General features: G+C 52.8%; 787 protein-coding genes, 13 tRNA genes, 9 rRNA genes, 20 pseudogenes, 1 riboswitch and 1 other annotated feature (1 of these 831 only partly in view). Of the genes and pseudogenes, 481 read left to right on the top strand and 348 right to left on the bottom strand.

The annotated features are described in order from the left end of the window. Nucleotides 1-38 precede the first annotated feature (38 nt). The 7 genes from thiH to O6D90_RS22125 all read right to left on the bottom strand — a co-directional run bounded on the left by thiH (nucleotide 39) and on the right by O6D90_RS22125 (nucleotide 6,150). Nucleotides 39-1,172, bottom strand: a complete 1,134-nt coding sequence (gene thiH, locus O6D90_RS22155) for a 2-iminoacetate synthase ThiH (protein WP_016157943.1) — start codon at nucleotides 1,170-1,172, stop codon at nucleotides 39-41. After that, a complete protein-coding gene (gene thiG, locus O6D90_RS22150; RefSeq protein ID WP_016157944.1) occupies nucleotides 1,169-1,939 on the bottom strand; it encodes a thiazole synthase in 771 nt (256 codons plus the stop codon). The genes thiH and thiG overlap by 4 nt, the downstream gene beginning before the upstream one ends. 1 nt (nucleotide 1,940) lies before the next feature. Then, the gene (thiS, locus tag O6D90_RS22145) at nucleotides 1,941-2,141 is read right to left on the bottom strand and encodes a sulfur carrier protein ThiS (protein WP_016155307.1); all 201 of its coding nucleotides are present in this window, start codon (nucleotides 2,139-2,141) and stop codon (nucleotides 1,941-1,943) included. Then, entirely contained in the window at nucleotides 2,122-2,880 is a 759-nt protein-coding gene (locus tag O6D90_RS22140; protein ID WP_016155308.1) for a HesA/MoeB/ThiF family protein, read from the bottom strand. The genes thiS and O6D90_RS22140 overlap by 20 nt, the downstream gene beginning before the upstream one ends. After that, nucleotides 2,873-3,508: a thiamine phosphate synthase gene (gene thiE, locus O6D90_RS22135; protein WP_016157945.1), complete on the bottom strand. Its 636-nt coding sequence runs from the start codon at nucleotides 3,506-3,508 to the stop codon at nucleotides 2,873-2,875. Before thiE ends, O6D90_RS22140 begins: the two co-directional genes overlap by 8 nt. Further along, complete coding sequence (thiC, locus tag O6D90_RS22130; protein ID WP_016157946.1) at nucleotides 3,508-5,406, bottom strand: phosphomethylpyrimidine synthase ThiC; 1,899 nt, start codon at nucleotides 5,404-5,406, stop codon at nucleotides 3,508-3,510. Before thiC ends, thiE begins: the two co-directional genes overlap by 1 nt. A gap of 83 nt (nucleotides 5,407-5,489) precedes the next feature. Next, nucleotides 5,490-5,612: riboswitch (TPP riboswitch) on the bottom strand. A gap of 49 nt (nucleotides 5,613-5,661) precedes the next feature. Further along, on the bottom strand, nucleotides 5,662-6,150 hold the full coding sequence (locus O6D90_RS22125; protein WP_016155311.1) for an Rsd/AlgQ family anti-sigma factor: 489 nt from the start codon (nucleotides 6,148-6,150) through the stop codon (nucleotides 5,662-5,664). Between the two features lie 96 nt (nucleotides 6,151-6,246). Between O6D90_RS22125 and nudC the strand changes: the two genes are divergently transcribed. The 6 genes from nudC to O6D90_RS22095 all read left to right on the top strand — a co-directional run bounded on the left by nudC (nucleotide 6,247) and on the right by O6D90_RS22095 (nucleotide 10,605). Next, nucleotides 6,247-7,020 carry an NAD(+) diphosphatase gene (gene nudC, locus O6D90_RS22120; protein ID WP_016155312.1) on the top strand — a complete coding sequence of 258 codons (774 nt, stop codon included), beginning with the start codon at nucleotides 6,247-6,249 and terminating at the stop codon, nucleotides 7,018-7,020. Nucleotides 7,021-7,063: 43 nt separating this feature from the next. Then, nucleotides 7,064-8,128, top strand: a complete 1,065-nt coding sequence (hemE, locus tag O6D90_RS22115; RefSeq protein WP_016157947.1) for a uroporphyrinogen decarboxylase — start codon at nucleotides 7,064-7,066, stop codon at nucleotides 8,126-8,128. Nucleotides 8,129-8,137: 9 nt separating this feature from the next. Then, nucleotides 8,138-8,818 (top strand): deoxyribonuclease V, encoded by a 681-nt coding sequence (nfi, locus tag O6D90_RS22110; protein ID WP_016157948.1) that lies wholly within the window; start codon nucleotides 8,138-8,140, stop codon nucleotides 8,816-8,818. 33 nt (nucleotides 8,819-8,851) lie between these two features. After that, entirely contained in the window at nucleotides 8,852-9,442 is a 591-nt protein-coding gene (locus O6D90_RS22105; protein ID WP_003842015.1) for a YjaG family protein, read from the top strand. A gap of 186 nt (nucleotides 9,443-9,628) precedes the next feature. Continuing rightward, a complete protein-coding gene (hupA, locus tag O6D90_RS22100; RefSeq protein ID WP_001044509.1) occupies nucleotides 9,629-9,901 on the top strand; it encodes a nucleoid-associated protein HU-alpha in 273 nt (90 codons plus the stop codon). 11 nt (nucleotides 9,902-9,912) lie between these two features. Next, nucleotides 9,913-10,605, top strand: coding sequence for a DUF1481 domain-containing protein (locus tag O6D90_RS22095; protein ID WP_016155315.1), 693 nt, complete (start codon nucleotides 9,913-9,915; stop codon nucleotides 10,603-10,605). A gap of 59 nt (nucleotides 10,606-10,664) precedes the next feature. Here the strand turns inward: O6D90_RS22095 and zraP are convergent, their stop codons facing one another. Continuing rightward, nucleotides 10,665-11,105, bottom strand: coding sequence for a zinc resistance sensor/chaperone ZraP (gene zraP / locus O6D90_RS22090; RefSeq protein WP_016155316.1), 441 nt, complete (start codon nucleotides 11,103-11,105; stop codon nucleotides 10,665-10,667). Between the two features lie 264 nt (nucleotides 11,106-11,369). Here zraP and zraS point away from each other — a divergent pair, with 264 nt between their 5' ends. Both zraS and zraR read left to right on the top strand, forming a co-directional pair. Then, entirely contained in the window at nucleotides 11,370-12,755 is a 1,386-nt protein-coding gene (gene zraS, locus O6D90_RS22085; protein WP_016157949.1) for a two-component system sensor histidine kinase ZraS, read from the top strand. A gap of 5 nt (nucleotides 12,756-12,760) precedes the next feature. Continuing rightward, the gene (gene zraR / locus O6D90_RS22080) at nucleotides 12,761-14,086 is read left to right on the top strand and encodes a sigma-54-dependent response regulator transcription factor ZraR (protein WP_016157950.1); all 1,326 of its coding nucleotides are present in this window, start codon (nucleotides 12,761-12,763) and stop codon (nucleotides 14,084-14,086) included. Here the strand turns inward: zraR and purD are convergent. Together purD and purH are read right to left on the bottom strand one after the other, a co-directional pair. Then, a complete protein-coding gene (gene purD / locus O6D90_RS22075; RefSeq protein ID WP_016157951.1) occupies nucleotides 14,083-15,372 on the bottom strand; it encodes a phosphoribosylamine--glycine ligase in 1,290 nt (429 codons plus the stop codon). The two genes, zraR and purD, sit on opposite strands and share 4 nt — an antisense overlap. Before the next feature lie 15 nt (nucleotides 15,373-15,387). Next, on the bottom strand, nucleotides 15,388-16,977 hold the full coding sequence (purH, locus tag O6D90_RS22070; RefSeq protein WP_016157952.1) for a bifunctional phosphoribosylaminoimidazolecarboxamide formyltransferase/IMP cyclohydrolase: 1,590 nt from the start codon (nucleotides 16,975-16,977) through the stop codon (nucleotides 15,388-15,390). A 619-nt stretch (nucleotides 16,978-17,596) separates the two neighbouring features. Between purH and O6D90_RS22065 the strand changes: the two genes are divergently transcribed. The 7 genes from O6D90_RS22065 (at nucleotide 17,597) to aceK (ending at nucleotide 28,970) form a co-directional block, all read left to right on the top strand. Further along, nucleotides 17,597-19,138 (top strand): 16S ribosomal RNA (locus O6D90_RS22065). Between the two features lie 234 nt (nucleotides 19,139-19,372). Continuing rightward, nucleotides 19,373-22,279 (top strand): 23S ribosomal RNA (locus O6D90_RS22060). Nucleotides 22,280-22,375: 96 nt separating this feature from the next. Beyond that, nucleotides 22,376-22,491 (top strand): 5S ribosomal RNA (gene rrf / locus O6D90_RS22055). Together the 16S, 23S and 5S rRNA genes form the textbook arrangement of a ribosomal RNA operon. A 509-nt stretch (nucleotides 22,492-23,000) precedes the next feature. Further along, the gene (gene metA, locus O6D90_RS22050; protein WP_016155321.1) at nucleotides 23,001-23,930 is read left to right on the top strand and encodes a homoserine O-acetyltransferase MetA; all 930 of its coding nucleotides are present in this window, start codon (nucleotides 23,001-23,003) and stop codon (nucleotides 23,928-23,930) included. Nucleotides 23,931-24,198: 268 nt separating this feature from the next. Beyond that, entirely contained in the window at nucleotides 24,199-25,800 is a 1,602-nt protein-coding gene (aceB, locus tag O6D90_RS22045; protein ID WP_016155322.1) for a malate synthase A, read from the top strand. A 35-nt stretch (nucleotides 25,801-25,835) separates the two neighbouring features. Beyond that, nucleotides 25,836-27,140 carry an isocitrate lyase gene (aceA, locus tag O6D90_RS22040; protein WP_016155323.1) on the top strand — a complete coding sequence of 435 codons (1,305 nt, stop codon included), beginning with the start codon at nucleotides 25,836-25,838 and terminating at the stop codon, nucleotides 27,138-27,140. A gap of 102 nt (nucleotides 27,141-27,242) precedes the next feature. Further along, complete coding sequence (gene aceK, locus O6D90_RS22035; RefSeq protein ID WP_016155427.1) at nucleotides 27,243-28,970, top strand: bifunctional isocitrate dehydrogenase kinase/phosphatase; 1,728 nt, start codon at nucleotides 27,243-27,245, stop codon at nucleotides 28,968-28,970. Nucleotides 28,971-28,987: 17 nt separating this feature from the next. Here the strand turns inward: aceK and iclR are convergent, their stop codons facing one another. Continuing rightward, a complete protein-coding gene (gene iclR / locus O6D90_RS22030) occupies nucleotides 28,988-29,812 on the bottom strand; it encodes a glyoxylate bypass operon transcriptional repressor IclR (protein ID WP_016155428.1) in 825 nt (274 codons plus the stop codon). Between the two features lie 195 nt (nucleotides 29,813-30,007). On the opposite strand from iclR, the gene metH reads away from it, so the two are divergent. Then, nucleotides 30,008-33,691, top strand: a complete 3,684-nt coding sequence (gene metH / locus O6D90_RS22025; RefSeq protein ID WP_016155326.1) for a methionine synthase — start codon at nucleotides 30,008-30,010, stop codon at nucleotides 33,689-33,691. A 136-nt stretch (nucleotides 33,692-33,827) separates the two neighbouring features. Beyond that, nucleotides 33,828-35,459 carry a Na/Pi cotransporter family protein gene (locus O6D90_RS22020; RefSeq protein WP_016155429.1) on the top strand — a complete coding sequence of 544 codons (1,632 nt, stop codon included), beginning with the start codon at nucleotides 33,828-33,830 and terminating at the stop codon, nucleotides 35,457-35,459. 56 nt (nucleotides 35,460-35,515) lie between these two features. Here O6D90_RS22020 and pepE read toward each other — a convergent pair whose 3' ends face one another. Both pepE and O6D90_RS22010 read right to left on the bottom strand, forming a co-directional pair. Further along, nucleotides 35,516-36,205 (bottom strand): dipeptidase PepE, encoded by a 690-nt coding sequence (gene pepE / locus O6D90_RS22015; RefSeq protein ID WP_271143321.1) that lies wholly within the window; start codon nucleotides 36,203-36,205, stop codon nucleotides 35,516-35,518. A 177-nt stretch (nucleotides 36,206-36,382) separates the two neighbouring features. Then, nucleotides 36,383-36,781 carry a rhodanese-like domain-containing protein gene (locus O6D90_RS22010; protein WP_016155431.1) on the bottom strand — a complete coding sequence of 133 codons (399 nt, stop codon included), beginning with the start codon at nucleotides 36,779-36,781 and terminating at the stop codon, nucleotides 36,383-36,385. A gap of 84 nt (nucleotides 36,782-36,865) precedes the next feature. Between O6D90_RS22010 and ftrA the strand changes: the two genes are divergently transcribed. Together ftrA and rluF are read left to right on the top strand one after the other, a co-directional pair. After that, complete coding sequence (gene ftrA / locus O6D90_RS22005; RefSeq protein ID WP_016155432.1) at nucleotides 36,866-37,846, top strand: transcriptional regulator FtrA; 981 nt, start codon at nucleotides 36,866-36,868, stop codon at nucleotides 37,844-37,846. A gap of 68 nt (nucleotides 37,847-37,914) precedes the next feature. Further along, nucleotides 37,915-38,790, top strand: a complete 876-nt coding sequence (gene rluF, locus O6D90_RS22000; protein ID WP_016155331.1) for a 23S rRNA pseudouridine(2604) synthase RluF — start codon at nucleotides 37,915-37,917, stop codon at nucleotides 38,788-38,790. Here rluF and O6D90_RS21995 read toward each other — a convergent pair. From O6D90_RS21995 to lysC, 3 genes are all read right to left on the bottom strand, one after another. Beyond that, nucleotides 38,787-39,059, bottom strand: a complete 273-nt coding sequence (locus tag O6D90_RS21995) for a DUF3811 domain-containing protein (RefSeq protein ID WP_003826541.1) — start codon at nucleotides 39,057-39,059, stop codon at nucleotides 38,787-38,789. The genes rluF and O6D90_RS21995 overlap by 4 nt on opposite strands. A gap of 101 nt (nucleotides 39,060-39,160) precedes the next feature. Beyond that, nucleotides 39,161-40,087: a ketopantoate/pantoate/pantothenate transporter PanS gene (gene panS / locus O6D90_RS21990; RefSeq protein ID WP_016155433.1), complete on the bottom strand. Its 927-nt coding sequence runs from the start codon at nucleotides 40,085-40,087 to the stop codon at nucleotides 39,161-39,163. Between the two features lie 92 nt (nucleotides 40,088-40,179). Continuing rightward, the gene (gene lysC, locus O6D90_RS21985; protein WP_271143228.1) at nucleotides 40,180-41,529 is read right to left on the bottom strand and encodes a lysine-sensitive aspartokinase 3; all 1,350 of its coding nucleotides are present in this window, start codon (nucleotides 41,527-41,529) and stop codon (nucleotides 40,180-40,182) included. Between the two features lie 302 nt (nucleotides 41,530-41,831). On the opposite strand from lysC, the gene pgi reads away from it, so the two are divergent. The 5 genes from pgi (at nucleotide 41,832) to O6D90_RS21960 (ending at nucleotide 47,722) form a co-directional block, all read left to right on the top strand. After that, the gene (pgi, locus tag O6D90_RS21980; protein WP_016155434.1) at nucleotides 41,832-43,478 is read left to right on the top strand and encodes a glucose-6-phosphate isomerase; all 1,647 of its coding nucleotides are present in this window, start codon (nucleotides 41,832-41,834) and stop codon (nucleotides 43,476-43,478) included. Nucleotides 43,479-43,947: 469 nt separating this feature from the next. Then, nucleotides 43,948-44,190 (top strand): exopolysaccharide production protein YjbE, encoded by a 243-nt coding sequence (gene yjbE / locus O6D90_RS21975; RefSeq protein WP_016155435.1) that lies wholly within the window; start codon nucleotides 43,948-43,950, stop codon nucleotides 44,188-44,190. A 63-nt stretch (nucleotides 44,191-44,253) separates the two neighbouring features. After that, nucleotides 44,254-44,892, top strand: a complete 639-nt coding sequence (locus O6D90_RS21970) for a YjbF family lipoprotein (protein ID WP_016155436.1) — start codon at nucleotides 44,254-44,256, stop codon at nucleotides 44,890-44,892. Beyond that, nucleotides 44,889-45,626 carry a capsule biosynthesis GfcC family protein gene (locus O6D90_RS21965; RefSeq protein WP_271143227.1) on the top strand — a complete coding sequence of 246 codons (738 nt, stop codon included), beginning with the start codon at nucleotides 44,889-44,891 and terminating at the stop codon, nucleotides 45,624-45,626. The genes O6D90_RS21970 and O6D90_RS21965 overlap by 4 nt, the downstream gene beginning before the upstream one ends. After that, nucleotides 45,626-47,722: a YjbH domain-containing protein gene (locus tag O6D90_RS21960; protein ID WP_271143226.1), complete on the top strand. Its 2,097-nt coding sequence runs from the start codon at nucleotides 45,626-45,628 to the stop codon at nucleotides 47,720-47,722. Before O6D90_RS21965 ends, O6D90_RS21960 begins: the two co-directional genes overlap by 1 nt. A 34-nt stretch (nucleotides 47,723-47,756) precedes the next feature. Here O6D90_RS21960 and O6D90_RS21955 read toward each other — a convergent pair whose 3' ends face one another. After that, on the bottom strand, nucleotides 47,757-48,209 hold the full coding sequence (locus tag O6D90_RS21955; protein WP_016155439.1) for an acyltransferase: 453 nt from the start codon (nucleotides 48,207-48,209) through the stop codon (nucleotides 47,757-47,759). Nucleotides 48,210-48,347: 138 nt separating this feature from the next. Here O6D90_RS21955 and psiE point away from each other — a divergent pair, with 138 nt between their 5' ends. Continuing rightward, nucleotides 48,348-48,758 carry a phosphate-starvation-inducible protein PsiE gene (gene psiE / locus O6D90_RS21950; RefSeq protein ID WP_003031674.1) on the top strand — a complete coding sequence of 137 codons (411 nt, stop codon included), beginning with the start codon at nucleotides 48,348-48,350 and terminating at the stop codon, nucleotides 48,756-48,758. Nucleotides 48,759-48,803: 45 nt separating this feature from the next. Here psiE and O6D90_RS21945 read toward each other — a convergent pair whose 3' ends face one another. The 4 genes from O6D90_RS21945 to malE form a co-directional block, all read right to left on the bottom strand. Then, nucleotides 48,804-49,109: a hypothetical protein gene (locus O6D90_RS21945; RefSeq protein ID WP_016155339.1), complete on the bottom strand. Its 306-nt coding sequence runs from the start codon at nucleotides 49,107-49,109 to the stop codon at nucleotides 48,804-48,806. Nucleotides 49,110-49,141: 32 nt separating this feature from the next. Further along, nucleotides 49,142-50,032, bottom strand: a complete 891-nt coding sequence (malG, locus tag O6D90_RS21940; protein ID WP_016155340.1) for a maltose ABC transporter permease MalG — start codon at nucleotides 50,030-50,032, stop codon at nucleotides 49,142-49,144. A gap of 14 nt (nucleotides 50,033-50,046) precedes the next feature. Then, nucleotides 50,047-51,591, bottom strand: a complete 1,545-nt coding sequence (malF, locus tag O6D90_RS21935; RefSeq protein WP_016155440.1) for a maltose ABC transporter permease MalF — start codon at nucleotides 51,589-51,591, stop codon at nucleotides 50,047-50,049. A 187-nt stretch (nucleotides 51,592-51,778) separates the two neighbouring features. Further along, nucleotides 51,779-52,969, bottom strand: coding sequence for a maltose/maltodextrin ABC transporter substrate-binding protein MalE (gene malE / locus O6D90_RS21930; protein ID WP_016155342.1), 1,191 nt, complete (start codon nucleotides 52,967-52,969; stop codon nucleotides 51,779-51,781). 359 nt (nucleotides 52,970-53,328) lie between these two features. On the opposite strand from malE, the gene malK reads away from it, so the two are divergent. The 5 genes from malK to ubiA all read left to right on the top strand — a co-directional run bounded on the left by malK (nucleotide 53,329) and on the right by ubiA (nucleotide 58,598). After that, on the top strand, nucleotides 53,329-54,438 hold the full coding sequence (malK, locus tag O6D90_RS21925) for a maltose/maltodextrin ABC transporter ATP-binding protein MalK (RefSeq protein ID WP_016155343.1): 1,110 nt from the start codon (nucleotides 53,329-53,331) through the stop codon (nucleotides 54,436-54,438). A gap of 176 nt (nucleotides 54,439-54,614) precedes the next feature. Continuing rightward, nucleotides 54,615-55,973 carry a maltoporin gene (locus tag O6D90_RS21920; protein WP_016155344.1) on the top strand — a complete coding sequence of 453 codons (1,359 nt, stop codon included), beginning with the start codon at nucleotides 54,615-54,617 and terminating at the stop codon, nucleotides 55,971-55,973. Nucleotides 55,974-56,086: 113 nt separating this feature from the next. Next, nucleotides 56,087-57,034, top strand: a complete 948-nt coding sequence (gene malM / locus O6D90_RS21915) for a maltose operon protein MalM (protein WP_016155345.1) — start codon at nucleotides 56,087-56,089, stop codon at nucleotides 57,032-57,034. 180 nt (nucleotides 57,035-57,214) lie between these two features. Then, nucleotides 57,215-57,712 carry a chorismate lyase gene (gene ubiC / locus O6D90_RS21910; protein WP_016155346.1) on the top strand — a complete coding sequence of 166 codons (498 nt, stop codon included), beginning with the start codon at nucleotides 57,215-57,217 and terminating at the stop codon, nucleotides 57,710-57,712. Between the two features lie 13 nt (nucleotides 57,713-57,725). Next, a complete protein-coding gene (gene ubiA / locus O6D90_RS21905; RefSeq protein WP_016155441.1) occupies nucleotides 57,726-58,598 on the top strand; it encodes a 4-hydroxybenzoate octaprenyltransferase in 873 nt (290 codons plus the stop codon). A 60-nt stretch (nucleotides 58,599-58,658) separates the two neighbouring features. Here the strand turns inward: ubiA and plsB are convergent, their stop codons facing one another. Next, a complete protein-coding gene (gene plsB / locus O6D90_RS21900; RefSeq protein ID WP_016155442.1) occupies nucleotides 58,659-61,079 on the bottom strand; it encodes a glycerol-3-phosphate 1-O-acyltransferase PlsB in 2,421 nt (806 codons plus the stop codon). Nucleotides 61,080-61,250: 171 nt separating this feature from the next. Between plsB and O6D90_RS21895 the strand changes: the two genes are divergently transcribed. From O6D90_RS21895 to O6D90_RS21880, 4 genes are all read left to right on the top strand, one after another. Beyond that, nucleotides 61,251-61,619, top strand: coding sequence for a diacylglycerol kinase (locus O6D90_RS21895; RefSeq protein ID WP_003826594.1), 369 nt, complete (start codon nucleotides 61,251-61,253; stop codon nucleotides 61,617-61,619). 109 nt (nucleotides 61,620-61,728) lie between these two features. After that, nucleotides 61,729-62,337 carry a transcriptional repressor LexA gene (lexA, locus tag O6D90_RS21890; protein WP_003826596.1) on the top strand — a complete coding sequence of 203 codons (609 nt, stop codon included), beginning with the start codon at nucleotides 61,729-61,731 and terminating at the stop codon, nucleotides 62,335-62,337. 134 nt (nucleotides 62,338-62,471) lie between these two features. Beyond that, a complete protein-coding gene (dinF, locus tag O6D90_RS21885) occupies nucleotides 62,472-63,791 on the top strand; it encodes an MATE family efflux transporter DinF (RefSeq protein WP_016155443.1) in 1,320 nt (439 codons plus the stop codon). A gap of 135 nt (nucleotides 63,792-63,926) precedes the next feature. Then, complete coding sequence (locus O6D90_RS21880; RefSeq protein ID WP_019077869.1) at nucleotides 63,927-64,136, top strand: CsbD family protein; 210 nt, start codon at nucleotides 63,927-63,929, stop codon at nucleotides 64,134-64,136. Between the two features lie 48 nt (nucleotides 64,137-64,184). On the opposite strand, the gene zur is transcribed toward O6D90_RS21880, so the two are convergent. After that, nucleotides 64,185-64,703: a zinc uptake transcriptional repressor Zur gene (gene zur, locus O6D90_RS21875; protein WP_003031709.1), complete on the bottom strand. Its 519-nt coding sequence runs from the start codon at nucleotides 64,701-64,703 to the stop codon at nucleotides 64,185-64,187. Between the two features lie 115 nt (nucleotides 64,704-64,818). On the opposite strand from zur, the gene O6D90_RS21870 reads away from it, so the two are divergent. The 3 genes from O6D90_RS21870 to pspG all read left to right on the top strand — a co-directional run bounded on the left by O6D90_RS21870 (nucleotide 64,819) and on the right by pspG (nucleotide 66,789). Next, nucleotides 64,819-65,307 carry a cupin domain-containing protein gene (locus tag O6D90_RS21870; RefSeq protein WP_016155350.1) on the top strand — a complete coding sequence of 163 codons (489 nt, stop codon included), beginning with the start codon at nucleotides 64,819-64,821 and terminating at the stop codon, nucleotides 65,305-65,307. Between the two features lie 107 nt (nucleotides 65,308-65,414). Further along, entirely contained in the window at nucleotides 65,415-66,413 is a 999-nt protein-coding gene (dusA, locus tag O6D90_RS21865) for a tRNA dihydrouridine(20/20a) synthase DusA (RefSeq protein ID WP_016155444.1), read from the top strand. 133 nt (nucleotides 66,414-66,546) lie between these two features. Then, nucleotides 66,547-66,789: an envelope stress response protein PspG gene (gene pspG, locus O6D90_RS21860; RefSeq protein ID WP_016155352.1), complete on the top strand. Its 243-nt coding sequence runs from the start codon at nucleotides 66,547-66,549 to the stop codon at nucleotides 66,787-66,789. 232 nt (nucleotides 66,790-67,021) lie between these two features. Here pspG and O6D90_RS21855 read toward each other — a convergent pair whose 3' ends face one another. Then, a complete protein-coding gene (locus O6D90_RS21855; protein WP_016155445.1) occupies nucleotides 67,022-68,005 on the bottom strand; it encodes a quinone oxidoreductase in 984 nt (327 codons plus the stop codon). 64 nt (nucleotides 68,006-68,069) lie between these two features. On the opposite strand from O6D90_RS21855, the gene dnaB reads away from it, so the two are divergent. The 5 genes from dnaB (at nucleotide 68,070) to O6D90_RS21830 (ending at nucleotide 73,381) form a co-directional block, all read left to right on the top strand. Continuing rightward, complete coding sequence (gene dnaB, locus O6D90_RS21850; protein ID WP_003826610.1) at nucleotides 68,070-69,485, top strand: replicative DNA helicase; 1,416 nt, start codon at nucleotides 68,070-68,072, stop codon at nucleotides 69,483-69,485. 47 nt (nucleotides 69,486-69,532) lie between these two features. Next, nucleotides 69,533-70,612, top strand: coding sequence for an alanine racemase (alr, locus tag O6D90_RS21845; protein WP_016155354.1), 1,080 nt, complete (start codon nucleotides 69,533-69,535; stop codon nucleotides 70,610-70,612). A gap of 129 nt (nucleotides 70,613-70,741) precedes the next feature. Beyond that, nucleotides 70,742-71,935 carry an aromatic amino acid transaminase gene (gene tyrB, locus O6D90_RS21840; RefSeq protein ID WP_016155447.1) on the top strand — a complete coding sequence of 398 codons (1,194 nt, stop codon included), beginning with the start codon at nucleotides 70,742-70,744 and terminating at the stop codon, nucleotides 71,933-71,935. 249 nt (nucleotides 71,936-72,184) lie between these two features. Continuing rightward, nucleotides 72,185-72,898 carry an acid phosphatase AphA gene (gene aphA / locus O6D90_RS21835; protein ID WP_003826615.1) on the top strand — a complete coding sequence of 238 codons (714 nt, stop codon included), beginning with the start codon at nucleotides 72,185-72,187 and terminating at the stop codon, nucleotides 72,896-72,898. Between the two features lie 126 nt (nucleotides 72,899-73,024). Continuing rightward, on the top strand, nucleotides 73,025-73,381 hold the full coding sequence (locus tag O6D90_RS21830) for an MmcQ/YjbR family DNA-binding protein (protein ID WP_016155357.1): 357 nt from the start codon (nucleotides 73,025-73,027) through the stop codon (nucleotides 73,379-73,381). A 94-nt stretch (nucleotides 73,382-73,475) separates the two neighbouring features. Here the strand turns inward: O6D90_RS21830 and uvrA are convergent, their stop codons facing one another. Then, a complete protein-coding gene (uvrA, locus tag O6D90_RS21825; RefSeq protein WP_016155358.1) occupies nucleotides 73,476-76,298 on the bottom strand; it encodes an excinuclease ABC subunit UvrA in 2,823 nt (940 codons plus the stop codon). Between the two features lie 251 nt (nucleotides 76,299-76,549). Between uvrA and ssb1 the strand changes: the two genes are divergently transcribed. Next, complete coding sequence (gene ssb1 / locus O6D90_RS21820; RefSeq protein ID WP_016155359.1) at nucleotides 76,550-77,077, top strand: single-stranded DNA-binding protein SSB1; 528 nt, start codon at nucleotides 76,550-76,552, stop codon at nucleotides 77,075-77,077. A 66-nt stretch (nucleotides 77,078-77,143) separates the two neighbouring features. Here the strand turns inward: ssb1 and O6D90_RS21815 are convergent, their stop codons facing one another. Beyond that, the gene (locus tag O6D90_RS21815) at nucleotides 77,144-77,425 is read right to left on the bottom strand and encodes a YjcB family protein (RefSeq protein ID WP_016155360.1); all 282 of its coding nucleotides are present in this window, start codon (nucleotides 77,423-77,425) and stop codon (nucleotides 77,144-77,146) included. A gap of 551 nt (nucleotides 77,426-77,976) precedes the next feature. On the opposite strand from O6D90_RS21815, the gene O6D90_RS21810 reads away from it, so the two are divergent. Then, the gene (locus O6D90_RS21810; RefSeq protein ID WP_016155448.1) at nucleotides 77,977-79,563 is read left to right on the top strand and encodes an EAL domain-containing protein; all 1,587 of its coding nucleotides are present in this window, start codon (nucleotides 77,977-77,979) and stop codon (nucleotides 79,561-79,563) included. Nucleotides 79,564-79,565: 2 nt separating this feature from the next. Here O6D90_RS21810 and soxS read toward each other — a convergent pair whose 3' ends face one another. After that, on the bottom strand, nucleotides 79,566-79,889 hold the full coding sequence (gene soxS / locus O6D90_RS21805; RefSeq protein WP_016155362.1) for a superoxide response transcriptional regulator SoxS: 324 nt from the start codon (nucleotides 79,887-79,889) through the stop codon (nucleotides 79,566-79,568). Nucleotides 79,890-79,975: 86 nt separating this feature from the next. Between soxS and soxR the strand changes: the two genes are divergently transcribed. From soxR to O6D90_RS21790, 3 genes are all read left to right on the top strand, one after another. Then, complete coding sequence (gene soxR, locus O6D90_RS21800) at nucleotides 79,976-80,434, top strand: redox-sensitive transcriptional activator SoxR (RefSeq protein WP_016155363.1); 459 nt, start codon at nucleotides 79,976-79,978, stop codon at nucleotides 80,432-80,434. 604 nt (nucleotides 80,435-81,038) lie between these two features. Then, entirely contained in the window at nucleotides 81,039-82,388 is a 1,350-nt protein-coding gene (gene ghxP, locus O6D90_RS21795; protein ID WP_016155449.1) for a guanine/hypoxanthine transporter GhxP, read from the top strand. Between the two features lie 157 nt (nucleotides 82,389-82,545). Then, complete coding sequence (locus O6D90_RS21790) at nucleotides 82,546-84,192, top strand: Na+/H+ antiporter (protein WP_016155450.1); 1,647 nt, start codon at nucleotides 82,546-82,548, stop codon at nucleotides 84,190-84,192. A gap of 84 nt (nucleotides 84,193-84,276) precedes the next feature. Here O6D90_RS21790 and O6D90_RS21785 read toward each other — a convergent pair whose 3' ends face one another. After that, entirely contained in the window at nucleotides 84,277-85,167 is an 891-nt protein-coding gene (locus O6D90_RS21785) for a LysR family transcriptional regulator (protein WP_016155366.1), read from the bottom strand. Between the two features lie 101 nt (nucleotides 85,168-85,268). On the opposite strand from O6D90_RS21785, the gene O6D90_RS21780 reads away from it, so the two are divergent. Beyond that, nucleotides 85,269-85,679 (top strand): CidA/LrgA family protein, encoded by a 411-nt coding sequence (locus O6D90_RS21780; RefSeq protein WP_016155367.1) that lies wholly within the window; start codon nucleotides 85,269-85,271, stop codon nucleotides 85,677-85,679. Next, the gene (locus O6D90_RS21775; RefSeq protein WP_016155451.1) at nucleotides 85,672-86,361 is read left to right on the top strand and encodes an LrgB family protein; all 690 of its coding nucleotides are present in this window, start codon (nucleotides 85,672-85,674) and stop codon (nucleotides 86,359-86,361) included. The genes O6D90_RS21780 and O6D90_RS21775 overlap by 8 nt, the downstream gene beginning before the upstream one ends. A gap of 42 nt (nucleotides 86,362-86,403) precedes the next feature. Here the strand turns inward: O6D90_RS21775 and actP are convergent, their stop codons facing one another. From actP to acs, 3 genes are all read right to left on the bottom strand, one after another. Then, entirely contained in the window at nucleotides 86,404-88,053 is a 1,650-nt protein-coding gene (gene actP, locus O6D90_RS21770) for a cation/acetate symporter ActP (RefSeq protein ID WP_016155369.1), read from the bottom strand. Continuing rightward, nucleotides 88,050-88,364, bottom strand: coding sequence for a DUF485 domain-containing protein (locus O6D90_RS21765; RefSeq protein ID WP_016155370.1), 315 nt, complete (start codon nucleotides 88,362-88,364; stop codon nucleotides 88,050-88,052). Before O6D90_RS21765 ends, actP begins: the two co-directional genes overlap by 4 nt. Nucleotides 88,365-88,600: 236 nt before the next feature. Next, the gene (acs, locus tag O6D90_RS21760) at nucleotides 88,601-90,559 is read right to left on the bottom strand and encodes an acetate--CoA ligase (RefSeq protein ID WP_016155371.1); all 1,959 of its coding nucleotides are present in this window, start codon (nucleotides 90,557-90,559) and stop codon (nucleotides 88,601-88,603) included. A 434-nt stretch (nucleotides 90,560-90,993) separates the two neighbouring features. On the opposite strand from acs, the gene nrfA reads away from it, so the two are divergent. The 7 genes and pseudogenes from nrfA to gltP all read left to right on the top strand — a co-directional run bounded on the left by nrfA (nucleotide 90,994) and on the right by gltP (nucleotide 99,156). Next, complete coding sequence (gene nrfA / locus O6D90_RS21755) at nucleotides 90,994-92,430, top strand: ammonia-forming nitrite reductase cytochrome c552 subunit (RefSeq protein WP_016155372.1); 1,437 nt, start codon at nucleotides 90,994-90,996, stop codon at nucleotides 92,428-92,430. Nucleotides 92,431-92,474: 44 nt separating this feature from the next. After that, entirely contained in the window at nucleotides 92,475-93,041 is a 567-nt protein-coding gene (nrfB, locus tag O6D90_RS21750) for a cytochrome c nitrite reductase pentaheme subunit (RefSeq protein ID WP_005132587.1), read from the top strand. After that, nucleotides 93,038-93,709 (top strand): cytochrome c nitrite reductase Fe-S protein, encoded by a 672-nt coding sequence (gene nrfC / locus O6D90_RS21745; RefSeq protein ID WP_016155373.1) that lies wholly within the window; start codon nucleotides 93,038-93,040, stop codon nucleotides 93,707-93,709. The genes nrfB and nrfC overlap by 4 nt, the downstream gene beginning before the upstream one ends. After that, entirely contained in the window at nucleotides 93,706-94,662 is a 957-nt protein-coding gene (nrfD, locus tag O6D90_RS21740; RefSeq protein ID WP_016155452.1) for a cytochrome c nitrite reductase subunit NrfD, read from the top strand. Before nrfC ends, nrfD begins: the two co-directional genes overlap by 4 nt. Before the next feature lie 8 nt (nucleotides 94,663-94,670). Continuing rightward, nucleotides 94,671-96,882, top strand: a pseudogene (gene nrfF, locus O6D90_RS21735) (heme lyase NrfEFG subunit NrfF). Further along, complete coding sequence (nrfG, locus tag O6D90_RS21730; RefSeq protein WP_016155455.1) at nucleotides 96,879-97,499, top strand: heme lyase NrfEFG subunit NrfG; 621 nt, start codon at nucleotides 96,879-96,881, stop codon at nucleotides 97,497-97,499. Before nrfF ends, nrfG begins: the two are co-directional and overlap by 4 nt. Before the next feature lie 343 nt (nucleotides 97,500-97,842). Next, the gene (gene gltP / locus O6D90_RS21725; RefSeq protein ID WP_016155456.1) at nucleotides 97,843-99,156 is read left to right on the top strand and encodes a glutamate/aspartate:proton symporter GltP; all 1,314 of its coding nucleotides are present in this window, start codon (nucleotides 97,843-97,845) and stop codon (nucleotides 99,154-99,156) included. 50 nt (nucleotides 99,157-99,206) lie between these two features. Here the strand turns inward: gltP and yjcO are convergent, their stop codons facing one another. Both yjcO and fdhF read right to left on the bottom strand, forming a co-directional pair. Beyond that, nucleotides 99,207-99,896 (bottom strand): Sel1 family TPR-like repeat protein YjcO, encoded by a 690-nt coding sequence (yjcO, locus tag O6D90_RS21720; RefSeq protein WP_016155379.1) that lies wholly within the window; start codon nucleotides 99,894-99,896, stop codon nucleotides 99,207-99,209. Nucleotides 99,897-99,999: 103 nt separating this feature from the next. Further along, complete coding sequence (gene fdhF, locus O6D90_RS21715) at nucleotides 100,000-102,147, bottom strand: formate dehydrogenase subunit alpha (RefSeq protein ID WP_082201324.1); 2,148 nt, start codon at nucleotides 102,145-102,147, stop codon at nucleotides 100,000-100,002. A gap of 288 nt (nucleotides 102,148-102,435) precedes the next feature. On the opposite strand from fdhF, the gene O6D90_RS21710 reads away from it, so the two are divergent. Continuing rightward, a complete protein-coding gene (locus tag O6D90_RS21710) occupies nucleotides 102,436-103,167 on the top strand; it encodes a response regulator (protein ID WP_016155458.1) in 732 nt (243 codons plus the stop codon). A gap of 14 nt (nucleotides 103,168-103,181) precedes the next feature. Here the strand turns inward: O6D90_RS21710 and O6D90_RS21705 are convergent, their stop codons facing one another. The 3 genes from O6D90_RS21705 to O6D90_RS21695 are packed head-to-tail and all read right to left on the bottom strand — an operon-like array spanning nucleotide 103,182 to nucleotide 105,741. Further along, the gene (locus O6D90_RS21705; RefSeq protein ID WP_087121875.1) at nucleotides 103,182-104,186 is read right to left on the bottom strand and encodes a carbohydrate kinase family protein; all 1,005 of its coding nucleotides are present in this window, start codon (nucleotides 104,184-104,186) and stop codon (nucleotides 103,182-103,184) included. Continuing rightward, nucleotides 104,183-105,043, bottom strand: a complete 861-nt coding sequence (locus O6D90_RS21700) for a ketose 1,6-bisphosphate aldolase (protein ID WP_016155460.1) — start codon at nucleotides 105,041-105,043, stop codon at nucleotides 104,183-104,185. Before O6D90_RS21700 ends, O6D90_RS21705 begins: the two co-directional genes overlap by 4 nt. 14 nt (nucleotides 105,044-105,057) lie before the next feature. After that, nucleotides 105,058-105,741 carry a D-lyxose/D-mannose family sugar isomerase gene (locus tag O6D90_RS21695; RefSeq protein WP_016155461.1) on the bottom strand — a complete coding sequence of 228 codons (684 nt, stop codon included), beginning with the start codon at nucleotides 105,739-105,741 and terminating at the stop codon, nucleotides 105,058-105,060. Between the two features lie 517 nt (nucleotides 105,742-106,258). On the opposite strand from O6D90_RS21695, the pseudogene O6D90_RS21690 reads away from it, so the two are divergent. The 3 genes and pseudogenes from O6D90_RS21690 to O6D90_RS21680 all read left to right on the top strand — a co-directional run. After that, nucleotides 106,259-108,048, top strand: a pseudogene (locus O6D90_RS21690) (type VI secretion system Vgr family protein); the annotation flags it as partial. Beyond that, the gene (locus O6D90_RS21685; protein WP_425476445.1) at nucleotides 108,043-108,831 is read left to right on the top strand and encodes a DUF2345 domain-containing protein; all 789 of its coding nucleotides are present in this window, start codon (nucleotides 108,043-108,045) and stop codon (nucleotides 108,829-108,831) included. The pseudogene O6D90_RS21690 and the gene O6D90_RS21685, both read left to right, overlap by 6 nt. After that, nucleotides 108,824-109,306: pseudogene (locus O6D90_RS21680) on the top strand (T6SS effector phospholipase Tle3 domain-containing protein); the annotation flags it as partial. The gene O6D90_RS21685 and the pseudogene O6D90_RS21680, both read left to right, overlap by 8 nt. Nucleotides 109,307-109,314: 8 nt before the next feature. Here O6D90_RS21680 and O6D90_RS21675 read toward each other — a convergent pair. Further along, a protein-coding gene (locus tag O6D90_RS21675; RefSeq protein WP_151884388.1) for an IS1 family transposase occupies nucleotides 109,315-110,012 on the bottom strand; the annotation gives its coding sequence in 2 pieces (ribosomal slippage) (nucleotides 109,315-109,763 and nucleotides 109,763-110,012; 699 coding nt in all). Between the two features lie 56 nt (nucleotides 110,013-110,068). Here O6D90_RS21675 and O6D90_RS21670 point away from each other — a divergent pair. The 4 genes and pseudogenes from O6D90_RS21670 to O6D90_RS21655 all read left to right on the top strand — a co-directional run. Beyond that, nucleotides 110,069-111,697, top strand: a pseudogene (locus O6D90_RS21670) (T6SS effector phospholipase Tle3 domain-containing protein); the annotation flags it as partial. A gap of 9 nt (nucleotides 111,698-111,706) precedes the next feature. Beyond that, nucleotides 111,707-112,483, top strand: coding sequence for a T6SS immunity protein Tli3 family protein (locus tag O6D90_RS21665; RefSeq protein ID WP_016155464.1), 777 nt, complete (start codon nucleotides 111,707-111,709; stop codon nucleotides 112,481-112,483). A 1-nt stretch (nucleotide 112,484) separates the two neighbouring features. Continuing rightward, nucleotides 112,485-112,745 carry a PAAR domain-containing protein gene (locus tag O6D90_RS21660; RefSeq protein WP_016155465.1) on the top strand — a complete coding sequence of 87 codons (261 nt, stop codon included), beginning with the start codon at nucleotides 112,485-112,487 and terminating at the stop codon, nucleotides 112,743-112,745. After that, nucleotides 112,742-114,148 (top strand): hypothetical protein, encoded by a 1,407-nt coding sequence (locus O6D90_RS21655; protein WP_016155466.1) that lies wholly within the window; start codon nucleotides 112,742-112,744, stop codon nucleotides 114,146-114,148. Before O6D90_RS21660 ends, O6D90_RS21655 begins: the two co-directional genes overlap by 4 nt. A gap of 73 nt (nucleotides 114,149-114,221) precedes the next feature. On the opposite strand, the gene O6D90_RS21650 is transcribed toward O6D90_RS21655, so the two are convergent. The 3 genes from O6D90_RS21650 to O6D90_RS21640 are packed head-to-tail and all read right to left on the bottom strand — an operon-like array spanning nucleotide 114,222 to nucleotide 117,704. Further along, nucleotides 114,222-115,163 (bottom strand): ABC transporter substrate-binding protein, encoded by a 942-nt coding sequence (locus tag O6D90_RS21650; RefSeq protein ID WP_016155467.1) that lies wholly within the window; start codon nucleotides 115,161-115,163, stop codon nucleotides 114,222-114,224. Nucleotides 115,164-115,192: 29 nt separating this feature from the next. Then, nucleotides 115,193-116,188, bottom strand: a complete 996-nt coding sequence (locus O6D90_RS21645; RefSeq protein ID WP_016155386.1) for an ABC transporter permease subunit — start codon at nucleotides 116,186-116,188, stop codon at nucleotides 115,193-115,195. Then, on the bottom strand, nucleotides 116,181-117,704 hold the full coding sequence (locus O6D90_RS21640; RefSeq protein ID WP_016155468.1) for a sugar ABC transporter ATP-binding protein: 1,524 nt from the start codon (nucleotides 117,702-117,704) through the stop codon (nucleotides 116,181-116,183). The genes O6D90_RS21645 and O6D90_RS21640 overlap by 8 nt, the downstream gene beginning before the upstream one ends. A gap of 114 nt (nucleotides 117,705-117,818) precedes the next feature. Here O6D90_RS21640 and O6D90_RS21635 point away from each other — a divergent pair, with 114 nt between their 5' ends. Together O6D90_RS21635 and yjdP are read left to right on the top strand one after the other, a co-directional pair. Beyond that, nucleotides 117,819-120,083: a hybrid sensor histidine kinase/response regulator gene (locus tag O6D90_RS21635; RefSeq protein ID WP_016155469.1), complete on the top strand. Its 2,265-nt coding sequence runs from the start codon at nucleotides 117,819-117,821 to the stop codon at nucleotides 120,081-120,083. 69 nt (nucleotides 120,084-120,152) lie between these two features. Further along, the gene (gene yjdP, locus O6D90_RS21630) at nucleotides 120,153-120,482 is read left to right on the top strand and encodes a DDRRRQL repeat protein YjdP (protein ID WP_016155470.1); all 330 of its coding nucleotides are present in this window, start codon (nucleotides 120,153-120,155) and stop codon (nucleotides 120,480-120,482) included. Nucleotides 120,483-120,551: 69 nt separating this feature from the next. On the opposite strand, the gene phnP is transcribed toward yjdP, so the two are convergent. The 16 genes from phnP to O6D90_RS21550 all read right to left on the bottom strand — a co-directional run bounded on the left by phnP (nucleotide 120,552) and on the right by O6D90_RS21550 (nucleotide 132,496). Next, nucleotides 120,552-121,310, bottom strand: a complete 759-nt coding sequence (gene phnP / locus O6D90_RS21625) for a phosphonate metabolism protein PhnP (protein WP_016155471.1) — start codon at nucleotides 121,308-121,310, stop codon at nucleotides 120,552-120,554. An 8-nt stretch (nucleotides 121,311-121,318) separates the two neighbouring features. Further along, the gene (gene phnO, locus O6D90_RS21620) at nucleotides 121,319-121,753 is read right to left on the bottom strand and encodes an aminoalkylphosphonate N-acetyltransferase (protein WP_016155472.1); all 435 of its coding nucleotides are present in this window, start codon (nucleotides 121,751-121,753) and stop codon (nucleotides 121,319-121,321) included. Further along, entirely contained in the window at nucleotides 121,740-122,294 is a 555-nt protein-coding gene (gene phnN / locus O6D90_RS21615) for a ribose 1,5-bisphosphokinase (protein WP_271143222.1), read from the bottom strand. The genes phnO and phnN overlap by 14 nt, the downstream gene beginning before the upstream one ends. A 2-nt stretch (nucleotides 122,295-122,296) precedes the next feature. Next, on the bottom strand, nucleotides 122,297-123,433 hold the full coding sequence (gene phnM / locus O6D90_RS21610) for an alpha-D-ribose 1-methylphosphonate 5-triphosphate diphosphatase (protein ID WP_016155473.1): 1,137 nt from the start codon (nucleotides 123,431-123,433) through the stop codon (nucleotides 122,297-122,299). After that, complete coding sequence (gene phnL, locus O6D90_RS21605; protein ID WP_016155474.1) at nucleotides 123,430-124,116, bottom strand: phosphonate C-P lyase system protein PhnL; 687 nt, start codon at nucleotides 124,114-124,116, stop codon at nucleotides 123,430-123,432. Before phnL ends, phnM begins: the two co-directional genes overlap by 4 nt. Before the next feature lie 116 nt (nucleotides 124,117-124,232). Continuing rightward, entirely contained in the window at nucleotides 124,233-124,991 is a 759-nt protein-coding gene (phnK, locus tag O6D90_RS21600; RefSeq protein ID WP_003844769.1) for a phosphonate C-P lyase system protein PhnK, read from the bottom strand. After that, a complete protein-coding gene (gene phnJ / locus O6D90_RS21595; protein ID WP_049259807.1) occupies nucleotides 124,988-125,779 on the bottom strand; it encodes an alpha-D-ribose 1-methylphosphonate 5-phosphate C-P-lyase PhnJ in 792 nt (263 codons plus the stop codon). Before phnJ ends, phnK begins: the two co-directional genes overlap by 4 nt. 46 nt (nucleotides 125,780-125,825) lie before the next feature. After that, the gene (locus O6D90_RS21590; protein WP_016155475.1) at nucleotides 125,826-126,893 is read right to left on the bottom strand and encodes a carbon-phosphorus lyase complex subunit PhnI; all 1,068 of its coding nucleotides are present in this window, start codon (nucleotides 126,891-126,893) and stop codon (nucleotides 125,826-125,828) included. Then, nucleotides 126,893-127,477, bottom strand: coding sequence for a phosphonate C-P lyase system protein PhnH (phnH, locus tag O6D90_RS21585; RefSeq protein ID WP_003031824.1), 585 nt, complete (start codon nucleotides 127,475-127,477; stop codon nucleotides 126,893-126,895). The genes O6D90_RS21590 and phnH overlap by 1 nt, the downstream gene beginning before the upstream one ends. After that, nucleotides 127,474-127,926: a phosphonate C-P lyase system protein PhnG gene (gene phnG / locus O6D90_RS21580; RefSeq protein ID WP_016155476.1), complete on the bottom strand. Its 453-nt coding sequence runs from the start codon at nucleotides 127,924-127,926 to the stop codon at nucleotides 127,474-127,476. The genes phnH and phnG overlap by 4 nt, the downstream gene beginning before the upstream one ends. Beyond that, complete coding sequence (gene phnF, locus O6D90_RS21575; protein ID WP_016155477.1) at nucleotides 127,927-128,652, bottom strand: phosphonate metabolism transcriptional regulator PhnF; 726 nt, start codon at nucleotides 128,650-128,652, stop codon at nucleotides 127,927-127,929. 20 nt (nucleotides 128,653-128,672) lie between these two features. Next, nucleotides 128,673-129,452 (bottom strand): phosphonate ABC transporter, permease protein PhnE, encoded by a 780-nt coding sequence (gene phnE / locus O6D90_RS21570; protein WP_016155398.1) that lies wholly within the window; start codon nucleotides 129,450-129,452, stop codon nucleotides 128,673-128,675. 104 nt (nucleotides 129,453-129,556) lie between these two features. Beyond that, nucleotides 129,557-130,573 (bottom strand): phosphonate ABC transporter substrate-binding protein, encoded by a 1,017-nt coding sequence (phnD, locus tag O6D90_RS21565; protein WP_016155478.1) that lies wholly within the window; start codon nucleotides 130,571-130,573, stop codon nucleotides 129,557-129,559. 80 nt (nucleotides 130,574-130,653) lie between these two features. After that, the gene (gene phnC / locus O6D90_RS21560; RefSeq protein ID WP_016155479.1) at nucleotides 130,654-131,442 is read right to left on the bottom strand and encodes a phosphonate ABC transporter ATP-binding protein; all 789 of its coding nucleotides are present in this window, start codon (nucleotides 131,440-131,442) and stop codon (nucleotides 130,654-130,656) included. Nucleotides 131,443-131,574: 132 nt separating this feature from the next. Beyond that, on the bottom strand, nucleotides 131,575-132,021 hold the full coding sequence (gene yjdN, locus O6D90_RS21555; RefSeq protein ID WP_016155401.1) for a VOC family metalloprotein YjdN: 447 nt from the start codon (nucleotides 132,019-132,021) through the stop codon (nucleotides 131,575-131,577). A gap of 139 nt (nucleotides 132,022-132,160) precedes the next feature. Further along, nucleotides 132,161-132,496: a zinc ribbon domain-containing protein YjdM gene (locus O6D90_RS21550; RefSeq protein ID WP_003031835.1), complete on the bottom strand. Its 336-nt coding sequence runs from the start codon at nucleotides 132,494-132,496 to the stop codon at nucleotides 132,161-132,163. Between the two features lie 539 nt (nucleotides 132,497-133,035). Between O6D90_RS21550 and crfC the strand changes: the two genes are divergently transcribed. Together crfC and O6D90_RS21540 are read left to right on the top strand one after the other, a co-directional pair. Further along, nucleotides 133,036-135,393, top strand: a complete 2,358-nt coding sequence (gene crfC, locus O6D90_RS21545) for a clamp-binding protein CrfC (protein WP_016155480.1) — start codon at nucleotides 133,036-133,038, stop codon at nucleotides 135,391-135,393. Beyond that, complete coding sequence (locus O6D90_RS21540) at nucleotides 135,390-136,283, top strand: diguanylate cyclase regulator RdcB family protein (protein ID WP_016155481.1); 894 nt, start codon at nucleotides 135,390-135,392, stop codon at nucleotides 136,281-136,283. Before crfC ends, O6D90_RS21540 begins: the two co-directional genes overlap by 4 nt. Nucleotides 136,284-136,313: 30 nt before the next feature. Here O6D90_RS21540 and kdgT read toward each other — a convergent pair whose 3' ends face one another. After that, nucleotides 136,314-137,312 carry a 2-keto-3-deoxygluconate transporter gene (kdgT, locus tag O6D90_RS21535; RefSeq protein ID WP_016155482.1) on the bottom strand — a complete coding sequence of 333 codons (999 nt, stop codon included), beginning with the start codon at nucleotides 137,310-137,312 and terminating at the stop codon, nucleotides 136,314-136,316. Nucleotides 137,313-138,011: 699 nt separating this feature from the next. On the opposite strand from kdgT, the gene proP reads away from it, so the two are divergent. Both proP and pmrR read left to right on the top strand, forming a co-directional pair. Then, nucleotides 138,012-139,514 carry a glycine betaine/L-proline transporter ProP gene (gene proP / locus O6D90_RS21530; protein WP_016155405.1) on the top strand — a complete coding sequence of 501 codons (1,503 nt, stop codon included), beginning with the start codon at nucleotides 138,012-138,014 and terminating at the stop codon, nucleotides 139,512-139,514. Nucleotides 139,515-139,596: 82 nt separating this feature from the next. Next, nucleotides 139,597-139,686, top strand: a complete 90-nt coding sequence (pmrR, locus tag O6D90_RS21525) for an LpxT activity modulator PmrR (protein WP_016155483.1) — start codon at nucleotides 139,597-139,599, stop codon at nucleotides 139,684-139,686. Here the strand turns inward: pmrR and pmrB are convergent. From pmrB to melR, 7 genes are all read right to left on the bottom strand, one after another. Next, a complete protein-coding gene (pmrB, locus tag O6D90_RS21520) occupies nucleotides 139,680-140,711 on the bottom strand; it encodes a two-component system sensor histidine kinase PmrB (protein WP_233596285.1) in 1,032 nt (343 codons plus the stop codon). The genes pmrR and pmrB overlap by 7 nt on opposite strands. Nucleotides 140,712-140,762: 51 nt before the next feature. After that, nucleotides 140,763-141,431 carry a two-component system response regulator PmrA gene (gene pmrA, locus O6D90_RS21515; protein ID WP_016155408.1) on the bottom strand — a complete coding sequence of 223 codons (669 nt, stop codon included), beginning with the start codon at nucleotides 141,429-141,431 and terminating at the stop codon, nucleotides 140,763-140,765. A gap of 4 nt (nucleotides 141,432-141,435) precedes the next feature. Continuing rightward, the gene (eptA, locus tag O6D90_RS21510; RefSeq protein ID WP_016155485.1) at nucleotides 141,436-143,073 is read right to left on the bottom strand and encodes a phosphoethanolamine transferase EptA; all 1,638 of its coding nucleotides are present in this window, start codon (nucleotides 143,071-143,073) and stop codon (nucleotides 141,436-141,438) included. Between the two features lie 145 nt (nucleotides 143,074-143,218). Continuing rightward, the gene (gene adiC / locus O6D90_RS21505) at nucleotides 143,219-144,556 is read right to left on the bottom strand and encodes an arginine/agmatine antiporter (RefSeq protein ID WP_016155410.1); all 1,338 of its coding nucleotides are present in this window, start codon (nucleotides 144,554-144,556) and stop codon (nucleotides 143,219-143,221) included. A gap of 127 nt (nucleotides 144,557-144,683) precedes the next feature. Continuing rightward, nucleotides 144,684-145,445: an AraC family transcriptional regulator gene (locus tag O6D90_RS21500; RefSeq protein ID WP_016155486.1), complete on the bottom strand. Its 762-nt coding sequence runs from the start codon at nucleotides 145,443-145,445 to the stop codon at nucleotides 144,684-144,686. A gap of 314 nt (nucleotides 145,446-145,759) precedes the next feature. Next, on the bottom strand, nucleotides 145,760-148,027 hold the full coding sequence (gene adiA / locus O6D90_RS21495; RefSeq protein WP_016155488.1) for an arginine decarboxylase: 2,268 nt from the start codon (nucleotides 148,025-148,027) through the stop codon (nucleotides 145,760-145,762). A gap of 277 nt (nucleotides 148,028-148,304) precedes the next feature. Next, the gene (melR, locus tag O6D90_RS21490; protein ID WP_271143221.1) at nucleotides 148,305-149,237 is read right to left on the bottom strand and encodes a transcriptional regulator MelR; all 933 of its coding nucleotides are present in this window, start codon (nucleotides 149,235-149,237) and stop codon (nucleotides 148,305-148,307) included. A gap of 269 nt (nucleotides 149,238-149,506) precedes the next feature. Here melR and melA point away from each other — a divergent pair, with 269 nt between their 5' ends. The 3 genes from melA to O6D90_RS21475 all read left to right on the top strand — a co-directional run bounded on the left by melA (nucleotide 149,507) and on the right by O6D90_RS21475 (nucleotide 152,642). Continuing rightward, nucleotides 149,507-150,862, top strand: a complete 1,356-nt coding sequence (gene melA, locus O6D90_RS21485) for an alpha-galactosidase (protein WP_049259806.1) — start codon at nucleotides 149,507-149,509, stop codon at nucleotides 150,860-150,862. 92 nt (nucleotides 150,863-150,954) lie between these two features. Then, nucleotides 150,955-152,385: a melibiose:sodium transporter MelB gene (gene melB, locus O6D90_RS21480; protein WP_016155490.1), complete on the top strand. Its 1,431-nt coding sequence runs from the start codon at nucleotides 150,955-150,957 to the stop codon at nucleotides 152,383-152,385. 2 nt (nucleotides 152,386-152,387) lie between these two features. Beyond that, nucleotides 152,388-152,642 carry a SemiSWEET transporter gene (locus O6D90_RS21475; RefSeq protein ID WP_016155416.1) on the top strand — a complete coding sequence of 85 codons (255 nt, stop codon included), beginning with the start codon at nucleotides 152,388-152,390 and terminating at the stop codon, nucleotides 152,640-152,642. A 26-nt stretch (nucleotides 152,643-152,668) separates the two neighbouring features. Here the strand turns inward: O6D90_RS21475 and O6D90_RS21470 are convergent, their stop codons facing one another. From O6D90_RS21470 to O6D90_RS21445, 6 genes are all read right to left on the bottom strand, one after another. Further along, nucleotides 152,669-153,286, bottom strand: coding sequence for a DUF2238 domain-containing protein (locus O6D90_RS21470; protein WP_016155491.1), 618 nt, complete (start codon nucleotides 153,284-153,286; stop codon nucleotides 152,669-152,671). A gap of 147 nt (nucleotides 153,287-153,433) precedes the next feature. Beyond that, nucleotides 153,434-155,080, bottom strand: a complete 1,647-nt coding sequence (gene fumA, locus O6D90_RS21465; RefSeq protein ID WP_016155418.1) for a class I fumarate hydratase FumA — start codon at nucleotides 155,078-155,080, stop codon at nucleotides 153,434-153,436. 96 nt (nucleotides 155,081-155,176) lie between these two features. Further along, nucleotides 155,177-156,517 carry an anaerobic C4-dicarboxylate transporter DcuB gene (dcuB, locus tag O6D90_RS21460; RefSeq protein WP_003031873.1) on the bottom strand — a complete coding sequence of 447 codons (1,341 nt, stop codon included), beginning with the start codon at nucleotides 156,515-156,517 and terminating at the stop codon, nucleotides 155,177-155,179. 118 nt (nucleotides 156,518-156,635) lie between these two features. Then, nucleotides 156,636-156,938, bottom strand: coding sequence for a hypothetical protein (locus O6D90_RS21455; protein ID WP_131341598.1), 303 nt, complete (start codon nucleotides 156,936-156,938; stop codon nucleotides 156,636-156,638). A gap of 297 nt (nucleotides 156,939-157,235) precedes the next feature. Further along, nucleotides 157,236-157,955, bottom strand: a complete 720-nt coding sequence (dcuR, locus tag O6D90_RS21450) for a two-component system response regulator DcuR (RefSeq protein WP_016155419.1) — start codon at nucleotides 157,953-157,955, stop codon at nucleotides 157,236-157,238. Beyond that, nucleotides 157,952-159,583: a sensor histidine kinase gene (locus O6D90_RS21445; RefSeq protein ID WP_016155492.1), complete on the bottom strand. Its 1,632-nt coding sequence runs from the start codon at nucleotides 159,581-159,583 to the stop codon at nucleotides 157,952-157,954. The genes dcuR and O6D90_RS21445 overlap by 4 nt, the downstream gene beginning before the upstream one ends. A 597-nt stretch (nucleotides 159,584-160,180) precedes the next feature. Between O6D90_RS21445 and O6D90_RS21440 the strand changes: the two genes are divergently transcribed. The 4 genes from O6D90_RS21440 to rrf (O6D90_RS21425) all read left to right on the top strand — a co-directional run bounded on the left by O6D90_RS21440 (nucleotide 160,181) and on the right by rrf (O6D90_RS21425) (nucleotide 165,224). Next, nucleotides 160,181-161,722 (top strand): 16S ribosomal RNA (locus tag O6D90_RS21440). 85 nt (nucleotides 161,723-161,807) lie between these two features. Continuing rightward, nucleotides 161,808-161,883: transfer RNA gene (locus O6D90_RS21435), tRNA-Glu, on the top strand. A gap of 220 nt (nucleotides 161,884-162,103) precedes the next feature. Then, nucleotides 162,104-165,010: ribosomal RNA gene (locus O6D90_RS21430) — 23S ribosomal RNA — on the top strand. A gap of 98 nt (nucleotides 165,011-165,108) precedes the next feature. Continuing rightward, nucleotides 165,109-165,224, top strand: a 5S ribosomal RNA gene (gene rrf / locus O6D90_RS21425). Nucleotides 165,225-165,633: 409 nt separating this feature from the next. Here the strand turns inward: rrf (O6D90_RS21425) and O6D90_RS21420 are convergent. The 6 genes from O6D90_RS21420 to aspA form a co-directional block, all read right to left on the bottom strand. Further along, a tRNA-Phe gene (locus tag O6D90_RS21420) sits at nucleotides 165,634-165,709 on the bottom strand. A 309-nt stretch (nucleotides 165,710-166,018) separates the two neighbouring features. Next, entirely contained in the window at nucleotides 166,019-166,594 is a 576-nt protein-coding gene (locus O6D90_RS21415; protein WP_271143220.1) for a transcriptional regulator, read from the bottom strand. A gap of 36 nt (nucleotides 166,595-166,630) precedes the next feature. Continuing rightward, nucleotides 166,631-168,340, bottom strand: a complete 1,710-nt coding sequence (locus O6D90_RS21410) for a protein-disulfide reductase DsbD (protein WP_016155493.1) — start codon at nucleotides 168,338-168,340, stop codon at nucleotides 166,631-166,633. Beyond that, nucleotides 168,316-168,663, bottom strand: a complete 348-nt coding sequence (gene cutA, locus O6D90_RS21405) for a divalent cation tolerance protein CutA (RefSeq protein WP_003025447.1) — start codon at nucleotides 168,661-168,663, stop codon at nucleotides 168,316-168,318. The genes O6D90_RS21410 and cutA overlap by 25 nt, the downstream gene beginning before the upstream one ends. Before the next feature lie 131 nt (nucleotides 168,664-168,794). After that, the gene (gene dcuA, locus O6D90_RS21400; RefSeq protein ID WP_016151387.1) at nucleotides 168,795-170,096 is read right to left on the bottom strand and encodes an anaerobic C4-dicarboxylate transporter DcuA; all 1,302 of its coding nucleotides are present in this window, start codon (nucleotides 170,094-170,096) and stop codon (nucleotides 168,795-168,797) included. A gap of 115 nt (nucleotides 170,097-170,211) precedes the next feature. Then, on the bottom strand, nucleotides 170,212-171,648 hold the full coding sequence (gene aspA, locus O6D90_RS21395) for an aspartate ammonia-lyase (protein WP_016151388.1): 1,437 nt from the start codon (nucleotides 171,646-171,648) through the stop codon (nucleotides 170,212-170,214). 338 nt (nucleotides 171,649-171,986) lie between these two features. Here aspA and O6D90_RS21390 point away from each other — a divergent pair, with 338 nt between their 5' ends. Further along, nucleotides 171,987-172,463, top strand: coding sequence for an FxsA family protein (locus O6D90_RS21390; protein ID WP_016151389.1), 477 nt, complete (start codon nucleotides 171,987-171,989; stop codon nucleotides 172,461-172,463). Between the two features lie 48 nt (nucleotides 172,464-172,511). Here the strand turns inward: O6D90_RS21390 and yjeH are convergent, their stop codons facing one another. Next, nucleotides 172,512-173,777, bottom strand: a complete 1,266-nt coding sequence (gene yjeH, locus O6D90_RS21385; RefSeq protein ID WP_016155494.1) for an L-methionine/branched-chain amino acid transporter — start codon at nucleotides 173,775-173,777, stop codon at nucleotides 172,512-172,514. Nucleotides 173,778-174,052: 275 nt separating this feature from the next. On the opposite strand from yjeH, the gene O6D90_RS21380 reads away from it, so the two are divergent. From O6D90_RS21380 to O6D90_RS21370, 3 genes are all read left to right on the top strand, one after another. Then, a complete protein-coding gene (locus O6D90_RS21380) occupies nucleotides 174,053-174,346 on the top strand; it encodes a co-chaperone GroES (RefSeq protein WP_000027827.1) in 294 nt (97 codons plus the stop codon). A gap of 43 nt (nucleotides 174,347-174,389) precedes the next feature. Then, entirely contained in the window at nucleotides 174,390-176,036 is a 1,647-nt protein-coding gene (gene groL / locus O6D90_RS21375; protein ID WP_003025464.1) for a chaperonin GroEL, read from the top strand. 251 nt (nucleotides 176,037-176,287) lie between these two features. After that, on the top strand, nucleotides 176,288-176,641 hold the full coding sequence (locus O6D90_RS21370) for a DUF4156 domain-containing protein (RefSeq protein ID WP_016151391.1): 354 nt from the start codon (nucleotides 176,288-176,290) through the stop codon (nucleotides 176,639-176,641). An 86-nt stretch (nucleotides 176,642-176,727) separates the two neighbouring features. Here the strand turns inward: O6D90_RS21370 and yjeJ are convergent, their stop codons facing one another. After that, nucleotides 176,728-177,591, bottom strand: coding sequence for a YjeJ family protein (gene yjeJ / locus O6D90_RS21365; RefSeq protein ID WP_016155495.1), 864 nt, complete (start codon nucleotides 177,589-177,591; stop codon nucleotides 176,728-176,730). Nucleotides 177,592-177,774: 183 nt separating this feature from the next. Then, nucleotides 177,775-178,803 carry an EF-P beta-lysylation protein EpmB gene (gene epmB, locus O6D90_RS21360; protein ID WP_016155496.1) on the bottom strand — a complete coding sequence of 343 codons (1,029 nt, stop codon included), beginning with the start codon at nucleotides 178,801-178,803 and terminating at the stop codon, nucleotides 177,775-177,777. A 41-nt stretch (nucleotides 178,804-178,844) separates the two neighbouring features. Here epmB and efp point away from each other — a divergent pair, with 41 nt between their 5' ends. The 3 genes from efp (at nucleotide 178,845) to ecnB (ending at nucleotide 179,857) form a co-directional block, all read left to right on the top strand. Beyond that, complete coding sequence (efp, locus tag O6D90_RS21355) at nucleotides 178,845-179,411, top strand: elongation factor P (protein WP_003025478.1); 567 nt, start codon at nucleotides 178,845-178,847, stop codon at nucleotides 179,409-179,411. A gap of 57 nt (nucleotides 179,412-179,468) precedes the next feature. Continuing rightward, entirely contained in the window at nucleotides 179,469-179,603 is a 135-nt protein-coding gene (gene ecnA / locus O6D90_RS21350) for a lipoprotein antitoxin entericidin A (protein WP_016151394.1), read from the top strand. A gap of 107 nt (nucleotides 179,604-179,710) precedes the next feature. Continuing rightward, entirely contained in the window at nucleotides 179,711-179,857 is a 147-nt protein-coding gene (ecnB, locus tag O6D90_RS21345; RefSeq protein WP_016151395.1) for a lipoprotein toxin entericidin B, read from the top strand. 30 nt (nucleotides 179,858-179,887) lie between these two features. Here ecnB and O6D90_RS21340 read toward each other — a convergent pair whose 3' ends face one another. Next, complete coding sequence (locus O6D90_RS21340) at nucleotides 179,888-180,487, bottom strand: LuxR C-terminal-related transcriptional regulator (protein WP_016155497.1); 600 nt, start codon at nucleotides 180,485-180,487, stop codon at nucleotides 179,888-179,890. Between the two features lie 256 nt (nucleotides 180,488-180,743). On the opposite strand from O6D90_RS21340, the gene sugE reads away from it, so the two are divergent. Further along, nucleotides 180,744-181,061: a quaternary ammonium compound efflux SMR transporter SugE gene (gene sugE / locus O6D90_RS21335; protein ID WP_016151397.1), complete on the top strand. Its 318-nt coding sequence runs from the start codon at nucleotides 180,744-180,746 to the stop codon at nucleotides 181,059-181,061. On the opposite strand, the gene O6D90_RS21330 is transcribed toward sugE, so the two are convergent. Both O6D90_RS21330 and O6D90_RS21325 read right to left on the bottom strand, forming a co-directional pair. Beyond that, nucleotides 181,058-181,591, bottom strand: a complete 534-nt coding sequence (locus O6D90_RS21330; protein WP_016151398.1) for a lipocalin family protein — start codon at nucleotides 181,589-181,591, stop codon at nucleotides 181,058-181,060. The two genes, sugE and O6D90_RS21330, sit on opposite strands and share 4 nt — an antisense overlap. A 93-nt stretch (nucleotides 181,592-181,684) precedes the next feature. Then, a complete protein-coding gene (locus O6D90_RS21325; protein ID WP_016155498.1) occupies nucleotides 181,685-182,830 on the bottom strand; it encodes a class C beta-lactamase CMY-101 in 1,146 nt (381 codons plus the stop codon). 131 nt (nucleotides 182,831-182,961) lie between these two features. Between O6D90_RS21325 and ampR the strand changes: the two genes are divergently transcribed. Continuing rightward, nucleotides 182,962-183,834, top strand: coding sequence for a LysR family transcriptional regulator AmpR (ampR, locus tag O6D90_RS21320; RefSeq protein WP_016155499.1), 873 nt, complete (start codon nucleotides 182,962-182,964; stop codon nucleotides 183,832-183,834). A gap of 44 nt (nucleotides 183,835-183,878) precedes the next feature. On the opposite strand, the gene frdD is transcribed toward ampR, so the two are convergent. From frdD to frdA, 4 genes are read right to left on the bottom strand one after another with little or no spacing between them, the layout of a single operon-like run. After that, nucleotides 183,879-184,235 (bottom strand): fumarate reductase subunit FrdD, encoded by a 357-nt coding sequence (gene frdD, locus O6D90_RS21315; RefSeq protein WP_003025535.1) that lies wholly within the window; start codon nucleotides 184,233-184,235, stop codon nucleotides 183,879-183,881. A gap of 10 nt (nucleotides 184,236-184,245) precedes the next feature. Continuing rightward, entirely contained in the window at nucleotides 184,246-184,641 is a 396-nt protein-coding gene (gene frdC / locus O6D90_RS21310; RefSeq protein ID WP_016151401.1) for a fumarate reductase subunit FrdC, read from the bottom strand. 10 nt (nucleotides 184,642-184,651) lie between these two features. Next, complete coding sequence (gene frdB / locus O6D90_RS21305) at nucleotides 184,652-185,386, bottom strand: fumarate reductase iron-sulfur protein (RefSeq protein ID WP_016155500.1); 735 nt, start codon at nucleotides 185,384-185,386, stop codon at nucleotides 184,652-184,654. Continuing rightward, entirely contained in the window at nucleotides 185,379-187,169 is a 1,791-nt protein-coding gene (gene frdA / locus O6D90_RS21300) for a fumarate reductase (quinol) flavoprotein subunit (RefSeq protein ID WP_016151402.1), read from the bottom strand. Before frdA ends, frdB begins: the two co-directional genes overlap by 8 nt. A 324-nt stretch (nucleotides 187,170-187,493) precedes the next feature. On the opposite strand from frdA, the gene epmA reads away from it, so the two are divergent. From epmA to O6D90_RS21280, 4 genes are all read left to right on the top strand, one after another. Beyond that, the gene (gene epmA / locus O6D90_RS21295; RefSeq protein ID WP_003830517.1) at nucleotides 187,494-188,471 is read left to right on the top strand and encodes an elongation factor P--(R)-beta-lysine ligase; all 978 of its coding nucleotides are present in this window, start codon (nucleotides 187,494-187,496) and stop codon (nucleotides 188,469-188,471) included. 214 nt (nucleotides 188,472-188,685) lie between these two features. After that, nucleotides 188,686-190,188 (top strand): glutamate/gamma-aminobutyrate family transporter YjeM, encoded by a 1,503-nt coding sequence (yjeM, locus tag O6D90_RS21290; protein WP_016155501.1) that lies wholly within the window; start codon nucleotides 188,686-188,688, stop codon nucleotides 190,186-190,188. A 407-nt stretch (nucleotides 190,189-190,595) separates the two neighbouring features. Then, entirely contained in the window at nucleotides 190,596-191,204 is a 609-nt protein-coding gene (locus O6D90_RS21285; protein ID WP_016155502.1) for a hypothetical protein, read from the top strand. Then, the gene (locus O6D90_RS21280) at nucleotides 191,204-191,518 is read left to right on the top strand and encodes a YjeO family protein (protein ID WP_016155503.1); all 315 of its coding nucleotides are present in this window, start codon (nucleotides 191,204-191,206) and stop codon (nucleotides 191,516-191,518) included. The genes O6D90_RS21285 and O6D90_RS21280 overlap by 1 nt, the downstream gene beginning before the upstream one ends. A 50-nt stretch (nucleotides 191,519-191,568) precedes the next feature. Here the strand turns inward: O6D90_RS21280 and mscM are convergent, their stop codons facing one another. From mscM to rsgA, 3 genes are all read right to left on the bottom strand, one after another. Continuing rightward, nucleotides 191,569-194,883, bottom strand: a complete 3,315-nt coding sequence (gene mscM, locus O6D90_RS21275) for a miniconductance mechanosensitive channel MscM (RefSeq protein ID WP_016151404.1) — start codon at nucleotides 194,881-194,883, stop codon at nucleotides 191,569-191,571. Nucleotides 194,884-194,900: 17 nt separating this feature from the next. Then, a complete protein-coding gene (gene asd / locus O6D90_RS21270; protein WP_016155504.1) occupies nucleotides 194,901-195,869 on the bottom strand; it encodes an archaetidylserine decarboxylase in 969 nt (322 codons plus the stop codon). A gap of 92 nt (nucleotides 195,870-195,961) precedes the next feature. After that, a complete protein-coding gene (rsgA, locus tag O6D90_RS21265) occupies nucleotides 195,962-197,014 on the bottom strand; it encodes a small ribosomal subunit biogenesis GTPase RsgA (RefSeq protein WP_168188438.1) in 1,053 nt (350 codons plus the stop codon). Nucleotides 197,015-197,119: 105 nt separating this feature from the next. Between rsgA and orn the strand changes: the two genes are divergently transcribed. The 4 genes from orn (at nucleotide 197,120) to O6D90_RS21245 (ending at nucleotide 198,219) form a co-directional block, all read left to right on the top strand. Further along, a complete protein-coding gene (gene orn, locus O6D90_RS21260) occupies nucleotides 197,120-197,665 on the top strand; it encodes an oligoribonuclease (protein ID WP_016151407.1) in 546 nt (181 codons plus the stop codon). A gap of 240 nt (nucleotides 197,666-197,905) precedes the next feature. After that, nucleotides 197,906-197,981, top strand: a tRNA-Gly gene (locus O6D90_RS21255). Between the two features lie 43 nt (nucleotides 197,982-198,024). Next, nucleotides 198,025-198,100, top strand: a tRNA-Gly gene (locus tag O6D90_RS21250). Between the two features lie 43 nt (nucleotides 198,101-198,143). Further along, nucleotides 198,144-198,219, top strand: a tRNA-Gly gene (locus tag O6D90_RS21245). Nucleotides 198,220-198,488: 269 nt separating this feature from the next. Here the strand turns inward: O6D90_RS21245 and queG are convergent. Further along, nucleotides 198,489-199,628 carry a tRNA epoxyqueuosine(34) reductase QueG gene (gene queG / locus O6D90_RS21240; protein WP_016155506.1) on the bottom strand — a complete coding sequence of 380 codons (1,140 nt, stop codon included), beginning with the start codon at nucleotides 199,626-199,628 and terminating at the stop codon, nucleotides 198,489-198,491. Here queG and nnr point away from each other — a divergent pair. From nnr to O6D90_RS21165, 15 genes are all read left to right on the top strand, one after another. After that, nucleotides 199,627-201,174, top strand: coding sequence for a bifunctional ADP-dependent NAD(P)H-hydrate dehydratase/NAD(P)H-hydrate epimerase (nnr, locus tag O6D90_RS21235; RefSeq protein WP_071600284.1), 1,548 nt, complete (start codon nucleotides 199,627-199,629; stop codon nucleotides 201,172-201,174). The genes queG and nnr overlap by 2 nt on opposite strands. Continuing rightward, entirely contained in the window at nucleotides 201,146-201,607 is a 462-nt protein-coding gene (tsaE, locus tag O6D90_RS21230; RefSeq protein WP_016151410.1) for a tRNA (adenosine(37)-N6)-threonylcarbamoyltransferase complex ATPase subunit type 1 TsaE, read from the top strand. The genes nnr and tsaE overlap by 29 nt, the downstream gene beginning before the upstream one ends. A 16-nt stretch (nucleotides 201,608-201,623) precedes the next feature. Further along, nucleotides 201,624-202,955: an N-acetylmuramoyl-L-alanine amidase AmiB gene (gene amiB / locus O6D90_RS21225; RefSeq protein ID WP_016155508.1), complete on the top strand. Its 1,332-nt coding sequence runs from the start codon at nucleotides 201,624-201,626 to the stop codon at nucleotides 202,953-202,955. Between the two features lie 9 nt (nucleotides 202,956-202,964). Continuing rightward, nucleotides 202,965-204,827, top strand: coding sequence for a DNA mismatch repair endonuclease MutL (gene mutL / locus O6D90_RS21220; RefSeq protein WP_016155509.1), 1,863 nt, complete (start codon nucleotides 202,965-202,967; stop codon nucleotides 204,825-204,827). Further along, a complete protein-coding gene (gene miaA / locus O6D90_RS21215; RefSeq protein WP_016151413.1) occupies nucleotides 204,820-205,770 on the top strand; it encodes a tRNA (adenosine(37)-N6)-dimethylallyltransferase MiaA in 951 nt (316 codons plus the stop codon). The genes mutL and miaA overlap by 8 nt, the downstream gene beginning before the upstream one ends. Nucleotides 205,771-205,854: 84 nt before the next feature. Beyond that, nucleotides 205,855-206,163, top strand: a complete 309-nt coding sequence (hfq, locus tag O6D90_RS21210) for an RNA chaperone Hfq (protein WP_003025584.1) — start codon at nucleotides 205,855-205,857, stop codon at nucleotides 206,161-206,163. 74 nt (nucleotides 206,164-206,237) lie between these two features. Further along, nucleotides 206,238-207,518, top strand: a complete 1,281-nt coding sequence (gene hflX, locus O6D90_RS21205; protein ID WP_016151415.1) for a ribosome rescue GTPase HflX — start codon at nucleotides 206,238-206,240, stop codon at nucleotides 207,516-207,518. A 189-nt stretch (nucleotides 207,519-207,707) separates the two neighbouring features. Further along, nucleotides 207,708-208,961, top strand: coding sequence for an FtsH protease activity modulator HflK (hflK, locus tag O6D90_RS21200; protein ID WP_016151416.1), 1,254 nt, complete (start codon nucleotides 207,708-207,710; stop codon nucleotides 208,959-208,961). Nucleotides 208,962-208,963: 2 nt separating this feature from the next. After that, entirely contained in the window at nucleotides 208,964-209,968 is a 1,005-nt protein-coding gene (gene hflC, locus O6D90_RS21195) for a protease modulator HflC (RefSeq protein ID WP_016155510.1), read from the top strand. An 82-nt stretch (nucleotides 209,969-210,050) separates the two neighbouring features. Continuing rightward, nucleotides 210,051-210,248: a DUF2065 domain-containing protein gene (locus tag O6D90_RS21190; protein WP_005122170.1), complete on the top strand. Its 198-nt coding sequence runs from the start codon at nucleotides 210,051-210,053 to the stop codon at nucleotides 210,246-210,248. 102 nt (nucleotides 210,249-210,350) lie between these two features. Next, complete coding sequence (gene purA, locus O6D90_RS21185) at nucleotides 210,351-211,649, top strand: adenylosuccinate synthase (protein ID WP_003025606.1); 1,299 nt, start codon at nucleotides 210,351-210,353, stop codon at nucleotides 211,647-211,649. A 216-nt stretch (nucleotides 211,650-211,865) separates the two neighbouring features. Beyond that, nucleotides 211,866-212,291 (top strand): nitric oxide-sensing transcriptional repressor NsrR, encoded by a 426-nt coding sequence (nsrR, locus tag O6D90_RS21180; RefSeq protein ID WP_003025609.1) that lies wholly within the window; start codon nucleotides 211,866-211,868, stop codon nucleotides 212,289-212,291. Nucleotides 212,292-212,329: 38 nt separating this feature from the next. Beyond that, nucleotides 212,330-214,792 (top strand): ribonuclease R, encoded by a 2,463-nt coding sequence (gene rnr / locus O6D90_RS21175; protein ID WP_016151418.1) that lies wholly within the window; start codon nucleotides 212,330-212,332, stop codon nucleotides 214,790-214,792. Between the two features lie 70 nt (nucleotides 214,793-214,862). Continuing rightward, nucleotides 214,863-215,594, top strand: coding sequence for a 23S rRNA (guanosine(2251)-2'-O)-methyltransferase RlmB (gene rlmB, locus O6D90_RS21170; RefSeq protein ID WP_003830482.1), 732 nt, complete (start codon nucleotides 214,863-214,865; stop codon nucleotides 215,592-215,594). A 129-nt stretch (nucleotides 215,595-215,723) separates the two neighbouring features. Further along, a complete protein-coding gene (locus O6D90_RS21165) occupies nucleotides 215,724-217,346 on the top strand; it encodes an isovaleryl-CoA dehydrogenase (RefSeq protein ID WP_016155511.1) in 1,623 nt (540 codons plus the stop codon). 85 nt (nucleotides 217,347-217,431) lie between these two features. Here O6D90_RS21165 and yjfN read toward each other — a convergent pair whose 3' ends face one another. Both yjfN and bsmA read right to left on the bottom strand, forming a co-directional pair. After that, entirely contained in the window at nucleotides 217,432-217,707 is a 276-nt protein-coding gene (gene yjfN / locus O6D90_RS21160; RefSeq protein ID WP_016155512.1) for a DUF1471 family protease activator YjfN, read from the bottom strand. A gap of 147 nt (nucleotides 217,708-217,854) precedes the next feature. Further along, nucleotides 217,855-218,184 carry a biofilm peroxide resistance protein BsmA gene (gene bsmA, locus O6D90_RS21155; RefSeq protein ID WP_032930955.1) on the bottom strand — a complete coding sequence of 110 codons (330 nt, stop codon included), beginning with the start codon at nucleotides 218,182-218,184 and terminating at the stop codon, nucleotides 217,855-217,857. 181 nt (nucleotides 218,185-218,365) lie between these two features. Here bsmA and yjfP point away from each other — a divergent pair, with 181 nt between their 5' ends. Beyond that, nucleotides 218,366-219,115, top strand: a complete 750-nt coding sequence (yjfP, locus tag O6D90_RS21150; RefSeq protein ID WP_016155514.1) for an esterase — start codon at nucleotides 218,366-218,368, stop codon at nucleotides 219,113-219,115. On the opposite strand, the gene ulaR is transcribed toward yjfP, so the two are convergent. Both ulaR and ulaG read right to left on the bottom strand, forming a co-directional pair. Further along, nucleotides 219,112-219,867 carry an HTH-type transcriptional regulator UlaR gene (gene ulaR, locus O6D90_RS21145; protein ID WP_016151423.1) on the bottom strand — a complete coding sequence of 252 codons (756 nt, stop codon included), beginning with the start codon at nucleotides 219,865-219,867 and terminating at the stop codon, nucleotides 219,112-219,114. The two genes, yjfP and ulaR, sit on opposite strands and share 4 nt — an antisense overlap. A gap of 106 nt (nucleotides 219,868-219,973) precedes the next feature. After that, the gene (gene ulaG, locus O6D90_RS21140) at nucleotides 219,974-221,038 is read right to left on the bottom strand and encodes an L-ascorbate 6-phosphate lactonase (RefSeq protein WP_016151424.1); all 1,065 of its coding nucleotides are present in this window, start codon (nucleotides 221,036-221,038) and stop codon (nucleotides 219,974-219,976) included. A gap of 366 nt (nucleotides 221,039-221,404) precedes the next feature. On the opposite strand from ulaG, the gene ulaA reads away from it, so the two are divergent. From ulaA to O6D90_RS21110, 6 genes are read left to right on the top strand one after another with little or no spacing between them, the layout of a single operon-like run. After that, nucleotides 221,405-222,802, top strand: coding sequence for a PTS ascorbate transporter subunit IIC (gene ulaA / locus O6D90_RS21135; protein ID WP_016155515.1), 1,398 nt, complete (start codon nucleotides 221,405-221,407; stop codon nucleotides 222,800-222,802). Nucleotides 222,803-222,817: 15 nt separating this feature from the next. After that, nucleotides 222,818-223,123 carry a PTS ascorbate transporter subunit IIB gene (gene ulaB / locus O6D90_RS21130; protein ID WP_016151426.1) on the top strand — a complete coding sequence of 102 codons (306 nt, stop codon included), beginning with the start codon at nucleotides 222,818-222,820 and terminating at the stop codon, nucleotides 223,121-223,123. An 11-nt stretch (nucleotides 223,124-223,134) separates the two neighbouring features. Next, nucleotides 223,135-223,602 carry a PTS ascorbate transporter subunit IIA gene (ulaC, locus tag O6D90_RS21125; protein WP_016155516.1) on the top strand — a complete coding sequence of 156 codons (468 nt, stop codon included), beginning with the start codon at nucleotides 223,135-223,137 and terminating at the stop codon, nucleotides 223,600-223,602. 12 nt (nucleotides 223,603-223,614) lie between these two features. Next, nucleotides 223,615-224,265: a 3-keto-L-gulonate-6-phosphate decarboxylase UlaD gene (locus tag O6D90_RS21120; RefSeq protein WP_016155517.1), complete on the top strand. Its 651-nt coding sequence runs from the start codon at nucleotides 223,615-223,617 to the stop codon at nucleotides 224,263-224,265. A 9-nt stretch (nucleotides 224,266-224,274) separates the two neighbouring features. Then, nucleotides 224,275-225,129 (top strand): L-ribulose-5-phosphate 3-epimerase, encoded by an 855-nt coding sequence (locus O6D90_RS21115; RefSeq protein WP_016155518.1) that lies wholly within the window; start codon nucleotides 224,275-224,277, stop codon nucleotides 225,127-225,129. Beyond that, complete coding sequence (locus O6D90_RS21110) at nucleotides 225,129-225,815, top strand: L-ribulose-5-phosphate 4-epimerase (protein WP_016155519.1); 687 nt, start codon at nucleotides 225,129-225,131, stop codon at nucleotides 225,813-225,815. The genes O6D90_RS21115 and O6D90_RS21110 overlap by 1 nt, the downstream gene beginning before the upstream one ends. Before the next feature lie 130 nt (nucleotides 225,816-225,945). On the opposite strand, the gene yjfY is transcribed toward O6D90_RS21110, so the two are convergent. Continuing rightward, the gene (gene yjfY / locus O6D90_RS21105) at nucleotides 225,946-226,221 is read right to left on the bottom strand and encodes a DUF1471 family protein YjfY (protein ID WP_016155520.1); all 276 of its coding nucleotides are present in this window, start codon (nucleotides 226,219-226,221) and stop codon (nucleotides 225,946-225,948) included. A gap of 298 nt (nucleotides 226,222-226,519) precedes the next feature. On the opposite strand from yjfY, the gene O6D90_RS21100 reads away from it, so the two are divergent. From O6D90_RS21100 to O6D90_RS21075, 6 genes are all read left to right on the top strand, one after another. Next, nucleotides 226,520-227,284, top strand: a complete 765-nt coding sequence (locus O6D90_RS21100) for a TSUP family transporter (RefSeq protein ID WP_016151432.1) — start codon at nucleotides 226,520-226,522, stop codon at nucleotides 227,282-227,284. A gap of 159 nt (nucleotides 227,285-227,443) precedes the next feature. After that, the gene (rpsF, locus tag O6D90_RS21095) at nucleotides 227,444-227,839 is read left to right on the top strand and encodes a 30S ribosomal protein S6 (RefSeq protein ID WP_016151433.1); all 396 of its coding nucleotides are present in this window, start codon (nucleotides 227,444-227,446) and stop codon (nucleotides 227,837-227,839) included. A 6-nt stretch (nucleotides 227,840-227,845) separates the two neighbouring features. Then, a complete protein-coding gene (gene priB, locus O6D90_RS21090) occupies nucleotides 227,846-228,160 on the top strand; it encodes a primosomal replication protein N (protein ID WP_003025674.1) in 315 nt (104 codons plus the stop codon). Between the two features lie 4 nt (nucleotides 228,161-228,164). Continuing rightward, a complete protein-coding gene (gene rpsR / locus O6D90_RS21085; RefSeq protein WP_000135199.1) occupies nucleotides 228,165-228,392 on the top strand; it encodes a 30S ribosomal protein S18 in 228 nt (75 codons plus the stop codon). A 41-nt stretch (nucleotides 228,393-228,433) separates the two neighbouring features. Next, nucleotides 228,434-228,883 (top strand): 50S ribosomal protein L9, encoded by a 450-nt coding sequence (gene rplI / locus O6D90_RS21080; protein WP_003025676.1) that lies wholly within the window; start codon nucleotides 228,434-228,436, stop codon nucleotides 228,881-228,883. Between the two features lie 143 nt (nucleotides 228,884-229,026). Next, nucleotides 229,027-229,950, top strand: a complete 924-nt coding sequence (locus O6D90_RS21075; protein ID WP_016155521.1) for a DMT family transporter — start codon at nucleotides 229,027-229,029, stop codon at nucleotides 229,948-229,950. Nucleotides 229,951-230,004: 54 nt separating this feature from the next. Here O6D90_RS21075 and O6D90_RS21070 read toward each other — a convergent pair whose 3' ends face one another. After that, nucleotides 230,005-230,655 carry a LysM-like peptidoglycan-binding domain-containing protein gene (locus O6D90_RS21070; RefSeq protein ID WP_016151435.1) on the bottom strand — a complete coding sequence of 217 codons (651 nt, stop codon included), beginning with the start codon at nucleotides 230,653-230,655 and terminating at the stop codon, nucleotides 230,005-230,007. A 219-nt stretch (nucleotides 230,656-230,874) separates the two neighbouring features. On the opposite strand from O6D90_RS21070, the gene fklB reads away from it, so the two are divergent. Next, nucleotides 230,875-231,495, top strand: a complete 621-nt coding sequence (fklB, locus tag O6D90_RS21065; RefSeq protein ID WP_003025685.1) for an FKBP-type peptidyl-prolyl cis-trans isomerase — start codon at nucleotides 230,875-230,877, stop codon at nucleotides 231,493-231,495. A 309-nt stretch (nucleotides 231,496-231,804) separates the two neighbouring features. After that, nucleotides 231,805-233,214: a D-serine/D-alanine/glycine transporter gene (gene cycA / locus O6D90_RS21060; RefSeq protein ID WP_016151437.1), complete on the top strand. Its 1,410-nt coding sequence runs from the start codon at nucleotides 231,805-231,807 to the stop codon at nucleotides 233,212-233,214. 80 nt (nucleotides 233,215-233,294) lie between these two features. Here the strand turns inward: cycA and ytfE are convergent, their stop codons facing one another. After that, nucleotides 233,295-233,957 carry an iron-sulfur cluster repair protein YtfE gene (gene ytfE, locus O6D90_RS21055; protein WP_003025690.1) on the bottom strand — a complete coding sequence of 221 codons (663 nt, stop codon included), beginning with the start codon at nucleotides 233,955-233,957 and terminating at the stop codon, nucleotides 233,295-233,297. A gap of 244 nt (nucleotides 233,958-234,201) precedes the next feature. On the opposite strand from ytfE, the gene O6D90_RS21050 reads away from it, so the two are divergent. After that, complete coding sequence (locus O6D90_RS21050) at nucleotides 234,202-235,755, top strand: methyl-accepting chemotaxis protein (protein WP_016155522.1); 1,554 nt, start codon at nucleotides 234,202-234,204, stop codon at nucleotides 235,753-235,755. Between the two features lie 63 nt (nucleotides 235,756-235,818). Here the strand turns inward: O6D90_RS21050 and O6D90_RS21045 are convergent, their stop codons facing one another. The 3 genes from O6D90_RS21045 to O6D90_RS21035 all read right to left on the bottom strand — a co-directional run bounded on the left by O6D90_RS21045 (nucleotide 235,819) and on the right by O6D90_RS21035 (nucleotide 238,615). Then, entirely contained in the window at nucleotides 235,819-236,784 is a 966-nt protein-coding gene (locus tag O6D90_RS21045) for a DMT family transporter (RefSeq protein ID WP_016151440.1), read from the bottom strand. 76 nt (nucleotides 236,785-236,860) lie between these two features. Then, complete coding sequence (locus tag O6D90_RS21040) at nucleotides 236,861-237,685, bottom strand: AraC family transcriptional regulator (protein WP_016155523.1); 825 nt, start codon at nucleotides 237,683-237,685, stop codon at nucleotides 236,861-236,863. An 81-nt stretch (nucleotides 237,686-237,766) separates the two neighbouring features. Continuing rightward, on the bottom strand, nucleotides 237,767-238,615 hold the full coding sequence (locus O6D90_RS21035; protein WP_016155524.1) for an SDR family oxidoreductase: 849 nt from the start codon (nucleotides 238,613-238,615) through the stop codon (nucleotides 237,767-237,769). Between the two features lie 85 nt (nucleotides 238,616-238,700). Between O6D90_RS21035 and O6D90_RS21030 the strand changes: the two genes are divergently transcribed. Continuing rightward, nucleotides 238,701-239,105, top strand: a complete 405-nt coding sequence (locus O6D90_RS21030; protein WP_016151443.1) for a winged helix-turn-helix transcriptional regulator — start codon at nucleotides 238,701-238,703, stop codon at nucleotides 239,103-239,105. Between the two features lie 48 nt (nucleotides 239,106-239,153). On the opposite strand, the gene cpdB is transcribed toward O6D90_RS21030, so the two are convergent. Further along, the gene (gene cpdB, locus O6D90_RS21025) at nucleotides 239,154-241,097 is read right to left on the bottom strand and encodes a 2',3'-cyclic-nucleotide 2'-phosphodiesterase (protein ID WP_016155525.1); all 1,944 of its coding nucleotides are present in this window, start codon (nucleotides 241,095-241,097) and stop codon (nucleotides 239,154-239,156) included. A 187-nt stretch (nucleotides 241,098-241,284) separates the two neighbouring features. On the opposite strand from cpdB, the gene cysQ reads away from it, so the two are divergent. After that, nucleotides 241,285-242,025, top strand: coding sequence for a 3'(2'),5'-bisphosphate nucleotidase CysQ (cysQ, locus tag O6D90_RS21020; RefSeq protein WP_016151445.1), 741 nt, complete (start codon nucleotides 241,285-241,287; stop codon nucleotides 242,023-242,025). Here cysQ and O6D90_RS21015 read toward each other — a convergent pair. Further along, nucleotides 242,015-242,572 carry a YtfJ family protein gene (locus O6D90_RS21015; RefSeq protein ID WP_016155526.1) on the bottom strand — a complete coding sequence of 186 codons (558 nt, stop codon included), beginning with the start codon at nucleotides 242,570-242,572 and terminating at the stop codon, nucleotides 242,015-242,017. The two genes, cysQ and O6D90_RS21015, sit on opposite strands and share 11 nt — an antisense overlap. Before the next feature lie 327 nt (nucleotides 242,573-242,899). Between O6D90_RS21015 and O6D90_RS21010 the strand changes: the two genes are divergently transcribed. Continuing rightward, nucleotides 242,900-243,106 (top strand): DUF1107 domain-containing protein, encoded by a 207-nt coding sequence (locus O6D90_RS21010; RefSeq protein ID WP_003025710.1) that lies wholly within the window; start codon nucleotides 242,900-242,902, stop codon nucleotides 243,104-243,106. A gap of 67 nt (nucleotides 243,107-243,173) precedes the next feature. Here the strand turns inward: O6D90_RS21010 and O6D90_RS21005 are convergent, their stop codons facing one another. Together O6D90_RS21005 and msrA are read right to left on the bottom strand one after the other, a co-directional pair. After that, nucleotides 243,174-244,514, bottom strand: coding sequence for a hemolysin family protein (locus O6D90_RS21005; RefSeq protein WP_003830418.1), 1,341 nt, complete (start codon nucleotides 244,512-244,514; stop codon nucleotides 243,174-243,176). A gap of 152 nt (nucleotides 244,515-244,666) precedes the next feature. Then, nucleotides 244,667-245,305: a peptide-methionine (S)-S-oxide reductase MsrA gene (gene msrA, locus O6D90_RS21000; protein WP_016155527.1), complete on the bottom strand. Its 639-nt coding sequence runs from the start codon at nucleotides 245,303-245,305 to the stop codon at nucleotides 244,667-244,669. Nucleotides 245,306-245,517: 212 nt separating this feature from the next. Between msrA and tamA the strand changes: the two genes are divergently transcribed. The 3 genes from tamA to O6D90_RS20985 are packed head-to-tail and all read left to right on the top strand — an operon-like array spanning nucleotide 245,518 to nucleotide 251,371. Continuing rightward, nucleotides 245,518-247,251: an autotransporter assembly complex protein TamA gene (gene tamA / locus O6D90_RS20995; RefSeq protein WP_016155528.1), complete on the top strand. Its 1,734-nt coding sequence runs from the start codon at nucleotides 245,518-245,520 to the stop codon at nucleotides 247,249-247,251. Continuing rightward, nucleotides 247,248-251,024 (top strand): autotransporter assembly complex protein TamB, encoded by a 3,777-nt coding sequence (tamB, locus tag O6D90_RS20990; protein ID WP_271143219.1) that lies wholly within the window; start codon nucleotides 247,248-247,250, stop codon nucleotides 251,022-251,024. The genes tamA and tamB overlap by 4 nt, the downstream gene beginning before the upstream one ends. Before the next feature lie 2 nt (nucleotides 251,025-251,026). After that, entirely contained in the window at nucleotides 251,027-251,371 is a 345-nt protein-coding gene (locus O6D90_RS20985) for a gamma-glutamylcyclotransferase family protein (protein ID WP_016151451.1), read from the top strand. Nucleotides 251,372-251,413: 42 nt separating this feature from the next. On the opposite strand, the gene O6D90_RS20980 is transcribed toward O6D90_RS20985, so the two are convergent. The 3 genes from O6D90_RS20980 to ppa all read right to left on the bottom strand — a co-directional run bounded on the left by O6D90_RS20980 (nucleotide 251,414) and on the right by ppa (nucleotide 255,304). Then, nucleotides 251,414-253,423: a TonB-dependent receptor domain-containing protein gene (locus tag O6D90_RS20980; protein ID WP_016155530.1), complete on the bottom strand. Its 2,010-nt coding sequence runs from the start codon at nucleotides 253,421-253,423 to the stop codon at nucleotides 251,414-251,416. 83 nt (nucleotides 253,424-253,506) lie between these two features. Then, a complete protein-coding gene (locus O6D90_RS20975; protein ID WP_016155531.1) occupies nucleotides 253,507-254,577 on the bottom strand; it encodes a YncE family protein in 1,071 nt (356 codons plus the stop codon). A gap of 199 nt (nucleotides 254,578-254,776) precedes the next feature. Beyond that, nucleotides 254,777-255,304: an inorganic diphosphatase gene (gene ppa / locus O6D90_RS20970; RefSeq protein WP_003025726.1), complete on the bottom strand. Its 528-nt coding sequence runs from the start codon at nucleotides 255,302-255,304 to the stop codon at nucleotides 254,777-254,779. A 309-nt stretch (nucleotides 255,305-255,613) separates the two neighbouring features. On the opposite strand from ppa, the gene ytfQ reads away from it, so the two are divergent. The 5 genes from ytfQ to O6D90_RS20945 all read left to right on the top strand — a co-directional run bounded on the left by ytfQ (nucleotide 255,614) and on the right by O6D90_RS20945 (nucleotide 261,398). Beyond that, entirely contained in the window at nucleotides 255,614-256,570 is a 957-nt protein-coding gene (gene ytfQ, locus O6D90_RS20965; protein ID WP_016155532.1) for a galactofuranose ABC transporter substrate-binding protein YtfQ, read from the top strand. 85 nt (nucleotides 256,571-256,655) lie between these two features. Beyond that, nucleotides 256,656-258,158, top strand: a complete 1,503-nt coding sequence (gene ytfR, locus O6D90_RS20960) for a galactofuranose ABC transporter, ATP-binding protein YtfR (RefSeq protein ID WP_016155533.1) — start codon at nucleotides 256,656-256,658, stop codon at nucleotides 258,156-258,158. 13 nt (nucleotides 258,159-258,171) lie between these two features. After that, nucleotides 258,172-259,194: a galactofuranose ABC transporter, ATP-binding protein YtfT gene (gene ytfT, locus O6D90_RS20955; RefSeq protein WP_016155534.1), complete on the top strand. Its 1,023-nt coding sequence runs from the start codon at nucleotides 258,172-258,174 to the stop codon at nucleotides 259,192-259,194. Next, the gene (gene yjfF, locus O6D90_RS20950) at nucleotides 259,181-260,182 is read left to right on the top strand and encodes a galactofuranose ABC transporter, permease protein YjfF (protein WP_016151457.1); all 1,002 of its coding nucleotides are present in this window, start codon (nucleotides 259,181-259,183) and stop codon (nucleotides 260,180-260,182) included. The genes ytfT and yjfF overlap by 14 nt, the downstream gene beginning before the upstream one ends. Nucleotides 260,183-260,285: 103 nt before the next feature. Further along, nucleotides 260,286-261,398: a methyl-accepting chemotaxis protein gene (locus O6D90_RS20945; protein WP_016155535.1), complete on the top strand. Its 1,113-nt coding sequence runs from the start codon at nucleotides 260,286-260,288 to the stop codon at nucleotides 261,396-261,398. Between the two features lie 52 nt (nucleotides 261,399-261,450). Here O6D90_RS20945 and fbp read toward each other — a convergent pair whose 3' ends face one another. Next, on the bottom strand, nucleotides 261,451-262,449 hold the full coding sequence (fbp, locus tag O6D90_RS20940) for a class 1 fructose-bisphosphatase (RefSeq protein ID WP_016155536.1): 999 nt from the start codon (nucleotides 262,447-262,449) through the stop codon (nucleotides 261,451-261,453). 175 nt (nucleotides 262,450-262,624) lie between these two features. Between fbp and mpl the strand changes: the two genes are divergently transcribed. From mpl to O6D90_RS20915, 5 genes are all read left to right on the top strand, one after another. Continuing rightward, nucleotides 262,625-264,001: a UDP-N-acetylmuramate:L-alanyl-gamma-D-glutamyl-meso-diaminopimelate ligase gene (mpl, locus tag O6D90_RS20935; protein ID WP_016151460.1), complete on the top strand. Its 1,377-nt coding sequence runs from the start codon at nucleotides 262,625-262,627 to the stop codon at nucleotides 263,999-264,001. A 286-nt stretch (nucleotides 264,002-264,287) separates the two neighbouring features. After that, nucleotides 264,288-265,040 carry a MurR/RpiR family transcriptional regulator gene (locus tag O6D90_RS20930; protein WP_016151461.1) on the top strand — a complete coding sequence of 251 codons (753 nt, stop codon included), beginning with the start codon at nucleotides 264,288-264,290 and terminating at the stop codon, nucleotides 265,038-265,040. Continuing rightward, nucleotides 265,040-266,362: a 6-phospho-beta-glucosidase gene (locus tag O6D90_RS20925; protein WP_016155537.1), complete on the top strand. Its 1,323-nt coding sequence runs from the start codon at nucleotides 265,040-265,042 to the stop codon at nucleotides 266,360-266,362. Before O6D90_RS20930 ends, O6D90_RS20925 begins: the two co-directional genes overlap by 1 nt. 16 nt (nucleotides 266,363-266,378) lie before the next feature. Next, on the top strand, nucleotides 266,379-267,068 hold the full coding sequence (locus O6D90_RS20920) for a 6-phosphogluconolactonase (RefSeq protein ID WP_016155538.1): 690 nt from the start codon (nucleotides 266,379-266,381) through the stop codon (nucleotides 267,066-267,068). Nucleotides 267,069-267,074: 6 nt separating this feature from the next. Next, the gene (locus tag O6D90_RS20915; protein WP_016155539.1) at nucleotides 267,075-268,391 is read left to right on the top strand and encodes a PTS sugar transporter subunit IIC; all 1,317 of its coding nucleotides are present in this window, start codon (nucleotides 267,075-267,077) and stop codon (nucleotides 268,389-268,391) included. A gap of 63 nt (nucleotides 268,392-268,454) precedes the next feature. Here O6D90_RS20915 and yjgA read toward each other — a convergent pair whose 3' ends face one another. Then, the gene (gene yjgA / locus O6D90_RS20910) at nucleotides 268,455-269,006 is read right to left on the bottom strand and encodes a ribosome biogenesis factor YjgA (protein WP_016151465.1); all 552 of its coding nucleotides are present in this window, start codon (nucleotides 269,004-269,006) and stop codon (nucleotides 268,455-268,457) included. A 95-nt stretch (nucleotides 269,007-269,101) separates the two neighbouring features. Between yjgA and pmbA the strand changes: the two genes are divergently transcribed. The 11 genes from pmbA (at nucleotide 269,102) to O6D90_RS20855 (ending at nucleotide 278,623) form a co-directional block, all read left to right on the top strand. Next, nucleotides 269,102-270,454 carry a metalloprotease PmbA gene (gene pmbA, locus O6D90_RS20905; RefSeq protein WP_003830385.1) on the top strand — a complete coding sequence of 451 codons (1,353 nt, stop codon included), beginning with the start codon at nucleotides 269,102-269,104 and terminating at the stop codon, nucleotides 270,452-270,454. A gap of 47 nt (nucleotides 270,455-270,501) precedes the next feature. Beyond that, nucleotides 270,502-270,888: a cytochrome b562 gene (gene cybC / locus O6D90_RS20900; RefSeq protein WP_016155540.1), complete on the top strand. Its 387-nt coding sequence runs from the start codon at nucleotides 270,502-270,504 to the stop codon at nucleotides 270,886-270,888. Between the two features lie 330 nt (nucleotides 270,889-271,218). After that, entirely contained in the window at nucleotides 271,219-271,527 is a 309-nt protein-coding gene (locus tag O6D90_RS20895; RefSeq protein WP_016151467.1) for a PRD domain-containing protein, read from the top strand. A 10-nt stretch (nucleotides 271,528-271,537) separates the two neighbouring features. Further along, nucleotides 271,538-271,900, top strand: a complete 363-nt coding sequence (locus O6D90_RS20890) for an SFCGS family glycine-rich protein (protein WP_003830384.1) — start codon at nucleotides 271,538-271,540, stop codon at nucleotides 271,898-271,900. 2 nt (nucleotides 271,901-271,902) lie between these two features. After that, the gene (locus O6D90_RS20885) at nucleotides 271,903-272,202 is read left to right on the top strand and encodes a DUF4312 family protein (protein ID WP_016151468.1); all 300 of its coding nucleotides are present in this window, start codon (nucleotides 271,903-271,905) and stop codon (nucleotides 272,200-272,202) included. Nucleotides 272,203-272,224: 22 nt separating this feature from the next. Then, entirely contained in the window at nucleotides 272,225-273,001 is a 777-nt protein-coding gene (locus O6D90_RS20880) for a DUF4311 domain-containing protein (protein ID WP_005134210.1), read from the top strand. A gap of 11 nt (nucleotides 273,002-273,012) precedes the next feature. Then, nucleotides 273,013-273,657, top strand: coding sequence for a DUF4310 family protein (locus tag O6D90_RS20875; protein ID WP_003830379.1), 645 nt, complete (start codon nucleotides 273,013-273,015; stop codon nucleotides 273,655-273,657). Between the two features lie 58 nt (nucleotides 273,658-273,715). Continuing rightward, complete coding sequence (locus O6D90_RS20870; protein ID WP_016151469.1) at nucleotides 273,716-274,849, top strand: amidohydrolase/deacetylase family metallohydrolase; 1,134 nt, start codon at nucleotides 273,716-273,718, stop codon at nucleotides 274,847-274,849. Next, nucleotides 274,833-275,951, top strand: a complete 1,119-nt coding sequence (locus tag O6D90_RS20865) for a DgaE family pyridoxal phosphate-dependent ammonia lyase (protein WP_016155541.1) — start codon at nucleotides 274,833-274,835, stop codon at nucleotides 275,949-275,951. Before O6D90_RS20870 ends, O6D90_RS20865 begins: the two co-directional genes overlap by 17 nt. After that, nucleotides 275,948-276,688: a 2-dehydro-3-deoxy-phosphogluconate aldolase gene (gene dagF, locus O6D90_RS20860; protein WP_016151471.1), complete on the top strand. Its 741-nt coding sequence runs from the start codon at nucleotides 275,948-275,950 to the stop codon at nucleotides 276,686-276,688. Before O6D90_RS20865 ends, dagF begins: the two co-directional genes overlap by 4 nt. A 21-nt stretch (nucleotides 276,689-276,709) precedes the next feature. Further along, complete coding sequence (locus O6D90_RS20855) at nucleotides 276,710-278,623, top strand: BglG family transcription antiterminator (protein WP_016155542.1); 1,914 nt, start codon at nucleotides 276,710-276,712, stop codon at nucleotides 278,621-278,623. A 66-nt stretch (nucleotides 278,624-278,689) separates the two neighbouring features. Here O6D90_RS20855 and O6D90_RS20850 read toward each other — a convergent pair whose 3' ends face one another. Genes O6D90_RS20850 through O6D90_RS20825 form a run of 6 tightly spaced genes read right to left on the bottom strand, consistent with a single transcriptional unit; the run spans nucleotide 278,690 to nucleotide 285,985 of the window. After that, nucleotides 278,690-279,082, bottom strand: coding sequence for a DUF4280 domain-containing protein (locus O6D90_RS20850; protein ID WP_016155543.1), 393 nt, complete (start codon nucleotides 279,080-279,082; stop codon nucleotides 278,690-278,692). Beyond that, the gene (locus tag O6D90_RS20845; RefSeq protein WP_225836823.1) at nucleotides 279,079-280,002 is read right to left on the bottom strand and encodes an ImpA family type VI secretion system protein; all 924 of its coding nucleotides are present in this window, start codon (nucleotides 280,000-280,002) and stop codon (nucleotides 279,079-279,081) included. The genes O6D90_RS20850 and O6D90_RS20845 overlap by 4 nt, the downstream gene beginning before the upstream one ends. Continuing rightward, nucleotides 279,999-283,538 carry a type VI secretion system protein gene (locus O6D90_RS20840; RefSeq protein ID WP_016155545.1) on the bottom strand — a complete coding sequence of 1,180 codons (3,540 nt, stop codon included), beginning with the start codon at nucleotides 283,536-283,538 and terminating at the stop codon, nucleotides 279,999-280,001. The genes O6D90_RS20845 and O6D90_RS20840 overlap by 4 nt, the downstream gene beginning before the upstream one ends. Then, the gene (locus tag O6D90_RS20835) at nucleotides 283,535-284,284 is read right to left on the bottom strand and encodes a DotU family type IV/VI secretion system protein (RefSeq protein ID WP_016155546.1); all 750 of its coding nucleotides are present in this window, start codon (nucleotides 284,282-284,284) and stop codon (nucleotides 283,535-283,537) included. Before O6D90_RS20835 ends, O6D90_RS20840 begins: the two co-directional genes overlap by 4 nt. After that, a complete protein-coding gene (tssK, locus tag O6D90_RS20830) occupies nucleotides 284,265-285,602 on the bottom strand; it encodes a type VI secretion system baseplate subunit TssK (RefSeq protein WP_016155547.1) in 1,338 nt (445 codons plus the stop codon). Before tssK ends, O6D90_RS20835 begins: the two co-directional genes overlap by 20 nt. A gap of 14 nt (nucleotides 285,603-285,616) precedes the next feature. Further along, nucleotides 285,617-285,985 carry a T6SS protein Cts2N gene (locus O6D90_RS20825; protein ID WP_225836825.1) on the bottom strand — a complete coding sequence of 123 codons (369 nt, stop codon included), beginning with the start codon at nucleotides 285,983-285,985 and terminating at the stop codon, nucleotides 285,617-285,619. Nucleotides 285,986-286,451: 466 nt separating this feature from the next. On the opposite strand from O6D90_RS20825, the gene tssB reads away from it, so the two are divergent. The 13 genes from tssB to O6D90_RS20760 all read left to right on the top strand — a co-directional run bounded on the left by tssB (nucleotide 286,452) and on the right by O6D90_RS20760 (nucleotide 298,336). Further along, nucleotides 286,452-286,964 carry a type VI secretion system contractile sheath small subunit gene (gene tssB / locus O6D90_RS20820; RefSeq protein WP_016155549.1) on the top strand — a complete coding sequence of 171 codons (513 nt, stop codon included), beginning with the start codon at nucleotides 286,452-286,454 and terminating at the stop codon, nucleotides 286,962-286,964. Nucleotides 286,965-286,983: 19 nt separating this feature from the next. Then, entirely contained in the window at nucleotides 286,984-288,465 is a 1,482-nt protein-coding gene (gene tssC, locus O6D90_RS20815; protein ID WP_016155550.1) for a type VI secretion system contractile sheath large subunit, read from the top strand. 18 nt (nucleotides 288,466-288,483) lie between these two features. Then, on the top strand, nucleotides 288,484-288,969 hold the full coding sequence (locus O6D90_RS20810; RefSeq protein ID WP_016155551.1) for an Hcp family type VI secretion system effector: 486 nt from the start codon (nucleotides 288,484-288,486) through the stop codon (nucleotides 288,967-288,969). After that, nucleotides 288,969-289,349: a GPW/gp25 family protein gene (locus O6D90_RS20805; protein ID WP_016155552.1), complete on the top strand. Its 381-nt coding sequence runs from the start codon at nucleotides 288,969-288,971 to the stop codon at nucleotides 289,347-289,349. Before O6D90_RS20810 ends, O6D90_RS20805 begins: the two co-directional genes overlap by 1 nt. 19 nt (nucleotides 289,350-289,368) lie before the next feature. Next, the gene (gene tssF / locus O6D90_RS20800) at nucleotides 289,369-291,090 is read left to right on the top strand and encodes a type VI secretion system baseplate subunit TssF (protein WP_016155553.1); all 1,722 of its coding nucleotides are present in this window, start codon (nucleotides 289,369-289,371) and stop codon (nucleotides 291,088-291,090) included. After that, nucleotides 291,054-292,001 (top strand): type VI secretion system baseplate subunit TssG, encoded by a 948-nt coding sequence (gene tssG, locus O6D90_RS20795; RefSeq protein ID WP_016155554.1) that lies wholly within the window; start codon nucleotides 291,054-291,056, stop codon nucleotides 291,999-292,001. The genes tssF and tssG overlap by 37 nt, the downstream gene beginning before the upstream one ends. Continuing rightward, nucleotides 291,992-294,493 (top strand): type VI secretion system ATPase TssH, encoded by a 2,502-nt coding sequence (gene tssH / locus O6D90_RS20790; protein WP_016155555.1) that lies wholly within the window; start codon nucleotides 291,992-291,994, stop codon nucleotides 294,491-294,493. The genes tssG and tssH overlap by 10 nt, the downstream gene beginning before the upstream one ends. Before the next feature lie 42 nt (nucleotides 294,494-294,535). Further along, nucleotides 294,536-295,009 carry a hypothetical protein gene (locus O6D90_RS20785; protein WP_016155556.1) on the top strand — a complete coding sequence of 158 codons (474 nt, stop codon included), beginning with the start codon at nucleotides 294,536-294,538 and terminating at the stop codon, nucleotides 295,007-295,009. A 68-nt stretch (nucleotides 295,010-295,077) separates the two neighbouring features. Beyond that, nucleotides 295,078-295,206: a hypothetical protein gene (locus O6D90_RS20780; RefSeq protein WP_016155557.1), complete on the top strand. Its 129-nt coding sequence runs from the start codon at nucleotides 295,078-295,080 to the stop codon at nucleotides 295,204-295,206. A gap of 97 nt (nucleotides 295,207-295,303) precedes the next feature. Further along, entirely contained in the window at nucleotides 295,304-295,552 is a 249-nt protein-coding gene (locus tag O6D90_RS20775) for a type II toxin-antitoxin system Phd/YefM family antitoxin (RefSeq protein WP_016155558.1), read from the top strand. Continuing rightward, complete coding sequence (locus tag O6D90_RS20770; protein WP_016155559.1) at nucleotides 295,542-295,823, top strand: type II toxin-antitoxin system RelE family toxin; 282 nt, start codon at nucleotides 295,542-295,544, stop codon at nucleotides 295,821-295,823. Before O6D90_RS20775 ends, O6D90_RS20770 begins: the two co-directional genes overlap by 11 nt. 27 nt (nucleotides 295,824-295,850) lie before the next feature. Continuing rightward, complete coding sequence (locus O6D90_RS20765; RefSeq protein WP_016155560.1) at nucleotides 295,851-297,815, top strand: type VI secretion system Vgr family protein; 1,965 nt, start codon at nucleotides 295,851-295,853, stop codon at nucleotides 297,813-297,815. Next, complete coding sequence (locus O6D90_RS20760) at nucleotides 297,815-298,336, top strand: toxin-antitoxin system YwqK family antitoxin (RefSeq protein ID WP_016155561.1); 522 nt, start codon at nucleotides 297,815-297,817, stop codon at nucleotides 298,334-298,336. The genes O6D90_RS20765 and O6D90_RS20760 overlap by 1 nt, the downstream gene beginning before the upstream one ends. Before the next feature lie 18 nt (nucleotides 298,337-298,354). Here the strand turns inward: O6D90_RS20760 and nrdG are convergent, their stop codons facing one another. From nrdG to treR, 5 genes are all read right to left on the bottom strand, one after another. Continuing rightward, a complete protein-coding gene (gene nrdG, locus O6D90_RS20755) occupies nucleotides 298,355-298,819 on the bottom strand; it encodes an anaerobic ribonucleoside-triphosphate reductase-activating protein (RefSeq protein WP_016155562.1) in 465 nt (154 codons plus the stop codon). A gap of 175 nt (nucleotides 298,820-298,994) precedes the next feature. Further along, nucleotides 298,995-301,133 (bottom strand): anaerobic ribonucleoside-triphosphate reductase, encoded by a 2,139-nt coding sequence (nrdD, locus tag O6D90_RS20750; protein WP_016151477.1) that lies wholly within the window; start codon nucleotides 301,131-301,133, stop codon nucleotides 298,995-298,997. A 409-nt stretch (nucleotides 301,134-301,542) separates the two neighbouring features. After that, nucleotides 301,543-303,195, bottom strand: a complete 1,653-nt coding sequence (gene treC / locus O6D90_RS20745) for an alpha,alpha-phosphotrehalase (protein WP_088583087.1) — start codon at nucleotides 303,193-303,195, stop codon at nucleotides 301,543-301,545. Nucleotides 303,196-303,244: 49 nt separating this feature from the next. Next, nucleotides 303,245-304,663, bottom strand: a complete 1,419-nt coding sequence (gene treB / locus O6D90_RS20740; protein WP_016155564.1) for a PTS trehalose transporter subunit IIBC — start codon at nucleotides 304,661-304,663, stop codon at nucleotides 303,245-303,247. 157 nt (nucleotides 304,664-304,820) lie between these two features. Continuing rightward, complete coding sequence (gene treR, locus O6D90_RS20735; protein WP_016155565.1) at nucleotides 304,821-305,768, bottom strand: trehalose operon repressor TreR; 948 nt, start codon at nucleotides 305,766-305,768, stop codon at nucleotides 304,821-304,823. Nucleotides 305,769-305,959: 191 nt separating this feature from the next. On the opposite strand from treR, the gene mgtL reads away from it, so the two are divergent. The 3 genes from mgtL (at nucleotide 305,960) to O6D90_RS20725 (ending at nucleotide 314,827) form a co-directional block, all read left to right on the top strand. Beyond that, nucleotides 305,960-306,013, top strand: coding sequence for a mgtA regulatory leader peptide MgtL (gene mgtL, locus O6D90_RS26420; RefSeq protein WP_223870169.1), 54 nt, complete (start codon nucleotides 305,960-305,962; stop codon nucleotides 306,011-306,013). Between the two features lie 144 nt (nucleotides 306,014-306,157). After that, entirely contained in the window at nucleotides 306,158-308,866 is a 2,709-nt protein-coding gene (gene mgtA, locus O6D90_RS20730) for a magnesium-translocating P-type ATPase (RefSeq protein WP_016155566.1), read from the top strand. A 558-nt stretch (nucleotides 308,867-309,424) separates the two neighbouring features. After that, nucleotides 309,425-314,827, top strand: a complete 5,403-nt coding sequence (locus tag O6D90_RS20725; protein WP_271143218.1) for a hypothetical protein — start codon at nucleotides 309,425-309,427, stop codon at nucleotides 314,825-314,827. Nucleotides 314,828-314,888: 61 nt separating this feature from the next. Here O6D90_RS20725 and ridA read toward each other — a convergent pair whose 3' ends face one another. The 4 genes from ridA to pyrL all read right to left on the bottom strand — a co-directional run bounded on the left by ridA (nucleotide 314,889) and on the right by pyrL (nucleotide 316,900). Continuing rightward, nucleotides 314,889-315,275 carry a 2-iminobutanoate/2-iminopropanoate deaminase gene (gene ridA, locus O6D90_RS20720; RefSeq protein ID WP_016151491.1) on the bottom strand — a complete coding sequence of 129 codons (387 nt, stop codon included), beginning with the start codon at nucleotides 315,273-315,275 and terminating at the stop codon, nucleotides 314,889-314,891. A gap of 76 nt (nucleotides 315,276-315,351) precedes the next feature. Beyond that, on the bottom strand, nucleotides 315,352-315,813 hold the full coding sequence (gene pyrI / locus O6D90_RS20715) for an aspartate carbamoyltransferase regulatory subunit (RefSeq protein ID WP_016151492.1): 462 nt from the start codon (nucleotides 315,811-315,813) through the stop codon (nucleotides 315,352-315,354). 13 nt (nucleotides 315,814-315,826) lie between these two features. Continuing rightward, nucleotides 315,827-316,762, bottom strand: a complete 936-nt coding sequence (gene pyrB / locus O6D90_RS20710) for an aspartate carbamoyltransferase (protein WP_016151493.1) — start codon at nucleotides 316,760-316,762, stop codon at nucleotides 315,827-315,829. A 36-nt stretch (nucleotides 316,763-316,798) separates the two neighbouring features. Next, the gene (gene pyrL, locus O6D90_RS20705; protein WP_016155570.1) at nucleotides 316,799-316,900 is read right to left on the bottom strand and encodes a pyr operon leader peptide; all 102 of its coding nucleotides are present in this window, start codon (nucleotides 316,898-316,900) and stop codon (nucleotides 316,799-316,801) included. On the opposite strand from pyrL, the gene O6D90_RS20700 reads away from it, so the two are divergent. Next, nucleotides 316,880-317,002, top strand: coding sequence for a hypothetical protein (locus O6D90_RS20700; RefSeq protein ID WP_085951096.1), 123 nt, complete (start codon nucleotides 316,880-316,882; stop codon nucleotides 317,000-317,002). The genes pyrL and O6D90_RS20700 overlap by 21 nt on opposite strands. On the opposite strand, the gene O6D90_RS20695 is transcribed toward O6D90_RS20700, so the two are convergent. From O6D90_RS20695 to arcA (O6D90_RS20675), 5 genes are all read right to left on the bottom strand, one after another. Then, nucleotides 316,999-317,478 (bottom strand): arginine repressor, encoded by a 480-nt coding sequence (locus O6D90_RS20695; RefSeq protein WP_003839609.1) that lies wholly within the window; start codon nucleotides 317,476-317,478, stop codon nucleotides 316,999-317,001. The genes O6D90_RS20700 and O6D90_RS20695 overlap by 4 nt on opposite strands. A 144-nt stretch (nucleotides 317,479-317,622) precedes the next feature. After that, on the bottom strand, nucleotides 317,623-319,026 hold the full coding sequence (locus O6D90_RS20690) for a YfcC family protein (protein ID WP_016155571.1): 1,404 nt from the start codon (nucleotides 319,024-319,026) through the stop codon (nucleotides 317,623-317,625). A 55-nt stretch (nucleotides 319,027-319,081) separates the two neighbouring features. Next, nucleotides 319,082-320,086 carry an ornithine carbamoyltransferase gene (gene argF, locus O6D90_RS20685; protein ID WP_016155572.1) on the bottom strand — a complete coding sequence of 335 codons (1,005 nt, stop codon included), beginning with the start codon at nucleotides 320,084-320,086 and terminating at the stop codon, nucleotides 319,082-319,084. 55 nt (nucleotides 320,087-320,141) lie between these two features. Beyond that, nucleotides 320,142-321,074 carry a carbamate kinase gene (arcC, locus tag O6D90_RS20680; protein ID WP_016151496.1) on the bottom strand — a complete coding sequence of 311 codons (933 nt, stop codon included), beginning with the start codon at nucleotides 321,072-321,074 and terminating at the stop codon, nucleotides 320,142-320,144. Between the two features lie 9 nt (nucleotides 321,075-321,083). Then, on the bottom strand, nucleotides 321,084-322,304 hold the full coding sequence (arcA, locus tag O6D90_RS20675; RefSeq protein ID WP_016151497.1) for an arginine deiminase: 1,221 nt from the start codon (nucleotides 322,302-322,304) through the stop codon (nucleotides 321,084-321,086). Nucleotides 322,305-322,977: 673 nt separating this feature from the next. Between arcA (O6D90_RS20675) and O6D90_RS20670 the strand changes: the two genes are divergently transcribed. After that, nucleotides 322,978-323,430: a YhcH/YjgK/YiaL family protein gene (locus O6D90_RS20670; RefSeq protein WP_016151499.1), complete on the top strand. Its 453-nt coding sequence runs from the start codon at nucleotides 322,978-322,980 to the stop codon at nucleotides 323,428-323,430. Between the two features lie 99 nt (nucleotides 323,431-323,529). Here O6D90_RS20670 and argF (O6D90_RS20665) read toward each other — a convergent pair whose 3' ends face one another. Together argF (O6D90_RS20665) and argL are read right to left on the bottom strand one after the other, a co-directional pair. Continuing rightward, nucleotides 323,530-324,537, bottom strand: coding sequence for an ornithine carbamoyltransferase (argF, locus tag O6D90_RS20665; RefSeq protein ID WP_016155574.1), 1,008 nt, complete (start codon nucleotides 324,535-324,537; stop codon nucleotides 323,530-323,532). Beyond that, complete coding sequence (gene argL / locus O6D90_RS26415) at nucleotides 324,507-324,602, bottom strand: putative translational regulatory protein ArgL (protein ID WP_404811242.1); 96 nt, start codon at nucleotides 324,600-324,602, stop codon at nucleotides 324,507-324,509. Before argL ends, argF (O6D90_RS20665) begins: the two co-directional genes overlap by 31 nt. A gap of 98 nt (nucleotides 324,603-324,700) precedes the next feature. Between argL and rraB the strand changes: the two genes are divergently transcribed. From rraB to O6D90_RS20650, 3 genes are all read left to right on the top strand, one after another. Then, nucleotides 324,701-325,126 carry a ribonuclease E inhibitor RraB gene (rraB, locus tag O6D90_RS20660; RefSeq protein ID WP_016151501.1) on the top strand — a complete coding sequence of 142 codons (426 nt, stop codon included), beginning with the start codon at nucleotides 324,701-324,703 and terminating at the stop codon, nucleotides 325,124-325,126. Between the two features lie 51 nt (nucleotides 325,127-325,177). Beyond that, on the top strand, nucleotides 325,178-325,936 hold the full coding sequence (miaE, locus tag O6D90_RS20655; RefSeq protein ID WP_016155575.1) for a tRNA isopentenyl-2-thiomethyl-A-37 hydroxylase MiaE: 759 nt from the start codon (nucleotides 325,178-325,180) through the stop codon (nucleotides 325,934-325,936). Nucleotides 325,937-326,101: 165 nt separating this feature from the next. Beyond that, nucleotides 326,102-326,932, top strand: coding sequence for a hypothetical protein (locus tag O6D90_RS20650; protein ID WP_016155576.1), 831 nt, complete (start codon nucleotides 326,102-326,104; stop codon nucleotides 326,930-326,932). Nucleotides 326,933-326,958: 26 nt separating this feature from the next. On the opposite strand, the gene O6D90_RS20645 is transcribed toward O6D90_RS20650, so the two are convergent. Then, complete coding sequence (locus O6D90_RS20645; protein ID WP_016155577.1) at nucleotides 326,959-327,462, bottom strand: GNAT family N-acetyltransferase; 504 nt, start codon at nucleotides 327,460-327,462, stop codon at nucleotides 326,959-326,961. A gap of 194 nt (nucleotides 327,463-327,656) precedes the next feature. Here O6D90_RS20645 and O6D90_RS20640 point away from each other — a divergent pair, with 194 nt between their 5' ends. Next, complete coding sequence (locus O6D90_RS20640; protein WP_016155578.1) at nucleotides 327,657-328,847, top strand: YjgN family protein; 1,191 nt, start codon at nucleotides 327,657-327,659, stop codon at nucleotides 328,845-328,847. A gap of 55 nt (nucleotides 328,848-328,902) precedes the next feature. On the opposite strand, the gene O6D90_RS20635 is transcribed toward O6D90_RS20640, so the two are convergent. The 3 genes from O6D90_RS20635 to pepA all read right to left on the bottom strand — a co-directional run bounded on the left by O6D90_RS20635 (nucleotide 328,903) and on the right by pepA (nucleotide 333,823). Then, nucleotides 328,903-331,758: a valine--tRNA ligase gene (locus O6D90_RS20635; RefSeq protein WP_016151504.1), complete on the bottom strand. Its 2,856-nt coding sequence runs from the start codon at nucleotides 331,756-331,758 to the stop codon at nucleotides 328,903-328,905. Then, the gene (gene holC / locus O6D90_RS20630) at nucleotides 331,758-332,201 is read right to left on the bottom strand and encodes a DNA polymerase III subunit chi (RefSeq protein WP_016151505.1); all 444 of its coding nucleotides are present in this window, start codon (nucleotides 332,199-332,201) and stop codon (nucleotides 331,758-331,760) included. The genes O6D90_RS20635 and holC overlap by 1 nt, the downstream gene beginning before the upstream one ends. Nucleotides 332,202-332,311: 110 nt before the next feature. Next, the gene (gene pepA, locus O6D90_RS20625; protein WP_003025870.1) at nucleotides 332,312-333,823 is read right to left on the bottom strand and encodes a leucyl aminopeptidase; all 1,512 of its coding nucleotides are present in this window, start codon (nucleotides 333,821-333,823) and stop codon (nucleotides 332,312-332,314) included. Nucleotides 333,824-333,976: 153 nt separating this feature from the next. On the opposite strand from pepA, the gene O6D90_RS20620 reads away from it, so the two are divergent. The 3 genes from O6D90_RS20620 to lptG all read left to right on the top strand — a co-directional run bounded on the left by O6D90_RS20620 (nucleotide 333,977) and on the right by lptG (nucleotide 336,272). Beyond that, the gene (locus O6D90_RS20620; protein WP_212723231.1) at nucleotides 333,977-334,027 is read left to right on the top strand and encodes a hypothetical protein; all 51 of its coding nucleotides are present in this window, start codon (nucleotides 333,977-333,979) and stop codon (nucleotides 334,025-334,027) included. Nucleotides 334,028-334,089: 62 nt separating this feature from the next. Further along, nucleotides 334,090-335,190, top strand: coding sequence for an LPS export ABC transporter permease LptF (gene lptF, locus O6D90_RS20615; protein ID WP_016151506.1), 1,101 nt, complete (start codon nucleotides 334,090-334,092; stop codon nucleotides 335,188-335,190). Continuing rightward, nucleotides 335,190-336,272: an LPS export ABC transporter permease LptG gene (lptG, locus tag O6D90_RS20610; RefSeq protein WP_008786067.1), complete on the top strand. Its 1,083-nt coding sequence runs from the start codon at nucleotides 335,190-335,192 to the stop codon at nucleotides 336,270-336,272. Before lptF ends, lptG begins: the two co-directional genes overlap by 1 nt. Nucleotides 336,273-336,311: 39 nt before the next feature. Here lptG and O6D90_RS20605 read toward each other — a convergent pair whose 3' ends face one another. The 5 genes from O6D90_RS20605 to idnD all read right to left on the bottom strand — a co-directional run bounded on the left by O6D90_RS20605 (nucleotide 336,312) and on the right by idnD (nucleotide 342,271). Further along, complete coding sequence (locus O6D90_RS20605; RefSeq protein WP_016155579.1) at nucleotides 336,312-337,814, bottom strand: helicase HerA-like C-terminal domain-containing protein; 1,503 nt, start codon at nucleotides 337,812-337,814, stop codon at nucleotides 336,312-336,314. Between the two features lie 79 nt (nucleotides 337,815-337,893). Next, complete coding sequence (gene idnR, locus O6D90_RS20600; protein ID WP_016155580.1) at nucleotides 337,894-338,892, bottom strand: DNA-binding transcriptional regulator IdnR; 999 nt, start codon at nucleotides 338,890-338,892, stop codon at nucleotides 337,894-337,896. A gap of 52 nt (nucleotides 338,893-338,944) precedes the next feature. Next, on the bottom strand, nucleotides 338,945-340,264 hold the full coding sequence (gene idnT, locus O6D90_RS20595) for a gnt-II system L-idonate transporter (protein WP_016155581.1): 1,320 nt from the start codon (nucleotides 340,262-340,264) through the stop codon (nucleotides 338,945-338,947). A gap of 187 nt (nucleotides 340,265-340,451) precedes the next feature. Next, nucleotides 340,452-341,216, bottom strand: coding sequence for a gluconate 5-dehydrogenase (gene idnO, locus O6D90_RS20590; protein WP_016151510.1), 765 nt, complete (start codon nucleotides 341,214-341,216; stop codon nucleotides 340,452-340,454). An 11-nt stretch (nucleotides 341,217-341,227) separates the two neighbouring features. After that, entirely contained in the window at nucleotides 341,228-342,271 is a 1,044-nt protein-coding gene (gene idnD / locus O6D90_RS20585) for an L-idonate 5-dehydrogenase (protein ID WP_271143217.1), read from the bottom strand. Nucleotides 342,272-342,487: 216 nt separating this feature from the next. On the opposite strand from idnD, the gene idnK reads away from it, so the two are divergent. Then, entirely contained in the window at nucleotides 342,488-343,009 is a 522-nt protein-coding gene (idnK, locus tag O6D90_RS20580; RefSeq protein WP_016155583.1) for a gluconokinase, read from the top strand. A 30-nt stretch (nucleotides 343,010-343,039) separates the two neighbouring features. Here idnK and ahr read toward each other — a convergent pair whose 3' ends face one another. Next, nucleotides 343,040-344,059 carry an NADPH-dependent aldehyde reductase Ahr gene (ahr, locus tag O6D90_RS20575; RefSeq protein WP_016155584.1) on the bottom strand — a complete coding sequence of 340 codons (1,020 nt, stop codon included), beginning with the start codon at nucleotides 344,057-344,059 and terminating at the stop codon, nucleotides 343,040-343,042. 221 nt (nucleotides 344,060-344,280) lie between these two features. Between ahr and O6D90_RS20570 the strand changes: the two genes are divergently transcribed. The 4 genes from O6D90_RS20570 to O6D90_RS20555 all read left to right on the top strand — a co-directional run bounded on the left by O6D90_RS20570 (nucleotide 344,281) and on the right by O6D90_RS20555 (nucleotide 348,422). Further along, nucleotides 344,281-344,365, top strand: a tRNA-Leu gene (locus O6D90_RS20570). Between the two features lie 198 nt (nucleotides 344,366-344,563). Next, a complete protein-coding gene (locus O6D90_RS20565; RefSeq protein WP_271143216.1) occupies nucleotides 344,564-345,817 on the top strand; it encodes a tyrosine-type recombinase/integrase in 1,254 nt (417 codons plus the stop codon). 551 nt (nucleotides 345,818-346,368) lie between these two features. Beyond that, nucleotides 346,369-347,715, top strand: a complete 1,347-nt coding sequence (locus O6D90_RS20560) for an ATP-binding protein (protein ID WP_271143215.1) — start codon at nucleotides 346,369-346,371, stop codon at nucleotides 347,713-347,715. Next, on the top strand, nucleotides 347,712-348,422 hold the full coding sequence (locus O6D90_RS20555; RefSeq protein ID WP_271143214.1) for an HNH endonuclease: 711 nt from the start codon (nucleotides 347,712-347,714) through the stop codon (nucleotides 348,420-348,422). The genes O6D90_RS20560 and O6D90_RS20555 overlap by 4 nt, the downstream gene beginning before the upstream one ends. A gap of 399 nt (nucleotides 348,423-348,821) precedes the next feature. Here the strand turns inward: O6D90_RS20555 and O6D90_RS20550 are convergent, their stop codons facing one another. The 6 genes from O6D90_RS20550 to O6D90_RS20525 are packed head-to-tail and all read right to left on the bottom strand — an operon-like array spanning nucleotide 348,822 to nucleotide 359,915. Then, the gene (locus tag O6D90_RS20550) at nucleotides 348,822-349,535 is read right to left on the bottom strand and encodes a M48 family metallopeptidase (protein ID WP_271143213.1); all 714 of its coding nucleotides are present in this window, start codon (nucleotides 349,533-349,535) and stop codon (nucleotides 348,822-348,824) included. Next, nucleotides 349,535-352,630 (bottom strand): type I restriction endonuclease subunit R, encoded by a 3,096-nt coding sequence (locus O6D90_RS20545; protein ID WP_271143212.1) that lies wholly within the window; start codon nucleotides 352,628-352,630, stop codon nucleotides 349,535-349,537. Before O6D90_RS20545 ends, O6D90_RS20550 begins: the two co-directional genes overlap by 1 nt. Next, on the bottom strand, nucleotides 352,627-354,657 hold the full coding sequence (locus O6D90_RS20540; protein ID WP_271143211.1) for a DUF262 domain-containing protein: 2,031 nt from the start codon (nucleotides 354,655-354,657) through the stop codon (nucleotides 352,627-352,629). Before O6D90_RS20540 ends, O6D90_RS20545 begins: the two co-directional genes overlap by 4 nt. Further along, nucleotides 354,650-356,083, bottom strand: a complete 1,434-nt coding sequence (locus tag O6D90_RS20535) for a DUF262 domain-containing protein (RefSeq protein ID WP_271143210.1) — start codon at nucleotides 356,081-356,083, stop codon at nucleotides 354,650-354,652. The genes O6D90_RS20540 and O6D90_RS20535 overlap by 8 nt, the downstream gene beginning before the upstream one ends. Continuing rightward, nucleotides 356,080-357,456, bottom strand: coding sequence for a restriction endonuclease subunit S (locus tag O6D90_RS20530; RefSeq protein ID WP_271143209.1), 1,377 nt, complete (start codon nucleotides 357,454-357,456; stop codon nucleotides 356,080-356,082). Before O6D90_RS20530 ends, O6D90_RS20535 begins: the two co-directional genes overlap by 4 nt. After that, nucleotides 357,453-359,915 (bottom strand): type I restriction-modification system subunit M, encoded by a 2,463-nt coding sequence (locus tag O6D90_RS20525; protein ID WP_271143208.1) that lies wholly within the window; start codon nucleotides 359,913-359,915, stop codon nucleotides 357,453-357,455. The genes O6D90_RS20530 and O6D90_RS20525 overlap by 4 nt, the downstream gene beginning before the upstream one ends. Nucleotides 359,916-360,342: 427 nt before the next feature. On the opposite strand from O6D90_RS20525, the gene O6D90_RS20520 reads away from it, so the two are divergent. The 4 genes from O6D90_RS20520 (at nucleotide 360,343) to O6D90_RS20505 (ending at nucleotide 365,657) form a co-directional block, all read left to right on the top strand. Then, on the top strand, nucleotides 360,343-361,575 hold the full coding sequence (locus tag O6D90_RS20520) for a metallophosphoesterase family protein (protein ID WP_271143207.1): 1,233 nt from the start codon (nucleotides 360,343-360,345) through the stop codon (nucleotides 361,573-361,575). Between the two features lies 1 nt (nucleotide 361,576). Next, nucleotides 361,577-363,373 (top strand): hypothetical protein, encoded by a 1,797-nt coding sequence (locus O6D90_RS20515; protein ID WP_271143206.1) that lies wholly within the window; start codon nucleotides 361,577-361,579, stop codon nucleotides 363,371-363,373. After that, the gene (locus O6D90_RS20510; protein ID WP_271143205.1) at nucleotides 363,363-364,316 is read left to right on the top strand and encodes a hypothetical protein; all 954 of its coding nucleotides are present in this window, start codon (nucleotides 363,363-363,365) and stop codon (nucleotides 364,314-364,316) included. Before O6D90_RS20515 ends, O6D90_RS20510 begins: the two co-directional genes overlap by 11 nt. Nucleotides 364,317-364,697: 381 nt before the next feature. Further along, nucleotides 364,698-365,657 (top strand): toll/interleukin-1 receptor domain-containing protein, encoded by a 960-nt coding sequence (locus tag O6D90_RS20505; protein WP_271143204.1) that lies wholly within the window; start codon nucleotides 364,698-364,700, stop codon nucleotides 365,655-365,657. Nucleotides 365,658-365,762: 105 nt separating this feature from the next. On the opposite strand, the pseudogene tnpB reads toward O6D90_RS20505, so the two are convergent. Beyond that, nucleotides 365,763-366,074, bottom strand: a pseudogene (gene tnpB / locus O6D90_RS20500) (IS66 family insertion sequence element accessory protein TnpB). A gap of 417 nt (nucleotides 366,075-366,491) precedes the next feature. On the opposite strand from tnpB, the pseudogene O6D90_RS20495 reads away from it, so the two are divergent. Continuing rightward, a pseudogene (locus tag O6D90_RS20495) lies at nucleotides 366,492-367,642 on the top strand (IS3 family transposase). Between the two features lie 153 nt (nucleotides 367,643-367,795). On the opposite strand, the pseudogene O6D90_RS20490 reads toward O6D90_RS20495, so the two are convergent. From O6D90_RS20490 to O6D90_RS20470, 5 genes and pseudogenes are all read right to left on the bottom strand, one after another. After that, a pseudogene (locus O6D90_RS20490) lies at nucleotides 367,796-367,876 on the bottom strand (Rha family transcriptional regulator); the annotation flags it as partial. Nucleotides 367,877-368,234: 358 nt separating this feature from the next. After that, nucleotides 368,235-368,375, bottom strand: coding sequence for a hypothetical protein (locus O6D90_RS20485; RefSeq protein ID WP_271143203.1), 141 nt, complete (start codon nucleotides 368,373-368,375; stop codon nucleotides 368,235-368,237). Nucleotides 368,376-368,500: 125 nt separating this feature from the next. Continuing rightward, nucleotides 368,501-368,887: a putative zinc ribbon protein gene (locus O6D90_RS20480; RefSeq protein ID WP_271143202.1), complete on the bottom strand. Its 387-nt coding sequence runs from the start codon at nucleotides 368,885-368,887 to the stop codon at nucleotides 368,501-368,503. A 117-nt stretch (nucleotides 368,888-369,004) separates the two neighbouring features. Further along, nucleotides 369,005-369,211 (bottom strand): helix-turn-helix transcriptional regulator, encoded by a 207-nt coding sequence (locus O6D90_RS20475; RefSeq protein WP_271143201.1) that lies wholly within the window; start codon nucleotides 369,209-369,211, stop codon nucleotides 369,005-369,007. Nucleotides 369,212-369,300: 89 nt separating this feature from the next. Next, nucleotides 369,301-369,888, bottom strand: a complete 588-nt coding sequence (locus O6D90_RS20470; protein ID WP_200017024.1) for an inovirus-type Gp2 protein — start codon at nucleotides 369,886-369,888, stop codon at nucleotides 369,301-369,303. A 1,187-nt stretch (nucleotides 369,889-371,075) separates the two neighbouring features. Here O6D90_RS20470 and O6D90_RS20465 point away from each other — a divergent pair. The 11 genes and pseudogenes from O6D90_RS20465 to O6D90_RS20415 all read left to right on the top strand — a co-directional run. After that, nucleotides 371,076-372,074 carry a hypothetical protein gene (locus O6D90_RS20465; protein ID WP_271143200.1) on the top strand — a complete coding sequence of 333 codons (999 nt, stop codon included), beginning with the start codon at nucleotides 371,076-371,078 and terminating at the stop codon, nucleotides 372,072-372,074. Nucleotides 372,075-372,249: 175 nt separating this feature from the next. Then, nucleotides 372,250-373,137, top strand: coding sequence for a GTPase family protein (locus tag O6D90_RS20460; protein ID WP_071698410.1), 888 nt, complete (start codon nucleotides 372,250-372,252; stop codon nucleotides 373,135-373,137). 220 nt (nucleotides 373,138-373,357) lie between these two features. Beyond that, nucleotides 373,358-373,744: a hypothetical protein gene (locus tag O6D90_RS20455; RefSeq protein ID WP_271143199.1), complete on the top strand. Its 387-nt coding sequence runs from the start codon at nucleotides 373,358-373,360 to the stop codon at nucleotides 373,742-373,744. Between the two features lie 96 nt (nucleotides 373,745-373,840). Continuing rightward, nucleotides 373,841-374,308, top strand: coding sequence for a hypothetical protein (locus O6D90_RS20450; RefSeq protein WP_271143198.1), 468 nt, complete (start codon nucleotides 373,841-373,843; stop codon nucleotides 374,306-374,308). 122 nt (nucleotides 374,309-374,430) lie between these two features. Next, nucleotides 374,431-374,901 carry a DUF4234 domain-containing protein gene (locus O6D90_RS20445; protein WP_425476444.1) on the top strand — a complete coding sequence of 157 codons (471 nt, stop codon included), beginning with the start codon at nucleotides 374,431-374,433 and terminating at the stop codon, nucleotides 374,899-374,901. 81 nt (nucleotides 374,902-374,982) lie between these two features. Next, entirely contained in the window at nucleotides 374,983-375,234 is a 252-nt protein-coding gene (locus O6D90_RS20440; protein ID WP_271143197.1) for a DUF905 family protein, read from the top strand. Between the two features lie 117 nt (nucleotides 375,235-375,351). Further along, nucleotides 375,352-376,170: a DUF932 domain-containing protein gene (locus O6D90_RS20435; RefSeq protein ID WP_271143196.1), complete on the top strand. Its 819-nt coding sequence runs from the start codon at nucleotides 375,352-375,354 to the stop codon at nucleotides 376,168-376,170. Nucleotides 376,171-376,253: 83 nt separating this feature from the next. Beyond that, nucleotides 376,254-376,730: an antirestriction protein gene (locus O6D90_RS20430; protein ID WP_271143195.1), complete on the top strand. Its 477-nt coding sequence runs from the start codon at nucleotides 376,254-376,256 to the stop codon at nucleotides 376,728-376,730. A gap of 11 nt (nucleotides 376,731-376,741) precedes the next feature. After that, nucleotides 376,742-377,218: a RadC family protein gene (gene radC / locus O6D90_RS20425; protein WP_271143194.1), complete on the top strand. Its 477-nt coding sequence runs from the start codon at nucleotides 376,742-376,744 to the stop codon at nucleotides 377,216-377,218. 11 nt (nucleotides 377,219-377,229) lie between these two features. After that, entirely contained in the window at nucleotides 377,230-377,553 is a 324-nt protein-coding gene (locus O6D90_RS20420) for a type IV toxin-antitoxin system YeeU family antitoxin (RefSeq protein ID WP_271143193.1), read from the top strand. A gap of 86 nt (nucleotides 377,554-377,639) precedes the next feature. After that, nucleotides 377,640-378,407: pseudogene (locus tag O6D90_RS20415) on the top strand (restriction endonuclease); the annotation flags it as partial. Between the two features lie 180 nt (nucleotides 378,408-378,587). Here the strand turns inward: O6D90_RS20415 and O6D90_RS20410 are convergent. Next, nucleotides 378,588-379,460 (bottom strand): phosphorothioated DNA-binding restriction endonuclease, encoded by an 873-nt coding sequence (locus O6D90_RS20410; RefSeq protein ID WP_049268566.1) that lies wholly within the window; start codon nucleotides 379,458-379,460, stop codon nucleotides 378,588-378,590. A 258-nt stretch (nucleotides 379,461-379,718) separates the two neighbouring features. On the opposite strand from O6D90_RS20410, the gene O6D90_RS20405 reads away from it, so the two are divergent. The 3 genes from O6D90_RS20405 to O6D90_RS20395 are packed head-to-tail and all read left to right on the top strand — an operon-like array spanning nucleotide 379,719 to nucleotide 380,992. Next, nucleotides 379,719-380,168, top strand: coding sequence for an STM2901 family protein (locus tag O6D90_RS20405; RefSeq protein WP_003830103.1), 450 nt, complete (start codon nucleotides 379,719-379,721; stop codon nucleotides 380,166-380,168). Beyond that, entirely contained in the window at nucleotides 380,162-380,488 is a 327-nt protein-coding gene (locus O6D90_RS20400; protein ID WP_016155588.1) for a DUF1493 family protein, read from the top strand. The genes O6D90_RS20405 and O6D90_RS20400 overlap by 7 nt, the downstream gene beginning before the upstream one ends. Before the next feature lie 18 nt (nucleotides 380,489-380,506). Continuing rightward, complete coding sequence (locus tag O6D90_RS20395) at nucleotides 380,507-380,992, top strand: Hcp family type VI secretion system effector (RefSeq protein WP_016151545.1); 486 nt, start codon at nucleotides 380,507-380,509, stop codon at nucleotides 380,990-380,992. Between the two features lie 57 nt (nucleotides 380,993-381,049). Here O6D90_RS20395 and symE (O6D90_RS20390) read toward each other — a convergent pair whose 3' ends face one another. After that, nucleotides 381,050-381,412, bottom strand: a complete 363-nt coding sequence (gene symE, locus O6D90_RS20390; protein ID WP_016155589.1) for an endoribonuclease SymE — start codon at nucleotides 381,410-381,412, stop codon at nucleotides 381,050-381,052. Nucleotides 381,413-382,190: 778 nt separating this feature from the next. On the opposite strand from symE (O6D90_RS20390), the gene O6D90_RS20385 reads away from it, so the two are divergent. The 3 genes from O6D90_RS20385 to pdxY all read left to right on the top strand — a co-directional run bounded on the left by O6D90_RS20385 (nucleotide 382,191) and on the right by pdxY (nucleotide 385,884). Continuing rightward, a complete protein-coding gene (locus O6D90_RS20385; protein WP_016155590.1) occupies nucleotides 382,191-383,561 on the top strand; it encodes a tyrosine phenol-lyase in 1,371 nt (456 codons plus the stop codon). Nucleotides 383,562-383,749: 188 nt separating this feature from the next. Then, nucleotides 383,750-385,015 (top strand): aromatic amino acid transporter, encoded by a 1,266-nt coding sequence (locus tag O6D90_RS20380; protein WP_016151548.1) that lies wholly within the window; start codon nucleotides 383,750-383,752, stop codon nucleotides 385,013-385,015. Between the two features lie 11 nt (nucleotides 385,016-385,026). Next, a complete protein-coding gene (gene pdxY / locus O6D90_RS20375) occupies nucleotides 385,027-385,884 on the top strand; it encodes a pyridoxal kinase PdxY (protein ID WP_016155591.1) in 858 nt (285 codons plus the stop codon). Nucleotides 385,885-386,355: 471 nt separating this feature from the next. On the opposite strand, the gene O6D90_RS20370 is transcribed toward pdxY, so the two are convergent. After that, a complete protein-coding gene (locus O6D90_RS20370; RefSeq protein ID WP_016151550.1) occupies nucleotides 386,356-387,909 on the bottom strand; it encodes an L-lactate permease in 1,554 nt (517 codons plus the stop codon). Nucleotides 387,910-388,489: 580 nt separating this feature from the next. On the opposite strand from O6D90_RS20370, the gene O6D90_RS20365 reads away from it, so the two are divergent. The 3 genes from O6D90_RS20365 to O6D90_RS20355 are packed head-to-tail and all read left to right on the top strand — an operon-like array spanning nucleotide 388,490 to nucleotide 391,332. Further along, nucleotides 388,490-389,209, top strand: a complete 720-nt coding sequence (locus O6D90_RS20365) for a (Fe-S)-binding protein (protein WP_016155592.1) — start codon at nucleotides 388,490-388,492, stop codon at nucleotides 389,207-389,209. Between the two features lie 10 nt (nucleotides 389,210-389,219). After that, on the top strand, nucleotides 389,220-390,647 hold the full coding sequence (locus O6D90_RS20360) for a LutB/LldF family L-lactate oxidation iron-sulfur protein (protein WP_016151552.1): 1,428 nt from the start codon (nucleotides 389,220-389,222) through the stop codon (nucleotides 390,645-390,647). Next, the gene (locus O6D90_RS20355; protein WP_016155593.1) at nucleotides 390,640-391,332 is read left to right on the top strand and encodes a LutC/YkgG family protein; all 693 of its coding nucleotides are present in this window, start codon (nucleotides 390,640-390,642) and stop codon (nucleotides 391,330-391,332) included. The genes O6D90_RS20360 and O6D90_RS20355 overlap by 8 nt, the downstream gene beginning before the upstream one ends. A 48-nt stretch (nucleotides 391,333-391,380) precedes the next feature. On the opposite strand, the gene gntP is transcribed toward O6D90_RS20355, so the two are convergent. Next, nucleotides 391,381-392,724 (bottom strand): gluconate permease GntP, encoded by a 1,344-nt coding sequence (gntP, locus tag O6D90_RS20350; protein WP_016155594.1) that lies wholly within the window; start codon nucleotides 392,722-392,724, stop codon nucleotides 391,381-391,383. A gap of 260 nt (nucleotides 392,725-392,984) precedes the next feature. On the opposite strand from gntP, the gene uxuA reads away from it, so the two are divergent. The 5 genes from uxuA to O6D90_RS20325 all read left to right on the top strand — a co-directional run bounded on the left by uxuA (nucleotide 392,985) and on the right by O6D90_RS20325 (nucleotide 398,759). Then, a complete protein-coding gene (gene uxuA / locus O6D90_RS20345; protein WP_016155595.1) occupies nucleotides 392,985-394,169 on the top strand; it encodes a mannonate dehydratase in 1,185 nt (394 codons plus the stop codon). A 78-nt stretch (nucleotides 394,170-394,247) separates the two neighbouring features. Further along, the gene (locus O6D90_RS20340) at nucleotides 394,248-395,723 is read left to right on the top strand and encodes a fructuronate reductase (RefSeq protein WP_080859427.1); all 1,476 of its coding nucleotides are present in this window, start codon (nucleotides 394,248-394,250) and stop codon (nucleotides 395,721-395,723) included. Between the two features lie 221 nt (nucleotides 395,724-395,944). Continuing rightward, nucleotides 395,945-396,718 (top strand): Uxu operon transcriptional regulator, encoded by a 774-nt coding sequence (gene uxuR, locus O6D90_RS20335; RefSeq protein WP_029139754.1) that lies wholly within the window; start codon nucleotides 395,945-395,947, stop codon nucleotides 396,716-396,718. 647 nt (nucleotides 396,719-397,365) lie between these two features. Continuing rightward, nucleotides 397,366-397,575 carry a hypothetical protein gene (locus tag O6D90_RS20330; protein WP_016151558.1) on the top strand — a complete coding sequence of 70 codons (210 nt, stop codon included), beginning with the start codon at nucleotides 397,366-397,368 and terminating at the stop codon, nucleotides 397,573-397,575. A gap of 176 nt (nucleotides 397,576-397,751) precedes the next feature. After that, the gene (locus O6D90_RS20325) at nucleotides 397,752-398,759 is read left to right on the top strand and encodes a porin (RefSeq protein WP_016155597.1); all 1,008 of its coding nucleotides are present in this window, start codon (nucleotides 397,752-397,754) and stop codon (nucleotides 398,757-398,759) included. Nucleotides 398,760-398,820: 61 nt separating this feature from the next. On the opposite strand, the gene O6D90_RS20320 is transcribed toward O6D90_RS20325, so the two are convergent. The 4 genes from O6D90_RS20320 to O6D90_RS20305 all read right to left on the bottom strand — a co-directional run bounded on the left by O6D90_RS20320 (nucleotide 398,821) and on the right by O6D90_RS20305 (nucleotide 402,980). After that, nucleotides 398,821-399,222: a hypothetical protein gene (locus tag O6D90_RS20320; RefSeq protein WP_016155598.1), complete on the bottom strand. Its 402-nt coding sequence runs from the start codon at nucleotides 399,220-399,222 to the stop codon at nucleotides 398,821-398,823. 190 nt (nucleotides 399,223-399,412) lie between these two features. Further along, complete coding sequence (locus O6D90_RS20315) at nucleotides 399,413-400,600, bottom strand: MFS transporter (RefSeq protein WP_016155599.1); 1,188 nt, start codon at nucleotides 400,598-400,600, stop codon at nucleotides 399,413-399,415. Between the two features lie 97 nt (nucleotides 400,601-400,697). After that, nucleotides 400,698-401,978, bottom strand: coding sequence for a DUF445 domain-containing protein (locus tag O6D90_RS20310; RefSeq protein WP_016151562.1), 1,281 nt, complete (start codon nucleotides 401,976-401,978; stop codon nucleotides 400,698-400,700). Nucleotides 401,979-402,053: 75 nt separating this feature from the next. Next, on the bottom strand, nucleotides 402,054-402,980 hold the full coding sequence (locus O6D90_RS20305) for a LysR family transcriptional regulator (RefSeq protein WP_016151563.1): 927 nt from the start codon (nucleotides 402,978-402,980) through the stop codon (nucleotides 402,054-402,056). Nucleotides 402,981-403,199: 219 nt separating this feature from the next. Between O6D90_RS20305 and O6D90_RS20300 the strand changes: the two genes are divergently transcribed. Together O6D90_RS20300 and metC are read left to right on the top strand one after the other, a co-directional pair. Further along, nucleotides 403,200-404,432: a dicarboxylate/amino acid:cation symporter gene (locus O6D90_RS20300; protein WP_003019196.1), complete on the top strand. Its 1,233-nt coding sequence runs from the start codon at nucleotides 403,200-403,202 to the stop codon at nucleotides 404,430-404,432. Between the two features lie 30 nt (nucleotides 404,433-404,462). After that, nucleotides 404,463-405,653, top strand: coding sequence for a cystathionine beta-lyase (gene metC, locus O6D90_RS20295; RefSeq protein WP_016155600.1), 1,191 nt, complete (start codon nucleotides 404,463-404,465; stop codon nucleotides 405,651-405,653). Between the two features lie 92 nt (nucleotides 405,654-405,745). Here metC and mdtM read toward each other — a convergent pair whose 3' ends face one another. The 3 genes from mdtM to O6D90_RS20280 all read right to left on the bottom strand — a co-directional run bounded on the left by mdtM (nucleotide 405,746) and on the right by O6D90_RS20280 (nucleotide 408,825). Continuing rightward, nucleotides 405,746-406,987, bottom strand: coding sequence for a multidrug efflux MFS transporter MdtM (mdtM, locus tag O6D90_RS20290; RefSeq protein ID WP_016155601.1), 1,242 nt, complete (start codon nucleotides 406,985-406,987; stop codon nucleotides 405,746-405,748). A 323-nt stretch (nucleotides 406,988-407,310) separates the two neighbouring features. Beyond that, nucleotides 407,311-407,961, bottom strand: a complete 651-nt coding sequence (locus O6D90_RS20285) for a LysE family translocator (RefSeq protein ID WP_016155602.1) — start codon at nucleotides 407,959-407,961, stop codon at nucleotides 407,311-407,313. A 48-nt stretch (nucleotides 407,962-408,009) separates the two neighbouring features. Next, nucleotides 408,010-408,825, bottom strand: coding sequence for a helix-turn-helix transcriptional regulator (locus O6D90_RS20280; RefSeq protein WP_016155603.1), 816 nt, complete (start codon nucleotides 408,823-408,825; stop codon nucleotides 408,010-408,012). A gap of 230 nt (nucleotides 408,826-409,055) precedes the next feature. Between O6D90_RS20280 and O6D90_RS26410 the strand changes: the two are divergent. After that, nucleotides 409,056-409,181: pseudogene (locus O6D90_RS26410) on the top strand (Rpn family recombination-promoting nuclease/putative transposase); the annotation flags it as partial. A gap of 429 nt (nucleotides 409,182-409,610) precedes the next feature. Here the strand turns inward: O6D90_RS26410 and O6D90_RS20270 are convergent. Beyond that, nucleotides 409,611-411,023 (bottom strand): PLP-dependent aminotransferase family protein, encoded by a 1,413-nt coding sequence (locus tag O6D90_RS20270; protein ID WP_016155605.1) that lies wholly within the window; start codon nucleotides 411,021-411,023, stop codon nucleotides 409,611-409,613. A gap of 177 nt (nucleotides 411,024-411,200) precedes the next feature. On the opposite strand from O6D90_RS20270, the gene O6D90_RS20265 reads away from it, so the two are divergent. The 6 genes and pseudogenes from O6D90_RS20265 (at nucleotide 411,201) to tssD (ending at nucleotide 413,732) form a co-directional block, all read left to right on the top strand. Next, the gene (locus O6D90_RS20265; RefSeq protein WP_016155606.1) at nucleotides 411,201-411,365 is read left to right on the top strand and encodes a DUF1127 domain-containing protein; all 165 of its coding nucleotides are present in this window, start codon (nucleotides 411,201-411,203) and stop codon (nucleotides 411,363-411,365) included. Between the two features lie 148 nt (nucleotides 411,366-411,513). Beyond that, a pseudogene (locus O6D90_RS20260) lies at nucleotides 411,514-411,968 on the top strand (MarR family transcriptional regulator). Between the two features lie 5 nt (nucleotides 411,969-411,973). Continuing rightward, nucleotides 411,974-412,150, top strand: a pseudogene (locus tag O6D90_RS20255) (hypothetical protein); the annotation flags it as partial. A gap of 151 nt (nucleotides 412,151-412,301) precedes the next feature. Then, nucleotides 412,302-412,733, top strand: a complete 432-nt coding sequence (locus O6D90_RS20250) for a tlde1 domain-containing protein (RefSeq protein ID WP_225836832.1) — start codon at nucleotides 412,302-412,304, stop codon at nucleotides 412,731-412,733. After that, entirely contained in the window at nucleotides 412,733-413,002 is a 270-nt protein-coding gene (locus O6D90_RS20245) for a hypothetical protein (protein WP_271143192.1), read from the top strand. Before O6D90_RS20250 ends, O6D90_RS20245 begins: the two co-directional genes overlap by 1 nt. A 238-nt stretch (nucleotides 413,003-413,240) precedes the next feature. After that, a complete protein-coding gene (gene tssD, locus O6D90_RS20240; RefSeq protein WP_016151575.1) occupies nucleotides 413,241-413,732 on the top strand; it encodes a type VI secretion system tube protein TssD in 492 nt (163 codons plus the stop codon). Nucleotides 413,733-413,826: 94 nt separating this feature from the next. On the opposite strand, the gene symE (O6D90_RS20235) is transcribed toward tssD, so the two are convergent. The 3 genes and pseudogenes from symE (O6D90_RS20235) to O6D90_RS20225 form a co-directional block, all read right to left on the bottom strand. Then, nucleotides 413,827-414,144 carry an endoribonuclease SymE gene (symE, locus tag O6D90_RS20235; RefSeq protein WP_050566574.1) on the bottom strand — a complete coding sequence of 106 codons (318 nt, stop codon included), beginning with the start codon at nucleotides 414,142-414,144 and terminating at the stop codon, nucleotides 413,827-413,829. Further along, nucleotides 414,074-414,220: pseudogene (locus tag O6D90_RS20230) on the bottom strand (type I restriction endonuclease); the annotation flags it as partial. The gene symE (O6D90_RS20235) and the pseudogene O6D90_RS20230, both read right to left, overlap by 71 nt. 95 nt (nucleotides 414,221-414,315) lie before the next feature. Next, entirely contained in the window at nucleotides 414,316-415,482 is a 1,167-nt protein-coding gene (locus O6D90_RS20225) for a restriction endonuclease (RefSeq protein ID WP_019078303.1), read from the bottom strand. 234 nt (nucleotides 415,483-415,716) lie between these two features. On the opposite strand from O6D90_RS20225, the gene O6D90_RS20220 reads away from it, so the two are divergent. After that, the gene (locus O6D90_RS20220; protein ID WP_016155613.1) at nucleotides 415,717-416,004 is read left to right on the top strand and encodes a BrnT family toxin; all 288 of its coding nucleotides are present in this window, start codon (nucleotides 415,717-415,719) and stop codon (nucleotides 416,002-416,004) included. After that, nucleotides 415,991-416,293 (top strand): BrnA antitoxin family protein, encoded by a 303-nt coding sequence (locus tag O6D90_RS20215; RefSeq protein ID WP_016155614.1) that lies wholly within the window; start codon nucleotides 415,991-415,993, stop codon nucleotides 416,291-416,293. Before O6D90_RS20220 ends, O6D90_RS20215 begins: the two co-directional genes overlap by 14 nt. A gap of 300 nt (nucleotides 416,294-416,593) precedes the next feature. On the opposite strand, the gene O6D90_RS20210 is transcribed toward O6D90_RS20215, so the two are convergent. The 4 genes from O6D90_RS20210 to btsT all read right to left on the bottom strand — a co-directional run bounded on the left by O6D90_RS20210 (nucleotide 416,594) and on the right by btsT (nucleotide 421,991). Next, complete coding sequence (locus tag O6D90_RS20210) at nucleotides 416,594-418,441, bottom strand: 3'-5' exonuclease (RefSeq protein ID WP_016155615.1); 1,848 nt, start codon at nucleotides 418,439-418,441, stop codon at nucleotides 416,594-416,596. Nucleotides 418,442-418,627: 186 nt separating this feature from the next. Further along, nucleotides 418,628-419,584, bottom strand: coding sequence for a GTPase (gene yjiA / locus O6D90_RS20205; RefSeq protein WP_016155616.1), 957 nt, complete (start codon nucleotides 419,582-419,584; stop codon nucleotides 418,628-418,630). A gap of 12 nt (nucleotides 419,585-419,596) precedes the next feature. After that, a complete protein-coding gene (locus O6D90_RS20200; RefSeq protein ID WP_003830038.1) occupies nucleotides 419,597-419,791 on the bottom strand; it encodes a YbdD/YjiX family protein in 195 nt (64 codons plus the stop codon). A gap of 49 nt (nucleotides 419,792-419,840) precedes the next feature. Further along, nucleotides 419,841-421,991 carry a pyruvate/proton symporter BtsT gene (btsT, locus tag O6D90_RS20195; protein ID WP_003830033.1) on the bottom strand — a complete coding sequence of 717 codons (2,151 nt, stop codon included), beginning with the start codon at nucleotides 421,989-421,991 and terminating at the stop codon, nucleotides 419,841-419,843. 365 nt (nucleotides 421,992-422,356) lie between these two features. On the opposite strand from btsT, the gene tsr reads away from it, so the two are divergent. Then, nucleotides 422,357-424,018, top strand: coding sequence for a methyl-accepting chemotaxis protein (gene tsr, locus O6D90_RS20190; protein WP_016155617.1), 1,662 nt, complete (start codon nucleotides 422,357-422,359; stop codon nucleotides 424,016-424,018). 39 nt (nucleotides 424,019-424,057) lie between these two features. Here the strand turns inward: tsr and O6D90_RS20185 are convergent, their stop codons facing one another. From O6D90_RS20185 to O6D90_RS20175, 3 genes are all read right to left on the bottom strand, one after another. Next, nucleotides 424,058-424,573 (bottom strand): GNAT family N-acetyltransferase, encoded by a 516-nt coding sequence (locus tag O6D90_RS20185; protein WP_016155618.1) that lies wholly within the window; start codon nucleotides 424,571-424,573, stop codon nucleotides 424,058-424,060. A gap of 52 nt (nucleotides 424,574-424,625) precedes the next feature. Then, a complete protein-coding gene (locus O6D90_RS20180) occupies nucleotides 424,626-425,987 on the bottom strand; it encodes an MFS transporter (protein ID WP_016155619.1) in 1,362 nt (453 codons plus the stop codon). Nucleotides 425,988-426,198: 211 nt separating this feature from the next. Continuing rightward, nucleotides 426,199-427,113: a GntR family transcriptional regulator gene (locus O6D90_RS20175; RefSeq protein WP_016151582.1), complete on the bottom strand. Its 915-nt coding sequence runs from the start codon at nucleotides 427,111-427,113 to the stop codon at nucleotides 426,199-426,201. 137 nt (nucleotides 427,114-427,250) lie between these two features. Between O6D90_RS20175 and O6D90_RS20170 the strand changes: the two genes are divergently transcribed. Then, nucleotides 427,251-428,273, top strand: a complete 1,023-nt coding sequence (locus O6D90_RS20170) for a zinc-binding alcohol dehydrogenase family protein (protein WP_016155620.1) — start codon at nucleotides 427,251-427,253, stop codon at nucleotides 428,271-428,273. A 13-nt stretch (nucleotides 428,274-428,286) separates the two neighbouring features. Further along, nucleotides 428,287-429,732, top strand: coding sequence for a tagaturonate reductase (locus tag O6D90_RS20165; protein WP_016155621.1), 1,446 nt, complete (start codon nucleotides 428,287-428,289; stop codon nucleotides 429,730-429,732). Between the two features lie 106 nt (nucleotides 429,733-429,838). Here O6D90_RS20165 and opgB read toward each other — a convergent pair whose 3' ends face one another. From opgB to O6D90_RS20135, 6 genes are all read right to left on the bottom strand, one after another. Then, a complete protein-coding gene (gene opgB, locus O6D90_RS20160; protein ID WP_016155622.1) occupies nucleotides 429,839-432,130 on the bottom strand; it encodes a phosphatidylglycerol--membrane-oligosaccharide glycerophosphotransferase in 2,292 nt (763 codons plus the stop codon). A 230-nt stretch (nucleotides 432,131-432,360) separates the two neighbouring features. After that, complete coding sequence (locus tag O6D90_RS20155; protein ID WP_016151586.1) at nucleotides 432,361-432,852, bottom strand: DUF2501 domain-containing protein; 492 nt, start codon at nucleotides 432,850-432,852, stop codon at nucleotides 432,361-432,363. Nucleotides 432,853-432,922: 70 nt separating this feature from the next. After that, a complete protein-coding gene (gene dnaC, locus O6D90_RS20150) occupies nucleotides 432,923-433,660 on the bottom strand; it encodes a DNA replication protein DnaC (RefSeq protein ID WP_016155623.1) in 738 nt (245 codons plus the stop codon). 2 nt (nucleotides 433,661-433,662) lie between these two features. Then, entirely contained in the window at nucleotides 433,663-434,202 is a 540-nt protein-coding gene (dnaT, locus tag O6D90_RS20145; RefSeq protein WP_016151588.1) for a primosomal protein DnaT, read from the bottom strand. A 123-nt stretch (nucleotides 434,203-434,325) separates the two neighbouring features. Beyond that, complete coding sequence (locus tag O6D90_RS20140) at nucleotides 434,326-434,799, bottom strand: threonine/serine exporter (protein ID WP_016151589.1); 474 nt, start codon at nucleotides 434,797-434,799, stop codon at nucleotides 434,326-434,328. Beyond that, nucleotides 434,790-435,566 carry a threonine/serine ThrE exporter family protein gene (locus tag O6D90_RS20135; RefSeq protein ID WP_016155624.1) on the bottom strand — a complete coding sequence of 259 codons (777 nt, stop codon included), beginning with the start codon at nucleotides 435,564-435,566 and terminating at the stop codon, nucleotides 434,790-434,792. Before O6D90_RS20135 ends, O6D90_RS20140 begins: the two co-directional genes overlap by 10 nt. Before the next feature lie 262 nt (nucleotides 435,567-435,828). Between O6D90_RS20135 and O6D90_RS20130 the strand changes: the two genes are divergently transcribed. After that, nucleotides 435,829-436,526 (top strand): IS1 family transposase gene (locus tag O6D90_RS20130; RefSeq protein ID WP_151884388.1). Its coding sequence is split into 2 segments (ribosomal slippage): nucleotides 435,829-436,078 and nucleotides 436,078-436,526, totalling 699 coding nucleotides; the frame shifts between segments, so codons are not numbered across the junction. Between the two features lie 44 nt (nucleotides 436,527-436,570). Continuing rightward, nucleotides 436,571-437,197: a DNA-binding transcriptional activator BglJ gene (gene bglJ / locus O6D90_RS20125; protein WP_271143191.1), complete on the top strand. Its 627-nt coding sequence runs from the start codon at nucleotides 436,571-436,573 to the stop codon at nucleotides 437,195-437,197. Between the two features lie 54 nt (nucleotides 437,198-437,251). On the opposite strand, the gene O6D90_RS20120 is transcribed toward bglJ, so the two are convergent. Beyond that, entirely contained in the window at nucleotides 437,252-437,713 is a 462-nt protein-coding gene (locus tag O6D90_RS20120; protein WP_016151593.1) for a YbaK/EbsC family protein, read from the bottom strand. Nucleotides 437,714-438,078: 365 nt separating this feature from the next. On the opposite strand from O6D90_RS20120, the gene O6D90_RS20115 reads away from it, so the two are divergent. After that, complete coding sequence (locus O6D90_RS20115; protein WP_016151595.1) at nucleotides 438,079-439,422, top strand: PTS sugar transporter subunit IIC; 1,344 nt, start codon at nucleotides 438,079-438,081, stop codon at nucleotides 439,420-439,422. Nucleotides 439,423-439,451: 29 nt separating this feature from the next. On the opposite strand, the gene fhuF is transcribed toward O6D90_RS20115, so the two are convergent. Further along, nucleotides 439,452-440,240, bottom strand: a complete 789-nt coding sequence (gene fhuF / locus O6D90_RS20110; RefSeq protein ID WP_016155626.1) for a siderophore-iron reductase FhuF — start codon at nucleotides 440,238-440,240, stop codon at nucleotides 439,452-439,454. A gap of 108 nt (nucleotides 440,241-440,348) precedes the next feature. Continuing rightward, nucleotides 440,349-441,425 (bottom strand): GGDEF domain-containing protein, encoded by a 1,077-nt coding sequence (locus O6D90_RS20105; protein ID WP_016151597.1) that lies wholly within the window; start codon nucleotides 441,423-441,425, stop codon nucleotides 440,349-440,351. Nucleotides 441,426-441,641: 216 nt separating this feature from the next. Between O6D90_RS20105 and O6D90_RS20100 the strand changes: the two genes are divergently transcribed. Beyond that, nucleotides 441,642-441,917, top strand: coding sequence for a DUF1435 domain-containing protein (locus O6D90_RS20100; protein ID WP_032931271.1), 276 nt, complete (start codon nucleotides 441,642-441,644; stop codon nucleotides 441,915-441,917). Between the two features lie 38 nt (nucleotides 441,918-441,955). Here the strand turns inward: O6D90_RS20100 and O6D90_RS20095 are convergent. The 4 genes from O6D90_RS20095 to rsmC form a co-directional block, all read right to left on the bottom strand. Continuing rightward, nucleotides 441,956-442,041 (bottom strand) — tRNA-Leu (locus tag O6D90_RS20095). Between the two features lie 31 nt (nucleotides 442,042-442,072). Continuing rightward, a tRNA-Leu gene (locus tag O6D90_RS20090) sits at nucleotides 442,073-442,158 on the bottom strand. A 28-nt stretch (nucleotides 442,159-442,186) separates the two neighbouring features. Beyond that, a tRNA-Leu gene (locus O6D90_RS20085) sits at nucleotides 442,187-442,273 on the bottom strand. A 209-nt stretch (nucleotides 442,274-442,482) separates the two neighbouring features. Then, nucleotides 442,483-443,511: a 16S rRNA (guanine(1207)-N(2))-methyltransferase RsmC gene (gene rsmC / locus O6D90_RS20080; protein WP_016151599.1), complete on the bottom strand. Its 1,029-nt coding sequence runs from the start codon at nucleotides 443,509-443,511 to the stop codon at nucleotides 442,483-442,485. A 103-nt stretch (nucleotides 443,512-443,614) separates the two neighbouring features. On the opposite strand from rsmC, the gene holD reads away from it, so the two are divergent. The 8 genes from holD to O6D90_RS20040 all read left to right on the top strand — a co-directional run bounded on the left by holD (nucleotide 443,615) and on the right by O6D90_RS20040 (nucleotide 450,130). Next, on the top strand, nucleotides 443,615-444,028 hold the full coding sequence (gene holD / locus O6D90_RS20075) for a DNA polymerase III subunit psi (protein WP_003837254.1): 414 nt from the start codon (nucleotides 443,615-443,617) through the stop codon (nucleotides 444,026-444,028). Next, the gene (gene rimI, locus O6D90_RS20070) at nucleotides 443,997-444,443 is read left to right on the top strand and encodes a ribosomal protein S18-alanine N-acetyltransferase (RefSeq protein ID WP_005123887.1); all 447 of its coding nucleotides are present in this window, start codon (nucleotides 443,997-443,999) and stop codon (nucleotides 444,441-444,443) included. Before holD ends, rimI begins: the two co-directional genes overlap by 32 nt. Nucleotides 444,444-444,457: 14 nt before the next feature. After that, nucleotides 444,458-445,138 carry a pyrimidine 5'-nucleotidase gene (gene yjjG, locus O6D90_RS20065; RefSeq protein WP_016151600.1) on the top strand — a complete coding sequence of 227 codons (681 nt, stop codon included), beginning with the start codon at nucleotides 444,458-444,460 and terminating at the stop codon, nucleotides 445,136-445,138. 92 nt (nucleotides 445,139-445,230) lie between these two features. Continuing rightward, the gene (gene prfC, locus O6D90_RS20060; RefSeq protein ID WP_016151601.1) at nucleotides 445,231-446,820 is read left to right on the top strand and encodes a peptide chain release factor 3; all 1,590 of its coding nucleotides are present in this window, start codon (nucleotides 445,231-445,233) and stop codon (nucleotides 446,818-446,820) included. 306 nt (nucleotides 446,821-447,126) lie between these two features. Beyond that, on the top strand, nucleotides 447,127-447,744 hold the full coding sequence (gene osmY / locus O6D90_RS20055) for a molecular chaperone OsmY (protein ID WP_016155629.1): 618 nt from the start codon (nucleotides 447,127-447,129) through the stop codon (nucleotides 447,742-447,744). A 127-nt stretch (nucleotides 447,745-447,871) separates the two neighbouring features. Beyond that, entirely contained in the window at nucleotides 447,872-448,033 is a 162-nt protein-coding gene (locus tag O6D90_RS20050; protein WP_003019081.1) for a DUF1328 domain-containing protein, read from the top strand. 250 nt (nucleotides 448,034-448,283) lie between these two features. Continuing rightward, nucleotides 448,284-449,357, top strand: coding sequence for a patatin-like phospholipase family protein (locus O6D90_RS20045; protein ID WP_016151604.1), 1,074 nt, complete (start codon nucleotides 448,284-448,286; stop codon nucleotides 449,355-449,357). Continuing rightward, nucleotides 449,354-450,130, top strand: a complete 777-nt coding sequence (locus O6D90_RS20040) for a metal-dependent hydrolase (RefSeq protein WP_016155630.1) — start codon at nucleotides 449,354-449,356, stop codon at nucleotides 450,128-450,130. Before O6D90_RS20045 ends, O6D90_RS20040 begins: the two co-directional genes overlap by 4 nt. A gap of 32 nt (nucleotides 450,131-450,162) precedes the next feature. On the opposite strand, the gene O6D90_RS20035 is transcribed toward O6D90_RS20040, so the two are convergent. Continuing rightward, nucleotides 450,163-451,026 (bottom strand): YjjW family glycine radical enzyme activase, encoded by an 864-nt coding sequence (locus tag O6D90_RS20035; protein WP_016155631.1) that lies wholly within the window; start codon nucleotides 451,024-451,026, stop codon nucleotides 450,163-450,165. Then, nucleotides 450,998-452,548 (bottom strand): YjjI family glycine radical enzyme, encoded by a 1,551-nt coding sequence (locus O6D90_RS20030; RefSeq protein WP_016155632.1) that lies wholly within the window; start codon nucleotides 452,546-452,548, stop codon nucleotides 450,998-451,000. The genes O6D90_RS20035 and O6D90_RS20030 overlap by 29 nt, the downstream gene beginning before the upstream one ends. Nucleotides 452,549-452,809: 261 nt before the next feature. Here O6D90_RS20030 and deoC point away from each other — a divergent pair, with 261 nt between their 5' ends. The 4 genes from deoC (at nucleotide 452,810) to deoD (ending at nucleotide 457,284) form a co-directional block, all read left to right on the top strand. Continuing rightward, on the top strand, nucleotides 452,810-453,589 hold the full coding sequence (gene deoC, locus O6D90_RS20025) for a deoxyribose-phosphate aldolase (protein WP_016155634.1): 780 nt from the start codon (nucleotides 452,810-452,812) through the stop codon (nucleotides 453,587-453,589). A gap of 179 nt (nucleotides 453,590-453,768) precedes the next feature. Then, on the top strand, nucleotides 453,769-455,091 hold the full coding sequence (gene deoA / locus O6D90_RS20020) for a thymidine phosphorylase (RefSeq protein WP_016151609.1): 1,323 nt from the start codon (nucleotides 453,769-453,771) through the stop codon (nucleotides 455,089-455,091). Nucleotides 455,092-455,141: 50 nt separating this feature from the next. Beyond that, on the top strand, nucleotides 455,142-456,365 hold the full coding sequence (gene deoB, locus O6D90_RS20015; RefSeq protein WP_016151610.1) for a phosphopentomutase: 1,224 nt from the start codon (nucleotides 455,142-455,144) through the stop codon (nucleotides 456,363-456,365). 199 nt (nucleotides 456,366-456,564) lie between these two features. Then, nucleotides 456,565-457,284 carry a purine-nucleoside phosphorylase gene (deoD, locus tag O6D90_RS20010; RefSeq protein ID WP_000224864.1) on the top strand — a complete coding sequence of 240 codons (720 nt, stop codon included), beginning with the start codon at nucleotides 456,565-456,567 and terminating at the stop codon, nucleotides 457,282-457,284. A gap of 84 nt (nucleotides 457,285-457,368) precedes the next feature. Here the strand turns inward: deoD and lplA are convergent, their stop codons facing one another. After that, nucleotides 457,369-458,385, bottom strand: a complete 1,017-nt coding sequence (gene lplA, locus O6D90_RS20005; RefSeq protein ID WP_016155635.1) for a lipoate--protein ligase LplA — start codon at nucleotides 458,383-458,385, stop codon at nucleotides 457,369-457,371. A 20-nt stretch (nucleotides 458,386-458,405) separates the two neighbouring features. Then, nucleotides 458,406-459,047, bottom strand: coding sequence for a YtjB family periplasmic protein (locus O6D90_RS20000; protein ID WP_016155636.1), 642 nt, complete (start codon nucleotides 459,045-459,047; stop codon nucleotides 458,406-458,408). Nucleotides 459,048-459,162: 115 nt separating this feature from the next. Between O6D90_RS20000 and serB the strand changes: the two genes are divergently transcribed. From serB to nadR, 3 genes are all read left to right on the top strand, one after another. Next, a complete protein-coding gene (gene serB, locus O6D90_RS19995; RefSeq protein ID WP_003829946.1) occupies nucleotides 459,163-460,131 on the top strand; it encodes a phosphoserine phosphatase in 969 nt (322 codons plus the stop codon). 83 nt (nucleotides 460,132-460,214) lie between these two features. After that, nucleotides 460,215-461,597 (top strand): DNA repair protein RadA, encoded by a 1,383-nt coding sequence (radA, locus tag O6D90_RS19990; RefSeq protein WP_016151613.1) that lies wholly within the window; start codon nucleotides 460,215-460,217, stop codon nucleotides 461,595-461,597. 65 nt (nucleotides 461,598-461,662) lie between these two features. Next, nucleotides 461,663-462,892: a multifunctional transcriptional regulator/nicotinamide-nucleotide adenylyltransferase/ribosylnicotinamide kinase NadR gene (nadR, locus tag O6D90_RS19985; RefSeq protein WP_016151614.1), complete on the top strand. Its 1,230-nt coding sequence runs from the start codon at nucleotides 461,663-461,665 to the stop codon at nucleotides 462,890-462,892. 99 nt (nucleotides 462,893-462,991) lie between these two features. On the opposite strand, the gene ettA is transcribed toward nadR, so the two are convergent. Continuing rightward, nucleotides 462,992-464,659, bottom strand: coding sequence for an energy-dependent translational throttle protein EttA (gene ettA / locus O6D90_RS19980; protein WP_003019019.1), 1,668 nt, complete (start codon nucleotides 464,657-464,659; stop codon nucleotides 462,992-462,994). 409 nt (nucleotides 464,660-465,068) lie between these two features. Between ettA and sltY the strand changes: the two genes are divergently transcribed. Both sltY and trpR read left to right on the top strand, forming a co-directional pair. After that, complete coding sequence (gene sltY / locus O6D90_RS19975) at nucleotides 465,069-467,006, top strand: murein transglycosylase (RefSeq protein ID WP_016155637.1); 1,938 nt, start codon at nucleotides 465,069-465,071, stop codon at nucleotides 467,004-467,006. A gap of 90 nt (nucleotides 467,007-467,096) precedes the next feature. Then, the gene (trpR, locus tag O6D90_RS19970) at nucleotides 467,097-467,423 is read left to right on the top strand and encodes a trp operon repressor (protein ID WP_019078321.1); all 327 of its coding nucleotides are present in this window, start codon (nucleotides 467,097-467,099) and stop codon (nucleotides 467,421-467,423) included. Nucleotides 467,424-467,497: 74 nt separating this feature from the next. On the opposite strand, the gene yjjX is transcribed toward trpR, so the two are convergent. Further along, entirely contained in the window at nucleotides 467,498-468,013 is a 516-nt protein-coding gene (gene yjjX, locus O6D90_RS19965) for an inosine/xanthosine triphosphatase (protein ID WP_016155638.1), read from the bottom strand. A gap of 52 nt (nucleotides 468,014-468,065) precedes the next feature. Between yjjX and gpmB the strand changes: the two genes are divergently transcribed. Beyond that, the gene (gpmB, locus tag O6D90_RS19960) at nucleotides 468,066-468,713 is read left to right on the top strand and encodes a 2,3-diphosphoglycerate-dependent phosphoglycerate mutase GpmB (RefSeq protein WP_016155639.1); all 648 of its coding nucleotides are present in this window, start codon (nucleotides 468,066-468,068) and stop codon (nucleotides 468,711-468,713) included. Here the strand turns inward: gpmB and robA are convergent. Then, nucleotides 468,710-469,579, bottom strand: a complete 870-nt coding sequence (gene robA / locus O6D90_RS19955) for an MDR efflux pump AcrAB transcriptional activator RobA (RefSeq protein WP_003837295.1) — start codon at nucleotides 469,577-469,579, stop codon at nucleotides 468,710-468,712. The two genes, gpmB and robA, sit on opposite strands and share 4 nt — an antisense overlap. A 211-nt stretch (nucleotides 469,580-469,790) precedes the next feature. On the opposite strand from robA, the gene creA reads away from it, so the two are divergent. From creA to creD, 4 genes are read left to right on the top strand one after another with little or no spacing between them, the layout of a single operon-like run. Beyond that, on the top strand, nucleotides 469,791-470,264 hold the full coding sequence (creA, locus tag O6D90_RS19950) for a protein CreA (protein ID WP_016155640.1): 474 nt from the start codon (nucleotides 469,791-469,793) through the stop codon (nucleotides 470,262-470,264). A 12-nt stretch (nucleotides 470,265-470,276) separates the two neighbouring features. Beyond that, complete coding sequence (creB, locus tag O6D90_RS19945) at nucleotides 470,277-470,966, top strand: two-component system response regulator CreB (RefSeq protein ID WP_016151622.1); 690 nt, start codon at nucleotides 470,277-470,279, stop codon at nucleotides 470,964-470,966. Further along, nucleotides 470,966-472,390 carry a two-component system sensor histidine kinase CreC gene (creC, locus tag O6D90_RS19940; protein ID WP_016155641.1) on the top strand — a complete coding sequence of 475 codons (1,425 nt, stop codon included), beginning with the start codon at nucleotides 470,966-470,968 and terminating at the stop codon, nucleotides 472,388-472,390. Before creB ends, creC begins: the two co-directional genes overlap by 1 nt. Nucleotides 472,391-472,447: 57 nt before the next feature. Further along, nucleotides 472,448-473,815: a cell envelope integrity protein CreD gene (creD, locus tag O6D90_RS19935; RefSeq protein WP_016155642.1), complete on the top strand. Its 1,368-nt coding sequence runs from the start codon at nucleotides 472,448-472,450 to the stop codon at nucleotides 473,813-473,815. Between the two features lie 60 nt (nucleotides 473,816-473,875). Here the strand turns inward: creD and arcA (O6D90_RS19930) are convergent, their stop codons facing one another. Then, the gene (arcA, locus tag O6D90_RS19930; protein ID WP_001194359.1) at nucleotides 473,876-474,592 is read right to left on the bottom strand and encodes a two-component system response regulator ArcA; all 717 of its coding nucleotides are present in this window, start codon (nucleotides 474,590-474,592) and stop codon (nucleotides 473,876-473,878) included. A 95-nt stretch (nucleotides 474,593-474,687) separates the two neighbouring features. Between arcA (O6D90_RS19930) and yjjY the strand changes: the two genes are divergently transcribed. The 6 genes from yjjY to thrC all read left to right on the top strand — a co-directional run bounded on the left by yjjY (nucleotide 474,688) and on the right by thrC (nucleotide 480,954). Continuing rightward, nucleotides 474,688-474,828 carry a protein YjjY gene (yjjY, locus tag O6D90_RS19925; RefSeq protein WP_042998021.1) on the top strand — a complete coding sequence of 47 codons (141 nt, stop codon included), beginning with the start codon at nucleotides 474,688-474,690 and terminating at the stop codon, nucleotides 474,826-474,828. Between the two features lie 399 nt (nucleotides 474,829-475,227). Then, on the top strand, nucleotides 475,228-475,914 hold the full coding sequence (locus tag O6D90_RS19920) for a tRNA/rRNA methyltransferase (protein ID WP_016155643.1): 687 nt from the start codon (nucleotides 475,228-475,230) through the stop codon (nucleotides 475,912-475,914). Nucleotides 475,915-476,120: 206 nt separating this feature from the next. Beyond that, nucleotides 476,121-476,247, top strand: a sequence feature (Thr leader region). Continuing rightward, entirely contained in the window at nucleotides 476,126-476,191 is a 66-nt protein-coding gene (gene thrL / locus O6D90_RS19915) for a thr operon leader peptide (RefSeq protein ID WP_032337689.1), read from the top strand. Its footprint overlaps the feature before it by 66 nt. Before the next feature lie 23 nt (nucleotides 476,248-476,270). Next, the gene (gene thrA, locus O6D90_RS19910) at nucleotides 476,271-478,733 is read left to right on the top strand and encodes a bifunctional aspartate kinase/homoserine dehydrogenase I (RefSeq protein WP_016155644.1); all 2,463 of its coding nucleotides are present in this window, start codon (nucleotides 476,271-476,273) and stop codon (nucleotides 478,731-478,733) included. A 1-nt stretch (nucleotide 478,734) separates the two neighbouring features. Further along, nucleotides 478,735-479,664, top strand: a complete 930-nt coding sequence (gene thrB / locus O6D90_RS19905) for a homoserine kinase (protein WP_016155645.1) — start codon at nucleotides 478,735-478,737, stop codon at nucleotides 479,662-479,664. 3 nt (nucleotides 479,665-479,667) lie between these two features. After that, nucleotides 479,668-480,954, top strand: coding sequence for a threonine synthase (gene thrC / locus O6D90_RS19900; protein WP_016155646.1), 1,287 nt, complete (start codon nucleotides 479,668-479,670; stop codon nucleotides 480,952-480,954). Nucleotides 480,955-481,038: 84 nt separating this feature from the next. Here the strand turns inward: thrC and yaaA are convergent, their stop codons facing one another. Both yaaA and O6D90_RS19890 read right to left on the bottom strand, forming a co-directional pair. Continuing rightward, nucleotides 481,039-481,812, bottom strand: a complete 774-nt coding sequence (gene yaaA / locus O6D90_RS19895) for a peroxide stress protein YaaA (protein ID WP_016155647.1) — start codon at nucleotides 481,810-481,812, stop codon at nucleotides 481,039-481,041. 77 nt (nucleotides 481,813-481,889) lie between these two features. Beyond that, nucleotides 481,890-483,320, bottom strand: coding sequence for an alanine/glycine:cation symporter family protein (locus tag O6D90_RS19890; protein ID WP_016155648.1), 1,431 nt, complete (start codon nucleotides 483,318-483,320; stop codon nucleotides 481,890-481,892). 274 nt (nucleotides 483,321-483,594) lie between these two features. Here O6D90_RS19890 and tal point away from each other — a divergent pair, with 274 nt between their 5' ends. The 3 genes from tal to O6D90_RS19875 all read left to right on the top strand — a co-directional run bounded on the left by tal (nucleotide 483,595) and on the right by O6D90_RS19875 (nucleotide 486,678). Further along, nucleotides 483,595-484,548: a transaldolase gene (gene tal, locus O6D90_RS19885; protein ID WP_016151631.1), complete on the top strand. Its 954-nt coding sequence runs from the start codon at nucleotides 483,595-483,597 to the stop codon at nucleotides 484,546-484,548. 110 nt (nucleotides 484,549-484,658) lie between these two features. Further along, nucleotides 484,659-485,246, top strand: a complete 588-nt coding sequence (mog, locus tag O6D90_RS19880) for a molybdopterin adenylyltransferase (protein WP_016155649.1) — start codon at nucleotides 484,659-484,661, stop codon at nucleotides 485,244-485,246. A 124-nt stretch (nucleotides 485,247-485,370) separates the two neighbouring features. After that, nucleotides 485,371-486,678 carry an MFS transporter gene (locus O6D90_RS19875; RefSeq protein ID WP_016151633.1) on the top strand — a complete coding sequence of 436 codons (1,308 nt, stop codon included), beginning with the start codon at nucleotides 485,371-485,373 and terminating at the stop codon, nucleotides 486,676-486,678. Between the two features lie 34 nt (nucleotides 486,679-486,712). Here the strand turns inward: O6D90_RS19875 and satP are convergent, their stop codons facing one another. After that, a complete protein-coding gene (gene satP / locus O6D90_RS19870) occupies nucleotides 486,713-487,279 on the bottom strand; it encodes an acetate uptake transporter (RefSeq protein WP_016155650.1) in 567 nt (188 codons plus the stop codon). Between the two features lie 611 nt (nucleotides 487,280-487,890). Here satP and dnaK point away from each other — a divergent pair. The 7 genes from dnaK (at nucleotide 487,891) to O6D90_RS19835 (ending at nucleotide 496,166) form a co-directional block, all read left to right on the top strand. Then, nucleotides 487,891-489,813 (top strand): molecular chaperone DnaK, encoded by a 1,923-nt coding sequence (dnaK, locus tag O6D90_RS19865; protein ID WP_016151634.1) that lies wholly within the window; start codon nucleotides 487,891-487,893, stop codon nucleotides 489,811-489,813. 85 nt (nucleotides 489,814-489,898) lie between these two features. Continuing rightward, the gene (gene dnaJ / locus O6D90_RS19860; RefSeq protein ID WP_008786151.1) at nucleotides 489,899-491,032 is read left to right on the top strand and encodes a molecular chaperone DnaJ; all 1,134 of its coding nucleotides are present in this window, start codon (nucleotides 489,899-489,901) and stop codon (nucleotides 491,030-491,032) included. Between the two features lie 209 nt (nucleotides 491,033-491,241). Next, nucleotides 491,242-492,408: a Na+/H+ antiporter NhaA gene (gene nhaA, locus O6D90_RS19855; protein ID WP_016155651.1), complete on the top strand. Its 1,167-nt coding sequence runs from the start codon at nucleotides 491,242-491,244 to the stop codon at nucleotides 492,406-492,408. Nucleotides 492,409-492,446: 38 nt separating this feature from the next. After that, nucleotides 492,447-493,346 carry a transcriptional activator NhaR gene (nhaR, locus tag O6D90_RS19850; protein WP_016155652.1) on the top strand — a complete coding sequence of 300 codons (900 nt, stop codon included), beginning with the start codon at nucleotides 492,447-492,449 and terminating at the stop codon, nucleotides 493,344-493,346. A 353-nt stretch (nucleotides 493,347-493,699) separates the two neighbouring features. Beyond that, entirely contained in the window at nucleotides 493,700-494,287 is a 588-nt protein-coding gene (locus tag O6D90_RS19845; RefSeq protein WP_016155653.1) for a hypothetical protein, read from the top strand. Further along, nucleotides 494,172-495,182, top strand: a complete 1,011-nt coding sequence (locus O6D90_RS19840; RefSeq protein ID WP_071600285.1) for a glycosyl hydrolase family 18 protein — start codon at nucleotides 494,172-494,174, stop codon at nucleotides 495,180-495,182. The genes O6D90_RS19845 and O6D90_RS19840 overlap by 116 nt, the downstream gene beginning before the upstream one ends. Before the next feature lie 258 nt (nucleotides 495,183-495,440). Next, nucleotides 495,441-496,166: a winged helix-turn-helix domain-containing protein gene (locus O6D90_RS19835; RefSeq protein ID WP_016155655.1), complete on the top strand. Its 726-nt coding sequence runs from the start codon at nucleotides 495,441-495,443 to the stop codon at nucleotides 496,164-496,166. Nucleotides 496,167-496,702: 536 nt separating this feature from the next. Here the strand turns inward: O6D90_RS19835 and rpsT are convergent. Continuing rightward, on the bottom strand, nucleotides 496,703-496,966 hold the full coding sequence (rpsT, locus tag O6D90_RS19830; protein WP_003018940.1) for a 30S ribosomal protein S20: 264 nt from the start codon (nucleotides 496,964-496,966) through the stop codon (nucleotides 496,703-496,705). 105 nt (nucleotides 496,967-497,071) lie between these two features. Here rpsT and O6D90_RS19825 point away from each other — a divergent pair. From O6D90_RS19825 to O6D90_RS19785, 9 genes and pseudogenes are all read left to right on the top strand, one after another. After that, nucleotides 497,072-497,287: pseudogene (locus tag O6D90_RS19825) on the top strand (DUF2575 domain-containing protein). 7 nt (nucleotides 497,288-497,294) lie between these two features. Next, nucleotides 497,295-498,233 (top strand): bifunctional riboflavin kinase/FAD synthetase, encoded by a 939-nt coding sequence (ribF, locus tag O6D90_RS19820; protein WP_016155656.1) that lies wholly within the window; start codon nucleotides 497,295-497,297, stop codon nucleotides 498,231-498,233. A 37-nt stretch (nucleotides 498,234-498,270) separates the two neighbouring features. Beyond that, nucleotides 498,271-501,087, top strand: coding sequence for an isoleucine--tRNA ligase (gene ileS / locus O6D90_RS19815; protein WP_016155657.1), 2,817 nt, complete (start codon nucleotides 498,271-498,273; stop codon nucleotides 501,085-501,087). After that, nucleotides 501,087-501,584, top strand: a complete 498-nt coding sequence (lspA, locus tag O6D90_RS19810; protein ID WP_003018932.1) for a signal peptidase II — start codon at nucleotides 501,087-501,089, stop codon at nucleotides 501,582-501,584. Before ileS ends, lspA begins: the two co-directional genes overlap by 1 nt. A 117-nt stretch (nucleotides 501,585-501,701) precedes the next feature. Further along, on the top strand, nucleotides 501,702-502,151 hold the full coding sequence (gene fkpB / locus O6D90_RS19805) for an FKBP-type peptidyl-prolyl cis-trans isomerase (RefSeq protein WP_003018929.1): 450 nt from the start codon (nucleotides 501,702-501,704) through the stop codon (nucleotides 502,149-502,151). 1 nt (nucleotide 502,152) lies between these two features. Beyond that, on the top strand, nucleotides 502,153-503,103 hold the full coding sequence (ispH, locus tag O6D90_RS19800) for a 4-hydroxy-3-methylbut-2-enyl diphosphate reductase (protein WP_016155658.1): 951 nt from the start codon (nucleotides 502,153-502,155) through the stop codon (nucleotides 503,101-503,103). A 66-nt stretch (nucleotides 503,104-503,169) separates the two neighbouring features. Next, nucleotides 503,170-504,084, top strand: coding sequence for a ribonucleoside hydrolase RihC (gene rihC / locus O6D90_RS19795; protein WP_016155659.1), 915 nt, complete (start codon nucleotides 503,170-503,172; stop codon nucleotides 504,082-504,084). Between the two features lie 97 nt (nucleotides 504,085-504,181). Further along, nucleotides 504,182-504,745: a glucose-6-phosphate isomerase family protein gene (locus tag O6D90_RS19790; RefSeq protein ID WP_016155660.1), complete on the top strand. Its 564-nt coding sequence runs from the start codon at nucleotides 504,182-504,184 to the stop codon at nucleotides 504,743-504,745. Beyond that, on the top strand, nucleotides 504,738-505,520 hold the full coding sequence (locus tag O6D90_RS19785) for a glucose-6-phosphate isomerase family protein (RefSeq protein ID WP_016155661.1): 783 nt from the start codon (nucleotides 504,738-504,740) through the stop codon (nucleotides 505,518-505,520). The genes O6D90_RS19790 and O6D90_RS19785 overlap by 8 nt, the downstream gene beginning before the upstream one ends. Before the next feature lie 41 nt (nucleotides 505,521-505,561). Here the strand turns inward: O6D90_RS19785 and O6D90_RS19780 are convergent, their stop codons facing one another. The 5 genes from O6D90_RS19780 to O6D90_RS19760 are packed head-to-tail and all read right to left on the bottom strand — an operon-like array spanning nucleotide 505,562 to nucleotide 509,875. Further along, on the bottom strand, nucleotides 505,562-506,380 hold the full coding sequence (locus O6D90_RS19780; protein WP_016151643.1) for a PTS system mannose/fructose/sorbose family transporter subunit IID: 819 nt from the start codon (nucleotides 506,378-506,380) through the stop codon (nucleotides 505,562-505,564). After that, nucleotides 506,380-507,180, bottom strand: coding sequence for a PTS mannose/fructose/sorbose/N-acetylgalactosamine transporter subunit IIC (locus O6D90_RS19775; RefSeq protein WP_016151644.1), 801 nt, complete (start codon nucleotides 507,178-507,180; stop codon nucleotides 506,380-506,382). Before O6D90_RS19775 ends, O6D90_RS19780 begins: the two co-directional genes overlap by 1 nt. Before the next feature lie 10 nt (nucleotides 507,181-507,190). Continuing rightward, nucleotides 507,191-507,685, bottom strand: a complete 495-nt coding sequence (locus O6D90_RS19770; protein ID WP_003837349.1) for a PTS system mannose/fructose/N-acetylgalactosamine-transporter subunit IIB — start codon at nucleotides 507,683-507,685, stop codon at nucleotides 507,191-507,193. Nucleotides 507,686-507,696: 11 nt separating this feature from the next. Next, nucleotides 507,697-508,125: a PTS sugar transporter subunit IIA gene (locus O6D90_RS19765; protein ID WP_016155663.1), complete on the bottom strand. Its 429-nt coding sequence runs from the start codon at nucleotides 508,123-508,125 to the stop codon at nucleotides 507,697-507,699. 4 nt (nucleotides 508,126-508,129) lie between these two features. Continuing rightward, nucleotides 508,130-509,875 (bottom strand): class I mannose-6-phosphate isomerase, encoded by a 1,746-nt coding sequence (locus O6D90_RS19760; RefSeq protein ID WP_016155664.1) that lies wholly within the window; start codon nucleotides 509,873-509,875, stop codon nucleotides 508,130-508,132. Between the two features lie 187 nt (nucleotides 509,876-510,062). Between O6D90_RS19760 and O6D90_RS19755 the strand changes: the two genes are divergently transcribed. From O6D90_RS19755 to caiF, 5 genes are all read left to right on the top strand, one after another. Beyond that, nucleotides 510,063-511,070: a LacI family DNA-binding transcriptional regulator gene (locus O6D90_RS19755; protein ID WP_016151647.1), complete on the top strand. Its 1,008-nt coding sequence runs from the start codon at nucleotides 510,063-510,065 to the stop codon at nucleotides 511,068-511,070. A 133-nt stretch (nucleotides 511,071-511,203) separates the two neighbouring features. Further along, the gene (gene dapB, locus O6D90_RS19750) at nucleotides 511,204-512,025 is read left to right on the top strand and encodes a 4-hydroxy-tetrahydrodipicolinate reductase (protein WP_016151648.1); all 822 of its coding nucleotides are present in this window, start codon (nucleotides 511,204-511,206) and stop codon (nucleotides 512,023-512,025) included. A gap of 456 nt (nucleotides 512,026-512,481) precedes the next feature. Beyond that, the gene (gene carA, locus O6D90_RS19745) at nucleotides 512,482-513,630 is read left to right on the top strand and encodes a glutamine-hydrolyzing carbamoyl-phosphate synthase small subunit (protein WP_016155665.1); all 1,149 of its coding nucleotides are present in this window, start codon (nucleotides 512,482-512,484) and stop codon (nucleotides 513,628-513,630) included. A 17-nt stretch (nucleotides 513,631-513,647) separates the two neighbouring features. After that, the gene (carB, locus tag O6D90_RS19740; protein ID WP_016151650.1) at nucleotides 513,648-516,875 is read left to right on the top strand and encodes a carbamoyl-phosphate synthase large subunit; all 3,228 of its coding nucleotides are present in this window, start codon (nucleotides 513,648-513,650) and stop codon (nucleotides 516,873-516,875) included. Nucleotides 516,876-517,147: 272 nt separating this feature from the next. Further along, nucleotides 517,148-517,543: a carnitine metabolism transcriptional regulator CaiF gene (gene caiF, locus O6D90_RS19735; protein WP_016151651.1), complete on the top strand. Its 396-nt coding sequence runs from the start codon at nucleotides 517,148-517,150 to the stop codon at nucleotides 517,541-517,543. Nucleotides 517,544-517,585: 42 nt separating this feature from the next. On the opposite strand, the gene caiE is transcribed toward caiF, so the two are convergent. From caiE to caiT, 6 genes are all read right to left on the bottom strand, one after another. Then, the gene (gene caiE, locus O6D90_RS19730) at nucleotides 517,586-518,182 is read right to left on the bottom strand and encodes a carnitine operon protein CaiE (protein WP_016155666.1); all 597 of its coding nucleotides are present in this window, start codon (nucleotides 518,180-518,182) and stop codon (nucleotides 517,586-517,588) included. A gap of 60 nt (nucleotides 518,183-518,242) precedes the next feature. Further along, the gene (caiD, locus tag O6D90_RS19725; protein ID WP_000004376.1) at nucleotides 518,243-519,028 is read right to left on the bottom strand and encodes a crotonobetainyl-CoA hydratase; all 786 of its coding nucleotides are present in this window, start codon (nucleotides 519,026-519,028) and stop codon (nucleotides 518,243-518,245) included. A gap of 54 nt (nucleotides 519,029-519,082) precedes the next feature. Continuing rightward, a complete protein-coding gene (caiC, locus tag O6D90_RS19720; RefSeq protein WP_016155667.1) occupies nucleotides 519,083-520,636 on the bottom strand; it encodes a crotonobetaine/carnitine-CoA ligase in 1,554 nt (517 codons plus the stop codon). A 62-nt stretch (nucleotides 520,637-520,698) separates the two neighbouring features. Next, nucleotides 520,699-521,916, bottom strand: coding sequence for an L-carnitine CoA-transferase (caiB, locus tag O6D90_RS19715; protein ID WP_016155668.1), 1,218 nt, complete (start codon nucleotides 521,914-521,916; stop codon nucleotides 520,699-520,701). A 105-nt stretch (nucleotides 521,917-522,021) separates the two neighbouring features. After that, complete coding sequence (gene caiA / locus O6D90_RS19710) at nucleotides 522,022-523,164, bottom strand: crotonobetainyl-CoA dehydrogenase (RefSeq protein ID WP_003018898.1); 1,143 nt, start codon at nucleotides 523,162-523,164, stop codon at nucleotides 522,022-522,024. A 34-nt stretch (nucleotides 523,165-523,198) separates the two neighbouring features. Further along, the gene (gene caiT, locus O6D90_RS19705; protein WP_016155669.1) at nucleotides 523,199-524,716 is read right to left on the bottom strand and encodes an L-carnitine/gamma-butyrobetaine antiporter; all 1,518 of its coding nucleotides are present in this window, start codon (nucleotides 524,714-524,716) and stop codon (nucleotides 523,199-523,201) included. Nucleotides 524,717-525,198: 482 nt separating this feature from the next. Here caiT and O6D90_RS19700 point away from each other — a divergent pair, with 482 nt between their 5' ends. From O6D90_RS19700 to folA, 9 genes are all read left to right on the top strand, one after another. Next, a complete protein-coding gene (locus O6D90_RS19700) occupies nucleotides 525,199-525,969 on the top strand; it encodes an electron transfer flavoprotein FixA (protein ID WP_016155670.1) in 771 nt (256 codons plus the stop codon). 15 nt (nucleotides 525,970-525,984) lie between these two features. Then, complete coding sequence (locus tag O6D90_RS19695; RefSeq protein WP_016155671.1) at nucleotides 525,985-526,926, top strand: electron transfer flavoprotein subunit alpha/FixB family protein; 942 nt, start codon at nucleotides 525,985-525,987, stop codon at nucleotides 526,924-526,926. A 49-nt stretch (nucleotides 526,927-526,975) separates the two neighbouring features. Next, the gene (locus tag O6D90_RS19690; RefSeq protein WP_016151658.1) at nucleotides 526,976-528,262 is read left to right on the top strand and encodes an FAD-dependent oxidoreductase; all 1,287 of its coding nucleotides are present in this window, start codon (nucleotides 526,976-526,978) and stop codon (nucleotides 528,260-528,262) included. Beyond that, nucleotides 528,259-528,546, top strand: a complete 288-nt coding sequence (gene fixX / locus O6D90_RS19685; protein WP_000203736.1) for a ferredoxin-like protein FixX — start codon at nucleotides 528,259-528,261, stop codon at nucleotides 528,544-528,546. The genes O6D90_RS19690 and fixX overlap by 4 nt, the downstream gene beginning before the upstream one ends. A gap of 109 nt (nucleotides 528,547-528,655) precedes the next feature. Beyond that, entirely contained in the window at nucleotides 528,656-529,999 is a 1,344-nt protein-coding gene (locus O6D90_RS19680) for an MFS transporter (RefSeq protein WP_016151659.1), read from the top strand. A 90-nt stretch (nucleotides 530,000-530,089) separates the two neighbouring features. Continuing rightward, nucleotides 530,090-530,323: a YgdI/YgdR family lipoprotein gene (locus O6D90_RS19675; RefSeq protein ID WP_003018880.1), complete on the top strand. Its 234-nt coding sequence runs from the start codon at nucleotides 530,090-530,092 to the stop codon at nucleotides 530,321-530,323. Between the two features lie 103 nt (nucleotides 530,324-530,426). After that, complete coding sequence (kefF, locus tag O6D90_RS19670) at nucleotides 530,427-530,957, top strand: glutathione-regulated potassium-efflux system oxidoreductase KefF (protein WP_016151660.1); 531 nt, start codon at nucleotides 530,427-530,429, stop codon at nucleotides 530,955-530,957. Beyond that, entirely contained in the window at nucleotides 530,950-532,812 is a 1,863-nt protein-coding gene (kefC, locus tag O6D90_RS19665; RefSeq protein WP_016151661.1) for a glutathione-regulated potassium-efflux system protein KefC, read from the top strand. The genes kefF and kefC overlap by 8 nt, the downstream gene beginning before the upstream one ends. Before the next feature lie 198 nt (nucleotides 532,813-533,010). Then, a complete protein-coding gene (gene folA, locus O6D90_RS19660) occupies nucleotides 533,011-533,490 on the top strand; it encodes a type 3 dihydrofolate reductase (protein ID WP_016151662.1) in 480 nt (159 codons plus the stop codon). 94 nt (nucleotides 533,491-533,584) lie between these two features. On the opposite strand, the gene apaH is transcribed toward folA, so the two are convergent. From apaH to lptD, 6 genes are read right to left on the bottom strand one after another with little or no spacing between them, the layout of a single operon-like run. After that, a complete protein-coding gene (apaH, locus tag O6D90_RS19655; protein WP_016151663.1) occupies nucleotides 533,585-534,433 on the bottom strand; it encodes a bis(5'-nucleosyl)-tetraphosphatase (symmetrical) ApaH in 849 nt (282 codons plus the stop codon). A 10-nt stretch (nucleotides 534,434-534,443) separates the two neighbouring features. Further along, a complete protein-coding gene (gene apaG / locus O6D90_RS19650; RefSeq protein WP_003018867.1) occupies nucleotides 534,444-534,821 on the bottom strand; it encodes a Co2+/Mg2+ efflux protein ApaG in 378 nt (125 codons plus the stop codon). Nucleotides 534,822-534,823: 2 nt separating this feature from the next. After that, nucleotides 534,824-535,645 carry a 16S rRNA (adenine(1518)-N(6)/adenine(1519)-N(6))-dimethyltransferase RsmA gene (gene rsmA, locus O6D90_RS19645; RefSeq protein WP_003018865.1) on the bottom strand — a complete coding sequence of 274 codons (822 nt, stop codon included), beginning with the start codon at nucleotides 535,643-535,645 and terminating at the stop codon, nucleotides 534,824-534,826. Further along, on the bottom strand, nucleotides 535,638-536,630 hold the full coding sequence (pdxA, locus tag O6D90_RS19640) for a 4-hydroxythreonine-4-phosphate dehydrogenase PdxA (RefSeq protein WP_016151664.1): 993 nt from the start codon (nucleotides 536,628-536,630) through the stop codon (nucleotides 535,638-535,640). Before pdxA ends, rsmA begins: the two co-directional genes overlap by 8 nt. Next, a complete protein-coding gene (gene surA, locus O6D90_RS19635) occupies nucleotides 536,630-537,916 on the bottom strand; it encodes a peptidylprolyl isomerase SurA (RefSeq protein ID WP_016155672.1) in 1,287 nt (428 codons plus the stop codon). The genes pdxA and surA overlap by 1 nt, the downstream gene beginning before the upstream one ends. 53 nt (nucleotides 537,917-537,969) lie before the next feature. After that, nucleotides 537,970-540,330, bottom strand: a complete 2,361-nt coding sequence (gene lptD / locus O6D90_RS19630) for an LPS assembly protein LptD (protein ID WP_218731445.1) — start codon at nucleotides 540,328-540,330, stop codon at nucleotides 537,970-537,972. A gap of 343 nt (nucleotides 540,331-540,673) precedes the next feature. Here lptD and djlA point away from each other — a divergent pair, with 343 nt between their 5' ends. Then, the gene (djlA, locus tag O6D90_RS19625; protein ID WP_005124510.1) at nucleotides 540,674-541,489 is read left to right on the top strand and encodes a co-chaperone DjlA; all 816 of its coding nucleotides are present in this window, start codon (nucleotides 540,674-540,676) and stop codon (nucleotides 541,487-541,489) included. 95 nt (nucleotides 541,490-541,584) lie between these two features. Here djlA and rluA read toward each other — a convergent pair whose 3' ends face one another. The 3 genes from rluA to polB form a co-directional block, all read right to left on the bottom strand. Next, nucleotides 541,585-542,244 (bottom strand): bifunctional tRNA pseudouridine(32) synthase/23S rRNA pseudouridine(746) synthase RluA, encoded by a 660-nt coding sequence (gene rluA, locus O6D90_RS19620; protein ID WP_016151668.1) that lies wholly within the window; start codon nucleotides 542,242-542,244, stop codon nucleotides 541,585-541,587. An 11-nt stretch (nucleotides 542,245-542,255) separates the two neighbouring features. Continuing rightward, nucleotides 542,256-545,162 (bottom strand): RNA polymerase-associated protein RapA, encoded by a 2,907-nt coding sequence (rapA, locus tag O6D90_RS19615; RefSeq protein ID WP_016155674.1) that lies wholly within the window; start codon nucleotides 545,160-545,162, stop codon nucleotides 542,256-542,258. 177 nt (nucleotides 545,163-545,339) lie between these two features. Further along, on the bottom strand, nucleotides 545,340-547,691 hold the full coding sequence (gene polB, locus O6D90_RS19610; protein ID WP_016155675.1) for a DNA polymerase II: 2,352 nt from the start codon (nucleotides 547,689-547,691) through the stop codon (nucleotides 545,340-545,342). Between the two features lie 600 nt (nucleotides 547,692-548,291). On the opposite strand from polB, the gene O6D90_RS19605 reads away from it, so the two are divergent. Beyond that, on the top strand, nucleotides 548,292-548,675 hold the full coding sequence (locus tag O6D90_RS19605; RefSeq protein ID WP_016155677.1) for a DUF4751 family protein: 384 nt from the start codon (nucleotides 548,292-548,294) through the stop codon (nucleotides 548,673-548,675). Between the two features lie 44 nt (nucleotides 548,676-548,719). Here O6D90_RS19605 and araD read toward each other — a convergent pair whose 3' ends face one another. Genes araD through araB form a run of 3 tightly spaced genes read right to left on the bottom strand, consistent with a single transcriptional unit; the run spans nucleotide 548,720 to nucleotide 552,695 of the window. Further along, entirely contained in the window at nucleotides 548,720-549,415 is a 696-nt protein-coding gene (gene araD / locus O6D90_RS19600) for an L-ribulose-5-phosphate 4-epimerase (protein WP_016151673.1), read from the bottom strand. Nucleotides 549,416-549,472: 57 nt separating this feature from the next. Next, nucleotides 549,473-550,975 carry an L-arabinose isomerase gene (gene araA / locus O6D90_RS19595; RefSeq protein ID WP_016155678.1) on the bottom strand — a complete coding sequence of 501 codons (1,503 nt, stop codon included), beginning with the start codon at nucleotides 550,973-550,975 and terminating at the stop codon, nucleotides 549,473-549,475. 10 nt (nucleotides 550,976-550,985) lie between these two features. Continuing rightward, nucleotides 550,986-552,695 carry a ribulokinase gene (araB, locus tag O6D90_RS19590; RefSeq protein WP_016151675.1) on the bottom strand — a complete coding sequence of 570 codons (1,710 nt, stop codon included), beginning with the start codon at nucleotides 552,693-552,695 and terminating at the stop codon, nucleotides 550,986-550,988. A gap of 339 nt (nucleotides 552,696-553,034) precedes the next feature. On the opposite strand from araB, the gene araC reads away from it, so the two are divergent. Further along, nucleotides 553,035-553,880: an arabinose operon transcriptional regulator AraC gene (gene araC, locus O6D90_RS19585; RefSeq protein ID WP_003018834.1), complete on the top strand. Its 846-nt coding sequence runs from the start codon at nucleotides 553,035-553,037 to the stop codon at nucleotides 553,878-553,880. Between the two features lie 119 nt (nucleotides 553,881-553,999). Further along, nucleotides 554,000-554,767, top strand: coding sequence for a DedA family protein (locus tag O6D90_RS19580; RefSeq protein ID WP_016155679.1), 768 nt, complete (start codon nucleotides 554,000-554,002; stop codon nucleotides 554,765-554,767). A gap of 49 nt (nucleotides 554,768-554,816) precedes the next feature. On the opposite strand, the gene thiQ is transcribed toward O6D90_RS19580, so the two are convergent. The 4 genes from thiQ to sgrR all read right to left on the bottom strand — a co-directional run bounded on the left by thiQ (nucleotide 554,817) and on the right by sgrR (nucleotide 560,027). After that, nucleotides 554,817-555,518, bottom strand: a complete 702-nt coding sequence (gene thiQ / locus O6D90_RS19575; protein ID WP_016155680.1) for a thiamine ABC transporter ATP-binding protein ThiQ — start codon at nucleotides 555,516-555,518, stop codon at nucleotides 554,817-554,819. Further along, a complete protein-coding gene (gene thiP, locus O6D90_RS19570) occupies nucleotides 555,502-557,112 on the bottom strand; it encodes a thiamine/thiamine pyrophosphate ABC transporter permease ThiP (protein WP_016155681.1) in 1,611 nt (536 codons plus the stop codon). Before thiP ends, thiQ begins: the two co-directional genes overlap by 17 nt. Then, entirely contained in the window at nucleotides 557,088-558,071 is a 984-nt protein-coding gene (thiB, locus tag O6D90_RS19565; protein WP_016151679.1) for a thiamine ABC transporter substrate binding subunit, read from the bottom strand. The genes thiP and thiB overlap by 25 nt, the downstream gene beginning before the upstream one ends. 300 nt (nucleotides 558,072-558,371) lie before the next feature. Then, complete coding sequence (sgrR, locus tag O6D90_RS19560; protein WP_016155682.1) at nucleotides 558,372-560,027, bottom strand: HTH-type transcriptional regulator SgrR; 1,656 nt, start codon at nucleotides 560,025-560,027, stop codon at nucleotides 558,372-558,374. Between the two features lie 99 nt (nucleotides 560,028-560,126). Here sgrR and sgrT point away from each other — a divergent pair, with 99 nt between their 5' ends. Both sgrT and O6D90_RS19550 read left to right on the top strand, forming a co-directional pair. Next, nucleotides 560,127-560,249: a glucose uptake inhibitor SgrT gene (gene sgrT, locus O6D90_RS19555; protein ID WP_016151681.1), complete on the top strand. Its 123-nt coding sequence runs from the start codon at nucleotides 560,127-560,129 to the stop codon at nucleotides 560,247-560,249. A gap of 115 nt (nucleotides 560,250-560,364) precedes the next feature. Beyond that, nucleotides 560,365-561,543, top strand: coding sequence for a sugar efflux transporter (locus tag O6D90_RS19550; RefSeq protein ID WP_016155683.1), 1,179 nt, complete (start codon nucleotides 560,365-560,367; stop codon nucleotides 561,541-561,543). Nucleotides 561,544-561,592: 49 nt separating this feature from the next. Here the strand turns inward: O6D90_RS19550 and leuD are convergent, their stop codons facing one another. From leuD to O6D90_RS19525, 6 genes are all read right to left on the bottom strand, one after another. Continuing rightward, complete coding sequence (gene leuD / locus O6D90_RS19545) at nucleotides 561,593-562,198, bottom strand: 3-isopropylmalate dehydratase small subunit (protein ID WP_016155684.1); 606 nt, start codon at nucleotides 562,196-562,198, stop codon at nucleotides 561,593-561,595. A 10-nt stretch (nucleotides 562,199-562,208) separates the two neighbouring features. Continuing rightward, on the bottom strand, nucleotides 562,209-563,609 hold the full coding sequence (gene leuC / locus O6D90_RS19540; RefSeq protein ID WP_016155685.1) for a 3-isopropylmalate dehydratase large subunit: 1,401 nt from the start codon (nucleotides 563,607-563,609) through the stop codon (nucleotides 562,209-562,211). Between the two features lie 2 nt (nucleotides 563,610-563,611). Next, nucleotides 563,612-564,703, bottom strand: coding sequence for a 3-isopropylmalate dehydrogenase (leuB, locus tag O6D90_RS19535; RefSeq protein ID WP_016155686.1), 1,092 nt, complete (start codon nucleotides 564,701-564,703; stop codon nucleotides 563,612-563,614). After that, entirely contained in the window at nucleotides 564,703-566,274 is a 1,572-nt protein-coding gene (gene leuA / locus O6D90_RS19530; RefSeq protein ID WP_016151686.1) for a 2-isopropylmalate synthase, read from the bottom strand. Before leuA ends, leuB begins: the two co-directional genes overlap by 1 nt. A 90-nt stretch (nucleotides 566,275-566,364) precedes the next feature. Further along, entirely contained in the window at nucleotides 566,365-566,451 is an 87-nt protein-coding gene (gene leuL / locus O6D90_RS26405) for a leu operon leader peptide (RefSeq protein WP_049269161.1), read from the bottom strand. A 234-nt stretch (nucleotides 566,452-566,685) separates the two neighbouring features. Continuing rightward, a protein-coding gene (locus tag O6D90_RS19525) for an IS1 family transposase (protein WP_151884388.1) occupies nucleotides 566,686-567,383 on the bottom strand; the annotation gives its coding sequence in 2 pieces (ribosomal slippage) (nucleotides 566,686-567,134 and nucleotides 567,134-567,383; 699 coding nt in all). A gap of 498 nt (nucleotides 567,384-567,881) precedes the next feature. Here O6D90_RS19525 and leuO point away from each other — a divergent pair. The 23 genes from leuO (at nucleotide 567,882) to mutT (ending at nucleotide 595,130) form a co-directional block, all read left to right on the top strand. After that, nucleotides 567,882-568,829 carry a transcriptional regulator LeuO gene (leuO, locus tag O6D90_RS19520; RefSeq protein ID WP_016151687.1) on the top strand — a complete coding sequence of 316 codons (948 nt, stop codon included), beginning with the start codon at nucleotides 567,882-567,884 and terminating at the stop codon, nucleotides 568,827-568,829. 318 nt (nucleotides 568,830-569,147) lie between these two features. Further along, nucleotides 569,148-570,872 carry an acetolactate synthase 3 large subunit gene (ilvI, locus tag O6D90_RS19515; protein WP_016151688.1) on the top strand — a complete coding sequence of 575 codons (1,725 nt, stop codon included), beginning with the start codon at nucleotides 569,148-569,150 and terminating at the stop codon, nucleotides 570,870-570,872. 2 nt (nucleotides 570,873-570,874) lie between these two features. After that, nucleotides 570,875-571,366 carry an acetolactate synthase small subunit gene (gene ilvN / locus O6D90_RS19510; RefSeq protein WP_003829566.1) on the top strand — a complete coding sequence of 164 codons (492 nt, stop codon included), beginning with the start codon at nucleotides 570,875-570,877 and terminating at the stop codon, nucleotides 571,364-571,366. A 175-nt stretch (nucleotides 571,367-571,541) separates the two neighbouring features. Then, complete coding sequence (gene cra / locus O6D90_RS19505) at nucleotides 571,542-572,546, top strand: catabolite repressor/activator (protein ID WP_016151689.1); 1,005 nt, start codon at nucleotides 571,542-571,544, stop codon at nucleotides 572,544-572,546. 613 nt (nucleotides 572,547-573,159) lie between these two features. Next, entirely contained in the window at nucleotides 573,160-573,618 is a 459-nt protein-coding gene (gene mraZ, locus O6D90_RS19500; RefSeq protein ID WP_005124560.1) for a division/cell wall cluster transcriptional repressor MraZ, read from the top strand. A 1-nt stretch (nucleotide 573,619) separates the two neighbouring features. Next, a complete protein-coding gene (rsmH, locus tag O6D90_RS19495; RefSeq protein ID WP_016155687.1) occupies nucleotides 573,620-574,561 on the top strand; it encodes a 16S rRNA (cytosine(1402)-N(4))-methyltransferase RsmH in 942 nt (313 codons plus the stop codon). Continuing rightward, nucleotides 574,558-574,923 carry a cell division protein FtsL gene (gene ftsL / locus O6D90_RS19490; RefSeq protein ID WP_006686695.1) on the top strand — a complete coding sequence of 122 codons (366 nt, stop codon included), beginning with the start codon at nucleotides 574,558-574,560 and terminating at the stop codon, nucleotides 574,921-574,923. The genes rsmH and ftsL overlap by 4 nt, the downstream gene beginning before the upstream one ends. 15 nt (nucleotides 574,924-574,938) lie before the next feature. Next, nucleotides 574,939-576,705 (top strand): peptidoglycan glycosyltransferase FtsI, encoded by a 1,767-nt coding sequence (ftsI, locus tag O6D90_RS19485; protein WP_016151691.1) that lies wholly within the window; start codon nucleotides 574,939-574,941, stop codon nucleotides 576,703-576,705. Next, nucleotides 576,692-578,179 carry a UDP-N-acetylmuramoyl-L-alanyl-D-glutamate--2,6-diaminopimelate ligase gene (gene murE / locus O6D90_RS19480; protein WP_016151692.1) on the top strand — a complete coding sequence of 496 codons (1,488 nt, stop codon included), beginning with the start codon at nucleotides 576,692-576,694 and terminating at the stop codon, nucleotides 578,177-578,179. The genes ftsI and murE overlap by 14 nt, the downstream gene beginning before the upstream one ends. Continuing rightward, on the top strand, nucleotides 578,176-579,534 hold the full coding sequence (murF, locus tag O6D90_RS19475; RefSeq protein WP_016155688.1) for a UDP-N-acetylmuramoyl-tripeptide--D-alanyl-D-alanine ligase: 1,359 nt from the start codon (nucleotides 578,176-578,178) through the stop codon (nucleotides 579,532-579,534). Before murE ends, murF begins: the two co-directional genes overlap by 4 nt. Next, nucleotides 579,528-580,610, top strand: coding sequence for a phospho-N-acetylmuramoyl-pentapeptide-transferase (gene mraY / locus O6D90_RS19470; RefSeq protein WP_016151694.1), 1,083 nt, complete (start codon nucleotides 579,528-579,530; stop codon nucleotides 580,608-580,610). The genes murF and mraY overlap by 7 nt, the downstream gene beginning before the upstream one ends. Nucleotides 580,611-580,612: 2 nt before the next feature. Beyond that, complete coding sequence (murD, locus tag O6D90_RS19465) at nucleotides 580,613-581,929, top strand: UDP-N-acetylmuramoyl-L-alanine--D-glutamate ligase (protein WP_016151695.1); 1,317 nt, start codon at nucleotides 580,613-580,615, stop codon at nucleotides 581,927-581,929. Then, a complete protein-coding gene (ftsW, locus tag O6D90_RS19460) occupies nucleotides 581,929-583,173 on the top strand; it encodes a cell division protein FtsW (RefSeq protein WP_016155689.1) in 1,245 nt (414 codons plus the stop codon). The genes murD and ftsW overlap by 1 nt, the downstream gene beginning before the upstream one ends. Beyond that, complete coding sequence (murG, locus tag O6D90_RS19455) at nucleotides 583,170-584,237, top strand: undecaprenyldiphospho-muramoylpentapeptide beta-N-acetylglucosaminyltransferase (RefSeq protein ID WP_016155690.1); 1,068 nt, start codon at nucleotides 583,170-583,172, stop codon at nucleotides 584,235-584,237. The genes ftsW and murG overlap by 4 nt, the downstream gene beginning before the upstream one ends. Before the next feature lie 51 nt (nucleotides 584,238-584,288). Next, nucleotides 584,289-585,764, top strand: a complete 1,476-nt coding sequence (murC, locus tag O6D90_RS19450; RefSeq protein ID WP_016151698.1) for a UDP-N-acetylmuramate--L-alanine ligase — start codon at nucleotides 584,289-584,291, stop codon at nucleotides 585,762-585,764. Continuing rightward, nucleotides 585,757-586,677: a D-alanine--D-alanine ligase gene (locus O6D90_RS19445; protein ID WP_016151699.1), complete on the top strand. Its 921-nt coding sequence runs from the start codon at nucleotides 585,757-585,759 to the stop codon at nucleotides 586,675-586,677. The genes murC and O6D90_RS19445 overlap by 8 nt, the downstream gene beginning before the upstream one ends. A 1-nt stretch (nucleotide 586,678) precedes the next feature. Further along, nucleotides 586,679-587,512, top strand: coding sequence for a cell division protein FtsQ (gene ftsQ / locus O6D90_RS19440; protein WP_003018758.1), 834 nt, complete (start codon nucleotides 586,679-586,681; stop codon nucleotides 587,510-587,512). Beyond that, a complete protein-coding gene (gene ftsA / locus O6D90_RS19435; protein WP_003018755.1) occupies nucleotides 587,509-588,771 on the top strand; it encodes a cell division protein FtsA in 1,263 nt (420 codons plus the stop codon). The genes ftsQ and ftsA overlap by 4 nt, the downstream gene beginning before the upstream one ends. A 186-nt stretch (nucleotides 588,772-588,957) precedes the next feature. Then, nucleotides 588,958-590,109 carry a cell division protein FtsZ gene (ftsZ, locus tag O6D90_RS19430; RefSeq protein WP_003018753.1) on the top strand — a complete coding sequence of 384 codons (1,152 nt, stop codon included), beginning with the start codon at nucleotides 588,958-588,960 and terminating at the stop codon, nucleotides 590,107-590,109. A gap of 100 nt (nucleotides 590,110-590,209) precedes the next feature. After that, complete coding sequence (lpxC, locus tag O6D90_RS19425; protein WP_006686706.1) at nucleotides 590,210-591,127, top strand: UDP-3-O-acyl-N-acetylglucosamine deacetylase; 918 nt, start codon at nucleotides 590,210-590,212, stop codon at nucleotides 591,125-591,127. A gap of 284 nt (nucleotides 591,128-591,411) precedes the next feature. Continuing rightward, entirely contained in the window at nucleotides 591,412-591,918 is a 507-nt protein-coding gene (gene secM, locus O6D90_RS19420) for a secA translation cis-regulator SecM (RefSeq protein WP_016151701.1), read from the top strand. A 60-nt stretch (nucleotides 591,919-591,978) separates the two neighbouring features. Beyond that, on the top strand, nucleotides 591,979-594,684 hold the full coding sequence (gene secA / locus O6D90_RS19415; protein ID WP_016151702.1) for a preprotein translocase subunit SecA: 2,706 nt from the start codon (nucleotides 591,979-591,981) through the stop codon (nucleotides 594,682-594,684). 56 nt (nucleotides 594,685-594,740) lie between these two features. After that, nucleotides 594,741-595,130 (top strand): 8-oxo-dGTP diphosphatase MutT, encoded by a 390-nt coding sequence (gene mutT, locus O6D90_RS19410; protein WP_016155691.1) that lies wholly within the window; start codon nucleotides 594,741-594,743, stop codon nucleotides 595,128-595,130. An 88-nt stretch (nucleotides 595,131-595,218) separates the two neighbouring features. On the opposite strand, the gene yacG is transcribed toward mutT, so the two are convergent. Genes yacG through coaE form a run of 3 tightly spaced genes read right to left on the bottom strand, consistent with a single transcriptional unit; the run spans nucleotide 595,219 to nucleotide 596,786 of the window. After that, nucleotides 595,219-595,413: a DNA gyrase inhibitor YacG gene (yacG, locus tag O6D90_RS19405; RefSeq protein WP_016151704.1), complete on the bottom strand. Its 195-nt coding sequence runs from the start codon at nucleotides 595,411-595,413 to the stop codon at nucleotides 595,219-595,221. Nucleotides 595,414-595,422: 9 nt separating this feature from the next. Then, a complete protein-coding gene (zapD, locus tag O6D90_RS19400; RefSeq protein WP_016151705.1) occupies nucleotides 595,423-596,166 on the bottom strand; it encodes a cell division protein ZapD in 744 nt (247 codons plus the stop codon). Beyond that, a complete protein-coding gene (gene coaE / locus O6D90_RS19395) occupies nucleotides 596,166-596,786 on the bottom strand; it encodes a dephospho-CoA kinase (protein WP_016155692.1) in 621 nt (206 codons plus the stop codon). The genes zapD and coaE overlap by 1 nt, the downstream gene beginning before the upstream one ends. Nucleotides 596,787-597,011: 225 nt before the next feature. Between coaE and O6D90_RS19390 the strand changes: the two genes are divergently transcribed. Continuing rightward, nucleotides 597,012-598,055, top strand: a complete 1,044-nt coding sequence (locus O6D90_RS19390) for a GMP reductase (protein ID WP_003829510.1) — start codon at nucleotides 597,012-597,014, stop codon at nucleotides 598,053-598,055. 55 nt (nucleotides 598,056-598,110) lie between these two features. Here the strand turns inward: O6D90_RS19390 and hofC are convergent, their stop codons facing one another. The 4 genes from hofC to nadC all read right to left on the bottom strand — a co-directional run bounded on the left by hofC (nucleotide 598,111) and on the right by nadC (nucleotide 602,273). Continuing rightward, nucleotides 598,111-599,313 (bottom strand): protein transport protein HofC, encoded by a 1,203-nt coding sequence (gene hofC, locus O6D90_RS19385; RefSeq protein ID WP_016155693.1) that lies wholly within the window; start codon nucleotides 599,311-599,313, stop codon nucleotides 598,111-598,113. Beyond that, entirely contained in the window at nucleotides 599,303-600,688 is a 1,386-nt protein-coding gene (gene gspE / locus O6D90_RS19380) for a type II secretion system protein GspE (protein WP_016155694.1), read from the bottom strand. Before gspE ends, hofC begins: the two co-directional genes overlap by 11 nt. A gap of 9 nt (nucleotides 600,689-600,697) precedes the next feature. After that, entirely contained in the window at nucleotides 600,698-601,135 is a 438-nt protein-coding gene (gene ppdD / locus O6D90_RS19375) for a prepilin peptidase-dependent pilin (RefSeq protein ID WP_016155695.1), read from the bottom strand. A gap of 244 nt (nucleotides 601,136-601,379) precedes the next feature. Further along, nucleotides 601,380-602,273 (bottom strand): carboxylating nicotinate-nucleotide diphosphorylase, encoded by an 894-nt coding sequence (nadC, locus tag O6D90_RS19370; protein WP_016155696.1) that lies wholly within the window; start codon nucleotides 602,271-602,273, stop codon nucleotides 601,380-601,382. 87 nt (nucleotides 602,274-602,360) lie between these two features. Between nadC and ampD the strand changes: the two genes are divergently transcribed. Both ampD and ampE read left to right on the top strand, forming a co-directional pair. Then, nucleotides 602,361-602,924 (top strand): 1,6-anhydro-N-acetylmuramyl-L-alanine amidase AmpD, encoded by a 564-nt coding sequence (ampD, locus tag O6D90_RS19365; protein WP_271143190.1) that lies wholly within the window; start codon nucleotides 602,361-602,363, stop codon nucleotides 602,922-602,924. Next, nucleotides 602,921-603,775 (top strand): beta-lactamase regulator AmpE, encoded by an 855-nt coding sequence (gene ampE / locus O6D90_RS19360; RefSeq protein WP_016155697.1) that lies wholly within the window; start codon nucleotides 602,921-602,923, stop codon nucleotides 603,773-603,775. Before ampD ends, ampE begins: the two co-directional genes overlap by 4 nt. Nucleotides 603,776-603,859: 84 nt before the next feature. Here the strand turns inward: ampE and O6D90_RS19355 are convergent, their stop codons facing one another. The 3 genes from O6D90_RS19355 to aroP form a co-directional block, all read right to left on the bottom strand. Then, complete coding sequence (locus O6D90_RS19355; RefSeq protein ID WP_016155698.1) at nucleotides 603,860-604,810, bottom strand: glycoside hydrolase family 43 protein; 951 nt, start codon at nucleotides 604,808-604,810, stop codon at nucleotides 603,860-603,862. Next, complete coding sequence (locus tag O6D90_RS19350) at nucleotides 604,810-606,216, bottom strand: glycoside-pentoside-hexuronide (GPH):cation symporter (RefSeq protein WP_016151715.1); 1,407 nt, start codon at nucleotides 606,214-606,216, stop codon at nucleotides 604,810-604,812. Before O6D90_RS19350 ends, O6D90_RS19355 begins: the two co-directional genes overlap by 1 nt. A 157-nt stretch (nucleotides 606,217-606,373) precedes the next feature. After that, a complete protein-coding gene (gene aroP / locus O6D90_RS19345; protein WP_271143189.1) occupies nucleotides 606,374-607,747 on the bottom strand; it encodes an aromatic amino acid transporter AroP in 1,374 nt (457 codons plus the stop codon). A 564-nt stretch (nucleotides 607,748-608,311) separates the two neighbouring features. Between aroP and pdhR the strand changes: the two genes are divergently transcribed. The 5 genes and pseudogenes from pdhR to traT form a co-directional block, all read left to right on the top strand. Further along, nucleotides 608,312-609,076 (top strand): pyruvate dehydrogenase complex transcriptional repressor PdhR, encoded by a 765-nt coding sequence (gene pdhR, locus O6D90_RS19340; RefSeq protein ID WP_003018699.1) that lies wholly within the window; start codon nucleotides 608,312-608,314, stop codon nucleotides 609,074-609,076. Between the two features lie 162 nt (nucleotides 609,077-609,238). Continuing rightward, on the top strand, nucleotides 609,239-611,902 hold the full coding sequence (gene aceE / locus O6D90_RS19335; RefSeq protein ID WP_016151717.1) for a pyruvate dehydrogenase (acetyl-transferring), homodimeric type: 2,664 nt from the start codon (nucleotides 609,239-609,241) through the stop codon (nucleotides 611,900-611,902). A gap of 14 nt (nucleotides 611,903-611,916) precedes the next feature. Further along, the gene (aceF, locus tag O6D90_RS19330; RefSeq protein WP_016155700.1) at nucleotides 611,917-613,797 is read left to right on the top strand and encodes a pyruvate dehydrogenase complex dihydrolipoyllysine-residue acetyltransferase; all 1,881 of its coding nucleotides are present in this window, start codon (nucleotides 611,917-611,919) and stop codon (nucleotides 613,795-613,797) included. Between the two features lie 175 nt (nucleotides 613,798-613,972). After that, a complete protein-coding gene (lpdA, locus tag O6D90_RS19325; RefSeq protein ID WP_016155701.1) occupies nucleotides 613,973-615,397 on the top strand; it encodes a dihydrolipoyl dehydrogenase in 1,425 nt (474 codons plus the stop codon). A gap of 58 nt (nucleotides 615,398-615,455) precedes the next feature. After that, nucleotides 615,456-615,647, top strand: a pseudogene (gene traT, locus O6D90_RS19320) (complement resistance protein TraT); the annotation flags it as partial. Between the two features lie 50 nt (nucleotides 615,648-615,697). On the opposite strand, the gene O6D90_RS19315 reads toward traT, so the two are convergent. Together O6D90_RS19315 and O6D90_RS19310 are read right to left on the bottom strand one after the other, a co-directional pair. After that, nucleotides 615,698-616,492, bottom strand: coding sequence for a DUF2950 family protein (locus O6D90_RS19315; protein WP_016155703.1), 795 nt, complete (start codon nucleotides 616,490-616,492; stop codon nucleotides 615,698-615,700). A 10-nt stretch (nucleotides 616,493-616,502) separates the two neighbouring features. After that, nucleotides 616,503-618,089 (bottom strand): DUF3300 domain-containing protein, encoded by a 1,587-nt coding sequence (locus tag O6D90_RS19310; protein WP_016155704.1) that lies wholly within the window; start codon nucleotides 618,087-618,089, stop codon nucleotides 616,503-616,505. Between the two features lie 447 nt (nucleotides 618,090-618,536). Between O6D90_RS19310 and acnB the strand changes: the two genes are divergently transcribed. From acnB to O6D90_RS19295, 3 genes are all read left to right on the top strand, one after another. Beyond that, nucleotides 618,537-621,134, top strand: coding sequence for a bifunctional aconitate hydratase 2/2-methylisocitrate dehydratase (acnB, locus tag O6D90_RS19305; protein ID WP_016155705.1), 2,598 nt, complete (start codon nucleotides 618,537-618,539; stop codon nucleotides 621,132-621,134). Between the two features lie 174 nt (nucleotides 621,135-621,308). Beyond that, nucleotides 621,309-621,671, top strand: a complete 363-nt coding sequence (gene yacL, locus O6D90_RS19300; protein WP_016155706.1) for a protein YacL — start codon at nucleotides 621,309-621,311, stop codon at nucleotides 621,669-621,671. A 113-nt stretch (nucleotides 621,672-621,784) separates the two neighbouring features. Beyond that, nucleotides 621,785-622,999: a rhomboid family intramembrane serine protease gene (locus O6D90_RS19295; protein WP_016155707.1), complete on the top strand. Its 1,215-nt coding sequence runs from the start codon at nucleotides 621,785-621,787 to the stop codon at nucleotides 622,997-622,999. 508 nt (nucleotides 623,000-623,507) lie between these two features. Here O6D90_RS19295 and O6D90_RS19280 read toward each other — a convergent pair. Beyond that, the gene (locus O6D90_RS19280) at nucleotides 623,508-623,855 is read right to left on the bottom strand and encodes a YacC family pilotin-like protein (RefSeq protein ID WP_003018667.1); all 348 of its coding nucleotides are present in this window, start codon (nucleotides 623,853-623,855) and stop codon (nucleotides 623,508-623,510) included. A gap of 153 nt (nucleotides 623,856-624,008) precedes the next feature. On the opposite strand from O6D90_RS19280, the gene cueO reads away from it, so the two are divergent. Further along, nucleotides 624,009-625,625 (top strand): multicopper oxidase CueO, encoded by a 1,617-nt coding sequence (gene cueO, locus O6D90_RS19275; protein WP_016155708.1) that lies wholly within the window; start codon nucleotides 624,009-624,011, stop codon nucleotides 625,623-625,625. Nucleotides 625,626-625,746: 121 nt separating this feature from the next. Then, nucleotides 625,747-626,268 carry a hypothetical protein gene (locus tag O6D90_RS19270; RefSeq protein ID WP_016155709.1) on the top strand — a complete coding sequence of 174 codons (522 nt, stop codon included), beginning with the start codon at nucleotides 625,747-625,749 and terminating at the stop codon, nucleotides 626,266-626,268. Nucleotides 626,269-626,302: 34 nt separating this feature from the next. Here O6D90_RS19270 and O6D90_RS19265 read toward each other — a convergent pair whose 3' ends face one another. Next, a complete protein-coding gene (locus O6D90_RS19265; protein ID WP_032931273.1) occupies nucleotides 626,303-628,693 on the bottom strand; it encodes a glucose/quinate/shikimate family membrane-bound PQQ-dependent dehydrogenase in 2,391 nt (796 codons plus the stop codon). Nucleotides 628,694-628,896: 203 nt separating this feature from the next. On the opposite strand from O6D90_RS19265, the gene hpt reads away from it, so the two are divergent. Further along, the gene (hpt, locus tag O6D90_RS19260) at nucleotides 628,897-629,433 is read left to right on the top strand and encodes a hypoxanthine phosphoribosyltransferase (protein WP_016151732.1); all 537 of its coding nucleotides are present in this window, start codon (nucleotides 628,897-628,899) and stop codon (nucleotides 629,431-629,433) included. A 70-nt stretch (nucleotides 629,434-629,503) separates the two neighbouring features. Here hpt and can read toward each other — a convergent pair whose 3' ends face one another. Further along, complete coding sequence (gene can, locus O6D90_RS19255) at nucleotides 629,504-630,193, bottom strand: carbonate dehydratase (protein WP_016151733.1); 690 nt, start codon at nucleotides 630,191-630,193, stop codon at nucleotides 629,504-629,506. Between the two features lie 101 nt (nucleotides 630,194-630,294). Here can and O6D90_RS19250 point away from each other — a divergent pair, with 101 nt between their 5' ends. The 4 genes from O6D90_RS19250 (at nucleotide 630,295) to O6D90_RS19235 (ending at nucleotide 633,823) form a co-directional block, all read left to right on the top strand. Continuing rightward, nucleotides 630,295-631,221: an ABC transporter ATP-binding protein gene (locus O6D90_RS19250; protein ID WP_016155710.1), complete on the top strand. Its 927-nt coding sequence runs from the start codon at nucleotides 630,295-630,297 to the stop codon at nucleotides 631,219-631,221. Next, on the top strand, nucleotides 631,218-631,988 hold the full coding sequence (locus O6D90_RS19245; RefSeq protein WP_003829467.1) for an ABC transporter permease: 771 nt from the start codon (nucleotides 631,218-631,220) through the stop codon (nucleotides 631,986-631,988). Before O6D90_RS19250 ends, O6D90_RS19245 begins: the two co-directional genes overlap by 4 nt. Before the next feature lie 103 nt (nucleotides 631,989-632,091). Next, nucleotides 632,092-632,532, top strand: coding sequence for a PTS sugar transporter subunit IIA (locus O6D90_RS19240; protein WP_016151735.1), 441 nt, complete (start codon nucleotides 632,092-632,094; stop codon nucleotides 632,530-632,532). A gap of 61 nt (nucleotides 632,533-632,593) precedes the next feature. Continuing rightward, the gene (locus O6D90_RS19235; protein ID WP_016151736.1) at nucleotides 632,594-633,823 is read left to right on the top strand and encodes a polysaccharide deacetylase family protein; all 1,230 of its coding nucleotides are present in this window, start codon (nucleotides 632,594-632,596) and stop codon (nucleotides 633,821-633,823) included. Between the two features lie 6 nt (nucleotides 633,824-633,829). On the opposite strand, the gene panD is transcribed toward O6D90_RS19235, so the two are convergent. From panD to thpR, 9 genes are all read right to left on the bottom strand, one after another. After that, nucleotides 633,830-634,210 (bottom strand): aspartate 1-decarboxylase, encoded by a 381-nt coding sequence (panD, locus tag O6D90_RS19230; RefSeq protein ID WP_016155711.1) that lies wholly within the window; start codon nucleotides 634,208-634,210, stop codon nucleotides 633,830-633,832. A gap of 95 nt (nucleotides 634,211-634,305) precedes the next feature. Next, nucleotides 634,306-635,160: a pantoate--beta-alanine ligase gene (gene panC, locus O6D90_RS19225; protein ID WP_016151737.1), complete on the bottom strand. Its 855-nt coding sequence runs from the start codon at nucleotides 635,158-635,160 to the stop codon at nucleotides 634,306-634,308. A gap of 125 nt (nucleotides 635,161-635,285) precedes the next feature. Then, nucleotides 635,286-636,077 carry a 3-methyl-2-oxobutanoate hydroxymethyltransferase gene (panB, locus tag O6D90_RS19220; RefSeq protein WP_016155712.1) on the bottom strand — a complete coding sequence of 264 codons (792 nt, stop codon included), beginning with the start codon at nucleotides 636,075-636,077 and terminating at the stop codon, nucleotides 635,286-635,288. A gap of 120 nt (nucleotides 636,078-636,197) precedes the next feature. Next, nucleotides 636,198-636,677 (bottom strand): 2-amino-4-hydroxy-6-hydroxymethyldihydropteridine diphosphokinase, encoded by a 480-nt coding sequence (gene folK, locus O6D90_RS19215; protein ID WP_016155713.1) that lies wholly within the window; start codon nucleotides 636,675-636,677, stop codon nucleotides 636,198-636,200. Next, nucleotides 636,674-638,068, bottom strand: a complete 1,395-nt coding sequence (gene pcnB, locus O6D90_RS19210) for a polynucleotide adenylyltransferase PcnB (RefSeq protein WP_203457720.1) — start codon at nucleotides 638,066-638,068, stop codon at nucleotides 636,674-636,676. The genes folK and pcnB overlap by 4 nt, the downstream gene beginning before the upstream one ends. 71 nt (nucleotides 638,069-638,139) lie before the next feature. Further along, nucleotides 638,140-639,036, bottom strand: a complete 897-nt coding sequence (gluQRS, locus tag O6D90_RS19205) for a tRNA glutamyl-Q(34) synthetase GluQRS (RefSeq protein WP_016155714.1) — start codon at nucleotides 639,034-639,036, stop codon at nucleotides 638,140-638,142. Nucleotides 639,037-639,106: 70 nt separating this feature from the next. Next, complete coding sequence (gene dksA / locus O6D90_RS19200; RefSeq protein ID WP_003018625.1) at nucleotides 639,107-639,562, bottom strand: RNA polymerase-binding protein DksA; 456 nt, start codon at nucleotides 639,560-639,562, stop codon at nucleotides 639,107-639,109. Nucleotides 639,563-639,739: 177 nt separating this feature from the next. After that, nucleotides 639,740-640,444 carry a DNA/RNA nuclease SfsA gene (sfsA, locus tag O6D90_RS19195; protein WP_016155715.1) on the bottom strand — a complete coding sequence of 235 codons (705 nt, stop codon included), beginning with the start codon at nucleotides 640,442-640,444 and terminating at the stop codon, nucleotides 639,740-639,742. Between the two features lie 15 nt (nucleotides 640,445-640,459). Further along, on the bottom strand, nucleotides 640,460-640,990 hold the full coding sequence (gene thpR, locus O6D90_RS19190) for an RNA 2',3'-cyclic phosphodiesterase (protein WP_016155716.1): 531 nt from the start codon (nucleotides 640,988-640,990) through the stop codon (nucleotides 640,460-640,462). Between the two features lie 73 nt (nucleotides 640,991-641,063). On the opposite strand from thpR, the gene hrpB reads away from it, so the two are divergent. The 6 genes from hrpB to fhuB all read left to right on the top strand — a co-directional run bounded on the left by hrpB (nucleotide 641,064) and on the right by fhuB (nucleotide 652,350). Next, nucleotides 641,064-643,493, top strand: coding sequence for an ATP-dependent helicase HrpB (gene hrpB / locus O6D90_RS19185; protein ID WP_016155717.1), 2,430 nt, complete (start codon nucleotides 641,064-641,066; stop codon nucleotides 643,491-643,493). Nucleotides 643,494-643,628: 135 nt separating this feature from the next. Continuing rightward, complete coding sequence (gene mrcB / locus O6D90_RS19180) at nucleotides 643,629-646,169, top strand: bifunctional glycosyl transferase/transpeptidase (RefSeq protein ID WP_016151745.1); 2,541 nt, start codon at nucleotides 643,629-643,631, stop codon at nucleotides 646,167-646,169. 232 nt (nucleotides 646,170-646,401) lie between these two features. Then, nucleotides 646,402-648,636: a ferrichrome porin FhuA gene (gene fhuA, locus O6D90_RS19175; RefSeq protein ID WP_016155718.1), complete on the top strand. Its 2,235-nt coding sequence runs from the start codon at nucleotides 646,402-646,404 to the stop codon at nucleotides 648,634-648,636. Nucleotides 648,637-648,683: 47 nt separating this feature from the next. Further along, nucleotides 648,684-649,481 carry a Fe3+-hydroxamate ABC transporter ATP-binding protein FhuC gene (fhuC, locus tag O6D90_RS19170; RefSeq protein WP_003845793.1) on the top strand — a complete coding sequence of 266 codons (798 nt, stop codon included), beginning with the start codon at nucleotides 648,684-648,686 and terminating at the stop codon, nucleotides 649,479-649,481. Further along, complete coding sequence (gene fhuD, locus O6D90_RS19165) at nucleotides 649,481-650,371, top strand: Fe(3+)-hydroxamate ABC transporter substrate-binding protein FhuD (protein WP_016155719.1); 891 nt, start codon at nucleotides 649,481-649,483, stop codon at nucleotides 650,369-650,371. Before fhuC ends, fhuD begins: the two co-directional genes overlap by 1 nt. Further along, the gene (gene fhuB / locus O6D90_RS19160) at nucleotides 650,368-652,350 is read left to right on the top strand and encodes a Fe(3+)-hydroxamate ABC transporter permease FhuB (protein WP_016155720.1); all 1,983 of its coding nucleotides are present in this window, start codon (nucleotides 650,368-650,370) and stop codon (nucleotides 652,348-652,350) included. Before fhuD ends, fhuB begins: the two co-directional genes overlap by 4 nt. A gap of 100 nt (nucleotides 652,351-652,450) precedes the next feature. Here fhuB and hemL read toward each other — a convergent pair whose 3' ends face one another. After that, a complete protein-coding gene (gene hemL / locus O6D90_RS19155; RefSeq protein WP_016155721.1) occupies nucleotides 652,451-653,731 on the bottom strand; it encodes a glutamate-1-semialdehyde 2,1-aminomutase in 1,281 nt (426 codons plus the stop codon). Nucleotides 653,732-653,899: 168 nt separating this feature from the next. On the opposite strand from hemL, the gene clcA reads away from it, so the two are divergent. The 3 genes and pseudogenes from clcA (at nucleotide 653,900) to erpA (ending at nucleotide 655,747) form a co-directional block, all read left to right on the top strand. Continuing rightward, on the top strand, nucleotides 653,900-655,321 hold the full coding sequence (clcA, locus tag O6D90_RS19150) for a H(+)/Cl(-) exchange transporter ClcA (RefSeq protein ID WP_016155722.1): 1,422 nt from the start codon (nucleotides 653,900-653,902) through the stop codon (nucleotides 655,319-655,321). A gap of 23 nt (nucleotides 655,322-655,344) precedes the next feature. Then, nucleotides 655,345-655,410, top strand: a pseudogene (gene yadW / locus O6D90_RS19145) (small protein YadW). Next, on the top strand, nucleotides 655,403-655,747 hold the full coding sequence (gene erpA, locus O6D90_RS19140) for an iron-sulfur cluster insertion protein ErpA (protein ID WP_003018581.1): 345 nt from the start codon (nucleotides 655,403-655,405) through the stop codon (nucleotides 655,745-655,747). Before yadW ends, erpA begins: the two are co-directional and overlap by 8 nt. Nucleotides 655,748-655,866: 119 nt before the next feature. Here the strand turns inward: erpA and O6D90_RS19135 are convergent, their stop codons facing one another. The 3 genes from O6D90_RS19135 to mtnN are packed head-to-tail and all read right to left on the bottom strand — an operon-like array spanning nucleotide 655,867 to nucleotide 658,019. Next, nucleotides 655,867-656,490 carry a TRIC cation channel family protein gene (locus O6D90_RS19135; RefSeq protein WP_006686772.1) on the bottom strand — a complete coding sequence of 208 codons (624 nt, stop codon included), beginning with the start codon at nucleotides 656,488-656,490 and terminating at the stop codon, nucleotides 655,867-655,869. Nucleotides 656,491-656,527: 37 nt separating this feature from the next. Then, a complete protein-coding gene (gene btuF, locus O6D90_RS19130; RefSeq protein ID WP_016155723.1) occupies nucleotides 656,528-657,328 on the bottom strand; it encodes a vitamin B12 ABC transporter substrate-binding protein BtuF in 801 nt (266 codons plus the stop codon). Then, nucleotides 657,321-658,019 carry a 5'-methylthioadenosine/S-adenosylhomocysteine nucleosidase gene (mtnN, locus tag O6D90_RS19125; protein ID WP_016151752.1) on the bottom strand — a complete coding sequence of 233 codons (699 nt, stop codon included), beginning with the start codon at nucleotides 658,017-658,019 and terminating at the stop codon, nucleotides 657,321-657,323. The genes btuF and mtnN overlap by 8 nt, the downstream gene beginning before the upstream one ends. An 83-nt stretch (nucleotides 658,020-658,102) precedes the next feature. On the opposite strand from mtnN, the gene dgt reads away from it, so the two are divergent. From dgt to cdaR, 3 genes are all read left to right on the top strand, one after another. Beyond that, nucleotides 658,103-659,620, top strand: coding sequence for a dGTPase (dgt, locus tag O6D90_RS19120; protein ID WP_016155724.1), 1,518 nt, complete (start codon nucleotides 658,103-658,105; stop codon nucleotides 659,618-659,620). A 129-nt stretch (nucleotides 659,621-659,749) separates the two neighbouring features. Beyond that, a complete protein-coding gene (degP, locus tag O6D90_RS19115) occupies nucleotides 659,750-661,183 on the top strand; it encodes a serine endoprotease DegP (protein ID WP_271143188.1) in 1,434 nt (477 codons plus the stop codon). A gap of 148 nt (nucleotides 661,184-661,331) precedes the next feature. Then, the gene (cdaR, locus tag O6D90_RS19110; RefSeq protein ID WP_016151755.1) at nucleotides 661,332-662,489 is read left to right on the top strand and encodes a DNA-binding transcriptional regulator CdaR; all 1,158 of its coding nucleotides are present in this window, start codon (nucleotides 661,332-661,334) and stop codon (nucleotides 662,487-662,489) included. Between the two features lie 42 nt (nucleotides 662,490-662,531). Here the strand turns inward: cdaR and O6D90_RS19105 are convergent, their stop codons facing one another. The 4 genes from O6D90_RS19105 to map all read right to left on the bottom strand — a co-directional run bounded on the left by O6D90_RS19105 (nucleotide 662,532) and on the right by map (nucleotide 667,465). Further along, a complete protein-coding gene (locus O6D90_RS19105; RefSeq protein WP_003018562.1) occupies nucleotides 662,532-662,918 on the bottom strand; it encodes a DUF3461 family protein in 387 nt (128 codons plus the stop codon). Nucleotides 662,919-663,027: 109 nt separating this feature from the next. Continuing rightward, complete coding sequence (gene dapD, locus O6D90_RS19100; RefSeq protein WP_003829186.1) at nucleotides 663,028-663,852, bottom strand: 2,3,4,5-tetrahydropyridine-2,6-dicarboxylate N-succinyltransferase; 825 nt, start codon at nucleotides 663,850-663,852, stop codon at nucleotides 663,028-663,030. Between the two features lie 31 nt (nucleotides 663,853-663,883). Continuing rightward, nucleotides 663,884-666,556: a bifunctional uridylyltransferase/uridylyl-removing protein GlnD gene (glnD, locus tag O6D90_RS19095; RefSeq protein WP_271143187.1), complete on the bottom strand. Its 2,673-nt coding sequence runs from the start codon at nucleotides 666,554-666,556 to the stop codon at nucleotides 663,884-663,886. A 114-nt stretch (nucleotides 666,557-666,670) separates the two neighbouring features. After that, the gene (gene map, locus O6D90_RS19090) at nucleotides 666,671-667,465 is read right to left on the bottom strand and encodes a type I methionyl aminopeptidase (protein WP_016155726.1); all 795 of its coding nucleotides are present in this window, start codon (nucleotides 667,463-667,465) and stop codon (nucleotides 666,671-666,673) included. A gap of 449 nt (nucleotides 667,466-667,914) precedes the next feature. Here map and rpsB point away from each other — a divergent pair, with 449 nt between their 5' ends. The 20 genes from rpsB to tilS all read left to right on the top strand — a co-directional run bounded on the left by rpsB (nucleotide 667,915) and on the right by tilS (nucleotide 691,614). After that, nucleotides 667,915-668,640, top strand: a complete 726-nt coding sequence (rpsB, locus tag O6D90_RS19085; protein WP_016151758.1) for a 30S ribosomal protein S2 — start codon at nucleotides 667,915-667,917, stop codon at nucleotides 668,638-668,640. 134 nt (nucleotides 668,641-668,774) lie between these two features. Continuing rightward, nucleotides 668,775-669,626, top strand: a complete 852-nt coding sequence (gene tsf, locus O6D90_RS19080) for a translation elongation factor Ts (protein WP_016151759.1) — start codon at nucleotides 668,775-668,777, stop codon at nucleotides 669,624-669,626. Between the two features lie 145 nt (nucleotides 669,627-669,771). Beyond that, entirely contained in the window at nucleotides 669,772-670,497 is a 726-nt protein-coding gene (gene pyrH, locus O6D90_RS19075) for a UMP kinase (RefSeq protein WP_005132114.1), read from the top strand. Nucleotides 670,498-670,636: 139 nt separating this feature from the next. After that, nucleotides 670,637-671,194, top strand: coding sequence for a ribosome recycling factor (gene frr, locus O6D90_RS19070; protein ID WP_016151760.1), 558 nt, complete (start codon nucleotides 670,637-670,639; stop codon nucleotides 671,192-671,194). A 219-nt stretch (nucleotides 671,195-671,413) separates the two neighbouring features. Then, nucleotides 671,414-672,610, top strand: coding sequence for a 1-deoxy-D-xylulose-5-phosphate reductoisomerase (gene ispC / locus O6D90_RS19065; RefSeq protein WP_016155727.1), 1,197 nt, complete (start codon nucleotides 671,414-671,416; stop codon nucleotides 672,608-672,610). 311 nt (nucleotides 672,611-672,921) lie between these two features. Then, nucleotides 672,922-673,680, top strand: coding sequence for a (2E,6E)-farnesyl-diphosphate-specific ditrans,polycis-undecaprenyl-diphosphate synthase (gene ispU / locus O6D90_RS19060; RefSeq protein WP_003018543.1), 759 nt, complete (start codon nucleotides 672,922-672,924; stop codon nucleotides 673,678-673,680). A gap of 12 nt (nucleotides 673,681-673,692) precedes the next feature. Next, a complete protein-coding gene (gene cdsA, locus O6D90_RS19055) occupies nucleotides 673,693-674,550 on the top strand; it encodes a phosphatidate cytidylyltransferase (RefSeq protein ID WP_271143186.1) in 858 nt (285 codons plus the stop codon). An 11-nt stretch (nucleotides 674,551-674,561) separates the two neighbouring features. Continuing rightward, nucleotides 674,562-675,914 carry a sigma E protease regulator RseP gene (rseP, locus tag O6D90_RS19050; RefSeq protein ID WP_088583116.1) on the top strand — a complete coding sequence of 451 codons (1,353 nt, stop codon included), beginning with the start codon at nucleotides 674,562-674,564 and terminating at the stop codon, nucleotides 675,912-675,914. Nucleotides 675,915-675,943: 29 nt separating this feature from the next. Further along, the gene (gene bamA, locus O6D90_RS19045; protein ID WP_016151764.1) at nucleotides 675,944-678,358 is read left to right on the top strand and encodes an outer membrane protein assembly factor BamA; all 2,415 of its coding nucleotides are present in this window, start codon (nucleotides 675,944-675,946) and stop codon (nucleotides 678,356-678,358) included. Nucleotides 678,359-678,480: 122 nt separating this feature from the next. Next, the gene (skp, locus tag O6D90_RS19040; RefSeq protein WP_016151765.1) at nucleotides 678,481-678,966 is read left to right on the top strand and encodes a molecular chaperone Skp; all 486 of its coding nucleotides are present in this window, start codon (nucleotides 678,481-678,483) and stop codon (nucleotides 678,964-678,966) included. A 3-nt stretch (nucleotides 678,967-678,969) separates the two neighbouring features. Further along, nucleotides 678,970-679,995 carry a UDP-3-O-(3-hydroxymyristoyl)glucosamine N-acyltransferase gene (gene lpxD / locus O6D90_RS19035; protein WP_016155728.1) on the top strand — a complete coding sequence of 342 codons (1,026 nt, stop codon included), beginning with the start codon at nucleotides 678,970-678,972 and terminating at the stop codon, nucleotides 679,993-679,995. 103 nt (nucleotides 679,996-680,098) lie between these two features. Further along, a complete protein-coding gene (fabZ, locus tag O6D90_RS19030) occupies nucleotides 680,099-680,554 on the top strand; it encodes a 3-hydroxyacyl-ACP dehydratase FabZ (RefSeq protein ID WP_003018528.1) in 456 nt (151 codons plus the stop codon). Between the two features lie 3 nt (nucleotides 680,555-680,557). Next, entirely contained in the window at nucleotides 680,558-681,346 is a 789-nt protein-coding gene (gene lpxA / locus O6D90_RS19025; RefSeq protein WP_003018525.1) for an acyl-ACP--UDP-N-acetylglucosamine O-acyltransferase, read from the top strand. Next, nucleotides 681,346-682,494 (top strand): lipid-A-disaccharide synthase, encoded by a 1,149-nt coding sequence (gene lpxB / locus O6D90_RS19020; protein ID WP_016155729.1) that lies wholly within the window; start codon nucleotides 681,346-681,348, stop codon nucleotides 682,492-682,494. The genes lpxA and lpxB overlap by 1 nt, the downstream gene beginning before the upstream one ends. Continuing rightward, on the top strand, nucleotides 682,491-683,087 hold the full coding sequence (gene rnhB, locus O6D90_RS19015; protein ID WP_016155730.1) for a ribonuclease HII: 597 nt from the start codon (nucleotides 682,491-682,493) through the stop codon (nucleotides 683,085-683,087). Before lpxB ends, rnhB begins: the two co-directional genes overlap by 4 nt. Nucleotides 683,088-683,111: 24 nt before the next feature. Then, nucleotides 683,112-686,594 carry a DNA polymerase III subunit alpha gene (gene dnaE / locus O6D90_RS19010; RefSeq protein ID WP_016155731.1) on the top strand — a complete coding sequence of 1,161 codons (3,483 nt, stop codon included), beginning with the start codon at nucleotides 683,112-683,114 and terminating at the stop codon, nucleotides 686,592-686,594. A gap of 12 nt (nucleotides 686,595-686,606) precedes the next feature. Further along, nucleotides 686,607-687,566, top strand: a complete 960-nt coding sequence (gene accA, locus O6D90_RS19005; RefSeq protein WP_003018513.1) for an acetyl-CoA carboxylase carboxyl transferase subunit alpha — start codon at nucleotides 686,607-686,609, stop codon at nucleotides 687,564-687,566. Nucleotides 687,567-687,665: 99 nt separating this feature from the next. Further along, nucleotides 687,666-689,804 carry a lysine decarboxylase LdcC gene (ldcC, locus tag O6D90_RS19000; RefSeq protein ID WP_016155732.1) on the top strand — a complete coding sequence of 713 codons (2,139 nt, stop codon included), beginning with the start codon at nucleotides 687,666-687,668 and terminating at the stop codon, nucleotides 689,802-689,804. Nucleotides 689,805-689,870: 66 nt separating this feature from the next. After that, the gene (locus O6D90_RS18995; protein WP_016155733.1) at nucleotides 689,871-690,260 is read left to right on the top strand and encodes a VOC family protein; all 390 of its coding nucleotides are present in this window, start codon (nucleotides 689,871-689,873) and stop codon (nucleotides 690,258-690,260) included. Between the two features lie 61 nt (nucleotides 690,261-690,321). Then, nucleotides 690,322-691,614: a tRNA lysidine(34) synthetase TilS gene (gene tilS / locus O6D90_RS18990; protein WP_016155734.1), complete on the top strand. Its 1,293-nt coding sequence runs from the start codon at nucleotides 690,322-690,324 to the stop codon at nucleotides 691,612-691,614. Nucleotides 691,615-691,668: 54 nt separating this feature from the next. On the opposite strand, the gene rof is transcribed toward tilS, so the two are convergent. Next, nucleotides 691,669-691,929 (bottom strand): Rho-binding antiterminator, encoded by a 261-nt coding sequence (gene rof, locus O6D90_RS18985; protein ID WP_016151773.1) that lies wholly within the window; start codon nucleotides 691,927-691,929, stop codon nucleotides 691,669-691,671. Next, nucleotides 691,916-692,116: a YaeP family protein gene (locus O6D90_RS18980; protein WP_003018499.1), complete on the bottom strand. Its 201-nt coding sequence runs from the start codon at nucleotides 692,114-692,116 to the stop codon at nucleotides 691,916-691,918. The genes rof and O6D90_RS18980 overlap by 14 nt, the downstream gene beginning before the upstream one ends. A gap of 188 nt (nucleotides 692,117-692,304) precedes the next feature. Here O6D90_RS18980 and O6D90_RS18975 point away from each other — a divergent pair, with 188 nt between their 5' ends. From O6D90_RS18975 to nlpE, 3 genes are read left to right on the top strand one after another with little or no spacing between them, the layout of a single operon-like run. After that, entirely contained in the window at nucleotides 692,305-692,847 is a 543-nt protein-coding gene (locus O6D90_RS18975) for a YaeQ family protein (RefSeq protein WP_016155735.1), read from the top strand. Then, nucleotides 692,847-693,269 (top strand): alternative ribosome rescue aminoacyl-tRNA hydrolase ArfB, encoded by a 423-nt coding sequence (gene arfB, locus O6D90_RS18970; RefSeq protein WP_016151775.1) that lies wholly within the window; start codon nucleotides 692,847-692,849, stop codon nucleotides 693,267-693,269. Before O6D90_RS18975 ends, arfB begins: the two co-directional genes overlap by 1 nt. A 30-nt stretch (nucleotides 693,270-693,299) precedes the next feature. Then, nucleotides 693,300-694,001, top strand: coding sequence for an envelope stress response activation lipoprotein NlpE (nlpE, locus tag O6D90_RS18965; RefSeq protein ID WP_087121852.1), 702 nt, complete (start codon nucleotides 693,300-693,302; stop codon nucleotides 693,999-694,001). A gap of 47 nt (nucleotides 694,002-694,048) precedes the next feature. On the opposite strand, the gene O6D90_RS18960 is transcribed toward nlpE, so the two are convergent. From O6D90_RS18960 to metN, 7 genes are all read right to left on the bottom strand, one after another. Next, the gene (locus O6D90_RS18960; RefSeq protein WP_271143185.1) at nucleotides 694,049-694,873 is read right to left on the bottom strand and encodes a YaeF family permuted papain-like enzyme; all 825 of its coding nucleotides are present in this window, start codon (nucleotides 694,871-694,873) and stop codon (nucleotides 694,049-694,051) included. Nucleotides 694,874-694,925: 52 nt separating this feature from the next. Next, entirely contained in the window at nucleotides 694,926-696,644 is a 1,719-nt protein-coding gene (gene proS / locus O6D90_RS18955) for a proline--tRNA ligase (RefSeq protein ID WP_016151778.1), read from the bottom strand. 113 nt (nucleotides 696,645-696,757) lie between these two features. Then, nucleotides 696,758-697,465, bottom strand: a complete 708-nt coding sequence (tsaA, locus tag O6D90_RS18950) for a tRNA (N6-threonylcarbamoyladenosine(37)-N6)-methyltransferase TrmO (RefSeq protein WP_016155737.1) — start codon at nucleotides 697,463-697,465, stop codon at nucleotides 696,758-696,760. After that, nucleotides 697,462-697,866, bottom strand: coding sequence for an Rcs stress response system protein RcsF (gene rcsF / locus O6D90_RS18945; protein ID WP_016151780.1), 405 nt, complete (start codon nucleotides 697,864-697,866; stop codon nucleotides 697,462-697,464). The genes tsaA and rcsF overlap by 4 nt, the downstream gene beginning before the upstream one ends. 116 nt (nucleotides 697,867-697,982) lie before the next feature. After that, complete coding sequence (metQ, locus tag O6D90_RS18940; RefSeq protein ID WP_006686809.1) at nucleotides 697,983-698,798, bottom strand: methionine ABC transporter substrate-binding lipoprotein MetQ; 816 nt, start codon at nucleotides 698,796-698,798, stop codon at nucleotides 697,983-697,985. Between the two features lie 44 nt (nucleotides 698,799-698,842). Further along, nucleotides 698,843-699,496 (bottom strand): methionine ABC transporter permease MetI, encoded by a 654-nt coding sequence (locus tag O6D90_RS18935; protein ID WP_016151781.1) that lies wholly within the window; start codon nucleotides 699,494-699,496, stop codon nucleotides 698,843-698,845. After that, nucleotides 699,489-700,520, bottom strand: coding sequence for a methionine ABC transporter ATP-binding protein MetN (metN, locus tag O6D90_RS18930; protein WP_016151782.1), 1,032 nt, complete (start codon nucleotides 700,518-700,520; stop codon nucleotides 699,489-699,491). The genes O6D90_RS18935 and metN overlap by 8 nt, the downstream gene beginning before the upstream one ends. Before the next feature lie 189 nt (nucleotides 700,521-700,709). On the opposite strand from metN, the gene gmhB reads away from it, so the two are divergent. The 7 genes from gmhB (at nucleotide 700,710) to dkgB (ending at nucleotide 707,781) form a co-directional block, all read left to right on the top strand. Then, the gene (gmhB, locus tag O6D90_RS18925) at nucleotides 700,710-701,276 is read left to right on the top strand and encodes a D-glycero-beta-D-manno-heptose 1,7-bisphosphate 7-phosphatase (RefSeq protein ID WP_016155738.1); all 567 of its coding nucleotides are present in this window, start codon (nucleotides 700,710-700,712) and stop codon (nucleotides 701,274-701,276) included. Between the two features lie 364 nt (nucleotides 701,277-701,640). After that, nucleotides 701,641-703,182 (top strand): 16S ribosomal RNA (locus O6D90_RS18920). 85 nt (nucleotides 703,183-703,267) lie between these two features. Next, nucleotides 703,268-703,343 (top strand) — tRNA-Glu (locus O6D90_RS18915). A 219-nt stretch (nucleotides 703,344-703,562) separates the two neighbouring features. Next, a 23S ribosomal RNA gene (locus O6D90_RS18910) occupies nucleotides 703,563-706,469 on the top strand. A gap of 96 nt (nucleotides 706,470-706,565) precedes the next feature. After that, nucleotides 706,566-706,681: ribosomal RNA gene (gene rrf, locus O6D90_RS18905) — 5S ribosomal RNA — on the top strand. Between the two features lie 55 nt (nucleotides 706,682-706,736). After that, nucleotides 706,737-706,813 (top strand) — tRNA-Asp (locus O6D90_RS18900). 164 nt (nucleotides 706,814-706,977) lie between these two features. Continuing rightward, nucleotides 706,978-707,781 carry a 2,5-didehydrogluconate reductase DkgB gene (gene dkgB / locus O6D90_RS18895; RefSeq protein ID WP_016155739.1) on the top strand — a complete coding sequence of 268 codons (804 nt, stop codon included), beginning with the start codon at nucleotides 706,978-706,980 and terminating at the stop codon, nucleotides 707,779-707,781. Between the two features lie 20 nt (nucleotides 707,782-707,801). Here dkgB and yafC read toward each other — a convergent pair whose 3' ends face one another. Further along, entirely contained in the window at nucleotides 707,802-708,716 is a 915-nt protein-coding gene (gene yafC / locus O6D90_RS18890; protein WP_016155740.1) for a DNA-binding transcriptional regulator YafC, read from the bottom strand. A 104-nt stretch (nucleotides 708,717-708,820) separates the two neighbouring features. On the opposite strand from yafC, the gene O6D90_RS18885 reads away from it, so the two are divergent. The 3 genes from O6D90_RS18885 (at nucleotide 708,821) to O6D90_RS18875 (ending at nucleotide 711,775) form a co-directional block, all read left to right on the top strand. Next, nucleotides 708,821-709,996 carry an MFS transporter gene (locus tag O6D90_RS18885; RefSeq protein WP_016155741.1) on the top strand — a complete coding sequence of 392 codons (1,176 nt, stop codon included), beginning with the start codon at nucleotides 708,821-708,823 and terminating at the stop codon, nucleotides 709,994-709,996. Between the two features lie 131 nt (nucleotides 709,997-710,127). Next, on the top strand, nucleotides 710,128-710,928 hold the full coding sequence (locus O6D90_RS18880; protein WP_029139415.1) for an endonuclease/exonuclease/phosphatase family protein: 801 nt from the start codon (nucleotides 710,128-710,130) through the stop codon (nucleotides 710,926-710,928). 76 nt (nucleotides 710,929-711,004) lie between these two features. Next, nucleotides 711,005-711,775: a class I SAM-dependent methyltransferase gene (locus O6D90_RS18875; protein WP_016155742.1), complete on the top strand. Its 771-nt coding sequence runs from the start codon at nucleotides 711,005-711,007 to the stop codon at nucleotides 711,773-711,775. A gap of 49 nt (nucleotides 711,776-711,824) precedes the next feature. Here O6D90_RS18875 and mltD read toward each other — a convergent pair whose 3' ends face one another. Then, nucleotides 711,825-713,183, bottom strand: a complete 1,359-nt coding sequence (gene mltD / locus O6D90_RS18870) for a murein transglycosylase D (RefSeq protein WP_029139416.1) — start codon at nucleotides 713,181-713,183, stop codon at nucleotides 711,825-711,827. 71 nt (nucleotides 713,184-713,254) lie between these two features. Continuing rightward, complete coding sequence (gloB, locus tag O6D90_RS18865; protein ID WP_016155744.1) at nucleotides 713,255-714,010, bottom strand: hydroxyacylglutathione hydrolase; 756 nt, start codon at nucleotides 714,008-714,010, stop codon at nucleotides 713,255-713,257. Between the two features lie 33 nt (nucleotides 714,011-714,043). Here gloB and O6D90_RS18860 point away from each other — a divergent pair, with 33 nt between their 5' ends. Then, the gene (locus tag O6D90_RS18860) at nucleotides 714,044-714,766 is read left to right on the top strand and encodes a class I SAM-dependent methyltransferase (protein ID WP_016155745.1); all 723 of its coding nucleotides are present in this window, start codon (nucleotides 714,044-714,046) and stop codon (nucleotides 714,764-714,766) included. Here the strand turns inward: O6D90_RS18860 and rnhA are convergent. Beyond that, nucleotides 714,763-715,341: pseudogene (gene rnhA, locus O6D90_RS18855) on the bottom strand (ribonuclease HI). The gene O6D90_RS18860 and the pseudogene rnhA overlap by 4 nt on opposite strands. Between rnhA and dnaQ the strand changes: the two are divergent. Then, on the top strand, nucleotides 715,295-716,023 hold the full coding sequence (gene dnaQ / locus O6D90_RS18850) for a DNA polymerase III subunit epsilon (protein WP_029139417.1): 729 nt from the start codon (nucleotides 715,295-715,297) through the stop codon (nucleotides 716,021-716,023). The pseudogene rnhA and the gene dnaQ sit on opposite strands and share 47 nt — an antisense overlap. A 134-nt stretch (nucleotides 716,024-716,157) precedes the next feature. Next, a tRNA-Asp gene (locus tag O6D90_RS18845) sits at nucleotides 716,158-716,234 on the top strand. A gap of 155 nt (nucleotides 716,235-716,389) precedes the next feature. On the opposite strand, the gene O6D90_RS18840 is transcribed toward O6D90_RS18845, so the two are convergent. Continuing rightward, on the bottom strand, nucleotides 716,390-716,908 hold the full coding sequence (locus O6D90_RS18840) for a hypothetical protein (protein ID WP_016155747.1): 519 nt from the start codon (nucleotides 716,906-716,908) through the stop codon (nucleotides 716,390-716,392). Between the two features lies 1 nt (nucleotide 716,909). Next, complete coding sequence (locus O6D90_RS18835; protein WP_223307926.1) at nucleotides 716,910-717,593, bottom strand: winged helix-turn-helix domain-containing protein; 684 nt, start codon at nucleotides 717,591-717,593, stop codon at nucleotides 716,910-716,912. Nucleotides 717,594-718,343: 750 nt separating this feature from the next. On the opposite strand from O6D90_RS18835, the gene O6D90_RS18830 reads away from it, so the two are divergent. The 9 genes from O6D90_RS18830 (at nucleotide 718,344) to O6D90_RS18790 (ending at nucleotide 727,447) form a co-directional block, all read left to right on the top strand. After that, the gene (locus tag O6D90_RS18830) at nucleotides 718,344-718,892 is read left to right on the top strand and encodes a fimbrial protein (protein ID WP_016155749.1); all 549 of its coding nucleotides are present in this window, start codon (nucleotides 718,344-718,346) and stop codon (nucleotides 718,890-718,892) included. Nucleotides 718,893-718,961: 69 nt separating this feature from the next. Beyond that, nucleotides 718,962-719,510, top strand: coding sequence for a fimbrial protein (locus O6D90_RS18825; protein WP_016155750.1), 549 nt, complete (start codon nucleotides 718,962-718,964; stop codon nucleotides 719,508-719,510). A 41-nt stretch (nucleotides 719,511-719,551) separates the two neighbouring features. Continuing rightward, a complete protein-coding gene (locus O6D90_RS18820) occupies nucleotides 719,552-722,023 on the top strand; it encodes a fimbria/pilus outer membrane usher protein (RefSeq protein WP_016155751.1) in 2,472 nt (823 codons plus the stop codon). 26 nt (nucleotides 722,024-722,049) lie between these two features. Then, complete coding sequence (locus O6D90_RS18815; RefSeq protein ID WP_019076064.1) at nucleotides 722,050-722,826, top strand: fimbrial biogenesis chaperone; 777 nt, start codon at nucleotides 722,050-722,052, stop codon at nucleotides 722,824-722,826. Nucleotides 722,827-722,838: 12 nt separating this feature from the next. Next, a complete protein-coding gene (locus O6D90_RS18810) occupies nucleotides 722,839-723,444 on the top strand; it encodes a fimbrial protein (RefSeq protein WP_016155753.1) in 606 nt (201 codons plus the stop codon). Further along, nucleotides 723,441-724,505, top strand: coding sequence for a fimbrial protein (locus O6D90_RS18805; protein WP_016155754.1), 1,065 nt, complete (start codon nucleotides 723,441-723,443; stop codon nucleotides 724,503-724,505). The genes O6D90_RS18810 and O6D90_RS18805 overlap by 4 nt, the downstream gene beginning before the upstream one ends. A 9-nt stretch (nucleotides 724,506-724,514) precedes the next feature. Further along, complete coding sequence (locus O6D90_RS18800) at nucleotides 724,515-725,057, top strand: fimbrial protein (protein WP_016155755.1); 543 nt, start codon at nucleotides 724,515-724,517, stop codon at nucleotides 725,055-725,057. A gap of 1 nt (nucleotide 725,058) precedes the next feature. After that, complete coding sequence (locus O6D90_RS18795) at nucleotides 725,059-726,726, top strand: O-antigen ligase family protein (protein WP_032931015.1); 1,668 nt, start codon at nucleotides 725,059-725,061, stop codon at nucleotides 726,724-726,726. Between the two features lies 1 nt (nucleotide 726,727). Further along, nucleotides 726,728-727,447 carry an EAL domain-containing protein gene (locus O6D90_RS18790; RefSeq protein WP_016155757.1) on the top strand — a complete coding sequence of 240 codons (720 nt, stop codon included), beginning with the start codon at nucleotides 726,728-726,730 and terminating at the stop codon, nucleotides 727,445-727,447. 15 nt (nucleotides 727,448-727,462) lie between these two features. Here O6D90_RS18790 and O6D90_RS18785 read toward each other — a convergent pair whose 3' ends face one another. The 3 genes from O6D90_RS18785 to fadE all read right to left on the bottom strand — a co-directional run bounded on the left by O6D90_RS18785 (nucleotide 727,463) and on the right by fadE (nucleotide 731,374). Next, nucleotides 727,463-727,873 (bottom strand): Spy/CpxP family protein refolding chaperone, encoded by a 411-nt coding sequence (locus O6D90_RS18785; RefSeq protein WP_016155758.1) that lies wholly within the window; start codon nucleotides 727,871-727,873, stop codon nucleotides 727,463-727,465. A 178-nt stretch (nucleotides 727,874-728,051) separates the two neighbouring features. Then, the gene (locus O6D90_RS18780; protein WP_016151813.1) at nucleotides 728,052-728,819 is read right to left on the bottom strand and encodes an amidohydrolase; all 768 of its coding nucleotides are present in this window, start codon (nucleotides 728,817-728,819) and stop codon (nucleotides 728,052-728,054) included. 110 nt (nucleotides 728,820-728,929) lie between these two features. Beyond that, nucleotides 728,930-731,374 (bottom strand): acyl-CoA dehydrogenase FadE, encoded by a 2,445-nt coding sequence (gene fadE / locus O6D90_RS18775; protein WP_016155759.1) that lies wholly within the window; start codon nucleotides 731,372-731,374, stop codon nucleotides 728,930-728,932. Between the two features lie 239 nt (nucleotides 731,375-731,613). Between fadE and lpcA the strand changes: the two genes are divergently transcribed. Both lpcA and O6D90_RS18765 read left to right on the top strand, forming a co-directional pair. Then, nucleotides 731,614-732,192, top strand: a complete 579-nt coding sequence (gene lpcA / locus O6D90_RS18770) for a D-sedoheptulose 7-phosphate isomerase (protein ID WP_016155760.1) — start codon at nucleotides 731,614-731,616, stop codon at nucleotides 732,190-732,192. Nucleotides 732,193-732,341: 149 nt separating this feature from the next. Further along, on the top strand, nucleotides 732,342-733,109 hold the full coding sequence (locus tag O6D90_RS18765; protein WP_016151816.1) for a class II glutamine amidotransferase: 768 nt from the start codon (nucleotides 732,342-732,344) through the stop codon (nucleotides 733,107-733,109). On the opposite strand, the gene dpaA is transcribed toward O6D90_RS18765, so the two are convergent. Continuing rightward, nucleotides 733,080-733,820, bottom strand: coding sequence for a peptidoglycan meso-diaminopimelic acid protein amidase (gene dpaA, locus O6D90_RS18760; RefSeq protein WP_016151817.1), 741 nt, complete (start codon nucleotides 733,818-733,820; stop codon nucleotides 733,080-733,082). The two genes, O6D90_RS18765 and dpaA, sit on opposite strands and share 30 nt — an antisense overlap. Nucleotides 733,821-734,169: 349 nt before the next feature. Here dpaA and O6D90_RS18755 point away from each other — a divergent pair, with 349 nt between their 5' ends. Then, nucleotides 734,170-734,931 (top strand): C40 family peptidase, encoded by a 762-nt coding sequence (locus O6D90_RS18755; protein ID WP_016155761.1) that lies wholly within the window; start codon nucleotides 734,170-734,172, stop codon nucleotides 734,929-734,931. Nucleotides 734,932-734,969: 38 nt separating this feature from the next. Here the strand turns inward: O6D90_RS18755 and O6D90_RS18750 are convergent. After that, nucleotides 734,970-736,688, bottom strand: a pseudogene (locus O6D90_RS18750) (flagellar biosynthesis protein FlhA); the annotation flags it as partial. On the opposite strand from O6D90_RS18750, the gene lafU reads away from it, so the two are divergent. The 3 genes from lafU (at nucleotide 736,600) to dinB (ending at nucleotide 739,333) form a co-directional block, all read left to right on the top strand. Continuing rightward, the gene (lafU, locus tag O6D90_RS18745) at nucleotides 736,600-737,514 is read left to right on the top strand and encodes a putative lateral flagellar export/assembly protein LafU (RefSeq protein WP_071600315.1); all 915 of its coding nucleotides are present in this window, start codon (nucleotides 736,600-736,602) and stop codon (nucleotides 737,512-737,514) included. The pseudogene O6D90_RS18750 and the gene lafU sit on opposite strands and share 89 nt — an antisense overlap. Before the next feature lie 55 nt (nucleotides 737,515-737,569). After that, nucleotides 737,570-738,211: a hypothetical protein gene (locus O6D90_RS18740; protein WP_032931019.1), complete on the top strand. Its 642-nt coding sequence runs from the start codon at nucleotides 737,570-737,572 to the stop codon at nucleotides 738,209-738,211. Between the two features lie 66 nt (nucleotides 738,212-738,277). Beyond that, entirely contained in the window at nucleotides 738,278-739,333 is a 1,056-nt protein-coding gene (gene dinB, locus O6D90_RS18735; RefSeq protein ID WP_016155765.1) for a DNA polymerase IV, read from the top strand. A gap of 53 nt (nucleotides 739,334-739,386) precedes the next feature. Here the strand turns inward: dinB and pepD are convergent, their stop codons facing one another. Then, nucleotides 739,387-740,844, bottom strand: a complete 1,458-nt coding sequence (pepD, locus tag O6D90_RS18730) for a cytosol nonspecific dipeptidase (RefSeq protein ID WP_016155766.1) — start codon at nucleotides 740,842-740,844, stop codon at nucleotides 739,387-739,389. 261 nt (nucleotides 740,845-741,105) lie between these two features. Between pepD and gpt the strand changes: the two genes are divergently transcribed. The 3 genes from gpt (at nucleotide 741,106) to crl (ending at nucleotide 743,366) form a co-directional block, all read left to right on the top strand. Beyond that, nucleotides 741,106-741,564 (top strand): xanthine phosphoribosyltransferase, encoded by a 459-nt coding sequence (gene gpt, locus O6D90_RS18725; protein ID WP_003031380.1) that lies wholly within the window; start codon nucleotides 741,106-741,108, stop codon nucleotides 741,562-741,564. A 98-nt stretch (nucleotides 741,565-741,662) separates the two neighbouring features. Next, nucleotides 741,663-742,907 (top strand): esterase FrsA, encoded by a 1,245-nt coding sequence (gene frsA / locus O6D90_RS18720; RefSeq protein WP_016155767.1) that lies wholly within the window; start codon nucleotides 741,663-741,665, stop codon nucleotides 742,905-742,907. Between the two features lie 57 nt (nucleotides 742,908-742,964). After that, complete coding sequence (gene crl / locus O6D90_RS18715) at nucleotides 742,965-743,366, top strand: sigma factor-binding protein Crl (protein ID WP_016151866.1); 402 nt, start codon at nucleotides 742,965-742,967, stop codon at nucleotides 743,364-743,366. Nucleotides 743,367-743,423: 57 nt separating this feature from the next. On the opposite strand, the gene phoE is transcribed toward crl, so the two are convergent. Continuing rightward, nucleotides 743,424-744,479, bottom strand: coding sequence for a phosphoporin PhoE (phoE, locus tag O6D90_RS18710; RefSeq protein ID WP_016151867.1), 1,056 nt, complete (start codon nucleotides 744,477-744,479; stop codon nucleotides 743,424-743,426). Between the two features lie 289 nt (nucleotides 744,480-744,768). Here phoE and proB point away from each other — a divergent pair, with 289 nt between their 5' ends. The 13 genes from proB to O6D90_RS18645 all read left to right on the top strand — a co-directional run bounded on the left by proB (nucleotide 744,769) and on the right by O6D90_RS18645 (nucleotide 758,929). Further along, nucleotides 744,769-745,872 (top strand): glutamate 5-kinase, encoded by a 1,104-nt coding sequence (gene proB / locus O6D90_RS18705; protein WP_003031373.1) that lies wholly within the window; start codon nucleotides 744,769-744,771, stop codon nucleotides 745,870-745,872. Nucleotides 745,873-745,883: 11 nt separating this feature from the next. Continuing rightward, complete coding sequence (proA, locus tag O6D90_RS18700) at nucleotides 745,884-747,137, top strand: glutamate-5-semialdehyde dehydrogenase (RefSeq protein WP_016151868.1); 1,254 nt, start codon at nucleotides 745,884-745,886, stop codon at nucleotides 747,135-747,137. 280 nt (nucleotides 747,138-747,417) lie between these two features. Next, complete coding sequence (locus O6D90_RS18695) at nucleotides 747,418-748,137, top strand: Crp/Fnr family transcriptional regulator (protein ID WP_016155768.1); 720 nt, start codon at nucleotides 747,418-747,420, stop codon at nucleotides 748,135-748,137. A gap of 595 nt (nucleotides 748,138-748,732) precedes the next feature. Next, the gene (gene ecpA, locus O6D90_RS18690; protein ID WP_016151870.1) at nucleotides 748,733-749,320 is read left to right on the top strand and encodes a common pilus major fimbrillin subunit EcpA; all 588 of its coding nucleotides are present in this window, start codon (nucleotides 748,733-748,735) and stop codon (nucleotides 749,318-749,320) included. Nucleotides 749,321-749,373: 53 nt separating this feature from the next. After that, complete coding sequence (locus tag O6D90_RS18685; RefSeq protein ID WP_016155769.1) at nucleotides 749,374-750,051, top strand: hypothetical protein; 678 nt, start codon at nucleotides 749,374-749,376, stop codon at nucleotides 750,049-750,051. A 58-nt stretch (nucleotides 750,052-750,109) separates the two neighbouring features. After that, entirely contained in the window at nucleotides 750,110-752,602 is a 2,493-nt protein-coding gene (locus O6D90_RS18680; protein ID WP_016155770.1) for a CS1-pili formation C-terminal domain-containing protein, read from the top strand. A gap of 4 nt (nucleotides 752,603-752,606) precedes the next feature. After that, nucleotides 752,607-754,223, top strand: coding sequence for a hypothetical protein (locus O6D90_RS18675; protein ID WP_016155771.1), 1,617 nt, complete (start codon nucleotides 752,607-752,609; stop codon nucleotides 754,221-754,223). After that, nucleotides 754,220-754,915 carry a fimbria/pilus periplasmic chaperone gene (locus tag O6D90_RS18670; protein WP_016155772.1) on the top strand — a complete coding sequence of 232 codons (696 nt, stop codon included), beginning with the start codon at nucleotides 754,220-754,222 and terminating at the stop codon, nucleotides 754,913-754,915. Before O6D90_RS18675 ends, O6D90_RS18670 begins: the two co-directional genes overlap by 4 nt. A gap of 144 nt (nucleotides 754,916-755,059) precedes the next feature. Further along, entirely contained in the window at nucleotides 755,060-755,791 is a 732-nt protein-coding gene (locus O6D90_RS18665) for a winged helix-turn-helix domain-containing protein (RefSeq protein WP_016155773.1), read from the top strand. Continuing rightward, on the top strand, nucleotides 755,766-756,239 hold the full coding sequence (locus O6D90_RS18660) for a hypothetical protein (RefSeq protein ID WP_016155774.1): 474 nt from the start codon (nucleotides 755,766-755,768) through the stop codon (nucleotides 756,237-756,239). Before O6D90_RS18665 ends, O6D90_RS18660 begins: the two co-directional genes overlap by 26 nt. A gap of 342 nt (nucleotides 756,240-756,581) precedes the next feature. Beyond that, complete coding sequence (locus O6D90_RS18655; RefSeq protein ID WP_016155775.1) at nucleotides 756,582-758,030, top strand: EAL domain-containing protein; 1,449 nt, start codon at nucleotides 756,582-756,584, stop codon at nucleotides 758,028-758,030. Nucleotides 758,031-758,223: 193 nt separating this feature from the next. Next, nucleotides 758,224-758,688 (top strand): methyltransferase family protein, encoded by a 465-nt coding sequence (locus O6D90_RS18650; RefSeq protein ID WP_016155776.1) that lies wholly within the window; start codon nucleotides 758,224-758,226, stop codon nucleotides 758,686-758,688. Nucleotides 758,689-758,853: 165 nt separating this feature from the next. After that, nucleotides 758,854-758,929 (top strand) — tRNA-Thr (locus O6D90_RS18645). Nucleotides 758,930-759,310: 381 nt separating this feature from the next. On the opposite strand, the gene O6D90_RS18640 is transcribed toward O6D90_RS18645, so the two are convergent. The 9 genes from O6D90_RS18640 to O6D90_RS18600 all read right to left on the bottom strand — a co-directional run bounded on the left by O6D90_RS18640 (nucleotide 759,311) and on the right by O6D90_RS18600 (nucleotide 764,212). Further along, nucleotides 759,311-759,652 (bottom strand): TA system toxin CbtA family protein, encoded by a 342-nt coding sequence (locus O6D90_RS18640; protein ID WP_016246873.1) that lies wholly within the window; start codon nucleotides 759,650-759,652, stop codon nucleotides 759,311-759,313. A 20-nt stretch (nucleotides 759,653-759,672) separates the two neighbouring features. Then, nucleotides 759,673-759,990, bottom strand: a complete 318-nt coding sequence (locus O6D90_RS18635; protein ID WP_113372912.1) for a type IV toxin-antitoxin system YeeU family antitoxin — start codon at nucleotides 759,988-759,990, stop codon at nucleotides 759,673-759,675. Between the two features lie 18 nt (nucleotides 759,991-760,008). After that, nucleotides 760,009-760,230, bottom strand: a complete 222-nt coding sequence (locus O6D90_RS18630) for a DUF987 domain-containing protein (RefSeq protein ID WP_063841895.1) — start codon at nucleotides 760,228-760,230, stop codon at nucleotides 760,009-760,011. A gap of 8 nt (nucleotides 760,231-760,238) precedes the next feature. Beyond that, nucleotides 760,239-760,715 (bottom strand): JAB domain-containing protein, encoded by a 477-nt coding sequence (locus O6D90_RS18625; protein ID WP_000811693.1) that lies wholly within the window; start codon nucleotides 760,713-760,715, stop codon nucleotides 760,239-760,241. 15 nt (nucleotides 760,716-760,730) lie between these two features. Continuing rightward, complete coding sequence (locus tag O6D90_RS18620) at nucleotides 760,731-761,189, bottom strand: antirestriction protein (protein WP_113372854.1); 459 nt, start codon at nucleotides 761,187-761,189, stop codon at nucleotides 760,731-760,733. A gap of 103 nt (nucleotides 761,190-761,292) precedes the next feature. Next, on the bottom strand, nucleotides 761,293-761,532 hold the full coding sequence (locus O6D90_RS18615) for a DUF905 domain-containing protein (RefSeq protein WP_007869725.1): 240 nt from the start codon (nucleotides 761,530-761,532) through the stop codon (nucleotides 761,293-761,295). A gap of 23 nt (nucleotides 761,533-761,555) precedes the next feature. After that, nucleotides 761,556-762,377, bottom strand: a complete 822-nt coding sequence (locus tag O6D90_RS18610) for a DUF932 domain-containing protein (RefSeq protein ID WP_113372767.1) — start codon at nucleotides 762,375-762,377, stop codon at nucleotides 761,556-761,558. An 88-nt stretch (nucleotides 762,378-762,465) separates the two neighbouring features. Beyond that, on the bottom strand, nucleotides 762,466-763,329 hold the full coding sequence (locus O6D90_RS18605; protein WP_113372766.1) for a GTPase family protein: 864 nt from the start codon (nucleotides 763,327-763,329) through the stop codon (nucleotides 762,466-762,468). 121 nt (nucleotides 763,330-763,450) lie between these two features. Beyond that, the gene (locus O6D90_RS18600; RefSeq protein WP_127790460.1) at nucleotides 763,451-764,212 is read right to left on the bottom strand and encodes a hypothetical protein; all 762 of its coding nucleotides are present in this window, start codon (nucleotides 764,210-764,212) and stop codon (nucleotides 763,451-763,453) included. A 287-nt stretch (nucleotides 764,213-764,499) separates the two neighbouring features. Here O6D90_RS18600 and O6D90_RS18595 point away from each other — a divergent pair, with 287 nt between their 5' ends. The 3 genes from O6D90_RS18595 (at nucleotide 764,500) to O6D90_RS18585 (ending at nucleotide 766,716) form a co-directional block, all read left to right on the top strand. After that, nucleotides 764,500-765,078: a YagK/YfjJ domain-containing protein gene (locus O6D90_RS18595; protein WP_113372765.1), complete on the top strand. Its 579-nt coding sequence runs from the start codon at nucleotides 764,500-764,502 to the stop codon at nucleotides 765,076-765,078. A 121-nt stretch (nucleotides 765,079-765,199) separates the two neighbouring features. Next, nucleotides 765,200-765,406 (top strand): helix-turn-helix transcriptional regulator, encoded by a 207-nt coding sequence (locus O6D90_RS18590; RefSeq protein WP_113372764.1) that lies wholly within the window; start codon nucleotides 765,200-765,202, stop codon nucleotides 765,404-765,406. 329 nt (nucleotides 765,407-765,735) lie between these two features. Beyond that, a complete protein-coding gene (locus tag O6D90_RS18585; protein WP_271143184.1) occupies nucleotides 765,736-766,716 on the top strand; it encodes an IS5-like element ISKpn26 family transposase in 981 nt (326 codons plus the stop codon). Nucleotides 766,717-766,864: 148 nt separating this feature from the next. Here the strand turns inward: O6D90_RS18585 and O6D90_RS18580 are convergent. From O6D90_RS18580 to O6D90_RS18535, 7 genes and pseudogenes are all read right to left on the bottom strand, one after another. Beyond that, nucleotides 766,865-767,155, bottom strand: a pseudogene (locus O6D90_RS18580) (Tn3 family transposase); the annotation flags it as partial. 378 nt (nucleotides 767,156-767,533) lie between these two features. After that, nucleotides 767,534-769,666, bottom strand: coding sequence for an HlyD family efflux transporter periplasmic adaptor subunit (locus O6D90_RS18575; protein WP_001548175.1), 2,133 nt, complete (start codon nucleotides 769,664-769,666; stop codon nucleotides 767,534-767,536). A gap of 1 nt (nucleotide 769,667) precedes the next feature. Continuing rightward, nucleotides 769,668-771,017, bottom strand: a complete 1,350-nt coding sequence (locus O6D90_RS18570; protein WP_001548176.1) for an efflux RND transporter periplasmic adaptor subunit — start codon at nucleotides 771,015-771,017, stop codon at nucleotides 769,668-769,670. Continuing rightward, a complete protein-coding gene (locus O6D90_RS18565; protein WP_001548177.1) occupies nucleotides 771,014-771,895 on the bottom strand; it encodes an efflux RND transporter periplasmic adaptor subunit in 882 nt (293 codons plus the stop codon). Before O6D90_RS18565 ends, O6D90_RS18570 begins: the two co-directional genes overlap by 4 nt. A 14-nt stretch (nucleotides 771,896-771,909) precedes the next feature. Continuing rightward, entirely contained in the window at nucleotides 771,910-773,829 is a 1,920-nt protein-coding gene (locus O6D90_RS18560; RefSeq protein WP_000989158.1) for a TolC family protein, read from the bottom strand. A gap of 76 nt (nucleotides 773,830-773,905) precedes the next feature. Then, nucleotides 773,906-787,285 (bottom strand): Ig-like domain-containing protein, encoded by a 13,380-nt coding sequence (locus O6D90_RS26400; protein WP_425476441.1) that lies wholly within the window; start codon nucleotides 787,283-787,285, stop codon nucleotides 773,906-773,908. A 502-nt stretch (nucleotides 787,286-787,787) separates the two neighbouring features. Then, a protein-coding gene (locus O6D90_RS18535) for an IS1 family transposase (protein ID WP_226856257.1) occupies nucleotides 787,788-788,485 on the bottom strand; the annotation gives its coding sequence in 2 pieces (ribosomal slippage) (nucleotides 787,788-788,236 and nucleotides 788,236-788,485; 699 coding nt in all). Nucleotides 788,486-788,702: 217 nt separating this feature from the next. Between O6D90_RS18535 and O6D90_RS18530 the strand changes: the two genes are divergently transcribed. From O6D90_RS18530 to O6D90_RS18510, 5 genes are read left to right on the top strand one after another with little or no spacing between them, the layout of a single operon-like run. Next, nucleotides 788,703-790,412, top strand: coding sequence for a type I restriction-modification system subunit M (locus tag O6D90_RS18530; protein ID WP_271143183.1), 1,710 nt, complete (start codon nucleotides 788,703-788,705; stop codon nucleotides 790,410-790,412). Next, complete coding sequence (locus tag O6D90_RS18525) at nucleotides 790,402-791,745, top strand: restriction endonuclease subunit S (RefSeq protein WP_113372773.1); 1,344 nt, start codon at nucleotides 790,402-790,404, stop codon at nucleotides 791,743-791,745. The genes O6D90_RS18530 and O6D90_RS18525 overlap by 11 nt, the downstream gene beginning before the upstream one ends. Further along, entirely contained in the window at nucleotides 791,738-792,913 is a 1,176-nt protein-coding gene (locus O6D90_RS18520) for a DUF4268 domain-containing protein (RefSeq protein WP_001581473.1), read from the top strand. Before O6D90_RS18525 ends, O6D90_RS18520 begins: the two co-directional genes overlap by 8 nt. Further along, the gene (locus tag O6D90_RS18515) at nucleotides 792,913-796,044 is read left to right on the top strand and encodes a type I restriction endonuclease subunit R (protein ID WP_271143182.1); all 3,132 of its coding nucleotides are present in this window, start codon (nucleotides 792,913-792,915) and stop codon (nucleotides 796,042-796,044) included. Before O6D90_RS18520 ends, O6D90_RS18515 begins: the two co-directional genes overlap by 1 nt. 34 nt (nucleotides 796,045-796,078) lie before the next feature. Then, entirely contained in the window at nucleotides 796,079-796,573 is a 495-nt protein-coding gene (locus O6D90_RS18510; RefSeq protein WP_006809979.1) for a helix-turn-helix transcriptional regulator, read from the top strand. 73 nt (nucleotides 796,574-796,646) lie between these two features. Here the strand turns inward: O6D90_RS18510 and O6D90_RS18505 are convergent, their stop codons facing one another. From O6D90_RS18505 to puuD, 16 genes and pseudogenes are all read right to left on the bottom strand, one after another. Continuing rightward, nucleotides 796,647-797,267, bottom strand: a complete 621-nt coding sequence (locus O6D90_RS18505) for an inovirus Gp2 family protein (protein WP_210761266.1) — start codon at nucleotides 797,265-797,267, stop codon at nucleotides 796,647-796,649. 461 nt (nucleotides 797,268-797,728) lie between these two features. Next, entirely contained in the window at nucleotides 797,729-798,493 is a 765-nt protein-coding gene (locus O6D90_RS18500; RefSeq protein WP_016246899.1) for a hypothetical protein, read from the bottom strand. Nucleotides 798,494-799,373: 880 nt separating this feature from the next. Beyond that, nucleotides 799,374-800,768, bottom strand: a pseudogene (locus tag O6D90_RS18495) (tyrosine-type recombinase/integrase). 408 nt (nucleotides 800,769-801,176) lie between these two features. After that, the gene (cbdX, locus tag O6D90_RS18490) at nucleotides 801,177-801,266 is read right to left on the bottom strand and encodes a cytochrome bd-II oxidase subunit CbdX (RefSeq protein WP_016151902.1); all 90 of its coding nucleotides are present in this window, start codon (nucleotides 801,264-801,266) and stop codon (nucleotides 801,177-801,179) included. 13 nt (nucleotides 801,267-801,279) lie between these two features. Next, nucleotides 801,280-802,416 carry a cytochrome d ubiquinol oxidase subunit II gene (gene appB, locus O6D90_RS18485; protein WP_016155777.1) on the bottom strand — a complete coding sequence of 379 codons (1,137 nt, stop codon included), beginning with the start codon at nucleotides 802,414-802,416 and terminating at the stop codon, nucleotides 801,280-801,282. An 11-nt stretch (nucleotides 802,417-802,427) separates the two neighbouring features. Next, the gene (gene appC / locus O6D90_RS18480) at nucleotides 802,428-803,972 is read right to left on the bottom strand and encodes a cytochrome bd-II oxidase subunit 1 (RefSeq protein ID WP_016155778.1); all 1,545 of its coding nucleotides are present in this window, start codon (nucleotides 803,970-803,972) and stop codon (nucleotides 802,428-802,430) included. Nucleotides 803,973-804,061: 89 nt separating this feature from the next. Continuing rightward, on the bottom strand, nucleotides 804,062-804,919 hold the full coding sequence (locus O6D90_RS18475) for a hydrogenase expression/formation protein (protein ID WP_016155779.1): 858 nt from the start codon (nucleotides 804,917-804,919) through the stop codon (nucleotides 804,062-804,064). A 1-nt stretch (nucleotide 804,920) separates the two neighbouring features. Then, nucleotides 804,921-805,319 (bottom strand): hydrogenase-1 operon protein HyaE, encoded by a 399-nt coding sequence (hyaE, locus tag O6D90_RS18470; RefSeq protein ID WP_016155780.1) that lies wholly within the window; start codon nucleotides 805,317-805,319, stop codon nucleotides 804,921-804,923. Between the two features lie 5 nt (nucleotides 805,320-805,324). Continuing rightward, nucleotides 805,325-805,906, bottom strand: coding sequence for a hydrogenase 1 maturation protease (gene hyaD, locus O6D90_RS18465; RefSeq protein ID WP_016151907.1), 582 nt, complete (start codon nucleotides 805,904-805,906; stop codon nucleotides 805,325-805,327). After that, nucleotides 805,903-806,637 carry a Ni/Fe-hydrogenase b-type cytochrome subunit gene (gene hyaC, locus O6D90_RS18460; protein ID WP_218731449.1) on the bottom strand — a complete coding sequence of 245 codons (735 nt, stop codon included), beginning with the start codon at nucleotides 806,635-806,637 and terminating at the stop codon, nucleotides 805,903-805,905. The genes hyaD and hyaC overlap by 4 nt, the downstream gene beginning before the upstream one ends. Nucleotides 806,638-806,655: 18 nt before the next feature. Then, complete coding sequence (hyaB, locus tag O6D90_RS18455; protein WP_016155782.1) at nucleotides 806,656-808,449, bottom strand: Ni/Fe-hydrogenase large subunit; 1,794 nt, start codon at nucleotides 808,447-808,449, stop codon at nucleotides 806,656-806,658. After that, nucleotides 808,446-809,573 carry a hydrogenase 1 small subunit gene (gene hyaA / locus O6D90_RS18450; RefSeq protein WP_046276297.1) on the bottom strand — a complete coding sequence of 376 codons (1,128 nt, stop codon included), beginning with the start codon at nucleotides 809,571-809,573 and terminating at the stop codon, nucleotides 808,446-808,448. The genes hyaB and hyaA overlap by 4 nt, the downstream gene beginning before the upstream one ends. 208 nt (nucleotides 809,574-809,781) lie before the next feature. Further along, nucleotides 809,782-811,062, bottom strand: a complete 1,281-nt coding sequence (locus tag O6D90_RS18445) for an NAD(P)/FAD-dependent oxidoreductase (RefSeq protein WP_016155784.1) — start codon at nucleotides 811,060-811,062, stop codon at nucleotides 809,782-809,784. Between the two features lie 2 nt (nucleotides 811,063-811,064). Beyond that, nucleotides 811,065-812,552: an aldehyde dehydrogenase PuuC gene (puuC, locus tag O6D90_RS18440; protein ID WP_016155785.1), complete on the bottom strand. Its 1,488-nt coding sequence runs from the start codon at nucleotides 812,550-812,552 to the stop codon at nucleotides 811,065-811,067. A 138-nt stretch (nucleotides 812,553-812,690) separates the two neighbouring features. Further along, complete coding sequence (gene puuR / locus O6D90_RS18435; protein ID WP_016151913.1) at nucleotides 812,691-813,248, bottom strand: HTH-type transcriptional regulator PuuR; 558 nt, start codon at nucleotides 813,246-813,248, stop codon at nucleotides 812,691-812,693. A gap of 25 nt (nucleotides 813,249-813,273) precedes the next feature. Then, on the bottom strand, nucleotides 813,274-814,038 hold the full coding sequence (puuD, locus tag O6D90_RS18430; RefSeq protein ID WP_016151914.1) for a gamma-glutamyl-gamma-aminobutyrate hydrolase: 765 nt from the start codon (nucleotides 814,036-814,038) through the stop codon (nucleotides 813,274-813,276). Between the two features lie 211 nt (nucleotides 814,039-814,249). Between puuD and O6D90_RS18425 the strand changes: the two genes are divergently transcribed. The 3 genes from O6D90_RS18425 to O6D90_RS18415 all read left to right on the top strand — a co-directional run bounded on the left by O6D90_RS18425 (nucleotide 814,250) and on the right by O6D90_RS18415 (nucleotide 818,173). Then, nucleotides 814,250-815,668 (top strand): glutamine synthetase family protein, encoded by a 1,419-nt coding sequence (locus O6D90_RS18425; RefSeq protein WP_088583118.1) that lies wholly within the window; start codon nucleotides 814,250-814,252, stop codon nucleotides 815,666-815,668. Between the two features lie 387 nt (nucleotides 815,669-816,055). Beyond that, on the top strand, nucleotides 816,056-817,444 hold the full coding sequence (locus O6D90_RS18420) for an APC family permease (protein ID WP_016155788.1): 1,389 nt from the start codon (nucleotides 816,056-816,058) through the stop codon (nucleotides 817,442-817,444). A 165-nt stretch (nucleotides 817,445-817,609) separates the two neighbouring features. Continuing rightward, a complete protein-coding gene (locus O6D90_RS18415; RefSeq protein ID WP_016151930.1) occupies nucleotides 817,610-818,173 on the top strand; it encodes a DJ-1/PfpI family protein in 564 nt (187 codons plus the stop codon). Nucleotides 818,174-818,222: 49 nt separating this feature from the next. On the opposite strand, the gene O6D90_RS18410 is transcribed toward O6D90_RS18415, so the two are convergent. Both O6D90_RS18410 and O6D90_RS18405 read right to left on the bottom strand, forming a co-directional pair. After that, nucleotides 818,223-818,969, bottom strand: coding sequence for an SAM-dependent methyltransferase (locus tag O6D90_RS18410; RefSeq protein ID WP_016155789.1), 747 nt, complete (start codon nucleotides 818,967-818,969; stop codon nucleotides 818,223-818,225). 13 nt (nucleotides 818,970-818,982) lie between these two features. Beyond that, the gene (locus tag O6D90_RS18405; protein ID WP_016151932.1) at nucleotides 818,983-819,240 is read right to left on the bottom strand and encodes a YjhX family toxin; all 258 of its coding nucleotides are present in this window, start codon (nucleotides 819,238-819,240) and stop codon (nucleotides 818,983-818,985) included. Between the two features lie 1,318 nt (nucleotides 819,241-820,558). Between O6D90_RS18405 and pepT the strand changes: the two genes are divergently transcribed. The 7 genes from pepT to foxA all read left to right on the top strand — a co-directional run bounded on the left by pepT (nucleotide 820,559) and on the right by foxA (nucleotide 829,944). Then, nucleotides 820,559-821,815 carry a peptidase T gene (pepT, locus tag O6D90_RS18400; protein ID WP_016155790.1) on the top strand — a complete coding sequence of 419 codons (1,257 nt, stop codon included), beginning with the start codon at nucleotides 820,559-820,561 and terminating at the stop codon, nucleotides 821,813-821,815. Further along, nucleotides 821,812-823,173 carry a C4-dicarboxylate transporter DcuC gene (gene dcuC / locus O6D90_RS18395; protein WP_016155791.1) on the top strand — a complete coding sequence of 454 codons (1,362 nt, stop codon included), beginning with the start codon at nucleotides 821,812-821,814 and terminating at the stop codon, nucleotides 823,171-823,173. Before pepT ends, dcuC begins: the two co-directional genes overlap by 4 nt. Nucleotides 823,174-823,778: 605 nt before the next feature. After that, complete coding sequence (locus O6D90_RS18390) at nucleotides 823,779-824,336, top strand: DUF2913 family protein (protein ID WP_230851689.1); 558 nt, start codon at nucleotides 823,779-823,781, stop codon at nucleotides 824,334-824,336. A 91-nt stretch (nucleotides 824,337-824,427) separates the two neighbouring features. Beyond that, nucleotides 824,428-824,667 (top strand): hypothetical protein, encoded by a 240-nt coding sequence (locus O6D90_RS18385; protein ID WP_016151936.1) that lies wholly within the window; start codon nucleotides 824,428-824,430, stop codon nucleotides 824,665-824,667. A gap of 208 nt (nucleotides 824,668-824,875) precedes the next feature. Further along, nucleotides 824,876-826,444, top strand: a complete 1,569-nt coding sequence (locus O6D90_RS18380) for a methyl-accepting chemotaxis protein (RefSeq protein WP_016155792.1) — start codon at nucleotides 824,876-824,878, stop codon at nucleotides 826,442-826,444. Nucleotides 826,445-826,730: 286 nt separating this feature from the next. Beyond that, entirely contained in the window at nucleotides 826,731-827,714 is a 984-nt protein-coding gene (locus O6D90_RS18375) for a helix-turn-helix transcriptional regulator (protein WP_032931274.1), read from the top strand. Nucleotides 827,715-827,835: 121 nt separating this feature from the next. Beyond that, nucleotides 827,836-829,944 (top strand): ferrioxamine B receptor FoxA, encoded by a 2,109-nt coding sequence (gene foxA, locus O6D90_RS18370; protein ID WP_088583119.1) that lies wholly within the window; start codon nucleotides 827,836-827,838, stop codon nucleotides 829,942-829,944. 106 nt (nucleotides 829,945-830,050) lie between these two features. Here the strand turns inward: foxA and O6D90_RS18365 are convergent, their stop codons facing one another. The 4 genes from O6D90_RS18365 to O6D90_RS18350 all read right to left on the bottom strand — a co-directional run bounded on the left by O6D90_RS18365 (nucleotide 830,051) and on the right by O6D90_RS18350 (nucleotide 834,158). After that, a complete protein-coding gene (locus tag O6D90_RS18365) occupies nucleotides 830,051-830,560 on the bottom strand; it encodes a hypothetical protein (protein WP_225836838.1) in 510 nt (169 codons plus the stop codon). A 183-nt stretch (nucleotides 830,561-830,743) separates the two neighbouring features. Further along, the gene (locus tag O6D90_RS18360; RefSeq protein WP_032931024.1) at nucleotides 830,744-831,838 is read right to left on the bottom strand and encodes a 4Fe-4S binding protein; all 1,095 of its coding nucleotides are present in this window, start codon (nucleotides 831,836-831,838) and stop codon (nucleotides 830,744-830,746) included. A 219-nt stretch (nucleotides 831,839-832,057) separates the two neighbouring features. Then, complete coding sequence (locus O6D90_RS18355) at nucleotides 832,058-833,446, bottom strand: diguanylate cyclase (protein ID WP_016151942.1); 1,389 nt, start codon at nucleotides 833,444-833,446, stop codon at nucleotides 832,058-832,060. A 79-nt stretch (nucleotides 833,447-833,525) separates the two neighbouring features. Further along, nucleotides 833,526-834,158: a LysE family transporter gene (locus tag O6D90_RS18350; protein WP_016151943.1), complete on the bottom strand. Its 633-nt coding sequence runs from the start codon at nucleotides 834,156-834,158 to the stop codon at nucleotides 833,526-833,528. Between the two features lie 273 nt (nucleotides 834,159-834,431). On the opposite strand from O6D90_RS18350, the gene yahO reads away from it, so the two are divergent. After that, entirely contained in the window at nucleotides 834,432-834,707 is a 276-nt protein-coding gene (gene yahO, locus O6D90_RS18345; RefSeq protein WP_016151944.1) for a DUF1471 family periplasmic protein YahO, read from the top strand. 32 nt (nucleotides 834,708-834,739) lie between these two features. Here the strand turns inward: yahO and prpR are convergent, their stop codons facing one another. Next, the gene (prpR, locus tag O6D90_RS18340) at nucleotides 834,740-836,350 is read right to left on the bottom strand and encodes a propionate catabolism operon regulatory protein PrpR (RefSeq protein WP_016155796.1); all 1,611 of its coding nucleotides are present in this window, start codon (nucleotides 836,348-836,350) and stop codon (nucleotides 834,740-834,742) included. A 251-nt stretch (nucleotides 836,351-836,601) separates the two neighbouring features. Here prpR and prpB point away from each other — a divergent pair, with 251 nt between their 5' ends. From prpB to prpE, 4 genes are all read left to right on the top strand, one after another. After that, complete coding sequence (gene prpB, locus O6D90_RS18335) at nucleotides 836,602-837,483, top strand: methylisocitrate lyase (RefSeq protein WP_016155797.1); 882 nt, start codon at nucleotides 836,602-836,604, stop codon at nucleotides 837,481-837,483. Nucleotides 837,484-837,563: 80 nt separating this feature from the next. Continuing rightward, the gene (gene prpC, locus O6D90_RS18330) at nucleotides 837,564-838,733 is read left to right on the top strand and encodes a bifunctional 2-methylcitrate synthase/citrate synthase (protein WP_016151947.1); all 1,170 of its coding nucleotides are present in this window, start codon (nucleotides 837,564-837,566) and stop codon (nucleotides 838,731-838,733) included. Between the two features lie 38 nt (nucleotides 838,734-838,771). After that, nucleotides 838,772-840,223, top strand: coding sequence for a bifunctional 2-methylcitrate dehydratase/aconitate hydratase (locus O6D90_RS18325; protein ID WP_016155798.1), 1,452 nt, complete (start codon nucleotides 838,772-838,774; stop codon nucleotides 840,221-840,223). Nucleotides 840,224-840,262: 39 nt separating this feature from the next. Next, a complete protein-coding gene (gene prpE, locus O6D90_RS18320) occupies nucleotides 840,263-842,149 on the top strand; it encodes a propionate--CoA ligase (protein ID WP_016155799.1) in 1,887 nt (628 codons plus the stop codon). 44 nt (nucleotides 842,150-842,193) lie between these two features. Here prpE and O6D90_RS18315 read toward each other — a convergent pair whose 3' ends face one another. From O6D90_RS18315 to O6D90_RS18300, 4 genes are all read right to left on the bottom strand, one after another. Continuing rightward, complete coding sequence (locus tag O6D90_RS18315) at nucleotides 842,194-842,466, bottom strand: YceK/YidQ family lipoprotein (RefSeq protein WP_016151950.1); 273 nt, start codon at nucleotides 842,464-842,466, stop codon at nucleotides 842,194-842,196. Between the two features lie 155 nt (nucleotides 842,467-842,621). After that, nucleotides 842,622-843,875 carry an MFS transporter gene (locus O6D90_RS18310; protein ID WP_016155800.1) on the bottom strand — a complete coding sequence of 418 codons (1,254 nt, stop codon included), beginning with the start codon at nucleotides 843,873-843,875 and terminating at the stop codon, nucleotides 842,622-842,624. A gap of 52 nt (nucleotides 843,876-843,927) precedes the next feature. Then, nucleotides 843,928-847,011, bottom strand: a complete 3,084-nt coding sequence (locus O6D90_RS18305) for a beta-galactosidase (RefSeq protein WP_016155801.1) — start codon at nucleotides 847,009-847,011, stop codon at nucleotides 843,928-843,930. Between the two features lie 121 nt (nucleotides 847,012-847,132). Beyond that, nucleotides 847,133-848,215 carry a LacI family DNA-binding transcriptional regulator gene (locus tag O6D90_RS18300; protein WP_016155802.1) on the bottom strand — a complete coding sequence of 361 codons (1,083 nt, stop codon included), beginning with the start codon at nucleotides 848,213-848,215 and terminating at the stop codon, nucleotides 847,133-847,135. Between the two features lie 164 nt (nucleotides 848,216-848,379). Here O6D90_RS18300 and O6D90_RS18295 point away from each other — a divergent pair, with 164 nt between their 5' ends. Then, a complete protein-coding gene (locus tag O6D90_RS18295; protein ID WP_016155803.1) occupies nucleotides 848,380-848,988 on the top strand; it encodes a class I SAM-dependent DNA methyltransferase in 609 nt (202 codons plus the stop codon). Nucleotides 848,989-849,021: 33 nt separating this feature from the next. Here O6D90_RS18295 and O6D90_RS18290 read toward each other — a convergent pair whose 3' ends face one another. Continuing rightward, on the bottom strand, nucleotides 849,022-849,621 hold the full coding sequence (locus O6D90_RS18290; protein ID WP_016155804.1) for a hypothetical protein: 600 nt from the start codon (nucleotides 849,619-849,621) through the stop codon (nucleotides 849,022-849,024). A 413-nt stretch (nucleotides 849,622-850,034) separates the two neighbouring features. Between O6D90_RS18290 and O6D90_RS18285 the strand changes: the two genes are divergently transcribed. The 7 genes and pseudogenes from O6D90_RS18285 (at nucleotide 850,035) to O6D90_RS18255 (ending at nucleotide 867,010) form a co-directional block, all read left to right on the top strand. Further along, entirely contained in the window at nucleotides 850,035-851,672 is a 1,638-nt protein-coding gene (locus tag O6D90_RS18285) for a ShlB/FhaC/HecB family hemolysin secretion/activation protein (RefSeq protein ID WP_225836947.1), read from the top strand. Nucleotides 851,673-851,684: 12 nt separating this feature from the next. Beyond that, a complete protein-coding gene (locus O6D90_RS18280) occupies nucleotides 851,685-863,537 on the top strand; it encodes a hemagglutinin repeat-containing protein (RefSeq protein WP_271143181.1) in 11,853 nt (3,950 codons plus the stop codon). Nucleotides 863,538-863,542: 5 nt separating this feature from the next. After that, complete coding sequence (locus O6D90_RS18275; protein WP_000171782.1) at nucleotides 863,543-863,917, top strand: hypothetical protein; 375 nt, start codon at nucleotides 863,543-863,545, stop codon at nucleotides 863,915-863,917. A gap of 127 nt (nucleotides 863,918-864,044) precedes the next feature. After that, the gene (locus tag O6D90_RS18270) at nucleotides 864,045-864,848 is read left to right on the top strand and encodes a hypothetical protein (protein ID WP_225836840.1); all 804 of its coding nucleotides are present in this window, start codon (nucleotides 864,045-864,047) and stop codon (nucleotides 864,846-864,848) included. A 366-nt stretch (nucleotides 864,849-865,214) separates the two neighbouring features. Then, a pseudogene (locus O6D90_RS26395) lies at nucleotides 865,215-865,805 on the top strand (hypothetical protein); the annotation flags it as partial. Nucleotides 865,806-866,201: 396 nt separating this feature from the next. Further along, complete coding sequence (locus O6D90_RS18260) at nucleotides 866,202-866,447, top strand: YmjA family protein (protein WP_016155809.1); 246 nt, start codon at nucleotides 866,202-866,204, stop codon at nucleotides 866,445-866,447. A gap of 86 nt (nucleotides 866,448-866,533) precedes the next feature. Beyond that, a complete protein-coding gene (locus O6D90_RS18255) occupies nucleotides 866,534-867,010 on the top strand; it encodes a cold-shock protein (protein WP_016151966.1) in 477 nt (158 codons plus the stop codon). A 127-nt stretch (nucleotides 867,011-867,137) separates the two neighbouring features. Here O6D90_RS18255 and O6D90_RS18250 read toward each other — a convergent pair whose 3' ends face one another. Then, nucleotides 867,138-867,446, bottom strand: coding sequence for a putative quinol monooxygenase (locus O6D90_RS18250; protein ID WP_016155810.1), 309 nt, complete (start codon nucleotides 867,444-867,446; stop codon nucleotides 867,138-867,140). 135 nt (nucleotides 867,447-867,581) lie between these two features. Continuing rightward, nucleotides 867,582-868,394: a DNA-binding transcriptional regulator gene (locus tag O6D90_RS18245; protein ID WP_016155811.1), complete on the bottom strand. Its 813-nt coding sequence runs from the start codon at nucleotides 868,392-868,394 to the stop codon at nucleotides 867,582-867,584. A gap of 193 nt (nucleotides 868,395-868,587) precedes the next feature. Here O6D90_RS18245 and O6D90_RS18240 point away from each other — a divergent pair, with 193 nt between their 5' ends. The 9 genes from O6D90_RS18240 (at nucleotide 868,588) to mmuM (ending at nucleotide 878,755) form a co-directional block, all read left to right on the top strand. Continuing rightward, on the top strand, nucleotides 868,588-870,252 hold the full coding sequence (locus O6D90_RS18240) for a bifunctional 3-(3-hydroxy-phenyl)propionate/3-hydroxycinnamic acid hydroxylase (RefSeq protein ID WP_016155812.1): 1,665 nt from the start codon (nucleotides 868,588-868,590) through the stop codon (nucleotides 870,250-870,252). Nucleotide 870,253: 1 nt separating this feature from the next. Next, nucleotides 870,254-871,198, top strand: coding sequence for a 2,3-dihydroxyphenylpropionate/2,3-dihydroxicinnamic acid 1,2-dioxygenase (gene mhpB / locus O6D90_RS18235; protein WP_016151972.1), 945 nt, complete (start codon nucleotides 870,254-870,256; stop codon nucleotides 871,196-871,198). A gap of 28 nt (nucleotides 871,199-871,226) precedes the next feature. Beyond that, nucleotides 871,227-872,093, top strand: a complete 867-nt coding sequence (gene mhpC, locus O6D90_RS18230) for a 2-hydroxy-6-oxonona-2,4-dienedioate hydrolase (protein WP_016155813.1) — start codon at nucleotides 871,227-871,229, stop codon at nucleotides 872,091-872,093. Nucleotides 872,094-872,102: 9 nt separating this feature from the next. Then, nucleotides 872,103-872,912, top strand: a complete 810-nt coding sequence (gene mhpD / locus O6D90_RS18225; protein WP_016155814.1) for a 2-keto-4-pentenoate hydratase — start codon at nucleotides 872,103-872,105, stop codon at nucleotides 872,910-872,912. Next, nucleotides 872,909-873,859, top strand: a complete 951-nt coding sequence (mhpF, locus tag O6D90_RS18220; protein ID WP_016151975.1) for an acetaldehyde dehydrogenase — start codon at nucleotides 872,909-872,911, stop codon at nucleotides 873,857-873,859. Before mhpD ends, mhpF begins: the two co-directional genes overlap by 4 nt. Next, entirely contained in the window at nucleotides 873,856-874,869 is a 1,014-nt protein-coding gene (gene mhpE / locus O6D90_RS18215) for a 4-hydroxy-2-oxovalerate aldolase (RefSeq protein WP_016155815.1), read from the top strand. Before mhpF ends, mhpE begins: the two co-directional genes overlap by 4 nt. A 68-nt stretch (nucleotides 874,870-874,937) precedes the next feature. After that, complete coding sequence (gene mhpT / locus O6D90_RS18210) at nucleotides 874,938-876,149, top strand: 3-(3-hydroxy-phenyl)propionate transporter MhpT (RefSeq protein WP_016155816.1); 1,212 nt, start codon at nucleotides 874,938-874,940, stop codon at nucleotides 876,147-876,149. 274 nt (nucleotides 876,150-876,423) lie between these two features. Beyond that, entirely contained in the window at nucleotides 876,424-877,827 is a 1,404-nt protein-coding gene (gene mmuP, locus O6D90_RS18205) for an S-methylmethionine permease (protein WP_032931277.1), read from the top strand. Next, complete coding sequence (mmuM, locus tag O6D90_RS18200) at nucleotides 877,814-878,755, top strand: homocysteine S-methyltransferase (protein WP_016155818.1); 942 nt, start codon at nucleotides 877,814-877,816, stop codon at nucleotides 878,753-878,755. The genes mmuP and mmuM overlap by 14 nt, the downstream gene beginning before the upstream one ends. Before the next feature lie 70 nt (nucleotides 878,756-878,825). Here the strand turns inward: mmuM and fbpC are convergent, their stop codons facing one another. The 6 genes from fbpC to O6D90_RS18170 form a co-directional block, all read right to left on the bottom strand. Continuing rightward, on the bottom strand, nucleotides 878,826-879,872 hold the full coding sequence (gene fbpC / locus O6D90_RS18195; protein ID WP_016155819.1) for a ferric ABC transporter ATP-binding protein: 1,047 nt from the start codon (nucleotides 879,870-879,872) through the stop codon (nucleotides 878,826-878,828). An 11-nt stretch (nucleotides 879,873-879,883) separates the two neighbouring features. Then, the gene (locus O6D90_RS18190; RefSeq protein WP_016155820.1) at nucleotides 879,884-881,962 is read right to left on the bottom strand and encodes an ABC transporter permease; all 2,079 of its coding nucleotides are present in this window, start codon (nucleotides 881,960-881,962) and stop codon (nucleotides 879,884-879,886) included. 69 nt (nucleotides 881,963-882,031) lie between these two features. Further along, on the bottom strand, nucleotides 882,032-883,063 hold the full coding sequence (locus tag O6D90_RS18185; RefSeq protein WP_016151983.1) for an ABC transporter substrate-binding protein: 1,032 nt from the start codon (nucleotides 883,061-883,063) through the stop codon (nucleotides 882,032-882,034). Then, a complete protein-coding gene (gene uhpC / locus O6D90_RS18180) occupies nucleotides 883,060-884,364 on the bottom strand; it encodes an MFS transporter family glucose-6-phosphate receptor UhpC (RefSeq protein WP_016155821.1) in 1,305 nt (434 codons plus the stop codon). The genes O6D90_RS18185 and uhpC overlap by 4 nt, the downstream gene beginning before the upstream one ends. 85 nt (nucleotides 884,365-884,449) lie before the next feature. Next, nucleotides 884,450-885,991, bottom strand: a complete 1,542-nt coding sequence (locus O6D90_RS18175; RefSeq protein WP_016155822.1) for an MASE1 domain-containing sensor histidine kinase — start codon at nucleotides 885,989-885,991, stop codon at nucleotides 884,450-884,452. After that, nucleotides 885,991-886,620, bottom strand: coding sequence for a response regulator transcription factor (locus O6D90_RS18170; RefSeq protein ID WP_032931278.1), 630 nt, complete (start codon nucleotides 886,618-886,620; stop codon nucleotides 885,991-885,993). The genes O6D90_RS18175 and O6D90_RS18170 overlap by 1 nt, the downstream gene beginning before the upstream one ends. Before the next feature lie 256 nt (nucleotides 886,621-886,876). Here O6D90_RS18170 and tauA point away from each other — a divergent pair, with 256 nt between their 5' ends. The 4 genes from tauA to tauD are packed head-to-tail and all read left to right on the top strand — an operon-like array spanning nucleotide 886,877 to nucleotide 890,296. Next, nucleotides 886,877-887,839 (top strand): taurine ABC transporter substrate-binding protein, encoded by a 963-nt coding sequence (gene tauA / locus O6D90_RS18165; protein WP_218731452.1) that lies wholly within the window; start codon nucleotides 886,877-886,879, stop codon nucleotides 887,837-887,839. A 14-nt stretch (nucleotides 887,840-887,853) separates the two neighbouring features. After that, nucleotides 887,854-888,621, top strand: a complete 768-nt coding sequence (tauB, locus tag O6D90_RS18160) for a taurine ABC transporter ATP-binding subunit (RefSeq protein WP_016155825.1) — start codon at nucleotides 887,854-887,856, stop codon at nucleotides 888,619-888,621. Beyond that, nucleotides 888,618-889,448: a taurine ABC transporter permease TauC gene (gene tauC, locus O6D90_RS18155; protein ID WP_016155826.1), complete on the top strand. Its 831-nt coding sequence runs from the start codon at nucleotides 888,618-888,620 to the stop codon at nucleotides 889,446-889,448. Before tauB ends, tauC begins: the two co-directional genes overlap by 4 nt. Continuing rightward, a complete protein-coding gene (gene tauD, locus O6D90_RS18150; protein WP_016155827.1) occupies nucleotides 889,445-890,296 on the top strand; it encodes a taurine dioxygenase in 852 nt (283 codons plus the stop codon). Before tauC ends, tauD begins: the two co-directional genes overlap by 4 nt. Nucleotides 890,297-890,374: 78 nt before the next feature. On the opposite strand, the gene hemB is transcribed toward tauD, so the two are convergent. Continuing rightward, the gene (gene hemB, locus O6D90_RS18145) at nucleotides 890,375-891,349 is read right to left on the bottom strand and encodes a porphobilinogen synthase (protein WP_016151991.1); all 975 of its coding nucleotides are present in this window, start codon (nucleotides 891,347-891,349) and stop codon (nucleotides 890,375-890,377) included. A gap of 510 nt (nucleotides 891,350-891,859) precedes the next feature. Here hemB and ehaB point away from each other — a divergent pair. Then, entirely contained in the window at nucleotides 891,860-894,784 is a 2,925-nt protein-coding gene (ehaB, locus tag O6D90_RS18140; protein WP_016155829.1) for an autotransporter adhesin EhaB, read from the top strand. A gap of 89 nt (nucleotides 894,785-894,873) precedes the next feature. Further along, nucleotides 894,874-895,497 carry a hydrogen peroxide resistance inhibitor IprA gene (gene iprA / locus O6D90_RS18135; RefSeq protein ID WP_016155830.1) on the top strand — a complete coding sequence of 208 codons (624 nt, stop codon included), beginning with the start codon at nucleotides 894,874-894,876 and terminating at the stop codon, nucleotides 895,495-895,497. A 1-nt stretch (nucleotide 895,498) separates the two neighbouring features. Here the strand turns inward: iprA and ampH are convergent, their stop codons facing one another. Then, the gene (gene ampH, locus O6D90_RS18130; RefSeq protein WP_016151995.1) at nucleotides 895,499-896,656 is read right to left on the bottom strand and encodes a D-alanyl-D-alanine-carboxypeptidase/endopeptidase AmpH; all 1,158 of its coding nucleotides are present in this window, start codon (nucleotides 896,654-896,656) and stop codon (nucleotides 895,499-895,501) included. 383 nt (nucleotides 896,657-897,039) lie between these two features. On the opposite strand from ampH, the gene sbmA reads away from it, so the two are divergent. Together sbmA and O6D90_RS18120 are read left to right on the top strand one after the other, a co-directional pair. Beyond that, the gene (sbmA, locus tag O6D90_RS18125; RefSeq protein ID WP_016155831.1) at nucleotides 897,040-898,260 is read left to right on the top strand and encodes a peptide antibiotic transporter SbmA; all 1,221 of its coding nucleotides are present in this window, start codon (nucleotides 897,040-897,042) and stop codon (nucleotides 898,258-898,260) included. A gap of 16 nt (nucleotides 898,261-898,276) precedes the next feature. Next, the gene (locus O6D90_RS18120) at nucleotides 898,277-899,380 is read left to right on the top strand and encodes a DUF1615 domain-containing protein (protein WP_016155832.1); all 1,104 of its coding nucleotides are present in this window, start codon (nucleotides 898,277-898,279) and stop codon (nucleotides 899,378-899,380) included. Here O6D90_RS18120 and O6D90_RS18115 read toward each other — a convergent pair. After that, a complete protein-coding gene (locus tag O6D90_RS18115; protein WP_016151998.1) occupies nucleotides 899,365-899,688 on the bottom strand; it encodes a DUF2755 family protein in 324 nt (107 codons plus the stop codon). The genes O6D90_RS18120 and O6D90_RS18115 overlap by 16 nt on opposite strands. 263 nt (nucleotides 899,689-899,951) lie before the next feature. Between O6D90_RS18115 and O6D90_RS18110 the strand changes: the two genes are divergently transcribed. Continuing rightward, a complete protein-coding gene (locus tag O6D90_RS18110) occupies nucleotides 899,952-900,173 on the top strand; it encodes a DUF2754 family protein (RefSeq protein WP_016155833.1) in 222 nt (73 codons plus the stop codon). 25 nt (nucleotides 900,174-900,198) lie between these two features. Here O6D90_RS18110 and ddlA read toward each other — a convergent pair whose 3' ends face one another. Continuing rightward, the gene (gene ddlA, locus O6D90_RS18105; RefSeq protein ID WP_032931280.1) at nucleotides 900,199-901,293 is read right to left on the bottom strand and encodes a D-alanine--D-alanine ligase; all 1,095 of its coding nucleotides are present in this window, start codon (nucleotides 901,291-901,293) and stop codon (nucleotides 900,199-900,201) included. 301 nt (nucleotides 901,294-901,594) lie between these two features. Between ddlA and O6D90_RS18100 the strand changes: the two genes are divergently transcribed. From O6D90_RS18100 to adrA, 5 genes are all read left to right on the top strand, one after another. Then, nucleotides 901,595-902,791, top strand: a complete 1,197-nt coding sequence (locus tag O6D90_RS18100) for a multidrug efflux MFS transporter (protein WP_016155835.1) — start codon at nucleotides 901,595-901,597, stop codon at nucleotides 902,789-902,791. Nucleotides 902,792-903,040: 249 nt separating this feature from the next. Beyond that, a complete protein-coding gene (locus O6D90_RS18095) occupies nucleotides 903,041-903,283 on the top strand; it encodes a sigma-S stabilization anti-adapter protein IraP (RefSeq protein ID WP_016152002.1) in 243 nt (80 codons plus the stop codon). A 104-nt stretch (nucleotides 903,284-903,387) separates the two neighbouring features. Next, nucleotides 903,388-904,803, top strand: a complete 1,416-nt coding sequence (gene phoA / locus O6D90_RS18090) for an alkaline phosphatase (protein WP_016155836.1) — start codon at nucleotides 903,388-903,390, stop codon at nucleotides 904,801-904,803. 97 nt (nucleotides 904,804-904,900) lie between these two features. Further along, nucleotides 904,901-905,221, top strand: a complete 321-nt coding sequence (gene psiF / locus O6D90_RS18085; RefSeq protein ID WP_003830956.1) for a phosphate starvation-inducible protein PsiF — start codon at nucleotides 904,901-904,903, stop codon at nucleotides 905,219-905,221. Nucleotides 905,222-905,312: 91 nt separating this feature from the next. Next, nucleotides 905,313-906,428, top strand: a complete 1,116-nt coding sequence (adrA, locus tag O6D90_RS18080) for a diguanylate cyclase AdrA (RefSeq protein WP_088583121.1) — start codon at nucleotides 905,313-905,315, stop codon at nucleotides 906,426-906,428. Nucleotides 906,429-906,445: 17 nt separating this feature from the next. Here adrA and proC read toward each other — a convergent pair whose 3' ends face one another. Then, nucleotides 906,446-907,255, bottom strand: a complete 810-nt coding sequence (proC, locus tag O6D90_RS18075) for a pyrroline-5-carboxylate reductase (protein ID WP_016152005.1) — start codon at nucleotides 907,253-907,255, stop codon at nucleotides 906,446-906,448. A gap of 148 nt (nucleotides 907,256-907,403) precedes the next feature. Here proC and O6D90_RS18070 point away from each other — a divergent pair, with 148 nt between their 5' ends. From O6D90_RS18070 to ppnP, 5 genes are all read left to right on the top strand, one after another. After that, entirely contained in the window at nucleotides 907,404-907,859 is a 456-nt protein-coding gene (locus tag O6D90_RS18070; protein ID WP_016155837.1) for a YaiI/YqxD family protein, read from the top strand. Between the two features lie 185 nt (nucleotides 907,860-908,044). Continuing rightward, entirely contained in the window at nucleotides 908,045-908,590 is a 546-nt protein-coding gene (gene aroL / locus O6D90_RS18065; protein ID WP_016155838.1) for a shikimate kinase AroL, read from the top strand. Between the two features lie 26 nt (nucleotides 908,591-908,616). Further along, nucleotides 908,617-908,808, top strand: coding sequence for a protein YaiA (yaiA, locus tag O6D90_RS18060; RefSeq protein ID WP_016155839.1), 192 nt, complete (start codon nucleotides 908,617-908,619; stop codon nucleotides 908,806-908,808). A gap of 247 nt (nucleotides 908,809-909,055) precedes the next feature. Then, on the top strand, nucleotides 909,056-909,733 hold the full coding sequence (locus tag O6D90_RS18055; RefSeq protein WP_016155840.1) for an AroM family protein: 678 nt from the start codon (nucleotides 909,056-909,058) through the stop codon (nucleotides 909,731-909,733). Nucleotides 909,734-909,804: 71 nt separating this feature from the next. After that, on the top strand, nucleotides 909,805-910,089 hold the full coding sequence (gene ppnP, locus O6D90_RS18050) for a pyrimidine/purine nucleoside phosphorylase (RefSeq protein WP_016152010.1): 285 nt from the start codon (nucleotides 909,805-909,807) through the stop codon (nucleotides 910,087-910,089). 50 nt (nucleotides 910,090-910,139) lie between these two features. On the opposite strand, the gene rdgC is transcribed toward ppnP, so the two are convergent. After that, nucleotides 910,140-911,051 (bottom strand): recombination-associated protein RdgC, encoded by a 912-nt coding sequence (gene rdgC / locus O6D90_RS18045; protein ID WP_016155841.1) that lies wholly within the window; start codon nucleotides 911,049-911,051, stop codon nucleotides 910,140-910,142. Between the two features lie 91 nt (nucleotides 911,052-911,142). Here rdgC and mak point away from each other — a divergent pair, with 91 nt between their 5' ends. Beyond that, nucleotides 911,143-912,051, top strand: a complete 909-nt coding sequence (gene mak, locus O6D90_RS18040) for a fructokinase (RefSeq protein ID WP_016155842.1) — start codon at nucleotides 911,143-911,145, stop codon at nucleotides 912,049-912,051. A gap of 27 nt (nucleotides 912,052-912,078) precedes the next feature. Here the strand turns inward: mak and araJ are convergent, their stop codons facing one another. The 3 genes from araJ to sbcD form a co-directional block, all read right to left on the bottom strand. Beyond that, nucleotides 912,079-913,251, bottom strand: a complete 1,173-nt coding sequence (gene araJ / locus O6D90_RS18035) for an MFS transporter AraJ (protein ID WP_032931035.1) — start codon at nucleotides 913,249-913,251, stop codon at nucleotides 912,079-912,081. Between the two features lie 187 nt (nucleotides 913,252-913,438). Next, complete coding sequence (gene sbcC, locus O6D90_RS18030) at nucleotides 913,439-916,585, bottom strand: exonuclease subunit SbcC (RefSeq protein ID WP_016155844.1); 3,147 nt, start codon at nucleotides 916,583-916,585, stop codon at nucleotides 913,439-913,441. After that, entirely contained in the window at nucleotides 916,582-917,784 is a 1,203-nt protein-coding gene (gene sbcD, locus O6D90_RS18025) for an exonuclease subunit SbcD (RefSeq protein ID WP_016155845.1), read from the bottom strand. The genes sbcC and sbcD overlap by 4 nt, the downstream gene beginning before the upstream one ends. Nucleotides 917,785-917,974: 190 nt before the next feature. Between sbcD and phoB the strand changes: the two genes are divergently transcribed. The 4 genes from phoB to proY form a co-directional block, all read left to right on the top strand. Further along, nucleotides 917,975-918,664 (top strand): phosphate response regulator transcription factor PhoB, encoded by a 690-nt coding sequence (gene phoB, locus O6D90_RS18020; protein ID WP_003021496.1) that lies wholly within the window; start codon nucleotides 917,975-917,977, stop codon nucleotides 918,662-918,664. Nucleotides 918,665-918,714: 50 nt separating this feature from the next. Further along, the gene (phoR, locus tag O6D90_RS18015) at nucleotides 918,715-920,010 is read left to right on the top strand and encodes a phosphate regulon sensor histidine kinase PhoR (RefSeq protein WP_016155846.1); all 1,296 of its coding nucleotides are present in this window, start codon (nucleotides 918,715-918,717) and stop codon (nucleotides 920,008-920,010) included. Nucleotides 920,011-920,415: 405 nt separating this feature from the next. Continuing rightward, nucleotides 920,416-921,735 carry a branched-chain amino acid transporter carrier protein BrnQ gene (gene brnQ / locus O6D90_RS18010; protein ID WP_016152017.1) on the top strand — a complete coding sequence of 440 codons (1,320 nt, stop codon included), beginning with the start codon at nucleotides 920,416-920,418 and terminating at the stop codon, nucleotides 921,733-921,735. A gap of 80 nt (nucleotides 921,736-921,815) precedes the next feature. Then, nucleotides 921,816-922,746, top strand: the 5' portion of a protein-coding gene (gene proY / locus O6D90_RS18005) for a proline-specific permease ProY (RefSeq protein WP_016152018.1). It continues 443 nt past the right edge of the window; only the first 931 of its 1,374 coding nucleotides appear in the window; the start codon lies at nucleotides 921,816-921,818; its stop codon lies beyond the right edge, outside the window.

Genomic DNA, 922,746 nt, shown 5'->3' with positions numbered 1-922,746 from the left:
GAAAGCGGGTTTTTTCGTTTTATGCGATTGCTCCGGACTTACGGCATCTGCGAAGCGCGTCCCAGATAGCTGTCCCAGTCCTTCCACACGGGCTGTAACCCCTGCGCCATTAGTGCTTCAGCAACGGCTTCTGGGCGACGGGCGTCGTGTGGGGAGAACTGTTCCAGTTCAGGATGGTTATCGGCATAACCGCCGGGCTGTGTTTTTGAGAAGGCGCTGACGTTGTTGATCGCCAGCGGGATCACATGATCACGGAACCATGGCGATTCGCGGGTGGAGAGCGACAGCTCAATTTCTGGCGCCAGTAAACGAAACGCGCAAATGGTTTGGACCAACTGTCGCTCGTCCATGATCGATGCGGGTTCAACGCCACCGGTGCATGGGCGCAGGCGAGGGAAGGAGATGGAGTAGCGGCTCTGCCAGTAATGCTGCTGCATCCACAGCAGATGTTCAGCTACCATATAGCAATCGACCCGCCAGCTGTCGGACAAACCAATCAACGCGCCAAGACCGATTTTGTCGATCCCTGCGCGGCCCAGCCTGTCCGGCGTTTCCAGTCGCCAGAAGAAATCCTGCTTTTTCCCCTTCAGATGGTGGCGAGCGTAAATCGCCTCATGATAGCTCTCCTGATACACCATCACGCCATCCAGTCCCAGCGTCTTCAGCTCCGCATATTCAGCCTCTGACAGCGGCTGAACTTCCATCTGCAATGAGGCAAACTGGCGGCGAATGGTGGGCAAATGGCGACGAAAGTAATCCATTCCGACTTTTGCCTGATGTTCACCGGTGACCAACAACAGATGCTCAAAACCCAGCTCACGGATAGCGGTACACTCTCGTTTTATCTCATCTTCGTCCAGCGTTTTGCGTTTGATACGGTTGCTCATGGAAAAGCCGCAGTAGGTGCAGTCGTTGGCGCAAAGATTTGAGAGATACAGCGGAACATAAAAGCTGACCGTGTTGCCGAAGCGCTGCCGGGTCAGGCGCTGCGCTCGCTGTGCCAACGGCTCCAGAAAGTCGGCGGCGGCAGGGGAGAGCAACGCCATCAGATCGTCGCGACTAAGCTGTGAAGCGTTGAGGGCGTGCTCCACGTCAGCGGCGGTTTTACCGTTGATACGCAGGCGGATGTCATCCCAGTCAAGCTGGCGCCAGCGGTCGCTGAACGTTTTCATACGAAGGCCTCCAGGAATCCGGTTAACGGGCTGGTGGCGCTTGCCTGCGAACTTTTGCTTCCTGGTACCGCCTGGCGCGCCAGAAGGCCCGCTTCAACCGCCAGACGGAAGGCGGTAGCCATCGTGACCGGGCAGTCGGCCACGGCGATTGCCGTGTTGACCAGCACTGCGTCGGCACCCATTTCCAGCGCCTGTGTGGCGTGGCTGGGGACGCCGATACCCGCATCAACCACCACCGGTACGGTTGCCTGTTGGATAATAATCTCCAGCATCGCTTTCGTTTCCAGTCCCTGATTAGAACCGATGGGCGCGCCGAGCGGCATTACCGCCGCGCAGCCGACCTCTTCCAGCCGCTTACACAGCACCGGATCCGCGCCGCAGTAGGGCAGCACCACAAAGCCCTGTTTCACCAATGCTTCCGCGGCTTTTAACGTTTCAATCGGATCCGGCAATAGCCAGCGGGCGTCCGGGTGGATTTCTAATTTTAGCCAGTTTGTGCCCAGCGCTTCACGCGCCAGCTGGGCGGCGAAAATAGCCTCTTCCGCGGTTTTCGCCCCAGAGGTGTTAGGCAGTAGCGTCACCCCCGCGTCGATAAGTGGGGCCAGAATGGCATCGTTGTGCTGGCGTAAATCCACACGCTTCATCGCCAGCGTCACCAGTTGGCTGCCGGAGGCGCGGATCGCCTCGACCATCAGCTGCGACGAAGCAAATTTTCCGGTGCCGGTGAACAGATGTGAATCAAACGTTTTGTCGGCAATACGTAACATATCAACCCCCTGCAATAACCTGAAAAAGCAGGATCTGGTCGCCTTCCTGCACGATTTGCTGCTCCCACTGCTCGCGCGGCAGGATCTGCTGATTGAGCGCCAGCGCCGCTCCCGGTTTAAGTTGATTTAGCGCAGTGAGCAGCCCGCTGACGGTTTGTCCCTCGGCGCACTGCATCGGCTCATCATTGAACTGAATCTGCATGTTGTCCTCCGCAGACCGGGCAGCCGCTGGCACGACGCAGCGCGAGGCTGCGCCACTGGCTGGTTTTACCGTCGAACAGGCGTAGCTCTCCATTGGGAGTTTCAATGCCGCTGAGTAATTTAATCGCCTCCAGCGCCTGCAAGGTGCCCATCACGCCCACAACCGGGCCGACGATGCCGGCGGTGCGGCAGTTGCGTTCCGGCTCTACATCATCCGGCCACAGGCAACGGTAACAGCCTTGTTCCCACGGTGGCGTCAGTACCATTAGCTGGCCGCCAAAGCCCACAGCGCTGGCGGTGATGAGCGGAGTGTTGAGCATCACGCAGGCGGCGTTAATTTCCTGGCGCGTCGCCATGTTGTCGGTACAGTCGAGCACCACGTCGGCACGCGCTACCGCATGCCGGAGCGCCTCACCGGTCAGCCGCTGCTCAAGGACGACCAGCTCGCTGTCCGGATTAAGGCGTGCCAGATGTCGCTTTGCCGCCTGTGCTTTCGGGCGGGCGATATCATCGGTGGTGAACAATATTTGCCGTTGCAGGTTGCTCAGGTGAACGTCATCATCGTCCGCCAACGTCAGCGTGCCGACGCCCGCTCCCGCCAGATACAGTGCCGCAGGCGAGCCGAGTCCACCTAAACCGACGATCAGCACATGGCTATCGAGCAGCTTTTGTTGGCCCTCAATGGCAATGTCGCCGAGCAGGATCTGGCGGCTGTAGCGCATAAAATCGCGGTCATTCATCGCCGGCTCCCGCAATGTCCAGTAGCTGCGCTGTGGCTGCCTGCCAGTCTGCGGCGTGGGTTATGGCGCTGACCACGGCAATGCTGCCAACGCCGGTCGCCAGCACCGCTGGGGCGCGCTCAAGGCTGATGCCGCCGATAGCGACAGTAGGGTAATCCGCCAGTCGTTTACTATGGCTTGCCAACTGCGTGAGACCCTGCGGGGCCGACGGCATCTGCTTGGTTTGCGTCGGGAAGACATGACCCAGCGCGATATAAGAAGGCTTAGCAGCCAGCGCTACGTCTATCTCCATATCATCGTGAGTGGAAACACCCAGGCGTAGCCCCGCCGCCTGAATCGCCTTCAGGTCGGTGGTTTCGAGGTCTTCCTGGCCCAAATGCACGCCGTACGCGTTGTGCTTAATTGCCAGACTCCAGTAATCGTTGATAAACAGGCGAGCATCATAGCGACGCCCCAGCTCAATGGCGGCAATGACGTCGGCTTCGACCTCTTCATCACGTTTATCTTTAATGCGCAGTTGGATCGTGCGCACACCAGCCTGCAGCAAGCGTTCAATCCATTCAACGCTGTCTACCACCGGGTAAAGCCCGAGGCGGAACGGCACGGTCGGGAAATCAGGCTGGTACATCACGCCTCCTCTTTTTTGAGGTAGATTTCGCCGCCTTTGGCGAGGAAGTTCTCCGACATATCCGCCATTCCGATTTCAATGGTTTGTGCGGCGGCGTAGTCGCGGACCTCCTGGCTGATTTTCATCGAGCAGAACTTCGGCCCGCACATGGAGCAGAAGTGGGCAACCTTGCCGGACTCCTGTGGCAGGGTTTCATCGTGATAGGCGCGGGCGGTGAATGGGTCGAGTGCGAGGTTAAACTGGTCTTCCCAGCGGAATTCGAAGCGCGCTTTCGACATGGCGTTATCGCGGATCTGCGCTCCCGGATGGCCTTTGGCTAAATCAGCGGCATGGGCGGCAATCTTGTAGGTAATCAGCCCTTGCTTCACGTCTTCTTTGTTCGGCAGGCCAAGGTGCTCTTTTGGCGTGACGTAGCACAGCATCGCACAGCCAAACCAGCCGATCATCGCCGCACCAATGCCGGAGGTGAAGTGGTCATAGCCCGGCGCGATATCTGTCGTCAACGGCCCTAAGGTGTAGAACGGCGCTTCATGGCAGTGCTCCAGCTCTTCGGTCATATTGCGCTGGATCATATGCATCGGCACATGACCCGGGCCTTCAATCATCACCTGCACGTCGTATTCCCAGGCGATTTTGGTCAGTTCGCCCAGCGTATGCAGCTCGGAGAACTGCGCCTCGTCGTTGGCATCCTGAATCGAGCCTGGACGCAGGCCGTCGCCGAGAGAGAGCGAAACGTCATAGGCGGCACAGATTTCGCAAATCTCGCGGAAATGTTCAAACAGGAAGTTCTCTTTGTGATGAGAGAGACACCATTTCGCCATGATCGAACCGCCGCGCGAGACAATACCTGTCAGGCGTTTGGCGGTCATCGGCACGTAGCGCAGCAGTACGCCCGCGTGAATGGTGAAGTAGTCGACGCCCTGTTCGGCTTGTTCGAGCAGCGTGTCGCGGAAGGCTTCCCAGGTGAGATCTTCAGCGATCCCGTTAACCTTCTCCAGCGCCTGGTAGATCGGTACGGTACCGATCGGCACCGGGCTGTTACGCAGGATCCACTCGCGGGTTTCGTGAATATAGCGGCCGGTGGAGAGGTCCATTACCGTATCTGCGCCCCAGCGGGTCGACCACACCAGCTTCTCCACCTCTTCTTCAATGGAGGAGGTCACCGCCGAGTTACCGATGTTGGCGTTCACCTTCACCAGGAAGTTGCGGCCGATGATCATCGGCTCGGATTCCGGGTGGTTGATGTTGGCAGGAATAATCGCGCGGCCCGCAGCGACTTCATCACGCACGAATTCCGGGGTGATGTTTTCCGGCAGGCGAGCGCCAAAGTTCATCCCTGGATGCTGATGGCGCAGCACTTCACTACGAATGCGCTCGCGGCCCATGTTTTCACGGATGGCGATAAATTCCATCTCCGGGGTAACCATCCCCTGACGGGCATAGTGCAACTGGGTAACGCGCTTGCCGGCTTTGGCGCGTTTTGGCGTCAGCAGGCCGCTGAAACGCAGCTCGTCCAGGCCATCGTCGGCCAGACGTTCTTTGGTATAAGCGGAGCTACGGTCGTCTAATTCTTCGCTATCATTACGCGCCGCAATCCACGGCTGGCGCAGTTTCGCCAGACCCTGCTGAACGTTAATCGCCACATCAGGATCGCCGTACGGCCCGGAGGTGTCGTACACCGGCACGGCTTCGTTCTCTTCAAACTGCGGGTTGTCTTTCGTACCACCAATCAGCGTAGGACTTAGCTGGATTTCGCGCATCGGGATGCGAATATCCGCCTGCGAACCGGTGATGTAGATGCGTTTTGAGTTAGGAAAGGCGGTACCTTCCAGCGTGTCGATAAAGTGTTGGGCTTGGGCGCGCTGTTCGCGGCGTGATGGTTTAGTAGTGGCAGACATAGCTCATTCCAAATAAAAGTAAGGATATGGCTTGTCAGACGACGGATGAAGCAAGAGAGACGAACGCCAAAGGGCGATACGGTTGTAGATTGACTCTTGTTCCCTTCGCAGGTTTTAACCTGATCAGGTTCCGCGGATCCCGAATTAACGGTCTCAGCCTTTTCCACTCATGCTGCTGTGGAAAATAAGCACTCCGACAAGAAGTAACCTCAAAAAGAGGTAATGAATGTAAATTACGCGTTAATGTCGCAAATCTCAAGCAGGACGTTTGATCATGCCACTCTCGTGCATCGCATCAAAAACCAGCATGATCAGCTTATCTTCCAGCACGAACCGGGCTTCCAGCGCCTCGCCGATATCCGATAAGGCCTGTTGAAATTCAAGGAAGTTATCGTGATCAATGGCGGTCTCCAGACTGGAATCATAGTAGTCCATGATCAGTTGCGTATTGGCTTCCAGGAGCGGCCAAATTTTTGTGGCTTTTAAAAGCTGCCCGTTCCCTTCCAATTTATGGAGAATACGTTCATAAATACTGAAGTGTCCGGTGGAAAGGTAATCGACCAGGCTCTGGCAAAAATCATCCAGCGCCTTTTCATTGAGCCGCATGTACGATTCTTTGCCTGGCTTAATGCCAACCAGATTGTAGTAAGCCACGAGCAGGTGCTTACGTACATGTAGCCAGCGATCAACCAGTTTGTTACTTCCTCCGACGTGCTCCGTCAGGCTTTCCAGCTGGTTTAGCATGATTGACTCCGCAAGATGGTGTTTAGGAACGGCTCACCCGTAAATGTAAAAATAATGTAAACAACATGCCTGTGAAGCAAAGGTTGCGCAAGAGATATGGATCGTATAATTGAAAAATTAGATAGCGGCTGGTGGATTGTCAGTCATGAGCAAAAGTTATGGTTGCCTCATGGCGAACTGCCTTACGGCGACGCAGCAAGTTTTGATCTAACCGGGCAGCGCGCACTTCCTATAGGCGAATGGGAAGGGGAGACGGTCTGGCTGGTGCAGCAGCAGCGTCGGCACGATATGGGGTCTGTGCGCCAGGTCATTGACCAGGATGTTGGCCTGTTTCAACTGGCCGGACGCGGCGTACAACTGGCCGAGTTCTACCGCTCACATAAATTCTGCGGTTACTGCGGTCATCCCATGCACCCGAGTAAAACGGAATGGGCGATGCTGTGTAGCCACTGTCGAGAACGCTACTACCCGCAAATTGCCCCCTGCATTATCGTCGCTATTCGCCGTGACGACGCTATCCTGCTTGCCCAACATGTTCGCCATCGTAACGGCGTGCATACCGTGCTGGCGGGTTTTGTCGAAGTGGGCGAGACCCTCGAGCAGGCGGTGGCGCGCGAAGTCATGGAAGAGAGCGGCATTAAGGTGAAAAACCTGCGCTACGTCACTTCTCAGCCGTGGCCGTTCCCACAGTCTTTGATGACCGCATTTATGGCAGAGTATGATAGCGGCGAAATTGTTATTGACCCGAAAGAACTGCTGGAAGCGAACTGGTATCGCTACGACGATTTACCGCTCCTGCCCCCGCCGGGCACCGTCGCGCGTCGATTGATTGAAGATACCGTCGCCCTCTGCCGAGCAGAGTATGAGTGACACACATGTTACACTGGCGTGAAATAGCTCAAGGAATGGAAAAATGACCGAACTGAAGAACGATCGTTATCTGCGTGCGCTGCTGCGCCAGCCCGTTGATGTCACTCCGGTATGGATGATGCGCCAGGCGGGCCGCTATCTACCGGAATATAAAGCCACGCGCGCCGAAGCGGGCGATTTTATGGCGCTGTGCAAAAATGCCGAGCTGGCCTGCGAAGTCACGCTGCAGCCGCTGCGTCGCTATAAGCTTGATGCGGCGATCCTCTTTTCGGATATCCTGACGATTCCCGATGCGATGGGACTTGGGCTGTATTTTGAAGCAGGAGAGGGCCCACGCTTTACCTCACCGATCGTCAGCAAGGCTGACGTCGACAAACTGCCGATCCCGGACCCGGAAGATGGACTGGGTTATGTGATGAATGCGGTGCGCACTATCCGCCGTGAACTGAAAGGCGAAGTGCCGCTGATCGGCTTCTCTGGTAGCCCGTGGACACTGGCTACCTATATGGTCGAAGGCGGCAGTAGTAAGGCCTTCACCGTGATTAAAAAGATGATGTACGCCGATCCAAAGGCGCTGCATCTGCTGCTTGATAAGCTGGCGAAGAGCGTCACTCTGTACCTGAACGCGCAGATCAAAGCGGGCGCGCAGTCGGTAATGATTTTCGACACCTGGGGCGGTGTGCTGACCGGTCGCGACTATCAGCAGTTCTCCCTGTACTACATGCACAAAATCGTCGACGGCCTGATGCGCGAGAACGAAGGTCGTCGCGTACCGGTGACGCTGTTCACCAAAGGCGGTGGTCAGTGGCTGGAAGCGATGGCGGAAACCGGCTGTGATGCGTTAGGTCTGGACTGGACCACTGACATTGCCGATGCGCGTCGTCGTGTAGGTCATAAAGTGGCACTGCAGGGCAATATGGATCCGTCCATGCTGTATGCGCCGCCAGCCCGCATCGAAGAAGAGGTGACGACGATTCTGGCCGGTTTTGGTCAGGGTGAAGGCCATGTCTTTAACCTGGGCCACGGCATTCATCAGGATGTCCCGCCAGAGCATGCGGGTGTCTTCGTGGAGGCGGTACATCGGTTGTCGGAACAGTATCACCGCTAAGGAGTCATTATGGATCTTGCGTCATTACGCGCACAGCAGCTTGAACTGGCCTCTTCAGTGATCCGCGAGGATCGCCTGAGGAGCGATCCGCCGGATCTGATCGGCGGGGCGGACGTTGGGTTCGAGCAGGGGGGCGAAGTGACGCGAGCCGCGATGGTCTTACTGAAGTACCCCTCGCTGGAACTGGTTGAATACAAGGTGGCGCGAATCGCCACCACCATGCCCTACATTCCTGGCTTTCTCTCCTTTCGCGAAACACCCGCGCTGATGGCCGCCTGGCAGCAGCTTTCGCACAAGCCTGATCTGCTATTCGTTGACGGTCACGGGATTTCTCACCCTCGCCGTCTGGGCGTGGCCAGCCATTTTGGCCTGCTGGTGGATGTCCCGACGATTGGCGTGGCGAAAAAACGGTTGTGCGGCAAGTTTGAGCCGCTCGCCGCCGAACCCGGAGCGTTAGCGCCGTTGTTGGATAAAGGCGAACAGCTGGCATGGGTTTGGCGCAGCAAAGCACGCTGTAACCCGCTGTTTATCTCTACGGGTCATCGCGTGAGCCAGGACAGCGCGTTAGCGTGGGTACAATGCTGTATGAACGGCTATCGTCTGCCGGAACCAACACGCTGGGCAGATGCGGTGGCATCCGAACGCCCTGCTTTTACGCGGCTTGCAGCAAAAACGCCCCATATCGGGTAAACTGCCGCTAATTTCCGTATTTGAGAACTCATCATGTTACAAAATCCGATTCACCTGCGTCTGGAGAAGCTTGAAAGCTGGCAGCACGTCACGTTTATGGCCTGTCTGTGCGAACGCATGTACCCCAACTACGCCATGTTCTGTAAGCAAACCGAATTTGGCGATGGACAAATTTACCGCCGAATTCTGGATTTGATTTGGGAAGCGCTGACGGTTAAAGACGCGAAAATCAATTTCGATAGCCAGTTGGAAAAATTTGAAGAGGCTATTCCTTCAGCAGACGATTACGATTTGTACGGCGTTTATCCGGCGATTGATGCCTGTGTGGCATTAAGCGAACTGATGCATTCGCGTCTTAGCGGTGAAACGCTGGAACATGCAATTGAGGTTAGTAAGGCTTCGATTACGACGGTGGCGATGCTGGAAATGACCCAGGCTGGTCGCGAAATGACCGATGAAGAGCTCAAAGAGAACCCGGCCGTTGAGCAAGAATGGGATATTCAGTGGGAAATTTTCCGACTTTTAGCCGACTGTGAAGAACGCGATATTGAGCTGATAAAAGGGCTTCGTGCAGACCTGCGCGAGGCTGGCGAGAGCAATATTGGTATAAATTTTCAGCAATGACACCATAAAACGTGATTTAACGCCTGATTTGTCGTGCCTGAAGGCTTCCCATCCGCCCCCGGTCTGGTCTACATTTGGGGGGCGAAAAAAAGTGGCTATCGGTGCGTGTATGCAGGAGAGTGCTTTTCTGGCATTTCCGTCGCACTCGATGCTTAGCAAGCGATAAACACATTGTAAGGATAACTTATGAACAAGACTCAACTGATTGATGTAATTGCAGACAAAGCAGAACTGTCTAAAACACAGGCTAAAGCTGCTCTGGAATCCACTCTGGCTGCTATTACTGAGTCTCTGAAAGAAGGCGATGCTGTACAACTGGTTGGTTTCGGTACCTTCAAAGTGAACCACCGTGCTGAGCGCACTGGCCGCAACCCGCAGACCGGTAAAGAAATCAAAATTGCCGCAGCTAACGTACCGGCATTTGTTTCTGGTAAAGCACTGAAAGACGCGGTTAAGTAATTCGCGTGGCAGTGAACAGTTTTATCGAAGGGGCGGTTTCGCCCCTTTTGTCCATCTGGCGTCATTCGCTTTGGCTTTCAGGTGTGCTGTTACTGTCTGCCTGTAGTCGCCACTCTGAGCTTCCTCCATTCACGGCCAGCGGCTATGTTGGCGATCAGGGGGCGGTACGCATTTGGCGTAAAGATTCCAGCGACGATGTTCACTTGCTCTCGGTATTTAGTCCGTGGCGTAAAGGCGATACCACCACCAGTGAATACCGCTGGCAGGGTGATTCGCTCTCGCTGATAGAACTCAACACTTACAGTCAACCACCGGAACATGTCCGTATACGCTTCGATGACCGGGGCGAACTGAGTTTCATGCAGCGTGAAGTCGATGGGCAAAAGCAGCAGCTTTCCAGCGATCAAATTGCGCTTTACCGCTATCGTGCCGATCAAATCCGCCAGACCAGCGATGCGTTGCGTCAGGGACGGGTGATATTGCGTCAGGGACGCTGGCATGCGAATAACACAGTCACGACCTGTGAAGGTGAAACACTGAAGCCCGATCTGGAATCGTGGGCGATAAACCACATTGAGCGCCGCCAGAGCCATTCATCTGTAGAAGTGAGTGTGGCATGGCTGGAAGCGCCCGAAGGGTCGCAGCTACTGCTGGTTGCTAATGAAGATTTTTGTCACTGGCAGCCTACTGCCAAAACCTTCTGAAAACCTGATGCCAGGACATCGGGCCAGATAAGGTGAGGCCGCCATCCGGCAAAAAACGTTTACCAGTGGCCCATTCCCATATGGCCACCGCGATGGTTACCGCCACCGCCGCACCCGCCGTAGCCCATTCCCGCTCCGCGAGGTACGCCTGCCTGGGCCATTGCGACATCGCGTTTAACGCGCTGCTCATCCAGTGACTGATTCAACGCCTCCATCTCTTTTGCCACGGCATTAATTTTTGCAGTGTCCGGCGAGCTGGCTGTTAGCAACGCGTTGTACTCATAACGTTTAGAGGTCAGCTGTTGGCGCAAGGCGTTGGTCTGCGAGTAGTAATCATCATAGATTTTCTGCGCGGTAGCCTGCTGCTCAGTGGTCATTGGCGTACCGCCTCGTTGCTGCATTCCATCACCATATCCCCAGTGATTCTGCGCCAGCGCCGGGGTAGAGCCCAACGCGATAAGAGAGAGTGCAATCAGCGCCAGTTTGTTGTTCCGTTTCATGGGTCGTTCTCCTGTTGGTTAGATTACATTTCCTATTGCATCTTCCGTGCCAAAGCGGCAATCCCGCTCCCGCGGGCGTTGTAGTCGTGGCCTTCACAGGGCGACGAGTAAAAATGACTCGCCAGAACGCGCCGGCGGGTCATTTTTACCCGCTACTTTCAGCGGTTTGTGTCTGAGGGCAGGGTTATCACTGAGAAAAAATGGCATGATTTCTGCTGTATACCTGCAACGATGAAAGGAACGGGTGGGATAAAGGGAGAGCGTATGCGTCTTTATAAGGACACGGCGGCCAAGTGGTTGAGCCGACTCTTGCTGGCGGCAATCCTGATTTTGGTCGGTTGGTTTTCGATTATGACCATTCGGGACTATGGGCGGGAAAGCGGCGCCGCGCGGCAAACGCTACTGGAAAAAGGCAGCGTGCTCATCCGCGCTCTGGAGTCTGGTACGCGCGTAGGTATGGGGATGCGCATGCATCATGCTCAACAGCAGACGCTGCTGGAGGAAATGGCCGTACAACCAGGCGTGCTATGGTTTGCCGTCGTTGACGATCATGGCGTCATTATTACTCACAGCAATTCCGCGATGGTCGGTAAAACGCTCTATTCACCGGATGTCCTGCGGCAACTAAGCCCCGGGGAACAAGAAAGCTGGCGGAATATTGACATGCCTACGGGGGACGGTGAAAAAACACCGGTCCTGGAAATTTATCGTCAGTTTCAGCCGATGTATGGTCCAGGACGTCATGGCATGGCGCGCTGTGCCAGCAATGACGGACAGCTTATCCCCCCCGCACAAACCATATTTATCGCTTTTGATGCCAGCGATCTGGCTGCGACTCAGGCAAGAGAGTGGCGTAACACCCTGATCGTCCTGTCTGCGCTGGCGGCCGTGCTGCTGGCCACTGTGCTGACGTTCTTCTGGTATCAGCGCTATCAGCGCTCGTACAAAGAACTGCAGGATGCGATGAAGCGTAAAGAAAAACTGATGGCGCTCGGGCATCTGGCGGCCGGGGTCGCGCATGAGATTCGAAACCCGCTTTCATCGATCAAGGGTTTAGCGAAGTATTTTGCTGAACGAACTCCGCCTGGTGGTGAGTCGCATGAGCTGGCGCAGGTGATGGCGAAAGAGGCGGACCGTTTAAATCGGGTGGTGAGCGAGCTGCTGGAGCTGGTGAAACCTGCGCATCTGACGTTGCAACAGGTGGATCTCAATGAGGTCATCACCCACTCATTAAACCTGGTGAGTCAGGATGCGGCAAGCCGGGAAATCCAGCTACGTTTATCGGCCAGTTCCACGCTGCCCGCTATTCAGGCCGATCCCGACCGACTGACTCAGGTTCTGTTGAATCTGTATCTGAACGCCATTCATGCGATTGGTCGTCAGGGCACGATTACGGTTGAAGCGAGTGAAAGCAGCGGCGATCGCGTTAAAATCATGGTTATTGATAGCGGGAAAGGGATTGCCGCGGAACAGCTGGAGGCCATTTTTACGCCTTACTTCACGACTAAAGCGGATGGAACCGGCCTTGGGCTGGCGGTAGTGCAGAACATAATTGAACAGCACGGTGGTACCATTCATGTGGCAAGCGTTGAGGGCAAAGGCGCAACCTTTACCCTCTGGCTGCCGACCAACGCGAAACAACAGGATTAACAAGGATGACGCGCGGAAAAATCAATATTCTGGTGGTAGATGACGATATCAGCCACTGCACCATTTTACAGGCGCTGCTGCGCGGCTGGGGCTATGAGGTCGCGCTGGCCTATAGCGGGCAAGCGGCACTGGAACAGGTGCGTGAACGCGTATTTGATTTAGTGCTGTGCGATGTGCGTATGGCGGAGATGGACGGCATCGCAACGCTGAAAGAGATTAAAGCGCTGAATTCGGCGATTCCGGTATTGATCATGACGGCGTTCTCCAGCGTGGAGACCGCCGTTGAGGCGCTGAAAACCGGGGCGCTGGACTACTTAATCAAGCCGCTGGATTTTGATCGCCTGCAGGAGACGCTGGAAAAGGCGCTGGCGCATACGCGGGAAACGGGCGCTGAACTGCCGTCGGGGTCGGCTGCGCAGTTTGGCATGATTGGCAGCAGTCCGGCGATGCAGCAGTTGATCAATGAAATCGCGATGGTTGCGCCCTCGGATGCAACGGTGCTCATTCACGGAGACTCCGGTACGGGGAAAGAGCTGGTGGCCCGGGCGCTGCATGCCAGCAGTGCCCGCCGTGATAAACCGCTGGTGACGCTGAACTGTGCATCGCTTAATGAATCGCTGCTGGAGTCTGAACTTTTTGGACATGAGAAAGGCGCGTTTACCGGTGCGGATAAGCGGCGGGAAGGGCGCTTTGTGGAAGCCGAAGGCGGCACGTTATTTCTTGATGAAATTGGCGATATCTCACCGCTAATGCAGGTGCGTCTGCTGCGGGCAATCCAGGAGCGAGAAGTGCAACGGGTTGGCAGCAACCAGACTATTGCGGTTGATGTCCGGCTGATCGCCGCCACACATCGCGATCTGGCGGAGGAAGTTAACGCCGGGCGCTTTCGTCAGGATCTCTACTATCGCCTGAACGTCATTACTATTGAAATGCCAGCGCTGTGCCAGCGCCGGGAAGATATTCCGCTGCTGGCCGAACATTTTCTCCAGCGTTTTGCCACACGTAACCGAAAAGCGGTGAAGGGCTTTACTCCGCAGGCGATGGATCTGCTGATCCACTATGACTGGCCGGGTAATATCCGTGAGCTGGAAAATGCGATTGAGCGTTCGGTGGTGCTGCTAACGGGGGAATATATTTCCGAACGCGAGCTGCCGATGGCGATTGCCGCGACACCGATAAAAACGGAATACAGTGGCGAGATCCAACCGCTGGTGGATGTCGAAAAAGAAGTGATTCTGGCGGCGCTGGAAAAAACGGGCGGCAATAAAACCGAAGCCGCCCGTCAGTTAGGTATTACGCGCAAAACGCTGCTGGCTAAGCTCAGCCGTTAGTTTTGCTCACGTTCGATGGCGCGCCAGCCGATGTCGTTACGGCTGAAGCTGCCGTCCCAACGGATATCGGTCATCAGGGCGTAGGCACGCTGCTGCGCCTCGGCAACGGTGTTGCCCAGCGCGGTGGCGCACAGGACGCGACCGCCGTTGGTCAGCACGCGATCGTCAGCAGACAGTTTGGTGCCCGCGTGGAACACTTTACCGTCAGCGACTTCTTCCAGCGGCAGGCCGTGGATCTCATCGCCAGTATTGTAGTTGCCCGGATAACCCCCTGCGGCAATCACTACGCCCAAAGAGGCGCGTTCGTCCCACTCAGAGGTTTTCTCATCCAGCTTGCCATCACAGGCGGCAAGGCACAGCTCCACCAGATCCGATTTCATACGCAGCATAATCGGCTGGGTTTCCGGATCGCCGAAGCGGCAGTTGAACTCGATAACCTTCGGGTTGCCCTGTTTGTCGATCATCAGACCCGCGTACAGGAAACCGGTGTAAGTGTTCCCTTCCGCCGCCATGCCTTTTACGGTTGGCCAGATGATGCGTTCCATGGTGCGCTGATGAACGTCATCAGTCACCACCGGTGCAGGTGAGTAAGCGCCCATACCGCCGGTATTCGGACCGGTATCGCCGTTGCCCACGCGTTTGTGGTCCTGGCTGGTGGCCATTGGCAGCACGTGCTCGCCGTCAACCATCACGATAAAGCTCGCTTCTTCACCGTCGAGGAACTCTTCGATAACGATACGGTGGCCCGCATCGCCAAAAGCGTTACCTGCCAGCATGTCATGAACAGCGGCTTCGGCTTCCTCCAGCGTCATCGCGACGATAACGCCTTTACCGGCGGCCAGGCCGTCGGCCTTGATAACGATCGGCGCGCCTTTCTCACGCAGATAGGCCAGCGCAGGCTCAATCTCGGTGAAGTTCTGATACTCCGCCGTTGGAATGTTATGACGGGCAAGGAAATCTTTGGTGAAGGCTTTGGAGCCTTCCAACTGCGCTGCACCTTCGGTTGGGCCGAAGATTTTCAGACCGGCGGCGCGAAACGCATCGACCACGCCAATTACCAGAGGCGCTTCTGGGCCAACGATGGTCAGATCGATCTTCTCATTCTGGGCAAAGCTCAGCAGCGCCGGAATATCGGTCACGCCGATTGCCACGTTTTGCAGCGCAGGTTCCAGCGCGGTGCCCGCGTTGCCTGGTGCGACAAATACCGTTTCGACTTTTGGCGACTGCGCCGCTTTCCAGGCCAGCGCGTGTTCGCGCCCGCCGTTGCCAATCACTAATACTTTCATCGTCTGCTCCGTGGATTAATGGCGGAAGTGGCGCATGTCGGTGAACACCATCGCTATGCCGTGCTCGTCGGCGGCAGCAATGACTTCATCATCACGGATAGAACCGCCCGGCTGGATCACGCAGGTCACACCGGCGGCGGCGGCGGCATCAATCCCATCGCGGAACGGGAAGAAGGCGTCGGATGCCATAGAGGAACCTTGAACTTCCAGACCTTCGTCGGCGGCTTTAATCCCGGCGATTTTTGCGGAATATACGCGGCTCATCTGGCCTGCGCCTATGCCGATAGTCATGTTCTCTTTGGCGTAAACAATGGCGTTGGATTTTACAAATTTAGCTACTTTCCAGCAGAACAGCGCATCGCGCAGTTCCTGTTCGGTCGGCTGACGTTTGGAAACTACGCGCAGTTCACCTTCGCTCACCATACCCAGGTCACGATCCTGAACCAGCAGACCGCCGTTAACGCGTTTGAAGTCCAGGCCCGGCACACGTTGTGCCCACTGACCGCAGGTCAGCACGCGGACGTTCTGTTTGGTGGCGGTGATTTTCAGTGCGTCTTCGGTTGCGGATGGCGCGATGATCACTTCCACGAACTGACGGGAAATGATGGCTTGAGCAGTTTCGGCATCCAGTTCGCGGTTGAAGGCGATGATGCCGCCGAACGCGGAGGTCGGGTCGGTTTTATAGGCGCGGTCGTAAGCATCGAGAATAGAGGTACTGACTGCCACGCCGCACGGGTTAGCGTGTTTGACGATCACACAGGCTGGCTCGTTGAATTCTTTTACGCACTCCAGCGCCGCATCGGTATCGGCGATGTTGTTGTAGGAAAGTGCTTTGCCCTGTACCTGCTGCGCGGTGGCAACGGACGCTTCTTTAACATTCTCTTCTATATAGAAGGCAGCCTGTTGGTGGCTGTTCTCGCCGTAGCGCATATCCTGCTTCTTAATGAAGTTCAGGTTCAGTGTACGTGGAAAGCGACCAGCGGCTTCTTTGCTTTCGCCGTGGTAGGCCGGAACCATGCTACCGAAGTAGTTGGCGATCATGCTGTCGTAAGCGGCGGTGTGTTCGAAGGCTTTAATCGCGAGGTCGAAACGCGTGTCGAGGGTCAGAGAACCGTCGTTGGCATCCATCTCTTTAATAATGGCGGCGTAGTCGCTGCTCTTCACAACGATAGCCACATCTTTATGGTTCTTGGCAGCGGAACGCACCATCGTTGGGCCGCCGATATCAATGTTTTCTACCGCATCTTCCAGCGAGCAGCCTTCACGGGCAACGGTATCGGCGAACGGGTACAGGTTAACAACCACCATGTCGATAGGTGCGATGCCGTGCTGTTCCATAATCCCGTCGTCCTGACCGCGACGACCAAGAATGCCGCCGTGGACTTTCGGATGCAGGGTCTTTACGCGTCCATCCATCATTTCCGGGAAGCCGGTGTAATCGGAAACTTCGGTCACTGGCAGACCTTTCTCAGCTAACAGGCGCGCAGTGCCACCTGTAGACAGCAGCTCCACACCGCGTGCGGAAAGTGCCTGAGCGAATTCGATGATACCGGCCTTGTCAGAAACACTGAGCAGAGCGCGGCGGACTGGACGACGTTGTTGCATGGTAAATCCCCTGGATTTGACTATTACAGAGAGCGTTAGGTGAATTCTTGGCTAAAAACTCAGCTAACGCCCCTTACGGGGCATCCTTGTTGTGCGGGGGCATTGTAACGAAAACGTTTGCGCAACGCTCGCGAATTTTTAATTTTCGATTTTGACCTCTTCTTTTTCCGTTGAAGGATGCTCATATAAACAGAGAAGTGCACAAACGATCGCGTGGTTTGTGGATAACTCTGTGTGTAAATGGGTATAAGGCGGGGTTTTGCTGTGGAATGCAGCGGTCAGTCATTTTTCTGCAATTTAAGGGTTGCGGGCCGCGGGAAACTCCCTATAATGCGCCTCCATCGACACGGCGGATGTGAATCACTTCACACAAACAGCCGGTTCGGTTGAAGAGAAAAACCTGAAAATGAGGGTTGACTCTGAAAGAGGAAAGCGTAATATACGCCACCTCGCGACAGAGCGCTAAAGCGCGTCGCACCTGCTCTTTAACAATTTATCAGACAATCTGTGTGGGCACTCGAAGATACGGATTCTTAACGTCGCAAGACGAAAAATGAATACCAAGTCTCTGAGTGAACACGTAATTCATTACGAAGTTTAATTCACGAGCATCAAACTTAAATTGAAGAGTTTGATCATGGCTCAGATTGAACGCTGGCGGCAGGCCTAACACATGCAAGTCGAACGGTAGCACAGAGGAGCTTGCTCCTTGGGTGACGAGTGGCGGACGGGTGAGTAATGTCTGGGAAACTGCCCGATGGAGGGGGATAACTACTGGAAACGGTAGCTAATACCGCATAACGTCGCAAGACCAAAGAGGGGGACCTTCGGGCCTCTTGCCATCGGATGTGCCCAGATGGGATTAGCTAGTAGGTGGGGTAACGGCTCACCTAGGCGACGATCCCTAGCTGGTCTGAGAGGATGACCAGCCACACTGGAACTGAGACACGGTCCAGACTCCTACGGGAGGCAGCAGTGGGGAATATTGCACAATGGGCGCAAGCCTGATGCAGCCATGCCGCGTGTATGAAGAAGGCCTTCGGGTTGTAAAGTACTTTCAGCGAGGAGGAAGGTGTTGTGGTTAATAACCGCAGCAATTGACGTTACTCGCAGAAGAAGCACCGGCTAACTCCGTGCCAGCAGCCGCGGTAATACGGAGGGTGCAAGCGTTAATCGGAATTACTGGGCGTAAAGCGCACGCAGGCGGTCTGTCAAGTCGGATGTGAAATCCCCGGGCTCAACCTGGGAACTGCATCCGAAACTGGCAGGCTAGAGTCTTGTAGAGGGGGGTAGAATTCCAGGTGTAGCGGTGAAATGCGTAGAGATCTGGAGGAATACCGGTGGCGAAGGCGGCCCCCTGGACAAAGACTGACGCTCAGGTGCGAAAGCGTGGGGAGCAAACAGGATTAGATACCCTGGTAGTCCACGCCGTAAACGATGTCGACTTGGAGGTTGTGCCCTTGAGGCGTGGCTTCCGGAGCTAACGCGTTAAGTCGACCGCCTGGGGAGTACGGCCGCAAGGTTAAAACTCAAATGAATTGACGGGGGCCCGCACAAGCGGTGGAGCATGTGGTTTAATTCGATGCAACGCGAAGAACCTTACCTACTCTTGACATCCAGAGAAGTTTGCAGAGATGCGAACGTGCCTTCGGGAACTCTGAGACAGGTGCTGCATGGCTGTCGTCAGCTCGTGTTGTGAAATGTTGGGTTAAGTCCCGCAACGAGCGCAACCCTTATCCTTTGTTGCCAGCGATTCGGTCGGGAACTCAAAGGAGACTGCCAGTGATAAACTGGAGGAAGGTGGGGATGACGTCAAGTCATCATGGCCCTTACGAGTAGGGCTACACACGTGCTACAATGGCATATACAAAGAGAAGCGACCTCGCGAGAGCAAGCGGACCTCATAAAGTATGTCGTAGTCCGGATTGGAGTCTGCAACTCGACTCCATGAAGTCGGAATCGCTAGTAATCGTGGATCAGAATGCCACGGTGAATACGTTCCCGGGCCTTGTACACACCGCCCGTCACACCATGGGAGTGGGTTGCAAAAGAAGTAGGTAGCTTAACCTTCGGGAGGGCGCTTACCACTTTGTGATTCATGACTGGGGTGAAGTCGTAACAAGGTAACCGTAGGGGAACCTGCGGTTGGATCACCTCCTTACCTTAAAGAAACGTTCTTTGTAGTGCTCACACAGATTGTCTGATGAATGATGAACTTCTGAATGTACTTTCGAGTGCATTAAGAAGTTTTGCTCTTTAAAAATCTGGATCAAGCTGAAAATTGAAACGACACACTGTTTCATTTCTCCGTAAACAAGAAATGAAAAGCGGTGTGTTCGAGTCTCTCAAATTTTCGCAACACTGAAATGTTTTACGAAACATCTTCGGGTTGTGAGGTTAAGCGACTAAGCGTACACGGTGGATGCCCTGGCAGTCAGAGGCGATGAAGGACGTGCTAATCTGCGATAAGCGTCGGTAAGGTGATATGAACCGTTATAACCGGCGATTTCCGAATGGGGAAACCCAGTGTGATTCGTCACACTATCATTGCGTGAATACATAGCGTAATGAAGCGAACCGGGGGAACTGAAACATCTAAGTACCCCGAGGAAAAGAAATCAACCGAGATTCCCCCAGTAGCGGCGAGCGAACGGGGAGCAGCCCAGAGTCTGAATCAGCATGTGTGGTAGTGGAACGGTCTGGAAAGTCCGGCGATACAGGGTGATAGTCCCGTACACAAAAGTGCATGTGTTGTGAACTCGAAGAGTAGGGCGGGACACGTGGTATCCTGTCTGAATATGGGGGGACCATCCTCCAAGGCTAAATACTCCTGACTGACCGATAGTGAACCAGTACCGTGAGGGAAAGGCGAAAAGAACCCCGGCGAGGGGAGTGAAAAAGAACCTGAAACCGTGTACGTACAAGCAGTGGGAGCCTCTTTATGGGGTGACTGCGTACCTTTTGTATAATGGGTCAGCGACTTATATTCTGTAGCAAGGTTAACCGAATAGGGGAGCCGAAGGGAAACCGAGTCTTAACTGGGCGTTAAGTTGCAGGGTATAGACCCGAAACCCGGTGATCTAGCCATGGGCAGGTTGAAGGTTGGGTAACACTAACTGGAGGACCGAACCGACTAATGTTGAAAAATTAGCGGATGACTTGTGGCTGGGGGTGAAAGGCCAATCAAACCGGGAGATAGCTGGTTCTCCCCGAAAGCTATTTAGGTAGCGCCTCGTGAACTCATCTTCGGGGGTAGAGCACTGTTTCGGCTAGGGGGTCATCCCGACTTACCAACCCGATGCAAACTGCGAATACCGAAGAATGTTATCACGGGAGACACACGGCGGGTGCTAACGTCCGTCGTGAAGAGGGAAACAACCCAGACCGCCAGCTAAGGTCCCAAAGTCATGGTTAAGTGGGAAACGATGTGGGAAGGCACAGACAGCCAGGATGTTGGCTTAGAAGCAGCCATCATTTAAAGAAAGCGTAATAGCTCACTGGTCGAGTCGGCCTGCGCGGAAGATGTAACGGGGCTAAACCATGCACCGAAGCTGCGGCAGCGACACTATGTGTTGTTGGGTAGGGGAGCGTTCTGTAAGCCGTTGAAGGTGTGCTGTGAGGCATGCTGGAGGTATCAGAAGTGCGAATGCTGACATAAGTAACGATAATGCGGGTGAAAAACCCGCACGCCGGAAGACCAAGGGTTCCTGTCCAACGTTAATCGGGGCAGGGTGAGTCGACCCCTAAGGCGAGGCCGAAAGGCGTAGTCGATGGGAAACAGGTTAATATTCCTGTACTTGGTGTTACTGCGAAGGGGGGACGGAGAAGGCTATGTTAGCCGGGCGACGGTTGTCCCGGTTTAAGCATGTAGGCGGAGATTCCAGGTAAATCCGGAGTCTTGCTAACGCTGAGGTGTGATGACGAGGCACTACGGTGCTGAAGTAACAAATGCCCTGCTTCCAGGAAAAGCCTCTAAGCATCAGGTAACACAAAATCGTACCCCAAACCGACACAGGTGGTCAGGTAGAGAATACCAAGGCGCTTGAGAGAACTCGGGTGAAGGAACTAGGCAAAATGGTGCCGTAACTTCGGGAGAAGGCACGCTGATATGTAGGTGAAGTGATTTACTCATGGAGCTGAAATCAGTCGAAGATACCAGCTGGCTGCAACTGTTTATTAAAAACACAGCACTGTGCAAACACGAAAGTGGACGTATACGGTGTGACGCCTGCCCGGTGCCGGAAGGTTAATTGATGGGGTTATCCGTAAGGAGAAGCTCTTGATCGAAGCCCCGGTAAACGGCGGCCGTAACTATAACGGTCCTAAGGTAGCGAAATTCCTTGTCGGGTAAGTTCCGACCTGCACGAATGGCGTAATGATGGCCAGGCTGTCTCCACCCGAGACTCAGTGAAATTGAACTCGCTGTGAAGATGCAGTGTACCCGCGGCAAGACGGAAAGACCCCGTGAACCTTTACTATAGCTTGACACTGAACACTGGTCCTTGATGTGTAGGATAGGTGGGAGGCTTTGAAGTGTGGACGCCAGTCTGCATGGAGCCAACCTTGAAATACCACCCTTTAATGGCTGGTGTTCTAACGTAGACCCGTGATCCGGGTTGCGGACAGTGTCTGGTGGGTAGTTTGACTGGGGCGGTCTCCTCCTAAAGAGTAACGGAGGAGCACGAAGGTTAGCTAATCCTGGTCGGACATCAGGAGGTTAGTGCAAAGGCATAAGCTAGCTTGACTGCGAGAGTGACGGCTCGAGCAGGTGCGAAAGCAGGTCTTAGTGATCCGGTGGTTCTGAATGGAAGGGCCATCGCTCAACGGATAAAAGGTACTCCGGGGATAACAGGCTGATACCGCCCAAGAGTTCATATCGACGGCGGTGTTTGGCACCTCGATGTCGGCTCATCACATCCTGGGGCTGAAGTAGGTCCCAAGGGTATGGCTGTTCGCCATTTAAAGTGGTACGCGAGCTGGGTTTAGAACGTCGTGAGACAGTTCGGTCCCTATCTGCCGTGGGCGCTGGAGAATTGAGGGGGGCTGCTCCTAGTACGAGAGGACCGGAGTGGACGCATCACTGGTGTTCGGGTTGTCATGCCAATGGCATTGCCCGGTAGCTAAATGCGGAAGAGATAAGTGCTGAAAGCATCTAAGCACGAAACTTGCCCCGAGATGAGTTCTCCCTGACCCTTTAAGGGTCCTGAAGGAACGTTGAAGACGACGACGTTGATAGGTCGGGTGTGTAAGCGTAGCGATACGTTGAGCTAACCGATACTAATGAACCGTGAGGCTTAACCTTACAACGCCGAAGGTGTTTTGGCGAAAGAGACATCGAAATTCAGCTTGATTACAGATTACATCGACATGCGAAAAGCGTGTTGATAAACAGAATTTGCCTGGCGGCTGTAGCGCGGTGGTCCCACCTGACCCCATGCCGAACTCAGAAGTGAAACGCCGTAGCGCCGATGGTAGTGTGGGGTCTCCCCATGCGAGAGTAGGGAACTGCCAGGCATCAAATAAAAGCGAAAGGCCCGGTCGAAAGACCGGGCCTTTTGTTTTATCTGTGGTCTGTCGGTGAGTGCTCTCCTGAGGAGGACAAATCCGCCGGGAGCGGATTTGAACGTTGCGCAGCAACGGCCCGGAGGGTGGCGGGCAGGACGCCCGCCATAAACTGCCAGGCATCAAACAAGTGAAGAAGCCCATCCTGCCGGATGGGCTTTTTCGCGTCTGCAGGGAGTGAGAACTGCCGGATGCAGCGTACCATTTTATCCAGCCCATCATGTTGTAACCGGTGTGCAGGCCTGAGAAGCGCAGCGCACCTGGCTCTCCCGGCAGCACATTGTCTGTTACGCGAACGACGAATAGCATTCTCCTTTTTTCTTTACTGCACTAATCTACAGCAAGGAGCCGTGAAACTTTCTCAACTTGAGGATGCAGGCTCGACATTCGCATGATTCCTGGGTATCTTCAGCTATCTGGATGTCTAAACGTTTAAACGTATGTAGTGAGGTTATCAGGTTATGCCAATTCGCGTGCAGGACGAGCTACCCGCCGTCAATTTCTTGCGTGAGGAAAACGTCTTTGTGATGACGTCATCTCGCGCTTCTGGTCAGGAAATTCGTCCACTGAAGGTGCTTATCCTCAACCTGATGCCCAAGAAGATTGAAACGGAAAACCAGTTCCTGCGTTTACTGTCTAACTCCCCGCTGCAGGTAGATGTTCAGCTATTGCGCATTGATGCCCGCGAGTCACGCAACACCCCTACGGAGCATCTGAATAACTTTTACTGTAATTTCGAGGATATCTGCGATCAGAACTTTGATGGACTGATCGTGACCGGCGCGCCGTTGGGTCTGGTTGAATTTAATGACGTGGCTTACTGGCCGCAGATTAAACAAGTGCTTGAATGGGCGAAAGATCATGTTACATCGACGCTCTTTGTCTGTTGGGCGGTGCAAGCTGCATTGAATATCCTGTACGGAATTCCCAAGCAAACCCGTACGGATAAACTCTCAGGCGTCTATGAGCACCATATTCTTCATCCTCATGCGCTGCTGACGCGTGGATTTGATGATGCGTTCCTGGCCCCGCATTCGCGCTATGCCGATTTTCCTGCTGCCCTTATCAGGGACTACACCGATCTCGAGATTTTTGCCGAAACAGAAGAGGGAGATGCCTACCTGTTTGCCAGCAAAGATAAACGTATCGCCTTCGTAACGGGCCATCCTGAATATGACGCCCATACACTCGGCAGTGAATATTTTCGTGACGTCGAAGCGGGCTTAACGCCGGAAGTGCCCTATAACTACTTCCCAAAAGATGACCCGCAAAATAAACCGCGGGCAACCTGGCGTAGCCACGGCAATCTGTTGTTTACCAACTGGCTCAACTATTACGTTTACCAGATCACGCCATATGATCTGCGTCACATGAATCCAACGCTGGATTAATCTTCTGTAACAGACGATCCTTAAGCGTTTCAGCATGTTGAATCAGGCACCTTCGGGTGCCTTTTTTATTTCCGAAACGCACCTCACTGTGTAATTAAATTTTATTTATATTGTTATCAATAAGTTAATTGATAATTAAATTAAAAATGGAAATTGTTTTTGATTTTGAAATTTAAATGAGTAGTCTTAGTTGTGCTGAACGAAAACCGCACAACGATCCTTCGTTCGCATTGGGGATGTGTTTGGATCAATGACGAGGAACTACGCAATGAATCAACAGGCAACGACAACCGATGAACTGATCTTCACCAGGCCGCGTGGCGAACAGGAACAGCAGATTCTGACCGCTGAAGCGGTGGAGTTTCTGACCGAGCTGGTGACAAGATTTACGCCAAAGCGGAATAAACTTCTGGCTGCACGTATCCAGCAGCAGCAGGATATTGATGACGGTAAGTTGCCTGACTTTATTTCGGAAACAGCTTCCATTCGCGAAGGTAACTGGAAAATTCGCGGTATTCCTGATGATTTACTGGATCGCCGTGTAGAGATTACCGGACCGGTTGAGCGCAAGATGGTTATCAACGCGCTGAACGCGAACGTCAAAGTCTTTATGGCTGATTTTGAAGATTCGCTGGCTCCTGAGTGGAGCAAAGTTATCGACGGGCAGATCAACTTGCGCGATGCAGTCAATGGCACCATTAGCTACACCAACGAAGCCGGTAAAATTTATCAACTCAAACCCAATCCGGCCCTGTTAGTGTGCCGCGTTCGCGGTCTGCATCTGCCGGAAAAACACGTCACCTGGCGTGGCGAATCGATCCCGGGCAGCCTGTTCGACTTTGCCCTCTATTTCTTCCACAACTACAAAACGTTGCTGGCAAAAGGCAGTGGCCCTTATTTCTATCTACCCAAAACGCAGGCCTGGCAAGAAGCGGCATGGTGGAGTGAAGTGTTCAGCTATGCAGAGGATCGCTTTAATCTGCCGCGCGGCACAATTAAAGCGACCCTGCTGATTGAAACGCTGCCAGCCGTTTTCCAGATGGACGAAATTTTGCACGCGCTGCGTGATCACATTGTGGGCCTGAACTGCGGTCGCTGGGACTACATTTTCAGCTATATCAAAACACTGAAGAACCACCCGGATCGCGTGTTGCCGGATCGTCAGGTGGTGACGATGGATAAGCCATTCCTCAGTGCGTATTCGCGTCTGCTGATTAAAACCTGTCATAAACGCGGCGCGTTCGCGATGGGCGGCATGGCCGCGTTCATTCCCAGCAAAGATGCGGAACGTAACAACCAGGTTCTGACCAAGGTAAAAGCGGACAAAGCGCTGGAAGCCAATAACGGTCATGACGGCACATGGATTGCCCATCCAGGACTGGCAGATACCGCAATGGCGGTGTTCAACGACGTACTCGGCGAAAACAAAAATCAGCTGTTCGTGACCCGTGAAGAAGATGCGCCCATTACCGCAGAACAATTGCTGGCACCCTGTGAAGGTGAGCGTACTGAAGAAGGCATGCGTGCCAACATTCGTGTCGCGGTGCAGTACATCGAAGCGTGGATCTCCGGTAATGGCTGCGTACCGATTTATGGTCTGATGGAAGATGCGGCCACCGCCGAAATCTCTCGTACTTCCATCTGGCAGTGGATCCACCACCAGAAAACGCTCAGCAACGGCAAACCGGTTACCAAACCGTTGTTCCGCCAGATGCTGGCCGAAGAGATGTTGGTGATTCAGGACGAACTGGGAGAACACCGCTACAGCAGCGGGCGTTTTGATGATGCCGCGCGCCTGATGGAGCAAATCACCACTTCCGACGAGTTAATTGACTTCCTGACGTTACCGGGCTACCGCCTGTTGGCCTAATTTACCCACAATTTATCCTAATGGAGCATCTGCACATGAAAACCCGTACTCAACAAATCGAAGAATTACAGAAAGAATGGACTCAACCGCGCTGGGAAGGCATCACCCGCCCCTATAGCGCGGAGGAAGTGGTGAAATTACGTGGCTCGGTCAACCCGGAATGCACGCTGGCGCAGCTTGGCGCGGCGAAAATGTGGCGTTTGCTACACGGCGAATCGAAGAAAGGTTATATCAACAGCCTCGGTGCGCTGACCGGTGGTCAGGCGCTGCAGCAAGCGAAAGCTGGTATTGAAGCGGTCTACCTTTCAGGCTGGCAGGTGGCGGCAGATGCCAACCTGGCGTCCAGCATGTATCCGGATCAATCGTTGTATCCAGCGAACTCCGTTCCGGCGGTGGTGGACAGGATCAACAACACATTCCGTCGTGCCGATCAGATCCAATGGTCAACTGGTATTGAGCCGAACGATCCGCGCTATGTGGATTACTTCCTGCCGATCGTTGCCGATGCGGAAGCGGGTTTTGGCGGGGTACTGAACGCGTTTGAACTGATGAAATCGATGATTGAGGCTGGTGCAGCGGCCGTTCACTTCGAAGATCAGCTCGCATCGGTGAAAAAATGTGGTCACATGGGCGGCAAAGTTCTGGTGCCGACTCAGGAAGCTATCCAGAAACTGGTGGCAGCCCGTCTGGCTGCAGACGTTATGGGCGTTCCGACGCTGGTGATTGCGCGTACCGATGCTGACGCAGCCGATCTGATTACGTCTGATTGCGACCCATACGATAGCGAGTTCATCACTGGCGAGCGTACCAGCGAAGGGTTCTACCGTACGCATGCGGGCATTGAGCAGGCGATCAGCCGTGGTCTGGCTTACGCACCGTATGCGGATCTGGTGTGGTGTGAAACCTCCACGCCGGACCTCGAACTGGCGAAGCGCTTTGCCGATGCTATTCATGCGAAATTCCCAGGCAAACTGCTGGCCTACAACTGTTCGCCATCGTTTAACTGGCAGAAAAACCTGGATGACAAAACCATTGCCAGCTTCCAGCAACAGCTGTCCGATATGGGTTACAAATACCAGTTCATTACGCTGGCGGGTATCCACAGCATGTGGTTCAACATGTTCGACCTCGCGCATTCCTATGCGCAGGGTGAAGGCATGCGCCACTACGTTGAGAAGGTTCAGCAGCCGGAATTTGCGGCGGCTAAAGATGGCTACACCTTCGTGTCCCATCAGCAGGAAGTAGGGACAGGCTACTTCGACAAAGTAACCACCATCATTCAGGGCGGCACTTCTTCAGTGACCGCGCTGACCGGCTCGACTGAAGAATCGCAGTTTTGATCAATGCCCGGTGGCGCTGCGCTTACCGGGCCTACGAAGGGATGTAGGCCGGATAAGCGAACGCGCCATCCGGCATGACATTGTGCCGGATGGGAGAAATTGATGACGCGTGGCCTGGAATTACTGATTGCTCAGACGATTTTGCAAGGTTTCGACGCCCAGTACGGGCGTTTTCTGGAAGTGACCTCCGGCGCGCAGCAGCGTTTTGAACATGCCGACTGGCACGCGGTTCAGCAGGCGATGAAAAGCCGTATCCACCTTTACGATCATCATGTGGGTCTGGTGGTGGAGCAACTGCGCTGCATTACTGACGGCAAAAGTACCGACGCGGATTTTTTACTTCGCGTGAAAGAGCATTACACCCGGCTATTGCCAGATTATCCACGCTTCGAGATTGCGGAGAGTTTCTTTAACTCCGTCTATTGCCGGTTATTTGACCACCGCTCGCTGACTCCCGAGCGACTGTTTATTTTCAGCTCTCAGCCAGAGCGCCGTTTTCGCACGATCCCACGCCCGTTGGCGAAAGACTTTTTTCCCGATACCGGCTGGGAGTGGCTGCTTACGCGCGTCCTCAGCGATCTGCCCTTGCGTCTGCCGTGGCAGAACAGACATCGGGATATCCACTACATCATCGAACACCTGACCGAAACGCTGGGGGCGGATGTGTTGCAGCGCAGTCATTTGCAGGTGGCGAACGAACTGTTTTATCGCAACAAGGCCGCCTGGCTGGTCGGGAAGTTGATTACCCCTTCCGGGACGCTGCCGTTTTTACTGCCAATTCACCGTACTGACGAGGGTGAACTGTTTGTCGATACCTGCCTGACCACGACGGCGGAGGCCAGTATCGTGTTTGGCTTCGCCCGCTCGTATTTTATGGTTTACGCCCCGCTGCCCGCCGCGTTAGTGGAGTGGCTGCGCGAGATCCTGCCCGGTAAAACCACCGCTGAATTGTATATGGCGATTGGCTGTCAGAAACACGCGAAGACAGAAAGTTACCGCGAATATCTGCTCTATCTTGCCCATTGCGATGAGCAATTTATCGAAGCGCCGGGGATCCGCGGCATGGTGATGCTGGTGTTTACCCTGCCGGGCTTCGACCGCGTCTTTAAAGTCATCAAAGACAAATTTGCGCCGCAAAAAGAGATGTCGGCCGCCCACGTCCGCGCCTGTTATCAACTGGTCAAGGAGCACGATCGTGTCGGGCGGATGGCTGATACTCAGGAGTTCGAGAACTTTGTGCTGGATAAACGGCAAATCGATCCGTCGCTGATGGCGCTGTTGCTACAGGAAGCCCCGGAAAAAATTACCGATCTCGGCGAGCAGATTGTCATTCGCCATTTGTATATCGAACGACGGATGGTGCCGCTGAATATCTGGCTGGAGCAGGTCGAAGGCCAGCAACTGCGCGATGCTATTGAAGAGTACGGCAATGCCATTCGTCAGCTGGCCGCCGCCAATATTTTCCCCGGCGATATGCTGTTTAAGAACTTCGGCGTGACTCGCCACGGGCGCGTGGTGTTCTACGACTACGATGAAATTTGCTACATGACGGAGGTGAATTTCCGTCATATCCCGCCGCCGCGTTACCCGGAAGATGAGATGAGCGCTGAACCGTGGTATAGCGTATCGCCGGGGGATGTCTTCCCGGAAGAGTTTCGTCACTGGCTATGCGCTGACCCGCGTATCGGGCCGCTATTTGAAGAGATGCATGCTGACCTGTTCAGTGCCGACTACTGGCGAGGTCTGCAAACGCGGATCCGTGAAGGACACGTGGAAGATGTTTACGCCTACCGGCGCAAACAGCGGTTTTGCATCAGATTTGCGGCTTGATGTCCGGCAACCCTTTCTTAACGAAATCCGCCGTATGCCAGCGTGACTTCTTTCGCCGCTTTGATCGCCATGGCGCCAAACTCGGTCACTCGATCGTCGGTAATGCGCGAAATGGGTCCGGAGATGGAAATAGCGGCAAACGGCTCGCGGTGTTCATCATAAATGCACGACGCCACGCAGCGTAGACCCAGCGCATGCTCCTCATCATCAAAGGAGTAGCCGCGCTTGCGCGTTTGGGCTAAATCCTCTTTCAGATGCACCGGCGACACCAGCGTGGCGTGGGTGTAAGCGTGCAGCCCTTTACGGTGCAGCAGGCCAGTCACCTGTTCTTCACTCAGTTGGGCTAAAAACGCCTTACCCGCACCGGAGGCGTGCATCGGCAGTTTGCCGCCGATAGGCGCGGACATGCGCATCAGTTGGGTACACTGCACCTGGTCGATAATAATGGCCTGATGGTCGCTTTGATCTAACACGGCCAGGTTTACCGTCTCACCGGAGTCTTCCATCAGCTTGCGCAGGATCGGGTGGACAATCGCCAGCAAATTACGGCTTTGCAAAAAGCTGCTGCCGACGATAAACGCATGCGCACCCACGGCCCAGTGGCCTAATTCACCCACCTGACGGACAAATCCTTGCTGCTGCATGGTGGTCAACAAACGGTGAGTCGTGGAGTTTGGCAAGCCGGCCTGCTGTGCCAGCTCGGTTAGCGCCACGCTGCCGTTGGATTCTGCAATCCACTCCAGCAGCTTCAGGCCGCGAGTCAGAGACTGAACCTGCCCGGTTGCAGGCGTAGTAGCAGCGGCGGGTTTTCTACCGCGTTTCGCGGGGATTGTGGCAACCATGGCGGACTCCTTTTCTGTATCGTGGAAATCATTTTCGTTTTATTCAATTATAATGCAAGAATTCCTGTACTGATCGGATGAGTGAAGCTGAACATGTCTCATGTTGGCCGTTGTTCTCTTTTCCACCTCTCAGGTTTGTGCCAGTATGGTCTGTTGAGTTTTTTTCGGTCTGGTTGAGCGTTGTCGGGAGCGAGTGTGAGCAGCAAAGTTGAACAATTACGTCAGCAGTTAAATGAACGTATTCTGGTGCTGGACGGCGGTATGGGCACCATGATCCAGGGATATCGTCTGAGCGAAGAGGATTTCCGCGGCGAACGTTTTGCCGACTGGCCGTGCGATCTGAAAGGCAACAACGACCTGTTGGTGCTCAGCAAACCTGAGGTGATCGCCGCCATCCATAACGCCTATTTTGAGGCGGGCGCGGATATCATCGAAACCAACACCTTTAACTCCACGACTATCGCCATGGCGGATTACCAGATGGAATCCCTGTCGGCGGAAATCAACTTTGCGGCAGCCAAACTGGCGCGCGCGGCGGCAGACGAATGGACGACACGCACACCGGAAAAACCGCGCTATGTCGCGGGCGTGCTTGGCCCAACCAACCGTACGGCGTCTATCTCGCCTGACGTCAACGACCCGGCTTACCGCAATATTACCTTTGATCAGCTGGTGGCCGCCTACCGTGAATCCACCAAAGCGCTGGTGGAAGGTGGCAGCGACCTGATCCTGATTGAAACCGTCTTCGATACCCTGAACGCCAAAGCCGCTATTTTCGCGGTTAAAACCGAATTTGAAGCGCTGGGCGTTGAGTTGCCGATTATGCTCTCCGGCACTATCACCGATGCTTCCGGGCGTACGCTCTCCGGTCAGACAACCGAAGCGTTCTATAACTCACTGCGCCACGCCGATGCGCTGACCTTCGGTCTGAACTGCGCCTTAGGCCCTGACGAGTTGCGCCAGTACGTGCAGGAGCTGTCGCGCATTGCCGAATGCTACGTTACCGCGCACCCGAACGCCGGGTTGCCGAACGCCTTTGGCGAATACGATCTTGATGCAGACACTATGGCGGCGCAAATACGCGAGTGGGCGCAAGCGGGCTTCCTCAACGTGGTCGGCGGCTGCTGCGGCACCACGCCGGAACACATCGCCGCGATGAGCCGCGCAGTGGAAGGTTTGCCGCCGCGCCGCTTGCCGGAAATCCCGGTAGCCTGCCGTCTGTCTGGCCTTGAACCGTTGAATATTGGCGACGATAGCCTGTTTGTGAACGTCGGCGAGCGTACCAACGTCACCGGTTCGGCGAAATTTAAGCGACTGATCAAAGAAGAGAAATACAACGAAGCGCTGGATGTCGCCCGTCAGCAGGTGGAAAGCGGCGCACAGATTATCGATATCAACATGGATGAGGGGATGCTCGACGCCGAAGCGGCGATGGTGCGTTTTCTCAACCTTATCGCCGGTGAGCCGGATATCGCCCGCGTGCCGATTATGATCGACTCCTCGAAATGGGACGTCATCGAAAAAGGGCTGAAGTGCATTCAGGGTAAAGGCATCGTTAACTCCATCTCGATGAAAGAGGGGGTTGAGACCTTTATCCACCACGCGAAGTTGCTGCGACGCTACGGTGCCGCAGTGGTGGTGATGGCCTTTGACGAGCAGGGGCAGGCCGACACCCGTGCGCGTAAAATTGAGATTTGCCGGCGGGCGTACAAAATTCTTACCGAAGAGGTAGGCTTCCCGCCGGAAGACATCATCTTCGACCCGAACATCTTTGCGGTCGCGACCGGGATTGATGAGCACAACAACTACGCCCAGGACTTTATCGGTGCCTGTGAGGACATCAAACGCGAACTACCGCACGCGCTGATCTCCGGCGGCGTCTCCAACGTGTCGTTCTCCTTCCGTGGTAACGACCCGGTTCGTGAAGCCATTCACGCGGTATTCCTTTACTACGCCATTCGCAACGGCATGGACATGGGGATCGTCAACGCCGGACAACTGGCGATCTACGACGACCTGCCCGCCGAGCTGCGCGATGCGGTTGAAGATGTGATCCTCAACCGTCGTGACGATGGCACCGAGCGTCTGCTGGAGCTGGCTGAGAAATATCGCGGTAGCAAAACTGATGACACTGCCAATGCCCAGATGGCGGAATGGCGCAGTTGGGACGTGAAAAAGCGCCTCGAATATTCGCTGGTGAAAGGCATTACCGAATTTATTGAGCAGGATACTGAAGAAGCTCGCCAGCAGGCCGCGCGTCCGATCGAGGTGATTGAAGGGCCGCTGATGGACGGGATGAACGTGGTTGGCGATCTGTTTGGCGAGGGCAAAATGTTCCTGCCGCAGGTGGTGAAATCCGCCCGCGTGATGAAGCAGGCGGTGGCCTACCTCGAACCGTACATTGAGGCCAGCAAAGAGAAAGGCTCCAGCAACGGCAAGATGGTCATTGCTACCGTGAAAGGCGATGTGCACGATATCGGCAAAAACATCGTTGGTGTGGTGCTGCAATGTAACAACTACGAAATCGTCGATCTTGGCGTGATGGTGCCAGCGGAGAAAATCCTCAGAACGGCACGTGAAGTGAATGCCGATCTGATTGGTCTTTCCGGGCTGATTACCCCGTCGCTGGACGAAATGGTCAACGTGGCGAAAGAGATGGAGCGTCAGGGGTTCACTATTCCGTTGCTGATTGGCGGCGCGACCACCTCAAAAGCGCACACGGCGGTGAAAATCGAGCAGAACTACAGTGGTCCAACGGTTTATGTGCAGAACGCCTCGCGTACCGTTGGCGTAGTCGCCGCACTCCTCTCTGACACTCAGCGCGATGACTTTGTCGCCCGTACGCGTAAAGAGTACGAAACCGTGCGTATCCAGCATGCGCGTAAGAAACCGCGGACCCCACCAGTAACGTTACAGGCTGCCCGCGACAACGATCTGGCCTTCGACTGGGAAAACTACACGCCGCCGGTGGCGCACCGCCTCGGCGTACAGAGCGTTGAAGCCAGCATCGAAACGCTGCGCAACTACATCGACTGGACGCCGTTCTTTATGACCTGGTCGCTGGCCGGGAAATACCCGCGCATCCTCGAAGATGAGGTGGTGGGAGAAGAGGCGAAACGTCTGTTCAAAGACGCCAATGATATGCTGGATAAACTCAGCGCTGAGAAGACCCTGAATCCGCGCGGCGTGGTGGGCTTGTTCCCGGCTAACCGCGTGGGTGACGACATCGAGATTTACCGTGACGAGACGCGTACGCACGTCATCAACGTCAGTCATCACCTGCGCCAGCAGACGGAAAAAGTCGGTTTCGCCAACTACTGCCTGTCTGACTTTGTTGCGCCGAAACTGAGTGGCAAAGCGGATTACATCGGTGCTTTCGCAGTTACCGGCGGTCTGGAGGAAGATGCACTGGCGGACGCCTTCGAAGCCCAGCATGACGACTACAACAAGATCATGGTGAAAGCGATCGCCGACCGCCTGGCGGAAGCGTTCGCGGAATATCTGCACGAGCGCGTGCGTAAAGTCTACTGGGGCTATGCGGCGAATGAGAACCTCAGCAACGAGGAGCTGATCCGCGAAAACTATCAGGGAATTCGCCCGGCACCGGGCTATCCGGCGTGCCCGGAACACACCGAAAAGGCCACCATCTGGGAACTACTGGATGTGGAGGCGCACACCGGGATGAAGCTCACCGAATCCTTCGCGATGTGGCCAGGTGCGTCGGTTTCCGGCTGGTATTTCAGTCATCCAGACAGCAAGTACTACGCCGTGGCGCAAATCCAGCGCGATCAGGTTGAAGATTACGCCTTCCGTAAAGGCATGAGCGTGGCGGAAGTCGAACGTTGGTTAGCGCCTAATCTGGGCTATGACGCTGACTGATTCACAAAACTGTCATCTTTATTTACAACAAACAAGGCACTCAATGAGTGCCTTGTCTCTTTATTACGTTTAAACCCTTATACTGAATGAAGGCTTCGGCCTCAGGAACATATAACGATAAGGAGAACCTGATTCCGTGTTAACTCTGCTACATCTGCTTTCTGCCGTCGCGCTGCTGGTGTGGGGCACCCACATCGTGCGTACCGGCGTGATGCGCGTCTTTGGCGCCCGCTTGCGCACCGTGCTCAGCCGTAGCGTTGAAAAGAAGCCGCTCGCCTTTTGTGCGGGTATCGGCGTGACGGCGCTGGTGCAAAGCAGCAACGCCACCACCATGCTGGTGACCTCGTTTGTCGCGCAGGACCTCGTGGCGCTCACCCCTGCGCTGGTGATTGTACTTGGCGCCGACGTCGGGACCGCGCTGATGGCGCGTATCCTGACCTTCGATCTCTCCTGGCTGTCGCCACTGCTGATTTTTATCGGCGTGATCTTCTTTCTCGGACGTAAGCAGTCTCGCGTGGGGCAACTGGGGCGGGTTGGTATTGGACTGGGGTTGATTTTACTGGCGCTGGAACTGATTGTGCAGGCGGTAACACCGATCACCCAGGCTAACGGCGTACAGGTTATTTTCGCCTCGCTCACCGGCGATATCATGCTGGATGCGCTGATTGGCGCCATGTTCGCGATTATCAGTTACTCCAGCCTTGCGGCGGTGCTGCTGACGGCAACGCTGACCGCGGCAGGCATTATCTCGTTCCCGGTGGCGTTGTGTCTGGTGATTGGCGCCAACCTCGGCTCTGGCCTGCTGGCGATGCTTAATAACAGCGCCGCTAACGCCGCCGCCCGCCGTGTGGCGCTCGGTAGCCTGCTGTTTAAGCTGGTGGGAAGCCTGATTATCCTGCCGTTTGTTCATCCGCTGGCAAATCTGATGGATGAACTGCCGCTGCCGAAATCTGAACTGGTTATTTACTTCCATGTCTTCTACAACCTGGTGCGCTGTGTGGCGATGGTGCCGTTCGCAGAACCGATGGCGCGTTTTTGTAAGCGCATCATCCGCGATGAGCCGGAGCTGGATGCGCATTTGAAGCCCAAGCATCTGGACGTCAGTGCGCTGGATACGCCGACGCTGGCCCTGGCCAATGCCGCTCGTGAAGCTCTGCGCATCGGCGACGCGATGGAGCAGATGATGGACGGGCTGAAGAAGGTGATGCACGGCGAGCCGCGTGAAGAGAAAGAACTGCGCAGGATGGCGGACGACATTAACGTGCTATACACGGCAATCAAGCTCTATCTGGCGCGGATGCCAAAGGATGAACTGGCGGAAGAGGAATCACGCCGTTGGGCGGAGATTATCGAAATGTCGCTTAACCTCGAGCAGGCTTCCGATATTGTCGAACGTATGGGCAGTGAGATAGCGGATAAGTCGCTGGCTGCCCGTCGCGCATTCTCCGTGGAAGGATTGAAAGAGCTGGATGCGCTCTTCGATCAGCTGCTCAGCAATCTGCAGTTGGCGATGTCGGTGTTCTTCTCTGGTGACGTGACCAGCGCCCGTCGTCTGCGCCGTAGCAAGCACCGTTTCCGTATTCTCAACCGTCGTTATTCGCATGCGCACGTTGACCGTCTGCATCAGCAGAACGTGCAGAGCATCGAGACCAGCTCCTTGCACCTGGCGCTGCTGGGCGATATGCAGCGTCTGAACTCGCTGTTTTGTTCCGTGGCCTATAGCGTGCTGGAACAGCCGGATGAGGACGATGAGCGCGACGATTATTGAGTGAGGTGGACCGGTTGGCCGGATAAGGCATTTATGCCGTTATCCGGCAACGTCGGTTAGAAGCAGTGACCTGCTTCGAGGGCAACCGCGTCTTCACCCGCTTTAAAGACGTAAGTGGTGTTCGGACCGCCAAGAACCGCCTGGCCGTTACTCACCTTAATCCAGTTTCCTTCCGGCAAACCAATCACCGTCAGCTCTGGTGCCACAACCAGCAGCTCGCGAATACGCTGTTCACGCGTTTCGCCTTTGTGGCCTTCCGGAAGCGCATTGGTGAAATGTGGGTTAATCTGCAGCGGGAACAGACCCAGGGCATCAAAACCTTTTGGATCGACAATCGGCATGTCGTTGGTGGTGCGGATGGTCTGGCAGGCGAGGTTAGAACCTGCGCTCCAGCCGATGTACAGCGCACCGCGTTTGACGACATCCACAATCGGCGCCAGCAGTCCGCGCTCGCGGCTCTCTTTCAGTAACTGGAAGATGTTACCCCCGCCGACAATCACCAGCTCTGCGTTTTCAATGGCAGCGATCGGATCGGCAACGGTATGAATGCCAGTAACGTTGACGCCCATTGGCGCAAAGATGGCTGCCGTTTTCGCCGTGTATTCATCCCAGGTTTGCGTCACGCCAGCGAACGGAATAAACACCGCCGTACGGCGACCATTCAGCTGCTCAGCAATCAGCGGTAGCGCATGTTCCATCCAGCCTTTGCCCGGCAGCGTCGAGTTACTCAATAAAAGCAGTTCCATCATTTCTCCATGTAATCAGAAAATTACAAACCGCGCTAATGCTACCACTATCAGCGTAACGCCTTACTGATATGGCTCACGATGTTGGAAGGGGGGAAAGCCGAACGGGTTAACCACAACCTCCTGTTGGAAAAGCCCGTTCAGACTTAACAACGATCAATCTATTGAAACAGCGTCCTATTGCGTAGTGGCAAACGCCAGGCCTTCGTCCTCCCAGCCCTTAATACCACCAATCATTATTTTCACCGGTCGACCTAGCTGCGCCAACTTCAGCGCCGCGCGATCGGCCCCGTTACAGTGTGGGCCAGCGCAATAGACGACAAACAGTGTGTCCTGTGGCCATTTTTTCAAGGATTCCGTATTTATCAGTCGATGGGGGAGATGAATCGCGCCAGGGACATGACAACGGGAAAAACTCTCTGCACTCCCCACCACATGTAAAAGCACAAAATCTTTGTCGTCTGCAGCCATCGCGGAATGAACGTCAGAACAATCCGTCTCCATATTCAGACGTTGCTGGAAATGGGCGATAGCTTGTGCAGATGAAGCGGCTGGAATATCTGTTACGGTACTCATAGTGTTGTTTTCTCTTGTGGTGAAATCAGCTGTTGTGTTACCTCTTATCTCATCAAAAAATTAACCTTGAAACACCCTCTGACCATGACAGATTCCGCCAGGATCATGACAACATCTTCTCGCCCGTTGGTCGTTGCACTCGCTTATGACGGGCTATGTACTTTTGAGTTTGGCGTCGCAGTGGAAGTTTTTGGGCTTCCGCGACCTGAACTGGGAGAGGGCTGGTATCGTTTTGCCGTGGCTTCGGTTGATCAAGGTGAATTAAGGGCAACTGGCGGGGTTCGTATCGTGGTGGACGGTGGATATGAATTGCTGCAGGAAGCAGACACTATTGTCATTCCTGGCTGGCGTGACGTGAGCTCACCGGTCCCGGAAGCATTATGCGATGCGCTTCGTGAAGCACATCAACGCGGTTGTCGAATCATCTCTATCTGTTCTGGTGTATTTGTTCTGGCTGCGGCAGGTTTGCTGGATGACCGTAAGGCGACGACGCACTGGCGTTACGTCAGTGAACTCCAGCGACGCTTTCCCGCCATCAACGTTGTGGAAGATGTCCTGTATGTCGGTGACCACGACGTGCTCACTTCGGCAGGTAGTGCGGCAGGGATTGATTTATGTTTGCATGTGGTGCGCACTGATTTTGGACTTGAGATTGCCAATAACGTGGCCCGTCGCCTGGTGCTGCAGCCCCACAGGGATGGCAGCCAGACTCAGCAGCAACTGCGTCCTGTCGCCCGCAGTCGGGAAAGCCAGCGTTTTGGTCTTTTGCTTGACTGGTTACATAACAATATCGCGCAGAAGCATACTCTTGACGCTCTGGCCAGCCAGGTCGGTATGAGTCCCCGAACGTTGATGCGGCGATTTCAGGAGTCAACGGGGCTTACTCCCGCACGTTGGCTGATGAATGAACGGCTAAACCGTGCGCAGCAGGCGCTCAATACATCCCATATCAGTATTGAGCAGATCGCGCAGCAAACCGGGTTCGGCAGCGCAAACTCTTTGCGTTACCACTTTCAAAAACGATTTGGTATCAGCCCGCAGGCATTACGTAATCAGATGCGATAGCACATTTTCACGCTCTGCTTTTTTATCCCCCGCAAGGTAGGGTATATTTCGCTGTCAAAGGAGAAATTATGCTGCCCGACTCATCCATCCGATTAAATAAATACATCAGTGAAAGCGGAATCTGCTCGCGCCGCGAGGCGGATCGCTTTATCGAACAAGGGAATGTCTTCCTGAATGGTAAACGCGCCACCATTGGCGATCAGGTGATGCCTGGCGACGTCGTAAAAGTGAATGGTCGGTTGATTGAGCCGCGTGAAGCGGAAGATCTGGTTTTTATCGCGCTGAACAAGCCGGTAGGGATTGTCAGCACCACTGAAGACAGCGAACGCGACAACATTGTTGATTTTGTTAACCACAGCAAGCGCGTGTTCCCAATCGGTCGTCTGGACAAAGATTCCCAGGGGCTTATCTTTCTGACCAACCACGGCGACCTGGTGAATAAAATCCTGCGTGCCGGTAACGATCACGAAAAAGAGTATCTGGTGACGGTAGATAAGCCGGTCACTGATGACTTTATCCGTGGGATGAGTGCCGGTGTGCCAATCCTTGGCACCGTTACCAAGAAATGTAAGGTCAAGAAAGAAGCGCCGTTTGTGTTTCGCATCACGCTGATTCAGGGGCTGAACCGCCAGATCCGTCGTATGTGCGAGCACTTTGGCTATGAAGTTACTAAGCTTGAGCGTACACGTATCATGAACGTTGGTCTGTCCGGCCTGCCGCTGGGTGAATGGCGCGACCTGACGGATGACGAACTGATCGACCTGTTCAAGCTGATTGAGAACTCGTCCTCAGAAGCCAAACCGAAGGCGAAAGCGAAGCCAAAAACCGCAGGCATTAAGCGCCCGGTAGTGAAAATCGAAAAATCGGCTGAGAAAGAGAAATCGCGCCCGGCGGCAAACGGGAAGCGTTTTACCTCGCCGGGGCGTAAGAAGAAAGGGCGTTAACGTCTGCCGCGCGTTGGCGTATTCGCTGACCAGGAAAATGATGCTTCCGCATCCGGTTTATAAGCCTGCTTTTTCTTCAACTGGCGGGCTTTTTTAGCTTCTGCTTCGCGCAAGGCCATCAGTTTATCGATGTACTCTTTCTTGATGCTGTTGGTCTCAGCGTTGGTCAGCAGCCGACCATGCGCAATGCGCGCGCGGTCGAGCAGCGTTTTCAGTTCACGCTGTTCGCGCTCGGTCATCTCTTTTTGGGTAATGCGGGGGAGTGCCATAAGGGTGCCCTCTGTTAGCCGATATCCGCAGTGTACGGCAAAGTGCAGAGGCTGGGTAGGCCGGATAAGGTGTTAGCTGCTATCCGGCCTGCCGCCGTCAATTAGCAGCGTTCTTTTTCTTTAATCGGTTTACCGGACCAGTAACCTGCCAGCAGCGAACCGGAAAGGTTATGCCAGACGGAGAACAACGCGCCGGGCAGCGCCGCGAGCGGGCCAAAGTAGATTTTGCCCAGCGCAGCGGCAAGGCCTGAATTCTGCATGCCCACTTCAATAGCCAACGTACGACAGGTTGACTCGTCGAAACCAAACAGTTTTCCGCCCCAGTAGCCGCCGAGCAAGCCAATGGTGTTATGCAGGATTACGGCGATAATCACCACAAAGCCGACAGACGCAATGTGCGAGGCGGACCCCGCCACGACGGCGCTGATGATCGCCAGGATACACACCATAGAAAACGCCGGCAGATACGGTTCCACGGCTTTTACGACGCGTGGAAACAGATGGTGAATGACCAGCCCCAAAGCAATCGGAATGACCACGATCTGCAGAATACTCAGCAGCATACCCATCACATCCACCTGGATATGCGCGTCGACATACAGCCGTGTCAGCAGCGGCGTGGCGACAACGCCGACCAGCGTTGAAACCGATGAAATAGTCACGGAGAGCGCCACATCACCTTTTGCCAGATAGATCATGACGTTCGATGCGGTTCCGCTGGCAACGCTACCGACCAGCACCATCCCTGCCGACAGTTCCGGTGGCATATTAAATGCCAGCGCCAAAATCCATGCGGCGAGCGGCATCACCAGATAGTGCAGGAAAATACCCGCCGCGACAGGTGCGGGGCGTGAGAGTACGCGTTTAAAGTCGTCCACCTTCAGGTGAACGCCCATGCCGAACATGATCAGCATCAGCAACGACGGTACGAATGGCCCGACAGGCGTAAAGGTGGAGGGCGTGTAATACGCAATAACAGAGAGCAGCAGCGCCCATAACGGGAACAGCCGCGTGAGAGTAGCGAGCATGTTATCTTCCTTGCGATTGAAATGTGTTGTGTTGTTATAAAAAAGCCGGGTTCGAGCCCGGCTATAGTTATTGTTTATCGCGTGATGAAATATTATTCAAACAAATTATGATGCAGCTTCTGTACCACCTGTTCGGCTTCGCTACCGGGCACCAGGAAGCACAGGTTATGGCTGGACGCGCCGTAGCAAATCATGCGGATGTTGAACGGCTCCAGTACACCAAATACCTCTTTACCCACGCCGCAGGCTTTGGACAGGTCGTTGCCAATCAACGCCACCAGCGCCAGGCCTTCTTCGACTTCAACCCGGCACAGGGCAGACAGTTCCATCAGCAGAGACTGCGTTAACAGCGTATCGCCGGTGGAGGTTGAGCCGGTGGTATCCAGCGTCAGCGCTACGCTGACTTCAGATGTGGTAATTAAATCTACCGAGATATTGTGGCGTGCAAGGATGCCGAACACTTCTGCTAAAAAGCCGCGAGAGTGCAGCATATTCAGGCTATGCAGCGTCAGCAGCGTCTGCTTACGGCGTAGCGCCAGCGCACGGAACAGCGGTGGATTCGCGGTTTTATTGCAGACCAGCGTACCGCCTGCTTTTGGATCCTTGCTGGAGCCAACAAATACCGGGATATCGCTACGTACGGCCGGCAACAGGGTTGCCGGGTGCAGCACTTTCGCGCCAAAGGTCGCCATTTCCGCGGCCTCTTCAAAGGCGATTTCATCAATACGCTGCGCTGCAGGAACAACGCGCGGATCGGTAGTGTAAATGCCAGGAACATCGGTCCAGATATCGACGCGCGTTGCGTGCAGCGCTTCGGCCAGCAGGGCGGCTGTATAATCGCTACCGCCGCGCCCCAACGTGGTGGTGCGGCCTTTGCCTTCGCTGCCGATAAAACCCTGAGTGATTACCAGACCTTCGCTCAGACGCGGGGCCAACTGAAGCGTTGCCAGTTCAGCCAGCGCCGCGACGTCGGGTCCTGCGCGACCAAAACGATCGTTGGTGCGCATCACTTTACGCACGTCAAACCACTGTGCTTGCACGTTGCGTTCACGCAGGATTTCGACGAACAACAGGGTAGACATCAGTTCACCGTGGCTGACCAGTTCGTCGGTCAGGGCGGTTGAGGTCGCCAGTGACGCCGCTTCTGCCAGCGTGGTGATGTTTTCCAGCAGACGTTCAATCTCTTCACGAATTACGTTCGGATAACGCAGGCGTTCCAGAATATTGAACTGAATTTGACGAATAGCGTCGAGTTTTTCGAAGCGCTCGGTTGGCTCCAGCCCTTCAGCCAGTGCGACCAGCAGGTTGGTAATTCCAGCGGAAGCGGAAAGTACCACTACACGGACGTTAGCATCAGAAAGCACCACATCAGCGCTGCGATTCATGGCATCAAAATCCGCCACGCTGGTACCGCCAAACTTGGAGACAACTACATCAGTCATAACTACCTCGTGTCAGGGAATGAATAGAGCGACCATGGCACATAAGGCAGAACGAAAACCGGTGCAGGCGCAAATGCAAATACCGTATTTATAAATAAAATGTGTAGCTTGCACTGTCAACGCTGGGATTATGCGGATTTTTCATGCTGCGTTTCCGTTCAGTAACAGCGCTTATAACATCTATACTTTTTACCCTGGTTCGATGGATACAAGGGCGATGGCATTAAAACAATCACACTTTTCTGTGACTGGCGTTACAATCGATCTCAGTCACAATTCTCAAAATCAGAAGAGTATTGCTAATGAAAAACATCAATCCAACGCAGACCTCAGCCTGGCAGGCACTACAAAAACACTTTGAAGAGATGAAAGACGTTACTATCGCGGATCTGTTCGCGAAAGATAGTGATCGTTTCGCTAAATTTTCCGCTACGTTTGACGATCTGATGCTGGTGGATTTCTCCAAAAACCGCATCACTGAAGAGACGCTGGCTAAACTGCAGGATCTGGCGAAAGAGACCGATTTGGCAGGCGCCATCAAGTCCATGTTCTCCGGTGAGAAAATTAACCGCACTGAAGATCGTGCCGTGCTGCACGTGGCGCTGCGCAACCGTAGCAACACTCCAATCATCGTTGACGGCAAAGATGTGATGCCGGAAGTGAACGCGGTACTGGAGAAGATGAAATCCTTCTCTGAAGCGATTATCTCCGGAAGCTGGAAAGGCTATACCGGTAAAGCCATTACTGATGTCGTGAACATCGGTATCGGCGGTTCAGACCTCGGCCCGTTCATGGTGACCGAAGCGCTGCGCCCGTACAAAAATCACCTGAACATGCATTTTGTGTCTAACGTCGATGGTACGCACATTGCCGAAGTGCTGAAGAAAGTGAATCCGGAGACTACGCTGTTCCTGGTCGCTTCCAAAACCTTCACCACTCAGGAAACCATGACTAACGCCCACAGCGCGCGCGACTGGTTCCTGGCGACCGCTGGCGACAACAAGCACGTTGCCAAACACTTCGCAGCGCTCTCCACTAACGGTAAAGCGGTTGGCGAGTTCGGTATTGATACCGCCAATATGTTCGAGTTCTGGGACTGGGTTGGCGGTCGTTACTCCCTGTGGTCTGCAATCGGTCTGTCCATCATCCTTTCTGTGGGCTTCGACAACTTTGTTGAGCTGCTCTCTGGCGCGCACGCCATGGACAAACACTTCTCCACCACTCCGGCGGAGAAAAACCTGCCGGTGCTGCTGGCGCTGATCGGTATCTGGTACAACAATTTCTTCGGTGCTGAAACCGAAGCGATTCTGCCGTACGACCAGTATATGCACCGTTTCGCGGCCTACTTCCAGCAGGGCAATATGGAATCCAATGGTAAATACGTTGACCGTAACGGCAATGCGGTGGATTACCAGACAGGCCCAATCATCTGGGGTGAGCCGGGTACTAACGGTCAGCATGCGTTCTACCAACTGATTCATCAGGGTACCAAAATGGTTCCGTGCGATTTCATCGCTCCGGCAATCACCCACAACCCGCTGTCGGATCACCATCCGAAACTGCTGTCTAACTTCTTCGCTCAGACCGAAGCGCTGGCTTTTGGTAAATCTCGTGAAGTGGTTGAGCAGGAATACCGCGACCAGGGTAAAGATCCGGCAACGCTTGACCACGTTGTGCCGTTCAAAGTGTTCGAAGGTAACCGTCCAACTAACTCCATCCTGCTGCGCGAAATCACACCGTTCAGCCTGGGTGCGCTGATTGCGCTGTACGAGCACAAAATCTTCACTCAGGGCGCGATCCTGAATATCTTCACCTTTGACCAGTGGGGCGTTGAGCTGGGCAAACAGCTGGCGAATCGCATTCTGCCAGAGCTGAATGATGATAAAGAAATCACCAGCCATGATTGCTCAACTAACGGTTTGATTAACCGTTATAAGTCCTGGCGTTAATCTGCTTCTTCCTTCGAGCTGCAGCGGTGTTGGCTGTGTTCGTTAACCCCGGTCGCATAGCTATCTATGCTCCCGGGGATTAACGATCTTGCCGCCTTGCTGCAATTCGAATGAATTTGCAGATTACTTATAAAAAAGCCGATATTAATATCGGCTTTTTTTATAATCTGGCTCCCGAATATCTACGCTTTTGCTTTACACCTTTATTGAGCTTAATCCTAAAATAATTCATTCAACGTTATCGTGTTTCTGGTTTTTTCAGAATTACCGGATGTTGTGTTTTTGTTTTTATATTTTAACTTTATGATTGTATTAATTTAATTATCTGACGTTAATCATTTTATTTCTTGCTATCTAATTATCCTAAATTCCCACCTGGCGTAATTTGCACACTTTGGCTTGTGTATATTCGATCTCGCCCGAAATTCTTTTGGGTAAATCTCCATTCATACAATGAAGGGAATTTGTGATGAAAAAAGTTCTGTATGGCCTTTGGGCTATATCTGCGCTTGCGGCGACTTCTGTCTATGCTGCCCCCGTTCAGGTGGGTGAGGCTGCAGGGTCGGCTGCCGCGTCGGTTTCGGCAGGAAGTTCCTCCGCAACCAGCGCGAGCACCGTAAGTTCTGCGGTGGGGGTTGCCCTTGCGGCAACCGGTGGCGGCGATGGTTCTAACACCGGAACCACAACCACCACAACCACCAGTACCCAGTAATACCGGTACGTTTAATTCTAACCACACTTCGGTGTGGTTATTTTGCCGCTGCGGAGAAATGTCGTGAAGCGACCAGCGCTGATAATGGTTTGCCTGTTATTACAGGCGTGCTCAGCCACCACCGAAGGGCTGGGTCATTCGCTATGGGATAGCGTGTTTGGTACTCCCGGCGTACAGATGACGGACGATGAAATCAAAAACATGCCCTACGCCAGCCAGTACATGCAGCTCAACGGCGGCCCACAACTGTTTGTGGTACTCGCGTTCGCGGAAAACGGACAGCAGAAATGGGTGACTCAGGATCGGGCCATTCTCGTCACGCAGTCTGGGCGCATGGTGAAAACGCATCTCGGCGGGGATAACCTGATCGAGGTGAATAATCTGGCGGCAGATCCGCTCATCAAACCAAACCAGATAGTCGATGGGGCAACGTGGACCCGCACGATGGGCTGGACCGAACATCAGCAGGTGCGCTATGCCACCGCCCGCTCGGTTTTCGAATGGGATGGCACTGACACCATTAAGGTTGGTAACGAAGATACGCCAGTACGAATCCTTGACGAAGAAGTCACCACCGATCAAACGCGCTGGCATAACCGCTACTGGATCGACAGCGAAGGGCAGATTCGCCAATCGGAACAGTATCTTGGCGCACGTTACTTCCCGGTGAAAACCACGCTGATTAAGGCGGCAAAATCATGATGAAACGAGCCGTTGTGGCGCTGCTATTGAGCCTGAGCGCAGCGTCAGTTTTTGCTGCGGGTAGCGTTAAGGTCTTTACCTCCGCCAGCGAAGAGCCAAAAACGTTGACCGGGGCCGAACATCTGCTCGACCTGGTTGGGCAGCCGCGGTTGAATAATAGCTGGTGGCCAGGAGCGGTTATCAGCGAAGAGCGGGCAACGACGGAAGCAGAGCGTCAGCAGCAGGCATTACTGGCTCGTCTGGCGATGCTCAGCGCTGAAGAAAGCGGTGACGATGCCGCGGCTATCAACGCATTGCGCCAGCAAATTCAGGCGCTGAAGGTGACCGGCAGACAGAAGATTAATCTCGACCCGGATGTTGTGCGCGTCAGTGAGCGAGGCAACCCGCCGTTGCAGGGCAATTACACGCTGTGGGTCGGACCGCAGCCAACGGATATAACGCTGTTTGGCCTGCTAAGTCATCCGGGTAAACAACCGTTTATACCCGGGCGCGATATCGCCAGCTATCTCGATGAGCAACGTCGGCTCAGCGGCGCAGATCGTAGCTACGCCTGGGTCATCTATCCAGACGGACGCACGCAAAAAGTCCCGGTCGCCTACTGGAACAAACGTCACGTTGAGCCGATGCCCGGCAGCATCATTTTTGTCGGACTCTCTGATGCTGTCTGGCGCAGCACCCCGGATGAAATCAATGCCGACATTCTTCGCACCCTGACCCAGCGGATACCCGAATAATGAGAAAAACTTATCTGCTCAGCTTACTGGCGCTGGGCGTAAGCATTGCCTGCCACGGTGAAACCTGGCCCGCGCCCATTGGACCTTCCCAGTCCGATTTTGGCGGCGTGGGACTGCTGCAAACCCCAACCGCACGCATGGCGCGTGAAGGCGAAATGAGCCTTAACTACCGCGATAACGATCAATACCGTTACTACTCTGCGTCGGTACAACTCTTCCCCTGGCTGGAAACCACCCTGCGCTATACCGATGTGCGTACCAAAAAATACAGCGGCGTGGAGTCGTTTTCTGGCGATCAGACTTATAAAGATAAGGCTTTTGATCTCAAACTTCGCCTGTGGGAAGAGAGCTACTGGATGCCGCAGGTGGCGGTTGGCGCGCGGGATATCGGTGGTACCGGCCTGTTTGATGCGGAGTATATGGTGGCGAACAAAGCCTGGGGCCCGTTTGATTTCTCTCTCGGCCTTGGCTGGGGATATCTCGGGACCAGCGGCAACGTTAGCAATCCGTTTTGCTCATACAGTGATAAATTCTGCCATCGCGATAACAGCTACAAGCAGGCCGGTTCTGTTGACGGTAGCCAGATGTTCCACGGCCCGGCGTCGCTGTTTGGCGGCGTAGAGTATCAGACTCCCTGGCAGCCGCTGCGCCTGAAACTGGAGTATGAAGGTAATAATTACCAGCAGGATTTTGCCGGCAAGTTGGATCAGAAGAGCAAGTTTAACGTCGGCGCTATTTATCGCGTCACCGATTGGGCCGACGTTAACCTCAGCTATGAGCGCGGGAACACCTTGATGTTTGGGGTCACGCTGCGGACTAACTTTAACGATCTGCGACCAAACTATAACGACAATACCCGCCCGAAATATCAACCACAGCCGCAGGATGCCATCCTGCAACATTCGGTGGTGGCGAATCAGTTAACGCTGCTGAAATATAATGCCGGGCTGGCGGATCCTAAAATTCAGGTGCAGGGCGATACGCTGTATGTAACGGGTGAACAGGTGAAATACCGTGATTCGCGCGAAGGGATCGAGCGTGCTAACCGGATCGTGATGAACGATCTTCCCGATGGGATCCGCACGATCCGCATTACGGAAAACCGCCTTAACTTGCCGCAGGTGACGACCGAAACGGAGGTTTCCAGCCTCAAGCGCCATCTGGAAGGCGAGCCGTTGGGCCATGAAACTCAACTGGCACAAAAACGCGTCGAGCCCGAGGTACCGAAAACGACCGAGCAGGGCTGGTATATTGATAAGTCACGCTTCAATTTCCACATCGATCCGGTGCTAAATCAGTCGGTGGGCGGCCCGGAAAACTTCTATATGTATCAGTTGGGCGTGATGGGAACGGCGGATTTGTGGGTTACCGATCATCTGCTGACCACCGGGAGTTTGTTCGCCAACCTCGCTAATAACTATGACAAGTTTAACTACACCAACCCGCCGCAGGATTCGCATTTACCACGCGTGCGTACCCATGTGCGTGAGTATGTGCAAAACGATGTCTACGTGAATAACCTGCAGGCCAACTACTTCCAGTCACTTGGAAACGGGTTCTACGGACAGGTTTACGGTGGCTACCTGGAAACTATGTACGGCGGAGCGGGGGCAGAAGTGCTGTATCGCCCGCTGGACAGCAACTGGGCGTTTGGTGTTGATGCCAACTACGTGAAACAGCGTGACTGGCGTAGCGCGCAGGACATGATGAAGTTCACCGACTACAGCGTGAAGACCGGGCATTTGACGGCTTACTGGAATCCTTCGTTCGCCCAGGATGTACTGGTGAAAGCCAGCGTGGGGCAGTATCTGGCGGGGGATAAGGGCGGAACGCTGGAAGTGGCGAAACGCTTTGACAGCGGCGTAGTGGTGGGGGGTTATGCGACCATCACCGACGCCTCGCCGGATGAGTACGGAGAGGGTGATTTTACCAAAGGGGTGTACGTTTCCGTGCCGCTGGATCTGTTCTCGTCAGGCCCAACCCGCAGCCGTGCGGCGATTGGCTGGACGCCGTTAACACGCGATGGCGGCCAGCAGCTTGGACGTAAGTTTGGTCTGTACGACATGACCAGCGACAGGAGTGAAAACTTCCGCTGATAGATGGCCGGATGGGACCTGCGCTTATCCGGCTCTATAAACGACGTAATAATTTTGCCGGATTTCCCGCATACACGCCTTTCTCGGTGATCGATTTGGTCACCACGCTTCCCGCGCCGACGACCACGCCATCGCAGATAGTGACCGCCAGAATGGTCGCTCCGCTGCCGATCGAGACATCGTCGCCAATCGTAATACGTCCCCAACTGTTGCGGTCGGCATTGGGTTTTCCTTCGCGAAACATATCGTTGGCGAACATCACGCCGTGACCGATAAAACAGCGAGCGCCGAGGGTGACATATTCGCAGATGAAGGTGTGCGACTGAATTTTGCTGTCTGCGCCAATCTGCGTATTACCCTGGATTTCAACAAATGGTCCGACAAAAACGTTGTCACCCAATGTGCAGTCGTAGAGATTTGCGGGTTCATAAATTACCACGTTCTCACCGCAGGTAACGTTGCGAACAGCGGATTGTCTGAGCTGCATAATTCATCCTGTGAAATGTGTCGTGACACTCATCATTCCCTGCTGACCTTTCTTGCACAAAATATAAACAAAAAATGTAGATCTCTGTCACATTTTTGCGTTATACAGGAACCTCGCCACTGAGTAAGAGGTGCTGTTATGACGTCGCTATCTCGTCCGCGCGTGGAGTTTATCTCCACTATTTTACAGACCGTGTTGAATCTGGGGTTGCTGAGTCTGGGCCTGATCCTGGTCGTATTCCTCGGGAAAGAAACGCTGCATCTGGCGGATGTGCTGTTCGCGCCGGAACAAACCAGCAAGTATGAACTGGTGGAAGGGCTGGTGGTTTACTTTCTCTACTTTGAATTTATCGCGTTGATTGTGAAGTACTTTCAGTCAGGTTTTCACTTTCCGCTGCGCTACTTTGTCTATATCGGGATCACTGCGATTGTGCGGCTGATCATTGTCGATCATAAAGCGCCGATGGATGTGCTGATCTATTCTGCGGCGATCCTGCTGCTGGTGATCACCCTGTGGCTGTGTAATTCCAAACGGCTGAAGCGAGAGTAAAAGACAACACGCCGCAATTGGGCTGCGGCGTGTTTTGGGTAAAAATTACTGCGCAGAGGCCGGCTGGGTTTTCTCCGCCGCGGGTTCCCACAGTTCTTCAAATTTATCCACCGTCATGATCGCCAATACGGTAAAGCTTAGGTTGATCACGCCGATGGCGATAACGCCTGCGCCAAACTCATTCTGTTTAATTTGTCGAGTTTCAGGCGAAAAATTGATTTGCAGTGATGGGGGGCACGAAAGGAAATAATCGTAAGCGTAATGCAAAATAACATAAAAAAAGGGCGCTCCGTAGAGCGCCGAATAACAGTCACAGGTTGGGATAACATAAGTTGAGGGTTGCAGTGGCATTGCCCGTTGCCGGGCAGTTACTTCGGTAAAACTTAACCTTTCACACCACCCGCCGTCAGTCCGTTGACCAACCAGCGCTGTGCCAGCAGGAACACCAGAGTGATAGGAATGGCTGAAAGTACAGCTGCGGCGGCAAAGTCGCCCCACAAATAGTTCTGTGGATTGAGGTACTGCTGCATACCTACCGCAAGGGTATAGCTGTTCACATCACGCAGCAGCAGTGATGCGACCGGTACTTCGGTAATCGCGGCAATGAAAGACAGAATAAACACGACCGCCAGAATCGGAACGGAAAGCGGCAGCAACACCAGGCGGAATGCCTGCCATGGCGTTGCGCCATCCAGCGCGGCCGCTTCTTCCAGCGAACCGTCGATGGTTTCGAAATAGCCCTTAATCGTCCACACATGCAGTGCAATACCGCCGAGATAGGCGAAGATCACGCCACCGTGAGTGTTCAGACCAATAAACGGAATGTACTGGCCCAGGCGGTCAAACAAAGCATACAACGCGACCAGAGACAGCACCGCCGGGAACATCTGGAATATCAGCATCCCTTTCAGTAGGGTTGCTTTGCCCGGGAAACGCATACGGGCAAAGGCGTAAGCGCAGGTGGTGGAAAGCGTCACGATACCGATCGCGGTAATGGTGGCTACTTTTACCGAGTTCCACAGCCATAACAGCACCGGGAACGGCGGCGGCGTCACGCGGCCATCCGCGTGTTCAACGCTAAAGCCCAGCGCCAGTTTCCAGTGTTCCCAGGAGATGTTTTCCGGGATCAGGCTGCCGGTGGCAAAGTTACCTTCACGCAGCGAGATAGCGATAACCATCAGCAGCGGGAACATGATCGCTGCAATGAAAATCAGCAGCAGCAAGTGCGTTGTTAAGAGACGCAGTTTCTGAGATTTGGGTTGTACCATAGCCATGTTCGTTGTCTCCCTTAATCAAACTTCATACGCGTGGCTTTCAGGTTCACGATGGCCAGCGCACCGACCAGCAGGAAGATCAGCGTGGCAATCGCCGCCGCCAGACCGAAGTCCTGACCACCGCCGCCTTCGAAGGCGATACGGTAGGTGTAGCTCACGAGCAGGTCGGTATAGCCTGCTGGCGTGGTGGTACCAAGACGGTCTGGACCACCGTTGGTCAACAGTTGAATCAGCACGAAGTTGTTAAAGTTAAAGGCGAAGCTGGCGATCATCAGCGGCGTCAGCGGCTTAATCAGCAGTGGCAACGTAATCTTAAAGAAGTTCTGGAACGGACCTGCACCATCCATCGCCGACGCTTCATACAGGTCGTCAGGGATCGCTTTAAGCAGACCCATGCACAGGATCATCATGTACGGGTAACCAAGCCAGGTGTTGACGATAATAATCATCGAACGCGCGGTGGTTGGGTCGCTGAACCAGGCCGGTTTGATGCCAAACAGTGCGCTCAGCATCATGTTGATTTCACCGAAGCTCTGGTTGAACAGTCCTTTGAAAATCAGAATCGAAATAAACGACGGTACGGCATACGGCAGAATCAGCAGGACACGGTAAATCGCTTTGCCTTTGAGAGACTCCCACTGTACGAGACAGGCTAGTACCATCCCCACGGCCACGGTGAGGATCACGGTCAGAACGGAGAAGACCACCGTCCAGACAAAGATGGCGAAGAACGGTTTCTGAATGCCTTCGTCGGTAAATACGCGGGCGAAGTTGTCCCAACCGATGGCAACGGTATAGCCTGGGCTGAGTTTTTCGTTACCCCAGCTACCGTCAGCGTTAATTGCCTGATAATAACCAATATCGTTGTTGGCGCGGTATTTTACGCCGCTTTGGCTGTTGGTAAGCGTGCCGTCATCAGCGAGCGTATAGAGTGGCTGCGTGCCGGAAAACTGGCGCAGTGAACTCATAATCACTTTGCTTTCATCCGGCAGGATGGCGGTGAGTTGGGTTAACGCCTGGCGATTTTGCGTGATGATACGCAGCGTCGCACGTTCGCCCGCTGGCAGCGCCTCGGCTTCTTTCAACTGCAGTTTCTGTTCGCCGCCAAATTTAAAGGCGTCGGAGAGATAATTCTTGCCAGTTTCACCGTCGGTGAGGGCCAGTTGCCACTCCGTACCCGCCGGATACAGGCCGAAGTTGTAGGTTTTCCCCGCCTGATAAGAACGGTCCATCAAGACTTCCTGAGCACGTTCAAAGGTCAGTTGGTTGGTGCTGCTGTAGTTGGTAAAGGCAATTGCGATAGTACAAATTAGCGGAAACAGGACAAACAGCCCCATCCCTGCAACGCCTGGGTAAACATAGCGCCAGGCGTAGGCTTTACGGTTAGCAAAAATATACAGGCCAGCAGAGCTTAAAATCAGCGTCATGATGGCAAACAGGTACTCCCCCTGAGCATACATCAAAACAACAAGGTAACCGACCAGCAGCCCAAGCAGACCCATCACTGACCATTTCAGCCGGTCGCTTTGCCACCAGTGTTTCTTTTTAATGACATCCATGGGGATCAATCCTCTTTACGCTTTATCCTTCGCACTACCTCTTTGTTGGCTGCGGAAGCTCACCCCAGTCACTTACTTATGTAAGCTCCTGGGGATTTGCCTCCTTGCCGCCTCGATGTAGCGCGAATGATTTCGCGTAACAACGTATTCAATAAACCTGATTCCCTAAGAAATAAGGGAAACCGTATTACTTGGTGATACGACCTTGTGCATCTTTCAGCGCGGCATCGACGGTCTGACGGCCGCTGGCAGCGTTGATCACTGCGGTACGAACGGCATACCAGAATGCAGACATCTGCGGGATGTTCGGCATGATCTCGCCTTTCTGGGCGTTATCCATGGTGGCCGCGATACGCGGGTCTTTCGCTAACTGATCCTGGAAGGATTTCAGCGCAACCGCGCCCAGCGGTTTGTCCTTATTCACTTCATCCAGACCCTGATCGGTCAGCAGGTAGTTTTCGAGGAACTCTTTTGCCAGTTCTTTGTTCGGGCTGGCAGCGTTGATACCTGCGCTCAGAACGCCCACGAACGGTTTGGACGGTTTACCCTTGAAGGTTGGCAGCAGGGCAACGCCGTAATTCACCTTGCTCTTATCGATGTTGGACCACGCCCACGGACCGTTGATGGTCATCGCGGTGTCACCTTTGTTAAAGGCCGCTTCGGCGATGGAGTAATCGGTATCCGCGTTCATGTGTTTGTTCTTGATCAGATCAACCAGGAAGGTCAGACCCGCTTTTGCGCCCGCGTTGTCCACGCCCACGTCTTTCACGTCGTACTTGCCGTTTTCAAACTTGAACGCGTAACCGCCGTCGGCGGCAATCAGCGGCCAGGTGAAGTACGGTTCTTGCAGGTTGAACATCAGCGCGGATTTTCCTTTCGCCTTCAGCTCTTTATCCAGCGCAGGAATTTCTTCCCAGGTTTTTGGCGGGTTTGGAACGAGGTCTTTGTTATAAATCAACGACAGCGCTTCAACCGCAATCGGGTAGGCAATCAGTTTGCCGTTATAGCGTACGGCATCCCAGGTGAACGGATAGAGTTTGTCCTGGAACGCTTTATCTGGGGTGATTTCAGCCAGCAGGCCAGACTGAGCATAGCCGCCAAAACGGTCATGTGCCCAGAAGATGATGTCAGGGCCATCGCCAGTCGCGGCAACCTGTGGGAACTTCTCTTCCAGTTTGTCCGGGTGCTCAATGGTGACTTTGATACCGGTGTCTTTCTCGAATTTTTTGCCCACTTCAGCGAGGCCGTTATAGCCTTTGTCGCCGTTAATCCAGATAACCAGCTTACCTTCTTCAATCTTGGCGAGAGCCGAGGCGGAAAACATCATCGTCGTTAATGCAGACAATGCGAGGATGCGTGCGCCAGTTTTGATTTTCATAGTTCCCATCCTGTTTGGTGATTTTGCAGAGGTGGCTTAACGGTTACTAGTTTCTTTATACGACAACCTCTTTCCATCCTCCTTACCCCTACGCCCCACCCGCTCTTTATGTGATCTGTGTTACATAAATGTGAGTATTGCGTACTGGCGCACATAAAAACCCACTGATTTTTGCAGGCTGCATCACGAAATTCCTCCGCGGCGTACGGCCCGGGTCTCAGACGCTGTTCTCTCATCCTCCCGCCTCCTCCCCCATAAAAAAGCCGGGGGTGGAGGATTCACGCAGTCAAGGGATCACGCATAGTCAGCCCATCATGAATGTTGCTGTCGATGACAGGTTGTAACGAAGGGAGAAGGGCATGGCGAGCGTACAGCTGCGAAATGTAACGAAAGCCTGGGGTGACGTGGTGGTATCGAAAGATATCAATCTCGACATTCACGAAGGGGAATTCGTGGTGTTTGTCGGACCGTCAGGCTGCGGTAAGTCGACCTTGCTGCGTATGATCGCCGGACTTGAAACCATCACCAGTGGCGACCTGTTTATCGGGGAGACCCGGATGAACGACATTCCCCCCGCCGAACGCGGCGTGGGCATGGTCTTTCAGTCCTACGCGTTGTATCCCCATTTATCCGTCGCAGAAAACATGTCGTTTGGCCTCAAACTGGCTGGCGCAAAAAAAGAGGTGATGAATCAGCGCGTGAATCAGGTCGCGGAAGTTCTGCAACTGGCGCACCTGCTGGAGCGTAAACCGAAAGCGCTTTCCGGCGGACAACGTCAGCGTGTGGCGATTGGCCGAACGCTGGTTGCCGAGCCACGCGTATTCCTGCTGGATGAACCGCTGTCGAACCTCGACGCCGCTCTGCGTGTGCAAATGCGTATTGAAATCTCCCGCCTGCATAAACGTCTTGGCCGCACGATGATTTACGTCACCCACGATCAGGTCGAAGCGATGACGCTGGCCGACAAAATTGTGGTGCTGGATGCTGGTCGCGTGGCGCAGGTCGGCAAACCGCTGGAGCTATACCACTATCCGGCTGACCGCTTTGTGGCGGGCTTTATTGGCTCGCCGAAGATGAACTTCCTGCCGGTGAAAGTCACCGGGACGGCCATCGATCAGGTGCAGGTTGAACTGCCCAACCGCCAGCAAATATGGCTACCGGTGGACAGCCATGCGGTACAGGTTGGTGCCAACATGTCTTTAGGTATCCGCCCGGAACATCTGCTGCCCAGCGATATCGCCGATGTCACCCTCGAAGGTGAAGTGCAGGTGGTCGAGCAGCTTGGTCACGAAACTCAAATTCATATCCAGATCCCCGCCATCCGTCAAAACCTGGTTTACCGCCAGAATGACGTGGTGTTGGTAGAAGAGGGTGCCACATTCGCTATCGGCCTGCCGCCAGAGCGTTGCCATCTGTTCCGTGAGGATGGCACTGCATGTCGTCGGTTGCATCAAGAGCCGGGCGTTTAAGGTCCCCATAAAAAACGAAACGCAAAGCCATTCGAAGCTACATCGAGGCGGCAAGTAAATGAATCCCCGGGAGTGTACAAAGAGTACGCGACTGGGGTGAAAGAACGCAGCCAACAAAGAGGCAGCCCGAAGGGGGACGCGTTTAAAGAAAAGCAATGATCTCAGGAGATAGAACGATGATTACTCTGCGCAAACTCCCTCTGGCGGTTGCTGTAGCAGCAGGCATTATGTCTGTTCAGGCAATGGCTGTAGATTTCCACGGTTACGCTCGTTCCGGTATTGGCTGGACAGGGAGTGGCGGTGAACAACAGTGTTTCCAGGCAACCGGTGCACAAAGTAAATACCGTCTCGGTAACGAATGTGAAACCTATGCGGAAATCAAATTAGGTCAGGAAGTGTGGAAAGAAGGCGATAAGAGCTTCTACTTCGACACCAACGTTGCTTACTCCGTCGCACAGCAGAATGACTGGGAAGGCACAGACCCGGCATTCCGTGAAGCAAACGTGCAGGGTAAAAACCTGATCGAATGGCTGCCAGGCTCCACTATCTGGGCCGGTAAGCGCTTCTACCAGCGTCATGACGTACACATGATCGACTTCTACTACTGGGATATTTCAGGTCCTGGCGCCGGTATTGAAAACATCGATCTGGGCTTCGGTAAACTGTCTTTGGCAGCGAGCCGTTCACAGGAAGCGGGTGGTTCATACGCTTTCAGCAGCCAGAATATCTATGATCGTACCAAAGACACCGCGAACGATGTATTTGACGTTCGTTTAGCGCAGTTGGCAACTAACCCGGATGGGATGTTGGAACTGGGCGTTGACTATGGTCGCGCGAATACCACCGATGATTACAGGCTGGCGGACGGCGCATCTAAAGATGGTTGGATGTTCACCGCTGAACATACCCAGAGCATGCTGAAGGGCTACAACAAGTTTGTCGTTCAGTACGCCACAGATTCCATGACCACCCAGGGCAAAGGCCTGAACCAGGGTTCTTATGGTTCTTCCACTACGACCATTGAAGATCCCGTTACTGGCGTTAAAACCAACTATGCCAACAATGTTGTGAATAACAACGGTAGCCTGTTCCGTGTGCTGGACCACGGTGCAATCTCCCTGGGCGACAAGTGGGACCTGATGTACGTCGGTATGTACCAGAACCTCGACATGGATAACGACCTGGGGACCGAATGGTACACCGTCGGTATTCGCCCGATGTATAAATGGACGCCAATCATGAGCACCCTGCTGGAAGTCGGTTACGACAACGTCAAATCTCAGCAGACCAGCGATCGCAACAGCCAGTACAAAATCACCCTGGCCCAACAATGGCAGGCGGGTGACAGCATCTGGTCTCGTCCGGCAATCCGCGTCTTCGCAACCTATGCAAAATGGGATGAAGAGTGGGGTTACATCAAAAATGGTAACGACGTAACCAAATTCGCAGCGGCAACGAACTCTGGCCTCAGCACAACCAGCCGTGGCGACAACGATGAGTGGTCCTTCGGTGCCCAGATGGAAATCTGGTGGTAATTCAGCACTAACCTGACGTAAAGACCGAAAGAGGGGCGCAAGCCCCTCTTGATTACGGTTTAGCGCGCTATTGCCTGGCCACCGCTGAACCCATGCTATCTGAGGTGATAACAATGAAAATGAAGAAAAGTCTCGTTGCCCTTTGTTTATCTGCAGGGTTATTTGCCAGCGCTCCTGGCATCAGCCTGGCCGATGTGAATATTGTTCCGCAGAACACCACCGCGGCCCCATCTATTCCCACTGCGGCGCTGCAGCAGTTAACCTGGACACCTGTTGATCAATCCAAAACCCAGTCTTCGCCGCTTGCGACAGCGGGTCAGCGTCTGGATGTCGCCGGTATTACCGGCCCGGTCGCTGCGTATAGCGTCCCGGCGAATATTGGCGAGCTCACTCTGACGCTGTCCAGTGAAGTGAATAAACAAACCAGCGTATTTGCGCCAAACGTATTAATTCTTGACCAAAACATGACGCCATCTGCGTTCTTCCCCAGCAGCTATTTTACTTACCAGGAGCCCGGCGTGATGAGTGCCGATCGTCTGGAAGGGGTAATGCGTCTGACGCCAGCGCTGGGTCAGCAAAAACTCTATGTTTTGGTCTTTACCACTGATAAAGATCTCCAGCAGACCACAACCCTGCTTGACCCGGCAAAAGCCTATGCCAAGGGCGTAGGTAACGCTATTCCGGATATTCCAGACCCGATCGCCCGTCATACCACCGACGGTTTACTGAAACTGAAAGTCAAAACCAGCTCCTCCTCCAGTGTTCTGGTCGGGCCGCTGTTTGGCTCATCCGGCCCTGGTCCTGTCACGGTGGGCAATACCGCCGCGCCTGCGGTGACCTATGCGGCTCCGGCAGCAGCCGTTGCTGCTCCAGCGCCACAACCGGTGAAGAAAAGTGAGCCGATGCTGAACGACACGGAAAGTTATTTTAACCAGGGCATTAAGGATGCCGTTGCGAAAGGCGATGTCGATAAAGCGCTGAAGCTGCTTGATGAAGCTGAGCGTCTGGGATCCAAATCTGCCCGATCCACCTTTATCAGCAGTGTAAAAGGCAAGGGGTAAACATCGCCCCGCATTGTTGATTTTGCAACAACTGGTGCGTCTCCTGGCGCACCTTTTTTTATCCTTCGGTGCTAATTGTTACACTTATGTTGCTCTGGCGATCACTTAATTGTGTTTGCTCACCCCGTAATGCATTTTCTGCGATACAATGCCTTCAAGTTATAAATCGGAGAGTAAGGCATGCCACACCCTGCGTTAACGCAACTGCGTGCGCTGCGTTATTTTGATGCGATCCCGGCGCTGGACGCCCAACTGCTCGACTGGTTGTTACTGGAAGATTCCATGACTAAACGTTTTGAGCAGCAGGGAAAACAGGTCACCGTAACGTTGATTCGCGAAGCATTCGTTGGGCAAAATGAGGTGCCTGAAGAGCTGCCGCTGCTGCCTAAAGAGTCCCGTTATTGGTTACGTGAGATCCTGTTATGCGCGGATGGTGAACCCTGGCTTGCCGGGCGGACCGTGGTGCCTGAATCAACCTTGTGCGGCCCTGAGCTGGCCTTACAAAATCTGGGGAAAACCCCGCTCGGACGTTACCTGTTTACATCATCGACATTGACCCGAGATTTTATTGAGATTGGCCGCGATGCAGCGCTGTGGGGGCGCCGTTCCCGCCTGCGGCTGAGCGGTAAGCCGCTGATGCTTACCGAGCTTTTTCTACCTGCATCGCCGTTGTACTGAGAGGAAGATAAAGATGGAGTGGAGTCTGACGCAGAATAAGCTGCTGGCATTTCACCGCTTGATGCGTACGGATAAGCCAATCGGTGCCTTACTGCTGCTCTGGCCTACGCTGTGGGCATTGTGGGTGGCAACCCCAGGCATGCCGCAAATGTGGATCCTGGCGGTGTTTGTCGCTGGCGTTTGGTTAATGCGCGCCGCCGGCTGCGTGGTGAATGATTATGCCGACAGGAAATTTGACGGACACGTTAAGCGCACCGCAAATCGCCCGTTGCCGAGCGGGGCCGTCACTGAAAAAGAGGCCCGAACGCTGTTCGTCGTATTGGTACTGCTGGCCTTCCTGCTGGTTTTGACGCTCAACACGATGACCATTTTGTTGTCCGTTGCGGCGTTAGCGCTGGCGTGGGTTTACCCGTTCATGAAGCGCTATACGCACCTGCCGCAGGTGGTGCTGGGGGCGGCGTTTGGCTGGTCGATCCCGATGGCGTTCGCCGCCGTGAGCGAGTCCGTACCGCTGAGCTGCTGGCTGATGTTCCTCGCCAATATTCTCTGGGCGGTGGCCTACGACACGCAGTATGCGATGGTTGACCGCGATGATGACCTGAAGATCGGCATTAAATCGACCGCGATTCTGTTCGGTCAAAACGACAAGCTGATCATTGGTATCCTGCAGGTGGGCGTACTGGTGCTGATGGCGCTGGTGGGTTGGCTAAACGGGCTGGGACTGGGTTATTACTGGTCTCTGCTGGTGGCTGGCGCGCTATTTGTATATCAGCAGAAACTGATCGTCAATCGCGAGCGTGATGCCTGTTTTAAAGCGTTTATGAACAATAACTACGTCGGTCTGGTGCTGTTCTTAGGTCTGGCGATGAGCTACTGGCATTTTTGAGTTTGGCTTAGCCTGCAAAATAAAAAACCGGTCATTTCATTTCGACCGGTTTTTTTATGCTTACTCGCCTTGTGTGGCGCTCTCGATGGTCAGACGCACATCTGACGTGACCAGTTCGGCCAACATCTGATAGATTTTCATCGTCTCTTCCGGTTCGGCATCTCCGGTATCGCTGATGAATCCCTCGTCACGCAGCGTCAGCACCAGAGAGCTGAACACGGCTTTATCGAAGAATTCCGGCGCGTTAATGCCGTGCAGTACGGAGAGGCGTTGCGCCACGGTGCGGCTCTCTTTCTCCAGCGTGCCACGGTTGATAGACGGGTTCGCGCTCAGCAGCCAGAAGGTAATGGCGTAGCGTTGCAACGTCTCGCGAGCACCCGCCGCCAACAGCTGTAGCGTACGGGAGCGGGCCGGATTGATATGCAGTTCGTCATCGTTCAGGGCGATCAGTCCCTGGCGCTGCATTTCGCTGGCCAGTTCGTCAATCACTCCGGCGAGTTCATCACGCTCCCAACGTAAGAACAGCTCTGCTTTCAGCATCGGGTACAGCGCATCAATATGCTGCTGTAGCGCGGCGCGTGAAATACGACGATGCTGAGTCACAATGGCTGCCATTAACGAAGGCAGAACCAGCATATGCGCAATGTTGTTGCGGTAATACGTCATCAATACCGCCTGCTCGCGCGGCAGAATGATGATGTCACCGATGGTGTCTTTCTCGACCTCAAACTTATTCATCTGTAAGGCGTGGTCGATCAATTCACTGGCGCTCTGCGCAGGAACCGTACAATCCGCCGCGTACGGCACGTTGCGCAGCAGACTCAGATAGCAGTCGAGCTGTTCAGTCAGTTGCTCACGGGTCAGAGAGCGCTGGCGGGAGGCCAACAGCGCGGTACAGCACAGGTTCATGGCATTGGCCGCGCCTGCGTTGTTAATGCGTACCATCAGATCGGCGGCAATACTATTCACCGTCGGCGTCAGCCAGGCCGGGCGGATGGACTCGATAGGATCGATCGATTCACGCCACTCCGGTACATGCTGGTTGAGGTAAGTCATCAATGGCATCGGTTCGCCAAAGTTGACATACCCCTGACCCAGATTACGCAGCTTGCTCAAGCCACGCAGCATTTGCGGCAGACTCTCTTTCTCTTTCGTCGCGCCACGCAGCTCTTTCGCGTACGTGCCCACTTCCATTACGTGCTCGTAGCCGATGTAGATGGGGACGAGGGTAATCGGACGCGTACCGCCGCGCAGCATCGCCTGAATGGTCATCGACAGCGTGCCGGTTTTCGGGTCGAGCAGACGCCCGGTACGTGAACGGCCTCCTTCGACAAAGTATTCAACCGAGTAGCCGCGGCTGAACAACTCGCCCAGGTATTCGCGGAAAACGGTGGAATAGAGCTTGTTGCCCTTGAAGGTACGACGAATAAAGAACGCGCCCAGACGACGGAAAATCGGACCTGCTGGCCAGAAGTTCAGGTTGATACCGGCAGCGATGTGCGGCGGAACCAGCCCCTGGTGGTACAGAACGTACGACAGCAGCATATAGTCCATATGGCTGCGGTGGCACGGAACATAGACGATTTCGTGCCCATCGTGCGCCAACTGACGTACACGCTCCGCATTGTGAACGTTAATCCCCTGATACAGACGGTTCCAGGTAAAGCCCAGAATACGGTCTGTCAGACGAATCATCTCGTAGGAGAAGTTGGCGGCAATCTCTTCCATCAGCGCAATGGCATTTTGCTGCGCTTTTTCGTGGGAGATTTTTTTACTGCGCGCTTCATCTTCTACCGCGCGAGCGATAGCTTTTGAGGCCAGCAGCTTATTAAACAGGTCCTGGCGGGCAGGGAGGCGCGGGCCGACTGCGGCCAGACGCTGACGAGCAAAGTGCATGCGCGCCACGCGAGCCAGCTTCTGAGCGATGATTTTATCCGTACCGTGTTCGTCCGCCATGCGACGCAGGGAGACCGACGGGGAGAAGCGGACAAAACTGTCGCGACCCAGCCAGGACACAGCAAAGAATTTCTGTACGCCGTTCAGCATGCGCAGCGGCGGATTGACCTCGCCTTTTTCACGCCCAGGCGCGCGGCCAAACATCACCGAAACCGGCACCATTTGCACATCCAGGTCTGGATTGCTGCGATGCAAGTCGAGATAGTTATGGAACAGCTTAATGGACTCTTCTTTCGGCGTGTAATAGGTGAACACGCGCGGGCCGCCGTGAATAAACACGTAGCGCGGCAGCAGAGTTCCGTCTATCTCCAACGGTTCCAGGGGATCCGGGAGATCGTGCACCAGACATTGGGCACGCAGCGTCAGCAAGTCTGCTTTTGAATTGTACGGTAGGACGTACATAATGGGACGCGAAGTATCGAGCCCCAATTCCGGGGCAGGTTCTGCCGGAATAGACTTGCTTTTTACCAGGACGCTTAATGGTAAATTCAGTAATTTGTAGTAAATTCGTGGCCAGCCGGACATAAACGATGTAAAGCCTCTGGTTAATAATGCAAATGCGCTGCAAGGATATCAGAAAGTTTAGTGAATTTCTGGTGTATCCGGTCATACTTCGCGCTGCTTTGCCACACCCTGAAACAAACGGGGTAACGTTACAATGACATTGACGCTAATAATGTAAAAAGGTTCTTTTTGATGGCCAATAATACCACTGGATTCACCCGAATTATCAAAGCTGCAGGCTATTCCTGGAAAGGTTTTCGCGCCGCATGGATCAATGAGGCGGCATTCCGCCAGGAAAGCGTTGCCGTACTGTTGGGCGTAGCCATCGCCTGCTGGCTGGACGTCGACGCCATTACCCGCGTGCTGTTGATTGGTTCCGTGATGCTGGTGATGATCGTTGAAATCCTCAACAGTGCGATTGAGGCGGTGGTTGACCGTATTGGCTCTGAGTATCACGAACTTTCCGGTCGGGCGAAAGATATGGGCTCGGCAGCGGTATTGCTGTCTATTTTTGTCGCTCTGATCACCTGGGGCATCCTGTTGTGGTCGCATTTGCGATAAAGATTCCACAACTGCATAAATCTCCTGTTTTTTGTGCAGTTTGCGGTTCCAAAATCACCTTTAGCTGTATATACTCACAGCATAACTGTATATACACCCAGGGGGCGGAATGAAAGCGTTAACGGCCAGGCAGCAAGAGGTGTTTGATCTCATTAGGGATCACATCAGCCAGACAGGTATGCCACCGACGCGTGCGGAGATCGCGCAGCGTTTGGGGTTCCGTTCCCCAAACGCCGCTGAAGAACACCTGAAAGCGCTTGCGCGTAAAGGCGTCCTTGAAATTGTATCCGGCGCATCGCGCGGTATTCGACTGCTGCAGGAAGAAGAAGAAGGGTTACCGCTTGTCGGACGTGTGGCTGCAGGCGAGCCACTGCTGGCGCAGCAGCACATCGAAGGCCACTATCAGGTCGATCCTTCACTGTTCAAACCGAACGCCGATTTTCTGCTGCGCGTTAGCGGTATGTCGATGAAAGACATCGGTATTATGGACGGTGATTTACTGGCTGTGCATAAAACTCAGGATGTGCGTAACGGTCAGGTCGTTGTTGCCCGTATCGACGACGAAGTCACCGTTAAGCGCCTGAAAAAGCAGGGCAACAAAGTTGAACTCCTGCCAGAAAACAGCGAATTTAAACCTATTGTTGTCGACCTGCGCGAGCAAAACTTCACTATTGAAGGGTTGGCGGTAGGCGTCATTCGTAACGGTGAATGGCTGTAATTTTCTGTTGATTCCCTGTAGGCCGGATAAGACGTTTACGTCGCTTTCCGGCAACTTGCCCGGTAGCGCTACGCTTACCGGGCCTACACAGCATCTTTTTTCAGTACATCTAACTTCTTCTCAGGCTCTCCTGTATGCCTTTCTTTACCTCTTCTGATAAAGCACTCTGGCACCTCGCCTTACCGATGATCTTCTCCAATATCACCGTTCCCCTGTTGGGACTGGTGGATACCGCGGTGATTGGTCATCTGGATAGTCCGGTCTATCTTGGCGGCGTTGCTGTTGGCGCCACGGCGACCAGCTTTCTCTTTATGCTGCTGCTTTTTTTGCGCATGAGTACCACCGGCCTTACCGCACAGGCATTTGGCGCGAAAAATCCGCAGGCGCTGGCGCGCGCGTTGGTGCAGCCGCTATTGCTGGCGCTGGGGGCTGGGCTGCTTATCGCACTGTTTCGGACGCCGATTATCGATCTGGCTCTGCATATTGTCGGCGGAAGTGAGGCGGTACTGGAGCAGGCCCGACGCTTCCTGGAAATCCGCTGGTTAAGCGCACCCGCGTCGCTGGCGAATCTGGTGCTGCTCGGCTGGTTGCTTGGCGTTCAGTATGCGCGCGCGCCAGTTATCCTATTGATTGTCGGAAATATTCTCAACATTGTGCTCGATTTATGGCTGGTAATGGGCCTGCATATGAACGTGCAGGGAGCGGCGTTGGCTACGGTGATTGCCGAATATGCCACGCTGCTGATTGGCCTGATGATGGTACGCAAAGTCCTGCATATGCGTGGAATTTCGCCGGCAATGTTGAAGCTGGCGTGGCGTGGCAACTTCCGTCGTTTGCTGGCGCTCAACCGCGACATCATGCTGCGTTCGCTGCTGTTACAGCTCTGCTTTGGGGCCATTACGGTTCTGGGCGCGCGTTTGGGAGGCGATATCATCGCGGTAAACGCCGTTCTGATGACTCTGCTGACGTTTACCGCCTACGCGCTGGATGGATTTGCCTATGCCGTGGAAGCGCATTCGGGTCAGGCCTATGGGGCAAGGGATGGCAGCCAGTTGCTTGATGTCTGGCGGGCGGCCTGTCGACAGTCCGGTATTGTGGCTATTCTGTTTTCGCTGGTTTATGCCCTGTTTGGCGAGCAGATTGTTGCGCTGCTGACCTCGCTGCCGCAAATCCAACAGTTGGCCGATCGCTATCTTTTCTGGCAGGTGGTTTTGCCGCTGGTGGGGGTGTGGTGTTATCTGCTCGACGGTATGTTTATTGGAGCGACACGAGCTGCAGAAATGCGCAACAGTATGGCCGTTGCCGCAGCAGGGTTCGCATTAACGCTACTGGCTTTACCGTTGCTGGGAAATCATGGTTTGTGGCTGGCGTTAACCGTTTTTCTCGCGTTGCGTGGGCTTTCCCTGGCCTTTATCTGGCGGCGTCACTGGCGTAATGGAACCTGGTTTGCCTGAGCGGATGGTTAAAAATTCCGAATAGTAAATAAAACCCAGAATCCCTGACTACACTTATTCTCACGTCCAGCAAAAACAGCATGTGTCTGGACATGGCACTCTCGCTATTCACAACCTAACGATGAGGACTTGATGATGAATAAAGACGAAGTCGGCGGTAACTGGAAGCAGTTTAAAGGTAAAGTGAAAGAGCAATGGGGCAAACTGACCGATGATGATATGACGGTCATTGAAGGTAAACGTGACCAACTGGTCGGTAAAGTCCAGGAGCGTTACGGTTACGCGAAAGATCAGGCGGAGAAAGAAGTGACCGATTGGGAAAAACGTAATGATTACCGCTGGTAATTAACCCTTCCCTCCTGAGAGTACAAGGATGTACGCTCTCCCACCCGCTTAACGCCCAACTTTCTTCTTCACCTGAATCGTATGGTCATGCTGGCATTCGCCAGGGTGACGACATGACTCAACCTCCACACAGGCCGGGCACAGTCCGTGGGCTTCAATAACGTTATGTCGCAGGGCAAAACCCATTTTTGCTGCCAGCGTATGCATGATGTCTTCCACGCCTTCCGCGCACTCTTCTTTTACCACACCACAGCGGTCGCAAATGAACATTGCGGAACTGTGGGTTGGCTGATCGAACAGATGGCAAAGCACATAGCTGTTGGTGGATTCCACCTTGTGCACAAACCCTTGTTCCAGCAGAAAATCAAGCGCACGATACACGGTCGGCGGCTTGGCCTGCGGCTCGGTTTCCCGCAACAGGTCAAGTAGGTCGTAAGCGCTGATTGCGCCTTCCTGCAGGCTCATCAGGCGCAGCACTTCGAGGCGTTGTGGCGTAAGCCGTACGTTGCGTTGCGCACAGAGTTTTTCAGCTTGAGCCAATAACTCCTGCGTGGTGGTTTTGTCCATTTGGCGCCTCGATTTGCGTGCAAGGTTAATCCCTTACTTTAACATGTTCTGTTTAAAACACCGAGATCCACCGCGGTGTGCTATACCTGACCCATCGCAATACTGGAAAATAATCATGAAAAGACCCGATTGTATTCGTCACTGGCGTGAAGTTGAGGGGGCTGATGACTCCACCTATCCCGACAGCGATGAGCTGTTTTCCATAGGTGCGCCGCTTGCCCGCAAGCTGGGGTTAGGGCGACTCGGCATTCATCATGAGCGCCTGCCGCCGGGCCGACGCACCTCGTATCCGCACGCTGAAAGCGATGAGGAAGAGTTTATCTATGTGCTGGAAGGATATCCTGAAGCCTGGATTAACGGTTATTTATGGAAGCTGGAACCGGGCGACAGCGTCGGTTTCCCGGCGGGCACCGGCGTGTGTCACACCTTTATCAATAACACCAGTGAAGAGGTACGTCTGCTGGTCGTGGGTGAGGCGAACAAAAAATACAATCGTATTTATTATCCGCTTAATCCGGTTTATGCCGCCACGCGTGAGGATCGTTGGGTCGACCATCCGCCGCAGTTTTTTGGATCTCACGACGGAAAACCGGGGCGTAAATAGTGCTTGTCGGGGAGCAGGGAGGGGGAACTGCGAGGATGTGGCTCACTATCGTAACGGTCTATGCTATAGTAGCGCCCCTTTTTTAACCGGATGCTTGAATATTCGCCATGCTGCCTGAATCTCAGTCTACCGCTTTTCCCGCTCATCGTTTTTCTATCGCGCCGATGCTCGACTGGACGGACAGACATTGCCGCTACTTTTTGCGCTTACTGTCCAGCCAGACGCTGCTCTACACGGAGATGGTAACCACCGGCGCGATCATTCATGGTAAAGGCGATTATCTGGCGTATAGCGAAGAAGAACATCCAGTCGCTTTGCAACTGGGCGGGAGCGATCCGGCTGCGCTGGCGCAGTGCGCAAAGCTTGCTGAACAACGGGGCTATGACGAAATTAACCTCAACGTGGGTTGCCCTTCCGATCGTGTACAGAATGGAATGTTTGGTGCCTGTCTGATGGGAAATGCGCAATTGGTCGCTGATTGCGTCAAAGCGATGCGCGATGTGGTATCGATTCCGGTAACGGTGAAAACCCGTATCGGTATTGATGACCAGGACAGCTACGAATTCCTGTGCGATTTCATCAACACGGTCTCCGGTAACGGTGAATGTGAGATGTTTATCATCCACGCCCGCAAGGCCTGGCTGTCTGGGCTAAGCCCGAAAGAAAACCGCGAAATCCCACCGCTGGATTATGACCGTGTTTATCAGCTAAAGCGCGATTTTCCGCATCTGACAATGTCGATCAACGGTGGCATAAAATCGCTGGAAGAAGCGAAAATCCATCTGCAACATATGGATGGCGTGATGGTGGGGCGCGAAGCTTATCAAAACCCAGGCATTCTGGCGTCCGTTGACCGCGAGATTTTTGCTGTCACCAGCGAAGATGCCGATCCGGTCGCCGTAGTGCGTGCGATGTATCCGTATATTGAGCGTGAACTGAGTAAAGGAACCTATTTGGGGCATGTCACGCGCCATATGCTGGGACTGTTTCAGGGGATTCCTGGGGCACGGCAGTGGCGTCGCTATCTGAGCGAAAATGCGCATAAAGCCGGGGCAGATATTGAGGTTCTGGAACATGCGCTGAAGCTGGTGGCAGACAAACGTTAAGTTTTCGCCAAAAGTTAGTGAATTTCACCACGCCCTGCGCTTCGTCGCGGGGCGTTTGCTTTATAAATCAATATATTAATTTTGGCATGTTTCTTGTAGAGCTGTGGAGAGTATTTCATTTCGGGAGAGAGCCATGCTGGAACTACTTTTTGTGATTGGATTTTTTATCATGCTGATGGTCACCGGCGTATCTTTGCTGGGAGTGCTGGCCGCATTGGTGGTAGCCACTGTGGTGATGTTTTTGGGCGGACTATTTGCGTTGATGATTAAACTGTTGCCCTGGCTGTTATTGGCCGTTGCCGTGGTGTGGGTTATCAAGGCGATAAAAGCGCCAAAAGTCCCACAGTATCAGCGCAATAACCGCCGATTTTACTAAGGTATTGAGCGGTGTGTCACAACCTGCAACATTGCCTTTAGAAGCAAATAGGAATTGATTATCAAATCTGTCACTATTGCCAGGTTAACGAATTCATCGAGCTGTACCCTACATACAGCCGAACTAAAAAAAGAAAGGGCTTCCTACGGGAAGCCCTAATTCTTTCTTCCCCCTTCATAATTCAAACCGCAGGTTTGTTGGCGGCTTGAATTATTTAGCGGAAATGAGGGCGTTACGGGATCAGCAAACTCGACCCCTGTGTGGCCCGGCTTTCCAGCACTTCATGAGCACGCTGCGCGTCGTGCAGTGCGAACGTCTGGCCCGGTGCGACATCCACTTTGATCACTCCGCTGGCAATCAGCGAGAAAAGCTCATTGCTGGCTTCGGTTAATTCATGGTGGTTGGTGATGTAACCCTGGAGTGAAGGGCGAGTCACGTACAGCGAACCTTTCTGATTCAGAATGCCTAAGTTAACGCCAGTCACCGGTCCGGAAGCATTACCAAAGCTGACCATGAGCCCCCGGCGCTGCAGGCAATCCAGTGAGGCTTCCCAGGTATCTTTCCCCACCGAGTCATACACCACCCGCACTTTTTTACCGCCAGTGATCTCTTTTACACGTTCTACAATGCTCTCTTCACGATAGTTAATGACCTGCCATGCGCCGGCCTGCAGCGCAATTTGCGCTTTTTGCGCATTACCGACGGTGCCAATCAGCTTCGCACCCAATGCTTTTGCCCACTGGCAGGCAATCATACCGACGCCGCCTGCAGCCGCATGAAACAAAAATGGTTCATCGGGCTGAATTTCATAGGTCTTACGCAACAGATAAAAAACGGTGAGCCCTTTAAGAAATGAGGCTGCAGCTTGTTCAAACGAGATAGCGTTGGGCAAAATAGCGGTTTTATCCGCCGGGACGTTATGCACTGAGCTGTAGGCGCCCAGGGGGGACTGAGCGTAAACCACGCGATCGCCGGCTTTAATGTGCGTCACTTTGCTACCGACTTTACTGACCACGCCTGCGGCTTCGGTACCCAGACCGCTGGGCAGAGAAGGCGGCGGATAAAGACCACTGCGGATATAGGTGTCGATATAGTTGATCCCAATCGCTTTGTTCTCGACCTGGATTTCATTTTCCGCCGGGTCTACAGGCGTAAACTCCACAGCCTTGAGTACATCAGGGCCACCATGCTTGTGAAATTCAATACGTGTTGCCATGCTTCCTCCAAAAGAAATGTGGTAATCTTTCGACCCAATCATTATCTCGGTAACTCCATTCACTATGGCAGGAAATAAACCCTTCAACAAACAACAGACTGATGCTCGTGAGCGCGATCCCCAGGTCGCCGGGCTGAAAGTACCGCCGCACTCGATTGAAGCGGAACAGTCGGTGTTGGGCGGTTTAATGCTGGATAACGAGCGCTGGGACGATGTGGCTGAGCGTGTGGTGGCGGAAGATTTTTATACCCGACCGCACCGGCACATCTTCACCGAAATGCATCGCCTGCAGGAGATGGGAAAACCCATCGATCTGATCACGCTTGCAGAATCGCTGGAAGTTCAGGGGCAACTGGACAGCGTCGGCGGTTTTGCTTACCTGGCTGAGTTATCTAAAAATACGCCAAGTGCAGCGAACATTAGTGCCTATGCGGATATTGTCCGCGAACGTGCCGTTGTTCGTGACATGATTTCGGTGGCGAACGAGATCGCGGAAGCCGGGTTTGATCCGCAAGGCCGTTCCAGTGAAGATCTGCTGGACCTCGCGGAATCCCGCGTCTTTAAAATTGCTGAAAGTCGCGCCAATAAAGACGAAGGTCCGAAAAATATTACCGATGTGCTCGACGCTACCGTCGCGCGTATCGAACAGCTGTTCCAGCAGCCCCACGATGGTGTCACCGGGGTCAACACCGGTTATGACGACCTCAATAAAAAGACTGCTGGTTTGCAGCCGTCAGACTTAATTATCGTCGCCGCGCGTCCGTCGATGGGTAAAACGACATTTGCAATGAACCTCGTCGAAAATGCGGCGATGTTGCAAGATAAGCCGGTTCTTATCTTTAGTCTTGAAATGCCCTCAGAACAGATCATGATGCGTTCCCTGGCCTCACTCTCACGTGTAGACCAAACCAAAATCCGTACCGGTCAACTGGATGATGAAGACTGGGCGCGAATTTCCGGAACAATGGGTATTTTGCTGGAGAAACGAAACATCTATATTGATGACTCCTCCGGCCTGACGCCAACGGAAGTGCGCTCACGTGCCCGTCGTATCGCCCGCGAACACGGTGGTATCGGACTTATCATGATCGACTACCTGCAGCTGATGCGCGTGCCGTCGCTCTCCGACAACCGTACGCTGGAAATTGCTGAAATTTCCCGCTCGCTGAAAGCGTTAGCGAAAGAACTGCATGTGCCGGTGGTGGCGCTGTCGCAGCTTAACCGCTCTCTGGAACAACGCGCCGATAAGCGTCCGGTCAACTCGGATCTGCGTGAGTCCGGCTCCATCGAGCAGGATGCCGACTTAATCATGTTTATCTATCGTGATGAGGTTTATCACGAAAACAGCGACTTGAAAGGCATCGCCGAGATCATTATCGGTAAACAGCGTAACGGCCCGATCGGTACGGTGCGCCTGACGTTTAACGGTCAGTGGTCGCGCTTCGATAACTATGCTGGCCCGCAGTACGACGACGAATAACAACACTGAATCAGGTTACTCAAGCAAATACTTATCAAGGAATACAAATGCAAGCGGCAACTGTAGTCATTAACCGCCGCGCTCTGCGACACAACCTGCAACGTCTGCGTGAACTGGCTCCAGCCAGTAAACTGGTTGCGGTCGTGAAAGCGAACGCTTACGGCCATGGTCTGTTAGAGACCGCGCGAACGCTCCCCGATGCGGACGCTTTTGGTGTCGCTCGTCTTGAAGAAGCCCTGCGGTTGCGAGCGGGAGGGATCACGCAGCCCATCCTGCTGCTGGAAGGATTTTTTGATGCTTCCGATCTGCCGACTATCTCCGCGCAGCGTCTGCATACTGCCGTCCACAACCAGGAGCAGCTTGAAGCTCTGGAAGCCGCGGTACTGGCTGAACCGGTCACCGTCTGGATGAAGCTCGACACGGGAATGCACCGCCTGGGCGTGCGTCCTGAGCAGGCCGAGGCGTTTTATCAGCGCTTGACGCAATGTGAAAACGTGCGCCAGCCGGTCAATATCGTCAGCCACTTTGCGCGCGCGGACGAGCCTGAGTGCGGCGCGACCGAAAAGCAGCTCGATATCTTCAATAGCTTTTGCGCAGGTAAACCGGGTCAGCGTTCGATAGCCGCGTCGGGAGGTATTCTGCTGTGGCCGCAGTCTCACTTCGACTGGGCGCGTCCGGGGCTGATTCTGTATGGCGTATCGCCGTTGGAAAACCACTCTATCGGTGCCGATTTTGGCTGCCAGCCGGTGATGTCGCTCACTTCCAGCCTGATTGCGGTGCGTGAACACAAAGCGGGCGAGCCGGTTGGCTATGGTGGAACCTGGCTGAGCGAGCGCGACACGCGTCTGGGCGTGGTGGCGATGGGCTATGGCGATGGTTATCCGCGCGCTGCGCCGTCTGGGACACCGGTACTGGTCAATGGCCGTGAAGTGCCGATCGTCGGTCGCGTCGCGATGGATATGATTTGCGTCGATTTAGGTCCCGAGGCGCAGGACAAAGCCGGCGATTCGGTTATCCTGTGGGGTGAGGGCCTGCCCGTTGAACGCATTGCTGAAATGACGAAAGTAAGTGCTTACGAACTTATCACGCGCCTGACCTCAAGGGTGGCAATGAAGTACATCGATTAAGTTCATGATGTGCCGGATAAGGCGGTTACGCCGCCATCCGGCAATATTCCTCTCAACATCCTCTCGATCTTCTCCCGCTTCCGGTTTATTGTGTTCTTAACCCCTGCCTGTAAACCTGGAGAACCACACGTGTTTCAAAAAGTTGACGCCTACGCTGGCGACCCGATTTTATCGCTCATGGAGCGTTTCAAAGACGATGCACGTAGCGACAAAGTGAACCTCAGCATCGGTCTGTACTACAACGAAGACGGCATTATTCCTCAGCTCAAAGCGGTGGCAGAAGCGGAAGCCCGACTGAATGCCAAACCGCATGGCGCTTCGCTGTATCTGCCGATGGAAGGTTTGAACACTTATCGCCATACTATTGCGCCGCTACTGTTTGGCGCAGATCATCCGGTTCTCCAGCAGCAGCGCGTCGCAACGATTCAGACGCTGGGCGGTTCCGGTGCGCTAAAGGTTGGCGCAGACTTCCTGAAACGCTATTTCCCTGATTCTGGCGTGTGGGTCAGCGATCCGACCTGGGAAAACCACATCGCGATTTTTGAAGGTGCTGGGTTCGAAGTAAGTACTTACCCCTGGTATGACGACACCACCAATGGCGTGCGTTTCAACGACCTGCTGGCCACGCTGAACACCTTACCGGCGCGCAGCATCGTACTGCTGCATCCGTGCTGCCATAACCCGACGGGTGCGGATTTAACCCCCGCGCAATGGGATGGTGTCATTGAGATCCTGAAAGCTCGCGATCTGATCCCGTTCCTGGATATTGCTTACCAGGGTTTCGGCGGTGGAATGGAAGACGATGCTTATGCGATCCGCGCCATTGCCAGCGCCGGATTGCCTGCACTGGTCAGCAACTCATTCTCGAAGATTTTCTCTTTGTACGGCGAGCGTGTCGGCGGACTTTCAGTGGTCTGTGAAGATGCTGATGCCGCCAGCCGCGTTCTGGGGCAGCTAAAAGCGACGGTGCGTCGTAACTATTCCAGCCCGCCAAACTTTGGTGCGCAGGTTGTGGCCGCAGTGTTGGGTGATGACGCGCTGAAAGCCAGCTGGCTGGCGGAAGTCGAAGAGATGCGTACCCGTATTCTGGCGATGCGCCAGGCGCTGGTTAACGTATTGAATGCGGAGATCCCTGGTCGTAACTTTGATTACCTGCTGCAACAGCGCGGGATGTTCAGCTATACCGGGCTCAGCGCTGCTCAGGTCGATCGCCTGCGCGATGAGTTCGGTGTGTACCTGATAGCCAGCGGTCGTATGTGCGTGGCCGGGTTGAATCACGGTAACGTGCAACGCGTGGCGAAGGCATTTGCCGCCGTCATGTAACCGGGTTTTTAGGCCTGATAAGCGTCGCGCCATCAGGCATTGTATTGCCGGATGGCGGTGTAATCACCTTATCCGGCCTACTTTCTTTCACCGTGCTATTGGTCTGTTTTCCAATGTGATCATGCTCTTTTTCCAGGACAAAACCAGAGAAAATCCTTCCTTTCCCTCCCCCTAAGGGGTAAGGTCAGATAGTTTTTTGACCAGTTGTTAATAAAAAAATGATAACTAACTGACTACTTAGGGAAAAATATGCGCAAGTTTACGTTGGCACTGAGTGCCGTTTGTTTATTGTTCACGCTAAATCAGCCGGCCCAGGCGTTAGTTTCCTCTCCCTCTCAGCTTAATCCAGGCACCAACGTTGCAAAACTCGCTGAGCAGGCACCCATTCACTGGGTCTCCGTGGCACAAATTGAAAACAGCCTGACCGGACGCCCGCCGATGGCCGTCGGGTTTGATATCGATGACACCGTCCTCTTTTCCAGCCCAGGCTTCTGGCGCGGAAAAAAAACGTATTCTCCGGACAGTGAGGATTACCTGAAAAATCCGGCCTTCTGGGAAAAAATGAACAATGGCTGGGACGAATTCAGCATTCCGAAAGAAGTGGCGCGTCAGTTGATTGATATGCATGTGCGTCGCGGCGACAGCATCTTTTTCGTAACCGGGCGTAGCCAGACGAAGACCGAAACGGTGTCGAAAACGCTGTCCGATAACTTTCACATCCCGGCCGGCAATATGAACCCGGTCATTTTTGCCGGTGATAAGCCGGGCCAGAATACGAAAACGCAGTGGCTGCAGGATAAAAATATCCGCATGTTCTACGGCGACTCTGATAATGACATTACCGCCGCCCGAGATGTGGGTATTCGCGGTATTCGTATTTTACGCGCTTCTAACTCCACTTATAAACCGTTACCACAGGCCGGCGCGTTTGGTGAAGAGGTGATCGTCAACTCGGAGTATTGAGGATGTTGCTTGCGGTTGTTGTTTTTTTAAACAAATTTGCGTTACCTGCTTTTACCTTTTGCGGACTTGCTGCACACTGAATAAAAGATGTTCTCATTAGGCAATATGCTGGTAAGGGGAATTAAGATGACAAATTCGGAGTTGCTGCAATACTGCATGGCAAAAATGGGCGCCGAGCAGAGCGTACACAGTGACTGGAAGGCCACACAAATCAAAGTCGAAGATGTGCTTTTTGCCATGGTAAAAGAGGTGGAAGAACGCCCGGCGGTGTCACTGAAAACCAGCCCGGAACTGGCAGAGTTGTTACGTCAGCAGCATAGCGATGTACGGCCAAGCCGGCATCTCAATAAGGCGCACTGGAGTACGGTGTATCTGGACGGCTCGCTGCCGGATTCGCAAATCTACTACCTGGTAGACGCCTCTTATCAGCAGGCCGTAAACACGCTGCCGGAAGATAAACGCCGGATACTGGCGCAGTCCTGATCTGTTTTCCGAAATGAGGCGCCAGCGCCTTATCCGGCCTACAAGCAATTATGCATATTTTGTAGGCCTGATAAGCGTAGCGCCATCGGCATGATTACAACAGTGGTTTGAGGAAACGGGCCGTGTGTGAGGCTTCACACTCAGCGACCGTTTCTGGTGTGCCTGAAACCAGAATTTCCCCGCCGCCGCTGCCGCCTTCCGGACCGAGATCGACAATCCAGTCAGCGGTTTTTATCACGTCCAGATTGTGCTCAATCACTACGATGGTGTTGCCCTGATCCCGGAGCTGATGCAGCACGTCCAGCAGTTGCTGAATATCCGCAAAATGCAGACCGGTGGTCGGTTCATCGAGAATATACAGCGTTTGCCCGGTACCGCGTTTGGACAGTTCACGCGCCAGCTTCACGCGCTGCGCTTCACCGCCCGAGAGCGTGGTGGCGGACTGACCCAGTCGGATGTACGTCAGACCCACGTCCATCAGCGTTTGCAGCTTACGCGCCAGCGCCGGAACGGCATCGAAGAACTCACGCGCCTCTTCAATCGTCATATCCAGCACTTCGTGGATAGTCTTGCCCTTGTACTTAATCTCCAGTGTTTCGCGGTTATAGCGTTTGCCTTTACACTGATCGCACGGCACGTAGATATCCGGTAAGAAGTGCATTTCGACTTTGATCACGCCGTCGCCCTGACAAGCTTCACAGCGTCCGCCGCGGACGTTAAAGCTGAAACGACCCGGAGTATAACCGCGCGCACGCGACTCCGGCACGCCGGCAAACAGTTCGCGCACTGGCGTAAACACGCCGGTGTAGGTTGCCGGGTTAGAGCGCGGCGTACGGCCAATCGGGCTTTGGTCAATGTCGATCACTTTGTCGAAATGTTCCAGGCCCTGAACATCACGATATGGCGCGGGTTCAGCCAGCGTGGCGCCGTTCAGCGCCGTCTGCGCAATCGGGAACAGCGTGTCGTTAATTAGCGTCGATTTACCCGAACCGGAAACACCGGTAATGCAGGTAAATAAACCAACCGGCAGCGTCAGCGTGACATCTTTCAGGTTGTTACCGCGCGCGCCGGTCAGCTTCAACACTTTTTCCGGGTCTGCCGCCACGCGCTGTTTCGGCACTTCAATCTTGCGCTTACCGCTCATGTACTGGCCGGTCAGCGACTCAGGCACGGCCATGATATCTTTTAGCGTACCTTCGGCAACCACCTGGCCGCCGTGAACGCCCGCGCCGGGGCCGATGTCGATGACGTGGTCAGCGGCGCGAATCGCGTCTTCATCGTGCTCAACCACAATGACGGTATTGCCCAGATTACGCAGGTGGATAAGCGTACCCAACAGACGCTCGTTATCGCGCTGATGCAGACCGATAGACGGTTCATCCAGCACGTACATTACGCCGACCAGACCTGCGCCGATCTGGCTTGCCAGACGAATACGCTGGGCTTCGCCGCCGGAGAGCGTTTCTGCTGAACGCGACAGCGTCAGATAGTTGAGGCCGACGTTGACCAGGAACTTCAGACGATCGCCAATCTCTTTGAGAATTTTCTCTGCAATCTTCGCTCGCTGACCCGCAAGCTTCAAGTTGTTGAAGAAATCCATGGCGTGACCGATGCTCATGTCGGAAATCGCGGGCAGCGGCGTATTTTCGACAAATACGTGGCGGGCTTCCCGGCGTAAACGCGTCCCCTCACAGCTGGCGCACGGTCGGTTGCTAATGAACTTGGCTAATTCTTCACGTACCGCGCTGGATTCCGTCTCTTTATAACGGCGCTCCATATTGTGCAATACGCCTTCGAACGGATGGCGGCGTACGGACGTATCGCCGCGATCGTTCATGTATTTAAATTCGATATTCTCTTTACCGGAACCGTACAGCACCACTTTATGCACGGCAGGGTTCAGGCTGGCCCATGGGGCTTCAACGTCGAATTTATAGTGTTCCGCCAGTGACTTAAGCATCTGGAAGTAATAGAAGTTACGGCGATCCCAGCCGCGGATAGCACCACCGGCCAGCGACAGTTCCGGATTTTGGATCACCCGGTCAGGATCGAAATACTGCTGCACGCCGAGACCGTCACAGGTCGGGCATGCACCCGCTGGGTTATTGAACGAGAACAGACGTGGTTCCAGCTCGCGCATGCTGTAGCCGCAGATCGGACAGGCGAAGTTGGCGGAGAACAGCAACTCTTCCGCTTTCGGATCGTCCATATCGGCGACCACCGCCGTACCACCGGACAGTTCCAGCGCGGTTTCAAAGGATTCAGCCAGTCGCTGGGTGAGATCGTCGCGTACTTTAAAGCGGTCAATCACCACTTCAATAGTGTGTTTCTTTTGCAGTTCAAGCTTGGGCGGATCGGAAAGGTCGCACACTTCACCGTCGATACGGGCGCGGATATAGCCCTGGCCTGCCAGGTTTTCCAGCGTTTTAGTATGCTCGCCTTTACGCTCTTTAATCACCGGCGCCAGCAGCATCAGACGTTTGCCTTCCGGCTGCGACAGAACGTTGTCCACCATCTGGCTAACGGTCTGGGCCGCCAGGGGAACATCGTGATCCGGGCAGCGCGGTTCGCCAACGCGGGCAAACAGCAGACGCAGATAGTCGTGAATTTCGGTAATCGTACCTACCGTGGATCGCGGGTTGTGGGATGTCGATTTTTGTTCAATTGAGATGGCGGGAGACAGCCCCTCAATGTGGTCGACATCCGGCTTTTCCATCAGCGACAGAAACTGACGCGCGTACGCGGAAAGGGATTCAACGTAACGACGCTGCCCTTCGGCATACAAGGTGTCGAAAGCGAGCGAAGATTTGCCTGAGCCCGAAAGCCCGGTGACGACAATCAGCTTGTCGCGCGGGATGACGAGGTTGATGTTTTTGAGATTATGGGTGCGGGCGCCCCGAACTTCGATCTTATCCATTCATCTTTCCCGGATTAAACGCTTTTTTGCCTGGCTGCATGGTGCTACCGGCGATCACAAACGGTTAATTATGACACAACCTGACCTGAATGGATATACAGTATTGGAATGCAAAACGCAGATGCCTGTGCAACAATGTCTGTCTGGGGTTGTTTACTGGAATCGATCTCGCAACGTAGTAAAAGCGCTATTGGAAATGCTACAATCCCGCGCTTACACTTATTCAGTAACGTTTTTCAGGAGACACAATCATGGCCAGCAGAGGCGTAAACAAGGTGATTCTCGTCGGTAATCTGGGCCAGGACCCGGAAGTACGCTATATGCCGAATGGTGGCGCAGTTGCCAACATTACGCTGGCTACTTCCGAATCCTGGCGTGATAAAGCGACCGGCGAAATGAAAGAGCAGACTGAATGGCACCGTGTGGTGCTGTTCGGCAAACTGGCGGAAGTTGCCAGCGAATATCTGCGTAAAGGTTCCCAGGTCTATATCGAAGGTCAGCTGCGTACCCGCAAATGGACCGATCAATCCGGCGTAGAAAAGTACACCACTGAAGTTGTGGTTAACGTTGGCGGCACCATGCAAATGCTGGGCGGTCGTCAGGGTGGTGGGGCTCCGGCAGGTGGCGGCCAGCAGCAGGGGGGTTGGGGTCAGCCTCAGCAGCCGCAAGGTGGCAATCAGTTCAGCGGCGGCGCGCAGTCTCGCCCGCAGCAGCAGTCGGCTCCGGCAGCGCCGTCTAATGAGCCGCCGATGGATTTCGACGACGATATTCCGTTCTAATCCTTCTGCTTTTCGCTGAAAATTATGGCTACCTCAGAACTGGGGTAGCCATATGCAATTCTGTTATCAGTTCAACACCATCGGCCAGTCTGGCGGTGTATGGCTCATCACTTCAACCATTACGGTTTCAATGTTCTTCCAGATTGCGGACATATCCACCAGGGTTATGCCGAGTAATCCGGTCGCAAACCAGCAGGCAAAAACCAGCCCTAAACCGCTGCTAATGACGGCCAGGCCAATATAATCTGATTTACGAAAACGGATATTGAGCGTACTGGCTAAAAACATCAGCACTGCACTGAGTAATTGCCACCGCAGAAGAACCACGCCAGTTGTTATCGTTGCCATGAAAAACGTCCTCAGAAAGTCTGGATGCCCAGGACAGCGCGGGGGTGTTCACCGAGGGTGTAGTACTCTGGCTATCGACGGGCAATAACATGAATGAAACATCGTTTCTGTTACATGATTTTTGTGAACTATATCACATGTGCTCGTTTGTTCACCAGTGTTGGGCGTATTTTTTGCAGGATGATAACCATGTTAAATATGTGGTTATATTCAAGGAAGCAACGATACTAAATAATCAATCTTAAAGATGCATTTTTGTTACCTGTTTTATTTATCCTAAATTAATCGTTAAAAAAATCTAATGAATTTCTTAAATAAAGCCAGGATAGTGCTTATAAAAAATTACTCCTTGAGGATAATAACGTTATGAAATAAGCATAACTTTAAGTTTGCCTTACGGAAAAATAATATCATCATCAACTATTATCAGACTTTTACATAGAGAAGTCTGTTGCTAATACTGATAGATTCATGCAACTTAATCAGTCGGTGTTTATAGCATCTTGCCTTAATGGGTTCTGGCATATACGAAACAGGGAAACAGGGCTGACATGAATCACAGTGCGCGACGCAAGATACTGAAGTTCCTCGGAACATTCATGGTGGTATTGCTCCCCGTGGTGCTGGCGTTATGGTTTGCTCAAATCCGGGCAATGTCCGAAACCCGTAATCAACTTCGCTCTTTTGCGCAACTGGTGTTAAATAAAACTGAATTGGTGATCCAACAAGCTGATTTAGCGCGAGATATGGCCCTGTTGTATCAAGGTAAGATGTGTACCCCGGCACATCAGAAAAATATGCTAGATATTATTCGTGGTCGTTTATATATCAGCGAGCTAATTTATGCGCAGGGCGATCATTTTTTGTGCTCTACGTCGATGGCGCCGCCAGTCGCCTATATTATGCCGACCGCCGACTATAAACGTACGCCGGACATCTCCATCTATTACTATCGCGATACCCCCTTTTTCGCTGGCTACAGAATGACGTATATGCAACGTGGAAACTACGTTGTCGTCATCAACCCATTATCTTACAGCGAAGTTATGTCAGATGACCCGGACCTGTCCTGGGGCGTGTATGACACGGTAACGGGTACTTTTTTCTCTGCCAGCGAAGGGGCGCCTATTGCGCAGTTATTACCGTTGGTGCACGGTGAAGCCTCAACCTTCCAGTTGGACGATCGCTTCTACACCAAAGTGCATTCAGAAAAACGCCCGATTGCGATTATTGTGTCGACCTCGGATAAACGCATACATTCGATTTTCTATCATGAGGCTGCGTTAACGATTCCTTTCGGGATTATCTGCAGCATCCTGATGCTGTTAATGTGGTGGCGCACGCGTCAGGAATACTTATCTCCCCGCCGCTTGTTAAAACGCGCAATCAAAAAACGTCAACTGTGTCTGCACTACCAGCCGATCATTGATATCGAAAACGGTCAGTGCGTAGGGGCTGAGGCTCTGCTGCGCTGGCCGGGCTGTGATGGTGAAGTAATGAGCCCAACCGAGTTTATTCCGCTGGCTGAAAAAGAGGGAATGATTGAGCGGATCACGGATTACGTGATTGAAGAGGTATTCAACGATTTAGGATATTTTCTTTCGGCGCATCCTCAGCTTTATATCTCGATAAACCTCTCTGCTTCTGACTTTCATTCATCCCGACTTATTGCCCTGATTACCGACAAAAACCGTGAGTACTCTGTGGCGGCCCAGCAAATTAAAGTCGAGGTGACGGAACGCGGCTTTATTGATGTAGATAAAATGACCGCGGTAATCCAGGCGTTTCGTCAGGCGGGTTATGAAGTGGCGTTTGATGATTTTGGGACGGGATATTCCAATCTACACAATTTATCCGCGTTGAATATCGATATCCTGAAGATCGACAAATCATTTATTAGTACGTTGTCCACCAACAGCACCAGTCACCTGATTGCCGAACATATCATCGAAATGGCGCAAAGCTTACACCTGAAGATGATTGCGGAAGGAGTAGAGACGGTTGAGCAAATCGAGTGGCTGCGCGAACGTGGCGTACAGTATTGTCAGGGCTGGTATTTTGCGAAGGCGCTGCCGCCACAGGAGTTCATGCACTGGATACAACGGTCGCCCGCCATACTGACGCAGAGCGGGCAATAATCTTACAGGCGGTGGCGGTAATCGCTAGGGGTACGATCAAACTCGCGGCGAAACACGCGTGAGAAGGTTTGTTGTGATACATAACCAAGATCCATCGCGATATCGAAAATAGGTCGCTCGGTCGTCCGCAGTTCAACAGCAGCCAGCAGGAGTCGACGCTGGCGGATATAGTCACCCAACGTCTGGCGCATCACCGTGCGGAACATTCTCTGTAAATACCACTTCGAGTAACCTGATTTTTTCGCCACCGCCTCAATGTTCAGCGGCTGATCGATATGGTCGTCAATCCATTCAATAAGGGTCTGAATAATCTGCTGATGGGACATAGGGCTGCCTCTTTTTCAGTATTCGATTCGTCGTTTTGTCTGTGGGCGAGTATAATTCCTCAAGTTAACTTGAGGTAAAGCGATTTATGGAAAAGAAATTACCCCGAATAAAAGCGCTGCTTACGCCAGGTGAAGTCGCAAAGCGTAGCGGCGTAGCGGTATCAACCCTGCATTTCTATGAAAGCAAAGGGTTAATCAGCAGTATGCGCAACAGCGGCAATCAGCGCCGATACAGACGTGATGTGTTGCGTTATGTGGCGATTATCAAGATTGCTCAACGCATCGGGATCCCGTTGGCAACGATTGGTGACGCGCTCGGCGTATTACCTGAAGGACATTCGCTCAGTGCTAAAGAGTGGAAGCAGCTCTCTTCGCAATGGCGTGAAGAGCTGGATCGACGCATTCATACTTTAGTGGCGCTACGCGATGAACTGGATGGGTGTATTGGTTGCGGTTGTTTGTCGCGCAGCGATTGCCCGTTGCGTAACCCAGGCGATCAGCTTGGCGAGAAGGGGACCGGGGCGCGTCTGCTGGAAGATGATTGATGTGAAATATCTGATGGATGGACGGATATAAAACTAAAGCGCCACAGAGGGCGCTTTAGTTTGGTTCCGGTCTTTGTCTTTCACTCTATCCCGCTGGTTCACGGGAGGGTTTCCCCCGACATCAACACCCCTCAGTCGAGCACATTAGGTGAGGTTCCGGTCTGTGTTGATAATGTAATTGTAAGCCACCTCTCTCCATTTACCAGTGAAATGGTGATTTTTTAGCCAAAAAATTTTCCGCATCTTCACCGGTTTTCTTGCGCAAGTTTGCGTGAAAAAGGCACACCGATGTTGTAATAACTCCGCAAATTTTGTTGCCAGACTGCGCATTGACGATAACGTTTGCGCATCGACTGATTATTTATTGTGCGTTATAAGAAGAAATGAGTAAAAAGCGGCAAAGTTCAGTTGAAAACCAGCGTATGATCGCTGGATAATCGTTTGCTTTTTTTTACCACCCGTTTTTTATGCGCGGAGCTAAACGTTTGCTTTTTTGCGACACCCCTATTGACGCAAACCTGGCACATGGAGAAAACGTTTAGCAGGCAGTGGATTGTCCAGCACGCATAATGACGAAAAAATAAACTCTCAGGGGATGTTTTCTATGTCTACGCCTTCAGCGCGTACCGGCGGTTCACTCGACGCCTGGTTTAAAATTTCGCTCCGCGGCAGTACCGTTCGTCAGGAAGTCGTTGCCGGATTAACGACGTTCCTGGCCATGGTCTACTCCGTTATCGTGGTTCCGGGGATGCTGGGTAAAGCCGGATTCCCGCCTGCCGCTGTATTTGTGGCAACCTGTCTGGTCGCGGGCGTCGGTTCTATTGTGATGGGCCTGTGGGCAAACCTGCCGCTGGCGATTGGTTGCGCCATTTCTTTGACGGCGTTTACCGCGTTCAGCCTGGTACTGGGACAACATATCAGCGTGCCTGTTGCGCTGGGTGCGGTGTTCCTGATGGGTGTCCTGTTTACCATCATTTCCGCGACCGGTATTCGTAGCTGGATCCTGCGCAATCTACCGCAGGGTGTTGCGCACGGTACGGGGATTGGTATCGGCCTGTTCCTGCTGCTGATTGCGGCAAACGGCGTGGGTCTGGTTATTAAAAACCCGCTGGACGGCCTGCCGGTTGCGCTGGGCGATTTCGATACCTTCCCGGTGATTATGTCGTTGGTAGGTCTGGCGGTGATTATTGGCCTCGAAAAACTGAAAGTACCGGGCGGCATCCTGCTGACTATTATCGGTATTTCCGTAGTGGGTCTGATTTTCGACCCGGCCGTACATTTCTCCGGTATTTTTGCCATGCCGTCTCTGAGCGACGAAAACGGCAACTCGCTGATCGGTAGCCTGGATATTATGGGCGCACTAAACCCAATCGTACTGCCGAGCGTGCTGGCGCTGGTCATGACCGCTGTCTTCGATGCGACCGGAACCATCCGTGCGGTAGCCGGACAGGCGAATCTGCTGGATAAAGACGGACAGATTATTGACGGCGGCAAAGCGCTGACCACCGACTCCCTGAGCAGCGTGTTCTCTGGCCTGGTGGGCGCTGCACCGGCGGCGGTTTATATTGAATCCGCAGCGGGTACGGCGGCAGGCGGCAAAACCGGCCTGACGGCGATCACCGTTGGCGTACTGTTCCTGCTGATCCTGTTCCTCTCTCCGCTCTCTTATCTTGTACCAGTATATGCAACGGCACCTGCGCTGATGTATGTGGGCCTGCTGATGTTGAGCAACGTAGCGAAAATCGACTTTGCTGACTTTGTCGACGCTATGGCGGGGCTGGTAACGGCCGTATTTATCGTGCTGACCTGTAACATCGTGACCGGCATTATGATTGGCTTTGCTACCCTGGTGATTGGCCGTATCGTCTCTGGCGAATGGCGCAAACTGAACATCGGCACAGTGGTCATCGCCATCGCGCTGGTGGCCTTCTACGCTGGTGGTTGGGCTATCTAATCCTCATTTGATGAAGATTCTGAAAACGGGTGGCTTTGGCCGCCCGTTTTTATTTTCACAACACTCTCGTTGTCTTTTGCGTTACTCTCAAGTAGATAGAATTGAGGCACGACGCCTCTCATCACTGATCATAAGAAACATCGCAAACAGGGAACGCATGGAAATCTTTTTCACCATACTCATCATGACCCTTGTGGTCTCGCTGTCGGGGGTTTTTACTCGCGTATTGCCATTCCAACTCCCTTTACCCCTTATGCAGATCGCCATCGGCGCCTTGCTGGCGTGGCCGACGTTTGGTTTGCATGTGGAATTCGATCCTGAGCTTTTTCTGGTTCTGTTCATCCCGCCGCTGCTCTTCGCCGATGGCTGGAAGACGCCAACCCGTGAGTTTCTGGAGCACGGGCGAGAGATCTTCGGCCTTGCGCTGGCGCTGGTTCTGGTCACGGTGGTCGGGATTGGCTTTATGATTTACTGGCTGGTGCCGGGGATCCCTCTCATCCCGGCCTTTGCGCTGGCCGCTGTCCTGTCGCCAACCGATGCCGTTGCGCTTTCCGGCATAGTGGGCGAGGGACGCATACCGAAGAAAATCATGGGTATCCTGCAGGGCGAAGCGTTGATGAACGACGCCTCCGGTCTGGTATCACTGAAATTTGCCGTCGCCGTGGCGATGGGCACGATGGTGTTTACGGTTGGTGGCGCAACGCTTGAGTTCTTCAAGGTAGCGATTGGCGGTATCCTGGCCGGTTTTGTCGTCAGTTGGCTGTACGGGCGCTCCCTGCGTTTTCTCAGCCGCTGGGGTGGTGATGAACCGGCAACGCAAATCGTTCTGCTGTTCCTGCTGCCGTTTGCGTCTTACCTGATTGCGGAACACATCGGTGTTTCCGGCATCCTCGCGGCGGTCGCAGCCGGGATGACCATCACCCGTTCCGGGGTAATGCGCCGGGCGCCGCTGGCGATGCGTTTACGTGCTAACAGCACCTGGGCGATGCTGGAGTTTGTGTTTAACGGCATGGTTTTCTTGCTGTTAGGACTGCAGTTGCCGGGGATTCTGGAGTCTTCTTTGGCGGCGGCAGAAGCCGATCCGAATGTTGAAATCTGGATGCTGTTTACCGATATCGTGCTGATTTACGTGGCGCTGATGCTGGTACGTTTTGGCTGGCTGTGGACGATGAAGAAGTTTAGCCTGCGCTTCCTGAAGAAAAAGCCGATGGAGTTTGGTTCCTGGACGACGCGTGAAATCATGATCGCCTCCTTTGCGGGCGTGCGTGGGGCCATTACTCTCGCCGGTGTGCTCTCTATTCCGTTGCTGTTACCGGATGGTAGCGGCTTCCCGGCGCGATATGAGCTGATCTTCCTTGCCGCGGGCGTGATTCTGTTCTCGCTGTTTGTTGGCGTGGTGATGCTGCCGCTTCTGCTGCAACACCTGGAAGTGGCAGACCACTCGCAGCAGCAGAAAGAGGAACGAATTGCCCGCGCTGCCACGGCGGAAGTGGCGATTGTCGCCATCCAGAAAATGGAGGAGCGTCTGGCCGCAGATACCGAAGAGAACATCGACAATCAGTTGCTCACCGAGGTGAGTTCACGCGTCATCGGTAACCTGCGTCGACGCGCCGACGGACGCAACGACGTAGAAAGCTCGATGCAGGAAGAAAACCTCGAGCGGCGTTTCCGTCTGGCGGCCCTGCGTTCCGAGCGCGCGGAACTTTATCACCTGCGCGCCACGCGGGAAATCAGCAATGAAACGCTGCAAAAACTGCTGCACGATCTGGATTTGCTGGAAGCGCTGTTGATCGAGAACGAATAAACGGTTGTGCCTGATGGCGCTACGCTTATCAGGCCTACGGAATCCAATTGTAGGTCTGATAAGCGTTAAGCCGCATCCGGCATGTTACGACTCTTGCGTTAGCCAGAACCCTTCACAGCATTTGAGCCACGCCTGGGCGCTGTGCGACAGATACACACCTTCGCGCCAAATCATGCCCAACTGCCAGCGTAAATCACTCTCCAAAGGGATCCAGCGCAGCGTCTGCTTATCCAACCGCTGGCAAATCGGCTCCGGTAAAATGGCGATCCCGACTCCGGCTTGCACCATCGCCGCCAGAAAATCCCACTGCCCACTGCGTACCGCGATGCGGGGTTTGACGTTGTGCTGGTTAAACAGCTCAAGCAGCTGACGGCTCAACGCGAAATCTTCGTTATAGATAAGCAGGGGATGCTCCGCTAACGCCTCGGGGGAAATGGATTCACACGTTGTCCACTGACCGGAACGGGGGACCAGCACGCAGAGCGGATGGCTAAAAAGCGGTAAGGTCGCCAGGCCGCTCTCTTCTTCAACCGGCAGCGCGGTCATCGCGACATCCAGATCGCCGTTCATCACCGCCTGCTGGACGGTTAAGCCTCCAAATTCAGATACCTTCAGCTCCACGCCGGGATAGCGCTGGCGAAACAGGCTGATAGGCCCGGCCATCAACATACCGACCATGGGCGGGATGCCGAGGCGCAGCACTCCCTTGTTGAGGTGATTAATGTCGCTGAGTTCTGCTTCGAGCTGGCGAAACTCGGCGAGGATCGCCAGGCCGCGTTCGAAAACAACCTGTCCGGTGTCGGTTAACAGCAGTCGCCGACCGTCGCGGATTAACAGCGTGCAGTTAAGCTCGTCTTCAAGGTTCTTCAACATCTTGCTGATGGTGGGCTGGGTGACAAAAAGCTTCTCCGCTGCGCGGGTAAAGCTCTGCTGACGAACCACCTCAACAAAATAGCGCAGCGTTCTGATATCCATGATTATTCCTTAAGACTATGCCTGCAATGAGTTTAATTCATTTCAGTCCTGGACGGGGGCTCTCTATACTGGCGCTCTCTATTTTTTAAGGACATACCCTCATGGCTGTGGCGATAAGCCGCGTGACGCCTGCCGTTATTCATCGACTCCAGATCCCCGTTCAGGTTCTGTTGTACGCAGGTCTATTTGTATTTGCTCAATATCTTGTCTCCTGGTTGCATCTGCCGCTTCCTGCCAACCTGGTTGGGATGGTGCTGATGTTGGCGCTGATTGTCTGCCGGGTTATCCCGTTGAACTGGATTCGCGCAGGCGCTCGCTGGTTACTGGCTGAAATGTTGCTGTTTTTTGTTCCGGCGGTGGTGGCTGTCGTCAACTATACGCAGCTGTTGTTGGTCGATGGTTGGCGCATATTTGCCGTCATTGCGCTAAGTACGTTGATGGTGCTTGGCGCAACGGCGTGGGTCGTGGATAAAGTGTATCGCTATGAAATGAGCAGGCTAAACCGTGAGTAATTTCCAGCTAAGCGTGCTGTGTCTGGTGATTACGCTGGGCATCTATTTTGCCAACAAGCGCCTGTATCGCCGTTTTCGTAAATTACCGCTGATGCCGTTAGTGTTCACTCCTGCGCTGCTGGTCCTGATACTGGTCTTTGGGCATATCTCCTGGCAAAACTATATTGGTGAATCGCACTGGCTGCTGTGGCTGTTAGGCCCTGCGACCATCGCCTTTGCCGTTCCGGTCTATGACAACCTTGCCGTGATTAAGCGGCACTGGATGTCACTGACGGCGGGCGTGGTGACGGCAACGCTGGTGGCCGTTACCAGTTCCGTGTGGCTGGCGCGTCTGTTTATGTTGCCTGATGAAATCCAGCGTAGCCTGGCGGTGCGCTCCGTCACCACGCCGTTTGCGCTGGCAGCAGCAGAGCCGTTGGGCGGGCAACCAGACCTGGTGGCATTGTTCGTGGTAGTGACCGGTGTATTTGGTATGGCGGTTGGCGATGTACTGTTTTTACGGCTTTCTATTCGGGAAGGGATGGCGAAAGGCGCAGGATTTGGCGCAGCCTCGCATGGTGCGGGCACGGCGCGCTCTTATGAGCTCGGCCAGCAGGAGGGCGTGGTCGCCAGCCTGGTGATGATGCTTTCCGGCGTGGTGATGGTGCTGGTAGCGCCGCTGGTCGCGATGGTGATGTTCTGAAAAAATGCCCCGGTCGTTCAGACCGGGGATGAGGAGGAGTGGTTAGTGCGCGCGACCTTGTTCTACGCCGTACCCGGTCTGGGAACGGATGAACTGGGCACGGAACTGCTCGCGTTCGCGATTACCTTCTTCTGAGTTATCGGTAGCAGAGAAGAACCAGATCCCGAGGAACGCTACGCTGATGGAGAACAGCGCCGGATATTCATACGGGAAAATGGCTTTTTCGTGACCAAGGATCTGGACCCAAATCGTCGGGCCAAGCACCATCAGCACCACCGCCGTCAGCAGACCTAACCAGCCGCCCAACATCGCGCCACGCGTGGTCAGTCTTGACCAGTACATGGAGAGCAGAATGATCGGGAAGTTGCAGCTGGCTGCGATAGCAAACGCCAGACCTACCATGAAGGCGATATTCTGGTTCTCAAACAGCACGCCGAGCAGGATGGCAATCACGCCCAACACCAGTACGGTGATTTTCGACACCTTCAGTTCTTCACGTTCGGTTGCGCCTTTACGGAACACGTTGGCATACAGGTCGTGAGAAACGGCCGATGCGCCCGCCAGCGTCAGGCCTGCAACCACCGCCAGGATGGTGGCAAACGCCACGGCTGAGATGAAGCCCAGGAACAGGTTGCCGCCCACCGCATTTGCCAAGTGAACCGCCGCCATGTTGTTACCGCCGATCAGCGCGCCAGCAGCGTCTTTATACGCCGGGTTAGCGCCCACCAGCATGATCGCGCCAAAGCCGATGATAAAGGTCAGGATGTAGAAATAACCCATAAAACCGGTGGCATAGAACACGCTCTTACGCGCTTCTCGGGCATCGCTGACCGTGAAGAAGCGCATCAGGATGTGCGGCAAGCCTGCCGTACCAAACATCAGGCCGAGACCTAACGATAGGGCGGAGATCGGATCTTTTACCAGTCCGCCCGGGCTCATAATGGCTGAACCTTTCGGGTGTACCGCCATTGCTTCGGTGAACAGGTTGTTGAAGCTAAAGCCGACGTGCTTCATCACCATAAAGGCCATAAAGCTGGCGCCGAACAGCAGCAGAACGGCTTTGATGATCTGTACCCAGGTGGTCGCCAGCATGCCGCCAAACAGGACGTACATCATCATCAGTACGCCAACCAGTACGACGGCGATGTGATAGTTCAGACCAAACAGCAGCTCAATCAGCTTACCTGCGCCCACCATCTGGGCGATCAGATACAGCGCGACCACCACCAGAGAACCACAGGCCGACAGAATACGGATTGGTCCTTGCTTCAGACGATAAGAAGCAACATCTGCAAAGGTGTAACGACCCAGGTTACGCAGACGCTCAGCAATCAGGAACAGGATAATTGGCCAGCCGACCAGGAAGCCGAGTGAATAGATCAGCCCGTCATAACCGGAGGTAAACACCAGCGCGGAAATCCCGAGAAACGATGCCGCCGACATATAGTCGCCCGCAATCGCCAGCCCGTTCTGGAAACCAGTGATGTTGCCGCCGGCGGTGTAGTAGTCATTACGCGAACGTACGCGCTTAGACGCCCAGTAAGTAATACCGAGCGTAAAGATGACGAAAATCAGGAACATGACAATCGCCTGCCAGTTGGTTGGCTGGCGTTGGACTGCACCGCTAATAGCATCCGCCGCGTTTGCGGCGAAGGGCAGCGTGGCGGCAAGCGCCGTCAGGACTCTCTTCATGATGCTTTAACCTCGTGCAGAACCGCATTGTTCAGGCGGTCGAATTCACCGTTTGCCCGCCAGATATAGATCCCGGTCAGGATGAAGGAGATGAGGATCACACCGACCCCAATCGGAATACCCCGGGTGACGCTGGTTCCCGCGTGTAGCGGCGTACCCAGCCAGCCAGGCGCAAAGGCAATCAGTAAAATAAAGCTGATGTAAACTGCCAGCATGATGATGGACAGAATGGTGGCAAACCGTTGCCTTTTTTCAACTAACTCCCTGAAACGCGCACTGTCTTCTATCCGCTGATAAATAGAGTCATTCATCACAGAGTTCTCCAGAGGCCCCCTTCGTCTTTCACGTTGCAAGTGTGTTGGCCGCACTCGCCCACCTCAGTCACATAGTGAACTATGCTCCTGGGGATGCGCTCGCTTGCCGCCTTCCTGCAACGCGAAATCCTTTGGGGTGGGTTATTATATTTTCCCTCCCGGTCAGGGGAGGGGTAGGGGTAGGATTTGTAGGCCCGATAAGCCGCGCACCATCGGGCATTTCACGGTTGTGGTTATGATGGCATCGCGATGGCCTGCTTCTCTTCGAGCAGTTTCTCTACCACGCCAGGATCGGCGAGGGTCGAGGTATCGCCCAGATTGCTGGTATCGCCCGCCGCGATTTTACGCAGAATACGGCGCATGATTTTGCCGGAGCGGGTTTTCGGCAGTGAGTCGGTCCAGTGCAGCACGTCTGGCGTTGCCAGCGGACCAATTTCTTTACGTACCCAGTTGCGCACTTCGGCGTACAGCTCAGGTGACGGCTCTTCGCCGTGATTCAGCGTGACGTAGGCGTAGATCGCCTGGCCTTTAATATTATGCGGAATACCCACCACCGCGGCCTCGGCGATCTTCGGATGCGACACCAGCGCCGATTCGATTTCTGCCGTTCCCAGACGGTGGCCAGAAACGTTCAGCACATCGTCCACACGACCGGTGATCCAGTAATAGCCATCTTCGTCACGACGCGCGCCATCGCCGCTGAAGTACATATTCTTGAAGGTAGAAAAGTAGGTCTGCTCAAAGCGTTCGTGATCGCCAAACAGCGTTCTCGCCTGGCCCGGCCACGAGTCGGTAATCACCAGGTTGCCTTCGGTCGCGCCTTCCAGCGGATTACCCTCGTTATCGACAATCGCAGGCTGTACGCCAAAGAACGGACGGGTTGCGGAACCCGCTTTCAGCTCGGTGGCGCCCGGCAGCGGGGTGATCATGAATCCACCGGTTTCGGTCTGCCACCAGGTATCGACGACCGGGCATTTTTCGTTGCCGATCTTCTTCCAGTACCACTCCCATGCTTCCGGGTTAATCGGCTCGCCAACGGAACCCAGGATACGCAGCGAGGAGCGGTCAGTGCCTTCAATCGCTTTATCACCTTCTGCCATCAGGGCGCGGATGGCGGTCGGCGCGGTATACAGAATATTGACCTGGTGCTTGTCCACAACCTGCGACATACGCGCCGGGGTTGGCCAGTTTGGCACGCCTTCGAACATCAGCGTGGTTGCGCCGCAGGCCAACGGACCATACAGCAGGTAGCTGTGCCCGGTTACCCAACCCACGTCAGCGGTACACCAATAAATATCGCCCTGATGGTAGTCAAACACGTACTTAAAGGTGGTTGCGGCGTAGACCAGATATCCGCCGGTGGTATGCAGTACGCCTTTTGGCTTGCCGGTTGAACCGGAGGTATAGAGGATAAACAGCGGATCTTCCGCGTTCATTTCTTCCGGCTGATGTTCCGGGCTGGCTTTCTCGATAAGATCGGACCACCACAAGTCACGGCCTTCCTGCCATTCCGTTTTTCCACCGGTACGTTTGAGGACGACCACATGTTCAACGGTTTTCACGTTCGGGTTTTTCAGCGCATCATCGACGTTCTTTTTCAGCGGGATGGCGCGGCCGGCGCGCACGCCTTCGTCGGCGGTGATCACCAGACGTGAATTGGAGTCGATGATACGTCCGGCGACCGCCTCTGGTGAAAAACCACCGAAGATGACCGAATGCACCGCGCCAATGCGGGCGCAAGCCAGCATAGCAACCGCCGCTTCCGGCACCATCGGCATATAAATGGCCACCACGTCGCCTTTTTTAATGCCTAAATCCAGTAGCGTATTGGCGAAACGGCAAACATCGCGATGCAGTTCGCGATAAGTAATGTTTTTGCTTTGGGTGGCGTCATCGCCTTCCCAGATGATGGCGGTGCGATCGCCATTTGCCTGTAAATGACGGTCAAGGCAGTTTGCGGCCAGGTTCAGGGTGCCGTCTTCGTACCATTTAATCGACACGTTGCCTGGTGCGAAGGAGGTGTTCTTCACCTGGCTGTACGGCTTGATCCAATCAAGTATCTTTCCCTGCTCGCCCCAAAATGTGTCGGGTTCGTTAACGGATTGCTGGTATTTCTCTTCGTACTGCTCCGGGTTTATCAGGCAACGATCCGCAATGTTTGCGGGAATAGCGTGTTTATGTATTTGGCTCATGGCTTTTGTTCTCCTTGTAGGATGTTAATAATATGTCTCATAAACGTTAAATGTAGGGGCTTTGAGAGTTTTGTTTAGTATTTGCGCGGCAGATCACGCAATAAACGAATTGTGCAAATTAGCGGCAAACTTAATTTTGAAGGGAACTAGCAAAAATTGATTAAATCTCGCGATAACATGTAGTTATCTAAAGGATTATTGAAAAGGTGATCTATCTCTGAATTAGACAAAAGAGTGAGGAGTTAGAGGGGGTTTATAACTCTAAAGTGGTATTTTACATACACTTACAATTGATTAAAGACAACATTTTCAGTGTGGTTTCTTGTTACAAATAGGGTGGAGCAATGTCATGACAGTATTCGTGTGGTTGCTGTTATGGAAAACAATAAAAGAACCGCCATTGCAGATAATGGCGTCATCTGGATGAGACCCCTATGGCAAGGATAAAATCACGCGTACGCCGTTTCTTCAGCCTGTTATTACCTTTATTATTTATTTCTGCTGTTCACGCTGAACAAACTCCTGTACCCGCAAAAACCGTCACCGTTGAAGCGAAGAATGAAACCTTCGCTCCTCAGCATCCCGATCAATATCTCTCCTGGAAAGCCACGTCTGAGCAATCAGCCCGTGAAGATGCGCTGGCAGAAGATCCGCGTCTGGTGATCCTGTGGGCGGGATATCCATTCTCGCGCGATTACAACAAACCGCGTGGACACGCCTATGCCGTGACCGATGTACGTGAAACCTTACGTACCGGCGCACCAAAAACGGCTGAAGACGGTCCGCTGCCGATGGCCTGCTGGAGCTGTAAAAGCCCGGACGTAGCGCGTCTGATCCAGAAAGATGGTGAAGATGGCTACTTCCACGGTAAATGGGCGCGCGGCGGTCCAGAAATTGTTAACAATCTCGGCTGTGCAGATTGCCATAACACTGCGTCACCAGACTTCGCCAAAGGCAAGCCAGAGCTGACGCTGTCGCGTCCTTATGCAGAACGCGCGATGGAAGCAATCGGCAAACCGTTTGAGAAAGCCGGTCGCTTTGATCAGCAATCCATGGTCTGCGGTCAGTGCCACGTGGAATACTACTTCGACGGTAAAAACAAAGCCGTTAAGTTCCCGTGGGACGAGGGCATGAAAGTCGAGAACATGGAGAAATACTACGACACCATCGCCTTCTCTGACTGGACCAACTCCCTGTCGAAAACGCCGATGCTGAAAGCGCAGCACCCGGAATATGAAACCTGGAGCGCGGGCATTCACGGCAAGAACAACGTGACCTGTATCGACTGTCACATGCCGAAAGTGCAAAACGCGGAAGGCAAGATCTACACCGACCATAAGATTGGTAACCCGTTCGATAACTTTGCTCAGACCTGTGCGAACTGTCACACCCAGGATAAAGCGTCCCTGCAAAAAGTGGTCGCCGAGCGTAAACAGGCTATTCATGACCTGAAAATCAAGGTCGAAGATCAGCTGGTTCATGCGCACTTCGAAGCGAAAGCTGCATGGGATGCGGGCGCGACTGAAGCGGAAATGAAGCCGATTCTGGAAGATATCCGTCACGCACAATGGCGCTGGGACCTGTCTATCGCCTCACACGGTATTCACATGCACGCTCCGGAAGAGGGTCTGCGGATGCTGGGTAGTGCGATGGATAAAGCCGCCGATGCGCGTACCAAACTGGTCCGTCTGCTGGCGACTAAAGGCATCACCCATGAAATCCCGTTACCGGATATCTCTACCAAAGAGAAAGCCCAGGCGGCGATTGGTCTGAACATGCAGCAAATCAATGCTGAGAAGCAGGACTTCATCAAAACGGTGATTCCGCAGTGGGAAGATCAGGCGCGTAAAAACGGTCTGTTAAGCCAATAACCCCATTTCGCCCCGTCAGGGGCGGATAACTCAACGGAGTGAATATGAGCGTATTACGTTCGTTATTAACTGCTGGGGTGCTGGCGTCAGGCTTGTTCTGGAGCCTGAGTGGAATCACTGCCACGCCAACGCCGCAGGAGTCGGATCAACGCTGGACGGTTACCCAACAGCGTAATCCGGATGCCGCCTGTCTGGATTGTCACAAGCCAGATACCGAAGGTATGCATGGTAAGCATGCAGAAGTCATCAACCCGAATAACAAACTGCCGGTCACCTGCACCAACTGTCACGGCCAGCCGTCACCGAACCACCGTGAAGGGGTGAAGGATGTGATGCGCTTTAATGAGCCGATGTACAACGTTGAACAGCAGAACAGCGTCTGTATGTCCTGCCACCTGCCTGAGCAGCTACAAAAAGCGTTCTGGCCACACGATGTTCACGTAACCAAAGTGGCGTGTGCCAGCTGTCACTCACTGCATCCGAAGCAAGACACGATGCAGACGCTAAGTGATAAAGGACGGATCAAGATTTGCGTCGATTGCCACAGCGATCAGCGTAACAATCCGAACTTTAACCCGGCGTCGGTTCCGTTGCTTAAGGAGCATCCATGAGTTGCTCTCGTCGCCAGTTTATCACCCGCGTCGGCGCGCTGGTGGCAGTGAGCGGGACGGCGGGACGCGTTGTGGCGAAGACGCTGAACATCAACGGCGTACGTTACGGTATGGTACATGATGAGTCACTATGCATCGGCTGTACGGCCTGCATGGATGCTTGCCGGGAAGTAAACAACGTGCCGGAAGGGGTATCGCGTCTGACGATTATTCGCAGCGAGCCGCAGGGGACGTTTCCTGATGTGAAGTATCGTTTTTTCCGTCATTCGTGCCAGCATTGCGACCATGCCCCCTGCGTTGACGTCTGCCCGACGGGGGCATCGTATCGCGATGCCGCCAGCGGTATTGTGGATGTGAACCCGGACCTGTGCGTTGGCTGCCAGTACTGTATCGCCGCGTGTCCTTATCGCGTGCGCTTTATCCATCCGGTTAGCAAAACGGCGGATAAATGCGATTTCTGTCGGAAAACCAATCTGAAAGCGGGCAAGCAGCCCGCCTGCGTTGAGTCGTGTCCGACGAAGGCGCTGACGTTTGGTAATCTGGACGATCCCAACAGCGATATCTCCCGCTTGTTGCTGCAGAAAACCACCTACCGTTACAAGCTGGCGTTGGGCACAAAACCGAAGGTCTACCGCGTTCCCTTTAAATTTGGGGAGGTGAGCCAATGACATCCGCTTCTGCATTTCATTTTGAATCACTGGTGTGGGACTGGCCCATTGCCATCTATCTGTTCCTGATTGGCATCTCCGCCGGACTGGTCACGCTGGCGATTCTGCTGCGTCGTTTCCATCCGGAGGCGGGCGGTTCTGACAGCACGCTGCTACGCACTACGCTGGTGTTAGGGCCGGGGGCGATTATCTTCGGTCTGCTGATTCTGGTGTTCCACCTGACGCGTCCATGGACCTTCTGGAAACTGATGTTCCACTACAGCTTCACTTCGGTGATGTCGATGGGAGTCATGTTGTTCCAGTTGTACATGGTGGTGCTGGTGCTGTGGCTGGCAAAAATCTTTGAAAAAGAGGTGATTGCTCTGCAACAGCGCTGGCTGCCGCGATTAGGGATCGTACAGAAAATGCTGACGTTGATTGCGCCGTTTCATCGCGCGCTGGAGACGTTAATGCTGGTGCTGGCGGTCCTGCTCGGGGCGTACACCGGTTTTCTGCTGTCGGCGCTGAAATCCTACCCGTTCCTGAATAACCCGATCCTGCCGGTGCTGTTCCTGTTCTCCGGGATCTCCTCCGGCGCGGCGGTGGCGCTGATCGCCATGGCGTTACGTCATCGTAGCAATCCGCACAGTACCGAAGCGCACTTTGTGCATCGCATGGAAGTCCCGGTGGTATGGCTGGAGATCTTCCTGCTGGCGGCGTTTTTCGTCGGCCTGGCGCTGGGCGATGACGGCAAAATGCGCGCGCTGGCGGCGGCACTGGGCGGCGGATTCTGGACCTGGTGGTTCTGGCTGGGCGTGGCCGGGCTTGGGCTGATACTGCCGATGCTGCTAAAACCTTGGGCCAACCGCAGTTCGACGTTTCATGGCGTGCTGGCAGTGTGCGGTGCCAGCCTGACCGGCGTACTGCTGCTGCGCTTTTTTATTCTCTATGCGGGTCAGCTAACCGTTGCGTAAGGTGATATCTGGACGTTCTCCTTCCTGAAGCCGGTTTTCTGGCACTGTTGTTAAGCCTCGGGGTCAACGTGTTGACCCCGCTTGCCGTGCTGGTGGGTGTCCGCCAGCGCTGGCAAGGCGTAATGCGCCTGGCAAGCGTGGGCATGTGGACGCAATTTTCGCTGCTGCTGCTGGCCTTTGCCATTCTGATATTCTGCTTTCTGACCAGCGACTTTTCGGTGGTCTACGTTGCTCAGCATAGCTACAGCCTGCTGCCGTGGGGATTAAAACTGGCGGCGGTGTGGGGCGGGCATGAAGGATCGCTGCTGCTGTGGGTGCTGTTTCTTTCCGGCTGGAGCGCGCTGTTCGCCTTGCGCTATCGGCGTGATTCCGACCTGCTGTTTCCGTTAACGCTCAGCGTCCTCGCACTGATAACGGCCCTGCTGCTGCTGTTTGTGGTGATATGGTCCGATCCGTTCGTGCGTATCTTCCCGCCAGCCATTGAAGGGCGCGACCTTAACCCGATGCTGCAACATCTCGGGTTAATCCTCCATCCGCCGCTGCTGTACCTGGGTTACGGTGGCTTGATGGTGGCGGCAGGCGTGGCGCTGGCCTCGCTGCTGCGCGGTGACTTTAATGCGCAGAGCGCCGGGGTGTGCTGGCGCTGGGCGCTGCCTGGCTGGTGTGCGCTGACGCTGGGGATTATCCTCGGCTCCTGGTGGGCTTACTGCGAGTTGGGCTGGGGCGGCTGGTGGTTCTGGGACCCGGTAGAAAATGCCTCCTTATTACCCTGGCTTTCCGCCAGTGCGCTGCTGCATAGTCTGTTCATCACGCGCCAACGTGGGATCTTCCGCCACTGGTCGCTGCTGCTGGCGATCGTCACGCTGATTTTATCGCTGCTGGGGACGCTGATTGTGCGTTCCGGCATTCTCGTTTCCGTGCACGCTTTTGCGCTGGATAACGTCCGCGCCACGCCGCTGTTCGCGCTGTTTACCGTATTGAGCCTGGCATCGCTCGGGCTGTACGCCTGGCGGGGACAGCAAGTCCGCCAGAATGCGCGTTTTGGCGGCTGGTCGCGCGAGATGCTGATTCTGGTCGCGCTATTACTTTTTTGCGCGGTGCTGCTGATTGTGCTGATTGGCACCCTTTACCCGATGATTTACGGGTTGTTCGGCTGGGGGCGGCTCTCCGTGGGCGCACCGTACTTTAACCGTGCTACGCTGCCCTTTGGCCTGCTGATGCTGCTGGTTATCGTGCTGGCGACGATCAGAAGCCGCAAAGTGCCTGTGCGTTGCCAGCTTCCGGCACTGCTGGCGCATGCCGGGGTGCTGGTGTTTGCGGCTGGGATCGTCTTTTCCAGCGGTAGTCGTCAGGAGATAAGCCTGAATCTGAGCCCCGGGCAGCAGGTGGAACTGGCGGGCTATATTTTTCGTTTTGAGCGTCTCGACCTGGAAGCAAAAGGTAACTACACCAGTGAAAAAGCGCAGATCACGCTGTGGCAGAATGAGAAACGCATTGGCAGCCTGCAGCCTGAAAGACGCTTCTATGCCGCGCGCCGTCAACAGATGATGGAGCCGGGGATCCGCTGGAATCTGATGCATGACTGGTATGCGGTAATCGGCGAAAAAACCGGACCGGACCGTTATGCCATGCGCTTGTACGTACAGACCGGCGTGCGCTGGATTTGGGGCGGGGGACTGTTAATGGTCTGTGGTGCGCTGCTGAGCGGATGGCGAGGGAGAAAGCGCGATGCATAAACTAATCAACGCGTTGCCGGATGGCGGCGAACGGGGTGTGAAAACGGTAGGTCGGATAAGCGCAGCGCCATCCGGCAGAACATGTTTACTCTTAGCTATCATTTTGTTTTTCATCGCCTTCGCGACACATGCCCAGGTTGTGGACACATGGACTTTTGCCAACCCGCAACAACAGGAAAAAGCGTTGTCTATTGCCAGTCAACTGCGCTGTCCACAGTGTCAAAACCAAAACTTGCTGGAATCCAATGCGCCGGTAGCGGTCAGTATGCGCCACCAGGTTTATAGCATGGTGGCGGAAGGGAAAAGTGAAGCCGAGATAACGACGTGGATGACCGATCGCTACGGTGATTTTGTGCGCTACAACCCGCCGTTGAATGAGCAAACGCTGCTGCTGTGGGCGTTGCCGTGCCTGCTGTTATTGCTGGTGGGCGTGGTGGTCTGGCGGGTGAGACGGCGCCAGCGCGTAGAGGAGGATGTGCAATGAGCCAGTCCAACCATTCCCCTGCGCCGTTACGCCCACTCCCCGTGAAGTGGCTGACCGCTGCGACGGTGCTGATGGTTGTAGCCTGCATCGGAGGTTATCTGTTGACGCCCAAATGGCAGGCGGTGCGTCAGGAACAGACGCGGCTGGCGGACCCATTACATGCGTTCGCCGATGAAAATATTCAGGAAAAACAGCTGCTTTTGCTGCAATCGCAAATTCGTGCTAATCCGCAGGACGGTGTGAAATGGGCGCAACTCGGTGAGTACTATCTTTGGCAAAACGCGTATCATAATGCGCTGCTTGCCTACGAGCAGGCGCTGCGTGTAGGGGGTGAAAATGCTGAGATCTATTCAGCGCTGGCAACGGTATTGTATTACCAGGCCGGGCAGCATATGACACCGCCCACTCGCGAGATGATTGATAAGGCTCTGGCGCTGGACCCGACAGAGGTCACTGCGCTGATGCTGTTAGCCTCAGATGCGTTTATGCAGGCAGACTACGCCCAGGCCATTTCAGTGTGGCAAAAAGTTATGGATTTAAACTCGCCGAGGGTGAACCGGGCACAGCTCATTGACTCTATTAATATGGCGAAGTTGTTGCAGAATCGGCAAAAATAAATTTGTTTCTTTTGTGATTTGTATCATTTGGCCTGTTTAAAAAACAGGCGAACGAACAAATGAGCAAAAAAACTCACGCCATGACTTCTTCATTTTTGAACATATTAAAATTCTTTTATAACAAAAAGTTATTCATCAATACCCCGATAAAATTGCATTTTTATGCATAAATTCAGCTGAAGGCTCTGTTCCTGGAGGGTTGCGCGAGACAGTACGCAAATGATAATGATAATAAGCGTTAAAAAACTCCATAAACGAACGCAACACAATTCATACCCTTTCAGTATGTACTATTACCACACACCGCATGTGGAATAGCGCTCCATCGAGGAAGTCCGTTGTTATGAAAAATTTGAAAGTCAGCCTGGCATGGCAGATTCTGATCGCTATGGTGCTGGGCATTCTGCTGGGGAGTTACCTGCATTACCATAGTGACAGCCGTGAATGGCTGGTTGTAAACCTGCTGTCACCGGCGGGCGATATCTTTATCCATCTGATCAAAATGATTGTGGTGCCCATTGTTATCTCTACGCTGGTTGTCGGTATCGCCGGGGTCGGTGATGCAAAACAGCTGGGCCGTATTGGCGCCAAAACTATTCTCTATTTCGAAGTGATCACCACCGTGGCGATTATCCTTGGTATCACGCTGGCGAATGTGTTCCAGCCAGGCACCGGGGTGGATATGTCGCAACTGGCGACCGTGGATATTTCGAAATATCAAAGCACGACCGCAGAAGTACAGAGCCACGCGCATGGCCTGATGGGGACAATTTTGTCACTGGTGCCAACCAACATCGTCGCATCGATGGCAAAAGGCGATATGCTGCCGATTATCTTCTTCTCGGTGCTGTTCGGTTTAGGTCTGTCTTCCCTGCCGGCAACTCACCGCGAGCCGTTGGTTACCGTATTCCGCTCTATTTCCGAAACCATGTTTAAAGTCACTCACATGGTTATGCGCTACGCGCCAGTCGGCGTTTTCGCGCTGATTGCCGTTACCGTCGCGAACTTCGGTTTTGCCTCCTTGTGGCCGCTGGCGAAGCTGGTGCTGTTGGTGCATTTCGCCATTCTGTTCTTCGCGCTGGTGGTGCTGGGGATCGTGGCGCGCATCTGCGGTTTGAGCATCTGGATCCTGATCCGCATTCTGAAAGACGAGCTGATTCTGGCTTACTCTACAGCCAGCTCCGAGAGCGTACTGCCGCGTATTATTGAGAAGATGGAAGCCTATGGCGCGCCAGCTTCAATCACCAGCTTTGTGGTGCCGACCGGCTACTCATTCAACCTTGATGGTTCAACTCTGTACCAGAGTATCGCCGCTATCTTTATCGCGCAGCTGTACGGTATCGACCTGTCGCTGTGGCAGGAAATCGTGCTGGTGTTGACGCTGATGGTGACCTCGAAAGGGATTGCGGGTGTGCCGGGCGTATCATTCGTGGTGCTGCTGGCTACGCTGGGCAGCGTGGGGATCCCACTGGAAGGCCTGGCGTTTATCGCCGGTGTTGACCGTATCCTCGACATGGCGCGTACCGCGCTGAACGTGGTGGGTAATGCGCTGGCGGTACTGGTTATCGCCAAGTGGGAACACAAATTTGACCGCAAGAAAGCGCTGGCCTATGAGCGCGACGTGCTGGGTAGATTTGATAAGACCGCTAATCAGTAATTCATGACAGCTTGCCGGATAAGCGTAGCGCCATCCGGCAATGCAAATCATTACCCGTTTGTTAACTTATCAAACTCTTCGCAGCCGGTATCGAATCCTTCCATACAGCTCAGATTCAGCCAGTGCAGCGCCTTCTGTTTATTCTTCACGATAAATCCCTGTTCACCGTTTAAGAACATCATCCCTGCCCAGTATTCGGAATAACCAGTGCGGGAAATGGCTGAGCTTCGTTTGAAATACCACGTCGCTTTCTCATCGTCAGCGGGAATGCCCACGCCGTTGGCGTAAATCAGGCCGAGCAGCATTTGTGCGTCGACGGCGGAGTCATTTTCCAGGTCTTCGGAGGCGTTTTGCAGCAAGGTAATGGCTTTAGGGTAATCGGTACGTCCAGCCTGGGTGTTGACCAGAATCCGCGCCAGGGTAAGTTCTCCCGCTTTACTGCCTGCTTTGGCTGCTTTTTCCGCCAGCGTTTTAGCCTGGGGGTAATCCAGACTGACCGGATTCGTAATTTTGATTTGCGCCAGTAGCGCGCAGGCGTCGGCATCGCCGTTGTCGGCGGCTTTTTGCGCCCAATACTCGGCTTTGCTCAAATCGCCCGAACTGAACCAGGTATCGGCAAGAAAGTACTGTGCGCGACGGTCCCCTGCCTCAGCGGCCTGCAAGTACTGGCTTCCTGGCTCAGTATCACTGGCATGGGCAAAGAATGTCATAAAGAACATCAATGCAATGAGTTGTTTCATTTTGAGTTTTATTTAGGGTACGGAATGAACAGTATAAAGAGATCGTATGGATAAAAAAACAGCCTCCGGGCGGAGGCTGTTGCAGAACAGTTACGTAAACGGACTAACCCATCGCGCTTTCGCGCAGGCTGGCTTTCAGCTTGGTGTACTCATCAATGACATACTGCTCGGCAGCGCGCTGATCGGCAATGCGTTCAACGTTAACGGCACAGTACTTGTACTCCGGCGTTTTGGTAATCGGGCTTAAGTTCTCGGTTACCAGCTCATTACATGCGCCAATCCACCACTGGTAGGTCATGTAAATCGCGCCTTTGTTTGGACGATCGCTGACTGCTGCACGGGTAATGACCCGGCCTTTACGCGAGTTAACCCACACCAGCTCTTCATCCTGGATGCCCAGGCGTGCTGCGTCGGCGGTGTTGATCTGGGCATAGCCCGGTTCATCCGCCAGCGCGGCCAGCGCCGCACAGTTACCGGTCATCGAACGGCAAGAGTAGTGGCCGACTTCACGCACCGTGGACAGCACCATCGGGTACTCCTCAGTGAGTTTGTCGATTGGCGCTACCCAGTCGCAGGTAAAGAACTGCGCCAGGCCGTTCGGGGTATCGAACTTCTCTTTGAAGAGATAAGACGTACCCTGGTCGGCTTCTGAGGTGTCGCGGCAAGGCCACTGGATATAGCCCAGTTCACCCATTTTCTCGTAAGTGGCACCGTAGAAATCCGGGCACAGATGACGCAACTCATCCCAGATTTCCTGGGTGTTGTTGTAGTGCATCGGGTAGCCCATACGGGTGGCGATTTCACTGATAATCTGCCAGTCCGTTTTCAGATCCCACTTCGGCTCAACGGCTTTAAAGAAGCGCTGGAAGCCACGGTCAGCCGCGGAGAAGACGCCTTCATGCTCGCCCCATGACGTAGACGGTAAAATAACGTCTGCGGCAGCGGCAGTTTTGGTCATGAAGATATCCTGCACGATGACCAGTTCCAGATCCTCAAAGCCTTTGCGCACTGCGGAGAGTTCAGCATCAGTCTGTAATGGATCTTCACCCATAATGTACGCCGCGCGGACTTCGCCATGCGCCGCACGGTGCGGCAGTTCACTGATGCGATAGCCGGTATGTGCAGGCAGACTTTCCACGCCCCAGGCTTTAGCGAACTTCTCGCGGTTAGCCGGATCTTTCACATACTGATAGCCCGGATAAGTATCCGGTAGCGCGCCCATGTCGCATGCGCCCTGAACGTTGTTCTGGCCACGAACCGGGTTAACGCCCACGCTTGGCTTACCGAGGTTGCCGGTCAGCATTGCGAGGCTGGTCAGTGAACGCACGGTTTCCACACCCTGATAGAACTGGGTAACACCCATGCCCCACAGGATGGCCGCGCTTTTTGCCGTGGCGTACATACGAGCAGCCTGACGAATATCCTGTGCGCTAACGCCAGTGACATCTTCGACGGACTCCGGCGTGTAGCCTTCGACAATCTTGCTGTACTCTTCGAATCCTTCGGTACGGGAGGCGACGAACGCCTGGTCGTACAGTTTTTCTTCGATGATGACATGACCCATAGCGTTGAGCAGCGCGATGTTCGAGCCGTTTTTCAACGCGATGTGCATATCGGCAATACGCGCGGTTTCAATTTTGCGCGGATCGCAGACGATAATTTTCGCCCCGTTACGTTTAGCGTTAATCACGTGATTCGCCACGATCGGGTGGGAATCCGCCGGGTTGTACCCGAAGATGAACACTAAATCTGTGTTATCAATTTCATTGATAGCATTACTCATTGCGCCGTTACCGACCGATTGGTGCAGACCTGCAACCGAAGGGCCGTGTCAGACGCGAGCGCAGCAGTCAACGTTATTGGTACCAATAACGGCGCGCGCGAATTTTTGCATTACATAGTTGGTTTCGTTACCCGTACCGCGAGATGAACCGGTCGTCTGAATAGCGTCCGGGCCATACTTCGCTTTGATGGCGCTCAGACGAGTGGCGACGTAATCAAGCGCTTCATCCCAGGAAACGGATTCCAGTTTGCCGCCACGCTGGCGACGGATCATTGGGGTTTTCAGACGAGGGGTCAGGATCTGGGTATCATTGATAAAATCCCAGCCATAGTAGCCCTTCAGACACAAGGTACCCTGGTTGGTTTTCCCCTGCGCCGCTTCAGCCCGGACGATTTTGCCGTTATCGACCACCAGGTTGATTTTGCAACCTGATGCGCAATATGGGCAAACCGTGACGACTTTTTTCATCGGTCTCGCTCCAGTTAATCAAATCACGCATACGCGCTTGTCGCTTGAGTTATGCATCTTTTATGCCATGTTTTTATCAGGGGCATTAGTCGATATTACGGGCGAATTTTGCGCAAAACCCTGACGAAAAACAGGCTGTCGTCATATTTGACGTGACGAATCTCCAATACGTGACGGCCCGGCAGTGTGACCGAGGTTATGTTTCCCACACATCCTTGTGCCTTATCGCTGTCACTCTGTGCAGAATCAATCACACTCATTTAAGTTGGCCAGAAATGGGGAAAAACAATGAAGCCAGCCATACTGGTTGTGGATGATGACATCGCTGTCTGCACGCTTTTACAGGATGTGCTGAGCGAACACGTCTTTGCAGTGACCGCATGTCACACCGGGCAGGAGGCGCTGCGCTGCATTGAGACTCAGCCGGAAATCGCTCTGGTATTGCTGGACATGATGTTGCCTGATATTAACGGTCTGATGGTGCTGCAGCAGGTGCAAAAGATCAGACCCGGATTACCGGTGGTGATGCTGACTGGGCTTGGCAGCGAGTCGGATGTGGTTGTCGGGTTGGAAATGGGCGCTGACGACTACATCGGTAAACCGTTCAATGCGCGGGTGCTGGTGGCGCGGGTAAAGGCGGTACTCAGACGCGTCGGCGTGTTAACGGCAGAAAGCGGCAGCCCGCAAACTACGGGGCTTTCTTTTAACGGTTGGCATCTCGATACCGCCGGTTGCCAGTTACATAATCCTCAGCAACTGAAGGTGGAGTTGACGCAGGGGGAATACAGCCTGCTGCTGGCGCTGGCCCAAAACGCCCGCCGGGTACTTAGCCGAGAACAGTTGCTGGAACTGACGCGCAGCGACAGCGTTGAGGTGTTTGACCGCACCATTGACGTGCTAATCATGCGGTTACGGCGAAAAATAGAGAACAACCCGCATCAGCCGATGCTGATCAAAACCCTGCGCGGGCTGGGCTATGTGTTTGCCGCCGACGTTCAGCATCATGATAAGGCGGCGTAAACGTCTTATCCGGCCTACAAGGACGCTATATCGGCTTTTAGCTCTGCCAACGTTTTCGCGCCGTCTATCGCGTTGGCGCACAGCAAACTGGCCCGTGCGCAGGCGTGTGCCAGCCTGACGCTGTCCGTCAGCGACCAGCGTTCATGACAGCCATACAAAAATCCGGCGCAAAACGCATCTCCCGCCCCGACGCTGCCAACGATCTCCTCCGGCGCCAGGTACTGTGACGGGATCCAGACGCCCGGCAGATCCGGCGCTTCACCCCAGGCGCCTTCCGGACAGTGGATAACCACCCGCTGGCGAACGCCCGCATTCAGCAGTTCGCGCGCAGCGGTGGCGATGTGCGCAATATGCAGCTCCCCGTTGGGCTGGCGGATCTCCAGCCCGCTGAATTCCCCGGCTTCCAGCTCGTTAATTACCAGATAGTCGAGATGGCGCAGAGCTGGCATCACCAACGGCTGATAGCGCGGGTCGCCCTTGCGTGAAACCAGATCCAGTGATGTTTCAAAGCCGTTGTCGCGCATTTGCGCCAGCAGCCGTGCGCTACGCGTGCCGTACTCCTCATCCGGCATGTCCAGACTGTCGAGCAGCAGCAGATAGCCAAGATGGAAGATTTTCATCGAGGTATCCAGTTGCTCAAAAGCGGGCAGATCCAGCAGCCGGTTGGCACCGGGCGAGTGGAAAAAGGTGCGCTGACCGCTGGGATCGGTCATCACCTGTGACATCGACGTGGGGGCGAAAGTCGTGCGCTGCACATGTTGGCGATTAACATGATACTGCTCCAGCATCGCCATGATGTAGTCGCCGTCGCTATCCTGACCGATTAACCCCACCGCCTGCAGCGGCAGTCCGGTGTGCATTTTCGCCAGCGTCAGCAGTACGTTCAGCGGCGCACCGCCCGTCGCGCGTTCGCTACGGATGATTTCCGCCAGCCAGCCGCGTTCCGGCCACTGCACGATTTGATGCACATGATCGACCAGCATGTTGCCTGCGGCGATAACGCCTCTGCGTTCCATCAGACCCGTCCCGCGCTGCCAAAAATACGCATCTGTTCTGAAACGGTATCGGTAATGGCCTCTTCAATGGCGAGCAGCAGTTCGGCGAATTCGTCGTACAGGGGCTGACGATTCGCTATTCTTGTCTCTACCGCTGACAGCGCCGCCTGCGACATGCCGGTATAGAAGTTGATTTTGTGAATGCCGAGTTCAATTGCGCGCTTGAAATCGTCGTTGCTGATGCCGGAACCGCCGTGCAGTACCAGCGGGATCGCCGCCTGCTGGCGAAGGGCGTCAAGACGCGGAAAGTCGAGCACCGGTTCGCCTTTATATTTGCCGTGTGCATTACCAATGGCGACCGCCAGCGCGTCAATCCCGGTTCTGTCGACGAAATCACGCGCCATCATCGGGTCGGTAAATAGCGACTCGTCGGCATGACCATACAACGCGCCGCCCTCATCGCCTCCCACCGCGCCCAGTTCGGCTTCCACCGATACGCCGACGGCGTGACACATCTTCACCACTTCGCGGGTTTGACGAATATTTTCTTCATACTCCAGTGTGGAGCCATCAAACATCACTGAACTGAAACCTAAGCGCAGTGCCCGAACCACCGACTCAAAGTGCAGGCCGTGGTCAAGGTTCAGCACTACCGGAATGTCATGCCGCGCGGCTTCGTACTTGACCGCTTCGACCAGAGAATCCAACGAGATATATTTAAAATGCACCTCGGCGATGTTGATGATAAACGGCGAACGTTCCTGCTTTGCCGCGGCAAACAGCGCGCGCAGGAAGTGTGAGTCCAGAACGTTAAACGCCCCTAAGGCATAGCGGTGCTCGCGGGCATGGGCAAGGCCATCGGCGAGAGATATCAACGGCATAATGCGCTCCTTGGTTAGCGGAACAGGCGATACTCATTACACAGCACCAGCTGCGCCGGTTCGTCTTCTTCAATGTCGTTATAGCGGGCGATCGGTTGCAGAAAGTGGTTATCGTGGTCGTCGTCATTAACAGAAGAAACCTCGCCGACCAGCACGTCGCCAAAACCTTCTTCCGCCCAGAAGCTGTGATACAGGCCCGGCGGCAGGCAGATGCTTTCACCCGGCGTCAGGCGCAGTTGACTGCCTGCCGCATGGGTTTGCCGACAGCCGTCAATCACCACGCTCACGTCGCTGTCCTCCGTTTGTTCTCGGAGCCCCGCATTCCACAGTTCCACAATTAAATTACCGCCGCCGCGATTGATAATGTCTTCGCGTTTGCGCCAGTGAAAATGCATCGGCGTGACCTGCGCATCGCGAACATGCATGATTTTCTCGGCGTAGCATTTCTCGTAAGGCATTCCTTTCGGCGAGCCATTACGCAGGGTAAACAGCGTTAACCCTTGCGCGGCGAAATTGTTGCCGCCAAACGCGGTGACATCCCAACCGAGCTTAAGGTCGAAAACTTCTCTCCAGGCGGCGGGATCAAGCTTGCGCCATTGGGTCGGCGGGAAACTGGCGAAAGGGGGGAGATGCACGTCGTGCAGAGAGAAAAACTGGCGCGTGTGGCCAAGGATTTCGTTTATTGCTGAGCGTTTCATTGATTCTCCTGTGGCTGATAAGATGACCTTTATGCGGCCCTCTTCTCAAAGAAGAGGGAGAAAATCAAAAGCTTTCCCATGGATAAAATGGACACAATCCGGTTACCTCTCCCTCACAGCAGAATAGGGAATAGTTATATTTTATTGTGTTTTTCTATGTGGTGATGTGATTCATTCAATAAAATGATAAATAAAAAGAGCATTTTCACAAATGTTATTATAAATCATTATCTTAATATGTTTGTTTTTTTAGTCGAATCTCAGTTTTCTGCAGTCATTGGGATGTGAGCGCTGGCGTGTTGCCTCGCGATTAAAAATGAATAATACATCATATAAATAATCTTATTAAAATCTGCTGCTATTGAATATAAAATGTCGTTAGTTAACCGATTGTTTATATATCATAAGTGTACTACGTACTTTGCTAATAACTATTTGTTTAGTTTTAAAATATTTTTTTAGTAAAAAATAACCTTCTTAGTAGTCTTGTTGGTATGCTGATTAAACTTTATTCTTTATGTATTACTGTCTTTCTGCAAGGGATGCGATAATGAAAAAAGGTTCTGGCTTCTATAATCTTGAAGGTATGATTTCAGATGATAGTATAAATAAATACTTATTAACCATCAGAGGGTCGGTAAATTTAGGTGTACTTGATGTTGAATCAATTGACGGAAAGGAAAGTCTAAGTAAACCATATAGTTATAAAATAACATTCACTTCAAAATGTAAAGATATCCCTCCAGAATCTCTTCTTAATATTGAAGCTATGCTACAAATTAGAGCCCCTAATAATAAATGGAGTAAATATGTTCAGGGTTCTGCAATGTGGATCAATGAGCGGCAAATAGAAGGGGTTATTACATCATGTTCACTTATTAGCACTTCAGCGGATGAATCACTGTACGAAATCAGGCTGGAGCATAAGCTTGCATTACTCTCACGACGCAGGCGATCGGCTATTTACCTGAATATTAACGTTCCGAAACTGGTAACGCAGATCCTCAAAGAGCATTTTTTTGCTGATTATGAAATCGACTTTGATAAGCTTCTTTCTACCTATCCTGACCGGGAAATGATCGTACAGTGGGAGGAATCAGATTTAGCGTTTGTCAGCCGCATCCTGTCAGAAGTTGGGATCTGGTTCAGGATTGAAAATCATCATGCGGTTTCGCACATTATGGTGCTTATCTTTAGTGATTCCCAAAGCCGGTACATCTTCGATCAAAAGATTATGCATGCATCTCATGCGGGTCTGACAGCAAATGATTACGCGATCGATAAGCTGGTATCAAAGCACAACCTTGTCTCCGCAGCCGTTAAAGCAAAGAACTTTGACTACCGGCTTGCCAACTCGCTAATACTCAATGCTGATGCCGATGGGGCTGAACAAACATCGACGACGTATGGAGTGGATTATCGTTATGCGGATATTCACCACCAGCCGGGATCGAAATTTGCAGAGGAACAACCGGGCGAATCCAGCTGGTTCTACGCCAAACTGCATCACGAAATTATTCTTAATAATCAATCTATTTTAAGCGGGGTGACCACCAGCCCGTCGATCGCGCCAGGTATGGTGCTTGAAATCGACGGTACTATTCCGCAAGCGTTTACTTCAGGATTTGTGGTAACGGCAATGCGGGTGACGGGGAGGCGTGATGCCGCCCTTCAATCCCAACTGATCGGTATTCCTTACAGTGAGCGCGTTTGCTTTCGGCCGCAGCCACTACCCCGACCACGTATCGTGGGTACGGTTCCCGCAATTGTTTCCTCCCGAATAGACAATGACAAATATGCCCATATCGATGTGCAGGGGCGCTATTGGGTGAAGTTTGATTTTGACCTCGACCAACATAAGCAAGGCTATGAAAGTATGCCCGTCCGTCTGGCACGGATTTATGCCGGTGATACTTATGGTCATCACTTCCCGCTCATTCAGGGGGCGGAAGTTGCCATTGCGTTTGAAGGTGGTGATCCGGAAAGGCCTTTCATTGCCCATGCGCTGCATCATGCTCCAAAGCCTGACCTCGTCACCAGCCGTAACAATACCCGCAACGTAATCCGTACTGCGGGCCACAATAAGCTGCGGATGGAGGACCGACGCGGACAGGAACACGTCAAGTTAAGTACCGAATACGCTAAAACCCAGCTGAACATGGGCCACCTTGTTGATGCTGGTGGTAAGCCGCGCGGTGAAGGCGCAGAACTGCGCACCGATGAGCAGGGGTGTTGAGAGCCGCAAAGGGAATATTGCTGACGACAGAGGCGCAGCCAAAAGCCCAGGGCAAGCAGCTCGACATGAACGCAGTTGTTCAACAGCTACAGGCTGCGCTTGTACTGGCAACCTCTCTTCAGCAGAGCGCCCTGACGGCGCAAGCGTTAAACGTCGAAATGGGGCAACAGCAGCAGCTTAACGCCGCACTTGAACAGCTCACTCAGCCGGGGCTGGTGGCCTATGCCGATCAAGGTATGGCTCTGCTCACACCAGAAACCATGGCGCTATCGGCAAACAAAGATCTGTCGCTGAATGCGGCCAATAACGGCAGTTTTAATGTTTTTAAAAAACTCTCCATGGCTGTCGGACAGGGTTTATCGCTTTTCAGCAGAGCGATCGGGATCAAAATTATTGCCGCAAAAGATGATATTTCCGTCCAGGCGCAGCGTGGTGAAATGGGCCTGCTTTCCGATCAGCATTTTCATATTCAAAGTATGAACGGCAATGTGACCATCAGCGCCAAAAAGAATATTCAGTTGCTGTGTGGGGGTGGCGGTATCCGAATAAATGAAGATGGCTCAGTAAAAATATTCTCTCCCGCTAAAGTGCAGTTGAAAGGCACCACTCTTGACTGGAGTGGGCCGGAATCCGTTAAAGATAAATCCCCCGTTTTTCAGGAAGACCAGTTTCACCGCCGCATTAAATTACATGGTTATGGGAATACGGACGATGTTCTGAAAAAGACAAAATTCAGACTGACTAAGGCCTCCGGTGAAATCATTGAAGGTGTTACCGACGATGAAGGCATGACGCCGTTACTGGATATGACGGAAATGGATGAAATGAAAATGGAGATTTTGCCAAATGAGTAACAGTCCCTTTAATCCGCGAGTCGTGGCGACGGGGGTACAAGGCGTGCCTAAATCCACCGGCGGAAAAATGGCAGTCTGCGAAGTGGCGGTTAAAAACCCTATGCCCTGTATTGTGATCCTTGTTCATGGTGTTAACGATGTGGGCGAGGCGTATCAAAATCAGGAGCAGGGGATCATTGCCGGCCTGAATGAACGTATGGGCCGTACGGATATGTATCCGCATGAATGGCACCAGTTCAAAATGGATATGGGCGATGGCGAACAGCAGCAGGTGAAAATGCCTGGGCGCAGTCCGGTGATCCCATTTTACTGGGGATATAAACCTGTTGATCATGCAACGTATATCGAGGACCAGCGGCGTTATCGTGATGAGCTGGCTAAATCAGGCAGCGCCGCAAAGCTGCCTTACAATGCCTACCAGGAAGATGACGCCACGAAGCTGGCAAAGTTAGGACACATTCCTCAAACGGTAATGACTCCAACTTATTGATAGTGTTTTATGTTCAGATAATGCCCGATGACTTTGTCATGCAGCTCCACCGATTTTGAGAACGACAGCGACTTCCGTCCCAGCCTTGCCAGGTGCTGCCTCAGATTCAGGTTATGCCGTTCAATGCGCTGAGTGTAACGCTTGCTGATAACGTGCAGCTTTCCCTTCAGGCGGGATTCATACAGCGGCCAGCCATCCGTCATCCATACCACGACCTCAAAGGCCGACAGCAGGCTCAGAAGACGCTCCAGTGTGGCCAGAGTGCGTTCACCGAATACGTGCGCCACAACCGTCTTCCGGAGCCTGTCATACGCGTAAAACAGCCAGCGCTGGCGCGATTTAGCCCCGACGTATCCCCACTGTTCGTCCATTTCCGCGCAGACGATGACGTCACTGCCCGGCTGTATGCGCGAGGTTACCGACTGCGGCCTGAGTTTTTTAAATGGCGGAAAATCGTGTTGAGGCCAACGCCCATAATGCGGGCGGTTGCCCGGCATCCAACGCCATTCATGGCCATATCAATGATTTTCTGGTGCGTACCGGGTTGAGAAGCGGTGTAAGTGAACTGCAGTTGCCATGTTTTACGGCAGTGAGAGCAGAGATAGCGCTGATGTCCGGCGGTGCTTTTGCCGTTACGCACCACCCCGTCAGTAGCTGAACAGGAGGGACAGCTGATAGAAACAGAAGCCACTGGAGCACCTCAAAAACACCATCATACACTAAATCAGTAAGTTGGCAGCATCACCTCCTCAAACCACGTTGAAATATCAGAATGATAATTTCGGTAATGTTCTCGACGATGTGTATGCCAAAGGCGGTGGTACCTTTGCGAATGCGACAACCACTATTCCGGATATGTTAGGCCCGGGCTCCGGCGGCCTGACGAATGGCGCTGCAGGATTTGCTTCATTTCATATGAATGGTGGGGATTTTACGCATCCTATTTATGATAACCCTCACCGTATTTATCAGTTTTTTGCCGCGCAGCGGCTGGCCGATTTAATCCTGATGATTCGAAGAGAACCGGCAACCCAATTCGATCCTATCAATATTGTTGCGCACTCCCAGGGAACGATCATTACCATGCTTGCCAATATGCTGGTTAAATCGGCAGGGGCGGACCCCGTTGATTGCGTTATTCTTAATCACTCCCCCTATGCGCTTGAAAATACGTTTGCCGAGAGTGCGACCCCCGGACATCACCAGACGGATCGCGCCCGTCAGCAGACGTTTAAAAATTTCTGTCATTTGATGGCGACAAACGATAAATATGGCAAAGGAGAATACCACACCGGAGCGGAAATTGATGATATAGAAGGCGCAACATGTCTGAGTAAAACCCATTCTCAATGGCGCAAGAATAAGCTCTATACCCGCAATAACTTCGGCAAGGTGTATAACTATTTTTGCCCCAATGACAGTGTTGTCTCATTACTTAACGTGCAGGGTTTTGGCTGGCGAGGCATACCTCACGACATTGCGAGTGGCATAGAGAATTTGCGCCAGCGTGTTTTCTGCGAAAATGGCCCCGATATAGGTTGTAGCCCCCAAAGCGTGCCTTTTGAAATGCCGACGTTAAAAAAGGGAAGTTTTAATCAGGATACGGGTTTTACTAAACAATATACGTTTTCCGATGTTGTGATTAATGGTGAACAACTTCCCGTTACTTTTAAGCATCAACTACAGGGGGGTGAGAGCAAGTATCAATATTCGTTAGAGCCTGATTCCCCCGATCAGGTCATCTCATTTTCTGCAAAAGCCACTACTATTTCCCGTACTGAGACAGATATTAAAAGTCTCAGCGGCGCAGGTTTCGATTTTTTACAGCCAGGTCGGGAATTAACACCAGCAGAACTCACAATGTTCAGCAATAAATATGGTAAGCGTTATACCAAAGGCGTTGTCCTTGGAGGGGGATACAATAAAACCGTACAGCTGATTTATGAAAAAACGGCGGATGAACTGAAAAAAGAATGGATGCACTCAGACCCTGTTGGTTACAGCCAGCATTCCTCTATTGTCATGTCAAAAGATGCCCCAGCGAAAGCAATGGCCTTCGATCTGGCGGTGGGGATATGCAGGGCATTTGATTACGAAAATGGTGAGTTCTGGGTAAAACTACTTCGCCGTGGGGACTGGCGTATGAAGAAAAATGGTCTGCAAAAGACTGTTGATTATTATGATACGGGTATCCTGAATAAAGCAGATACAAAAGATTATATGAATAAACCCGATGATATCTTGCCAAAGGGGAAATTTGGTGTGGTTAACGAGTTCTATCATTCAACTACAGTTAAACCTGCCAAGTATAATGAAATATATAATACAGAGATTTCCAATCTGCAATGGGATATGCCTGAGTCGCTTAACGTTTAAGGATAAATAATGAAAATGAGAAGTATGTTAAAAATAATAATCGGAGCAATCTCGCTATGCGCCGTCTCTGCCTGTACAAAATCACCCTCACAGATTATTTATCGATTTGATGATAACCGCTATCTGGAATTGAAAGGCTTCAATTGTGATGGCGCGCTTTGGTATCATGATACCACACGAAATATTCACAAAGAGTTAATTGATGGTAAATTTGCTTCCTTCAGAATTTTCACTGGGGCCTATATCCACCCATCCGATAAATATATATTCATTCCAGACTGGGAACCAACGGCTTATCTGATATCCAAAGACTATGGTCAAACATGGCGGGTCGCAACCTATATGGCTTCTTTCCCGGCGCTGGAAAGAAATTCAGATGGGGTAATGCGTGATTATCCGGAAGGAAAAGAAATCAAAAGAGTGGTGGTGGTCAATAATCAGGCATTTATTACCACTTCGCAGAATCATTTGTATATGAGTTCATACCCTTTTGACGATCCGCGTCTAAAACCCGGCGGGCCGGGTATAGATTATAAGTTCTTTGATGACACGTATTATCTCTACAGGCCAGGTAAACATAAATCCAAGGGTAAGTATGTAGACGCTCATATGAGACCTGAATCTCCTGGTGCGGCGTGGGGGACGGTCGTTTTTATGAAAGCTGCTTTAGCCCATTTAACGGAGGGTTATAAGGCAAATTATCAAAACCTGCCCGACAAAGAACCAGAGGTGGTGGGCTATAAGGGATGGACCCGGATGCGCTGTGACCTGGATGCGGGAAAATAATATGAAAGGTGTAATCAGGCTAAATGACCCGCTGGAAAACGGTGGGTATGTGAACAAAGCTTCTGGTAGCAAGTTTATGGGAATTCCTGTCGCTTTAATGGGGGATACTGTTCTTTGTGTTGCGCATAAAGGGACCTTTCCCATACTTGATTTTGAACCAACCTGGACAATGGACGGTAGAGGCGTTGTTGTGGATGGGTGTAGGGCTGCATGCGGTTGTGCAATAAAAACCACTCTGCCAATGGCGGGGACAAGCAAATGAGTAAATGGAAGATACCAAACAAGAATCCCTATCAAGACCCAGGAAAATTCCCGCTAAATATTATGCTGGTTATTAGCTGTGCTATATTCTTGTTATGTATGATGTACTATATATTAAACTGGTTTCAGGAAAAGAAAGTTGCTGATGATTTGACATGGAATGCAATAGTAATCCCTTCTCTAATAGTGTTAGTAATCTGGTGTGTGGTGATAATCATTCACGGTATAATATCTTTTCCGTTTTATTATGCGGGTTACCTTGAGCAGTATGGTATGTATAAGTGGAAAAACTGGGCAATACAGGCATTGCCTCTTTTAGACTATTCATCAATTCTCCCGGTGCCTGAACTGGCATTAAAAATTCAGAAACTAGAAGGGGAAGCGCCAGCAGGTTCTGCAACGCCGTTACGAATTGATATCGAAGTTGATTCAATGGATGACGCCAGAGTTGATAAAGTGCTAAGCCGGTTGATAGAACCACTCAAGAATTCTCTTGTCAAAGAGTATCGTCCGTTTAATACCTGGTTGTATGTTAAGGGTGCGGATGACACTATCGGCAATAGTTTCAGGGCGGTACTCGCAAGTCTGGGCATCTCCAGCAATAAGGTCGGAGACGTTAATATTCTTCATGATTGTCCGGATTATTCATTAATCAATGGTTGGGTTGGCCTAAATATTTCTGAAAACAACCTGGTTATTACAGTTGAATTGCACAATAAAAATAATTCTGATTTTTTCGAAAGTGCTAATGCCTTTATTTTTACCAATGCAAAATTGCTTGAAGATAAAGACACACCTTTATATTTATTGCGTATGATGGACAGTACTCCATATTATCTTGATGAAATCGTAAGTGCATATTTATCTGCTCAACAAGTGGATGTGAGTAAAATTAAAAAGATGTGGTTCAACTCATTGGATAAACAGTCAAAATTCGTAATGTTTAGTGGGGTGGAAAACGCAAAAGTGAACATTTTGGCCGATAGTCGATATGAACTGGAAGCCGTTACTGGGCAAAGCACAGAGGTTCAGCGTTGGGTTGTATTGGCGTTGGCTGCGGATGCTGCAAAATATGGTCAAGGACATCAGTTATTCGCCAGTGCATCCGCAGGCACGATTCAAACCGGAATAATAACTGCTAAATATCCAGGATGTTGGCCTGCACTTGGTAAGCTCGATTTCGGGAATTATTGGAAAATCATAATTGTTTGCGCAATTATTTTATGGGGTATAGGGTTTGTAAGTCTCGTGCCAACGGAAATGTTCAATAATCATCCCTGGTATACGTTTACTCCTTTAGTTATCGGCATTCTGGTTATTTATACGGCAATTATGATTTATTCTTTGATAGTGAGTCAAAATATAGAGCGGGAAATGGATATTTATTACTCTCAGTTTTTATGAGGTAAGCGCCCTGACGGGCGCTCATACTTCTTTTACTCTCTTTGCGGCAGGAGAGCATCAGTCGGTTAAGGGGTTATTTCACCGTCCAACCCTTATAGCTGCCGACGTTGTTTTTATCGATCATCGTCACCGGGATCAGTACGGGCTCTTTCGGGGCGGGTTTCCCCTGCAATATGTCATAGCCGATTTCGACCGCTTTGGCAGCCATCACCTGCGGATCTTGTGCAGGCGTCGCCACAAATAGTGAGTTTTCCCGCTTCAACGCTTCTTCAGCGTCTGGCGATCCGTCTACGCCGACAATAAAGAATTCGCTACGTTGTGCCTGTTTTGCTGCCAGATCGGCACCGATCGCCGTAGGATCGTTAATGGCGAATACGCCGTCGATCTTCGGATTCGCCGCCAGCAGCGCGGTCATGATCTCCAGTCCGCCTTCGCGACTGCCTTTGGCGTTTTGGTTATACGACAGCACCTTGATATCCGGGTGGCGTTTAAACTCGGTCTGGCAGCCTTCCACGCGGTTCTGGACGGCGGAAACCGGCGGCCCGTTGATAATGACGACGTTGCCTTTCCCTTTCAGACGGCCGGTAATGTATTTACAGGCCATTTCACCCGCCTGGGTGTTATCGGAGGTAATGGTCGCATCTGCGCCTTCCGCCGCTACGTCAACGGCAACCACCACAATCCCTGCGTCTTTCGCGCGTTTTACCGCCGGGCCGATGCCTTTGGAGTCGGCGGCGTTAAGGATAATCATGTCGACCTTGGCGGCAATAAAATTGTCGATTTGCGACACCTGTTGTCCCAGATCGTAGCCGCTGGAAACCAGCGTCACTTTAACGCTATCACCCGCCAGTTTGCGTGCTTCCAGCTCCGCGCCTTTGGTGATCTGCACGAAGAACGGGTTGGCCAGATCGCCCACCGTAACGCCGATCGATTTCAGTTCTTTTGCCTGCACAAACGGAGCTGCAGCAAGCAGTGCGCCAGCACAGAGCGCGGTGACTAAGGGCTTCAATCTCATGCTGTATTCCTCGAAGTAAGATGTTGTTGTTATGCACTTTGATGGTGTCGGGTACGGTATTTGTCGATCAGTACCGCTATGATGATCACCGCCCCTTTGATCACCAGTTGCCAGAAATAGGAGACGCCCATCAGCGTCATGCCATTATTGAGCGTGGCGATAATCAACGCCCCTACCAGCGTGCCGGTGATGGTACCGATCCCCCCAACAAAGCTGGTACCGCCGAGGATCACCGCCGCGATGGCGTCCAGCTCGTAACCCATGCCTAAGTTGCCGTTGGCGCTGTATAGCCGTGAGGCGCTCATCACCCCGCCAAGACCTGAGAGCACACCGCTCATGCCGTAGACGAACAGCAGCACCAGCCACACTTTGATACCGGTTAAACGAGCGGCCTGCATATTGCCGCCGACCGCATAAATATGAACGCCGAGTGTGGTGCGCCTAAGAATGAACCAGCACATCACCACCACCGCCAGCGCAATGACCACTAGCCACGGAACCGGACCAAGATAGTTGTTACCGATCCACTCAAAGCTGATATTGGAATTGATCACCGTCGTGCCGTCGGCCAGCAGGTAGGCCGCGCCGCGCAGCGCCGTATACGTTCCAAGCGTGACGATAAACGGTGGCAGTCCGGCAAAAGCAACCAGCGCGCCGTTAAACAACCCCAGCACCAGACCGAGCATCAGCGCCGCCGGAATCGACAGCATGGCAAATTCAGGGATTAGCGAAACGACCATAGCCGCGACGGCGGTGGTGCCGAGAATCGAGCCAACCGAGAGGTCGATCCCGCCGGTCAAAATAATGAAGGTCATGCCTGCCGCCAGCACGATGTTGATCGACGCCTGGCGGGTTATATTCAACAGGTTGCTTTCGGTAAAAAAGTTTGGCGCGATAAAGCCAAACACCGCCACTATCAGGATGAGAATCGGCAAGATGCCGACCGTTTGCATCAGATCGCTCATCAGCAATTTTTTCGCGGAGGCGGATTTCGCCACCTGCTGGGGAGTGGTTGGATTATTCATGGGACACCGCCTGATGATGGGAGTCGTTCACGCCGGTTGCCAGCGTCATAATATTTTCCTGGGTAATACTTTGCCCGTTCAGCTCACCTGCAATGCTGCCTTCCCGCATGACGTACACGCGATCGCTCATACCGACGACTTCCGGCAATTCGCTGGAGATCATCAGGATCGCCACGCCTTTGCGCGCCATGTCGTTCATGATCCGGTAGATCTCGCTTTTGGCGCCAACGTCCACGCCGCGCGTGGGTTCATCGAGGATCAAAATGCGTGGGCCGATCGCGACCCAGCGTGAAATCAGCAGCTTTTGCTGATTACCGCCGGACAGCCCGCCCGCGCGTACCTGGGCGTGCGGAACGCGGATGTTGAGCAATTGGATGGCGTCATCGGAAATAGCCTGCGCCTTTTTGCGATCGAGCATGCCCCAGTTGGCGTCACGTTCCAGCGTCGCCATGGTGATGTTCTCTGCTGCCGCTAGCTCTAAAAACAATCCCTGCTCTTTGCGGTTTTCCGTCAGAAAGCCAATGCCGTGGTCAATCGCCTCGCGAGGGGAGTGGATCACCACCGGTTCACCGTCTACTTCAATCATGCCGCCGATGGCTTTACGCACGCCAAAAATCAGCTGAGCCAGTTCAGAACGCCCGGCGCCGACTAACCCGGCAAGTCCGACGATCTCCCCGGAGCGCACCAGCAAACTGCACGGCTGGACTTTATGGCCGTCGGTCAGGTGGTGGACGTTGAGGCGCGCTTTACCTAAGGGAATATCGCGCTCTTTGTTGAACAAATCGCTTAACGGTCGGCCCACCATCATGCGCACCAGCTCAGAGGCGTTGAGTTTGTCGCGGGTCAGGCTGCCAACATATTGCCCGTCGCGCAGGACGCTGACGCGGTCCGAGAGTTCATATACCTCCGCCATGCGGTGGCTAATGTAGATAATCGCCATCCCCTCATCGCGCAGGCGCATGATCAGTTCAAACAAGCGGTGGGTTTCACGTGAGGAGAGGGCGGCAGTGGGTTCATCCATCACCAGAATGCGGCTGTTACGGTGCAGGGCGCGGGCGATTTCCACCTGCTGCTGTTCGGCGATGGTCAACGTCATCACGCGATCGCTGGCCTTAAACTGGGCGCCGAGCCGGTCGATGACTTTTTGCGACTGCATCACCATCTCTTTACGTTGGACCAGACCGCCGCGCGACAGCTCGCTGCCAAGAAAGATATTTTCCGCCACCGTCAGGTTCGGCGCGAGCTGCATCTCCTGGTAAATCAGCGTGATGCCTGCGCTGAGCGCGTCTTTTGGCCCGCGAATGTGAAACGGCTGACCGTCGATCAGGATCTCACCGCTGGTGGCGGTATACGCGCCCGCGAGGATCTTCATCAGGGTGCTTTTCCCCGCGCCGTTCTCCCCCATCAAGGCATGAATCTCACCCGGCCAGACCGTTAAATCGACCCCTTTCAGCGCGTAAAATTTACCAAACGCTTTGGCAATGTTGCGCATCTCCAGAACCGGTGTCCTGCTCATAGCGGATCTCCTGTGGGTTGGCCGATATCAGCAGTCCATCACAGGAATGTAAATGCAAAATGTCAGAAGCCGTTCATATTTGTCATATTGCGATTTTTCTTCACGGAGCGTGATATGCCGCAACCAGGACGTCACTTTTTCGCCAGTGCGCGCGGACGATTGCTGTTCTTCAATCTGCTGGTGGTGACGGTCACGCTGATGGTAAGCGGTGTGGCGGTGCTGGGGTTTCAGCATGCCAGTCAAATCCAGGAACAGGTGCAGCAGCAAACCGTTGACGACATGACCGGCAGCATGAACCTGGCCCGGGATACGGCGAACGTGGCGACGGCGGCGGTACGGCTGTCGCAGGTGGTCGGCGCGCTGGAATACAAAGGTGAAGCGGAGCGGCTGCAGGAGACGCAACGGGCGCTGAAGCATTCGCTGGAACAGTTGGCCACCGCGCCGTTGGCGCAGCAGGAGCCGGCGCTGGTCGAGCGTATTATTCAGCGCAGCCAGGAGCTACAAAGCAGCGTGGAAGGTATGCTGCAGCGCGGGCAACGGCGACATCTGGAACGTAACGCCCTGCTCAGTTCGCTGTATCAGAATCAAAGTTATTTACGTCATCTGCAAAAGCTGACCGGCGCGCAGGATTACGTGCTGCTGGGGCAGATAGACCGCTTAATTGTTGCCGCCATTGAAACACCCACGCCGCGTTCGGTGGTGAAACAACTGGACGGCGTGATGCCCGCGCTGCCTGTGCAAAATAGCAGTCCGCTGATTACCAACATCCTCACCGACTTCAACCAGGAGTTGCATAAGCTGGAGCCGCTCTCTTCTGCGCTTGAGCAGAGCGATTTGGCGATCAACTGGTATATGTTTCATATCAAAGCGCTGGTGGCGATCCTCAACAGCGATATCAACCGGTATGCTTCGCAGGTGGCGCTGATCTCCGAACAGCGGGTAGCGCAAAGCCATCAGGAACTGCAATCTGGCGCGTTGTTTATTTTGGTATTTGCGCTGTTGGCGGTGGTGATCACCGGTTTTGCCGGCTGGTATATCTACCGTAACCTCGGTTCTAACCTGACGGCCATTTCGCGGGCGATGACCCGGCTGGCGCACGGTGAATCGGACGTTAGCGTCCCGGCCTTGCAGCGGCGCGATGAGCTGGGCGAGCTGGCCCGCGCCTTTAGCGTCTTCGCCCGTAATACGGCATCGCTGGAGCACACCACCCGACTGCTAAAAGAAAAAACCAGCCAGATGGAAATCGACCGCACCGAGCGCCAGGGGCTGGAGGAAGCGCTGTTGCACAGTCAGAAACTGAAGGCGGTAGGGCAACTGACGGGCGGATTAGCGCATGATTTCAATAACCTGCTGGCGGTCATTATTGGCAGCCTGGATCTGGTGAACCCAGACTCTCCTGACGCGCCACGGGTCAATCGGGCGCTAAAAGCCGCCGAGCGCGGGGCGCTCCTTACCCAGCGGCTGCTGGCCTTTTCGCGCAAACAGTCGTTGCATCCCCATGCGGTGGAGCTGAAAACGCTGCTGGAAAATTTGGGCGAACTGATGCGCCACTCTCTTCCGGCTACGTTGACGCTGGAGATTGAAGCCCAGTCTCCCGCCTGGCCCGCGTGGATTGATGTCAGCCAACTGGAGAACGCCATTATCAATCTGGTGATGAATGCCCGTGACGCCATGGACGGGCAGGCGGGCACGATTAAAATCCGTACCTGGAATCAGCGGGTCACGCGCAGCGATGGGCGTAAGCAGGATATGGTGATGCTGGAAGTTGCCGACCAGGGAAGCGGGATGTCGCAGGAGGTGAAAGCTCAGGTCTTCGAGCCGTTTTTCACCACCAAACAGACCGGCAGCGGCAGTGGGCTGGGGCTGTCGATGGTCTACGGTTTTGTACGCCAGTCCGGTGGTCGCGTGGAGATTGAAAGCGCCCCTGGGCAGGGAACGACGGTCAGATTGCAGCTTCCTCGCGCGGTTGTGCCGGTGCAGACACCGGTGGAGCCAATCGCACAGCACACCCCGACTCGCGGTGAAAAACTGGTGCTGGTTCTCGAAGATGAAGCCGATGTGCGCCAGACGTTATGTGAGCAATTACACCTGCTGGGCTACCTGACGTTAGAGGCCGCCAACGGCGAACAGGCTATGCATATGCTGGCGGCTTCATCCGAGATTGATATTTTTATCAGCGACTTAATGCTGCCCGGCGGTTTAAGCGGTGTGGATGTGATTAATCATGCGCTGGCACATTATCCACAACTGAACATCCTACTGATTAGCGGCCAGGATTTACGTCCGGCGCATAACCCGGCGCTGCCAGATGTGGCGTTATTGCGTAAGCCCTTCACCCGGGGAGAACTGGCGCAGGCGCTGCGGCATTCGCGTAATTGAGATTCCTCCGCTACCCGCGCAAATACGCTTTGATTACCGTGGGGCGAGTTTCTTGATGAGGCTGGTTTTATGCAACGCTCCGCGACATTCTTACTTTTCACTCTGCTGATGATGACCACCGTATCGGCGCAGGCGGATATTATCGATGACGCCATCGGCAATATTCAGCAGGCAATTAACGACGCCTACAAACCGGACAGCGGGCGGGATTATGACGACTCTCGTGATGAAAGCTGGCAGCGACAGATGAGTGACGATCGTCGCAGACAGTATGATAATCGCCGCCGCCAGTTTGAAGACCGACGCCGCCAACTGGATGACCGCCAGCGCCAGCTCGATCAGGAACGGCGTCAGTTAGAAGACGAAGAGCGCAGAATGGAAGAAGATTACGATCGTTAGCGCAATCTTTCGCTGGCAAGGTTATAGGGGGCAGAGACCTGTTAACAAGTGTTTTAGTGCGATGTAAACCTACCTCAGCACAATTTCCATTCCGTCATACCCGGCTTCGAGCCCTGTCGGTAGCGGATTCTCCATCATCCACAAATCAAACTGATGACTGATATGCGTCAGGATCACCCGTGGGCAGCGGATAACCTCGTTCAAGGCGATAACGGTATTTACATCGCTGTGATTACGTGGCGGCTCGGCGCGCGGGGCGTGGCTGCAGTCGATGATAATCACCTGAGGCTGGTTATTGTGGAGAAACTTCAGCGTCTTGTCGGGAAGTCCGGCGGTATCGGAGAGCCACGCCACGCGGCTGTGCGCGGTCTCCAGCAGATAGCCAAACGTCAGCTTTGAGTGGTTGAGCGGGAGTGGCGTAACCTGCAACCCTTGCAGGTTAAACACCACGAATGGCGCGACGGTATGGCTAAAATCGAGGATGCCAGGGTGCTTAAACAGATCGTCGCATCCCTGTTCATCCGGCGGACCGTACACCGGGATAGTCGCCCCCACGCCCCAGCGCAGCGGAAACAGCCCCTGCACGTGATCCATATGGTAGTGGGTGAGCAGAAACTGCTGGAAGCTGCCTGCTGGCCAGTCGTCCATCAGATGCGGGATCCCCGCGTCCAGCAGCGTCAGCGCATTGTTAAATTTGACCACCCCGCTACAAGGGCGTCGACGGTATTGCGCCTGTAAGCGTGCTCGTTGGCAGGCCGCACAGTCACATCCAAATGCTGGCACCAGTTGCGCGCCGCCGGTTCCCGTCAGCGTAATGGTCAGACTCATGGCTCCCCCTACAACGGTTTGGTGAAGCGAAAATGGCTCATGGTATAGCCTTCGCGCTGGTAAAAGCGGTGCGCGTCAAGGCGTTGGGTACTGGTAGAAAGCTCGGTTATTTCTGCGCCCGCTTCGCGCGCGGTGGCTTCGGCCCAGGTCAGTAACTGACTACCCACTTTTAGTCCTCGCGCCTGTGGCATCACCACCAGTTCCTGGATCTCGCCAATCCAGTTGGCGTGGTGCAGATGAAACTGCAGGTGCAGACCGATCAAGCCGACGACCTGTCCGTCGAGCAGCGCCAGCTGGTAGTGCATATTGGGATCTTGCAGATTTGCGGCGTAGCCGGCGCTAAAGGCCTGCAGGTCGAATTGGCCCTGTTTCAACTCACAGATAAGCGCGTAAACCGCATCGGTATCGTATAGCGTGGCGCGGCGTAATTCACAGACAGACATGTTTCTTCTCCTTGCGTCCCATCAGGGTGAGCAGTGTATCGACAGACTGTAGCAAACTTCCATCATTGTTCAGGACGTGGCAGTCATACGGCGTGTAGCGCGCCGCGCGTTCAAGGCGGGCAGCGATTTCCGTTTCGCTCTCCCGCCCACGTGCCTGCAGGCGCTGGCGTAAAATGGCCGGGGAAACCTGTAAGCAAATGGGAAGTAAAGAAGCGCCGTAACGGGCCTGCGCCTGGGGCAGATGCGCGCGCGAGCCGTTGACCACCACATCAAAACCGGCGTGCAGCCAGAGGTCAATCTCTACGCCGACGCCGTAATAGAAGCCGTTGGCATACCAGCTCAGCGCCAGCAGGTTCTGCCCGGCGCGGGTAAAAAACTCTGGTTCGCTGAGGGCAATATGGTTTTCATTCCCGGCGTTGGCGGCGCGGGTGATGTAACGGTGCGCCACCAGCAGTTGCGCAGGTTCCTGCTGGCGAAGTTCTGCCAGTAGACTGTCCTTACCGGAGCCAGACGGCCCCATCAGCCAGATCAGTTTCCCCATAGTCAGAATACCCTTTTGCCCTGACGCCAGACGTGGTCGATATGGATGTGATCGCCTTTGCGATGCGCCAGCACCAGATCCGCGCGTTTACCTTCGGCTACAACGCCACGATCGTCGAGATTTAATGCCCGCGCCGGATTGCGGGTCACCAGACGAATGGCCTGCGGCAGCGTAAAGCGGTTGGCGTCATCGTCTGCCACGCGAAATGCCGCATCGAGCAGGCTGGCGGGGTAGTAGTCGGAGGAGAGAATATCCAGCAGCCCCAGCTCAGCCAGCTTATGCGCCGCAACGTTGCCGGAGTGAGAACCGCCGCGCACGATGTTGGGCGCGCCCATCAGCACGTTCATGCCATGCTGGCGCGAGGCCTCTGCGGCGGCAAAGGTAGTAGGAAATTCGGCGATCACGCTGCCAAGTTGATGCGATTCCAGCACATGATCGCAGGTGGCATCGTCATGGCTCGCCAGCGCTATCTGGCGCTCACGACACATCTGAGCAATCGCCGTGCGGTTGGGTTGCGACCAACGTGCAGCCAGAGCTAACTGTTCTTCTTCGTAGCGGGCCATTTGCTCGTCGGTAAGTGAATACTTGCCCTGATAGTACTCGCGGTACTTCTCGCGATTGGCGAACTGACGCTGGCCGGGGGAGTGGTCCATCAGCGATACCAGCGTCACCGGCTCACGACCGACCAGTTTTTCAAACAGCGGTAGGGTGGTGTGATGCGGCAGCTCGCAGCGCAAATGCAGGCGGTGCTCGGCGCGATTGACCCCGCGCTTTTGCGTCTCTTCCACCGCGTTGATCATCTTCTCCAGATTTTCCAGACGGTCGCCACCGTCGCGCACATCGCCAATCGCCACCGCGTCCAGCACGGTGGTAATGCCGCTGGCGACCATCAACGCGTCGTGGCTGCTCATCGCCGAGTGGGCGGGCCAGTCTACCTTCGGGCGCGGGGTGAAAAACTTGTCGAGATTGTCGGTATGCAGCTCGATAAGCCCTGGCAGCAGCCAGCCGCCTTCTCCGTCCATCGCTTGGGCCAGTTGGCTCTGACTTTCGGCAAAGGCGCGGATCGTTCCGCCCTCAATTTCCAGCGATCCTTGCACCACTTCATCTTCCAGCACCAGCTTTACATTATTGATAATCATGCTGTTGTTCCCATCAGGTGCAGGCGATCCGCGACGCGGTCGCGCACGGTTTGATCGTGAAAAATGCCGACAATTGCCGCGCCGCGGGCTTTCGCTTCTTCAATCAATGCGACGACGGCGGCGCTGTTTTTGGCGTCCAGCGAGGCGGTGGGCTCATCGAGGAGTAGAATTGGGTAATCGACGATAAACCCTCGGGCGATATTGACGCGCTGCTGTTCGCCCCCGGAAAACGTCGACGGCGCCAGATGCCACAGCCGCTCCGGCACATTCAGGCGGGTAAGCAGGTTAGCCGCTTTGGCTGCGCACTCCTCGCGCGACACGCCGAGATCCAGCAGCGGCTGCATCACCACATCCAGCGCAGAAATCCTTGGGATCACGCGCAGGAACTGGCTTACCCAGCCGATGGTTGAACGGCGAACTTCCAGCACTTTACGCGCCGGAGCCTGCACCAGATCGACCCATTCGTCGCTGTGGCGGATGTGGATGTGTCCTTCATCCGGCAGGTAGTTGGCGTACAGCGAACGCAGCAACGTGGATTTGCCGCTGCCAGAGTGACCGTGCAGCACCACGCATTCGCCGTTTTTAACTTCCAGCGTGGCGTCTTGCAGCACCGGCAGACGCACGCCGTTTTGCTGATGCAGTACAAAGGTTTTACTGACGTTTTCAACGCGAATCGCGTTCATTTTTAGCCTCTTTAAGCATTTTTGCGTTCGATTGCCTGATGGCGCTTCGCTTATCAGGCCTACAACCGATGCCGATCCGTAGGCCGGGTCGCGAAGCGCCACCCGGCAAGACAAAATCAGTTTTGCAAAACAGATGACACCAGCAACTGGGTATACGGATGATGCGGATCGTCGAGTACGCGGTCGGTTAACCCACTTTCCACCACCTGACCCTGCTTCATCACCAGCAAACGGTCGGCCAGCAGGCGCGCTACGCCCAGATCGTGGGTGACAATAACCACTGCCAGATCCAGTTCCACCACCAGGCCGCGCAGCAGGTCCAGCAGTTTGGCCTGTACGGAAACGTCCAGACCGCCGGTGGGCTCGTCCATAAACACCAGTTTGGGATGGGTGACGAGGTTGCGGGCGATCTGCAGTCGCTGCTGCATGCCGCCGGAAAAGGTGGTTGGCAGGTCGTCGATACGCGAGGCCGGGATCTCCACTTCCTCCAGCCAACGCTGCGCGGTGGCACGAATATCGCCGTAGTGGCGCGCCCCGGTGGCCATCAGGCGTTCGCCGATATTGCCGCCAGCGGAGACCTGACGGCGCAGGCCATCCAGCGGATGCTGATGCACCACGCCCCATTCGGTGCGCAGCAGACGGCGACGGTCGGCCTCGTTCATGCCGTACAGCGAACGGTTCTGATACAAAATCTCACCGCTCTGCGGCGTTAGCCGTGAAGAGATCGATTTCAGCAGCGTGGTTTTGCCGGAACCGGACTCGCCGACGATACCCAGCACTTCGCCAGGCCACAGGTCAAAAGAGACATCGCTGAAGCCCTTGCCCGGCGCGTAGAGATGGGTCAGGTTGTTGACTGAAAGCAGCGGTTGCGTCATTTGCTGAGGGCCTCACTCTGTTGGCGGCAGTAGTCGGTGTCGGAGCAGACAAACATGCGTTTGCCGGTGTCATCGAGCACCACTTCATCGAGATAGCTGTGGGTTGAGCCACAGATGGCGCAAGGCTCATCCCAGCTCTGCACGGTAAACGGGTGATCGTCGAAATCGAGGCTTTCCACGCGGGTGTAAGGTGGAACGGCATAGATGCGTTTTTCGCGGCCTGCGCCAAACAGTTGCAGGGCCGGCATCATGTCCATCTTCGGATTGTCGAATTTTGGAATTGGCGACGGGTCCATGACGTAGCGGTCGTTAACCTTCACCGGATAGGCGTAAGTGGTGGCGATATGGCCGAAGCGGGCGATATCTTCATACAGTTTCACCTGCATGATGCCGTACTCTTCCAGCGCGTGCATGGTGCGGGTTTCCGTTTCGCGCGGCTCGATAAAGCGCAACGGCTCGGGGATCGGGACCTGAAAGATAATGATCTGGTCTTCCACCAGCGGCGTTTCCGGGATGCGGTGGCGGGTCTGGATCAGCGTCGCGTCTTCCGTGCGCTCGGTGGTGTTCACCCCAGTCACGCGTTTAAAGAAGTTGCGAATCGACACGGCGTTAGTGGTGTCATCCGCGCCCTGGTCAATTACCTTCAGCACGTCCGGCTCGCCAATCACGCTGGCGGTGAGCTGAATACCGCCGGTTCCCCAGCCGTAGGGCATCGGCATTTCACGTCCGCCAAACGGTACCTGGTAACCGGGGATCGCCACCGCTTTCAGAATCGCGCGGCGAATCATGCGTTTGGTCTGCTCATCAAGATACGCAAAGTTGTAGCCGGAGAGGTTAGTGGTCACGGGTGGCCTCCTGTTGCAGGCGTTTGAGCAGTTCCAGCTCGGCCTGGAAATCGACGTAATGGGGAAGTTTGAGGTGCGAAACAAAACCCGCCGCCTCGACGTTATCCGCATGCGCCAGCACGAACTCTTCGTCCTGCGCCGGTCCCGTGACCGCTTCATCGTATTCGGCTGCCTGTAGGGCGCGGTCCACCAGCGCCATCGCCATCGCTTTACGTTCGCTCATGCCGAACACCAGCCCGTAGCCGCGGGTAAAATGGGGGGATTCGTTTTCTGGCGCGACAAAACCGTTGACCATTTCACATTCGGTCATCAGCAGTTCACCGACGTTCACCGCAAATCCCAGCTCTTCCGGTACGGTTTCCAGTGCCACATAGCCGCTGCGGATTTCGGCGGCAAACGGGTGATTACGCCCGTAGCCGCGTTGGGTGGAGTAGGCCAGCGCCAGCAGATATCCCTCATCGCCGCGCATCAGCTGTTGCAGGCGTGAAGCGCGTGAGCAGGGGTAGACCGGTGGCGTGCGGGTAATATCATCCGGCTGAGCGCCGTTATCCTCTTCACGCTTTGCCAGTCCCTGGTTGGCCAGCAGGGAAAAGACGTGCGGAGAGGCGTCCTGCGCGTCGTCTGCGCTGCGCAGGGGGGGCGTTTCGCCATTGGCCAGCAGGGTAAAATCCAGCAGGCGATGGGTGTAGTCATAAGTGGGACCTAACAACTGCCCGCCGGGAATATCCTTGTAGACCGCAGAGATTCGGCGCTCAAGGCGCATTTCTGCACTGTTAACCGGCTCGCTGACCGCCACCTTTGCCAGCGTAGTGCGGTAGGCGCGGAGCAAAAAGATGGCTTCGACGTTATCGCCGCTGGCCTGCTTCAGCGCCAGCGCGGCCAGTTCGCGGTCGGCGATGCCGCCTTCGGTCATCACCCGGTCGACGGCCAGGTTCATCTGTTGTTCGATTTGCGCCACGCTCAGTTCAGCAATGGTCTCATCGCCCCGGCGTCGGTTTTCCTGCAGGGCGTGGGCGTTGGCTATCGCCTTTTCGCCCCCTTTGACGGCGACGTACATCAGCACACCTCCACATGGGTAGTTCGCGGAATAGCCAGCAGGCGTTCGCCGCAGGTGAGGATCAGGTCGACCCCCAGCGGGAACGGATGCGGGCGTTCGGTGAGTTCGTGAATCAGGCATTCCGGTAGCTGTGGCGCGATCATGCGCTCTTCAGCGATACCGGCGCCGGTCAGACGCAGCATGCGTCCACCGCTTAAGCCAGAGACCTGCACAATCAGCGTGGCGCTGGTTTCTGGCGCGACGGCGGAACCGGCGGAGAGGGCGTTAAGCTGTTCGCTGCTGATGCGTTCGTCGGCGACGGCAAAGGCCGCCAACTGCGGCTGATCCACCAGCGGCGCGTTGGTGTGAAAACGCAGATTCTGCCGGGCGATATCGTTATCCATCGACGGCGCCAGCCAGACTGGCGTGTCGCCATCGACCAGGGTCAGTAGCACGCTGGTGGTTGCCAGGCCCAGTGGCTGCCAGCCGTGTTTCAGTTGATGGAGGGCGACGATCACGCCCGGCTCACTCATGGCCTTCAGCAGGCGACGAAAGCTCTGCTGAGCATCCTGAACGGGTAAATTAAAAGCGGTTTGTAAGGTCATGCGTTATCTCCGCGTACCAGCGTGAAGAAGTCGACCCGGCTGGCGTTGATTTCGGCACGGCGTGCGCTAATCAGCGCATCGCGTTCCGCTTCCAGCGGGGCAATTAAGGTTTCCATTAGGCTCTGGAAATGCGTTTGTTCCTGCAGCAGTGCGTCAATGACCGCACACTGCTCGGCGTGTTGTTTGTTGCGGCCCAGCAGGTAGCTGTAGCCCAGTGTGCCGCTCTTCAGGCGTACCACTGCGCGGGTAAGCGTGGTATCACCAGCAAAGAAGCGGTTGCCGGTGCCGCCCATGCGAGCCTGGAGCTGCATCAGTCCGCATTCCGGTGCGCGGATAAGTTCATAGTCTGGCGTCAGTTTGAGCGCGTGGATGCGGGCGTTCAGGGCATCGGCATTGCTGTAAGCCAGCGCGCGCATCCAGCGCTGGCGGGTCGCGGTATCGAAATGCATTCAGTGCTCCATAGTGAATTCGATCATGTCGGCGCGGGTCAGGCTGACGGAGTATTCCGCCGCGTGTTCTTCGCCTTCACGGTGGTTCAGGGTGCGCACGCACAGCAGCGGCGCCATATTGGGGATTTCCAGCACTTTGCTCTCTTTAGCCTGTGCGCGGCGGGCGCTGATGCGCGTTTGTGTGCGCAGGAGCGTCAGACCGGACTGTTCGCGCAGGTAGTCGTGCAGTGAGCCGTTGTTAAAGCCCTGCAGCAGCGGCCATAGCGTGAGGTCGGAAAAATAGTGGTCGATCTGGCACAGTGCGATACCGTTTACCCGGCGCAGGGTGCGCAGATGAATCACGTTATCGCCCTCGTTAATGCTGAGCGCATCGGCAATGTGACTGGAGGCCGGGCGCAGCACCGCCAGCAGTTTTTCGCTGGTGGGGTGGCTGCCCTGGTCCAGCAGGTTCTGGCTAAAGCGCGCCTGGGCATTAAGCGGGTAATCGAATGGGCGCATCAGCACCAGTACACCAACGCCCTGGCGACGCTGGACCCAACCACGCTCAACCAACTGGTCAATAGCGCGGCGCAGGGTGTGGCGGTTTACCTCGTAGCGCGCGGCAAGCTGATGCTCGGCGGGCAGATAGTCACCGCAGCGATAATGATGACGAAGCTCCTGCTCAAGTCTCGCGGCAATTTCCTGATAACGCGTTGGATAACTGGTCGGATGTGTAGACAAGTGCATAGCAATCAATGCCTCGCTAATCAGATAAAGTGCTTACGCAAACGCTGGGAAAGGAAATCCAGCAGGCTGACGGTGACGATGATTAACACCATCAGGGCGCAGGTTTGCTGGAACTGAAAGCCGCGAATCGCCTCCCATAAAGTCACGCCAATACCGCCCGCCCCCACCATTCCGACTACCGTGGCCGAGCGAACGTTGGATTCAAAACGATACAGCGAGTAGGAGATAAGCAGCGGCATAACCTGTGGCAGAACGCCGTACAGAATCTCTTCAATTTTGTTGGCCCCGGTGGCGCGAATGCCTTCTACCGGACCCGGCTCAATGGCTTCTACCGCTTCCGAAAGCAGCTTGGAAAGCACCCCGGTGGTGTGGATAAACAGTGCCATTACCCCGGCGAACGGACCTAAACCCACGGCGACCACGAACAGCATGGCGAAGACCATTTCATTGATGGCGCGGCAGGCGTCCATCAGGCGACGCATCGGCTGGTAAATCCACCACGGTACGAGGTTATCGGCGCACATCAGGCCAAAGGGAATCGACAGCACAACGGCGAGGGCGGTGCCCCAGACGGCAATTTGCAGGGTGACGGCCATTTCACCGAGATAGTCCTGCCACTGACTGAAGTCTGGCGGAAAGAAGTCGGCGGCGAAGGTCGCCATATTGCCGGAATCCTGGATCAGCGTGAGCGGAGCCATTTCGGCACCTTTCCACGAGACCACCAGCACGGCGAGAAGAATGGCCCAGCTCAGCAGTGAGAACCAGCTACGTTTGGGCGGGGCGACGGTGATGGTTTGCATGTTTAGCTCCGTGCGTAGGTTATCGCCGGATGGCAGCGTTTACGCCTTATCCGGCCTACAGAACATCGTCTGCCCGGTAAGCGAAACGCCACCGGGCATCAGGTTTACTGCACCGCTTTAGTCACGCTGGTCATGGCGCCCAGGGCGGCGGTCAAACGGTCAAGGTCGTCGAGCTGCGCTTTCAGCGCCGAGGTTTTGCTGCTTTTCTCTTCCTCGTTCAACCCTTTGTTGCCCTTCACGCCCTGCATCTCTTTAAACAGCGCCAGTTGGCGAATCGGTACCAGTTGCAGGTCGCTGGAGGCACGGAACGGTGCCCATCCCAGGCGTTCCAGGACGGTTTTCTGTTCCGGCGTTTTGCCGTAATTCATAAAGAAGTCGTACACCTTGTCCTTGGTGGTTTCGGAGAGGTTTTTGCGCCAGACGATCGGATCGCCCGGGATCAGCGGTGACTTCCAGATAACCTTCAGCTCTTTCAGTTTTTCCGGTGCGGAGGTTTTCAGCTTGTCGAGGTTTTCAGTGTTGTTGGTGGCGACATCGACCTGTTTGTTGGCGACGGCCAGCGCGTTGGTTTCGTGTCCGGCGTTAACGGTGCGTTTGAAGTCGCTGGCGGAGATGTTGTTTTTGGCGAAGACGTAGTAACCGGGGACGAGGAAGCCTGACGTTGAGTTGGGATCGCCGTTGCCGAATGTCAGATCCTTACGTTTGGCGATCAGATCGTTCAGGTTGTTGATCGGACTGTCTTTGTTAACGATCAACACGCTCCAGTATCCCGGGGAGCCGTCGGCAGCGACGGTTTGGGCAAACACTTGTCCGTTAGCGCGATCCACCGCTTCCATTGCCGAGAGGTTGCCGTACCAGGCGATATCAACTTTGTTAAAACGCATTCCCTGAATGATCCCGGCGTAGTCCGGGGCGAAGAAGGCGTTCACTTTCACGCCCAACGATTTTTCCATGTCCTTCAGGAACGGTTCCCACTGTGGCTTCAGGTTTTGCTGTGATTCGGTCGAAATAATGCCAAAGTTCAGCGCTTTTTCTTGCTCTTCGGCCTGCGCCGGGCTGAACAAGGTGCTGATGCTGAACATGCTGGTAAAGGCCAGCGCGGCAACGGTCTTATAGCTCATGTTGTTTCCTTAATTAGTCTTTGTTCCAGGCTATTTCACTTGCCAGCCTGGCTGCGCCAATAACACCTGGTTTTTTAGAACTATGCAGCCTGCGCGTTCTTTTCGACGCGGTTCATGCTGCGGTAGAGATGGTCAAAACGATCGTTATCAAAATGCTGACTGCTGCCATCAAAGAAGACGTTGCCCTGACGAAGCGCGACAATGCGTTCGCAGTAGCGCAGGGCGTAATCCACCTGATGCAGCGTGACGACCACGGTGATGCCGTCGGTCTGGTTAATGTCGCGTAGGGTGTCCATCACGATGCGTGCGGATTCCGGGTCCAGCGAGGCTATCGGCTCGTCGGCAAGGATCACTTTGGCTTGCTGCATCAGCGCGCGGGCAATCGCCACGCGCTGCTGTTGCCCGCCCGAAAGCGTGGAAACGCGCTGGTATGCAAAGTGCGCCATGCCAACGCGGGTCAGCGCCTGTAATGCACGCTGTTTCTGTTCCTGGCTAAACCAGCTAAAACAGGTGCGCCAAAACGGCGTGCTGCCGAGTGCGCCAATCAGGACGTTTTCCAGTACCGTCAGGCGGTTAACCAGATTGAACTGCTGGAAGATGTAGCCGGTGTGGGCGCGGCTTTTGCGGATATCGCGCGCCAGGCGGCCTTCATGTTGAACGGTACGACCCAGCAGTTCGACGTGGCTACCCGGGGATTTATCACCGACGATCAAACCGCTTAAATGACGTAAAAGGGTGGATTTGCCGGAGCCAGACGGCCCAAGCAGAGCCACCATCTCACCGGAACAGATGTTCAGATCAACCGCATTGAGCGCCTGATGTTGATTGAAGGACTTGGAGAGTTTTTCGACGCGAATAATCGTTTGCATGATGCGGCCTCCCTTAAAAAGTGGCCCCATCGTGGCGGATCAATGTGACGTTTTCGTTAAGGGATGGTTACTTGGTGATGAAGAGTTGAGCGATTTTTGATGACAGTACGGGAGGGCTGGCCTCCCGTTGGATTACTCTGTAGGTTGCTGCTGTTTGACGACGTTGATCATCCACGGCACGCCATACCGATCGCTCACTTTACCAAAACCATGAGCCCAGAAGGTTTCCTGCCAGTCCATTTCGATTTTTCCGTTTGCTGCCAGGTTATCAAACCAGCGTTTGCCTTCGTCGACGTTTTGCGTGTCGAGTACCAGTGTAAAGCCAGAGTAGTGGGCATTTCCGTCGGGGGCGCTATCGCTCATCATGATGTCGCTGCCCGCAACGCGCAGGTTGGCGTGGGCAATGGCGGTATCGGGGAATTTCATGCCTGAAGGGCAACCCTCTTCGCTGTTCTGCGCCGGTTTGGGCATTTCACCGAAGTTGATTTTGTAGAGTAGCTCAGCGCCTAATGTTTTTTGGTAGTAGGCGATAGCATCAGCGCAGTTGCCTGCGAAGGAGATATAGGGACTTAACGGCATAATCTTTACCTCAGGTAAAAGAAACCAGTTAAGTGTAGTTATCGTCTGCAAAAATAAGCCAGGCGGGAAGTATGAGCTTCCCGCCTGGCAGATGAGCTGGCATCGGCCTGATTGACGTAGCGCCATCAGGCAATTTGCATCAGTTCTTTTTCACAAACTCAGATTTCAGCTTCATTGGGCCAAAGCCATCGATTTTGCAATCGATGTTGTGGTCGCCTTCAACCAGACGGATGTTCTTCACTTTGGTCCCGATCTTCAACATGGAAGAGCTACCTTTTACCTTCAGGTCTTTCACTACGGTAACGCTGTCGCCGTCAGCCAGCAGGTTGCCGTTGGCATCTTTAACGATCAGTTCGTCGCTGTCCTGAGCCGGTTCAGCATCGTTCCATTCGTGAGCGCATTCCGGGCAGATGAACATGCCGTTATCTTCGTAAGTGTATTCGGAGTTGCATTGTGGGCAGTGTGGTAATGACATGTGGATTTCCTCAAAAGTCAGCAGGGGCAAATGCGCCCAAAAATGGCAGATTGCCGAAAAAGGCCGCAATTATACATAAAATCCCTGCTTTTGTCGGGACTACTGCGTGATTATGCAAAATGATCTGCTGTAAAGACCCTTTGCTTTTACCTCAATGAAAGTATGGCGGAATATTTTTTAAGGGAAATTGCTACGCTTAGGTATTTAAGATAAGGTGAGGCGAAATATCTGATATTCATAGGTAACGTTGCTTACGGATGCCTAAGCCATTGTGATTGAATATCATTGACCCCCTTAATTTTAGTAGGGGGATTACGCGGGTATTTTTTAAAACTGAACTACGCTGTTTATCTTTCTTACTTATTACATAAGTGAGAGGCATCCGGCCAGCGGTTATACGCCAAATTTATTTTAATAATATCAGTTGGTTGTTTTGATTTTAATTATTTCTACACGTAATTATAAAAGCCAAAAAATCTATAAATAAAACGATTGGGCTAAATAAAAGTAATGCCATTTGCGTTAAGGAAGAATTTTCCATGCACACACAGACAATATATGAATTAAGTCAGGAAGCGGAACGCTTGCTGATGCTCTCGCTTGAACATCTCAGGCAATTGCAAAAATTGCCTATGACGTCGTTGGATGATGTCGCGCTAAAACAAGGAGAGCATAGCAGACAGGTGGTTCAGCCTCTGCATTTCAGCGTGCGTGGCATGGATGTCCAGCAGGCAACGCTCAATAATGAACTGCGTAAGATTACGCGTCTGGAAATGGTGCTGGCGATTGTCGGTACCATGAAAGCGGGAAAATCGACGACGATTAACGCGATTGTGGGGACCGAAGTTTTACCTAATCGTAATCGTCCCATGACGGCGCTACCAACGTTAATTCGCCATACGCCGGGGCAGAAAGAGCCGGTGTTGCATTTTTCACATGTCACGCCTATCGATGCCTTAATGAAGGTTTTACAGCAGCGCGTGCGCGAGTGCGATCGCCAGCGTCTTACGCAGACCCTGGAAATTGATAAGGATATGAATGTTCTGCTGCAGCATATTGAAAACGGCGTGGCATTTGAGCGGTATTACCTTGGCGCACAGCCTATTTTCCATTGCCTTAAAAGTCTGAATGACCTGGTGCGTTTGTCAAAAGCGCTGGAAGTGGATTTTCCTTTTGCCGCCTATGCCGCGATTGAGCATATTCCGGTTATCGAGGTCGAATTTGTCCATTTGGCCGGTCAGGCGAGCTATCCTGGGCAATTAACCCTGCTGGATACGCCGGGGCCGAATGAGGCCGGGCAACCGCACTTGCAAAAGATGCTGAATGAACAGCTGGTGCGGGCTTCTGCGGTACTGGTGGTGATGGATTACACCCAACTGAAATCGATTTCCGATGAAGAAGTGCGCCACGCGATCATGGCGGTCGGCAAGTCAGTGCCGCTGTATGCGCTGGTGAACAAATTCGATCAGAAAGACCGCAACAGTGACGATGAAGAGCAGGTGCGGGCGTTAATTTCCGGCACGCTGATGCAAGGCGGGATTGCCCCGGAGCGAATCTATCCGGTTTCTTCGATGTGGGGGTATCTGGCGAACAGGGCGCGTCATGAGCTGATGACTCGCGGGCGGCTGCCGGATCACCAGGTGCAACGTTGGGTACAGGATTTTGCCGAAGCGGCGCTTGGCCGACGCTGGTGCACCAACGATCTTGAGGATACGGAGCACATCCGCCATGCAGCCGATCTGTTGTGGGAGGATTCACTGTTTGAGCAGCCGATCCAGAAAGTGATTCATGCCGCTTACGCCAATGCTTCGCTGTATGCGCTACGCTCAGCGTCGCATAAGTTATTGAACTATGCGCAAAGCGCGCACGAATATCTGGAGTTTCGCGCCCATGGGTTAACGGTTGCCTATGAAAAACTGCGGCTGAACATCACGCATATTGAAGAGGATATGCAGCAGTTAGAAGTGAGTCAGGGGCGGGTGAGTGATGAAGTCAGTCATGAGGTCGAGCTGGCGCTGGAGGCTGCCGCGGCCTATCTCAATGAGCAACAGACTGAGATTCTGTGCGGCATCAACACGTTCTTTATCAAAGAAAATGTCCTGATGATGTCACAACATGGCCAGGGGGCTGGCGTTTCCTCGGCAGAAATGGCCGGAGAAATGCTGGTGTTGCACGATGAAGGGCAGGCGAAAATCGTGCTGGATAAAATGCGCTCGTCCTGTGAAGTTGTCTTGCTGGCAGCGCAGGAAAGCATCAGCCGGGATTTAGCTCTGCGCTTTGAACAGCTTGAGTCGACGCTGTCCCGGGCGCTAAATGACGCCATGCGCCCCATTGAGCAGCGGGTGAAAGAGGAGCTGAACCACGCTGGTTTTCGTGCGCGGATCCGTTTTCCGGCGTTTCATGCGGCGATGTTTAACTTCAACACCCGCCAGTTGTTCAACGAGGCCATTGAGCAGGATATTCCGGCGGAAAATGCGCCGTCAACTGGCGGTGTGGTGCGTGATACCTTCTCTCGCTGGTTGAATCAGCCCAACTGGGGATGGAATGAGTACGTCGAAACAAAAACGCGTTATCTCATTGATATGGGCGCACTGCATAAGAACCTTGTGCACTATGTCACCCAGTTTTGCCAACAAATTCGTAAAGCTTTAGCTGCGCAGGTCGATATTTCCGTTACGGCAGGCATGGCCACGTTTTTTGCTGATTTTTCACTGTGTTTGACGCAATTACAGGCGAGCCTGCGTGAGAGTCTGACCCTGCGCCAGCAAAATGAATCTGCGGTGAATGCCTTGAACGAACAACTGCAGCATCGCATTACGACTGCGGCATGGCTTTATGAAGATTCCCGCTTGCTGCGCGACGATATCAATACCCTTTTTGCAACCGAGCACACATGACTAACGTGTTACTGGAAGGCCCCGGGCGGACGCTGGAGTGTGTCTACCCGAAGTTTATGGTCGATCTGGTTCAGGGAGATGAAACCAAACGTTCCGGTGGTTTTCTGCAACAGCAGCAGCGGCTGCGTGCGCGTCTGACGCAGGAGGTGCTATCCCAGACGCAACTGCGAGCATGGGTGTTGGCAGGTGTGTCCAGCGAGCATCTGGTGATGCGTCTAAAACTGGTGGAAAAACTGGCGGGCATGATCGATCCGGGCCATCTGGCGCTGGTACGGATCGCCGAAGGGTTGATGTTTTTACAACAAACCGAACACCCGCGTGGACTCTCCACGCCTGGTCTTCTGCAGCAGATAAATTCACTCGCTGACTGGTTTACCCAGCGCGGCGCTTATAAAGAGAAGGCGGTGACGCAACGCGGCCTGACGGTGCAAGCGGGCGAACATAGCGAGCAAATTTTTACCCGCTGGCGGGCTGGCGCGTATGACGGCTGGTCGTTACCTGGACGCTGTTTTGTGGCGTTAGAGGAGCTGCGTTGGGGAGCCTTTGGTGACGCCTGCCGGTTAGCAAATGCCGATGTGGTGTCAATGCTAAAAGACAACCTGCGAACGATGGCTGCTCAGGCGCTGGCAGACAGCGTGAATGCGGCCCCCGCCACGCGTCATTACTATCATCATTGGCTCAGCACGCCGGTTGTTGGCGGCTCGGCTGAGCACAACGATATGTTGAGCTGGCTCGGGGACTGGTGCGATGCGCAGCGTCATCCGGTGAGCTGGTCGGTGACGCAGCGTTGGCAAAATGTGGCGTTGGGCATGCCGAGATTGTGTTCGGCGAAGCGGCTGGTTGATGCGATGGTTGAGGAGATTTTTGCACCGTTCCCGCTCATCAATTGAGCAGGAACGGTGAGTGGGATAAAGGCAGGTTTAGTGGTGCAGTGAGTCTGCCGGGGTAGCCGCCGTCTCATTGACGACCGGGTTTTTATTAAAACGTTTGGCATACAGCGCGGTGATAATCGGCACCAGAATCGCGGTGACTATCACGCTGGCGGCAACCAGCGCCGTAGCGGATGCGGCAACCGGTTCAAATGCCGGGTTAATCTGGGCGATAATCACCGGGTTTGCCACTGCAGCGCCTGCCGCAGAAGAGGCTGCTACGCCTGCCGTACCGTTCCCGCCACCAATAACGCGGTCAGCAATAATCAGCGGAATACCGGTGATGACGATAACCGCGACGCCCAGCAGGATGCCCAGCAGACCCGTATCAACGATGACGCTCAGGTTAATCGTGTTGCCCAGCGCGAAGCCGAAGAACGGGATCAGCACCGGCGTGGCTTTGCTGAAGAAGGAACGCAGATCGTGATCCAGGTTACCCAACGCAAAACCAATCAGGAACGGTAATACCGCGCCGACAAAATGGTGTGGTTCGAAGGAAGCCAGACCCGCGGAGCCGAGGATCACCATGGTCATTAACGGACCGGATTCCAGAGACATCAACACAAATGCGCCAGACTCTTCTTTGGTTCCGTACTGGTTCATCAGGCTGGCGTACAAACCGCCGTTGGTCATGTCCATCGCTGAAACAATTGCCAGTACCGAAAGACCGGCAAAGAACCCGGTTTGAATACCGGTATCAGGAATAAATGAAGCAGCAATCATTGCCACTACCCATGCCACGGCTATTTTAGTTAATACCAGTGTGCCGGATTTGCGTAATACCGTGCCGGTTGCCCGTAAATCAATAGATGCACCGATACAAAAAAACCACACTGCCAGAATCGGCACCGTTCCGCTGATCATTCCTTTGGTAAACGAACCGAAATACGCGCCGGTATCCGGAGCTAACGTATTTAACACTGCGCCTAATAACAAAGGAATCAACATCATTCCGCCAGGGATGCGTTCAATCGTGGCTTTAATTTTCATAAGCGTCCTCATCTCTTGTCGCAGGTAATACACGCGCAAGGAAATAAAAATTAATAAATTCAAGTGTTTACTGTTGTTTCTTAACAAAGAAAACAGCTATCTCTTTGTTTTATAAAATCTAACGCGGCATACGTTGAGCGTGTTGCTGCTCCCAGGGATATTGCGTCTGGAATTAGTTTGCATTCATGGGAACATTGATTCAATCAAAATAAAACGATGTTTTAGTTATCTTCATCACATATTCCGAGCAAAAGTTCCTGAGTGCTCTGATAATTAAAAAAGCTGTGATCTTTTTGTGAAGAGATTAGGTGGGTTTTTGCCTAGCAGAATAATAGTGACTGTTGTGATTGTTGGTGCAACAAAGCGATTTATTCTTGTATTTAATTGCCAGAAAATCGCAAGCATTACATGTAAAAAAGTTGACTAAGAATGACCTGATTTACGCATGTTGACGAAATGGAAATCTATATGTGAAGTTGATCACAAATTTAAACACTGTTAGGGTAAAGAGGTCATTAACCGCCCAATCAGGCGTCAACAGGTTCGGTTGTACTGCTCGTTTCTCGTCAGTGTAAGTAAACCTGCTACGCTTGTTACAGGGAATGCGTCTGTGCATTCCCCGCTCGGTGATGACCTTGACGCAGGGGCGTTGAGGGACTCGATCTGTAGCGTGACAGGGCTAAGTCTATGAGGACGAGTATGCTAAAAAGGAAAAAAATAAAACCAATTACGCTGCGCGACGTTACCATCATTGATGACGGTAAACTGCGAAAAGCCATTACCGCGGCGTCGTTAGGTAATGCGATGGAGTGGTTTGATTTTGGTGTTTATGGGTTTGTTGCTTACGCATTAGGTAAAGTGTTCTTCCCGGGGGCTGACCCCAGCGTACAGATGGTTGCTGCACTTGCCACCTTCTCTGTTCCCTTTCTGATTCGACCGCTTGGTGGATTGTTCTTCGGTATGCTTGGCGATAAATACGGTCGTCAGAAGATCCTCGCTATCACTATTGTGATTATGTCGATAAGTACCTTCTGTATCGGTCTTATTCCCTCGTATGCCTCGATTGGTATCTGGGCGCCGATTCTGCTGTTGCTGTGTAAAATGGCGCAGGGGTTCTCGGTCGGCGGAGAGTATACCGGGGCGTCGATTTTTGTCGCAGAGTACTCGCCAGACCGTAAGCGCGGATTTATGGGCAGCTGGCTGGACTTCGGCTCGATTGCCGGGTTTGTGCTGGGTGCGGGCGTGGTAGTCCTGATCTCAACTATCGTCGGCGAAGAAAACTTCCTTGAGTGGGGCTGGCGTATTCCGTTCTTCCTGGCGCTACCGTTAGGGCTTATTGGCCTGTACCTGCGTCATGCACTGGAAGAGACTCCGGCGTTCCAGCAGCACGTGGATAAACTGGAGCAGGGCGATCGTCAGGGACTGCAGGACGGTCCGAAGGTGTCGTTTAAAGAGATTGCGACCAGGCACTGGCGCAGTCTGCTGGCATGTATTGGTCTGGTGATTGCCACCAACGTCACCTATTACATGCTGCTCACCTATATGCCGAGCTACCTGTCGCATAACCTGCATTACTCTGAAGACCACGGCGTGCTGATTATTATCGCCATCATGATTGGTATGCTGTTTGTGCAGCCGGTGATGGGTCTGCTCAGCGACCGCTTCGGGCGCCGTCCGTTTGTGATTATGGGCAGTATTGCGCTGTTTGTGCTGGCTATTCCGGCATTTATTCTGATTAACAGTAACGTCATCGGCCTGATTTTCGCCGGGTTGCTGATGCTGGCGGTGATCCTCAACTGCTTTACCGGGGTGATGGCGTCAACGTTACCAGCGATGTTCCCGACGCATATTCGCTACAGTGCCCTGGCCGCAGCGTTTAATATCTCGGTATTGGTCGCCGGTCTGACACCGACGTTGGCCGCATGGCTGGTGGAAAGCTCTCAGAATCTGATGATGCCTGCTTATTATCTGATGGTGATTGCGGTGATAGGTTTAATTACCGGCGTGACCATGAAAGAGACGGCTAATCAGCCGCTGAAGGGGGCTACGCCTGCCGCTTCGGATATTCATGAAGCGAAAGAGCTCCTCGGCGAGCACTACGATAATATTGAGCATAAAATCGAAGATATCGATCAGGAAATTGCTGAGCTGCAGCTTAAGCGTACGCGCCTGGTGCAGCAGCATCCGCGGATTGATGAGTAATCATGTGATTTATCATATCCACTTAAGGTTGGCTTAATCTGTGTCAGGCAAACTCTCCTCCAGAGTATCGGAGGAGAGTGTCATGAAAAACCGCATTTATGAAAGTTTGACCACCGTGTGCAGCGTGCTGATCGTCAGCAGCTTTTTGTACGTTTGGGTGAGTACTTACTGACCTTTCTCTAATTCCACCCAAGCGCGAGTGCCGGTGGTTCCCTGACGATTTTGCAAATAGAAATGCCCGTGATGTAACTGGGTGATACGACTGACAATGCTCAGCCCCAGCCCAATCCCGCCAAAACGGCTGTCCATACGCACAAACGCTTTACTCAGCTCCCCGCATTTACTCTCATCAATGCCAGGGCCTTCATCTTCGACGGCGATAACGGCATCATGCTCTGTATTCAGGCTAATCGTAATATGGGTGCCTTCCGGGCTGTAACGATGCGCGTTCTCCACCAGATTTCGCAGCAGCATTCGTAATAGCGTCGCATCGCCACGTACGACAACGTCCGCCGTGCTTTGCGGTAGGAGCAGCGTCTGCTGACGCTGGTCCAGCATGGTGCTGAGTTCATCGTAGGAGGGCAAAATCACGTCCTCCAGCAGTTTGACGTGTTGGTAGCTCCCGGCCGAGAACGACTGTCCAACGCGGGCGAGTTGCAGCAGTTGCGACACGCTGTCCATCATTTGGTCAAGGCGGGCAATTAACGGTGAAACGTCGACCTTATGGGTTTTGGACAGTAATTCCAGATGCAGGCGAACGCCTGACAGTGGGGTGCGCAGTTCGTGGGCGACATCGGCGGTAAATAAGCGTTCGTTTTCAATGGTGCTCGTCAGCCGCGTCACCAGCTCGTTGAGCGCTGAGACGACCGCCTGGATCTCAACGGTTGAACTGTGAACTTCAATCGGAGCAAGGTTATCGGCTGCCCGCGTTTCTAACTCTTTTTGCAGATCCGCCAGCGGGCGAGTAATACGTCGCACTGCCTGGTAGCAAATCAGCAGCGTCAGGCTGACCATAAAGATACCGGGGACGATCAGGCTGGCGATGGCCTCGCGGATTTCATGCAGGATGTGGCGATCGTTGTTACGATTTTCGCGTAACGCCTGTTCGAATAGCTGTATTTGTTCGGTGCTTTCGTGCCACAACCAGAAGGTGCTAATCAACTGGAAGACTAGCAGAATAAGACCGATGGTCAGCATCAGGCGATGACGCAGCGGGAGCGGTTTTTTTAGATATTGCAGTAGCTTCACTTAGCTTTCCTCAGTGGCAACCAGCATATAGCCAAATCCCCTGACTGTGCGGATACGTGATTTACCCACTTTGTCCCGCAGGTTGTGAATGTGCACTTCCAGCGTATTGGTCGACGGTTCGTTATCCCAGCTGTAGATGTCGTTATACAGGATCTCCCGGTGTACCGGGCTGCCCGCTTTAAGCATCAGGCGCGACAGGAGTGCGTATTCTTTCGGCGTTAAGATAACCTCTTGTCCATCCATCCACACCTGGCGACGACCGATATTCAGCGTCAGGTTACTGACAATGAGTTCACTTTCACCCTGATTGTTATGACGACGCAGCAGCGCCCGGATGCGGGCATGCAGTTCTTCCAGTGCGAACGGTTTGACCAGATAGTCATCGGCGCCAACGTCCAGCCCGCTGACTCGGTCTTTCACTGTATCGCGGGCGGTGAGGATAAGCACCGGCACGGTGTATTTTTTCTGTCTGATGCGGTTCAGGAAGTGCAGGCCGTCTTCATCCGGTAAGCCCAGGTCCAGAACCACCAGACTGTAATGGCCGGTCTCCAGACACTGCTCCGCGGCACGGGCCGTTGATACGCCGTCGCAGGCATAGCCTTCTGTTTGCGCGGCGAGTATCAGTCCCTGTAATAACAACGTATCGTCTTCAACAATCAGAATTTTCATTCGTTTAGCCTCCCCGGCAGGGTTGCAGAATATCATCTGCCGACTGATATTTCTGTGTTTGCACGCCTGTTAATCCCAGCAGGGTTGAGAAGAGATTATCCTGTGAGAAGTCCTCTGAGCCTGCCCGTTTTTGCAAACATGTCTGAGAGACTTGATAGCGTTGCTGATAATCTTCTGAGAGCCACAGCAGCATCGGCACATGTTTTTGCGTATCTGGCGCAATCGAATATGGCAGGCCGTGTAAATAGATGCCATTTTCCCCTAAGGATTCACCGTGATCGGAAAGGTAGACCAGGCTGGTGGTGAAATTATCTTGATGCTCTTTCAGTATATTGATTGCTTTATCAACAATATAGTCGACGTAAAGAATGGTGTTGTCATAGGTATTGACCAACTGTTGCTGTGAACACGTCTGGATTTCGTTGGTGTCACAGGTTGGCGTAAATTTCTTGAACTGCGCAGGATAGCGGTTGTAATAGGTCGGACCGTGGCTGCCGATGGTGTGCAGCACAATCACGCCGTCGCCTTGCAGGTTATTAATGTACTCTTCCAGCCCGTGGAACAGCACGTCATCGTAGCATTCCCCGTCAATACACTGCCCTGGCAGGTTCAGCTTAGTCATATTCTGGTGCGGTACCCGGTCACATGCCCCTTTGCAGCCGCCGTCGTTATCGTTCCACAGAACGTTAATTCCCGCCCGCTGAATAATGTCGAGCACGCCTTCCTGATGCTGCGCCAGTTCTTCATCGTAGTGCGCGCGTGGCATACCCGAGAACATGCAGGGGACAGATACTGCCGTTGCCGTTCCGCAGGATGTGGTGCGGGGGAAATAGACCACATCATCTTTTTCCAGCAACGGGTTGGTCTGGCGCGAATAGCCTGACAGCGAGAAGTTATCGCCGCGTGAGGTCTCGCCGAGCACCACAATCGTCAGGTTCTTACGCTTTTCTTTCACCATCAACGGATTGCGATGGGCGTCTTCACCAATGCGTACCAGCGGCAGGTGGGCCAGCCTCTGGTGTGAATACCAGGAAGAGGTCGCCACAATGCTGTTGGATGGGCTGAGGGATTTCACCAGTTCTTTATTGTTGCGAAACAGTGAGGCGTAATCTTTGTAGAAGAACGCGGCGACCAGCACGATCAGCAGCGCGGAGATCAGAATATTCGCGCCACGGAACAGTACGCTGCGCATGGCCGGGGCGATCGGTTTGATTCTTATCCAGCAGGCAATGAGCGCGGCGAGAATGCCGCTCACTCCGAGCGTGATGAGCATTTGCGGCGTCAGCAAAGCAAAGGTTTCGGCGGGTGTGGTGTCCATCATATTGGCGATCATCGAGCGGTCAATGATGATGCCGTAGGTCATGATGAAATATTGGGCCGATGCGCCAACCAGAATGAAAACGCAGGCCACCAGGCGATTAAGCCACAGGAATGAGGCCAGCGTCAGCACAATGTTCATGACGCTGAAAGCGACGACCGGCATCGACAAAAACACCAACAGGTTGCGCACGGAATCCAGGGGCAGTTCTTGCAGCACTTGTTTATAGAACGCAATGTTCAGGAAAGTCGCAAGATAAAATGAGATCAGGAGAAGCCAGCTGATTAGCCCGAGAGTGGGTCTTTTAAACAGGTGCTTTAACATTAAGGGGGTTCCATCGACTAAGTGGTACAAATCCTCTCAAAGTAAAATTAAGCCAACCTTAAGTTCTTAATGTTGATTTCAGGAATCGCGGGGGGCGGCGTTGGCCCGATGGCCTTACACCATCGGGCAACGACGACTGTTTGCGTTAGTTATTGTTTACCGGAGCATCCAATGGATATGGGTTTTTATGGATCCGATTGTAGTTCAGTGCATACAGCGCGGTGATGATCATCAGCGTGACGAATGACCACATCACCTCTTTGGCACCGGAACCGACAACCGCCCAAATGCAGTAAACAAAAGCGATAAAGGTCACCAGTAAGTACATCGGACGCGCTTTACCAAAGTGACCATGGCCGAGCAGCAGCAGCGCGGCGCAGGTGTACAGATACGGCACCAGCGTGAAGATAACGGAGACCGAAGAGACCAGACCAAACTCTTTCGCAGCGTTTGGCGACATGCTGCTGAACTGGAAGATGGTCATCAGAACGCCGACGATAATTAACCCGGCTACCGGCGTACCGGCTTTGTTAACGCGGGCAAAAATCGGTGGGAACAGGCCGTCATCGGCTGCCGCTTTGGCGGTTTGCCCGGCAAGCAGCGTCCAGCCGCCCAAGGAACCCAGGCACCCGGCCGCGGCACAGAAGGAGACAATCGCCCCTGCGGTGTCACCCAGCGCCATGCGTGCGGCATCACCGAACGGGGAGGCTGAAACACGCAGCGCCGCGTTAGGGATCATACCCATAATCGCCGTGGTGGAGAGCACATAGCAAACGGCGGCAATCAGCACGCCGCCCATGGTGGCGATAGGCACGTTACGTTTGGGATTTTTAACCACACCTGCCGCGACGGAGGCGCTTTCCACGCCGATAAATGACCACAAAGTTACGTTCAGAGTGCTTTGAATCGCACCGAAGGTGTTCATGCCGCTGACGTTCCATGCCGCCATATAGGTTTCACCCCGGAACCAGAACCAGCCGAAGACGGCAATACCGACAATTGGCACCAGCGCCAGTACCGTTGCGACGGCCTGTACACGGGTGATCATTTTCGGTCCGACAATGTTCAGCAACACGAAGATCCACAGCACCACGACGCAGGTCAGCGTCAGGACCAGCGGATCTTTTAAGATGGGGAAGAAGTAGCTCAGGTAACCGACGCCAATAACCACCATGGCAATGTTACCAATCCAGCAAGCCAGCCAGTACAGGACGTTGGTCTGGTAGCCCAAAAAAGGACCGAAACAGCGGCGGGCATAAGCGTAAGAACCACCGGGACTGGAGTCTAAGGACGACATTTTCGCGTACACCATCGACAGCGCCAAAGCACCGATAATAGTGACCAACCATCCGTAGATTGCAATCCCGCCAGTTGACGCAAGGTTTGCGGGTAGCAGGAATACACCGGAACCCATAATATTCCCCGACACCATAAGGGTGACGGGGATTAAGCCCACTTTGTGAGCATCAGCATCCGTCGACATATTTAGTAACTCCTGATAAGGATAAATGACGTCTTATCATACCTCTTCAGAAGACTATTTTATGATGGCGGACTGGGGGTATCGCTAATGCTGATATTATTATGGCTTATCGCTAACTGATTAAAAATCAGGCAGCGGATGGCTCCCTATGTTGACTGACATAATGCAGAGGCGTCATCCCATAGAACTCTTTGAATACGGAAATAAAGTACGAGGTACTGTTATATCCGCACAGTTGAGAGACCTGGGAAATGTTTTTGCCATCCATCAATAATTGATTGACGGCATAACGCATGCGACACGTGGTAATTATTTGGCTGTAACTTGTATTTTCACTTTTGAGCTTTTTCTTTAACAAACTGGGGCTCAGGCATAAGCAACTGGCAACCATGCTTAAATTCCAGTCTTTATGTATATCGCTCTCAATAATGTGATAAACGCTGTCGCTGATACGACTGCGTAGTATATGCATGAGCAGAGACATAAACTTTTTGCTGCCGAGAAAGCGTGATAACACCGTGAACAGTAGCGAGCGCGTGCGCACACTTTCACCTTCGTCCATTGTGTCCATTACGCTATATTGGGCAGCCACCCGGAAGACATCCGGCGTCAGACAGACGGCGGTCATCACTGGGTTGGCACTGCGTTGCCAGAGTGGGATCTGTGAAAGGTCTTTATTTAAAAAACGTAGATAGTCTTTAATGATATCACGGCTGATATGTACGACCAGTGCGTTATTAAGTGATGAGAAATCGATAATATTATTATCGCATGCTACCAGCGCCATATGATTAGCTTTTAAGCTGATGGCTTCTTTACCGTTAATCCTTAACCAAACATCCTTCTCCGTTAATACAACAACACAAGCTGCTCTGCTGCAAACCCTCATACCCAAACTCCAGGAATATGAACATAAAACACCGTAGCTCACCATCAGATGAACCATATCGGCTAAATTGAAATTGTATGATGAATCCAGGACCGCATTAAAATAACGTGTCTGAAATTAATTACAATGTTTGGTGGGAATTTTCTTATGTACACTTTTTTTTACGCAAGTGGAAACGTGATATTTGCGTATAAAAAAGCGCGGGGTGGTCCCGCGCAAAAAGGTATGACAATGTTATTGTTTTGCAGCAATACTCAGGAATTACTCAAGCATGACATGTCTACCTTAAAAATCGGACTATCTATAAAATGACATTATGCTTTCACGCACATGACGTGATATACACCGTCAATAATTTCCGTTCCTTCGGTTTCATGTTCAAATCCAGGGAAGTGGTGGTCCCAGGACTGCAACGAACGTAGATAACTAATCTGCGGGCTATTGGCGTCGCCAAAGTTTTCCCCGGACAGCAGCATTGGAATTCCCGGTGGGTAAGGAATTACGGAATTCGCAGCTATACGACCCGGCAGATTTTCAATGGCCACCATCTCAACGTTATCGCTGACTATCGCGTTATAGGCTTCACGCGGGGTGATTTCAGCAACAGGCAGGCCGGAGTAGGCCGCGTTGAGTCGGCTGCCAGGGTTATTCTCTTTCAGCCAGGCAAACATGGTGTCGCCCAGATCGTGAATGCCCATGTTGGCGTAAGTGTCAGGATGTTCCTCAACCAGTTCTGGCATCACCTGCGCCAGCGGTGTATTGGCATCGTAATGGTGTTTGAATGAGCACAGGGTATTGATCAGCGTGCCCCATTTCCCACGGGTAATCCCCATTGAGAACAGGAACATAATCTGGAAATCGGTGGTACGGGTCGGCACGATACCGTGGCGGCCAAGCCAGGCGGTGACCAGCGCTGCCGGTACGCCGCTCTCTTCCAGTTCGCCATCATCGCCCATCCCCGGCGCCAGAATACTGACTTTGATTGGGTCCAGCATGCTCCAGTTATCCGGCAGGTCTTTAAATCCGTGCCAGGATTCACCCGGACGCATCACCCAGCAATTCTGGTCAGTGGTCAGGAGTTGGGTTGGCGCATCGGCAAAGTCATAGGTTTTGCCGGTTTGCGGGTCAGTTACCACTTCTTTGTTCCACGGTTTGAAGAACCAGTCGCCTTCGGCGGAAAATTCTTTGTACAAACGCGCCATGGCCTGACGGAAATCGACCGCTTCGTCGATCACTTCCTGAGTGAGCGACAGACCGCTGTTGCCGTCCATCATGGAGACCGCCACGTCGTTTGATGCGCAGATGGCATACAGCGGGGAGGTGGTGGCGTGCATCATGTACGCCTGGTTAAAGCGGGAGAAGTTCACGGCCCCACGACCTTCACGGACGTGAATGTAAGACGCCTGAGAGAGCGCGTTCAGCAGTTTGTGGGTCGAGTGGGTCGCAAAAACGGTAGGACCGTTATGATCGCCCGGCGCGCCACGCATAGCGTAGTGATCGGCATAAATTGGGTTAAAGCGGGCATAGCCGTACCAGGCCTCATCGAAGTGGATGCGATCGCTGGTTTGCGCGAGCAGGTCCTGGGCCTCTTTGGCGTTGTAGCAAACACCGTCATAAGTACAGTTGGTCACAACGCTGTAAGACGGTTTTTGCCCGGCCTTGCCCTTGGTCAGCGGGCTTTCGCTGATTTTTTTCTGCAATGTTTCAGGTTGCATTTCTTGCGGGTAGATAGGGCCGATAATGCCGTACCGGTTGCGACTTGGCACCATGTACACCGGTTTTGCGCCGGTGAGGATCAACCCCTGCTCGATAGATTTGTGGCAGTTACGATCCAGCACCACGACGTCGTTGTCGGTCATACAAGCCTGCATGATGGTGCGGTTAGAGCCGGAAGTCCCGACCACTACGGACCAGGAGCGGTCAGCGCCAAACACGCGGGCGGCATATTTTTCGCTCTCGCCAAATGCGCCGGTATGATCCAGCAGTGAGCCGAGCGATGCGCGTTCAATACCCATGTCGCTACGGAATAAGTTTTCACCGTAGTAATCATGGTAAAAACGACCCGCCGGCGTTTTGGTAAATCCGACACCGCCCTGGTGACCAGGCGCCGCCCAGGAGTATTCATGGATGTCGCCGTACTTCATCAGCGCGCTGAACAGTGGCGGCAGAAGCTGCTGGCGGTAACGGGTCATCGCCGCAACGGCACGTCCGGCGATAAAGTCTGCGGTATCTTCCATAATCCAGGCGAATTCATCGACAAGCTCCAGCAGGTCGCGATCCAGCGATGCGGTGGCTTTTTCGCGATCGCCCAGCAGGAAAACGGGAACGTTTTGCTGGCGCTCGTGGAGCTTGCCGATCAATTGCCTGACGTTCAGGTGCTCGTCTTGTTGTTCCATTTGATAGCTGAACATCAGGCAATCAATGGCTTCATTAGCGGCGAGGATTGCGTAACCATCGTCGAATGAGGTGGACTTAATGACGGTAACATTTTGGCGGTTTAACGCGTCAGCCAGACGTTCGACAGCGCTACCGACCCAGGTGTCCTGATGCAGAAACTCACTTTCAACAATTAATACTTTCATCATCTTTTACCCGGTTGTGGAAAGGTTGCAATTTATGGATTGCAGACACACCGTATGAATGTGACGCAGGCAAGTATTATCCTGACAAAATGGGCTGTAAAGCGGGTGATAAATAGTCTGATTTGTGTTTAATTTGTTTTTAAACAAATAGTTATGTTTGCTTATTGGCGATTTTTCACCGCTGTTTATCGACAGGGGGAATATTTTTTTGGCTGATACTGATATCGGCGAACGATAGGGATCGTAGGCTGGAGTAACGCCGGTGGTTTCTGGCTGCTCAGCCAGCCATTGTTTGCCGGCGCTGCTGGCTCAGTTTGCGGTACTGCTGCGGCGACATGCCGACAAACTTGCTGAAGGTGTCATAAAAACGGCTGCTGGATCGGAATCCGGCGGTCAACGCGACGTCAAGAATGGTTTTATCGGTATCGCTAAGCAATGCGCGGACGTGATTGATCCGCATTGCGGTGATGTACTGCTTCATGGTGAGTTGCATCACGCGCTGGAAAATCCCCATCGCGTAGTTGGCGTTGAGCTTCACGTGTTCCGCGACGTCGTTGATAGTGAGCACCTGATCGTAGTTATCGGCAATAAAACTCAGCATCTGGCTTACGTAAAACTGGGCGTGCCGCGAAACGCTGTTTTTGTGCGTCCGCGAAGTTTTATTGACCAGGATTGGCTGCCAGCCGGAAAGGCTAAACCGCTTGAGCATCAGACCAATTTCATCAATGGCGAGCTGGCGAATTTGCTCGTTCGGGTTGCTCAGCTCCTGTTGCCAGCGTTGAACTTCAAAGGTGCTTAGCTGCTGCGACGCCAGCGATTTGATGACCATGCCATGGGTAACGTGGTTGATCAGTTCGCGATCCAGCGGCCAGGAAAGGAAAAGGTGCATCGGTAAATTGAAGATAGCCATGCTTTGGCAACTGCCCGGACGCATGAGCTGATGCGGCGTACAGGCCCAGAAAAGCGTAATGTGTCCCTGTTTTATCTGCACCACTTCGTTGTTGATAAGGTACTCAACGTCGCCATCAAACGGCACATTAATCTCCACCTGCCCATGCCAGTGGCTGGCAGACATAGCATGCGGTGAGCGCAGCTCAATATCCATCCGTTGATATTCTGAGTACAGCGACAATGGGCTGCGGGTTTGCTCTTCATCGCTGCTGCACATGTGCGGATCGGGGGGAAGAGGCGATGTCGGTAATGTACTCATGGTTGCTCCATTTCCTGAATTATCAGAATCATGTCATTTGCTGCGCATTAAGGCTGAGAATCAGGACACAAATCGGACCGATATCATTGAGCATAGCGAGATTTTGGGGCCGCATACTCTGCTTTTTGTGCAATTTTGTCCCATAAACTCAGATCCAGTATGGGGCAAAGAGGCGATCTGAGTTTATGGGAATGCTCGCCAGGGAAGTCGGAAGTTTTCATCTATGCGCTGTGCCACCATGACTGTGTTCACTAATGTTCTGGAGAGTCATGATGTCTGCACCCAAAATTACCTTTATCGGCGCCGGTTCCACGATTTTCGTCAAAAATATCCTCGGGGACGTCTTTCATCGTGATGCGCTGAAATCTGCGCATATCGCCTTGATGGACGTCAATCCTACTCGGCTGGAAGAGTCACACATTGTGGTGCGTAAGTTGATGGACTCAGCGGGCGCGTCCGGGCGTATCACCTGCTATACCGATCAAAAAGCGGCATTACAGGATGCTGATTTTGTGGTGGTCGCTTTCCAGATTGGTGGTTATGAACCCTGTACCGTCACCGATTTTGCGGTGTGTAAACGTCATGGTCTGGAGCAGACGATTGCCGATACGCTGGGGCCAGGCGGCATTATGCGCGCGCTGCGCACTATCCCGCATTTATGGCAGATTTGTGAGGATATGACCGAAGTCTGCCCGCAGGCCACTATGCTTAACTACGTTAACCCGATGGCGATGAACACCTGGGCAATGTATGCGCGCTATCCGCATATTAAGCAGGTTGGATTGTGTCACTCGGTGCAAGGGACAGCGGAGGAGCTGGCCCGCGATTTGAACATCGACCCGGCCTCTTTGCGCTATCGCTGCGCCGGGATCAACCATATGGCGTTTTATCTGGAACTTGAGCGTAAAACGGCTGACGGTGCTTATGTGAATCTCTATCCGGAGCTGCTGGCGGCCTATGAATCTGGTCAGGCGCCGAAACCGAATCTTCACGGTAATACCCGTTGTCAGAACATTGTGCGCTATGAAATGTTCAAAAAGCTGGGCTATTTCGTCACTGAGTCGTCGGAGCATTTCGCGGAATATACGCCGTGGTTTATCAAACCAGGGCGTGAGGATCTGATTGAGCGCTATAAGGTTCCACTGGATGAGTATCCAAAACGCTGTGTGGAACAGCTGGCGAACTGGAACAAAGAGCTGGAAGAGTACAAAACGGCGGCGCGGATCGAGATTAAACCGTCACGTGAATATGCCAGCACTATCATGAACGCTATCTGGACCGGTGAACCGAGCGTGGTGTATGGCAACGTTCGCAATGACCATCTGATCGATAACCTGCCGCAAGGCTGTTGCGTGGAGGTGGCTTGCCTGGTCGATGCGAATGGTATCCAGCCAACGAAGGTGGGTACTCTCCCGTCACATTTGGCGGCCATGATGCAAACCAATATCAATGTTCAGACCCTGCTAACGGAAGCCATACTGACGGAAAATCGCGATCGCGTTTATCACGCGGCGATGATGGATCCGCATACCGCCGCGGTATTGGGGATTGAGGAGATTTATGCGCTGGTGGACGACCTGATCGCGTCTCATGGCGACTGGCTGCCGGCCTGGTTACACCGTTAACACACCATTACGCCGGGCAGAGCATCCGGCGTTTAACCTCTGACGTTTCCTCTAACAGAAGGCGGGCGCTGGTAACGGCGACCCGATACCCTATGAGCATCTCTCTGAAAACAAAACTCAGTTACGGATTTGGAGCGTTTGGTAAGGATTTCGCCATCGGTATTGTGTACATGTACCTGATGTATTACTACACCGACGTGGTGGGATTATCGGTGGGGCTGGTCGGAACGTTGTTCCTGGCGGCAAGGGTCTGGGATGCGGTAAACGATCCCATCATGGGCTGGATTGTGAACGCCACCCGGTCGCGGTGGGGAAAATTTAAACCCTGGATCTTACTCGGTACGCTGGCGAACTCATTGGTGCTGTTTTTGCTTTTTAGCGCACATCTGTTTGAGGGTACTGCGCAAGTCGTATTTGTCTGCGTGACGTATATATTATGGGGAATGACCTACACCATTATGGATATTCCATTCTGGTCGCTGGTGCCAACTATTACGCTGGATAAACGCGAGCGTGAACAACTGGTGCCGTTCCCTCGTTTCTTCGCAAGCCTGGCTGGGTTTGTCACCGCGGGGGTAACGCTGCCCTTTGTGAGCTATGTTGGCGGGGCCGATCGCGGCTTTGGTTTCCAGATGTTTACGCTGGTGCTGATTGCATTCTTTATCATTTCTACCGTTGTTACGCTGCGTAATGTGCATGAGGTTTATTCGTCAGATAGTGAGGCAACGGCGGACAGCAGTCGTCTTGGGCTGAAAGCGATCGTTGGGCTCATCTATAAAAACGACCAGTTATCCTGCCTGCTAGGCATGGCGCTGGCTTACAATATTGCCGCCAATATCATTGCTGGCTTTGCCATTTACTATTTTACTTATGTGATTGGCGATGCAAGCCTCTTCCCGTACTACATGTCTTACGCAGGAGCGGCAAACCTGCTGACGCTGATTTTCTTTCCTCGATTGGTAAAAGCGTTGTCACGACGGATCCTGTGGGCTGGGGCATCCGTGCTGCCGGTGCTCAGCTGTATCGTTTTGCTGGTGATGGCGTTAGCCGGTTTTCATAACATCTTACTCATTGTTATTGCTGGTATTTTACTGAATATTGGTTCAGCGCTTTTCTGGGTGTTGCAGGTCATTATGGTGGCGGATACCGTTGATTACGGCGAATACAAACTGAATGTACGTTGTGAAAGTATCGCTTATTCAGTGCAGACGATGGTGGTAAAAGGAGGGTCTGCGTTTGCCGCTTTCTTTATCGCAGTGATACTTGGGGTGATTAATTACGCGCCGAATGTCGCGCAGTCTGCAGAAACCATTGTTGGTATGCAATTCATTATGATCGCGCTACCTGCACTCTTTTTTGTGGTGACCTTAGTCCTTTACTTCCGCTTTTACCGACTGAACGGCGACACGCTGCGCAGGGTCCAGATTCATTTGTTGGATAAGTACCGTAAGATGCCGCAGCAGCATGAACAACCGGATATCCCGGCTATTGCGATAGTCACCCTAGGTGATGTGAAGGCGTAGCTATGGAATGGCATTCGTGGATTGGGTATTTGGCGGCTAGCCTGACGACGCTCTCATTCTTACCGCAAGCGATTAAGGTCATTACCACCCGCAACACGCAGGGTATCTCCGGTTTAATGTATGTAATGTTTGTGTGTGGGCTGGTGTTGTGGCTGATTTATGGATTATTGATTGAAGATACTGCTGTCAGCATGGCGAACTTTCTGACACTCCTGTTCGCCTTGCCGATTCTGGTTATCAAGTCTCGCAATGGGTAGGGCAGATTGCCGGATAAGCGTCAGCGCTATCCGGCAGTTTTTAACTGTCTGTTATGCCAGCCCGCCAACACGAGCACCGTGGTTAGCGCACCGAGCAGGGCGCAGAACATATCCGACTGGGTATCCCACGGGTCGCCCTGCGTCCCGAGAAAATCATCCGCTCCCTGACCCATCGCCAGCGCCGCCCACCATTCGATCAGCTCATACATCGCGCTAATCGCCAGCGCCACGCAGCAGACCAAAAATGCCAGCATTTTGCGGCCACGAACTATATTACCGCGCACTAAAATCTCTCTTGCCGTCAGGGCGGGCACCAGACCCTGGAAGAAGTGACCCAGCTTGTCATAGGGGTTACGACTGAGATCCAGCCACTCCTGAACCTGAAAACCGACAGGGACTTTAGCGTAGGTATACATACCGCCGACCATCAGAATGATGGCGTGCAAGAAAATGAGCGTGTAGAGCAATGGCGTCAGCGGGTAGCGCTTCACGGTCGCCAGCAACAGTGGGACGACAATAATGACCGGAGTAACTTCCATCAGCCAGGTGATTTTCTCCGTGGCAGAGACACCGGTGTAGATAAGTATTAGCGCCAGGAGCAGCGCGCCAGAGTGCAAGATTGTGGAGTTCAGTGTGCGGAGCATGGCGAATTCACAAGTAATGGAAAAGGTTACTATTCCCTGTGAGCGGCAAAAATTCAACGCCAGTAAATGGGGGGATAAAGTTGGCCCGGGGGGATCACTGGACTGACGCCAAAAATCTGTTGTCAGTCCAGTGCCGGGCCGAATGGGTTACTTCGCGCAGTTAGCGCATTGTTTGCTGACGATTTGCTGGAAGAAATCGTTGCCTTTGTCATCGACCAGAATGAAAGCCGGGAAATCTTCGACTTCGATTTTCCAGATAGCTTCCATACCCAGCTCCGGGTATTCCACGCATTCCAGATGTTTAATACTCTGCTGCGCAAGTACCGCAGCCGGGCCACCAATGCTACCTAAATAGAAGCCGCCATGTTTATGGCAGGCATCTGTCACCTGCTGGCTACGGTTACCTTTTGCCAGCATGATCATGCTGCCGCCGTGAGACTGTAGCAGGTCAACATAGGAGTCCATACGACCCGCAGTGGTTGGTCCTAAAGAGCCGGACGGATAACCCGCAGGTGTTTTGGCCGGGCCCGCGTAGTAGATAGGGTGATCTTTCACGTACTGCGGCAGACCTTCGCCGGACTCAATACGTTCTTTTAGCTTCGCGTGGGCAATATCGCGGCCGACAATGATGGTGCCGCTCAGCGACAGACGGGTAGAAACCGGATACTGAGAAAGCTGAGCGAGGATCTCTTTCATTGGGCGGTTAAGGTCAACTTTAACCACTTCACCTTCGCCTGCCTGGCGCAGCGACTCCGGAATGTACTGGGCTGGGTTATGTTCCAGTTTTTCGATCCAGATCCCTTCGCGGTTAATCTTGGCCTTGATGTTACGGTCTGCGGAGCAAGACACACCCATACCAACCGGGCAGGATGCGCCGTGGCGAGGCAGGCGGATCACGCGGATATCGTGCGCGAAGTATTTCCCGCCAAACTGGGCGCCGAGGCCGAGTTTCTGCGCTTCTTCCAGCAGTTCCTGTTCCAGTTGCAGATCGCGGAACGCCTGGCCGTGCGCATTACCTTCAGTCGGCAGTGCGTCATAGTAGTGTGTGCTGGCCAGCTTCACCGTTTTCAGGGTGCTTTCCGCTGACGTGCCGCCAATGACGAATGCAATGTGGTACGGCGGGCATGCTGCGGTACCCAGCGTGCGCATTTTCTCTACCAGGAAGTTTTTCAGTTTGCCGGGGGTGAGCAGCGCTTTGGTTTCCTGATACAGATAGGTTTTGTTCGCTGAACCGCCGCCTTTGGCCACGCACAGGAATTTGTATTCGTCACCGTCCACGCTGTACAGGTCGATTTGTGCGGGCAGGTTGGTGCCGGTATTCACTTCTTTGTACATATCCAGCGCCGCGTTTTGCGAGTAGCGCAGGTTATCTTCAATATAGGTATTAAATACGCCCTTGGAGAGTGCCGCTTCGTCGCCGCCACCGGTCCAGACGCGCTGACCTTTTTTACCCATAATAATTGCCGTACCGGTGTCCTGGCAGGTTGGCAATACGCCTTTAGCAGCGATTTCGGAGTTTCTCAGGAACTGCAGCGCTACGTATTTATCGTTTTCGCTGGCTTCGGGATCATGGAGAATTGAGGCGACTTGCTGTTGGTGTTCAGGGCGGAGCATGAAGGAGGCATCGTGGAAGGCTTGTTGGGCCAGTAGCGTAAGTGCTTCAGGGGCTACTTTCAGGATTGTTTCGCCTTCAAACTCGCCGACGCTGACGTGATCGGAGGTCAGCAGGTAGTACTCAGTTTTGTCTTCCCCCAGTGGGAAAGCCGCCTGATAAGTGAATTCAACTTTTGACATTTGCTTCCAGCCTTTTCATTTTTCTCAGGAATTTTAAAATTCTCTGTGTCTTGACGGTGGCGTGCCGTACCAAAGCGGACAGCACGCGCACTGTAATTACAGGAAACCGTACATTGCGGCGAAGATCCAACCAAAGACACAGGATACGCTCACGCCGATCAACCCAGGTAGAATGAAGCTGTGGTTGATAACGAAACGGCCAATGTGGGTGGTGCCGGAACGGTCAAACTGAATAGCCGCCAGATCGCTCGGGTAAGTCGGCAGAATGTAGTAACCGTAACATGCCGGAGCGGAAGCAACGATGTACGCTGGATCAACCCCAATTGCCAGTGCGACCGGAACAATCGCCGCCAGCGCCGCAGCCTGGGAGTTTACAAATTTGGAAACCAACAGCAGAACAATTGCATAGGCCCACGGATACTCTTTCACCATATTGCCCAGCACACCTTCGATTTCCGTCATGTGCGCGCCGAACATTGTTTCGGCCATCCAGGCAATACCGTACACCGCCACAATCGCGATCATACCGGAACGGAAGACTTCGTTTTTAGATATTGAAGCGGGATTGGTCTTCGTCAGGATAATAATCAGCGCACCGGTCAGCAGCATGAACATCTGGATAACCAGTACCATTGACAGCGGTTTGCCGCTGAAGGTAGGGCGCAGCTCAGAGAACGCGCCGAGCACGGCAACAACGGCGATAGCGGCAAGGAAGATCCACATGGCCAGCCAGTTGCTTTTTGGCAGCTTTTTGTCTAACAGTGTGGCGGTATCGCCATAAACGTAGTTGTGGTTTTCAGGGACGGAAATAAACTTCTGGAATTCTTCATCTTTATCCAGATCTTTACCGCGGAACCAACTGAAGATACCGATCGCCAGGATACCCAACAGGGTAGACGGGATAGTGATGCTGAGCAGGTCGAGGAATTCAAGATGCTTGCCTTCAAACGTTACGTTACCCAGCATTGCGACCAGTGATACAACGGCCACGGACACCGGGCTGGCGATAATCCCCATCTGCGCACCGATAGAACTCGCCGCCATCGGACGTTCCGGGCGAATATTGTTCTTAATAGCAACGTCATAAATGATTGGCAGGATGGTGTAGACCACGTGGCCTGTACCGCAGAGAATCGTCAGGGTGCAGGTAACGAACGGGGCGACGATGGAAACGTATTTTGGGTTACGGCGCAGCAGCTTTTCAGCGATTTGCAGCATAACGTCAAGGCCGCCGGAGGCTTGCAAGGTTGCCGATGCGGCCACCACGGCAATAATAACCAGCATTACATCTACAGGTGGTTTACCCGGCTGGAGATGGAAAACGAAAACCAGAATGACCAGGCCGATACCGCCTAATAAACCCAGCGCGATACCGCCCTTTCTGGCACCATAAAACAAACATATTAATATTATAAGAAGTTGTATACTAAATAACATTTTATTTACCCTCGCGAAAAAACCAGTCAATTTTTTGAAAAATGGATCTGTGCCACATTCTTTTTTGCCGGAATAGGCATCAAAAAATGGTCAGTATTCGATATGTCCGTATTTGCGATTAATGTTCAAATGTCTTGCTAGAATGTTTTTTTAACGTTATGGCGATATTTAGCTTTTTTCTGTGGCTTTGATCAGAGGAGAGAATCCTCAGGCGATGGGAAGCAGAGCTGGACATGGAGAGCTGCGGTTGACGCTGTAATTTATCTGTTTTGCGTTTTCCGCTATTTCGTGAACCACCGACAGAATGGGTGAGTAGGTTATTTGTGTGATCACGCTCACGCCATTTCATAATGTGATGAGGTTGGCGTGCGGATACTTTTATTTGCTCACAAAAATGTACGGTGTCCATGGTACGTAGCATGGTCTCCATTGCTACCAGTCTAGATTTTGTATGTCTGGTTAATTTCAGACTAATCCTTTATGGGTAAAAATACACACTCTGCGAGCTAGATAATACTTAATTAACTTTTGTTAGCGATTTTGAAATTAAAAACAGTGTGACGTTAATCAATATTAAAATAATACATTTAACATGCCGGATACAAATATATTTGATCTAACGCAAATTTATAATTCTGCAGCATGATTCAGAAAAGTAGGGATTTTTCATTATTTTAATAATTGTTACTTTCAAATAACAAATAATCCCAAATTGTTTTTATTGGCAATATTGTTTTAGTAATGAGTAATGTTCAGCCTGAACGCGGTAACGATAAACCGGTCTACCGGTTACGCCATAATGGATGCTGGTAAATAGGATGTGACAATTGACGAGCCAGATAAGATATTTACGGCAAGAAACGCGCGAGATATTGACCTCGTTGGCCAGTTCATCGGTGGAGAATTCCTGATCCTGATGCTCATCAATCCACTGGCACAGCGTGCGTAACGTTTGTGGCGTTAATCCTTTAGGTAAGCGCCGCGCTTCCTGTTCATTGGAGGAGCTGCCGTGAATCAACTGGTCAAGCTCAGACTGTTCATAGTACTGATGCTTTTCCATCTCGGTTTTCTTTTGTAGCCAGCCGGTCAGCGCCTCTTCAAAACGGGACGCCTGGAACGGTTTGATCAGGTAGTCAACGACACCATAGTGGAGAGAGTCTTTGATGGTGGTCGCGTCAGCGGCGGAAGAGATGACAATGACATCACACTTGCAACCTTCGCTGTGCAATACAGGCAACAGATCCAGACCGTTTTCTTTTTGCATATAAATATCAAGCAAAATCAAATCGATATGATTGCCGCTATGAAAGATTATCTCTTTTGCTTTCTCCAGCGTGGAGGCTGTGCCGCAGCAATGAAAACCGGAGAGTTGCGCGACATAACGGCGGTTTAATTCCGCTACCATTGCATCGTCATCGACAATTAAGACATTGATCATCTGCTGGCCCTCTCACCATTCCACGGTAACTGTACAAAAAATTGGGTGAAGATCCCAGGTTCTGACTCGACGGAAATATTGCCGCCAACGTTTTCAACCTGTTGTTTAACAAGCGCTAAACCAACGCCCCGTTCGGTTCCTTTTGACGAAACGCCCTTCTCAAAGATGTGCTCAATGTGTTCGGGGGCAATCCCCGGACCATCGTCATTCACTTCGCAATGCAACCAGCCGTGTCGATAATGCAAGGATACGCTGATCTCGCCACCAGGTTCTTGACCTAGCGCCTCCAGGGCGTTTTCAATTAAATTCCCCAGAACGGTAATCAGCACAGCCACCTGATCTTCGTTGCTGTTTTCCGGTAACTGGCTTTCATTGCTGATCACCAGGCTATGGCCTAAATCAGATGTGCGATTAATCTTACTGAGTAAAAATCCTGCGATCACCGGGGATTTTATTTTTCCTAACAGTGAGCCAATCTCTTCCTGATAACTGTTTGCGGTCTTCAGGATGTAATTTTCAAGCTGCTTATAACTTTTCAGATGCAATAATCCCAGAATCACGTGCAATTTATTCATGAATTCGTGGGATCGTTCACGAAGTGCGTCGGCATAGTTGACCATGCCGTCCAGTCGTTGCATTAATTTTCGGACTTCAGTCTTATCTCTGAATGTTGAAATGGCCCCGATGATTTTACCGTTGCTGAGTACCGGAACCGTGTTAATTAAGAGTAGCCGATCCTTCACCATGATCTCTTCATCGCGACGCGGCGTTCCGTCATGCAGTACCTGTGAAAAATCGACCACTTTTGACCATGCGTGGCTGAGCGTGGAGAGCTGGGCATCGTCTTGCGATTTGTGGTAATCCAGCAGCTCTTGTGCCGCCTGGTTTATCAGCGTCACTTCACCGCACTCGTCAACGGCAATGACGCCTTCCTTTATAGAGTGCAGCATCGCCTGGCGTTGTTCGAACAGATTGGAGATTTCATACGGCTCCAGACCAAACAGAATACGCTTGAGGACTTTGACAAATACCCATGTGCCGAGCAGCCCAACCAGCACGCCAAATAAGATGGACCAAAAGATGCTGCCACGGCTGTTATTGATCTGCTCAGTCACCCTGCTTAGCTCAAGGCCGATCGACACGACGCCTATCTGCCGGTGATGCTCGTCATAAATAGGGGTAAATACGCGCAGGGCTTGCGCCAGAAATCCGCGATTAATGGCGACATTCTCTTTCCCTTGCAGGGCCAGCAAAATGTCATCGCCTTTAAACGGCTGACCGATTCGCTGCGCTTCGGGATGGGAGTAACGAATGCTTTGCATATCGGTGACGACGATGAATAAAAAATCGTTGCTCTTATTCACCGCCTGGGCAATCGCCTGAATACCGCTTTCCTCGGGCTTTTTCATTAGCCCCTGGCGGATCTCCGGGGAGTTTGCCAGCGTTCGTGCGACCGCAAGCGCTTTACCCGCTAATGCATCGCGCGTCATGTTGCTGATTTGCGAGAAATAAATCAGATGAACGACAAGCAGTACGGAGAAGAGTACCGCACTGACCATGAGGATCACGGTAGTGCCGAGCTTCATCGGGCGTTTGCGTATAGCAGTACGTTGCAGAGAGTGTCTCATCACGGTCCTGGAATCACGGTTTGTATGGGTATTATCGCCTGATGGGATGCGTAATTCAAAGGTGGTAGGGATGATGGGGCATGGGCTGCCTGGGCTTTTCTTCTATATATAACGTGGAGCGAGTCTCTTTTTATATAGAGATTTCCTTATCTGCTTTCACTTCTTTCAGGGAGGCTGACCACTATTTTGCTTACGATTGTGGATAACTCTGTGTGTAAATGGGTATAAGGCGGGGTTTTGCTGTGGAATGCAGCGGTCAGTCATTTTTCTGCAATTTAAGGGTTGCGGGCCGCAGGAAACTCCCTATAATGCGCCTCCATCGACACGGCGGATGTGAATCACTTCACACAAACAGCCGGTTCGGTTGAAGAGAAAAACCTGAAAATGAGGGTTGACTCTGAAAGAGGAAAGCGTAATATACGCCACCTCGCGACAGAGCGCTAAAGCGCGTCGCACCTGCTCTTTAACAATTTATCAGACAATCTGTGTGGGCACTCGAAGATACGGATTCTTAACGTCGCAAGACGAAAAATGAATACCAAGTCTCTGAGTGAACACGTAATTCATTACGAAGTTTAATTCACGAGCATCAAACTTAAATTGAAGAGTTTGATCATGGCTCAGATTGAACGCTGGCGGCAGGCCTAACACATGCAAGTCGAACGGTAGCACAGAGGAGCTTGCTCCTTGGGTGACGAGTGGCGGACGGGTGAGTAATGTCTGGGAAACTGCCCGATGGAGGGGGATAACTACTGGAAACGGTAGCTAATACCGCATAACGTCGCAAGACCAAAGAGGGGGACCTTCGGGCCTCTTGCCATCGGATGTGCCCAGATGGGATTAGCTAGTAGGTGGGGTAACGGCTCACCTAGGCGACGATCCCTAGCTGGTCTGAGAGGATGACCAGCCACACTGGAACTGAGACACGGTCCAGACTCCTACGGGAGGCAGCAGTGGGGAATATTGCACAATGGGCGCAAGCCTGATGCAGCCATGCCGCGTGTATGAAGAAGGCCTTCGGGTTGTAAAGTACTTTCAGCGAGGAGGAAGGTGTTGTGGTTAATAACCACAGCAATTGACGTTACTCGCAGAAGAAGCACCGGCTAACTCCGTGCCAGCAGCCGCGGTAATACGGAGGGTGCAAGCGTTAATCGGAATTACTGGGCGTAAAGCGCACGCAGGCGGTCTGTCAAGTCGGATGTGAAATCCCCGGGCTCAACCTGGGAACTGCATCCGAAACTGGCAGGCTAGAGTCTTGTAGAGGGGGGTAGAATTCCAGGTGTAGCGGTGAAATGCGTAGAGATCTGGAGGAATACCGGTGGCGAAGGCGGCCCCCTGGACAAAGACTGACGCTCAGGTGCGAAAGCGTGGGGAGCAAACAGGATTAGATACCCTGGTAGTCCACGCCGTAAACGATGTCGACTTGGAGGTTGTGCCCTTGAGGCGTGGCTTCCGGAGCTAACGCGTTAAGTCGACCGCCTGGGGAGTACGGCCGCAAGGTTAAAACTCAAATGAATTGACGGGGGCCCGCACAAGCGGTGGAGCATGTGGTTTAATTCGATGCAACGCGAAGAACCTTACCTACTCTTGACATCCAGAGAACTTAGCAGAGATGCTTTGGTGCCTTCGGGAACTCTGAGACAGGTGCTGCATGGCTGTCGTCAGCTCGTGTTGTGAAATGTTGGGTTAAGTCCCGCAACGAGCGCAACCCTTATCCTTTGTTGCCAGCGGTTCGGCCGGGAACTCAAAGGAGACTGCCAGTGATAAACTGGAGAAAGGTGGGGATGACGTCAAGTCATCATGGCCCTTACGAGTAGGGCTACACACGTGCTACAATGGCATATACAAAGAGAAGCGACCTCGCGAGAGCAAGCGGACCTCATAAAGTATGTCGTAGTCCGGATTGGAGTCTGCAACTCGACTCCATGAAGTCGGAATCGCTAGTAATCGTGGATCAGAATGCCACGGTGAATACGTTCCCGGGCCTTGTACACACCGCCCGTCACACCATGGGAGTGGGTTGCAAAAGAAGTAGGTAGCTTAACCTTCGGGAGGGCGCTTACCACTTTGTGATTCATGACTGGGGTGAAGTCGTAACAAGGTAACCGTAGGGGAACCTGCGGTTGGATCACCTCCTTACCTTAAAGAAACGTTCTTTGTAGTGCTCACACAGATTGTCTGATGAAAAGTAAATAGCAAGGCGTCTTGCGATTGAGACTTCAGTGTCCCCTTCGTCTAGAGGCCCAGGACACCGCCCTTTCACGGCGGTAACAGGGGTTCGAATCCCCTAGGGGACGCCACTTGCTGGTATGTGTGAGTGAAAGTCGCCGACCGAAGTATCTCAAAACAGACTTCCGAGTCTCGTTTGAGATATTTGCTCTTTAAAAATCTGGATCAAGCTGAAAATTGAAACGACACACTGTTTCATTTCTCCGTAAACAAGAAATGAAAAGCGGTGTGTCCGAGTCTCTCAAATTTTCGCAACACTGAAGTGTTTTACGAAACATCTTCGGGTTGTGAGGTTAAGCGACTAAGCGTACACGGTGGATGCCCTGGCAGTCAGAGGCGATGAAGGACGTGCTAATCTGCGATAAGCGTCGGTAAGGTGATATGAACCGTTATAACCGGCGATTTCCGAATGGGGAAACCCAGTGTGATTCGTCACACTATCATTACGTGAATACATAGCGTAATGAAGCGAACCGGGGGAACTGAAACATCTAAGTACCCCGAGGAAAAGAAATCAACCGAGATTCCCCCAGTAGCGGCGAGCGAACGGGGAGCAGCCCAGAGTCTGAATCAGCATGTGTGGTAGTGGAACGGTCTGGAAAGTCCGACGGTACAGGGTGATAGTCCCGTACACAAAAGTGCATGTGTTGTGAACTCGAAGAGTAGGGCGGGACACGTGGTATCCTGTCTGAATATGGGGGGACCATCCTCCAAGGCTAAATACTCCTGACTGACCGATAGTGAACCAGTACCGTGAGGGAAAGGCGAAAAGAACCCCGGCGAGGGGAGTGAAAAAGAACCTGAAACCGTGTACGTACAAGCAGTGGGAGCCTCTTTATGGGGTGACTGCGTACCTTTTGTATAATGGGTCAGCGACTTATATTCTGTAGCAAGGTTAACCGAATAGGGGAGCCGAAGGGAAACCGAGTCTTAACTGGGCGTTAAGTTGCAGGGTATAGACCCGAAACCCGGTGATCTAGCCATGGGCAGGTTGAAGGTTGGGTAACACTAACTGGAGGACCGAACCGACTAATGTTGAAAAATTAGCGGATGACTTGTGGCTGGGGGTGAAAGGCCAATCAAACCGGGAGATAGCTGGTTCTCCCCGAAAGCTATTTAGGTAGCGCCTCGTGAACTCATCTTCGGGGGTAGAGCACTGTTTCGGCTAGGGGGTCATCCCGACTTACCAACCCGATGCAAACTGCGAATACCGAAGAATGTTATCACGGGAGACACACGGCGGGTGCTAACGTCCGTCGTGAAGAGGGAAACAACCCAGACCGCCAGCTAAGGTCCCAAAGTCATGGTTAAGTGGGAAACGATGTGGGAAGGCACAGACAGCCAGGATGTTGGCTTAGAAGCAGCCATCATTTAAAGAAAGCGTAATAGCTCACTGGTCGAGTCGGCCTGCGCGGAAGATGTAACGGGGCTAAACCATGCACCGAAGCTGCGGCAGCGACACTATGTGTTGTTGGGTAGGGGAGCGTTCTGTAAGCCGTTGAAGGTGGCCTGTGAGGGTTGCTGGAGGTATCAGAAGTGCGAATGCTGACATAAGTAACGATAATGCGGGTGAAAAACCCGCACGCCGGAAGACCAAGGGTTCCTGTCCAACGTTAATCGGGGCAGGGTGAGTCGACCCCTAAGGCGAGGCCGAAAGGCGTAGTCGATGGGAAACAGGTTAATATTCCTGTACTTGGTGTTACTGCGAAGGGGGGACGGAGAAGGCTATGTTAGCCGGGCGACGGTTGTCCCGGTTTAAGCATGTAGGCGGAGATTCCAGGTAAATCCGGAGTCTTGTTAACGCTGAGGTGTGATGACGAGGCACTACGGTGCTGAAGTAACAAATGCCCTGCTTCCAGGAAAAGCCTCTAAGCATCAGGTAACACAAAATCGTACCCCAAACCGACACAGGTGGTCAGGTAGAGAATACCAAGGCGCTTGAGAGAACTCGGGTGAAGGAACTAGGCAAAATGGTGCCGTAACTTCGGGAGAAGGCACGCTGATATGTAGGTGAAGTGATTTACTCATGGAGCTGAAATCAGTCGAAGATACCAGCTGGCTGCAACTGTTTATTAAAAACACAGCACTGTGCAAACACGAAAGTGGACGTATACGGTGTGACGCCTGCCCGGTGCCGGAAGGTTAATTGATGGGGTTATCCGTAAGGAGAAGCTCTTGATCGAAGCCCCGGTAAACGGCGGCCGTAACTATAACGGTCCTAAGGTAGCGAAATTCCTTGTCGGGTAAGTTCCGACCTGCACGAATGGCGTAATGATGGCCAGGCTGTCTCCACCCGAGACTCAGTGAAATTGAACTCGCTGTGAAGATGCAGTGTACCCGCGGCAAGACGGAAAGACCCCGTGAACCTTTACTATAGCTTGACACTGAACACTGGTCCTTGATGTGTAGGATAGGTGGGAGGCTTTGAAGTGTGGACGCCAGTCTGCATGGAGCCAACCTTGAAATACCACCCTTTAATGGCTGGTGTTCTAACGTAGACCCGTAATCCGGGTTGCGGACAGTGTCTGGTGGGTAGTTTGACTGGGGCGGTCTCCTCCTAAAGAGTAACGGAGGAGCACGAAGGTTAGCTAATCCTGGTCGGACATCAGGAGGTTAGTGCAAAGGCATAAGCTAGCTTGACTGCGAGAGTGACGGCTCGAGCAGGTGCGAAAGCAGGTCTTAGTGATCCGGTGGTTCTGAATGGAAGGGCCATCGCTCAACGGATAAAAGGTACTCCGGGGATAACAGGCTGATACCGCCCAAGAGTTCATATCGACGGCGGTGTTTGGCACCTCGATGTCGGCTCATCACATCCTGGGGCTGAAGTAGGTCCCAAGGGTATGGCTGTTCGCCATTTAAAGTGGTACGCGAGCTGGGTTTAGAACGTCGTGAGACAGTTCGGTCCCTATCTGCCGTGGGCGCTGGAGAATTGAGGGGGGCTGCTCCTAGTACGAGAGGACCGGAGTGGACGCATCACTGGTGTTCGGGTTGTCATGCCAATGGCATTGCCCGGTAGCTAAATGCGGAAGAGATAAGTGCTGAAAGCATCTAAGCACGAAACTTGCCCCGAGATGAGTTCTCCCTGACCCTTTAAGGGTCCTGAAGGAACGTTGAAGACGACGACGTTGATAGGTCGGGTGTGTAAGCGTAGCGATACGTTGAGCTAACCGATACTAATGAACCGTGAGGCTTAACCTTACAACGCCGAAGATGTTTTGGCGGATGAGACATCGAAATTCAGCTTGATTACAGATGACATCGACAGACCCGAGAGGTGTGTTGATAAACAGAATTTGCCTGGCGGCTGTAGCGCGGTGGTCCCACCTGACCCCATGCCGAACTCAGAAGTGAAACGCCGTAGCGCCGATGGTAGTGTGGGGTCTCCCCATGCGAGAGTAGGGAACTGCCAGGCATCAAATAAGTGAAGAAGCCCATCCTGCCGGATGGGCTTTTTTGCGTCTGCAGGGAGTGAAAACTGCCGGATGCAGCGTACCATTTTATCCAGCCCATCATGTTGCAACCGGTGTGCAGGCCTGAGAAGCGCAGCGCACCTGGCTCTCCCGGCAGCACATTGCCTGTTATCCGTGCGCGGGATTGAGTAACAGGTACTGTCGCTCAGGATCGCGGACCTCTGTACATCCCATCACGTTAAACCCCATCTTCTTATAGAACCCAGATGTCAGCTTGTTAACAGGCACGACTAATCTTACATATGGATTTTGTGAGGGGTAGAGCAGTAAAGATATTGAGAGATGATCGGTTGGAAAGTATCAGAAACTATAAAAGCAAAAACCCGCCTCTAGGACGGGTTCTTTGAATAGTGGTGCCCGGACTCGGAATCGAACCAAGGACACGGGGATTTTCAATCCCCTGCTCTACCGACTGAGCTATCCGGGCAACGGGGCGCATTAAACCGTATTCACGTCTGCCAGTCAATCAAATTTCGGGAAAAGATGTTCAACCGCTTAATATTGCGGCAATCTGTGCGATTATGCCTGAAGTTTGCACAAAACTTCCAGGCAATTTACCTATCTGACCTTCTATATGAGCAAAGGCTGAGGAAAACGTTACGCGGCCTGTATTACTCCCGCACACTACCGCAAGTTGTGCACAAGCCTTTCCGACGTTTCCAGTAACTAACGGTGCAATTGCTGCGGCAGGACCCGCTGGTGTGTTGACTCATTTCGGCCTTGCGGGCATGCTTGCTTAGGTCAGCGCACCGCCCATACGGCACTGAGCAAAGCGCAGGATATCTTCAGCCAGACGGTGTGCCGTTTCGACATCAGCATGGCTACGATTCACCAGCATGCGGCTCAGACAGCCCTCCAGCACCAGTTCCATCTGTTTGGCAACCATTGCAGGGTCGTCAACTTCCAGCGTCGTCAGCAGCTCATGGGTGAAGTCATGTGCTGCCTTTTTTTGCTGATCGGCTAACTGATGGATCGGATGCCCGGGATCGGGGTAAAACGTACAGGCGGCGATAAACAGGCAGCCTGGATAGCGATTATTGCTCACGCATTCGGACAGCGCGGTGTAGCGTGCCAGTAATTTCTGTTCAGCGCTCAGGGTGTCATCCAGCAAAAGTTGACGCCGCCAGATATCCACCCGCTGGCTGAGGTAACGTAACGCATCGTACAGAATGGCCTCTTTGTCGGGCCAAAAGCGTTGTAGTTCATCAAGAGGATAATCGATACGATCGGCCACCATTTCCAGTGTGGTATTGGCTATCCCTTGAACCTCAAGTAATTTCAGGACTTCTCCCAGGACATCTTCACGTTGCACGGTATTCTCCTCCGTATTTCCTGTTGCAAGTGTCGCTCACGGTTGGCGATCGCGCAAATGTGCGCTGAAGGTCGCGGCATCCATAAAGCCGGTTACCCGAGCCTCCGGATGCTCTTTCCCCTCGGCGTCAAAGAACAAAATAGTCGGCAAACCTAAAACCTGTAGATGTTTCAGCAGAGCGACATCCTGGGCATTATTTGCAGTCACATCCGCCTGCAAAAGCACCGTGTCGCCTAGCGCTTGCTGAACCTGCTGATTGCTAAACGTATACTTCTCAAACTCCTTACAGGCCACGCACCAGTCAGCATACAGATCCAACATCACGGGCTTGCCTTTAGCTTGTGCCAGCGCCTGATTTAGCGCATCCACCGAAGCCACAGGCGTGAAGTTAAGGTGTGTCTGGGTTTGAGCATGCGGCACGCCGAACGCCCAGTCCTGCAATGGCCGAACGCTTACCAGCGCTGCAGCTAACAGGATAATCTGCACGATGCGCATCCAGGCGTGCTTTGCCTGCAGGCTGGTGATAAATGCCCAGCTAAAGAATGCGACGCCCAACAGCGACCACAGGCGAACGCCCCAGTCGTCGCCAATGATGCGTTCGAGAAAGAAGACGGGGAGCGCCAGAATGACAAAGCCAAAAGCGGTTTTGACATGTTCCATCCATGGGCCGCTTTTAGGCAACAGACGATTACCGAATACGGTAATTAGCATCAGAGGTAATCCCATCCCCAGCGCGTACAGATACAGCGTGCCGCCTCCCAGCCACATGTTCCCGCTCTGAGCGATATACAGCAAAATCGCGCTTAGCGGGGCCGTTGTACAAGGAGAACAGATGAGGCCGGCAATCGCCCCCATCGCAAAGACGCTACCGGGGGAACCGCCTTGCTGACGGTTACTCATCAATGTAAGGCGTGTTTGCAGCGATGAAGGGAGTTGCAGCGTGAACAAGCCAAACATCGAAAGGGCCAGCAGCGTAAAGACCACGGCAAGGCCAATCAGGACGTAAGGATGCTGTAGCGCAGCCTGGAACTGCAATCCAGCGGCCGCAACAACCAGACCCAGCGCGGTATAAGTGAGCGCCATTCCCTGGACGTAGATAAACGTCAGCAGCAGCGCGCGTCCGGTTGATAAGCGTTGTTTGCCGCCCAGCACGATACCGGAAATCAGTGGATACATCGGCAATACGCAAGGTGTAAACGCGATGCCAATTCCGATTAGCAATGCCCACAGCGCGGAAAAGGGAAGCTGGGTTGCGGGTTGTGGTCTCTCTTGCAAAGTATCGGTGGCAGGAACTGGCGCAGGTGTCGCCCTGGTATCGGCAGACACTTCACTTAATGGCACCGTTTTAGTTTCAGGCGGATAGCAAAAACCGGCGTCGGCACAGCCCTGGTATGTGACCGTTAATGTTGCGCCAGATTTAGCCTGATTGACCGTGACCGGGATAGTCAATTGTTTACGGTAAATCTCACTTTTGCCATAAAACTCATCTTCATGCCAGACGCCTGGCGGTAGTTTTACCTCGGCGATATCGGCCTGAGATGGCGTAATGCTTATCTGTTTGCGATACAGATAGTAGCCATCTTTAACCTGCCATGAGAGGTTCAGATCGTGTTGGTTTTGCTGAAAATCAAAAACAAACGCCCGATCGGCAGGAACAAACTGCGAGCGGCCAGGCGCGTCAAATAATCCGGCAAAGGTAGATGTGCTGCACAGCAGCAGGATCAGCGTAAGGATGCGTTGAGCCATGAGCGGTAATCAAAGTCTCCGTGAGTGACGGGTAAAACCAGAAGTTCAGGCGTTTGGTATGGATGATGTGACTTCAGGCAATCGAGAAGGGCTTGCTGGTGTGTGACGGTGGTTTTTAAAATCATCTGGACTTCATATTCCTGCTCCAGCTTACCTTCCCAATAATAGAGGGAAGTCGCGCCAGGCAGCAGCGTCACGCAGGCAGCCAGCTTTTCCGCCAGCACTTTGGCGGCCAGATCCTGGGCGGTTGCTTCATCCGGGGCGGTACAGAGCACCACAACGGTATCGGGGATGGAAATATCCTGACTCTTTACATCAAGCATAAACACCTCGAAAGAACAGAGTAACCAGCTAAAGAGTGGTCACTATACAACGGACGAGGGAAGGATGTTAGTTAAAGCGGGATGATGAGGAGGAGGAACTGCAGGGCGCGAAGGCACCCTGCAGTAAAGTCTTACAGCATGAAGCTGCCCAGCAAGAAGCCAAAGCAGACAGCCAAAAGCACGCCCAGAGTACCCGGGATGAAGAACGGATGGTTAAAGACGAATTTACCGATGCGGGTTGTACCGGTGTCATCCATCTGCACCGCCGCAACCAGAGTTGGGTAGGTTGGCAGAATGAACAGGCCAGAAACAGCTGCGAAAGACGCAACAGCAGTCAGTGGGGAAACGTTCAGAGCCAGAGCCATCGGCATCAGTGCTTTAGCGGTTGCAGCCTGAGAGTACAGCAGCGCAGAAGCAAAGAAGAAGATGACAGCCAGCAACCACGGATGACCCTGAATTACGCTACCTGCAGTATCTTTGATCCAGTCAATGTTGTGAGATACGAAGGTATCACCCAGCCATGCAACACCCAGGATACAAATACAGGCGCTCATACCCGCTTTAAAGGTGCTGGAGTTCAGGATGGAGTCAGTTTCAACGCGGCAGACGATCGTAGTCAGCGTCGCGACGCTCAGCATGATGATCAGGATTGCGTTGGTGGTGTTCATCAGCGGTTTAGCGACCAGGCCGAGGCTTGGGCTGTTGATGATGGCGTATACAACTACGCAAATCACGCCCAGCAGGAACAACCAAACGGAGGTTTTCGCGCCAGCTTTGATTTCAACTTGTCTTTCACCACGTAGTTCAACCAAACCTTCTTCCAGACGCTTACGATAAATCGGGTCGTCAGACAGTTTGGAGTTGAACAGCATCGTTACCAGGAAGGACATCACCAGAACGGCCAGCAGAGTGGACGGAATGACCACGGACAGCAGGTGAATGTAGCTGATGCCATGACCTTCCATTACGGAAGACATGTAAACCACGGCTGCGGAGATTGGCGACGCCGTAATCGCAATCTGTGCAGAAACCACTGCGGTAGAGAGCGGACGGCAAGGTTTGATACCTTGTTCCTTCGCGACTTCAGCGATAACCGGCAGAGTTGCCAGAGAGATGTTGCCGGTACCGGCAAAGATAGTCAGGAAATAGGTCACGATTGGTGCAAGGATCGTGATGTATTTCGGGTTTTTACGCAGCAGTTTTTCAGTTTGATGAACCAGATAGTCCAGACCACCGGCAATCTGCATGGCAGAGATGGCAGCGATAACCGCCATGATAATGGAAATAACATCGAAAGGAATATTACCTGGTTTTACGCCAATAGCGGCAAGAACCAGAACACCCAGCCCACCTGCAAATCCAATACCGATACCCCCAAGTCTGGCACCTAAAAAGATTGCCAGCAAAACGATGATAAGTTCTAAAACTATCATATTAGCCTTCCTTGTTGTTTAACAAGTTGATATTAAATTGTTGTTTTTAAGTAACTTCGAGTAAGAAAAAAGGCACGTCATCATGACGTGCCTTCTCCGGTACTACCCTACACGATTACTGTTCGCTTTCATCAGTATAACGTTTTGCTTTATAAGCAGGGTGCATCAGGTTCTGTGCAGAGAAGATATCGTCCAGTTCAGACTCGGTCAACAGACCGCGTTCCAGGACAACTTCACGTACGCTCTTACCGGTTTCGGCACAAATTTTACCGACGATGTCGCCGTTGTGGTGACCGATGAACGGGTTGAGGTAAGTAACGATGCCGATGGAGTTGAATACAAACGCTTCACAGACTTCTTTGTTAGCAGTGATACCACTAACGCATTTTTCCAGCAGGTTGTAGCAAGCATTGCTCAGAATGTGAATGGATTCAAACATTGCCTGGCCAATGACCGGCTCCATTACGTTCAGCTGCAGCTGACCAGCTTCAGATGCCATAGTAACGGTGATGTCGTTACCGATGACTTTAAAGCAAACCTGGTTTACGACTTCTGGAACAACTGGGTTCACTTTTGCTGGCATGATAGAAGAACCAGCCTGCAGTTCCGGCAGGTTGATCTCGTTCAGACCAGCGCGTGGGCCAGAGGAGAGCAAACGCAGGTCGTTACAGATTTTGGACATCTTAACAGCCAGACGTTTCAGTGCGCCGTGAACCATAACGTATGCGCCGCAGTCAGAAGTTGCTTCAATCAGGTCTTCTGCCGGAACACAGGCGAAGCCAGTGACTTCAGCCAGTTTCTGTACTGCCAGCGGGGAGTATTCTTTCGGCGTGTTCAGACCAGTACCGATTGCAGTTGCACCGAGGTTAACTTCCAGCAGCAGCTCAGCGGTACGACTAATGTTTTTCACTTCTTCTTTCAACAGTACGCTGAAAGCATGGAATTCCTGACCGAGGGTCATCGGTACAGCATCCTGCAGCTGGGTACGGCCCATTTTCAGGATGTCCTGGAATTCAACAGCTTTTTGTTCGAAGCCTTCACGCAGCTGGTTCAGGGCATCGATCAGTTTGATGATGGATGCGTATACCGCGATACGGAAGCCAGTTGGGTAAGCGTCGTTGGTAGACTGACATTTGTTAACGTGGTCGTTCGGGTTCAGGTACTGATATTCACCTTTCTGGTGACCCATCAGTTCCAGACCGATATTGGCCAGCACTTCGTTGGTGTTCATGTTGACGGAGGTACCCGCACCACCCTGGTAAACATCTACCGGGAATTGATCCATGCATTTTCCGTTATTCAGGACTTCATCACACGCCGCGATGATGGCATTTGCCACACTCTTAGGAATGGTTTGCAGCTCTTTGTTGGCCATTGCCGCTGCCTTTTTAACCATTACCATACCGCGAACAAATTCAGGAATGTCGCTGATTTTGTTGTTGCTAATGTAGAAGTTTTCAATCGCTCTCAGAGTGTGAACACCGTAGTAGGCGTCCGCTGGAACTTCCCTAGTACCCAACAAGTCTTCTTCGATACGAATGTTGTTTAACATGTGAACCTTCTTTTTCAAGCTGCCAATGATTTGACTAAACACACAGGATATATGTGATTTCGATTGTTTCTCGACCGACGATTATCCCCTGCATCGGTCTGATACTCGAGATCATATGCTGGTTCAGGATTTCTACCGTAATCTGGATCACTTAAAGCGTGGAATTTACCCCTTATTTATTATTCTGTGAAATGGATCACCCCTTTAGGATTAATACTAAAAATAAGTGTACAAGCGACTTGAAATTTTGCTAACCACCTCAACATCTAATTGATGCGAGTCACATAATTCATCGGACAGGCGTTGAAAAAAACGACTGTTATTGACAGGAGAACCCTTTGCGCTGGATACCATTACTTGCCATTTTTCTCTATGTTTACATAGAGATATCTATTTTTATTCAGGTTGCCCATGTCCTGGGTGTCCTGATGACGCTGATTTTGGTTATTTTTACGTCGGTTATCGGTATGTCTCTGGTTCGTAACCAGGGATTTAAAAACTTTTTACTGATGCAACAAAAAATGGCGGCTGGTGAAAGTCCGGCTGCAGAAATGATCAAGAGCGTGTCGCTGATCATTGCTGGTCTGCTGTTGGTACTGCCCGGTTTTTTCACCGATTTCCTCGGTCTTCTTCTTTTATTACCCCCGGTGCAAAAACATCTGACGATGAAACTGCTGCCGCATTTGCGTTTTTCGCGTATGCCGGGCGGTGGTTTTAGCGCCGGAACCGGTGGCGGTGAGACCTTTGATGGCGAATTTCAGCGCAAAGACGACGATCGCAACCGTATTGATCATAAAGACGATCCTCGGGATTAAGCATCAGTATGCGGGCCGGATAAGCGTGAGCACCATCAGGCAAAATGCTTATCTGCCGGATGACGGCGTCAACGTCGCCTTATCCGGCCTGCGGGGTAAAAACAGCCACAGCCCTGCCAGCATAATCAGCGCATACAGGCTCTTCCAGCCAACCATTGCCAACAGCAGCAGACACAGTAGACTGCCAATGACCGCCAGCATGCGATAATGCCCTTTCAGTAATCGACATCCCGCCAGCATGCACAGCAAATAAATCATAATAAAGATGCCGTTAGCATAGACGATTAACGCATCGAGATTGATTTTCAGCATATAGATGCACAACGTACTGATCACGCAGCAGCCCAATACGGCGTTTAGCGCATTGCGCGGAAGGTGACGGGGAGACAGACGCGCCAGATGGCTCTCCGGCTTATATTGCGCTTGCGACCAGACGAGCCGGGCGAAGCTTTGAATATAAATGTTGAGACTGGCAAAACAGGCCAGATAACCAATGATGCAGGCGACCCACAGTGCCTGTACGCCAAATAACTGCACGACGATCTCTGGCAGTGAGGCCGCCGCCGCCATTTGCTCACCGTAGGCGCCAAAATGAAGCACGACGACGGTGCATGCCCAATAAACAGAGCCCGCAAGCAGCAGGCCGATCATCAGCGCGCGCGGGAAATCCCGCTCCGGGTTTTTGAATTCAGATGCCAGATGGGCAAACGCTTCAAGGCCAACAAAACACCAGAACATCACCGACAGCGCGGCGAACAGTCCGGGTAGCTCAATCTCGGTTATCGCAGGGAAGGGGATTTCGCCAGGTTTCACATCGCCTGCCCACCAGATGGCGACAATGAGGGCAACAATCAATCCGGCAATGACCGTTTGCAGATTAGCGCTAGAGCTGGCACCGTGGGAGCCGATATACCAAACCAATGCCAGCGTACCGAGCTCTGCCAACAGAAGCTGTTCGTCATGCCAGCCAAACATTGCCTGACCAAATCCGGCGGCAATATGTAATGCCGCAGGCAAGCCGACGGGAATCACCGACAAAAATAGCCATCCGGTGACGCGCTCCAGGCGTGAGCCAAAGGCCATACCAACAAAATGCGCCACGCCACCCGCGCTGGGAAAATGACGGCCCAGTACGGCAAAGACAATCGCCACGGGAAAGACTAAAACAATCAGCACCGGCCAGGCCCACAGGCTGTTGTTGCCAGCCACCAGCGCGGCTAGCGCAGGGACGGCGAAAACGCCTGTACCTAGCAATGATGTCGACAACAGGCCAATGCCCTGAGCCAGTCCCAGCTCTTGTTTCAGTCCGCTCATAAGTTGTTATCCGGTTATGCCCATTGACCGGGCTACAGCGCAGATTTTTGATGGTATCACAATCGTATTTGCTTATGACGACGTGACTGAAATCGTTATAAAATGTGATGCGCGTCGGCGTTTTGACGGAATTTTCTGCTGATATAAATTTTTTTTCGCTTGCCCCCTTGAAGGTACAAAGCCCCATCCCCATTTCTCTGGTCACTAGCCGGGAAACCGTTCACGGGCCGGCGTCACCCATAACTGATAAAGACTTTCTCAAAGGAGAGCTATCAATGAGTATTCGTCCGTTACATGATCGTGTGATCGTCAAACGTAAAGAAGTTGAATCTAAATCTGCTGGCGGCATCGTACTGACCGGTTCTGCAGCAGGTAAATCAACTCGTGGCGAAATCATCGCTGTCGGTAAGGGCCGCATCCTGGACAACGGTACCGTACAGCCGCTGGACGTTAAAGTCGGCGATATCGTTATTTTCAACGATGGCTACGGTGTTAAATCTGAGAAGATCGACAATGAAGAAGTGTTGATCATGTCTGAAAGTGACATCCTGGCAATTGTTGAAGCCTAATCCGCGAACGACACTGAACATACGAATTTAAGGGAAAGAGAAAATGGCAGCTAAAGACGTAAAATTCGGTAACGACGCTCGTGTGAAAATGCTGCGCGGCGTAAACGTACTGGCAGATGCAGTGAAAGTTACCCTCGGTCCAAAAGGCCGTAACGTAGTTCTGGATAAATCTTTCGGTGCACCGACCATCACTAAAGATGGTGTTTCCGTAGCCCGTGAAATCGAACTGGAAGACAAGTTCGAAAACATGGGGGCGCAGATGGTGAAAGAAGTTGCCTCTAAAGCGAACGACGCTGCAGGCGACGGTACCACCACCGCAACCGTACTGGCGCAGTCCATCATCACTGAAGGTCTGAAAGCCGTTGCTGCGGGCATGAACCCGATGGATCTGAAACGTGGTATCGACAAAGCTGTCGCTGCTGCCGTTGAAGAACTGAAAGCACTGTCCGTACCGTGCTCTGACTCTAAAGCGATTGCTCAGGTTGGTACTATCTCCGCTAACTCCGACGAAACCGTAGGTAAACTGATCGCTGAAGCGATGGACAAAGTCGGTAAAGAAGGCGTGATCACCGTTGAAGACGGTACCGGTCTGCAGGACGAACTGGACGTGGTTGAAGGTATGCAGTTCGACCGTGGTTACCTGTCTCCTTACTTCATCAACAAGCCGGAAACTGGCGCAGTAGAACTGGAAAGCCCGTTCATCCTGCTGGCTGACAAGAAAATCTCCAACATCCGCGAAATGCTGCCGGTGCTGGAAGCAGTAGCAAAAGCCGGTAAACCACTGCTGATCATCGCTGAAGATGTTGAAGGCGAAGCGCTGGCAACTCTGGTTGTTAACACCATGCGCGGTATCGTGAAAGTCGCGGCGGTTAAAGCGCCTGGCTTCGGCGACCGTCGTAAAGCGATGCTGCAGGATATCGCTACCCTGACCGGTGGTACCGTTATCTCTGAAGAGATCGGTATGGAGCTGGAAAAAGCAACTCTGGAAGATCTGGGTCAGGCGAAACGCGTTGTTATCAACAAAGACACCACCACCATCATTGATGGCGTGGGTGACGAAGCTGCAATCCAGGGTCGCGTGACTCAGATTCGTCAGCAGATCGAAGAAGCCACTTCCGACTACGACCGTGAAAAACTGCAGGAGCGCGTAGCGAAACTGGCAGGCGGCGTTGCGGTTATCAAAGTTGGTGCTGCGACTGAAGTTGAAATGAAAGAGAAGAAAGCCCGTGTTGAAGATGCCCTGCACGCGACCCGTGCTGCGGTAGAAGAAGGCGTGGTTGCTGGTGGTGGTGTTGCGCTGATTCGCGTAGCGTCTAAAATTGCCGGTCTGAAAGGTCAGAACGAAGACCAGAACGTAGGTATTAAAGTTGCGCTGCGCGCAATGGAATCTCCGCTGCGTCAAATCGTACTGAACTGCGGCGAAGAGCCGTCTGTAGTGGCTAACACCGTGAAAGCGGGTGACGGTAACTACGGTTACAACGCTGCAACTGAAGAATACGGTAACATGATCGACATGGGTATCCTGGATCCAACCAAAGTAACGCGTTCAGCTCTGCAGTACGCGGCTTCTGTTGCGGGTCTGATGATCACCACCGAGTGCATGGTTACTGACCTGCCGAAAGGCGATGCGCCTGACTTAGGTGCTGCTGGTGGTATGGGCGGCATGGGTGGAATGGGCGGCATGATGTAATTTAATCTTCATACTTCAAGCCGCAGGTTCATTGGCTGCGTTCGTTTACCCCAGTCACTTACTCATGTAAGCACTGGGGGATTCAGAACCTGCCGCCTGCCTGCAACTTGAATTATTTGATTAAATACGTATCTCGCGAAAAATGAGAAACCCTCGGGCAGAAATGTCCGGGGGTTTTTCTTTTGGTCATCTTTTTAGTATATGATTCAGCTACGGACATAACGTCCAGCTCATTGATTATGGGGAATGACATGCACGTGAAATATTTAGCAGGGATCGTTGGTGCCGCGCTACTGATGGCGGGTTGTAGCTCCAGCAACGAACTGAGTTCAGCCGGGCAAAGCGTACGCTTCGTCGAAGAGAAGCCTGGCGCAGAGTGTCAACTGATTGGCACTGCAACCGGTACGCAAAGCAACTGGCTTTCTGGCCAGCACGGCGAAGAGGGTGGCTCTATGCGTGGCGCAGCAAACGATCTGCGTAACCAGGCTGCGGCAATGGGTGGTAACGTGATTTATGGCGTCAGCAGCCCATCACAGGGAATGCTGTCCAGCTTTGTTCCTACTGCCAGTGAAATGACTGGGCAGGTTTATAAGTGCCCAAATTGATAAATGCTGTTGATGCCTGATGGCGACGCTACAACGTCTTATCAGGCCTACGATACAAATTCGTCGGCCTGATAAGCGCAGAAACATCAGGCATTTTGAGCGTTATGAACAGACTGAGCGCGTAAATGATGCAGCGCGCGCAGGCACTGATCCTGATTGAGCTTTTGCGCCTTATCACCCGTCAACGTTCTGACAAACACTTGGCACGGTACACCAGCAAGCTTTTTCAGCCGTGGGCTGAAATCGAGAAGACGGCGAGTAATGGCTTCGGCCTCTTTGCTGCCGGAAGGGGCGCGAGTTTTTACTACCGAACCACAGAACTGGGCTTTTCCTTGATCATCTGTATAGCGGTAAATAATCGCCAGATAATGATGAAACAGGCTTTGTTTCCATTCGGGGTGCGTATAAGAGTCGTATTCCAGATTGTCGTTTTCTTGGCAATCAACATCGTACAGCGGCAGGAAATCCAGCAGCGATGTAATTCGTAGCGCTAATTCCCGCATGCCAGCATTATTTATTGCATGAATAACAGCATGGACCAGCACCCGAATCTGTAGTTCATTAACCAGTAATTCACACGTTTGTCCATCATGCAGTGTCAGAGAAAATGTTAAGTTTTCGCCTTTGTCATCCACTAACATCAGCGAATTTATGCGACGATTAATGTCGGCATTTTTTAGCTCATCTTCCTGAATCAAAGGAATATTTTCGTGCATCTTTTTGCTGACTTTATCGCATTCCTTCTCATATTGCGCATGCTCGTCTTCGCTAAGCTGATGTTTGGCGGATAGCCTGCTTTCCAGGGCGATCAGCAGATCTCTTAGCCCAAGCGGAGAAAGAAAAAATAACGACGTTTTATTCCTTGGTTCTTTTATCTTTAATGCTAAAGCAATAAATTCATTATTTTGACGAATAACACCGGTATTAATGCCCTTAATACTTATAACCATAAAAGGTTCTCCCTAACCATATATTTATTAATATTATGAATTTGGTTCTAATGATACAAATTATGAATTAATGATTTTATAGCGCTAATTAAAATAGCACAGATTAAAAGCGTGGCTCCACTTGTGAGGATTTAAATAATAAGTAATCGTGGTGAGTGTCCGGAATCGGACACTCAATAATGGTTATTGTTGGCGTAGTTGCAGATCCAATGGCGTTTTACTTGGCTCACCGCCAATTTCACGCGCCAGTTTGGGAACCATATAGCCGGAAACCAACGTCAGCAGTTCACGCATAATGTGACGTGCCTCATCGTCGCTGACCATAAAGTGGGCGGCACCTTGCACTTTGTCCAGTACGTGCAGGTAATAGGGCATCACCCCCGCATCAAACAGGGCGTTGCTCAGGTTCGCCAGCGTTTGTGCGTTATCGTTCACGCCACGCAGCAAAACGCTTTGGTTGAGTAGCGTGACGCCAGCGGTACGCAGTCGGACCATCGCCTGGTGAAACGCCTCATCGACCTCATTGGCGTGGTTAATGTGGTTGACCAGCAGAACCTGCAGGGAGGAACGCGCAAAGCGCTGGGCCAGTCCTTCAGTAATGCGCGCGGGGATCACAATCGGCAAACGGCTGTGAATGCGCAAACGCTTAATGTGCGGGATGGCTTCCAGTTGCGTGAGTAACCAGTCCAGTTCATGGTCCTTGGCCATTAGCGGATCACCACCGGAGAAGATAATTTCATCCAGCTCAGGATGCGCGCTAATGTAGTCCAGGGCGACCTGCCAGTTGCGCTTATTGCCCTGGTTTTCGGCATACGGGAAGTGTCGGCGGAAGCAATAGCGGCAATTTACCGCGCAACCGCCTTTAACCAACAACAGCGCCCGGTTGCGATATTTATGCAGCAAACCGGGGACCACGCTGTGCTGTTCTTCCAGCGGATCGGTCGAGTAGCCAGGTGCAGCAACAAACTCTTCCTGGGAAGTAAGTACCTGACGCAAAAGCGGATCGTCCGGATTGCCTTTTTCCATACGAGCAATAAAGGCGCGCGGTACGCGCAGGGCGAAAAGTCGTCTCGCGTCGCGTCCGGCCAACAGTTTTTCATCTGCGTCTATATTCAAAAGATGCAGAAGTTCATCAGGATCGGTCACAACATCGGCAAGTTGCGATAACCAATCTTCTCTGGATGGGGTATTTAGGGTTACAATATGCGCCATTTTGTGGCTTAGCTACCAGTTAACAATTTTCAGAGGGCCTTATGGCAACGTACTATAGCAACGATTTTCGTGCTGGTCTTAAAATCATGTTGGACGGCGAACCTTATGCGGTTGAAGCCAGCGAATTCGTTAAACCAGGTAAAGGCCAGGCATTTGCGCGCGTTAAGCTGCGTCGCCTGCTGACCGGTACTCGCGTAGAGAAAACCTTCAAGTCTACCGATTCCGCTGAAGGCGCAGACGTAGCCGACATGAACCTGACCTTCCTGTATAGCGACGGTGAGTTCTGGCACTTTATGAATAACACCACTTTCGAACAGCTGGCTGCAGACGAGAAAGCGGTAGGCGATAACGCTAAATGGCTGCTGGACCAGGCTGAATGCATCGTGACCCTGTGGAACGGTCAGCCGATCTCCGTGACTCCGCCAAACTTCGTTGAGCTGGAAGTCGTTGAAACTGACCCAGGTCTGAAAGGCGATACCGCTGGTACTGGCGGCAAACCGGCTACTCTGTCTACTGGCGCAGTCGTTAAAGTTCCGCTGTTCGTACAGATCGGTGAAGTGATCAAAGTGGATACTCGCTCCGGCGAATACGTTTCTCGCGTAAAATAAGATATCTATTTGATCTTATGGCGCAGGTTGCTGCGCCATACTTTTTCCAGGGCAGGAATGATGAAACGTCTTCTCAGTCTTGTAATGCTCATCCTTTTCACCAGCACTCTCCTGGCGGGGTGTAATACCGCGCGCGGCTTCGGTGAAGACATCAAACATCTTGGCAATTCAATCTCTCACGCCGCCAGCTAACACTCTCTCATAGTCTTAAAAACGGTTGTTTATCCATCACACTTGCGGATCTTGTCTATTATTAATGAGCTATACACAAACAATATTGGCTAGAAAAGGAAGACGTTATGGTTAAAAAGACAATTGCTGCGATCTTTTCTGTGTTGGTTCTTTCTTCAGTGTTGACTGCGTGCAATACCACGAAAGGTGTTGGGCAGGATATCTCTGAGGGCGGTAGCGCAATCTCTGGTGCAGCGACAAAAGCTCAACAATAATCATGAACGGTACGACGTCACGTCGTACCGTTAATTCCCCTTCCCGGGGAGTGAGAGAAACGGCGAGAAGCGGTTCCCCATGTGCAGTTTCATGCGGATATTCCGTTTATAGGTGTAGACCGTCTTGCCATGAATGCTGAGTGCGGCGGCTATCGCATTGTTACTCACACCATCCATCCACATCGACAATACTTTCTCCTCCTGCGGCGTAAGCAGCGGAGTCGCGTTTTCGGCTATTTCTAACGTGGGACGAAGCTGTAGCGCCTCCTGAATCGTGTGTGAGAGCGCGTTCAACGTGGTGTGCTTGGTTAAGACCGAATGGGCGACGGATTGAGAGGAAGCAATTGAGGCGTGCTGTCTTTCAACTGATTGCAGTAAAATCAGCGGGATGACGCCGCAGCTCATGAAAAAGGGTTTAATTGGCGGACTGGTATGCGTCTCGCTAATAAAACTGTATAAATCCGCGATCACCAGATGCGGCTTCCACTGCAAAATATGCTCTTTTGCTAACAGGAGATTATTGATCCCTGACACAAGAAATGAGGAGCTGAACCTGCCAGAATGATTAAGCAAGGCCTCAATCCCTGTACGGGTAAAGTGGCACCGATCAATCACTAAAATTTTAAGCATAACCTTTTCGCATTCAGAAGAGAGGCAATCGACTTTCCGGATTCAGAAAGCCCTTCATCATAGAGAACTCCGATGAGTGCCAAATGCGGGAACTACGCCGCTAATTATGCTTAATTCTTGCTTTTAGCGGGCAGCGAATAAAAAGGTTGAAATTCATTTTCTCTCGGGCAAAAATGCCATTTCACACATCAGCTTTGCAGGACGACCTGCAAACGCTTCTTTCACCGGGGACGGCCCCATTGTTCTGGAGCCTGATATGTCCTGGATCGTTTTATTAATTGCAGGTCTGCTCGAAGTTGTCTGGGCGATTGGCCTGAAATATACCCACGGTTTTACGCGTTTGACGCCAAGCATTATCACTATTGTGGCAATGATCGTCAGTATCGCCATGCTCTCCTGGGCAATGCGTACGTTGCCTGTAGGAACCGCCTATGCCGTATGGACCGGTATCGGCGCAGTCGGGGCGGCCATTACAGGGATTCTGCTGCTGGGTGAATCTGCCAGCCCGGCGCGGTTACTGAGCCTCGGGCTGATTGTGGCCGGTATTATTGGCCTCAAGCTGAGCACCCACTAAGCGCCAGGCTGTTTTACCCAAATCAGCTTATTCACCTCAAACCCTTCCCGGGTCGCGATGGCCAGCATTTGCTGTTTCATTTCATCTGAAATAGTAGGGGTCCGTGAAAGGATCCACAGGTAGTCGCGATCCGGCCCGCAAACCAGCGCGTGACGATATTCCCTGTCGAGGGCAATCACGTTATACCCGCCATAGAAGGGGCCAAAAAACGAGACCTTGAGCGCAGCGCGGTTTGGGTCGCCAGTGAAGTAGGCTTTCCCCTCCGTTTTCTGCCACATTCCTCTGTCCGGGTTATAGCCCTTGTTAATAACATTGATACCGCCGTCGTCGCGCAGGCTGTAGGTAGCAGTCACTTTTTCCAGTCCGCGCTCGAATCGATGGTCGAAACGCGCAATTTCATACCAGGTGCCCAGATAGCGTGTGGCATCAAAGTTATTTACTACGGTAACACCTTTCGGTGGTGTTGGGGTGCTGCAAGCGACAACCAGAAATGCAGCCGTAACTGCAGCAACGACGGGCAGAATGCGCATGGGATTTTCCTTGCTGGATTTTTGTTAAGTGTAGATGACAGCAGGAAAAAAAGAGAAAGAAAGGAAGCCCAATATCCAGGGCCTCCTTGTCCGTTACTGCAGTTTTTCAAGAATGCGCCAGGCGGCCTCGACGCGAACAGGGTTTGGGTAGCTCTTGTTTGCCAGCATCACGATGCCAAGGTTTTTTTCTGGAACGAAAGCAACGTAGCTGCCGAATCCGCCAGTGGAGCCCGTTTTATGCACCCATGAGGCTTTCACGGCAGGCGCGGGCGGGTTTACCTCAACGGCAGGAAGCGCTGCCAGTGCCACTTTGCTGTCGCTACCGCTAATTATCGAGTCGGCTTTCACCGGCCAGTTCAGCATCTCCCAACCCAGGCCCTGGTACATATCGCCAATACGCCAGTAACGTGACTGCGCAAGCTCGATGCCCTGCTGGAGCGTTTTCTCCTGAACCTGGCTGGCGTCCATGTTGGCCTGAACCCAACGGGTCATATCGATAACGCTCGATTTCACCCCGTATGCTTCGGCATCAAGTTGGCCAGGGGATACATGCACTGGCTTTCCTTCGCGATAACCCCAGGCATAATCTTTTTGTTCGCTCTGCGGAACCGTAATCCAGGTATGCGCCAGTTTTAAGGGGTGCAGGACGCGTTTGGTCATCGCCTCTTCGTAGCTCATGCCTGAGGGTTTCACCGCCAGGGCGCCAAACAGACCAATGCTGGAGTTAGCATAAAGACGTTTAGCGCCTGGGGCCCATTGCGGCTGCCAGTTTTGATAAAAGCGTAGTAACGCGGCTTTATCCGTAACGTCGTCCGGAACCTGAAGCGGCAGGCCGCCTGCCGTGTAGGTGGCTAAGTGCAGCAGGCTGATACCCTGCCACTGCTTACCAGTCAGTTCAGGCCAGTAATGCGTGACCGGATCGCTGAGCTTAATTTCGCCGCGGGCGATAGCATCGCCGCCCAGCACGCCGTTGAACGTTTTACTGACCGATCCGAGTTCAAACAGCGTTTGTTGCGTGACTGGACGGTTATTGGCGATATCGGCTTTACCCCAGGTAAAGTAATAAGGTTTCCCCTGATAGATAATCGCAACGGCCATACCCGGAATAGCCTGCTCCTGCATCAGCGGTGTGATGGTGCGGTTAACGATATCGGCAATTTGTTGTTCTGTTTTTGCGGCGGCAAACGTGGAGAACGAAGCTGTCAGCAGCAGCGCGCAGCATATCGATTTTTTCATCATGAAATCAGTTCCGTAATTAAAAGCGAAAGGGTGTCCGGGCCCGTCAGACGTAATCAGTGTGTTTGATTTGCACCGTGTTGACAAACGGTTAAATTTAGCAGCAGATATAAGTTTTTCTAACAGGCCAGATAATGACGCGTAGCTATATCCCTCTTAACTCGCTGCGGGCTTTTGAAGCAGCGGCCAGACATCTCAGCTTTACCCGCGCTGCAATTGAGCTCAACGTGACGCATTCTGCAATAAGCCAACATGTGAAAGCGCTGGAGCAACAGCTGAATTGTCAGCTTTTTGTGCGTGGTTCTCGAGGGTTAATGTTGACGACTGAAGGGGAAAGTCTGTTACCTGTACTTAATGACTCTTTCGATCGTATGGCGGGGATGCTGGATCGTTTTGCCACTAAACAGACTCAGGAAAAACTAAAAATTGGCGTGGTGGGGACCTTTGCGGTCGGCTGTCTTTTCCCTCTGTTGAGCGACTTTAAGCGCCACTGTCCGCATATTGATTTGCATATCTCCACCCACAATAACCGTGTGGATCCCGCCGCCGAAGGGCTGGATTATACTATTCGCTACGGAGGAGGAGCCTGGCACGATACCGATGCGCAATATTTGTGTAGCGCGCTGATGTCTCCGCTGTGTTCACCGACATTGGCCTCGCAGATTAAAGCACCTGTGGACATCCTGAAATTTCCGTTATTACGATCGTATCGGCGTGATGAATGGACGCTTTGGATGCAGGCCGCCGGAGAAGCGCCTCCGTCACCGACGCACAACGTGGTGGTGTTTGACTCGTCCGTCTCAATGCTGGAAGCCGCGCAGGCGGGGATTGGTGTGGCAATTGCACCGGTAAGAATGTTCACGCATTTGCTCAGTAGTGAACGTATCGTGCAGCCTTTTCTAACGCAGATTGATCTGGGGAGTTACTGGATAACGCGTTTACAATCTCGTCCGGAGACGCCCGCGATGCGTGAGTTTTCCCGCTGGTTGACCGGGATGCTGCACTAATAAAAAGGCCCGCCATTGGCGGGCCTGATAATTAACGCATGCGATTAGATGGTCAGGATCCCAATAGCCGTTACAACGGTCAGGATAGCTGCCAGTCCGTAGAATACCCATTTGCCCGCAGGCACGTGGATTTTCAGGTCATGCATCGCGTGGTGCATACGGTGTAAACCACACCACAGCGGCAGAACGATCATCAGGAACAGAAACGCACGTCCGATGAAGCTCTGAGCGAATGCCAGTACGCGTTCATAGCTGAAAGCATCAGGAACAAAGCCCAGCGGCAGCATAATGCCGACCAGCAGGATCATCACCGGCGCAATGATTGCGCTCCACATACCGCCTGCACCAAACAGGCCCCAGAATACGGGTTCGTCAGAGCGTTTTGGATTTGGATTAATCATTCCGGACTCCTTACCAGAACAGGGCAACAAACAGTATTACTACTGTCGCAACCACAGTAACTGCCCAGAGACCTTTGATGATCGGCTCTGGCCCCATTTTTTCGTCTTTTACGATGATGTTGGCAGCTTTTGGCGCCAGCTCAAACCAGGTTTTGGTATGCAGCAGCGCTGCTGCCAGGGCGATAATATTCAGGATCACCACCACCGGGTTTTGCAAAAAGGCGACAAAGCCCATCCAGGACTCTGCACCATGCTTGAGTGCAAACAGGCCGATAATCAGTTCAATGCTGAACCAGACTGCCGGAACCGCCGTGCCTTCGCGCAGCATGTAAAAACGATAAAATGGCAGCTTTTTCCACCAGGTGGACGTCATTGGTCGCACATAGGGTTTGCGTTTAGTCGTCATCGTGCACTCCTTAGCGTGGTTTCAGGGTAGCGATAAGAAAGTCTTTTGAACTTTCAACTTTACCCTGCTGAATGGCCGCAGCCGGATCGACGTGTTTCGGGCAGACTTCGGAGCAGTAGCCCACAAAAGTACAGGACCAGACGCCGTTCGGGCTGTTCAACTGAGCCATACGCTCCTTCTTACCGTGGTCGCGGCTATCTTCGTTGTAACGATGCGCCAGCGTAATCGCAGCCGGTCCAATGAACTCTGGGTTCAGGCCGAACTGCGGGCACGCGGCGTAGCACAGACCACAGTTGATGCAACCGGAGAACTGATGATACTTCGCCATCTGCGCCGGAGTCTGGGTGTTTGGACCCTGATCCGGTGTACGCGGGTTACCGATGATGTACGGTTTGATCGCTTCCAGGCTTTCGATAAAGTGCGTCATGTCGACGACCAGATCGCGCTCAATCGGGAAGTTGCCCAGCGCTTCAACCTTCATGCCGCTGGTGTAATCACGCAGGAAGGTTTTGCACGCCAGTTTAGGTACATTGTTGACCATCATGCCGCAGGAGCCGCAGATCGCCATACGGCAGGACCAGCGGTAGCTCAGGTCCGGTGCCAGGTTATCCTTGATGTAGCCCAGCGCATCCAGCAGTGACGTGGTTTCATCATAAGGAACTTCGTAGAAAGCACTGTGCGGCGCGGTATCGGTTTCCGGGTTATAGCGCACCACCTCAACTTTCAGGTTTTTCATCTCAGCCATTCGCCTTCTCCTTCTTATCGGCTGCTTCCGCTTCGCCACCGTAAACACGTTTAGCCGGTGGCAGAGTGGTGATTTTCACGTCGCTGTATTCCAGGCGAGTCGTGCCGTCAGCATCGCGGAAGGCGAGGGTGTGTTTGAGGAAGTTCACATCGTCACGCTCGGTGCAGCCTTCATCCAGACGCTGATGCGCGCCGCGGGATTCTTTACGCGCCAGAGCAGAGTGCGCCATACATTCAGCAACGTTCAGACCGTGACCCAGTTCGATGGTGTACAGCAGGTCGGTGTTGAAGACGCTGGAGGTATCAGTGATACGTACGCGCTTGAAGCGTTCCTGCAGCTCCGCCAGTTTATCAACGGTTTTCTGCATGAGTTCCGGTGTACGGTAGATACCGCAACCTTCTTCCATGGACAGGCCCATTTCGTCACGGATCTTAGACCAGTTTTCGTTACCTTCCTGGTTAACCAGATCTTTCAGACGTTTTTCAACGCCAGCAACCTGCGCATCGAGCGCGGCACTGTTTGCAGCGCCAGCCGTTGCAGCACGTTCTGCAGCCTGTTCACCGGCCATACGACCGAAGACCACGAGTTCCGCCAGGGAGTTAGAACCCAGACGGTTAGCGCCATGCAGACCAACAGAGGAACATTCGCCCACAGCGAACAGACCTTTAATGCGGGTTTCACAGTGCTGATCGGTTTCGATACCGCCCATGGTGTAGTGCGCGGTAGGACGTACCGGGATCGGCTCTTTAACCGGATCGACACCCACGTAGGCTTTCGCCAGTTCGCAGATGAACGGTAAACGTTCGAGCAGTTTTTTCTCGCCGAGGTGACGGAGGTCGAGGTGAACCACATCGCCACGCGGGGTGGAAATGGTGTTGCCTTTACGCCATTCGTGCCAGAAAGCCTGAGAAACTTTGTCGCGCGGACCGAGTTCCATGTATTTGTTTTTCGGTTCGCCCAGCGGGGTTTCCGGACCCATGCCGTAATCTTGCAGATAACGGTAGCCGTTTTTGTTGACCAGGATACCGCCTTCACCACGGCAGCCTTCGGTCATCAGGATACCAGAGCCTGGCAGACCCGTCGGGTGATACTGAACGAATTCCATATCACGCAGCGGAACGCCATGGCTCAGCGCCATGCCCATACCGTCGCCAGTTACGATGCCGCCGTTGGTGTTGTAACGGTAAACACGACCTGCGCCGCCCGTTGCCATCACAACAGCATTAGCACGGATCTGCATCAGCGTGCCTTCCATCATGTTCATGGCAACCAGGCCGCGAGCATGGCCATCATCAACCAGGATATCCAGAACGAAGTGTTCGTCAAAGCGCTGAATCTGCGGGAACTGCAAAGATGTTTGGAACAGCGTATGCAACATGTGGAAGCCGGTTTTATCCGCGGCAAACCAGGTACGCTCGATTTTCATACCGCCGAAGCGACGTACGTTGACGCTACCGTCTTCACGGCGGCTCCATGGGCAGCCCCATTGTTCCAGTTGCGTCATTTCAGTTGGGCAGTGGTGGACAAAGTAATCCACGACATCCTGCTCACACAGCCAGTCTCCGCCTGCTACCGTATCGTGAAAATGGTAGTCAAAGCTGTCATGATCCTGCGCGACAGCAGCAGAGCCGCCTTCGGCAGCAACGGTATGGCTGCGCATTGGGTACACTTTTGAGATCAGTGCGATTTTAGCGTTGGGATTTGCTTGTGCGGCAGCAATTGCAGCACGTAATCCCGCGCCACCGGCGCCTATAATGGCAAGATCGGCTTGAAAGGTTTGCACGACATTCCTCCAGATTGTTGTTATTTCATTCCTGCCTGAAATCAGATGCTTCATCGGCTTCAAACAGGTTATGAACGCGTTTCCACTGCTCCTTTATAGGTACAATAGTATAGTCTCAGGGATGTGCGGGAAATTTGACGTGTTCGATTTTTTTAGCGTGTCAAAGGGGGGAATTATCATTGAATTTGATTAATTTAATTACTAAACCACCCCATGTCGCTTTTTTTATCCAATTGCCAGTGTGGATTATTGGCGCGCGAAATTTGTCTCGTTAACGCGATACGAGTAGACTTCGTGCCCTTGTCTTAAATCGGAGAAACAACCATGAGCGAAACGGCAACCTGGCAGCCGAGCGCGTCCATCCCCAATCTGTTAAAACGTGCAGCAATTATAGCGGAGATTCGCCGCTTTTTTGCCGATCGTGGCGTGCTTGAGGTTGAGACCCCTTGTATGAGTCAGGCAACGGTAACGGACATCCATCTGTTCCCGTTCGAAACGCGTTTCGTCGGCCCTGGACACTCCCAGGGAATGAATCTCTATTTAATGACCAGCCCGGAATACCATATGAAGCGCCTGCTGGTGGCAGGATGCGGCCCGGTGTATCAACTGTGCCGCAGCTTCCGTAATGAAGAGATGGGGCGTCATCATAACCCTGAATTCACCATGCTCGAGTGGTATCGTCCGCACTACGATATGTATCGCCTGATGAATGAAGTGGATGATTTGCTCCAGCAGGTGCTGGACTGCTCACCTGCGGAAAGTCTCTCTTACCAGCAAGCCTTCCAGCGCCATCTGGAGATAGACCCGCTGTCTGCAGATAAAACCCAACTGCGGGAAGTGGCGGCGAAATTGGATCTCAGTAATATCGCCGATACCGAAGAAGACCGGGACACCTTACTGCAGTTGCTGTTTACGATGGGCGTTGAGCCGCATATTGGCAAAGACAAACCGACGTTTGTGTATCATTTCCCGGCCAGCCAGGCATCACTGGCGCAAATCAGTACCGAAGATCACCGCGTGGCTGAACGTTTCGAGGTTTACTACAAAGGTATTGAGCTGGCGAATGGTTTCCATGAATTGACCGACGCGCGCGAACAGCAGCAGCGGTTTGAACAGGATAACCGCAAACGTGCCGCGCGTGGCTTGCCGCAGCAGCCGATCGACACCAACCTGCTTGAAGCGTTAAAAGTGGGTATGCCGGATTGCTCTGGTGTGGCGCTGGGCGTTGACCGTCTGGTGATGCTGGCGTTGGGCGCAGAGAGCCTGGCCGAGGTTATCGCATTTACCGTCGATCGCGCGTAACGCACTCTCATTCAATACAAAGTGGCGGTGAAATAGCCACTTTGTAGCATATTTTTTCATTTACCCTCTAATAGCCACAATTTACTCCTGGATATTTGATATCGTTCAGGTATCAATTCTGTGTTGATTTTTCTATCGCTGAACTCTGAAAAGAGGGCAGTGCCAACCGGTGAGTGGCGTTTGTTAAACGCTTGCCAGAGTAAGGGATGGTTTAATGACCCAAACAATAAAAAAGATGAGCCTAATAGGTCTCATCCTCATGATATTTACGTCTGTTTTCGGTTTTGCGAATAGCCCCTCCGCATTCTATCTAATGGGGTATAGCGCGATTCCGTGGTATATATTTTCTGCATTATTATTCTTTATCCCATTTGCTTTAATGATGGCGGAAATGGGGGCTGCCTATCGGAAAGAAGAGGGCGGAATCTATTCGTGGATGAATAATAGCGTTGGGCCACGCTATGCGTTTATCGGCACGTTTATGTGGTTTTCTTCCTATGTGATATGGATGGTAAGTACCGCAGCGAAAGTCTGGGTACCTTTTTCAACCTTCTTATTTGGCGCAGACATGACGCAGCACTGGCGTTTTGCGGGGCTTGAGCCTACGCAGGTCGTCGGGTTGCTCGCCGTCGGTTGGATGATTCTGGTAACCTGCGTGGCCTCCCGGGGTATTAATAAGATTGCTCGTATTACGGCTGTAGGCGGAATTGCCGTAATGTGTCTTAATTTAGTTCTGTTGTTAGTGAGTGTCGCTATTTTGTTATTAACTGGTGGTCACTTTGCGCAGGATATTAATTTCATCTCCTCGCCTAATCCGGGATATCAGTCCGGTCTGGCCATGTTGTCATTTGTTGTGTTTGCTATTTTTGCTTACGGCGGAATAGAAGCCGTGGGTGGATTAGTTGATAAAACAGAGAAGCCAGAAAAGAACTTTGCGAAAGGCATTGTCTTTGCCGCGATTGTCATTTCTGTCGGTTATTCACTGGCCATATTTTTATGGGGCGTTAGCACCAACTGGCAGCAAGTATTAAGCAATAGCTCGGTCAACCTCGGCAATATAACGTATATCCTGATGAAAAGCCTCGGGATGACGTTAGGTAACGCGCTGCATCTTTCTCCTGAAACCGCGATGACGACGGGGGTGTGGTTCGCGCGTATCACCGGGCTTTCTATGTTTCTCGCTTATACCGGCGCTTTTTTCACGCTCAGCTATTCGCCACTGAAAGCGATTATTCAGGGAACGCCGAAGGCGCTGTGGCCAGCGCCGATGACCAAACTGAATGCCGTGGGGATGCCGACGACGGCAATGTGGTTGCAGTGCCTGCTGGTGAGCCTGTTTATCCTGCTGGTTTCGTTTGGCGGCGATACGGCTTCAGCGTTCTATAACAAACTGACGCTGATGGCGAACGTCTCGATGACGCTGCCGTATCTGTTCCTCGCGCTGGCGTTTCCGTTCTTTAAAGCCCGTACGGGCCTGGAAAGACCGTTTGTTGTCTTTAAAACCCGAGCGGCGACGTTACTGGCCACATCGGTGGTTGTGCTGGTGGTGACGTTTGCCAATGTGTTCACCATCATCCAGCCGGTGATTGAAGCAGGGGACTGGAACAGCGCATTGTGGATGACCGGAGGCCCGATCTTCTTCTCGCTGTTGGCAATGGCGATTTATCAGAACTACAGCCGTCGTATGGTGAAACTCCCCCGGTGGGTGACAGACTAAGGAAAGATAAATATTGAATTTCCGCAAAGCCCGATAGGGATACCGTTCGGGCTTTGTTCGTAATAAATCATTTTTATAATTTATCAAAATGAAATTCGTGTGTATATCTATGATATATTTATTATGACAATCATCTTGGGGTGATATTGTATAATTGGAAATGATTGCTGCTATGAATTTATTTTAAAAAATATAACTTCTGATTTTTCCTTTTATGCTTGTGATGTCTGTCTCATTACTGGTTGAGAATCATGGCTATTGTTAGGTCAATGTTTACATTGCCTTGGTGATTAAATTTTTATGATGATCAGCTCTCCGCCATTTTGTGAGATAGACGAATATGGTTTCCTCATTGGAACGGGTTGGATTTTTTCCGTTGGTATGCCCTGCCTACCAATTGGCGTTTTATGACTGGGAAATCATATCTTTGGTATTATAAAACGGCTTGGTTAATTCACCATAGAACTATTATAAAACAATGTGCTTATGAAGCAAGAGTCCCAGAATTACTCCTTGCAGGTGTTGCTGTCGCAGAAGTTGGCGGAACTCCAGAGAGATTTAAAGGTGTTGGTGTTCTGCAATTTAGACAGGTAATTGAAGAAGTATTGGGAAAGAGCAGCAATGAATGGTCGAATGCTACATCTGTCGGTTCAGTTGCTATCCAGATAGGCGTTGCAGCAAGAACAATAGGTATTCACCCAGATAAACTGACTCATTTTCAGCAATTCCGCTTGTCGCAGTGTTTGCTTGATAACCACTTTAATATTCGGGTTGTAGCATTCCATTTACGCGATCTTATTTTATATGACAATCCAGATTCTGATACTATGTACTTGACAGATGAACAAATAATATTGGCTGGTTCTAGATATAATCGTGGAACCATGAGAAATAAAAAGGATATTATCCAATCTATTAGTGAACAACCCGGTTTTCCGGATCGTGAGTATAGTGAATATGGTCGTCGAATTATAGAAAAGAAAGATGCAATACTTAAAATTATGCGAGGCGGCTAATGAGTTGGAAGTCTTTTACATTGAATTTCATCTGGGGCATAGTTAGCATTATATTGATAATTATGTTTTCAACTCAGGACAAGGAATGGTTTATTGACGGCAGGGGAATCAATAATGTCTGTGATGTCATGGATTATATTGAGGACGACGATGTTCGTTCTGTGGGCATAATCTTAACACTACCTCTGTTTATTCCTTTTATCTATGCGATCGTATGGAGAAGACAGCGCGGTATCTGGCAATATTCTGTCATGGCGGCTCTCCTGCTTTTTTGGTTATGGCGTTTTAACATTAGATATCAATTATGCTGGTAAATAAGACGCTGGGTAGTGTAAGCACACCTCACGTCTTATTGTGGCATGACTTACAAACTCCCCGCCGGGCGACTGCTTCTGCCCGCAGAACTTAAGGTTCTTCCCGTTTGCTTACCGCCGAGGCTCTCCAGACGCATCTGGAACGGTGGGAACGGCATATCGATACCGTGCTCGCGGAAGCCTGCCAGAATCAGCTGGTGGATTTCGTGGCGCAGCGGCATACGATGCCCCATCTCAGCGGCATAAATACGCAGTTCGAAGATTTGAATCCCTTGCTGCAGGTCAACCAGGAAGACTTCTGGCGCCGGGTTATCGATAACCAGCGAGCAGCGTTGTGCGGCAGTAAGCAGGATCTGCGTAACCTCCTCGCTGTTAGCCTCCGACGGTGCCGGGATGGTTAATACCACACGGGTGACCGAATCCGATAACGACCAGTTGATAAACTGCTCGGTGATAAAGGCTTTGTTGGGCACGATGATCTCTTTGCGGTCCCAGTCGCTGATGGTCGTGGCGCGGGTATTAATTTTCGTCACGCTACCGGTAAGATCGCGAATCGTCACTGTGTCGCCAATGCGGATTGGTTTTTCAAAGAGGATAATCAGGCCGGAAATAAAGTTGGCGAAGATCTCCTGCAAACCAAAGCCCAGACCGACACCGAGAGCCGCTACCAGCCATTGCAGTTTGGACCACTCAATACCGATCATTGAGAAGCCCACCAGACCGCCAATCAGCATCAGCAGGTACTTGGTGATGGTGGTGATGGCGTAACCGGTGCCGGGGGTTAAATCGAGATGTTGCAGCAGCGCCAGCTCCAGCAGCGCGGGCAGGTTGCGCACTAACTGGGTAGTGATGATAAACACCAGGATTGCGATAAGCACTGCACCCAGCGTTATCGGCTCTAAACTTTCCACACCCTGCACCGTGGAGGTGACATCCCATAACGAGATATTTTCCAGGAAGCCGAAAGCGGAATGAATTTCTGACCACAGCACAATGACCGAGAGCAGGGCGATAAGCATCAGGATAGAGCGCACCAGGCGCAGTGATTGCGCGCTGATAGCATCCAGATCCACTTCGCTTTCATCAACATCAATCGTGCCTTCAAGGCTGGTGGAATGCGCTGGTTCTTCTTCACCCCGTGCGCGCTGCGCCAGCATTTCGGCACGTCGATGCTTGGCGCGGTCAAACGCCAGCCGGCGGCGCTGGATCAGCATCCAGCGGCGGATAACGTGATACACCACCAGTAACAAGAACCAGATAGCTACGGACGTTTCCAGACGCGCCAGTAAAGCTTGCGACGTGGCGAGATAGCCCACTGCCGCAGCGAGAATGGCAATTAGCGGTGCGCCCATCAGCATATTCCACAGCATGCTGTTGACCATGTTATCGCTGTTGCCTTCTTTATCGAGGTACAGCGGTATTCCGGCGCGTTTCAGGCTCAGGGTCACGACCGCCAGCGCACCGCAAATCAGAATAAAGCACAGACGCCCCAGTGAGGCGGAGAATTCCCGGTCATTGAGATTATCAAACATAATCACCGCCATGATCAGCGGCACAATCAGCCCGATACTCATCAGGTAATAGTGCATGGCTTTCGCGACGCGGTTACGCGGCCAGCCAAAGTGGGCAATGAACAGACCGTTGGGGCGCGCAAAGGTGGCGCAAATCATTACTGCCCACAGCATGGGCACCGTGGCGGTAACGCCATCGCCGATAGCGACAGCTAATGGATAAGGCCAGGCTTCCTGCAATCCGTAACCGAGCGTTGCCCACAGCACCGGCAACGGAGAAGCGACGAGTATCGACCAGAACACCGTGCGTATCGTCAGCCAGAAGTGATCCTGGGTGACTTTTCCGACCCGCGCAGATGAACGCTCCAGAAAACGGGTGAAGTGTTTGCGCGAAGAGAGGCTAAAGCCAACCAGCACCAATGCCGCGAAAAGCGGCAGCAGCGTTTCTTTGCTGGTCAGCATCATGATGCTGGCTTTGCCCAACTGATTAAACGTATCTAATGAGATCAGACGCCGCAGATCCTGGACGATGTCGACAGGCCAGGAGAGGGAGATGGGGCTAACGTCCGAGGTCCAGAACAGATAGCGGTGCGTTGCTTCGTTGACCTCTTTTAGCGCATCTTCCAGTTGGCTGTTAGAGACTTTGAGCTTGGTCAGCTCAAGGATCAGCGTATCGCCGCCCTGTAACAAAGAGTTCAGCAGCTCACGCTGGGTGCGTAACTGGGCGTTGAGAATGCTGCTCTGTTCAGCGGTCAGCGGTTGTCCATCGGCCTGATGAATCTGACGCAACTGCGGCTGTTTGTTGAGGAGATCCTCATAGCGCATACGGTGCACGCGAAGCTGCGCCATTTCGGTATCCAACTGCTGAGGCTTGGGCATTTCCGGTAAACGGGATACCTGCGCGCGCAGCGCTTCTCCCAGCATATTTGAGACCCCAAGCCACTGAGACTGCTCTCGCAGCGTATTCAATGCCTGGCGCACCTGCAGCGTTTGGCTGGCGGCTTGACGCTGTTGCGAGGCTACCAGGTCCATACGTTGCGCCTGCTGGTTTAATGCCTGAGACAGTTCGCGGTTAACCTTGAACTGGTCGACAATACCTTCCGGCAGTCCCGCGCTGTTTTCCGCCAACAGTTCGGTGCTTTCCAGCGCTCGCTCTGCCTCACGCTGACGTTGACTGTTGAGCTGGTTGCGCAAAGCCTGCAGGTAAGTATCGAGCTGCTGGCTCTGTTTTTCCGCCAGCTCTGAGCGCATACGCGCCAGCTCCTGGCGGTTATTAGCGGAAAGCTGCGCCAGCTCCAGTTCATCGACCAGGGCTTTGAGTTTGGCGGATTCAGCCTGCATCGCCTGATTCTGCGCGGGATTAGAGTTGGCGGTACCAATACGTCGCTCAAGCTCATTTAGCTGGCGGCGGGCATCGGTTTGCTGTTGAGGAAGCTGGCTTAACGAGTCTGCGATTTCCCGGGCGCGATCCTGCTCCTGCTGGGCCTGACGACTCTTTTCCAACAGTTGGCTGCTGACCTGGAGGATCTCCTGGTTTAACGCATCGGTGGTGAGTCCGGTTGGCACATTGCGCGGTTCGTCGCGCAGGTTGCTAAGCTGCGCGCGTAATGTTGCGGACAGCTTGGGGAAGTTATCAATAACCTGCTGATATTGCTGGGCACGCTCGAGAGAACCTTTACGCTCCTCGAGGGCATTCAGCGCGGACTGGAGAGCCTCAACGGTTTCTGGCTGAGCAGGTTTCGCCGCTTTTGCCTGCTCCAGTTCCTGGGTGAGTTGTTTGGCATCGGGGGCCGTCGCAGCGTACGCCCCCAGGCTGAGGCACCAGGCCATCAGAAAAGTGATAATCAGGCGCACAGCAGCGATTCCTATGTTTAACTTTCGTCTTTTTTGTCGTCAACCAGCGGGCTGGCGTCGTGTTCTGCTTCGATCTCTTCTTTCGCAAGCGGGGCAGGTTCTGCCTCTGGCGTCACGAATGTCTCGGTCGAGATGGCCATTGGCTGGCCGATTTTGGTCACTGAAAGGTCCTGCAACTGCTCAACCAGGTTAACTTTGCCAGGCGCGAACAGGTTGATAACGGTGGAACCGAGCTTAAAGCGGCCCATTTCCTGACCTTTCAACAGCGCCACCGACCCTTCGCTTTCGCCTTCCGGCCAGGTCCAGCGTTTGATGACGCCTTCACGCGGTGGGGTAATGGTGCCAGCCCATGCGGTTTCAATACTGCCAACGATGGTCGCGCCGACCAGAATCTGCACCATCGGGCCAAATTCGGTATCAAACAGACAGATTACGCGTTCGTTGCGTGCAAACAGGTTTGGAACGTTTTGCGCAGTCAGGATATTTACAGAGAAGAGATCGCCTGGCACGTACATCATTTCACGCAGGATACCGTTACACGGCATATGTACACGGTGGTAATCGCGTGGAGATAAGTAAGTGGTCACAAACGTACCGTTGCGGAATTTGTCCGCCATCTGGTAGTTGCCGGCCAGCAGTGCTTCAAGAGTATAGCTGTGCCCTTTGGCCTGCAGCAGTTTGTCTTCTTCGATGTTTCCTAACTGGTTAATCACGCCGTCAGCAGGCATGACCAGTACGTTTGGATCGGTGTTAATCGGGCGAACGTCGTCGCGCAGTGGGCGAACAAAGAAGTCGTTAAAGGTGCGATAGCTGGCGGTATCCGGCTTTTGCGCCTCTTTCATATCGACCTTGTAATATTTCACGAACAGATCGATAACCAGTTTAGTCAGCCATCCTGCTCGTTTGCTCGCACCCCAACCCGCCAGGCGAGTGAGCCATAGTTTCGGCAGAATGTATTGTAGCGAAAGCTTAAATGAGTTTAACAAGGTAGCCTCCAGGCCATAATTTGTTCCCGATCCGGCATACGGGCCGGATCCTGAAAAAAGGGGGACGATTCTAGCGATGCTTAGCTTAGTTGTCAGTTGTCTGTATCAGAAAAGTTTTTACGTGTTTTTACCTGCGTCATGCTTTCCAGGATGCGGTGATAATTTTCAAACCGAGTTTCGGCTATTGCCCCTTTTTCTACGGCCTCACGGATAGCGCAGCCTGGATCGGTATCATGCTTGCAGTCGCGGTATTTGCAGTGGCCCAGGTAGTCATGGAATTCGACAAAACCATGTGTGATTTGTTCCGGCTCCAGATGCCACAACCCGAACTCACGTACGCCAGGGGAGTCGATAACGTCGCCACCGTGCGGGAAATGATACAGGCGAGAGGCAGTGGTGGTGTGCTGTCCAAGGCCGGAGTTGTCGGAGACATCGTTGGTCAGGATCTCTTCCTGCAGGCCGAGAAGATTATTGAGCAGGCTAGATTTACCAACGCCCGACTGACCGGCAAAAATGCTGATGCGATCGGTTAATGCTTCTTCAAGCGGTTTCAGGCCGTCTTTCGTGCGGCTTGATACCATCAACACGCGATAGCCAATGTGGCGATAAATATCCATCTGTTCGTTAACAAAGGCCATGCCTTCGTCATCCAGCAGATCGATCTTATTCAAGACGATAATTGGTTCAACGTGTAGCGTTTCACAGGCTACCAGATACCGGTCGATAATATTGAGTGACAGCTCGGGTAAGATGGCTGAGACAATAACGATCTGGTTGATGTTGGCGGCAATGGGTTTTACCCCGTCGTAAAAGTCGGGACGTGTCAGTACCGAGGTACGCTCGTGTACCGCCTCAACGATGCCTTTGACATTCACGCCTTCTGCTGCTGCTTTTCCCGGGCGCCAGACAACGCGATCGCCGGTAACCAGCGAGCGAATTGTACGGCGGATGTTGCAGCGGTGAATCTCACCGTCAGCAGATTCCACGTCGGCATGCATACCAAAACGGCTGATAACGATGCCTTCAGCGGTTTCGCCAAACAGGTTGTCGTCGTAGTCTGGCTTCTCCGTGGACGTTTTCAGACGACGCTGGTGATTGGCGTTCACACGGCGCTGTTGGCCTTTGGAGAGTTTATTCTTACTCAATCGGACTGACTCCTGGTCGCCCATAATGGGCAAAACATTTATGATACACGCAATTTTAGATGAATATAGTCACACTGAATGTGACGCTGAAGGGTGGAAAATAGCATGAGTGCCAATGAAAACAACCTGATTTGGATCGATCTGGAGATGACAGGTCTGGATCCCGAGCGCGATCGCATAATTGAGATAGCCACGCTGGTGACGGATGCCAACCTGAATATTCTGGCTGAAGGACCGACAATTGCGGTGCACCAGTCCGACGAACAGCTGGCATTAATGGATGACTGGAACGTACGTACGCATACCGGTAGTGGGCTAGTGGATCGCGTGAAGGCGAGCACCATGGGGGATCGTGAAGCTGAACTGGCTACGCTGGCTTTTTTGAAAGAGTGGGTTCCAGAAGGGAAATCACCTATCTGCGGCAACAGCATCGGTCAGGATCGTCGTTTCCTGTTTAAATACATGCCGGAGCTGGAGGCGTATTTCCATTATCGCTATCTTGACGTCAGTACGTTGAAAGAGCTGGCGCGTCGTTGGAAGCCGGAAATTCTTGCTGGCTTCACCAAGCAGGGAACGCATCAGGCGATGGACGATATTCGTGAATCTGTTGCTGAGCTTGCTTACTATCGCGAACATTTTATTAAGCTTTGATTTTGTGGATGGCCGGACGGCGCTGCGGCTTACCCGGCCTGCGAATATCGTTCCTGCGCGCTTGCACTGAGGCTGGATTGTCGCTAAATTAGACGACTTGCCGATAAATTCAGCACTTAAACAGAAAAACGAAAAAATCGCTTTTAGGGGGGTTGCAGCTAAACGGATTTCTCGTATAATGCGCCTCCCGTAACGACAGAGAATTACACGTTACGGCAGCAGCAAAAGCAGTACAAATTTGCGGGAATAGCTCAGTTGGTAGAGCACGACCTTGCCAAGGTCGGGGTCGCGAGTTCGAGTCTCGTTTCCCGCTCCAAAATTTGAAAGTGCTTTTGTCTACAAAGCACAGACACACCCAAGCGGGAATAGCTCAGTTGGTAGAGCACGACCTTGCCAAGGTCGGGGTCGCGAGTTCGAGTCTCGTTTCCCGCTCCAAAATTTGAAAGTGCTTTTGTCTACAAAGCACAGACACACCCAAGCGGGAATAGCTCAGTTGGTAGAGCACGACCTTGCCAAGGTCGGGGTCGCGAGTTCGAGTCTCGTTTCCCGCTCCAAATTCTTACCCCAATAAAAATATCCACAACGAATAAATACGTTGGGGACGTTTTTTTTCGTCATTGACATACTCTTGTAAACAGACTTATCCACAGGTTCGGGTATTATTCCTGGAATGCAAAAAACTTAGTCGGGTGAATAGTATCACTTTAACTCTTTGAAAATATTGAATTAATTATCATTTCAAATTGTTAATGCGATCACTTGACGATTTTTTCCCTCTTGAATATCAATGTGTTTTTATTTTTATACACAAGCTGTGGATGACTTAAGCGTCACGCGGCAGACCCTTTTCAATGACCCTGACCAAACGTTGTTTCTTCGGTAACTGCACTTCAACTACGCAGGCATTTCGCTTCTCGATTTGCTGAGCAACCGCCCACTCTATGTGTTCGTCGAGAAGTGGGTGCTCACCTCTGCGACTTTCCAGCGCGTGAATAACGGCTTCATCCCATGGGGCATTACCCAGCGCAACAGCGATATTTCGCAGCCAGCGCAGGTGACCAATACGACGAATAGCAGACCCCTCCGTGACTTTTAAAAACCACGCTTCGCTCCAGCTAAACAGCTCTATTAACTCTGGAGCATGAAGTTGTTTGCGTGGGTTGAAGTCATCCTCTGTCGTCAACTGCGAGTAACGGTTCCACGGGCAAATGAGCTGGCAATCATCGCAGCCGTAAATTCGATTCCCCAACAGGGGACGAAATTCTTCCGGGATCGCACCTTCCAGTTCGATAGTGAGATAAGAGATACAGCGGCGCGCATCTACCGTGTAGGGTTCAACGATGGCTCCGGTGGGACAGATGGTCATACAGGCGACGCATTTCCCGCATCCTTCTTCTACTGGGTTGTCGACCGGCAGGGGCAAATCGATCAGTAATTCCCCGAGAAAGAAAAATGAACCGGCTGCGCGATTGAGGATAAGTGAGTGCTTACCTGTCCAGCCAAGCCCGGCTTTTTCCGCTAATGGACGCTCAAGAATGGGCGCAGAATCGACAAAAGGTCTAAAATTCAGCGAAACGCAGTGCTGTTGAATTCTCTCCCCCAGCTTTTTTAAGCGGTTACGCAGCAGTTTATGGTAGTCGCGCCCAAGCGCGTAACGGCTGACGTAACCCAGAGAGGGGTTTTTCAACGTGCTGGCAAAGGCCGCATTGGCAGGAAGATAGTTCATACGTACGCTGATGACACGTAGCGTACCGGGTAATAATTCGTGAGGTCGGGCGCGCATCATGCCGTGACGGGCCATCCAGTCCATCTCGCCGTGATAGTGTTTATCCAGCCAGGCCTGCAGTTTGGGCTCCGCTTCGCTGAGGTCGGTATCGGCAATACCGACCTGCTGAAAGCCAAGCTCCAGCCCCCACTGCTTAATATTTTGCGCTAACTGATTGAGATCGAGGGGCTCTGACATGACGGACCATACAATGAAGAAAAACCCCGCAAGTATACCACACTCCATTTGGCACGCCGATGACATCAGGCGGATGGAGCGAGAGGCGGCAGACAGTTTAGGACTGACGTTGTACGAGCTGATGCAACGGGCGGGAGAGGCGGCGTTTCAGGTCACCCGCGAGACATATCCAAACGCTAAGCACTGGCTGGTGCTATGTGGTCATGGCAACAACGGTGGTGATGGTTACGTGGTGGCAAGGCTTGCCAAAGCTCAGGGGCTTGATATTACGTTGCTGGCGCAGGAGAGTGATAAAGCGCTCCCCGAGGAAGCACAGCAGGCGCGCGACGCCTGGCTTAACGCCGGTGGCGTCATTCATGCTGCGGATATCAATTGGCCAGATCGCGTGGATGTCATTATTGATGCGCTGTCAGGCACGGGCTTAAAACACGCGCCGCGTGAGCCTCTCTCGGTATTGATCGAACGTGCCAATCACCATCCTGCTCCTGTCGTGGCGATAGACATTCCATCCGGCTTGCTGGCGCAGACGGGCGCGGCGCCGGGCGCGGTTATCAACGCTGCGCACACCGTGACCTTTATTGCGTTAAAGCCTGGTCTGCTAACCGGTAAAGCGCGCGATGTCACCGGACGCCTGCATGTTAACGCACTCGGTCTGGACGACTGGCTGGCGGGGCAGAACGCGCCGCTGCAACGGTTTGATGCTCAACAGCTTGTACACTGGTTAACGCCGCGTCGACCCACCTCGCACAAAGGCTCCCACGGTCGGCTGGTGATCATCGGTGGTGACCACGGCACGGCTGGCGCAATACGCATGGCCGGTGAAGCGGCGCTGCGTGCAGGAGCCGGGCTGGTTAAAGTGCTGACCCGTAGTGAAAATATTGCGCCTATTCTGACTGCCAGACCGGAACTGATGGTCGATGCGCTGACGCCGCAGACTCTGGAGGAGAGCCTGGCGTGGGCGGATGTTGTGGTGATAGGACCTGGGCTTGGTCAGCAGGAATGGGGTAAAAAAGCGCTGCAAAAGGTAGAAAATTTTCGCAAACCGATGCTCTGGGATGCGGATGCGCTGAACCTGCTGGCAATCAACCCCGATAAACGTCACAATCGCGTGATCACGCCGCATCCTGGTGAAGCCGCGCGACTTCTGGGCTGTTCCATTGCAGAAATTGAAGACGATCGATTACTTTGTGCACAACGTCTGGTAAAACGGTACGGAGGCGTCGTCGTGCTGAAAGGCGCGGGTACGGTTGTTGCTGCCGAACAGGCCGAATTGGGTATTATTGATACCGGCAATGCTGGAATGGCCAGCGGCGGAATGGGTGATGTGCTTTCCGGTATTATTGGCGCATTGCTCGGACAGAAGCTTACCCCGTATGATGCGGCATGTGCGGGATGTGTCGCGCACGGTGCGGCGGCGGATGTGCTGGCGGCGCGTTATGGTACGCGCGGCATGCTGGCGACAGATCTCTTTACCACGCTACAGCGTATTGTTAACCCTGATGTGATTGACGTTTATCATGATGAATCGAGTAATTCCACTACCTGATGAGCAGGCGACTTTAGACCTGGGACTGCGGGTAGCCAAAGCCTGTGATGGCGCGACGGTAATTTATTTGTACGGCGACCTGGGGGCGGGTAAAACCACTTTCAGCCGGGGATTCCTGCAGGCGTTAGGTCACAAAGGAAATGTAAAAAGCCCCACCTATACGCTGGTTGAACCCTATTCGCTCGATAATTTGATGGTATATCACTTCGATCTGTACCGACTTGCGGACCCAGAGGAGCTGGAATTTATGGGGATCCGCGATTATTTTGCCAATGACGCCATCTGCCTGGTGGAATGGCCGCAACAAGGTAAAGGTGTACTGCCAGACCCGGACGTCGAAATACACATTGAATATCAGGCGCAAGGTCGAGAGGCGCGCATAAGCGCAGTCTCCTCATCGGGTGATTTATTGCTGGCGCGTTTAGCCGATTAACCTTAAGGGTGGCGGGATGATTTATCGCATCAGAAACTGGCTGATGGCAACACTGGTCCTGCTGTGCGCGCAGGCAGGGGCCGCCAGCCTCTCCGATCTTCAGGTGTCCAATGGCGATCAACAAGCGCGGATTACGCTGAGCTTTATTGGCGATCCTGAATACGCAGTTTCGCAGGACGGGAAACGAACCGTCGCGTTGGATATTAAACAAACCGGTGTGATTCAGGGGTTACCGCTGCTGTTTAGCGGCAATAATCTGGTGAAATCTATCCGTTCCGGCACGCCAAAAGATGCGCAGTCTCTGCGCCTGGTGGTGGATTTAACCGAGAACGGCAAAGCCGAAGCCGTAAAACGCCAGAACGGCGGCAATTATACCGTCGTGTTTACCATCAAAGCTGATGCGCCACCGCCGCCTCCACCACCTCCAGTGGTTGCGAAGCGTGTTGAAGCGCCGGTTATCGCCCCGCGCCCTGCCGAGCCTGCGCGTAATCCGTTTAAAGCGGAAAACGATCGCACCACGATGGTAACCAACAGTAATACCTCCACACGACCTGCGGCGCGCGCCAGTACCAGTAACGGCGAAAAAGTAGTTATCGCCATTGATGCCGGACACGGCGGGCAGGATCCTGGCGCTATTGGTCCCGGTGGCACACGTGAGAAAAACATCACGATTGCCGTAGCGCGCAAACTGCGCAGTTTGCTCAATGATGACCCGATGTTTAAAGGCGTACTCACCCGTGATGGCGATTACTTTATCTCGGTGATGGGGCGTTCAGACGTTGCGCGTAAACAAAACGCCAACTTCCTGGTCTCTATTCATGCGGATGCTGCGCCAAACCGGGATGCCACTGGTGCTTCCGTCTGGGTACTGTCAAACCGTCGGGCAAACAGTGAGATGGCCGGCTGGCTGGAACAGCACGAAAAGCAATCGGAACTGTTGGGTGGGGCGGGCGATGTTCTGGCAAACAGCCAGTCCGATCCTTATCTCAGCCAGGCCGTGTTGGATCTGCAGTTCGGTCATTCGCAACGCGTTGGGTATGATGTAGCGACCAGCATGATCGGCCAGTTAGAACGTATTGGCTCGATGCATAAGCGTCGTCCGGAACACGCCAGCCTTGGGGTATTACGTTCGCCTGATATCCCGTCAGTGCTGGTTGAAACTGGCTTTATCAGTAACAACAGCGAAGAGCGTCTGTTGGCGAGTGATGACTACCAGCAGCAGCTGGCCGAGGCAATTTACAAAGGATTGCGTAACTATTTCCAGGCGCACCCGATGCAAACCGGGCCTCAAGGCACACCGGCGCAAACCGCGAGTGCGGTATCGCCTGGCAACACGTTAACAAATTAAGGATTAGCCATGCCGATTCAGGTTCTACCGCCACAGCTGGCGAACCAGATTGCCGCAGGCGAGGTGGTAGAACGGCCTGCGTCAGTGGTGAAGGAGCTGGTGGAAAACAGTATTGATGCTGGTGCGACGCGCATTGATATTGATATTGAGCGCGGCGGCGCGAAGCTTATCCGTATTCGTGACAACGGCTGCGGGATTAAAAAAGACGAGCTGGCGCTGGCGCTGGCGCGTCATGCCACCAGTAAAATTTCCTCGCTTGACGATCTCGAAGCCATCGTGAGCCTCGGGTTTCGCGGCGAAGCGCTGGCCAGTATCAGCTCCGTTTCTCGTTTAACCCTGACGTCGCGTACGCAAGAACAACCTGAAGCCTGGCAAGCTTATGCCGAAGGGCGCGACATGGATGTGACGGTTAAACCCGCTGCGCATCCGGTGGGAACCACGCTGGAGGTGTTAGATCTGTTCTACAACACTCCGGCGCGGCGCAAGTTTATGCGCACCGAGAAAACTGAATTTAATCATATCGACGAAATAATCCGCCGCATTGCGCTGGCACGTTTTGATGTGACGATTAATTTGTCGCACAACGGCAAAGTGGTGCGTCAGTACCGGGCAGTGGCCGCGGATGGGCAGCAGGAGCGCCGACTGGGCGCGATTTGCGGCTCGCCGTTTCTGGAACATGCGCTGGCGATTGAATGGCAGCATGGCGATTTAACGCTGCGCGGTTGGGTGGCCGATCCTAACCACACAACGGCGGCGCTGGCGGAAATCCAGTACTGTTATGTGAATGGCCGGATGATGCGCGACCGGCTGATCAACCATGCTATCCGCCAGGCCTGTGAAGATAAGCTGGGAGCCGATCAGCAGCCCGCTTTTGTGCTGTATCTGGAAATCGACCCGCATCAGGTGGATGTTAACGTACATCCCGCCAAACATGAGGTCCGTTTTCATCAGTCCCGCCTGGTGCATGATTTTATTTACCAGGGCGTGTTGAGCGTCCTGCAACAGCAGCTTGAAACGCCGCTGCCGTTGGCTGATGACGACGAGCCTGCCCCAAGGCACATCCCGGAAAACCGCGTCGCGGCCGGGCGTAACCATTTTGCCGAACCGGCCCCGGCGCGTGAACCTGCGACGCCGCGTTACTCAGCATCTGCTGGCGCTGGCAGTAGTGGTAGCCGTCAGACGGGGGCCAGCTGGCCTCATGCCCAACCTGGATATCAAAAGCAGCAGGGTGAGATTTATCAGCAACTGCTACAGACGCCGGTTCCGCCGCGGAAAACGCCGGTTTCTGAAACGCCATCAGCACCTCTGACCGGCAACGGTCAGGGCTTTGGGCGGGTGCTAACCATTGTCGGTACGGACTGCGCATTACTCGAATGCGATGGTCACATTCGGTTGCTGGCATTGCCGGTGGCGGAACGTTGGCTACGTCAGGCGCAGTTAACGCCGGACCAGGGCGTCGTTTGCGCTCAGCCGTTACTGATCCCTTTACGTCTAAAAGTGACCGCTGATGAAAAAGCGGCGCTGCAAAAAGGGCAGAGCCAACTGGCTGAGTTGGGTATTGAATTTCAACTGGATGCACAGCATGTGACCATCCGGGCGGTGCCTTTACCCTTACGCCAACAAAATTTACAAATCTTGATTCCTGAACTGATAGGCTACCTGGCGCAGCAGTCCGAATTCGAACCGGGCAATATTGCACAGTGGATTGCACGTAATCTGATTAGCGAGCATCCGCAGTGGAGCATGGCTCAGGCGATTACGCTGTTAGCGGATGTTGAGCGGCTTTGCCCACAACTCGTGAAGGCGCCGCCGGGTGGTTTGTTACAACCTGTTGATTTACATTCGGTAATGAATGCCCTGAAACATGAGTGATACCCGTAAGGCGAGCCTGCCAAAGGCGATTTTTTTGATGGGGCCGACGGCCTCCGGTAAAACGGCACTGGCAATTGAATTGCGTAAAGTTTTGCCTGTAGAGTTGATAAGCGTTGATTCCGCCCTTATTTACAAGGGGATGGATATCGGTACAGCCAAGCCTGATGCAGATGAATTACAGGCCGCGCCGCACCGGTTGCTGGATATCCGCGATCCGTCCCAGGCGTACTCTGCTGCGGATTTTCGCCGCGATGCGTTAGCCGAGATGGCTGATATCACCGCCGCGGGGCGTATTCCGCTGCTGGTGGGCGGCACAATGTTATATTTCAAAGCCTTGCTTGAAGGGCTGTCGCCGTTACCGTCGGCAGATCCGGAAGTCAGGGCCAGAATTGAGCAGCAGGCGGCAGAGCATGGGTGGGACGCGTTACACCGACAGCTTCAGGAAATAGATCCGGTGGCTGCGGCGCGTATTCATCCAAATGATCCGCAAAGACTTTCCCGGGCACTGGAAGTTTTTTTCATTTCGGGTAAAACTTTAACGGAGCTGACGCAAACGTCAGGAGATGCTTTGCCGTATCAGGTGCATCAGTTTGCTATCGCCCCGGCGAGCCGTGAACTGCTCCATCAGCGAATTGAGCAGCGTTTTCATCAGATGTTGGCTTCAGGTTTTGAAGCAGAAGTCCGGGCGCTATTTGCCCGTGGAGATTTGCATACGGATTTGCCTTCCATTCGTTGTGTAGGGTATCGCCAGATGTGGTCATACATTGAAGGCGAAATTTCATACGATGAAATGGTTTATAGAGGTGTTTGCGCCACGAGGCAGTTGGCGAAGCGACAGGTAACCTGGTTGCGTGGTTGGGAAGGGGTGCACTGGCTTGACAGTGAAAAGCCTGACCAGGCGCGAAACGAAGTATTACAGGTTGTTGGTGCTATCGCGAACTGAATGTGTACAATTGAAACGTATCGTGCGCAATTTTTCAGAATCGAAAGGTTCAAAGTACAAATAAGCATATAAGGAAAAGAGAGAATGGCTAAGGGGCAATCTTTACAAGATCCGTTCCTGAACGCACTGCGTCGGGAACGTGTTCCAGTTTCTATTTATTTGGTGAATGGTATTAAGCTGCAAGGTCAAATCGAGTCTTTTGATCAGTTCGTGATCCTGTTGAAAAACACGGTCAGCCAGATGGTTTATAAGCACGCGATTTCTACTGTTGTCCCGTCTCGCCCGGTTTCTCATCACAGCAATAATGCCACCGGCGGCACTGGCAGCAACTACCATCACGGTAGCAACGCGCAAGGTTCATCTGCGCAACAGGACAGCGAAGAAACCGAATAAGGTTGTTAGCTGTTTTACACACGGGGAGCCAGCGATCCTGCGTTCCCCGTTGATATATATTAAGGGGTTGACGCTTGTTTGACCGTTATGATGCCGGTGAGCAGGCGGTACTGGTACACATCTATTTTTCGCAAGACAAAGATATGGAAGACCTCCAGGAGTTTGAATCTCTGGTTTCTTCCGCCGGTGTCGAAGCAATGCAGGTGATTACCGGGAGCCGTAAAGCACCGCACCCGAAGTATTTTGTTGGTGAAGGTAAGGCAATCGAAATTGCGGAAGCCGTAAAAGCGACTGGCGCTGCGGTGGTGATTTTTGATCATGCTCTAAGCCCCGCCCAGGAACGTAACCTGGAACAGTTGTGCCAGTGTCTTGTTATCGACAGGACAGGTCTTATTTTAGATATTTTTGCCCAGCGTGCGCGCACCCATGAGGGTAAGTTGCAGGTTGAGCTGGCGCAGTTGCGCCATATGGCTACTCGTCTGGTCCGTGGCTGGACCCACCTTGAAAGGCAAAAGGGCGGGATTGGTTTGCGCGGTCCGGGTGAAACCCAGCTCGAAACCGACCGTCGTTTGCTGCGTAATCGCATTTTGCAAATACAGTCGCGCCTGGAAAAAGTTGAAAAGCAACGTGAGCAGGGGCGACAGTCGCGCAAGAAAGCGGATGTCCCAACCGTATCACTGGTGGGATATACCAACGCCGGAAAATCCACCCTGTTCAACCAGATCACCGAAGCCCGGGTTTACGCAGCGGATCAGCTGTTTGCGACCCTGGACCCAACGCTGCGCCGTATAGACGTAGCGGACGTCGGTGAAACCGTGCTGGCGGATACCGTAGGGTTTATCCGTCATTTGCCGCACGACCTGGTGGCGGCGTTTAAAGCCACCCTGCAGGAAACGCGTCAGGCGACATTGCTGCTGCATGTTATTGATGCTGCAGATTTTCGTGTGCAGGAAAACATCGAGGCCGTCGACACGGTGCTCGAAGAGATCGATGCGCATGAGATCCCGACTCTGCTGGTGATGAATAAAATCGATATGCTGGATGATTTTGAACCACGTATCGACAGAGATGAAGAGAATAAACCCATTCGCGTTTGGGTTTCAGCGCAAACGGGAATAGGTATACCACAGCTTTTTCAGGCTTTGACTGAGCGACTTTCCGGTGAGGTGGCGCAGCATACGTTGCGTTTGCCGCCGCAGGAAGGGCGTCTGAGAAGCCGGTTTTACCAACTTCAGGCAATAGAAAGAGAGTGGATGGAGGAGGACGGCAGCGTAGGTCTGCAGGTTCGTATGCCGATCGTAGACTGGCGTCGCCTCTGTAAACAAGAACCGGCACTGGAAGACTATATTGTCTGACCTGACGGATATGGCCTGAAGATTTTTTCGCCTCTATACCTTGTGGGTTTTGTGCAGCATGAAGGTGGCAAGTCCTGAAATCTTCAGGAGCATAGTCAACTATGTGACTGAGATTAAAGGGCGTAGCCAACGCATCGGCAGCGCAAAATACGCAGGTATAGCATCGCATAACAAATATGGAGCACAAAAATGGCGTGGAATCAGCCCGGTAATAACGGACAAGACCGCGACCCGTGGGGAAGCAGCAAACCTGGCGGCAACCCTGAGGGAAATGGAAACAAAGGTGGTCGCGATCAGGGACCTCCCGATCTGGATGATATCTTCCGCAAACTGAGTAAAAAGCTCGGTGGTCTGGGTGGCGGTAAAGGTGCTGGTTCTGGCGGCGGTAGCTCATCGCAAGGCCCGCGTCCGCAATTGGGTGGTCGAGTTTTTACTATCGCAGCGGCAGCTATCGTCATTATCTGGGCGGCCAGCGGTTTCTACACCATTAAAGAAGCGGAACGCGGCGTGGTGACACGCTTCGGTAAATTCAGCCATTTGGTTGAACCGGGTCTGAACTGGAAACCGACCTTTGTCGACGAAGTGACCCCGGTCAACGTGGAAGCCGTGCGTGAACTTGCCGCATCCGGCGTGATGCTGACCTCTGACGAAAACGTCGTACGCGTTGAAATGAACGTGCAGTACCGCGTGACCGATCCGCAGCGTTACCTGTTTAGCGTAACCAGCGCGGATGACAGTCTGCGTCAGGCAACCGACAGCGCCCTGCGTGGGGTTATCGGTAAATACACCATGGACCGTATCCTGACCGAAGGGCGTACCGTTATTCGTAGCGATACCCAGCGTGAACTGGAAGAAACGATCCGTCCGTACAACATGGGTATCACCCTGCTGGACGTCAACTTCCAGGCAGCACGTCCGCCGGAAGAAGTAAAAGCCGCGTTTGACGATGCCATTGCAGCACGTGAAAACGAGCAGCAGTACATCCGTGAAGCAGAAGCGTACACCAACGAAGTTCAGCCACGTGCTAACGGTCAGGCGCAGCGTATTCTGGAAGAAGCGCGTGCTTACAAAACGCGAACCATCCTGGAAGCACAGGGTGAAGTGGCTCGTTTCGCAAAAATTCTGCCGGAATATAAAGCCGCACCGCAAATTACTCGCGAGCGTCTGTATATCGAAACCATGGAAAAAGTGCTGAGCAATACCCGCAAAGTCCTGGTTAACGATAAGGGCAGCAATCTGATGGTTCTGCCGCTGGATCAAATGCTGAAAGGCGGTAGTGCGCCAGCAGCAAAGAGTGACAGCAGTTCAAACCTGCTGCGTCTGCCGCCAGCAACGACGTCCGGCACTGGAGCAAGCAATACCTCGTCCACCAGTCAGGGCGATATTATGGACCAACGCCGCGCGAACGCGCAGCGTAACGACTACCAGCGTCAGGGGGAATAACGATGCGTAAGTCAGTTATTGCGATTATCATCATCGTTCTGGTAGTTCTGTTCATGTCTGTCTTTGTGGTCAAAGAAGGCGAGCGCGGGATTACTCTGCGCTTTGGTAAAGTTCTGCGTGACGATGAAAACAAGCCGCTGGTTGTTGCACCAGGCCTGCACTTCAAGATTCCGTTTATTGAATCTGTGAAGATGCTGGATGCGCGTATTCAGACCATGGACAACCAGGCCGATCGCTTTGTTACCAAAGAGAAGAAAGACCTGATCGTTGACTCCTACATTAAGTGGCGCATCAGTGACTTTAGCCGTTACTACCTGGCAACGGGCGGTGGCGATGTTTCTCAGGCAGAAGTCCTGCTGAAACGTAAGTTCTCTGACCGTCTGCGTTCTGAAATTGGTCGTCTGGACGTGAAAGACATCGTTACCGATTCCCGCGGTCGTCTGACGCTGGAAGTTCGTGATGCGCTGAACTCCGGTTCTGCTGGCACGGAAGATGAAGTCGCGACTCCGGCGGCAGATAGCGCGATTGCCGAAGCTGCTGAGCGTGTTCAGGCTGAAACAAACGGTAAAGTACCGGTCATCAACCCGAACAGTATGGCGGCATTGGGCATCGAAGTGGTTGACGTGCGTATCAAGCAAATCAACCTGCCTGCTGAAGTGTCTGAGGCTATCTACAACCGTATGCGCGCTGAGCGTGAAGCGGTAGCACGTCGCCATCGTTCACAAGGTCAGGAAGAAGCGGAAAAACTGCGTGCCACGGCGGATTATGAAGTGACCAAAACGCTGGCAGAATCTGAGCGTCAGGGCCGCATCATGCGCGGTGAAGGCGATGCAGAAGCCGCTAAACTGTTTGCCGATGCGTTCAGCCAGGATCCTGACTTCTACGCCTTCATCCGTAGCCTGCGAGCTTACGAGAAGAGCTTCGAAGGCAACCAGGACGTGATGGTCATGAGCCCGGACAGCGATTTCTTCCGCTACATGAAGACACCGAGCACTACGACACGCTAATAAATTTCCAGCGGTTTTAAACCAGCAAAACCACCGGCATCCCCAGGGATGCGGTGGTTTTCTTTTTATAAAAGGACGATGGATGAATTCAACAATTTTGCTGGCGCTCGCGCTGGTTTTGGTGCTGGAAGGCCTGGGCCCTATGCTTTATCCCCGCGCGTGGAAGAAAATGATTTCCGCAATGGCGCAACTTCCCGAAAATATTTTGCGTCGTTTTGGTGGAGGTCTTGTGGTTGCGGGCGTTGTGGTCTACTACATGTTGAGGAAAACGATTGGCTGATCAATAAGTAGCCTATTTTGCGGATTTTCGCATGCAAAAAGTGCTGTATATCTGAAAAAGCGGTGGTAGAATCCATTTTTAAGCAAACGGTGATTTTGAAAAATGGGTAACAACGTCGTCGTACTGGGCACCCAATGGGGTGACGAAGGTAAAGGGAAGATCGTCGATCTTCTGACTGAACGGGCTAAATATGTTGTGCGCTACCAGGGTGGTCACAACGCAGGCCATACTCTCGTAATCAACGGTGAAAAAACCGTCCTCCATCTTATTCCATCAGGTATTCTTCGCGAGAATGTCATCAGCATCATCGGTAACGGTGTTGTACTGTCTCCGTCCGCGCTGATGAAAGAAATGAAAGGACTGGAAGATCGTGGCATCCCGGTTCGCGAGCGCCTGCTGTTGTCTGAAGCTTGTCCGCTGATCCTTGATTATCACGTTGCGTTGGATAATGCTCGTGAGAAAGCGCGTGGCGAGAAAGCGATCGGTACCACCGGTCGTGGCATCGGTCCGGCTTATGAAGACAAAGTAGCTCGTCGCGGTCTGCGCGTTGGCGATCTGTTTGATAAAGCAACCTTCGCTGAAAAACTGAAAGAAGTGATGGAATATCACAACTTCCAGCTGGTGAATTTCTATAAAGTTGAAGCAGTTGACTACCAGAAAGTGCTGGATGATGTGATGGCGATTGCCGACATCCTGACCTCTATGGTTGTTGATGTTTCCGATCTGCTGGACCAGGCGCGTAAGCGTGGCGATTTCGTCATGTTCGAAGGCGCACAGGGTACCCTGCTGGATATCGACCACGGTACCTATCCGTATGTAACGTCTTCCAACACCACCGCAGGTGGCGTGGCGACCGGCTCCGGCCTGGGTCCACGTTATGTGGATTACGTTCTGGGTATCATCAAAGCTTACTCAACACGCGTAGGCGCGGGTCCGTTCCCGACCGAGCTGTTTGATGACGTTGGCGAGTTCCTGTGCAAACAAGGTAACGAGTATGGCGCGACCACCGGTCGTCGTCGTCGCACCGGTTGGCTGGACTCCGTTGCGGTACGCCGTGCAGTACAGATTAACTCCCTGTCTGGCTTCTGCCTGACCAAACTGGACGTACTGGACGGTTTGAAAGAGGTGAAAATCTGTGTCGCTTACCGTATGCCGGATGGCCGTGAAGTAACGACTACCCCGCTGGCTGCAGACGACTGGAAAGGTATCGAGCCGATCTACGAAACCATGCCGGGCTGGTCTGAATCCACCTTCGGAGTGAAGGAACGTAGCGGTCTGCCGCAGGCAGCACTGAACTACATCAAGCGTATTGAAGAACTGACCGGTGTGCCGATTGATATTATCTCAACTGGCCCAGACCGTACTGAAACCATGATCCTGCGCGACCCGTTCGACGCATAATTCTGGTTATAGCGTGGCGTCGAATGGCGCTGCGCTTGCACTATCTTAGGCCGGATGAGGCGCTTTGCATCATAATCCGGCTTAAAATCACGTAAGTTCCTCGCTTTTTTCCTTCCTGAACTGAAATAAATTAGCGACCTGGCTGGTGGCTGGTTTATCATCAATGTAATTAATACCACCAGGTTTATCCGTTTTATCCCTTTTCCTGAGGTTGATGTGCAGTTAACAAGTTTCACCGATTACGGATTACGTGCGCTAATCTACATGGCGTCACTTCCCGAAGGACGTATGACCAGTATTTCTGAGGTGACAGAAGTCTACGGCGTGTCCCGTAATCATATGGTCAAAATAATCAATCAACTTAGCCGTGCGGGCTTCGTTACTGCTATTCGAGGAAAAAATGGCGGTATCCGCCTGGGTAAACCAGCTAAGGATATTGGTATTGGTGATGTGGTTCGCGAGCTGGAACCACTATCGTTGGTCAATTGTAGCAGCGAGTTTTGCCACATTACCCCAGCCTGTCGACTTAAACAGGCGCTTTCTAAGGCAGTGCAAAGTTTTCTCACGGAACTGGACAACTACACACTTGCTGATTTGGTTGAAGAGAATCAACCGCTTTATAAATTATTGCTGGTGGAGTGACGAAAATCTTCATCAGAGCTGACAATGGAGGAACCTCGATGTCACAAGATCCTTTCCAGGAACGCGAAGCAGAAAAATACGCGAATCCTATCCCGAGCCGGGAATTTATCCTCGAACATTTAACTAAACGTGAAAAACCGGCCAACCGCGATGAGCTGGCCGCTGAACTCAACATTGAAGGTGAAGAGCAGCAAGAAGCGTTGCGTCGCCGCCTGCGCGCCATGGAGCGTGACGGGCAACTGGTCTTCACTCGTCGTCAGTGCTATGCGCTGCCGGAGCGTCTTGACCTGCTGAAAGGTACCGTTATTGGCCACCGTGATGGCTACGGCTTTCTGCGCGTTGAAGGCCGCAAAGATGACCTGTATCTGTCCAGCGAGCAGATGAAAACCTGCATTCATGGCGATCAAGTGTTGGCACAGCCGCTGGGAGCGGACCGTAAAGGTCGTCGCGAAGCGCGTATTGTGCGCGTACTGGTACCGAAAACCAGCCAGATTGTCGGTCGCTACTTCACCGACGCTGGCGTTGGGTTTGTCGTCCCTGACGACAGCCGCCTGAGCTTTGATATCCTGATCCCGCCGGAAGAGGTGATGGGTGCTCGTATGGGCTTTGTGGTCGTGGTTGAGCTGACCCAGCGTCCGACACGTCGCACTAAAGCGGTGGGTAAAATTGTTGAAGTCCTGGGCGACAACATGGGAACCAGCATGGCCGTTGATATGGCGCTGCGTACTCATGAAATCCCGTATATCTGGCCTCAGGCGGTCGAAAAACAGGTCGCCGGCCTGAAAGAAGAAGTGCCGGAAGAAGCGAAAGCCGGACGTGTTGATCTGCGCTCCCTGCCGCTGGTCACTATCGATGGCGAAGATGCGCGTGACTTCGATGATGCGGTTTACTGCGAGAAGAAGCGCGGCGGCGGCTGGCGTTTATGGGTGGCGATTGCTGACGTAAGCTATTACGTTCGCCCGCCGACTCCGCTGGACCAGGAAGCGCGCAGCCGTGGCACATCCGTCTACTTCCCGTCGCAGGTTGTTCCGATGCTACCGGAAGTGCTGTCTAACGGATTGTGTTCGCTCAACCCGCAGGTGGACAGGCTGTGTATGGTCTGTGAAATGACCATTTCGTCGAAAGGCCGCTTAACAGGCTTTAAATTCTACGAAGCGGTTATGAGCTCCCATGCGCGTCTGACCTACACCAAGGTCTGGCATATGCTGCAGGGCGATCAGGAACTGCGTGAGCAGTACGCGCCGTTGGTTAAACACATTGAAGAGCTGCATAACCTCTACAAAGTGCTGGATAAAGCGCGTGAAGAGCGTGGCGGTATCTCGTTTGAAAGTGAAGAAGCGAAGTTTATCTTCAATGCTGAACGCCGTATTGAGCGTATTGAGCAGACGCAGCGTAATGACGCGCACAAACTGATTGAAGAGTGCATGATCATGGCGAACATCTCAGCGGCGCGATTCGTTGAGAAAGCCAAAGAGCCGGCACTGTTCCGTATTCACGATAAGCCGACGACCGAAGCGATTAATTCGTTCCGTTCGGTGTTGGCGGAGCTGGGGCTGGAGCTGCCCGGCGGTAATAAACCCGAGCCGCGTGATTACGCTGAACTGCTGGAGTCGATTGCTGACCGTCCTGACGCAGAAATGCTGCAAACTATGCTGCTGCGTTCAATGAAGCAGGCGATTTACGATCCGGAAAACCGCGGTCACTTTGGCCTTGCGTTGCAATCTTATGCACACTTCACCTCGCCGATCCGTCGTTACCCGGATCTCTCCTTGCACCGGGCGATTAAGTATCTGCTGGCGCAGGAGCAGGGCCATAAAGGCAACACCACGGAAACGGGTGGCTACCATTATTCGATGGAAGAGATGCTGCAGCTGGGTCAACACTGTTCGATGGCCGAGCGCCGTGCTGACGAAGCCACACGTGACGTCTCTGACTGGCTGAAGTGCGACTTTATGCTGGATCAGGTAGGTAATGTCTTCAAAGGCGTGATCGCCAGCGTGACCGGGTTTGGTTTCTTCGTCCGTCTTGATGAGCTGTTTATCGACGGTCTGGTGCATGTCTCCTCCCTGGATAACGACTACTATCGTTTTGACCAGGTTGGGCAGCGTCTGACGGGGGAATCCAGCGGTCAAATGTATCGCCTGGGCGATCGCGTGGAAGTTCGCGTGGAAGCGGTCAACATGGACGAGCGTAAAATCGACTTCAGTTTGATCTCCAGCGAACGTGCACCGCGCAATGAAGGTAAAACCGCGCGTGAAAAAGCGAAAAAAGGCGATGCGGGTAAAAATACCGGTAAGCGTCGTCAGATGGGCAAAAAAGTAAATTTCGAGCCGGATAGCGCTTTCCGCGGCGAGAAGAAAGGCAGAGCCAAACCTCAGGCGGATAAAAAAACGGCTGAGAAGAAAGGCGATAAAAAAGCGAAAAAGCCATCGGCAAAAACGCTTAAAATCGCTGCCGCCACCAAAGCTAAACGCGCGACGAAAAAGAAAGTCGCGCAATAACAGCCATAAACAGTAAGTCGGGCAACCTCGCGTTGCCCGCGTTACGCATAAACTATTAACGAGTACATTCATGAGTGAAATGATTTACGGCATCCATGCGGTGCAGGCTCTGCTGGAACGTGCGCCTGAGCGCTTCCAGGACGTCTTTATTCTCAAAGGTCGTGAAGATAAACGCCTGCTGCCGCTGATCCACGCACTGGAAGCACAGGGTGTTGTCATTCAGCTGGCTAACCGCCAGTTCCTGGATGAGAAAAGCGAGGGTGCGGTACATCAGGGAATTATTGCTCGCGTGAAGCCGGGTCGTCAGTATCAGGAAAACGATCTGCCGGATCTGATTGCTACGCTCGATCAGCCGTTCTTTTTGATCCTCGATGGTGTTACCGATCCGCATAACCTGGGGGCATGCCTGCGTAGCGCCGATGCTGCTGGCGTCCATGCTGTTATCGTACCGAAGGATCGTTCTGCGCAGTTGAATGCAACGGCGAAAAAAGTGGCCTGCGGCGCGGCAGAAAGTGTACCGCTGATCCGTGTGACCAACCTGGCGCGCACTATGCGTATGCTGCAGGAAGAGAATATCTGGATCGTCGGAACCGCAGGTGAAGCTGACCATACTCTCTACCAGAGCAAAATGACCGGACGTCTGGCGCTGGTGATGGGCGCAGAGGGTGAAGGTATGCGTCGTTTGACCCGCGAACACTGTGACGAACTGATCAGCATCCCGATGGCTGGGAGCGTTTCGTCGCTGAACGTTTCAGTTGCGACGGGCATCTGCCTGTTTGAGGCTGTACGCCAGCGCGGCTAAACTATCTCCCTCATTTCTCTCTTATCTCAAGCCATCCTTCGGGATGGCTTTTTTGTGACCGTTGTCCCATGCGTGCTCCCCTCTGCCTGACCATACTTAAGGTGACGGCCATTGACGGAGGGAGACACAATGCACTGGCAAACGCATACCGTTTTTAACCAACCTGTACCGCTCAATAACAGCAACTTATATCTGTCCGATGGCGCGCTGTGTGAAGCGGTTATCCGTGAAGGCGCTGGCTGGGACAGCGATCTTCTCGCCAGTATTGGTCAGCAGCTAGGGACTGCCGAGTCGCTCGAGCTTGGCCGTCTGGCCAATGCTTTTCCACCCGAGTTATTGCGCTACGACTCGCAGGGTCAGCGGCTGGATGATGTGCGTTTTCATCCTGCCTGGCATTTACTGATGCAGGGATTGTGCGCCAATCGCGTACATAATCTGGCCTGGGAAGAAGACGCGAGGCAGGGAACATTTGTTGCCCGGGCGGCCCGTTTCATGCTGCATGCGCAGGTGGAAGCGGGCACGTTGTGTCCGGTTACCATGACTTTTGCCGCCACGCCGTTGTTACTTCAGATGTTACCTGCACCCTTTCACGACTGGTTTACGCCGCTGCTAAGCGACCGTTATGACTCGCATTTACTGCCCGGAGGGCAAAAGCGTGGGTTATTGATCGGCATGGGAATGACCGAGAAGCAGGGGGGGTCAGATGTGCTAAGCAATACCACTCAGGCAGAACGTCTTACAGACGGCTCGTATCGGCTGGTGGGACATAAGTGGTTTTTCTCCGTGCCGCAAAGCGATGCCCATTTGGTACTGGCCCAGGCAAAGGGAGGCTTATCCTGCTTTTTTGTACCGCGATTTTTACCCGACGGGCAGCGTAATGCTATCCGTCTGGAGCGGCTGAAAGATAAGTTAGGCAATCGCTCCAACGCCAGCTGCGAGGTTGAATTCCACGATGCGATTGGCTGGCTATTGGGTGAAGAAGGGGAAGGTATACGTCATATCCTGAAAATGGGTGGGATGACGCGTTTTGACTGTGCGCTCGGCAGTCATGGCATGATGCGACGTGCTTTTTCTGTCGCGATTTACCATGCGCACCAGCGACAGGTTTTTGGCAAACCATTGATCGAACAACCGATGATGCGCCAGGTATTAGGTCGGATGGCGCTCCAACTGGAAGGTCAGACGGCGTTACTGTTCCGACTGGCGCGGGCCTGGGACCGTCGCGCTGATGCCAAAGAATCTCTGTGGGCCAGGTTGTTCACACCAGCAGCGAAATTCTCTGTTTGCAAGGCCGGTATGCCGTTTGTTGCAGAGGCGATGGAAGTGCTCGGCGGGATTGGCTACTGCGAGGAGAGTGAATTGCCGCGCCTGTATCGTGAGATGCCGGTAAACAGTATCTGGGAGGGCTCTGGCAACATTATGTGCCTCGATGTATTGCGGGTGCTGACAAAACAACCCGGCATATACGATATGCTCAGCGAAGCCTTTGCTGAGGTAAAAGGGCAAGACCGACATTACGATCGAATGGTACGTCAACTACAGCAGCGTTTACGTAAACCCAGCGAGGAGTTGGGACGGGAGATTACACAGCAGCTTTTCCTGCTCGGTTGCGGGGCGCAGATGTTGCGCTATGCCTCTCCGCCAGTGGCGCAGGCCTGGTGTCAAATGATGCTCGATACGCGTGGTGGACTACGATTGTCCGAACAGGTGCTGAACGACTTGCTCCTGCGGGCAACGGGGGGATTACGGTAATAATATGCCTGATGGCGACGCTGGCGCGCCTTATCATGCCTACATTCAATGTAGGCCGGATAAGTTTACGCCATCCGGCAATCTGTTAAGCATAGAGAATGGCCTGTACGCGCCAGTTGTCGGGCTGCTGGTCTTCGTACATCTGAATGATCCGATACCATGAGGCACCCTGTTCATCCGCTTTTAACGCGATTACTCGTTCTACATCCTGCGGATTCCCTGCAATGTTACTGACAGATATCAGGCCAATTTCGTTCAGGCCTGTAACGCAGTCAGCACTGGCGAACTCGGCAGACTGCGCCGTAGTACCTACCAGTCCGGCAGAAAGCAGCAGTGAGGATAAGGCAAGTGATTGTTTCATCGTCAGCTCCATTATTCGTACCCCTACACACGGCAGGGCATTCCATCGCGATCATAAACCTCAAGCTTCCTGCTGTTGGTTTATTGTGCACAGGTAAACGCATAGCGGCGCAAAGCAATGTAAAGCTGACTAAATTCCTACCCAATGTTATTTACGATACAAAATAGCCTGTGAATACCATTGGCCTGTCACGATGGTTTCATCCACTAATAAAACCACGTAGTAATCAGCTTTAGCCGCGACGGCTTTGTCACGGATCTCTGCCAGCGCATCATCCGGAGAGCCTCTTACCAGCGCGCTGACCGTTCCTATTCGCTGTAACCCATTACTCTGGTCACGGCGGATCTCCTGCGGGTGGTCGGCAACGGGCGGTGCGGGTTGGGGCGTTGCCTGTAGCACGCTACAGGCGCTTAAAAGCATCACCAGCAATAAAGAGGCAAACCGACGCATAACTCTATCTCGTTTCCTGATAGCCATAGTGTAGTGCCTTATCAATTTCCCTTTAGGGGAATGTTCCCGAAGTGTTATCTCTCACGCGATTTTCGAATGAAAATGTTGCGAAAGCGTAACCCAGTTCTCAACATTATGAATCATTGCCGAACACATTCGCTTGCGTTAAGTATTGCTGCATGGCATACCAGAAAAAAAGAGGCGACAAATGATCGAAATTGAAACACGACAGTTGGCTGGTATCCCTGTCTTGCACGCCGTTCCGGCTGGCAAACGCGAATGTTCACTCCCTTGCATTATTTTTTATCACGGGTTTACATCTTCAAGTCTGGTCTATAGCTATTTTGCCGTTGCTCTGGCTCAGGCCGGATTCCGGGTTGTCATGCCAGATGCGCCTGACCATGGTGCCCGCTTCAACGGTGATGCTCAGGAGCGAATGTTCCGCTTCTGGCATATATTGCAGCAAAACATGCAGGAGTTTACGACGTTACGTGCGGCGCTGGTGGCGGAAAATTGGCTATCAGATGAAAGACTTGCTGTTGCGGGGGCGTCGATGGGAGGCATGACGGCGTTGGGCATTATGGCCCGCCATCCCGAGGTTAAATGTGTAGCCAGCCTGATGGGTTCGGGCTATTTTACCCGTCTTGCACAGACGCTTTTTCCCCCTTTACGAGTCCAGACGCCAGAGCAGCAGGCGGAGTTCGATGCCGTTATCGCACCGCTCGCCGAATGGGACGTTACGCATCAGCTACAACGGCTGGCCGACAGACCGTTGCTGTTGTGGCATGGACAGGAGGACGATGTGGTGCCCGCGGTTGAAACCTTCCGCTTACAGCAGGCGCTGATTCAGGCAGGGCTGGATAACAATTTAACCTGCCTGTGGGAAGCGGGCGTACGCCACCGCATCACGCCAGAGGCGCTGGCTGCGACGGTAACGTTTTTTCGCCAGCACCTTTAAACGCGAACGATGCTTACGCCCTGAGCTTCAAGTTGTTGCAGAATCTCAGGGTTAGCGTTTTTGCCGGTAATGAGCATATCGATTTGATCGGCGCGACTGAACAGCATCCCCGCGCGTTCACCGACCTTACTGCTATCGACCAGCACCACCAGTTTACCCACTACGTTAAGCATCTTCTGCTCAGCCATCGCGGTTAGCATATCGGTTTTATACAGTCCGTCCGCGGTCAACCCTTTACCGCTGGTAAACATCCAGTGTCCGGCATACAGGCTATTTTCGCTGCCTTGCGGACTAAGCGTGATGGACTGGCTTTTGTTGTATTGCCCTCCCATGATGATCACGCTGTCATGCTCCTGGTCGATCAGATAGTTCGCCAGCGGCAGATAATTGGTGATGATCTGCACCGGCTTGCCGCACATTTCACGACCAAGCAGGAAGGCGGTTGATCCGCAGTTGATCACCACGCTTTCACCCGCATTTACAAGCTGGGATGCGGCCTTGGCAATGCGAACTTTTTCATCGTGGTTCTGCGCCTGATGCAGATTCATAGGTGTCCAGCGCGGACGTTGCTGGGTGATGGCTTCTGCGCCATTGCGGACTTTCTTGAGTTTGCCGCTTTCGTCGAGTTTATTGATGTCCCGGCGTGCTGTGGCTGGTGAAATCCCCAGACGCTCAATCACGTTCTCAACGGTAACAAAGCCCAACTGCGCCAGCATATCCAGCAATATTTGATGTCTTTGTGCTTCAGTCATGAGCTATTCCGATACAAATTGATTTGAAAAGATGATATTTGAAATAGCCTGGAAATACTAAAGTAAATGGGAAAAAATGCCGGAATAGCCCGGCATTTTGTAGGGGTCACAAGAAGGATTTAAACGGCAGATCCGGTTCAATCGTGAAGCAGTCATCAAAGCCGCGCGGATAGTGATATTCAAAGTTATCTTTGTCCAGCGGCCAGGTGAACTTGCCGCCCACCTGCCAGATAAACGGCTTAAAGCCATACTTCAGTCGATCTTTTTTCATCTCCCACAGTACGCGGATCTCCTGAGGGTCGGCCTGGAAGTTTGACCAGATGTCATGATGGAAAGGGATCACCACTTTCGTATTCAACGCTTCCGCCATGCGCAGCATGTCGGAGCTGGTCATTTTGTCCGTAATCCCGCGCGGATTTTCACCATAGGAGCCGAGCGCTACGTCGATCTGGTGCTCGTTGCCATGCTTTGCGTAGTAGTTAGAGTAGTGCGAGTCTCCGCTGTGGTACAGCGTACCGCCCGGTGTTTTGAACAGGTAGTTTACCGCACGTGCATCCATACCATCCGGCAGCACACCTGCCGCTTTTTGATCGGCAGGTAGCGTGATTAATGCCGTACGATCAAACGCGTCAAGCGCATGAATTTCAATATCTTTCACTTTCACCACATCGCCTGGTTTTACCACGATGCAGCGCTCTTTTGGCACACCCCAACCGATCCACAGATCCACACAGGTTTGCGGCCCGATAAATGGCACGTCATCGGCGCAGTTTTGCATGACGGCGGCCGCGACATTCACGTCGATGTGATCGTTATGATCGTGTGTCGCCAGCACCGCATCGATCTGTCGAATTGCAAACGGATCAAGAACAAACGGCGTGGTGCGCAGGTTTGGCTGCAGTTTCTTCACCCCAGCCATGCGCTGCATCTGGTGGCCAGTTTTCATTAGCGGGTTGCCGTGACTCTGTTTACCCGTTCCGCACCAGAAATCGACGCAGATGTTCGTCCCGCCTTCCGACTTCAGCCAGATGCCGGTACAGCCAAGCCACCACATAGCGAATGTGCCCGGGGCGACCTGCTCCTGTTCGATCTCTTCATTCAGCCAACTTCCCCACTCCGGGAATGTGCTCAGGATCCATGATTCACGCGTGATGCTTTTTACTTTACTCATCGCATTTACCTTTATGCTTGTTCATATTTAATCAATTTATGATTTGTTTTGATTGATATTGACATCATTTTTTCAAGAAGGCAATGCGTTGATTTTTGGTTTTCAGCGGGGAATGTGATCAAGTCACAGCGTGACAGGATGGTTTACTTGAATGTTGGATTTGTATTTTATTGTTTTAATAGAGTTTATTTTGTCGTCGATGAATTAGAAGTAAAGCCACTCTACAAGTGTGTGAATTATTTGCGTACTGCATCACATTTAATCAAATTCAATCTTGTTGTGATTACTTTTGAAAATTAGAGTGAGGGCACAACATCCTGGGCATCTGTAATGAATGTTCAGCAACTTCGTCTACTGGAGATCGTTATGGAGATCCTCTACAACATCTTTACCGTCTTTTTTAATCAGGTTATGACCAACGCGCCCTTGCTGTTGGGTATTGTGACCTGTCTTGGTTACATCCTGCTGCGTAAAAGCGTCAGCGTTATTATCAAAGGCACGATCAAAACGATTATCGGTTTTATGTTGCTGCAAGCGGGATCGGGCATTCTGACCAGCACGTTTAAACCGGTGGTGGCGAAGATGTCCGAAGTTTACGGTATCAATGGTGCGATTTCCGATACCTATGCCTCCATGATGGCAACCATCGAACGTATGGGCGATGCCTATAGTTGGGTGGGTTATGCTGTGCTGTTGGCGCTGGCGCTGAATATTTGTTACGTACTGCTACGGCGTATTACCGGCATTCGCACCATCATGCTGACCGGCCACATTATGTTCCAGCAGGCGGGCCTGATTGCCGTCTCTCTCTACATCTTTGGTTACCCGATGTGGACCACCATCATCTGCACCGCGGTGCTGGTGTCCCTCTACTGGGGCATTACTTCCAATATGATGTACAAGCCGACGCAGGAAGTGACCGACGGCTGCGGTTTCTCCATCGGTCACCAGCAGCAGTTCGCTTCATGGATTGCCTACAAAGTCGCGCCTTATCTGGGTAAGAAAGAGGAGAGTGTTGAAGATCTGAAGCTGCCGGGCTGGCTGAATATCTTCCATGACAACATCGTTTCTACCGCGATTGTTATGACCCTCTTCTTCGGCGCGATCCTGCTCTCTTTCGGTATTGATGTGGTTCAGGCGATGGCGGGTAAAACCCACTGGACGGTCTATATCCTGCAGACCGGTTTTTCGTTTGCCGTCGCTATTTTCATCATCACTCAGGGCGTTCGTATGTTCGTTGCTGAGCTTTCAGAAGCGTTCAACGGTATCTCTCAACGTCTGATCCCGGGTGCAGTGCTGGCTATCGACTGCGCGGCGATTTATAGCTTTGCGCCCAACGCGGTGGTCTGGGGCTTTATGTGGGGCACCATCGGCCAACTGATTGCGGTGGGCATCCTGGTGGGTTGCGGCTCTTCTATTCTGATTATCCCTGGCTTTATTCCGATGTTCTTCTCGAACGCGACTATCGGCGTGTTTGCTAACCACTTTGGCGGCTGGCGCGCGGCGCTCAAGATTTGCCTGGTGATGGGGATGATCGAAATCTTCGGCTGCGTCTGGGCGGTGAAGCTCACCGGGATGAGCGCCTGGATGGGCATGGCGGACTGGTCAATTCTGGCGCCGCCGATGATGCAGGGCTTTGCCTCCATCGGCATCGTGTTTATGGCCGTCATTATTCTGATTGCACTGGCTTATATGTTTTTCGCAGGACGCACCTTGCGCGCTGAGGAAGACGCAGAAAAACAACTGGCAGAACACTCTGCTTAATAAGGAGTTCCGATTATGACCGTACGTATTTTGGCTGTATGTGGCAATGGGCAGGGGAGTTCCATGATCATGAAGATGAAGGTGGATCAGTTTTTAACCCAGTCAAATATTGACCATACGGTAAACAGTTGCGCAGTAGGTGAATACAAAAGTGAACTGAGCGGCGCGGATATCATCATCGCTTCTACCCATATCGCCGGTGAGATTACCGTATCGGGCAATAAATATGTTGTTGGCGTACGCAACATGCTGTCTCCCGCCGATTTTGGACCAAAACTGCTGGAAGTGATCAACGCGCATTTCCCTCAGGACGTGAAGTAAGGAGGCGGCCTATGAAATTACGTGATTCGCTGGCAGACAATAACACCATCCTTTTACAGGCTGAGGCCAGCTCCTGGCAGGAAGCGGTAAAGCTGAGCGTGGATCTGCTGGTTAAGGCTGATGTGGTTGAACCACGCTACTACCAGGCCATCCTCGACGGAGTCGAACAGTTCGGCCCGTATTTCGTGATTGCGCCGGGCCTGGCGATGCCGCACGGCCGTCCGGAGGAAGGGGTTAAGAAAACCGGTTTTGCGCTGGTGACGCTGAAAACACCGCTGGTGTTTAACCACGAAGATAACGACCCGGTCGATATCCTGATCACCATGGCGGCAGTAGACGCCAACACACATCAGGAAGTCGGCATCATGCAGATCGTGAATCTCTTTGACGACGAAGCCAATTTCGACCGTTTACGTGCCTGCCGTACCGCGCAGGAAGTGCTGGATTTAATTGATAACGCCACTGCGGCGGCTGTTTAAAAGGATACCAAAATGTCATTACCTATGTTGCAGGTTGCGCTGGATAACCAATCAATGTCTTCCGCCTATGAAACGACGCGTCTGATTGCCGAAGAGGTCGATATCATTGAGGTGGGCACGATTCTTTGCGTGGCTGAGGGGGTGCGCGCCGTACGCGATCTGAAGGCGCTTTATCCGCATAAAATTGTGCTGGCGGATGCCAAAATCGCCGACGCGGGTAAAATCCTCTCGCGCATGTGTTTCGAAGCCAATGCTGACTGGGTTACCGTCATCTGCTGTGCGGATATCAACACCACCAGGGGGGCGCTGGAGGTGGCGAAAGAATTTAATGGCGACGTGCAGATTGAACTGACTGGTTACTGGACCTGGGAGCAGGCGCAGGAGTGGCGTGACGCGGGCATTGGGCAAGTGGTATATCACCGCAGCCGTGACGCGCAGGCGGCGGGTGTGGCATGGGGAGAGGCAGATATTAGCGCCATCAAACACCTTTCTGATATGGGCTTTAAGGTCACCGTCACCGGCGGCCTGGCGCTGGAGGATCTGCCGCTGTTCCAGGGGATCCCTATCCACGTCTTTATTGCCGGACGCAGCATTCGCGATGCCGCCTCTCCGGTAGACGCTGCGCGTCAGTTCAAACGTTCCATCGCCCAACTGTGGGGATAAGGAGCGACTATGTTGTCGAAACAGGTCCCGCTCGGTATCTATGAAAAAGCGCTCCCCGGCGGGGAGTGCTGGCTGGAACGCTTGCAGCTGACGAAGGAACTGGGCTTTGATTTTGTCGAAATATCGGTTGATGAAACCGACGATCGCCTGGCGCGTCTTGACTGGCGCCGCGAGCAGCGACTGGCGCTGGTGGCCGCTATCGCCGAGACAGGGATACGCGTACCGTCCATGTGCCTGAGCGCTCATCGTCGTTTCCCGCTTGGCAGTGAAGATGATGCGGTGCGCGAACAGGGGCTGGAGATCATGCGTAAAGCCATTCAGTTTGCGCAGGATATCGGTATTCGCGTTATTCAACTGGCGGGTTACGACGTCTATTACCAGCAGGCCAATAACGAAACGCGTCGTCGGTTTCGCGATGGGCTGAAAGAGAGCGTGGAGATGGCGAGCCGCGCGCAGGTGACGCTGGCGATGGAAATCATGGATTATCCGCTGATGAATTCGATCAGCAAGGCACTGGGTTATGCCCACTATCTCAACAATCCGTGGTTCCAGTTGTATCCCGATATTGGCAATTTGTCGGCGTGGGATAACGACGTGCAGATGGAGCTGCAGGCTGGGATGGGTCATATCGTTGCCGTACACGTGAAGGATACCAAACCCGGTGTATTCAAAAATGTGCCGTTTGGTGAAGGGGTTGTTGAGTTCGAACGTTGTTTTGCGACGCTCAAACAGAGTGGGTACTGCGGACCATACCTGATTGAGATGTGGAGTGAAACGTCGGACGACCCGGCACGTGAAGTCGCGAAGGCGCGCGACTGGGTGAAGGCGCGAATGGCCAGCGCAGGTCTGGTGGAGGCGGTGTAATGCAAAAACTTAAACAGCAGGTTTTTGAGGCCAATATGGATTTGCCGCGCTACGGGCTGGTGACGTTCACCTGGGGGAACGTCAGCGCCATTGACCGCGAGCGCGGTCTGGTGGTGATTAAGCCTAGCGGCGTCGACTACCAAACGATGCAGGTAGATGACATGGTGGTTGTGGATCTGGCCGGCAACGTAGTGGAAGGGCGCTATCGTCCTTCTTCTGATACCGCCACCCATCTGGAGCTGTATCGCCGCTATTCTTCTCTCGGCGGCGTGGTGCACACCCACTCAACGCACGCGACGGCATGGGCGCAGGCGGGTCTGGCAATTCCCTCGTTCGGCACGACGCATGCGGATTACTTCTTTGGCGATATTCCCTGCACCAGGGCGTTAACTGAAGCTGAAGTTCAGGGCGAGTATGAGCTAAATACCGGCAAGGTGATTGTCGAAACGCTGGGGGAGGTGGAACCTTTGCATACGCCTGGCGTAGTGGTGTACCAGCATGGCCCGTTTGCCTGGGGCAAGGATGCTCACGACGCGCTACATAACGCCGTGGTGATGGAGGAAGTGGCAAAAATGGCATGGATTGCGCGTGGTATTAATCCGGCTCTTAGCCCCATAGACAGTTATCTGATGAATAAGCATTTCATGCGTAAGCACGGTCCAAACGCCTATTACGGACAGAAGTAACGACTAAGTCCTGGAGCCCAATCATTCAGGGGATGTTATTGATCTGGCTGTGGGACTTTTTTGCAAAAAAAGCCCCCTGTGAAGGGGGCAAATTAAACTGCGGCAATGTTCTCGTTGGTTATTTCTGGTGCTAGCGGTAAATATCTGCACTGGCGTGCATATTTCCGTTACTACCGGGTTCCCTGGTGAGGATCACGTGGTAGTAGGTTGCGCCTTGCGCATCGGTCTCTTCATTCAGGGCCTGAGTGGCTTCACTTTCAGTGGCGAAGTTATGATTTATGTAAATGACGCCTAAGCTCTGCACATCATCCATATTCCTGGCCTGATGATTGTCAATTTTGATGGCTGCCGTTGCATTTGCACTAAGCAAAAGCATAGCCAGAAGGGTCAAAACACGGGCTCGCATATCTACCTCCTCGACTGCGGTCTCTGGTTGCCTCTCTCCTGTGAGTGATTAGCTTCTGATGTAATTTTAACCGTTACCGGCGCAGTCGATAGCGACCATTTCTGATGCAGTTGTTCAAAAAATTACCGCATAGCCATCTTTTCTTTTATTAACAGGCCGCTGGTGTGTACCGCTGCGGTGAAAAATACCTGTCTTTCGCGCATAAGCACTTACCAAATAGTCAATTTAATCGGGTGAGTACGCCGTTTATAGTGAGCCGGATAATTAATATAACTTTATGATAATAAGGCAAAAACTTATGGATACTTCATTCATGGATTTCAGCTACTTTGTGATTATGTTTATGGTCGCGCTGGTGGCAGGCTTTATTAACGTGGTGTCGGGCGGCGGTGGTTTTCTCTCGATTGGCGCACTGTTAATTTCTGGTTTACCCCCGGCGAATGCGCTGGCAACCAATAAAATTCAGGCACTGGGCAGCTCGCTGACCTCCGGGATTTATTTTTTACGCCGGGGGCATATCAACGTGCAGGAGCACAAGTATGTGTTTTTATCTGCCTTTATCGGTTCTGCGATGGGAACGACGCTTATCCAGTTCATTGAACCGGAGCTGCTGAAGAAACTGCTCCCGATCCTGATTATCGCGGTCGCTATCTACTTTATTTTTGCGCCAAATCTCAGCGAACCGAAAAGAAAGCAGCAGGTATCCCTGTTTCTCTTCTCATTGATTGGCGGGGGATGCATTGGTTTTTATGACGGCTTTCTCGGTGCCGGGGCTGGCTCCTTTTATACCCTCAGCTATATCCTACTGTGGGGATACAGTATCGATAAGGCGCAAATTCACTCGAATTTTATTAACCTGGCGTCCAACATCGCCTCGATTTTGTTCTTCATTTTTGGCGGTAAAATGATCTGGTCACTGGGGCTGGTGATGTTTGCTGGGCAGTCCCTCGGCGCACGTCTTGGCGCGACGGTCGTACTAACGCGCGGCAAGAAAGTTATCCGACCCATGATTGTCATTGTCTCCATTTGCATCAGCGTCAAAATGCTGCTGGATATGTATTAATGGCGACATGATAAATAATCGTACAATTACCTTGAGTTTAGTGGCAGGCGCCAGTATTATGACGCGTCAATTTTTCAGCCGACCTTTAACACGTTCCTTGCCTCCCCGGGCCTCGGCTGACCCAGACAGGAGGCTGAATAATCCGTAAGGAGCAATTCGATGCGTCATTACGAAATCGTTTTTATGGTCCATCCTGACCAGAGCGAACAGGTTCCGGGTATGATCGAACGCTACACTGCTGCCATCACTGGTGCAGAAGGCACGATCCACCGTCTGGAAGACTGGGGCCGCCGTCAGCTGGCTTACCCGATCAACAAACTGCACAAAGCTCACTACGTTCTGCTGAACGTTGAAGCGCCGCAGGAAGTGATCGATGAGCTGGAAACTACCTTCCGCTTCAACGATGCCGTTATCCGCAGCATGGTTATGCGTACTAAACACGCTGTTACCGAAGCATCTCCGATGGTTAAAGCGAAAGACGAGCGTCGTGAACGTCGCGATGATTTCGCTAACGAAACCGCAGATGATGCTGAAGCTGGGGATTCTGAAGAGTAATTTCTGATGACCAACCGTCTGGCGTTGTCCGGCACCGTGTGCAGGGCTCCCCTTCGAAAGGTCAGTCCATCAGGAATTCCTCATTGCCAGTTCGTGCTTGAGCATCGTTCTGTGCAGGAGGAAGCCGGGTTTCACCGGCAGGCGTGGTGCCAAATGCCCGTTATTATTAGCGGACACGAAAACCAGGCCATTACTCACAGTATAACGGTCGGTAGCGCAGTGACCGTTCAGGGGTTCATCTCTTGCCACAAGGCAAAGAACGGCCTGAGCAAAATGGTTCTGCATGCCGAGCAGATTGAATTGATAGATTCTGGAGACTAGCCATATGGCACGTTATTTCCGTCGTCGCAAGTTCTGCCGTTTCACCGCGGAAGGCGTTCAAGAGATCGACTATAAAGATATCGCTACGCTGAAAAACTACATCACCGAAAGCGGTAAGATTGTCCCAAGCCGTATCACCGGTACCCGTGCAAAATACCAGCGTCAGCTGGCTCGCGCTATCAAACGCGCTCGCTACCTGTCCCTGCTGCCGTACACTGATCGTCATCAGTAATCGGTCACGGTCCATTAATACGACTTTGAGAGGATAAGGTAATGCAAGTTATTCTGCTTGATAAAGTAGCAAACCTGGGTAGCCTGGGTGATCAGGTTAACGTTAAAGCGGGCTATGCTCGTAACTTCCTGGTACCACAGGGTAAAGCTGTTCCTGCTACCAAGAAAAACGTTGAATTTTTCGAAGCGCGTCGCGCTGAGCTGGAAGCTAAACTGGCTGACGTTCTGTCCGCTGCTGAAGCTCGTGCTGAGAAAATCAACGCACTGGAAACCGTAACCATCGCGTCTAAAGCTGGCGACGAAGGTAAACTGTTCGGTTCCATCGGTACTCGCGACATCGCTGACGCTGTAACTGCAGCTGGCGTTGAAGTAGCTAAGAGCGAAGTTCGTCTGCCGAACGGCGTTCTGCGTACCACTGGTGAGCACGAAGTGAGCTTCCAGGTTCACAGCGAAGTGTTTGCTAAGCTGACTGTAAACGTAGTTGCAGAATAAGTTTTTATTCTGATTACCGCGTAAAAGCGCCGGCCTCGTGTCGGCGTTTTGCTTTTCTGTTCCCTCCGCTTTTCGCTCTGGCTATTCTTTATCCTTTTCGGGATAATCATAAAAATAAAACATTATTTCAAAGTGGTGATGGAATGGAACCAACGCACCAACCTCTGTTTGCGCGTAAAAATGTTGTCTACCTGAGCGCAGCGTTCTGCTGTCTGCTGTGGGGGAGCGCCTATCCGGCGATCAAAAGCGGATATGAGATCTTCCAGATTGCCACGGATGACATTCCCTCAAAAATTGTCTTTGCCGGCTATCGCTTCCTGTTTGCTGGATTATTGCTGCTATTGCTGGCGGTGGCGCAGCGTAAACCGATTGGCCGGTTAAGCCCGCGTCAGTACGGTCAGCTCACGCTGTTGGGACTGACGCAAACCTCGCTGCAATACATCTTCTTCTATATTGGCCTGGCGTTCACGACGGGGGTGAAAGGGTCGATCATGAACGCGACCGGCACCTTCTTCAGCGTGCTGCTGGCCCATTTTATCTATCAGAACGACAAGCTGAGCTACAACAAAGTGCTGGGCTGTATCCTGGGCTTTACTGGCGTAATGGTGGTGAACTTTAGCAGCGGACTGGATTTTAACTTCAGCCTGTTAGGGGACGGTTCAGTGGTGATGGCGGCCTTTATTCTTTCTGCCGCCACGTTATACGGTAAACGCATTTCTCAGACGGTAGACCCGACGGTAATGACAGGATATCAGTTGGGTGTCGGCGGTCTGGCGCTGGTTATCGGCGGCTACGCTTTTGGTGGCACGCTGACCGTACACGGCGCGTCTTCAGTGGCGATTCTGGGCTACCTGACGTTACTCTCTTCGGTCGCTTTTGCGTTGTGGAGTATTCTGCTCAAGCATAACCGCGTGGGGATGATTGCGCCGTTTAACTTCCTGATCCCGGTTTCGGGGGCGGTTCTGTCGGCGATATTCCTCGGCGAAAACATTTTCGAATGGAAATATGCGCTGGCGCTGGTGCTGGTCTGTTCCGGGATCTGGTGGGTGAACAAGGTGAAGCGCTGACGCTTCACCTTGATGTCTGATGCGCTGTGTTTATCAGGTCTACAGGTGTGCCGGTTAACGGGCGCGAATAAAACTGCCGTTAGGTTGTCGAGTAAACAGTACCTGCTGACCATTACCGGTATCAATGGTTAATCCCGTTACCACGCCGTTGGCATTCTGCCTGATTTGTACCATCTGGCCGTCTTTCAGGTTGCTCAGCGGTTTTCCGGCACCTTCAACCTGCGCCATTGCGTATACATCGGTTGGCGGGAGGTTATGGTCACGGAATACCTGCGCCAGCGTTTTGCCCGAGTCTACGCGATAGGAGCGCCACTGCTGCTCAATTCCACTATCCTGTTGGAAAGGTTGCGTCTGCGGCTGAGATTGCTGAGCCTGCGGCTGCGCGTCTGGTTCTCCTTCCTGGATTGGCTCAGGCGCAAGCGGAGCGACCTGGCCCGGATCGTTTTGCGGGGCGACCAACTGTGCCTGCAGTTGAGCTTCGGTCGGCGGCTGCGACTGTGACTGTAAATCCAGCTGGGCAGTACGCGTAACCACAGGGGCATCGCTGGTGTCACTGGAGGGCAGCAGGAAGCCTATCACCAGCACGATAGCAGCAATTATAATGCCGCGTCGGTGCATAGGCGGTAGCGGATCCATAATGCGAAAATTGTCCGGTGCATGCCAGATTTTCGCCAGGGTTGGTTTTAATTCAAAGCGCCCGGGCATGGCTTTCCTCCTGCTCCGCGTCTCGTTCCTCGATCATAGAGTATAGATGGCTAATGCTATGATGTTCGTCATATTACCCGCTTTCGTGACGTCAACGCGGGGTATTCCTATTGTTTATGTTTCCTCGCGATTTGTCATCTGTTCCCGAGACAAAGTTTTACCGGATGCGGCATGGCTGATATGCTGCCCGCTACTTTACATCCGATGAAAGGAAATATGATGGCTAACCCGACTTTTGACACTATCGAAGCGCAAGCAAGCTACGGCATTGGTTTGCAGGTAGGACAACAGCTGAGTGAATCCGGACTGGAAGGACTGTTGCCTGAAGCGCTGGTAGCGGGTATCGCTGACGCGCTGGAAGGTAAGCACCCGGCAGTGCCGGTTGATGTTGTGCATCGCGCACTGCGTGAAATCCACGAACGCGCTGATGCAGTACGTCGCGAGCGTTTCCAGGCTATGGCGGCTGATGGCGTCAAATATCTGGAAGAAAACCGTGAGAAAGAGGGTGTGAACAGCACTGAATCCGGTTTGCAGTTCCGTGTTCTGACTCAGGGCGAAGGTGCTATTCCAGCGCGTACTGACCGCGTTCGCGTGCACTACACCGGTAAACTGATCGACGGTACCGTGTTTGACAGCTCTGTCGCACGCGGCGAACCGGCTGAATTCCCGGTTAACGGCGTGATCCCTGGCTGGATTGAAGCGCTGACCCTGATGCCGGTAGGTTCCAAATGGGAACTGACTATTCCTCAGGAACTGGCTTACGGCGAGCGTGGCGCTGGTGCGTCCATTCCTCCGTTCAGCACGCTGGTGTTCGACGTTGAGCTGCTTGAGATCCTGTAAGCAGTGACTTCTGTTCCCTCCGAGGCCGGGGGGAACAAAAAAATAGCGTGAAAAGCTATAGTTACGTGGTTGTCGATATTTTATTTTGCAAATGCCTCGTTAGCGTGTATTTTTGTGAGCTGATTCGCGCTATCAGAGTGATATGACACTCACTTTAAACATTAAATTAACATTATATCTAAATCTTAGTATTCATCCCGCCAATTCTTACCTAATATCGATGAGTCCTGATAATCAGGAACGTCGTATCATAGACACACTAAAGGCCGTAGAGCCTGAACAACACAGACAGGTACAGGAAGAAAAAACATGGTAGATCAGGTAAAAGTCGACGCCGCTGAAGAGGCTTCGTCTGAACAGTCGCTACGGCGCAATCTCACAAACCGTCATATTCAACTTATTGCTATTGGTGGTGCTATTGGTACCGGCCTGTTTATGGGCTCTGGTAAAACCATCAGCCTCGCCGGACCGTCGATCATCTTTGTGTATATGATTATCGGTTTTATGCTGTTTTTCGTGATGCGTGCAATGGGTGAATTGCTGCTCTCGAATCTGGAGTACAAATCTTTTAGTGATTTCGCCTCTGACCTGCTCGGGCCATGGGCCGGGTATTTTACCGGCTGGACTTACTGGTTCTGCTGGGTTGTTACCGGGATGGCAGACGTTGTCGCCATTACGGCGTATGCGCAATTCTGGTTCCCCGAACTTTCAGACTGGGTCGCCTCGCTGGCGGTGATCGTGCTGCTGCTGAGCCTCAACCTTGCCACTGTAAAAATGTTCGGTGAGATGGAGTTCTGGTTTGCGATGATCAAAATCGTCGCCATCATCGGCCTGATTGTCGTTGGTCTGGTGATGGTGTTGACGCACTTCCAGTCGCCAACCGGCGTTCAGGCATCGTTCACGCATCTGTGGAATGACGGTGGCTGGTTCCCGAAAGGTCTGAGCGGCTTCTTTGCTGGCTTCCAGATAGCCGTGTTCGCGTTTGTGGGTATTGAGCTGGTGGGAACGACCGCTGCAGAAACCAAGGACCCGGAGAAATCTCTGCCGCGCGCCATTAACTCGATTCCGATCCGTATCATCATGTTCTACGTTTTTGCGCTGATCGTGATTATGTCCGTAACACCGTGGAGCTCGGTAGTGCCAACCAAGAGCCCATTCGTTGAACTGTTTGTGCTGGTCGGTCTGCCTGCCGCGGCGAGCCTGATCAACTTTGTGGTGCTGACTTCAGCTGCCTCTTCCGCAAATAGTGGCGTGTTCTCTACCAGCCGTATGCTGTTCGGCCTGGCACAGGAAGGCGTAGCGCCTAAAGCGTTTGCCAAACTGTCTAAACGCGCAGTTCCGGCGAAAGGTTTAACCTTCTCCTGTATCTGTCTTCTGGGCGGCGTGGTGATGCTTTACGTGAACCCGAGCGTGATTGGCGCGTTCACCATGATTACCACCGTGTCGGCGATTCTGTTCATGTTCGTCTGGACCATCATTCTTTGCTCGTACCTGGTGTACCGCAAGCAGCGTCCGCACCTGCATGAAAAATCAATCTACAAGATGCCGCTAGGCAAGCTGATGTGCTGGGTATGTATGGCGTTCTTCGTCTTCGTACTGGTACTGCTGACGCTGGAAGATGATACCCGCCAGGCGCTGATCGTGACGCCGCTGTGGTTCATCGCGCTGGGTCTGGGTTGGTTGTTTATCGGTAAGAAACGTATGGCAGGTATGCGTTAATTTTAGTGCCCGGTAGCGCGATGCTTACCGGGCCTGAATTCCGTAGGCCGGATACGCGTTAGCGCTATCCGGCGATATCTTTACTCCCCGGCGAGAGCTCGCGGGAACAACACATTATTTTCCAGACTGATGTGTTCCATCAAGTCGTCGATCATCTCGTTAATGCCGTTATACATGGCTTTCCAGGTGGTGCAGGCTTCTGGCGGCGGCGTCACGTTATGGGTGATGTGTTTGATCACTTCGACCAGTTCACCGGCATCGTCATGTTCGCTTTCCATCACGCTGATTGGTCCCATCGCCTGGCTACCCATGCCCTGTTTGATCATCGGGAACAGGATCTGCTCTTCTTTCATCATGTGGCTGGACAGCTCTTCATGCAGCATGGTCAGGTTTTTCGCCAGACCGCGTGGTACGTTCGGTTTATCTGCGTGAACGCGTTCAACTTTCGTGGCCTGCAGAATCAGTTCCGGCAGCTGTTCGCGGTGTCTGTCGTGATAACGCACGATGATATGATCGATGATTTCAGCCAGTGCCACGGTACGCCAGTCTTTCTCCAGCGGCTGTTCAGCCAACTGCGCGAGCTGTGCCTCAATAACGTCTAAATCCAGCTCTTTACGCGCAGCAGCGCGTGCCAGCGTTTGCTTACCGCCGCAGCAGTAATCCATATCGTATTTACGAAACAGGGCCGAAGCGCGAGGAATAGAGAGCGCCAGTTCACCTAAAGGTTGATCGCGATAAGACATTGCCGTTACCTCATTCTTAATAATATAAGATGTATTTTAAATGCAACTTATGGCGAAGGATATAACCCTTTCGGGGTGGGGTGTTTTGTGAGGAATGTCACGAAAATTTCTTGTTTCGTTAAGGTGCTGAATCTTATTAGAAAGGAGAGGGATGGCGAAAAAAGCCGCGCGACAGGATTAAATAAGCGCACGCCGCTGCCGATAGTTAGACCTCAGACAATACCTGCATAATAAAAGGCTACAGATGTTTAAACGAATCAAAGTGATAACCCTACTTATCACCGTGTTACTCGCCCTGGGCGCGATGCAGCTCATCTCCGCAGGCGTCTTTATTGGCGCGCTCAATAACGATAAGCAAAACTTTAACGTCTCTCAGCTTTCCAGCCAGAACGTGGCCGAGTTTACCGATGCGTGGATTAGCCTGAACCAGGCTCGCGTCACGCTCAACCGGGGCATGTTGCGTTTACAGGGAACGATGGCCAGCGAGATTAACGGCGGTCAGTTGAAGGAACTGGTGAACACGGCAAATCGCCTGTTGGCCGAATCGAAAGAGCATTACGATAAATACTACGCCCTGCCGGAAACGCCGGGGCTTGATGAACATCTGGCCGATCGACTGGAAGAGCAGTACGGCATCTATTCTGCGACGCTGGCTAAAATGAACGCGCTGTTGGCTGAAGGTAAGCTGGAAGAGATGTTCAAGCAGAATGCCGAGCAAAAGCAAACGGCCATGCAGGAAGTTTATCGGGAATGGCGTAGCGCGCAAACGGCGCTGGCCACTGCCGGGGTGCAGGACAATGAGAGTGATTACCAGAAGATAATCTGGCTGCTGTCCGCCGTGATGCTGATTGTCGTCACCGTGATTATCGCCAGCTGGCTGGCGATGCAGCGAGTGCTGCTCAAGCCTCTCCACGAAGTGATGGGGCATATTCGCCACATTGCTGCGGGTGATTTGACGCACAGCATCAACGCCGATGGCAGCAATGAGATGGCGCTGCTGGCAGTCAACGTTCGCGACATGCAGCAGGCGCTGGCGAACACAGTCAGCGTGGTGCGTGACGGGGCTGACACCATCTATACCGGCGCAGGTGAAATTGCCGCCGGCAGTAACGATCTCTCTTCACGTACCGAGCAGCAGGCCGCCTCTCTGGAAGAGACTGCTGCCAGCATGGAACAACTCACCGCTACCGTGAAGCAGAACGCGGATAACGCGCGTCAGGCGACCAGTCTGGCAAAAAATGCCTCACAGACGGCGCAGAAAGGCGGAACCGTGGTTGATGGCGTAGTGCGTATGATGGATGAAATTGCCACCAGTTCCAGCAAAATCGCGCAAATTACCAATGTTATCGACGGCATTGCCTTCCAGACTAATATTCTGGCGCTGAACGCGGCAGTAGAAGCGGCACGTGCGGGCGAGCAGGGGCGTGGGTTTGCCGTGGTCGCTGGCGAGGTCCGTACACTGGCACAGCGTAGCGCTCAGGCGGCGAAAGAGATTAAGGCGCTGATTGATGACTCGGGGAATCGGGTAAATGCCGGTACGGCGCTGGTGCATGAAGCGGGTGAAACGATGGCGGAAATTGTGAGCGCCGTGACCCGTGTGACCGACATCATGGGCGAGATAGCCTCGGCTTCTGATGAACAGAGCCGAGGTATCGATCAGGTAGGTCAGGCGGTTGCCGAGATGGATCGCGTGACGCAGCAAAACGCCTCGCTGGTGGAGGAGTCCGCTTCCGCCGCCGCCGCGCTCGAAGAGCAGGCAGCACGACTGAATCAGACCGTAGCGGTGTTTAAAGTTTAACGTCTACTCCGGCCTACAAAATAATATCTTGTAGGTCGGATTAGCGCAGCGCCGTCCGGGCCATTATGATTGTGGAACCACGACGACGCTTGGTTTCTGTGGTTTGGCTCTGACGGCTATCACCACCCCAACAATCAGCAGCGCAATGCCGCTTACCGTCAGCAGCGGTGGAAATTCCTGGCGCAGGATAAAGGTGTACACCAGGCCAGCCAGCGTTTCGAAGACAATCAGCGGGCCGAGGATCACCGTCGGCAATTTTTGGCTGGCGACGTTCCAGCACAGTGCGCCAACCCACGAACATAATACCGCAATCGCTATCATCAGGCCGATAAACACGCCCGGACGCGGGCCGAAGGGCAGGGCAAAGTCCGGCGTTTGTCCGTTCAGCCACAGGCAGGCTGCAATATAACCGAGCAGAGAAACAGGCAACGTTACCAGTGCCTGGGCCGTCGCCCACATCATCGGGTGCTTATCTGGATTCTCGCGCAGCCAGCGGGCATTACGCAGCGCATACCATGCCCAACACACTACCGAGATCAGCGCCAGCGCGATTCCAGAACCATAACGCCAGCCGCTAAAGTCGGGTAAGCCTTGATTCAGCTCCGAGATATTCACGCACAGCAGACCGATACCAATCAGCACCAGCGCAGGCGACAGACGCCACCATGATAATTTGCCGTCGCGCTGGCTGTAGAGCAGGTTAGCGAAGACCGGGATCACAACCGGCAATGTACCAATAATCATCGTTGAAACCGGCGCGCCAGTGCGCTGGATGGCGCTTGCCAGGCAAACGTAATAAATCAGATTACCCATCATCGTTAGCGCCAGCGCAGTGACCCAGTCTTTACGCGTCAACTGACGCAAGCGCACACGCCCCAGCCAGGCAATCGGCAACGCTATTAGCCCCAGCGCCAGATAGCGCCCCATCGACTGCAATACCGCCGGATATTCCGGTACGATCAGCGGCCCAACAAAAATTAATCCCCACATTAGCCCAGCCAGCAGGGCATACAACACGCCGCTAATCATTTTTGACATCCACATCGCTTAACAATAAGTCGAGTGTAGGCAGGAAAAATGCAGCCGTATTGTATGAGATTGCTGTTCAACGCCGGACGACTTGTTTCTGATAACGTACCGGTGTAATACCGTAGCGATGGGTAAACGCGCGGGTGAGATGCGACTGGTCGGTGAGGCCGGTTGCGGCAGCGACCTCCGCGGCGGGCATTCCGTGAGTGAGAAAACCTTTGGCTCGCCACAGGCGGATCGCCATCAGCATCTGGTGCGGCGTGACGTGGAAATGAGATTTAAACTGGCGCTGAAAATGCCAGGGACTCAGCGCTGCAACCCGCGCCAGTTCGTCGAGCGTGACCGGGTGCATATAATTATCGTGCAAATACTCGCGTACCCGCTCAAAGCGATGCGCTCCCTCCGGTAATACCGGCGCATGGCGGGCCAGCGGCTGGAACGTGTCGATCAGATCGAGTAATAGCCCTTTTTGCGCCAGCGGATCCTCAGTGTTCCACAGGCCATGGATCAGCGAGCAGATCTGGCGCGAGCGTAGCGGATCGTGACGCGTTACGTCATGAAACCACCAGTGGCGGATCCCGGTGACTTCTTCCAGAAGATCGGGCTCAAGATAGATCATCCGATAGCGCCAGCCGTCGGCGGTTTCCGCTTCGCCGGTATGTAGCTCATCGGGATTCATGGTGACGACGGAATGGGCGGGGGCCACGTACTGCGTGCCGCGATAGCGAAAACGTTCGGCTCCGGCTTCTATCGCGCCAATACCAAACGCTTCATGGGTGTGGGGTTCAAAGGCGTAACGCGAGATGTGCGCATGATACAGCTCAACGCCCGGCACCTGTGCCAGATGGCGAAAGCGGGCGCTGTCTTTCTCATCAATAAACTGCTCAGGTACACCTTGCACGTCTTCTCTCCCCACGCATCATCATGTCATTATCAGAGAGGATGCGCGGGGATGCCACCACAATTAACTAATTTTTAACACTTACACGATGCCTTTGACGCTGTCTGCCAGCGACGTGGTTGGGCGACCAATCAGTTTGCTCAGCGTATGGCTGTCGTCGAAGAGGCCACCTTTAGAGGCACCAACGTCTGAGTCAGCCAGCATGTCCGCCAGTCCGGCAGGCAGACCTACACTTTTCAGCGCGGCGGCAAAATCAGCTTCGCTCAGGTTTTGATACACCACTTTTTTACCGCTCTGTTTTGCCAGTTCGGCCGCCAGCTGGCTCAGGGTCCAGCCTGCGTCGCCCGCCAGTTCATAGATTTTACCGGCATGACCGTCTTCACTGATGACGCGCGCGGCGGCAGCGGCATAGTCGGCACGGGTCGCCGAGGCGATTTTGCCTTCTCCCGCCGCCCCAATAAACACGCCGTGTTCCAGCGCGGCTGGTGCGCTGGCGAGATAGTTTTCGGTGTACCAACCGTTACGCAGCAGCGCGTACGCGATACCGGATTCAGCCAGCATCTTCTCGGTTGCGACATGCTCATCAGCCAGCCCCAGCGGGGAGCGATCGGCGTGCAGCAGGCTGGTGTAGGCGATAAATTTCACGTGGGCCGCTTTCGCCGCGTTAATCACGTTGCGATGCTGCGGGGCACGTTGTCCCACTTCGCTGGAGGAGATTAGCAGTAACTTGTCTATCCCCTGTAAGGCCGTGGTAAAGGCAGCTTCATCACTGTAATCCGCCTGACGAACGGTAATGCCCTGCTGGCTAAGCGCCGTCGCTTTAGCAGGATTACGCACAATAGCCACAATCTGGCTGGCAGGAACGGTTTTCAGTAGCGTTTCAATAACGTGTTGGCCCAGTTGGCCAGTGGCACCAGTAATCGCGATCATAGGATAACTCCTTTGGTATTGGTCTTGTGTTTAATCACATTAACACCTAAACTTACTTTTAGTAAGTACGTACAAAAAGGTTAGTATGAAAATGACAGCTTTGACGCTCTCCCAGCAATTACGTGATGGCAACTTGTTTGCCGAGCAGTGTCCCTCCCGCGAGGTGTTAAAACACGTCACCAGCCGCTGGGGTGTATTGATTCTGGTGGCGCTGCGCGACGGTACGCACCGTTTCAGCGATTTGCGCCGTAAGATGGGCGGCGTCAGTGAAAAAATGCTGGCGCAATCCCTGCAGGCGTTAGAACAGGACGGGTTTATCAATCGGGTGTCATATCCGGTGGTACCGCCGCATGTGGAGTATAGCCTGACACCGTTGGGTGAGCAGGTGAGCGAAAAAGTCGCAGCGCTGGCGGACTGGATAGAGGTGAATTTGCCGCAGGTTTTGGCAAATCATACCGTTAAGAACGAAGACGTCCCGGCATCAGCGTAAACGACCTGGTCGGGCTTGCCGGATGGCGCAGCGCCACCCGGCGTGGTCTTACTTACTCAAATCCAACTGATAAATGGCGAAGCCGATGTCATCGGTAGCGACTTTCTTCAGTGGATACTGGCCTTTCTCTTTGATAAACGCAGCGGCTTTATCAGACGGTGATGTTTCAAAGCGAATATCCAGTTGTGTCTCGCTGTGAATCGGCGCCAAACGCCAGTTGTTATCTGCCGCCGGATGAATTTCGCCTGCGCTCTTTGTCTGGGAACCTATCCATGCTGCCAGCACCGAGCGGTTTTCATCTGGTGATGCAAACGCGATGTGGCTGTCGCCGGTCCCGGCAAACTTACCGCCGTAGGCGCGGTAGTTGTTGGTCGCGACGAGGAAGGTTGCGTTCGGATCGATCGGTTTGCCGTTAAAGGTCAGATTTTTAATACGCTCCGCTTGCGGGTTAATCGTCTGGCATTCACCGTCATAGCGAGCGGGTTGTGAAACATCAATCTGATAATTCACGCCGTCAATCACGTCGAAGTTATAGGTACGGAAGCCATCCCAGTTAATTAACGACTGTGGTTTGCTGCTGTGGATATCAATCTGATTAAACTGCCCGGCAGAACATTCCAGCCACTCTTTCACCTCTTTACCGCTGGCTTTCACCACGACCAGGGTATTGGGATAGAGATACAAATCAGCGGCGTTACGGAAGGTAAGCTGACCTTTTTCGACTTCGACAAAGCTGGCCGGATCGTTCTTGCGTCCACCGACTTTAAACGGCGCAGCGGCGGAAAGTACCGGTAGTTTTGCCAGGTCCGGATCGCCCTGGATAAAATGTTCCACATAGGCTTTCTGCGCGTTATTCACCACCTGCACGGTCGGGTCGTCCTGAACCAGCGCCAGATAGCTGTACATGTTGTCGGCAGATTTACCGATTGGTTTGCTGACAAATTCACGCGTGGCATCGTGATCGGCTTTTAGGATCTCAACGATTTTTTGGTCTTCGCCAGCCAGTGATTTTTTGGCCGCGGCGTCATAAATCGGGCGCGCCTGCGCTTTCCCCTGCGTAACCTGCCATTTACCGCTGTCGTTATTCAGCACTAAATCCACCACCCCTAGGTGATCGCCCCACATGCCCGGCATCACCGCAGGAACGCCATTGAGCGTGCCTGTTGTGATATCTGCGCCTTTGATGTTGGCAAAGTCTTTCCCCGGGAAAACGGCGTGAGCGTGACCAAACATAATGGCATCCACGCCCGGAACTTCACTGAGGTAGTAAACGGAGTTTTCCGCCATCGCCTGGTATGGGTCGGCAGAAAGCCCGGAGTGAGCAACCACCACCACGACATCGGCACCTTTGGCTCGCATTTCCGGCACGTATTTACGTGCGGTTTCCGTAATGTCATTCACCGTCACTTTGCCGCTGAGGTTGGCTTTATCCCAGGTCATGATCTGCGGCGGCACAAAACCGATATAGCCAATTTTCAGCGTCTGCTTGTTTCCTTCCTGATCGACAACCTCAGTCTCTTTGATCAGATAAGGAGTAAACAGCGGCTTTTTGGTCTTAACGTCGATGATATTGGCGTTAACGTAAGGGAACTTCGCCCCGGCTAGCGCGTTGTGCAGATACTCAAGACCGTAGTTAAATTCATGGTTGCCAAGGTTACCCACGGCGTAATCCAGCGTATTCAGTGCCTTATATACCGGATGCGTTTCGCCCGCTTTCAGCCCCTTGGCCGCCATATAATCCCCGAGCGGGCTGCCCTGAATCAGATCACCGTTATCAACCAGCACGCTGTTTTTGACTTCACCACGTGCTGCGTTGATCAGGCTTGCCGTACGAACCAGGCCAAATTTTTCAGTCGGCGTATCTTTGTAATAATCGAAATCCATCATATTGCTATGCAAATCAGTGGTTTCCATTATACGCAGATCGACGGTCGCGGCATTGACGCTGGCTGCAATCAGCGTGGCCAGAAACGTTGCACTAAACTTAATCATCAGGGGCATCCTTTTAAGATCTAAGCCACAAAAGAAAATGTATATAAATCTTCTTGCTTACAGAACTGTGAATCATGACATGAATATAGCGTTTAAAACCGCAGACGCTATCACAGTTGGCGGATCCTTTGGCGATCGGGTATAAGTAAAACAACGAGTTAACACCACGACAGAAACGAGGTGGAGAATGTTAGAACATGTATGCCAGCTTGCACGGAATGCGGGCGATGCCATTATGCAGGTCTACGATGGAATCAAACCGATGGAGATTACCAGCAAGCAGGACGATTCTCCGGTCACGGCGGCGGATATCGCCGCGCATACGGTGATCCTCGAAGGATTACTGGCGCTGACGCCGGATATTCCGGTCCTGTCTGAAGAAGCGCCTCCTGGCTGGGATGTTCGCCAGCACTGGCAGCGCTACTGGCTGGTAGACCCGCTGGACGGTACCAAAGAGTTCATTAAGCGTAACGGTGAATTCACCGTCAATATTGCGCTTATCGAGCAAGGAAAGCCGGTACTGGGCGTGGTTTACGCGCCGGTGATGAAAGTGATGTACAGCGCGGCAGAAGGTAAAGCGTGGAAAGAAGAGTGCGGCGTGCGCAAACAAATCCATGTTCGTGACGCGCGTCCGCCGTTGGTGGTGATTAGCCGCTCGCATGCTGACAATGAGTTAAAAGAGTATCTGCAACAGTTGGGTGAGCACCAGACCACGTCGATTGGCTCATCGCTGAAGTTCTGCCTGGTGGCGGAAGGGCAGGCACAGCTGTACCCACGTTTTGGGCCAACTAACGTATGGGACACTGCCGCTGGCCACGCCGTTGCCGCCGCAGCCGGGGCGCACGTTCACGACTGGCAGGGGAAATCTCTGGATTACACCCCACGTGAATCATTCCTCAACCCCGGCTTCCGCGTCGCTATTTACTGAGTAATTTGTGCAGCAGGGCAATAACCTGCTGCACCTCTTCCTGCGTCAACGCACCATCTTTTGCCCACTGAACGCGTCCGTCCTTATCAAGTACGGCGATAGCGGAGCTCTCTTCATCCAGTTGCCAGGCTTTACGCGCAATGCCATTGCTGTCGACAATAAATTGTGACCACGGGTAGAGCTTCTTATTGCTCTCCAGACTGCTGCGCACAAACATACCGGAGCCAGGAATGGCGTCATCGGTGTTGACGATCGTGGTGGTCTGGTATTTGTCGTGCGGCAGGCTGGCCGCTTTGATTGCCTCGATCAGCGTAGCATTTTTCTCTTTGGCGGAGGTGCGTCCGGCAATGTGTTGCACAATTCGCACTTTCCCAGGCAGCTGCGCGCTATTCCAGCTTTTGTAGCTAAACTTATCGTTATCGAGAATCAGTTCGCCGCGATCGGCGATCCCCACCGGCGGTACGCGCTGGTTGGTCTCAAACGAATGCGCACCGGCAATCATCGGCAGCAGCAGGCACGACAGCGCCAGCAGTTTTTGTAAGGTCATAGGTTTTCCTTCTTTCTTTATTTTGCAGGTGATCCGACCACTTGGGTCTGGAATTTAATCATATGTGCGATTGATGCTTTTTCCCGCAAGCGCGATGCCAGTTTGCGGACGGGCGCACAAATCCTGCGAAAAATGAAGGCTTATACTGAAGACAGCGAAGCGTTGAAAAGATAATTCTGAATATTTGTAACCTGAAGGTAAATAAACTTATACACGCTGGAAACATGAGCGAGATAGTCTATAGTCATAGGGCATTAAAATTTGCGCCTGAGGATTGTCGGACCGATTGTGGTACCGCAAAGGCGTAATGCTCAGCAGGAGACAACAATGAAAATTTTCCAACGATACAACCCGCTGCAGGTGGCGAAGTACGTGAAGATCCTGTTTCGTGGACGGTTATATATCAAGGATGTAGGCGCTTTTGAATTTGATAAGGGTAAGATTCTTATCCCAAAAGTGAAGGACAAACTGCATTTTTCCGTGATGTCCGAAGTTAACCGTCAGGTCTTGCGTCTGCAAACTGAGATGGCTTGATCAAAGTGCTATGCGGTAGTTAAAAAAACGGCTCCTGGATGGGAGCCGTTGATGTTTCTGCAGGACGTTAAGACGCCTTTGCCTCTTCTTTTGCATCCGGCAGTTTCGGTACCAGTACGGTAGGTTTACTGTCCAGACGCGTCACCAGCAGCTGATCAATCTTGTAGTTATCGATATCCACCACTTCAAATTTGTAGCCTGAATACTTCACCGAGTCGGTGCGTTTCGGGATTTTACGCAGCATGAACATCATAAAGCCGCCGATGGTTTCATAGTTGCCGGACTGCGGGAACTCATCGATATCCAGGACGCGCATAACGTCATCAATCGGCGTACCGCCATCGACTAACCATGAGTTTTCATCGCGCGCCACGATCTGCTCTTCCAGACCCTGACCGACTAAATCGCCCATCAGCGTAGTCATAACGTCGTTGAGCGTGATAATCCCCACCACCAGCGCGTACTCGTTCATGATGACGGCAAAGTCTTCGCCTGCGGTTTTGAAGCTTTCCAGCGCTTCAGAGAGCGTCAGCGTATCCGGCACAATCAGCGTATTGCGGATCTGTACGCCACTGTTCAACGCCATGCTTTGGTTCGCCAGTACGCGGTTGAGGAGATCCTTTGAATCGACATAGCCAATGATGTGGTCGATATCTTCGTTACACACCAGGAATTTGGAGTGTGGGTGTTCCGCCACCTTGTTCTTCAGGCTTTGCTCATCTTCGTGGAGATCGAACCAGATAATATTCTCGCGCGAGGTCATGGAAGACGGTACGGTACGGGATTCCAGTTCGAACACATTTTCAATCAGCTCATGTTCCTGCTTACGCAGAACCCCTGCCAACGCACCCGCTTCGACCACGGCGTAAATATCGTCCGAGGTGATGTCGTCTTTACGCACCATCGGGATCTTAAACAGACGGAAGATGTTATTTGCCAGACCGTTAAAGAACCACACCAGCGGGCGGAAGACGAGCAGGCAGAAGCGCATCGGGTTGATGATACGCAAAGCCACAGCTTCTGGCGCAATCATACCGATGCGTTTCGGAGTTAAATCCGCGAACAGGATGAACAGGCCAGTAACCAGCGAGAACGACAGAATAAAGCTTAACTGTTCGGACAGCTCTGGAGTGAAGTACTTCGAGAAAAGGCTGTAAAACGCCGGGGAGAATGCCGCATCACCGACAATACCACCGAGAATAGCGACCGCGTTAAGGCCAATTTGCACAACGGTAAAAAACATGCCGGGGTTTTCCTGCATCTTCAAAACACGTTGTGCGTTTACGTTGCCTTCATCGGCAAGCAGTTTAAGTTTTATTTTGCGTGATGCAGCAAGCGAGATCTCGGATATCGAGAAAAACGCACTCACGGCGATCAGGCAGAGAATGACTAAAATACTGTTTAACATATCTTATCCGACCGTTAAGGCCAGATCCTCGGAAGGGATAAATTGATAAATCCGTGTGAAATACACATTGAAAACCGGTCCGAAGGGAGTGGACCGGCAATTTCAGGAGCTAGTATAGCGTAAGGTACTGTAAAGCCGCCAGAGGGTGGCGATTATCCTTGTGGCGGCAGACAAACGCCAATCCCGCCAATGCCACAGTACCCATAAGGATTTTTATGCAGATACTGCTGGTGGTCGTCCTCGGCATAGTAAAACGGAGTTGCGGTAGTGATTTCCGTTGTAATGGTGCGCTCGTCGCCAGCGGCGGTCATTGCTGCCTGAAAACGCTCAAGGCTTGCCCGTGCCGCGACGGTTTGCTCCGGCGTTAACGGGTAAATGGCGGAGCGATATTGCGTCCCCTGGTCGTTCCCCTGACGCATGCCCTGCGCCGGGTCGTGATTTTCCCAGAACACCTGCAGCAGTTGCTCGTAGCTGATAACATGCGGATCATAGACGACACGTACCGCTTCGGCGTGTCCGGTATCGCCGGAACACACTTCCCGATAGGTTGGGTTAGGGGTGTAGCCGCCGGTATATCCGGCCGCTGTGCTGTATACCCCGGGTAATGACCAGAATAAACGTTCAACGCCCCAGAAACATCCCATGGCGAAAAAGGCTATCTCCATACCGTCGGGCACGTTGGTCATCGAATGTTGGTTAACCGCATGCAGCGTTGCCACTGGCATCGGGGTGTTGCGTCCAGGTAGGGCATCTGCTTGAGTAACAAGATGCTTTCTATCAAATAAACTCATGGCCGTTCTCCCGAAATCAGTCATTTGGGTTAAGGTTGTAACGAGACGCGTCTTTGCCCACAATAAACGGCGTGAATACGTCTAGAGTTAAACATAAGAAATATTTGGGTTGTCGTCTGTTTTTCAACTCTTATTGTTGATTTTTTGTTAAGCCGAGGAACGGCATAGTATTTTTTTCCAGGGGTGGGAAAAAAGGATATTCAGGAGAAAATGTGCCACATATCCGTCAGTTATGTTGGGTGGGATTACTGTGCTTAAGTGGCTCCGCCGCCGCAGCGAATGTTCGCTTACAGGTCGAGGGATTATCAGGACCGCTGGAGAAAAACGTCCGTGCGCAGCTATCCACGATTCAAAGTGATGAAGTCACTCCAGACCGACGCTTTCGTGCGCGCGTTGATGATGCCATCCGCGAAGGGCTAAAAGCGCTGGGCTACTTTGAGCCCACCATTGATTTTGAGCTGCGTCCGCCGCCGGCGAAAGGACGCCAGGTGCTGATTGCCAAAGTGACCCCTGGTGAGCCGGTGCTGATTGGCGGCACCGAAGTGATTCTGCGCGGTGGCGCACGTACGGATAAAGATTACCTGGATCTGCTGAAAACGCGACCGGCAATCGGCACCGTGCTGAATCAGGGGGACTATGATAACTTCAAAAAATCACTCACCAGCGTAGCGCTGCGCAAAGGCTATTTCGACAGTGAATTTAATAAAAGCCAGCTTGGGATAGCGCTCGAACGCCGCCAGGCATTCTGGGATATCGATTACAACAGCGGTGAACGCTATCGCTTTGGCCATGTCACTTTTGAAGGCTCGCAAATTCGCGATGAGTACCTGCAAAATCTGGTGCCCTTTAAAGAGGGTGAAGAGTACGAGTCGAAAGATTTGGGCGAACTGAACCGTCGTCTGTCGGCGACCGGATGGTTTAATTCCGTGGTCGTCGCACCGGAATTTGATAAAGCCCGTGAAACCAAAGTGCTGCCGCTGAAAGGCGTTGTGTCGCCGCGAACTGAAAATACCATCGAAACCGGGGTCGGTTACTCAACTGACGTCGGTCCACGGGTGAAGACCTCGTGGAAAAAGCCGTGGATGAACTCCTATGGCCACAGCCTGACCACCAGCGCCAGCATCTCTGCGCCAGAGCAGGTTCTTGATTTCAGTTATAAAATGCCGCTATTAAAGAACCCGCTGGAGCAGTATTACCTGGTGCAGGGGGGCTTTAAGCGTACCGATTTAAACGATACCGAGCAGGACTCCACTACGCTTGCGGTTTCCCGCTACTGGGATCTCTCCAGCGGCTGGCAGCGCGCGATTAACCTGCGCTGGAGCCTCGACCACTTTACCCAGGGTAACGTCACTAACACCACCATGCTGCTCTATCCGGGCGTGATGATCAGCCGGACGCGCTCGCGCGGCGGTCTGATGCCAGTCTGGGGCGACTCCCAACGTTATTCTATCGATTACTCCAACACGGCCTGGGGTTCAGACGTTGATTTCTCCGTCTTCCAGGCGCAAAACGTCTGGATCCGCACGCTGTACGATCGTCATCGCTTTGTGATGCGCGGCAACCTCGGCTGGATCGAAACCGGGGACTTCGACAAAGTACCGCCGGATCTGCGTTTCTTCGCCGGGGGCGATCGCAGCATTCGCGGCTACAAATACAAATCTATTTCGCCTGAAGGCAGCGACGGCAAGCTGAAAGGGGCCTCGAAGCTGGCGACCGGCTCGCTGGAATATCAGTACAACGTGACCGGAAAATGGTGGGGCGCGATGTTTGTCGATAGCGGCGAAGCGGTCAGCGATATCCGCAGAAGCGATTTCAAAACCGGTGCCGGGGTCGGCGTACGCTGGCAATCGCCAGTGGGACCCATCAAGCTCGACTTTGCTGTCCCTGTGGGCGACAAAGATGAACATGGTTTACAGTTTTACATCGGTCTGGGGCCTGAATTATGAGTTTATGGAAGAAGATAAGCCTCGGCGTGCTGATTTTTATCCTGCTGTTGTTAGGCACGGTGGCGTTCCTCGTCGGCACCACCTCGGGCCTGCATCTGATCTTCAAAGCGGCGAATCGTTGGGTTCCGGGGCTGGAGATTGGTCAGGTCACCGGCGGCTGGCGGGATTTATCGCTCAAAAATATTCGTTATGACCAACCTGGCGTGGCGGTGAATGCTGGCGAAGTGCATCTGGCCGTGGGGCTTAACTGCCTGTGGGACAGCAGCCTGTGCGTCAACGATCTGTCGCTGAAAAATATCAACGTGGCGATCGACAGCAAAAAGATGCCGCCATCAGCGCCGGTTGAAGAGGAAGAGAGCGGTCCGCTTAACCTTTCCACACCTTACCCAATCACGCTTTCGCGCGTGGCGCTGAACAACATCAATATCAAAATCGATGACACCACGGTTTCGGTGCTGGAATTTACCTCCGGCCTGAACTGGCAAGAAAAAACGCTAACCCTGAAGCCAACGTCATTACAGGGGCTGCTGATTGCCCTGCCTAAAGTGGCGGAAGTGGCGCAGGAAGAGGTTGTCGAACCAAAGATTCAAAATCCGCAACCGGATGAAAAACCGCTCGGCGAAACGCTAAAAGATCTGTTCTCAAAGCCGGTGCTGCCGGAAATGACCGATGTCCATCTGCCGCTCAATCTCAACATTGAAGCGTTTCGCGGCGAGCATCTGCGCGTGACCGGGGATACGGATTTAACGGTACATAACATGCTGCTGAAAGTGAGCAGCATTGACGGCAACATGAAACTCGATGCACTGGATATCGACTCGAATCAGGGGACGGTAAAAGCCAGCGGCACGGCGCAACTGACCGACACGTGGCCGGTCGATATTACGTTAAACAGCACGCTCAACGTCGATCCGTTAAAAGGCGAAAAGGTGAAGCTGAAGGTTGGCGGCGCGCTGCGTGAACAGCTGGAAGTCGGCGTAAATCTGTCTGGTCCGGTGGATATGGACCTGCGGGCGCAGGCGCGTCTGGCGGAAGCCGGATTGCCGCTCAACCTTGAGGTGGTGAGTAAGCAGGTTTACTGGCCGTTTACTGGCGACAAGCAGTTCCAGGCTGATGACATCAAGCTCAAACTGACCGGTAAGATGACCGACTATACGCTGTCGATGCGTACCGCTGTGAAAGGTCAGGATATTCCTCCGGCTACCATCACGCTGGACGCCAAAGGCAACGAACAGCAGATCAATCTCGACAAACTCAGCGTTGCGGCGCTGGAAGGGAAAACTGAGCTGAAAGCGCTGGTGGACTGGCAGCAGGCGATCAGCTGGCGCGGGGAGCTAACGCTGGATGGCATCAACACGGCGAAAGCGATCCCGGAGTGGCCATCAAAACTGAATGGCCTGGTGAAAACTCGCGGCAGTCTGTACGGCGGAAGCTGGCAGATGGAGGTGCCCGAGCTGAAGCTGACCGGCAACGTGAAGCAGAACAAGGTTAATGTGCACGGTTCGCTGAAGGGTAACAGCTACCTGCAGTGGACGATCCCGGGCCTGCATCTGGAACTGGGACGCAACAGCGCGGATGTGAAAGGGGAACTGGGGGTCAAAGACCTCAATCTCGACGCGACGATTGATGCCCCGAGCCTGGATAACGCGCTGCCGGGACTGGGCGGTACGGCGAAAGGGCTGGTAAAAGTTCGCGGTACGGTTGAAGCGCCACAGCTGCTGGCGGATATCACCGCCCGGGGTCTGCGCTGGCAGGAGCTGTCCGTCGCTCAGGTGCGTGTCGAAGGCGACGTGAAATCGGCAGAGCAAATCGCTGGTAATCTCAACGTTCGCGTAGAGCGGATTGTACAGCCTGACGTGAATATTGGCCTGGTGACGCTCAATGCCAAAGGTAGCGAAAAGCAGCATGAGCTGCAGTTGCGCATTCAGGGGGAACCGGTCTCCGGGCAGCTCTCCCTGGCAGGTAGCTTTGATCGCCAAGAGCAGCGCTGGAAAGGTGCGTTAAGCGATACCCGCTTCCAGACGCCGGTCGGTCCGTGGTCCCTTAACCGCCCTGTCGCGCTGGATTATCGCAATCAGGAACAGAAAATCAGCATTGGGCCGCACTGCTGGAACAACCCGAATGCGGAACTGTGCGTACCGCAAACCATTGATGCCGGTGCACAAGGACGCGCGGTGGTGAACCTTAACCGCTTTGATCTGGCGATGCTAAAACCGTTTATGCCGGATACAACCCAGGCCAGCGGCGTTTTCACTGGCAAAGCAGATGTGAGCTGGGACACCACCAAAGAGGGGCTGCCGCAGGGGCAGGTTACGCTGAGCGGACGTAATGTGAAGGTCACGCAAAGCGTAAACGATGCGCCACTCCCTGTGGCGTTTGAAACGCTGAATCTGACCGCCGACCTGCACAATAACCGTGCCGAGCTGGGCTGGCTGATTCGCCTGACCAACAACGGGCAGTTTGACGGCCAGGTGCAGGTGACGGATCCGCAAGGACGCCGCAGTCTCGGCGGCAACGTCAACATCCGCAACTTCAATCTGGCGATGGTGAACCCCATTTTCTCGCGCGGTGAAAAAGCGGCTGGGGTGATCAACGCCAACCTACGTCTGGGCGGTGATGTGCAAAGCCCGCAGCTGCTCGGACAGCTGCAGCTGAGCGGTCTGGATATCGACGGCAACTTTATGCCGTTTGACATGCAGCCAAGCCAGTTAGCCGTTAACTTCACCGGAACACGCTCAACGCTGGCGGGAGTGGTGCGTACGCAGCAGGGCGAAATTAACCTGAGCGGCGATGCCGACTGGAGTCAGATAGACAACTGGCGGGCGCGCGTTGCGGCTAAAGGCAGCAGGGTTCGTATTACCGTGCCGCCGATGGTCCGCCTGGACGTATCGCCGGACGTGGTCTTTGAAGCCACGCCGAGCCTGTTTACCCTTGATGGCAACGTGGATGTGCCGTGGGCGCGTATCGTGGTACACGACCTGCCGGAGAGCGCAGTAGGGGTTTCCAGCGATATGGTCATGCTTAACAACAATCTGCAACCGGAGAAACCGCAGACAGCAGGTATTCCGATCAACAGCAACCTGAACATCCACGTCGGTAACAACGTGCGTATTGACGCCTTTGGTCTAAAAGCGCGTCTGACGGGCGATCTGAAAGTGGTGCAGGATAAGCAGGGGCTGGGGCTGAACGGACAAATTAATATTCCGAGCGGACGTTTCCATGCCTATGGTCAGGATCTGATTGTGCGTAAGGGCGAGCTGTTGTTCTCCGGTCCGCCGGATCAGCCGTTACTCAACATCGAAGCAATTCGTAACCCGGAAGCCACCGAAGACGACGTGATCGCCGGGGTTCGCGTCACGGGCACCGCCGATGAACCGAAGGCGGAGATCTTCTCCGACCCGACGATGTCGCAGCAAATGGCGCTTTCCTACCTGCTACGCGGACAAGGACTGGATAGCGAACAGAGCGATAGCGCGGCAATGACTTCAATGCTTATTGGTCTGGGGGTTGCACAAAGTGGTCAGGTTGTGGGTAAAATCGGGGAGACATTTGGCGTAAGCAATCTGGCACTGGACACACAAGGGGTGGGTGATTCATCTCAGGTGGTTGTCAGCGGATACGTACTGCCAGGTCTGCAGGTGAAATATGGTGTGGGTATATTTGACTCCTTAGCGACACTCACGCTACGTTATCGTCTGATGCCTAAGCTATATCTGGAAGCAGTGTCTGGCGTAGATCAGGCACTTGATTTGCTCTATCAGTTCGAGTTTTAGCAATGCGAATATTTGTCTACGGCAGTTTACGAACCAAACAAGGCAACAGCCACTGGATGACCAATGCCCTGTTGCTGGGAAATTTCAGTATCGACAACTACCAGTTGTATAGCCTGGGCCACTATCCAGGCGCCGTTCCAGGAGAGGGAACAGTACACGGGGAAGTTTATCGTATTGATAACGCCACGCTGGCAGAGCTTGACGCTCTGCGTACCCGTGGCGGTGAATACGCACGCCAGTTAATTCAAACGCCGTACGGAAGTGCATGGATGTACGTGTACCAACGTCCGGTTGATGGCTTAACGCTGATTGAAAGCGGTAACTGGTTAGACCGAGACCAGTACTGATATGAACACGCCACCCTCGGGTGGCGTTGTTTTATTCTGGATTTAAAACTCCACGCGCGCGCCGAGGTTATAGCGGCGTCCTTCCACCTGTGCGGATTCGTTCCACGCGGTTGTCAGTTTCGGATCCTCATCCAGCACGTTGTAGACCCCAGCCATCAGTTGCGTGTGCTTATTGAGCTGATAACGTACGCCTACGTCCACCATCGTGTAGTCATCATATTTATAGTTATTGCCGCTGTTGCGGTTACTGCTGCGATAATTCACCGTACTCCATACGTCCAGGCTTTGCGTTGCCGCCCAGTTCAGCGACAGATTCGCCATATGGCGCGGATAATCGTTTAGCGCGTAGCCTTTGTTAACGCCGCTTTTTTGTTCGCTGTGGTTCCAGGTGTAGTTAGCGTTGGCTTTTACATCGGCGGTAATCTGCCAGTCGGCATTCAGTTCTATACCGTATACATCCGCCTCGCTGACGTTGAAGTATTTACTGACGGAATCCGCGTTGTAGCCGTTGACGGAGCACTGGTTCGTCGACGTGGTTTCACAAATAGTTTGTTCAGCAATTTTGTCTTTGAACTGCGTATAGAAGACGGTGCTGTCGAGCGATAGCGCATCTCCCGTCCAGTAGAGGCCCAGTTCAGAGTTAACGCTTTGTTCAGGTTTCAGGTCGTCGTTACCAACGGTGAGGAAGGGATAAGGTACGGTTGAGCCGTAAGGAGTTACGAAGTTGCTGGACGTCGCGCGCAGCTCCGGTTTTTTATAGCCTGCGGAAACGCCGCCTTTCAGCGCCCAGTCATTGCTAAAGGCCCAGTTACCGTACATTTTCGGCGTAATATGTGTGCCAAAATTGTCATCCTGGTCCATCCTCGCTGACGTGGTCAGGATGAAATCGCCAATGCTCCAGCCGTCTTCAGCAAACAATGCCCAACCGTTACGGCTGATTTTGGTCACCGGGTCAGATCCGGGCAGCGTTTTGTTGGCCACATCAAAGCGGTCATTCAGCTCTTCGCGCGTGAAATTCGCCCCAACGGTCAGTTTATGGGTGTCGAGCGTGAAAGTGGTTTGCGAATTGGCGACGTAGTTCTCCATCTGCACATACTGCGGGGACTGTCCGTCATAAACGTACTTCGAACGGCCTTTTTCATAGTTTATGTAGTTGGTTGTCGCGATGGTGTCGTCTGCATACCAGCCGGTATGCGTCAGGGTGGCGGCGTTACGATCGAACAGCCATGACCACGGCGCACCGCGTTTCTGGGTACGGTTTTTTTCCTGCTCACCGGTGACCACGTTGAGATCGAACAGGTTATTCTCGCTGGCGGCCAGGCCCAATGTCATATCAACGGATTTACGATTGTGTTTGCCAAAATAGTTATTGCGATCGTCATCGCGACGGTCAAGCCAGTCGGCCGCCACGCTAAGGCCGAGAACATCGGGCACAATCGGCCCCATGGTAAACAAATTCATCTGGCTGGTATTACCTAAATACTGGTGCTCCTGCAGCCAGGTATTGGCAGCAATTGCCGTGGTCCACTCTTTTGCGCCGTACGGTTTTTTGGTAATGACGTTAACCACACCGCCGATGGCGTCTGAACCGTACAGCGAGGACATCGGCCCACGGATAACTTCGATACGCTCAATGGCCTCCATTGGCGGTAAGAAGTTGGCTTCAGTACCAATATCATGTCCGTAAGGACGAGATTCACCGGTATTTTGTTTGACGCTGTTGACCATAAAAGCGGTATAGGACGGGTCCATGCCGCGGATCATAATGCTACCGGCGTTCATGCCGCTGCTGTTGGTGACCGAGACGCCGGGAAGGTTTTTAATGGCTTCACCGATGCTACGGTCCGGCTGAATATCCAGCGTGTTACGATCGATAACTGAAATAGTGGCCGGCGCTTCGCGTTTTTGCTGCGAGAATCCGGATGCGGTGATCACCATTTCATCTTCGCTAGTGCGTGAGGTCTCGGTGAGTTCTTCTGCCTGGGTGGGGAAAATAACACCGCCTGAGAATGCAACGATCCCTGTCAGCGTAATAAGTTGACGCGTTTTCATAATATAGACACCTGAAAAGTAAAAAATAAAAACATCACCTTGCAGCTCAAAAAAGCTGCAAGGTGCAGATAGTTTTTTAATTATTAATATTTAGAGAGATCGATTTTCAGCACGTAGTCGGGCTTCACACCTGTCATTTTTTCCGACTGTTTGACGCTGACGTACAGGGTGTTAGCATCTGCCGAGAGCGCCAGACTGTTAGGTAATGCATTGGTTTCAATGCTTTGTTTTACCTGGTAGGTCTTGCTGTTCACAATACTGATGCGTTTAGCATTACGGTGGGTGATATAAACTTCCTGGCGTTTTTCGTTATATATCACTGCCAGCGAGTTAATAACCTTAATTGGTGCAATAACCTTACCGGTATTAAGATCAACAACCAGTACGTCCGCTAAATCCGGATCGGTCAGGAATGCGCGGTTATTTTTTGCATCCAGGGCAATATTCAGGAAAAAATGTTTTTTATCTGGCTCAATGGTAAAGCGATTAATAATTTGATGGTTGGTGGTATCCAGCGTAATAAGCTCGTTTCGGCCATTCACAACATACAGGCGGTTCTTATTTGCATCCACGGCCATGCCGGTCGGGTACTGGCCCATGTTCTCGAGGGTGGCGATTTTCTCGCGCTTTTGTGTGTCCACCACCCAGACTATGCCCTTTTCAGCCACGCCGGAAACGTACAGACGGTGGTGCTGTTTATCGAGCACCATTTCACGCGTATGAACAATATCTTTCGGGTTTTTGGCTTCGCTCAGTTGCAGTATCGCCAGCTCTTTACCGCTGCGGGTATCGACTAGCGTTACTGAACCTTCCAGCGTGTTGCCGACATACAGCACCTGGTTTTCTTCATCCAGCGCGGTGGCAAAGGCACGACGGCTGGTGTCGATGACTTCAGTCGTCGTGAGTTTCTCCAGATCGAGTTTGTAGATAAGCCCGCTGGTTTTATCTTTATCAAACGACGGCGACGAGGCGACAAAAAGTGCATTCTGCTGGCTATCAACCGCCAGCTCATACACGCCGTTACCGACATCGCGGGTCAGAAAATCTTTCTCAGGTAGCGTCTGCGCCACGCTGGACAGGCTGGTAAATAACAGCGCTGTGGCGAGTGCCACGCAGGAATAGCGTTTCAGGGACTTCACATTGTGGAGGTTCATTGACTTTTATTCACATTTATTTACATGATGAGAATGATAATGAGATCTAATATCATTCGCAATTAAGATAAATGAAATGTGACTACCCATTCTGGTAGGTCAAAAAGAAAACAGCGAAGGGGAGAGGTGGTAGAACGTAGAAATTTAAAAACCCTTACTAACCAGAGACTGGCGTTCAGGGTTTTAAGCAAACGCGAACTTACTTCTTCGCGCGCTCGAAAGAAGCAACGATTTCAGCTTTAGCGGCTTCAGCGTTGTCCCAACCGTCAACTTTTACCCATTTGCCCGCTTCGAGATCTTTGTAGTGTTCGAAGAAGTGGGTGATCTGCGCTTTCAGCAGTTCCGGCAGGTCGGTCACATCTTTGATGTGATCGTATTCTTTGCTCAGCTTAGTGTGCGGAACCGCAACCAGTTTCGCATCTTCACCGGATTCGTCAGTCATTTTCAGTACGCCAACCGGACGGCAGCGGATCACTGAACCTGGCTCCAGCGGGTACGGAGTCGGGACAAGAACGTCTACCGGGTCACCGTCCAGAGACAGGGTGTGGTTGATGTAACCGTAGTTGCACGGATAGAACATCGCGGTGGACATGAAGCGGTCAACGAACAGGGCGCCGCTCTCTTTGTCAACTTCGTATTTGATCGGATCTGCGTTGGCAGGGATCTCGATAACAACGTAGATATCTTCCGGCAGATCTTTACCGGCAGGGACGTTGAGTAAGCTCATGTCTGTTTCCTTTAAATAAGCTATGGCAAACAAGTGGCGGGTATTATAGCCAACTCGCGCTGAATGTCTCCGCTTGTTTTCGCTTTCTCTGCGCTCATTTTCTTCTTTTTACCCCTCTCTCGTGACAGAAAAATCCATATCTTCAGCCGCATTTTTCATAGCGGGATGAAAGCGATTACAAAGTTGTGATTAACGTTTTATTTACTTTTTTGAAGTGTGATGTAACGCAATTCGTTACATGCTCAATTGTCTATAGTTTTTTCGCGACGGTTTATTAACCAACAATAATCACCCTACGAGGACGCACTTATGTGGAAGCGCTTACTTTTAGTCACAGCAGTTTCGGCAGCCATGTCGTCTATGGCAATGGCAGCCCCTTTAACCGTAGGATTTTCGCAAGTTGGCTCTGAATCCGGCTGGCGCGCCGCAGAAACCAACGTTGCGAAAAGCGAGGCTGAAAAGCGTGGTATTACGCTGAAAATCGCTGACGGCCAGCAAAAGCAGGAAAACCAGATTAAAGCAGTTCGCTCATTTGTTGCGCAGGGCGTTGACGCCATCTTTATTGCGCCGGTCGTGGCAACGGGTTGGGAACCGGTTTTAAAAGAAGCTAAAGATGCCGACATTCCGGTCTTTTTGCTCGATCGTTCCATCGATGTAAAAGACAAATCTCTCTATATGACCACGGTCACCGCCGACAACGTGCTGGAAGGTAAATTGATCGGCGACTGGTTGATTAAACAGGTGAACGGCAAGCCGTGTAACGTCGTTGAGCTGCAAGGGACCGTCGGGGCCAGCGTGGCCATCGATCGTAAAAAAGGGTTTGCTGAAGCCATCGCCAGCGCACCAAACATTAAGATTATCCGCTCACAGTCCGGCGACTTCACCCGCAGTAAAGGGAAAGAAGTGATGGAGAGCTTTATCAAAGCGGAAAACAATGGCAAGAACATCTGCATGGTTTACGCCCATAACGATGACATGGTGATCGGGGCGATCCAGGCGATTAAAGAAGCGGGCCTGAAACCCGGCAAAGATATTCTGACCGGTTCCATCGACGGCGTACCGGATATCTACAAAGCAATGATTGACGGTGAAGCCAACGCCAGCGTCGAGCTGACGCCGAATATGGCAGGCCCGGCATTCGACGCGCTGGAGAAATTCAAAAAAGACGGCACGATGCCTGAAAAGCTGACCATTACCAAGTCGATCCTCTATCTGCCGGATACCGCGAAAGAAGAGTTAGAGAAGAAGAAAAACATGGGCTACTAGTTTTGCTGCCGGTCTTCCGTAGGCCTGATGGCGTTGCGCTTATCAGGCCTACGAAAAGGCCGTGATTTCGTACCGGAGGAATGCCATGACCACCGACCCCCATCAGGAAATCCTCCGCACCGAAGGATTAAGCAAATTCTTTCCCGGCGTCAAAGCGCTGGATAACGTGGATTTCAGCTTGCGTCGCGGTGAGATTATGGCGCTGCTGGGAGAAAACGGAGCCGGTAAATCGACGCTGATCAAAGCGCTGACCGGCGTTTACCATGCAGATCGCGGCACGATCTGGCTCGAAGGCCAGCCTATCTCCCCCAAAAATACCGCCCATGCCCAGCAGTTGGGGATCGGTACCGTGTATCAGGAAGTGAATCTGCTGCCCAATATGTCGGTAGCGGATAACTTGTTTATTGGCCGTGAACCGCGGCGTTTTGGCCTGCTGCTGCGCAAGCAGATGGAAAAACGCGCGACGGAGTTGATGGCGTCATACGGTTTTTCCCTCGACGTGCGCGAGCCGCTGAACCGCTTTTCCGTGGCGATGCAGCAGATCGTCGCCATCTGTCGGGCGATCGATCTCTCCGCGAAAGTGCTGATCCTCGATGAGCCCACCGCCAGTCTTGATACCCAGGAAGTAGAAATGCTGTTCGGCCTGATGCGGCATTTGCGCGATCGGGGCGTCAGTCTGATCTTCGTTACCCATTTCCTCGATCAGGTCTATCAGGTCAGCGATCGCATTACCGTCCTGCGTAACGGCGGCTTCGTTGGCTGCCGTGAAACCCGCGACCTGCCACAGATCGAACTGGTCAAAATGATGCTGGGTCGCGAACTGGATACCCATGCGCTACAGCGTGCGGGCCGTACGTTGCTGAGTGATAAACCAGTGGCGGCCTTTAGCGACTTTGGCAAGAAAGGCACCATTGCGCCGTTTGATCTACAGGTGCGCCCTGGTGAGATCGTCGGTCTCGCAGGACTGCTGGGATCCGGGCGAACGGAAACGGCGGAGGTGATCTTCGGTATTAAACCCGCCGACAGCGGCAGTGCGCTGATCAAAGGCAAAGCGCAGACCTTGCGATCGCCGCATCAGGCTTCGTGTCTGGGGATCGGCTTCTGTCCGGAGGATCGCAAAACGGATGGCATTATCGCCGCCGCCTCGGTGCGGGAAAACATCATTCTGGCATTACAGGCGCAGCGTGGCTGGCTGCGGCCTATTCCGCGGAAAGAACAAAATGAGATTGCCGAGCGTTTTATCCGCCAGCTCGGAATTCGCACCCCCAACGCTGAACAGCCGATCGAATTCCTCTCCGGCGGCAATCAGCAAAAAGTATTGCTCTCGCGCTGGTTACTGACCAAACCGCAGTTCCTGATCCTCGATGAACCTACGCGTGGGATCGACGTCGGCGCGCATGCCGAGATCATCCGCCTGATCGAAACGCTGTGCGCGGATGGTCTGGCGCTGCTGGTGATTTCATCCGAACTGGAAGAGTTAGTGGGCTATGCCGATCGGGTCATTATTATGCGCGATCGCAAACAGGTGGCCGAGATCCCGCTGGCTGAACTGTCCGTACCGGCGATCATGAACGCCATTGCGGCCTAAGGAGACTATGGTGATGCCTCAATCTCTCCCTCAATCCACTCCGCCGCAACGGCGATTCCGCTGGCCAAAGGGCATGCCACAACTGGTGGCGCTACTGCTGGTGTTGCTGGTGGATAGCCTGGTCGCGCCACACTTTTATCAGGTGATTTTGCAAGATGGTCGGCTGTTCGGTAGCCCGATTGATATTCTCAACCGTGCCGCCCCCGTGGCGCTGTTAGCGATTGGCATGACGCTGGTGATTGCCACCGGCGGCATCGACCTTTCCGTGGGCGCCGTCATGGCCATTGCCGGTGCCACCACCGCGGCGATGACGGTGGCCGGGCACAGTTTGCCGGTGGTGCTGCTTGCCGCCTTAGGCTCCGGCATTCTGGCAGGGTTATGGAACGGGATTCTGGTGGCAATCCTCAAGATCCAACCGTTCGTTGCCACGCTAATCCTGATGGTGGCCGGGCGCGGAGTGGCGCAGCTTATCACCTCCGGGCAGATCGTCACCTTCAACTCGCCCGAACTGTCGTGGTTTGGCAGCGGCTCGCTCTTACTGTTCCCCACGCCAGTGATCATTGCACTGTTAACGCTGGTGGTGTTCTGGCTACTGACGCGTAAAACGGCGCTGGGGATGTTTATTGAAGCGGTAGGCATCAACATTCGTGCGGCAAAAAACGCCGGGGTGAACACGCGCATTATCGTGATGCTCACCTATGTGCTGAGCGGTCTGTGTGCGGCTATCGCCGGCATTATCGTCACGGCGGATATCCGCGGGGCAGATGCCAATAACGCCGGATTGTGGCTGGAACTGGATGCCATCCTGGCGGTAGTCATCGGCGGCGGCTCGCTGATGGGCGGGCGCTTTAATCTGCTGCTGTCGGTGGTCGGGGCATTGATTATTCAGGGCATGAACACCGGGATTTTACTGTCGGGCTTCCCGCCAGAACTAAATCAAGTGGTCAAAGCCGTGGTGGTGTTGTGTGTGCTGGTCGTGCAATCACAACGCTTTATCAGCCTGATAAAAGGAGTGCGTGGTCATGATAAAACGTAATTTACCGCTGATGATCACCCTCGGCGTGTTTGTGCTGGGTTACCTCTACTGCCTGACACAATTTCCGGCTTTTGCTTCAACCAGAGTTATCTGCAATATCCTGACCGATAACGCTTTTCTGGGCATCATCGCCGTGGGCATGACCTTCGTGATTCTCTCTGGCGGGATCGACCTGTCCGTTGGCTCGGTGATCGCGTTTACCGGCGTATTTCTGGCGAAGGCCATTGGCTACTGGGGTATATCTCCGCTGCTGGCGTTTCCCCTGATTCTGCTGATGGGCTGTGCGTTTGGCGCGTTTATGGGGTTACTGATTGATGCGCTGAAGATCCCGGCATTCATTATTACCCTGGCAGGAATGTTCTTCCTGCGCGGTGTCAGCTATCTGGTGTCTGAAGAGTCGATCCCAATTAACCATCCGGTTTATGACATGCTCTCAAGCCTGGCATGGAAAATTCCCGGCGGCGGCCGCCTGAGTGCAATGGGATTGCTGATGCTGGCGGTAGTCGTCATTGGCATATTCCTGGCGCACCGTACGCGCTTTGGTAATCAGGTTTACGCGATTGGCGGCAACGCCACCTCTGCCAACTTGATGGGGATCTCAACCCGCAGCACGACCATCCGTATCTATATGCTGTCGACCGGGCTTGCGACGCTTGCTGGCATTGTCTTTTCAATTTACACCCAGGCGGGTTATGCGCTGGCGGGCGTCGGCGTTGAGCTGGATGCGATTGCCTCAGTCGTGATTGGCGGAACCCTGTTGAGCGGCGGGGTCGGTACGGTGTTAGGAACGTTGTTTGGTGTCGCCATTCAGGGGTTGATCCAGACCTACATTAATTTTGATGGCACATTAAGTTCCTGGTGGACGAAGATCGCGATTGGCATTTTATTGTTTATTTTTATTGCCTTACAGCGCGGTCTGACGGTACTTTGGGAAAATCGTCAAAGCTCGCCAGTAACCAGAGTGGGGACGGCGGCAACACCAAAGTAACATCCTGATTTTTCACTAAACATTTAAATACCTAAACTTTTTCCGGTTGTAGTCGATAGGTTCTGTACAGGTCTGTTTTAACCCTACAACCGGAAATATAACGATGCCAAAATCCCTTTCAATTCGATCAAGTTTGTTGGTGTTATTGTCTCTGCTGACGTTCCTTCTGTTGCTGACCGGCGGTATGGGGCTGTATGCCTCTACCCGTATCATTACTTCGTTGATTTACCACGGTATTATGAGTGCCTCGATGTTGGCTGCCCTCGCATTGCTGGCGGTGATTTGGTTCATGCTGCGAAATAAGTTTCTCAAGCCGCTGGATAATATGGTTGAGCAACTGGAACGCCTGGCGACGGGGGATTTGTCGCCGGTTACCGCGCTGTCGGCCAGCGCCGAATTCAACCGTCTGAACGCGGCAATGGATGAAATGCGCCATGCGTTGGGCGACTCGGTACAGCGTGTCCGCGATGCCAGTTTACAAATTGATATTGGTAGCCGTGAGCTGACGGCCGGGAACCAGCATCTGGCGCAACGTACTGAATCGACAGCCACTTCGCTGGAGCAGACCGCCGCCAGTATGGAAGAACTCACGGCGACCGTGAAACAGAATGCGCAGAACGCGGAACAGGCACACCAGTTGGCAAAATCGGTGTCGGATACCGCCGATCGCGGCAGTGAGATGGTGTGCTATGTGATTGAGAAAATGCGCGATATTTCCGGCAGTTCCAGCCGAATCGCCGACATCCTCAGCGTAATCGACGGTATTGCTTTCCAGACCAATATCCTGGCGCTCAATGCTTCTGTTGAAGCGGCACGTGCCGGTGAGCAAGGGCGGGGCTTTGCGGTCGTTGCGGGTGAAGTGCGTAATCTGGCCAGCCGCAGCGCCGAGGCGGCAAAAGAGATCCGCACGTTAATCAGCGATTCACACACCCACGTGGGAGAAGGCAGCGAGCTGGCGCAGCAGGCGGGCGAAACCATGGATGAGATTGCCAATGAAGTGATGCGCATGACCAAACTGATGCGTGAAATTGCCAGCGCGTCGCAGGAACAGAGTCGCGGTATTGAGCAGGTGAATATCGCGGTGATTCAGATGGATGAAACGGCGCAGCAAAATGCGGCGCTGGTACAGCAATCTTCAGCGGCTACCCGCTCGCTGGAAGAGCAGTCACATGCGCTGCTCGAAGCAATGGCGGCGTTTAAAGTACAAACGGCGTAGGGGATAAATTTGCCGGATGATGGCGTTAACACGTCTCATCCGGCAAAGCGTATTACGCGTCCGGGAATTCGCGGATAAAGCGTTCTACATCTTCAACCATATGGTCGTTACCTACGAAGAAGGAGCGACGCTGGTGCAGGCTTTCCGGGGTGATATCCAGAATGCGTTCTTTACCATCGCTCGCTTTGCCGCCCGCCTGCTCGGCCAGGAAGGCCATCGGATTGCATTCGTACAGCAGACGCAGCTTCCCTTGCGGGTGGCTAGCGGTGCTTGGGTACAGGTAGATCCCGCCTTTGAGCAGATTACGATGGAAATCCGCAACCAGAGAGCCAATGTAGCGCGAGGTGTACGGGCGCTGAGTTGACTTATCTTCTTCCTGGCAGAATTTAATGTACTTCTTCACGCCGTTCGGGAATTTAATGTAGTTGCCTTCGTTAATGGAGTACGTGCTGCCTTTCGCCGGGAAGCGCATACGTTCCTGGCTGAGGCAGAATACGCCCAGAGAAGGATCGTAGGTGAAGGCGTGTACGCCACAGCCGGTGGTATACACCAGCATGGTGGAAGAACCATAAACAACGTAGCCCGCAGCAACCTGCTTGTTGCCTGGTTGCAGGAAATCCTCTTCCGTGACCGGCGTGCCGACTGGGGTTACGCGGCGATAAATAGAGAAAATCGTACCGACAGAGACGTTAACATCGATGTTGGATGAGCCATCCAGAGGATCCATCAGCACAACATATTTTGCGTGTTCACAGCCTTCAAAGACGACGATTTCATCTTCTTCTTCCGAGGCAATGCCCGCCACAATGTCGCGCGCCTTCAGTGCAGCTTTCAGTTTTTCGTTCGCGAACAGATCGAGTTTTTGCTGAACCTCTCCCTGCACGTTCTCAGCACCGCTGGCACCCAGGATATCGACCAGACCGGCCTTGTTGATATCGCGGTGGATGATCTTGGCGCCCAGCTTTATTGCCGACAACAAAGCAGTGAGTTCACCGGTAGCATGAGAAAACTCGTGCTGCTTTTCGACAATAAATTCACCTAACGTTTTCATAACACTTTCCCTGCAATTTATGTGGAGTAAAGCGACCGCAACAATATTAACAAATATTTCCATTGTCGCGCTTAGGTGAATCGCGCCAGCAAACTACGGAATATCCTGAAATGCGTTTCTCACTTGCCGGACATGTGCGTAAAATGGCCCCCAGATTAAAAAAGGATAGTGACGTATGCGCATTCATATTTTGGGAATTTGTGGCACTTTCATGGGCGGTCTGGCGATGCTGGCGCGCTCACTCGGTCATGAAGTAACCGGTTCGGACGCCAATGTGTATCCGCCGATGAGTACCTTACTTGAGAAGCAAGGCATTGATCTGATTCAGGGTTACGATGCCAGCCAGCTCGATCCGCAGCCGGACCTGGTGATCATTGGCAATGCCATGACCCGGGGTAATCCGTGTGTGGAAGCGGTGCTGGAAAAGAACATTCCGTACATGTCCGGCCCGCAGTGGCTGCATGACTTTGTGCTGCGCGATCGTTGGGTACTGGCGGTTGCGGGGACGCACGGCAAAACCACCACCGCCGGAATGGCGACTTGGATCCTCGAAGCCTGCGGCTATAAGCCTGGCTTTGTGATCGGCGGCGTACCGGGTAACTTTGAGGTTTCCGCGCGCCTGGGTGAGAGCGACTTCTTCGTGATTGAAGCGGATGAGTACGATTGCGCCTTCTTCGATAAGCGTTCTAAATTCGTACATTACTGCCCGCGTACGCTGATCCTCAACAACCTTGAGTTCGATCACGCGGATATTTTTGACGATCTGAAAGCGATCCAGAAACAGTTCCACCACCTGGTGCGTATCGTGCCGGGCCAGGGACGCATTATCTACCCGGAAAACGACATCAATCTGAAACAGACGATGGCGATGGGCTGCTGGAGCGAACAAGAGCTGGTTGGTGAACAAGGTCACTGGCAGGCGAAAAAGCTGACCACTGATGCATCCGAATGGGAAGTGTGGCTGGACGGTGAAAATGTTGGCGTGGTGAAGTGGGGCCTGGTAGGCGAGCACAACATGCACAACGGTCTGATGGCGATTGCTGCCGCGCGCCATGTTGGCGTCGTGCCTGCGGATGCAGCCAATGCGCTGGGCTCGTTCATCAACGCCCGTCGCCGTCTTGAGCTGCGCGGCGAAGCCAATGGCGTGACGGTGTATGACGATTTCGCCCATCACCCAACGGCCATTCTGGCAACGCTTGCGGCGCTGCGCGGTAAAGTGGGGGGCACGGCGCGCATCATCGCGGTGCTGGAACCACGCTCGAACACCATGAAAATGGGCCTGTGCAAAGATGACCTGGCGCCGTCGTTAGGGCGTGCGGACGAAGTGTTCCTGCTGCAACCCCCGCATATTCCGTGGCAGGTAGCAGAAGTCGCTGAAGCCTGCGTTCAGCCTGCGCACTGGAGCGGCGATGTGGATGCACTGGCAGATATGGTGGTGAAAACTGCACAGCCTGGCGATCACATCCTGGTGATGAGTAACGGCGGGTTTGGTGGCATCCATCAAAAACTGCTGGATGGCCTGGCGAAGAAAGCCCAGGCAGAAGAAGAGTAAAAAATGCCCGGTGGCGCTATGCTTACCGGGCCTACGATCCGTTGTGGGCCGGATAAGGTGTTTACACCGTTATCCGGCACTTTCTCAGGAGCACGATCTCCGTTGCCATCCGGCCTTCTGGTTACGCCATACTTCTCAACGGAATGGGAAGCCTCCATATGGAAATTTATAACTCAGATCGCAGAAATTAATTTCTAAATCATAAAATCTATTTCCGCTTTTCCCTTGCTAATATCCCCTCGAGAGCCAATGTGGCGTAAGTGCCACATAATAAAAGGTGCGCTCCATGCGAAAAAATTTAACCAATAACGAACTGCGAGTTTATAAATTCTGTCAGGAGAACCCTGCTGATGTTTATAAAATGAAAATTCATGAACTGGCAGATCGCGTTTATACTACCGCGCCATCTATTTCTAAGTTGGTAAAGAAATTAGGCTTTAATAATTTCCAGGAGTTTAAGGTCAACATTCGGGACGTATTCTCCAGATCGCAAAACTCGCAGCACCATAACGCGTTTGTTAGCGAATATATACAAGAAATGCAGGATGCTTTAACCAGAGTGTCTGAGAATAAAGTCAAAGTCTTTTGTGATTTTTTGTCCGACTGCAATACGATTATCACCTGGGGATACGGTACATCAGATAGCGTGGCGAACTATGTTAGCTATAATTTGATGGTGCTGGGCTTTAATATCCTCAATGAAACCGACTACACCAACTGTAATGTCCGCAGCCGCTTTCTGACCGCTAACGATTGTATGCTGATTGTTTCCAACAGCGGTGAGTCAGAAATGCTGGAAGAGATAATTTTTAATGCCAGAAAAAACGGCATCAAGGTGGCCGCGATTACCAGCCGGGAAAACTCTACGCTGGCGCTTAAGGCCGATGCGGTCTTGATCTACAAAAACGCCATTATTAAAGATACTGCTTTCGAAAATATAAGCTATCCGATCCAGATAGCCATCGTAGATATTATGCTTTTCCATTTATCCAATGTCAGAAAAGTGTCGTTGAAATTTAATTCAAAAGTAGAAGACTAATGAAAAAACTAAAACTCGTGGTGATTGGTGCGGGTAGCAGCTATACGCCAGAACTGATTGAAGGGGTAATTAAAAACTACCACCAGCTTCCCATCTCTCACATCGCTTTTGTCGACGTTGAAATGGGTAAAGAGAAAATGAACATCATTTTCGACCTCACCAAAAGAATGCTTGCCAAAGCAAATTTACCAATTGATGTCATCCAAACTTTTGACCGCAAAACAGCGCTGCTGGGTGCCGACTTCGTGGTGACTCAACTGCGCGTCGGTGGTATCGATGCCCGAATCGTTGATGAAAAACTGCCGAAGTCATACGGTTTTATTGGCCAGGAAACCAACGGTGCGGGCGGGATGTTCAAAGCTCTGCGCACCATTCCGGTCATCATTGAAATAGCGAATGAAATGAAGGCGATTTGTCCAAACGCCTGGCTGATTAACTTCACCAATCCAGCTTCCATGGTGACAGAAGCGGTACTCAAATACAGCCACAACAATCGGGTCATCGGCCTGTGCAATGGTCCTGTCAATATGACCCATCAGGTGGCCGGGCTGCTGAATGCTAACGTAGAGGATTTATACGTCGAGTTCAAAGGCTCTAATCATATGAACTTTATTACCAAAATTCTGCATAACGGCGTCGACCGTACCCGCGAAACCATCGAGATAATCAACGCCGCCGACGTCGATGCACTGAGCTTTAAAAACATCAGCAATGAGCAGTTTAATAAAGAGCTGCTGGCCGCCACCAATCTGATCCCCTCTTCCTATTTAAAATACTACCTCAAGACGACTGAAATGCTGGCCGAGCAGGAAGCAGCCGAGCAATCACGGGGTGAGATCGTCAAAAATATCGAAGCCGAACTGTTTAAAAAATACAGCGACGTTACGCTTCAGGATAAGCCTAAAGAGCTGGAAGCCCGCGGCGGTGCGCTTTATTCCACCGCCGCGCTGAACGTTATTCGCGCTATTTACCTCGACGATAAGAGCATTCAAACCGTCAACGTTCGTAACGGTGGTGCTATCACTAATTTACCGGAAGAGGCGGTAGTTGAAGTGAACTGTGTGCTTACCCGTAATGGTCCGATTCCAATTTGTACTGGCGAGATCCCATCTCCTGCGAAAGGGATTGTTTCCATGATGAAAGACTATGAATCGCAGATCGTTAAAGCCGCCGCCACCGGCGATTATCAAGCGCTTATTTCTGGCTTTATTTTCAACCCATTATGCTCAAGCGATACTTCGGGCGTGGCGTTAGTCAAAGAGATGCTGCTGGCCAATAAAAAGTATCTTCCTTTATTCGCCAAAAAGATTGAATCACTTTAATAGCGAGAAGAAACGGATGAAATGTACAACGTTTGATACCAATGCCGCGCTGGCTGAACAGGTCGTTAGTGAGCTATCCGCGCTCAAACCACATTCTCGCGTGCTGATCCCCTCCGGTAGCACGCCTCACTGGATTTACGAAGCACTGGCAGCGACACCGTTTGCCGAACGCCTTACCTTCTTTGCGCTGGATGAGTGGGTCAACGTGCCCAGCGAATCAGATGGCAGTTGCCTAAACATGATTAATCAGGACTTTGTGCACAAATGTGCCTATCCGGTGCGGTTAGTCCATTTCAATCCGTTTGCCTCTACGGCACAAAATATTGCCCATTACCAAACCGCGCTCAACGGTGAAGAGTTTGACTATGTAATTCTGGGCGTGGGAATGAACGGGCATATCGGCTTAAACGAGCCGGGCGTGCCGTTTGATGAGGATTATCTACAAACTCAACTGGATGACGTAACAATTAACGTCGCCAGCCATAAATACTTCTCCGGAGATGTCACCCTCACCGAGGGTATTACCGTCGGGCTGAATAAAATCATCAAGGCTGGAAAGGTGATTGTCATCATCAACCACGATACGAAAAAAGATATTTATCAGGAGATTGTTAACGGCGATGCGCACCACACTCAGGTTCCTGCCATCTATATCAAGCAGTTCCCGCAGGTTAATTATTACGTGACAAAAAACCTTATAGGGTAAGCGGGCATGAGCATAACCTCTCTACTCGAACAAAAGATGTTGCCACTGGCCGAGAAAATCTCGTCAAACATCTACCTGACCGCACTAAAAAATGCGTTTATTGCCCTAATTCCCTTTTTGATTGTCGGTTCATTTTTCGTATTGTTAACCAACTTTCCTGTTAACGGCTATCACGAGTTTATGAGTTCGCTGTTAGGGGAAGGCGTGCTGGATAAGCTCAATTACGGGATTAACGCCAGCTACGGATTAATGACGCTGCTGGTGATTATCACCTTCTCAAAGGAGTTAGTTGAAAAGCTTAATCTCAGCCAAAGTTCCGCTATTTTACCGGTGGCGATCTTCTTCTTAATGTCGCCTGGTCATATTACGACAGGATCGGGAGAAATCGTCGCCGATGCTTACGCGTTGCTCGACTTTAGCTCTGAATCGATGTTCTTAGGGATTATCGTTACTGTGGTCACCATCAAGGTGGTTCAGTTTCTGGAAAACAGGGCTTTTACCATCAAGATGCCTGCGAGTGTCCCGCCAGAGATTGCCAGGTCGTTTAAATCGCTGGTACCTATCTTCTTAGTGCTACTGTTCTGGATTATCGTCAAGGTGCTGTTTGAGAACACGCCTTTTGGTACGCCGGGGAAATTTATCAGCGTCATGCTGCAACAGCCGTTGCTGTATCTGGGGAATTCCCTCTTATCGCAACTGATTGCTGAGATGATGATCAGTTTCTTCTGGTTCTTTGGGATCCATGGCGACTCTATCATGACATCCGTAATGGGGCCTATCTGGCAAACGCTCAGTGCGCAGAACCTGGCGCAAACTCAGGCCGGGCTGGTAGCGACCAACATCATTACTCAGCAGTTCAGGGATGTCTATTTGATTGCCGGCGGTACGGGTTTTACCGGGGCACTGTTGATTAGCATCTTTATGGTTGCCAAAAGTACGCGATTAAAGCAGCTCTCACGGCTGGCGGCACCGGCGGCAATTTTTAACATTAATGAGCCGGTTATTTTTGGTTTGCCAATCGTGCTTAATCCGCTGATGCTTATCCCGTTTATCATTACCCCAATGGTGCTGTGTACGGTTACTTATGTGGTTATCGCATTCGGCTGGGTTCCCCCCACCTCTGGTATCTCCATTCCCTGGACAACGCCGATCTTTATTTCTGGTTTCCTCACCACCGGGATTTCAGGCATTGTTTTACAGGCCGTGAATCTGGTTATCGCCACCGCGATTTATACACCGTTCGTGAAGATTTTAGATAAGCAGTATCTGCATGAAGAGAGTCAGTCAGAGAACGCTATGGGCGAAATGCAGCCCCAGCAGTAAGAGCACAGAATCCAGGCCGGATGAAGTATTTACATCATCCGGCACTTTCTGCAGACGAAGAGGTTAGATTTCGTTTTCCGCCAGTTCACGCAGATACTGGAAAATCTGACGTGCTGATTTCGGCGGCTTGTTGCCTTCTTGCTCTTTCTTCGCATTGCGAACCAGAGAACGAAGCTGCTGGCGATCGGCGTTTGGCCACAGGTTCAGCACTTCCGCTACCGCATCATCACCTTCGGCGATCAGGCGATCGCGCAGTTGCTCAAGCTTGTGAAACAGTACAACCTGTTGGTTGTGACGGTTTTTCAGCTTGTCCAGCGCCTGACGGATAGGATCAACATCGCGCTGGCGCAACATTTTGCCAATCAGCTGCAGCTGGCGGCGGCGACCTTCCATCTTAATACGCTGGGCCAACTCAATCGCGGCACGTAAATCCGCGTCGAGCGGGATTTTATCCAGCGCGTTTTTCCCCAGTTTTACCAGTTCCACACCCAGGTGTTTTAACTCCTCGGCGTCACGTTTTATTTCACTTTTACTAACCCAGATAATTTCATCGTCTTCGTCTTCGATGTCATCACCGGGAACGTCGTCGAGCCAGTCTTCGGGCTGCTTAGTCATGTCAGGCTCCTTAAAAAAAGAGGCTAATGTTACCAGTTAAGATGCGCACTGAAAAACGGTTCTCTGTTAGACTTCAGAGAAACTCTCTCTACATTATGGCATTTGCGATGAAAGTAATCTCACAAGTTGAAGCGCAGCGTAAGATTCTGGAAGAAGCGGTCTCGACGGCACTGGAATTAGCGTCAGGTAAGTCGGATGGCGCGGAAGTCGCTGTGAGCAAGACCACGGGTATTAGCGTCAGCACCCGTTATGGTGAAGTGGAGAACGTAGAATTCAATAGCGATGGCGCGCTGGGGATTACGGTTTATCACCAAAATCGTAAGGGCAGCGCATCGTCCACCGATTTAAGCCCGCAGGCGATTGCACGTACCGTGCAGGCCGCGCTGGATATTGCACGTTACACCTCACCGGACCCGTGCGCGGGCGTGGCAGATAAAGAACTGCTGGCCTTTGATGCGCCCGATTTGGATCTGTTCCACCCGGCGGAAGTTTCCCCTGACGAAGCTATCGAACTGGCAGCCCGCGCTGAACAGGCGGCGCTGCAGGCCGATAAGCGTATCACCAATACCGAGGGTGGCAGTTTTAACAGCCACTATGGCATCAAAGTGTTTGGTAACAGTCACGGGATGCTGCAGGGCTACTGTTCCACGCGTCACTCTCTTTCCAGCTGCGTCATCGCGGAAGAAAATGGCGATATGGAGCGTGATTACGCCTACACCATTGGCCGGGCGATGGGCGATCTGCAAACGCCGGAATGGGTGGGGGCAGACTGTGCTCGCCGCACCTTATCTCGCCTCTCTCCGCGTAAACTTTCCACCATGAAAGCACCGGTGATTTTTGCCAACGAAGTGGCGACTGGGCTGTTCGGACATCTGGTCGGCGCGATTGCCGGTGGTTCGGTGTACCGTAAATCCACCTTCCTGCTCGACTCGCTGGGCAAACAAATTCTGCCGGAATGGCTGACTATTGAAGAACATCCGCACCTGCTGAAAGGGCTGGCATCGTCGCCGTTCGACAGCGAAGGCGTTCGGACCGAACGCCGTGACATTATTAAAGACGGTGTGCTGACCCAATGGCTGCTGACCAACTATTCCGCACGTAAGCTGGGACTGAAGAGCACCGGTCATGCGGGCGGGATCCACAACTGGCGAATTCCGGGACAGGGTCTAAGCTTCGAGCAGTTGCTCAAAGAGATGGGCACAGGTCTTGTGGTTACCGAGCTGATGGGGCAGGGCGTTAGCGGCATTACCGGCGATTACTCGCGCGGCGCGGCGGGTTTTTGGGTCGAAAACGGCGAAATTCAGTATCCGGTGAGTGAAATTACCATCGCCGGGAACTTAAAAGAGATGTGGCGCAATATTGTGACCGTAGGCAACGATATTGAAACGCGCAGTAATATTCAGTGTGGTTCGGTATTGTTACCGGAGATGAAAATCGCCGGGCAATGATACTCGTTAAGGCGTTAATTTTTTAATAATAAAAAAGGAAGTGAGCAATGCGTAAACACCTGTTAGCGATCGTCGCGGCTTCAACGCTGGTACTTGGTTCTTCTGCGTTTGCAGCCGATCTCGAAGATGACATGGGGATCCTCAACGACAACCTGAAGATCGTCGAAAAAACGGACAATGCGACTGAACTGAAAGACGCGTTGACCAAAATGCGTGCAGCCGCGCTGGATGCTCAAAAGGGAACGCCACCGAAGCTGGAGAGCAAATCCCCGGACAGTGCGGAGATGAAAGATTTCCGCCACGGCTTTGACACGCTGATCGGTCAGATTGACGGCGCGCTTAAACTGGCGAACGAAGGTAAAGTCAAAGAGGCGAAAGCCGTTGCGGAAGACCTGAAAAAAACGCGCAACGAAAACCACAAGAAGTTCCGCTAATCTACTCTATCCGGCCTGCATAACCGTAGGCCGGATAAGACGCTGCGCCCCTGCATCCCATAAGTAAACGCTATCCCCATCACATTTTTTCATTTTTATCGTCCATTCATTGTTCGCATTTCCTTCCATTTTGCTGCTCACTCTTGCGATCTCAATCACATTCTTCCAGTGATTAATCGTGGTCCCGGCCCTTTTTGCGGCACAGATCACTATCGCTGCGCCCCTTTCCACTTCGAAGTGGAAAACAACTCGCTACAAACTTTTAACCCCCACCGCTAAGTTAACCTCAGAGCCACTAGTGGGGTAAGACGAGTGAATAACGGAGCTGTAATGAATGACATGGGGGAATCGGTGGAACTGGCCGACCGCATGCTGGCGCAGGTGTATGCCTTGCTGCGTGAACGCCACATTATTCCCAACGCTGTACAGGAACAGATGCTGACGTCGCATGTTCGCGCCATGGCGCACCGCTCGGTAACGGGTGAACCCTTACCAGAAGTCGATGCCAGCTTGTTTGATGAAATTTCTGCCGAATCAATGGCGCTTGCCCGTGACGTGGTCGCTGAGTTTGGCAATCTTCCTGAGGAAGAGGCCTGGCTGCTGTCGGTGCACTTCGAAGTCGCGAAAGACAACCTTTAAGGAGCAAAAGATGGAACAGATTACCGTAGTGATTGGCGATCGTCTGGGTAAAGGCCAGAAAGTGGCGGCAGGCGTTGAGAAAGCGGGCGGCCGTGCGGTTGTGGTGCCGGGCGTTGCGGCAGATATGAAGCTGGGTGACGTGATGAAAGCGGAAAACGCCACCTTTGGCATCTCGTTTTGCGGCAGTGGCGGCGCGGGTGCGATTACCGCGCAGACCAAATACGGCTACAAGGCGAAATACGGCATGCGCTCGGTTGATGAAGGGGTCACGGCCATCAACGAAGGTTGCAACGTGCTGGGGTTCGGTTTTATGGACAAAGAAGAACTCGGTGAGCGCCTGGTACAGGCGTGGCAAAAGAAACACGGCGCTTAAGCATGAAAGAACAATTCACCACCACGGTGAGAGTCACTGGCAAGGGCGAGGCCAAAGCGCGCGCCTTTGCCGATGCCCTGAACCACGTTCAGGCAGCGGTGATGAAAGCGTCGCCGCATATCTTACTGCGTATTGAGCCACAGGATGTGCAGGTTGTTCAAGCGCGTGAATCGGTGCGCAAAGAGGCATTTTTATTCCTCTTTTTGCGCCGGGAAAGACGCACCTTCAGCGTGGAGCTGGACGTGACCGTCAACGTGACTGCCATCAATCTCGACAAGGTGGATTTCGTTACGCAACGCTGATTCTTTATTAAAAGGCATAATTATGTTCCTGATAATATTAATAAAATCGCTCATCATCGGCGGCCTGGTTGGCGTCGGTGTCGGCGCTGGGGCTGCACGCATGTTTCATGCGCCTACCACTCAAGGGATGGGCGCGTTTCGTACTCTGGGAGAACTGAATTCCTGCGAAGGGGATCCGGCTTCTCACTTCTCGTTCGGCCTGGGCTTCTTCTTTAACGCCTGGGCTTCCTCCGTTGCGGCGGGGGCGTTCACTCAGGACGTCGACCATCGCATCATCCCCAACTGGGGCGCTGCTGCGCTGATGGTTAAAAACCGCAACGTCGGTGAAACGCTGCACGATCCCAAGCGCATGGCGATTGCCTGCGGCGTTATCGGGATGATCGTCGTGACCTTCCTGAACCTCACGGCGTCATCCGTACCGGAAGCGTTGCAGGTGACCGCCGTCAAGGTGCTGGTGCCTGCGGCTAACCTGCTGGTTAACACCGTGATGCCGGTGATCTTCTGGCTGGCGGCGATCGATGCCGGTAAAAAATCAGGCTTTTGGGCCACCGTCTTTGGCGGCGCGGCGCAGCTGATTATGGGCAACGCCGTTCCGGGTCTGGTCCTTGGCATTCTGATCGGTAAAGGCGTGGAAGAGAGCGGCTGGAACCACGTCACTAAAGTGATGATGGTGGCTATCGTCGCGCTGTTTGTCCTGAGCGGCTTCTTCCGCGGCTTCGACATGAAGATGATCGAATCCTTCCATCTGACCGTGCCTAACTGGCTCGAACTGATCCACAACTCGCTCAGCGGCAAATAACGGAGGCCATCATGGAACAGAATAAAGGTTTTTGGTTCGCTGACTGGTCGTTCCCGATCTTCGTTGGCCTGCTCTCCTCTGGCGTATTTGCCGGAACGCACATGTACTACCTGTACGGTATTGGCGCATTTAACGAAGTCGCTTTTGTGGCGATGCTGAAGGCGGGAATGGACACCGGCTCCTACGGGGCGGTGGCGGCATTTGGTGCAAGCTTCCTGTTTGCCCGCATCATTGAAGGTTCGCTGGTGGGGATTCTGGATATTGGCGGGGCGATTCAGACCGGGGTCGGGTTAGGTGTTCCGGCGCTGCTGTTGGGCGCAGGTATTATCTTCCCGGTTGCCAACTTCGCAGCGTCGCTGGTCACCGGTCTGGTGATTGGTCTGGCGATTGGCTACATCATTATTCTGGCGCGTAAGTTCACCATCAATCAGAGCGACTCGACCTACGGTGCGGATGTCATGATGGGGGCCGGTAACGCCTCCGGCCGCTTCCTCGGACCATTGATTATCCTCAGCGCGATGACGGCGTCTATCCCTATCGGCATCGGTTCACTGGCGGGCGCGCTGCTGTTTTACCTGTGGCAGAAACCGATCACCGGCGGGGCGATCCTTGGGGCGATGATCCTCGGGTCCATCTTCCCGATTGCCATTAGCTAACTGTTGATTTGTAGGCCGGATGAGGCGGTTGCGCCGCCATCCGGCAAAGGAGAGAGCGATGTTTGATTTACTCCTGCGCCGTGCGCGCCTCGTTGACGATACGGTGAGCGATATTGCGCTCAAAGACGGCAAAATTGCGGCGTTGGGCGACGTTGATGGCCCGGCGCTGAAAACCATCGAACTGGGCGGCGAGTACTACGTCAGCGCAGGTTGGATTGATTCCCACGTTCACTGCTACCCGAAATCCCCGATTTATCACGACCAGCCGGACAGCGTCGGTATAGCTACCGGCGTTACCACGGTGGTGGATGCGGGCAGTACCGGGGCGGATGATATCGATGATTTTTATACCCTGACCCGGGAAGCGGCCACCGAAGTGTATGCGCTGCTGAATATCTCCCGCGTTGGGCTTATCGCCCAGAACGAGCTGGCTAATATGGCCAACATTGACGCCGATGCGGTGCGACAGGCGGTGAAGCGCCATCCTGATTTTATCGTCGGCCTGAAGGCGCGCATGAGCAGCAGCGTGGTCGGTGAAAACGGCATTACGCCGCTGGAGCGCGCCAAAGCGATGCAAGCGCAGAACGGCGACCTGCCGCTGATGGTGCACATCGGCAACAATCCGCCGGATCTGGATGAGATCGCCGAACGCCTGACCGCGGGCGACATCATTACCCACTGCTACAACGGTAAGCCGAATCGCATTCTGACGCCGCAAGGCGAGCTGCGGGCGTCAGTGACGCGGGCGATTTCACGCGGTGTGCGTCTGGACGTTGGGCATGGCACCGCCAGCCTGAGCTTTGCGGTGGCAAAACGCGCTATCGGTCTGGGCATTTTGCCGCACACCATCAGCTCCGATATTTATTGTCGCAACCGTATCAGCGGCCCGGTGTATTCCCTGGCGAATGTGATGTCGAAATTTCTCGCCATTGGGATGTCGCTCCCGCAGGTCATTGAGTGCGTTACTGCCAATGCCGCCGATGGTCTGCGCCTGAAACAGAAAGGGCGGCTGCAGGTTGGTCTGGATGCCGATTTAACCCTCTTTACGCTTAAGCGCCAGCCAACTGTGCTGGTAGATGCAGAAAACGACAGCCTGCAGGCTGAACAACTGCTGGTGCCGCTTGCCGCAATACGTGCGGGCAAGGGCTATATGACCGAACAAGGGAGCGCGGAACATGCCTTCGATTTTTGAGAAATACAATTTAAAACAGGTGATTAACACCTCAGGCCGCATGACGGCGCTCGGCGTTTCTACGCCACGACCAGAAGTGGTTGAGGCCGCAATGGCGGGGATGAATCAATATTTTGAGATGAAAGACCTGGTCAATAAGACCGGTGACTACATTGCGAAATTGCTGGAGGTGGAAGGGGCAACCGTCGTCTCCTGCGCTTCGGCCGGAATCGCCCTGTCAGTGGCTGGAGTGCTGGTTAAGGACAGCGACTGGCTGCTGGAGAACCTGCACGTCGCGCCGATCGAGAACAACGAAATCGTGCTGCCCAAAGGCCACAACGTCAACTTTGGCGCTCCGGTTGGCACCATGGTGGCGCTCGGCGGCGGCAAGCTAGTGGAAGCGGGTTATGCCAACGAATGTTCCGCCGCTCAGCTGGCGGCGGCCATTACGCCACGCACGGCGGCCATTCTGTATATCAAATCTCACCACTGCGTCCAGAAAAGTATGCTCAGCGTGGAACAGGCTGCGGTGGTGGCGCGTACGCATAATCTGCCGCTAATCGTGGATGCGGCAGCGGAAGAGGATTTGCAGTGCTACTACCGGGTTGGTGCGGATCTGGTGATTTATAGCGGTGCGAAGGCGATTGAAGGGCCAACCAGCGGCCTGGTGATTGGCAAAACCCAATACGTTGAGTGGGTGAAGCGCCAGACCGCGGGGATTGGCCGGGCGATGAAGGTGGGTAAAGAGGGAATTCTTGGCCTGACCTGCGCCATCGAACTGTATCTGAACGCGCAGAAAGAGAGCGGCGCGGAGATGGTCGAGAAAATGACGCCGTTCATTAATGCGTTAAACCAGCTTCACGGCGTAAGCGCCCGCGTGGTGTGGGACAGCGCAGGGCGCGACATCGCGCGCACGGAAATTAAGTTTGACGAAGCGGCAACTGGCATCGCCACAGGTGAACTGGTCGACGCGCTCAAGCAGGGAGAGTACGCGATTTACTTCCGTGGTTACAAAGCTAACGAAGGCATTATCGAAGCCGATGTGCGCAGCGTGGATCGCGCGCAACTGGAGATTGTGGCCCGTCGAATTGGTGAAGTGATTTCGCAGGAGAAAAAAGCATGAAACTGACCCCTAACTTTTATCGCGACCGCGTCTGCCTGAACGTGCTGGCGGGCTCCAAAGAAAATGCCCGGGATATTTACGCGGCGGCGGAAGGACACGTGCTGGTCGGTGTGTTGTCAAAAAATTACCCGGATGTCGCAAGCGCGGTCGCGGATATGCGTGAATACGCAGCGCTTATCGACAATGCCCTCTCCGTGGGGCTGGGGGCGGGCGATCCAAACCAGTCGGCGATGGTCAGTGAAATCTCCCGTCAGGTGCAGCCACAGCATGTTAATCAGGTCTTTACCGGCGTGGCGACCAGCCGCGCGCTGCTGGGTCAGCAGGAGACGGTGGTCAACGGTCTGGTCTCGCCAACTGGCACACCGGGCAGGGTGAAAATCTCCACCGGTCCGCTGAGCAGCCAGACGCCGGACGGCATTGTGCCGGTAGAAACCGCGATTGCATTGCTCAAAGACATGGGGGGGAGCTCGATTAAATACTTCCCAATGGGCGGCCTGAAGTGCCGTGAAGAGTACATTGCAGTCGCCCAGGCCTGCGCCCGTCATGACTTCTGGCTGGAGCCAACTGGCGGTATCGATCTGGATAATTTCACTGAAATTTTGCAGATCGCCCTGGATGCCGGAGTGAGCAAAATCATTCCTCACATCTATAGTTCGATTATTGATAAGGTGAGTGGTAACACCCGCCCGGACGACGTGCGCCAGCTGATGGCGATGACCCGGGCCTGCGTAGGCTAACTGACTGATGAGGAAACTGACGTGCGATTCCCCAACCAACGTTTAGCGCAGCTGTTTGGCATGCTGCAAAACGAAGCGCTTCCACAGGACGAGCTGGCGCAGCGGTTGTCGGTTTCCACACGCACCGTACGGGCGGATATCACTGCGCTAAACGCGCTGCTCACCCAGTACGGCGCGCAGTTTGTCCTCAGCCGGGGTAACGGTTATCAACTCAAAATTGACGACCCGGCACGTTATCATTCCCTGCAAACGCAGCGACCCGACGCGTTGCTGCGCATCCCTCGCACCAGCCAGGAGCGGGTGCACTGGCTGGTGGTTCGTTTTCTGACGTCGGCCTTTTCGCTGAAGCTAGAGGATTTGGCTGATGAATGGTTTATCAGCCGCGCGACGCTGCAAAACGATATGGCTGAGGTGCGCGAGCATCTGCAACGTTATCATCTGACGTTGGAAACGCGCCCCCGTCACGGTATGAAACTGTTTGGCAGCGAGATGGCGATCCGCGCCTGTTTGACCGATCTGCTATGGACGCTGGCGCAGCAGGATCCACAGCACCCGCTAGTGACGCAAGAGGCACTAAATGCCGGGATCCCTGAACAGCTACAACCTGTTTTGCAGGATATTTTTGCCCGTTTTCACATTCGCCTGACCGATGAGGGTGAGCTGTTTTTGCGGTTGTACTGTGCGGTGGCGGTACGGCGGATTAGCGAAGGGTATCCCCTCCCGGAATTTGCCGCAGAAGAAGCCGAGCAATCGGTGTGCCTGGCCACGCGGGAAATCGCAGCGGTATTGCACCGACTGGCGGATAAACCGCTTACCGTTTCCGAAGAGAACTGGCTGCAGGTGCATATCGCCGCCCGCCAGGTACAAGAGATCGCCCCCAGCGCCATCAATGCGGATGATGACGAAGCGCTGGTCAATTACATCCTGCGGTTTATCAACAGCCAGTACAACTACAACCTGTTGAATGACAAACAGTTACATGCTGACCTGCTGACGCATATTAAGACGATGATCACCCGGGTGCGTTACCAGATAATGATCCCCAATCCGCTACTGGAAAATATTAAACAGCACTACCCGATGGCGTGGGACATGACGCTGGCCGCCGTCTCGGGATGGGGAAAATATACGCCGTACACCATCAGTGAAAATGAGATTGGCTTCCTTGTGCTGCATATTGGCGTCGGGCTGGAGCGTAGTTACAACATCGGTTACCAGAGGCAGCCGAAAGTTCTGCTGGTATGCGATGCTGGGAATGCGATGGTGCGGATGATTGAGGCGGTGCTGGCGCGTAAGTATCCGCAGATAGAAATCGTCGATACTGTGACGCTACGCGACTACGAACAGCGGGAAAGCATCAGCGAAGATTTCGTCATCTCTACCGCGCGGGTTGGTGAAAAAGATAAGCCTGTGGTGATGATTGCACCGTTCCCTACCGATTATCAACTGGAGCAAATTGGCAAACTGGTGCTGGTCGACAGAACCCGTCCGTGGATGTTGAACAAATTCTTCGATGCTGCCCATTTTCGTGTGATCGACGAGCCAATGGATCAACAAACGTTGTTCAACGTTTTATGTCGCCAGTTGCAGGATGAAGGCTTTGTCGATGCGGAGTTTCTTGATTCGGTGGTTGAACGTGAGGCCATCGTCAGCACCATGCTGGGTGACAGCATTGCCCTGCCGCACGCCCTCGGTCTGCTGGCAAAGAAAACGGTGGTCTACACCATCCTCGCCCCGCGGGGTATCGCCTGGGGGGATGAAACGGCGCATGTGATCTTCCTGCTCGCCATCAGCAAAAGCGAATACGAAGAAGCGATGGCGATCTACGATATTTTCGTCACCTTCCTGCGCGAGCGCGCGATGACGCGGCTCTGCGCGTGCCGGAATTTCAGCGAGTTCAAAACGGTTGCAATGGAGTGTGTGAGCCGTTTTTAACGACGCTGCAACTATCTTGCTGCGTCGTCTCCTGCAACTGTTACCCTTAATTTCAAGAGGATAACATCACGCGACGACGGTCGTTAACTGCCCGGGAAAGCTAATTTGAATCAACCCACCCCAGGCGCACATTAACTGCGATTGCGCAGTAAGAGCCGGCGCATTGCCGACTATTATCGTCGGTGAACCGGGCATCCATGGCGCAATGGTGGCAGGAATGCACGGCATTGGCGTCAGCACGCCGAGCGCCGCGGCGGTTGCGGCAGCAACGGTCGGGTTGGCGATGCTGTTGCACATCCCGAACGGCAGAATGTTTACAAATGGTTTGTTATCCATAATATTCGCCATCGGCAGGCTGTTGACGATAGTTCGGCTGGTGGGCAACACGTTCAGTGTGGCGGGCGCTATGCCAAACGAGCAGTGCAGCATTGCGCCTGTACATACGGCAGGACAACTCATGGCAGTACCCCCAATTGTCTCCACAGTCGGCGAGCGGACTCATCACCAGTAATCAGTTCATTGAGCAGTTCTGGTAGTGGCGTATGTCCCCAGATATAGGCCCGCTGCAGTAGATACGGTACCGGACTGTGGGGCTCGGTACGCGCCAGATAATCGGCTACCTGTTTAATCATCTGATATGCCTCTTCGCGGTGAAGAAACGTGGCACCGTTGCTGACCGTTGATGCAGTTTCTTGCACGACAGGTGGCGACTGTTCCGGCAAGGTGTTGCCCAACGCCTGCAGACAGGTCTTGATTTTTTGCTCAAGTGCCTTGAATGAAGGTGCCGATTCGGTAGGCCAACTCTGACAGACGTTGTTGAGCCGTTGGAGCCACTCCATGCTGGATGTCAGGGATAATATGGTGGCCTCGTCCGCGCCAGGCAGCGGAACGTCAGCTAATTTTCCCTGCTGCCACTGGGTCAGGGAGATGTTTTCCCCATGAGCTATAAACAGCGGGGCTTCAGCGACCAGCGTGGCGTAATGTTGCGCTATCCAGCATAGTGGCGCGGCGCGATAGTCATAGTCACCTTCTTTAATTTTAGGATGTAATTGCTCCGGGTATTGCTCCAGCGCCAGGGTCACTAATTCCAGCGCATTGGGCAGGGCTGCTAAGCCGTGAACTCTAATCCATGCCTCACCCAACCAGCTCATAATGACCAGATCCTTACTGAGCGTTTTCGTCAGCACAGTGGCGATTTTGGCGACTTCATCCCAGTCGGCGCGGCGCGGCGTACTTTGCCAGACGCCGGTGGGCAGCGTTTCGTCATCCTGCTGGCGGGCGGTGACCAACTGGTCGAACTCTGGTGAATAACGGATAGAGTCCCCGCACGGATTATCCGCCTGAATGGGGGCCAGTAATGCCTCAATATGTTCCATCATTTTCCTCCTGATAATCCCTGCTCGGTAAGCGGTATCCATGGTAGCGGCGCTTTGCTTTGTGCATCTAACAACGTGACCTGCCAAAATACGGTTGACTGCAATTGCTTCTGACCATCGCCCACGGGGAGCGAAAAACGCAGCGGCAGCGGTTGCGTCGGCGCGCCACCTTCGCGCTGTTGTTCAATCATCCTGAGCAGTGCCCACGCTCCCTGCCAGCGCCAACGACCAGTATCACCGCTTACCGTTACGCCTGTCTGTGACAGGCCTGGCATTGGACGCCATGCGGAATTGGCTGCCCAACGCAGACTAAAGTTCAGACTATCGCTGCTGCGCCAGTGCAGGTCAGTTGTGCCGCCGGGGTAGCTAATCGATTGTTGATTACCGACAAGCCGCCAGTCGGCAATCTGATCCGCGCCAGCCTCATGGTTGCGTGAGGTCCGCCAGATAACCCGTAACGTCACGCCTTCAGGGCTGACCAACGCCGACAGTAACGGCTGTGCCGCTGCCAGTTGTTGAATGAGTGGCGGCTGTTCGGATAGCGTTTCGGCGGGGAGTTGCGCCAGTAAAAGAGTCAGTTCACGTACCCGATCGACATCTGCATCTGTTGAGTGCGGCACGGCGGTAAAGGGGAAGCGCCCTGCAAGCCAGGTGTTGTACAGATTGAAGATCTTCTGTACCGCACCAATGCTGGCCTGTTGGCGTAACTGCTGACATTTTTGCAATGATGCGTCTGCCAGCGCGTTCAGCGACTGACCGTAAAAATCGTTACTGCTGGCGGTGCGAAACTGCGTCAGTTCACTCTGGCAGTTCTGCGCAGAGAGCGTCGGCAGCGCGGCAGCAAGGGCCGCCATCTGCATCGGCGAACTGGCAGGATCCTGTTGTTGCAGCCGCTTCATGGTCGCCAGTGAATTGCTCCAGCGAGCGATAAGCTGGTTATCCGCTGCCATTAACCATGGACGCTGGTTGTCGAGCCAGTCAATATCCTGCTGATAGCGGACCAGGGCACCAGAGATTTGTTCTGCCTGGGCGCTAGCCCATCCGATAATTTTCTGTCCGCTGGCCTGCGCCTGTTCTGTCGTCGCGTAATTGACCGCCGGAGGGGTAATCGGCGGAAGTAACGCGCTGCCGTCCTGACGCACCCGTGCAATCACCTGGGCCGCCGTTTGTTGGCGCAATGCGATGGCAAGCTGAGGACGATTAAGCTGGTTGAAGGCTTCAATGATGTAATCCGCGCTGGCGGTGCTGACATTGCTGTTATCCGGGGTTCCGGTGGCCCCTGTGTATAGCGTCTGACGTATGGCGTTTTCCACCGCCTGTCGCGCCAGCATGGTGATTTTAGGTCGCCAGATGCTGTCTGGAAGCTGCTGCATAAATCGTTCAAATCCGCCATACAGCGCCAGCGCCTGCTGAAGTTGCAGGTTGCCAGGATAACCGACGGAGAGCTCGGTAGGCTGGCTTGCCCCCTGCTGCCAGAAGGGTTGGTTAAGTAAATCACGCAAGCTTTTTTGTAATGCCAGAAGATCCGGCGATACGCTGAATTGTCCTTCCGGGGATTGCTCGGTTAATGAGGAGAAGTGCAGCCTGGAGCCATCAACCTGCGCCAGAAAGCGTTGGCGCAGTAGGGTTTCGTGGCGGAGCAGTTCCTGAACCACGCTGTTGTCGATAAGCCTAAGGGTTCGTGCCTGCGTGAGCAGCTCATCCAGTGGCAGTCTGATTGGCGAATTTGTTGCGTCACGACTCAGGTTATTAATGGTCGTCAGTGTTGCTTGTAAGCGGCTGACCTGGCGGACCAGCGAGCGGACGAACAAGGGGGTAACCCCGGTGCCATTGCCAAACAGCGCCAACAGTTGTTCGAGCTGCTCTTCGTTGTTATCCAGGCTGGTATTGCCATAGTTTTGCTCCAGCCAGCGCATGGTTTCGTGAGAAAAAAGTACGCTGTTGCGCTGAGTCAGCTCGCTAGCGTCGGGTAATTTCAGACGCGAGAGATTGAGAGTGGCAAACATCTCGTTGAGCTTTTCCTGGGAGGGTAAAGAGTCGGTGTCAACGGTCACGCCCCAAACGCTGGCGCTGACGTTTGCCAACGTCTGCACAGTCGGTTGCTTCATCTGCATTAATTGTAGCAACGGCAAATAGCGCGACTCCATTTGTTTTGCCTGAGTGAGCAAGTTCTGAATTTGCCGGTAACGCTCTTCGGGTAGCAAATCGTCCTGCTCAAAGCCCCTTTCATTGTGATTTTGCAGGCAGATACTGTTAGTGGCTGGTACCAGCAGGCTAGCCAGGGTGACGTTGTTAAACGTCTCGCGCAATTTTGTATCGGTGCGGCTGAACAGCGAGCCGGGCCAGACGATGGAACGAAACTGCCACTGTGGAATGCCATTGAGAACGCGCCAGTACAGCGCGGTGGAACGCTCACCAGTGATATCGGCCCGGACGGCTGTGGCGAGGACCTGCAGACGATCGTGCAATAGTACGGCATGGGTGTGCTGGTATTGCCAACTCCAGGTCATCGCGACAAGCCAAAGAACGCAAAGGCAGCTATAGCACGCGAGAGTGATGAAATGGCGGCGTAAATTCACGCGCAGCAAACGGCGCACCGGAAGCGCGAGACCGCGCTCAGCGGTAATTTTGCTGCTCAGTAGCGACTGACAAAACTGCATCTGTGGTTTGTCATGGTCCAGCGTACGGGCAACAAACCAGATCCCGCGCAGTTGCGGTGGCTCATCGCGGGCATGACTGTTAAACAGGGCGTCAAAAGCGTCATGCAACGGTGCGGCAAGCGGCGGGAAGCTTTCTGGCAAGCGGAATAATTCCTCCGGCGTGTTGCCTCGCAGCGCGCCAAGCTCGGTGATGAACAGCCGCAGAGAAGTCCGGGTATTGTCCAGCGCATTGTCGATCCACTGCGGTTTCCAAATGGCTTCTCTGGCGACCGGAATCGTGCTGCCAATCGGACTGCGGCGAGCATCTTCCGGCAATAGCTCCAGCAGATCGGCTGTACCTTCCAGTGATTCCATGCCGCTGATGATCAGGTAAATTGGCAGACTCAGTCCGCACACCTGCTGCAACTGCTGACAGTTATGTAATAAGCTGGCGCGGACGGTATCATCGTCATGCAGCGTCTCTAATGAAAGGGTGATAATCAGTGCATCCAGTGGTCGCTGGGGGCGGCTTTTCACCAACGCAGACAGCGTCTTCTGCCAGTCATTCTGACGGATTAGCCGCTTCTTCCCAACGGTTTGTAGCGTTTGCGGCAGGCACAGAAGGCTGCACTGAGGATTAAACCACCATTGCCCGAACCAGTATTCCTGGCCGTCGGTAAGTGACCAACTGCGGCACAGCAGACGGTTATCCTCTTCGTCGCCAAGCATCAGGATTCGCACGCTGTCGTAAGGATCCTGACTGGTACAGGCTCGCTGGATCTCCTTTTGCGCACGGTTGAACGTATCGTTTCGGTATTCCCATTGCCACCAGACGCACCAGAGAGTCATCGCCAACAACACCAGGAGAATAATCAGTAGCGTAAGCCAGGGTTGCGTCACTTATCATCTCCCTGGCAGGACTGGGTTAACGGGAAATCTGGCAGCGAATTTACGCCGATGGCATCTTCAATACTTAGCCACAGTCGCTGACTCAACAGCAATAACGCCAAAAGTATTACGAGGGCGATGAGATGCAGGCGCGAATTGTCTGGCAGGCGGCGATGCGCCGGAAGGTGTAAAGGCGTCCCCAGCGCGGTCGATTCCATGCGTTCGGCAATATCACTGAGCTGAGCGTCATGCTGAAAGGCAAAATGCCACAGCAGGCGGCAGGTTTCCTGATGATTCTGCAGGTTAAAATCGCCACGTCGGGAACCAAACCCCAGCGTCAGGCAGCGCAAATACAGCGCGGCTAAATCCCGCTTTCCTGGGTTACGTTCATTGAGCAGAGCGGTGATCTGGCGGGGGATCTGGTCCCCAGCGCTATGGGTTTGCCACAAATGATACTCCAGCGGGCAGGACTGCCACAGGGAGAGCGCGGGCCAGTCACCATAGAGTACGGACTCATCAATCAGCGCGACCAGGGCATAAACGGACGCGTCAATCTGCTGCTGAAACGGCGAACCCAGTTCGCGGGTCAGGCGTCGGTTATACTCTTCTACCACCTGACTGGCGTATACAAGGGCCTGATTATGCAACTCATCTGGCGGTAGCGGAGTGCGTTTCCAGCGTTCAAACTGCGCCAGCCAGCGGGTGTAAATCTCATCAAACAGACGGCTGGCAGGCATATCAGGATTGGCGATTGTCATGGCGATCCTCCTGACGGTAGAGCATGATCTGCTGCGGCATATCCTCTGTTTCATGCAATGGGGCAATAACCAACGGCGTCCCTTTTTCAAACCACTGGATGGTAAGGGTCAGGGTAAACAGGGCCACCTTGCCGTCGATTTCCCAGTCACTGCTCTGCTCTGCAGCCAGCGGCGTGAAAGTCATCCCGTGCATCCGCTGACGACGCAGAACAGGTACAAAGGGTTGGCTGGTGATAATACTCATTTGTAACCACTTTTCAGCTTTGGAGGCGTTGTCTCCGGGCATCAGCAGGCCTATCACCACCTGCTCTCCCGCGTGGATATCTGTAGGGAGTTGCAGTGAAAAAGAGTTATCCAGCTTGCTGAAATTCAGCCGCTGATAGCGGCGATGAATATGCGCCAACTGGTTTTTCAGTACGGTGAAAAGAGAGGCAAATGCGGGCAGCATGTTCTGATAATCAAAGGTTGGCAGCAGGGGCAGCGTTTTATCCTGAGTCAGTATTGCCGTTTGTCCGATAAAGAGACACAGCGCGCGGTAAAGATCCTGTGGATGTGGCCGCCCGCTGCTGAGCAAGCTTTCCACCAGCGGCAACGCCCCCTGGATACTATGCAGTGACAGCGTAAGCCATAGCCAGTCGTTGGTGCGTTGTCCGTGTTGCGCCAACTGCATTTCACGGCTCAGAAACAGAATTTTTTCTCTTGCCTGCAGGCAGAGTTGTCGGGTTTGGCGTGCCAGATAACTCTCTTCGTTGAAGGCGGGAGAGGGGGGAAACCACTCGCTCTGACGAAATCCACCTTCGCTATACACAACCTGCAGCAGCGGCAGACAGACGAAATCAGCGCGATCGTGCTGGCAAACCAGACGCGGTACGGGCTGCCATTGCGAAATGCTCTCGGGGAATTCACCGCTACTCAGGTCAGGTAGCGGGGCGCTGTTGACTGAGCGATAGCGGCTATTCATCAACTGCCACTGTCCGGCACGGTTTAGCGGCGGCAGCGCCAGCCAAAGGATATGTTCACTGTCTGGTACGGCAGGCAGCAAGCGGGCGCAGTCAAACTCCAGCGATAAATCGTCGCTAATGTCATAATTGACCGGCGTGCCATCGGGCATCATCGCCTCCAGGCGCAAAATACGCAGCGTTCCTGCACACAGCGCAGCCTCGTCAATCTGGAGCCGGTTGACGCCCCAGAACCACGGATTAGCGCACCCGGTGAGCGCGGCACAAAGTGTTTCATTACGCAATGCCTGCAACTGGAAATGTTGAGGTAGCATTGCCATCCCTTCATACCAGCAAACCATTGCCGGAATTGTGCTCATAGTCCCTTCCTTGTTCATGGTGCCAGGACGGCTTCATCCGTCATTAGTAACAGATGCAGTGAATCTGCTTTTTCCAGTGTTAATCGGTGTTCTCCTGCGCTGCTGTAGCGGGCAAACAGCAGAATTGCCTCTGCCTTAACGCCGTGCAGAGGGGAGCTTTTGGTCACAAAACGCGAATCCGGTACCAGCTCCAGCGACCAGACATGCAACCCGTCAGGGCTATCGCGCAGGAGTTGTGATTTGGCGTTAAACCACTGTGTCGCACTCAGCGATTGTACGGTTGGCAGTAACGCATTATCGGCAATCGCGACAATATCCACGGCGACTGGCGTGTTATCGTTTGCATCTGCTGCGGTTTCAATGACCACATCATTAAATGCCACACGGTTTTGCCATAATGAACAACCGCTACTCAGTAAAATTAAAATACTGATTAATATTATATTGGCTGGATGGCATAGGCCGTTTGTCATATAAAGTCCTTTTATATTGTCATTAATAAGGTAATTAATGGTGGGGGTTGTTTTTTTGACTTAAATCATCATTGGATGAATCTTAAGTAATAAATTTTTTTAACATTTAAATATTCACTAAATTTATATTTTCAGTGCAAAGTATTATTTTATAATCAATTTTAATTGTAATACGTTGATTTTTATTGGTTAATTTTTTGTTAATTGATTTTTATCAAACAATTTATTTTTTTGTGTGAAAAGTAAAAAATTAAGTTGATATTTATTGGGTGTTGTGTTTTTTATATTACGGCTAGTTATTCATGAATATGACTTTTCGAATAATGGTGCGGTAAATGTCGTGCCAGGGATACTATTGCAATAAAAAGGATTAAATATGGCCGAGAGCATTCAGCATAAACTCAACCGTATTAGGCCGCCGCGCGTGCAAATAACGTATGATGTGGAAACAGGTGGCGCGATTGAGAAGAAAGAGCTTCCCTTAGTTGTTGGTATTTTAGCTGATTTATCCGGACATCCCGCATGCCCACCCGCTAAATTACGTGAGCGGCGATTTGTCGAAATTGACCGTGATAATTTTGACGATGTGCTTTCCTCCCTCTCACCTCGTCTGGCGATACAGGTTGAAAATCGTCTGGCTAATGATGGCAGCAAATTGAACGTTGAGCTGTGCTTTAACGAGTTCGATGATTTTTCTCCACTCAATATTATCAATCAGGTTAAACCCCTTCAGCGACTGTTTCTTGCCCGGCAGCGTCTGCGCGATCTGCTCACCAAACTGGATGGTAACGACGATTTGGATGCGCTGCTACAGCAGGTGGTAAACGATAACGCCGAGCTTCAGGCTTTGAGACCCATCGTTGAAGAAAAACCGGCTGAAAACGCGTAACTGAATCAGGAGAAGAACAATGGAAAATGTTCAGGAACAAGCTGAAAACGGCGGACAGACGGTCACGCTAAGCGTGCTGGATCGCATTATCCAGGAAGGGCGGATGGCGCGCGATGAGCTCCAACAGACCTACGCGCGTGACATGCTGGAAGAACTGGCGACGCAAATTCTTGATGAAGGGATGGCGATAGGAAGCGATACGGTGGCGATGATCAACCATCGCATCGCGCAGATCGACGAGCTTATCAGCGGCCAGTTGAATGAGGTATTGCATCACCCGGATATGCAGAAACTGGAAGCCTCCTGGCGCGGTCTGCATCAGTTTGTGATGAATACGGAGACCAGTACCCGACTGAAATTACGTCTGCTAAACGTTTCACGCAAAGAACTGCAGGACGATCTGGAAAAAGCGGTTGAGTTCGATCAGAGCACGTTGTTTAAGAAATTGTATGAGGATGAATACGGTACTTTTGGGGGGAATCCCTATAGCGTGCTGGTCGGTGATTTCGAGTTTGGCCGTCATCCGCAGGATGTGGCGCTACTGGAAAAACTTTCCCAGGTCGCGGCGGCCGCGCATGCGCCGTTTATCGCCGCTGCCAGTCCTCGTTTGTTTGATATGGGATCGTTTCTCGAGTTAGGTGTCCCGCGCGATCTGGCGAAGATCTTCGAAAGCACCGAGCTGATTAAATGGCGGGCATTCCGCGAAAGCGACGACTCCCGCTATGTCTCATTAGTGCTGCCGCACGTGTTGCAGCGCCTGCCTTACGGCCCGGATACGGTGCCGGTGGAAGGCGTGAACTTTATCGAGGACGTCGACGGCCTTGATGCCAGCAAATATCTGTGGGGCAATGCCGCCTGGATGCTGGCCAGTCGTATTACCGAAGCTTTTGCCTTATACGGCTGGTGTGCGGCGATCCGCGGTGCGGAAGGCGGCGGCCTGGTATCCGATCTCCCGGCGCATACGTTCTCCACGCCATCCGGCGATATCAGCCTGCGCTGCCCGACGGAAATAGCCATTACCGACAGGCGTGAGAAGGAGCTTAACGATCTGGGATTCATCGTGCTGTGTCATAAGAAGAATACCAACACCGCCGCGTTCTTTGGCGGACAGACCACCAATCAGGCAAGGATCTACAACACCCCGGAGGCCAATGCCAACGCGCGGATCTCCGCAATGCTGCCTTACATCCTCGCCGCTTCCCGTTTTGCGCATTACCTGAAGGTGATTATGCGCGACAAGGTCGGCAGCTTTATGAGCCGCGATGATGTTGAGAGTTACCTCAATAACTGGATTGCTGACTATGTGTTGCTGCGCGACAGCGCGCCACAGGAGATTAAAGCGCGTTATCCGCTGCGTGAAGCACGGGTGGACGTGAGTGATGTTCCCGGCAAACCGGGCGTTTATCGCGCCGTTGTATTCCTGCGTCCGCACTTCCAGTTAGAAGAGTTGACCACCTCAATTCGTCTGGTGGCTGAACTGCCGCCGCCAGCTGCCGCTTGATTACTAAGGAGATAGACCATGGATGCGATTTTTTTAAAGCTTGACGATATCAAAGGCGAAAGCCAGGCCGATGGCTTCAAAGATCAGATAGAGATCATGTCCTACAGCCATAACGTGGCGATGCAGGTCACTAACGACGTCAGTAATACCGAACGTACTTCCGGGCGGGCGCACGTGGGTGAAATGTCGCTGACCAAGTTTGTCGATCTCGCCACGCCGGTGCTCAATGAGTATTGCTGTAGCGGGAAGGTGATCAAAGAAGCGAAGTTGACGCTCTGTCGTAACGACAATAGCGCGATGCTGCCGTTTATTGTCTATACCCTGAGTAACGTGGTGATCTCGCACCTGAGCGTCAGCGGCGGGTCCGGCGGTAAGCCGGTAGAGACGATGTCGCTGAACTTCACCAAAATCAAATGGGAAATCACCGCCCAGAAATCGGAAGGCACCCAGCAGGGCACCAGTTCATCCGTCTGGGATATGGCGCTGAATAAGAAAGGCAGCTAATGGTGGAGCCTTTCATCCCGGTTGCGCTATTCGACAGGCTGCTGGATGAGGAGATAAGCCCACGAGAGTCGGTGTGCCGGGAGTTGAATCGATTATTCAACTCCCGAGCCCCTGCGGATGATGACGCACTACCGCTGTTGCTTAGCTGGGGCGTCCCGGAATGGCACGGATGTAACGCGGGCGATGAGCGGGTGCTTAACTGGTATTGTCGCCAGCTACGCGCAGCCATTTTACGCAACGAGCCGCGGATTCAGGCGCTAACTGTCAGCGTGAAAGATGCGCATCATCAGACGCTGGCGCTGCATCTCGAGGTGATGTTGTGGCACGACGACGATCCGCTGACGCTGGATCTAACGTATCTGCACGGCAGCTGGCGATGACTATCGCAGGAGAAGATCAATGGACGATCGATTGCTGGAAGACTATTTGCAGGAGTTGAGATGGTTGCGTACCGCCAGCGGCGAGTTCGCCCGGCGGCACCCGCACGTTGCCTCTCGTCTGCGGCTGAGCGAATTTGATTGCCCGGATCCCCACGTTGAAAGGCTTTTAGAAGGTTTCGCCCTGCAAAGCGCCAAATTGCATCAGCGCCTTGATGATGGTTTTGGTGAACTGTGTGAATCGCTGCTGGAGCAGCTCTCACCTCATTCGATACGCCCTTTCCCTTCCACAGCTACCGCCAGTTTTACTGCGGATCCGCTGGCAGGTGATTTGAGTCAGGGTTACGCCCTTCCTGCCGGAACGCCGCTTTACGCGTTAACGCAAAGCGGTAAAACAATCTGGTGGCGTACCGCGCTGGCGCAAACGCTGTGGCCTATTGAGATTGACGATGTTACCTGGTGCGATGCGGCGCAGGCCCGGCAATTAACCGGGCTGACGAGGGCGCGCGGCGCATTGCGTATTCAGCTACGTTGTCTGCCGCCACATCAGTTTTCGACGTTGGCGGTTACACAGTTACGCATTCATCTCAGCGGTTCGCCGCAAATCAACGCCACGCTATTTGATTTGTTGTACGCCCATGTCATTGGGCCGCTGCGCCCACATCCCATTGGCCTGCTGAATGCCGAAAAGATTTTGCCCTGCGAACCGGGCGTAGAGTCCAGCGTGCTGGCGCTCAGTGCCTGGATGAACAGCCCGCAGGCGCTGATGTATTTCGATTTGCCGCTGCCGCCTTCGGGGGAGGGCGACGCCATGATCTTGTGTATTCCTTTCGATCGCGCTCCGCCGGGGGCGCAGCATATTCACTCGGGTGATATTCGTTTGGGGTGTGTGCCTATCGTTAACCTGTTCACCCGGACCTCTGAGCCGCTGATCGCCGGGCATATTCGCAGCGAGCATCGGCTGGTGGCCGATCATCATGATCAACATGTACAGATCTACCGTGTACAGACGCTGTGGATGAGCCGCCGTGAAGAAGCCTGGCGCGTGCCCGCATATTATTCCGCTCACGGGCATAGCGAGTCCCACTGGTTCTGGCATGCACGACGCAACCGCCAGCAGGGCAATGCGTTGTGGTTAACGCTGGTGGACAGCCGTTTCGACCCGTTTGCCCCGATTGAGGAAACGAGCCTGACGGCGACGCTCTGGTGCAGCAACGGTGAGCAGGCCGCACTGCTTTGTGCGGGAACGCCACTAACCTTTGAAGTACCTGGTCCGGTTGCGCAGGTGCATTTACTGGGAACGCCGACCATGCCTTCAGCGCCTGCGTTGCAGCGAGATGCACGCTGGAAACTGCTCTCAACGCTGGCGCTCAACCATCTCTTATTGAACGAAGGTCAGAGCGCGCTGGACTCGCTGAAAGAACTGCTGGCCCTGTATGCCCCTTCCTCTGCGTCACCCGCTGTCTGGCAGCAGATCAATGGCATCCGCGAGATGTGTTGCCAACGGGTGAGTGAGCATCGGGGGCGGGATGCCTGGCGCGGCTGGCATAACGGTATCAAGGTGACGCTGGAACTCGATCCACAAGCCTTTACTGGAAGCAGCCGACTGTTGTTTGCGGGCGTTATTGCCCGTTTTCTGGCGCGTAATGCCACCGCAAACTGCTTTATCCACACGATATTGCAAGACGAAGGAGAGGAGCTGTCGCTATGGACAGACGTCGAACAGACCACGCTGATAGCGTAATCGCCCAGCTTAAGGCCGAGCCGTGGCGCTTCTCGCTGGAGCAGTGTGTCCGCATCCTGGAAGCGGCGGGTGAGACGCCCGAACTGCGGGGCGATCTGGGGCTGGCATTTAGCCCAGCGGAAGTCAGTTCGCTGAACGAAGACGTTGTGCAGGTGCGTAGCCTCGGGCCAGGGGGGGCGGATGGCGTATTGCCCTACGGCTGGCTGGAATGGCTACAGCAGGCGACGCAGGATAAAAACAGCGCACTGCAGGATTTTATATTTATGTTTCAACAGCGTTTTCTTCAACATCACTACCGTAGCCTGAGCCTGCATCGGCTGGCTATGCCTTACGCCAGGCGAGAAGATGCGCCAGGGCTTTCTGTAATGCGTGCGCTGTGTGGTTTCAGGCTCGACGCCATGGAAAAGTATGAATCTGCGCAGGTACAGAGTCTGCTGATGCAATGCGGCAACCTGCCTAATCGCAGGCGTTCTACGGCTGGATTTGTGGCGCTGGTCGAGGCCGTACTGAACGTCACCGTGCATGTCGAAGAGTTTGTCGGCCGCTGGCAGCCTTTGCCACAGGCATCAATAAGCCGGACGGGATGTCGGCTGGGGCGCAATAGCGTCGCCGGTCGGCGAATATGGAACCAGCATGCGGCGCTACGGGTGCATCTGCGTGCTAAAAACGCTACGCAGTGGCGCGAATTTTTACCCGGCAGTCAGGGTTTTCTCCAGCTCAGTAAGTTAGCGGCAATCTGGTTTGGCGCGGGAATAACGCAGGAATTGATGATGCGCGCAACCCTGACGCTGGATCATCGCTTAACCCGCGCTGCGCCGCCGCGTCTGGGGTATACCGCGCAACTGGCAGGGCGCAAGCCCGCCATGTTCCATTGCCAACAGCATTTTGAGGAGAACAGTAAATGGATTTGAAAGCGCTGGTAAAACGACTGAACCCCATTTGTTTTCGTGCGCTGGAACAGGCCGCCGAACGCAGCCGGGCGCAGGGACACTGGTTCGTTGAGCCGGAGCATATGCTGCTGGCTTTACTGGATGATGAACACTGTGATTTAGCGTATTGCCTGAGCAACGCGGCTATCTCCACCGATACGTTACGTGAAGAGATCCAGCGTGCTCAGGCGCAGTTCAAAGCGGGCTGTACGCGGATGCCGGTGTTTTCCGTACAACTGATAGAGCTACTGGAAGGGGCGATTTTGCAGGCGACATTCCAGCGTATTCCTCTGGTTCGTTCGGCCTTATTGCTCCTGACCTTACTCACCCGAGAACGGCTGCGTACCCAGTTGGCGCAGGGAATGCCACTGTTGTTACAGCTTCCGGCTGCGGAGCTGGAAAGCCAGTGGCAGACCTGGTGTCGCAACTCCGTTGAGGAGGCTGCAGACCCTGACAAGGGAGAATCCCCGAAGCGTGAAGGCGGGGTACTGGATCAATACACGCACGATCTGACTCGTGACGCGCGGGAAGGGCGGATCGATCCGATCATCGGGCGCGACGCGGAGATCCGCCAGTGTATCGACATCCTGCTGCGTCGCAGGCAAAACAACCCGATTCTGGTGGGGGCGCCAGGTGTGGGCAAAACCGCCGTTGCCGAAGGGCTGGCGCGACGCATTGCCGAAGCCAGCGTGCCGCCGCCGTTGCGTGATGTCGCTCTGCTGGCTCTCGATCTTGGCTTGTTGCAGGCGGGAGCGGGCGTGAAAGGCGAGTTTGAACAGCGTTTGCGCGGCGTAATCGACGCGGTAAAAAAATCCCCGCAGCCGATCATTTTATTTATCGACGAAGCCCACACGCTGATAGGCGCGGGCGGCGCCGAGGGCGGCAGCGATGCCGCCAACCTGCTGAAACCGGCGCTGGCGCGTGGGGAACTGCGCACCATCGCCGCCACCACATGGCAGGAGTACAAAAAATATTTCGAGAAGGATCCGGCGCTGGACCGACGTTTTCAGCGTATCCAGATTGAAGAGCCGGACGAAAATAGCGCGGTGATCATGCTGCGCGCGGTGGCCGACAAGCTCGAGGCACACCACGGCGTGCAGATCCTCGATACCGCCATCCGCGAGGCGGTGCGTCTGTCGCAGCGCTACATCTCCGGGCGTCAATTGCCGGACAAAGCCATCAGCGTGCTCGACACTGCCTGCGCAAGAGTGGCGCTGGCGCAGCATGACGTGCCGCCTGCGCTGGAGGAAATTCGTCAGCAGCAGGCAGCGATAGAAGAAGAGAGCGAGCGTCTGAATCGTGAACTGCTGGTGGGCGTCGATCATCACGACAGGCTGTGCGAGCTGGAAGCGCAGGCGGAGAAACTGCAGGTTCAGGCGCGGGAAGTGGAAGGACGTTGGCAGGATGAGCGTCAGCGGGTCGGTGAACTGCTGTCCACGCGCCAGCGGATGCTGGATCTCAGCGAACGGCTGGACGATGATGAGGAACTGGAGCAAGAGCTGGTGGAGTGCGCGGCGCTGATCGGCAAGCTGGAAACCGCCGCTGCCCAGCTGCGTGACGAGGTGCCGCTGGTGCCGGACTGCGTGGATCCCGCCACCGTCGCGGCGGTGATAAGCAACTGGACCGGGATCCCGATAGGCCAGATGCAGACCGATGAAGCCCATGCCCTGCGCACGCTGGTAGACCGGATGAGCGAGCGGGTGATGGGGCAGAAGATGGCGCTGGAGACTATCGCCCAGCGTTTACGTGCTTATCGCAGCGGTCTGACCGACCCGCAAAAGCCGGTCGGCGTGTTCCTGCTGGTGGGGCCAACCGGTGTGGGCAAAACCGAAACCGCCTATGCGCTGGCGGATGCCCTGTACGGCGGCGAACGTAATCTGATCACCATTAATCTGTCTGAATATCAGGAGGCGCACACCGTCAGCCAGCTGAAAGGCGCGCCGCCGGGCTACGTGGGCTACGGCAGCGGCGGGGCGTTAACCGAAGCGATGCGCCGTCGACCTTATTCGGTGGTACTGCTCGACGAAATCGAAAAGGCGCACCCGGACGTGCTGGAGGTGTTCTATAACGTCTTCGACAAAGGCGTAATGGAAGACGGCACCGGGCTGATTGTTGATTTCAAAAACACGGTGATGCTGGCGACCAGCAACGTCGGCGCGGAGCTGATTCTCGACACGCCTGCGGCTGAATTAAACAGCGAGCGGTTTAACGAAGATTTGCGAGCAGAATTATTAACCCATTTTCGTCCGGCGTTTTTAGCGCGGATGACCACGGTGGCCTATCGGGCACTGGATGAAGAAATATTGAAGGGAATTGTGTTGGCTAAATTGGAAAAGTTATCACAGAGATATTTTGTGGCGACGGGGGATAAATTAAATATGGAGGATGGATTGGTGGAAAGAGTGATGGAGAAATGTAAGGGCGTGGGGGCCAGAGATGTTGAGAATCTGGTGGTTGGGGAAGTGATGAGATAATACTTTGTATAATTTAAATTAAAATTTATCTGGATGAGAAATATGTTTAGAAACAGAGTGCTATTTAGAGCTGATTTGCGTGGCCCCGAGGTGATTTTTGAAGAAGGATTTCATCCCAGATATACTGGCGGGATTATAGTTCATCCTGGCGGGCAAGCTACAGGTGGTATTTCTACAACGAAAGAGCTACTAATTGCAATGGATTATGCAGCTCGTTATGGTGGCTATGTGTATGCGGTTGTAGCTTCAGGGGTAGATATATTGGAATGGCTGTATCAGCATCATGCTACGCAGGGAGCAAAGGCGAATGCTATGACACAAATGGAGATTCATTGTAATTATATTGAGGCAAATAAGATAGCATTTGCAAGAAAAGCTATTTTAGTTGATGGAAAGTTAAGCTTTAGTGATTTGCTAATTACTAATCGTATGTGCATTTACCCTCCGGAGGACCTTATTAGAGTTAGAGAGCTTTTTTTATTGGACGGGCAGTTTGATAAATCTCTTTATCAGTGAATATATGAAGAATTTTTGTTTATTACAAATGTTTAATATGACTGAAATTATATAATAAGGACTCTCCCATGCCCAACACCACCATTATCAAACTCACCGCTCCGGTCCTTACCGCCACCACCGCGCACACCGACTTCCAACTTAACGGCCTGACCATCGTCACCATCGCAGGAACCACCTCCGCGCCGTTAACCTGACAACGAACCACACATCATGGTTATAAGCATCATTAATGATGCTTATAAAGGTGCTTTTAATGGTCTATACTAAAACCTCATTAACGAGGAAAACACCATGCCATTTCATATCCTGACCAAAACCGCTGCCAGTATCACCGACCTGAAACGTAACCCAATGGGGACAGTCAACGCCGGGGAAGGTGAAGCGGTGGCGATTCTGAACCGCAATGAGCCTGCGTTTTACTGCGTGCCGCCTGCGGTCTATGCATATTTGCTGGAGCTGGCTGAGGATGCCGAGCTGAACCGCATCGCCGACGAGCGAGAAGGTGGAAAGCGAATAAAGGTATCTTTAAATGACCTATAACCTGGAGTTTTTAGATGTTGCGCTCAAGGAGTGGCGCAAGCTTTCACCCACATTACGCGAGCAGTTCAAAAAGAAACTGGCGGAGCGGCTGGAAAATCCCCATGTCCCTGCCGCCCGCCTTTCCGGCAAATTACACCGTTACAAAATCAAGCTTCGCAGTGCCGGGTATCGTCTGGTCTATCAGGTCGAGGACGAGCAGGTTGTCGTTCTTGTGATCGCAGTGGGCAGACGTGATGGTGATGAGGTTTATCATCAGGCTAACCGGCGCTAGCGCTATCGTTGAAAAAGGAATTTCCCCATGCCAGATACCACCATTATCACACTCACCGCCCCAGCCCTGACCGGCCTTACCGCCGCCACTGTGCACACCGATTCCCAACTTAACAGTTTGACCACCGCGACCGTCGCGGGAACCACCTCCGCGCCGTTGACTCTCGATACTGCGCTGGCGACCCATCTGACCGCCACCATCAATAACGCCGACTACGACGGGCTGATTGCCGAGGCGCACCAGCTTCCGGCGACCGGTAACGCCGACCGCTATCAGTTTGTGCTGCGCCCGTGGCTGTGGTGGCTGACGCTTGCCAGCAATAACCGCGTGTTTCAGAACCTCAGCGCGCAGGAGATCGTCGAGAAGGTGTTTAAGGACGCCGGGTTTACCGACTACAAATTTCAACTGAAAACCAAACCGGCAAAGCGCGAATACTGCCTGCAATACAACGAGAGCGATTTTAATTTTGTCTCGCGGCTGCTGGAGCAGGAGGGCATTTTCTGGTTCTTTACCCACACGGCAGGTAAGCACACGCTGGTGCTGGCGGATGATAACAGCGCTTTCCCGCCGATAACGGGTGAGAAAAAGGTGACATATCAGGCGGCAGCAAGCGGCGAGCGGGAAACCGGGGCGGTTCGTTCGGCAGAGCTGCGTTTGCAGGCCACCGCGCAGGGCTTCCAGAACAGCGACTATAACTACGAGCAGCCGAAAGCGGCGCTGTTCGCGCAGGCTGGTGAGAAGAAGGGTGGTATGCAGTATCAGCATCCGGGGCGTTTTAGCGTTAAAGCCGAAGGCGACGCGCTGGCAGCGTGGAAAGTTAACGCCCTGAAGGCGCAGGCGAAACAGCTGGTCGGCGAAAGCGACTGCGCGGCGCTGACCGCCGGGCACTGGTTTACTTTGACCGATCACGATGACAAAGCATTGAACATCGACTGGCTGGTCATCGCCGTCAGCCACGAATACGACGGCGAGCGCTATCGCAACCGCTTTACCGCCATCCCGAAGGCCACGCCGTACCGTCCGCTCGCCGTGACGCCGCAGCCTTTTATGCATACGCAAACAGCGGTGGTGGTGGGTAAAAGCGGAGAAGAAATCTGGACTGATAAGCTTGGTCGGGTGAAGGTGCAGTTCCCGTGGGACAGAGAGGGCAAAAACGACGAAACCAGCTCCTGCTGGCTGCGGGTCGCCACCGCCTGGAGCGGCAACGGCTTCGGCGCGCAGTTTATCCCGCGCATCGGCCAGGAAGTGGTGGTGAGCTTTATCGATGGCGACCCGGATAAGCCGCTCATTACCGGCTGTGTGTACAACGGCGCGAATGCACTGCCGTACGCACTTCCGGCGAATCAAACCCAGTCGGGCATTAAGACCAAAAGTGAAAAAGGTTTTAACGAACTGCGCTTCGACGACAAAAAAGATGCCGAGCTGCTGGCGATGCAGGCGCAGAAAGACTTCCAACTTACGGTGCTCAACGACAGCAAAACGACTATCAGCCATGACGATATTCAGAACGTCAAAAACGACCGCACACGTACCGTTGAAGAGGGCAACGAAACCGTCACCCTGAAAAAGGGTAATCGCACGGTCAAAATTGAGAAGGGCAGCGACACGCTGGAAGTAAAAGATAAACGCAGCGTGACGGTGAAAGGCGATCAGGAACACGCCATCGATGGCAATGAGACACATAAGGTAAAAGGTAACTACACGCTGAACGTCGACGGCAATCTGACGATTAAGGTCAGCGGTTCGCTTACCCTGGAGAGCGGCAAAACCCTGAAAGTGAAAAGCGGAGCGGATCTCAGCGCCAGCGCCGCATCGGGTCTGAAACTGGACGCCACCAACATCGCCAGCGAAGCCAAAGCCTCGCTGACGCAAAAAGCCGCGACGATAACCCACGAAGCAAAAGCCACGCTTACCAGCAAGGCCAGCGCCACCCAGACAGTGGACGGCGGTGGCATGTTGACCATCAAAGGCGGGATGGTGAAAATTAACTGATGCGTGAAGTGTTGGAACATCAGCAGGAGAGTACCTGCTTTCAGGCCGAGCTGACCGACGGTCTGCTGAACGGCGAAATGCGGATCGAAGAGCATGGTCGGCTGCTGTCGGTGCTGCGCTATCGGCAGGGTGTGCTGCACGGCGTGATGGAGCGCTGGTACCCTAACGGGCAGCTTGCCATGCAGCAGGCGTACTGTGAGGGCAGGCCGGACGGTGTGGCCCGCTACTTCTCGCAAGAAGGGACGCTCTTACGTGAAGAACAGTGGCTTGATGGTCAACTGCACGGTGAATGCCGCAGTTTTTATCCTTCCGGCCAGTTGCAGATGCGCGAACAGTGGCGGCACGGGTTGCGTCACTCGCTCAGCGAGCAGTTTTACCCGGACGGCGCGCCAGCCCAGCGGCAATCTTATGAACAGGGAAAACAGAAGGGAGAAGCGGAGCGCTGGCTGCCGGATGGGCGTGCCATTGATGCCCGTGGTAAAGCGCAATCGCGAATGAGTAAATGGACGGAGAGGCTGTGAAAAAGCCTCTCATGTTATTTAACGCAGGTGATGCACGACCTGGTTGCTGCTCCCGCGCCAGATTAGCGCCGGGTCTTTGAGATCCTGCACATATTTACCGTCAACCAGCACGTTGATGAGATCGACAACCTGCATTTGCGCGGCGTTGAGTTCATCGAGCTTGTAGCCGGTCCACACCCAGATGTCTTTTCCCGGACACTCAGCGCGAATGCGCTGCACCAGTTGCAGAATATCCGGCACGTTTTGTGGATGCAGCGGATCGCCGCCGGAGAGCGAGATCCCCTGACGGTGAATACGCGTGTCGTTCAGATCGGCAATGATCTTGTCTTCCATCTCTTTGCTAAACGGCTGGCCGGAATTGAGCCGCCAGGTGCTTTTGTTATAGCAACCGGGGCATTCATGCACGCATCCTGAAACAAACAGGGTACAGCGAGTACCGGGACCATTAACGATGTCGACAGGGTAATACTGATGGTAATTCATTTTCGCTTCTCATCCGTTTATCAATTCGCGCCATAGCTGCATTCGGGCACCCGAGTCACTTACTTATGTAAGCTCCCCGGGACTTACTCATTTGCTGCCTTGCTATGACGTGAATTGCGTTGCGGAAATAATGGCCCGAAAAGCGTCGCATCGCCGGGCAATAAAATCGTCTAAATTAACCGATCTGTCCGTTACCTAAATGCTTAACGCGGCGCTTCACTTCTTCCTGCTTACCGGCGTTAAACGGACGTGCGTCCGGGCTGCCTAAGTAACCGCAGACGCGGCGGGTGACCGATACGCGCGCGGCGTCGTGGTTGCCACATTTCGGGCAGGTAAAGCCTTTGCTGGTGCACTCAAATTCACCGGTAAAGCCGCACTCGTAGCATTCATCGATTGGCGTGTTGGTCCCGTAATACGGCACGTGCTGATAGCTGTAATCCCAGACGTCTTCCAGCGCTTTCAGGTTGTGCTGAATATTCGGGTATTCGCCGTAGCAAATGAAGCCCCCGCTTGCCAGCGGCGGGTACGGCGCTTCGAAATCGATCTTGTCGTACGGGTTAACCTTCTTCTCCACGTCGAGGTGGAAGCTGTTGGTGTAGTAGCCTTTGTCGGTCACGCCCGGGACCACGCCAAATTCGGCGGTATCCAGACGGCAGAAACGGTCGCACAGGTTTTCACTTGGCGTGCTGTACAGGCTAAAGCCGTAGCCAGTCTCGTCTTTCCACTGATCGACCGCCTGACGCAGGCGTTCCACAATGGCGATACCTTTGGCGCGCAGCTGCTCGCTGTCATACACATGCTTGTCGCCAAACAGCGCATTGATGGTTTCGTGAATACCGATGTAGCCCAGAGAGATGGATGCACGACCATTTTTAAAGATTTCTGACACGTCATCGTCCGCTTTCAGACGCACGCCGCAGGCCCCTTCCATATACAGAATTGGCGCCACACGGGCCTTCACGCCTTCCAGGCGCGCAATGCGGGTCATCAGCGCTTTACGCGCCAGTACCAGACGATCGTCGAGCAGTTTCCAGAAGGTGGCTTCATCGCCATGCGCTTCCAGGGCGATACGCGGCAGGTTGAGGCTGATAACGCCGAGGTTGTTACGTCCGTCGTGAATCTGTTCGCCGTTCTCGTTTTCCCACACGCCGAGGAAGCTGCGACAGCCCATTGGCGTTTTGAACGAGCCGGTCACTTTGACCACCTGATCGTAGTTCAGGATGTCCGGATACATACGCTTGCTCGCGCACTCCAGTGCCAGCTGCTTGATGTCGTAGTTCGGATCGCCAAACTTGTGGTTCAGACCGTCACGAATCGCGAACACCAGTTTCGGGAACACTGCGGTTTTACGATTTTTACCCAAGCCGGCAATACGGTTACGCAGAATGGACTGCTGGATCAAACGCGATTCCCAGCTGGTTCCCAGGCCAAAACCAAAGGTCACGAACGGCGTCTGACCGTTGGCGGTATGCAGGGTGTTCACTTCATACTCGAGAGACTGGAATGCGTCGTAGCACTCTTTCTCGGTACGGGAATGGGCATAACCGTCGGCGTCCGGGATCTGCCACTCTTCAGCGGTTTTACGATGTTTATTAAAGCTCTCGGTAACGAACGGCGCGAGAACTTCATCAATACGGTTAATGGTGGTGCCGCCATAAATATGGCTGGCGACCTGCGCGATAATTTGCGCGGTGACGGCGGTCGCGGTAGAGATGGATTTTGGCGGTTCAATCTCCGCGTTACCCATCTTAAAGCCCTGCGTCAGCATGCCTTTCAGGTCGATCAGCATGCAGTTAAACATTGGGAAGAACGGAGAGTAGTCGAGATCGTGATAGTGAATATCACCACGCTCGTGCGCCTGGACGACATCACGCGGCAGCAGGTGCTGACGCGCATAGTGTTTGGCAACGATACCGGCCAGCAGGTCGCGCTGGGTTGGGATCACTTTGCTGTCTTTGTTGGCATTTTCATTCAGCAGAGCAGAGTTGGTTTGCTCAACCAGACCACGAATTTCCTGGTTCAGACGGCCACGTTTTTCACGCTGGATATCACGGTCGTGGCGATATTCGATGTACGCACGGGCGAGTTGTTTGTACGGGCCAGACATTAGCTGGTTTTCTACCGCTGTCTGGATCTCGTTGATATCGACCTTGCTGCGCTCATTCATCTGGCTACTAACGACTTCTGCGACGGTGGCACAGTAATCTGCGTCATCGACTCCCGCTGCTTTAGCTGCACGCAGAATGGCTTCTTTGATGCGCTCTGATTTAAACGGCACTTTACAGCCATCTCGTTTCATCACATGCGGTGTCATGATCACTCCATATTTATAAGAACAGGTTATCCACAGAGGTTGGGGAGGCCATCAGGGCTTTATTCATCTCTATTGCCAATGACTTCCCGCAATCCTGACCCACTTTATCCACAATTCCACCGTGAAGCGGTGCACTGCAGTTGTAGCAATTGTAGTCGATTAATACAACATATTGGGTCGGCGTGCATTTTAAGTTCTATATGTAGTGATTTGCATCAAGGATGTTTACGATTTATTTGATGTAGCGCAAAGTAAAAATCGGAGCGTACAGATGACGGGCACTACAGCCGATTGTAAATTGTGGGCAGAAAATTCTGATTAATTATTCAACAAAAACAGAAAGGTAAGCTGAGCGTAGGCATCAAAGCCCGGCAGCGTTATGCATACCGGGCCTGAACATAATTGCAAGCTATTTTTGCAACCACCAGACAGCTTCAAAAGGACGCAGCGTCATGTCTGTGGGTTGGCTGGCGACCTCGGCATAGTTGTGCATCAGCACCTGCCAGTTGCCGTCGGTCTGGGTTGGCTGCCAGCTCTGGAAGGTATCGCTCAGATTAGCAATGACCAGCAACCGCTGTCCTTGCCATTTACGTTGATAGCACCACAGATGCGGGCTTTCCGGTAGCAGATCCTGATAGTCGCCCCAGGTAATAACCGGCTCTGCTTTACGCAATGCGATCAGCTTCTGATAGGTATAGAACACCGAGTCGGTATCGCGCAGCGCTGCCGCCACGTTGATATCCGCTGCGTTGTCGCACAGATTGATCCACGGCTCACCCTGGGTGAAGCCCGCGTGTTTGCTGGCATCCCACTGCATCGGCGTGCGGCTGTTATCGCGCGATTTACTGGCGAGGATCGCCAGCAGCTCTTGCGCATCGCGCCCCTGGCCGTTCAGGGCGGCAAACATGTTATAGCTTTCCACATCGCGATAATCGGTAATCTGGCGGAAGTGCGGATTGGTCATGCCGATCTCTTCACCCTGGTAGATGTAGGGCGTGCCCTGCATACCGTGCAGCACCATCGCCAGCATTTTTGCGGCCGGAACGCGGTATTTACCTTCATCGCCAAAACGCGACACGATGCGTGGCTGGTCGTGGTTACACCAGAACAGCGCGTTCCAGGCCTGATTGTGCATGCCTTGTTGCCAGTGGCGAAACAGGGTTTTGAGCGCCACATAGTCGGGTTTGGCTAACGTCCACTTCTCACCGTTGGGGTAATCCACTTTCAGGTGGTGGAAGTTGAAGGTCATCGACAGTTCGCTGCCATCGAGTGCGGCGTACTGCTGGCAGTTTTCCAGCGTGGTGGAGGACATTTCTCCGACCGTCATCAGGCCGCGGGGCGTGAAGACGTCGCGATTCATTTCACGTAAAAACGCATGCGCACGCGGGCCGTCGGTATAAAAACGCCGCCCATCGCCGTCGGGATCGCTCGGGAAGTCCTGATCTTTAGAGATAAGATTCACCACGTCGAGACGCAGCCCGTCCACGCCGCGATCGGCCCAGAACTCGCACACTTTTTTTAGCTCGGCGCGGACCGCCGGGTTCTCCCAGTTCAGGTCTGCCTGCTCCGGAGCAAAGAGGTGCAGATAGTACTGCTCGCTTTCGGCGTGCCAGCCCCAGGCGCTGCCGCCAAATTTGGAGCGCCAGTTATTCGGGAGACTGTCTGGCGTACCGTCGCGCCAGAGGTAAAACTGACGATACGGGCTGTCTTTATCCAGCGCCTCGCGAAACCAGGGGTGCTGGGTTGAAGTGTGGTTAAACACCATATCGAGAATAATACGGATACCGCGCGCTTTCGCCTGCGCCACCAGTTCGTCAAAGTCTGCAAGCGTTCCGTAGGCCGGATCGACAGACATGTAATCCGCGACGTCGTAGCCGTTATCAACCTGCGGCGAAATATAGAACGGCGTTAGCCAGATGGCATCAACCCCCAGCGTTTGCAGATAGCCGAGACGCTGCGTCACGCCGCGTAAATCGCCGGTGCCGCTGCCGGTGGTGTCCTGAAAACTCTTGGGGTAAACCTGATAGATGACGCCGTTTTGCCACCAGTGGGGAATATTCATGGTTGTTTCCTGGAAATACGATGGGGCGCAACTGCGCCCCGAAGAAAAGTTAGACAATTTGTAGTGTGCCCATACGGTGTTTACGCTGATAAACGAATGAGGTCAGTACCATGGGGATAACAATCGCAATGACCATTGCCATGCCAAATACCTGCCAGTAAGTCGGCTGGATGGAGAGGATGCCTGGCAAACCGCCGACGCCAATTCCGTTCGCCAGCACACCGTTCAGGCCGCACAGCAGTCCGGCGAGACCGGAACCGATCATCGCGCACAGCATCGGGAAGCGGTATTTCAGGTTGATCCCGTACATGGCCGGTTCAGTGACCCCGAGATAGGCGGAGATCGCGGCAGGAACGGAGATTTCACGTTCATTGTGTTTGCGACTGGAGATGATGATCCCGACTACCGCAGAAGCCTGAGCGATATTCGACAGTGCGATCAGCGGCCATACCGGCGTACCGCCCATGCTCTGAATCATCTGCATGTCGATAGCCAGCGTGGTCTGATGCACGCCGGTTATCACCAGCGGGGCATACAGGAAGCCGAACAGCGCCGCGCCAATCGGGGCAAAGCTGCCGGTCAACAGGTGACGGACCGCAAACGCGACACCGTCGCCGATCATGCGGCCAAACGGACCAATAAAGGCGTGCGCGAGGAATACCGCGAGGATCAACGAGCACACCGGGACGATCACCAGATACAGATAATCCGGGACGATGCGTTTCATGCGTGTTTCAATAAACCCGAGCGCCAGACCGGCCAGCAGTGCCGGAATAACCTGCGCCTGATAGCCCACTTTCTCAATGCTGAACAGGCCGAAGTTCCACACTTCCGGTACCTGTTGACCGAGTAGATAGGCGTTCATTAGCTGCGGTGAAACCAGGGTCACACCCAGCACAATACCGAGGATCGGCGTTCCGCCCATTTTCTTCACTGCTGACCAGCAGATCCCGACCGGCAGATAGAAGAAGATCGCTTCGCCAATTAGCCACAGGAAGTCGTAAAGGGTTTTCAGCGAAGGGTGCATCTGCGCCAGCGTCTGCCCGTTGCTCATGGGCAGATCGCCAATCACATTACGAAAACCCAAGATCAAGCCGCCGCTAATCAGCGCTGGCAGCAGCGGGAAGAAGATCTCCGCAAAATGAGAAATCAGCTGTTCGTGCCATTTCATATTCTGCCGCGCGGCTTTTTTCGCCTGCTCTTTGTCGGCGCTGGCCTGGCCGGTTGTCGCCAGTAGCGCTTTGTAGTAATCGCCCACTTCGGTACCAATCACCACCTGAAACTGCCCGGCGTTGGTGAAGCAGCCTTTGACCATCGGCAATTGTTCGATCTCTTTTGGCCTGGCATTCGCAGGTTGATTCAGCACAAAACGCAGGCGAGTAATGCAGTGACTTACCGTGGCGATATTGTCGCGCCCGCCTACCAGCTCAATCAGCCGGTCGATGTCTGCTTGTTTTATTTTGCTCATGATGATGTGTGTTCCCCGTAGGCCGGATAAGACGTTTTAGCATCGCCATCTGGCAACTCTCTCGTTGCTGTGGCCAGAGTATATCGTCGATGATTTTTTAAAAATGGGAACGTTCCCGAAACGCAGCGAAGATCACAAATTAACGCTCAGAAAGCGATCAGGAGAGGGTGGAAGGAATAACGATTTGTCGTAGTTCGCTACGGCCGTTGATCTGCTCGATCAGCTGCGAGGCCGCTTGTCGTCCGGCTTCGGCATATCCTGGATCGACGGTGATAATTTCCGGATGGAGGAATTTCATCAGCGGCGTACTGCCCACGCTCGCCAGCTGTAGATTCTCAATTCGCTGCTCTTGCAGATATTTGCTGACACCAAGGGCGAGGGTATCCGTCGCGCAGACTAAGGCAGTGGTTTCCGGGGTGATGACGTTGGCGGCCTGCTCATAACCCTGCTTCATGGCAAGACCCGGTAGCGCGGCTACAGGATGCAGTTTGTGTTTCTTACAGAACGCCAGGTAGGCTTCATGGCGGCGCTTACCGGTGGTCACGTCGCTATGGGGAACGCCAAGAAAGCTGATATGGCGATGCTCGCGATCGTATAAACGCTGCATCAGGGTGCGAATGGCGCCTTCATCGTCATAGCAGACGGAGGCAAAGCCTTTGGCATCTCTTGCCAGCAGCACCAGCGAATCCTGCCAGGAGGCGAGCATGGATTCACTTATGCCGGTAAAACCAAACAGCACCACGCCGTCAATATTGCGGCGTCTGAGCATGCCGAGATGCTCTTCAACCAGCTCGGGCGAGAACTGGCTTTCCATCATGATCGGGTCGTAACCCTGCTCATAAAAGGCGGGCAGCATGGTTTGTACGGCGAGATTTTCCGAAAGCGAGTCCAGACGCGTGACGATGATCGCCACCACCTTGTCACTTTGTCCGCGCATGGCGCGTGCGGAGCGGGAAGGGGAAAAACCGTGCTGATTCATCACCGCTTCAACGCGTTCGCGGGTGCGTTCGCTCACGCCGCTTTCATTGTTAAGCACACGGGAAACGGTTGATTTTCCCACACCGCTTAAGCGGGCGATGTCTTTAATTGTCAGCCGGTTTTGCATCCTGTTTTCCCGTGTTGCGTGTGAAGTTATGCCAAATAGAGAATAACTTTACTCAAGCGCAGCGCAATGGGCAAAGTCTGGTATACGTTTGGTTTAGTTTCCATGGTTTATCATACTGCCATAATTGCCACAAACCTTATGGTTTTCTGCGTATAATCCGCAGCGCAAATCATTCACTTACCGGAGGCTATATGGATCCCGATCCCACCCCTCTCCCGAGATGGAGAAACTCCCCTTTCCGGTAAGCCTGTCTTTCACTGTCTTACCGGAGCAGTAAGACAGTGACGTTCTGACGTCCCTGTTGTGATTTTAATATTGCCATCAGGTAAGGCTTTGCCACGCCTGAAGGATTTACTGCGCCTGTTGAGACTGGCGCAGAGGGACTGCCTATGTTCAAAAATATTACTCGCCAGCTATTTGCCCGGCTAAACCGCCATTTACCACATCGTTTGGTGCATCGCGATCCGTTGCCTAATGCCCAGACCGTTGCCAGCACGCCGATCCCACCATCGCTGAGCGAACATTGTCTGAAAATGGCGCTGATGGACGAAGCCGCGCTGTGGAAAACGTTTGGCGCGCACCCGGAAGGATTAAACGCCGCAGAAGTGGAAAACGCTCGCGAATTACATGGCGAGAACCAACTGCCGGCGCAGAAGCCGTCGCCGTGGTGGGTGCATCTGTGGGTCTGCTACCGTAACCCGTTTAATATTTTGTTGACCATCCTCGGTGCGATTTCCTATGCCACCGAAGATCTGTTTGCCGCTGGCGTCATTGCTCTGATGGTCGTCATCTCTACGCTGCTGAATTTTGTGCAGGAGGCGCGTTCCACCAAAGCGGCAGATGCGCTGAAAGCGATGGTCAGTAACACCGCTACGGTGCTGCGCGTTATCAACGAGAAAGGAGAGAACGGCTGGGTTGAACTGCCGATCGACCAGTTAGTTCCCGGCGATATCATTAAGCTGGCGGCAGGGGATATGATCCCGGCCGATCTGCGTGTGGTGCAGGCTCGTGACCTGTTCGTGGCCCAGGCTTCGCTGACCGGTGAATCGCTGCCGGTGGAGAAAGTCGCAACCAGCCGCGACCCGCAGCAAAGCAACCCGCTCGAATGCGATACCCTGTGCTTTATGGGCACCAACGTGGTGAGCGGCACGGCGCAGGCCATCGTGATTGCGACCGGAGCCAATACCTGGTTCGGGCAACTGGCGGGCCGCGTCAGCGAGCAGGAAAGCGAGCAGAATGCTTTCCAGAAAGGGATCAGCCGCGTCAGCATGCTGCTGATCCGTTTTATGCTGGTGATGGCGCCGATTGTGCTCATCATCAACGGCTATACCAAAGGCGACTGGTGGGAAGCGGCGCTGTTTGCCCTGTCTGTCGCGGTGGGGCTGACCCCGGAAATGCTGCCGATGATCGTCACCTCGACGCTGGCGCGCGGGGCGGTGAAGCTGTCAAAACAAAAGGTCATCGTCAAACACCTCGACGCTATTCAGAACTTTGGCGCGATGGATATCCTGTGTACCGATAAAACTGGCACCCTGACACAAGACAAAATTGTACTTGAGAATCATACAGATATATCTGGTAAGCCCAGCGAGCACGTCCTGCATTCTGCGTGGTTGAACAGTCATTACCAGACCGGGCTGAAGAATTTGCTGGATACGGCAGTGCTGGAAGGCGTGAACGAAGAATCAGCCCGCCAGCTCTCTACCCGCTGGCAGAAAATTGATGAGATCCCGTTTGACTTCGAACGCCGCCGCATGTCGGTGGTGGTCGCTGAAGAAACCGATGTGCATCAGCTGGTGTGCAAAGGCGCGCTGCAGGAGATCCTCAGCGTCTGCACCCAGGTGCGCTACAGCGGTGAGGTTGTCCCGTTAGATGACAACATGCTGCGTCGGGTGAAGCGCGTCACGGATACGCTGAATCGCCAGGGGCTGCGCGTGGTAGCAGTGGCGACGAAATACCTGCCAGCGCGTGAGGGCGATTACCAGCGTATTGATGAATCAGATCTGATCCTCGAAGGCTATATTGCGTTCCTCGATCCGCCGAAAGAGACCACCGCGCCAGCGCTCAAAGCGCTGAAAGCCAGCGGTATTACGGTGAAAATCCTGACTGGCGATAGCGAGCTGGTGGCGGCGAAAGTGTGTCATGAAGTAGGGCTGGATGCGGGCGATGTGGTTATCGGTAGCAACATTGAAGGGTTAAGCGACGATGAGCTGGCAACGCTGGCCCAGCGCACCACGCTGTTTGCTCGTCTGACACCGATGCACAAAGAGCGCATTGTCACGCTGCTCAAGCGCGAAGGTCATGTGGTTGGCTTTATGGGGGATGGCATTAACGATGCCCCGGCGCTGCGTGCGGCGGACATTGGTATCTCCGTTGACGGCGCGGTTGATATTGCGCGTGAAGCCGCTGATATCATCCTGCTGGAAAAGAGCCTGATGGTGCTGGAAGAAGGGGTGATCGAAGGACGCCGTACTTTTTCTAACATGCTGAAGTATATCAAAATGACGGCCAGTTCTAACTTCGGTAATGTGTTTAGCGTGCTGGTGGCGAGCGCCTTCTTACCGTTCCTGCCGATGTTGCCGCTGCACTTACTGATTCAGAACCTGCTGTACGATGTATCCCAGGTGGCGATTCCGTTTGATAACGTCGACGAAGAGCAGATCAAAAAGCCGCAGCGCTGGAATCCCAGCGAGTTGGGGCGCTTTATGATCTTCTTTGGACCGATCAGCTCGATCTTCGACATTCTGACATTTTGCCTGATGTGGTTCGTCTTCCATGCGAATACGCCAGAACATCAGACGTTGTTCCAGTCTGGCTGGTTCGTGGTAGGCCTGCTGTCGCAAACGCTGATTGTGCATATGATCCGTACCCGCCGCGTGCCGTTCATCCAAAGCCGCGCCGCATGGCCGCTGATGCTGATGACGCTGGTGGTCATGGCGGTAGGCATTGCATTACCGTTCTCGCCGCTGGCCAACTATCTGCAATTGCAGGCGCTGCCGCTGAGCTACTTCCCGTGGCTGATTGCGATTCTGGCGGGCTACATGACGTTAACCCAGCTCGTGAAAGGTTTTTATAGCCGCCGCTACGGCTGGCAGTAAGCACAAGATATCGGCTGCGTTGGCCCCTTAAAAAGCCAACGCAGCTGTAACCTGGCGCAGGAGGAATATCGGTATCGCCCGATGATTCGTGCCGCAGAAAATTCATGCGTATTATTATTTCTGTTAAAAGATAATTAATTCGATAAATGTGAGTGATAAGTGAATAAATTCACGTAGAATATTGTTTTTTAATATTCATACATTAAAAATTATAATTTATAAGATATGCCTTAGCACTCCCCCTTCATTCATTCCGCAAAATATCGAGAATTAAAAAATTTACATAAAAATCTATGATTGCAACATGTTGTATTTTATGTTTTTTTTAATGATTCCTTTATTCTTATTTTTATCAATCCCAATAAAAACAATGCGTTGAGATATATATTCATGGCGGTGATTCGTTGTTATGAAATATGTCTTTGGATATACTCGCTTCTATATAAATTTATTTATATGGTGCCGCTGTATTACAGATTCGGAGAATCTGCGGCGGCGTGTTTCGTCGCTATGTCGTTTTATCTATATCATTTCGCTCACATCAGAGAGACTCACATTATGCAAAGGAAAGCTATTTCATTTTGTATTGCCCTGGCATTAAGCGGTAATACATTTGCCGCCGATCTTAACAACAACGAAGACAAAAAAAAGCAGTGTCCCGAAAATATCAGCAGCCTTTCTCAGGCTGAGCTGGCCAAACTGTCGCCGGAGTGCCAGAAAGCCACGGAAAGCGTTTTAGAGCAGGGCTGGGCATGGGCGGTGGGCGGTATCGCTGCTGTGGCCGCCACGGTGGGTATCGCGGCGAGCGGCGGCGGCGGCGGCAGCAGCCATTCGTCCTCCGGGTTGCCTGTTGATCCAGTAACGCCTGTGGACCCGGTAACACCTGTCGATCCGGTGGACCCCGTTACACCTGATACCCCCCCCTCCGTTTATGACAATGGCGTTACCCTTGACCGGGGCGCGAAAACCCTGACCTTTGCCTCGCTGGTGGTGAACGGCGTCACTTATACCAATACCACCTTCGCCATTACCAAGCAGGGCGACGGCTACCTGCTGACCGCGCCGGACGGCAAAACCCTGACCGTGACCAGCCTGAACGTGATGGGCAATGCGCTGGTGATGCAGGGAACGTACGGCAGTAACAACCTGTTCTGGTCGTACAACCGCGCAGGAAAGCTTACTCTTGCGGGGCCAGACACCACGGTTATTGACGGCGACGGGCAGCAGAAAACAGTTGATGGTGGCTCCACCGCAGGCGGCCCGGGCGATACCGGGACGATTATCAACGGCGATGGTAACGATATTAATGTGAATGGTGACACCGGCGCTACTGGCGGCGGCACCGGCACCGACGTGAACGGCAACGACAACACCATCAACAACGGCGGTAAAAATACCGCAGACGGTGAAGGCTCCGCCGGTACAGACGTGACCGGCGACGGCAACGACATCAACAACACCGGTGATAACAGCGGCACCAACGGCGGCACTGGCACCGGCGTGGACGGTAACGACAACACCATCAACAACGGCGGCAAAAATACCGCAGACGGTGAAGGCTCCACCGGTACAGACGTGACCGGCGACGGCAACGACATCAACAACACCGGCGACAACGGCGCCACCAACGGCGGCACCGGCACAGACGTGGACGGCAACGGCAACACAGTTGATAACGGTGGCAACAACACCGCCGACGGTGCAGGCTCCACCGGTACAGACGTGACCGGCGACGGCAACGACATCAACAACACCGGTGATAACAGCGGCACCAACGGCGGTACCGGCACTGGCGTGGACGGCAACGACAACACCATCAACAACGGCGGCAAAAACACCGCAGACGGTGAAGGCTCCACCGGTACTGACGTGACCGGCAACGGCAACGACATCAACAACACCGGTGACAACGGCGCTACTGGTGGCGGCACCGGCACTGACGTGGACGGCAACGACAACACCATCAACAACGGCGGCAAAAATACCGCAGACGGTGAAGGCTCCACCGGTACTGACGTGACCGGCGACGGTAACGACATCAACAACACCGGCGACAACGGCGCCACCAACGGCGGCACCGGCACCAGCGTGGACGGAGACGGCAACACGGTTGATAACGGCGGCAAAAACACCGCTGACGGTGCAGGCTCCACCGGTACTGACGTGACCGGCGACGGTAACGACATCAACAACACCGGTGATAACGGCGCCACCAACGGCGGCACCGGCACTGACGTGGACGGCAACGACAACACCATCAACAACGGTGGCAAAAACACTGCCGACGGTGCAGGCTCCACCGGTACAGACGTGACCGGCGACGGCAACGACATTAACAACACCGGTGACAACAGCGCCACTGGCGGTGGTACCGGCACTAAAGCTGACGGTAACGGCAACACCATCGACAACAAGGGTAACAACACTGCCGATGGCGCAGGCTCTACCGGTACGGATGTAGACGGTAACGGCAACAAAATCATCAACGAAGGCGACACCAGCGCAGCCAATGGCGGCACCGGCACTAGCGTGGACGGCAACGACAACACCATCGACAACAAAGGTCAAACTACGGCTGATGGGACTGGCTCCACCGGTACTGACGTAACCGGCGACGGTAACAAAATCAACAATGAAGGTGGCACCAGCGCAGCCAATGGCGGCACCGGCACCAGCGTGGACGGCAACGACAACACCATCGACAACAAAGGTCAAACTACGGCTGATGGGACTGGCTCCACCGGTACTGACGTAACCGGCGACGGCAACAAAATCAACAACGAAGGTGATACCAGCGCAACTGCTGGCGGCACCGGCACTAGCGTGGACGGTGGCGGCAACACCATTGACAACAAAGGCACCACCACCGCAGAAGGGCAAGGCTCGACCGGTACTGATGTCGCGGGTAATAACAACACCATTAATAACGATGGCGCCAGCAAAGTCATTGACGGTGCGACGGGGGCAAAAGTCAGCGGTGACGGCAACACCCTGAACAACGCAGGGGAAATGACCGCAGGCAGTACCGACAGTACCAAACCGAGCACCGGGGTGGATGTTGCCGGTAATAACAATACCATTAACCAGAACGGTAAAATGGTGGTGGGTGATTTCTCCACCGGTCTGAACGTGACGGGTAAATCAAACACCATTAACCTGGTGTCTGAAGAGATGAGCATCACCGGTAATAAGGCTACTGGGGTCAACGTTTCCGGCGAAGCCAATACGGTGACGCTGACAGGCGATATGGTGGTGGACAAAGACCAGAAATCCCCGCAGGCGAAGGACTATTTCGTTACCCCATCGTACGGGATTAACGTCAGCGGTAGCGGTAATACGGTAGTGCTGGACGGGCATCTTCAGGTCATTGTAGATACTGAGTCGTTTGATCATGTTGAGCAGCAACGCGATGGTGCCGTAGAAGCCATTCGTGGGGTAGTTGTCAGCGGTGACAATAACCGTGTCGATCTGTTGGGGGGGATTGAGCTTACTGGTGAAGTCAATCAAATTGACGGCAGAGAAGGACGTATTACTGGTGGCAATAGTGGTGGCTCAGCAGTGACCATTAACGGTAAATCATCGCTTTATCTGCATGGTGACTCATCCATCAATGGTAACTACGCGACAACTTTTGAAAGCATATTTAACGTAACCAATCAGGGTTATCTTGAAATTAGTGAAGATGCCACTGTCACTAGCAACATCGAAAGTATGAATTCTTATTGGCGTGCTGGCGATAATGCTCTGATCATGCTGGGAAGTGGCAGTACGGCGACCAATAAAGGAACGATCAACCTAAGTGACTTAACTTTAAGTTTCCTGGGAGGTGCTTCATCCTTTACGAATGACGGTTCTGTGACTCTTGAAAGAGAAACGACTTCAGTAAGTAATGGCGGAGAAACGACATTCGGCGTGATGTCCACGGGTGGGTCACGCGGTGTGAATAACGGAGATATCACTGGATATGTGCGTGCTCAGGACACTGTGCAGTATATGCCTGGGACCGCTACGGGGGCTTATGCTTTCAACAGTGACAGCTATGCCATATCCCTTATGAGTGGTATAAGCAGCGAATCTATTAACAATGGTACGCTGGCTTTATATGGTCGCGGTGAAGCAATGCACGCCTATTCGTCAAAAGCCAGTAACTTCGGAACGATTACTGCGGATGGGCTCTGGAAAGATGCAAATGACACAACTGTTATAGGCGCTGGCGTATCCTCCACAAGGGCAGTCGATTTTGCCATCGGTATGGGGGTGGGAAATTTAGAAATGAGTGGCGGCGGCGGTTCGGCAGTTAACTACAAGGACGCCACCATCACTATTTATAATGCGGGTGCAGGCATGGCTGCAACTGGCGCGAATAACATGATTATTAACCAGGGCACCATTAATCTCGAAAAAAACGAGTTCTATGATGAGACTAAACCGCTGGTCGGAATGGCGGTGTATAAGGGCGGTGTTGCGTACAACGATGGCACCATCAATATTAATGCCGACAACGGTCAGGCGTTTTACAACGACGGCACAGGCACTATCCATAACAGCGGCACCATTAATCTGAACGGCGGCGCAATGTCGTCAGATGATACGCATATGGGTTCTGCGCCAACTGACAGCAATTCTGCCCCCGCTTCTGTTCAGCGTGTGAGTGGTTATGTGTTGGGTACCAGCGCCAGCGGCTCTGTCGGTACGCTTAATGCGGGTAATAACGCCCTGGCACTGGATTCTGTCAGCGTGGATACCGGTTTCACCGCAGGTACGGCTGCCACGACTCAGACCTTCGACAACGTCTTTACCGGGGCTGATGTGGAAGGCTTGGAAAACATCACCTCTGAAAGCGTGGTGTGGAGCGCGCAGGGTCAGAAAGACGCGAACGGCAACGTGGACGTCACCATGACCAAAAACGCCTACACCGACGTGGTGACCGACAGCAGCGTCAGCGGTGTTGCTGGCGCGCTGGATGCCGCCTACACCAACAACGAGCTGTTCAGTAGTCTGAACCTGAAGACCTCTGCCGACGTGACGAAGGCGATGAAGCAAATCAGCGGCAACAAGGCTGTGAACGTCTCCCGCGACGCCCGCAGACTCAGCAACCGCTTCGATATGCTGGCGGATGCCGCGCCGGAACTGGGTAACGGTCTGTCGTTTAACCTGGTGGCGAAAGGTGACCAGCGTGCCGAACTGGGTAAAGACACTCAGTACGACATGATGGCCCTGCGTCAGAAACTGGGCTTTGGCGATAATCAGTCGCTGACCATGGAGTACGGTATTGCCCGTCTGGACGGTAAAGGCAATGTCTCTTCCGGCAGCGACGGTATCACCGGCGGTTACAGCCAGTTCCTGGGTCTGGAGCACGCCATGCCGCTCGGTGAGGAAGGTCTCTCCTGGAACAACGCCCTGCGTTACGACGTACATCAGCTCGACAGCAAACGCGGCATTAACTACGGTGATGTCAACAAACAGGCGCTGGCGGACAGCCGTCAGCAATACCTGGAGCTGCGTACCGAGGGTCGTAAAACCTTCGCCGTCAGCGAAGGGCTGGATGTTGTGCCATATGCTGGTCTGAAACTGCGTCACACCATGGAAGACGGTTATCAGGAGCGCGGTGCTGGCGACTTTAACCTGAACATGAACAGCAGCACGGAAACGGCGGTTGATTCAGTGGTGGGTATGAAGCTGAGCTATGCCGGTAAGGATGGCTGGGCAGCAACGGCGACGCTGGAAGGCGGCCCGAACCTGAGCTACGTCAGCACCGGTAAAAAAGCGTCCCTGCAGGGGGCGGCAGGTCAGAGCTTCAACGTTGACGACGGTCAGAAAGGTGGCAGCATCAACAGCATGGCACAGGTGGGTGTGAAGTATAACGCCGGTAACACCAGCGCCGGGCTGGACGCTTTCCACTGGAAAGAGGACAACATCAGCGACAAGGGCTTTATGCTGAATATTAAACACAATTTCTGATAACAGCCTGAGTGAGTAAAAACAGAACCGCCGGAGTGATTTCCGGCGGTTTTTTTTACGCTTAGCGACGAACGGCGATCGCTTCAATCTCGATTTTCACGTCTTTCGGCAGACGGGCAACTTCCACGCAAGAACGCGCCGGGAAAGTGGCGTTGTGCTCGGTGAAGAACGCTTCGTAGGTCGCGTTTACGGTTGCGAAATCGTTCAGGTCTTTAACGAAGACGGTAGTTTTTACGATGTCGCCCACTTTCAGGCCTGCTGCTTCAACGATAGCTTGTACGTTTTCCAGCGACTGACGCGCCTGAGCGGACACGTCTTCCGATACGGCACCGGTTTTCGGATCGACCGGGATCTGACCGGAAGTGATTACCATGCTACCCAGGTCAACGCCCTGAACGTATGGGCCGATTGCTGCTGGTGCATTTTCCGTCGCGATAGTCTTGCTCATGATTTCTCCTGAATTACAGCGGTAATAGAATGTTCCCGGCCATTATAGGGAGCCGGGAAATCATTACCAACACCAATTAGTTGGCCAGCACCACATAATGCGAAAACTCTTTTTCACAGTATTTGCATTTGAGTGCGATGTCGTCAGCGCGCTTTTTCACTGAAAAACTGGACGATACTGGTTCAGCATGGCTGATGCAGTTACTGTTCGGGCAAACCAGCACGTTATCGATACGTTCAGGCAGGCTCGGACGTGATTTACCCACCACGTCATAATCGTCAATGCGGTTTACCGTTGCCTGCGGAGCGTACAGGGAGAGCTGGTTTACCTGCTCGTCGGTCAGGAACGTATTTTCGATTTTAATCAGGTCTTTACGGCCCATCTCGCCAGACGGCAGGTTCAGCCCGATGGTGATACGCTGGTCGGTTTCAGTCAGTTTGAACAACGTCAGCAGCTTAAAACCAACCTGTGCGGGAATATGGTCAATCACGGTGCCACGTTTGATGGCTTCAACCTGCAGTTTGTTATCGTGTGTCATCTCTTTTTCTCCCTTACAGTGCCAGTTCGCTATTCAGTACCAGTGCCAGTAACGCCTGGCGGGCGAAGATGCCGTTGCCAGCCTGCTGGAAATACCAGGCGTGCGGCGTCTTGTCGACGTCGGTGGTGATTTCATCAATGCGCGGCAGCGGATGCAGCACCTTCATGTTCGCTCTGGCACCGTTCAGATCGCTGGCACGCAGAACAAACTGTGCTTTCACGTTGGCGTATTCGGACGGGTCCAGACGCTCTTTTTGTACGCGGGTCATGTAGAGGATATCGACCTCCGCCATTACCTCTTCGATAGTGCCATGCAGGCTCCAGGCGATACCTTTTTCATTCAGCATATCCAGAATGTATTGCGGCATGGCCAGCGCGTCCGGGGCGATGAAGTAGAAGCGGTTACCTTCGAACTTTGCCAGCGCCTGGGTCAGGGAGTGGACGGTGCGGCCATATTTCAGGTCACCCACCATGGCGATTTGCAGATTGTCCAGGCGACCCTGCGTTTCCTGAATGGTAAACAGATCCAGCAGCGTTTGGGTGGGATGCTGGTTGGAACCGTCGCCGGCGTTCAGTACCGGCACGTTACCGGAGAACTCGGTTGCCAGACGCGCGGCACCTTCCTGCGGATGACGCATCACGATGGCGTCGACATAGGTGCTGATGACGGAAATGGTGTCGGCCAGAGTTTCGCCTTTTTTGCCAAGCGACGTGTTGCTGCTGTCAGAGAAACCCACCACGCTGGCGCCCAGACGGTGCATGGAGGTTTCAAAAGATAAACGGGTGCGGGTTGACGCTTCAAAGAAGCAACTGGCGATGACCTTATGTTTTAACAGCTCTGGCTGCGGGTTAGCTTTTAATTTCGCCGCCGTCGCGAGGACCAGATTAAGGTCATCGCGGCTGAGGTCGTTTATGGAAATGATGTGTTTTTGATAGAGCGGGTTAGCCATGTTTATCTCCTGACGCCTGGGCAAAAAAAAAGCCCCTCAATTGAGGGGCTCGGAATGGATGATCAACGGAAAGAAAAACGGCAGGCCAGCGTCCTTTTTCAGACGCGGTAAGACAAAATGTCGTACACACTGAACCATACATCCTCCCGGCAAATTGTCCGCGATTATACTCAGCTCCGTTATGGGATCAAGCGAAAAATGCACTATTTATTCATCGCAAACGGTTCTTATGAATTTTAATTCATTTTGAATAGATAATTAATCTGCTTGTGGACCAGGCCCGTTCGCTGTACCACCCGCGGCGCGACCCAGACAATACTGCTACCGGCAATGACGCCGAGAATTTCTGGCAACGCGTGATAATCGAGGATTCTGGCTACGGCGCGACCATAGCCAGCCGCCGTGTGGATGAGGATAAACTCGCTATTGTGTTCCACGCTGACCACCATTTCAGCAATCGATCGGGCAGCATCAGGCGCGGGTCGTGATTGCGGATTTACAGAATAAATTTTTTGCCCTTTTGTATTTCTTATTTTTATAGCACCGAGCAGTTTCAGCAGACGAGATACCGTTGACTGGCTAATCCCGGTGAAACCATGGTGTTGTAGATCGCGGCGAAGCGCTTCCTGAGACAGGTAGCTTTTTTCGCTTATCAGGCGCTGACAAATCGCCAACTGTTTCTGCTCTTTGGTCGAGTAATCATCGAATTCCTTCATAAAAACACCCTAAATTTATCATTTGTATCAATGCGATGGCGAAATTCACCACATTTGCAGTATCAATAACGGCTCAAACGGGCGGTTGTGCAGAAAAACGAGAGCGCGCTCAAAAAAGCCGTCGGGATCCGACGGCCAACAGGACTACAGCATCGCGCCGATACTCAGAACAACCATGTTCAGCACCGTCAGAATTAGCAGCAGTGGTGCGACCCACTTCAGGTAGCGCACATAAGGAACACGAGCGATGGCCAACCCACCCATTACAACCGCTGAGGTGGGGGTAATCAGATTCACAATGCCGGAAGCGGATTGATACGCGGTGACGACCAGATCCCTTTGCACATGGGCGAAGTCAGCCAGCGGGGCCATAATGGGCATCGTGAGCACCGCCAGGCCAGACGAGGAAGGGACCAGGAAGGAGAGCAAGACTTCCAGCCAGTAAGTCACATTGATGAAAATGGTGGTGGACAGACCGGAGACTAAATTTTCGGCGCTGTGCAAAATGGTGTGGGTGATCATGCCGTTGTCCATCACCACGACGATACCGCGCGCAATGCCGATAATCAGCGCCACGCCGAGCAGATCCCGTGCCCCGTCAATGAAGGTACTGGTGAATGCTTCTTCACTCATGCGGGCAATCACGCCGACGATAATCGCAGATGCCAGAAAAACCCCAGATATTTCCGCCATCCACCAGCCGAGCACCGCGACGCCATAAATCATCACTGCAAAGGCGGCGGCGAATATCAGCAGGATCCACTTACGCGTAGCCGTGAATTCAAGATTGGTATTGGTGCGACTACCGAGAAAATGGGCACGGTTTTCCTCCATTTTATCGGCCACGATGGAAAGCTCAGGATGGCTGCGAACTTTCCGTGCATAGCGCATGACCCATACCACACAGATAACATAGCCGACGACCAGCAGCAGTATGCGCATCAGCATTCCCTGGGTGAAGGGGATCCCGGCGGCGTTAGCGGCGATAACTGTTGCGAAAGGGTTGATTGTTGAACCGAGGGTGCCGATGCCTGCGCCAAGCAAAACGGTTGCAGCAGCAACCAGTGGATCAAAGCGCGCAGCCATCATGACCGGAACCAATAAGGTGTAGAAAGGTAGTGATTCTTCCGCCATGCCGTAAATCGTGCCTCCGGCGGCGAAAAGTCCCATCAGGATGGGGATCATCCACTCTTCTTTGCCGTTCAGCCTGACCGTCACGCGTTCGATGCCGGCGTCGATGGCGCCCGTTTTGTTTACCACGCCGAGAAACCCGCCAATAATCAGGACAAACAACGCCACATCAATCGCGCCTGCGGTGTAGGTTTCGTGGTTATAAAGCCCGTCAATCGGAGCCAGCAGTACAGCCGTTAAACCTTGTGGATGCGCCTCTGTTGGGGCATAGGTACCGGCAACCGGCACTTCTTTGCCCAGGGTGGCATTCATCGCCATCTGGTATTTCCCGGCAGGGACAATCCAGGTCATAACGGCGACGAGCGCAATAAGAATAAACAGGATGGTATACGCGCTGGGAAATTTGAATTTGCCCATGATGTTCTCCGGATAGCTTGGGCATATGCCGCCAGGCGACACATGCCCGCTGGGGTTAGTCGCCGAGTGTCGCTACCATGACCGCTTTAATGGTATGCATCCGGTTTTCTGCTTCGTCGAAGACGATGGAATGCGCTGACTCAAATACCTCCTCCGTGACTTCAAGCCCTTTCAGGCCGTAAGCCGCTTCGATTTCACGGCCCACTTTGGTGTGCTCGTTATGGAAGGCGGGCAGGCAGTGCATGAATTTCACATTGGGATTGCCGGTCGCATCGATGACCTGCTGGTTAATTTGATAAGGCGTCATCAGGCTGACGCGTTCTGCCCACGCCTCTTTGGGTTCCCCCATCGAAACCCAGACATCGGTGTAGAGAAAGTCCACGTCGTAAACACCTTCCTCAACATCCTCTGTGAGCGTAATGCGCGCGCCCGTCACGCTGGCGATTTCACGGCATTCGGCAACCAGCGCCTCGTCCGGCCAGAAGGATTTCGGTGCGACCAGACGAATATCCATCCCCATTTTCGCCGCGCCGACCATCAGCGAATTGCCCATGTTATTGCGGGCGTCACCAAGGTAAGCGAAGCTCAGTTCGGGTAAGGTTTTACCCGGGGCGTGTTCCAGCATGGTCATCAGATCCGCGAGGATCTGCGTAGGGTGGAATTCATTCGTCAGCCCGTTCCAGACCGGCACACCAGCGAACTGCCCCAGTTCTTCCACGATCTCCTGGCCGTAGCCGCGGTATTCAATACCGTCATACATGCGACCTAACACGCGGGCGGTATCTTTCATCGACTCTTTATGACCAATCTGCGAGCCGCTTGGGCCAAGGTAGGTCACCTGTGCGCCCTGATCGAAAGCGCCGACTTCAAAGGCGCAGCGGGTGCGAGTTGACGTTTTTTCGAAGATTAGCGCGATATTTTTACCGACCAGCGTTTGCCTTTCGCGCCCGGCTTTTTTCGCCGTTTTTAACTCGATAGCCAGATCGATCAGGTACTGGATTTCCGTTGGGGTGTAGTCCAGCAATTTGAGAAAATTGCGATTTTTCAGGTTAACAGTCATGAAAATATCCTTATGTAGGCTGGATAAGGCTTCGCTTTACCCAGCAAAAAAAGCCTTAAGCGTTAACATCAGTGGCTTCGCGCCGAATTAGCGTGCCTTTGTCACCAGCGAGAATGGCCGAACCGTCAGCCAACGAGCCGATGCCAGCAATCCCGTGACAGTGAGAGACAAATTCCGCGCAGGCGGTGACTTTGGGGCCCATTGAACCGGCGTCGAATTGCATTTCGCCGAGCCGTTCCGGCGTAACCTGGGCCAGCGGGCGCTGGGTAGGTTTGCCCCAGTCGAGATACACCGCATCGGCATCGGTCAGGATCAGCAGCGCATCGGCGTGGATTTGTTTGGCGAGCAGGGCGGCGGAGAGATCTTTGTCGATCACCGCTTCAATACCGTGGTAGCCATCGGCTTTTTCCACCACCGGTACGCCGCCACCGCCGTTGCAGATAACCAGATGATCGCGGGCGATCAGTGTGCGAATGGCGTCACTTTCCACGATTCGTTTGGGTTGTGGAGAGGGCACAACACGGCGGAATGCTTTACCATCGGCTTTGAAAACCCAGCCTTTTTCCGCCTGTAACGCGTGGGCCTGGGGTTCGTCATAAATCGGCCCGATATATTTGGTGGGATTGCTGAAGGCCGGATCGTGGGCATCGACTTCAACCTGAGTCAGCAGGACACTAATTTCACGCTGTGGGAGCTGGTTTTTCAGGGCCTGTTGCAGCATATAGCCAATCATTCCCTGACTTTCTGCGCCGAGAATATCGAGCGGATAGGGGGTGACGTTGGCATAAGCACTGTTTTGTAATGCCAAAAGTCCAACCTGCGGGCCATTGCCGTGTACCAGAATTACGCGCCACTGCTGCGTGAGCTGAGCGAGAGTTCTTGCCGCCAGCTCAATATTCTTGCGTTGGATGTCGGCTTCCAGCGGTTCGCCGCGTTTGAGTAGCGCATTGCCGCCCAGCGCCACAACCAGGGTAGGTTTGTTTTCCATAACGTCTCCTTAAATACCGTCGCGTTCCAGTGGGCAACTCATGCAGCGCGCACCGCCGCGCCCACGTCCCAGTTCGTCGCCAGGAATGGGTAAAACAGTGATGCCAGCTTTGTCGTATTTCTCGTTGGTCCAAATGTTGCGTTCGTAGCCCACCACAACCCCGGGGCGCAGCGTCAGAACATTGTTCGCGTCATTCCACTGTTCGCGTTCAGCTTCGAAGGCGTCGCCACCGGTGGTGATCAGATTGATCTGGTCGAGGCCAAGTGCTTTTTCGAGGGCATGTACCAGCGTACTTTCCTGGGTGCGTTTCAGGCCGCCACGCCCGTCTGGTGTCAGGGTCCAGCACTGGACATCCGGGCGCACCACTTCCGGGTAGACGGAGAAGGTATCGATATCGATGTGGGTCATGACGGTATCGAGGTGCATACAGGAGCGATGTTTCGGCAGTTCGACTGCGATGACGCGTTCTGCCTGGCGATGCTTAAATAGCGACTGGGCAAGGAACTCAATGCCCTGCGGCGTGGTACGTTCCGACATACCGATGAGAACTGCGCCGCGACCAATGACCAGTACATCTCCACCTTCTAATGTGGCGTGGTCGTAATTAATATTTTCATCGCCGAAATATTTAATAAAATCACCATCGGCAAATTGTGGATGCCAACGGTAAATCGCCCGCAAGTTATTAGTTTCTCGTTGACGTGCAGTTTTTGCCATCGGATTAATGGATACGCCGTTATATATCCAGCATGAGGTGTCGCGGGTAAATAAGTGGTTTGGTAATGGCTTCATAATAAAGTCATTAATATCGTGAGTATCGACCACCATATTTTTGATTGAGGCAGGAATTTCTCCGTATGTCAGCCCACCGCTTAAATGTCGGGCGAGCTCCCGGTGCTGCATATCTGCAAGCCAGGCGCGAATATCCGTGGCGAAAGCGGGGCCAAGCCGATAATCAGAAATTTGTGTATCCAGTAGCCAGCTTTTGGCATCGGGGATATCCAGAGTTTGTGTCAATAAATCAGTGAGTAACAGAACCTCAATTCCCTGTTGACGTAACGTGTTGGCGAAAATGTCATGCTCTTCTCCTGCACGTTCTACCGAAAGAACATCATCAAAAAGCAGTTCCTGGCAATTTGACGGCGTCAGCCTTTTTAGGCTGAGGTTAGGGCGATGTAGCATTACGCTACGTAATTGACCGATTTCAGACCCGACATAATGCTTTTCCATCATTATTCCTTTAATACGATTTTAAAAAATAAAGAGGAGGTGCCTGCAAATAATGTTTATTGCAGTCATGATTTTTCAGCTGATTTCAGAATCTATATTTAGATCTTATCTGATAGAGAAACGTGATTCATTTCACAGTCAGGTCGATGTTTGGCATTTGTTGTTTAATTTATGAGATGGCTCTGAGAATTTAAAAAATAAAAACATGAATAATTGAATTACTACGCAGGAATATGTCTTGTTATTTAACTGTGTTAATTTTATGTACATATCTAAATATTTAATAAATTAAATAGTGCGTTGATTTTTATATGTTTTTCTATATTTAATGAATTTTTATGCGAATCTATTATTTTATTATTTGTGCTGTAAGGTTTATTTCAAAATAAATATGACGATGAAGAAAGATAACGAAGGAGACGTAAACTGTGATCGATAGCTGGTTTTTCTAACAAAGCTTTCTATAACAGTGAGTTAGTGACTGAGTTGAAAAGTATGAGACGAAAGTTATGCAGAGTTTATGCATAACCTGTTGCTGGCTATTAGCAATTATTTAACATCATCAGCGATAAACATGCGTTGACGCAAAATATCGGTAAATAGCAGTGGTATGGCAGACCGTTTTTTCGTATAACAACCAAAATGAAACGATGTTTTAATTAAGGGGTTTGAAATGATTGTCGGCAATATTCACAACCTGGATGCCTGGCTGCCGGAAGAGCTGCGTCAGGCGATTGAGCACATTAAAGCGCACGTGACGGATGCGACGGAAAAGGGTAAGCACGACATCGACGGCGAACGTCTGTTCTATCTGATTGCTGAAGATATGACGGAGCCGTTTGCGCAGCGCCGCGCCGAATATCACGCTCGCTATCTGGATATTCAGATCCTGCTCAAAGGTCAGGAAGGCATGACTTTCAGCACGCAGCCTGCGGGCGCACCGGAAACTGACTGGCTGGCGGATAAAGATATCGCCTTCCTGCCGGAAGGCGAACAGGAGAAAACGGTGGTGCTGAATGAAGGTGACTTCGTCGTCTTTTATCCGGGCGAAGTGCATAAACCGCTGTGCGCGGTCGGCGCACCTGCGCTGGTACGCAAAGCCGTGGTGAAAATGCGGGTAGCATAAACCGGTTTGCCGGGGGCGACTTACCCGGCCTACGGAAGTACGATGGTAGGCCGGATAGGGTGCGTCAGCATCGCTATCCGGCAATTCAATCGCGCAATGCTATGATTTGGAAAGCGTCGCGACCATCACCGCTTTGATGGTGTGCATCCGGTTTTCTGCCTGATCAAATACGATACTGGCGGGGGACTCAAACACCTCGTCGGTCACTTCCATGCCGCCGTGCAGACCATATTCCTGCGCCATTTGTTTGCCAAGCGTGGTTTGATCGTCATGGAACGCAGGCAGGCAGTGCAGGAATTTCACCTGCGGATTGCCGGTCAACGCCATCATCGCGCTATTAACCTGGTACTTACGCAACTGCGCAATACGTTCGGCCCATTTCTCTTTCGCTTCGCCCATCGATACCCAGACGTCGGTATAGATGAAGTCCGCGCCTTTCACGCCCGTGGCGACATCTTCGGTTAGCGTTATATTGCCGCCGTTTTTCTGTGCCAGCGCTTTGCACTCTGCAACGAGGCTTTCCTCCGGCCAGCAGGCCTGCGGCGCGACCAGACGCAGATCAAGTCCGGTTAACGCAGCGGCTTCCAGCATGGAATTGCCCATATTGTTGCGGGCATCGCCGGTGTAGACCAGCACCATCTCATTAAACGCTTTACCCGGCAGGTGTTCCTGCATCGTGAGTAAATCCGCCAGCAACTGGGTGGGGTGAAATTCGTTGGTTAATCCGTTCCAAACCGGAACTCCGGCATATTCCGCCAGCGTCTCGACAATTTCCTGACCGTGGCCCCGATACTGAATACCGTCGTACATACGACCGAGTACGCGGGCGGTGTCTTTGATCGACTCTTTATGACCAATCTGGCTGCCGCTCGGCCCGAGATACGTCACGCGCGCGCCCTGATCATATGCGGCAACTTCGAAAGAGCAACGGGTGCGGGTTGAGTCTTTTTCGAAGATGAGCGCGATGTTTTTACCGGTGAGTTTAGCGACCTCGGTACCGTTTTTCTTATCCGTCTTGAGCTGCGCGGCGAGCTGGAGCAGTGACGTGAGTTCAGCAGAGGTGAAATCAAGCAGTTTCAAAAAATGTTTCTGATAAAACGCAGACATAGTTCCCTCACATGACTTAGGCCATTTATTGAATTAAAATTCAATTTATATAGATGTTTATTCATTTGCAACCTTGTTTAACAAATCTTTCCTGGAAAGGTGGAGGCAATGACAGCGGTATGTGACAATAAGAGTATCGGCAGGACATTATGAGGAATGAGCCATGGCAAACCCGGAACTACTGGAAGAACAGCGTGAAGAAACGCGCTTGATTATTGAAGAGTTACTCGAAGATGGCAGCGATCCAGACGCGCTGTACACCATCGAGCATCACCTTTCCGCGGACGACTTTGAAACCCTGGAAAAAGCGGCAGTAGAAGCCTTCAAGCTGGGTTATGAAGTGACCGAGCCGGAAGAGCTGGAAGTGGAAGAGGGCGACACGGTTATTTGCTGTGACATCCTGAGCGAATGTGCTCTGAATGCCGAGTTGATCGACGCTCAGGTTGAGCAACTGATGAACCTGGCTGAAAAATTTGATGTGGAATACGACGGTTGGGGCACCTATTTTGAAGACCCGAACGGCGAAGAAGGTGAAGACGGCGACGATGAAGACCTCGTCGACGAAGATGATGACGGCGTGCGTCACTAAGTCATCTGCTGACCTACGGTAGCGTCTGCTGCCGTAGGCCAAGGATAACGTATGGATTACCTGCAAATACTCTCCCCGATCCACGACTTCCTGCACTGTAAAACGCCCCAGGCCTGGCTTGATAAAGCGCGAGCCCCGGCGAATCTCCCTCTGTTACTGACGGATCATCTCGTCTGCGAGCTAAAAGCGGCGCAAACGGCCATGCTGCTGGTGCGTAAGTATGTTGCAGATAAACAGGGATCGCAGGCGCTACTGGACTGGCTGAAACCCTATGAAGCGTATGCTTTCAGAGAAGGGGATGAACCGGATTTTATCGCGCTGAATAAACAGATAAGCAAAAGCGTAATGCCGCAAACTGACGACCCGTGGGGGCGCAAGCTAATCGACAGCATGGTTTTGCTGATCAAAGAAGAGCTGCACCACTTCTGGCAGGTGCGTGAAGCGATGATGAGCCGCAACATTCCCTACGTCAAAATTACCGCCAGCCGTTATGCCAAAGGCATGCTCAAAGAGGTGCGAACCCACGAGCCATTAACGCTAATCGACAAACTGATTTGCGGGGCTTACATTGAGGCGCGTTCTTGTGAACGGTTCGCCGCGCTGGCGCCGTATTTGGATGACGATTTACAGGCATTTTATCTTTCTCTGCTGCGATCCGAGGCGCGGCACTATCAGGACTATCTGGCGCTGGCACAGCAGGTTTCTGCCGACGATATCAGTAGTCGGGTGCGGTTCTTTGGCGAAGTAGAAGCCGCATTGATTACTTCTCCCGACGATGAATTCCGCTTCCACAGCGGCGTGCCAGCCTGACTCTCTTCTCTGACGCGCGGCGCTAATCGTCGCGCGGTTTTACCTTTCCTGTTTCCATTAGCAAAATCTGGTGGCTGGAAATCGCTCGCTGCTGCCGTAATAATCAAAACACACGAAGGGGAAATATATCCCCGCAACAGAGACTGTTTTGCATAAGGATGGTTAATGAACTGGGCACACGTATTGTTGGCGGGTTATATCGGGGCGGTGATTGCTATCGTCGTTGGCATGTTTCGCAAAAAAGGCTGGCTGGGAAAGATCTCCGGCGCGGTGGTTTTTGTGGTAGCGATTGTCGCGTGGAATCTGTTTGATGTGCACTACCTGATCCCGCGCGAAAGCCCTGATTATGGGCTGACGGACGCGCAGAAATTTGAAAATGCGATGCTGGCAATGCCTGTTTATCAGGTACTTAAAGAGCAGGAACCCGCGTTATGGCAGAACATCCTCAACCAGGCAACGCAACTGAAAGAAGCTGGGAAAAGCGAACAACAGATTATCGACGCTATTCAGCCGCAAATCCTGCAGGTACAGATGGCGCGTTTGCAGCAGGCACCCGATGCCAATGTGATTGAGTATATGAAAATTAACCTCGAGCAGATTGCTGCGGTGGCAAAAGTGGGCGATGAGGAGTGTTTTCGCTTTCTGTTCCCGGCGGTGAAAGGCGGGATTAACCCGGTGCGTATTATTCCGCGGGAGCTGATGAATCGTCGTATGGCCAGCGACATGAGTATGATGCACGCGGCTTATGGCCCGAACAAACATACGGTTACGGCGCAAGAGAAACAGCTGGCGCTTCAGGATCTGCAATCCATCGGCCCGGGATTGGTACAGCGCTTTGGACCGGATATCCAGATTATGGCTGATCCGAGTAAAGGTGTGGGCAAAGAGAAAGTCGCCTGTGAAATGGTGCAGGATTTATGGTCACAGGTGCTGACGCTGCCAACCGCTCGCGCGGCTGGCGTCATTCGGCTGATGCTCTCCGCCGAAATGCAGTAACGCAACCATTGCCCCTCCGGCTGAAGTCAGAGGGGCTTTAACATCCGCACTTCGCAATCCACGTGCCCGGTACAGCCCAGCGCTTCGCTGATATGCTCAAACCCTAAATGTTCATACAGGCGGATTGCCTCGGTCAGAAACGCCGTGGTCTCCAGATAGCACTGTTTGAAACCCTGCTCACGGGCATGTTCGAGGGCCATCAGCGCCAGCTTTTTCGCCAGCCCCTGACCGCGTGCGCTCGACAGGAAGTACATCTTTTGCAGTTCGCAAATGTCCGGTTCGCTACATCCTAACGGCGCAACGCCGCCGCCGCCCACGACTTCACCGTTTTGCTCAACCACCCAGTAGGCCGCGCCCGGCTGGCTGTAAACCTGGAATAGTTCATCCAGATTAGGGTCGGCAACGGTATAGCCCTTATCGGCAGTAAGCCCGTATTCAGCGGAAACTTTGCGGATCACCGCAGCGATAGCGGCATTATCTGCTGCGGTGATTCGGCGCAGCGTAAGCGTGGAGGGTAGCACAACATTCATAATATGGCTCAATTCTAAAAATACACTTATATATTTATTTAATACCACTCTCTTCTGTCGGGTGCAAGACGTTCCTGAATCAGAAAAAAATTAAAACACATTGGCTAATTAAAAATAGTATTGTAAACGAACCAGTAAATAAACACTGGTTTTTATTTTTTATCTTAATGGAATTTATATTAGGGATATTGTTCATGAATGATTTTGTTGGTGGTCGGGAAAATCAACGACACACATTTATTTTTATCGGTAAAGGATGGCAGTACTTTATTATTTGCATTGTCAATTTTTTGCTGTGTTGTATTACTCTGGGTATTTATACACCGTGGGCGATAGTGAAATGTCGGCGTTATATTTACGAAAATATGACTCTCAATGGCCAACCCTTTACCTATAAGGCGACAGGTGGCGCGATATTCGTAAGCTTCTTGTCGATTATGGTGGTTTATGGTGCCAGCATGAGTTTTATTGCTAACGGCAGTCCTCTCGTTGGTTTTACTTTGATTGGTTTACTGGTAGCTGTCCTTCCATTAATGACCATAAAAAGCCTGCAGTATCAGGCGATGATGACGTCGCTTAACGGTGTGCGTTTTGGTTTTGACTGCTCACAATTACAGGCGTGGCTCTTTTTACTGGTTGTGCCAGTGGTGCTTGCTGTGGTGAACTGGGGAGTGATTTATCTTCTGATACTTGCCACCGACTGGATTGAGGGCAGTACTGGAATGCTTATCAGAATAGCGTTTATCGCGTTGGTGGGAATTGTGGGTATGGGTATCACCTACGGTATTACCTATGCAAAATGGATGCAGTTAGTGGGTAATGGCGGTAATTTTGGTATTCACCGCTTTACTATTAACGTCAATATGAAAGCAAGCATAGTGGGGTGTATTAAAGCCGTGCTGGTACTGCTGCCATTTGTTGTTGTGATTGTCTGGCTAATTGCCCCTATTTTTCTGCAAATGGTGATGTTGGCTGTGTTAGGCGTGGCCGACGACGAATTTATCCGGGAGAATCAGAGCAGAATAATGGCGAGCTATTTTCTCTATTTCGCCGGAATTATTGTGGTTGGAAGCTATTTATACACCACGCTACGTAATCTGTTCATGAATAACCTGGCGCTGGCCGAGGGCAAAATCCGCTTTCATTCTTCCGTCACTGCACATGGCCTGATCTGGCGTTTTGTACTGGTGTTGTTTATTTCAGGCATCACGTTTGGGCTAGCTTATCCGTGGATGAAAATGTGGCTGGTCAGTTGGCTGGCCAGTAACTCCCATGTACAAGGGGATTTGGATGCGCTGGAACTGACTGACCATACAGAGGCGTTGGAAACAGGTCCGGCGATGTGGGTATCACGTGGTGTGATGACCTACTTCCCGTTCATCTGATACAACAAGGCCGGAGCATGCTCCGGCCTTTAATACGTGTATAACGTAACGGCAATTACAGCGCGGCGATGACCGCCTGCTGCTCAATCAGCTTCGCTTTCGCTTCCGCATAACCGTCCAGCTTCTCACGCTCTTTGGCGATAACCGCTTCCGGTGCGCGAGCAACGAAACCTTCGTTGGAAAGTTTGCCTTCGATACGGGCAATCTCACCTTCGATTTTCGCCACTTCTTTCGCCAGACGCGCCAGCTCATCTTCTTTATTGATGAGGCCAGCCATCGGGATCAGCAGCTCGGCGCCGTCGATGATTTTGGTCACGGAGACCGGACCTTTGTCATCGGCTGGCAGCACGGTGATGCTTTCCAGACGCGCCAGGTTCAGCAGGAAGCTGCGGTTATCGTTCACACGGCGCATCGCATCAGCGCTGCAACCGCGCAGCAGCAGTTCGAGCGGTTTACCTGGGGCGATGTTCATTTCCGCACGGATGTTACGTACGGCAACGATCGCCTGCTTCAGCCATTCGGTATCAGCCAGTGCGGCTTCATCAACCTGTGCGGCGTTATATTCCGGGAACGGTTGCAGCATGATGGTGTCGGCGGTAATACCGGAAATCACCTTCACGCGCTGCCAGATGGTCTCGGTGATGAACGGGATGATCGGATGCGCCAGGCGCAGCAGACCTTCCAGAACGGTGACCAGCGTATTGCGGGTGCCGCGCAGTTCAGACTCGGAACCGCCGTTCATTACCGGCTTGGTCAGCTCCAGATACCAGTCGCAGAACTGGTTCCAGGTGAATTCGTACAGAATGCCCGCGGCGATGTCGAAGCGGAAGTTGTCCAGCGCTTCGCGGTACGCTTTGATGGTCTGGTTGAATTCAGCAAGGATCCAGCGATCCGCCAGCGACAGGGTCATTTCGCCGCCGTTGAAGCCGCAATCCTGGTCTTCGGTGTTCATCAGCACAAAGCGGCTGGCATTCCACAACTTGTTACAGAAGTTACGGTAACCTTCCAGACGCTTCATATCCCAGTTGATGTCGCGACCGGTAGAGGCCAGCGCCGCCAGGGTGAAGCGCAGTGCGTCGGTGCCGTGCGGCTCGATGCCGTCCGGGAACTGCTTCTCGGTACGCTTGGCAATCTTCTCGGCCAGCTGCGGCTGCATCATGTTGCCGGTACGTTTCTCCAGCAGTTCAGCCAGGGAGATACCGTCGACCATATCCAGCGGGTCAATGACGTTGCCCTTGGATTTGGACATCTTCTGGCCTTCGTCGTCGCGGATCAGACCGGTCATGTAGACGGTCTTAAACGGCACCTGCGGCTTGCCGTTTTCATCTTTGATGAAGTGCATGGTCATCATGATCATGCGGGCAATCCAGAAGAAGATGATGTCGAAACCGGAAACCATCACGCTGGTTGGGTGGAACTGACGCAGCGCGTCGGTGTTTTCCGGCCAGCCCAGGGTAGAGAAGGTCCACAGTGCGGAGGAGAACCAGGTATCGAGAACGTCTTCGTCCTGGCGAAGCTGAACGTCGGCACCGAGGTTGTTTTCCTGACGCACTTCGTCTTCGGTACGGCCAACGTAGACGTTGCCGTCGTTGTCATACCATGCCGGGATACGGTGACCCCACCACAGCTGACGGGAAATACACCAGTCCTGAATATCGCGCATCCAGGAGAAGTACATGTTTTCGTACTGCTTCGGTACGAACTGAATGTCGCCGTTTTCAACCGCTTCAACCGCCGGTTTCGCCAGCACGTCGGCACGGACGTACCACTGGTCGGTCAGCATCGGTTCAATAACCACGCCGCCACGGTCGCCGTAAGGTACGGTCAGGTCGTGCGGTTTAATTTCTTCCAGCAGGCCCAGCGCATCAACGGCGGCAACCACCGCTTTACGCGCGGCAAAGCGCTCCAGCTTCTGGAACTCAGCCGGGATTTCATTGGAATAAACGTCGGACTCTTCGCCTTTGGTGTCGTACACTTCCGCGGTTTCACGGATGTCGCCGTCAAAGGTCAGAATATTGATCATCGGCAGGCCGTGACGTTTCCCGACTTCGTAGTCGTTAAAGTCGTGCGCCGGGGTGATCTTCACGCAGCCGGTGCCTTTTTCCATATCAGCGTGTTCATCGCCGACGATGGGAATGCGGCGGTTAACCAGCGGCAGAACAACAAACTTGCCAATCAGATCTTTATAACGCGGATCTTCCGGGTTGACGGCCACGCCGGTATCGCCCAGTACGGTTTCCGGACGGGTGGTGGCGACGACCAGGTAATCTTTACCATCAGCGGTTTTCGCGCCGTCAGCCAGCGGATAGCGGATGTGCCACATTGAGCCTTTCGACTCGCGGTTTTCCACTTCCAGGTCGGAAATCGCGGTGCGCAGTTTCGGGTCCCAGTTCACCAGGCGCTTGCCACGATAAATCAGGTCTTCTTTGTACAGGCGAACGAAGACTTCTTTCACGGCATTGGAAAGACCTTCGTCCATAGTGAAGCGCTCGCGCTCCCAGTCAACGGAGTTGCCGAGACGGCGCATCTGGCGGGTGATGGTGCCGCCGGATTCCGCTTTCCACTGCCAGATTTTGTCGATAAACGCTTCGCGACCGTAGTCGTGGCGGGTTTTACCTTCTTCAGCGGCAATCTTACGCTCAACCACCATCTGGGTTGCGATACCCGCGTGATCGGTACCGGCCTGCCACAGAGTGTTTTTACCCTGCATGCGCTGGTAGCGGATCATGGTATCCATGATGGTTTGCTGGAAAGCATGACCCATATGCAAACTGCCGGTGACGTTCGGCGGCGGGATCATGATGCAGAAGGACTCTTTGCTTTCATCGCCGTTAGGTTTGAAATAGCCCTGCTTTTCCCAGTGCTCGTAAAGCGGCTGTTCGATATCTTGTGGGTTGTATGTCTTTTCCATTATTTCCAGGTTGCCGTATTCAGGTTAAAACCAGCCACGCGGTAAGCTTTGTAGCGATCGCGTGCCGATTGTTTCAAAGAATCTTCGTAAGGGACGAAGTCTATCACTTCTGTGAAAGCGGTGGCAAAATCTGCAAAGCCAACGCGCAAACTGATAAGCAGGTCGCGCGGGCTGCTGTTGCGTTTCTCCGGCCAGGCAATTTCTACCGGTGCGCCGCCTCTGGGGCCTTCACCTGCCAGATTATGCGGAACAAAGCTTTCTGCCGGTCTTGCCCACAGGGCTTCATCCAGTCGAAGAGCCTGCTTTTCGTTTTCGCAGGCGATCAGCACGCGCTTGCCAGCACGCCAACGTTCTGCGGCAATTTCACACACCAACTGCTCGACGGCGCTTAAGCCATCGTGTTGCGTGTCATTGTCCAGAAGATAGAAAGTTGCGTTTCTCATATATGGGGCTTCTTCTGGTGAATTTAAATGCGTTGCCATGATGCACAACCGTAGGCCGGATGGCGTTGCGCTTATCCGGCCTACGGGTCTTATTGCTTGTGCTTACCGCCTTACTCTTCGCCGTTAAAACCGGCACGATTGAGCAGGAACTGCGACAGCAGCGCCACCGGACGACCGGTTGCGCCTTTGGCTTTCCCTGAACGCCATGCGGTACCGGCGATATCGAGGTGCGCCCAGTTGTACTTACGGGTAAAGCGTGACAGGAAGCAGCCCGCGGTAATGGCGCCGCCAGGACGTCCGCCGATGTTCGCCATATCCGCAAAGTTGGACTCTAGCTGCTCCTGGTATTCATCGCCCAGCGGCAAACGCCACGCGCGGTCGCCAGCCTGTTCGGACGCACCGATCAGCTCATGCGCCAGCGGGTTGTGGTTCGACATCAGGCCAGTGATGTGATGGCCCAGCGCAATCACGCACGCGCCGGTCAGGGTTGCGACGTCAATCACCGCTTCTGGCTCAAAGCGCTCGACGTAGGTTAATACGTCGCACAGGACCAGACGGCCTTCGGCATCGGTATTGAGTACTTCAACGGTCTGACCAGACATGGTGGTCAGCACGTCGCCTGGGCGATACGCGCGGCCACCTGGCATGTTTTCGCAGCCTGCCAGCACGCCGACGACGTTGATTGGCAGTTGAAGCTCGGCCACCATGCGCATCACGCCATATACTGCTGCCGCGCCGCACATGTCGTATTTCATCTCATCCATGCCTTCGGCAGGTTTGATGGAGATACCGCCAGAGTCAAAGGTTAACCCTTTACCGACCAGCACGATCGGACGTGCGTCTTCGGATGGATTGCCTTTGTACTCGATGACCGACATCAGCGACTCATTCTGCGAGCCGTGACCGACGGCCAGATAAGAGTGCATGCCCAGCTCTTTCATCTGCTGCTCGCCGATCACGCGGGTTACAACATTTTTGCTGTAGCTGTCTGCCAACTGGCGCGCCTGAGAGGCAAGGTAGGCGGCGTTACAGATGTTCGGCGGCATGTTGCCGAGATCTTTTGCCGCTTTAATGCCGGCGGCGATCGCCAGACCGTGCTGGATCGCACGCTCACCGCTGGTCAGTTCCCGGCGGGTCGGTACGTTGAAGACCATTTTACGCAGCGGTCGACGCGGCTCGCTTTTGTTGGTCTTCAGTTGATCAAAGCTGTACAGCGTTTCCTGTGCCGTCTCAACGGCCTGACGCACTTTCCAGTAGTTATTGCGCCCTTTGACGTGCAGCTCAGTCAGGAAGCAGACGGCTTCCATTGAGCCAGTATCATTCAGCGTATTGATGGTTTTCTGAATGACCTGCTTGTACTGGCGCTCATCAAGCTCGCGCTCTTTGCCACAACCAATGAGGAGAATTCGCTCAGACAGAACGTTAGGAACATGGTGCAGCAACAGGGTTTGACCTGGTTTGCCTTCCAGTTCGCCACGACGCAGCAGTGCGCTGATGTACCCGTCGCTGATCTTGTCGAGCTGCTCTGCAATCGGAGAGAGACGGCGTGGTTCAAAGACACCCACGACGATGCACGCACTCCGCTGTTTCTCCGGGCTACCGCTTTTTACACTGAACTCCATGCACTACGCTCCTGAATCTTAAAGACAACGGCGGTGGCTACGGATAGAATTGCAAGCTTTCGTAACTCATACCCGCTGTTGCGGTGACTTCGTGTTAATCTTAACGTTATTACGGCATTGGCACGTCAGAACAATTTCTGAGAGGTGGATCCGTTGAGTATAATGATCTTAGCGACGATTTCGACGACTCAAGAGAATAAATGACGTTTAAGCCATGAAACAAGCTAAATTCCGGCAAAAGACGGGTTTTTACGGGCGTATTTAAAGTGATAATCATAAGATATCTGGTTCGGGAAACGCTCAAAAGCCAACTTGCGATCCTATTCATCCTGCTTTTGATCTTCTTTTGTCAAAAGTTAGTCAGGATCCTTGGTGCGGCAGTTGACGGTGATATCCCGGCGAATCTGGTGCTCTCGCTGCTGGGGCTGGGCGTGCCAGAAATGGCGCAACTTATCTTGCCATTAAGCCTGTTCCTCGGGCTGCTGATGACGCTGGGCAAACTGTATACCGAAAGTGAAATTACGGTCATGCACGCCTGCGGGCTGAGCAAGGCTGTCTTAGTGAAAGCGGCGATGGTGCTGGCGCTGTTTACCAGTATTATTGCGGCGGTCAACGTGATGTGGGCCGGACCGTGGTCCTCCAGACATCAGGACGAAGTCCTGGCGGAGGCGAAAGCAAATCCCGGTATGGCGGCGCTTGCTCAGGGGCAATTCCAGCAGGCGACTAACGGCGGTTCGGTGCTGTTTATCGAAAGCGTTGACGGCAGTAACTTCAATGATGTGTTCCTCGCGCAAATCCGCCCGAAAGGTAACGCCCGGCCTTCGGTGGTGGTAGCGGACTCCGGTCATCTTACCCAATTGCGCGATGGCTCTCAGGTCGTGACGCTGAACCAGGGGACGCGTTTTGAAGGGACCGCGCTGCTGCGCGATTTCCGCATTACCGACTTCCAGAATTATCAGGCGATTATCGGTCATCAGGCCGTGGCGCTGGATCCAAACGATACCGACCAGATGACCATGCGTACGCTATGGACGACCGACACCGATCGCGCCCGTGCGGAGCTGACCTGGCGTATCACGTTAGTATTCACCGTATTTATGATGGCGCTGATGGTTGTACCGCTGAGCGTGGTTAACCCGCGTCAGGGTCGCGTACTGTCCATGCTGCCAGCAATGCTGCTTTATTTGCTGTTCTTCCTGGTTCAGACATCGCTGAAGTCGAATGGCGGCAAAGGCAAGCTGGATCCGGTGTTCTGGATGTGGACGGTTAACCTGGCGTATCTGGCGCTGGCGATTGTGCTTAACCTCTGGGATACGGTGCCGATGCGCCGCTTACGTGCCCGTTTTATGCGTAAAGGAGCGGTATAATGCAGCCTTTTGGTGTACTTGACCGCTATATCGGTAAAACCATTTTCACCACCATCATGATGACGTTGTTCATGCTGGTGTCGCTCTCCGGGATCATCAAGTTTGTCGACCAGTTGAAAAAAGCCGGGCAGGGGAGCTACGATGCGATGGGCGCCGGGCTGTATACCCTGCTCAGCGCGCCGAAAGATATCCAGATCTTCTTCCCGATGGCGGCGCTGCTGGGTGCTTTGCTGGGGCTGGGCATGCTGGCGCAGCGCAGTGAACTGGTGGTCATGCAGGCTTCTGGCTTTACCCGTATGCAGGTGGCGTTGTCGGTGATGAAAACCGCGATTCCGCTGGTGCTGCTGACGATGGCCATCGGCGAATGGGTGGCGCCGCAGGGCGAACAGATGGCGCGTAACTACCGTGCGCAGCAGATGTACGGCGGCTCGCTGCTCTCTACCCAGCAAGGTTTGTGGGCGAAAGATGGCGATAGCTTTGTCTACATTGAGCGGGTGAAAGGTGACGCCGAGTTAGGCGGAATTAGCATCTACTCCTTTAACGACAAGCGCCGTTTGCAGTCCGTCCGCTATGCCGCAAGTGCGACGTTTGACCCGGAGCAGAAGGTCTGGCGTTTGTCGCAGGTGGATGAATCCAACCTGACCGATCCGAAGCAAATCACCGGCTCGCAGACGGTGAGCGGCACCTGGAAAACCAACCTTACACCCGACAAGCTCGGCGTCGTGGCGTTGGATCCTGATGCGCTCTCGATTAGTGGTCTGCATAACTACGTGAAGTACCTGAAGTCGAGCGGCCAGGACGCCGGACGCTACCAGCTCAATATGTGGAGCAAAGTCTTCCAGCCGCTGTCTGTGGCGGTAATGATGCTGATGGCGCTGTCGTTTATCTTTGGTCCGCTGCGTAGCGTCCCGATGGGCGTGCGCGTGGTGACAGGGATTAGCTTCGGCTTTGTGTTCTATGTGCTGGACCAAATCTTTGGCCCGCTGACGCTGGTGTACGGCATTCCGCCGATTATCGGCGCGTTGCTGCCAAGCGCCAGCTTCTTCCTGATAAGCCTGTGGCTGATGCTGCGTAAGTCCTGATATTCGCCCCTCCCGCTGTGCGGGAGGGGCGCCTTCTTGCTAGCGTTTTCTCCCCCCCATCAAACTCCCCAACATGCCGCGGATTATCTGATTGGTGACCTGCCGCGCCGCGCTTTTCGCCACGCTCTGTACCACGCCATCGCGCTTGCCGCCGCGCGGTCCGGTGCTGCCAAACAGAATATCCTTCAATCCACCGAGAATACCGCCGTCCACATCGATCTCTTTACCGTTGGCGGGAGGTGTATTTTGCTGCTCGGTGCTGGCCTGCACGCCTTGCTGTAAACGCTCATAGGCGGACTCGCGGTCTATCTGTTCTTCATATTTACCGTACAGCGAGGAGTGATTAATCAGCCCGTTGCGCTCGTCATCCGTCACCGGTCCCATCCGCGAGCACGGCGCAATCACCATTGCTCGTTCAACCACCGACGGGCTGCCTTTGGCGTCCAGAAACGACACCAGCGCCTCGCCGGTTCCCAGTTCCTGAATGGCTTTTTCGGTATCAAATGCCGGGTTGGTGCGCATGGTTTGCGCGGCGGTTTTCACCGCTTTCTGATCCTTCGGTGTAAACGCGCGCAGGGCGTGCTGCACGCGGTTCCCCAACTGACCGAGCACGTTGTCCGGAATATCTGACGGGTTTTGCGAGACGAACCACACGCCGACCCCTTTCGAGCGGATCAGGCGGATCACCTGTTCGATTTTATCCAGCAGCACCTGCGGGGCGTCGTTGAACAGCAGGTGAGCTTCATCGAAGAAGAACACCAGTTTTGGCTTCTCCAGATCGCCTGCTTCCGGCAGCTGTTCGTACAGTTCGGAGAGCATCCACAGCAGGCTGGCGGCGTACAGTTTGGGCATCTGGTAGAGCTTCTCTGCGCTGAGGATGTTGATCATCCCTTTGCCGCTGGCGTCAGTTCGCATCCAGTCTTTGATGTCCAGCATCGGTTCGCCAAAGAAGTGCGCCGCCCCCTGTTGCTCCAGCGACAGCAGTCCACGCTGGATTGCCCCGACCGAGGCGCTGCTGATATTGCCATATTGATTCTGGAAGGATTTGGCGTTATCGCCGATGTACTGGGTAATGGCTCGCAGGTCTTTGAAATCGAGCAGCAGCAGGCCCTGGTCATCGGCAATGCGGAAGATAATATCCAGCACGCCGGACTGTACGTCGTTGAGGTTCAGCAAACGGGCCAGCAGCAGCGGGCCGAGGTCAGATACCGTGGCCCGCACGGGGTGACCTTTTTCGCCGAAGATATCCCACACCGTGACCGGATTAGCATGCGGTTGCCAGTCGGTAATGCCGATATTTTTCAGGCGGGCGAGCAGCTTTTCAGAGGCCTGCCCTTCCTCGGCCACGCCGGTTAAGTCGCCTTTCACATCGGCCATAAATACCGGTACGCCAATTTCAGACAGCGATTCGGCCAGCTTCTGTAGCGTGACGGTTTTACCGGTCCCGGTCGCGCCGGTAATCAGTCCGTGACGGTTGGCCATGCCTGGCAGTAAAAACAGTTCGGTGTCCGGCGTGCGGGCAATTAGCAGGGGTGTGCTCATTGAGATTTCCTCCATTTATCTTGCCTGGAGTATAGGCAATGTCCATCAAAGAGAGTATGCGATGGCCAGAGAAAATGACTTAAAGCGTATTGCCGTGATAAATCTGGTACCCCAAATCCACGGTGTTGTGGTTATGGTCGTTGTTCTTGATTTTGCTCAGCAACATCTGCGCTGCCATGCGGCCAATGTCAAAACGCGGGGTGATCACGCTGGCGAGGCTTGGGATCATCTGCCTGCCCATTTCCAGCCCGTGAAAACCGGCAATCGAGATCTGTTCCGGAACGGCCAGATCGCGCTCGCGGCACAGCAGCAGCGCGCCCATCGCAATATCGTCGTTGGTGCAAAAAACGCCGTCTAAATCCGGATGCGCGGCGAGCGCGTCCCGCATCATCTGGGTGCCGAGATGGATGGACGAAATAGAACGCGGATTGACGCGCAGCGGCACCAGATCCCGGCGCGTCATGGCATCGCAATAGCCGCGATAGCGCTGTTCATCGCGGACGTCGTCTTTCGAACCGAGATAGAGGATTTTGCTCCGCTGGCGTTTATCCAGCATGGTGCTGACCATATCAAACGCCGCCTGACGGTTATCGAAGCCTACTTCCATGTCCAGACGATCGCCCTGAATATCCATCAGCTCCACCACCGGAATGTTGGCTGAACGCAGAAACTTCACCGTGCGCAGGGTGTGATATTTCTCGGACAGGATAATGCCGTCGATATTATACGACAGCAGATTGATCACCGACTCTTCCTCGGATTCCCGGTCGTAATTGTAGTTGGCGATCAGCGTCTGATAGTTATGATCCGAGGTGACCGACTCAATGCCGGCCAGAATGTCAGCGAACAGCTGGTTTTGAAACGAGGGGATCAGCACGCCAAGCGTATAGCTTTGCGCATTCAGCAGCATCGCGGGCGCGCGGTTGGGGATGTAATTAATCTCCTCCATAATCTGCGCGATGCGTTCGCCGGTTTCCTTTGCGACCTTTTTTGGCGAGCGAATGTAGCGGCTCACCGTCATTTTGGTCACGCCCGCCAGCGTGGCGATGTCTTGCAAAGAAATTCTGTGGTTCCTCATTTTCTCTCCAGTGCCGGGGAGCGCGGATCTGTGCTCCCCGGTGATGACCGTCTTAATGCAGAATGGCGTTCAGCGCCAGAACCCCCAGCAGCCCCATAATGGAAATCAGCGTCTCCATTACCGTCCAGGTACGCAACGTTTCCCCGACGCTGAGATTAAAATAGCCTTTAAACAGCCAGAATCCCGGATCGTTAACGTGGGAGGCAATCACGCTGCCCGCGCCGGTAGCCAGCACCATCAGCGCCGGGTCGGCATGAGTGACGTTGATAATCGGCAGCACCACGCCTGCGGTGGTGATCGCCGCCACGGTGGCTGAACCGAGCGCGATACGCAGCAAGGCGGCGACCGTCCAGCACATCAGCAGCGGAGAAAGCGACGTGCCGGTCATCAGGTGCGAGATATATTGCCCCACGCCGCTGTCGACCAGAACCTGCTTAAACGCGCCGCCCCCGGCGATGATAAACACAATCATCGCAATCGCACCGATAGAGTCGCCAATGATATCCATAATTTGCTCGATCGTACGTCCGTTACGCCGACCAAGGGTAAAAATGGCGAGCACGATAGCGATAAACAACGCGACCGCAGGGTTACCGATAAACTCAAAGAACACCCGTACGCTGTTGGTTTTCGGCAGCGTGATTTCGCACACTGCGGCGACCGCCATCAGTATGACCGGGATTACTGCGGCAAAGATACTGTTCCAGAACGACGGCATCTCTTCTTCGGTGAACAGATGCGGGTTGAATAACCCTTCCGGCGGCGCTTTCTCAAAGCGGGTCAGCAGCTTAGAAAACAGCGGCCCGGCAACAATCACCGTCGGGATAGTAATAATAAAGCCGTACAGCAGGGTGGTGCCGAGATTAGCCTCGAAAATGGTGGCAATCGCGGTCGGCCCCGGATGCGGCGGCAGAAAACAGTGGGTCACGGACAGCGCAGCTACCATCGGGACGCCAACATACAGCAGCGGCAGGCCGGAAGAGGCCACCACCGTAAACACCAGCGGCAGCAGCAGAACAAAGCCGACTTCGAAAAACATCGCCAGACCCACCACCAGACCGGTGATCACCAGCGCCCACTGCACGCGTTTCTTACCAAACGTGCCAATCAGCGTGGTGGCGATGCGCTGAGCCGCGCCGGTATCGGAAATCAGCTTACCGAGCATTGCGCCGAAGCCAAGGATCATCGCCAGACCGCCGAGCGTCCCGCCGATCCCATTTTGTATTGAGTGCAAAACGGCCTGGGCATCCATCCCTTCGGCAAAACCGACGACCGCCGCCACCAGGACCAGAGCAATAAAGCCGTTAACTTTAAAACCAATCATCAGGACCAGGAGCAGCGCGACGCCTGCCGCAATTATTATTAATGGCATAATCGTTTCTCTTATATCCCCGTCATACTTCAAGTTGCAGGTGTGTTGGCTGCGCTCACTCACCTGAATCACTTACTCAAGTAAGCTCATCGGGTTCATTCACTTGCCGCCGTCCTGCAACTCGAATTATTTAGGGGGGGCCAAAAATGCAGCGCCTGGGCGCTGCGTGATGTTGCGTTGTGTTGTATCAGACGGCGACCAGCATGCCGCCATCGACAAACAACAGGTGCCCGTTAACAAAATCGGATGCTTTGGAAGAGAGGAAGACCGCCGCGCCAATCAGCTCCTGCGGATCGCCCCAGCGCGCGGCTGGCGTACGTTTGCACAGCCAGGCGGTGAAGGCTTCATCCTCGACCAGCGCTTTGGTCATCTCGGTTTTGAAGTAGCCCGGTGCGATACCGTTGACTTGGATATTGTGGCGCGCCAGCTCAACGCACATACCGCGGGTGAGCATTTTCACCGCGCCTTTCGAGGCGGCGTACGGCGTGATGGTGTCGCGGCCCAGCTCGCTTTGCATGGAGCAGATGTTGATGACCTTCCCGGCCTGACGTTCCACCATGCGACGCGTTACTGCCTGCGAGACCAGGAACACCGCCGTCTGGTTAACGGCAATCACATCGTTCCAGTCCTGCTCCGGGAACTCGGTAAACGGATGGCGGCGCTGAATACCGGCGTTATTCACCAGCACATCGATTGGGCCAATGTCTTTTTCGATATGGTCGATGGCGGCATCAATGTCCTGTTTCTGCGTAACATTGAACGGCGCGGCAACGGCGCGGATCCCTTCCTGTTGCAGTTTGGCGACGGCAGCCTCCGCGCGCTCCGGCGTAATATCATTGACGATAATCTGCGCGCCATATTTACCCAGCCCGGTCGCCAGTAAATAACCAATACCCTGGGCCGAACCGGTGATCAGAATATTTTTGCCATCCAGTGAAAAAAGATCGTTCATTATGTTCTTCCTTATTTTGTTTCAGCAAAAACGAGCTGGACTTTCGCTGCCTGGGTTTTATCCCCGGCAAAGATCAGCGCCTGTTCAAGCTCGGTAAACGGATATTCGGCGCTGAGTAATGGCAGCGGATCGATAACGTTATTCGCCAGCCACGACACCGCGGTGTTGAACTCGGTGGTAAAGCGGAACGAGCCTTTGAGCGCGATCTCTTTGCCGATCAGCATCATCATCGGGAAGTCCGGCACCGCGCCGCCCATGCCGACCTGCACCATCACGCCTTTCGCGCGGGTGACTTCCAGGCAGGTGGTGATTGAGGACGGATGACCGGAGACTTCGAAGCTGACGTCGAAGTAGCCTTTTTCTTTTTTCCACTCATCGAGCGAGTCCTGCTGCGGGTTAATCAGCGTGTCAGCACCCATCTGCTGGGCCAGCGACAGCGAGCGCGGGCTGATATCAGCACAGACAATTTCTGCTGCGCCGAGCGTTTTCACTGCGCTGACGATCAGGCAGCCGATAGGCCCCACGCCGGAGATAAACACGCGTTTTCCCTGCAGGTCTCCTGCTTCATGCGCGGCGTGGATCGCGACTGCCAGCGGTTCGGCAAAGGCCATGACTTTTTCATCGGCGTGCTGGGGGTAGGGGATGCACTGCGCGGTATCGACGGTTTTAAATCGGGTAAAGCCGCCGTCAACGTGGGGAAAATACATGGCGCTGCCAAAAAAGCGCATTTCCGTGCACTGGTTTTCTTCGTGCTGCAGACAGTATTTACAGTGGCCACAGGGCTTCGACGGATTAATAGCCATCGACTGACCTTCATGTAATTCTTTTGAGTCGCTGTGCACCACTTTACCAATAACTTCATGGCCTAAAATCATCGGTGCTTTAACGGTAAAATTACCGACTTTTCCTTCCTGATAATAATGTAAGTCGGAACCACAAATTCCTCCTCGGGTAATTTGTACCAGCGTTCCTTTATTATTCCATTCAATATTTTGGTCGGTAATGGCAACAGTTTTCTTACCCGCGACAACGCAGGATTGGGTTTTGACTTGCATAAATGCCTCACTGGTCAGGTAGTAACCTCGGCAGCATTTAAACGGTTTTGATTGTTATTATTTGTGATAAAGATCACGCTGGAAAATTGTTACACTACAATGTTACGCATAACGTGATGCGCCTTGTAAATCTGCTCAGCCACGCCGAAAAAAGGTGAATTCTGCAATGTGGAAGGCGTAGTATCGCGCCATGGAATATGAATCTGGAGTTTTTCAATGGCCGGGGGAAGTTATATTTTGATGGGCGTTTCGGGTAGTGGTAAATCTTTAATTGGCAGCAAAATTGCTGCGCTATTATCGGCTAAATTCATTGATGGTGACGATCTCCATCCGGCCAAAAATATTGATAAAATGTCTGAAGGTATTCCATTAACCGATGAAGACCGACTACCGTGGTTAGCACGATTAAATGACGCTTCATACAGTTTATATAAAAAGAATGAGACCGGGTTTATTGTCTGCTCGTCATTAAAAAAACAGTATCGCGATATATTGAGACAGGGCAGTCCGAATGTGCATTTTTTGTGGCTGGACGGCGATTACGAGACCATTCTGGCGCGCATGCAGCGTCGGGCAGGGCATTTTATGCCGGTGGGATTACTCAAAAGCCAGTTCGATGCGCTGGAGTGCCCGCAGGAGGACGAACGTGATATTGCCCGCATCGACGTGAACCATGACATTGAGCATGTGACGGAACAGTGCCGCCAGGCGGTGCTCGCGTTTCGTAACGGGCAATAAGCCCAGCCCCTTGCGGGACTGAGCCTTGCATCAGAAGTCGGCTTTCAGCACCACGCGGTAGCGGGCTTTGCCGTCACGCACGTGCTGGATAGCGTCGTTAATTTGCGACATCGGGTACAGTTCGGTGGTGGGCGACACCTTGCTGCGCCCGGCAAACTTCATCAGCTTGCGCAGTTCGAACGGCGTACCGGTTGCCGAACCGGAGATGCTGCGATCGCCAGCAATTAAGGTGAACGCTGGCACCGGCAGCGGCTTCAGCACCGCGCCGACGGTATGGAAGTTACCGCCGTAGGCCAGTGCTTCAAAATAAGGCTGCCAGTCGAGATCGACGTTAACCGTGTTAATAATGAGATCGAACTGGCCCGCCAGCGCTTTTAGCGCATCCGGATCGCGGCTGTTAACCACCTTATCCGCCCCCATCGCCAGCACTTCCTGCTCTTTCGCCGGATTGGAGCTGAACGCGGTCACTTCGCAACCCATCGCGTGTAACAGCTTAATGGCGATATGTCCCAGGCCGCCGATGCCGATCACCCCAACGCGGCTGGTGGCGGTGATATGGTGCATCAGCAGCGGTTTGAACACCGTGATACCGCCGCACAGCAAGGGACCCGCCGCCGCCAGATCGATGCTTTCCGGCAGCGGGATCACCCACTGCCAGTCGGCACGCAGCTTCTCGGCAAAGCCACCGCGATTGAGAATAGTGGGAACGGAACCTTCGAGACAGTTAATCTGATTGCCGCTGATACAGGCGTCGCAGTGCCCGCAGCTGCGCGCCGTCCAGCCAATGCCGACGCGCTGACCAACCTTCAGACCTTTATCTTGCGCCGCGCTGCCGAGCGCCGCCACGCGACCAATCACCTCATGCCCGGCAACCAGTGGATACTGAGAGAACCCCCATTCGTTGTCGATCATCGACAAATCGGAATGGCAGATACCGCAGTAATCGACCTGGACTTCGACATCTTCCGGCTTAAGCTCGCCCGCATCATATTCATAGAGTTCGAGTTCGCTGCCCGCCGCTTTTGCGGCGTAGCTTTTTATCATCGACATCGTGTTTCCCTCAGTGTGGTGTTGAACTGGAAGTGTAGAGCATGGGGAAACGGGACGCTTCGCAGAAGGGGGGGATTAATAAGGGGACAAACTGTGACGATGGTTGCAGGTGAGAAAGGGAATGCTGAAATTTTCAACACTTAGCGAGTCAGGCACACGCTGGTGCTTGCATGGTGGCGCATGACAGGTATAATCCACAACGTTTTCCGCATCCCTTCCGTGCCGGAGTGGCGAAATCGGTAGACGCAGTTGATTCAAAATCAACCGTAGAAATACGTGCCGGTTCGAGTCCGGCCTTCGGCACCATCGGAACATCAATAGACGTCAACGGACGTCTTTTTTTGTGTCTGAAATCCAGTATCTGCAAGGCTTTCCTCGCTTTTTCACTCAACCTAAGTCAACCTGATTCAATCTACATCAACTTACTGATGTGGGTACAACTGCGGGTATATCGCGGTTCGATAATGTTTGTACCCACAAAGAACCCTTGAAAGGATACTCATCATGGCTCTGAGTGATGTGAAGGTACGTTCGGCAAAGCCTGAAGCAAAAGCTTATAAGCTGACGGATGGTGACGGTATGGTTTTGCTTGTTCACCCGAACGGTTCGAAATATTGGCGGCTGCGTTATCGCTTTGGTGGTAAAGAGAAGATGCTGGCGTTGGGGAAATATCCTGAAGTCTCTCTGGCGGATGCCAGGGGACGCCGGGACGAAGCCCGTAAGTTATTAGCTAATGGCGTCGATCCCAGTGAAAACAAGAAAGCCGTTAAGGTAGAACAAGAGCAGGAAGCGATAACGTTTGAAGTGGTCGCCCGAGACTGGCATGCCAGCAATCAGAAGTGGTCCGCATCGCATAGCGCCCGTGTATTAAAAAGTCTCGAAGATAATCTCTTTGCAGCCATCGGTAAGCGGAACATTGCTGAATTGAAGACACGGGATCTGCTTGTACCCATCAAAGCTGTCGAGTCATCCGGGCGGCTCGAAGTTGCCGCCCGTTTACAGCAGCGTACTACCGCGATTATGCGCTTTGCCGTGCAGAGTGGCTTAATCGATTACAACCCAGCACAAGAGATTGCCGGTGCGGTTGCTACGGCGAAAAGACAGCATCGTGCTGCTCTGGAACTTAATCGCATTCCTGAATTGCTTCACCGCATCGATCACTATTCTGGCAGGCCGTTAACTCGACTTGCGGTTGAACTCACTTTGTTGGTTTTCATTCGTTCAAGTGAACTGCGTTTTGCCCGCTGGTCAGAAGTGGATTTTGATACTGCCATGTGGACGATTCCAGGTGAGCGTGAGACGCTGGAAGGCGTTAAACATTCTCAGCGTGGTTCAAAGATGCGGACGCCTCATCTTGTTCCCTTGTCGCGTCAGGCCCTAGCCATTTTGGAACAGATCAAAAGCATGAGTGGGAATCGAGAGCTGATTTTTGTAGGCGATCATGATCCGCGTAAGCCCATGAGTGAAAACACGGTGAACAAGGCGCTGAGAGTAATGGGCTATGACACGAAAACGGAAGTCTGTGGGCATGGTTTCAGAACGATGGCCTGTAGTTCTCTGATTGAGTCAGGATTGTGGTCGAGGGATGCGGTGGAGCGGCAGATGAGTCACCAGGAGCGTAGCTCTGTACGAGCAGCTTACATCCACAAGGCGGAGCATCTTGGGGAGCGTAGATTGATGTTGCAGTGGTGGGCGGATTATCTTGATGCGAATAGGGAAAGGGCGGTGAGTCCATTTGATTTTGCAAGAATAATGTAAAAAATATGATCGCGGCAGTATTAGCTGCCGCGATCATATTTTCATTATGTTTTCACCGAAATGTCTCTTGTTGTAGAATTATTATGGTCCTGGTAAAGACCATTTTTCAGGAAATCCGAGCCTGCACCGGTCAGTGCAAACTGATATTTCCAGAGAGCTGCAAGGTCAACAAATCGATGAGTGAAACCAGTATTAATAGGATGATAAAATTATAGAATACGATGGTGAAATTATTGGCCATAGATTTTTGCATACGATGAGTTTTATCCTGTATGAATAAGACTTTGGTTCGAGTTACAGTTAGCTTATGTATATTTTAGGCATTTAAAACCATGCGTAGTCTTGGGATATGTTGCAGTGGTATTATTTGGATAGATAAGAACAGAGCAGAGAAGTCATCATTGATGACTTGGGTTGTAATTTGAGAAGGAACGCATTTTTTAACATAGACACTAGGTTTTAAATCGTTTATCTGTTAAATATCTAGAAATATAGTCTGGCATTAGGCATAAATATTATAGATACAAATATTTATAGGGAGGAAGAGGATAATGGCTATAGTTGATAGCGTGCAGTTCAACACGTGGCATGGGAACTTGAAGCATGTAGAGCTGCTGCATCCAGAAAGAGAACTATTGGGGCGTGGCTTTGAAATGACATTGATCACGGGGGAAAATGGTTCTTACAAAAGCACGCTTCTCAATAAAATCGTGTCTGACTTGGTCACTAGCTCGAAGTCTGTAGGCAACAACAATGACTATAGTCAGCAGAATCCCGTTCAACTTTTGTGCATATCAGGTTCATTGGCCGATCGCTTTCCACAGAAAGAGTTATCCAGTGGGGTGCATACTGCTTTTGATGTGCCTCACTATACCTATTTTGGGCAGCGTATATTCTCGAATCTCTTAAGTAAAAAAGCACCACTGGAAACAATGCTTAGTTATGCTCTTTGCCCTAGCCGGATAGAGCGTTATAAATGGAAATTTTTTTCTGCTGCGCATAAATATGCGGGTATTAATCCTTCAATTAAGTATATTTTTAGTTCGCGGGTTAATAAGCGTCAAGAGCTTGCAAATTTACGCAATGAAATTGAGAGAAAAACACCTGAGAGCGATTCATCTCGCGCATCATCAAGATCCTTACCTGATGTGTCATATGCGACTGCTCAATGGTTGCTAGCTGAGTTTAGTCATGATGAATTTAGAAGTCTTGAATACTTGTTAACTGCTGGGAAGCGGAAGGTAGAGTTAACTATTGACAGCGATGGACCTCATTGCAGTCAAGTAAGCCCAAATGTTTTGCGGCTAGGTCTTCTTACTGATTTACTAAGTTTAGCTGAAGTAAAAATCAACACAATATGTTCAGGGGAAACATTTTCAATATATGAATTGAGTTCTGGTGAGTTTCACATGTTTACCACTATAATGGGAATTGGTTTTACACTTGTGGATTCAGCAGTGCTACTCATTGATGAGCCTGAAAATAATCTTCACCCACAATGGCAACGAGATTTAATGTCGTCTGTATACGACATATGTGAAGAAGTTATGTCTGAAGGTCATCTTATTGTATCTACTCATTCACCACTAATTGTAAGTTCCGCACTAGAAGGATGCACCTTAGTGGATTTAACGGATGAAGAAGCCCAGTTAAGAATCGTAAGATATGGTGCTTCATCAGATGAGTTACTTTTATCCCAATTCGGTGTTGGATCCAGCCGTAATAGGGTTGTTGTTGATACTGTACAACGTGCTATATCATTTGTGGAACGAGGCGATTTTAATAATCCTGAGTTTGAGTTAATGACTCCAAAACTACAGTTTATTAGGGATTCGTTGGCACAAGAAGATCCGATGATTGATATTATCAATGCCCTTCTTGAAAAGGATTCAATGTGATTAATATCGGTTTTGAGAAAATTGATCCAGTGCCGAATTATCCGGATGGTACAAGTGCAGCCACTTTATCAGGTCTTACGTGGAACTCTGGAACAAATCAAGTGGTTAGCTTCAAAGCAGGTATAAAAACAGCACTTAGGAAATCACAATTCGCGCGTTGTTGTTTTTGTCGGCGCCTCATGTACCATGATTATGCAACACATATTGAGCATTTTGTGGACAAGGGTGGATATCCTATTTACACATTTGAGATTCGGAACTTAGCATTGGCTTGTGGCACGTGCAACACAAATAAAAATGGCTATTTCTCCACATGGGCAAAACGGTTTTCAAAGCGTTATATAATACAAGGGATTCCAAATAATGCTTATTGTCCTGTTTTGAAAAATCAGATATTGGGCAATGCAAATTTTCCCACTAGCTCTGCGGAGTTTAGGTGGGTCAATCCATATGTTCATAACTATTCGGAACATATTGAAATTAAAAAAGGATGGATTTTTCATGGTAAGACCCCTGAGGGAAAACGAACTATTCGCGGCGTAAAGCTCAATGACGTTGGTGTGGTCGAAAAGCGCGCACTATCCGAGCGTTTAGAAGCACGTGGTGGAAAGCTTTCAATGTTGGTTGGTGCTCTGGGAGAGTTAGAACAACACAGAGCACGAGATGTTGTCCAAGTTGTAGTGGCAGCAATTAAGCGTCGCCGATAATAAGAGTGCCTTCGAGATTATAAACTACGTGAAACAATTATAAACGATAGTTTCCAATAACTTGTCGCTAGCGACAAGTTATTGGCATGTTATATAAACATTGAGTATAGACCTTGTTAGAAGGATATAAATTTGTACGATTGAGAAGAGCTTAATCTCAGGCCGTGTCATCATTCACAAAACTATAGGGCAGGATCGTCTACCGGGGTGGGGTCAGTCCAAAGATCCAATAATTTTCCCATGAAGAGTTCAACTATATACACAAAATACCGGTCTAAAAAGACAGGTCACTGCTCCTAGTCTCGATTAAATCCCTTTACTGTCAGTGCTATAAAAATAGTCATTAATATAAAATTATTATTCATTGAATAACTCTTATACCTATTGTAGATGTAAGAGTTAGTATCCCCAGTGATTATAAGCTAATGGCATCTTATTCAACTTAGCTCTGTGTTCACGCCAGTTTGGCAAGTGCATACTCATCAGGCCGATAAAACGCTCATTGTGCTTGCGTTCGTGTAGATGAACTAGCTCGTGGACCACAATGAATTCAAGGCATTCAGGAGGTTTTTTCACCAGTTCGAGATTGATCCAGATACGTGCGGTTTGGGGGTTACAGCTACCCCATTTAGTCTTCATTCGCTTGATGCCAACATAACTGGCTTCAACTTTAATTTCCTGCTGCCATTTTGCCATTAACTTAGGCAGTCTTTGTTTTAAAATCCCGCGATACCACTGGTTGAGAACCGCTTCCCGCTGGGCCGTATCATAATGTAGAGGTACTTTCATGCGTATCCAACCACCCTGAAGTTTCACTTCAGCGGGCTTATCTACTAAAACTACATCCAGCCGATATCCTCTTCCCCAAAGATAGTGTGTTTCGCCACTACACATTTCTCGTTCACTCTGGCGCGGCTGAGCCTGAAATTGTGCTTGCTGCTGTCGGATCCATACCAGCCTTCTGACAACAGCCATCCTGATAGCTGTATCTGACAGTGAGACGGGGGCCGATACTCTTACTCGTCCATCCGGAGGAAGTACGCTGATATGCAAGTTTTTGATTGGCTTACGCTGCAAATCAAGAGTGAGCTCACCAAAGGTAACCAATGGCATCAGCGATACTCCTTCTGTGCTTTCACCAGGGCCATTACATCTGCGACCGTCACTGAATAACCTTTGATCTCTTCCGCGATAGCGAAACTAATCTCGCGTTCTTTAAAACGATCCCCATACCAGTCGGCCTTTTTGGTATGACGGACTGCGGCATCTATCTTTGTCACCAAGACTTCATCCTGCCCGAGGTTGTCATACAACGCTTTCTTGGCGAGGGTATCAATGCTTGCTGGATAAGTACTTTTACTACCTGACTGCGGATGTTTAACCTGCTTCGCCAGTTCACGTACGTGCTCCAGATACTCTTGATAGGAGATCGCCTGTTGACGACGAAGTGCGATCAGTTCATCAAGCAACACCGACATTTTTTCGTAGTATTTCGGGTTGACTGGGTTTTCATCAACAATGGTTCTGCGAACGTTATTTTCAATCGCTTCAGCCATGGCCTCCTGGTTGCCACGCATGTCGGCTGGAAGTCCATCCAGTGCTTCTTCTCCGCGTTCAATAATCAACTCAAGCAGTCCTAGTTCCTCAAAATCCATGAGGGTTTCACTTGGATCGGCATCCACCCAAAGATCCAGCATCTGTCGCATGCCTGGCTCGAACTGTTTCATATCCACGAAATCGCCACTGGCTATTTTTATCTCATCGCGTACTTTCGAGTAAAACTCAACATCGATGCGGATTTGAGCTGCCTGCTGCTCGCTATAACCAGCATCTGTTAGTTCACCTGCCAGATTGGTAAAAGCGCGGATAAGCTTCGCCACGGATTGGTACAATGTTAGACGTAAAGCTTCTTTCTCAGATATCTGCTCTATTGACGCCCCTGATTCTCCACAGAAATAATGCTGATAATCAAGTTGATTACGTGGCATTTTAACTGGCTCGCAAAGGGTGCGAACGGCATCCAGAGCACCATCCAGATCGATTTTTGCCTGTTGCAATCGATCCTTCAGTAAACCGGCTACATCTTCTTTGTCGTAGCCGTCGAAGGCTTCTGCAGTGTAGTCCTGAACTGTTTTTTCCAATGAGCGGAAAAGGTCTTTATAGTCGACAATATAGCCGTATTCTTTATCTTCACCATCCAACCGGTTAACGCGACATATCGCCTGGAAGAGGTTGTGATCGGCCATTTTCTTGTCGATATACAGGTAAGTGGCTGACGGAGCATCAAAGCCAGTCAATAACTTATCAACGACTATCAGAAGGCGCATCTGACCCGGTTCTTTGATGAATCGTTGTTTGACCTCTTTTTCGAAATCACTCACACGTTTGGCTGCTTCAGCCTCAGGTTGTTCAAAATACTCCGCAAGCATTTTGCGATAGATGTTGTACTTGGCCAGTTTCTCAGTCAGTCCTTCGCCGCTCTCCTCGCCTTTAATCTCACTGGCATTTGGCTGGTAGCTCGTCACAATCGCACATTTACCGGCAAAACCAGCTTCACTAAACATCTCATAGCATTTGCAGGCCTGATAGACGCTGGAACAAACCAGCATGGCGTTACCACGGCCGTCGGCGAGTCGTGGTTTTTGTTCGAAATCGAGAAGGATGTCCGCGACAATCTGTTCTAGTCGCGAGCGGCTCGACAATAGCTTCTGCATTGATGCCCATTTCTGCTTGAGTTGCTGCTGGCCAAGGCGAGAAAGTTTAGATGTCTTAGCATCAAACCACTGGTCGACTTTTTTCTGCGATTTGACCCGCTGATCGATGTCACGAGCTTCGTAGCGCAAGTCCAGTACAACCCCATCATTGACTGCTTCATCAAATTTATAAGTGTGGATATAAGGACCGAAGACCTCCACTGACTTTTTCTTATCCTTCTTCATCAGTGGGGTGCCGGTGAAACCGATAAATTGCGCATCTGGCAGAATGCTTTTCATTGCTGAATGCAATTTGCCGGATTGGGTTCGGTGGCACTCATCCACAAACACGAATAATTTTCCCTTCGGACTAAAATCGGCAGGGATGTTACGTTTTATCTGTTCAATGAAATCGTCAGTGTCTGCATCTTTGTCTTCCTCCTCTTGGCGACCAAATTTATGTACGAGCGAGCATATAAGCCAGGGTTTGGTTTGATTCAGGCGAGTCACCAGATCTGCGCCGCTTCTGGTGCGAAGGATCTCTTCTTCCACACCGTTAAACACTTTCTCGATCTGTTCATCAAGTTCTGTACGGTCGGTAATGATCAAAACTCGGCTGTCGGTAATATTTTCTCTGATCCATTTTGCCAGCCAAACCATAGTCAGACTTTTACCGCTGCCCTGGGTATGCCAGATAATCCCGCCTTCATTGCGTTGAATAAACGGTTTCGTTGCAGTGACCCCAAAATATTGGTTATGACGGCAGGTTTTTTTCACTCCAGCATCGAAAACGATAAAGTCGTGGATTAATTCCAGCAGGCGCTGTTTATTGCATATCTGAGCCAGGTGACGATCAAGCATGTTGGTGTGAGATGATTCAGCGGCTTCTTTCCATTGAAGGTAATATTTCTCCGGCGTTTCGATTACACCATAGCGAAGCCCTTCTAAATCATTACCGGCCATCACCAATTGGATAGTAGTGAAGAAGTTGCGGATGAAGGCTTTTTGCTGATTATCGAGGTTTTGGCGGATGCCCTCTGAGACTGACACTGTAGAACGTTTAAGCTCAATGACACCAAGCGCAATACCGTTAACATACAGTACCAAATCCGGGCGTTTTTTATTTTCGCCGTTGTAGGTCACTTCTTCAGCTATAGCAAAATCATTGGCTTCTGGATTTTTCCAGTCGACCAACCACACTGTTTGATTTTGCTCACCTGCACCTTCTTTATCCTTTACGCCGTAGCGTAGCAGGCGATACACCTCTTTGTTTGCATCATAGAGGATACGACCTTCACCGAGGCTTGCGGCTCGATCCAGCTGCCGTAATGCTCGGGCGATTAGGACTTCTGAAACACCGCGTTTTGTTAGCCAGGCCGAAACTAAGCTAGGCTCGATGTTGCGGTTGTCTTCTCTTTTGTGCCAGTTACCAAGATAGTGATAACCGAGATGATCGGTGAATAACTGGATAACACGTTTTTGTGTTATGCGTTCACGTTGACCAACACTGTTCATAACACCTCCCTAAATTCGCTATCACTACCACCTGCACTGGTTAACACTGCCAGCATTTCCGCTTCGTGAGTGGCGATTTCTTCTTCCCCCCACTGATTGTTCTTCTTCATCAGCTCGATCATGGCGAGCAGTTTCAGACTATCAATTTCATTCCGTTCAAGACTCGCTTCGAAGTGCTCTTGCTTTTGTTTTGGCTGGAAATTACTCAGTCGCGAATTCTTGCTGTGGCTAATCAGGCTGAGATTACCGAAGGTATGCAACGATGTATCTGGTAATGTCCTATAGCCATCCATGGGGTGCTGGGGATAGAAATGCTCTACTGAACTCCGGAAGGTAAATTCAAAACGTTTGACTACTTCAGCTTTATTTCTGTCACGACACCAAAGTAAGTAGTCCAGGTAATTGAATACCAGGTTGTTTGCTATCATCCCAAAGCGCATCTTCTTCTTAATCTTGTCCGACAGTACCGCAGGTTGGAGATGTAGCTCTTTACCGTAGATAATCTCAAAATATGATTTTGGTTCTTGTTCTGCCAGGAAGTTTTGAAAGACAAACGCGGAGGCGAGATGCTCCAGATACCCGAGGTACTTCCTTGCATCTATCTGGTTTTCAGCGGAATGGGCATTAAACAGATAGTACAAAGCTCCATTCAACCAGTGTTTATAAACCAGAGTAGGGGTTGAAACGTGGAATGCGGAAAGCAGCATCAAAATCTGTCGGTTGATGCTGGTATTGTTACCCTCATCTTCATTAAACGTATTGGTATAACTGGTACTCTTCTCCGAATACCAACGCAGACGCTTCAAACTCCAGCCATCGCTACCTTTCGCGAACTCTCGTTTTATCACGAACTGATCAAAAAGATATTTGCATTTGAGAAGTGCAAAGACGAAATCCTGTACCGCTTTAACCGGGTCATTCTGCTTTAACAGCCGAAGTTCGAACTGTTCGATTAATTGTTTGTCGTCAAGCGGAACATCTACTCTGTTCTTACCTATGTTGCTGCAGACACGCAACACATGGAGCAGGAAGTTGGAGAAGTTGATAACACTATTAAAACGCTCTGAGCTACCCTCATCTTCTTCACCTCTATCACCACTTATGATTGAAGATGACTTGATAATGTCAGCCAGTGTGCGGTTTGTTTGGTTCACTCTTGTGCCAAGCTCAGAAGCCGATGGGATAAGCAAATCAGCCAGGGAATTAAAATCAGTGGGCACAAATTTCCCCCAATTTTCCTGCCCAAATAACTGATGACGTTCGGTAGGTGTAAAACCGTACTGGACATAACGTTCCATGTTGGAGCAGGCATCCCAAACTCGTGAGAGGGTGCTCAAGCTGCTCTGTCGATCTTGCTTGTCCGTTATCTTGTTGAGCGCAGCCATGAGTCGCGCTTTCACCACTTCATGCTTTTCAAGTTGCTCGCCACGGTTATTCATCACCTCAAAAAAATGATTGAGGTCGGTATCGGCAGGCACTTCTATTCGGGCAATTTGTACATAGTCGAATAGATAGGTACAAAAATGGTTTAATGGCTCTCCAACTAGCTTCAAGTCGCGCAGCACTTTGCCAATCAGCTCATAGCCATTAATCAACCCTTCGTTAAATGCCTTGCTTCGAAGTTTATGTGGTTCGACGCCTTGCCAGAGGCGTGCAAAGGTCTCACTGGATTTTGGTCTACTCTCGAACCCCAGATTAATGCCCTGGTACCAGCTCATATCCAGCGAGGATCCCGCATGTTTTTTTAACCAGTTAGCAAGAAGGGATAGGGTAGTAAAACGTTGCTGTCCGTCGATTATCTCTGACTGTCCATCAGGACGAGTAAACACGACCAACGTACCGATGTAGTAAGTTTGAGGTAGTGGGCAATGCAGACCTTTTTGCTGGTAGTCGAGTATGTCCTGCACAAGTTGAGTGATTTCACCCTCTCCCCAGGCATAATTACGCTGATACATGGGGATAAGATAACGAGATGCATCGCCCAGTAATGATCTGACCGTAAAGGATGTTACCTTTGCATCACTCATAGTAGTTCATCTCCTTGAACAGCCTCACCAGCTCATCTTGCTCATAGTTACCGGTACGGCGGTTATTATTATTTTCTGAAGCCCGAATTGTGAGTAGCGGCATAGATAGTACATCACCAGGTATTCTGGCTTCTTTGATTACCCGGAACAGATTATTTTCCAGCACGTACTTATCCATGGTTGCAAGTTGTACTACTTGCTGTCGGATACGGCATCTGTATGCCCAGATAAAGCTTTTCTCGATGGCTGCAGATAGCGACTGCCCACCAAATTTGTCGATATAAAAGATCAGAGCACAATCAAACATTGTGCGTATATATTGATCCCCTGTTCGATAGCGATTTCTATAGCTATTTAACGTTCTTAGTATCTGGGTTGCCATTTCACCAAGGACTGCACCCTGAATCATTAACGACTTTTGAGTGCGAGTGCTGACACGCTCACTGGCGATAATTGCCGATACTTGTTGCTGATAGTGTTCCGCCATTTCGAAAAAGCGTCTTCCATTGATAATCATCTGATCGAGATGGAAAGGGAAGCGCATTTTCTGGCCATCAATCTTGCGCTGGTACTGATTGTTATAGTCATCCACAAAATGGTGAGCCATGCGCAAAGATTCCACATAAGGGAACTGACCAATCTGGTCAAGGTTGATCCCTTTGAATAGGCCGACCTCATCCTTACCAAAGAAACGAGCTGAATTCCCCTGCGACCACTGACGCACTCTATAGAGATAGGATGCGAAAAGATTAGCCAGGTCATCACTATGCAATCCTTCCCAATGGGCAACGGATGCAGCTTTCAGTTCCACCTCATGGCTGGCGAACTCACGTAGATGGAAGGCTTTAAGCAGGTCGTGTGGATCCAGATCTCGCCCACGGGCATTTTGTGAGTCGAAAAACTGAAAGGCTTCAGATAAGTCAGTTAGTACAAAGGCCACAACCTGGCAGCGATTGAGAAGAAAATCGATATGTTGCTCGCTGAATTCTCGATGGCTAACCCTGCGTTTTAGTTCCTGATAATTCTGGTACAGATTGTATTCTGACACTTGGCTAGCAAAGCGTTGCCGCTTCATAAAACTTTCAACGGAGGGCCTTAGCTGGACTAGCGTTTCCTGCAAATCCTGACGCTCCAGCTCAGCAAGCCGGGTTTCGATAAGGGCCCATACGGCTAAAATTAATGTCAGTGTTCGTTGCTGGCCATCAACGATATCAAGTCTGTTTTCTGCATCGCTCCCAGCTTGATGAAATACTACTGAGCCCAAGCGGTAGGCCGATTTATCGAGATGGCTGTTTATGTCCGCAAACAGTTCGCTGATATTTTTCACAGTCCATTTATAAGGGCGCTGATAGGCTGGAATTGCTACGTCAGTCAGGTTAAGAAGACCCTTGACCGACAGAACTGTCTTATCAAGGGTATGTTTCATGGCTGTTGATCCAATGGCAAACGGATTCGTCCAGTCAACAGCTGCTGCATCATGCCCTGTTTTATATCGCGGAATTTGGCGAGCTTTTGTTCTAATGCCTCGAGTTCAGCATCCATATCTGAGAGGATGGTGGCGATTGCAGTTTGTTCTTTTTTGGCTGGTACTGGTATGGGTAAACTTGCGAATTCATTCCCATTAACTCCTGGTTGACCGCTTCGCATTGAATTTGTAGCTATCCAATTCCAATACTGCTGTGTCTGTAGAAACTGGAAAAGGAATTTTGAATTTAGGGATCTTTGATCTGGCGTAATTTTTATAAGAAATCCTGCATACACAAGGGTGCCATCCTCTGGTTTGTAAAGATAAGATTTACCAACGCTAGCCCCTGTTCTTGCTAAGACAATATCCCCTTCCTGTAGTATATAGGAATCAGAATGTGGGCTATTTACACCGACTTTCTCAGTGGGTCTAAAATATCCGTTGTCACTAATATCAGTTATACGAATATAAACGGGAATACTCCCCCCCAATTTTACTGCTGGGGCATTAATTCCGTAACGCGGTGAATCATTGAGTAAATAGCCAAGTGGGTGTACTTCCCAATCTTCCGGAATCCTTCCAAGCTCACTGAGTTTATAGCTCTTGAGTGTCCCATCGGGGCGTTTAGAAAACAGCGGTAAGCGCGTGTGACCAGTCAGCAGTTGCTGCATGCTGGCAGTTTTGATTGCTTTTTTTTTGACGAGCAATTGCTCTAGTGCGGTAATTAGAGCATCAGTATCGGATAGAGCTTTGCCAATAATATTCTGTTCTTTTATTGTTGGCCAAGGAAGTTTCAAACACAAAAAAGCACTCTTTGAGATGTTTTTCATGCTGCCACTTGTACCGGTAGCAGTGTCTTTTATTTTTTTTGAAAAAGGAGGGAAGCTGAGCAATGTAGCCAGCCACTTAGGATTGTGAGCTGCATCCTTTTTGAATTTCATTTGCCACAAGCGGTCAGGCAAAAAACTATCTAAATTGTTTTCAGCAACATATCCAACCTCCCCAACCAAGGCAGGTGTATTCATCCGACTAACAATTATCCCTCCTTTAACAGGAGAGCATTTAGCACGCTTTACATCAGTTGGCAGGATAGATTTTTTTTCAGATCCATCAAAATGTCCATTGAATACGCATGATGTTTTGAGTATGTGCTTTCCATGCGAGTAGGCATCAATTTCATCAATAGAGTTAACACTTACCCCGGCTTCTAGTACAGAAACGATTGAATTCAGGTTTATTTCATCCCAATCATCGGGAATTACCCCAGCTTCCGTAAGCTTATACCCAGCTGGAATTGCTTTTTCATCATGTATTTTGCTCTGATTTTCCATCATGCCCACTCCAAACCCATCATCTTCAGATGAGCCGAAACTCTGCCCTCTAACTCAGCCACGCTTTGAGTAAGATTGGGCAGAGTAGAGCTATAGCGTTCTTCAAGTTCTTTCACTCGATTCGACAGCCGCTGCGTGATACGCTCAACCTCCGCTTCTAAGGCCCTGACTAGGTTTCCCTTCCATTTATCCTGCACAAGAAGAGTTTTTATGGCCTCTTCGGTGAGCTTTGGATAATGAGAAAATACCGCAAGATCCAGCTTTTCCTGTGCTTCTTTATTCGCTTTTTTAGCTTTGGCTTCAGCATCGAACAACACCTGAGCAGATTTTAGAACTACCTTTTCTTCTATATCAGTTGCGACTTTAAGTCGTGCCTTAACGCTGGCAGCAGTTACTTTCTCTTTGTCGTTCATCGCATCAGCAAGTAGCCCATCTTCACCGCTGTTTTCTTCAAGGAAGCTTTCAAGTGCCTGGGCTGCTTCATCATAAGCGACCTGAAGTTGATCAAGTTCCAGTTTCTCGGTAGCAAAATAGCGAGCCACTAAAAGGGCTGGCGGCAATAGTTCAGCCTTATACTTCTTCTTGCCTATTACCAGATCCGGTATTTCTTTGAGTTTTTCACCTATTTCTACAACCAGCTCACGTAAGACTTTGCCTGCTTGCCAGCCATCCTGACTCAAAACATAAACATCGTCCTGCATCACCTCCATCCAGTAATCCATCAGTAACTGATAGATGGCGTAGTTCTCAAGCAGTGGGGCATCAGTTGCGGTTTCAGATGCATAGGCAGCGAGGAGTCGCTCGCCAATTTCTTCAATCAGTTGTTTTGGTGAGTCACCACGAGCAATTTCTTCAAGCTGACAACCTGAAAACCAATTTTCAAAGGGTATGAGTGCATCAGCTTTGAAAGCGGCAAATTCCGGGTGTGCCAGGATAGTGGTCTTTACTTCACTTGCTTCGACTCGTGCATTGCTGTAACCAGGTCGGGCAGGCTCGAACAGTTCCTGACGTAAAGTCGGGAAAATTTTCCAGTAAGCACTAAGAGCATCGATATCACGATCAGGGATGCCACCAGCTAAATGACCCGAAAGGTCATGTAGATCTTCCGGATCGCTGCTGTCGATATAGCGAGGGATATTGAGATTGAAGTCGTTGGTCGCAATTTCTGACAGCGGTACCATGCGGCTGAAACGGGGGATTTCCTGCTCATGATTAAATGCATCGACAATTTTATGGATGTCCTGGGCGCGTAGGCGATTTTTATTACCGTCTTTAATAAAGCCCTTACTGGCATCGATCATAAAGATGCCTTGCTGACTCTCGCCATTAGCATTGAAAGCTCGGAGCTGGGCATCTTCTTTATCGATGACAATAATGCATGCCGGGATACCGGTGCCGTAGAACAAGTTAGCGGGCAGGCCAATGATGCCTTTGATGTAACCCTGCTTAAGCAGATTTTCACGAATACGCGCTTCAGCATTGCCCCGGAACAGTACGCCGTGAGGCAGGATCACTGCGCCTTTACCTGTGCTCTTGAGACTCTTGATGATGTGCAGCAGGAAAGCGTAGTCGCCGTTCTTTTCAGGTGGAGTCCCCCAGACAAAACGGTCAAAAGTATCATTCGCAGCATCTAGCCCGCTAGTCCAGTTTTTGTTGGAGAAAGGGGGGTTAGCTACAGCAAAGTCGAAGGTTTTAAGGTTATCGTTGCCATCCTTCCAATGTGGATCGGCTAAGGTGTTACCTTTCCAGATTTTAGCGGTGGTATTGTCATGTAGAATCATGTTCATGCGTGCCAGTGCGCTGGTCGCATAATCCATCTCTTGGCCATAAATGGTCAGCCCTTTCGGACCGGCTTCGTCGCTGGCTTTCAACAGCAGTGAGCCTGAACCACAGGTAGGGTCATAAACGGTAGCATCCTGTGGTGTCTGTTTGCTGATGCCAATCACTTTCGCCAGAATGCGTGACACCTCTGCCGGGGTATAAAACTGCCCCTTGGATTTACCTGACTCTGTAGCAAAGTGACGCATCAAATATTCATAGGCATCACCCAGCAGATCGTCTCCGTCAACGCGGTTGGCTGAGAGATCCAACCCTTCGAAGATTGCCACCAGCTTGGAAAGACGGTCGATCATTTCCTTGCCTTTACCCAGCTTGTCTTCATCATTGAAGTCGGCAATGTCGATAACACCTTTCAGGTCATTAGCTTCAGCCAGTAATCTGATGGTTTTGTTAATTTTCTCGCCAATTTCTTTGTTGCCCTTGAGAGCAACCATATCGTCGAAACTTGCCCCTTCCGGCACTTCAATCATCGCGTAAGGGTTGCCCTTAGCTTTGTCAGAGACGTACTTCATAAACAGTAGGGTCAACACATAGTCTTTGTACTGTGAAGCATCCATTCCGCCACGCAACTCGTCGCAGCTCGCCCAAAGGGAGGAGTAAAGTTCGTTCTTCTTGATAGCCATATGGTGTCCGGTGAAAACAATGCATGTAACACGGCAAAGAGGGGACGACACAATCGCCCAAATAGTTTCTGCCCCGTAAGAATTTACGAGAGAGTTTATCAAGTTGACGGTGCTTCGACCATGATCCTCTGCCTGTCGTAAAGACGAAGATCGTGTTGTTTTACTCTTTTACCTCGCATGGCGGGCAACTTTTAGATTTCATACCATCGCCTTCAGCAGTACCACCATCAGGAAATCGGCATCATCATGAAGCTGCAGTTCAAAGGGGGCAAACTGAGGAGTAGGACGTCTGCTTTGAGCGGTCTATGGACATTTATCTCTGGGAGGAAGTGAAAGGCCTCTAAAAATGATTTTTCCTTTAAAACGGGATACTTACACAACTGTGATATCATGCAACAGTATTAGTATACCTATAGGTATCTGGCATATGAAAATAATAATCATTAGTGATTTACATGTTGGTGATGCGGCTGTTTCAACTGAGTTTGCAGTAGGGAGCTCTAACAACGCTGTAAAAAATCAGTTTCTAAATGAATTAAGGCATCTTGCTAAACAAGAGGATATACGAGCTGACTATCTTGTTGTCGCGGGTGACATCACCAACAGAGCAACCAGAGAAGAATTTGAACTTGCATCTACACGCTTGAAAGAAATAGCGATGATTGTGGGAGTAGATCAAGAAAAAGTCTTTTTTGTTCCAGGGAACCACGATGGTAACTGGATTGAAGAAGAACTCTCAATGACCTCAAAAGAAAACATTAATACAACAATTGAACGCAAATATAGCAACTTGCGCTTCAATGACTTTTTTAAACAATGTTTAGACCGAGCTCATTTTGGCTGTTATTACAATGAACCATATTTTGCTATTTGGAGTGATGAGAACCTCAATATTATTGGTGTGAACAGTTCGGTTTATGACCACTATGATAGAAAACCTCATCATGGTATTATTCGCAAACAGGATTTAACAGAACTGGATAGAAAGCTTCAAGAACTGAAGATTGCATATAGCGAGAAGATTAATCTGCTAGTCGTACATCACCATCCAATCCAGCAGCCTGATTTACCTTTTGATGCCGCTGACCATAGCATCTTACAAAATGCAGCTACCCTGATGGATATTGCGTCTAAGCATAACATTAATTTTATCGTACATGGACATAAACATATACCTAGGCTTGCACAGTATTCTGACGACTATCAGCATCCTATTAATATACTTTGTGCTGGCAGTTTCTCTGCGCGTTTAGATGATAGATGGTTCCAAGGGGTACCGAATACTATTCATCAAATTGAAGTTGATAAAATTTGTGATGTAAACAAAACCCCTTTAGGGAAGGTAGTGACTTGGTCACACAACACAGGGCATGGGTGGACAAAAGATGAGTCCATTAACGGAATACCGCATAAAGAATTTTTTGGCAATCGCATGTTACCTATTGAACTAAAAAAGCAGCTAAAAAAATCTATTGAGAGTTTTTTCGAGACGCAGACACATGTAAGGTGGAGTGAACTATCTAATCATTATGCTGATATAATATATACTTCGAGAAAACTACTTGAAAAAACTATTATAGATTTATCGGATGAGGTTGGCTTTACAATATTTAAAACTCCAGGACAAGAAGAATTGTTTATTTTGCTGAAGGGAAAATAACATGCATAACTTATTTGGGTTTAATAATATATTTGAACACTCTAATGCTAGATATTTCACTTCAGACCAACTAGCTGAAGAGTTTGTTTGGACTCCAGCATTTGAATCTCTAATATCTAACAAAAATCATATAATACTTGGTTCTCGAGGTTCGGGTAAGACTGCTTTGATTAAAATGCTTTCTCATGAATGTCTTACTAAGTTAAATGATGAAAAAGCAAGAAAAATCATAGATCAACGCTCGTTTATTGCGACGTATATTCCATTGAAAGTTGAATGGGTAAACTCAATTGGTGATATTGATGATAATAACCAGCTTTTTAAGTGGAGTTTGAACTTATCTTCATGCGCAAGGTTTCTAGATACCATACGAAGCTGCCTTCATTCGTATGTTGAGGATGAAATAGATAGGATTATCAAAGAAAAGTCCATTTGTAATAAAATATCAGAATTATGGTTGTCTAAGAAATTAAATACAATTACCGATATTTATGACGAGCTAGAGATTACCGAATATAAAAAAAATATTATTTTTAATAAGATGAAGCTAGGTCTTAGATTAAGTGATGATGATCTTATGGTTGGGCTTAACTTTAATACCGACCTATTTAAGCCTTTAATAATGGCGCTATCCACGGTAAGGAAAGAAATAGGGTTTTCTAATTCCTCTACATTCTGTGTTTGTATTGATGAAGCTGAATTCTTAACTAAAGAACATCATAGAATATTGAACACGCATATGAGATCATATAATGAAATCGTATTCAAAATAACAACAATGCCATACCGGCACTACACTCTGGAAACTGTTACTGGCACTCCATTAAACATGGGGCACGACTTTGATTATTTAAATATTGATAAGCAAGGCCTCCATGGTAGTTCAAATAATAACTCTCATGATTTCTTTGAAAATTTCGCAGATAAGCTTTTTAGAAAGAGAATAAACAATTCATCTATTATAAATAAAGATATCACACTCGAGTTTCTTTTGGGTAATTCAATATTAGTTGACTCCCCTAAAGATGTACTCCCTGATGATAAACTGATGGAGAAGGTGAGAGAGTATTGTGATTCCAGTACGATCAAAAGAGCTGAGAGGTTATTGAAGCAAGACTATTCTCTTTTCGAAAGCTCAGTATCAAGGAAATTGAGAGGGACACTGATATTAAAAGATTCCTTTCAGCGTTATAAAGGAAATGCTTCGCCATTTATATTTTCTGGGTATTCACTGATAGTAAGATGTTCTGATGGAAACCCCCGTCGACTATTACGGTTATTCAATTATCTTTTTTCAAGGAATATTGAATCTTGTACTGAACTTAAGCCACTATCAGACAAGGAACAAGGTGCGAAACTAAAAGAGTTTTCATACTCAGAGCTAGATGGTTTAAACCTAGAGGTGGACGGAAAGAAAGCTTTCGATTTGTTTACAACAATTGGTAGGTTTTTAAAAGACAAACTTCATACAGACAAAATAAATACAGATACATACAACTCATTTTCATTCGATGTTGAAGATGATAACGTATGGAAGTATATAGAAACAGCTGTAGATCTAGGTTTAATTTACCCAGATTTTAGAGGGTTGGATAACGATAACAAAATGCCAAACAGAAAAGGTAGATTTTCCTTGGCCTTTTGTCTATCACCTCATTTTTACTTAATGCCAAGAAAAGGAAACTCAATCAAATTATCTGTGATAATGAACAACTCTTCTTATAGCCGATTTAAAGCTATAAATAAAAACAATGATGATGGACAATATAGTCTAGACTGGGAGGGGGATGATGAATAAATTACATGTAGATGACTTATCAATAGGTGAGCTAAGTCAGTCAAAATATGATATTGCATTATTTTCTTGTGGATACGAAGAACGCTGTATTGATGTGGCTACACGATTGAATAAGGATAATATCAACCATGTGATTGTTTTAGCTTTTGATCAACATAAAGAAGATCCAGTTCGTATCGATAGTTTGAGTTATTTTTCAGAAAGCTGGGCTGGCTTCAAATTGCTAGAGATTTCACAAAGAGAAATTTCTGAAATACAAAAAGCACTAAGTGAAATAATTAATACAGTTAATGTTACGGAATTAAAAATACTAATTGACTACACTTCGATGTCTCGAGCTTGGTATGCAGCTATTTTAAACTACCTAGTCAATTTTTGTGAATTAAGAGTAACAGTTGATTTGATATATGCAACTGCAGTGTATAAAAATTTAAATCTCAACGTTGAACTAGGTGAGTTACGCATAATTCCGGGATGTGAAGGTATCTCATTAACCAAAAGACATAATGCAGCAATATTTATGTTGGGATTTGATAGATATGGTCCTCAACGTTTGTATAACTTATTAAACCCAAACAAATGCTTTGGTATTATGGCTGCACCAGCTGCAAGCTATGACTATGAAAATACGTGTTTAGAAAAAAACAAAGACTTTATTTTACACTGCCTTGGTGGTGAAGATAAACTCATAAAATTGCCAATTAACAGTATTGCTACATGTTATGATAATATGTCACAAATGCTCTCTCCTCTTAGATCTGAATATAACGTTTCCATTATTCCATTTGGGCCAAAGCCACATATTTTAGCGGCGATATTATGTAGCTTTAATTATCCTAATGTTACCTGCCTATACTCTGAATATATTCGAAATGAAACTACGAAAGTTGAATCCTCCGGTGATTTTGTAATATCTCGCTTGCATGTCAAAAAATATGAATAATTTATTTATTCTACTACATTACTAGATGGTTTAGTTTGGGTGTGAGATGTTCTAAGCAGCTCACCCAAGCGGGCCACATGTTCTGACCTAACGATCAATAGCGTTTGTGATGTCAGCTTTTGGCACGGAAAGGACACGTTAACTGAGCTAAAAGTCCGCTGTGAGCGAAAGGCGGGTCGAGTGATATCTCAGTCAGCTAAGGATTCGCTATCATGGATGCCCGCCTTGCTAGATATTCAGTAATTATAACCTACATGTTACTGCAGATAACGAGGATTTTTTGTAACGACAGCGTATCACCCGCCTTCTATCAGTCTCTGAGCGTGGACGGTGAATGAGTTCAAATCGCCCAGATGTGTTGCGATTCACAGACACCAGTATGTGGCAGAATCCGCATATGAAGCACTGCGCAATGAGCTTGAGAAGCACCTTTCCCCCCTGAAGCGCATGGGGAAGATCACCACATGGCACGATCGCCGTATTGTACCTGGGCAAGAGTTTGAACATCAGATCGACCACTATTTTTCGCAGGCAGATATCATCTTGTTGCTAATTAGCAGTGATTTCATTGCTTCTGATTATTGCTACCAAGTCGAGATGACCAATGCCTTAGAGAGGCATAAACGGGGTGACGCTGTGGTCATTCCTGTAATCTTGCGAGAGTGCGCATGGCATCAGCTACCGTTCGGTAGCATTATGGCGGCGACAATCGACGGTAAACCGATTACCAGATTTGCTAGCCACGATGAAGGCTATGTTCAGGTCGTCAATGCCGTCTCTCGAGCTATTACCAATTTAGAAACGAAAAAGCCGCAGCATATTGTGCACGCCCCAGCTCCGGCTAATCCAATGCTTCAGGCGACGGATACAGTTTTTACGCCGCGTTCCAGCAATCTTTCACTACCAAAGAGTTTTACTGACCTCGATAAAGATCGCGCCCGTCGCGAGGGTTTTGAGTATGTCGCTCGTTACTTTACAAACTCGCTAGACGAACTCAAAAATCGCCATGCAGGGCTAGATGTTGATTTCCATCGGCCTGATACTGATTCCTTCACATGTGCCGTGTATGTCAACGGTAGTAAGGTTGGTCAGTGTGCCATCTGGCGTGGCAATCAACATCATGGGATGGGGGATATCTGTTATAGCCAGGATAATGTTGTTCGAAATAGCTATAACGAATGCCTGAATCTTGCAGATAACGGTCAGACACTCGGTTTTCGTGCTCTTATGGGGGGGTATAGCCGTAGCAATTCACGAGAACAGTTACTAACGAATGAAGGGATGTCGGAACGCCTCTGGGAAATGTTCTTTGAAGTAGTCAAACAACGTATGTCCCAATGATTCACAGCCCTCAGATAGCTTAACCAGTCCGATTTGAGCGCTGCTGTCCAAGTGAATGACTAAAGGGATTTAGAAATGTAGCAACTTAATCTTGCCAGGTTATTGCTACTTCAGTGCATTATCCTCCAGCAGCATGGCAAGCAGTGCCGGTGTAAGGAACAGTTTGCCGTCCCGGGCGGAAGGCCAGACGAAACGCCCGCGCTCCAGACGTTTTGTCAGCAGCCACTGCCTGTCGCCGGTGGACCAGAGCAGTTGCACTTAGCAGCCCCGGCGTCCCCTGAAGATGAAGACATAGCCGGACATCGGGTCATCCTTCAGGACAGTCTGGACTTTAGCGGCAAGGCCGTGGAAGCCGTTTCGCATATCGGTGATACCTGCCACTATCCAGATTCGGGTTCTGGCAGGCCGGTTAATCATAATTTCCCTCCGCTCATCATTTTCTGCAGCAAGAGGTCCAGCATTTCTGCAGATGGATTGTGCAGGTTGATATCGCCGTGTATCAACCGGGTTTGGCGAACTGTCAGGGACAGCGGTAAGCGGTGGTTCAACGGACGTCAGTTCCACGGGCAAAAGCGTGGGCGGTGCGGCTTTGCGGTATTTACGCCGGGGGCGGGAGACTCGGCCCTCGCGCTGTCAGAGGCGCATCCATTTAAACAGCTGATTGTCATTGACGCCATATTCGCGCTCAAGCGCATCCACGCTGCCACCTTCATTGCTGGCTTTGAGTGCCTTTTGACCAGTTGAAGCTTCAGTTCAGGAGAATGTAGTGGTTTACTGAATTTGGCCACCTGAACAGAGGTGATATGCTCACCTCAGAACAACACTGGTGACCTAATGAAAAGAAGAAATTTCAGCGCTGAGTTCAAACGCGAATCCGCCCAGCTGGTTATTGATCAAAACTACACCGTCGCTGAAGCAGCGAAAGCCATGGATGTTGGGCTTTCTACAATGATGCGATGGGTAAAGCAGTTGCGGGATGAACGACAGGGTAAAACGCCAAAAGCCTCCCCTATTACTCCGGAACAAATTGAAATTCTTGAGTTAAAGAAAAAGCTACAACGTATTGAAATGGAAAATGAAATATTAAAAAAGGCTACCGCGCTCTTGATGTCAGACTCCCTGAACAGTTCTCGTTAATCGGGAAACTCAGGGCGCGTTATCCTGTAACCACACTCTGCCATGTGTTCGGGGTTCATCGCAGCAGCTACAAATACTGAAAAAGCCGTCCTGATAAACCAGACGGCAGCCGGGCTGTATTACGCAGCCAGGTTCTGGAGTTGCATAACATCAGCCATGGTTCTGCTGGGGCAAGAAGCATCGCTACAATGGCAACCCTGAGAGGCTTCATGATGGGGCGCTGGCTTGCCAGCAGGCTCATGAAAGAGCTGGGGCTGGCCAGCTGCCTGCGCACCGTTATAAACGCAATGGTCGCGAGCATGTAGCTATCCCGAATCACCTTGGGCGGCAGTTCGCAGTGACAGAACCAAATCAGGTGTGGTGCGGCGACGTGATGTATATCTGGACAGGAAAGCGTTGGGCTTACCTCACTGTTGTTCTCGACCTGTTCGCAAGAAAACCGGTGGGATGGGCAATGTCGTTCTCACCGGACAGCAGACTGACCATCAAAGCACTGGAAATGGCGCGGTAAACCAGCCGGGGTGATGTTCCATAGCGACCAGGACAGCCATTACACAAGCAGGCCGTTCCGGCAGCTACTGTGGCGTTACCGGATCAAACAGAGTATGAACCGACGCGGAAACTGTTGGGATAACAGCCCGATGGAACGCTTCTTCAGAAGCCTGAAAAACGAGTGGGTGCCGGTGACAGGTTATATAAACTTTAGCGAAGCAGCTCATGCGATCACAGACTATATCGTAGGGTATTACAGCTCGCTCAGGCCGCATGAATATAACGGTGGATTATCACCAAACGAATCGGAAAACCGATACTGGAAAAACTCTAAAGCGGTGGCCAGTTTTAGTTGACCGCTACAGAATAATGCTGCCGGGAATGGCGTAGTTCAGAGCTCACCGAGGTGTCCACCTGCAAAAAATAAGTGAACACCTAAATTACAGGGACTGACGAAGGAAAACAGGCGGTCGTGGGATGACGCTTACGTTTAGTAAGCACCGCTAAACTTTGTCGGTTAAGCCGGTGAGTTGAGTGATAAACGCCATATCGACGAACTTATCGCTGAGAAGATTGGTTGGTGTGGTTATCGTTTTTTCTCCGTTGGTGGTAAGGGAGAAGAAGCCAGGGATTCGGATGGTGCAGACTTCTTCAAACTATGACTTACTGGCGTATTTTTTACGGCGGGTTCAGCTGTACTTACGCCGCCTGCCACTGATGGCTGTTGCTGGGACTGCGCTTACTCTGTAAATCCGGCGCTCAGTTCGTTGGGATTGTTAATCCGAGTAACTCAGTAACACGCTATACCTTGACTCCTTATGCTTACATGCTTGCACATCGTGACGGCACAAAATTCAGCTGTGGCAAAGCAGGTGCGCTGTTGCGTTCTCTTGAGTCCGAAGAAAATGACGAAACCAGGAGCATGCCCCTGGCTTAGTTATATCGACGTTATTTCTGCTCGGCTTTCAGGTGCGCGGTCTCTTTACCCTGCGCCTCTAACTGATTTACCACCCAGTCAAACACGACCTGTGTGCCGATCGGACCATCCTGCGACAAGCGCGGATCAGGGTCAAAGGCCGTTTCAATCACATAGGGGTCAGGTCCCGGATGTAAGTGACTTTGCCCTCGTGGTCAAGGGCGGTACGAATGGTGCGTAATTGCATGGTGTAAATCCTGTCATGGAATCCTGATAGCAAGTGGCAGATAACGCAGGCTCATTCTGCGCAATGTTCGGTACTGTGGTCACCGGTACGGCAGGTCAGACAATAGCGCTCACCGTGATAATCGCTGTCGCAGACAGAACAGTGCCATTCGGCCTTGCGCACCAGTGGTAAGATATCCGGCACATAGCGACGCAGCATGCGCACCCGCCTAGCTTCCTTCGGCTCAGGGCGTACATACGGACAATGGTGGCGTCCGTTCTCCGTCAGGTCTTCCCGGGTATGTTCAAACCATGGACGGTTGGATTCCCATTCCGGGTGGAATATCAGAGTGCTGCCGCAGAGCTGGCAGGAGTAGCGGTCGTAAGGGTAAAGCTGTGCAGTGGTCGCGCCCGTGAGGCGTTGATTGCCGTCAAGCGCGATAAAAGATTTTACGTACATAGTATTGGTCCTTTGCCGTACGACGAGCAGGGCTAAGCCGTCCCGGGTAGGGCAGCAGTGCAGGTCATTCGACTGGTTGATTTAAATCAGGTGGGGAATGTGATTGCGTTCGACGGCTTACTGACGGGACTTTGCTATGCGTTGCTGTAGCCAGGCTTCCACTTCGCTTTCAAGCCAGCGAGAGCTTCTGCCCAGCTTAATGGGTTTTGGGAATTCACCGTCTTTAATCAGTTTGTAGAACCATTTGTCGGTTAAGCCGGTGAATTGAGTGATAAACGCCATATCGACGAACTTATCGCTGAGAAGATTGGTTGGTGTGGTCATCGTTTTTTCTCCGTTGGTGGTAAGGGAGAAGAAGCCAGGTATTCGAATGGTGCAGACTTCTTCAAACGATGACGCACTGACGTAATTTTTTAACCAATACTACTGATTCGGGGCCTTCCTCCTCGTCCTCTGGGCTTTATCTCACTCAGCCAGAATACAGGGGCTTCACAGTCTTCTTTTTGCTCTTGCTTAGCCAGATAGCTAAGAATAAACGCCAGGTCCCGATAGCCTTCACAGTCTGAGTGGTGCAGGCATCTGGCACCGTTAACTTTGTGGTAAACCTTCTTCTGGCAGTTCTCAAATATCCCCTCACCATCCGTAATGCTTCGCCACTCTTCAGCAATCACCCGTGCAGAGCGGTAACAATTCCGCTTACGTTGTCCATCAAGATAAAACATGGCGTGAAAGTGCAGGCCATGCCGATAAGTGAACTCCATCACCCACACATAACCAATAACAACACCCGCACTCATAACTCTTTCTGCCAGCCGGTACATGTCCATATCCCAGCGATCCCGATAACGATCAGCATAACGGCGACTGGTCGTCTTATAAGCGAAATCCATACGTAGAGGAATGACGTCAGAGTAACGGTCACGCATACGTTCCATATGATCCGTCAGATCATGAAACAATTCATCGTTAAGGGTATAATTATCAATAATTCGATAAGTCATGTTATTTCTCTCCTGTGGTTAACACTGGATAAGAGAGATATATCAAATTTTAATGACTCAAATGCTCAGTTCAAAAATATGTACCCGCGTTTACTGAATGACGAGTAACGAGAGACGATTCAAAATGATGCGATACTGAAAAACACTGTTATGATATAATTCAGTTGTAAAAGAAACTGATTCTGAGAGAATATTAAGCGCATCACCTGACAGGGTATATTACTTGATGAAGGAGAATGGTTTGCTGTTTAATGTTATGGAGAGTTATCATGCTGGCTTAAAGCAATACATCTCTTTTAAATATATCTGAGATGGATTATTTTATTAAACGTAAATAATTGACTTCTTTAAGTAACAATAATAATACCTAAATTAGTACAAGAATGTGACAACCAGCAATGCTCAAAACACACGTTCTAAACAGTACATTAAACTTTTCTTTACCATACCATCATCAACCCCCATAGCGAACCAGTGCAAAGCGGATAACATCCCGAAAGGGAAAATATCCTTTATGAAAACAGATTAAAAACAGCATGCAAACCAGCAGGTAGTAAATCACCCAAACATCACTTTTCAGAACGTCCGAAAAATTAAAATATCTTTACGGATATTTATTTTCAGGTCGACAACCGAAATGCGCACCCTGAATAATCACACACACTCCCCTCTAACCGGATTCATTCACTGCTCAGGGGGGAGCAGACTCAGGGACCGCCTTCACATTCCAGCCTAAAAAAGATCTCCGCTATTATTTTTATTTATCACCAACAAAATATGGAAGCGCTGTCTGTTATCGTATTGTTCCTCTCACGAACGGCTTACCCTGACAGCATATCCGTAACACATTCTGTCCGGTCTGATGCCGGTGTCTGAAAACAGGGCGTTCCTCCGTTCGTCCCCCGTTTACATATCCACTGTATATCGTTACTTCCCCCCACTCAGTTCCACGGACACTGACTGCTTGCCAGTAATGAAGATCAGATCAACCTTATCCAATCAGCGAAATCAGCAACAACCACATCATAGCAGCACATTAGAATCAGTTAGTTACAATGTCAATTGTAAATAAAAAACCACAAAAAAAGACTATAATACCGCTGTATTTACAGTAAAAAAGAGTACAATCTGGATTAAATTTCCCAGGCTAAGGTATCACCTGTCAACCACAAAAAGGAGAACGAGGTATGACGATATGGGATGATTTCCGGGTGTTTGAGTTACGCAGGGAGGATCAGTTTTATGAAAAACCCGAACATACATGGGGTGACATCAGCAGGAAATATCTGTTCACCGCTTTCAGGAATAACAAGCCTCCTTACGGTATGTATGATCTGCTGGATAAGTTGTACCGTATCCAGTACACCAGTGGGGAACGAGACTTCCGGCGTCCCAACATGAATAACAGAAATCAGAAAATCATCCTTAGCGAAAGGATCCCTTCTGAAAACAAAAAAGAACTAATACGAGCAATTACTGAAAAAGAAGATACTCAGACTTACCTCAGCAATCATTATCTTTCAATGGTGAAACAGTATCGCCAGATTGAAATGATTACATTTTCTTTTTATCTTCCCGATAATGATAACAAGAGTATTCGCGCAGAGAATACATTCACCAGGTCTCTGATGGAACTCAGAAAACGCTTTACCTCTTTAAAAAAACAAATAATGTCAGACCCGTTATATAAATCAGTTCGGGGTTATTCGCGACTTATCCTGATGACTGTCGGGCATCAGCCATTTTATCTTGTTAACTTCTTCTTCATCAAACATCCTGACGCCTACGCCAGTACCTATATTTCGTCAGATATTTATGATAAATGGGCAAATACCGGGGCACCAGAACAACAAGAAGACCCTAGGGTTGTTTGTTACAAGTTTTCAGATGGTCCACGATTAAAAAACAGACGTAACGATCCGTTACGCTTTCATAATGCCTCTCAGGTTGTGAATGTCGGACAAGAGATAGATATACTTGATTTAATCGAATATAAATTCAGCGGCGCCATCAGCCATAACCGAAAAGGATACCTCGCTTTCTTCCGCCTTCAGGCACAGATTTATAACAGTATTCCAGGGGTGAGGACCCGGACCAGTTCCAACAACTTCACTTACCTCAACACGGAAGAACGAAAGAAAAGGAAAAGGGAAAAAGAAAAAATACAGATACGCAAGTCCGTATAAACAGATGTAATCAATACGCCTAAATGCAGATAAGATGTAATATCTCGACCCGACGACACAGGTATTTTATTTTTTAAAAAAATATCAGATATATATCACACCAATGAATTCCCTCCCGTTTACTTCAGTCAGGTCATCCCCGCCGGATGGCCTTTTTTATTATGTCGAGGCTTACATGAAACATTTTTCGGGTTATGCCCTGATCCGTCGCCATCTGCGACGCTATCCCCGCATTCTGCGACAGAATCTTCTCCGGGAGCTCAACCGCCTCGTCGCGTATGAGCCTGTGATTGGCATCATGGGCAAAACCGGCGTCGGCAAATCCTCGCTGTGTAATGCGCTGTTTCGCAGTGAAGTCTGTGCGGTGAATGCCGTGGAGGCCTGCACCCGGCAGCCACAACGTGTACGTCTGCGCTTCGGTGACCATTACCTGACGCTGGTGGATTTACCCGGTGTGGGAGAGAGTATTCGCCGCGACAGCGAATACCGTGAGTTGTACCGTGAACTGATACCACAACTCGATATGGTGCTGTGGGTGCTCAAGGCCGATGACCGCGCATTCTCGGTAGAAGAGCAGTTTTACCGCGACGTATTTACGCATTACTGCGGCCCGAAGCCACCGGTAGTGTGGGTGCTTAATCAGGTGGATAAAACCGAACCTGCAGCGCACTGGAACTGGTTATCGGCGCAGCCATCAGCATTGCAGGCTGAACGTATTATACAGAAACAACAGACCGTGGCCCGCCAGTTAGGTATCGCTGAAACCGATATTTTGCCCGTCTCTGTTCAGGGACGTTATCGCTTGTCGCGTCTGGTGGAGGCGATGATTACCCGCCTCCCAAAGCAGGCCCGTAGCCCGCTGGTGCCTCACCTGCAAAGCGGGTACCGCACCCCCGGCATTATCACTACCGCCCGCAACAGCTTTGGCGATTCCGTGGTGGAAGTGATTGACGCGGTCATCGACCTGGCCCCGTTGCCACAGGCTGCACGTTACGCGCTCCAGACCGTCACACACACCGTGGCCCGTGCTGCCAGGACCGTCTGGTCCTTCTTCTTTGGCTGACTTCCGCATCGATAAGCCTGTCTTCCGTTTCGATAAATAATTTGGCTCTGTCACGATCGATTTTGTCGATCGACCCGATCGGTTTTATTCATTATCCCTGGTAAATATCCGGTTATAGAATTCCTCAGGGATACTGTATTCAGCCATTTACTGATTAAAAATCAATGCGATGAATCGCAGGAGCGCATTCGTCCGGAGAAAAGTAATGAAAAGGTTTTTTATGACACTGACCACCAGTCTGTTGTTCACATCACTTCCTTCCCTGGCCGTCAGTGATACGCCCGTTACAGTGAAGGTCAGCCATGCCGGTCATGAGTGCTATGGCTGCGTCTATGTCACCGTGACAGCAAAAACCGACACCGTTCTGATAAAGAAAATCGATGTTAACCGGGGAAAATGCCCGATGCTGACACACCGAAAAATAGCCTACAGGGGCCGGAACGTGGACGGCTGGTGGCCCACAGATAAACCGTTCACACCCCGCAAAATGACCTTCGCTGACAGTGTCTTCTGGAAATTTGGTCACACTCTCGACTTTGGCAAAGCCTGCAATTTTGTTGAGGCCCGGGTGTTCACAGACCAGGGCACATTCACCGTCAGCCAGTAATATCGCCAGTATCACTCATCAGCCCTCTTTCTTAACGCGTCTCACCGCCTTCAGGAGAGACCCGTACCGTCTTAACCATCACCCTCCGGGAATACTATGAAAAAGAAAATACTGCTTTCCACTCTTCTGATATCTGCCCTGACTCCGGCAGTGTCACAGGCCTTTGGCAATCGTGATGTCTGGGTCAGCGGCTGGGGTCTGGGGGTGTCTGAGTTTGTGATTCTGGGGAAAGGGCAGTCACAGCTTTACCTGACCTGTGAAGACACCGGCTCACGAGCGGCCACCCTGACCTTCACCGACGCAAACGGCCATCAGGTCAGTATGGATAACAGACAGTCGCTGGACATGAAAATTGACGATGAGGAGCCTGTCAGAGTCAGTGACAGCGAGTCACATGTGGGCTCAGACAACGTGGCATGGGCATGGGATAAACTGCGCACCGGTAAGCGGGTCATTGTGTCCGGGGAGGGCGTAAAGGCAGCCGTGTTTACGCTTAACGGTGCGGGGAAGGTCCTTCCCGCGTTCGGGGACAGCGGCTGTCTGCCAAAATATGCCCTGCCGTAATAAAAGCCGGTAACGCCTTTCTTCTGAATTCATTCACTCTCACGACAACAGGAACCTCAGTCCATGACGGATATCACCACCCTCAGCCAGCGCCTTAACACCCGGACCCTGCATTTTTTGTCCTGCTGACCCTTGTTACCTGCGGCGTATGGCCGCTGCTCTGGCTGTATAAAAAGCAGGACATCATCAGCAACACCACCGGTTACCCGGGTTACGGCCAACTTTTCATCCTCTGGCTGGCCATCTGTTTCGGCCTGGGACATCAGCTGGCCGCCGCCGTATCTTCTGATGTGTACGGCTACGACCCGACCAGCGATACCCTGCTGGCCCTGAGCGGGTTGCTGTCGCTGGCCTGCGGCGTAATGTATGTGGTGTGGGCTTTTAAGGCCAGGGAAGCCCTGCGCCATTACGCCCTGAACACCTTCCGCTTTGAGCTGAAAATGAACCCGTTTTATACCGTTATGTTTAACGTGTTCTATATCACGTACTGTGTGAACGATATGCCACAGGCGCTGGCGAAACACCAGATTATTCACGGAACCTCCGCCACGGCGAATACCCCGGCTCAGGCAGAACAACCCCGCCAGCCCTGACCACTGCACCACTATTTCACACCGCCGACGCCCTGCTCACCTGAGTGGGGCGTTTTCTGTTGTCTCTATCAGGAATCAGATATGCAGAACACTGATAATGCGTCTCTGCCACCCGGCCCCTTCACCCGGGCACAGGCGGAAGCCGTGGCCGCACGCTACCTCAACGTCACCGTCGAAGACGACCTGGGCACCCATTTTCGTCTGGTCATCCGTGACAGCAGCGGAATGCTGATATGGCGGGACTGGAATTTTGCCCCGCAGGCCGGAGTGATGCTGAATCGCTGTCTCGCCAGCGACGGTATCCCGGTGTTGCCGCAGACGCAGAGGCGCTGAGCAACGGAGTCCCGCTCGTCTTTCAACAGTGTACAGACACACCCACAGGCCATGCACCTTCCGGAGCATGGCCTTTCTGATTTTATGCCCTTTAACCCGATATCAGAGGTATTAACCATGCGCTTAGCCAGCCGTTTTGGTGCGGCCAGTCTCGTACGCCGCGACCGCCCCCTAACCCGCGACGAACTGTCTCACTACGTCCCCAGCGTATTCAGTGAAGAAAAGCACGAATCACGCTCAGAACGTTACACGTACATCCCCACCATCACCCTGCTCAACAACCTGCAGCGCGAAGGGTTTCAGCCGTTCTTTGCCTGCCAGACCCGCGTGCGAAACCCTGACAAACGCGACCACACGAAGCATATGCTGCGCCTCAGACGTGAAGGCCAGATAACCGGTAAACAGGTGCCGGAAATCATTCTCCTGAACAGCCATGACGGCTCCAGCAGTTACCAGATGCTGCCGGGGCTGTTCCGTTTTGTCTGCCAGAACGGTCTTGTGTGCGGCGAAACATTTGGTGAGGTACGCGTACCGCACAAAGGCAATGTGGTGGAGAAAGTCATTGAAGGGGCTTACGAGGTGCTGGGGATATTTGACCGGGTGGAAGAGAAGCGCGACGCCATGCAGTCGTTGCTGTTACCGCCACCGGCACAGCACGCCCTGGCCAAAGCCGCCCTGACTTACCGCTTTGGCGAAGAGCATCAACCGGTGACGGAATCACAGATTCTCTCTCCGCGCCGCTGGCAGGACGAAAGTTCCGACCTGTGGACCACCTACCAGCGCATCCAGGAAAACCTGATTAAAGGCGGTCTGCCAGGCAGAACAACCAGAGGTAAGCGCAGCCACACCCGTGCGGTTAACGGCATTGACGGGGACATCAAACTCAACCGCGCACTGTGGGTGATGGCCGAGAACATGATGGGTTTACTGGGCTAATAATCACCCACACCACGCCGCCTCAGTCCATCTTCACTCCGTTATCACCATTCAACTCATTCATGCACTAAGGAAAAACCAACATGACCGACAACACACTGCCACTGTTCACCCCCACAGAAACCGTTCCTGTTGCGGCTCAGCATCAGATTACTGCAACACCGATAACCGATGAGAACCGCATCAGCTTCTGGCCGCAGCACTTTGGCACCACCCCACAGTGGATATTCCTTGAGCCGGCTGTTTTCGCGTGGATGGAGCGTTTCTGTGAAAACTACAGCGGGGGCATCTGGAATTTTTATACGCTGGACAACGGTGGGGCATTTATGGCTCCGGACGCTGACGAAGGCGACGAAGAGAAATGGACGCTGTTTAACCCCATGAACGGCAACGGCGCGGAGATGAGCGCTGAAGCTGCCGGGATTGCGGTCTGTCTCATCGCCTACAGCCACCACGCCTGTCGCACCGAATGTGATGCGATGACAGAGCATTATTACCGCCTGCGGGACTATGCCATCGGACATCCGGAATGCAACGCGATTATGCGTATCATCGACTGAGGACTTCAGCCATGGCACAACAATTACCACTGTTCGCCGCCACGCTTTCCCCGGCAGAACAGCGAACCATCAGACGGGCACTGACCCTGCTGGAATCACAATTGCGTGAACCCGGTGCCGTATTTACCTCCACCGCCGCTGTCCGGGACTGGTTGCGCCTGCAGCTGGCCGGACAGGAGCGCGAACTGTTTATGGTGCTGTATCTCGATAACCAGCACCGTCTTCTCACCCACGAAACCCTGTTTAAAGGCACCATCAACCATACGCAGGTTCATCCCCGGGAGGTCGTGAAATCCGCCCTGAAGCACAATGCCGCAGCGGTCATTCTGGCTCATAACCATCCGTCCGGTACGACGGAAATCAGCCAGCAGGACAAACATATTACTCAGCGGATCGTGAAAGCCTTGGCACTGGTGGAAGTGCGCGTGCTGGATCATCTCGTGGTTGGAAACGAGGTGGTCTCTTTTGCCGAGCAGGGTTTGCTTTAACGGAGGTATCCATGTCATTAACACCATCCCATGAATGGGGGCTACAAAGCGATATCACCCCACGGTTTGGCGCAAGATTGGTTCAGGAAGGTAATCGGCTGCATTACCTGGCTGACAGGGCTGAGTTGACGAGGGGCTTTACCCCGAAGCAACTGCAGAAACTTGATCAGGCGTTCCCGCTATTTATCGGTCAACTGGAAGCGATGCTGCGTTCCGATGAGCTAAATCCACAGCAGCAACATCAGGTGACCATTCAGTTTACGGGTTTAGTCTGTATAGCTGATACCCGTGGTAGCTGCGGCTACGTTTATCTCACTATTTATCCAGCCCAGTAACACCTTCTCTCTTCCTCTTTTCTCAGGACTCTACTTATGCACATTTCATCTGTACCGGCCACGGTGCCGGTTATGTCACATCTGTTGCCCGTACCTATTCGCCAGCCAACCGTACTTATCTCTTGGGCAGAATTACATCTGATTTCCAGTATCATCCTGAATGGGTGGAAGAGGGAATGGGAATCGCTCGGCAGGTTAATTGGAATACTGAAGAAATCGATCGCGATCGATTGCCTGTGACTACCAAAAACACATTGGGCTCCACGCTGACGGTTTTCCAGCTTCCGGAATATGCGTTAGAAGAGCTTTTGCAGGATAAGAAACCCACTGTAGATGTTCTTACTCACAATCCAATTGCGATGGATGAAGATGAGGTCGTTTCTGATCCGCTGCGCGATATGAAAATGCTGGCGTTTGAGGGTATCAAAGATCGTATCAACTCTCTCGATTGGGACGAGATGCAAAATCTGGTTGCCGGAGTTTTACGCAGTATGGGCTATAAAACGCAGGTTTCACCTGCGGGAGCCGATCGGGGTAAAGACATCATTGCCTCACCTGATGGGTTCGGTTTTGAAAATCCACGTATTATTGATGAGGTAAAGCACCGCAGGGAACAGATGGGAAGCCAACAGATACGCAGCTTTATCGGTGGTCGCCATAAAGACGATCGCGGGCTCTATGTCAGTACAGGGGGCTTTACGAAAGATGCTCGATATGAAGCCGACCGTTCGACGATACCACTGACGCTTTGGACACTTGATGATCTCGTCCGTGCGCTTATTGAGAACTACGAGCAAGTTGATATCGAGACCAAACGTTTAGTTCCTTTGAAGAAAACTTTCCTACCTGCCTGAATCTTGCTTTGATAGTCATATCGGTGTTCTACTGGTATGGCTTTATACCCACTGGTGAAGTCTATTTTTTGTACGGATTTTTACATGTGGGTACAAGTGAGGGTATAACTATTTGTTCTTGTTTATAAATTATCTTGATATCAGTCTGTTGGGTGTGAAATTCGAGTCCGGCCTTCGCACTCACCCCCTAAACACCTCCTTCCTGTGCCACTCTACAAACCCTTCTTTTGGATAATTCTCGCGCATCATCGGCAGCGCTATCGATTTACCGTCGAAATCCCAGAACAGTCTGCCCACCATACCGCTGCCATTCACTGCGGGTGATACCTGAACCCGCATACTCTCATCCAGCCCAATCGAACCTTTATCAAAGGCTTTATGGTGGATTGCACACAGCGCCAGTCCGTTAGAAATCTCGCACGGGCCACCATGCTGTTTCCATTTGATATGCGCCGCTTCAAGCGCAACTGAAGTGCTGTCGTGGCGCATATTGAAGCCACAAATGGCGCATTCATAGTTATAAGCACGCAGAACCTGCTGGCGGAACAACGGGTCCCGCTGTTTGCGGATTTGCAGGATATCAAACCCCAGTTCATCCGCGATTTCTTCCTGAATGCTTTCGGTGAAGTGCGCTTCGAGGATTTGCTGGGCCAGGGCGTTGATGAGGTTCTTGTTCTTTTTCAGCAGAGTAAAATGTTGTTCATCAAAGCCTCCGGCAACGTTATGCGTCACCAGTTCTCCGGCAGGGGGCTGTTTACTGCTGCCGGATGTTGAGCACTGCTCGGCGTTTTGTAGCTCCCAGAACCCATCGCCCTGTAAGCGCCAGAAGGGCATATCCGGGCGGTACTGCGCGCGCTGTGGTCCAAATCGTTCCAGCAGGCTATGCAATGGGTCGCGAACTTCCGAACCGTAGTCAAACAGGCGACTGTGACCCTGCTGATAACCCGCCAGCACATGAAGCAGCAGCAAAGGTTTGTGCGGCGCACGCTGCTCGCCTTTACGCCAGATGGTGATGTCGGCAATTGCCTGTTGCAGGGTTTTACTGGAAGTCATTGATTTCATTATCAGGTAAATAATTGCGATGATGCTCGCAAAATATCACCTGATCAAGCAAAGACGGGTTGATGCGCTATCGACGTCACTTATTGGTATCAATTTGATAAAGCACTATGCGTGGCATGTTGTCTGACATCAACGACATCACTTTTATGTTTTCTGAAAAACACATACGCCACGGCAGTTACCGTTCCCCCACCAGGGTACGCAGGAGTACGATAAGTATGCAAATTATTGCATATCGAAGGATCTCTGATGGACACAGTAGAGGAACTCAACGGAACATACTTTTATAAAGGGGTCTGTAACATTTCTGCAGGTGAGCTATTTTTCTGGATTTTTCTCGACAAAATTGATGAACAATTTGGGGGAATTAAAGATGTGGTAACAATGTCATGTATCATTCTTGGGTTACCATTGCTGAAAACACGGGGTAAACCATATGGGGCAACACAAGGCACATCAATTGCCTCCAAATATTCTCGTGAGTTTCTTAACGTAACATTGTCCGTCAGGCTTCCTACCATCACCAATGCCAGTATCAAATATTTAAAACCAATGATGACTAACAATCTGGGGGCATTCGTTGGACGAACAATTCCTGTGATTGGTTGGGCATTACTCGCAAGTGATGTCGCCCAAATTGTCTATAAAACGGTGAATACCTACAACACCATTGCCAGAGAGGAAGATCGCGTATGGTGACGGATAACGAGGTATTAGAATTTTTTCGGGGAGAGTTATCTCTCGCGGTAACGTTTACTTTCAAACCTATCCCGATTGAACTTGATACGCCGCTGCAAGGTTACGCTGAATGGGATGAATTACCGTATGCCATTGATGATTTTGGAGAGAAATATAACGTTGATGTTTCTGTGATTGATTTCGAGGCCTATTACCCGTGGGAAAGAGAATCGGTCTATCGAAAATGGTTTACCAAAGAACCCATCAAGCAAGTGTCAAAACCGCTTACTGTGCGTATGTTCGCAGAATCAGCCAGAGCAGGCCGCTGGTTATATGATTGATTACAAGGAGTGTTGAAAATGGCTGTACCCGTTCATTTATTTTTAAAAGACGATGGTGGCGCGATGATTCGTGGAGGCTCGGATGTCCAGGGACGTGAAGGCAGTATTGAGTTACGTGGTTTAACACATAACCTTAGCATTCCAACCGATGGTGCCACTGGAAAGCTAACCGGCACACGCCAACATGGCCCATTTCTTTTTGACAAAGAGATCGATTCCTCCAGCCCATACCTTTACAAAGCAGTTGCGACAGGTCAGACACTTCAAAGTGCGGAACTTAAGTTCTATCACATAAACGACGCAGGCCAGGAAGTGGAATATTTTAATACCCTGCTTGAAGGTGTAAAAGTTGTATCAGTGACACCAATCGTGCATGACACACGTACGGTAACGGGAACCGGGCATTTGGAAAGCGTACAACTGCGCTATGAAAAAATCACCTGGTGTATTGTAGATGGCAATATTCAATATACCGACGCCTGGAACGAACGTACTACGGCATAACAAAGATGACGCAATACATCCTAATAAAGGCGCCCACAGGCGCCTTTAGCAAGACCGTTACCCCTTCGACCCTTTCCCCGCAATCACCCCGATAAACTCCAGCACCTGCTTTTGCTTACGCGCGGAGAGCTTTTCCACGGCGCGCAGGGATTTCATCAGTTCTGACTCTTCGGGTTCGGGCGTGCGGGCGGTTAACACAATGCAGCCTTGCATGACGCGCACATCGACGCGGGTGCCGGTGTCGAATCCGGCGGCTTTAAGCCACTGGCCCTTCATCACGATGGACGGAAACTGGACATACTTCACCGGCAAACGGCTGTAATCAGGATAACCGCTCGCATAACCCACCTTCAGGCAACGGTTATCTGCGACGTACACTTCTGGATCAAATGAAACTGCAATACAATGCGTATCAGTCATGATGGCTATTCTCGTGAAATAGTTACTGTGATTAGCGATGCGGAGGTGCGCCAACACCTTCGCATCGCGCTAATAAAACCCCTGTAAATTACCCCAGTAATTGGCGGGAAGTCCAGATGTAAATAACATGAAATAAGCGCGATTAGCACGCTTTCGGAATAAATAGAAATCCTCTCTATCCCAATAAACATAGTATTATTCACCGTATAAATTCATTCCTGTCCCATCCTCCTGATACCTGTCATTTCCAGAAAATAACGCCCATCTGTATCAGGCCAAAAATGCGATCTAACTCACTGAAGCAAATAGCAAACTCTGAAACAACGCCGTTTTGTACACTTTGCTTTACACTTTTAGTGATGTGAATCACAAATATAAACCCGTGAAGTGATCCGACTCTCACAAAATGGGGTGTACTCATTCAGCAATACAGTATGAGCACAGCCTGGAAAGTTAAGTTTTCAGTATTTCCCCTCTCCACGGGGGCACCATCGCAAATGGCAAATCAACACGCAAAAAAAAACTTGTTGAATATGAACGGGTAAAAAAACGACGTGTGATTTGCATCACCTACATTTACAGCTTTTTAAATTATTGCCAGTGATTAATGTTGACCAGGCTATTTCCATAATCAATTAAATCTTGCATAGTGCCTCCACATTATTTCTCCCCCTGACTCAGGAGGCGAATAGTTATATTTCATCAGACTTTATTGATGAACCAGGTATGCTTTACTTCACATTAATACGTACATGACCACTGTTACTGGAGAAACAAAATGAATTATCCGGCAGAACCCTTCCGTATTAAAAGCGTTGAAACTGTATCTATGATCCCGCGTGATGAACGCCTTAAGAAAATGCAGGAAGCGGGATACAATACTTTCCTGTTAAATTCGAAAGATATTTATATTGACCTGCTGACAGACAGTGGCACTAACGCAATGAGCGACAAGCAGTGGGCCGGCATGATGATGGGTGATGAAGCCTACGCGGGCAGCGAAAACTTCTATCATCTGGAAAGAACCGTGCAGGAACTGTTTGGCTTTAAACATATTGTTCCTACTCACCAGGGGCGCGGCGCAGAAAACCTGTTATCGCAGCTGGCAATTAAACCGGGGCAATATGTTGCCGGGAATATGTATTTCACTACCACCCGTTATCACCAGGAAAAAAATGGTGCGGTGTTTGTCGATATCGTTCGTGACGAAGCGCACGATGCCGGTCTGAATATTGCTTTTAAAGGTGATATCGATCTTAAAAAATTACAAAAACTGATTGATGAAAAAGGCGCCGAGAATATTGCCTATATTTGCCTGGCAGTCACGGTTAACCTCGCAGGCGGGCAGCCGGTCTCCATGGCTAACATGCGCGCGGTGCGTGAACTGACTGCAGCACACGGCATTAAAGTGTTCTACGACGCTACCCGCTGCGTAGAAAACGCCTACTTCATCAAAGAGCAAGAGCAGGGCTTTGAGAATAAGAGCATCGCCGAGATCGTGCATGAGATGTTCAGCTACGCCGACGGTTGTACTATGAGTGGTAAAAAAGATTGTCTGGTGAATATCGGCGGCTTCCTGTGCATGAACGATGACGAAATGTTCTCTTCTGCCAAAGAGTTAGTCGTTGTCTACGAAGGCATGCCATCTTACGGCGGCCTGGCCGGACGCGACATGGAAGCCATGGCGATTGGTCTGCGCGAAGCCATGCAGTATGAGTACATCGAGCACCGCGTGAAGCAGGTTCGCTATCTGGGCGACAAGCTGAAAGCCGCAGGTGTACCGATTGTTGAACCGGTGGGCGGTCACGCGGTATTCCTTGATGCGCGTCGCTTCTGCGAGCATCTGACGCAGGACGAGTTCCCGGCGCAAAGCCTGGCTGCCAGTATCTATGTGGAAACCGGCGTACGTAGTATGGAGCGCGGAATTATCTCTGCGGGCCGTAATAACGTGACCGGTGAACACCACAGGCCGAAACTGGAAACCGTGCGTCTGACTATTCCACGCCGCGTTTATACTTACGCGCATATGGATGTGGTGGCTGACGGTATTATTAAACTTTACCAGCACAAAGAAGATATTCGCGGGCTGAAGTTTATTTACGAGCCGAAGCAGCTCCGTTTCTTTACTGCACGCTTTGACTATATCTAAATAATAATTATGGCCCCATCTCAGGATGGGGCTTTTTTGTATTTCTTTTCCATGAACAGGAAGCCTTTGCGGTGCCCGTTACCGTGACATAACTACAAAAGTAAACCCTGACTCCGACATTTTTATTATCCGCATGATGTACAAATGACAGCTGTAATTATAACGAATAGTCTACAGGAACATTTATCATGGATATTAATGCCATTGAGCGACAGAGTAGTACCCCCGGACTGATTAGCGGAACCATGTTGGTTATCGCGACCGTAGTGGGTGGAGGGATGTTTTCCCTGCCGATTGCGATGGCTGGCGTATGGTTCCCCGGTGCGTCAGTTATTCTTCTGTTTATCGCCATCATGATGTTATTAACCGGTCTGATGCTGGTCGAAGTTAATCTGCATTATGGCGCCGGTGCCAGTTTTAATACCTTTACTCAGGATTTATTAGGCCGAAAGTGGAATATTGTGGTCGGTATCGCTTTCGGCTTTGTGCTGTATATTCTGACCTATGCCTATATCTCTGGTTCGTCGGCGGTGATGGCGCAAACCGTGTTCAAATACAGCGGCGTGCGCTTTCCGGCGAATATCTCGGTGGTGATCGTCAGTATGCTGGTCGGGGCGATTGCCTGGTACAGCTCCTTGTTGGTTGGACGTATTACTACCGTGTTGATCATCGGTAAGTTTATCGCGTTCTTTGCCACCTTCTCTGGCCTGGTGGGTCATATCGAAGTGGCGAAACTCGTCGACAGCGTGGCGGTGGCGCTGCCCAATTCGCAGTACCTGCCGTATATCCTGATGACGTTGCCGTTCTGCATTATCTCGTTTGGTTTTCACGGTAACGTGCCGAGCCTGGTTAAGCTGTATGGCACGAGCGGGATCTCAAATATTACGCGTTCGATTATCATCGGCACGCTGTTTGCCCTGCTGCTGTATATCTTCTGGCTGGGCGTCACGATGGGCAACATCAGCCGTTCCTCATTCCCGCCAATTATCGCCAAAGGCGGCAATATCGACGTGTTTGTCGAGGCTATCAGCGGGCTGTTCACCAGCCGTTATATGGATCTGATCCTGACCTTCTTCGGCAACTTTGCGGTAGCCAGTTCCCTGCTGGCGGCGACGCTTGGCCTGTTCGATTACATCGCCGACCTGTTTCACTTCCCGGATGACGGCATGGGTCGCCTGAAAACCGCGCTGGTGACCTACTTCCCGCCAGCCGCCGTGTGCTTCTTCTTCCCGAACGGGTTTGTCCACGCCATTGGTTACGCCGGTCTGGCCTTTACCATCTGGAGCGTGATCCTGCCGCCGTTCCTGGTGAAAGCGGCGCGGAAACGTTTTCCGACCGCCAGCTATACCGCGCCGTGTAATAACACCGTGCTCAATCTGGTCATTGTCTGTGGGGCGGTTGTCTATCTGACGGTTGTTCTGGACGTATTTGGTCTGCTGCCAACGTTTCGCTAGACGGAGTCAAAATGAAAAACGTGTTGTCTGTTCAGTCGTCAGTCGTTTATGGCTATGCCGGAAATAAAGCCGCCGTGTTGCCGATGCAGCTCTCGGGGATCGATGTCTGGCCGTTTTACACCGTACAGTTTTCCAACCACACCCAGTACGGGATGTGGCAGGGCATGGCGATGCCGCACGGCGAGCTGAGCGCCATCATCAGCGGGCTGGATGACCTGCAAAAACTGGCGCAATGCGATGCCGTGCTGTCCGGGTATCTCGGGGACAAACGCCATTGCGAAGAGGTGAAGCTCGCGGTCACCACCATTCGCCAGCGTAATCCCCAGGCGCTCTATTTTTGCGATCCGGTGATGGGCGACCCGCAAAAAGGCTGCATCGTCGCGCAGGGCGTGGAGTCCTTTTTTGTCGATGACGCCATTCAACTGGCTGATGTGATGGGGCCGAATCTCTATGAGCTGGGCGTGCTGACGGGCAGACAACTACGTAGTTTTGACGAGGTGGTGGAAGCGGCGCAGCAGCTGGTGGCGTGGGGCGTGAAGAAGGTGCTGGTGAAACATCTCGGCGACTGCTCGCGCGACAAACAGGCGTTTGAAATGCTGCTGGTGACGGCGGAACAGACATTACACATCGCCCGGCCGCTGTATACCTTTGCCAAAATGCCGGTGGGCGTTGGGGATCTGATTTGCAGCGTGATGCTGGCTTCACTGCTCAACGGTTATGAGGACAAGCAGGCGCTGGAGCGGACCACCAGTGTCGTCGACGCGGTGATGCGGCTGACGAAAGAGCACGACTCGTATGAACTGCGACTGATAGACGCGCGTCACCAGATAATGGAGCCGCAAATTCGCTATCTGGCAACGGTGCTGTAGCGCCGCAAGGAGGCTCTATGTTTCTGACACTGCTACGATTTCAGCATCCGCTGATCTACCGTTTTGCATGGCTTCGTCTGTGGGTCAGGGTGTTAAGAGCGTGCGGGCTGCGTAAGTGAAAGGGGAGAACATTTTTCTCTGCTGCCGGATGCGGCGCTTGCGCCTTATCCGGCCTACAAATGAGCGTGAAACGTAGGCCCGATAAGCGAAGCGCCATCAGGCATTAGCGCCAGGCATTACACGCGGAAGTAGCGTGGTGGGATCAACGCGGAAAAGGCGTCGAACTTCTTCACCATCTTTTTCCAGAACAACATAACAACAATCCTCGATTTGAAACATCGGCGCTATTTTAGTCAGCGCCGACAAATCGTAAAGCCAGTCGCTTCGTTTCGATCCTGAAGCGGTGTAAACCTTTTTGGTCACCGCGTCGTCAAATACGGTTGCCGTGAATTTGACGGGGTTGACAATGGATTACGCCATAAACCAGTAATAAAAGAGACCGACTTTCAGGCCAAGGATCACAATATAGGCGCAGCAGTATTTCATGGTGCCAGACATTATCTGGTTGGCCTGTCCGTCCATTTTGGTGGCTGAAACCGCAATGGCGATACTCTGCGGCGAAATCATTTTCCCCCCCGTTGCACCAGAAGTATTCGCCGCCGCGAGCCAGTTGGGATCGATATGCAGTTTACTGGCGGCAATGGTTTGCAGTTTGCCGAACAAAATATTCGAGTTGGTATCGCTGCCGGTAACAAACGTGCCCAGCGCGCCAATCACCGGGGCGAGGAAGACGTAGGAACTGCCGGTCAGATCGACAATCGACTGGGCCAGCGTGGAGATAATCCCGCTGAGATCCATCACCGTGGCCAGCGCGACAATCGCCATAATCGCCACAATGGAATTTTTAAGCTGGAAAATGGTTTTGATAAATACTTCCAGCATCCCGCGTGCGGACGCTCCCTGAATAAAACCGCCGATAAGGGTCGCAAAGATGATCAGCATCCCCGGCGTGGTCACCCATTCAACTTTCAGCGCCAGCGTGTTGCCGTCGGCGAGCGTGAAATGCAGCACCGAGGCCAGTTGGGACGCCGCGCCTTTGATCGTCGGGAACAGCGGTGAGCACAGCAGGATAAAAACAAAAATAAACAGATAGATAGAGCCTACGCGGAACAACACTTTTGCCGAGCGCGGCGTGGTTTCGCGGGTATGGCTGACCTCAATGCGCCACTCGGGATCGGTTTTCCCTTTGCGCAGGCGGCTGACCATCGCCACGGCAAACAAGCTGACCAGGCTACCGGCAAAGGCGGGCAATTCCGCGCCAAGATGGATGGCGACAAAATATTGCGGAACCAGCGTGGTGATGCCGCAAATCAGCGTGATCAGAAATACGCCACGAATGGCTTTCAGGCCGCCGCCAATAATGCAGACAATGACAAACGGCAGCAGGATATTAAACAGTGCGAGCTGCAGAATAATGGTTCCACCTAAGGTATACACCGGCAGGTTAACCTGTTCCGCCAGAATAGAAACCGGGATCCCGACCGCGCCGAACGCGGTGGGAACGGTATTCGCCACGAGAGAAGCGATCGCCGCCTTCAGCGGGTTGAATCCCAGCGCAATAAGAATGCCGATCGGAATGGCGACCGCCGTGCCATAACCTGCCGCGGCTTCAAGGAATCCGCCGAAGCACCATGAAATCAGTAGCACTTGAATACGCTTATCTTCGCTAATGCTGGCGAGAATATCGCGCAGAATATCCAACGCCTTGGTCGCCTGCATGACGTTATAACTGAAGATGGCGCCGAGGATCACGATCACAATCGGCCATAACCCCTTCAGGGCGCCATAGCCTATCGCGGCTTTCAGATTCTGTACGGGCATTTCCCAGAATATGGCCGACAGCGCGGCAGTGAATACCAAAGAGATCAACACGGAATAATGGATGGGCATTTTCAATTTCAATATTAAAAATACCATCAGTAGTAAAGGAGAGAGTGCCAGGGCAAACATAAAATATTCGTTCATTGCTATTCCTGATTGGTTCATTAAACCTGATTTATATTTATGGTGGGGAGGCTACATTGCTGGGTTAATAAAGTATGTAAACTGAATCGCTTCAGTGAATAAAGTAATTATGATTTGTAGTTTTGTAACTATTGTAATCTTTTAATTAAAATCCAATACCAGGTAAATATACTTAAGAGTAAGTTGAATACCTATAAATAGTTATATGATAACCTTTTTAATAATGCTGGTGATGAGAATAGTAAGCACCTGAAACTGTTATTAAGGTGTTCATAACGCTGTGGTTTTAAATATAAAAATGTGAGCGAGACCGAAAGAAATAAACCTGGTTGTTGCATATGGGGGTTGATTAGGGGATTATTTGGTTTTGTCATACAAATGAAAATACAGACATATGCGACTGTCCTGACTTAAGAAGCGGAGAGTCGGCATCAAAGGAAAACGACCCGAGCATCACCATGAACCCTGGCATTAGTAAAAACAGCAAACAGAAAAACTGGGCGTGAAATACGGCTGAACCTTTGCTTGATATCGCGATATCAAGCGCAATAAACAGAAATGAAGCAATGGAGTAGTTATTGTGAATGTAAATTTCTTTGTTACCTGCATTGGTGACGCACTGAAATCACGGATGGCACGAGACTCCGTATTGCTGCTGGAAAAACTGGGTTGTCGCGTTAATTTCCCCGAGAAGCAAGGGTGTTGCGGTCAGCCAGCCATTAACAGCGGTTACATCAAAGAGGCGATCCCTGGGATGAAAAACCTGATCGCCGCCCTGGAAGACAACGACGATCCGATTATCTCGCCAGCAGGCTCCTGTACCTACGCGGTAAAAAGCTATCCGACGTATCTGGCCGATGAACCGGAATGGGCGCTGCGTGCCGAAAAGGTCGCCGCGCGTATGCAGGATCTCACCTCCTTTATCGTCAACAAGCTGGGCGTGGTGGACGTCGGCGCCAGCCTGCAGGGCCGCGCTGTCTATCATCCCTCTTGTAGCCTGACTCGAAAGCTGGGAGTGAAGGAAGAGCCGCTCACGCTGCTGAAAAACGTGCGCGGGTTGGAGCTGCTGACGTTTGCCGATCAGGATACCTGCTGCGGCTTTGGCGGGACGTTTTCGGTCAAAATGGCCGAGATATCCGGCGAGATGGTGAAAGAGAAAGTCTTACATTTGATGGATGCGCAGCCGGAATATTTGATTGGCGCAGACGTCAGTTGCCTGCTGAACATTGGCGGTCGACTGCAACGGGAAGGCCAGCCGGTCAAAGTGATGCATATTGCTGAAGTGCTGATGAGCCGCTGAGGGGAAAGAGATGTCGATAAAAACCAGCGATGTAGAATTTAAACTGCGCATTCGTCAGCAGATAGAAGATCCGATCATGCGCAAAGCCGTGGCCAATGCGCAGGAACGTATTGGCGCAAATCGACAAAAAATGGTCGATGAGTTAGGCCACTGGGAAGACTGGCGCGATCGTGCCAGCCAGATCCGCGATCACGTGCTGAGCAACCTCGACGCTTACCTGTATCAACTCTCCGAGAAAGTGACGCAAAACGGCGGCCACGTCTATTTCGCCAAAACCAAAGAAGAGGCCACCGCCTACATTCTGCAGGTCGCGCGAAGCAAAAACGCGAAGAAGGTGGTGAAGTCCAAGTCGATGGTGACCGAGGAGATCGGCGTCAACCATGTCCTGCAGGATGCGGGAATCCAGGTGATCGAAACCGATCTCGGGGAATACATCCTGCAATTGGATCAGGATCCACCTTCGCACGTCGTGGTCCCGGCTATTCATAAAGATCGCTATCAGATCCGCCGCGTGCTGAACGAGCGTCTGGGGTATGACGGCCCGGAAACCCCGGAAGCCATGACCTTGTTCATTCGCCAGAAGATCCGCGAGGATTTCCTGAGTGCCGAAATCGGTATTACCGGCTGTAACTTTGCCGTGGCGGAAACCGGTTCAGTATGCCTGGTGACCAACGAAGGCAACGCGCGCATGTGCACCACGCTGCCGAAAACGCACATTGCGGTGATGGGCATGGAGCGTATCGCGCCGACCTTTGCCGATGTGGATGTGCTGATCACCATGCTGGCGCGCAGCGCCGTGGGCGCTCGTCTGACGGGCTATAACACCTGGCTGACCGGCCCGCGTGAGGCGGATAACGTGGACGGACCGGAAGAGTTCCATCTGGTGATTGTCGATAACGGTCGCTCGCAGGTGCTGGGCTCTGAGTTTCGCGATGTGCTGCGCTGCATCCGCTGCGGGGCCTGTATGAACACCTGCCCGGCGTATCGCCACATCGGCGGACACGGCTATGGCTCGATCTATCCCGGCCCTATTGGCGCGGTGATTTCTCCACTGCTCGGCGGCTATAAAGATTTTAAAGACCTGCCGTACGCCTGTTCCTTATGCACGGCCTGCGACAGCGTCTGCCCGGTGCGTATTCCGCTGTCAAAACTGATCCTGCGTCATCGTCGGGTGATGGCCGAGGAGGGCATTACCCCGAAAGCCGAGCGACGGGCGATCAAAATGTTCGCTTATGCCAATAGCCATCCGGGGCTGTGGAAAGTCGGGATGATGGCGGGCGCGCATGCGGCAAGCTGGTTTATCAATGGCGGGAAAACCCCGCTCAAGGTTGGCGCGATTGGTGACTGGATGGAGGCGCGCGATCTGCCTGATGCTGACGGCGAGAGCTTCCGCAGCTGGTTTAAGAAACATCAGGCGCAGGAGAAAAAGAATGGATAACCGTACCGCGTTTTTAAACACCATCGCCCAGGCGCTGGGTCGCCCGCCGCGTTTCGAACCGCAAGCGGATGCCGCACCGGTTAACAATTATGCCAACGAGCGCCTGACCGAACTTAGCCCGCAGCAGCGCTGCGATGCGTTTATCCAGTTCGCCAGCGAAGTGATGCTGGCCCGCTGTGAACTGACTCGCGAGGACCAGGCCGCAGAAGCAGCGCTACGCCTGTGTGAAGAATTGGGTCAGCCGGTAGTGCTGAGCGGCGACAGCCGACTGGTGACGCTGGGCATCACCGAACGCTTGCAGCAGGAATGCAACGCCGTGGTCTGGGATCCGGCGCGAGGCAGCGAAAATATTACCGAGGCCGAGCAGGCGAAAGTCGGCGTAGTGTATGCCGAGTATGGCCTGACTGAGTCCGGCGGTGTGGTGCTGTTTTCCGCGCCGGAGCGCGGGCGTTCTTTGAGCCTGTTGCCGGAGTCCTCGATTTTCGTGCTGCGTAAAAGCACCATCCTGCCGCGCGTGGCACAACTGGCAGAAAAACTGCATCAGAAAGCGCAGGCCGGTGAGCGTATGCCGTCGTGCATTAATATTATCAGTGGACCCAGCTCGACGGCGGATATCGAGCTTATCAAGGTGGTTGGGGTGCATGGCCCGGTGAAGGCGGTGTATCTGATTATTGAGGATTGTTAAGGCAGGAGAAAGACCCGCTCTGGCGCTGCGGCCAGAGCGGTATCGACGTTATGCAATCAGGCTGATGATCAACACGATTACCAGGCCAACCACGGAGTTCACCAGCTCCAGCAGACCCCAGGTTTTCAGCGTATCCTTCACCGACAGGTCAAAGTAGCCTTTGAACAGCCAGAACGAGGCGTCGTTGATATGGGTCAGGGTGTTGGAGCCAGCCGCCGTCGCCAGTACCAGCAACGCCGGATCGACGCCCACCAGTTGACCGGTTGCCGGGTCGAGAATGGCTGCGCTGATAATCCCCGCTGCCGTCATGGCTGAGACCACGCCCTGACCGGTTGCCAGACGAATAAGCACGGTTATCAACCACGCCATGATGTATGGCGAAATATTGCCGTGCGACATCAGCATGCCGATGGTATCGCCGATGCCGGTATCGATAATGGTCTGCTTCAGTACGCCGCCCGCGCCGATGATCAGGATCACCATAGCGATGCTTTTCACCGCGTTTTCAAAGGCGTTCATCACCCATTGCATGTCGTGACCACGCGCGGTACCAAACAGCACGAAGGCGACAATCATGGCGATAAACATCGCAATTGGCGAGGAGCCTAAGAAGTTGACCACTTCCCACGCCTGCGTTCCTTTCACCAGCCAGATGTTGGCGATGGTGGTGGAGATCATGATGATCGCCGGGATCAGCGGAACCAGAATAGAGATGCCGAAAGACGGTAGATTGTTCTGGTCAACCGGTACGTCGGCCTTCATGAATGACGGCGTCGGGCGATCGAGGTTGCCGAGGAACTTCGGCAGGATAAGCCCGGCGCAGATCACGCTCGGAATAGTCACCAGAATACCGTAGATGTAGACCATACCCATGTCAGCGCCGTAGGCGTTAACCAGCGCGACCGGACCAGGCTGCGGTGGGAACAGAGAGTGGGCGGTGGTGGCGGCGGCAACGGCAGGAATCGCCAGCTTGAGGAACGGGATCTTCGCTTCTGCGGCAATGACGATCACCAGCGGCGCCAGCATAATAAACGCCACTTCATAGAACATCGCCAGGCCAAAAATCAGACCAATAATGATCACCGAAAGCTGCACATAGCGCAGACCGAGTCGCGCCAGCAGCGTATGAGCAATCTGATGCGCCGCTCCGGAATCGACCATCAGCTTACCGATGACTGCCCCGAATACCACGATAATCGCCAACTCACCCAGCGTGCTGCCAAAGCCGGATTTCATGGTGTGCAGCAGCGCCATTAAGTCCATACCCGCCAGCATGCCGACCGAGAGCGCCGCCAGCAGCAGGGCGACCATCGAGTTTATTTTGAATCTTAGATTGAGCACCAGCATCAGACCGATGCCGAATACGACCCACAGAATATTGAGAACATGCATATAACGTCTACCTTTATTGGTTGAACTATTATGATTTTGGTTGAGATGTTATCTGTATTGGTTAACCATTGATGCGATGAATGTCACATTGCGTTACATGTTTACATCTTTACTGCGCTTTATGGCCGTAAAATGGCGATCTAATCAGCAAAAATCGTGATTTGGTTAACCAATTCATTCCTTCAGGTTGACATGTCATACCAAAAGGAGGAATTTATGTGCCATATCGTCGAGTCCATAACGTAAATGAGGAATAAAAGATGGAACAGACATGGCGCTGGTATGGTCCTAACGATCCGGTCACCTTAGCGGATGTACGTCAGGCGGGTGCCACGGGCGTGGTCACCGCCTTGCACCATATCCCGAACGGGGAAGTGTGGACGGTTGATGAGATCCTAAAACGTAAAGCCATTATTGAGCAGGCGGGCCTGGTCTGGTCGGTCGTCGAAAGCGTACCGATCCACGAAGATATTAAAACCCGTTCTGGTAACTATCAGCAGTGGATCGCCAACTATCAGCAAAGCCTGCGTAACCTGGCCCAGTGCGGCATTCGTACCGTGTGCTACAACTTCATGCCGGTTCTCGACTGGACCCGTACCGACCTGGAATACGTCCTGCCGGACGGCTCCAAAGCGCTGCGTTTTGACCAGATTGAATTTGCCGCCTTTGAGCTGCACATCCTCAAACGTTCGGGCGCGGAAGCGGATTACACCGCCGAAGAGATTGCTCAGGCGAATGAACGCTTCGCCACCATGAGCGATGAAGACAAAGCGCGTCTGACCCGCAATATCATCGCCGGTCTGCCAGGCGCGGAAGAGGGCTATACGCTTGACCAGTTCCGCCAGCATCTTGCGCGTTATAAAGATATCGATAAAGCCGCACTGCGCGAGAACTTTGCCGTCTTCCTGAAAGCAATTATTCCTGTGGCGGAAGAAGCAGGCGTGCGGATGGCGGTACACCCGGACGATCCGCCGCGCCCAATCCTCGGCCTGCCGCGCATTGTTTCTACCGTGGAAGATATGCAATGGATGGTCGATACGGTCAACAGCATGGCGAACGGTTTTACCATGTGCACCGGCTCCTACGGTGTTCGGGCGGACAACGATCTGGTCGACATGATCAAACAGTTTGGCCCACGCATTTACTTCACCCACCTGCGCTCCACGCTGCGTGAAGATAACCCGAAAACCTTCCATGAAGCGGCGCATCTTAACGGCGACGTCGATATGTACGGAGTCGTGAAAGCGATCGTTGAGGAAGAGCAGCGCCGTAAAGCCGAGGGTAAAGAGGACCTGATCCCAATGCGTCCGGACCACGGCCATCAGATGCTTGACGATCTGAAAAAGAAAACCAACCCAGGCTACTCCGCGATTGGTCGCCTGAAAGGGCTGGCGGAAGTGCGTGGCGTTGAGATGGCTATCCAGCGCGCTTTCTTTAGCCGCTAAAGCGAGTTGCCGGTCACCTGTCTGGCCGGCTTTTTCTTTTCTCTTCCGTTGGTCATTCAACGGGTTCTGGAGTTCACGATGACAACGACAATTGCCAATAGCAACCTGCCGGTTGCTCGCCCTGCATGGGACAGCTCGCGCCTGCAATCCCGCATTGTTCACCTGGGATGCGGCGCATTTCACCGCGCGCATCAGGCGCTGTACACCCATCATCTGCTGGAAACCACCGACAGCGACTGGGGGATCTGTGAAGTTAACCTGATGCCGGGTAACGATCGCGTCCTGATTGAAAACCTGCGCAAACAGCAACTGCTGTATACCGTGGCGGAAAAAGGCGCGGACAACACCGTGCTGAAAGTGATTGGCTCGATGAAAGAAGCGTTGCACCCGGAGCTTGACGGCTGTGATGGTATTTTACAGGCTATGGCGCGCCCGCAGACGGCAATTGTCTCGCTGACGGTCACGGAAAAAGGCTACTGCACCGATGCTGCCAGCGGACAGTTAGATCTCAATAACCCGCTGATTAAACACGATCTGGCGAATCCAGGCGCGCCGAAATCGGCGATTGGTTACATCGTACAGGCGCTGCATCTGCGTCGTGAGCAAGGGCTTGCGGCCTTTACCGTGATGTCTTGCGATAACGTGCGTGAAAATGGTCATGTGGCGAAAGTCGCGGTGCTGGGTCTGGCGCAGGCGCGCGACCCGCAGCTGGCGCAGTGGATTGAGGCTAACGCCACTTTCCCGTGCACCATGGTAGACCGCATTGTTCCGGCGGCGACGCCAGAAACGTTGCAAGAGATTGCCGACCAGTTGGGGGTGTACGATCCGTGTGCTATCGCCTGTGAGCCATTCCGTCAGTGGGTTATCGAAGATAACTTTGTCAACGGTCGCCCTGACTGGGACAACGTTGGTGCGCAGTTCGTTGCCGATGTGGTACCGTTTGAAATGATGAAACTGCGTATGCTCAACGGCAGCCACTCTTTCCTCGCGTATTTGGGCTATCTCGGCGGCTATGAAACTATCGCTGATACCATGACAAATCCGGCGTATCGCAAAGCGGCGTTCGCGCTGATGATGCAGGAGCAAGCGCCGACGCTGTCGATGCCGGAAGGCACCGATCTTAACGCCTATGCGACGCTGCTCATTGAGCGTTTCAGCAACCCATCACTGCGTCACCGCACCTGGCAGATTGCGATGGACGGCAGCCAGAAATTGCCGCAGCGCCTGCTAGATCCGGTGCGTCTGCATCTGCAAAACGCCAGCGACTGGCGTCACCTGGCGCTGGGCGTGGCGGGCTGGATGCGCTACACCCGTGGCGTGGATGAACAGGGGCAGGCCATTGATGTTGTCGACCCCTTGCTGGCTGAGTTCCAGCGCATTAACCAACAGTTCCAGGGGGCCGAACGCGTGACGGCGCTGCTGGGGCTGAGCGGCATTTTTGGCCATGATCTGGCGGAAAACGCTGATTTTGTGGAGACAGTTATCGCGACGTATCAACAGCTGTGTGAACACGGTGCACGCGAGTGCGTTGCGGCGTTAGGCGCTGACGCATAATCCCCGAAGTATGACGGGTCAATCAAAATGCTGATTTGGTTGACCCGTTTTCTGTTTTTGGCTTCCCGCAAATGCTATAGTTCAGGCGAAAAAACGTTTTTTGTAGGCTTGATAAGATGCGTCAGCGTCGCCATCAGCCAACGGCACAGGTGTCGGATGGCAGCGCATGTGCCTTATCCGGCCTACGGATCTGAATTGACGCATCTGACGGACATAACACGATGAAATCGAACACTTCTCAACAAAGACCCTACCAGGAAGTGGGTGCAATGATCCGCGATCTGATTGTCCAGACGCCGTACCAGCCCGGGGAGCGTTTGCCGCCGGAACGTGAAATTGCTGAGATGCTCAATGTCACTCGCACGGTGGTTCGCGAAGCGTTAATTATGCTGGAAATTAAAGGTCTGGTGGACGTGCGTCGCGGCGCCGGGATCTACGTACTCGACAATGCAGATGCGCAGACCATCGACAGTACGGATGTCAATCATTGCAATGACGCGGGTCCGTTTGAGCTGCTGCAGGCGCGACAGCTGTTGGAAAGCAATATCGCCGAATTCGCCGCGCTGCAGGCTACCCGTGAAGATATCGTTAAAATGCGCCAGGCGTTACAGTTGGAAGAGCGGGAGCTGGCCTCCAGCGAAGCGAACGGTTCTGAAAGCGGCGACATGCAGTTCCATCTCGCCATAGCCGAAGCCACGCATAACAGCATGCTGGTGGAGCTGTTTCGCCAGTCATGGCAGTGGCGTGAAAACAACCCGATGTGGATCCAGCTCCATAGCCACCTTGACGATACCCATTACCGTAAAGAGTGGATGGGTGACCACAAACAGATCCTGGCGGCATTAATCAAAAAGGATGCCCGCGCAGCCAAGCTGGCAATGTGGCAGCATCTGGAAAACGTCAAACAGCGCCTGCTGGAGTTTTCAAATGTTGATGACATCGACTTTGATGGTTATCTGTTTGATTCCTGGCCGCTGGATAAAGTTAACGCCTGATTTTCCTTTCTCTCCCATGCGGGCTGTTGCAGCCCGCGCGACACTTTTCAGCACAAAAGTTTATTGCATAACAACGCTTTTTTCTCGTCATGAACGTCACGTAAAAAAAGGTTTCCATCACCTCAGATGATGATTTTTCCTCCGTCGTTACGCGGTGAAAATTGATTTATATCAATTAAAAACAACTTATTTTTGCATGCGAAAAAATGCATTGTTTACCTTATTTTTACCTTTCCGTGCTTATTTTTAGACAAAACGGGCCTGTGTTAAGTGAGAATCAAACTGATTTCCGCGGTGGTCAGAGCGAGGCAGCCTGGAATAACAGTGCATAAAAACAGGCGCTTCACGGAAATGTAGACATTAATAACGGCACGTAACTTATTGGCTGTAATGATGTTTTGATTTGAGATCATGTTTATTGTCAATAGTTCTGGCTTTTTTAATCAAATGAATAAAAGTGAATATATGTAAAGTTAAAATTACACATTATTCTATAATCAAGTTATCTTTCATTTGAAATGCTGTTCCAGTTTTTTGTCCGTTATTAACAGTTTCATTACTATTGTCACTGTATTTTGCCGTTGACATGTTTTTACACTGACTGCATATTTCATCGCCATAAGCGTGTTTGCGTTCAGGAGATGATAATGCCCTCTCGAGATTACCCCGATATTAGAAAGGCCAGGGGTACCCGTTCAAAAGATATGGTTCTTTTAAGTGCCCGTGTCGATACCTCTCTGTGGGAATATGTTCGTACGCTGGCATTTGAAACCCGTAAAAGTAAACAAGATATTATTGCCGAAGCAATAATGTTATATCGCTCTGTTAATGAGAGCGTAAACGAAGAATCCAAGTAATTACTCTCTGTTCGGGTTTTATTTAACCCCAAATGATATGTGTCTTGCCACTTTATTATTACCTTCATTGGTGTGTTAGAGGTTTTCCCCTTTTCCATAGGGGGCTTTTTTATGCGGGTATTCTGCCTTCATAACAAAGTTGATAGCAAAATTCACAATTAAAAGTGAGTAATAACATGAAAAAGTCAGCAGTGGCATTAGCTGTAATGGTATTAGGGGTAACCTCCGTTCATGCAGCGGAAATTTATAATAAAGATGGCAACAAACTGGATCTGTACGGCAAAGTAAAAGCGGTCCATTCCTGGACTGGCGGCACCGATGCCGACGGTACATACGCGCGTCTGGGTTTTCGCGGTGAGACACAAATCAACGATCAACTGACCGGTTATGGCCAATTTGAAAGTCAGTTTGATGCCTCTAAAGCAGAAGGTTCTCAGAATGGCGTCAATACACGTCTGGCGTTTGCTGGCCTGGATTATGGCCATGACGTTAGCTTTGACTACGGTCGTAACTACGGTATTGCTTATGACGTGGGAGCTTACACTGACACTCTTTCAGAGTTCGGCGGCGACTCCTTTGAAGATACTGACCGCTTCCTTACTACACGTACTGCTGGCGTTGCAACACTCCGCACCAAAAATCTGTTTGGAGCCGTTGATGGTCTGAACATTGGCGCGCAATACCAGGGCCAGGATGACACTAACATTAGCCCGGCAAAACAGCATGGCAATGGCTATGGCTTCTCCCTGGGTTATGACAATATTGCGGATTCCGGCGTATCTGCGATTGCGGCCTACACCACCAGTGCGGTGACTGCTCTGCAGAAACGAAGCGGCTGGGATGGCGAAAACGCAGAGTTCTGGGGTGCGGGTCTGAAATATGATGCTAATGCCATCTACGTCGCGACTATGTACGGCGAGTCCCACAACCTGATTCAGGATGCGGATAAAGCTGAGCACTTTGAAGCAATGGCTGCGTATGTGTTTGATTTTGGTCTGCGTCCGAACGTGGGTTACGTTCACGCGCGTGACAACAACAATAATGACCTGACTGAATACGTAGCGTTGGGCACGGATTACTACTTCAACAAAAACATCGTGGCTGATGTGGGGTACAAAATTAACCTGCTCGATGGCAAAGACGACGACAACCAGGTTGTTGCGGGTCTGACCTATCAGTTCTAAGTTTTTGTTCTGATATGCAAAAGGCGTCTTAGTTAAGACGCCTTTTTTACCTCTGCCGTGTTTAAACTGGCTGACTCTCTTTCACCTGTCCACCGCTAAACAGCCATTGCCAGATGCCCACTTTTACCCATGCGACCACGCAGAGAATCAGGTAAAAAAGTGGATTATGCGTAATGGTAACGTACATGACCTCCATTAAATCCACATGCAAATTTCCGGCAATTGCCATATTGATAACAAAAATTGAGGCTACTGCGCTGGCCAGTAAAATAAATACGGCCTGAAGCTGGGTTATCTCTGGTAACCTGCCAGAGGCCCATTGCCATAAAAATGTTGTTGTTAACAGGAATATAAGAAACAATCCTAACGCGCCAAACAGGCCAAAGTCTTTATAATCCTTTAGCGTGCCAATTAAACCCACCAAAATAATTAACCCCAGTAGTATTTTTTTAAACCATGACATGTACTTTTCCCGAAGATAGTGTTGATGCTGAGTTAATATGTCCATTTTTACGCATTTTAAATTGAGTTTATAAATGAACAGCCGGGAATTATAAATTGTCTGGCGGGTAATTGCTGATTGTTTGTTGTTTATTAAATGTTGACATTTGATTGCGGACTAATCCTAAGATACCTGTTTATAAGGTTGTCGATTATACCCTTTTGGGGGAGGCGAAACGCTGTTTGTATAATTGTGTGAGGCTGATCAGTGCCGCAATAAACAAGGCGACGGCACCGCATAGCGTGGCATTAACGATCGCTTGAGCGCCGCTTCCTAGCAGGCTGGTTAATAGCGGTCCGAGTATTTGCCCAATGCCGTAAGTCAGGGTGACCAGGCCCAGCAGATTAATATTGCGCGGTACGCTAAGTTGACGGGCGAGCGGCATGACCAGCGAAGTGGTCCCCATAAACGTTGCGCCAAAACCCACGCTGCTTATCACCAGCAGCTGCAAGGAGTCGCTGGCGAGCGTCATGACCACGCAGCCGCTTTGGATCAGTAAATTCGCCGTCAGGCATTGCAATACCCCCCAGCGTCGGGCTGCCCACAGCCAGGCGAAACAACCCGGAATAATCGATATGCCGACCAACGACCAGAGATGGGCCGTCAGCAGCGGCGACCCGGCACTTTTCGCCATCAGTGGCAGGTATGTAGCGACAATGATGTAGCCAAATCCGGCTAATCCATACAGTAGCGCCAGCAGCCACCAGGACATAGGCTGATGCTCTGTTTTTACCGGTGTGGCGGCGGGAAGCGCATGGTCGCGAGATGGCAAGAGCATAACGAGTAGCACAAAGAACAGCGCGGAAGCTGCCGCTGCCCCCAGCCAGAGCGTGTGTGATGACAGCGCAAAATGCAGACCGCTGATGACATATTCATTGCCCAGCAAAATGCCTGCGCCAACGCCGGAGAACAATGCGGCGATCACGAAGGGATGCCGGGTATGATGCAGGACGATCATCGAACCAAAAATCATCATACCGGCACTGGCGACGCCTGCCAGAAAACGGATCAGCATCACCAGCGTGGGCTGCTTAACGCTTGCCATTGCCAGAATCAACCCTGCGGTAGCGAGCGCAGAAGTTAACAACATCGGGCGTAAACGTGAGGGAAGATGGAAGAGCCCGAAGGAGAAGAGCAGGCTTCCCGCCAGATATCCGGCGTAGTTGGCGCTGGCAATCCAGGAGAGCTGGTCAAACGTAAACTGACCTTCCGACAGCAGTACCGGGAGCATCGGCGTATACAGAAAGCGTCCAATTCCCATGCCCAGCGTTAAGACCAGCATGCCAAAGAGCGCGACGCTGATGGCATGACGATTTGAATCGGGGCTTCCCTGGGACATACGGACTCTCATTTCACGCTGTTAGTTTGATAATTGTTATATTACATGTGCAAATGATAATGAAAAGTAAAATAAAAACAGGGATTTTACTTTCTCCTTAAAAATTCGCCAGCGTCAGCAGGGAAGGAATTTGCGACAACAGATATAACACCAGCCCAATAGAACCGCCGACCAGCGTGCCGTTGATGCGGATAAACTGTAAATCTTTGCCGATGTTTAGCTCAATTTGCTGCGACATATCGCGCGCATCCCAGCTTTTCACCGTGTCGCTGATGTGGCGCGTCAGGAAGGTGGCGAACTCCGGCGCAACTTTATACGCGGCCTGCTCCAGATGCCCATTCAGTGAGGCGCGCAGGGCGCTGTCGGCAACCAGTGTTTCGCCGAACCACTGTCCGGCGCTGGCGATGCGCTGCTTCACGCGCGAATCGTCAGCGTTAATGTCGGTTTTCACCCACTGGCGCAGGTCTGCCCACAGTTCGCCAAGATAACGGTTGAAAGCTTCGTCTTCCTTCAGATAGTTTTTCATGCTTTCGGCCCGCACGGCCATCTCCGGATCGTGTTTGAGCTTATCGATTAGCTTAAACGTGGCGCGATCGAAGGCGTGGCGGATCTGATGCGCCCGATCGTGGCTGATGTCATCCAGTAAGGAATTAACGGCATCAGACACCAGTTCGGCGCTGTGCTCGCCCAGCCATTCAGTCGGCAGGATCTTCGCTTTCAGCGGATGCTCGGTCTCCAGCCAGTGCACGATCTGTCGGGCGATAAACGCCCGCGAGCTGTCGCGCTGGAGCAGGGCGATAAGTTGGGCGATCAATGTGTCGAGCAACACCTGATGGCGGTTGTTTTTGGTCATGCTTTCCAGCATCAGCGCGCTGGTACCGGAGAGATCGACCTTGTCGATGGCTTTGTGCACTGCCCGCTTGATCAGCCGCTGAATGCGGGCGTCGTCGGTGAGTTCGAGAAAACCGCTCATGATCTGCAGCAGATGCTGGCCAATTCGCTGGGCGTTTTCCGGTTGGCTGAACCAGTTACCGATCAACAACGCCGGTTCATGGCGGCGGATCAGGGCGATCAGGGACTGGGTGTCGAGAAATTTTTCCTGCACAAACTGACCAAGGTTCTCCCCGATCCGATCCTTATTGCGCGGGATAATCGCCGTATGTTGCGAGATGAACGGGATTGGTACCCGTCGAAAAAGCGCCACCACGGCGAACCAGTCCGCCAGCGCACCGACCATCGCCGCTTCGGCGATCGCTTTGATCCCGAGCACCCAGAAGTTAGGCGGCAGAAACAGCGTGATGACGAAGGTAGCGGCGGCAATCAGCAGCAATGAGAGCGCCAGTCGCTTGGCGCGTTTGAGTTCAGCAATTTTATTCATAGGCTTAAGGATAGAGCCAGACGGGGGGATCGCGCAAAAAATGTGGAGCGCCTCCCATTTTCAGACGAGCAAAGCTTACTCCGGGATCCAGTTGTCCCAGGCGGGTAAGGGGCCGAGTTCCGCCACCAGAAAATCGATAAACGATCGCACCTTCGGATTGCTGTACTTACTGGGAAAATAGAGCGCATACAGGGCGTGGGTTTCGCAGGTGATGGTGCCGTCGAGCATCAGCGGCGTTATCTCTTCTTTTTGAATATGATCGCCAATCAGATAGGTGGGCAAATACGCCACTCCCTGATCTTCTAACACCGATTTCAGCAATACCAGACTGCTGTTGGCCTGGATAGGCATATGCAGTTTTAACTGATGCAGACGATCCTGTTCATCCGCCACCTTCAGCACCGGCGTGAGACCTGGGTAAACCAGGCAATCATGATTGACCAGATCGCTACGACGCTGGGGCATGCCTTTTTTGGCAAGGTAGCCGGGTGAGGCGCAGTACGCCCAGCGGACAGGCACCAGCTTGCGCATTGCGTAGTTCTGCGGTGGTGCGGTGGAGATTCGCAGGGCGATGTCGAAATCCGTTTCGTTCAGATTCACGAAGTTATCGTTGAGATCGATATACAGATTCACATCTGGGAACTGGGAACGATATTTATCCACCAGGTTCACCAGCCGGGAATAACCAAACGCAATTGAGCAGGTTATACGTAATTCACCCTGCGGGCTGTGGTAATAACCGGAGGTGGTATTCAGCGTTTCATCGAATTCTTTCAAAAGCTTATTGGCGCGGTTAAAGAGATATTGCCCGGCATCGGTCAGGGTAATACTGCGGGTGGTACGTTTAATTAATGTCGTGCCTAACGTATCTTCCATTGCCGCCAGGCTTTTGCTGACCGCAGATGGCGAAACGTTGAGCTGCGCCGCGGCTTCTGACAATCCTCCGCAGTCGACGATTTTAATGAAAAACTCCAGATGCTTGAGTGAAATCGGCGTACTCATAGTTTCCTTTTATTCACAAGTGATTTGCAAAAACGGTACGAATAGGCCGTTACATTCGCGTTTTAAACATGCAACTATTGAATCACAGGAAACAACTTGCTGGCAAAATGAAAAAATAACAACTTAGGTGAGTTACGTCACAAAATAAAAGGAGGCGAAACGGAAACTCATCACATTGTGAATTTAATCTCATTAAATATTATTCTAAAGGTACCGATTATGTGGTCACGACTCGAACCCTACAGATCGTCGATTATTTTATTAGTTGCTCTGGTGATTGGCGGCTTATTAGGTATTTATGCCCCCTCGTTTGCAAGTAAACTCCAGCCAATCGGCCAGATATTCTTAAATCTGCTATTTATGATTATTGTGCCGCTGGTGGGGATCAGCGTCATGTCTTCGATCGCCAGTATGACCGACCTGAAAAGGCTGGGGCGCATTATGGCGATTATCTTTATTGTTTCGATCGCAATGGCCTTTATTCCGGCTGCCGGGATCGTCGCGCTGGCGCTATGGTATAACCCGGCGCAGGGCGTCACTATCGATCTTTCGCAGTCGGTGCAGGCGGGCAGCGGTAAGATGGATTTTGTCAGCATGATCACGACCAGCGACTTTATCGGACTGTTTTCCAAGTCCAATATTCTGGCGCTGATTGTAATGGCGATTATTGCTGGTGTGGCGATTGGTCAATCGGATCAGGCCGGTAAGCGCATTGCGTCGCTGCTGGAAGATGCCAATACCGTGATCATGAAGATCGTCTCGATCATTATGAAGGTCGCACCGATTGGCCTGGGCTGCTATTTCGCTGCCACTATGGCCAGTCAGGACTCTGCACTGCTGCTGACCTTTGCTCGCGCCATCGGCCTGTTCATGGTGGCCACGCTGGTCTACTTTGTTTTTGGCTCGATTCTCTATTCGTATATTGGCGGCGGTATTCCGGCGGTCAAAGCTTTCTGGCGTAATGCGATTGAACCGTCTGCGACTGCGCTGGGAACCTGCTCTTCGCTGGGGACTCTCCCGGTAACGCTGCGTGCCGGTAAGGCGATGGGGATTAACCCGGAAATCGTTGATGTCTCCATTCCGCTACTGGTTAACCTGAACAAAGGTGGCGTGGCGATGATTGCCGCGCTGAAAATTGTCTTTATCTATTCCGTGCTGGGCATGGAGTTCACCACCGAGACCTTCTTCCTGACCATGCTGATTGCGGTGCTCTCCGCCATTATCGTCGGCGGCGTACCGGGCGGGGCATTCCTCGGTGAAATCTTTATCGTCACTACGCTGGGCCTGCCAATGGAAGCGATCCCGATGTTGGTAGTGCTGGGCACGATTACCGATGCGCCTGCCACACTGATTAACGTTATCCATGATTTGAATGCGGCGCAGATTGTTGAACGGTTCGCTGGAAAAAAGCAGACCAACACTGAAATAAACTCTACTGCTGCGGTGGTATAGGTTTCACACGGATTAAGAACAGGAGATGTTATGAAAGACGCAATGAAGCTTGAGACGCAATTAGTTGTTGCGGGTCGCGACAAACGCTACACCCAGGGAGCGGTGAATCCGGTTATCCAGCGCGCCTCTTCGCTGGTGTTTGATACCGTGAAAGACAAAAAATTCGCCACCGCCAATCGCGCAAATGGCGAGCTGTTTTACGGTCGTCGCGGAACCTACACCCACTTTGCCTTCCAGAAGGCAATGAGCGAACTGGAAGGCGGCGTTGGCTGCGCGCTTTACCCGTGCGGCGCCGCGGCGGTGACCAATGCGATTCTGGCGTTTGTTCAGGGTGGCGATCATATTTTGATGACGGGCGCGGCCTACGAGCCAACCCAGGATTTTTGCAATAAGATCCTGAGTAAATTCAATGTGGAAACAACGTATTACGATCCGTTGATTGGTGCTGGTATCGTTGATCTTCTGCGTCCGGAAACGAAAGTTGTATTCCTCGAATCGCCAAGTTCGATCACCATGGAAGTCCAGGATGTACCGGGGATGGTGAAAGCTATCCGCGCGGTTAATCCGGAGATTGTCATTATGATCGACAACACCTGGGCGGCGGGTGTGCTGTTCAAAGCGCTGGAATATGGCGTGGATATTTCCATTCAGGCGGGAACGAAGTACACCATCGGTCATTCGGACGGCATGCTGGGCACGGCGGTGTCCAACGCGCGTTGTTGGGATCGTCTGCGCGAGAACTCCTATTTGATGGGGCAAACGCTGGATGCCGATACGGCCTACAACGGCAGCCGTGGATTGCGCACCCTGGCGGTACGTCTTAAGCAGCATCAGGAGAGCAGCATCCATATTGCCCGCTGGCTGTCGGCAAGGCCGGAAGTGGCGCGGGTGAATCATCCGGCATTACCGGAATGCCCGGGGCACGAGTATTTTCAGCGTGACTTTGCCGGAAGCTCAGGCCTGTTCTCGTTTGTGCTGAAAAAGAGACTGACCGACGAGCAGATGGCGAATTTCCTCGATAACTTCTCACTGTTCCATATGGCCTATTCGTGGGGCGGATTTGAGTCGCTTATTCTGGCGAATCAGCCGGAAGAGCTGAACAGCATTCGCCCAGCCGGAGAGGTAGATTTCAGCGGCACCTTGGTCAGGGTGCATATTGGCCTTGAGGATATTGGCGACCTGATTGCCGATCTGGAAGCAGGGTTTGCGCGCATTGCTTAAGATAATGTGATGGTTGCCGGATGCGGCGCAAGCGCCCTATCCGGCCTATCACTACGACATAGGCCGGATAAGCGTCAGTGCCATCCGGCAGGTTAGTTTTCAGTGGCTAACGTTGTTGTTTCATGCTGGCGAACCCGCTTCAGTAAGCCTGCCAGGGTAAAGACGACAGCAATACCCGCCGCAACCGCCAGCAGATGAAACGAAATCCTGCCGCCGTTAAACCACAGCCAACGTCCGATTTCGACAGAAACCGCCATCACCGTCAGGATGACCATATTCAGCGACGCCGAGACCGTACCCTTCGGTAAGTTGTTGGAAAACAGCGTAAAGCGGAACAGCGTCGGAAAGATCATACCAATGCCAAACGCATACAGGCTGGTTCCCAGCACCGACCACAGCCAGACGTGCGGCCACAGCAAATTGCCGGCAATCAGCACCGCCAGTCCGCTCAGTTGAATGGGTGCCGCCCGCCAGATAAAGCGTGGCTGGGTTGGATCCTTCACAAAACGAACAACCACCATATTGGCGACGATCACCGCGCCAAACACCGGTGCCTGCGCCCAGGCAAACTCTGATGTGCTCATACCGCCAGCGTCGATCAGGATCACCGGCGAGACCGCCACCCAGCTCATCATCGGGATATAGCTTAGCGACAGCGTGGCTGCGCCAAACAGGAATACCCGGTTGCGGAAAACGTCGCGGAAATCACACAGTACGCCGCGTGCACTGAACGGCACCGCGCCGCGCTTAACGGTTTCCGGCATTGCTAACGCTAGCCCAATCAGGGCGATAAGCCCCATGGCGGCGATAATGGCGAACAGGATTTTCCAGTGTACAAAGTGCATCAGCGCTGCGCCGGAGAGCGGGCCGATAACCGGCGCAACCAGCACAATGGAGGTGATTATCGCCATTAACTTTATGGCCTTCGTTTGCCCAAACGCTTCCTGCACCGTGACATAGCCAACGGTAGCGATAAAGCAGATGCTGGTGCCCTGTACAAATCGGGCGACCAGAAATTGCGTCATTGAGGTGGTCAATAGCGTGGCAGCGCAGGCGAGCGTAAAAATTAACGCCCCTGCAATCAGCACCGGTCGACGGCCAATCCGGTCGGAGAGCGGTCCCAGCAGCCATTGCAGCGCCATGCCGCCAGCCAGATAGAGGCTCACCGCAGCGGGGGCCAGGCTGACGTCGGCGTTGAAATCACGCACCACATTGATGATGCCTGGCTGGATCAGGTCCGTCGACAGATAGGCGGCGAAGTCATATAAAATCAACGCGACAGGAAAAAATAGCGTCGTGGTGCGTTGGGAGAAAAACGCGAGAATCCGTTGCATAAAACAGCTCCTTTTCGGGAGAAAACCCTCAACGGGAATAGCGAAATTCAATACCGTCTTTGAGACGTCAGACCGATGACAAAAAAAAGCAGACTGCAAATGTACTGAATTTCATGTAATCAAAAACGCTGCCTGCGCGAGGCGCAAACAGGAGAAACGTTTTCAGACTCGGGTCAGAAAACGTAACGATTACAGGTAACAATCAGCACATCGCACCTCGGGAAGAATTGGTTGAATGGATAATAGCCACCCAAAGTGTAATGCGGATTGGATATTAATTAAACGAGTTTATCCGCTTTATTTGCAGAAAATTACCACGTTAATCAGGGTACGATGCTCTGCAAAAACCGCAGCGCGATTGCACAACCGAAGATGATCAATACGCCGCCGGCGATACGCTCGATCCACACGATCCCTCTGGTTAACCGCCGCTGGATCTGCGGTAAGCCGATGAACATCACGATCAGCAGATCCCAGAACAACACCACGCAGGTCATCCAGATCCCGCTCATGGTTTGTTGCAGCAGCGTCACCGACGGGCCGAGCAGGGCGGTCATCAGCGCCAGATAGAACAGCGCATTTTTTGGGTTGAGCAGCGACGAGCCTAATCCCAGCAGCAGCTGTTTACCAAATCCTGGACAGGTAGACTGGGCGTCTGCTCCGGTCAGGGTTTGCGGGCGGCTGCGTATCAGCAGGCTGCCAATCCATAATAAATAGAGCGCGCCCAGCAGCTCAATAACCGTAAACAGCAGGGGAAGCTGGCGCAGAATCCCCCAACCAATAATCGCCAGCAGAATATACAGCCCGTTGCCGATGGCGATCCCCACGCACAGTCCGGCGCTGCCGCGCATCCGGTAACGTACGGCGTAACCGACCAGTAAAAAGAAGTCCGGCCCTGGGCTGAGTAGTGCAACAAAATGCGCCAGCGCCAGCGCGGGAAAAGCAGACGGAAAAAGTTCAGCAAGCGGCGACATAGCGACCTCAGAAAATGAATCAGAGATCAGCGTACGCCTGACGCAACGCTAATTATTGTCTGATATTGATCGTCCCAGTGCGTACTGGCGCGGTGTGGCTGCTGTGTAGCGAACAAAGGTGCGATGGAAATGGCTCTGGTCGGCAAACCCGCTTTTGTAGCCGACATCGACAATCTCGTCCCCGGCCCGTAGCCGCTGACGGGCATAGTCAATCCTCATGATGTTCAGATAATTTCCCGGCGTCAGCCCGGTGTCCTGCTTAAAGGTCCGAATCAGCGTTTCTTTACGCATGTGACACTCATCTGCCAGCTCATCCAGCGAGGGTGGGGAGAGCAGACTGGACTGCAACCGCTCGCGCAGATACTGGCTGGTGACGCTTAGGTTTTCCGGTGTTACCGACTGCAATGGCAGCGAGCGCAGCAATGCTTGTGCGGCATCAGTTATCTGCGTCGTTTGCCGTTGCGGCATGAGCGCCACAAGGTGCATGTAGCACTGGAATAATTGCGGATCGCGGATAACAGGAGTGCGCGTACAAAGCCGTTGATTGCTGTTCAGTGTAGGCAGATGGGCAAGACACCACCGGGCATCAAGATAAAGCATGTGATAGCTGCGAAATTGCCCGTTGACGGGATTACAGCTGTGAGGTGCCAGTGGTGGGATCACAATGAGATCGCCCGCCTTCAGATGGTATTCCTTGTCATCGCACAGGCAGCAGGTTCCTCCCTCGAGAATTGCCCCAATCGAGAGCTGAGAGTGGTGATGGCGCTTATAGGCCTGCTGACTTTGCCAGGTGCTGCGAAGCTCCAGCCACGGCAGTTGCTCATCACGCCAGAACGATTGTGGAATATCTCGGGTATGCGTCACATCGTGTCCTCCATGAAAGTAATGATTTGTTATAGCACAGGCCCTGCGGTGAAAAAGCGGGAATGTGCATTGAGGTCGTGATTCTGCGTGATGCGTTCCAGACAAATGCAGACGTTACAAAGGGGCGTTTTTATCCCGGAAATCGTCTCGCAAAGAGAGAAAGTTACAGGTGAGGGTGTGGTTTACCAGCGCTACAGTAACGGCATCTTATTTCCAGGTGATGGATCGCCATGAACAAAGCACCGACTTCCACCCCGCATGATGCGGTCTTTAAAACCTTTTTGCGCCACCCTGAGACAGCTCGGGATTTTCTACAAATACATCTTCCCGCTTCGCTGCGCGACCTAATGGGGCTGGTCGAGCAAATTGTTTCCCTGCTACTTACCGGACTGACTAATGACAGCCAGATAAAGACGCTGTTTAATTATATTTTACGAACTGGCGATGCGCCTCGATTCAGTGAGTTTATTCGTGAGGTTGCCGAACGTTCACCGCAGCATAAGGAGCATTTGATGACGATCGCCGACAGATTGCATGAGGCAGGGCTACAAAAAGGCAGGCTGGAAGGGTTACAAGAGGGGTTACAGGAAGGACGACAAGAAGGGCTTATAGAAGGACGACGTGATGAGGCGCTCCGTATTGCCCGCACCATGCTGGCAGACGGTATTGATATCTGCACGGTACAAAAAATTACCCGGCTTTCCGCAGAAGATATCCAGGGTTTAAGTCATTAGATATGACTTAAATCGCATAATCGCCTGCCCGGAACCACCGGGCGGTCCGGTTTACTCTATCGCCATCTTTACCGCCTCGCCGAGCTTTTGCATCACTTGCTGATGCTTCTCGTTTGGCGGTAACGCGCAGTTGATGCGTACGCAGTTGCGATACTTTCCGGATGCGGAGAACAGCGATCCCGGTGCGACCTGGATTTTCAGGCGACAGAGCTGCTTAGCGACGCAGACCATATCGACCTGGAGCGGCAGCTCGACCCACAGCATAAAGCCGCCTTTCGGTCGGGTGACGCAGATCCCACAGGGAAAATATTCCCGTACCCAGCAGGTGTAGATCTCCATATTACGCTGATAAATCTGGCGCATACGCCGGATATGCCGATGGTAATGACCTTCGCGCACAAAGGAGGCAGCTGCCAGCTGCGTAGCGGGAACGTTAGTACCAATGACGGCGTACTTCATATGTAGCAGTTTGTTGTAATAGCGACCGGGAACCACCCAACCCACGCGCAGTCCGGGGGCTACGGATTTGGTAAACGAACTGCAGAGTATTACCCGGCCGTCACTGTCCCAGGAGTGGATCGTACGCGGGCGCGGATACTCTGTGGCCAGTTCGCCATACACATCATCTTCAAAAATGACGATATCGTGACGCTGGGCGAGGGCGAGCACCGCCCGCTTACGCGCATCCGGCATAATGAACCCGAGAGGGTTGTTGCAGTTGGGTACCAGCAGCACGCCTTTGATCGGCCACTGATCCAGCGCCAGCTCCAGCGCTTCAATGCTGATCCCGGTATCCGGATCGGTTGGGATCTCAATCACCTTGATCCCCAGGCCGCGCAGTAACTGCATTGTGCCGTAGTAGGTGGGTGATTCAACGGCGACAATGTCTCCTGGCTGACAAACCGCCAGCAGCGCCAGCGACATTCCGCTCTGGCTCCCGTTGGTTATCACAATATCATCGGCGTTGAGGACTGAACCGCTATCCAGCATCAGACGGGCGATCTGCTGGCGCAGCTCCTGGCTGCCGGGAAGCTTGTCGTACCCCAGTACCGCCTTCAGATTATGCTGCACTACGCGGCTGAGCTCGCGCCAGAGCGGTTTCAGGCTCGGTTGACTGACATCTGGCGCGCCGCTGCTGAAGGGGATCACAGATTTATCGCTATGCCCTTTTAGCATATCCAGCACCAGATCCCACTGCGTTATCTCGACCGGACGCTGCGCCGGGCGTGACATCGGCGGTACGGGCGGCAGCGCTTTTTGCGGTGCGACAAAATAACCGGAACGCGGCTGCGGGGTGATCAGCTGTCGCTGTTCCAGCATCTGATACGCCTGCTGGACGGTGCTGATACTGACCCCGTGCTCCTGACTCAGGTTACGTACCGACGGCAGTTTTTCGCCATGGCGATACAACCCCTGCTCAATGCGTTCGGCCAGCAGATTGGCCAGATGTTGGTAACGCGTCATGCTGTATCCCTCATGGGTACCATACAGATTAAAAAACCAGTACAGATTGGCGTGAAAAAAGCGATGCAGAACTCTTTTTAATCAATCTGTATGTTAAATAAAAGTACTTTGTGAGTCTGTATTGCTTAGGGCCAAATCCGTGAAGATAAAGCCTCAGACAAGGCGGGGAGGCAAGGTATGGAATTTCATGAGAATAAAGCAAAGCAGCCATTTATTGGGTTTGTTCTGATCTGGCGGGCATATAAGGCGTGGCGGTTACGGGCGCAAACGCGGCGCGTATTGCAACAGATGAGTAATGAGCGGCTGCGGGACGTCGGGCTGCGACGCGATCAGGTAGAGTGATTTTCTTCCATCGACAGAGGCTGGAGGGTTATCGCCCCGGCCTCTTTTGTATTCACATTATTTGTCAATTCATGCTTCTGGATAGCCTGTTTCTTTATACTTACCCTGATAAGTATTATTTTCTTCTCAGCGATGAGGGGAAAGTAAGATGACGGAAGATGAACTGTTTGCCCGCCGTCCGATGGGGATGCGCATGGCAATGGTGGTGCGCCAGTGGCGAGCCATTATTGATGCTGCCATCACTGATACTGGCCTGACGCAGTCAAGCTGGACGGTACTGATGCAACTGTATCAACTGGGAGACAACGTCTCGGTCAGTGAACTGGCACAAATGCAGGGCATTGAACTGCCGCCGCTGATGCGCACCCTTTCGCAACTGGAAAAGCAGGGATATCTGCTGCGTTCCACATCGCCTTATGACAAACGCATCCGTCTGCTAACGCTGACCGCGCAAGGCTTGAAGAACTTAACCGGGTGATTGAGACATATCAACATCGCGTCACCTGCACCATTCCTGAAGCGGAGCTTGCCTCATTCAGCGCGACCTTAAATCAACTCGCCTGCAATTTGCGGACAATCCGCGAAGAAGACAATCAACACTAAAAACTATGATGACCCCAGAACAAAAATTTGCCCGTTGGGTAAGGGTGAGTATTGCCGCTTTCTTGGTAATATTCGCCTGGTTTATCGTTGCCGATATCTGGATCCCGCTGACGCCGGACTCCACGGTGATGCGCGTGGTAACGCCTGTTTCTTCACGCGTATCCGGTTACGTCTCGCTGGTAGCAACGCTAACGATGGTATTTCTGGTACACCGGGTGTTTTCAGATTGCCTGCTGCTTCCCCGTTATCTAATTATTCAGAATACGATTTATTTGTTCGAGAAATAAAGATGTATGAATTATAAATATTTTGAATTTTAATAATTGTGACTTTATGAACATATTTAATTTTACAATTAAATACGATAAGCATAATTATTATATTTTAAAGGATGTAAATCATATGACATGGGAATATAAAGTATCGACAGGTATACTGAGCCATAACGGTAAATTAATTGCTTATTGCTACAGTGGTGCTGATGAATCAAAGGATAAACCGAACTGTGAACACATACGTAACAAGGGCCCCATTCCACGAGGCGTTTATTTTATTGCTGGATGGAATAATCATAAAAGTCCCTCCGCTATTATCCTCGAACCTATTGCAGGGACAAATACTTTTGGCAGAGATCATTTCGAAATTCATGGTGATAAAAAAGGGCAGCCACCGGGAACGGCATCTGCAGGATGTATAATTATGAATGGACAAGATAAGCGCCAAACTATTTACGATTCGGGTGACACAATTTTGGTGGTAAGATAATGAAATTTATTTTTATCTCCTTTTTATTTATTCTTTCGGGTGCTCCCTGTGCTGCAGTGCATACTGCAGCACAGCTTCTGCAGATGATAAATGAAAAAGGAGCAAATACCGTTGTACACGAACTTTATGATGGCAGTGAGTCAGAATGGTGGAACCATATTATTCCTGAAATTAGCAAAGGTAATAATGACTGGTTAACGGTAGCAAGTGCTCTTGAATCCGGAGTTGATGCCAGTACGGCGGAAGATTTACAGGGGGGCGGTCTCTGAAGCCATTCCACATAACCCAGTCGGTGTTCTGGCTATCCTCAACGATAACAGACCATTGCTGAATATTGAGAAGGTATGCGCATTTACCTCTTACCCTGAGTCAGAAGAAGAAATGAATAAGCTATTTGTTAATTCCATCAGGGAAATGTATAAGGTCAAAACGACAGAAGGGAAGCGGTGTATTACGGTTATGATCAATAATGTTGAGAATTCTATTCCATTTAACAAGGATTTATAAATGGCTATCCCCGGTTATATGTCATTAATCGATGATGCTGGTAATATTATCAAAGGTAGTGTAATGGTAAAAGACCGTGAAAATCAGATCGAGATTTTAGGTCTGTATCATAATGTGAGCTACAACTCTGATTTGCATAATGGGAGGGTGTTGAATAAACGCCAACATCGTCCATTTTTAATTGAAAAGGAAATTGATGCTTCTAGTGTGCTTTTGTACAAATCATTAAGTACCGGAGAAACATTAAGGAAAGCGGTTATTGACCTCTATCGAATAAATTATGCTGGTCAGGAAGAGGTCTATTTTACGATAACCCTGGAAAATGTGAAAGTCGTTACGCTTTTTTCACTGATGCACGATGTTAAAGATCCTTATTACGAAAAACAGACCCATCTTGAACTTGCTCAGCTCCGTTACAAGAAGATTACCTGGCACTATCATGATGGGAATATAGTCCACTATGATGATTGGGATTATCGCTTAGGGTCTTGAGTAAACGGCTCCGGATAAAATGATGTTACCCAGAGCTGTAAAGTAATCAATACACGGCGCTTATACTCATGAGCGCCGTCTGGCATCCGGGCGGTTATTTCTGCCTGACAGGCTTCGCCGAAATCACGTCGATAAACTCCTGCACCTGCTGTTGCTTACGCGCGGACAGCTTGCACACCCGACGCAGCGACTGCAGTAACGCCGGTTCTTCCGGTTCCGGCAGCTTGGCCGTCAGCACAATGCAGCCGGGCATCACTCTGACATCGAATTTGCAGCCGGTGGCGAAACCGGCTGCCTCCAGCCACTGGCCTTTCATAATAATTGCCGGAACATGCGTGTAATCCGGATAACGCGACTTTGCCGTCCCGGAGTTTGACCTCTTGTCTGATTTGCGTTGTGTCGTTCCAGCCAGCGTCAAGGATGGCGGGCATTACGCGTTTGGTGATGATGTCTGCTTCCGTCAGGGTACTCAGGTTCAGGTCAGCCATGTCCGTTCTCTACCGATAATGGGATTGCTCTGATTTTACACAATATTGTTATGCAAGCCATGAACAGAAATGGCTGTGCTAGAGCGTCTGGAACGTTATTCAATCTCCAGCTCATCAAACAGCTGTAAATCGACATCCAGCAGTTCTACCGCGTTGCTGCGTCGAATGCCGACGTTGTTTTCAATCAACAGTTCCAGCAGGCGGTCGCCGTCGATTAACGTGATAGGGGCTGCCCCTGGAAACAGCGCTGCTTCCGCGCATTTGGCGGCAAACTTGCCGGTAGTGATCAGCGTGCCGCGAATGGCTTTGTGGTAGGGAAGTGCGCCGCGTAGCTGATCGATATACGGGCGCGTGATGGTGTTCTGCATCCGTTTTACCTGCACCACTTCGGTAATGGTGGTGATGCCCACCTGAACCTTACCAATCACATCCACGCCTTTATCGCCGGAGGCTTTGGTCACTTCAACCTGCTCGTAGCCCATTGTTTCAAGTAGCTGAGCCACCAGATGTTCAAATTTGTACGGATTCATAGTGGAGAGCTGGTCGCGCAATAGCTCTTTTTGCTGCTGGTTATAGCGTTTTACCGCATCCAGCAACTCCTTACGTGGATCGGTTCGACGTTCAGGCAGTGCCTTACCGAGCCATTTTCGGCCAGCCTCGGTAATTTTGTAGCTCATCCCTTCACGGGCTACCAGATCGCGCTCGACCAGGTTGTACAGCCGGGCGTAGAGCGTAGTTTTGACTGAACTGGGGGAGGCAAATTTTGAGTGCTGATGTAAGAATGCCTGCCACTCGGGTAGCAGATCAGCGCGTCTGGCCTGCTCCCGGCCGGCGAGCAGTTCCAGTAGTTGCAACATGCCTTCTGTATCGTCGAGTTTACGCAGTGTGGCTTCATCGTTATCCAGAAATAATCGCCCCTGTTCGCTGGGGTACCAGCCGCCGTCTTCGTGGGTCTGCATAAGATCGAACAAAGGGTTATTGATAAACATGTAGCAGCCATAGCTGTGGCGGGGGTTGAGAATATGGTTATCCATCTTCCAGATCTGCCAGGCTATTTTGGCATCTTCGCCGCTGAGCCGTTCTTTAATCCAGTTATCCGGCTCTGACCAGTCAACCGGGTTTTGTGGCGTACCCGTTTGCTCCTGAATGGCGGTGATCATATTACGCACCGCTTTGACTGAACATCCAGCCACGGCATTCATCATGGCTCGGGTCTGATCATAAGTTGGAAAAAGCGGGGTAATCACTTTGTACTTTTTCACGTTGGTCCCTTAACGAGTGCAATGGCAATAGCTTGCCATACCAGATGAAAAATTCCATGGGATGAATCACTTATCGGAATGAAAACTGCCAGTGCCGGATGGCGGCTGCGCCTTATCCGGCCTACTAAAGTTCACCCTATCAACAGTAAAGTGTGATGCTATTTCCAACAATTTCGCTATAATCATAAGATAATTGTAGATACATTTTTGTATATACAATAAGGGATGAAATACATGCCAATGGAGTTTGAGTGGGATGCAAACAAGGCACAAAGTAACCTGAGGAAACATGGTGTTCGCTTTGAGGACGCAATATTGGTTTTCGACGATCCCCAACATCTGTCGCGGCAGGAGCGGTATGAGAACGGTGAGTATCGCTGGCAGACCATTGGTCTCGTTCATGGCATTGTGGTTATTCTGGTTGCCCATAGCGTTAGGTTTGAAAGTGGCTTTGAAGTCATTCGTATCATCAGCGCCAGAAAGGCAGATCGTAAAGAGAGGAATCGTTATGAGCATAGTTAAACATAAACGCGGCAGCGTATCCGCGCTGAGTGCTCAGCATGAGGCTGAACTGAAGGCGCTGGCGAATAAACCGGACGATGATATCGATTACAGCGACATTCCCGTGACCGAAGATAAGCAGTGGTCAGAGGCCATTCGCGGTAAGTTTTTTCGTCCGTTAAAAACGCAGGCGTCGGTGCGCATTGATGCCGATGTGATGGAATGGCTGAAGCGCCCCGGGAAGGGTTACCAGACGCGTCTCAATGCCATTTTGCGCGAAGCGATGCTGCGCGAGCAAAACAAGAAATAGTCAGAATATGCAGGGACTGTGAGTGGCGGCTGTGCCTGATCCGGTCTACGGGAAGCGGAATTTCCAGGCCCGGTAAGTGTAGCGCCACCGGGCATCTGCGAGGTTATTTCTGCTGCGGTTCTCCGCTAAAATAACCGCAGCTGTCAAATTAGTGGAACACCTGCGGCATCATGCCGAGATGACAAACCGATTACCACCAGTGAACAGTGGGTTGTAACGCAGCAGGGCGTGTTGAAATAGGATTCGCCCCTCTCCGCTGTAGGGAGAGGGGAATGTTTACGGATTCCTGGCGTGGCTCCGTTAGATCACCTTTGCGCTATTTTCGTAGGTGTTGATAAGATGGTCGCGCAAGCTCCCTGTTCCGTGCATTGTCACCAAAAGATTCTGGCGCGCGCGGGTAAATCCGACATACAGACGCTTGATGTCGTCACTCAGATCTTCCTCATCCCTTTCCTTTGCGGCATCCATAATAGCCACTGAGTGAAATTCAAGCCCCTTACTGCTTGGTAAAGGCATTACACAAAGGAGATCATTTTGCGGCGACCAGTGCTTTTTGTCATCGCTGGTCACAATCATTTGGTAGGGGATGCTACGCGCCGCGAGACGTGGCCCCAGCATCCCCGAAATGCTGTATGTTGAAGGGCACAGTATGGCGATCTCTGACCATGCAATACCTTGTTGTCGCTGCTTTGTCACCCAATCGAGCACGTGAGTAATCTCCTCGTCCTGATTATCAAAGCTGGCCAGTGCCGGGTAAGTGCCGGACAAGCCTCCAGCATCGGGTTGCTGGTATTTTAGCGCCTCTTCAATGTGATTATTGAGATAATTAAAGGCAATGTTGCTGGCAAAATGGAGTATTTGCCGGGTATTACGATAGTTGGTATTCAGGATCGTAGTGCGGCCGAGGGCCTTAATATTGACACTAGAGAGTGTGAAGTCGAGGGCTTTCTTTTTCTGGTAGATAGACTGGGCGTCATCGTAGAGGAAAAGAAGGGAGTTATCTTTGTTGTCTGGCATACGTGCGAGTATTCTCAGCCACTCCGGTTTAAAATCGTGTCCCTCGTCTATTAGGACTGCGCTATATTGCTCCGGTTTTATAATCCCCTCTTCAAATGCCACCGTCAGTGCATTTTCCATCAGCTCAATAAAGTTTTTGCTTTTCGGCGGAAGACAATGATGTGTATTTAACTGTTGATAACACCAGGCATGAAAATGGATGACTTCGACGGGAAGTCTTAAAGTGTGCTGCTCAAGCTGTGATTTGAGTTTTTTGGCCAGCGTGATGTTGTAGCAAATCACCAGGATCGGCTTGGTGTTTTCAATATTGTTGGCAAGCTCAATACAACGGTGGTGCAAAATGAGCGTTTTACCGGATCCTGCCACGCCATGAATAACACGGTGTCCTGCACCCATGCTTCTGGCGAGTTGTTCCTGGTTCCTGTCCATCATGCAAACCACATCGGGGGTGTGGAACGTAAAATTGTTCAGATCAACCTGCGTAACGGATGCGTTAATGCGTACATCGGGATATAGATGCCATCGGATACGGTCGAGTTGCTGTGGTGTAGTGTGATGAGCGTAGTTATGTCTGAGAAGGGATTCGAGCCGGGCAGAGATTTGTTCCTTGGTCATAAACTCGCTGAGTTCGTCTTTGCAAATAACCTGGCTGGCTGGGAATAGTTCATTTATCGCTTCGGGTGGAAAACTCTTTTCTAGCTGTGCTCGGGTGATATTGCTCAAATAAACACCAAATCCATACGGCATAATAAAGCTGCCTTCATAATCACCTTGTTGCTGGCGAAGCAGCGGATCTTTTTTTAGGCTATTGATAGTGTGAAAGGTATATTGACGAACCTGTTCGAGTGGATTCTTGAACGGTTGAATGCCGTCTTTAGTTTCATAATGAATATGTGATTTGTTGGCAGATTTAATTTTTGTAATAAACCAGTCTTTTACTTCTATAAATAACAAACCTTTATCGGGGGTTAGAATTACAAAATCCGGATGCTCTTGCTTGTCTCCCATTCGGGTGTCATACCAGCAGGTACACTGTTCGCTGAGTCCCCCCTCAAGAAGTCTTGCCAGTCTTTTTTCGCCGGCAGTAATTTTCTCGCTACAACTGCTTATTGTGGGAATAATGATTGCCATGTTACGCCTACCAATTCATGAAAATTATATAAATATGTTAAATTAATATTCCGAGAGATATTAATAAAAACATGAATTCATCATGGGTAATGACATTAACAGACAATATTACAAACAGAAAGCGTGATGCGAGATATTTGTTTCAGAGATATTTGCTCCCTTTCACAAATAAAAGGGAGCGGCTGTTTACTTCTTCAATCCCGCAAACGCGGCTCTGATCTCGTCTTCCGGCAGGTTAATGCCGATAAACACCAGCAGGCTGTGCGGTTGTTCGTCGCCCCACGGGCGGTCCCAGTCGGCGCTGTACAGACGCTGAACGCCCTGGAACAGCAGGCGGTTTGGCTCGCCTTCAATCCACAGCATGCCTTTGTAGCGCAGCAGCTTCTCGGCGGATTCCAGCAGCAGATTTTCCATTACCCGCGACACGTCACTGATGTTTACCGGGTAATCCAGCTCGACGACGATCGAGGAGATATCATTTTGCTTGTCGGCGATAAAGTGGAAGCGTGGTTTGGCGCTGACCACGTTCTCCTCGAGCATGAAACCGTTGGTATCGAACAGCAAGGAGAGGTCGATATCACCATGCGTGACGGTATACACCGGGGCGCGGGCGTTGATGCGCGCCAGGCGCTCACGCAGTTTCTCGCTTTCACCCGCCACGTCGGTTTTGGTCAGCAGGATGCGGTCAGCGTAGCCTACCTGTGACTGGGCGATGGTGAACTGGTTCATCTGCTCGTCGGCATGTACCGCGTCAACCAGCGCAATCACACCGTCCAACAGGTAGCGTTCGCAAATCACTTCATGGGAGAAAAAGGTCTGAATAATCGGGCCGGGGTCGGCCATGCCGGTGCACTCGATCACCAAACGGTCGAAATGGATGGCGCCTTTGTCGAGGTTGTCGAGCAGATCTAACAGTGCGTCTTCCAGCTCACTGGAGCGGGTACAGCAAATGCAGCCGTTGGTCAGGGTTTTGATCTGCGTGGCGCGGTCGCCAATCAGCTGATCGTCCACCGAGACTTCGCCGAATTCGTTTTCGATAACGGCAATCTTATAGCCGTGCTGCTCGTTGAGAATATGGCGCAGCAGGGTGGTTTTACCCGCGCCAAGAAAACCGGTGAGTAGGGTAACTGCAATCGGGGTCATTCATTTCTCCTTCTAACAGCAACTGCTTCCGCCGCTACCGTAGCGGGCTTCCTGGCGCTCGCGGAAGAATTCTTCGTAGGTCATGTACGGCTTATCGGGATGGTTGGTCTTCATGTGCTCGACGTAGTTGTCGTAGTCCGGAATGCCAATCAGCATCTTTGCCGCCTGACCGAGGTATTTTTTTGCCTGACCTAAAGTACCAAACATAAACAATCCTGATAAGCGAAAAGCCCCGCCGAAGCGGGGCTGAATACGGTTAGTGATGTGAAGAGGTCTTCACGCCGCCTTCCGGCACCGGTACATACGGCGTCTCTTTATCAGAGCGACCGTTGATGGCGCGGGCTTTCTGCCAGGTACGGAACCCGTAGAAAATGATGCTGTACACCACCACCAGGAACAGAATACTCAGGCCTGCGTTGGTGTAGTTGTTGACAACGATGTGGTTCATGTTGGCAATCTGCTGAGCGGTCAGTTCGCCGCCGTTAGCAATCTTCTCTTTGTACTGATTCGCCATGAAGAAGAAGCCTTCCATCTGCGGGTTAGTGCTGAACAGTTTCAGACCCAGCGCCCAGGTGGTGCAGATAAGCAGCCATACAGCCGGAACAACGGTAACCCAGATGTATTTGGTGCGCTGCATTTTAACCAGTACCACGGTGCCCAGAACCAATGCCACGGCAGCCAGCATCTGGTTAGAGATACCGAACAGCGGCCACAGGCTCTTAACGCCGCCCAGCGGGTCAACAACACCTTGATACAGCAGGTAACCCCACAGGCCTACGCAGCCCGCAGTACCGATGATGCCCGCAACCAGAGAGTCGGTTTTTTTCAGGAACGGAACGAAGTTACCCAGTAAATCCTGCAGCATAAAGCGGCCAGAACGGGTACCGGCATCCAGCGCGGTCAGGATGAACAGTGCTTCAAACAGAATACCGAAGTGGTACCAGAAGCCCATATCAGCCATCGGCAGCACTTTGTGGAACACGTGAGCGATACCAACGGCCAGCGTCGGCGCGCCACCTGCGCGGTTCAGAACGGACGGTTCACCGATGTCTTTCGCGGTCTGCAGGATCTGCTCAGGCGAAATGACGAAGCCCCAGGAGCTGACGGTCGCCGCCGCATGTGCGGTTACGTCTTTCAACTGCGCCATAATCAGCGGGGCGTTCTCGCCGCTCATTTCATGCAGGTTCGGCATGGTGATGCCAAGGCCTGCTGGCGGGGTGTTCATTGCGAAGTACAGACCCGGTTCGATGATGGACGCGGCAACCAGCGCCATAATCGCCACGAAGGATTCCATCAGCATGGCGCCGTAACCGATAAAGCGCGCGTCGGTTTCACAGGCCAGCAGCTTCGGTGTGGTACCAGAAGCGATCAGCGCGTGGAAGCCAGAGACCGCACCACACGCGATGGTGATGAACAGGAACGGGAACAGAGCGCCTTTCCACAGCGGACCAGTACCATCAACGTACTGAGTCATCGCCGGCATTTTCAGTTCCGGGTTGAGGATAACAATCCCCACCGCCAGACCGACGATAACGCCGATTTTCAGGAAGGTAGCCAGATAGTCGCGCGGCGCGAGGATCAGCCATACCGGCAGCAGCGCAGAGATAAACGCGTAGCCGATCAGGGTAAAGGTAATGGTGGTGTCTTTAAAGGTCAGCGCCGGGCCCCAGTACGGGTCGTGAGCAATCACGCCGCCGAAGTAGATAGACGCAACCAGCAGCACAATACCAATCACCGACACTTCGCCCACACGACCCGGTCGCAGGAATCGCATGTAGATCCCCATGAATAGCGCGATAGGTACGGTTGAGCAGACGGTGAACACACCCCACGGGCTTTCAGCCAGCGCTTTCACCACGATCAGCGCCAGTACCGCAAGGATGATGATCATAATTAAGAAGCAGCCGAACAGCGCAATGGTTCCCGGGATCGGGCCCATCTCTTCTTTGATCATCTCACCCAGAGATGCGCCGTTACGGCGTGAAGAGATAAACAGCACCATGAAGTCCTGCACCGCACCGGCCAGCACGACACCCGCCAGCAGCCACAGCGTACCGGGCAGATAGCCCATCTGCGCGGCCAGTACCGGCCCAACCAGCGGACCTGCACCTGCGATAGCGGCAAAGTGGTGGCCAAACAATACGTTACGGTTGGTTGGAACGTAGTTCAGACCGTCATTGTTGATGACCGCCGGCGTGGCACGCGTCGGGTCAAGTTTCATCACCTTTTGGGCGATGTACAGACTGTAGTAACGATAGGCCACCAGATAAACAGAAACTGAGGCGACCACGATCCACAGGGCACTGATGTGCTCACCCCGACGTAATGCCACTACCGAGAGGCAGAATGCACCGATGATTCCGAGAATCACCCAGGGTATGTGCTTGAATATCTTTTTCGTATCCATAGTAAAACCTGGTATCTAATTAATAATTGGCCGAAGCCGCGTGGGTTTGATCTTGTGTTTGAGGAGGTAAATTGACTGCTATGTTGGGGGGATCTTGCCAGAGAAATACGCGCGTAAAGTAAGGTAAATAAGTGAGCGGTTGTATGTCAGCTTAAGCGGTCCCAAGTGTCAGTGAGCGGTAAGCAATGGGGACTAACGGGTTTATTTATGTGATTGAGATCACTAATAAACCCGCTTAGCGCTTTGGCAGACGGCGTGGATCGACGAATCGTCGATGCTGAGATCGATTCAACTAGCACAAATTTCATAAAGTTTTCCCTTTCCAGGCCGAAAATTCTGACATCTGTCTAGCGGAAAGAGAAAACATGTTAAAACGAATGAAGATTGTTACCAGCTTACTGCTGGTATTGGCGCTATTTGGCCTTTTACAGCTCGCCTCCGGCGGCTTGTTTTTTAACTCACTTAAGAATGACAAAGAGAACTTTACCGTTCTGCAAACCATTCGCCAGCAGCAGTCTGCGCTGAACGCCACCTGGGTTGAGCTGCTGCAAACGCGTAATACCCTGAACCGGGCGGGTATTCGCTACATGATGGATCAGAGCAATATCGGCAGCGGTGCGACCGTTGCTGAGCTGATGCAGGTAGCCAGCACGGCGCTGAAACTGACGGAAAAAAACTGGGCGATTTACGAGTCGCTCCCGCGCGATCCGCGTCAAAGTGAAGCCGCGTTCCAGGAGATCAACCGAACCTATGACATCTATCACGGCGCGCTGGCGGAGCTGATCCAGTTACTGGGTGACGGGAAGATCAATGCGTTCTTTGATCAACCCACGCAGAGCTATCAGGATGGTTTTGAGAAGACATACATCAACTACATGCAGCAGAATGATCGCCTGTATGACATAGCAGTGGCAGATAACAACAGCTCTTACAGCCAGGCGATGTGGGTATTGGTCTGTGTACTGATTACCGTACTGGCGGCAATTATTGCGGTCTGGTTCGGCATCAAACTGACTCTTATCTCCCCAATGAACCGTCTGATCGACAGCATTCGTCATATCGCCAGCGGCGACCTGGTGAAGCGTATTGAGGTGGAAGGTTCCAACGAGATTGGCCAACTGGCGGAAAGCCTGCGTCATATGCAGGGTGAGCTGATGAACACCGTAGGTGATGTGCGTAACGGTGCCAACGCGATTTATAGCGGGGCCAGCGAGATTGCGATGGGCAACAACGATCTCTCCTCGCGTACCGAGCAGCAGGCTGCATCTCTGGAAGAAACCGCAGCCAGCATGGAACAGCTGACGGCGACCGTGAAGCAGAACGCCGAAAACGCGCGTCAGGCTAGCCATCTGGCCCTGAGCGCTTCTGAAACCGCGCAGAAAGGCGGCAAAGTGGTGGATAACGTGGTGCAAACCATGCGCGACATCGCTTCCAGTTCGCAGAAAATCGCCGACATTATCAGCGTCATCGACGGCATTGCCTTCCAGACCAACATTCTGGCGCTCAACGCCGCGGTAGAAGCCGCGCGTGCGGGCGAGCAGGGCCGTGGTTTTGCGGTGGTTGCGGGTGAAGTTCGTAACCTGGCCCAGCGTAGTGCGCAGGCCGCGCGCGAGATCAAGAGCCTGATTGAAGACTCGGTCAGCCGTGTGGATGTGGGTTCAACGCTGGTAGAAAGCGCTGGTGAAACCATGGATGAGATCGTCAATGCGGTAACCCGCGTGACCGATATCATGGGTGAAATCGCCTCTGCTTCTGATGAACAGAGCCGCGGTATCGACCAGGTCGGTCTGGCCGTTGCTGAGATGGATCGTGTGACGCAGCAGAACGCCTCGCTGGTGGAAGAATCCGCCGCCGCCGCTGCGGCGCTGGAAGAGCAGGCCAGCCGTCTGACCCAGGCCGTTGCCGTGTTCCGTATTCAGCATGATCAACAGCGCGCGCGTGACGTTGCTGCCGCTAAACCGGTTTCAACGGTCCAGCCGCGAAAAGCTGCGGTAACGGATGCCGGGGATAACTGGGAAACGTTCTAAGTTGGTAATGCCCGATAAGGCGTAGCCGCCCGCGGGCAATTAACGCAGCATCAGGCGCATGGCGCAGCGTAGTTCGTACGTCTGCCCGTGCGCCGCTTCGTCTTCTCTTTTCTGGCGCAGCAGTGCAGGAAGCGTCTCGTCAGCCAGCATTTCAAACCCCAATCGTGCGTACAATGGCGCATTCCACGGCACATCGCGAAAGGTGGTCAGCGTGAGCGATGTATAACCTTTCTCGCGCGCCTGTTCGGCAACATAGCCAATCAATCTGCGACCAATACCTTTTCCCTGCCACTCCAGATGCAGTGAAAGTTCAGCAATAAACAGCGATGACCCCAGCGTTTCGGCAACTAAAAAACCGACCGGATGCTCGTCGACCTGCGCCAGCCAGCTCATGCCAGCGGCGACAAATGCCCGATGCTGGTCAGCCGATATAGTCTGGTCGTCAGCAATCCACGCCAGTTCGGGGATGAGTAAAAAACGTTGCCCCGCAGATCGTTCGATGGCGGGAAGAGCGGCAGTTTCTGCCAGAGTGGTGGAGCGTAAGGTGATGTTCATTTGTCGAGCATAACATGCCCGATAAGCGCGGTGTTATCGGGCATCATGAGGATTAATCTTTACGCGGATCGCTGATGGGTTGGCGCACCAGGAAGATGTAGGCGAGGGCTCCCACCATGGTGACGCAGCCACAAATGATCAGCGCCAGACGGAAAGAGTTGGTGGTATCAACAATAAATCCGGTGACGATTGGTGCAAACGACGCGCAGATAAAGCTGGCAAAGTTCTGGATACTGCCCACGGAGGCGGTCATGCGTGAGGCGACTGCTACGTGGATCAGGCCCCAGCACGAGGTGCCGGCGAAGTGGATACAGAACAGCGCCATACCGATCAGTAATACGGCGGCCATCGACGTTGTGGCCTGCGGCACGATGAAAGTGAAGGCCGCAGAACAGAACATCCCGGCGATAATACAAATCTTACGGCTCTTAATCGGTGCCATACCGCCTTTCACCAGCCAGTCGGTGACAAAACCGTTAATTAACATGCCGGCTGCGCCAAACAGGAATGGGATCGCCGCCATTAATCCGGTGCTTTTTAAATCCAGGTTGTAGGAGGTTTGCAGGTAGCCTGGCAGCCACGCCAGATATAACCACGCGGTGTAGTTGATGCCGCTAAAGCCCAGCATCATGCCCCACATAGTGCGGTTGCGGAACAGGCTGCGCCATTCGGCAAAGCTCAGCGGATCGCGGCGGGCATTGACGCTACCGGCGTTCAGATACGCTTGTTCAGTAGCGCTCAGCGCAATCTGCTCGCGGTTGCGATACAACATGTACCAGCCGATGGCGAGGAAAATACCCAGCACGCCGATGGTAATAAACATCCAACGCCAGCCCATCACCAGCATCATGGCAGCCAGAATCGGCGGGCTAATGGCAACACCGATGGTGGAAGCAGCGTTGAATAACCCCATTGGGCGACCGCGCTCTTTGATGTTAAACCAGTCGTTGATGACCTTTACGCCGCACGGGTTCATGGGCGCTTCGCCGATCCCCATCCCGATACGCACGAGAACAAACTGAGTGAAGCTGTGAACCATGCCAGACATCGCCTGAAACAGCGACCAGAAGAACATCCCCAGCCCCAGCATAATGCGCGGACCTTTGCGATCCAGCAGCGGGCCGCAGGGCAGCTGTGCAATACCGTAAGCGAGAGAAAACACTGACAGCAGTACGCCGATTTGCGTGGCGCTCAGCCCCAGTTCTTCACGAATCGTTAAGTTGGCGACCGACAGTGAACTGCGGTCGAGATAATTAATCACCGCAGCAAAAAATAATAAAATCATTGCTGTGGTCTGAATACGTTTTATTCGGCTACTGCGTTGCACCATGCCCTCAGGCGGAACGTTAATATCCGCAGATGACGACGTGCCAAACGAAGAACTCGGGTCGAGGGTAATATTATTTTTTTCCACGCCGGACTCCTGAACCTCAATAATTTATTTTCACACAGCCGGGCTGTGCAGTATTGAAAAATACCAGTGATGAATCAATTTGCTCATCACCGCTCACAAAAGTTTTTAATGCAGTCGACTTAGCGTGAGCATAGGCAAGCGGTATTTTTCCGGCGTTTTTATTTTTATAAAATCGTGCTCCCGGTAATGGTTTGCTGTTTTTTATCGGTACTTAATGAGCGGCGCTATGGCTTTGGTTGATGGAGCGAATCATCGATTGTTTGGCTGAATTCAAATGGTTACAGAGCGCCAGGGTGGCATCCAGGTCGCTGCGGCAAATCAGTGCGCTGAGGATGGTCATATGCTCATCAATGGCAATGATATTGCGCTGCTTGAGGTCGCTTTCATCCCACTGATAATGAAAGTGGAAAATCACGGAGATGATTTCAAGCGATTGATTAAAAAATATATTATCTGCTGCGGAGAGCAGTAAAGCATGAAACTCACGGTCTAACTGCGAGAACATACGAAAGCTGCTGCCGATGCTGTCGCGCAGGACCCGGTGACGCTCCAGCAGTGTTTTAGCCTGCAGCCAGCGCGGGTCATCGTCGGGCAGATTGAGAAAATGCTGCAGGGAATGGGTTTCCAGCATCTCTCTGAGTTCAAACAGCTGTTCCGCATAGGCCTGATCGAACTGCTTCATGCTCCAATGGCCGCGTTTTTCGTTTTTGATCAGATTGTAACGTTCGAATTTTAAAAGATATTCTCTCACCACCACCGGGCTGACCCCCGCGGCTCTGGCAAGCTGTAGTTCGGAGAAACTCTCCCCTGCGCGTAGCTGACGCTGGTTGATCATGGTGAAAAAAGCCTGCTCAAAAATCCGGTTTTGCTCAGTCATGGAGGCGGTTGTACAGGCAAAACCGTCGTCATGGTCGGGTTTACGTACGATGACATAGTGGCTGCCGACCTGGGTCAGCACGCCGCACTCGCCTAAGTGGCTCAGCATATGGCGCACGGTGGTGCGGCTGATGTTGTACATCTCCGCCAGCGCGCTCTGCGACGGGAGGGGGGAAGGGATATGGCCACGCGCCATATCATCGATTATCTGGTTAATCACATTGTGGCGTAAGTTCTGTGAACGGCTCATGGCTTCTCCTTTTTGCGTATTAAAACCCGATTTAAAACATTTTTATGCGCTGGGATTCACAGATTGTGTTTCTGCTTTCTCCGGCTTTTTTATTTTCGTTGATATCTGAGGCAACAAAAAAACAGGAGAGCAGAATCATGTCTACGATGAATACGTTGATTTGCCAGGAACCTAAAAAATTAGTCTGGAAAGAGCGTGAAATACCTATTCCGGGTGAGGGTGAAGCATTAATAAAAATTAAATCAGTCGGGATTTGCGGTACCGATATTCATGCCTGGGGTGGCAATCAGCCATTTTTCAGCTATCCACGTGTACTGGGGCATGAAATATGTGGGGAAATTGTCGGGCTGGGCAAAAATATACAGAATCTGAAAAATGGTCAGCAGGTGGCGGTTATTCCTTACGTGGCCTGCCAGCAGTGTCCGGCCTGTCTGAGCGGGCGCACTAACTGCTGCGAGAAGATTTCGGTGATTGGCGTGCATCAGGATGGCGGCTTCAGCGAATACCTGTCCGTACCGGTCACCAACCTGTTGGATGCGCAGGGAATTGATCCGCAGGCGGCGGCGCTGATTGAGCCTTATGCCATTAGCGCGCATGCGGTACGCCGGGCGGCGGTGGCTCCGGGTGAGCAGGTGCTGGTGGTCGGTGCCGGTCCGATTGGTCTGGGCGCGGCGGCGATTGCCAAAGCCGATGGCGCACAGGTGGTGGTCGCCGATACCAGTCCGGCTCGCCGGGAGCATGTGGTTTCCCGGTTGGGGCTCCCGGTTATCGATCCGTCTGCTGAAGATTTTGATGCGCAACTGCGTGACCAGTTTGGCGGTTCGCTGGCGCAAAAGGTCATTGATGCCACGGGCAATCAGCATGCGATGAACAACACGGTGAATTTGATTCGCCATGGCGGCAGCATCGTTTTCGTTGGGCTATTCAAAGGCGAATTGCAGTTCTCCGATCCGGAGTTCCACAAGAAAGAGACCACCATGATGGGCAGTCGCAACGCCACACCGGAAGATTTCGCCAAAGTGGGCCGCCTGATGTCGGAAGGCAAACTGACCGCCGACATGATGCTCACGCACCGTTACGCATTTGCCACACTGGCGGAAATCTACGAACGGGATGTGATTAACAACCGTGAACTGATTAAAGGCGTGATCACGTTCTGAGAGGGTAAATGCGATGAAGACATTGAATCGACGTGATTTTCCGGGGGCCAGTTACCCAACGCGCGTGATCCAGTTTGGTGAAGGGAATTTCCTGCGGGCGTTTGTCGACTGGCAACTGGATATCCTCAACGAGCAAACCTTTTTGAACGCTGGCGTGACCATCGTTCGCCCGATCAATAGCGATTTTCCACCGTCGCTGAATACCCAGGACGGGCTGTATACCACGCTTATTCGCGGGCTAAACGCGCAGGGCGAAGCGGTGAGCGAGGCGCGGCTGATCCGTTCGGTGAATAACGAAATCAATCCGTATCAGGACTTCGCGGCGTATCTGGCGCTGGCCCACAATGCGGATATTCGCTTTGTGTTTTCGAATACCACCGAAGCCGGAATTAGCTATCACGCGGCAGACCGGGTCGATGATGCGCCGCCGGTAAGCTTTCCGGCTAAACTGACACGTCTGCTGCTGGAGCGTTTTAATCATTTTGAGGGCGCAGTGGATAAGGGGTGGGTCATTATCCCGTGCGAGCTTATCGACTATAACGGCGAGGCGCTCAAAACGCTGGTACTGCGGTATGCACAGGAGTGGCAGCTTCCCCCGGCGTTTGCCGACTGGGTGGCGACGGCAAACACCTTCTGTTCCACGCTGGTCGACCGCATTGTCACCGGCTACCCGCGAGAAGAAGCCGCCGCGCTGGAAGCTTCGCTTGGCTATCACGATGCGTTTCTCGATACCGCGGAGCATTTTTACCTGTTTGTGATTCAGGGGCCGCAGTGGCTGGCCGAGGAGCTGAATCTGGCGCAGTGCCCGCTGAACATACGGGTAGTGAGCGATATCAAACCGTACAAAGAGCGTAAGGTCGCCATTCTCAATGGCGCGCATACGGCGTTGGTGCCGGTGGCCTGGCTGTGTGGCCTGGAGACTGTCGACGAAGCGATGCAGGATGCCGATGTCCGTCACTTTATCGAGCGGGCGATTAGCGAGGAAATTATACCGGTATTGGATCTCCCGGCGGATGAACTGCGTGAATTTGCCGACGCGGTGAGTGGGCGTTTTCAAAACCCCTACATTCGTCACCAGTTGCTTTCCATTGCGCTTAACGGGATGACCAAATTCCGTACCCGAATTTTGCCGCAACTGCTGGCGGGCCAGCAAAATGGGCGCTGGCCCGTGCGGTTAACGTTCGCCCTCGCGGCGCTGCTGGCGTTTTATCGCGCAGAGCGGGAGGGAGAACGCTATCCGATACAGGATGATGAGCAGTGGGTTAGCCTGTATGCCAGTCTGTGGCCGCGAGTTGGCAAAGATTTAACGCTGCGTGAACTGGTGGATACTGTGCTCGGCGATGCGGCGCACTGGGGTGAAGATTTGACGTTGCTGCCCGGGCTTGCCGGGCTGGTGACGGCAAACCTGGAAATGATTCTGGTGCAGGGTATGCGCCAGGCAGTGAAAAGTCTGGAATAAGGTTGCCATGCAGCGCCCGGTGTGGTGTTGGGCGCTGTTTTTTTTTCAGACAATAAATGCGGCTAGCTGTAAGACTGATAAGCGAAGCGCCATCAGCCATTTCATGTTACGAGCCCTGAGCGACCACTTTGATTTCAACCATCCCGATCCCCAGTTTACGCGGCGAGTGGCCGAGAATATTGCCCTCGTTGGTGGCGACCGGATCGGGCGGGACAATCACCAGCGTATCGGCATCCGCCGGGTTATCAAAATGCAAGGTAGTGGTAGTGACATCATGGCCTAACACCAGCGTCTGTTCCTCGTGGCCAACGCGTACGGGAATAGGGCGATTGGCGTTGTCGCCGAAGGCTTTCGCTGTAATGACCAGATCGAATTTCTTCGGCAGCGGGGCCTTGTACTCGATGGTCACCTCTTTGCTGAGCTGCGCATTGGACCAGCGTCCCCAGGATTCGGGGCGTGAAATGCCGCTAAACTGTTTAACCTCTTCCGGCGCGCCCGCCACGTTGAAGACGAAGCTGTCGGCTTTGTAGCGAATGTCGTTATCGACAATTTTCAGCGTATCAACGTTACCTTTGTAGCGCTCCATGTCGATCACCGTGTCTTTAAACACGGTTTTACTTTTCCATTTGGCTTTGTCGACGTGCTGCACGATTTGCTGTCCGCCTAACTGGCCTTGCGATACGCACCAGTCGGTGGAGAGCGCCAGCTCCGGGGCCCATAGCTGCGCCATTTTGTAGCAGCGATCAACCCAGACAAAGTTATCTCGCGGCGCGAAATCTGCCAGTTGGAAGCGCAGCGGGGCCGAGTATTCGCTTTCCGGCAGCGGCTCGACGCGTTTGTCCGATACGCGCAGCAGCAACGGCAGGCGGAAATGGCTGCCGGAGAAAGAGATCATGTTTTTGTCCTGGTCGACGGTGAACTCTTTCATCTCTTTCGGGAAATTCCACAGGCGGATGATATCGGGCTTCCACGCCAGCATTTTTTCTTTGATGTTCAGGAACACTTCAGACACGGATTCGCTCGACAAACTGCTGCGGCCAAGACCGATAAAGTTATCGCCACCGAGAATATCCAGTACCGTTGCCCCGTTATCCATCGTGTTACGCTTCACCGCCAGCGTCTCCTGCTGTGGCTGGTCGCCGCGCAGCACGAAGAACAGGTTGTTGCGATCCTGCTTGTTCAGATACTTCCATGCGGTGTTGTTCATCGCCAGATGATCGGAAGAAACCACGATAACGGTATCTTTGAACCACGGTGAGGCTTTGATCTTATTGATAAATTCGGCAATGTTTTCCTGGCTGCAGCTGACCGCGCTGAAGGATTGGTTGGCCTTCCCGTCGATGTCATAACGTTTACGGTTACAGCTACGTGAGATAAATCCATCTGGATGATGGGTATCCACAGTCAGCGTAAACAGTGAAAAGCGCTGGCCCGAACGTGAAAGCTCTTCGAATTTTTTCCACGCTTCATCCAGCACGGTATCGTCGTAGAAGCCCCAGTCGTTGCGATAGGCCGGGTCCGCAACCACGCTTTTTAACTCTTCCGCACCGTAGAGATGATCAAAACCGTGAGATTTCAGGAACACGTCTTTGCCGGCAAAGCGCAGGTTGGCTCCCTGCACAAAGTAGTTTTGATAGCCGGAGTTTTTCAGGATATCGCCCAGACAGATATTGTTGGGGAAGAAGCTGGAGACCGACGCCGAGGCGTTGCCTTCAAACGGCGCAAACAGCGGAATACCGCACTGGGAGGCGACCATGCCAGCGATGGTGTAATCGGTACCCGGCAGTTGCATGGTATTGCTGAAATCCAGCCCTTCGTTTTTCAACGCACCGAGTTCCGGGGTCAGATCCGGGAACGCGTCATTGTTAAAATAGGTGCGCTCGAGGCTTTCGCCATAGATATAAACCAGATTCAGCTTCGGGTTGGGAATCGTTTTTGACGGCTCTTTATAATAGGTTGGGAAATCCGGATCGCCATCGCGCGACTGCGACTTTACCAGTTCGGTTATCTGGTGAAACGCCGGGCTGGCATCTACGGAGGCCAGCGCCAGCAGCAGGGCCAGCAGACTGTAACCCACATGATGCGGATGATGGCGACGGCGGCGCAGAATCCAGCCGAGAGCGACAAAAACGGTCGTCAGGACCAGCGCAATCCCGACACCAGGTAAGATATATTTTCCAATTCCCGCGCCGGTCAGGCTGTTGGTCAGCGTGTACAGAACCGCGTCATTGATACCGTCGCCGGTGAAATAGTCACTGGCATACAGCGTGATATTCAAGACAATAAAAATCCCCAGCACCGTTAACGTGGCAGCAAACCACCAGGTATTGCGACCCGCTTTCCAGGCGTAAATCAGCACTGAAGCGAGAAACAGAGTGATGGAGATGAGTTCTGACAACGATCGATCCTCAGTAAACCGGGCAAACGCCAGGCAGGCTAATGATTTTGGGAAAGCACAATGTAATAGCGATGTTGCATTGCTGCAATTGTAGTGACATTAAATTACGTTGTTATTCAGAATTGGTTTAGATATGCGTGTTTTTTGCGGGGGATTTACTGATTATTTGACGTGTGAATTTTATGGGGAGCAGGTTGATGCCGCGCAGGGTATACGCGGCATGTCGTGCGTCAGGAAATGAAGTTCATACCCTGTTTTAACACCAGATCGCAGGCCTTGGTTTTTACCTGCTTCGCCAGCGAGCTGTTGCCAATTGTGTTCAGGTCCAGTTGTTGACCATCTTTAGCGTTGAGCAGCCCCTGAATGCCGTCCATATAGTTGGTGTCTTGTTTCTGCTCCGGAGCACTGAGACCCAGTTTATCCAGCACCTGGTTTTTGACGTTCTGCGTGTCGGTGACCGAGGCCAGTTTCTGTTTCGCGCAATATTCCAGGATCCCGGCGGCGTTATTCATGCTGCTGGAGGTCAGCGACTGATTGCTGCCATTCAGTAGACTGGTCAGGGAAGAGAGCGACGAGCCGCCCTGCGAGCCGGAGCTTTGTTTGCTCAGTTCGCTGGCCGCGCTGGAGAGCGAATCCTGCCAGGAGGCGGCGAAAACGCTGGTCGAGATGAGCGTGCTGGCGGCAAGCGCACAGCACAGCAGACGTTTGGTTGTTTTCATCATTATATGCAACTCGTGTTATGCCTTTTCAGCGCAGTATAGCGCCGGCAGTCTTAGGAGTGGTCCTAATACGTTAATACTCTTTACCGGTTACCCGACTACGGTAGCTTTCCCAGTTAAAAATCACCCACAGGCTGTTGCCAAGGCGCATACGGTCCATAACCCGCTCGCCCAGCAGTTTGTTCATTTCATCCATATTGCTGTTGGTCAACATACCGGTCGGGCGTTTTGAAGACGAGCGGCGATCGACGATCTGGTTGATGATCACCTTTTCATAGCGGGATTCGGTCTGCACGCCGATTTCGTCGATCACCAGCAAATCGACATTGCTGAGATCGTTCAGCAGCTGTTCTTCGCTGGTTTCACGGTTGCTGAAGGTATCTTTCATGGCTGACATAATGTCCGCGACGGTGATAATCAGCACCGACTTGCCGCGCAGCAGCAGCTCGTTGCAGATAGCGGCGGCCAGATGGTTTTTGCCGGTGCCGGGCTTGCCAGAGAAAATAAAGCTGGCGATGTTGCCGTCAAACTCTTCAACGTACTGGCGAGCTTTGCTCAGGGCGTTCATCTGACCTTCGCATTCCACCCGATAGTTATCGAACGAACAGTTCTGATGCAGTGGACGAATACCGGAACGGTTGAATGTGCGCTGCATTTTCATGGCTCGGTTTTCACGGGCCAGCGCTGCGGCGCGAATTTCACCTTGCTCTTTTTGCCATGCCAGCAGCTCCTCGCCCGTTTTAAAGGCTGGCTCGACATTAGCCGGCATCATTTTTTGCAGACGTTTCATCAGGTCGCCAACGTTTTTCATCGTTATCCTCTAAAACCCGGTGGAATATGGTTGTCAGGCTCGCTGACACTGTTCACATCGCGCTTCGGCATTCCGCCATTGCTGGCCCGGCCAATCTGGATGCTGCGTGCCAGTTTTTGCTGCCACTGAATATGGTGAAAGACTTTGCCTTCGGCCTGCCAGTAGGCGACAAATGAGGCCAGTTCCTCGGCGGTGACCGGTTCTCTTAACGCCACGCCCCACAGGGCGGCCTGGCGCTGAAAGTCGGCATCGGGCTGCCAGTCAGCGTACATCGCAAATTTCCCCATTGGCACGACAACAGGAGCGGTTTGCGGCTCTTCATAAAATTGTGCATCCAGCGTCACATCGCTTCCCGGGCGTGACAGCTTCTCTTCAAGCGCCAACAACTCGGCCAGTCGTGCAGGCGTCACCGCGTAAAATGCTGGCGCGTTGTTGGCGAATACGGCTACGGCACCGCCCGCAGACCTGGCCAGCACCGTATGGTGATCGTGTAGTAAGGCGTCAATGCTAGTGACGTCCGGCGTCAAAATTTTGCTGGGCATAATGTTTCTCAATACTGAACAACAACCGAGAAGGGGACTGCTTTTATAGTAACACAGAGAAGAAGGAGAGCAGCAGATGAGGGGGCGATTCCCCTCTCTGCGAGGAGCTAACAAAGCGTGCCGCTAAACACGCGGGCGTTTGCGATACAGCCATAATCCCGGTACGGATAGCCCGATAGAGAGCGCTCCGACAATCGATGAGGCTTTCAGGAAATTGGTCAACAGCGTGATCATCAGCGCTTCGCTGTAGCCAAAATGGCCGATTTTTACCGCCGAGATCATGGCGGTATAGGCCGAGATCCCAGGGAACATGGGGATTACTGCCGCAACGGTGAAGACTTTCGGGTGCGCCAGATACCAGCGTGACCACTGGATCCCAATGCAGCCCACCAGTAGCGACGCCATAAAAGTTGACCATTCGATATTAAATCCAGCGCTCATCATCACCATTCGTGAACCGTGGCCGAGTGCGCCGAGTAACGCGCACCAGGGGAGCGCCCGATGTGGTACGTTAAATACCATGGCAAAACCAAGCGCCGGAATCGCCGACAGGATCATGTCCTGCATTAGCGCCAAAATGAAATCGATCACGCCCATCCGCGCAGCCCCCATAAGGTCATCGACATGACTACGCCAATGCAGGTCGCCAGCGTCAGCAGACTGGCAATAGCCCAGCGAGCGAGCCCAGTATTAATGTGTCCCTTAAACATATCCGCGACGGAGTTGATCAACGGAAAACCCGGAACCAACAGCAGCACGCTGGCGGCCATGGCGATGGTTGGAGTGTGGTTAAACGTCGGCAACGTCAGCAGCAGACCAGAAATCGAGGTTGCCACAAACGCAGTAATGCAGAAGTTGATTTGCGGGTGCAAATGCCGGGACGCCAGAATCTGGCGAATATACATTGCCACCATACTGGCGAAAAAGGTGATCACCGCGCCATCCCATCCGCCATTATTGAGTTTACAAAAGCAGGCGCAGGACAAGCCGACCATAAAGGCGACCAACCATCTTGGATAGCGCAGCGGTTTAATCTGGCTAAAGCGTTTCTCAACGCCTTTAACATCCAGCAGTTTGTGTTCCGCCAGAATAACGATGTGCTGCACCTCCGTCACGACGTGCATGTTAATTCCGCGATCCTGATTTTTTCGCGTTGAAGTCAGGCACTGCCCGTCTTTAATGGTGGTCAGGACGATGGCGTTAGAGGAGATAGCGCTTTCTACGCTATCCATGCCAAGCGCCAGCCCGAGGCGGGTGGATAGCTCGTCAACCAGCGCACTTTCTGCCCCATGCTGAAGTAAAAAAAGACCGCATTGAATACATAACCGTGTAACCGTTCGCTGTGACGACTGCTCTGTTTGCATGACTCGCTCTGACTGAAAAGGATCTCTTTGCGTGGCGGATGTCTTCTTTTTATCATGAAGCATGATCCTGTTGGCTCTGGCTAAGATCAATCTTTGCGTCGAAAAAAGATGCAGATCGTACGTCTGATGCGTTTGCACACCTCACTTGCTTATCAATAAAGACAGCGCTTATGAAAATGTAATGTTATTTATCAGGATGGAAAATACGGTGATGCTGCCAACTTACTGATTTAGTGTATGATGGTGTTTTTGAGGTGCTCCAGTGGCTTCTGTTTCTATCAGCTGTCCCTCCTGTTCAGCTACTGACGGGGTGGTGCGTAACGGCAAAAGCACCGCCGGACATCAGCGCTATCTCTGCTCTCACTGCCGTAAAACATGGCAACTGCAGTTCACTTACACCGCTTCTCAACCCGGTACGCACCAGAAAATCATTGATATGGCCATGAATGGCGTTGGATGCCGGGCAACCGCCCGCATTATGGGCGTTGGCCTCAACACGATTTTCCGCCATTTAAAAAACTCAGGCCGCAGTCGGTAACCTCGCGCATACAGCCGGGCAGTGACGTCATCGTCTGCGCGGAAATGGACGAACAGTGGGGATACGTCGGGGCTAAATCGCGCCAGCGCTGGCTGTTTTACGCGTATGACAGGCTCCGGAAGACGGTTGTGGCGCACGTATTCGGTGAACGCACTCTGGCCACACTGGAGCGTCTTCTGAGCCTGCTGTCGGCCTTTGAGGTCGTGGTATGGATGACGGATGGCTGGCCGCTGTATGAATCCCGCCTGAAGGGAAAGCTGCACGTTATCAGCAAGCGTTACACTCAGCGCATTGAGCGGCATAACCTGAATCTGAGGCAGCACCTGGCAAGGCTGGGACGGAAGTCGCTGTCGTTCTCAAAATCGGTGGAGCTGCATGACAAAGTCATCGGGCATTATCTGAACATAAAACACTATCAATAAGTTGGAGTCATTACCGAAACGTTGCGCTGGTAGAGAAGTGCGCGATGAGTAGCGTCGGTATTAAGAGCCTGTTTAATACCATGCCGGATAACCAATACGAACTACATATCTTTTCGAGCCAGCCTGCATTTAGTCAGGTTATGTTAAAAACGTCGTTTTCGGCGGTTATTTTCTCCCTCTCTGCAATCAGAACCGATCGCAGGGCCGGGTTAGCTTATCTGACGGAACTGGCTGTAAATTTTCCGCGTATTCGCCGGGTGATGATTGCTGATGATGACGCTGAAGCGCGATTAATCGGCTCTTTGTCACCGTTGCCGTTAGATGGCGTTGTGAGCAAATCTTCTTCATTAACGGTACTGCAGGACGCGTTATTTACGGTATTGAACGGCCCCAATCGGGGAACCGAAGGTTCTAAAAACCATTGGTATATCAATCAAAGCCGTATGCTCAGTCCAACAGAACGAGAAATACTGCGCTTTATGTCGAATGGCTATTCAATGCCGCAGATCGCTGCTCAGTTAGAGCGGAATATTAAAACCATTCGGGCACATAAATTTAATGTGATGTCCAAGCTGGGCGTGAGCTCAGATGCCGGACTGCTGGATGCTGCAGATATCCTGCTGTACCTGCGTGCAGGTGAACCTGCACCTTTTCTACAGGCGGCTTCTTAACGGGTAATGTTAGATCGTTTCGTGCCGGGTTTCGTTATCGGCACGGAACGTGAATCATCCCTGACACACATCCACCCAGGTGGCGGAAGTCAGCTCAGCCATCCTTTCTGGCGTGATACGAACGGCGCTGTGGATGGCGCCTGCGGCGGGAAGCACTTCAGCGTAATGCTTCAACGAAACATCGCAGTACACCGAAATCGGCGTTTCCAGTCCGAAAGGGCAAACGCCGCCAACGGGATGGCCCGTCGCGTTCACTACTTCATCGCTACTCAACATACGGGCTTTGGCACCGAAAGTGCTCTTTAGCTTTTTGTTATCCAGTCGGGCATCACCTTTGGCGACGACCAGAATAATGTCGTTCTTGACCTTCAGCGAAAGCGTTTTCGCGATCTGGCCAGGTTCGACGTTATGGGCTTTCGCTGCCAGATCGACGGTAGCTGTGCTCTGATCTAATTCGATAATCTCAATATCTGGTGCATATTGCGCTAAAAATTGGCGTACAGATTGCAAACTCATTCTTCTCTCCAAATCGCCTACAGGCAGCTCCATCCAGCAGAAAACCGCATGGCGTAATTTGTCATAGGGGCAAGCTCGCTGTAAATATTTTAATGTAACAACATGGCAACATTGGCAGTTTTTCGATCGTCTTCACAATCAAAGAAACCGGTTACAGTAACCGGTTGCAGAATGCTCAAATGGCGATTAATACTGAAGTTGTCACTTCCTCTGTATTACATAACAAGAGCCATCTATGAAACTGAACTCAAAATGCAGTAGCGCTGGCGTTCCTCCCGGCACGGTTGCGAAAAGTAGTAATGGGCTTTACGTGGTGGTGTTGATACCAGCACGGTTGCAGGGTTTTGCACAACGGGAGAACGGCTATGTCTACTAATCATGCTGTGTTTAATGTGATTTTCCGCTTCGTTGAAAATTACGTCAGCCCTGTTGCCGGGCGCATCTCTTCACAACGTCATGTGATGGCTATCCGTGATGGGTTTATTTCGGCGATGCCCTTTATGATCGTAGGCTCGTTTCTGCTGGTTTTCGCCTATCCGCCTTTTTCTCCGGATACCACCTGGGGGTTTGCACGTGCGTGGCTGGATATGGCGAAACAGTTTGAAGGCCAAATCCTCACACCGTTTGATATGACGATGGGGATCATGTCAGTCTACATATGTGCGGCTATCGCTTATAACCTGGGCAAGCACTATGTGAAGTCACATCAGCTAGATCCCTTCATGTGCGCGATGCTATCGATCATGGCTTTTTTGCTGATTGCTGCACCGAAAACCAAAGGCACGATGCCGGTTGATAGCCTGGGCGGTACGGGGATTTTCACTGCCATCCTGGTGGCTATTTACTGCGTTGAAATGATGCGCTTCCTGAAGGCGCACAACATCGGCATTCGTTTACCCGATCAGGTGCCGCCGATGATCAAAAACTCCTTCGATCTGCTGATCCCTGTGCTGGTGGTGGTGCTGACGCTGTACCCGCTGAGTCTGGTGATTCAGTCGCAGTTTGACATGCTGATCCCGCAGGCCATCATGGCCATCTTTAAACCACTGGTGTCTGCAGCGGATTCTCTGCCAGCGATACTGCTGGCGGTGCTGATCGGCCATCTGCTGTGGTTTGCGGGTATTCATGGCGCGGCAATTGTGTCGGGAATGCTGCAAATGTTCTGGCTCACCAATCTCGGGATGAACCAGTCGGCGCTGGCGCAGGGCGCGCCTTTACCGCATATCTTTATGGAAGCGTTCTGGACGTTCTTTATTGTGGTTGGAGGTTCCGGCGCGACGATGGGGCTGGTGATTTGCTATCTGCGTAGCCGCTCGGCCCATCTGCGATCGATCGGGCGTTTGAGCGTTGTCCCGAGCATTTTTAATATTAACGAACCGGTGATTTTCGGTACGCCGATTGTCATGAACCCAGTGTTCTTTATTCCCTTCCTGCTGGCCCCTATGGTGAACGCAGTGCTGGCCTGGGCGGCGATGAAGCTGGATTTAATTGGGCGGGTGATTTCAGTGGTTCCCTGGACGGCCCCGGCACCGGTTGGCGCGGCATGGGCGTTAGGCTGGGATTATCGTGCGGCCATTCTGGTTGTCCTGCTGGCACTGGTGTCTGCCGTCATCTACTTCCCATTCTTTAAGGTTTACGAAAAGCAGCTATTAGCGCAGGAAAAAGAAGAAGCACAGCGTATAGAAGAAGAAAATCAGCAGGTTGCATAACTGACGGGCGAGGGGCTACGGCTCCTCGCTTACTTCAGCGTGCAGTCACCGCATTGCTGGACATCGGGCAGGCGATAGCGCTGGCAGCAGGTTCTGCGCACTAACAGTCCCTCGCGCGGAACAACGGTACGCCACAGGGGATTATCCTGACCGCAGGAGAGTTGCTTCTCAAAAAAACAGGTCTGGCGCAGTGTGGTCAGCAGTTCTTCACCTAATAACGGCTTCATTTCCGTTAAATACCAGTGAATTAAATATCCGGTGTTGCTCCAGATAAGCTTCGCATTGATCTCGCCTGTCGCTTCCAGCGCCTGCACAACTGGCGTCAGCGCCGAGAGAATCAGCGTTTCCATGCGTTGCTGAGGAGACTGGGCCGTGACCTGGTGATCCTGATGCACGTCGATCCAGAAGCAGGCAGCACGGCCTGTTTCGTGGAATTCTACGTGCATGTGTTCAGGAGAGACGTCGATGGCCTCTTTTTGCGTCAGCAGGGCCACCATGAGCGGAGGCATCATCAGGCCGATATACCACTGCGCCCAGAGAGAAATTAGCGGCTTATTTTCGCGTGGCAGCGTGGGCTGATTGCGATAAATATGGTCTGAATAGACAGCCAGCAATGAACTTAGCGTCGTTGGTTGCGTCCATTCATGTAGCGTCATCGCACCTGGCACGGGCGTTTCGTCAAGACGAATGAAGTCCAGCAGGTGCTCACGGGTGTTGGCTATCGTTGCGCGTACGGCAGCAGCCAGCGAGGGTATCTTTGCAGGCAGAGGGCTACGCCAGATGACATCTTCAACGATCGGTGCGGAACGATAAGCCATGTCGATATAAGGATGTTAATCTTAATGATAATGATTGCTAATCCTATAATTGACATTGAGCGATGGCAAGATCTTTGTCGCCATCCCGGGCCACACCGCACAGATAGCTCAGGCAGAAGGGCAGTTTACCCGCAGGTCATCGCTGACCAGCGTACTGTTGCGCCCAAGGCTCTTGGCCTCATAAAGGGCTTTATCCGCTCGGGCAACAGCGGCATCAATATCCTGCTCGACCAGAGGCGCAATACCAATACTCACGGTTACGTTGGTTGCCACGCTCTCGTTAAACATGTGAGGAATTTTAAGGTCGTACACCTTCTGGCGAATACGTTCGGCGGCAGCCTGGGCCTGCTGGGGATCGACCGCGGTCAGCAAAACCATAAACTCTTCCCCACCAAAGCGCGCCACCACGTCCCGGGAGCGCACGGAGTCACGAATCGCGGCAGAGACGCGGATCAGCGCCTGATCTCCCATCATATGACCGTAGTGATCGTTATAGGCTTTGAAGTGGTCGATATCCAGCAGCAAGACGTAGTGCTTCGCGTTGCTCAAGGCCAACAGCGTATCGAGTCGGTGTTGTAGCCCCCGACGATTGTACAAACCGGTTAGCGGGTCGAGCATGCTGAGTCCGTTCAGGGTTTCCCGTTCTTCCAGCAGTTTATACATCAGCTGCTGGGCGAAGCCATCGTAGCGCTTTTGTATCACATGCTGGATGGCGATCCCGGCCATGGGCAGCGCCATAAAATAGATAATTCGCAAACCATGCTCGCTGCCATTCAGCCATAAACAGACGGCGACGGAAGGCAATGAGTGAAGCGTAAACGCGATGATATTATTGGCAAAAGCGATAGAACCAATAAACAGCACGCTGAGAAGCGCGATTAATAGAAAATAATAATCATTATGACCCAGAGCGTTATATTTCAGGAAAATATGTAATGCCCATAGCAAACCAAAAACGATTGAAATAAAAGGAAGATTAATTCTTTTATCCACATATTTCCTATGCCATGCCAGCAACAATGTACTCATCACGAGAATCAGCAATGCCGGTACTGACAACGCTTTGACGGCAAACAGGGGAAAAAAAAGCGTAAACAGTGCGGAGACTGCGTTGAGCAGCAGAAATAATCGTAAAGAGAGTTGGTATTTTTTGGTGCGCAGAGCTCGCCAGGATTGTACTGTCATAGGTAAATATTGTTAGTTATCTGCAATGTACGAAGGTGTGTTGGTAAATAAAACAAATAACGAACGGGGTATCATTCGCAGAGGTTTTTATTGTTTTTAGTTGAAAAACTAACCGGCGAGCAATTTATCACCTTAAATTATTCATGTCATCAATCGTTAAGTAAAACTCATATAATTGATAGTGCCTCCCAGCTGACAAATGAGAAAATTTATCATATGATATTGGTTATCATTATCAGTGTCATAGGTGGTACCATGTTGCAACGTACGCTGGGCAGTGGATGGGGTGTTCTGCTGCCGGGAATACTGATTGCCGGGATGGCATTTAGCGACCTGTCGATCTACGTATGGAAGGCGATGATTGTATTAGGATTACTGTTGACTTCACTCATGCTGTACCACAAGCGTTTGCGGCATTTTGTCCTGTTGCCTTCATGTGCGGCGCTGATCGGCGGCATTGTTCTGGTGATGATGAACGGGAATCAGGGATGAACAAAACAGGGAAGAAATCGAGAGGGAAATAAGATAATTGGTGCGAGGGGGGGGACTCGAACCCCCACATCCTAAGGACACTAACACCTGAAGCTAGCGCGTCTACCAATTCCGCCACCTTCGCACAGTCATCTTATTTTTTGATATCGCCTCGTTGGTGCGAGGGGGGGGACTCGAACCCCCACATCCTAAGGACACTAACACCTGAAGCTAGCGCGTCTACCAATTCCGCCACCTTCGCCCAGTGCGAGCAATATCAACGTGGATTATGGTGCGAGGGGGGGGACTTGAACCCCCACGTCCGAAAGGACACTAACACCTGAAGCTAGCGCGTCTACCAATTCCGCCACCTTCGCATACCATCGACACTCAAAAAAGTATCGTTACCACGGAGGCGCATTCTAGTGGTTTTCAACTTTTCGTCAATAGTTAATTGCCCAGGACGCGCTTAATTGATGTAAAAATGGGCGCTAAACGCAGGCCGTGTAAACGAAGTGCCACCCCGCATTTAGCAAACCCTGCCGGATGGCGGTGCAGGCACCTTATCCGGCATGGGATGGCCGTTCTACTTCTTCGCCTGACGCGTCATGATGGTGCGATAGACCTTGAAGCGACCGGTCTGCGCGATAACTTCGTGGAAGCCAAACACTTCATCCAGTACCTTCGGATAAGGCAGGAAGGCGTTCGCCACGATACGCAGTTCACCGCCGCTGTTGAGGTGGCGCACTGCGCCGCGAATCAGCGTTTGCGCGGCATCGAGGCTGGTCTGCATCCCGTCGTGGAACGGTGGGTTGGAGATGATCATATCAAAGCGACCCGTCACGTCAGAAAAGACGTTACTGGCGATTACGTCTCCTTCAATACCGTTGGCAGCAAGCGTTGCGCGGCTGGCTTCAACGGCGGCGGCACTAACATCGCACAGGGTTAAACGCACTTTTGGCGAGTGGCTGGCTAAGGCGACGGAGAGTACGCCTGCACCACAGCCGACATCCAGAACTTTGCCTTTGGTGTGCGGCGTCAGCGTGGAGAGCAGCAGTTGGCTGCCAACATCCAGGCCGTCACGGCTGAATACGCCCGGCAGCGTTTTGATGGTCAGATTTTCGGTCTGGTATTCATCCCAGTATTTTTCTGCATCAAAGACCGGCTGTTTTTCCAGACGACCATGGTACAGGCCACAGCGACGCGCGCTGTCGACTTTGTTCAGCGGCGCGTATTCGGCCAGCATCTGCTCTGCGCTACGAACGCCGCTGCGGTTCTCACCAACAACAAAAATATCGGTGCCCACCGGTAACAGCGACAGAATGTTCATCAACTGGAACTGGGCTTCCGGCTTATTCTTCGGCCAGTAGTAGATCAGCGTATCGCTATCGGCAACGTCATCGGCCTGCGCGACGAGGCTAAAGCGAACGTTGTCACCCATCTGGCGGTTAAGCACCTGCCAGTGGTGAAGCTGCTGAGTGTGCGCACGGCTGGCGGCGCATTCAAAATGGGCAGGCAGGTCATCCTGCAAATCACCGGCAAAAAGAATACGGCTTTGTTCGAAATCATCACTGTGGCGCAGCAAGACTTCACTTGCCGGGGTAAAAGCAGACATGGAGTGCTCCTTAAATTGTACAGCGGGGGATTATAGTTGTTTGATGGCACGGATTCGACAAATTTGCTATATTTGCGCCCTTGATAGACAGGAGTGTTTCGCTATGACATCCCGACGAGACTGGCAGTTACAGCAATTGGGCATTACGCAGTGGTCATTGCGTCGTCCCGGCGCACTGCAGGGCGAGATCGCGATTTCAATTCCTGCGCACGTCCGTTTGGTGATGGTTGCTGCACAATTACCCGCACTAACTGAACCGTTGATGAGCGATATTTTACGCGCATTAACCGTCAGCCCGGATCAGGTTTTACAACTGACGCCTGACCGCGTCGCCATGCTGCCGCAGGGCAGTCGCTGTAATAGCTGGCGGCTGGGAACCGAAGAGCCGCTGCTGCTGGAGGGCGCTCAGGTCGAGAGTCCTGCGTTTAATGAATTACGGGAAAACCCCGCGGCCCGCGCCGCGTTATGGCAACAAATCTGCGCATATGAACACGATTTCTTCCCTCGAACCGACTGATTTACCTGCAGCATTTCAGATTGAAAAACGCGCTCACGCTTTTCCGTGGAGTGAAAAAACATTTGCCAGCAACCAGGGCGATCGCTACCTCAATTTTCAGTTGAGGGTTGACGACGTAATGGCCGCCTTTGCGATTACACAGGTCGTGCTGGATGAAGCTACGCTGTTCAATATTGCCGTCGATCCTGACTTTCAGCGCCGGGGCCTGGGGCGTGAGCTACTGGAATACCTGATCGATGAGCTGGAAAAGCGTGGAATTTTGACACTGTGGCTTGAAGTGCGCGCCTCAAATGCTGCCGCTATCGCGCTGTACGAAAGCCTGGGCTTTAACGAGGCGACGATCCGGCGCAATTACTATCCGACGGCCGATGGTCATGAAGACGCCATTATAATGGCATTGCCAATCAGCATGTAAGACAAGGTGTAATGATGAAGAAGTGGGACTGGATTTTCTTTGATGCCGACGAAACGCTGTTTACGTTTGACTCGTTTACCGGCTTACAGCGGATGTTTCTCGACTATAGCATTACCTTTACCGCTGAAGATTTTCAGGACTACCAGGCCGTAAATAAACCGCTGTGGGTGGATTATCAAAACGGTGCGATTACCTCATTACAACTCCAGCACGCTCGTTTTCAGAGCTGGGCTGAACGCCTGAAGGTTGAGCCAGGCCAGCTTAATGACGCCTTTATCAATGCGATGGCGGAGATTTGCTCGCCGTTGCCTGGGGCGGTTTCTCTGCTCAATGCGATTCGTGATAAAACAAAAATCGGTATTATTACTAACGGCTTTACGGCGTTGCAGCAAATCCGCCTTGAGCGGACGGGGCTGCGCGACTATTTCGACCTGCTGGTGATTTCTGAGCAGGTTGGCGTGGCAAAACCCGATCCCCGTATTTTTGACCATGCGCTGGAGCAGGCGGGCAATCCTGAGCGTTCCCGCGTACTGATGGTGGGCGACACCGCAGAGTCCGATATTCTTGGCGGCATTAACGCCGGGCTATCCACTTGCTGGCTAAATACGCACCACCGCGAGCAGCCAGCGGGCATTCAGCCGACCTGGACCGTGGCGTCATTAAGTGAACTGGAGCGGCTCCTGTGTAAACACTGATTGCCTCCCCCCCGTTGATGGGTAAAATAGCCGCAATTTTTCGTATTCAACTTGCACGGCCTGTTGCCGTGCTTACCTAAGAAGATTTGACTATGACGTTGTCTCCTTATTTGCAAGAGGTGGCCAAACGCCGCACTTTTGCCATTATTTCTCACCCGGATGCCGGTAAAACGACAATTACTGAAAAGGTACTGTTATTCGGACAGGCGATTCAGACCGCCGGTACGGTAAAAGGCCGTGGCTCCAGCCAGCATGCGAAATCTGACTGGATGGAAATGGAAAAACAGCGTGGTATCTCCATTACCACCTCTGTGATGCAGTTTCCATATCATGACTGCCTGGTAAACCTGCTGGACACCCCAGGGCACGAAGACTTCTCTGAAGATACATACCGTACTCTGACGGCGGTGGACTGCTGCCTGATGGTCATCGACGCCGCAAAAGGTGTTGAAGACCGGACCCGTAAGCTGATGGAAGTTACCCGTCTGCGTGATACCCCGATCCTGACCTTTATGAACAAACTCGACCGTGACATCCGCGATCCGATGGAGCTGCTGGATGAAGTCGAGAATGAACTGAAAATCGGCTGTGCGCCGATCACCTGGCCGATTGGCTGCGGTAAGTTGTTCAAAGGCGTCTATCACCTATATAAAGACGAAACTTACCTGTACCAGACGGGTAAAGGCCACACCATTCAGGAAGTGCGCATTGTTAAAGGTCTGAACAACCCGGAACTCGATGCCGCCGTGGGGGAAGACCTGGCGCAGCAGCTGCGTGACGAACTGGAGCTGGTGCAGGGCGCGTCTAACGAGTTCGACCATGAGCTGTTCCTCGCGGGCGAAATCACCCCGGTATTCTTCGGTACCGCGCTCGGTAACTTCGGCGTTGATCATATGCTGGATGGCTTAGTGGAGTGGGCGCCTGCGCCGATGCCGCGTAAAACCGACACCCGTGTCGTTGAAGCCTCAGAAGAGAAGTTCACCGGCTTTGTGTTTAAAATTCAGGCCAACATGGACCCGAAACACCGTGACCGCGTGGCGTTTATGCGCGTGGTGTCCGGCAAGTACGAGAAAGGTATGAAAATGCGCCAGGTGCGCATTGGTAAAGACGTGGTTATCTCCGATGCGCTGACTTTTATGGCCGGTGACCGTTCTCACGTGGAAGAAGCGTATCCGGGCGATATTCTGGGTCTGCACAACCACGGCACTATCCAGATTGGCGATACCTTTACCCAAGGCGAAATGATGAAGTTCACCGGTATTCCGAACTTCGCGCCGGAGCTGTTCCGTCGTATTCGTCTGAAGGATCCGTTGAAGCAGAAACAGCTGCTGAAAGGGCTGGTTCAGCTGTCCGAAGAGGGCGCAGTGCAGGTTTTCCGTCCGATCGCTAATAACGATCTGATCGTGGGCGCTGTTGGTGTGCTGCAGTTCGACGTGGTGGTTTCACGACTGAAGAGCGAATACAACGTTGAAGCGATTTATGAGTCGGTCAACGTAGCGACAGCACGCTGGGTAGAGTGTTCTGACGTGAAGAAATTCGAAGAATTCAAGCGTAAAAACGAAATTCAGCTGGCGCTGGATGGCGGCGATAACCTCACCTATATCGCGCCGACCATGGTTAACCTGAATCTCACCCAGGAACGTTACCCTGACGTTCAGTTCCGCAAAACGCGCGAACACTAATCGACCTTCAGGGCACGGTATCCGCCGTGCCCTACAACTTTTCCTGTCTTTTAAATCCCTTGCGGAATGTTCTTAAAACCTCTCGTTTTTCTTTTGTTTGCGCGTTTTTTAGTCAATCTGGACTGCGATCACGAAATCCTGAACTATATTTAACAATGTGATGACATAAATGTCGGCGTTAAATGCTTTTTAGGCTACCTGTTGCAGCTTCTATTGCTGATATTTATTCCACTTACAAGATTAGTTGCTGGCTCAAGCCGTTTTACGGCAGAGCGCAGCTTTTAGCAAACATACAGGAATACATTGATGACAATGACAGGACTTAAGATTTCTAAAACGCTGCTGGCCGTGATGCTGACCTCCGCTGTTGCAACGGGTTCTGCTTATGCAGAAAACTCCACGACGGATAAAACGCAATCCGGCGTCGAAAGTGCGGGGCAGAAAGTCGATAGCTCCATGAACAAAGTCGGTAATTTCATGGATGACAGCACCATCACTGCGAAAGTAAAAGCCGCGCTGGTGGATCACGATAGCATTAAGAGCACCGACATTTCCGTTAAAACCGACCAGAAGGTGGTGACGCTAAGCGGGTTTGTTGAAAGTCAGGCACAGGCCGAAGAGGCAGTTAAAGTCGCCAAAGGCGTTGAGGGTGTGACCTCCGTTAGCGACAAACTGCACGTACGTGATAGCAAAGACTCTTCTGTAAAAGGCTATGCGGGCGATACGGCAATCACCAGTGAGGTAAAAGCCAAGCTGCTGGCCGATGATATTGTCCCTTCCCGCAAAGTGAAAGTTGAAACCACCGATGGCGTGGTACAGCTTTCAGGAACCGTTGAATCACAGGCTCAAAGCGATCGCGCTGAGAGCATCGCCAAAGCGATTGATGGCGTGAAAAGCGTCAAAAACGATCTTAAAACTCACTAATTAGACTTAATTCGTCCTCCCGACGTTTGTCGGGAGGCGTGTTGTGCACCACACTGAAAATATCGCCGATGGGCAGCCTGAGTGCTCATATCAAGCGGTGACATTAACTATGGTAAAGGAGAAGCGCATGTTTCGATGGGGCATCATATTTCTGGTTATCGCGTTAATTGCCGCTGCACTGGGTTTTGGTGGACTGGCGGGTACCGCTGCTGGCGCAGCGAAAATTGTTTTTGTGGTGGGGATCATTCTGTTTCTGGTCAGCCTGTTTACAGGTCGTAAACGGCCCTAGCGACATCCCCTTTATTCTTCAAGTTAAAGGTGCGCTGGCTACGCGTGCTCGCCCGTATCACTTACCAGAGTAAGCAGATCGGGATTCACGCCCTTGCCGCCTTCTTGTAACTCGAATTATTTTGGGGATTAACCGTAAAGATAACTTGCTACTAAGCCAGTCCAGTCCACCGGACTGGCTTTTACGGTTTTAGCATCAGGCAATTTGCGTTACTTTGTTGTTCTATTACAAAAACAACAGGAAGGCAGAGGTGGGGCAGAGAATACCCGTCACGCTCGGTAATATTGCGCCGTTATCGTTACGTCCGTTTCAACCAGGCAGTATGGCGCTGGTGTGTGAGGGCGGCGGACAAAGAGGCATCTTCACCGCTGGCGTACTGGATGAATTCATGCGCGCGCAGTTCAATCCTTTTGATCTCTTCTACGGGACCTCCGCTGGCGCGCAAAACCTTTCAGCCTATCTTTGTAACCAGCCGGGTTACGGCCGTAAAGTCATCATGCGTTACACTACCCGACGTGAATTTTTTGACCCGGTGCGCTTTGTGCGCGGGGGAAATTTAATCGATCTCGATTGGCTGGTGGATTCGACTGCGTCCCAGATGCCGCTGGCGATGGATAACGCCGAGCGCCTGTTTGCCGCAGGGAAATCGTTTTATATGTGCGCCTGTCGGGGCGATGACTACACGCCTGGCTATTTTTCGCCGAACCGGCAAAACTGGCTCGATCTTATTCGTGCCTCCAGCGCTATTCCCGGGTTCTACCGCGCCGGGGTTGCGCTGGATGGTGTGAATTATCTCGATGGGGGAGTCAGCGACGCCATTCCCGTGCAGGAAGCGGCGAAGCAGGGGGCAAAAACGCTGGTGGTTATCCGCACCGTGCCTTCGCAAATGTATTACACCCCGCAGTGGTTCAAGCGTATGGAACGCTGGCTGGGCGAAAGCAGCCTGCAACCGCTGCTGAATCTGGTCCAGCACCATGAAGCCAGCTATCGCGCGATTCAGAGTTTTATTGAGAAACCGCCGGGCAAGCTGCGTATCTTTGAGATCTACCCGCCCAAACCGCTCCATAGCATGGCATTAGGAAGCCGTATTCCGGCGCTGCGGGAAGATTACAAGACCGGACGCCTGTGTGGTCGTTACTTCCTGGCAACCGTCGGTAAGCTGCTGGCGAAAAATGCGCCGCTGCCTCGTCAGACGCCGAAGATTGTGGTGCCGGGACCGGTCGTGGTTCCTCCCGCGCCGGTGGCTAACGACGCTCACGCCCCCGTGGTGACCAATGCGCCTCAGGCTAACGACACGACGTTTAATAACGAGGATTTGGCGTGAGTTATCGTTTTATTGATACGCATTGTCACTTTGATTTTCCGCCGTTTACGGGCGATGAATCTGCCAGTATTCAGGGCGCGGCTGACGTCGGCGTGCAAAGCATTATCGTTCCGGCCACCCAGGCGGCAAATTTTTCCCGCGTACTGGCGTTAGCGGAAAATTACCCTCCATTGTTTGCCGCCCTGGGGCTGCACCCCATTGTTATTGAACAACATAGCGATGACTGCCTGGAGCAGTTGCAGCAGGCGCTGGATAAGCGTCCGCAAAAGCTGGTGGCGGTAGGTGAGATTGGGCTGGATCTTTATCGGGACGATCCGCAATTCGATAAGCAAGAGCGGCTGCTGGAAGCGCAGCTTAAGCTGGCGAAGCGTTACGAATTGCCGGTGATCCTGCATTCGCGGCGCACTCATGACAAGCTGGCGATGCACCTGAAACGCCATGCTTTACCGCGAACCGGCGTGGTGCATGGATTTTCCGGGAGCGTGCAGCAGGCCGAACGTTTTGTGCAACTGGGCTACAAAATTGGCGTGGGCGGCACCATTACCTATCCGCGCGCCAGTAAAACCCGCGAGGTAATGGCGCAACTGCCGCTGGACTCACTGCTGCTGGAAACTGACGCGCCGGATATGCCGCTCAACGGCTTTCAGGGACAGCCGAATCGCCCGGAGCAGGTGGTCAGAGTCTTTGATGTCCTCTGCGAGCTGCGCCCGGAACCTGCGGATGTTATCGCTGATGCGCTGTATCGCAATACGACGGCGTTATTTGATTTTTAATTGCCGGACGACGGATACGTCGCATCCGGCAATTACAGGTACAGCGCCGGGAAGATCAAATTATCCACTCCGCGCTCGCTCAATCCTTGCGCCAGTTGCTCCACATCCTCAGGCGTGGCGCTCGGCCAGTCCTTCGCTTCGCCGTACACCCCGTGCGCATGAAAGGCATTTAGCCGCACTGGTACATCACCTGAACGTTTGATAAACGCCGCCAGTGCATCGATATGCTGTAGATAATCCACGTGGCCAGGAATAACCAGCAGGCGCAGTTCCGCAAGTTTTCCCTGCCCGGACAAAAAGGTAATGCTTTGTTTAATCAGCGTGTTATCGCGGCCAGTCAACTGTCGATGACACGCGCTATCCCAGGCTTTTAAATCGAGCATTACGCCGTCGCATACCGGCAGCAGTTTTTGCCAGCCGGTTTCGCTCAGCATGCCGTTGCTGTCTACCATGCAGGTCAGGTGTTGCAGTTGCGGATCGGTTTTGATCGCGTTAAACAGCGCCACGATAAACGGCAACTGGGTGGTCGCTTCGCCGCCGCTGACCGTAATTCCTTCAATAAACAGCACCGCCTTGCGAATATGCTGCAGCACTTCATCAACGCTCAGGGTTTGCGCCATCGGCGTGGCCTGCTGTGGGCACATGTGCAGGCAGGTATCGCACTGCTGACATACGTCGGATTGCCATCTCACTTTCCCCGCACTCAGGCTCAGCGCTTCATGCGGGCAATGCCGGACACATTCCCCGCAGTCGTTGCAGCGTCCCATCGTCCACGGATTGTGGCAATTTTTACAGCGCAGGTTACATCCTTGCAGAAACAGAGCCAGGCGACTGCCCGGCCCGTCGACGCAGGAGAAAGGAATGATCTTACTTACTGAAGCGCATCTGCTGTTCATGGCTAATCACGCGAGGTTGTCGTTCCAGAATGCGCGTATTGCGCGCGGCTTCTTCGCCCAGCCAGGTGGTGTTGGTGCGTGAACCTTCGGCGCGATATTTTTCCAGATCCGACAGGCGTACCATATAGCCGGTGACGCGGACCAGATCGTTACCACTCACGTTGGCAGTAAACTCACGCATCCCAGCTTTAAACGCCCCGAGGCACAATTGCACCAGCGCCTGAGGATTGCGCTTGATGGTTTCATCCAGCGTGAGAATGTCGCTGATCCCAGCGTGATAATACGCATGATGCGGCGCGACGGTTTGCAGGTGAGTGATCGGATCCGGCTCATCGCCGTAGGGCAGACGCGCGCCCGGCGTGGTGCCGATGTCAGAACTGATCCCTGACTGTGCGTGCAGCATTGCGCGCTGCTTCCAGCCAAATTTCACCGGGCTACTTTCTACAAACTCCGCCAGTTGGGCGCTGATACGATACCCGAGCTGATTGGCGACCTCGTCTTTTCCGTAGCGAGCATTCTGCCCCGCATTATCGCACAGCAGATTCACCGCCTCCGCCAGGCCATACATGCCGAACATAGGGACAAAACGTTCGGGATCAATCAACCCTTCCTGCACCAGGAAGCTATTCTCAAAGAAATGTGATTTTTCATAGAGGAATTCACATCGTGAATCAATGATGGCGATTTGCTGCTGGCAATAGTGCGGTAGGGTGCGCGTAAAGAAGTCATCGACAGAGGTGCTGCGCTCTGCGATGGCTTTCAGATTGAGCCTGACCAGCGTGCTTCCACCCCCGGCGAGCGGCAACGAGTTGTAACAGCTGACGACGCCATACTGACCTTTTGTGAAAATTTTATCATTTTCGGGGCCGTTGGAAATGTGCGGCTTACTGCACTCGCAGATATTTTGCGCCACGTTGAGCAGCAGGTCGTCAGGTGTAATTTGCGGATCATAAATGAACGTCAGATTAGGCGAAACCTGCTTTAACTCTGCGTCTGCGCGTAAAATTGCACGGGTGACAGGCGTATCTGCGGGGCCGATATTGGCATGCATAAATGCGTCTGGCAGGGTTCTGTCGAGATAACGCCAGAAACGTTTTATTCGAATATCGATCTCATCTTGTGTTAGAATTCTAACATACGGTTGCAACAGAACGTCGAGCTGGCCGAGATAGACCGGCATCGAGGTGACTGACGGAACGTGGTGATACAGGATGGTGAGTAAGGATAACGCGTCATCAAGATCCCTGGCTCCTTCCAGTTCCAGCCATGAGGAACCGTTGGCCAGAAAACGCGCGTAGTCGGGTAAAACATAGCGCGGTTTGAACGGGGCATGACCTTCATACATATCGCAGATCACCCCGTCATCCAGCGCCTGGCGAGCCTCAGCAGGTAGTTGCGGGTAAGGCAGCGCGTTTTCAGCCTCCAGTGCCAGGAAGTGGCGTTTCTGCTCAGGGCTGAGCACCGGACTGGTCACGATTTGTTGGCAACGCTGTTGCAGCGCGAGTTCGCTTGAAGTGGGCATCGTTGATTCCTTTTTATCCCGAAGGTGTAACGCCATTGTAGAAAGCAACGCCGCCACAACCTTTGATCCGGATGCGCCTGATGCCACCGCATCCCTTCCTGAAAGGTGATTTATTTGAAGTAGATCTCATTAGAGTAATGCAAATCTGTATGTGGTTTTCATTAACTGTGATGTATATCGAAGTGTAATAGCGAGTGGATGTTAGAATACTAACAAACTCGCAAGGTGAAATTTTATACGGCGATGCCGTTGGAGAATGTTATGACCGATTTAACAGCAAGCAGCCTGCGTGCACTGAAACTGATGGACCTGACCACTCTGAATGACGACGACACCAATGAAAAAGTGATCGCGCTGTGTCATCAGGCGAAGACTCCGGTAGGCAACACTGCCGCTATTTGCATCTATCCGCGTTTCATCCCTATCGCGCGTAAAACGCTGAAAGAGCAAGGCACTCCGGACATCCGTATTGCAACCGTGACCAACTTCCCGCACGGCAACGACGACATCGAGATTGCGCTGGCTGAAACCCGCGCGGCGATTGCCTACGGCGCGGATGAAGTTGACGTGGTGTTCCCTTACCGTGCCCTGATCGCCGGTAACGAGCAGGTTGGTTTTGATCTGGTTAAAGCATGTAAAGATGCGTGTGCGGCGGCAAACGTGCTGCTGAAAGTGATCATCGAAACCGGTGAGCTGAAAGAAGAGAGTCTTATCCGTAAAGCGTCTGAAATCTCCATCAAAGCGGGTGCTGATTTCATCAAAACCTCTACCGGTAAAGTGCCGGTAAATGCGACGCCGGAAAGCGCACGCATCATGATGGAAGTGATCCGCGACATGGGCGTTTCTAAAACTGTAGGTTTCAAACCGGCAGGCGGCGTGCGTACCGCAGAAGATGCACAGCAGTTCCTGGCGATTGCCGACGAACTGTTTGGCGCTGACTGGGCCGATTCCCGTCACTATCGTTTTGGGGCATCCAGCCTGCTGGCGAGCCTGCTGAAAGCGCTGGGTCACGGCGATGGTAAGAGCGCAAGCAGCTACTAATTACTCGTCATACTGCAAGCCGCAGGTGCGTTAGCTGCACTCCCTCACCCCAGTCACTTACTGTAGTAAGCGCCTGGGGATGAGCTTCCTTGCCGCTTCCTGCGACTCGAATTGTTTAGAGTAATCATTCATTGCAGTGGGTTTTCCGCTGCATTTAACCTGATTTATCGGGGGTTACCATGTTTCTCGCACAAGAAATTATTCGTAAAAAACGTGATGGTCATGCGCTGAGCGATGAAGAGATTCGTTTCTTTATCAATGGGATTCGCGACAACACCATCTCTGAAGGGCAAATCGCCGCCCTGGCGATGACCATTTTCTTCCACGATATGACAATGCCTGAGCGTGTTTCGCTGACCATGGCAATGCGTGATTCAGGAACCGTGCTGGACTGGAAAAGCCTGCAGCTGAACGGCCCGATTGTGGATAAACACTCTACCGGCGGCGTGGGTGACGTAACGTCACTGATGTTAGGCCCGATGGTCGCTGCATGTGGCGGCTATATTCCGATGATCTCCGGACGTGGTCTGGGTCATACCGGCGGTACGCTCGATAAACTGGAAGCCATCCCAGGGTTTGACATCTTCCCGGACGATGCGCGTTTCCGTGAAATTATTAAAGACGTGGGTGTGGCGATTATTGGGCAAACCAGCTCGCTCGCACCGGCGGATAAACGTTTTTATGCCACCCGCGATATTACCGCGACGGTGGATTCCATCCCGCTGATTACCGGCTCTATCCTGGCGAAAAAGCTGGCGGAAGGGCTGGATGCGCTGGTGATGGATGTGAAAGTAGGCAGCGGCGCCTTTATGCCGACCTATGAGCTTTCTGAAGCGCTTGCCGAAGCGATTGTCGGCGTGGCGAACGGAGCGGGTGTACGTACCACCGCGCTGTTAACCGATATGAACCAGGTACTGGCATCCAGCGCAGGTAACGCGGTTGAAGTCCGCGAAGCGGTGCAGTTCCTGACAGGTGAATACCGCAATCCACGTCTGTTAGACGTCACGATGGCGCTGTGCGTGGAAATGCTGATCTCCGGCAATCTGGCGAAAGACGATGCCGAAGCCCGTGCGAAATTGCAGGCGGTGCTGGATAACGGCAAAGCGGCAGAGATTTTTGGTCGCATGGTTGCGGCGCAGAAAGGCCCGACCGATTTCGTCGAAAATTATGCGAAGTACCTGCCGACGGCAATGCTCAGCAAAGCGGTATATGCTGATACCGAAGGTTTTGTCAGCGCTATGGATACCCGTGCGCTGGGAATGGCGGTTGTTTCCATGGGCGGCGGTCGTCGTCAGGCTTCGGACACCATTGATTACAGCGTTGGCTTTAGCGACATGGCGCGTCTGGGCGACAGCGTAGACGGACAGCGTCCGCTGGCGGTGATCCACGCTAAAGATGAAGCCAGCTGGCAGGAAGCGGCGAAAGCGGTCAAAGCGGCAATTAGCCTTGACGATAAAGCGCCAGAAATTACACCGACAGTCTATCGTCGTATTACCGAATAACTGTATACTGATCTGATCGCTTTTTTGCGGCGCAGATGTTGGAGAACAAGATGAAACGTGCATTTATTATGGTGCTGGACTCCTTTGGTATTGGTGCGACTGAAGATGCGGATCGCTTTGGCGACGTAGGCTCAGACACTATGGGACACATTGCAGAAGCCTGTGCGAAAGGCGAAGCTGACAAGGGTCGCAAAGGTCCACTGAATCTGCCTAACCTGACCCGTCTGGGCCTGGTGAAAGCTCACGAAGGTTCTACCGGTAAAATTGCTGCTGGTATGGACGGTAACGCGGAAGTGATTGGTGCCTACGCCTGGGCGCATGAACTCTCTTCCGGGAAAGACACGCCGTCTGGCCACTGGGAAATCGCGGGTGTTCCGGTTCTGTTTGACTGGGGTTATTTCTCCGATCATGACAACAGCTTCCCGCAGGAACTGCTGGATAAACTGGTCAAACGTGCCAACCTGCCGGGCTACCTCGGCAACTGTCACTCTTCCGGTACCGTGATCCTGGATCAACTGGGTGAAGAGCATATGAAAACCGGCAAGCCGATTTTCTATACTTCCGCAGACTCCGTGTTCCAGATTGCCTGTCACGAAGAGACTTTTGGCCTGGATAAACTCTACGAACTGTGTGAAATCGCTCGTGAAGAACTGACCGAAGGTGGTTACAACATCGGTCGTGTTATCGCGCGTCCGTTTATCGGTGATAAAGCGGGTAATTTCCAGCGTACCGGTAACCGTCACGATCTGGCCGTTGAGCCGCCAGCACCGACAGTGCTGCAGAAACTGGTCGACGAGAAAGACGGTCACGTGGTTTCCGTCGGTAAAATCGCGGATATCTACGCTAACTGCGGCATCACCAAAAAAGTGAAAGCTACCGGCCTGGACGCGCTGTTCGACGCCACCATCAAAGAGATGAAAGAAGCGGGTGATAAGACCATCGTCTTCACTAACTTCGTTGATTTCGACTCTTCCTGGGGACATCGTCGCGATATCGCTGGTTACGCTGCAGGTCTGGAACTGTTCGACCGCCGTTTGCCTGAACTGATGGAACTGGTGGGTGAAGATGACATTCTGATCCTGACCGCTGACCACGGCTGTGACCCGAGCTGGACCGGCACTGACCACACCCGTGAGCACATTCCGGTGCTGGTTTACGGCCCGAAAGTGAAACCAGGCTCTTTAGGTCACCGTGAAACTTTCGCGGATATTGGCCAGACGCTGGCGAGCTACTTTGGTACATCGCCGATGGACTACGGTAAAAACATGCTGTGATACCCGTTGTCTTTCGCGCTGTAGATGCGTTGACTTCATTCGCTCACCCCGGTCACATAGGTAATCTATGCTCCCGGGGGTTCCGAATTCGTCGCCTTCCTACAACGCGAAATCCTTAGGGTATTTGAATTCGTTTTGTCGGTTGGGTAAGGCATTGCTACCCCCCCGACAAAAACAATAAATCAAAAGGGAACTGAAGATGGCAACTCCACATATTAATGCAGAAATGGGTGATTTCGCTGACGTCGTATTGATGCCGGGCGACCCGCTGCGCGCAAAGCATATTGCTGAAACTTTCCTCGAAGATGTTCGTGAAGTGAACAACGTTCGCGGCATGTTAGGTTTCACCGGTACTTACAAAGGCCGTAAGATCTCCGTTATGGGTCACGGGATGGGTATCCCGTCCTGCTCTATCTACACCAAAGAGCTGATCACCGATTTTGGCGTGAAGAAAATCATTCGCGTAGGCTCCTGCGGCGCTGTGCGTATGGACGTTAAACTGCGTGACGTGGTTATCGGTATGGGCGCCTGCACCGACTCCAAAGTAAACCGTATCCGTTTTAAAGATCATGACTTCGCAGCTATCGCTGACTTCGACATGGTGCGTAATGCAGTTGATGCGGCAAAAGCACTGGGCGTAGACGCGCGCGTGGGCAACCTGTTCTCCGCTGACCTGTTCTACTCTCCGGACGGCGAAATGTTCGACGTAATGGAAAAATACGGCGTGCTGGGCGTGGAAATGGAAGCGGCGGGTATCTACGGCGTTGCGGCTGAGTTTGGTGCGAAAGCGCTGACCATCTGCACCGTGTCCGACCATATTCGTACTCACGAGCAGACCACTGCCGCTGAACGTCAGACGACCTTCAACGACATGATCAAAATCGCACTGGAATCCGTTCTGCTGGGCGATAAAGAGTAAGTGTTGTGATGCCCGGTAGCGCTGCGCTTACCGGGCTACAATCGATGTATGCCGGACCGCCATCCGGCATTTTCAGGCCAGCGTTTAGCTCACTGCACTGGCAATCCACGCTGACAGCTCGCGTAACTCTTTCTCCTGCCCTGGGAAATCAACCAGCAGCGCTTCGCACTCCTGTTGCAGCATATCCGCACGGTACAAACACCCCTGCAGACGACCCGCCAGCGCTTCTAACGGCGCAGGATTGAGGCTGTCGGTAAAGACCTGCGTACGGGTGATATGACCTTTTTCCACGTCGAAATGCAGCTCAACGCCGCCCCAGGTGAAACGCTCGTCCAGAAGGTGCGAGAACGCAGGCGCCTGACCAAAATTCCACTCCCAACTGCTCTGACGGGCAAAGGTTTCGGCAAAGTTCGGCAGATCCGGGGTTTTGTCCGGCGAGATAATTTCCGCTTCGACACGTTCGCCGTAGTGGGCAAAAAAGGCTTCCGTGATGGCCTGACAGACCTGTTGATGGGTGATGCCCGGCAACAGCTCCGTTAGATTCGCTACGCGTGAGCGAACCGAGGTGATGCCTTTGGCGGCGAGTTTCTTTTTATCCGGATTGAGATAGTTTGCCAGGCGGCTGAGATCGGCGTTCAACAACAGCGTGCCGTGGTGGAATCCGCGGTCTTTCGTTTCCCGATAAGCAGAGCCGGAAACTTTGCGATCGCCGTCTGGCGTTTTCACGACCAGATCGTTACGCCCGGAGGCGTCGGCGTCTACGCCCAGCGCGTTCAGGGCATGGAGGACAATAGCGGTAGAGATGGTTTTGTCGTACTCCGGTTTACCGGCCATAAAGGTAAAGCAGGTATTGCCTAAGTCATGGAACACCGCGCCGCCGCCGCTGCTGCGACGGGCGAGCCGCACGTTGTCTTCCTCCATACGGCGGGTATTACACTCTTTCCACGGGTTTTGCGCCCGGCCAATCACCACCGTATCGGCGTTACGCCACAAGAACAGGACGCGCTGCGTGGCGGGCATCTGGCGAAAAATGCACTCTTCGACCGCGAGGTTAAACCACGGATCGTAAGAGTCTGAGATAAGCAGGCGTAGTGTCGTCATGGTCGATTTCCTTTCTGTTATTACTCTTTCTTCTCGTTGTCTTCTTCCTGTACCGGTTTGTTGGCGGTCAGCAGGAAAGGGGATTGCTGCCAGCGGGTGCGCTTGCCTTGCAATAAGGTACGGGTGAGCACCACGCCAATTGCCAGTGACAGAAGCAGCATTAGGCGTAAGATGTTGGTGGTGTTATCCACCTGCTTGGCTTCGGTGGCGAGCGTGTGGGTATCCAGCGTCAGGCGTAGATAGCCCAGCGGACCATTTCTTCCCTGAATGGGCTCGACAATCTGCTGGTTAAAATAGCCCCCGGCTTTTTTGCCGTCCAACGCCAGTCGGTCTCGAACGTTGACGCTCTCACCGGTGCGTGTAATCAGGTCTCCCTTTTCATCGTAGACGCCCGCATCCAGAATACGGCTACTTTCCGTGAGCTGCGAGAGTACCGCTTTAATGCGCTTTTCATCCGGCGTTTCGGTACGCATCAGCGGGGCGACGTTCAAGGAGACCTGGCGAGCCAGCGTGCGCGCCAGCTCTTCGAGCTGCGGATTACGCTGCTGTTGGTGGCTTTGACTAAACCAGGACGCGCCCTGCATCAGGGCAACGAGCAGCGCAAGGCAGGACAATACAATCACTGCACGATGAAGTCGGAATTTCAGTTTTGTGCGAGCCATATTCCACCTGCTGAAAATTTGAGACTTAATGTTGCCAGAAGCGCTGGTTACAGGGTAGCCTCATGCGTTATTTTCCCCTGATGATTCCGACCCGAACGATTTTACAGGAGCTTTAATGCCTAACATTACCTGGTGCGATCTACCTGAAGATGTTTCTCTGTGGCCAGGTCTGCCTCTCTCTTTAAGCGGTGATGAAGTCATGCCGCTGGATTACCACGCGGGCCGCAGTGGCTGGCTGCTGTACGGTCGTGGGCTGGATAAACAACGGTTAACGCAATACCAGAGCAAACTGGGTGCGGCGATGGTGATCGTGGCGGCGTGGTGCGTTGAGGATTATCAGGTGATTCGTCTGGCGGGCTCGTTAACGCCGCGTGCGGCAAAACTGGCGCATGATGCCAAACTGGATGTTGCGCCACTGGGTAAAATTCCGCATTTGCGCACGCCGGGTTTGCTGGTGATGGACATGGATTCAACGGCTATCCAGATCGAGTGTATCGATGAAATTGCCAAACTGGCGGGAACCGGCGAAATGGTAGCCGAAGTTACCGAACGCGCGATGCGCGGCGAGCTGGACTTTACCGCCAGCTTGCGCAGCCGCGTGGCGACGTTGAAGGGCGCTGATGCCAATATTTTGCACCAGGTGCGCGAAACGCTACCACTGATGCCTGGCCTGACTCAGCTGGTGTTAAAACTGGAAACGCTCGGCTGGAAAGTGGCAATTGCCTCCGGCGGTTTTACCTTCTTTGCCGATTATCTGCGTAACAAACTACGTCTGACGGCGGCTGTGGCAAACGAGCTGGAGATCATGGACGGTAAATTCACCGGCAACGTGATCGGCGATATCGTCGATGCGCAGTACAAAGCCAACACCCTGACCCGCCTGGCGCAGGAGTATGAGATCCCGATGGCGCAGACGGTGGCGATCGGCGATGGCGCCAACGATCTGCCGATGATCAAAACGGCTGGACTGGGTATAGCGTATCATGCCAAACCCAAAGTGAATGAAAAGACGGAGATTACGATCCGTCACGCTGACCTGATGGGCGTGTTCTGCATTCTCTCTGGCAGCATGAACCAGAAATGATTTAATTGCCTGATGGCAAAGTGACCGTAGGCCGGATAAGCGCCCACGCTGTCCGGTAAACGCGCTAACGAAAGAGGTAAAACGTGGCCAAAGCTCCAAAACGCGCCTTTGTTTGTAACGAATGCGGGGCCGATTACCCGCGCTGGCAAGGGCAATGCAGCGCCTGTCAGGCCTGGAACACCATTACCGAGGTACGCCTTGCTGCGTCACCAACGGTGGCGCGTAACGAGCGGCTCAGTGGCTATGCCGGGAATGCGGGCATCGCAAAAGTGCAGAAGCTGTCTGATATCAGCCTTGAAGAGTTGCCGCGTTTTTCCACCGGATTTAAAGAGTTTGACCGCGTGCTGGGCGGCGGTGTGGTGCCAGGCAGCGCCATCCTGATTGGCGGTAACCCCGGCGCAGGGAAATCAACGCTGCTGCTGCAAACGCTGTGCAAGCTCGCTGAGCAGATGAAAACCCTGTACGTCACCGGCGAAGAGTCTTTGCAACAGGTGGCGATGCGCGCGCATCGACTCGGTCTGCCGACGGCGAATCTGAACATGCTGTCGGAAACCAGTATCGAACAAATTTGCCTGATTGCCGAAGAAGAACAGCCGAGGCTGATGGTTATCGACTCCATTCAGGTGATGCACATGGCGGACATTCAGTCTTCGCCGGGCAGCGTGGCACAGGTACGCGAAACCGCGGCTTACCTGACCCGCTTTGCCAAAACGCGCGGCGTGGCGATTGTCATGGTCGGCCACGTCACCAAAGACGGCTCGCTGGCCGGTCCAAAGGTGCTGGAGCACTGTATTGACTGCTCGGTGCTGCTCGACGGCGACGCCGATTCTCGTTTTCGTACTCTGCGTAGCCATAAAAATCGCTTTGGCGCGGTGAATGAACTGGGCGTCTTTGCCATGACCGAACAGGGGCTGCGTGAAGTTAGCAACCCTTCCGCTATCTTCTTAAGCCGTGGCGATGAAGTCACCTCCGGCAGTTCAGTGATGGTGGTCTGGGAAGGCACGCGCCCGTTGCTGGTGGAGATTCAGGCGCTGGTCGACCATTCGATGATGGCGAATCCGCGTCGTGTGGCGGTCGGTCTGGAGCAGAACCGTCTGGCGATTCTGCTGGCCGTGCTGCATCGTCACGGCGGCTTGCAGATGGCGGATCAGGACGTGTTCGTCAACGTGGTTGGCGGCGTGAAGGTTACCGAAACCAGCGCCGATCTGGCACTGCTACTGGCAATGGTTTCCAGCCTGCGCGACCGACCGCTGCCGCAGGACTTAGTGGTCTTTGGCGAAGTGGGACTGGCGGGCGAAATCCGTCCGGTACCCAGCGGCCAGGAGCGTATTTCCGAAGCGGCGAAGCACGGCTTTCGTCGGGCGATTGTTCCTGCCGCCAACGTGCCGAAAAAAGTGCCGGAAGGGATGCAGGTCTTTGGCGTTAAGAAGCTTACGGATGCTTTAAGCGTGTTTGACGACCTATAATAAAATACCCGCCGTCTTTCCGGCGGTATTGGGTATTACGTTTATTTTTACAGCAGGAGGCTCTTGTGTCATTTGATTATCTGAAAACTGCCATTAAGCAAAAGGGCTGTACCCTGCAACAGGTGGCAGATGCCAGTGGCATGACCAAGGGATATTTAAGTCAACTGCTGAATGCCAAAATTAAAAGTCCCAGCGCGCAAAAGCTGGAGGCGTTGCACCGGTTTCTCGGGCTGGAGTTTCCGCGCCAGCAGAAGAATATCGGTGTGGTATTCGGTAAGTTTTATCCGCTGCATACCGGCCATATCTATCTTATCCAGCGCGCGTGTAGTCAGGTCGATGAACTGCATATCATCATGGGGTATGACGACACGCGCGATCGCAGCCTGTTTGAAGACAGCGCTATGTCGCAACAGCCCACGGTGCCCGATCGTCTACGCTGGCTGCTGCAAACCTTTAAGTATCAGAAAAATATCCGTATTCATGCCTTCAACGAAGAGGGTATGGAGCCGTATCCACACGGTTGGGATGTGTGGAGCAACGGGATCAAAACGTTTATGCAGGAGAAAGGGATCCAGCCTAACTGGATTTACACCTCTGAAGAGTCAGATGCCCCGCAGTATCTGGAACATCTGGGGATCGAAACCGTGCTGGTGGATCCCAAACGAACGTTTATGAACATCAGCGGCGGGCAAATCCGTGAGAACCCGTTTCGCTACTGGGAGTATATTCCTACAGAAGTGAAGCCGTTTTTCGTGCGCACTGTGGCGATCCTCGGCGGAGAGTCGAGCGGAAAATCGACGCTGGTAAACAAGCTCGCCAATATCTTTAACACTACCAGTGCGTGGGAATATGGGCGTGATTACGTCTTCTCCCATTTGGGCGGTGATGAGATGGCGTTGCAGTATTCCGACTACGATAAAATCGCCCTTGGACAAGCCCAATACATTGATTTTGCTGTCAAGTATGCCAATAAAGTGGCGTTTATCGACACCGATTTCGTTACCACTCAGGCCTTCTGCAAAAAGTATGAAGGGCGTGAACACCCGTTTGTGCAGGCCCTGATTGACGAGTATCGCTTTGACCTGGTGATCCTGCTGGAGAACAATACTCCATGGGTGGCGGATGGCTTACGCAGTCTCGGCAGTTCGGTTGACAGAAAAGCGTTTCAGTCGCTGCTGGTCGAGATGCTGCAGGAAAACAATATCAATTTTGTGCACGTTCAGGAACCCGACTATGACGGTCGATTTCTGCGCTGCGTGGAGTTGGTGAAAGAGTTGATGGGCGAGCAGAGATAGCGTAAATGCCGGATGGCGTTGCGCTTATCCGGCCTACAAGTCGCACTAACCTCGTAGGCCGGATGAGGCGTAACGCCGCCACCCGGCGCTTAACGGTAATTACTTAGAAATACGCTTGTACTTAATACGCTTCGGCTCCAGCGCATCTGCGCCCAGCGTGCGTTTCTTGTACTCTTCGTATTCGGTAAAGTTACCTTCGAAGAACTCAACCTTACCTTCATCCTGGTAATCCAGGATGTGGGTCGCGATACGGTCGAGGAACCAACGGTCGTGCGAGATGACCATCGCGCAGCCCGGGAACTCCAGCAGGGCGTTTTCCAGCGCGCGCAGGGTTTCGATATCCAGGTCGTTGGTTGGTTCATCAAGCAGCAGCATGTTGCCGCCAACCTGCAGCAGCTTCGCCAGGTGCAGACGACCGCGCTCACCGCCGGAGAGTTCGCCTACGCGTTTACCCTGATCAACACCTTTAAAGTTGAAGCGGCCTACGTAGGCGCGGCTTGGCATCTCGGTGTTGCCGATCTTCATGATATCCAGCCCGCCGGAAACTTCTTCCCACACGGTTTTGCTGTTGTCCATGGCGTCACGGAACTGGTCAACGGAAGCCAGCTTGACGGTTTCACCCAGCGTGATGGTGCCGCTGTCTGGCTGTTCCTGACCGGACATCATACGGAACAGGGTAGATTTACCCGCGCCGTTCGGACCGATGATGCCGACGATGGCGCCTTTCGGTACGGAGAAGCTCAGGTCGTCAATCAGAACGCGATCGCCGTAGGATTTACGCAGATTGGTGACTTCAACGACTTTATCACCCAGACGTGCTCCAGGTGGGATAAACAGTTCGTTGGTTTCGTTACGCTTCTGGTATTCGGTGTTGTTCAGCTCTTCAAAGCGTGCCAGACGGGCTTTACCCTTAGACTGACGGCCTTTAGCGCCCTGACGCACCCACTCCAGCTCTTTCTCAATGGATTTACGGCGAGCCGCTTCCTGAGACGCTTCCTGCGCCAGACGCTGATCTTTCTGCTCCAGCCAGGAGGAGTAGTTGCCTTCCCATGGAATACCTTCGCCGCGGTCAAGCTCCAGAATCCAGCCCGCAACGTTGTCGAGGAAGTAACGGTCGTGGGTAATCGCCACCACGGTGCCTTCGAAGTCGTGCAGGAAGCGTTCCAGCCACGCAACGGATTCGGCGTCCAGGTGGTTAGTCGGTTCGTCGAGCAGCAGCATGTCTGGTTTTTCCAGCAGCAGGCGGCACAGCGCGACGCGGCGGCGTTCACCACCGGAGAGATTCTCAATTTTAGCGTCCCAGTCCGGCAGACGCAGGGCGTCAGCGGCACGCTCAAGCTGCACGTTCAGGTTATGACCGTCGTGCGCCTGAATGATCTCTTCAAACTTGCCCTGTTGCGCAGCGAGTTTATCGAAGTCGGCGTCCGGCTCGGCGTACTTTGCGTACACTTCATCCAGACCTTTCAGCGCGTTAACCACTTCGGCAACCGCTTCTTCCACGGATTCACGAACAGTATGTTCCGGGTTCAGTTTTGGTTCCTGCGGCAGGTAACCGATTTTAATGCCAGGCTGTGGGCGAGCTTCACCTTCGATATCGGTATCAATGCCGGCCATAATGCGCAGCAGGGTCGATTTACCCGCGCCGTTCAGACCAAGTACACCGATTTTGGCGCCAGGGAAGAAGCTCAGTGAGATGTTTTTAAGAATATGACGTTTCGGCGGAACGACTTTGCCGACACGATGCATGGTATAAACAAATTGGGCCACGTTGGACTCGCCTCTTTATTTATCCCGTCATACTTCAAGCTGCAGATACGTTGGCTGTGAGTTACTCGGCTCATTCATGAGCCTCGCCCTTGCGGGCCGCTGCTCCGCAGCGTTCAAATCTGTTCCTGACAGATTTGTCGTTCCCCCCAGTCACGCACTTTTGTACGCTCAGGGGATTTACTCCCTCGCCGCCTTGCTGCAACTTGAATTATTTAGGGCTAATTATTGGTAAATAGTTATCAAAGGCGAAGTGTAGCCTTTTTCATTGCCCAATCCCAGCCAGCAGATCTCACTCGCAACAAAAGTAAAAAAGTGTCCGTGACGTGGCGCATTCTGCAATGTCTGGTTAGCATGAACTAATTAAGCGGCATGATGCTGCACAGACGTAACATGAGAAGAGGAAGAGCTTGTGGACAAAGCCAATCAATTTACCTGGCGCCTGCTGGCGGCCAGCGTATGTCTGCTGACGGTCAGTCAAGTGGCGCGAGCCGATTCCCTGGATGAGCAGCGCAGTCGCTATGCGCAAATTAAACAGGCCTGGGATAACCGACAGATGGATGTCGTAGAGCAGATGATGCCCGGCCTGAAGAATTATCCTCTGTATCCTTATCTGGAATATCGTCAGATTACTGACGATCTGATGAATCAGCCTACCATTACCGTTACCAATTTTGTGCGCGCCAACCCGACGCTGCCCCCCGCGCGTACTCTGCAATCACGTTTCGTGAATGAACTGGCGCGACGGGAGGACTGGCGTGGACTACTGGCGTTCAGCCCAGAAAAACCGGGTACCACGGAAGCGCAATGCAACTATTACTTTGCGAAATGGAGCACCGGGCAAACCGAAGAGGCCTGGCAGGGCGCGAAAGAACTGTGGTTGAGCGGGAAAAGCCAGCCCAACGCCTGTGACAAATTATTCGGCGTATGGCGCGCCTCAGGAACTCAGGATCCGCTGGCGTATCTGGAGCGTATTCGTCTGGCGATGAAAGCCGGGAATACCGGTCTGGTCACGGCGTTGGCTGGACAAATGCCCGCGCAATACCAAACTATCGCTTCGGCGATCATCGCGCTGGCCAACGATCCGAATTCGGTGATGACCTTTGCACGCACCACTGGCGCGACGGATTTCACCCGACAGATGGCGGCGGTGGCTTTTTCCAGCGTGGCGCGTCAGGACGCGGAAAATGCCCGCCTGATGATCCCGTCTCTGGCGCAGGCGCAACAGCTGAATGACGAGCAAACCCAGGAGCTGCGCGACATCGTCGCCTGGCGTCTGATGGGTAATGACGTTACCGATGAGCAGGCCAAATGGCGCGATGACGCCATTATGCGCTCGAATTCCACCTCGCTTGTGGAGCGCCGTGTGCGCATGGCGCTGGGAACCGGCGATCGTCGTGGTCTGAATACCTGGCTGGCGCGTCTGCCAATGGAAGCAAAAGAGAAAGATGAGTGGCGATACTGGCAGGCGGATCTGCTGCTTGAGCGCGGGCGCGAGGCGGAAGCCAAAGAGATCCTGCACCAGCTCATGCAGCAGCGCGGTTTCTATCCGATGGTGGCGGCACAGCGTCTGGGTGAAGAGTACGAGCTGAAAGTGGATAAAGCCCCGGCAAACGTTGACTCTGCGCTGACTCAGGGACCGGAAATGGCACGTGTGCGCGAGCTAATGTACTGGAACCTGGACAATACCGCGCGCAGTGAATGGGCGAATCTGGTCACCAGTCGCACGAAGTCTGAGCAGGCTCAGCTGGCGCGTTACGCGTTCAACAATCACTGGTGGGATCTGAGCGTACAAGCGACGATCGCCGGTAAGCTGTGGGATCATCTGGAAGAGCGTTTCCCACTGGCCTACAAGGATCTGTTTACACGCTACACCAGCGGCAAGGATATTCCGCCAAGCTATGCGATGGCGATAGCGCGTCAGGAAAGCGCCTGGAACCCGAAAGTAAAATCGCCGGTTGGTGCCAGCGGGCTGATGCAGATTATGCCGGGCACGGCGACGCATACGGTGAAAATGTTCACGATTCCAGGTTACAGCAGCCCGAGCCAACTACTGGATCCTGATACCAACATCAACATTGGTACCAGCTATTTACAGTATGTCTATCAGCAATTCGGCAATAACCGCATTTTTGCGTCGGCGGCCTATAACGCTGGACCGGGGCGCGTTCGCACCTGGCTTGGCAATAGCGCGGGTCGTATCGATGCTGTCGCGTTTGTCGAAAGCATTCCATTCTCTGAGACGCGTGGCTACGTGAAGAACGTGCTGGCTTACGATGCGTACTATCGCTATTTCCTCGGTGACAAACCGGAGTTGATGAGCGACGCAGAATGGCAACGTCGTTACTGATCGTGTCGGTTGTGTTATGCTATCGTACTCGTTAAAGAGTACAAAAGGGGGAGGCAAGCACGCTTCCCCCCGCAACGATGGCGATAACTTATGACTCAGCAATCACCCTATTCGGCAGAGATGGCAGAACAGCGTCACCAGGAGTGGTTACGTTTTGTCGATCTGCTTAAACACGCCTATGAACAAGACTTACACCTGCCCCTGCTCAATTTGATGTTAACGCCGGATGAGCGCGAAGCGCTGGGCACGCGCGTGCGTATCATTGAAGAGCTGCTGCGCGGCGAGATGAGTCAGCGCGAGCTTAAAAACGAGCTCGGGGCGGGGATCGCCACCATTACACGGGGGTCGAACAGCCTCAAATCCGCACCGGTGGATCTGCGTCATTGGCTGGAGCAAGTGCTGCTAAAAAATGCCTGATGGCGCTTCGTTTTCAGGCCTAATTATGTGGCGCGGTTGTGCCGGATAAGGCGAAGCCGCCATCCGGCACAACGCTATAAATACACTGCGTTATGAAACGGGCTGAGCGCCAGAATCACCGCCTGGTGGTATACGCTTGAGCGCGTCAGCTTGCCCGCGGTAAAGACGCCGATTGCGCCCTCTTTACGGCCAATCTCATCAATACCCGTGTAGTCCGACATCACCGGACCGAGCGCTTCGCCCTGACGGACTCTGTCGAGAATGACAGCTGGCAATGGCAGCGTGGCTGAACGGGCTTCGCTGCGCTGGACGCCATTATCAATCACTACCCAACTGAAGGTCGCATCGTCGTCAATTCCCGCTTCAATAGCGACCCAGAAATCAGCCTGCGGGTGCAGACGGCGCGCATTATCAACGCGATTTCGTGCGCCAGTGCGCGTTTCCTGGTTTCCGAAAGGTTGTTCCGGCACGCCACTCTCGACGGCGACGGGTTCAATATGGCAGGATCCTTCCCCGAAAATCTCTTCAAATGCCCGCAGTATTGCCTGAATTTTGGCAGGATTGGTGGTCGCAGAGATAACCTTGTGCATAATTAAGCTCAGTTTGAAAATTCATCGCATCGCAGTATAACGGAAAAAAAGCATGTTACAGGTATACCTTGTTCGCCATGGCGAAACGCAGTGGAACGCCGAGCGACGTATTCAAGGCCAGTCAGACAGCCCACTGACCGCCAAAGGTGAACAGCAAGCCATGCAGGTGGGCGAACGCGCCCGCACGTTTGGTATTACGCATGTCATCAGTAGCGATTTAGGTCGTACACGACGCACCGCAGAAATCATCGCCCAGGCCTGTGGCTGTGATATCACCTATGACGCACGTTTGCGCGAGCTGAATATGGGCGTGCTGGAGCAACGCCATATCGATACGCTGACGTCGGAAGAAGAGGGCTGGCGTCGCCAGTTGGTGAACGGTACGGTGGAGGGGCGTATTCCTGAAGGGGAATCGATGCAGGAACTGAGCGATCGCGTCCACGCGGCGCTGGCATCCTGTCTGGAACTGCCGCCGGGGAGTCGTCCGCTGCTGGTCAGTCACGGTATTGCACTGGGTTGTCTGGTGAGTACGATTCTGGGATTACCGGCATGGGCTGAACGTCGCCTGCGTCTGCGCAACTGTTCTATTTCTCGCGTCGATTACCAGGAAAGTTTGTGGTTGGCGCCGGGATGGGTAGTTGAAACGGCAGGGGACATCTCACATCTGGACGCCCCTGCGTTAGACGAACTGCAGCGCTAGCGGCGAATCGGAATCAGGAATTCGCAGCGCAGGTTGATCGGGCGATCTCCCGCTTTGGCATCTTCTGCCGGGTAGTATCGCTCGATATCCTGCCCTTTACGGCGCGTCAGGTTCAGCATTGGCATGCATGTGCCGTAAACCGTCAGGATAAACTCCTGTACACCGGTCCCCAGCCCTTCATAGGTAAACATCACATACTCGCCGCCTTGTAGCAGGATAGGCTGTGCCGACGGCACATAACCATTGGCCTGTTCCGGCGTCAGTGCTGTGGTGTAAAACACTTCCTGCTCGTCATCTTTTTCAATGCTCGGACGCGTTTCGTTCAGCCCGTACAGCACCGGTGGGATCGCAGGAGCCTGGCTAAGGAAGTCGCGCCAGAACTGAATTCGCATTTCATGACGGAAATCTGAAATCTGCTCCAGCGAGCAGGAATAGCTTTGCGTGGTGCCAAGCAGTTGCGTATCTTCCAGCGTGACAAACTCGTGCGCAGGCATGGCAAATTCACCCAGTCGCATAGGCGGGCGAATACCAAACGCGCTCCATTCCGGCGAACGGCGATACAGCGCAGGCGTCTGGGAAAACTGTTTCTTGAACGCGCGGGTAAAGGTTTGTTGAGAGTCAAAGCGATATTGCAGCGCAATATCCAGAATTGGGCGTGCAGTCAGGCGCAGCGCCACTGCGGATTTCGATAAACGACGGGCGCGGATATAGGCGCCAATAGCATGGCCCGTCACGTCCTTAAACATTCTCTGCAGGTGCCACTTGGAATAGCCTGCTTTTGCCGCCACATTGTCAAGCGACAAAGGCTGATCCAGATGACCTTCCAGCCAGATTAATAGGTCGCGAATAATGCCAGCCTGATCCATAAAATATCCTCATCCTTTCAACAACGAGTACCTGACGTCAGGTATGAGGATAATAGCATTTTTTGCTGTTTTAGCATTCAGTGTTTTTTTTGCTCATAAATGCTTTTTTCGATCATTCGAAAGCGTGATTATTGTAATCCTGTGATCTGTATACGTTTTATCTTAGAATGTCGAATAATTACACAGAGTAACTTTTAAAAATGGTAACAATATGAAATATAAGAGCTTAATCATTTCCTCAATTCTGCTGATGTTGGCGCAGGTTGTCCATGCGGAGCAGATTGGATCTGTCGATACGGTGTTCAAAATGTTTGGGCCGGATCATAAAATTGTGGTCGAAGCGTTTGACGATCCTGATGTTACCAACGTGACCTGCTACGTGAGCCGGGCGAAGACCGGCGGCATCAAAGGTGGGCTGGGGCTGGCGGAAGATACCTCCGATGCCGCCATTTCCTGTCAGCAGGTGGGGCCGGTAGAACTGAGCGACAGAATCAAGAACGGCAAAGCGCAGGGCGAAGTGGTATTTAAAAAACGTACCTCGTTGGTGTTTAAATCCTTACAGGTCGTGCGTTTTTACGACGCGAAACGTAATGCACTGGCCTATCTGGCCTATTCAGATAAAGTGGTCGATGGATCGCCCAAAAATGCCATCAGCGCGGTGCCCATCATGCCGTGGCGGGAATAACAAGGAAGCAAAATGCAACAACCGTTGATCTGGTTGGTTGAGGATGAGCAGGGCATCGCCGATACGCTCATCTACATGCTGCAGCAGGAAGGTTTTAGCGTGGAAGCGTTTGAGCGCGGGTTACCTGCGCTGGAGAAATCTCGCCAGCGTTGTCCTGATGCAATCATTCTGGATGTCGGACTACCGGATATCAGCGGTTTTGAACTGTGTCGACGCCTGCTGGAGCGGCATCCAGCGTTGCCGATCCTGTTTCTGACCGCGCGTAGCGATGAGGTGGATCGCCTACTGGGGCTGGAAATTGGCGCGGATGACTATGTTGCCAAGCCTTTCTCACCGCGCGAGGTGTGCGCCCGCGTGCGTACGCTGCTGCGGCGGGTGCAGAAATTCTCTGCTCCTTCATCGACGACGCGTTGCGGCGATTTTGAACTTAATGAGCTGGCCGCGCAGATTACCTGGTTCGGCAAGCCGTTAAACCTGACGCGCTATGAATTTCTGTTGCTGAAAACGCTGCTGTTGTCGCCGGGGCGCATTTACTCACGCCAGCAGTTGATGGATTTAGTCTGGGCCGATGCACAGGACACCTTTGACAGAACGGTCGATACCCACATTAAAACGCTGCGCGCCAAGCTGCGGGCTATCAACCCTGAGCTTTCCCCCATCAATACGCATCGCGGTATGGGATATAGCCTGAGGAGCGTCTGATGCGCATTGGCATGCGTTTGTTGCTCGGCTATTTTCTGATTGTTGCCGTCGCCGCCTGGTTCGTTTTGTCGATCTTTGTGCAGGAAATTAAACCAGGCGTCCGCCGGGCAACCGAAGGCACTTTGATTGATACCGCCACGCTGCTGGCTGCGCTGGCGCGCGATGACTTGCTCTCTGACTCTCCCGCCAACGGCAAGCTGGCGCAGGCATTTTCGCAACTGCATAACCGCCCATTCAGCGCCAATATCAGCGGCATTAACAAAGTCCGTAATGAATACCATGTCTACATGACGGATGCGCAGGGTAAAGTGTTGTTTGATTCCGCAAACCAGGCTGTCGGTCAGGACTATTCTCGCTGGAACGACGTGTGGTTAACCCTGCGTGGGCAATATGGCGCCCGCAGCACGCCGCAAAACCCGAACGATCCGGAAAGTTCAGTGATGTACGTGGCCGCGCCGATCGTAGACGGCGGACGTATTATCGGAGTGCTTAGCGTCGGTAAACCGAATGCGGCGATGGCGCCGGTGATTAAACGCAGTGAACGGCGGATGCTGTGGGCCAGCGCCGTATTGCTGGGCATTGCCTTAGTGATTGGCATCGGGATGGTATGGTGGATAAACCGCTCCATCGCCCGGCTGGCGCGCTATGCCGACTCCGTTACCGAGAATCGCCCCGTCCCACTGCCTGATTTAGGTAGCAGCGAGCTACGTAAACTGGCGCAGGCGCTGGAAAGTATGCGACTGAAGCTGGAGGGCAAAAACTACATTGAGCAGTATGTTTATGCGTTAACGCATGAACTGAAAAGCCCGCTGGCGGCCATTCGCGGCGCGGCTGAGATTTTGCGCGAAGGTCCGCCGCCGAACGTGGTTGCGCGCTTTACCGATAATATCCTGACGCAAAATGCGCGCATGCAGGCGCTGGTCGAAACCCTGTTACGCCAGGCGCGGCTGGAGAATCGACAGGACATTACGTTGACGCCAGTGGCGGTAGATGCGCTGTTTGCTCAGCTCAAAGAGGCGCGTAGCGTGCAACTGGCGGCAAAAAACATCACGCTTACCATTATGCCTTCATCGCTTAGCGTCGCCGCCGATCCTGCGTTACTGGAGCAGGCATTGGGGAATTTGCTCGACAACGCTATCGACTTCACGCCACAGGACGGGACGATTACGCTGAGCGCGCATCAGCAGGATGAACTGGTCACGTTGCAGATAATCGACAGCGGCAGCGGGATCCCCGACTTCGCGTTGCCGCGTATTTTTGAGCGTTTCTATTCGCTGCCCCGTGAAAATGGGCATAAGAGCAGCGGTTTAGGGCTGGCGTTTGTCAGTGAGGTTGCGCGACTGCACGAGGGGACGGTGACATTGTGTAACCGACCACAAGGCGGCGCACAGGCCTCGTTTACGCTTCACGGTCACTTCACATAACTTCAAATTCTCCGCACATAGCTGTTCTACCTTGCTGATATTGCAAAGGAGAACGCTATGTTTAAATCACCCCTGTTTTGGAAAATAGTCACCTTAGGTGGCGCAATACTGCTGCTGTTAATCCCGCTGACGATGGTCAGGCAGATCATCGTGGAGCGATCGGATTACCGCGATGAAGTCGAAGATGCCATCCGACAGAGCACCAGCGGGCCGCAAAAGATGGTAGGACCGTTGATAGCCATTCCGCTAACGGAGCTTTACACCTCACTGGAGGATGGTAAAGAAATCCAGCGTAAGCGGAGCTATATCCATTTCTGGCTGCCGGAGTCGTTGGTAGTTGAGGGGAATCAGAACGTTGAAGCACGTAAAATCGGTATTTATGAGGGCCAGGTCTGGCACAATGATGTTTCGGTGAAGGCTGAGTTTAACGCTGAACGGTTGAGTGATTTAAATCATCCTAATATCAGCATCGGCAAACCGTTTATTGTGGTTGGCGTGGGGGACGCGCGCGGGATTGGCGTGGTAAAAGCGCCGCAGGTCAATGGAACGTCGCTGGCCGTTGAGCCGGGGACGGGGCTGGATGGACGTGCGCAGGGGATCCACATTCCGCTACCCGATGCGAGCTGGGCTGAGCAAAATCTGAGCATGGCGTTGTCGCTTAATTTGAGCGGAACCGGCGATTTCTCCGTCGTTCCGGTTGGGCGTAACAGTGAAATGACCTTAACCAGCAACTGGCCGCATCCCAACTTTCTTGGGGACTTTCTCCCGGCTAAGCGCGAAATTAGCGAATCAGGATTCAAGGCTCAGTGGCAAAGCAGCTGGTTTGCGAACAACCTCGGCGAGCGCTTTAACGACGAAAAGATTGGTTGGCTGGGCATGCCAGCGTTTAGCGTCGCCGTCGCCACGCCTGCAGATCAGTATCAGTTAACGGACAGGGCGACAAAGTATGCCATCCTGCTGATTGTGCTGACCTTTATGTCTTTCTTCGTCCTTGAAAGTATGACCAATCTGCGCCTGCACCCGATGCAGTATCTGCTGGTTGGGCTATCGCTGGTAATGTTTTATCTGCTGCTGCTGGCACTGTCAGAACACATCGGTTTTACGGCTGCGTGGATAACGGCAAGTCTGGTGGGGGCGTTGATGAACGGTGTGTATCTGCAGGCGATATTGCAGGGCTGGCGGAACAGTATTTTGTTCACCGTGGCGCTGCTGGGGCTGGATGGTGTGATGTGGGTGCTGCTACGTTCACAGGATAGCTCTTTACTGCTGGGAACCGGCGTGCTGTTGTTCGCGCTTTGTGGGGTCATGTTCCTGACGCGTCATCTTGACTGGCACTCGCTGGCACAGCCAAAAACAAAGCCAAAATCTACAGAACTTCCAGAACTTCAGCCTGCGCAGAGCGACGAATTTCGCTTGTGGAAATAGGGGAGTAGGGAAATGAAAAACGGCGCATAAAGCGCCGTTTTTATACCAGTGAGGATTGAATTAATCCTGCAGGTCGCCGCAGAAACGGTAGCCTTCACCGTGAATGGTGGCGATGATTTCTGGCGTATCCGGCGTTGATTCGAAATGCTTACGAATGCGGCGGATCGTCACGTCAACGGTACGGTCATGCGGCTTCAGTTCGCGACCGGTCATTTTTTTCAACAGTTCTGCGCGAGACTGGATTTTGCCCGGATTCTCACAGAAGTGAAGCATGGCGCGGAATTCGCTGCGTGGCAGTTTATACTGCTCACCGTCAGGACCAATCAGAGAGCGGCTGTTGATGTCCAGCTCCCAGCCATTGAACTTATAGCTTTCGACGCTACGGCGTTCTTCGCTGACAGTACCCAGGTTCATGGTACGGGACAGCAGGTTACGAGCACGGATAGTCAGTTCGCGCGGGTTAAACGGCTTGGTGATGTAATCGTCTGCGCCGATTTCGAGGCCGAGAATTTTATCGACTTCGTTATCACGGCCCGTCAGGAACATCAGCGCAACGTTAGCTTGTTCGCGAAGTTCGCGCGCTAACAGCAGGCCATTTTTCCCAGGCAGATTGATATCCATAATCACAAGGTTGATATCATATTCAGAGAGAATCTGATGCATTTCCGCGCCATCTGTCGCTTCGAATACATCATAGCCTTCTGCTTCGAAAATGCTTTTCAACGTGTTGCGTGTTACTAACTCGTCTTCAACGATAAGAATGTGCGGGGTCTGCATGTTTGCTACCTAAATTGCCAACTAAATCGAAACAGGAAGTACAAAAGTCCCTGACCTGCCTGATGCATGCCGTAAATTAACATGATCGGCGTAACATGACTAAAGTACGTAATTGCGTTCTTGATGCACTTTCCATCAACGTCAACAACATCATTAGCTTGGTCGTGGGTAGTTTCCCTCTGGACCCGACAGTGTCAAAAACGGCTGTCATCCTAACCATTTTAACAGCAACATAACAGGCTAAGACATGCCGGACACCCAATAAAACTACGCTTCGTTGACATATATCAAGTTCAATTGTAGCACGTTAACAGTTTGATGAAATCAACGTATCCAAATGTTTGCTTTCATCACAAAATTGCAATATTACAACTAGTTGCACGAGCAAATTAATAAATGTAATGAATCCAACCAGTGCGATCCATTTTAAATTAAATTATCATGGATAAACAGAGGGATATGCAACTTTTGTTAACATAAAAAGCAATAGTACACCCGGGAAATAGTTTAGCATTTTTTAATGGATGCGAAATGCTTTTTCAGTGATTTCTGTTAAAAATATGTAAATTCGCACTGCGTAATATGTTGAAGCACGTCACATTTTTCCTTGCAGACTGGCCAAAAAGAGTATCGAAATGCGTTTAACAATTATTCTGGTTGCCCCCGCCAGAGCGGAAAATATTGGTGCGGCTGCCCGCGCTATGAAGACCATGGGGTTCACCCAATTACGCATCGTTGACAGCGAAGCCCACCTGGAACCCGCCACGCGATGGGTCGCGCATGGTTCTGGCGATATTATTGATAATATTAGCGTTTTTTCAACGTTGGCGGAGGCGCTGCATGACGTAGATTTTACCGTCGCGACCACTGCGCGTAGTCGGGCGAAGTTCCATTACTACGCTACGCCGGTCGAACTGGTTCCTCTGCTGCAGGAAAAATCAACGTGGATGGATCACGCCGCGCTGGTTTTTGGTCGTGAAGATTCAGGGCTGACCAACGAAGAATTGGCCCTGGCGGATGTACTCACCGGTGTACCTATGGTGGCTGACTATCCTTCACTCAATTTGGGGCAGGCGGTGATGGTGTATTGCTATCAATTAGCAGGTTTAATACAACAACCCGTCAAAAACATTGAGGTGACGGATGAGCTTCAGCTACAGGCATTGCGCGCGCGCGTTTTGCGTTTATTAGCCACGCTGAATGTTTCTGACGACATCAAGTTGACGGACTGGCTGCAACAGCGAATGGGTCTGTTAGGGCAGCGAGATACGGCAATGTTGCACCGTTTTTTACATGATATAGAAAAAAGCATCACAAAATAAAATATCGACCTGCATTTGTTTTGTGGTGTTTTGCTCTGGATTCAAGTAGGGGTAACATACTGTATTGGTCGAAACTAAAAGGGCAAGCAGTCGCTCGTGAACAAGTTTCGGAATGTGACCAATTTAAAAATTTATTGACTTAGGTCAGCAGATACTTTAACCCTAAAAGAATACAGGACAGATAATAAATAATTACAGAGCACACAACATCATGAAACGCATCAGCATCACCATTACCACAACCATCACCATTACCACAGGTAACGGTGCGGGCTGACGCGTACAGGAAACACAAGAAAAAGCCCGCACCTAAACAGTGCGGGCTTTTTTTTCGACCAAAGGCAATGAGGTAAACCATGCGAGTGTTGAAGTTCGGCGGTACATCAGTGGCAAATGCAGAGCGCTTTCTGCGGGTTGCCGATATTCTGGAAAGCAATGCCAGACAGGGGCAGGTCGCGACCGTTCTTTCTGCCCCCGCAAAAATTACCAACCATCTGGTGGCGATGATTGAGAAGACCATCGGTGGTCAGGATGCTTTAGCCAATATCAGCGACGCCGAACGCATTTTCTCTGAGCTGTTGGTGGGTCTTGCCGCCGCGCAACCGGGTTTCCCGCAGGCTCCGCTCAAAGCCTTTGTTGAACAAGAGTTTGCACAGATTAAGCACGTCCTGCACGGTATCAGCCTGCTGGGTCAGTGCCCGGACAGCATCAATGCTGCGCTTATTTGCCGTGGTGAAAAAATGTCGATCGCCATCATGGCTGGCCTGCTGGAAGCGCGCGGGCACAACGTGACGGTCATCGACCCGGTAGAGAAATTGCTGGCGGTAGGCAATTACCTCGAATCTACCGTTGATATTGCCGAATCTACGCGCCGCATTGCCGCCAGCCGTATTCCTGCGGACCATATGGTTCTGATGGCAGGATTTACCGCCGGGAATGAGAAAGGAGAGTTAGTGGTGCTGGGGCGTAATGGCTCTGACTACTCTGCCGCCGTACTGGCCGCCTGTTTGCGCGCCGATTGTTGTGAGATCTGGACCGATGTCGATGGCGTATATACCTGCGATCCGCGCCAGGTACCCGACGCCCGACTGCTGAAGTCGATGTCTTATCAGGAAGCGATGGAGCTTTCTTACTTCGGCGCTAAAGTGCTGCACCCGCGCACCATTACCCCTATTGCCCAGTTCCAGATCCCGTGCCTGATTAAAAATACCGGCAATCCACAAGCGCCCGGCACGCTTATCGGTGCCAGCAGTGATGATGACGATTTGCCGGTAAAAGGGATTTCTAACCTCAATAACATGGCGATGTTTAGCGTCTCCGGCCCTGGGATGAAAGGCATGGTGGGGATGGCGGCGCGTGTTTTTGCCGTGATGTCGCGCGCAGGCATCTCGGTGGTGCTGATCACCCAATCCTCTTCTGAATACAGCATCAGCTTCTGCGTCCCGCAGGGCGACTGCGCGCGTGCGCAACGCGCCATGCAGGATGAATTCTATCTCGAACTGAAAGAAGGCTTGCTGGAGCCGCTGGCGGTGACTGAACGTCTGGCGATCATCTCGGTTGTTGGCGATGGTATGCGCACGTTGCGTGGCATCTCGGCGAAATTTTTTGCCGCGCTGGCTCGTGCGAACATTAATATCGTGGCAATCGCCCAGGGCTCGTCTGAGCGTTCCATTTCGGTAGTGGTGAATAACGACGACGCGACCACTGGCGTGCGTGTGACCCATCAGATGCTGTTCAACACCGATCAGGTGATTGAAGTATTTGTCATTGGTGTTGGCGGCGTGGGCGGTGCGCTGCTGGAGCAGCTTAAACGTCAGCAAACCTGGCTTAAAAAGAAGCATATCGATCTGCGCGTGTGCGGTGTGGCGAACTCGAAGGCCCTGCTGACCAACGTCCATGGTCTGAATCTGGAAAACTGGCAGTCGGAGTTGGAAAGCGCGAAAGAGCCTTTCAACCTGGGGCGCTTAATTCGTCTGGTGAAAGAATATCATCTGCTCAATCCGGTGATTGTCGACTGTACGTCAAGTCAGGCGGTTGCGGATCAGTATGCGGATTTCCTGCGCGAAGGCTTCCATGTGGTTACGCCGAACAAAAAGGCCAACACGTCGTCGATGGATTACTACCATCAACTGCGTTTTGCTGCGGCGAAGTCTCGTCGTAAATTCCTGTACGACACCAACGTAGGCGCGGGCTTGCCGGTAATTGAGAACCTGCAAAATCTGCTCAGCGCGGGCGATGAACTGCAACGTTTCTCCGGCATTCTTTCTGGTTCGCTGTCGTTTATTTTCGGCAAGCTGGATGAAGGCATGAGCTTCTCCGAGGCCACCACCATGGCGCGTGAGCTGGGCTATACCGAACCCGATCCGCGTGACGATCTATCCGGTACGGACGTGGCGCGTAAGCTGTTGATCCTGGCCCGTGAAACCGGTCGTGAGCTGGAGCTTTCTGACATTGTTATTGAGCCGGTCCTGCCAAAAGAGTTTGATGATTCCGGTGATGTTTCCGCGTTTATGGCTAAATTGTCGCAGCTGGATGACGCCTTTGCCGCGCGTGTGGCGAAAGCCCGTGATGAGGGGAAAGTATTACGCTATGTTGGCAATATTGAAGAGGATGGCGTCTGTCGCGTAAAAATAGAAGCAGTAGACGGCAACGATCCGCTGTTCAAAGTGAAAAACGGTGAAAACGCGTTGGCGTTTTACAGCCACTATTATCAGCCGCTACCGTTGGTTCTGCGCGGATACGGCGCGGGTAACGACGTGACGGCGGCGGGCGTATTTGCCGACCTGCTACGCACCCTTTCATGGAAGTTAGGAGTCTGACATGGTGAGAGTTTATGCCCCGGCTTCCAGCGCCAATATGAGCGTCGGGTTTGATGTGCTCGGAGCAGCGGTAACTCCGGTGGACGGTTCGCTGTTAGGCGATGTGGTATCCGTTGAGGCGGCTGACCATTTCAGCCTTAACAACCTTGGTCGCTTTGCCAATAAGCTGCCGCCTGAGCCGCGAGAAAATATTGTCTACCAGTGCTGGGAGCGATTCTGTCAGGAGCTGGGTAAAAGCGTTCCGGTGGCGATGACGCTGGAAAAAAATATGCCGATTGGCTCCGGGTTAGGCTCCAGCGCTTGTTCCGTTGTAGCGGCGCTGGTCGCCATGAACGAGCATTGCGGTAAACCGCTCAACGATACGCGCCTGTTGGCGATAATGGGTGAGCTGGAAGGGCGTATCTCCGGCAGTATTCATTACGATAACGTCGCCCCGTGCTTTTTAGGCGGTATGCAGTTAATGATCGAAGAAAACGGCATTATCAGCCAGCAGGTGCCAGGCTTTGATGAGTGGCTGTGGGTCCTCGCGTATCCGGGGATTAAAGTGTCGACGGCAGAAGCGCGGGCGATTTTACCTGCGCAGTATCGCCGTCAGGACTGTATCGCCCACGGGCGGCATCTGGCTGGGTTTATCCATGCCTGCTATTCCCGTCAGCCAGGGCTTGCCGCGAAGCTGATGAAAGATGTCATTGCTGAGCCATACCGTACCCGCCTGCTGCCAGGCTTTAGCCAGGCGCGTCAGGCGGTAGCGGAAATCGGGGCGCTGGCCAGCGGCATCTCCGGTTCGGGGCCGACGCTGTTCGCTTTGTGCGACAAGCCGGATACGGCGCAGCGTGTAGCAGACTGGCTGGGTAAAAATTATCTGCAAAATCAGGAAGGCTTTGTTCATATTTGCCGGTTGGACACGGCGGGCGCACGGGTACTGGGATAATCAATGAAACTGTATAATCTGAAAGATCATAACGAACAGGTCAGCTTTGCACAGGCCGTCACGCAAGGGCTTGGCAAGAATCAGGGATTGTTTTTTCCGCACGATTTGCCGGAATTCAATCTGTCAGAAGTCGATGAGATGTTGAACCAGGATTTCGTTAGCCGCAGCGCGAAGATCCTTTCCGCATTTATCGGTGATGAAATCCCACAGGAGATTCTGGAACAGCGCGTGCGTGCGGCGTTTGCCTTCCCGGCGCCGGTTGCTCAGGTTGCCACGGATATCGGCTGTCTGGAGCTGTTCCACGGCCCAACGCTTGCATTTAAAGACTTTGGCGGGCGCTTTATGGCGCAGATGCTGACGCATATCAGCGGCGACAAACCGGTCACCATTCTGACGGCGACCTCTGGAGACACTGGTGCGGCAGTCGCACATGCCTTTTATGGCCTGAAAAATGTGCGCGTGGTGATCCTTTATCCGAACGGCAAGATTAGCCCATTACAGGAAAAACTGTTCTGTACACTGGGTGGCAATATTGAAACCGTGGCGATTGATGGCGATTTTGATGCCTGTCAGGCGCTGGTGAAACAGGCGTTTGATGACGAAGAGCTGAAGGTAGCTTTGGGGCTGAATTCGGCTAACTCAATCAACATTAGCCGTCTGCTGGCGCAAATCTGTTACTACTTTGAGGCCGTGGCTCAACTGCCGCAAGAGGCGCGTAATCAGCTGGTTATTTCCGTTCCCAGCGGCAACTTTGGCGATCTGACTGCCGGGCTGCTGGCAAAATCACTGGGCTTGCCGGTGAAGCGTTTTATCGCGGCGACCAACGTCAACGATACGGTTCCACGCTTTCTTGCACAAGGTGAGTGGGCGCCGAAAGCGACTCAGGCGACGTTGTCGAATGCGATGGATGTCAGCCAGCCAAATAACTGGCCGCGGGTGGAAGAACTGTTCCGCCGTAAAATCTGGCGTCTGAATGAGCTGGGTTATGCCGCTGTTGACGATGCCACTACTCAGGACACGATGCGTGAGCTGCATGAGATGGGGTACACCTCAGAACCGCATGCGGCGGTGGCTTACCGTGCGCTGCGTGACCAACTGAACCCTGGCGAGTACGGCCTGTTCCTCGGCACTGCGCATCCGGCCAAGTTTAAAGAAAGCGTTGAAGAGATTCTTGACCTGACGCTGGCTCTGCCAAAAGCGCTGGCGGAACGCGCGGACCTGCCGCTGCTTTCTCATCACCTGCCTGCTGATTTTGCTGAATTGCGCAAGCTGATGATGACCCGCGGTTAACGGTTGTGCCCGCTGGCGCTTTGCTTAGCGGGCCTACAAAACCTGTCGGCCGGATGGGGCGTTCGCCGCCATCCGGCCTTTTTACTACTGCTCCTGGCGCTTAAACACCAGTTCGCCATTTCCTGACGCTTCTTCATCAAAGAAATAGCCTTCGCTGTTAAAGGCGGTCAGCTGTTCTGGCTGCGTTAAGCGGTTCTCAATAATGTAGCGACTCATCAGGCCGCGCGCTTTTTTTGCATAGAAGCTGATGACTTTGAACTTACCGTTCTTCTCGTCGAGGAAGACCGGTTTGATAAGCTCCGCATTGAGCTTTTTCGGCTTCACGGATTTAAAATACTCATCCGAGGCGAGGTTAATCACTACGCTGTCGCCTTGCGCTTCCAGCGCTTCGTTAAGTTTATCGGTGATGGTATCTCCCCAGAACTGGTAGAGATCTTTACCTTTCGCATTGGCCAGACGAATACCCATCTCCAGACGGTAAGGCTGCATCAAATCCAGCGGACGCAAAACGCCGTACAGCCCGGACAACATCCGTAAGTGTTGCTGAGCGAAGTCGAAATCCGCTTCGCTGAAGGTTTCAGCCTGCAGTCCGGTATATACGTCGCCTTTAAACGCCAGAATGGCCTGGCGCGCGTTTTCCGGCGTGAAATCAGGCTGCCAGTCATGGAAACGCGTGGCGTTCAGATCCGCCAGCTTGTCGCTAATTCCCATCAGCTTGCCAATTTGCGGAGCAGAGAGTTGGCGCGCCACGTGAATAAGCTGCTGAGAGTGATCCAGCAGTTCGGGCAATGTATGACGTGTCGTTGCCAGCGGACTTTGGTAGTCGAGCGTTTTTGCAGGTGAAATCAGAATCAGCATATCCAGTCCTTGCAGGAAATTTACTGCGACTTTAGCAAAAAAAACGACAGAATTGATCGATGGTTGCGATTGCCGCGCTATCCGCGCGGCGTCTCATCCCAGCTTTCGGGCGCAAGTTGTTGTCTGATATCAGGATAACGGCGCGGATCGAATTCTGGGCGCACCCCGAGTTTGCGTTGGCGTAGATAGTCGCAGGCGATAGTCTGCACAACCGGTGAAAGCAGCAGAATCGCCGTCAGGTTAGTGATGGCCATACACGCCATAATGATGTCCGCCAACTGCCAGATCAGCGGAACGCTGACTAACGTTCCGCCGATAACGGTGCTAACGGTGGCGATCCGTAATAGCCAGATGACGCGGATATTGTCCAGCTTCAGGAAAACGAGGTTGTTTTCCGCATAGATGTAGTTGGCCACGATAGAGCTAAAGGCAAACAGAATCACAATTAACGCCACGAATCCGGCACCCCATTCTCCCGTCACTGAAACCATCGCTTTCTGAAGTAACTGGATGCCTTCCATCGGTACATAGCTGGCGTCATTACCCGCCAACAGAACAATCATCGCGCTGGCCGTACAGAGAATCAGCGTATCAACTAATACTCCGATCATTTGCACAATGCCTTGTGCCGCAGGATGCGGAGGCCAGGATGCTGCTGACGCGGCCGCGTTCGGAGTTGATCCCATTCCGGCCTCATTAGAAAACATACCGCGTTGAAAGCCGCTGGCAATGGCCTGGCTTAGTGTATACCCGGCGGCACCGGCTGCGGCTTCCTGCCAGCCAAAGGCACTTTTTATAATGGTCATGATAATGCCGGGGAGCTGCCCGAAATGCCAAAGACAGATGACGATGCTGCAACCGACCCACAACAGCGCCATCATCGGAACGAACCATTGCATCAGGCGGGCAACGCCTTTAATGCCGCCAATGATTGCCAATAATGACACTATTGCCAGTGCGATACCGGTAAAGAGGGGAGGGATATCAAAAGCAAAGGTCAGCGCATGAGAGACCGAATTAGCCTGAACGCTGTTAAAAATCAGACCATAAGCAATGAGTAAAAAGATGGCAAAAAGAACGCCCATCCAGCGCATGCCCAGCCCACGCTCCATATACCACGCAGGACCGCCGCGAAACTGTCCCTTGCTGTCGCGCTCTTTATACAGTTGGGCAAGAGAGCTCTCGGCAAATGACGTCGCCATACCAATGATCGCCGAGACCCACATCCAGAACACGGCTCCCGCGCCGCCAGCGGCAATCGCCAACGCCACGCCCGCCAGATTTCCGCTACCGATACGTGCGGCAAGACTGGTGCATAAAGCCTGAAAGGAAGTTAAACCGCCCGGCTGCGGGCTGATGCTGTTTTTAAGACTTTTGCCAAACTGACGAATATAGCGAAACTGAATAAACCCTGTACGCCAGGTGAACCAACATCCTGCGCCAAGCAGGAGGTAGATCATCACCGATCCCCAGAGTATTTCATTAATAAATGAGAAAAAATCAGGCATTAACATCCCTCTTGTTGATGCCGGTAAGCGCGAATATTCCCATGTAAGCGCTACCAATAATCGACCAGTATATACCTTATAGGGTGATTGATTGCGGGAGTTTATCATAACAATCGTTATATCCCTTAATTGCGCATCACAGGCTTGGCGATGCGTAATCAGGGCTGAGCGGCTGGTCGGACAATCCAGGCGGTTGCGCTGAGAGTGCGTCGTGCTATCATCAGGGAAGATCGGTTACATCCCCCTAACAAGCTGTTTAAAGAGAATCGCTATCATGACGGACAAATTGACCTCCCTTCGTCAGTTCACCACAGTAGTGGCCGACACCGGAGACATCGCGGCAATGAAGCTGTATCAGCCTCAGGATGCCACAACTAACCCTTCTCTCATTCTTAACGCAGCGCAGATCCCGGAATACCGCAAGCTGATTGATGACGCTGTAGCCTGGGCTAAGCAGCAGAGCAACGACCGTGCGCAGCAGGTCGTCGACGCGACCGACAAGCTGGCAGTAAATATCGGTCTGGAGATCCTGAAACTGGTCCCAGGTCGTATCTCCACTGAAGTTGACGCTCGTCTGTCCTACGACACCGACGCGTCCATCGCTAAAGCAAAACGCCTGATCAAAATGTACAACGATGCTGGCATCAGCAACGATCGCATCCTGATTAAACTGGCTTCAACCTGGCAGGGCATCCGTGCCGCTGAGCAGCTGGAAAAAGAAGGCATCAACTGTAACCTGACTCTGCTGTTCTCCTTCGCGCAGGCACGTGCATGTGCAGAAGCTGGCGTATATCTGATTTCTCCGTTCGTTGGCCGTATTCTTGACTGGTACAAAGCCAATACCGACAAGAAAGAGTATGCACCGGCAGAAGATCCGGGTGTGGTTTCCGTAACGGAAATCTACGAGTACTACAAACAGCACGGTTACGAAACCGTAGTTATGGGTGCGAGCTTCCGTAACATCGGCGAAATCATTGAGCTGGCAGGCTGCGATCGTCTGACGATTGCTCCGGCACTGCTGAAAGAACTGGCGGAAAGCGAAGGTGCTATCGAACGTAAACTGTCTTTCTCCGGCGAAGTGAAAGCGCGCCCTGCACGCATCACCGAAGCTGAGTTCCTGTGGCAGCATAACCAGGATCCGATGGCTGTAGACAAACTGGCGGACGGTATCCGTAAGTTTGCTGTAGACCAGGGTAAACTGGAAAAAATGATCGGCGATCTGCTGTAATCATTAGTGCGTGGCCCTGATATGGGTCACGCTACCTCTTCTGAAACCTGTCTGTCCTTCCCTTCGCAGTGTATCATTCTGTTTAACGAGACTGTTTAAACGGAATAATCATGAATACTTTACGCATTGGCCTGGTTTCCATTTCTGACCGTGCTTCCAGCGGCGTTTACCAGGATAAAGGTATCCCGGCCCTTGAAGAGTGGCTGGCGTCAGCCCTTACCACCCCTTTTGAGCTGCAAACGCGATTGATCCCGGATGAACAGGCGATCATCGAACAGACCTTATGCGAGCTGGTAGACGAAATGAGTTGTCATCTGGTGCTGACTACCGGCGGAACGGGTCCGGCCCGTCGTGACGTAACGCCTGATGCAACGCTTGCCGTAGCCGACCGTCAGATGCCGGGCTTTGGTGAACAGATGCGCCAGATAAGCCTGCACTTTGTGCCAACGGCGATTCTTTCCCGTCAGGTTGGCGTGATTCGCAAGCAGGCGTTGATCCTGAATCTGCCTGGGCAGCCAAAATCGATCAAAGAGACGCTGGAAGGCGTGAAAGATGCCGACGGTAAGGTTATCGTGCCGGGTATTTTTGCAAGTGTACCGTATTGTATACAGCTATTAGATGGGCCGTATGTGGAAACCGCACCGACTGTTGTAGCATCTTTTCGTCCTAAAAGCGCAATACGCGATACAAAAGCCTGAAAGTAGCCCGATCGTGACATAAGTGCCAATGACAGTGGAGTATTGAATTGTTTACGATATAGTAATTTTTGCTTTACATATATCAACAAACAGATTCAATTACTTCACTGACTCATGGTTTGCTATGTCACAACACACTCGACCGCTGAATCGCCAGGATTATAAAACCCTTACGCTTGCTGCCCTTGGTGGTGCGCTTGAGTTTTATGATTTCATTATCTTTGTCTTCTTTGCCGCTGTTGTTGGCGAGCTCTTCTTCCCCGCAGACATCCCTGAATGGCTACGTCAGGTGCAAACCTTCGGCATTTTTGCCGCCGGATATCTGGCGCGTCCGCTGGGGGGCATCATCATGGCGCACTTTGGCGATCTGGTCGGGCGCAAGAAAATGTTCACCCTGAGCATTTTGCTGATGGCGATACCGACGCTGGCGATTGGTCTGTTGCCTACCTACGCCTCAATGGGGATCCTCGCGCCGCTGCTGTTGCTGTTGATGCGTATTTTGCAAGGCGCTGCCATCGGCGGAGAAGTTCCGGGCGCGTGGGTGTTCGTGGCGGAGCATGTACCGGAGCGTCGCATCGGCATTGCCTGCGGAACGCTGACTGCCGGCCTGACGGTGGGAATTCTGCTGGGGTCAGTTGTTGCGACGCTGGTGAACACCAGCCTGACGCAGCAGGCGGTGCATGATTACGGCTGGCGTATTCCTTTCCTGCTGGGGGGCGTGTTTGGGCTGGTGGCGATGTACCTGCGTCGCTGGCTGCAGGAGACGCCCATATTTCTCGAAATGCAGCAACGTAAAGCGTTGGCGCAAGAGCTACCGGTGAAGTCAGTGGTGAGCAAACATAAAAAAGCGGTGGTTATTTCAATGCTGCTGACCTGGCTGCTTTCAGCCGGGATTGTGGTGGTGATCCTGATGTCACCAGTCTGGTTGCAGAAGCAGTATGGCTTTGCGCCGGCGCTAACGTTGCAAGCCAATAGTGTCGCTACCATTATGCTGTGCGTCGGTTGTCTGCTGGCCGGGTTTATTGTCGACCGGGTCGGCGCCAGCAAAACCTTTATTGTCGGCAGCCTGCTGCTGGCCTGTTCAAGCTGGTTTTTCTATCACCTGACCGGCAGCCATCCCCAGCATTTGTTCCTGTTATACGGGCTGGTAGGGTTATGCGTTGGCGTGGTGGGGGCTGTGCCTTATGTGATGGTGCGGGCGTTTCCGGCGGAAGTCCGCTTTACCGGAATATCCTTTTCTTACAACGTGTCGTACGCCATTTTTGGTGGTCTGACGCCAATCGCCGTCACGATGTTAATGAGCGTGTCGCCAATGGCTCCGGCCTGGTATGTGCTGGCGTTATCGCTGGTAGGGCTAGGTTTGGGGATTTGGCTGCGACAGGATCTTTATCATCGCGATTCGAGCGTACAGGCAGAGTTACAGCGCTTGTAAGGAATATCCCCCCGTCAGGGGGGATAGCGTCAGATTAGTGCGCTTCACCAATCGGCAGGATGGTACGGCCAAATTGTTCGTTCAGCACTTCACCCATCGCCAGGTAAATGGCGCTTGCGCCACACACTAAGCCTACCCAGCCAGCAACGTGAATGATCGCTTCGTTACCCGCAATGTTGCCCACGGCCAGCAGGGCGAACAGCACTGTCAGGCTCAGGAACACGAACTGCAGCATGCGCGCCGCTTTCAGCGTACCGATGAACATGAACAGAGTGAACACGCCCCACAGACCGAGGTAAGCGCCCAGGAACTGACCATTGGTTGCATCCGCCAGGCCCATTTTCGGCATCAGCAGGATCGCAACCAGCGTCAGCCAGAACGAACCGTAGGAGGTAAAGGCGGTTAAACCGAAGGTGTTGCCTTTTTTATATTCCAGCAGTCCGGCAAAAATTTGCGCGATACCGCCGTAGAAAATGCCCATCGCCAGAATAATAACGTCCAGAGCGAAGAAACCCGCGTTGTGCAGGTTAAGCAGAATGGTGGTCATGCCAAAGCCCATCAGGCCCAGCGGTGCCGGATTAGCCAACTTAGTGTTGCCCATAATTCCTCAAAATCATCATTGATTGAATGGTGAAATAGTTTCCCCGAATAACGATCGCTGTCTTCGGGGCGCGGCATGATAATCAGGGGAGAGGGCACTGTCTATGATCTAACGAAGGGTAAATGAATTATTTTCCCTGTGCTGGGCATCACGCTAGCCAGTTACGGCGGTGCTGCTCAGCAGAAGGCCCATAAGCAGGCTGGCGGAAAGGGTTAACACGGATTTCATGGAGTTTCTCTTTGACGGCTGCAAAAGTGTGTGACTTCAGACCATATTACCGTCGTCATAAAAACGATTCATGCTCGTAATCTTTTCTTTTTATTGCAATTTTCATGTGAATGGCTTTCCTGATTTAATTGGTTGTATGAATTAATTCTGGTTGGCGACTATTCATTTTTATCTCTTTTTGCCTTTTTTCTGCGAATTTATTGCCACAAGGCTAAAAAAATTTTTCATGCCCCCCTTGATGACGTGGGTTACGACCCCATCTTGTAGACAACCGCAGTGGTGAGTCTGAAAAAAAACGATTCAGGGTAGTTGAAACCGCACGTTTCGCCCTTATTACAGATTCACAACCACATGATGACCGAATTTTTAGTGGAGACGTTTAGATGGGTAAAATTATTGGTATCGACCTGGGTACTACCAACTCTTGTGTAGCGATTATGGATGGCACTACTGCACGTGTGCTGGAGAACGCCGAGGGCGATCGCACCACGCCTTCTATCATTGCTTATACCCAGGATGGTGAAACTCTGGTTGGTCAGCCGGCTAAACGTCAGGCAGTGACAAACCCGCAAAACACCCTGTTTGCGATTAAACGCCTGATTGGCCGCCGCTTCCAGGACGAAGAAGTGCAGCGTGATGAAGCCATCATGCCGTACAAAATCATCGGTGCTGACAACGGTGATGCATGGATTGACGTAAAAGGTCAGAAAATGGCACCGCCGCAGATTTCTGCTGAAGTGCTGAAAAAAATGAAGAAAACGGCTGAAGATTACCTGGGTGAACCGGTAACTGAAGCAGTTATCACCGTACCTGCATATTTTAACGATGCTCAGCGTCAGGCAACCAAAGACGCCGGCCGTATCGCAGGTCTGGAAGTAAAACGTATCATCAACGAACCAACCGCAGCTGCACTGGCTTACGGTCTGGATAAAGAAGTCGGCAACCGTACTATCGCGGTTTATGACTTGGGTGGTGGTACTTTCGATATCTCTATTATCGAAATCGACGAAGTTGACGGTGAAAAAACCTTCGAAGTTCTGGCAACCAACGGTGATACCCACCTGGGTGGTGAAGACTTCGATAGCCGTATGATCAACTACCTGGTTGACGAATTTAAGAAAGATCAGGGTATCGACCTGCGTAACGACCCGCTGGCGATGCAGCGTCTGAAAGAAGCCGCTGAGAAAGCGAAGATCGAACTGTCTTCCGCTCAGCAGACCGACGTGAACCTGCCGTACATCACTGCAGACGCGACTGGTCCGAAACACATGAACATCAAGGTGACCCGTGCGAAACTGGAAAGCCTGGTTGAAGACCTGGTTAACCGTTCTATCGAGCCGCTGAAAGTTGCTCTGCAGGATGCTGGTCTGTCTGTTTCCGACGTTCAGGACGTTATCCTGGTCGGTGGTCAGACTCGTATGCCGATGGTACAGAAGAAAGTTGCTGAGTTCTTCGGTAAAGAGCCGCGTAAAGACGTTAACCCGGACGAAGCTGTGGCAATCGGTGCTGCCGTTCAGGGTGGTGTATTGACCGGTGATGTGAAAGACGTGCTGCTGCTGGACGTTACCCCGCTGTCTCTGGGTATCGAAACCATGGGCGGCGTGATGACTGCACTGATCGCGAAAAACACCACTATCCCGACCAAGCACAGCCAGGTGTTCTCTACTGCTGAAGACAACCAGTCTGCGGTAACCATCCATGTGCTGCAGGGTGAACGTAAACGTGCCGCTGATAACAAAGATCTGGGTCAATTTAACCTGGATGGCATCAGCCCGGCTCCGCGCGGTATGCCGCAGATCGAAGTTACTTTTGACATCGATGCCGACGGTATCCTGCACGTTTCCGCGAAAGACAAAAATAGCGGTAAAGAGCAGAAGATCACCATCAAGGCTTCTTCTGGTCTGAACGAAGAAGAAATTCAGAAAATGGTTCGCGAAGCAGAAGCGAACGCAGAATCTGACCGTAAGTTTGAAGAGCTGGTTCAGACCCGTAACCAGGGTGACCATCTGCTGCACAGCACTCGCAAGCAGGTTGAAGAAGCAGGCGACAAACTGCCGGCTGATGACAAAACTGCCATCGAGTCTGCACTGACCGCGCTGGAAACTTCTCTGAAAGGCGAAGACAAAGCGGATATCGAAGCGAAAATGCAGGCGCTGGCACAGGTTTCCCAGAAACTGATGGAAATCGCTCAGCAGCAGCACGCACAGCAGCAGGCTGGCGCAGCAGGTGCTGATGCTTCTGCAAACAACGCGAAAGATGACGACGTTGTCGACGCTGAGTTTGAAGAAGTGAAAGACAAAAAATAATCGCCCTTTGAACGGGTAATTACTGGCACGGGCGAAGAGGTTTCCTCTCCGCCCGTGCACGCATGTTAGGGGCAGATAAAAAGAGATGGCTAAGCAAGACTATTACGAGATTTTAGGCGTTTCCAAATCAGCGGAAGAGCGTGAAATCAAAAAGGCCTACAAGCGCCTGGCCATGAAATATCACCCGGACCGCAACCAGGGTGATAAAGAGGCCGAAGCCAAGTTTAAAGAGATCAAAGAAGCGTACGAGATCCTCACCGATGCGCAAAAACGTGCGGCTTATGATCAGTACGGCCATGCAGCGTTTGAGCAAGGCGGTATGGGCGGCGGCGGCGGTTTTGGCGGCGGGGCCGACTTCAGCGATATCTTTGGTGACGTGTTTGGCGATATCTTTGGCGGCGGTCGCGGTCGTCAGCGCGCCTCACGTGGTGCTGATTTACGTTACAACATGGATCTCACTCTGGAAGAAGCCGTGCGTGGCGTCACCAAAGAGATCCGTATTCCGACGCTGGAAGAGTGTGATGTTTGCCACGGCAGCGGTGCGAAGGCGGGCACGCAACCCCAGACCTGTCCAACCTGTCACGGTTCTGGTCAGGTGCAGATGCGTCAGGGCTTTTTTGCCGTACAGCAGACCTGTCCACACTGTCAGGGCCGCGGTACGTTGATTAAAGACCCGTGCAACAAATGCCATGGTCATGGTCGCGTTGAGAAGAGCAAAACGCTGTCCGTTAAGATCCCGGCTGGGGTTGATACTGGCGACCGTATTCGTTTAGCGGGTGAAGGTGAAGCCGGTGAACATGGCGCGCCAGCAGGCGATTTGTACGTTCAGGTGCAGGTAAAACAGCACCCAATTTTCGAACGTGAAGGCAATAACCTGTACTGCGAAGTGCCGATTAACTTTGCGATGGCAGCGCTGGGCGGCGAGATTGAAGTGCCGACGCTGGATGGTCGCGTGAAGTTAAAAATCCCGGGCGAAACGCAGACCGGCAAACTGTTCCGCATGCGTGGTAAAGGCGTTAAGTCAGTACGCGGCGGCGCACAGGGCGATCTGCTGTGCCGTGTGGTGGTTGAAACCCCGGTAGGCCTCAACGACAAGCAGAAGCAGTTGCTGAAAGATTTGCAGGACAGCTTTGGCGGCCCGACCGGCGAGCAAAACAGTCCGCGCTCTAAAAGCTTCTTCGACGGTGTGAAGAAATTTTTTGACGATTTGACGCGCTAATTCTCGACTCAATAATCTTTGATAAAAAGCCTGGGACTGAAAAGTTTCAGGCTTTTTTATTTCTGTTTTCCGTTCGGAAAATCCTGAACGACTTTATTTGAATAGATCGTTAAAACCGATCTATTCATCATGAATAATCTAATTTTAACGAGCTTTCTGAAGGTGTAAGATAGTATTTACGAAGTATTCACCCAATAGAGAGAATAAAAGTGAAACATCTGCATCGTTTTTTTAGTAGTGACGCCTCGGGGGGCATCATTCTGATCATCGCTGCCGTGGTTGCTATGCTGATGGCAAATATCGGGGTTACCAGTGGATGGTACCACGCCTTTCTGGAAACGCCCGTTCAACTGCGGGTTGGCGCGCTTGAGATCAACAAAAATATGCTGCTGTGGATCAATGACGCGTTGATGGCGGTATTCTTCCTGTTGATCGGTTTGGAAGTGAAGCGCGAGTTAATGCAAGGTTCGCTGGCCAGTCTGCGCCAGGCGGCGTTTCCGATCATTGCCGCTATCGGGGGCATGATTGTCCCGGCGCTGCTGTATCTGGCATTCAACTATGCTGACCCTATCACCCGTGAGGGTTGGGCGATCCCGGCGGCGACGGATATCGCTTTTGCATTAGGCGTGCTGGCGCTGTTGGGCAGCCGTGTCCCACTGGCGTTGAAAATCTTCCTGATGGCGCTGGCGATAATCGATGACCTCGGCGCTATTGTGATCATCGCGTTGTTCTACACCAGCGATCTCTCGCTGCTGTCGCTGGGCGTTGCCGCGTGCGCGATCCTTGTCCTGGCAGCATTGAATCTGTGCGGTGTAAGACGTACCGGTATTTATATTCTGGTTGGCGTAGTGCTGTGGACGGCCGTACTGAAGTCTGGCGTGCATGCAACTCTGGCGGGCGTGATCGTCGGTTTCTTCATTCCGTTGAAGGAAAAACACGGGCGTTCACCGGCGAAGCGTCTGGAGCATGTTCTGCACCCGTGGGTGGCATATCTGATCCTACCGTTGTTTGCCTTCGCTAACGCGGGTGTCTCACTGCAGGGCGTCACCATTGATGGACTGACCTCGGTGTTACCGCTGGGGATCATTGCTGGCCTGTTAATCGGGAAACCACTGGGTATAAGCCTCTTTTGCTGGCTGGCGTTACGCTTCAGGATGGCGCAATTGCCGGAGGGAACGAATTTCCAGCAAATTATGGCGGTCGGTATTCTGTGCGGCATTGGCTTTACGATGTCGATTTTCATCGCCAGCCTGGCGTTTGGGACCGTCGATCCTGAGCTGATTAACTGGGCGAAACTGGGGATCCTGATCGGTTCTTTGCTATCGGCGGTAATAGGTTACTACTGGTTACGCACCCGGTTGAACGCAGCAGCCTGACGGGATAACCCTTTCGTGACAATTTTCAGGGAGAGAGTATGTCTCATATAAACTACAACCACCTGTACTACTTTTGGCATGTATATAAAGAAGGATCGGTGGTTGGTGCAGCAGAGGCGCTTTATCTGACACCGCAGACCATTACCGGGCAGATTAAAGCGCTTGAGGAACGCTTACAGGGAAAGTTGTTCAAGCGGAAGGGGCGTGGACTGGAGCCCAGCGAATTAGGCGAATTGGTTTTTCGTTATGCGGATAAGATGTTCACGTTAAGCCAGGAAATGCTGGATATCGTGAACTATCGCAAAGAGTCGAATTTACTGTTCGATGTCGGCGTGGCGGATGCGTTGTCCAAACAGCTGGTTAGCAGCGTGCTGAATGCTGCAGTCGTTGAAGATGAACAAATCCATCTGCGTTGTTTTGAATCAACGCACGAGATGCTGCTGGATCAGCTCAGCCAGCATAAACTGGATATGATTATCTCCGACTGCCCGATCGATTCTACGCAGCAGGAAGGGTTGTTCTCAGTGCGGATTGGCGAATGCAGCGTGAGCTTTTGGTGCACCCAGCCATTGCCTGAGAAACCATTTCCGGCCTGCCTCGAAGAGCGTCGATTGCTGATCCCAGGGCGCCGTTCGATGCTCGGGCGTAAGCTGTTGAACTGGATTAACTCACAAGGGCTGAACGTTGAAATCCTTGGCGAGTTTGATGATGCCGCGCTGATGAAAGCGTTCGGCGCAACGCATAACGCTATTTTTGTTGCGCCTACGCTTTATTCCCACAATTTCTATGCCGATGATTCAATTGTTGAAATTGGACGCGTAGAGAATGTGATGGAGGAGTATCACGCCATATTTGCGGAAAGAATGATCCAGCATCCAGCGGTGCAGCGTATTTGCAATACTGATTACTCGGCACTATTTATTTCTGCGGGTAAATAATCAAGGCGCACTCGTCATACTTCATATTGTGGGGGGGTTACTCGGCCAGTCGGTACACTGCACCCTGCCACCTTGTGGCAGGGTCACTGGTGAGTGCTGAGCAAAGTGGATGCACCGACGCAAAAGATGTAGCAAATCAAACAGAAAGAGATTTTCTGAGACCCTCCAGCTCGCTTCTTACCCTATCTCATAACCTGTTTTATACAGAAAATGAGATCTCATCAAATCGATATCTCATGGTTTCAAAGCGTTTGTGATTAGCACCCCTCGCATAATGGGAGCATTACATAGGTGTCCCACCGGACGGATGGGACACACTATTTCTTCTATGACTCATTAACGAGGTAAGCATTATGACTAACAGCAAACTGGTACAAAATGATTCGCTCAGTACAAAAGAGTACGAGCAGAACGGATTTGTGGCGGCCACGGAAACCAATGAGTTTAGCTATACATCGGCGCGTGTTGCGAAGGTAGCCTATAACGAGTACAAGCCCAACGAGTTTAAAGTGTCCGGTTACTGGACTGACTGGTCGCAATATGACGGCCGTCTCGATGGTGATTTCGCGCCTTCCAGCTGTGGGCGCGGTGTTGACCTGGCGTTATTAGACCCCTTTGCTTACGATAAAATTACGCTGGGTTTCTGCGGGATTGTCGGCGATACCGGCGAGAAAGCGACGACCATCAACAATGCCGCAGTCGACTTCCAGCGTACGCAATGGCAACCCACTTTTGTCGATGCGTGGGGAGATGTTGCCTCCTATCGCAACTGCGGCTTTGCGGGCTGGGTAAGCAATGATTACATGGCGCTTTTCCATCAGTACGATGCACAGGGCGTTCTGGGGGGGGTTACGCGATGTACAGAAAAAGAACCCGAATCTCCATCTTTCAATGAGTATCGGCGGCTGGACCATGAGCCAGGCGTTCCACTTTATGGCTAAAGATCCACATAAACGCGCGCTATTCTGCGACGGCCTGACCGATCTGTTCACCCGATTCCCGATGTTTAGCGAAATCGATCTGGATTGGGAATATCCGGGGGCACCGGGAAATACCGGTAATACCTACGATGATACTGACGCACCAAATTTTGCTGCCTTGATTAAGGATGTGAAAGCCGCGTTGAATAAAATCAATCGCAGTGATGTGAAAATTAGCGTTGCCGCGGCTGGTGACATCGAGAAACTGAAAAAAGCCAATATTCCAGCGCTCATTGATGCGGGGGTCTGGGGCATTAATTTAATGACCTACGACTTCTTTGGTACGCCGTGGGCTACCGAGCTGGCGCATCATACCAATCTCTACCCGAATGGCAGAGCGAATAACTGGAGCGTAGAGACCGCCGTTAATTATCTGGAGTCGATTGGGGTGCCGCTTAAACAGGTCTTTATCGGTTATGCCGGTTATAGCCGTAATGCTCATGATGCGACGATCCAGAGCGTATCTCCGCTGAAAGGAACTTACACGCCAGGATACGGCACGACGGTCGGAACATTTGAATCCGGCTCAACGGAATGGTACGACCATATCGCAAATTATCTTGATCTGGAAAACCAGACCGGTCGCAATAATTTTATTGTTTACACCGATGAAGTGGCGGATGCGGATTTCCTGTATAACCCACAGTCTAAAGTCTTTATGTCGCTGGATACCCCGCGCACCGTGAAGGCCAAAGCCGAGTACGTAAAATCCCGCGGCCTGGGTGGCCTGTTTACCTGGACGGCGGATTTGGATCGCGGTCCGCTGGTGAATGCGGCTCGCGAAGGGCTGGGCTGCGAAATGACGCGGCAAACTGTTGATATGAGACCGTTCTATTTTAAAGGTATTACGAAGTAAGCGCTCATGTCCCCCTGTAAAGGGGGACATTTTCGGCTGTCTCAATCGTGTAAAAAACATAGATAAGTAAATAAATATTGTGTATCAGGTGAATTATTATTTTGGATTGAATAAGTAAATTTATATTACATTTTATGACATTGCCTTCTTGTTTTTAGATTTTTTTATGGTTTTTTACATCAGGTTTGACAATTCTCTCAGTTAGATGATTATTTTTGGTACTAAAATAACGCATCTCAATAGTTAATGGATTTTCAAATGGTTACATCATTCATGATTGGAAATGATTTATTGTTTGATACAAGTGAAATGGTTCTTCATCATCTTAAGGATGGGGAAAGTATTCATTTATCCGGCGTGAAAGGTCGCTGTTTGAAGTGTCTCATCTCACATACCCAACAAGATATAACGACAAAAAAGCAAATTTGCGATGAGGTATGGGGACAATTTGGTTTATTCGCCAGCGATAGTACGTTATTGCAGACGATTTATGCCTTGCGGCGGGATTTGCGGGATATAGAGATGACGGATTTAATCGTTACCCATCCCCGACTGGGCTACCAGATCAATCCGGCCTATAGCGTTACACCGGTTGCTGAATTAGGCGCTGAAAAAAATGAACCTGCTGCCACTGAGGTATTTTCCTGCCCTTCTGACACTGATATTCTCAGTGCCCATTATGAAATTCAGAAAAAAACCGAAGGCAAAAAAACAGACGTTGCCGTTAATCTCTCCCTGCATAAGGCGAGGGTTATTTTAGCGTTCCTGACATTTGTATTGACTACAGTATTAGTACTCCTGACAGTGTTTTTCTACAGGGAAGAGTTACGTCTTCATAATGGCGGGAAAAACCTGTATTTAAATCCTGAAACGGGAAAAGATAGTCATGGACAAAAAGGATTTATCCTGTGTCAGTGTAATAAGTATGATACAAGCGAAAATTGCAAAAATCATGAATATATATGTAAAAAAGTGACTTCATGATATTTTTCGTTACGTAATGCAACTTAAGTTTATTATGCGTTTGGTGGATAAGGTGAGAGCGGCATCTTGCCACCGAAAAGCTCGGTTAACCGTCGTTCGGCAAGATGATGCGTCCAGTGATGAGTCGGTTAGATGAAATAATGCCTCAAGCGGTTCATCACGGAATTTCCAGCAGGTCTTATTAATAGAGTTGACAGCCAGAGAGCCACCCAGAACAAACTCGAGTTTTGTCACCGCATCGTTGATGTAGAGATCACAATGAAGCCCATTCCGATAATTAACCAGATAACCAGATAACCAGATAACAAGTTCCGTGGAGAGTTTATGCTTTCTGATACTGGCTTTATCTGTGGAGCGAAGGACCTGAGAGACATTCAGAAGGTATTGAGTGCCGAAAAGAGGAAAGAGATTCGGGTTCAGCCCAGGTTGTATCGCATAGCGACAGGTTGAAAGTATGAAAAAGCCCCATCAAAAATGATGGGGCTTATTATGCTACGCTTGCGCGGTTTTTTCACAAAGCAACAACAAGCAGGCGATTAAGCCAGTTTGTTGATCTGTGCAGTCAGGTTTGCTTTATGACGTGCAGCTTTGTTTTTGTGGATCAGACCTTTAGCAGCCTGACGGTCCACGATCGGTTGCATTTCGTTAAATGCTTTCAGTGCAGTAGCTTTGTCGCCAGCTTCGATAGCTGCGTATACTTTCTTGATGAAAGTACGCATCATAGAGCGACGGCTAGCGTTGTGCTTGCGGGCCTTTTCAGACTGAACGGCGCGCTTCTTAGCTGATTTGATATTAGCCAAGGTCCAACTCCCAAATGTGTTCTATATGGACAATTCAAAGGCCGAGGAATATGCCCTTTTAGCCTTCTTTTGTCAATGGATTTGTGCAAATAAGCGCCGTTTAAATTGCAGCACTCGTTGCGTAGTGATGGCGCAGGATTCTACCAGCTTGCGGGGCGTGAATACAGCCTTTCCACGAGAAAAATTGCATTGGTGTGCCCGTGAAGGGCGTCAATTTGTTTCATAACGATGAAAACCATCCTCTTTCTGTTTCGTAGAAACAATCGCCGGTTAACGTTGAACGCGGTACAAGGTATACTTTCACGATTTTCACTGTTTTGAGCCAGACATGAAGCTGATACGAGGCATACATAATCTCAGTCAGGCCCCGCATGGGTGTGTGCTGACTATTGGTAATTTCGACGGCGTGCACCGTGGCCATCGTGCGTTGCTGCAGGGCTTACGGGAAGAAGGGCGCAAACGCAATTTACCGGTGATGGTGATGATTTTCGAGCCGCAGCCGCTGGAGCTGTTTGCGACGGACAAGTCACCTGCGCGCCTCACCCGTCTGCGGGAAAAACTGCGTTATCTGGCGGAGTGCGGCGTTGATTACGTGCTGTGCGTGCGTTTTGACAGGCGCTTCGCGGCATTAACGGCGCAGACCTTTATCAGCGATCTGCTGGTGAAGCGCCTTGGTGTACAATTTCTTGCCGTTGGTGATGATTTCCGCTTTGGCGCTAGCCGTGCGGGCGATTTCTTGTTATTACAGGAAGCGGGCGCTGAGTATGGTTTTGATATCACCAGCACCCAAACCTTCTGTGAAGGCGGTGTGCGCATCAGCAGCACCGCGGTACGTCAGGCGCTGGCGGAAGATAACCTGCAACTGGCCGAAAGCCTGCTTGGGCATCCTTTTACTATCTCAGGACGCGTAGTTCACGGTGACGAGTTAGGGCGCACTATCGGTTTTCCGACGGCAAACTTACCGCTTCGTCGCCAGGTTTCTCCGGTGAAAGGGGTTTATGCGGTTGAAGTAATGGGGCTGGGTGACAAACCTTTCCCCGGCGTCGCCAACATCGGCACACGCCCGACGGTAGCAGGCGTACGCCAACAGTTGGAAGTGCATCTATTGGACGTTGTAATGGACCTGTATGGTCGCCATATAGATGTAGTACTGCGTAAAAAAATACGCAGCGAACAGCGATTTGCCTCGCTGGATGAACTAAAAGCGCAGATTGCGCGTGATGAGTTGACTGCCCGTGAATTTTTTGGGCTAACAAAACCGGCTTAATGCCTATACGAGTTTTAAATACGGAACCGAGAATCTGATGAGTGACTATAAATCAACCCTGAATTTGCCGGAAACAGGGTTCCCGATGCGCGGCGATCTCGCCAAGCGTGAACCGGGAATGCTGGCGCGTTGGACTGATGATGACCTGTACGGCATCATTCGTGCGGCCAAAAAAGGCAAAAAAACCTTCATTCTGCATGATGGCCCTCCTTATGCGAATGGCAGCATTCATATTGGTCACTCGGTTAACAAGATTCTGAAAGACATTATCGTGAAGTCCAAAGGACTCACGGGATTCGACTCGCCTTACGTTCCGGGCTGGGACTGCCACGGTCTGCCTATCGAGTTGAAAGTAGAGCAGGAATACGGCAAGCCGGGCGAGAAGTTCACCGCCGCTGAGTTCCGCGCCAAATGCCGTGAATACGCAGCGACGCAGGTTGACGGTCAGCGTAAAGACTTTATCCGTCTTGGCGTGCTGGGCGACTGGTCGCATCCGTACCTGACCATGGACTTCAAAACTGAAGCCAACATCATTCGTGCGCTGGGTAAAATCATCGGTAACGGTCACCTGCACAAAGGTGCGAAGCCGGTGCACTGGTGCGTTGATTGCCGTTCCGCGCTGGCGGAAGCGGAAGTTGAGTATTATGACAAAACCTCCCCGTCCATCGACGTTGCGTTCCACGCCGCCGATCAGGACGCGGTAAAAGCGAAATTTGGCGTTTCTGACGTCAATGGCCCGATCTCACTGGTTATCTGGACTACCACCCCGTGGACGTTACCGGCGAACCGCGCAATCTCTCTGGCGCCTGATTTTGACTATGCGCTGGTGCAGATTGACGGGCAGGCTGTGATTCTGGCGAAGGATCTGGTTGAAAGCGTCATGCAGCGTATTGGTGCGGCTGAATACACTATTCTGGGCACCGTAAAAGGCGCCGAGCTGGAACTGCTGCGCTTTACCCATCCGTTTATGGGCTTTGACGTGCCGGCTATTCTTGGCGATCACGTTACGCTGGATGCGGGTACCGGTGCGGTCCATACCGCCGGCGGCCACGGTCCGGATGACTACGTCATTAGCCAGAAATACGGTCTGGAAATCGCTAACCCGGTTGGTCCGGACGGCGCATATCTGGCGGGTACCTATCCGGATCTGGACGGTGTGAACGTCTTTAAAGCCAACGACAAAATCGTTGCGCTGCTGAGCGATAAAGGCGCTCTGCTGCACGTTGAGAAGATGCAGCACAGCTACCCGTGCTGCTGGCGCCACAAATCGCCGATCATCTTCCGTGCGACTCCGCAGTGGTTCGTCAGCATGGATCAGAAAGGTCTGCGCGCGCAGTCGCTAAAAGAGATCAAAGGCGTGCAATGGATCCCGGATTGGGGTCAGGCACGTATTGAATCGATGGTTGCCAACCGTCCTGACTGGTGTATCTCCCGTCAGCGTACGTGGGGTGTGCCGATGTCTCTGTTTGTTCACAAAGACACCGAAGAGCTGCATCCGCGTGCTATCGAACTGATGGAAGAAGTGGCCAAACGCGTTGAAGTTGACGGCATCCAGGCGTGGTGGGATCTCGACCCGAAAGATATCCTTGGCGATGAAGCTGACCAGTATGTCAAAGTCCCGGATACGCTGGACGTGTGGTTCGACTCCGGTTCAACCCACTCCTCCGTTGTGGACGTGCGTCCTGAGTTTGCAGGCCATGCGGCAGATATGTATCTGGAAGGTTCTGACCAGCACCGCGGCTGGTTCATGTCTTCTCTGATGATCTCCACTGCAATGAAGGGCAAAGCGCCATACCGTCAGGTACTGACCCACGGTTTCACCGTTGATGGTCAGGGTCGTAAAATGTCCAAGTCTATCGGTAACACCGTAAGCCCGCAGGACGTAATGAACAAACTGGGCGCGGATATTCTGCGTCTGTGGGTCGCTTCTACCGACTATACCGGCGAAATGGCCGTTTCTGACGAAATCCTGAAACGTGCTGCCGACAGCTATCGTCGTATCCGTAACACCGCACGCTTCCTGCTGGCGAACCTGAACGGGTTCGATCCGGTAAAAGATATGGTGAAACCGGAAGAGATGGTGGTGCTGGATCGCTGGGCGGTAGGTTGTGCACAAGCGGCGCAGGAAGAGATCCTGAAAGCTTATGAAGCCTATGACTTCCACGAAGTAGTACAGCGCCTGATGCGCTTCTGCTCCGTAGAAATGGGTTCGTTCTACCTCGACATCATCAAAGACCGTCAGTACACCGCGAAAGCGGACAGCGTGGCGCGTCGTAGTTGCCAGACTGCGCTGTTCCATATTGCAGAAGCGCTGGTACGCTGGATGGCGCCGATCATGTCCTTCACCGCTGATGAAATCTGGGGTTACCTGCCGGGCGATCGTGAGAAGTACGTCTTTACCGGTGAATGGTACGAAGGTCTGTTTGGCTTAGGCGAAACCGAAGCGATGAATGACGCCTACTGGGACGAGTTGCTGAAAGTGCGCGGCGAAGTGAACAAGGTCATCGAGCAAGCGCGTGCGGATAAGAAAGTCGGTGGTTCGCTGGAAGCGGCGGTTACTCTGTACGCTGAACCAGAACTGGCGGCGAAACTGACCGCGCTGGGCGAAGAGTTGCGCTTTGTTCTGCTGACCTCCGGTGCGACGGTTGCGGATTATGCAGCAGCTCCTGCTGACGCTCAGCAGAGCGAACTGCTTAAAGGTCTGAAAATCGTACTAAGCAAAGCCGAAGGTGAGAAATGTCCGCGTTGCTGGCATTACACTACCGATGTCGGCCAGGTGGCGGAACATGCAGATATCTGCGGACGCTGTGTCAGCAACATCGCCGGTGATGGCGAACAACGTAAGTTTGCCTGATGAGTAAGCCTCTTTGTTCAACAGGACTACGCTGGCTGTGGCTGGTGGTAGTCGTGCTGATTATCGATTTAGGCAGCAAATACCTGATCCTCCAGAACTTTGCTCTGGGGGATACGGTGTCGCTGTTCCCGTCGCTTAATCTGCACTACGCGCGTAACTATGGTGCGGCGTTTAGCTTCTTAGCCGACAGCGGTGGCTGGCAACGTTGGTTCTTTGCCGGTATCGCCATTGGTATCTGCGTTATCCTGATGGTGATGATGTATCGCTCGAAGGCGACGCAGAAGCTGAACAACATCGCGTATGCGTTAATCATTGGCGGTGCGCTGGGCAACCTGTTCGACCGCCTGTGGCACGGCTTCGTGGTTGATATGATTGACTTTTACGTCGGTGACTGGCATTTCGCGACATTCAACCTTGCTGATACGGCGATCTGTATCGGTGCGGCATTGATTGTCCTCGAAGGCTTCTTACCGTCGAAAGAGAAAAAAGCCGCATAAAAAAATGCCGGATGGCGCTATGCTAATCCGGCCTACAATATACTGCGATCCTTGTGGGCCCGGTAAGCGTAGCGCTATCAGGCAAACAGGCGGCAGCAATTTTAAAGAGCAACCTGCATGTCTAAATCAGTACAGAGTAACAGTGCGGTGCTGGTGCACTTCACCCTTAAGCTCGACGATGGCTCCACCGCAGAGTCAACCCGCAATAACGGCAAGCCTGCGCTGTTTCGCCTGGGCGACGGTTCTCTGTCTGAAGGACTGGAACAACACCTGCTGGGGTTAAAAGAAGGTGATAAAACCACTTTTGCTCTGGAGCCGGATGCCGCCTTCGGCGTGTCCAGCCCGGACTTGATTCAGTATTTCTCGCGTCGGGAATTTATGGACGCGGGCGAGCCAGAAATTGGCGCTATCATGCTCTTTACCGCAATGGACGGCAGTGAGATGCCTGGTGTGATCCGCGAAATCAATGGTGACTCGATCACGGTTGATTTCAACCATCCGCTGGCCGGGCATACCGTTCATTTTGATATTGAAGTGCTGGAAGTCGAACCGGCACTGGAGGCGTAAAATGCAGATCCTGTTGGCCAACCCGCGCGGTTTTTGCGCTGGCGTAGACCGCGCTATCAGCATTGTGGAAAACGCGCTGGCTATTTACGGCGCACCGATTTATGTCCGTCATGAAGTGGTGCATAACCGCTATGTGGTGGATAGCCTGCGCGAGCGCGGCGCTATTTTTATTGAGCAAATCAGCGAAGTACCGGATGGCGCGATCCTGATTTTCTCCGCTCATGGCGTGTCTCAGGCGGTGCGTAACGAAGCCAAAGGCCGCGACCTCACGGTTTTTGATGCGACCTGCCCGCTGGTAACGAAAGTGCATATGGAAGTTGCCCGCGCCAGCCGTCGCGGTGAAGAGTCAATTTTAATTGGTCACGCCGGGCATCCGGAAGTTGAAGGCACGATGGGCCAGTACAGTAACCCGCAGGGGGGAATGTATCTGGTTGAATCACCTGAAGATGTGCTGAAACTGAATGTAAAAAATGAAGGCAAATTGTCCTTCATGACGCAGACTACTCTCTCCGTTGATGACACCTCTGACGTCATTGACGCGTTGCGAAGCCGTTTCCCGAAAATTGTCGGGCCGCGCAAAGACGATATCTGTTATGCCACGACCAACCGCCAGGAAGCGGTCCGTGCGCTGGCAGAGCAGGCCGATGTTGTGCTGGTGGTCGGCTCGAAAAACTCTTCTAACTCCAACCGTCTGGCTGAACTGGCCCAACGAATGGGGAAAGCGGCGTATCTGATTGACGATGCGACCGATATCCAGGAAGCGTGGGTGAAAGAAGCCAGGTGCGTGGGCGTGACGGCCGGTGCCTCGGCGCCTGATATCCTGGTGCAAAACGTGATTGCTCGCCTGCAGGAGCTTGGCGGTGGGGAAGCTATTCCGCTGGCAGGGCGTGAAGAAAACATCGTTTTCGAAGTACCGAAAGAGCTGCGTGTGGATGTTCGTGAAGTAGAGTAAGTCTTTCCGGTTACGATTATGAGAAGATGCCAGACTTAACGTCTGGCATTTTTTTATGGAGAAACCATGCGCTTACCGATCATTCTTGATACCGATCCTGGCATTGATGATGCTGCCGCTATTGCCGCCGCGCTGTTTGCCCCTGAGCTGGATCTGCAACTGATGACCACGGTAGCAGGTAATGTGTCGGTGGAAAAAACCACCCGTAATGCATTGCAACTGCTGCACTTCTGGAATGCGGATATTCCACTGGCGCAGGGGGCATCGATGCCGCTGGTGAGACCGCTGCGAGATGCCGCTTCCGTACACGGTGAATCAGGTATGGAAGGGTATGAATTTGTCGAACACGACCGCCAGGTGATGGCAAAACCCGCCTTCCAGGCTATTCGCGATGCGTTGATGCATGCCCCGCAGCCTGTGACGCTGGTGGCAATTGGCCCCCTGACCAACATTGCGCTGCTGCTGACTCATTATCCTGAATGCATATTCAACATTCACCGTCTGGTGATTATGGGCGGTTCTGCCGGGCGCGGGAACTTCACGCCAAACGCCGAGTTTAATATTGCTATTGATCCCGAGGCCGCCGCAAAAGTCTTCCAGAGCGGGCTGGAGATTGTGATGTGCGGGCTGGATGTCACTAATCAGGCCATGCTCACCCCTGACTACCTGGCGACGTTGCCGCAGCTTAACCAGACGGGAAAAATGCTGCACGCGCTGTTTAGCCATTACCGTAGCGGCAGTATGAATACGGGGCTACGAATGCACGACCTGTGCGCTATTGCCTGGCTGGTGCGCCCGGAACTGTTTACCCTGCAGCCGTGCTTCGTGGCGGTTGAAACCCAGGGGGAATATACCTCGGGTACGACGGTGGTGGACATTGAAGGTCGTTTAGGGCATCCGGCAAATGCCCAGGTCGCGCTGGGGCTGGACGTTGAGGGGTTCCAGCAGTGGGTGGCAGAGGTACTGACGCTGGCACCTTGAGGCTGTGATCCGGCCCGCAATATGCAGATAGCGATAGCAGGTTAATCGATTAATCTGCTAATCTGATCCTGTTGTTCTCCTCGGGCCGGAGACACATATGAACCTTTCTTTTATCCAGCCACCGCAGGTGGCGTGGGCAAGCGGCGCTTTAGCTGATGGCCTGTTATTGCGTAAATCCACCCGTATTGAGGATCTTCCAGACGTTTTTGCCGATGAACACGCCCGTCAACAGCTGACTGGCGAGCAGGTCGTGTATGACGTTGAGATGCTGGATACGTCTCCCGCTGAAGGTGAACTCTACACCGGCGTTACCCATCTTTACCCTGGCCGGGTCGGCTGTGAGTATTTTATGACCCGCGGGCATTTCCATGCGCGCCGCGAACAGGGGGAAGTCTATTTTGGTCTGCGTGGCACCGGTTTGCTGCTGTTGCAAACTGAGCAGGGCGACGCGAGGCTGGAAAAAGTATTCGCGGGATCTGTCCACATTATCCCCGGCTTTACCGCGCATCGGTTAATCAACACCGGGGAAGAGGTTCTGTCGGCGCTCGCCGTATGGCCAGGGATTGCGGGTCATGATTATGCAGCGCTCGCCAGCGGCTTCAGAATAAGGGTCTTTGAGGAAAATAAGACGGTTCAGGCGAAGGAGGTACAGAATGGGTGACTTAGCGCATTCTTACGGCCTGGATATGACGGTCCATCATCACCCGCTTGGTTTTAGCTATGGGGATGAGGTTACCGGGCCGATGCCGGAGATTCGTCAACTCGACCAGATTCGCGCCTCGCTGCGCGATCCGCACTGTGAAGGGCCGCAAGAGGTGTATGCCATAGCGATGGATGTGGCGCGAATGCAGGATCGAGAAGAGTTGAAAAAGCGGATGCTGTTGTTTGGCGTGGTCACCTATGCGGCGGGACGGCTGGGAGAAGAGCCGGTGCGTAGTCAGGGACATATTCATCGTATTAGTCTGCACAGCGGCTGGTCTCCGCCGGAGCTTTATGAAATCTGGCAGGGAAAAGCGATCATTTATATGCAGGAATATGTTGAGGACGACCCAGGCCGCTGTTTTGCTGTAATTGCCGGACCCGGTGAGAAAGTGTTGGTACCACCCGGTTGGGGGCATGCGACTATATCCGCAGACCCGGATGTACCGTTAACCTTTGGCGCGTGGTGCGATCGTGAATATGGTTTTGAGTACGACGCCGTGCGTGCGCATAAAGGACTGGCATGGTATCCGCTGCTGCAGGGCAACAACGTTATCTGGCAGCATAATCCGCGTTACATCCCTGGACGACTGCAGGCCGTTACGCCCAGACAATATACGGAATTCTCGATTACCTCCGCACCTGTTTATCAGCAATTCATCGAGGACCCGGCGCGTTTCCAGTTTATCTCACGCCCGGACAAGCACCCCGAGCTATGGCAAAACTTTCATCCATAAAAAAACCGGGGCATAGCCCCGGTTGTACCGTTTTCTGTGTGTTATCCCGCAAACAGGCCCGTGGCGACGCCGAGGGCGGCCAGTATCAACAGTAAAATCATCGCTTTCACTGGTGATACACCGCGCTTGGCCATCAGATACCAGGTACCAAGCACCACAATCAGCGGCAGTAACTGCGGGAAGATACCGTCCAGCATCTGTTGAACATGGATATTCACCCCATCTTTGGTAATAAACTCCAGCCCGGTGCCAAGCTTAACGTAGCTGGCCGCCACGCCCCCCATGACAAACACACCCAGCAGCGATAACGCTTCACGCAGACGGGCAGACTTGCTGCTCACCAGCATTTCCACCGAGCCAGAACCCATTTTGTAGCCTTTCAGGAACAAGAACCACGAACCGGGAATGATGATGGCCAGCCAGGCAACGGTATAAAACAGCGGCCCGAGAATGTTACCGCCGGCCGCCAGGGCCATGCCGATGCTGAGCAGGATAGGGATCAGCATGCCAGGGATCATTGAATCGCCGATCCCGGCAATAGGGCCCATCAGGCCAACCTTCAGGGTATTGATGGTCTCCCCATCGATCGGCTCACCGTTCGCTTTTTTCTCCTCCAGCCCCAGCACCATGCCGTTTACGATCGCGCCTATCTGGGGTTCCGTATTATAGAATGAGGCATGACGGCGCAGCATTTCAGTACGTTGGGCTGCGTCGGGATAGAGCTTTTTCGCCACCGGAAGCATACTCAGACAAAAGCCAAAAGATTCCAGACGTTCAAAACTCATCGATGACAAGTTGTGCATCATCCATGCGCGCCAGCAGCGGCGAAGATCTTTACGCGTAAGTGTACGTTCTTCCATCAGAATTCATCCTCATCATCATCGGCTACCGACTTTGCATTCGCGGCCTGCGGCGGTTCCGGTTTGTAGTTGTAATGGATCAACGCCAACAGCGAACCGACGATCACCAGCGCGACCATGTTGAGTTTTAAAAATACGATGCAGACAAAACCGACGAGGAAGTAGATCAGCATGGTGTAGTTTTTGATGATCTGCTTCAGCAAAATCGCGATCCCGACGGCGGGTAAAATGCCGCCCAGTACGTTCATCGTTGACAGAACTATTTTCGGCAAGCTGTCCATAAAACCGCTGATGTATTGCGCGCCGAAGTAAACCGCAATAAAAGTTGGCACAAAACGCAGGACAAAGTTTGTCACCTGTGGCCAGATGGCGCTGTTCAGGTAAATACCGCGTTCGTCGCCCCGTTCCAGCGCCACATCTGCCCGGTGATTCCAGAAAGAGTTCAGTACCATCATCGCGTTAAACAAAATGGTTCCAGCGATACCGATGGTCGCAGCCAGCGCGACCGCGACCTCGGGGCCTTTTCCTGAAAGGATCCCTAAAGCGATTGCGGGGTAAGCGACAAAGTTGAGATCGGCCGGCATCGAACCGCCAGGCGTTACCATCGCGATATATACCGCCTGAACCGCGACGCCAATCATGATCCCGGTTTTAATGTCGCCGAGAATAATCCCGACCAGCATTCCGGAAATCAGCGGGCGGGTGATCAGATACCAGCCGCCGGTCAGCCCCAGAAGCCAGGGACTGCTGAGGGCGCCGAGATAGCAAAGTATGCCAATCAACGTAGCTTCGATAATCATCGTGCGCTCCTTATTTCAGCTTCTGACGTGCGTCCTGCCAGCTGTAGCAACTGGCATCAGGAACCAGGCGAAACTCAACCAGGTGTCCATGTTGCGTCAGCCAGTCAAAGGCGGCAATTTCATCCCCGTTGACCGACTGATTCGGGCCGATGGTGGTGGTATCAGCACGCGCGCTCATCGGACCTACATTAATCTTGCCGTTGGCATTTTTCAGGCTGATACCTGCTTCTTCAATGCGTTTGAGCGTGACGGGTGATTTGCCAATGACGAAATAACGTTTCTCGCTGGCAATGACTTTTGGCAATTTTTCAATCGCGGTGGCCGTATCAAACAACCAAACTTTGGTGTCCTGTACGGCGCCTTTCATCACCGAAGAGAGCAAAGGGTCGGCCGCGACGGCGTCGTCTATAGCGACGATCCCATCACAAGGCAGCTCTTTGGCCCAACGTGTCACGAGCTGCCCATGGATTACGCGGTCATCGATACGTACAAAAGAAATACTCATAGTGGTTTCCTTTAAAAATCGTCGGACTGAACGGATAAAACCGGGGCGGCTTTAATCAGCGTGGGTATCGTCAGCGCCAACAGCTCGACGGCTGCGGCGTGAACATCCGTTAAATGGCAAATCTCCTCGCTTTGTAACAGCATCGGGAAATTGACCCCCGCTACGACGGCAACGGGAGGAACCGTTTGTGAAGAAAAAGCATGATGGCAGGCGACATTCCACGGCGTACCGCTTTGCATGTCACACAGCACCAGTACGCCGTCAGCGTCTTTTCCGGCACTGGTGAGAACCTGTGAGAACGTCGCTTTAAACCCTTCGATACCTGCCTGTTCACTCAGCGTGACGGGGTAAACATGCGGTAATTCTCCATAAACCATACGACCGCTGGCGAGAAGCGCGTCCGCCAGGGGACCATGGGTGGCAACAATTACGTTAATCATGCGCTTATCCTCTAACCCAGGCTTTAATCGTGGCGAGCTGTTGACCGACGCCTTTGCCAAACGGCGAAATACGATATTCTCCGACGGCGGCAGGGATGATAAAGGTCTCTGCATAGTTGACGACAAACGGGGGAAACGCACCGCTCGGGCTTTCAACAACGGCCTGCGCACCTTCGACCAGGTTCAGGACGTTGACGCCGCCATGGGTATGGTGAGTGACCGGTGCCGTAAACCAATGGCGACGCGTTTCGATAAATTCGCGTTCGTGCATTCCGGTTCTTTCTTCCCGCCAACCCTCTCCTTCAGCCAGGGGTTCAATACGGTTGACGAGGTTGTCGTGCACCCATTGCGTGTCGCGCTGCCAGTCAATAACCTGCTGACCGTGATCCAGATGCACCGGACGCGGTAAGCCGTCTAACCCTAAGCGGCCCCAATCCCACAGCTTGAAGGTGAAGATATAGGGCGTTGCACTGATCTCCAGCACCATGGTTCCTGCACCCGAGCAGTGTACGGTTCCGGCGGGGATCAGGAAGTGATCGTGTTTATGTGCAGGGATCTGGTTAACGAATCGTTCATCATCAAAGGTTTTTTCGCCACGACCCGCGGCCCGGAGGTCGTCGAGCATATCCTGCGGTGCGATCCCGGTTTTGGTCCCGAGATATACCACGGCGTCCGGCTCGGCTTCGAGAATGTAATAGCTCTCATCCTGGGTATAGTGCATACCAAACTGCTGTTGAATGTACTCAGTGAGCGGATGAACCTGAAAGCTCAAATTCTGGCCGCCAATAGTGTCGAGGAAGTCAAAACGGATCGGGAATTCCGCGCCAAAGCGTGCGTGAACTTTTTCACCCAGCAGGGGGCGGGGACAGGTCAGCACCAGATCCTGAGAGGGGATCTCGATCCGCACGTTGCCAAAACGCAGTAACAGGCTGTTTTCCTCGGGCACGCAATCAAAACACCACGCGTAATTGGGGGCTGAGGGATCGAGATCGAAGCGTTGTTTCATCCATTGCCCGCCCCAGACGCCTGGGTCAAAGAAAGGGGCAACGCGAAACGGTTGTTCGGTGGTTTGTTGCAGACCGGCGCGTAACGCGTCGCCGCTGACCATCGCGGGACTATTTTCTACCGTGGTATCGAGCAAATAATCGGCGCGTTTGAGTAACGGCGTTTTATGTTTGTCGAATACCCGCCATTCAATGAAAAAAGCACGTTTGTAACGACGAAGAATATCTTCATCCTGGTTTTCTGCACCCCAGTTACCCAGCCCGTTATGACGCATACGCTGTTGAATTTCCCAGCGCGGAAGATCGGCATAAACCAGTACGTCACCAGGGTGTGCCAGCGCAGCGCCCGAGCCGTACACGACAACCAGCCCTGTGGTAACGGCATCAATCTGTTGGCGGAGTTGGCTGAGTTTGTCGCTATCAAAAAATTCATCCAGGTGATGACAGGAGAGAACGCCGAATACGCGATCGTCGGTAAGGTTACGCGCCAGTAAATCATGCAGGGCCTGCTCATCGCGGCGGGCGGATTCAATATTTAGCACCAGTGCGGTATCTAATGTCGTAACAAGCTGTTGCTCCAGCTCGTCAAGCCGCACGCCCGGATAGCAATCCACGATCAATACGGTTTTGGCGGCGGTAGAAACCCTGGTGTTAAGCACTGAATGAATTGACGACCAACCCTGCCAGGCGTGGTTGTCATAGCCCTGAACGTTAACCTCAGGGAATTTATTATAGGTTGTACGCATATTCTGTCTCCGTGTTGGCTTATTTAAGATTAATCGATTAACCTTATTTTCATAGTGTGGTTAACGCGATTAACCCGCCATAATCAGAATCCAGTGCGGTGAAATGCACGTTAGCGTGATGTGAATCACACGTAAAAAGGCAATATTTCGGTTATTCGATTAACCTTCGAAATAAACAGGAGAGGTCATGACTACAGTCACGCTGGCGCAGGTTGCTGAACGCGCGGGAGTCTCCACGGCAACCGTTTCAATGGTGTTGCGTAACCGGGGGCGCATTTCTCAGGCCACACGTGACAGGGTGCTCAAAGCGCTGGACGATGCCGGCTATGTTTATAATCAAACCGCCGCTAACCTGCGTAACCGGAGCAGTAATCAGGTCGGATTGTTGTTACACGATATCACTAACCCTTTTTACGGTGAGATGACTGCAGGGCTAAGCCATGAGATGGAGCGGCATGACCTGCTTCTGTTTCTGGCAAACAGTGAAGAGTCAGGGGAGCGGCAGCAAAAATTTGTCGACTCGTTGATGCGCAATAATGCCTGCGGCATGGTGCTCTGCGCGGCGCGCGAAACACCGACCTCCTTCTTCGAGGCGCTGAAAAGGCGCAATATTCCCGCCATCATGGTGGTTCGCCCTCTTAGCGATCCTGATTTTGATTTTGTGGGAACCGATAACTTTCTCGGTACGCAAATGGCCACCACCCATTTAGTCAAAATGGGGCATAAGAATATTGCGTTTATCGGTGGTAGCCCAAGTTCCGGGAGCCGGGCACAGCGTATCGGTGGATTCACCAGCACGTTGCTGGAGCAGGGAATATCGCCGAATCCGCAATGGATAGTGGCGACACAGGCCAGCCAAATTGACGGCGCAAAAGTGGCAGAGTCGCTTCTTATGCGGTTCCCGGAAATTACCGCCGCCGTTTGTTATCAGGATATTGTGGCGCTTGGGGTTATGCAGGCATTACGTAAAATGGGGCGTGAACCAGGGCGCGATTTTGCGCTGGTGGGGTTCGATGACATCACCGAAGCGGCGCTGGTACAACCTGCGCTCACCACCGTGTCGGTGGCCGCAAAAGAGATAGGTCGCAAGGCTGGGGAGCTACTTTATAGTCGCATTCAGGGAAATGACGAACCTCCGAAACGCATTATTCTGCCACCTGCGCTGGTGGTCAGAGAATCATGTGGTTTTCGCTGATCGTCATGCCTTTTACTGATATCTCTCCCTGTTTATCATTAAATTCTAATTATCGACGTTTTCGGCTGGCGGCGCAGCGATGTGCTGGTTAATCTGAAAACGATTTACGTAAAATTAACAAAAGAGAATAGCTATGCATGATGCACAAATCCGCGTTGCCATCGCGGGAGCCGGAGGGCGCATGGGGCGTCAGTTGATTCAGGCCACTCTTGGCATGGATGGCGTACAGCTCGGCGCGGCGCTGGAGCGCGAAGGTTCTTCTTTGCTGGGAAGCGATGCCGGAGAATTAGCGGGAGCCGGTAAAACGGGCGTTACCGTGCAAAGTAGTCTTGAGGCGGTGAAAGATGATTTTGATGTTTTCATCGATTTTACTCGCCCGGAAGGCACGCTGGCGCATCTGGCGTTTTGCCGCCAGCACGGTAAAGGGATGGTGATTGGCACCACTGGCTTTGATGACGCGGGCAAACAGGCTATTCGTGATGCTGCGCAGGACATTGCTATCGTTTTCGCCGCGAACTTTAGCGTTGGCGTTAACGTCATGCTTAAGCTGCTGGAGAAGGCGGCGAAAGTGATGGGTGATTACACCGATATTGAGATTATTGAAGCCCATCACCGTCATAAAGTGGATGCGCCGTCAGGCACTGCGCTGGCGATGGGGGAGGCGATTGCCGGGGCGCTGGATAAAGATTTAAAAGAGTGTGCCGTCTATTCGCGTGAAGGTTACACCGGTGAGCGCGTACCCGGTACGATCGGTTTTGCCACGGTGCGGGCGGGAGATATCGTTGGTGAGCATACCGCGATGTTTGCCGATATTGGCGAGCGCATTGAGATCACGCATAAAGCCTCCAGCCGCATGACCTTTGCCAATGGCGCAGTACGATCGGCAATTTGGCTGAAATCAAAGTCAAACGGTCTTTTTGATATGAAAGATGTGCTTGATTTACGCAGTTTATAACTTTTATTACCCTTCGTGATGTGGTTATTGTAATCATAACTATTTGATTACATGGGGCAATATTTTATTGCCCTTTTATTTTTCGCTTTTTTAATTTGATTTTTTATTTAACGGCCTGTTTGTTGATGTTTTGCAGGGTTATTTTGTTATTTCAATGTAAATTTTGACCAAATGGTCCACTTTTTTCTATTGCGCTTCCTGTTTTTACACTCTTTATCTTCCGCAAGCGTTTTCCACCCCAAGTTAGCTGATCTTTTTGCCTGTTAAATCGTGTGTTTTATCCCAGTGGCGTAAAATAATAATAAAAAATGCCCTTTTGGGTAGACTTTTACGTGGGCTATCTCTAGAATGCCGCCGTTTGCCAGAAATCCATAGGTAAGCAAATTTGCATTGATTCATGAGGTGTTAATGAATTAATATGCAAATAAAGTGAGTGAATATTCTCTGGAGGGTGTTTTGATTAAGTCAGCGCTATTGGTTCTGGAAGACGGAACCCAGTTTCACGGTCGGGCCATAGGGGCAACAGGTTCGGCGGTTGGGGAAGTCGTTTTCAATACTTCAATGACCGGTTATCAAGAAATCCTCACTGATCCTTCCTATTCCCGCCAAATCGTCACTCTTACTTATCCTCATATCGGTAATGTCGGCACTAATGAAGCCGATGCAGAATCTTCTCAAGTACATGCGCAAGGCCTGGTCATCCGCGACCTGCCGCTGATTGCCAGCAACTTCCGCAATACCGAAGACCTCTCTTCTTACCTCAAACGCCATAATATTGTGGCAATTGCCGATATCGATACCCGTAAGCTGACGCGTTTGCTGCGTGAAAAGGGCGCACAGAACGGCTGCATTATCGCGGGTGATAACCCGGATGCGGCGCTGGCGCTGGAAAAAGCGAAAGCCTTCCCAGGTCTGAACGGCATGGATCTGGCGAAAGAAGTGACCACCGCGGAGCCTTATAGTTGGACACAAGGTAGCTGGACGCTGGCCGGTGACCTGCCGGAAGCTAAATCCGCCGATGAACTGCCGTTCCACGTAGTGGCCTACGATTTCGGCGCTAAACGTAACATTCTGCGTATGTTAGCGGATCGCGGCTGCCGCCTGACGGTTGTGCCGGCGAAAACCTCTGCTGAAGATGTTCTGAAGATGAATCCGGACGGTATCTTCCTGTCCAACGGTCCTGGCGATCCGGCGCCGTGCGACTACGCGATTGCCGCGATTCAGAAATTCCTCGAAACCGATATTCCGGTATTTGGCATCTGCCTCGGCCATCAACTGCTGGCGCTGGCAAGCGGTGCGAAGACCATTAAGATGAAGTTCGGCCACCACGGCGGCAACCATCCGGTAAAAGATATTGATAACAACACCGTGATGATCACCGCTCAGAACCACGGTTTTGCGGTCGATGAGGCCTCCATGCCTGCCAACCTGCGCGTGACCCACAAGTCGCTGTTCGACGGCACCCTGCAGGGGATTCATCGTACCGACAAACCGGCGTTCAGCTTCCAGGGGCACCCTGAAGCAAGCCCGGGTCCACACGACGCTGCGCCGCTGTTCGACCACTTTATCGAGTTAATTGAGCAATACCGTCAGTCCGCGAAATAATCAGGAGTAAAAGAGCCATGCCAAAACGTACAGACATAAAAAGTATCCTGATTCTGGGCGCGGGTCCGATCGTTATCGGTCAGGCGTGTGAGTTTGACTATTCCGGCGCGCAGGCGTGTAAAGCCCTGCGTGAAGAGGGTTACCGCGTTATTCTGGTGAACTCCAACCCGGCGACCATCATGACAGACCCGGAAATGGCCGATGCCACCTACATCGAGCCGATTCACTGGGAAGTGGTACGCAAAATCATTGAGAAAGAGCGCCCGGATGCGGTGCTGCCAACCATGGGCGGTCAGACGGCGCTGAACTGTGCGCTGGAGCTGGAACGTCAGGGCGTACTGGCTGAGTTCGGCGTGACCATGATTGGCGCGACGGCGGATGCTATTGATAAAGCGGAAGACCGTCGTCGCTTCGACATCGCGATGAAAAAAATCGGTCTTGATACCGCACGTTCAGGCATCGCTCACACCATGGAAGAAGCGCTGGCGGTTGCCGCTGACGTCGGCTTCCCGTGCATTATCCGTCCGTCTTTCACCATGGGTGGCACCGGCGGCGGTATCGCCTACAACCGCGAAGAGTTTGAAGAAATTTGCGAACGCGGTCTGGATCTTTCCCCAACCAACGAACTGCTGATTGATGAATCGCTGATTGGCTGGAAAGAGTACGAGATGGAAGTGGTGCGTGATAAAAACGACAACTGCATCATCGTCTGCTCCATCGAAAACTTCGACGCGATGGGCATCCATACCGGTGACTCCATCACCGTTGCGCCAGCCCAGACGCTGACTGACAAAGAATATCAAATCATGCGTAACGCCTCGATGGCGGTGCTGCGTGAAATCGGCGTTGAAACCGGTGGTTCTAACGTCCAGTTTGCGGTAAACCCGAAAAACGGCCGACTGATTGTTATCGAGATGAACCCGCGCGTCTCCCGCTCCTCGGCGCTGGCGTCCAAAGCAACCGGCTTCCCGATTGCTAAAGTCGCAGCCAAGCTGGCGGTAGGTTACACCCTCGACGAACTGATGAACGACATCACCGGCGGGCGGACTCCGGCTTCGTTTGAGCCGTCCATCGACTACGTTGTGACGAAAATTCCACGCTTCAACTTCGAGAAATTTGTTGGCGCTAACGACCGTCTGACCACCCAGATGAAATCTGTCGGTGAAGTGATGGCGATTGGCCGCACCCAGCAGGAGTCTCTGCAAAAAGCGCTGCGCGGTCTGGAAGTGGGCGCGACCGGCTTCGACCCGAAAGTAAGTCTGGATGACCCGGAAGCGCTGACCAAAATCCGCCGCGAGCTGAAAGACGCGGGTGCCGAGCGTATCTGGTACATCGCCGATGCTTTCCGTGCTGGCCTGTCCGTCGATGGCGTGTTCAACCTGACCAACATCGACCGCTGGTTCCTGGTGCAGATTGAAGAACTGGTGCGCCTGGAAGAAAAAGTCACAGACCTTGGCATCAACGGCCTCGACGCTGACTTCTTGCGCGTACTGAAGCGCAAAGGTTTCGCCGATGCGCGTCTGGCGAAACTGGCCGGCGTACGCGAAGCGGAAATCCGCAAGCTGCGTGACCAATATAACCTGCACCCGGTCTACAAGCGCGTGGATACCTGCGCGGCAGAATTTGCCACCGACACCGCTTACATGTACTCCACTTATGAAGACGAGTGCGAAGCGAATCCAACTCAGGATCGTGACAAGATTATGGTGCTGGGCGGTGGTCCAAACCGTATCGGTCAGGGCATTGAATTCGACTACTGCTGCGTACACGCCTCGCTGGCGCTGCGCGAAGACGGTTACGAGACCATCATGGTCAACTGTAACCCAGAAACCGTTTCTACCGACTACGATACCTCCGACCGTCTGTACTTCGAGCCGGTAACGCTGGAAGACGTGCTGGAAATCGTGCGCATCGAGAAGCCGAAAGGCGTTATCGTGCAGTACGGCGGCCAGACTCCGCTGAAGCTGGCGCGCGCGCTGGAAGCGGCAGGCGTGCCGGTTATCGGCACCAGCCCGGATGCTATCGACCGTGCGGAAGACCGTGAACGCTTCCAGCAGGCGGTTGACCGTCTGAAGCTGAAACAACCGGCGAACGCCACCGTGACCGCCATTGAAATGGCGGTTGAGAAGGCGAAAGAGATTGGTTACCCGCTGGTGGTGCGTCCGTCCTACGTTCTCGGCGGCCGCGCGATGGAAATCGTCTACGACGAAGCCGACCTGCGTCGCTACTTCCAGACCGCGGTCAGCGTTTCTAACGATGCGCCGGTACTGCTGGACCGTTTCCTTGATGACGCGGTTGAAGTGGACGTGGACGCCATCTGCGACGGCGAAATGGTGCTGATTGGCGGTATCATGGAGCACATCGAACAGGCGGGCGTGCACTCCGGTGACTCCGCATGTTCTCTGCCTGCGTATACCCTGAGCCAGGAAATTCAGGATGTGATGCGCCAGCAGGTGCAGAAACTGGCCTTCGAACTGCAGGTTCGCGGTCTGATGAACGTCCAGTTTGCGGTGAAGAATAACGAAGTTTACCTGATTGAAGTGAACCCGCGTGCGGCGCGTACCGTTCCGTTCGTCTCCAAGGCAACGGGCGTACCGTTGGCGAAAGTTGCAGCGCGCGTGATGGTCGGGAAAACGCTGGCACAGCAGGGCGTCACCAAAGAAGTTATCCCGCCGTACTACTCGGTAAAAGAAGTGGTGCTGCCGTTCAACAAGTTCCCGGGCGTTGATCCGCTGTTAGGGCCAGAAATGCGCTCTACTGGTGAGGTGATGGGCGTGGGCCGTACCTTCGCGGAAGCGTTCGCCAAGGCACAGCTCGGCAGCAGCTCCACCATGAAAAAACAGGGGCGTGCGCTGCTCTCCGTTCGCGAAGGCGATAAAGAGCGCGTGGTTGACCTGGCGGCGAAGCTGCTGAAGTTTGGTTTCGAGTTGGATGCGACGCACGGCACCGCGATTGTGCTGGGCGAAGCCGGTATCAATCCACGTCTGGTGAACAAGGTGCATGAAGGCCGTCCGCACATTCAGGACCGTATCAAGAATGGCGAGTACACTTACATCATCAACACTACCGAAGGCCGTCAGGCGATTGAAGACTCCAAGCTGATTCGCCGCAGCGCACTGCAGTACAAAGTGCATTATGACACCACCCTGAACGGCGGTTTCGCAACGGCGATGGCGCTGAATGCCGATGCTACCGAGAAGGTGACCTCGGTTCAGGAAATGCACGCGCAGATCAAAAAGTCATAAAAAAAAGGCCCGGTGATAATTGCGCTAACCGGGCCTGCAATATAATTGGGAAAGGGTTTCTGTAAAGAAACCCTTTTTTATCTCTCATAAGGTCATTCCTGGCCAACCGTGCTTTCATAACCACATTTTCAATGTAATAAGCACGATATTGCTCACACTAATCAACATTCAAGTCGCATACTATCCATTATATCCACAATTTTAATATGGCTTAGTTTTTATTTATTTGGACAGGCCGTAGCCAGATTTTTAATTTGTGAAATGGTGTGCTTATGTGTGAAAAATATGTTGAAAGACCGCTTTATTTGTTAATTGCTGACTGGATGATGGCTGAAGATCGTTGGATCACAGCAAAGGAAATTTCCCGCCATTTTGATATTGAACACTGCAAAGCAATTAATACGCTCTCTTATATTCTGTCGGAAGTGGGAGAAATTGTTTGTGAAGTTAAGATGATCCCTAATCAAATTGCAGGCCGCGGCTGTCAGTGCCAGCGTTTGGTGAAAGTCATCAGTATTGATTCTCATCTCTACAGACGATTGAATCACAATTTGCAGGAAAAAAAGGTGAGTGTGGCGAAAACGCCGCGACTGCCAGCGGTTCCCCCAACAGAGCTTAACCGTGAGCAGAAATGGCAGATGATGCTCTCCAAGAGCATGCGTCGATAATGGTGATTTGCCGGATCGGCGTGAGCGCTTCTCCGGCATAAATTACCGTGCTGATTTTGGCTTTACGTCCGTCGTGCCTTTCAGGCGCGGTCGGTTTTTTTCGACCTGCGTTAATGGCAAGGTTTCGTGTAGTCCTGTTTGGCAGCGGATTACAAGGTCCTGATACTCTTTGGTGTTCAGCCGTTTCCAGTGCAGCTCCTGGTCCGTGACTTCACGCAGTACGCGAACCGGTGAACCAACCAGCATCTGCCTTGCCTCTCCCTGAAATCCGGCTTTGACAAAGCTCATGGCGGCGACAATGCTCTCTTCGCCAATCACCGCACCGTCCATAATCACGCTGTTCATGCCAATCAGCGCATCTCTGCCCACCACGCAGCCGTGCAGGATTGCGCCATGGCCGATGTGTCCATTCTCATGCACGATAGTGTCGGTGTCGCAGTAGCCGTGCATGATGCAGCCATCCTGCAGGTTAGAACCGGCTTCCAGAATCAGGCGACCATAGTCACCGCGCAATGAGGCGTGTGGACCAATATAAACCCCGGCCCCCACAATGACATCGCCAATCAGCACAGCGCTGGGATGGACATAGGCATCCGGATGAACCACCGGAATCAGGCCCTCAAAGGCGTAATAGCTCATTGTCTTATCTCGGTTTTATTGCCGGATTGCGGCGTAAATACCTTATCCGGCATAGGCACATTAACGACCTTTCCATACAGGATCGCGTTTTTCTGCAAATGCCTGTGGTCCTTCGAGCGCATCTTCCGAGTGCAGCACCGATGGATAGTGCTTCAGCACACCGCTGCGGATGTACCGGTAGCCTTCTTCCACCGGCATTTCGCTGGTCGCACGGTAAATCTCTTTCAGCGCGGCGATAGCCAGCGGGGCGCTATTTACCAGCTGCTGCGCCAGTTCGCGCGCGCTATCCATCAGTTCGCTCTGGCTGACAACGCGGTTGACGATGCCCCAGCGCAGTGCTTCTTCGGCGCTCATTCGTCTGCCGGTCATCACCATTTCGTTGACGATTGCTGGTGGCAGCAGTTTAGGTAGACGCAGTACGCCGCCGCTGTCAGGCACGATCCCGAGTTTTGCTTCCGGCAGCGCGAAGCTGGCATTTTCCGCACAGACGATAAAATCCGCCGCCAGCGCCAGCTCAAAACCGCCGCCAAACGCGTAGCCGTTTACCGCGGCGATGACCGGCTTATCGAGGTCGAAAATTTCGGTTAAACCAGCGAAGCCGCCTGGGCCAAAATCGGCATCTGGCGCTTCACCTTCGGCCGCCGCTTTTAAGTCCCAGCCCGCAGAAAAGAATTTCTCTCCGCCGCCGGTGATAATTGCTACGCGTAATTCCGGGTCATCACGAAAATTAAGAAAAGCTTCCCCCATTGCAAAGCTGGTTTTAGCGTCAATGGCATTGGCTTTAGGCCGGTCAAGGGTAATTTCCAGGATCGGGCCGTTACGGGTCAGATGTAATGATTCACTCATAGTTCATCTCCAGATAATTAGGTTTCCCGGCCGGAGGAATTCCGACCGGAGGGGTTATTTCAGATTTTTTTTGATTATTTTTCCTGAACAATTGCGCGGCAGGTCGGTTCTTATCTCCATAAAAGAAGGAACCTTGAATTTCGCCATATTGTTTTCGCAGAAGCTGAAGAACTCAGCTTCGCTTAATGTTTCGCCCTCATTAAGGACGATAAAAGCTTTAATGGCTTCATCACGGATCGAGTCCTTAATACCGACAACCACAATGTCCTGAATTTTCGGATGCGCAGAAATAATATTTTCCAGCTCGACGCAGGAGACATTTTCCCCACCGCGTTTAATCATGTTGCAGCGTCTGTCGACGAAATAAAAAAAACCGTCCGCATCCTGGTAACCCGAATCACCGGTATGTAACCACCCTTCAGGTTCCAGCGCTTTGGCAGTAGCGTCGGGTTGCGCGTAGTACTCTTTGAAGATTGTTTTTCCCGGCACGCCTTTAATGCAGATTTCGCCAATTTCTCCGGCGGGCAGGGGACGGTTGTGATCGTCACGGATTTCGGCTTCATAGCTAAAACCCACGCGACCAATAGAGGGCCAGCGCCGTTTGTCCCCGGGGCGATCGCCAATAATGCCTACGATGGTTTCGGTCATACCGTAGGAGGTCAGCAGTCTGACGCCAAAGCGTTCGATAAAGGCATCTTTTTCCTGTTCGGATAAATTGAGATAGAACATCACTTCGCGCAGGTGATGCTGTCTGTCCGTTGGGGCTGCGGGTTGGACCATCAGCGTTCTGATCATCATCGGGATGCATTCGGTGACCGTCGCCTGATATCTACGCACCTGATCCCAGAACGCCCTGGCGCTGTACTTCTCCACCAGCACAAAGGTGCTGCCTGCGGAGAAGGCGGCCATGGCAGCCGTACACTGACAGTCGATATGAAAAGCGGGCATCACCGTCATATAGACGTCATCATCGCGCAGAGCGATTTGCCAGGAGGTGTAGTAGCCCGCAAAGCGCAGGTTGTAGTGGGTAATCACCACCCCTTTAGGCCGCGAGGTGGTGCCTGAGGTAAACAGAATTTCCGCCGTATCGTCAGTGGATAACGCAGGCGTATAGCACAGATTAGTCGACTGGCGGGCTTGCAGTTGGGTAAAGTGGCTCACGCCGTCGTCAACCGGAAGCTGCTCGCCAATCAGACAGATATGATTTAGCGGAGTGGTATTTTCCAGCCGTATCTGGCGGTACATAGGATAAAACTCGGCACTGGTGACCAGCAGGCTCACCTGGCTGTTTTGCAGGATCCAGGCGCTCTCTTCGCCCAGCAAGCGGGCATTAATCGGCACCATAATGGCACCAATTTTTGCCAGTCCAAACCAGCAAAAAATAAATTCCGGACAGTTATCCAGATGCAGTGCGACCTTGTCGCCCTTGCGGATCCCTAAGGAATGGAAAAGGTTCGCCGTGCGGTTTATCTCTTCATTGAGCGAGGCATAGCTATACTGCCGAACGATTCCTTCGCAGGATTCGAAAATTAACGCCGTTTTATCTCCGTACACCCCGGCCAGGTCGTCCCACATCTGACGTAAGTTTTGTCCGCCAACGATATCCATAATGCTTTATCCACTGAAATCAGGCGTGAGCGCTAACCAACCAGCGGGTCAGCGCGTCGCGTTTATTCCTCAACTCTGGCCAGGCCTTTGCCGACCAGCTCATTTATGTCTGCTTCGCTATAACCAATGTTTTTCAGAATGGCGGCGGTATCCATGCCGTGTGACGGCATGCCACGCCAGATTTTCCCTGGGTTGTTTTTAAATTTCGGCATGATGTTCGGCCCTTTGCATGTGCGGCCGTCCATCGTTTGCCACTGAGTAATGGATTCACGGGCAACGTACTGCGGATTGCCTTCCAGTTCAGGAATGGTCAGTACCTTCGCGCAGGCGATATTCAGCTCAGCAAAGCGCGCCTGGACTTCGGCGATGGTGTGCGTTGCCAGCCAGGCGTCCAGTTTCTCTTCCACGAGCGGGCCGTAAGGGCATTCCACGCGATGGATAAGCTGGGTGCCTTCCGGGACTTCCGGTGTGCCAAGAATGTGGGCGAGGCCAATATCATTGAAGCACTCGTTGATTTGCGTGATGCCGACCAGCTCCATGACGATATAGCCATCGGCGCATTTATAGAGACCGCAGCCAGCGTAATACGGGTCTTTGCCTTTGGTCATACGTGGACAAATTTCGCCACCGTTGAAGTAGTCCATCATGAAGTACTGACCCATACGCAGCATCACTTCGTACATGGCGATATCAATGCTTTCACCCTTACCCGTTTCGCGTACTTTGTGCAGGGCTGCCAGCGCTGCTGTCGTCGCGGTCATCCCGGAGAAATAATCGGCGGTGTACGGGAAGGCCGGCATCGGCTGATCAACATCACCGTTTTGGATCAGATAGCCGCTGAACGCCTGTGCGATGGTGTTATATGCCGGAAGATTGGTGTACTCCTCGGTACCAAACTGGCCGAAGCCGGAAAGGTGGGCGATAACCAGTTTTGGGTTATGTTCCCACAGCACGTCATCGGTAATGCCGCGGCGAGCAAAGGCCGGGCCTTTACTGGCTTCAATGAAAATATCGGTGGTTTCCATGAGCTTCAGAAACGCTTCCCGGCCTTCATCTTTGAAAATATTCAGCGACAGGGCGTGCAGGTTGCGGCGTGAGAGCTGTGGATAGTTAGGTTGCACGCGGATGGTATCGGCCCATGCGACGTTTTCAATCCAGATAACCTCAGCACCCCATTCGGCGAACATTTGTCCGGCGAACGGGCCGGCAATTTCGATCCCTGAAAAAACCACGCGTACCCCGGCAAGTGGGCCAAAGGTTGGCATTGGTAAATGATTCATAATTTTGCTCCTGGCATTTTTTGTAGGCCCGGTAGGCGCAGCGCCACCGGGCATGTTGCCGGATGGCGGCGTAAACGCCTTATCCGGCCTACGAATCGTGCTGAATTAGCGGTATTGCTTGAGTACCGCACGACCCAACGTCAGGATCTGCATTTCATCAGAGCCACCAGAAACACGGTCAACGCGCAGATCGCGCCAGAAACGCGTGATGCGATGGTTACCCGCGATACCTACACCGCCCAGCACCTGCATGGCGGTATCGACCACTTCAAACGCGGCGTTGGCGCAGAAGTATTTGCACATTGCCGCATCGCCCGAAGTGATGGTGCCGTTATCCGCTTTCCATGCCGCTTCAAGCAGCATGTTTTTCATGGAATTCAATTTGATCGCCATATGCGCGAACTTCTCCTGAATCAGCTGGAAGCGGCCGATCGTTTCGCCAAACTGCACGCGCTGATTGGCGTAGCGCGCGGCGTCTTCAAAAGCGCACATTGCCGTACCGTAGTTGGTCAGCGCGACGAGGAAACGTTCATGATCGAACTCTTCTTTCACGCGGTTGAAACCATTACCTTCCCGACCGAACATGTCTTTCTCGTCCAGTTCAACGTCGTCAAAGGTGATTTCACAGCAGCTATCCATGCGCAGACCGAGTTTCTCCAGCTTGTTGACCTTGATACCCGCTTTGCTCATGTCAACGAACCACTCGGTGTAAACAGGTTTATCCGGCGATGCACCATCTCTCGCCATAACCACGATGTACGGGGTATAGGCGCTACTGGTGATAAAGCACTTACTGCCATTAAGATAAACCTTACCATTTTTACGTGTATAAGTGGTTTTCAGGCTGCCAACATCCGATCCCGCTCCCGGTTCGGTGATGGCAGAGTTCCACATCTGCTTACCGGTGCCCTGGAATGCCATGATTTTATCAATCTGCTCTTGGGTACCTTCACGCAGAAAAGTGTTAAAACCGCCCGGCAATTGGTACAACACGTAAGTGGGCGCACCAAGACGACCCAGCTCCATCCAGACGGCAGCGACGGTAACAAATCCTGCTTCCAGACCACCGTGTTCTTCCGGGATCAACAGGCTATCGATGCCCATATCCGCCAGTGCTTTTACAAAACGCTCAGGGTAGACGCTGTCACGATCGCACTCGGCAAAATAAGCTTCCCAGTTCTCACTGGCCATCAGTTCACGAATACCGGCGACAAACAGTTCCTGCTCGTCATTTAAGTTGAAATCCATCTTTCAGCCTCTTGATCAATTGGGTTAATAAGAATTACTTGTCTTTCCAGTGCACTTTGGCGTCTTTAATAAAGGACAGCGTCACCATGATGTTGACGAAGAACAGCGGGCATCCTCCGGCGATAATCGCGGTCTGAATCGGCTTCAGCCCACCCAGCGCCAGCAGAACGATACCGATGATGCCGACCAGAACGGACCAGCCGATACGCACTAACAGCGGCGGTTCTTCACCATCGCGGACTTCACGACAGGTGGACATCGCCAGGGTGTAAGAGCAGGCGTTAATCAGCGTCACCGTGGCAATAAAGCAGAGGATGAAGAATCCCCACATGGTGGCGGTGCTGAGCGGTAGAGCAGCCCAGGTTTCGATAATGGCGCGCGCCACGCCGTGTTGTTCAATCAGCTGCGGGATATTGAGAACGTTTTTATCCATCAGCAGCAGCGTGTTGCTGCCAAGGACTGTCCACAGGATCCAGGTCGACGCGGTCAGGCCCAGCACCATCCCGAAGCACAGTTCACGGACGGTACGACCACGCGAAATACGGGCCAGGAAGATACTCATCTGGATGGCGTAAATGACCCACCACGCCCAGTAGAAGACGGTCCAGCCCTGTGGGAAGCCGCCTTTACCGATGGCATCGGTATAGAACAGCATGCGCGGCAGATACATCAACAGCATGCCGACGGAGTCGGTGAAGTAGTTCATGATGAAGCTGGCGCCGCTGACGATAAACACCCAGCCCAGCATCAGGAAGCTCAGATAGCTACGCACGTCGCTGGCGATCTTGACCCCTTTTTGCAGGCCGCAGGCCACGCAAATGGCGTTCAATATGATCCAGCAGGTAATGATGATTGCGTCGAGTTGCAGCGTATGCGGAATACCGAACAGATACTGCATGCACTCGGTTACCAGCGGAGTGGCCAGACCGAGGCTGGTACCCATCGCGAAGATCAGCGCCACCAGATAGAAGTTATCGACGATGGTGCCGAACAGCCCTTTTGCATGCTTCTCGCCCACTAACGGTACCAGCGTGGAGCTGGGACGGATGACGTCCATCTTGCGCACAAAGAAGAAGTAGGCGAAAGCCACGGAAAGGAAACTGTAGGTTGCCCACGGCAACGGTCCCCAGTGGAACAGGCTGTACGCCAGGCCCAGCTCTTTCGCGCCCGTGGAGTTAGGTGCGAGAGCAAACGGCGGGGTGGAGATGTAGTAGTAGATCTCGATGGAACCCCAGAACAGCACCGCGGCGGATGTACAGGAAGCGAACATCATAAAAATCCAGCTGGCGGTACTAAACTCTGGTTTTTCGTCGCCTAATTTCTTTTTGGCATACGGGCCAAAGACCAACCAGAACCAGCCGAAGAGCATGACGACCATATACCATTCAAATGCCCAGCCCCAGACATTGGTGACATAACTGAATACCGCATTAATAACGACGTTAGCGGCATCGAGATCTCTTACAGTTAGCCAACAAAGTATCCCAACTATTATTAATGGCGGAAAAAAAACCTTCGGTTCAATTCCCGATTTTCTCTTTTCATTTTTCATAAGTGAATTCCAGTGTGAAAACGAAACTTATTTAGCGTGCCCGTGCATGATCGTTTGTTTATTTATTATTAATGATTTGTTGATAACTTTTTAACCTCTGGGAGCGCCTCAGTGAGTAACCCATAATGAGTATTCATATCGGGTGGTTCTGTTATCTTCGTCACACTTTTTTTATGCTGAGTAATTCGCTCAAAAATTTGATATTTTTTGTTTATAATCAATTGGTTGGCTGTGGTTTTTTAACTTTTTTAAGTGACTGGCGTTCAATATTGTTGAACCCGCAGACAATATTGAAAATTTTCATATTTGACGTGATTCTTTCAATATTGGTGAGGTGCATAACACTATTGAAAGTTGCGAATTTCAATGTGTGACATTTTCAATATTGGTGATTAAGGTTTTATTTCCGAATTAAAGAGCGTGATATCTGTATTTAACACTGCCGATATAAATACGTTTCCTTCATGATTTCTGGAGATGCAATGAAGATAATTACTTGCTACAAATGCGTACCTGATGAACAGGATATTGCGATTAATAATGCTGATGGCTCACTCGATTTCAGCAAAGCGGATGGCAAAATAAGCCAGTATGATCTGAATGCGATCGAAGCGGCTTGTCAGTTGAAACAACAGTCAGGAGAGGCCCTGGTTGTGGCCATGAGCGTCGGCGGCAAAGCGCTGACCAATGCAAAAGGGCGAAAAGATGTGCTTTCCCGTGGCCCAGATGAACTGATTGTTGTTATTGACGATCAATTTGAGCAGGCGCTGCCGCAACAAACTGCCAGCGCGCTGGCAGCCGCCGCGCAAAAAGCAGGTTTCGATCTGCTTATTTGCGGTGACGGTTCTTCCGATCTTTATGCTCAGCAGGTTGGTCTGCTGGTGGGCGAAGCGCTGAACGTTCCGGCGATTAACGGCGTGAGTAAAATCCTCTCTCTTACCGACAGCACTCTGACGGTAGAGCGTGAACTGGAAGATGAAGTCGAAACTCTGAGCATTCCGCTTCCGGCGGTGATCGCGGTCTCAACGGACATCAACACCCCACAAATCCCTTCCATGAAAGCCATTCTTGGCGCGGCGAAAAAACCGGTTCAGGTCTGGTCGCCGGCAGACATTGGCCTGAACAGCGCGCAGGCATATTCCGAACAACACGTTGCTGCACCGAAGCAGCGCGAGCGTCAGCGCGTTGTAATTGAAGGTGACGGTGAAGAACAGATTGCCGCGTTTGTCGAGAATCTTCGCAAAATCATTTAATTATCAGGGGATGTTATGAACAAATTTTCCAGTATCTGGGTATTCAGCGATACCCCTTCTCGTCTGCCGGAACTGATGAATGGTGCGCAGGCTTTAGGTGAAAAAGTTAACACGTTTGTGCTGAGTGAAGCGGACTGCGCGACGGCATGCCATTTAGGCGCAGATGATGTCTGGTTACTCAGCGGTAAACCAGAAGACCGTATGGTCGAAGACTACGCTGATGTGATGGCCGAAACTATTCGTCAGCACAGCGAGGGCGGGGCGGTGCTGCTGCCAAATACGCGTCGCGGCAAGCTGTTAGCGGCAAAACTGGGTTTTCGCTTGTCGGCAGCGGTCTCCAACGACGCCAGTGCAGTCGCCGTGCAGGACGGAAAAGCGGCGGTAAAACATATGGTCTACGGCGGCCTGGCGATGGGGGCAGAAACAATCGCTTCACCGTTCGCCGTCATAACGCTCAGCAGTGGAACGTTTGACGCGCAGCAACCGGATACCGCCCGCAGCGGCGAGGTGCACAGTGTGTCATGGCAGGCTCCGGCTGTAGCCGTTACTCGTACGGCAACTCAGGCACGTCAGAGCAACAGCGTCGATCTCGACAAAGCCCGTCTGGTGGTCAGCGTGGGACGCGGGATCGGCAGCAAAGAAAATATCTCGCTGGCGGAGGCGCTGTGCCAGACGATTGGTGCCGAGCTGGCGTGCTCCCGTCCGGTGGCGGAAAACGAGAAGTGGATGGAACACGAACGCTACGTCGGCATCTCCAACCTGATGCTCAAGCCTGAACTGTATCTGGCCGTGGGGATCTCCGGGCAGATCCAACATATGGTCGGCGCCAACGGCGCGCAGACGATTTTCGCCATCAACAAAGATAAAAATGCGCCGATCTTCCAGTATGCGGATTTTGGCATCGTTGGCGATGCACTGAAGATCCTGCCTGCGCTGACGGCTGCTTTAGCGCGTTAAACCATTTCGGGCAGGATGCGAAGGTGTCCTGCCGCTGACAGGAGTACGTATGTCCGAAGATATCTTTGATGCCATCATCGTGGGTGCAGGTCTGGCGGGTTCGGTTGCGGCGCTGGTGCTGGCTCGGGAGGGCGCACAGGTGCTGGTTATCGAGCGCGGCAATTCTGCTGGCGCGAAGAATGTCACCGGTGGGCGCATGTATGCGCATAGCCTGGAGAACATCATTCCCGGCTTTGCTGAGCAGGCCCCCATTGAACGCATCATCACCCACGAAAAACTCGCCTTTATGACCGACAAAGGGGCGATGACCATCGACTATTGCAACGGCGAAGACGCCAAATCGTCGCAGGTTTCTTACTCTGTCTTACGCAGTAAATTTGACGCCTGGCTGATGGAACAGGCCGAAGAAGCTGGCGCTCAGCTCATCACCGGTATCCGCGTGGATAACGTTGTGCAGCGCGAGGGCAAAGTCGTGGGCGTGGAAGCCGATGGCGATATTCTGGAAGCCAAAGTGGTGATCCTTGCCGACGGAGTGAATTCTCTGTTGGCTGAAAAGTTGGGTATGGCAAAGCGCGTCGAGGCATCGCATGTTGCCGTCGGCGTAAAAGAGCTGATCGAGTTGCCGAAATCGGTAATTGAAGATCGTTTCCAGTTACAAGGGAACGAAGGGGCTGCCTGTCTGTTTGCCGGATCGCCCACCGATGGGTTGATGGGTGGTGGCTTTCTCTATACGAATGAAACGACCCTTTCTCTGGGACTGGTCTGCGGCCTTCATCATCTGAAAGATGCGAAAAAATCGGTTCCGCAAATGCTGGAAGATTTCAAACAGCATCCGGCGGTTGCCCCGCTGATCGCCGGTGGCAAGCTGGTGGAATATGCCGCGCACGTCGTACCGGAAGCCGGTATCAACATGCAGCCAGAACTGGTGGGGGACGGCGTATTGATTGCTGGTGACGCAGCCGGAATGTGTATGAACCTCGGCTTTACCATTCGCGGTATGGATCTCGCCATATCCGCAGGTGAAGCGGCGGCGAAAACGGTACTTTCCGCAATGAAGCGCGACGATTTTAGCAAGCAGTCGCTGGAGGAATACCGTCAGCATCTGGACGAAGGCCCGATGCGCGATATGCGCATGTATCAGAAACTACCCGCTTTTCTTGATAACCCACGCATGTTTACCGCTTATCCGGAAATGGCGGTCAGTATTGCGCGCGACCTGTTCACCGTGGATGGTTCGGCACCGGTGCCAATGCGTAAAAAAATCCTGCGCCATGCGAAGAAAGTGGGCTTCATCAACCTGATGAAAGATGGCCTGAAAGGAGTGACCGTATTATGACATCTCCCGTCAACGTGGACGTCAAACTGGGCGTCAATAAGTTCAATGTGGATGAAGACAGTCCACATATCATTCTCAAAACCGATCCTGATAAACAGGCGCTGGAGGTGCTGATTAAGGCCTGTCCGGCTGGCCTGTATAAAAAGCAGGATGACGGTAGCGTACGTTTTGATTATGCCGGATGCCTGGAATGCGGAACGTGCCGCATTCTCGGGCTGGATACAGCGCTGGAAAAATGGGAATACCCGCGTGGGACGTTTGGCGTGGAGTTCCGCTACGGCTAAACCTGGTGCCGGATGGCGGCTTCGCCTTATCCGGCCTACAGGAACAATGCGTAGGCCTGATAAGCGTAACGTCATCAGGCATTAAGTTAAAATAAAACAGGACATAACCATGCAGCAGCCCAGGAACTTTGATGACATCAAATTCACCTCTATTCACCGCCGGATAATGCTGTGGGGAAGCGGTGGGCCGTTTCTGGATGGTTATGTGCTGGTGATGATTGGCGTGGCACTGGAACAGCTCACGCCAGCATTGAAACTGGATGCGCAGTGGATTGGTCTGCTGGGCGCCGGTACGCTCGCGGGGCTGTTTGTGGGGACGTCGCTGTTTGGCTACATTTCCGACAAGGTCGGGCGGCGCAAAATGTTCATTATCGATATTATCGCCATTGGTGTGATATCGGCGGCAACCATGTTTGTCTCCTCGCCCGTTGAGTTGTTGGTAATGCGCGTGCTGATCGGCATTGTGATTGGTGCCGACTACCCGATCGCCACCTCGATGATCACCGAGTTCTCCAATACCCGCCAGCGCGCTTTCTCCATCGGTTTTATCGCCGCTATGTGGTATGTCGGCGCCACCTGTGCCGATCTGGTCGGCTACTGGTTGTATGATGTTGAGGGCGGATGGCGCTGGATGTTGGGCAGCGCGGTGATCCCCTGCATTTTGATCCTGATTGGGCGTTTCGATCTTCCTGAATCGCCGCGCTGGCTGCTGCGTAAAGGTCGGGTGAAAGAGTGTGAGGAGATGATGATCAAACTGTTCGGTGAACCGGTGGTGTTCGACGAAGAAGCGCCGCAGGAGACGCGCTTTCTTCAGCTATTTAATCGCCGTCATTTCCCGTTTGTGCTGTTTGTCGCCGCTATCTGGACTTGTCAGGTGATCCCGATGTTTGCCATTTATACTTTTGGTCCGCAGATTGTGGGGCTGCTGGGGCTTGGTGCCGGGAAAAGCGCCGCGTTGGGAAATGTGGTAATCAGCTTGTGCTTTATGTTGGGATGCATTCCTCCCATGTTCTGGCTTAATAGCGCGGGCCGACGACCGCTGTTAATTGGCAGCTTCATTATGATGACGCTGGCGCTGGCCGTGCTGGGGTTAATCCCTGATATGGGCGCGTGGCTGGTGGTGCTGGCGTTTGCCGTATACGCATTTTTCTCTGGGGGACCAGGAAACCTGCAATGGCTATACCCTAACGAACTGTTTCCCACCGATATTCGTGCGTCTGCCGTCGGGGTGATTATGTCCTTAAGCCGTATCGGCACCATTGTTTCAACCTGGGCGCTACCAGTGTTCATCACCAAATACGGGATCAGTAATGTCATGTTGATGGGGGCGGGAATTTCGCTGATCGGCCTGCTCGTGTCCATCGCTTTCGCCCCGGAAACGCGAGGCCTGACGCTGGCGCAAACCAGCCAAATGACGATCCGCAGTAAACCCGTGACCAGGACGGGTTATTAGGAGTGTTCTGTATTTTCCCTGCAACTCAGTCAGTTAGCCTACAGTTAACGGGTATATCACTGAAAACGACTGAAAAGCAGGGAGAACACCATGCAAAAACATATTCTGATCACCTCTATTTTTACCGCAGCAGCACTGTTCACCGTAGCCGGTTGCTCCTCGAACCAGGCGGTTAAAACTACCGATGGCAAAACAATCGTGACCGACGGCAAACCGCAAGTCGATGATGATACAGGCCTGGTGTCGTACAAAAATGCGCAAACGGGTAAGACGGAACAAATTAACCGCGATCAGGTTAAAGATATGAGCGAACTGGATAACTAGTTCAGTTTTCTCCATTCAACCACTCAATAATATTGACTGTTAGCCTGCGGATTAACTGACTAAACTCACTGTTATTACAATAATGCAGTGAAACAGGCTAATCATGATCCTCATCATTTATGCGCATCCCTATCCGCAGCACTCGCATGCGAATAAGCGGATGCTTGAACAGGCAAGGATGCTGGAGGGCGTGGAGATCCGCTCGCTCTACCAGCTCTACCCCGACTTCAATATCGATATTGCCGCTGAACAGGATGCGCTGGCGCGCGCTGATTTGATTATCTGGCAGCATCCTATGCAATGGTATAGCACACCTCCCTTACTCAAGCTGTGGATGGATAAGGTCCTTTCGCACGGTTGGGCATATGGCCACGGCGGGACTGCGCTCCACGGTAAACATCTGCTGTGGGCAGTGACGACCGGCGGCGGCGAAAACCACTTTGATATTGGCTCCCATCCCGGATTTGATGTGCTTTCCCAGCCCTTACAGGCAACAGCGCTCTACTGTGGTCTCAAATGGCTGCCGCCGTTTGCGATGCACTGTACGTTTATCTGTGATGATGAAACTCTGCAGGCGCAGGCGCGTCATTACAAACAGCGTCTGTTGGAGTGGCAGGAGGTTCATCATGGATAACCATACGCTAATACAGGCGCTGATTTATCTCGGATCGGCGGCGCTGATTGTCCCCATTGCCGTGCGACTGGGGCTAGGATCAGTGCTGGGGTATCTCATCGCAGGGTGCATTATTGGACCATGGGGTCTGAGGATGGTGACTGACGCTGAATCAATCCTGCATTTTGCGGAGATCGGCGTGGTGCTGATGCTGTTTGTCATCGGTCTGGAGCTGGATCCGCAACGTTTGTGGAAACTGCGGGCCTCGGTGTTCGGTGGTGGTGCGCTGCAGATGGTGGTTTGCGGCGGTCTGATTGGTTTGTTCTGTATGTTCCTCGGCCTGCGCTGGCAGGTCGCGGAACTGATCGGCATGACGCTGGCGCTTTCCTCCACGGCTATTGCTATGCAGGCAATGAATGAGCGGAACCTGATGGTTTCGCAAATGGGACGCAGCGCGTTTGCCGTGCTGCTGTTCCAGGATATCGCCGCTATTCCTCTGGTGGCGATGATCCCATTACTTGCGGCGAGCGGAGCATCGACAACGCTTGGAGCGTTTGCGCTCTCCGCCCTTAAGGTGGCGAGCGCCCTGGTGCTGGTGGTGTTGCTGGGGCGTTATGTGACGCGTCCGGCCTTGCGTTTTGTCGCTCGTTCTGGCCTGCGGGAAGTATTCAGTGCCGTTGCGCTGTTCCTCGTTTTTGGCTTCGGTCTGCTGTTGGAAGAGGTTGGACTGTCGATGGCGATGGGGGCGTTCCTGGCTGGCGTGCTGCTGGCAAGCTCTGAGTATCGTCACGCGCTGGAAAGCGATATCGAGCCATTTAAAGGGCTGCTGCTGGGACTGTTTTTCATCGGCGTCGGGATGTCTATCGACTTTGGTACGCTGATTGATAATCCCTTGCGCATTATCATTCTGTTGGTCGGTTTCCTGGTTATCAAAACCGTCATGCTGTGGCTGATAGCGAAACCCTTACAGGTGCCGAACAAGCAGCGCAGATGGTTTGCCGTGTTATTAGGGCAGGGCAGTGAGTTTGCATTCGTGGTGTTTGGCGCGGCGCAAATGGCAAACGTGCTTGATCCTGATTGGGCGAAATCTCTGACGCTGGCGGTGGCGCTGTCGATGGCGGCGACGCCGATTTTACTGGTAATTCTGACGCGTCTGGAAAAATCGGCGACCGGTGAAGAGCGGGAAGCAGATGAAATCGACGAGGAACAACCTCGGGTGATCATCGCCGGGTTTGGGCGATTTGGTCAGATAACCGGTCGTCTGTTGTTGTCGAGCGGGGTCAAAATGGTGGTTCTTGATCATGACCCGGACCATATCGAAACGCTGCGTAAATTCGGCATGAAGGTTTTCTATGGCGATGCGACGCGGATGGATCTGCTGGAGTCTGCCGGGGCGGCTAAAGCTGAAGTTATTATTAACGCCATTGACGATCCGCAAACCAGCCTGCAACTGACCGAAATGGTGAAACAGTATTTCCCGCATCTGCAAATTATTGCCCGTGCGCGCGACGTGGATCATTACATCCGCCTGCGCCAGGCTGGCGTGGAGATGCCGGAACGTGAAACCTTTGAGGGCGCGCTGAAGACCGGACGTCTGGCACTGGAAGGTCTTGGGCTTGGACGCTATGAAGCGCGTGAGCGGGCCGATGTATTCCGCCGCTTCAACACGCTGATGGTTGAGGAGATGGTGAAAGGGGAAAATGACGCAACGTCCCGCGCGGCGGTATATAAACGCACCAGCGAAATGCTGAGTGAAATTATTGCGGAAGATCGTCAGCACTTATCATTAATTCAACGCCATGGCTGGCAAGGCACGGATGAAGGTAAGCATACGGGCGACGTCGCCGATGAGCCGGAAGTGAAACCGTCAGCATAGGGTAAAAAATGTGATGTTCTGCAAACTTTACTGCTAATTGGCTGTTTTTGAACTACTGTAATGCTGGCGTACCACCTTAAATAGGTCGGTTCGCCAGCAGAACGGAAAATTTTCATGCTCATCCTCTTTCCGCCAGTCGACGAAAGATTGCGCTTTCCGTATAGTGGCGACAATTTTTTTGTATCCGGGAAACATTCAATGATCAGTCTGATTGCGGCGTTAGCGGTAGATCGCGTCATCGGTATGGAAAATGCCATGCCATGGAACCTACCTGCCGATCTCGCCTGGTTTAAACGTAATACCTTAAACAAGCCGGTTGTCATGGGACGCCACACGTGGGAATCCATCGGGCGACCGTTGCCAGGGCGTAAAAATATCGTCATCAGCAGCAAGCCTGGCACCGACGATCGCGTGCAGTGGGTGAAGTCTGTTGAGGAAGCGATCGCGGCCTGTGGCGATGAACCTGAAATTATGGTTATTGGCGGTGGGCGTGTGTACGAGCAGTTCCTGCCGAAAGCGCAGAAACTGTATCTGACACACATTGATGCGGAAGTTGAAGGGGATACGCATTTCCCGGACTACGAACCGGATGACTGGGAATCAGTGTTCAGTGAATTCCACGATGCTGACGCGCAAAACTCCCACAGCTACTGCTTCGAGATTTTGGAACGTCGTTAATGTGGATGCCTGATGGCGTTGCGCTAATCAGGCCTACAGATTGCACATTCGTCTGCCGGATTAGGTGTAAGCACCGCCATCCGGCAGACGGCTATCAGGCGTTGACGGCCTCGCCGGGATCCAGATTCAGATGGCGATTTGATGGCTGTACAAAGTACTGTTTGTCTTCCCAGCGCAGACAGGTGAGATCCCCGCCCCAGCAACACCCCGTATCTAACGCGTAAATACCTTCTGGCGTGCCTTTGCCCTCCAGCGATGCCCAGTGCCCGAATGCAATGCTATAGGCTTCACTGACCGGTCCAGGAATGGCAAACCACGGCTTCAGCGGGGCAGGCGCATCTTCTGGCGACTCTTTGCTGTACATGTCCAACTGACCGTTGGGGAAGCAGTAACGCATGCGGGTAAACGCGTTGGTAATAAAACGCAGGCGCGCCAGCCCCGTCAGTTCCGGGGTCCAGTTATTTGGCATGTCGCCGTACATGGCATCAAGGAAGAATGGATAAGAGTCGCTCGACAGCACGGCTTCAACATCGCGAGCACAGTCCTTCGCCGTCTGCAGATCCCACTGTGGGGTAATCCCTGCATGCGCCATGACCAGTTTCTTCTCTTCATCAACCTGCAACAGCGGCTGACGACGTAGCCAGTTAAGCAGCGTGTCAGCATCCGGTGCCTCAAGCAGCGGCGTGAGCCGGTCTTTCGGTTTATTACGGCTGATGCCAGCAAACACGGCCAACAGGTGTAAATCGTGATTACCGAGGACTAACCGCACGCTGTCGCCCAGCGATTTAACGTAGCGCAAAACGTCTAACGACCCTGGCCCACGCGCGACCAGATCGCCGGTGAGCCATAAGGTGTCTTGTTCTGGATTAAAGTCAACCTGGTGCAGCAAGGCTACCAGTTCATCGTAACAACCGTGAACGTCGCCAATGAGGTATGTTGCCATAGCTATTGTTTTAATGAATAAGTGTAGGAACGGCGAGTCGGAACACGGGAATGTCGATGGTAAAGGCGATCCCTTGCTCATCGATCATTTCGTAATGACCCTGCATGGTGCCCAGCGGTGTTTCAATCACCGCACCGCTGGTGTACTGGTACTCTTCGCCAGGTTCGATGTGGGGCTGAACGCCAACCACGCCTTCGCCCTGAACTTCGGTTTCACGGCCATGACCATTGGTGATCAACCAATAACGCCCCAACAGCTGCACAGGCGCTCGCCCCAAATTGCGGATAGTCACGGTATAAGCAAAAACGTAACGTTCATCATCAGGTGAGGATTGCGCCTCAATGTAGACGCTTTGTACCTGAATGCACACTCGGGGCGAATTGATCATGTTTAACTCTCCTTCGATGGCGCGTTTTCTGACAGATAGTTAGCCATCCGGCAGTATTGCGCGACAGAGATATTTTCCGCTCGCATCGCCGGATCAACGCCCAGCTCTGTCAGTACTTCAACGCTAAACAGGTTGCCGAGACTATTACGTACCGTTTTGCGACGCTGATTAAACGCTTCAGTGGTAATACGGCTCAGCACACGAACATCTTTAACGGGGTACGGCATTGTCGCGTGAGGGACCAGACGCACCACGGCGGAATCGACTTTAGGCGCAGGCGTAAATGCGGATGGCGGCACTTCAAGTACCGGGATCACATTGCAGTAATACTGCGCCATGACGCTTAATCGACCATACGCTTTACTGTTTGGCCCTGCAACCAGACGGTTGACCACCTCTTTTTGCAACATGAAATGCATGTCGGCGATGGCATCAGTATAGGAAAAAAGATGGAACATGAGCGGCGTGGAGATGTTATACGGCAGGTTGCCGAATACGCGCAGCGGCTGACCCATCGTTTGTGCGAGTTCGCCGAAGTTCATGGTCATGGCATCTTGCTGATAAATCGTCAGCTTCGGCCCTAAAAACGGGTGTGTTTGCAGGCGGGCGGCGAGATCGCGGTCCAGCTCAATGACCGTGAGCTTGTCCAGGCGTTCGCCTACAGGTTCGGTCAACGCTGCCAGGCCCGGGCCGATTTCGACCATAGCCTGACCTTTCTGCGGGTTGATAGCAGAGACAATACTTTCGATCACAAACTGATCGTTGAGGAAGTTTTGCCCGAAACGTTTACGGGCTAAGTGGCCCTGATGGACTCGATTATTCATTGGTATTAACAATCATTTTGATGGCGAGATTAAGCGCCGTAATAAAACTGCCGACATCTGCTTGCCCACGACCCGCAAGTTCAAGCGCGGTGCCGTGATCGACGGATGTGCGAATAAAGGGCAGGCCCAGCGTGATATTCACACCGCGACCAAATCCCTGGTATTTTAGCACGGGGAGACCCTGATCGTGGTACATTGCCAGCACGGCATCCGCGTGGTCGAGATATTTGGGCTGAAACAGCGTATCTGCGGGCAGCGGGCCGTTTAATTTCATCCCCTGCGCACGCAGTTCATCAAGGACCGGAATGAGGGTGTCTATCTCTTCCGTTCCCATATGACCACCTTCACCGGCATGCGGGTTAAGACCGCACACCAGAATATGCGGATCGGCAATGCCAAACTTGGTGCGCAAATCATGATGCAAAATACCGATCACTTCTTTAAGCAGAGCAGGCGTAATGGCGTCGGCAACGGCTCTGAGCGGCAAATGAGTGGTTGCCAGGGCAACGCGCAGCGCTTCAGTCGCCAGCATCATGACGACTTTCTTCGCCTGTGAGCGCTCTTCAAAAAACTCGGTATGTCCGGTAAACGGGACGCCTGCGTCATTGATTACGCCTTTGTGCACCGGACCGGTAATCAGCGCCGCAAACTCACCTTGCAGACAACCATCGCAGGCGCGAGCCAGCGTATCCACCACATATTGTCCGTTCTCTACCGCCAACTGACCCGCGATAACAGGCGCCCGCAGAGCAATCGGCAACAGAGTCAACGTACCTGCTGATTGCGGTCTGGCTGGGGTATCTGGAGAGTATGGGAGGAGTGAAAGCGGTAAACCGAGCATTGCTGCCCGGTCACTGAGGAGTGCGGCATCCGCACAGACAACGAGTTCTACAGGCCACTCACGTTGGGCGAGCTGAACCACCAGGTCCGGGCCAATCCCGGCGGGTTCGCCGGGAGTGATCACAACGCGTTGAATACGAGTCATTAGTTGCTCAGAACTTTAACGTAGGCGCTGGCGCGCTGTTCCTGCATCCAGGTTGCCGCTTCTTCCGAGAATTTACGGTTCATCAGCATACGATAAGCTCTGTCTTTCTGCGCCGCGTCAGTTTTATCAACGTTACGCGTGTCCAGCAGCTCGATCAGATGCCACCCGAAAGAGGAGTGCACCGGGGTACTCATCTGGCCTTTGTGAAGTTTGGTCAGCGCATCGCGGAAAGCGGGATCGAAAATATCCGCTGCAGCCCAGCCCAGATCGCCGCCCTGGTTGGCAGAACCCGGATCCTGAGAAAATTCTTTAGCCGCTGCCGCGAAGGTTGTTTTACCGCTCTTAATATCAGCTGCGATTTGTTCCAGCTTCAGACGCGCCTGTTGATCGGTCATGATCGGCGATGGCTTGAGCAGAATATGGCGGGCATGAACTTCAGTCACGGAGATGCTCTGGCTTTGACCACGCATATCGTTAACTTTCAGGATGTGGAAGCCGACACCAGAACGAATTGGGCCGATGATATCGCCTTTTTTCGCGGTGCTTAGCGCCTGGGCAAAGATGCCCGGCAGCTCCTGAATACGTCCCCAACCCATCTGGCCGCCTTTCAGCGCCTGCTGGTCAGCGGAATAGGTGATAGCCAGTTTGCCGAAATCGCTACCGTTACGCGCTTCATCAACAACAGAGCGCGCCTGACTTTCAGCCGCGTTAACCTGGTCAGAAGTTGGGTTTTCCGGTAATGGGATCAGAATGTGGCTCAGGTTCAGCTCGGTGCTGGCATCGTTTTGGTTGCCGACCTGCTGCGCCAGGGCATCCACTTCCTGAGGCAGGATAGTAACGCGACGGCGAACTTCGTTGTTCCGCACTTCAGAGATGGTCATCTCTTTGCGGATCTGGCTACGATAGGTCGAATAGCTTAAGCCATCCTGTGCCAGACGGCTGCGCATCTGATCCAGCGTCATGTTGTTTTGCTTGGCGATGTTGGCAATTGCCTGATCCAGTTGCTCGTCAGAGATTTTAACACCCATCTTCTGACCCATCTGCAGGAGGATTTGATCCATGATCAAACGTTCCAGGATCTGATGACGCAGCGTGGCGTCGTCCGGTAATTGTTGACCAGCCTGACCCGCATTAAGTTTTACTGACTGCATTAAGCCATCGACGTCGCTTTCCAGAACGACGCCGTTATTGACGACGGCTGCGACTTTATCGACTACCTGCGGGGCAGCGAAACTGGTATTCGCGATCATGGCGATACCGAGAAGCAGCGTTTTCCAGTTCTTCATACTTTTTCCATTTCAATTAACCGCTAAGCGGATTACGTTGTAAATCAATCAGATCATAAAGAGCTTTGATACGGCAAAATGTTAGAACGTAACATTTGGTTGGTGCCGAGACCGTAGTTGGAACTCAGGCCGCGTAGTTCGATATTAAAGCCGATCGTGTTGTCATAAACTGCATGTTTCTGAGTGTCATCCCAGCCGTTCAGCTTACGTTCGTAGCCGAAGCGAATGGCGTAACAGCAGGAGTTGTACTGCAGACCCAGCATGGAATCCGCTTCTTTGTTCACGTTGGTATCAAAGTAGTAAGCCCCGACAATCGACCAGCGGTCGGCGATCGGGAAGCTTGCTACCGCGCCCACCTGTGAAATCCCGTTTTTATACTGCTCTGCTGTAGAGTAGTAAGACGGCAGGGTTGCCTGGATATATTCAGAGCTGGCATAACGGTAGTTCAGCTGCAGCATACGGTTTTCGTCGCGGCGGTATTCGATACTGCTGCTGCTGGTTGCAACGCTGTCCAGACGCGTGTCGTACTGGATCCCACTGCGTAAGCCCCAGCGATCGGAGATGCGCCAGTAGGTGTCGCCAGCCCATACCAGTGAGCCCGTTTTGTCGTCATTCTCCCATTTAATGTTGTCATCGCCAGTGCGAGACTCGGTGAAATAGTAGATTTGACCCACAGAAATATTAAAACGTTCAACGGCCGCGTCATCATAAACGCGAGATGTGACCCCGGTCGTTACCTGGTTGGCAGATGCGATGCGGTCCAGACCGCCATAGGTACGATCGCGGAACAGGCCGCTGTAGTCAGATTGCAGCAGGGACGAGTCATAGTTATAGATATGACTTTGGTCGCGATACGGTACATACAGGTACTGAGCACGGGGCTCCAGCGTTTGGGTATAGCCCGGCGCTAACATGTTCATGTCGCGCTCGAAGATCATCTTGCCGTCAACTTTAAACTGCGGCATGACGCGGTTGGCGGAATCATCGAGCTTGTTAACGTTACTCGGGTTGTTGTTGTACCAATCCAGGTTAGTTTGCTGATAGTGCGTTGCCAGCAGTTTCGCTTCGGTATTGATACTTCCCCAGTTATTCGACAATGGCAGGTTGATGGTCGGTTCGAGGTGAACACGCGTCGCTTCTGGCATGTTGTCGTTGGAATTAACGAAATGGACCGCCTGCCCATAAATCCGGGTGTCAAACGGGCCCACGTCATTCTGGTAGTAGTTGACGTCTAACTGCGGCTGAGCGGAATAGCTACTGTTGTTCTGATCGTCAAAGACCTGGAACTGCTTGGTCGAAACTGTCGCATCAAAGTTTTGTACCGCATAGCCGACGCTGAATTTTTGCGTGGCGTAGCCGTCAGTACTGGAACCGTATTTATTATCAAAATCGTTAAAGTAGCTGGAATCGCTGACCTTGGTGTAGTCGACGTTAAAACGCCACACCTGATCCATTACACCGGCGTGCTGCCAGTAGAACAGCCAGCGGCGGGAATTGTCATCCTTCGGGTGTTCATCCTCGTACACTTTATCGGAATTCAGATAGTCGAACTCCATCAGACCTGCGCCCGCCTGGGTGAGGTAGCGGAATTCGTTCTCCCACATGATACCGCCACGACGATGTATATAATGCGGCGTGATGGTGGCGTCCATATTGGGCGCAATGTTCCAATAATACGGGAGATAGAACTCAAAATAGTTATTGGTAGAGTATTTTGCGTTCGGGATCAGGAAACCAGAGCGACGCTTATCGCCGACGGGTAACTGTAAATAAGGACTGTAAAAGACCGGAACCGGACCCAGTTTAAAACGGGCGTTCCAGATCTCTGCGACCTGTTCTTCACGGTCGTGAATGACTTCGCTACCGACGACGCTCCAGGTATTGGAACCTGGCAGACAGGAGGTGAAGCTACCGTTTTCCAGAATGGTATAGCGGTTTTCCCCACGCTGCTTCATCAGATCGGCTTTTCCGCGCCCCTGACGACCTACCATCTGATAATCACCTTCCCAGATGTTGGTATCTTTGGTATTCAGATTAGACCAGCCCTTCGGCCCCTTCAGAATAACCTGATTGTCATCATAATGGACATTGCCCAGCGCATCGACGGTACGAACTGGCTCCGGCTGGCCTTCTGCCTGCTTCTGATGAAGCTGCACTTCGTCGGCCTGCAGGCGGCTGTTACCCTGTGCGATGTCCACATTGCCGGTAAACACCGCGTCATCCGGGTAATTCCCTTTCGCGTTGTCAGCAGTGATGGTGACGGGTAATTCATTAGTCTCGCCCTGTACCAGAGGACGGTCAAAGCTTGGCACGCCCAGCATACACTGTGAGGCGAGATCGGCTGCCAGACCCTGATGGCTATAGAGGGCGCTGGCAATCATGGTGGCCAGAAGAGTGGGAATACGTTTTTTCATACGTTGTATTTATTGTTCCATCATCAGTAGCGTCGCGCGTGACAAACGGTCACAGCCTAACTTATCTCATCTTCACTTCGCTAGTATTAATCCTGCCCATTTTATCCCGCCACCTTTCAAGCTGCATCTTCGTTCCAGACGAATTGGTCACTGCGTTGCCGCCTTGTTGCAACTCGAAATCCAACGGGTATAGCGTTTGTGGTGTTAGGCACGGCATAGAATGACAGGTATGATAATGCAAATTATAGGCGATGTCCCACAATTGACCGCAGCCGTAAATCGGTAAAAGCACCTTATATTGTGGGACATATCCTGGCTGAGAGCAGAAAGATTTGGGGAGTCTATGCAGTATTGGGGAAAGATAATTGGTGTCGCCGTGGCCTTAATGATGGGCGGCGGCTTCTGGGGTGTGGTTCTGGGCCTGTTAGTTGGCCACATGTTCGACAAAGCCCGCATGCGCAAAATGGCGTGGTTTGCCAACCAGCGTGAACGCCAGGCGCTGTTTTTTGCCACCACTTTTGAGGTGATGGGGCATCTGACCAAATCCAAAGGTCGCGTCACGGAAGCCGATATCCATATCGCCAGTCAATTGATGGATCGAATGAATTTGCACGGCGACTCGCGTACCGCCGCGCAACATGCCTTCCGGGTGGGAAAATCGGACAATTACCCATTACGTGAAAAAATGCGTCAGTTTCGCAGCGTCTGTTTTGGTCGCTTCGATCTGATCCGCATGTTTCTGGAGATTCAGATCCAGGCAGCTTTTGCCGATGGGTCGTTGCATCCGAACGAGCGTGAAGTGCTGTATGTGATTGCTGAAGAGTTGGGGATCTCACGTACCCAATTTGATCAGTTTCTGCGCATGATGCAGGGCGGCGCCCAGTTTGGCGGCGGATATCAGCAGCAGTCCGGCGGCGGTGGCTGGCAGCAGGCGCAACGCGGTCCGACGCTGGAAGACGCCTGCAATGTGCTGGGTGTGAAAGCGACCGATGATGCGACCACCATTAAGCGCGCATACCGTAAGCTGATGAGCGAGCACCATCCGGACAAACTGGTGGCGAAAGGCCTGCCGCCAGAAATGATGGAAATGGCGAAGCAAAAAGCACAGGAAATTCAAAAAGCTTACGAGCTAATTAAAGAACAGAAAGGTTTTAAATAATCGTTATGCCGGATGGCAGCTAGCGCCTTATCCGGCCTACGTTAATAAATGTAGGCCGGGTAAGCGAAGCCCACCGGCCTAAATGGGGCCAGCGTTTAAAAATCTGCTGGAACTTTAAACGTCATACTGTTGCCGTATTCGGGATGCGTGATAGTTAACATCTCTGCGTGCAGCAGCAGGCGCGGCGCTAACGCCAGGGCCTGTGGCGGGGCGTAGAAGCGGTCGCCCAGAATCGGATGCCCTAATGCCAGCATATGCACACGCAACTGGTGGGAGCGTCCGGTAATGGGTTTGAGCACGACCCGGGCGGTGTTATCTTCCGCGAACTCCACCACTTCATACTCGGTCTGCGCCGATTTTCCGGTCTCATAACACACTTTCTGCTTTGGCCGATTCGGCCAGTCGCAAATCAGCGGTAAATCAACCAGCCCCTCGGCCGGAGCGGGATGTCCCCAGACGCGTGCGACATACTGTTTCTTCGGCTCGCGTTCGCGAAACTGGCGCTTTAGCTCGCGCTCTGCCGCTTTAGTTAGCGCCACTACAATCACGCCGCTGGTTGCCATATCCAGACGATGTACGGATTCAGCTTGCGGGTAATCGCGCTGAATACGCGTCATCACGCTGTCTTTGTGTTCATCCAGACGACCCGGCACGGACAACAAGCCGCTCGGCTTGTTGACCACCATAATGTGCTCATCCTGATACAGGATAACCAGCCAGGGTTCCTGCGGCGGATTATAGTTTTCCATCCCCATGTCAGGCTCCGTTACTGATGCGTCACGACGATCAGGCGCAGGGCATCCAGACGCCATCCCGCCTGATCCAGGCTTTCCATCACCAGCTGACGATTGCTTTCAATGGCGCTGAGTTCGTCATCACGGATGTTCGGGTTAACGGCACGCAGCGCTTCCAGACGGGAGAGTTCAGCCGTCAGCTTCTCGTCCGCTTCTTTGCGCGCCGCGTCGATCAGCGCGCGGGCCGATTTTTCTACCTGCGCTTCACCGAGTTGCAGAATGGCATGCACATCCTGCTGTACGGCGTTGACCAGTTTACTGCCGGTGTGGCGGTTAACGGCGCTGAGCTGACGGTTAAATGTTTCGAATTCAACCTGCGCGGCAAGGTTGTTGCCGTTTTTGTCCAGCAGCATGCGTACCGGCGTTGGCGGCAGGAAGCGGTTTAACTGCAGCTGTTTTGGCGCTTGCGCTTCAACGACGTAGACCAGTTCAACCAGCAGAGTACCGACTGGTAATGCTTTGTTTTTCAGCAAAGAAATGGTGCTGCTTCCGGTGTCGCCGGAGAGGATCAGATCCAGACCATTACGGATCAGCGGATGCTCCCAGGTAATAAACTGCGCGTCTTCACGCGACAGGGCAACATCACGCTCAAACGTAATGGTACAGCCATCTTCCGGCAGCCCAGGGAAATCCGGCACCAGCATATGATCGGACGGTGTCAGCACGATCAAATTGTCGCCACGGTCATCCTGATTAATACCAACGATATCAAACAGGTTCATGGCGAAGGCGATCAGGCTGGTATCGTCGTCCTGTTCTTCAATACTCTCAGCCAGCGCCAGCGCTTTTTCGCCGCCGTTAGAGTGGATCTCCAGCAGGCGATCGCGACCTTGCTCCAGCTGCGCTTTCAGCGCGTCATGTTGTTCGCGACAGGTTTTGATCAGATCGTCAAAGCCATCGGTGTTTTCTGGCTCAGCCAGGTAGCCGATTAGATTGTTATATACCGTGTCATAGATGGTACGTCCGGTCGGGCAAGTGTGTTCGAACGCATCCAGACCTTCGTGGTACCAACGCACCAGCACGGATTGCGCGGTTTTTTCCAGGTATGGAACGTGGATCTGGATATCATGCACCTGACCAATACGGTCCAGACGGCCAATACGCTGTTCCAGCAGGTCCGGATTGAAAGGCAGATCAAACATCACCAGATGGCTGGCGAACTGGAAGTTACGCCCTTCGGAGCCGATTTCAGAGCACAGCATCACCTGGGCGCCGCTATCTTCTTCGCTAAACCAGGCCGCAGCGCGGTCACGTTCAATGATCGACATCCCTTCATGGAACACGGCGGCGCGGATACCTTCGCGCTCGCGCAGAACCTGCTCCAGTTGAAGCGCAGTGGTGGCTTTCGCACAGATGACCAGAACTTTTTGCGAGCGGTGGCTGGTCAGGTAGCCCATCAGCCATTCCACGCGCGGGTCAAAGTTCCACCAGGTGCCGGTGTCGCCTTCGAATTCCTGATAAATCTGCTCCGGGTAGAGCATGTCGCGCGCGCGGTCTTCCGCACTCTTACGCGCGCCCATAATGCCGGAGACTTTAATGGCCGTCTGGTATTGGGTTGGCAACGGCAATTTGATGGTATGCAGCTCGCGTTTAGGGAAGCCTTTCACACCGTTACGGGTATTTCGGAACAGCACGCGGCTGGTGCCGTGGCGGTCCATCAGCATCGAAACCAGCTCCTGACGCGCGCTCTGGGCGTCTTCGCTGTCGCTGTTTGCCGCCTGCAATAACGGCTCAATGTCCTGTTCGCCAATCATGTCACCTAACATGTTCAGCTCATTGTTACTCAGCTTGTTGCCAGCCAGTAACATGGCGACGGCGTCGGCGACCGGACGGTAATTTTTCTGTTCTTCAACAAACTGGGCGAAATCGTGGAAGCGGCTTGGATCCAGTAGGCGCAGGCGCGCAAAGTGGCTTTCCAGGCCCAGCTGTTCCGGCGTTGCGGTCAGCAGCAGGATGCCTGGTACGCGCTCTGCCAGCTGTTCAACGGCCATATATTCACGGCTGGGCGCGTCTTCGCTCCACACCAGGTGATGGGCTTCATCGACAATCAGCAGATCCCACTCGGCATCACACAGGTGCTCCAGACGCTGTTTACTGCGACGGGCAAAGTCCAGCGAACTGATAACCAACTGTTCGGTTTCAAACGGGTTGTAGGCATCGTGCTGCGCTTCTGCATAACGCTCATCATCAAACAGCGCAAAGCGCAGGTTGAAACGACGCAGCATTTCGACCAGCCACTGGTGCTGTAACGTCTCCGGGACGATGATCAGCACGCGCTCCGCGGCGCCTGACAGCAGCTGTTGATGCAGGATCATCCCAGCTTCAATGGTTTTACCTAAACCCACTTCGTCTGCCAGCAGCACGCGAGGGGCATGACGACGGCCGACATCATGGGCAATGTTGAGCTGGTGGGGGATCAAGCTGGTACGTTGGCCACGCAAGCCACTCCACGGCATACGGTACTGCTCGCTCTGAAATTTACGTGCGCGATAGCGCAGCGCAAAGCGGTCCATACGGTCAATCTGGCCGGCAAACAGGCGATCCTGGGGTTTACTGAAAACCAGTTTGCTGTCGAGCAGCACTTCACGCAGCGTTACACCGGTTTCTTCGGTATCAAGGCGGGTTCCGATATAGGCAAGCAGGCCGTTTTCTTCTTTTACTTCATCGACATGCAGTTGCCAGCCTTCATGGCTCGTAATCGTGTCACCAGGATTGAACATCACGCGGGTCACGGGGGAATCACTGCGCGCATACAGACGGTTTTCACCCGTCGATGAGAAAAGTAAAGTGACGGTTCGCGCATCCATGGCGACAACAGTACCAAGTCCCAATTCGCTTTCTGTATCGCTGATCCAGCGTTGACCAAGTGTAAAAGGCATATATGTTCGGCTCTATATCTTTAATTGCAGGCAATACTCGTCATTTTCCGGGCTAGTCCCCGTTATTGAGAGCATACGACCCCGCTACCAGGCTAATAAATCAGTGGTAGGGGTGTTAAATGGGTCCAGGAATGGAAAGGGCGCTATGGTACTGGATGGCGGCGGTTTCGTCACGCGTCAAAATAACCCCAGTTGTCCTGTGAGTAGTGTAGCAAAATTATCATCAATAAAGGGAAGAATTCCCTCGGCAACCGGCTGGATCTGGCGGGTCAGATAATGCTCGTAATCAAGTGCAGATAGCTGATAATCAACAGGTTCAGGTCCATTTATCGTCCAGACATATTTAATCGTGCCACGATTCTGATACTGCTGCGGACGCCCCAGTTTGACGTTCTGCTCATCGGCGAGCCGCGCGGCGCGAACGTGCGGCGGAACATTCCGCTGGTATTCGCTCAACGGGCGGCGCAGGCGTTTGCGGTACACCAGGTGTTCATCCAGTTCACCCGCCATTAGACGGTCGATAGTCTCGCGAACAAACTCTTGATAAGGCTCGTTACGAAAAATTCGCAGGTACAGCTCCTGCTGAAACTGCTGGGCCAGCGGCGTCCAGTCGGTGCGTACCGTTTCCAGACCTTTAAATACCATGCGTTGCTCAGCACCTGACTGAATCATTCCGGCGTAGCGTTTTTTGCTGCCGGTATCTGCACCGCGAATGGTCGGCATCAGAAAGCGACAAAAGTGGGTTTCAAATTCCAGCTCCAGCGCGCTGGTCAGGTTTTGCTGCTTCAGCGATTGCGCCCACCAGTTGTTGACATAGCTCACCAGCTCCCGACCAATCCGGGCCGCATCGTCTTCCGAGTGCGCCTTTTTAAGCCAGACAAAGGTGGAGTCGGTGTCGCCATAGATGACGTCGTAACCCTGAGCCTCAATCAGCGCTTTGGTCTGACGCATGATCGCGTGACCGCGCATGGTGATAGACGAAGCCAGCCTCGGGTCGAAAAAGCGGCAGGCGGTGGTGCCAAGCACGCCGTAAAACGCGTTCATGATGATTTTCAGCGCCTGTGAGAGCGGCTTATTGCCGCGGCGTTTGGCTTCATCACGCCCATGCCAGATCTGGGTAACGATTTCCGGCAGACAGTGCTTTTCGCGTGAGAACCAGGCGTCAAGGAACCCCTCGGTACTGTGTTCCCGATCCGGCTGTGCCCTCCCTTCGATAAGTCCCACTGGATCGATCAAAAAAGTACGAATAATTGACGGGTACAGGCTTTTGTAATCCAGCACCAGCACGGAGTCGTACAAACCCGGGCGCGAGTCCATCACGTAGCCACCGGGGCTGGCGTGCGCGGGAACTTCCCCCAGATTCGGTGCCACATAGCCCGCCCGGTGCATTCGCGGTAGGTAGAGATGGCCGAAGGCGGCAACGGAACCGCCGTGCCGGTCGACCGGCAGGCCGTTTACCGTCGATCGTTCCAGCAAAAATGGCATGATCTCGGTTTTATGAAAAATACGCGTGACCAGCTCACAGTCTTTGAGATTGTAGGTGGCGAGCGCGGGTTTATCCTGGGCAAACCGGCGATCTATTTCGTCCATCCTGTCCCAGGGATTATCTATCGACTTCCCTTCGCCCAGCAGCTCCTGTGACACCGTTTCCAGTGAAAAGGATGAGAAATTCCAGAATGCGGATTTAAGCGCCTCAATGCCGTCGATAATCAGGCGACCTTTAGCCTGCGCGAAGAATACGCCGTTTTTGAAGCCATGTTCGCGCCACTCCAGCTCGCTATTGTCACGGCCAAAACGCAGGGGAATGCGGTAACGTTCAGCATGCTTTTGCAGGACGCGTAAATCGAATTGCACGACGTTCCAGCCGATTACCACATCAGGATCGTGACGGGCAATCCAGTCGTTGAGCTTTTCCAGTAACTGCGGGCGGCTTGCGACATATTCAAGTTCAAAATCCAGCGCTGAGGCATCGCCGTTTGCCGGGCCGAGCATGTAGACAATACGCTGCCCACAGCCTTCAAGGCCGATACAGTAGAGTTCGCCGTGGCGCGTGGTTTCGATATCCAGCGAGACCCATTTCAGCGGCGGTCGATAGTCAGGGTTCGGCTTCAACCGGGCATTAACCAGCGTACCGTTATGTCTGTCGCCTTCAACCCACACAGGTGAGGTGATAAAACGCTCCATCAGATACCGTTCCGGCGGACGCACGTCGGCCTCGTAGACGGTAATTGCGTTTTCACGCAGCAGCTTTTCCAGCCGCATGAGCTGGCGATGTGAGCGGCAATACAGGCCGGAAACGGGCTGGCGGTGGAAGTCTTGCAATTGCAGCGGCGTCAGACTATAGCCGTTTTCATTGCGTAATAATGACGCTACGCGAGGAACCTGACTGACAGGAATAAACGCGACAGACTCCTGAGGCGCGAGCGTGACCTGTAGCGGCCCGTCGTCCGTAGCCAGCCAGAATGTGACCTCAGTTCCCTGCGGGGTGTCCCGCCAGTGCCGGGTTAAAATAAAGCCTGCCTGCGCCACGCTGCGTACCCATTAAAAAACCAGGCATTATTATAGCCTGGTTTACACGATTGTACTGTTATTTTGTACAGTTAAAAATGAGAGCTGCGGGCAGTTATTGTGACAATAAAAGTAAAATGCCCTCCGCAGTAAAAGTGTTACAGGATAGGGTTTGGTATTTAATAAATGAATGCCTTAATTGAAAACTCTTCCTTGAATTATTTTATTGGCCTGTCATGGCTATTTGTATTTATTATTGTTTTGTAATTATGTTTGTTTCATTAATTGGAAGTCCGTTTCAGGATTTTTATATCATTTTCGGAATCGTGCTCGTACGGTTTTGTTACTCATCCCTCGGTTCAGGAAAAATGGTTCTTTTTTTTATTTGTTTTTATTCATGGTTAGTGTAACTATTTTAATCAAACACTCGGGTTACCAGGTTGAATATAATATATTTTTATGGCTTGCTATTGTCTGGATAAAAACGGATTTTCGGTTCGATTTCGTCGGGAATATCTCTCTGTATAATTTGCTTTTTATCGCTGAATATAATTTTATTCATCTGATAGCTCGGGTGTTTTATATCAATAGCTTGGGTGCGTAGTGTTATGGAGGCCTATTATGGATATTTATACTCAGGCGTTACAGGTAGGATATGATCACTATTTATTTGTTAATACTCAGTTATCTAACCCTACAATTAAATCAGTAAGTCAATATATTGAGTATAGAACGTGGTCAGGTCAAATTTGGCGTACTGAGGTTATTGAACGTGGGAATGCTTTCTTTCACTGGCAAGGGCATGACAGAATAAATGGTCATCGTGATACGGTGATTAATTATCTGTTGAATGGACAGCGCTGGCAGTCAACGATTACAGATTACATTTTCTTTCATTCACTGGATGGTGAAGAGGCGCAGGGACATTATGACAACGTGATTAAATACGTTTGTGCTAATAACTGTGTGTATCGAAGTGCGTTTGCGGAATATATAAAGGAATAACCAGAGAGCGCGCCACCGAGATTTCGGGCGCGCTCAGATTGTTTTCACTGGCCGTAGTAGGCTTTTGCGCCGTGTTTACGCAGGTAGTGTTTATCTAACAGGGTTTGCTGCATATCCGGCAATTGCGGCGCGAGCTGGCGACAGAAGATCCCCATGTAGGCGACTTCTTCCAGCACGATGGCGTTGTGTACCGCATCTTCGGCGTTTTTTCCCCACGCAAACGGACCGTGAGAGTGCACCAGCACGCCAGGCATCTGCGAAGCGTCAATGCCTTGTTTCTCAAAGGTTTCAACGATCACATTACCGGTTTCCCACTCATATTCGCCGTTGATTTCTTCCTCGGTCATTTTCCGTGTGCAGGGAATCGATCCGTAGAAATAGTCCGCATGAGTGGTACCCGTGGCTGGAATCGACTGGCCCGCCTGCGCCCAGATGGTTGCATGACGCGAATGGGTATGAACAATGCCGCCAATGGTCGGGAATGCCTGATACAGCAGACGGTGCGTTGGGGTATCGGAGGAGGGTTTCTTCGTACCTTCTACAACCTCACCGGTGGCGATACTGACTACGACCATATCTTCTGCGGTCATAACGCTGTAATCGACCCCGGATGGTTTAATCACAAACACGCCGCGCTCGCGATCGACGGCACTCACGTTCCCCCAGGTCAAGGTGACCAGGTGGTGCTTAGGCAACGCCAGATTGGCTTCCAGCACCTGACGTTTGAGATCTTCTAACATGTTGATTCCTCTGTGCCGGATGGCGGGCAAACGCAGAGCCATCCGGCAACAACATAATTAACGTTTAAAACCGTAATAGACGTCGTTCCAGCGCAGCGCGTCCTTAAAGGCCGGCAGGCGGGTATCGTTGTCGATCACGGCGATCTCGATATCGTGCATTTCAGCGAACTGGCGCATATCGTTCAGATCCAGCGCGTGGCTGAAGACGGTGTGGTGCGCGCCACCGGCCAGGATCCAGGCTTCAGATGCGGTTGGCAGATCAGGCTGGGCTTTCCACAATGCGTTAGCCACCGGCAGTTTCGGCAGGGAGTGCGGTGTTTGAACCGTGTCGATGCAGTTAACCAGCAGGCGATAGCGATCGCCAAGATCGATCAGGCTGGCAACGACTGCCGGGCCAGTTTTGGTGTTGAAGATCAGACGAGCGGGATCGTCTTTACCACCAATGCCGAGATGCTGAACATCGAGGATCGGTTTATCTTCCACCGCGATGGACGGGCACACTTCCAGCATGTGCGAGCCGAGCACCAGATCGTTGCCTTTCTCGAAGTGGTAGGTGTAATCCTCCATAAATGAGGTGCCGCCCTGCAGACCGGTTGACATCACCTTCATGATGCGAAGCAGAGCGGCGGTTTTCCAGTCGCCTTCGCCCGCAAAGCCATAGCCTTGCTGCATCAGACGCTGTACGGCCAGACCCGGGAGCTGTTTCAGGCCGTGTAAATCTTCAAATGTCGTGGTAAAGGCGTGGAATCCGCCCTGTTCCAGGAAGCGCTTCATCCCCAGTTCAATACGGGCCGCTTCCAGTACGTTCTGACGTTTCTCACCGTGGACTTGCGTTGCCGCCGTCATGGTGTAGGTGCTTTCATACTCATCGATTAGCGCGTTGATTTCGCCGTCGCTAATGGAGTTTACTACCTGCACCAGATCGCCTACGGCCCAGGTATTTACCGAGAAGCCGAATTTGATCTGCGCAGCGACTTTATCGCCATCGGTGACCGCGACTTCACGCATGTTGTCGCCAAAACGGCAGACTTTCAGATGGCGGGTATCCTGTTTGGACACGGCCTGGCGCATCCAGGAGCCAATGCGTTCGTGCGCTTGTTTGTCCTGCCAGTGACCGGTGACCACGGCGTGCTGCTGACGCATACGTGCGCCGATGAAGCCGAATTCACGGCCGCCGTGCGCGGTCTGGTTCAGGTTCATAAAGTCCATATCAATGCTGTCCCACGGCAGGGCGGCGTTGAACTGGGTATGGAATTGCATCAGCGGCTTGTTGAGGATAGTCAGACCGTTAATCCACATTTTGGCCGGAGAGAAAGTGTGCAGCCAGACCACCAGACCTGCGCAGCGATCGTCGTAGTTAGCGTCACGACAAATAGCGGTAATCTCGTCAGGTGAAGTACCCAGAGGTTTTAAAACCAGTTTGCAGGGCAGTTTAGCTTCAGTATTCAGCGCGTTAACGACGTGCTCGGCATGTTGGGTTACCTGACGCAGGGTTTCAGGGCCATACAGATGCTGGCTACCAATCACAAACCACACTTCATAGTTATCAAAAATCGTCATTGTCGTGTCCTTAATGTGTCAGGGTTGCCTGGTCTACCGGGGTTTGTTGCGCCGGAGCGGCAGTCGGAAGGTATTGTTGTTCAGCGCTAACCGCCCACTGCTGGTAGCGGCGGTAAAGCTGTTCAAAACGTTGAGCCTGCTCTGGTCGAGGTTGCAGCGTGTTTTCCACGGCGCTTGCCATCTGTTGCTGAGCGGCTGGGATATCGGTGTGTACTTTCGCGGCAACGGCGGCAAAGATAGCTGCACCGAGTGCGCAGCACTGGTCTGAAGCGACAATCTGTAGCGGACGGTTGAGCACGTCACAGCAGGCCTGCATGATGACCGGATTTTTACGGGCGATGCCGCCTAGCGCCATTACGTTGTTAACCGCAATGCCTTGTTCGGTGAAGCATTCCATGATGGCGCGTGCACCAAAGGCGGTGGCGGCAATCAGACCGCCGAACAGCGCTGGCGCGTCGGTTGCCAGATTCAGATCGGTAATCACGCCTTTCAGACGCTGGTTGGCATTGGGCGTACGGCGACCGTTGAACCAGTCGAGCACCACCGGCAGGTGATCCAGCGACGGATTTCTCGCCCAGGCTTCGGTTAGCGCTGGTAGCAGCTGTTTTTGGCTGGCTTTAATCTGGGTCTTCAGCTCCGGGTGCTGCGCGGCAAGCTGCTCCAGCGGCCAGCTCAGCACACGGCTAAACCAGGCATAGATATCGCCGAACGCGGACTGGCCTGCCTCGAGGCCAATAAAATGCGGCACCACGCTGCCATCAACCTGGCCGCAAATGCCTTTCACCGCGCGCTCGCCGACGCTGTGTTTGTCAGCAATCAGAATGTCGCAGGTCGACGTGCCAATGACTTTCACCAGCGTATTGGGCTGTGCGCCCGCGCCGACCGCGCCCATATGGCAGTCAAAAGCGCCGCCTGCAATCACCACGCTTTCCGGTAGTCCCAGACGCTGCGCCCACTCGGCGCACAGGGTGCCAACCGGCAGGTCGGCTGTGAAGGTATCGGTAAACATCGGGTATTGCAGATGGCGGTTGAGGATGGGGTCGAGTTCGTCAAAGAAACTGGCTGGCGGTAGACCACCCCAGCTTTCATGCCACAGTGATTTATGCCCGGCGCTGCAGCGACCGCGACGAATATCCTGTGGACGTACGGTATTAGAGAGCAGGGCCGGAACCCAGTCGCACAGTTCAATCCACGAAACCGCGGCCTCGGCAACCGCGTGGTCCTGACGGGTCACATGCAGGATTTTGGCCCAGAACCATTCGCTGGAATATATACCGCCGATATAGCGGGAGTAATCGATCTTGCCCGGTGTGTGGCACAGACGGGTAATTTCTTCAGCTTCTTCTACTGAAGTGTGATCTTTCCACAGGACAAACATTGCATTTGGGTTTTCAGCGAACTCCGGACGCAACGCCAGTACGTTGCCGTCGGCATCGATGGGGGCCGGGGTTGAACCGGTGCTGTCAACGCCAATCCCGACCACTTCCGCACGCTGTTTAACGCTCAGTTCGGCCAGCACGGTTTTCAGCGCCGCTTCCATTGATTCAATGTAGTCGCGTGGATGATGGCGAAACTGGTTGTTTGGGCCATCGCAATACTGCCCTTCCTGCCAACGTGGGTACCACTCTACGCTGGTGGCGATTTCTTCACCGGTAGCACATTCCACTGCCAAAGCGCGTACTGAATCACTGCCAAAATCGAGGCCAATTGCAATCGCCATCGTCTTACTCCATCCAAAAATACAGGTATGGATAAACAGTAGTTAGTAGGGATAAAAACCGTCAGGCAGGATTCGCTAATCTTATGGACTAAAATGCTGTGGCATCACAAAGTGTGACGCCGTGCAAATAATCAATGTGGACATTTCTGCCGTAGTTATAGACACTTTTGTTAGCCGATTTTAACGTTGGCGCAGTACATATTTTTTACAAAGTGCTTTTCACAAGCGGGGTTGATGGTCCATTACCGCAAACACAGCGGCCCGCAGGGGCGACGGCAATGATGTCTGGCGTAATATGGACAAATTGTTTCTTAGCAGAACATAGGGAGTATTGAAATTATGGCTGAAACGCAAAACGATCCCCTGCTGCCAGGTTATTCGTTTAACGCGCATTTGGTGGCCGGATTAACCCCCATCGAGGCGAACGGATACCTGGATTTTTTTATCGACAGGCCGCTGGGTATGAAGGGCTATATCCTCAATCTCACTATCCGTGGCGAAGGGGTTATCAATAATCAGGGCAAACAATTTGTCTGTCGGCCTGGCGATATTTTGCTGTTTCCGCCCGGAGAAATTCACCACTACGGACGCCATCCTGATGCCAGTGAGTGGTATCACCAGTGGGTTTACTTTCGCCCACGCGCCTACTGGCAGGAGTGGCTGACCTGGCCGGCCATTTTTGCCCAGACTGGATTCTTTCGTCCGGATGAAGCACATCAGCCGCATTTTAACGAACTGTTTGGGCAGATAATCAACGCCGGGCAGGGAGAAGGTCGCTATTCCGAACTGCTGGCGATTAATTTACTGGAGCAGTTATTGCTTCGACGTATGGAAGCCATTAATGAATCGCTGCATCCCCCCATGGACAACCGCGTGCGCGACGCCTGCCAGTACATCAGCGATCACCTTGCGGACAGTAATTTTGATATTGCCAGCGTCGCACAGCACGTCTGCCTGTCGCCTTCCCGTTTGTCGCATCTGTTCCGTCAGCAGTTGGGTATCAGCGTATTAAGCTGGCGCGAGGATCAGCGTATCAGCCAGGCCAAGCTATTGCTGAGTACCACTCGTATGCCCATTGCTACGGTGGGGCGCAATGTTGGCTTTGACGATCAGCTCTATTTTTCTCGTGTTTTCAAAAAATGTACCGGCGCCAGTCCGAGCGAGTTTCGCGCCGGATGTGAATAAAAAGTGAATGATGTGTCCTGAAAGTTGTCATAACTCGCAATCTATTCAGACAATTGATGGCTTGACGAAGTTGAGACGGGTTATCAAAATCCCTGCTTCGTAAATCTGACGGACACATTATGCAAGCATTGCTGGAACACTTTATTCTTCAGTCCGCCCTGTACTCCCTGATCGCCGTACTGCTGGTGGCCTTTCTGGAGTCACTGGCGCTGGTTGGTCTGATTCTGCCCGGTACCGTGATGATGGCGGGGCTGGGGGCGCTGATTGGCAGTGGCGAACTGAACTTCTGGCATGCCTGGCTTGCGGGCATCATTGGTTGCCTGTTGGGGGACTGGATATCTTTCTGGTTGGGCTGGCGCTTTAAAAAGCCGCTGCATCGTTGGTCGTTCATGAAAAAGAACAAGGCGTTGCTGGATAAAACCGAGCACGCGCTGCATCAGCACAGCATGTTTACCATTCTGGTGGGGCGTTTTGTGGGACCGACGCGTCCGCTGGTGCCAATGGTGGCGGGCATGCTGGATCTGCCTGTCGCTAAATTTATCGTCCCGAATATTATTGGTTGCATACTGTGGCCGCCGTTCTACTTCCTGCCGGGGATCCTGGCGGGGGCGGCAATTGATATTCCTTCTGAGATGCAGAGCGGGGATTTTAAATGGTTGCTGCTGGCGACGGCGCTGTTGCTATGGGTAGGGGGCTGGTTTTGCTGGCGACTGTGGCGTAGCGGCAAAGCGGCAGTCGATCGCTTAACCGCGTATTTCCCCCGCAGCCGTTTACTGTATCTGGCGCCGTTGACGCTTGGGATCGGCGTGGTTGCGCTGGTGGCGTTACTGCGCCATCCGCTGATGCCGGTGTATATTGATATTCTGCGTAAAGTCGTGGGTTTTTGACGATTCTTTTGCCGGATGGCGCTGACGCTTATCCGGCCTGGGAAATCAATCACTCGGCTTTGATGCCCAAGAGCGTCGAGGCGCTGGCCTGACCGCTTAATAACTCATCCGTTTTGCCCTGCCAGGCGATGCGCCCGTCGGCGACCACAATCGAACGGGACGCAATTCGCGCCGCATCTTCTACGCTGTGGGACACCATCAGCAACGTAAGCTGTTTATCGCGACAGACCTCGGCAACCAGCGTTAACATCTCCTGGCGCAGGGCGGGATCGAGCGCAGAGAACGGTTCATCAAGCAGCAAAATGGGTTGTTCCCGCACCAGGCAACGCGCCAGCGCTACGCGCTGTCGCTGACCGCCGGAAAGCTCACCGGGGAGGCGCTCCAGCAGTGAGTCGATCCCCATTTGCTGGGCGATGTGATGCATTTTCTCCCGCTGCGATGCATTCAGCTTCAATCCCGGGTTAAGGCCCAGGCCGATGTTTTGCTGCACGCTCAGGTGGCTGAACAGGTTATTTTCCTGAAACAGCATCGAAACGGGGCGACGTGAGGGAGGCGTGGCGGTGTGATCTTCACCTTCAATCAACATGGTACCGCTGGCAGGCGTGAGAAAGCCGGCGATCAGATTCAGCAGCGTACTTTTCCCGGCGCCGCTGGGCCCGAGGATCGCGACCTGCTCACCGCGTGCGATCGACAGCGTGAAGCGCATCGGCAAATGGTGATAAAGCCATGTGATATCATTCAGTTTTAACATTTCGACCCGGCAATTTCTCAATAACGGTAAACAGCGTAAAGCACAGGATCAGCAGCAATAACGCCGTAACTGCGCCATCCTGACTGCGATAAGAGCCAATCTGCTGATATAAATAAAACGGCAGGGTGCGGAAATCCTCATTACCAAAAAGCGCGACCACGCCGAAATCGCCAATCGACAGCACGCAGGCAAAAGCCATCGCCTGCGCCAGCGGGCGCTTCAGGGCACGCAGTTCAACCACTTTCAGGCGCGACCATCCCTTAATTCCCAACGACTGGCACAACATACTGTAGCGGGTGGTGACGTCCCGCATTGGGTTTTCCAGCACCTTCAGCGCGTAAGGGATCGCCATCAGCGCATTGGTAAAAATGACAATCCCGTCGGCTGATTCGGGGAGTCCAATGGTGTTATTGAGCAGCAGAAAGAAGCCGGTTGCCAGCACGATGCCCGGCATGGCGAGGATCAACATGCCGCTAAGTTCCAGCATCTGACCTGCCAGCACCTGCTGTCGGGCACGCAGTTCACGACTGCTCCATAACAGCATCATGGTGAGAACTACGCACAACGCACCTGCCGCCAGCGCAATTCGTAGTGAGGTTCCCAGTGCGTGCCACAGTACAGGTTGCTTAAGAACATCCAGCATATGGCGGTTAATACCATCGACAATTACTGCCAGCAGCGGCGGCAGCAGTAGCAGCAGGGCCAGAATAATCAGCAGCGCGTCTGCCAGGCGGCTGTGCAGACGATCGTCGGGATCGCGCCAGCCCTGAACCAGCGTGGTACCGGGGGCAATGGCGCGGCTCAGACGTTGGCTGAAGAGCACCAGCGCTAAACAACAAACCATCTGGATCAACGCCAACATGGCGGCGCGGGCGGGATCGTAATCGAAGTTCAGCGCCTGATAAATTGCCAGCTCGATGGTAGTGGCCTGCGGTCCGCCGCCTAGCGACAAAACGGTGGCGAAGCTGGCGAAACAGAGCATAAAGATGAGCGCCGCGACGGGAAGGATTTGCCGACGCAGCCATGGCCATTCAACAAAGCGGAAGAAATGCCAGCCGCGCAGACCTAACTGAGCGGCTAACTGTCGCTGTTCGCCGGGAATATTCTCCAGCGACTGCAACAGCAGACGACTGGCCATCGGCAGATTGAAAAAGACGTGCGCCAGCAGAATGCCCTGCAGACCGTACGGCGAAAACGTCCATTCCAGCCCGAATGTATGCCAGATCGAGGCCAGCCAGCCCTGACGACCGTACACGCTAAGAATACCGAAGACCGCGACCAGCACTGGCAGGATTAACGTCATCGCGCACAGGCGCAGCAGCGCCAGTCGTCCTGGAAAACGGCGGCGATAGAGCGCTCTGGCAAGGAAAATCGCCGGGATGACCGACAACACTGCGGATAAAAAAGCCTGCCAGAAAGAAAAACGCACCACGTGCCACAGGTAGTCGTCTTGCCACAGTGAGATCCACTCCCCCCGTGGGGCGTTAAACCATAGCGCCAGAAACGCGGCCAGGGCAACGGCCACCATCAGCGTGGCGGCGGTAAGCCCTGGAACCAGCCAGCCGGGAATTAACGGCTGACGGCGCGTTGCCATTCGCTAATCCATGCCTGGCGTTGAGCCGCAACCTGCTGCGGCGTAAATTCCAGCGCGGTGGCTGGCTTATTCAGTTGCTCGAATCCAGACGGCAGGGCGACCTGGGTTACCGGATACATCCAGTTACCGGTCGGAATCGCGTTCTGGAAGGCCGGAGACACCATAAACTTGAGGAATTTCTCGGCCAGTTCCGGCTGTTTGCTGGCCGCAGTACGGGCGGCGACTTCTACCTGCAAATAGTGGCCTTCGCTAAAGTTGGCTGCGGCGTAGTTGTCTTTTTTCTCGGCGATGATGTGATAGGCCGGAGAGGTGGTGTAGCTGAGTACCAGGTCGCTTTCGCCCTTCAGGAACAGGCCGTAGGCTTCACTCCAGCCCTTGGTGACCGTGACGGTTTTTGCCGAAAGCGCGCGCCAGGCCTCCGGCGCCTTATCGCCATAGACTTTTTGCATCCATAGCAGCAGGCCCAGCCCCGGCGTGCTGGTACGCGGGTCCTGATAAATGACGCGCCATTTTTGATCGCTCTCTACCAGTTCTTTCAGGCTTTTGGGCGGATTCTTCAGCTTGTTCTTATCATAAACGAAGGCGAAATAGCCGTAATCAAACGGAACGAAGGTATCGTTTTTCCAGCCGCCGGGCACGTTTACGGCTTCACTTGCTACACCGCTTTTGGCAAACAGTTTAGTTTGGGTGGCGGCTTCCAGAAGGTTGTTATCGAGGCCCAGTACGACGTCAGCTTTACTGTTTTTTCCTTCCATGCGCAGGCGGTTAAGCAGCGAGACGCCATCTTCCAGCGCGACCAGTTTCAGTTCACAGTTGCAGTCAGCTTCAAAGGCTTTTTTTATTGTCGGGCCCGGGCCCCAGTCAGCTGCGAACGAGTCGTAGGTATAAACGGTCAGTACAGGTTTGGCGAAAGCAGGCGCTGCGCACAGCAGTAAAAGCGGAAGACATTTTTTAAACACTTTGCACCTCATAAAGTTGGGTGGCAAAGGACTTGAGTTGCAGCCTCAAATCCCTTCGCCGGCATTATCCGGATCAGGTTCGACGAGTATCTCTCAGCCCATACACTTCATCATTCACGCTGCCTCTGTGTTGGCTGCGCTCGCTCACCCCAGTCACATAGTTATCTATGCTCCTGGGGACTCACTCGCTTGCCGCCTTGATGCAGCGTGAATGATTTTGTGTATGTTTTTATTTAGCACCCCGTTGAGAACGGCGTTAGTGTAATGATTTTGTTGCTATGCGGCAATCAAGAGCCGGATCTAAGGATCCGGTGGTGCAAACCACGCCGATTTAAAATCAAACCAGCCGAGGGTGTTCATGCGTAATCCGCGCATACTGCGCTGTCCTTGAATGATGAGCCAGTGGTGGATCAGCGGCACAATGGCCTTTGTGGCGAGCAGCTGTTGGCACCATGCCGCCAGGCTCATTTCGCCCGTTCGCCAGCGGGCCGCATCGTTTTCCCAGTCCCGCGAGATACAGTTTTGCAGTAACGGGACTTCGCACAAATGGGCGAACAGCGAGAAATCCAGCGGTAGGGTAAAATTGGCGCTGTTGAGCCAGATATCGCTGACGATTTCACCCGCATGCCATTGATCGTAGTCGATCTCCTGAATATTTAACTGTACCTGATGCTCTGCCAGCAACGTCTTCATGATCTGCGCGATAATCCGATGTTCGATGTGATCGCGATAGTAGGTGATCGTCAGCGTTTCCAGTCCGGCGGGTTTTTCACCATGGCCGGGTTTGGCATGGTGCCAGCGGGGGAGCAAACCGTAGGCGGGAAACCACAGTCGCTGGAACTGTTCGTCGGCGTGGCAGATGAGATGTGTTGGCGAAAGAACGCGGCTAACCCAATCGCGAACCTCCTGATTAGCGCCACGGTGGGTGCGCGCATCAAACAGCAGGTAGTAGCATCCTTCCTCGAGGCGGCTTTCGATCGCCTTTTCATCCTCCGTGGGGCCTTTTAGCGTCAACCCACCGCCAGGCTCTTCACCGATATCGGGTAAAACCCAAACGTTAACTTCGTCGATCAGCGCCCGGTAGCCAAAATAATCATCAAATGCATGAATTTTCAGTTGGTTATTGGTATTGCGCATCACCGCATAGGGACCAGTGCCAATTGGGTGGCTGGAGAAGTTGCTGAGCGTCTCCCATTCTCGCGGCAGGATCATGGCGGGGACTTGCCCCAATAGCCAGGGAAGCCAGCGGTCGGGTTGGGCGAGATGGATATCCAGCGTCCAGGCCGTGGGAGAAACGATCTGCGTGATGTGCGAGTACAGCGGCAGGGCGTTAATGCGCATCAGCGAGGTGATGACATCTTCCATTTCCAGTTCGCGGCCATGATGAAAATGAATCCCCGGACGCAGGAAGAATCGCCAGTGTAAAGGTGAAATCTGCTGCCAGTGATGGGCGATGTCCGCTTCCAGTTCCCCATTTTCCTCATTTACCCGAATTAAGGCGCTGAAGATTTGCCGGGCGATATGAGTTTCTGAACGGCGTAGCGCCGTACCGGGAAGCAGGTTGTGCATGGGACGATAATAGAGAACGCGCATGATGTGCCGCCCCTGGCGAAAACTGCGTCCCAGGTGCGAAACCAGCATCTGTCGTACGGCCGTTTTGTCACCGACCAGCTGCACCAGTTGATCGATGCGATCCTGTTCCAGCAGGTCTTCTGCCCGCTGCTGCTGGAGTGCCAGCCCGGTATAGAGGAAAGTCAGGCGCGAGCGTTTACCTCGCCCAACTTCGGCTTCCCACGTTAACCAGCCGCGTTCTTGCATGGTATTGAGCAGGGTACGCATATGGCGGCGCGAACAACTCAGCAGCTCCGCCAGCTCGTTCAGCGTCGTGTCTTGCGTTTTGCCGTCACAGCATTGCCACAGACGGATGAACTGTTGTTGCAGACGACCAGAAGACATAAAAGGGGAACTCCTGCGAAAAACTCAGCAATTTTATTATCCCTATATTAAGCCAATAATAGATTCCGATGAAGCGATGAGACAACGAAGGGGTCATCTATGCGTCAGTTCTGGTTGAAATACTTTACCGCGACGGAAAAATCGTCCTGGTTGGCTTGCCTGAGCGCACCGCAGCGCTTAAAGATGCTCGAAGAACTGATGCAGTGGGAGGTGACAGCCTGACTCCTGAATTGGGAATTGCAGACATCATGTGTGACTGAGTATTGGTGTTAATCGCCGCGCCAGCAGATAATCACTGCTGGCTTTTTTTGTTTCTGCTGCGCTAAAAGGAACTGTAATGCTCTGGATTATGACCATGGGACGGCGCCTCAACGGCGTTTACGCGGCATTTATGCTGGTCGCTTTTATGATGGGCGTAGCAGGTGCATTGCAGGCACCCACGCTGAGCTTGTTCCTGAGCCGTGAAGTCGGGGCGCAGCCGTTTTGGGTCGGGCTGTTTTATACCGTCAATGCGATTGTCGGGATCGTTGTCAGCCTTGCCCTCGCGAAACGATCCGACAGCCAGGGCGACAGGCGCAAGCTGATCATGTTCTGCTGCCTGATGGCAATCGGAAACGCGCTGCTGTTTGCGTTTAATCGCCACTATCTCACGCTTATCACCTGCGGTGTGCTGCTGGCCTCGCTGGCGAATACCGCCATGCCGCAGCTGTTTGCGCTGGCGCGGGAATACGCTGATAACTCCGCGCGTGAAGTGGTGATGTTTAGCTCGGTGATGCGTGCGCAGCTTTCGCTGGCCTGGGTAATTGGACCGCCGCTGGCCTTCATGCTGGCGCTGAATTACGGCTTTACGGCGATGTTTTCCATTGCCGCAGGGATTTTCGCCATTAGCCTGGTGCTGATTGCGCTGATACTGCCGTCAGTCACACGGGTGGAGCAACCTGTTGACGTACCGCTGGAACAGACCGGCGGTTGGCAGGACAAAAATGTGCGCATGTTGTTTATTGCCTCCACGCTGATGTGGACCTGCAATACCATGTACATCATCGATATGCCGCTGTGGATAAGCCTTGAGCTGGGGTTACCGGACAAGCTGGCCGGTATCCTGATGGGGACGGCGGCTGGGCTGGAAATTCCGGCGATGATCCTGGCGGGCTACTATGTGAAGCGCTTTGGTAAACGGCGAATGATGATCGCGGCCGTCGCGGCGGGCGTACTGTTTTATCTTGGTTTGATCTTCTTTCACAGCCGCACGGCGCTGCTGGTGCTGCAACTATTTAATGCAGTATTTATCGGTATCATCGCCGGGATAGGAATGCTGTGGTTTCAGGATCTTATGCCCGGGCGTGCGGGGTCAGCGACCACATTATTTACCAACAGTATTTCAACGGGGGTCATTCTCGCGGGAGTGATTCAGGGGGCTGTTGCGCAAAGCTACGGTCACTTTGCCGTCTATTGGGTGATTGCGGCGATTTCTGTGGTCACGCTGGTGATGACCGGGCGGGTAAAGGACGTTTGATTTTTGGAGTGCCGGATGGCAGCTTACGCCTTATCCGGCACTACAAGGACTAGCGCATAAACGCTGGCTGCTTGTCTTCGTACTCGGTGATGGCTGCTTCATGCTGCAGCGTCAGCCCGATGCTGTCCAGACCGTTCAGCATGCAGTGGCGGCGGAAGTCGTCGATTTTAAAGCTGTAGGACTTATCGCCCGCTTTCACCACCTGCGCTTGCAGATCCACTTCAAATTTAATGCCCGGATTGGCTTTCACCAGGGCGAACATTTCATCTACCTGCGCGTCGCTCAAGGTCACCGGCAGCAGTTGGTTATTGAAGCTGTTGCCGTAGAAGATGTCAGCGAAGCTTGGCGCGATCACTACTTTAAAGCCGTAATCGGTCAGCGCCCATGGCGCATGTTCACGGGAAGAGCCGCAGCCAAAGTTTTCCCGCGCCAGCAGAATTGACGCGCCTTTATATTCCGGGAAGTTCAGTACGAACTCTGGGTTAGGCTGTTGCCCTTTTTCATCCAGAAAACGCCAGTCGTTAAACAGATGAGCGCCAAAACCGGTGCGCGTAACCTTCTGCAAAAACTGTTTGGGAATAATCGCGTCGGTATCCACGTTGGCGGCATCCAGTGGGACAACCAGGCCGGTATGTTGGGTAAATTTCTCTGCCATGGTAGTTTCCTTATTTGATGCTGCGAATGTCGGCAAAATGACCGGTAACGGCGGCAGCGGCGGCCATGGCCGGGCTGACTAAATGCGTGCGACCACCGCGGCCCTGGCGGCCTTCAAAGTTACGGTTGCTGGTGGATGCACAGCGCTCGCCTGGGTTCAGGCGGTCATTGTTCATGGCCAGACACATGGAACAGCCCGGTAAACGCCATTCAAACCCGGCTTCGATGAAGATCTTGTCCAGACCTTCCGCTTCAGCCTGCGCTTTCACCGGACCAGAACCCGGCACAACCAGCGCCTGTACGCCTGGCGCAACTTTGCGTCCTTTGGCGATTTGGGCCGCAGCGCGTAAATCTTCAATACGCGAATTGGTACAGGAACCGATAAACACTTTATCAATAGCCACTTCTGTTAACGGAATACCCGGTTTCAGCCCCATATATGCCAGCGCTTTTTCAGCCGATGCGCGCTCAACGGGATCGGAAAATGACGCCGGGTCGGGAATATTATCGTTCACCGAGATGACCTGACCCGGGTTCGTACCCCAAGTGACCTGCGGTGCGATCTCTTCTGCCTGCAGGGTAACGACGGTATCAAACGTCGCGTTGTCGTCGGTTTTCAGCGTTTTCCAGTACGCAACCGCGTTGGTAAAATCCTCACCCTTCGGTGCGTGTAAACGCCCCTGCACATAGTTAAAGGTGGTTTCATCCGGTGCGACCAGACCCGCTTTGGCGCCCATTTCAATGGCCATGTTGCACAGGGTCATACGGCCTTCCATGCTCAGCGCACGGATGGCTTCGCCACAAAATTCAACGACGTGCCCGGTACCGCCTGCACTACCGGTTTTACCGATAATCGCCAGCACGATATCTTTGGCGGTAATGCCTGGTGCTGCCGTGCCGTTAACTTCAATCTTCATGGTTTTGGCACGCCCCTGTTTCAGGGTCTGCGTCGCCAGAACGTGTTCAACTTCAGAGGTGCCAATACCAAAGGCCAGCGCGCCAAACGCGCCGTGTGTGGCGGTGTGGGAGTCGCCGCAAACGATGGTCATACCCGGCAACGTCACGCCTTGCTCAGGCCCCATCACGTGAACGATCCCCTGATACGGGTGGTTCAGGTCGTACAGTTCGACGCCAAATTCATTGCAGTTTTTGATTAATTCCTGCATCTGAATGCGGGCCATTTCGCCGGAAGCGTTAATGTCTTTGGTCTGCGTGGAGACGTTATGGTCCATGGTGGCAAAGGTTTTACCCGGCTGGCGCACCTGACGGCCATGCGCACGCAGGCCATCAAACGCCTGCGGAGAGGTCACTTCATGCACCAGATGTCTGTCGATATACAACAGCGGGGTTTCGTTTTGCGCTTCGTAGACGACGTGCGCATCGAACAATTTTTCGTATAACGTTTTGGCCATGATTACACCCCTTCTGCGACGTAACGGGCAATAATGTCACCCATTTCATCGGTACCGACTGCGGCAGCGCCACGGGCTAAGTCACCGGTGCGAATGCCTTCTTCTAATGCGCGGTTGATGGCGCTCTCAATTGCGGTTGCCGCATCATTGGCGTCCAGGCTGTAGCGCAGCAGCAGCGCCAGCGAAAGGATTTGGGCGATAGGGTTAGCAATGTTTTTCCCGGCGATATCCGGAGCGGATCCGCCAGCGGGCTCGTACAGACCAAAGCCCTGCTCATTCAGGCTGGCGGACGGTAACATCCCCATTGATCCGGTGATCATGGCGCATTCGTCAGACAGAATGTCGCCAAACAAGTTGGAGCACAGCAGCACGTCGAACTGGGATGGATCTTTGATCAACTGCATCGTCGCGTTGTCGATGTACATATGCGCCAGCTCAACATCCGGATATTCATTAGCAATTTCATTGACGATTTGGCGCCACAGAATAGACGTTTGCAGTACGTTGGCTTTATCAATCGACGTGACTTTGCGGCGACGCTGGCGAGCAGATTCAAACGCGATACGTGCGATACGCTCGATCTCGAAACGGTGATAAACCTCGGTATCAAAGGCTTTTTCATGTTGTCCGCTGCCTTCGCGGCCTTTTGGCTGACCGAAGTAGATACCGCCGGTCAGTTCGCGCACGCACAGGATGTCGAAACCGTTCGCGGCAATATCTGCGCGCAGAGGGCAAAATGCTTCCAGCCCCTGGTACAGCTTAGCCGGGCGCAGGTTGCTGAATAATTTGAAGTGTTTACGCAACGGCAGCAGCGCGCCGCGTTCAGGCTGCTGGTTTGGCGGCAGATTTTCCCATTTCGGACCGCCAACGGAGCCAAACAGAATGGCGTCAGCTTGCTCACAGCCTTCAACCGTCGCTGGCGGCAGCGGCTGACCATGGTTATCGATAGCGGCCCCCCCCACGTCGTAGTGGCTGGTGGTAATGCGCATGTTAAAACGGTTGCGGATTGCGTCCAGTACCTTCAGGGCTTGCGCCATCACTTCCGGGCCAATACCGTCGCCCGGCAAAACAGCAATATGATAATTCTTCGACATCACACGGTTTCCTTGTTGTTCTCGTTGTTCTGAGCTTTGCGTTGCAATTCTTTTTCGACTTCTTCGGCTCGCCAAATGTTGTTCAGCACATGAACCATCGCTTTCGCGGACGATTCGACGATATCTGTTGCCAGACCGACGCCGTGGAAGCGGCGACCGTTATAATTAGCAACGATATCCACCTGGCCCAGCGCATCTTTACCGTGCCCTTTGGCGGTCAGGCTGTATTTCACCAGTTCGATGTTGTACTCGGTCACACGGTTGATGGCCTGATAAATGGCATCGACCGGACCGTTACCGTTCGCCGCTTCGGCTTTGACTTCTTCACCGCAGGCCAGCTTGACGGAGGCGGTGGCGATGTCATTTGAGCCGGACTGCACGCTGAAGTAATCCAGACGGAAATGCTCCGGCTCTTCCTGCTGTTTATTAATAAAGGCCAGCGCTTCCAGGTCGTAATCAAATACCTGACCTTTTTTATCCGCCAGCTTCAGGAATGCGTCGTACAGGTTGTCCAGGTTGTATTCATTCTCTTTATATCCCATCTCGTCCATACGGTGTTTCACTGCGGCGCGTCCGGAACGGGAAGTCAGGTTCAACTGCACCTGGTTCAGACCGATGGATTCAGGCGTCATGATTTCGTAGTTTTCACGATTTTTCAGTACGCCGTCCTGATGGATGCCAGAGGAGTGGGCAAAGGCGCCGCTACCGACAATGGCTTTGTTGGCCGGAATGGGCATGTTGCAGATTTGGCTGACTAACTGACTGGTACGCCAGATTTCCTGGTGATTAATGCGGGTCTGTACGTTCAGGATATCTTTGCGCACTTTGATCGCCATGATCACTTCTTCCAGTGAGCAGTTACCGGCGCGTTCGCCGATACCGTTCATCGCGCCTTCCACCTGGCGAGCACCGGCGTGGACGGCCGCCAACGCGTTGCCAACGCCCAGACCTAAATCATCATGGGTGTGCACGGAGATGATGGCTTTATCGATATTCGGTACGCGTTCATACAGACCAGAAATGATTGCTCCGAATTCGAAAGGCATGGTGTAGCCAACGGTATCGGGGATATTGATAGTTTTGGCTCCCGCATTAATCGCGGCTTCGACCACGCGGGCCAGATCGGCAATAGGGGTACGGCCAGCATCCTCGCATGAGAACTCCACGTCATCCGTATAATTACGCGCACGCTTCACCATGTAGACTGCTCGCTCGATCACTTCATCCAACGTGCTGCGCAATTTCGTCGCGATATGCATCGGCGAGGTGGCGATGAACGTATGAATGCGGAAAGCCTCAGCGACCTTCAGAGATTCTGCGGCAACGTCGATATCTTTTTCTACGCAGCGGGCTAAGGCGCAAACGCGGCTGTTCTTAACCTGACGAGCGATGGTTTGTACGGACTCAAAGTCACCCGGCGAAGAGACCGGAAAACCGACCTCCATCACGTCAACGCCCATACGCTCGAGGGCCAGCGCAATCTGCAGTTTTTCTTTCACACTCAGGCTCGCCTGTAACGCCTGTTCACCGTCACGTAAGGTGGTATCGAAAATAATGACTTGCTGGCTCATGGTTTAGGTCCTTGGTCTTTAGGGCGCCTTGCTTCGAGCATAAAAAAACCCGCGCAACGGCGCGGGTTTTTTGTCTTAACTGGAGCTGACTTAATGCTGAATGTCGTCCACCAGTCTACCGCGCAATGAGAATGCGTTTAGTAGTAGTAGACCGATAAAACGAGCAATGTAAGTCATCAATCAAGCTCCAGGCGAATGCGATATGCTTTTAGTGGTACTGGATATGAAGACTGATGTCAACCCCATTCCCTGCAAATGCTCCCGTTAAGGGGGAAAGTTTCTGATAAACTTAAGCGAATTGTGCTGAATTTCTCAGGGTATATAAAATTAATCATCTGATCGTTGAACATATTTTTCACGGTTTGACATATTTAAGCATATTTATTTGCATTTATGGGTAATGACTCCAACTTATTGATAGTGTTTTATGTTCAGATAATGCCCGATGACTTTGTCATGCAGCTCCACCGATTTTGAGAACGACAGCGACTTCCGTCCCAGCCTTGCCAGGTGCTGCCTCAGATTCAGGTTATGCCGCTCAATGCGCTGAGTGTAACGCTTGCTGATAACGTGCAGCTTTCCCTTCAGGCGGGATTCATACAGCGGCCAGCCATCCGTCATCCATACCACGACCTCAAAGGCCGACAGCAGGCTCAGAAGACGCTCCAGTGTGGCCAGAGTGCGTTCACCGAATACGTGCGCCACAACCGTCTTCCGGAGCCTGTCATACGCGTAAAACAGCCAGCGCTGGCGCGATTTAGCCCCGACGTATCCCCACTGTTCGTCCATTTCCGCGCAGACGATGACGTCACTGCCCGGCTGTATGCGCGAGGTTACCGACTGCGGCCTGAGTTTTTTAAATGGCGGAAAATCGTGTTGAGGCCAACGCCCATAATGCGGGCGGTTGCCCGGCATCCAACGCCATTCATGGCCATATCAATGATTTTCTGGTGCGTACCGGGTTGAGAAGCGGTGTAAGTGAACTGCAGTTGCCATGTTTTACGGCAGTGAGAGCAGAGATAGCGCTGATGTCCGGCGGTGCTTTTGCCGTTACGCACCACCCCGTCAGTAGCTGAACAGGAGGGACAGCTGATAGAAACAGAAGCCACTGGAGCACCTCAAAAACACCATCATACACTAAATCAGTAAGTTGGCAGCATCACCCATTTATGGTAACGATGAACTGAAGATAACGCCTCGTTTGGGATTTCATATCTTTATGATTTATCAGCTTTTATATTCATTTTGAATGGATGAAACCAATGTGTTACCCAATAATTGATAAATTAATGTTAACTTTTAATGTGTTAATAATAGAAATGTTTAATTAAAACTTAAATACGTATTCACTGTGCGTATGATTGTGTATTCGCCACGCTTATGGTTATATTGTTTTCGAAATTTAAACATATGAATCATCGCGCAGTGACATCTGCCGCACTACGCTTGTGGTGTTCTTTTGTACATTTAGATTTGTGCCTTTATGTTTTCCTAATTTTAATGTTTTTCCTTTTTCTTATTTTATATGCATGGTAAATCATATTAACGGAGATTATTTCTGCACTCCGTCTGGGAAAAGGGAGTTTAGAGTGACAGTGGAGTTAAATATGCCAGAAGTAAAAATAATAGATAAATCTAATCTCATAGAGATGGGGAAGCCACAGCTTCGCATGGTTGATCTTAATTTATTAACTGTTTTTGATGCGGTGATGCAGGAACAAAATATTACGCGTGCTGCACATACGCTGGGGATGTCGCAACCCGCTGTCAGTAATGCGGTCGCACGCCTGAAAGTCATGTTTAACGATGAGCTTTTTGTTCGTTATGGCCGTGGAATCCAGCCGACAGCAAGAGCCTTCCAGCTGTTTGGCTCCGTTCGTCAGGCATTGCAATTAGTGCAGAATGAACTGCCTGGTTCCGGCTTTGAACCTACCAGCAGCGAGCGTGTATTCAATCTTTGCGTATGCAGTCCATTGGATAATATTCTAACTTCGTTGATTTATAATCGAGTTGAACAAGTCGCGCCGAACATTAATGTCGTTTTTAAATCTTCACTAAATCTAAATACCGAGCACCAATTACGTTATCAGGAAACTGAGTTTGTTATTAGCTATGAAGAATTCCGTCGTCCGGAATTTACCAGTGTTCCGTTATTCAATGACGAAATGGTGTTAGTGGCAAGCAAAAAACATCCGCGCATTAGTGGCCCATTGCTGGAAAGCAATCTCTATCATGAACAGCATGCCGTGGTTTCGCTCGATCGCTTCGCCTCATTCAGCCAGCCGTGGTATGACACACCGGATAAACAATCCTGCGTGGCTTATCAGGGAATGGCATTAATCAGCGTGCTTAATATTGTGTCGCAAACGCACCTGGTCTCTATTGCGCCGCGTTGGTTGGCGGAAGAGTTCGCCGATTCTTTAGAACTGCAGATATTGCCTTTACCTTTAAAATTGAACAGCCGCACATGTTATCTTTCCTGGCATGAGGCTGCGGGGCGCGATAAAGGACATCAATGGATGGAAGAACTGTTGGTCTCCGTCTGTAAGAAGTAGCCGCTGGCAGAATAAATCGGGGAATACATCTGGTTTATTCTGCTTTTGTCTTTATATCTAAAATTTTGTGCTGAACTCAACTTTTTACGTATGTCTGAAAGTGTAAAAAAATAGACTAATTGCTGTAAGTCCCCCTTTTTAAGCGATTATTTATCATATCAATTGCTTATGCTGGTTTAATTCTCCATTTATTCAATTCTGACCTCCGTTTTATTCTTATTTACTCCAGTGCCACCCCTTCGGAGTCAATTGCCATGCGTCATCGTCAGCGGTTAATGTGTTGTTAAACCGTAATTCATTATAAGAGTGAGGCAAGCCATGGAGATGTTGTCTGGAGCCGAGATGGTCGTCCGATCGCTTATCGATCAGGGTGTGAAGCAGGTATTCGGTTATCCCGGGGGGGCCGTCCTCGATATTTATGATGCATTGCATACGGTCGGCGGTATTGATCATGTGTTAGTCCGTCATGAGCAAGCCGCGGTACATATGGCTGATGGCCTGGCGCGTGCCACGGGAGAAGTGGGCGTCGTTTTGGTCACTTCCGGACCAGGGGCAACCAATGCGATCACCGGGATTGCAACGGCATATATGGATTCCATTCCGTTGGTGATCCTCTCTGGCCAGGTCGCCACCTCCCTGATTGGCTACGATGCCTTCCAGGAGTGCGACATGGTGGGTATATCCCGCCCGGTGGTAAAACACAGTTTTCTGGTTAAACAAACGGAAGATATCCCGCAGGTGCTGAAAAAAGCCTTCTGGCTGGCGGCAAGCGGTCGTCCGGGGCCGGTGGTGGTGGATTTGCCGAAAGATATTCTGAATCCGGCGAAAAAACTGCCTTATAGCTGGCCGGAGTCGGTGAGTATGCGTTCGTATAACCCGACAACGACCGGGCACAAAGGACAGATAAAACGTGCTTTGCAGACGCTGGTCGCGGCGAAGAAACCGGTTGTCTATGTTGGTGGTGGCGCGGTGAATGCCGCCTGTCACGAACAACTGGGGCAAATTGCCGAAGCACTTAATCTGCCGGTTGTCTCCTCGCTGATGGGGTTAGGCGCGTTTCCGGCCACGCATCGCCAGGCGCTGGGAATGTTGGGCATGCATGGTACTTACGAAGCGAATATGACCATGCATCATTCTGATGTGATCTTTGCCGTCGGCGTTCGTTTTGACGATCGAACGACCAATAATCTGGCAAAATATTGCCCGAATGCGACCGTGCTGCATATTGACATCGATCCGACCTCTATTTCAAAAACCGTCACTGCGGATATTCCGATTGTGGGCGATGCTCGCCTGGTGCTGGATCAGATGCTTGAACTGCTGCCGCAGGAGAAATCGCAGCAGCCGCTGGATGATAACCGTGACTGGTGGCAACAGATCGAACACTGGCGCGCTCGTCAGTGCCTGAAATACGACACGCAAAGTGAAAGTATTAAACCGCAGGCGGTGATTGAAACCATCTGGCGTCTGACGAAAGGGGATGCATACGTGACCTCTGACGTTGGCCAGCATCAAATGTTTGCCGCACTTTACTATCCGTTCGATAAACCACGCCGCTGGATTAACTCAGGCGGCCTCGGCACCATGGGATTCGGTTTACCCGCGGCGTTAGGGGTGAAAATGGCGCTGCCGGATGAAACAGTGGTGTGCGTCACCGGGGATGGCAGCATTCAGATGAACATCCAGGAACTGTCGACGGCGCTGCAATATGAGCTACCGGTACTGGTGCTCAACCTTAACAACCGCTATCTCGGCATGGTCAAACAGTGGCAGGACATGATTTACTCCGGGCGTCACTCCCAGTCTTACATGCAGTCGCTACCTGATTTTGTGCGCCTTGCTGAAGCTTATGGGCATATCGGTATCCAGATTAATCATCCAGGCGAACTGGAGAGCAAGCTGGGCGAAGCGCTGGAACATGTGCGTAACCATCGCCTGGTGTTTGTTGATGTCACCGTCGACGGCAGTGAGCATGTCTACCCGATGCAGATTCGTGGGGGCGGGATGGACGAAATGTGGTTAAGTAAAACGGAGAGGACCTGATTATGCGCCGGATATTATCAGTATTGCTGGAAAACGAGTCGGGTGCATTGTCACGTGTGATTGGCCTCTTCGCCCAGCGCGGATACAACATTGAAAGCCTGACCGTCGCGCCGACTGACGACCCGACCTTATCGCGGATGACGATTCAAACGGTAGGGGATGAGAAAGTCCTGGAGCAGATCGAAAAGCAGCTACACAAACTGGTGGATGTTCTGCGCGTCAGCGAACTGGGGCAGGGCGCCCACGTTGAACGAGAAATCATGCTGGTGAAAATCCAGGCTAGCGGCTATGGCCGGGAAGAGGTGAAACGCAACACGGAGATATTCCGTGGGCAAATCATCGATGTTACGCCGTCGATCTACACCGTACAGCTGGCGGGCACCAGCGATAAGCTGGATGCGTTTCTGGCAACGCTACGGGAAGTCGCCAAAATCGTGGAAGTTGCCCGTTCCGGCGTGGTGGGGCTTTCCCGCGGCGATAAAATTATGCGCTAACGCTTACCTGACCTACGCGAGATGCATTGGCTATCGGTTGCTTTTTTTTGCGAAATCAGCAGTAACCAGAGACAAAAGCGGTTGCCGCAGTCATTATTCTGCGCTTAGATGTTAAGAAGTTTAACCCATGCCATCTCAAAGGTTATGGTTTGTACATTTTACGCAAGGGGCAATTGTGAAACTGGATGAAATCGCTCGGTTGGCCGGCGTTTCGCGAACGACTGCAAGCTACGTTATTAACGGCAAAGCAAAGCAATACCGCGTAAGCGACAAAACGGTTGAAAAAGTCATGGCGGTGGTGCGTGAGCATAATTACCATCCGAATGCCGTGGCGGCCGGGCTGCGTGCTGGACGCACACGTTCTATCGGGCTGGTGATCCCGGATCTCGAGAACACGAGCTATACCCGGATTGCAAACTATCTGGAGCGCCAGGCGCGTCAGCGCGGGTATCAACTACTGATTGCCTGCTCTGAAGATCAGCCGGATAACGAAATGCGCTGTATTGAGCATCTTTTACAACGTCAGGTTGATGCCATTATCGTTTCGACTTCCTTGCCGCCTGAACATCCGTTTTATCAGCGCTGGGCGAACAGTTCATTCCCGATTGTGGCGCTGGATCGCGCGCTGGATCGTGAACATTTCACCAGCGTGGTGGGCGCTGACCAGGATGATGCGCAGATGCTGGCGGAGGAGTTACGTAAATTCCCTGCTGAAACCGTGCTCTATCTGGGGGCTCTTCCTGAATTGTCCGTCAGTTTCCTGCGCGAACAGGGTTTCCGTACCGCGTGGAAGGACGATCCACGTGAAGTGCATTTTCTCTATGCCAACAGCTATGAGCGGGAGGCGGCCGCGCAGTTATTTGATAAATGGCTGGAAACGCATCCAATGCCTCAGGCGCTGTTTACCACGTCGTTTGCCCTGTTGCAGGGGGTGATGGATGTGACCCTGCGCCGCGACGGGCAGTTACCGTCTGATTTAGCGATTGCGACTTTTGGCGACCACGAGCTGCTCGACTTCCTGCAGTGCCCGGTACTGGCGGTGGCGCAGCGCCATCGAGATGTCGCGGAACGCGTGCTGGAGATTGTGTTGGCAAGCCTGGATGAGCCGCGTAAACCCAAACCAGGTTTAACGCGTATACGGCGTAATCTGTACCGTCGCGGTATTCTAAGCCGTAACTAAGTTGCCTCAATTGATGATGTCGGCGGATAAGCCTCTGACATCATCAATTATCCCGTTCTCGGAAATAACCGCATTATAATTAAGAATATTCTTTAGAATTATCTGAAATTGATTCTTCTATTATGCCGAATTAAAAATGCAACTATCCATTTTTGGGTAATTGAGACGTAACGATGCGTTACGGTTGTATTATTTTGTTACAAGCATGTAGGGATTTGCCGAATTAACAAACACTTTACTGGTGTGTTGCGACAATCTCGCCCTTATCTCGCTCCTGTGCGGCGTACAGACTGATTAACTGGTACTGTTATCTCGCTGCATATTGTCCTAAAATGCCGCTCGCGTCGCAAACTGACACTTTATATTTTTCTTTTGATGATATTCAGTTGTTTTAAACAATCATGAGTTGTTGGATTTTTTTCTTACAAATATTCATGACGTTAATTTGCTTCGTTTGCTGTACGGAATTTGTTCAACGCTGATATTAGCCGTAAACAATGGGTTTTTTGCTCCGCTAAGCGCCGTGACTTGCTTGACAAGGTTTTCCTCCGCTCCGTAAACTCCTTTAAGTGGGAATTTGTGGGATAAAGTGGTAATCGGGGGTGAGGCTGGCATGTTCCGGGGAGCAACGTTAGTTAATCTCGACAGTAAAGGGCGCTTATCTGTGCCTACCCGTTATCGGGATCAACTGCTCGAGAGCGCTACCGGTCAAATGGTTTGCACCATTGACATCCATCACCCGTGCCTGCTGCTGTACCCCCTGCCTGAATGGGAAATTATCGAGCAGAAGTTATCGCGTCTGTCGAGCATGAATCCAGTTGAGCGTCGCGTACAGCGCCTGTTGTTGGGTCATGCTAGCGAATGTCAGATGGATAGCGCTGGCCGATTATTGATAGCGCCCATTCTGCGGCAACACGCAGGGCTAACGAAAGAAGTGATGCTGGTTGGGCAGTTCAATAAGTTTGAGCTGTGGGATGAAACGACCTGGTATCAACAGGTCAAGGAAGATATCGACGCTGAGCAGTCTGTTACCGGCGCGCTGTCGGAACGATTGCAGGATTTGTCTCTATAAAATGATGGAAAATTATAAACATACAACGGTGTTGCTGGATGAAGCCGTAAACGGCCTGAATATTCGTCCAGACGGCATCTACATTGACGGGACATTTGGTCGCGGTGGTCACTCACGTCTGATCCTCTCGCAACTTGGCGAAGCGGGGCGTTTACTGGCCATCGATCGCGATCCGCAGGCGATTGCCGTTGCAAAGACGATTACCGATCCCCGTTTTTCCATCGTCCATGGTCCTTTTTCTGCGCTGGCTGATTATGTCGCCGAGCGCGGACTTACCGGTAAGATCGACGGGATTCTTCTCGATCTTGGGGTTTCTTCTCCACAGCTTGATGATGCTGAGCGCGGATTCTCATTTATGCGTGACGGTCCGTTAGATATGCGTATGGACCCTACACGCGGTCAGTCAGCGGCCGAATGGCTGCAAACCGCCGATGAAGCAGATATTGCCTGGGTGATTAAAACCTTTGGCGAAGAGCGCTTCGGCAAACGTATTGCTCGCGCCATCGTAGAGCGCAACCGCATCGAACCGATGACCCGCACTAAAGAGCTGGCGGAAGTGATTGCGGCGGCAATGCCGGTGAAAGACAAATTCAAACATCCCGCGACCCGTACCTTCCAGGCGGTGCGCATTTGGGTGAACAGTGAACTGGAGGAGATAGAGCAGGCGCTAAAAAGCTCGCTCAGCGTGCTGGCACCAGGTGGTCGCCTTTCGGTAATCAGTTTCCATTCGCTTGAAGATCGCATTGTGAAACGCTTTATGCGCGAACAAAGCCGTGGTCCTCAGGTTCCGGCTGGAATACCGATGACCGAAGCGCAGATCAAAAAGCTGGGCGGCCGTGAGTTAAGAGCACTAGGCAAGATGATGCCGGGTGAAGAAGAGGTAGCTGAAAATCCTCGTGCCCGTAGTTCAGTTCTGCGTATTGCAGAGAGGACGAACGCATGATCAGCAGAGTGACAGAAGCCCTCAGCAAAGTTAAAGGATCGATAGGAAGCAACGAGCGCCATGCCTTGCCTGGCGTGATCGGTGACGATCTTTTGCGGTATGGGAAGCTGCCACTCTGCCTGTTCATTTGCATTATTTTGACGGCGGTTACCGTCGTGACAACAGCACACCATACGCGGTTACTGACCGCGCAGCGTGAGCAGCTGGTTCTGGAGCGAGATGCGTTGGATATCGAATGGCGCAACTTGATCCTTGAGGAGAACGCGCTCGGCGACCATAGCCGTGTTGAACGGATCGCAACGGAAAAGCTGCAAATGCAGCATGTTGATCCCTCACAAGAAAATATCGTAGTACAAAAATAAGGATAAACGCGACGCATGAAAGCAGCGGCAAAAACGCACAAGCCAAAACGCCAGGAAGAACAAGCCAACTTTATCAGTTGGCGTTTTGCGTTACTGTGCGGCTGTATTTTGCTGGCACTGGGTTTTCTGCTGGGGCGCGTTGCCTGGCTGCAAATCATCGCGCCGGACATGCTGGTGCGTCAGGGCGATATGCGCTCTCTGCGCGTACAGGAAGTGTCCACATCGCGCGGGATGATTACCGACCGTTCAGGTCGTCCGCTGGCGGTGAGCGTTCCGGTTAAGGCGATTTGGGCCGACCCAAAAGAGGTGCATGACGCAGGCGGCGTAAGCGTTGGTGAACGCTGGAGAGCGCTGTCGACCGCGCTGAATCTCCCGCTCGATCAACTGGCTTCCCGCATTAACGCCAACCCGAAAGGGCGCTTTATCTATCTGGCGCGTCAGGTAAACCCTGACATGGCTGACTACATCAAAAAACTGAAGCTGCCAGGCATTCACCTGCGCGAAGAATCCCGCCGTTACTATCCTTCCGGAGAAGTGACCGCTCACCTTATCGGCTTTACTAACGTCGACAGCCAGGGGATTGAAGGCGTTGAGAAAAGCTTCGACAAATGGCTCACCGGACAACCGGGCGAACGTATTGTACGTAAAGACCGTTATGGCCGCGTCATTGAGGATATTTCCTCTACCGACAGCCAGGCGGCGCATAACCTTGCGCTAAGTATCGATGAGCGTTTACAGGCGCTGGTCTACCGCGAACTGAATAACGCCGTGGCGTTTAACAAGGCGGAGTCAGGCAGTGCGGTACTGGTGGATGTGAACACCGGTGAAGTGCTGGCGATGGCCAACAGCCCGTCCTACAACCCGAACAATCTCACCGGTACGCCGAAGGATGCGATGCGTAACCGTACGATTACCGACGTGTTTGAACCGGGGTCCACCGTCAAACCGATGGTGGTGATGACGGCGCTGCAGCGTGGCGTGGTTCGCGAAAATACCGTACTTAACACTATCCCTTACCGAATTAATGGCCACGAAATTAAAGACGTGGCGCGTTATAGCGAATTGACCCTCACCGGGGTTTTGCAGAAGTCGAGTAACGTCGGTGTTTCCAAGCTGGCGTTAGCGATGCCGTCCTCAGCGTTAGTAGACACTTACTCACGTTTTGGGCTGGGAAAAGCGACCAATTTGGGGTTGGTCGGAGAACGCAGTGGCTTATATCCTCAAAAACAACGGTGGTCTGACATAGAGAGGGCCACCTTCTCTTTCGGCTACGGGCTAATGGTAACGCCGTTACAGTTAGCGCGAGTCTATGCAACGATCGGCAGCTATGGCGTTTATCGGCCACTGTCGATCACCAAAGTTGACCCTCCTGTTCCGGGCGAGCGTATCTTCCCGGAATCAACCGTGCGTACCGTAGTGCACATGATGGAAAGCGTGGCGCTGCCCGGCGGCGGCGGCGTGAAGGCGGCGATTAAAGGCTATCGTATCGCCATTAAAACCGGTACGGCGAAGAAAGTAGGGCCGGATGGCCGCTACATCAACAAATACATTGCTTATACCGCAGGCGTTGCGCCTGCGAGTCAGCCGCGCTTCGCGCTGGTTGTTGTTATCAACGATCCGCAGGCGGGTAAATACTACGGTGGCGCCGTTTCCGCGCCGGTCTTTGGTGCCATCATGGGCGGCGTACTGCGCACCATGAACATCGAACCGGATGCGCTGACAACGGGCGATAAAAATGAATTTGTGAATAATCAAGGCGAGGCAACAGGTGGCAGATCGTAATTTGCGCGACCTTCTTGCTCCATGGGTGCCGGGTGCACCGGAGCGAGCACTGCGGGAGATGACGCTCGACAGCCGTATGGCTGCATCGGGCGATCTCTTTGTCGCAGTATTGGGTCATCAGGCGGACGGGCGTCGGTATATCCCGCAGGCGATAGCGCAAGGTGTGGCTGCCATTATTGCAGAAGCAAAAGATGAAGCTACTGACGGTGAAATCCGTGAAATGCACGGCGTTCCAGTTATCTATCTCAGTCAGCTTAACGAACGTTTATCTGCACTGGCGGGCCGCTTTTACCACGAGCCTTCTGAAAAAATGCGACTGGTCGGCGTGACCGGGACCAACGGTAAAACCACCACCACCCAATTGCTGGCACAGTGGAGCCAACTGCTTGGCGAAACCAGCGCGGTGATGGGAACAGTCGGCAATGGCCTGCTGGGCAAAGTGATCCCGACGGAAAATACCACCGGTTCAGCCGTTGATGTCCAGCATGTGCTGGCGGGGCTGGTTGCACAAGGCGCAACGGTTGGCGCAATGGAAGTGTCTTCACACGGTCTGGTTCAGCATCGCGTGGCGGCGCTGAAGTTTGCCGCATCAGTATTTACTAACTTAAGCCGCGACCATCTTGATTACCACGGCGACATGGAACATTACGAAGCCGCGAAATGGCTGCTGTATTCCACGCACCATTGCGGCCAGGCCATCGTTAATGCGGATGATGAAGTCGGTCGTCGCTGGTTGGCCAAACTTCCGGATGCGGTTGCCGTATCGATGGAAGACCACATCAACCCGAACTGTCACGGTCGTTGGTTAAAGGCGATTGACGTGAATTATCACGACAGCGGGGCAACAATTCGTTTTACCTCCTCATGGGGTGACGGCGAAATTGAAAGTCGCCTGATGGGCGCGTTTAACGTCAGCAATCTGCTGTTGGCGCTGGCAACGCTGCTGGCGTTGGGATATCCGTTAGCTGATTTACTGAAAACGGCAACACAATTACAGCCAGTTTGTGGGCGCATGGAAGTGTTCAGCGCGCCGGGTAAAACCACCGTTGTGGTTGATTATGCCCATACGCCAGATGCGCTGGAAAAAGCGCTGCAGGCGGCACGTCTGCACTGTACTGGCAAACTGTGGTGCGTCTTTGGCTGCGGCGGCGATCGCGACAAAGGCAAACGTCCGTTGATGGGCGCGATTGCCGAGCAGTTTGCTGATGTTGTCGTGGTGACCGATGACAACCCGCGTACCGAAGAGCCGCGCGCCATTATTAACGACATTCTGGCGGGTATGCTGGATGCCGGACAGGCGAAAGTGATGGAAGGTCGCGCAGAGGCTGTGACAAACGCCATTATGCAGGCGAAAGAAAACGATGTGGTGCTGGTGGCCGGGAAAGGTCACGAAGACTACCAGATCGTTGGCTCGCAGCGCCTCGACTATTCTGACCGCGTCACGGCAGCGCGTCTGCTGGGAGTAATCGCATGATTAGCGTAACGCTCAGCCAACTGGCGGAGATCCTCCGTGGCGAACTGAAAGGAGCCGATCTGACTCTTGATGCGGTGACAACCGATACGCGTAAAGTTACGCCGGGCTGCCTGTTTGTCGCGCTGAAAGGCGAACGCTTTGATGCCCACGATTTCGCAGACAAGGCGCAAGAGAGCGGGGTGGGTGCGCTGCTGGTCAGCCGTCCGTTGGACACCAACCTGCCGCAGCTGATTGTTAAAGATACACGTCTGGCGTTTGGTGAACTGGCGGCATGGGTACGCGCCCAGGTTCCGGCGCGCGTTGTCGCGCTGACCGGCTCTTCCGGTAAAACGTCCGTCAAAGAGATGACCGCATCCATTCTGAGTCAGTGTGGCAACACCTTATATACCGCGGGCAACCTGAATAACGACATCGGCGTACCGATGACGCTGTTGCGCTTAAACAACGATTACGACTATGCCGTGATTGAGCTTGGCGCTAATCATCAGGGCGAAATCGCCTGGACCGTTGGCCTGACGCGTCCGGAAGCGGCGCTGGTGAATAACCTGGCGGCCGCGCATCTGGAAGGCTTTGGTTCACTGGCGGGCGTTGCGAAGGCAAAAGGTGAGATTTTTACCGGCCTGCCAGCGAACGGAATCGCCATTATGAATGCCGACAATAACGACTGGCTGAACTGGCAGAGCATTATCGGCGATCGCAAAGTCTGGCGCTTCTCCCCGAATGCGGCCAACAGCGACTTTTCGGCGGCCAATGTTCATGTGACTTCACACGGCACAGAGTTTTCTCTGCAAACGCCAACCGGAAGCATTGATGTTCTGCTGCCGCTGCCGGGTCGTCACAACATTGCTAACGCCCTGGCGGCGGCTGCGCTCTCTATGGCGGTAGGCGCGACGCACGAAGCGATTAAAGCGGGTCTGAAGGAGCTGCAAGCGGTACCGGGGCGTCTGTTCCCGATTCAACTGGCAGAAAATCAGCTACTGCTGGATGACTCCTATAACGCAAATGTCGGGTCAATGACCGCAGCGGTAAACGTGCTGTCCGAAATGCCGGGCTACCGCGTGCTGGTCGTTGGCGATATGGCAGAGCTTGGCGCGGAAAGCGAAGCATGCCACGTGCAGGTGGGTGACGCTGCGAAGGCTGCAGGTATCGACCGTGTGCTGAGTACAGGGAAACTGAGTCAGGCAATTAGCCATGCCAGCGGTGTGGGTGAGCATTTTGCGGATAAAACCGCGTTGACCGCGCATCTTAAGGCGCTGATTGCAGAACATCAGATTATGACGATTTTAGTGAAGGGTTCACGTAGTGCCGCCATGGAAGAGGTAGTACGCGCATTACAGGAGAATGGGACATGTTAGTTTGGCTGGCCGAACATTTGGTCAAATATTATTCCGGCTTTAACGTCTTTTCCTATCTGACGTTTCGCGCCATCGTCAGCCTGCTGACCGCGCTGTTCATCTCTTTGTGGATGGGCCCGCGCATGATCGCCCGCTTGCAAAAAATGTCCTTTGGACAGGTCGTGCGTAACGACGGTCCGGAATCACACTTCAGTAAACGCGGTACGCCGACCATGGGCGGGATTATGATCCTTACCGCGATTGTTATCTCCGTACTGCTGTGGGCATACCCGTCGAACCCGTACGTATGGTGCGTGCTGGTGGTATTGGTCGGTTACGGCATTATCGGTTTTGTCGATGACTACCGCAAAGTGGTACGCAAAGACACCAAGGGCCTGATCGCGCGCTGGAAATACTTCTGGATGTCGGTGATTGCGCTGGGCGTGGCCTTTGCCCTGTATCTGGCTGGTAAAGATACCCCGGCCACTGAGCTGGTGGTGCCGTTCTTTAAAGACGTGATGCCGCAGTTGGGGCTGTTCTACGTGCTGCTGGCGTACTTCGTGATTGTGGGTACTGGCAACGCGGTCAACCTCACCGATGGTCTGGATGGTCTGGCGATTATGCCGACCGTCTTTGTGGCCGCAGGTTTTGCGTTGGTAGCGTGGGCAACCGGTAACATGAACTTCGCCAACTATCTGCATATTCCCTATTTACGTCATGCCGGCGAATTGGTGATCGTTTGTACGGCAATTGTCGGTGCGGGGTTAGGCTTCTTGTGGTTTAACACCTATCCGGCGCAGGTCTTTATGGGCGACGTCGGATCGCTGGCGCTGGGCGGCGCGCTGGGCATTATTGCCGTGCTGCTGCGTCAGGAGTTCCTGCTGGTGATCATGGGCGGTGTATTCGTCGTAGAAACACTGTCGGTCATTTTGCAGGTTGGCTCCTTTAAGCTGCGCGGACAGCGCATCTTCCGTATGGCGCCGATCCACCATCACTATGAACTGAAAGGCTGGCCGGAACCGCGCGTAATTGTGCGCTTCTGGATTATTTCGCTGATGCTGGTGCTGATTGGCCTGGCAACGCTGAAGGTACGTTAATCATGGCTGATTACCAGGGTAAAAAAGTCGTCATTATCGGTCTGGGTTTGACCGGGCTGTCCTGCGTGGATTTCTTCCTGGCGCGTGGCGTGACGCCGCGCGTAATGGATACCCGCGCGACGCCGCCGGGCCTGGACAAATTACCGGAAGCGGTTGAGCGTCATGTTGGCAGCCTGAATGATGACTGGCTGCTGGCCGCTGATCTTATTGTCGCCAGCCCTGGTATTGCCCTGGCGCATCCTTCGTTGAGCGCCGCCGCCGATGCGGGAATTGAAATTGTCGGCGACATTGAGCTGTTCTGTCGCGAAGCACAGGCACCGATCGTCGCGATCACCGGTTCCAACGGGAAAAGCACAGTCACTACGCTGGTAGGTGAGATGGCGAAAGCGGCCGGTGTGAACGTGGGGGTCGGCGGTAATATTGGCCTGCCCGCGCTGATGCTGCTGGATGACGAACGTGAGCTGTATGTTCTGGAATTGTCGAGCTTCCAACTGGAAACGACCTCCAGCTTACAAGCCGTAGCCGCTACCATTTTGAACGTCACCGAAGACCATATGGACAGATATCCGTTTGGCTTGCAGCAGTACCGTGCGGCCAAACTGCGCGTCTATGAAAACGCGAAAGTGTGTGTGGTCAACGCTGATGATGCGCTGACCATGCCGGTCCGCGGGGCGGATGAGCGTTGCGTGAGCTTTGGCATCAACATGGGTGACTATCACCTGAACCGTCAGCAGGGCGAAACCTGGCTGCGAGTGAAGGGTGAAAAAGTTCTTAACGTGAAAGAGATGACGCTTTCCGGTCAGCATAACTATACCAACGCCCTGGCTGCGCTGGCGCTGGCGGATGCCGCAGGTCTGCCGCGGGCGTCGAGCCTTAAAGCGCTGACCACGTTTACCGGTCTGGCGCATCGTTTCCAGACTGTGCTTGAGCACAACGGCGTGCGCTGGATTAACGATTCTAAAGCCACCAACGTCGGCAGCACTGAAGCCGCGCTGAATGGCCTGCACGTTGACGGTACGTTGCACCTGTTGCTGGGGGGAGACGGGAAATCCGCTGACTTTACGCCGCTGCAACGATACCTGACCGGCGACAACATTCGTCTGTATTGCTTTGGTCGCGATGGCGCGCAGCTTGCCGCTCTGCGACCTGACGTTACGGAACAAACTGAAACCATGGAGCAGGCAATGCGTCTGCTCGCACCGCGCGTGAAGTCGGGCGATATGGTGTTGCTGTCGCCCGCCTGCGCCAGCCTTGACCAGTTCAAGAACTTTGAGCAACGCGGTGACGTCTTTACCCGCCTGGCGAAGGAGTTGGGTTGATGCGCTTATCTCTCCCTCGTCTGAGAATGCCGCGCTTACCGGGACTGGGTGTCCTGGCGTGGGTCTTCGCGGCACTTAAAGGCTGGGTGATGGCTTCGCGTGATAAAGACGCGGACAGCCTGATCATGTATGACCGCATGCTGCTGTGGTTGACCTTTGGTCTGGCAGCGATCGGTTTTGTGATGGTGACATCGGCATCGATGCCCGTAGGACAACGCCTGGCGGGCGATCCTTTCCTGTTTGCTAAGCGTGATGCACTGTACATCTTCCTCGCTTTCTGCCTGGCGATGGTGACGCTGCGTCTGCCGATGGAGTTCTGGCAAAAGTACAGTACGACGATGCTGATAGCCTCGATCATCATGCTGCTGATTGTGCTGGTGGTGGGTAGCTCCGTTAACGGGGCGTCGCGCTGGATTGCGCTGGGGCCGCTGCGTATTCAGCCTGCGGAATTTACCAAGCTGTCGCTGTTCTGTTACCTCGCCAACTACCTGGTGCGTAAAGTTGATGAAGTGCGTAACAACCTGCGCGGTTTCTTAAAACCGATGGGCGTAATTCTGGTGCTGGCTATTTTACTGCTGGCACAGCCTGACCTTGGTACGGTGGTGGTGCTGTTCGTCACTACCCTGGCGATGCTGTTTCTCGCCGGAGCGAAACTGTGGCAGTTCATTGCCATCATTGGCATGGGGATTTCAGCGGTCGTGCTGCTGATCCTTGCCGAACCGTATCGTATTCGCCGCGTAACCTCCTTCTGGAACCCATGGGAAGATCCGTTCGGCAGTGGCTACCAGCTGACGCAATCCCTGATGGCCTTTGGTCGCGGTGAGGTTTGGGGGCAGGGCTTAGGTAATTCAGTCCAAAAACTGGAGTATTTACCAGAAGCGCACACCGACTTCATCTTCGCCATCATTGGGGAAGAGCTGGGTTATATCGGTGTGGTATTGGCACTTTTAATGGTATTCTTCGTCGCTTTTCGCGCGATGTCGATTGGCCGTAAGGCGTTGGAAATTGACCACCGTTTTTCAGGCTTTTTAGCCTGCTCTATCGGGATCTGGTTTAGCTTCCAGGCACTGGTAAACGTCGGTGCGGCGGCGGGTATGCTGCCAACCAAAGGTCTGACGCTGCCGCTGATCAGTTATGGTGGTTCAAGTTTGTTGATTATGTCGACGGCCATCATGTTTTTGTTACGTATTGATTATGAAACGCGTCTGGAAAAAGCCCAGGCGTTTACACGAGGTGCACGATGAGTGGTCAACCGAAGCGGTTAATGGTGATGGCAGGCGGTACCGGCGGGCATGTGTTCCCGGGGCTGGCGGTCGCGCACCATTTAATGGCCCAGGGCTGGCAGGTTCGTTGGCTGGGCACCGCCGATCGTATGGAAGCGGACTTAGTGCCGAAACACGGCATTGAAATTGACTTTATTCGTATCTCCGGTTTGCGTGGTAAAGGCGTCAATGCGCTGCTTGCCGCACCTGTGCGTATTTTTAATGCCTGGCGTCAGGCGCGCGCCATCATGAAGCAGTTTAAACCCGATGTGGTGCTGGGTATGGGCGGCTACGTGTCTGGCCCTGGCGGTCTGGCGGCCTGGTCATTAGGTATTCCGGTTGTACTGCATGAGCAGAACGGCATTGCGGGATTAACTAACAAGTGGCTGGCGAAGATTGCCACTACGGTGATGCAGGCTTTTCCTGGTGCTTTCCCGAATGCGGAAGTGGTAGGTAACCCGGTGCGCACTGACGTGCTGGCGCTGCCGTTGCCAAAAGTGCGCCTGGCCGGGCGTGAAGGTCCGGTTCGTGTATTGGTCGTCGGGGGATCTCAGGGCGCACGCGTACTGAACCAGACGATGCCGCAGGTTGCCGCAAAGCTTGGCGACGCGGTGACTATCTGGCATCAGAGCGGCAAAGGCGCGCAGCAGACCGTTGAACAGGCGTATGCCGACGCGGGACAACCGCAGCACAAGGTCACTGAGTTTATTGATGATATGGCAGTGGCCTACGCGTGGGCTGATGTCGTGGTTTGTCGCTCAGGCGCGCTGACGGTGAGCGAAATTGCCGCCGCAGGTTTGCCTGCGCTGTTTGTGCCGTTCCAGCACAAAGACAGACAGCAGTATTGGAATGCGCTGCCGCTGGAGAAAGCGGGCGCCGCCAAAATTCTGGAGCAGCCGCAGTTTACTGTGGATGCCGTCGCCAGCACCCTTGCCGGGTGGTCGCGAGAAACGTTATTAACCATGGCAGAACGTGCGCGCGCCGCATCCATACCGGATGCCACAGAGCGCGTTGCAAATGAAGTGAGCCGGGCTGCCCGGGCGTAATTGTGGTGATGCCTTTTGCATCGCATGAACTAAGAAGTTAATGGCTAAAGAATGAATACACAACAACTGGCAAAACTGCGTTCCATCGTGCCCGAAATGCGTCGCGTTCGGCACATTCACTTTGTCGGCATCGGTGGTGCTGGTATGGGCGGTATTGCCGAAGTTTTGGCCAATGAAGGTTATCAGATCAGCGGTTCTGACTTAGCGCCGAATCCTGTGACGCAGCAGTTGACGAATCTGGGTGCCACGATTTTCTTCAACCATCGCCCGGAAAACGTGCGCGATGCGAGCGTGGTGGTGGTATCCAGCGCTATTTCTGCGGATAACCCGGAAATTGTTGCAGCGCATGAAGCACGTATTCCGGTGATTCGTCGTGCTGAAATGCTGGCGGAGTTAATGCGTTTTCGTCACGGTATTGCTATTGCCGGGACGCACGGTAAAACCACGACTACGGCAATGGTCTCCAGCATCTACGCGGAAGCGGGTCTGGATCCCACTTTTGTCAACGGCGGTCTGGTGAAGGCCGCAGGCGTGCATGCGCGCCTGGGTCATAGCCGTTATTTGATTGCCGAAGCGGACGAGAGCGACGCGTCGTTCCTGCATTTGCAGCCGATGGTGGCGATTGTCACCAATATCGAAGCCGACCACATGGATACCTACCATGGCGACTTCGAAAATTTAAAGCAGACGTTTATTAATTTCCTGCATAACTTGCCGTTTTATGGTCGTGCGGTGATGTGCGTTGACGATCCGGTTATCCGCGAACTGTTACCGCGAGTTGGCCGTCAAACCACAACCTATGGTTTCAGTGATGATGCCGATGTGCGCGTTGAAGATTACCAGCAGATTGGTCCACAAGGACACTTCACGCTGGTGCGTCAGGGGATGGCCGATTTACGTGTTACGTTAAACGCGCCGGGTCGTCACAATGCACTGAACGCGGCGGCGGCAGTGGCGGTCGCGACGGAAGAAGGTATTGAAGACGACGCTATTCTGCGCGCGCTGGAAAGTTTCCAGGGTACCGGACGTCGTTTTGACTTCCTCGGCGAATTCCCGCTTGAGCCGGTGAACGGTAAAGCCGGGACCGCGATGCTGGTTGATGACTATGGCCACCACCCAACGGAAGTGGACGCCACCATTAAAGCCGCACGCGCGGGCTGGCCGGACAAAAACCTGGTGATGCTGTTCCAGCCGCACCGGTTTACGCGTACTCGCGATCTGTACGACGACTTTGCTAACGTGCTGACCCAGGTCGATGCGCTGTTGATGCTGGATGTGTATGCCGCGGGCGAAGCCGCTATTCCGGGTGCCGACAGCCGTTCGTTGTGCCGTACGATTCGTGGCCGCGGTAAGATCGATCCGATTCTGGTGTCCGACCCGGCCCAGGTGGCAGAAATGCTGGCACCCGTATTAACCGGCAACGATCTGATTTTGGTGCAGGGCGCTGGAAATATCGGCAAAATCGCGCGTTCCTTAGCTGAAATCAAACTGAAGCCGCAAAACCCGGAGGAAGAACAACATGGCTGATAAAATCGCGGTCCTGTTAGGGGGAACCTCCGCTGAACGTGAAGTATCGCTGAATTCAGGCGCGGCCGTATTGGCAGGGTTACGCGAAGGTGGTGTAGATGCCCATCCGGTTGACCCTAAAGAGGTCGATGTCACTCTTTTGAAATCTATGGGGTTTCAGAAGGTGTTTATTGCGCTGCATGGTCGTGGCGGTGAAGATGGCACATTGCAGGGCATGCTGGAGCTGATTGGCCTGCCGTATACCGGCAGCGGCGTCATGGCTTCCGCGATTTCCATGGACAAACTGCGCAGCAAGCTGCTGTGGCAGGGCGCAGGTTTACCCGTCGCCCCATGGGTTGCGCTGACCCGCGCTGAGTTCGAAAAAGGTCTTAGCGATGAAGCAGTTACAAAAATTTCTGCGTTAGGCTTGCCGCTGATTGTAAAGCCAAGCCGTGAAGGTTCCAGCGTAGGGATGTCAAAAGTTGAAGAAGAAAATGCTTTGCAGGGTGCATTAGCATTGGCTTTTCAGCATGATGAAGAAGTACTGATTGAAAAATGGCTCAGTGGCCCGGAATTTACAGTTGCGATACTTGGCGAAGAAATTTTACCGTCAATACGTATCCAACCCGCGGGAACCTTCTATGATTATGAGGCGAAGTATCTCTCTGATGAGACACAATATTTCTGCCCTGCTGGTCTGGAAGTCGAACAAGAAGCCTTTTTACAGGAATTAGTCCTGAAAGCGTGGACTGCATTGGGCTGTAAAGGTTGGGGTCGCATTGACGTCATGCTGGACAGCGATGGCCAGTTTTATCTGCTGGAAGCGAATACCTCTCCGGGTATGACCAGCCACAGTCTGGTGCCGATGGCGGCGCGTCAGGCGGGCCTGAGTTTCTCGCAGTTGGTGGTAAGAATTCTGGAGTTGGCGGACTGATATGTCGCAGGCTGCGCTGAACACGCGAAACGGTGATGAAGAAGAAGTAAACTCCTCACGCCGCAATAATGGAACGCGTCTTGCAGGAATACTGTTCCTGCTGACAGTGCTGTGCACCGTGTTTGTCAGCGGCTGGGTAGTGTTGGGATGGATGGAAGATGCGCAGCGCCTGCCATTGTCAAAACTGGTGTTAACCGGTGAACGGCATTACACGCGCAATGATGATATCCGTCAGTCCATCCTGGCGCTGGGCGCTCCGGGAACATTTATGACTCAGGATGTGAACATCATCCAGAGTCAGATTGAACGCCTCCCCTGGATCAAACAGGCGAGCGTCAGAAAGCAATGGCCTGATGAATTGAAGATTCATCTGGTTGAATATGTGCCAATAGCGCGTTGGAATGACCAACATATGGTGGATGCTGAAGGAAATACCTTCAGTGTCCCAACCGGTCGGGCCAATAAGCAGGTATTACCTATGTTGTACGGACCGGAAGGCAGCGCAAGTGAAGTGCTGCAAGGGTTCCGCGATATGGGGCAGGTGCTGGCTAAGGACAGATTCACCCTGAAGGAAGCGGCAATGACCGCTCGTCGTTCCTGGCAGTTGACGCTGAATAACGATATTAAGCTGAATCTGGGCAGGGGCGATACGATAAAACGTTTGGCTCGCTTTGTGGAACTCTACCCGGTTTTACAGCAGCAGGCGCAAACCGATGGCAAACGGATTAGCTACGTTGATTTGCGTTATGACTCAGGAGCGGCAGTAGGCTGGGTTCCCTTGCCTCCTGAGGAATCTAATCAGCAACAGAATCAGGCACAGGCAGAACAACAATGATCAAGGCGACGGACAGAAAACTGGTAGTTGGACTGGAGATTGGCACCGCGAAGGTAGCCGCTTTAGTAGGGGAAGTTCTGCCCGACGGTATGGTCAATATCATTGGCGTGGGCAGTTGCCCATCGCGAGGTATGGATAAAGGCGGGGTGAATGACCTTGAGTCAGTGGTGAAGTGCGTACAGCGCGCCATTGACCAGGCTGAACTGATGGCAGATTGCCAGATCTCTTCAGTGTATCTGGCGCTTTCCGGTAAACATATTAGCTGTCAGAATGAAATTGGTATGGTGCCCATTTCCGAAGAGGAAGTGACGCAGGAAGATGTGGAAAACGTGGTACATACGGCAAAATCCGTACGCGTTCGCGATGAACATCGTGTTCTGCACGTCATCCCGCAGGAATACGCCATCGACTACCAGGAAGGTATCAAAAATCCGGTCGGTCTTTCCGGTGTGCGTATGCAGGCAAAAGTCCATCTTATTACCTGCCACAACGACATGGCGAAGAATATTGTCAAAGCCGTTGAACGTTGTGGTCTGAAAGTTGACCAACTGATTTTTGCCGGGTTGGCAGCCAGTTATTCCGTATTGACGGAAGATGAACGTGAACTGGGTGTCTGCGTGGTGGATATTGGTGGTGGTACAATGGATATCGCCGTTTATACTGGCGGGGCGTTGCGCCACACTAAAGTTATCCCTTATGCAGGGAATGTCGTGACCAGCGATATCGCGTATGCCTTTGGTACGCCGCCGAGCGATGCTGAAGCCATCAAAGTGCGTCATGGCTGCGCACTGGGTTCCATCGTGGGTAAAGACGAGAGCGTTGAAGTGCCAAGCGTTGGTGGTCGTCCGCCGCGTAGCCTGCAACGTCAGACTCTGGCAGAGGTCATTGAGCCGCGTTATACCGAGCTGCTCAACCTGGTCAACGAAGAAATTTTGCAATTACAAGAACAGCTTCGCCAGCAGGGTGTGAAACATCATCTGGCGGCGGGGATTGTGTTAACCGGCGGAGCTGCGCAAATTGAAGGTCTTGCGGCCTGCGCACAGCGCGTGTTCCATACACAAGTACGTATTGGCGCACCGCTGAATATTACCGGTCTGACGGATTATGCCCAGGAGCCGTATTATTCAACGGCGGTGGGGCTGCTGCACTACGGGAAAGAATCCCATTTAAGTGGTGAGGCTGAAGTAGAAAAGCGCGTAACTGCCTCGGTCGGATCGTGGATCAAGCGACTGAATAGCTGGTTACGTAAAGAGTTTTAATTTTTAAAGAGACCGACGCAAATTAACGGTCTCAGGCGACAGGCACTACACAAAGTCATTCAAGTTGCATCGCAGCGGCAACTGAGCGAATCTCCTGGAGCATAGTTTACTATGTCACGGGAGTGAGTGAAGGCAGCCAACAAAGAGGCGGCTTGAAGGATGAAGTGTAAAACGGAGAGAGAAACTATGTTTGAACCTATGGAACTAACCAACGACGCGGTGATTAAAGTCATCGGCGTCGGTGGCGGCGGCGGTAATGCCGTTGAACACATGGTGCGTGAGCGCATCGAAGGTGTTGAATTCTTCGCGGTGAATACCGACGCTCAGGCGTTGCGTAAAACGGCGGTTGGACAGACCATTCAGATTGGTAGCGGCATCACCAAAGGTCTGGGCGCGGGTGCAAACCCGGAAGTCGGTCGTAATGCGGCAGACGAAGATCGCGAAGCTCTGCGCGCAGCGCTTGACGGCGCAGACATGGTGTTTATCGCAGCTGGCATGGGCGGCGGTACCGGTACCGGTGCAGCGCCAGTGGTAGCTGAAGTCGCAAAAGATTTAGGTATCCTGACCGTTGCTGTCGTGACTAAGCCTTTCAACTTTGAAGGCAAGAAGCGTATGGCATTCGCGGAGCAGGGTATCACCGAGCTGTCCAAACACGTGGACTCTCTGATCACTATCCCGAACGACAAGCTGCTGAAAGTACTGGGCCGTGGTATCTCCCTGCTGGATGCATTTGGCGCAGCGAACGACGTGCTGAAAGGCGCAGTCCAGGGTATCGCTGAACTGATTACTCGTCCGGGCCTGATGAACGTCGACTTTGCAGACGTACGCACCGTGATGTCCGAAATGGGCTACGCGATGATGGGTTCTGGCGTGGCGAGTGGTGAAGACCGTGCAGAAGAAGCGGCTGAAATGGCTATCTCTTCTCCGCTGCTGGAAGATATCGATCTGTCCGGCGCACGCGGCGTGCTGGTTAACATTACTGCGGGCTTCGACCTGCGTCTGGATGAGTTCGAAACCGTGGGTAACACGATTCGTGCCTTTGCATCGGATAACGCAACTGTGGTTATCGGTACCTCTCTGGACCCGGATATGAACGACGAACTGCGCGTGACCGTTGTTGCGACTGGAATTGGTATGGACAAGCGTCCTGAAATCACTCTGGTGACCAACAAACAGGTACAGCAGCCGGTAATGGATCGTTACCAGCAGCACGGTATGGCGCCGTTGACGCAAGAGCAGAAACCGGTAGCGAAAGTGGTTAACGACAATACGCCGCAAACCACGAAAGAGCCGGATTATCTGGATATCCCTGCATTCCTGCGTAAGCAAGCTGATTAAGAATTAGCTGGAATTTGGGAATTGTGGCTCTTTGTGCTAAACTGGCCCACCGAATGTATAGTACACTTCGGTTGGATAGGTAATTTGGCGAGATTATACGATGATCAAACAAAGGACTCTTAAACGTATCGTTCAGGCGACTGGCGTCGGTTTGCATACCGGCAAAAAAGTCACCCTGACATTACGCCCTGCGCCGGCCAACACCGGGGTCATCTATCGTCGCACCGACTTGAATCCTCCGGTAGATTTCCCGGCCGATGCCAAATCTGTGCGTGATACCATGCTCTGTACGTGTCTGGTCAATGAGCATGATGTGCGGATTTCAACCGTAGAGCACCTTAATGCTGCTCTGGCGGGCTTAGGTATCGATAACATCGTTATTGAAGTTAATGCCCCGGAAATCCCGATTATGGATGGCAGTGCCGCTCCGTTCGTTTACCTGCTGCTTGATGCAGGTATTGAAGAACTGAGCAGCGCCAAAAAATTTGTTCGCATCAAAGAGACCGTTCGTGTCGAAGATGGCGATAAGTGGGCTGAGTTTAAGCCGTATAATGGTTTTACGTTGGATTTCACCATCGACTTTAACCATCCGGCGATCGACTCCAGCACGCAGCGCTACGCGATGAACTTCTCTGCGGATGCGTTCATGCGCCAGATCAGCCGCGCGCGTACTTTCGGCTTCATGCGTGATATCGAATATCTGCAGTCCCGCGGCCTGTGTCTGGGCGGCAGCTTCGATTGTGCCATCGTTGTTGACGATTATCGCGTATTGAACGAAGACGGCCTGCGTTTTGAAGACGAATTCGTTCGTCACAAAATGCTCGACGCGATTGGTGACTTGTTCATGTGTGGTCACAACATTATTGGTGCATTCACCGCGTATAAATCCGGTCATGCACTGAATAACAAACTATTGCAGGCAGTCCTGGCAAAACAGGAAGCTTGGGAATATGTGACCTTCCAGGACGATGCAGAACTGCCGTTGGCGTTCAAAGCACCTTCGACTGTACTGGCATAACGACATACGCTGTCGCATAAATTCGACTGGTAAATCTGGCACTCTCTCCGGCCAGGTGAGCCAGTCGTTTTTTTATCTTCCGATTGCAAAACCACCTTATCTGAATCAACTTTTCCCCACCAACAGATTAAAACACCGTTCGATCGCTGCTTTCTTAAGCATATTTACCCGCGACTTGCTGTCATTACTGCTGTGGAGCGTACGCTTTAATGGTAATATTTATGCGCAAAAAAATGGTTTTGCATTTGTAACCCCAAACGCAGGGTATATCAGGTGGCAATAACGTGAGTGGAATACTGACGCGTTGGCGACAGTTAGGCAGACGGTACTTCTGGCCGCATCTCCTGTTGGGGATGGTCGCGGCTAGTTTTGGCCTGCCTGCGCTCGGTAATGCTGCTGAACCTAATACTCCCGCGAAGGCGACCGCCAGCAATCACGATCAATCTGCCAAAGTTAACTTTAGCCAGCTTGCTTTGCTGGAGGCGACCAATCGCCGCCCGAATTTTACCGTTGACTACTGGCATCAGCATGCCATTCGTACGGTCATTCGCCATCTTTCTTTTGCTATGGCTCCTCAGGCGCTGCCTGTTGCCGAAGAGCCGTTGCCAATCCAGGCGCACCATCTTGCGTTACTGAATACGCTCAGCGCGATGCTGACGCAAGAAGGCAGACCGCCCGCGGCCGTGAGTCGCGTGACATATGCTCATTTTACCTCTCAGGCCGCATTTAGCGTTCCGGTCTGGATCAGCCAGCTGCAGGGTATCCGTGCTGGCCCTCAACGCCTCAGCTAAAAAAGAACCTTCCAACTTATAATTTTTGACTCCGCACCGCGGGGCGTTTGAGATTTTATTATGCTAATCAAATTATTAACAAAAGTATTCGGTAGCCGTAACGAGCGTACGCTGCGTCGTATGCGTAAAGTGGTCAATGTCATCAATGCAATGGAACCGGAGATGGAAAAACTCTCCGATGATGAACTGAAAGCGAAGACCGCTGAATTCCGCGCCCGTCTGGAAAAAGGCGCCAGCGTTGAAAGCCTGATCCCGGAAGCGTTCGCGGTGGTCCGCGAAGCGAGTAAGCGTGTGTTCGGCATGCGTCATTTCGACGTACAGCTGCTGGGTGGTATGGTGCTTAACGATCGCTGCATCGCGGAAATGCGTACCGGTGAAGGTAAAACCCTTACCGCAACGCTGCCAGCCTACCTGAACGCCTTAAGCGGGAAGGGTGTACACGTGGTTACCGTGAACGACTACCTGGCTCAGCGTGACGCCGAAAATAACCGCCCGTTGTTTGAATTCCTCGGCATGACCGTGGGTATCAACATGTCTGGCCTGCCTGCGCCAGCCAAGCGTGAAGCCTACAATGCCGATATTACTTACGGTACCAACAACGAATACGGCTTTGACTACCTGCGCGACAACATGGCGTTTAGCCCGGAAGAGCGCGTTCAGCGTAAACTGCACTATGCGCTGGTCGATGAAGTCGACTCCATCCTGATCGATGAAGCGCGTACGCCGCTGATCATTTCCGGTCCGGCTGAAGACAGCTCGGAAATGTATAAAAAAGTGAACAAAATCATCCCGCACCTGATTCGTCAGGAGAAGGACGATTCCGACACGTTCCAGGGGGAAGGCCACTTCTCTGTTGATGAGAAAGCGCGCCAGGTCAACCTGACCGAACGTGGTCTGGTACTGATTGAAGAGCTGTTGGTTAACGAAGGCATCATGGATGAGGGCGAATCGCTGTACTCTCCGGGCAACATTATGCTGATGCACCACGTGACTGCTGCACTGCGCGCACACGTGCTGTTTACCCGCGACGTTGACTATATCGTGAAAGACGGTGAAGTTATCATCGTCGACGAACACACCGGTCGTACTATGCAGGGCCGCCGCTGGTCCGATGGTCTGCACCAGGCTGTTGAAGCCAAAGAAGGCGTAGATATCCAAAACGAGAACCAGACGCTGGCATCTATTACCTTCCAGAACTACTTCCGTTTGTACGAAAAACTGGCCGGTATGACCGGTACAGCAGATACTGAAGCCTTTGAATTCAGCTCCATTTACAAACTGGATACCGTTGTTGTGCCGACCAACCGCCCGATGATCCGTAAGGATTTACCGGATCTGGTGTACATGACTGAAGCGGAAAAAATTCAGGCGATCATTGAAGATATTAAAGAGCGTACCGCAAATGGCCAGCCGGTGCTGGTTGGTACTATCTCTATTGAAAAATCGGAAGTGGTTTCTAACGAGCTGAACAAGGCGGGTATCAAACACAACGTTCTGAACGCCAAGTTCCACGCCAACGAAGCCGCAATCGTCGCCCAGGCGGGTTATCCGTCCGCAGTGACTATCGCGACAAACATGGCAGGTCGTGGTACCGATATCGTGCTGGGTGGTAGCTGGCAGGCGGAAATTGCCGAGCTGGAGGACCCGACTCCAGAACAAATCGCGCAGATCAAAGCCGAGTGGCAGGTTCGCCATGATGCGGTGTTAGCTGCAGGCGGTTTACATATTATCGGTACCGAGCGTCACGAATCTCGTCGTATAGATAACCAGCTGCGTGGTCGTTCTGGTCGTCAGGGGGATGCGGGGTCTTCTCGTTTCTATCTGTCGATGGAAGATGCGCTGATGCGTATTTTTGCTTCTGACCGCGTGTCCGGCATGATGCGTAAACTGGGCATGAAGCCTGGTGAAGCGATTGAACACCCGTGGGTGACTAAAGCGATTGCAAACGCGCAGCGTAAAGTAGAAAGCCGCAACTTCGATATTCGTAAGCAACTGCTGGAATATGATGACGTTGCCAATGACCAGCGTCGCGCAATCTACACCCAGCGTAACGAACTGCTGGACGTAACTGACGTTAGCGAAACCATTAATAGCATCCGTGAGGATGTCTTCAAAGCGACGATTGATGCCTATATTCCGCCGCAGTCTCTGGAAGAAATGTGGGATATCCCGGGTCTGCAGGAACGTCTGAAAAACGACTTCGATCTGGAAATGCCTATTTCAGAGTGGCTTGATAAAGAGCCTGAGCTGCATGAGGAAACGCTGCGCGAACGTATTCTGGCAAACGCCATCGAAGTTTATCAGCGTAAAGAAGAAGTTGTGGGCGCGGAGATGATGCGTCACTTCGAAAAAGGCGTGATGCTGCAAACTCTCGATTCTCTGTGGAAAGAGCACCTTGCGGCGATGGATTACCTGCGTCAGGGTATCCACCTGCGTGGTTATGCGCAAAAAGATCCGAAGCAGGAATACAAGCGTGAATCCTTCTCTATGTTTGCATCAATGCTGGAATCACTGAAGTACGAAGTGATCAGTACCCTGAGCAAAGTTCAGGTACGTATGCCTGAAGAAGTAGAAGCGATGGAGCAGCAACGTCGTGAAGACGCTGAACGTTTAGCGCAGATGCAGCAGTTGAGCCATAAAGGTGACGATTCTGCCGCGGCAGAAGAGCTGGCAGCACAAACTGGCGATCGTAAAGTGGGTCGTAACGATCCGTGTCCTTGCGGTTCCGGGAAAAAGTACAAACAGTGCCATGGCCGTCTGAGCTAAGAAAGTAACTTACTGAAAAGGCGCAGAATTCTGCGCCTTTTTTATGGACGATAAAGATGAAAATACTGCAGATCGCCGTCGGGATTATTCGCAACCAGCACCATGAAATTTTTATAACCCAGCGTGCGGCTGATGCCCACATGGCAAATAAGCTGGAGTTCCCCGGCGGGAAAATTGAAGCAGGCGAAACGCCGGAGCAGGCGCTGATTCGCGAGTTACAGGAAGAAGTAGGCATTACGCCGACTCAAAGCTCACTGTTCGAAAAGCTGGAGTACCAGTTTCCGGACCGGCATATCACTCTGTGGTTCTGGCTGGTTGAAAGCTGGGAAGGCGAACCGTGGGGGAAAGAGGGGCAACCGGCGCAGTGGATTGCGCAAGATGCTCTGAATACAGAAGATTTTCCGCCTGCGAATGCGCCGGTAATTGAAAAGCTGATTGCTGGATAAAGGTGTTCGTAGGCCGGATTAGGCAACCCCACCATCCGGCAAATTAGGGCGGGGTCGCTACGCTTGCCCACCCTACGTTTTAGCTGAATTACTTCTGCTCTTCACTCCAGTCGTCGTTTTCCGACAGATCACCAGAGCTGGGGATACGTTTCTCTTCTGCGGCCCACTCACCCAGATCGATTAACTGGCAGCGCTTGCTGCAGAATGGGCGAAACGGGCTGACTTCACCCCACACTACGGGTTTGCCGCAGGTTGGGCAGTTGACGATGGTTTGTTCAGACATGTTGACTCCTTAACAGCACGCCAGATCAAAATCGAGACGCTCAGGCACCTGGCCATTCTCGCTATCCAGCGGCATAAAGCGAATAGCAAAGCGGCTCTTATGACCAGAAATTTGCGGATAAAGCTGCGAATCAAGCGGCAGCTGCAAGCGAAGCAGATCGGCATCTTCGCCGTTGTCCTGATAAAAACCATTCAAGCTGGTTTGTTTACGGAATGGCGCAGAGTTGCGAATTAAATCCAGCACCAGCGACAGTGCCTGATTGAGCGGATTCAGACTTGCAAGCCAGGTTTCAACCTGCGCGTCGCGATGCGACTGCGGTAGATGTAACCAAATATGCAGGGTCGGCAGATCGAAACTGCAGCATCCGCCAGGAATGCTTAAACGCTGACGTACAAGGCCAATCAGACGATCTTCGCGCAGCGTCTGTCCAATGCGCGGAGCCGAAATCAGAATGCTGCCCGCACTTTTTAACTGCTGGCGCAATGCGTCGATCCTGTTTTGATCGACGCCGGGAACTTCAACCCAGGCCTGGAGTTTACGCTGTTGTCTTTCCAGCTCTTTGAGGAGTTCGGTACGGACTTCGCCGCGTTCAAATACATCCAGTAAGTCTCCGATGTTGCGGAAAAAATGCAGTGCGCCTGCATGGTCCGCTATGGGTACATTAACGGAGAGCTGTTGGATTAAAAACTCAATGCGCAGCCATGTACGCATCTTCTCATTGAGAGGGTGTTCAAAAAGGACCTGGGTGTGCATTACGGTTTTTCCTGTGAGACAAACTGCAACGCGCATTGCAAATAGAGCGCGTGCAGGCGGGCGACATCCGAGGCGATGGCCTCCGGTGCGCCATTATTATCAATAACATCGTCTGCCACGGCCAGACGCGCTTCGCGCGTTGCCTGGGCAGCAAGAATTTGTTCAACATGCTCACGCGTGACGTCATCGCGCTGCATAGTGCGTCTGAGCTGTGTCTCGGGGGTAACATCCACCACGAGTACGCGGTTGGCTTTTTTATACAGCGAATTTTCCACCAGCAAAGGTACAACCCACAACAGATAAGGGGAGGTTGCTTGCTGAAACTGGCGCTGCGTTTCCTGCTGAATAAGCGGATGGAGCAAGGCATTCAGCCAGCTTTTCTCCTCAGGACTGGAAAAAATGCGTTCGCGTAAAATGCGTCGCTGCAACGATCCGTCGGCAGCTATAACTTCGGTACCAAAATGTTCTTCGATCGCCTTTAGGGCTGGGGTACCGGGTTCAACCACCTGGCGCGCAATAATATCTGCATCAATGACGTTTATTCCGAGGTCAGCGAACGCATTTGCAACGGTACTTTTACCACTGCCAATGCCGCCAGTTAAGGCTACCGTATACCTCATAGATACAGATCCTGGAGTTTAAGTTTGATTATCAAACAGTTAAAAGTTACGCGTGAGACGGCGAGGTTGCTGCAGGATTAACCTACTATTCGCCAGGTAAATTTATGGGATTGTAGCGTAAAAAAAGAGAATTTCGCAGTCTTGCGCGGCATTGATTAGTGCGTATGATAGCGTCACTGGAGTTGTGAGTTTCGATTTTTCGCCATTAACCCCAGGAATCCGCACATGCGTATCGAAGAAGATCTGAAGTTAGGTTTCAAAGACGTTCTTATCCGCCCTAAGCGTTCTACTCTCAAAAGCCGTTCCGATGTTGAGCTGGAACGTCAATTTACCTTTAAGCACTCAGGTCAGACCTGGTCCGGCGTACCGATTATTGCCGCGAACATGGACACTGTCGGGACGTTTGCCATGGCAACGGCGCTGGCATCCTTCGACATCCTGACTGCGGTACACAAACACTATTCTGTTGAAGACTGGGCTGCTTTCATCGCAGAGAGCTCTGCTGATGTGCTCAAACATGTAATGGTTTCAACCGGTACCTCTGATGCCGATTTCGAAAAAACCAAACAGATTCTGGCGCTCAACCCGGCGCTGAACTTTATCTGCATTGATGTGGCAAATGGCTACTCAGAGCATTTTGTTCAGTTTGTGTCGAAAGCGCGTGAAGCATGGCCGACAAAAACAATTTGTGCGGGCAATGTGGTTACTGGAGAAATGTGTGAAGAGCTGGTACTTTCCGGCGCGGACATTGTTAAAGTCGGCATTGGCCCGGGTTCTGTATGTACAACACGTGTAAAAACCGGCGTTGGCTACCCACAGCTTTCTGCGGTTATTGAATGTGCCGATGCAGCTCACGGTCTGGGCGGCATGATTGTCAGTGACGGCGGCTGCACAATGCCGGGTGACGTGGCAAAAGCGTTCGGCGGTGGCGCGGACTTCGTTATGCTCGGCGGTATGTTGGCCGGTCATGAAGAAAGCGGCGGCAAAATTGTTGAAGAGAACGGTGAGAAATTCATGCTGTTCTACGGCATGAGCTCTGAATCAGCCATGACGCGTCACGTTGGTGGTGTTGCACAATACCGCGCCGCGGAAGGTAAAACCGTTAAGTTGCCTCTGCGTGGCCCGGTTGATAACACTGCACGCGATATCCTTGGCGGCCTGCGTTCTGCCTGTACCTATGTCGGTGCATCTCGCCTGAAAGAACTGACCAAACGTACAACGTTTATTCGTGTACAGGAACAAGAAAACCGAGTTTTCAATAGCCTGTAAGAACAGGTTGTACTATGACATGCCGGATAAGCAGTGCGCCATCCGGCATTTGAATTTATCCCACCCCGCTCATCGCATCTCCTAAATGAAAAATCGGCAAATACATCGCAACGACCAGCGTACCGATTATCAGCCCCGTAATGACCAGTAACGCAGGCTCGAGTAGCGCAGCCAGATTCTCTGCCTGAGACAATGTTTTCTCGCCGTGGTGATGGGCGAGATTACGCAGCATTGTATCCAGCGAGCCGGAAGCCTCACCTGTTCTGACCAACTGTATGCACAATGGGCTGAATTCACCGCAATTTTTTAGCGCTAACCAGACCGGTTTTCCGGCGCTGATGTCGTGATGTACCTGCGCTAAGCGTTGCGACCAGAAAGGGTTGGCCAGCGTTTCAGTGACGCTCTCAAGACCTTGCAGAAAAGGAATACCTGCATTTTGCGTTAACGCCAGAACAGTGAAGATCTGCGTGAGTTTTTGCCCTCTCACCATCGGCCCTATGACCGGGAAGCCGAGCAGCAATTTCTGGCGCAGAGTGAGCCAGTATGGCTGCTGCTTCATCAGGTGATATGCTGCAACCGCTATCAGGATGAATGCTCCCGCCAGCCATCCCCATTGGCTGCTAAAATGCGCGATGGCGATAATCCACTGAGTGAGTACTGGTAGCGGGGTGTTAAACGTCTGGTAAATGGCGGCAAACTCAGGGAGTACAAACTGCAGCATCGCGAATACTACCATCACCGCCATCGTGATGATGAAAATCGGATAGCGTAGGGCTTTTTTAACTTTATCCGCCAGTTGCTGTTGATTCTTCTGCTGGCGGGCGAGTTCAAAGCAGCAGTCGTCCAGCTTACCCGTAAGCTCTCCGGTACGGATCATTGCCTGATAAAGAGGCGGAAAAACGTGTTGCCACTGAGATAGCGATGTGGAGAGAGAAATACCCTGTTCCATATCGTGAGCCAGCGTACGCAGTAGCGCTTGCCATTGGCTGCTGGGATGCTGTTCAGCCAGCAAAGCTAAACTTGCCGAGAGTGTTAGCCCTGCTTTCAGCAACGTCGCCAGTTGATGTATGGTTTCAGCGCTTTTTTCACGGCTCCAGTGTGAGGCTTTGACACGCATACGATTAATGCGCAGCGGCGTGATATGCCGTTGCTCGAGAGCAAGCATCAATGAGGGGCGGGTATCGGCCCAAAGTACGCCTTCCAGTGGATTACCTTCGTTGCTAATACCCTGCCAGCGCCAAAGCAGTTTAGCTGACATGGGGCATGCCCAGTACGCGTACCAACTCTTCAAATGTTGTTAACCCTTGTTCGACGGCCTTGCAACCATTTTCGAAAAGCGTGCTCATCCCCAGTTGCTGAGCATTCGATTCCACTCCGTCTACGGACGTACCGTTGGCGATGCTCTGGCGCAATGCAGGTGTAACGGGGAGAACTTCAAACAATGCCGTACGGCCATAAAATCCGTGATAGCAATGTTGGCAGCCCGGAGCCTGCCAACGAGGCAGTGGCGTAGGCCAGATCGCTTCCGGGAGCATGATCGGCGTTTCCAGACATTGTCGGCAATGGGGACACAATTTTCTCACCAACCGCTGCGCAATAACGAGCGTCAGCGCGGAGGCGATCATCCAGCGTGCAACCCCCATTTGCTGCAAGCGTATTAGTGTTTCTGTGGTGGAATTGGTATGCAGTGTTGATAGAACCAGATGACCGGTTTGTGCGGCTTTAAGGGCTATTTCAGCCGTTTCGCCATCACGGATTTCACCCACCATGATAATGTCGGGATCCTGGCGCAGCAGCGCGCGCAATACTCCCTGAAAAGTGAGACCGGCACGTGGATGAATTTGTGTTTGGTTAAGACCTGCGATCGGGATCTCTACTGGATCTTCCACGCTACAGAGGTTAACGTCCGGAGTGTTTCGGGTCTGCAGCGCACTGTACAGCGTGACCGTTTTACCGCTTCCGGTTGGTCCGGTGACCAGAATCAGCCCCTGAGGCTGCTGCAACGCTTGTGAAAATGCTGCCAGCTGCGCGTCCTGCATTCCCAGCGCGGTGATTTCCAGCGCTTGATCGACCTGATGCAGTAGCCGTAGCACCACTTTTTCGCCAAAGCGACAGGGCAAGGTGGCGATGCGAAACGAGACCGGCTCTCCTGAAATTTCAACGGTAAATTGGCCGTCTTGCGCAAGTCGGTGCTCGGCAATATCCAGACTGCCTAAAACTTTTAGTCTGGCAGTGATGGCGATACCCATCTCGGTCGTGACGTCCGGTAAAGCATGCAGTACGCCATCCACACGTAATCTGATTCGATAGTGATTTTCCGCTGGTTCAAAATGAATATCAGAAGCCCGTTGCACCAGCGCGGATTGAAACGTCTGATTCAGCAAATCTGCTGCGCTGGCGCTGCTTTTCGTGACCACTGCCGGGAGCATTTTCTGTGGCGTATGCGTGTGGCCTTCCATTTGTTGACGCGTCCAGCAGACGATGTCGATACGTCGGGTGGTGGCAAAATGCAGTGCGTCCAGCAATTCGTGGGACGGAGCGTCCACGACGGCGATGTGCACCACTTCATTGTCTGCATCCAGTAATATTCCCTGATGACGTTGGCACAGCGCCGTAAGTTGGGTGGTATTCATCTCTTTTCCTTAATTGATATCGAAACGGAAAACGTCTTCACAGGCCTGTTGCAATGCGCTGTCATTCTGGATAACGCAGTTACGGCTCCAGCCGGTAATACCGTTGGCATTGTCCCAACCCGGCGTCATGGTGATGCTTAACCCGTTCAGGCTTTCTTGTCCGCTGAGGCTGACCACCCCTTTTTCAACGCTCATGGCTGAGACATAACGGGTGGTGGCTGGAGAAGGGATGCCATTCGTTCCGGCATCACAGATTGTTGTTCCGCCATGCTCCAGCGCACAGAGCTCAACCGCCGTGCGATAGGGAACAAAGGTTTGCAGCATGTCTGTTAACGCGGCTTTGCGCAGATAGTTTTGATAAGCCGGAATACCGATGGCGCTAAGGATGGCAATAATGCCAATGACCACCATGAGTTCGATAAGTGTGAAGCCTCGTTGCTTGTCCATCGTTCGCTCCTTGAGTTAGCTGGCGCTACTTTGGCAAACGCTCGGGGTCACGGCGAGAGGCAAAAAACAGAACGGGAAGGCGGGTTCCGAGGATTTTTATGAAATTACAGAGTCAGACAACGTATTTGCGAAGAGGCTCGAAAAAACAGCCGTATGGCGGCGTAAACGCTTTATCCGGCCGATAGAAAAAACCGGCGTGATGGGCCCGATAAGTGAATGTACTATCGGGCTAAACCATCAGTAATTAGCGAAAACGCATAGAGAGATCGAGCGCGCGAACATGCTTGGTCAGCGCGCCAACAGAGATGAAATCCACGCCGGTTTCGGCAAATTCGCGCAGAGTGTCATGAGTGACGTTACCCGACACTTCCAGACGCGCCTGGCCGTTGGTGCGTTTTACCGCTTCCCGCATTTGGTCTGTTTCGAAGTTATCGAGCATGATGATGTCGGCCCCTGCTTTCAGCGCGTCGTCCAGTTCATCCAGGCTTTCTACTTCGACTTCAACCGGCACATCCGGGTGCAGCCAGAAGGCTTTTTCAACGGCCTGACGTACCGAACCTGAAGCAATAATGTGGTTTTCTTTAATCAGGAAAGCGTCAGAAAGGCCCAGACGATGATTCGCGCCGCCGCCGCATAATACGGCGTATTTCAGCGCGGTACGCAGCCCCGGCAGAGTTTTACGTGTATCCAGCAGTTGGGTTTTTGTTCCCGCCAGCAGGTCGACATATTTACGCACCTCGCTCGCCACACCCGAAAGCGTCTGTACAAAATTAAGCGCGGTACGTTCGCCGGTTAGCAGCACGCGGGAAGGGCCGTCCAGTTCAAATAGCGGCTGATTGGCCTTAATGCTGTCGCCATCTTCGACATGCCAGGTGATGTTGACATCATCGCCAGCCAGTTGAATAAAGACCTCTTCCACCCAACGTTTTCCACAAAAAACGCCATCTTCGCGGGTGATCACGGTGGCGTGGGAGCGCATCTCCGCGGGTAAAAGCTGTGCGGTGATATCGTTATTGGCATCAACTTCTCCGCCTAAATCTTCACGCAGCGCCTGAGCTACAGCGGCAGGGATATCCAGATTTATGCGTTCCAACAGCGCGTCACGTCGGTAGTCAGGGTTATAGCGGCGAGGCGGCATGATAAAACTCCAAATTGCTAACGAATCATAAGGTGGAAACATGCTACCCTGAACCTGATATGAGCACCACCAATAAGGAGATTCTGCATGTTGTTAGACGAGGGCTGGCTGGCAGAGGCGCGACGCGTTCCCTCTCCTCATTACGATTGCCGCCCGGATGACGAAAACCCTTCTCTGCTGGTGGTGCATAATATCAGCCTGCCGCCCGGCGAGTTTGGCGGCCCGTGGATCGATGCGCTGTTTACGGGCACGATTGATCCCAATGCCCATCCTTATTTTGCCGGGATCGCCCATTTGCGCGTTTCGGCACATTGTTTAATTCGCCGTGACGGTGAAATCGTGCAGTATGTCCCCTTTGATAAACGCGCCTGGCATGCTGGCGTGTCGAACTATCAAGGCCGCGAACGCTGTAATGATTTCTCAATTGGTATTGAGCTGGAAGGGACGGATACGCTGGCTTATACCGATACGCAGTATCAGCAACTGGCAGCCGTGACGAATGCCCTGATTACGCGTTATCCGGCCATTGCCAACAACATGACAGGACATTGCAATATTGCGCCCGAGCGTAAGACCGATCCCGGGCCCTCTTTTGACTGGGCAAGGTTTCGCGCCCTGGTCACCCCCTCGTCGCACAAGGAGATGACATGACGCTGTTTACAACATTACTGGTGTTGATTGTTGAACGCCTGTTTAAGCTGGGTGAGCACTGGCAGCTTGATCACCGGGTTGAAGCTTTTTTCCGCCGGGTGAAGCATTTTTCGATGATGCGTACGGTAGGCATGGCCCTTATTGCGATGGGGGTGACGTTCCTGTTGCTGCGCGCACTTCAAGGCCTGTTGTTTAACGTGCCTTTGCTGGTGGCGTGGATCTTAATTGGTTTGCTGTGCATCGGCGCTGGCAAGACGCGTCTTCATTATCATGCCTATCTGAACGCGGCTGCTCGCGATGACGCTCACGCCCGTGAAGCGATGGCCAGCGAGCTGACCCTGATTCATGGGATTCCGCCTGAGTGCGATGAGCGTGAGTTCTTGCGCGAACTGCAGAACGCGCTGTTATGGAACAACTTTCGCTTTTATCTGGCGCCGTTATTCTGGCTGATTGTCGGTGGCCCGTGGGGACCGGTGACGCTGGTGGGTTATGCCTTTCTACGTGCCTGGCAGTCCTGGCTGGCGCGCTATCAGACGCCACACCAGCGTTTGCAATCAGGTATCGATGCGATCCTGCATGTGCTGGATTGGATCCCGGTGCGCCTGGCGGGTGTCGTCTATGCGCTGCTGGGGCACGGCGAGAAGGCGTTGCCTGCCTGGTTTGCGTCGCTGGCGGATCTGCATACTTCGCAATATCAGGTGCTTACTCGCCTTGCGCAGTTTTCTTTAGCGCGTGAACCACATACCGATAAAGTCGCAACGCCAAAAGCCGCGGTTTCGATGGCGAAGAAGACCTCGTTTGTGGTGGTGGTGGTCATTGCCGTGTTGACCATTTATGGAACATTAATTTAAGCCATTATTATTGGTGGATGGCGCTGCGCTTATCCGTCGAGGAAAAAAATTGGCCCGGTCGCTTTGTGCTTGCGGGCCAATCTTTCATAGCGTATCAGCAGGCGGGATGCCAAAATCTGGCATCCCGTTTTCGTTCCAGCGCACCAGCTTCAGACGAGTGTGGCGGTTTGGATCGTATAGCGGGTCGCCCTCGATTTCAGTGTAATTTCTCGCGTGGTACACCAGCACATCTTCACCTTCCGGCGTTTGCGTAAAGCTGTTGTGCCCCGGCCCGTATTGGCGGTTTTCGTAGCTGGTGGTAAAGACCGGGCGCGGCGATTTGTGCCAGTTCTGCGGGTTGAGCGGATCGGCATTGAGATCAATCCACAATAATCCCATACAGTAGTTCTCATCGGTGGCGCTGGCGGAATAGCTGATAAACAGCTTGTCGCCGTGAACCATGACGGCCGGGCCTTCGTTGACCCAAAAACCCCGGCATTCCCAGTCATACTCTGGATGACTGAGCATTACCGGCTCGCTTTTAATCGTCCATGGATTTTCCAGTTCGGCGAGATAGATATTGGAGTTTCCGGCGATATCGGGGGATTTCTGCGCCCACAGATACCACTGTTTTCCCTGATGGTTAAAGGTGGTGGCATCGAGCGCGAAGGTATCAAACTGCGTTTTAATCTGCCCTTTCTCTGTCCATTGGCCGGTCAGCGGATCGGCGTCTGCACATTCGAGCGCAAACATACGGTGCTGGAACATCCCCAGCTTGTCTAGCGCCTGTGTGTGGGCGGCGGCAAAATAGATGTACCACTTGCCTGCCAGACGATGGATCTCAGGTGCCCAGATCAGCTGGCTCATGGGGCCGTTTTCTGGTTTGCGCCAGACGACAACCGGGATAGCGGTGCGTAACCCTTCCAGCGAGTCCGCCCGGCGGATCTCCAGACGATCGTATTCGGGCACTGAAGCAATGAAATAGTAGTGGCTACCGTCACGTAAAATAAACGGGTCGGCACGCTGTTCAATAAAGGGGTTTGGCCACTGATTCATTAGGCTTTCCTTACGTTTTCAGTCGTTTTTATATCGTGGTACTCATTCAGTTCACGGTAGTTGGCGCGGCGCTTTTCTAAATCTGTCTGGATTTGTTGCATAAACTCGCGGTCAACTTTCAGCAGACGAACTACGCCTGCGGTAATCAGGTAGCCTACACCCGGTATGATGGTAAACAGCAGCATAATACCGTTAATGGCGGAGTCGCTTTGCGCTTTCGCCCCTGCGTCGTAGCCGTACCAGGAGAGCAGGAAACCAACCATCGCTCCGGCAATCGCCAGGCCCAGTTTCAGGAAGAACAGGTTGCCGGAGAAGCTGATTCCGGTGATACGTTTACCGGTTTTCCACTCGCCGTAGTCATCGACATCTGCCATCAGCGACCAGTGCAGTGGGGATGGGATCTGATGCAGAATGTTGAGCAGGAAGTAAAGCACCATAATCATCATGGTGGCTTTAGGATCGAAGAAGTAAAACGCGCCGGAGAAAATCGCCAGGATGATATTGGTCCAGAAGAAGACTTTCAGTTTGCACCAGCGATCGGTTAACACCTTCGCCAGCATGCTGCCGATCATCATGCCCACAACGCCAAGGCTGATAAACAGCGTTGCGAACTGCGTGCTTTGCTGCATAACCCAGGTTACGTAGTACATGGTGGCAGCCATGCGAATAAAGCCCGGACAGACGTTGCACAGGGTTAACAGCAGGATTTTTACCCACTGATCGTTCTTCCATACGTCTTTCAGGTCGGCTTTTAAATCGTCGTTAGTCGGGACGGCAGGACGTACGCGCTCACGGACGGTTGCAAAGCAAAACAGGAACATACACATGCCGATGAAGGCCAGCACTGCCATCGCCATCTGATAGCCTTTAGCTTTATCTTCCCCGCCAAACCAGTCCGCCATTGGCAGCAAGGTGAGGGAGAGCAGCAGGGTTGCAATTCCTACCAACACAAAGCGATATGACTGGCAGGCGACACGTTCCTTTGGATCGTTAGTGATGACGCTGCCGAGCGAGCAGTAAGGGATATTGATCGCCGTATAGGTGATAGAGAGCAGGAAGTAGGTGACGAACGCATAGATTACTTTGCTGTTATATGTCCACTCAGGGGTGGTAAACATGAGTACGCTAAATAATGCGTATGGGAAAGCCATCCACAAAAGCCATGGACGAAATCGACCATATTTGCTGCGGGTGCGGTCGGCCATCGCGCCCATAATAGGGTCGGTAACGGCATCTATAACGCGTACTGAGAGCAGTAACACGCCGACCAGGGCCGGTGCCAGGCCAAAAATATCTGTGTAAAAATAGTTAACAAACAACATGATGGCGCCAAAGATGATGTTGCATCCGGCGTCGCCCATTCCATAGCCGATCTTTTCTTTCACCGTGAGCTTACTGGTTTCCATCAACTGCACTCCATTAATAAGATATGGAGATAATTATTGTCTGGCAGAGGTGTTTTTGCGTTGCAGGATAACGCCAGTGATATGGACGAAACAGTCGTGAGTGGGAAAGTGTGAGGCAGGTAACAACCCCCACCTGAGGCAGGTGGGGGAGGGAGAATTAATGTGCTTTAGCTACTTTGGCGGTTTTCTGTTTGCACAAATAGCCGATGCCAAGAATGGCAATCCATACCGGGATTAAGTACACCGAAATTGCCATGCCCGGCGTCATCAGCATAATCACCAGCACTGCAGCCATGAAAATCAGACATACCCAGTTACCAAGCGGATAGAGCAGCGCCGGGAAACGGGTGGTAACGCCTTGCTGCTGTTTGGCTTTGCGGAACTTCATGTGCGCCAGGCTAATCATTGCCCAGTTGATCACCAGTGCGGAAACCACCAGCGCCATCAGCAGGCCAAAGGCGGATTCCGGTGCCAGATAGTTGATCAGTACACACAGAGCCGTAACCAGCGCGGAGACCAGAATGGTGTTCACCGGTACGCCGCGTTTGTCGACGTTCATTAGCGCTTTTGGCGCGTTACCCTGCTGTGCCAGACCGAACAGCATACGGCTGTTGCAGTATACGCAGCTGTTATAGACAGAAAGGGCAGCGGTCAGCACTACGATGTTCAGTGCATTGGCAACAAAGGTGTCGCCCAGCTCGTGGAAAATAAGGACAAACGGGCTGGTATCAGCCGTGACGCGCGTCCACGGCATCAGGGAAAGCAGAACAGCCAGCGAACCTACATAGAAAATGAGGATACGGTAGATAACCTGGTTGGTTGCTTTGGGAATGCTTTGCTCCGGGTTATCGGCTTCTGCTGCGGTGATCCCGACCAGCTCCAGCCCACCAAAAGAGAATATAATAATAGCCATCATCATCACCAGACCGGTGAAGCCGTGCGGCAGGAAGCCACCCTGACTCCACAGGTTACTGACGCTGGCCTGCGGGCCGCCGTTGCCGCTAAACAGCAACCAGCCGCCGAACAGAATCATCGCAACCACGGCAATGACTTTGATAATGGCGAACCAGAACTCCATTTCCCCAAACACTTTCACGTTGGTCAGGTTGATGGCGTTGATCAGCACGAAGAAGGCTGCAGCAGAAACCCAGGTGGGGATATCCGGATACCAGAACTGGATGTATTTACCTACGGCAGTCAGTTCAGCCATGGCAACCAGGACGTACAGTACCCAATAGTTCCAGCCAGAAGAGAAACCCGCGAAACCGCCCCAGTATTTATAAGCAAAGTGGCTAAAGGAGCCTGCAACCGGCTCTTCAACTACCATTTCACCTAATTGACGCATAATCAAAAAGGCGATAAAGCCGGCAATTGCGTAACCCAGAATAATACCCGGTCCTGCAGACTGGATAACGGATGCGCTACCGAGGAATAACCCGGTACCAATCGCGCCACCCAGCGCGATTAGCTGTATATGGCGGTTCTTAAGACCGCGCTTGAGCTGATCGCCATGCTGTTGACTTTCCATCATTAAACCTCGTGTGTGGTTTTACTCTTCATATTTCGAGTACTTATTTTTTGAACTACGCAGCAATGCGTGTGTAAGTTTGCAATTCCGTTTGTTGTATTTATTTGTTTACAGATGCTTTATATAAAATGTTGCCTCAATGCTTTTGTCTTGATCAGAATAATGATATGCGAGCGCGAATGCACCTGCTTTATGCGGGCAAGATGACGAGTTGAATAAAAAGAAACCATTTGTAAATGCGAGTTTATCTACCACAAAATTTCCATTTTGAATTTTTATTCACTAATTGTGGCTAATGTGTCGATAAATAATCAGGTGAATCGGTTCAGATGAGATATTTTTTCGTTTCAATTCCGTTAAAACTACCCCGTGGTGGGTAAATTTAACATTTGTGCATAGTTACATGTTTGAAACGTTATTTCTGTAATGTTGTTAAAATATGCCCCCTTTACTGATTTCAATCAAAACCTGTATGGACAGAAGGTGAATACTTTGTTACTTTAGCGTCAAGAACATGAAATTGGTAAGACCAATTGACTCCGGGCAAATGGCTTAAGACAGGAAATCATGGCCTACAGCAAAATCCGCCAACCAAAACTCTCCGATGTGATTGAGCAGCAGCTGGAGTTTTTAATTCTTGAGGGGACACTTCGCCCCGGAGAAAAACTCCCACCGGAACGCGAGCTGGCAAAACAGTTCGACGTCTCCCGCCCCTCCTTACGCGAGGCGATCCAACGCCTTGAAGCGAAGGGGTTACTGCTTCGTCGTCAGGGCGGTGGCACTTTTGTTCAGAGCAGCCTGTGGCAGAGCTTTAGCGACCCACTGGTAGAGCTGCTCTCCGACCATCCTGAATCCCAGTTTGACCTGCTTGAGACGCGCCATGCGCTGGAAGGTATTGCAGCCTATTACGCTGCACTGCGCAGCACGGATGAAGACAAAACGCGTATCCGTGAACTCCACCATGCGATCGAGCTTGCTCAACAGTCCGGCGATCTTGACGGCGAATCTGACGCGGTACTCCAGTATCAAATTGCTGTCACCGAAGCGGCACATAATGTGGTGCTGCTCCATTTGCTAAGGTGTATGGAGCCGATGCTGGCCCAGAACGTTCGGCAAAACTTCGAATTGCTGTATGCGCGTCGCGAGATGCTGCCGCTGGTGAGCAGTCACCGTACCCGCATCTTTGAAGCAATTATCGCCGGGAAGCCTGAAGAAGCGCGTGAAGCGTCTCACCGTCACCTGGCGTTTATCGAAGAGATTCTGCTGGACAGGAGCCGTGAGGAAAGCCGTCGTGAACGCGCCTTACGCCGTCTGGAGCAACGAAAGAATTAGTGATTTTTCTGGCAGAACGTTAACCAGAAGATGTTGTAAATCAAGCGCTATCGAAAGGCGCGGCAACTAAACGCAGAACCTGTCTTATTACGCTCTCTGGTGAGAACGTAATGGGACAGGTTCCAGATAACTCAACGTATTAGATAGATAAGGAATACCCCCATGTCAGAACGTTTCCCAAATGACGTGGATCCGATCGAAACTCGCGACTGGCTACAGGCGATCGAATCGGTCATCCGTGAAGAAGGTGTTGAGCGTGCTCAGTATCTGATCGACCAACTGCTTTCAGAAGCTCGCAAAGGCGGCGTGAAAGTAGCGGCAGGTGCTGGGGCCAGCAATTATGTAAACACTATTGCCGTTGAAGATGAACCGGAATACCCGGGCAATCTGGAGCTGGAGCGTCGTATTCGTTCTGCTATCCGCTGGAACGCCATCATGACCGTACTGCGCGCGTCTAAAAAGGACCTCGAGCTGGGTGGCCACATGGCATCCTTCCAGTCCTCCGCAACGGTGTATGATGTTTGCTTCAACCACTTCTTCCGTGCACGCAACGAGCAGGATGGCGGCGATCTGGTTTACTTCCAGGGCCACATCTCTCCGGGCATCTACGCTCGCGCATTCCTGGAAGGTCGTCTGACTGAAGAGCAGATGAACAACTTCCGTCAGGAAGTACATGGCAAAGGCCTGTCTTCCTACCCGCACCCGAAACTGATGCCGGAATTCTGGCAGTTCCCGACCGTATCTATGGGTCTGGGCCCAATCGGTGCAATCTACCAGGCTAAATTCCTGAAATATCTGGAACACCGTGGCCTGAAAGATACCTCTAAACAAACCGTTTACGCCTTCCTGGGCGACGGCGAAATGGATGAGCCAGAATCTAAGGGTGCTATCACCATCGCGACCCGTGAGAAACTGGACAACCTGGTCTTTGTTATCAACTGTAACCTGCAGCGTCTTGACGGTCCGGTCACCGGTAACGGCAAGATTGTTAACGAACTGGAAGGCATTTTCGCGGGCGCTGGCTGGAACGTTATCAAAGTCATGTGGGGCGGTCGTTGGGATGAGCTGCTGCGTAAAGATACCAGCGGTAAACTGATCCAACTGATGAACGAAACCGTTGACGGCGACTACCAGACCTTTAAATCCAAAGATGGCGCATACGTACGTGAGCACTTCTTCGGTAAATACCCGGAAACCGCAGCCCTGGTTGCTGACTGGACTGACGAGCAGATTTGGGCTCTGAACCGTGGTGGTCACGATCCGAAGAAAGTCTACGCTGCACTGAAGAAAGCGCAGGAAACCAAAGGCAAAGCAACTGTAATCCTGGCCCATACCATCAAAGGTTACGGCATGGGTGACACCGCCGAAGGTAAAAACATCGCTCACCAGGTTAAGAAAATGAACATGGACGGCGTGCGTTATATCCGCGACCGTTTCAACGTTCCTGTGACCGATGAGCAGGTTGAAAACCTGTCTTACATCACCTTCCCGGAAGGTTCTGAAGAGCACACTTATCTGCACGCTCAGCGTCAGAAACTGCACGGCTATCTGCCTGCTCGTCAGCCGAACTTCACCGAGAAGCTGGAACTGCCTGCTCTGGAAGACTTCGGTGCGCTGCTGGAAGAGCAGAACAAAGAAATCTCCACCACTATCGCTTTCGTTCGTGCCCTGAACGTAATGCTGAAGAACAAGTCGATTAAAGATCGTCTGGTTCCGATCATCGCTGACGAAGCGCGTACTTTCGGTATGGAAGGTCTGTTCCGTCAGATCGGTATCTACAGCCCGAACGGTCAGCAGTACACCCCGCAGGACCGTGAGCAGGTTGCTTACTATAAAGAAGACGAGAAAGGTCAGATCCTGCAGGAAGGCATCAACGAACTGGGTGCTGGCGCATCCTGGCTGGCTGCTGCGACCTCCTACAGCACCAACGATCTGCCGATGATTCCGTTCTACATCTACTACTCCATGTTCGGGTTCCAGCGTATCGGTGACCTGTGCTGGCAGGCAGGCGACCAACAGGCTCGCGGCTTCCTGGTAGGGGGAACTTCTGGTCGTACGACGCTGAACGGCGAAGGTCTGCAGCACGAAGATGGTCACAGCCATATTCAGTCTCTGACTATCCCGAACTGTATCTCTTACGATCCGTCTTACGCGTACGAAGTTGCGGTCATCATGCACGATGGTCTGGAGCGTATGTACGGTGAGAAACAAGAGAACGTTTACTACTACATCACCACGCTGAATGAAAACTACCACATGCCGGCAATGCCAGCAGGTGCCGAGGAAGGTATCCGTAAAGGTATCTACAAACTCGAAACCCTCGAAGGTAAGAAAGGTAAAGTTCAGCTGCTGGGCTCCGGTTCTATCCTGCGTCACGTGCGTGAAGCAGCACAGATCCTGGCGAACGACTATGGTGTAGGTTCTGACGTTTACAGCGTAACCTCCTTCACTGAACTGGCGCGTGATGGCCAGGATTGTGAACGCTGGAACATGCTGCACCCGATGGAAACTCCGCGCGTTCCGTACATCGCTCAGGTGATGAACGACGCTCCGGCAGTGGCATCTACTGACTATATGAAACTGTTTGCCGAACAGGTTCGTACTTATGTACCGGCTGATGATTATCGCGTACTGGGTACTGACGGCTTCGGTCGCTCTGACAGCCGTGAAAACCTGCGTCACCACTTCGAAGTTGATGCTTCTTATGTGGTTGTAGCGGCCCTGGGCGAACTGGCTAAACGTGGCGAAATCGATAAGAAAGTGGTTGCTGACGCAATCATCAAATTCAACATCGATGCAGATAAAGTTAACCCGCGTCTGGCGTAAGAGGTAAAAGAATAATGGCTATCGAAATCAATGTACCGGACATCGGGGCTGATGAAGTTGAAATCACCGAGATCCTGGTCAAAGTAGGCGACAAAGTTGAAGCTGAACAGTCGCTGATCACCGTAGAAGGCGACAAAGCCTCTATGGAAGTTCCGTCTCCTCAGGCAGGTATCGTTAAAGAGATCAAAGTCTCTGTTGGCGACAAAACTGAGACCGGCAAACTGATCATGATTTTCGATTCCGCCGATGGTGCAGCAGCCGCTGCACCTGCTCCGGCAGAAGAGAAGAAAGAAGCCGCTCCGGCAGCAGCACCTGCTGCGGCAGCGGAGAAAGAAGTACACGTACCGGACATCGGCGGTGACGAAGTCGAAGTTACCGAGGTTATGGTTAAAGTGGGCGACACCGTTGCGGCTGAACAGTCTCTGATCACCGTTGAAGGCGATAAAGCGTCGATGGAAGTTCCGGCGCCGTTCGCGGGCACCGTTAAAGAGATCAAAATCAACACGGGCGATAAAGTGTCTACCGGTTCTCTGATTATGGTCTTCGAAGTTGCAGGCGCAGCGCCTGCTGCAGCACCGGCTCAGGCGGCAGCTCCAGCAGCAGCGGCGGCTCCGGCAGCTTCTGGCTCGAAAGAGGTTAACGTTCCGGATATCGGCGGTGACGAAGTTGAAGTCACTGAAGTGATGGTTAAAGTGGGCGATAAAATTGCCGCTGAGCAGTCACTGATTACCGTTGAAGGCGATAAAGCGTCGATGGAAGTTCCGGCACCGTTCGCGGGCACCGTGAAAGAAATCAAAATCAGCACCGGCGACAAAGTCAAAACCGGTTCTCTGATTATGATCTTCGAAGTTGAAGGCGCAGCTCCAGCTGCCGCGGCTGCTCCAGCCTCTGCAGCTGCACCGGCTCAGGCTGCTAAACCAGCCGCAGCTCCGGCCGCGAAAGCGGAAGGTAAATCTGAGTTCGCTGAGAACGACGCTTACGTTCATGCAACACCGCTGATTCGTCGCCTGGCGCGCGAGTTCGGTGTAAACCTGGCGAAAGTGAAAGGTTCTGGCCGTAAAGGTCGTATCCTGCGTGAAGACGTTCAGGCTTACGTGAAAGACGCTATCAAGCGTGCTGAAGCTGCTCCGGCAGCAGCAGGCGGCGGTATTCCGGGCATGCTGCCTTGGCCGAAAGTGGACTTCAGCAAGTTTGGTGAAATCGAAGAAGTGGAACTGGGTCGTATCCAGAAAATCTCTGGTGCTAACCTGAGCCGTAACTGGGTGATGATCCCGCACGTTACTCACTTCGACAAGACCGATATCACCGATCTGGAAGCGTTCCGTAAACAGCAGAACGCCGAAGCTGAAAAACGTAAACTGGATGTGAAATTCACGCCAGTGGTCTTCATCATGAAAGCCGTTGCCGCCGCTCTGGAACAGATGCCGCGCTTCAACAGCTCTCTGTCTGAAGACGGTCAGCGTCTGACCCTGAAAAAATACATCAACATCGGTGTCGCGGTAGATACGCCGAATGGTCTGGTTGTTCCGGTCTTCAAAGACGTGAACAAGAAGAGCATTACCGAGCTGTCTCGTGAACTGACCACCATCTCCAAGAAAGCGCGTGATGGCAAGCTGACCGCTGGCGAAATGCAGGGCGGTTGCTTCACCATCTCCAGCATCGGTGGCCTGGGTACGACCCACTTCGCGCCGATTGTGAACGCGCCGGAAGTGGCTATCCTCGGTGTCTCCAAGTCCTCTATGGAGCCAGTGTGGAACGGTAAAGAGTTTATGCCGCGTCTGATGATGCCGATTTCGCTCTCCTTCGACCACCGCGTAATCGACGGTGCTGATGGTGCGCGCTTTATCACCATCATCAACAACATGCTGTCTGACATTCGCCGCCTGGTGATGTAAGCGAAAAAGCCGGCCCGACGGCCGGCTTTTTTCTGGTAATCTCATGAAGTCAGTGAGGTTATTGTGCGAAAGACAAATCGGTTGCCGTTTGTTGTTTCAAAATTGTTAACAATTTTGTAAAATACGGGCGGATAGAACGACCCGGTGGACGACGGGTATAAATTAAGAGGTCATGATGAGCACTGAAATCAAAACTCAGGTCGTGGTACTTGGGGCAGGCCCTGCAGGTTACTCTGCTGCCTTCCGTTGCGCAGATTTAGGTCTGGAGACCGTCATCGTAGAACGTTACAGCACCCTCGGTGGTGTTTGTCTGAACGTCGGCTGTATCCCTTCTAAAGCGCTGCTGCACGTAGCAAAAGTTATCGAAGAAGCCAAAGCGCTGGCTGAACACGGTATCGTTTTTGGCGAGCCGAAAACCGATATCGACAAGATTCGTACCTGGAAAGAAAAAGTTATCACTCAACTGACCGGCGGTCTGGCGGGTATGGCCAAAGGCCGTAAAGTGAAAGTGGTTAACGGTCTGGGTAAATTTACCGGGGCAAACACCCTGGAAGTTGAAGGTGAAAACGGCAAAACCGTGATCAACTTTGACAACGCGATCATCGCGGCGGGTTCCCGTCCGATCGAACTGCCATTCATTCCGCATGAAGATCCGCGCGTGTGGGATTCCACCGATGCACTGGAACTGAAAACTGTTCCTAAGCGCCTGCTGGTAATGGGCGGCGGTATTATCGGTCTGGAAATGGGTACCGTTTACCATGCGCTGGGTTCAGAGATCGACGTGGTTGAAATGTTCGACCAGGTTATCCCGGCTGCCGACAAAGACGTGGTTAAAGTCTTTACCAAACGCATCAGCAAGAAATTCAACCTGATGCTGGAAACCAAAGTGACCGCCGTTGAAGCGAAAGAAGACGGTATCTACGTTTCCATGGAAGGCAAAAAAGCGCCTGCTGAAGCTCAGCGTTACGATGCGGTGCTGGTGGCTATCGGTCGTGTACCGAACGGCAAAAACCTCGACGCGGGTAAAGCTGGCGTGGAAGTTGATGACCGTGGCTTCATCCGCGTTGACAAACAGCTGCGCACCAACGTGCCGCACATCTTTGCTATCGGCGATATCGTCGGTCAGCCGATGCTGGCGCACAAAGGTGTTCACGAAGGTCACGTTGCCGCTGAAGTTATCGCCGGTAAGAAACACTACTTCGATCCGAAAGTTATCCCATCCATCGCATACACTGAACCAGAAGTTGCATGGGTTGGCCTGACTGAGAAAGAAGCGAAAGAGAAAGGCATCAGCTTTGAGACCGCCACCTTCCCGTGGGCTGCTTCTGGTCGTGCTATCGCTTCCGACTGCGCAGACGGTATGACTAAACTGATTTTCGACAAAGAATCTCACCGTGTTATCGGTGGTGCGATTGTCGGTACCAACGGCGGTGAGCTGCTGGGTGAAATCGGTCTGGCGATCGAAATGGGTTGTGATGCTGAAGACATCGCGCTGACCATCCACGCGCACCCGACTCTGCACGAGTCTGTGGGCCTGGCGGCAGAAGTGTTCGAAGGTAGCATCACCGACCTGCCAAACCCGAAAGCGAAGAAAAAGTAATCTTCCCGCTTTTGTGAAAACGCCTCTTCGGAGGCGTTTTTTTTGCCTGAAAGCTACCAGTTCTGGTAACGTTGCCGCACTGCGCCAGGGCACGTCCGGTATCAAGCTGCAAACCTGCAGCGCGCAGGGCGATCGCGCAAAATACCAGACCCGCGTCGTGTCTAATGCCAACAAAGTGAACCTGAAGTTCGAAGAAGCGAAACCGGTTCTGGAAGCGCAGCTGGCGAAATCCGTCGCTAACATCCTGTAATCTCTCGTGAGCTGGCCGGAGCCCCGGTCAACTCACTATTTGACTGGCATTCAGGGCGCTACGGGCTGCCAGTTTTTATCCAGATGATATGCGGTTAACGCCTCGGCTTTCTGCTGTGCATCAGCGCCGAGATCGGCCTGGTAGACTTTATCATCACCGTTAATCATAAAACTCATAACACCAGTGTGATCGTAGCTGACGGGCCAGGCAACCATCGCAAAGCCGCTGGTTTTATCGGGAAGGATACGGAAACGATAGCCGTGATAGCCCGTGCCAGGCTCTTGCGGACTAAAGGCCGGGCCAAGCGGGCTTGGCGCTTCGCCGGGCGAAACAGGCCAGTACAGACCATCTTTTTTCCCTTCAGAACTGACAATCTTTTGCGCGTATTTTTGGTTCATCGCAAAGTAGCTTTGCTGAGCATCTACATAGGCGTGTAATGCTTCAATAGCCGCAAGTTCGTTGCGCCCAATCTCTCGGGTCAGGATCTCTTCAGCCGCTTCCTTGATATCAAATTGCCAGCCGGAAGCGGTTTTAACAACCGGGATCGGCAGTTGCCAGTCGCTGTCCCCGACCACCAGGTGCGCGGTATTGCCGTCGATGACGGTATTATGGCGGACCTTCCAGTCGCGCAGGAAGCGATCAACCGCATCAGGATCGACGCCTTCCGGTGGCAGAAACTCGCGCCAGTTTTCCCCGAGCAGGTTGTTCATCGCGCTTTCATTCTGCTCGCTTATCGCGGTTGCCAGGGCATCGGTCGCCTGGTCTGGTGTGCTGAAGGATTGCTGTGCCATCGCGGTGGTCGAAACCATGAATAACACCATTCCACTGAGTAGTTTATTTTTCATGTCGGTTCCCTTAACGATGACGGAATTCACGGTGTTCAGCACGGTCGCCGGATAGCTGGCGAGATGGCTGGTTGCGGGCGACCTGCCTGCTTTGAGCCCCTCGCTGCTGCTGCGCCTGCCAACTGGCGGAGCGACTGTCGTTGCCGCTCAGCGCATTGGCCCGCGGCTGGCTGGTCCGTTGTTGAAGATTGCGTTGCTGCGCTGGTTGCGTGACCCGTTTCTCTTGTCGCTGAGTGGCGGCCTGGCGATGTTCATGTTGCTGAGTGTTTGCCCGTTTTGCCGTTTGCGGTTTGGTATCGTAACCACGGTAGTTATTACGCTGGGAAATTTGCTTTAGTTGTTGGCTGGATGCTTGACGCTGGGCGTCTTTCGTTCCCGTACGCGCCGTCTGGGGGAAGGTTTTCCCCGTTGATTTTTCCATCTGGCTCAACGCTGCCTGACGCTGGCTATCACGGTTGACCGGTCTTTGCTGGGTTGAGCTTAGGCCAGTAGCCGTGTTAGTGGAGTGGAAGCGGTTATTGAGCTGGCTATTAGGGTACGGAACCCCTTCGCGATAGGCCGGGTTGTGCTGCCAGGTACGGTTGGCATCCGTCAGACGCTGTCCACTGATTTTATTGAAGTTATCAACGTTGATATTGATGTTGTTATCACCGTTGCGGTTATAGCCGCCATGGTTATCCCAGTCATCGTTATGATGGTGATCCCAGTCATCGTCGTCATCCCAGTCAATATTGCTGAAGATGGCATAAGTTGTGGCGACGCCGAGGCTGAAGCCTAAACCGTTAACGAAGCTGTTGCCAAACTGCTCGCCGGGCGTTGGCGGTAGATAGGTTGGCGGATAGGCGGTGTTCGGCCAGGTACCGTAAACCGTATTTGGGTTATAGGTGGGAACGTAAACTACCTGCGGGTCGGCGGATTCAATTTTGATTACCGTTGGGCTTGCTGAGGCGGCGGTCGTGGCTGTTGTGGTCGTTGACTCGCTGGTAACGGTTTTAGCCGGAGCTGCTTTGGCCACGGTGGTAACAGTCTGCTGCGGTGTTGATTGCAATGCTCCGGTCTGTTGCGCCAGCGCACGCAGGCGTTGAACGGAATCCATAACCTCTTTCGGCTGCGCAAGGAATGCATCGCCCAGGCTCTGTACCCACGGCGGATTTTCACCCATCAGCGACATCAGCTGTGGAAACGCCACCAGCGATTTCACGCTGGGATCCCAGGGTTGGCTGGCAACGGCCTGAATGGCGGCATCACCCTGCATTTTGGGTTTGTCTTTTGACCACTGCGCGGCCTGGATGACGTTGGCCGGGTAGGTTGAGGCCATCAAAATTTGCGACAGCAGTGAATCCGGATAGAGCGCGATAGGCGCAACCCACTGATCGATTTGTGCCGATGTGTACGTAGGGGCTGCGGTGGGCGCTGGTTGATCGGCCGGGGCAGGGGCCGCTACGGGAGCTGGAGCCGGTGCGGACGGTTGCTGTGCGACGGGGGCTGGAGCTGCTGGCTCCGTTGCGCGACTTTTAACGAACATCACGCCAGAGGCGGCAAACAGCCCTGCACTGCACAGAAGGACAAGCAGATGTGGCTTAAAGGGCAACTTCATAAAATGACTCCAACGAGACAAGCGCTGTGCCGTGAGGCGTTCTGTTGCCGCGAGTATTATTCACCCGTGTTAGATAGTTTTGACTTTTATTGGGGATTCACCCGGCAGGTCCGGAAAAAGAGTGTGAAGATTTATTACACAATTATATCTCATGGCTGAAAAATCGCTGGAATATTCAGCATGTCGCGCTTGAAAATCAACCGTTTCACATCGTTTTTAGGGAGCCTAAATTACGCCCCGCCTTGTCGCTACACCATTCTTAACGATTCAGCCAATTTTTTATGTTGCTTTTTTGTAAACGGATTAACACTTAATGAAAATCCTGTTATTGTGCCTTACGCGGTACCGGGCATTTACCCTACTAACTACTGTCTCACAGGAGCGTGAAGAGAATCGCCCATCTACAAAAGCGCCGCATTATGACAATGAGAGCGAGGAGATATCGTCGTGCTAGAAGAATACCGTAAGCACGTAGCTGAGCGTGCTGCCCAGGGGATTGTGCCAAAACCGTTAGACGCAACCCAAATGGCCGCACTTGTCGAGCTGCTGAAGACCCCGCCTGTGGGCGAAGAAGAATTCCTGTTAGACCTGTTGATCAACCGCGTTCCTCCTGGCGTAGATGAAGCCGCTTATGTTAAAGCAGGTTTTCTCGCTGCCGTCGCGAAAGGCGACACCACCTCCCCGCTGGTGACTCCAGAAAAAGCCATTGAACTGCTGGGCACCATGCAGGGTGGTTACAACATTCATCCGCTGATCGACGCGCTTGACGACGCAAAACTGGCGCCGATTGCCGCCAGAGCGCTCTCCTCAACGCTGCTGATGTTCGATAACTTCTACGATGTAGAAGAAAAAGCCAAAGCGGGCAACGAATATGCGAAGCAGGTAATGCAGTCCTGGGCCGATGCCGAATGGTTCCTGAACCGTCCAGCTCTGGCTGAAAAAATCACCGTTACCGTGTTTAAAGTGACGGGTGAAACCAACACCGATGACCTCTCTCCGGCACCGGACGCATGGTCTCGCCCGGATATCCCTCTGCACGCGCTGGCGATGCTGAAAAATGCCCGTGAAGGTATCGAACCGGACCAGCCGGGCGCGGTAGGTCCGATCAAACAGATTGAAGAACTGCAGAAAAAAGGCTACCCGCTGGCGTATGTGGGTGACGTTGTTGGTACCGGCTCTTCGCGTAAATCTGCAACCAACTCCGTACTGTGGTTCATGGGCGATGATATCCCTCATGTACCGAACAAGCGCGGCGGCGGTCTGTGTCTCGGCGGCAAAATTGCACCGATCTTCTTCAATACCATGGAAGATGCGGGCGCACTGCCAATCGAAGTGGACGTCTCGAACATGAACATGGGCGACGTGATTGACGTTTACCCGTTCAAAGGAGAAGTGCGTAACCACGAAACCGGCGAATTGCTGGCAAGCTTTGAGCTGAAAACTGATGTGCTGATCGACGAAGTGCGCGCTGGTGGCCGTATTCCACTGATCATCGGTCGTGGCCTGACCACCAAAGCGCGCGAAGCGCTGGGACTGCCGCACAGCGACGTATTCCGTCAGGCGAAAGACGTGGCGGAAAGCAGCCGCGGCTTCTCTCTGGCGCAGAAAATGGTGGGCCGCGCCTGCGGTGTGAAAGGTATCCGTCCGGGCGCGTACTGCGAACCGAAGATGACCTCCGTGGGTTCTCAGGATACCACCGGCCCGATGACCCGTGATGAACTGAAAGACCTGGCGTGCCTGGGCTTCTCTGCTGACCTGGTGATGCAGTCCTTCTGTCACACTGCCGCGTATCCGAAGCCGGTTGACGTGACCACGCACCACACTCTGCCGGACTTCATCATGAACCGTGGCGGCGTGTCGCTGCGTCCGGGGGATGGCGTAATCCACTCCTGGCTGAACCGCATGCTGTTGCCGGATACCGTCGGCACCGGCGGTGACTCCCATACTCGTTTCCCGATTGGTATCTCCTTCCCGGCGGGTTCTGGCCTGGTGGCGTTTGCTGCTGCGACCGGCGTGATGCCGCTGGATATGCCGGAATCCGTTCTGGTGCGTTTCAAAGGCAAAATGCAGCCGGGGATTACCCTGCGCGATCTGGTACACGCCATTCCGCTGTACGCGATCAAACAGGGTCTGCTGACCGTTGAGAAGAAAGGTAAGAAAAACATCTTCTCTGGCCGCATCCTCGAAATCGAAGGTCTGCCGGATCTGAAAGTGGAGCAGGCGTTCGAACTGACCGATGCCTCCGCTGAACGTTCCGCTGCCGGTTGTACCATCAAACTGAACAAAGAGCCGATCGTTGAGTATCTGAACTCTAACATCGTTCTGCTGAAGTGGATGATCGCTGAAGGTTACGGCGATCGCCGTACGCTGGAGCGTCGTGTGCAGGGGATGGAAAAATGGCTGGCGGATCCGCAATTGCTGGAAGCCGACGCTGACGCAGAATACGCGGCGGTGATCGACATCGATCTGGCGGATATCAAAGAGCCAATCCTGTGTGCACCGAACGATCCGGACGACGCGCGTCTGCTGTCTGACGTGCAGGGCGAGAAGATCGATGAAGTCTTCATTGGCTCCTGCATGACTAACATCGGCCACTTCCGTGCAGCGGGTAAACTGCTGGATGCACACAAAGGCCAGTTGCCGACGCGTCTGTGGGTGGCTCCGCCAACCCGTATGGATGCGGCGCAGCTGACCGAAGAAGGCTACTACAGCGTGTTTGGTAAGAGCGGTGCGCGTATTGAGATCCCAGGCTGTTCGCTGTGCATGGGTAACCAGGCGCGTGTGGCTGACGGCGCAACGGTGGTTTCGACCTCTACCCGTAACTTCCCGAACCGTTTAGGTACCGGGGCGAACGTCTACCTGGCTTCTGCGGAGCTGGCGGCGGTTGCGGCGCTGATTGGCAAACTGCCGACGGCGGAAGAATATCAGGCCTATGTGGCGCAGGTTGATAAGACGGCGGTGGATACTTACCGTTATCTGAACTTCGACCAGCTGTCTCAGTATACTGAGAAAGCCGATGGTGTGATTTTCCAGACCGCGGTGTAATACGCAAACGCGATTTGTGTAAAAACGCATCAATGCCCGGAGAAGTCTGCTTCTCCGGGCATTTTTATTTCTATTCCTTATACCCGCTACGCTTTTTTTCTGCCGCGCTGCTGCGATAATTACAGCAAGGTGCAATGCGGTATTGGCGCATTGCCGGGAGCAGAGGAAGACATTATGGATTACGAATTTCTGCGCGATATTACCGGAGTGGTAAAAGTGCGTATGTCCATGGGCCACGAGGTGGTGGGGCACTGGTTTAACGAAGAAGTGAAAGAGAACCTGGCCTTACTTGATGAAGTGGAACAGGCGGCGCATGCGGTGAAGGGCAGTGAGCGCTCCTGGCAGCGAGCAGGGCATGAATACACGCTCTGGCTGGATGGTGAAGAGGTGATGGTGCGCGCCAATCAACTGGAATTCTCCGGAGATGAAATGGAAGAGGGGATGAGCTACTACGACGAAGAGAGCTTTTCACTTTGCGGCGTAGAGGACTTTCTTCAGGTCGTGGCGGCTTATCGTGAATTTTTAAAGCAAAAATGATCTTCTTAGGGTTGTGTAATTAACTGGGAGGTTTTAAATTTAGACATCTTGTGAATTAACAAGATGTCTAAATTTTATGGATGAAAGTAAATCAGAAACAGGGATTATCAATCATGAGTTATCTAAAGATAAGTGGGTTTAAAAATAGTAAATGGGCTGTTACTGCGGTTCTTGTTTTTGTTAATTTTGTTTTCTTTGTTTTTTCGGCTTATTTGGATTCGCGGGCGTTTAATTTATATCAAGCATCCTCATTCATCATTGCATGGGGAGGGAATGCGTCTCCGTTAACCCTATCAGGTGAATACTGGAGACTTTTAAGTAGCATGTTTATGCATTTAAGTATTTTTCATTTTTTCTCTAATATGATTGCACTACTTGGGATTGGTTTTTTGTTTGAAAACATGTTTTCACGTAGAGTTTTTATTGCTGTCTATATGTTATCTGGTATCGCTGGAGGGATATTAAGTGCTGTAGTTCATCGATATGAGTTGATAGTTAGTTGTGGAGCATCAGGAGCCATTCTTGGTATTACCGGCTATTTGCTAGCTTTTGGATTGTGTAACAAGATCGAGCTTCCATTTTCTAAAATTTTCACCAATGTTATTATTGTAATATGTTTAGGATTATTTCTGCCTGTAGATAACATGGCACATTTGGGTGGTTTTGTTACTGGGTTCGTCTTAGGTGCCCTAAGTGTAGATGGGAAGACCCATTTTTTTAAAAAACCAGGCAAGGTTTCAATAATTCTGATCATAACAGTGTGTATAATTGAAGGTGCTGTGCTTGCTAAATATTCAATTCCTGAGAATATTAAGTTCGTTCGACTTTCTAGATTAGAGTTTATTGTGAAAGACATGCGAGAGGGTGCCCCAGACCAACCGATAGATTTTAGATTTTTTAACCAATGTGTTGATGCTAGTGTTGAAAGCGGAAGTATTGTTCGATCTGAACTAATCGACTGTGAAAAAATGAGGGGGTTGTTTTATAAATATGGCTTAAGAATTAAAGAGCGTATTGAAGAGGATTTGAATAATTGTATAAATATTACTGAGGATCTGCGTTCTGAAAAGATAAGTGAAACTGAAAAACATAGTATAGAAATAATTAGTAATTATTGCGTGGCCCGACAAAAACTTGTTAATATTTCTTTTAAAAATTATCCAAATTCATCTGTAGATATCAAAAAATATTTTGAAGCTGAACATCAATTTAACGAATCAGTGATCGTGAATGATAACTCTAGTAAAATATTTGAGAATATCCCTGAATTAATATTTAATGCTGTTTCTTTAGAGCGGTGCAGAACTACAATTTGTCGTCGGTGGTAATAAACAGTTTTTGTCACAAGACCTGTGTTGAAAATCGGTGTCTGAATGTGAAGTTAGATAAAATTACTTGTATATTATGGGGGGAGTAGATTTCGCGTATCTCTCTCCAGAGCAGACCGGTGATGACATTAGGTTCCTCTTCTCTAAACTCTTTCGGTTCAGTATGGGACGTGCAGTGCTGAAGGTAGATTTCTTTCAGTAAAATCTTAGTATGAAAGATATTTTCCTTGTTCACGTCGTAGGTGAAGTCGCGAACGTGGTACTTCACTCGGTATAGCGTCGTCCCCCCTCCTGATAATCAGCATATTCCTGGCATGGCTATGGGCCAATACAGGAACGTGGGCCATCATTTCATGATTCATAAACTCATCGCGCTCGGTGATTTGCACCACGTCATCCAGCAGCCAAAATCTTCGTTTTCAAAAATGATGTGATCTTGGTGATCCAAAGTAAACAATGACAGGGAATGCCCAGTCATTGTTTCAATAGACGTTTCAGTGGATAGAGGCTATTTAACGTAAGCCAACAGGCTCAGGGAGTCACGTGCCAGCGCTTTGCATTTCTTGGCCGTTGGGATGCCAATACCGCTGAGGTCGCGGTAGCTGTCTTCACCCAACGCTTTCATATTGAAGGTGTCGTAATTACTCAGGTCCCACTGGTTTTGCTGGGCAAAAAAGACCAGTGCGCGACGAATCTGCCCATTTGGCAAATTCTGGTATCCACAGTCATTTTTCAGAAAAACAAAAACTGCCGTTAAATCGGCCATATCTTCGGCTTCGGACTCACTAAGCGCGTAGCTGTTTGCGCATACGGCCATCAGGCTGCCGAACAAAACGGTTCTGAAAAACGTCTTCATTGCTTCTACCACTGCATCACGGAATTTAAACGTTAGCACACTGCGAGCGAAGCGACGACCTTTATTATTAGCCGTTTACTTGACCTTCCCGTAAGGGTAAGGCTTATGCTTAAAAGATAGCCTGCTTAAGCTGCTGAATATAAGGAAGTGATTATGCAACGTCGTGACTTTTTAAAGTACTCCGTGGCGCTGGGCGTCGCGTCAGCGTTACCTCTGTGGAGCCGGAGCGTATTTGCTGCAGACCGTCCCGCATTACCCATTCCAGACCTGTTAACCGCAGATGCCTCTAACCGTATGCAACTGATCGTGCAAGCCGGACAGTCGAGTTTTGCCGGTAAAACAGCCACGACCTGGGGATATAACGGCAGTTTGCTCGGGCCGGCGGTCAAGCTGAACAAAGGGCAATCGGTGACGGTGGATATCCATAACCAGCTTGCCGAAGAGACGACGTTGCACTGGCACGGGCTGGAAATCCCCGGTGAAGTCGACGGTGGCCCGCAAGGTATTATTCCGGCGGGTGGGAAACGCTCTGTGACCTTCACACCGGATCAGCGCGCGGCAACCTGCTGGTTCCACCCGCATCAGCATGGGAAGACCGGTCATCAGGTGGCGATGGGCCTGGCCGGACTGGTGCTGATTGAAGATGAAGAGATTCGCAAGCTGCTGCTGCCTAAGCAGTGGGGCATTGATGATGTGCCGGTGATTATTCAGGATAAACAGTTCTCTGCTGATGGTCAGGTTAACTATCAACTGGACATCATGACCGCTGCCGTCGGCTGGTTTGGCGATACGCTGCTAACCAATGGGGCGATTTATCCTCAGCATGCTGCACCGCGCGGTTGGCTGCGTCTGCGTCTGCTAAATGGTTGTAACGCACGCTCACTGAATATCGCGGCCAGCGACAATCGTCCTTTGTACGTTATTGCCAGCGACGGCGGACTGTTGGCGGAGCCAGTAAAAGTGACCGAACTTCCTATGCTGATGGGCGAACGCTTTGAAGTGCTGGTGGACGTGAGTGACGGTAAAGCGTTTGATCTGGTTACTCTGCCTGTGGGTCAGATGGGCATGGCGATTGCGCCATTTGATAAGCCGCATCCGGTGATGCGCGTTCAGCCGCTGCTGATTACCGCTTCCGGCACGTTGCCGGATACGCTGACATCCATGCCGGCGCTGCCATCGCTTGAGGGGCTGACGGTGCGCAAACTGCAATTATCGATGGACCCAATGCTCGACATGATGGGCATGCAAATGTTGATGAAGAAGTACGGCGCTCAGGCTATGGCGGGTATGGATCATGGCAAGATGATGGGCCATATGAATAATGACAATATGGGCCACGGGAACATGAAGCATGGCAATATGAACCACGGTGAGATGGGGAATATGCAGCATGGTGACATGGGCAACATGAAGCATGGAACATTCGATTTCCATAATGCCAACCGGATTAATGGTCAGGCGTTTGATATGAATAAACCGATGTTTGCCGCGGCGAAAGGTCAACACGAACGCTGGGTGATTTCCGGTCAGGGCGACATGATGCTGCATCCGTTCCACATTCACGGCACGCAGTTTCGTATTCTGTCTGAAAATGGCAAAGCGCCTGCTGCGCACCGCGCGGGATGGAAAGATACGGTGCGGGTAGAGGGCGGCGTGAGCGAGGTGCTGGTGAAATTTGACCACGACGCGCCAAAGGAACATGCCTATATGGCGCACTGCCATTTGTTAGAGCATGAGGATACCGGGATGATGCTCGGTTTTACCGTATAAACAGCGGCGGATAGCGGTGGCGCTATCCGCTAAATGTTTATTCCAAAAACGGATTATTACTCTATCGTCGAGTAAAGGCATTCATATACTGATGAGGTTAATCACTCATCACGAGGTATTCATGACCCTTTTGCGTAAAGTACTGACGGCATCTTTTATTATGCTTCTGGCGGTTTCGGCACAGGCTGCGATGAAGATGGAACGCCAACAGATTTCAAAACTGAATTTAAGTCTCGAAATTCCGCAGACACTCACGCCGATGCCGGACGAAATGGCAAAAATCAAATACCCTTCTGAAAACCGTCCACAGGTGATTTACGGTGACGAACGCGGTAAAGCGTCTCTAGGTATTACCGCCGGGCGCAACGCGTTGCCTGCCGCTCAGTTGGATATGGCAAAGGATGCGACACTGAAGATGCTGACCAACTTCAAGCCGCAGGCGGAACCTGTCACGGTTGATGGACATAAAGCGTGGCTGATTACTTTCCGTTCTCAAGCGCCGGATACTGAAATTCTCAATATGCTGCTGATTACCTCGCAAAACGAGAAAGCGGTGCAGGTCTCCTTCAATATGACCAAAGATCTTGTGGCTCAGTATCAGGAAGCCGCAAAAGCGTCGTTACTGTCACTGAAGTTTGAATAAAAAAACGCCCGCTGATTAGCGGGCGTTGTCCATTTTACTTCGCGTCGTCCGGCAACGCATATGCCACAATATAATCGCCCATCTTGGTGCCAAATGAGCCGTGGCCCCCGGCGGATATCACCACATATTGCTTACCGTTAACTTCATACGTCATCGGCGTTGCCTGGCCGCCTGCCGGAAGCCGACCCTGCCACAGTTTTTCACCGTTGCTCATGTTGTATGCGCGCAGATAGTTATCGGCAGTCGCGGCTATAAACAGCACGTTACCCGCGGTGGAGATAGGTCCACCCAGCATCGGCATCCCCATATTGAACGGCACCGGAACCGGCATTGGGAATGGCATGCTGTCCTGTGGCGTACCAATGCGTTTTTTCCACACCACTTGATTGGTTTTCAGATCTACGGCGGAAATGTAGCCCCATGCTGGCTGTTTACACGGCAGACCAAATGGTGAAAGGAACGGATTGAGCGTTACGCCGAACGGTACGCCGTACTGCGGCTGAATACCGGACTCCGTGCCAGTACCTTTGGCATCTTTCGGCGGCTCCATCGGATTGCCGGGACCGCGTGGGATCAGCTTAGAAACGAACGGCAGCGCCATCGGGTTGGCAATGGCTACCTGACGGTTGGGATCAACGGAAATACCGCCCCATTCGAACATGCCGAGGTTACCCGGGAACACCAGAGTGCCTTGCTCTGAAGGCGGGGTAAAAATGCCTTCATAGCGCAGCTGGTGGAACATTACGCGGCACACCAACTGGTCAAACATGGTTGCGCCCCACATATCCGCACCACTGAGATCTTTTTGCGGACGGAAACTGAGATCGGAGAACGGCTGGGTTTTGCTGACATAATCACCTTTGGCTGCACCTTGCGGCACCGGTTTTTCCGGGGCAGGCACCACCAGTTCACCATTACGGCGGTCGAGCACAAAGATATTACCGGTTTTTGCCGGGGCATAAATGACCGGGATTTTCTCTCCATTGACGTTGATATCCGCCAGGGTTGGCTGTGCCGGTAAATCCATATCCCACAGATCGTGGTGAACGGTCTGATAGCTCCAGGCCAATTTCCCGGTCGTGGCATTTAACGCCAGAATGGCGCTGGCGTAACGTTCCTGTTCCGGTGTGCGGTTACCGCCCCAGATATCCGGCGTGGTAACGCCCATGGGTAGATACACCAGATCCAGCTTCGCGTCGTAGGCCGCAGGCGCCCAGGAGTTGGGTGAATTAAAGGTGAAGGTATGTTCATCTGACGGGATGAAATTAGGATCCTTGGCTCCGGGATCAAACGCCCACAGAAGCTTGCCGTTATTGACGTCAAAACCACGTATCACCCCGGATGTTTCGCGGGTTGAGTAGTTATCGGTTACCGACCCGGCAATAACGATAGTTTTATCGGTGATTATCGGGGGAGACGTCGGTTCGTACAGGCCCGGTGAGGTATCCGGCATATTGGTCTGCAGATTCAAAATACCTTTATTGGCGAAGGTTTCGCACAGCTTGCCGGTCTCGGCATTCAAGGCAAACAGTCGACCATCATTGACCGGCAAAAGGATGCGGCGCGGACAGTCGGCCATCACCTCTGCAGAAGCTGTATCCGGTCTGGCTTCATGATAAGAAACGCCGCGACAGGTTACGTGCTGGAAGCTGGTATTGGTATTGAGTTGGGGATCGAAATGCCACTTCTCTTTCCCGCTGGCCGCATCCAGGGCGAACAGCCGCTGATGGGCGGTACACAGATAAAGAGTATCCCCCACTTTTATTGGCGTGACTTCATTGGTGATTTCACCGGGATCGTTGGGTTGTTTTAAATCCCCGGTACGAAATACCCAGGCTTCTTTCAACTGATGAACGTTGTCAGCGTTAATTTGTTTTAACGGTGAGTAGCGTTGACCTTCCTGATTGCGACCGTAAGCCGGCCAATCCTCGTCGGCAACCGCTGAGATTGCATCGGCCTGAGAGGTATCTGCACTCAGCGTGCCGTGAACCTCTTGTGGGTCGTTGAAGCCAGCCCAGGTCAGGATACCGCCGCTAATCAGCAGGGCCACCACCAGCGCCGCTACTGCGCCACTGGAAGGGATAATCAGGCGATGCCAGACGAAAGGAAGGATAAGCCAGATACCAAAGAAGACCAGGATGTCGCTACGCGGCGTCAGCGCCCAGAAATCAAAGCCGACTTCCCAGACGCCCCAAATCATGGTGGCGAGAAGCAGGGCGGCATACAGCCAAAGGGCGGAGCGGTTACTGCGCCACAGCAGGAGAGCCACACCGAGCATGGCAAGGCCCGCGATCGGGTAATACCAGGAGCCACCGATGGCGACCAGCCAGCCTCCACCAATCAGGAGATATAGTCCACAAAGTGCCGCAAACAGGGCGCTCAGGGTCACGATAAGCCGTTGAGAACGTACGTTGTTATTTGCCATAAAAAATACCATCACAGGTGTTATTTCTTTAATAGCAGTTAATTATAGGAGCTAAAACGCGTGATAAACGTCACATTATGAACTTTATCAACAGATGCCGCGTATGAATGCTTTTGCTGGTATACTGCGTGCCTTGCGCTTAGATGCTGGCTTATTAAAAGTTAGCATTGAGTGATTTGTTTTTAAATCATATGGTTAGAGATATGAAACATACTGTTGAAGTCATGATCCCGGAAGCGGAGATCAAAGCGCGTATTGCTGAACTGGGACGTCAGATTAACGAACGTTACAAGGACAGCGGCAGCGATATGGTGCTGGTTGGTCTGTTACGCGGCTCATTTATGTTTATGGCCGACCTGTGCCGTGAAGTGCATGTCTCCCACGAAGTCGATTTCATGACTGCTTCCAGCTATGGCAGCGGAATGTCCACCACGCGCGATGTTAAAATCCTGAAAGACCTGGATGAAGACATTCGTGGCAAGGACGTGCTGATTGTCGAAGACATCATCGACTCCGGTAACACGTTGTCCAAAGTGCGTGAGATTCTGAGCCTGCGCGAGCCGAAATCCCTGGCTATTTGTACGCTGCTGGACAAACCTACCCGTCGTGAAGTGGATGTTCCGGTTGAGTTTATCGGATTCTCTATCCCAGATGAGTTTGTTGTCGGCTATGGCATTGACTATGCCCAGCGTTATCGCCATTTGCCGTACGTTGGCAAAGTGGTGCTGCTGGACGAGTAATGTCGGGAGCGCTTGATGGCGCTTTGCTTATTCGGCCTGCACGATACTTCCCCGCAGGCCGAAAAGCGACTTAAGCGTCGCTGCCGCTTGTTGGTATCTGCTTGTGATTGGTATGTTTCTGGCTGAGGTTAGACAGCCCCTGGCGATAGCGCTGCTCCAGCGTCTCGCGACTGGTGGCGGTGACGTCCAGATCGCGCAGCAGGCCATCATGAATACCGTAAGCCCAGCCGTGAATGGTAACTTTCTGACCGCGCTTCCAGGCTGAACGCATGATGGTTGAGTGGCCCAAGTTGTAGACCTGCTCCATTACATTCAGTTCGCACAGGGTGTCAATGCGACGTTCCTGCGGCATTTCACCCAGCAGTGAACTGTGTTTAAACCAGATATCGCGAATATGCAGTAACCAGTTATCAATCAGCCCCTGTTCTTTATTTTCAATAGCCGCCTGTACGCCACCACATCCATAGTGGCCGCAAATAATAATATGTTCCACTTCCAGCACATCCACCGCATACTGAACCACTGAGAGACAGTTCAGGTCGGTGTGAATAACCAGATTGGCAACATTACGGTGAACAAATAATTCACCCGGCTCAAGACCGGTTAAACGTTCTGCGGGAACGCGACTGTCGGAACATCCAATCCATAAAAAGCGCGGATTTTGTGCGTGAGTCAGCGTTTCAAAAAATCCGGGATCCTCTTCTACCAGCATCTTTGACCATAGCGCGTTGTTGCTGATGAGTGTATCTATGTCTTTCATGGAGGCTGTAACCAATTGAATTGCGTTGCGCTAATATAGGGTAACTCCTGATTTATTAAAACCAAATATCAAGCATTAGAATGTAAGGTAAGTAAAAAACCATGACCATTGCTCTGGAACTTCAACAACTTAAAAAAACCTATCCCGGTGGCGTTCAGGCGTTACGCGGAATAGATTTGCAAGTCGAAGCGGGGGATTTTTATGCGCTTTTGGGACCGAATGGCGCAGGCAAGTCCACCACCATCGGGATAATCAGCTCGCTGGTGAATAAAACCTCTGGGCGGGTGAGCGTCTTCGGATACGATCTTGAAAAAGATACCGTTAATGCGAAACGCCAGCTTGGTCTGGTACCGCAGGAGTTTAACTTTAACCCGTTTGAAACCGTGCAGCAGATCGTAGTCAACCAGGCGGGTTATTACGGCGTTGAGTATAAAGAGGCGGTCAAACGCAGCGAATTATATTTAAAGCAGCTCGATTTATGGGAAAAACGTAACGAGCGCGCGCGCATGCTCTCCGGCGGGATGAAACGCCGTCTGATGATTGCCCGCGCACTAATGCACGAGCCTAAATTACTCATCCTTGATGAACCGACGGCGGGGGTCGACATTGAGCTGCGTCGTTCAATGTGGGGTTTTTTAAAGGATTTAAACGACAAAGGCACCACGATTATTCTGACCACTCACTATCTCGAAGAAGCGGAAATGCTGTGTCGCAACATCGGCATTATTCAGCACGGCGAGCTGGTGGAAAACACCTCGATGAAGAGCCTGCTCTCTAAGCTGAAATCCGAGACCTTTATTCTCGATCTGGCGCCGAAAAGCCCGCTGCCAAAACTGGAAGGCTATCATTACCGGCTGGTGGATACCTCCACGCTGGAAGTTGAAGTACTGCGTGAACAGGGGGTCAACAGCGTGTTCTCACAGCTGAGCGCCCAGGGCATTCAGGTATTGAGTATGCGAAACAAAGCGAACCGACTGGAAGAACTGTTTGTTTCTCTGGTGCATGAAAAACAAGGAGATCGCGCATGATGCAGCTTTATTGGGTTGCGCTGAAAAGCATCTGGGCGAAAGAGATCCACCGCTTTATGCGTATCTGGGTCCAGACTCTGGTTCCTCCCGTCATTACTATGACGCTCTATTTTATTATCTTTGGTAACCTGATCGGCTCGCGAATCGGCGAAATGCATGGTTTTAGCTACATGCAGTTTATCGTGCCAGGGCTGATTATGATGGCGGTAATTACCAACTCGTACGCTAACGTGGCATCGTCATTCTTCAGCGCCAAGTTTCAACGCAACATTGAAGAGTTACTGGTCGCTCCGGTACCGACGCACGTGATCATCGCCGGCTTTGTTGGCGGCGGCGTGGCGCGTGGCCTGTGCGTAGGGATCCTGGTAACAGCGATTTCGTTGTTCTTTGTGCCGTTCCAGGTGCATTCCTGGGTCTTTGTGGCGCTTACGCTGGTGTTAACGGCGGTGCTGTTTTCGTTGGCCGGTCTGTTGAACGCGGTTTTCGCTAAAACCTTTGACGATATCAGCCTGATCCCAACCTTCGTGCTGACTCCGCTGACCTATCTGGGCGGCGTTTTCTATTCGTTAACGTTGCTGCCGCCGTTCTGGCAGGGACTGTCGCATCTGAACCCGATTGTCTACATGATTAGCGGTTTCCGTTACGGCTTCCTGGGGATCCACGATGTTCCGCTGGTTACCACCTTTGGCGTGCTGGTGGTGTTTATCGCAGCATTTTATTTGCTGTGCTGGTACCTGATTCAGCGCGGACGCGGCCTGCGCAGCTAAGTCTTTCTTCCTCTCCTTACCCGGGAGAGGAAGACTTTTGATGCTTATCACCATTACGGATTTATCACCCTGATAAACTACTTGCCTGCTAAGGAGGTAGGCAATGCTAGGTTGGGTAATTACCTGTCATGATGATAAGGCACAGGATATGCTGCATCGTCTGGAGAAAAAGTACGGCCCGTTGGTTCAATGCCAGGCGGTGAGTTTTTGGCGTGGGCTTAGCTCGAATATGCTAAGCCGCATGATGTGCCATGCCCTGCATGCTACAGACTCTGGCGAGGGTGTGATATTCCTGACGGATATGGCCGGGGCCGCGCCTTACCGCGTGGCTTCGTTAATGAGCCATAAACATCCCCAGTGTGAAGTGATTTCAGGTATCAGTTATCCATTGCTTGAGCGAATGCTTTCGTCGCGGGAATCGATGAGCAGTTCTGCGTTTCGTGATAGCATCGTTGCGCTTGGCGGGCCCGAAGTCTCTAGCCTCTGGCATCAACAACAGAAAAATCCCCCCTTCGTGTTGAAGCATGATTTGTATGAGTATTAATCATTGGTATTGATGGCGCTTTTGCTACAATAGCCGGGGTTTCTCGCCTCGGTTATCTCATATGGTTATGCGCGTTCTGCTTGTTTTATTGCTCCTGTTTTCTGGCAGCATAGCTGCGGCTTTGCCTGCTCGCTACATGCAAACCACCGAAGCAGCCGCCGTGTGGGCGCAGATTGGCAACAAGATGGTGACGGTAGGAAATATTCGCGCCGGGCAGATCCTCGCCGTTGAGCCAATTGCGGCAGACTATTACGAATTTACCTTTGGTTTTGGTACCGGGTTTATTGATAAGGGGCATCTGGAGCCTGTGCAGGGGCGGCAGAAAGTCGACGATGGTCTGGGCGATCTCAATAAACCCCTCAGCAACCAAAGCCTGATCACCTGGAAAGATACGCCGGTTTATAACGCTCCGGATGTTGGTAGCGCCCCGTTTGGCGTGCTGGCGGATAATCTGCGTTATCCGGTTATCAGCAAGCTTAAAGACCGTCTCAACCAAACCTGGTACCAGATCCGTATTGGCGGCAGACTGGCCTATATCAGTGCTCTGGATGCGCAGGAAGACAACGGTATCCCGGTGTTAACCTATCACCATATTCTGCGCGATGAAGAGAATACCCGTTTTCGCCACACCTCCACGACAACCTCCGTACGCGCCTTCAGCAACCAGATGGCCTGGCTACAGGACCGCGGCTACACCACGTTGACGATGTACCAACTGGAAGGCTATGTTCGCAACAATATGAATCTCCCGGCGCGGGCGGTGGTGCTGACTTTTGATGATGGTTTGAAGTCGGTGAGTCGTTATGCTTACCCGATTCTGAAGCAGCACGGCATGAAGGCAACGGCGTTTATTATCTCCTCACGTATCAAGCGCCACCCGCAGAAGTGGGATCCGAAATCACTGCAGTTTATGAGCATCGCGGAACTGAATGAGATCAGGGACGTGTTCGACTTCCAGTCGCATACCCATTTTTTACATCGGGTTGATGCGAATCACCGGCCAATCCTGCTGAGTCGCAGCTATCACAATATTCTGTTTGATTTTGCCCGTTCGCGTCGGGCGTTGTCTCAGTTTAACCCTCACGTTCTTTATCTTTCTTACCCGTTTGGCGGCTATAACGCCACCGCAGTAAAAGCGGCAGGCGACGCGGGATTCCACATGGCGGTCACCACGGTGAGAGGGAAGGTTAAACCGGGGGATAATCCGTTCTTATTGAAAAGACTTTATATTTTAAGAACGGATTCGCTGGAGACGATGTCGCGGCTGATAAGTAATCAGCCGCAGGGGTAAGGGCTGTCAGGCAACCTGTACCGGAATGGCTTTCGCGGTGCGCTTCATTTCGTTGTCGCCTTCAAAGTAGGCCACTTTCGGACGCCAGGTGCGGGCTTCTTCATCAGACATGGTGACGAAGCTGGCGATAATCACAATGTCGCCGACTTCAGCACAGTGTGCCGCTGCGCCGTTCACCGAGATGATTCTGGAGCCGCGTTCAGCCGCAATCGCATAGGTTGAGAAACGTTTACCGTTGCTCACGTTCCAGATATCAATAGCTTCGTTTTCCAGAATACCAGAGGCATCGAGGAAATCCTGGTCGATGGCGCAGGAGCCTTCGTAGTGCAGGTCCGCCTGCGTGACTTTTACGCGGTGGAGCTTGCCTTGCAGCATGGTGCGAATCATAACTTCTATACCCTGTCGTTTACCTTGGCTAAGCAGGCACTACTGGCCTGCTTTGAGAAATTCTCAGGCAGTATTGCCTGATTTTTAACCCCTGTCTACTGGGCTAATGTAACGCTTTGATTATCGATCAGACGTGCCTGACCCAGCCAGGCGGCGGCCAGAATCACCGCGCGTTTACTGGTTTCCGTCAGCTCCAGCAGCGTGTCGGCATCACGAATCTGAATATCGTCGGCACGGAAGCCTTTTTCATTCAGTTCCTGCTCGGCAATGGCAATAATCTCTTCCTGGTCACGATGGCCGGCAAGCAGCTTTTCAGCGATGCCGTTCATCACTTTGTGCAGACCCGGCGCAATTTTTCGCTGCTCTGCGGTCAGATAACCGTTACGTGAGCTAAGCGCCAGACCGTCTTTGGCGCGAATAATCGGCACGCCAACGATCTCAATGTCATAACCCAGATCCGCCACCATTTTGCGGATCAGTGCGAGCTGCTGGAAATCTTTCTCGCCAAAGCAGGCGATATCTGGCTGGATCAGGTTAAACAGCTTGCTGACGATAGTGGAAACGCCACGGAAGTGGCCTGGACGGCTGGCGCCTTCCAGCATGGTGGAGAGACCGGGAACTTCAACGAAAGTCTGGCCTTCCAGACCCTGCGGGTAGATTTCCTCAACGGCTGGCGCAAAAACATAATCGACTTTACGCTTGTTCAGCTTTTCACAATCTTCCTGCAGCGTGCGTGGATAGCGCACCAGATCGTCCGGTCGGTCAAACTGCATCGGATTGACGAAAATGCTGACGATCACCACATCAGCCCGCGCTTTTGCCTCATCGACCAGCTTCATATGGCCGTCGTGCAGGTTGCCCATGGTGGGAACCAGAGCGACGCGTTTGCCTTCCTGACGCAGACGACGAATATGCTGGCGCAGCAGCGGCAGGGTTTCAATGATTAACACGACAAGACTCCTTGAGTTGCCTGAGGAACCGTAGGCCGGATAAGGCGTTTACGCCGCCATCCGGCAACATGCAGCGAACCGCCTGATGGCGCTACGCTTTTCAGGCCGATATATGGCCTGAAAAATTAGTGGAAACTGTGTTCTTCGCCCGGATAAACGCCGGACTCCACTTCAGCCATATACTGCCGCACTGCGGCGCGCATGTCGCCTGCTTCATTGAGGAAATTCTTCGCAAATTTCGGGATGTGGCCACCGGTAATACCAAAGGCATCGTGCATGACGAGGATTTGTCCATCGGTGACGTTACCAGCGCCGATACCGATAACCGGAATCGACAGCGCTTCGGTGACGCGCTTCGCCACCTCAACCGGCACGCACTCCAGCACCAGCAACTGAGCGCCAGCGGCTTCTAAGGCCAGCGCGTCATCCAGCAATACCTGCCCGGCGTCGCCGCGGCCCTGAATTTTATAGCCGCCGAAAATATTCACCGACTGCGGTGTTAATCCCAGATGACCGCAAACCGGTACGGCGCGTTCGGTGAGCATTTTTACCGTATCTACCAGCCAGGCGCCGCCTTCAATTTTGACCATATTAGCGCCCGCCCGCATCACCACCGCGGCGTTTTCAAATGCTTGTTCCGGCGTGGCGTAAGCCATAAATGGCAGGTCGGAGAGCAGCAGACAGTTGGGAGCGCCACGACGTACGGCACGAGTGTGGTAAGCAATATCTTCAACGGTGACCGGTAGGGTGGAGTCATGCCCCTGGATCGTCATGCCCAGCGAGTCGCCAACCAGCATCACATTAATGCCTTCGTCGGCAAATAACTTAGCGAAGCTGTAGTCGTAGGCGGTAATGGTCGCGAAGCGTTTTTTCTCTTGCTTGCATTTCTGCAGCAGTGAAATGGTGGTGGGTTTCATAACATTTCCTGATGATGAAAGTCATATTTATCGGCATTCTAACAGTCACATTCAGGGGGGCAATTGTTTTAAGCAACCGTTTGGCACTAAAGTAGTAAACGCTGAAGGGGAGGGGATACTTTACCAGTGTGCAGGTTTTGCGGCACCAAGATGGGTGAGGAGCTGATGCAGGCTGATACCCTCCGGGAAGATAAGCTCAGGTGCGATTTCAGCGAGCGGCCACAGCATAAAACCACGGTTTTTCATGTCGTAGTGTGGCACGGTCAGACGTTCGGTGTTAATCACTTCATCGCCAAACAGCATAATATCGAGGTCCAGAGTGCGCGGCCCCCAGCGTTCGGCTTTACGTACGCGTCCCTGTTGCAGCTCAATGCGTTGGGTATGATTAAGCAATTCTTCGGGAGCGAGAGTGGTTTCCAGCGCCACGGCAGCGTTCAGGTAATCTGGCTGATCCTGCGGGCCTAATGGCGGTGTGCGGTAAAAGGAGGAAACAGCGACGATACGGCTGTCGGGAATGTCGCCAATCGCTTTTACGGCAGCATTAACCTGCTCCAGAGGAGAGGCTAGATTACTGCCGAGAGCGATATAGGCGATGGTCACGCGGAACCTTCACGGCGCGGGGCGCGTTTACGCGGGCGACGATGACGACGGCGTTCTGGTTCTTCGTCGAGTTCGTTGAGCATGCCTTTTTGTTCCGGCGGCGCTGAAACCTGGAATTCTCCCCACCACTGCGCCAGACGCTGCAGTTCAGCGTTGTTTTCCACTTCGGCACGCAGGGCCAGCAGATCGTAAGCGGCGCGGAACTTCGGATGCTCCATCAGCTTCCAGGCGCGTTTGCCCTGGCGACGAGACATGCGTAGCTGCAACTGCCAGATATCACGGGTCAGCGAGGTCAGACGTTTCGGGATCGCCAGCGAGCGGCAGGCTTCATCCAGTACGTCGTTCATCGCCAGTGCGAAGGCATCGTAATAAGCCAGACCGCTTTCCTGGGCAATTTTCTGCGCAGCTTCCAGTAACGGATACCAGAACATGGCGGCGAACAAGAACGCCGGGTTAACGCGCATATCATTGTGGATGCGGTTATCGGTATTCTTCAGCACCTGAGCGATGATGCGTTCCATTGGGCTGTCACCGTCTTCGGTGAAATAGCGCGTAATGGTGGGGAACAGCGGCTGGAACAGGCTGTACTCACGCAGTTTTTTATAGGTTTCATACCCATAGCCCGCCTGTAACAGTTTGAGTGCTTCTTCAAACAGGCGTGCGGGGGGAATATCGTTAAGCAGTGTTGCCAGACGCGGGATTGGCTCAGCGGTTTCCGGGCTGATACGCATGTCGAGCTTGGCGGCAAAGCGCACGGCCCGCAGCATACGTACAGGGTCTTCGCGGTAGCGCGTTTCCGGATTACCGATCAGGCGAACGATGCCCTCTTCGAGATCCTGCATGCCACCAACGTAATCACGCACGGTGAAATCGGCCACGCTGTAATACAGGCTGTTAATCGTGAAGTCGCGACGCTGGGCATCTTCTTCGATGGAGCCGAAGATGTTGTCGCGCAGCAGCATACCGTTTTGTCCGCGCTGTGAGGTTGTGCGATCGGACTCGCTGCCTTCATGATGACCACGGAAAGTTGCCACTTCGATAATTTCCGGGCCAAACATGACATGGGCCAGACGGAAACGGCGACCAACCAGACGACAGTTACGAAACAGTTTTCGCACCTGATCTGGCGTGGCGTTAGTCGTGACATCAAAATCTTTCGGCTTTTTGCCCAGCAAAAGATCGCGTACGCCTCCGCCAACCAGCCATGCCTCGTATCCGGCCTTATTGAGCCTGTACATTACCTTCAGGGCATTTTCACTGATATCTTTGCGGGAGATAGAGTGCTGCTCACGCGGGATTACCGTCATATGTGGACGGGCGACGGCGAGCTCGGCCTCGCGCTCCTCGCGGCTTAGCACCTTGCGGCAAAAATTAGCGACTCGGGTAAAAATAGTGCACCTCGGTAGTGTCAAACTTCAATCAGAACAAGTGTTGCTGTGTAAAAATAGCGGCTAATCATAGCTCAGCATGATGCATTTGAGAATGGCGGATTTACGATCGCCGATTCTGGCACCGCTGTCAGACTCCAGTTTTCAATGGCAAACGTGAGAATCTGATCCACGCGCATCTCCTGCCACGGGATATCGGAGTGCTGGCCGAGAAAGCGCAGCGCAGCAACAATCACCGGGCGTGGATCGCCTTGCGGCAGTGCAGGTGCATGATTTTGTTTTGAAAGTTTAGCGCCTTGTTCGTTGAGCGCCAGCGGCAGATGAATATAGTCCGGCGCTTGCCAGCCGAACTGTTGATACAACGAAATTTGCCGTACCGTCGGTTCGATAAGATCGGCACCGCGCACAATTTCCGTCACGCCCTGGAAGTGGTCGTCTACCACCACCGCGAGGTTATAGGCAAACAGCCCGTCGCGACGGTGAATAATAAAATCTTCCTTTGCAAGCCGCGGATCAGCCTGAATCACACCGCGCAGTTGGTCCGTAAACTGCATCACCGGATGGCGTTGCTTAATGCGGACCGCCGCCTGTTCAGGCCCGTGGCGTAGTTCACGGCAATGACCGTCGTAAATACCGCCGACGCTTTGAATACGCGCGCGCGTACAGGTGCAGTAATAACTCAGATCCTGCTGATGCAGCCAGGCCAGCGCCTCGCGGTAGGCGTCATGACGCTGGGATTGCCATAAAATATCGCCATCCCAGTGCAGCCCGTAATGTTCCAGCTGACGCAGAATCGTGTCTGCAGCACCGGGAACTTCACGAGGGGGGTCAATATCTTCAATGCGTACCCGCCAGATTCCGCGACGAGCACGGGCCTGCAGGTAACTCCCGAGGGCGGCAATCAGTGAACCAAAATGGAGTTCGCCAGAGGGGGAAGGGGCGAAGCGGCCAATATAATGTGAATCGCTCATTTTGCGGGCTAACAAATAATAAGGCGGGAGAAGCTCCCGCCTGTAGTAAACGTGGTAAAAATGACCGGAATTAACCTGCCATTTGTTTTTCGCGGATTTCTGCCAGCGTTTTACAGTCGATGCACAGATCGGCTGTCGGACGCGCTTCCAGACGGCGAATACCAATTTCTACGCCGCATGATTCGCAGTAGCCGAAATCTTCGTCTTCTACTTTCTTCAGCGTCTTCTCGATCTTTTTGATCAGTTTGCGCTCACGATCACGGTTACGCAGCTCAAGGCTGAATTCTTCTTCCTGTGCGGCGCGGTCCACCGGATCAGGGAAGTTAGCCGCTTCGTCTTGCATATGAGATACGGTGCGATCAACTTCATCCCTAAGTTGATTACGCCATGCCTCAAGAATACGCCTGAAGTGCGACAGCTGGGCTTCGTTCATATACTCTTCGCCCGGTTTCTCCTGGTACGGCTCCACCCCAGCGATGGCGAGAATACTCAGGGACGATGTTTTACGGTTTTGCCCTTCTTGCATGTTGCTTCTCCTTAACACGCACTATCGATCCCCATGTTCGGGGGAAAAATCAGGTCGCTATAAATAGCAGATGCTTTTCCGGATAGCAATTATCTAAACGTAACACTTGACAACCCTGTGAGGAAAAGCGTATTTGCCCACGCGCCCAGAATACTAATTAACCGAATATTTACACCATTACAAGGTAATGGGCAACGGCTCTTTAAGAGTCATACCATGGGCAGAAAGTTCCGCTTTATAAACCAGAATTTCTACCCCCTTAAGCTGTGCTTCAACTAATAATTGCGCATATTTTGCATCGATATGGCGCGCGGGTGAAAACCGTGTAATGGCTGAATGCAACACCGCGAAAAATATCACCGCGCGCTTGCCTTCGGCCGCTACGCTCATCAATTCCCGAAGATGTTTCTGACCTCGTTCAGTGATGGCATCGGGAAAATAACCCTGATCTTTTTCCGCCAACGTGACTGATTTCACTTCAATATAGCAGTCAGGTCGGGAATCCGCCTGTAACAAAAAGTCGATGCGGCTCCCTTCGGTGCCGTATTTTACTTCACTTTTCAAGGTGCTGTAGTCTGAAACTTCCGAAATTAACGAACGCTGAATAGCCTCTTTCGTTAATCTATTGGCCCACAGCGTGTTAACACAAATAAGTGCACCGGATTGGGTTTGCGTTAATTCCCAGGTATGTGGATATTTTCGTTTAGTATTTTCTGATGTCGAATACCAGACAGTATCTCCCGGCGTTGCGCAGCCGGTCATGGCTCCCGTATTGGGGCAGTGTAGCGTTAACGTTGTGCCATCCGGTGTGATCACATCCGCTAAAAAACGCTTATAGCGCTGAATGAGCGTTGCTGGTTGTAAAGGTGGAGAAAATTGCATGAACAGTTCCTTTGATTATTCAGTCAGCGTCCAGCGTTGCAACTGCGTGTAACGCGTGCGTCCTCGCATGAATGAGGAGGAATAAAGCCCAAACTCCGTTACCGGAAACGACCAGCCAAACCCTGGCGGAGGGATAGATACCGCGTGACCGGCGTCACGCAGCAACGTGATATGCGGGTGAAACGGCTGCGGGCTCTGGTGGCACCCACTGCGTGCGGCTTGTGCCCGCAACATGTTCGCCAACTGCAGCAGCCCGCGCGGCGGCTGACGCATTCCCAACCACACGACTCGCGAGCGCAGCCATTGCCCGGCATCGTCGAGTTTGAGCGTAAAACCAGGCTGGCGAATACGCCCCGCAAGCTGCGTTAACGCATGCTGCTTCTCAGCGCTGACGTCGCCCAAAAAGGCGAGCGTCAGATGCAGATTATCGGCGGCGACGGGACGACCCGCTTCAGGGGGGAACTGCGCGGCCCGCCAGTGGATTAACTGCTCCCGAACCTCGCCAGGCAATTCAATCGCAAAGAACAGCCTTTTTGGCTCAGACATGATGGATACTCGGTTATGAATTAACGCGATGCTACAATGCAGCGCGAAGAATGTTAACCCTCTGGAGTCATTTGTGACGTCGTTGCCCGTTGCCGCCGTAGTGCCTGAACTACTTACCGCCCTTGATGCCTCGTCGCAGGTTTTGCTGACGGCGCCGACCGGTGCCGGGAAATCAACCTGGCTGCCGTTGCGACTCCTTGAACATCGCGGTATCAAGGGACGGATTATTTTGCTGGAGCCGCGGCGTCTGGCAGCACGCAATGTGGCGCAGCGGTTGGCGGAATTGCTGAATGAAAAGCCTGGCGAGACCGTGGGGTATCGCATGCGTGCGCAAAGCTGCGTAGGGCCGCAGACCCGCCTTGAGGTGGTGACGGAGGGGGTTCTGACACGCATGATCCAGCGCGACCCCGAATTGACGGGCGTTGGGCTGGTCATCCTCGACGAATTTCACGAGCGGAGTTTGCAGGCCGACCTGGCGCTGGCGCTGTTGCTGGATGTGCAGCAAGGGCTGCGTGACGATCTGAAAATATTGATCATGTCTGCCACTTTGGACAACGGGCGTTTGCAGCAGATGTTGCCTGATGCGCCGACGATCGTTTCTGAAGGCCGCGCTTTTCCCGTTGATCGACGATATCAGCCGTTGGCGGCGCATCTGCGTTTTGCTGAAGCGGTAGCGATAGCGACGGCAGAACTCCTGCGCCATGAAAGCGGGTCGCTGCTGCTGTTTTTACCGGGTGTAGGGGAAATCCAGCGCGTGCAGGAGCAACTGGCAACGCGTGTGGGCAGCGATGTGTTGTTGTGCCCACTGTACGGCGCGCTGACGCTTGCCGAGCAGCGTCAGGCGATTTTGCCCGCGCCGCAAGGCAAGCGCAAAGTGGTGCTGGCGACCAATATTGCCGAAACCAGCTTAACGATCGAAGGCATCCGGCTGGTGGTGGACTGCGCCCAGGAGCGCGTGGCGCGCTATGATGCGCGTACCGGTTTAACGCGACTGATTACCCAACGCATAAGCCAGGCCTCGATGACCCAGCGAGCGGGACGCGCGGGCCGTCTGGAACCCGGTATCTGCCTCCATTTGCTTGCCAAAGAGCAGGCGGAAAGAGCGGCGGCACAGGGAGAACCGGAGATTTTACAGAGCGACCTGTCCGGACTGCTGATGGAGTTACTGCAATGGGGATGCACCGACCCTGAGCAACTGAACTGGCTGGATACACCGCCCGCCATCAACTTGCAGGCGGCAAAGCGGCTGCTGCAGATGCTGGGGGCGCTTGAGGGTGACAGGCTCAGCGCCAGGGGGCAGAAAATGGCGACGTTGGGTAACGACCCCCGTTTAGCGGCTATGCTGGTTAGCGCCAACAATGACAATGAAGCGGCAACGGCGGCAAAACTGGCTGCGATTCTGGAAGAGCCGCCGCGCGGTGGCAGTACCGATCTGGCTGTAGCGTTTTCACGAAATCAGCCCGCCTGGCAGCAGCGCAGCCAGCAATTACTGAAACGGCTTAACGTTCGCAGCGGACAGCCGGACAGCGCGCTGCTCCCCTCATTACTGGCGCAGGCGTTTGCCGATCGGATCGCGCGTCGGCGCGGGCAGGAAGGGCGCTATCAACTGGCGAATGGCATGGGGGCAATGCTGGATGCCGATGACGCCTCCGGACGCCATGAATGGCTAATTGCGCCGCTGCTACTGCAGGGCAGCGCTTCGCCGGATGCGCGTATTCTGCTGGCTCTGCCGCTGGATATCGAAGCGCTGATACAGGCATGCCCTGAACTGCTACAACAATCTGACACCATCGAATGGGATGAAACTCAGGGAACGTTAAAAGCATTGCGTCGGTCGCGCATTGGCCAGCTAACGGTAAAAGTACAGGCGCTGGCCAAACCCTCGGAAGAGGAGTTGCACCTGGCGATGTTGAACGGCATTCGCGATAAAGGGCTAAGTGTGCTCAACTGGACGCCGGAAGCCGAGCAGTTTCGCCTGCGTCTGCAATGTGCGGCAAACTGGTTGTCAGAGTATAACTGGCCTGCGGTAGATGAGGATTCTCTGCTGGCGACGCTGGAGAGCTGGCTGCTGCCGCACATGAGCGGTGTGCATTCGCTACGCGCGTTAAAAGCGCTAAATGTGGGTCAGGCGTTGCGCGGTTTGCTGGATTGGTCAATGCTGCAACGTCTGGATAGTGAACTGCCAGCGCATTACACTGTGCCGACGGGAAGCCGGATTGCCATTCGCTATCATGAGGATAACCCTCCGGTATTGGCGGTTCGGATGCAGGAAATGTTTGGTGAAGCGAAGACCCCAACCATCGCCGAGGGGCGCGTGCCGCTGGTGCTGGAACTGCTGTCTCCGGCGCAACGACCACTACAGGTAACGAGCGATTTAAGCGCGTTCTGGCAGGGATCGTACCGTGAGGTGCAAAAAGAGATGAAAGGGCGCTATCCCAAACATGTCTGGCCGGACGATCCGGCGAATACCGCGCCAACGCGGCGAACAAAGAAGTATTCGTAATGAAACTGTAGGCCGGATAAAGCGAAGCCGTCATCCGGTATAAACACGGCAGTAAATTGAGAGATTTCTTCTTCTGTTAACTGACGGAAGAACAGAGAATCGGGCCCTTGCGCCTGAATGTTGCGGAGAAAAAGCATGGCGGGGAATGACCGCGAGCCAATTGGACGTAAAGGGAAACCCTCGCGTCCGGTGAAACAAAAGGTGAGCCGTCGTCAACTCAGAGATGAAGAGTATGACGACGATTATGATGATGATGACTATGAGGATGAAGAACCGATGCCGCGTAAGGGTAAAGGCAAAGGGCGTAAGCCTCGTGGTAAACGCGGCTGGTTCTGGCTGCTGGTAAAACTGTCGATTGTTTTTTTGGTGCTGATCGCCATTTACGGCGTTTATCTGGACCAAAAAATCCGCAGCCGTATAGATGGTAAAGTCTGGCAGCTTCCTGCGGCAGTATATGGCCGTATGGTTAACCTTGAGCCAGAAATGCCGATCGGCAAGAACGAGATGGTGAAACTGCTGGAGGCTACGCAGTATCGTCAGGTGACGAAGATGACGCGCCCTGGCGAATTCACCGTGCAGGCGAAAAGCATCGAGATGATCCGTCGTCCGTTTGATTTTCCGGACAGTAAAGAAGGACAGGTGCGCGCGCGTCTGACCTTTGATGGCGACCATCTGGATACCATCGAGAATATGGATAACAACCGCCAGTTCGGTTTCTTCCGTCTCGATCCGCGGCTGATTACCATGCTTTCTTCGCCTAACGGTGAGCAGCGCCTGTTTGTCCCGCGCAGTGGATTCCCGGATCTGCTGGTGGACACGCTGCTGGCGACCGAAGATCGTCACTTCTATGAGCATGACGGTATCAGCCTCTATTCCATTGGCCGCGCGGTGCTGGCGAACCTGACGGCGGGGCGCACGGTACAAGGGGCCAGTACGCTGACCCAGCAACTGGTGAAAAACCTGTTCCTGTCCAGCGAACGTTCCTACTGGCGTAAGGCCAACGAAGCCTATATGGCGCTGATCATGGATGCGCGTTACAGCAAAGACCGCATTCTTGAGCTGTACATGAACGAAGTCTATCTCGGTCAAAGCGGTGACAATGAGATCCGCGGCTTCCCGCTGGCAAGCCTCTACTACTTTGGCCGTCCGGTGGAAGAGCTGAGCCTCGACCAGCAGGCGCTGCTGGTAGGGATGGTTAAAGGAGCGTCAATCTATAACCCGTGGCGTAACCCGAAGCTGGCACTGGAGCGTCGTAACCTGGTGCTGCGTTTACTACAACAGCAGCAGATTATCGACCAGGATCTGTATGACATGCTGAGCGCGCGTCCGTTAGGCGTACAGCCGCGTGGTGGGGTGATCTCACCGCAGCCCGCCTTTATGCAGATGGTGCGCCAGGAGCTACAGGCAAAGCTGGGCGATAAAGTTAAAGACCTCTCCGGCGTGAAGATTTTCACCACCTTTGATTCCGTGGCGCAGGATGCTGCAGAAAAAGCGGCGGTGGAAGGTATTCCGGTGCTGAAGAAACAACGTAAGCTGAGCGATCTGGAAACCGCGATTGTGGTGGTCGACCGCTTTAGCGGCGAAGTGCGTGCCATGGTTGGTGGGGCAGAACCGCAGTTCGCTGGTTATAACCGTGCGATGCAGGCACGTCGTTCGATTGGTTCTTTGGCTAAACCAGCGACCTATCTGACCGCGCTCAGCCAGCCGAAGCTGTATCGTCTAAATACTTGGATTGCCGATGCCCCGATTGCGCTGCGCCAGCCTAACGGCCAGGTGTGGTCGCCGCAGAACGATGACCGTCGCTATAGCGAAAGCGGAAAAGTGATGCTGGTGGATGCGTTAACGCGCTCAATGAACGTGCCAACGGTAAATCTGGGGATGGCGCTGGGCCTGCCTGCCGTCACCGATACCTGGCTGAAGCTGGGCGCGCCGAAAGATCAGCTTAACCCGGTTCCAGCCATGCTGCTGGGGGCGTTGAACCTGACGCCGATCGAAGTGGCGCAGGCGTTCCAGACTATCGCCAGCGGCGGGAACCGCGCGCCGCTGTCGGCGCTGCGTTCGGTGATTGCCGAAGATGGGACGGTGCTGTATCAGAGCTTCCCGCAGGCCGAGCGTGCCGTTCCGGCGCAGGCGGCGTATATGACGCTGTGGACCATGCAACAGGTGGTTCAGCGTGGTACGGGCCGCCAGCTTGGCGCGAAATATCCTGGGCTTCATCTGGCAGGGAAAACCGGGACCACTAACAACAACGTGGATACCTGGTTTGCCGGGATCGACGGCAGCCAGGTAACCATCACCTGGGTGGGCCGTGATAACAACCAGCCAACCAAGCTGTACGGTGCCAGCGGTGCGATGTCGATTTATCAGCGTTATCTTGCCAACCAGACGCCAACACCGCTGGTGCTGACGCCGCCGGAAGATGTGGTGGATATGGGCGTGGACTACGACGGTAACTTTGTTTGTAGCGGGGGGATGCGTACGCTTCCGGTATGGACTACCGATCCTGATTCGCTGTGTCAGCAGGGTGAAATGATGCAACAGCCGACCGGGAATCCGTTCGATCAGTCAACGCCGCAGCAGCAGCCTCAACAGCAGCAGCAACAACCGGCGCAGCAGGAAAAGAAAGATAGCGACGGTGTCGCTGGCTGGATAAAGGATATGTTCGGCAGTAACTGATATTGCTCAAAACCCGCTTCGGCGGGTTTTTCTTCTTTGGTCCATTCTCAGGGCCGAATAACATTCCAGCCTAATTTATTAACCCTTTCTTTTCATCTGGTTATTTCTTAACCCCTCAGTTTTAGTAGGGACGCGTATTGCTTGCTATCTCGCCAGAGTTTCGAATATTATGCTGCCGTTATAATAATAATTCTCGTTTACGTTATCATTCACTTTCATCAGAGAAATACCAATGGCGCGTCTTAAAACTGCTCAGCCAAGTTCATCGCTGCGTAAAATCGCAGTAGTGGTAGCCACAGCGGTTAGCGGCATGTCTGTCTATGCACAGGCGGCGGTTGACCCGAAAGAAGAAACCATCACCGTAACTGCTGCTCCTGCCGCACAAGAAAGCGCATGGGGGCCTTCGCCGACAATTGCCGCGAAGCGTTCCGCCACCGCTACCAAAACCGACACGCCGATCGAAAAGACGCCACAGTCTGTTTCGGTAGTGACAAACGAAGAGATGCAGATCCATCAGTCTCGTTCCGTCAAGGAAGCGCTGGGTTATACCCCAGGGGTTGTGGTCAGTAACCGTGGTGCTTCAAATACATACGATTTTGTCAGCATCCGTGGTTTTACCTCTGTCGGTTTAAGCCAGAACAACTATCTGGATGGTCTGAAGCTACAAGGGAACTTCTATAACGACGCGGTTATCGATCCTTACATGCTGGAGCGTGTAGAGTTGATGCGTGGGCCAACTTCCGTGTTGTACGGTAAGAGTAACCCTGGCGGTATTATTTCGATGGTCAGCAAACGTCCAACCACCGAGCCGCTAAAAGAAGTTCAGTTTAAAATGGGAACAAATAATCTGTTCCAGACAGGGTTTGATTTTAGTGATGCATTGGATGATAACGGTGAATTCTCTTACCGTTTAACCGGTCTGGCTCGTTCCACAAATGAGCAGCAGCAAGGTTCTGAATCACAGCGTTATACCGTTGCTCCGTCCTTCTCATGGCGTCCTGACGACAAGACTAACTTTACATTCCTTTCTTATTTCCAGAATGAACCCGAAACGGGTTACTACGGTTGGTTGCCGAAGGAAGGTACGGTTGAACCGCTACCTAACGGCAAGCGTTTGCCGACTGATTTTAATGAAGGTGCTTCAAATAACACTTATTCCCGCAATCAGAAAATGGTGGGGTACAGCTTTGAACACGACTTTAATGACACCTTCACTGTCCGGCAGAATTTACGTTTTGCTGAAATGAAAACGTCGCAGCAGAGCGTGTACGGTACGGGTATCTGTACAACAAATGCGTTTAACGCGCCTTGCCAGGCAATTCCGGCCGATCAGCGCGACCATTATCTTGGTCGTGGCACGGTTGTCGATGATGAACGCTTGCAGAACTTCAGTGTTGATACCCAGTTGCAGAGCAATTTCGCGACAGGAACGGTGGACCATACGTTGCTGACAGGTGTTGACTTCATGCGTATGCGTAATGATATCAATGCTAAATTTGGCACAGCTCCTGTTCTGGATCTTTATAACCCACAGCCTCTGGAAGATTTTGATTTCGACTCTACCGAGCCTTATCAGATGAACGAAACCAAACAAACCGGTATCTACATCCAGGATCAGGCGGAATGGGATAAGTGGGTCTTTACGCTGGGTGGTCGTTATGACTGGTCACAGCAAGCGACGACGATTCGTCAGAATTCAACCACTCCGCAAGCGGGTTATATTGAGCGTAACGATCATCAGTTCACATGGCGTGGCGGTGTAAACTACCTGTTTGATAATGGTATTTCTCCGTACGTTAGCTATAGCCAGTCATTTGAACCAAACGCATTCGATCTCTACAGCACTCCACGCATGGCTTTTGCGCCATCCAAGGGTGAACAGTATGAAGCGGGTGTAAAATATGTGCCGAAAGATCTGCCTGTGGTTATTACGGCTGCGGCATATCATCTGACGAAGACGAATACGCTGACAACCGATCCGACCAACTCGAATCTGCAAGTTCCGTCAGGCGAAGTACGTTCTCAGGGCTTTGAGTTTGAAGCTAAAGCGGCCTTGAATGCCAATATCAATGTGACTGCTTCATATACTTACACTGATGCGGAGTACACTAAGGACACCAATCTCAAAGGGAACAACGTAGAACAAGTTCCTGAAAATATGGCATCACTCTGGGGCGACTATACCTTTAACGAAGGCGTTCTGTCGGGACTGACCCTGGGAACCGGTGGACGTTTTATCGGTTCAAGCTATGGCGATCCTGCAAACACCTTTAAAGTGGGAAGTGCTGCTGTAATGGATGCTGTCGTGAAATACGATTTAGCGCGTTTTGGTATGGCTGGCTCTAGTGTTGCTGTCAACGTTACCAACCTGCTGGATCGTGAATACGTTTCTAGTTGCTTCCAAACCTATGGCTGCTTCTGGGGCGCAGAACGTCAGGTCGTTGCAACCGCAACCTTCCGTTTCTAATTTCTTTTTGGGCACGCTTTGCGTGCCCGTTTTACAAGTTGGCTGCTATGCAGGAAAACAGATCCCATCCCGACACCACTTTCGCGTTGCGTAATGTCTCCTTTCGTGTGCCTGGCCGCACGCTGTTGCATCCTCTCTCATTAACTTTTCCAGTGGGGAAAGTGACCGGCCTTATCGGCCACAACGGGTCCGGAAAATCGACGTTATTGAAAATGCTGGGACGTCATCAGCCGCCGTCGGAAGGTGAAATCCTGCTCGACGAACAGCCGCTGGAGAACTGGAGCAGTAAAGCGTTTGCCCGCAAGGTCGCCTATCTGCCGCAGCAGTTGCCGCAGGCCGAAGGGATGACGGTGCGTGAACTGGTGGCGATTGGCCGCTATCCGTGGCACGGGGCGCTGGGACGTTTTGGCGTTGCCGACAGAGAGAAAGTAGAAGAAGCTATTTCGTTGGTCGGCTTAAAACCGCTGGCGCACCGCCTGGTGGATAGCCTGTCCGGCGGAGAACGCCAGCGTGCGTGGATTGCCATGCTGGTGGCGCAGGACAGCCGCTGTCTGCTGCTTGATGAGCCGACTTCCGCGCTGGATATCGCTCATCAGGTTGACGTGCTGGCGCTGGTGCATCGCTTAAGCCAGCAGCGTGGGCTAACGGTGATTGCGGTGCTGCATGATATCAACATGGCGGCCCGCTACTGCGATTACTTAGTTGCGCTGCGCGGTGGTGAAATGATTGCGCAAGGAACGCCTGCTGAACTGATGCGCAGTGAAACTCTGGAACAGATTTACGGTATCCCGATGGGCATTTTGCCGCATCCGGCCGGTGCCGCACCCGTGAGTTTTGTCTATTAATGATTGAATTACATCATATTACCCGTCGGCGTCTGCTTACGGCGATGGCGCTCTCGCCGCTGCTGTGGCGGATGAATACGGCGTCCGCCGCGGCGATTGATCCGCAGCGTATTGTGGCGCTGGAATGGCTGCCGGTAGAGCTGTTGCTGGCGCTGGGTATTACGCCGTATGGCATTGCGGATATCCCTAACTACAAGCTGTGGGTCAGTGAGCCACCTCTACCGGACTCGGTGATTGATGTCGGGCTACGCACGGAACCCAATCTCGAACTGCTGACCGAAATGAAACCCTCGTTTCTGCTCTGGTCGGCAGGCTATGGTCCTTCCCCGGAAAAGCTGGCGCGTATTGCACCTAGTCGGGGATTTAACTTCAGCGACGGTAAAAAACCTCTGGTCGTTGCGCGACAATCGCTGCAGGAAATGGCGCAATTGTTCAATCTGCAGGACTCTGCTGAACGCCATCTGACTGAGTATGATCGTTTTATTGCCAGCCTGAAGCCGCGCTTCATTCAACGCGGTGCGCGCCCTGTGCTTCTCACCTCTCTGCTTGATTCGCGGCATATGCTGGTGTTTGGCCCAAACAGCCTGTTTCAGGACGTGCTGGATGAATATGGGATCCCCAACGCCTGGCAGGGAGAGACAAACTTTTGGGGCAGCACTGCCGTGAGTATTGACCGTCTGGCTGCTTTTCAGGATGTCGATGTATTGTGCTTTGATCACGGCAACGATAAAGAGATGGCTGGACTGATGTCTACGCCGTTGTGGCAGGCGATGCCCTTTGTTCGCAGCGGACGTTTTCAGCGCGTGCCGGCCGTCTGGTTCTATGGCGCAACGCTATCAGCCATGCATTTTGCCCGCATTCTGGATAATGCGCTGGGAGGCAAAGCGTGAGTAAACGTATCGCGCTGTTCCCCATTTTCCTGCTGGCGGTTCTGTTTGTTGCTGCCTGCTGGCTCACATGGGTTAACTTCTCCGTTGCGCTACCGCGCAACCAGTGGCAACAGGCTATCTGGTCACCGGATATCGATGCCATTAAACAGATGGTTTTCCACTACAGCCTGCTGCCGAGGCTGGCGATTTCGCTGTTGGTCGGTGCCGGGCTGGCACTGGTCGGCGTATTGTTTCAGCAGGTGCTGCGTAACCCACTGGCGGAGCCAACCACGCTAGGCGTTGCGACCGGTGCGCAGTTGGGCATTACCGTCACGACGCTGTGGGCTATTCCCGGTGCGCTCACCACGCAATTTGCTGCGCTGGCAGGTGCTTGTGTCGTTGGAGCGCTGGTGTTTGGCGTCGCCTGGGGCAAACGTCTTTCTCCGGTGACGTTAATCCTCGCCGGACTGGTGGTCAGCCTGTACTGCGGGGCGATTAACCAGTTGATGGTTATCTTCCATCACGATCAACTGCAAAGCATGTTTTTGTGGAGCAGCGGCACGCTAACCCAAACCGACTGGAGCGGCGTACAGCGACTGTGGCCGCAACTGCTGGGCGGCGTGATGCTGACTCTGCTGCTGTTGCGTCCAATGACGCTGATGGGACTGGATGACGGCGTGGCGCGTAACCTCGGTCTGGCGTTGTCGCTGGCGCGCCTGGCGGCCTTATCGCTGGCGATTGTCATCAGCGCCTTGCTGGTTAACGCGGTTGGGATTATCGGCTTTATTGGCCTCTTTGCACCGCTGCTGGCGAAAATGCTCGGCGCGCGGCGTCTGTTGGCGCGTCTGATGCTGGCCCCGCTGATTGGTGCGTTGATCCTCTGGCTCTCTGACCAAATCATTCTGTGGCTGACCCGCGTATGGATGGAGGTCTCCACCGGTTCGGTGACGGCGCTGATTGGCGCGCCATTGCTGCTGTGGTTGTTGCCGCGCCTTAGAAGTATGAGCGCACCGGATATGAATGCCAGCAACCGTATCGCCGCGGAGCGTCAGAATGTACTGATGTTTGCGCTGGCGGGCGGGGTGGTTTTGCTGCTGACTCTGGTGGTGGCGCTGTCGTTTGGCCGCGATGCGCACGGCTGGACATGGGCCAGCGGCGCGATGCTGGATGAACTGATGCCCTGGCGCTGGCCACGTATTCTGGCGGCGTTGATTGCCGGGGTGATGCTGGCGGTAGCGGGCTGTATTATTCAGCGTCTGACCGGAAACCCAATGGCGAGCCCGGAAGTTCTGGGCATTAGCTCCGGCGCGGCATTTGGCGTGGTGTTAATGCTGTTTCTGGTCCCCGGAAATGCCTTTGGCTGGCTGCTGCCCGCAGGGAGTCTCGGGGCTGCGGTCACCTTGCTTATCATTATGATTGCCGCCGGGCGCGGTGGTTTTTCGCCGCACCGTATGCTGCTGGCAGGGATGGCGCTCAGTACGGCGTTTACTATGTTGTTGATGATGCTGCAGGCCAGCGGCGATCCGCGTATGGCGGGCGTGCTGACCTGGATCTCCGGCTCAACCTATAACGCGACGGGCGAACAGGTACTGCGCACCGGAATTGTGATGGTTATCCTGCTGGCGCTGACACCGCTGTGTCGTCGTTGGCTGACGATTTTACCGCTCGGCGGCGATACGGCGCGTGCGGTGGGTATGGCGATCACGCCGTCACGCGTGGGGTTACTGCTGTTGGCTGCGGGACTGACGGCGACAGCAACCATGACCATTGGACCGTTGAGTTTTGTCGGGCTGATGGCTCCGCATATTGCCCGAATGATGGGGTTTCGTCGGGCGATGCCGCATATGCTGATTTCGGCGCTGGCGGGAGGTGTGCTGCTGGTCTTTGCTGACTGGTGCGGCAGGATGGTGCTGTTTCCGTATCAGATCCCGGCAGGATTACTGTCGACGTTTATTGGCGCGCCGTACTTTATCTATCTGCTACGTAAGCAGAGTCGCTGAGGTTAATCTCTTCCATTTAGGCTGCGTCGCCATCCGGCAATAAAAAAGCCGGGTGGCGGCTTCGCCTTACCCGGCCTACGTTATTTCTGGGCGTTATCTTTTACAATTTCGCAAACACCCGGCGCGCGGCGTCGATGGTGTTATTGATATCGTCTTCACTGTGCGCGACGGACATAAAGCCCGCTTCGAAGGCGGACGGCGCCAGGTAAATCCCTTCATCCAGCATCATGTGGAAGAAACGCTTGAAGCGTTCAACGTCGCATGCCATCACATCCTGATAGCAGGTCACGGTTTCTGCATCGGTGAAGAAAATCCCGAACATCCCGCCCACATGGTTAACCACCAGCGGAATATTCGTCTCTTCGGCGGCTTCCAGCAGACCTTCCGCCAGACGCGTCGTCAGTTCGTTCAGCGTTTCATGAATACCTGGCTGGGCCACTTCGTTCAGACAAGCAAAACCTGCTGCCATCGCAATCGGGTTACCTGAAAGCGTACCCGCCTGATAAACCGGACCGGTCGGCGCCAGCGCGTCCATCACATCACGGCGACCGCCGAATGCGCCAACGGGCATCCCGCCACCGATGATTTTGCCAAGGCAGGTCAGATCCGGAACGACGCCGTAATAATCCTGCGCACCGGCCAGTGCCACGCGGAAACCGGTCATGACTTCATCGATGATCAACAGTGCGCCAAACTCATCACACAGGGCACGCAGGCCCGGCAGGAATTCTGGCAGCGGCGGGATGCAGTTCATGTTGCCTGCGACCGGCTCAACGATAATGCAGGCGATCTCCTGCGGATACTGTTCAAATGCCGCACGAACTGAAGAGAGATCGTTGTAGGTGCAGGTCAGGGTGTGTTTCGCAAAATCGGCTGGAACGCCCGGGGAGTTTGGCTGACCCAGCGTTAACGCGCCGGAACCAGCTTTAACCAGCAGGCAGTCGGCATGACCGTGATAGCAGCCTTCAAATTTGATGATCTTATCGCGACCGGTGAAACCGCGCGCCAGACGGATTGCGCTCATCGTCGCTTCCGTACCGGAGTTCACCATACGCACCATATCCATGGTCGGCACAAGTTCAGTGACCAGCTCCGCCATTTTCACTTCCATCTCGGTCGGCGCGCCGAAGCTTAAACCGCGCTCTGCGGCTTCAATCACCGCATTGCGAATTGCCGGGTGGTTATGGCCCAGTACCATCGGTCCCCAGGAACCGACGTAATCGACATAGGCTTTACCATCGACATCGTACAGATACGCGCCGTCCGCTTTTTCGATAAACAGCGGAGTACCACCCACGCCAGTAAAGGCGCGAACGGGGGAGTTAACGCCGCCAGGGATAAGTTCGCGTGCTGCGCTGTAGAGATTTTCAGACTTACTCATGGATGGGGTCCTGGTTCGTAGAAAAAGTAAATGCCCGCTATTCTAGTTATTCAGAGAAGGTTATGAAAGTTTTACGCAATTGAAACAATGCGATTTGCAGGGGATTTTCGTGAAATGTGCGAGTAGAATGCCGATTCCGTATTTGTATTACCAATTAATGATCATCTGATGAAGACTGACTCTCCCTCTTTTGAAGCACAACAAATTGTGCGTTTACGCCGCAGGGATCAAATCCGTCGACTCCTGGAACGCGACAAAACGCCGCTGGCGATCCTGTTGATGGCCGCCGTTGTCGGTACCGTGACGGGGCTTGTTGGCGTGGCATTTGAGAAAGCGGTGACCTGGGTACAAAATCAGCGCATTGGCGCCCTGGCCCAGGTTGCGGACCATGCCATTCTGCTGTGGCCGCTGGCGTTTATTCTCTCTGCATTGCTGGCGATGGTCGGCTATTTTCTGGTTCGTAAATTTGCGCCGGAAGCGGGAGGCTCGGGGATCCCTGAGATTGAAGGCGCGCTGGAAGAGCTACGACCTGTGCGCTGGTGGCGCGTTCTGCCGGTAAAATTTATTGGCGGCATGGGCACGCTGGGAGCCGGTATGGTGCTCGGGCGAGAAGGGCCGACCGTACAGATAGGCGGGAACATTGGGCGCATGGTGCTGGATATTTTCCGCATGCGTAGCGCCGAAGCGCGACATACCCTGCTGGCCACCGGTGCGGCTGCGGGTTTGTCGGCGGCGTTTAATGCGCCTCTGGCGGGGATCCTGTTCATTATTGAAGAGATGCGCCCGCAGTTTCGCTATAACCTCGTCTCGATCAAAGCCGTGTTTACCGGCGTTATTATGTCGAGCATTGTGTTTCGTGTGTTCAACGGTGAAGCACCGATTATTGAAGTCGGAAAGCTGTCTAATGCGCCGGTAAATACGCTGTGGCTGTATCTTGTGCTGGGGCTTATTTTTGGCTGTGTCGGGCCGTTGTTCAACACCATGGTGTTGCGTACCCAGGATATGTTCCAGTGCTTCCACGGCGGTGAAATTAAAAAATGGGTGCTGATGGGCGGCGCGATTGGTGGCCTGTGTGGGATCCTGGGATTAATTAAACCGGAAGCGGCAGGCGGCGGGTTTAACCTGATTCCTATCGCCGCGGCGGGTAATTTTAGCGTCGGTTTACTGCTGTTTATATTTATTACCCGGGTGATCACCACGCTGTTGTGCTTCTCGTCCGGCGCGCCCGGTGGGATTTTTGCCCCGATGCTGGCGCTGGGTACGTTACTTGGCACCGCGTTCGGTATGGCCGCGGCGGCCTCTTTTCCACAGTATCATCTGGAGGCCGGAACCTTTGCCATTGCCGGAATGGGGGCTTTGCTGGCGGCTTCGGTACGTGCACCGCTAACCGGTATTGTACTGGTGCTGGAGATGACCGATAACTATCAGCTCATTTTGCCAATGATTATTACCTGTCTTGGCGCAACACTATTAGCCCAATTTATGGGTGGAAAGCCGCTATACTCGACTATCCTTGCCCGCACGCTGGCAAAACAGGAAGCGGAGCAGGCGGCAAAAAGCCAGAGTACCGCCGCTGGCGAGAATACTTGAACGAAATACCAGGGTATTAGATAATGGCCTTAACCATTGGGTTATAATTTGCCCAATTGCCAATGTCGTTTGGAGCAAAATATGAGTGATGACGTAGCGCTGCCACTGCAATTTACTGAAGCAGCAGCCAATAAAGTAAAAAGCCTGATCGCTGACGAAGATAACCCGAATCTGAAATTACGCGTGTATATCACCGGCGGTGGTTGCAGCGGTTTCCAGTACGGTTTCACCTTTGATGATCAGGTGAACGATGGTGATATGACCATTGAGAAACAAGGTGTGGGTCTGGTGGTTGATCCGATGAGCCTGCAATATCTGGTGGGCGGCGCGGTTGACTATACCGAAGGTCTGGAAGGTTCCCGCTTCGTTGTGACTAACCCCAATGCGAAAAGCACCTGCGGGTGTGGTTCTTCTTTCAGCATCTGATTGCTGCCTGTAATACCGATGGTCTGATGGTGTAGGCCCGGTAAGCGTAGCGCCACCGGGCAATGTGCCGGTTGGCGACGTAAACGCCTTATCCGGCCTACATGTTCTGCATCATCACATCAACGCCCGTTATCATCCAGTGCAAACGTCGGCAATTTCAAATGCCAGCGAATGGCGGCAAGCCTAATCAGCAGGGTGACGATCATCCCCATCATACTGGCGTTTTCCAGCGATACATTAAAGGTATAAAACGCTGTCGCATGCACGATCCCGCCGATAATACATGCCGTGGCGTAGATTTCGGTGCGCAGAATCATCGGGACTTCACGAGCTAACACGTCGCGAATGATCCCGCCGCCGACGCCGGTAATCACCCCCATACAGATCGCCACCAGGGGACCCGTCCCTGCGAGAAATGCTTTATTGACGCCAATCCCCACGAACACCGCCAGGCCAACGGCATCCAGCACCGGAAGGATCCACTTCGGTAAACGTCGTGGCTGACGTACCAGCAGGATTGTCAGCATGCTGGTGATCATTGCCACCACCAGATCGGTGGGATCCTTAACCCAAAATACCGGCCCATGATCCAGCGCCATATCGCGGATCGTTCCGCCGCCAACGGCGGTAACCACCCCGAGGACCAGGACGCCAAACGGGTCCATTCGCAATTTTCCGGCCAGTAAGACGCCAGAGATAGCAAATACCGCGGTACCGACAATATCCAGCCAATAGACGAGCATTTTTAAATCCTCACAACAGACCTGGTGGGGGCAGGCGCTAATTTATCTGTGAAAGCGCATTACAGAGTTGTTTTGCGGCGAGGATAATACGCGGGCTCGCGCGTTCGAACCAGTCACTATTAAGTGTAATAATGGGTATTTTTAGCTGGTTTCCCCAGTATTGTTCAATTTTCAGAGTTTCGCCTGGCCCTCCGGTTGCAACAATAGCCTGGGGCGCTCGTGCCAGGACCTGCTCACGGCTAACCTGCGGCCAGGGGACCCGACTGCCGGCAAAGATGTTTTCTCCACCGCATACCTCAAGAACTTCGTGCTGAATGGAGCCTTTTCCACTGGTAAACAGAGGATTTGCGCCAAACTGGAGAAACACGCGTTTTTTCGGTTTGTTGGCATACCGAGATTTTAGTAAAGCATAGTCATCAAGCATGGTTTGCGCCGCCTGTTTTGCCTGCTCAGGTTTTGGACTCCACGCTGCCAGCTGGCGGAGCGCATCGGCGACCTGCTCGATGGTAACGGCGTCCACCCAGATGACCTTAATTCCCAGGGCGGTCAGCTGATTCACCTGCCGCTCAGCATTTCCCCCGCGCCAGGCGACGACTAAATCCGGTTTAAGCGCCACAATGCGTTCAAGGTTCATACCTTGCCAGGTGGAAACCTCCTCGATATTTTTGGCCGCTGGCGGGTAGTTTGAGTAGCTACTGACGCCTACGGGTGTAATGCCGGCGGCAAAGGCGAGTTCGGTATTGGCAGGAGAAAGCGTCACAACACGCGGTGCGGCGTACAGGAACGCCGGAAGAGTGAATAGCAGGGCGACCAGCGCCCTGGAGAGTAATTTAGCCATGCGCCAGTTTCTGTACCAGCGTTTCAACCATCAGGCTTGACTGTTTCGCGGCAACAACCAGGAACTCGTCAAAGCTGAGATGGGACTGCTGATCGGCGACGTCAGAGATGGCGCGAACCACGACAAACGGCACATTGAAGTTATGGCAAACGTGCGCAATCGCGGTCGCTTCCATCTCAACGGCAATGGCCTGCGGGAAGTTATGCTTAATTTTAGCCAGACCCACGGAGCCATTAATGAAGGCATCGCCGCTGACGATAAGTCCGCGAACGGCGTTCAGATTGAGTTGCGCAATGCAGGATTCTGCTGCAGCAATCAGCGCAGGATCGGCTTTAAAACCAGCCGGGCAGCCCGGTAACTGACCAAATTCATAGCCAAAGGCGGTAACGTCGGCATCGTGATAGCGCGCTTCGTCAGAAACCACAATATCGCCGACTTTCAGCGTAGAGGCCAGGCCGCCCGCGGAACCGGTGTTAATGATGGCATCCGGCTTGCAGCGTTCAAGCAGCAGCGTAGCGCCCAGCGCCGCCGCCACTTTACCGATACCTGATTTCAGTAGCGCAACCTCTGTACCGTTCAGTTGGCCGGTGTAAATTTCACAACCGCCGAGAGAGAGGGTCTGACGGTTTTCGATTTTGTCACGCAGCAGCGTAACTTCTTCTTCCATTGCACCAATGATGCCGATTTTCATAGATTTACTCGCGATAAGCCAGATTTGAGGGCATAGTCTATCATGCGCTTAAGGGGTAGCGCATTTCTCAGGCGGGAGAGGATATGGTACAGATCGATTTCCGAAAAAAAATAAACTGGCATCGTCGTTACCGTTCGCCGCAGGGCGTGAAGACGGAGCATGAGATCCTGCGTATTTTCGAAAGCGATCGTGGACGTATTATCAATTCTCCGGCTATTCGCCGACTGCAACAAAAAACCCAGGTTTTTCCGCTGGAGCGTAACGCGGCGGTGCGCACGCGCCTGACGCACTCGATGGAAGTTCAGCAAGTTGGGCGCTATATCGCTAAAGAGATCCTCAGCCGACTGAAAGAACTAAAACTGCTGGAGCAGTATGGTCTGGATGAACTGACGGGACCGTTTGAGAGTATTGTCGAAATGTCGTGCCTGATGCATGACATTGGCAATCCGCCGTTTGGTCATTTTGGTGAAGCGGCGATTAATGACTGGTTCCGCCAGCGGCTGTATCCCGCCGACGCGGAAAGTCAGCCCCTCAGCGATGACCGCTGCCTGGTGGCGGCGTTACGTTTGCGCGAAGGCGAAGAGTCGCTGAATGATATTCGCCGTAAGGTGCGCCAGGACCTGTGCCATTTTGAAGGTAATGCCCAAGGGATTCGTCTGGTGCATACTTTGATGCGTATGAATCTTACCTGGGCTCAGGTTGGTGGTATTTTAAAATATACCCGTCCGGCGTGGTGGCGCGGAAGTACGCCTACGACGCATGACTATTTAATGAAGAAACCGGGCTATTACCTTTCTGAAGAACCGTATATTGAACGGTTACGTAAAGAATTATCATTAGCGCCCTACAGTCGCTTTCCGTTAACCTGGATAATGGAAGCTGCCGATGATATCTCTTATTGCGTGGCCGACCTGGAAGATGCCGTTGAGAAAAGAATCTTTAGTGTCGAACAACTTTATCACCATCTGCATGAGGCGTGGGGGCATCACGAAAAAGGTTCCCTGTTTAGTCAGGTTGTTGAGAATGCCTGGGAGAAATCACGTTCAAATACATTAAGCCGGAGCACGGAAGATCAGTTCTTTATGTATTTACGCGTCAATACGCTGAATAAACTGGTGCCGTATGCAGCCCAGCGGTTTATTGATAATTTACCGCAGGTTTTTGACGGCAGCTTTAATCACGCGCTGTTAGAAGATGCCAGTAGCTTTAGTCAGTTGCTGGGGGTCTATAAAAATGTGGCGGTAAAACACGTATTTAGTCATCCGGACGTTGAGCAGTTGGAATTGCAGGGGTATCGGGTGATCAGCGGGTTGCTGGAGATCTATCAGCCTTTATTAAAAATGTCCCAGTCAGATTTTACTGAGCTGGTCGACAATGAAAGAGTTAAACGTTTTCCTATCGAATCACGATTATTTCAGAAGTTGTCTACTCGCCATCGCCTTGCTTATGTCGAGGCGGTTAGTAAAATATCAACGGGTTGCGCTGAGTTTTCGGTAATGGAATATTATTATCGCTGCCGGCTGATTCAGGATTATATCAGCGGGATGACCGATCTGTATGCCTGGGATGAATATCGTCGCTTGATGGCCGTAGAACAATAAATACTCATTTGTAAAGACGGCCAATAAAATTTTACTTTTTCCTTAAACTCAATTCTGGAACTTAGCGCTATAAAACGACTCTGACGTATACAGCAATTTTGCGTTACCTGTTAATCGAGAACGAAACACATGAAAAAAACCACATTAGCAATGAGTGCACTGGCTCTGAGTTTAGGTTTGGCGTTGTCCCCCCTGTCTGCCACAGCGGCTGAGACGTCGTCTTCAGCAATGACCGCCCAACAGATGCCAAGCCTGGCCCCGATGCTCGAAAAAGTGATGCCATCGGTGGTAAGTATTAACGTTGAGGGGAGCACGACGGTAAATACGCCGCGTATGCCGCGTAATTTCCAGCAGTTCTTCGGTGATAATTCACCATTCTGCCAGGACGGTTCACCGTTCCAGAGTTCACCGTTCTGCCAGGGCGGCGCGCCGGGCGCTGACAACGGCGGCGGCCAGCAGCAGAAATTTATGGCGCTGGGTTCCGGCGTAATTATTGATGCCGCGAAAGGGTATGTCGTGACCAACAACCACGTGGTAGATAACGCCACGGTGATTAAGGTTCAGTTGAGCGATGGCCGTAAATTTGATGCGAAGATTGTGGGTAAAGATCCGCGCTCCGATATCGCGCTGATCCAAATTCAGGATCCGAAAAACCTGACGGCGATTAAGCTGGCAGATTCCGACGCGCTGCGTGTGGGTGATTACACCGTAGCAATTGGTAACCCGTTTGGCCTCGGTGAGACCGTGACCTCCGGTATTGTTTCTGCACTGGGCCGTAGCGGCCTAAACGCGGAAAACTACGAAAACTTTATTCAGACGGATGCCGCGATCAACCGGGGTAACTCCGGTGGCGCACTGGTTAACCTGAATGGTGAGCTGATCGGTATTAACACCGCGATCCTTGCGCCGGACGGCGGCAACATCGGTATCGGCTTTGCAATCCCGAGCAACATGGTGAAAAACCTGACGTCGCAGATGGTTGAGTTTGGTCAGGTTAAACGCGGTGAGCTGGGTATTATGGGTACCGAGCTGAGCTCTGAGCTGGCGAAAGCGATGAAAGTTGATGCTCAGCGTGGCGCATTTGTCAGCCAGGTGATGCCGAACTCTTCCGCAGCGAAAGCAGGTATTAAAGCCGGGGATGTGATTACCTCCCTGAACGGTAAACCGATCAGCAGCTTCGCCGCCCTGCGTGCGCAGGTGGGTACGATGCCGGTAGGCAGCAAAATTAACCTTGGCCTGTTGCGTGACGGTAAGCCGGTCACTGTGAATCTGGAACTGCAGCAGAGCAGCCAGACTCAGGTTGATTCCAGCTCTATCTTCAAAGGCATTGAAGGGGCTGATATGAGCAACAAAGGCCAGGACAAAGAGGTCGTGGTCAGCGAGGTGAAAGCGAATTCTCCGGCTGCACGGATTGGCCTGAAGAAAGGGGATGTGATTATCGGTGCGAACCAGCAGCCGGTGAAAAATATCGCCGAACTGCGCAAAATCCTCGACAGCAAACCGGCTGTACTGGCGCTGAACATTCAGCGTGGTGACAGCTCCATCTATCTGTTGATGCAGTAATGTCCCTAAACCCCTTCCTGCACAGGAAGGGGTTTCTTTTTGTGATACTTCCCACAACTCCATACTTCTCCCTCTCGCTTTGTGCAGTTGCACAATGCCGCCGCTTATTATCTTCCCTATGCTTGAGCTCTGCTCACAGGAGGGGTTTATGGCTGGCTGGCATCTTGATACCAAAATGGCGCAGGATATCGTAGCGCGAACCATGCGCATCATTGATACCAATATCAACGTAATGGATGCCCGCGGGCGGATCATTGGCAGCGGCGATCGCGAACGAATTGGTGAATTGCACGAAGGCGCGCTGCTGGTGCTTTCACAAGGTCGGGTGGTCGATATTGACGATGCGGTAGCCCGGCATTTACACGGCGTGCGTCAGGGGATAAACCTGCCGCTGCGTCTGGAAGGCGAAATCGTTGGCGTTATCGGTCTTACTGGCGAGCCGGAACATCTGCGCAAGTATGGCGAACTGGTGTGCATGACCGCCGAAATGATGCTGGAACAGTCGCGTCTGATGCATCTGTTAGCGCAGGATAGCCGTCTGCGTGAAGAGCTGGTGATGAACCTGATTCAGGCTGAAGAGAATACCCCGGCGCTGATGGAATGGGCACAGCGATTGGGCATTGATTTGAACCAGCCGCGCGTGGTGGCGGTAGTGGAGGTCGACAGCGGTCAGCTTGGCGTTGATAGTGCGATGGCGGAGCTACAGCAATTGCAGAACGCGTTGACTACACCCGAACGTAATAATCTGATTGCGATTGTTTCTCTGACCGAGATGGTGGTGCTGAAACCAGCGCTCAATCAGTTTGGCCGCTGGGACGCTGAAGATCATCGCAAGCGCGTTGAGCAACTGATTGCCCGCATGAAAGAGAATGGACAACTGCGTTTTCGCGTGTCGCTGGGCAACTATTTTACCGGGCCCGGCAGCATTGCCCGTTCGTATCGTACGGCGCGCACCACCATGATGGTCGGCAAGCAGCGGATGCCGGAAAGCCGGAGCTATTTCTATCAGGACTTGATGCTGCCGGTGCTGCTGGACAGCCTGCGCGGCGGCTGGCAGGCCAATGAGCTGGCGCGCCCGCTGGTAAGGCTGAAAGCGATGGATAACAACGGTTTGCTGCGTCGAACATTATCGGCATGGTTTCGACATAACGTTCAGCCGCTGGCGACCTCAAAAGCATTGTTTATTCACCGCAATACGCTGGAGTATCGCCTGAACCGTATTTCAGAGCTGACCGGGCTGGATCTGGGGAATTTTGACGATCGACTGCTGCTGTATGTGGCGTTGCAGCTGGATGAGCAGCATTGATTAATTGCCTGATAAGCGTAGCGCTATCAGGCAACAATCGACTTATTTGCGCGTCAGTTTTTCCAGATCGGCTTCAATCTCGCTGATCTTGTTGGTCACGACGCTTTCCAGGTGACGTAAATCATCGAGGATCTTGCGTTTAAGATCGACTTCGCTGCGATCTCTCTGGCAGATCTGATCCAGTTCGTCGATCACGTAGCGCAGGTTGGGACTGATCTCCTGCACTTCTTTGTAACCCTGGCCGACGCCATCGGCGACAACCGTTTTACGCTGACGGGGATATTTGAACTTCACGCTCTTGGCAAAAAACTCGCCTTTATCCTTCTGGAAATAGATTTTCAGGATATCGTTGTTGGCTTCTTGCCGCAGACTGTAACGATCGATCTCTTCAGGATTAGTAATGCCCAGACTTTTCAGATTGTCATACATAGCGGTACCCTTAAGCTCACTATAACCATTGAATAATTAACGAAAAGCCTTGTTTATGCCACTCGCAGATGTAAAAAAAGCGGGCTAGGCCCGCTTTTTCAAATCGCTGTTAGTCGATGGTGCGTAACAGTTCGTTGATTCCCACTTTGCCACGCGTTTTGGCATCGACTTTCTTCACAATCACCGCACAGTACAGGCTGTATTTGCCATCTTTCGACGGCAGGTTGCCGGAGACGACCACGGAGCCCGCTGGAACGCGGCCGTAATGCACTTCGCCGGTTTCGCGATCGTAAATACGGGTGCTCTGGCCGATATACACACCCATAGAGATGACGGAGCCTTCTTCGACGATCACGCCTTCAACCACTTCAGAGCGCGCGCCGATGAAGCAGTTGTCTTCGATGATGGTCGGGTTAGCCTGCAACGGTTCCAGTACGCCGCCGATACCAACGCCACCGGACAGGTGTACGTTCTTACCGATTTGCGCACAGGAACCCACGGTCGCCCAGGTATCAACCATCGTACCTTCATCAACATAAGCGCCGATGTTCACGTAAGACGGCATCAGCACGGTGTTACGGGCGATAAACGCGCCCTGACGCACTGCCGCAGGCGGAACCACGCGGAAACCTTCTTTCTGGAAGCGCGCTTCGTCGTAGTTGGCGAATTTCATCGGCACTTTATCGAAGTAACGGCTTTCCGCACCCTCGATAACCTGATTATCGTTAATACGGAAAGAGAGCAGGACCGCCTTTTTCAGCCACTGATGCGTGACCCACTGACCCTCAATCTTTTCTGCGACGCGCAGTGCACCGGAATCCAGTAAAGAAATAACCTGATTCACCGCTTCGCGGGTTACGGTATCTACATTTGCCGGAGTAATGTCGGCACGGCGCTCGAAAGCGGACTCAATAACGTTCTGTAACTGCTGCATTGTTAAACTCTTTCCATAATAAATAAAAACATTACCCTTTATCGTTTGGATTGAGGGCCTCTGTCAACCGTTGATGCACTTCCTGCTGCAGCTCATTATTAAGGGCGCGCCGGTCGGCGGTGGCGATTATGAATAAATCTTCTACTCGCTCGCCAATAGTTGTAATTCGGGCGCCATGCAGCGAAATTCCCAGATCGGCAAAAATCTGCCCGACCCGCGCCAGCAGCCCTGGCTGGTCGAGAGCGATAAGCTCAAGAAATGATTTTCGGTCGGTATGGGTAGGCAGAAAAGTGACCTCGGTATCGACGGTAAAGTGACGTAATTTTGCCGGCTGGCGACGCGGTTGCGGCGGCTGCCAGCTACGCTGGGTGATCGCCTGTTCAAGCCCAAAACGGATCGCTTCGTGTCGGTCTGACGACAGCGGGCTACCGTCTGGTTCCAGCACAATGAACGTATCCATCGCCATCCCATCGCGGGTGGTGAAAATCTGCGCATCGTGGACGCTAAGGTTGCGCCTGTCCAGTTCGGCGCAGACGGCAGCAAACAGATAAGGGCGGTCAGGGCTCCAGATGAAAATTTCCGTCCCGCCTCGCGTGGCCTGCGGGCTGAGCAGGATCAGCGGCTTGCTGAGATCGTGTTGCAGCAGATGACGTGCATGCCAGGCCAGCTGATTTGGGCTGTGACGTACGAAATAGTTGGCGCGACAGCGCGACCAGATATGGTGTAGCGCTTCTTCATCAATGTTGTCCATGCGCAGTAGCGCCAGCGCCTGAAGCTGATGATGGCGTACGCGCTCACGCATATCCGGCGTGTTTTGCATCCCGCGCCGTAACTGTTTCTCCGTCGCGAAGTACAGCTCGCGCAGCAAGCTTTGCTTCCAGCTATTCCACAGCGTTTCGTTGGTGGCGCAAATATCTGCGACGGTCAGGCACACCAAAAAGCGCAGACGATGTTCCGTTTGCACCTCTTCGGCGAATTGCTTAATGACTTCGGGATCCTGAATATCGCGGCGCTGAGCGGTAACCGACATCAGCAAATGCTGGCGCACCAGCCACACGATCAGTTGCGTTTCGCGGGAGTTCAGACCGTGCAGTTCGGCGAATTTGAGCACATCCTGGGCGCCGAGAACCGAGTGATCGCCGCTGCGACCTTTGGCGATATCGTGGAACAGCGCGGCAATCAGAATCAGCTCCGGCTGTCGCAGACGCGGCCACAGATCCACGCACAGCGGATGGCGCTGACGGGTCTCTTCGTTAGCAAAACTTTCCAGCTTAAGCATTACGCGAATAGTGTGTTCATCCACCGTATAAGCATGAAACAGGTCAAACTGCATTTGGCCGACAATATGCGACCATTGCGGCATATAGGCCCACAACACGCTGTGGCGATGCATAGGCAGCAGGCCGCGACTCACCGCGCCCGGATGGCGCAACATACTGAGAAACAGCGAACGCGCTTCCGGGATGTAGCACAGCGGCTGCGTTAAATGACGGCGGGCATGACGTAAATGGCGCAGCGTAGTGGAGTAAATTCCGCTGATCGCGCTATTACGCACCATGATGTAAAACATCCGCAATATCGCTTCGGGTTTGCGAATAAACAGGTCGTCGTCGCGCAGATCAATCAACGTGCCGCGCAGTTGAAAGTCGTCATCAATCGGACGTGGTTTTTCATCGGCGGGCAGGGCGAGGATCGCCTCGTCGAACAGTTGCAATAGCATGTGGTTCAGTTCGCTGACCCGTCGTGTGACGCGGAAATAGTCTTTCATCATCCGCTCGATAGGCTCATTGCCTTCACCGCCGTAGTTCAGGCGTTGCGCCACGCTGAGCTGACGATCAAACAGCAGACGGTTGTCGTAACGACTAACGACCAGATGCAGGGCAAAGCGAATGCGCCACAGGATATGCAAACATTCATTCAGCTCGGCACGTTCTGCCTGCGTCAAAAAGCCGAAACCGACCATTTCATCCAGTGAGGTGGCGCCAAAATGGCGGCGGGCCACCCATTGCAGGGTATGAATATCGCGCAGGCCGCCGGGGCTACTTTTGATATCCGGCTCCAGGTTGTAGCTGGTGCCGTGATAGCGCTGGTGGCGCTGATTCTGCTCTTCAACTTTGGCTGCGTAAAACTTATCGGATGGCCAGAAACCTTCGCTAAAAATATGCTTTTGTAGCTCAAGAAACAGCGCCACATCACCAATCAGCAGGCGTGTTTCAATCAGGTTGGTGGCGACGGTTAAATCTGACAATCCTTCCAGCAGACACTCTTCCAGCGTGCGCACGCTGTGCCCAACCTCGAGCCTCACGTCCCATAGCAGCGTTAACAGTTCGCCAACTTTTTCGGCCTGCGCGTCTGGTAGCTTTTTACGACTCAGGATCAGCAGGTCAATATCGGAAAGCGGATGCAGTTCGCCGCGCCCGTAACCGCCAACGGCAACCAGCGCCAGGTCGGCAATTTGACCGAAACCGGCTTCAATCCACAGACGTTGCAGTAACTGGTCAATAAACTCGGTGCGGGCTTCAATCAGCTGTTCTGCGGAAATCCCGCTGTCAAACGCGTCACCTAACCAGTGCTGGAAAGTGTCGATATGCGCTTTAATGCCGGGGCAGTTGAGATCGTGCTGCGGCCAGGTTCCGGGGTTCTGCGGTTGGCCTGGCAGGGTGGGGAGGGCAGTATTTGCGTGTTGTTCAGGAAGAGTATTCATTATGCGCCACCCATTAAAAAAGCCGGATGACGGCGTGAACGCCTTACCCGGCCTACGAAGTAGTACAATTTGTAGGCCTGATAAGATGCGGGTGCATCGCCATCAGGCAAAACATTATTCGTCGTGTGTGATGATCGCCGGGATGGTGTCATCCTTGCGTAATGTCAGAATTTCACAGCCTTTTTCCGTCACCACAATAGTATGCTCGTACTGAGCAGACAAGCTCCGATCTTTGGTTTTCACCGTCCACCCGTCTTTCATGGTGCGGATGCGGTAATCACCGGCATTCAGCATGGGTTCTACGGTGAAGGTCATGCCCGGCTGCAGTACCACACCGCCGTCGTCTGCATCGTAGTGCAGAACCTGCGGCTCTTCATGGAAGCCGCGACCGATGCCGTGACCGCAATATTCACGGACCACAGAGAAGCCTTCGCCTTCCGCGTATTTCTGAATCGCAGCGCCCAGCGTGCGCAGGCGAATACCTGGTTTTACCATCCGCAGCGCCAGATACAGGCTTTCCTGCGTGACGCGGCACAAACGCTCGCCCAGAATGGTTGGTTTGCCGACGATGAACATTTTCGAGGTATCACCGTGGAACTCGTCTTTAATCACGGTTACGTCGATGTTGACGATATCGCCGTCTTTCAGGAGCTTGGCGTCGTCCGGGATCCCATGGCACACCACTTCATTAATAGAGATGCACACGGACTTCGGATAACCGTGATAGCCCAGGCAGGCGGAAATGGCCTGCTGCTCATTCACGATGTAGTCATTACAGATGCGATCCAGTTCGCCGGTGCTGACGCCTGGCTTAACAAACGGTTCGATCATTTCCAGTACATCGGCGGCCAGACGGCCAGCGATGCGCATTTTTTCGATTTCTTCAGGGGTCTTGATTGAGATAGCCATGAATTCTGTCCATCAGTGCCGATGATATCGGCAATAATTGTTTAAGTGGTGCCAATGGTATCAGTCCGGCATACATGCTGCCAAATTGAGAATCATTCTGAACTTCGCCTTTCGTGCCACAGGTGTGTTGGCTGTATTTGCTCACTCCAGCCGCTTACAGCATGTAGGCTCCCGGAGATGCAAAAATTGGCTGCCTCCCTGTAACACGAAATTCATCGTTCATTCAGCACGCACCGCCAACAATTATTGGTGTCGGTAGCGTATTTGTGGTATAAAGCGCGCCGGACTTCCGATCCATTTGAAGACTACACACGATGGACGGGAGCGACAAATCTCACTTTGTGTAACAACACACACGTATCGGCACATATTCCGGGGTGCCCTTTGGGGTCGGTAATATGGGATGCGTGGAGGCTTAACCCCAACTTTTATATATAGAGGTTTTAATCATGGCAACTGTTTCCATGCGCGACATGCTCAAGGCTGGTGTTCACTTCGGTCACCAGACCCGTTACTGGAACCCGAAAATGAAGCCGTTCATCTTCGGTGCGCGTAACAAAGTTCACATCATCAACCTTGAGAAAACTGTACCGATGTTCAACGAAGCTCTGGCTGAACTGAACAAGATCTCTGCTCGTAAAGGTAAAATCCTTTTCGTTGGTACTAAACGCGCTGCAAGCGAAGCGGTGAAAGAAGCTGCTAACAACTGCGACCAGTTCTTCGTGAACCATCGCTGGTTGGGCGGCATGCTGACTAACTGGAAAACCGTTCGTCAGTCCATCAAGCGTCTGAAAGATCTGGAAACTCAGTCTCAGGACGGTACTTTCGAAAAGCTGACCAAGAAAGAAGCGCTGATGCGTACTCGTGAGCTTGAGAAACTGGAAAACAGCCTGGGCGGTATCAAAGACATGGGCGGTCTGCCGGACGCTCTGTTCGTAATCGATGCTGACCACGAGCACATTGCTATCAAAGAAGCAAACAACCTGGGTATCCCAGTATTTGCTATCGTTGATACCAACTCTGATCCGGACGGTGTTGACTTCGTTATCCCGGGTAACGACGACGCAATCCGTGCTGTGACCCTGTACCTGGGCGCTGTAGCTACTACCGTTCGTGAAGGCCGTTCTCAGGATCTGGCTTCCCAGGCGGAAGAAAGCTTCGTAGAAGCTGAATAATAAGGCACGCTCGTTCGAGCCCCCTTATAAACCAGGTAGTATCACGTTTGGTTAGGGGCCCTTTAGGCCCCTTTTTCACTTTTAAATCTGTGCGGTTTCATGCCGGGCAGATCAAATCTTCCGAGGATTTTAGAATGGCTGAAATTACCGCATCCCTGGTAAAAGAGCTGCGTGAGCGTACTGGCGCAGGCATGATGGATTGCAAAAAAGCACTGACTGAAGCTAATGGCGACATCGAGCTGGCAATCGAAAACATGCGTAAGTCCGGCGCAATCAAAGCGGCGAAAAAAGCAGGCAACGTTGCTGCTGACGGCGTAATCAAAACCAAAATCGACGGCAACATCGCTTTCATTCTGGAAGTTAACTGCCAGACTGACTTCGTTGCTAAAGATGCTGGTTTCCAGGCATTTGCTGACAAAGTACTGGACGCTGCCGTTGCTGGCAAAATCACTGACGTTGAAGTTCTGAAAGCGCAGTTCGAAGAAGAGCGTGTTGCTCTGGTTGCTAAAATCGGTGAGAACATCAACATCCGTCGCGTTGCTTCCCTGGAAGGCGAAGTTCTGGGTAACTACCAGCACGGTGCTCGTATCGGTGTTCTGGTTGCTGCAACTGGCGCTGACGAAGAGCTGGTTAAACAGCTGGCAATGCACGTTGCTGCAAGCAAACCAGAATTCGTTAAGCCGGAAGACGTTTCTGCTGAAGTGGTAGAGAAAGAATACCAGGTTCAGCTGGACATCGCGATGCAGTCTGGCAAGCCGAAAGAAATCGCAGAGAAAATGGTTGAAGGCCGCATGAAGAAATTCACCGGCGAAGTTTCTCTGACTGGTCAGCCTTTCGTTATGGATCCGAGCAAATCTGTTGGTCAGCTGCTGAAAGAGCACAACGCTGATGTAACAGGCTTCATCCGCTTTGAAGTGGGTGAAGGTATCGAGAAAGTTGAGACTGACTTTGCAGCAGAAGTTGCTGCGATGTCCAAGCAGTCTTAATTTTTAAAGGAGCCGCCTGAGGGCGGCTTCTTTTTGTGTCTGGCTTGTAAATTCAGCGAACCGCTATAGTGGTCATGCTGAAAAGCGACATACAATGTCGCCGGAATTAATTCATCTCATTCGTTGACAGTCTCAGGAAAGAAACATGGCTACCAATGCAAAACCCGTCTACAAACGTATTCTGCTTAAGTTAAGTGGCGAAGCTCTGCAAGGTTCAGAAGGCTTCGGTATTGATGCAAGCATCCTTGACCGTATGGCTCAGGAAATCAAAGAGCTGGTTGAGCTGGGTATCCAGGTTGGCGTAGTGATTGGTGGTGGTAACCTGTTCCGTGGCGCTGGTCTGGCGAAAGCAGGGATGAACCGCGTTGTGGGCGACCACATGGGCATGTTAGCCACCGTCATGAACGGTCTGGCGATGCGCGATGCGCTTCACCGCGCCTATGTGAACGCTCGCTTGATGTCCGCAATTCCTCTGAATGGCGTATGTGATAACTACAGTTGGGCGGAAGCAATCAGCCTGCTGCGTAACAACCGCGTTGTTATTTTGTCTGCGGGTACTGGCAATCCGTTCTTCACTACCGACTCTGCTGCTTGCCTGCGTGGTATTGAAATTGAAGCGGATGTGGTACTGAAAGCCACCAAAGTCGATGGCGTATTTACGGCTGACCCGGCTAAAGATCCAACGGCGACTATGTACGAACAGTTGACCTATGCTGAAGTACTGGATAAAGAGCTGAAAGTGATGGATCTTGCGGCGTTTACGCTGGCTCGTGACCACAAATTACCGATTCGTGTCTTTAACATGAACAAACCGGGTGCGCTGCGCCGTGTTGTTATGGGTGAAAAAGAAGGCACGTTAATCACGGAATAATTCCCGTTGCGGCTAAATGCAGGTAATATTCCGCTTTAATGTCGCGGGATACGTCCCTCAAAATTAATCAAGACTATACTTGTCACATCTTGCGTGGTGGGTATGGTCTGACTGAAACAAGCTTTCAAGGATTCGTAACGTGATCAACGATATCAGAAAAGATGCTGAAGTACGCATGGACAAATGCGTCGAAGCGTTCAAAAACCAAATCAGCAAAATTCGCACGGGCCGTGCTTCTCCTAGCCTGCTGGATGGTATTGTCGTGGAATATTACGGCACACCGACCCCGCTGCGCCAGTTGGCAAGCGTAACGGTTGAAGATTCCCGTACCCTGAAAATCAACGTGTTCGACCGTTCTATGGGGCCAGCCGTTGAGAAAGCAATTATGGCTTCCGACCTCGGTCTGAATCCAAGCTCTGCGGGTTCCGACATCCGCGTTCCGCTGCCGCCGCTGACTGAAGAACGTCGTAAAGATCTGACCAAGATCGTGCGTGGCGAAGCTGAAGGCGCGCGCGTTGCCGTACGTAACGTACGCCGTGATGCCAACGACAAAGTGAAAGCGTTGTTGAAAGAAAAAGAGATCAGCGAAGATGACGATCGCCGTTCTCAGGACGACGTACAGAAACTGACTGACGCAGCTATCAAGAAAGTTGATGCGGCGCTGGCAGAGAAAGAAACGGAACTGATGCAGTTCTGATTCGCCTGTACGCTAAAAACGCCGCTTAGAAGGCCTGAGAAGGCTGGATGGCGGCGTTTTGCTTTTTTCTGTCTATATACTCTAAATAATTCGAGTTGCAGGAAGGCGGCGACGCAGGGCATCCCCGGGAGCGTACACCCGTGCGTGACAGGGGTGAACGAGGAGAGCCAACGTACATGCAACTTGAAGTATGACGAGTAAAATTCTTCTGGATGTCTGATGAAGCAATTAACCATCCTGGGATCAACCGGTTCCATTGGTTGCAGTACGCTGGATGTAGTACGCCATAACCCGGAAAAATTTCGCGTTGCTGCGTTGGTGGCGGGTAAAAATGTCGTCCGTATGGTTGAGCAATGTCTGGAATTTTCTCCTCGCTATGCGGTAATGGACGATGAAAAAAGCGCTGCGTTGGTAAAAGCAGCTCTGCTGGAGCAGGGCAGTCGTACTGAGGTTATGAGCGGGCAGCAGGCGGCCTGTGATATGGCTGCGCTGGATGATGTTGATCAGGTTATGGCGGCGATTGTCGGCGCGGCGGGCTTGCTACCGACGCTGGCGGCAATCCGTGCGGGCAAAAGCATTTTGCTGGCGAATAAAGAGTCACTGGTGACCTGCGGGCGTCTGTTTATGGACGACGTGCAACGCCACAAAGCACAGCTTTTGCCGGTAGATAGCGAACATAACGCGATTTTTCAGAGTTTACCGCAACCTATCCAACACAATCTGGGATACGCTGACCTTGAGCAAAATGGCGTCATATCAGTTTTGCTTACCGGGTCTGGTGGCCCTTTCCGTGAAACGGCATTGCGCGATCTGGTTTCTATGACCCCCGATCAGGCATGTCGTCATCCGAATTGGTCGATGGGACGAAAAATCTCTGTCGATTCAGCCACCATGATGAATAAAGGTCTGGAATACATTGAAGCGCGTTGGTTATTTAATGCCAATGCAAGCCAGATGGAAGTGCTGATTCACCCGCAGTCGGTTATTCATTCGATGGTGCGTTATCAGGATGGTAGCGTTCTGGCGCAGTTGGGGGAACCTGATATGCGTACACCTATTGCTCATACGATGGCATGGCCAGAACGAGTGACGTCCGGCGTTAAGCCTGTCGACTTTTGCAAGCTCAGTGCGTTGACGTTTTCCGCACCTGATTACCAGCGTTATCCATGCCTGAAACTGGCGATGGACGCGTTTGAGCAAGGGCAGGCGGCGACGACCGCTTTGAACGCAGCGAATGAAATTACCGTTGCCGCATTCCTGGCGCAGCAGATCCGATTTACCGATATTGCTGACCTGAATTTATCCGTACTGGATAAGATGGATTTGCAGGAACCACAGAGCGTTGATGACGTGCTGAAGGTTGATGCTATCGCGCGGGAAGTCGCCAGAAAAGAAGTGATGCGACGCTCAAGCTGATGATAATCCCTCCACGGAGAATCGCGCTATTTGTTAGCGTTGGGCTTCAGTGATATAGTCTGCGCCACTCGATCGCGGGTATTTGTTTTTTTCGGTCGGGTAAGCCGTGGTTTGACACGGCTTTTTTGTGGATGCACAAAATCATTCAGGTTGCATCAAGGTGGCAAGTGGATGAGTCCCCTGGAGCATACAAAGAGTATGTGACTGGGGCGAAGATCACAGCCAACGAAGGAGCAGCCTGAAGGATGAAGCGCAAAAGGCTTCAGTATTCCTGAGTACCGTATAATCCTTTCAGGGACTAAAAACGCGTTATGTTGTCTGCAACTAAACCATTAAGCGAAAATTTGCCAGCACATGGTTGTCGCCATGTAGCAATTATCATGGATGGCAATGGCCGCTGGGCGAAAAAGCAAGGGAAGATTCGCGCCTTTGGACATAAGGCCGGAGCAAAGTCCGTCCGCCGGGCTGTCTCTTTTGCTGCCAATAACGGTATTGATGCGTTAACGCTGTATGCCTTTAGCAGTGAGAACTGGAACCGACCCGCGCAGGAAGTGAGCGCGTTAATGGAGCTGTTTGTGTGGGCGCTTGATAGCGAAGTGAAAAACCTGCACCGCCATAACGTACGTCTGCGTATTATCGGGGATATCAGTCGATTTAACTCACGTTTGCAAGAACGGATTCGCAAATCAGAAGCGATTACTGCCCAGAATACCGGGTTGACGCTAAATATTGCAGCGAATTACGGTGGACGGTGGGATATAGTCCAGGGAGTCAGACAACTGGCACAACAGGTGCAGGATGGTCTGCTGCGTCCAGAGCAAATCGATGAAGAGATGCTGGGGCAGCAAATTTGTATGCATGAACTGGCTCCTGTGGATTTAGTGATAAGGACTGGGGGAGAGCATCGAATTAGTAATTTTCTGTTGTGGCAAATTGCCTATGCCGAACTTTACTTTACGGATGTTCTCTGGCCCGATTTCGATGAACAAGACTTTGAAGGTGCGCTGCATGCCTTTGCTAATCGTGAGCGTCGTTTCGGCGGCACCGAGCCCGGTGATGAAAAAGCCTGATGGGGGTCGCTTTTGCTGAAGTATCGCCTGATTTCTGCTTTTGTTTTAATACCCGTTGTCATCGCGGCGCTGTTTTTGCTGCCGCCGGTGGGGTTCGCCATTGTTACGCTGGCCGTCTGTATGCTGGCCGCCTGGGAATGGGGACAGTTAAGCGGTTTTACCACGCGTACGCAGCGAGTCTGGCTGGCTGTTTTGTGCGGGCTATTGCTGGCACTGATGCTATTTTTGTTGCCGGAATACCATCGCAATATTCATCAGCCGCTGGTTGAAGTATCGCTGTGGGCGTCGCTGGGCTGGTGGGTCGTGGCGCTGTTACTGGTGCTGTTTTATCCCGGCTCTGCGTCGGTCTGGCGTAATTCCAAAACATTACGCATAATTTTCGGCGTGTTAACCATAGTCCCTTTCTTTTGGGGAATGCTGGCGCTACGTGCATGGCACTATGATGAGAATCATTATAGTGGCGCGCTATGGCTGCTGTATGTCATGATCCTCGTCTGGGGAGCGGACTCGGGTGCCTATATGTTTGGTAAGCTGTTTGGCAAACATAAGCTGGCGCCGAAGGTTTCTCCTGGTAAAACCTGGCAGGGTTTTATTGGCGGACTCGCCACTGCTGTCGTGATCTCATGGGGTTATGGCATGTGGGCGAATCTTGAGGTTGCGCCTGTCACCTTGCTTATTTGCTCCATCGTTGCAGCCCTGGCCTCCGTGCTGGGTGATCTGACCGAGAGTATGTTTAAGCGTGAAGCAGGTATTAAGGACAGTGGTCACTTAATACCAGGACATGGCGGTATTTTGGATCGTATTGATAGCCTGACGGCTGCGGTACCGGTCTTTGCCTGCCTGTTGTTACTGGTATTCAGGACGCTCTAACGGATGGTCTTATGCTGAGTATTCTCTGGAATCTGGCTGCATTCATCGTTGCACTTGGTGTGCTTATCACCGTGCATGAATTTGGTCATTTCTGGGTTGCACGGCGCTGCGGAGTCCGCGTCGAACGCTTTTCCATTGGCTTTGGAAAAGCGCTTTGGCGGCGTACCGATAAATCAGGTACGGAATACGTCATCGCCCTGATTCCCCTCGGCGGTTACGTCAAAATGCTGGATGAGCGCGCTGAACCGGTCGCACCGGAGCTGCGCCATTACGCTTTCAACAATAAAACGGTTGGACAACGCGCAGCCATCATCGCCGCAGGTCCGATTGCCAACTTCCTTTTTGCTATTTTCGCGTATTGGCTGGTGTTTATCATCGGTGTCCCTGGCGTTCGTCCGGTTGTTGGTGAAATAACACCCAACTCGATTGCCGCACAGGCGCAAATTCAGCCGGGTACGGAACTAAAAGCGGTTGATGGTATCGAAACCCCTGATTGGGATGCCGTGCGATTACAACTGGTATCAAAAATTGGCGATGAACATACGACTCTCAGCGTGGCGCAGTTTGGCAGCAACCAGCGGCAGGACAAAACGCTGGATTTACGCCATTGGGCATTTGAGCCAGACAAAGAGGATCCTGTTTCCAGTTTAGGGATTCGCCCGCGCGGTCCGCAGATTGAATCGGTGCTGTCAGAAGTGCAGGTAAACTCCGCTGCAAGTAAGGCGGGTTTGCAAGCTGGCGACAGGATCGTTAAAGTCAATGGTCAGCCGCTGACGCAATGGATGACGTTCGTGACGCTGGTGCGCGATAATCCGGATAAGCCGTTAGCGCTAGATATTGAAAGACAAGGAAGTTCCTTGTCTTTAACGTTAACCCCAGATTCAAAACAGGTTAACGGGAAGGCAGAGGGTTTTGTGGGCGTGGTGCCTAAAGTTATTCCTCTGCCTGATGAGTATAAGACTGTACGCCAGTATGGGCCATTCAGCGCCATCCTCGAAGCCTCGGATAAAACGTGGCAGTTGATGAAGCTGACGGTCAGTATGCTGGGAAAATTGATTACCGGTGATGTAAAACTGAACAACCTCAGTGGGCCGATTTCTATCGCCCAGGGGGCTGGGATGTCAGCGGAGTTCGGGGTTATTTATTACCTGATGTTCCTTGCGCTTATCAGCGTGAACTTAGGGATAATCAACCTGTTTCCGTTGCCCGTTCTTGACGGGGGGCATCTGCTGTTCCTGGCGATTGAAAAGCTGAAGGGCGGTCCGGTATCCGAGCGGGTTCAAGACTTTAGTTATCGCATTGGCTCTATCTTGCTGGTGTTGTTAATGGGGCTTGCACTTTTCAATGATTTCTCTCGGTTGTAAGAGAGTGTTAGGAAGAACGCATAATAACGATGGCGATGAAAAAGTTGCTCATAGCGTCGCTGCTGTTTAGCAGCGCCACCGTATACGGTGCTGAAGGGTTCGTAGTGAAGGACATTCATTTCGAAGGCCTACAGCGAGTCGCCGTTGGTGCGGCTCTCCTCAGTATGCCGGTGCGCACAGGCGACACGGTTAATGATGAAGACATCAGTAATACCATTCGTGCTCTGTTCGCCACCGGTAACTTTGAGGATGTCCGCGTCCTGCGCGATGGTGATACCCTTCTGGTTCAGGTAAAAGAACGCCCGACGATTGCCAGCATCACTTTCTCCGGTAACAAATCGGTGAAAGATGACATGCTCAAGCAAAACCTCGAGGCTTCTGGTGTGCGTGTTGGCGAGTCTCTGGATCGCACCACGCTAGCCGATATCGAAAAAGGGCTGGAAGATTTCTACTATAGCGTCGGTAAGTACAGCGCCAGTGTGAAAGCGGTGGTAACGCCGTTGCCGCGTAACCGCGTTGACCTCAAGCTGGTCTTCCAGGAAGGCGTTTCGGCGAAGATCCAACAGATCAATATCGTCGGCAACCATGCTTTCTCGACCGACGAACTGATCTCTCACTTCCAACTGCGTGATGAAGTGCCGTGGTGGAACGTGGTGGGCGATCGTAAATACCAGAAACAGAAACTGGCGGGCGATCTTGAAACCTTGCGCAGCTACTATCTGGATCGCGGTTATGCTCGCTTCAATATCGATTCCACCCAGGTTAGCCTGACGCCGGATAAAAAAGGTATCTACATTACCGTTAACATCACTGAAGGCGATCAATACAAGCTTTCAGGGGTACAGGTGAGCGGTAACCTGGCTGGGCACTCCGCCGAAATTGAGACCCTGACCAAAATCGAGCCAGGCGAACTCTATAACGGCACCAAAGTGACCAAAATGGAAGATGATATCAAGAAGCTTCTGGGTCGCTATGGCTATGCCTATCCGCGCGTACAGTCGCAACCTGAAATCAACGACGCCGACAAAACTGTTAAATTACGCGTAAACGTAGATGCAGGTAACCGTTTCTACGTGCGTAAGATTCGTTTTGAAGGTAACGACACCTCTAAAGATTCCGTTCTGCGTCGCGAAATGCGCCAGATGGAAGGTGCCTGGTTGGGTAGCGATCTGGTCGATCAGGGTAAAGAGCGTCTGAACCGTCTGGGTTACTTTGAAACTGTCGATACCGATACTCAGCGTGTACCGGGTAGCCCGGATCAGGTTGATGTGGTCTATAAGGTTAAAGAGCGTAACACCGGTAGCTTTAACTTCGGTGTTGGTTACGGTACTGAAAGCGGCGTGAGCTTCCAGGCTGGCGTTCAGCAAGATAACTGGTTAGGTACCGGTTATTCAGTCGGCATCAACGGCACCAAAAACGACTATCAGACCTATACTGAGTTGTCTGTCACCAACCCATATTTCACCGTTGATGGGGTGAGCCTTGGTGGTCGCGTTTTCTACAATGACTTTAAAGCGGATGATGCAGACCTGTCCGACTATACCAACAAAAGTTATGGTACTGACGCAACGCTCGGCTTCCCGATCAACGAATACAACACCTTGCGTGCGGGTGTGGGTTATGTGCATAACTCCTTGTCTAACATGGATCCACAGGTTGCAATGCAACGTTATCTGGTTTCAATGGGTAAGGATCCTGACGCTGATAGCTTTAAATCAGACGATTTCACCTTCAACTATGGGTGGACATATAACAAGCTGGACCGTGGGTACTTCCCAACGGAAGGTACGCGTGTCAACCTGAACGGTAAAGTAACCATTCCGGGTTCTGACAACGAATACTACAAAGCGACGTTGGATACCGCGACCTATGTGCCGATCGATGACGATCACAAATGGGTTGTTCTGGGTCGCACGAAGTGGGGCTATGGTGACGGCATTGGCAGCAAAGAGATGCCGTTCTACGAGAACTTCTATGCGGGTGGTTCCAGCACCGTGCGTGGTTTCCAGTCCAACACCATCGGTCCAAAGGCTGTCTATTTACCGGCTAATCGTTATAACAACGATAGCGATTACGATAACGAATGTGACGCCACCAATACTTCACCGTGTAAATCGGATGATGCGGTGGGCGGTAACGCCATGGCTGTCGCCAGCCTGGAATTTATTACCCCGACGCCGTTTATCAGCGACAAGTATGCCAACTCGGTCCGTACCTCGTTCTTCTGGGATATGGGTACCGTTTGGGATACGAACTGGGATTCAGCTAAGTACTCTGGTTATCCGGACTACAGCGATCCGAACAATATCCGTATGTCAGCGGGTATCGCTTTACAATGGATGTCCCCATTGGGGCCGTTGGTTTTCTCCTACGCCCAGCCGTTCAAGAAGTACGATGGAGACAAAGCGGAACAGTTCCAGTTTAACATTGGTAAAACCTGGTAATTGTTCTTCGCAAAGGAATGTAGTGGTAGTGTAGCGATGACTTTAGGCGATCTTGCATGGGATCGCCTGGCCACGCAAAGAACTGTACCTTCGGGTGCAAATGGGATGGTAAGGAGTTAATTGTGAAAAAGTGGTTATTAGCTGCAGGTCTCGGTTTAGCGATGGCAACGTCCGCACAGGCTGCTGACAAAATTGCAATCGTCAACATGGGTAGCTTGTTCCAACAGGTTGCACAGAAGACGGGCGTTTCTGCTACGCTGGAAAACGAGTTCAAAGGCCGTGCCAGCGAACTGCAGCGTATGGAATCTGATCTGCAATCTAAAATGCAGCGTCTGCAATCCATGAAAGCGGGTAGCGATCGTACCAAGCTGGAAAAAGACGTCATGGCTCAGCGTCAGACTTTCTCTCAGAAAGCTCAGGCTTTTGAGCAGGATCGTGCGCGTCGTTCCAACGAAGAACGTGGCAAACTGGTTACTCGTATCCAGACAGCTGTGAAATCTGTTGCTAACAGTCAGAGCATCGATCTGGTTGTTGACGCAAACACCGTTGCATACAACAGCAGCGATGTAAAAGACATCACCGCTGACGTACTGAAACAGGTTAAATAAGTAATGCCTTCAATTCGACTGGCTGATTTAGCAGAGCAGTTGGATGCAGAATTACACGGTGATGGCGATATCGTCATCACCGGCGTAGCGTCCATGCAATCTGCGCAAACTGGCAATATCACGTTCATGGTGAATCCTAAGTACCGTGAACACTTAGGCGTATGCCAGGCCTCTGCCGTTGTGATGACGCAGGACGATCTTCCTTTTGCTAAGAGTGCTGCGCTGGTAGTGAAGAATCCCTACCTGACCTATGCACGTATGGCGCAAATCTTAGATACCACGCCGCAGCCCGCACAAAACATTGCACCGAGTGCAGTGATCGATGCGACGGCGAAGCTGGGTAATAATGTTTCTGTGGGCGCAAATGCGGTCATTGAGTCTGGCGTAGAACTGGGCGATAACGTCGTTATCGGCGCAGGCTGCTTCGTCGGAAAAAATACTAAAATCGGCGCAGGTTCACGCTTGTGGGCGAATGTGACGATTTACCACGACATTCAGATCGGTGAGAATTGCCTGATCCAGTCCAACACTGTCGTCGGATCTGATGGATTTGGTTACGCGAACGATCGCGGTAACTGGGTGAAGATCCCGCAGCTTGGTCGCGTGATTATCGGCGATCGCGTCGAGATCGGCGCTTGTACCACCATTGACCGTGGTGCGCTGGACGATACTGTGATCGGTAATGGTGTTATCATTGATAACCAGTGCCAGATTGCGCATAACGTTGTGATTGGCGACAATACGGCGGTAGCCGGTGGCGTCATTATGGCGGGTAGCCTGAAGATTGGCCGTTACTGCATGATTGGCGGCGCCAGCGTGATCAATGGGCATATGGAAATATGCGATAAAGTCACGGTTACTGGCATGGGTATGGTGATGCGTCCTATCACCGAACCTGGCGTCTATTCCTCAGGCATTCCGCTACAGCCCAATAAGGTATGGCGTAAAACAGCTGCACTGGTGATGAATATTGATGATATGAGCAAGCGTCTCAAAGCGATTGAGCGCAAGGTTAATCAACAAGACTAAAGCACCGTTTTTGCATGTCTGACTTTTCGGCCTGTCCCATTCATACGATTGCGACAGGCCGTGTTATTATTGCCTTTTAGTATATTTTGACAGGAAGAGTATTTTGACTACTAACACTCATACTCTGCATATTGAAGAGATTTTAGAACTTCTGCCGCACCGTTTTCCGTTTCTGCTGGTTGACCGCGTGCTGGATTTTGAAGAAGGTCGCTTTCTGCGCGCAGTGAAAAATGTATCTGTTAACGAGCCTTTCTTCCAGGGCCACTTCCCGGGTAAACCTATTTTCCCTGGCGTACTGATTCTGGAAGCAATGGCGCAGGCCACTGGTATCCTCGCGTTTAAAAGCGTAGGGAAACTGGAACCAGGTGAACTGTACTATTTTGCGGGTATTGACGAAGCGCGCTTTAAGCGTCCTGTCGTGCCAGGCGATCAGATGATCATGGAAGTGACTTTCGAGAAAACGCGCCGCGGCCTGACCCGTTTTAAAGGGGTTGCGCTGGTCGACGGTAAAGTTGTGTGCGAAGCAACGATGATGTGTGCCCGTAGCCGGGAGGCCTGATACGTGATTGATAAATCCGCCTTTATTCACCCAACTGCCATTGTGGAAGAAGGCGCCAGCATTGGCGCTAACGCTCACATTGGCCCATTTTGTATTGTTGGACCCCATGTTGAAATTGGTGAGGGTACCGTACTGAAGTCTCACGTTGTCGTGAATGGCCATACAAAAATTGGTCGCGATAACGAGATCTATCAGTTTGCCTCCATCGGTGAAGTTAACCAGGATCTGAAATATGCTGGCGAACCGACCCGCGTGGAAATTGGCGATCGCAACCGCATCCGCGAAAGCGTCACCATTCATCGTGGCACAGTGCAGGGCGGTGGAGTGACGAAGGTGGGCAGCGATAACTTACTGATGATTAATGCGCACGTCGCGCATGATTGTACGGTAGGCAACCGCTGTATTCTGGCGAATAACGCCACGCTTGCCGGGCATGTATCGCTGGATGATTTTGTTATCATCGGCGGCATGACTGCGGTGCATCAGTTCTGCATCATCGGCGCGCATGTGATGGTTGGCGGCTGTTCTGGCGTTGCTCAGGACGTGCCTCCATACGTTATCGCCCAGGGCAACCACGCAACGCCATTTGGCGTCAATATCGAAGGTCTGAAGCGTCGTGGGTTCACCCGTGAAGCGATTACCGCGATTCGTAATGCCTATAAAGCGTTGTACCGTAGCGGTAAAACGCTGGAAGAAGTGAAACCGGAAATCGCGGAACTGGCGAAACAGTACCCTGAAGTTCAGGCTTTCAGCGACTTCTTTGAGCGCTCAACGCGTGGTCTGATTCGTTAATGACTGAGCAGCGTCCTTTAACGATTGCCCTCGTCGCCGGAGAAACCTCCGGCGATATTCTTGGTGCAGGGTTAATTCGTGCACTCAAGGCTCGCGTTCCCAATGCGCGTTTTGTTGGCGTGGCGGGTCCGCTGATGCAGGCCGAAGGCTGTGAAGCCTGGTACGAAATGGAAGAGCTGGCGGTAATGGGCATTGTTGAAGTGCTCGGACGCCTGCGCCGTTTACTGCATATTCGCGCCGATCTCACTCGCCGATTTACCGACTTAAAGCCGGATGTTTTCGTCGGTATTGATGCGCCTGATTTCAATATTACCCTCGAAGGGAATTTGAAAAAGCAGGGCATTAAAACCATTCATTACGTCAGCCCCTCTGTGTGGGCCTGGCGACAGAAACGCGTTTTCAAAATAGGCAGATCCACCAATATGGTGCTGGCCTTTCTGCCTTTCGAAAAAGCGTTTTATGACAAATTTAACGTCCCGTGCCGCTTTATCGGTCATACCATGGCAGATGCCATGCCGTTGGACCCGGATAAAAACGCGGCTCGCGATGCTCTGGGTATTCCCCATGACGCTCACTGCCTGGCACTATTGCCAGGAAGCCGTGGCGCAGAAGTGGAGATGCTCAGCGCCGATTTTCTGAAAACGGCGCAGTTGTTACGCCAGCATTATCCAGATCTCGAAGTGGTAGTGCCGTTGGTGAATGGCAAACGTCGCGAGCAGTTTGAGCGCATTAAAGCTGAAGTTGCGCCGGAGCTTTCCGTACATCTGCTTAATGGGATGGGACGTGAAGCGATGGTTGCCAGCGATGCCGCACTGCTGGCTTCAGGCACCGCTGCGCTGGAATGTATGCTGGCAAAATGCCCGATGGTGGTTGGCTATCGTATGAAACCTTTCACCTTCTGGCTGGCGAAGCGTCTGGTGAAGACCGATTACGTTTCGCTACCTAACCTGCTGGCGGGAAGAGAACTGGTTAAAGAGCTGTTGCAGGAAGAGTGCGAACCGCAGGCGCTGTCGCAAGCGCTGTTGCCGTTGCTGGCGAATGGCAAAACCAGCCATGCGATGCACGACACATTCCGTGAACTGCATCAGCAGATCCGTTGCAACGCTGATGAGCAGGCGGCGGATGCGGTCCTGGAGTTAGCGCAATGATTGAATTTATATATCCGCATACGCATTTAGTGGCGGGTGTAGATGAAGTTGGACGTGGTCCTTTAGTCGGCGCGGTCGTCACTGCCGCCGTCATTCTGGATCCGGCTCGCCCTATTATCGGTCTTAACGACTCAAAAAAACTGTCGGAAAAACGTCGCCTGGCGCTATTCGATGAGATTAAAGAAAAAGCGTTAAGCTGGAGCCTGGGGCGTGCTGAACCACATGAAATCGACGAGTTGAATATTTTACATGCCACTATGCTGGCCATGCAGCGTGCGGTTGCGGGTCTGCATATAGCGCCGGAATACGTACTGATCGACGGCAATCGTTGCCCGGCATTACCGGTGCCATCGCTGGCGGTGGTAAAAGGTGATAGCCGTGTGGCGGAGATTAGCGCGGCGTCGATACTGGCAAAAGTCACTCGTGATGCTGAAATGGCGGCCCTGGATACGGTGTTCCCGCAGTATGGCTTTGCACAGCACAAAGGCTATCCAACCGCTTTTCATCTGGAAAAGTTGGCAATGCATGGCGCAACAGAGCACCATCGCCGTAGTTTTGGCCCCGTCAAACGCGCACTGGGACTCACGTCCTGATTCTTGTGTCGAAGGAATCTGAAGATGTCTGAACCTCGTTTCGTCCACCTGCGGGTGCACAGCGACTACTCCATGATCGATGGGCTGGCGAAAACCGGGCCGCTGGTGAAAAAGGCGGCCGCGTTAGGCATGCCTGCGCTGGCGATCACCGATTTTACCAACCTGTGTGGTCTGGTGAAGTTTTACGGAGCGGGTCACGGTGCGGGTATCAAGCCGATAGTTGGCGCAGATTTTCATGTCCGTAGCGAACTGCTGGGCGATGAACTCACGCAGCTCACCGTGCTGGCCGCAAATAATACCGGCTATCAGAACCTGACGTTGTTGATATCGAAAGCCTATCAGCGTGGTTATGGCGCAGAAGGGCCGGTCATCGACCGGGATTGGCTGGCCGAGTTAAAAGAAGGTTTGATTTTGCTCTCCGGCGGCCGCATGGGCGACGTCGGGCGCAGCCTGCTGCGCGGTAATAGCGCACTGGTTGATGAGTGCGTAGCGTTTTACGAAGAACATTTTCCAAATTGCTACTTCCTCGAGCTTATCCGTACCGGTAGGCAAGATGAAGAAAATTATCTGCATGCAGCGGTAGAACTGGCGGAAAGGCGTGGTCTTCCGGTGGTGGCGACCAACGATGTTCGTTTCCTTGAAACCGGTGATTTTGACGCGCATGAAATCCGCGTGGCAATCCATGACGGGTTCACCCTTGACGACCCGAAACGCCCGCGTAATTATTCGCCGCAGCAGTACATGCGTAGCGAAGATGAGATGTGCGAGCTGTTTTCCGATATTCCGGAAGCGCTGCAAAACACCGTTGAGATAGCTAAGCGCTGTAACGTGACGGTACGTCTGGGTGAGTATTTCCTGCCACAGTTCCCGACCGGTGATATGACCACCGAGGATTTCCTCGTGGCGAAATCGCGCGAAGGTCTGGAAGAGCGTCTGGCGTTTTTGTTCCCTGACCCTGAAGTTCGCGCCCAGAAGCGCCCGCCTTATGACGAACGTCTGGAAGTTGAACTGAAAGTTATCAACCAGATGGGATTCCCTGGCTACTTCCTGATCGTGATGGAATTTATCCAGTGGTCGAAAGATAACGGCGTACCGGTAGGCCCTGGACGTGGTTCCGGTGCCGGCTCGCTTGTCGCCTATGCGCTGAAAATTACCGACCTGGATCCGCTGGAATTTGACCTGCTGTTCGAACGATTCCTGAACCCGGAACGTGTCTCAATGCCCGACTTCGACGTTGACTTCTGTATGGAGAAACGCGACCGGGTAATTGAACACGTGGCGGAAATGTACGGTCGTGATGCGGTTTCGCAGATTATTACCTTCGGTACGATGGCGGCCAAAGCGGTTATCCGCGACGTGGGGCGCGTGCTGGGACACCCGTACGGCTTCGTTGACCGTATTTCGAAACTGGTGCCACCCGATCCTGGCATGACGCTGGCAAAAGCCTTTGAAGCCGAACCCCAACTGCCGGAAATCTATGAGGCAGATGAAGAGGTTAAAGCGCTGATCGATATGGCGCGTAAGCTGGAAGGCGTCACGCGTAACGCCGGTAAACACGCCGGTGGTGTAGTTATCGCGCCGACCAAAATTACCGATTTTGCGCCGCTGTACTGCGATGAACAGGGGCTGCACCCGGTTACTCAGTTTGATAAGAACGACGTGGAATATGCCGGCCTTGTGAAGTTCGACTTCCTCGGCCTGCGTACGCTCACCATCATCAACTGGGCGCTGGAAATGATTAACGCGCGCCGTGAAAAGAACGGCGAGCCGCCGCTGGATATCGCCGCTATCCCGCTGGATGACAAGAAAAGCTTCGACATGCTGCAACGCTCGGAGACCACGGCGGTCTTCCAGCTAGAATCCCGCGGCATGAAAGATCTTATCAAACGTCTGCAGCCTGACTGCTTCGAAGATATGATCGCCCTGGTGGCCCTATTCCGTCCCGGTCCGCTACAGTCGGGGATGGTAGATAACTTTATCGACCGTAAGCATGGTCGCGAAGAGATTTCCTACCCGGACGTACAATGGCAGCATGAGTGTCTGAAACCGGTACTGGAGCCGACCTACGGCATTATCCTGTATCAGGAACAGGTTATGCAGATTGCCCAGGAGTTGTCCGGATATACCCTTGGCGGTGCGGACATGTTGCGTCGTGCGATGGGTAAGAAAAAGCCGGAAGAGATGGCTAAGCAGCGCGGCACCTTTGAAGAAGGGGCGAAAAAGCGCGGCGTCGACGGCGAACTGGCGATGAAAATCTTTGACCTGGTGGAGAAATTCGCCGGTTACGGATTTAACAAATCGCACTCCGCTGCCTATGCGCTGGTCTCTTACCAGACGCTATGGCTGAAGGCGCATTACCCCGCCGAGTTTATGGCGGCGGTAATGACCGCCGATATGGATAACACCGAGAAAGTGGTCGGGCTGGTGGATGAATGCTGGCGTATGGGGCTCAAAATCCTGCCGCCGGATATCAACTCCGGGCTTTATCATTTTCACGTGAATGATGATGGCGAAATTGTCTATGGCATCGGCGCGATAAAAGGCGTGGGTGAAGGGCCAATTGAAGCTATTATTGAGGCGCGCAACGAAGGCGGTTACTTCCGCGAGCTGTTTGATCTCTGTGCGCGCACGGACATCAAAAAACTCAACCGCCGGGTGCTGGAAAAGTTAATCATGTCCGGGGCGTTTGACCGCCTTGGTCCGCATCGTGCGGCGCTGATGAATTCGCTCAACGATGCGCTAAAAGCCGCCGATCAGCATGCGAAAGCCGAGGCAACGGGTCAGGCGGACATGTTTGGCGTGCTGGCTGAAGAGCCGGAACAAATTGAACAGTCTTATGCTAACTGTACACCGTGGCCGGAGCAGGTGGTATTAGAAGGGGAACGTGAAACGTTAGGGCTTTACCTGACGGGACACCCCATCAACCAGTATTTAAAAGAAATTGAGCGCTATGTTGGAGGCCACAGGCTGAAAGACATGCATCCGACAGAACGTGGTAAAGTCACCACGGCTGCGGGGCTCGTCATTGCTGCGCGGGTAATGGTCACCAAGCGCGGCAATCGTATCGGCATCTGTACCCTGGATGACCGTTCCGGGCGTCTGGAAGTTATGTTGTTTACCGACGCCCTGGATAAATACCAGCAATTGCTGGAAAAAGACCGCATACTTATCGTCAGCGGACAGGTCAGCTTTGATGACTTCAGCGGCGGGCTTAAAATGATGGCCCGTGAAGTCATGGATATTGACGAAGCCCGGGAAAAATATGCTCGCGGGCTTGCTATCTCGCTGACGGACAGGCAAATTGATGACCAGCTTTTAAACCGACTCCGTCAGTCTCTGGAACCCCACCGCTCGGGGACAATTCCAGTACATCTCTACTATCAGAGGGCGGATGCACGTGCGCGATTGCGTTTTGGCACAACGTGGCGTGTCTCTCCGAGCGATCGTTTGCTAAACGATCTCCGTGGCCTTATTGGTTCGGAGCAGGTGGAACTGGAGTTTGACTAATACAGGAATACTATGAGTCTGAATTTCCTTGATTTTGAACAGCCGATTGCAGAGCTGGAAGCAAAAATCGATTCTCTGACTGCGGTTAGCCGTCAGGATGAGAAACTGGATATTAACATCGATGAAGAAGTGCATCGTCTGCGTGAAAAAAGCGTAGAGCTGACGCGTAAAATCTTCGCCGATCTTGGCGCATGGCAGGTAGCCCAACTGGCGCGCCATCCACAGCGTCCGTACACCCTGGATTATGTCCGCCTGGCATTTGATGAATTTGATGAGCTGGCGGGCGATCGTGCCTATGCGGATGATAAAGCTATTGTCGGCGGCATCGCGCGTCTGGATGGCCGTCCGGTGATGATCATTGGTCATCAGAAAGGCCGTGAGACCAAAGAAAAAATTCGTCGTAATTTCGGCATGCCGGCACCGGAAGGCTATCGCAAAGCGCTGCGTCTGATGGAAATGGCCGAGCGTTTCAATATGCCGATCATTACTTTCATCGACACCCCAGGGGCTTATCCGGGCGTGGGCGCGGAAGAACGTGGTCAGTCTGAAGCGATTGCGCGCAACCTGCGTGAAATGTCGCGTCTGAGCGTACCGGTAATCTGCACCGTTATTGGTGAAGGTGGTTCCGGTGGCGCGCTGGCGATCGGCGTGGGCGATAAAGTGAATATGCTGCAATACAGCACCTATTCCGTTATCTCCCCGGAAGGTTGTGCCTCCATTCTGTGGAAAAGTGCCGACAAAGCGCCGCTGGCCGCAGAAGCGATGGGGATTATCGCGCCGCGTCTGAAAGAGCTGAAGCTTATCGACTCTATCATTCCGGAACCGCTGGGCGGCGCGCACCGCAACCCGGAAGTGATGGCTGCGTCCCTGAAAGCACAGCTGCTGGCCGATCTCGCCGATCTCGACGTGTTAAGCAAAGATGATTTGAAAAACCGTCGTTACCAGCGTCTGATGAGCTACGGTTACGCGTAAACTGCATTAATTCTGAAAAGGGCCACAACGCTGTGGCCCTTTTTTTTACCTGTGGTTTCACCAGGCTATGATTAACTAAGGTTTTTCCAGGAGGAACGCATGAATATCATTGCCATCATGGGACCGCATGGCGTCTTTTATAAAGATGAGCCCATCAAGGAACTTGAGCGTGCGCTGCAACAGCAGGGGTTTCAGATTATCTGGCCGCAGAATAGCGTCGACCTGCTTAAGTTTATCGAACATAACCCACGAATTTGCGGTGTCATTTTTGACTGGGATGAATACAGCCTGGATCTGTGCAGTGACATCAACCAGCTCAACGAGTATCTCCCGCTCTACGCCTTTATTAATACTCATTCGACGATGGATGTCAGCGCGCACGACCTGCGCATGGCACTGTGGTTTTTTGAGTATGCGCTGGGCCAGTCTGAAGATATTGCAACCCGCATCCGTCAGTACACCAGCGAATACCTCGATAACATCACGCCTCCTTTCACCAAGGCGCTGTTTACCTATGTGAAGGAAGGAAAGTACACCTTCTGCACGCCCGGACATATGGCGGGAACGGCGTATCAGAAAAGCCCGGTAGGCTGCCTGTTCTATGATTTCTTTGGCGGCAATACTCTGAAGGCCGACGTGTCTATTTCCGTGACTGAACTGGGTTCGCTGCTGGATCATACCGGCCCTCATCTGGAAGCGGAGGAGTATATCGCGCGCACCTTTGGCGCCGAGCAGAGCTATATGGTGACCAACGGCACCTCGACGTCGAACAAGATTGTCGGCATGTATGCCGCGCCTTCAGGCAGTACGCTACTGATTGATCGCAACTGTCATAAGTCGCTGGCGCATTTGCTAATGATGAGCGATGTGGTGCCAATCTGGCTGAAGCCTACGCGCAATGCGCTGGGGATCCTCGGCGGTATACCTCGTCGGGAATTCACCCGCGCAAGCATTGAACGCAAGGTAGAAGAGACCCCTCAGGCGCTATGGCCGGTACACGCGGTGATCACCAATTCCACCTATGACGGCCTGTTGTATAACACCAACTGGATCAAGCAAACCCTGGATGTGCCCTCCATTCATTTTGATTCTGCCTGGGTGCCGTATACCCATTTTCACCCGATCTATCAGGGGAAAAGCGGGATGAGCGGCGAACGGGTGCCGGGGAAAGTGATTTTTGAAACCCAGTCAACCCACAAGATGTTGGCGGCACTATCACAGGCTTCTCTGATCCACATTAAGGGCGACTACGACGAAGAGACGTTCAACGAAGCCTTTATGATGCACACTTCCACTTCCCCGAGCTACCCGATTGTCGCGTCGATAGAAACGGCGGCGGCAATGCTGCGTGGCAATTCAGGCAAGCGGTTAATCAATCGTTCGGTGGAGCGGGCGCTGCATTTCCGTAAAGAAGTTCAGCGGCTACGCGAAGAGTCGGATGGCTGGTTCTTTGATATCTGGCAGCCGGAAAGAGTCGATGAAGCGGAGTGCTGGCCGGTAGCGCCTGATGAAGACTGGCATGGATTTGTTGATGCCGACGCCGACCATATGTTCCTCGACCCGGTGAAGGTCACCATTCTTACGCCGGGAATGGATGAACAGGGAAATATGAGTGAAGAGGGGATCCCTGCGGCGCTGGTGGCGAAATTCCTTGATGAGCGCGGCGTCGTTGTCGAGAAAACGGGACCGTATAATCTGTTGTTCCTGTTCAGTATTGGCATTGATAAAACCCGGGCGATGGGGCTACTGCGCGGCCTGACGGAATTTAAACGCTCGTACGATCTGAATTTACGCGTGAAAAATATGCTGCCGGATCTGTATGCCGAGGATCCCGATTTCTATCGTAATATGCGTATTCAGGATCTGGCGCAGGGGATCCATAAGCTGATCCGCCAGCACGATCTCTCCGGGCTGATGCTGCGGGCATTTGATACCTTACCGGAAATGAAAATGACCCCGCACCAGGCCTGGCAGCGGCAGATCAAAGGTGAGGTCGAAACGGTGGCGCTCGATCAACTGGTGGGGCGCATTTCTGCCAATATGATTCTGCCTTATCCTCCCGGTGTGCCGCTCTTGATGCCCGGGGAAATGATCACGGCCAAAAGTCGGGCTGTACTCGATTTTCTGCTGATGTTGTGTTCAGTGGGCCATCACTATCCTGGATTTGAAACCGATATCCATGGCGCTAAACTGGGTGAAGATGGCGTGTATCGCGTGCGAGTCCTAAAAATGGCATGACGACTTGCGTGAACCCATTACGCACGAGTAACGTGCTGGCAGAAAAACGAAAGAGGCGATGACGCTATGCTGGGATTAAAACAGGTTCACCATATTGCCATTATTGCGACGGACTACGCGGCGAGTAAGGCATTTTACTGTGATGTGCTGGGCTTTACGCTAATCAGCGAAGCCTACCGGGAAGAACGTGACTCGTGGAAGGGGGATCTGGCATTGAACGGTCAGTATGTGATTGAGCTTTTTTCTTTTCCATTTCCGCCTTGCCGTCCGAGCCGACCGGAAGCCTGCGGTTTACGCCATCTGGCGTTCAGTGTAGATGACGTGGAAAAAGCGATCGCGTATCTGGAAGCTCACCACGTGAAGTGCGAATCCGTGCGTATCGATCCGTTTACCGGCAAACGCTTTACGTTTTTTAACGATCCGGACGGATTACCGCTCGAACTGTACGAGCTGTAAGTCTTATCATTGTGGCATTAGTCCGGCAATGTGCAGGGCAATGCCATTGTAAGTAACCATCATGACGACACTCACGCTGAACACTTCACTGCTAAATTCTCAATCGATTCTGGTCGCCTTTAGCGGCGGGCTGGACTCCACCGTGCTGCTACATCAGCTGGTACTGTGGCGAGCGCAAAATCCTGAGGTTGCCTTGCGTGCAATCCATATTCATCACGGATTAAGCCCGCAGGCAGACAGTTGGGTGCAACACTGTGAGTCGGTATGCGCACAGTGGCAGGTGCCGCTGGTGGTTGAACGGGTCCATCTTGAGGATGATGGTCTGGGCATCGAAGCTCAGGCGCGACGCGCGCGCTATCAGGCATTTGCGCAGACCTTACTACCGGGTGAAGTGCTGATGACCGCCCAGCATCTCGACGATCAGTGTGAAACCTTTCTACTGGCGCTTAAACGCGGCAGTGGTCCTGCCGGGCTCTCCGCCATGGGCGAAAGCTCACCATTTGCCGGAACCCAACTGATTCGACCGCTGCTGGCGCAAACGCGAGAGGCGCTTGAAGCATGGGCGCGACAGCATGAATTATGCTGGATCGAAGATGAAAGTAATCAGGATGATGCCTACGATCGCAATTTTCTCAGATTGCGCGTTACCCCTTTGCTCCAACAACGATGGCCGCACTTCGCGCAAGCCGCAGCCCGCAGCGCCGCGCTGTGCGCCGAGCAGGAGAGTTTACTGGATGAACTGCTGGCCAATGATTTAGCCGGCTGCGTGACTGCCCAAGGCACACTGTTACTGGCACCGTTAATGATGATGAGTGGCGTGCGGCGTGCCGCTCTGCTGCGTCGCTGGTTGGCGGGGGTAAATGCGCCGATGCCTTCCCGGGACGGGCTGGAACGTATCTGGCAGGAAGTGGCGTTGGCGCGAGAAGATGCTTCCCCCTGTTTTCGTCTGGGAGAATATGAGGTCCGTCGCTATCAGTCACAGCTATGGTGGGTTAAATCGGTCGACGGGCAAAGCGAAACAGTCATCCCGTGGTCATGTCGGGAAACGCCGTTGACGCTGCCTGCCGGGTTAGGCTCGGTGCAGCTAATCTCTGCTGGCGAATTGCGCATGCCGCAAGCAGGTGAAGCGATCAGTATTCGTTTTAAAGCGCCAGGCGTATTGCATATTGTCGGGCGTAACGGTGGACGTAAATTAAAGAAAATCTGGCAGGAGCAGGGGATCCCGCCCTGGCGACGAGATACCACGCCGTTGTTGTTTTACGGTGAAACGTTGATAGCGGCTGCGGGTGTTTTTGTGACGCGTGAGGGTGCGGCGGTAGATGAAGAAGGTATGAGTCTGATTTGGCATGCCTGATGGCGGTGCGATTATCAGGCCTGGTCATTTAGGCCTGATAAGGCGCAAGAAAAGCTAAGATTCGCTGACGACCACGGTACCGATTTGCGGGTGGCTGAAGCTGGCAATTTTATCGAGACGAAGCTCCCGGATTTCACCTGCGACATCTGCGACCAGATACTCCACGTTTTTGCGTGAAACCAGGTCATTCGCTTTCGCCTGCAAAACTTCGCCATCTTTTAGCGCCAGCGTCAGTAACAAATGGTTCTGGCAGGCGAGTTCAAGATTGTCGTAATCATCACAATTGATGGGTTGATACGTTTCATTCATTGACATAATCGCTCACCAGTAAGTTGGCGGCAGCATAGGCCGCTTTTTCCCTGACCGACTCTGGAAGGGCACTGTCTGCCGCCACTTCATTAAGCACCTTCAATACGCAACCCAGCGCATCCGGGATATACCCTAAGTCTCCGCTGGCGATTTCCGCGTACCGCTTGCGTATTAACTCACAATATTTTTCCACATGCCCTCCTGTCAGCACTCTGACTTAACCGTGGATGCAAGTCTAAGCCTACGAAGATAAACTCTGTTTAGCAAGGTGACTATACCATACTCATTCAAGCAATATCAGCGCCTTGATTGAGGAGCTGTTAGCAGCCTTTTGCCGCAGTTTTCGCTACAATGAGCGCCTGATTCGAAAGGAGTTCTCTCATGGCGCTTAAAGCGACAATTTATAAAGCCGTCGTCAACGTAGCGGATCTCGACCGCAACCAGTTCCTTGACGCGGCCTTGACGCTGGCGCGTCATCCCTCTGAAACCCAGGAGCGCATGATGCTGCGCCTGCTGGCCTGGATTAAATATGCCGATGAACGGCTGCAGTTCACGCGTGGCCTGAGTGCTGAAGACGAGCCTGAAGCATGGCTGCGTAACGACCATCTGGGCATCGATCTCTGGATTGAACTGGGTCTGCCGGATGAGCGTCGTATTAAAAAAGCCTGTACCCAGTCTGGTGAGGTTGCCCTGTTTACTTACAACAGCCGTGCGGCCCAGATCTGGTGGCAGCAAAACCAGAACAAGTGTGCGCAGTTTAAAAATCTCACCGTGTGGTATCTGGATGATGAACAGCTGGCGCAACTGAGTGATTTTGCTGGTCGTACAATGGCGCTGCAGGCAACTATCCAGGATGGCGCTATCTGGCTGTCTGATTCTCAGAACAATCTGGAAATTCATCTGACCGCGTGGCAGGCGCGTTGATGATTGTTATCTCCCGAAACGTCTCTATCCCTGACAGTGAGCTGGAAATCACGGCGATTCGGGCACAGGGCGCGGGCGGTCAGCACGTTAACAAGACCTCCACGGCTATCCATTTGCGCTTTGACATTCGGGCCTCAGGCCTGCCAGAGTATTACAAGGAACGTCTGCTGGCCGCCAGCCATCATCTGATTAGCAGCGATGGCGTTATTATCATAAAGGCGCAGGAATACCGTAGCCAGGAGCTAAATCGGGAAGCGGCAATCTCCCGACTGGTGGCGGTGATAAAAGAATTAACCGCGGTGCAAAAAAGCCGACAGGCAACACGTCCTACGCGCGCCTCGAAAGAGCGCAGGTTGTCATCGAAGGCGCAAAAATCCACAGTGAAAGCACTGCGTGGGAGAGTTCGTCGAACGCAAGACTGACGAGCGGGAATAAAAAATTATAAGGAATTCATAGTGAAAACAGCAATATTGTCCGTGGTCGCTGCATGCACGCTTTTTTCCTTGATCGGCTGTAACAACCGTACTGAAGTCGATGTACTACAGCCGACGCGGGCGGCAGAATTAAAACCGATGCAGCAAAGCTGGCGTGGCATTTTGCCTTGCGCGGACTGCGAAGGAATTGAAACCTCTCTGTTCCTGGAAAAAGACGGCACATGGGTGATGAACGAACGCTATCAGGGCGTGCGGGATGAACCGTCCTCCTTTGCCTCTTATGGTACATGGGCGCGCACTGCCGATAAGCTGGTGCTGACTGACAGCAAAGGTGAAAAGTCGTACTACCGGGCAAAAGGTGAAGCGCTGGAGATGCTCGATCGTGAAGGTAACCCGATTGAGTCACAGTTCAACTACACGCTTGAGCCAGTTTCTGCAAGCTTACCGGTGACGCCAATGCCGATGCGGGGCATGTACTTCTATATGGCTGACGCGGCAACCTTCACTGATTGTGCGACGGGTAAAAGAGTCTCTGTCGCGAACAATGCACAACTGGAGCGAGATTATCTGACTGCGCGTGGTGCAACGGATAAGGCAGTTCTGCTTACTGTGGAAGGGCACTTCACGATGGAAGAAAATCCTGATACGGGCACACCAGTGAAAACCTTAAGAGCGGATAAAGAAATTAAGTTTATCCCTGGCCAGAGTTGCGATGATTAATCTGCAGCTTATAAAAACTGTCCGGGCGATCGCCGGACAGTTTTTCCTTATCGGATCAATCCAACAAAACGGCTGGTTTTGATATAAATCCCTAACTTCAGGTGGCCGATATACTGTAGCTGCGTTTCAGACTTAAACGCGGAAATGTCACCTTCGCGCATATGCATCAGGTCGGAAGGGCTAATCCAACCCGGCTGCGCCATTGTTAGCGGATGCCCGGCTGTGGCAAACGCATCGGTTACAAATTCGGAGCAAAACCACGCCTTCTTTTCTCCTTCACTGGTATTGTTCAACTGTGCTTTTGCCAGCCCGCTGACGCATTGCTGGCGAAAATCCTCTGAGAAAGGATTCAATGAACATATTTGCCGGGTCACCATAAACGGAATAAATTCGACGATGCCGCGGTAGTTATAGCCGCTATCTTTGATTTTATAAGCGAATGTTTTGATTTCTTCGGCCTGCTGCGGTGTGAGGTTGGGGACCCGCAGAGCAAAAAGCTTATCGCTGTGATTTTCAGCCTTTTTGAGCGAAATGATTTGTACTCCCGCCCCGATCGCTTCGGCAACTTCATTATCGCCAAGGTAAACGGCGACATGGCTGACAGAAGAGGTGCTGAACGCGCGAATACCAAATGAGGTCACCCCAAGACTAGAGGAAAACAGCAGGTCGCCCGGCCTGAGGTCGGTATCCGTAATTTCATGCAGCGCTTGATCGGTAAATGAACTTTGATGCTGGAGTTTTATCTCCCATTTCTTTGCCTGGGCATCAACAGCCGTTGCTGATGAATTTTGCTGACTGACGTCAATCGTGCAGGCTGAAAGCAGAAGACCGAAGGGGAGGAGCAGGCAGTAATACGCCGTTGGTTTAGCCATTTTATACAATCCATGTAAAAAAGGCCCTGATCCTCAGGGCCTTGTGCTGGTATTAGCCTTTAATAGCTTTGACCAGGTAGTCGACGATGTCGCCGGTTTTAATCAGCTCTTTCTCGCCGTTACGACGGTATTTGTATTCGATATCGTCGTTGTCGAGGTTACGGTCGCCCAGCACGATGGTATGCGGAATACCGATGAGCTCCATATCAGCAAACATCACGCCTGGACGCTCTTTACGATCGTCCATCAGCACTTCAATACCCTGCGCGCGCAGCTCCGCGTACAGCTTTTCAGCCAGCTCCTGCACACGGTAGGATTTGTGCATGTTCATCGGCAGAATAGCAACCTGGAACGGGGCAATGGCGTCTGGCCATACAATGCCGCGATCGTCGTAGTTCTGTTCAATCGCAGCAGCCACAACGCGAGTGACCCCGATACCGTAGCAGCCCATGGTCAGCGTCTGGTTACGACCATCTTCTCCCTGAACGGCGGCTTTCATCGCTTCAGAGTACTTGGTACCCAACTGGAAGATATGGCCCACTTCGATACCGCGTTTGATCATCAGCGTACCTTTGCCATCCGGGCTTGGGTCGCCGGCGACCACGTTACGAATGTCAGCCACTTCCGGGGTGGCAACGTCGCGATCCCAGTTGATACCGAAATAGTGTTTACCGTCGATGTTGGCACCGGCAGCAAAATCGCTCATTACCGCAACGGTACGGTCGATAACCACCGGAATCGGCATGTTCACCGGACCCAGAGATCCAGGACCTGCTTTAACCAGCGCACGAATTTCTTCTTCGGTGGCGAAGGTCAGCGGGCTGGCAACCTGCGGCAGTTTTTCCGCCTTGACTTCGTTCAGCTCGTGATCGCCACGAACCAGCAGCGCAACCAGCGGGTAGCTGCTGCCTTCAACCGCTTTCACCAGCAGGGTTTTCACGGTTTTCTCGATAGGCAGGTTGAATTGTTCAACCAGCTCGGCGATGGTTTTAGCGTTCGGCGTATCAACCAGCGTCATTTCCTGCGTTGCAGCGGCGCGCGGTTCTTTCGGTGCAACAGCTTCGGCAAACTCGATGTTTGCCGCATAGTCGGAAGAGTCAGAGAAGATCACATCGTCTTCACCGCTCTGCGCCAGCACCTGGAATTCGTGAGAGGCGCTGCCGCCGATAGAACCGGTATCCGCTTGTACCGCACGGAAATCCAGCCCCATACGGCTGAAGATTTTGCTGTACGCAGCGTACATCGCGTCGTAGGTTTCCTGCAGAGATTCCTGAGAGGTGTGGAAAGAGTAGGCATCTTTCATCAGGAATTCGCGGGAACGCATCACGCCGAAGCGCGGACGCACTTCGTCACGGAATTTGGTCTGGATCTGATAGAAGTTCAGCGGCAGCTGTTTGTAAGAGCTCAGCTCATTACGGATCAGGTCGGTGATCACTTCTTCATGCGTTGGGCCGAGTACGAACGAACGATCGCCACGGTCAGCAATACGCAGCAGTTCCGGGCCGTATTGTTCCCAACGGCCGCTCTCTTCCCACAGTTCAGAAGGCTGAACGACCGGCATCAACACCTCGATCGCACCGGCGTTGTTCATCTCTTCACGCACGATGTTTTCGACTTTTTTCAGGACGCGCACGCCGGTCGGCAGCCAGGTATATAACCCAGAGGCCAGCTTGCGGATCATCCCGGCGCGCAGCATCAGCTGGTGGCTGATGACCTCGGCGTCGGCAGGTGTCTCCTTCAGAGTGGAGAGCAGATATTGGCTAGTACGCATGTTGTTACGGTTCCAGTTGAACGATCGAACAGGCTCAAAATGAGCCTGGCACAAAACAAAAGTGGTTTAGTTTACCAGCGAGAAGGGGATGTCAAAAGAGTACGCGATGCAAATTAGCGGGCTTCCAGAGCAAAGACCTCAAATCCTGACGGCGTCACGCGCCAGCGGACGTTAAAGTCCAGCAACCAGACGGCATAGGTTTTGCCTTCTTCCTCGTTTTTACGGTAGGCAGGACGCGGATCCTGCGCCAGCACTTCGGCAATAAACTGACGAAGATGCGGGTAACGCTGTTCGAGCTTTGGTAGTTGCTCAGCAAGCTCTTCACTGAACGTCACGTCTACACTGGCCTGCGGCGCGTCCTGAGCATAGCTGGCGCGAGCATCAGGCAGCGATTCGGCAAACGGCAGATATGGTTTTATATCCACTACCGGCGTGCCATCAACAAGATCCAGCCCGCCGAGCTCAAGGATTACGTGCTCTTTATGGCAACGGATGCCCCGCAGCTCAACCAACGACATGCCAACAGGGTTCGGACGAAACGTTGAACGCGTGGCAAAAACGCCCATTCTGGCATTGCCGCCAAGACGGGGAGGGCGCACGGTTGGACGCCATCCACCTTCCATTGTCTGGTGAAAAACAAAAATCACCCACAAATGGCTGAAGGCTTCCAGGCCGCGAACGGCATCGGCCTGGTTATAAGGTGCGAGCAAATGCAGTTCACCGTTGGCACTTTTCACCAGACCCGGCTGGCGTGGAACGGCGAACTTTTCTTTATAAGGTGAGCGGATAACGCCTATTTGCTCGAACTGAAAATGGCTCATTTCGCCGAAATGTTCAGTGCAGAACCGATGCAAACCGCCTGGCGATAGCAACCCGGCGTTCCGCTGGTTACTTCGCAACTGTGCAGCAATACCGCATTTGCTTTCATTTTAGATGCGTTAATCTGCATGCGTTTGCGTGCGGTTGGAATGCTCGGTGGAGAATCCTGGTTGGATGCCTGGCAGGATTCGCCGCTGACTTCGCCGAGATCGCGGAACGGTTTGCCAACTAAATCTTCAGCGTTAGTAATGATTCTTACCGGCGCCGCGCGCGGTGCTTTGGGTTTTTCCGGCTCCGCTTTAGGCGGGGTAGCGGTGCTTTGAACGGGTTCAACAGGGGATCTGCTTAACATAGAACAGCCGCTCAGCATGAGTGCTACTAAACAGATCGGTAAAGCACGCATAATATTTCCTCAATGAATGATCTAAACGTCAGATATTGAATCAGGTGCTTGCATAAATGACAAGACGGGCAAGCGCCCGTCCTGATGATATTACAGATTCTGGAAACAGCCTAAAATTACCAGCCCTTAACAGCACCGCCGTTGAAGACTTTGTTTGCTGCTTCGTACACTTCGTCAGACTGGTATGCCTGAACGAATTTCTTCACATTCTCAGCATCTTTATTGTCTTCACGAGTCACGATCAGGTTTACGTACGGAGAATCTTTATCTTCAACAAAGATACCGTCTTTAGCCGGGGTCAGGCCGATCTGGCTGGCGTAGGTCGTGTTGATGACCGCCAGTGCGATTTGCGCATCGTCCAGGGAACGCGGCAGCTGCGGCGCTTCCAGTTCAACCAGCTTCAGGTTTTTCGGGTTTTCAATCACGTCCAGCGCGGTCGGCAGCAGACCAACACCGTCTTTCAGTTTGATTAAGCCCACTTTTTGCAGCAGCAGCAGGGAGCGGCCAAGGTTAGTCGGATCGTTTGGAATCGCGACCTGAGAACCTTCTTGCAACTCATCCAGTGATTTGATTTTTTTAGAGTAGCCCGCAATCGGGTAAACAAAAGTATTACCTGCAGCAACCAGTTTGTAGCCGCGATCTTTGATCTGTTGATCCAGGTACGGTTTGTGCTGGAAGGCGTTAGCATCAATATCGCCTTTGCTCAGTGCTTCGTTAGGCAGGACGTAATCGTTAAACGTGACCAGCTCAACGTCCAGACCGTATTTTTCTTTAGCCACTTTCTGCGCGACTTCTGCGACCTGCTGCTCTGCGCCAACAATAACGCCCACTTTGATGTGGTTAGGATCTTTTTCATCCTGACCGCAACCCACAAGTGCCAGAGAACCGATCAGGGCTCCAACTGCCGCAAAGGTTTTGAATTTGAACGCCATGCTTATTTCCTTTTCTTAATGAGTTTTTAGTGTTGTGTGCAACGTTATTTGTGCGTGACAGCCCGGACGATGCGATCGCCGGATAACTGAATTAAATAAACCAGAATGACGAGCAATACCAGCACTGTATTCATGACGGTAGCGTTGTAGCCAATATAACCGTACTGATAACCAATCTGGCCAAGGCCACCGGCACCGACGGCACCGCCCATCGCGGAATACCCCACCAGCGTGATAAGGGTGATGGTGGCCGCATTGACCAGTCCAGGCAGTGCTTCTGGAAGTAATACCTTACGTACAATTTGCAGCGGCGTGGCGCCCATTGCACGGGAGGCTTCAATCAGCCCGGTCGGGATTTCGAGCAGCGCGTTTTCCACCATACGGGCGATAAACGGCGCGGCGCCGACGGTCAGCGGGACGATAGCGGCCTGCAGCCCAATAGAGGTGCCAACGATCATGCGGGTGAACGGAATCATCCACACCAGCAAGATAATGAACGGGATGGAACGGAAAATATTCACCAGTGCAGAGAGCGTGCGGTAGAGCTTCGCGTTCTCAATGATTTGCCCCGGCCGCGTTACGTACAGCAACACGCCAACCGGCAGGCCAATCACAAAACCAAAAAAACCGGACACAAAGGTCATTGCCAGCGTTTCCCATACGCCGCGAACCAGTAGCCACATCATCGGCTCAGACATAACCCAGTACCTCTACTTTTACATGGTGTTCCTGCAACCAGTTAATGGCTGCTTGCGTATCTTCCTGTGTGCCGTGCATTTCAGTCAGCATGATGCCGAACTTCACGCCGCCGGCGTAATCCATCTGCGCGCTAATAATGTTGTTATTCACGTTAAAGCGACGGGCCGTCTCAGAAAGTAATGGCGCATCAACCGAATGACCGGTGAATTCCATGCGCAGCATTGGCACGCTGTCGGCTTCTGGCTTTGCTTTTAAACGTTCCAGATAATCTTCCGGGATATCCAGGTGTAGCGTGGACTGGATAAATTTCTGTGCCAGCGGCGTTTTCGGGTGGGAGAACACTTCGCTGACGGTGTCCTGCTCAATCAGCTCACCATTACTGATGACCGCTACGCAGTCACAAATGCGTTTTACAACGTCCATCTCATGGGTGATCAGCAGAATGGTGAGTCCCAAACGACGGTTAATGTCTTTCAATAATTCCAGAATCGAGCGGGTTGTTGCCGGATCAAGTGCGCTGGTGGCTTCATCACACAGCAACACTTTTGGATTGCTGGCCAGCGCACGCGCAATCGCCACTCGCTGTTTTTGTCCACCGGAAAGGTTGGCCGGGTAGCTGTCGTGCTTGTCGCCAAGGCCGACTAAATCCAGCAGTTCTGTTACACGGCGTTTGATCTCTTCCTTTGGCGTGTTATCCAGTTCCAGCGGCAGCGCGACGTTGCCAAACACGGTACGGGAAGAGAGCAGGTTAAAGTGTTGGAAAATCATGCCGATTTGACGGCGAGCTTTAGTCAGCTCGGATTCAGAAAGCGTCGTCAGCTCCTGACCGCCAACCTGAACACTGCCCTCAGTTGGGCGTTCAAGTAAGTTAACGCAGCGAATGAGCGTACTTTTACCGGCACCGGAGGCGCCAATGACGCCATAAATCTGCCCGGCAGGAACGTGCAGGCTGACTTTATTTAGCGCCTGAATGGTGCGAGTCCCCTGCTGGAACACTTTGGTGATATTCGAAAGTTTAATCATTGGTTATTTATTATCGTAATTAAGTTAGCCGTGGCATTTTCGTCTGTCTGGGACGGTCGAAGCCGTCAACAAGATGGATGTTAAGGCATCCAGACGTCTAAATCAATCTAGCTTTGCACGATGAGCACTTTCTTGCCCGCCGAAACATGCGATACTAGAGCCACATGCCTTATTCAGGAGCTATAAAAGGTGGCAAAATCTGTACCCGCAATTTTTCTCGACCGCGACGGCACCATTAATGTGGACCACGGTTACGTACATGAGATTGACGAGTTCGAGTTTATCGACGGCGTTATTGATGCCATGCGTGAACTTAAAAATATGGGTTACGCGCTCATTATCGTGACAAACCAGTCTGGTATCGCTCGTGGCAAATTTACTGAGGCACAGTTTGAAACGTTGACCGAATGGATGGACTGGTCGCTGGCCGATCGCGACGTTGATTTGGATGGTATCTACTATTGTCCGCATCATCCGCAGGGCACAGTAGAAGAGTATCGTCAGGTCTGCGACTGTCGTAAACCGCATCCTGGAATGTTGATCTCCGCCCGAGACTTCCTGCATATCGACATGGCCGCTTCCTATATGGTAGGCGACAAGATAGAAGATATGCAGGCAGCGGCAGCGGCGAATGTTGGAACGAAGGTTCTGGTGCGCACGGGTAAACCTGTTACGCCGGAAGCAGAAAATTCGGCAGATTTGGTCATAAACAGTCTGGCAGACCTGCCAATGGCGATAAAAAAGCAGCAAAAGTAAGCGCAATGGATAAAAGGTGAGCGGTTGAAACAAAAATGCATTTTTCCGCTTGTCTTCCTGAGTCGACTCCCTATAATGCGCCTCCATCGACACGGCGGATGTGAATCACTTCACACAAACAGCCGGTTCGGTTGAAGAGAAAAACCTGAAAATGAGGGTTGACTCTGAAAGAGGAAAGCGTAATATACGCCACCTCGCGACAGAGCGCTAAAGCGCGTCGCAACTGCTCTTTAACAATTTATCAGGCAATCTGTGTGGGCACTCGAAGATACGGATTCTTAACGTCGCAAGACGAAAAATGAATACCAAGTCTCTGAGTGAACACGTAATTCATTACGAAGTTTAATTCACGAGCATCAAACTTAAATTGAAGAGTTTGATCATGGCTCAGATTGAACGCTGGCGGCAGGCCTAACACATGCAAGTCGAACGGTAGCACAGAGGAGCTTGCTCCTTGGGTGACGAGTGGCGGACGGGTGAGTAATGTCTGGGAAACTGCCCGATGGAGGGGGATAACTACTGGAAACGGTAGCTAATACCGCATAACGTCGCAAGACCAAAGAGGGGGACCTTCGGGCCTCTTGCCATCGGATGTGCCCAGATGGGATTAGCTAGTAGGTGGGGTAACGGCTCACCTAGGCGACGATCCCTAGCTGGTCTGAGAGGATGACCAGCCACACTGGAACTGAGACACGGTCCAGACTCCTACGGGAGGCAGCAGTGGGGAATATTGCACAATGGGCGCAAGCCTGATGCAGCCATGCCGCGTGTATGAAGAAGGCCTTCGGGTTGTAAAGTACTTTCAGCGAGGAGGAAGGTGTTGTGGTTAATAACCACAGCAATTGACGTTACTCGCAGAAGAAGCACCGGCTAACTCCGTGCCAGCAGCCGCGGTAATACGGAGGGTGCAAGCGTTAATCGGAATTACTGGGCGTAAAGCGCACGCAGGCGGTCTGTCAAGTCGGATGTGAAATCCCCGGGCTCAACCTGGGAACTGCATCCGAAACTGGCAGGCTAGAGTCTTGTAGAGGGGGGTAGAATTCCAGGTGTAGCGGTGAAATGCGTAGAGATCTGGAGGAATACCGGTGGCGAAGGCGGCCCCCTGGACAAAGACTGACGCTCAGGTGCGAAAGCGTGGGGAGCAAACAGGATTAGATACCCTGGTAGTCCACGCCGTAAACGATGTCGACTTGGAGGTTGTGCCCTTGAGGCGTGGCTTCCGGAGCTAACGCGTTAAGTCGACCGCCTGGGGAGTACGGCCGCAAGGTTAAAACTCAAATGAATTGACGGGGGCCCGCACAAGCGGTGGAGCATGTGGTTTAATTCGATGCAACGCGAAGAACCTTACCTACTCTTGACATCCAGAGAAGTTTGCAGAGATGCGAACGTGCCTTCGGGAACTCTGAGACAGGTGCTGCATGGCTGTCGTCAGCTCGTGTTGTGAAATGTTGGGTTAAGTCCCGCAACGAGCGCAACCCTTATCCTTTGTTGCCAGCGATTCGGTCGGGAACTCAAAGGAGACTGCCAGTGATAAACTGGAGGAAGGTGGGGATGACGTCAAGTCATCATGGCCCTTACGAGTAGGGCTACACACGTGCTACAATGGCATATACAAAGAGAAGCGACCTCGCGAGAGCAAGCGGACCTCATAAAGTATGTCGTAGTCCGGATTGGAGTCTGCAACTCGACTCCATGAAGTCGGAATCGCTAGTAATCGTGGATCAGAATGCCACGGTGAATACGTTCCCGGGCCTTGTACACACCGCCCGTCACACCATGGGAGTGGGTTGCAAAAGAAGTAGGTAGCTTAACCTTCGGGAGGGCGCTTACCACTTTGTGATTCATGACTGGGGTGAAGTCGTAACAAGGTAACCGTAGGGGAACCTGCGGTTGGATCACCTCCTTACCTTAAAGAAACGTTCTTTGTAGTGCTCACACAGATTGTCTGATGAAAAGTAAATAGCAAGGCGTCTTGCGATTGAGACTTCAGTGTCCCCTTCGTCTAGAGGCCCAGGACACCGCCCTTTCACGGCGGTAACAGGGGTTCGAATCCCCTAGGGGACGCCACTTGCTGGTATGTGTGAGTGAAAGTCGCCGACCGAAGTATCTCAAAACAGACTTTCGAGTCTCGTTTGAGATATTTGCTCTTTAAAAATCTGGATCAAGCTGAAAATTGAAACGACACACTGTTTCATTTCTCCGTAATAAGAAATGAAAAGCGGTGTGTCCGAGTCTCTCAAATTTTCGCAACACTGAAGTGTTTTACGAAACATCTTCGGGTTGTGAGGTTAAGCGACTAAGCGTACACGGTGGATGCCCTGGCAGTCAGAGGCGATGAAGGACGTGCTAATCTGCGATAAGCGTCGGTAAGGTGATATGAACCGTTATAACCGGCGATTTCCGAATGGGGAAACCCAGTGTGATTCGTCACACTATCATTACGTGAATACATAGCGTAATGAAGCGAACCGGGGGAACTGAAACATCTAAGTACCCCGAGGAAAAGAAATCAACCGAGATTCCCCCAGTAGCGGCGAGCGAACGGGGAGCAGCCCAGAGTCTGAATCAGCATGTGTGGTAGTGGAACGGTCTGGAAAGTCCGACGGTACAGGGTGATAGTCCCGTACACAAAAGTGCATGTGTTGTGAACTCGAAGAGTAGGGCGGGACACGTGGTATCCTGTCTGAATATGGGGGGACCATCCTCCAAGGCTAAATACTCCTGACTGACCGATAGTGAACCAGTACCGTGAGGGAAAGGCGAAAAGAACCCCGGCGAGGGGAGTGAAAAAGAACCTGAAACCGTGTACGTACAAGCAGTGGGAGCCTCTTTATGGGGTGACTGCGTACCTTTTGTATAATGGGTCAGCGACTTATATTCTGTAGCAAGGTTAACCGAATAGGGGAGCCGAAGGGAAACCGAGTCTTAACTGGGCGTTAAGTTGCAGGGTATAGACCCGAAACCCGGTGATCTAGCCATGGGCAGGTTGAAGGTTGGGTAACACTAACTGGAGGACCGAACCGACTAATGTTGAAAAATTAGCGGATGACTTGTGGCTGGGGGTGAAAGGCCAATCAAACCGGGAGATAGCTGGTTCTCCCCGAAAGCTATTTAGGTAGCGCCTCGTGAACTCATCTTCGGGGGTAGAGCACTGTTTCGGCTAGGGGGTCATCCCGACTTACCAACCCGATGCAAACTGCGAATACCGAAGAATGTTATCACGGGAGACACACGGCGGGTGCTAACGTCCGTCGTGAAGAGGGAAACAACCCAGACCGCCAGCTAAGGTCCCAAAGTCATGGTTAAGTGGGAAACGATGTGGGAAGGCACAGACAGCCAGGATGTTGGCTTAGAAGCAGCCATCATTTAAAGAAAGCGTAATAGCTCACTGGTCGAGTCGGCCTGCGCGGAAGATGTAACGGGGCTAAACCATGCACCGAAGCTGCGGCAGCGACACTATGTGTTGTTGGGTAGGGGAGCGTTCTGTAAGCCGTTGAAGGTGTGCTGTGAGGCATGCTGGAGGTATCAGAAGTGCGAATGCTGACATAAGTAACGATAATGCGGGTGAAAAACCCGCACGCCGGAAGACCAAGGGTTCCTGTCCAACGTTAATCGGGGCAGGGTGAGTCGACCCCTAAGGCGAGGCCGAAAGGCGTAGTCGATGGGAAACAGGTTAATATTCCTGTACTTGGTGTTACTGCGAAGGGGGGACGGAGAAGGCTATGTTAGCCGGGCGACGGTTGTCCCGGTTTAAGCATGTAGGCGGAGATTCCAGGTAAATCCGGAGTCTTGTTAACGCTGAGGTGTGATGACGAGGCACTACGGTGCTGAAGTAACAAATGCCCTGCTTCCAGGAAAAGCCTCTAAGCATCAGGTAACACGAAATCGTACCCCAAACCGACACAGGTGGTCAGGTAGAGAATACCAAGGCGCTTGAGAGAACTCGGGTGAAGGAACTAGGCAAAATGGTGCCGTAACTTCGGGAGAAGGCACGCTGATATGTAGGTGAAGTGATTTACTCATGGAGCTGAAATCAGTCGAAGATACCAGCTGGCTGCAACTGTTTATTAAAAACACAGCACTGTGCAAACACGAAAGTGGACGTATACGGTGTGACGCCTGCCCGGTGCCGGAAGGTTAATTGATGGGGTTATCCGTAAGGAGAAGCTCTTGATCGAAGCCCCGGTAAACGGCGGCCGTAACTATAACGGTCCTAAGGTAGCGAAATTCCTTGTCGGGTAAGTTCCGACCTGCACGAATGGCGTAATGATGGCCAGGCTGTCTCCACCCGAGACTCAGTGAAATTGAACTCGCTGTGAAGATGCAGTGTACCCGCGGCAAGACGGAAAGACCCCGTGAACCTTTACTATAGCTTGACACTGAACACTGGTCCTTGATGTGTAGGATAGGTGGGAGGCTTTGAAGTGTGGACGCCAGTCTGCATGGAGCCAACCTTGAAATACCACCCTTTAATGGCTGGTGTTCTAACGTAGACCCGTGATCCGGGTTGCGGACAGTGTCTGGTGGGTAGTTTGACTGGGGCGGTCTCCTCCTAAAGAGTAACGGAGGAGCACGAAGGTTAGCTAATCCTGGTCGGACATCAGGAGGTTAGTGCAAAGGCATAAGCTAGCTTGACTGCGAGAGTGACGGCTCGAGCAGGTGCGAAAGCAGGTCTTAGTGATCCGGTGGTTCTGAATGGAAGGGCCATCGCTCAACGGATAAAAGGTACTCCGGGGATAACAGGCTGATACCGCCCAAGAGTTCATATCGACGGCGGTGTTTGGCACCTCGATGTCGGCTCATCACATCCTGGGGCTGAAGTAGGTCCCAAGGGTATGGCTGTTCGCCATTTAAAGTGGTACGCGAGCTGGGTTTAGAACGTCGTGAGACAGTTCGGTCCCTATCTGCCGTGGGCGCTGGAGAATTGAGGGGGGCTGCTCCTAGTACGAGAGGACCGGAGTGGACGCATCACTGGTGTTCGGGTTGTCATGCCAATGGCATTGCCCGGTAGCTAAATGCGGAAGAGATAAGTGCTGAAAGCATCTAAGCACGAAACTTGCCCCGAGATGAGTTCTCCCTGACCCTTTAAGGGTCCTGAAGGAACGTTGAAGACGACGACGTTGATAGGTCGGGTGTGTAAGCGTAGCGATACGTTGAGCTAACCGATACTAATGAACCGTGAGGCTTAACCTTACAACGCCGAAGGTGTTTTGGCGAAAGAGACATCGAAATTCAGCTTGATTACAGATTACATCGACATGCGAAAAGCGTGTTGATAAACAGAATTTGCCTGGCGGCTGTAGCGCGGTGGTCCCACCTGACCCCATGCCGAACTCAGAAGTGAAACGCCGTAGCGCCGATGGTAGTGTGGGGTCTCCCCATGCGAGAGTAGGGAACTGCCAGGCATCAAATTGCAGTAAACCGGGATGAATAATCCGGGTAGTGACAAAGAAATTCGGTGGAGCGGTAGTTCAGTTGGTTAGAATACCTGCCTGTCACGCAGGGGGTCGCGGGTTCGAGTCCCGTCCGTTCCGCCACTTATTAAGAGCCCTGAGCTAACGCTCAGGGCTTTTTCTTTTCCAGCGATTTAATTATTGCTGAATCCGCAAAAATCCTCTGCATTTTTCACTCTTTTTCGGCAAAGAACTGATGGTCATAATCCTCTCAGTTAACGAACATAGTGATTAAAAAGAGGAATTCTATGACTATCCCTGCATTTGGTTTAGGTACGTTTCGCCTGAAAGACGACGTGGTTATCGCTTCTGTCAAAACGGCGCTTGAGCTGGGCTACCGTGCTGTCGACACTGCGCAAATCTATGAAAATGAAGCGGCTGTTGGTCAGGCGATTGCCGAAAGTAGCGTACCGCGTAACGAGTTGTACATCACTACCAAGATCTGGATTGAAAATCTCAGCAAAGACAAACTGATCCCAAGTCTGAAAGAAAGTCTGAAGAAACTGCGTACGGATTATGTCGATCTGACGCTGATCCACTGGCCATCTCCGGGCGATGCGGTATCCGTTGAAGAATTTATGCAGGCGCTGCTTGAAGCGAAAGAACAGGGGCTGACTCGCGAAATTGGTGTCTCAAATTTCACTATTCCACTGATGGAAAAAGCCATTGCTACAGTAGGTGCAGACAATATCGCGACCAACCAGATTGAGCTGTCTCCGTATCTGCAGAGTCGTAAGGTGGTTGACTGGGCTAAAGCGCACGGTATCCACATCACCTCTTACATGACGCTGGCTTACGGTAAGGCGCTAAAAGATGAAGTGATTGCACGCATTGCCGCTAAACATAACGCGACCCCGGCGCAGGTTATTCTGGCATGGGCAATGGATGAAGGTTACTCCGTGATCCCTTCATCTACCAAGCGTGAAAACCTTGCAAGCAACTTGCTGGCGCTGGACCTGCATCTGGATACTGAAGATAAAAAAGCGATCGCGGCACTGGACTGCAACGATCGTCTGGTCAGCCCGGAAGGCCTGGCCCCTGATTGGGATTAATTGCCCGACCCTCTGTACCTTTAACCCTCTTTCACAGCTCCTTCGGGAGCTGTTCTTATATATTCACTTAAAAAGTCTATAAATGCCCGAATGCGTGTACTGACCGCACGATCGCTGTAGTAAACGGCGCTGAAAGGCATTTCTACCGGCAGACGTTTATCGGCCAGCAGCTCCACCAGTTCTCCCCGCGCGATCTCTTTATCAATCATATAATCTGAAAGACATGCGATACCATTGCCGCTCAGGCAAAGCTGTTTTAACGTTTCCCCGCTGTTGGAAGAAATCCCACATTCGACCTCATGGAGCTGTCCGTCGCTACGGGCAATCGGCCAGGTATTGAGTGAAACGGGTTCGGAAAACCCCAGACACAGGTGCTGCTTTAACTGTTCGACGGTCTCCGGCTTGCCAAAACGGGCAATATAGTCCGGTGAGGCAATAATCTTACGATAGCTGGTAAACAACGGACGCGCACGCAGGCTCGAGTCAGTCAGCGTACCTGCTCGTATCGCGACATCCACTTTTCGTTCAATAAGATTGATGAACGTTTCTGAGGAGACAAGAGACAACGTCATCTCAGGATATCGCTCACGGAACGGTTTGATTAGCGGCATCAGGAAATGCAGCATCACCGGCGTTGCCGCGTCGATACGCAGCAGGCCGCGCGGGGTATTGCGCGACTCCATGATTTCCGTTTCTGCTGCTGCCATCTCTTGCAGTATCTGCTGCACACGCCTGAAGTAGCGTTCTCCTTCTTCAGTCAGGCTTAGCTGTCGGGTCGTTCGATTAAGCAGACTCACACCCAATTTCATCTCCAGCTTTTTTACTGCCCGACTGACTGCGGAATTAGCCTGACCGAGTTGTTCTGCCGCCCGGCTGAAGCTGCCGCTTTCCACAACGGCCACAAAAATCGCAAGTTCTTCAGAGGTTGCTTTCATTTTTGCACCTGACGCAAAATTATATTGAGATTTTGAATATTTTTGTTATTAAAGCATCCCGGCATACTGCGTGTCATCTGATTACTGATGTTACGGAGTTATTTATGCCTCTCGCTTTATTTGCACTAACAATAAGTGCCTTCGCTATTGGCACGACTGAGTTTGTGATTGTTGGCCTGGTGCCGACCATCGCTCAACAACTGGCGATCTCGTTACCTTCCGCCGGGATGCTGGTTTCAATCTATGCGCTGGGTGTGGCGATTGGCGCACCAGTGCTGACCGCTCTGACCGGAAGCCTGCCACGTAAAAAGTTGCTTGTCGCGCTGATGGTCCTGTTTACGGCGGGGAATTTACTGGCATGGCAGGCACCCGGGTATATGACACTTATTGTCGCCCGTCTGCTGACGGGGCTGGCTCACGGCGTATTCTTCTCGATTGGTTCCACTATCGCGACAAGTCTGGTGCCAAAAGAAAAAGCAGCTTCCGCCATCGCTATTATGTTCGGTGGCTTAACGGTGGCACTGGTCACGGGCGTGCCGCTGGGTACGTTTATCGGCCAGCACTTTGGCTGGCGTGAGACTTTCCTGGCAGTATCAATGTTAGGCGTGATTGCGCTGATTAGTAGTCAACTGCTGATCCCGGCTAACATTCCTGGTCGAGCGGCCGCCAGCATTCGCGACCAGGTGAAAGTGCTGACTCATCCTCGTTTGTTGCTGATTTACGCCGTTACGGCATTGGGCTACGGTGGTGTGTTCACGGCTTTCACCTTCCTGGCACCGATGATGCAGGATCTGGCGGGCTTCTCCCCGGCAGCGGTGAGCTGGATCTTACTGGGTTACGGCGTATCAGTCGCTATCGGCAATATCTGGGGCGGTAAGCTGGCGGATAAACATGGTGCGGTTCCTGCGTTGAAATTCATTTTCGCCGCACTGTTTGTTCTGCTGATGGTCTTCCAACTGACGGCTTCCACGCAGTACGCCGCGCTGGCTACCATTCTGGTGATGGGGATCTTTGCCTTCGGTAACGTACCGGGGTTGCAGGTCTACGTGGTACAGAAAGCGGAACAATTTACGCCCAATGCTGTTGATGTGGCGTCAGGGCTGAACATTGCAGCGTTTAACATTGGTATTGCACTGGGTTCCGTGATTGGCGGACAAACGGTCGAGCATTATGGGTTGGCGCAGACACCATGGATTGGCGCACTTATTGTTCTGGTGGCTTTCCTGCTGATGGGGCTGAACGGCCGTCTTGATAAGCCCACGCACGTTGCTCTGGGGTAAATCATTGATGTAAGCGCCCACTTACAAAACAAACTGCAATTGTTCGTTGAAAGTGAGTGCTAAAATCCCTATAACAGAAGAACCAGTCCGGCTGCGGACTGGTTGACGTTACAGAGGTTTGAAAGTCTAAAGTGCGAAAAAACACCTATGCCATGCGTTATGTTGCCGGACAACCCGCCGAGCGGATTTTACCGCCGGGCTCGTTTGCGCATATTGGCCAGGCATTACCCGCAGGCGTACCGTTGAGCAGTGAAGATCGCATTCGCGTGCTGGTATGGAATATTTTTAAACAGCAGCGAGCAGAATGGCAGTCGGTGCTGAAGAATTTTGGTAAAGACGCGCATCTGGTGTTATTGCAGGAAGCGCAAACCACACCAGAACTGGTGCAGTTTGCGACCACTAACTATCTCGCTGCCGACCAGGTTCCCGCCTTTGTGCTGCCTCAGCACCCCTCTGGCGTTATGACACTCTCCTCCGCCCATCCAGTTTACTGCTGCCCATTACGCGAGCGTGAGCCTATTTTACGGCTGGCGAAATCGGCGTTGGTGACGGTGTACCCGTTGCCTGACACTCGGTTGTTAATGGTGGTGAATATCCACGCGGTTAACTTTAGCCTTGGCGTTGATGTCTATAGTAAGCAGTTACTTCCCATTGGCGATCAGATTGCTCATCACAGCGGTCCGGTGATTATGGCCGGCGATTTTAATGCCTGGAGCCGTCGACGGATGAATGCGCTGTACCGCTTTGCGCGTGAAATGTCGCTGCGCCAGGTGCGCTTTACCGACGATCAGCGCCGCCGCGCGTTTGGTCGTCCTCTCGATTTTGTGTTCTATCGCGGTCTGAACGTGAGTGAGGCCTCTGTGCTGGTCACCCGCGCCTCCGACCACAACCCGCTACTCGTTGAATTCAGTCCCGGCAAACCTGAACAATAACGGTGTGTCAGGTCTGCCGTAGGGCAGGCCTGTGATGGTTGCCCTTCATATTTCACAACAACCGAAGGACAACACAATGACAACACGCTCTCATCATGACAACGTCGAAAAACAGTTTGGCTCTCAGGCTAATGCTTACTTAGCCAGTGCGGTGCACGCCTCTGGTCGTGACTTGCAACGTCTGGGGGAAAGGTTGTTGGCATTTCCGCAGGCCCGCGTGTTGGATATGGGATGCGGAGCGGGGCATGCCAGCTTTGTGGCCGCGCAATACGCAAAGCAGGTAGTAGCTTATGATTTATCGTCGCAGATGCTTGACGTGGTCACTGACGCGGCAAAAGACAGAGGTCTGGAGAATATCGCCACAAGGCAGGGTTATGCTGAAAGCCTGCCGTTTGAAGATAACGTATTTGACGTGGTGATTAGCCGCTATTCCGCGCATCACTGGCATGATGTCGGGCGTGCGTTGCGAGAAGTGAACCGCGTTCTGAAGCCCGGCGGTGTGCTGATTGTGATGGATGTGATGTCGCCAGGCCATCCTGTACGTGACATCTGGTTGCAAACTGTGGAGGCGTTACGCGATACCTCGCACGTACGCAACTATTCCAGCGGAGAATGGCTGTCGTTAATCAATGACGCCAATCTGATTGCCGATACCTTGTTAACCGATCGTCTGCCGCTGGAGTTCAGTTCGTGGGTGGCGCGGATGCGCACGCCTGCAGCATTGAGCGACGCGATCCGTGTATACCAACAAAGTGCTTCTGCGGAAGTGAAAGCCTATTTTGCGTTACAGGAAGATGGCTCGTTTACCAGCGACACGATAATGGTTGAAGCACATAAAGCGGGATAAATAAAAAAGGCACTGGGGGGAAACCAGTGCCTTCATTTCTACAATGCTATCAGGAGTCCGGCATACCGCTGTTTTTCACAAACAACGTTAGCTGATCGCCTGGCTGCAGATTGTTCGTATCGCTGTTCCAGCGCATCACATCCTTGATGTTAACCCCGTGGCGTTTGGCAATGCTCGAGAGCGAGTCGCCTTTACGCACACGATAGGTGATGCTATCGCTGTTGTTCGCCAGTCGCTGTGCGCTGGTACCAGCGCCCACCGTCAGATTTTGGCCTACTTTCAGCGATGACCCGCGCAGATTATTCCACTGCTTAAGGTCATTGGTGCTCACGCCAAGACGTGAAGCAACACCAGAAAGCGTATCGCCAGAGCGAACTTTGTAGCTACGGCTGTTCAGCGGCGTGTTATCCGCAACCAACGTTGACTGCACGGCTGCAATTTCGCCTGAGGCCAGAGACTCACGCAGCTTCTCTGCATGCTTCTTTGGCACCATCACATATTGCGGACCGCTGGCACCCAACGTGGAGCCTTTCACGCCTGCATTGAAGGTTTTCAGCTTGCTGACGGAAATACCCGCCATATCGGCAACCTGAGCCATTTCAACCGGGCTACTCAGGCGAACACGTGCCAACGCGCGGCTTTCGTCTGTTGTTGGCAGACGCACGCCATAGCGTTTGCTGTTTTTGAGTATATCGCTCAATGCCAGCATTTTTGGCACATATAGCTTCGTTTCCTGAGGCAATGGCAACGACCAGAAGTCAGTGGGTTTACCACGGGCTTTGTTCGTTTTAATTGCCTTCATGACACGACCTTCACCGCTATTATAAGCAGCAACGGTCAGCAGCCAGTCGCCATCAAACATTTTGTTCAGACGCTGCATCATGTCCAGTGCGGCGGTGGTGGAAGCCACAACGTCGCGACGTGCATCATAATTGCGGGTCTGTTTTAAACCATAATTGCGCCCCGTGCTCGGAATGATCTGCCAAATACCTGCGGCATTGGCGCCAGACGTTGCGTGAGGATCAAAAGCGCTCTCCACTATGGGTAGTAGTACCAGTTCCATTGGCATGTTACGTTTCTTAACCTGCCCGGCTATCCAGTACATATACGGCTCTGCCCGTAAAGTTACATCGTGGAGATAGCTCTTATTGCGTAAATACTTCTGTTTCTGTTCGCGAATCCGGTTGTTTTCCGGAATTCCCATCTTTAGCTCGTCACCAATGAAAGCCCACAAATCTTGATCAGCAGCGATAGATGTTCCGTCGTCCATCCATCGCGCCTGACTTGTAAACTTTCCTGCTTCCCCTTGACCAGCTGCAGAAAGGCTCTGTGCGTGTTGTTGGACGTTACCAGTATTCTGGCACCCAACAAGCAGGACAGAGGCGAGTAATATCGCTTTTGCCTTCATGTGTGTGTCAATAGTTGCTTAAAAGACGACCGATCATAACGGCGAAGTTTTCAAAAGGCAACCCGGAATTGTCAGAACGTATCTTTCTTTGACCTTAACCAGGCAAAACGCTCTTCAGGTTGTTGCAATATTGTTTTTTTATTTATTTCATTAATTAAATCAATATCTTCCGTTCTTAAAAAAAGATTATTTCGTCGCTCATTTTTCAGAATTACGGGCAGTGTCATTTGTTTTTTTACGCGTAACTCATTAACTTTACGATAATATTCATTTATGAACGGATCGTGCGGAAGAATGCTTAAGGCAAACTTCATGTTTGCTAATGTGTACTCATGTGCGCAACAAATCAATGTATCGTCAGGAAGTGCGTTTAGTTTTTTAAGTGATTGATACATTTGAGATGCTGTGCCTTCAAAAAGCCGACCGCAGCCACCGGAGAAGAGCGTGTCGCCGCAAAACAGGTAAGGCTGGCTAAAGTAACAGATATGTCCTAAAGTGTGACCCGGCGTAGCAATTACAGTAAATTCATGCCCCAAAACGAGTGCAATATCGCCATCTTCGACTATATGCGTCGTTCCCTTATCTTGCGTTTCAGCCGGTCCGTATACCGCTATTTGTGGGAAATGTTGCAGAAGTTCTTTCACGCCGCCCACGTGATCCTGATGATGATGTGTCAGCAGAATGGCCTCGGGAACCCAGTTATGTTCTGCAATAGCTTTCAGAACAGGTGCTGCTTCACCCGGGTCCACAATCAGACAATGTTTGTCATTATTCGACAGGACCCAGATGTAATTGTCCTGAAATGCAGGAATACTGTTAAGATTCATAGATTACCTCTCAATGCGTAACGGAAGGTTGTGATGAAACCGGCAAGGATCCCTCAAACTGTCGTAGCGCCCGTTAGTTGGGATGATTTTCCCTGGGGCGAACACTATCGTCAGGCGCTGGAGCATCAGCTTAACCCGTGGTTCGCAAAAATGTACGGATTTCATCTGCTTAAGATTGGTAATTTAAGCGCAGAAATCAATTCTGAAGCGTGCGCGGTTTCTCATCAGGTAAATGTTTCTTTGCAAGGCGCTCCCATGCAGGTGACTGCCGATCCTTTACATCTGCCCTTTGCCGATAAGTCCGTGGATGTTTGTTTGTTGGCTCATACGCTGCCGTGGTGTTCCGATCCACATCGCTTACTGCATGAAGCCGATCGCGTGCTTATTGATGACGGTTGGTTGATTCTGAGCGGCTTTAACCCGGTAAGTCTGATGGGATTGCGTAAACTGGTGCCCGTATTGCGTAAAACATCGCCCTACAACAGCCGGATGTTTACCCTCATGCGGCAGTTGGACTGGCTCTCATTGCTGAATTTTGAAGTACTGCACTATAGCCGTTTTCATGTCCTGCCTTGGAACAAGAAGGGCGGGAAAATGTTAAGCGCCCATATCCCTGCGCTGGGCTGTTTGCAACTGGTGGTTGCGCGTAAGCGAACCATTCCGCTTACGCTCAACCCGATGAAACAAAATAAAAGCAAAACGCCTATCCGCCAGGCCGTTGGCGCAACCCGGCAATACCGTAAACCAGACGTTTAAGTCTCAGCCTGATACCCAATATCATCCTGAGTGGGACGCATTGCAGCAGCGCGCGCAAGCTCATCACAGCGTTCGTTTTCCGGATGGCCCGCATGGCCTTTAACCCATTCCCATTTGATTTGATGCGGCCCCAGCGCGGTATCCAGACGTTTCCACAGATCGACGTTCTTCACTGGTTTTTTATCTGCTGTTTTCCAGCCGCGCTTCTTCCAGTTGTGGATCCACTGCGTAATGCCCTGGCGCACATACTGGCTGTCCGTGCTGAGTATCACTTCACACTGTTCTTTCAGGGCTTCCAGCGCAACGATTGCCGCCATCAGCTCCATGCGATTATTGGTGGTGAGGTTGTAGCCTTCGCTAAAGGTTTTTTCGCGCCCGCGATAGCGTAAAATCGCCCCATAACCACCTGGCCCTGGATTTCCCAGGCAAGAACCATCGGTGAAAATCTCTACCTGTTTAAGCATCTCTGGTAGACTTCCTGTTTTAGCAAATCGAAATCAAACGATAAGTCTGACATAAATGACCGTTATGAGCACTGGAATTACACGACAGATCGTCCTCGATACCGAAACCACCGGTATGAACCAGATTGGCGCCCACTACGAAGGCCACAAGATCATTGAGATCGGTGCGGTTGAAGTGGTGAACCGCCGCCTGACCGGGAATAACTTCCACGTTTACCTGAAACCGGATCGGCTGGTGGACCCGGAAGCGTTTGGTGTACACGGAATCGCAGACGAATTCCTGCTTGATAAACCTACGTTTGCCGATGTGGCCGATGAGTTTCTCGACTACATCCGCGGTGCGGAGCTGGTCATCCATAACGCATCGTTTGATATCGGCTTTATGGATTACGAATTCGCTAAGCTCAGGCGGGATATTCCGAAGACAAACGAATTCTGCAAAATTACCGATAGCCTGGCGCTGGCGAGGAAAATGTTTCCTGGCAAGCGCAACAGCCTTGATGCGTTATGCTCACGCTATGAAATAGACAACAGTAAGCGAACCCTGCACGGCGCATTGCTCGATGCCCAGATTCTGGCCGACGTTTATCTGATGATGACCGGTGGGCAGACCACGATGGCGTTCTCAATGGAAGGTGACAGCCAGCAGCAGAATGACACGGGGATCCAGCGTATTGTGCGACAGTCCAGCAAACTACGCGTTGTTTTCGCCACTGATGAAGAGTTAGCGGCCCATGAGTCGCGCCTTGACCTGGTGCAGAAGAAAGGCGGAAGTTGCCTCTGGCGGGCATAGTTTGTACGTTTTCCGTATGGAAATGACCATTCGGGTGATTTTTGCAGCAAACGATTAAAAAACGTGAGAAAAAGCGTTGACGAGGCGTGAGGCAATCCGTAATATTCGCTTCGTTCCCAAGCGGAACACAACGCGGAGTGGTAGTTCAGTTGGTTAGAATACCTGCCTGTCACGCAGGGGGTCGCGGGTTCGAGTCCCGTCCATTCCGCCACTATTCAGAAAGCCTGAATCAGAAATGATTCAGGCTTTCGTCGTTTTAGCCCGCCACAATAATAATCTCATCATCACACTTTATCGACCACGTCCGTGCTATCGGGCAGGCAACACATCAGGTCATCCTTAACCCGACGCATATCCAGGGGCAGATCAACCTGCGAAGTGATTCATCACGCAGGCGAAGCGGGGGGAAAAGTTATCGCCGATAAGCACCGTTTCTTCATTCAAGTGCTTTAGCATATACAGCTTGTCGGCACGTTCGTAAGCGTCGAAGAAGAGATAATCGACAGCATCCGTTGCTTCATCATCGGGAGATTTTTCACGTCCGTTGGGAGTGAGCATGAAAACACCGGCGGTATGGCCGAGTGGTCGGGCATAGCGAAAGAACAGTTTTCGGTTCACAGCAAACTCGCCATCATCACTTTTGAGTTTCCCTTGTACTGACAATGAAAGGTGTCCGGAGTTGTAGCTGGTAATCAGCATTATTCCATGGAGTACCTTTTTTGTATCCTGGATGTCGAGTATCGACGTGAATTCCGAGGAGCAGGAAAAACTGATTTCTTGTTTTTTCGCATTCCCGGCGATAATAAAAAAAGCGATAGCCGCCAGCCCAAAAATGGCAATCACGACTGACCATAGTAAAGGAGAGTGATCGCTTTCTTGCTTCATATCATTCCTCATGATGGCGATACTGGCTGATGCAATGGTAATAGCCGAGGTTCAGCCCGCATTCAGCGGCAAACGACCACTCAACCAGATTATGGTTGCTCGCCCAGGTATTGAGATACAGATCTTTTGGGTACGAACAGTCGGGGTTAATGCCCACGGACTTGAAAATATCCAGCGCTTTCTTTTCGGTTATGGTGTCGGTGAGGGCGTTTCCTAATATATGTACACGGCATTGTTCATAGTCGATAGTCCGCAGGATAGTCGCGTCCGTCATGGCGATTTCATTGGGTATCCATGTTAACCACGCTGTCGCCAGCACGGCGATACCAGTAATTAACGCGGTTATCGCCACAGGCCAACGGCTTTGTTTCTTTTTGTTGAGCGTCGATGCAACATTGGCAATTCTGGCGGGAGCTTGCGCTTCTTCCAGTTGCTGAATATTGATATTAGCGTCGCCCATCCGAAATCCCATCCGCGGAATTGTGACGATGAGCTCTGCAGGATGACCCGTAGACGTTATTGCTTTGCGCAGAAATGAAATGTGCTGATTGAGATTCGCATCCGTCGCTCTGGCGCCATTATGCTGAAAAACATTCAGCAGAATTTCATCACGCGAGGATATCTCTTTACCATTTTGCAACAAATAGAGCAGTAATTGTGTTGCCACATTATTCAATGTGGCCATTTCACCAGATGCCAGGTCTTTTAGGGTATTTTTATGTGGTCTGAAAACTAAGCCATCACCAATAATTACGGATTTAATTTTGTTTATTGGTATATGAGAAATCACTGATGTCTCCTTTAAAGCAGGATATCTCGCATTCGAGTGGGGGAAGCAATAGCATAACATAATTCATTTATAAAAAATGGTTGTACCATAGATCGCTTTATTAATATTTATATAACAATATTTTAATATCTCTTATAGAATCCTCTTTTCTCCTTCCTCTCTTTCACTATCTTATTGTCATTACTCGCTTTTGATATCCAATTTCATTTTTACAAAAATTTCATAAATACATTTTGCCTGTTGTTCTGGCTAAATAAAAAAATAGTTGATAGATAAAAACTCTATAAAAATGCTAAATGATAGATACTAACACTGGCTAAGTCGTGATTTTTGGCGGTTTTTTAGGTAAACGATCGCTGTGCAGACAGTGTTACAACATGATTCCCTGAGTTTGATTAATACCGGATTTTTGCATTGTGTCATTTTCCCGTCGACTTAATATAAGCCCCGAAACAGCGTAAACAACTGTGGACGGTATTTCGGATGGAATACCAATGAAGTTCAAAATACGGGGCGGCTTGAGATGGATTGTTTGCAAGGATATGCGCTACCGCCACCTGCAGATCAGGATTTTCCGGACATAAATTATCTGCGGAAATAGATCTTCGGAATAACTAAAAAACAGATATAAGGTTAAGTAGTAATATGAAAATGAAAAACGTGGCTGTGGCCTGTGCGCTGATGGCGGGAATGACTTTTACTGCCTCTTCTGCTTTTGCTGCAAAAAATGTCGAACCGACTAACGGTAAAATTCACTTCACCGGTTCTCTGGTTAATTCCGCATGTGGTCTGGCACCAGAATCCAGCCCGGTACAGGTTAATTTTGGTGAGATCCCAACTTCCCAGTTAAAAGACAACCAACGTGCTGGCGTTAAGCATGCCAAAATCGTTCTGCAGGGCTGTGATACGACCGTCGCGAAAACGGCCACTGTGACTTATACCCCGGCAACGATTGATACAGACAACAACGCACTAGCTGCGTTCACCTCTGGTACTGCAAAGGGCGCGGGCATCGGTATGATTGACAGTGGCAACCAGGACGTGGAATGGGGTCAAGCCGCCTCTCAGGTCAACATTACCGATGGTGAAACCGACATTGATTTCGTCGCTTACCTGCAGGCAAACAACGCATCTGCCGCGGTAACCCCAGGTGATTTCGAATCTACCGTTAATTTCCAGATCGACTACCAGTAACGATCTGCAGCAGGCGCATTAACGCGCCTGCTTAACCCTTCCTGCGAATAACTGAAAGGAAATGCGGTGATGCCTGGATGGCGAATTTTACTGCTTTTTATCTTCATATCGCCTGCATGGGTTTTGGCTGACACCAATCGTCTTGTCAGTACGCCCGGCAAAATGCGCATGCACGGAAATATTATTGAGGCTGCCTGTTATGTCGATCCACGCGACCGGTCGCTACTGGTTGAATTTGATGATCTCTCAGCCAGAGATATTTCCGGAAAACCAGAGAAAGTATCAGCGCATGATTTCAGCATTCATTTGTTGGGATGTTCATTAGGGGATTCTCAACACCCCGGGAATCTGTTTCAACGTGCCAATATTACCTTTTCTGGCGCACCGGATAGTGACAATCCAGATTATCTAAGCGTGCAATCGGAAACTGAAAATTTAGCGATAGAAATATATGACAGCAACGGACAGCAAATTCATCTGGGTGAGCCATCACCGGACTATGTGCTTAATCCAGGGAAAAACATGCTCAATTTTACGGCTTATTTGATCTCCCGCGACGGAAGAATGACATCTGGCGAATTTACTGCGGTCACGCATTTTGTTGTGAATTATCTCTGAGCTGCACTGCAATTCGGGTATCTGAAGGTTTGCGAACGAAAATGATCACGCTGAAAACAGATAAAAAACGTCTGGCGCTTTTTATTGCTCTGGTCTGTGCCTCTTCATGGGCTGAAGCGGATGAGGCCATTGAATTTAATACCGACGTACTGGATGCCAGTGACAGGCACAATGTCGATTTGCAGCGTTTTTCCGAAGGCAACTTTGTGACTCCCGGAGAATATCTGCTGGATGTTCGTATTAACAGCCAGGAGATTCCACAGCAGTCGATCCGTTATATCGTCGATCCTGCCAACCCGCATAAATCCATGGCATGTCTGACCCCGCAACAACTCGAATTACTGGCGCTCAAAGAAGAAGCGCTGGCCTATATTCATCCGATTAGCGCGACCTGCTATGACATTTCCCGCCTGCCGGGTGTGGCGTTGAATAATAGCGCAGGCGTACTGGACATTATCGTGCCTCAGGCGTGGATGAAATATACCGATCCAGACTGGACGCCACCGGAACGCTGGGATAACGGCGTCGCGGGGCTGATTTTTGACTACAGCGTCTCGGGCCAGGCCACACATTATGAACAGGGCGGCGATCGTTATCGCTCTCTGTCTGGCTATGGGCAGACAGGTTTTAACCTCGGCGCGTGGCGATTTCGTGGCCAGTATCAGGCCAATTACGCTTCGGATGATAATCGCGGCCGTATCGACTGGGATCAGATCTATGCCTATCGACCGTTGCCGATGCAGGCTGCAAAACTGACGGTCGGCGAAATCTACCTGAATTCTCAGGTTTTTGATTCGGTACGTTTCACCGGGGCTAACCTCGCCAGCGACGAGCGTATGTTGCCACCGAATTTGCAGGGCTACGCGCCTGAAGTGCACGGCATCGCCCGCAGCAATGCGAAGGTTACCGTCAGTCAGCAGGGCCGTGTTATCTATCAAACCACCGTTCCTGCAGGGCCATTTAATATTCAGGATCTGCACGGTTCGGTACGCGGCACGCTGGATGTTCGCGTCGAGGAGCAGGATGGCAGCGTACACACTTTTCAGGTCAATACGGCCGATATTCCTTACCTGACGCGACCAGGCTATGTGCGCTACAACGCCGCGGTCGGGAAGCCATCGCGTTATAACCACGACGTTCAGGGGCCTGCATTTTATAGCGGTGATTTTTCATGGGGGGTCAGCAATGCCTGGTCGCTGTACGGCGGCGCGCTGCTGACTGGCGATCGCTATAACGCCTGGTCGATGGGGATTGGGCGGGACTTGAGCTGGCTGGGGGCGCTGTCGGCTGATGCGACGCAATCCGTGAGTCGGGTAAAGCATCAGGCTGAACAAAAAGGCATGTCTTTTAAGCTCAGCTACGCCAAAACTTTTGATGAGTACAACAGCGCCATCACCTTTGCCGGTTACCGCTTCTCACAGCGTAACTTCCGCACTTTCTCGCAGTTTCTCGACGAGCAGTATGAAAATAACAACAGTGCCGGCAACGAAAAAGAGATGTACACCATCACCGGCAACAAAACCTTCTTTGCTGACGACCCACTATTAGCGACCACGCTGTACCTGACCTATACCCACCAGAACTATTGGGATCGCGGTTCCCAGGATCGTTACGGATTATCGATGGGGCACAGCTTTTCATTTGCTGGCATCCAGGGGATCAGCGCCAACGTTGCGGCTTACCGCTCTGAGTATCAGGGCAAACGAGACGACAGTCTTTCGCTTTCAATCTCGGTGCCATGGAGCGATGGCCGCTCTATGGATTACGAATTGCAGAACAGCGGCAACCAGACCAGCCAGATGGTTTCGTATTCCGATAACCGTGACCGTAACAATCCGTGGCGTTTGCGCACAGGGGTTTCCGGTGAAGGGCGTACGGCATTTGATGGCTATTACAAGCACCGCAGCATGATGGCGGAACTGGAATCTAACGTCAGCTGGCAGCAATCACGTTATTTCTCCGTTGGCGGCACGATGCGCGGCGGCTTTACCGCGACGCGTCACGGTGCGGCGCTGCACAACAGCCAGGCGTCGATGAATACCGCCAGAGTGATGGTTGATACCGACGGGGTGGCGAACGTGCCGCTGAACGGCGAACAGGCGCACTCAAACCGCTTCGGTATTGCCGTCGTACCGGACGTCGTTAGCTATCACAGCTTTGATACCCGTATCGATGTGGACGCAATGGACGAGGACATTTCCGCGACTAAAGCCATCGTGACCAACACCCTGACGGAAGGAGCGATTGGCTACCAGCATTTTGCCGTGGCGCAGGGGCAAAAAATGATGGCGCTGCTGCGCCTGAAGGATGGTTCGGTACCGCCGTTTGGCGCCGAAGTGTTTAACGCTAACGGCGTTAGCGTCGCCATGGTAATGGAAAACGGTATGGCCTGGATTGCGGGTGTGAATCCGGCTGAGCGTCTTTCCGTTGCCTGGGCTGGCCGTGCGCAGTGCCACTTACAGGTGCCACAACAAATCAACCCGGAAGGTAACGTGCTGTTGCCTTGTGAATAATTTCAATAACCTGAATGAATTTTGTCATGAATAATCAAGCTTTTTACTCCGTGCAGCGTTGGCTTAAACCCGTGGCCTGTGGCCTGCTTTTGATTGCAGAGATCAACACCTCATGGGCGGGTATTGCGCTCGACCGTACTCGCATGATCATCACTGGTGATGCGCGCTCAGTCAGTGCGAACTTAACCAATACCAGCCCGAGCATTCCGTTTCTGGCTCAGTCGTGGGTGGAAGATGCCAACGGAACAAAAATTACCTCGCCGCTGATGGTCTTACCGCCGCTGCAACGAATTAACGGCGGGCAAAAGGGAATTGCCCGCGTGACGAAAACCAGCGGGATCAACGCCCTGCCGCAGGATCGCGAGAGCTTGTTCTACCTGAACGTACGTGAAATTCCGCCTAAACCGGATAAGCCGAACGTGCTGCAACTGGCGATGCAGTCGCGCATCAAATTGTTCTACCGTCCGGCCGCCATTGTGCCGGAAACGCCGGGCGCCGTGTGGCAAAACCAACTGGTCTTTCACAAGCAGGGCCAGCGCTGGCGTGTGGATAACCCAACGCCTTACTTCGTCACCTTAATCGGCTTAAGCCGCAAGCCAGAAGCGCAGGGAGGCGGCAGATTGACCGACTTCCCCGGCGTTATGGTCTCACCAAAATCCTCTCTCGATTTCAGCGTCACGGACGGCAGCGTCAGCCAGTTCAGCATGATGTACGTGAACGATTTTGGCGGTCATCCCGAACTGAAATTCAGCTGCACAGGCAATGTATGTAAAGCATTGCCGATGGAGCAACAGCCCCGGTAACAGGAATCGTAAATGAAAAAGATGCTTTGCGCCCTGCTGATGGCGGGCATGGCCTGGCAGGTTCAGGCCACCAGCGGCCGCCAGGATATGAGCAACGTGTCCGGTGAGTATGGCAACGTCCGCTTTCACGGCCGGGTCTACGTGTCGCCGTGCGTGCTGGATATGGCCTCACGCGATCAGACCATCAATCTTGGTGATATTTCCGCCAGTCGGTTTCGCCAGGGCGGCGATCGCAGCGAACCGGTGTTGGTCACGCTGTACCTGAACGGCTGCTTAAAGGGCTATGGTCATACCCTGAGGGATTTCCCCGGGCAGACCAGCGAAATGCCTGAGCTGGCGCACAGCACGGTGGAACGTGGCGTTTCTATGACGCTGATGGCCGAAGGCGCGCCGGAAAACAGTGACCTGGGGCGTATTCGTGGTGATGTGCGCGGCGCGGGCATTCGGCTACTGACCGAGCGTAATCAGCTGATCCATCTGAACCAACCGCAACGTATGTGGATCCTCAAACCAGGCGATAACGCCATTCACTTTCTGGCCACGCTGGAATCTTTTGGGCCAGAGGTGACTGCCGGAGAATTTAACGGCCTGGTGAGACTTAAGCTGGAGTATCTATGAGCGTATTACGCAAAGCGCTGTTGTGGGTTGCCCTGGCTGGCTGTCCACTGGCCGGGCAGGCATTTACACAGGGGGAAGGTGAGCCGGAGGGCGGGTCGCCGCATCAGTACGATATCGAATTGAGCTCGCTGGATGTCAGTAAAAACCACGTGGGTGGCAGAACGGATCCGTTTACCTGGAATCTGGGCAGTTGGTATGTGGTGAATTTCTATTGCGAGCAGGCTGACATCTCCCGGTCGCCGATTTACTACACCACCACGACTACGATGCCGCCTTCAAATCAGGGGGCGAACCGTTTTCGGCTAAATGAGTATCTGGATGTGGAAGTGCAGGTGTGGGTTGCCGGGGGCTATAAACAGTATGTTCAGGCGCCTTTTACCAACGTTTCAAACCGCAACAGCAATAACACTTGCAAAAAGCGCAAGGGCTACACGCGCGCCACTAACGTTGAAAGTGGTTCAAAAGGGAAAGTGACGTTTATTGTCACTAAACCCATTATCAACGGCATCAATATCACTTCCCAATCGCTGGTGGAGGTTGCCGGGCGCATGGGGAGCGCGGGACCTACGCCCACTACGGCGATTTCCCGTGTGGTGATTAAATCCGGGCTGATTACCGTACCGGACAAATGCACCTTCAACCGGGGAGACAAAATCAGTATTGAGTTTGGCGATCTGCCAGGATCCGCTGCCCGGCTCAATGGCACTAACTACAGCAAGTCGATCCCCATTCATGTTGTTTGTGAAGGCGGCAGCTTCGATCAGGGCGCGCTGAACATTAATCTTGGCGTACAAACTACCACGGCGTCAGGCACTGCGGGGTTCAACGATCATCTCCTCGGCACGCTGAGCGGCGGACAAAAGCGCGACGATCTCGGCATTATGCTTAAAGACGAGAGCGGTGGCACCGTCGTGCCCAATCAATTCTATAACGTGAAAGGTTTTTACCAGAATCAGGGCGACTGGAATCTCACCGCTGCACCGGTGGCAAAGCCGGGCGTGGGAAGCGTTAAGGAAGGTGAGTTTGAAGCCTCTGCCACCGTTGTTGCGCAGTTTCAGTAGGGGGATGCCATGAGATTTTCGGCGTTATTCGCGATCGGTGTGTTACTGCTTGGCGGCATGGCGCAGGCCGACACCAAACTGGTCGGCGGTGATATGTATTTTCACGGCACTATCAGAGCGCTGGCCTGCAGCCTGGCACCAGGAGGCGACAAAATCGAGGTCGATTTCGGGCAAATCGCGACGCAGGATCTCTATCTCTCGGGGCGCAGTAAGCCGGAAAAATTCAGCATTCAGCTACGCGACTGCAACCCCGAGGTTTTTCGCGGGATCTCGGTCACTTTCAGTGGTAGTGAGGATGCTGAACTGGACGATCATCTGGCGCTGGATAGCAGTGAACAGGGTGGCGCGACTGGGATCGGTATTGGGATGAGCGAAGAGGACGGCACGGCAATTCGCCTTGATGAGAGCACGTCAGTCAAAGAGATAACTGCAGGCTCGATGACGCTAAATTTTTGGGCGTGGGTCGCAGCAGAGCCGTCGGCGATAAAAAATCAGTCTCTCGAATACGGTCCGTTCAGCGCCAGCGGGACCTGGACACTGAACTACCAGTAGCATGATGAACGCACTGAATCGTATTGCCCCGCTGCCTGCGCAGAAATTATTGCTCGTTATTAGTCTGTTTTTCTGGTGTGGGGTAATGCATCTCTACTGGCCGAATAACGGCGGCAGCGGTCTGTCGTTGCCGCTTAATATTACGAGCTGGATTTATGCCGTTGTGCTGGCTGCAAGCGCATCAGTGCTGGTGCCTCGTCAACGCTGGCGTATCACTGTCCCCGCCACGGTTTTTTCGATGGGGGCGCTCATCCTGACGCTGCTTTGTCTGCTGACGCCTGGCGTCTGGCAGTTCGAGGCGCAGCTGGTCGCAGGGGCGCTGCTGGGAGGCGTGCTCGTCTATCTGGTGACATTACAGATTCCGCTTGCGGCAAACACCCTGACGGTACTGCTGACTCTGCTATGGGGCGCGTGCGTCATCGAATGTCTGGCGTTTTTGTATCAGTACTGGCATTTGCCGGGTGTTGATTACTGGGAGTTTGCCTGGCGACGCGGTACGCGGCCCTACGGTATTTTTCAGCAGGTCAATCTGATGGCCAGCTTCACTGCATCTGGTGTGCTGCTGTCAGCTCCGCTCTTTTTACGGCTACGCGACAGATATCGAATTGTCATCGGGATTGCCCTGGTGATGATGGGCTTTGTGCTGCATGAATCCCAGTCGCAAACCGGCTATGTGTCTGTGGTGGTAGGTGAAGTCTTGCTGCTGGTGGTTTTCCCGGCGCAACGCCGTATGTTGTTGCTACTTCTGCTGCCGCTGGCGTTAGGCATGGTGGCGGGCACGCTCGCTCGCTATTTTTTGTCCGTTGCTACAGTCGATCACCTGACCACTTCCCAGGTGCGCTGGACGGTGCTTAAAACGTCACTGGCATTATTTGCCGAACGCCCGTGGACGGGGTGGGGCGTGGGCAGTTTTGCCGCCGTGTTTCTCGAACGTGCGGGGCCGTTGGGGCTGAGCAGCATCTCGCATCCGCACAATGAGCTGGTGCTGTGGCTGGTGGAGGGCGGCCTGGTGGGGTTGGCGGGGGCGCTGTGCTTTATTACGGGGGGCTTCTGGCTGTGGATGCACGGAAATCGCTGGCGTCGCGCTTGTCTGGTGGCGGCGCTGCCGGTGGTCATTCATATGTTGACGGAATACCCCGCCAGGCAGTCAACACCACACTGGTTACTGCTGATCCTGCTGCTTCGTTGTGCAGATAGCCCGCTAAAAGGGGCTCGCCTGACGCTTACGTCGACGTCGCTGATTCGTGCGCTGGCATTGATCTCGTTTTTAACCTTCACGCCACTGTTGCTTCTCTCACTGCACACGCAACAGCAGTTGACGCTGGCGGAGCGGCAGTCAGCGCAGTGGCGTCTGGCCGAGTCGCTCCCGGTAGGAGGCTGGCTCCTTGCCCCTCGCTACCGGTTTGATGTTCAGATGGGGTATCTGCAACGGTATCAGCGTACCCGGGATGCTCGCTGGCTGGAAGCGGTTCGCCGCTGGGCGCCTGACTATGTGCGTGTTCACCCAGACCCGAATGTCTCCTTCACGCAAATCTTGCTGGCGTTACAGCAGCGCGACCTACCTGAGGCGCATCGTCTGGCGACGCGCTTTTACCTGACATACCCGAACGATCGCCGTATCCCGTGGCTGCAGGATGCACGACGTCCTTTCAATCAAAAAATGGAATGATATGAACAGATTCAGCGAACAGACCCGCCATGTGCCAGAGCTTCCCCGCAACGCCGAGCTGCTGCGGATCACCGGGATCCGTTTGCAGCGCATCCATTTTTTTGATGATGCATCGCTGGATGTCTGTGAGGTGTTAAGTCAGGTACGCACGCCGCTACCGCTCGATCTTTTTTTCAAGCACCTTTCCATCACCGCAAAACAGCAGCTATTTCTGTGGCAAATGCGGCAGGTACTGGCACTCTCAGGAAGTTATTCGCTGAATTTATCCGTCAGGATGCTGACCTGTCTGTCGTGGATTGCGCAGCTCGCCCGGCAGGCGCATCAGGGGCGGATTGTTATCGAAATACAGGATCCTGGCACCATGATGCGACTGGAAAAGGCAGAACAGCAGGCCGTATGCATTGCCGTTAAAACCCTGGTGCGTCACGGGTTTCGCGTGTGGCTGGATGATGTTTCGCCTGAGCTATTTTTTGTTTGGCGACTGTCTGGCATCCGTTTCGATGCCATCAAAATTGAAAGCGGAATGTTTCATCAGTTCAGGACGTCGGATTGGCAGTTAAGGGTACTGGTCAATCAATTTCGCGGGCTGGGAGAACGGGTTGTGATCGAGGGGGTGGAAACGCCGCAGGATTACGCCATTTGCCGTATGAGCGGCGCAGATGCTGTGCAGGGATTTTTGTTCGAGCAGGAAGTATTACCGAAAGGCCTGAATCATTGCTGATTCAGGCCATGGTCATTATTCGCTCAGCGTCTGTGCGATATCTTTTTGCACCTGCTGGCGCTGTTCTGGGGTCAGTACTTTGTTCAGGTCGAAATAGTATTTCACGCGGTAATAACGCGCCTGCTGTTCGATATTGCTGAAGGCGGAAAGCTGTTTTTTGACGGCGGCTTCATCCCATTTCCCGGACTTGATGACGTCAATCAACGCGCCGTCTTTAACATCCTTCACCGATATCTGGCTAACGTTGGTTTCAAGCTGCTGGTGCAGTTTTTTAATCTGCGCAACCTGGTCAGTGCTCAGTTTAAGGTGCTGAACTACCGGGTCCTGAGCTGGTGCGGGTACATTGGATACGTTTGCTGCAAGCGTGCTAAAAGAAGCGCCAGCCACGGTTGCCGCCAGCAAAGTCATGCGTACGAAGTTCTTCATTTCGGGATCCTGATAAGGGAATTATTAACATTGTCTGTCACTCGCTGGTGACGAGTGATTATCCTTTGCAGAATACGATGCCCGAAACACGTCGCCACGCGAATTTGTTTTGCGGTTGGTTACGGAGTGAAACAATCCCGCTACGGAAAACGTTGTGCAGCGGGAGGGAAGGCGATATCTACAGCGTGAACGGATCAGCGTCCTGCCAGGCGGGGAACTTCTCGCGGTACTCGCGCAGCGCCGAGAGTGACAGTTCAGCGTCAATGCGCGTAGCCTGATGCGGCTCGGCGGTGGCAATAATCTCCCCCTGCGGATTAATCACCCGGCTGTCACCGCGATAATGATGGCCGTTACCGTCAGTACCCACGCGGTTACATCCTGCTACATAAGCCTGGTTCTCAATTGCCCGCGCGGTGAGCAGAACCTGCCAGTGTAGCGAACGAGGCGCCGGCCAGTTGGCGACATACAATGCCAGGTCGTAATCGTTGCGGTTGCGCGACCATACCGGAAAACGCAGGTCATAACAGACCAACGGCAGAATGCGCCAGCCGCGCCATTCAAAAATAACCCGCGCGTCACCCGCCTGATAATGTTGATGTTCATCCGCCATGCGGAACAGGTGGCGCTTGTCATAGAAATGGACATTACCTTCGGGTTCGACCAGCAAAAAGCGGTTTACCGGGCCACGTTCAGACAAGAGAGCGGCGCTGCCTGCTATAAGGGCGTTCGTCTGTTGCGCCTTAGTGCGCATCCAACTGACAACCTCTTCCTGCGGCAGCGATTTGCTTGCCGCTTCCATGGCAAATCCGCTGGTAAACATTTCAGGTAACACAATGACATCACGTCCGGTGACGGTTTCCAGTTGGCGGTCGAAATGGCGCAGGTTGGCCGGGCCATCCATCCAGATCAGCGGTTGTTGCAGCAGAGTAATTTTCAAACCGGGCACGATCGAGGCTCCTCATTGAACAACATTTTGACACTGTAGCATGAGCTCTAACGGAAATGTGGCAATAAAAAGCCCCGCATTAAGCGGGGCTAAACGTTGTGCGTGTGTCGTTACGCGGCTTCGACTTTACGCACCTTCTCTGGCAGCTTTACCGGCTGAGTCGCCAGCGCCTCGGGTTCAAAGTCATCCACGTTGATGCTACGCAGACGACTCGCTTCGGCTTTCACCAGAATTGCGGCTTCGTCTTTATCAATCAGCCCTTTAGCCAGCGCATTGTGCGCCAGTTCATCCAGGCGGGTAAACGGCAGGTTTTTACCCAGCTCTTTGCAGATCCGCTGGTGGATAGGGTCGGCTGCAATCACATCCAGCAAAGCCTCTTCCAGCAAACCTACCGGGTTATGCTCGCTCGGCGTCAGGTATTGACCACGACCAAGGCGAGAACGGGTGGCGCTCGGAACCTGCAGAATCTTCGCGACTTTATGATCCAGCTTGTCAGACGGTGCATGGTAGTGGCGACCGGTAGGGAAGATAACCACACTCAGCAGGCCCGCGACCAGTCGGTTCGGGAAGTTTTTCAGCAGGTCGTCCATCGCCTGTTCCGCTTTGTACAACGCATCCTGAACGCCCCAGTGAACCAACGGCAGGTCTGCTTCATTACGGCCTTCATCGTCATAACGCTTCAGTACCGCGGAGGCCAGATACAGCTGACTTAACACATCGCCCAGACGCGCGGAGATACGTTCACGGCGCTTCAGGCTACCGCCCAGTACGGCCATGGAGACATCCGAAAGCAGTGCCAGGTTAGCGCTCAGACGGTTCAGATGTTGGTAGTAACGTTTGGTCGCATCGCCGGTTGGCGTGCTGCTGGTTAAGCCGCGCGTCAGGCCCAACCAGAAGCTGCGCACTTTGTTACTGCCGACGTGGCCGATGTGTTTGAACAGCAGCTTGTCGAACGCATTCACATCGTTACTCTGTGCCGCGGCCATCTCTTCCAGAACGTACGGATGGCAGCGAATCGCCCCCTGACCGAAGATCATCATGCTCCGGGTCAGAATGTTGGCACCTTCTACGGTAATGGCGATAGGCGCGCCCTGATAAGCACGGGCGAGGAAGTTGCTTTCGCCAAGCATAATGCCTTTACCGCCAGTAATATCCATTGCATCGATGATTGACTGCTGTCCACGGTGGGTACAGTGATACTTCACGATGGCCGACAGCACCGCCGGTTTTTCACCCAGCATAATACCGTAGGTAATCAGCGACGCCGCTGCATCCATCACGTACGCGTTACCCGCAATACGTGCCAACGGCTCTTCAATACCTTCCATCTTACCGATAGAGATTTTGAACTGGCGACGAATATGCGCATACGCGCCGGTTGCCATTGCGACCGATTTCACGCCGCCCGTCGAGTTAGACGGCAGGGTAATACCGCGTCCCACGGACAGACATTCCACCAGCATGCGCCAGCCCTGACCGGCCATTTTTGGGCCACCGATGATGTAATCAATCGGCACGAAGACATCTTTGCCCAGCGTCGGACCGTTCTGGAACGGCACGTTCAGCGGGAAGTGTCGACGCCCAATTTGTACGCCTGGGGTTGACGTTGGGATCAGCGCACAGGTAATGCCGAGATCTTCTTCACCACCCAGCAGTTTTTCCGGGTCGGAGAGTTTAAATGCCAGACCCAGTACGGTAGCGATAGGCGCTAGGGTGATATAACGCTTATTCCAGGTCAGGCGCATACCCAGCACCTGCTGGCCCTGCCAGTCGCCCATACAAACCACGCCGGTATCAGGGATCGCGCCTGCGTCGGAACCCGCTTCCGGGCTGGTCAGAGCAAAGCAGGGGATCTCCTGACCACGAGCCAGACGCGGCAGGTAATGATTCTTCTGCTCTTCGGTGCCGTAATGCTGCAGCAGTTCGCCAGGGCCTAGGGAGTTAGGTACGCCAACGGTGATCGCCAGGATCCCGGAAACGCCGGAGAGTTTCTGCAGAACGCGAGCCTGAGCATACGCGGAGAATTCCAGCCCGCCGTACTCTTTCTTAATGATCATCGCGAAGAAGCGGTGTTCTTTCAGATACGCCCACAGTTCCGGCGGCAGATCCGCGAGTTCATGGGTGATCTGGAAGTCGTTCGCCATGCGGCAGGCTTCTTCCACCGGGCCGTCAATAAACGCTTGTTCTTCAGCTGTCAGATGCGGCTGAGGATAGTTATGCAGTTTTTTCCAGTCTGGCTTGCCCTGGAACAGGTCGCCTTCCCACCAGGTTGTACCGGCATCAATCGCCTCTTTCTCAGTGCGCGACATCGGCGGCATGACTTTACGGAAACCGCGGAACACTGGCGCAGAGATCATGGATTTGCGCATTGGCGTAAAGTTAAACGGTACGAGGAGAATGGCCAGAGGAACCAGCAGCCAGATTGACCACAGGCCAACCACGCCAAGCGCAGCTGTCCAGGCGAGCAAAATTAAGCTGCTGAGGAATAAGCTCACGCGGTGATAAAACAGAACGCTGAGCAGAACAACCGTAGCGATAATACTCAAAATCATCATAACGAAAAGCTCCCTTGCTTGTAGGAGGTCTGACCACTTGTGATGATATGGTTGTAGTGGATGTAAATTCTTTTAGCAATGTGTTTACAAAATAATTACAACAAAGCTCACATTGTTGCTGTTTTAACCGGCACAAAAAATCAAAAGCCGCAGCCATTCCTGTGGCTTGTACTTCTCGCTGGTAGCGCTATCCGGTACACTGCATCTTGTCATTTACATTCATGCTGAAGGATATCCTCATGTACCAGGATCTTATTCGTAACGAACTGAGCGAAGCGGCGGAAACGCTGGCTAATTTTCTTAAAGATGACGCCAATATTCACGCCATTCAGCGCGCGGCGGTCCTGTTGGCAGACAGCTTTAAAGCTGGCGGTAAGGTACTTTCTTGCGGTAACGGCGGTTCCCATTGCGACGCGATGCACTTCGCCGAAGAGCTGACGGGACGTTATCGCGAAAACCGCCCTGGCTACCCGGCGATCGCTATTTCTGATGTCAGCCATATCTCCTGCGTCAGCAACGATTTCGGTTACGATTATGTCTTCTCCCGCTACGTTGAAGCCGTGGGTCGCGAAGGCGATGTCCTGTTAGGCATCTCTACTTCAGGGAATTCCGCTAACGTGATTAAAGCGATTGCCGCAGCGCGCGAGAAAGGGATGAAAGTCATCACCCTGACTGGTAAAGATGGCGGCAAAATGGCGGGCAGCGCGGATATCGAAATTCGCGTGCCGCACTTTGGCTATGCTGACCGCATTCAGGAAATTCATATCAAAGTGATCCATATCCTGATCCAGTTGATCGAAAAAGAGATGGTGAAGTAAGAAGGCTATTTTATTTGCCATTTTGAATCCGGGCAGTGCCCGAAATCCTCACGTACTACGTGTACGCTCCGGTTTCCGCGCGCTGTCCGAATCTAAACTGGCTGCAACAATTACGCCTTCCCGCTTAAAGGCGTTTGTGGAGGTGATGTATGTGCGAACTGCTCGGGATGAGCGCCAATGTGCCAACCGATATCTGCTTTAGCTTCACCGGGCTGGTTCAGCGCGGCGGAGGTACCGGGCCGCACAAAGACGGCTGGGGTATTACGTTTTATGAAGGTAAGGGCTGCCGTACGTTTAAAGATCCGCAACCCAGCTTTAATTCGCCTATCGCCAAACTGGTACAAGACTATCCCATCAAATCCTGTTCCGTGATTGCCCATATTCGTCAGGCGAATCGTGGCGAAGTGGCATTGGAAAACACCCATCCATTTACGCGTGAACTGTGGGGACGTAACTGGACGTACGCTCATAATGGACAGCTCAGCGGCTATAAATCGCTGGAAACCGGTAATTTCCGCCCGGTTGGGGAAACCGACAGCGAAAAAGCTTTCTGCTGGCTGCTCCACAAGCTGACTGAACGGTATCCGCGTACGCCTGGCAATATGACGGCAGTATTTAAATATATCGCGATGCTGGCAGGAGAATTGCGTGAGAAGGGCGTCTTCAACATGCTGTTGTCTGACGGGCGTTATGTGATGGCTTTCTGCTCGACCAACCTGTTTTGGATCACCCGTCGTGCGCCGTTTGGCGTGGCGACACTGCTGGATCAGGATGTGGAAATCGATTTTAGCTCAGAGACCACACCCAATGATGTGGTCACCGTGATTGCCACTCAGCCGCTAACCGGCAATGAAACCTGGCAAAAGATTATGCCAGGCGAGTGGGCGTTATTTTGTCTCGGGGAGCGTATAGTTTGATGCCAGCTGCGGCTGAACCACTTCGTGACTCAACGGCTTGCTGATAACGTAACGGCCATCGACGACGGAAACGGTCGGTGGCTTACGCGTTTGTTCAAAGTAATCGTAGCCAGGCTTTAGCTGCGCCCAGAATTCTTTGTAATACGAGAACTTATGGCGCTGCATGTTGGCATCGGTCATGCGGAATGGATAAATGCTAACCTGCACGCTGGACTGCCCAAACACCAGTGCGCCGGTGACAAACTGGAAAATCTCATCAATGCCGTTGTCGGTCATTGCGTAGCAGCCGACGGAAACGCAGGCGCCGTGGATCATCAGGTATTTACCTTCATAACCGTGTGCGCGGTCGTAGGCGTTAGGGAAACCAATGTTAATCGCTTTATAAAAGCGGCTATCCGGTTTCAGCTGTCCGCGCTGTACGCTGTAAAACCCTTCCGGGCTTTTGAAATCGCCCTGACGCTGTTTCGGACCTAAGCCGCCGGAATAATTGCAGATCTTATAGCTGTCGAGCAATTGATACTGTTCGCCCATCTTGACGTACAGATCCAGCGTTCGCTCTTCTTTGAAGATCTGGATATAGACGGGGGAGCCCATTAATTGCTGCTTATATTCTTTGCTGACAGGCGTAGTCGGGCTGCTGCTGCTCAGCAAACCGGCAAATGAAACGCACGGCAATAAAAGCATCGCAAGAAAAAATGCGATTTTACGCATACTGCTTATTCCTTGATAAAACGATTACACACGCCAGGACGGCAAAAAGAGTTCCCAAATCGGATAAATCTGGATCTGGAGCGCTCACATTATCACCCAGAGAGTTTTTCGCAAGTCTCTCGTGCGGCGTTTACACTTTAGATTTTCTTTATACGGAAAATTGTGCTTAAAGGCAGTCAGACACTGACGTATTTTGCGGGTTAGCGCACGTCATTAAGTCTTCTGAGTGCAGAATTCCTAATATATTGAATTTAAAAAATTAATAATTTAATAATCGAATATTAAAATGGAATGCCCGGCAATAGCGGTAGACTGCGGCGAACGTGTTTGATTAGGTAGTGTTGTTTTCATGTCTTTTGTCTCTGCGCCCCGACGCTTTTTGCCGGGTCTGCTGTCTTTGTGTGTTGTGTTGTCCTCGCCGTCTGTCGCCAAAGTTCAGCCCCTCTTATCTGACGCCCATTTAAGCTATGCGGCGCAATTACGCATGCGTAACCGCGCCCGGCTGCTGAAGCAGTACCACGCGCAGGTAAAAAAGCAGGCAAGTTATGTGGTGGAAGGTAATGCGCAAAGTAAAAGCGCGCTGCGCCAGCAAAACAGGACGCTGATTAAACAGCACCCGGAGTGGTTCCCGGGGCCACTAAAAGCGAGCGATCAACGCTGGCAGGAGCTGGCTGAGAATGACCATTTTCTCAGTAGCGATCATCTGCACAACATAACCGAAGTGGCAATCCACCGTCTTGAGCAGCAGTTAGGTAAACCCTATTTGTGGGGCGGGACCAGCCCGGAACAAGGCTTTGACTGTAGCGGGCTGATCTTTTATGCCTACAACAAAATTCTGGCAGCAAAATTGCCACGTACGGCGAATGAAATGTATCACTATCGGCGGGCGACCATCGTCGCTAATCGCGACCTTCGTCGTGGTGATTTATTGTTCTTTCATATTCACAGTCGGGATATTGCCGATCATATGGGCGTCTATTTGGGGCAGGGACAATTTATTGAATCGCCGCGTACGGGAGAAACGATTCGGGTGAGCAATTTATCCGATGACTTCTGGCAGGATCATTATCTCGGCGCTCGTCGTATTCTGACGGAAAATACCATTCTGTAATCAAAAAGGCGGTGCGAATGGCACCGCCTCGTCAGGGGTTAACTCAACGCCCCCATGATCTTTAATTCCAGCTCATCCGGAACTTCGTTATATGACAACACCTGTAAGCCTGGTGCAAACAGGCGCGCATAGCGCGCGAGCAGAGGACGTAGCTGCGGTGCGACCAGCAGTACCGGCTCTTTACCCGCGGCTTTCATCTGTTCTTTAATCTGCGGCATATTGGTCTGGAACTGATTCAGCATATTAGGATCGACCGGTACGCTATCGAGCACCACTTTGCCGCTTTGCTGAGCCTGATTCACTACATTAGCCAGCAGATTCTCCAGCTCATTATTCAGCGTGTAGACCGCCAGCTCATCTTTGCGCACAAACGGATGGGTAATGCTGCGACGGAGCGCCAGACGCACATCTGCCGTCAACAGAATATGATCTTTAGTGACGGCGCTACTGGCGACCAGTACGGTGGCAATGGTAACGATATCGCGCAGCGGCACGCCTTCGACCAGCAGCGCCCGATAAACCTTCAAGAGCTGGCTGTAATTCAGCGCCGCGCTCAGATCTTCCGCCAGACGGGGGGCCATCGAAGAGAGGCGGTTATGCAGTTGGGTAATATCATCGTAGTTAAACAGGTCGGGAATAAAGTTGCGAATGACCTTATTCACATGCGTCGCAATGACGCTGGCACTATCAATGACCTGATACCCCATATTTAGCGCTTTGGCTTTTTGCGCCGGGACAATCCACGTCACCGGCATACCATAGGCCGGATCGTGGCCTAACACACCATCGATCTCGCCATACGTTTCACTGGAGGGCAGCGCCATCAGCTTATCTGAGGGAATATCGGCCTCATCAGCCTTGATCCCATTGATAAAAATGGCGTACTGGGTCGGTTTTAGACGGAAGTTTTCGCGGATGCGAATTTCCGGGAGCAGCACGCCGTTAGTGTCTGAGATAACCTGCCGTACACCGCGAATACGTTGAGTGAGCGGATTCCCTTTGGATTTGTCTACCAGCGACACCAGTTTGTACCCCAGGCTCAGGCTGATTGGCTCGATCAAAGGGATAGTTTCCCAACTGACATGTTGCTCAGTGGTTTCAACGATGGTTTTGGTCAGCGTCTCAAGATTTTTCTCTTCAGTTTCAGCCACCTTCGGGCGCTTGCTCATACGCCAGGCGGTGAACCCCATCAGGGCGCTGAACACCAGGAACGGGAAATGCGGCATTCCCGGTACCACCGCCAGTACAAACATAATGCTGGTGGCGGTATAAAGTACGGAGGGGCTGGCCAGTAACTGGCTACGCACGTCTGTGGCGATATCACCGCTGTCGCTCACGCGTGTAACGATAATCGCCGCTGCCGTCGACAGCAGCAGAGACGGGATCTGGGCGACCAGACCGTCGCCGATGGTCATCAGTACGTATTGCTGGAATGCGGCTTCGGCGCTTAAATCGTATTTGAAAATACCGATACAGACGCCGCCTATCAGGTTGATGGCCAGGATCATCATCCCGGCGATGGCATCACCGCGTACGAACTTCGACGCACCGTCCATTGCGCCATAGAAGTCCGCTTCGCCCGCCACATCTTTACGTCGCGCCTGCGCCTGGGCCTGATTAATCAGGCCTGCGTTCAGATCGGCATCGATCGCCATCTGCTTCCCGGGCATGGCGTCCAGCGTAAAGCGGGCCGAAACCTCGGAGATACGCTCGGCACCCTTGGTAACCACGATAAAGTTGATTGTGAACAGCGTCAGTAAAGCTGACCGCGAAAATATCGTGGCGGCGCTGCATGGTCAGTCAATCTTTAACGGTGGCGGTATGGCGCCGTTAAATAAGCTGGGCAAGCAGCCGATAGCGCCGGGAGCGCAGAAGAAAAACGTCACACGCAACAAACTCGATAAAACCGTCAACCCGCAGGAGACGGCGAAAATTACGGAAGAGAACGCGAAAAAGGCGCTGGATGTGAATGAAAAAGCGGTGCTGCTGAAACAAAAATCAGCCCGCGAATTGGGCGAACTGGCGACCGACATTAACGTTATCGCCCGCAATGCGCATATGGAAACTAACCTCGAGATGGAGATTGTTCCTCAGGGGCTGCGCGTACTGATTAAAGATGACCAGAATCGCAATATGTTTGAGCGCGGTAGCGCCAGGATTATGCCGTTCTTTAAATCGCTGCTGGTTGAACTGACTCCCGTGTTTGACTCGCTGGATAACAAGATAATCATCACCGGGCATACAGACGCGATGAGCTATAAGAGTAACATTTACAACAACTGGAACCTCTCTGGCGACCGCGCTTTGTCGGCGCGACGCGTGCTGGAGGATGCCGGAATGCCGCAGAATAAAGTCATGCAGGTCAGCGCGATGGCGGACCAAATGCTGCTGGATGCGAAAAATCCGGAAAGTGCCGGGAACCGTCGCATTGAGATCATGGTGCTGACGCAAAGCGCTTCCGATACGTTGTATCAATATTTTGGCCAGCAGGGAGAGAAGGTTGTGCAACCGCTGGTGGATAAGCTGGACAAGCAAAAGCAAGTGACTTCTTTACGTCAGCAATCTGCTCCCGTCACTCATTAATTCTGTTCCCGTCCCCCACGCAATGTGGGGGCAATTTATTCCTCAGGAAGGCAATGTGATAGATGTAACCCATATTATTCCATTGGAGATTCATACTGATAACGTCACCGATGTAGCCTGTCAGGGGGCGCATTTCGACAAGGTTTCAGGTATCTGGTACACCGAACCCCACGAGCTAAACGGGGCGCTTCGTGACTATGTCTACGACACCGACAATTTTAATATTGTCGCGCCGTACTATCTGGTGATTACCTCGAAGATGCACTGCTGGAGCTGCCACCAAATTACCCGCATCCATGGCGTGATGTTTACCCGCTTTATTAAGAAAAATCAGGATGGTCAGGGCTGGCAGTCGGTCAGGCGTAACAGCTTTTTGTTCCACATTAATTCTCTGCCTGAAGAGATAAAAAAGAGCATCAAAGCCAGCAATTACTACCTCGATAAAAGTAAAACCACCGGGCTACGTTACTGGATGAATCACTGTGAAATTTGTGGTGAACGTCTGGGCGACTACGAACTTTTCTGCGTTGAAAATGATGCCTTCCGGCTGATGACAATCGAAAAACTGCTGCGGGCAAATGTTCGCAAAGTGAATAAACTGTTTGTCAGTACGGCGGGGAATCCCGCAGAACATACGAAAAAGGATATTGTGCGTTACCTGTGCGATGCTCGCTTCGTCATGAATGGTCCGGCGTAAGGAATAATCATACTTCTCACACTATAAAAATACTGTATACTTAAACAGTGTTGTGGGAGGCGAGTGATGCGCAAAATCATACATGTTGATATGGACTGCTTTTTCGCAGCGGTGGAAATGCGCGATAACCCCGCTCTGCGTGACATTCCCATTGCCATCGGCGGCAGCCGGGAGCGCCGGGGGGTTATCAGTACAGCCAATTACCCGGCGCGCAAATTTGGCGTGCGTAGCGCGATGCCAACGGGAATGGCGTTAAAGCTATGCCCGCATCTTACCTTATTACCCGGTCGCTACGAGGCCTACAAAGAAGCCTCCCGCCAGATTCAGGCTATTTTCTCCCGCTATACCTCGCTGATTGAACCCCTGTCGCTGGATGAAGCCTATCTGGATGTAACCGACAGCACCCACTGCCACGGTTCTGCCACGCTGATCGCCCAGGAGATCCGCCAGACGATTTTTAACGAGCTGCAGCTAACCGCCTCCGCCGGGATTGCGCCGGTTAAATTTCTGGCAAAAATAGCCTCCGATCTCAACAAGCCCAACGGGCAATATGTGATTACCCCTGCCGATGTTCCTGAATTTCTCAAAACGTTACCGCTAGGCAAAATTCCCGGCGTCGGCAAAGTCTCCGCCGCGAAGCTGGAATCAATGGGATTGCGTACCTGCGAGGATGTTCAAAAATACGACCTGGCAATGCTGCTCAAACGTTTTGGTAAGTTTGGTCGCGTGCTGTGGGAGCGAAGCCAGGGCATTGACGAGCGGGACGTTAACAACGACAGACTGCGCAAATCCGTCGGCGTGGAGCGCACGCTGGCGGAAGATATTCATGAGTGGTCAGAATGCGAGGCGATTATTGAGCGGCTTTATCCCGAACTGGAACGGCGTCTGGCCAAGGTAAAGCCGGATCTCCTTATCGCTCGCCAGGGGATAAAACTCAAGTTTAATGATTTTCAGCAGACCACGCAGGAGCACGTCTGGCCGCGCTTAAATAAAGATGACTTAATTGCGACGGCGCGTAAAACCTGGGAAGAACGTCGGGGAGGGCGAGGCGTGAGGCTGGTGGGATTACACGTCACGCTGCTTGATCCCCAACTGGAAAGACAGCTGCTGTTGGGGCTGTGACTCTGATGGATTGCCGGATAAGCGTAGCGCTATCCGGCATTTAGCGCAGAATCTTACTTCGCCGGAATCGACTTCAGCAGTTCAGTCAGCAGCGTCCAGTAGTGACCAACGCTTTCGATATGAACCTGCTCATCCGGGGAGTGCGGACCGGTGATGGTTGGCCCGATGGAAACCATGTCCATTTCCGGATACGGTTTCTTGAACAGGCCACATTCCAGACCGGCGTGAATGATCTGGATGTTTGGCGTTTTGTTGAACAGACGCTGGTAGGTTTCGCGAACCAGGTGCATAACCGGAGAGTTAGCATCTGGCTGCCAGCCAGGGTATCCGCCTTTGGCCTGGGTTTTCGCGCCAGCCAGTTTACCCAGTGAATCCAGCATGCTTACCACGTAGTCTTTACCGCTGTCGATCAGGGAACGGATCAGGCAGTGAATTTCAACGTTGTCGTCAGTCATGGTTACAACGCCGACGTTCAGGGAGGTTTCTACCACGCCTTTGGCTACGTCGGAGTTGCGGATAACACCGTTCGGGGTGGCGTTCAGCAGACGTACGAAGCTGTCGCGAGACTGAGTGGTCAGCGCGGCTTTGTCGTGAGTAACGGCATCCAGCAGCAGAGCCAGGTTCTTCTCTTTGGCTTCCAGTTCGTTTTTCAGGATTTCCTGGTAGGTGTTGACCAGCGCTTTTAACGCATCAATTTTATCTGCCGCCACGGCGAGGGTGGCAAAGGCTTCACGCGGAATCGCGTTGCGCAGCGTACCGCCGTTGAAATCAACCAGACGCAGATCCAGCTCTTCAGCGTGACCCGCCAGGAAGCGTACCAGCAGCTTGTTAGCGTTACCGAGACCAACGTGGATTTCGCCACCGGAGTGACCGCCTTTCAGGCCTTTCAACGTCAGCTTAAAGCTTTGGAAGCCAGCCGGGATTGCTTCACGGGACAGCGGCAGGTTAGAGGTAAAGTCGATACCGCCTGCGCAACCCATATAGATCTCACCTTCTTCTTCAGAGTCGGTGTTGATCAGGATATCTGCCTGCAGCCAGTTAGCCTGCAGACCAAACGCGCCATCCATACCTGCTTCTTCGGTCATGGTCAGCAGCACTTCGAGCGGACCGTGTACCACGTTGTCATCAGCCAGAACGGCCAGTGCGGACGCCATACCGATGCCGTTATCCGCACCCAGCGTGGTGCCACGGGCTTTTACCCATTCGCCGTCAATATAAGGTTGGATAGGATCTTTAGTGAAGTCGTGCACGGTGTCGTTATTTTTCTGCGGGACCATATCCAGGTGCGCTTGCAGAACGACCGGCTTGCGGTTTTCCATTCCTGCGGTAGCGGGTTTGCGAATCAGGATATTACCGACCTGATCGCGCTCGACGTGGAAACCTTTCTCTTGGGCCCAGCTCAGAATGTGTTCAGCGAGCTGCTCTTCATGGTAGGACGGATGAGGAATAGAACAGATTTTGGCAAAAATATCCCACAGCGGTTGCGGGGATAACTGAGACAGTTCAGACACGTTGAGTCTCCTTGGCGATGTCCTACAAAACTTGCTTGCAGGCCACAGGGTTAGCAGAATTAAAAACATCACAAGTCAGGCTTGCGCGATGCGATTGAGAATACCACTTTCTCCGCTGACGGCTAGCATAAAGCATGCAAAAAGAGGCGCGGATTCCGCGAAACACTGGTTTTTAGTGCGTCAGATCTCTATAATCTCGCGCAACCTATTTCCCCCTCGAACACTTTTTAAGCCGTAGATAAACAGGCTGGGACACTTCACATGAGCGAAAAATACGTCGTCACCTGGGACATGTTGCAGATCCATGCACGTAAACTGGCAAGCCGCCTGATGCCTTCTGAACAATGGAAAGGCATTATTGCCGTTAGCCGTGGTGGTCTGGTGCCGGGCGCATTGCTGGCGCGTGAATTGGGTATTCGTCATGTCGATACCGTATGCATCTCCAGCTACGATCACGACAACCAGCGCGAACTGAAAGTGCTGAAGCGTGCCGAAGGCGACGGTGAAGGTTTCATCGTAATTGATGACCTGGTTGACACCGGTGGTACCGCCGTAGCGATCCGCGAAATGTACCCTAAAGCGCATTTCGTCACTATTTTCGCTAAGCCGGCAGGTCGCCCGCTGGTGAATGATTATGTTGTTGATATCCCTCAGGATACCTGGATTGAGCAGCCGTGGGATATGGGCGTAGTGTTCGTTCCGCCGATCTCGGGTCGCTAATCTAAAAAGTTTTCAACGCCCGCACTGTCGGGCGTTGTTCTTTTTGTGCTGTGTCAGGTTACACTATGCCTTAGTGAGTACTCATGGAGGCTGCAATCATGTCACAGGCTAACCTCAGCGAAGTCCTGTTTAAACCCCGCTTCAAACACCCTGAAACGTCAACGCTGGTTCGTCGTTTTAATCACGGCGCGCAGCCGTCCGTACAATCGACCCTGGATGGCAAAACCATCCCGCACTGGTACCGCATGGTGAACCGCCTGATGTGGATCTGGCGTGGCGTCGATCCGCGCGAAATCCTCGAAGTGCAGGCACGTATCGTCATGAGCGAAGCCGAACGCACCGATAAAGAGCTTTACGACACGGTTATCGGCTATCGCGGCGGAAACTGGATTTACGAGTGGGCGAAGCAGGCGATGGACTGGCAACAGAAAGCCTCTATGGAAGAGGATCCTCAGGTGAGCGGACGTCACTGGCTGCATGCTTCCACGCTCTACAACATCGCCGCTTATCCGCACTTAAAAGGCGATGAGCTGGCAGAGCAGGCGCAGGCTCTGGCCAATCGCGCCTATGAAGAGGCCGCACAGCGTCTGCCGGGCACGCTGCGTGAGATGGAATTTGCCGTTACCGGCGGCGCGCCGATTACCGGCTTCCTGCATATGCCAAAAGGCGACGGTCCGTTCCCTACGGTGCTGATGTGCGGAGGCCTCGATTCCATGCAAACGGATTATTACACTCTGTATGAGCGCTACTTTGCCCCGCGCGGTATTGCCATGCTGACGCTGGATATGCCGTCGGTCGGGTTCTCGTCAAAATGGAAACTGACCCAGGACTCCAGCCTGCTGCACCAGCACGTATTAAAAGCGCTGCCGAATGTTCCGTGGGTGGATCACACTCGTGTGGCGGCCTTCGGCTTCCGCTTTGGCGCCAACGTGGCGGTACGCCTGGCGTATCTGGAATCATCACGTCTGAAGGCGGTGGCCTGTTTGGGTCCGGTGGTTCATGCGCTGCTTAGCGACCCGCAGCGTCAGGCAAGCGTCCCGGAAATGTACCTTGACGTTCTGGCCAGTCGTTTGGGAATGCACGACGCATCCGATGAAGCGTTGCGCGTTGAGCTTAATCGCTATTCATTAAAAGTGCAGGGCCTGCTGGGCCGACGCTGCCCGACGCCAATGCTGTCGGGGTTCTGGAAAAACGATCCGTTTAGCCCGGAAGAGGAGTCGCGTTTAATCACATCTTCATCTTCTGACGGTAAGCTGCTGGAGATTCCATTCAACCCGGTGTATCGCAATTTTGACAAAGGGCTGCAGGAAATAACCGGTTGGATCAATCAGAGATTGTGTTAAAAGTTTGCTAAATTTTATCGATTTGGTAAAACAGGTGCTTCACCTAAGGAGATCGTAATGACGTTACCGAGTGGGCATCCGAAAAGTAGATTGATCAAGAAATTCACCGCGCTTGGCCCGTACATCCGGGAAGGGCAGTGCGAAGATAATCGGTTTTTTTTCGATTGTCTGGCTGTTTGCGTCAATGTGAAACCCGCCCCAGAGAAACGCGAGTTTTGGGGCTGGTGGATGGAACTGGAGGCGCAGGAAAAACGCTTCACGTACAGCTACCAGTTTGGCTTGTTCGATAAAGACGGGAACTGGACTGCGGTGCCGGTGAAAGAGACTGAAGTGGTAGAGCGACTGGAATACACCTTACGTGAATTTCATGAAAAATTACGTGGGTTGTTAACGTCGCTGAATCTGGCGCTGGAGCCTGCTGACGATTTTAACGATGAACCGGTTAAATTAACGGCATAATGAACAGTAAAATGCCGGATGGCGGCGCAACCCCATCCGGCATTTTTTTATGCTACATCAGAACTGATAAACCATACCGACAGCAACGATATCATCATTGTTGATGCCCAGTTTATTGTCGCTATCGAGCTGGTTGATTTTATAATCGACAAACGCGGACATATTTTTGTTGAAATAGTATGTTGCGCCAACGTCGATATAATTCACCAGATCCTCATTGCCTACGCCTTCAATATCTTTCCCTTTTGACAGCACATAACCCAGTGACGGACGCAGACCAAAGTCAAACTGGTACTGAACTACCGCTTCGAAGTTCTGTGTTTTATTGGCGAAGCCGCCGGAAATTGGCGTCATATTGCGCGTTTCAGAATAGAACGTCGCAATATAAATATCGTTAGCATCATATTTTAAACCGGTTGCCCAGGCTTCTGCTTTATCGCCAGTCCCGCGCGTTTGCAGATTCTGCTGGTTGGTACGATCGGAGTTGGTATACGCACCGCTCACCGCGAAATCGCTGCCGCCAAAGTCATAGGTAACGGAAGTACCAAAACCGTCGCCGTTTTGTTTTTTCACATCACGGTCCTGATTTTTCCCCTGGTATTGCAGGGTGAGATCCAGACCATCCACGACGCCGAAGAAGTCGGTGTTACGGTAGGTCGCCAGGCCGCTGGCGCGTTTGGTCATAAAGTTATCGGTCTGCGCGGAGGAGTCGCCGCCGAATTCCGGGAACATATCGGTCCACGCTTCCACGTCGTACAGCGCGCCGAGGTTACGACCGTAATCAAACGAGCCAAGGTTTTTTAATTTCAGACCGGCAAAGGCCAGACGGGTTTTTTGCTGGTTTGAGTCGCTTTCGGCTTTATTGCCGGCGAACTCTGCTTCCCAGCGGCCATATCCCGTCAGTTCATCGTTAATTTGCGTTTCGCCTTTAAAACCTAAACGGATATAGCTCTGGTCGCCGTCTTTGCTGTCATAATCCGTCATGTAATGCATGGCTTTTACTTTGCCGTACAGGTCCAGTTTATTACCGTTCTTGTTATACACTTCCGCTGCCTGTACGGATGCCGACGCAGTAATACCCATCACCACTAATGCCAGAGTGCTCTTTTTCATTTTCATTCCTGATTAAAAGTACGCGCTAATATTCACTGGGTGTGATCCCCGTTAAAAGACAGGAGGGTTTTTAACGTCTGGTAATGAACGTTTTATGACAAAGTAAGAATATTTTTAAAAAAGGATGATTTTTTGTTTCTGTAATAAATTCGTCAAAATCTGCCGCTACGCTTGCTGATCCTGCGCAATAAAATTTCATGCTTTGTGCGCTGGTTGTTGGCAACCGGGGCCAGTCCTGCTAAAACGTTCGTTTAATATCATTTTCCCCAATTTTGAATGGCAGAGAATCATGAGTGACAGCCAGACGCTGGTGGTAAAACTTGGCACCAGTGTGTTAACGGGCGGATCGCGCCGCCTGAACCGCGCCCACATCGTAGAACTGGTTCGCCAGTGTGCGCAGCTCCATGCCGCAGGGCATCGTATTGTTATCGTTACCTCGGGCGCGATTGCCGCCGGACGTGAGCATCTGGGTTACCCTGAGCTCCCGGCAACGATAGCCTCGAAACAGCTGTTGGCGGCGGTAGGGCAGAGCCGATTGATTCAACTGTGGGAACAGTTGTTCTCGATTTACGGTATTCACATCGGACAGATGCTGCTAACGCGTGCGGATATGGAAGACAGAGAGCGCTTCCTTAACGCCCGCGATACGCTACGCGCGCTGCTGGATAACAACATCGTTCCTGTCATTAATGAGAACGACGCCGTAGCGACCGCCGAAATTAAAGTCGGTGATAACGACAACCTTTCTGCGCTGGCGGCGATTCTGGCCGGGGCCGATAAGCTGCTGCTGCTGACCGATCAGCAAGGGCTGTTTACCGCCGATCCGCGCACCAACCCGCAGGCTGAGCTGATCAAAGACGTTCACGGTATTGATGATGCGCTGCGCGCCATTGCCGGTGATAGCGTCTCGGGTCTGGGAACCGGCGGTATGGGAACTAAACTGCAGGCCGCTGATGTTGCATGCCGTGCCGGGATTGACACCATTATTGCCGCAGGCAGCAAGCCGGGCGTAATTGGCGACGTGATGGAAGGCGTCTCCGTTGGGACGCGTTTCCATGCACAGGCCTCTCCGCTGGAGAATCGTAAACGCTGGATCTTCGGCGCACCGCCAGCCGGGGAAATTACCGTTGATGAGGGGGCGACCGCAGCGATTCTGGAGCGTGGCAGTTCATTACTGCCAAAAGGCATTAAAAGCGTGACAGGCAACTTCTCTCGTGGTGAAGTGATCCGCATCTGCAATCTCGAAGGGCGCGATATTGCCCACGGCGTTACCCGCTATAACAGCGATGCGCTGCGCCGTATTGCCGGACATCACTCACAACAGATCGACACCATCCTGGGCTACGAATACGGTCCGGTTGCTGTCCATCGCGACGACATGATTACCCGTTAAGGAACAGGCATATGCTGGAACAAATGGGCATTGCTGCCAAAGCTGCGTCATACAAGCTGGCGCTGCTCTCCAGTCGCGAAAAAAACCGCGTACTGGAAACGATAGCTGATGAGCTGGAAGCGCAAACGGAAAGCATCCTCAGCGCGAACGTACAAGATGTTGAGCAAGCGCGAGCCAACGGCCTGAGCGAAGCGATGCTCGACCGCCTGGCGCTGACTCCGGCGCGTCTGAAAGCGATTGCCGACGATGTGCGTCAGGTATGTAATCTCGCCGACCCGGTCGGGCAGGTGATTGATGGCGGTCTGCTGGATAGCGGCCTGCGTCTCGAACGTCGTCGCGTTCCGCTGGGCGTGATTGGCGTGATTTATGAAGCGCGTCCAAATGTCACCGTTGACGTGGCTTCCCTGTGCCTGAAAACCGGTAATGCGGCGATCCTGCGCGGTGGGAAAGAGACGTACCGGACGAATGCGGCAACCGTGGCGGTTATCCAAAAGGCGCTGGAAGCCTGTGGTTTACCCGCCGCAGCCGTGCAGTCGATAGATAACCCGGACCGAGCGCTGGTCGCCGAAATGCTGCGTATGGATAAGTACATTGATATGCTGATCCCTCGCGGTGGCGCGGGTCTGCATAAGCTGTGCCGTGAGCAGTCGACTATCCCGGTCATCACCGGCGGCATTGGGGTTTGTCATATTTATGTTGATGATAGCGCGGAGATCGACCCGGCGCTGAAGATTATCGTCAACGCCAAAACCCAGCGTCCGAGCACCTGTAACACCGTAGAAACCCTGCTGGTGCATCAGGATATCGCTGCGCGTTTTCTGCCTGCGCTGAGCCAGCAGATGGCACAAAGCGGCGTCACGCTGCATGCCGACGACACCGCGCTGGCCACATTGCAGGCAGGGCCCGCTAACGTGGTTGCGGTGAAAGCCGAAGAGTATGACGACGAGTTTCTGTCGTTGGATCTGAACGTTAAAATCGTTACCGATCTGGACGATGCTATCACCCACATTCGCGAGCATGGGACCCAGCATTCCGATGCCATCCTGACGCGCACACTGCGTAACGCCGATCGTTTCGTGAATGAAGTGGACTCTTCTGCCGTGTACGTTAACGCCTCTACTCGTTTTACCGATGGCGGCCAATTCGGACTGGGGGCGGAAGTGGCTGTGAGTACGCAAAAACTGCACGCGCGTGGCCCAATGGGTCTGGAAGCACTGACCACCTATAAGTGGGTTGGCTTCGGTGACGACACGATTCGTGCGTAATTGAAAACGGGCGATGCCATAATAGGTCTATGATTTTCAGGTCTATTAAGGCATTGCCCGGTTAATTCTACCCTTTACCCCGCTACCGTATTTGTTTTCTATCCTGCGTTTTATCATCATCCGCATCAGTCTGGTTTTTACCCATGCGCTCCCTGGCGTTGAAAGACGACGTATCACAGAATTTTCCCTGCCAGCATGAATTTTCTGGGTCTGTAGCTCACGTATTGTTCCCATGGTTCGATCTATTAGAATCAGTCTCATTTTTATGAGGAGTTGTTGCGTGAAATCGGATATTCACAAACATAGCATTCCTGTTGTGCCGCTCGGTAACCCGTTTCCCCCCCGCCATTGTTCACTGTGTCCAAAGGGCGCGGCGATTGATCGTGATAATCAATACCGATTGATAGACAAAAGAAGGAAGTTTAAAGCGGGGGAGATACTCGCCCGGCAGGATGAAGCCGCAGACATGCTTTTTGTTATTCACGAGGGGTACTGCACGTCCAGCGTGGAATGTGGTGATAATGATTTTATCAGTCGCTTTTATGTTCCGGGAGACATCATGGCGCTGGATGCTGTTGAAGGGGGTAAGTATCTGACAACGATCAAGGCTGCAACGGCTGCGGAGGTATGTCATATCGATATTGCGCGGTTGTTCAAGGCAGCAGAAAAGGAGCCGTCGGTTGCAGCGGCAGTCATCAAGTTTCTCTGCAGGGACAATGGATTCATTGTTGAAAAACTACGGCGTTATGCCAATAAACATGCTGAGGCCAGAATCGCTGCTTTCCTCGTGGAGTTTTACGAAATGCATTTACGTATTGGCAGGCCAGAAACGACGCTTCGCTTGCCATTCTCGCGGGAGGAAATTGCCAGTTATCTCGATCTTAAAATTGAAACCGTTAGCCGCTCATTAAAATCCCTCGAACAACAAAAGTTGATTAGCTTACATCGGGTTCGTACGGTAACAATTAATAGTTACTTGGGGTTAAAAGGTTTCAGCTAACGCTATCTTTGCCGTGTGTTATTTATCTCTTGATATTCCAGGAATATTCGTTTTATATGGAAAATTCCTGGTTTTATTTATGTGAAATAATTATCAATTCGAATAATAATCCTACAGGTCAGCGCTATTTTTATAAGAATATTCCCCCATAACTAAATATTTCATGAGAATTTTCTTGTGAAGTTAAAAAATTAGCATAATTGCAACAAATAATAAGCATTATAGAGAGAATATGGAGATGTTAATTATCTTTATGTTTTGTAAGGGTTTTGCTCTGGTGTTATTTGTATGATCTTTTTGATATTTATCAAAAACATAAAAAAGATGAATTGTTTGATTTTGCTTATCTGGGTGGGTAATGATTCTGAAAATGGATGTGTTTTAAGTGATTGTGTCTTAGGAAACTTCTTAGGCAATGTTTTTTACGGGAAAATTCTTAGTTTTTTGTAATTTTTGCGTTTCAGGGTTTGTTGAGATGTTACTTAATTCAAATGATAATTTTTTGGCGCGGCAATTCTGGCTCGCAATTAATGGAACCGCTGGAGTGACTTAATAATAAGACTCGGTGGTGAGTTTGTTCTTAGGAGAAGATAAAATGAAAAAATTATTATTAGTAACCTCTCTGGCTTCTGTATTTGTTGCAGCAAATGCAATGGCAGATGTTACTGCTTCTGCAACTGCCTCGTGGGACGCGACGGCAACAAAAGATACCACCAGCATGTTGGTTGTCACCCCGCTGAACTCTTTAACTTTCCAGTATGCTGAAGGGCTGAATGCCTTCAACTCTCAGGACGGTGCTTTTGATGTGACGATTCAGGGTCAGGAGACGGCAACTGATTTTGAGCTGACTGCTCAGATTATTAGCAACACTCTGACCAACGCCAGTGGTGATGCTTCTACCCTGAACGTAGGGGTGGCATGGAATGGCACGGCACTGACTAATTCATCAGATACTGTCCTTGTTAACTCCAGCTCTACTTCTGGTCTTGAAAGCCTGATGGCAGATGGCGCTTATAACGGTGCCGCTCGTGTCAGCGATCAATCCAACTTCAAATTCACCATCGCGTCAGCGACTTCTGATGGTAGTCAGACAGTAGCAGATTACTCTGCACTGCCAGACGGCTATTGGACTGGCGATGTAAAAGTACAGTTCAATGCAACCTGGACGACTCCGTCTGCCTAAGTAATAAAAAATTCGGGAGAATTTGTTCTCCCGAATTTATCAGGAATGGTGTCATGAAAAAATATTTACCGGCAGCGATGTTGGTAGGGTTAGTAGCATCTTTTCCCGGATGGGCAATTAATGTTGGTGAAATTACATCGATCATGACTTCTACTGAGAGTTCATTATCGAAAGAAATTATCAATACGACAGATGCGGCGCGTTATGTCAGTGTTTCGGTAAAACAATTGTCATCACCTTTGGCCGGGGGAGTCGAAATAAAGCCCGTTAATTCCGGAGAATTACTCTCTACACCTGCCAATCTTATTCTTCCTGGCCAGGCGAAGGATGTTTTTCGTTTCTTTTATAAAGGACCTGCAGATGATATCGAACGTTATTATCGTCTGCAATGGATAGATGAGCCGGTCACCGAGAGCGCGGAAACCCGGGCGAATAAAATGGCTGTTGCAACAGCGTCGGCTGAAATTGGCACTATTCTGGTAGTCGCGCCGCGCAAGGAACGTTTTGAATATAGCCGAAATGGCGATGTTATTACCAATACCGGCAATGTTTCATTTCGTGTGATCGCTTATGGGGCTTGTAAAGATAAGGCTCACGAGCGGGGACGAGGCTGTCGCGAACGTTATTACATTATGCCGGGTACAAAAATAAAATTACAGTTTACCGACATTAGTAATAGCCGTTCACGCATCGGTATCTGGCACGGTAAGCAGTTTATTACAGTGAAGTGATGGTCAATAGCAGCCATCTGTACGGGATAAATAAAATTACCGGAATGTAAGGATGCATATGACAACAACAAATATTGTCGGCGGTAGCATTTGTCTTTTTATTGCGCTGACACCAGGATTTTCACATGCAGCCCCAGTAAAAGTGGGTAATTACGTTATTCCCAGCGCTTTCGCCCGTTCACTGGAGCAGGGAATGACGGTGCCGGTATATATTCGTTACAACGAGACTGACGAGAAAAGTCAGCAAAAAGTTGCCGATGCGGTGATTTCGCTTGTTGATGGCAATATTACAGTTAAAGCCCTGACTCTTGCTGAATTGCCCAATAATGCCGTGTTATCTGGAAAAACCCGCGCGTTGGTGGAAAAAATTCGTGATGTGAAGTTTCACGATAACACCAATATCGAACTATCGGATGATGCACGCCTGCAACTCAACGTCTCTTCATTTCACCTGGAGATGATTGTCAGCAAAGATGCGTTAACTGAAGCGATTGTCGCACGCAGCAGCCTGCTTGGACCTTCCAGCGTGGAGACTCTCTCTAACGTCCTGAACTATAACTTTGGCACCTACTACAACGATTATCATAACGGCAGCAGTACCCGCAGCTATCTGACGATGGACAATACAACATCGCTGCGTGAACACCATGTCAACATTAACGGTTCGTTTTACGGCATAGGCGACAGCAACAGCACCAGTAAACTCTATCGCGCGATGTATGAGCGTGATTATGACGGGTATCGACTGGCGCTCGGGATGCTCGACACCTGGAATGTCCAGTCTATTGCCAGCCTGAATGCGCTGAATGGTGGGAAAATTTACGGCGTAAGCTACGGAAACAAAGGAAGTACGGTTGTTGAGAATACCTCGCTTTCGCTCACGCCAATTACCGTATTTTTGCCAGCCGCTGGCGAGGTTCATGTATTCAGGGACGGGCGTTTGCTCAGCGTACAGAACTTTAATATGGGCAGTTATGAAATTGATACCAGTCGTTTTCCGTATGGTGTTTATGATGTCACGGTAGATATCGTGGTCAATGGCCGGACAATTAATAGTCGTATCAGTCGGGTTAATAAAATCTTTGCCCGCCAACAGGCAGCCGGAATTGATCAGCTCTCATGGCAACTGTTTGGTGGCTCACTGGATTATGACCGCGTGAGCTATAAGCGAAACCACTATCAGGATTTAGGCAATGAGCAGACCTGGATTGCCGGCGGTGCCGCATCGGTGACGCTGGCGATATTGTCGGGGCTGGGCCTGAAATCTACGCTCTACGGTTTTGGCAACAATGCGGTTAATGAAACGGATGTCACGCTCAATGTGAATGAATACGTAAGCATTGGCAATCAGACGCTGGTAGCGAATGATACGTCATGGCGAAACATCAGTAATATCAATCTCAATGTCCCCGAGGGATATGGTTCCCTTTGGGCATCTCGTGAAGACAGTAAAATTGGCAACCGTCTGCCCATGCAGGAGCGTGACAATTATTCCATTGGTGGCACTCTTAACCTCGGGAAGTTTATTCCTCATGGCGGCTCGCTTACCGTGAGTCAGACGGAGAATCGCTACTCGGGAAATAAATACCGTAACCTGGACTACAGCACGACCCTTTATTCAGGCAGGTATGCCACGGTTGGGCTGCGCGCAGGTATTCAGCGTTATTACTACAATAATCGGAATGACGATGGGCGACAGGAACGTTATGTCAGCCTGGATTTATCGTTGCCGTTGGCGTCCTGGTTGAGCATGGGCGTCTCCCGGGATCGCTATGGCAGCACTCAAGGTAATCTCAGCGCGCGCAAGCAGTATGCTGAAGGCCCCATTAAATCGGTCGGATTATCGGCTTCGACACGCCTGAGTGGCGAGCAGTATTACGACAATAATTATTCGGTAAACGGCAATCTGAGTTATGACACGAAATATAACGCTGGCACCGTATCGGTAACGCGTTCCGCGGACAACTCCACCAATATGAACTTCTCTTCTCAAGGTTCCCTGGCGTGGGCAGGAAAAGATTTCGGTCTGAGTAAAGAGAGGCAAAGGTCAGGCATTATTGTGAAAACCGATTTGACCGGCGAAGGGAAACTGGCTGCGAAGATTAATAACCGAAATTATCTTCTCAGCGGTAAATCAAATTTCATTGCACTGCCGCCTTATGCTCAGTACAAGCTGGAGATCCTCAATGATAAAAACTCTGAAGACAGCTTTGATATTGTTTCAGGGCGCAAACAGGAACTGACGCTATATCCTGGTAACGTGGGTGTTATCAACCCTGAAGTGAAAAGTATGGTCACCGTATTCGGGCGTATTCGTTATCCCGATGGGCAGTTGGCTGCAAACACCGATATTCATAATCACATCGGTAAAACGCGTACGGATGAAAAAGGGGAGTTTGCTATCGATATCGATAAGAAATATCCGGTCATCACGTTAATTTCAGCCAATGGCAGCCTATGCGAAGCCGATCTCGATTTGGAAAAAGCACGTGGCGCAGCGTGGGTTGGTGATGTGAAATGTTCCACGCAAACCACGATGGCGCAGAGGTAATAAAATGAAAGTATTAATTAAAGTAGCTACTGTAATCTGTGCCGTGGGGAGTTTCACGCCTGCGCCTGCTTTGGCTTTAAATGCAGTATCTTCCGGCTCAGTCAGTAATAACTATTTGTTTATTGAAAATGCCATTGATAGTGAATACTTTATCACCCCCTCCGCACTCGACCCTCGTTTCAGCGGTTCAAACACGTGGATAAAATACGGCACCTCTCAGGTGAGTCTAGGGTATTTAGGTTTTGTCGGCTGGACTGCGCCAGGAAATTATTATCAGGACATGTGGATTGATAATTCCCCGATTAACGGCCCTTTTCGGGGGATCCGGTGTTATAGCGGCAGCCAGTGTCCATCAACTGGGTTTATTGCCGGGCAAGGCACTGACAATAACGGTTTTTATCATGCGCAGGTAGGATCTGTCGCTGGCGTTATTGGTGGCGCCTACGGATTCGCTTCCCTGACGGATACTGCCTATGAGTACTTTCGCAATGTGCCTACCGGTAGCAGCGAAACCTATGTGTTCAACCGTTGTTATACTTCCGTGAATTATGATTATTCTTCCGGGCAACGCTGCAAAGATCAATCAACAGGATTATGGAATTACGTCAATTATACGTTAACCAAACGCGGTCATCTGTCACTGGTATCGACTAATGCATTTCAGGAACTTTGGGTTGCCAGCGATGGTACGCCGAGCATCACCAAAGACTCTGGTTATTGTGAGCTTGGCGTGGTGGGCGGCGCTGACGGCGTGATTTGCAAAATGGTGAGTTATAACCTGCAACAAACCGCCAATCTGACCGCCTCCCTGACGTTTCGCGCTTATGTCGACACGGCGATGCTTGGTTTTACGCCTGGACCGGCCACCGTGAGATACTCCGGGAATGGTTCAAACTGGTATAACTATGGTACTTCAACTGCTTATTACAACGTTTTCACGACCTCTGGAGAGTACATATATATTTTTCTGTCAAAAGCATTCCTGAAAAATCTCGTCGATTCAGGAATCAGCATTACTAACAGTCAACCGTTTACCTTCGGTTTTTATAATGGCTTAACACCAGAGTCAGGGTACTACCAGTTTACGCCTTCGCTACAGCTCAATATTGTGCCGAAGGAGTATGGGATCAGTATCGTCTCTTCAGACAACACCGCTTCTGCGAGCGGCAGTGGCACGATTGGCGACGCCGCTCCTATAGAAATGGATTACACCGTAACAGTCTCCGGTCCTCGTCAGGCTGATAGCATTACCGCGCAAGTTATCGGGGAAAGTACGACGATAAACAGTGTGCCTTACTGTCTGTTTACCTCCCCTCAAGGCGGGCTGTCAGTCCCAATCCCCGCCTTTCTGCAGTACAACAGTCAGTCGGGGGGCGTGGTACAGAAACGAAATAGCTGTAGTGAAGCAGCAATTAATATGAGCGATGCGCAGTGGCAACAGACGCCCTGGGACGCAAATAACAATGATGATGGAAGCTATTATGCTACTGATTTGAAATTGCTTTTCCCAATGAATGATTCAAGGTCGATGTTGACTGTTTCCGGAACAGATTGGGAAGGTGTCGTCAGTGCCAGTGGAGAGATAAAAGTCACGGCGAATTGGGTGGGAGTGACGCCATGAACCGCTGCCGTTTGCTGCTTAGATGGGTATTTATATTACTTTCCGGGCTGACTGTATTCTCCGCACAGGCTGTCTACCTGGAGTCGACCATTTATGAGATGCCATCGGATAAATCATTTATCAGCAAACGGATCTATAACGATAGCCAGAAACAGAATTTGTACAGTATTGGCGCAGTAAAAATTGATAAGCCGGGACCGGGAGGAGAAAACAGAAGTGCCATTGCTGAAGGCGAACTTCTGTTTACGCCACTGAATTTTTCACTGGCTCCGCAGGCGAGTGAGTTTTTTAAGATTTTCTACCGTGGACCGCAGGATGATAAAGAACGCTATTACCGAATTCTGTTTCGTGAAATGCCGATAACGCTGTTTACCGAGCGTAATCAAGGGAAAGGTGGGCAGGCTCTCCCGGTGATTGCTATGGACACCATATTGGTTGTTCGCCCGAGAAAAATGAATCTGGCCTACACCATTGATGAGGCAAACGGAACACTGAAAAACACCGGGAATACTTTTTTTAAAATCATCGTACACCTGGGGTGCAACTCCACCGATGATGACGCCACCATGCGTTATGTGTTGCCGGGTGAAACCTGGCGTAGTAGCGAATTGAAATCAAAAAACCGAAAATTTATCGTTGCATTGCAGAAATACATACCAGTAGGTCAGGGGTGCTTCAAACTCAATCAATAGTAAGTATTAAGTCTGATCCGATATGTCATGGTTAGATATCGAACCTATACTGTAACTGTCTTTATACAATGCAGTAACCAGCTCGGCACAGATGAAATTTTAGTCATTTGCACTCAACGTCACGGTAATTAAGAGTCAGGTAGTATGAACAGTATAATTAATGAACAGGTTGAGTATGATTCCACCAGAAAAAGCCTGAAACATCGCGATACGACAATAATTCTTTCGGCATCTACCGCGAGACTACTTGAGCTATTCATTGCCCATAAAAATCAACAAGTCCACCGCGAGTTTATCATTGAAGAAGTGTGGAAAAAGCATGGCATGGCCCCATCGGGTCATAGCCTTAATAAAAGTATCAGTATTTTGCGAAAAGCATTTAGTGAGCTGGGGGCGGGTAATCCCATTGAAACCCTGCCCCGGCAGGGATTTTTGTTCCATGCTTCGATCAGCGATGAATCTTCATCTTCCTGTGTAGATGAACCCGTGCGTTCGGTAACTGAGACGGTAAACTCATCCGTAAGACCAAAACGTAAAAATATTATTCTGTTCATTTTATTATTTGCATTTCTTGGTAGCGCTATTTTTATATTGTTAGCTCTTAATTCAAGCTCCAAAAATTTCATCTATATCAGGGCAATAGGTGATTGTGAACTTTATACTGCCGATGACAATAACGCTGGTAAAACGAAAGCATTTTTATCTTCTGATATGTGGCGAAAAGTAAATGCGGCTTGTCATGATGGCAAGAAAACAATTGTTTTTTATGATGATAATAATTTATCAGCCGACAATGATCTTAGAGAGAATTTCCTGGGGATTTGTACCTTAGAGAAAGGAGGGGTTGCCCGTGAATGTGAAAATTTTGTTTATTAGTGGGGCAATCTTTCTTGCAGCGATCACAGCATATTTTTTATATCGCCATCAAGAACCTGAGACGCTGACCTGCTCAGCCAAAAATTACCTGCATCTGGAGGCGCAAACTCAGGGTGTAAAAATTGAAGGTGAAGTTCTGCTGGTTTTTCGTATTTCTTCTGCTACCGAAGGGCGGGTATCTCAGGTAGGAAGCCTCAATATTCAGGGTAAACATTATGCTGTAGATCGTAATGTTGTCCTGAATTTTATTGGTAAAGATCGTGATGGTTACCTACAGACTCGTCGTGTAGCTATTGTTAAAAATAAAAATGACAATGTTCCTGATGAAGTTACCGAACAACTCATGTCGCGACAGGATATTTTCTATTATAAGGTCATCCATATCACCGAAAATGTCTATGCGATCAGAGATCTGCGACGTACGCTAATGGTTTGTCGGGCAGCATGAGTAGCTATAATGTGTTATTCTTATGGTTTTAGTGGCTGTATATTTTGTCGTTGCTAGTGTTTGTGGTTTTTTGTTTTGTCTTGCAGTGAAAATAAGTAAAAGGATTTGTACTGGTGAAGAATTAGGAGTTTTCCTTTTTCAATATTTAAAATGGCCTTAACATTTAATGGTAATACTCATATGGATAATCGTGATTATAAATTCTGAAACTACGTGATATGACTTACGGATAAAGTTAATTCGCGGACCGCATTGTAATTGTTGGAGGCTAAAGGTGTTGTATATTCTCTCGTGTATAAAACGAGGGACCTGCTATGCCATAAATTTAAGTTGGTGGTAACTATGAATACGAAAAAGGTTTTTCTGCTCAGTTATGATATTTTTCTTTTCTCAGGGATAAAAGCGTGGTTGCCAAATCTGGTGTTAGTCGATGCGCGGACATTTATTTCAGGTTCACAGTCAATTATTCCACGGTACCCATCCTGTTTACTGTTGATCGATAACCGGTTACCTTTATTCCTGGTCAGGAAGTGGTTTCAGAGAAATAGCACGCAGTTTATCAATATAAACTGTATTGTTCTTCGGATGAATGAAACCCGTTCTGTTAATCGGGGGTACGAGGAGTATGCATTCATTAATGGACGGGAATTATCGGATCAACTGATTTCTCAGTTGAGAGCCAATCTAATGGCACCCAATGAGGTTGCGGAAGTCACTAAAGGTTCAACGATGTTTACGTTTCATTTGACTGAGTTTGAAGAGGAAATGCTGTATGCATCTTTCACAAAGGAAAAACTGCACGATTTTTGTATTGCTAACTCGATAACAATTAAGTCAGTGTATCGATATCGAGAACGAATTACCGCTCGTCTGGGATTTACTCATTTTAATGAAACTATCATTTTTTTAACCAGGAATAATCTATTGCATGAAAGTTCCCCGACGAATAGTCATTCTGGTGAAAATGTAATATACGGCGAAGAATATGATGTCTCAGATTCTGGTCGACTGAGTATGGCAATAAGGAATGAAGAAATCATTCCTTATTTTCAACCCATCGTAAATATCAACGGAGACGTCTGTGGTGTTGAGGTTTTGGCTCGTTGGCCACAGGGGCATAATTATGCTATTTCTCAGCGTGAGTTTATACCGCTGGCTGAAAAAAGTGGTTTAATGAATGAGTTAACGAGCTATTTAATGACTACCGTCGCGCGTAATCTGGTCGACGGAAGCGAGGGTTTCAATAAAAATTTATTCGTCTCCTTTAATGTGAGTCCATCAGGTTTAAGTAACCCCGTTTTTTATTGGGAGTGCCTTAATTTTATGGAAATAACGCAAAGGCTACCGATAAAATTGATGATTGAAATAACTGAAAACCAGACTCTCACTATTACTCCTGCAATCAAAGAGCTGATACGATCGTTGCGAAACAGAGGGGTTCTGTTTGCTTTAGATGATTTTGGGACGGGATACGCTAACCTTTGCTATCTCAATGAGTTAGACCTGGATGTTATAAAAATTGATAAAACGTTTATCAAAGCTATTAAAGAAGTTGAGCAACATATCCCTATGCTCGAGTCGATCATTCACCTTTCCGAACTCCTGGGGTTACGCATGGTGGCGGAAGGCGTTGAATATGGCTATCAGCAGCAATGGTTGGGGAAAAATAATGTTGATTACCTGCAGGGTTATCAATTTTTACCGCCAGTGACGTTTGATGATTTTATGCGTTACTACAAGCAGTCTTTAGATTTTTTTGAATCAGCGTCGGATTCTACTTTCTCAACGTAAAGCCTTTCGGGAACATCAGGGGCGGATGCCTCTGATGCAGGTATTTTTGTCGAGGTGAGTACGATAACTCCCGCCTGTCTGGTGAAGGCGATAGCCTGTTGTGAGTGAGGCATCGTTTGTTTATGTATCTAATACGGGGTATTTATAGCGGTATCAGCGTTAATTAAACCGATGCCGAGGTGAGTTCCTGGCCATGCGTCATTTCCTGACAAAATTAAGAGTCTGGTTTCCGCCGCCTCTTATCTTAGTACTTTTTCTCGTTACGGATGTGCTGACGGCGAGTCCGCGTTTCACATTCGGCGGGGTGAATATCGTGATATGCGCATTGCTGGCCGGCGTCAGTCTGTTGGTGATATTGCATACCGCGTGGCAGATGCGGATGAAACGTACGACCCTGAATCCGCTGCATGCACATAAATCGACCACGCTTGTTACCGACGGATGTTACGCCTGGAGCCGCAACCCGATCTACCTTGGTATGAGTGGACTCCAGTTGGCCTTTGCTCTTTACATCGGTAGCCTGACTGGAGTACTGGCTGTACCGGTGTTTATGCTGGCGGTTGCCAGATTGCATATCGATTTTGAAGAGGAACAACTGCGAAAACATTTCGGGCTGGAATGGGAGCGCTATGAACAACACGTTCGCCGCTGGTTATAGTAATACCCGACCGCGTATAAGCATGCCTGTAACGACACGATTCGTGCGTAATTGAAACCGGATGATGCAAAAATAGGCGTTTGATTCGCAAGGCCATTGACGCATCGCCCGGTTAGTTTTAACCTTCTACCCCGTGCTCACATTCGTGGACATGTCCTTTTCAGGGCCGATATAGCTCAGTTGGTAGAGCAGCGCATTCGTAATGCGAAGGTCGTAGGTTCGACTCCTATTATCGGCACCATTAAAATCAAATTGTTACGTAAGATCTTATCATTCTCCCACCAAAAAATTATCTTAATGTAACAGCTGGTGTAAGTAAATTCTATCAACGAAGATCAATCTTATCTACTGACCAAAAAGGCCTGATAGGGCTTCGCTCACTATACATCCTTGGCTGCAGGTTTAGTTGTACACTACTCCTAAATTTAATGTGTTGGCAATGTGTTCAATAAAGCTCGAACAAATTAGCTCATTATGATCGGTTAATACTTCAACTTCTGGTTGCATGATTGTTTGTCCGTAAAAAGATAACGCGCCTGCCGGGTAGTAGCAGGCGCATTACGCAATAGGTAAACAAGGGAGGAAGTTCAGAAATGTAAATCGGGAAGGTTGTACGCAATGTTCATCGTACTACGTTGTTACGGCTTTGCCGCAACAAGCCAGTTGCCTGCCGTGCTCGCAGAATGTCTACAGCCCGGAGATAAGGGGATTGTTCCTGCCAGTTAAATCCCTTCCTGTCGATACGCACCAGTTCGTATTTTTCCACCAGAAAATTCACGGCATCAGCCAGCGTGATTCCGGCATCGATATGTTCCTGTATAACACGTTCCTCACTGAACGGTGTGTCGTTGAGGGTGAGACCATAGTGCTGTTTCAGCAGGCGGGTCAGTAGCATTTGCCAGACAGCCACGGGTGCTAGGCAGGGCTTCGCCGCCCGCTGAGTTGTTGCAGGTAAAGTTTTCATGTTTACTCTCGTGAAGGTAATTAACTCTGAGTGGGGTAAATGGCGATGTATACGTAGCCGCAACTGCCAAGAGTATCGGCTTCGCAGGTGAAACCGTTGTGGTACAGGGTGACGCAGTGGGCGTGTTGGGGACTGAGTTCACCGGTGGTTAGCATCGACTCCATATGGCGGATAAAGTGCGGGCATGTTTCATCCAGCTTCCGGCATTCGACGTCACTGAATTTACCGGTGATGCTGGCCCGGTCAGCCAGATAATGCAGCCGGTTCCCCTCCTGCACCAGACGGGCTCCCAGGCGTGGCGTGATATCCCGCTGCAGCCCCCATGTAATGTTGCTCATTTATAACCTCCTTTATTGTCAGTTCAGGGTAATACTCATCAGGCAGGCATAAGGCCCGTTGCGGTCCTGGCGGCGTTCGGCGTATACCGCGAGGACTCCGGCGATATCCGGAACGTCCCTGCCGGTGTAATGACAGACGCTACCGTGCCACTGGTATTTGCCGGTGCAGTAGCGAAAGATTCGGGACTCAGGATGCTGGCGGTATATCGTCATTGCCCTGCGTTTACTGATAATTTTCATGTAATACCTCAAAGCAGACCGTGTTCTGCGAACGAATAGATTTGCCTGCCGCCAACAATCAGGTGGTCAGGGACGCGGATATCCACCAGCTGAAGCACCTGCACCAGTCGCTGCGTGAGGGTTTTGTCGGCCTGGCTAGGTGTCGTCTCGCCGGAAGGATGGTTATGCGCGAGTATCACCGCCGCCGCGTTGAAGTGCAGAGCACGTTTGACCACCTCCCGGGGATGCACCTCGGTGCGGTTAATCGTGCCGGTGAAGAGCGTTTCATGGGCAATCAACTGATTCTGGTTGTCCAGATACAACACCCGGAACTCTTCCCGCTCAAGCGCGGCCATATGCAGTCGCAGCCATTCACGTACGGCGTGGGTAGAGGTGAAGGCTACGCCGGGCTCATGCAGGTGGCGGTCCAGAGCCCTGAGCGCCCGCTGAATGAGACGCCGGTCCTGTGGCGTCATCTCGCCGGGTAAAAAGGAAAGCTGTTTCATCTGTTGCTCCTTCGGTCAGTCGATAATACGCAGAATGGCGTGAGCCTCTGGATGTTGCATGGCATACTCCCGCAGGCGGTAATAGTGTGCGGTCATCGCGTCACATTCTGTACGGCAGGCATGGTGGCTATACGCAATCAGGCAGACAGCAATACCTGCTGCTTCTGCACTCATTTGGGCATCGTTACCGTTCAGGCAGTTAAACAGACGCCATGTCTCATCGTTGTCAGGCTCGGGGGACATAAATGCGCCGCCATTGCTGAGGGTGTAGAACGACCAGATACCACCGCTGTAGCCCTCACAGAAGCGGTCCATCCAGGCGAAGATATGCGGCTCCAGGAGTAGCCACTGCGGGATAGCGCCAAAGTACTGTGGCCAGAAATCGATACGCTGTTCATCGGGGACTGGCGTGACGGTCAGTTCAAATTCGGGTTGGTTAGCGGGTGCGAGGTCGTACTGCGTCTGCGTTGTCATGGATATGTCTCCGTCAATAAAAAACGCCAGCGGCGAGGGCTGGCGTATGGGGTTAACAAAGCGTGTTCGGGAAGGTGAGATGTCGCGGGTAAATGCTTCGGGGTCAGCGGGTAACGGTGTCTTTGTGGATGCCATACTGCCGGATGTAGCCGTTAAGACCTTCACCGGCATCCGGTTCAAAGTTCCATGCCCGCCAGACCGTCCGGCCTTCGGTGTCGCGAACCACCAGGCGGAAGTGACTGCCCTGGTCGTCTTCAATGGTGATATTACGGTACAGACGGATAAGGGTTTCGGCCTGCTGACGTGAGAACGAACCGGGAGGCAGGGTTAACGATTCAGTCATGGTGACTCCGGATAGTCAGCGTGTCAGGACGCTAGGTGCAGCATATTCTCCGCCATGACCCAGAGCGCCCGGTTGAGCTTCACGTCCCCGTCAATCCCCTTTACCGCACGGGTATGAGCTCGCTTGCCTTTGGTCGTTCTGCCCGGCAGACCGCCCTTAATCAGATTCTCCTGAATGCGCTGGTAGGTGGTCCACAGGTCGTTACTCTCATCCTGCCAGCGGCGTGGGGAAAGTATCTGTGATTCCGTCACCGGCTGGTGGTCTTCGCCAAAGCGGTACGTGAGCGCCGCTTTGGCCAGTGCCTGCTGTGCTGGTGGCGGTAACAAAAGCGATTGCATGGCATCCCGCTTCTCCTCCACACGGTCAAAAATGCCCAGTACCTCATACGCGCCTTCAATTACCTGACTCACCACGTCCCCCTTGTGCGGCACCCGCACCTCGCCAAACGACTCACCACAGACGAGCCCGTTCTGACAAACTGCGCGAAATAGTCCCGGCAACATCTGGTACGAACTGGTGCCATCATGTGAATTCAGCAAAATGATTTCCGGCACCTGCTTACCGGTAATCTGCCCCTCCCGACGAAGGCGCAGCATGTGTTTCGTATGTTCACGACGACCCGGGTCACGTACCCGGGTCTGACAGGCAAAGAACGGCTGGAAGCCCTCCCGCTGCAGACTGTCGAGCAGGGAAATGGTCGGAATATAGGTATAACGTTCACTGCGGGACTCGTGTTTGTCCTCGCTGAATACGCTGGGTACCACGCGAAACAGCTCCTCGCGGGTTAACGGGCGGTCACGACGAATAAGATTTGCTGCGCCAAAGCGCGAAGCCAGACGGGTCATAAGGAGACTCCTCATAGGGGAAACAATAAAAGAAAGCCCTGTCGCACAGGCGACAGGACTCAGGGATTAACAGGTTGGAATTAAACTCTCAGAAGAAGAAATCCCAGACGGCACAGGCCACGGACACCACGGTGGTGCGCACGGCCTGAATGACGGCCCGCACCGGGGCTGGTATCAGGGGAAAGGCACTGATGCTATCGAGTACGGCACCTACGGTTTCACCAAAATCGCTACGAGCTTGCTCCCGGACTACCATCGTGCGAAAGGGATGCTGCAGTTGCGACACCACCGGGCTGCTGGCCTCACGCGGCAGGCAACGGATCATGCGCTCTGCCATCACCCGTAGTCCCCACTGCAGACGGACTGACACGGCACATACAGGATGCACTGGCTGAAAAATCTCATGCAGCAGGCAGATTTTGCGGCTGATATTCTGCTTCTGCTCTGTGGACAATCGCTCTCCACCGCTGGTGGGCTCAGTCTTATCAGACTGGCTGATAACAAACAGCACTTTATGCCGGTAAGCTTCACCAATCACCTGGCGGTAAAAATGCTCATCCACCGCCAGTGCCCGATCATCAGCCTTAATCAGCCACAGCACCAAGTCGAGCCGGGGAAGCTGTTCACGGTACAGCCCCGCATACTCAGTATCGCGTGCACCACTCTCCCCCACGCCGGGCAGATCCACCAACGTCATATAGCGCTCGCCAACCTGCAGGCGAAATCGCAAAGGTTCACGGGTACAGGCCGCCACATCGCTGACCGGCGACACCTCACCGGCAAACAGAGCATTGCAAAGGCTACTCTTTCCCGCCCCAGTTTTACCCATAATGCCAATCACTGGTTCGTAGTGGGTTAACTGATTTATCTGCTGCAATATACGTTCAGACACCCACTGCGGCAGGCCGGAAAGCGAATGGTTTAATGGCTGCAAACCTTGCTGATTAATCATGACAACTCCTGCAATAAATAAAACTAAAAACGGCAGTACCGCGAAGTTCTGCCGTTATGCTGGTATGTTCATGAAAATGATATATATCTGAATATAGTTTGAATGATGATTTTCTATTGAATCATCCTAAATACTTCCAGTACTCGTAAGGAAGGTTAATGGTGGCTTTAGGAGGGTATAGCTGATTAGGTAAGGCTTTATCGATGTGCAAAGCAGCGATAAAAATAAACCCTTCCTGAAAGGGAAGCACTGGAATCCATGAAAGATAAGCGGAATTAAGATGTCTTTTTTTTCTGCGCATATATTCATCAATTCCTGCATTGCAAAAATCAACAGTTCGAACATGGCAAAGTGACTGAATGTCAAATAAATAAGACTCAACAACAAATAATGGAATTTCTATTTGAATCAGGTCATAGCCAAACTTCTCACCAGATTTTTTATTTACGCACAAATAAACATAGCGTGATATACAATCACCCTCGGGCATATAGGATTTAATTTTATTCTCAATTCTCTCCATAAACCCACTATTGCAAGAGTCCCATTCAGATATTGCCGGAAGGAAAAAGCTTTCAACAGGATTTGGGTGAACATTGAATATAAGCTTTTCAGACAGAGAGTGAAGATATTTAAAAGTAGAGTCATCTTTATGCTGCTGCGTTTCGAAGTGACGAACCTCATGATAAAACATGCTAAAAAGCCTGCTTTCAACCTCCTGAGTAATTCTATTTTGATATGTCACAAAATCAAGAATAGGTGCAGTGGACCGTAATAACTCACATATTACCTTAGAACGTGACATGCCATTGGATTCGGCATACCTGTCGATTGAATTAATCGTTAAATCATCATCGGTGTTAAATGTAATTCTCTTTACCATAACTGTTATGCACTTTGTTGATTGTGCATAACAACCTATCACAGAGGCCAGTAAAGCGCCAGATCGCACTGCAATACTTCAGATTTCGCGTACACATTTCTTCCTGTGTAAGGCCACCATGTGAACCTACGATAGAATCCTTGAAACCATCAGTTCTTACTGAATTAAGGTTAATTAGTATTATCACCCGGAGTTAACCGTTCCTCTCCGGTAATCAATACTCATCCCTGTATAAAAAATACATCACACATCTATCTATTGAACCCCGTTTAGTTTGAGGATAGATCATGAAAGAACCCTACAATGCCAACCCTAATTACCCTATGCATCGTTTTCTTCTCGAAGATATAAACCACCACCTGGATGAAATGTTTGAGCGTTATTCCCGTATACTGGCTTTTCGTATGGATTTTGGCTGGAAACAAGGAAGTGAACGCTCACAGCGTAATCTCATGGATGAGATGGAGGGCGAGATACAGCATCTGATGGATGTTATATTTGGCCAAAAAATGGTTATTGGGTACTACTGGGTAATTGAATACAGACAGCGTAAGGGGTTGCATGTGCATGCCATGCTTTATCTTGATGGGCAGAAGCATCGGAAATTCTATCCGACCTCGCGTGCAATAGGGGAAGAATGGCGCAGATTGACTGACGAAGAAGGTCTCTTTCATCTGTGTTCCAGGAAAAAGCATTTCGTTGCGAGTTCCGGAACGATAGTGGATCACCGTAATAGGCAAGCAGTAGATGAACTACGTTACGTAATCAGTTATTTAGCCAAATCTGAGCAGAAGTCACGAGGGGTTATTGCAGGTATGAACGCTATACCTCCCCGCAGCCGTAGAGGCAGGCCCAGGAAAGAATAGCGGTAGGTGAGCATTGAGCAGAAGTTTTTTTACAACAGAAGCCATTGATGTGGAGGAGCTGGCGGTAACCATCAGTTTACTAACGGCTCCGGTTATTCATCTTTAACCGGAACACATCATCATGTATACAAAACCTGCACTACTTGAAGATCAATTCATTGATATGAAATTCATTACCCAGCTTACTGGCCTGAGTGATAAATGGTTCTATAAGCTGATACAGGATGGGGCATTCCCTAAACCTATTAAGCTGGGCAGAGCTTCCCGTTGGCTAAAAAGCGATTTGGAAGAGTGGTTATATTATCGTATTTATAAATCAAGAAATTAACCTGTTATTATTCCAGCCTGCTTGAAACAGTAAGCGTCCAGTGAGGCCCATCTGGTCATAATCTGGTGTATTCGGCAACGTGGTGTCCACCAAATAATTTGTGGGAACCAAAGTATCAAATATGCAGAAAAATGTGATTCCCGGCGGACGGAAGGGCTGCACCATTTATTCTCCTGAGTTTAATCAGCAACTCATTGCGACCTCATGCGAACTTGGGATATCAATATCAAAACTGGCGCTTGAAAACGGCATTAACTCTAAGGAAGGTGCGAACAAGTTCCTGATATGAGATCATCATATTCATCCGGAGCGCATCCCAGAGGGACATCATGAGCCATCAACTCACCTTCGCCGATAGTGAATTCAGCACTAAGCGCCGTCAGACCCGAAAAGAGATTTTCCTCTCCCGCATGGAGCAGATTCTGCCATGGCAGAATATGACCGCTGTCATCAAGCCGTTTTATCCCAAGACGGGCAATGGCCGACGGCCCTATCCGCTGGAGAGCATGCTGCGTATTCACTGCATGCAGCATTGGTACAACCTGAGCGACGGTGCCATGGAAGATGCCCTGTACGAAATCGCCTCCATGCGCCTGTTTGCCCGATTATCCCTGGATAGCGCCTTGCCGGACCGCACCACCATCATGAATTTCCGCCACCTGCTGGAGCAGCATCAACTGGCCCGCCAATTGTTCAAGACCATCAATCGCTGGCTGGCCGAAGCAGGCGTCATGATGACTCAAGGCACCTTGGTCGATGCCACCATCATTGAGGCACCCAGCTCGACCAAGAACAAAGAGCAGCAACGCGATCCGGAGATGCATCAGACCAAGAAAGGCAATCAGTGGCACTTTGGCATGAAGGCCCACATTGGTGTCGATGCCAAGAGTGGCCTGACCCACAGCCTAGTCACCACCGCGGCCAACGAGCATGACCTCAATCAGCTGGGTAATCTGCTTCATGGAGAGGAGCAATTTGTCTCAGCCGATGCCGGCTACCAAGGGTCGCCACAGCGCGAGGAGCTGGCCGAGGTGGATGTGGACTGGCTGATCGCCGAGCGCCCCGGCAAGGTAAGAACCTTGAAACAGCATCCACGCAAGAACAAAACGGCCATCAACATCGAATACATGAAAGCCAGCATCCGGGCCAGGGTGGAGCACCCATTTCGCATCATCAAGCGACAGTTCGGCTTCGTGAAAGCCAGATACAAGGGGTTGCTGAAAAACGATAACCAACTGGCGATGTTATTCACGCTGGCCAACCTGTTTCGGGCGGACCAAATGATACGTCAGTGGGAGAGATCTCAGTAAAAACCTGAAATAACGCCAGAAATGGTGGAAAAAATAGCCTAAATAGGCTGATTCGATGTGTTTGCGGGAAAAAAATCGGCCCAGATCCGCGAAATTTTAATCAGCGAGTCAGCTTGGGAAGAAATGACCTGCTTATTCGCACCTTCCCTAACATTTTCATTATCAGCGATGCGGTGACAATCCCCTGTTTAATTGAGGCTGCCAGGTACAATATTTTATCCCTGCGCGCCTCAATGTCTTTGAGATTCAGGCTGGTTGTTGATATGACGGACTGTTTCCCGGAATAACGCTCGGCCTTTTGATGAATAACCAGCCGCTTCTCATGAATATCCCGGATCCTTGGCGAAAAAGAGAATCCCAGCAGATGCATCAGGGTGAAAACATGCTCAGTGAAGCCCGCTGTATCGGTGTAATGTTCGGTAATTTTCAGATCACTTTCGCATTGCCGCCCGCCGTGACAATATCGGCGGCGAGCGCCTCCAGTTCCGTCTGGCTGCCAGCATGGCGTTGGCACCTATCTCCGCCAGCCGCAGGGCGGCCTCGTGGCCGAAACAACTCGACATGCCAGTGATGACAATCGTGGCGTTTTGCAGACAATTTTTTGCATAACTACACCTCCGGAAACAGAAACCAACGAGTCTTGCGAGCATCAGCTGCACGCCTGCAAGTAATATAACCTCCGGGTCCAGTTGCAGAACACCGAACAGACTAACAAAACGTAGGTGCCAGTTTGCTCTGGCGAAACGGGGTTTAACCTAAAACCGCGGTGGGGAGAAAACCTGCGCCAGGCCAGGCGGCCTGGCGCGAAAATCGCACGCTAACCCTCTTTACCAAAGCCAGTTTGCTGGATAAGCATCAGCATAACGCTGTTGACCCAGCCGTGAGCCAGGCTCTGGCGGTCACTCGCCACGTCAACACGTACCAGTTGCTCTTTGCTGACCGGCGCGGCGGAGATGCCTTCGATCACTACCCGGTACCAGACGGCGGCGGGACGGAGTTCGTTGGCGGGCGCAACCGGGTTCAGCGCCACCGGGCCGCCGTGACTCTGCGCCAGCATCAGATTAGGCAGACGGCGGATGGCGTCGTGGTCGATGGTCACTACCGCGCCTGCGAGCGGCTGCCAGCGGCCCTGCTGATAAACCCGCGCCGTCGCGCCGTCGCGCAGGCGGGCCAGGTCGGTTTCGCTGACCAGCGCCTTCACGCGCCAGCGGTGGGTGTCGATCACGCTTGCGATGCGGGTGCCAGGCGAGACCCAACTGCCGGGGCGCAGGGTCTGCTCAACGTCATGCACCACGCCATCCTCCAGCGCCACCAGCTGGAGCCGCTGAAGCTCAACGGCGCTGGCCCGCTGTTGAATGGCGTACTGGCGCGCCATCTGGTCGGCGACCACCTGCTTCGCCGCGCCGTTTTTATCGAGCGCCATCGCGCCGCGGGCGCTGGTCTGCCACGCCTGGCTTAGCGCCAGCGCCTTATCCTGCTCGTCCGCCGGGACGGGGGCCACCAGTTCAAACAGCTTCTGGCCCGCCTTGACCTGCTGGCCTTCCTGCACCAGCACCTTGTCAAGCTGGGCGGCATAGGGCGTGTAAACCGGCTGCGCCACGCCCGCCTCCATCACGCCGTGCAGGGAGACCTGCCCGGACCAGGGCAGAAAGACCGAAAGCCCCAGCGCGAGTGCGACGGCGACAAGGCGCAGCAGGCGCGCCGGAGCTATTTCCCGGCGGCGCGCGCGCCAGATTTTGAGTTCGCGAAACATCGGTTGCACCACAAAAGTGACTATCTCAATAAAAAACAGCACCAGCCCGAGCGCCTTAAAAAAGGCGTTGTAGACCACCAGCGCGATGCCGACGAACAGCAGTAGCCGGTAAACCCAGGTGGCGAAGGCGAAAAGGGTGAGGAAGCGGGCAAAGGCGGGCGAGACGTTATCCGGGATCGGATCCTCAAGCCCCAGCAGGTGCCAGCGCAGCCAGCGCTTCGCCCAGTTGCCCGCCCGTTCGTGCAGGCCAGGGTAGTCCAGCGTATCGCTGAGAATAAAGTAGCCGTCAAAGCGCATAAACGGGCTGGCGTTCACCGCCACCGTCAGCACCCAGGCGGTGGTGGCGAGAAAGAACAGCGCGCCTTTAACGTTGCCTTCCGGCGCGAAGCTCCAGAACAGCGTCGCCCAGGCCGCCAGCATCAGCTCGGCCATAATGCCCGCGCTGGCGATGGAGAGCCGGTGGCGGGACTGCGACAGCTTCCAGCTCTCTCCGGTATCGGTGTAGGCCATCGGCCACATCACCAGCAGCGCCACCCCCATATGGCCGACGCGTACGCCGTAGCGGGTCGCCATAAAGGCGTGCCCCAGTTCGTGCCAGCATTTGGAGAGGATCAGCGCCACCGCGAAGGCCAGCGCCCCGTTCCAGCTCAGGGCGCCGTGCAGCGCGGCCTCGACGTTATCCCACTGGCGCGCGGCCAGAACGACGCCTGCCAGCGCGGCGACGGCGGTCAGCAGTAGAAACGGCGCGCTGAAAAGCCACTCCACCCACGGCAGCATGCGGCGCAGGGCTTTCTCCGGGCGCACCAGCGGCAGGCGGATAAACAGGTAGCCGTGCAGAATACGCCGCCAGAGCGAGCCGCGCGCTTTGAACGCGCCGCGGCGCAGCAGCTGTTGCTGCTGTAAAAAGCCCAGGAACTGCAACACATCCTGTTCGTCCACCGTCATGGTGGTCTCCTGGCTGATGCTGTCGGCAATCGCCTGTGGCGCGCCGAGCGGCCAGCGGCGCAGCATCTCCAGCTCCAGCCAGCCCAGGCGGAAATAGAGGTTGCGCACCGGGTCGGCCAGATGCCAGGCGGGCGAGCCGTCGCGGTTGTTGCCCGCCGGGTGAATTTTTAGCTCGTCGCGCAGCGGCGGCAGCGGCTGCGGCTGCGCAAGAGCTGTCCCGCCCGCAGGCGGGAGCGTCGCGGCTGTTTGCATATCAGAATCCACACCAGGCGCGCAGCGTCGCCAGCGGACGACGGAAAATCAGATAACCGAGCAGGCTCCAGTCGCCGGAGACGCGGGCCGTGCCCTGCAAGCCGATACGGGCGGCGCTGGACGGGTCGGTTACGGTGCCGCGCAGCAGGTAGCTCGCGACGCCGTTCGGCGCTTCCACCGTCTCGTAACCGGCGTAATCCAGCCGCGCGGTCAGCGGGTGCAGCGGGGCGACCTTAAGAAATACGGTCATCGCCGCGTGCGGGTTCAGGTTGGTGGATTCCGCCGCAGGCGCCCAGGCGCGCACGCCGAGCTTCGTCGGGTCCGCCAGCAGGCCGATGCGCTCGCCGGTCTGTACCGGACGGCCCGCCCAGTCGTCCGGGTCGGTGTAGACAAACACGCCGCTGCTGCGGGCGCGGATCGACAGCTTCTCCAGCTCGCGCTGCAACGAGGCAACCTGCACCTTTTGCTCGCGCCATTTGCCTTCGGTCAGAGCCAGTTCCGCACGGGCGTTCGGGTCTTCAATCGCCTGCTGAGACGCCTGATGCATATTGACGGTGGCGGTCGCCAGCTCCGCCTGAGCAATGGCGAGACGGTTTTTTAGAGTCGTATCATCCAGCTCCGCCAGCACCTGTCCGGCCACGACCGGCGTGTTCGGCGGCACCTTCATCTGGTGAATCACCCCGTCGCTCGGCGCGGCGATCACTTCGCTGTTAAGCGAAATTACCTCGGCGGGCACCAGCGTGTATTCCCGAATCGGGATCAGCATAACCAGCAGCAGAAGCAGCAACACGAGACCCGCGCGTCGGCGCACCGTGGCGGGCAGCAGCCGTTGCAGGCGAGAAGGCCGCGCCACCAGCGCCCACCAGGCGTAGCCGTACAGGTTCGCCAGCTGGAGCAGGGCGTATTCGGGGCTTTCGACGCCAAGCTGCGTCGGCCACGGGGTATCGCGGGCCAGCAGCAGCAGGGCGTGCAGCTTGCCGTCCGGGCCGGTCAGCGCCAGCACCCAGACGTGGCCCGGCAGCCATTCGTCCCACTCGCGCGCCAGCGACTCGCTCAGCATTTCCGGCGACAGCGGCATCACGCGGGCGGTTTCCGGCAGCGCGGCGCAGCGCGGCGCGATGTCGCAGGCAACGGCGGCAAGCCACAGCGCGTAGGGGGTATTGCGGTCGGTGTCGCTCAGGCCGGAGTGCGCCGCAAGCTGGGCGCGCCCGGTGGCGGAAACGGCGAGCAGCGCCGCCTGGCGATACTCCACCAGCGAGCGGGTATCGTTACACATCACAAAACCCAGCTCTTCGGGGCTGCGCGCCGCTTTCACGCGCGCCGCGAGAGAATAGAACAGGGCGATGCTCACGAGTTGGTCGTCCCGCTCTGGCACTGCGCCGCCGCTTTCGGGCAGACTGGCGTCGCGCGGCCGCTCATGCCGGGCAGTACGTCCTGGGCGTCGCTGCCAAATTCCGCTTCAATCTCAATCGTCTGGCTCACGGCGTCCACGCGGCCGCTGATGTGGGTGACGGTCATCGGGTAATGCTTGCCGGTTTCACCCACCACCGCGTCAAGCTGCGCGCCGGGCGCAAGCCAGGTGGTCCAGCCTGACGGCACGTTGAGGCGCGCCTTGCGGGTGCCGTTGCTTACAAGATCGATAACCTGCGCGCCTGCGCCGACGCCCTGGCCCTCTTTGACGTAAATACGCGCCACGCGGCCGTCGAACGGCGCGGTAAAGCGGCACTGCGCCAGCTGCGCTTCAAAGATTTTGATCTGGCTGCGGGTGCGGTTCACGTCGGCGGCGGCAAGGCCAACCTCCAGCGCGCCTGCGGAATGCAGACCCTGCAATTTCGCCTTCGCTTCATATTTGATCTGCGCGGCGCTGTACTCGGCGTCTGCCGCGTCGCGACGGGCTTTCAGCTCGCTACAGTCCAGCGTCACCAGCAGTTTGCCTGCCTTGACCGTATCGCCCAGCTCAACGTTGACCTGCGACACGCGCCCGGCCACCACGCTTGATAGCGGGCTTTCCTGGTTGGCCATCACCAGAAAACGCACCGGCGCGGCGCCGTTGTCGGCGGTGGCGTCAGGCGCGCTCTCAGGCGCTGCGGCAACGGCCGCATCCGGCGTTGCGACTGCCCCCGCGGCAGCGGGGGTTGGGTCGGCGGCGAAGGCGCTGGCGCACAGCGCCAGGCCCGTCAGCGGCATGAGCGCGCGGACGCTGCGCCAGCCTTCGTTCACGTTGTTCATACCTGTTCCTGTTATTAAGGGTTACTTGCCGTCATCACGCCGGTGTCGCCTGCCGCTTTATGCAGGTCGGACACCACGGAGAGCGCGGCGGCTTCTGCCAGCGCGCTGACCGAACGGGTGTTGACGTCATTCGGCAGATAGCTGGTGTATTTCTGGTAGGCGACCTGCGCGCCCTGGGCGTTATAGACCGCCATTTCCCACACGCCGCGCTGCGAGCCTGACGCGCGTTCAAGGTTGAGGTTCATTTGCAGTTTCACGCTGTCGGCGCCGTTGCCCTGCACCAGCTGGTTGGCGGCCAGCACATGGGTGACCGACTGATAAATCGCGCTCTTGTTGACGCCCGCTGGCAGGCGGCCCAGGGTGACGCTGACCGGATGGCGGGAAACTACCGCGTCGGCGCTCTGGGTGAAGACCTGCTTCTCGCCCGCCACCAGGCTCTGGTTGATTTCACGCGACAGGGTCGGCAGATCGCTGCTGGTCACCTTTTCCGGCAGCAGGTCGATGCCTACCGAGTTCAGCACGCGGCCATAGGCGGACTGCGCCTGCGCGTAGGAGGCGGCTTCCTGGAAGCGGGAGACGATGGAGCGCGCCTGGGTGCGCAGGGATTCCAGGTCGCTTGAGAGCGAGTTGTCGGAACCGGCGCGGGAGATGCTCGCCAGACGCTGGTCGACGCGGGCGGACTCCTGGGCTATCTGGTAGTCGTACACCGCGAGCTTGTAGCGCTCAACCGAGACGCGCACCTGAGTCAGCACCGCCATGCTCAGCGCCATACGGCGGGCATTGTCGGTGGCCAGGCGCGCGTCGTTGGTGCGGCTGATGGCCGGCGCGCTCAGCAGCTTGAACAGGTTCATGGAAACGCCCACGCCGCCCTGCACCCAGCTGTTGTTGTAGAGGTAGCTGTTGGAGTCGTAGCTGATGCCGCCGAACAGATTCAGGTTCGGGAACAGCGAGGCGATCTGGCGTTTAGTTTCCAGCACGTCGATGCGGGTTTTGTAATCTTCTTCACGCAGCTCTGGGCGGCGTTCCAGCGCCATCTGCTCAAGCGTATCAAGCTGGCTTGGCACGCCGGAAAGCGCCGGATTGGCGACGTCCTGTAAGGTGAAGTCGGTGGTGGACGGCAGGTTCAGCAGGGCGGCCAGCTCGCTTTTCGCCATCTGCATCTCCTGGCGCTTCTGGTTCAGCAGCGCCACCGCGTCGAGCAGGGCGCGCTGGTACTCCAGGCCCTCGACCGGCGGCAGAATGCCTGCGCGCTCCGCTTCGCGGGTTTTCTCAAGCGCGGTCTGGATCTCTTCGGCCAGCGGCTGCGCTTCGCTCAGCAGACGCTGTGCGCCCAGCGCGCGCCAGTACGCGTCGCGCACCTCCTGGACAATATTCTGCAATACCTTGCGGCGACGCTCTTCGGCGATGTTGACGTTATCCGCCTGCTGCTTCGCGCGGTAGTAGCTCATGCCGAAATCGAGCACGTCCCAGGAGAAGGTGGCGTCGGCCAGCAGGTGCTCGCGCTCTTCAGAGGTGGACGGACGCAGGCTGACGACCCGGTCTTCGATACCGACGCTGGTGCCGCCGGAATCGTTGTCGCGCCAGCGGTAGCCGGCATCGGTCATCAACTTCGGCAGCATATCCTGCTGGGAGATATCCAGGATGCCGCGCGACAGGGCGGTTTCCATCATCTTCAGGCGGTAGTCGAGGTTGTATTTCAGCGCGCGGGCCATGGCGTCTGACAGGGTCAGCGGACCAGAGACCGGCTGCTGGTCGCGGTACATGGCGGCGCGGTCGGCGCTGACGCGCGCGCCGATTTCATCCTGGGTCAGCGGTTCAGGTTTAATGGTGCCGCAACCGCTTAACAGCAGCGCGGAAACCAGTGCGGCGACAGGGGCGAGCAGAGGCGCGGAACGTACGGCAGTCGGGGTTACGGCAGTTAAAGTCGTCATCATTGTTATGCTTAAAGTGTTGAGTTAACAATCCGGCGGCGCGGCGCCGCCGGTGTAAAAGGTTTTTGGAGTTGCGCGATTAACGATGCGGTGTGGCGCCTCCCACGGTGACCGGTTCCGGCGCGGCGACGCGGTTACGGGCCAGCGCGTCGACCTGCGCCGCCAGTGACGGCGCGCCTGGTCGGGCGGCGGCTTGCGGCACGATCACCACGCCCGGCGCGGCGGCGTGAGCCTGCTTCGCATCAGGGGTTTTCTCGCCGCGCTCCTGCTGCACGGTGGTTCTTTCGTTGATGCGCTCGTTAAGCGGCGGACGTTCCGGCGCGTTTTCCAGCACGGGCGCAGGCTGTACGGATTTATTCAGCGAGAAGTGGCTGAAGTGATCGCCCAGCAGCTGCGAACCGATACCGGTGGCGGCGAAGGTGTTCACCACGCTGCGTTGCAGCGTGGTGTTTACCCAGCGGGTAAAGAGAATGCCGTCTTCCAGCACCGGCGTGCCGTTGTCATTCATGCCGCGGCCCAGCTCGGTAATTTTGCGGTTCAGCTCCACCTTGCGAGAGAACTGGTCGCTGTACACGCCGTAGATGGCGGGCAGGATAAACAGACCCGGCGAATACGGCTGATCGAGCGACAGCTCGTAGTTGGTGTAGTAGCTCGGGAAGTGCTGATCGCCTGTGCGTACCGACTGCGGCGGCGTCACGCCGTGAATAACGATGGTCAGCTGCGCCTGGCTGGTATTGCCGTCGGCGTCGGTAATGGTGTAAGTGAACACCTCGCTCAGGGTGGCGTTGGCGTCCAGCGACGCCACGCGGCTGTTGCTGCGGTTCAGCACATAGCTGTAGTTGCCGCGGGCGTCGAGCGTCAGGGCGCCGAACTCGCCCAGGCTTACGCCGCCGACCGCGCCCGCGCGGTTGAGGTTCACGGAGGAAATCGCGCTCACCGGGCCGCCCGCCGCGGCGCCGTCTGCGCCGATAGCGTCGTTGCTAAAGACGTTGCCCGACGCCGCCTGCTGGCCGCGATCCTGGTCGATGCTGTTGTCGTCCGCTGCCGCGACCGGCGCGTCGTTGAGAATATTGACGCGCAGCAGGCCCGGCGCGCGGGTCTGCTGGCCGTTGACGGAGAACCGAATCTCTTCGCGGGTGGTGGATTCGCACGGCTGGTTAACCGCCTGGGTCAGCGTGAAGCGGTATTGCAGCGTCGCGCGGCCTTCGCTGTCCACCTGGAAACCGGTGAGCGACAGCACGCCGTCCGGTGTTGCGATATCCACTGGCGCCTGGGCGCTCAGCGCCTGGAGCTGCGCAAGCGTCAGGGTCTGGCCGCCAATGGTCAGGCTTTCCACCGGCTCCAGCGACAGTACGGCTATCGCGCCCGTGGTGGTTTGCGCGCCGCTGGCCGTATCGACCAGACCTGCCTCTTTCACCCACGCCTCGGCTACGGGGTTCACCAGCAGGCGCAGTTCGCCCGTGGCGGTGCCGCCGTCGTTGCCGTCGCTCAGGGTGTAGTTCAACACTGGCGTAAAGCCGGACCAGCCGCTTGCCGGGGTAAACAGATAGCTGCCGTCGCGGTTAACCACCAGCGTGCCCTGGCCCGGGATCGTAATGATGTCCCCCGGCGCGTAGGTCGCGCCGCCGACGGTGATCTCCGCCACGTGCAGCGGGTCGCTGTCCGCGTCGCGGTCGTTGGTCAGCAGATTGCCGCTGACCGGCGTTTCCGGCAGGGTGCTCGCTTTATCCGCCACCGCGACCGGCGGGGTGTTGGTGACCTCAAGCGTGACCTGGGCGGTTTCGGTGACACCGCCGCTGGTGACGGTATAGGTGAAGGTATCCTGGCCGACATAACCCGTATTCGGCTGGTAGACCACCTTGCCGTTTTCAATGGTCACCGTGCCGTGCGCGCCGTTGGTGACGCCGGTAATAGCGCGGTCGGCGTTACTGAAGCTGTCGTTGCCGAGCGCGTCAACGGTGACCGGGTCGCCTGCATGGGTGGTGGCGCGGTCATCTTTCACATCCACGACCGGCGTAACGGTGATAACGAGCAACGCGGTAGCGGTGCCGCCGTCGTTGCCGTCGCTGACCGTATAGGTCACCACCGGCGCCGTGCCGTTCCAGTCGGCGACTGGCGTGAAGCGGTAGCTGCCGTCGCGGTTAACGGTCAGCGCGCCGACGCCCGCCAGCTGGACGGTGTCGCCCGGCTGAGCAGTCTGGCCGCCGACGGTAAAGCCCGCAATGTGCAGCGGGTCGCCGTCCGGGTCGCGGTCGTTGGTCAGCAGTTCGCCGCCAATAGCGGTGTCTTCCGGCGTGGTGACGATTTCACCGTCGGCCACCGGCACGGTATTGGTCATCACGACGCTCACGGCGGCGGTTTCGGTGACGCCGCCGCTGGTGACGGTATAGGTGAAGGTGTCCTGGCCGACGTAGCCCGCGTTTGGCGTATAAACCAGCTGCCCGTTTTCAATAGCGACGGAGCCGTGCGCGCCGTTGGTGACGCCGGTAATAGCGCGGTCGGCGTTACTGAAGCTGTCGTTGCCGAGCGCGTCAACGGTGACCGGGTCGCCTGCATGGGTGGTGGCGCGGTCATCTTTCACATCCACGACCGGCGTAACGGTGATAACGAGCAACGCGGTAGCGGTGCCGCCGTCGTTGCCGTCGCTGACCGTATAGGTCACCACCGGCGCCGTGCCGTTCCAGTCGGCGACTGGCGTGAAGCGGTAGCTGCCGTCGCGGTTAACGGTCAGCGCGCCGACGCCCGCCAGCTGGACGGTGTCGCCCGGCTGAGCAGTCTGGCCGCCGACGGTAAAGCCCGCAATGTGCAGCGGATCGCCGTCCGCGTCACGGTCGTTGAGCAGCAGGTCGCCGCGCGCCTCGTAATCTTCCGGCGAAGCCACTGTCTCGCCCGTTGCGACCGGCACGCTGTTGGTCAGGGTGACGGTGACGTTGGCGGTTTCGCGAACGCCGCCGCTCTCCACGGTGTAGGTGAAGGTATCCTGGCCGACATAGCCTGCCACAGGACGATAAACCAGCTGGCCGTTTTCAATGGTCACCGAGCCGTGCTGGCCCTGATCCACATCGATAATCGCTTTGTCGGCATTGCTGAAACTGTCGTTATGCAGCGCATCGATAGTGACCGCAACACCCGCATGGGTGCTGGCCGTATCGTCCTTCGCGTCCGCCACCGGCGTTACGCTAAAGGCGAGCGTGGCGGTGGAGACGCCGCCGTCTTTGCCGTCGCTGATGGTGTAGGTCGCGGCAGGCGGCACGCCGTTCCAGTCGGCCACTGGCACAAAGGTGAAGCTGCCGTCGGCGCGGATCGTCAAATCGCCATAGCCTGCCAGCGTCGCGGTGTCGCCCGCGAGGTAGCGGGTGCCGCCGACGGTAAACTCCGTCACGGCGAGGGCGTCGCCATCGTCATCGTGGGCGTTAGTCAGCAGGTTCTGCGCCGCAGTGCTGTTAAGCGTGGTGTCTTCCGGCGTGGAAATCGTCGGTACGCTGGTCAGACGCGGCGCCACGTTGGTGACGTCCACGGTAACGGTCGCGGTTTCGGTTTTGCCGCCGCTGGTGACGGTGTAGTCGAAGGTGTCGCTGCCGACATAGCCCGCGTTCGGGCGGTAGACGAGCGTGTTGTTCTCAATCGTCACCGTGCCGTGGGCGGCAGCGGTGACGCCGGTAATCGTCTGGTCGCTGTTGCTGAAGCTGTCGTTGTCGAGCGCGTCGATCACCACCGGCACATCGGCATGGGTGCTGACGCTGTCGTTGACCGCATCCGCGATCGGGTTGACGGTAAGTAAGAGCGTCGCCACGCTAAATCCGCCGTTGCCGTCGCTTACCTGGTAAAGGATCGGCTGCACGGCGCCGTTCCAGTCGGCGACTGGCACAAAGGTATAGCTGCCGTCGGCGTTAATGGTCAGGTCGCCCATGCCTGCAAGCGTCGCGGTCTGGCCCGCCGCGTAAATCTGCGTACCGGTACTGAACTGCGTGATGGCAAGAGCATCATTGTCATCATCGCTGTCGTTAGCCAGCAACCCGGTGGCGGCGCTGCGCGTCAGGGTAGTGTCTTCCGCAGTCCACGTAAAATCATCGTGCGCCACCGGCGCAATGTTGGCGATGGTGACATTAACGGTCGCGGTTTCCGTTACGCCGCCGCTGGTGACGGTATAGGTAAAGCTGTCAGTGCCGTTAAAGCCCGCGTTCGGGGTATAGCGCACCTTGCCGTTTTCAATCGCCACCGAGCCGTTATTGCCCTGGGTGACGGCGGTAACGGCTTTGTCGCTGTTGCTGAATCTGTCGTTCGCCAGCACGTCGATGACTTTCGCCACGCCCGCGTGGGTGGTGGCGTTGTCGTCAACGGCGTCAGGGATCGCATCGTACTGAATGGTGAGCGTCGATGTGACGCTGCCGTTATCCCGGCCGTCCGTTGCCGTGTAGGTCACCACCGGTACGTTGCCGTTCCAGTCAGCCACCGGAATAAACGTCACGCCGCCGTCAGAAGTAATAGTCAGGCTTCCGTACCCCGCCAGATTGGCCGTCTCGCCTGACTGCCAGGTGGTACCGTTGACGGTAAAATCGGTCACCGTCAGGGTGTCGCCGTCGGCGTCGCTGCTGGTATCTAATAAAAGGCCAGGGATACCGATCGGCGAGTCTTCACGGTTAATCACTGTCCAGTGGGGCAGCGTCGGCGCGCTGTTGGTCAACGTCAGATAAACCGTGGCGGTCTCCTCGATACCGCCGCTGGTGACGGTATAGGTGAAGCTGTCGTTGCCGACGTAGCCGCTGGTCGGGGTGTAAACCACCTGGCCGTTGCTGATGCTAACCGTACCGTGCGCGCCGTCGGTGACGCCGGTAATCGCTTTGTCGCCGTTGGTGAAGCCGTCGTTGGTCAGGACATCGACCGTGACCGGGGCGCCCGCATGGGCTGTCCGGCTGTCGTCATGGGCGTCCTGCACCGGCGTGACGGTAATATCGAGGGCGGCGGTTTGCACGCCGTTGTCGCGCCCGTCGGTGACCTCATAAGTGACCTGCGGCACGCTGCCGTTCCAGTCGGCGACCGGAACAAAGGTATAGCTGCCGTCGGCGTTGATGGTCAGCGCGCCATAGCCCGCAAGCGTCGCGGTCTGGCCTGCGGCCCACGTCGTTGCGCCCACCGTAAATGCGCTGACTTTCAGCGTATCGCCGTCCGGGTCGCTGGCGCCGTTCAGCAGATTCTGCAAAGCCGTGCTGGTCAGCGTCTGGTCTTCCGCTGTGCTGGCGGTTTTGCCGACAACCCCGGTCGGCGCACCGTTCGTTAACGTTACGGTGACGTTCGCGGTTTCGGTTTTGCCGCCGCTGGTAACGGTATAAGTGAAACTATCGGTGCCGACATAGCCGTCGTTCAGGGTGTAAACCACCTTGCCGTTGCTGACGGTCACCGTACCGTGCGCGCCGTTGGTGGTGGCGGTAATGGCTTTGTCGCTGTTGGCGAAGCTGTCGTTATTAAAGACATCAATCACCAGCGGGTCGCGCCCGTGGCCGGTCTGGCTGTCGTTAAACGCATCCTGCACCGGCGTAACGGAGATATCGAGCCTCGAGGTGACGTCGCCGTTGGTGCGACCGTCGGTGATGGTGTAGGTCACCTGCGGCACGTTGCCGTTCCAGTCGGCGACCGGAACAAAGGTATAGCTGCCGTCGGCGTTGAGGGTCAGCGCGCCGTAGCCCGCAAGCGTGGCGGTCTGGCCGGCGGCCCAGGTGGTATTGCCCACCGTAAACGATTTCACCGTCAGCGCGTCGCCGTTCAGGTCGCTGGCGCCCGTCAGCAGATTTTCGCCGTTGGTAAGCGTTGTGTCTTCCGCCGTGCTGCCGGTTTTAGCCAGGCCGACCTGCGGCGCGTCGTTGACCAGAGTGAGGGTGACCGTCGCGGTTTCGGTTTTGCCGCCGCTGGTGACGGTATAGGTGAAGGTATCGGTGCCGACATAGCCGCTGGTCGGCGTGTAAATCACCTGGCCGTTGCTGATGCTAACCGTACCGTAAGCGCCGTTGGTCTTGCCGGTAATCGCTTTATCGCCGTTGCTGAATTTATCGTTGGCGAAAACGTCGATGGTCACCGGCGTACCCGCGTGGGTCGTCAGGCTGTCGTCAAAGGCGTCTTTTACCGGCGTGACGGTTATCTTCAACTGCGCCGTGGTCGCGCCGTTGGTGCGGCCATCAACCACCCGGTAGGTCACCGTCGGCACCGTACCGTTCCAGTCGGCGACCGGGACAAAAGTATAGCTGCCGTCGGCGTTGATGGTCAGTTTGCCATACCCGGTGAGGTCGGCGGTCTGGCCTGCGGTAAACACCGTGCCGACGCCGCTGACGGAGTAGTTAAGAATGCTCAGCGTATCGCCATCAGGGTCGGAATCGTTCAGCAGCAGGTTTTGCGCGGCGGAGCTGGTCAGCGTCGTATCTTCCGGCGTGCTGACGTTTTCACCCTGGGTGACCGGGGCGGCGTTATTCATCTGAATCGTGACCGTCGCGGTTTCGGTCACGCCGCCGCTGGTGACGGTATAGGTGAACGTATCGCTGCCGACGTAGCTCGTGGTGTTAGGGGTATAAATCACCTTGCCGTTGTCGATAACCACGGAACCATAAACGCCCTGGGTGACCGCCGTGATCGCTTTATCGCTGTTGCTGAAGCTGTCGTTGCCCAGCACGTCGATGGTTTTCGCCTCGCCTGAATGGGTGGCGGCGGTGTCGCTCACCGCGTCCGCCACCGCTGTAATGCTCATGCTGATGCTCTGCGCCGTGCTCCAGTGGCTGGTCTGGCCGCTGTTGAAGGCGCTTTGCAGATCCTGCGTGCTGCCCGCGGCGCTGACGCCGGTATCGGCGGAACTGGTGCTGTCGGAGACGCGCACCGTCAGGCCGCCCGGCACCGCGCCGTTGTAGTCGGCCAGCGGCACAAAGCGCAGCTGGGTCGAGGCGAGCAGCACCAGCGCGTTGGTTTCGCTGTAGCTTGTGCCAAGCGCAGTCCAGGTCGTGCCGTTGGTAGAGTACTCCCAGTGGCCGAGGCTTGCGTCGGTGGTGTTGCCGACGATCGCCACATAGCCGATAGCGCCGCTGGCGTTGCCGCCGCCAGCAATTCCCGTCTGGTTGTCGGCGGCGTCGCTGTAGCTGCCAAGAATAGAGGTCAGCGTTTTGCCAACTGGCGTATCTTCCTGCATGGTCAGCGGCGTCGCGCTAATCGTCGGACGGTCGTTGACGTTAGTGACGCTGGTTGAGAGGGTGACCATCGCTGCGCTATAGCGTGAACTACTGCCGTTGGTTGCCGTTGATACAGTCTGGCCGCTGGTCAGCGACCCTGTCGTTGCGGTGGTGTCGCCGTTGTTGTTGGTTTCCACCAGACGTACTTTCAAGGCAGCAGGCGTCCCGAAGAAGTCAGCGGCAGGTACAAAGCGGACTTTGGCCGTTGCATCCAGCAGCAGGGCGTTGGCGTCGGTGCGGCTGCCAATGGCAGCCCAGGTCGTGCCGCCATCGGTGGAGTATTGCCATTCGCCCTGCGCGCTGTTGACTGACAGGTTAGTGATAGCCACGCCCCAGAAACTGTCAGCGCTGGTGCCGCCGGTTGCCGTAATGGACGCATTGTTGACCTGATCGTTCGGGTCCGAGAAGTTACCGGCAAACAGGTTGGCAATGGTGTCGCCGGTAATCGCTGCGGCGCTGGTGTCTTCGCTCACCGGGGCCAGCGTCTGGGTAGCGCCGTCCAGCACGACCGGGGCATCGTTCGACGGTTTCACGGTCACGCTAAAGGTACGGGTGGTGACCAGCGCGGCGGAGGTGTCATCGGCGTAGCTGATGTCGCCCGGGTTCGCGTTCGGGTTATTGCTGTCGCCGGTAAGCGTGGTCGGGCGGCTGCCGTGGTTGGCGTTATCGTTCACCACTACGGTGACGTTAAAGGTGCCGTTCCAGTCGGCGGCGGTGACGCCCGCGTTGGTCGGCAGGTTCACCGTCAGGTTAGCGAGGCGGCTGTTGATCTGCGAAAGCGTGCCGGTAAGTGTGAAGCTGGTGGTGTTGACGCCGCCCGCATCAACGGTGCCGCCCGTCCCGCCAATCGTTTTAAAGGTAAAGCCGCCCGGCAGAGTGACCGTCACTGTCAGGCTGGCGCTGTCGGCGTCCGGGTCCGCCACGGTAATGGCGGGCAGGGCGACGGTCGTTGAGCCTTCGTTGACTGACTTGTCCGTCACCGTGATGGTCGCCGGATCGTTGACGTCGCTTGGGAAGACGCTGCGCCATGCGGTACTGACGTTCTGGCTCAGGCCGGAAGGCAGCGCGCCGTAAGGGTCGATAGCCGTGGTCGGCACCGCCGCGACGCCGGTGACGGCATCGTTCTGGCCGCCGTTGGCGCTGTTGGCGCTTGTCAGGTTGCCAGAGGCGTCGCGCAGGCGATCGTCGGCAATCACTTCCACACGCCAGGCGTTATCGGCGTTCGACAGGGCGGAGCCGGTCATGGAGACGGTCAGCGCCGCCAGGTACGCGTTCACCTGGCTCAGCGTGCCGCGGATCACCAGTGCGGACTCGCTGCCGTTATAGACGCTGTCAATCGTCACGCCGGACGTTGTGTTGCCGGAGCTAATGGTGATGTCGGATACGCCGGCGTTACTGTACTGCGCGGCGGTCAGCGGCACGCCGCTGGCGTCGGTGATGCGCACCGTCACCTGCATAAAATCGGTTTCGCCGTCGGCGATATTGCCGCCGTCGGTGTAATCCGGGTCGGAAATCACAAAGCCGCCGACTTTGGTGCCGTCGACTACCGCCGGATCGCTGTTGAGGTAAACCGTACCGCCCGTTGCAGAGACAACCGGCGCGTCGTTCACCGGCACAATGGTGAGGTTCAGCGTCTGGTCGGCCGGGTCGGCCTGCACGGTGTCGCCGATATGCGAGTCGCCGTCGTCCAGATGCAGGGTGATGGTGACATCGCCCGCCGCTGCGCCGTTCAGGTCGTGGTTGACGTTGGCGCCGCTCTGCCAGGTGAGGCCGAGCACCGCGTCGTTCAGCAGCGCTTCAATGTCGCTGGCGCGACCGGTCAGCGTCAGCGTGCCGGAGTTGTCGCCGGAAATCGTAACCGGCTGGCTGCCGGCGGCGCTGGCGGTGGCGCTGGTGTTCACGTCCGCGCCGCCGATGCCGAGGGTGCCGGACGGCGCGGTGATGGTGACGGTCACCGGCGTGCCGAAGGCGGCGGATTCGGTGTCCTGCACCACGATATTGCCGCCGATAAAGCTTGCCTGATCTTCATAAACGGTACGGTCCAGGTTGGTCACGGTCAGCGTGCCCGGATCGTTGATTTCCGAGGCGCGAATGGTGACGGACGCCGCGCTCAGGTTGCCGCTTTTTTCCGGTACGGAGGCGCTGTACCAGTTGTACTCGGTGGCGTCGACGGCGGTGGCCGCCGCGCCTCTGCCAGGCGTCGCGGGCTGGTTCAGCGTGCCGCCGTTAGCGCCTGCCGTCAGCGTGCCGCTTGCGTCGCGCAGGCGGTCATCGGCGATAGTCTGCACCTGATAGGTGGCGTTGCGGTCGGTTCTGAAGGTCACCGTCAGGCCCGCCAGCGCCGCGTTCACCTGGGCGCGGGTGCCGCTCAAGACCAGATAGTCGTGCTGGCCGCCGTGGGCGGTAGAGATCGTCGCGCCGCTGCCGGTCGCGTAACCCAGGGTCACGTCGCTGTATTCGCTGGCCACGAAGGCGCTGCCGTCCGCATGCAGCAGACGCACGGTCACCTGCAAATAATCGCTCTCGCCATCGGTCACGCCGTCTGTCAGATCCCCATCTTTGACCGAGAAGCCCGGCAGGGCGTTGCTCGTCGCCGTGGCGCTGGCGATGTTCTTGATGCCCGACGGCGCGGTCACTTCCGGCGCGTCGTCGGTCGGGCGGGTGTAGATCCAGAACGCGTTGCCGGTCTGCTCTTTGTCGCCGTCAGAAATCGTGAAGGTGAACTTATCGTCCGGGGTGGCGGGTTCGCTGTTGCCGCTGCCTTCGGTGCCGTCGTTCAGGTAGTAAATGTACCCGTTCGCCACATCCTGCTGGGTGAAGGAGGAGCCTTTGCCGATGGGGCTGAAGTTCACACCATCTTTGGAATAGGCCAGGGTGCCGTGGGTCGGCGCGCCGGTGATGGTGTACTGCAGCTGCATTGAGCTGCTGTCGGAATCGTAGGCTTGCAGCATGGCGCTGGTTATCTGGCCATAGCTTCCTTCGGTGACGTACAGCGGGTTGTTGACTGGCGTGCCGCCAATCAGGTTCGGCGAGCCTGCGGTCACCGTCGGGTCGGCCTGGGTCGGGTCTTTGGCGATCTGCGGCGCGTCGTTGACGTTAGTTATCTGGATTTTCACCGTCGCGTCGCTGGCGGAGGTGGCGCCCCAGCGGTCGGTGGCCGATACGGTAAAGGTGGTGGAGCGCACTTCCGAGCCGTCGCTGACGAAGCGCAGCCCGGTGGTCGAGGCGCTGGCGGTAAGCAGCGAGGCGTTGAGCGTCTGGCCGACGGTAACGTCAACCCACTGCGAGCCGTTGTAGTATTGCAGCGTGCAGCCGTCCGGCAGCGTTTTGATGGTGAACGTCAGGGCGTTGGCGCCGGTCGCGTCGTTGTTATAGGCGTAATTGTTGGCGCTGGCGCTGCCGTCTTTGATCGTCGCGCTCTCTTCCAGCCCGTTGCCGCTGTTGGCGTCGTCCGGGTCGCTTATCGCTATCTGGCCGGTGGTCAGGTAAGCGGTTTCGCCTTCGGCGATGACGGAGGAGGAGGAGCCGGTCACCACCGGCAGATCGTTCACTGGCGTGACGTAGATGTTCAGCGTCGGCGTCCAGATATCGGTCACCGGGTTGCCGTTGGCATCGAGCGTGGTCAGACCCGCCGAGACAGAGAACGCCGCGGCGTAGACAAAGGTCTCTCCGCCGTCGTGCTGGAAGCGAATATTGCCGCTGTCGAGGTCGGCCTGCGTAAAGGTGGCATATTCGCCGAGCGTCACCCAGCTGCCGCCGACATTTTTTTGCAGCTCGCCGCCTCTTGCGCCGTTCGAGAAACCGAGGAAGGTATAGACCACCTGCGAGGCGTCCACGCCCGTGGCGGTGTAGCTCAGGCCCGGCACGCTTGAGAAGTCGCCGCTGGTGCCGTTCAGCACGAGGGTGCCGCCTTCTTCTACTTCGCCGCGGGCGTTGCCGGAGGTGAAGTCCACGCCCGCCCAGGTGGAGTCGCGGTTGGTGATGGTGGTGACGCGATCCGGGATCGTGCCGGGACCGCCGCCCGTGACCACCGCAAGGCCGATGGTAAAGGTAAAGCTGGTCAGCGTTTCGGTGCCCGGCGTGTACACCCCGCCGATGCGGCTGTAGGTCGTGCCGTCGGCGTTCCAGCGCAGCGCAGCGGTGTTGTCCACCACCACAAAGTTGAAGCTGTCGGTGTCACCCGACGCGCTGGCGCTGGCGTACTGCACGTACTGCACTTTGCCGTCGACGATATCCTGCATGGTGAAGGTGCCGCCGTTTTGCAGGCGGTAGCCGTCCAGCGTCAGGTAACCGTGGGTGAGCTTGCTGTCGTCAACGATAAAGCTGAGGTGGTTATCGGTGGAATCCACGTCGCTTGCGCCGATCATCGCAGACGTAAGGGTGACGGCATTCGCCAGATCGTCCACCTGCGCGTGCAGCGTTACGTTGTCCAGAGTCGGGTCGTCATCCACCGGGCGCACGGTCAGGGTAATGGTGCCGTCGGTGCTGGCCGGCACGCCGGTGCCGCCGCCCTGGTCGGTGACGCGTACGCCAAAGCTGTCGGTGCCCTGGTTTTCACTGCCGTCGTTAGCATAGGTCAGCAGATTGCGATCGGCATAGTCAAAGGTCTGGCCGACGGTGACGGCGACGCCGTTAAACCAGAGCGTGCCGTGGGTCGGCAGGGCGGTAATGGTGAGAGTCAGCGTTGTGTCGCCCGGATCGCCGCCGCCGTCCGCCTCTATATACTGGCCGACGTTGCCGGTGTTGACCGCATTGTTGGGCTGGCCTTCAAAGACCACGCCGCTGCCGCTAAGGGTCGGCGCCTGGTTCTGCGGGGTAATGTTCAGCGTGACGTGGACGGTATCGGACTGCGCCTTCGGCGTCGCGCCGTCGTTGATGACCGCCGTAAAGCCGTCGGCGGCGTTCTGGTCTGCGCCCGTGGCGGTGTGGACATACTTCACCTTGCCGTCGATCAAATCCTGCTGGGTAAAGATAGAGCCGACGCCCATCCGGTCGCCGTTCAGCGTCAGATAGCCATACTGCGGCAGGTCGGTCAGACCATAGACAATCTGCACGGGCTGCTGGGTGCCCGCCGTTACTTCCGCATCGATGGCGTTAAGGGTCACGGTGGTGATGACGCTGCCGCCCGATTCGATCTCCGGCACGTTCTGGGTGGCGTCGGCCACGCTTACCGGGTCGTTCGACGGGGTCACGGTCACATCGATGGATTTGCTGGTGCTGACGCCCGCGCTGTCGCGCACCGTGACGTCCAGCTTGCCGCTGGCGGCGGTGTTGCCAAGCTCGACGTCAGCGGAGGTAAAGGTGATGCTGTTAAGCCAGGCCTGCGCTTCGCTGGCAGTGCCGGTCATGGTCAGCGAAGCGTTGCTGGTCTGGCTGTCGCTGAGTTTGCCGATGGCGCTGTTGCTCAGGCTCACCGTGACGGTGACGGTTTCGCTGGCGTCCGTGGTGCTGACCTGCCAGCCGCTGAGCGTGGCGGTATCGGCGCCTGCGGCGTTAAGGCTGCTCGGCTCGGCGACGGTGATGCCTTTTTCCGGCGCGGTGACTTCCGGCCCGGCCAGCAGACCGTCGTAATCAAAGGCGAAGGTTTTCGCTTCAATGCTGCCGGTATGGTTTTCCAGCACCCAGTCGCCGGAAAGCGCCGCGCTGCCGGTCATGTCGCTGGAGGCCGCCACGTCCGCCTGAGTCACTTCGGCGAAGCGGGTGATAAAGGCGTTATCCTGGGCGGAGACGTCGCAGCCGTAAAGCAGGATGTCGCCGCTGTCGCTAAGGCTTGCGCCGATAGCGCTGAGCTGTGAAGACCACGCCGAGAGGTTGTCCGCCGTCAGCACATCGGTGCCAAGCGTAATGGTGTCGGACGCGCCGTGGCTCAGAATATGAATGGCGGAAATATTGGTTTCGCCTTTCAGCGCGTCGGCAAGCTGGCTCAGACCCGAGCTGTTTTCATCGATAATCACCACCTGGCTGCCCTGCGGCACCTGGTCCACCAGCGACTGCCAGCCGGAGATATGCTGGTCTATTACATAGACTTCGCTGGCGGCGCTGCCCGGTTTTTCGCTTGCGGCGTCGGCTGTGGCGGCGTGGGGAATATCCAGCGCCTTCGCGGGTTCGGTGGCGCTTTCATGGTGCACCAGATCGCTTGCCGATGCCTCATGGATGGCGGTTTCAGCCAGAGCGGCTCCATCAAAAAGCTGGCGAGACTCAAGAGCAAAGCGATGCGCACGCGGACGTAAACGACGGTTCTTTATTGTAGTCATAGGTTTACTGCTCTTAAAAAATAGAGTGACTGGATAAATATTCTGAGTTCAGCGTTGCCAGGAGCGTACACCATGTCGCCAGGCCAGAGGAGGGCAAGCAGGGGATATATTCATCGAAATTATCGAATGGACGCTTAGCGCGCGAAGAATAACTAAATCTTAAAGGACAAACAAGACAGCGCCCCGCCAGCCCTGAAAAAACCAATACGACGAAAGGCTTAACCGTAAGCAAAATTTTATAATTAATTTCATTAACTTAGCATTTGAATACTTTTAAAACAACTCGCTTTTAGTAACAATTAAGCAACGCTGAAAACCGAAAAGGTAAAGCAAAAGTTCGGCGCATTAGAATTAAATACTAACTTTATGAAAAATTCAGGTTATTATTTTATTAATTACCGTTACCGCATTAGTGAATTATGATTTTTATAAATTGCGCAAAAAAAAGAGCAAAATCTGCTTGGCCTCTCAATATTAGTAGTATTTAGGTAATGACTCCAACTTACTGATGGCGTTTTATGTTCAGATAATGCCCGATGACTTTGTCATGCAGCTCCACCGATTTTGAGAACGACAGTGACTTCCGTCCCAGCCTTGCCAGATGTTGTCTCAGATTCAGGTTATGTCGCTCAATGCGCTGAGTGTAACGCTTGCTGATTACGTGCAGCTTTCCCTTCAGGCGGGATTCATACAGCGGCCAGCCATCCGTCATCCATACCACGACCTCAAAGGCCGACAGCAGGCTCAGAAGACGCTCCAGTGTGGCCAGAGTGCGTTCACCGAAGACGTGCGCCACAACCGTCCTCCGTATCCTGTCATACGCGTAAAACAGCCAGCGCTGACGTGATTTAGCACCGACGTAGCCCCACTGTTCGTCCATTTCAGCGCAGACAATCACATCACTGCCCGGCTGTATGCGCGAGGTTACCGACTGCGGCCTGAGTTTTTTAAGTGACGTAAAATCGTGTTGAGGCCAACGCCCATAATGCGGGCGGTTGCCCGGCATCCAACGCCATTCATGGCCATATCAATGATTTTCTGGTGCGTACCGGGTTGAGAAGCGGTGTAAGTGAACTGCAGTTGCCATGTTTTACGGCAGTGAGAGCAGAGATAGCGCTGATGTCCGGCAGTACTTTTACCGTTACGCACCACGCCTTCAGTAGCTGAGCAGGAGGGACAACTGATGGAGATGGAAGCCACGGGAGCACCTCAAAAACACCATCATACACTAAATCAGTAAGTTGGCACCATTACCCGGAACTTAATGTCAACTTAGCCATAGCCCATCTTCCACTTCTTTGCGCTATCTCGTTTATGAACCTAGTCATTCCGGGTATCATTTTGCGATTAGCATTCCAAAACCAAATTTAAGATAGGCATGTTTGCACTATCGCTGCGATCGCCCCTGAGGATTTTCATGAACAACGCCGAACAACAGTTCCTGAACGAGCTGGATAACAAATTCTGGAAAGCCGCCGACAAGCTACGCGCCAACATGGATGCCGCCAACTACAAGCACGTGGTGCTGGGGCTTATCTTCCTCAAGTATGTGTCCGATGCCTTCGAGGCGCGTCAGCAGGAGCTAATCACCTTGTTCCGCGATGTCGGCAACCCGGACAACATCTATGCCATGTCGCGCGACGGTTACGACTCTGATGAAGAGTACGCACAGGCGATTGTGGATGAACTGGAGGTGGAAGATTACTACACCGAAAAGAACATCTTCTGGGTGCCGAAAGCCGCGCGCTGGGACACGCTGAAAAACAAAGCCATGTTGCCGACCGGCACCGTGCTGTGGGTGGATGAAACCACCGGCAAGGATGTGACGCTGCGCTCTGTGTCCTGGCTGGTGGATAACGCGCTCGATGAAATCGAAAAAACCAACCCGAAGCTGAAAGGTATTCTGAACCGTATCAGCCAGTATCAATTGGGCAACGAAGTGTTGACCGGGCTGATTAATACTTTCTCTGACGCCAACTTCAGCAACCCGGAATATAACGGCAAGAAGCTCAACTTAAAGAGCAAAGATATTCTCGGTCACGTGTACGAATATTTCCTCGGCCAGTTCGCGCTGGCGGAAGGTAAGCAGGGCGGCCAGTATTACACGCCAAAAAGCATCGTGACCCTGATTGTTGAATGCCTACAGCCGTATAACGGCCGTGTGTATGACCCGGCGATGGGTTCCGGCGGGTTCTTCGTGTCCAGTGACCGTTTTATTGAAGAGCACGCGGGCGAGAAGCAGTACAACGCCGCTGAGCAGAAGCAGAAAATCTCCGTTTACGGTCAGGAATCCAACCCGACCACCTGGAAGCTGGCGGCGATGAACATGGCAATCCGTGGCATCGACTTTAATTTTGGTACGAAAAATGCCGATACCCTGCTGGACGACCAGCATCCGGATCTGCGCGCCGACTTCGTTATGGCTAACCCACCGTTCAACATGAAAGAGTGGTGGAACGCGAAGCTGGAAAACGACGTGCGTTGGAAATACGGCACGCCGCCGCAGGGCAACGCCAACTTCGCATGGATGCAGCACATGATCCACCACCTGGCGCCGAAAGGCTCGATGGCGCTGCTGCTGGCCAACGGCTCGATGAGTTCCAACACCAACAACGAAGGCGAGATCCGCCGCAATCTGATCGAAGCCGATCTGGTGGAGTGTATGGTGGCGCTGCCGGGACAGCTGTTTACCAACACCCAAATCCCGGCCTGCATCTGGTTCCTGACCAAAGACAAATCCGGCGGCAACGGTAAAGTCCACCGCAAAGGCCAGGTGCTGTTTATCGACGCCCGCCAGATTGGCTATATGAAAGACCGCGTATTGCGCGATTTTACCCGTGAGGATATCGCCAAAATTGCCGACACCTTCCAGAACTGGCAGGCGGATAAAAACTACGAAGACGAAGCCGGGTTCTGCTTCTCCGCAACGCTGGAAGATATCCAGAAAAACGACTTTGTGCTAACCCCAGGCCGTTATGTCGGTGCTGTCGAGCAGGAAGAAGACGATGAACCCTTTGCCGAGAAGATGGCGCGACTGACCGAGCAGTTGAAAGAGCAACTGGAAGAGAGCGCTGAGCTGGAGAAGCAGATTAAGGCGAATCTGGGGGGATTGGGTTATGAGTTTTGAGTTATATGAATACAAAATTGAGGATCTAGGTAAAGTTATCACTGGTAAAACACCGCCTTCCAAAATTAGTGATGCTTTTAGCGCACAAGGTATTCCTTTTGTAACGCCAAAAGATATGGACGGTCGTAGACTTATAGATAAAACCGAAAGGTATTTGTCTTCCCAGGGTGTCGAAGCGGTGCGGAATTGCTTACTGCCTCAAAATAGTATTGCGGTATCTTGTATTGGTTCAGATATGGGGAAAACGGTTTTATTACCCGGTGAAAGCATTACTAATCAGCAGATAAATGCCATCGTTGTAGATTCAGAACATTTTGATTACAAGTATGTCTATTATTATCTTTCAACTCTGCAGGATGATTTCAAAGCAATTGCTGGAGGAAGTGCAACCCCAATTTTGAATAAGGGGCACTTTAGCCAATTTAAGGTTTCATTACCCGTTAAACCCGTGCAAAATAAAATCGCTTTAATACTTGACTCCTTGGATACAAAAATAGAAGTAAATACCGAAATCAACCATACTCTCGAACAAATGGCGCAAGCCCTGTTCAAAAGCTGGTTTGTCGATTTTGAACCGGTAAAAGCCAAAATGGCAGTGCTGGAAGCGGGTGGTTCGCAGGAAGACGCGACGCTCGCCGCCATGACGGTTATTTCCGGGAAAGATACTGATGCGCTGGAGGTTTTTGAGCGTGAACACCCTGAGCAGTATGCCGAGCTAAAAGCCACGGCAGAACTGTTTCCGTCTGCGATGCAGGATAGTGAGTTGGGAAATATCCCTGTGACATGGGAGTTAGGGAAGCTTCAAGATTTGTTGGTATTACAGAGAGGTTTTGATCTCCCTTCATCGGCACGAAAAGATGGTGAGTTTCCTCTGATTGCCGCCAGTGGCCCCAACGGTACTCATAATGTGGCAATGGCTAAAGCTCCGGGCGTTATAACTGGTCGTTCTGGTGTGCTTGGTAAAGTTTATTTAACGCTTGAAGATTATTGGCCATTGAATACAACCCTTTGGGTAAAGGAATTCAAACGTGCAACACCCTGTTACGCTTATGAGTTGCTGCGACTATTAGATATGAAAGCGTTTAATGCAGGTTCAGCTGTTCCTTCTTTGAACCGTAATCATATACATAGTTTGAGCTATCCACTCCCCCCTATGGCATTAGTAAATTTGTTTGAATCATCAGCCTTGCTTTTGCATCAGCGTGCACATGTAAATTTAAAACACTCTCAATCTTTGGCATTACTCCGCGACACCCTTCTCCCCAAACTCCTCTCGGGTGAAATCACCCTACCGGAAGCCGAGCAGGCGGTAAGTGAGGCGGAAAATGTATAAAGTCGATACGCCGACCAATAGTCTGCATTCTCTGCAAGAGGTGTCGTTCAGCAGCCTCGGCTTTCGCGAGCGCGATCACCTGCAGGAGTGGCTGGCAAAGAATCCCCAGGCGTTAACCCGCGACAACGACGATGAGTTGCTGATTATCCAGAAAGAGTTCGCCGGTTTTGACGACACCAAAGAACGTCTCGATCTGCTGGCGCTCGATAAAAAAGGCAACCTGGTCATCATCGAAAATAAGCTTGATGATTCCGGGCGCGACGTCGTCTGGCAGGCGCTGAAATATGCCGGCTACTGCGCCAACCTGCGTCAGGAGAGCGTGGTGGAGATCTTCCAGCTTTATCTGGATCAGTATGAGCCCAACGAGAACCGCCAGGCGGCAGAGGTCATCGCCGAATTTATGGGCTGGGAAAGCCTGAAAGAAGGGGTGCTCAACCGCAAAGGCACCCAGCGCGTCATCATGGTTGCGGCCAATTTCCGCAAAGAGGTCACCAATACCGCGCTGTGGTTGATGCAGTTTGGTATCCGCGCCCAGTGCTTCAAAGTGACCCCCTACCGTTTTGGTGAAGACGTGTTTGTCGATATCCGCCAGGTTATCCCAACCCCGGAAGCGGAGTCGTACATGATTGGCATGGCGCAAAAAGAGGCGGAAGAGCAGTCCACCTCCAGCAGTAGCGAACTGCAGCAGCGTCACTATCTGCGCCGCGAGTTCTGGACGATGGCGCTGGAAAAATTCCGCACCAGCCCCTGTTCACTGTTTAACAACCGCGCTCCCTCAACCGATCACTGGCTGGCTGCCGGGTCGGGCGTTAGCGGCGTGCCGTTTGAGCTTATCTTTTCCCAGAAAGACGCTCGCGTGCAGCTCAATATTTCGCGCGGAGATGCGCTGGAAAACACCTGGTTATTTGAACGCCTTCAGGAACGTAAAACGCACATTGAATCGCTGTTTGGCGAGCCGCTCGACTGGCGGTTGCTGCCAGAGCGAAAAAGCTGCCAGATCGTCTGTTCAAAGACGTTTGACGGCGGCAATAAAGAGATCTGGCCTGTCATTATCGACTGGATGATGGATAGCATGAACCGTCTGGAAAAAGCGATCCGCCCGAGCCTGCTGGAACTGGCGATTGAGCTGAAACAGACCGGTATGATCACCGAGGGAGAGGAAGAGTAATGCTGAGCGAAGACGATTTAGAGCAGCAATGCCTGAAATGGTTTGCTGAACAGGACTGGGAAGTGCTGCACGGGCCAGATATCGCGCCGGATGGCGACAACCCGCTGCGTGCTTCATTTCATGATGTGTTTCTGCGCCCGGTGATGCTGGAGCAGCTGCAAACCATCAACCCCCATCTCCCTGTTTCCGTGCTGGAAGAGGTGATACTCCGTATTACCCGCCCCGAAAGCCCGGATCTGGTCGTCAGCAACAAAGCATTCCATCACCTGTTGCTCGACGGCGTACCCGTTGAGTACAAGCGTGAAGACAAAACGGTTCACGATAAAGCCCTGCTGATGGATTTCAACCATCCCGGCAATAACCGCTTTATGGTCGTAAATCAGGTGGCTATTCAGGGGATAAAACAGGTTCGTCGTCCGGATATTATCTGCTATATCAACGGCCTGCCGGTGGCGGTGATTGAGCTGAAAAGCCCGATTGATGCCAATGCCGATATCTGGGCTGCGTTTAACCAGCTGCAGACCTATAAAAACGAACTCAGCGACCTGTTTATCTGTAACGAAGCGCTGGTAGTGAGCGACGGGCAAAATGCGCGTATCGGCTCTCTGACCGCTGATGAAGAGCGTTTTCTGCCGTGGAAAACGGTGGCGAACGAAGATGATAAACCGCAGTTTCACTGGCAGCTTAAAACGGTAGTGCAGGGCTTCTTTAATAGCGAACTGCTGCTCGATTACATTCGTTTCTTTGTGCTGTTTGAAAACGATGGCAAACGGCTTATCAAAAAGATTGCCGCTTACCATCAGTTCCACGCGGTGCGTGAAGCGGTTGCGGCAACGATTGTGGCCTCTACCGGTAAACATCTTCCGCTGCGCAGCAACATTACCCCCGGCAGTAAAAAAGCGGGCGTGGTGTGGCATACCCAGGGCTCCGGCAAAAGTATCTCCATGTGCTGTTACGCCGGAAAGCTGCTGCAACAAACAGAGATGAATAATCCGACCATCGTCGTGGTGACCGACCGTAACGATCTTGACGGGCAGCTCTACGCCACGTTTTGCCAGGCGCATGATTTACTCAAGCAAACGCCGTTACAGGCCAACGACCGCGACGAACTGCGCGAGCTGCTCAACGCCCGTGAATCCGGCGGCATTATCTTTACCACCGTGCAGAAGTTTGCGCCGCTGGACAGTGAACAGAGCCATCCGGCACTTAACGTCCGCAGCAACATCGTGGTGATTTCCGATGAAGCGCACCGCAGCCAATATGGCCTGAGCGCCACGCTGGACCGGCAAACCGGGGCCTATAAATACGGCTACGCCAAGCATATGCGCGATGCGCTACCGAATGCGTCGTTTATGGGCTTCACTGGTACGCCGATTGCCTCGGAAGATAAAGATACCCGTGCCGTGTTCGGTGATTATGTCTCTATCTACGATATTCAGGATGCGGTTGATGATGGCGCGACGGTGCCGATTTACTACGAATCCCGGCTGGCAAAACTCGATCTGAACCATGACGAGCTGGAAACGCTCTCTGATCAGGTCGATGAACTGGTAGAAGACGAAGAAACGGGCCAGCAAGAAAAAACCAAAGGTGACTGGAGCCGTCTGGAAAAGCTGGTCGGTTCAGAGCCACGTATTCAGCAGGTCGCCGCCGATCTGGTTCAGCATTTTGAAACACGTAACACTGCCATGAACGGCAAGGCGATGGTTGTCGCCATGAGCCGCGAGATCTGCGTGAAACTGTACGATGCCATCGTGGCGATACGCCCTGAATGGCACAGTGAAGACGTTGAACAAGGGGCGATCAAAGTCATCATGACCGGATCGGCGTCAGATAAAGATCACCTGCAATCGCATATTTACAACAAACAGACCAAAAAACGCCTGGAAGCCCGCTTTAAAGATCTGAACGATCCGCTGAAACTGGTGATTGTGCGGGATATGTGGCTGACCGGGTTTGATGCCCCATGCTGTCACACCATGTATATCGACAAACCGATGCGCGGCCATAATTTGATGCAGGCGATTGCCCGCGTTAACCGTGTGTTCCGGGATAAACCCGGCGGGCTGGTGGTGGATTATATCGGCATTGCCAACGAGCTGAAGCAGGCGCTGAAAACCTATACCGATTCAAAAGGCAAAGGACAGACAACGGTCGATGCCAGGGAAGCCTTTGCGATTCTGCTGGAAAAAATGGATGTCATTCATGGGATGTTTGCCCGTTCGGCGGGTAAGCCGGGATTTGATTACACGGGCTTCTCCCGCGATCCGCTGGCCTTCTTGCGTGATGCCGTGAACTACATTCTGGGACTGGATGACGGTAAAAAACGCTACCTCGATGTTTCGCTGGCGATGAGTAAAGCCTGGTCACTGTGTAATACGCTGGATGAGGCGAAACCCTTACAGGAGGAGTTCGCGTTTCTTTCGGCGGTCAGGGTGGGGCTTATCAAGCTCGATCCGAAGGCAAAGTTTAGCCAGTCAGAAAAAAACTCTCTTCTGAGCAAGATCCTCGATAACGCGGTTGTCGCGACCGGGGTTGAGGATGTCTTCGCACTCGCCGGGCTGGATAAACCGAACATAGGTTTGCTGTCCGATGAGTTTTTGGAAGAAGTGCGGGAAATGCCGCAGCGTAATCTGGCAGTGGAACTGCTGGAAAAACTGCTCAATGACGGCATTCATGCCCGTTCGGGCAATAACGTGGTGCAGCAGAAGAAATACTCCGACCGACTGAAAGCGGTGCTGCTCAAATACAATAACCGCGCCATTGAGACCGCGCAGGTGATTGAAGAGCTGATCCAGATGGCGAAAGCGTTCCAGGAGGCGATGGCGCGTGATGATGCGTTAGGGCTGACCCCGGATGAAATCGCCTTCTATGATGCGCTGGCTGAAAATGAAAGTGCAGTGCGTGAACTGGGCGATGATACGCTGAGAAAGCTGGCCATCGAAGTGACATTGAAATTGCGGCAGTCCACCACCGTGGACTGGCAGGTGCGTGAAAGCGTGCGTGCCCGATTGCGTATTCTGGTGCGCCAGACGCTGCGTAAGTATAAGTATCCGCCGGACAAAACGCCGGGCGCCGTGGAACTGATTTTGAAGCAGGCAGAAATGGTGTCGAACAGCTGGACAGTCTAAAACGTTCATCGATTATCTTGACGGAGGTGGTTCAATGTCGGTTACTGTAACAGTTGAAAAAGTAGGGGCGGCATTTGCATTGATCAAATGCCACCATAGGCCTGAAGCAGAATATGAATTTACTGGTGAGTTTCTCGGGCTTTCACACGAGCTGAAGTTTGCAGGGAAGAATTTACGAGAACTGAGAGAAACTGGCTGTTCTATTTATGGAATTTATCAGGATGAATACGGCATGACCTTACTTCCTGATCATCCCGGCATTAAACTGGCCGAAATACTAGCGGTATCAAATATAGGACTGAATAAATTTTCGGTTTACATGGGATGTCGCGAGCAAGAGATAGTTGAATTGTTGAACGGTTCAGTTTCACTGACGAAAGCTATGGCACTCCGGTTATCGCATGTAGTCGGTGGAAGTTGGTCGAAGTGGATGTTAATTCAAGAGCAGTTTGAATTACAGTTGGCACAACGAGAGATTAAAGAATTAATGATTTTGACTAATATCGGGGATGAGGTCGTTGGATTATAGTAAAACAACCATCTTTAACTGATGGGTTTGGCCTTTCCATCCATAAGAAAGGCCATTTCTGTAAAAAAATAAATTACCCGCGACTGCAGCCGAAGCTACGGTCGCCATCTCCGTATACTTTTGTATCAAGTTTAGCCAGGTAGTCAAGACGATTCAGTAATTTATTGTATTCTCCTTCAAAGTTAAAATCATTGACGTCTAATATATAACGACAATTTTCAGGGTAGTGAACCAATCCCGGATAATCATCCAGTTCCAATCCCAGTGCGCTATACCATGCTCTTACAATCATCATCCTTAAATTGCTTTCGGCCTCATAATCACCTAAATGGTAATAAGCATCTTTGTTAAAAAAAAGACCAATATGAAAATGACATTTCCCCTCTTCGGAAAACTCCCTTACCCAAACATGACGAACACGATTTGGATAAATTCGTTTACCGTTAGCTGCTCTGGCTTTCTCATTGGCCTCCAGCATTGCATTTAACGCATTACGGAAACGGGATATAGCACCAGGCTCTAGATTAGGAAAACAGCAAACAGTGTCACCTCTGTCTAAAATGGGTGGATAATGAACATCAACACGTAACGCCATTGTTCTGGGGAATTCACTGATAGCATCATTGACGACTCGTTCAATATGTTTTTTATAGGCGAGCACATGCTCACCATGGGAACCATGATATAATTCCATGCTTCGATCCTGTTGTTAGCCCTACGGCTTATGATAGCCGTATACAGTAAAATGATCAGACATAGCTGAATGTCTGTGGTTAGTTATATTAATTAACTATTAATAGTAATGACTGTTGTATAATACCTTTCCAACAATAAAACTTGTTATCAACCCATTACCCATGCAGTAAAATACTTAAAAAGCAACTCTGCAATTATAATCACCCAAAGATGCCATTATCCCAGTGTCTTTTTACCGTGGAAATACTTATTCCTAAGATCTTTGCCACCTTGGATTGAGAGTAATGCTTAGCCTTCTCACTCTGAATTAAATGGTAATATTTACTTCCTTCAGGCCTTCCTAGAATTTTCTTTGATTTTGCTTTGTTAGTAGGCATCTTTTACCCTCATCAAGCTATTAGGTACTAACTCCATACTGTCGAGATGTATGCAACTAAGTGGTTATGCTTAACATTGGTATCAGAAAGTATGGTTTACTTCACCGTTAAAGGGGTTAATAATGATGGCATCTCCTCCTTTCATCGCCTTTTGAGGTGTATCGCCTTCGGCAATCACCGGGACCATTACCGCTAGATCATTTGTGTAATAAATTGGTATCCAGCAATAGCATGATTGTTTATGGTGGATTTTATTTCTTTTCAATACCTCTTCAATTCCAAATGTAATAAGTTCAAAGATTGGCATAATCACAATGCTGCTCAAATCAAAAAAACAACCATCGTAAACTGTTTCCTTTATCAGTATGATATTTGACAACCCTCCTGCAATTAGATGTTTGTGGTTCACGCGCCGATCTGTGTAAATAAAAATTGCTTTTTTTACATTGAAGCTTTTTATAATGTATGTGAGCTTTTCATGAATTAATTTTTTTTCACTCTTCCCCATCTTATCATGAGATATTTTGTGTGCATAAAAATTCTGGTCGATAACCTCGTTCCGGTGTCGAATGTGAGTGTTCCAGACGGAATGAAAAAACTCTTCGTAAGTTAATTTTGGCTCCCCCCGTGCTATTGACGGGGCCTTCTCTTCAAAAATACAGCCTAATGTTGACTCCAAAGTTTGAGCTATATGATATTGCGATGTTATTTTATTCAATGCTGGGACTGTGGCGTTTAATAAAAATGATATCACCTCTGACCTGGAGTATCCTTTTGCATTGCTATAGTCGTCAATTGCATCAATAGTAGAACTATTGTTTACGCTGAAAGTGATGCGTTTTTTCATATGTGACCTTGAATTTTGTTAATGTGAGATGTGATAAATAGTATTAATCTCCCCCCATTGTTAATGGAAGGTTTGTATTAACTAACCCGGCTATTCTTTAGAATAGCCGGGGGAGGCCTCTATTAGTTACTATATACTGAGAAGGTTAATAGGTATCTATCAATGTCTTTACGTGACCAATAGTGTCGGTTTTTAATTTTCTTCGGTCGCGGTAAACCATTAGGCAGTTTGTCTTTGCAAAGCCAAGCTCGAATAGTTTGTACTTCATAGCCAATAATATTAGCTAACTCGCGGGTAGAAATTAGTTGTGACTGAGAGGGTTTTTGATGTTTGATATCGCTCATTTCATCACCCCAACATTTGATATGTGGGCAAATAAGACGATCATTGTTTTTAACAGAGATGAAAGAATGAAATGAAAAGGGGTGAATATGGGGTCTCTATCGGGATCGGGGTCGCTACTACTACCATCCGATGAAGATGATGATGAGTTTTTTGATGACGTTGTTGAACTTCGGCGTGAGCGGGAAGTATTCCCCTTTGGTGGAAAAGGGCATGTTATAGTATTGACTACATTCCTAATAGCAACTAAAAGTTTTGAAACACGGTGCCAAAGAGGTAGTATTCGGTCAGTACTACTATTATTAAAACGCTGAATTGTTGTTTCCCAAAAATTAGAACTTTTGTTTTTAGTCGGATGTAAACCCCATCTCGCTCTGATTTCCGCACTTCGGTCTTCTCTTGATACAGTTATTGGGTTAGTCACTGTAGTTAATCTCCTGCTTAGTGAGTGAATGTAGTTAGCAGTAATAAAAGATAACTGAAAAAAAATTTCTGTCAACACATGTGATTTTATGTAAGTTGTTGATATTTGATAAAATCAACGCTTATCAACGTTGTTTTTTATTTTTGCTTCTTCTAAGATCCATAATTCAACTTTTTCATGCCATTTTCTTAGCAAATCTAATGGACGGCGGCGATAGTGCTTTTCAGCAAGAGCGCTAGGCTTATGGCCCATAATCTGCGCAACAATACCTGTTGGTACTTCGACCCATTCAGCGAGGGTCCCAAAACTACGGCGCAATCCGTGCAAGCTGATATGTGGTAACTCCGCGCGAGTTAATGCTCTATTATGTGCTGAACGCGGTTCAATAATTTTGCCACTTTTGCTGTTACTTCTGAAAACCCAATTCTCCTCGTTTGTACCACGATTGGGGATCTCCATCAGTGAGCGTAACAAGTCAGAAACATAGGGAGTGAGGGGGATAATTCGCTCGCCTTCGATCTTGTCTTTAATTCTCATGCTTGACCATTTGAAATCTATGTCAGACCAGCGAAGTGAGGAAATTTCTTCACGCCGTGCACCGGTGAGCAAAAGCACTTGGAGATAGGCTGATGCAATGGGATTATTGAGGCTACGCACGGCACTGAACCAGCTTTTGAGCTGTTCTTTTTGTAAGCAATCTCCCGCTTTGCTCGCTGATATTGGAACCATTTTTCTCACGTTATGATCTTGTGCAAGATCGCCATCGATTATTCCCTGATATTTTTTCTGGTAATTAGCCCATTTGATGAATGCACGCAACAGACGGTAGGCATGAGCAGTGACGGTAGGCCGATTTTGTCTCTCTGTACTTAGCCATTCGGCAATGTTCTCTGGTGTTAGTTCTGATAATGGTCGGTCGAGCAGGCTAGCCAGTGGCCCAGGTGAGGTTGGGCCCCGGCCTCTTTTTTTACTTTCGCCTCCACGACTGGACAAGTTAACGTGATCGGCAATGTAGCGTGCAGAGTAGGGGCGTTTAGTTTTTGCGCTGATTCCGGTTCTCAATTCATCAAGATAATCTTCCCAAGCGCTTGAAAAGGTTGCCTTCGTTTTACGAGATTCAGCCTGCTGTGATTCCGCTTCAGCAATTTTTTCCGCCTTAGCTATACGCGGATCTATCCCAGTATCGATTAATGTTTGCAGTCGCCTGGCTTCGGCCCTCGCATCATCAATCCTCCAATCGTTAATGTTGCCAATGGTCATGCGAAGGGTTTTTCCCGCATACAGGCTTTGGAATACAAAGGCTTTTGCTCCACGAGTTGCTCGACATGCCAAGCTTGTTACGTCCGTATCCCAAAGGAAAACTTGGTTTTTCCCTTCAGGTAAAGTAAATCTTCGAATTCGTTCGAAGGTTAGTTTTTGTCTTGAAAGCGCCATTTTTAGGGTTCCTGTTGGGGATTACGGTTTACAGTAATGTAACGGCTGGTGTAAGTAAATTGAAAGGATAAACATCAACACTCATCAATTTACATCAACAGGTTTTTTGTTTTAATATTATGATTTAAAATGATAAATTTGTGATTTCTGATGGTTGTTCAAGCAGTTAAAATATAAAAACTTCGCATTCGTAATGCGAAGGTCGTAGGTTCGACTCCTATTATCGGCACCATTCAATCAAGCAGTTACAACTCCACATCTTCAATGTAATCCCCTTCTTTTTGTCTCGCGCACTGGTTTAGCACTCTATAGCTTCTCATTTCCTTTCCGCTCTTCGAACACGTCCATTGCAGCACCGCTCTGCGGTTTATAGAAAAGCTTGGTGCTAACCAGGGTTTGGGTACAGCCATGTTGCTTTTGTGTGAACGAATAAAGACTCCCCGAATAAACAGGGGAGCCTGGAAGCGTAACGCACGCGCAGGGCTATTTCTGCCGTGACTCAAGCCAGACCAGCGCCAGCGTGGAGAGCGTACACATCAGCAGAATGCCGACAAACCAAAACAGATACCACATCGTACAGTCCTCCCTAATAAAGTTCGTGGTTGTGGCGGCGGATGGTTTCTACGTTGATTCGTCCCAGCATCTTGTAATAACTCCACAAGGTATAAAGCAAAACTATCGGTAGGAAAATCAACACGATAACCAGCATGATATTGAGCGTCATCTGGCTGGAGGTACTGTCCCACACCGTCAGGCTAGAGAGTGGATATGCGCTGGATGGCATCACAAATGGAAACAGGGTGATTCCAGCGGTGAAGATCACGCAAGTCTGGGTCAATGAAGCAAACAGAAATCCCCACACGGCCCGACGTTGCCCGCAGGCATAGATCGCGAGCATTGGAAAAATCATGCCCAACAACGGAATAACCAACAGTAGTGGTGAATTTTCAAAGTGCGCCATCCACGCGCCCGGTGCGGTCGTTACTGCCTTTAATAGCGGATTGGACGGACCATTAGGATCCTGGCTAAGCAGCACATAGCCGTCGATCCCCGTCCACAGCCAGTACCCGGCTAACAGGAAGCAGAGCACCACTAACATCGCGCTGCGGCGGGTGGCAGACAGCGCGCGCAGGTGAAGAATGCCGTCGGTTTTCAACTGGAGCCACACGCCCCCCTGCATAATGACCAACATCAGGCTTAATGCGCCGCACAGTAGGGCAAAAGGAGAGAGCAATTCCCAGAAAGTGCCCAGATATTGCACGTGTAATTGTGGTGTGAACACAAAAGGCACCCCCAGGAACAGATTGCCGAAGGCGACGCCGAAGATAACCGGTGGCACCAGGCTGCCGATAACCAACCCGGTGTCCCACATGGCGCGCCAGCGTGCATTCGCTATTTTACCGCGATAATCAAAGGCCAATGGACGAAAGAAAAGGGCGCACAGCACCAGAATCATCGCCACATAAAACCCCGAAAATGCGGCAGCATAGACGCGCGGCCAGGCTGCGAATAATGCACCGCCCGCCAGAATGAGCCACACCTGGTTACCCTCCCAGTGCGCCCCTACGCTATTGATTAACACCCGACGTTCATCATCGTTGCGCGCGATCAGCGGTAACAGGCAGCCGACCCCCATATCAAACCCGTCAGTGACCATAAAGGCCACCAGAATAATGCCAATCAGCAGCCACCAAATGAGCCGCAACGTTTCATAATCCAACATGATGCTCTCCTTTATTCCTGTTGTTGTGCCGGTTGTTGACGTTGCATCGCATCTGGGCCAAGACGCGCGTATTTTTGCATCAGGTAGACTTCGGCAATTAAAAACAGGGTGTAAAGCGTGAGGATTAGCCCCATGGAGAAGGCCAGTTGGCCCGCGCTCAGCGCAGAGTGGGCGTACCAGGTCGGCAAAATATCCTGAATCGCCCACGGCTGGCGGCCAAACTCCGTCATAAACCAGCCTGCTTCAATGGCAATCCACGGTAGCGGCAGGCTCCACAGCGTTATGTGCAGTACCCAGCGATGCTGGTCGATACGCCAGCGTAAGGTCTGTATCAGCGCAATCGCCATCACCAGCAGCAGAAGGGAACCGCATCCAATCATGATGCGAAAGCTCCAGAACACGGGGGCGACTTGCGGAATAGCGCCGCGTTGTGCGGCCTGATATTGCGCTGGCGTGACATGGTTCATGTCAGGGGCGTAGTTTGCTAACAGGATGCCGTAACCCAGATCTTTTTCCACGGCGTGAAAAGCGCGCAGTAGCTGAGGCGTGCGGTTACCTTTGGCGATTTCCTGCATCAGCAACCATGCTTCCCGGCCCCGCTGCAGGCGGGGTAGCGCGTCTGCCATCAGGTTCTTCAGCCCCGGAACTGGCGTATCTAAAGAGTGAGTCGCCAGGATACCCAGCAGGGCCGGTATCTTCACGGAAAAGGCGTTACGCTCTTGCTCCTGCTGCGGCCAGGCTATCACATGAAAGGGCGCAGGTGCCGGTTCGGTTTGCCATTCCCCTTCCATTGCCGCCAGTTTTACCGGCTGGCGTTGGGCGACCTCATAGGCTGAGCTATCTCCCAGTTGCAGAGTGCCGAGGATAGCCAGTGTGCCAAAGACGGAACCTACCGCGAAGGAGCGCAGGGCGAACTCGCGAGCGCGACCACGCAGCAGATACCAGGCGCTGATGGACATCACAAACATGGCGCCTGTGACATAACCGGACATCACGGTATGCACAAATTTCACCTGGCTGATGGGGTTAAAAACCAGCTCGCTAAAGCTGCTCATCTCCATGCGCAGGGTATCAATATTAAAGTGAGCGCCCGTTGGATATTGCATCCAGCCGTTGGCGTTGAGGATCCACAGGGCCGAGATATTGGAGCCAAACGCTACCAGCCAGGTCACCAGTAAATGCTGGTACTTGTTTAAGCGCTGCCAGCCGAAGAAGAACAGCCCCACGAATGTGGATTCAAGAAAGAAAGCCATCAAGGCTTCCATCGCCAGCGGAGCACCGAAAATATCGCCCACATAGTTGGAATAGAGCGACCAGTTAGTCCCGAACTGAAACTCCATGGTCAGGCCGGTCGCCACACCGAGCGCAAAGTTAATACCGAATAACTTTCCCCAGAAACGCGTCATGTCGCGGTAGACTGTTTTGCCCGTCACCACGAACAGGGTTTCCATGATGGCCAGCAAAAAAATCAGCCCCAGCGTCAGGGGAACAAACAGAAAATGGTACAGCGCGGTCAGCGCAAACTGCCAGCGCGATAAGTCAATGACGTCCCACATGCGAACTCCATCAGGCATTAGAGAGTGAATAGATAAGGAAGAAAACGCCAGACCCGCAGCAGAAAAGTATGCGGGTCGGGAGAAGGGGATCAGGCCGGCGGGCCGGATGCCAGCCAGCTACAGACTTCATCCAGGCGCTGGAGCGAGTCGAGCAGATCCTCCGGAGCAGCCAGTACCAGTTCCGGTAATGGACAGATCTCATAACTCTCGAGCAGAAGCCCTTTCAGGGTATCCAGACAGCGCACATGCCAGACATGGCGCAGCGCCGTGGCGTCGATTTGGCTCTCGCCGTAGCCGATGGTGCGGATCTGAATGCGTCCTTCGCCACACAGGCGGGAGAGGAACTGGCGATCCGCATCGCTAACCGGGAGTTGGGTGAGGTTAATGCTATGAGGTTGCGTGGCCGGATCGCGCACGTGCGCCAGCAGTTCCTGAGCCAGCGTCAGGCCATTCATCAACCCATCGACGGGCGGAGGCAACAGGCTATCGTCTGGCAGCGTCGTGATTGTTGCTGCCTGCCACAGCGCCCGTGGCGCACTGCCTGCCTCCAGATGCTCCTCCCATTGACCCAAGTCATTCTGGCAACGCACCCGCCAGATTCCGCAGAAAATAGACTCCTGAATCTCACTCGCCCTGCCGTCAGCCTGCTGGATACGCACGGAAACTTCGCCTTCGCCGAGCAGCGTATTCAAAAACGTGAGGTCGTCTGCGTTGAGCGTGGATAAATCCCATCCCAGCACGTCCTGTTTTACGGGGATTTTCTGGCTAAGCTGGTGGCGCACGTCGGCTAACAATGCCATCACCGCCGGGCTGTGCGGACAGTTTTCCAGCCTCGCCATGCTGGGGCTGCTGTTGACCTGGCAGGTGAGGGGCAAGGGATTCATGCTGAAGCTGTCATCGCCCGGCTGGGTTCCCGGCCCCAGCAGATGAAAAAAGGTATCACTCATCTTACAGGCTCCGGGGGATGCGTTCTTCAACGAGGGGGCGCATCAGGTTGAGCAGGTCGGCCCACGGATGGATGCCGCTGAGAATGCCGCGCAGCTCGCCGTGGATAAATACCAGCGTGGCCGGGAAGCGGAATACGCCAAAACGCTCGCCGATAGCCTCGCTGTGCTCGAGATCCGCCATAGCGATTTGCCAGTCAAACTGGGGAAACTCGCGGAGCAACTCGGCAATCATTACCGGGTTATCGCTGACTTCTGGCGTGCGGCGGGGATCGCTACTGAGCAGCACCACGCCATCACGCACACGCGTTACCCAGTCATCCAGTTCAGATGCGGTCAGCGGTTGCCAGCCGCGCGCCAGCATGCGTTGCCATAGCGCAGAAAATGGTTTGTCATTCAACATGTTGCTTATCTCTCCAGCGTTACACGATACTGGCGAATACGCACGCCTTCATAGTTTTCCAGCGACAGGCATTCATAGTTCAGGCAACGCGTTTCATCGATTGTCTGTGGCGCGATGCCCCACGCGGCCAGTTGCGTTAGCGCGGCTTGTTCTGCCGCCGGGAGCTGAGCGCGCGCGATGTCGGTCAGGCTGCCGCCATAGTCGTCCAGCTGCACCGGCTGTAGTCCTACGAGGGCGATGTGGGCGGGCAGATGACCGCGAATCTCCGCCAGAGCAAGCACTTCGGAGAAGCTGTTCTGATGCAGACTCATTTTTTTGGCGCTGAGGTAACTGGGGACTTGTTCACCAGCGTAGGATTGCAAAGTGCCTGGCGCGAGTCCGTAGTCGATGGCGTCCAGCAGCAACAAATGGCTGGCCTGCTCAACGTAGCCCAGCAGATTCAGCCCTTGCGTGCCGCCGTCGACAATCTCTACCCATTCCGGCCAGTGATAGTGGGCGTACAGGCGTTCAGCAACGCGAATGCCAAATCCTTCATCTGCCCACAGCAGGTTGCCTAAGCCCATCACGATGACGTTAGGTTCGCTCATGACGCCTCCTTATCGCGCTGGCGTTTGGCAAATTTGTGGCTACGGTAGCCGTTGATCATGGTTGAGATGACGGTATCGTCAGACATGATGTCCTCGCGGATAGCCATATACACATGACCGATGATGAAGGCGGCGATGAACCACATCCCCAACCGATGCCAGCTGTGGATATCGAGAGAGTTACCGCCGGTCCAGTAGAAAAACTCCGTCACATAGCGGAAGGGGGTAAAAATGGCGTACTGGCTATGCTCGCTGTATAAGGCAAAACCGGTGAGGATCATAAAAACGGAGAGCAGGAAATAACCGAACATCGCCGCCTGCGCGACGGGGTTATGGCCGATATCCTCTCCCGGTTTTTTTTCCAGAAACAGATACCAGCGCACCACCGAAAAGGCACCCTGCCACCAACTGCGACACCAGACAGGCACGATAAACAGCTCGCGTGAATAGCGATTGCCGACGAAGGCCCAGTAAATGCGACCCAACAGTATCACCGTAAACACCATGGCTGCGGCGAAATGTACTAACCGGATGTCGCCCATGTAGAACAGGTAAGTGGCCTCGCCGTTGACCGACGGCAGTGGTCGGCCAATGAAGTATCCGGTTACCATCAAAACCAACATGCAGCCCACTGTCAGCCAGTGCCACAAGCGTACGGGTGCTTCAAACACATAGTGGCTGACGGCGGTATCACGCGCCTCCCCGACGCGTGGGGATATCTTTCCAGTCATCGTTCCGTTCCTTAACGCTTAGCGAACCTGGACTGCGATAAGTTCGCTGCCGTCGTCGCCGAGGACGTGGGTTGAACATGCCAGGCAGGGGTCGAAGCTGTGCAAGGTGCGCAGGATCTCCAGCGGTTGATCCGGTATCGCCATTTGGGTGCCCATCAACGCCGCCTCGTAGGCGCCAATTTGCCCCTTCGGATCGCGCGGGCTGGCATTCCAGGTGGTCGGCACTACGCACTGATACACGTCGATCTTCTGGTCGCGAATCGACGCCCAGTGACCGAGTGCTCCGCGCGGCGCCTCGGTAAAACCGATCCCACGGCACTGCTGCGGCCAGCTTGCAGGCTCCCATTTTTCGGTATTCGCCGTAGCCAGATTGCCGTTTTTCAGGTTGGTCATCAGCTTGTCGAAGAAATATTGCAGCTTGCTCACGGCCCACTGCGCCTCGTGCGCGCGGCACAAAATACGCCCCAGCGTCGACTGCATACCCGACAGCGGCAGTTTGAGTGCGGACATCATGCGATCGACGGATTCAATCGTGGCGGCATCCCCTTTGTGATAGGCAATCAGCGTACGCGCCAACGGTCCAACTTCCATGGCGTGTCCGCGCCAGCGCGGGGCTTTAATCCACGAGTAGCGTTCCTGTTCGTTGAGCTGCTGGATATCGGTATCGCTGCCTTTGACATCGCCGGGGTTGTACCAGGGTTCAGTAATCCCCTCGAACGGGTGACGACCTAATTGATCGTCCGGATAACGGTACCAGGCATGATCGACAAACTCCTGAATTTGCTGCTGATCGGCCAGATCCACCGGCATGACGTTGTTAAAATCACCGTTAATGACCGCGCCGCCAGGCATCAACAGGCTCTTCGCGCTGAAGTCGTTGGCAATATCTGGGAACGCGCCGTAGCTTAAGACGCACTTATCAGACAGCCCGGTGCCAATCTGGCTCCAGGGTTTGTTGAACTGGCCGATAGCCAGCGCGTCAGGAACCATGACGTTGTTGATGAAGTCGGCGGTGCGGGTGATGATCGACTGTACCAGGTTAAGGCGTTCCATATCGACCGCACCAACCGCGCCGCTCTGATCGATATTGATAGCGCATGGCATGCCGCCGACAATCCAGTTAGGATGCGGATTCTTGCCGCCAAACACCGTATGGATTTTGATAATCTCGCGCTGAAAATCGAGCGCTTCCAGATAATGGGCAAAGCCCATCAGGTTAGCCTCTGGCGACAGTTTGTACTGCGGATGCCCCCAATAACCGTTGCGGAAAATCCCCAACTGACCGCCGTCGACAAATTTCTTCAGGCGGTTTTGTACGTCAAAGAAGTAGCCCGGGGAGGACATCGGCCAGGCTGAAAGGCTTTGTGCCAACTGTGATGTTGCGCGCGGGTCGGCTTTCAGGGCATTCAGAACGTCAATCCAGTCCATTCCGGCTAGCTGGTAAAAGTGGACCAGGTGGTCGTGGCACCACAGCGTCGCCAGCATAATGTTGCGAATGATGTTGGCGTTATCGGGCACCTTGATGCCAATGGCATCTTCAATGGCATAGACCGATGCGAGCGCATGTACGCCAGTGCACACCCCGCAAATTCGTTCGACAAACGCCCAGGCATCGCGCGGGTCGCGCCCTTGCAGAATAATTTCCAGTCCACGGAACATGGTGCCGCAGGACACCGCGTTGGTGATGATGTTCTGCTCATCAATGTTCACCTCACAACGCATATGCCCTTCAATGCGCGTAATGGGGTCGACAACCAGGCGCCGGCCGGCATTATTGACCGTATATCCCTGGGTTTGATACGAATTGCTCATGCCTGTTTATCCTCATTGTCTGGCGACTGTTGTCCGGCGTCGGCTAATTGCTGTTTGTGGCGGTTATGTTGATTGACGGCGCTGGCGACTGCGTGGACACCGACGCTGGCGGCCACCACGCCTAGCGCGGTGAGGCCCACGGTATCGGCGGTTGAATGCGTCCCCATCTGCGGGATATCGACCACGCGGCTGTAGAACGAACCGCGATCCCAGAAGCCGTTCTCTGAACATCCCAGACACCCATGACCGGACTGGATGGGGAAAGAAACGCCGCCATTCCAGCGGGTGGTGGAGCAGGCGTTATAAGTGGTAGGCCCTTTGCAGCCCATTTTGTACAGACAATAGCCTTTTCGGGCTGCGTCATCGTCCCAACTCTCAACGAACTCCCCGGCGTCAAAGTGGGCGCGGCGGTAGCATTTGTCGTGAATACGCTGACCATAGAACATCAGCGGACGCCCCAGACGATCGAGTTCAGGCAGACGATCAAACGTCACCATATAGGTAATGATGGCGCTCATGACATCCGGAATCGGCGGGCAGCCGGGCACTTTCACGATTGGTTTATCGGTGATCACCTTATCGATCGGCGTTGCCTGGGTTGGATTAGGCCGTGCGGCCTGCACGCAGCCCCAGGAGGCACAGGTTCCCCAGGCGATAATCGCGCTGGCGCCTGCCGCGGCTCTTTTTAGCTTTTCAATAAACGGTCGCCCGCCGCTGATGCAGAACATTCCTTGTTCACCCAGCGGAGGATTGCCCTCGACGGCCAGAATGTATCGGCCGTGGTAGCGGCTCAGAATGTCTTCAAATACCTCTTCGGCCTGCGTTCCGGCGGCGGCCATCAGGGTGTCGTCGTAATCAAGAGAAATCAGGGAGAGGATGACGTCTTTGGCGAGTGGGTGAGAGGAGCGGATAAATGATTCAGTGCAACAGGTGCATTCCAGCCCGTGGATCCAGACGACCGGGATCCGGGGTTTGTTTTCCAGCGCCCAGGCTATTCTGGGCGTCATTGCAGCTCCCAGCCCAAGCGATGTTGCTGCGAGGCTGCAATATTTGAGAAAACTGCGTCGACTCACCCCTTTGCGGCGCATCGCCTGATAAAAGGTCTCCTCGTTATTCGTATTCATAACACGCGTTTCTTCCCCCGTTGAGTTCTGGCCACGTCGCCAGCGATAATCTAAAAAAGCCTATCCGATCAGCGGGGAGAAACAATGTAAAGTGTAGGGTTATGTCCTATTGCGATATTTTCGTGCCCGTTACCTGTTTTTCACTGTCCGGGAATAAAAAAACGCACAGGGGAGACCGCCCTGTGCGTCGGGTTTATTGCGGAAGAACTTAAACCCCAAGGCGATCGCGTAAGCTGTAATATGCCGCCCCCATGGCGGTAAACGGAATGCGCAGGCTGCGCCCCCCCGGGAACGGGTAGTGCGGCAGTTTGGCGAAAGCGTCAAAGCGCTCGGCATCCCCGCGCAGCAGTTCAGAAATCAGACGTCCTGCCAGGTGGGTACAGGTCACGCCGTGGCCGCTGTAGCCCTGCATATAGTAAATGTTGGTATCAAGACGGCCAAACTGCGGCATGCGAGATAGCGTTAACAGGAAATTACCGGTCCAGCGGTAATCAATTTTTACCCCCTGCAATTGCGGGAAGGTTTTCAGCAGTTTCGGCATTACCAGACGTTCAATATCGTCTGGATCGCGGGCGCCGTAGACCACGCCGCCGCCGTACAACAGGCGGTTATCGCCGGTCAGACGGTAGTAATCCAGCAAATAGTTACAATCTTCTACACAGTAGTTTTTTGGAATCAGCGAGCGTGCCATCTCCGCAGACAACGGTTCGGTGGTTAACACCTGTGTGCCGCATGGCATGCTGCTTTTTGCCAGCGCAGGCTCGAGTTTGTCGCCGAGGTAGGCGTTGCCCGCGACGATCACAAAGCGGGCCGTAACCTGACCTTTTTCGGTGCTGACCACCGCCGGGCTGGTGTGCTGGATACGGGTGACCGGCGACTGTTCGAAGACGCGCCCGCCGTTCAGACGAATGGCGTTAGCTTCGCCAATCGCCAGGTTCAGCGGATGAATATGACCACCGCTGTGGTCGAGCAGCGCGCCGACATAACGATCGCTGCTGACTTCGCGACGAATTTCGCTGCTGTCTAACAGTTCAAGCTGCGTGTTGCCGTAGCGTTCCCAGTTCGACTTCTGCTCTTCCAGCGTTTCCATCTGCTTGTGGTTCAGCGCCACAAACAGTCCGCCGGGGCGATAGTCGCATTCGATCTGATAACGCTTGATACGTTCGCGGATGATATTACCGCCTTCAAACATCATGCTGCCAAGCATTTTGGCGGCGTCCGGGCCATAGGTGCGCTCGATGACGTCGATATCGCGACTGTAGGAGTTCACCAACTGACCGCCGTTACGTCCGCTGGCCCCGAAGCCGATACGCGCGGATTCCAGTAGCACTACGTCGTAACCCATCTCCGCTAAGTGCAGGGCGGAGGAGAGTCCGGTATATCCACCGCCCACGACGCAAACATCACAGCTAACCGACTCGCTAAGGGTGGGAAACGGTTCGTACTGATTGGCGCTTGCGGCGTAATAACTGCTGGTATGTTCAGTCATGATTAAGGCTCCAGGGAGATCCAAATGGTTTTCAGTTCGCTAAATTTTTCCAGCGCATGCAGGGACTTATCGCGCCCGTTGCCGCTTTGCTTATAACCGCCGAACGGCACAGTCATATCACCATCGTTGTAGTTATTAACGAAGACCGAACCGGCCTTCAGGCGACGGCTCATGCGGTGGGCGCGCGACAGATCGCGGGTCCAGACCGCGGCCCCCAGGCCGTAGTCACTGTCGTTGGCCAGCGCCAGGGCTTCGGCTTCGCTGCTAAAACGGGTGACGACCAGTACCGGGCCGAAAATCTCATCGCGGCTGACGTGGGCTTGCGGGGCTGTATCGACAAAAATAGTCGGGCCGATAGCCGCTGGGTGTACGTGGCTGCGACCATCCAGCGTCAGCGTGCCTTGTGCTTCACCGTCGCGAATAAAACCGTGCACGGTGTCGGCATGCGCGTTGTCGATAAGCGTGCCCATCGTGGTTTCCGGATCCAGCGGGTTGCCCGGCTGCCAGTTTTTCGCCTGCTCTTTCAGCAGGGCGATGAACTCGTCGGCAATACTCTCTTCCAGTAACAGACGCGTACCGGCGATACAGACCTGACCCTGGTTATAGAAGATGCCTGCTGCAGCATTGGCGGCGGCTTTCGGCAGATCAGGGCAGTCGGCAAAAACGATGTTGGCACTTTTACCACCGGCCTCCAGCCAGACGCGTTTCATATTGCTGTCGCCAGCGTCTTTGAGCAGTTGCTTGCCGGTGCGGGTCGAGCCGGTAAAGGTGATCACATCAACATCCGGATGCTGCGACAACGCCTGGCCCGCTTCGTGGCCATATCCGCTCACCACGCTGAGAACGCCATCTGGCAAACCGGCTTTTTTTGCCAACGCAGCAAGGCGAATGGCGGTCAGCGGTGATTTTTCTGAAGGCTTGAGGATCACGCTGTTGCCTGCAGCCAGTGCCGGGCCAAGTTTCCAGCAGGCCAGCAGCAGGGGAAAATTCCACGGCACGATGGCCGCAATGACGCCTACCGGCTCGCGCACAATCAGCGCCAGATCGCTCACCGAGGTGGTGGCCACTTCGCCATAGACTTTATCTATTGCTTCGGCGTACCAACGGATGGCGCGTGCCGCGCCTGGAATATCATCACGCAGGCTATGGCGAATCGGTTTACCGGTGTCGAGCGTTTCCAGTAGCGCCAGCTCCTCGTGATGCTGCTCCATTAAATCGGCGAACTTGTGCAGGACTGCCTTGCGCTCTGCGGGTGATGCTTGCGACCAGTCTCCGCGTTCAAACACGGTGCGGGCTGCGGTGACCGCGCGGTCTACATCTGCTTTTTTGCCGCGGGCGACTTTGGCGAGCGGACGTTGTCCTGCCGGATCCTGCGTAATAAAGGTTTCGTTATCGGCGGCTGCGCAATATTCGCCGTTAATAAATAAACGGGTCTCCGGCGAATAATGGCTGGCTTTTTCACGCCAATATTTAAGATTCTGAAAGTTCATAGCTACTCCTTTTATATCAATAAGATAAAGTTCGTTGCTGATCTTTTTCAGGCAAAATCAGGCTGCACGATGCCCCAGGGATGTACCCTGTTAATGCGCGTTATTTAAGAAGGCCTGAGAAACTCAGGCCGCTACTTATTAGAAAGTGGTAGGAGTGTGGGCACTGATGATGCGGCAGATCCCTGCCGAGGTGTTGCTGAAGCTGTGTGGTATACCGGTGTTAATGGCATAACTTTGTCCTGCAACAAGATGATACGTTTGACCGTTGATGGTCAGTATCACTTCACCTTCCAGTATTGTCCCAATCTCTTCACCCTGGTGTTTAATTCTCTCCCCGGTTGTCGTACCTGGCTGATAGGTTTCAAACATCATGGCCAGCGTACGATTCGGATTTCCGTTGTGTACCAGCTTCATGGATACTCCCTGACTCCCGATCTCAATCAAATCATCTTGATTGATAACCACCTGCGGTTCGTCAGGCTTTTCCGGTTCCGCGAAGAACTCGGAGAGCGACAGCCCATAAACTTTCAATAGCTTTTGCAGCGTACTGATGGCAGGACTGACTTTATCCTGCTCTATGGTGCTGATGGCGCTATGCGTTAACCCAGACAGTTCGGCGGCACGACGCTGTGAAAGACCCAATTGCTGGCGGATCTCTGACAAACGTTTACCCGGCGCCAGGCCGTCATCGCTCATAATTGCATTTCCTTAACTGTAGTGGTCAGAGTCGCTGTTTTTCAGCGAGGTGGTTCTGACAAGCGGTGATAAAACCTTCAAGTAACAAACGCGACAGGGCGTATTCGCTACTGTTCCATTCCGGGTGCCACTGCACACCAAGCGCGAAAGGATGGTCGTGAACGCTGGCTGCTTCCACTAATCCATCCTGCGAGCGTGCTTCCACGCGCAGTTGCGGGCCAAGGGTTTTTGCGCCCTGACCATGCAAGGAGTTAACCCAAAACGTGCTGCAACCTGGTATTAGCTGAGATAGCAATCCTCCCTGTTGAACCTGGACTTCATGAGATGGCGCATATTGCTGCTCCACCGGGAGTTCCGCATCTTCACGATGTTCCAGGAACTGTGAGTGATCGCACAGGCGACGATACAGAGTCCCGCCAGTGGCGACAACTAATTCCTGTAAGCCCCGGCAGATGGCGAAAATGGGAATGCGCCTTTCGAGCCCGGCGGTAATTAGCGCCATGCTCAGAAGATCACGCCCGGGATCGGCGTCAGACTCATCGCCATTTTCACCATAAAGGTGCGGCTGCACATTGCTTGGGCTTCCTGGCAGGAAGATACCATCCAGTTTCGGTAACAGCGCGTTCAGTAATTCGGGTTCCGCAAGCGCATGGGGAATCGCTATCGGTAATCCACCGGCGTTTAATACTGCATTCAGGTACTTTTCTTGCAGAGTCTGGGTCTCGTGACCCTTAAGCCTGTTCCTACACATCACTACACCAATAACTGGCTTGTCAAATATATTGCCCATGATCGACCTCACGTTTTGGAATAAATTATTGCCAAACGGTTCCTTGTTATGCCATTCCGTTCATTATTTTCTCAATCTAGCAGCGGAATAACCTTCTAGCAAACTTAATTTAACATTTGACAAACAATTTGTTTGCATCCAGAGTCGAAGAGTGGACATTATATTTAACAGTCAAATCACAGAACAGCTTACAGGCCAACGGCGGTGAATCATGGAAACCAATATCGTAGAAGTTGAGAATTTTGTTCAGCATTCTGAAGAGAGACGAAGTAGCGCGTTTGCGCGTGAAGTTAAGCAGTATCTGGAGCGCTACCCCAACACGCAGTTCGTGGATGTGCTGTTAACCGACCTGAATGGTTGTTTTCGTGGTAAACGCATTCCCGTTTCGGGATTACACAAGTTAGAGAAAGGCTGCTATTTCCCGGCATCCGTTTTCGCGATGGATATTCTTGGCAATGTGGTCGAAGAGGCGGGATTAGGCCAGGAGCTTGGCGAACCGGATCGGACCTGTGTCCCGGTGCCTGGCACGTTAACGCCTTCGGCCGCCGATCCGGAATGTATTGCGCAGATGATGCTGACGATGCTGGATGAAGATGGCGCTCCCTTTGACGTTGAGCCGCGGAACGTACTTAACCGACTCTGGCAGAAACTTCGCCAGCGCGGTCTGTTCCCCGTCGTAGCGGTAGAGCTGGAGTTCTATTTACTCGATCGTAAGCGCGATCCCGAAGGTTATCTGCAGCCGCCGTGCGCGCCGGGAACGGACGATCGGAATACGCAAAGTCAGGTTTACTCGGTTGATAACCTGAACCACTTTGCTGATGTGCTGAACGATATCGATGAACTGGCCCGTTTGCAGCTGATCCCGGCTGACGGCGCGGTGGCTGAAGCCTCCCCTGGGCAGTTTGAAATCAACCTCTACCATACCGATAACGTACTCGACGCCTGCGACGACGCGCTGGCGCTGAAACGCCTGGTACGGCTGGTGGCGGAGAAACATAAGATGCATGCCACGTTTATGGCAAAACCTTATGAGGAGCATGCCGGTAGCGGAATGCATATCCACATCAGCATTATGAATAATAAAGGCGAGAACGTGTTGGCCGATGCGAATGGCGATGATTCCGCGTTACTTAAACGTGCGCTTGCCGGGATGATTGATCTGATGCCCGCGTCAATGGCGCTGCTGGCGCCGAATGTGAACTCTTATCGCCGCTTCCAGCCGGGGATGTATGTTCCGACCCAGGCTTCCTGGGGGCACAACAACCGTACGGTGGCGCTGCGCATTCCCTGCGGCGATCGTGATAACCATCGGGTTGAATATCGCGTGGCGGGGGCTGACGCCAACCCGTATCTGGTGATGTCGACCATTCTGGCGGGGATCCTGCATGGGCTGGATAACGAGCTGCCGTTGCAAGAAGAGGTGGAAGGCAACGGCCTGGAGCAGGAAGGGCTACCGTTCCCGATCCGCCAGAGCGATGCGCTGTGGGAGTTCATGCAAAATGACAGTCTGCGTGAGTTGCTCGGGGAGCGTTTTAGCCATGTGTATCACGCCTGTAAACACGATGAACTGATCCAGTTTGAACGCCTGATTACCGACACTGAAATTGAGTGGATGCTGAAAAACGCCTGACAGGAAAGTGGCCCGGCGGCGTAATGTTTGTCGGGCCTGTACGCATTGTTTAGTCATTGAAAAAAAGAAGTCGCATCATGCGGTCTGAGCGGAGCCAGCCCGTCAATATTGCAGGATCACCTGCCATTTCCCGGATGTCGCGTAATGGAGCGGCTTGCGACAACGGGTCTTCAGATAACCGACAGAGTTTGTGACGAGGAAATGTGATGATGCCAATGTTTAAAAACCCGCCCCGCGTGAGCATCCATGGCTCCCGCAGTAAGTACGGACCGCATCTGTGCCGTGCAACATTGACGCCTTTCTTTTGGCTTTCCACCCCGACACGACCCAGGTCTGCTGTACCCACGTTTCGAACGCAGATCTGGGCCCGTGGCGGGGAGGAAAGCTATGTCGACTAATTCTTCTGTGGATCTCGCGGCCCTGCCGGGCAAAGCACAACTGCGTAAATCCCTCAAGCTGTGGCAGGTGGTGGTGATGGGGCTGGCCTATCTCACACCGATGACGGTATTTGACACCTTTGGTATTGTTTCGGGTATCAGCAATGGCCATGTTCCGGCCTCCTATCTGCTGGCCCTGGCGGGCGTGCTGTTTACCGCCATCAGTTACGGAAAGCTGGTACGCCAGTTTCCACAAGCCGGTTCGGCCTACACCTATGCGCAAAAAGCAATCAACCCGCATGTGGGGTTTATGGTCGGCTGGTCGTCACTGCTTGATTACCTGTTCCTGCCGATGATTAACGTCCTGCTGGCGAAAATTTACCTTTCCGCGCTGTTCCCGGGCGTTGCGCCATGGATTTGGGTAGTGATGTTTGTAGCGATCCTCACCGCGGCCAATTTGAAAAGCGTTAATCTGGTGGCGAACTTCAATGCGCTGTTTGTACTGGTGCAGGTCGCGATAATCGTGGTGTTCATTGTTCTCGTGGTGCAGGGGCTGCACAAAGGCGAAGGGGTTGGGACCGTCTGGTCGCTGCAACCGTTTATCAGCCAGAATGCGCATTTGATCCCGATTATCACCGGGGCGACCATCGTCTGCTTCTCGTTTCTCGGTTTTGATGCGGTAACCACGCTCTCTGAAGAGACACCGGATGCCGCGCGTACCATTCCAAAAGCTATTTTCCTTACCGCGCTTTACGGTGGACTGATCTTCATTGCCGCCTCGTTCTTTATGCAGCTGTTCTTTCCGGATATTAGCCGATTTAAAGACCCGGACGCGGCGCTGCCGGAGATTGCGCTGTACGTCGGCGGCAAACTGTTCCAGTCTATTTTCTTGTGTACGACCTTTGTGAATACGCTGGCGTCAGGTCTGGCGTCCCATGCCAGCGTTTCGCGTCTGCTGTACGTGATGGGCCGCGATAACGTCTTCCCGGAGAAGTACTTCGGCTATGTCCATCCGAAATGGCGTACACCCGCGCTGAACGTCATTATGGTCGGGATTGTGGCTCTCTCGGCCCTGTTTTTTGACCTGGTGACCGCCACGGCGTTGATTAACTTTGGCGCGCTGGTGGCCTTTACGTTCGTTAATTTGTCCGTGTTTAACCACTTCTGGCGTCGTGAAGGGCGTAAACATACCTGGCAGGAAAAGTTGCACTACCTGGTATTGCCAATGGTCGGCGCCGCCACCGTTGCCGTACTGTGGGTGAACCTGGAGGTGACATCGCTGACGCTGGGACTGGTATGGGCTGGCGTGGGGTTGGTGTATCTCGCCTACCTGACCGGACGTTTCCGCAAGCCGCCGCCGCAGTTTGACGCCGCGAAATCTGAGCAGGCCTGGGAGTGATAGAAACTTCAGGTATTAACAACAGGGCGCGCCGTCAGGGGCAACCCCCTTCAGACGTCCGGTGACGGCGTGTCCTGCGGTATTTATTAATGTCGTGAAATGCGTGGGCTATAGTAAAGATGGCCGTTATTTCTCATCATTAATAACCGTGAGCGGGGGATGTGAATGAAGAAGATACTGATGCTGGTCGGCGATTATGTCGAAGATTATGAAACGATGGTGCCTTTTCAGGCGTTGCAGATGCTGGGCCATCGTGTTGATGCCGTCTGTCCGGATAAAAGTCAGGGGGACTACGTTCAAACCGCTATTCATGATTTTGATGGGGCCCAGACCTACAGTGAAAAACCGGGTCATCGTTTTACGCTGAATGCGAATTTTGCCGAGGCTCGGGCCACCGATTACGACGCGCTGCTGATCCCCGGCGGACGTGCTCCGGAATATCTCCGGCTCAATCCGGATGTCATTAAGCTGGTGCAAGATTTCAACGCTGCCGGTAAGCCTATCGCCGCGGTCTGTCATGGACCTCAGCTGTTAGCGGCGGCGGGGGTGTTAGAAAACCGGACCTGTAGCGCCTATCCGGCCTGTGCGCCAGAAGTTCGTCTGAGCGGCGGGCATTACGCAGATATCGGCATTGATCAAGCCCACGTGGATGGCAATCTGATTACCGCGCCTGCATGGCCCGCGCATCCGCAATGGCTGGCTAAATTTGTTGAAGTATTAATGAAGTAAGCAATGAAAAAAGTCGGTATAACCTGCCTGGTTATACCGACTGGACATATTACCTCTGTATGAGTGCGAACACGCCCCAACCAATGTACTCCCGGGTGAAGGCTACGTGGCGTGCTGGTGAACTCCTCAGTTGCTCTCTGACTTCCGGGGCAAATTCATCGTCCGGATTTGCCTCCAGCCACCGGCGCATCGTCAGCCATTTTGCCGCCTCGTATCTGTCCCAACCCTCCTGGTCAGCCAGTACCATTTCAACCACGTCATAACCGAGCAGGTCGAAAGATGAAATGAGCTCTGGCAGAGAAAGAAAATCAGTCACTGAAGTCGCGCCGCAAGCCTGGGCGATGCTCTCCGTGGCGGGTATTTGACGCCAGTACGGTTCGCCGATGAGTATGATCCCACCTGGTTTGAGACTTTGTTCCAGTTGTCTGATCGTTCCAGCGACGCCGCCGGCAATCCAGGTCGCACCAACGCAGGCGGCAATATCGAATTTTTCTTCGGCGATATAACCTGTTGCATCGGCATGAATAAAACGCACGTGCTCATTGACTCCCAACTCTTTGGCCCGCAGGGTGGCTTGCTCACTGAACAGCCGGCTCATATCGATACCAACGCCGGAAATACCGTGATCGCGTGCCCAGGTGCACAACATCTCACCCGAACCGCTGCCGAGGTCCAGAATGCGTGTTCCCGGTGCCATCCGTAAAACCTGGCCTAACGTGGCGTATTTCTGTGCGGTGAACGGATTATGAATGCGATGTGCGCTTTCGCTGATGGTAAAAATCTTCGGGATATCCATCTCTCTCTCTCCTTTAGCGATTATCAAGTTGGGCGCGAACGTTGTTCAGGCCGGTCGTATTAATACGGTAGGGCTGACCATTGACGGATTTGATCAGTTTCTTGGTTCTGAGCTTTTTGAACACCTCGAGCGTGCAGTCGCAGAGCAGCAACCCTTCACGGCTATAGCATTCGACGGAAGTGACGCGGCCAGAGGCATCGCGGACGTGAGCAATACGGCCACCTTTGGCGAGAACGTGTAAGGTACGTTGTTCCTGACGGGATAAATTCATACTGGAAAACCTGTTTAATCATCATGTGCAAAACGTGCAAACACACAGCGGTGTCCGCATTCGAATTCGGCGCATTGATAACCAGTCCGGCCTGAAAAGGTCGGGAAGCTGATTATCAGATGATTACATTCTCCAGCATCAAAGCCTCGGGTTGAGTTGAAAGGTATTTACATGCTGAATCATACCTGCAAGAAACAGTAGAGGAACTTCCTTGTAGTGGAAGTGTGATCTGTAACGAAAAATTGTATTTCTTTTATTTAATGACTTTTTAATTCTCGTTATGTAAATCGCATTTATTCATTAAATTAATTTAATGTTTCAGCGTCGCCAGAAACGCTATCGGTAGCCATACAGCATTGCTATTCTTTTTTTATCACCTCATTGATTAGTATGATTTACTCTTTTTGCTGGTTAATTTTGTTCTTTGATAAATGCTCCTTTATCATAATTGTGGTTTTAAATGAAATTTGCAATTTAATGTTTTTAAGAATTTTCTTAACGTGGCTAAGTGTGTATACTCGGTCCTGCAAGAAGCGCTTCTGTTATCATTAAAACTATAAGTATGTCCTTAACACCCGTATTACCTCTGCCCTGAATCTCTTCTCGGGGGAGAGGTTTTTTTTGCCTGCATATTATTTAGCTTATCGTCATAAATAGAATTTTTAATATTATCGTTATTGATGTTAAACATTATTGATTACGACGATTTAGCTCTACTGACCCCTACGGCAATATTGAAATAGTATCAGCATGAATCTATTTCATAGTGAATAGTATAATTCTGGCTATGTTTATGTGGGTATTATATAGCTTTCCTTATAACTGCCTTTTTTTTCAGCGCGATAGAAGTTTTTTGCTTTTGAGGTAATTGTGATTTTGTTCACGGATTTTAGTGCGCGAAGTGGCTATTTGTAGAGAGGTGCAAACGGTTGCATGTTACTGATACAGTATTCGTTCATTAAAAAAATATAGCGATGGTATGTCTTATGCCAGTACAGAGTACAGGAATCTAAATGATTTCTATTATCTCATAGGTATAGGGATGCCGTTTATGACTTCTGTTAGCTTAACACCATGGGAAATAGCAGTAAAAACAGATAGGGAATATGATTTTATCAATCAGAAAGGAGTTTTTAATCGCAGGTATAATCACTGGCCTTTTTATCTTCCTTTATATAAATCGTTGTCGTAATGCCCATAAAATCAGCGTTCTGGGATGAGCGCTGATTTTATTTGGTTCTCAGATTACTTACCCCACGCTGCATGCAGAACACCTCTCGCAGTACCTCATAAATGATACATTAAAGGATCTCCTGGAATGGATATTGTTGAACGCTTTATTAACTACACGAAAATCAATACCACGACATCAAGGGAAAACGGCGCTAATGGGATAATGCCTTCTTCTCCTGGTCAAATGGAACTGGCAAAACTGCTTGCAGCAGAACTTGAAGCATTAGGAATGGAAAACATTGAGGTCAGGGATACCGCTATAGTGACGGCAACCTTACCTGCAAATACTGATGACACGATCCCGGTGGTCTCTTTTTTTGGTCATCTGGATACCAGTGCGGAACAGACGGCAGACACCAAAGCACAGCGCCTGCATTATCACGGCGGGGATTTATGCCTGAACAAAGAGCTGAATATTTACCTGCGCGAAAGTGAATTTCCGGAACTGAAAAATTATATCGGTGATGACCTACTGGTGACCGACGGGACCAGTCTGTTGGGCGCTGATGATAAAGCAGCCATCGCCGCGATTATGAATGCTCTTGAGTATCTGGTCGCACACCCGGAAATAAAACATGGGCCGGTAAAAGTGGGTTTTGTCCCGGATGAGGAACAGGGCTTGCGTGGCGCAAAAGCGTTTGATGTTGCCGCGTTTGGTGCTGATTTTGGCTATACCCTGGATTGCTGCGGTATCGGTGAGTTTGTTTACGAGAACTGGAATGCGGGCGATGCGGAAATCATCTTTACCGGCCAGTCCGCACACCCGATGTCGGCCAAAGGTAAGTTAAAGAATTCGCTGCTGATGGCGCATAAGTTTATTGCCATGCTCCCAGGGGGAGAAGCGCCTGAATATACGGAAGGGCGCGAAGGGTATTACTGGGTAAAACAGCTACAGGGTAACAGTGCCCGCACGGTACTTAAGCTGGATATCCGCGATTTCAGTGAAGAAGGTTATAAGGCGCGTATGGCGTTTATTCGCCAGCTTGCCGTCAGCACCTGTGCCCTGTGGGGGGAAAACAGCGTGGTCTGTCATTTAGCCGATCGCTACGCGAATGTGTTGAACAGTTTGCAGGGGGATGCTCACTACCCGATTGATATTGCATTCCGCGCGTATCAGAAATGCGGCATAACGCCCGCACCTGTCGCCATGCGTGGCGGGTATGATGGCGCGGTACTGTCGCAGAAAGGATTGCCGTGCCCGAATATTTTTACCGGTGCTCATAACTTCCATTCAATTTATGAGTATCTGCCGGTGCGTTCTCTGCGGGCAGCCAGTGATGTGGTGGTGGCGGTGATTGAGGAAACTTATACTGAGTTCGCGCAGCGGAGAGCTCAGTCATGATTCAGGTGTTAATCGCACTTCTGGTGATCGTGGTGGTCGCGCGTCTGATTCTGAAAGGTTACCGCGCTGAACCGGTGCTCTTCATTGCGGGCTTAGTCTTGATGATTTGCACCGCGTTAACCGGATGGGGTTCCGTATTACCGAAGGGGGTTGCCAGTACGGGAATTTCCTTTCTCGATCCTTTCGAGGTAATGCGCGATCTCTTCAGCACGCGCGCCGCCGATCTCGGCCTGATGATCATGGCGTTAATGGGATTTGCGCATTACATGGATCATATCGGCGCAAATGAGGCGGTCGTGCGGGTAGTAACGAAACCCTTACGGGCGCTGCGTTCACCCTATGTGCTCCTCTTTTTCTCCTACCTGCTCGCCAGCCTCCTGCAGTTGGCCATTCCTTCTGCAACCGGGCTTGCCGTGTTGCTGATGGGGACCATGTTCCCCATTATGCTGGGGTTAGGGCTCTCAGCGGCCTCGGCTGCCGGGATCATTGCTACTTCGCTTGGCGTGGCTTACACCCCGACGGCAATCGATGCTATCAGGGGCTCTAAAGCAGTGAATATGGATGTAGTGGAATATGTTGTTTACCACCAGGGACCCGCCGCGCTGGCAACGGTTCTGGTTGTCGGCGTGTGCCATTTTTTCTGGCAGCGGCATTGCGACCGTAAAGCAGGGACGTTACCGCGGGAAATCGGTAGCGCAGAAGTGACTGATTCAGGAAAATCCCCGGCTTTTTACGCGCTGCTCCCCATGCTTCCGATACTGATGGCAGTAGGGTCATCCGAAATGTTCGTCAGGGGTATCAACCTGAATATTATCACCATTGTCCTCATTTCAATGACCATCTGTATGCTGATTGAATGGCTGCGAGTGCGTGATTTAAAGTCGGTCTGCGAAGGTTTCAGCCATTTCCTGAAAGGAATGGGCACTGCGTTTACCGGTGTGGTTGGACTGTTGGTTGCGGCAGGGGTTTTTGCTCACGGAATTAAAGTCATCGGTGCGATCGATCAGCTCATTCTGATGGCCGAACACGTGGGATTACCGCCGTTTGCCATGGCGGTAGTATTTGCGCTGGTGACGCTGGCCGCGGCTATCATTATGGGGTCGGGGAATGCGCCATTCCTTGCCTTCGTTGAGCTCATCCCGCAAATTGCCGCCAGTATGGGCGCTAACGCCGTTGCCATGATCCTGCCGATGCAGCAGGCATCGCATATGGGACGGGCCATTTCACCGGTATCCGGCGTCGTGATTGCCGTTTCCAGCGGAGCGAAAATAACCCCATTCGATGTGGTGAAGCGTACCGCCGTACCGCTGATTGTGGGGTTCGTTACTCACACCCTGATCATCGGTATTTTCTATTAACCGTACCAGCGACAAGCCAACTTCCGGTTCATTAAATCCGGAGGTTGGCTTTTTGAATTAGGCGAAATTTAAAAGCGTTAATATTACTGATACCTGTATAAAAAGCCTGGCCTGCTGCTGTGAGGCTGTCTGTCGCTCAGCGGAGGATAAAATGCGATTCCATTAGGATGTTTAATGGCTGTTTAACGTTGGAATGGGTGTTTGTCTGGAGTGTCTGGTCAAAACTATCAGGATATTTCTTCTAATCAGCAATTTTTGAAGTTTTATGATGATCATATTTTTAACAGTAGGTGGAATTGATAACCTGTGAGTATTATTAGTTTTTATCTTTATCGTATAATTCTTATTATTTATCGCTGAGCCATCCGGGCATCAATGATTAATAAGAGTGATGTGTTAAGTTTGCAATTTTATTACATAGGGATAAATTAATCTGGATCATATTTTGATGTTTTTAGTTGTAGTATTTTTTAAAATGAAATAATGCAAGATTTACATGTAATAATGATTTATTTGGGCAGGTTTAAGTGGTAAGGGATTCAGGAAAAGTTAGTACGTTACGACACCATTATCAGGATGACCTGGAAGCGTTTACCTGGAGTGCATTGGTAGCAATTGGTATCGCAATACGGGACCGTAAGATTCATTCTAAAATGTCAGAGCATCTTTTTATTATGCAATGGCTGGCCATCGCTAAAAAAAGAAAGCTCTTCTCAAGGAACGTAATCAATGAACTTCAATGGCTAATTGATGAAGGCAAGAAAAAAAGCCTCAATGCACAACTTAAATTTAAAATAGAATATCTATACTCGACTTCGAGTGGCGATGTATCGATGCAAAACGACTATTTTAAGTTTACTCATACGATTGAGGTGTTGAGAAATAATGGCTGGGAAAGCTTTCTGCTTACGCCAGAGAAATGGCGAGATCTGCATGAAAAGATTAAGGTAAGAGAAGGTAATTTTATTTTTATGGATGACACTCGGCTGCAGGCGTGTTTTGGCGTGCAGGGTGAGATTGTCAAACCCTTCTGTATCCGGGTATATGGCGATGTTGAGTTTGCAAAGTTAACGTTCATTAAACATAACCTTCCGGCTGAATTTGTAAAACACGTTTCAAATGAGTTTTATCACTTCCATTTTCTTCTGGTAAGTAATGCTTAACTGACGATGTGAACAATGTGCTGTTAATGCAAAGAATAGATTGATCAACTTGTAAATTTATCGGATAGAAACCACGCGCCAAGGACAGCGAATGTTTACTCGAAAGTTAGTGATTGCCAACGAATGGATAAGGTTGTCTGATATTCCAGACAGTGTGTCCATTTCTTTTCGGGGCGTTCTCGAGATAACTGAAAGTACAGGTGTGCCAGACGCCAGCACGCCGTTGTTACGTTTAGAAAATGAAATGGCACCGATCACCGTCGATTCGTTGTCCTGGGTGCGGGTGCCTGTCGATAGTCAGAAAGACATTACCGTTTATATCCATAAATAATATTAATGTTGAATAGTTTTGGCCTTATTTTTGCCAATGTTAGAGGGCTGCTGTTTATCGCAGTATGTCCCCCTGAGTAATTAATTTATTACCTAAGAATGAATACGGAAACTTTCTAATAATTAACCATTTTACAGGTTAAGGTATTGCGTGATGTGTCGATAACAATTAAGTCGTAGGGGATTTTTATTGTTATGGAGATGTTTAAATGTTAAAGAATATGAGAATTAAAACCAGCCTGTTATTATTACTGTTGTTATTTACCTTCATGCAGTTCTTTTCCAATGGATTTGAGTTAGTTGATCTCAAAGGAAATCAAAAAAATACGTTATTACTACATAACATCATTAAGGAGCAGGATACCCTGCATAAGGTCGTTGAGGCTGTTTATAAAGTCAGAAGCGTTCGTGATAATATTCAACAACATAATGCGACCGATGCCCGACAGACAGTGAATCAAATGCAAGATCAGATGGCGTATGCCAGAAAACAGTTCGATATTTTCTGGGGTATTCCTGGATTGACGGCTGACGATCCGCAAATCGGTAAAGTCATCAGAACGGCTTTTGAGCAACAAATGAATGCTGAGCAAAAGTCTATTGATACATTAAATCAGACGCTTTCCAGCAACAGTATTATTAATGCACAAGAAAATGCTAATGCGGAATTGCTCGCGGCTCGCAAAAATTTCGATAACGAAGTGACGAATTATTACAAATCAACAATGCTGATTGGTGAGAAGATCGTTGCACAAACACACGTTCAGTTTAATACCTCGATCCTGAAAGTATCCGTGATCCTGGTCATTACGGTACTTATCTTCTTTATCTGTAATTTCTGGTTGAACCGGACCATCATTCAGCCTTTAAAAATCGTTTCTGAGCATTTTGCGCGGATTGGTAAAGGCGATCTCAGCCATCCTGTTAAGGTGTCGGGTAACAATGAAATCGGCGTACTGTGCTTAAATTTGCATAATATGCAAAAAGGCCTGCGGGAGACTGTCAGCACTATTCGCGATGGCGTTGAGTCTATTAATATCGGTATGCAGGAAATTGCTTCCGGTAATTCCGATTTATCAACCAGAACGGAACAGCAGGCTGCGGCAGTCGTTGAAACGGCGGCCAGTATGGAGCAGATTTCAGTCACAACAAAAAATAATACTGATAAGTCACATCAGGCATCCGTCATGACCAGCGAAAGCACGGAAATGGCATTGCGTGGCGAGCGTTTAATGAGTGATATGGTTGAGAAAATTCACCTGATCAGCCGTAATGCGCAAGGCGTGAACGAAATATCCAATGTTATTGATAGTATAGCTTTTCAAACCAATATCCTGGCATTAAACGCGGCGGTGGAAGCTGCACGCGCTGGTGAGTCCGGGCGTGGGTTTGCCGTTGTGGCGAGTGAAGTCCGAACGCTTGCTCAGCGCAGCGCCTCCTCGGCGAAAGAAATCAGTGAACTGGTTGCCAAAGCGGCAATTAGCGTCAAGGAAGGGGTAGAGATAGCTGAAAACAGTGGCGCCATGATGGCGGATATTGCGAAGGCAATACGCAACATTAATGTCTTAATGGAAGATATCTCCGGAGCCTCGGGGGAACAGAGTCGCGGCATCGAACAGATCCGGGTTGCGGTAACCCAAATGGAGCAAGTGACTCAGCAAAACGCCTCGCTGGTTGAGGAGATAGCCGCCACGACAGGCAATGTGGAAGAGCAGTCAGCAATGCTATCCCAGGCTGTGGCGGTGTTCCAGGTGGAGGAAAACCAGCCTTCAGCATAATAAGTAGAGTACAAACTCGGCGGGTATCGTGGTGCGTTTGACGTGCCCGTTTATGACAGTGAGAAAGGTTGAGCTGCACACGGCTCACAGACCGCAGCTCATCAGGTGTCAATGTTGCCTGATGAGCTGCGCGAGAAGAATATCGGGAATGACGTTCTCCAGCGCGATTTGAAATCGCATACGTCATATTGATAATAATTCTCATTATTATTGTTGTGTTGTACAGGTAATGGTAATGTTGCTTCAGTTATCAACCGTTAATCCCATTTCCTGTGCAGAAGACAGCATGAACAACACCACCGCCCTGAATACGTCCAGACGCGTAGCCCGCACCTTCTCCGTCAGCGAGTTTATGGATTTTGGTGAGCGTTACGGGATCGATTACCGTTTTCCCCTGCTGGCGCAAAAGCCGGATTTGTCGTCTTGCAGCCCCGTTCTGCAGGGGGAGGTTGAGGAGATGACGCTCCCCTGCGGGATGTGTGTCACGCACTCTGATGTGCAGGTGCTACAACCTTACGAAACCACCTCCCGCCACAGCAGTCCTCTGTATATGCTGGTGGTTCTGGAAGGCTGCGTCATCCTGACGCTCAACGGGCAGGAGCATGTGGTGCGTTCCGGGATGGCGTTTAGCTCACGCTTGAGCGAGCATCAGACGATGCGTGCCCGCCATCATGCTGACTGCAAACTGCGCACGTTATCGCTCGGTCTGTATCCCGACGGCGCGTGGCGCACGGGGTTGCTCGAATCGTTGATGCGTGAGTGGGAAAGATGCGAAACGCCGACGCTTATCTGGCAGGTGCCGGGGTTTTTACTCAGCGGCCTGCAGTATGCGCAGCGGAGCACGATCGGTCATGTTTCTCGCCAACTGATGCTGGAAGGGCTGATATTACAACTGTTTGGCCATGGCCTCAGCGTGTGTCAGGTCGAGAGTGGCAAGCGGCTTGCGGCAAGCGGTGAACAGCAGCGGCTGGAGGTCGTTCGTCGTCTGCTGGAGCAGAGTCCCGAGAATGACTACACCCTCAATGCCCTGGCCCAACGCGCGGCGATGAGCCCCAGCAGCCTGCGCAGCAAGTTCCGTGCGGCCTATGGCTGTTCCGTCTTTGACTACCTGCGTGATTGCCGTCTGGAACGCGCGCGCGGCTATTTACTGGAAGGATACAGCGTACAGCAGGCGGCCTGGATGTCGGGTTATCAACATGCTACCAACTTCTCCACCGCATTTCGGCGTCGTTACGGCTTTTCGCCTGGCGATGTGCTCAAACTTTGCTAATCCATTTTTACGTTTTGCGCACGTGCCTTCCCGACAATTTGGCACTGCGCATAGGCAACCTGGCATCCTGCATAGCTATCTCCGTTAGCAAAAAGGTAATAATTCTCACTTACAATTAGACATGCCTTTGGAGATATTCATGTTCGCGAAGACTCGGTTGGCGCTATTGGTGGGATGGGTGACCGGTAGCGTGGCTTTTCCTCTGCTGGCGCAGGAAACAACAAAAAACGATACGGTGGTTGTCACCTCGCAAATGCAAAGCGGGGCCACGAAGCTTGCCACGCCGGATCTTGAAACGCCTCAGTCGGTATCGATCATTACCCGTGAACAGTTTGAAGAGCAGGGCGCAACCAGCGTGCGCCAGGCCGTGAGCTATACGCCGGGGGTGTACAGCAATCAGATTGGTGCCTCCAACCGCTTTGACTATATTGTGCTGCGTGGTTTCTCGGATGGTAGCCTGGACAACGTCTATCTGGATGGCCTGAAGATGATGGGGGACACCAACTCACACAGCTCGCTGGTGGTTGATCCGTGGTTCCTCGAAGATATCGAAGTGGTACGCGGTCCGGCTTCCGTACTGTATGGCCGTTCTTCTCCGGGCGGTATTGTCGCGCTGACATCACGTAAGCCGTCGTTTGATGCCGGCGGAGAAGTGAAACTGTTTGCTGGCAACAATAACCAGCGCGGCGCGGCGTTTGACGTCACTGGGGCGCTGGATGATAACGATCGCGTGGCGGCACGACTGAGTGGAATGACGCGTTACGCGGACTCGCAGTTTGGCCCATTGAAGGAAGAACGTTATGCGCTGATGCCAAGCCTGACCTGGCGCATCACCGACCAGACGCGTCTGGATCTGATGGCTTATCTGCACCGTGACCCAGAAGGCGGAAGCCACTCCGGTCTGCCGTATGACGGCACCGTGGTTCCACATTACGGGCAAAAGATCTCCAACACCTTTTACGAAGGAGAGGATGATTACGACAAATACGATCGCCGTGAAAACATGGTGGGCTACAACGTTGAGCACCTGTTTGATAACGGCTGGTCGGTGCGGCAAAAACTGCGCTACCTGCATACCGACGTTGAGCTGAATCAGGTGTATGCGGCGGGCTGGCTGAATGAAACCGAGCTTAACCGCGGCTACTCCGGCTCCGATGAAAAAATGTCAGCGATTACGCTGGATAACCAACTCGACGGCAGCTTTGATACCTGGCAGGTCAACCACCGTGTGCTGGTGGGGATCGATTATCAGGATCGCAGCAATAATACCACCGGTTACTACGGTGCATTCCCGCCGATTGACGCCTTTAACCCGGTATACGGCGCGCAGCCTGATTACATCAACATGTATGCGCGTGAGAAGCACAAGCTGCGCCAGACAGGCTACTATTTGCAGGATCAGATGTCATGGGATCGCTGGCGTATTACGCTCGGCGGTCGCTACGATCAGGTCAGCGTTTCTAACATTGATAAGATCAACGATACCCGCAGCGATCTGGACAAAAACAACTTCAGCACCCGTGCTGCGCTGCTCTATTTGTTCGATAACGGCTTTGCGCCGTATGTGAGTTATTCCACCGCCTTTACGCCAACCAGCTTTGCCGATGAGAACGGCAATTTGCTGGATCCGATGAAAGGCAAGCAGTGGGAAGCCGGGCTGAAATATGAGCCGGAAGGACTCAACAGTCAGTTCAGCGCGTCGGTATTCCGTATCAATCAGACGAATATCGCCACCAAAGAAGAGCCGACCGATCCGTACCGCTCGATTGGGGAAATTGAGTCTGAAGGGGTAGAGCTGGAGGCCATTAGCCAACTGACGGAGAGCTTCCGTCTGCAGGCGGCGTATACCTATACCGACATTCGCTATAAGAAAAGCAGCCCGGAAGAGCAGGGTAAGCGTGCAGTGTACGCGCCGCGTAACCAGGCCAGTACCTGGCTGAGCTACGATGTGAAAAGCGGTCCGCTGGATGGCCTGACGCTGGGCTCAGGCGTACGTTATGTCAACGGTATTGCCAGCGATCGCCTGAATACTCACACTCTGCCGTCCTACACGCTGGTGGATATGGCAATTGGCTACGACTTAACGAATATCGGTATTAAAGGGTTGAGCGCCCAGTTGAACGTCAACAACCTGACCGACAAGCGCTACGTTGCGGCTTGTAATTCGCTCTCATACTGCTACTTCGGGGCCGAGCGTAGCATTGTCGGCAGCGTTTCATGGAAGTTTTAAGTATCGTTTTTTAGCCGGATGGCGGCGCTGGCGTCTTATCAAGCCTACAGTTGCGTGCAAATTGTAGGCCTGATAAGCGCAGCGCCATCAGGCTGGGGGATTGCGGTTATTGCGTAAAACCGTTTTGCATACAAATCTGCGCGCTGGTTCTCAGGGTAAAGGCGACTTTGTCTGGGTACTGGCTGTAATAGTTATGCTCTTCTTCCAACCCTTTCGCCTGCGCCAGACGTACCGTTTCCAGCGAGCAGGTACGGTAGATCAGGTCTTTATTCATATTGGTCTGCTTTTCACGCTGTTTATCTGTGGACAGCGCCAGCCAGCTCTCGGACAGCGAGTAATCGTAGACCACCCGGTTTCCTTTCGCCTGCACATTTTCAATGGTAATGAATTCGTCGATTTTCAGTCTTGGCTGCCCACGCATTTTTTTCTTATCTTCTGCGGCGGCATATTGGGCCAGCGCATTAATATCCATGCCTGCTATTTTCTGTTTATAGATATCGACATAAGCGGCGGGCTGCTGATAACGCTGAGCGTAAGCGTTTCTTAATTCTCCATCGCTCACCGTACAACCCGCCAGAAACAGAGGTAAAAGCAGCGCCAGTTTTATTTTAGTCATGATGTTATCCCGTTCATTATTGTGGTCCCAGTCGCCCATAACATAATAGAAAAAATGATTAGGGTGATATTTAAGGTTGTATAAACGGGGGCACGATGACACAAGTGCAATAGTCTTAAAATGGCGTTACAGGCAGGAAACCCTGCCAGAATTGGCAGGGGTTTTGAACATACTGGTAAAGAATTAATGGCCGATCATTTTTGCTTTCGGGATCAACTGGAAATACAGGTGATCCGGCACCGGCGTATCCCAGACATTGGCATATACCGCATAACCAATGGTGGCAAACAGAATCCCCAGTACCAGTATTGTCATGGCAACACCCGACAGTGCCGTTTGTCGCCATAACGCTTTACCGCTGCCTTTTGCACCCGGCGGTGTCTGCAGGGAAAAGCTCAGCGTTGAAGCCACCGGACAGGATTCAACACAGGTCATGCAGCCAGTGCATTCCACAGTACGCACCTGAATCAGTCTGTCGACCGGGATTTTCGATGGGCAATTTTTCGCGCATTTCCCGCAATCAATGCAACTGTCGGCGTTGCGGCGGATTTTAAACGGCGAGAACAGCGAGAACAGACCAAGCAGTGCGCCGTAAGGACACAGATAACGACACCAGGCGTTGCGAATAAACAGGCTCAGGAGGCTGATAACCACCACGGAGATGAGCGTGGCGGAGCCAATATGGCGAAAGAAATCGAGCATCTTCACATCGATGATGATTCCATAGGCTGACGTCAGAAAGTACTGAATCCCCTGGGCGGGCATCGACAGGGCGATATACAAGAAAAACCCCAGCAGCAGATACTTCAGGCTGAGCAGCGGGATATCCAGCCAGCGCGGCAGCGTAAAGTTACGACCGAATAATTTTCTCCCCAGATTACCGAGCAGTTCGGAAAGCGTCCCCACCGGGCATAACCATGAACAGAAAGCTTTTTTTAACAACAGGCTAATCAGGATAAACGCAACTAACAGCAGCATTGAGGCGGCATGGATAGGCGGAAGAAAACCGGTCTCCAGCGTATAGCGGAAATTCATCAAACCCGCTATCGGCAGCCATCCCTCAATACCGCCGGGCCTTGGAATATAAACGCTGGTGCCGGCGGTTTCGAAATAGCGGACCCAATACCAGAACGCCACGCCAATATAAATATTGATAGCCAGCAGGAGAAACTGGGTGGCTTTTCGCCAGCTGCTGGCGTTGCGCCAGTCATTCCACGGCAGTTTACCCCCGGTCGTGCCTGGGCGGCGCTGCCAGCGCGTTCTCATCTTCCCGTTCATGGTTTTATAGTATCCCTCATATTTCCCCTTCTGCATTCAGAAGGCGTCATCACCGGGATATGCTAGCGCTATTCAGATTTGGTGTGTTTGATTTGCATCTTATTACGCGGCTGTTATTTTCTTCATGCCAATATGCCTGAAAAATAATAACAGCCCGATATTTATCACAGGTCAGATAAATACCCTGAACGGGGTATTTATTTCTCTGCAGGGCAACGATTATTCCTGATAAACCTCAACGCGGTCGCGGCCATTACTTTTCGCCAGATAAAGTGCGCGATCGGCTTTATCAACCAACTGTTTATAGTCGGGATGATAGTCATATTCGGCAATACCAATACTGACGGTAATAGAAAACGTTTCTGTCGCTGAGGCTGCCATGCGCATCTCGGCAATTTTCATACGCAGCGTTTCCAGAATAATACTGGCCTGTGTTTCATCTGACTCGACGAGCAGAATCATAAATTCTTCGCCACCGTAGCGGAACACGTAATCGCTGCTGCGGATATGATCGTAAATGACCGCCGCGACGTTTTTGAGCGTCAGATCGCCAGTATTATGCCCGAAGTTATCGTTAATTTGCTTGAAGTAGTCGATATCCAGCATCGCCAGGGTAAAAGGCTTACGCGTATGTAACGCCAGCGAGATCTCGCGCCGCATGATGGTCGGAATAAAGCGGCGATTAAGCAACTGGGTCAGCGAATCTTTACCATTTTCCTGCTTAACCAGCGCGTCGAACATTGAGGCGAGCAGGAAATGGATTTTTGCCGATAGCTGGCGTACATCCTGCAATAAGCTCATCCGCTCGGGTTCTGTCGGCTGATGCTGATGCGACAGGGTTGTCGTCAGACGACTGTCGATCTCTGCAATCAGTGATTCCATCTTATTCAGCAGATTGCTGTTGCCGAGGATATGTTTTCCCTTATGTGATAACCACATACCGAAGTCAGAATTCGCCAGAAACACCATCTCACCGAAAGGCATTCCGGTGGCGATGTTATAAATAAACTGGTTTTCCCAGTCGGTAAACGAACGGATTTGCCGCTCGCGCTCGACGTTAACGTCATCGTAAATAGTCTGTAGACGGTACTGCTCCTGCGTGTGCATAGAGTTTTGAAAACTGGGGGAATAGGAGACCGTCATGGCCTCCAGCGCAGTATCCATTGCCAGACTGCTGAAACAGATAGCATCGCTCAGCAGGGCGGGAGTGGAATCCGCCTTTGTTTTTAACACCCTGTACAGCTCATCTTTCAGCTTGCGCGCGCCGCGGTTGACCAGATCGATGGGCAGGCCGATACGGGCATGCACCACACCAATTTTGCGCTGTTTGGCCAGCAGTTGTGAGAGATCTTCGTGGGCGCTGCCAAGTACGCTGCGCAGCCAGTCAAACATGCTGCCGCTGAGGCGGGTACTGACCTGTTCTGTATTGAGGAACAATGCGCTCTCCGCATGGGAGAGCATATAGTCATAAAAAACGGTTACTAAATGGCGGATCTCTTCATCGCTTAACGATGTCAGGAGCGTGTGAACTTCAGGCGATGTTTGACGTAACAGCGCCTGCCATTCTGTAAGGAGTAATGTGTCGTTTACCGGTTCAACCTGTTCCATCTTACTGCCACTCAACGTGCGATTAAAAATTCAGGCGGTATTACGGACAATTACCTCACGATGGTCAAGTTAAACTCTCTTATCGATGGCTAATACCTTCATAAATAAGCCTGAGCGCGAAGACACCAATAATGGCGCCAATCACCCGGCTGGCAACCCGTTGGATTCGGCCATACGCACGGCGCACGGCGGGCAACGAAAACGCCTGGCTGAGAAAAATACGCCAGATAACGGAAGACAACACAATGCCGGCCCAGGCCATCAACCTGGCCCACGTTGGCGTGTCTGCGCTTAAGGTGACCGAGAAGATACTAATAAAAAACAGCACGGTTTGCGGATTAGATAAATCCGTTAATAACCCCCGGCGGAAAAACACATACCAGGGGGCGGAAAGCGGCTGCTGTAACGTTGGCATTTGCGGTGTAGCCTGATGCCGGATGCTGTTCCAGGCGAACCACAGCAGATAGGCGCCGCCGACAATCTTAATCAACGAAAAAATCTCTTCACACTGAGTGATAAGCGTCGCCATGCCAAAGAGCCCGAGGCCGGAGTAGAACGCATCGCCTAAGGCGACGCCCAGACCGGTTATCACGCCCGCGCGTCGCCCTGACGCCAGGCTGGTTTGCACCACCACAAACAGGTTCGCGCCGGGGTTAAAAAAAGTTAAAACAAACAGGCTGACGGTGAGTACGACGGCGTGCAGAGGTTCCATAGACAACAATTCCTCAGATTCTCATAAAGTTAACACTATAATTTCAGTGCGCTGTCTGTTCTGAGGATCAACTCACACTGGCTATTGAAACTTTGAACAGGTTGACGCGCTGCTACCCGGTGACCGGTTTTTTCTGCGCCGCAAAATCTCTATATATTCCTGCTGAATGTGGATTTTTTATCCAGGCTGGACTAGTTATTAATCATCCTTGAATCGCGTTATGTAATGTTCAGGGATCGATGATGGCGTAATAACAAAACCTGGAGCTGGTCTATGAAAACTGGAATTAAAGTACTTATTGGTGCATTAGCTTTTGTCGTGACCAACGCATATGCCGCGGAATTTATGACAAAACTTGAATTTGAAAAGGTTGAGTCGCAGTACACAAAAATCGGTGATATCTCAACGAGTAATGAAGTTTCTGTCTCAGACGCTAAAGAAGAGCTGCTGAAGAAAGCAGAAGAGAAAGGGGCCGATGTGGTGGTATTAACCTCCGGTCAAACGGATAATAAAATCCATGGCACAGCCAATATCTACAAGAAAAAATAATACGCTACTGTAAAAATCACGATACCCGCCGGTCATTGTATCGGCGGGTTTTCTTTTAATCTGCGCCAGAAGGTGGTTCGGCTTACCCCGAGATATCGTGCAGCCGCGGTTTTATCGCCATTGAATTGCGCCAGCACCTGCTGTGGCGTCAGCGATGAGGATACCTGCGGCGCGTCAACAGCAACGGCCAGTTCCGGTAACAACTGCTGCAGGAATTGTACGTTCAGCTCCGGCTGCGGCTCGACGCTTAAAAACAGCGCCAGGCGCTCCATCATATTACGCAGTTCACGGATATTCCCTGGCCAGCCATAATTCAGTAACGTCGGTTGACTCAGACCCAGCCCCTTGCGCACAGGTTCAGAAAACGGCACCTCCAGTTCCGCCAGCGACTGTTTTAAAAAGCCTTCCGCCAGCGGCAGGATATCGGGCAATCGCTCGCGTAGCGGCGGTAGCGTGAGGCGCAAAATACTCAGGCGATAAAACAGATCGGTGCGAAATTCTCCCTGTTTTATCTCCTGCTCCAGATGACAGTGGGTGGCGCTAATCACCCGTACATCGACTGGAATTGGCTGATGTCCTCCGACCCGGGTGACCTCTTTTTCTTCCAGCACGCGCAGCAGTCGGGTTTGTAACGGCAGCGGCATTTCGCCTATCTCATCAAGAAACAGCGTTCCGCCGTGGGCGATTTCAAACAGGCCCGCGCGTCCTCCCCGACGGGAGCCAGTAAAGGCACCATCCTCATAGCCGAACAGCTCCGCCTCCAGTAATGATTCGGTGATTGCCCCGCAGTTGACGGCAACAAACGGCGGCGAAGGTTTACCGCGCCGGTTCTCCTGACGGGTGAAAAACTCACGATGAATTGCCTGCGCCGCCAGCTCTTTGCCCGTGCCGGTTTCGCCCTGAATCAGCACCGGCGCACGTGAACGGGCATAAAGCATAATGGTGTGCCGCACCTGTTCCATCTGTGCCGAGTGACCGCGCATATCCCCCAATGCATAGCGGGTGCGCAGCGTATCGCCGGAAACGTACGGACCGTTTCTGCGCAGCGTCAGACGAGTCATATCGAGCGCATCGACAAAGGCCTGGCGCACGGTGGCCGCCGAATAGATAAAGATGCCGGTCATGCCTGCTTCTTCAGCTAGGTCGGTAATCAACCCCGCGCCGACGACCGCCTGCGTGCCGCTGGCCTTCAGCTCGTTGATTTGCCCACGGGCATCTTCTTCCGTGATATAGCTGCGCTGTTCAAGCTGCAAATTGAAGGTTTTTTGAAAAGCGAGCAGCGCGGGGAGGGTTTCCTGATAGGTAATGACGCCAATCGACGAGGTGAGCTTTCCCGCTTTGGCCAGCGCCTGTAGCACGTCAAACCCGCTGGGTTTAATCAGGATCACCGGAATCGATAAACGGCTTTTCAGATACGCCCCGTTGGAACCCGCGGCAATGATGGCATCACAACGCTCGGTGGCTAACTTCTTGCGGATATACGTCACCGCTTTTTCAAAACCAAGCTGAATAGGGGTGATGGTTGCCAGGTGGTCGAACTCCAGGCTGATGTCGCGAAACAGTTCGAACAGGCGCGTGACCGAAACGGTCCAGATAACCGGTTTGTCGTCGTTCACCCGCGGCGGAAGATGCGTATCAGCCATAACCATCCTAAAAAGTAAGGCACCGAGTATTAGGGTTTAGTTGTGTTTCATGAATGTTGCAATGAAACGTGAAGGAACGTTTCATGAAACGATAGCTGACACGCTTTTGTGCAACAAAGATACAAGGATTTAATTTAATATATTGTTTTTAAAGGTAAATATATAAATTAATTAAAAATTAAGGTCTTTGGCATACCCCTTGCTTTAAATAAATCAACGAACGATAACAAGTTGATAACAAAGGACGGGATATGTCTCTACACTCCCCAGGGCAGGCGTTTCGCGCCGCGCTCAGCAAAGAAAACCCATTACAAATCGTTGGCACCATCAACGCCAACCACGCTCTGCTGGCCCAACGCGCCGGATATCAGGCGATTTATCTCTCCGGCGGCGGCGTCGCGGCTGGGTCTCTGGGTCTGCCGGATCTTGGTATTTCTACCCTTGATGATGTGCTAACCGATATTCGCCGTATTACTGATGTTTGCCCGCTGCCATTGCTGGTGGATGCGGATATCGGTTTTGGATCGTCAGCCTTCAACGTGGCGCGGACCGTGAAGTCGATTTCCAAAGCCGGTGCCGCCGCGCTGCATATTGAAGATCAGATCGGCGCCAAACGCTGCGGTCATCGCCCGAACAAGGCGATCGTCTCGAAAGAAGAGATGGTCGACAGGATCCGCGCTGCCGTCGATGCGCGTACCGATCCCAACTTTGTGATCATGGCGCGGACCGATGCATTGGCGGTGGAAGGGTTAGAGGCCGCCATCGAACGTGCCCAGGCGTACGTCGAAGCAGGCGCGGATATGTTGTTCCCGGAAGCCATTACCGAGCTTGCCATGTACCGTCAGTTTGCCGATGCGGTACAGGTGCCGATCCTCGCCAACATTACCGAATTTGGTGCTACGCCACTGTTCACCACTGATGAACTGCGCAGCGCGAACGTCGCGATGGCGTTGTATCCGCTGTCGGCCTTCCGCGCCATGAACCGCGCTGCGGAAAAGGTTTACAACGTGCTGCGCCAGGAAGGAACGCAAAAGAGCGTTATCGACATTATGCAGACGCGCAACGAGCTGTACGAAAGCATCAATTACTACCAGTTCGAAGAGAAACTCGACGCGTTGTATACCAAGAAGTAACCGTCGTAGGCCGGATAAGGCGTAGCCGCCATCCGGCAATAAATTTGTACCCTACATATTATAAAAATGACGAGGACAACATGAGCGACACAACGATCCTGCAAAATAGTACCCATGTCATTAAACCTAAAAAATCGGTTGCGCTGTCAGGCGTCGCCGCCGGAAATACCGCGCTGTGTACCGTAGGCAAAAGCGGTAACGACCTGCACTATCGCGGCTACGATATTCTCGATCTGGCGCAGCAGTGCGAATTTGAAGAAGTCGCGCACCTGCTGATCCACGGGAAATTGCCCACCCGTGATGAGCTCACCGCCTATAAAAGCAAATTAAAAGCGCTGCGCGGGCTGCCCGCAAACGTGCGTACCGTTCTGGAAGCGCTGCCTGCTGCCTCGCACCCGATGGACGTGATGCGCACCGGCGTCTCCGCGCTGGGCTGTACGTTGCCGGAAAAAGAAGGGCATACCGTCTCCGGCGCACGCGATATTGCCGACAAGCTGCTGGCATCGCTCAGTTCTATTCTCCTGTACTGGTATCACTACAGCCATAACGGCGAGCGTATTCAGCCGGAAACTGACGATGATTCCATTGGCGGCCACTTCCTGCATCTGCTGCATGGCGAAAAGCCGTCGCGAAGCTGGGAAAAAGCGATGCATATTTCGCTGGTGCTGTACGCCGAACACGAATTCAACGCCTCCACCTTCACCAGCCGCGTGATTGCAGGGACCGGATCCGATATGTATTCCGCGATTATCGGCGCGATTGGCGCATTGCGTGGTCCGAAACACGGCGGGGCGAATGAAGTATCGCTGGAGATCCAACAGCGCTACGAAACGCCAGACGAAGCGGAAGCGGATATCCGTAAACGCGTTGAAAACAAAGAAGTGGTGATTGGCTTTGGTCATCCGGTTTACACCATCGCCGACCCGCGCCATCAGGTGATAAAGCGCGTGGCGAAACAGCTTTCTCAGGAAGGCGGTTCGCTGAAAATGTACAACATCGCCGACCGTCTGGAAGACGTGATGTGGGAAACGAAAAAGATGTTCCCCAACCTCGACTGGTTCTCGGCAGTCTCCTACAACATGATGGGCGTCCCGACTGAAATGTTCACACCGCTGTTTGTCATCGCCCGCGTCACTGGCTGGGCGGCGCACATCATTGAACAGCGCCAGGACAACAAAATTATCCGTCCTTCCGCCAACTACACCGGCCCGGAAGATCGTGTCTTTGTCGCGATAGATCAGCGTTGCTAATGCAAAACCTCTAAATATAAAAAACAGGAACCCTTGTTATGTCTGCACATATTTCGAACGTCCGCCCGGAATTTGACCGTGAAATCGTTGATATCGTTGATTACGTCATGAATTACGAGATCACTTCGACGGTAGCGTATGACACCGCGCATTATTGCCTGCTTGATACCTTAGGCTGCGGGCTGGAAGCGCTGGAATATCCGGCCTGTAAAAAACTGCTGGGGCCGGTAGTCCCAGGGACTGTGGTGCCGAACGGCGTGCGCGTTCCGGGCACCCAGTTCCAGCTCGATCCGGTGCAGGCGGCGTTTAACATCGGCGCGATGATCCGCTGGCTGGACTTTAACGACACCTGGCTGGCCGCGGAATGGGGGCATCCTTCCGATAACCTCGGCGGCATTCTGGCCACGGCTGACTGGCTGTCACGCAATGCGGTAGCAGTGGGGAAAGCGCCGTTAACCATGAAAAAAGTGCTCACCGGAATGATTAAAGCCCATGAAATTCAGGGCTGCATTGCGCTGGAAAACTCTTTTAACCGCGTCGGTCTCGATCACGTCCTGCTGGTCAAAGTGGCCTCCACGGCGGTGGTCGCCGAGATGCTTGGCCTGAACCGGGATGAAATCCTCAACGCCGTGTCGCTGGCGTGGGTTGACGGGCAGTCGCTGCGTACCTATCGCCATGCGCCAAATACCGGCACGCGTAAATCCTGGGCAGCTGGCGATGCAACCTCGCGCGCGGTACGTCTGGCGCTGATGGCGAAAACTGGTGAGATGGGGTATCCGTCTGCGCTGACGGCGAAAACCTGGGGCTTTTATGACGTCTCTTTCAAAGGCGAATCGTTCCGCTTCCAGCGCCCGTACGGCTCTTATGTGATGGAAAACGTGCTGTTTAAAATCTCCTTCCCGGCCGAGTTCCACTCGCAGACTGCGGTAGAGGCGGCGATGACGCTGTACGAGCAGCTACAGGCTGCCGGGAAAACGGCGGCGGATATCGAAAAAGTGACCATTCGTACGCACGAAGCCTGTATCCGCATCATCGATAAAAAAGGCCCGCTGAATAACCCGGCGGATCGCGATCACTGCATCCAGTATATGGTCGCCATTCCGCTGCTGTTCGGGCGCTTAACCGCGGCAGATTATGAAGACGGCGTGGCGCAGGACAAACGCATTGATGCCCTGCGCGAGAAGATCAACTGCTTTGAAGATCCGGCTTTTACAGCCGATTACCACGATCCTGAAAAACGCGCCATCGCGAATGCCATCACCCTGGAATTCACCGATGGCTCACGTTTTGAAGAAGTGGTGGTGGAGTACCCAATCGGCCACGCGCGCCGTCGTAACGACGGGATGCCGAAGCTGGTCGAGAAGTTCAAAATCAACCTGGCGCGTCAGTTCCCGACCCGTCAGCAGCAGCGCATTCTGGATGTCTCCCTGGACAGAACTCGCCTGGAGCAGATGCCGGTCAATGAGTATATGGATTTGTTTGTTATCTGAAACCCGACTCATCAGGCGTAAGTTCAACAGGAGAGCATTATGTCTTATAGCGAGTTTTATCAACGTTCTATTACGCAGCCGGAGTCGTTCTGGGCCGAGCAGGCCCAGCGTATTGACTGGCAGCAGCCGTATACGCAGGTACTGGACCACAGCAATCCGCCGTTTGCCCGCTGGTTTTGCGGCGGGACGACCAATCTGTGCCATAACGCCATCGACCGCTGGCTGGAGAAACAGCCCGAGGCGCTGGCGCTGATTGCTGTGTCATCAGAAACCGAAGAAGAACGCACGTTTACCTTTCGTCAGTTGTATGACGAAGTGAATGTTGTGGCAGCGATGCTGTTGTCGCTCGGCGTACAGCGCGGGGATCGGGTACTGGTTTATATGCCGATGATCGCCGAAGCGCACATTACGCTGCTGGCCTGCGCGCGCATTGGGGCGATCCATTCGGTGGTGTTCGGTGGTTTTGCTTCGCACAGCGTGGCGGCGCGCATCGACGACGCCCGACCAGTGGTTATCGTTTCGGCGGATGCCGGGGCGCGCGGCGGCAAGATCCTGCCCTATAAAAAGCTACTCGATGATGCGATCGATCAGGCTCAGCATCAGCCGCGTCATGTGGTGCTGGTCGACCGCGGTCTGGCGAAAATGGCGCGGGTGGAGGGGCGTGACCTCGACTTTGCCGCGCTACGCCAACAGCATCTCGGCGCACGGGTGCCGGTTGTGTGGCTGGAGTCGAACGAAACGTCCTGCATTCTCTACACCTCCGGGACAACCGGTAAACCGAAAGGCGTCCAGCGCGACGTTGGTGGCTATGCGGTCGCGCTGGCGACCTCGATGGACACCATTTTCGGCGGCAAAGCGGGCGGCGTGTTTTTCTGCGCGTCGGATATCGGCTGGGTGGTTGGGCATTCCTATATCGTGTATGCCCCGCTGCTGGCAGGGATGGCGACGGTGGTTTACGAAGGGCTGCCAACGTATCCGGACTGCGGCGTATGGTGGAAAATTGTTGAGAAGTATCAGGTCAGCCGGATGTTCTCGGCCCCGACCGCCATCCGCGTGCTGAAAAAATTCCCAACCGCGCAAATCCGCAATCACGATCTCTCCTCGCTGGAGGTGCTGTATCTGGCGGGTGAGCCGCTGGACGAACCGACCGCCAGTTGGGTAACGGAAACGCTGGGCGTCCCGGTTATCGACAACTATTGGCAGACTGAATCCGGCTGGCCGATTATGGCTATCGCCCGCGGGCTGGACGACCGACCGTCGCGGCTGGGCAGTCCTGGCGTGCCGATGTACGGCTATAACGTGCAGTTGCTCAATGAGGTGACCGGTGAACCTTGTGCGGCGAACGAGAAGGGGATGCTGGTGATTGAAGGGCCGCTGCCGCCGGGCTGTATTCAGACTATCTGGGGGGATGACGCGCGGTTTGTGAATACCTATTGGTCACTGTTTTCCCGCCAGGTGTACGCCACCTTTGACTGGGGCATTCGCGATGCCGATGGCTATTACTTCATTCTGGGCCGTACGGATGACGTGATCAACGTGGCCGGACACCGGCTGGGGACGCGCGAGATAGAGGAGAGTATTTCCAGCTATCCAAACGTCGCCGAAGTGGCGGTGGTCGGTGTGAAGGATGCGCTGAAAGGTCAGGTGGCGGTCGCGTTTGTTATTCCAAAACAGAGCGACAGTCTGGAAGACAGCGACATTGCCCATTCGGAAGAGAAGGCGATTATGGCGCTGGTGGACAGTCAAATTGGTAATTTTGGTCGTCCGGCGCACGTCTGGTTTGTGTCGCAGCTGCCGAAAACACGCTCCGGCAAAATGCTCAGACGGACGATTCAGGCGATCTGCGAAGGCCGCGATCCTGGCGATCTGACGACCATTGACGATCCCGCATCGTTGCAGCAAATCCGTCAGGCGATCGAGGAGTAACGTCGTGTGATGCCCGGTGGCGCAATGCTTACCGGGCCTACGTTCTAATCAACTTTCTTATACGGCCCGTGATAGTAATCAAACGGCGCATAAACCGTATCGGCCACGAACGATAACGGCACATCAACAAATAACAGCGCTAAATCGAAATAGTTATAATCGTAAGCGCCCGGGTTTTTTAGTTTATCAATATCATGGCGCATACCCACGTAATACGTATCTGAATCCTCGCCTGCCGTGCGCGCATCAATGCTGCCACATCCTGTAAGTAATACGCTGATAAAGAGCGTTGTTACCGCAACCGTCTTTTTGCTCATGCTATGACCTGGCTTCTCGCCCCGTTTTACCATAACGATAAAAAAGCGGCGTGTTGTCCTCGGAACTTAAACCACCAGGTCAGGACTCATCGTGTGAGGATGGCACATCGAAGGCCGGATAAACCACGTGAGTGGTGTATCCGGCAAAGAGGCTTTTACAGCGTGACGCTTTCGCGACGACGCAGCAGAGAAAACGGCCCCGGTCCACTTAGGGTAAATACGGAAATCAACGTGAAGCTTAGCGCAATTATCCCCAGCACCAGATACGCCCCCTGGAAACCAATACTTTCATACATTTTTCCGGCCAGAACTGACATGAAAATCATTGCTAACTGTTTGAAGAAACAGAAGCACACCAGGTAAATTGTGGCCGAGAAGCGCACTTCAAACTGACTGGTGATGTATTTGAAGCAACCGACGATCAGGAACGGTATTTCAAACATATGCAGCGTTTTGAGAATGACGACCTCCAGCGCAGAGGTGGCGAAGGAGGAGCCGATGATCCGCACCGACATTATCGCACCGGCCAGCAGTAGGGCGTTCTTTCCGCCAATGCGGTTCACAATCAGCGGCGCAAAGAACATGATAGAGGCATTAAGTAATTCCCCCATGGTCGTGACGTAGCCAAACACACGGGTACCCTGTTCGCCGGTGGCAAAGAACGAGGTAAAGAAGTTGGCGAACTGCTGGTCAAACACTTCATACGTACAGGAAACGCCGACCACGTACAGGGAGAGGAACCAGAGTTTCGGTTGTTTAAATAACTCCAGCGCCAGCTTCAGACTGAATGCTGAGTTGTTGGCGCCTACCGCATCCGCAACTTTTGCAGAAGAGGGGACATCTGTTTTTGAAAAGAGCAGCAGCAATGCCAGAATGACCGCACAGCCGGAACCTAACCAGAAGACAAACTGGTTATTGATGGTGAACATAATCCCGGCAATTGAGGCGCACAGCGCCCAGCCCACGCAGCCAAACATGCGCGCGCGACCAAATTCAAAATTGCTTCGGCGGCTGGCTTTTTCAATATAGGCTTCAATCGCCGGGGCGCCGGCATTGTAGATAAAGCCAAGGTAAATCCCGCCGACAATCGAACCCAGTAAAATATTAGCCTGTAATAACGGGCCAAAGACGTAAATAAAGAATGGGGCAAACATTACCAGCATTCCGGTAATTACCCACAGCAGGTGTTTACGCAGGCCAAGCTTATCGGAAAGCAGTCCGAAAACAGGCTGGAATAATAATGAAAATAGTGAAATACAGGCGAAAATGATCCCGGTGTCACCTTTACTGATATGGTTTACATCGTGTAACCAGATAGGGAAGAAGGGGAAATAGGCACCCATAATGAAAAAGTAAAAGAAAAAGAAGAAGCCGAACATCCAAAAGTTAGTGTTTTTCAAATAATACATAATGGACTTCCTTACGATGAATGCGGGCAGGGGGGAACCTGCCCGATTATTATTATTTTTGACCCCAGACCAGCTGGTAGTGGTAGCGTCCGGCACTCAGCAGGAACTCTGGTGAAACGGAAGGACTCCAGGAGTCGTCACCGCCCACGCCCATATGGAAGCCATCAATATTGACCCAGGTACCTGCCTCCGGTTGCAGCAGATGGCGGTGGCTGGTTTCCATCAGTTGCTTCTGGCTAAAGCGGCTGATGTTGAACAGGAAGTTCCCTCGCCATTGATGTTCGCCGTAGCGTAGCTCACGCGTGTTGCAGCGCAGACCGTTTTCGCCAGGGAAAACATACGGGGTGTACATCTCATCAAGCGACAAATCCCAACGATCAAAACAGGCGGCGCTCAGGCGATCCGGGTAGTTCTCATGTGGGCCGAGACCTAACCAGTTCACCCGCTCAGCGATCTGCGCCAGTTGGCAGCTCAGGCCGATGCGGGCCGGATGTGGCGTGCCGCTGGCGACGTCGACATCCACCGTTATCTGCATCTCACCATTGCCGTCAATGCGATAGCTTTTTCGGCTGACGAACAGCGTTTCGCCCTGATACTGCCACGCATGTTCGGTGGCGATCAGTACCGCATGGCTTAGCGTGTCGGCAGCACAGTGCAGTAACGTTGCTTCGACCAGATAATGACCGGCGGCTTTCCAGCGTTCGACCCAGGCGTTAGGGTCGATGCGGGTTGACTCGCTCACGCCGATGTCGTTGTCCAGCGGCGCGCGGGTGAACTGGTCAGTAAGCGGGGTTAACAGCTGAGCTGCGTCGCCAATCCAGTACTGTGTCAGCAGGCCAGACTGACGGTCGAATTGCCAGCGCTTGTCGTTGATCTCAACAGTAAAGGTGTTTTCGCTCACGTTCAGCTGTGGTGCGGTACGGGCAGTTGGCCGTGGCGCCAGGCTGAGTTTCTCTTCCAGCTTCCATTGTTGCCAGGCGCTAATGTGCCCGGCATCTGACCATGCGGTGGCCTGAGGTTGCTCTACGCGTACCGTTAGCCATAGCTGGCCGGCGGTTTCCGGCAGCGGGACATCTGGCAGTGTAATCACCTGGCGACTCTGTGGGGCGATATCCAGCACGATTTCTCCGGCGGCCAGCGGGTTGCCATCCTGGGCAATCGACCAGTGCAGAACCTCGTTATCGCTGTGGCGGAACAGATATTCGCTGGTTACTTCAATCTGGCGTTTGGGTCCCGGCAGCAGCGTAAACTGGAAAAACTGCTGCACATGTTTGGCCTCGTATAATGCCGGATGCGGGGTGCGATCGGCGAACACCAGGCCGTTCATGCAAAATTGACGATCGTTAGGCGTGTCGCCAAAATCACCACCGTAGGCAGACCATGCTTTGCCGTTCTCATCATATTTAATCAGCGACTGATCTACCCAGTCCCAGACAAACCCGCCCTGTAGGCGCGGAAATTGACGGAACGCTTGCCAGTATTTGGCGAAGCCGCCAAAACTGTTGCCCATGGCGTGGGCGTATTCGCAGAGGATCAGCGGACGCTGTTCGCCGGGCATCGACAGCCACTTTTTAATCGACCATTTGGGTACCGCGGGGAAGGGCTGATCCTGATCGACGCGGGCGTACATTGGGCAAATAATGTCGGTTGCCGTGGTATTTGCGCCGCCGCCTTCATACTGTACCGGGCGGGACGGATCTTCTGATTTTATCCAGCGGTAGAGCGCGTCATGGTTGGCGCCATGCCCGGATTCATTGCCCAGTGACCAGATGATGATGCTCGGGTGGTTGCGATCGCGTTGCACCATGCGCGTGACGCGCTGGCTCATGGCTGGCAGCCATGCGGGATCGTCGGTGAGGCGATTCATCGGCACCATGCCGTGGGTTTCAATGTTGGCTTCGTCGACCACATACAGGCCGTAGCGATCGCACAGGGTGTACCACAATGGATGGTTCGGGTAATGGGAGCAGCGCACGGCGTTAAAGTTGTTCTGCTTCATCAGCAGAATATCCTGCACCATCGTCGCCTCGTCCATCACCTGACCGTTGACCGGATGGTGCTCATGACGGTTGGTGCCGCGAATCAACAGCGGCTTACCGTTGAGTAACAGCAGGCCGTTTTCAATACGAACCTGACGAAAGCCGACATCACAGGCTTCCGCTTCAATCAGCGCTCCGTCAGCGGTACGTAACTGGACCACAGCGCGGTACAGATTAGGCGTTTCGGCACTCCACAGCGCCGGGTTTTCGACGTTCAGACGCAGGGTAACCCGATCATGATAAGCGCCGCGTTCATCAATAATTTCGCTGCCGAGCGGGGAAGTCGTTTCGTGAGTGAGCGTTTCACCGTCCCACAATTGCAGAGTGACGCGTAAATCTTCGCTCTCGTTGCCCGCCACTCTGACTTCTGTTTCCAGCGTGGCGCGGCTGAAATCGTCGTTAAAATGGGTGTTAATGCGCAGGTCGCGGATTTGCGTAGCGGGCTTATGCAGCAAAGATACATCGCGAAAGATCCCGCTCATGCGCCACATGTCCTGGTCTTCCAGATAACTGCCGTCGCTCCAGCGCAGCACCATCACTGCCAGGCGGTTTTCGCCTGGCAGCAGATAATCGCTAAGATCGAATTCAGACGGCAGGCGGCTGTCCTGACCGTAGCCAACCCAGCGACCGTTACACCACAGATGAAACGCGGAATTCACCCCGTCAAAAATAATGCGCGTCTGACCTTCATCTAACCACGCGTCTTCGATATTAAATGTGAGCGAGTAACATCCTGTCGGATTCTGCGCTGGAACGTACGGGGGGTTAACCGGGATCGGGTAGGTGACGTTGGTATAAATTGGCGCGTCGTAACCGTCCATCTGCCAGTTAGAGGGGACGTTGATAGTATCAGCCTGTGGCAGATCGCTCGTCAGCCAGCTTTCCGGCACGGCCTCAGGCGCGGAAAACCAGGCGAACTGCCACTTGCCATTCAGCGAGCGTAACTGAGTTGATCGCTGATTGGTGCGCGCATCATCCGCTGAGTGCCAGCTACAAAACGGCGGGTGCGCCTCCAGGCGGTTGAGCTGCGTGACGCCGGGATTTTCCCAGTCACGGCGGGCCAGTACAGCGGAGAGTGAATCTGTGTTCAGGTTCATAACGGTATCCTGTTTGAATTTGTTATTCGCTCACAATTTCAATCAAAATACGAATAAGCGATCCCAGCTGTAAAGGACGGGGCGCTCAATGAGTGAACTGACTCACATAATTGTTATGCGTTCACAATTTGGGTGTGAGCTGCGAAACTTGCCGCGCTAGCTGGATCAGTGAGTCGGCCAGTACCTGGGGTGAGGGGGTTTGCGTATCGGGAGGCAGTACCGTATTGCGCTTAACCAGGGTTACGGGCAGCAGTTGGTTGCCCACGCTTGAGGTCCCACGGGGAAGTTGCAGCAGTCTGTCGACGCTGGTTTCACCCAGTAACGGAAAATCCTGCCTGATGGTGGTCAGTGGTGGGATGTAGCAGGCGCTGTCTTCGGTGTCATCGTAGCCGATCACCGAGATATCAACCGCCACCCGCAGACCGAACTCGCTGATTGCCCGCATCGCGCCCAGCGCCATTTGATCGTTAGCGACCAGCATGGCGGTGGGGAGATTACCACCATTAAGCATATGCAGCGTTTGCTGAAAACCTGACATCGCGCTCCAGTCGCCTTCCAGCTCCGCGGTGGGTTGCAGCTGGTAGTGCGCCAGATATTTATGCCACCCCGCATGGCGAAGCCTTGCCGAAACCGAAGTGTGTGGCCCGCTCAGCAGGGCGATACGCTGATGCCCATGCTGCACCAGATGTTCAACGCCGAGACGTGCGCCGTCGTCATGGGAGAAAATCACGCTGTTAATTGGCGTCTGATCTGAGACATCGAGAAACAGTACCGGCACCGTACCGCAGGCGGCAGCCACGGCAATGGCGTCTTCTTCATCCAGCGGGTAGTTGATGATAAGCCCGGTTACGCGTTGAGAAAGCAGGTTGTGGACTGCGGCTTTACATGCCTCAACGCCGCTACGTTCGACCATGGCGATCACCACGCTGGCCCCGGACTGGTCGGCGCGGGATTTTATGGCGGCAACGATTTGCGAGGGGGCGTGCAGGGCAAGGTTCGCCGTCACGACGCCAATCAGCGGCGTCTGTTTGCCCGCCAGCTGCTGTGCGACACGGTTGGGGATGTAATTGAGCTCCGCCATCGCGGCCTCAACTTTCTGTCGGGTTTTTGCGGAAACGTGGCTGGCCTGATTCACGACGCGCGAGACGGTCTGGTAAGAGACTCCTGCATGGTCTGCCACATCGTATAGCGTTACCGGTTTCACGTTTATCACCCCTGTCATGACGTTATCTGCGCGCTATGATGCCACAGCGGGACGGTTTTGGGGTATTTGCGCATTGGTTCTGCGAGGCGCATTCCAGGGTTGCAAATCGTGTCCTGGAGGATTTATCGTCGTGATGCTTAACAGAATAAAAAAGTGAGGACATCGTGAGCGACTCTGCGGCAAACAACATTCTGTCCATCTACCAACATCATGCGGAGGCCTTTGCCAGCCAGCGTTCACGCGCACTGTTCGAGAAAAGCTGGCTGGATAAGTTCATTACCGTGATGGGCGGGCAAGGCAGCATTGTGGATATTGGCTGCGGCAACGGTCAGCCGATTGCTGGTTATTTTATTCAGCAAGGCTTTCCGCTTACGGGAATTGATGGTTCTGCGGCGATGCTGGCGCGGGCCCGGCACTCTTTTCCCGCACAGCGCTGGCTGGCGCAGGATATGCGCGAGCTGGGACTTAACGAGACTTTCGATGGTCTGATCGCCTGGGACAGCTTTTTCCATTTAACTCAGCAGGATCAGCAAAAGATGTTCCCGATTTTTGACCGACTCAGCCGTCCCGGCAGCGCGCTGATGTTTACCAGCGGGACGGAAAACGGTATCGCGATGGGGCAATTTGAGGGCGAACCGCTGTTTCACGCCAGCCTCGCGCCGGATGAATACCGCGCATTGCTGTCAGCGCACGGTTTTGTGGTGGTAGAGATGGTGATGGAAGATCCGCACTGCGCCGGGCATACCATCTGGCTGGCGCAAAAACGTGGCTAAACTCTCAACGTTAAGCGTTCCCTTCTCCTGATATTATTCTGCAGTGGCTGTTTTAACATTCCGGGGCTTCAGTTCAAGGATTTTATTTATTGTTTGATCCAGTTCTGAACCTTTTATTGGAGAGCATATTTCAGCATACTCTTTTACGTATTTTTGGCATGTGTTGACGACTTCTGGTTGTGGGAGGAAATATGCGGCGACTGAGACAGGGGAAAAAATTGCTGAATAGAAAGTAATGTAGAGTCCCTTCGACAAATATTCAACATCCTTGATACGCTCGGTTCCACAAGCAGAGGGGATTCTTTTTATAACAGTGTCGTATCTGTCACGAAAGTGCTCGTTAATGGTAGGGCAGGTTTCAGGGGATGAGCTGTTAAATACCGCTAGATCTATTTGCGCAGAGTAATCCTTCCCATCTGTTTTGGTGAGCTCTATTAAAACAAAAGGCATAATTGTTAAAATAAGGGAAGTGGTTGCTAAAAAATACTGATATGGGCTGTATTCGTCGGAACGAAATTTACACAAGGTATAAATCGACAAGAATAAACCCAGGGTTGCAATAAAACCATTGAGTATTGCCAGAATAAGGAAGAAAAGAACGATCGCGGAAGGTTTAATTATGCTGGTATTCATTTCTAATTATTCCATGTTTTTTAACGCTATTACTTTACGACAATTAAGTTAAGCGATAATAGTACAATTTCCAGGTATTGCGGATTCCGCTTATTTAGTGCCGGGGAGGTGTGTCTGTTAGCACGATGCGAGTGGCGTCATCGTAGCGTATTGTCCAGATCGTTAATGTGGGTAAATGGGCGATTTGCGATGGGATTAGGTCAACAGAGTAAGAATAATTTAACTTAAGAGCATAAGAAATCCTAAAATGCAATTGGAATGAAGTGAAATAGCACTTAATGTCTTTACTTTTGTTTACATTTTGTGCTTTTTTACAAGGATCGGCTGTGCTTTACAGTCAAGTTCGCTTTCGTACTTTTATGGGGGGTGGGGTGAAGTTCAGGGATGAAAGAAAGTTGGCAATATTAATTGGGATGTTAATTTTGCCGTTCACAACTGTTTCTGCGGCGCCACTCTCTCCTGCGGATCGGAATACCATTCAGCAGCAACAGCAGCAGCGACTTAATGAAAACCAGCGCCAGCGTGAAGAGCTGGAGCGTAGCGTTACGCTACCCGAAATCGTAACGCCGAAAACGCCAGCCCAGACTGAAGGGCCGTGTTTTATGATTTCGCGTATTGATATTGACGGCGCAACGAAGTTGTCCGCCGCTGCCTCGGCAAAGCTTACCGCGCCATGGGTGAATCAATGCCTGAATATTCCCCGCCTTACGGAACTGACAAATGCAATTTCCGACTGGTATATCAGTCGAGGCTACATCACCAGTCGTGCCTTTTTAACCGAACAGGATCTCTCATCCGGGGTGCTGCACATTGCGGTGCTTGAGGGTAAATTGCAGCAAATACGTCTGGAAGGCGTCCCATCGCGCACTCTGCTGATGACCTTTCCCGGAATGGAAGGAAAAATTCTCAATCTGCGTGACATTGAACAGGGGATGGAGCAGTTGAACCGGGTTCGCCAGACGCCGGTGGAAATTGAAATTTTGCCGGGCAGTCAGCAGGGGTTCTCAATAGTTAACCTCACCGCCACGCCTGAATTTCCACTCAATGGCTCAGTTAGTTTTGATAACAGTGGACAAAAGAGCACCGGAACCGGACAGCTCAGTGGTGCGCTATTTTTCAATAATATGCTCGGCCTGGCGGATAAATGGTTTATTAGCGGCGGACGCAGTAGCGATTTTTCCAGCAGCAAAGATGCGCAGAACTTTGCGGCCGGCGTGAGTATTCCTTACGGCTACGGACTGCTTGATTACAACTACAGCTGGAGTAACTACCTCAGCACGATTGATAACAATGGTTATGCCTGGCGTTCCACCGGAGATAGCGAAACCCATCGTCTGAACGGATCCTGGGTTTTGTTTCGCAATGGTGATGTCAAAACCGCTGCATCGCTGGGTTTGACGCATCGAATTAACCGTAACAAATTGAATGATATCCTGCTGGAAACCAGTAGTCGCAAGCTTTCCAGCGTTTCGCTGGGCATCAACCATACGCAAAAAATTGCTTCCGGCGTTGCGACGTTTAACCCTTCATTCACCCAGGGCGTGCCATGGTTTGGCGCAGAGGATGACAACGATAAACAGGGTGATGTGCCAAGGGCGGAATTTCGCAAATGGAGCGTCAGCGGTAGTTTCCAGCGCCCGTTGGCAGAGAAACTGTGGTGGCTAAGCAGCGTGTATTTTCAATGGTCTCCAGACCGACTCTATGGAAGTGAACGCCTGACGCTGGGCGGAGAAACCTCCGTTCGCGGTTTTAAAGAACAGTACATTTCTGGAGATAACGGCGGCTACTGGCGCAATGAAGTGAATTATTCGCTATTTACGCTGCCGGTGCTGGGACAGATTGGCGCGATAGCGGCATTCGACGGCGGCTGGCTGAAACAGGATAACGTTGATAGCTATGCCTCCGGCACGTTGTGGGGGGCTGCGCTGGGATTAACCAGTTCAGGGCGCTGGTTTTCCAGTCAGTTTACCGTAGGAACGCCAGTTAACTATCCGGACTGGCTGGCGCCGGATCATCTCAATGTGTATTACCGCGTTGCGGTGGCATTTTAAGGAATAAGGGTGATGAAAAAGGATCAGGTTCGTTTTTCCCAGCGTTTGCTAAGTGGCATGTTGAGTTTCCTGTTGGCTACCCAACCACTGCTCCCAGCGATGGCCGCCGCCATCACGCCTGAAGGCAATACGCAGATGGATAAAGCCGCCAATGGTGTTCCGGTGGTGAATATTGCCACGCCGAACCAGTCCGGGATTTCACACAATAAATATAACGACTACAACGTGGGAAAAGAGGGGCTGATCCTCAACAACGCGACCGGGCAATTTACCCAGACCCAGCTCGGCGGCATCATCCAGAATAACCCGAACCTGCAACCGGGAAAGGAAGCTTCAGGGATCATCAACGAAGTTACCGGCGCTAACCGTTCGCAGCTTCAGGGCTATACCGAAGTCGCGGGGAAAGCTGCCAACGTCATGGTTGCCAACCCCTATGGCATTACCTGTAATGGTTGTGGATTTATCAACACGCCTAACGCCACGCTGACCACCGGTAAACCCGTGTTGGATGCCAACGGCAACCTACAGTCGCTGGATGTAAGCAAGGGCAGCATTACCATAGAAGGTAAGGGGCTGGATGGTAGTCAGAGCGATGCGGTGTCGATTATTGCCCGTGCCACGGAAATTAATGCTGCGCTGCACGCCAAGGATCTGACGGTTATCGCCGGCGCGAATCGCGTGGCGGCGAATGGCCAGGTGAGCCCGCTGAATGGCGAAGGGGAAGCACCGAAAATTGCGGTAGACACCGGTGCGTTAGGCGGCATGTATGCTAATCGAATTCATCTGGTCTCCAGCGAGAAAGGGCTGGGGGTCAACCTCGGGAATCTGAATGCCCGTCAGGGTGATATCACCCTCAATGCTAACGGGAAATTAACGATCGGCAACAGTCTGGCAAATGGTGGTCTATCCGCCAGTGGCGAAGGCGTCACGTTGACCGGCAGTCATAAGACCGGAAGCGGGATGGTCATCAACAGCACCGGGGCGTTAGCGTTACAGAATGCAAATCTCTCCAGCGGCGCAGGCGTGCAGTTGGGCAGCGATGGCAAGGTGACGATCGAGGGGGGCGGGGTTGCCGCAGCTGGCGAGTTGCAGGTGGCTGCTAAACAGGATGTAGCCATTGCGGCAACCACTTTGGTTAGCCAGAAAAACACCTCACTGCGCAGTGACGGTTCGCTGAAAATCACCGACGGCAGCCTGACCAGTAAAGAAAAAATGCATGTTACGGGTACTAATGGGCTGGCGCTGACCCGTTCCACACTGGGGAGTGATACTGATGTCAGCCTTAACAGTCAAGGCGAACTGTCGGCGCAGGGGGGATTGCTCTCAGCAGGTAACGGATTAACGCTGAAGGCACAGCGCATAGCTCTGAATAACGCCAGTCGTGCCGATGCGAAGGGCGCATTAAGCCTGACCGGTAGCGACATGAACAACCAGGGACAGGTCAATGCGGGAGGCGCGTTGTCCCTTTCTGGTGGGCCCCTCGTTAATGGTGGTCAACTGGCTGCAAATGGCAGTCTTGATGTTTCTGTCAGCAGCCTTAACAACGCAGGTCTGATGCAGGGTAACAGCGTATCGGTCAACAGCGGGGCGCTGGATAATATGGGTACGCTGGCGAGCGGCGGCCAGCTTTCAGTACAAACGGTAGCGCTGAACCAGCAGGGGATCCTGAGCGCGAAAAACGATGCGGATATCCGGGCTGATGCCACGCTGAGTAATGGTGGAAAGTTGCTCTCTGATGGCACATTAACGGTGCAGGCCGCGACAGTTGAACAACATGGCGTCCTCTCTGGCAACCAGGGAGTAACGGTCAATGCTGAAAACCTCACCGCCGCGAAAGATTCGCTGATCGCCGGGCAACAGGACATACAGTTAAACGTTACGCAAAACCTTAACCTGAACGGTCAGGTTAATGCCGCTGGTGCGCTTAATGTCGGCGCAAAGCAGTTGACTACTGGCAAAGACGGTCATTTGCAGAGCGGTCTGGACCTTGCGATTACGGGCAACAACGTGACGCTGAACGGCGTACAGGCGGCAAAAGGTTCGTTGGATGTGACGGCTGACAGGCTCAGTCATGGCGGGAAATCCACTGGGGAACGCGTCGGTTTCAGCGCGCAGCAGTCAGTTGATAACCATGGAGATCTGCTGGCCGATACTCTGGCGCTCAGTGGGACAACGCTGACCCATAGCGGTAGCGCCAGCGCCGAACGTATCTCGATTATTGCATCTGATGGACTCGCCAGCAGCGGCTCTCTGATCGCCGACACGTTAACTCTCCAGAGTCAGCATGTCGTGAACAGCGGTCTGATGCAGGGCAACACCGCGCTGAACCTGTATACCGACAGACTGGAAAACCTCAGCGGCGGCTCACTCTACAGCAAAGCATCTCTAGCGCTGGATATACCGTATCTGGCTAACCATGGGTTGATTACAACCGACGGTTCATTGCACCTCAACGGTCGCCAGTTGGTTAACGGCGGAGAAATTAACGGCGTTAATCTGCAAAGTGAATATGCGACGATAAAAAACGAAGCCGCGGGACGCCTGCTGGCTGACACGTCATTATCTGTTCACGGACAGCAGACAGATAACCTCGGACTCATGGCCGCCGATACGCTCGCACTGAACAGTCAGGACGTGAATAACGACGGTAATGTGTTGTCGGTGGGTGAATTAAGTCTTAAGAATCAGACTCTCCACAACACTGGCTTGCTGCAGGGCGGTACGCTGAATCTGGAAGCAAATACGTGGCAAAATAGCGGTAATGCGTTGGGAGAAACGGGGGTAACGGCAACAGTACACGACGCGTTCACTAACCAGGGAAAAGTACTCAGTCAACAAGGTATGACCGTGCATGCCGCCAGCGTGAATAACAGCGGAATGCTGGCAGCGAAGGTGCTGGCATTACACGGCGATCTCAGCAACAGTGGGATCCTGCAGGGGAATCAGGCGCTCGCCTGGGATGGGAATCGCTTTACAAACCTTGCTGGTGGGCAGGTGACCAGCGGTGAAGATCTACAGCTCAGCGGAAAGCGTTTTGAAAATGATGGCCAACTAGAGGGCCGTACCGCGGCGATTAGACTGGATAACCTGCGCAATAGCGGCAGCGTTCAGGCACTGGACAGTCTGAAGATTAAGGCTAACGGGCGACTGGATAATCAGGGATCGCTGCGCAGTCTCAACCTGTTTGAGTTGGCTGCGGCACAGTTGTTTAACGACGAAATGATTGCTGCAAAATCCCTGAGCATTTCCGCACCGAAGCTGGTGAATAACGGCATTGTGCAGGGTAATTCGGCGCTACAACTCACCACCCGCAATATGTTCAATGGTCAGCAGGGACAACTGGTTAGCGGCGCGGGGTTGGATTTAGGGCTCGACACGCTGGAAAACCAAGGTCTGCTGCTGACAAATACCGACTTCACACTGCGCGGCAGCAAATTAATTAACGCAGGTGATATTCAGGCCGATTCCCTGAACCTGACGCTGGCGAACTCGGTTGAAAACCAGGGGAGTATGGTGGCGAAACAGGGGGCGTCGATGAATACTGCATCCCTGGATAACCGCGGTACGCTGGCGGCGAAAAGTGTCACTCTGGATGGAAAATCAATCCGTAACAGCGGTCTGGTACAGAGCAACGACAATACCTCGGTTTCTGCGAATACCTTCATCACGGATACCGCAGGTAAATGGCTGGCCGGTAATGCGCTGCTGGTGCATTCCGGTGCGATGGAAAACGCCGGCGTACTGCAAGGCGATACCCTGACATTCACTGCCGACTCGCTGAATAACAGCGGCGTGTTTAACGGTTTGCATGGCCTGGAAGGCAAGCTGTCCGGGCGACTTACCAACCCCGGACACATTCAAAGTGGCGGCGCACTGACGCTTACGGCTGATGATATCAACAGCGCCGGGCGTATTACCGGTGACAGGCTGACACTTGCAGCCTCGACGTTAAACAATACAGGCCTGTGGCAGGGGACGAATGGGCTTACGCTGGCTGGCGATGTGCTCACGACGGGCATTACGTCCCGTACGCTGAGCGGCGGCGCGTTGAGCGTCAATGCCGGCACTATCACGACGCAGGGAACGCTGCAGGGGCAGCAACTTACGCTGACCGCAGATGACTGGCTGCACAAAGGATCGCTGATAAGCCTGGGTAATCTGACGGCTGATGTAAACAACGGCCTTACTACATCAGGCGAAGTGATGAGTCATGGCGGAATGTCACTGACCGCGCAGCAGCTTGATAACAGCGGCAAGCTGCTCAGCGAAAGCGACGTAACGCTAGACGGCGTGCAGCTTAATAACAGTGGCACGGTACAGGGAAATACCCTGACCCTGCAGCAAAACCGGATCCACAATCAGGGGACGCTGACCGGTCTGCAAAGCCTGACGCTAGAGGCTCGTCAGCGTCTGATGGCGCGCATGGCGATGGCTTCACCGCAACAGGAATTGATTAACGCAGCAGGTGGTTCACTGCTGACGCAGGGGACGCTGAAACTCTCTTCTGGCGAGGTGACGAATAACGGCGTGTGGCAAGGGCAGTCTGTTTTGCTCAATGCGCAAACGCTGACAAACAACGGGGCAATACAAAGCGCCGACGCTCTGCAGCTTACGCTCGCAAATAACCTGACGTCTGCGGCGGGCAGCAAAATTACTGCCCTTGGTAACGCGACGCTACAGGCGCTTTCTCTGGCTAACGCCGGGCAATGGACGGCGAAAAATCTTACGCTGAAGGGGACAACCCTTGATAACAGTGCGGCGATTAGCGGCGTAAATGCGTTTACGCTTGCCATGAACGGCGCGGTCAGGCAGCAGAAAGCGGGCAGTATGCTGAGCGGGGGCGCGTTGGATCTGACTGCGGCGTCAGTCACCAATGAGGGCAAAATTCAGGGGGCGACGCTGGGCATGACGACCGGCGCATTGACCAACAGCGGACGACTGCAAGGGGATAATGGCGCAACGCTGTCGCTGAGCGGTGATTTGATAAACCAGGCTTCCGGGGAGATTGTCAGCCGCCAGGGGCTGACGCTTTCTACGCCAGTGCTGTCCAACTACGGTTTAATGCAGGGCGGTGGAGAGACCCATCTTAACGCCACAACTCGCGCACTCAATGACGGCAAACTGCTTTCTGGCGCGGGAATGAAGCTGACCACGCCGCAGTATTCCGGCGCCGGCTGGTTACAGGCGGCAAACCTGATTCTGAATGCAGCAACGGCCACCAATAGCGGGAACTGGCTGGCTGACAGCGCCACGCTTGCAGGGACCAGTTTTACCAACCTGGGAACGGCGCAGGCCGGTCAATTGGCGGTGAAATACACGCAACTGACAAATAACGGTACGCTGTTGGGCACCTCGCAACTGAGTGTTAATGCCAGCCAGATTAATCAGAATGCGGCAGGGAAACTGTTCAGCGGCGGCGATCTGTCCGTTGAAAGTCACGGGCTGGGTGCGTTGGGGCAGGTGGTTGCGCTGGGTAATCTGACGCTGAAACTGGTGAATGACTTTACTGTGCAAAGCGCTTTTGCCGCGGGTAAAACGCTGACCATTACCAGTGATGGCGCTATCGACAACCGTAGCGTGCTTCAGGGGCAATCGCTCAACCTGACGGCGGGCGGACAGCTCAGCAATAATGGACAAATCACCACTGGCAACGGCGCCAGTTATCTCAGCGGCGACAGCGTAGCGCTCAATACCGCCGGAACGTTACAGGGCGGCGGCGATATTACGCTGACCAGTCGCGGTAATATTTCAGTCTCTGGTTTCACCGGAACGCGTGGCTCTCTGACGCTCAATGCACCGGGTGCCATCGTCAATACGGCGCTGTTGTACGCGGCAAATAATCTGGCGCTATATGCTAACACCATTACCAACCAGCGCGGCGATATCCTCGCGGGAAACAATCTGTGGATACAGCGAGATGCGGCGGGAAATGCCAACAGCGAAGTGGTCAACACCTCCGGTAATATCGAAACCCAGAACGGTGATATCACCATCAAAACCGGGCATCTGCTGAATCAGCGGGATGGGCTGAAAACAAACCAGACACAAATAGCTGGATCAAACAGTATTCCTGGGATAGGTGATGCGACAATAAAAGTTGATATAAGCCAATTACCTTCAGGATCCTATGGTGTTAATGGTTATTCCTACACAACAGAATCAGGAGCCTGTAACGCACATGGAGCCTGTAGCTACCACCATTATTATCAGTATTACTACGCGCCGTTCAAAGATACCGCGACGCAAAAATTCATTTCCAGCCAGGTAAAAACAGAGGTTTCCAGTTCTGGCGGCGCCGGTCGTATTTCATCAGGGCGAAATCTGTCAATTGGCGCAAACGCGCTGGATAACGCAGCCAGTACTATTCTGGCAAATAATAATATCGACCTTTCAGGAAGCACATTAAATAACCAGAGCTGGCAGTCCGGGACGCTTACTGATTATCTGGTTTATACCTATACCCCAGAGAAATACTCACGTCAGAAATTTGCCGTAAATAATATAGATGTGTTACCTCCGCGTTATAATGAGGGAAGAAACAGTAAAGGTGAAACTATTGTGCTTCCTAAAGAACGCACAATATCATTTAGCCTTGAAGGGCATGACCGTGTTCAGGAAGGAGGTGAAACTTACCGTTCGGTGATTCAGGCAGGCGGCAAAGTTACAGCAAATTTTACTGACTCTATTGGTAACGAAAACACAACTTCTAACGCAGGGCGAGTTAGCAATACCATCGTTACCCCTACCCTCAACACCCTCAGCAACCAAACCATCAGTAATGGGGTGCAAAAGCAGGCGCTGGCAGGCAATGACACGGTAAGTGTCAGCTCTCCACAGTGGAACGATCGACTGCATGACGTATTGCAGAAGATTAACGGCGGCGGCGCGCTGGAAAGCAGCGGCGTATCAGACGCTACGCTCAACCCTGTTTCTACCACGCAGAAAGGTAACGCCAGCCTCGGTCAACTCAATGGCCTGATTAACCCAGGCGAGAAGGGCGTGAATGCCGCTGGGATAAATCAGGGCAAAACGGTGGATACCAGCGCTTATCCGTTGCCTTCCGGAAAGAACGGGTATTTCGTCGTCTCCGACGATCCGAAAAGCCCGTATCTGATCAACGTTAACCCGAAACTGAATGGTCTTGGTCAGCTCGATCCCAGCCTGTTTGGTGATTTGAATGCAATGCTGGGTATCAAACCTGGCGAAGCGCCGCGTGAAACCAATATTGCGTATACCGATCAAAACCAGTTCCTGGGATCGGCCTATATGCTCGATCGTCTCAAACTGAACCCTGAATATGACTACCGTTTCCTCGGTGATGCGGCGTTCGATACCCGCTATGTTAGTAACGCCATGCTGAATAAGACGGGAAGTCGATACATCAACGGCATTGGTTCTGACCTTGACCAGATGCGTTATCTGATGGATAGCGCTGCAAGCACTCAGCAGTCGCTGGGACTGAAATTTGGGGTGGCGCTGACGGCAGATCAGATAGCGTCCCTTGAGCACAGCATGCTGTGGTGGGAAGCCGCCACCGTCAACGGTGAGACGGTAATGATACCGAAGCTGTATCTCTCGCCGAAAGATATCACCGTGAACAACGGTAGCGTCATTGCCGGGAATAATGTTCAGCTTACCAGCGGGAATATCACCAACTCCGGCAGTACGCTGTTGGCGAGAAACGACCTCACTCTCGACAGCCAAAACAGTATTAACAACCTTAACAATGGTCTGATGCAGGCCGGGGGCAACCTCGACCTGAGCGCGATTGGTGATATCAATAACGTCAGCTCCGCCATCAGCGGAAAAACGGTGGCGCTGGAAAGCCTGGGCGGCAACATCAATAATCTGACGCTGGCAGAACAGATTGATGTGAGTGCCAGGGACAAATACCGCAATGTGAGCTTTAAAGATACTCTGCTGGGGGCTACGGCATCGATAACCGCGCAGGACGGATTGTCGCTCTCGGCAGGCAAAGATATCACTGTTACTGGCGCGAATCTCTCTGCAGGTGGCTCATTGCTGATGGATGCGTGGGGGGATATTGCGGTAAATGCCAACCAGATTAACGATGCCCGGAGTCGCTCCGGACGCTGGATAACTGAGACTGGTCGGTCGTCAGTAGACTGGCAGGGTAGCGCCATCAGCGCGGGCGGTAACCTCGGTATCAATGCCGGGAATAACCTCAATATCACCGCCAGCGATGTTAAAGCGGGAGGGAATGCTCAGCTAACAGCGGGTAACGATCTCAATCTGAATGCAGCTACCACTCAGCAAAGTAGCCGTAACGGGGGCAGTGAATCGCACAGCACCGGGCTTTCCCGTACTACCGTTTCAGCGGGTGACAATCTGGTGTTGAAAGCGGGTCAGGATATTAATTCCCATGCGGCTGGGCTGGCTGCGGAGGATGATGTCGGTCTGCTGGCCGGGCGAGATGTCAACCTGCTGGCTGAAGCAACGACCGACGGCGACAGCTATCGTGCGAAGAAGAAAACCGTAGTCAATGACGCCGTACGCCAGCAGGGAACGGAAATTGCCAGCGGCGGCGACGCCGTCATTATTGCCGGGCGTGATGTAAACGCACAGGCAGCAGATGTTACGGCACAGGCCGATATCGGCGTAACGGCAGGCCGGGATGTGAATCTCACGACCGCCACAGAGAGCGATTATCACTACCAGGAAACCACGAAAACCAAAAAAGGATTCCTCAGTAAAAAGACTACCCATACGATTGAAGAAGACAGCGCTACGCGGGAAAAAGGCGCGCTGCTGAGTGGGAACAATGTGACTGTCACCGCCGGGAATAACATTTTGGTACAGGGCTCAGCCGTTGCCGGTGACGGCAATGTGGCGCTGGGGGCTGGCAACAATGTGGATATTGTTGCCGCCACCAATACCGATACCTCATGGCGCTTTAAAGAGACTAAAAAGAGCGGCCTGATGGGGTCAGGCGGGATAGGCTTCACCATCGGTAGCAGCAAAACCACGCACGATCTGCGCGAAAAAGGCACCACCCAAAGCGAGAGCTTCAGTACTGTCGGCTCAACGGCGGGCAACGTCAGTATCACCTCAGGCCAGCAGGCACATATCGGCGGCGCGGATATCATCGCCCAGAAAGATATTGCTGTTCGCGGCGACAGCGTACTTATTGAACCGGGTCATGACAAACGCACACGTGATGAGAAGTTTGAGCAGAAAACCAGCGGACTGACGGTGGCGCTGTCGGGGACTGCGGGCAGTGCGGTGAACAGCGCGGTTTCAGCAGCACAGGGAGCAAAACAAAGCAGCGATTCCCGACTGGCGGCACTGCAGGGTACGCAGGCAGTTCTCTCCGGAGTACAGGCCGGGCAGGCTGTGGCTCTGGATCAGGCGAAAGGGACCGCTAAAGACAATACCAATACGATAGGTGTCAGTGCTTCTCTGGGCTCACAGTCCTCAAAATCGACCTCCCACAGTGAGCAGGATTCAACGACGGGAAGTACTCTGAACGCAGGCAACAGCGTCAATATCACGTCCACAGGAAGCGATATTACTATTGCAGGCAGTGAAGTGAAGGCCGGTAAGGATGTGGTGCTGGATGCCACACGTGACGTGAATCTTATCGCTTCGCAGGATACGCAACTGACGACCGGTAAAAACAGCAGCAGCGGTGGCAGTATTGGCCTGGGTATCGGTGTGGGTTCCGGTGGCGCGGGGATCAGCGTCTCGGCGAACGCCAACAGCAGTAAAGGGCGTGAGAAAGGCAACGGCACCTGGCAGAATGAAACCACGGTGGATGCGGGTAATCAGGTCACGATAAACAGCGGGCGGGACACTACGCTTGCTGGTGCGCAGGTCAACGGCAATCAAGTGACGGCAGATGTAGGCCGCGATCTGACGATTACCAGTACGCAGGACAGCGACCACTACGATAGCAAACAGAACAGCGTGAGCGGAGGAGTGGGATATACCTTCGGCGCGGGGACGGCTTCTGCGAGTATCAATGCCAGCCGCGACAGGATGAAGAGCGACTATGATTCGGTGCAGGAGCAGAGCGGGATATTCGCGGGAGACGGTGGCTTTGATATCACCGTGGGCAAGCACACCCAACTGGATGGCGCGGTCATTGCTTCTACCGGTTCAGCGGATAAAAACAGTCTGGATACGGGCACGCTGGGCTTTGGCGATATCCACAATCAGGCAGATTACAAAGTGGATCACCAGGGGGGAGGGATCAGTACGGGAGGCAGTATTGGTCAACAGTTCGCGGGTAATCTGGCGAACGCCCTGATTGCCGGAGGTGGCAGCAGCGGGCATGCGGAAGGAACAACGCAGGCGGCGGTGAGTGAGGGGACGTTAACTGTTCGCGACACGGAAAACCAGAAGCAGGATGTCGCCGGTCTGAGCCGGGATGCGGAGCATGCAAACGGCAGCATCAGTCCTATTTTTGACAAGGAAAAAGAGCAGAGGCGTCTGCAAGAAGTGCAACTGATAGCCCAGATAGGTAACCAGGCGGCGGATATCGCGCGGACGCAAGGTGAGATAAATGGCCTGAACGCGGGTAAAAAAGCACTGGCAAAGGAAGGCATTCCTGAGCCGGATGTGAACGCCAGTGATGAAGAAAAAGCAAGATACCAGACGCAACTACGGAACTCAGCGGCATATAAAACCGAGCAGACGAAATACGGTACGGGCAGTGACGTGCAGCGGGGTATTCAGGCTGCAGTAGGCGCTCTGCAGGGGCTGGCTGGCGGTAATATTGGCGCGGCGCTGGCGGGGGCATCGGCACCGGAGCTTGCCAATATCATAGGCCATAAGGCGGGCCTCAGCGAGGATGATATCGCGGCTAAAGCCATCGCGCATGCGATACTGGGTGGTGCTGCGGCGGCTATGCAGGGGAACAATGTAGCAGCCGGAGCGGCTGGCGCAGCGGCAGGAGAGCTTGCTGCAAATGCGATACTGAAAACGATGTATCCGGGCAAGCACGTCAGTGAGCTGGATGAAAGTGACAGGCAGTTAGTCAGCAATCTTGCGACTATTGCATCCGGGCTGGCAGGTAATCTGGCCGGGGGGGATTCGAAAAGCACGACAACAGGGGCGCAGTCTGGTAAAAATTCAGTTGAGAATAACTACCTTAGCAGTAAGCAGATAGATGCCTGGTCCGCTGAAATGAAGTCCTGTCAGGCGGAAGGCGGTGACTGCGGCGGTATTATCAAAAAGTACGAAGAGTTGAGTACGGCACAGCAGAAGCAACTGATCAGTGACTGTGCAGCCAGCCCGGCAACCTGCCAGCAGAAATACGGTGATGTACTGACTGACAGTCTGGCGGTGAAGCAGGCAATAGATCGTGCTCTGGGTGAAGATATCCCGATCAAGATGGTCTACGATCTGACGGCGACTTTTGCGCAGCAAATGCAGTCCGAAGGGGTTGTCGCGACCAACAAAGTCTCGGAAGCACTCCAGAAAGAATACGGTCTGGATGAAGTTCAGGCGGGAATAGTCGCGAGCGCTGCGGCGTCAGCATTTGGGGGAATTAGTAAGGCTAAAGGGAATTCCCAGCCTAAAATTGAACAAATCCTCAAGCCAGAGAAAAACTGGGAAACTGCTCGAAACAAGGCACTGGATCTTGTAGGTAATTTAGGAGCGGACTCTAAGCCAGTTATCGGACGTTTGGAAGTCAGCGCTGGTAATGGGAAAGTCATAGGGCGGCAATCCAGCGACGGAAAGGTTGGTTGGCGTGTTGATTATGATCCTGAAAAAGGCACACACATCAATATATGGGATTACTCACAAGGTAAAGGCCCTGGAAAAGCGATGAAGCAAGTCATACCTTTTGAAGGCAATGAAAAGTCTTTTGAAACAATATTGAAACAGCTAAACAGGTAGAGCAAATGACTTTATTTGATGAGTGTCGGGAAGCACTGAGTGCTGATTTTAATATAGTAGAGGGGCTGGCTCAGCAGGAGGCTCTGGGCATTTTAAATAAGTATCCTCTCGCGAAAGGAAGTGTTACTTGGTCAGAGATCAGGCATTCTGATTATGAGAGTTTTGATGAGCTATTGAGTGCAAACTCTGTAAAAAATGATGACATGTTTGTCTTTGCAGATGATGCAAGTATTCCAGTTTTTAGGTCAAATCTAAGATTAATCGCTGAAAATATCTATGACGTAACAGCTTTATCGCCCAAATTATTCATTTTTAATGATGAAGTGATAATACAACCTTTATTCCCAACTGATATGTTCCGTTTAGGAATCAAGAAATAGTGGGAAAGCTCGCAAATCCCGACCCTTATGCCGGGATTTTTTTTTGCGCGTCATCTGCCACAGCTTTACACGGTTTTCCTCTCAACAGCGGGACGGGGTAACAACGCAAAAAAAGCCCGTGGAGAAAATGCAACAGGAAAGACCGGTTGTAACTCACGGAAAGAACAGGGAAAAACCGTTATCATCACAGCAATGTACACCGGAGCGAGTTGTTGTTGAGAATAATTTCCTGAGCAGTACCTCCTCGGAAAAACGTGATGCTTTGGCAGAGAAAGTCTTAAAAGGCGATAAATCCCTGCAAACCGCGAAAGAGTTTTTACAACTTGAGAATGCCGATAAACGTAGCGATGCACTGGTTGCTAAGTTCAATAAAGAACCAGCGGAGTTGAGCACGGCAGAGCGAACCGAGTTGGTAAGTTATTTGAAAATATATGCATCTGACATGCAGGCTAAATATGGTGAGGCAGTAACTAAAGAGCTGATCGCAGGAATGCTGACTGGGCAGGATTATATGAAGTCAGCGCCACAGACAGAGGCGCAGCAGAAAGCACAAACCATCATGAATACATGGGGTTATCATAAATCCAATGCCAGTATTGGAGACCCGGTATTGTTATTTGGCAGCAGTGTCCTTGGCACCACAATAAAAGAAGGTATGGCGGTTAATGCGGCAATCGGTGTGGGCGTGAATACGGGCGTACAACTTAGCGGGAATGATCCTTTCAGCTATGTTGATGCAATTCTCGCCGGTGTGACAGCTGCCGCGACTACAGGTAAAAGTTGGCAGGCATCAGCAGCGATCAATATGGGAGGTGCTGCGATTGGCAGTGCGATTAAAGGGGAAGATCCGACTAACTCTGTGATAAGTACTGGCTTTGGTAGTGCGGCTGGTAGTTTAGGGGAAAAGTTGTTGATTCATTGTCTCCGGTAACTGATCAAGTGACAAAGGATGTTATTGGTGCAGTTACAGGTTCTACTGCTTCTGAACTTACAGGAAAAGCTGTAAAAGATGAATTAGACAAGCGGGAGAAGAAGCAATGAATCTCTTCAGCAAGGTTGGTACCCTTTGGCTTCTTTTCTTGGTTGTGTACTGTACTGCCTTAATCTCTGTTGTTCTTTTCATATGCCAACTAGGAGTGTCAACAATTTTCTACTTCAAGGATGGGGCATTCCTTTTTTCATGGGAAGAGGCATTATATATCGCATTGAAAAAAGGGAGCATCGCAGGAGTAGTATTAGGTGCTGGAGTATGGTTGAAAAATAAATTGCATGAGCGTCATAGGAAATAATAGTTGTTGAGAATAACTCGCTCAGTGGTGACCGGGCCCGTGAAGCGGCGAAACAGGCCGCTGAATCGCTGAAAAATCAAGTCAGGGAAAAGCTGGGTGACGGTACAACCTCTTCCATCGCGAACGGTATTATCAATGCCCTCGCTGATACCGGTGATGCAGCACTAGGCTCAGCGGATTATGTTGCTGATGCGGCCATGGCGCTGGCAGCCTGTGCTGCGGGTGATAGTTACTGCAGCAAGGCCATGAGTGACCTGGCCGGGAAGAATCAGGTGGTGGCGGATACGGTTACTGCGCTGATGAAGAGTGAAACCTGGTCGGCGATAGCGGACACAGTTAAAGACGCTTCATCAGGGAACCAGGTTGCGCTTGAAGCGCCAGGTGGTTTGCTGGCTTGCATTATATTGCCAGGTTAGATAGTACCTGGCTCAGTAACTCGAATTGAAACAATATTAAAGTCTGAGAAAAACTGGGAAAGTGCTCGAAATAAGGCGCTAAATATTGTAGGTAATTTAGGTGCTGACTCTACACCTGTAATTGGGTGGTTAGAAGCAAGCGTAGGGAATGGAAAAATAATTGGACGCCAATCGAAGGGATGGACTCGCGGTCTGGCCGCCATCCTGGAGGGGGAGTGGCGGCGAGGATAAATGCTCGATGGCGCTTCGCTTAGCAGGCTAGCAGGGGAATCATTATTTTTTGCTGTTTAATCACCGGAATATCCCCTAAATCATTTAATGCTCCGGGAAAAGACTTTAACTACTTTCCTTCGTTACTACACTATTTAACCTGTGGCTGTTATACCGAGCTGAATAAAAACACAGTCATTTAAATAAGGGCTGATTTATTAAATACGAAGCGGCTCCAGAAAATAGTGTTGATATATGCAACGTATTGCAGCCAATAAAACAGATCGCGAACCATGAAATAAGAATGCTATCATTCACACCAGACGCGGCAGGCAACTGCTGGCACACGCATTTACCCCGGAGCACCCGATGAACAACGACATTCCGCTAAAATTTTATGATATCGCCGACGAATACGCGACTGAAGCGGCAAAGCCGGTGAGCGATACAGAACGCGACGTACTGGCACACTACTTCCAGCAGTTGATCACTCGTTTGATGAACAATGAAGAGATCAGCGAAGAAGCGCAGCAGGAGATGGCAACCGAGGCTGGAGTCGACGCACAGCGTATCGATGATATCGCGGAGTTCCTCAATCGTTGGGGTAACGAGTAGCCAAAGACATGGCCTGTGTTTTACACTGCGCGCAAATTGAGTAGGTATACTCTACAAGTAATAGGTTTAATCAGGCGGAAACAGCAATGAACGGAACAATCACAACGTGGTTTAAAGATAAAGGCTTTGGATTTATCAAAGATGAAAACGGCGACAACCGCTATTTTCATGTGATTAAGGTTGCTAATCCTGAGCTGATCAAGAAAGACGCGGCGGTGACCTTTGAGCCCACCACTAACAACAAAGGCTTATCTGCCTACGCGGTAAAAGTCATACCCGACAGCAAATACATCTATATCGCGGGTGAGCGTCTGAAGCTCACGGCGATCAAGTCTTACCTGGTCTACAGCGAAGAAGTCCCTGCTGAGACTCGTATCGACAAAGAAAATGCGGTGCTGTCCGTTGGTGTGCTGATGAACAGCATCCGACCGAAATCAGACGTGAAGCCTGGTGAAATGCGCACGCTGAAAAAGCTGGCCATCACCACCTTCCAGGGCACGACGCTGATCTTCTCGGAAGATGAAATCGACATCGACGAGACGGTGAAACTGCTTAAGGTCTGAAGCCCTTCAGAGTGAATGAAAACCGAAATCCAGCTCTTTTCAGAAGCGGGGTTTCGGTTTTTTTATGCGTATTTTTGTCAGAAGGGAATATCCATTTGAGCCAAATAGCAAATTCCATTCTGTTTTTTTATTTTGACGAGGCACCTGGATTTACCACGTCATCCATCAGTATGTAACGTGCTTCCTGGCGCGTGTATTGATCGATTAATGGCACAAGTCGCCGGAAATGCTCACTGGCACAATGTTCATCGAGAGCCGCGTGATTTGGCCATTCTTCGATAAAAATAAAATGCCCCGGATCTTTTTCATCAATATAGAGGTCATAAGCAATGCATTGCGGTTCTTTCTTCGTCGCCGATATTAGCTCACGGTACCAAGGGAGAACGGTTTCAATATACTCAGGTTTGATGAAATCTTCGGCAATGACCTTTAACATGCAGCCTCCTGGCAGAAAACGAATGCACACTATGTGATGAAGATATATTTAGGGCAAGACGCCACTGTGTTATATCGGTCGGTGAGTGAGTTATCTCAGCTATTAATCCGATGATCCGCTTAACTGTGATCCATCTCACCTCCCGGCAACCAAAATCTCCTGCGACTCAACGCCGTCCTCTATCTGTTTCGCCACCTTTTGTAAGGCCGGAAGATGTTTTTCCGCGGCCAGTTCGATGGTCATGGCGCTGGCCATATACACCAGATTCAGGCAGCCGATCACCCGCTGTTCACTGCGAATGGGGACGGCGATGGAGGCGATTTTCTCCTCCTGATCCCAACCGCGAAAGTTCTGGCCAAAACCGTCTTTTCGCGCACGGCTCAAAATGGCGTCGAGCTTCAGCGGTTCGCGCGCCAACTGGAACTCATCTCCTGGTCGTGAAGCCAGCATTTCAATCAGTTCCTGACGTTCATTCTCCGGGCTAAATGCCAGCCAGGTCAGGCCGGATGCGGTTTTCAGCAGCGGCAAACGACGCCCGACCATCGCCCGGTGAAACGACAGGCGGCTGAAGCGATGGGTGGTTTCACGCACCACCATCGCGTCCACATCCAGCGTGGAAACGTCGGTCGGCCAGATGACCTCCCGCAGCAAATCTCCCAACAGCGGGGCGGCGAGCGCAGAAATCCACTGCTCGTCACGAAATCCCTCACTGAGCTGACGGACCTTAATGGTTAAGCGAAAGCTGTCATCGGACAGACTGCGCCGGACGTAACCCTCATCCTGCAGGGTTTCCAGTAGTCGCCTGACCGTGGTGCGGTGCAGGCCGCTCAGCTCTGCCAGCAGGCCAACGCTGGCCCCGCCGTCGAGACGATTTAACATATTTAATAACATTAGTCCGCGCGTTAACCCGCGCACGGTTTTGTATTCGGTACTGTCGTCACTTTTCATATTTATTGACAAATATACAGTTAAAACAACGTTGTGCACTTAGTGCACACCTAGGCATGTTTTGATTGTAGCGCAAAAACTCACTTCTATACTGACCGCACAATAAAAAATTATTCACATTCTTTTAACAAAAAAACAATTGCGCCTCACCAGGGTCTGCAATTGCATTTTGTCCGAGTAGTGAGGTTCTGAAATGACAACAATAAATCCAGATATCCAACCCGCTGTGCAGCACACCGTGCAGGTAGCGATTGCCGGAGCCGGTCCGGTAGGGCTGATGATGGCGAACTATCTTGGCCAGATGGGCATTGAGGTGTTGGTGGTGGAGAAGCTCGATACCCTTATCGACTATCCTCGCGCCATCGGCATTGACGATGAAGCGCTGCGCACCATGCAGTCCGTCGGTCTGGTCGAAAATGTTCTGCCGCACACCACGCCGTGGCATGCGATGCGCTTTCTCACCCCGAAAGGGCGCTGTTTTGCTGATATCCAGCCGATGACTGACGAATTTGGCTGGTCGCGCCGCAACGCGTTTATTCAGCCGCAGGTAGACGCGGTGATGCTGGAAGGGCTGTCGCGTTTTCCCAACGTGCGCTGCCTGTTCTCCCGCGAACTGGAAGCCTTCAGCCAGCAAAATGGTGAAGTGACATTGAACCTGAAAGCGCCGGATGGCCAGCGTGAAACGGTGAAAGCCCAGTGGCTGGTGGCCTGCGACGGTGGGGCCAGCAACGTCAGACGTTCGCTGAATGTGCCATTTGAAGGCAAAACCGCGCCGAATCAGTGGATTGTGGTGGATATCGCTAACGATCCGCTCAGCACGCCGCATGTGTATCTGTGCTGCGATCCGGTGCGCCCGTATGTCTCCGCCGCGCTGCCGCACGCGGTGCGCCGCTTTGAATTTATGGTAATGCCAGGGGAAACCGAAGCGCAGCTCAGCGAACCGCAGAATATGCGCCAGCTTTTGAGCAAAGTGCTGCCGAACCCGGACAACGTCGAGCTGATCCGCCAGCGCGTATATACCCATAACGCACGTTTGGCCGAACGTTTTCGCATTGACCGCGTGCTGCTGGCGGGCGATGCGGCGCACATTATGCCGGTCTGGCAGGGGCAGGGGTACAACAGTGGCATGCGCGATGCCTTCAATCTGGCGTGGAAACTGGCGCTGGTGATTGAGGGTAAAGCCGGTGATGCGCTGTTGGATACCTACCAGCAGGAACGCCGCGACCACGCCAAAGCGATGATCGATCTCTCGGTGACCGCAGGCAACGTACTTGCGCCGCCGAAACGCTGGCACGGCGCGGTGCGCGACGGGGTTTCCTGGCTGCTGAACTACATTCCGCCGGTCAAACGCTACTTCCTTGAAATGCGCTTTAAGCCGATGCCGCAGTACCACGGCGGGGCGCTGGTGCGTGAAGGCGACGCGAAAACCTCTCCCGTTGGCAAGATGTTTATCCAGCCGAAGGTAACGCTGGAATCGGGTGAAGTGACGCTGCTCGACAACGTCATCGGGCCGAATTTCGCGGTGATCGGTTGGGGCTGTAACCCGCTGTGGGGCATGAGCGAGGCGCAGATCCAACAGTGGCAGGCGCTGGGGACGCAGTTTATCCAGGTGGTGCCGGATACACAGATACAAACCGATCAGGATAACCACGACGGCGTTACCCGCATTGGCGATACGCAAAACCGCCTGCGCGCGTGGTTTGCCCAGCACAACGCCGCGCTGGTGGTGATGCGCCCGGACCGCTTTGTAGCCGCCATCGCCATTCCGCAAACCCTGGGCAGTACCCTGAATAAACTGGCGTCGGTGATGACGCTCACCCGCGTTAATGCCCACATTCTCGCTGAAAAGGTGGCCTGATATGCACGCTTATCTTCACTGTCTTTCCCACTCGCCGCTGGTGGGTTACGTCGACCCGGCGCAGGCCGTGCTCGACGAGGTTAACGGTGTGATCGCCAGCGCCCGGGCACGTATTGCGGCGTTCGACCCTGAACTGGTGGTGCTGTTTGCCCCCGATCACTACAACGGATTTTTCTACGACGTGATGCCGCCGTTCTGTTTAGGCGTAGGCGCTACGGCGATCGGCGATTTCGGCAGCGCGGCGGGGGAACTGCCGGTGCCGACAGATCTCGCTGAAGCCTGCGCCCACGCGGTAATGAAAAGCGGCATCGATCTCGCCGTGTCCTACAACATGCAGGTCGATCACGGCTTCGCGCAGCCGCTGGAGTTTTTGCTCGGCGGTCTGGATAACGTGCCGGTGCTGCCGGTGTTTATTAACGGCGTCGCCACGCCGCTGCCGGGCTTTCAGCGTACCCGCATGCTCGGTGAAGCGATTGGCCGATTCGCCAGCTCGCTGAATCAGCGTGTGCTGTTTTTAGGCTCCGGCGGCCTGTCGCATCAGCCGCCGGTCCCGGAGCTGGCGAAGGCCGATGCCCATATGCGCGACCGCCTGCTCGGCAGCGGTAAACAACTGCCTGAAAACGAGCGCGAGCTGCGCCAGCAGCGGGTGATCAGCGCCGCCGAGAAGTTTGTGGCCGATCAAAACACGCTGCATCCGCTTAATCCTGTCTGGGATAACCGCTTTATGACGCTGCTTGAACAGGGGCGTTTGCAGGAGCTGGACGCGGTCAGTAACGAAGAACTGTCCGCGATGGCGGGCAAATCAACGCACGAAGTTAAAACCTGGGTTGCTGCCTTCGCCGCTATTTCTGCCTTTGGCAACTGGCGCAGCGAAGGCCGTTATTACCGCCCGATCCCAGAGTGGATCGCTGGATTCGGCTCCCTGAGCGCCACCACACAGAATTGAAACAGAACTGAATATGCAGGAGAACATCATGACTTACCAACCGCAAACCGAAGCCGCAACCAGTCGTTTTCTGCAGGTGCAGGAAGCAGGCGAAACGCTGCGCGTGCATTTCAATGACTGTGGGCAGGGCGAAGAGACCGTCGTGCTGTTGCATGGATCTGGTCCGGGTGCGACGGGCTGGGCGAACTTCAGCCGCAATATCGATCCGCTGGTGGAGGCTGGATACCGGGTGATCCTGCTGGATTGTCCTGGCTGGGGCAAAAGCGATGGCATCGTTAACCGCGGTTCGCGATCCGATCTCAATGCTCGCATCCTGAAAAGCGTGGTCGATCAGTTGGATATTCAGAAAATCCATCTGCTGGGCAACTCGATGGGGGGCCACAGTGCCGTGGCGTTCACCCTGAGCTGGCCGGAGCGTGTGGGTAAGCTGGTGCTGATGGGCGGCGGGACGGGGGGTATGAGCCTGTTTACCCCGATGCCGACCGAAGGCATCAAGCGCCTGAATCAGCTGTACCGCGAACCGACCATCGAGAACCTGAAGCTGATGATGGAGATCTTTGTCTTCGACACCAGCGACCTGACCGAGGCGCTGTTTGAGGCGCGTCTGAATAACATGCTGTCGCGTCGCGATCACCTGGAAAACTTTGTCCGCAGCCTTGAAGCCAACCCGAAACAGTTTCCGGATTTCAGCCCGCGCCTGGGGGAAATCAAAGCCCAGACCCTGATTGTCTGGGGACGCAACGACCGCTTTGTGCCGATGGACGCCGGCCTGCGCCTGCTCTCCGGGATTGCCGGGTCTGAGCTGCACATCTACCGCGACTGCGGGCACTGGGCACAGTGGGAACATGCGGATGCTTTTAACCAGTTGGTGCTGAACTTCCTCGCACGCCCTTAAGGAACGGACATGACGAATCTTAATCTTGAGCAGTTAGCCGCCGATTTACGTCAGGCTGAGGAAAAAGGGGACGCTATCGCCCCGTTGCGTGAACTGATCGGCGTGGATAACGCCGAAGCGGCCTACGCCATTCAGCGTATCAATGTGCAGTATGACGTGGCGCGAGGGCGTCGCGTCGTCGGGCGCAAAGTGGGACTGACGCACCCGAAAGTGCAACAGCAGCTGGGCGTCGATCAGCCTGACTTCGGCACGCTGTTCGCCGACATGTGCTACGGCGACAACGACACCATTGCGTTTGCCCGCGTGCTACAACCGCGTATTGAAGCGGAGATTGCGCTGGTGCTGAACCGCGATCTGCCCAATGTCGATACCACCTTTGACGAGCTGTACAACGCCATCGAGTGGGTGCTACCCGCGCTGGAAGTGGTCGGCAGCCGTATTCGCGACTGGTCGATCAAGTTTGTTGATACCGTGGCGGATAACGCCTCCTGTGGCGTGTATGTGGTCGGCGGTCCGGCACAGCGTCCGGCAGGGTTAGATCTGAAAAACTGCGCGATGAAAATGACGCGCAATAACGAAGAGGTTTCCAGCGGGCGCGGTAGCGAATGTCTGGGACATCCGATAAACGCCGCCGTGTGGCTGGCGCGCAAAATGGCCAGCCTCGGCGAGCCGCTGCGTGCCGGGGACATTATTCTCACCGGGGCGTTAGGCCCGATGGTGGCGGTGAATGCGGGCGATCGTTTCGAAGCCCATATCGACGGTATTGGTTCAGTTGCCGCCACCTTTTCAGCGGCGGTTACAAAAGGAAGTCAGTCATGAGTAAGCGTAAAGTCGCCATTATCGGCTCTGGCAACATCGGCACCGATTTGATGATTAAAATTCTGCGTCACGGCGTACGTCTGGAGATGGCGGTGATGGTGGGGATTGATCCGCAATCCGACGGTCTGGCACGCGCCCGGCGTATGGGCGTTGCCACCACCCATGAAGGGGTGACGGGGCTTCTTGCGATGCCTGAATTCGCTGACATCGACATCGTGTTTGATGCCACCAGCGCGGGCGCGCACGTGAAAAATGACGCCGCGCTGCGCGCCGTAAAACCGGGGATCCGTCTGATCGACCTGACGCCCGCAGCGATCGGCCCGTACTGCGTCCCGGTGGTGAACCTGGAGGCTAACGTTGACCAACAGAACGTCAATATGGTGACCTGCGGCGGGCAGGCGACCATCCCGATGGTGGCGGCGGTTTCTCGCGTGGCAAAAGTCCATTACGCCGAAATTATCGCCTCGATCGCCAGTAAATCTGCGGGACCGGGCACCCGCGCCAATATCGACGAGTTTACCGAAACCACCTCGAAGGCGATTGAAGTGGTGGGGGGCGCGGCCAAAGGCAAAGCCATTATCGTACTTAACCCGGCTGAGCCGCCGCTGATGATGCGCGACACGGTGTATGTGTTGAGCGAAGCGGCCTCCCAGCTTGAAGTTGAAGCGTCGATTAATGACATGGCGGCGGCGGTGCAGGCGTATGTGCCAGGCTATCGCCTGAAACAGCGCGTCCAGTTTGAAGTCATCCCGGAGGATAAACCGGTGAATCTGCCGGGTATTGGTCAGTTTTCCGGGCTGAAAACCGCGGTGTATCTGGAAGTGGAAGGTGCGGCGCACTATTTACCCGCCTATGCGGGCAACCTCGACATTATGACTTCCAGCGCGCTGGCAACCGCTGAGCAGATGGCGCAGTCACTCACCCGTCAGGCAGGAGAAGCAGCATGAACGGTAAAAAACTCTATATCTCTGACGTGACCCTGCGCGACGGTATGCATGCGATTCGTCACCAGTACTCGCTGGAAAACGTGTGCCAGATTGCCAAAGCGCTGGACGACGCGCGGGTTGATTCCATTGAGGTGGCCCACGGCGACGGTTTACAAGGTTCCAGCTTTAACTACGGCTTTGGCGCGCACAGCGATCTCGAGTGGATTGAAGCGGCAGCAGACGTGGTCAAACACGCAAAGATCGCCACGCTGTTGCTGCCGGGCATCGGCACTCTTCATGACCTGAAAAACGCGTATCAGGCCGGCGCGCGAGTGGTGCGCGTGGCGACCCACTGCACCGAAGCGGACGTGTCGGCCCAGCATATTCAGTACGCGCGTGAGCTCGGCATGGATACCGTCGGCTTTCTGATGATGAGCCATATGACCACGCCGGAGAATCTGGCGCAGCAGGCGAAGCTGATGGAAAACTACGGCGCGACTTGTATCTACGTGGTCGATTCCGGCGGGGCAATGAATATGAGCGATATTCGCGCCCGCTTCCGCGCCCTGAAAGCGGTGCTGAAGCCGGAGACAGAAACCGGAATGCATGCGCATCACAACCTGAGTCTCGGCGTGTCGAACTCGATTGCCGCGGTGGAAGAGGGCTGCGACCGTATCGACGCCAGCCTGGCGGGTATGGGCGCTGGCGCGGGCAATGCGCCGCTGGAAGTGTTTATCGCCGCTGCGGATAAGCTCGGCTGGCAGCACGGCACCGATCTGTATGCGCTGATGGACGCCGCCGACGATCTGGTGCGTCCATTGCAGGACCGTCCGGTGCGGGTGGATCGCGAAACGCTGGCACTGGGCTATGCCGGGGTGTACTCCAGCTTCTTGCGTCACTGCGAAGTGGCGGCGGCGCGTTATGGCCTGAGCGCGGTCGATATTCTGGTTGAACTGGGCAAACGCCGAATGGTGGGCGGCCAGGAAGATATGATCGTCGACGTGGCGCTGGATCTGCGCAATAGCAAATAAAAATGATTACGCGGCTGGCAACGTATCAGCCGCGACTCACCTGCATCGTGACCTCAGAGGTACATCTTATGACTACCCGTACCCCCACATCTTACCGCCTGACGTTAACCGTCGGGCTTTGCTTTTTAGTTGCCCTGATGGAAGGGCTGGATCTACAGGCCGCCGGGATCGCTGCCGTCGGTATCGCCCAGGCGTTTGCGCTGGATAAAATGCAGATGGGCTGGATCTTCAGTGCGGGCATTCTCGGACTGCTGCCCGGCGCGCTGGTGGGCGGCATGCTGGCCGATCGCTATGGCCGCAAGCGTATTCTTATTGCCTCGGTGGCGCTGTTCGGCCTGTTCTCGCTGGCGACGGCGATTTCCTGGGATTTCTCGTCGCTGGTGTTTGCCCGTCTGATGACCGGCGTCGGGTTGGGCGCGGCGTTGCCGAATCTGATCGCGCTGACCTCCGAAGCGGCGGGCCCGCGTTTTCGCGGTACGGCGGTGAGCCTGATGTACTGTGGCGTGCCGATTGGCGCGGCGTTAGCGGCGGCGCTCGGATTTAGCGGTCTGGCCGCCGCCTGGCAAACGGTGTTCTGGGTTGGCGGAGTGATCCCGCTGCTGCTGGTGCCGTTGTTGATGCGCTGGCTGCCAGAATCACAGGTTTATGCCCAGCAAACGCAGGTGGCCGCCGCGCCGTTGCGCGCCCTGTTCGCACCCGCTACCGCCACCGCCACGCTGCTGCTGTGGCTGTGCTATTTCTTCACCCTGCTGGTGGTGTATATGCTGATCAACTGGCTGCCGATGCTGCTGGTGGAGCAGGGCTTTCAGCCCTCGCAGGCGGCTGGCGTGATGTTTGCTCTGCAAATCGGTGCGGCCAGCGGCACGTTAATTCTTGGGGCATTAATGGACAAACTGCGCCCGGTGGTCATGTCGCTTCTGATCTACACCGGGATGTTGGCTTCGTTGCTGGCGCTGGGGACGGTGTCGTCATTGAGCGGTATGCTGATGGCTGGATTTGTGGCGGGGATGTTTGCCACTGGAGGACAAAGCGTGCTGTATGCGCTGGCTCCGCTGTTTTACAGCACGCAGATCCGCGCGACAGGCGTGGGCACCGCCGTCGCCGTTGGGCGTCTGGGGGCGATGAGCGGCCCGCTGCTGGCAGGAAAAATGTTAGCGCTCGGCACTGGAACGGTAGGCGTGATGGCAGCTTCTGCGCCGGGCATTTTACTGGCAGGGCTGGCGGTATTTTTCCTGATGAGCCGTAAATCGCAGATGCCGATCCCGACCAGTGGCTCATAAGCAATCGTTCGGTTGTATGAGTGGGGAGATACGGTTCCCACTTCCGGGTGAACGCCAGCCGGCGATGACGTTGCCAGAGTTTATGTAAAGCCTGGCAACGGAGGCGTTATGAGCTGGCGGCCCTTTTTATATTTGATAATTAACCCCCACCCGATATTAAGCGCCCGGCGCGGTCATCTGCGTCTGGTGCAGGGTTGATTTTGCATTGTGTTAACAAACGCGGTATAACACACCTTCTTTGGATGTTTAGATGTCCATACGTTTGGAAGGTTATATGCAAACAACACAACAAAATGCGCCACTGAAGCGCACGATGAAAACGCGTCACCTGATTATGCTCTCCTTAGGCGGCGTGATTGGCACAGGGTTATTCTTCAATACCGGCTACATCATCTCCACTACCGGGGCCGCGGGAACGCTGCTGGCCTATCTGATTGGCGCGCTGGTGGTCTGGCTGGTTATGCAGTGTCTGGGCGAGCTGTCGGTCGCGATGCCGGAGACCGGGGCGTTTCACGTCTATGCCGCGCGCTATCTCGGCCCGGCGACGGGGTATACCGTGGCCTGGCTCTACTGGCTGACCTGGACCGTGGCGCTTGGTTCGAGTTTTACCGCTGCCGGATTCTGTATGCAGTACTGGTTTCCGTTGGTGCCAGTATGGGTCTGGTGCGTGGTGTTCTGTGTGATTATTTTTGGCCTGAACGTTATCTCCACGCGCTTTTTTGCCGAAGGGGAGTTCTGGTTCTCGCTGGTGAAAGTGGTCACTATCATCGCCTTTATTATCCTCGGCGGGGCAGCGATTTTTGGCTTTATCCCGATGCAGGATGGCTCGCCCGCGCCGGGGCTGAGTAATATCACGGCGGAAGGTTGGTTCCCGCATGGCGGCTTACCGATCCTGATGACGATGGTGGCGGTGAACTTTGCTTTTTCGGGAACTGAGCTTATCGGTATTGCCGCCGGTGAAACGGAAAATCCGCGCAAGGTGATCCCGGTGGCGATTCGTACCACCATCGCGCGACTGATTATTTTCTTTATCGGCACCGTGTTTGTGCTGGCGGCGCTGATCCCGATGCAGCAGGCGGGCGTGGAGAAAAGCCCGTTTGTGCTGGTATTTGAGAAGGTAGGTATTCCGTACGCTGCCGATATTTTTAACTTCGTGATCCTGACAGCCATTCTTTCTGCGGCGAACTCCGGGCTGTATGCCTCCGGGCGCATGCTCTGGTCGCTGTCGAATGAACGTACGCTGCCAGCCTGTTTTGCGCGAGTAACGAAAAACGGCGTGCCGCTGACGGCGCTGTCGGTCAGTATGCTCGGCGGCATACTGGCGTTGTTTTCCAGCGTGGTGGCCCCGGACACGGTATTTGTCGCGCTGTCGGCAATCTCCGGGTTTGCGGTGGTGGCGGTGTGGCTGAGCATCTGCGCCTCGCACTTTGTTTTTCGCCGCCGTCATTTGCAACAGGGTAAGGCATTGAGTGCATTACATTATCGTGCGCCGTGGTATCCGCTGGTGCCGGTATTGGGATTTGTGTTGTGCCTGGTGGCCTGTGTAGGGCTGGCATTCGATCCAGCGCAGAGAATTGCGTTGTGGTGCGGGTTACCGTTTGTTGCGTTGTGCTATGGTGCATATTTCCTTACTCAACCCCGTAACGCAAAACAGGAGCCAGAACATGTCGCAGAATAATCCGTTACGCGCTCTCCTTGAGAAACAGGATGTCCTGTTACTGGATGGCGCGATGGCGACGGAGCTGGAAGCGCGAGGGTGTAACTTAGCCGACAGCCTGTGGTCAGCCAAAGTGCTGGTAGAAAACCCGGAGCTTATCCGCGAAGTGCATCTTGATTATTACCGGGCGGGGGCGCAATGCGCGATCACCGCCAGCTATCAGGCGACACCGGCGGGATTTGCCGCGCGAGGCCTGGATGAAGCGCAGTCGAAAGCGCTGATTGGCAAAAGCGTGGAGCTGGCGCGTAAAGCGCGTGAAGCGTATCTGGCAGAGAACCCGCAAGCGGGCACGCTGTTGGTGGCGGGATCTGTCGGACCTTACGGCGCGTATCTGGCGGACGGCTCTGAATACCGTGGCGATTACCAGCGCAGCGCCGAGGCGTTCCAGGCGTTTCATCGCCCGCGCGTGGAAGCATTGCTGGATGCCGGGGCCGATCTGCTGGCCTGCGAAACCCTGCCGAATTTTGTCGAGATTGGCGCACTGGCTGAGCTGTTGACCGCGTACCCGCGTGCGCGTGCCTGGTTCTCATTTACTCTGCGTGACAGCGAGCACCTGAGCGACGGTACGCCGCTGCGTGACGTGGTCGCGTTGCTGGCGGATTATCCGCAGGTGGTGGCGTTAGGTATTAACTGCATTGCGCTGGAAAACACCACCGCTGCGTTGCTGCATTTACACGGCTTAACGGCGCTGCCGCTGGTGGTGTATCCGAATTCGGGCGAGCAGTACGATGCCGCGAGCAAAACCTGGCATCATCACGGTGAGTCTTGTGCGCAACTGGCGGATTATCTGCCACAGTGGCAGGCCGCTGGCGCACGATTGATTGGCGGGTGCTGTCGCACCACGCCTGCGGATATTGCCGCGTTAAAAGTTCAAGTTCAGGCCCGATAAGACGTAAGCCGCCATCGGGCATTTTTTGCCGGATGGCGATACGGTATGAACCGGAAACATGGGTAACACTTTATGCCGCATCCGCCAGCACAAACATGCCGTACGGATGGATTTCGAGATAATACTGCTCGCCGACGTCCGGCTGCAGACGCGTAGCGTTGACCTGCAATAAAATCTCCTGTCCGTGCCACTCCACCGTGACCTCATATTGGGGTCCCATATACGCGACATGGCTGATCACGCAGCGCTGGCTCTCTTCGCCGCGGTCGCTGAGCGTGATCGCTTCCGGGCGCACGCCTACCATGCCCTCGCCTTGATCGCTAAAGTGCAGTGGGCGCGGCAGATGATAGCCGTAGATATCAACGTATCTGTCGCTGAAGGTGGCCGGGAACAGGTTAGAATCGCCCATAAAGCTCGCCATAAAGCGGGAGGCGGGCTGGCGATAGAGATCCTGCGGCGAGCCGATCTGCATGATGTGTCCCTTGTTCATCACCAGTACGGTATCGGAAACCGCAAAGGCTTCGCTTTGATCGTGGGTGACGTACAGCGAGGTGATATCAAACTGCTTTTGCAGCTCGCGGATCTTGTCGCGCATGCTGCGACGCAGGTTGGCGTCCAGGTTACTTAACGGCTCATCAAACAGCAGCACTTTCGGTTTGAGGATCAACGCACGGGCCAGCGCCACGCGCTGCTGCTGACCGCCGGAGATCTGATCGACAAAGCGGTCTTCAAATCCCTCCAGATCCACCATCGCCAGCGCCTCTTTGACGCGGGTTTTCACCTCCGCGCGCGACACGCCGAGCATCTTCAGGCCATAACCGACGTTCTCCCCTAACGACATGTGCGGGAACAGGGCATATGACTGAAACACCATACAGATATCGCGCTGCTGAATAGAACGATGGGTAACGTCTTCGCTATCAATGAAAATTTGTCCTTCGCTCGGTTTTTCCAGCCCGGCAACCAGACGCAAGATGGTGGTTTTACCGCAGCCGGACGGGCCGAGCAGCGTTACCATTTGCCCCTGCGGAATGGTGAGATTGATATTGTCGATAACCGTGTTGCTGCCAAATCGTTTAGTGACGTTGCGCAGTTCAACGAAATTTTTCTGAGTCATAGTGCGCTCCATTACGCCTGGTTTTTGGCTTTTGAACGGGAGGTACGTGATTCACCGATCAGCCAGTCAAAGATGAAAATAATCGCCAGCATCACCACGATTAAAATGGAACCGTAGGCAATCGCCACGCCGTATTCGCCGTCTTCTACGCGGTTCAGGATGTAGGCCGTGGCCACGCGGGTATCCGGCGTGACGAGGAACACAATGGCGCTGACGGTGGTAATGGCGCGCACAAAGCTGTAGATCAGCGCTGAGAGGATCGCCGGGCGCAGCAGCGGCAACAGGATATGCGTAATGGTGCGCAGGGAACCGGCGCGCAGACTGAGCGAGGCTTCATCCAGCGATTTATCGATTTGGCCTAAGCCCGCAATGCCCGCCCGGATACCGACCGGGACGTTACGCATCACCATTGAGATAATCACGATGGCGGCGGTGCCGGTGAGGTATACCGGGGCGCTGTTAAAGGCCAGAATGTACGACACGCCCGCTACGGTGCCCGGAACGGCAAAGCACAGCATAGTGGTGAACTCGATGGTCTTTTTGCCTTTAAAGTGCTGACGCACCACAACCCATGCGATCAGCAGGCCGAAGATGGCGGTGATCGGCGCGGCAATCCCGGCGTAGAGCAGGGTGTCGAGCAGTGAAGGCCACGCGCCGTCGCTCATTCCCTGACCGAACAGTTTGGTAAAGTTCGCCAGCGTCAGGGTGTAGTCCACGCCCCAGTTTACGGTGAAACTGCCGTAGAAAATGCTGCCGTAGAGCAGGGCGTTAAAGGCAATCCACACCGCCAGCAGCGCGACCACGCTCCATACCAGCGTTACCGGCAGCGGCTGCACGTCGCCCCGATAGGATTTACCAGAAACGGTGACGTACGAGCGTTTACCAATCCACATGTACTGCACGCAGAACACCAGCAGCGAGAACAGCAACAGGAAGGCACCCAGCGTACTGGCGGCCTGGTAGTCGAGCTGGGAGCCGGTGATGTAGAAGTAGATTTGCGTTGCCAGCACGTCGAAGTTACCGCCAAGCACCAGCGGGTTACTGAAGTCGGCCAGCGACTGCACCACCACAATTAAAAAGGCGTTTGCCAGCGCCGGTTTTAGCAGCGGGACAAACACGCCGTTAAAGGTTTGCCAGCGGCTGGCGCGCAGGGTGTATGACGCCTCCTCCAGCGACGGATGAATGGTTTTGATCGCCCCGTCGAGGATCATAAACGCCATCGGAGTGAAGGCCAGCACCTGCGCCAGCCAGATGCCGGTAAAACCGTACAGCCAGTTGGTGTTGGTCAAACCAAACCATTCGACCATAAATTCGGTGATGTAACCGGAGCGTCCCATCATCAGCGTTACACCTAAACCCACAACAAACGGCGGGGTGACGATCGGCAGAATCGAGAAAATTCGTCCGATAATGGCGCTGCGTTTCGCGATACGGGTGGTGTAGATAGCCAGCACCAGGCCAAAGAAGGTACAGCCGACGCCGACGGCAATCGACAGCATAATCGAGTTGAGGATCACCTGAATGATATGCGCCTGCGACAGCACATTCATAAACGCCAGCGGAGCAAATTCTCCGGCGTCGTTGGTGAACATCGGAATGAAAATAGCGATACTTGGCCAGACGATAAAAATACCGATCAGCGCGACAATCGCGGTGAGCGAGCCGATGACGAAACGGTCGCCGCCCAGCCATTCCAGACGGGTGAGCGCTAGGGTCATGATCGCGCCAAGTGCCACAAACAGCACGATGGTGGCATAGCCTAAGCCGCGTCCCTCAAGAGTCGCGCTGGCGACGATAAACGCCATACAGAAAAACGCCCAGCCCGCGTCAAAATAATGGCGGCTGCGCTGTTCGCGTCTGGCTTCATGGAACGGGCGCACCAGCAGCAGGCTTGGCAGCAGATACCAGAGCCAACTGATATTGAACTGTGACCAGCTGTAGGCGGCGAGAATTTCTTCGCGCGTCGACTCAAGCAGACCGTAGTCCAGGCTCCAGCTCGGCAGCAGGGCAAACGCCAGCCAGCCGAGTAAAATCCAAAGAAATATCGCATCCCGTTTTTTCACGGGATGGAGTGCAAGTGTGTGTGACATAGCGGTTCCGGTATTTCAGGCCGGATATGGCGTTGAGGCCGTATCCGGCAAATGAACGCAAATCTGGGGTTATTTACCCATCTTCACTTCGCTGACCCACTTATTGATCAGGGCTTTACGCACGTCGGTCGAGCCGTACTTATCCATGTCGTAATTGATAAGCTTCAGGTCGTCGAGCTTCAGCGAGTTAGGGGACGTCTCGGCGGTGGTGTTGGTCAGGATCTGATAGGATTTACCTTTCTTCCACGCCAGCTCCTGCGCGTCTTTCGACAGTACCCAGTCAACGAACAGTTTGGCGTTATCGAGGTTACGCGCGCCTTTCAGGATGCTGACACCGCCGATTTCATAACCGGTACCTTCGCACGGTGAGACAAGTTCCAGCGGTGCACCCTGTTCTTTTTCCAGCGAGTAGTCGTGCAAGAAACCGATGCCGATAGCCGTTTCGCCACGGGCGGCGTTACGCGCCGGGGCAATGCCGGATTTGGTGTACTGCGAGACGTTGGCGTTGAGCTGTTTCAGGTAGTCAAAGGCCTGATCTTCCCCCCACAGTTGGGCAAAAGTCGCCAGTGCGGTATAGGCGGTACCGGAGCTTTGCGGATCAGCAATCTGGATTTCGCCTTTGTATTCCGGTTTGGTCAGATCCTTCCAGCATTTTGGCACCGGTAGGTTTTTCTCTTTCAGGCGCTGGGTATTGACGCCAAAGCCCAGAATACCGACATAAACCGCCGAGGAGAGGTTGCCTTTCACTTTTGCCGGATCGCGAAACTTCTCCATGATTTGTTCGAGGTTTGGTGATTTATACGGCTGCAGCAGCCCCATTTCACCGGCCTGGGACTGTGGATCCAGCGTACCACCGTACCAGACATCCGCTTGCGGGTTTTTCTTCTCGGCATCCACTTTCGCCAGCGTACTGCCTGAGCCGTTGCGAATGAATGAAGTCTTCACATCATATTTTTCACCGAAGGCTTTGGTTTCGGTTTCGCACATTTCGTTGGTGGCGCTGCAATACACCACCAGACGACCCTGCGCCTGAGCTGCACTGCTGAAGGCTGCCAGCGTCAGAGCGGAGGCAATTAGGGTAGAGGTAAGCGTCAGTTTCATTGTTTTATCCTTTGACTGAGAGAAGGGGGAATGCCCGCAATGAGCAATGGCATCAGCAATAAACCCATAAAGACAGCGGCAACCGAGAGCAAACTGAACATTCCCGACCAGCCGTAGTGTTCTATGACCAGCGACAGCGGCCAACCCGCCAGCGCGGCCCCCAGATAGGCGAACAGCCCGAGAAAACCAGTAATTGAACCTGCCGCCGCTTTATGTCCGCATTCCACGGCCGCGAGGCCAATTAACATCTGTGGGCCAAACACAAAAAAGCCCACGGTAAAGAAACACACTGCCAGTAGCGCGTAGTGGTGCACCGGTGCCAGCCACAGCGCGGCGACGGAGACCATCAGCCCCAGTGTGAACAGCAAAATCATTGGCGCACGCTGACCGCTGAACAGCAGATCCGATCCCCATCCGGCAAACAGCGCCCCCAGCAAGCCACCGACTTCAAACAGCATTACCGTGGCATTGGCGCTGAGCAGGTTCACACCGTGGCTTTCCGTCAGCCAGATGTTGCCCCAGTCGTTGAGCGCAATGCGGATCAAATAGACCAACACATATGACACGCCGAGTAGCCAGATCATCGGGTTCTTCAGCATGGTGGTGCGTAACATTTGCCACAGTCCCATCGGCGGGCTTTGCTGCTCCTGACGCAACTCCAGCGGGTCTTGCCGCCATTCCCCAACCGTGGGTAAGCCTTCTTCCCGGGGCGTGCCTTTCAGTTGCAGGGTGAGCCAGACGCCTAACGCCATGCTGATTATTCCTGGAGTCAGCATGGCTGCCTGCCAACCCCACCAATGGGCGGCAAAGGCGCTAATCAGCGGGATGATGGCCCCACCGATGTTGATCGACATATTCCAGCAGCCCCACCAGAAGCCGCGTTCGTTGCGCGAGTACCAGTGAGTCAGTAGTCGGGCGCAGGGCGGCCAGCCCCAGCCCTGAAAAAATCCGTTCAGCGTCCAGACCACCAGGAGCAGCGTCAGCGATTCACCAAAGGCGAACAGCACGTTTAAAACGCCGGTGGCAAACAGGCCAATGCCCATAAACGCGCGCTGTCCGTGGCTGTCGTGCCATAGCCCGGCGGTGAATTTCGACAGGCCATAGGTCAGATAAAACAGCGATCCCAGCAGGCCGATATCGCCTTTATCCAGACCCAGATCCGTTTGCAGCGCCGGGAGGACGTAGTTAACGCTTTTGCGCGTCAGATAAAACGCGGCGTACCCAATCACCATACACATCAGCAGCCGGGGGCGTAGCGCCCGGTATTGTTGGTCTGTTTCGCGTGATGCACGTGCATGCATGGCAGCCTCCGTTTGTGCTGACTATAGGAAAGTGAAAGCAAAATGGGATGAGATAAAGTCCGCAGTGACTAAGACTTTTTCCTGGTTAACGGCTGATTTGTTGCAAATTTGTGGGCAGGTTAACAATTACCCGCGTGCCGTTGTTCGATTCGAGCGTCAGTTCGCCGCCAAGGGCGCTGACCCGCTCACGCATCCCCTGGATACCGAACCCGGGGATTTTCTCTGCGAGAATACCTACACCGTTGTCAGCGACGTGCAGAAACACGCGGTGTTCCTGCTGGCGCAGCGTAATCGACACTTCGCTGGCGTCGGCATGTTTACAGACGTTATTGAGCAACTCCTGCAGCAGGCGATACAGTGTGAAACGCACCGTTTCATTTTCTGGCGTATTTTCAAGCTGATAGTCAAACCAACAGCGAATGCCGCGTTCGGCAAAGGCAAATTCATTCACCAGATGATGCAGTGCATCTTTAAAGGCCAGTTCATCGAGCGCGGGCGGCCGCAGCTGGCGCAACAGTTGGCGGGTGGAGTGGTGAATGCGCCGGGCAAGGTCGTTGATCTGATTTGCCGCTTCAAGCGTTTGCTCGCGACCCGGCGCGCGCTTGACCAGTTGCGACTGAATTTGAATGGCGGTGATGTTCTGACCAATTTCGTCGTGTAGCTCCCGCGCCAGGCTTTTGCGCGTATTTTCCTCGGTGCGGATCAGTTGTTCGGTCAGCGCGCGTCGCGCTGCCAGTTCGGCTTCCAGACGCTGGCGATAATGGTGCAGGTTTTGCGCCAGATGCTGCTGGCGGCTGATAGCGATCCCCAGCCCTATGCCCAGCAGCGCCTGGGTGGCGAGGAAAATCTCCAGCTCCAGTAAATTGCTGAACCCGACGCCGATTTGCCGGGCGATGGTGATCATCATGCTGCCGAGCAGTCCGGACAACACGCCGCCCTGCCAGCCAAATTTCCACGCCATCACCACGTTCGGTAAGAACACCACGATTAGCAGCAGGCGCTCGATCTCCGGTGACAGCACCATCTGGGTACCTATGCCAATAATGAAAAACAGACTGCACCAGATGATAAGCGAGGTACGCAGGGGGGGATTGGTGGTATCCAGTCCGAGCAAATGATAGCGGTGCTGCTGGCGCAGAAATTCATAGATCAGATAGACAAACGGCGTCAGCAGCACGCCGCCGGTAAACGATGCCAGGCCAATTAACGTTGCCGGGCTTTGGATAAACGGTGAAAGCAGGAGGGTATTGAGCAATGACGTGATCGTCACCGCGGCCAGCAGCAGCGTTAAGCGCTGCCAGTAAAGGGGGAAGCGGTGCCAGTAGGACTGGCCGATACTCGCCGGGATCAGACTAATCAACGGCGCAGCCAGCAGGATATAGCCATTCACTAATTGCTCGCTGTGCAGCCAGAACAGCATCAGCACCGGCGGCAGTACCAGCGCGGGCCAGTAACGGCGAGAAAGCAGGATTAGCAGAGCGAGATAGACGCCGTGCGGCAGGAATAGCGCTGCCTGCTGGCCGTTGTGGGTCAGGTAAAACCCCAGCGTCCACAGCATCAGCCAGCCCGATCCCCAGGCCAGCAGAATAAACAGAGAAATAACCCAATGACGAAGGCTGCGTGACATTAATGCCCCGTCAGCAACTGGTGGTCGAGTGCAAAATGCACCAGATCGATGGTGCTGTGGCATTGCAGTTTGCCCAGCACGTTCGCACGATGAACGTGCACCGTTTTATGGCTGAGGTCGAGCTTGAAGGCGATCTCTTTTACGCTGTCGCCTTTGACCAGCAGATCAAACACTTCGCGCTCGCGCGGGGTCAGTATCTCCAGTACCTGCGCGGGCTGTTCGCCGCCGCGTAGCGCCCGTAGCGCGTCGGCGCACAGGTAATGCCCGCCCATACCAACCGATCGTACCGCCTGCACCAGTTCCTCCGGTCCGCAACGTTTGGTCAGATAACCGCTGGCACCGGCATCCAGTGCGCTTTGCACAAACGTGGGTGAGTCATAGATGCTGAGAATAATGGCGCGAAAACCGGGCTTCTGCGCCCGCAGTCGTTTTAACAGGCTCAGGCCATTTTCATCCGGCATGGCGATATCCATCACCGCAACGTTGACGTCATCATGCAGTAATGCAGGCCACGCCTGTGCCGCGCTGCTGTACTGGCCAGCAACGTTGAGATCGTCTTCGAGACTGAGTAATTGCGCAAAGCCGGAACGCACCACCACATGGTCATCCACCAGCACAACATGAATCATGATCTTGCTCTCTTGCCTGACAATGGCATCTATGATGCCTGCCAGCGCCGCGCTGGCAATCCCCGTGGCGCGGATATGTAACGAATGTAACAAAATCGCAATAATTTGCCGGCCTGCAATCAAATGCATTTCCGGGCTAAGCATTGCCGCTTTTTTTCTAAAAACAGATCGCTATTAGCCAGAATTTTTAATTCCTTTATCAAATTGTGCCGCAACGAAATACTGCCCCCATAACAAGACAGGGGAGCAGACAATCATGGCTATTTCATCGCGTAACGCACTACTTGCCGCACTGGCATTCATCGCATTTCAGGCACAGGCGGTGAACGTCACCGTTGCTTATCAGACCTCCGCTGAACCCGCCAAAGTGGCGCAGGCGGATAACACCTTTGCTAAAGAGAGCGGGGCTACCGTTGACTGGCGCAAATTCGACAGCGGTGCGAGCATCGTCCGTGCGCTGGCATCCGGTGATGTGCAGATCGGTAATCTTGGCTCCAGCCCGCTGGCGGTCGCTGCCAGCCAGCAGGTGCCTATTGAGGTTTTCCTGCTGGCGTCAAAACTCGGCAATTCTGAAGCGCTGGTGGTGAAGAAAAACATCAGTAAACCGCAAGATTTGATTGGTAAACGCATTGCCGTGCCGTTTATTTCCACTACCCATTACAGCCTGCTGGCGGCGTTGAAACACTGGGGTATCAAAGCAGGGCAGGTGGAGATTGTGAACCTGCAGCCACCCGCGATTGTTGCCGCCTGGCAGCGCGGAGATATTGATGGTGCTTATGTCTGGGCGCCTGCGGTAAACGCGCTGGAAAAAGATGGCAAGGTATTAACCGACTCATCGCAGGTTGGCGAGTGGGGCGCACCGACGCTGGACGTGTGGGTGGTGCGCAAAGATTTTGCCGAGAAGCATCCTGACGTGGTGAAAGCCTTTGCCAAAAGCGCCATCGACGCCCAGCAGCCTTATATCGCTAATCCCGATGAATGGCTGAAACAGCCGGAGAATATCAGCAAACTGTCGCGTTTGAGTGGCGTACCGGAGGCGGATGTGCCAGGGCTGGTGAAAGGTAACACCTATTTGACGGCACAACAGCAAACCGCTGAGCTAACCGGCCCGGTGAATAAAGCGATTATCGACACCGCGCAGTTCCTCAAAGAGCAGGGCAAAGTCCCCGCCGTCGCGACGGATTACAGCCAGTATGTGACCGATCGCTTCGTGCAATAAATAAGGAGGCGCTGATGCTGCAAATCTCTCATCTTGCCGCCAGCTACGGTGGAAAACCGGTGCTGGAAGATATCAACCTGACGCTCGATAGTGGCGAACTGCTGGTGGTACTCGGACCTTCTGGTTGCGGAAAAACCACGCTGTTAAATCTGATTGCCGGGTTTGTGCCGTATCAGCATGGCAGCATTATGCTGGCGGGCAACAAGGTTGAAGGTCCAGGCGCAGAGCGCGGGGTTGTGTTCCAGAACGAAGGCCTGCTGCCCTGGCGCAACGTGCAGGACAACGTGGCCTTCGGGCTGCAACTGGCGGGGATGGAGAAGCCCCAACGTCAACGAATCGCGCGGGAGATGTTGCAGAAAGTTGGGCTGGAGGATGCGGGAAAACGTTTTATCTGGCAGCTCTCTGGTGGTCAGCGTCAGCGCGTAGGCATTGCGCGGGCGTTGGCTGCCAACCCGCAGCTGTTGTTGCTGGATGAACCCTTTGGCGCGCTCGACGCCTTTACCCGCGAGCAGATGCAAACCCTCCTGCTGAAGTTGTGGCATGAGACTGGCAAACAGGTGCTGTTGATTACCCACGATATTGAAGAAGCCGTTTTTTTGGCAACGGAGCTGGTATTGCTGTCGCCAGGCCCTGGCCGGGTACTGGAGCGTCTGCCGCTGAATTTCGCTCGTCGCTTTGTGGCCGGAGAGCCGAGCCGCAGCATTAAGTCCGACCCGCAGTTTATCGCCATGCGCGAGTATGTGTTAGGTCGTGTCTTTGAACAACGGGAGGCATTCTCATGAGCGTGGTGATTAATGATAAACCCCGTCGCCAGCGCGCGCTGAACTGGCGCTGGCCGTTCTCGCGGCAGATTACCTTAAGCTTCGGTACGCTGGTCGTCATTCTGGCGGTGTGGTGGACGGTGGCGGCGCTGCAGTTAATCAGTCCGCTGTTTTTACCCCCGCCGGGCCAGGTTTTGCAAAAACTGATGGTTATTGCCGGGCCGCAGGGGTTTATGGATGCCACGCTGTGGCAGCATCTGGCGGCGAGCCTGACGCGTATTGTTATCGCGCTGCTGGCGGCGGTACTGCTCGGCGTTCCGGTTGGGATCGCTATGGGGCTGAGTCCGACGATGCGCGGCATTCTCGATCCGATCATTGAACTGTATCGTCCGGTTCCGCCATTGGCCTATTTGCCGCTGATGGTGATCTGGTTTGGCATTGGTGAGACCTCCAAGATCCTGCTGATCTATCTGGCGATTTTCGCCCCTGTAGCGATGTCGGCGCTGGCGGGGGTTAAAAGCGCGCAGCAGGTGAGAGTGCGTGCCGCACAGTCGCTGGGAGCCAGCCGTACGCAGGTGCTGTGGTTTGTTATTTTGCCGGGGGCATTGCCGGAGATACTCACAGGGTTGCGTATCGGGCTTGGCGTGGGCTGGTCGACGTTGGTGGCAGCAGAGCTGATTGCCGCCACGCGAGGTTTAGGATTTATGGTGCAGTCAGCCGGTGAGTTTCTGGCAACGGATGTGGTGCTGGCGGGGATCGCGGTGATTGCCGTTATCGCGTTTATTTTAGAACTGGGTCTGCGCGCGCTTCAGCGCCGCCTGACGCCCTGGCATGGAGAAGTACAATGAGTGAACGTCTGAGCATTACCCCGCTGGGGCCGAACATTGGCGCACAAATCACCGGTGCGGATTTGACGCGCCCGCTGAGCGATAATCAGTTTGAACAGCTTTATCACGCCGTACTGCGCCATCAGGTGGTGTTTCTGCGTGAGCAGGTGATTACGCCGCAACAACAGCGGGCGCTGGCGCTGCGTTTTGGCGATCTGCATATTCACCCTGTCTATCAGCATGCCGAAGGGGTTGAAGAGATTATCGTGCTGGATACTCATAACGATAATCCGCCGGATAACGACAACTGGCACACCGATGTGACCTTTATCGACACGCCGCCAGCGGGCGCGATTCTGGCGGCAAAAGAGCTGCCATCGACAGGGGGAGACACCCTGTGGACCAGCGGGATTGCCGCTTATGACGCATTATCTGAGCCGTTTCGCCAGTTGCTGAGCGGCCTGCAGGCAGAGCATGATTTTCGTAAATCCTTCCAGGAATATAAATACCGCCAGACGCCAGAGGAGCATCAGCGCTGGCTGGAGGCGGTGGCAAAGCATCCGCCCCTGCTGCATCCGGTGGTGCGCACGCATCCAGTGAGCGGGAAGCAGGCGCTGTTCGTGAATGAAGGATTTACCACGCGAATTGTCGATGTGACGGAAAAAGAGAGCGAGGCGTTACTGCGCTTTTTGTTCGCGCATATCACTAAACCGGAGTTCCAGGTGCGCTGGCGTTGGCAGCCCAACGATGTGGCGATTTGGGATAATCGCGTGACGCAGCATTATGCGAATGCGGATTATCTGCCCCTGCGGCGCATTATGCACCGGGCGACAATTTTGGGAGACAAGCCGTTTTTTCGGGCGGGGTGATTATCGGAGACGCTTCATTTACCGGGCCTACGACCTGTAGGTCCGGTAAAGCGAAGCCGTCATTAGGCAACAAAGTGATTAGCGCAGGATTTTTTTCTCAGCCAGATCCAGTGCGAAGTAGCTGAAGATCAGATCCGCGCCAGCGCGTTTGATCGAGCCTAAGCTTTCCAGCACCACTTTCTCTTCATCTATTGCACCCGCAAGGGCTGCAAACTTGATCATCGCGTATTCACCGCTGACCTGATAAGCGCCAATCGGCAGCTCGGTGCGCTCGCGGATATCGCGCAGAATATCGAGGTATGCGCCAGCCGGTTTGACCATCAAGCAGTCTGCGCCCTGGGCTTCATCCAGCAGCGATTCGCGGATCGCTTCCCGACGGTTCATCGGGTTCATCTGATAGGTTTTACGATCGCCCTTCAGCGCGGTACCTGCGGCTTCACGGAATGGGCCATAGAAAGAAGAGGCAAATTTGGTGGAGTAGGACATGATCGCGGTATCGGTAAAGCCCGCGGCATCCAGCGCCTGGCGAATCGCCTGTACCTGGCCGTCCATTGCGGCGGAAGGGGCGATGAAATCTGCGCCCGCAGCGGCGGCAACGACCGCCTGTTTGCCGAGATTGGCAAGGGTTAAATCGTTATCAACGCCGTGCTCGCATAATACGCCGCAGTGACCGTGCGAGGTGTATTCACAGAAGCAGGTGTCGGACATGACGATCATCTCCGGTACGGTCTGCTTACAGATACGCGACATGCGCGCCACCAGACCGTCTTCTTTCCAGGCGTCGCTGCCGGTGTCATCGGTGTGATGAGAAATGCCGAATGTCATGACCGAGCGGATGCCTGCATTAGCAATGCGTTCAATTTCGCGCGCCAGATGCTTCTCTGGAATGCGCATCACGCCGGGCATGGCCTCGATAGCTTTGTAATCGTCGAGTTCTTCTTCAACAAAGATCGGCAACACCAGGTCATTTAAGCTGAGTGTTGTCTCTTCAAACATAGCGCGCAGCGCAGGTGATTTGCGCAGGCGGCGAGGGCGTTGGATTAGGTCTGTCATGGTATGCCTGATGTTTGTGGAATCGAAGGCCGTAGTATACCCGAACCTGAGGGTGGGTGGTTTACGAAAGTTGGCGTTATATCTGGATTTTCCATCGTGGAAGGCTGAATCATTAGAGCAATTTATTCACATTTATGGCAAGTTATTTATATTCATTATTTTGCTTGTTTCTGTTTTTATTATTTTAAATATCGATGCGTTTATTTCTGTAGGGCTGGTGATAATTTCTCTTTATTTATTGTTTATTTGTTTGGGTGTGTGGTGAGTTATTTATTAATTATATGTTTCAGCGGTGTGTTGTGCAGTATTTCATTGAAAGGATAAGTATTTTTGTTTTTTGTGTCAGAGGCGGGAGTATTCGTAGTGTTGTCCGGTTTCGGACGACTAGCAAAGAATAATTGAACCTTTCCTTTGTGAAACCGCATAATCGTCCCCGCGAAACATAAAATGTTTTCTTTGCATTGATAATTGATGGATCAACTATATTACGTCCCTGAGGAGGGATGACAAATGCACACTTGGAAAAAGAAACTTGTAGTCTCACAATTAGCATTAGCCTGTACTTTGGCAATCACTTCTCAGGCGAATGCTTCTACTGATATTTCTGGGACGACGTACACAACGTTCACCCATTATAATGACGCATCACATGTTGATGACGTTTACTTCGATGGCTATGTCGGTTGGAACAATTACGGCACTGATAGCATTTATAACGGTGATATTTATCCGGTAATCAATAACGCTACTGTCAACGGCGTTATTTCTACTTATTATCTGGATGATGGACTGTCAACCAACGGCAATTATAACAGCCTGACGATTAAAAACAGTACCATTCACGGTATGGTGACATCCGAATGTATGACCACGGATTGTACTAACCGTACGGGTACCGACTATTACTACGATCGTCTGGCAATGAACGTCATCAACTCCACTATCGATGACAACTACGAACATTATACCTACAACGGTACCTATAATGACGTGGCTGATACGCACGTTGTCGACGTTTATAACCTGGGTACGGCTATCACTCTGGATCAAGAAGTTGATCTGTCTATCTCCAACAACTCTCACGTCGCGGGTATTACCCTGACTCAGGGTTATGAGTGGGAAGATATTGACGATAATACCGTCATCACCGGCGTAAACAGCGGCGAAGTGTTTAACAACACTATCGCTGTTACCGACTCTACCCTGACCTCAGGTTCCTGGTCTGATGAAGGAAGATCCGGCTGGTTTGGTAACACCAGCAATGCGAGCGACTACAACGGTAACGGTTGGAACGCGAATGATATCGCATTGGCGGTTATTGCTAATCCCAATGCAGATAACGCGATGCAGACCACCGCCACGTTTGATAACGCTACGCTGATGGGCGATGTGCTGTTCTCCAGCAACTTTGATGAGAACTTCTTCCCGAACGGTGCTGATACTTACCGCGATACTGATGCCGATCTGGATACCAACGGCTGGGATGGTACTGACCGTCTGGATCTGACCCTGAACCACGGCAGCAAGTGGGTTGGTGCGGCAATGTCCGTCCATCAGGTTGACGTTGATGGTGATGGTGTTTACGAAAGCTATGCTGAGGGCACTGAAGCCACCGCTACGCTGATTGATATCGCTGCCAACAGCCTGTGGCCTTCTTCAACCTACGGTATCGATAGCGACACAACCTCTTATGACGAAAATGGTCATGTGGTTGGCAATACCGTTTATCAGAGCGGTCTGTTCAACGTGACGCTGAACGGCGCTTCCCAGTGGGATACCACCAAAACTTCTCTGATTGACACTCTGAGCATCAACAGCGGTTCCGTTGTCAACGTGGGTGATTCTGCGCTGGTTTCTGACTCCATCACTCTGACCGGTGCTTCCGCACTGAACATCAATGAAGATGGTCGTGTTGCGACTAATACGCTGTCTATTGACAACAGTACCGTAACGATTGCTGATGATGTCTCTGCCGGCTGGAATGTGCTTAATGCCGCGCTGTATGCCAATACCATTAACGTCACCAACAACGGCGTTCTGGATGTGGGCAACAGCACCGGGAACGCACTGCAAGTTGATACCCTGAATCTGACCAGCTACACCGACGCTTACAACCATGTTAATGCGGGTGTTTTCGACATCAACAGCGCTAACTATGTATTGAATGCTGACCTGACCAACGATCGTACCAACGATACGCGCCAGGCTAACTACGGTTATGGTGTGATCGCGATGAACTCTGATGGTCATCTGACTATCAACGGTAACGGCGATTCTGACACCTCAGGCGATCAGTCTGAAGTTGATAACTACGGTGATCACGTAGCAGCGGCAACCGGTAACTATAAAGTTCGCATCGATAACGCCACTGGCGCAGGTTCTGTTGCTGATTACAACGGTAACGAGCTGATCTACGTTAACGACACGAACAGCACCGCAACTTTCTCTGCAGCCAACAAAGCAGACCTGGGTGCTTACACCTATCAGGCTCAGCAGCAGGGTAACACCGTTGTTCTGCAGCAGATGGAGCTGACCGACTACGCGAACATGGCGCTGAGCATTCCGTCTGCCAATACGAATATCTGGAACCTGGAACAAGACACCGTTGGTACTCGTCTGACTAACGCGCGTCATGGTCTGGTAGATAACGGTGGTGCATGGGTGAGCTACTTCGGCGGCAGCTTCGATGCGGATAACGGCAACATTAACTATGATCAGGATGTTAACGGCATCATGGTCGGTGTTGATTCCAAAATCGATGGTAACAACGCTAAGTGGATTGTCGGTGCTGCGGCAGGCTTCGCGAAAGGTGACATGAGTGATCGTACCGGTCAGGTAGATCAGGATAGCCAGACTGCCTATATCTACTCTTCTGCTCGTTTTGCGAACAACATCTTTGTTGACAGTAACTTAAGCTACTCCCACTTCAACAACGATCTGTCTGCCAGCATGAGCAACGGTCAGTATGTTGATGGCAGCACCTCTTCTGATGCCTGGGGCTTTGGCTTGAAACTGGGTTATGACCTGAAGCTGGGTGACGCAGGTTACGTAACCCCTTACGGTAGCGTATCCGGTCTGTTCCAGTCTGGTGATGACTATAAGCTGAGCAACGACATGAAAGTTGACGGTCAGTCTTATGACAGCATGCGTTATGAACTTGGTGTAGATGCGGGTTATACCTTCGCCTACAGCGATGACCAGGCGCTGACCCCGTACTTCAAACTGGCCTACGTTTACGATGACTCTAACAACGATTCTGATGTAAACGGTGATTCTATCGACAACGGCGTAGAAGGTTCTGCGGTACGCGTTGGGCTGGGTACTCAGTTTAGCTTCACCAAGAACTTCAGCGCGTACACCGATGCTAATTACCTCGGTGGCGGTGATGTCGATCAAGACTGGTCTGCAAACGTTGGTGTTAAATATACCTGGTAACAACTTTCTCGCAGAGAAATAAAAGGTAATTTAATTTAGAATAATGCCCGTCACGGATTTGACGGGCATTTATTGCAAGGAATGCGCACATGCTATCTTCAAATAAACCTCTTCTTGAGTTTGGTAAGCTTGATAAATGTTTGGCGAAATATGGTAAACACTTTGAGTGTGGGAACGAAAAAGAAATAATTTATTCCGGTGATATTAATAGTGATGATACTTTCGTTATTTTAAGTGGTGTTGTTTCCTTGCGTAGAGGGGAATGCGTACTGGTCGGGATTGCACAGGCGCCTTTTATTATGGGCCTTTCTGATGGCGTGATGAAAACAGATGTACAATACAAATTAATAACCGAAAGTAATTGTACGGGATACCACCTGCCTGCTTCGCAAACGATAAATATAATTGAACAATGCCAGCTTTGGCGTGAAGCCTTTTGCTGGTTGGCATGGCAAAACTCCATGTTTGAGTTGCGCGATCTGCAGCTGATCGGCAATAACTCCTACGATCAGATCCGCGCGACGCTGATATCCATGATGAAATGGGACGACGTACTGCGTTCGCGTATCGGCGTCATGAACTATATTCACCAACGCACGCGAATTTCACGCTCAGTTGTCGCTGAGGTTCTCGCGGCATTGCGTAAAGGTGGTTACATTGAAATGAATAAAGGCAAACTGGTGAGCATTAACCGTTTGCCTTTTGAGTATTAAGTCAGGATGCAGGAATAACCTGCGGTTTGTTCCCGCTCAGCTCTGCAACCAGATCGTTGATACCGTCGCTCATATTGGTAAAGCGGGTTAGCGGAGAGCGGGTCACCACGATAAATGCCCCGACGTTTTGCTGCGGGATCATCGCCATATAGGTAATGAAGCCGCCGCCGCCACCAGTTTTTTGAATAATTCCCGGTCGCCCATTCTTCGGCGCCATATAGACCCAGCCCAAACCCAGCGCATCGGCTCTACCCGGAACATCCATCCCTATCACTTTGGTTAACTGCGTACGCTGATAAATCAGCGTCTGCATACGGTCGGCCTGCTGGCTACGATGGTAAAAATCAGATGAGAGATACTGCTGCATCCAGCGCATCATATCGCCGGGTGTTGAATAAACACCGCCGCTGCCCATCGCCGCCAGGGTATTGTTGCAAGGACTGGCACCTTTTTCCGCGACCATCAGGCGTCTGCATTGATCGGGGGATGGGGTAAAGGTGGTGTCTTTCATCCCCAGCGGACGGGTAATTTTTTCTTCAAACAGCTGCGGATAAGGCTTTCCGGATGCGGTTCCTAGCGCATCGGCCAGCAGGTCAAACGCCAGGTTGGAATAAGAAGCCTGCGAACCCGGTGCGGCTTTAAGCGTGGCGGTTGAGAGATAGCTCCAGCGCTGTTCACGGGTTGGCCAGACAAACACCGGGCGCTTCGCCGCGCCGCCAGGCTGTTCGCGCGGTAGCGCGCTGGTATGCGTCGCCAGATTCACCAGCGTAATCGGCGTGCCCTGATAAGTCGGCACGCGCGCGCCAGGCGGCGCATATTTGCTCAATGGATCGTTGAGTTTAACCGTACCCTGATCGAGTAATTTCACCAGCATTTCGCTGGTCATTAATTTAGTAATAGAGGCAATTCGAATAACGGAATCCAGCTGCGGATGAACGTTATTGCCAGGGCGTGTTTCACCGAAGCTGCGAAATACGCGCTGGTTACCATCAATCACCACGAGCGCCATCCCCGTAGCACCGCTGCCGTAAAATATATGGTCGGCATAACGATCGACGATATCAGAGGCGAAGACCGGATCGGTTATAGGCTGTGCCGCCTGGACAGATGTCAATGACGCCGCACACAGCGCGGCAGAAAAAAGCAGACTACGTTTCAACGGTGGTGTCCATGAGTTAGAGAAAGTGAAAAAGGATGTCGTGCGTATGCGTATTTATACTACTCATCGGCGTATTGCAAAGCGCTTATCAGCCAATGATAGTGTGAAAAACGTAACGATGAGTAAACGCGAGCGTTTCCCGGATTACGGATGTTCGCTTTTGTGATCTCACGCTGTGATAATCTGCACTTGCTGGAACGTTGTCGAGTGTGAAAATCACAGAAACAATTCTTCATACCCGGGTGCGAACTAAGTGCCGCGGTTTTGGTCACACTTGTCGGTTTCAGCTTGTGTTTTTGGGCGTGAGCCGTCTGGCCGCCGCACTCCACGGTGGCAAATACACAGCAGTCGTCATAACGATAAGAAGTTAGCAGGAGAGCACTATGTTTAAGTCTTTTTTCCCAAAGCCGGGGCCGTTCTTTATTTCGGCATTTATTTGGGCACTGGTCGCCGTTGTATTCTGGCAAGGAGGTGGGGGAGCCTGGGTTGCACATATTACCGGCGCGTCGGGAGACGTACCGATTAGCGCGGCCCGATTCTGGTCACTGGATTACCTGATTTTTTATGCGTATTACATTCTTTGTGTTGGAGTGTTCGCGCTGTTCTGGTTTATCTACAGCCCGCACCGCTGGCAGTACTGGTCCATACTGGGCACGTCGCTGATTATTTTCGTGACCTGGTTTCTGGTTGAAGTTGGCGTCGCCGTCAACGCCTGGTATGCGCCATTCTATGATCTGATTCAATCCGCGTTGAGTGCGCCGCATAAGGTGAAGATTGAGCAGTTCTATCATGAAGTAGGCATCTTTCTTGGCATTGCGCTGATTGCCGTGGTCATTGGGGTGATGAACAACTTCTTCGTCAGCCACTATGTATTCCGCTGGCGTACCGCAATGAACGAACACTATATGGCGCACTGGCAGCATCTGCGTCATATCGAAGGCGCGGCGCAGCGTGTGCAGGAAGATACCATGCGTTTTGCCTCCACGCTTGAAGATATGGGGGTCAGCTTTATCAATGCGATTATGACGCTGATTGCCTTCTTACCTGTCCTGGTCACTCTCTCAGCCCATGTGCCGGACCTGCCAATTGTTGGACATGTTCCTTATGGCCTGGTGATTGCCGCGATTGTCTGGTCGTTGATGGGAACCGGCTTGCTGGCGGTAGTCGGCATCAAACTTCCGGGGCTGGAGTTTAAAAACCAGCGCGTGGAAGCGGCCTACCGTAAAGAACTGGTTTACGGTGAAGATGACGCTAATCGTGCGACCCCGCCGACGGTGCGTGAACTGTTCCATGCGGTGCGCCAGAACTACTTCCGCCTCTATTTTCACTATATGTACTTCAATATCGCCCGTATTCTATACCTGCAGGTTGATAACGTTTTCGGCTTGTTCCTGCTGTTCCCGTCGATTGTTGCCGGTACGATTACGCTCGGCCTGATGACGCAAATCACCAACGTGTTTGGCCAGGTGCGAGGCTCGTTCCAGTATTTGATTAACTCCTGGACAACGTTAGTAGAACTGATGTCTATTTATAAGCGTCTGCGCAGCTTTGAACGTGAGCTTGATGGTCAGGATATTCAGGAAGTTACCCATACGCTTAGTTAATAAAAAAGGAGATGTTATGTCGACGGTTTCCCGTCTTTACCCCTTGTCCGGTCTGGCCGCTCTGGTGCTGGTGGGATGTAGTAGCCAACCCGCGCAGCCGCTAAAAAAAGGGGAGAAAGCCGTCGATGTGGCGAGCGTGGTGCGCCAGAAAATGCCCGCCAGCGTGAAAGACCGGGACGCATGGGCGCAGGATTTAGCGAAGACGTTTGAAAGCCAGAAGCTGGCGCCGACGGTTGAAAATATCTGTTCGGTGCTGGCGGTCGCGCAACAGGAGTCAAACTATCAGGCGGATCCGGCCGTTCCAAACTTAAGTAAAATCGCCTGGAAAGAGATCGACCGGCGCGCCGAGCGTATGCATATCCCGCAGTTTGTGGTGCATACCGCACTGAAGATTAACTCGCCAACGGGGAAAAGCTACAGCGAGCGTCTGGATACGGTGAAAACGGAAAAACAGCTTAGCGCCATTTTTGATGATTTTATCAATATGGTACCGATGGGGCAGACGCTGTTTGGTTCGCTTAATCCGGTACATACCGGTGGGCCAATGCAGGTCAGTATCGCGTTTGCCGAGCAGCACGCCGATGGGTATCCGTGGAAAATGGCGGGAACAGTTCGTCAGGAAGTGTTCAGCCGCCGCGGTGGGTTGTGGTTCGGTACGTATCATCTGCTTAACTACCCGGCGAATTACAGCGCGCCAATCTTCCGTTTCGCCGATTTCAATGCGGGATGGTATGCCAGCCGCAATGCGGCTTTCCAGAATGCGGTCAGTAAAGCCAGCGGAGTGAAACTGGTGATGGATGGTGACTTGATTCTCTACGGCAGCAGCGAGCCGGGCAAAACCGAGCTGGCGGTACGTAAACTGGCCGGGAAGCTGGGGATGAGCGAGAGTGAGATCCACCGTCAACTGCAAAAAGGTGACAGTCTGGCTTTTGAGGATACCGCGCTGTACGAGAAGGTCTATAAGCTGGCGGAAGCGAAGGCTGGGAAAGCGCTACCCCGTGAAATGTTGCCAGGCATTCAGCTGGAAAGCCCGAAGATTACACGTAATCTGACTACCGCGTGGTTTGCGAAACGCGTGGACGATCGTCGGGCGAAATGTATGGGTCAGTCATCGTTATGATGACGGCGGCGCCAGCGCACGAATGCCGCAATGGCGCCAAGAATCAGACTTCCGGCAAGGAAAGGGACCAGCCCAAAAAGGGTACCGACGCCTAAGCCAATTTCAACTCGTGGGCGTCCTGTCTCTTGCATTTGCAACTGCATCAGTTGTTCATAGATGCCGGGAGCGTGGGCCAACAGATTTAAAACCTGCGCGCCTGCCCAAAAGCAAAACAGCACAAATACGGCATACGCAATGTTGCCGGGCAGGGAGGAGGTATCCCGATGCTTGCCCTTAAACAGGGATTTTGAGAGCGTAAAATCAGCCATAAAGACCTCCGGAAATAACCTGCTTTTTTGACGTGATGCCTGGAACTGACAGTGAGTCTGACAGGTGATCGGCAATGTCAATATCAGAATGATGGTAATTTCAGGTAGAGATTATTCCTGGATCTCGGTTTTTTGCTGATTGTCACAATTACGTAACTTTAAGTGAAATCAAGTTACATTTCAGAAATTCCGCACAGGCCACAGACGTCTAAGAGGAAATGTGCGAGGATGCGCTTTCACGTTGTATTTCCACCGGAGCCGTTATGAACCTGCCTGTTAAAATTCGCCGAGACTGGCACTACTATGCCTTCGCTATTGGGCTTATCTTTATTCTGAACGGTGTGGTCGGCTTACTGGGTTTTGAAGCGCAGGGATGGCAGACCTATGCGGTGGGGTTGGGGACGTGGGTGATTAGCTTTTGGCTGGCCGGATTAATTATCCGTCACCGCGTGGAAGATGAAGAAGAAGCAAAGGATGCCCAATAGCTCTCGATCAGGCATCCAGGCGGGTTTACATACTGGTTTTCAACGCGCTATCCGCCGCATGACGTTCCAGCGCCAGTTCGATCAGGCGAGTGATCAAATCGGTATAGCCTAAGCCGCTCGCCTGCCACAATTTTGGATACATGCTGATGTTGGTAAAGCCCGGCAGCGTGTTGATCTCATTGATCACAACATCGTTCTCTGCGGTTAAGAAAACGTCCACGCGCGCCATACCGGCGCAGCCCAGCGCCTGATAAGCCTGAATAGCAATGTCGCGGATCTTATCGTTAACTTCCGGTGCGATCGCTGCCGGAACAACCACTTTGGCACCGTTATCGTCAATGTATTTGGTGTCGTAAGCGTAAAAATCACTGTTCAGCACGATCTCGCCACAGGTACTGGCCTGCGGTTGATCGTTGCCCAGCACCGCGCATTCGATCTCGCGGCCCTTAATCCCTTGTTCCACCACGACTTTATGGTCGAATTCAAATGCCAGCGTGACGGCCTGATCGTATTGCGCTTCGCTGGTCACTTTACTGACGCCAACGGACGAGCCCTGGTTGGCTGGTTTTACAAACAGCGGCAGGCCAAGGCGGGATTCCACCTCGGCAAAGCTGATGTGGTTGCGATTGGCACGGGTGAGCGTAATAAATGGCGCGATGTTTAATCCGGCATCGCGCAGTAGACGTTTGGTCACGTCTTTATCCATACAGGCCGCAGAACCCAGGACATCAGAACCGACGAACGGCAGATTCGCCACGCGCAGCATACCCTGCAGAGAGCCATCTTCACCCAACGTGCCGTGTACAATCGGGAAAATAACATCGACTGTTGGCAGTGGCTGACCGGTTTGCGCATCGATCAACTGGTGCTCTTGTTTACCCGGGACCTGAGCCAGGCTGGTCGCGGAAGGACGCAGCGCAATATGCGCTGGATCATCTGAATTGAGCAGATAGTTACTGGCATCGCTAATGTGCCATTGCCCTTGCTTATCAATACCTAACAGCACAACGTCAAAGCGAGTCTTGTCGATGGCATCGACAATATTTTTTGCCGATTGCAATGACACTTCATGTTCCGCTGATTTACCACCAAATACGATTCCTACCCGCAACTTTGCCATCTTAAAAACCCATTCCATGAATGCAAAGCACATACATTACCACGACAAAACGCAGGTTTCCTCGGCTTCTGGCAGATTGTTTTGATGGGCAACAGAGGAACAGATAAGCGCAAACGCGCAGAACGGACGCGGAGCATAAACCCCTGCTGATATTGTGGGGTTGATGTGAGGTATATCACAAATATGATGAGCGGGAAGATAAAATCCTAAACTGTGATATATCGCACCTGTGGACCCTTATTTGGCTAAGTAATTTGTTAAGCTACTCACAGTTTTTAGCTACTTATCGTTATGAGTCCCTATGGAATCCTGGAGAGTCAACCTCATTTCCGTATGGTTCGGTTGCTTTTTCACCGGCCTGGCAATCAGCCAAATCCTGCCTTTTTTACCGCTCTATATCTCCCAACTGGGGGTAAGCTCCCATGAAGCACTCTCAATGTGGTCCGGCTTAACGTTTAGCGTCACCTTCCTGATTTCAGCCATCGTCTCTCCGATGTGGGGGAGTTTAGCCGACCGTAAAGGACGCAAGCTGATGCTGCTGCGGGCCTCTTTGGGCATGGCGATTGCGATTTTACTGCAGGCCTTTGCCACTAACGTCTGGCAGCTTTTTCTGCTGCGTGGGATCATGGGGTTAACGTCTGGCTATATTCCCAATGCGATGGCGCTGGTTGCCTCACAGGTTCCGCGCGAACGCAGCGGGTGGGCGCTGAGTACGCTCTCGACGGCGCAAATTAGCGGCGTTATTGGCGGACCGCTGATGGGGGGCTTTATTGCCGACCACGTTGGCTTACCGGCGGTATTCTGTATTACCGCGGCTTTGCTGGTAGTGAGTTTTCTGGTCACGCTGTTCTTTATCAAAGAAGGTGTGCGCCCGACAATCAAAAAAAGCGAACGCCTGAGCGGGAAGGCCGTCTTTGCCTCGCTGCCTTATCCGGCGCTGGTGATCAGCCTGTTTTTTACTACGATGGTGATCCAGTTGTGTAACGGCTCAATTGGGCCGATTCTGGCGCTGTTTATTAAATCAATGGTCCCAGACAGTTCTAATATTGCCTTTCTCAGCGGGCTGATTGCTTCGGTTCCGGGCATCTCGGCGCTGATTTCTGCGCCCCGGCTAGGTAAATTAGGCGATCGTATTGGGACCGAGCGGATTTTAATGGCGACGTTAATCTTCGCCGTCGTGTTGTTTTTCGCCATGTCATGGGTCACTACGCCGTTGCAGTTGGGGGTCTTACGTTTTCTGCTCGGCTTTGCCGACGGCGCGATGTTGCCCGCGGTGCAGACGTTGCTGGTGAAATACTCCAGCGACCAGATAACCGGGCGCATTTTTGGTTATAACCAGTCATTTATGTACCTCGGCAACGTAGCCGGGCCATTAATGGGAGCAACGGTTTCGGCAATGGCGGGCTTTCGCTGGGTGTTTATTGCCACGGCGTGCATTGTGCTAATCAACATCTGGCAACTGGCTATCGCGTTGCGACGTCGGCGCTGCGCACGGTGAGTACCTGATTAACAACGCTGCCCGTCAGCGTTGTTAATCCATCATTATGCATTTATATATCCAGGTGATTATTAATCCCCTTACCCTTTTATATGGAATAATTCTGCGCTAAGACTCCTTCTCCCTTATTTTGTGTTGTGATTGTTTTCGCAAAACGTTTTATTTCTTATGAAAATACAACTTTCATCCTCTAGGCAGTTGTGAGTCTTAATGATAACGTGGCCTATATTTGGTTAAGGGAATACGTAAATGAAAAATCTCGTTACTGAGTTGTTACTTAAGCTCGCCCAAAAAGAAGAAGAGTCGCAAGAACTGACGGCGCAGGTTGAAACGCTGGAGCAGGTAATCATCGAAATGCTGCGCAATATGACGTGTAACGATCGGCAAATATTTATTCGCCAAATTGAGGGGGCTTTGGCTGGAGAAGGCCGTATGCCTGCGTTTCTGACCAACGTTCATAACGCTGGCGAGAGTGTGCCAAAAGCGTTTTGAGTAATCCGTGGTGCGTCATCCACAAATTATCATAAAAGTGTCACATCAAATACTTATAGTCGCTTTGTTTTAATTTTACCGTATTTATACATGGAGAAAATAAAGTGAAACAAAGCGCACTCGCTATTGCCCTGTTACCTTTGCTGTTTACCCCGGTTATTAATGCAGAAACCTCTGCAATAGCGGTTATGGATAATCGTGCCGCTCAGGGGGATATCACCACGCCGGGCGGCGCCCGCCGATTGTCTGCCGATCAAACGGCGGCTCTGCGCGAATCTCTGAGCGATAAACCGGCCAAAAATATTATTTTATTGATTGGCGATGGGATGGGTGACTCAGAAATAACGGCCGCGCGAAATTATGCCGAAGGCGCAGGCGGCTTTTTTAAAGGGATTGATGCTTTACCGTTGACCGGACAATACACGCACTATGCGTTGGATAAGAAAACGGGTAAACCCGATTATGTGACGGATTCTGCGGCATCCGCGACGGCGTGGACCACCGGTGTGAAAACCTATAATGGCGCGCTGGGCGTTGATATTCATGAAAAAGATCACGCCACAATTCTTGAAATGGCAAAAGCGGCGGGGCTGGCAACAGGCAACGTTTCTACCGCTGAATTGCAGGATGCTACCCCGGCGGCGCTGGTTGCCCATGTGACTTCGCGTAAGTGCTATGGCCCTGGCGTGACACGTGAAAAATGCCCAACCAATGCGCTGGAAAAAGGCGGTAAAGGGTCCATCACCGAACAATTACTGAATGTCCGAGCTGACGTTACGCTGGGCGGCGGGGCAAAAACGTTTGCGGAAACCGCTGCGGCAGGCGAGTGGCAGGGTAAAACGTTGCGTGAACAAGCCCTGGCCCGCGGTTATCAGATGGTGAGTGATACCGCGACGCTGGCGGCGATTACCGAAGCTAATCAGGATAAACCGCTGCTGGGCCTGTTCTCTGACGGCAATATGCCCGTGCGCTGGGAAGGTCCGAAAGCGTCTTATCATGGCAATCTGGATAAGCCGGTTGTGACCTGTACGCCAAATCCAAAGCGTGACGACAGCGTGCCAACGCTGGCGCAGATGACGGATAAAGCGATTGAGCTGTTAAGCAAAAATGAGAAAGGCTTCTTCCTGCAAGTGGAAGGGGCGTCAATCGATAAACAGGACCATGCCGCCAACCCGTGCGGACAGATTGGTGAAACGGTCGATCTGGACGAGGCGGTACAGCGCGCGCTTGCCTTTGCGAAGAAAGATGGCAACACCCTGGTGGTGGTAACCGCTGACCACGCACATGCCAGCCAGATTGTTGCGCCGGATACCAAAGCGCCTGGTCTGACCCAGGCGCTGAACACCAAAGATGGCGCGGTCATGGTCATCAGCTACGGCAACTCTGAAGAGGAATCTCAGGGGCACACCGGCAGCCAATTGCGAATTGCAGCCTATGGCCCGCACGCGGCGAATGTGGTCGGCCTGACCGATCAAACCGACCTGTTTTACACCATGAAAGCGGCGTTAGGACTGAAATAACCCGACGCCCGGCGGCAATACTTTTGCCGCCGGGTGGTATTTTTATCGTTAGCAGCCAAACTTACCTGTGTGTTGTCGTTCAGAAAAGAAGGATGCTATGAAAATTACATTATTAATGACGCTACTTTTTGGTCTGATTTTTTTAACTACCGTCGGTGCTGCCGAGAAGACTTTAACCCCGCAACAACAGCGTATGACCACCTGCAATCAGCAGGCAACGGCGCAGACCTTAAAAGGGGATGCGCGTAAGACATATATGAGTGATTGCCTGAAAAACAGTAAATCTGCGCCGGAGGAAAAGAGCCTGACGCCGCAGCAGCAAAAAATGCGTGAATGTAACGTTAAGGCGACGGAGCAGTCTCTGAAAGGTGATGATCGTAATAAATTTATGAGCGCTTGCCTGAAGAAATCTGCGTAGCACTTACGGGTGAGCAGGTAAAATCGCTCACCCGAAATATCATACTTCCGCCACCAGACCCCTTCCTATAATTTGGGAAATTTGTTTCAGAATATTCCCAAATACAATGAATGATGAAAACTTTTATCAAAAGAAGGTCGTCCCGAATGAAGCATTTTTATCGCTTCATCAAAATGACCACCAACGTTCCGGTCTGCGATTCGCCCGACGAATCAGGCTGCCGCGAGCGGTGGGATTGGGGGGAATGTTTTTCCCTATCGCGTCGGTATTAGTTGCTCAGCCCATTACCGGTGGCTGGTGGCTATTACTGGTGGGATGGGCGTTTGTCTGGCCGCATTTGGCCTGGCAGTTGGCCAGCAAAGCCGACGATCCTCTGCATAGCGAATTTACCAACTTAAAAGCCGATGCCATTCTTGCCGGTATGTGGATAGGGATTATGGGCGTAAACCTGTTGCCATCCACGGCGCTGCTGATGATTATCTGCATCAACCTGATGGGCGCAGGCGGGATGCGAATATTCATCGCAGGCGCCGTTTTGATGATGGTTTCATGCCTGGTGACGTTACAGTTAACCGATATCTCCGTCGCTTTTAGCAGTACTCAACTTAGCGTGCTATTGACGCTGCCGGTGCTGGTGATTTATCCGCTGCTGTTTGCCTGGGTCAGCTACCAGACGGTCATCAAGCTGGCGGAACATAAACGCCGTTTACAGGTGATGAGTACGCGAGATGGCATGACTGGGGTGTACAACCGCCGCCATTGGGAACTGTTACTGCGTAATGAATTTGATAATTGCCGCCGCTACCAGCGTGACGCCACGTTACTGATTATCGATATCGACCATTTTAAGAGCATTAATGATACTTGGGGTCATGACGTTGGGGATCAGGCGATTGTCGCGCTGACCCGCCAGTTGCAGATGACCTTACGCGGTAGCGACGTGATCGGGCGCTTTGGCGGTGATGAGTTTGCGGTGATTATGTGCGGCACGCCGGCAACCAGCGCGATTGCGGCGATGTCTCGCGTTCACGAACGACTTGGCCAACTGCGTTTATCCTGCGCACCGCAGGTTGCTCTGCGGATCAGCGTGGGCGTTGCGCCGCTGACCGCAGAAACCGAGCATTATCGAGAATGGTTAAAGTCGGCGGATATGGCGCTCTACAAAGCAAAGAATTCCGGACGTAACCGCACTGAGGCGGCGGCCTGACGTCCGGCGGTGTTAACTCAGGAGCGGCTGAGTTTTTCCGACTGCTCCATGCACTTAATCATCGCTTCAATCACTGATGAACGAAAACCTCGTTCTTCCAGGACGCGTACCGCTTCAATGGTGGTTCCACCAGGCGAGCACACCATATCCTTCAGTTCTCCGGGATGTTTACCCGTATCCAGCACCATCTTCGCCGAACCCATTACTGCCTGCGCCGCGAATTTATAAGCTTGCGCGCGAGGCATGCCACCCTGCACGGCGGCGTCCGCCATCGCTTCAATAAACATAAACACATAAGCCGGGGCTGAACCACTGACGCCAACGACCGGATGAATCATTGCCTCCGCAATGACTTCTGCTTCGCCAAAGCAGCGGAAGATATTCAGCACGTCGGCGGTGTCTTCTGGCGTGACTAAGGCGTTCGGTGTGACGGAAGTCATTCCGGCATTCACCAGTGACGGCGTGTTTGGCATCGCGCGAATGATTTTACGGTCATGGCCTAGCGCGCGGGCGAGCTGATCGAGGGTGACGCCAGCGGCAATCGAGACGACCAGGGAGTCTTTGTTCAGGCTGGAGGTAATTTCGCTCAGCACTTTAATCATGATGCCTGGTTTTACGGCCCCAAAAACGATGTCAGCGATTTGCGCGACCTCTTGCGCAGACTGCGCCGCATTAATACCGTACTGGTCGTGCAATGCAGCGACTTTATCGGGGGAAGGGGTGTAGACCCAGATTTGTCCAGGGAGAACCTGGCCGCTGGCGATCATGCCGCCAAGTATCGCTTTGCCCATATTACCGCAGCCGATAAAACCGATTTTCTTGTCCATTTTGTCACTCCCTATGCGTGATATTCATTGTTTTACCTGGGAAAGCTAAGCTTAGCGCGGATTGAATATGTGCAGAAGGATAAACAGCACTTTGCCTGCAAGTAAAAGCACGCGACAATGTGCAACTGCACATCAGTGGGGAGAAATTATGACAATATGGGTGGATGCCGATGCGTGTCCGAATGTGATTAAAGATATTTTGTACCGCGCTTCTGAGCGCATGCAGATGCCGCTTATTTTGGTAGCAAACCAGAGTTTGCGCGTCCCGTCTTCGCGGTTTATCCGCACATTACGTGTTCCCGCCGGGTTTGACGTGGCGGATAACGAGATTGTGCGCCAGTGTAGTGCCGGTGATTTAGTGATAACAGCGGATATCCCGCTGGCGGCAGAAGTCATTGAAAAAGGTGCGGCGGCGCTTAATCCGCGCGGTGAACGTTATACCGAAGCCACGATCCGTGAGCGTCTGATGATGCGTGATTTTATGGATACGCTACGCGCCAGCGGTATTCAGACCGGCGGGCCGGACAGCCTTTCACCACGAGACAGGCAGCATTTTGCTGCTGAGCTTGATAAGTGGTGGCTGGAAGTACAGCGCAGAAAATAAAACGTGTAATTTATTATTTACACTTTATTCATGGTGAATTCTTGTTATAGTAGAGGTTAATAGGTATCGCTACCCTGTATGTAATTTTTTCTTTACGTTTTGGCGATGTACTAGTTTGGTGATATGATTATATCTTTAACCGCATCAGATCCCGCTCGCTCGCGGCTCCCTGGGGAATTTCTGTAATGACGCAACCTCTTTATCTTGTCGGCCCCCGGGGGTGTGGTAAGACAACTACCGGTATGGCGCTGGCGAAGGCTATCGATTTCCAGTTTGTCGATACCGATCGCTGGTTGCAATCGCACGTGCAGATGACCGTGGCGGAGATCGTCGAAAGGGAAGGATGGGAAGGGTTTCGTGCCCAGGAGACGAGCGCTCTGCAGGCCGTCACAGCCCCGGCAACGGTTGTTGCGACCGGCGGCGGCATCATTCTTACCGAATTTAATCGTCATTACATGCGCAGCCACGGCGTGGTTATCTATTTAAGCGCACCGGTATCAGTACTGGTTGATCGTCTGGAGGCCACGCCTGAAGAGGGATTGCGCCCAACCTTAACCGGTAAGCCGCTGACTGAAGAGGTGCAGGAAGTGCTCGCCCAGCGCGATGTTCTGTACCGTGAAGCAGCGCACTACATCGTTGATGCTACCCATAAACCTGCGCAGGTGGTGGAAGACATTCTTGAGATACTGGCGCAGGCAGCGCCACGGTTACAGGGCGGTGTCTATACTTAATGTTCATCCAGTGAAAAGGAAGAACTATGCCGACAAAACCACCTTACCCACGTCAAGCGAACATTGTTACGGTTGAAAAGGGGACGCCAGGCCAGACGGTAACCTGGTATCAACTTCGAGCCGATCACCCTAAACCGAATACGTTGATCAGTGAGCATCCTTCTGCGCAGGAAGCCATGGATGCCAAAAAACGCTACGAAGACCCCGATAAAACCTGATATTAAGCACCGTCCTGGCACGAGTCTGAAAAGTGCCACGACGGGCGTTCATCACATTTTCTTAAATTTCGCCGTATACCGTTAAAATTGAAAATTAAGCAATAACAATCCAGTACCGGAATGATTTGGAATCTTTACACAATACACCGCCGATCAGCTGCTACGCTTTTGAGCATTTGTAGCGCAGGTCAGCGCCCGGCACTTGCCCGGGATTTCACAGCAAAGTAAGAAGATGGTGGAGCAACAAATGAGTGCGTCGTTGGCTATCCTCACGATTGGCGTGGTGCCGATGTGTGAGGTGTTACCGCTCCTGACGGAATATATCGATGAACAGCACATTACTCACCACAGTCTGCTTGGACAGATGCGGCGAGAAGATGTGATGGCTGAGTACGGCGTTTCGCCCGGTGACGAGCCTTTATTAACGCTGCTCAGCGACCACCAACTTGCTCATGTCTCACGCCAGAAGGTAGAGCGCTCGCTGCAAAGTATCGTGGAGGTGCTGGATAACCAGGGCTTTGACGTGATCCTGCTGATGAGTACCGCCTCAATCGCTCGCCTGACCGCCCGCAATAGCATTCTATTGGAGCCGTTACGTATTATCCCCCCGCTGGTGGCCTCGATTGTCGATGGGCATCAGGTCGGGGTTATTGTCCCCGTCACCGAATTGCTCAAAGCCCAGACGCAAAAATGGCAGGTGTTACAAACTCCACCAGTGTATGCCGTGGCGAATCCGATCGAAGGTACCGAACAACAATTGATTGATGCCGGGAAAGAACTGCTGGAGCAAGGCGCGGATGTGATCATGCTGGATTGTCTGGGGTTCAATCAACGCCATCGTGATTTACTGCAAAAATCGCTGGATGTCCCGGTTCTTCTGTCTAATGTGTTGATTGCCCGACTGGCTTCGGAGCTGTTGGCGTAATTTTGCGTGACAGGTGGAACGTCAGCCCCCTATATTGGTTCTCAACTTAATCACGAGATAGGGCCAGTTGTATGCTTCAAAGTAATGAATACTTTTCCGGCAAAGTAAAATCGATCGGTTTTACCAGCAGCAGTACTGGCCGAGCCAGTGTTGGCGTGATGGCTGAAGGCGAATATACTTTTAGTACTGCGGCGCCTGAAGAGATGACTGTCGTTAGCGGCGCACTGAACGTGCTGCTGCCGGGGGAAACCGAGTGGAAGGTGTATGCCGCAGGGGACGTGTTCAACGTACCGGGCAACAGTGAGTTTCATCTGCAGGTGGCAGAGCCAACATCCTATCTTTGCCGCTATCTGTAAGCATAGAAATGACGAATGGCGACATTATGCCGCCATTCGGTAAGTACGGCTTAACGTTGCGCTTCGCCGCCTAATCCTTCCACCAGACTTTTAATCAGCGCCGCCAGTTCACCCGTCATCAGGATGAAATCGGCATCAAAACGCTGAGCATAATCTTCGCGGTCAATATCTTCGTTCTGATCGCGCAGCTCGTCGCTAAACTTCAAACGCTTAATCGAGCCGTCGTCACACATCACGAACTGAATGCGCTGCTGCCAGTCGAGGGCCAGTTTGGTGACCAGTTTGCCCGCTTCGATATGCACGGCGATTTCGTCGCAGACCAGATCCTGCTTTTTCGCGCGGATCACGCCGCCGTCTTCAAGGATCGCTTTTAGTTCAGCTTCATCCAGTAACTGGAATCCCTGTGCCGTTGTGCCGGAGCGAACCCATTCGGTCAGCGTCAGCTCAATGGGGTTTTCCATCGTCAGCGGAACGACCGGCAGCGAACCGAGACTCTTACGCAGAAGCGCCAGCGTATCTTCGGCTTTCTTCGCACTCGCGCAATCAACCATGATCAGATCGTTGACGGTATCGATCCACATCATCGTCTGGCTGAAACGGCTAAAGGCGCGCGGCAGCAATGAGTGCAGAACTTCATCTTTCAGCGAGTCTTTTTCGGTCTTCTTGAGTTTGCGACCTTGCTCAGCTTCCAGTTTGAAAATTTTGGCTTCCAGCGCCTGTTTGATAACCGGCGACGGCAGAATTTTTTCTTCTTTGCGGGCGCAGATAATAATTTGGCCATTGGCGGTATGCGTTAATGCATCGCTGTGCGATCCCATCGGCGGAACCCAGCCCATTTTTGCCATATCCTGGCTACCGCAAGGGGTGAACGTCATTGATGCCAGCTGTTTTTCCATCTCTTCGGCACGCAAAGAAATATCGCGGCTAAGACGGTAAACCATTAAATTTTTGAACCACAGCATGATAATTTCCACGGCCTTGTCGTTAAATCCAGCGGGCATGATAGCGAATTGTCGCTATGCTTGCATTGTTAATCGGGAAGAGGAGCAAACAGTGCGTATAGGTATCGATTTAGGCGGTACGAAAACGGAAGTTATCGCGCTTGGCGATGCAGGCGAACAGCTTTTTCGCCATCGCCTGCCCACGCCGCGTGATGATTATCGGCAAACGATAGAAACCATCGCCGCGCTGGTGGAGATGGCGGAAAAGGCCACCGGGCAGTCGGGAACCGTCGGGATGGGCATTCCCGGTTCAATTTCGCCCTACACCGGAGTGGTGAAGAATGCCAACTCGACCTGGCTTAACGGGCAACCTTTTGACAAAGACCTGAGTACGCGTCTGAATCGCGAAGTGCGGCTGGCAAATGATGCCAACTGCCTGGCGGTTTCTGAAGCCGTTGATGGTGCAGCGGCGGGGGCGCAAACCGTGTTTGCGGTGATTATCGGTACAGGATGTGGCGCTGGAGTGGCGCTGAACGGCCGGGCGCACACGGGCGGGAACGGTACTGCGGGCGAGTGGGGGCATAATCCGCTGCCGTGGATGGATGAAGACGAACTGCGTTATCGGCAGGAAGTGCCCTGCTATTGCGGCAAGCAAGGCTGTATTGAAACCTTCATTTCCGGAACCGGTTTTGCCACCGACTACCAGCGTCTGAGCGGTAAGTCGCTCAAGGGCAGTGAAATTATCAGTCTTGTTAATGCCCGGGATGCCCAGGCGGAACAGGCGTTGAGTCGGTACGAGCTGCGTCTGGCGAAATCACTGGCACATGTGGTGAATATTCTCGATCCGGACGTAATCGTGCTGGGCGGTGGAATGAGCAATGTCGACCGACTGTATCAAAACGTGCCAACGTTGATTAAACAGTTTGTCTTTGGCGGCGAGTGCGAAACGCCTCTACGCAAGGCGCTGCACGGTGACTCCAGCGGCGTGCGCGGCGCGGCCTGGTTGTGGCCGCAGGAGTAATGTTCGCGTTGCCGGGTAGCGCAGAGGCTATCCGGCAACGGGAGTCATCTGGGATACGCTGCGCTTCAGGCGACCGTAGAGCAGCAGCGACGACATTGCAGAAAACGACAGCAGCGCCGCCGGCAACGTCACGTAGTTGTAGGCAAAGCCCAGCGTCAGCATCATACCACCGCACCAGGCGCCAATCGCGCTGCCGAGATTAAAGGCAATTTGCCCTCCTGCCGCACCCAGCAGCTCACCCCCTTTAGCATTTTGCAGCAGCAAAATTTGCAGCGGCGCCGACAGGGCAAACAGGCCCGCGCAGCAAATAAAGGCGAAGATCAGCGACGCGGCTTTGATCCCGCCAAAGGCAAAGAGCAGCAGCAGAGCCAGCACAATTACAAAGTCGGTTATTACCGCAATACGCAGCGGCGTATAGCGGCCAGAAAGGCGACCGCTCAGCAGATTTCCCAACACCATTCCCAATCCCACCAGCATCATGATGAAGGTCATCAGCGCTTCGGAAAAGCCGGAGATGAACATCATGTACGGTTTGACGTAGCTGAACCAGGCGAAAACCCCGGCGTTACCAAACATGGTGGCGGAAAAGATGAGCCACGGGGCGGGGGTTTTCAAAAAGTGAAATTGTTCGCGCAGTTTCCCTTTTGCTTCATCGCTGATGTTGGGTACCCAAAAAGTTATCGAGACCATCACGGCGATATTAAAGACGGCTATCAGCAGAAACGTGTAGCGCCAGCTAAATTCCTGGCTCAGCCAGGTGCCGATGGGAATGCCAATCAGATTAGCAACGGTCATACCCGAAACCATGCCCGCGACGGCGGCGGTGACTTTTCCCGGACGGGCCAGCTTCGACAGGATAATCGCGCCAACGCCAAAAAACGCGCCGTGTGGAAAGCCGGAAACCAGCCTGCCCACCGCCAGCATTAAATATGAGGAGGAGAGGGTGAAGATGGCGTTGCCGATCACGCACAGCGTGACCAGAAACAGCAGAATATGCTTGAGAGAAAAGCGGTTGGAAAAGAGCGCAATAATAGGCGCGCCCAGCACCACGCCAAAAGCGTAAAACGAAATCATATGGCCAGCGGCAGGGATGGAAATTCCCACGTCCCGCGCCAGCTCGGTGAGTACACCCATGATGCCAAACTCGGCCATGCCCAGCCCAAATGTCCCCAGAGCTAAAGAGAAAATGACTTTTTTCATACCACCTGCCAACAAGAAAGACGCACGATATGCGCCATAGCGGCGAACGTTCGCCGCCAATAGAGATAGCTTGCGGATAAGCGAAGTGGAATGCCATTTCATATCCGTCTTTGTGTATTCACGATCGTGCTATGTGCCGTGCCGGATAGCGCTGGCGCATATCCGGCCTCCAGGTGCTGAGCTGCTATCAGGCATCAACTGCAAACATTTTATCGAGTTTACTGTAGCCCAGTCCGTTGATTTTTTTGACCTTGATCTGCACCGGAATGCGTTCTTTCATCGCTTCAACGTGGCTGATGACACCAATGGTTTTGCCAGTGGCGTTGAGCGCATCGAGCGCATCCAGGGCGGTATCCAGCGTTTCGCTGTCCAACGTGCCGAAACCTTCGTCGAGGAACAGGGAGTCAATTCGCGTTTTGTGGCTGACCAGATCGGACAACGCCAGCGCCAGCGCCAGACTCACGAGGAAGCTCTCGCCGCCGGAAAGCGTACGCGTGTCACGCACGGCATCGGCCTGCCAGGTATCAACCACTTCCAGCTCCAGCGCTTCGCTGGCCTTGCGCTGCAACAGATAGCGACCGTGCAGACGGGTCAACTGGTTGTTGGCAAGCCAGACCAGATTATCCAGCGTCAGCCCCTGGGCAAACTTGCGGAATTTATCTCCCTCTTTCGAGCCGATCAGCGCGTTCAGATAGCCCCAGTCTTCGACCTGCTGTGCGACTTTCGTAATCTCGAGCATCAGCGCCTGCTGCTGCTGGCGGTTTTCACCATCCTGCTTGAGCTGCTGGCGAATTTCGCCCTGACGAGTGGTGTTCTCCCGTAGCTGCTGGGTGAGTTGCGCCAGCGCGTCGTGAAGATGTTGCACGGTGAGCGTGAGATCCACCCCGGTTGGTCGCTGTTGTTGATGAGTCGCCAGCGCCTGCTGCGCCTGATTAAGCAGCGTTTGCGCCTGCTGTCGCTGGCCTTCCAGTGATTGCTTCAATTGTTCAAGGCGGTTAAAGGTCTCTTCATCCAGCAGGGCGGCAATAAAGGCGTCGCGATCGGCAAAGATGCTGGCCTGCAATGCGGTATCAAACTGCGCCTGAATTTCTGCAGCGCGCTGAACCTCCTGCGCCTCCTGCTGCTGTAAGGTTTGCCACTGCCCCTGTAAAGAGAGGCAATCGTCGTGCACCTGCCGCCAGTTTTCCAGCGACAGATTCTCAATGTTTTCACCAAGCGCATCGGTTTCAGGCAGCGTTTCCAGCACCGGCGCAAGCTGGGCGATTCGAGCCTGTAATTCAGTCAGTTCGTTCTGGCGCTGCTGCCACATTTGCGCTTCGTTAGCCCGCTCGCTCAGCCATGAGGCGACTTCACCCTCGGCCGGAAGGGACAGACCATGACGGGCCAGCTCGGCGGTTAACGTTGCCTGACGCTGGTCAATATGCTGCTGGAGCTGAGTAATCTGCTCTGTGTGTGCGGTGATTTGCGCCTGCAGGGTATGACGCAGACTCAATTGGTGAAGCTGCTGCTCGTGCTCTTCCTGGGCGGCAAGCCACGGGGCGATGTCATCCTGCGGTTGCAGCGTCACGTTGAGGCTGGCGGTGACGGTCTGCCACTCTTGAGTAAGTGCTTGCTCTTCCTGAGAAAGGGTTTGTACTTCGCGTTCATCGCGCTGAAGTTGCTGGGTTATCGCCTCGAGTTGACCGCGTAGCGTTGAACCTTCATCGGCCAGCGTTTTGACCTCTTTTTCCAGCGCTTCACGCCGTGTCTGATTCACACTCAGTTCGAGCGTTTGATAGCGCTCAATCGCGGGGTGCGTGGTGGAGCCGCAAAGCGGGCAAGGCATGCCGGATTGCAATAGTGCCCGCTGGCTTTCCAGATCTTTGATGCGGGCTTCCTGCTCGCAAATGATTCTCACATCGGCAAGCTGCTGATTTTTATCTTTATAGCGCTGACGCTTTTCTGTAAGCACCGCATTGCGCTGGGCCAGCTCCTGCTGACGCTGCACAAGCGTGGCGCGTAGCTGCGCCAGTTGCTTTTGCTTCGGGGCGATTTGCCCATGCAGATTACTCAGACGCTGGCGTAACGGACGAAGCTGCACATGTTGCGCCAGCGCTTCCGTTACCTGTTGTGCCGAAAGGGTCAGCGTGGGAAGCGCCAGCGCATCGAGCTTGCGCGTGTCGTTCTCCCGCAACTGCTGCCACTGGCGCAGTTGGGCGCTGGCGTCGGACTGTTGGGCCAGCAGCGCTTTCCATCCTGCCAGTTCGCTACTCCACAAACGGAAGCGGTCATGTTCCTTCAACCAGTCGGTTAACGTTTGCTGTCCGGCGAGCATAGCGGCCGACTGCGTTTGTGCCTGCTGACGAATACGTCCGCGCAGCGCTAAGCTGCTTTGTAAGCGAGCATTCACTTCCTGAATCTTCTGTCGCGTACGGTCAATCGTAGCCGTTTGTTCCTGGATTCGCTCCCAGTGTGGGCGTAACGCTCTGGCCGGGAGTGCCAGACTCAGCGCCGCCAGTTGCGGCTGCGCCTCTTCCTGCGCCTGAAGTGCAGCCTGTAATGCCTGCTGGTGGCGGTTTATCTCCGCCTGTAGCTCATTTTGCCGCATGAGCCAGTTGAGGTGCTGCTGCTGGGCTTGTTGGCTGGTAAGGTATTGTTTTTCTTCGTCAGTAAGTACCTGCAAACTTTCTGTCAGAGATTGCAGCTGTTCTGGCGCTAACAGCGCAACACCGCTGGCCTGGGCCTGCAGTTTTTCCAGTTCCGTACGCGCTGATTTGTGCTTTTCAAATACCATGGCGGAGATTTGGCCGTAGATCTCAGTGCCGGTCAGCTCTTCCAGCAGCTCGGCGCGTTCTTTCGGTTTGGCATTAAGAAATGCGGCAAACTGCCCTTGAGACAGCAGCATCGAACGGGTAAAACGTCCGTAATCCAGCCCGGTAAGCTCGGCGGTCATCTCCAGCTTATCTTTGACCTTATCGGCGAGGATTTTACCGTCGGAGCAGCGGGCCAGCTCTACGCGAGGGACCTGCAGATTGCCCTCCGGCTGATTGCGTGCCCGGTTCTGGCTCCAGAATGCGCGGTAGGCTTCGCCCCGCACCTCAAACTCGACCTCGGCCAGACACTCCGCAGTGTCGCGGGTCATCAGGTCGTTTTGCGACTGTGACACGGTATTCAGGCGCGGCGTTTCGTGGTACAGCGCAAGGCAAATTGCGTCCAGCAGGGTCGTTTTCCCCGCACCCGTTGGTCCGGTGATGGCGAACAACCCGTTGCTGGCAAAAGGTTCTGCCGTAAAATCGACTTTCCATTCTCCCTTCAGGGAGTTGAGGTTTTTCAGGCGCAGGCTGAGAATTTTCATGCTTCAGCCTCCCCGGCAAGCGTTTGTAAGGTTGCGCTAAACAGCTGGTTAAGCCGCTCACGCTGCGGTTCTTCGAGTTCTTCCAGCGCCAGGCGGCGGTCAAAAACCTCTGCCACGCTCAGCTCGCTTAACGTTTCACGTCGTTCATTGGCCATAATGCGTTCGCGCTGTTCACGACTGCGGCGCACCAGTAGCACCTCTACCGGTAAATCTTCGGTTAAGGCCTGGATCTTACGTTGCATATCATGCAGGTAGTCGTCGGTGGTGATTTCAATATCCAGCCACACCGGTGGCTCTTGCTGCACGCCGCGCCACTGCTCAAGCTGGGTAGTAATGGCGGCTAAATCACCTTTCAGTACCGCAAGCTGCTGCGTAACCGGCACGGTGAGATTTTCAACGGCGCTGAGTTTCCCCGCGTCAAAGCTCACCAGATGTACACATTTGCTTTTGCCACACTCGTCAAAACTGAGGGCAATCGGCGAGCCGCAGTAGCGAATATGTTCCGTGCCGCCGATAACCTGCGCCCGGTGAATATGTCCCAGCGCGATGTAGTCTGCCGGTGGGAAGTTTTGCGCCGGGAAGGCGTCCAGCGTACCGATATAAATGTCACGTACGGCGTCGCTTTTACTGGCTCCGACGGTGGTCAAATGCCCGGTCGCAATGATGGGAAGATTGTGGTCGCCGCGCAGCGTGCAGGCATCCTGATACTGCTGCTGATAATAATCGGTGATTGCGCCCAGTAAATGCTGCTGTTTTTCTTGTCCTGTCAGCCCGGCCTGGCTGGTGATGATGTCGCGCGGACGTAAAAAAGGCACCGGACACAGGATCGCCCCCGGTGTACCGTCGCGTAGCGGCAGTATCTGCGGCCCATGGCCAGCGCTGGCAATCACCGTTGTGTTGAGAAACGCCAGAATATCGCGGGATTCATTGAGCGTGGCGACGGAGTCGTGGTTGCCTGCCAGCACCACCAGATGACAGCCGGTTTGCTGCAGATTGACGACAAAACGGTTATACAGCTCACGGGCATAGCTAGGCGGTGAGCCGGTATCGAAAATGTCGCCTGCCACAATAATGGCATCCACCTGCTGGGATTGTGCCGTTTCCAGCAGCCAGTCGAGAAAGGCCTGATGCTCGGCGGCGCGGCTCTTGCTGTAGAAATTTTGGCCCAGATGCCAGTCAGACGTGTGAAGGATGCGCATAAGAGTTCCATGACGGTAAAACAATGGCGGGGATTATAACCCTTCACGAGTGGGAATATCTTGTCTCCGGGCTGTCATAATTCGCCGGGCTGCGTTAAACCTGGACTATCTTTTCATAAATCTGTCATAAAACTGACGCATAATGGCACTGTATTGATGGCAAACGATTTAATTACAAACAGGGCAAATCATGGCGAGACGTATTCTGGTCGTAGAAGATGAAGCTCCAATTCGTGAAATGGTCTGCTTCGTGCTCGAGCAAAACGGATTTCAACCCGTTGAAGCCGAAGACTATGACAGTGCTGTGAACCAACTCAATGAACCCTGGCCGGATCTCGTCCTGCTTGACTGGATGCTTCCAGGCGGCTCGGGTCTACAGTTTATTAAACATCTCAAGCGCGAAGCGATGACGCGGGATATCCCGGTGATGATGCTGACGGCGAGGGGGGAAGAGGAAGATCGCGTCCGGGGGCTGGAAACCGGCGCGGATGATTATATTACCAAGCCCTTTTCTCCCAAGGAGCTGGTGGCGCGTATTAAAGCAGTTCTGCGTCGTATTTCACCGATGGCGGTGGAAGAGGTTATAGAGATGCAGGGGCTAAGCCTTGATCCCACCTCGCATCGCGTGATGACCGGCGAGGATCCGCTGGATATGGGGCCGACCGAATTCAAACTGTTGCACTTCTTTATGACTCATCCCGAGCGTGTCTACAGTCGCGAGCAACTCCTTAATCATGTCTGGGGAACCAATGTGTACGTGGAAGACCGGACAGTGGATGTGCACATCCGCCGCTTACGTAAGGCGCTGGAGCACAGCGGACACGATCGTATGGTGCAGACGGTTCGCGGGACGGGATATCGTTTTTCAACCCGCTTCTGACTGACAAGAATCAAGGCCTGAAGGAATAGGCCGTATAGGGAGTAAGACGTTTGCTAGAACGATTGTCATGGAAAAGGTTGGTACTGGAGCTGATCCTGTGCTGCATACCGGCATTTATCCTTAGCGCTTTTTTCGGTTACCTGCCCTGGTTTTTACTGGCGTCGGTAACGGGCCTGCTTATCTGGCATTTCTGGAATTTATTACGTTTGTCCTGGTGGCTATGGGTCGACAGAAGCATGACGCCGCCGCCGGGGCGAGGCAGTTGGGAGCCGTTGTTGTACGGGCTGCATCAAATGCAACTGCGCAACAAAAAGCGCCGTCGTGAACTGGGTAATCTGATTAAACGTTTTCGCAGCGGGGCGGAATCGCTACCCGACGCGGTGGTGCTGACCACTGAAGAAGGCGGTATCTTCTGGTGTAACGGACTGGCCCAGCAGGTTCTGGGACTGCGCTGGCCGGACGATAGCGGGCAAAATATTCTTAACCTGTTGCGCTACCCGGAATTTACACAATATCTGAAAACGCGCGATTTTAGCCGACCGATCAATCTGGTACTCAATACCGGACGGCATCTGGAAATTCGCGTGATGCCCTATACCGATAAGCAACTGCTGATGGTGGCGCGCGACGTTACCCAGATGCATCAACTGGAAGGTTCACGACGTAACTTTTTCGCCAACGCCAGCCATGAACTGCGTACGCCTCTGACGGTGTTACAAGGGTACCTGGAAATGATGCAGGAGCATCCGCTGGAAGGGACGACGCGTGAAAAAGCGCTGCATACCATGCGTGAACAAACGTATCGCATGGAAGGGCTGGTGAAACAGCTGCTGACGCTGTCAAAAATTGAGGCTGCGCCGACGCTACTGCTCAATGAGAAGGTCGATGTGCCCATGATGCTGCGCGTGCTCGAACACGAAGCGCAAACGCTGAGCCAGCAAAAACATACGTTTACCTTTGATGTTGATAACAGCCTGAATGTGCGGGGTAACGAGGAGCAGTTGCGTAGCGCTATCTCGAATCTCGTCTACAACGCGGTGAACCATACGCCAGCGGGAACGCACATTACCGTACGCTGGCAGCATGTGGCGTCGGGGGCGGAGTTTTGCGTGGAAGACAACGGTCCAGGCATTGCCGCCGAGCATCTTCCACGCTTAACCGAACGTTTTTATCGTGTGGATAAGGCGCGATCGCGGCAAACGGGCGGCAGCGGACTTGGTCTGGCCATCGTTAAGCATGCGCTGCATCATCACGACAGTCGCTTGAATATCGAAAGCGAACCAGGCGTTGGGACGCGATTTAGTTTCGTGATCCCGGAACGTTTAATTGCCAAAATTAACGGTTAAGGCGCATTCGTAAGATAATCTTTCCAAAAGCCAGCGCAAGCTGGCTTTTTCTATGCGGTCAATATAACCATCCTGAATTTTACGACGTTTGGTTGTTTTTTGTTCGAACTATTACCCATACCTTTTTCCATGAAATGGTGTTTTGTGCTAACCCCATTTTTCATATCGCTATATTGTTCTGGTTTTGGGATCCCACCTTGCTTTAAAACGTTATAAGCGTTTAAATTGCGCTCCAGGTGCTGTCATACCGACTGCATTTACGCGGTAAATCGAAAAACTATTCTTCGCCGCGCCAGTCTGGGAGTGTTTCCCGCTGGAATTGAGCAAAAATGCCGCTGTATTGTCCCCCAGGGAAAGGCAAAAATTTATTATTTTCAACACCACATCCACAGGCAGTAAGACTTTATGACCCATCAGTTAAAATCGCGCGATATTATCGCTTTGGGATTTATGACATTTGCACTGTTCGTTGGTGCAGGTAACATCATCTTCCCCCCAATGGTTGGTTTGCAGGCAGGTGAACACGTCTGGACTGCGGCTTTTGGCTTTTTGATTACCGCCGTTGGCCTGCCGGTACTTACCGTTGTCGCGCTGGCGAAAGTCGGTGGTGGTGTGGACCGACTGAGCACGCCTATCGGTAAAGTCGCTGGTTTGCTGCTGGCGACCGTGTGCTATCTGGCTGTTGGACCGTTATTTGCTACGCCGCGTACCGCAACGGTCTCTTTCGAAGTCGGGATTGCTCCGCTGACCGGTGACTCCGCGCTGCCGCTGCTTATCTACAGCGTGGTCTATTTCGCGATTGTGATTCTGGTTTCGCTGTATCCGGGCAAACTGCTGGATACGGTTGGTAATTTCCTGGCCCCGCTGAAAATCCTGGCGCTGGTGGTCCTGTCTGTCGCCGCAATCGTCTGGCCAGCAGGCCCGATCAGCAATGCGATGGAAGCCTATCAAACTGCGGCGTTTTCTAATGGCTTCGTGAACGGATATCTGACCATGGATACGCTGGGCGCGATGGTATTTGGTATTGTTATCGTCAACGCCGCTCGCTCGCGTGGCGTTACTGAAGCGCGTCTGCTGACCCGTTATACCGTTTGGGCGGGTTTGATGGCGGGTGTGGGCTTAACGCTGCTGTATCTCGCGCTGTTCCGTCTGGGTTCAGATAGCGCAATTCTGGTCGATCAATCTGCTAACGGCGCGGCAATTCTGCATGCGTATGTTCAGCACACCTTTGGTGGCGCAGGGAGCTTCCTGCTGGCGGCGTTGATTTTCATCGCCTGTCTGGTCACCGCTGTTGGCCTGACCTGCGCGTGCGCAGAGTTCTTTGCCCAGTACGTTCCACTGTCTTATCGTACGCTGGTATTTATCCTCGGCGGCTTCTCGATGGTGGTCTCTAACCTGGGTCTGAGCCATCTGATTCAGATCTCTATTCCGGTGCTGACGGCTATCTATCCGCCATGTATCGCACTGGTTGTATTAAGTTTTACCCGCTCATGGTGGCATAATTCTTCCCGCGTCATTGCACCTGCGATGTTTATCAGCCTGATTTTTGGTATCCTTGATGGCATTAAAGCTTCTGCAATTGGCGACGTGTTACCGGCCTGGACCCAGCGTTTACCGCTGGCGGAGCAGGGGCTGGCGTGGTTGATGCCAACAGTCGTGATGGTGGTCCTGGCAGTTATCTGGGATCGTGCAGCGGGTCGACAAGTGACCTCCAGCGCACACTAATATCACTGACAATAAGTTTTAACCACGGGGCTATTAACATGGCCCCGTGGTTTTTTATTGTGTTAACAGGTTAGGAATCGATGGAAAGTAATAACAAGCTAAAGCGTGGGCTGAGCACCCGGCACATTCGCTTTATGGCATTAGGTTCAGCAATTGGTACCGGGCTGTTCTACGGCTCGGCCGATGCCATCAAAATGGCGGGGCCAAGCGTGTTGCTGGCCTATATTATCGGCGGCGTAGCGGCGTATATCATTATGCGCGCGCTGGGCGAAATGTCCGTTCATAACCCTGCAGCCAGCTCCTTCTCGCGCTATGCGCAGGAAAACCTCGGACCGCTGGCAGGCTACATAACCGGCTGGACCTACTGTTTTGAAATCCTGATTGTCGCCATTGCCGATGTGACTGCCTTTGGTATTTACATGGGCGTCTGGTTCCCGGCCGTACCACACTGGATTTGGGTACTCAGCGTGGTATTGATTATCTGCGCCATCAATCTGATGAGCGTGAAGGTGTTTGGCGAGCTGGAATTTTGGTTCTCGTTCTTTAAAGTCGCCACCATTATCATCATGATTGTCGCCGGTTTTGGCATCATCATTTGGGGGATTGGTAACGGCGGACAGCCTACCGGTATCCATAATCTGTGGAGCAACGGCGGTTTCTTCAGCAACGGCTGGCTCGGCATGGTGATGTCGCTACAAATGGTGATGTTCGCCTACGGCGGGATTGAGATTATTGGGATTACCGCTGGCGAAGCCAAAGACCCGGAAAAATCTATTCCGCGCGCCATCAATTCCGTACCGATGCGTATCCTCGTGTTTTACGTGGGGACGCTGTTCGTCATCATGTCTATTTACCCGTGGAACCAGGTCGGCACTGACGGTAGCCCGTTCGTTCTGACGTTCCAGCATATGGGGATTACCTTTGCCGCCGGGATCCTCAACTTCGTAGTCCTGACCGCGTCGCTGTCGGCCATCAACTCTGACGTCTTTGGCGTGGGGCGTATGCTGCATG

This window comes from Citrobacter sp. 21OH12SH02A-Citro, from assembly GCF_027919895.1.
Lineage (GTDB): Bacteria > Pseudomonadota > Gammaproteobacteria > Enterobacterales > Enterobacteriaceae > Citrobacter > Citrobacter braakii.
The sequence above is the reverse complement of the archived record's forward strand: the minus strand, read 5'-3'. Positions and strand labels throughout refer to the sequence as shown.

What these genes read in the sequence shown, in the direction of transcription:
- thiH (WP_016157943.1), bottom strand. Translation starts at nt 1,172, where the DNA reads ATGAAAACGTTCAGCGACCGCTGGCGCCAGCTTGACTGGGATGACATC.
- thiG (WP_016157944.1), bottom strand. Translation starts at nt 1,939, where the DNA reads ATGTTACGTATTGCCGACAAAACGTTTGATTCACATCTGTTCACCGGC.
- thiS (WP_016155307.1), bottom strand. Translation starts at nt 2,141, where the DNA reads ATGCAGATTCAGTTCAATGATGAGCCGATGCAGTGCGCCGAGGGACAA.
- O6D90_RS22140 (WP_016155308.1), bottom strand. Translation starts at nt 2,880, where the DNA reads ATGAATGACCGCGATTTTATGCGCTACAGCCGCCAGATCCTGCTCGGC.
- thiE (WP_016157945.1), bottom strand. Translation starts at nt 3,508, where the DNA reads ATGTACCAGCCTGATTTCCCGACCGTGCCGTTCCGCCTCGGGCTTTAC.
- thiC (WP_016157946.1), bottom strand. Translation starts at nt 5,406, where the DNA reads ATGTCTGCCACTACTAAACCATCACGCCGCGAACAGCGCGCCCAAGCC.
- O6D90_RS22125 (WP_016155311.1), bottom strand. Translation starts at nt 6,150, where the DNA reads ATGCTAAACCAGCTGGAAAGCCTGACGGAGCACGTCGGAGGAAGTAAC.
- nudC (WP_016155312.1), top strand. Translation starts at nt 6,247, where the DNA reads ATGGATCGTATAATTGAAAAATTAGATAGCGGCTGGTGGATTGTCAGT.
- hemE (WP_016157947.1), top strand. Translation starts at nt 7,064, where the DNA reads ATGACCGAACTGAAGAACGATCGTTATCTGCGTGCGCTGCTGCGCCAG.
- nfi (WP_016157948.1), top strand. Translation starts at nt 8,138, where the DNA reads ATGGATCTTGCGTCATTACGCGCACAGCAGCTTGAACTGGCCTCTTCA.
- O6D90_RS22105 (WP_003842015.1), top strand. Translation starts at nt 8,852, where the DNA reads ATGTTACAAAATCCGATTCACCTGCGTCTGGAGAAGCTTGAAAGCTGG.
- hupA (WP_001044509.1), top strand. Translation starts at nt 9,629, where the DNA reads ATGAACAAGACTCAACTGATTGATGTAATTGCAGACAAAGCAGAACTG.
- zraP (WP_016155316.1), bottom strand. Translation starts at nt 11,105, where the DNA reads ATGAAACGGAACAACAAACTGGCGCTGATTGCACTCTCTCTTATCGCG.
- zraS (WP_016157949.1), top strand. Translation starts at nt 11,370, where the DNA reads ATGCGTCTTTATAAGGACACGGCGGCCAAGTGGTTGAGCCGACTCTTG.
- zraR (WP_016157950.1), top strand. Translation starts at nt 12,761, where the DNA reads ATGACGCGCGGAAAAATCAATATTCTGGTGGTAGATGACGATATCAGC.
- purD (WP_016157951.1), bottom strand. Translation starts at nt 15,372, where the DNA reads ATGAAAGTATTAGTGATTGGCAACGGCGGGCGCGAACACGCGCTGGCC.
- purH (WP_016157952.1), bottom strand. Translation starts at nt 16,977, where the DNA reads ATGCAACAACGTCGTCCAGTCCGCCGCGCTCTGCTCAGTGTTTCTGAC.
- metA (WP_016155321.1), top strand. Translation starts at nt 23,001, where the DNA reads ATGCCAATTCGCGTGCAGGACGAGCTACCCGCCGTCAATTTCTTGCGT.
- aceB (WP_016155322.1), top strand. Translation starts at nt 24,199, where the DNA reads ATGAATCAACAGGCAACGACAACCGATGAACTGATCTTCACCAGGCCG.
- aceA (WP_016155323.1), top strand. Translation starts at nt 25,836, where the DNA reads ATGAAAACCCGTACTCAACAAATCGAAGAATTACAGAAAGAATGGACT.
- aceK (WP_016155427.1), top strand. Translation starts at nt 27,243, where the DNA reads ATGACGCGTGGCCTGGAATTACTGATTGCTCAGACGATTTTGCAAGGT.
- iclR (WP_016155428.1), bottom strand. Translation starts at nt 29,812, where the DNA reads ATGGTTGCCACAATCCCCGCGAAACGCGGTAGAAAACCCGCCGCTGCT.
- pepE (WP_271143321.1), bottom strand. Translation starts at nt 36,205, where the DNA reads ATGGAACTGCTTTTATTGAGTAACTCGACGCTGCCGGGCAAAGGCTGG.
- O6D90_RS22010 (WP_016155431.1), bottom strand. Translation starts at nt 36,781, where the DNA reads ATGAGTACCGTAACAGATATTCCAGCCGCTTCATCTGCACAAGCTATC.
- ftrA (WP_016155432.1), top strand. Translation starts at nt 36,866, where the DNA reads ATGACAGATTCCGCCAGGATCATGACAACATCTTCTCGCCCGTTGGTC.
- rluF (WP_016155331.1), top strand. Translation starts at nt 37,915, where the DNA reads ATGCTGCCCGACTCATCCATCCGATTAAATAAATACATCAGTGAAAGC.
- O6D90_RS21995 (WP_003826541.1), bottom strand. Translation starts at nt 39,059, where the DNA reads ATGGCACTCCCCCGCATTACCCAAAAAGAGATGACCGAGCGCGAACAG.
- panS (WP_016155433.1), bottom strand. Translation starts at nt 40,087, where the DNA reads ATGCTCGCTACTCTCACGCGGCTGTTCCCGTTATGGGCGCTGCTGCTC.
- lysC (WP_271143228.1), bottom strand. Translation starts at nt 41,529, where the DNA reads ATGACTGATGTAGTTGTCTCCAAGTTTGGCGGTACCAGCGTGGCGGAT.
- pgi (WP_016155434.1), top strand. Translation starts at nt 41,832, where the DNA reads ATGAAAAACATCAATCCAACGCAGACCTCAGCCTGGCAGGCACTACAA.
- yjbE (WP_016155435.1), top strand. Translation starts at nt 43,948, where the DNA reads ATGAAAAAAGTTCTGTATGGCCTTTGGGCTATATCTGCGCTTGCGGCG.
- O6D90_RS21965 (WP_271143227.1), top strand. Translation starts at nt 44,889, where the DNA reads ATGATGAAACGAGCCGTTGTGGCGCTGCTATTGAGCCTGAGCGCAGCG.
- O6D90_RS21960 (WP_271143226.1), top strand. Translation starts at nt 45,626, where the DNA reads ATGAGAAAAACTTATCTGCTCAGCTTACTGGCGCTGGGCGTAAGCATT.
- O6D90_RS21955 (WP_016155439.1), bottom strand. Translation starts at nt 48,209, where the DNA reads ATGCAGCTCAGACAATCCGCTGTTCGCAACGTTACCTGCGGTGAGAAC.
- psiE (WP_003031674.1), top strand. Translation starts at nt 48,348, where the DNA reads ATGACGTCGCTATCTCGTCCGCGCGTGGAGTTTATCTCCACTATTTTA.
- O6D90_RS21945 (WP_016155339.1), bottom strand. Translation starts at nt 49,109, where the DNA reads ATGCCACTGCAACCCTCAACTTATGTTATCCCAACCTGTGACTGTTAT.
- malG (WP_016155340.1), bottom strand. Translation starts at nt 50,032, where the DNA reads ATGGCTATGGTACAACCCAAATCTCAGAAACTGCGTCTCTTAACAACG.
- malF (WP_016155440.1), bottom strand. Translation starts at nt 51,591, where the DNA reads ATGGATGTCATTAAAAAGAAACACTGGTGGCAAAGCGACCGGCTGAAA.
- malE (WP_016155342.1), bottom strand. Translation starts at nt 52,969, where the DNA reads ATGAAAATCAAAACTGGCGCACGCATCCTCGCATTGTCTGCATTAACG.
- malK (WP_016155343.1), top strand. Translation starts at nt 53,329, where the DNA reads ATGGCGAGCGTACAGCTGCGAAATGTAACGAAAGCCTGGGGTGACGTG.
- O6D90_RS21920 (WP_016155344.1), top strand. Translation starts at nt 54,615, where the DNA reads ATGATTACTCTGCGCAAACTCCCTCTGGCGGTTGCTGTAGCAGCAGGC.
- malM (WP_016155345.1), top strand. Translation starts at nt 56,087, where the DNA reads ATGAAAATGAAGAAAAGTCTCGTTGCCCTTTGTTTATCTGCAGGGTTA.
- ubiC (WP_016155346.1), top strand. Translation starts at nt 57,215, where the DNA reads ATGCCACACCCTGCGTTAACGCAACTGCGTGCGCTGCGTTATTTTGAT.
- ubiA (WP_016155441.1), top strand. Translation starts at nt 57,726, where the DNA reads ATGGAGTGGAGTCTGACGCAGAATAAGCTGCTGGCATTTCACCGCTTG.
- plsB (WP_016155442.1), bottom strand. Translation starts at nt 61,079, where the DNA reads ATGTCCGGCTGGCCACGAATTTACTACAAATTACTGAATTTACCATTA.
- O6D90_RS21895 (WP_003826594.1), top strand. Translation starts at nt 61,251, where the DNA reads ATGGCCAATAATACCACTGGATTCACCCGAATTATCAAAGCTGCAGGC.
- lexA (WP_003826596.1), top strand. Translation starts at nt 61,729, where the DNA reads ATGAAAGCGTTAACGGCCAGGCAGCAAGAGGTGTTTGATCTCATTAGG.
- dinF (WP_016155443.1), top strand. Translation starts at nt 62,472, where the DNA reads ATGCCTTTCTTTACCTCTTCTGATAAAGCACTCTGGCACCTCGCCTTA.
- O6D90_RS21880 (WP_019077869.1), top strand. Translation starts at nt 63,927, where the DNA reads ATGAATAAAGACGAAGTCGGCGGTAACTGGAAGCAGTTTAAAGGTAAA.
- zur (WP_003031709.1), bottom strand. Translation starts at nt 64,703, where the DNA reads ATGGACAAAACCACCACGCAGGAGTTATTGGCTCAAGCTGAAAAACTC.
- O6D90_RS21870 (WP_016155350.1), top strand. Translation starts at nt 64,819, where the DNA reads ATGAAAAGACCCGATTGTATTCGTCACTGGCGTGAAGTTGAGGGGGCT.
- dusA (WP_016155444.1), top strand. Translation starts at nt 65,415, where the DNA reads ATGCTGCCTGAATCTCAGTCTACCGCTTTTCCCGCTCATCGTTTTTCT.
- pspG (WP_016155352.1), top strand. Translation starts at nt 66,547, where the DNA reads ATGCTGGAACTACTTTTTGTGATTGGATTTTTTATCATGCTGATGGTC.
- O6D90_RS21855 (WP_016155445.1), bottom strand. Translation starts at nt 68,005, where the DNA reads ATGGCAACACGTATTGAATTTCACAAGCATGGTGGCCCTGATGTACTC.
- dnaB (WP_003826610.1), top strand. Translation starts at nt 68,070, where the DNA reads ATGGCAGGAAATAAACCCTTCAACAAACAACAGACTGATGCTCGTGAG.
- alr (WP_016155354.1), top strand. Translation starts at nt 69,533, where the DNA reads ATGCAAGCGGCAACTGTAGTCATTAACCGCCGCGCTCTGCGACACAAC.
- aphA (WP_003826615.1), top strand. Translation starts at nt 72,185, where the DNA reads ATGCGCAAGTTTACGTTGGCACTGAGTGCCGTTTGTTTATTGTTCACG.
- O6D90_RS21830 (WP_016155357.1), top strand. Translation starts at nt 73,025, where the DNA reads ATGACAAATTCGGAGTTGCTGCAATACTGCATGGCAAAAATGGGCGCC.
- uvrA (WP_016155358.1), bottom strand. Translation starts at nt 76,298, where the DNA reads ATGGATAAGATCGAAGTTCGGGGCGCCCGCACCCATAATCTCAAAAAC.
- ssb1 (WP_016155359.1), top strand. Translation starts at nt 76,550, where the DNA reads ATGGCCAGCAGAGGCGTAAACAAGGTGATTCTCGTCGGTAATCTGGGC.
- O6D90_RS21815 (WP_016155360.1), bottom strand. Translation starts at nt 77,425, where the DNA reads ATGGCAACGATAACAACTGGCGTGGTTCTTCTGCGGTGGCAATTACTC.
- O6D90_RS21810 (WP_016155448.1), top strand. Translation starts at nt 77,977, where the DNA reads ATGAATCACAGTGCGCGACGCAAGATACTGAAGTTCCTCGGAACATTC.
- soxS (WP_016155362.1), bottom strand. Translation starts at nt 79,889, where the DNA reads ATGTCCCATCAGCAGATTATTCAGACCCTTATTGAATGGATTGACGAC.
- soxR (WP_016155363.1), top strand. Translation starts at nt 79,976, where the DNA reads ATGGAAAAGAAATTACCCCGAATAAAAGCGCTGCTTACGCCAGGTGAA.
- ghxP (WP_016155449.1), top strand. Translation starts at nt 81,039, where the DNA reads ATGTCTACGCCTTCAGCGCGTACCGGCGGTTCACTCGACGCCTGGTTT.
- O6D90_RS21790 (WP_016155450.1), top strand. Translation starts at nt 82,546, where the DNA reads ATGGAAATCTTTTTCACCATACTCATCATGACCCTTGTGGTCTCGCTG.
- O6D90_RS21785 (WP_016155366.1), bottom strand. Translation starts at nt 85,167, where the DNA reads ATGGATATCAGAACGCTGCGCTATTTTGTTGAGGTGGTTCGTCAGCAG.
- O6D90_RS21780 (WP_016155367.1), top strand. Translation starts at nt 85,269, where the DNA reads ATGGCTGTGGCGATAAGCCGCGTGACGCCTGCCGTTATTCATCGACTC.
- actP (WP_016155369.1), bottom strand. Translation starts at nt 88,053, where the DNA reads ATGAAGAGAGTCCTGACGGCGCTTGCCGCCACGCTGCCCTTCGCCGCA.
- O6D90_RS21765 (WP_016155370.1), bottom strand. Translation starts at nt 88,364, where the DNA reads ATGAATGACTCTATTTATCAGCGGATAGAAGACAGTGCGCGTTTCAGG.
- acs (WP_016155371.1), bottom strand. Translation starts at nt 90,559, where the DNA reads ATGAGCCAAATACATAAACACGCTATTCCCGCAAACATTGCGGATCGT.
- nrfA (WP_016155372.1), top strand. Translation starts at nt 90,994, where the DNA reads ATGGCAAGGATAAAATCACGCGTACGCCGTTTCTTCAGCCTGTTATTA.
- nrfB (WP_005132587.1), top strand. Translation starts at nt 92,475, where the DNA reads ATGAGCGTATTACGTTCGTTATTAACTGCTGGGGTGCTGGCGTCAGGC.
- nrfC (WP_016155373.1), top strand. Translation starts at nt 93,038, where the DNA reads ATGAGTTGCTCTCGTCGCCAGTTTATCACCCGCGTCGGCGCGCTGGTG.
- nrfD (WP_016155452.1), top strand. Translation starts at nt 93,706, where the DNA reads ATGACATCCGCTTCTGCATTTCATTTTGAATCACTGGTGTGGGACTGG.
- nrfG (WP_016155455.1), top strand. Translation starts at nt 96,879, where the DNA reads ATGAGCCAGTCCAACCATTCCCCTGCGCCGTTACGCCCACTCCCCGTG.
- gltP (WP_016155456.1), top strand. Translation starts at nt 97,843, where the DNA reads ATGAAAAATTTGAAAGTCAGCCTGGCATGGCAGATTCTGATCGCTATG.
- yjcO (WP_016155379.1), bottom strand. Translation starts at nt 99,896, where the DNA reads ATGAAACAACTCATTGCATTGATGTTCTTTATGACATTCTTTGCCCAT.
- O6D90_RS21710 (WP_016155458.1), top strand. Translation starts at nt 102,436, where the DNA reads ATGAAGCCAGCCATACTGGTTGTGGATGATGACATCGCTGTCTGCACG.
- O6D90_RS21700 (WP_016155460.1), bottom strand. Translation starts at nt 105,043, where the DNA reads ATGCCGTTGATATCTCTCGCCGATGGCCTTGCCCATGCCCGCGAGCAC.
- O6D90_RS21695 (WP_016155461.1), bottom strand. Translation starts at nt 105,741, where the DNA reads ATGAAACGCTCAGCAATAAACGAAATCCTTGGCCACACGCGCCAGTTT.
- O6D90_RS21685 (WP_425476445.1), top strand. Translation starts at nt 108,043, where the DNA reads ATGAACGCAGTTGTTCAACAGCTACAGGCTGCGCTTGTACTGGCAACC.
- O6D90_RS21665 (WP_016155464.1), top strand. Translation starts at nt 111,707, where the DNA reads ATGAAAATGAGAAGTATGTTAAAAATAATAATCGGAGCAATCTCGCTA.
- O6D90_RS21660 (WP_016155465.1), top strand. Translation starts at nt 112,485, where the DNA reads ATGAAAGGTGTAATCAGGCTAAATGACCCGCTGGAAAACGGTGGGTAT.
- O6D90_RS21655 (WP_016155466.1), top strand. Translation starts at nt 112,742, where the DNA reads ATGAGTAAATGGAAGATACCAAACAAGAATCCCTATCAAGACCCAGGA.
- O6D90_RS21650 (WP_016155467.1), bottom strand. Translation starts at nt 115,163, where the DNA reads ATGAGATTGAAGCCCTTAGTCACCGCGCTCTGTGCTGGCGCACTGCTT.
- O6D90_RS21645 (WP_016155386.1), bottom strand. Translation starts at nt 116,188, where the DNA reads ATGAATAATCCAACCACTCCCCAGCAGGTGGCGAAATCCGCCTCCGCG.
- O6D90_RS21640 (WP_016155468.1), bottom strand. Translation starts at nt 117,704, where the DNA reads ATGAGCAGGACACCGGTTCTGGAGATGCGCAACATTGCCAAAGCGTTT.
- O6D90_RS21635 (WP_016155469.1), top strand. Translation starts at nt 117,819, where the DNA reads ATGCCGCAACCAGGACGTCACTTTTTCGCCAGTGCGCGCGGACGATTG.
- yjdP (WP_016155470.1), top strand. Translation starts at nt 120,153, where the DNA reads ATGCAACGCTCCGCGACATTCTTACTTTTCACTCTGCTGATGATGACC.
- phnP (WP_016155471.1), bottom strand. Translation starts at nt 121,310, where the DNA reads ATGAGTCTGACCATTACGCTGACGGGAACCGGCGGCGCGCAACTGGTG.
- phnO (WP_016155472.1), bottom strand. Translation starts at nt 121,753, where the DNA reads ATGTCTGTCTGTGAATTACGCCGCGCCACGCTATACGATACCGATGCG.
- phnN (WP_271143222.1), bottom strand. Translation starts at nt 122,294, where the DNA reads ATGGGGAAACTGATCTGGCTGATGGGGCCGTCTGGCTCCGGTAAGGAC.
- phnM (WP_016155473.1), bottom strand. Translation starts at nt 123,433, where the DNA reads ATGATTATCAATAATGTAAAGCTGGTGCTGGAAGATGAAGTGGTGCAA.
- phnL (WP_016155474.1), bottom strand. Translation starts at nt 124,116, where the DNA reads ATGAACGCGATTCGCGTTGAAAACGTCAGTAAAACCTTTGTACTGCAT.
- phnK (WP_003844769.1), bottom strand. Translation starts at nt 124,991, where the DNA reads ATGACGCAACCGCTGCTTTCAGTCAACAACCTGACCCATCTCTACGCG.
- phnJ (WP_049259807.1), bottom strand. Translation starts at nt 125,779, where the DNA reads ATGATTCGCCGCGCGATTCTGAAAGCGGTGGCGATCCCCGGTTACCAG.
- O6D90_RS21590 (WP_016155475.1), bottom strand. Translation starts at nt 126,893, where the DNA reads ATGTACGTCGCCGTCAAAGGGGGCGAAAAGGCGATAGCCAACGCCCAC.
- phnH (WP_003031824.1), bottom strand. Translation starts at nt 127,477, where the DNA reads ATGACCTTACAAACCGCTTTTAATTTACCCGTTCAGGATGCTCAGCAG.
- phnG (WP_016155476.1), bottom strand. Translation starts at nt 127,926, where the DNA reads ATGCATTTCGATACCGCGACCCGCCAGCGCTGGATGCGCGCGCTGGCT.
- phnF (WP_016155477.1), bottom strand. Translation starts at nt 128,652, where the DNA reads ATGCACTTGTCTACACATCCGACCAGTTATCCAACGCGTTATCAGGAA.
- phnE (WP_016155398.1), bottom strand. Translation starts at nt 129,452, where the DNA reads ATGCAAACCATCACCGTCGCCCCGCCCAAACGTAGCTGGTTCTCACTG.
- phnD (WP_016155478.1), bottom strand. Translation starts at nt 130,573, where the DNA reads ATGAGCTATAAGACCGTTGCCGCGCTGGCCTTTACCAGCATGTTCAGC.
- phnC (WP_016155479.1), bottom strand. Translation starts at nt 131,442, where the DNA reads ATGCAAACGATTATTCGCGTCGAAAAACTCTCCAAGTCCTTCAATCAA.
- yjdN (WP_016155401.1), bottom strand. Translation starts at nt 132,021, where the DNA reads ATGCCGTTAAGTCCCTATATCTCCTTCGCAGGCAACTGCGCTGATGCT.
- O6D90_RS21550 (WP_003031835.1), bottom strand. Translation starts at nt 132,496, where the DNA reads ATGTCATTACCACACTGCCCACAATGCAACTCCGAATACACTTACGAA.
- crfC (WP_016155480.1), top strand. Translation starts at nt 133,036, where the DNA reads ATGCACACACAGACAATATATGAATTAAGTCAGGAAGCGGAACGCTTG.
- O6D90_RS21540 (WP_016155481.1), top strand. Translation starts at nt 135,390, where the DNA reads ATGACTAACGTGTTACTGGAAGGCCCCGGGCGGACGCTGGAGTGTGTC.
- kdgT (WP_016155482.1), bottom strand. Translation starts at nt 137,312, where the DNA reads ATGAAAATTAAAGCCACGATTGAACGCATCCCTGGCGGAATGATGTTG.
- proP (WP_016155405.1), top strand. Translation starts at nt 138,012, where the DNA reads ATGCTAAAAAGGAAAAAAATAAAACCAATTACGCTGCGCGACGTTACC.
- pmrR (WP_016155483.1), top strand. Translation starts at nt 139,597, where the DNA reads ATGAAAAACCGCATTTATGAAAGTTTGACCACCGTGTGCAGCGTGCTG.
- pmrB (WP_233596285.1), bottom strand. Translation starts at nt 140,711, where the DNA reads ATGCTGACCATCGGTCTTATTCTGCTAGTCTTCCAGTTGATTAGCACC.
- pmrA (WP_016155408.1), bottom strand. Translation starts at nt 141,431, where the DNA reads ATGAAAATTCTGATTGTTGAAGACGATACGTTGTTATTACAGGGACTG.
- eptA (WP_016155485.1), bottom strand. Translation starts at nt 143,073, where the DNA reads ATGTTAAAGCACCTGTTTAAAAGACCCACTCTCGGGCTAATCAGCTGG.
- adiC (WP_016155410.1), bottom strand. Translation starts at nt 144,556, where the DNA reads ATGTCGACGGATGCTGATGCTCACAAAGTGGGCTTAATCCCCGTCACC.
- O6D90_RS21500 (WP_016155486.1), bottom strand. Translation starts at nt 145,445, where the DNA reads ATGAGGGTTTGCAGCAGAGCAGCTTGTGTTGTTGTATTAACGGAGAAG.
- adiA (WP_016155488.1), bottom strand. Translation starts at nt 148,027, where the DNA reads ATGAAAGTATTAATTGTTGAAAGTGAGTTTCTGCATCAGGACACCTGG.
- melR (WP_271143221.1), bottom strand. Translation starts at nt 149,237, where the DNA reads ATGAGTACATTACCGACATCGCCTCTTCCCCCCGATCCGCACATGTGC.
- melA (WP_049259806.1), top strand. Translation starts at nt 149,507, where the DNA reads ATGATGTCTGCACCCAAAATTACCTTTATCGGCGCCGGTTCCACGATT.
- melB (WP_016155490.1), top strand. Translation starts at nt 150,955, where the DNA reads ATGAGCATCTCTCTGAAAACAAAACTCAGTTACGGATTTGGAGCGTTT.
- O6D90_RS21475 (WP_016155416.1), top strand. Translation starts at nt 152,388, where the DNA reads ATGGAATGGCATTCGTGGATTGGGTATTTGGCGGCTAGCCTGACGACG.
- O6D90_RS21470 (WP_016155491.1), bottom strand. Translation starts at nt 153,286, where the DNA reads ATGCTCCGCACACTGAACTCCACAATCTTGCACTCTGGCGCGCTGCTC.
- fumA (WP_016155418.1), bottom strand. Translation starts at nt 155,080, where the DNA reads ATGTCAAAAGTTGAATTCACTTATCAGGCGGCTTTCCCACTGGGGGAA.
- dcuB (WP_003031873.1), bottom strand. Translation starts at nt 156,517, where the DNA reads ATGTTATTTAGTATACAACTTCTTATAATATTAATATGTTTGTTTTAT.
- O6D90_RS21455 (WP_131341598.1), bottom strand. Translation starts at nt 156,938, where the DNA reads ATGCTACGTACCATGGACACCGTACATTTTTGTGAGCAAATAAAAGTA.
- dcuR (WP_016155419.1), bottom strand. Translation starts at nt 157,955, where the DNA reads ATGATCAATGTCTTAATTGTCGATGACGATGCAATGGTAGCGGAATTA.
- O6D90_RS21445 (WP_016155492.1), bottom strand. Translation starts at nt 159,583, where the DNA reads ATGAGACACTCTCTGCAACGTACTGCTATACGCAAACGCCCGATGAAG.
- O6D90_RS21410 (WP_016155493.1), bottom strand. Translation starts at nt 168,340, where the DNA reads ATGGCTCAACGCATCCTTACGCTGATCCTGCTGCTGTGCAGCACATCT.
- cutA (WP_003025447.1), bottom strand. Translation starts at nt 168,663, where the DNA reads ATGCTTGATGTAAAGAGTCAGGATATTTCCATCCCCGATACCGTTGTG.
- dcuA (WP_016151387.1), bottom strand. Translation starts at nt 170,096, where the DNA reads ATGATAGTTTTAGAACTTATCATCGTTTTGCTGGCAATCTTTTTAGGT.
- aspA (WP_016151388.1), bottom strand. Translation starts at nt 171,648, where the DNA reads ATGTTAAACAACATTCGTATCGAAGAAGACTTGTTGGGTACTAGGGAA.
- yjeH (WP_016155494.1), bottom strand. Translation starts at nt 173,777, where the DNA reads ATGAGCGGACTGAAACAAGAGCTGGGACTGGCTCAGGGCATTGGCCTG.
- O6D90_RS21380 (WP_000027827.1), top strand. Translation starts at nt 174,053, where the DNA reads ATGAGTATTCGTCCGTTACATGATCGTGTGATCGTCAAACGTAAAGAA.
- groL (WP_003025464.1), top strand. Translation starts at nt 174,390, where the DNA reads ATGGCAGCTAAAGACGTAAAATTCGGTAACGACGCTCGTGTGAAAATG.
- O6D90_RS21370 (WP_016151391.1), top strand. Translation starts at nt 176,288, where the DNA reads ATGCACGTGAAATATTTAGCAGGGATCGTTGGTGCCGCGCTACTGATG.
- yjeJ (WP_016155495.1), bottom strand. Translation starts at nt 177,591, where the DNA reads ATGGTTATAAGTATTAAGGGCATTAATACCGGTGTTATTCGTCAAAAT.
- epmB (WP_016155496.1), bottom strand. Translation starts at nt 178,803, where the DNA reads ATGGCGCATATTGTAACCCTAAATACCCCATCCAGAGAAGATTGGTTA.
- efp (WP_003025478.1), top strand. Translation starts at nt 178,845, where the DNA reads ATGGCAACGTACTATAGCAACGATTTTCGTGCTGGTCTTAAAATCATG.
- ecnA (WP_016151394.1), top strand. Translation starts at nt 179,469, where the DNA reads ATGATGAAACGTCTTCTCAGTCTTGTAATGCTCATCCTTTTCACCAGC.
- ecnB (WP_016151395.1), top strand. Translation starts at nt 179,711, where the DNA reads ATGGTTAAAAAGACAATTGCTGCGATCTTTTCTGTGTTGGTTCTTTCT.
- O6D90_RS21340 (WP_016155497.1), bottom strand. Translation starts at nt 180,487, where the DNA reads ATGCTTAAAATTTTAGTGATTGATCGGTGCCACTTTACCCGTACAGGG.
- sugE (WP_016151397.1), top strand. Translation starts at nt 180,744, where the DNA reads ATGTCCTGGATCGTTTTATTAATTGCAGGTCTGCTCGAAGTTGTCTGG.
- O6D90_RS21330 (WP_016151398.1), bottom strand. Translation starts at nt 181,591, where the DNA reads ATGCGCATTCTGCCCGTCGTTGCTGCAGTTACGGCTGCATTTCTGGTT.
- O6D90_RS21325 (WP_016155498.1), bottom strand. Translation starts at nt 182,830, where the DNA reads ATGATGAAAAAATCGATATGCTGCGCGCTGCTGCTGACAGCTTCGTTC.
- ampR (WP_016155499.1), top strand. Translation starts at nt 182,962, where the DNA reads ATGACGCGTAGCTATATCCCTCTTAACTCGCTGCGGGCTTTTGAAGCA.
- frdD (WP_003025535.1), bottom strand. Translation starts at nt 184,235, where the DNA reads ATGATTAATCCAAATCCAAAACGCTCTGACGAACCCGTATTCTGGGGC.
- frdC (WP_016151401.1), bottom strand. Translation starts at nt 184,641, where the DNA reads ATGACGACTAAACGCAAACCCTATGTGCGACCAATGACGTCCACCTGG.
- frdB (WP_016155500.1), bottom strand. Translation starts at nt 185,386, where the DNA reads ATGGCTGAGATGAAAAACCTGAAAGTTGAGGTGGTGCGCTATAACCCG.
- epmA (WP_003830517.1), top strand. Translation starts at nt 187,494, where the DNA reads ATGAGCGAAACGGCAACCTGGCAGCCGAGCGCGTCCATCCCCAATCTG.
- yjeM (WP_016155501.1), top strand. Translation starts at nt 188,686, where the DNA reads ATGACCCAAACAATAAAAAAGATGAGCCTAATAGGTCTCATCCTCATG.
- O6D90_RS21285 (WP_016155502.1), top strand. Translation starts at nt 190,596, where the DNA reads ATGACTGGGAAATCATATCTTTGGTATTATAAAACGGCTTGGTTAATT.
- O6D90_RS21280 (WP_016155503.1), top strand. Translation starts at nt 191,204, where the DNA reads ATGAGTTGGAAGTCTTTTACATTGAATTTCATCTGGGGCATAGTTAGC.
- orn (WP_016151407.1), top strand. Translation starts at nt 197,120, where the DNA reads ATGAGTGCCAATGAAAACAACCTGATTTGGATCGATCTGGAGATGACA.
- nnr (WP_071600284.1), top strand. Translation starts at nt 199,627, where the DNA reads ATGACGGACCATACAATGAAGAAAAACCCCGCAAGTATACCACACTCC.
- queG (WP_016155506.1), bottom strand. Translation starts at nt 199,628, where the DNA reads ATGTCAGAGCCCCTCGATCTCAATCAGTTAGCGCAAAATATTAAGCAG.
- tsaE (WP_016151410.1), top strand. Translation starts at nt 201,146, where the DNA reads ATGATGAATCGAGTAATTCCACTACCTGATGAGCAGGCGACTTTAGAC.
- amiB (WP_016155508.1), top strand. Translation starts at nt 201,624, where the DNA reads ATGATTTATCGCATCAGAAACTGGCTGATGGCAACACTGGTCCTGCTG.
- mutL (WP_016155509.1), top strand. Translation starts at nt 202,965, where the DNA reads ATGCCGATTCAGGTTCTACCGCCACAGCTGGCGAACCAGATTGCCGCA.
- miaA (WP_016151413.1), top strand. Translation starts at nt 204,820, where the DNA reads ATGAGTGATACCCGTAAGGCGAGCCTGCCAAAGGCGATTTTTTTGATG.
- hfq (WP_003025584.1), top strand. Translation starts at nt 205,855, where the DNA reads ATGGCTAAGGGGCAATCTTTACAAGATCCGTTCCTGAACGCACTGCGT.
- hflK (WP_016151416.1), top strand. Translation starts at nt 207,708, where the DNA reads ATGGCGTGGAATCAGCCCGGTAATAACGGACAAGACCGCGACCCGTGG.
- hflC (WP_016155510.1), top strand. Translation starts at nt 208,964, where the DNA reads ATGCGTAAGTCAGTTATTGCGATTATCATCATCGTTCTGGTAGTTCTG.
- O6D90_RS21190 (WP_005122170.1), top strand. Translation starts at nt 210,051, where the DNA reads ATGAATTCAACAATTTTGCTGGCGCTCGCGCTGGTTTTGGTGCTGGAA.
- purA (WP_003025606.1), top strand. Translation starts at nt 210,351, where the DNA reads ATGGGTAACAACGTCGTCGTACTGGGCACCCAATGGGGTGACGAAGGT.
- rnr (WP_016151418.1), top strand. Translation starts at nt 212,330, where the DNA reads ATGTCACAAGATCCTTTCCAGGAACGCGAAGCAGAAAAATACGCGAAT.
- rlmB (WP_003830482.1), top strand. Translation starts at nt 214,863, where the DNA reads ATGAGTGAAATGATTTACGGCATCCATGCGGTGCAGGCTCTGCTGGAA.
- O6D90_RS21165 (WP_016155511.1), top strand. Translation starts at nt 215,724, where the DNA reads ATGCACTGGCAAACGCATACCGTTTTTAACCAACCTGTACCGCTCAAT.
- yjfN (WP_016155512.1), bottom strand. Translation starts at nt 217,707, where the DNA reads ATGAAACAATCACTTGCCTTATCCTCACTGCTGCTTTCTGCCGGACTG.
- bsmA (WP_032930955.1), bottom strand. Translation starts at nt 218,184, where the DNA reads ATGGCTATCAGGAAACGAGATAGAGTTATGCGTCGGTTTGCCTCTTTA.
- yjfP (WP_016155514.1), top strand. Translation starts at nt 218,366, where the DNA reads ATGATCGAAATTGAAACACGACAGTTGGCTGGTATCCCTGTCTTGCAC.
- ulaR (WP_016151423.1), bottom strand. Translation starts at nt 219,867, where the DNA reads ATGACTGAAGCACAAAGACATCAAATATTGCTGGATATGCTGGCGCAG.
- ulaG (WP_016151424.1), bottom strand. Translation starts at nt 221,038, where the DNA reads ATGAGTAAAGTAAAAAGCATCACGCGTGAATCATGGATCCTGAGCACA.
- ulaA (WP_016155515.1), top strand. Translation starts at nt 221,405, where the DNA reads ATGGAGATCCTCTACAACATCTTTACCGTCTTTTTTAATCAGGTTATG.
- ulaB (WP_016151426.1), top strand. Translation starts at nt 222,818, where the DNA reads ATGACCGTACGTATTTTGGCTGTATGTGGCAATGGGCAGGGGAGTTCC.
- ulaC (WP_016155516.1), top strand. Translation starts at nt 223,135, where the DNA reads ATGAAATTACGTGATTCGCTGGCAGACAATAACACCATCCTTTTACAG.
- O6D90_RS21120 (WP_016155517.1), top strand. Translation starts at nt 223,615, where the DNA reads ATGTCATTACCTATGTTGCAGGTTGCGCTGGATAACCAATCAATGTCT.
- O6D90_RS21115 (WP_016155518.1), top strand. Translation starts at nt 224,275, where the DNA reads ATGTTGTCGAAACAGGTCCCGCTCGGTATCTATGAAAAAGCGCTCCCC.
- O6D90_RS21110 (WP_016155519.1), top strand. Translation starts at nt 225,129, where the DNA reads ATGCAAAAACTTAAACAGCAGGTTTTTGAGGCCAATATGGATTTGCCG.
- yjfY (WP_016155520.1), bottom strand. Translation starts at nt 226,221, where the DNA reads ATGCGAGCCCGTGTTTTGACCCTTCTGGCTATGCTTTTGCTTAGTGCA.
- O6D90_RS21100 (WP_016151432.1), top strand. Translation starts at nt 226,520, where the DNA reads ATGGATACTTCATTCATGGATTTCAGCTACTTTGTGATTATGTTTATG.
- rpsF (WP_016151433.1), top strand. Translation starts at nt 227,444, where the DNA reads ATGCGTCATTACGAAATCGTTTTTATGGTCCATCCTGACCAGAGCGAA.
- priB (WP_003025674.1), top strand. Translation starts at nt 227,846, where the DNA reads ATGACCAACCGTCTGGCGTTGTCCGGCACCGTGTGCAGGGCTCCCCTT.
- rpsR (WP_000135199.1), top strand. Translation starts at nt 228,165, where the DNA reads ATGGCACGTTATTTCCGTCGTCGCAAGTTCTGCCGTTTCACCGCGGAA.
- rplI (WP_003025676.1), top strand. Translation starts at nt 228,434, where the DNA reads ATGCAAGTTATTCTGCTTGATAAAGTAGCAAACCTGGGTAGCCTGGGT.
- O6D90_RS21075 (WP_016155521.1), top strand. Translation starts at nt 229,027, where the DNA reads ATGGAACCAACGCACCAACCTCTGTTTGCGCGTAAAAATGTTGTCTAC.
- O6D90_RS21070 (WP_016151435.1), bottom strand. Translation starts at nt 230,655, where the DNA reads ATGCCCGGGCGCTTTGAATTAAAACCAACCCTGGCGAAAATCTGGCAT.
- fklB (WP_003025685.1), top strand. Translation starts at nt 230,875, where the DNA reads ATGGCTAACCCGACTTTTGACACTATCGAAGCGCAAGCAAGCTACGGC.
- cycA (WP_016151437.1), top strand. Translation starts at nt 231,805, where the DNA reads ATGGTAGATCAGGTAAAAGTCGACGCCGCTGAAGAGGCTTCGTCTGAA.
- ytfE (WP_003025690.1), bottom strand. Translation starts at nt 233,957, where the DNA reads ATGTCTTATCGCGATCAACCTTTAGGTGAACTGGCGCTCTCTATTCCT.
- O6D90_RS21050 (WP_016155522.1), top strand. Translation starts at nt 234,202, where the DNA reads ATGTTTAAACGAATCAAAGTGATAACCCTACTTATCACCGTGTTACTC.
- O6D90_RS21045 (WP_016151440.1), bottom strand. Translation starts at nt 236,784, where the DNA reads ATGATTAGCGGCGTGTTGTATGCCCTGCTGGCTGGGCTAATGTGGGGA.
- O6D90_RS21035 (WP_016155524.1), bottom strand. Translation starts at nt 238,615, where the DNA reads ATGATCGCGATTACTGGTGCCACTGGCCAACTGGGCCAACACGTTATT.
- O6D90_RS21030 (WP_016151443.1), top strand. Translation starts at nt 238,701, where the DNA reads ATGAAAATGACAGCTTTGACGCTCTCCCAGCAATTACGTGATGGCAAC.
- cpdB (WP_016155525.1), bottom strand. Translation starts at nt 241,097, where the DNA reads ATGATTAAGTTTAGTGCAACGTTTCTGGCCACGCTGATTGCAGCCAGC.
- cysQ (WP_016151445.1), top strand. Translation starts at nt 241,285, where the DNA reads ATGTTAGAACATGTATGCCAGCTTGCACGGAATGCGGGCGATGCCATT.
- O6D90_RS21015 (WP_016155526.1), bottom strand. Translation starts at nt 242,572, where the DNA reads ATGACCTTACAAAAACTGCTGGCGCTGTCGTGCCTGCTGCTGCCGATG.
- O6D90_RS21010 (WP_003025710.1), top strand. Translation starts at nt 242,900, where the DNA reads ATGAAAATTTTCCAACGATACAACCCGCTGCAGGTGGCGAAGTACGTG.
- O6D90_RS21005 (WP_003830418.1), bottom strand. Translation starts at nt 244,514, where the DNA reads ATGTTAAACAGTATTTTAGTCATTCTCTGCCTGATCGCCGTGAGTGCG.
- msrA (WP_016155527.1), bottom strand. Translation starts at nt 245,305, where the DNA reads ATGAGTTTATTTGATAGAAAGCATCTTGTTACTCAAGCAGATGCCCTA.
- tamB (WP_271143219.1), top strand. Translation starts at nt 247,248, where the DNA reads ATGAGTTTATGGAAGAAGATAAGCCTCGGCGTGCTGATTTTTATCCTG.
- O6D90_RS20985 (WP_016151451.1), top strand. Translation starts at nt 251,027, where the DNA reads ATGCGAATATTTGTCTACGGCAGTTTACGAACCAAACAAGGCAACAGC.
- O6D90_RS20980 (WP_016155530.1), bottom strand. Translation starts at nt 253,423, where the DNA reads ATGAAAACGCGTCAACTTATTACGCTGACAGGGATCGTTGCATTCTCA.
- O6D90_RS20975 (WP_016155531.1), bottom strand. Translation starts at nt 254,577, where the DNA reads ATGAACCTCCACAATGTGAAGTCCCTGAAACGCTATTCCTGCGTGGCA.
- ppa (WP_003025726.1), bottom strand. Translation starts at nt 255,304, where the DNA reads ATGAGCTTACTCAACGTCCCTGCCGGTAAAGATCTGCCGGAAGATATC.
- ytfQ (WP_016155532.1), top strand. Translation starts at nt 255,614, where the DNA reads ATGTGGAAGCGCTTACTTTTAGTCACAGCAGTTTCGGCAGCCATGTCG.
- ytfR (WP_016155533.1), top strand. Translation starts at nt 256,656, where the DNA reads ATGACCACCGACCCCCATCAGGAAATCCTCCGCACCGAAGGATTAAGC.
- ytfT (WP_016155534.1), top strand. Translation starts at nt 258,172, where the DNA reads ATGCCTCAATCTCTCCCTCAATCCACTCCGCCGCAACGGCGATTCCGC.
- yjfF (WP_016151457.1), top strand. Translation starts at nt 259,181, where the DNA reads ATGATAAAACGTAATTTACCGCTGATGATCACCCTCGGCGTGTTTGTG.
- O6D90_RS20945 (WP_016155535.1), top strand. Translation starts at nt 260,286, where the DNA reads ATGCCAAAATCCCTTTCAATTCGATCAAGTTTGTTGGTGTTATTGTCT.
- fbp (WP_016155536.1), bottom strand. Translation starts at nt 262,449, where the DNA reads ATGAAAACGTTAGGTGAATTTATTGTCGAAAAGCAGCACGAGTTTTCT.
- mpl (WP_016151460.1), top strand. Translation starts at nt 262,625, where the DNA reads ATGCGCATTCATATTTTGGGAATTTGTGGCACTTTCATGGGCGGTCTG.
- O6D90_RS20930 (WP_016151461.1), top strand. Translation starts at nt 264,288, where the DNA reads ATGCGAAAAAATTTAACCAATAACGAACTGCGAGTTTATAAATTCTGT.
- O6D90_RS20925 (WP_016155537.1), top strand. Translation starts at nt 265,040, where the DNA reads ATGAAAAAACTAAAACTCGTGGTGATTGGTGCGGGTAGCAGCTATACG.
- O6D90_RS20920 (WP_016155538.1), top strand. Translation starts at nt 266,379, where the DNA reads ATGAAATGTACAACGTTTGATACCAATGCCGCGCTGGCTGAACAGGTC.
- O6D90_RS20915 (WP_016155539.1), top strand. Translation starts at nt 267,075, where the DNA reads ATGAGCATAACCTCTCTACTCGAACAAAAGATGTTGCCACTGGCCGAG.
- yjgA (WP_016151465.1), bottom strand. Translation starts at nt 269,006, where the DNA reads ATGACTAAGCAGCCCGAAGACTGGCTCGACGACGTTCCCGGTGATGAC.
- pmbA (WP_003830385.1), top strand. Translation starts at nt 269,102, where the DNA reads ATGGCATTTGCGATGAAAGTAATCTCACAAGTTGAAGCGCAGCGTAAG.
- cybC (WP_016155540.1), top strand. Translation starts at nt 270,502, where the DNA reads ATGCGTAAACACCTGTTAGCGATCGTCGCGGCTTCAACGCTGGTACTT.
- O6D90_RS20895 (WP_016151467.1), top strand. Translation starts at nt 271,219, where the DNA reads ATGAATGACATGGGGGAATCGGTGGAACTGGCCGACCGCATGCTGGCG.
- O6D90_RS20890 (WP_003830384.1), top strand. Translation starts at nt 271,538, where the DNA reads ATGGAACAGATTACCGTAGTGATTGGCGATCGTCTGGGTAAAGGCCAG.
- O6D90_RS20885 (WP_016151468.1), top strand. Translation starts at nt 271,903, where the DNA reads ATGAAAGAACAATTCACCACCACGGTGAGAGTCACTGGCAAGGGCGAG.
- O6D90_RS20880 (WP_005134210.1), top strand. Translation starts at nt 272,225, where the DNA reads ATGTTCCTGATAATATTAATAAAATCGCTCATCATCGGCGGCCTGGTT.
- O6D90_RS20875 (WP_003830379.1), top strand. Translation starts at nt 273,013, where the DNA reads ATGGAACAGAATAAAGGTTTTTGGTTCGCTGACTGGTCGTTCCCGATC.
- O6D90_RS20870 (WP_016151469.1), top strand. Translation starts at nt 273,716, where the DNA reads ATGTTTGATTTACTCCTGCGCCGTGCGCGCCTCGTTGACGATACGGTG.
- O6D90_RS20865 (WP_016155541.1), top strand. Translation starts at nt 274,833, where the DNA reads ATGCCTTCGATTTTTGAGAAATACAATTTAAAACAGGTGATTAACACC.
- dagF (WP_016151471.1), top strand. Translation starts at nt 275,948, where the DNA reads ATGAAACTGACCCCTAACTTTTATCGCGACCGCGTCTGCCTGAACGTG.
- O6D90_RS20850 (WP_016155543.1), bottom strand. Translation starts at nt 279,082, where the DNA reads ATGAGTTGTCCTGCCGTATGTACAGGCGCAATGCTGCACTGCTCGTTT.
- O6D90_RS20845 (WP_225836823.1), bottom strand. Translation starts at nt 280,002, where the DNA reads ATGATGGAACATATTGAGGCATTACTGGCCCCCATTCAGGCGGATAAT.
- O6D90_RS20835 (WP_016155546.1), bottom strand. Translation starts at nt 284,284, where the DNA reads ATGACAATCGCCAATCCTGATATGCCTGCCAGCCGTCTGTTTGATGAG.
- tssK (WP_016155547.1), bottom strand. Translation starts at nt 285,602, where the DNA reads ATGAGCACAATTCCGGCAATGGTTTGCTGGTATGAAGGGATGGCAATG.
- tssB (WP_016155549.1), top strand. Translation starts at nt 286,452, where the DNA reads ATGGCCGAGAGCATTCAGCATAAACTCAACCGTATTAGGCCGCCGCGC.
- tssC (WP_016155550.1), top strand. Translation starts at nt 286,984, where the DNA reads ATGGAAAATGTTCAGGAACAAGCTGAAAACGGCGGACAGACGGTCACG.
- O6D90_RS20810 (WP_016155551.1), top strand. Translation starts at nt 288,484, where the DNA reads ATGGATGCGATTTTTTTAAAGCTTGACGATATCAAAGGCGAAAGCCAG.
- O6D90_RS20805 (WP_016155552.1), top strand. Translation starts at nt 288,969, where the DNA reads ATGGTGGAGCCTTTCATCCCGGTTGCGCTATTCGACAGGCTGCTGGAT.
- tssF (WP_016155553.1), top strand. Translation starts at nt 289,369, where the DNA reads ATGGACGATCGATTGCTGGAAGACTATTTGCAGGAGTTGAGATGGTTG.
- tssG (WP_016155554.1), top strand. Translation starts at nt 291,054, where the DNA reads ATGGACAGACGTCGAACAGACCACGCTGATAGCGTAATCGCCCAGCTT.
- tssH (WP_016155555.1), top strand. Translation starts at nt 291,992, where the DNA reads ATGGATTTGAAAGCGCTGGTAAAACGACTGAACCCCATTTGTTTTCGT.
- O6D90_RS20785 (WP_016155556.1), top strand. Translation starts at nt 294,536, where the DNA reads ATGTTTAGAAACAGAGTGCTATTTAGAGCTGATTTGCGTGGCCCCGAG.
- O6D90_RS20780 (WP_016155557.1), top strand. Translation starts at nt 295,078, where the DNA reads ATGCCCAACACCACCATTATCAAACTCACCGCTCCGGTCCTTACCGCC.
- O6D90_RS20775 (WP_016155558.1), top strand. Translation starts at nt 295,304, where the DNA reads ATGCCATTTCATATCCTGACCAAAACCGCTGCCAGTATCACCGACCTG.
- O6D90_RS20770 (WP_016155559.1), top strand. Translation starts at nt 295,542, where the DNA reads ATGACCTATAACCTGGAGTTTTTAGATGTTGCGCTCAAGGAGTGGCGC.
- O6D90_RS20765 (WP_016155560.1), top strand. Translation starts at nt 295,851, where the DNA reads ATGCCAGATACCACCATTATCACACTCACCGCCCCAGCCCTGACCGGC.
- O6D90_RS20760 (WP_016155561.1), top strand. Translation starts at nt 297,815, where the DNA reads ATGCGTGAAGTGTTGGAACATCAGCAGGAGAGTACCTGCTTTCAGGCC.
- nrdG (WP_016155562.1), bottom strand. Translation starts at nt 298,819, where the DNA reads ATGAATTACCATCAGTATTACCCTGTCGACATCGTTAATGGTCCCGGT.
- nrdD (WP_016151477.1), bottom strand. Translation starts at nt 301,133, where the DNA reads ATGACACCGCATGTGATGAAACGAGATGGCTGTAAAGTGCCGTTTAAA.
- treC (WP_088583087.1), bottom strand. Translation starts at nt 303,195, where the DNA reads ATGAATATTCCCCACTGGTGGCAAAACGGCGTCATCTATCAGGTTTAC.
- treB (WP_016155564.1), bottom strand. Translation starts at nt 304,663, where the DNA reads ATGAGCAAAATAAAACAAGCAGACATCGACCGGCTGATTGAGCTGGTA.
- treR (WP_016155565.1), bottom strand. Translation starts at nt 305,768, where the DNA reads ATGCAAAACCGGCTGACAATTAAAGACATCGCCCGCTTAAGCGGTGTG.
- mgtA (WP_016155566.1), top strand. Translation starts at nt 306,158, where the DNA reads ATGTTCAAAAATATTACTCGCCAGCTATTTGCCCGGCTAAACCGCCAT.
- O6D90_RS20725 (WP_271143218.1), top strand. Translation starts at nt 309,425, where the DNA reads ATGCAAAGGAAAGCTATTTCATTTTGTATTGCCCTGGCATTAAGCGGT.
- ridA (WP_016151491.1), bottom strand. Translation starts at nt 315,275, where the DNA reads ATGAGCAAGACTATCGCGACGGAAAATGCACCAGCAGCAATCGGCCCA.
- pyrI (WP_016151492.1), bottom strand. Translation starts at nt 315,813, where the DNA reads ATGACACACGATAACAAACTGCAGGTTGAAGCCATCAAACGTGGCACC.
- pyrB (WP_016151493.1), bottom strand. Translation starts at nt 316,762, where the DNA reads ATGGCTAACCCGCTCTATCAAAAACACATCATTTCCATAAACGACCTC.
- O6D90_RS20700 (WP_085951096.1), top strand. Translation starts at nt 316,880, where the DNA reads ATGTCGTACACACTGAACCATACATCCTCCCGGCAAATTGTCCGCGAT.
- pyrL (WP_016155570.1), bottom strand. Translation starts at nt 316,900, where the DNA reads ATGGTTCAGTGTGTACGACATTTTGTCTTACCGCGTCTGAAAAAGGAC.
- O6D90_RS20695 (WP_003839609.1), bottom strand. Translation starts at nt 317,478, where the DNA reads ATGAAGGAATTCGATGATTACTCGACCAAAGAGCAGAAACAGTTGGCG.
- O6D90_RS20690 (WP_016155571.1), bottom strand. Translation starts at nt 319,026, where the DNA reads ATGGGCAAATTCAAATTTCCCAGCGCGTATACCATCCTGTTTATTCTT.
- argF (WP_016155572.1), bottom strand. Translation starts at nt 320,086, where the DNA reads ATGACTGTTAACCTGAAAAATCGCAATTTTCTCAAATTGCTGGACTAC.
- arcC (WP_016151496.1), bottom strand. Translation starts at nt 321,074, where the DNA reads ATGGAAAACAAACCTACCCTGGTTGTGGCGCTGGGCGGCAATGCGCTA.
- arcA (WP_016151497.1), bottom strand. Translation starts at nt 322,304, where the DNA reads ATGGAAAAGCATTATGTCGGGTCTGAAATCGGTCAATTACGTAGCGTA.
- O6D90_RS20670 (WP_016151499.1), top strand. Translation starts at nt 322,978, where the DNA reads ATGATTGTCGGCAATATTCACAACCTGGATGCCTGGCTGCCGGAAGAG.
- argF (WP_016155574.1), bottom strand. Translation starts at nt 324,537, where the DNA reads ATGTCTGCGTTTTATCAGAAACATTTTTTGAAACTGCTTGATTTCACC.
- argL (WP_404811242.1), bottom strand. Translation starts at nt 324,602, where the DNA reads ATGAATAAACATCTATATAAATTGAATTTTAATTCAATAAATGGCCTA.
- rraB (WP_016151501.1), top strand. Translation starts at nt 324,701, where the DNA reads ATGGCAAACCCGGAACTACTGGAAGAACAGCGTGAAGAAACGCGCTTG.
- miaE (WP_016155575.1), top strand. Translation starts at nt 325,178, where the DNA reads ATGGATTACCTGCAAATACTCTCCCCGATCCACGACTTCCTGCACTGT.
- O6D90_RS20650 (WP_016155576.1), top strand. Translation starts at nt 326,102, where the DNA reads ATGAACTGGGCACACGTATTGTTGGCGGGTTATATCGGGGCGGTGATT.
- O6D90_RS20645 (WP_016155577.1), bottom strand. Translation starts at nt 327,462, where the DNA reads ATGAATGTTGTGCTACCCTCCACGCTTACGCTGCGCCGAATCACCGCA.
- O6D90_RS20640 (WP_016155578.1), top strand. Translation starts at nt 327,657, where the DNA reads ATGAATGATTTTGTTGGTGGTCGGGAAAATCAACGACACACATTTATT.
- O6D90_RS20635 (WP_016151504.1), bottom strand. Translation starts at nt 331,758, where the DNA reads ATGGAAAAGACATACAACCCACAAGATATCGAACAGCCGCTTTACGAG.
- holC (WP_016151505.1), bottom strand. Translation starts at nt 332,201, where the DNA reads ATGAGAAACGCAACTTTCTATCTTCTGGACAATGACACGCAACACGAT.
- pepA (WP_003025870.1), bottom strand. Translation starts at nt 333,823, where the DNA reads ATGGAGTTCAGTGTAAAAAGCGGTAGCCCGGAGAAACAGCGGAGTGCG.
- lptG (WP_008786067.1), top strand. Translation starts at nt 335,190, where the DNA reads ATGCAGCCTTTTGGTGTACTTGACCGCTATATCGGTAAAACCATTTTC.
- O6D90_RS20605 (WP_016155579.1), bottom strand. Translation starts at nt 337,814, where the DNA reads ATGAGCACACCCCTGCTAATTGCCCGCACGCCGGACACCGAACTGTTT.
- idnR (WP_016155580.1), bottom strand. Translation starts at nt 338,892, where the DNA reads ATGAGGAACCACAGAATTTCTTTGCAAGACATCGCCACGCTGGCGGGC.
- idnT (WP_016155581.1), bottom strand. Translation starts at nt 340,264, where the DNA reads ATGCCATTAATAATAATTGCGGCAGGCGTCGCGCTGCTCCTGGTCCTG.
- idnO (WP_016151510.1), bottom strand. Translation starts at nt 341,216, where the DNA reads ATGAACGATCTTTTTTCACTGGATGGCAAAAATATTCTGATCACCGGT.
- idnD (WP_271143217.1), bottom strand. Translation starts at nt 342,271, where the DNA reads ATGCAAGTCAAAACCCAATCCTGCGTTGTCGCGGGTAAGAAAACTGTT.
- idnK (WP_016155583.1), top strand. Translation starts at nt 342,488, where the DNA reads ATGGCCGGGGGAAGTTATATTTTGATGGGCGTTTCGGGTAGTGGTAAA.
- ahr (WP_016155584.1), bottom strand. Translation starts at nt 344,059, where the DNA reads ATGTCGATGATAAAAAGCTACGCCGCAAAAGCGGCGGGCAGCGAACTC.
- O6D90_RS20565 (WP_271143216.1), top strand. Translation starts at nt 344,564, where the DNA reads ATGGCTCTGAGTGATGTGAAGGTACGTTCGGCAAAGCCTGAAGCAAAA.
- O6D90_RS20560 (WP_271143215.1), top strand. Translation starts at nt 346,369, where the DNA reads ATGGCTATAGTTGATAGCGTGCAGTTCAACACGTGGCATGGGAACTTG.
- O6D90_RS20550 (WP_271143213.1), bottom strand. Translation starts at nt 349,535, where the DNA reads ATGCCATTGGTTACCTTTGGTGAGCTCACTCTTGATTTGCAGCGTAAG.
- O6D90_RS20545 (WP_271143212.1), bottom strand. Translation starts at nt 352,630, where the DNA reads ATGAACAGTGTTGGTCAACGTGAACGCATAACACAAAAACGTGTTATC.
- O6D90_RS20540 (WP_271143211.1), bottom strand. Translation starts at nt 354,657, where the DNA reads ATGAGTGATGCAAAGGTAACATCCTTTACGGTCAGATCATTACTGGGC.
- O6D90_RS20535 (WP_271143210.1), bottom strand. Translation starts at nt 356,083, where the DNA reads ATGAAACATACCCTTGATAAGACAGTTCTGTCGGTCAAGGGTCTTCTT.
- O6D90_RS20530 (WP_271143209.1), bottom strand. Translation starts at nt 357,456, where the DNA reads ATGATGGAAAATCAGAGCAAAATACATGATGAAAAAGCAATTCCAGCT.
- O6D90_RS20525 (WP_271143208.1), bottom strand. Translation starts at nt 359,915, where the DNA reads ATGGCTATCAAGAAGAACGAACTTTACTCCTCCCTTTGGGCGAGCTGC.
- O6D90_RS20520 (WP_271143207.1), top strand. Translation starts at nt 360,343, where the DNA reads ATGAAAATAATAATCATTAGTGATTTACATGTTGGTGATGCGGCTGTT.
- O6D90_RS20515 (WP_271143206.1), top strand. Translation starts at nt 361,577, where the DNA reads ATGCATAACTTATTTGGGTTTAATAATATATTTGAACACTCTAATGCT.
- O6D90_RS20510 (WP_271143205.1), top strand. Translation starts at nt 363,363, where the DNA reads ATGATGAATAAATTACATGTAGATGACTTATCAATAGGTGAGCTAAGT.
- O6D90_RS20480 (WP_271143202.1), bottom strand. Translation starts at nt 368,887, where the DNA reads ATGTACGTAAAATCTTTTATCGCGCTTGACGGCAATCAACGCCTCACG.
- O6D90_RS20475 (WP_271143201.1), bottom strand. Translation starts at nt 369,211, where the DNA reads ATGACCACACCAACCAATCTTCTCAGCGATAAGTTCGTCGATATGGCG.
- O6D90_RS20470 (WP_200017024.1), bottom strand. Translation starts at nt 369,888, where the DNA reads ATGACTTATCGAATTATTGATAATTATACCCTTAACGATGAATTGTTT.
- O6D90_RS20465 (WP_271143200.1), top strand. Translation starts at nt 371,076, where the DNA reads ATGACGATATGGGATGATTTCCGGGTGTTTGAGTTACGCAGGGAGGAT.
- O6D90_RS20460 (WP_071698410.1), top strand. Translation starts at nt 372,250, where the DNA reads ATGAAACATTTTTCGGGTTATGCCCTGATCCGTCGCCATCTGCGACGC.
- O6D90_RS20455 (WP_271143199.1), top strand. Translation starts at nt 373,358, where the DNA reads ATGACACTGACCACCAGTCTGTTGTTCACATCACTTCCTTCCCTGGCC.
- O6D90_RS20450 (WP_271143198.1), top strand. Translation starts at nt 373,841, where the DNA reads ATGAAAAAGAAAATACTGCTTTCCACTCTTCTGATATCTGCCCTGACT.
- O6D90_RS20440 (WP_271143197.1), top strand. Translation starts at nt 374,983, where the DNA reads ATGCAGAACACTGATAATGCGTCTCTGCCACCCGGCCCCTTCACCCGG.
- O6D90_RS20435 (WP_271143196.1), top strand. Translation starts at nt 375,352, where the DNA reads ATGCGCTTAGCCAGCCGTTTTGGTGCGGCCAGTCTCGTACGCCGCGAC.
- O6D90_RS20430 (WP_271143195.1), top strand. Translation starts at nt 376,254, where the DNA reads ATGACCGACAACACACTGCCACTGTTCACCCCCACAGAAACCGTTCCT.
- radC (WP_271143194.1), top strand. Translation starts at nt 376,742, where the DNA reads ATGGCACAACAATTACCACTGTTCGCCGCCACGCTTTCCCCGGCAGAA.
- O6D90_RS20420 (WP_271143193.1), top strand. Translation starts at nt 377,230, where the DNA reads ATGTCATTAACACCATCCCATGAATGGGGGCTACAAAGCGATATCACC.
- O6D90_RS20410 (WP_049268566.1), bottom strand. Translation starts at nt 379,460, where the DNA reads ATGACTTCCAGTAAAACCCTGCAACAGGCAATTGCCGACATCACCATC.
- O6D90_RS20405 (WP_003830103.1), top strand. Translation starts at nt 379,719, where the DNA reads ATGGACACAGTAGAGGAACTCAACGGAACATACTTTTATAAAGGGGTC.
- O6D90_RS20400 (WP_016155588.1), top strand. Translation starts at nt 380,162, where the DNA reads ATGGTGACGGATAACGAGGTATTAGAATTTTTTCGGGGAGAGTTATCT.
- O6D90_RS20395 (WP_016151545.1), top strand. Translation starts at nt 380,507, where the DNA reads ATGGCTGTACCCGTTCATTTATTTTTAAAAGACGATGGTGGCGCGATG.
- symE (WP_016155589.1), bottom strand. Translation starts at nt 381,412, where the DNA reads ATGACTGATACGCATTGTATTGCAGTTTCATTTGATCCAGAAGTGTAC.
- O6D90_RS20385 (WP_016155590.1), top strand. Translation starts at nt 382,191, where the DNA reads ATGAATTATCCGGCAGAACCCTTCCGTATTAAAAGCGTTGAAACTGTA.
- O6D90_RS20380 (WP_016151548.1), top strand. Translation starts at nt 383,750, where the DNA reads ATGGATATTAATGCCATTGAGCGACAGAGTAGTACCCCCGGACTGATT.
- pdxY (WP_016155591.1), top strand. Translation starts at nt 385,027, where the DNA reads ATGAAAAACGTGTTGTCTGTTCAGTCGTCAGTCGTTTATGGCTATGCC.
- O6D90_RS20370 (WP_016151550.1), bottom strand. Translation starts at nt 387,909, where the DNA reads ATGAACGAATATTTTATGTTTGCCCTGGCACTCTCTCCTTTACTACTG.
- O6D90_RS20360 (WP_016151552.1), top strand. Translation starts at nt 389,220, where the DNA reads ATGTCGATAAAAACCAGCGATGTAGAATTTAAACTGCGCATTCGTCAG.
- O6D90_RS20355 (WP_016155593.1), top strand. Translation starts at nt 390,640, where the DNA reads ATGGATAACCGTACCGCGTTTTTAAACACCATCGCCCAGGCGCTGGGT.
- gntP (WP_016155594.1), bottom strand. Translation starts at nt 392,724, where the DNA reads ATGCATGTTCTCAATATTCTGTGGGTCGTATTCGGCATCGGTCTGATG.
- uxuA (WP_016155595.1), top strand. Translation starts at nt 392,985, where the DNA reads ATGGAACAGACATGGCGCTGGTATGGTCCTAACGATCCGGTCACCTTA.
- O6D90_RS20340 (WP_080859427.1), top strand. Translation starts at nt 394,248, where the DNA reads ATGACAACGACAATTGCCAATAGCAACCTGCCGGTTGCTCGCCCTGCA.
- uxuR (WP_029139754.1), top strand. Translation starts at nt 395,945, where the DNA reads ATGAAATCGAACACTTCTCAACAAAGACCCTACCAGGAAGTGGGTGCA.
- O6D90_RS20330 (WP_016151558.1), top strand. Translation starts at nt 397,366, where the DNA reads ATGCCCTCTCGAGATTACCCCGATATTAGAAAGGCCAGGGGTACCCGT.
- O6D90_RS20325 (WP_016155597.1), top strand. Translation starts at nt 397,752, where the DNA reads ATGAAAAAGTCAGCAGTGGCATTAGCTGTAATGGTATTAGGGGTAACC.
- O6D90_RS20320 (WP_016155598.1), bottom strand. Translation starts at nt 399,222, where the DNA reads ATGTCATGGTTTAAAAAAATACTACTGGGGTTAATTATTTTGGTGGGT.
- O6D90_RS20315 (WP_016155599.1), bottom strand. Translation starts at nt 400,600, where the DNA reads ATGTCCCAGGGAAGCCCCGATTCAAATCGTCATGCCATCAGCGTCGCG.
- O6D90_RS20310 (WP_016151562.1), bottom strand. Translation starts at nt 401,978, where the DNA reads ATGAATAAAATTGCTGAACTCAAACGCGCCAAGCGACTGGCGCTCTCA.
- O6D90_RS20305 (WP_016151563.1), bottom strand. Translation starts at nt 402,980, where the DNA reads ATGAGTACGCCGATTTCACTCAAGCATCTGGAGTTTTTCATTAAAATC.
- O6D90_RS20300 (WP_003019196.1), top strand. Translation starts at nt 403,200, where the DNA reads ATGTGGTCACGACTCGAACCCTACAGATCGTCGATTATTTTATTAGTT.
- metC (WP_016155600.1), top strand. Translation starts at nt 404,463, where the DNA reads ATGAAAGACGCAATGAAGCTTGAGACGCAATTAGTTGTTGCGGGTCGC.
- mdtM (WP_016155601.1), bottom strand. Translation starts at nt 406,987, where the DNA reads ATGCAACGGATTCTCGCGTTTTTCTCCCAACGCACCACGACGCTATTT.
- O6D90_RS20285 (WP_016155602.1), bottom strand. Translation starts at nt 407,961, where the DNA reads ATGTCGCCGCTTGCTGAACTTTTTCCGTCTGCTTTTCCCGCGCTGGCG.
- O6D90_RS20270 (WP_016155605.1), bottom strand. Translation starts at nt 411,023, where the DNA reads ATGACGCGTTACCAACATCTGGCCAATCTGCTGGCCGAACGCATTGAG.
- O6D90_RS20265 (WP_016155606.1), top strand. Translation starts at nt 411,201, where the DNA reads ATGGAATTTCATGAGAATAAAGCAAAGCAGCCATTTATTGGGTTTGTT.
- O6D90_RS20250 (WP_225836832.1), top strand. Translation starts at nt 412,302, where the DNA reads ATGAACATATTTAATTTTACAATTAAATACGATAAGCATAATTATTAT.
- O6D90_RS20245 (WP_271143192.1), top strand. Translation starts at nt 412,733, where the DNA reads ATGAAATTTATTTTTATCTCCTTTTTATTTATTCTTTCGGGTGCTCCC.
- tssD (WP_016151575.1), top strand. Translation starts at nt 413,241, where the DNA reads ATGGCTATCCCCGGTTATATGTCATTAATCGATGATGCTGGTAATATT.
- O6D90_RS20220 (WP_016155613.1), top strand. Translation starts at nt 415,717, where the DNA reads ATGCCAATGGAGTTTGAGTGGGATGCAAACAAGGCACAAAGTAACCTG.
- O6D90_RS20215 (WP_016155614.1), top strand. Translation starts at nt 415,991, where the DNA reads ATGAGCATAGTTAAACATAAACGCGGCAGCGTATCCGCGCTGAGTGCT.
- O6D90_RS20210 (WP_016155615.1), bottom strand. Translation starts at nt 418,441, where the DNA reads ATGGCAATCATTATTCCCACAATAAGCAGTTGTAGCGAGAAAATTACT.
- yjiA (WP_016155616.1), bottom strand. Translation starts at nt 419,584, where the DNA reads ATGACCCCGATTGCAGTTACCCTACTCACCGGTTTTCTTGGCGCGGGT.
- O6D90_RS20200 (WP_003830038.1), bottom strand. Translation starts at nt 419,791, where the DNA reads ATGTTTGGTACTTTAGGTCAGGCAAAAAAATACCTCGGTCAGGCGGCA.
- btsT (WP_003830033.1), bottom strand. Translation starts at nt 421,991, where the DNA reads ATGGATACGAAAAAGATATTCAAGCACATACCCTGGGTGATTCTCGGA.
- tsr (WP_016155617.1), top strand. Translation starts at nt 422,357, where the DNA reads ATGTTAAAACGAATGAAGATTGTTACCAGCTTACTGCTGGTATTGGCG.
- O6D90_RS20185 (WP_016155618.1), bottom strand. Translation starts at nt 424,573, where the DNA reads ATGAACATCACCTTACGCTCCACCACTCTGGCAGAAACTGCCGCTCTT.
- O6D90_RS20175 (WP_016151582.1), bottom strand. Translation starts at nt 427,113, where the DNA reads ATGAGCCGTTCACAGAACTTACGCCACAATGTGATTAACCAGATAATC.
- O6D90_RS20170 (WP_016155620.1), top strand. Translation starts at nt 427,251, where the DNA reads ATGTCTACGATGAATACGTTGATTTGCCAGGAACCTAAAAAATTAGTC.
- O6D90_RS20165 (WP_016155621.1), top strand. Translation starts at nt 428,287, where the DNA reads ATGAAGACATTGAATCGACGTGATTTTCCGGGGGCCAGTTACCCAACG.
- O6D90_RS20155 (WP_016151586.1), bottom strand. Translation starts at nt 432,852, where the DNA reads ATGATGAAAACAACCAAACGTCTGCTGTGCTGTGCGCTTGCCGCCAGC.
- dnaC (WP_016155623.1), bottom strand. Translation starts at nt 433,660, where the DNA reads ATGAAAAACGTTGGCGACCTGATGAAACGTCTGCAAAAAATGATGCCG.
- dnaT (WP_016151588.1), bottom strand. Translation starts at nt 434,202, where the DNA reads ATGCCCAGCAAAATTTTGACGCCGGACGTCACTAGCATTGACGCCTTA.
- O6D90_RS20140 (WP_016151589.1), bottom strand. Translation starts at nt 434,799, where the DNA reads ATGGGCGTGATCGATTTCATTTTGGCGCTAATGCAGGACATGATCCTG.
- O6D90_RS20135 (WP_016155624.1), bottom strand. Translation starts at nt 435,566, where the DNA reads ATGCAAACAGAGCAGTCGTCACAGCGAACGGTTACACGGTTATGTATT.
- bglJ (WP_271143191.1), top strand. Translation starts at nt 436,571, where the DNA reads ATGAGTAGCGTCGGTATTAAGAGCCTGTTTAATACCATGCCGGATAAC.
- O6D90_RS20120 (WP_016151593.1), bottom strand. Translation starts at nt 437,713, where the DNA reads ATGAGTTTGCAATCTGTACGCCAATTTTTAGCGCAATATGCACCAGAT.
- O6D90_RS20115 (WP_016151595.1), top strand. Translation starts at nt 438,079, where the DNA reads ATGTCTACTAATCATGCTGTGTTTAATGTGATTTTCCGCTTCGTTGAA.
- fhuF (WP_016155626.1), bottom strand. Translation starts at nt 440,240, where the DNA reads ATGGCTTATCGTTCCGCACCGATCGTTGAAGATGTCATCTGGCGTAGC.
- O6D90_RS20105 (WP_016151597.1), bottom strand. Translation starts at nt 441,425, where the DNA reads ATGACAGTACAATCCTGGCGAGCTCTGCGCACCAAAAAATACCAACTC.
- O6D90_RS20100 (WP_032931271.1), top strand. Translation starts at nt 441,642, where the DNA reads ATGATATTGGTTATCATTATCAGTGTCATAGGTGGTACCATGTTGCAA.
- rsmC (WP_016151599.1), bottom strand. Translation starts at nt 443,511, where the DNA reads ATGTCTGCTTTTACCCCGGCAAGTGAAGTCTTGCTGCGCCACAGTGAT.
- holD (WP_003837254.1), top strand. Translation starts at nt 443,615, where the DNA reads ATGACATCCCGACGAGACTGGCAGTTACAGCAATTGGGCATTACGCAG.
- rimI (WP_005123887.1), top strand. Translation starts at nt 443,997, where the DNA reads ATGAACACGATTTCTTCCCTCGAACCGACTGATTTACCTGCAGCATTT.
- yjjG (WP_016151600.1), top strand. Translation starts at nt 444,458, where the DNA reads ATGAAGAAGTGGGACTGGATTTTCTTTGATGCCGACGAAACGCTGTTT.
- prfC (WP_016151601.1), top strand. Translation starts at nt 445,231, where the DNA reads ATGACGTTGTCTCCTTATTTGCAAGAGGTGGCCAAACGCCGCACTTTT.
- osmY (WP_016155629.1), top strand. Translation starts at nt 447,127, where the DNA reads ATGACAATGACAGGACTTAAGATTTCTAAAACGCTGCTGGCCGTGATG.
- O6D90_RS20050 (WP_003019081.1), top strand. Translation starts at nt 447,872, where the DNA reads ATGTTTCGATGGGGCATCATATTTCTGGTTATCGCGTTAATTGCCGCT.
- O6D90_RS20035 (WP_016155631.1), bottom strand. Translation starts at nt 451,026, where the DNA reads ATGAACAGCAGATGCGCTTCAGTAAGTAAGATCATTCCTTTCTCCTGC.
- O6D90_RS20030 (WP_016155632.1), bottom strand. Translation starts at nt 452,548, where the DNA reads ATGCCCACTTCAAGCGAACTCGCGCTGCAACAGCGTTGCCAACAAATC.
- deoC (WP_016155634.1), top strand. Translation starts at nt 452,810, where the DNA reads ATGACCGATTTAACAGCAAGCAGCCTGCGTGCACTGAAACTGATGGAC.
- deoA (WP_016151609.1), top strand. Translation starts at nt 453,769, where the DNA reads ATGTTTCTCGCACAAGAAATTATTCGTAAAAAACGTGATGGTCATGCG.
- deoB (WP_016151610.1), top strand. Translation starts at nt 455,142, where the DNA reads ATGAAACGTGCATTTATTATGGTGCTGGACTCCTTTGGTATTGGTGCG.
- deoD (WP_000224864.1), top strand. Translation starts at nt 456,565, where the DNA reads ATGGCAACTCCACATATTAATGCAGAAATGGGTGATTTCGCTGACGTC.
- lplA (WP_016155635.1), bottom strand. Translation starts at nt 458,385, where the DNA reads ATGACGACACTACGCCTGCTTATCTCAGACTCTTACGATCCGTGGTTT.
- O6D90_RS20000 (WP_016155636.1), bottom strand. Translation starts at nt 459,047, where the DNA reads ATGGCTCGCACAAAACTGAAATTCCGACTTCATCGTGCAGTGATTGTA.
- serB (WP_003829946.1), top strand. Translation starts at nt 459,163, where the DNA reads ATGCCTAACATTACCTGGTGCGATCTACCTGAAGATGTTTCTCTGTGG.
- trpR (WP_019078321.1), top strand. Translation starts at nt 467,097, where the DNA reads ATGACTCAGCAATCACCCTATTCGGCAGAGATGGCAGAACAGCGTCAC.
- yjjX (WP_016155638.1), bottom strand. Translation starts at nt 468,013, where the DNA reads ATGCACAAGGTTATCTCTGCGACCACCAATCCTGCCAAAATTCAGGCA.
- gpmB (WP_016155639.1), top strand. Translation starts at nt 468,066, where the DNA reads ATGTTACAGGTATACCTTGTTCGCCATGGCGAAACGCAGTGGAACGCC.
- robA (WP_003837295.1), bottom strand. Translation starts at nt 469,579, where the DNA reads ATGGATCAGGCTGGCATTATTCGCGACCTATTAATCTGGCTGGAAGGT.
- creA (WP_016155640.1), top strand. Translation starts at nt 469,791, where the DNA reads ATGAAATATAAGAGCTTAATCATTTCCTCAATTCTGCTGATGTTGGCG.
- creB (WP_016151622.1), top strand. Translation starts at nt 470,277, where the DNA reads ATGCAACAACCGTTGATCTGGTTGGTTGAGGATGAGCAGGGCATCGCC.
- creC (WP_016155641.1), top strand. Translation starts at nt 470,966, where the DNA reads ATGCGCATTGGCATGCGTTTGTTGCTCGGCTATTTTCTGATTGTTGCC.
- creD (WP_016155642.1), top strand. Translation starts at nt 472,448, where the DNA reads ATGTTTAAATCACCCCTGTTTTGGAAAATAGTCACCTTAGGTGGCGCA.
- arcA (WP_001194359.1), bottom strand. Translation starts at nt 474,592, where the DNA reads ATGCAGACCCCGCACATTCTTATCGTTGAAGACGAGTTAGTAACACGC.
- yjjY (WP_042998021.1), top strand. Translation starts at nt 474,688, where the DNA reads ATGACTAAAGTACGTAATTGCGTTCTTGATGCACTTTCCATCAACGTC.
- O6D90_RS19920 (WP_016155643.1), top strand. Translation starts at nt 475,228, where the DNA reads ATGCGTTTAACAATTATTCTGGTTGCCCCCGCCAGAGCGGAAAATATT.
- thrA (WP_016155644.1), top strand. Translation starts at nt 476,271, where the DNA reads ATGCGAGTGTTGAAGTTCGGCGGTACATCAGTGGCAAATGCAGAGCGC.
- thrB (WP_016155645.1), top strand. Translation starts at nt 478,735, where the DNA reads ATGGTGAGAGTTTATGCCCCGGCTTCCAGCGCCAATATGAGCGTCGGG.
- thrC (WP_016155646.1), top strand. Translation starts at nt 479,668, where the DNA reads ATGAAACTGTATAATCTGAAAGATCATAACGAACAGGTCAGCTTTGCA.
- yaaA (WP_016155647.1), bottom strand. Translation starts at nt 481,812, where the DNA reads ATGCTGATTCTGATTTCACCTGCAAAAACGCTCGACTACCAAAGTCCG.
- O6D90_RS19890 (WP_016155648.1), bottom strand. Translation starts at nt 483,320, where the DNA reads ATGCCTGATTTTTTCTCATTTATTAATGAAATACTCTGGGGATCGGTG.
- tal (WP_016151631.1), top strand. Translation starts at nt 483,595, where the DNA reads ATGACGGACAAATTGACCTCCCTTCGTCAGTTCACCACAGTAGTGGCC.
- mog (WP_016155649.1), top strand. Translation starts at nt 484,659, where the DNA reads ATGAATACTTTACGCATTGGCCTGGTTTCCATTTCTGACCGTGCTTCC.
- O6D90_RS19875 (WP_016151633.1), top strand. Translation starts at nt 485,371, where the DNA reads ATGTCACAACACACTCGACCGCTGAATCGCCAGGATTATAAAACCCTT.
- satP (WP_016155650.1), bottom strand. Translation starts at nt 487,279, where the DNA reads ATGGGCAACACTAAGTTGGCTAATCCGGCACCGCTGGGCCTGATGGGC.
- dnaK (WP_016151634.1), top strand. Translation starts at nt 487,891, where the DNA reads ATGGGTAAAATTATTGGTATCGACCTGGGTACTACCAACTCTTGTGTA.
- dnaJ (WP_008786151.1), top strand. Translation starts at nt 489,899, where the DNA reads ATGGCTAAGCAAGACTATTACGAGATTTTAGGCGTTTCCAAATCAGCG.
- nhaR (WP_016155652.1), top strand. Translation starts at nt 492,447, where the DNA reads ATGTCTCATATAAACTACAACCACCTGTACTACTTTTGGCATGTATAT.
- O6D90_RS19845 (WP_016155653.1), top strand. Translation starts at nt 493,700, where the DNA reads ATGACTAACAGCAAACTGGTACAAAATGATTCGCTCAGTACAAAAGAG.
- O6D90_RS19840 (WP_071600285.1), top strand. Translation starts at nt 494,172, where the DNA reads ATGCACAGGGCGTTCTGGGGGGGGTTACGCGATGTACAGAAAAAGAAC.
- O6D90_RS19835 (WP_016155655.1), top strand. Translation starts at nt 495,441, where the DNA reads ATGGTTACATCATTCATGATTGGAAATGATTTATTGTTTGATACAAGT.
- ribF (WP_016155656.1), top strand. Translation starts at nt 497,295, where the DNA reads ATGAAGCTGATACGAGGCATACATAATCTCAGTCAGGCCCCGCATGGG.
- ileS (WP_016155657.1), top strand. Translation starts at nt 498,271, where the DNA reads ATGAGTGACTATAAATCAACCCTGAATTTGCCGGAAACAGGGTTCCCG.
- lspA (WP_003018932.1), top strand. Translation starts at nt 501,087, where the DNA reads ATGAGTAAGCCTCTTTGTTCAACAGGACTACGCTGGCTGTGGCTGGTG.
- fkpB (WP_003018929.1), top strand. Translation starts at nt 501,702, where the DNA reads ATGTCTAAATCAGTACAGAGTAACAGTGCGGTGCTGGTGCACTTCACC.
- ispH (WP_016155658.1), top strand. Translation starts at nt 502,153, where the DNA reads ATGCAGATCCTGTTGGCCAACCCGCGCGGTTTTTGCGCTGGCGTAGAC.
- rihC (WP_016155659.1), top strand. Translation starts at nt 503,170, where the DNA reads ATGCGCTTACCGATCATTCTTGATACCGATCCTGGCATTGATGATGCT.
- O6D90_RS19790 (WP_016155660.1), top strand. Translation starts at nt 504,182, where the DNA reads ATGAACCTTTCTTTTATCCAGCCACCGCAGGTGGCGTGGGCAAGCGGC.
- O6D90_RS19785 (WP_016155661.1), top strand. Translation starts at nt 504,738, where the DNA reads ATGGGTGACTTAGCGCATTCTTACGGCCTGGATATGACGGTCCATCAT.
- O6D90_RS19780 (WP_016151643.1), bottom strand. Translation starts at nt 506,380, where the DNA reads ATGGAAGAACGTACACTTACGCGTAAAGATCTTCGCCGCTGCTGGCGC.
- O6D90_RS19775 (WP_016151644.1), bottom strand. Translation starts at nt 507,180, where the DNA reads ATGATTATCGAAGCTACGTTGATTGGCATACTTTGCTATCTCGGCGCC.
- O6D90_RS19770 (WP_003837349.1), bottom strand. Translation starts at nt 507,685, where the DNA reads ATGAGTATTTCTTTTGTACGTATCGATGACCGCGTAATCCATGGGCAG.
- O6D90_RS19765 (WP_016155663.1), bottom strand. Translation starts at nt 508,125, where the DNA reads ATGATTAACGTAATTGTTGCCACCCATGGTCCCCTGGCGGACGCGCTT.
- O6D90_RS19760 (WP_016155664.1), bottom strand. Translation starts at nt 509,875, where the DNA reads ATGCGTACAACCTATAATAAATTCCCTGAGGTTAACGTTCAGGGCTAT.
- O6D90_RS19755 (WP_016151647.1), top strand. Translation starts at nt 510,063, where the DNA reads ATGACTACAGTCACGCTGGCGCAGGTTGCTGAACGCGCGGGAGTCTCC.
- dapB (WP_016151648.1), top strand. Translation starts at nt 511,204, where the DNA reads ATGCATGATGCACAAATCCGCGTTGCCATCGCGGGAGCCGGAGGGCGC.
- carB (WP_016151650.1), top strand. Translation starts at nt 513,648, where the DNA reads ATGCCAAAACGTACAGACATAAAAAGTATCCTGATTCTGGGCGCGGGT.
- caiF (WP_016151651.1), top strand. Translation starts at nt 517,148, where the DNA reads ATGTGTGAAAAATATGTTGAAAGACCGCTTTATTTGTTAATTGCTGAC.
- caiE (WP_016155666.1), bottom strand. Translation starts at nt 518,182, where the DNA reads ATGAGCTATTACGCCTTTGAGGGCCTGATTCCGGTGGTTCATCCGGAT.
- caiD (WP_000004376.1), bottom strand. Translation starts at nt 519,028, where the DNA reads ATGAGTGAATCATTACATCTGACCCGTAACGGCCCGATCCTGGAAATT.
- caiC (WP_016155667.1), bottom strand. Translation starts at nt 520,636, where the DNA reads ATGGATATCGTTGGCGGACAAAACTTACGTCAGATGTGGGACGACCTG.
- caiB (WP_016155668.1), bottom strand. Translation starts at nt 521,916, where the DNA reads ATGAATCATTTACCAATGCCAACCTTTGGCCCACTTGCCGGGGTACGC.
- caiA (WP_003018898.1), bottom strand. Translation starts at nt 523,164, where the DNA reads ATGGATTTCAACTTAAATGACGAGCAGGAACTGTTTGTCGCCGGTATT.
- caiT (WP_016155669.1), bottom strand. Translation starts at nt 524,716, where the DNA reads ATGAAAAATGAAAAGAGAAAATCGGGAATTGAACCGAAGGTTTTTTTT.
- O6D90_RS19700 (WP_016155670.1), top strand. Translation starts at nt 525,199, where the DNA reads ATGAAGATAATTACTTGCTACAAATGCGTACCTGATGAACAGGATATT.
- O6D90_RS19695 (WP_016155671.1), top strand. Translation starts at nt 525,985, where the DNA reads ATGAACAAATTTTCCAGTATCTGGGTATTCAGCGATACCCCTTCTCGT.
- O6D90_RS19690 (WP_016151658.1), top strand. Translation starts at nt 526,976, where the DNA reads ATGTCCGAAGATATCTTTGATGCCATCATCGTGGGTGCAGGTCTGGCG.
- fixX (WP_000203736.1), top strand. Translation starts at nt 528,259, where the DNA reads ATGACATCTCCCGTCAACGTGGACGTCAAACTGGGCGTCAATAAGTTC.
- O6D90_RS19680 (WP_016151659.1), top strand. Translation starts at nt 528,656, where the DNA reads ATGCAGCAGCCCAGGAACTTTGATGACATCAAATTCACCTCTATTCAC.
- O6D90_RS19675 (WP_003018880.1), top strand. Translation starts at nt 530,090, where the DNA reads ATGCAAAAACATATTCTGATCACCTCTATTTTTACCGCAGCAGCACTG.
- kefF (WP_016151660.1), top strand. Translation starts at nt 530,427, where the DNA reads ATGATCCTCATCATTTATGCGCATCCCTATCCGCAGCACTCGCATGCG.
- kefC (WP_016151661.1), top strand. Translation starts at nt 530,950, where the DNA reads ATGGATAACCATACGCTAATACAGGCGCTGATTTATCTCGGATCGGCG.
- folA (WP_016151662.1), top strand. Translation starts at nt 533,011, where the DNA reads ATGATCAGTCTGATTGCGGCGTTAGCGGTAGATCGCGTCATCGGTATG.
- apaH (WP_016151663.1), bottom strand. Translation starts at nt 534,433, where the DNA reads ATGGCAACATACCTCATTGGCGACGTTCACGGTTGTTACGATGAACTG.
- apaG (WP_003018867.1), bottom strand. Translation starts at nt 534,821, where the DNA reads ATGATCAATTCGCCCCGAGTGTGCATTCAGGTACAAAGCGTCTACATT.
- rsmA (WP_003018865.1), bottom strand. Translation starts at nt 535,645, where the DNA reads ATGAATAATCGAGTCCATCAGGGCCACTTAGCCCGTAAACGTTTCGGG.
- pdxA (WP_016151664.1), bottom strand. Translation starts at nt 536,630, where the DNA reads ATGACTCGTATTCAACGCGTTGTGATCACTCCCGGCGAACCCGCCGGG.
- surA (WP_016155672.1), bottom strand. Translation starts at nt 537,916, where the DNA reads ATGAAGAACTGGAAAACGCTGCTTCTCGGTATCGCCATGATCGCGAAT.
- lptD (WP_218731445.1), bottom strand. Translation starts at nt 540,330, where the DNA reads ATGAAAAAACGTATTCCCACTCTTCTGGCCACCATGATTGCCAGCGCC.
- djlA (WP_005124510.1), top strand. Translation starts at nt 540,674, where the DNA reads ATGCAGTATTGGGGAAAGATAATTGGTGTCGCCGTGGCCTTAATGATG.
- rluA (WP_016151668.1), bottom strand. Translation starts at nt 542,244, where the DNA reads ATGGGGATGGAAAACTATAATCCGCCGCAGGAACCCTGGCTGGTTATC.
- rapA (WP_016155674.1), bottom strand. Translation starts at nt 545,162, where the DNA reads ATGCCTTTTACACTTGGTCAACGCTGGATCAGCGATACAGAAAGCGAA.
- O6D90_RS19605 (WP_016155677.1), top strand. Translation starts at nt 548,292, where the DNA reads ATGGATATTTATACTCAGGCGTTACAGGTAGGATATGATCACTATTTA.
- araD (WP_016151673.1), bottom strand. Translation starts at nt 549,415, where the DNA reads ATGTTAGAAGATCTCAAACGTCAGGTGCTGGAAGCCAATCTGGCGTTG.
- araA (WP_016155678.1), bottom strand. Translation starts at nt 550,975, where the DNA reads ATGACGATTTTTGATAACTATGAAGTGTGGTTTGTGATTGGTAGCCAG.
- araB (WP_016151675.1), bottom strand. Translation starts at nt 552,695, where the DNA reads ATGGCGATTGCAATTGGCCTCGATTTTGGCAGTGATTCAGTACGCGCT.
- araC (WP_003018834.1), top strand. Translation starts at nt 553,035, where the DNA reads ATGGCTGAAACGCAAAACGATCCCCTGCTGCCAGGTTATTCGTTTAAC.
- O6D90_RS19580 (WP_016155679.1), top strand. Translation starts at nt 554,000, where the DNA reads ATGCAAGCATTGCTGGAACACTTTATTCTTCAGTCCGCCCTGTACTCC.
- thiQ (WP_016155680.1), bottom strand. Translation starts at nt 555,518, where the DNA reads ATGTTAAAACTGAATGATATCACATGGCTTTATCACCATTTGCCGATG.
- thiP (WP_016155681.1), bottom strand. Translation starts at nt 557,112, where the DNA reads ATGGCAACGCGCCGTCAGCCGTTAATTCCCGGCTGGCTGGTTCCAGGG.
- sgrR (WP_016155682.1), bottom strand. Translation starts at nt 560,027, where the DNA reads ATGTCTTCTGGTCGTCTGCAACAACAGTTCATCCGTCTGTGGCAATGC.
- sgrT (WP_016151681.1), top strand. Translation starts at nt 560,127, where the DNA reads ATGCGTCAGTTCTGGTTGAAATACTTTACCGCGACGGAAAAATCGTCC.
- O6D90_RS19550 (WP_016155683.1), top strand. Translation starts at nt 560,365, where the DNA reads ATGCTCTGGATTATGACCATGGGACGGCGCCTCAACGGCGTTTACGCG.
- leuD (WP_016155684.1), bottom strand. Translation starts at nt 562,198, where the DNA reads ATGGCAGAGAAATTTACCCAACATACCGGCCTGGTTGTCCCACTGGAT.
- leuC (WP_016155685.1), bottom strand. Translation starts at nt 563,609, where the DNA reads ATGGCCAAAACGTTATACGAAAAATTGTTCGATGCGCACGTCGTCTAC.
- leuB (WP_016155686.1), bottom strand. Translation starts at nt 564,703, where the DNA reads ATGTCGAAGAATTATCATATTGCTGTTTTGCCGGGCGACGGTATTGGC.
- leuA (WP_016151686.1), bottom strand. Translation starts at nt 566,274, where the DNA reads ATGAGCCAGCAAGTCATTATTTTCGATACCACCTTACGTGACGGTGAA.
- leuL (WP_049269161.1), bottom strand. Translation starts at nt 566,451, where the DNA reads ATGACTTACATTGCTCGTTTTATCGGTCTACTACTACTAAACGCATTC.
- leuO (WP_016151687.1), top strand. Translation starts at nt 567,882, where the DNA reads ATGCCAGAAGTAAAAATAATAGATAAATCTAATCTCATAGAGATGGGG.
- ilvI (WP_016151688.1), top strand. Translation starts at nt 569,148, where the DNA reads ATGGAGATGTTGTCTGGAGCCGAGATGGTCGTCCGATCGCTTATCGAT.
- ilvN (WP_003829566.1), top strand. Translation starts at nt 570,875, where the DNA reads ATGCGCCGGATATTATCAGTATTGCTGGAAAACGAGTCGGGTGCATTG.
- mraZ (WP_005124560.1), top strand. Translation starts at nt 573,160, where the DNA reads ATGTTCCGGGGAGCAACGTTAGTTAATCTCGACAGTAAAGGGCGCTTA.
- rsmH (WP_016155687.1), top strand. Translation starts at nt 573,620, where the DNA reads ATGATGGAAAATTATAAACATACAACGGTGTTGCTGGATGAAGCCGTA.
- ftsL (WP_006686695.1), top strand. Translation starts at nt 574,558, where the DNA reads ATGATCAGCAGAGTGACAGAAGCCCTCAGCAAAGTTAAAGGATCGATA.
- ftsI (WP_016151691.1), top strand. Translation starts at nt 574,939, where the DNA reads ATGAAAGCAGCGGCAAAAACGCACAAGCCAAAACGCCAGGAAGAACAA.
- murF (WP_016155688.1), top strand. Translation starts at nt 578,176, where the DNA reads ATGATTAGCGTAACGCTCAGCCAACTGGCGGAGATCCTCCGTGGCGAA.
- mraY (WP_016151694.1), top strand. Translation starts at nt 579,528, where the DNA reads ATGTTAGTTTGGCTGGCCGAACATTTGGTCAAATATTATTCCGGCTTT.
- murD (WP_016151695.1), top strand. Translation starts at nt 580,613, where the DNA reads ATGGCTGATTACCAGGGTAAAAAAGTCGTCATTATCGGTCTGGGTTTG.
- ftsW (WP_016155689.1), top strand. Translation starts at nt 581,929, where the DNA reads ATGCGCTTATCTCTCCCTCGTCTGAGAATGCCGCGCTTACCGGGACTG.
- murG (WP_016155690.1), top strand. Translation starts at nt 583,170, where the DNA reads ATGAGTGGTCAACCGAAGCGGTTAATGGTGATGGCAGGCGGTACCGGC.
- murC (WP_016151698.1), top strand. Translation starts at nt 584,289, where the DNA reads ATGAATACACAACAACTGGCAAAACTGCGTTCCATCGTGCCCGAAATG.
- O6D90_RS19445 (WP_016151699.1), top strand. Translation starts at nt 585,757, where the DNA reads ATGGCTGATAAAATCGCGGTCCTGTTAGGGGGAACCTCCGCTGAACGT.
- ftsQ (WP_003018758.1), top strand. Translation starts at nt 586,679, where the DNA reads ATGTCGCAGGCTGCGCTGAACACGCGAAACGGTGATGAAGAAGAAGTA.
- ftsA (WP_003018755.1), top strand. Translation starts at nt 587,509, where the DNA reads ATGATCAAGGCGACGGACAGAAAACTGGTAGTTGGACTGGAGATTGGC.
- ftsZ (WP_003018753.1), top strand. Translation starts at nt 588,958, where the DNA reads ATGTTTGAACCTATGGAACTAACCAACGACGCGGTGATTAAAGTCATC.
- lpxC (WP_006686706.1), top strand. Translation starts at nt 590,210, where the DNA reads ATGATCAAACAAAGGACTCTTAAACGTATCGTTCAGGCGACTGGCGTC.
- secA (WP_016151702.1), top strand. Translation starts at nt 591,979, where the DNA reads ATGCTAATCAAATTATTAACAAAAGTATTCGGTAGCCGTAACGAGCGT.
- mutT (WP_016155691.1), top strand. Translation starts at nt 594,741, where the DNA reads ATGAAAATACTGCAGATCGCCGTCGGGATTATTCGCAACCAGCACCAT.
- yacG (WP_016151704.1), bottom strand. Translation starts at nt 595,413, where the DNA reads ATGTCTGAACAAACCATCGTCAACTGCCCAACCTGCGGCAAACCCGTA.
- zapD (WP_016151705.1), bottom strand. Translation starts at nt 596,166, where the DNA reads ATGCACACCCAGGTCCTTTTTGAACACCCTCTCAATGAGAAGATGCGT.
- coaE (WP_016155692.1), bottom strand. Translation starts at nt 596,786, where the DNA reads ATGAGGTATACGGTAGCCTTAACTGGCGGCATTGGCAGTGGTAAAAGT.
- O6D90_RS19390 (WP_003829510.1), top strand. Translation starts at nt 597,012, where the DNA reads ATGCGTATCGAAGAAGATCTGAAGTTAGGTTTCAAAGACGTTCTTATC.
- hofC (WP_016155693.1), bottom strand. Translation starts at nt 599,313, where the DNA reads ATGTCAGCTAAACTGCTTTGGCGCTGGCAGGGTATTAGCAACGAAGGT.
- gspE (WP_016155694.1), bottom strand. Translation starts at nt 600,688, where the DNA reads ATGAATACCACCCAACTTACGGCGCTGTGCCAACGTCATCAGGGAATA.
- ppdD (WP_016155695.1), bottom strand. Translation starts at nt 601,135, where the DNA reads ATGGACAAGCAACGAGGCTTCACACTTATCGAACTCATGGTGGTCATT.
- nadC (WP_016155696.1), bottom strand. Translation starts at nt 602,273, where the DNA reads ATGCCGCCTCGCCGCTATAACCCTGACTACCGACGTGACGCGCTGTTG.
- ampD (WP_271143190.1), top strand. Translation starts at nt 602,361, where the DNA reads ATGTTGTTAGACGAGGGCTGGCTGGCAGAGGCGCGACGCGTTCCCTCT.
- ampE (WP_016155697.1), top strand. Translation starts at nt 602,921, where the DNA reads ATGACGCTGTTTACAACATTACTGGTGTTGATTGTTGAACGCCTGTTT.
- O6D90_RS19355 (WP_016155698.1), bottom strand. Translation starts at nt 604,810, where the DNA reads ATGAATCAGTGGCCAAACCCCTTTATTGAACAGCGTGCCGACCCGTTT.
- O6D90_RS19350 (WP_016151715.1), bottom strand. Translation starts at nt 606,216, where the DNA reads ATGGAAACCAGTAAGCTCACGGTGAAAGAAAAGATCGGCTATGGAATG.
- aroP (WP_271143189.1), bottom strand. Translation starts at nt 607,747, where the DNA reads ATGATGGAAAGTCAACAGCATGGCGATCAGCTCAAGCGCGGTCTTAAG.
- pdhR (WP_003018699.1), top strand. Translation starts at nt 608,312, where the DNA reads ATGGCCTACAGCAAAATCCGCCAACCAAAACTCTCCGATGTGATTGAG.
- aceE (WP_016151717.1), top strand. Translation starts at nt 609,239, where the DNA reads ATGTCAGAACGTTTCCCAAATGACGTGGATCCGATCGAAACTCGCGAC.
- aceF (WP_016155700.1), top strand. Translation starts at nt 611,917, where the DNA reads ATGGCTATCGAAATCAATGTACCGGACATCGGGGCTGATGAAGTTGAA.
- lpdA (WP_016155701.1), top strand. Translation starts at nt 613,973, where the DNA reads ATGAGCACTGAAATCAAAACTCAGGTCGTGGTACTTGGGGCAGGCCCT.
- O6D90_RS19315 (WP_016155703.1), bottom strand. Translation starts at nt 616,492, where the DNA reads ATGAAAAATAAACTACTCAGTGGAATGGTGTTATTCATGGTTTCGACC.
- O6D90_RS19310 (WP_016155704.1), bottom strand. Translation starts at nt 618,089, where the DNA reads ATGAAGTTGCCCTTTAAGCCACATCTGCTTGTCCTTCTGTGCAGTGCA.
- yacL (WP_016155706.1), top strand. Translation starts at nt 621,309, where the DNA reads ATGGATTACGAATTTCTGCGCGATATTACCGGAGTGGTAAAAGTGCGT.
- O6D90_RS19295 (WP_016155707.1), top strand. Translation starts at nt 621,785, where the DNA reads ATGAGTTATCTAAAGATAAGTGGGTTTAAAAATAGTAAATGGGCTGTT.
- O6D90_RS19280 (WP_003018667.1), bottom strand. Translation starts at nt 623,855, where the DNA reads ATGAAGACGTTTTTCAGAACCGTTTTGTTCGGCAGCCTGATGGCCGTA.
- cueO (WP_016155708.1), top strand. Translation starts at nt 624,009, where the DNA reads ATGCAACGTCGTGACTTTTTAAAGTACTCCGTGGCGCTGGGCGTCGCG.
- O6D90_RS19270 (WP_016155709.1), top strand. Translation starts at nt 625,747, where the DNA reads ATGACCCTTTTGCGTAAAGTACTGACGGCATCTTTTATTATGCTTCTG.
- O6D90_RS19265 (WP_032931273.1), bottom strand. Translation starts at nt 628,693, where the DNA reads ATGGCAAATAACAACGTACGTTCTCAACGGCTTATCGTGACCCTGAGC.
- hpt (WP_016151732.1), top strand. Translation starts at nt 628,897, where the DNA reads ATGAAACATACTGTTGAAGTCATGATCCCGGAAGCGGAGATCAAAGCG.
- can (WP_016151733.1), bottom strand. Translation starts at nt 630,193, where the DNA reads ATGAAAGACATAGATACACTCATCAGCAACAACGCGCTATGGTCAAAG.
- O6D90_RS19250 (WP_016155710.1), top strand. Translation starts at nt 630,295, where the DNA reads ATGACCATTGCTCTGGAACTTCAACAACTTAAAAAAACCTATCCCGGT.
- O6D90_RS19245 (WP_003829467.1), top strand. Translation starts at nt 631,218, where the DNA reads ATGATGCAGCTTTATTGGGTTGCGCTGAAAAGCATCTGGGCGAAAGAG.
- O6D90_RS19240 (WP_016151735.1), top strand. Translation starts at nt 632,092, where the DNA reads ATGCTAGGTTGGGTAATTACCTGTCATGATGATAAGGCACAGGATATG.
- O6D90_RS19235 (WP_016151736.1), top strand. Translation starts at nt 632,594, where the DNA reads ATGGTTATGCGCGTTCTGCTTGTTTTATTGCTCCTGTTTTCTGGCAGC.
- panD (WP_016155711.1), bottom strand. Translation starts at nt 634,210, where the DNA reads ATGATTCGCACCATGCTGCAAGGCAAGCTCCACCGCGTAAAAGTCACG.
- panB (WP_016155712.1), bottom strand. Translation starts at nt 636,077, where the DNA reads ATGAAACCCACCACCATTTCACTGCTGCAGAAATGCAAGCAAGAGAAA.
- gluQRS (WP_016155714.1), bottom strand. Translation starts at nt 639,036, where the DNA reads ATGAGCGATTCACATTATATTGGCCGCTTCGCCCCTTCCCCCTCTGGC.
- dksA (WP_003018625.1), bottom strand. Translation starts at nt 639,562, where the DNA reads ATGCAAGAAGGGCAAAACCGTAAAACATCGTCCCTGAGTATTCTCGCC.
- sfsA (WP_016155715.1), bottom strand. Translation starts at nt 640,444, where the DNA reads ATGCAATTTTCTCCACCTTTACAACCAGCAACGCTCATTCAGCGCTAT.
- thpR (WP_016155716.1), bottom strand. Translation starts at nt 640,990, where the DNA reads ATGTCTGAGCCAAAAAGGCTGTTCTTTGCGATTGAATTGCCTGGCGAG.
- mrcB (WP_016151745.1), top strand. Translation starts at nt 643,629, where the DNA reads ATGGCGGGGAATGACCGCGAGCCAATTGGACGTAAAGGGAAACCCTCG.
- fhuA (WP_016155718.1), top strand. Translation starts at nt 646,402, where the DNA reads ATGGCGCGTCTTAAAACTGCTCAGCCAAGTTCATCGCTGCGTAAAATC.
- fhuC (WP_003845793.1), top strand. Translation starts at nt 648,684, where the DNA reads ATGCAGGAAAACAGATCCCATCCCGACACCACTTTCGCGTTGCGTAAT.
- fhuD (WP_016155719.1), top strand. Translation starts at nt 649,481, where the DNA reads ATGATTGAATTACATCATATTACCCGTCGGCGTCTGCTTACGGCGATG.
- hemL (WP_016155721.1), bottom strand. Translation starts at nt 653,731, where the DNA reads ATGAGTAAGTCTGAAAATCTCTACAGCGCAGCACGCGAACTTATCCCT.
- clcA (WP_016155722.1), top strand. Translation starts at nt 653,900, where the DNA reads ATGAAGACTGACTCTCCCTCTTTTGAAGCACAACAAATTGTGCGTTTA.
- erpA (WP_003018581.1), top strand. Translation starts at nt 655,403, where the DNA reads ATGAGTGATGACGTAGCGCTGCCACTGCAATTTACTGAAGCAGCAGCC.
- O6D90_RS19135 (WP_006686772.1), bottom strand. Translation starts at nt 656,490, where the DNA reads ATGCTCGTCTATTGGCTGGATATTGTCGGTACCGCGGTATTTGCTATC.
- btuF (WP_016155723.1), bottom strand. Translation starts at nt 657,328, where the DNA reads ATGGCTAAATTACTCTCCAGGGCGCTGGTCGCCCTGCTATTCACTCTT.
- mtnN (WP_016151752.1), bottom strand. Translation starts at nt 658,019, where the DNA reads ATGAAAATCGGCATCATTGGTGCAATGGAAGAAGAAGTTACGCTGCTG.
- dgt (WP_016155724.1), top strand. Translation starts at nt 658,103, where the DNA reads ATGGTACAGATCGATTTCCGAAAAAAAATAAACTGGCATCGTCGTTAC.
- degP (WP_271143188.1), top strand. Translation starts at nt 659,750, where the DNA reads ATGAAAAAAACCACATTAGCAATGAGTGCACTGGCTCTGAGTTTAGGT.
- cdaR (WP_016151755.1), top strand. Translation starts at nt 661,332, where the DNA reads ATGGCTGGCTGGCATCTTGATACCAAAATGGCGCAGGATATCGTAGCG.
- O6D90_RS19105 (WP_003018562.1), bottom strand. Translation starts at nt 662,918, where the DNA reads ATGTATGACAATCTGAAAAGTCTGGGCATTACTAATCCTGAAGAGATC.
- dapD (WP_003829186.1), bottom strand. Translation starts at nt 663,852, where the DNA reads ATGCAGCAGTTACAGAACGTTATTGAGTCCGCTTTCGAGCGCCGTGCC.
- glnD (WP_271143187.1), bottom strand. Translation starts at nt 666,556, where the DNA reads ATGAATACTCTTCCTGAACAACACGCAAATACTGCCCTCCCCACCCTG.
- map (WP_016155726.1), bottom strand. Translation starts at nt 667,465, where the DNA reads ATGGCTATCTCAATCAAGACCCCTGAAGAAATCGAAAAAATGCGCATC.
- rpsB (WP_016151758.1), top strand. Translation starts at nt 667,915, where the DNA reads ATGGCAACTGTTTCCATGCGCGACATGCTCAAGGCTGGTGTTCACTTC.
- tsf (WP_016151759.1), top strand. Translation starts at nt 668,775, where the DNA reads ATGGCTGAAATTACCGCATCCCTGGTAAAAGAGCTGCGTGAGCGTACT.
- pyrH (WP_005132114.1), top strand. Translation starts at nt 669,772, where the DNA reads ATGGCTACCAATGCAAAACCCGTCTACAAACGTATTCTGCTTAAGTTA.
- ispC (WP_016155727.1), top strand. Translation starts at nt 671,414, where the DNA reads ATGAAGCAATTAACCATCCTGGGATCAACCGGTTCCATTGGTTGCAGT.
- ispU (WP_003018543.1), top strand. Translation starts at nt 672,922, where the DNA reads ATGTTGTCTGCAACTAAACCATTAAGCGAAAATTTGCCAGCACATGGT.
- rseP (WP_088583116.1), top strand. Translation starts at nt 674,562, where the DNA reads ATGCTGAGTATTCTCTGGAATCTGGCTGCATTCATCGTTGCACTTGGT.
- bamA (WP_016151764.1), top strand. Translation starts at nt 675,944, where the DNA reads ATGGCGATGAAAAAGTTGCTCATAGCGTCGCTGCTGTTTAGCAGCGCC.
- lpxD (WP_016155728.1), top strand. Translation starts at nt 678,970, where the DNA reads ATGCCTTCAATTCGACTGGCTGATTTAGCAGAGCAGTTGGATGCAGAA.
- lpxB (WP_016155729.1), top strand. Translation starts at nt 681,346, where the DNA reads ATGACTGAGCAGCGTCCTTTAACGATTGCCCTCGTCGCCGGAGAAACC.
- rnhB (WP_016155730.1), top strand. Translation starts at nt 682,491, where the DNA reads ATGATTGAATTTATATATCCGCATACGCATTTAGTGGCGGGTGTAGAT.
- dnaE (WP_016155731.1), top strand. Translation starts at nt 683,112, where the DNA reads ATGTCTGAACCTCGTTTCGTCCACCTGCGGGTGCACAGCGACTACTCC.
- accA (WP_003018513.1), top strand. Translation starts at nt 686,607, where the DNA reads ATGAGTCTGAATTTCCTTGATTTTGAACAGCCGATTGCAGAGCTGGAA.
- ldcC (WP_016155732.1), top strand. Translation starts at nt 687,666, where the DNA reads ATGAATATCATTGCCATCATGGGACCGCATGGCGTCTTTTATAAAGAT.
- O6D90_RS18995 (WP_016155733.1), top strand. Translation starts at nt 689,871, where the DNA reads ATGCTGGGATTAAAACAGGTTCACCATATTGCCATTATTGCGACGGAC.
- tilS (WP_016155734.1), top strand. Translation starts at nt 690,322, where the DNA reads ATGACGACACTCACGCTGAACACTTCACTGCTAAATTCTCAATCGATT.
- rof (WP_016151773.1), bottom strand. Translation starts at nt 691,929, where the DNA reads ATGTCAATGAATGAAACGTATCAACCCATCAATTGTGATGATTACGAC.
- O6D90_RS18975 (WP_016155735.1), top strand. Translation starts at nt 692,305, where the DNA reads ATGGCGCTTAAAGCGACAATTTATAAAGCCGTCGTCAACGTAGCGGAT.
- arfB (WP_016151775.1), top strand. Translation starts at nt 692,847, where the DNA reads ATGATTGTTATCTCCCGAAACGTCTCTATCCCTGACAGTGAGCTGGAA.
- O6D90_RS18960 (WP_271143185.1), bottom strand. Translation starts at nt 694,873, where the DNA reads ATGGCTAAACCAACGGCGTATTACTGCCTGCTCCTCCCCTTCGGTCTT.
- proS (WP_016151778.1), bottom strand. Translation starts at nt 696,644, where the DNA reads ATGCGTACTAGCCAATATCTGCTCTCCACTCTGAAGGAGACACCTGCC.
- tsaA (WP_016155737.1), bottom strand. Translation starts at nt 697,465, where the DNA reads ATGAGCCATTTTCAGTTCGAGCAAATAGGCGTTATCCGCTCACCTTAT.
- rcsF (WP_016151780.1), bottom strand. Translation starts at nt 697,866, where the DNA reads ATGCGTGCTTTACCGATCTGTTTAGTAGCACTCATGCTGAGCGGCTGT.
- metQ (WP_006686809.1), bottom strand. Translation starts at nt 698,798, where the DNA reads ATGGCGTTCAAATTCAAAACCTTTGCGGCAGTTGGAGCCCTGATCGGT.
- O6D90_RS18935 (WP_016151781.1), bottom strand. Translation starts at nt 699,496, where the DNA reads ATGTCTGAGCCGATGATGTGGCTACTGGTTCGCGGCGTATGGGAAACG.
- metN (WP_016151782.1), bottom strand. Translation starts at nt 700,520, where the DNA reads ATGATTAAACTTTCGAATATCACCAAAGTGTTCCAGCAGGGGACTCGC.
- dkgB (WP_016155739.1), top strand. Translation starts at nt 706,978, where the DNA reads ATGACTATCCCTGCATTTGGTTTAGGTACGTTTCGCCTGAAAGACGAC.
- yafC (WP_016155740.1), bottom strand. Translation starts at nt 708,716, where the DNA reads ATGAAAGCAACCTCTGAAGAACTTGCGATTTTTGTGGCCGTTGTGGAA.
- O6D90_RS18885 (WP_016155741.1), top strand. Translation starts at nt 708,821, where the DNA reads ATGCCTCTCGCTTTATTTGCACTAACAATAAGTGCCTTCGCTATTGGC.
- O6D90_RS18875 (WP_016155742.1), top strand. Translation starts at nt 711,005, where the DNA reads ATGACAACACGCTCTCATCATGACAACGTCGAAAAACAGTTTGGCTCT.
- mltD (WP_029139416.1), bottom strand. Translation starts at nt 713,183, where the DNA reads ATGAAGGCAAAAGCGATATTACTCGCCTCTGTCCTGCTTGTTGGGTGC.
- gloB (WP_016155744.1), bottom strand. Translation starts at nt 714,010, where the DNA reads ATGAATCTTAACAGTATTCCTGCATTTCAGGACAATTACATCTGGGTC.
- O6D90_RS18860 (WP_016155745.1), top strand. Translation starts at nt 714,044, where the DNA reads ATGAAACCGGCAAGGATCCCTCAAACTGTCGTAGCGCCCGTTAGTTGG.
- dnaQ (WP_029139417.1), top strand. Translation starts at nt 715,295, where the DNA reads ATGAGCACTGGAATTACACGACAGATCGTCCTCGATACCGAAACCACC.
- O6D90_RS18840 (WP_016155747.1), bottom strand. Translation starts at nt 716,908, where the DNA reads ATGAAGCAAGAAAGCGATCACTCTCCTTTACTATGGTCAGTCGTGATT.
- O6D90_RS18835 (WP_223307926.1), bottom strand. Translation starts at nt 717,593, where the DNA reads ATGGCCACATTGAATAATGTGGCAACACAATTACTGCTCTATTTGTTG.
- O6D90_RS18830 (WP_016155749.1), top strand. Translation starts at nt 718,344, where the DNA reads ATGAAAATGAAAAACGTGGCTGTGGCCTGTGCGCTGATGGCGGGAATG.
- O6D90_RS18825 (WP_016155750.1), top strand. Translation starts at nt 718,962, where the DNA reads ATGCCTGGATGGCGAATTTTACTGCTTTTTATCTTCATATCGCCTGCA.
- O6D90_RS18820 (WP_016155751.1), top strand. Translation starts at nt 719,552, where the DNA reads ATGATCACGCTGAAAACAGATAAAAAACGTCTGGCGCTTTTTATTGCT.
- O6D90_RS18815 (WP_019076064.1), top strand. Translation starts at nt 722,050, where the DNA reads ATGAATAATCAAGCTTTTTACTCCGTGCAGCGTTGGCTTAAACCCGTG.
- O6D90_RS18810 (WP_016155753.1), top strand. Translation starts at nt 722,839, where the DNA reads ATGAAAAAGATGCTTTGCGCCCTGCTGATGGCGGGCATGGCCTGGCAG.
- O6D90_RS18805 (WP_016155754.1), top strand. Translation starts at nt 723,441, where the DNA reads ATGAGCGTATTACGCAAAGCGCTGTTGTGGGTTGCCCTGGCTGGCTGT.
- O6D90_RS18800 (WP_016155755.1), top strand. Translation starts at nt 724,515, where the DNA reads ATGAGATTTTCGGCGTTATTCGCGATCGGTGTGTTACTGCTTGGCGGC.
- O6D90_RS18795 (WP_032931015.1), top strand. Translation starts at nt 725,059, where the DNA reads ATGATGAACGCACTGAATCGTATTGCCCCGCTGCCTGCGCAGAAATTA.
- O6D90_RS18790 (WP_016155757.1), top strand. Translation starts at nt 726,728, where the DNA reads ATGAACAGATTCAGCGAACAGACCCGCCATGTGCCAGAGCTTCCCCGC.
- O6D90_RS18785 (WP_016155758.1), bottom strand. Translation starts at nt 727,873, where the DNA reads ATGAAGAACTTCGTACGCATGACTTTGCTGGCGGCAACCGTGGCTGGC.
- fadE (WP_016155759.1), bottom strand. Translation starts at nt 731,374, where the DNA reads ATGATGATTTTGAGTATTATCGCTACGGTTGTTCTGCTCAGCGTTCTG.
- lpcA (WP_016155760.1), top strand. Translation starts at nt 731,614, where the DNA reads ATGTACCAGGATCTTATTCGTAACGAACTGAGCGAAGCGGCGGAAACG.
- O6D90_RS18765 (WP_016151816.1), top strand. Translation starts at nt 732,342, where the DNA reads ATGTGCGAACTGCTCGGGATGAGCGCCAATGTGCCAACCGATATCTGC.
- dpaA (WP_016151817.1), bottom strand. Translation starts at nt 733,820, where the DNA reads ATGCGTAAAATCGCATTTTTTCTTGCGATGCTTTTATTGCCGTGCGTT.
- O6D90_RS18755 (WP_016155761.1), top strand. Translation starts at nt 734,170, where the DNA reads ATGTCTTTTGTCTCTGCGCCCCGACGCTTTTTGCCGGGTCTGCTGTCT.
- lafU (WP_071600315.1), top strand. Translation starts at nt 736,600, where the DNA reads ATGGCGTCCAGCGTAAAGCGGGCCGAAACCTCGGAGATACGCTCGGCA.
- dinB (WP_016155765.1), top strand. Translation starts at nt 738,278, where the DNA reads ATGCGCAAAATCATACATGTTGATATGGACTGCTTTTTCGCAGCGGTG.
- gpt (WP_003031380.1), top strand. Translation starts at nt 741,106, where the DNA reads ATGAGCGAAAAATACGTCGTCACCTGGGACATGTTGCAGATCCATGCA.
- frsA (WP_016155767.1), top strand. Translation starts at nt 741,663, where the DNA reads ATGTCACAGGCTAACCTCAGCGAAGTCCTGTTTAAACCCCGCTTCAAA.
- crl (WP_016151866.1), top strand. Translation starts at nt 742,965, where the DNA reads ATGACGTTACCGAGTGGGCATCCGAAAAGTAGATTGATCAAGAAATTC.
- phoE (WP_016151867.1), bottom strand. Translation starts at nt 744,479, where the DNA reads ATGAAAAAGAGCACTCTGGCATTAGTGGTGATGGGTATTACTGCGTCG.
- proB (WP_003031373.1), top strand. Translation starts at nt 744,769, where the DNA reads ATGAGTGACAGCCAGACGCTGGTGGTAAAACTTGGCACCAGTGTGTTA.
- proA (WP_016151868.1), top strand. Translation starts at nt 745,884, where the DNA reads ATGCTGGAACAAATGGGCATTGCTGCCAAAGCTGCGTCATACAAGCTG.
- ecpA (WP_016151870.1), top strand. Translation starts at nt 748,733, where the DNA reads ATGAAAAAATTATTATTAGTAACCTCTCTGGCTTCTGTATTTGTTGCA.
- O6D90_RS18685 (WP_016155769.1), top strand. Translation starts at nt 749,374, where the DNA reads ATGAAAAAATATTTACCGGCAGCGATGTTGGTAGGGTTAGTAGCATCT.
- O6D90_RS18680 (WP_016155770.1), top strand. Translation starts at nt 750,110, where the DNA reads ATGACAACAACAAATATTGTCGGCGGTAGCATTTGTCTTTTTATTGCG.
- O6D90_RS18675 (WP_016155771.1), top strand. Translation starts at nt 752,607, where the DNA reads ATGAAAGTATTAATTAAAGTAGCTACTGTAATCTGTGCCGTGGGGAGT.
- O6D90_RS18670 (WP_016155772.1), top strand. Translation starts at nt 754,220, where the DNA reads ATGAACCGCTGCCGTTTGCTGCTTAGATGGGTATTTATATTACTTTCC.
- O6D90_RS18665 (WP_016155773.1), top strand. Translation starts at nt 755,060, where the DNA reads ATGAACAGTATAATTAATGAACAGGTTGAGTATGATTCCACCAGAAAA.
- O6D90_RS18655 (WP_016155775.1), top strand. Translation starts at nt 756,582, where the DNA reads ATGAATACGAAAAAGGTTTTTCTGCTCAGTTATGATATTTTTCTTTTC.
- O6D90_RS18650 (WP_016155776.1), top strand. Translation starts at nt 758,224, where the DNA reads ATGCGTCATTTCCTGACAAAATTAAGAGTCTGGTTTCCGCCGCCTCTT.
- O6D90_RS18640 (WP_016246873.1), bottom strand. Translation starts at nt 759,652, where the DNA reads ATGAAAACTTTACCTGCAACAACTCAGCGGGCGGCGAAGCCCTGCCTA.
- O6D90_RS18635 (WP_113372912.1), bottom strand. Translation starts at nt 759,990, where the DNA reads ATGAGCAACATTACATGGGGGCTGCAGCGGGATATCACGCCACGCCTG.
- O6D90_RS18630 (WP_063841895.1), bottom strand. Translation starts at nt 760,230, where the DNA reads ATGAAAATTATCAGTAAACGCAGGGCAATGACGATATACCGCCAGCAT.
- O6D90_RS18625 (WP_000811693.1), bottom strand. Translation starts at nt 760,715, where the DNA reads ATGAAACAGCTTTCCTTTTTACCCGGCGAGATGACGCCACAGGACCGG.
- O6D90_RS18620 (WP_113372854.1), bottom strand. Translation starts at nt 761,189, where the DNA reads ATGACAACGCAGACGCAGTACGACCTCGCACCCGCTAACCAACCCGAA.
- O6D90_RS18615 (WP_007869725.1), bottom strand. Translation starts at nt 761,532, where the DNA reads ATGACTGAATCGTTAACCCTGCCTCCCGGTTCGTTCTCACGTCAGCAG.
- O6D90_RS18610 (WP_113372767.1), bottom strand. Translation starts at nt 762,377, where the DNA reads ATGACCCGTCTGGCTTCGCGCTTTGGCGCAGCAAATCTTATTCGTCGT.
- O6D90_RS18605 (WP_113372766.1), bottom strand. Translation starts at nt 763,329, where the DNA reads ATGATTAATCAGCAAGGTTTGCAGCCATTAAACCATTCGCTTTCCGGC.
- O6D90_RS18600 (WP_127790460.1), bottom strand. Translation starts at nt 764,212, where the DNA reads ATGGTAAAGAGAATTACATTTAACACCGATGATGATTTAACGATTAAT.
- O6D90_RS18595 (WP_113372765.1), top strand. Translation starts at nt 764,500, where the DNA reads ATGAAAGAACCCTACAATGCCAACCCTAATTACCCTATGCATCGTTTT.
- O6D90_RS18590 (WP_113372764.1), top strand. Translation starts at nt 765,200, where the DNA reads ATGTATACAAAACCTGCACTACTTGAAGATCAATTCATTGATATGAAA.
- O6D90_RS18585 (WP_271143184.1), top strand. Translation starts at nt 765,736, where the DNA reads ATGAGCCATCAACTCACCTTCGCCGATAGTGAATTCAGCACTAAGCGC.
- O6D90_RS18575 (WP_001548175.1), bottom strand. Translation starts at nt 769,666, where the DNA reads ATGCAAACAGCCGCGACGCTCCCGCCTGCGGGCGGGACAGCTCTTGCG.
- O6D90_RS18565 (WP_001548177.1), bottom strand. Translation starts at nt 771,895, where the DNA reads ATGAACAACGTGAACGAAGGCTGGCGCAGCGTCCGCGCGCTCATGCCG.
- O6D90_RS18560 (WP_000989158.1), bottom strand. Translation starts at nt 773,829, where the DNA reads ATGATGACGACTTTAACTGCCGTAACCCCGACTGCCGTACGTTCCGCG.
- O6D90_RS26400 (WP_425476441.1), bottom strand. Translation starts at nt 787,285, where the DNA reads ATGACTACAATAAAGAACCGTCGTTTACGTCCGCGTGCGCATCGCTTT.
- O6D90_RS18530 (WP_271143183.1), top strand. Translation starts at nt 788,703, where the DNA reads ATGAACAACGCCGAACAACAGTTCCTGAACGAGCTGGATAACAAATTC.
- O6D90_RS18525 (WP_113372773.1), top strand. Translation starts at nt 790,402, where the DNA reads ATGAGTTTTGAGTTATATGAATACAAAATTGAGGATCTAGGTAAAGTT.
- O6D90_RS18520 (WP_001581473.1), top strand. Translation starts at nt 791,738, where the DNA reads ATGTATAAAGTCGATACGCCGACCAATAGTCTGCATTCTCTGCAAGAG.
- O6D90_RS18515 (WP_271143182.1), top strand. Translation starts at nt 792,913, where the DNA reads ATGCTGAGCGAAGACGATTTAGAGCAGCAATGCCTGAAATGGTTTGCT.
- O6D90_RS18510 (WP_006809979.1), top strand. Translation starts at nt 796,079, where the DNA reads ATGTCGGTTACTGTAACAGTTGAAAAAGTAGGGGCGGCATTTGCATTG.
- O6D90_RS18505 (WP_210761266.1), bottom strand. Translation starts at nt 797,267, where the DNA reads ATGGAATTATATCATGGTTCCCATGGTGAGCATGTGCTCGCCTATAAA.
- O6D90_RS18500 (WP_016246899.1), bottom strand. Translation starts at nt 798,493, where the DNA reads ATGAAAAAACGCATCACTTTCAGCGTAAACAATAGTTCTACTATTGAT.
- cbdX (WP_016151902.1), bottom strand. Translation starts at nt 801,266, where the DNA reads ATGTGGTATCTGTTTTGGTTTGTCGGCATTCTGCTGATGTGTACGCTC.
- appB (WP_016155777.1), bottom strand. Translation starts at nt 802,416, where the DNA reads ATGTTGGATTATGAAACGTTGCGGCTCATTTGGTGGCTGCTGATTGGC.
- appC (WP_016155778.1), bottom strand. Translation starts at nt 803,972, where the DNA reads ATGTGGGACGTCATTGACTTATCGCGCTGGCAGTTTGCGCTGACCGCG.
- O6D90_RS18475 (WP_016155779.1), bottom strand. Translation starts at nt 804,919, where the DNA reads ATGAGTGATACCTTTTTTCATCTGCTGGGGCCGGGAACCCAGCCGGGC.
- hyaE (WP_016155780.1), bottom strand. Translation starts at nt 805,319, where the DNA reads ATGTTGAATGACAAACCATTTTCTGCGCTATGGCAACGCATGCTGGCG.
- hyaD (WP_016151907.1), bottom strand. Translation starts at nt 805,906, where the DNA reads ATGAGCGAACCTAACGTCATCGTGATGGGCTTAGGCAACCTGCTGTGG.
- hyaC (WP_218731449.1), bottom strand. Translation starts at nt 806,637, where the DNA reads ATGACTGGAAAGATATCCCCACGCGTCGGGGAGGCGCGTGATACCGCC.
- hyaB (WP_016155782.1), bottom strand. Translation starts at nt 808,449, where the DNA reads ATGAGCAATTCGTATCAAACCCAGGGATATACGGTCAATAATGCCGGC.
- hyaA (WP_046276297.1), bottom strand. Translation starts at nt 809,573, where the DNA reads ATGAATACGAATAACGAGGAGACCTTTTATCAGGCGATGCGCCGCAAA.
- O6D90_RS18445 (WP_016155784.1), bottom strand. Translation starts at nt 811,062, where the DNA reads ATGACTGAACATACCAGCAGTTATTACGCCGCAAGCGCCAATCAGTAC.
- puuC (WP_016155785.1), bottom strand. Translation starts at nt 812,552, where the DNA reads ATGAACTTTCAGAATCTTAAATATTGGCGTGAAAAAGCCAGCCATTAT.
- puuR (WP_016151913.1), bottom strand. Translation starts at nt 813,248, where the DNA reads ATGAGCGATGACGGCCTGGCGCCGGGTAAACGTTTGTCAGAGATCCGC.
- puuD (WP_016151914.1), bottom strand. Translation starts at nt 814,038, where the DNA reads ATGGGCAATATATTTGACAAGCCAGTTATTGGTGTAGTGATGTGTAGG.
- O6D90_RS18425 (WP_088583118.1), top strand. Translation starts at nt 814,250, where the DNA reads ATGGAAACCAATATCGTAGAAGTTGAGAATTTTGTTCAGCATTCTGAA.
- O6D90_RS18420 (WP_016155788.1), top strand. Translation starts at nt 816,056, where the DNA reads ATGTCGACTAATTCTTCTGTGGATCTCGCGGCCCTGCCGGGCAAAGCA.
- O6D90_RS18415 (WP_016151930.1), top strand. Translation starts at nt 817,610, where the DNA reads ATGAAGAAGATACTGATGCTGGTCGGCGATTATGTCGAAGATTATGAA.
- O6D90_RS18410 (WP_016155789.1), bottom strand. Translation starts at nt 818,969, where the DNA reads ATGGATATCCCGAAGATTTTTACCATCAGCGAAAGCGCACATCGCATT.
- O6D90_RS18405 (WP_016151932.1), bottom strand. Translation starts at nt 819,240, where the DNA reads ATGAATTTATCCCGTCAGGAACAACGTACCTTACACGTTCTCGCCAAA.
- pepT (WP_016155790.1), top strand. Translation starts at nt 820,559, where the DNA reads ATGGATATTGTTGAACGCTTTATTAACTACACGAAAATCAATACCACG.
- dcuC (WP_016155791.1), top strand. Translation starts at nt 821,812, where the DNA reads ATGATTCAGGTGTTAATCGCACTTCTGGTGATCGTGGTGGTCGCGCGT.
- O6D90_RS18385 (WP_016151936.1), top strand. Translation starts at nt 824,428, where the DNA reads ATGTTTACTCGAAAGTTAGTGATTGCCAACGAATGGATAAGGTTGTCT.
- O6D90_RS18380 (WP_016155792.1), top strand. Translation starts at nt 824,876, where the DNA reads ATGTTAAAGAATATGAGAATTAAAACCAGCCTGTTATTATTACTGTTG.
- O6D90_RS18375 (WP_032931274.1), top strand. Translation starts at nt 826,731, where the DNA reads ATGAACAACACCACCGCCCTGAATACGTCCAGACGCGTAGCCCGCACC.
- foxA (WP_088583119.1), top strand. Translation starts at nt 827,836, where the DNA reads ATGCCTTTGGAGATATTCATGTTCGCGAAGACTCGGTTGGCGCTATTG.
- O6D90_RS18365 (WP_225836838.1), bottom strand. Translation starts at nt 830,560, where the DNA reads ATGACTAAAATAAAACTGGCGCTGCTTTTACCTCTGTTTCTGGCGGGT.
- O6D90_RS18360 (WP_032931024.1), bottom strand. Translation starts at nt 831,838, where the DNA reads ATGAACGGGAAGATGAGAACGCGCTGGCAGCGCCGCCCAGGCACGACC.
- O6D90_RS18355 (WP_016151942.1), bottom strand. Translation starts at nt 833,446, where the DNA reads ATGGAACAGGTTGAACCGGTAAACGACACATTACTCCTTACAGAATGG.
- O6D90_RS18350 (WP_016151943.1), bottom strand. Translation starts at nt 834,158, where the DNA reads ATGGAACCTCTGCACGCCGTCGTACTCACCGTCAGCCTGTTTGTTTTA.
- yahO (WP_016151944.1), top strand. Translation starts at nt 834,432, where the DNA reads ATGAAAACTGGAATTAAAGTACTTATTGGTGCATTAGCTTTTGTCGTG.
- prpR (WP_016155796.1), bottom strand. Translation starts at nt 836,350, where the DNA reads ATGGCTGATACGCATCTTCCGCCGCGGGTGAACGACGACAAACCGGTT.
- prpB (WP_016155797.1), top strand. Translation starts at nt 836,602, where the DNA reads ATGTCTCTACACTCCCCAGGGCAGGCGTTTCGCGCCGCGCTCAGCAAA.
- prpC (WP_016151947.1), top strand. Translation starts at nt 837,564, where the DNA reads ATGAGCGACACAACGATCCTGCAAAATAGTACCCATGTCATTAAACCT.
- O6D90_RS18325 (WP_016155798.1), top strand. Translation starts at nt 838,772, where the DNA reads ATGTCTGCACATATTTCGAACGTCCGCCCGGAATTTGACCGTGAAATC.
- prpE (WP_016155799.1), top strand. Translation starts at nt 840,263, where the DNA reads ATGTCTTATAGCGAGTTTTATCAACGTTCTATTACGCAGCCGGAGTCG.
- O6D90_RS18315 (WP_016151950.1), bottom strand. Translation starts at nt 842,466, where the DNA reads ATGAGCAAAAAGACGGTTGCGGTAACAACGCTCTTTATCAGCGTATTA.
- O6D90_RS18310 (WP_016155800.1), bottom strand. Translation starts at nt 843,875, where the DNA reads ATGTATTATTTGAAAAACACTAACTTTTGGATGTTCGGCTTCTTCTTT.
- O6D90_RS18305 (WP_016155801.1), bottom strand. Translation starts at nt 847,011, where the DNA reads ATGAACCTGAACACAGATTCACTCTCCGCTGTACTGGCCCGCCGTGAC.
- O6D90_RS18290 (WP_016155804.1), bottom strand. Translation starts at nt 849,621, where the DNA reads ATGAATACCAGCATAATTAAACCTTCCGCGATCGTTCTTTTCTTCCTT.
- O6D90_RS18285 (WP_225836947.1), top strand. Translation starts at nt 850,035, where the DNA reads ATGTTAATTTTGCCGTTCACAACTGTTTCTGCGGCGCCACTCTCTCCT.
- O6D90_RS18280 (WP_271143181.1), top strand. Translation starts at nt 851,685, where the DNA reads ATGAAAAAGGATCAGGTTCGTTTTTCCCAGCGTTTGCTAAGTGGCATG.
- O6D90_RS18275 (WP_000171782.1), top strand. Translation starts at nt 863,543, where the DNA reads ATGACTTTATTTGATGAGTGTCGGGAAGCACTGAGTGCTGATTTTAAT.
- O6D90_RS18270 (WP_225836840.1), top strand. Translation starts at nt 864,045, where the DNA reads ATGCAACAGGAAAGACCGGTTGTAACTCACGGAAAGAACAGGGAAAAA.
- O6D90_RS18260 (WP_016155809.1), top strand. Translation starts at nt 866,202, where the DNA reads ATGAACAACGACATTCCGCTAAAATTTTATGATATCGCCGACGAATAC.
- O6D90_RS18255 (WP_016151966.1), top strand. Translation starts at nt 866,534, where the DNA reads ATGAACGGAACAATCACAACGTGGTTTAAAGATAAAGGCTTTGGATTT.
- O6D90_RS18250 (WP_016155810.1), bottom strand. Translation starts at nt 867,446, where the DNA reads ATGTTAAAGGTCATTGCCGAAGATTTCATCAAACCTGAGTATATTGAA.
- O6D90_RS18245 (WP_016155811.1), bottom strand. Translation starts at nt 868,394, where the DNA reads ATGAAAAGTGACGACAGTACCGAATACAAAACCGTGCGCGGGTTAACG.
- O6D90_RS18240 (WP_016155812.1), top strand. Translation starts at nt 868,588, where the DNA reads ATGACAACAATAAATCCAGATATCCAACCCGCTGTGCAGCACACCGTG.
- mhpB (WP_016151972.1), top strand. Translation starts at nt 870,254, where the DNA reads ATGCACGCTTATCTTCACTGTCTTTCCCACTCGCCGCTGGTGGGTTAC.
- mhpC (WP_016155813.1), top strand. Translation starts at nt 871,227, where the DNA reads ATGACTTACCAACCGCAAACCGAAGCCGCAACCAGTCGTTTTCTGCAG.
- mhpD (WP_016155814.1), top strand. Translation starts at nt 872,103, where the DNA reads ATGACGAATCTTAATCTTGAGCAGTTAGCCGCCGATTTACGTCAGGCT.
- mhpF (WP_016151975.1), top strand. Translation starts at nt 872,909, where the DNA reads ATGAGTAAGCGTAAAGTCGCCATTATCGGCTCTGGCAACATCGGCACC.
- mhpE (WP_016155815.1), top strand. Translation starts at nt 873,856, where the DNA reads ATGAACGGTAAAAAACTCTATATCTCTGACGTGACCCTGCGCGACGGT.
- mhpT (WP_016155816.1), top strand. Translation starts at nt 874,938, where the DNA reads ATGACTACCCGTACCCCCACATCTTACCGCCTGACGTTAACCGTCGGG.
- mmuP (WP_032931277.1), top strand. Translation starts at nt 876,424, where the DNA reads ATGCAAACAACACAACAAAATGCGCCACTGAAGCGCACGATGAAAACG.
- mmuM (WP_016155818.1), top strand. Translation starts at nt 877,814, where the DNA reads ATGTCGCAGAATAATCCGTTACGCGCTCTCCTTGAGAAACAGGATGTC.
- fbpC (WP_016155819.1), bottom strand. Translation starts at nt 879,872, where the DNA reads ATGACTCAGAAAAATTTCGTTGAACTGCGCAACGTCACTAAACGATTT.
- O6D90_RS18190 (WP_016155820.1), bottom strand. Translation starts at nt 881,962, where the DNA reads ATGTCACACACACTTGCACTCCATCCCGTGAAAAAACGGGATGCGATA.
- O6D90_RS18185 (WP_016151983.1), bottom strand. Translation starts at nt 883,063, where the DNA reads ATGAAACTGACGCTTACCTCTACCCTAATTGCCTCCGCTCTGACGCTG.
- uhpC (WP_016155821.1), bottom strand. Translation starts at nt 884,364, where the DNA reads ATGCATGCACGTGCATCACGCGAAACAGACCAACAATACCGGGCGCTA.
- O6D90_RS18175 (WP_016155822.1), bottom strand. Translation starts at nt 885,991, where the DNA reads ATGTCACGCAGCCTTCGTCATTGGGTTATTTCTCTGTTTATTCTGCTG.
- O6D90_RS18170 (WP_032931278.1), bottom strand. Translation starts at nt 886,620, where the DNA reads ATGATTCATGTTGTGCTGGTGGATGACCATGTGGTGGTGCGTTCCGGC.
- tauA (WP_218731452.1), top strand. Translation starts at nt 886,877, where the DNA reads ATGGCTATTTCATCGCGTAACGCACTACTTGCCGCACTGGCATTCATC.
- tauB (WP_016155825.1), top strand. Translation starts at nt 887,854, where the DNA reads ATGCTGCAAATCTCTCATCTTGCCGCCAGCTACGGTGGAAAACCGGTG.
- tauC (WP_016155826.1), top strand. Translation starts at nt 888,618, where the DNA reads ATGAGCGTGGTGATTAATGATAAACCCCGTCGCCAGCGCGCGCTGAAC.
- tauD (WP_016155827.1), top strand. Translation starts at nt 889,445, where the DNA reads ATGAGTGAACGTCTGAGCATTACCCCGCTGGGGCCGAACATTGGCGCA.
- hemB (WP_016151991.1), bottom strand. Translation starts at nt 891,349, where the DNA reads ATGACAGACCTAATCCAACGCCCTCGCCGCCTGCGCAAATCACCTGCG.
- ehaB (WP_016155829.1), top strand. Translation starts at nt 891,860, where the DNA reads ATGCACACTTGGAAAAAGAAACTTGTAGTCTCACAATTAGCATTAGCC.
- iprA (WP_016155830.1), top strand. Translation starts at nt 894,874, where the DNA reads ATGCTATCTTCAAATAAACCTCTTCTTGAGTTTGGTAAGCTTGATAAA.
- sbmA (WP_016155831.1), top strand. Translation starts at nt 897,040, where the DNA reads ATGTTTAAGTCTTTTTTCCCAAAGCCGGGGCCGTTCTTTATTTCGGCA.
- O6D90_RS18120 (WP_016155832.1), top strand. Translation starts at nt 898,277, where the DNA reads ATGTCGACGGTTTCCCGTCTTTACCCCTTGTCCGGTCTGGCCGCTCTG.
- O6D90_RS18115 (WP_016151998.1), bottom strand. Translation starts at nt 899,688, where the DNA reads ATGGCTGATTTTACGCTCTCAAAATCCCTGTTTAAGGGCAAGCATCGG.
- O6D90_RS18110 (WP_016155833.1), top strand. Translation starts at nt 899,952, where the DNA reads ATGAACCTGCCTGTTAAAATTCGCCGAGACTGGCACTACTATGCCTTC.
- ddlA (WP_032931280.1), bottom strand. Translation starts at nt 901,293, where the DNA reads ATGGCAAAGTTGCGGGTAGGAATCGTATTTGGTGGTAAATCAGCGGAA.
- O6D90_RS18100 (WP_016155835.1), top strand. Translation starts at nt 901,595, where the DNA reads ATGGAATCCTGGAGAGTCAACCTCATTTCCGTATGGTTCGGTTGCTTT.
- O6D90_RS18095 (WP_016152002.1), top strand. Translation starts at nt 903,041, where the DNA reads ATGAAAAATCTCGTTACTGAGTTGTTACTTAAGCTCGCCCAAAAAGAA.
- psiF (WP_003830956.1), top strand. Translation starts at nt 904,901, where the DNA reads ATGAAAATTACATTATTAATGACGCTACTTTTTGGTCTGATTTTTTTA.
- proC (WP_016152005.1), bottom strand. Translation starts at nt 907,255, where the DNA reads ATGGACAAGAAAATCGGTTTTATCGGCTGCGGTAATATGGGCAAAGCG.
- O6D90_RS18070 (WP_016155837.1), top strand. Translation starts at nt 907,404, where the DNA reads ATGACAATATGGGTGGATGCCGATGCGTGTCCGAATGTGATTAAAGAT.
- aroL (WP_016155838.1), top strand. Translation starts at nt 908,045, where the DNA reads ATGACGCAACCTCTTTATCTTGTCGGCCCCCGGGGGTGTGGTAAGACA.
- yaiA (WP_016155839.1), top strand. Translation starts at nt 908,617, where the DNA reads ATGCCGACAAAACCACCTTACCCACGTCAAGCGAACATTGTTACGGTT.
- O6D90_RS18055 (WP_016155840.1), top strand. Translation starts at nt 909,056, where the DNA reads ATGAGTGCGTCGTTGGCTATCCTCACGATTGGCGTGGTGCCGATGTGT.
- ppnP (WP_016152010.1), top strand. Translation starts at nt 909,805, where the DNA reads ATGCTTCAAAGTAATGAATACTTTTCCGGCAAAGTAAAATCGATCGGT.
- rdgC (WP_016155841.1), bottom strand. Translation starts at nt 911,051, where the DNA reads ATGCTGTGGTTCAAAAATTTAATGGTTTACCGTCTTAGCCGCGATATT.
- araJ (WP_032931035.1), bottom strand. Translation starts at nt 913,251, where the DNA reads ATGAAAAAAGTCATTTTCTCTTTAGCTCTGGGGACATTTGGGCTGGGC.
- sbcC (WP_016155844.1), bottom strand. Translation starts at nt 916,585, where the DNA reads ATGAAAATTCTCAGCCTGCGCCTGAAAAACCTCAACTCCCTGAAGGGA.
- sbcD (WP_016155845.1), bottom strand. Translation starts at nt 917,784, where the DNA reads ATGCGCATCCTTCACACGTCTGACTGGCATCTGGGCCAAAATTTCTAC.
- phoB (WP_003021496.1), top strand. Translation starts at nt 917,975, where the DNA reads ATGGCGAGACGTATTCTGGTCGTAGAAGATGAAGCTCCAATTCGTGAA.
- brnQ (WP_016152017.1), top strand. Translation starts at nt 920,416, where the DNA reads ATGACCCATCAGTTAAAATCGCGCGATATTATCGCTTTGGGATTTATG.